The sequence below is a fragment of the Amycolatopsis stemonae genome (assembly GCF_054781455.1).
Map to the genome: position 1 here is coordinate 1 of NZ_BAAGUJ010000002.1, position 892,267 is coordinate 892,267.

883 protein-coding genes, 16 tRNA genes and 6 pseudogenes (1 of these 905 cut by a window edge) are annotated in these 892,267 nt (G+C 70.8%); 359 read left to right on the forward strand and 546 right to left on the reverse strand.

All coding sequences use genetic code 11. The features are described from left to right. On the reverse strand, positions 1-3,508 hold a 3,508-nt coding region (gene eccCa, locus ACYVLJ_RS05940), incomplete at its 3' end, for a type VII secretion protein EccCa (RefSeq protein ID WP_460438017.1). Positions 3,509-3,824: 316 nt separating this feature from the next. Between eccCa and eccD the strand changes: the two genes are divergently transcribed. Then, positions 3,825-5,189, forward strand: coding sequence for a type VII secretion integral membrane protein EccD (gene eccD / locus ACYVLJ_RS05945; protein WP_451982269.1), 1,365 nt, complete (start codon positions 3,825-3,827; stop codon positions 5,187-5,189). 20 nt (positions 5,190-5,209) lie between these two features. Next, complete coding sequence (locus tag ACYVLJ_RS05950) at positions 5,210-6,844, forward strand: type VII secretion-associated serine protease mycosin (protein WP_460438018.1); 1,635 nt, start codon at positions 5,210-5,212, stop codon at positions 6,842-6,844. Positions 6,845-6,857: 13 nt separating this feature from the next. Here the strand turns inward: ACYVLJ_RS05950 and ACYVLJ_RS05955 are convergent, their stop codons facing one another. Genes ACYVLJ_RS05955 through eccB form a run of 3 tightly spaced genes read right to left on the reverse strand, consistent with a single transcriptional unit; the run spans position 6,858 to position 9,961 of the window. Then, complete coding sequence (locus ACYVLJ_RS05955; RefSeq protein ID WP_460438019.1) at positions 6,858-7,937, reverse strand: WXG100 family type VII secretion target; 1,080 nt, start codon at positions 7,935-7,937, stop codon at positions 6,858-6,860. Further along, positions 7,934-8,269, reverse strand: a complete 336-nt coding sequence (locus ACYVLJ_RS05960) for a hypothetical protein (RefSeq protein WP_451982278.1) — start codon at positions 8,267-8,269, stop codon at positions 7,934-7,936. The genes ACYVLJ_RS05955 and ACYVLJ_RS05960 overlap by 4 nt, the downstream gene beginning before the upstream one ends. A 48-nt stretch (positions 8,270-8,317) precedes the next feature. After that, positions 8,318-9,961: a type VII secretion protein EccB gene (gene eccB / locus ACYVLJ_RS05965; RefSeq protein WP_460438020.1), complete on the reverse strand. Its 1,644-nt coding sequence runs from the start codon at positions 9,959-9,961 to the stop codon at positions 8,318-8,320. Between the two features lie 628 nt (positions 9,962-10,589). On the opposite strand from eccB, the gene eccE reads away from it, so the two are divergent. After that, positions 10,590-11,825 carry a type VII secretion protein EccE gene (gene eccE, locus ACYVLJ_RS05970; protein ID WP_451982283.1) on the forward strand — a complete coding sequence of 412 codons (1,236 nt, stop codon included), beginning with the start codon at positions 10,590-10,592 and terminating at the stop codon, positions 11,823-11,825. Beyond that, positions 11,822-12,541, forward strand: a complete 720-nt coding sequence (locus ACYVLJ_RS05975) for a hypothetical protein (RefSeq protein ID WP_451982286.1) — start codon at positions 11,822-11,824, stop codon at positions 12,539-12,541. The genes eccE and ACYVLJ_RS05975 overlap by 4 nt, the downstream gene beginning before the upstream one ends. Before the next feature lie 31 nt (positions 12,542-12,572). Here ACYVLJ_RS05975 and truA read toward each other — a convergent pair whose 3' ends face one another. The 41 genes from truA to ACYVLJ_RS06180 form a co-directional block, all read right to left on the reverse strand. After that, a complete protein-coding gene (gene truA / locus ACYVLJ_RS05980; RefSeq protein ID WP_460438021.1) occupies positions 12,573-13,394 on the reverse strand; it encodes a tRNA pseudouridine(38-40) synthase TruA in 822 nt (273 codons plus the stop codon). Between the two features lie 73 nt (positions 13,395-13,467). After that, positions 13,468-14,013: a 50S ribosomal protein L17 gene (rplQ, locus tag ACYVLJ_RS05985; protein ID WP_451982292.1), complete on the reverse strand. Its 546-nt coding sequence runs from the start codon at positions 14,011-14,013 to the stop codon at positions 13,468-13,470. Between the two features lie 41 nt (positions 14,014-14,054). Continuing rightward, positions 14,055-15,125, reverse strand: a complete 1,071-nt coding sequence (locus tag ACYVLJ_RS05990; protein ID WP_004558887.1) for a DNA-directed RNA polymerase subunit alpha — start codon at positions 15,123-15,125, stop codon at positions 14,055-14,057. Positions 15,126-15,230: 105 nt separating this feature from the next. Continuing rightward, positions 15,231-15,836 (reverse strand): 30S ribosomal protein S4, encoded by a 606-nt coding sequence (gene rpsD, locus ACYVLJ_RS05995; RefSeq protein WP_451982295.1) that lies wholly within the window; start codon positions 15,834-15,836, stop codon positions 15,231-15,233. 23 nt (positions 15,837-15,859) lie between these two features. Continuing rightward, a complete protein-coding gene (rpsK, locus tag ACYVLJ_RS06000) occupies positions 15,860-16,267 on the reverse strand; it encodes a 30S ribosomal protein S11 (protein WP_004558885.1) in 408 nt (135 codons plus the stop codon). An 18-nt stretch (positions 16,268-16,285) separates the two neighbouring features. Next, positions 16,286-16,471, reverse strand: coding sequence for a hypothetical protein (locus ACYVLJ_RS06005; RefSeq protein ID WP_451982298.1), 186 nt, complete (start codon positions 16,469-16,471; stop codon positions 16,286-16,288). Continuing rightward, positions 16,468-16,848, reverse strand: coding sequence for a 30S ribosomal protein S13 (gene rpsM / locus ACYVLJ_RS06010; protein ID WP_072474750.1), 381 nt, complete (start codon positions 16,846-16,848; stop codon positions 16,468-16,470). Before rpsM ends, ACYVLJ_RS06005 begins: the two co-directional genes overlap by 4 nt. A gap of 211 nt (positions 16,849-17,059) precedes the next feature. Continuing rightward, complete coding sequence (rpmJ, locus tag ACYVLJ_RS06015; protein ID WP_004558882.1) at positions 17,060-17,173, reverse strand: 50S ribosomal protein L36; 114 nt, start codon at positions 17,171-17,173, stop codon at positions 17,060-17,062. A gap of 34 nt (positions 17,174-17,207) precedes the next feature. After that, complete coding sequence (gene infA / locus ACYVLJ_RS06020) at positions 17,208-17,429, reverse strand: translation initiation factor IF-1 (RefSeq protein WP_004558881.1); 222 nt, start codon at positions 17,427-17,429, stop codon at positions 17,208-17,210. Between the two features lie 325 nt (positions 17,430-17,754). Next, positions 17,755-18,531, reverse strand: coding sequence for a type I methionyl aminopeptidase (gene map / locus ACYVLJ_RS06025; RefSeq protein ID WP_460438611.1), 777 nt, complete (start codon positions 18,529-18,531; stop codon positions 17,755-17,757). A 44-nt stretch (positions 18,532-18,575) separates the two neighbouring features. Then, a complete protein-coding gene (locus ACYVLJ_RS06030) occupies positions 18,576-19,130 on the reverse strand; it encodes an adenylate kinase (protein ID WP_451982301.1) in 555 nt (184 codons plus the stop codon). Then, positions 19,127-20,434: a preprotein translocase subunit SecY gene (secY, locus tag ACYVLJ_RS06035; RefSeq protein WP_451982304.1), complete on the reverse strand. Its 1,308-nt coding sequence runs from the start codon at positions 20,432-20,434 to the stop codon at positions 19,127-19,129. Before secY ends, ACYVLJ_RS06030 begins: the two co-directional genes overlap by 4 nt. 266 nt (positions 20,435-20,700) lie before the next feature. Continuing rightward, positions 20,701-21,324 (reverse strand): LysE family translocator, encoded by a 624-nt coding sequence (locus tag ACYVLJ_RS06040; RefSeq protein WP_460438022.1) that lies wholly within the window; start codon positions 21,322-21,324, stop codon positions 20,701-20,703. A gap of 44 nt (positions 21,325-21,368) precedes the next feature. After that, on the reverse strand, positions 21,369-22,478 hold the full coding sequence (locus ACYVLJ_RS06045; RefSeq protein ID WP_460438023.1) for a hypothetical protein: 1,110 nt from the start codon (positions 22,476-22,478) through the stop codon (positions 21,369-21,371). Positions 22,479-22,526: 48 nt separating this feature from the next. Next, positions 22,527-23,126, reverse strand: coding sequence for a hypothetical protein (locus ACYVLJ_RS06050; protein ID WP_460438024.1), 600 nt, complete (start codon positions 23,124-23,126; stop codon positions 22,527-22,529). A 101-nt stretch (positions 23,127-23,227) separates the two neighbouring features. After that, on the reverse strand, positions 23,228-23,674 hold the full coding sequence (rplO, locus tag ACYVLJ_RS06055) for a 50S ribosomal protein L15 (protein ID WP_364462193.1): 447 nt from the start codon (positions 23,672-23,674) through the stop codon (positions 23,228-23,230). Beyond that, a complete protein-coding gene (gene rpmD / locus ACYVLJ_RS06060) occupies positions 23,671-23,856 on the reverse strand; it encodes a 50S ribosomal protein L30 (RefSeq protein ID WP_004558875.1) in 186 nt (61 codons plus the stop codon). Before rpmD ends, rplO begins: the two co-directional genes overlap by 4 nt. Position 23,857: 1 nt before the next feature. After that, positions 23,858-24,502: a 30S ribosomal protein S5 gene (gene rpsE / locus ACYVLJ_RS06065; protein WP_004558874.1), complete on the reverse strand. Its 645-nt coding sequence runs from the start codon at positions 24,500-24,502 to the stop codon at positions 23,858-23,860. Between the two features lie 31 nt (positions 24,503-24,533). Further along, on the reverse strand, positions 24,534-24,932 hold the full coding sequence (gene rplR, locus ACYVLJ_RS06070) for a 50S ribosomal protein L18 (RefSeq protein ID WP_451982316.1): 399 nt from the start codon (positions 24,930-24,932) through the stop codon (positions 24,534-24,536). A gap of 2 nt (positions 24,933-24,934) precedes the next feature. Then, a complete protein-coding gene (rplF, locus tag ACYVLJ_RS06075) occupies positions 24,935-25,474 on the reverse strand; it encodes a 50S ribosomal protein L6 (protein WP_451982319.1) in 540 nt (179 codons plus the stop codon). Positions 25,475-25,490: 16 nt separating this feature from the next. After that, on the reverse strand, positions 25,491-25,889 hold the full coding sequence (gene rpsH, locus ACYVLJ_RS06080) for a 30S ribosomal protein S8 (RefSeq protein WP_004558871.1): 399 nt from the start codon (positions 25,887-25,889) through the stop codon (positions 25,491-25,493). Between the two features lie 91 nt (positions 25,890-25,980). After that, complete coding sequence (locus ACYVLJ_RS06085) at positions 25,981-26,166, reverse strand: type Z 30S ribosomal protein S14 (protein WP_004558870.1); 186 nt, start codon at positions 26,164-26,166, stop codon at positions 25,981-25,983. A 4-nt stretch (positions 26,167-26,170) separates the two neighbouring features. Further along, positions 26,171-26,734, reverse strand: coding sequence for a 50S ribosomal protein L5 (rplE, locus tag ACYVLJ_RS06090; protein ID WP_451982322.1), 564 nt, complete (start codon positions 26,732-26,734; stop codon positions 26,171-26,173). Next, positions 26,734-27,048 carry a 50S ribosomal protein L24 gene (gene rplX, locus ACYVLJ_RS06095; RefSeq protein WP_086675498.1) on the reverse strand — a complete coding sequence of 105 codons (315 nt, stop codon included), beginning with the start codon at positions 27,046-27,048 and terminating at the stop codon, positions 26,734-26,736. The genes rplE and rplX overlap by 1 nt, the downstream gene beginning before the upstream one ends. Continuing rightward, complete coding sequence (gene rplN, locus ACYVLJ_RS06100; RefSeq protein WP_004558867.1) at positions 27,048-27,416, reverse strand: 50S ribosomal protein L14; 369 nt, start codon at positions 27,414-27,416, stop codon at positions 27,048-27,050. The genes rplX and rplN overlap by 1 nt, the downstream gene beginning before the upstream one ends. 77 nt (positions 27,417-27,493) lie before the next feature. After that, the gene (gene rpsQ, locus ACYVLJ_RS06105; protein ID WP_086675499.1) at positions 27,494-27,772 is read right to left on the reverse strand and encodes a 30S ribosomal protein S17; all 279 of its coding nucleotides are present in this window, start codon (positions 27,770-27,772) and stop codon (positions 27,494-27,496) included. Continuing rightward, positions 27,769-28,014 (reverse strand): 50S ribosomal protein L29, encoded by a 246-nt coding sequence (gene rpmC / locus ACYVLJ_RS06110; protein ID WP_086675500.1) that lies wholly within the window; start codon positions 28,012-28,014, stop codon positions 27,769-27,771. Before rpmC ends, rpsQ begins: the two co-directional genes overlap by 4 nt. Continuing rightward, positions 28,014-28,433: a 50S ribosomal protein L16 gene (gene rplP / locus ACYVLJ_RS06115; RefSeq protein ID WP_004558864.1), complete on the reverse strand. Its 420-nt coding sequence runs from the start codon at positions 28,431-28,433 to the stop codon at positions 28,014-28,016. The genes rpmC and rplP overlap by 1 nt, the downstream gene beginning before the upstream one ends. Before the next feature lie 3 nt (positions 28,434-28,436). Then, on the reverse strand, positions 28,437-29,270 hold the full coding sequence (gene rpsC / locus ACYVLJ_RS06120) for a 30S ribosomal protein S3 (protein WP_072474761.1): 834 nt from the start codon (positions 29,268-29,270) through the stop codon (positions 28,437-28,439). After that, positions 29,270-29,686 (reverse strand): 50S ribosomal protein L22, encoded by a 417-nt coding sequence (gene rplV, locus ACYVLJ_RS06125; RefSeq protein ID WP_086857325.1) that lies wholly within the window; start codon positions 29,684-29,686, stop codon positions 29,270-29,272. Before rplV ends, rpsC begins: the two co-directional genes overlap by 1 nt. Positions 29,687-29,717: 31 nt before the next feature. Further along, a complete protein-coding gene (rpsS, locus tag ACYVLJ_RS06130) occupies positions 29,718-29,999 on the reverse strand; it encodes a 30S ribosomal protein S19 (protein WP_003102083.1) in 282 nt (93 codons plus the stop codon). Between the two features lie 18 nt (positions 30,000-30,017). Continuing rightward, complete coding sequence (rplB, locus tag ACYVLJ_RS06135) at positions 30,018-30,851, reverse strand: 50S ribosomal protein L2 (RefSeq protein WP_257921854.1); 834 nt, start codon at positions 30,849-30,851, stop codon at positions 30,018-30,020. A gap of 15 nt (positions 30,852-30,866) precedes the next feature. Continuing rightward, entirely contained in the window at positions 30,867-31,178 is a 312-nt protein-coding gene (gene rplW, locus ACYVLJ_RS06140) for a 50S ribosomal protein L23 (RefSeq protein ID WP_003102087.1), read from the reverse strand. Next, positions 31,175-31,861 (reverse strand): 50S ribosomal protein L4, encoded by a 687-nt coding sequence (rplD, locus tag ACYVLJ_RS06145; protein WP_451982325.1) that lies wholly within the window; start codon positions 31,859-31,861, stop codon positions 31,175-31,177. Before rplD ends, rplW begins: the two co-directional genes overlap by 4 nt. After that, entirely contained in the window at positions 31,858-32,514 is a 657-nt protein-coding gene (rplC, locus tag ACYVLJ_RS06150) for a 50S ribosomal protein L3 (protein WP_451982329.1), read from the reverse strand. The genes rplD and rplC overlap by 4 nt, the downstream gene beginning before the upstream one ends. A 31-nt stretch (positions 32,515-32,545) precedes the next feature. Further along, the gene (gene rpsJ / locus ACYVLJ_RS06155) at positions 32,546-32,851 is read right to left on the reverse strand and encodes a 30S ribosomal protein S10 (RefSeq protein ID WP_003102098.1); all 306 of its coding nucleotides are present in this window, start codon (positions 32,849-32,851) and stop codon (positions 32,546-32,548) included. Between the two features lie 406 nt (positions 32,852-33,257). Further along, positions 33,258-34,451, reverse strand: a complete 1,194-nt coding sequence (gene tuf, locus ACYVLJ_RS06160) for an elongation factor Tu (RefSeq protein ID WP_451982332.1) — start codon at positions 34,449-34,451, stop codon at positions 33,258-33,260. 129 nt (positions 34,452-34,580) lie between these two features. Beyond that, positions 34,581-36,680, reverse strand: a complete 2,100-nt coding sequence (fusA, locus tag ACYVLJ_RS06165) for an elongation factor G (protein ID WP_451982335.1) — start codon at positions 36,678-36,680, stop codon at positions 34,581-34,583. Positions 36,681-36,743: 63 nt separating this feature from the next. Beyond that, entirely contained in the window at positions 36,744-37,214 is a 471-nt protein-coding gene (gene rpsG / locus ACYVLJ_RS06170; RefSeq protein ID WP_072474768.1) for a 30S ribosomal protein S7, read from the reverse strand. Continuing rightward, positions 37,214-37,588, reverse strand: a complete 375-nt coding sequence (gene rpsL / locus ACYVLJ_RS06175; protein ID WP_003102113.1) for a 30S ribosomal protein S12 — start codon at positions 37,586-37,588, stop codon at positions 37,214-37,216. The genes rpsG and rpsL overlap by 1 nt, the downstream gene beginning before the upstream one ends. Positions 37,589-38,047: 459 nt before the next feature. Then, complete coding sequence (locus ACYVLJ_RS06180; protein ID WP_451982338.1) at positions 38,048-38,203, reverse strand: hypothetical protein; 156 nt, start codon at positions 38,201-38,203, stop codon at positions 38,048-38,050. 166 nt (positions 38,204-38,369) lie between these two features. On the opposite strand from ACYVLJ_RS06180, the gene ACYVLJ_RS06185 reads away from it, so the two are divergent. From ACYVLJ_RS06185 to ACYVLJ_RS06200, 4 genes are read left to right on the forward strand one after another with little or no spacing between them, the layout of a single operon-like run. After that, on the forward strand, positions 38,370-38,918 hold the full coding sequence (locus tag ACYVLJ_RS06185) for a YbaB/EbfC family nucleoid-associated protein (protein WP_460438025.1): 549 nt from the start codon (positions 38,370-38,372) through the stop codon (positions 38,916-38,918). Further along, positions 38,918-39,259 carry an ESX-1 secretion-associated protein gene (locus ACYVLJ_RS06190; protein ID WP_460438026.1) on the forward strand — a complete coding sequence of 114 codons (342 nt, stop codon included), beginning with the start codon at positions 38,918-38,920 and terminating at the stop codon, positions 39,257-39,259. Before ACYVLJ_RS06185 ends, ACYVLJ_RS06190 begins: the two co-directional genes overlap by 1 nt. Positions 39,260-39,269: 10 nt before the next feature. Then, the gene (locus ACYVLJ_RS06195; RefSeq protein WP_460438027.1) at positions 39,270-40,496 is read left to right on the forward strand and encodes a hypothetical protein; all 1,227 of its coding nucleotides are present in this window, start codon (positions 39,270-39,272) and stop codon (positions 40,494-40,496) included. A gap of 2 nt (positions 40,497-40,498) precedes the next feature. Beyond that, positions 40,499-41,116 (forward strand): hypothetical protein, encoded by a 618-nt coding sequence (locus ACYVLJ_RS06200; protein WP_460438028.1) that lies wholly within the window; start codon positions 40,499-40,501, stop codon positions 41,114-41,116. On the opposite strand, the gene ACYVLJ_RS06205 is transcribed toward ACYVLJ_RS06200, so the two are convergent. Then, positions 41,100-41,321, reverse strand: coding sequence for a hypothetical protein (locus ACYVLJ_RS06205; protein WP_451982356.1), 222 nt, complete (start codon positions 41,319-41,321; stop codon positions 41,100-41,102). The genes ACYVLJ_RS06200 and ACYVLJ_RS06205 overlap by 17 nt on opposite strands. A 58-nt stretch (positions 41,322-41,379) precedes the next feature. On the opposite strand from ACYVLJ_RS06205, the gene ACYVLJ_RS06210 reads away from it, so the two are divergent. Next, on the forward strand, positions 41,380-41,793 hold the full coding sequence (locus tag ACYVLJ_RS06210; protein ID WP_460438029.1) for a GNAT family N-acetyltransferase: 414 nt from the start codon (positions 41,380-41,382) through the stop codon (positions 41,791-41,793). 58 nt (positions 41,794-41,851) lie between these two features. On the opposite strand, the gene ACYVLJ_RS06215 is transcribed toward ACYVLJ_RS06210, so the two are convergent. The 7 genes from ACYVLJ_RS06215 to ACYVLJ_RS06245 form a co-directional block, all read right to left on the reverse strand. Continuing rightward, a complete protein-coding gene (locus ACYVLJ_RS06215; protein ID WP_460438030.1) occupies positions 41,852-42,310 on the reverse strand; it encodes an MmpS family transport accessory protein in 459 nt (152 codons plus the stop codon). Between the two features lie 52 nt (positions 42,311-42,362). Continuing rightward, positions 42,363-42,581 (reverse strand): hypothetical protein, encoded by a 219-nt coding sequence (locus ACYVLJ_RS06220; RefSeq protein WP_451982365.1) that lies wholly within the window; start codon positions 42,579-42,581, stop codon positions 42,363-42,365. Positions 42,582-42,595: 14 nt separating this feature from the next. Next, on the reverse strand, positions 42,596-42,802 hold the full coding sequence (locus ACYVLJ_RS06225; RefSeq protein ID WP_451982368.1) for a hypothetical protein: 207 nt from the start codon (positions 42,800-42,802) through the stop codon (positions 42,596-42,598). 26 nt (positions 42,803-42,828) lie between these two features. Next, a complete protein-coding gene (locus tag ACYVLJ_RS06230) occupies positions 42,829-44,511 on the reverse strand; it encodes a hypothetical protein (protein WP_460438031.1) in 1,683 nt (560 codons plus the stop codon). Positions 44,512-44,579: 68 nt separating this feature from the next. Continuing rightward, positions 44,580-46,436 carry a hypothetical protein gene (locus ACYVLJ_RS06235; RefSeq protein ID WP_460438032.1) on the reverse strand — a complete coding sequence of 619 codons (1,857 nt, stop codon included), beginning with the start codon at positions 46,434-46,436 and terminating at the stop codon, positions 44,580-44,582. Between the two features lie 298 nt (positions 46,437-46,734). Beyond that, positions 46,735-47,376: a zinc ribbon domain-containing protein gene (locus ACYVLJ_RS06240; protein ID WP_451982376.1), complete on the reverse strand. Its 642-nt coding sequence runs from the start codon at positions 47,374-47,376 to the stop codon at positions 46,735-46,737. 61 nt (positions 47,377-47,437) lie between these two features. After that, positions 47,438-48,610, reverse strand: a complete 1,173-nt coding sequence (locus ACYVLJ_RS06245) for an MFS transporter (RefSeq protein ID WP_460438033.1) — start codon at positions 48,608-48,610, stop codon at positions 47,438-47,440. A 95-nt stretch (positions 48,611-48,705) separates the two neighbouring features. Between ACYVLJ_RS06245 and ACYVLJ_RS06250 the strand changes: the two genes are divergently transcribed. Further along, on the forward strand, positions 48,706-49,206 hold the full coding sequence (locus ACYVLJ_RS06250) for an Lrp/AsnC family transcriptional regulator (RefSeq protein WP_460438034.1): 501 nt from the start codon (positions 48,706-48,708) through the stop codon (positions 49,204-49,206). 162 nt (positions 49,207-49,368) lie between these two features. Here ACYVLJ_RS06250 and ACYVLJ_RS06255 read toward each other — a convergent pair whose 3' ends face one another. From ACYVLJ_RS06255 to rplJ, 18 genes are all read right to left on the reverse strand, one after another. After that, a complete protein-coding gene (locus ACYVLJ_RS06255) occupies positions 49,369-51,099 on the reverse strand; it encodes a hypothetical protein (RefSeq protein WP_460438035.1) in 1,731 nt (576 codons plus the stop codon). A gap of 165 nt (positions 51,100-51,264) precedes the next feature. Then, on the reverse strand, positions 51,265-55,176 hold the full coding sequence (locus ACYVLJ_RS06260; RefSeq protein ID WP_451982388.1) for a DNA-directed RNA polymerase subunit beta': 3,912 nt from the start codon (positions 55,174-55,176) through the stop codon (positions 51,265-51,267). Positions 55,177-55,266: 90 nt separating this feature from the next. Beyond that, positions 55,267-58,770: a DNA-directed RNA polymerase subunit beta gene (rpoB, locus tag ACYVLJ_RS06265; protein ID WP_451982391.1), complete on the reverse strand. Its 3,504-nt coding sequence runs from the start codon at positions 58,768-58,770 to the stop codon at positions 55,267-55,269. Positions 58,771-59,612: 842 nt separating this feature from the next. Continuing rightward, a complete protein-coding gene (locus ACYVLJ_RS06270; protein ID WP_460438036.1) occupies positions 59,613-60,452 on the reverse strand; it encodes an ADP-ribosylglycohydrolase family protein in 840 nt (279 codons plus the stop codon). Positions 60,453-60,455: 3 nt separating this feature from the next. Next, complete coding sequence (locus tag ACYVLJ_RS06275) at positions 60,456-60,845, reverse strand: PPOX class F420-dependent oxidoreductase (protein WP_451982406.1); 390 nt, start codon at positions 60,843-60,845, stop codon at positions 60,456-60,458. Between the two features lie 56 nt (positions 60,846-60,901). Next, on the reverse strand, positions 60,902-61,861 hold the full coding sequence (locus ACYVLJ_RS06280; protein WP_451982927.1) for a hypothetical protein: 960 nt from the start codon (positions 61,859-61,861) through the stop codon (positions 60,902-60,904). Between the two features lie 85 nt (positions 61,862-61,946). Continuing rightward, positions 61,947-62,534, reverse strand: a complete 588-nt coding sequence (locus ACYVLJ_RS06285; RefSeq protein WP_460438037.1) for a hypothetical protein — start codon at positions 62,532-62,534, stop codon at positions 61,947-61,949. 36 nt (positions 62,535-62,570) lie between these two features. Then, positions 62,571-63,836, reverse strand: a complete 1,266-nt coding sequence (locus tag ACYVLJ_RS06290; protein ID WP_451982412.1) for an MCE family protein — start codon at positions 63,834-63,836, stop codon at positions 62,571-62,573. Next, entirely contained in the window at positions 63,836-65,014 is a 1,179-nt protein-coding gene (locus ACYVLJ_RS06295; RefSeq protein WP_451982415.1) for an MCE family protein, read from the reverse strand. Before ACYVLJ_RS06295 ends, ACYVLJ_RS06290 begins: the two co-directional genes overlap by 1 nt. After that, the gene (locus ACYVLJ_RS06300) at positions 65,011-66,198 is read right to left on the reverse strand and encodes an Mce/MlaD family protein (RefSeq protein ID WP_460438038.1); all 1,188 of its coding nucleotides are present in this window, start codon (positions 66,196-66,198) and stop codon (positions 65,011-65,013) included. Before ACYVLJ_RS06300 ends, ACYVLJ_RS06295 begins: the two co-directional genes overlap by 4 nt. After that, the gene (locus ACYVLJ_RS06305) at positions 66,195-67,181 is read right to left on the reverse strand and encodes an Mce/MlaD family protein (RefSeq protein ID WP_460438039.1); all 987 of its coding nucleotides are present in this window, start codon (positions 67,179-67,181) and stop codon (positions 66,195-66,197) included. The genes ACYVLJ_RS06300 and ACYVLJ_RS06305 overlap by 4 nt, the downstream gene beginning before the upstream one ends. After that, positions 67,178-68,206 (reverse strand): MCE family protein, encoded by a 1,029-nt coding sequence (locus ACYVLJ_RS06310; RefSeq protein ID WP_451982424.1) that lies wholly within the window; start codon positions 68,204-68,206, stop codon positions 67,178-67,180. Before ACYVLJ_RS06310 ends, ACYVLJ_RS06305 begins: the two co-directional genes overlap by 4 nt. Further along, complete coding sequence (locus ACYVLJ_RS06315; protein WP_460438040.1) at positions 68,203-69,528, reverse strand: MCE family protein; 1,326 nt, start codon at positions 69,526-69,528, stop codon at positions 68,203-68,205. Before ACYVLJ_RS06315 ends, ACYVLJ_RS06310 begins: the two co-directional genes overlap by 4 nt. Continuing rightward, positions 69,525-70,361 carry an MlaE family ABC transporter permease gene (locus ACYVLJ_RS06320; protein ID WP_003060266.1) on the reverse strand — a complete coding sequence of 279 codons (837 nt, stop codon included), beginning with the start codon at positions 70,359-70,361 and terminating at the stop codon, positions 69,525-69,527. Before ACYVLJ_RS06320 ends, ACYVLJ_RS06315 begins: the two co-directional genes overlap by 4 nt. Before the next feature lie 3 nt (positions 70,362-70,364). Next, the gene (locus tag ACYVLJ_RS06325; RefSeq protein ID WP_451982930.1) at positions 70,365-71,117 is read right to left on the reverse strand and encodes an MlaE family ABC transporter permease; all 753 of its coding nucleotides are present in this window, start codon (positions 71,115-71,117) and stop codon (positions 70,365-70,367) included. A gap of 38 nt (positions 71,118-71,155) precedes the next feature. Next, positions 71,156-72,358: an ABC transporter ATP-binding protein gene (locus tag ACYVLJ_RS06330; RefSeq protein ID WP_451982430.1), complete on the reverse strand. Its 1,203-nt coding sequence runs from the start codon at positions 72,356-72,358 to the stop codon at positions 71,156-71,158. Between the two features lie 389 nt (positions 72,359-72,747). Continuing rightward, positions 72,748-73,134 (reverse strand): 50S ribosomal protein L7/L12, encoded by a 387-nt coding sequence (gene rplL, locus ACYVLJ_RS06335; RefSeq protein ID WP_160698768.1) that lies wholly within the window; start codon positions 73,132-73,134, stop codon positions 72,748-72,750. A gap of 49 nt (positions 73,135-73,183) precedes the next feature. Further along, entirely contained in the window at positions 73,184-73,738 is a 555-nt protein-coding gene (gene rplJ / locus ACYVLJ_RS06340; RefSeq protein ID WP_451982433.1) for a 50S ribosomal protein L10, read from the reverse strand. Between the two features lie 280 nt (positions 73,739-74,018). Here rplJ and ACYVLJ_RS06345 point away from each other — a divergent pair, with 280 nt between their 5' ends. Beyond that, entirely contained in the window at positions 74,019-74,861 is an 843-nt protein-coding gene (locus ACYVLJ_RS06345; protein WP_460438041.1) for a hypothetical protein, read from the forward strand. A gap of 1 nt (position 74,862) precedes the next feature. Here the strand turns inward: ACYVLJ_RS06345 and ACYVLJ_RS06350 are convergent, their stop codons facing one another. From ACYVLJ_RS06350 to ACYVLJ_RS06375, 6 genes are all read right to left on the reverse strand, one after another. Beyond that, the gene (locus tag ACYVLJ_RS06350; protein ID WP_451982439.1) at positions 74,863-75,636 is read right to left on the reverse strand and encodes an alpha/beta fold hydrolase; all 774 of its coding nucleotides are present in this window, start codon (positions 75,634-75,636) and stop codon (positions 74,863-74,865) included. 70 nt (positions 75,637-75,706) lie between these two features. Beyond that, positions 75,707-76,426 (reverse strand): 50S ribosomal protein L1, encoded by a 720-nt coding sequence (gene rplA / locus ACYVLJ_RS06355; RefSeq protein ID WP_451982442.1) that lies wholly within the window; start codon positions 76,424-76,426, stop codon positions 75,707-75,709. A gap of 78 nt (positions 76,427-76,504) precedes the next feature. Next, positions 76,505-76,942 carry a 50S ribosomal protein L11 gene (gene rplK / locus ACYVLJ_RS06360; RefSeq protein ID WP_043781763.1) on the reverse strand — a complete coding sequence of 146 codons (438 nt, stop codon included), beginning with the start codon at positions 76,940-76,942 and terminating at the stop codon, positions 76,505-76,507. Between the two features lie 73 nt (positions 76,943-77,015). Further along, positions 77,016-77,855 carry a transcription termination/antitermination protein NusG gene (gene nusG, locus ACYVLJ_RS06365; RefSeq protein WP_451982445.1) on the reverse strand — a complete coding sequence of 280 codons (840 nt, stop codon included), beginning with the start codon at positions 77,853-77,855 and terminating at the stop codon, positions 77,016-77,018. Between the two features lie 66 nt (positions 77,856-77,921). Next, positions 77,922-78,362, reverse strand: coding sequence for a preprotein translocase subunit SecE (gene secE, locus ACYVLJ_RS06370; RefSeq protein ID WP_451982448.1), 441 nt, complete (start codon positions 78,360-78,362; stop codon positions 77,922-77,924). Between the two features lie 26 nt (positions 78,363-78,388). Further along, positions 78,389-78,461, reverse strand: a tRNA-Trp gene (locus ACYVLJ_RS06375). A 206-nt stretch (positions 78,462-78,667) separates the two neighbouring features. Between ACYVLJ_RS06375 and ACYVLJ_RS06380 the strand changes: the two genes are divergently transcribed. Continuing rightward, complete coding sequence (locus ACYVLJ_RS06380; RefSeq protein ID WP_460438042.1) at positions 78,668-79,591, forward strand: LLM class oxidoreductase; 924 nt, start codon at positions 78,668-78,670, stop codon at positions 79,589-79,591. Between the two features lie 4 nt (positions 79,592-79,595). On the opposite strand, the gene ACYVLJ_RS06385 is transcribed toward ACYVLJ_RS06380, so the two are convergent. Next, positions 79,596-79,811 carry a hypothetical protein gene (locus tag ACYVLJ_RS06385; protein WP_451982454.1) on the reverse strand — a complete coding sequence of 72 codons (216 nt, stop codon included), beginning with the start codon at positions 79,809-79,811 and terminating at the stop codon, positions 79,596-79,598. 152 nt (positions 79,812-79,963) lie between these two features. Between ACYVLJ_RS06385 and ACYVLJ_RS06390 the strand changes: the two genes are divergently transcribed. Then, entirely contained in the window at positions 79,964-80,872 is a 909-nt protein-coding gene (locus ACYVLJ_RS06390) for an SGNH/GDSL hydrolase family protein (protein WP_460438043.1), read from the forward strand. A gap of 82 nt (positions 80,873-80,954) precedes the next feature. On the opposite strand, the gene ACYVLJ_RS06395 is transcribed toward ACYVLJ_RS06390, so the two are convergent. The 6 genes from ACYVLJ_RS06395 to ACYVLJ_RS06420 all read right to left on the reverse strand — a co-directional run bounded on the left by ACYVLJ_RS06395 (position 80,955) and on the right by ACYVLJ_RS06420 (position 85,100). Further along, positions 80,955-81,353 (reverse strand): MaoC family dehydratase, encoded by a 399-nt coding sequence (locus ACYVLJ_RS06395; protein WP_460438044.1) that lies wholly within the window; start codon positions 81,351-81,353, stop codon positions 80,955-80,957. Then, entirely contained in the window at positions 81,350-81,799 is a 450-nt protein-coding gene (locus ACYVLJ_RS06400) for a MaoC family dehydratase N-terminal domain-containing protein (protein WP_451982463.1), read from the reverse strand. Before ACYVLJ_RS06400 ends, ACYVLJ_RS06395 begins: the two co-directional genes overlap by 4 nt. A 76-nt stretch (positions 81,800-81,875) precedes the next feature. Continuing rightward, entirely contained in the window at positions 81,876-82,040 is a 165-nt protein-coding gene (rpmG, locus tag ACYVLJ_RS06405; RefSeq protein ID WP_005152047.1) for a 50S ribosomal protein L33, read from the reverse strand. 49 nt (positions 82,041-82,089) lie between these two features. Next, positions 82,090-82,162 (reverse strand) — tRNA-Met (locus tag ACYVLJ_RS06410). A gap of 130 nt (positions 82,163-82,292) precedes the next feature. Next, a tRNA-Thr gene (locus tag ACYVLJ_RS06415) sits at positions 82,293-82,365 on the reverse strand. A gap of 80 nt (positions 82,366-82,445) precedes the next feature. Beyond that, positions 82,446-85,100 (reverse strand): putative bifunctional diguanylate cyclase/phosphodiesterase, encoded by a 2,655-nt coding sequence (locus ACYVLJ_RS06420; protein WP_451982466.1) that lies wholly within the window; start codon positions 85,098-85,100, stop codon positions 82,446-82,448. 238 nt (positions 85,101-85,338) lie between these two features. On the opposite strand from ACYVLJ_RS06420, the gene ACYVLJ_RS06425 reads away from it, so the two are divergent. The 4 genes from ACYVLJ_RS06425 (at position 85,339) to lon (ending at position 90,549) form a co-directional block, all read left to right on the forward strand. After that, the gene (locus ACYVLJ_RS06425; RefSeq protein ID WP_451982469.1) at positions 85,339-86,277 is read left to right on the forward strand and encodes a GNAT family N-acetyltransferase; all 939 of its coding nucleotides are present in this window, start codon (positions 85,339-85,341) and stop codon (positions 86,275-86,277) included. 69 nt (positions 86,278-86,346) lie between these two features. Continuing rightward, positions 86,347-87,201: an SAM-dependent methyltransferase gene (locus ACYVLJ_RS06430; protein WP_451982472.1), complete on the forward strand. Its 855-nt coding sequence runs from the start codon at positions 86,347-86,349 to the stop codon at positions 87,199-87,201. Further along, positions 87,198-88,046 carry a class I SAM-dependent methyltransferase gene (locus tag ACYVLJ_RS06435; protein ID WP_460438045.1) on the forward strand — a complete coding sequence of 283 codons (849 nt, stop codon included), beginning with the start codon at positions 87,198-87,200 and terminating at the stop codon, positions 88,044-88,046. Before ACYVLJ_RS06430 ends, ACYVLJ_RS06435 begins: the two co-directional genes overlap by 4 nt. Before the next feature lie 100 nt (positions 88,047-88,146). After that, entirely contained in the window at positions 88,147-90,549 is a 2,403-nt protein-coding gene (gene lon, locus ACYVLJ_RS06440; RefSeq protein WP_451982478.1) for an endopeptidase La, read from the forward strand. A 70-nt stretch (positions 90,550-90,619) separates the two neighbouring features. Here lon and ACYVLJ_RS06445 read toward each other — a convergent pair whose 3' ends face one another. Both ACYVLJ_RS06445 and ACYVLJ_RS06450 read right to left on the reverse strand, forming a co-directional pair. Then, positions 90,620-91,441: a class I SAM-dependent methyltransferase gene (locus ACYVLJ_RS06445; protein WP_451982481.1), complete on the reverse strand. Its 822-nt coding sequence runs from the start codon at positions 91,439-91,441 to the stop codon at positions 90,620-90,622. A gap of 381 nt (positions 91,442-91,822) precedes the next feature. Next, positions 91,823-91,905: transfer RNA gene (locus ACYVLJ_RS06450), tRNA-Tyr, on the reverse strand. 129 nt (positions 91,906-92,034) lie between these two features. On the opposite strand from ACYVLJ_RS06450, the gene ACYVLJ_RS06455 reads away from it, so the two are divergent. Beyond that, positions 92,035-92,526 carry a YajQ family cyclic di-GMP-binding protein gene (locus tag ACYVLJ_RS06455; protein WP_451982484.1) on the forward strand — a complete coding sequence of 164 codons (492 nt, stop codon included), beginning with the start codon at positions 92,035-92,037 and terminating at the stop codon, positions 92,524-92,526. Between the two features lie 34 nt (positions 92,527-92,560). On the opposite strand, the gene ACYVLJ_RS06460 is transcribed toward ACYVLJ_RS06455, so the two are convergent. Then, positions 92,561-93,220 (reverse strand): hypothetical protein, encoded by a 660-nt coding sequence (locus tag ACYVLJ_RS06460; RefSeq protein WP_460438046.1) that lies wholly within the window; start codon positions 93,218-93,220, stop codon positions 92,561-92,563. A 197-nt stretch (positions 93,221-93,417) separates the two neighbouring features. Here ACYVLJ_RS06460 and ACYVLJ_RS06465 point away from each other — a divergent pair, with 197 nt between their 5' ends. Together ACYVLJ_RS06465 and rfbA are read left to right on the forward strand one after the other, a co-directional pair. After that, complete coding sequence (locus ACYVLJ_RS06465) at positions 93,418-94,554, forward strand: sialidase family protein (RefSeq protein WP_460438047.1); 1,137 nt, start codon at positions 93,418-93,420, stop codon at positions 94,552-94,554. An 84-nt stretch (positions 94,555-94,638) separates the two neighbouring features. Then, positions 94,639-95,520: a sugar nucleotidyltransferase gene (rfbA, locus tag ACYVLJ_RS06470; RefSeq protein ID WP_460438048.1), complete on the forward strand. Its 882-nt coding sequence runs from the start codon at positions 94,639-94,641 to the stop codon at positions 95,518-95,520. Here the strand turns inward: rfbA and htpX are convergent. Next, positions 95,517-96,377: a zinc metalloprotease HtpX gene (gene htpX / locus ACYVLJ_RS06475; protein WP_451982494.1), complete on the reverse strand. Its 861-nt coding sequence runs from the start codon at positions 96,375-96,377 to the stop codon at positions 95,517-95,519. The genes rfbA and htpX overlap by 4 nt on opposite strands. 134 nt (positions 96,378-96,511) lie before the next feature. Here htpX and ACYVLJ_RS06480 point away from each other — a divergent pair, with 134 nt between their 5' ends. Together ACYVLJ_RS06480 and ACYVLJ_RS06485 are read left to right on the forward strand one after the other, a co-directional pair. Further along, positions 96,512-97,480, forward strand: coding sequence for a YncE family protein (locus ACYVLJ_RS06480; protein WP_460438049.1), 969 nt, complete (start codon positions 96,512-96,514; stop codon positions 97,478-97,480). A gap of 40 nt (positions 97,481-97,520) precedes the next feature. Next, positions 97,521-98,396 carry an LLM class F420-dependent oxidoreductase gene (locus tag ACYVLJ_RS06485; protein WP_451982500.1) on the forward strand — a complete coding sequence of 292 codons (876 nt, stop codon included), beginning with the start codon at positions 97,521-97,523 and terminating at the stop codon, positions 98,394-98,396. A 70-nt stretch (positions 98,397-98,466) separates the two neighbouring features. Here ACYVLJ_RS06485 and ACYVLJ_RS06490 read toward each other — a convergent pair whose 3' ends face one another. After that, positions 98,467-98,835 (reverse strand): YrdB family protein, encoded by a 369-nt coding sequence (locus ACYVLJ_RS06490; RefSeq protein WP_451982503.1) that lies wholly within the window; start codon positions 98,833-98,835, stop codon positions 98,467-98,469. A gap of 199 nt (positions 98,836-99,034) precedes the next feature. Here ACYVLJ_RS06490 and ACYVLJ_RS06495 point away from each other — a divergent pair, with 199 nt between their 5' ends. The 10 genes from ACYVLJ_RS06495 to ACYVLJ_RS06540 are packed head-to-tail and all read left to right on the forward strand — an operon-like array spanning position 99,035 to position 109,207. Beyond that, positions 99,035-100,267, forward strand: a complete 1,233-nt coding sequence (locus ACYVLJ_RS06495; RefSeq protein ID WP_460438050.1) for a class I SAM-dependent methyltransferase — start codon at positions 99,035-99,037, stop codon at positions 100,265-100,267. 1 nt (position 100,268) lies between these two features. Beyond that, positions 100,269-101,060, forward strand: coding sequence for a glycosyltransferase family protein (locus ACYVLJ_RS06500; RefSeq protein ID WP_451982509.1), 792 nt, complete (start codon positions 100,269-100,271; stop codon positions 101,058-101,060). Continuing rightward, positions 101,057-101,704: a PIG-L deacetylase family protein gene (locus ACYVLJ_RS06505; protein ID WP_451982933.1), complete on the forward strand. Its 648-nt coding sequence runs from the start codon at positions 101,057-101,059 to the stop codon at positions 101,702-101,704. Before ACYVLJ_RS06500 ends, ACYVLJ_RS06505 begins: the two co-directional genes overlap by 4 nt. Positions 101,705-101,707: 3 nt before the next feature. Next, entirely contained in the window at positions 101,708-102,727 is a 1,020-nt protein-coding gene (locus ACYVLJ_RS06510) for an NAD-dependent epimerase/dehydratase family protein (protein WP_460438051.1), read from the forward strand. Further along, positions 102,727-104,001 (forward strand): DUF4910 domain-containing protein, encoded by a 1,275-nt coding sequence (locus tag ACYVLJ_RS06515; RefSeq protein ID WP_460438052.1) that lies wholly within the window; start codon positions 102,727-102,729, stop codon positions 103,999-104,001. Before ACYVLJ_RS06510 ends, ACYVLJ_RS06515 begins: the two co-directional genes overlap by 1 nt. A gap of 59 nt (positions 104,002-104,060) precedes the next feature. Continuing rightward, positions 104,061-105,296: an MATE family efflux transporter gene (locus ACYVLJ_RS06520; protein ID WP_451982936.1), complete on the forward strand. Its 1,236-nt coding sequence runs from the start codon at positions 104,061-104,063 to the stop codon at positions 105,294-105,296. Continuing rightward, positions 105,293-106,150: a glycosyltransferase family 2 protein gene (locus tag ACYVLJ_RS06525; RefSeq protein WP_451982519.1), complete on the forward strand. Its 858-nt coding sequence runs from the start codon at positions 105,293-105,295 to the stop codon at positions 106,148-106,150. Before ACYVLJ_RS06520 ends, ACYVLJ_RS06525 begins: the two co-directional genes overlap by 4 nt. Then, the gene (locus ACYVLJ_RS06530) at positions 106,147-107,337 is read left to right on the forward strand and encodes a polysaccharide pyruvyl transferase family protein (RefSeq protein ID WP_460438053.1); all 1,191 of its coding nucleotides are present in this window, start codon (positions 106,147-106,149) and stop codon (positions 107,335-107,337) included. Before ACYVLJ_RS06525 ends, ACYVLJ_RS06530 begins: the two co-directional genes overlap by 4 nt. Further along, a complete protein-coding gene (locus tag ACYVLJ_RS06535; RefSeq protein WP_460438054.1) occupies positions 107,334-107,882 on the forward strand; it encodes a dTDP-4-dehydrorhamnose 3,5-epimerase family protein in 549 nt (182 codons plus the stop codon). The genes ACYVLJ_RS06530 and ACYVLJ_RS06535 overlap by 4 nt, the downstream gene beginning before the upstream one ends. A gap of 5 nt (positions 107,883-107,887) precedes the next feature. Beyond that, a complete protein-coding gene (locus tag ACYVLJ_RS06540; RefSeq protein ID WP_451982528.1) occupies positions 107,888-109,207 on the forward strand; it encodes a glutamate-1-semialdehyde 2,1-aminomutase in 1,320 nt (439 codons plus the stop codon). A 9-nt stretch (positions 109,208-109,216) separates the two neighbouring features. On the opposite strand, the gene ACYVLJ_RS06545 is transcribed toward ACYVLJ_RS06540, so the two are convergent. The 19 genes from ACYVLJ_RS06545 to ddaH all read right to left on the reverse strand — a co-directional run bounded on the left by ACYVLJ_RS06545 (position 109,217) and on the right by ddaH (position 134,317). Next, positions 109,217-110,668 (reverse strand): right-handed parallel beta-helix repeat-containing protein, encoded by a 1,452-nt coding sequence (locus ACYVLJ_RS06545; protein WP_460438055.1) that lies wholly within the window; start codon positions 110,666-110,668, stop codon positions 109,217-109,219. A gap of 27 nt (positions 110,669-110,695) precedes the next feature. Further along, positions 110,696-111,364 carry a phosphatase PAP2 family protein gene (locus tag ACYVLJ_RS06550; protein WP_460438056.1) on the reverse strand — a complete coding sequence of 223 codons (669 nt, stop codon included), beginning with the start codon at positions 111,362-111,364 and terminating at the stop codon, positions 110,696-110,698. Between the two features lie 56 nt (positions 111,365-111,420). After that, entirely contained in the window at positions 111,421-112,410 is a 990-nt protein-coding gene (locus tag ACYVLJ_RS06555) for a GHMP family kinase ATP-binding protein (protein WP_451982537.1), read from the reverse strand. Further along, on the reverse strand, positions 112,407-113,105 hold the full coding sequence (locus ACYVLJ_RS06560) for a nucleotidyltransferase family protein (protein ID WP_460438057.1): 699 nt from the start codon (positions 113,103-113,105) through the stop codon (positions 112,407-112,409). The genes ACYVLJ_RS06555 and ACYVLJ_RS06560 overlap by 4 nt, the downstream gene beginning before the upstream one ends. Beyond that, complete coding sequence (locus tag ACYVLJ_RS06565) at positions 113,102-114,214, reverse strand: Rossmann-fold NAD(P)-binding domain-containing protein (RefSeq protein WP_460438058.1); 1,113 nt, start codon at positions 114,212-114,214, stop codon at positions 113,102-113,104. The genes ACYVLJ_RS06560 and ACYVLJ_RS06565 overlap by 4 nt, the downstream gene beginning before the upstream one ends. After that, positions 114,211-115,356 (reverse strand): glycosyltransferase family 4 protein, encoded by a 1,146-nt coding sequence (locus ACYVLJ_RS06570; protein ID WP_460438059.1) that lies wholly within the window; start codon positions 115,354-115,356, stop codon positions 114,211-114,213. Before ACYVLJ_RS06570 ends, ACYVLJ_RS06565 begins: the two co-directional genes overlap by 4 nt. A gap of 4 nt (positions 115,357-115,360) precedes the next feature. Further along, positions 115,361-116,560, reverse strand: a complete 1,200-nt coding sequence (locus ACYVLJ_RS06575; protein WP_451982548.1) for an HAD-IIIA family hydrolase — start codon at positions 116,558-116,560, stop codon at positions 115,361-115,363. Then, the gene (locus ACYVLJ_RS06580; RefSeq protein WP_460438060.1) at positions 116,557-117,852 is read right to left on the reverse strand and encodes an O-antigen ligase domain-containing protein; all 1,296 of its coding nucleotides are present in this window, start codon (positions 117,850-117,852) and stop codon (positions 116,557-116,559) included. Before ACYVLJ_RS06580 ends, ACYVLJ_RS06575 begins: the two co-directional genes overlap by 4 nt. Then, positions 117,852-119,333, reverse strand: coding sequence for a right-handed parallel beta-helix repeat-containing protein (locus ACYVLJ_RS06585; RefSeq protein WP_460438061.1), 1,482 nt, complete (start codon positions 119,331-119,333; stop codon positions 117,852-117,854). Before ACYVLJ_RS06585 ends, ACYVLJ_RS06580 begins: the two co-directional genes overlap by 1 nt. Beyond that, positions 119,330-121,273, reverse strand: a complete 1,944-nt coding sequence (locus ACYVLJ_RS06590) for a heparinase II/III family protein (RefSeq protein WP_460438062.1) — start codon at positions 121,271-121,273, stop codon at positions 119,330-119,332. Before ACYVLJ_RS06590 ends, ACYVLJ_RS06585 begins: the two co-directional genes overlap by 4 nt. Next, positions 121,270-123,447, reverse strand: a complete 2,178-nt coding sequence (locus ACYVLJ_RS06595; RefSeq protein WP_451982560.1) for a bi-domain-containing oxidoreductase — start codon at positions 123,445-123,447, stop codon at positions 121,270-121,272. The genes ACYVLJ_RS06590 and ACYVLJ_RS06595 overlap by 4 nt, the downstream gene beginning before the upstream one ends. Next, on the reverse strand, positions 123,444-125,348 hold the full coding sequence (gene asnB / locus ACYVLJ_RS06600) for an asparagine synthetase B family protein (RefSeq protein ID WP_460438063.1): 1,905 nt from the start codon (positions 125,346-125,348) through the stop codon (positions 123,444-123,446). The genes ACYVLJ_RS06595 and asnB overlap by 4 nt, the downstream gene beginning before the upstream one ends. A 34-nt stretch (positions 125,349-125,382) precedes the next feature. Continuing rightward, positions 125,383-127,152 carry a GumC domain-containing protein gene (locus ACYVLJ_RS06605; protein ID WP_460438064.1) on the reverse strand — a complete coding sequence of 590 codons (1,770 nt, stop codon included), beginning with the start codon at positions 127,150-127,152 and terminating at the stop codon, positions 125,383-125,385. After that, entirely contained in the window at positions 127,149-128,483 is a 1,335-nt protein-coding gene (locus ACYVLJ_RS06610; protein ID WP_460438065.1) for a GumC domain-containing protein, read from the reverse strand. Before ACYVLJ_RS06610 ends, ACYVLJ_RS06605 begins: the two co-directional genes overlap by 4 nt. A gap of 124 nt (positions 128,484-128,607) precedes the next feature. After that, complete coding sequence (locus ACYVLJ_RS06615; protein WP_451982571.1) at positions 128,608-129,789, reverse strand: glycosyltransferase family 4 protein; 1,182 nt, start codon at positions 129,787-129,789, stop codon at positions 128,608-128,610. Beyond that, positions 129,779-131,095, reverse strand: coding sequence for a Rossmann-fold NAD(P)-binding domain-containing protein (locus ACYVLJ_RS06620; RefSeq protein WP_460438066.1), 1,317 nt, complete (start codon positions 131,093-131,095; stop codon positions 129,779-129,781). Before ACYVLJ_RS06620 ends, ACYVLJ_RS06615 begins: the two co-directional genes overlap by 11 nt. Positions 131,096-131,479: 384 nt before the next feature. After that, entirely contained in the window at positions 131,480-132,196 is a 717-nt protein-coding gene (locus ACYVLJ_RS06625; protein ID WP_460438067.1) for a glycoside hydrolase family 75 protein, read from the reverse strand. Positions 132,197-132,742: 546 nt separating this feature from the next. Continuing rightward, positions 132,743-133,408 (reverse strand): polysaccharide deacetylase family protein, encoded by a 666-nt coding sequence (locus ACYVLJ_RS06630; protein ID WP_460438068.1) that lies wholly within the window; start codon positions 133,406-133,408, stop codon positions 132,743-132,745. 81 nt (positions 133,409-133,489) lie between these two features. Further along, the gene (gene ddaH, locus ACYVLJ_RS06635; RefSeq protein ID WP_451982584.1) at positions 133,490-134,317 is read right to left on the reverse strand and encodes a dimethylargininase; all 828 of its coding nucleotides are present in this window, start codon (positions 134,315-134,317) and stop codon (positions 133,490-133,492) included. Positions 134,318-134,400: 83 nt separating this feature from the next. On the opposite strand from ddaH, the gene ACYVLJ_RS06640 reads away from it, so the two are divergent. The 5 genes from ACYVLJ_RS06640 (at position 134,401) to ACYVLJ_RS06660 (ending at position 139,353) form a co-directional block, all read left to right on the forward strand. Then, positions 134,401-134,847 (forward strand): Lrp/AsnC family transcriptional regulator, encoded by a 447-nt coding sequence (locus ACYVLJ_RS06640; RefSeq protein ID WP_026468878.1) that lies wholly within the window; start codon positions 134,401-134,403, stop codon positions 134,845-134,847. Positions 134,848-134,923: 76 nt separating this feature from the next. After that, entirely contained in the window at positions 134,924-135,679 is a 756-nt protein-coding gene (locus tag ACYVLJ_RS06645) for an enoyl-CoA hydratase (protein WP_460438069.1), read from the forward strand. A gap of 261 nt (positions 135,680-135,940) precedes the next feature. Then, positions 135,941-137,866 carry a 2-oxoacid:acceptor oxidoreductase subunit alpha gene (locus tag ACYVLJ_RS06650; RefSeq protein ID WP_451982589.1) on the forward strand — a complete coding sequence of 642 codons (1,926 nt, stop codon included), beginning with the start codon at positions 135,941-135,943 and terminating at the stop codon, positions 137,864-137,866. After that, the gene (locus tag ACYVLJ_RS06655) at positions 137,863-138,927 is read left to right on the forward strand and encodes a 2-oxoacid:ferredoxin oxidoreductase subunit beta (RefSeq protein WP_460438070.1); all 1,065 of its coding nucleotides are present in this window, start codon (positions 137,863-137,865) and stop codon (positions 138,925-138,927) included. Before ACYVLJ_RS06650 ends, ACYVLJ_RS06655 begins: the two co-directional genes overlap by 4 nt. A 96-nt stretch (positions 138,928-139,023) precedes the next feature. Further along, a complete protein-coding gene (locus tag ACYVLJ_RS06660) occupies positions 139,024-139,353 on the forward strand; it encodes a VOC family protein (RefSeq protein ID WP_451982595.1) in 330 nt (109 codons plus the stop codon). A gap of 3 nt (positions 139,354-139,356) precedes the next feature. Here the strand turns inward: ACYVLJ_RS06660 and ACYVLJ_RS06665 are convergent, their stop codons facing one another. Continuing rightward, entirely contained in the window at positions 139,357-140,649 is a 1,293-nt protein-coding gene (locus tag ACYVLJ_RS06665; protein WP_460438071.1) for a sunset domain-containing protein, read from the reverse strand. A gap of 17 nt (positions 140,650-140,666) precedes the next feature. Further along, on the reverse strand, positions 140,667-141,719 hold the full coding sequence (locus ACYVLJ_RS06670) for a polyprenyl synthetase family protein (protein ID WP_451982939.1): 1,053 nt from the start codon (positions 141,717-141,719) through the stop codon (positions 140,667-140,669). A 276-nt stretch (positions 141,720-141,995) separates the two neighbouring features. On the opposite strand from ACYVLJ_RS06670, the gene ACYVLJ_RS06675 reads away from it, so the two are divergent. The 5 genes from ACYVLJ_RS06675 (at position 141,996) to ACYVLJ_RS06695 (ending at position 145,819) form a co-directional block, all read left to right on the forward strand. Beyond that, complete coding sequence (locus ACYVLJ_RS06675; protein ID WP_460438072.1) at positions 141,996-142,652, forward strand: hypothetical protein; 657 nt, start codon at positions 141,996-141,998, stop codon at positions 142,650-142,652. 161 nt (positions 142,653-142,813) lie between these two features. Next, the gene (locus tag ACYVLJ_RS06680) at positions 142,814-143,239 is read left to right on the forward strand and encodes a hypothetical protein (protein ID WP_460438073.1); all 426 of its coding nucleotides are present in this window, start codon (positions 142,814-142,816) and stop codon (positions 143,237-143,239) included. Next, positions 143,239-143,865: a DUF3558 domain-containing protein gene (locus ACYVLJ_RS06685; RefSeq protein ID WP_460438074.1), complete on the forward strand. Its 627-nt coding sequence runs from the start codon at positions 143,239-143,241 to the stop codon at positions 143,863-143,865. The genes ACYVLJ_RS06680 and ACYVLJ_RS06685 overlap by 1 nt, the downstream gene beginning before the upstream one ends. After that, complete coding sequence (locus ACYVLJ_RS06690) at positions 143,865-145,136, forward strand: PPE domain-containing protein (protein ID WP_460438075.1); 1,272 nt, start codon at positions 143,865-143,867, stop codon at positions 145,134-145,136. The genes ACYVLJ_RS06685 and ACYVLJ_RS06690 overlap by 1 nt, the downstream gene beginning before the upstream one ends. A gap of 2 nt (positions 145,137-145,138) precedes the next feature. Beyond that, positions 145,139-145,819: an ESX secretion-associated protein EspG gene (locus ACYVLJ_RS06695; protein ID WP_460438076.1), complete on the forward strand. Its 681-nt coding sequence runs from the start codon at positions 145,139-145,141 to the stop codon at positions 145,817-145,819. Positions 145,820-145,865: 46 nt separating this feature from the next. Here ACYVLJ_RS06695 and nuoN read toward each other — a convergent pair whose 3' ends face one another. From nuoN to ACYVLJ_RS06785, 18 genes are all read right to left on the reverse strand, one after another. Further along, positions 145,866-147,434: an NADH-quinone oxidoreductase subunit NuoN gene (gene nuoN / locus ACYVLJ_RS06700; protein ID WP_451982615.1), complete on the reverse strand. Its 1,569-nt coding sequence runs from the start codon at positions 147,432-147,434 to the stop codon at positions 145,866-145,868. Between the two features lie 2 nt (positions 147,435-147,436). After that, positions 147,437-148,987 carry an NADH-quinone oxidoreductase subunit M gene (locus tag ACYVLJ_RS06705; RefSeq protein ID WP_451982618.1) on the reverse strand — a complete coding sequence of 517 codons (1,551 nt, stop codon included), beginning with the start codon at positions 148,985-148,987 and terminating at the stop codon, positions 147,437-147,439. After that, entirely contained in the window at positions 148,987-150,888 is a 1,902-nt protein-coding gene (nuoL, locus tag ACYVLJ_RS06710) for an NADH-quinone oxidoreductase subunit L (RefSeq protein ID WP_460438077.1), read from the reverse strand. Before nuoL ends, ACYVLJ_RS06705 begins: the two co-directional genes overlap by 1 nt. Positions 150,889-150,898: 10 nt before the next feature. Next, positions 150,899-151,198 (reverse strand): NADH-quinone oxidoreductase subunit NuoK, encoded by a 300-nt coding sequence (gene nuoK / locus ACYVLJ_RS06715; RefSeq protein WP_003081840.1) that lies wholly within the window; start codon positions 151,196-151,198, stop codon positions 150,899-150,901. After that, positions 151,195-152,049: an NADH-quinone oxidoreductase subunit J gene (locus tag ACYVLJ_RS06720; RefSeq protein ID WP_451982624.1), complete on the reverse strand. Its 855-nt coding sequence runs from the start codon at positions 152,047-152,049 to the stop codon at positions 151,195-151,197. Before ACYVLJ_RS06720 ends, nuoK begins: the two co-directional genes overlap by 4 nt. Continuing rightward, positions 152,046-152,570 carry an NADH-quinone oxidoreductase subunit NuoI gene (gene nuoI, locus ACYVLJ_RS06725; protein WP_451982627.1) on the reverse strand — a complete coding sequence of 175 codons (525 nt, stop codon included), beginning with the start codon at positions 152,568-152,570 and terminating at the stop codon, positions 152,046-152,048. Before nuoI ends, ACYVLJ_RS06720 begins: the two co-directional genes overlap by 4 nt. Beyond that, on the reverse strand, positions 152,557-153,915 hold the full coding sequence (gene nuoH, locus ACYVLJ_RS06730; protein WP_451982630.1) for an NADH-quinone oxidoreductase subunit NuoH: 1,359 nt from the start codon (positions 153,913-153,915) through the stop codon (positions 152,557-152,559). The genes nuoI and nuoH overlap by 14 nt, the downstream gene beginning before the upstream one ends. After that, positions 153,912-156,386, reverse strand: coding sequence for an NADH-quinone oxidoreductase subunit G (locus tag ACYVLJ_RS06735; RefSeq protein WP_460438078.1), 2,475 nt, complete (start codon positions 156,384-156,386; stop codon positions 153,912-153,914). Before ACYVLJ_RS06735 ends, nuoH begins: the two co-directional genes overlap by 4 nt. Continuing rightward, entirely contained in the window at positions 156,383-157,663 is a 1,281-nt protein-coding gene (nuoF, locus tag ACYVLJ_RS06740; protein WP_460438079.1) for a complex I 51 kDa subunit family protein, read from the reverse strand. The genes ACYVLJ_RS06735 and nuoF overlap by 4 nt, the downstream gene beginning before the upstream one ends. Then, positions 157,663-158,520: an NADH-quinone oxidoreductase subunit NuoE gene (gene nuoE / locus ACYVLJ_RS06745; protein WP_451982639.1), complete on the reverse strand. Its 858-nt coding sequence runs from the start codon at positions 158,518-158,520 to the stop codon at positions 157,663-157,665. The genes nuoF and nuoE overlap by 1 nt, the downstream gene beginning before the upstream one ends. Beyond that, entirely contained in the window at positions 158,517-159,848 is a 1,332-nt protein-coding gene (locus ACYVLJ_RS06750) for an NADH-quinone oxidoreductase subunit D (protein WP_451982642.1), read from the reverse strand. The genes nuoE and ACYVLJ_RS06750 overlap by 4 nt, the downstream gene beginning before the upstream one ends. Beyond that, positions 159,845-160,594 carry an NADH-quinone oxidoreductase subunit C gene (locus tag ACYVLJ_RS06755; RefSeq protein ID WP_451982645.1) on the reverse strand — a complete coding sequence of 250 codons (750 nt, stop codon included), beginning with the start codon at positions 160,592-160,594 and terminating at the stop codon, positions 159,845-159,847. Before ACYVLJ_RS06755 ends, ACYVLJ_RS06750 begins: the two co-directional genes overlap by 4 nt. 3 nt (positions 160,595-160,597) lie before the next feature. Continuing rightward, positions 160,598-161,146 (reverse strand): NuoB/complex I 20 kDa subunit family protein, encoded by a 549-nt coding sequence (locus ACYVLJ_RS06760; RefSeq protein WP_460438080.1) that lies wholly within the window; start codon positions 161,144-161,146, stop codon positions 160,598-160,600. A gap of 4 nt (positions 161,147-161,150) precedes the next feature. Beyond that, complete coding sequence (locus ACYVLJ_RS06765) at positions 161,151-161,570, reverse strand: NADH-quinone oxidoreductase subunit A (RefSeq protein WP_284750520.1); 420 nt, start codon at positions 161,568-161,570, stop codon at positions 161,151-161,153. A 587-nt stretch (positions 161,571-162,157) separates the two neighbouring features. After that, positions 162,158-163,444 (reverse strand): geranylgeranyl reductase family protein, encoded by a 1,287-nt coding sequence (locus tag ACYVLJ_RS06770; protein ID WP_451982651.1) that lies wholly within the window; start codon positions 163,442-163,444, stop codon positions 162,158-162,160. 10 nt (positions 163,445-163,454) lie between these two features. Then, a complete protein-coding gene (locus tag ACYVLJ_RS06775) occupies positions 163,455-164,144 on the reverse strand; it encodes a demethylmenaquinone methyltransferase (protein WP_451982654.1) in 690 nt (229 codons plus the stop codon). Positions 164,145-164,175: 31 nt separating this feature from the next. Beyond that, positions 164,176-165,279, reverse strand: coding sequence for a glycosyltransferase family 4 protein (locus ACYVLJ_RS06780; protein WP_451982657.1), 1,104 nt, complete (start codon positions 165,277-165,279; stop codon positions 164,176-164,178). 2 nt (positions 165,280-165,281) lie between these two features. After that, complete coding sequence (locus ACYVLJ_RS06785; protein ID WP_460438081.1) at positions 165,282-166,352, reverse strand: glycosyltransferase family 4 protein; 1,071 nt, start codon at positions 166,350-166,352, stop codon at positions 165,282-165,284. Positions 166,353-166,528: 176 nt separating this feature from the next. On the opposite strand from ACYVLJ_RS06785, the gene ACYVLJ_RS06790 reads away from it, so the two are divergent. Continuing rightward, on the forward strand, positions 166,529-167,365 hold the full coding sequence (locus ACYVLJ_RS06790; protein ID WP_451982663.1) for an inositol monophosphatase family protein: 837 nt from the start codon (positions 166,529-166,531) through the stop codon (positions 167,363-167,365). 27 nt (positions 167,366-167,392) lie between these two features. On the opposite strand, the gene ACYVLJ_RS06795 is transcribed toward ACYVLJ_RS06790, so the two are convergent. The 3 genes from ACYVLJ_RS06795 to menD all read right to left on the reverse strand — a co-directional run bounded on the left by ACYVLJ_RS06795 (position 167,393) and on the right by menD (position 171,184). Beyond that, positions 167,393-167,836 (reverse strand): DUF3592 domain-containing protein, encoded by a 444-nt coding sequence (locus ACYVLJ_RS06795; RefSeq protein WP_451982666.1) that lies wholly within the window; start codon positions 167,834-167,836, stop codon positions 167,393-167,395. A gap of 16 nt (positions 167,837-167,852) precedes the next feature. Continuing rightward, positions 167,853-169,364, reverse strand: coding sequence for a M1 family metallopeptidase (locus ACYVLJ_RS06800; RefSeq protein WP_451982668.1), 1,512 nt, complete (start codon positions 169,362-169,364; stop codon positions 167,853-167,855). 134 nt (positions 169,365-169,498) lie between these two features. Next, positions 169,499-171,184 (reverse strand): 2-succinyl-5-enolpyruvyl-6-hydroxy-3-cyclohexene-1-carboxylic-acid synthase, encoded by a 1,686-nt coding sequence (gene menD, locus ACYVLJ_RS06805; RefSeq protein WP_460438082.1) that lies wholly within the window; start codon positions 171,182-171,184, stop codon positions 169,499-169,501. Between the two features lie 57 nt (positions 171,185-171,241). Here menD and ACYVLJ_RS06810 point away from each other — a divergent pair, with 57 nt between their 5' ends. From ACYVLJ_RS06810 to ACYVLJ_RS06825, 4 genes are read left to right on the forward strand one after another with little or no spacing between them, the layout of a single operon-like run. Further along, entirely contained in the window at positions 171,242-172,165 is a 924-nt protein-coding gene (locus ACYVLJ_RS06810; protein ID WP_451982674.1) for a 1,4-dihydroxy-2-naphthoyl-CoA synthase, read from the forward strand. A 1-nt stretch (position 172,166) separates the two neighbouring features. Further along, a complete protein-coding gene (menE, locus tag ACYVLJ_RS06815; RefSeq protein ID WP_460438612.1) occupies positions 172,167-173,291 on the forward strand; it encodes an o-succinylbenzoate--CoA ligase in 1,125 nt (374 codons plus the stop codon). 52 nt (positions 173,292-173,343) lie between these two features. After that, positions 173,344-173,487, forward strand: coding sequence for a hypothetical protein (locus ACYVLJ_RS06820; protein WP_460438083.1), 144 nt, complete (start codon positions 173,344-173,346; stop codon positions 173,485-173,487). Between the two features lie 49 nt (positions 173,488-173,536). Further along, a complete protein-coding gene (locus ACYVLJ_RS06825) occupies positions 173,537-174,406 on the forward strand; it encodes a 1,4-dihydroxy-2-naphthoate polyprenyltransferase (RefSeq protein ID WP_460438084.1) in 870 nt (289 codons plus the stop codon). On the opposite strand, the gene ACYVLJ_RS06830 is transcribed toward ACYVLJ_RS06825, so the two are convergent. The 5 genes from ACYVLJ_RS06830 to ACYVLJ_RS06850 all read right to left on the reverse strand — a co-directional run bounded on the left by ACYVLJ_RS06830 (position 174,403) and on the right by ACYVLJ_RS06850 (position 178,394). Beyond that, positions 174,403-174,747, reverse strand: coding sequence for a response regulator transcription factor (locus tag ACYVLJ_RS06830; protein ID WP_460438085.1), 345 nt, complete (start codon positions 174,745-174,747; stop codon positions 174,403-174,405). The genes ACYVLJ_RS06825 and ACYVLJ_RS06830 overlap by 4 nt on opposite strands. A gap of 336 nt (positions 174,748-175,083) precedes the next feature. Further along, on the reverse strand, positions 175,084-176,439 hold the full coding sequence (locus tag ACYVLJ_RS06835; protein ID WP_460438086.1) for a DUF7405 family protein: 1,356 nt from the start codon (positions 176,437-176,439) through the stop codon (positions 175,084-175,086). A 121-nt stretch (positions 176,440-176,560) separates the two neighbouring features. Beyond that, entirely contained in the window at positions 176,561-177,637 is a 1,077-nt protein-coding gene (gene cds1, locus ACYVLJ_RS06840; RefSeq protein WP_451982686.1) for an L-cysteine desulfhydrase Cds1, read from the reverse strand. Continuing rightward, entirely contained in the window at positions 177,634-177,909 is a 276-nt protein-coding gene (locus ACYVLJ_RS06845; RefSeq protein WP_451982689.1) for a DUF4229 domain-containing protein, read from the reverse strand. The genes cds1 and ACYVLJ_RS06845 overlap by 4 nt, the downstream gene beginning before the upstream one ends. Before the next feature lie 11 nt (positions 177,910-177,920). Next, entirely contained in the window at positions 177,921-178,394 is a 474-nt protein-coding gene (locus tag ACYVLJ_RS06850; RefSeq protein ID WP_451982692.1) for an Lrp/AsnC family transcriptional regulator, read from the reverse strand. Positions 178,395-178,674: 280 nt separating this feature from the next. On the opposite strand from ACYVLJ_RS06850, the gene ACYVLJ_RS06855 reads away from it, so the two are divergent. After that, on the forward strand, positions 178,675-178,887 hold the full coding sequence (locus ACYVLJ_RS06855) for a BldC family transcriptional regulator (protein WP_072474890.1): 213 nt from the start codon (positions 178,675-178,677) through the stop codon (positions 178,885-178,887). Positions 178,888-179,437: 550 nt separating this feature from the next. After that, complete coding sequence (locus tag ACYVLJ_RS06860) at positions 179,438-179,623, forward strand: hypothetical protein (RefSeq protein WP_451982695.1); 186 nt, start codon at positions 179,438-179,440, stop codon at positions 179,621-179,623. On the opposite strand, the gene ACYVLJ_RS06865 is transcribed toward ACYVLJ_RS06860, so the two are convergent. From ACYVLJ_RS06865 to hemL, 7 genes are all read right to left on the reverse strand, one after another. Continuing rightward, positions 179,620-180,960, reverse strand: a complete 1,341-nt coding sequence (locus ACYVLJ_RS06865) for a MinD/ParA family ATP-binding protein (protein WP_460438087.1) — start codon at positions 180,958-180,960, stop codon at positions 179,620-179,622. The genes ACYVLJ_RS06860 and ACYVLJ_RS06865 overlap by 4 nt on opposite strands. Before the next feature lie 76 nt (positions 180,961-181,036). Then, the gene (gene ccsB, locus ACYVLJ_RS06870) at positions 181,037-182,005 is read right to left on the reverse strand and encodes a cytochrome C assembly family protein (RefSeq protein WP_460438088.1); all 969 of its coding nucleotides are present in this window, start codon (positions 182,003-182,005) and stop codon (positions 181,037-181,039) included. Between the two features lie 3 nt (positions 182,006-182,008). Then, positions 182,009-183,610 (reverse strand): cytochrome c biogenesis protein ResB, encoded by a 1,602-nt coding sequence (gene resB / locus ACYVLJ_RS06875; protein WP_460438089.1) that lies wholly within the window; start codon positions 183,608-183,610, stop codon positions 182,009-182,011. After that, a complete protein-coding gene (locus tag ACYVLJ_RS06880) occupies positions 183,607-184,380 on the reverse strand; it encodes a cytochrome c biogenesis CcdA family protein (protein WP_451982707.1) in 774 nt (257 codons plus the stop codon). Before ACYVLJ_RS06880 ends, resB begins: the two co-directional genes overlap by 4 nt. Before the next feature lie 243 nt (positions 184,381-184,623). Further along, positions 184,624-185,187, reverse strand: a complete 564-nt coding sequence (locus ACYVLJ_RS06885; RefSeq protein WP_460438090.1) for a TlpA family protein disulfide reductase — start codon at positions 185,185-185,187, stop codon at positions 184,624-184,626. After that, on the reverse strand, positions 185,184-185,810 hold the full coding sequence (locus ACYVLJ_RS06890) for a histidine phosphatase family protein (RefSeq protein ID WP_460438091.1): 627 nt from the start codon (positions 185,808-185,810) through the stop codon (positions 185,184-185,186). Before ACYVLJ_RS06890 ends, ACYVLJ_RS06885 begins: the two co-directional genes overlap by 4 nt. Then, positions 185,807-187,108, reverse strand: coding sequence for a glutamate-1-semialdehyde 2,1-aminomutase (hemL, locus tag ACYVLJ_RS06895; protein WP_460438092.1), 1,302 nt, complete (start codon positions 187,106-187,108; stop codon positions 185,807-185,809). Before hemL ends, ACYVLJ_RS06890 begins: the two co-directional genes overlap by 4 nt. A gap of 60 nt (positions 187,109-187,168) precedes the next feature. On the opposite strand from hemL, the gene ACYVLJ_RS06900 reads away from it, so the two are divergent. Further along, a complete protein-coding gene (locus ACYVLJ_RS06900) occupies positions 187,169-187,645 on the forward strand; it encodes a TspO/MBR family protein (RefSeq protein WP_451982719.1) in 477 nt (158 codons plus the stop codon). On the opposite strand, the gene ACYVLJ_RS06905 is transcribed toward ACYVLJ_RS06900, so the two are convergent. From ACYVLJ_RS06905 to ACYVLJ_RS06975, 15 genes are all read right to left on the reverse strand, one after another. Next, positions 187,642-188,172, reverse strand: a complete 531-nt coding sequence (locus ACYVLJ_RS06905) for a hypothetical protein (RefSeq protein WP_460438093.1) — start codon at positions 188,170-188,172, stop codon at positions 187,642-187,644. The genes ACYVLJ_RS06900 and ACYVLJ_RS06905 overlap by 4 nt on opposite strands. Positions 188,173-188,183: 11 nt before the next feature. Further along, on the reverse strand, positions 188,184-189,386 hold the full coding sequence (locus ACYVLJ_RS06910) for an ABC transporter permease (RefSeq protein WP_451982725.1): 1,203 nt from the start codon (positions 189,384-189,386) through the stop codon (positions 188,184-188,186). Continuing rightward, the gene (locus tag ACYVLJ_RS06915) at positions 189,383-190,087 is read right to left on the reverse strand and encodes an ABC transporter ATP-binding protein (protein WP_451982728.1); all 705 of its coding nucleotides are present in this window, start codon (positions 190,085-190,087) and stop codon (positions 189,383-189,385) included. Before ACYVLJ_RS06915 ends, ACYVLJ_RS06910 begins: the two co-directional genes overlap by 4 nt. Further along, positions 190,084-191,382: an efflux RND transporter periplasmic adaptor subunit gene (locus ACYVLJ_RS06920; protein WP_451982731.1), complete on the reverse strand. Its 1,299-nt coding sequence runs from the start codon at positions 191,380-191,382 to the stop codon at positions 190,084-190,086. Before ACYVLJ_RS06920 ends, ACYVLJ_RS06915 begins: the two co-directional genes overlap by 4 nt. A 62-nt stretch (positions 191,383-191,444) precedes the next feature. Further along, positions 191,445-191,783 (reverse strand): hypothetical protein, encoded by a 339-nt coding sequence (locus ACYVLJ_RS06925; RefSeq protein WP_451982734.1) that lies wholly within the window; start codon positions 191,781-191,783, stop codon positions 191,445-191,447. 13 nt (positions 191,784-191,796) lie between these two features. Further along, entirely contained in the window at positions 191,797-192,243 is a 447-nt protein-coding gene (locus ACYVLJ_RS06930; RefSeq protein WP_460438094.1) for a hypothetical protein, read from the reverse strand. Next, positions 192,240-192,782 (reverse strand): hypothetical protein, encoded by a 543-nt coding sequence (locus ACYVLJ_RS06935; RefSeq protein WP_451982740.1) that lies wholly within the window; start codon positions 192,780-192,782, stop codon positions 192,240-192,242. The genes ACYVLJ_RS06930 and ACYVLJ_RS06935 overlap by 4 nt, the downstream gene beginning before the upstream one ends. 18 nt (positions 192,783-192,800) lie before the next feature. Then, positions 192,801-193,772, reverse strand: coding sequence for a porphobilinogen synthase (gene hemB, locus ACYVLJ_RS06940; protein WP_451982743.1), 972 nt, complete (start codon positions 193,770-193,772; stop codon positions 192,801-192,803). Between the two features lie 152 nt (positions 193,773-193,924). Further along, positions 193,925-195,457, reverse strand: coding sequence for a bifunctional uroporphyrinogen-III C-methyltransferase/uroporphyrinogen-III synthase (locus ACYVLJ_RS06945; RefSeq protein WP_451982746.1), 1,533 nt, complete (start codon positions 195,455-195,457; stop codon positions 193,925-193,927). A 79-nt stretch (positions 195,458-195,536) separates the two neighbouring features. Beyond that, positions 195,537-196,466, reverse strand: coding sequence for a hydroxymethylbilane synthase (gene hemC, locus ACYVLJ_RS06950; protein ID WP_451982945.1), 930 nt, complete (start codon positions 196,464-196,466; stop codon positions 195,537-195,539). 20 nt (positions 196,467-196,486) lie between these two features. After that, a complete protein-coding gene (locus tag ACYVLJ_RS06955; protein ID WP_460438095.1) occupies positions 196,487-197,794 on the reverse strand; it encodes a glutamyl-tRNA reductase in 1,308 nt (435 codons plus the stop codon). Between the two features lie 73 nt (positions 197,795-197,867). Further along, entirely contained in the window at positions 197,868-198,782 is a 915-nt protein-coding gene (locus ACYVLJ_RS06960; RefSeq protein ID WP_451982752.1) for a redox-sensing transcriptional repressor Rex, read from the reverse strand. A gap of 322 nt (positions 198,783-199,104) precedes the next feature. Then, on the reverse strand, positions 199,105-200,661 hold the full coding sequence (locus ACYVLJ_RS06965) for a molybdopterin-binding protein (protein ID WP_460438096.1): 1,557 nt from the start codon (positions 200,659-200,661) through the stop codon (positions 199,105-199,107). Positions 200,662-200,718: 57 nt separating this feature from the next. Continuing rightward, a complete protein-coding gene (locus tag ACYVLJ_RS06970; protein ID WP_451982757.1) occupies positions 200,719-200,958 on the reverse strand; it encodes a glutaredoxin family protein in 240 nt (79 codons plus the stop codon). Between the two features lie 10 nt (positions 200,959-200,968). Beyond that, entirely contained in the window at positions 200,969-202,474 is a 1,506-nt protein-coding gene (locus ACYVLJ_RS06975) for an AMP-binding protein (RefSeq protein ID WP_451982760.1), read from the reverse strand. 312 nt (positions 202,475-202,786) lie between these two features. Between ACYVLJ_RS06975 and ACYVLJ_RS06980 the strand changes: the two genes are divergently transcribed. The 3 genes from ACYVLJ_RS06980 to ACYVLJ_RS06990 all read left to right on the forward strand — a co-directional run bounded on the left by ACYVLJ_RS06980 (position 202,787) and on the right by ACYVLJ_RS06990 (position 205,644). Next, positions 202,787-203,479: a sigma-70 family RNA polymerase sigma factor gene (locus ACYVLJ_RS06980; RefSeq protein ID WP_451982763.1), complete on the forward strand. Its 693-nt coding sequence runs from the start codon at positions 202,787-202,789 to the stop codon at positions 203,477-203,479. Positions 203,480-203,592: 113 nt separating this feature from the next. Beyond that, a complete protein-coding gene (locus tag ACYVLJ_RS06985; RefSeq protein ID WP_451982766.1) occupies positions 203,593-204,666 on the forward strand; it encodes a DUF5667 domain-containing protein in 1,074 nt (357 codons plus the stop codon). A gap of 90 nt (positions 204,667-204,756) precedes the next feature. Further along, on the forward strand, positions 204,757-205,644 hold the full coding sequence (locus ACYVLJ_RS06990; protein WP_451982769.1) for an HAD family hydrolase: 888 nt from the start codon (positions 204,757-204,759) through the stop codon (positions 205,642-205,644). A 3-nt stretch (positions 205,645-205,647) separates the two neighbouring features. Here the strand turns inward: ACYVLJ_RS06990 and ACYVLJ_RS06995 are convergent, their stop codons facing one another. From ACYVLJ_RS06995 to ACYVLJ_RS07015, 5 genes are all read right to left on the reverse strand, one after another. Beyond that, entirely contained in the window at positions 205,648-206,670 is a 1,023-nt protein-coding gene (locus tag ACYVLJ_RS06995; protein ID WP_460438097.1) for a lysophospholipid acyltransferase family protein, read from the reverse strand. Then, on the reverse strand, positions 206,667-207,713 hold the full coding sequence (locus tag ACYVLJ_RS07000; protein WP_451982775.1) for an NAD-dependent epimerase/dehydratase family protein: 1,047 nt from the start codon (positions 207,711-207,713) through the stop codon (positions 206,667-206,669). The genes ACYVLJ_RS06995 and ACYVLJ_RS07000 overlap by 4 nt, the downstream gene beginning before the upstream one ends. A gap of 257 nt (positions 207,714-207,970) precedes the next feature. Continuing rightward, complete coding sequence (locus ACYVLJ_RS07005; RefSeq protein ID WP_007030867.1) at positions 207,971-208,072, reverse strand: 30S ribosomal protein bS22; 102 nt, start codon at positions 208,070-208,072, stop codon at positions 207,971-207,973. Positions 208,073-208,226: 154 nt separating this feature from the next. Continuing rightward, the gene (locus ACYVLJ_RS07010; protein WP_013222402.1) at positions 208,227-208,442 is read right to left on the reverse strand and encodes a helix-turn-helix domain-containing protein; all 216 of its coding nucleotides are present in this window, start codon (positions 208,440-208,442) and stop codon (positions 208,227-208,229) included. A 182-nt stretch (positions 208,443-208,624) separates the two neighbouring features. Further along, positions 208,625-209,185: a carboxymuconolactone decarboxylase family protein gene (locus ACYVLJ_RS07015; RefSeq protein WP_460438098.1), complete on the reverse strand. Its 561-nt coding sequence runs from the start codon at positions 209,183-209,185 to the stop codon at positions 208,625-208,627. Positions 209,186-209,226: 41 nt separating this feature from the next. Here ACYVLJ_RS07015 and ACYVLJ_RS07020 point away from each other — a divergent pair, with 41 nt between their 5' ends. Continuing rightward, on the forward strand, positions 209,227-209,556 hold the full coding sequence (locus ACYVLJ_RS07020) for a winged helix-turn-helix transcriptional regulator (RefSeq protein WP_460438099.1): 330 nt from the start codon (positions 209,227-209,229) through the stop codon (positions 209,554-209,556). Here the strand turns inward: ACYVLJ_RS07020 and proC are convergent. The 8 genes from proC to ACYVLJ_RS07060 all read right to left on the reverse strand — a co-directional run bounded on the left by proC (position 209,544) and on the right by ACYVLJ_RS07060 (position 218,016). Continuing rightward, entirely contained in the window at positions 209,544-210,353 is an 810-nt protein-coding gene (gene proC / locus ACYVLJ_RS07025) for a pyrroline-5-carboxylate reductase family protein (RefSeq protein ID WP_460438100.1), read from the reverse strand. The genes ACYVLJ_RS07020 and proC overlap by 13 nt on opposite strands. A 24-nt stretch (positions 210,354-210,377) precedes the next feature. Further along, positions 210,378-211,205 (reverse strand): thioesterase family protein, encoded by an 828-nt coding sequence (locus ACYVLJ_RS07030; protein WP_451982786.1) that lies wholly within the window; start codon positions 211,203-211,205, stop codon positions 210,378-210,380. A 133-nt stretch (positions 211,206-211,338) separates the two neighbouring features. Then, the gene (locus tag ACYVLJ_RS07035) at positions 211,339-212,151 is read right to left on the reverse strand and encodes a sugar phosphate isomerase/epimerase family protein (RefSeq protein ID WP_451982789.1); all 813 of its coding nucleotides are present in this window, start codon (positions 212,149-212,151) and stop codon (positions 211,339-211,341) included. Positions 212,152-212,228: 77 nt separating this feature from the next. Continuing rightward, positions 212,229-213,812, reverse strand: a complete 1,584-nt coding sequence (locus ACYVLJ_RS07040) for a hypothetical protein (RefSeq protein WP_460438101.1) — start codon at positions 213,810-213,812, stop codon at positions 212,229-212,231. A gap of 157 nt (positions 213,813-213,969) precedes the next feature. Beyond that, complete coding sequence (locus tag ACYVLJ_RS07045; RefSeq protein WP_451982795.1) at positions 213,970-214,953, reverse strand: Ppx/GppA family phosphatase; 984 nt, start codon at positions 214,951-214,953, stop codon at positions 213,970-213,972. Between the two features lie 114 nt (positions 214,954-215,067). Next, positions 215,068-215,757, reverse strand: coding sequence for a response regulator (locus ACYVLJ_RS07050; RefSeq protein ID WP_460438102.1), 690 nt, complete (start codon positions 215,755-215,757; stop codon positions 215,068-215,070). Then, a complete protein-coding gene (locus tag ACYVLJ_RS07055; protein ID WP_460438103.1) occupies positions 215,754-216,995 on the reverse strand; it encodes a sensor histidine kinase in 1,242 nt (413 codons plus the stop codon). Before ACYVLJ_RS07055 ends, ACYVLJ_RS07050 begins: the two co-directional genes overlap by 4 nt. A 145-nt stretch (positions 216,996-217,140) precedes the next feature. After that, a complete protein-coding gene (locus ACYVLJ_RS07060; protein ID WP_460438104.1) occupies positions 217,141-218,016 on the reverse strand; it encodes an oxidoreductase in 876 nt (291 codons plus the stop codon). A 67-nt stretch (positions 218,017-218,083) separates the two neighbouring features. Here ACYVLJ_RS07060 and ACYVLJ_RS07065 point away from each other — a divergent pair, with 67 nt between their 5' ends. Both ACYVLJ_RS07065 and ACYVLJ_RS07070 read left to right on the forward strand, forming a co-directional pair. After that, positions 218,084-218,722, forward strand: a complete 639-nt coding sequence (locus ACYVLJ_RS07065) for a DNA-binding response regulator (protein ID WP_460438105.1) — start codon at positions 218,084-218,086, stop codon at positions 218,720-218,722. Beyond that, positions 218,719-219,600, forward strand: a complete 882-nt coding sequence (locus tag ACYVLJ_RS07070) for a hypothetical protein (RefSeq protein WP_460438106.1) — start codon at positions 218,719-218,721, stop codon at positions 219,598-219,600. Before ACYVLJ_RS07065 ends, ACYVLJ_RS07070 begins: the two co-directional genes overlap by 4 nt. A 53-nt stretch (positions 219,601-219,653) precedes the next feature. Here ACYVLJ_RS07070 and ACYVLJ_RS07075 read toward each other — a convergent pair whose 3' ends face one another. The 7 genes from ACYVLJ_RS07075 to ACYVLJ_RS07105 form a co-directional block, all read right to left on the reverse strand. Beyond that, complete coding sequence (locus ACYVLJ_RS07075; RefSeq protein ID WP_460438107.1) at positions 219,654-220,403, reverse strand: phosphoglyceromutase; 750 nt, start codon at positions 220,401-220,403, stop codon at positions 219,654-219,656. Between the two features lie 422 nt (positions 220,404-220,825). Further along, positions 220,826-221,692 carry a DUF4349 domain-containing protein gene (locus ACYVLJ_RS07080; protein ID WP_460438108.1) on the reverse strand — a complete coding sequence of 289 codons (867 nt, stop codon included), beginning with the start codon at positions 221,690-221,692 and terminating at the stop codon, positions 220,826-220,828. A 69-nt stretch (positions 221,693-221,761) separates the two neighbouring features. After that, positions 221,762-222,274 (reverse strand): type III secretion system chaperone family protein, encoded by a 513-nt coding sequence (locus ACYVLJ_RS07085; protein ID WP_451982819.1) that lies wholly within the window; start codon positions 222,272-222,274, stop codon positions 221,762-221,764. Next, on the reverse strand, positions 222,271-223,575 hold the full coding sequence (mshA, locus tag ACYVLJ_RS07090) for a D-inositol-3-phosphate glycosyltransferase (RefSeq protein WP_451982822.1): 1,305 nt from the start codon (positions 223,573-223,575) through the stop codon (positions 222,271-222,273). Before mshA ends, ACYVLJ_RS07085 begins: the two co-directional genes overlap by 4 nt. Positions 223,576-223,597: 22 nt before the next feature. Continuing rightward, positions 223,598-224,413, reverse strand: coding sequence for an alpha/beta fold hydrolase (locus tag ACYVLJ_RS07095; RefSeq protein ID WP_460438109.1), 816 nt, complete (start codon positions 224,411-224,413; stop codon positions 223,598-223,600). A 3-nt stretch (positions 224,414-224,416) separates the two neighbouring features. Beyond that, positions 224,417-225,592 carry a L,D-transpeptidase gene (locus tag ACYVLJ_RS07100; RefSeq protein WP_460438110.1) on the reverse strand — a complete coding sequence of 392 codons (1,176 nt, stop codon included), beginning with the start codon at positions 225,590-225,592 and terminating at the stop codon, positions 224,417-224,419. 159 nt (positions 225,593-225,751) lie between these two features. Continuing rightward, the gene (locus tag ACYVLJ_RS07105) at positions 225,752-226,807 is read right to left on the reverse strand and encodes a UDP-N-acetylmuramate dehydrogenase (protein WP_460438111.1); all 1,056 of its coding nucleotides are present in this window, start codon (positions 226,805-226,807) and stop codon (positions 225,752-225,754) included. Between the two features lie 24 nt (positions 226,808-226,831). Here ACYVLJ_RS07105 and ACYVLJ_RS07110 point away from each other — a divergent pair, with 24 nt between their 5' ends. The 5 genes from ACYVLJ_RS07110 (at position 226,832) to purU (ending at position 230,241) form a co-directional block, all read left to right on the forward strand. Continuing rightward, complete coding sequence (locus tag ACYVLJ_RS07110; RefSeq protein WP_451982834.1) at positions 226,832-227,338, forward strand: DUF2505 domain-containing protein; 507 nt, start codon at positions 226,832-226,834, stop codon at positions 227,336-227,338. Beyond that, positions 227,317-228,117 (forward strand): class I SAM-dependent methyltransferase, encoded by an 801-nt coding sequence (locus ACYVLJ_RS07115; protein WP_460438112.1) that lies wholly within the window; start codon positions 227,317-227,319, stop codon positions 228,115-228,117. Before ACYVLJ_RS07110 ends, ACYVLJ_RS07115 begins: the two co-directional genes overlap by 22 nt. 63 nt (positions 228,118-228,180) lie before the next feature. Further along, entirely contained in the window at positions 228,181-228,888 is a 708-nt protein-coding gene (locus ACYVLJ_RS07120; protein ID WP_460438113.1) for a DedA family protein, read from the forward strand. Then, a complete protein-coding gene (locus ACYVLJ_RS07125) occupies positions 228,851-229,351 on the forward strand; it encodes a maleylpyruvate isomerase family mycothiol-dependent enzyme (RefSeq protein ID WP_460438613.1) in 501 nt (166 codons plus the stop codon). Before ACYVLJ_RS07120 ends, ACYVLJ_RS07125 begins: the two co-directional genes overlap by 38 nt. 23 nt (positions 229,352-229,374) lie before the next feature. Then, entirely contained in the window at positions 229,375-230,241 is an 867-nt protein-coding gene (gene purU, locus ACYVLJ_RS07130) for a formyltetrahydrofolate deformylase (protein ID WP_451982847.1), read from the forward strand. A gap of 21 nt (positions 230,242-230,262) precedes the next feature. Here the strand turns inward: purU and ACYVLJ_RS07135 are convergent, their stop codons facing one another. Beyond that, positions 230,263-231,312 carry an NAD(P)-dependent alcohol dehydrogenase gene (locus ACYVLJ_RS07135; protein ID WP_460438114.1) on the reverse strand — a complete coding sequence of 350 codons (1,050 nt, stop codon included), beginning with the start codon at positions 231,310-231,312 and terminating at the stop codon, positions 230,263-230,265. Between the two features lie 103 nt (positions 231,313-231,415). Here ACYVLJ_RS07135 and ACYVLJ_RS07140 point away from each other — a divergent pair, with 103 nt between their 5' ends. The 3 genes and pseudogenes from ACYVLJ_RS07140 to ACYVLJ_RS07150 all read left to right on the forward strand — a co-directional run bounded on the left by ACYVLJ_RS07140 (position 231,416) and on the right by ACYVLJ_RS07150 (position 233,277). Next, positions 231,416-232,015: a TetR/AcrR family transcriptional regulator gene (locus ACYVLJ_RS07140; protein WP_460438614.1), complete on the forward strand. Its 600-nt coding sequence runs from the start codon at positions 231,416-231,418 to the stop codon at positions 232,013-232,015. A 9-nt stretch (positions 232,016-232,024) separates the two neighbouring features. After that, positions 232,025-232,640, forward strand: a pseudogene (locus ACYVLJ_RS07145) (pyridoxamine 5'-phosphate oxidase family protein). Between the two features lie 4 nt (positions 232,641-232,644). After that, positions 232,645-233,277 (forward strand): HAD family hydrolase, encoded by a 633-nt coding sequence (locus tag ACYVLJ_RS07150; RefSeq protein WP_460438115.1) that lies wholly within the window; start codon positions 232,645-232,647, stop codon positions 233,275-233,277. Here the strand turns inward: ACYVLJ_RS07150 and ACYVLJ_RS07155 are convergent. Together ACYVLJ_RS07155 and ACYVLJ_RS07160 are read right to left on the reverse strand one after the other, a co-directional pair. Then, complete coding sequence (locus ACYVLJ_RS07155) at positions 233,274-234,284, reverse strand: NADP-dependent oxidoreductase (RefSeq protein WP_451982859.1); 1,011 nt, start codon at positions 234,282-234,284, stop codon at positions 233,274-233,276. The genes ACYVLJ_RS07150 and ACYVLJ_RS07155 overlap by 4 nt on opposite strands. A gap of 95 nt (positions 234,285-234,379) precedes the next feature. Beyond that, positions 234,380-234,814, reverse strand: a complete 435-nt coding sequence (locus ACYVLJ_RS07160; RefSeq protein WP_451982862.1) for an SRPBCC family protein — start codon at positions 234,812-234,814, stop codon at positions 234,380-234,382. Between the two features lie 84 nt (positions 234,815-234,898). Here ACYVLJ_RS07160 and ACYVLJ_RS07165 point away from each other — a divergent pair, with 84 nt between their 5' ends. Beyond that, positions 234,899-235,381, forward strand: a complete 483-nt coding sequence (locus tag ACYVLJ_RS07165; RefSeq protein WP_460438116.1) for a MarR family transcriptional regulator — start codon at positions 234,899-234,901, stop codon at positions 235,379-235,381. Positions 235,382-235,409: 28 nt separating this feature from the next. Next, positions 235,410-236,189: a class I SAM-dependent methyltransferase gene (locus ACYVLJ_RS07170; RefSeq protein WP_460438117.1), complete on the forward strand. Its 780-nt coding sequence runs from the start codon at positions 235,410-235,412 to the stop codon at positions 236,187-236,189. Here ACYVLJ_RS07170 and ACYVLJ_RS07175 read toward each other — a convergent pair. Beyond that, on the reverse strand, positions 236,186-237,109 hold the full coding sequence (locus tag ACYVLJ_RS07175; protein ID WP_451982871.1) for an ABC transporter substrate-binding protein: 924 nt from the start codon (positions 237,107-237,109) through the stop codon (positions 236,186-236,188). The genes ACYVLJ_RS07170 and ACYVLJ_RS07175 overlap by 4 nt on opposite strands. Positions 237,110-237,248: 139 nt before the next feature. Between ACYVLJ_RS07175 and ACYVLJ_RS07180 the strand changes: the two genes are divergently transcribed. Next, positions 237,249-237,938 carry an ABC transporter permease gene (locus ACYVLJ_RS07180; RefSeq protein ID WP_460438118.1) on the forward strand — a complete coding sequence of 230 codons (690 nt, stop codon included), beginning with the start codon at positions 237,249-237,251 and terminating at the stop codon, positions 237,936-237,938. After that, positions 237,935-238,645: an ABC transporter permease gene (locus ACYVLJ_RS07185; RefSeq protein WP_451982877.1), complete on the forward strand. Its 711-nt coding sequence runs from the start codon at positions 237,935-237,937 to the stop codon at positions 238,643-238,645. The genes ACYVLJ_RS07180 and ACYVLJ_RS07185 overlap by 4 nt, the downstream gene beginning before the upstream one ends. Positions 238,646-238,663: 18 nt before the next feature. Here the strand turns inward: ACYVLJ_RS07185 and ACYVLJ_RS07190 are convergent, their stop codons facing one another. Continuing rightward, positions 238,664-239,227 (reverse strand): cadmium resistance transporter, encoded by a 564-nt coding sequence (locus tag ACYVLJ_RS07190; protein WP_451982880.1) that lies wholly within the window; start codon positions 239,225-239,227, stop codon positions 238,664-238,666. A gap of 57 nt (positions 239,228-239,284) precedes the next feature. On the opposite strand from ACYVLJ_RS07190, the gene ACYVLJ_RS07195 reads away from it, so the two are divergent. After that, positions 239,285-240,220 carry a GNAT family N-acetyltransferase gene (locus tag ACYVLJ_RS07195; protein WP_460438119.1) on the forward strand — a complete coding sequence of 312 codons (936 nt, stop codon included), beginning with the start codon at positions 239,285-239,287 and terminating at the stop codon, positions 240,218-240,220. A 331-nt stretch (positions 240,221-240,551) separates the two neighbouring features. Here the strand turns inward: ACYVLJ_RS07195 and ACYVLJ_RS07200 are convergent, their stop codons facing one another. From ACYVLJ_RS07200 to ACYVLJ_RS07225, 6 genes are all read right to left on the reverse strand, one after another. Continuing rightward, on the reverse strand, positions 240,552-241,991 hold the full coding sequence (locus ACYVLJ_RS07200; RefSeq protein ID WP_460438120.1) for a lyase family protein: 1,440 nt from the start codon (positions 241,989-241,991) through the stop codon (positions 240,552-240,554). Further along, a complete protein-coding gene (locus tag ACYVLJ_RS07205) occupies positions 241,988-242,995 on the reverse strand; it encodes an ornithine cyclodeaminase family protein (protein WP_451982889.1) in 1,008 nt (335 codons plus the stop codon). The genes ACYVLJ_RS07200 and ACYVLJ_RS07205 overlap by 4 nt, the downstream gene beginning before the upstream one ends. Beyond that, entirely contained in the window at positions 242,992-243,534 is a 543-nt protein-coding gene (locus ACYVLJ_RS07210; RefSeq protein WP_451982892.1) for a YbaK/EbsC family protein, read from the reverse strand. Before ACYVLJ_RS07210 ends, ACYVLJ_RS07205 begins: the two co-directional genes overlap by 4 nt. A 94-nt stretch (positions 243,535-243,628) precedes the next feature. Then, complete coding sequence (locus tag ACYVLJ_RS07215) at positions 243,629-243,922, reverse strand: DUF2516 family protein (RefSeq protein WP_451982895.1); 294 nt, start codon at positions 243,920-243,922, stop codon at positions 243,629-243,631. 82 nt (positions 243,923-244,004) lie between these two features. Beyond that, entirely contained in the window at positions 244,005-244,688 is a 684-nt protein-coding gene (locus ACYVLJ_RS07220) for a hypothetical protein (protein WP_451982898.1), read from the reverse strand. Next, a complete protein-coding gene (locus tag ACYVLJ_RS07225) occupies positions 244,685-245,110 on the reverse strand; it encodes a helix-turn-helix domain-containing protein (protein ID WP_451982951.1) in 426 nt (141 codons plus the stop codon). Before ACYVLJ_RS07225 ends, ACYVLJ_RS07220 begins: the two co-directional genes overlap by 4 nt. Before the next feature lie 148 nt (positions 245,111-245,258). Between ACYVLJ_RS07225 and ACYVLJ_RS07230 the strand changes: the two genes are divergently transcribed. Then, a complete protein-coding gene (locus ACYVLJ_RS07230) occupies positions 245,259-246,407 on the forward strand; it encodes a methyltransferase domain-containing protein (RefSeq protein ID WP_460438121.1) in 1,149 nt (382 codons plus the stop codon). Here ACYVLJ_RS07230 and ACYVLJ_RS07235 read toward each other — a convergent pair. The 3 genes from ACYVLJ_RS07235 to ACYVLJ_RS07245 are packed head-to-tail and all read right to left on the reverse strand — an operon-like array spanning position 246,404 to position 247,746. Next, positions 246,404-247,015 (reverse strand): AAA family ATPase, encoded by a 612-nt coding sequence (locus tag ACYVLJ_RS07235; RefSeq protein ID WP_460438122.1) that lies wholly within the window; start codon positions 247,013-247,015, stop codon positions 246,404-246,406. The two genes, ACYVLJ_RS07230 and ACYVLJ_RS07235, sit on opposite strands and share 4 nt — an antisense overlap. Before the next feature lies 1 nt (position 247,016). After that, positions 247,017-247,370: a TFIIB-type zinc ribbon-containing protein gene (locus ACYVLJ_RS07240; protein WP_460438123.1), complete on the reverse strand. Its 354-nt coding sequence runs from the start codon at positions 247,368-247,370 to the stop codon at positions 247,017-247,019. Positions 247,371-247,377: 7 nt separating this feature from the next. After that, complete coding sequence (locus ACYVLJ_RS07245; protein ID WP_451982910.1) at positions 247,378-247,746, reverse strand: VOC family protein; 369 nt, start codon at positions 247,744-247,746, stop codon at positions 247,378-247,380. Positions 247,747-247,836: 90 nt separating this feature from the next. On the opposite strand from ACYVLJ_RS07245, the gene ACYVLJ_RS07250 reads away from it, so the two are divergent. Further along, a complete protein-coding gene (locus ACYVLJ_RS07250) occupies positions 247,837-248,298 on the forward strand; it encodes a CGNR zinc finger domain-containing protein (RefSeq protein WP_451982913.1) in 462 nt (153 codons plus the stop codon). A 211-nt stretch (positions 248,299-248,509) separates the two neighbouring features. Here the strand turns inward: ACYVLJ_RS07250 and ACYVLJ_RS07255 are convergent, their stop codons facing one another. After that, positions 248,510-249,808, reverse strand: a complete 1,299-nt coding sequence (locus tag ACYVLJ_RS07255) for a DUF445 domain-containing protein (protein WP_460438124.1) — start codon at positions 249,806-249,808, stop codon at positions 248,510-248,512. Between the two features lie 29 nt (positions 249,809-249,837). Here ACYVLJ_RS07255 and ACYVLJ_RS07260 point away from each other — a divergent pair, with 29 nt between their 5' ends. Both ACYVLJ_RS07260 and ACYVLJ_RS07265 read left to right on the forward strand, forming a co-directional pair. Continuing rightward, a complete protein-coding gene (locus ACYVLJ_RS07260) occupies positions 249,838-251,004 on the forward strand; it encodes a pyridoxal phosphate-dependent aminotransferase (protein ID WP_460438125.1) in 1,167 nt (388 codons plus the stop codon). Positions 251,005-251,509: 505 nt separating this feature from the next. After that, entirely contained in the window at positions 251,510-252,727 is a 1,218-nt protein-coding gene (locus tag ACYVLJ_RS07265; protein ID WP_460438126.1) for a hypothetical protein, read from the forward strand. Between the two features lie 494 nt (positions 252,728-253,221). Here the strand turns inward: ACYVLJ_RS07265 and yczR are convergent, their stop codons facing one another. Next, positions 253,222-254,670 (reverse strand): aminotransferase-like domain-containing protein, encoded by a 1,449-nt coding sequence (gene yczR / locus ACYVLJ_RS07270; RefSeq protein ID WP_460438127.1) that lies wholly within the window; start codon positions 254,668-254,670, stop codon positions 253,222-253,224. Between the two features lie 61 nt (positions 254,671-254,731). On the opposite strand from yczR, the gene yczE reads away from it, so the two are divergent. Continuing rightward, positions 254,732-255,373 carry a YczE/YyaS/YitT family protein gene (gene yczE / locus ACYVLJ_RS07275; protein ID WP_460438128.1) on the forward strand — a complete coding sequence of 214 codons (642 nt, stop codon included), beginning with the start codon at positions 254,732-254,734 and terminating at the stop codon, positions 255,371-255,373. On the opposite strand, the gene ACYVLJ_RS07280 is transcribed toward yczE, so the two are convergent. Continuing rightward, positions 255,370-255,897 carry a Clp protease N-terminal domain-containing protein gene (locus ACYVLJ_RS07280; RefSeq protein ID WP_451971923.1) on the reverse strand — a complete coding sequence of 176 codons (528 nt, stop codon included), beginning with the start codon at positions 255,895-255,897 and terminating at the stop codon, positions 255,370-255,372. The two genes, yczE and ACYVLJ_RS07280, sit on opposite strands and share 4 nt — an antisense overlap. Then, positions 255,897-256,106, reverse strand: coding sequence for a sigma factor-like helix-turn-helix DNA-binding protein (locus ACYVLJ_RS07285; protein ID WP_086675674.1), 210 nt, complete (start codon positions 256,104-256,106; stop codon positions 255,897-255,899). Before ACYVLJ_RS07285 ends, ACYVLJ_RS07280 begins: the two co-directional genes overlap by 1 nt. A gap of 91 nt (positions 256,107-256,197) precedes the next feature. On the opposite strand from ACYVLJ_RS07285, the gene ACYVLJ_RS07290 reads away from it, so the two are divergent. Continuing rightward, entirely contained in the window at positions 256,198-256,983 is a 786-nt protein-coding gene (locus tag ACYVLJ_RS07290; protein ID WP_460438129.1) for a PP2C family serine/threonine-protein phosphatase, read from the forward strand. 35 nt (positions 256,984-257,018) lie between these two features. Continuing rightward, positions 257,019-257,576 (forward strand): annotated as a pseudogene (locus ACYVLJ_RS07295) (DUF998 domain-containing protein); the annotation flags it as partial. Between the two features lie 87 nt (positions 257,577-257,663). On the opposite strand, the gene ACYVLJ_RS07300 reads toward ACYVLJ_RS07295, so the two are convergent. Beyond that, entirely contained in the window at positions 257,664-258,692 is a 1,029-nt protein-coding gene (locus tag ACYVLJ_RS07300; protein WP_460438130.1) for a D-cysteine desulfhydrase family protein, read from the reverse strand. Positions 258,693-258,781: 89 nt separating this feature from the next. On the opposite strand from ACYVLJ_RS07300, the gene ACYVLJ_RS07305 reads away from it, so the two are divergent. From ACYVLJ_RS07305 to ACYVLJ_RS07315, 3 genes are read left to right on the forward strand one after another with little or no spacing between them, the layout of a single operon-like run. After that, positions 258,782-260,158 carry an amidase gene (locus ACYVLJ_RS07305; RefSeq protein WP_460438131.1) on the forward strand — a complete coding sequence of 459 codons (1,377 nt, stop codon included), beginning with the start codon at positions 258,782-258,784 and terminating at the stop codon, positions 260,156-260,158. Next, positions 260,125-260,700, forward strand: coding sequence for a TetR/AcrR family transcriptional regulator (locus ACYVLJ_RS07310; RefSeq protein ID WP_451971912.1), 576 nt, complete (start codon positions 260,125-260,127; stop codon positions 260,698-260,700). The genes ACYVLJ_RS07305 and ACYVLJ_RS07310 overlap by 34 nt, the downstream gene beginning before the upstream one ends. After that, positions 260,700-261,569, forward strand: a complete 870-nt coding sequence (locus ACYVLJ_RS07315) for an oxygenase MpaB family protein (RefSeq protein WP_460438132.1) — start codon at positions 260,700-260,702, stop codon at positions 261,567-261,569. Before ACYVLJ_RS07310 ends, ACYVLJ_RS07315 begins: the two co-directional genes overlap by 1 nt. Here the strand turns inward: ACYVLJ_RS07315 and ACYVLJ_RS07320 are convergent. After that, complete coding sequence (locus tag ACYVLJ_RS07320; protein WP_451971906.1) at positions 261,550-262,104, reverse strand: CGNR zinc finger domain-containing protein; 555 nt, start codon at positions 262,102-262,104, stop codon at positions 261,550-261,552. The two genes, ACYVLJ_RS07315 and ACYVLJ_RS07320, sit on opposite strands and share 20 nt — an antisense overlap. Positions 262,105-262,157: 53 nt before the next feature. On the opposite strand from ACYVLJ_RS07320, the gene ACYVLJ_RS07325 reads away from it, so the two are divergent. From ACYVLJ_RS07325 to ACYVLJ_RS07345, 5 genes are all read left to right on the forward strand, one after another. Beyond that, positions 262,158-263,012 carry an alpha/beta fold hydrolase gene (locus ACYVLJ_RS07325; RefSeq protein ID WP_451971903.1) on the forward strand — a complete coding sequence of 285 codons (855 nt, stop codon included), beginning with the start codon at positions 262,158-262,160 and terminating at the stop codon, positions 263,010-263,012. 96 nt (positions 263,013-263,108) lie between these two features. Further along, positions 263,109-264,506, forward strand: a complete 1,398-nt coding sequence (locus tag ACYVLJ_RS07330; RefSeq protein WP_460438133.1) for a hypothetical protein — start codon at positions 263,109-263,111, stop codon at positions 264,504-264,506. Continuing rightward, complete coding sequence (locus ACYVLJ_RS07335) at positions 264,503-264,895, forward strand: FixH family protein (protein WP_460438134.1); 393 nt, start codon at positions 264,503-264,505, stop codon at positions 264,893-264,895. The genes ACYVLJ_RS07330 and ACYVLJ_RS07335 overlap by 4 nt, the downstream gene beginning before the upstream one ends. A gap of 17 nt (positions 264,896-264,912) precedes the next feature. Next, positions 264,913-266,055, forward strand: coding sequence for a hypothetical protein (locus ACYVLJ_RS07340; RefSeq protein WP_460438135.1), 1,143 nt, complete (start codon positions 264,913-264,915; stop codon positions 266,053-266,055). After that, positions 266,048-266,593, forward strand: a complete 546-nt coding sequence (locus ACYVLJ_RS07345) for a hypothetical protein (RefSeq protein WP_460438136.1) — start codon at positions 266,048-266,050, stop codon at positions 266,591-266,593. The genes ACYVLJ_RS07340 and ACYVLJ_RS07345 overlap by 8 nt, the downstream gene beginning before the upstream one ends. Positions 266,594-266,723: 130 nt before the next feature. Here ACYVLJ_RS07345 and ACYVLJ_RS07350 read toward each other — a convergent pair whose 3' ends face one another. Then, positions 266,724-266,978 (reverse strand): DUF397 domain-containing protein, encoded by a 255-nt coding sequence (locus ACYVLJ_RS07350; protein WP_451971889.1) that lies wholly within the window; start codon positions 266,976-266,978, stop codon positions 266,724-266,726. A 285-nt stretch (positions 266,979-267,263) separates the two neighbouring features. On the opposite strand from ACYVLJ_RS07350, the gene ACYVLJ_RS07355 reads away from it, so the two are divergent. Beyond that, the gene (locus tag ACYVLJ_RS07355; RefSeq protein WP_460438137.1) at positions 267,264-267,533 is read left to right on the forward strand and encodes a hypothetical protein; all 270 of its coding nucleotides are present in this window, start codon (positions 267,264-267,266) and stop codon (positions 267,531-267,533) included. Positions 267,534-267,536: 3 nt separating this feature from the next. Next, on the forward strand, positions 267,537-267,791 hold the full coding sequence (locus tag ACYVLJ_RS07360; protein ID WP_460438138.1) for a hypothetical protein: 255 nt from the start codon (positions 267,537-267,539) through the stop codon (positions 267,789-267,791). A gap of 69 nt (positions 267,792-267,860) precedes the next feature. Here the strand turns inward: ACYVLJ_RS07360 and ACYVLJ_RS07365 are convergent, their stop codons facing one another. The 4 genes from ACYVLJ_RS07365 to ACYVLJ_RS07380 form a co-directional block, all read right to left on the reverse strand. Further along, the gene (locus tag ACYVLJ_RS07365) at positions 267,861-268,466 is read right to left on the reverse strand and encodes a class I SAM-dependent methyltransferase (protein ID WP_460438139.1); all 606 of its coding nucleotides are present in this window, start codon (positions 268,464-268,466) and stop codon (positions 267,861-267,863) included. Beyond that, positions 268,463-269,311, reverse strand: coding sequence for an SAM-dependent methyltransferase (locus tag ACYVLJ_RS07370; protein ID WP_451971878.1), 849 nt, complete (start codon positions 269,309-269,311; stop codon positions 268,463-268,465). The genes ACYVLJ_RS07365 and ACYVLJ_RS07370 overlap by 4 nt, the downstream gene beginning before the upstream one ends. Continuing rightward, the gene (locus ACYVLJ_RS07375; RefSeq protein WP_460438615.1) at positions 269,308-270,135 is read right to left on the reverse strand and encodes a class I SAM-dependent methyltransferase; all 828 of its coding nucleotides are present in this window, start codon (positions 270,133-270,135) and stop codon (positions 269,308-269,310) included. Before ACYVLJ_RS07375 ends, ACYVLJ_RS07370 begins: the two co-directional genes overlap by 4 nt. 88 nt (positions 270,136-270,223) lie before the next feature. Next, the gene (locus ACYVLJ_RS07380; RefSeq protein WP_155548665.1) at positions 270,224-271,087 is read right to left on the reverse strand and encodes a helix-turn-helix domain-containing protein; all 864 of its coding nucleotides are present in this window, start codon (positions 271,085-271,087) and stop codon (positions 270,224-270,226) included. A 235-nt stretch (positions 271,088-271,322) separates the two neighbouring features. Here ACYVLJ_RS07380 and ACYVLJ_RS07385 point away from each other — a divergent pair, with 235 nt between their 5' ends. Together ACYVLJ_RS07385 and gndA are read left to right on the forward strand one after the other, a co-directional pair. Beyond that, positions 271,323-272,243: an MBL fold metallo-hydrolase gene (locus ACYVLJ_RS07385; protein ID WP_460438140.1), complete on the forward strand. Its 921-nt coding sequence runs from the start codon at positions 271,323-271,325 to the stop codon at positions 272,241-272,243. A 64-nt stretch (positions 272,244-272,307) separates the two neighbouring features. Beyond that, a complete protein-coding gene (gndA, locus tag ACYVLJ_RS07390; RefSeq protein WP_451971871.1) occupies positions 272,308-273,747 on the forward strand; it encodes an NADP-dependent phosphogluconate dehydrogenase in 1,440 nt (479 codons plus the stop codon). Positions 273,748-273,844: 97 nt separating this feature from the next. On the opposite strand, the gene ACYVLJ_RS07395 is transcribed toward gndA, so the two are convergent. Genes ACYVLJ_RS07395 through ACYVLJ_RS07415 form a run of 5 tightly spaced genes read right to left on the reverse strand, consistent with a single transcriptional unit; the run spans position 273,845 to position 278,104 of the window. Next, on the reverse strand, positions 273,845-274,579 hold the full coding sequence (locus ACYVLJ_RS07395; protein ID WP_460438141.1) for a Clp protease N-terminal domain-containing protein: 735 nt from the start codon (positions 274,577-274,579) through the stop codon (positions 273,845-273,847). 32 nt (positions 274,580-274,611) lie between these two features. Next, positions 274,612-275,835, reverse strand: a complete 1,224-nt coding sequence (locus tag ACYVLJ_RS07400) for an NAD(P)/FAD-dependent oxidoreductase (RefSeq protein WP_460438142.1) — start codon at positions 275,833-275,835, stop codon at positions 274,612-274,614. 24 nt (positions 275,836-275,859) lie between these two features. Next, on the reverse strand, positions 275,860-276,651 hold the full coding sequence (locus tag ACYVLJ_RS07405; protein WP_451971862.1) for an IclR family transcriptional regulator: 792 nt from the start codon (positions 276,649-276,651) through the stop codon (positions 275,860-275,862). Next, the gene (locus ACYVLJ_RS07410; protein ID WP_460438143.1) at positions 276,648-276,965 is read right to left on the reverse strand and encodes an NIPSNAP family protein; all 318 of its coding nucleotides are present in this window, start codon (positions 276,963-276,965) and stop codon (positions 276,648-276,650) included. Before ACYVLJ_RS07410 ends, ACYVLJ_RS07405 begins: the two co-directional genes overlap by 4 nt. Next, the gene (locus ACYVLJ_RS07415) at positions 276,965-278,104 is read right to left on the reverse strand and encodes a 5-methyltetrahydropteroyltriglutamate--homocysteine S-methyltransferase (RefSeq protein ID WP_451971856.1); all 1,140 of its coding nucleotides are present in this window, start codon (positions 278,102-278,104) and stop codon (positions 276,965-276,967) included. Before ACYVLJ_RS07415 ends, ACYVLJ_RS07410 begins: the two co-directional genes overlap by 1 nt. 120 nt (positions 278,105-278,224) lie before the next feature. Here ACYVLJ_RS07415 and ACYVLJ_RS07420 point away from each other — a divergent pair, with 120 nt between their 5' ends. After that, complete coding sequence (locus ACYVLJ_RS07420) at positions 278,225-279,547, forward strand: nucleobase:cation symporter-2 family protein (RefSeq protein WP_460438144.1); 1,323 nt, start codon at positions 278,225-278,227, stop codon at positions 279,545-279,547. On the opposite strand, the gene ACYVLJ_RS07425 is transcribed toward ACYVLJ_RS07420, so the two are convergent. Beyond that, positions 279,507-280,073, reverse strand: coding sequence for a TetR/AcrR family transcriptional regulator (locus tag ACYVLJ_RS07425; protein ID WP_451971850.1), 567 nt, complete (start codon positions 280,071-280,073; stop codon positions 279,507-279,509). The two genes, ACYVLJ_RS07420 and ACYVLJ_RS07425, sit on opposite strands and share 41 nt — an antisense overlap. Before the next feature lie 87 nt (positions 280,074-280,160). On the opposite strand from ACYVLJ_RS07425, the gene ACYVLJ_RS07430 reads away from it, so the two are divergent. Then, complete coding sequence (locus ACYVLJ_RS07430) at positions 280,161-280,607, forward strand: pyridoxamine 5'-phosphate oxidase family protein (protein WP_460438145.1); 447 nt, start codon at positions 280,161-280,163, stop codon at positions 280,605-280,607. Here the strand turns inward: ACYVLJ_RS07430 and ACYVLJ_RS07435 are convergent, their stop codons facing one another. Beyond that, positions 280,608-281,114 (reverse strand): hypothetical protein, encoded by a 507-nt coding sequence (locus ACYVLJ_RS07435; RefSeq protein WP_451971844.1) that lies wholly within the window; start codon positions 281,112-281,114, stop codon positions 280,608-280,610. Between the two features lie 170 nt (positions 281,115-281,284). Between ACYVLJ_RS07435 and ACYVLJ_RS07440 the strand changes: the two genes are divergently transcribed. Continuing rightward, positions 281,285-282,025: a rhomboid-like protein gene (locus ACYVLJ_RS07440; protein ID WP_460438146.1), complete on the forward strand. Its 741-nt coding sequence runs from the start codon at positions 281,285-281,287 to the stop codon at positions 282,023-282,025. Positions 282,026-282,065: 40 nt separating this feature from the next. Then, positions 282,066-284,378: a sensor domain-containing protein gene (locus ACYVLJ_RS07445; protein ID WP_460438147.1), complete on the forward strand. Its 2,313-nt coding sequence runs from the start codon at positions 282,066-282,068 to the stop codon at positions 284,376-284,378. Here the strand turns inward: ACYVLJ_RS07445 and ACYVLJ_RS07450 are convergent. From ACYVLJ_RS07450 to ACYVLJ_RS07470, 5 genes are all read right to left on the reverse strand, one after another. Continuing rightward, a complete protein-coding gene (locus ACYVLJ_RS07450; RefSeq protein ID WP_460438148.1) occupies positions 284,372-285,157 on the reverse strand; it encodes an arylamine N-acetyltransferase family protein in 786 nt (261 codons plus the stop codon). The genes ACYVLJ_RS07445 and ACYVLJ_RS07450 overlap by 7 nt on opposite strands. A gap of 33 nt (positions 285,158-285,190) precedes the next feature. Continuing rightward, positions 285,191-285,541, reverse strand: a complete 351-nt coding sequence (locus ACYVLJ_RS07455; RefSeq protein ID WP_451971832.1) for a YciI family protein — start codon at positions 285,539-285,541, stop codon at positions 285,191-285,193. A gap of 49 nt (positions 285,542-285,590) precedes the next feature. After that, complete coding sequence (locus ACYVLJ_RS07460) at positions 285,591-286,175, reverse strand: class I SAM-dependent methyltransferase (protein ID WP_460438149.1); 585 nt, start codon at positions 286,173-286,175, stop codon at positions 285,591-285,593. Positions 286,176-286,858: 683 nt separating this feature from the next. After that, positions 286,859-287,797 carry a Rossmann-fold NAD(P)-binding domain-containing protein gene (locus ACYVLJ_RS07465; RefSeq protein ID WP_460438150.1) on the reverse strand — a complete coding sequence of 313 codons (939 nt, stop codon included), beginning with the start codon at positions 287,795-287,797 and terminating at the stop codon, positions 286,859-286,861. Beyond that, entirely contained in the window at positions 287,797-288,654 is an 858-nt protein-coding gene (locus ACYVLJ_RS07470; protein WP_460438151.1) for a P-loop nucleotide/nucleoside kinase family protein, read from the reverse strand. Before ACYVLJ_RS07470 ends, ACYVLJ_RS07465 begins: the two co-directional genes overlap by 1 nt. Positions 288,655-288,869: 215 nt before the next feature. Between ACYVLJ_RS07470 and ACYVLJ_RS07475 the strand changes: the two genes are divergently transcribed. The 15 genes from ACYVLJ_RS07475 to ACYVLJ_RS07545 all read left to right on the forward strand — a co-directional run bounded on the left by ACYVLJ_RS07475 (position 288,870) and on the right by ACYVLJ_RS07545 (position 299,398). Continuing rightward, the gene (locus ACYVLJ_RS07475) at positions 288,870-289,049 is read left to right on the forward strand and encodes a hypothetical protein (protein WP_460438152.1); all 180 of its coding nucleotides are present in this window, start codon (positions 288,870-288,872) and stop codon (positions 289,047-289,049) included. A gap of 41 nt (positions 289,050-289,090) precedes the next feature. Further along, positions 289,091-289,414, forward strand: a complete 324-nt coding sequence (locus ACYVLJ_RS07480) for a hypothetical protein (protein ID WP_460438153.1) — start codon at positions 289,091-289,093, stop codon at positions 289,412-289,414. Positions 289,415-289,524: 110 nt separating this feature from the next. Further along, positions 289,525-289,788, forward strand: a complete 264-nt coding sequence (locus ACYVLJ_RS07485; protein ID WP_460438154.1) for a hypothetical protein — start codon at positions 289,525-289,527, stop codon at positions 289,786-289,788. Continuing rightward, entirely contained in the window at positions 289,785-290,213 is a 429-nt protein-coding gene (locus ACYVLJ_RS07490) for an RRQRL motif-containing zinc-binding protein (RefSeq protein ID WP_460438155.1), read from the forward strand. The genes ACYVLJ_RS07485 and ACYVLJ_RS07490 overlap by 4 nt, the downstream gene beginning before the upstream one ends. Before the next feature lie 97 nt (positions 290,214-290,310). Beyond that, positions 290,311-290,514 carry a hypothetical protein gene (locus ACYVLJ_RS07495; protein ID WP_460438156.1) on the forward strand — a complete coding sequence of 68 codons (204 nt, stop codon included), beginning with the start codon at positions 290,311-290,313 and terminating at the stop codon, positions 290,512-290,514. Further along, positions 290,511-290,756: a hypothetical protein gene (locus tag ACYVLJ_RS07500; RefSeq protein ID WP_372671295.1), complete on the forward strand. Its 246-nt coding sequence runs from the start codon at positions 290,511-290,513 to the stop codon at positions 290,754-290,756. Before ACYVLJ_RS07495 ends, ACYVLJ_RS07500 begins: the two co-directional genes overlap by 4 nt. Next, complete coding sequence (locus tag ACYVLJ_RS07505; RefSeq protein ID WP_460438157.1) at positions 290,753-291,046, forward strand: hypothetical protein; 294 nt, start codon at positions 290,753-290,755, stop codon at positions 291,044-291,046. The genes ACYVLJ_RS07500 and ACYVLJ_RS07505 overlap by 4 nt, the downstream gene beginning before the upstream one ends. Further along, on the forward strand, positions 291,043-292,146 hold the full coding sequence (locus ACYVLJ_RS07510; RefSeq protein ID WP_460438158.1) for a hypothetical protein: 1,104 nt from the start codon (positions 291,043-291,045) through the stop codon (positions 292,144-292,146). Before ACYVLJ_RS07505 ends, ACYVLJ_RS07510 begins: the two co-directional genes overlap by 4 nt. Before the next feature lie 14 nt (positions 292,147-292,160). Further along, complete coding sequence (locus tag ACYVLJ_RS07515) at positions 292,161-294,350, forward strand: ATP-binding protein (RefSeq protein ID WP_460438159.1); 2,190 nt, start codon at positions 292,161-292,163, stop codon at positions 294,348-294,350. Between the two features lie 232 nt (positions 294,351-294,582). After that, positions 294,583-294,750 (forward strand): hypothetical protein, encoded by a 168-nt coding sequence (locus ACYVLJ_RS07520; RefSeq protein WP_460438160.1) that lies wholly within the window; start codon positions 294,583-294,585, stop codon positions 294,748-294,750. 5 nt (positions 294,751-294,755) lie between these two features. Next, positions 294,756-295,691 carry a bifunctional DNA primase/polymerase gene (locus tag ACYVLJ_RS07525; RefSeq protein WP_460438616.1) on the forward strand — a complete coding sequence of 312 codons (936 nt, stop codon included), beginning with the start codon at positions 294,756-294,758 and terminating at the stop codon, positions 295,689-295,691. Between the two features lie 34 nt (positions 295,692-295,725). Then, positions 295,726-296,757: an AAA family ATPase gene (locus ACYVLJ_RS07530; RefSeq protein ID WP_460438161.1), complete on the forward strand. Its 1,032-nt coding sequence runs from the start codon at positions 295,726-295,728 to the stop codon at positions 296,755-296,757. A gap of 136 nt (positions 296,758-296,893) precedes the next feature. Next, complete coding sequence (locus ACYVLJ_RS07535) at positions 296,894-297,613, forward strand: hypothetical protein (RefSeq protein ID WP_460438162.1); 720 nt, start codon at positions 296,894-296,896, stop codon at positions 297,611-297,613. Positions 297,614-297,810: 197 nt separating this feature from the next. Next, positions 297,811-298,020, forward strand: coding sequence for a helix-turn-helix domain-containing protein (locus ACYVLJ_RS07540; protein ID WP_460438163.1), 210 nt, complete (start codon positions 297,811-297,813; stop codon positions 298,018-298,020). A 10-nt stretch (positions 298,021-298,030) separates the two neighbouring features. Continuing rightward, positions 298,031-299,398: a tyrosine-type recombinase/integrase gene (locus tag ACYVLJ_RS07545; RefSeq protein WP_460438617.1), complete on the forward strand. Its 1,368-nt coding sequence runs from the start codon at positions 298,031-298,033 to the stop codon at positions 299,396-299,398. 77 nt (positions 299,399-299,475) lie between these two features. On the opposite strand, the gene ACYVLJ_RS07550 is transcribed toward ACYVLJ_RS07545, so the two are convergent. The 5 genes and pseudogenes from ACYVLJ_RS07550 to ACYVLJ_RS07570 form a co-directional block, all read right to left on the reverse strand. Next, a tRNA-Phe gene (locus tag ACYVLJ_RS07550) sits at positions 299,476-299,549 on the reverse strand. Positions 299,550-299,580: 31 nt separating this feature from the next. Next, a tRNA-Asp gene (locus ACYVLJ_RS07555) sits at positions 299,581-299,654 on the reverse strand. Positions 299,655-299,691: 37 nt separating this feature from the next. Further along, positions 299,692-299,764: transfer RNA gene (locus ACYVLJ_RS07560), tRNA-Glu, on the reverse strand. Positions 299,765-299,863: 99 nt separating this feature from the next. Continuing rightward, positions 299,864-300,567: pseudogene (locus tag ACYVLJ_RS07565) on the reverse strand (SCO6745 family protein). Between the two features lie 156 nt (positions 300,568-300,723). After that, positions 300,724-300,978 (reverse strand): hypothetical protein, encoded by a 255-nt coding sequence (locus ACYVLJ_RS07570; RefSeq protein ID WP_451971827.1) that lies wholly within the window; start codon positions 300,976-300,978, stop codon positions 300,724-300,726. A gap of 811 nt (positions 300,979-301,789) precedes the next feature. Between ACYVLJ_RS07570 and ACYVLJ_RS07575 the strand changes: the two genes are divergently transcribed. Then, positions 301,790-302,224 (forward strand): hypothetical protein, encoded by a 435-nt coding sequence (locus ACYVLJ_RS07575; RefSeq protein WP_257922115.1) that lies wholly within the window; start codon positions 301,790-301,792, stop codon positions 302,222-302,224. Positions 302,225-302,311: 87 nt separating this feature from the next. On the opposite strand, the gene ACYVLJ_RS07580 is transcribed toward ACYVLJ_RS07575, so the two are convergent. Continuing rightward, positions 302,312-302,515: a cold-shock protein gene (locus ACYVLJ_RS07580; protein ID WP_003097368.1), complete on the reverse strand. Its 204-nt coding sequence runs from the start codon at positions 302,513-302,515 to the stop codon at positions 302,312-302,314. Positions 302,516-302,972: 457 nt separating this feature from the next. Between ACYVLJ_RS07580 and ACYVLJ_RS07585 the strand changes: the two genes are divergently transcribed. From ACYVLJ_RS07585 to ACYVLJ_RS07600, 4 genes are all read left to right on the forward strand, one after another. Next, on the forward strand, positions 302,973-304,184 hold the full coding sequence (locus tag ACYVLJ_RS07585) for a L,D-transpeptidase (RefSeq protein WP_451971821.1): 1,212 nt from the start codon (positions 302,973-302,975) through the stop codon (positions 304,182-304,184). Between the two features lie 158 nt (positions 304,185-304,342). Beyond that, positions 304,343-304,639 carry a hypothetical protein gene (locus ACYVLJ_RS07590; RefSeq protein ID WP_460438164.1) on the forward strand — a complete coding sequence of 99 codons (297 nt, stop codon included), beginning with the start codon at positions 304,343-304,345 and terminating at the stop codon, positions 304,637-304,639. A 4-nt stretch (positions 304,640-304,643) separates the two neighbouring features. Continuing rightward, on the forward strand, positions 304,644-305,195 hold the full coding sequence (locus ACYVLJ_RS07595) for a SigE family RNA polymerase sigma factor (protein WP_460438165.1): 552 nt from the start codon (positions 304,644-304,646) through the stop codon (positions 305,193-305,195). Between the two features lie 5 nt (positions 305,196-305,200). Beyond that, the gene (locus ACYVLJ_RS07600) at positions 305,201-305,677 is read left to right on the forward strand and encodes a hypothetical protein (RefSeq protein WP_460438166.1); all 477 of its coding nucleotides are present in this window, start codon (positions 305,201-305,203) and stop codon (positions 305,675-305,677) included. A 345-nt stretch (positions 305,678-306,022) separates the two neighbouring features. Here the strand turns inward: ACYVLJ_RS07600 and ACYVLJ_RS07605 are convergent, their stop codons facing one another. Next, complete coding sequence (locus ACYVLJ_RS07605) at positions 306,023-307,396, reverse strand: MFS transporter (protein WP_451971809.1); 1,374 nt, start codon at positions 307,394-307,396, stop codon at positions 306,023-306,025. 201 nt (positions 307,397-307,597) lie between these two features. On the opposite strand from ACYVLJ_RS07605, the gene ACYVLJ_RS07610 reads away from it, so the two are divergent. Further along, positions 307,598-308,185, forward strand: a complete 588-nt coding sequence (locus ACYVLJ_RS07610) for a PaaI family thioesterase (protein ID WP_451971806.1) — start codon at positions 307,598-307,600, stop codon at positions 308,183-308,185. 9 nt (positions 308,186-308,194) lie between these two features. Here the strand turns inward: ACYVLJ_RS07610 and ACYVLJ_RS07615 are convergent, their stop codons facing one another. From ACYVLJ_RS07615 to ACYVLJ_RS07675, 13 genes are all read right to left on the reverse strand, one after another. Further along, complete coding sequence (locus ACYVLJ_RS07615) at positions 308,195-310,891, reverse strand: serine/threonine-protein kinase (RefSeq protein WP_460438167.1); 2,697 nt, start codon at positions 310,889-310,891, stop codon at positions 308,195-308,197. A gap of 52 nt (positions 310,892-310,943) precedes the next feature. Next, positions 310,944-311,912: a glutamate ABC transporter substrate-binding protein gene (locus tag ACYVLJ_RS07620; protein ID WP_451971801.1), complete on the reverse strand. Its 969-nt coding sequence runs from the start codon at positions 311,910-311,912 to the stop codon at positions 310,944-310,946. Further along, positions 311,909-313,330, reverse strand: coding sequence for a type 2 periplasmic-binding domain-containing protein (locus ACYVLJ_RS07625; RefSeq protein WP_460438168.1), 1,422 nt, complete (start codon positions 313,328-313,330; stop codon positions 311,909-311,911). Before ACYVLJ_RS07625 ends, ACYVLJ_RS07620 begins: the two co-directional genes overlap by 4 nt. Positions 313,331-313,495: 165 nt before the next feature. Continuing rightward, positions 313,496-314,623 carry a sensor histidine kinase gene (locus ACYVLJ_RS07630; RefSeq protein WP_460438169.1) on the reverse strand — a complete coding sequence of 376 codons (1,128 nt, stop codon included), beginning with the start codon at positions 314,621-314,623 and terminating at the stop codon, positions 313,496-313,498. A gap of 22 nt (positions 314,624-314,645) precedes the next feature. Next, on the reverse strand, positions 314,646-315,908 hold the full coding sequence (locus ACYVLJ_RS07635; RefSeq protein ID WP_460438170.1) for a helix-turn-helix domain-containing protein: 1,263 nt from the start codon (positions 315,906-315,908) through the stop codon (positions 314,646-314,648). 75 nt (positions 315,909-315,983) lie between these two features. Continuing rightward, positions 315,984-317,054, reverse strand: coding sequence for an acetoin dehydrogenase dihydrolipoyllysine-residue acetyltransferase subunit (locus ACYVLJ_RS07640; RefSeq protein ID WP_460438171.1), 1,071 nt, complete (start codon positions 317,052-317,054; stop codon positions 315,984-315,986). After that, positions 317,051-318,064 (reverse strand): alpha-ketoacid dehydrogenase subunit beta, encoded by a 1,014-nt coding sequence (locus ACYVLJ_RS07645; RefSeq protein WP_460438172.1) that lies wholly within the window; start codon positions 318,062-318,064, stop codon positions 317,051-317,053. Before ACYVLJ_RS07645 ends, ACYVLJ_RS07640 begins: the two co-directional genes overlap by 4 nt. A 15-nt stretch (positions 318,065-318,079) precedes the next feature. Next, positions 318,080-319,036, reverse strand: coding sequence for a thiamine pyrophosphate-dependent dehydrogenase E1 component subunit alpha (locus ACYVLJ_RS07650; protein WP_451971783.1), 957 nt, complete (start codon positions 319,034-319,036; stop codon positions 318,080-318,082). Next, a complete protein-coding gene (locus ACYVLJ_RS07655; protein WP_451971781.1) occupies positions 319,033-320,067 on the reverse strand; it encodes an ATP-NAD kinase family protein in 1,035 nt (344 codons plus the stop codon). The genes ACYVLJ_RS07650 and ACYVLJ_RS07655 overlap by 4 nt, the downstream gene beginning before the upstream one ends. Before the next feature lie 171 nt (positions 320,068-320,238). Then, positions 320,239-320,463 carry a heavy-metal-associated domain-containing protein gene (locus ACYVLJ_RS07660; RefSeq protein WP_451971778.1) on the reverse strand — a complete coding sequence of 75 codons (225 nt, stop codon included), beginning with the start codon at positions 320,461-320,463 and terminating at the stop codon, positions 320,239-320,241. Positions 320,464-320,527: 64 nt separating this feature from the next. Beyond that, positions 320,528-320,731 (reverse strand): cold-shock protein, encoded by a 204-nt coding sequence (locus ACYVLJ_RS07665; protein ID WP_004563013.1) that lies wholly within the window; start codon positions 320,729-320,731, stop codon positions 320,528-320,530. 209 nt (positions 320,732-320,940) lie between these two features. Beyond that, positions 320,941-321,114, reverse strand: coding sequence for a hypothetical protein (locus ACYVLJ_RS07670; protein WP_460438173.1), 174 nt, complete (start codon positions 321,112-321,114; stop codon positions 320,941-320,943). A 213-nt stretch (positions 321,115-321,327) separates the two neighbouring features. Continuing rightward, a complete protein-coding gene (locus tag ACYVLJ_RS07675) occupies positions 321,328-322,986 on the reverse strand; it encodes a thiamine pyrophosphate-binding protein (protein WP_451972025.1) in 1,659 nt (552 codons plus the stop codon). A gap of 114 nt (positions 322,987-323,100) precedes the next feature. On the opposite strand from ACYVLJ_RS07675, the gene ACYVLJ_RS07680 reads away from it, so the two are divergent. Beyond that, positions 323,101-324,402: a hydroxyacid-oxoacid transhydrogenase gene (locus ACYVLJ_RS07680; protein ID WP_460438174.1), complete on the forward strand. Its 1,302-nt coding sequence runs from the start codon at positions 323,101-323,103 to the stop codon at positions 324,400-324,402. After that, the gene (locus ACYVLJ_RS07685; RefSeq protein WP_460438175.1) at positions 324,399-324,809 is read left to right on the forward strand and encodes an acyl-CoA thioesterase; all 411 of its coding nucleotides are present in this window, start codon (positions 324,399-324,401) and stop codon (positions 324,807-324,809) included. The genes ACYVLJ_RS07680 and ACYVLJ_RS07685 overlap by 4 nt, the downstream gene beginning before the upstream one ends. Before the next feature lie 234 nt (positions 324,810-325,043). Here the strand turns inward: ACYVLJ_RS07685 and ACYVLJ_RS07690 are convergent, their stop codons facing one another. The 4 genes from ACYVLJ_RS07690 to lanKC form a co-directional block, all read right to left on the reverse strand. Further along, a complete protein-coding gene (locus tag ACYVLJ_RS07690) occupies positions 325,044-326,849 on the reverse strand; it encodes an ABC transporter ATP-binding protein (RefSeq protein WP_460438176.1) in 1,806 nt (601 codons plus the stop codon). Further along, entirely contained in the window at positions 326,846-328,528 is a 1,683-nt protein-coding gene (locus tag ACYVLJ_RS07695) for an ABC transporter ATP-binding protein (RefSeq protein ID WP_460438177.1), read from the reverse strand. The genes ACYVLJ_RS07690 and ACYVLJ_RS07695 overlap by 4 nt, the downstream gene beginning before the upstream one ends. A 103-nt stretch (positions 328,529-328,631) precedes the next feature. Next, positions 328,632-328,766, reverse strand: a complete 135-nt coding sequence (locus ACYVLJ_RS07700) for a SapB/AmfS family lanthipeptide (protein WP_451971761.1) — start codon at positions 328,764-328,766, stop codon at positions 328,632-328,634. Between the two features lie 33 nt (positions 328,767-328,799). Then, positions 328,800-331,361 carry a class III lanthionine synthetase LanKC gene (lanKC, locus tag ACYVLJ_RS07705; RefSeq protein ID WP_460438178.1) on the reverse strand — a complete coding sequence of 854 codons (2,562 nt, stop codon included), beginning with the start codon at positions 331,359-331,361 and terminating at the stop codon, positions 328,800-328,802. A gap of 447 nt (positions 331,362-331,808) precedes the next feature. Between lanKC and ACYVLJ_RS07710 the strand changes: the two genes are divergently transcribed. Continuing rightward, positions 331,809-332,174, forward strand: a complete 366-nt coding sequence (locus ACYVLJ_RS07710; protein ID WP_451971756.1) for a hypothetical protein — start codon at positions 331,809-331,811, stop codon at positions 332,172-332,174. A gap of 22 nt (positions 332,175-332,196) precedes the next feature. Continuing rightward, the gene (locus ACYVLJ_RS07715) at positions 332,197-332,568 is read left to right on the forward strand and encodes a hypothetical protein (protein WP_460438618.1); all 372 of its coding nucleotides are present in this window, start codon (positions 332,197-332,199) and stop codon (positions 332,566-332,568) included. Here the strand turns inward: ACYVLJ_RS07715 and ACYVLJ_RS07720 are convergent. After that, the gene (locus ACYVLJ_RS07720) at positions 332,558-334,459 is read right to left on the reverse strand and encodes an ArnT family glycosyltransferase (RefSeq protein WP_460438179.1); all 1,902 of its coding nucleotides are present in this window, start codon (positions 334,457-334,459) and stop codon (positions 332,558-332,560) included. The genes ACYVLJ_RS07715 and ACYVLJ_RS07720 overlap by 11 nt on opposite strands. A 254-nt stretch (positions 334,460-334,713) precedes the next feature. On the opposite strand from ACYVLJ_RS07720, the gene ACYVLJ_RS07725 reads away from it, so the two are divergent. Further along, positions 334,714-335,430: a S1 family peptidase gene (locus ACYVLJ_RS07725; RefSeq protein WP_460438180.1), complete on the forward strand. Its 717-nt coding sequence runs from the start codon at positions 334,714-334,716 to the stop codon at positions 335,428-335,430. 45 nt (positions 335,431-335,475) lie between these two features. Here ACYVLJ_RS07725 and ACYVLJ_RS07730 read toward each other — a convergent pair whose 3' ends face one another. Together ACYVLJ_RS07730 and ACYVLJ_RS07735 are read right to left on the reverse strand one after the other, a co-directional pair. Beyond that, the gene (locus ACYVLJ_RS07730; protein WP_460438181.1) at positions 335,476-336,780 is read right to left on the reverse strand and encodes an alginate lyase family protein; all 1,305 of its coding nucleotides are present in this window, start codon (positions 336,778-336,780) and stop codon (positions 335,476-335,478) included. 88 nt (positions 336,781-336,868) lie between these two features. Then, positions 336,869-337,369, reverse strand: a complete 501-nt coding sequence (locus ACYVLJ_RS07735; protein WP_460438182.1) for a SixA phosphatase family protein — start codon at positions 337,367-337,369, stop codon at positions 336,869-336,871. A 179-nt stretch (positions 337,370-337,548) separates the two neighbouring features. Here ACYVLJ_RS07735 and ACYVLJ_RS07740 point away from each other — a divergent pair, with 179 nt between their 5' ends. Genes ACYVLJ_RS07740 through ACYVLJ_RS07750 form a run of 3 tightly spaced genes read left to right on the forward strand, consistent with a single transcriptional unit; the run spans position 337,549 to position 339,506 of the window. After that, positions 337,549-337,881 (forward strand): hypothetical protein, encoded by a 333-nt coding sequence (locus ACYVLJ_RS07740; RefSeq protein WP_460438183.1) that lies wholly within the window; start codon positions 337,549-337,551, stop codon positions 337,879-337,881. Next, positions 337,874-339,040: a putative T7SS-secreted protein gene (locus ACYVLJ_RS07745; protein ID WP_460438184.1), complete on the forward strand. Its 1,167-nt coding sequence runs from the start codon at positions 337,874-337,876 to the stop codon at positions 339,038-339,040. The genes ACYVLJ_RS07740 and ACYVLJ_RS07745 overlap by 8 nt, the downstream gene beginning before the upstream one ends. A 40-nt stretch (positions 339,041-339,080) precedes the next feature. Next, positions 339,081-339,506, forward strand: a complete 426-nt coding sequence (locus ACYVLJ_RS07750) for a contact-dependent growth inhibition system immunity protein (protein WP_460438185.1) — start codon at positions 339,081-339,083, stop codon at positions 339,504-339,506. Between the two features lie 245 nt (positions 339,507-339,751). On the opposite strand, the gene ACYVLJ_RS07755 is transcribed toward ACYVLJ_RS07750, so the two are convergent. The 4 genes from ACYVLJ_RS07755 to ACYVLJ_RS07770 form a co-directional block, all read right to left on the reverse strand. After that, a complete protein-coding gene (locus ACYVLJ_RS07755) occupies positions 339,752-342,889 on the reverse strand; it encodes a type I restriction endonuclease subunit R (protein WP_460438186.1) in 3,138 nt (1,045 codons plus the stop codon). Then, the gene (locus ACYVLJ_RS07760; RefSeq protein ID WP_460438187.1) at positions 342,889-344,070 is read right to left on the reverse strand and encodes a restriction endonuclease subunit S domain-containing protein; all 1,182 of its coding nucleotides are present in this window, start codon (positions 344,068-344,070) and stop codon (positions 342,889-342,891) included. The genes ACYVLJ_RS07755 and ACYVLJ_RS07760 overlap by 1 nt, the downstream gene beginning before the upstream one ends. Next, the gene (locus ACYVLJ_RS07765; RefSeq protein ID WP_460438188.1) at positions 344,067-345,812 is read right to left on the reverse strand and encodes a type I restriction-modification system subunit M; all 1,746 of its coding nucleotides are present in this window, start codon (positions 345,810-345,812) and stop codon (positions 344,067-344,069) included. The genes ACYVLJ_RS07760 and ACYVLJ_RS07765 overlap by 4 nt, the downstream gene beginning before the upstream one ends. Before the next feature lie 629 nt (positions 345,813-346,441). Further along, a complete protein-coding gene (locus ACYVLJ_RS07770; protein WP_460438189.1) occupies positions 346,442-346,729 on the reverse strand; it encodes a helix-turn-helix domain-containing protein in 288 nt (95 codons plus the stop codon). A gap of 66 nt (positions 346,730-346,795) precedes the next feature. Between ACYVLJ_RS07770 and ACYVLJ_RS07775 the strand changes: the two genes are divergently transcribed. From ACYVLJ_RS07775 to ACYVLJ_RS07785, 3 genes are all read left to right on the forward strand, one after another. Then, on the forward strand, positions 346,796-347,773 hold the full coding sequence (locus ACYVLJ_RS07775) for an AAA family ATPase (protein ID WP_460438190.1): 978 nt from the start codon (positions 346,796-346,798) through the stop codon (positions 347,771-347,773). Positions 347,774-347,993: 220 nt separating this feature from the next. Continuing rightward, positions 347,994-350,231 carry a S8 family peptidase gene (locus ACYVLJ_RS07780; protein WP_460438191.1) on the forward strand — a complete coding sequence of 746 codons (2,238 nt, stop codon included), beginning with the start codon at positions 347,994-347,996 and terminating at the stop codon, positions 350,229-350,231. Positions 350,232-350,661: 430 nt separating this feature from the next. Then, complete coding sequence (locus ACYVLJ_RS07785) at positions 350,662-351,765, forward strand: tyrosine-type recombinase/integrase (RefSeq protein WP_460438192.1); 1,104 nt, start codon at positions 350,662-350,664, stop codon at positions 351,763-351,765. Between the two features lie 214 nt (positions 351,766-351,979). On the opposite strand, the gene ACYVLJ_RS07790 is transcribed toward ACYVLJ_RS07785, so the two are convergent. Next, positions 351,980-352,052, reverse strand: a tRNA-Lys gene (locus ACYVLJ_RS07790). A gap of 113 nt (positions 352,053-352,165) precedes the next feature. On the opposite strand from ACYVLJ_RS07790, the gene ACYVLJ_RS07795 reads away from it, so the two are divergent. Together ACYVLJ_RS07795 and ACYVLJ_RS07800 are read left to right on the forward strand one after the other, a co-directional pair. Then, a complete protein-coding gene (locus ACYVLJ_RS07795; RefSeq protein ID WP_460438193.1) occupies positions 352,166-352,702 on the forward strand; it encodes an ATP-binding protein in 537 nt (178 codons plus the stop codon). Between the two features lie 78 nt (positions 352,703-352,780). Then, positions 352,781-353,323 (forward strand): DinB family protein, encoded by a 543-nt coding sequence (locus ACYVLJ_RS07800; protein WP_460438194.1) that lies wholly within the window; start codon positions 352,781-352,783, stop codon positions 353,321-353,323. A gap of 4 nt (positions 353,324-353,327) precedes the next feature. On the opposite strand, the gene ACYVLJ_RS07805 is transcribed toward ACYVLJ_RS07800, so the two are convergent. Further along, entirely contained in the window at positions 353,328-353,969 is a 642-nt protein-coding gene (locus tag ACYVLJ_RS07805; protein ID WP_460438195.1) for a TMEM175 family protein, read from the reverse strand. Positions 353,970-354,037: 68 nt separating this feature from the next. Between ACYVLJ_RS07805 and ACYVLJ_RS07810 the strand changes: the two genes are divergently transcribed. Beyond that, positions 354,038-355,624, forward strand: a complete 1,587-nt coding sequence (locus ACYVLJ_RS07810; protein WP_460438196.1) for a class-II fumarase/aspartase family protein — start codon at positions 354,038-354,040, stop codon at positions 355,622-355,624. A gap of 135 nt (positions 355,625-355,759) precedes the next feature. Beyond that, entirely contained in the window at positions 355,760-356,746 is a 987-nt protein-coding gene (locus ACYVLJ_RS07815) for an SCO0930 family lipoprotein (protein ID WP_460438197.1), read from the forward strand. 15 nt (positions 356,747-356,761) lie between these two features. Here the strand turns inward: ACYVLJ_RS07815 and ACYVLJ_RS07820 are convergent, their stop codons facing one another. The 3 genes from ACYVLJ_RS07820 to ACYVLJ_RS07830 form a co-directional block, all read right to left on the reverse strand. Continuing rightward, the gene (locus ACYVLJ_RS07820; protein WP_460438198.1) at positions 356,762-357,397 is read right to left on the reverse strand and encodes a DUF4383 domain-containing protein; all 636 of its coding nucleotides are present in this window, start codon (positions 357,395-357,397) and stop codon (positions 356,762-356,764) included. Between the two features lie 311 nt (positions 357,398-357,708). Continuing rightward, on the reverse strand, positions 357,709-358,917 hold the full coding sequence (locus ACYVLJ_RS07825; RefSeq protein WP_451971723.1) for an alpha/beta hydrolase: 1,209 nt from the start codon (positions 358,915-358,917) through the stop codon (positions 357,709-357,711). A 146-nt stretch (positions 358,918-359,063) separates the two neighbouring features. After that, positions 359,064-360,026, reverse strand: coding sequence for an alpha/beta hydrolase (locus tag ACYVLJ_RS07830; RefSeq protein WP_451971720.1), 963 nt, complete (start codon positions 360,024-360,026; stop codon positions 359,064-359,066). 150 nt (positions 360,027-360,176) lie between these two features. Here ACYVLJ_RS07830 and ACYVLJ_RS07835 point away from each other — a divergent pair, with 150 nt between their 5' ends. Further along, a complete protein-coding gene (locus ACYVLJ_RS07835; protein ID WP_451971717.1) occupies positions 360,177-360,626 on the forward strand; it encodes a MarR family winged helix-turn-helix transcriptional regulator in 450 nt (149 codons plus the stop codon). After that, positions 360,623-361,465 carry a class I SAM-dependent methyltransferase gene (locus tag ACYVLJ_RS07840; protein WP_460438199.1) on the forward strand — a complete coding sequence of 281 codons (843 nt, stop codon included), beginning with the start codon at positions 360,623-360,625 and terminating at the stop codon, positions 361,463-361,465. The genes ACYVLJ_RS07835 and ACYVLJ_RS07840 overlap by 4 nt, the downstream gene beginning before the upstream one ends. Before the next feature lie 28 nt (positions 361,466-361,493). On the opposite strand, the gene ACYVLJ_RS07845 is transcribed toward ACYVLJ_RS07840, so the two are convergent. Continuing rightward, entirely contained in the window at positions 361,494-362,432 is a 939-nt protein-coding gene (locus ACYVLJ_RS07845) for a patatin-like phospholipase family protein (protein WP_451971712.1), read from the reverse strand. A gap of 103 nt (positions 362,433-362,535) precedes the next feature. On the opposite strand from ACYVLJ_RS07845, the gene ACYVLJ_RS07850 reads away from it, so the two are divergent. Genes ACYVLJ_RS07850 through ACYVLJ_RS07860 form a run of 3 tightly spaced genes read left to right on the forward strand, consistent with a single transcriptional unit; the run spans position 362,536 to position 366,094 of the window. Continuing rightward, positions 362,536-363,078, forward strand: coding sequence for a PadR family transcriptional regulator (locus ACYVLJ_RS07850; RefSeq protein WP_451971709.1), 543 nt, complete (start codon positions 362,536-362,538; stop codon positions 363,076-363,078). Next, on the forward strand, positions 363,078-365,090 hold the full coding sequence (locus ACYVLJ_RS07855; protein ID WP_460438200.1) for an FAD-dependent oxidoreductase: 2,013 nt from the start codon (positions 363,078-363,080) through the stop codon (positions 365,088-365,090). The genes ACYVLJ_RS07850 and ACYVLJ_RS07855 overlap by 1 nt, the downstream gene beginning before the upstream one ends. A gap of 26 nt (positions 365,091-365,116) precedes the next feature. Further along, positions 365,117-366,094 (forward strand): prephenate dehydrogenase, encoded by a 978-nt coding sequence (locus tag ACYVLJ_RS07860; RefSeq protein WP_451971705.1) that lies wholly within the window; start codon positions 365,117-365,119, stop codon positions 366,092-366,094. Here ACYVLJ_RS07860 and ACYVLJ_RS07865 read toward each other — a convergent pair whose 3' ends face one another. Both ACYVLJ_RS07865 and ACYVLJ_RS07870 read right to left on the reverse strand, forming a co-directional pair. After that, complete coding sequence (locus tag ACYVLJ_RS07865; RefSeq protein WP_451971702.1) at positions 366,095-366,304, reverse strand: antitoxin; 210 nt, start codon at positions 366,302-366,304, stop codon at positions 366,095-366,097. A 24-nt stretch (positions 366,305-366,328) separates the two neighbouring features. Next, positions 366,329-368,296 (reverse strand): FUSC family protein, encoded by a 1,968-nt coding sequence (locus tag ACYVLJ_RS07870; RefSeq protein WP_460438201.1) that lies wholly within the window; start codon positions 368,294-368,296, stop codon positions 366,329-366,331. A gap of 68 nt (positions 368,297-368,364) precedes the next feature. Between ACYVLJ_RS07870 and ACYVLJ_RS07875 the strand changes: the two genes are divergently transcribed. Together ACYVLJ_RS07875 and ACYVLJ_RS07880 are read left to right on the forward strand one after the other, a co-directional pair. Beyond that, on the forward strand, positions 368,365-368,802 hold the full coding sequence (locus ACYVLJ_RS07875) for an SRPBCC family protein (protein ID WP_451971696.1): 438 nt from the start codon (positions 368,365-368,367) through the stop codon (positions 368,800-368,802). Between the two features lie 120 nt (positions 368,803-368,922). Further along, positions 368,923-369,669 (forward strand): polysaccharide deacetylase family protein, encoded by a 747-nt coding sequence (locus tag ACYVLJ_RS07880; protein WP_460438619.1) that lies wholly within the window; start codon positions 368,923-368,925, stop codon positions 369,667-369,669. Here ACYVLJ_RS07880 and ACYVLJ_RS07885 read toward each other — a convergent pair. The 4 genes from ACYVLJ_RS07885 to ACYVLJ_RS07900 form a co-directional block, all read right to left on the reverse strand. After that, positions 369,666-370,139: a carboxypeptidase regulatory-like domain-containing protein gene (locus ACYVLJ_RS07885; RefSeq protein ID WP_451971693.1), complete on the reverse strand. Its 474-nt coding sequence runs from the start codon at positions 370,137-370,139 to the stop codon at positions 369,666-369,668. The genes ACYVLJ_RS07880 and ACYVLJ_RS07885 overlap by 4 nt on opposite strands. Beyond that, entirely contained in the window at positions 370,136-370,741 is a 606-nt protein-coding gene (locus ACYVLJ_RS07890; RefSeq protein ID WP_086863115.1) for an RNA polymerase sigma factor, read from the reverse strand. The genes ACYVLJ_RS07885 and ACYVLJ_RS07890 overlap by 4 nt, the downstream gene beginning before the upstream one ends. 422 nt (positions 370,742-371,163) lie before the next feature. Further along, positions 371,164-371,829, reverse strand: coding sequence for an SGNH/GDSL hydrolase family protein (locus tag ACYVLJ_RS07895; protein ID WP_460438202.1), 666 nt, complete (start codon positions 371,827-371,829; stop codon positions 371,164-371,166). Beyond that, a complete protein-coding gene (locus ACYVLJ_RS07900) occupies positions 371,823-372,401 on the reverse strand; it encodes a TetR/AcrR family transcriptional regulator (protein ID WP_451971687.1) in 579 nt (192 codons plus the stop codon). Before ACYVLJ_RS07900 ends, ACYVLJ_RS07895 begins: the two co-directional genes overlap by 7 nt. 86 nt (positions 372,402-372,487) lie before the next feature. Here ACYVLJ_RS07900 and ACYVLJ_RS07905 point away from each other — a divergent pair, with 86 nt between their 5' ends. After that, positions 372,488-373,228 carry an SDR family oxidoreductase gene (locus ACYVLJ_RS07905; protein ID WP_460438203.1) on the forward strand — a complete coding sequence of 247 codons (741 nt, stop codon included), beginning with the start codon at positions 372,488-372,490 and terminating at the stop codon, positions 373,226-373,228. On the opposite strand, the gene ACYVLJ_RS07910 is transcribed toward ACYVLJ_RS07905, so the two are convergent. Further along, positions 373,225-373,713 carry a GbsR/MarR family transcriptional regulator gene (locus ACYVLJ_RS07910; protein WP_460438204.1) on the reverse strand — a complete coding sequence of 163 codons (489 nt, stop codon included), beginning with the start codon at positions 373,711-373,713 and terminating at the stop codon, positions 373,225-373,227. The two genes, ACYVLJ_RS07905 and ACYVLJ_RS07910, sit on opposite strands and share 4 nt — an antisense overlap. A 93-nt stretch (positions 373,714-373,806) precedes the next feature. Here ACYVLJ_RS07910 and ACYVLJ_RS07915 point away from each other — a divergent pair, with 93 nt between their 5' ends. Together ACYVLJ_RS07915 and ACYVLJ_RS07920 are read left to right on the forward strand one after the other, a co-directional pair. Continuing rightward, on the forward strand, positions 373,807-374,703 hold the full coding sequence (locus tag ACYVLJ_RS07915; RefSeq protein WP_460438205.1) for an ABC transporter ATP-binding protein: 897 nt from the start codon (positions 373,807-373,809) through the stop codon (positions 374,701-374,703). Next, positions 374,700-376,337, forward strand: a complete 1,638-nt coding sequence (locus ACYVLJ_RS07920; RefSeq protein WP_460438206.1) for an ABC transporter permease — start codon at positions 374,700-374,702, stop codon at positions 376,335-376,337. Before ACYVLJ_RS07915 ends, ACYVLJ_RS07920 begins: the two co-directional genes overlap by 4 nt. Here the strand turns inward: ACYVLJ_RS07920 and ACYVLJ_RS07925 are convergent. Both ACYVLJ_RS07925 and ACYVLJ_RS07930 read right to left on the reverse strand, forming a co-directional pair. Beyond that, the gene (locus ACYVLJ_RS07925) at positions 376,334-376,735 is read right to left on the reverse strand and encodes a hypothetical protein (RefSeq protein WP_451971673.1); all 402 of its coding nucleotides are present in this window, start codon (positions 376,733-376,735) and stop codon (positions 376,334-376,336) included. The two genes, ACYVLJ_RS07920 and ACYVLJ_RS07925, sit on opposite strands and share 4 nt — an antisense overlap. Positions 376,736-376,773: 38 nt before the next feature. After that, positions 376,774-377,106: a hypothetical protein gene (locus tag ACYVLJ_RS07930; protein ID WP_460438207.1), complete on the reverse strand. Its 333-nt coding sequence runs from the start codon at positions 377,104-377,106 to the stop codon at positions 376,774-376,776. 127 nt (positions 377,107-377,233) lie between these two features. On the opposite strand from ACYVLJ_RS07930, the gene ACYVLJ_RS07935 reads away from it, so the two are divergent. Continuing rightward, entirely contained in the window at positions 377,234-378,466 is a 1,233-nt protein-coding gene (locus tag ACYVLJ_RS07935; RefSeq protein WP_460438208.1) for an MFS transporter, read from the forward strand. Positions 378,467-378,476: 10 nt separating this feature from the next. Then, the gene (locus ACYVLJ_RS07940; RefSeq protein WP_460438209.1) at positions 378,477-379,823 is read left to right on the forward strand and encodes a helix-turn-helix transcriptional regulator; all 1,347 of its coding nucleotides are present in this window, start codon (positions 378,477-378,479) and stop codon (positions 379,821-379,823) included. On the opposite strand, the gene ACYVLJ_RS07945 is transcribed toward ACYVLJ_RS07940, so the two are convergent. Further along, positions 379,797-380,357 carry a TetR/AcrR family transcriptional regulator gene (locus ACYVLJ_RS07945; RefSeq protein ID WP_460438210.1) on the reverse strand — a complete coding sequence of 187 codons (561 nt, stop codon included), beginning with the start codon at positions 380,355-380,357 and terminating at the stop codon, positions 379,797-379,799. The genes ACYVLJ_RS07940 and ACYVLJ_RS07945 overlap by 27 nt on opposite strands. Before the next feature lie 96 nt (positions 380,358-380,453). On the opposite strand from ACYVLJ_RS07945, the gene ACYVLJ_RS07950 reads away from it, so the two are divergent. After that, positions 380,454-381,215 carry a nuclear transport factor 2 family protein gene (locus ACYVLJ_RS07950; RefSeq protein WP_451971658.1) on the forward strand — a complete coding sequence of 254 codons (762 nt, stop codon included), beginning with the start codon at positions 380,454-380,456 and terminating at the stop codon, positions 381,213-381,215. On the opposite strand, the gene ACYVLJ_RS07955 is transcribed toward ACYVLJ_RS07950, so the two are convergent. From ACYVLJ_RS07955 to ACYVLJ_RS07965, 3 genes are all read right to left on the reverse strand, one after another. Further along, positions 381,178-381,966 carry a metal-dependent hydrolase gene (locus tag ACYVLJ_RS07955; protein ID WP_460438620.1) on the reverse strand — a complete coding sequence of 263 codons (789 nt, stop codon included), beginning with the start codon at positions 381,964-381,966 and terminating at the stop codon, positions 381,178-381,180. The two genes, ACYVLJ_RS07950 and ACYVLJ_RS07955, sit on opposite strands and share 38 nt — an antisense overlap. A gap of 59 nt (positions 381,967-382,025) precedes the next feature. Next, the gene (locus ACYVLJ_RS07960) at positions 382,026-382,379 is read right to left on the reverse strand and encodes an STAS domain-containing protein (RefSeq protein WP_086862300.1); all 354 of its coding nucleotides are present in this window, start codon (positions 382,377-382,379) and stop codon (positions 382,026-382,028) included. 205 nt (positions 382,380-382,584) lie between these two features. After that, positions 382,585-382,893, reverse strand: a complete 309-nt coding sequence (locus ACYVLJ_RS07965) for a WhiB family transcriptional regulator (RefSeq protein WP_310968083.1) — start codon at positions 382,891-382,893, stop codon at positions 382,585-382,587. A gap of 162 nt (positions 382,894-383,055) precedes the next feature. Here ACYVLJ_RS07965 and ACYVLJ_RS07970 point away from each other — a divergent pair, with 162 nt between their 5' ends. The 3 genes from ACYVLJ_RS07970 to ACYVLJ_RS07980 all read left to right on the forward strand — a co-directional run bounded on the left by ACYVLJ_RS07970 (position 383,056) and on the right by ACYVLJ_RS07980 (position 384,729). Next, complete coding sequence (locus tag ACYVLJ_RS07970; RefSeq protein ID WP_451971655.1) at positions 383,056-383,472, forward strand: anti-sigma factor; 417 nt, start codon at positions 383,056-383,058, stop codon at positions 383,470-383,472. Continuing rightward, positions 383,469-384,248: a sigma-70 family RNA polymerase sigma factor gene (locus ACYVLJ_RS07975; protein ID WP_460438211.1), complete on the forward strand. Its 780-nt coding sequence runs from the start codon at positions 383,469-383,471 to the stop codon at positions 384,246-384,248. The genes ACYVLJ_RS07970 and ACYVLJ_RS07975 overlap by 4 nt, the downstream gene beginning before the upstream one ends. 61 nt (positions 384,249-384,309) lie before the next feature. Further along, positions 384,310-384,729: an ATP-binding protein gene (locus ACYVLJ_RS07980; protein WP_460438212.1), complete on the forward strand. Its 420-nt coding sequence runs from the start codon at positions 384,310-384,312 to the stop codon at positions 384,727-384,729. Here the strand turns inward: ACYVLJ_RS07980 and ACYVLJ_RS07985 are convergent, their stop codons facing one another. Beyond that, entirely contained in the window at positions 384,730-385,221 is a 492-nt protein-coding gene (locus ACYVLJ_RS07985; RefSeq protein ID WP_460438213.1) for a MarR family winged helix-turn-helix transcriptional regulator, read from the reverse strand. 41 nt (positions 385,222-385,262) lie between these two features. On the opposite strand from ACYVLJ_RS07985, the gene ACYVLJ_RS07990 reads away from it, so the two are divergent. Next, positions 385,263-386,237: an aldo/keto reductase gene (locus tag ACYVLJ_RS07990; RefSeq protein ID WP_460438214.1), complete on the forward strand. Its 975-nt coding sequence runs from the start codon at positions 385,263-385,265 to the stop codon at positions 386,235-386,237. Positions 386,238-386,255: 18 nt separating this feature from the next. Further along, positions 386,256-386,894 (forward strand): nitroreductase family protein, encoded by a 639-nt coding sequence (locus ACYVLJ_RS07995; protein ID WP_460438215.1) that lies wholly within the window; start codon positions 386,256-386,258, stop codon positions 386,892-386,894. Between the two features lie 83 nt (positions 386,895-386,977). Here the strand turns inward: ACYVLJ_RS07995 and ACYVLJ_RS08000 are convergent, their stop codons facing one another. From ACYVLJ_RS08000 to ACYVLJ_RS08020, 5 genes and pseudogenes are all read right to left on the reverse strand, one after another. Further along, entirely contained in the window at positions 386,978-387,835 is an 858-nt protein-coding gene (locus tag ACYVLJ_RS08000; RefSeq protein WP_460438216.1) for a glycoside hydrolase family 18 protein, read from the reverse strand. Between the two features lie 157 nt (positions 387,836-387,992). Then, positions 387,993-388,307 (reverse strand): annotated as a pseudogene (locus ACYVLJ_RS08005) (cellulose binding domain-containing protein); the annotation flags it as partial. A gap of 10 nt (positions 388,308-388,317) precedes the next feature. Further along, positions 388,318-389,067 carry a 3D domain-containing protein gene (locus tag ACYVLJ_RS08010; protein WP_460438217.1) on the reverse strand — a complete coding sequence of 250 codons (750 nt, stop codon included), beginning with the start codon at positions 389,065-389,067 and terminating at the stop codon, positions 388,318-388,320. 146 nt (positions 389,068-389,213) lie between these two features. Then, positions 389,214-389,852 (reverse strand): alpha/beta fold hydrolase, encoded by a 639-nt coding sequence (locus tag ACYVLJ_RS08015; protein ID WP_460438218.1) that lies wholly within the window; start codon positions 389,850-389,852, stop codon positions 389,214-389,216. Between the two features lie 10 nt (positions 389,853-389,862). After that, positions 389,863-390,543 carry an HNH endonuclease family protein gene (locus ACYVLJ_RS08020; protein ID WP_460438219.1) on the reverse strand — a complete coding sequence of 227 codons (681 nt, stop codon included), beginning with the start codon at positions 390,541-390,543 and terminating at the stop codon, positions 389,863-389,865. 178 nt (positions 390,544-390,721) lie between these two features. Between ACYVLJ_RS08020 and ACYVLJ_RS08025 the strand changes: the two genes are divergently transcribed. The 17 genes from ACYVLJ_RS08025 to hypB all read left to right on the forward strand — a co-directional run bounded on the left by ACYVLJ_RS08025 (position 390,722) and on the right by hypB (position 403,202). Then, positions 390,722-391,765 (forward strand): tetratricopeptide repeat protein, encoded by a 1,044-nt coding sequence (locus ACYVLJ_RS08025; protein ID WP_460438220.1) that lies wholly within the window; start codon positions 390,722-390,724, stop codon positions 391,763-391,765. 85 nt (positions 391,766-391,850) lie between these two features. Beyond that, positions 391,851-392,471 (forward strand): D-sedoheptulose-7-phosphate isomerase, encoded by a 621-nt coding sequence (locus tag ACYVLJ_RS08030; RefSeq protein ID WP_451971630.1) that lies wholly within the window; start codon positions 391,851-391,853, stop codon positions 392,469-392,471. Beyond that, positions 392,468-392,704 (forward strand): HypC/HybG/HupF family hydrogenase formation chaperone, encoded by a 237-nt coding sequence (locus ACYVLJ_RS08035; RefSeq protein WP_451971627.1) that lies wholly within the window; start codon positions 392,468-392,470, stop codon positions 392,702-392,704. The genes ACYVLJ_RS08030 and ACYVLJ_RS08035 overlap by 4 nt, the downstream gene beginning before the upstream one ends. A 17-nt stretch (positions 392,705-392,721) precedes the next feature. Further along, complete coding sequence (locus ACYVLJ_RS08040; protein WP_460438221.1) at positions 392,722-393,405, forward strand: D-sedoheptulose-7-phosphate isomerase; 684 nt, start codon at positions 392,722-392,724, stop codon at positions 393,403-393,405. Next, positions 393,402-394,460: an NADH-quinone oxidoreductase subunit B family protein gene (locus ACYVLJ_RS08045; protein ID WP_451971622.1), complete on the forward strand. Its 1,059-nt coding sequence runs from the start codon at positions 393,402-393,404 to the stop codon at positions 394,458-394,460. Before ACYVLJ_RS08040 ends, ACYVLJ_RS08045 begins: the two co-directional genes overlap by 4 nt. Beyond that, positions 394,457-396,229, forward strand: a complete 1,773-nt coding sequence (locus ACYVLJ_RS08050) for a nickel-dependent hydrogenase large subunit (protein ID WP_451971619.1) — start codon at positions 394,457-394,459, stop codon at positions 396,227-396,229. The genes ACYVLJ_RS08045 and ACYVLJ_RS08050 overlap by 4 nt, the downstream gene beginning before the upstream one ends. Next, positions 396,229-396,741 (forward strand): NifU family protein, encoded by a 513-nt coding sequence (locus ACYVLJ_RS08055; protein WP_460438222.1) that lies wholly within the window; start codon positions 396,229-396,231, stop codon positions 396,739-396,741. Before ACYVLJ_RS08050 ends, ACYVLJ_RS08055 begins: the two co-directional genes overlap by 1 nt. Next, complete coding sequence (locus ACYVLJ_RS08060; protein ID WP_451971613.1) at positions 396,738-397,325, forward strand: DUF5947 family protein; 588 nt, start codon at positions 396,738-396,740, stop codon at positions 397,323-397,325. The genes ACYVLJ_RS08055 and ACYVLJ_RS08060 overlap by 4 nt, the downstream gene beginning before the upstream one ends. After that, entirely contained in the window at positions 397,318-397,947 is a 630-nt protein-coding gene (locus tag ACYVLJ_RS08065) for a DUF6084 family protein (protein WP_460438223.1), read from the forward strand. The genes ACYVLJ_RS08060 and ACYVLJ_RS08065 overlap by 8 nt, the downstream gene beginning before the upstream one ends. Then, positions 397,944-399,092 (forward strand): hypothetical protein, encoded by a 1,149-nt coding sequence (locus ACYVLJ_RS08070; protein WP_460438224.1) that lies wholly within the window; start codon positions 397,944-397,946, stop codon positions 399,090-399,092. Before ACYVLJ_RS08065 ends, ACYVLJ_RS08070 begins: the two co-directional genes overlap by 4 nt. Next, a complete protein-coding gene (locus tag ACYVLJ_RS08075) occupies positions 399,089-399,586 on the forward strand; it encodes a hydrogenase maturation protease (RefSeq protein ID WP_451971604.1) in 498 nt (165 codons plus the stop codon). The genes ACYVLJ_RS08070 and ACYVLJ_RS08075 overlap by 4 nt, the downstream gene beginning before the upstream one ends. A 1-nt stretch (position 399,587) precedes the next feature. Further along, on the forward strand, positions 399,588-399,692 hold the full coding sequence (locus ACYVLJ_RS08080) for a DUF6893 family small protein (RefSeq protein ID WP_451971601.1): 105 nt from the start codon (positions 399,588-399,590) through the stop codon (positions 399,690-399,692). Positions 399,693-399,697: 5 nt separating this feature from the next. Further along, the gene (locus tag ACYVLJ_RS08085; protein WP_364595210.1) at positions 399,698-399,970 is read left to right on the forward strand and encodes a HypC/HybG/HupF family hydrogenase formation chaperone; all 273 of its coding nucleotides are present in this window, start codon (positions 399,698-399,700) and stop codon (positions 399,968-399,970) included. 8 nt (positions 399,971-399,978) lie between these two features. Next, positions 399,979-401,106 carry a HypD family hydrogenase formation protein gene (gene hypD / locus ACYVLJ_RS08090; protein WP_460438225.1) on the forward strand — a complete coding sequence of 376 codons (1,128 nt, stop codon included), beginning with the start codon at positions 399,979-399,981 and terminating at the stop codon, positions 401,104-401,106. Continuing rightward, positions 401,103-402,179: a HypE family hydrogenase expression/formation protein gene (gene hypE / locus ACYVLJ_RS08095; protein ID WP_460438226.1), complete on the forward strand. Its 1,077-nt coding sequence runs from the start codon at positions 401,103-401,105 to the stop codon at positions 402,177-402,179. Before hypD ends, hypE begins: the two co-directional genes overlap by 4 nt. Next, on the forward strand, positions 402,179-402,514 hold the full coding sequence (locus ACYVLJ_RS08100) for a hydrogenase maturation nickel metallochaperone HypA/HybF (RefSeq protein ID WP_460438227.1): 336 nt from the start codon (positions 402,179-402,181) through the stop codon (positions 402,512-402,514). The genes hypE and ACYVLJ_RS08100 overlap by 1 nt, the downstream gene beginning before the upstream one ends. After that, positions 402,507-403,202 (forward strand): hydrogenase nickel incorporation protein HypB, encoded by a 696-nt coding sequence (hypB, locus tag ACYVLJ_RS08105; protein ID WP_451971589.1) that lies wholly within the window; start codon positions 402,507-402,509, stop codon positions 403,200-403,202. The genes ACYVLJ_RS08100 and hypB overlap by 8 nt, the downstream gene beginning before the upstream one ends. Here the strand turns inward: hypB and hypF are convergent. Both hypF and ACYVLJ_RS08115 read right to left on the reverse strand, forming a co-directional pair. Further along, on the reverse strand, positions 403,159-405,303 hold the full coding sequence (hypF, locus tag ACYVLJ_RS08110) for a carbamoyltransferase HypF (protein WP_460438228.1): 2,145 nt from the start codon (positions 405,301-405,303) through the stop codon (positions 403,159-403,161). The genes hypB and hypF overlap by 44 nt on opposite strands. Positions 405,304-405,307: 4 nt before the next feature. Further along, positions 405,308-406,225 carry a LysR family transcriptional regulator gene (locus ACYVLJ_RS08115; protein ID WP_451971583.1) on the reverse strand — a complete coding sequence of 306 codons (918 nt, stop codon included), beginning with the start codon at positions 406,223-406,225 and terminating at the stop codon, positions 405,308-405,310. A gap of 87 nt (positions 406,226-406,312) precedes the next feature. Here ACYVLJ_RS08115 and ACYVLJ_RS08120 point away from each other — a divergent pair, with 87 nt between their 5' ends. The 3 genes from ACYVLJ_RS08120 to ACYVLJ_RS08130 all read left to right on the forward strand — a co-directional run bounded on the left by ACYVLJ_RS08120 (position 406,313) and on the right by ACYVLJ_RS08130 (position 408,457). Next, positions 406,313-407,614, forward strand: a complete 1,302-nt coding sequence (locus tag ACYVLJ_RS08120) for an aspartate aminotransferase family protein (protein WP_460438229.1) — start codon at positions 406,313-406,315, stop codon at positions 407,612-407,614. A 73-nt stretch (positions 407,615-407,687) separates the two neighbouring features. Next, positions 407,688-408,257 carry a hypothetical protein gene (locus ACYVLJ_RS08125; RefSeq protein WP_451971578.1) on the forward strand — a complete coding sequence of 190 codons (570 nt, stop codon included), beginning with the start codon at positions 407,688-407,690 and terminating at the stop codon, positions 408,255-408,257. Beyond that, on the forward strand, positions 408,254-408,457 hold the full coding sequence (locus ACYVLJ_RS08130) for a DUF6186 family protein (protein WP_451971575.1): 204 nt from the start codon (positions 408,254-408,256) through the stop codon (positions 408,455-408,457). The genes ACYVLJ_RS08125 and ACYVLJ_RS08130 overlap by 4 nt, the downstream gene beginning before the upstream one ends. 62 nt (positions 408,458-408,519) lie before the next feature. Here ACYVLJ_RS08130 and ACYVLJ_RS08135 read toward each other — a convergent pair whose 3' ends face one another. The 7 genes from ACYVLJ_RS08135 to ACYVLJ_RS08165 form a co-directional block, all read right to left on the reverse strand. Continuing rightward, positions 408,520-409,869, reverse strand: coding sequence for a cellulose binding domain-containing protein (locus tag ACYVLJ_RS08135; protein ID WP_451971572.1), 1,350 nt, complete (start codon positions 409,867-409,869; stop codon positions 408,520-408,522). After that, positions 409,866-411,491: a glycosyl hydrolase family 18 protein gene (locus tag ACYVLJ_RS08140; protein WP_460438230.1), complete on the reverse strand. Its 1,626-nt coding sequence runs from the start codon at positions 411,489-411,491 to the stop codon at positions 409,866-409,868. Before ACYVLJ_RS08140 ends, ACYVLJ_RS08135 begins: the two co-directional genes overlap by 4 nt. Before the next feature lie 324 nt (positions 411,492-411,815). Then, positions 411,816-411,889 (reverse strand) — tRNA-Arg (locus tag ACYVLJ_RS08145). 46 nt (positions 411,890-411,935) lie between these two features. Further along, positions 411,936-412,025, reverse strand: a tRNA-Ser gene (locus ACYVLJ_RS08150). Between the two features lie 65 nt (positions 412,026-412,090). Then, positions 412,091-413,806 carry a phosphatidylglycerol lysyltransferase domain-containing protein gene (locus ACYVLJ_RS08155; protein ID WP_451971566.1) on the reverse strand — a complete coding sequence of 572 codons (1,716 nt, stop codon included), beginning with the start codon at positions 413,804-413,806 and terminating at the stop codon, positions 412,091-412,093. A 37-nt stretch (positions 413,807-413,843) separates the two neighbouring features. Next, complete coding sequence (locus ACYVLJ_RS08160) at positions 413,844-415,823, reverse strand: acetoacetate--CoA ligase (RefSeq protein ID WP_460438231.1); 1,980 nt, start codon at positions 415,821-415,823, stop codon at positions 413,844-413,846. A gap of 121 nt (positions 415,824-415,944) precedes the next feature. Beyond that, positions 415,945-416,574, reverse strand: a complete 630-nt coding sequence (locus ACYVLJ_RS08165; protein ID WP_451971560.1) for a dienelactone hydrolase family protein — start codon at positions 416,572-416,574, stop codon at positions 415,945-415,947. A gap of 146 nt (positions 416,575-416,720) precedes the next feature. On the opposite strand from ACYVLJ_RS08165, the gene hisC reads away from it, so the two are divergent. Continuing rightward, positions 416,721-417,776, forward strand: a complete 1,056-nt coding sequence (gene hisC / locus ACYVLJ_RS08170) for a pyridoxal phosphate-dependent aminotransferase (protein WP_460438232.1) — start codon at positions 416,721-416,723, stop codon at positions 417,774-417,776. Here the strand turns inward: hisC and ACYVLJ_RS08175 are convergent. Continuing rightward, a complete protein-coding gene (locus ACYVLJ_RS08175) occupies positions 417,766-418,539 on the reverse strand; it encodes a sulfite exporter TauE/SafE family protein (protein ID WP_460438233.1) in 774 nt (257 codons plus the stop codon). The two genes, hisC and ACYVLJ_RS08175, sit on opposite strands and share 11 nt — an antisense overlap. A 171-nt stretch (positions 418,540-418,710) precedes the next feature. On the opposite strand from ACYVLJ_RS08175, the gene ACYVLJ_RS08180 reads away from it, so the two are divergent. Beyond that, a complete protein-coding gene (locus ACYVLJ_RS08180; protein WP_460438234.1) occupies positions 418,711-419,394 on the forward strand; it encodes a FadR/GntR family transcriptional regulator in 684 nt (227 codons plus the stop codon). Positions 419,395-419,442: 48 nt separating this feature from the next. On the opposite strand, the gene ACYVLJ_RS08185 is transcribed toward ACYVLJ_RS08180, so the two are convergent. Next, complete coding sequence (locus ACYVLJ_RS08185; RefSeq protein ID WP_451971546.1) at positions 419,443-419,940, reverse strand: FBP domain-containing protein; 498 nt, start codon at positions 419,938-419,940, stop codon at positions 419,443-419,445. A gap of 63 nt (positions 419,941-420,003) precedes the next feature. Between ACYVLJ_RS08185 and ACYVLJ_RS08190 the strand changes: the two genes are divergently transcribed. After that, a complete protein-coding gene (locus ACYVLJ_RS08190) occupies positions 420,004-421,497 on the forward strand; it encodes an adenylate/guanylate cyclase domain-containing protein (protein WP_451971543.1) in 1,494 nt (497 codons plus the stop codon). Here the strand turns inward: ACYVLJ_RS08190 and ACYVLJ_RS08195 are convergent. Then, the gene (locus tag ACYVLJ_RS08195) at positions 421,485-422,474 is read right to left on the reverse strand and encodes a beta-ketoacyl-ACP synthase III (RefSeq protein ID WP_451971540.1); all 990 of its coding nucleotides are present in this window, start codon (positions 422,472-422,474) and stop codon (positions 421,485-421,487) included. The genes ACYVLJ_RS08190 and ACYVLJ_RS08195 overlap by 13 nt on opposite strands. A gap of 211 nt (positions 422,475-422,685) precedes the next feature. Between ACYVLJ_RS08195 and ACYVLJ_RS08200 the strand changes: the two genes are divergently transcribed. From ACYVLJ_RS08200 to ACYVLJ_RS08210, 3 genes are all read left to right on the forward strand, one after another. Beyond that, entirely contained in the window at positions 422,686-423,159 is a 474-nt protein-coding gene (locus ACYVLJ_RS08200; protein ID WP_451971537.1) for an Lrp/AsnC family transcriptional regulator, read from the forward strand. A gap of 39 nt (positions 423,160-423,198) precedes the next feature. Continuing rightward, positions 423,199-424,428: an MFS transporter gene (locus ACYVLJ_RS08205; protein WP_460438235.1), complete on the forward strand. Its 1,230-nt coding sequence runs from the start codon at positions 423,199-423,201 to the stop codon at positions 424,426-424,428. A gap of 155 nt (positions 424,429-424,583) precedes the next feature. Next, entirely contained in the window at positions 424,584-424,988 is a 405-nt protein-coding gene (locus tag ACYVLJ_RS08210; RefSeq protein WP_451971531.1) for an SsgA family sporulation/cell division regulator, read from the forward strand. A gap of 94 nt (positions 424,989-425,082) precedes the next feature. Here ACYVLJ_RS08210 and ACYVLJ_RS08215 read toward each other — a convergent pair whose 3' ends face one another. Then, positions 425,083-426,186: a S1 family peptidase gene (locus ACYVLJ_RS08215; protein ID WP_460438236.1), complete on the reverse strand. Its 1,104-nt coding sequence runs from the start codon at positions 426,184-426,186 to the stop codon at positions 425,083-425,085. A gap of 437 nt (positions 426,187-426,623) precedes the next feature. Here ACYVLJ_RS08215 and ACYVLJ_RS08220 point away from each other — a divergent pair, with 437 nt between their 5' ends. Both ACYVLJ_RS08220 and ACYVLJ_RS08225 read left to right on the forward strand, forming a co-directional pair. After that, positions 426,624-429,620 carry an ATP-binding protein gene (locus tag ACYVLJ_RS08220; protein ID WP_460438237.1) on the forward strand — a complete coding sequence of 999 codons (2,997 nt, stop codon included), beginning with the start codon at positions 426,624-426,626 and terminating at the stop codon, positions 429,618-429,620. A gap of 91 nt (positions 429,621-429,711) precedes the next feature. Continuing rightward, positions 429,712-430,320, forward strand: a complete 609-nt coding sequence (locus ACYVLJ_RS08225; RefSeq protein ID WP_460438621.1) for a hypothetical protein — start codon at positions 429,712-429,714, stop codon at positions 430,318-430,320. A 1-nt stretch (position 430,321) separates the two neighbouring features. Here the strand turns inward: ACYVLJ_RS08225 and ACYVLJ_RS08230 are convergent, their stop codons facing one another. The 4 genes from ACYVLJ_RS08230 to ACYVLJ_RS08245 all read right to left on the reverse strand — a co-directional run bounded on the left by ACYVLJ_RS08230 (position 430,322) and on the right by ACYVLJ_RS08245 (position 434,011). Further along, complete coding sequence (locus ACYVLJ_RS08230) at positions 430,322-431,032, reverse strand: G1 family glutamic endopeptidase (protein WP_451971523.1); 711 nt, start codon at positions 431,030-431,032, stop codon at positions 430,322-430,324. 231 nt (positions 431,033-431,263) lie between these two features. Then, positions 431,264-432,313, reverse strand: coding sequence for an ABC transporter substrate-binding protein (locus tag ACYVLJ_RS08235; protein ID WP_460438238.1), 1,050 nt, complete (start codon positions 432,311-432,313; stop codon positions 431,264-431,266). Between the two features lie 14 nt (positions 432,314-432,327). Continuing rightward, positions 432,328-433,215, reverse strand: a complete 888-nt coding sequence (locus tag ACYVLJ_RS08240; RefSeq protein ID WP_451971517.1) for an ABC transporter permease — start codon at positions 433,213-433,215, stop codon at positions 432,328-432,330. After that, complete coding sequence (locus ACYVLJ_RS08245; protein WP_460438239.1) at positions 433,205-434,011, reverse strand: ABC transporter ATP-binding protein; 807 nt, start codon at positions 434,009-434,011, stop codon at positions 433,205-433,207. Before ACYVLJ_RS08245 ends, ACYVLJ_RS08240 begins: the two co-directional genes overlap by 11 nt. A gap of 194 nt (positions 434,012-434,205) precedes the next feature. Between ACYVLJ_RS08245 and ACYVLJ_RS08250 the strand changes: the two genes are divergently transcribed. Beyond that, on the forward strand, positions 434,206-435,783 hold the full coding sequence (locus tag ACYVLJ_RS08250) for a sensor histidine kinase (protein WP_460438622.1): 1,578 nt from the start codon (positions 434,206-434,208) through the stop codon (positions 435,781-435,783). Beyond that, on the forward strand, positions 435,780-436,439 hold the full coding sequence (locus tag ACYVLJ_RS08255) for a response regulator (protein WP_451971511.1): 660 nt from the start codon (positions 435,780-435,782) through the stop codon (positions 436,437-436,439). The genes ACYVLJ_RS08250 and ACYVLJ_RS08255 overlap by 4 nt, the downstream gene beginning before the upstream one ends. A 2-nt stretch (positions 436,440-436,441) precedes the next feature. Here ACYVLJ_RS08255 and ACYVLJ_RS08260 read toward each other — a convergent pair whose 3' ends face one another. Then, positions 436,442-437,092: a hypothetical protein gene (locus ACYVLJ_RS08260; RefSeq protein WP_451971508.1), complete on the reverse strand. Its 651-nt coding sequence runs from the start codon at positions 437,090-437,092 to the stop codon at positions 436,442-436,444. Positions 437,093-437,237: 145 nt separating this feature from the next. Next, positions 437,238-438,056: an SDR family oxidoreductase gene (locus ACYVLJ_RS08265; protein ID WP_451971505.1), complete on the reverse strand. Its 819-nt coding sequence runs from the start codon at positions 438,054-438,056 to the stop codon at positions 437,238-437,240. A gap of 129 nt (positions 438,057-438,185) precedes the next feature. Between ACYVLJ_RS08265 and ACYVLJ_RS08270 the strand changes: the two genes are divergently transcribed. Beyond that, positions 438,186-438,989 carry a trypsin-like serine peptidase gene (locus ACYVLJ_RS08270; protein WP_460438240.1) on the forward strand — a complete coding sequence of 268 codons (804 nt, stop codon included), beginning with the start codon at positions 438,186-438,188 and terminating at the stop codon, positions 438,987-438,989. An 8-nt stretch (positions 438,990-438,997) separates the two neighbouring features. Next, positions 438,998-439,222: an RNA-binding S4 domain-containing protein gene (locus ACYVLJ_RS08275; protein WP_451971500.1), complete on the forward strand. Its 225-nt coding sequence runs from the start codon at positions 438,998-439,000 to the stop codon at positions 439,220-439,222. Here the strand turns inward: ACYVLJ_RS08275 and ACYVLJ_RS08280 are convergent. Beyond that, positions 439,219-440,160: an Ldh family oxidoreductase gene (locus tag ACYVLJ_RS08280; protein ID WP_460438241.1), complete on the reverse strand. Its 942-nt coding sequence runs from the start codon at positions 440,158-440,160 to the stop codon at positions 439,219-439,221. The genes ACYVLJ_RS08275 and ACYVLJ_RS08280 overlap by 4 nt on opposite strands. A gap of 102 nt (positions 440,161-440,262) precedes the next feature. Between ACYVLJ_RS08280 and ACYVLJ_RS08285 the strand changes: the two genes are divergently transcribed. The 3 genes from ACYVLJ_RS08285 (at position 440,263) to ACYVLJ_RS08295 (ending at position 441,652) form a co-directional block, all read left to right on the forward strand. After that, positions 440,263-440,544, forward strand: a complete 282-nt coding sequence (locus tag ACYVLJ_RS08285; RefSeq protein WP_451971494.1) for a DUF2277 domain-containing protein — start codon at positions 440,263-440,265, stop codon at positions 440,542-440,544. Between the two features lie 30 nt (positions 440,545-440,574). Further along, positions 440,575-441,414: a patatin-like phospholipase family protein gene (locus ACYVLJ_RS08290; protein ID WP_460438242.1), complete on the forward strand. Its 840-nt coding sequence runs from the start codon at positions 440,575-440,577 to the stop codon at positions 441,412-441,414. A 151-nt stretch (positions 441,415-441,565) separates the two neighbouring features. Further along, positions 441,566-441,652, forward strand: a tRNA-Ser gene (locus ACYVLJ_RS08295). Positions 441,653-441,688: 36 nt separating this feature from the next. On the opposite strand, the gene ACYVLJ_RS08300 is transcribed toward ACYVLJ_RS08295, so the two are convergent. After that, on the reverse strand, positions 441,689-442,162 hold the full coding sequence (locus ACYVLJ_RS08300; RefSeq protein ID WP_451971489.1) for a MarR family winged helix-turn-helix transcriptional regulator: 474 nt from the start codon (positions 442,160-442,162) through the stop codon (positions 441,689-441,691). Positions 442,163-442,675: 513 nt separating this feature from the next. On the opposite strand from ACYVLJ_RS08300, the gene ypfJ reads away from it, so the two are divergent. Next, positions 442,676-443,611 carry a neutral zinc metallopeptidase gene (gene ypfJ, locus ACYVLJ_RS08305; protein ID WP_460438243.1) on the forward strand — a complete coding sequence of 312 codons (936 nt, stop codon included), beginning with the start codon at positions 442,676-442,678 and terminating at the stop codon, positions 443,609-443,611. Between the two features lie 49 nt (positions 443,612-443,660). Here ypfJ and ACYVLJ_RS08310 read toward each other — a convergent pair whose 3' ends face one another. Continuing rightward, positions 443,661-445,205, reverse strand: coding sequence for a M28 family metallopeptidase (locus tag ACYVLJ_RS08310; RefSeq protein WP_460438244.1), 1,545 nt, complete (start codon positions 445,203-445,205; stop codon positions 443,661-443,663). An 82-nt stretch (positions 445,206-445,287) separates the two neighbouring features. Between ACYVLJ_RS08310 and ACYVLJ_RS08315 the strand changes: the two genes are divergently transcribed. After that, positions 445,288-446,265, forward strand: coding sequence for an NAD(P)H-quinone oxidoreductase (locus tag ACYVLJ_RS08315; protein ID WP_451971480.1), 978 nt, complete (start codon positions 445,288-445,290; stop codon positions 446,263-446,265). On the opposite strand, the gene ACYVLJ_RS08320 is transcribed toward ACYVLJ_RS08315, so the two are convergent. Next, entirely contained in the window at positions 446,262-447,461 is a 1,200-nt protein-coding gene (locus ACYVLJ_RS08320) for a cysteine desulfurase-like protein (protein WP_451971477.1), read from the reverse strand. The genes ACYVLJ_RS08315 and ACYVLJ_RS08320 overlap by 4 nt on opposite strands. A gap of 134 nt (positions 447,462-447,595) precedes the next feature. Between ACYVLJ_RS08320 and ACYVLJ_RS08325 the strand changes: the two genes are divergently transcribed. Next, positions 447,596-448,162: a bacterial proteasome activator family protein gene (locus ACYVLJ_RS08325; protein ID WP_451971474.1), complete on the forward strand. Its 567-nt coding sequence runs from the start codon at positions 447,596-447,598 to the stop codon at positions 448,160-448,162. Positions 448,163-448,219: 57 nt separating this feature from the next. Here the strand turns inward: ACYVLJ_RS08325 and ACYVLJ_RS08330 are convergent, their stop codons facing one another. From ACYVLJ_RS08330 to ACYVLJ_RS08345, 4 genes are read right to left on the reverse strand one after another with little or no spacing between them, the layout of a single operon-like run. Beyond that, positions 448,220-449,362 carry an epoxide hydrolase family protein gene (locus ACYVLJ_RS08330; RefSeq protein ID WP_460438245.1) on the reverse strand — a complete coding sequence of 381 codons (1,143 nt, stop codon included), beginning with the start codon at positions 449,360-449,362 and terminating at the stop codon, positions 448,220-448,222. Between the two features lie 45 nt (positions 449,363-449,407). Continuing rightward, positions 449,408-451,003 carry a hypothetical protein gene (locus ACYVLJ_RS08335; RefSeq protein ID WP_460438246.1) on the reverse strand — a complete coding sequence of 532 codons (1,596 nt, stop codon included), beginning with the start codon at positions 451,001-451,003 and terminating at the stop codon, positions 449,408-449,410. A gap of 53 nt (positions 451,004-451,056) precedes the next feature. Continuing rightward, positions 451,057-451,518, reverse strand: a complete 462-nt coding sequence (locus ACYVLJ_RS08340) for a hypothetical protein (protein ID WP_451971467.1) — start codon at positions 451,516-451,518, stop codon at positions 451,057-451,059. Continuing rightward, positions 451,515-452,144, reverse strand: a complete 630-nt coding sequence (locus ACYVLJ_RS08345; protein WP_451971464.1) for a hypothetical protein — start codon at positions 452,142-452,144, stop codon at positions 451,515-451,517. Before ACYVLJ_RS08345 ends, ACYVLJ_RS08340 begins: the two co-directional genes overlap by 4 nt. A 184-nt stretch (positions 452,145-452,328) precedes the next feature. On the opposite strand from ACYVLJ_RS08345, the gene ACYVLJ_RS08350 reads away from it, so the two are divergent. After that, on the forward strand, positions 452,329-453,009 hold the full coding sequence (locus ACYVLJ_RS08350) for an acylneuraminate cytidylyltransferase family protein (protein ID WP_460438247.1): 681 nt from the start codon (positions 452,329-452,331) through the stop codon (positions 453,007-453,009). Here ACYVLJ_RS08350 and neuC read toward each other — a convergent pair whose 3' ends face one another. Beyond that, on the reverse strand, positions 453,010-454,140 hold the full coding sequence (gene neuC, locus ACYVLJ_RS08355; protein ID WP_451971458.1) for a UDP-N-acetylglucosamine 2-epimerase: 1,131 nt from the start codon (positions 454,138-454,140) through the stop codon (positions 453,010-453,012). It abuts the gene before it with no gap. Next, complete coding sequence (locus ACYVLJ_RS08360; RefSeq protein WP_451971455.1) at positions 454,133-455,158, reverse strand: N-acetylneuraminate synthase family protein; 1,026 nt, start codon at positions 455,156-455,158, stop codon at positions 454,133-454,135. The genes neuC and ACYVLJ_RS08360 overlap by 8 nt, the downstream gene beginning before the upstream one ends. A gap of 126 nt (positions 455,159-455,284) precedes the next feature. On the opposite strand from ACYVLJ_RS08360, the gene wzm reads away from it, so the two are divergent. From wzm to glfT1, 3 genes are read left to right on the forward strand one after another with little or no spacing between them, the layout of a single operon-like run. After that, positions 455,285-456,238, forward strand: a complete 954-nt coding sequence (gene wzm / locus ACYVLJ_RS08365) for a galactan export ABC transporter permease subunit Wzm/RfbD (RefSeq protein ID WP_451971451.1) — start codon at positions 455,285-455,287, stop codon at positions 456,236-456,238. A gap of 3 nt (positions 456,239-456,241) precedes the next feature. Next, the gene (gene wzt / locus ACYVLJ_RS08370) at positions 456,242-457,057 is read left to right on the forward strand and encodes a galactan export ABC transporter ATP-binding subunit Wzt/RfbE (protein ID WP_451971449.1); all 816 of its coding nucleotides are present in this window, start codon (positions 456,242-456,244) and stop codon (positions 457,055-457,057) included. After that, positions 457,057-457,965, forward strand: coding sequence for a galactofuranosyltransferase GlfT1 (gene glfT1 / locus ACYVLJ_RS08375; protein WP_451971446.1), 909 nt, complete (start codon positions 457,057-457,059; stop codon positions 457,963-457,965). Before wzt ends, glfT1 begins: the two co-directional genes overlap by 1 nt. Positions 457,966-458,008: 43 nt before the next feature. Here glfT1 and ACYVLJ_RS08380 read toward each other — a convergent pair whose 3' ends face one another. The 4 genes from ACYVLJ_RS08380 to ACYVLJ_RS08395 all read right to left on the reverse strand — a co-directional run bounded on the left by ACYVLJ_RS08380 (position 458,009) and on the right by ACYVLJ_RS08395 (position 461,437). Next, the gene (locus ACYVLJ_RS08380; RefSeq protein WP_460438248.1) at positions 458,009-459,496 is read right to left on the reverse strand and encodes a hypothetical protein; all 1,488 of its coding nucleotides are present in this window, start codon (positions 459,494-459,496) and stop codon (positions 458,009-458,011) included. A gap of 10 nt (positions 459,497-459,506) precedes the next feature. Next, positions 459,507-460,073, reverse strand: coding sequence for a DUF3558 domain-containing protein (locus tag ACYVLJ_RS08385; RefSeq protein ID WP_460438249.1), 567 nt, complete (start codon positions 460,071-460,073; stop codon positions 459,507-459,509). Positions 460,074-460,076: 3 nt separating this feature from the next. Next, the gene (locus ACYVLJ_RS08390; RefSeq protein WP_460438250.1) at positions 460,077-460,538 is read right to left on the reverse strand and encodes a hypothetical protein; all 462 of its coding nucleotides are present in this window, start codon (positions 460,536-460,538) and stop codon (positions 460,077-460,079) included. Positions 460,539-460,666: 128 nt separating this feature from the next. Beyond that, the gene (locus ACYVLJ_RS08395) at positions 460,667-461,437 is read right to left on the reverse strand and encodes an ESX secretion-associated protein EspG (RefSeq protein WP_451971435.1); all 771 of its coding nucleotides are present in this window, start codon (positions 461,435-461,437) and stop codon (positions 460,667-460,669) included. Positions 461,438-461,536: 99 nt separating this feature from the next. Between ACYVLJ_RS08395 and ACYVLJ_RS08400 the strand changes: the two genes are divergently transcribed. Next, the gene (locus ACYVLJ_RS08400; RefSeq protein ID WP_451971432.1) at positions 461,537-461,782 is read left to right on the forward strand and encodes a hypothetical protein; all 246 of its coding nucleotides are present in this window, start codon (positions 461,537-461,539) and stop codon (positions 461,780-461,782) included. Between the two features lie 53 nt (positions 461,783-461,835). Here ACYVLJ_RS08400 and ACYVLJ_RS08405 read toward each other — a convergent pair whose 3' ends face one another. Beyond that, positions 461,836-463,755 carry a glycosyltransferase gene (locus tag ACYVLJ_RS08405; RefSeq protein ID WP_451971429.1) on the reverse strand — a complete coding sequence of 640 codons (1,920 nt, stop codon included), beginning with the start codon at positions 463,753-463,755 and terminating at the stop codon, positions 461,836-461,838. Between the two features lie 8 nt (positions 463,756-463,763). After that, entirely contained in the window at positions 463,764-464,234 is a 471-nt protein-coding gene (locus ACYVLJ_RS08410) for a GtrA family protein (protein WP_451971426.1), read from the reverse strand. 125 nt (positions 464,235-464,359) lie between these two features. On the opposite strand from ACYVLJ_RS08410, the gene ACYVLJ_RS08415 reads away from it, so the two are divergent. The 8 genes from ACYVLJ_RS08415 to ACYVLJ_RS08450 all read left to right on the forward strand — a co-directional run bounded on the left by ACYVLJ_RS08415 (position 464,360) and on the right by ACYVLJ_RS08450 (position 471,075). After that, a complete protein-coding gene (locus tag ACYVLJ_RS08415; protein WP_460438251.1) occupies positions 464,360-465,730 on the forward strand; it encodes an FAD-binding protein in 1,371 nt (456 codons plus the stop codon). Next, positions 465,727-466,482, forward strand: coding sequence for a Rossmann-fold NAD(P)-binding domain-containing protein (locus tag ACYVLJ_RS08420; RefSeq protein ID WP_460438252.1), 756 nt, complete (start codon positions 465,727-465,729; stop codon positions 466,480-466,482). Before ACYVLJ_RS08415 ends, ACYVLJ_RS08420 begins: the two co-directional genes overlap by 4 nt. 61 nt (positions 466,483-466,543) lie before the next feature. Continuing rightward, a complete protein-coding gene (locus tag ACYVLJ_RS08425) occupies positions 466,544-466,984 on the forward strand; it encodes a YbaB/EbfC family nucleoid-associated protein (protein WP_451971417.1) in 441 nt (146 codons plus the stop codon). Further along, positions 466,981-468,453 carry a WXG100 family type VII secretion target gene (locus ACYVLJ_RS08430; protein ID WP_460438253.1) on the forward strand — a complete coding sequence of 491 codons (1,473 nt, stop codon included), beginning with the start codon at positions 466,981-466,983 and terminating at the stop codon, positions 468,451-468,453. Before ACYVLJ_RS08425 ends, ACYVLJ_RS08430 begins: the two co-directional genes overlap by 4 nt. Next, the gene (locus tag ACYVLJ_RS08435; protein WP_460438254.1) at positions 468,450-469,127 is read left to right on the forward strand and encodes a hypothetical protein; all 678 of its coding nucleotides are present in this window, start codon (positions 468,450-468,452) and stop codon (positions 469,125-469,127) included. The genes ACYVLJ_RS08430 and ACYVLJ_RS08435 overlap by 4 nt, the downstream gene beginning before the upstream one ends. Beyond that, positions 469,124-469,723, forward strand: a complete 600-nt coding sequence (locus ACYVLJ_RS08440; RefSeq protein ID WP_460438255.1) for a hypothetical protein — start codon at positions 469,124-469,126, stop codon at positions 469,721-469,723. Before ACYVLJ_RS08435 ends, ACYVLJ_RS08440 begins: the two co-directional genes overlap by 4 nt. A 69-nt stretch (positions 469,724-469,792) precedes the next feature. Beyond that, complete coding sequence (locus ACYVLJ_RS08445; protein WP_460438256.1) at positions 469,793-470,413, forward strand: DUF3159 domain-containing protein; 621 nt, start codon at positions 469,793-469,795, stop codon at positions 470,411-470,413. Positions 470,414-470,463: 50 nt separating this feature from the next. Next, positions 470,464-471,075: a DUF3159 domain-containing protein gene (locus ACYVLJ_RS08450; protein ID WP_460438257.1), complete on the forward strand. Its 612-nt coding sequence runs from the start codon at positions 470,464-470,466 to the stop codon at positions 471,073-471,075. A 6-nt stretch (positions 471,076-471,081) separates the two neighbouring features. On the opposite strand, the gene ACYVLJ_RS08455 is transcribed toward ACYVLJ_RS08450, so the two are convergent. The 5 genes from ACYVLJ_RS08455 to glf all read right to left on the reverse strand — a co-directional run bounded on the left by ACYVLJ_RS08455 (position 471,082) and on the right by glf (position 476,184). After that, positions 471,082-472,599, reverse strand: a complete 1,518-nt coding sequence (locus ACYVLJ_RS08455; RefSeq protein WP_460438258.1) for a hypothetical protein — start codon at positions 472,597-472,599, stop codon at positions 471,082-471,084. Positions 472,600-472,680: 81 nt separating this feature from the next. Beyond that, complete coding sequence (locus ACYVLJ_RS08460; RefSeq protein WP_460438259.1) at positions 472,681-473,349, reverse strand: hypothetical protein; 669 nt, start codon at positions 473,347-473,349, stop codon at positions 472,681-472,683. Between the two features lie 108 nt (positions 473,350-473,457). After that, positions 473,458-474,453 carry a decaprenyl-phosphate phosphoribosyltransferase gene (locus ACYVLJ_RS08465; protein ID WP_451971395.1) on the reverse strand — a complete coding sequence of 332 codons (996 nt, stop codon included), beginning with the start codon at positions 474,451-474,453 and terminating at the stop codon, positions 473,458-473,460. Beyond that, a complete protein-coding gene (locus tag ACYVLJ_RS08470; RefSeq protein WP_451971392.1) occupies positions 474,450-474,968 on the reverse strand; it encodes a phosphatase PAP2 family protein in 519 nt (172 codons plus the stop codon). Before ACYVLJ_RS08470 ends, ACYVLJ_RS08465 begins: the two co-directional genes overlap by 4 nt. Further along, on the reverse strand, positions 474,961-476,184 hold the full coding sequence (gene glf / locus ACYVLJ_RS08475) for a UDP-galactopyranose mutase (protein ID WP_451971389.1): 1,224 nt from the start codon (positions 476,182-476,184) through the stop codon (positions 474,961-474,963). The genes ACYVLJ_RS08470 and glf overlap by 8 nt, the downstream gene beginning before the upstream one ends. A gap of 79 nt (positions 476,185-476,263) precedes the next feature. On the opposite strand from glf, the gene ACYVLJ_RS08480 reads away from it, so the two are divergent. Beyond that, complete coding sequence (locus ACYVLJ_RS08480; RefSeq protein WP_451971387.1) at positions 476,264-478,273, forward strand: DUF6541 family protein; 2,010 nt, start codon at positions 476,264-476,266, stop codon at positions 478,271-478,273. Between the two features lie 5 nt (positions 478,274-478,278). Here ACYVLJ_RS08480 and ACYVLJ_RS08485 read toward each other — a convergent pair whose 3' ends face one another. Then, positions 478,279-479,166, reverse strand: a complete 888-nt coding sequence (locus tag ACYVLJ_RS08485) for an LLM class flavin-dependent oxidoreductase (RefSeq protein ID WP_460438260.1) — start codon at positions 479,164-479,166, stop codon at positions 478,279-478,281. A 96-nt stretch (positions 479,167-479,262) separates the two neighbouring features. Between ACYVLJ_RS08485 and ACYVLJ_RS08490 the strand changes: the two genes are divergently transcribed. Beyond that, entirely contained in the window at positions 479,263-480,060 is a 798-nt protein-coding gene (locus tag ACYVLJ_RS08490) for an HAD family hydrolase (protein ID WP_460438623.1), read from the forward strand. Here the strand turns inward: ACYVLJ_RS08490 and ACYVLJ_RS08495 are convergent. The 3 genes from ACYVLJ_RS08495 to ACYVLJ_RS08505 form a co-directional block, all read right to left on the reverse strand. After that, the gene (locus ACYVLJ_RS08495; protein ID WP_451971381.1) at positions 480,057-480,785 is read right to left on the reverse strand and encodes a lysophospholipid acyltransferase family protein; all 729 of its coding nucleotides are present in this window, start codon (positions 480,783-480,785) and stop codon (positions 480,057-480,059) included. The genes ACYVLJ_RS08490 and ACYVLJ_RS08495 overlap by 4 nt on opposite strands. A 70-nt stretch (positions 480,786-480,855) precedes the next feature. Then, the gene (wsfD, locus tag ACYVLJ_RS08500) at positions 480,856-482,313 is read right to left on the reverse strand and encodes a glycan biosynthesis hexose transferase WsfD (RefSeq protein WP_460438261.1); all 1,458 of its coding nucleotides are present in this window, start codon (positions 482,311-482,313) and stop codon (positions 480,856-480,858) included. After that, positions 482,310-483,968: a hypothetical protein gene (locus ACYVLJ_RS08505; RefSeq protein ID WP_451971375.1), complete on the reverse strand. Its 1,659-nt coding sequence runs from the start codon at positions 483,966-483,968 to the stop codon at positions 482,310-482,312. The genes wsfD and ACYVLJ_RS08505 overlap by 4 nt, the downstream gene beginning before the upstream one ends. Positions 483,969-484,138: 170 nt before the next feature. Between ACYVLJ_RS08505 and ACYVLJ_RS08510 the strand changes: the two genes are divergently transcribed. After that, positions 484,139-486,040, forward strand: a complete 1,902-nt coding sequence (locus ACYVLJ_RS08510; RefSeq protein ID WP_460438262.1) for a DUF6541 family protein — start codon at positions 484,139-484,141, stop codon at positions 486,038-486,040. Positions 486,041-486,283: 243 nt separating this feature from the next. Here the strand turns inward: ACYVLJ_RS08510 and ACYVLJ_RS08515 are convergent, their stop codons facing one another. From ACYVLJ_RS08515 to ACYVLJ_RS08545, 7 genes are all read right to left on the reverse strand, one after another. Beyond that, a complete protein-coding gene (locus tag ACYVLJ_RS08515; protein ID WP_451971370.1) occupies positions 486,284-487,261 on the reverse strand; it encodes a lysylphosphatidylglycerol synthase transmembrane domain-containing protein in 978 nt (325 codons plus the stop codon). Between the two features lie 11 nt (positions 487,262-487,272). Next, positions 487,273-488,517 carry an aldehyde dehydrogenase family protein gene (locus ACYVLJ_RS08520; RefSeq protein WP_460438263.1) on the reverse strand — a complete coding sequence of 415 codons (1,245 nt, stop codon included), beginning with the start codon at positions 488,515-488,517 and terminating at the stop codon, positions 487,273-487,275. Further along, positions 488,514-489,566, reverse strand: a complete 1,053-nt coding sequence (locus tag ACYVLJ_RS08525) for a LuxE/PaaK family acyltransferase (protein WP_451971364.1) — start codon at positions 489,564-489,566, stop codon at positions 488,514-488,516. Before ACYVLJ_RS08525 ends, ACYVLJ_RS08520 begins: the two co-directional genes overlap by 4 nt. A gap of 73 nt (positions 489,567-489,639) precedes the next feature. Beyond that, positions 489,640-491,034 (reverse strand): AMP-binding protein, encoded by a 1,395-nt coding sequence (locus ACYVLJ_RS08530; RefSeq protein WP_451971361.1) that lies wholly within the window; start codon positions 491,032-491,034, stop codon positions 489,640-489,642. After that, positions 491,031-491,762, reverse strand: a complete 732-nt coding sequence (locus tag ACYVLJ_RS08535; RefSeq protein WP_451971358.1) for an SDR family NAD(P)-dependent oxidoreductase — start codon at positions 491,760-491,762, stop codon at positions 491,031-491,033. The genes ACYVLJ_RS08530 and ACYVLJ_RS08535 overlap by 4 nt, the downstream gene beginning before the upstream one ends. Next, positions 491,755-492,000, reverse strand: a complete 246-nt coding sequence (locus ACYVLJ_RS08540) for an acyl carrier protein (protein WP_451971356.1) — start codon at positions 491,998-492,000, stop codon at positions 491,755-491,757. Before ACYVLJ_RS08540 ends, ACYVLJ_RS08535 begins: the two co-directional genes overlap by 8 nt. 11 nt (positions 492,001-492,011) lie before the next feature. Then, positions 492,012-492,731 (reverse strand): UDP-N-acetylglucosamine acyltransferase, encoded by a 720-nt coding sequence (locus ACYVLJ_RS08545; RefSeq protein WP_460438264.1) that lies wholly within the window; start codon positions 492,729-492,731, stop codon positions 492,012-492,014. A gap of 150 nt (positions 492,732-492,881) precedes the next feature. On the opposite strand from ACYVLJ_RS08545, the gene ACYVLJ_RS08550 reads away from it, so the two are divergent. Together ACYVLJ_RS08550 and ACYVLJ_RS08555 are read left to right on the forward strand one after the other, a co-directional pair. Beyond that, on the forward strand, positions 492,882-493,988 hold the full coding sequence (locus tag ACYVLJ_RS08550) for a DegT/DnrJ/EryC1/StrS family aminotransferase (RefSeq protein WP_451971350.1): 1,107 nt from the start codon (positions 492,882-492,884) through the stop codon (positions 493,986-493,988). Continuing rightward, on the forward strand, positions 493,985-494,941 hold the full coding sequence (locus ACYVLJ_RS08555; RefSeq protein ID WP_451971347.1) for a Gfo/Idh/MocA family protein: 957 nt from the start codon (positions 493,985-493,987) through the stop codon (positions 494,939-494,941). The genes ACYVLJ_RS08550 and ACYVLJ_RS08555 overlap by 4 nt, the downstream gene beginning before the upstream one ends. 26 nt (positions 494,942-494,967) lie before the next feature. Here ACYVLJ_RS08555 and ACYVLJ_RS08560 read toward each other — a convergent pair whose 3' ends face one another. The 8 genes from ACYVLJ_RS08560 to ACYVLJ_RS08595 form a co-directional block, all read right to left on the reverse strand. Then, positions 494,968-496,350, reverse strand: coding sequence for a M20/M25/M40 family metallo-hydrolase (locus ACYVLJ_RS08560; protein WP_460438265.1), 1,383 nt, complete (start codon positions 496,348-496,350; stop codon positions 494,968-494,970). A gap of 54 nt (positions 496,351-496,404) precedes the next feature. After that, the gene (locus tag ACYVLJ_RS08565) at positions 496,405-497,127 is read right to left on the reverse strand and encodes a hypothetical protein (protein ID WP_460438266.1); all 723 of its coding nucleotides are present in this window, start codon (positions 497,125-497,127) and stop codon (positions 496,405-496,407) included. Continuing rightward, on the reverse strand, positions 497,124-497,633 hold the full coding sequence (locus tag ACYVLJ_RS08570; protein ID WP_460438267.1) for a SigE family RNA polymerase sigma factor: 510 nt from the start codon (positions 497,631-497,633) through the stop codon (positions 497,124-497,126). Before ACYVLJ_RS08570 ends, ACYVLJ_RS08565 begins: the two co-directional genes overlap by 4 nt. Before the next feature lie 264 nt (positions 497,634-497,897). Beyond that, the gene (locus tag ACYVLJ_RS08575; protein WP_460438268.1) at positions 497,898-498,473 is read right to left on the reverse strand and encodes a Uma2 family endonuclease; all 576 of its coding nucleotides are present in this window, start codon (positions 498,471-498,473) and stop codon (positions 497,898-497,900) included. 130 nt (positions 498,474-498,603) lie between these two features. Next, positions 498,604-499,227 (reverse strand): acyltransferase, encoded by a 624-nt coding sequence (locus ACYVLJ_RS08580; RefSeq protein ID WP_460438269.1) that lies wholly within the window; start codon positions 499,225-499,227, stop codon positions 498,604-498,606. Further along, on the reverse strand, positions 499,214-500,410 hold the full coding sequence (locus tag ACYVLJ_RS08585) for a glycosyltransferase family 4 protein (protein ID WP_460438270.1): 1,197 nt from the start codon (positions 500,408-500,410) through the stop codon (positions 499,214-499,216). Before ACYVLJ_RS08585 ends, ACYVLJ_RS08580 begins: the two co-directional genes overlap by 14 nt. Before the next feature lie 32 nt (positions 500,411-500,442). Beyond that, positions 500,443-501,372 (reverse strand): NAD-dependent epimerase/dehydratase family protein, encoded by a 930-nt coding sequence (locus tag ACYVLJ_RS08590; protein WP_451971330.1) that lies wholly within the window; start codon positions 501,370-501,372, stop codon positions 500,443-500,445. 23 nt (positions 501,373-501,395) lie between these two features. Continuing rightward, positions 501,396-502,529, reverse strand: a complete 1,134-nt coding sequence (locus ACYVLJ_RS08595; protein ID WP_460438271.1) for a DegT/DnrJ/EryC1/StrS family aminotransferase — start codon at positions 502,527-502,529, stop codon at positions 501,396-501,398. A gap of 127 nt (positions 502,530-502,656) precedes the next feature. Here ACYVLJ_RS08595 and ACYVLJ_RS08600 point away from each other — a divergent pair, with 127 nt between their 5' ends. Next, complete coding sequence (locus ACYVLJ_RS08600; RefSeq protein ID WP_460438272.1) at positions 502,657-505,749, forward strand: BTAD domain-containing putative transcriptional regulator; 3,093 nt, start codon at positions 502,657-502,659, stop codon at positions 505,747-505,749. 31 nt (positions 505,750-505,780) lie between these two features. After that, positions 505,781-506,965: an L-2-hydroxyglutarate oxidase gene (gene lhgO, locus ACYVLJ_RS08605; RefSeq protein WP_451971324.1), complete on the forward strand. Its 1,185-nt coding sequence runs from the start codon at positions 505,781-505,783 to the stop codon at positions 506,963-506,965. Here lhgO and ACYVLJ_RS08610 read toward each other — a convergent pair. Together ACYVLJ_RS08610 and serS are read right to left on the reverse strand one after the other, a co-directional pair. Then, positions 506,962-507,963, reverse strand: coding sequence for a DUF3558 domain-containing protein (locus ACYVLJ_RS08610; RefSeq protein ID WP_460438273.1), 1,002 nt, complete (start codon positions 507,961-507,963; stop codon positions 506,962-506,964). The genes lhgO and ACYVLJ_RS08610 overlap by 4 nt on opposite strands. Before the next feature lie 68 nt (positions 507,964-508,031). Next, positions 508,032-509,294 carry a serine--tRNA ligase gene (gene serS / locus ACYVLJ_RS08615; RefSeq protein ID WP_451971318.1) on the reverse strand — a complete coding sequence of 421 codons (1,263 nt, stop codon included), beginning with the start codon at positions 509,292-509,294 and terminating at the stop codon, positions 508,032-508,034. Positions 509,295-509,414: 120 nt separating this feature from the next. On the opposite strand from serS, the gene ACYVLJ_RS08620 reads away from it, so the two are divergent. Further along, on the forward strand, positions 509,415-510,707 hold the full coding sequence (locus ACYVLJ_RS08620) for an aspartate aminotransferase family protein (protein ID WP_460438274.1): 1,293 nt from the start codon (positions 509,415-509,417) through the stop codon (positions 510,705-510,707). On the opposite strand, the gene ACYVLJ_RS08625 is transcribed toward ACYVLJ_RS08620, so the two are convergent. Further along, positions 510,675-511,601, reverse strand: a complete 927-nt coding sequence (locus tag ACYVLJ_RS08625) for a Rossmann-fold NAD(P)-binding domain-containing protein (RefSeq protein ID WP_460438275.1) — start codon at positions 511,599-511,601, stop codon at positions 510,675-510,677. The genes ACYVLJ_RS08620 and ACYVLJ_RS08625 overlap by 33 nt on opposite strands. A gap of 93 nt (positions 511,602-511,694) precedes the next feature. Between ACYVLJ_RS08625 and ACYVLJ_RS08630 the strand changes: the two genes are divergently transcribed. Continuing rightward, complete coding sequence (locus ACYVLJ_RS08630) at positions 511,695-512,549, forward strand: helix-turn-helix transcriptional regulator (protein ID WP_460438276.1); 855 nt, start codon at positions 511,695-511,697, stop codon at positions 512,547-512,549. Here the strand turns inward: ACYVLJ_RS08630 and ACYVLJ_RS08635 are convergent. The 5 genes from ACYVLJ_RS08635 to ACYVLJ_RS08655 all read right to left on the reverse strand — a co-directional run bounded on the left by ACYVLJ_RS08635 (position 512,546) and on the right by ACYVLJ_RS08655 (position 516,652). Further along, entirely contained in the window at positions 512,546-513,373 is an 828-nt protein-coding gene (locus ACYVLJ_RS08635) for a hypothetical protein (RefSeq protein ID WP_451971308.1), read from the reverse strand. The two genes, ACYVLJ_RS08630 and ACYVLJ_RS08635, sit on opposite strands and share 4 nt — an antisense overlap. 82 nt (positions 513,374-513,455) lie before the next feature. Continuing rightward, positions 513,456-514,370 (reverse strand): haloalkane dehalogenase, encoded by a 915-nt coding sequence (locus ACYVLJ_RS08640; protein WP_460438277.1) that lies wholly within the window; start codon positions 514,368-514,370, stop codon positions 513,456-513,458. 69 nt (positions 514,371-514,439) lie between these two features. Continuing rightward, positions 514,440-514,892 (reverse strand): DUF350 domain-containing protein, encoded by a 453-nt coding sequence (locus ACYVLJ_RS08645; RefSeq protein WP_400901572.1) that lies wholly within the window; start codon positions 514,890-514,892, stop codon positions 514,440-514,442. 44 nt (positions 514,893-514,936) lie between these two features. After that, on the reverse strand, positions 514,937-516,103 hold the full coding sequence (locus ACYVLJ_RS08650) for a glutathionylspermidine synthase family protein (protein ID WP_460438278.1): 1,167 nt from the start codon (positions 516,101-516,103) through the stop codon (positions 514,937-514,939). Next, on the reverse strand, positions 516,104-516,652 hold the full coding sequence (locus ACYVLJ_RS08655) for a hypothetical protein (protein ID WP_451971299.1): 549 nt from the start codon (positions 516,650-516,652) through the stop codon (positions 516,104-516,106). A 154-nt stretch (positions 516,653-516,806) separates the two neighbouring features. On the opposite strand from ACYVLJ_RS08655, the gene ACYVLJ_RS08660 reads away from it, so the two are divergent. The 4 genes from ACYVLJ_RS08660 to ACYVLJ_RS08675 all read left to right on the forward strand — a co-directional run bounded on the left by ACYVLJ_RS08660 (position 516,807) and on the right by ACYVLJ_RS08675 (position 520,052). Continuing rightward, positions 516,807-517,835, forward strand: coding sequence for a septum formation family protein (locus ACYVLJ_RS08660; protein ID WP_451971296.1), 1,029 nt, complete (start codon positions 516,807-516,809; stop codon positions 517,833-517,835). Next, positions 517,835-518,185: a metallopeptidase family protein gene (locus tag ACYVLJ_RS08665; protein WP_451971293.1), complete on the forward strand. Its 351-nt coding sequence runs from the start codon at positions 517,835-517,837 to the stop codon at positions 518,183-518,185. The genes ACYVLJ_RS08660 and ACYVLJ_RS08665 overlap by 1 nt, the downstream gene beginning before the upstream one ends. Positions 518,186-518,286: 101 nt before the next feature. Continuing rightward, entirely contained in the window at positions 518,287-519,528 is a 1,242-nt protein-coding gene (locus ACYVLJ_RS08670; protein ID WP_460438279.1) for an MFS transporter, read from the forward strand. Between the two features lie 38 nt (positions 519,529-519,566). Beyond that, complete coding sequence (locus tag ACYVLJ_RS08675) at positions 519,567-520,052, forward strand: hypothetical protein (RefSeq protein WP_460438280.1); 486 nt, start codon at positions 519,567-519,569, stop codon at positions 520,050-520,052. A gap of 4 nt (positions 520,053-520,056) precedes the next feature. On the opposite strand, the gene ACYVLJ_RS08680 is transcribed toward ACYVLJ_RS08675, so the two are convergent. From ACYVLJ_RS08680 to pheA, 3 genes are all read right to left on the reverse strand, one after another. Then, a complete protein-coding gene (locus tag ACYVLJ_RS08680; RefSeq protein WP_460438281.1) occupies positions 520,057-520,698 on the reverse strand; it encodes a DUF4232 domain-containing protein in 642 nt (213 codons plus the stop codon). 123 nt (positions 520,699-520,821) lie between these two features. Continuing rightward, a complete protein-coding gene (locus ACYVLJ_RS08685) occupies positions 520,822-521,439 on the reverse strand; it encodes a histidine phosphatase family protein (RefSeq protein WP_460438282.1) in 618 nt (205 codons plus the stop codon). Then, positions 521,436-522,344 (reverse strand): prephenate dehydratase, encoded by a 909-nt coding sequence (gene pheA / locus ACYVLJ_RS08690; RefSeq protein WP_460438283.1) that lies wholly within the window; start codon positions 522,342-522,344, stop codon positions 521,436-521,438. Before pheA ends, ACYVLJ_RS08685 begins: the two co-directional genes overlap by 4 nt. Before the next feature lie 98 nt (positions 522,345-522,442). On the opposite strand from pheA, the gene ACYVLJ_RS08695 reads away from it, so the two are divergent. The 3 genes from ACYVLJ_RS08695 to ACYVLJ_RS08705 all read left to right on the forward strand — a co-directional run bounded on the left by ACYVLJ_RS08695 (position 522,443) and on the right by ACYVLJ_RS08705 (position 524,487). Next, complete coding sequence (locus tag ACYVLJ_RS08695; protein ID WP_460438284.1) at positions 522,443-523,063, forward strand: macro domain-containing protein; 621 nt, start codon at positions 522,443-522,445, stop codon at positions 523,061-523,063. Positions 523,064-523,176: 113 nt separating this feature from the next. Beyond that, entirely contained in the window at positions 523,177-524,109 is a 933-nt protein-coding gene (gene coaA / locus ACYVLJ_RS08700; protein ID WP_451971272.1) for a type I pantothenate kinase, read from the forward strand. A 222-nt stretch (positions 524,110-524,331) separates the two neighbouring features. Further along, the gene (locus ACYVLJ_RS08705; RefSeq protein ID WP_451971270.1) at positions 524,332-524,487 is read left to right on the forward strand and encodes a hypothetical protein; all 156 of its coding nucleotides are present in this window, start codon (positions 524,332-524,334) and stop codon (positions 524,485-524,487) included. 3 nt (positions 524,488-524,490) lie between these two features. Here ACYVLJ_RS08705 and ACYVLJ_RS08710 read toward each other — a convergent pair whose 3' ends face one another. The 3 genes from ACYVLJ_RS08710 to ACYVLJ_RS08720 all read right to left on the reverse strand — a co-directional run bounded on the left by ACYVLJ_RS08710 (position 524,491) and on the right by ACYVLJ_RS08720 (position 528,685). Further along, entirely contained in the window at positions 524,491-526,002 is a 1,512-nt protein-coding gene (locus tag ACYVLJ_RS08710; RefSeq protein WP_460438285.1) for a hypothetical protein, read from the reverse strand. A gap of 246 nt (positions 526,003-526,248) precedes the next feature. Beyond that, the gene (locus ACYVLJ_RS08715; protein WP_460438286.1) at positions 526,249-527,676 is read right to left on the reverse strand and encodes a hypothetical protein; all 1,428 of its coding nucleotides are present in this window, start codon (positions 527,674-527,676) and stop codon (positions 526,249-526,251) included. Positions 527,677-527,764: 88 nt separating this feature from the next. After that, positions 527,765-528,685 (reverse strand): nitrate- and nitrite sensing domain-containing protein, encoded by a 921-nt coding sequence (locus tag ACYVLJ_RS08720; protein ID WP_451971261.1) that lies wholly within the window; start codon positions 528,683-528,685, stop codon positions 527,765-527,767. 133 nt (positions 528,686-528,818) lie between these two features. On the opposite strand from ACYVLJ_RS08720, the gene ACYVLJ_RS08725 reads away from it, so the two are divergent. Beyond that, positions 528,819-529,160 carry a nucleotide pyrophosphohydrolase gene (locus ACYVLJ_RS08725; protein WP_451971258.1) on the forward strand — a complete coding sequence of 114 codons (342 nt, stop codon included), beginning with the start codon at positions 528,819-528,821 and terminating at the stop codon, positions 529,158-529,160. Here ACYVLJ_RS08725 and ACYVLJ_RS08730 read toward each other — a convergent pair. Both ACYVLJ_RS08730 and ACYVLJ_RS08735 read right to left on the reverse strand, forming a co-directional pair. Next, positions 529,133-529,675, reverse strand: a complete 543-nt coding sequence (locus ACYVLJ_RS08730) for a P-loop nucleotide/nucleoside kinase family protein (RefSeq protein WP_451971254.1) — start codon at positions 529,673-529,675, stop codon at positions 529,133-529,135. The two genes, ACYVLJ_RS08725 and ACYVLJ_RS08730, sit on opposite strands and share 28 nt — an antisense overlap. After that, complete coding sequence (locus tag ACYVLJ_RS08735) at positions 529,675-530,004, reverse strand: DUF3024 domain-containing protein (protein ID WP_451971251.1); 330 nt, start codon at positions 530,002-530,004, stop codon at positions 529,675-529,677. The genes ACYVLJ_RS08730 and ACYVLJ_RS08735 overlap by 1 nt, the downstream gene beginning before the upstream one ends. A 77-nt stretch (positions 530,005-530,081) precedes the next feature. On the opposite strand from ACYVLJ_RS08735, the gene ACYVLJ_RS08740 reads away from it, so the two are divergent. After that, positions 530,082-532,340, forward strand: coding sequence for a helicase-associated domain-containing protein (locus ACYVLJ_RS08740; RefSeq protein WP_460438287.1), 2,259 nt, complete (start codon positions 530,082-530,084; stop codon positions 532,338-532,340). Here ACYVLJ_RS08740 and ACYVLJ_RS08745 read toward each other — a convergent pair. Next, positions 532,337-532,975, reverse strand: a complete 639-nt coding sequence (locus ACYVLJ_RS08745) for a class F sortase (protein ID WP_460438288.1) — start codon at positions 532,973-532,975, stop codon at positions 532,337-532,339. The genes ACYVLJ_RS08740 and ACYVLJ_RS08745 overlap by 4 nt on opposite strands. Continuing rightward, on the reverse strand, positions 532,972-533,442 hold the full coding sequence (locus ACYVLJ_RS08750) for an excalibur calcium-binding domain-containing protein (protein WP_460438289.1): 471 nt from the start codon (positions 533,440-533,442) through the stop codon (positions 532,972-532,974). The genes ACYVLJ_RS08745 and ACYVLJ_RS08750 overlap by 4 nt, the downstream gene beginning before the upstream one ends. A gap of 192 nt (positions 533,443-533,634) precedes the next feature. Between ACYVLJ_RS08750 and ACYVLJ_RS08755 the strand changes: the two genes are divergently transcribed. Further along, positions 533,635-534,261, forward strand: coding sequence for a response regulator (locus ACYVLJ_RS08755; protein WP_043788689.1), 627 nt, complete (start codon positions 533,635-533,637; stop codon positions 534,259-534,261). Between the two features lie 197 nt (positions 534,262-534,458). Here the strand turns inward: ACYVLJ_RS08755 and ACYVLJ_RS08760 are convergent, their stop codons facing one another. The 5 genes from ACYVLJ_RS08760 to ACYVLJ_RS08780 all read right to left on the reverse strand — a co-directional run bounded on the left by ACYVLJ_RS08760 (position 534,459) and on the right by ACYVLJ_RS08780 (position 542,777). After that, a complete protein-coding gene (locus tag ACYVLJ_RS08760; RefSeq protein ID WP_460438624.1) occupies positions 534,459-535,880 on the reverse strand; it encodes a GAF domain-containing sensor histidine kinase in 1,422 nt (473 codons plus the stop codon). Positions 535,881-535,939: 59 nt separating this feature from the next. Beyond that, positions 535,940-539,155: a thiol reductant ABC exporter subunit CydD gene (gene cydD, locus ACYVLJ_RS08765; protein WP_460438290.1), complete on the reverse strand. Its 3,216-nt coding sequence runs from the start codon at positions 539,153-539,155 to the stop codon at positions 535,940-535,942. Then, the gene (gene cydB, locus ACYVLJ_RS08770; protein ID WP_460438291.1) at positions 539,152-540,159 is read right to left on the reverse strand and encodes a cytochrome d ubiquinol oxidase subunit II; all 1,008 of its coding nucleotides are present in this window, start codon (positions 540,157-540,159) and stop codon (positions 539,152-539,154) included. Before cydB ends, cydD begins: the two co-directional genes overlap by 4 nt. A 114-nt stretch (positions 540,160-540,273) precedes the next feature. Next, positions 540,274-541,746: a cytochrome ubiquinol oxidase subunit I gene (locus ACYVLJ_RS08775; protein WP_460438292.1), complete on the reverse strand. Its 1,473-nt coding sequence runs from the start codon at positions 541,744-541,746 to the stop codon at positions 540,274-540,276. Between the two features lie 38 nt (positions 541,747-541,784). Continuing rightward, a complete protein-coding gene (locus ACYVLJ_RS08780) occupies positions 541,785-542,777 on the reverse strand; it encodes a S41 family peptidase (RefSeq protein WP_460438293.1) in 993 nt (330 codons plus the stop codon). Positions 542,778-542,964: 187 nt separating this feature from the next. Between ACYVLJ_RS08780 and ACYVLJ_RS08785 the strand changes: the two genes are divergently transcribed. Both ACYVLJ_RS08785 and ACYVLJ_RS08790 read left to right on the forward strand, forming a co-directional pair. Beyond that, the gene (locus ACYVLJ_RS08785) at positions 542,965-543,552 is read left to right on the forward strand and encodes a TMEM165/GDT1 family protein (protein ID WP_451971997.1); all 588 of its coding nucleotides are present in this window, start codon (positions 542,965-542,967) and stop codon (positions 543,550-543,552) included. A gap of 61 nt (positions 543,553-543,613) precedes the next feature. Continuing rightward, the gene (locus ACYVLJ_RS08790; protein ID WP_460438294.1) at positions 543,614-544,261 is read left to right on the forward strand and encodes a DUF998 domain-containing protein; all 648 of its coding nucleotides are present in this window, start codon (positions 543,614-543,616) and stop codon (positions 544,259-544,261) included. On the opposite strand, the gene ACYVLJ_RS08795 is transcribed toward ACYVLJ_RS08790, so the two are convergent. After that, complete coding sequence (locus ACYVLJ_RS08795) at positions 544,258-544,893, reverse strand: IclR family transcriptional regulator (RefSeq protein ID WP_451971225.1); 636 nt, start codon at positions 544,891-544,893, stop codon at positions 544,258-544,260. The genes ACYVLJ_RS08790 and ACYVLJ_RS08795 overlap by 4 nt on opposite strands. Further along, on the reverse strand, positions 544,890-545,744 hold the full coding sequence (locus ACYVLJ_RS08800; protein ID WP_451971994.1) for a hypothetical protein: 855 nt from the start codon (positions 545,742-545,744) through the stop codon (positions 544,890-544,892). The genes ACYVLJ_RS08795 and ACYVLJ_RS08800 overlap by 4 nt, the downstream gene beginning before the upstream one ends. An 85-nt stretch (positions 545,745-545,829) precedes the next feature. Between ACYVLJ_RS08800 and ACYVLJ_RS08805 the strand changes: the two genes are divergently transcribed. The 4 genes from ACYVLJ_RS08805 (at position 545,830) to ACYVLJ_RS08820 (ending at position 550,152) form a co-directional block, all read left to right on the forward strand. After that, on the forward strand, positions 545,830-547,002 hold the full coding sequence (locus ACYVLJ_RS08805) for a homogentisate 1,2-dioxygenase (RefSeq protein WP_451971222.1): 1,173 nt from the start codon (positions 545,830-545,832) through the stop codon (positions 547,000-547,002). Between the two features lie 69 nt (positions 547,003-547,071). Further along, a complete protein-coding gene (locus ACYVLJ_RS08810; protein WP_451971219.1) occupies positions 547,072-548,880 on the forward strand; it encodes a substrate-binding and VWA domain-containing protein in 1,809 nt (602 codons plus the stop codon). A gap of 1 nt (position 548,881) precedes the next feature. Next, the gene (locus ACYVLJ_RS08815) at positions 548,882-549,619 is read left to right on the forward strand and encodes a hypothetical protein (protein WP_451971216.1); all 738 of its coding nucleotides are present in this window, start codon (positions 548,882-548,884) and stop codon (positions 549,617-549,619) included. 44 nt (positions 549,620-549,663) lie between these two features. After that, positions 549,664-550,152, forward strand: a complete 489-nt coding sequence (locus ACYVLJ_RS08820) for a DUF4231 domain-containing protein (RefSeq protein WP_460438295.1) — start codon at positions 549,664-549,666, stop codon at positions 550,150-550,152. A 2-nt stretch (positions 550,153-550,154) separates the two neighbouring features. Here ACYVLJ_RS08820 and ACYVLJ_RS08825 read toward each other — a convergent pair whose 3' ends face one another. Continuing rightward, entirely contained in the window at positions 550,155-551,063 is a 909-nt protein-coding gene (locus ACYVLJ_RS08825) for a LysR family transcriptional regulator (protein WP_460438296.1), read from the reverse strand. Between the two features lie 95 nt (positions 551,064-551,158). Here ACYVLJ_RS08825 and ACYVLJ_RS08830 point away from each other — a divergent pair, with 95 nt between their 5' ends. Further along, a complete protein-coding gene (locus tag ACYVLJ_RS08830; RefSeq protein ID WP_460438297.1) occupies positions 551,159-552,391 on the forward strand; it encodes an MFS transporter in 1,233 nt (410 codons plus the stop codon). Here ACYVLJ_RS08830 and ACYVLJ_RS08835 read toward each other — a convergent pair. Further along, positions 552,358-553,416, reverse strand: a complete 1,059-nt coding sequence (locus ACYVLJ_RS08835; RefSeq protein ID WP_451971205.1) for a hypothetical protein — start codon at positions 553,414-553,416, stop codon at positions 552,358-552,360. The genes ACYVLJ_RS08830 and ACYVLJ_RS08835 overlap by 34 nt on opposite strands. A 136-nt stretch (positions 553,417-553,552) precedes the next feature. On the opposite strand from ACYVLJ_RS08835, the gene ACYVLJ_RS08840 reads away from it, so the two are divergent. Further along, entirely contained in the window at positions 553,553-554,347 is a 795-nt protein-coding gene (locus ACYVLJ_RS08840; protein ID WP_460438298.1) for a DUF2470 domain-containing protein, read from the forward strand. Here the strand turns inward: ACYVLJ_RS08840 and ACYVLJ_RS08845 are convergent. After that, a complete protein-coding gene (locus ACYVLJ_RS08845; protein WP_451971199.1) occupies positions 554,339-554,800 on the reverse strand; it encodes a PPOX class F420-dependent oxidoreductase in 462 nt (153 codons plus the stop codon). The two genes, ACYVLJ_RS08840 and ACYVLJ_RS08845, sit on opposite strands and share 9 nt — an antisense overlap. Positions 554,801-554,822: 22 nt before the next feature. Here ACYVLJ_RS08845 and ACYVLJ_RS08850 point away from each other — a divergent pair, with 22 nt between their 5' ends. From ACYVLJ_RS08850 to ACYVLJ_RS08860, 3 genes are all read left to right on the forward strand, one after another. Beyond that, on the forward strand, positions 554,823-555,635 hold the full coding sequence (locus tag ACYVLJ_RS08850) for a CPBP family intramembrane glutamic endopeptidase (RefSeq protein ID WP_460438299.1): 813 nt from the start codon (positions 554,823-554,825) through the stop codon (positions 555,633-555,635). A gap of 40 nt (positions 555,636-555,675) precedes the next feature. Further along, positions 555,676-556,863: an arginine deiminase gene (locus ACYVLJ_RS08855; protein ID WP_451971991.1), complete on the forward strand. Its 1,188-nt coding sequence runs from the start codon at positions 555,676-555,678 to the stop codon at positions 556,861-556,863. A gap of 150 nt (positions 556,864-557,013) precedes the next feature. After that, complete coding sequence (locus ACYVLJ_RS08860; RefSeq protein ID WP_451971193.1) at positions 557,014-557,568, forward strand: ferritin; 555 nt, start codon at positions 557,014-557,016, stop codon at positions 557,566-557,568. 69 nt (positions 557,569-557,637) lie between these two features. On the opposite strand, the gene ACYVLJ_RS08865 is transcribed toward ACYVLJ_RS08860, so the two are convergent. The 4 genes from ACYVLJ_RS08865 to ACYVLJ_RS08880 all read right to left on the reverse strand — a co-directional run bounded on the left by ACYVLJ_RS08865 (position 557,638) and on the right by ACYVLJ_RS08880 (position 560,671). Beyond that, positions 557,638-558,465: a hypothetical protein gene (locus ACYVLJ_RS08865; RefSeq protein WP_460438300.1), complete on the reverse strand. Its 828-nt coding sequence runs from the start codon at positions 558,463-558,465 to the stop codon at positions 557,638-557,640. Then, positions 558,462-558,974 (reverse strand): SigE family RNA polymerase sigma factor, encoded by a 513-nt coding sequence (locus ACYVLJ_RS08870; RefSeq protein ID WP_451971988.1) that lies wholly within the window; start codon positions 558,972-558,974, stop codon positions 558,462-558,464. Before ACYVLJ_RS08870 ends, ACYVLJ_RS08865 begins: the two co-directional genes overlap by 4 nt. 183 nt (positions 558,975-559,157) lie before the next feature. Then, entirely contained in the window at positions 559,158-559,511 is a 354-nt protein-coding gene (locus tag ACYVLJ_RS08875) for a DUF952 domain-containing protein (RefSeq protein WP_460438301.1), read from the reverse strand. Positions 559,512-559,789: 278 nt separating this feature from the next. Beyond that, positions 559,790-560,671, reverse strand: a complete 882-nt coding sequence (locus tag ACYVLJ_RS08880) for a DUF5926 family protein (RefSeq protein WP_451971185.1) — start codon at positions 560,669-560,671, stop codon at positions 559,790-559,792. Between the two features lie 53 nt (positions 560,672-560,724). On the opposite strand from ACYVLJ_RS08880, the gene ACYVLJ_RS08885 reads away from it, so the two are divergent. Beyond that, positions 560,725-561,891: a cytochrome P450 gene (locus ACYVLJ_RS08885; RefSeq protein ID WP_460438302.1), complete on the forward strand. Its 1,167-nt coding sequence runs from the start codon at positions 560,725-560,727 to the stop codon at positions 561,889-561,891. A 122-nt stretch (positions 561,892-562,013) separates the two neighbouring features. Here ACYVLJ_RS08885 and mca read toward each other — a convergent pair whose 3' ends face one another. After that, entirely contained in the window at positions 562,014-562,847 is an 834-nt protein-coding gene (gene mca, locus ACYVLJ_RS08890) for a PIG-L family deacetylase (RefSeq protein ID WP_460438303.1), read from the reverse strand. Beyond that, positions 562,844-564,190 (reverse strand): efflux MFS transporter permease, encoded by a 1,347-nt coding sequence (locus tag ACYVLJ_RS08895; RefSeq protein WP_460438304.1) that lies wholly within the window; start codon positions 564,188-564,190, stop codon positions 562,844-562,846. The genes mca and ACYVLJ_RS08895 overlap by 4 nt, the downstream gene beginning before the upstream one ends. A gap of 95 nt (positions 564,191-564,285) precedes the next feature. Here ACYVLJ_RS08895 and ACYVLJ_RS08900 point away from each other — a divergent pair, with 95 nt between their 5' ends. Further along, positions 564,286-564,876: a TetR/AcrR family transcriptional regulator gene (locus tag ACYVLJ_RS08900; RefSeq protein WP_460438305.1), complete on the forward strand. Its 591-nt coding sequence runs from the start codon at positions 564,286-564,288 to the stop codon at positions 564,874-564,876. On the opposite strand, the gene ACYVLJ_RS08905 is transcribed toward ACYVLJ_RS08900, so the two are convergent. From ACYVLJ_RS08905 to ACYVLJ_RS08975, 15 genes and pseudogenes are all read right to left on the reverse strand, one after another. Further along, entirely contained in the window at positions 564,873-565,850 is a 978-nt protein-coding gene (locus ACYVLJ_RS08905; RefSeq protein WP_460438306.1) for a DUF4328 domain-containing protein, read from the reverse strand. The genes ACYVLJ_RS08900 and ACYVLJ_RS08905 overlap by 4 nt on opposite strands. 41 nt (positions 565,851-565,891) lie before the next feature. Further along, a complete protein-coding gene (locus ACYVLJ_RS08910) occupies positions 565,892-566,251 on the reverse strand; it encodes a rhodanese-like domain-containing protein (protein ID WP_451971168.1) in 360 nt (119 codons plus the stop codon). A gap of 157 nt (positions 566,252-566,408) precedes the next feature. Then, a complete protein-coding gene (locus tag ACYVLJ_RS08915; protein ID WP_451971167.1) occupies positions 566,409-568,037 on the reverse strand; it encodes a solute symporter family protein in 1,629 nt (542 codons plus the stop codon). Beyond that, positions 568,034-568,384, reverse strand: coding sequence for a DUF485 domain-containing protein (locus tag ACYVLJ_RS08920; protein ID WP_451971164.1), 351 nt, complete (start codon positions 568,382-568,384; stop codon positions 568,034-568,036). The genes ACYVLJ_RS08915 and ACYVLJ_RS08920 overlap by 4 nt, the downstream gene beginning before the upstream one ends. A 196-nt stretch (positions 568,385-568,580) precedes the next feature. Continuing rightward, positions 568,581-570,371 (reverse strand): sodium/solute symporter, encoded by a 1,791-nt coding sequence (locus ACYVLJ_RS08925; protein WP_451971161.1) that lies wholly within the window; start codon positions 570,369-570,371, stop codon positions 568,581-568,583. A 30-nt stretch (positions 570,372-570,401) separates the two neighbouring features. Next, positions 570,402-570,929 carry a hypothetical protein gene (locus ACYVLJ_RS08930; RefSeq protein ID WP_451971158.1) on the reverse strand — a complete coding sequence of 176 codons (528 nt, stop codon included), beginning with the start codon at positions 570,927-570,929 and terminating at the stop codon, positions 570,402-570,404. A gap of 13 nt (positions 570,930-570,942) precedes the next feature. Continuing rightward, the gene (locus ACYVLJ_RS08935) at positions 570,943-571,776 is read right to left on the reverse strand and encodes a LytR/AlgR family response regulator transcription factor (RefSeq protein ID WP_451971155.1); all 834 of its coding nucleotides are present in this window, start codon (positions 571,774-571,776) and stop codon (positions 570,943-570,945) included. Positions 571,777-571,858: 82 nt separating this feature from the next. Then, entirely contained in the window at positions 571,859-573,247 is a 1,389-nt protein-coding gene (locus ACYVLJ_RS08940; protein WP_460438307.1) for a glycoside hydrolase family 16 protein, read from the reverse strand. 117 nt (positions 573,248-573,364) lie between these two features. After that, complete coding sequence (locus ACYVLJ_RS08945; RefSeq protein ID WP_460438308.1) at positions 573,365-574,489, reverse strand: TetR/AcrR family transcriptional regulator; 1,125 nt, start codon at positions 574,487-574,489, stop codon at positions 573,365-573,367. Continuing rightward, positions 574,490-576,031: pseudogene (locus ACYVLJ_RS08950) on the reverse strand (long-chain-fatty-acid--CoA ligase); the annotation flags it as partial. A gap of 104 nt (positions 576,032-576,135) precedes the next feature. After that, positions 576,136-576,981: a S49 family peptidase gene (locus tag ACYVLJ_RS08955; RefSeq protein ID WP_460438309.1), complete on the reverse strand. Its 846-nt coding sequence runs from the start codon at positions 576,979-576,981 to the stop codon at positions 576,136-576,138. Positions 576,982-577,000: 19 nt separating this feature from the next. Further along, on the reverse strand, positions 577,001-578,317 hold the full coding sequence (locus ACYVLJ_RS08960; RefSeq protein ID WP_451971143.1) for a sensor histidine kinase: 1,317 nt from the start codon (positions 578,315-578,317) through the stop codon (positions 577,001-577,003). A 247-nt stretch (positions 578,318-578,564) separates the two neighbouring features. After that, positions 578,565-579,425, reverse strand: a complete 861-nt coding sequence (locus tag ACYVLJ_RS08965) for an Fpg/Nei family DNA glycosylase (protein ID WP_451971140.1) — start codon at positions 579,423-579,425, stop codon at positions 578,565-578,567. A 39-nt stretch (positions 579,426-579,464) separates the two neighbouring features. Beyond that, positions 579,465-579,905, reverse strand: a complete 441-nt coding sequence (locus tag ACYVLJ_RS08970; protein WP_451971137.1) for a DUF983 domain-containing protein — start codon at positions 579,903-579,905, stop codon at positions 579,465-579,467. A gap of 113 nt (positions 579,906-580,018) precedes the next feature. Beyond that, positions 580,019-581,563, reverse strand: coding sequence for a sigma-70 family RNA polymerase sigma factor (locus tag ACYVLJ_RS08975; RefSeq protein ID WP_460438310.1), 1,545 nt, complete (start codon positions 581,561-581,563; stop codon positions 580,019-580,021). 187 nt (positions 581,564-581,750) lie between these two features. On the opposite strand from ACYVLJ_RS08975, the gene ACYVLJ_RS08980 reads away from it, so the two are divergent. Continuing rightward, positions 581,751-581,823, forward strand: a tRNA-Gly gene (locus tag ACYVLJ_RS08980). Between the two features lie 167 nt (positions 581,824-581,990). Here the strand turns inward: ACYVLJ_RS08980 and ACYVLJ_RS08985 are convergent. The 5 genes from ACYVLJ_RS08985 to ACYVLJ_RS09005 form a co-directional block, all read right to left on the reverse strand. Then, positions 581,991-582,284, reverse strand: a complete 294-nt coding sequence (locus ACYVLJ_RS08985; RefSeq protein ID WP_451971131.1) for a YiaA/YiaB family inner membrane protein — start codon at positions 582,282-582,284, stop codon at positions 581,991-581,993. 69 nt (positions 582,285-582,353) lie between these two features. Beyond that, a complete protein-coding gene (locus tag ACYVLJ_RS08990) occupies positions 582,354-582,752 on the reverse strand; it encodes an Imm7 family immunity protein (RefSeq protein ID WP_460438311.1) in 399 nt (132 codons plus the stop codon). Positions 582,753-582,785: 33 nt separating this feature from the next. Then, positions 582,786-583,325: a DUF2716 domain-containing protein gene (locus ACYVLJ_RS08995; RefSeq protein WP_451971127.1), complete on the reverse strand. Its 540-nt coding sequence runs from the start codon at positions 583,323-583,325 to the stop codon at positions 582,786-582,788. Between the two features lie 142 nt (positions 583,326-583,467). Continuing rightward, positions 583,468-585,021: a serine/threonine-protein kinase gene (locus ACYVLJ_RS09000; RefSeq protein WP_460438312.1), complete on the reverse strand. Its 1,554-nt coding sequence runs from the start codon at positions 585,019-585,021 to the stop codon at positions 583,468-583,470. Between the two features lie 70 nt (positions 585,022-585,091). Then, positions 585,092-585,715 (reverse strand): hypothetical protein, encoded by a 624-nt coding sequence (locus ACYVLJ_RS09005; RefSeq protein WP_460438313.1) that lies wholly within the window; start codon positions 585,713-585,715, stop codon positions 585,092-585,094. 148 nt (positions 585,716-585,863) lie between these two features. Between ACYVLJ_RS09005 and ACYVLJ_RS09010 the strand changes: the two genes are divergently transcribed. From ACYVLJ_RS09010 to ACYVLJ_RS09030, 5 genes are all read left to right on the forward strand, one after another. After that, complete coding sequence (locus tag ACYVLJ_RS09010) at positions 585,864-587,192, forward strand: alginate O-acetyltransferase AlgX-related protein (RefSeq protein WP_460438314.1); 1,329 nt, start codon at positions 585,864-585,866, stop codon at positions 587,190-587,192. 31 nt (positions 587,193-587,223) lie between these two features. Then, complete coding sequence (locus ACYVLJ_RS09015; protein ID WP_460438315.1) at positions 587,224-589,164, forward strand: glycosyltransferase family 4 protein; 1,941 nt, start codon at positions 587,224-587,226, stop codon at positions 589,162-589,164. A gap of 73 nt (positions 589,165-589,237) precedes the next feature. Continuing rightward, the gene (locus tag ACYVLJ_RS09020; RefSeq protein ID WP_451971114.1) at positions 589,238-589,777 is read left to right on the forward strand and encodes a hypothetical protein; all 540 of its coding nucleotides are present in this window, start codon (positions 589,238-589,240) and stop codon (positions 589,775-589,777) included. A 2-nt stretch (positions 589,778-589,779) separates the two neighbouring features. After that, complete coding sequence (locus tag ACYVLJ_RS09025; protein ID WP_460438316.1) at positions 589,780-591,585, forward strand: glycosyltransferase family protein; 1,806 nt, start codon at positions 589,780-589,782, stop codon at positions 591,583-591,585. Positions 591,586-591,588: 3 nt separating this feature from the next. Next, positions 591,589-592,893 carry an acyltransferase family protein gene (locus ACYVLJ_RS09030; RefSeq protein ID WP_460438317.1) on the forward strand — a complete coding sequence of 435 codons (1,305 nt, stop codon included), beginning with the start codon at positions 591,589-591,591 and terminating at the stop codon, positions 592,891-592,893. Positions 592,894-592,897: 4 nt separating this feature from the next. On the opposite strand, the gene ACYVLJ_RS09035 is transcribed toward ACYVLJ_RS09030, so the two are convergent. From ACYVLJ_RS09035 to ACYVLJ_RS09060, 6 genes are all read right to left on the reverse strand, one after another. Further along, positions 592,898-594,517: a class I SAM-dependent methyltransferase gene (locus ACYVLJ_RS09035; protein WP_460438318.1), complete on the reverse strand. Its 1,620-nt coding sequence runs from the start codon at positions 594,515-594,517 to the stop codon at positions 592,898-592,900. Next, entirely contained in the window at positions 594,514-595,725 is a 1,212-nt protein-coding gene (locus tag ACYVLJ_RS09040; protein ID WP_460438319.1) for a hypothetical protein, read from the reverse strand. Before ACYVLJ_RS09040 ends, ACYVLJ_RS09035 begins: the two co-directional genes overlap by 4 nt. 143 nt (positions 595,726-595,868) lie before the next feature. Continuing rightward, a complete protein-coding gene (locus ACYVLJ_RS09045) occupies positions 595,869-597,032 on the reverse strand; it encodes a hypothetical protein (RefSeq protein ID WP_451971101.1) in 1,164 nt (387 codons plus the stop codon). A gap of 288 nt (positions 597,033-597,320) precedes the next feature. Beyond that, positions 597,321-597,989 carry a response regulator gene (locus tag ACYVLJ_RS09050; RefSeq protein ID WP_451971097.1) on the reverse strand — a complete coding sequence of 223 codons (669 nt, stop codon included), beginning with the start codon at positions 597,987-597,989 and terminating at the stop codon, positions 597,321-597,323. Next, positions 597,986-599,092 carry a sensor histidine kinase gene (locus tag ACYVLJ_RS09055; RefSeq protein ID WP_460438320.1) on the reverse strand — a complete coding sequence of 369 codons (1,107 nt, stop codon included), beginning with the start codon at positions 599,090-599,092 and terminating at the stop codon, positions 597,986-597,988. Before ACYVLJ_RS09055 ends, ACYVLJ_RS09050 begins: the two co-directional genes overlap by 4 nt. Before the next feature lie 67 nt (positions 599,093-599,159). After that, complete coding sequence (locus ACYVLJ_RS09060; RefSeq protein WP_451971091.1) at positions 599,160-599,993, reverse strand: helix-turn-helix transcriptional regulator; 834 nt, start codon at positions 599,991-599,993, stop codon at positions 599,160-599,162. A gap of 101 nt (positions 599,994-600,094) precedes the next feature. Here ACYVLJ_RS09060 and ACYVLJ_RS09065 point away from each other — a divergent pair, with 101 nt between their 5' ends. Genes ACYVLJ_RS09065 through ACYVLJ_RS09075 form a run of 3 tightly spaced genes read left to right on the forward strand, consistent with a single transcriptional unit; the run spans position 600,095 to position 602,971 of the window. Further along, positions 600,095-601,519: an MFS transporter gene (locus ACYVLJ_RS09065; protein ID WP_460438321.1), complete on the forward strand. Its 1,425-nt coding sequence runs from the start codon at positions 600,095-600,097 to the stop codon at positions 601,517-601,519. Positions 601,520-601,572: 53 nt separating this feature from the next. Continuing rightward, positions 601,573-602,097 (forward strand): RNA polymerase sigma factor, encoded by a 525-nt coding sequence (locus ACYVLJ_RS09070; RefSeq protein WP_451971085.1) that lies wholly within the window; start codon positions 601,573-601,575, stop codon positions 602,095-602,097. Beyond that, positions 602,090-602,971, forward strand: a complete 882-nt coding sequence (locus ACYVLJ_RS09075; RefSeq protein WP_460438322.1) for a VOC family protein — start codon at positions 602,090-602,092, stop codon at positions 602,969-602,971. Before ACYVLJ_RS09070 ends, ACYVLJ_RS09075 begins: the two co-directional genes overlap by 8 nt. On the opposite strand, the gene ACYVLJ_RS09080 is transcribed toward ACYVLJ_RS09075, so the two are convergent. From ACYVLJ_RS09080 to ACYVLJ_RS09090, 3 genes are read right to left on the reverse strand one after another with little or no spacing between them, the layout of a single operon-like run. Further along, positions 602,968-604,734, reverse strand: a complete 1,767-nt coding sequence (locus ACYVLJ_RS09080; protein WP_460438323.1) for a gamma-glutamyltransferase family protein — start codon at positions 604,732-604,734, stop codon at positions 602,968-602,970. The two genes, ACYVLJ_RS09075 and ACYVLJ_RS09080, sit on opposite strands and share 4 nt — an antisense overlap. 28 nt (positions 604,735-604,762) lie before the next feature. Continuing rightward, positions 604,763-605,179 carry a VOC family protein gene (locus ACYVLJ_RS09085; protein WP_451971076.1) on the reverse strand — a complete coding sequence of 139 codons (417 nt, stop codon included), beginning with the start codon at positions 605,177-605,179 and terminating at the stop codon, positions 604,763-604,765. 29 nt (positions 605,180-605,208) lie between these two features. Beyond that, a complete protein-coding gene (locus ACYVLJ_RS09090) occupies positions 605,209-606,513 on the reverse strand; it encodes a UDP-glucose dehydrogenase family protein (protein WP_460438324.1) in 1,305 nt (434 codons plus the stop codon). A gap of 185 nt (positions 606,514-606,698) precedes the next feature. Between ACYVLJ_RS09090 and ACYVLJ_RS09095 the strand changes: the two genes are divergently transcribed. Further along, complete coding sequence (locus ACYVLJ_RS09095) at positions 606,699-607,457, forward strand: Rossmann-fold NAD(P)-binding domain-containing protein (RefSeq protein ID WP_460438325.1); 759 nt, start codon at positions 606,699-606,701, stop codon at positions 607,455-607,457. Between the two features lie 47 nt (positions 607,458-607,504). Here the strand turns inward: ACYVLJ_RS09095 and ACYVLJ_RS09100 are convergent, their stop codons facing one another. The 3 genes from ACYVLJ_RS09100 to ACYVLJ_RS09110 form a co-directional block, all read right to left on the reverse strand. Continuing rightward, positions 607,505-608,158, reverse strand: a complete 654-nt coding sequence (locus ACYVLJ_RS09100; RefSeq protein ID WP_451971067.1) for a class I SAM-dependent methyltransferase — start codon at positions 608,156-608,158, stop codon at positions 607,505-607,507. 132 nt (positions 608,159-608,290) lie between these two features. Beyond that, complete coding sequence (locus ACYVLJ_RS09105; RefSeq protein ID WP_460438326.1) at positions 608,291-608,920, reverse strand: PadR family transcriptional regulator; 630 nt, start codon at positions 608,918-608,920, stop codon at positions 608,291-608,293. 82 nt (positions 608,921-609,002) lie between these two features. Next, positions 609,003-610,643 carry a TM0106 family RecB-like putative nuclease gene (locus ACYVLJ_RS09110; RefSeq protein WP_460438327.1) on the reverse strand — a complete coding sequence of 547 codons (1,641 nt, stop codon included), beginning with the start codon at positions 610,641-610,643 and terminating at the stop codon, positions 609,003-609,005. A gap of 90 nt (positions 610,644-610,733) precedes the next feature. Here ACYVLJ_RS09110 and ACYVLJ_RS09115 point away from each other — a divergent pair, with 90 nt between their 5' ends. Next, positions 610,734-611,195 (forward strand): DUF6474 family protein, encoded by a 462-nt coding sequence (locus ACYVLJ_RS09115; protein WP_451971058.1) that lies wholly within the window; start codon positions 610,734-610,736, stop codon positions 611,193-611,195. 51 nt (positions 611,196-611,246) lie between these two features. On the opposite strand, the gene ACYVLJ_RS09120 is transcribed toward ACYVLJ_RS09115, so the two are convergent. The 4 genes from ACYVLJ_RS09120 to ACYVLJ_RS09135 are packed head-to-tail and all read right to left on the reverse strand — an operon-like array spanning position 611,247 to position 614,794. After that, positions 611,247-612,215 carry a glycine betaine ABC transporter substrate-binding protein gene (locus ACYVLJ_RS09120; protein ID WP_451971055.1) on the reverse strand — a complete coding sequence of 323 codons (969 nt, stop codon included), beginning with the start codon at positions 612,213-612,215 and terminating at the stop codon, positions 611,247-611,249. Then, the gene (locus ACYVLJ_RS09125; protein ID WP_451971052.1) at positions 612,212-612,991 is read right to left on the reverse strand and encodes an ABC transporter permease; all 780 of its coding nucleotides are present in this window, start codon (positions 612,989-612,991) and stop codon (positions 612,212-612,214) included. Before ACYVLJ_RS09125 ends, ACYVLJ_RS09120 begins: the two co-directional genes overlap by 4 nt. Then, positions 612,988-614,154 carry an ATP-binding cassette domain-containing protein gene (locus tag ACYVLJ_RS09130; protein ID WP_451971049.1) on the reverse strand — a complete coding sequence of 389 codons (1,167 nt, stop codon included), beginning with the start codon at positions 614,152-614,154 and terminating at the stop codon, positions 612,988-612,990. Before ACYVLJ_RS09130 ends, ACYVLJ_RS09125 begins: the two co-directional genes overlap by 4 nt. Beyond that, positions 614,147-614,794 carry an ABC transporter permease gene (locus ACYVLJ_RS09135; protein WP_451971046.1) on the reverse strand — a complete coding sequence of 216 codons (648 nt, stop codon included), beginning with the start codon at positions 614,792-614,794 and terminating at the stop codon, positions 614,147-614,149. Before ACYVLJ_RS09135 ends, ACYVLJ_RS09130 begins: the two co-directional genes overlap by 8 nt. A 294-nt stretch (positions 614,795-615,088) precedes the next feature. Between ACYVLJ_RS09135 and ACYVLJ_RS09140 the strand changes: the two genes are divergently transcribed. The 4 genes from ACYVLJ_RS09140 (at position 615,089) to ACYVLJ_RS09155 (ending at position 617,983) form a co-directional block, all read left to right on the forward strand. Continuing rightward, the gene (locus ACYVLJ_RS09140; protein ID WP_460438625.1) at positions 615,089-615,577 is read left to right on the forward strand and encodes a hypothetical protein; all 489 of its coding nucleotides are present in this window, start codon (positions 615,089-615,091) and stop codon (positions 615,575-615,577) included. A gap of 70 nt (positions 615,578-615,647) precedes the next feature. Continuing rightward, positions 615,648-616,406: a YcnI family copper-binding membrane protein gene (locus ACYVLJ_RS09145; protein WP_460438328.1), complete on the forward strand. Its 759-nt coding sequence runs from the start codon at positions 615,648-615,650 to the stop codon at positions 616,404-616,406. Continuing rightward, complete coding sequence (locus tag ACYVLJ_RS09150) at positions 616,407-616,955, forward strand: copper resistance CopC family protein (RefSeq protein ID WP_460438329.1); 549 nt, start codon at positions 616,407-616,409, stop codon at positions 616,953-616,955. Beyond that, complete coding sequence (locus ACYVLJ_RS09155; RefSeq protein WP_460438330.1) at positions 616,955-617,983, forward strand: copper resistance D family protein; 1,029 nt, start codon at positions 616,955-616,957, stop codon at positions 617,981-617,983. The genes ACYVLJ_RS09150 and ACYVLJ_RS09155 overlap by 1 nt, the downstream gene beginning before the upstream one ends. Positions 617,984-618,193: 210 nt before the next feature. Here ACYVLJ_RS09155 and ACYVLJ_RS09160 read toward each other — a convergent pair whose 3' ends face one another. Further along, a complete protein-coding gene (locus ACYVLJ_RS09160) occupies positions 618,194-619,081 on the reverse strand; it encodes a phosphotransferase family protein (RefSeq protein WP_451971035.1) in 888 nt (295 codons plus the stop codon). A 22-nt stretch (positions 619,082-619,103) separates the two neighbouring features. Next, a complete protein-coding gene (locus tag ACYVLJ_RS09165) occupies positions 619,104-620,489 on the reverse strand; it encodes a tetratricopeptide repeat protein (RefSeq protein ID WP_451971032.1) in 1,386 nt (461 codons plus the stop codon). A 316-nt stretch (positions 620,490-620,805) separates the two neighbouring features. Between ACYVLJ_RS09165 and ACYVLJ_RS09170 the strand changes: the two genes are divergently transcribed. Further along, on the forward strand, positions 620,806-621,141 hold the full coding sequence (locus ACYVLJ_RS09170; RefSeq protein ID WP_286000676.1) for a hypothetical protein: 336 nt from the start codon (positions 620,806-620,808) through the stop codon (positions 621,139-621,141). A 12-nt stretch (positions 621,142-621,153) separates the two neighbouring features. After that, a complete protein-coding gene (locus tag ACYVLJ_RS09175) occupies positions 621,154-621,576 on the forward strand; it encodes a hypothetical protein (protein WP_451971030.1) in 423 nt (140 codons plus the stop codon). A 408-nt stretch (positions 621,577-621,984) separates the two neighbouring features. Here the strand turns inward: ACYVLJ_RS09175 and ACYVLJ_RS09180 are convergent, their stop codons facing one another. Together ACYVLJ_RS09180 and ACYVLJ_RS09185 are read right to left on the reverse strand one after the other, a co-directional pair. After that, entirely contained in the window at positions 621,985-623,244 is a 1,260-nt protein-coding gene (locus tag ACYVLJ_RS09180; RefSeq protein ID WP_451971027.1) for an MFS transporter, read from the reverse strand. Next, on the reverse strand, positions 623,237-624,553 hold the full coding sequence (locus tag ACYVLJ_RS09185; RefSeq protein WP_460438626.1) for a glycoside hydrolase family 1 protein: 1,317 nt from the start codon (positions 624,551-624,553) through the stop codon (positions 623,237-623,239). The genes ACYVLJ_RS09180 and ACYVLJ_RS09185 overlap by 8 nt, the downstream gene beginning before the upstream one ends. A 129-nt stretch (positions 624,554-624,682) precedes the next feature. Between ACYVLJ_RS09185 and ACYVLJ_RS09190 the strand changes: the two genes are divergently transcribed. Continuing rightward, on the forward strand, positions 624,683-625,330 hold the full coding sequence (locus ACYVLJ_RS09190) for a TetR/AcrR family transcriptional regulator (RefSeq protein WP_451971021.1): 648 nt from the start codon (positions 624,683-624,685) through the stop codon (positions 625,328-625,330). Positions 625,331-625,838: 508 nt separating this feature from the next. On the opposite strand, the gene ACYVLJ_RS09195 is transcribed toward ACYVLJ_RS09190, so the two are convergent. Beyond that, positions 625,839-627,023: an amino acid deaminase/aldolase gene (locus tag ACYVLJ_RS09195; RefSeq protein WP_460438331.1), complete on the reverse strand. Its 1,185-nt coding sequence runs from the start codon at positions 627,021-627,023 to the stop codon at positions 625,839-625,841. An 85-nt stretch (positions 627,024-627,108) separates the two neighbouring features. Between ACYVLJ_RS09195 and ACYVLJ_RS09200 the strand changes: the two genes are divergently transcribed. Next, positions 627,109-628,407, forward strand: coding sequence for a D-arabinono-1,4-lactone oxidase (locus ACYVLJ_RS09200; protein WP_451971016.1), 1,299 nt, complete (start codon positions 627,109-627,111; stop codon positions 628,405-628,407). Here the strand turns inward: ACYVLJ_RS09200 and ACYVLJ_RS09205 are convergent. The 3 genes from ACYVLJ_RS09205 to ACYVLJ_RS09215 are packed head-to-tail and all read right to left on the reverse strand — an operon-like array spanning position 628,400 to position 630,661. Then, positions 628,400-629,353: a ribose-phosphate diphosphokinase gene (locus tag ACYVLJ_RS09205; RefSeq protein WP_451971013.1), complete on the reverse strand. Its 954-nt coding sequence runs from the start codon at positions 629,351-629,353 to the stop codon at positions 628,400-628,402. The genes ACYVLJ_RS09200 and ACYVLJ_RS09205 overlap by 8 nt on opposite strands. Next, positions 629,350-630,000 carry a Rossmann-fold NAD(P)-binding domain-containing protein gene (locus tag ACYVLJ_RS09210; protein ID WP_460438332.1) on the reverse strand — a complete coding sequence of 217 codons (651 nt, stop codon included), beginning with the start codon at positions 629,998-630,000 and terminating at the stop codon, positions 629,350-629,352. The genes ACYVLJ_RS09205 and ACYVLJ_RS09210 overlap by 4 nt, the downstream gene beginning before the upstream one ends. A gap of 10 nt (positions 630,001-630,010) precedes the next feature. Then, complete coding sequence (locus ACYVLJ_RS09215) at positions 630,011-630,661, reverse strand: hypothetical protein (RefSeq protein ID WP_451971007.1); 651 nt, start codon at positions 630,659-630,661, stop codon at positions 630,011-630,013. Positions 630,662-631,083: 422 nt separating this feature from the next. Here ACYVLJ_RS09215 and ACYVLJ_RS09220 point away from each other — a divergent pair, with 422 nt between their 5' ends. Beyond that, entirely contained in the window at positions 631,084-632,154 is a 1,071-nt protein-coding gene (locus ACYVLJ_RS09220) for an HpcH/HpaI aldolase/citrate lyase family protein (RefSeq protein WP_451971004.1), read from the forward strand. Beyond that, positions 632,151-633,008, forward strand: coding sequence for an HpcH/HpaI aldolase/citrate lyase family protein (locus ACYVLJ_RS09225; protein WP_451971001.1), 858 nt, complete (start codon positions 632,151-632,153; stop codon positions 633,006-633,008). Before ACYVLJ_RS09220 ends, ACYVLJ_RS09225 begins: the two co-directional genes overlap by 4 nt. A gap of 15 nt (positions 633,009-633,023) precedes the next feature. Here the strand turns inward: ACYVLJ_RS09225 and ACYVLJ_RS09230 are convergent, their stop codons facing one another. From ACYVLJ_RS09230 to ACYVLJ_RS09270, 9 genes are all read right to left on the reverse strand, one after another. Then, the gene (locus ACYVLJ_RS09230; RefSeq protein ID WP_460438333.1) at positions 633,024-633,860 is read right to left on the reverse strand and encodes a CU044_5270 family protein; all 837 of its coding nucleotides are present in this window, start codon (positions 633,858-633,860) and stop codon (positions 633,024-633,026) included. After that, complete coding sequence (locus tag ACYVLJ_RS09235) at positions 633,853-634,368, reverse strand: RNA polymerase sigma factor (protein WP_451970995.1); 516 nt, start codon at positions 634,366-634,368, stop codon at positions 633,853-633,855. The genes ACYVLJ_RS09230 and ACYVLJ_RS09235 overlap by 8 nt, the downstream gene beginning before the upstream one ends. A gap of 62 nt (positions 634,369-634,430) precedes the next feature. Further along, positions 634,431-635,816, reverse strand: coding sequence for an amidase (locus ACYVLJ_RS09240; protein ID WP_460438334.1), 1,386 nt, complete (start codon positions 635,814-635,816; stop codon positions 634,431-634,433). A gap of 9 nt (positions 635,817-635,825) precedes the next feature. Then, positions 635,826-636,581, reverse strand: coding sequence for an SDR family NAD(P)-dependent oxidoreductase (locus ACYVLJ_RS09245; protein WP_460438627.1), 756 nt, complete (start codon positions 636,579-636,581; stop codon positions 635,826-635,828). A gap of 4 nt (positions 636,582-636,585) precedes the next feature. Continuing rightward, the gene (locus ACYVLJ_RS09250) at positions 636,586-637,356 is read right to left on the reverse strand and encodes an ABC transporter ATP-binding protein (RefSeq protein ID WP_451970986.1); all 771 of its coding nucleotides are present in this window, start codon (positions 637,354-637,356) and stop codon (positions 636,586-636,588) included. Next, positions 637,353-638,084 carry an ABC transporter ATP-binding protein gene (locus ACYVLJ_RS09255; RefSeq protein WP_451970984.1) on the reverse strand — a complete coding sequence of 244 codons (732 nt, stop codon included), beginning with the start codon at positions 638,082-638,084 and terminating at the stop codon, positions 637,353-637,355. Before ACYVLJ_RS09255 ends, ACYVLJ_RS09250 begins: the two co-directional genes overlap by 4 nt. Continuing rightward, a complete protein-coding gene (locus tag ACYVLJ_RS09260; protein ID WP_460438335.1) occupies positions 638,081-638,887 on the reverse strand; it encodes an ABC transporter permease in 807 nt (268 codons plus the stop codon). The genes ACYVLJ_RS09255 and ACYVLJ_RS09260 overlap by 4 nt, the downstream gene beginning before the upstream one ends. Next, positions 638,887-639,831 (reverse strand): ABC transporter permease, encoded by a 945-nt coding sequence (locus ACYVLJ_RS09265; protein ID WP_460438336.1) that lies wholly within the window; start codon positions 639,829-639,831, stop codon positions 638,887-638,889. The genes ACYVLJ_RS09260 and ACYVLJ_RS09265 overlap by 1 nt, the downstream gene beginning before the upstream one ends. Then, entirely contained in the window at positions 639,828-641,318 is a 1,491-nt protein-coding gene (locus ACYVLJ_RS09270) for an ABC transporter substrate-binding protein (protein ID WP_460438337.1), read from the reverse strand. The genes ACYVLJ_RS09265 and ACYVLJ_RS09270 overlap by 4 nt, the downstream gene beginning before the upstream one ends. 66 nt (positions 641,319-641,384) lie before the next feature. Here ACYVLJ_RS09270 and ACYVLJ_RS09275 point away from each other — a divergent pair, with 66 nt between their 5' ends. Together ACYVLJ_RS09275 and ACYVLJ_RS09280 are read left to right on the forward strand one after the other, a co-directional pair. Continuing rightward, on the forward strand, positions 641,385-642,131 hold the full coding sequence (locus tag ACYVLJ_RS09275) for a FadR/GntR family transcriptional regulator (protein ID WP_460438338.1): 747 nt from the start codon (positions 641,385-641,387) through the stop codon (positions 642,129-642,131). Between the two features lie 10 nt (positions 642,132-642,141). Continuing rightward, positions 642,142-643,182: a patatin-like phospholipase family protein gene (locus tag ACYVLJ_RS09280; RefSeq protein ID WP_451970969.1), complete on the forward strand. Its 1,041-nt coding sequence runs from the start codon at positions 642,142-642,144 to the stop codon at positions 643,180-643,182. On the opposite strand, the gene ACYVLJ_RS09285 is transcribed toward ACYVLJ_RS09280, so the two are convergent. From ACYVLJ_RS09285 to ACYVLJ_RS09300, 4 genes are all read right to left on the reverse strand, one after another. Next, a complete protein-coding gene (locus ACYVLJ_RS09285; RefSeq protein ID WP_460438339.1) occupies positions 643,168-643,755 on the reverse strand; it encodes a class F sortase in 588 nt (195 codons plus the stop codon). The two genes, ACYVLJ_RS09280 and ACYVLJ_RS09285, sit on opposite strands and share 15 nt — an antisense overlap. Next, a complete protein-coding gene (locus ACYVLJ_RS09290; protein ID WP_460438340.1) occupies positions 643,755-644,504 on the reverse strand; it encodes a hypothetical protein in 750 nt (249 codons plus the stop codon). The genes ACYVLJ_RS09285 and ACYVLJ_RS09290 overlap by 1 nt, the downstream gene beginning before the upstream one ends. 61 nt (positions 644,505-644,565) lie before the next feature. Beyond that, positions 644,566-645,606, reverse strand: coding sequence for a trans-sulfuration enzyme family protein (locus ACYVLJ_RS09295; RefSeq protein ID WP_460438341.1), 1,041 nt, complete (start codon positions 645,604-645,606; stop codon positions 644,566-644,568). Between the two features lie 70 nt (positions 645,607-645,676). Next, positions 645,677-648,895, reverse strand: a complete 3,219-nt coding sequence (locus ACYVLJ_RS09300; protein WP_460438342.1) for a penicillin acylase family protein — start codon at positions 648,893-648,895, stop codon at positions 645,677-645,679. A 140-nt stretch (positions 648,896-649,035) separates the two neighbouring features. Here ACYVLJ_RS09300 and ACYVLJ_RS09305 point away from each other — a divergent pair, with 140 nt between their 5' ends. The 4 genes from ACYVLJ_RS09305 to ACYVLJ_RS09320 all read left to right on the forward strand — a co-directional run bounded on the left by ACYVLJ_RS09305 (position 649,036) and on the right by ACYVLJ_RS09320 (position 651,682). After that, positions 649,036-649,410 (forward strand): FKBP-type peptidyl-prolyl cis-trans isomerase, encoded by a 375-nt coding sequence (locus tag ACYVLJ_RS09305; protein ID WP_451970954.1) that lies wholly within the window; start codon positions 649,036-649,038, stop codon positions 649,408-649,410. 1 nt (position 649,411) lies between these two features. Continuing rightward, positions 649,412-649,984, forward strand: a complete 573-nt coding sequence (locus tag ACYVLJ_RS09310; RefSeq protein ID WP_460438343.1) for a serine protease family protein — start codon at positions 649,412-649,414, stop codon at positions 649,982-649,984. Between the two features lie 89 nt (positions 649,985-650,073). Continuing rightward, the gene (locus tag ACYVLJ_RS09315; protein WP_460438344.1) at positions 650,074-650,826 is read left to right on the forward strand and encodes a S1 family peptidase; all 753 of its coding nucleotides are present in this window, start codon (positions 650,074-650,076) and stop codon (positions 650,824-650,826) included. Positions 650,827-650,941: 115 nt separating this feature from the next. Next, the gene (locus ACYVLJ_RS09320) at positions 650,942-651,682 is read left to right on the forward strand and encodes a S1 family peptidase (RefSeq protein WP_460438345.1); all 741 of its coding nucleotides are present in this window, start codon (positions 650,942-650,944) and stop codon (positions 651,680-651,682) included. Positions 651,683-651,887: 205 nt separating this feature from the next. Here the strand turns inward: ACYVLJ_RS09320 and ACYVLJ_RS09325 are convergent. Further along, positions 651,888-651,970 (reverse strand) — tRNA-Leu (locus ACYVLJ_RS09325). 131 nt (positions 651,971-652,101) lie between these two features. Here ACYVLJ_RS09325 and ACYVLJ_RS09330 point away from each other — a divergent pair. The 7 genes from ACYVLJ_RS09330 to pknB all read left to right on the forward strand — a co-directional run bounded on the left by ACYVLJ_RS09330 (position 652,102) and on the right by pknB (position 661,533). After that, positions 652,102-653,346 (forward strand): DUF3662 and FHA domain-containing protein, encoded by a 1,245-nt coding sequence (locus ACYVLJ_RS09330; protein ID WP_451970944.1) that lies wholly within the window; start codon positions 652,102-652,104, stop codon positions 653,344-653,346. A gap of 100 nt (positions 653,347-653,446) precedes the next feature. Beyond that, positions 653,447-653,908, forward strand: coding sequence for an FHA domain-containing protein FhaB/FipA (locus ACYVLJ_RS09335; protein ID WP_003079002.1), 462 nt, complete (start codon positions 653,447-653,449; stop codon positions 653,906-653,908). Further along, on the forward strand, positions 653,905-655,302 hold the full coding sequence (locus ACYVLJ_RS09340) for a PP2C family protein-serine/threonine phosphatase (protein ID WP_451970941.1): 1,398 nt from the start codon (positions 653,905-653,907) through the stop codon (positions 655,300-655,302). The genes ACYVLJ_RS09335 and ACYVLJ_RS09340 overlap by 4 nt, the downstream gene beginning before the upstream one ends. Next, positions 655,302-656,789 (forward strand): FtsW/RodA/SpoVE family cell cycle protein, encoded by a 1,488-nt coding sequence (locus tag ACYVLJ_RS09345; RefSeq protein ID WP_460438346.1) that lies wholly within the window; start codon positions 655,302-655,304, stop codon positions 656,787-656,789. The genes ACYVLJ_RS09340 and ACYVLJ_RS09345 overlap by 1 nt, the downstream gene beginning before the upstream one ends. Then, the gene (locus ACYVLJ_RS09350) at positions 656,786-658,255 is read left to right on the forward strand and encodes a peptidoglycan D,D-transpeptidase FtsI family protein (RefSeq protein WP_451970936.1); all 1,470 of its coding nucleotides are present in this window, start codon (positions 656,786-656,788) and stop codon (positions 658,253-658,255) included. Before ACYVLJ_RS09345 ends, ACYVLJ_RS09350 begins: the two co-directional genes overlap by 4 nt. A 3-nt stretch (positions 658,256-658,258) precedes the next feature. Continuing rightward, positions 658,259-659,569, forward strand: coding sequence for a serine/threonine-protein kinase (locus tag ACYVLJ_RS09355; RefSeq protein WP_451970933.1), 1,311 nt, complete (start codon positions 658,259-658,261; stop codon positions 659,567-659,569). Continuing rightward, positions 659,566-661,533 (forward strand): Stk1 family PASTA domain-containing Ser/Thr kinase, encoded by a 1,968-nt coding sequence (gene pknB, locus ACYVLJ_RS09360; protein ID WP_460438347.1) that lies wholly within the window; start codon positions 659,566-659,568, stop codon positions 661,531-661,533. The genes ACYVLJ_RS09355 and pknB overlap by 4 nt, the downstream gene beginning before the upstream one ends. Before the next feature lie 54 nt (positions 661,534-661,587). On the opposite strand, the gene ACYVLJ_RS09365 is transcribed toward pknB, so the two are convergent. The 4 genes from ACYVLJ_RS09365 to ACYVLJ_RS09380 form a co-directional block, all read right to left on the reverse strand. Next, positions 661,588-661,905 (reverse strand): effector-associated constant component EACC1, encoded by a 318-nt coding sequence (locus ACYVLJ_RS09365; protein WP_451970928.1) that lies wholly within the window; start codon positions 661,903-661,905, stop codon positions 661,588-661,590. Positions 661,906-662,005: 100 nt separating this feature from the next. Further along, complete coding sequence (locus ACYVLJ_RS09370) at positions 662,006-662,647, reverse strand: hypothetical protein (RefSeq protein WP_460438348.1); 642 nt, start codon at positions 662,645-662,647, stop codon at positions 662,006-662,008. Continuing rightward, positions 662,635-663,426 (reverse strand): ABC transporter ATP-binding protein, encoded by a 792-nt coding sequence (locus tag ACYVLJ_RS09375; RefSeq protein ID WP_460438349.1) that lies wholly within the window; start codon positions 663,424-663,426, stop codon positions 662,635-662,637. Before ACYVLJ_RS09375 ends, ACYVLJ_RS09370 begins: the two co-directional genes overlap by 13 nt. Continuing rightward, positions 663,423-664,067, reverse strand: a complete 645-nt coding sequence (locus ACYVLJ_RS09380) for an aminodeoxychorismate/anthranilate synthase component II (protein ID WP_451970919.1) — start codon at positions 664,065-664,067, stop codon at positions 663,423-663,425. The genes ACYVLJ_RS09375 and ACYVLJ_RS09380 overlap by 4 nt, the downstream gene beginning before the upstream one ends. Before the next feature lie 112 nt (positions 664,068-664,179). On the opposite strand from ACYVLJ_RS09380, the gene ACYVLJ_RS09385 reads away from it, so the two are divergent. Next, positions 664,180-665,499 carry a ferredoxin--NADP reductase domain-containing protein gene (locus tag ACYVLJ_RS09385; protein WP_460438350.1) on the forward strand — a complete coding sequence of 440 codons (1,320 nt, stop codon included), beginning with the start codon at positions 664,180-664,182 and terminating at the stop codon, positions 665,497-665,499. On the opposite strand, the gene ACYVLJ_RS09390 is transcribed toward ACYVLJ_RS09385, so the two are convergent. Together ACYVLJ_RS09390 and ACYVLJ_RS09395 are read right to left on the reverse strand one after the other, a co-directional pair. After that, entirely contained in the window at positions 665,496-666,149 is a 654-nt protein-coding gene (locus ACYVLJ_RS09390) for a response regulator transcription factor (protein ID WP_460438351.1), read from the reverse strand. The genes ACYVLJ_RS09385 and ACYVLJ_RS09390 overlap by 4 nt on opposite strands. Next, a complete protein-coding gene (locus ACYVLJ_RS09395) occupies positions 666,089-667,909 on the reverse strand; it encodes a sensor histidine kinase (protein ID WP_460438352.1) in 1,821 nt (606 codons plus the stop codon). The genes ACYVLJ_RS09390 and ACYVLJ_RS09395 overlap by 61 nt, the downstream gene beginning before the upstream one ends. A 166-nt stretch (positions 667,910-668,075) precedes the next feature. Between ACYVLJ_RS09395 and ACYVLJ_RS09400 the strand changes: the two genes are divergently transcribed. The 3 genes from ACYVLJ_RS09400 (at position 668,076) to ACYVLJ_RS09410 (ending at position 670,005) form a co-directional block, all read left to right on the forward strand. Beyond that, the gene (locus ACYVLJ_RS09400) at positions 668,076-668,789 is read left to right on the forward strand and encodes an ABC transporter ATP-binding protein (protein WP_460438353.1); all 714 of its coding nucleotides are present in this window, start codon (positions 668,076-668,078) and stop codon (positions 668,787-668,789) included. Then, positions 668,786-669,520: an ABC transporter permease gene (locus ACYVLJ_RS09405; RefSeq protein ID WP_460438354.1), complete on the forward strand. Its 735-nt coding sequence runs from the start codon at positions 668,786-668,788 to the stop codon at positions 669,518-669,520. Before ACYVLJ_RS09400 ends, ACYVLJ_RS09405 begins: the two co-directional genes overlap by 4 nt. A 92-nt stretch (positions 669,521-669,612) precedes the next feature. Further along, on the forward strand, positions 669,613-670,005 hold the full coding sequence (locus tag ACYVLJ_RS09410) for an SCO5389 family protein (protein ID WP_086856199.1): 393 nt from the start codon (positions 669,613-669,615) through the stop codon (positions 670,003-670,005). Positions 670,006-670,048: 43 nt separating this feature from the next. Here the strand turns inward: ACYVLJ_RS09410 and ACYVLJ_RS09415 are convergent, their stop codons facing one another. After that, a complete protein-coding gene (locus tag ACYVLJ_RS09415; RefSeq protein ID WP_003079060.1) occupies positions 670,049-670,204 on the reverse strand; it encodes a hypothetical protein in 156 nt (51 codons plus the stop codon). After that, positions 670,204-671,238, reverse strand: coding sequence for a class E sortase (locus ACYVLJ_RS09420; RefSeq protein WP_460438355.1), 1,035 nt, complete (start codon positions 671,236-671,238; stop codon positions 670,204-670,206). Before ACYVLJ_RS09420 ends, ACYVLJ_RS09415 begins: the two co-directional genes overlap by 1 nt. 242 nt (positions 671,239-671,480) lie before the next feature. Between ACYVLJ_RS09420 and crgA the strand changes: the two genes are divergently transcribed. Then, positions 671,481-671,747, forward strand: coding sequence for a cell division protein CrgA (gene crgA / locus ACYVLJ_RS09425; RefSeq protein ID WP_257922762.1), 267 nt, complete (start codon positions 671,481-671,483; stop codon positions 671,745-671,747). A 130-nt stretch (positions 671,748-671,877) separates the two neighbouring features. Then, the gene (locus ACYVLJ_RS09430) at positions 671,878-672,231 is read left to right on the forward strand and encodes a PH domain-containing protein (protein WP_451970903.1); all 354 of its coding nucleotides are present in this window, start codon (positions 671,878-671,880) and stop codon (positions 672,229-672,231) included. Here the strand turns inward: ACYVLJ_RS09430 and ACYVLJ_RS09435 are convergent. Both ACYVLJ_RS09435 and ACYVLJ_RS09440 read right to left on the reverse strand, forming a co-directional pair. Beyond that, positions 672,228-673,184 carry a rhomboid family intramembrane serine protease gene (locus tag ACYVLJ_RS09435; protein ID WP_451970900.1) on the reverse strand — a complete coding sequence of 319 codons (957 nt, stop codon included), beginning with the start codon at positions 673,182-673,184 and terminating at the stop codon, positions 672,228-672,230. The genes ACYVLJ_RS09430 and ACYVLJ_RS09435 overlap by 4 nt on opposite strands. Positions 673,185-673,222: 38 nt before the next feature. Next, entirely contained in the window at positions 673,223-673,741 is a 519-nt protein-coding gene (locus tag ACYVLJ_RS09440) for a peptidylprolyl isomerase (RefSeq protein WP_451970897.1), read from the reverse strand. A gap of 89 nt (positions 673,742-673,830) precedes the next feature. Between ACYVLJ_RS09440 and ACYVLJ_RS09445 the strand changes: the two genes are divergently transcribed. Then, complete coding sequence (locus ACYVLJ_RS09445) at positions 673,831-674,367, forward strand: hypothetical protein (protein WP_451970895.1); 537 nt, start codon at positions 673,831-673,833, stop codon at positions 674,365-674,367. A gap of 63 nt (positions 674,368-674,430) precedes the next feature. Here the strand turns inward: ACYVLJ_RS09445 and ACYVLJ_RS09450 are convergent, their stop codons facing one another. Together ACYVLJ_RS09450 and ACYVLJ_RS09455 are read right to left on the reverse strand one after the other, a co-directional pair. Further along, complete coding sequence (locus ACYVLJ_RS09450) at positions 674,431-674,883, reverse strand: DUF6918 family protein (protein WP_451970892.1); 453 nt, start codon at positions 674,881-674,883, stop codon at positions 674,431-674,433. A gap of 148 nt (positions 674,884-675,031) precedes the next feature. Continuing rightward, the gene (locus ACYVLJ_RS09455) at positions 675,032-675,565 is read right to left on the reverse strand and encodes a DUF2020 domain-containing protein (RefSeq protein ID WP_460438356.1); all 534 of its coding nucleotides are present in this window, start codon (positions 675,563-675,565) and stop codon (positions 675,032-675,034) included. Positions 675,566-675,670: 105 nt separating this feature from the next. Between ACYVLJ_RS09455 and ACYVLJ_RS09460 the strand changes: the two genes are divergently transcribed. From ACYVLJ_RS09460 to ACYVLJ_RS09470, 3 genes are all read left to right on the forward strand, one after another. Further along, on the forward strand, positions 675,671-676,351 hold the full coding sequence (locus ACYVLJ_RS09460; RefSeq protein ID WP_460438357.1) for a hypothetical protein: 681 nt from the start codon (positions 675,671-675,673) through the stop codon (positions 676,349-676,351). Between the two features lies 1 nt (position 676,352). Further along, a complete protein-coding gene (locus ACYVLJ_RS09465) occupies positions 676,353-676,991 on the forward strand; it encodes a pyridoxine/pyridoxamine 5'-phosphate oxidase (protein ID WP_460438358.1) in 639 nt (212 codons plus the stop codon). A 93-nt stretch (positions 676,992-677,084) separates the two neighbouring features. Next, positions 677,085-678,473, forward strand: coding sequence for an alpha/beta hydrolase family protein (locus tag ACYVLJ_RS09470; RefSeq protein WP_460438359.1), 1,389 nt, complete (start codon positions 677,085-677,087; stop codon positions 678,471-678,473). A gap of 12 nt (positions 678,474-678,485) precedes the next feature. Here the strand turns inward: ACYVLJ_RS09470 and ACYVLJ_RS09475 are convergent. The 12 genes from ACYVLJ_RS09475 to dnaA all read right to left on the reverse strand — a co-directional run bounded on the left by ACYVLJ_RS09475 (position 678,486) and on the right by dnaA (position 691,395). Next, positions 678,486-678,558: transfer RNA gene (locus ACYVLJ_RS09475), tRNA-Ala, on the reverse strand. Positions 678,559-678,584: 26 nt separating this feature from the next. Continuing rightward, entirely contained in the window at positions 678,585-678,752 is a 168-nt protein-coding gene (locus ACYVLJ_RS09480; protein ID WP_086679331.1) for a DLW-39 family protein, read from the reverse strand. Between the two features lie 336 nt (positions 678,753-679,088). Beyond that, positions 679,089-679,268 (reverse strand): hypothetical protein, encoded by a 180-nt coding sequence (locus tag ACYVLJ_RS09485; protein WP_460438360.1) that lies wholly within the window; start codon positions 679,266-679,268, stop codon positions 679,089-679,091. A gap of 125 nt (positions 679,269-679,393) precedes the next feature. Continuing rightward, positions 679,394-679,467 (reverse strand) — tRNA-Ile (locus tag ACYVLJ_RS09490). Positions 679,468-679,516: 49 nt separating this feature from the next. After that, positions 679,517-680,206, reverse strand: a complete 690-nt coding sequence (locus ACYVLJ_RS09495; RefSeq protein WP_460438361.1) for a DUF3566 domain-containing protein — start codon at positions 680,204-680,206, stop codon at positions 679,517-679,519. A 47-nt stretch (positions 680,207-680,253) separates the two neighbouring features. After that, positions 680,254-682,803, reverse strand: coding sequence for a DNA gyrase subunit A (gene gyrA / locus ACYVLJ_RS09500; RefSeq protein WP_451970808.1), 2,550 nt, complete (start codon positions 682,801-682,803; stop codon positions 680,254-680,256). Between the two features lie 49 nt (positions 682,804-682,852). Continuing rightward, positions 682,853-684,820 carry a DNA topoisomerase (ATP-hydrolyzing) subunit B gene (gene gyrB, locus ACYVLJ_RS09505; protein WP_451970807.1) on the reverse strand — a complete coding sequence of 656 codons (1,968 nt, stop codon included), beginning with the start codon at positions 684,818-684,820 and terminating at the stop codon, positions 682,853-682,855. A 197-nt stretch (positions 684,821-685,017) separates the two neighbouring features. Beyond that, positions 685,018-685,632, reverse strand: coding sequence for a DciA family protein (locus ACYVLJ_RS09510; RefSeq protein WP_460438362.1), 615 nt, complete (start codon positions 685,630-685,632; stop codon positions 685,018-685,020). A 130-nt stretch (positions 685,633-685,762) separates the two neighbouring features. Next, positions 685,763-686,917 carry a DNA replication/repair protein RecF gene (gene recF, locus ACYVLJ_RS09515; RefSeq protein ID WP_460438363.1) on the reverse strand — a complete coding sequence of 385 codons (1,155 nt, stop codon included), beginning with the start codon at positions 686,915-686,917 and terminating at the stop codon, positions 685,763-685,765. Positions 686,918-686,927: 10 nt separating this feature from the next. Continuing rightward, a complete protein-coding gene (gene gnd / locus ACYVLJ_RS09520; protein WP_451970799.1) occupies positions 686,928-687,818 on the reverse strand; it encodes a phosphogluconate dehydrogenase (NAD(+)-dependent, decarboxylating) in 891 nt (296 codons plus the stop codon). A 31-nt stretch (positions 687,819-687,849) separates the two neighbouring features. Next, on the reverse strand, positions 687,850-688,983 hold the full coding sequence (dnaN, locus tag ACYVLJ_RS09525; protein ID WP_451970796.1) for a DNA polymerase III subunit beta: 1,134 nt from the start codon (positions 688,981-688,983) through the stop codon (positions 687,850-687,852). A gap of 801 nt (positions 688,984-689,784) precedes the next feature. After that, the gene (dnaA, locus tag ACYVLJ_RS09530; RefSeq protein ID WP_451970794.1) at positions 689,785-691,395 is read right to left on the reverse strand and encodes a chromosomal replication initiator protein DnaA; all 1,611 of its coding nucleotides are present in this window, start codon (positions 691,393-691,395) and stop codon (positions 689,785-689,787) included. Positions 691,396-691,970: 575 nt separating this feature from the next. On the opposite strand from dnaA, the gene rpmH reads away from it, so the two are divergent. The 8 genes from rpmH (at position 691,971) to ACYVLJ_RS09570 (ending at position 697,834) form a co-directional block, all read left to right on the forward strand. Beyond that, entirely contained in the window at positions 691,971-692,114 is a 144-nt protein-coding gene (rpmH, locus tag ACYVLJ_RS09535) for a 50S ribosomal protein L34 (RefSeq protein ID WP_003082934.1), read from the forward strand. 21 nt (positions 692,115-692,135) lie between these two features. Continuing rightward, positions 692,136-692,570 carry a ribonuclease P protein component gene (rnpA, locus tag ACYVLJ_RS09540; protein ID WP_451970791.1) on the forward strand — a complete coding sequence of 145 codons (435 nt, stop codon included), beginning with the start codon at positions 692,136-692,138 and terminating at the stop codon, positions 692,568-692,570. A gap of 5 nt (positions 692,571-692,575) precedes the next feature. Beyond that, positions 692,576-692,902: a membrane protein insertion efficiency factor YidD gene (gene yidD, locus ACYVLJ_RS09545; RefSeq protein ID WP_451970789.1), complete on the forward strand. Its 327-nt coding sequence runs from the start codon at positions 692,576-692,578 to the stop codon at positions 692,900-692,902. A 5-nt stretch (positions 692,903-692,907) separates the two neighbouring features. Further along, the gene (gene yidC / locus ACYVLJ_RS09550; RefSeq protein WP_460438364.1) at positions 692,908-694,023 is read left to right on the forward strand and encodes a membrane protein insertase YidC; all 1,116 of its coding nucleotides are present in this window, start codon (positions 692,908-692,910) and stop codon (positions 694,021-694,023) included. 30 nt (positions 694,024-694,053) lie between these two features. After that, a complete protein-coding gene (locus tag ACYVLJ_RS09555; RefSeq protein WP_460438365.1) occupies positions 694,054-694,623 on the forward strand; it encodes a Jag family protein in 570 nt (189 codons plus the stop codon). 516 nt (positions 694,624-695,139) lie between these two features. Then, a complete protein-coding gene (rsmG, locus tag ACYVLJ_RS09560; protein ID WP_460438366.1) occupies positions 695,140-695,823 on the forward strand; it encodes a 16S rRNA (guanine(527)-N(7))-methyltransferase RsmG in 684 nt (227 codons plus the stop codon). A 77-nt stretch (positions 695,824-695,900) separates the two neighbouring features. Beyond that, on the forward strand, positions 695,901-696,827 hold the full coding sequence (locus ACYVLJ_RS09565; protein ID WP_451970779.1) for a ParA family protein: 927 nt from the start codon (positions 695,901-695,903) through the stop codon (positions 696,825-696,827). Continuing rightward, positions 696,824-697,834, forward strand: coding sequence for a ParB/RepB/Spo0J family partition protein (locus ACYVLJ_RS09570; protein ID WP_460438367.1), 1,011 nt, complete (start codon positions 696,824-696,826; stop codon positions 697,832-697,834). Before ACYVLJ_RS09565 ends, ACYVLJ_RS09570 begins: the two co-directional genes overlap by 4 nt. Before the next feature lie 122 nt (positions 697,835-697,956). Here the strand turns inward: ACYVLJ_RS09570 and ACYVLJ_RS09575 are convergent, their stop codons facing one another. Both ACYVLJ_RS09575 and ACYVLJ_RS09580 read right to left on the reverse strand, forming a co-directional pair. After that, positions 697,957-698,901 carry a D-alanine--D-alanine ligase family protein gene (locus ACYVLJ_RS09575; protein ID WP_451970773.1) on the reverse strand — a complete coding sequence of 315 codons (945 nt, stop codon included), beginning with the start codon at positions 698,899-698,901 and terminating at the stop codon, positions 697,957-697,959. Between the two features lie 24 nt (positions 698,902-698,925). Further along, positions 698,926-700,245, reverse strand: a complete 1,320-nt coding sequence (locus ACYVLJ_RS09580; RefSeq protein ID WP_451970770.1) for an aminotransferase-like domain-containing protein — start codon at positions 700,243-700,245, stop codon at positions 698,926-698,928. A gap of 213 nt (positions 700,246-700,458) precedes the next feature. Here ACYVLJ_RS09580 and ACYVLJ_RS09585 point away from each other — a divergent pair, with 213 nt between their 5' ends. After that, complete coding sequence (locus ACYVLJ_RS09585) at positions 700,459-701,103, forward strand: GNAT family N-acetyltransferase (RefSeq protein WP_451970767.1); 645 nt, start codon at positions 700,459-700,461, stop codon at positions 701,101-701,103. 199 nt (positions 701,104-701,302) lie between these two features. Here the strand turns inward: ACYVLJ_RS09585 and ACYVLJ_RS09590 are convergent, their stop codons facing one another. The 9 genes from ACYVLJ_RS09590 to ACYVLJ_RS09630 form a co-directional block, all read right to left on the reverse strand. Then, complete coding sequence (locus ACYVLJ_RS09590; RefSeq protein WP_451970764.1) at positions 701,303-702,451, reverse strand: N-acetylmuramoyl-L-alanine amidase; 1,149 nt, start codon at positions 702,449-702,451, stop codon at positions 701,303-701,305. A 273-nt stretch (positions 702,452-702,724) separates the two neighbouring features. Beyond that, entirely contained in the window at positions 702,725-703,048 is a 324-nt protein-coding gene (gene trxA, locus ACYVLJ_RS09595; RefSeq protein WP_072475336.1) for a thioredoxin, read from the reverse strand. A gap of 36 nt (positions 703,049-703,084) precedes the next feature. Then, on the reverse strand, positions 703,085-704,077 hold the full coding sequence (gene trxB, locus ACYVLJ_RS09600) for a thioredoxin-disulfide reductase (RefSeq protein ID WP_451970761.1): 993 nt from the start codon (positions 704,075-704,077) through the stop codon (positions 703,085-703,087). Between the two features lie 138 nt (positions 704,078-704,215). After that, complete coding sequence (locus ACYVLJ_RS09605; RefSeq protein WP_460438368.1) at positions 704,216-704,989, reverse strand: hypothetical protein; 774 nt, start codon at positions 704,987-704,989, stop codon at positions 704,216-704,218. Continuing rightward, a complete protein-coding gene (sigM, locus tag ACYVLJ_RS09610) occupies positions 704,986-705,609 on the reverse strand; it encodes an RNA polymerase sigma factor SigM (protein WP_451970754.1) in 624 nt (207 codons plus the stop codon). The genes ACYVLJ_RS09605 and sigM overlap by 4 nt, the downstream gene beginning before the upstream one ends. Before the next feature lie 31 nt (positions 705,610-705,640). Beyond that, entirely contained in the window at positions 705,641-707,230 is a 1,590-nt protein-coding gene (locus ACYVLJ_RS09615; protein WP_460438369.1) for a protein kinase family protein, read from the reverse strand. Between the two features lie 82 nt (positions 707,231-707,312). Beyond that, entirely contained in the window at positions 707,313-709,181 is a 1,869-nt protein-coding gene (gene murJ / locus ACYVLJ_RS09620; RefSeq protein ID WP_451971979.1) for a murein biosynthesis integral membrane protein MurJ, read from the reverse strand. A 1,012-nt stretch (positions 709,182-710,193) separates the two neighbouring features. Then, a complete protein-coding gene (locus ACYVLJ_RS09625; protein WP_460438370.1) occupies positions 710,194-712,350 on the reverse strand; it encodes a DUF6049 family protein in 2,157 nt (718 codons plus the stop codon). Beyond that, positions 712,347-712,901, reverse strand: a complete 555-nt coding sequence (locus tag ACYVLJ_RS09630; protein WP_451970742.1) for an NUDIX hydrolase — start codon at positions 712,899-712,901, stop codon at positions 712,347-712,349. Before ACYVLJ_RS09630 ends, ACYVLJ_RS09625 begins: the two co-directional genes overlap by 4 nt. Positions 712,902-713,002: 101 nt before the next feature. Between ACYVLJ_RS09630 and ACYVLJ_RS09635 the strand changes: the two genes are divergently transcribed. The 3 genes from ACYVLJ_RS09635 to ACYVLJ_RS09645 all read left to right on the forward strand — a co-directional run bounded on the left by ACYVLJ_RS09635 (position 713,003) and on the right by ACYVLJ_RS09645 (position 716,731). After that, positions 713,003-714,445, forward strand: a complete 1,443-nt coding sequence (locus ACYVLJ_RS09635; RefSeq protein WP_451970739.1) for a CCA tRNA nucleotidyltransferase — start codon at positions 713,003-713,005, stop codon at positions 714,443-714,445. A gap of 102 nt (positions 714,446-714,547) precedes the next feature. Then, positions 714,548-715,876: a sensor histidine kinase gene (locus ACYVLJ_RS09640; protein ID WP_460438371.1), complete on the forward strand. Its 1,329-nt coding sequence runs from the start codon at positions 714,548-714,550 to the stop codon at positions 715,874-715,876. A 12-nt stretch (positions 715,877-715,888) separates the two neighbouring features. Continuing rightward, complete coding sequence (locus tag ACYVLJ_RS09645) at positions 715,889-716,731, forward strand: class I SAM-dependent methyltransferase (RefSeq protein WP_460438372.1); 843 nt, start codon at positions 715,889-715,891, stop codon at positions 716,729-716,731. On the opposite strand, the gene ACYVLJ_RS09650 is transcribed toward ACYVLJ_RS09645, so the two are convergent. From ACYVLJ_RS09650 to ACYVLJ_RS09675, 6 genes are read right to left on the reverse strand one after another with little or no spacing between them, the layout of a single operon-like run. Beyond that, positions 716,718-718,625, reverse strand: coding sequence for a TNT domain-containing protein (locus ACYVLJ_RS09650; protein ID WP_460438373.1), 1,908 nt, complete (start codon positions 718,623-718,625; stop codon positions 716,718-716,720). The genes ACYVLJ_RS09645 and ACYVLJ_RS09650 overlap by 14 nt on opposite strands. 35 nt (positions 718,626-718,660) lie before the next feature. Further along, positions 718,661-721,513 (reverse strand): ADP-ribosylglycohydrolase family protein, encoded by a 2,853-nt coding sequence (locus tag ACYVLJ_RS09655; RefSeq protein WP_460438374.1) that lies wholly within the window; start codon positions 721,511-721,513, stop codon positions 718,661-718,663. 16 nt (positions 721,514-721,529) lie between these two features. Further along, positions 721,530-723,773 carry an ADP-ribosylglycohydrolase family protein gene (locus ACYVLJ_RS09660; protein WP_451970725.1) on the reverse strand — a complete coding sequence of 748 codons (2,244 nt, stop codon included), beginning with the start codon at positions 723,771-723,773 and terminating at the stop codon, positions 721,530-721,532. Continuing rightward, positions 723,774-725,189, reverse strand: a complete 1,416-nt coding sequence (locus ACYVLJ_RS09665; protein ID WP_460438375.1) for a TNT domain-containing protein — start codon at positions 725,187-725,189, stop codon at positions 723,774-723,776. Continuing rightward, positions 725,186-725,620, reverse strand: coding sequence for a hypothetical protein (locus ACYVLJ_RS09670; RefSeq protein ID WP_460438376.1), 435 nt, complete (start codon positions 725,618-725,620; stop codon positions 725,186-725,188). The genes ACYVLJ_RS09665 and ACYVLJ_RS09670 overlap by 4 nt, the downstream gene beginning before the upstream one ends. Continuing rightward, on the reverse strand, positions 725,621-729,859 hold the full coding sequence (locus ACYVLJ_RS09675) for a toxin glutamine deamidase domain-containing protein (protein ID WP_460438628.1): 4,239 nt from the start codon (positions 729,857-729,859) through the stop codon (positions 725,621-725,623). It abuts the gene before it with no gap. A gap of 462 nt (positions 729,860-730,321) precedes the next feature. On the opposite strand from ACYVLJ_RS09675, the gene ACYVLJ_RS09680 reads away from it, so the two are divergent. Next, on the forward strand, positions 730,322-731,260 hold the full coding sequence (locus tag ACYVLJ_RS09680) for a hypothetical protein (RefSeq protein ID WP_460438643.1): 939 nt from the start codon (positions 730,322-730,324) through the stop codon (positions 731,258-731,260). Between the two features lie 1,428 nt (positions 731,261-732,688). Here ACYVLJ_RS09680 and ACYVLJ_RS09685 read toward each other — a convergent pair. The 4 genes and pseudogenes from ACYVLJ_RS09685 to ACYVLJ_RS09700 all read right to left on the reverse strand — a co-directional run. Further along, a pseudogene (locus ACYVLJ_RS09685) lies at positions 732,689-733,120 on the reverse strand (WXG100 family type VII secretion target); the annotation flags it as partial. Positions 733,121-733,129: 9 nt separating this feature from the next. Next, complete coding sequence (locus ACYVLJ_RS09690) at positions 733,130-733,453, reverse strand: WXG100 family type VII secretion target (protein ID WP_451970716.1); 324 nt, start codon at positions 733,451-733,453, stop codon at positions 733,130-733,132. Continuing rightward, complete coding sequence (locus tag ACYVLJ_RS09695; protein WP_460438377.1) at positions 733,453-733,992, reverse strand: YbaB/EbfC family nucleoid-associated protein; 540 nt, start codon at positions 733,990-733,992, stop codon at positions 733,453-733,455. Before ACYVLJ_RS09695 ends, ACYVLJ_RS09690 begins: the two co-directional genes overlap by 1 nt. A gap of 142 nt (positions 733,993-734,134) precedes the next feature. Then, a complete protein-coding gene (locus tag ACYVLJ_RS09700) occupies positions 734,135-735,424 on the reverse strand; it encodes an MFS transporter (RefSeq protein ID WP_451970710.1) in 1,290 nt (429 codons plus the stop codon). 202 nt (positions 735,425-735,626) lie between these two features. On the opposite strand from ACYVLJ_RS09700, the gene ACYVLJ_RS09705 reads away from it, so the two are divergent. Beyond that, entirely contained in the window at positions 735,627-736,208 is a 582-nt protein-coding gene (locus ACYVLJ_RS09705; protein ID WP_451970707.1) for a YqgE/AlgH family protein, read from the forward strand. Here ACYVLJ_RS09705 and ACYVLJ_RS09710 read toward each other — a convergent pair. Continuing rightward, positions 736,205-736,621, reverse strand: a complete 417-nt coding sequence (locus ACYVLJ_RS09710; RefSeq protein WP_451970704.1) for an SdpI family protein — start codon at positions 736,619-736,621, stop codon at positions 736,205-736,207. The genes ACYVLJ_RS09705 and ACYVLJ_RS09710 overlap by 4 nt on opposite strands. A gap of 65 nt (positions 736,622-736,686) precedes the next feature. On the opposite strand from ACYVLJ_RS09710, the gene ACYVLJ_RS09715 reads away from it, so the two are divergent. The 3 genes from ACYVLJ_RS09715 to ACYVLJ_RS09725 all read left to right on the forward strand — a co-directional run bounded on the left by ACYVLJ_RS09715 (position 736,687) and on the right by ACYVLJ_RS09725 (position 741,670). Beyond that, positions 736,687-737,847 (forward strand): esterase-like activity of phytase family protein, encoded by a 1,161-nt coding sequence (locus tag ACYVLJ_RS09715; protein WP_460438378.1) that lies wholly within the window; start codon positions 736,687-736,689, stop codon positions 737,845-737,847. Positions 737,848-738,001: 154 nt separating this feature from the next. Then, positions 738,002-740,842 (forward strand): leucine--tRNA ligase, encoded by a 2,841-nt coding sequence (gene leuS / locus ACYVLJ_RS09720; protein ID WP_460438379.1) that lies wholly within the window; start codon positions 738,002-738,004, stop codon positions 740,840-740,842. A gap of 90 nt (positions 740,843-740,932) precedes the next feature. Continuing rightward, positions 740,933-741,670 (forward strand): SDR family oxidoreductase, encoded by a 738-nt coding sequence (locus ACYVLJ_RS09725; protein WP_460438380.1) that lies wholly within the window; start codon positions 740,933-740,935, stop codon positions 741,668-741,670. Here ACYVLJ_RS09725 and ACYVLJ_RS09730 read toward each other — a convergent pair. The 5 genes from ACYVLJ_RS09730 to ACYVLJ_RS09750 all read right to left on the reverse strand — a co-directional run bounded on the left by ACYVLJ_RS09730 (position 741,667) and on the right by ACYVLJ_RS09750 (position 745,590). Further along, positions 741,667-742,404: a TetR/AcrR family transcriptional regulator gene (locus ACYVLJ_RS09730; RefSeq protein ID WP_451970693.1), complete on the reverse strand. Its 738-nt coding sequence runs from the start codon at positions 742,402-742,404 to the stop codon at positions 741,667-741,669. The two genes, ACYVLJ_RS09725 and ACYVLJ_RS09730, sit on opposite strands and share 4 nt — an antisense overlap. A 72-nt stretch (positions 742,405-742,476) precedes the next feature. Continuing rightward, a complete protein-coding gene (locus ACYVLJ_RS09735; RefSeq protein WP_460438381.1) occupies positions 742,477-743,091 on the reverse strand; it encodes a DUF3558 domain-containing protein in 615 nt (204 codons plus the stop codon). Further along, positions 743,088-743,495, reverse strand: a complete 408-nt coding sequence (locus ACYVLJ_RS09740; protein ID WP_460438382.1) for a hypothetical protein — start codon at positions 743,493-743,495, stop codon at positions 743,088-743,090. Before ACYVLJ_RS09740 ends, ACYVLJ_RS09735 begins: the two co-directional genes overlap by 4 nt. Next, complete coding sequence (locus tag ACYVLJ_RS09745) at positions 743,492-744,238, reverse strand: ESX secretion-associated protein EspG (protein ID WP_460438383.1); 747 nt, start codon at positions 744,236-744,238, stop codon at positions 743,492-743,494. The genes ACYVLJ_RS09740 and ACYVLJ_RS09745 overlap by 4 nt, the downstream gene beginning before the upstream one ends. Next, entirely contained in the window at positions 744,235-745,590 is a 1,356-nt protein-coding gene (locus ACYVLJ_RS09750; protein WP_460438384.1) for a hypothetical protein, read from the reverse strand. The genes ACYVLJ_RS09745 and ACYVLJ_RS09750 overlap by 4 nt, the downstream gene beginning before the upstream one ends. 424 nt (positions 745,591-746,014) lie before the next feature. Between ACYVLJ_RS09750 and ACYVLJ_RS09755 the strand changes: the two genes are divergently transcribed. From ACYVLJ_RS09755 to ACYVLJ_RS09770, 4 genes are all read left to right on the forward strand, one after another. Next, positions 746,015-746,884 carry a ribokinase gene (locus ACYVLJ_RS09755; RefSeq protein WP_460438385.1) on the forward strand — a complete coding sequence of 290 codons (870 nt, stop codon included), beginning with the start codon at positions 746,015-746,017 and terminating at the stop codon, positions 746,882-746,884. 28 nt (positions 746,885-746,912) lie between these two features. Further along, on the forward strand, positions 746,913-747,653 hold the full coding sequence (locus ACYVLJ_RS09760; protein WP_460438386.1) for a hypothetical protein: 741 nt from the start codon (positions 746,913-746,915) through the stop codon (positions 747,651-747,653). Then, positions 747,643-749,274, forward strand: coding sequence for a phosphoenolpyruvate--protein phosphotransferase (gene ptsP / locus ACYVLJ_RS09765; RefSeq protein WP_460438387.1), 1,632 nt, complete (start codon positions 747,643-747,645; stop codon positions 749,272-749,274). The genes ACYVLJ_RS09760 and ptsP overlap by 11 nt, the downstream gene beginning before the upstream one ends. A gap of 434 nt (positions 749,275-749,708) precedes the next feature. Then, complete coding sequence (locus tag ACYVLJ_RS09770) at positions 749,709-751,103, forward strand: MFS transporter (RefSeq protein ID WP_460438388.1); 1,395 nt, start codon at positions 749,709-749,711, stop codon at positions 751,101-751,103. 76 nt (positions 751,104-751,179) lie between these two features. On the opposite strand, the gene ACYVLJ_RS09775 is transcribed toward ACYVLJ_RS09770, so the two are convergent. Next, on the reverse strand, positions 751,180-751,842 hold the full coding sequence (locus ACYVLJ_RS09775; protein ID WP_451970671.1) for a DUF1707 SHOCT-like domain-containing protein: 663 nt from the start codon (positions 751,840-751,842) through the stop codon (positions 751,180-751,182). An 87-nt stretch (positions 751,843-751,929) separates the two neighbouring features. Between ACYVLJ_RS09775 and ACYVLJ_RS09780 the strand changes: the two genes are divergently transcribed. Next, positions 751,930-752,970 (forward strand): hypothetical protein, encoded by a 1,041-nt coding sequence (locus ACYVLJ_RS09780; protein ID WP_460438389.1) that lies wholly within the window; start codon positions 751,930-751,932, stop codon positions 752,968-752,970. Position 752,971: 1 nt separating this feature from the next. Here ACYVLJ_RS09780 and ACYVLJ_RS09785 read toward each other — a convergent pair whose 3' ends face one another. The 3 genes from ACYVLJ_RS09785 to ACYVLJ_RS09795 are packed head-to-tail and all read right to left on the reverse strand — an operon-like array spanning position 752,972 to position 755,945. After that, complete coding sequence (locus ACYVLJ_RS09785) at positions 752,972-753,616, reverse strand: transcriptional regulator (RefSeq protein WP_460438390.1); 645 nt, start codon at positions 753,614-753,616, stop codon at positions 752,972-752,974. Then, complete coding sequence (gene macS, locus ACYVLJ_RS09790; RefSeq protein WP_460438391.1) at positions 753,613-754,749, reverse strand: ATP-binding protein; 1,137 nt, start codon at positions 754,747-754,749, stop codon at positions 753,613-753,615. Before macS ends, ACYVLJ_RS09785 begins: the two co-directional genes overlap by 4 nt. Beyond that, positions 754,746-755,945: an AI-2E family transporter gene (locus ACYVLJ_RS09795; protein WP_451970663.1), complete on the reverse strand. Its 1,200-nt coding sequence runs from the start codon at positions 755,943-755,945 to the stop codon at positions 754,746-754,748. Before ACYVLJ_RS09795 ends, macS begins: the two co-directional genes overlap by 4 nt. A gap of 238 nt (positions 755,946-756,183) precedes the next feature. Between ACYVLJ_RS09795 and ACYVLJ_RS09800 the strand changes: the two genes are divergently transcribed. Together ACYVLJ_RS09800 and ACYVLJ_RS09805 are read left to right on the forward strand one after the other, a co-directional pair. After that, the gene (locus ACYVLJ_RS09800) at positions 756,184-757,092 is read left to right on the forward strand and encodes a hypothetical protein (protein ID WP_451970660.1); all 909 of its coding nucleotides are present in this window, start codon (positions 756,184-756,186) and stop codon (positions 757,090-757,092) included. A gap of 186 nt (positions 757,093-757,278) precedes the next feature. Further along, positions 757,279-760,497 carry a beta strand repeat-containing protein gene (locus ACYVLJ_RS09805; RefSeq protein WP_451970657.1) on the forward strand — a complete coding sequence of 1,073 codons (3,219 nt, stop codon included), beginning with the start codon at positions 757,279-757,281 and terminating at the stop codon, positions 760,495-760,497. Positions 760,498-760,662: 165 nt separating this feature from the next. On the opposite strand, the gene ACYVLJ_RS09810 is transcribed toward ACYVLJ_RS09805, so the two are convergent. Beyond that, positions 760,663-761,433 carry a dioxygenase family protein gene (locus tag ACYVLJ_RS09810; protein WP_460438392.1) on the reverse strand — a complete coding sequence of 257 codons (771 nt, stop codon included), beginning with the start codon at positions 761,431-761,433 and terminating at the stop codon, positions 760,663-760,665. Between the two features lie 189 nt (positions 761,434-761,622). Between ACYVLJ_RS09810 and ACYVLJ_RS09815 the strand changes: the two genes are divergently transcribed. Next, a complete protein-coding gene (locus ACYVLJ_RS09815; RefSeq protein WP_451970651.1) occupies positions 761,623-762,105 on the forward strand; it encodes a MarR family winged helix-turn-helix transcriptional regulator in 483 nt (160 codons plus the stop codon). Here ACYVLJ_RS09815 and dnaB read toward each other — a convergent pair. The 12 genes from dnaB to ACYVLJ_RS09875 form a co-directional block, all read right to left on the reverse strand. After that, positions 762,072-763,481: a replicative DNA helicase gene (gene dnaB / locus ACYVLJ_RS09820; RefSeq protein ID WP_451971970.1), complete on the reverse strand. Its 1,410-nt coding sequence runs from the start codon at positions 763,479-763,481 to the stop codon at positions 762,072-762,074. The two genes, ACYVLJ_RS09815 and dnaB, sit on opposite strands and share 34 nt — an antisense overlap. Before the next feature lie 504 nt (positions 763,482-763,985). Continuing rightward, a complete protein-coding gene (locus ACYVLJ_RS09825) occupies positions 763,986-764,777 on the reverse strand; it encodes an ESX secretion-associated protein EspG (protein ID WP_451970648.1) in 792 nt (263 codons plus the stop codon). Between the two features lie 86 nt (positions 764,778-764,863). Beyond that, on the reverse strand, positions 764,864-766,198 hold the full coding sequence (locus ACYVLJ_RS09830) for a hypothetical protein (protein ID WP_460438393.1): 1,335 nt from the start codon (positions 766,196-766,198) through the stop codon (positions 764,864-764,866). Position 766,199: 1 nt separating this feature from the next. Next, complete coding sequence (locus ACYVLJ_RS09835; protein WP_460438394.1) at positions 766,200-766,817, reverse strand: DUF3558 domain-containing protein; 618 nt, start codon at positions 766,815-766,817, stop codon at positions 766,200-766,202. Then, a complete protein-coding gene (locus ACYVLJ_RS09840) occupies positions 766,814-767,164 on the reverse strand; it encodes a hypothetical protein (protein WP_451970640.1) in 351 nt (116 codons plus the stop codon). The genes ACYVLJ_RS09835 and ACYVLJ_RS09840 overlap by 4 nt, the downstream gene beginning before the upstream one ends. Before the next feature lie 126 nt (positions 767,165-767,290). Then, positions 767,291-767,749, reverse strand: coding sequence for a 50S ribosomal protein L9 (gene rplI / locus ACYVLJ_RS09845; protein WP_451970638.1), 459 nt, complete (start codon positions 767,747-767,749; stop codon positions 767,291-767,293). A gap of 14 nt (positions 767,750-767,763) precedes the next feature. After that, a complete protein-coding gene (gene rpsR, locus ACYVLJ_RS09850) occupies positions 767,764-768,012 on the reverse strand; it encodes a 30S ribosomal protein S18 (protein ID WP_003098744.1) in 249 nt (82 codons plus the stop codon). A gap of 134 nt (positions 768,013-768,146) precedes the next feature. Further along, a complete protein-coding gene (locus tag ACYVLJ_RS09855) occupies positions 768,147-768,653 on the reverse strand; it encodes a single-stranded DNA-binding protein (RefSeq protein WP_460438395.1) in 507 nt (168 codons plus the stop codon). Between the two features lie 17 nt (positions 768,654-768,670). Then, on the reverse strand, positions 768,671-768,994 hold the full coding sequence (gene rpsF / locus ACYVLJ_RS09860) for a 30S ribosomal protein S6 (protein WP_191313494.1): 324 nt from the start codon (positions 768,992-768,994) through the stop codon (positions 768,671-768,673). 102 nt (positions 768,995-769,096) lie between these two features. Further along, complete coding sequence (locus ACYVLJ_RS09865; RefSeq protein WP_451970635.1) at positions 769,097-769,987, reverse strand: hypothetical protein; 891 nt, start codon at positions 769,985-769,987, stop codon at positions 769,097-769,099. Positions 769,988-770,069: 82 nt separating this feature from the next. Beyond that, positions 770,070-770,969, reverse strand: coding sequence for a hypothetical protein (locus tag ACYVLJ_RS09870; protein WP_460438396.1), 900 nt, complete (start codon positions 770,967-770,969; stop codon positions 770,070-770,072). 122 nt (positions 770,970-771,091) lie between these two features. Then, positions 771,092-771,883 carry a hypothetical protein gene (locus ACYVLJ_RS09875; protein WP_460438397.1) on the reverse strand — a complete coding sequence of 264 codons (792 nt, stop codon included), beginning with the start codon at positions 771,881-771,883 and terminating at the stop codon, positions 771,092-771,094. 127 nt (positions 771,884-772,010) lie between these two features. Here ACYVLJ_RS09875 and ACYVLJ_RS09880 point away from each other — a divergent pair, with 127 nt between their 5' ends. Next, a complete protein-coding gene (locus tag ACYVLJ_RS09880; protein ID WP_451970627.1) occupies positions 772,011-772,784 on the forward strand; it encodes a deoxyribonuclease IV in 774 nt (257 codons plus the stop codon). Here the strand turns inward: ACYVLJ_RS09880 and ACYVLJ_RS09885 are convergent. Both ACYVLJ_RS09885 and ACYVLJ_RS09890 read right to left on the reverse strand, forming a co-directional pair. Then, entirely contained in the window at positions 772,781-774,331 is a 1,551-nt protein-coding gene (locus ACYVLJ_RS09885; RefSeq protein ID WP_460438398.1) for a glycosyltransferase family 87 protein, read from the reverse strand. The genes ACYVLJ_RS09880 and ACYVLJ_RS09885 overlap by 4 nt on opposite strands. 49 nt (positions 774,332-774,380) lie before the next feature. Beyond that, a complete protein-coding gene (locus tag ACYVLJ_RS09890) occupies positions 774,381-775,439 on the reverse strand; it encodes an ROK family transcriptional regulator (protein ID WP_460438399.1) in 1,059 nt (352 codons plus the stop codon). A gap of 56 nt (positions 775,440-775,495) precedes the next feature. Between ACYVLJ_RS09890 and ACYVLJ_RS09895 the strand changes: the two genes are divergently transcribed. Next, positions 775,496-776,539, forward strand: a complete 1,044-nt coding sequence (locus ACYVLJ_RS09895; protein WP_460438400.1) for an oxidoreductase — start codon at positions 775,496-775,498, stop codon at positions 776,537-776,539. A 103-nt stretch (positions 776,540-776,642) separates the two neighbouring features. Here the strand turns inward: ACYVLJ_RS09895 and ACYVLJ_RS09900 are convergent, their stop codons facing one another. The 3 genes from ACYVLJ_RS09900 to ACYVLJ_RS09910 form a co-directional block, all read right to left on the reverse strand. After that, a complete protein-coding gene (locus ACYVLJ_RS09900) occupies positions 776,643-779,042 on the reverse strand; it encodes a transglycosylase domain-containing protein (RefSeq protein ID WP_460438401.1) in 2,400 nt (799 codons plus the stop codon). Positions 779,043-779,196: 154 nt separating this feature from the next. Next, positions 779,197-781,677 carry a transglycosylase domain-containing protein gene (locus ACYVLJ_RS09905; RefSeq protein ID WP_451970613.1) on the reverse strand — a complete coding sequence of 827 codons (2,481 nt, stop codon included), beginning with the start codon at positions 781,675-781,677 and terminating at the stop codon, positions 779,197-779,199. Between the two features lie 313 nt (positions 781,678-781,990). Then, the gene (locus tag ACYVLJ_RS09910; protein ID WP_460438402.1) at positions 781,991-782,389 is read right to left on the reverse strand and encodes a DUF5318 domain-containing protein; all 399 of its coding nucleotides are present in this window, start codon (positions 782,387-782,389) and stop codon (positions 781,991-781,993) included. 246 nt (positions 782,390-782,635) lie between these two features. Between ACYVLJ_RS09910 and ACYVLJ_RS09915 the strand changes: the two genes are divergently transcribed. From ACYVLJ_RS09915 to ACYVLJ_RS09930, 4 genes are all read left to right on the forward strand, one after another. Next, a complete protein-coding gene (locus ACYVLJ_RS09915) occupies positions 782,636-783,181 on the forward strand; it encodes a PadR family transcriptional regulator (protein ID WP_451970608.1) in 546 nt (181 codons plus the stop codon). Positions 783,182-783,248: 67 nt separating this feature from the next. Then, positions 783,249-784,331, forward strand: coding sequence for an inositol-3-phosphate synthase (locus ACYVLJ_RS09920; RefSeq protein ID WP_460438403.1), 1,083 nt, complete (start codon positions 783,249-783,251; stop codon positions 784,329-784,331). 91 nt (positions 784,332-784,422) lie between these two features. Then, a complete protein-coding gene (locus tag ACYVLJ_RS09925) occupies positions 784,423-784,953 on the forward strand; it encodes an RNA polymerase sigma factor (RefSeq protein ID WP_460438404.1) in 531 nt (176 codons plus the stop codon). Beyond that, positions 784,950-785,648 (forward strand): hypothetical protein, encoded by a 699-nt coding sequence (locus ACYVLJ_RS09930; RefSeq protein WP_460438405.1) that lies wholly within the window; start codon positions 784,950-784,952, stop codon positions 785,646-785,648. Before ACYVLJ_RS09925 ends, ACYVLJ_RS09930 begins: the two co-directional genes overlap by 4 nt. Here the strand turns inward: ACYVLJ_RS09930 and ACYVLJ_RS09935 are convergent. Continuing rightward, on the reverse strand, positions 785,641-786,279 hold the full coding sequence (locus ACYVLJ_RS09935) for an HAD family hydrolase (protein ID WP_460438406.1): 639 nt from the start codon (positions 786,277-786,279) through the stop codon (positions 785,641-785,643). The two genes, ACYVLJ_RS09930 and ACYVLJ_RS09935, sit on opposite strands and share 8 nt — an antisense overlap. Positions 786,280-786,345: 66 nt before the next feature. Here ACYVLJ_RS09935 and ACYVLJ_RS09940 point away from each other — a divergent pair, with 66 nt between their 5' ends. The 5 genes from ACYVLJ_RS09940 to ACYVLJ_RS09960 all read left to right on the forward strand — a co-directional run bounded on the left by ACYVLJ_RS09940 (position 786,346) and on the right by ACYVLJ_RS09960 (position 792,535). After that, the gene (locus ACYVLJ_RS09940) at positions 786,346-786,804 is read left to right on the forward strand and encodes a MarR family winged helix-turn-helix transcriptional regulator (RefSeq protein WP_451970596.1); all 459 of its coding nucleotides are present in this window, start codon (positions 786,346-786,348) and stop codon (positions 786,802-786,804) included. Next, complete coding sequence (locus tag ACYVLJ_RS09945) at positions 786,794-788,011, forward strand: MFS transporter (RefSeq protein ID WP_451970594.1); 1,218 nt, start codon at positions 786,794-786,796, stop codon at positions 788,009-788,011. Before ACYVLJ_RS09940 ends, ACYVLJ_RS09945 begins: the two co-directional genes overlap by 11 nt. A gap of 99 nt (positions 788,012-788,110) precedes the next feature. Beyond that, positions 788,111-790,165 (forward strand): PhoX family protein, encoded by a 2,055-nt coding sequence (locus ACYVLJ_RS09950; protein ID WP_460438407.1) that lies wholly within the window; start codon positions 788,111-788,113, stop codon positions 790,163-790,165. Between the two features lie 86 nt (positions 790,166-790,251). Continuing rightward, positions 790,252-791,844, forward strand: a complete 1,593-nt coding sequence (locus tag ACYVLJ_RS09955; protein WP_460438408.1) for a DUF7850 domain-containing protein — start codon at positions 790,252-790,254, stop codon at positions 791,842-791,844. 13 nt (positions 791,845-791,857) lie between these two features. Then, positions 791,858-792,535, forward strand: coding sequence for an SDR family oxidoreductase (locus ACYVLJ_RS09960; protein ID WP_460438409.1), 678 nt, complete (start codon positions 791,858-791,860; stop codon positions 792,533-792,535). Here ACYVLJ_RS09960 and ACYVLJ_RS09965 read toward each other — a convergent pair. The 3 genes from ACYVLJ_RS09965 to ACYVLJ_RS09975 are packed head-to-tail and all read right to left on the reverse strand — an operon-like array spanning position 792,532 to position 796,291. Next, positions 792,532-793,836, reverse strand: a complete 1,305-nt coding sequence (locus ACYVLJ_RS09965; RefSeq protein ID WP_460438410.1) for an amidohydrolase family protein — start codon at positions 793,834-793,836, stop codon at positions 792,532-792,534. The two genes, ACYVLJ_RS09960 and ACYVLJ_RS09965, sit on opposite strands and share 4 nt — an antisense overlap. Before the next feature lie 23 nt (positions 793,837-793,859). Beyond that, positions 793,860-794,510 carry a response regulator transcription factor gene (locus ACYVLJ_RS09970; RefSeq protein WP_451970581.1) on the reverse strand — a complete coding sequence of 217 codons (651 nt, stop codon included), beginning with the start codon at positions 794,508-794,510 and terminating at the stop codon, positions 793,860-793,862. Beyond that, entirely contained in the window at positions 794,507-796,291 is a 1,785-nt protein-coding gene (locus ACYVLJ_RS09975; RefSeq protein ID WP_460438411.1) for a sensor histidine kinase, read from the reverse strand. The genes ACYVLJ_RS09970 and ACYVLJ_RS09975 overlap by 4 nt, the downstream gene beginning before the upstream one ends. A 173-nt stretch (positions 796,292-796,464) precedes the next feature. On the opposite strand from ACYVLJ_RS09975, the gene ACYVLJ_RS09980 reads away from it, so the two are divergent. Continuing rightward, a complete protein-coding gene (locus tag ACYVLJ_RS09980) occupies positions 796,465-797,166 on the forward strand; it encodes an ABC transporter ATP-binding protein (protein ID WP_451970575.1) in 702 nt (233 codons plus the stop codon). Then, complete coding sequence (locus ACYVLJ_RS09985) at positions 797,163-799,415, forward strand: ABC transporter permease family protein (protein ID WP_460438412.1); 2,253 nt, start codon at positions 797,163-797,165, stop codon at positions 799,413-799,415. Before ACYVLJ_RS09980 ends, ACYVLJ_RS09985 begins: the two co-directional genes overlap by 4 nt. 91 nt (positions 799,416-799,506) lie before the next feature. Here the strand turns inward: ACYVLJ_RS09985 and trmB are convergent, their stop codons facing one another. The 6 genes from trmB to ACYVLJ_RS10015 form a co-directional block, all read right to left on the reverse strand. Then, entirely contained in the window at positions 799,507-800,205 is a 699-nt protein-coding gene (gene trmB / locus ACYVLJ_RS09990) for a tRNA (guanosine(46)-N7)-methyltransferase TrmB (RefSeq protein ID WP_451970569.1), read from the reverse strand. A 9-nt stretch (positions 800,206-800,214) separates the two neighbouring features. Continuing rightward, complete coding sequence (locus ACYVLJ_RS09995) at positions 800,215-800,766, reverse strand: hypothetical protein (RefSeq protein ID WP_451971967.1); 552 nt, start codon at positions 800,764-800,766, stop codon at positions 800,215-800,217. A gap of 174 nt (positions 800,767-800,940) precedes the next feature. Continuing rightward, positions 800,941-801,696, reverse strand: coding sequence for a hypothetical protein (locus ACYVLJ_RS10000; RefSeq protein WP_460438629.1), 756 nt, complete (start codon positions 801,694-801,696; stop codon positions 800,941-800,943). Between the two features lie 2 nt (positions 801,697-801,698). After that, positions 801,699-802,607 (reverse strand): P-loop NTPase family protein, encoded by a 909-nt coding sequence (locus ACYVLJ_RS10005; protein WP_460438413.1) that lies wholly within the window; start codon positions 802,605-802,607, stop codon positions 801,699-801,701. A gap of 80 nt (positions 802,608-802,687) precedes the next feature. Further along, positions 802,688-803,437, reverse strand: coding sequence for an ABC transporter permease (locus tag ACYVLJ_RS10010; RefSeq protein ID WP_460438414.1), 750 nt, complete (start codon positions 803,435-803,437; stop codon positions 802,688-802,690). Between the two features lie 18 nt (positions 803,438-803,455). Then, entirely contained in the window at positions 803,456-804,394 is a 939-nt protein-coding gene (locus ACYVLJ_RS10015; protein WP_451970560.1) for an ABC transporter ATP-binding protein, read from the reverse strand. Between the two features lie 197 nt (positions 804,395-804,591). Here ACYVLJ_RS10015 and ACYVLJ_RS10020 point away from each other — a divergent pair, with 197 nt between their 5' ends. Together ACYVLJ_RS10020 and ACYVLJ_RS10025 are read left to right on the forward strand one after the other, a co-directional pair. Then, positions 804,592-805,179 carry a TetR/AcrR family transcriptional regulator gene (locus tag ACYVLJ_RS10020; RefSeq protein ID WP_460438415.1) on the forward strand — a complete coding sequence of 196 codons (588 nt, stop codon included), beginning with the start codon at positions 804,592-804,594 and terminating at the stop codon, positions 805,177-805,179. Then, positions 805,176-806,087, forward strand: a complete 912-nt coding sequence (locus ACYVLJ_RS10025; protein WP_460438416.1) for an SDR family NAD(P)-dependent oxidoreductase — start codon at positions 805,176-805,178, stop codon at positions 806,085-806,087. Before ACYVLJ_RS10020 ends, ACYVLJ_RS10025 begins: the two co-directional genes overlap by 4 nt. Here ACYVLJ_RS10025 and ACYVLJ_RS10030 read toward each other — a convergent pair. Both ACYVLJ_RS10030 and ACYVLJ_RS10035 read right to left on the reverse strand, forming a co-directional pair. Beyond that, positions 806,084-806,740: a response regulator gene (locus tag ACYVLJ_RS10030; RefSeq protein WP_451970552.1), complete on the reverse strand. Its 657-nt coding sequence runs from the start codon at positions 806,738-806,740 to the stop codon at positions 806,084-806,086. The two genes, ACYVLJ_RS10025 and ACYVLJ_RS10030, sit on opposite strands and share 4 nt — an antisense overlap. Next, positions 806,737-807,903 (reverse strand): sensor histidine kinase, encoded by a 1,167-nt coding sequence (locus ACYVLJ_RS10035; protein WP_451971961.1) that lies wholly within the window; start codon positions 807,901-807,903, stop codon positions 806,737-806,739. Before ACYVLJ_RS10035 ends, ACYVLJ_RS10030 begins: the two co-directional genes overlap by 4 nt. 191 nt (positions 807,904-808,094) lie before the next feature. On the opposite strand from ACYVLJ_RS10035, the gene ACYVLJ_RS10040 reads away from it, so the two are divergent. The 11 genes from ACYVLJ_RS10040 (at position 808,095) to ACYVLJ_RS10090 (ending at position 819,985) form a co-directional block, all read left to right on the forward strand. Then, positions 808,095-809,612, forward strand: coding sequence for a dynamin family protein (locus ACYVLJ_RS10040; protein ID WP_460438630.1), 1,518 nt, complete (start codon positions 808,095-808,097; stop codon positions 809,610-809,612). Between the two features lie 58 nt (positions 809,613-809,670). Then, positions 809,671-810,318, forward strand: coding sequence for a hypothetical protein (locus ACYVLJ_RS10045; protein ID WP_460438417.1), 648 nt, complete (start codon positions 809,671-809,673; stop codon positions 810,316-810,318). A 66-nt stretch (positions 810,319-810,384) separates the two neighbouring features. Beyond that, positions 810,385-810,864 (forward strand): nucleotide exchange factor GrpE, encoded by a 480-nt coding sequence (locus ACYVLJ_RS10050; RefSeq protein WP_451970548.1) that lies wholly within the window; start codon positions 810,385-810,387, stop codon positions 810,862-810,864. Continuing rightward, positions 810,861-812,699, forward strand: coding sequence for a dynamin family protein (locus tag ACYVLJ_RS10055; protein ID WP_460438418.1), 1,839 nt, complete (start codon positions 810,861-810,863; stop codon positions 812,697-812,699). Before ACYVLJ_RS10050 ends, ACYVLJ_RS10055 begins: the two co-directional genes overlap by 4 nt. 104 nt (positions 812,700-812,803) lie before the next feature. After that, the gene (locus ACYVLJ_RS10060) at positions 812,804-813,511 is read left to right on the forward strand and encodes a hypothetical protein (protein WP_451970542.1); all 708 of its coding nucleotides are present in this window, start codon (positions 812,804-812,806) and stop codon (positions 813,509-813,511) included. 350 nt (positions 813,512-813,861) lie between these two features. Then, positions 813,862-815,682: a phosphoenolpyruvate carboxykinase (GTP) gene (locus tag ACYVLJ_RS10065; protein WP_451970539.1), complete on the forward strand. Its 1,821-nt coding sequence runs from the start codon at positions 813,862-813,864 to the stop codon at positions 815,680-815,682. 80 nt (positions 815,683-815,762) lie between these two features. After that, positions 815,763-816,605 (forward strand): TIGR03621 family F420-dependent LLM class oxidoreductase, encoded by an 843-nt coding sequence (locus tag ACYVLJ_RS10070; protein ID WP_451970536.1) that lies wholly within the window; start codon positions 815,763-815,765, stop codon positions 816,603-816,605. Positions 816,606-816,618: 13 nt separating this feature from the next. Then, entirely contained in the window at positions 816,619-817,500 is an 882-nt protein-coding gene (locus ACYVLJ_RS10075; RefSeq protein ID WP_460438419.1) for an LLM class F420-dependent oxidoreductase, read from the forward strand. After that, positions 817,497-818,102 carry an ABC transporter ATP-binding protein gene (locus tag ACYVLJ_RS10080; protein ID WP_451970531.1) on the forward strand — a complete coding sequence of 202 codons (606 nt, stop codon included), beginning with the start codon at positions 817,497-817,499 and terminating at the stop codon, positions 818,100-818,102. The genes ACYVLJ_RS10075 and ACYVLJ_RS10080 overlap by 4 nt, the downstream gene beginning before the upstream one ends. Then, entirely contained in the window at positions 818,096-819,376 is a 1,281-nt protein-coding gene (locus ACYVLJ_RS10085) for a hypothetical protein (RefSeq protein ID WP_460438420.1), read from the forward strand. The genes ACYVLJ_RS10080 and ACYVLJ_RS10085 overlap by 7 nt, the downstream gene beginning before the upstream one ends. 30 nt (positions 819,377-819,406) lie before the next feature. After that, positions 819,407-819,985 (forward strand): EndoU domain-containing protein, encoded by a 579-nt coding sequence (locus tag ACYVLJ_RS10090; protein WP_451970525.1) that lies wholly within the window; start codon positions 819,407-819,409, stop codon positions 819,983-819,985. Here the strand turns inward: ACYVLJ_RS10090 and ACYVLJ_RS10095 are convergent. From ACYVLJ_RS10095 to ACYVLJ_RS10110, 4 genes are all read right to left on the reverse strand, one after another. Further along, entirely contained in the window at positions 819,982-820,131 is a 150-nt protein-coding gene (locus tag ACYVLJ_RS10095) for a GNAT family N-acetyltransferase (protein WP_460438421.1), read from the reverse strand. The genes ACYVLJ_RS10090 and ACYVLJ_RS10095 overlap by 4 nt on opposite strands. Continuing rightward, positions 820,128-820,808, reverse strand: coding sequence for a GNAT family N-acetyltransferase (locus ACYVLJ_RS10100; RefSeq protein WP_460438422.1), 681 nt, complete (start codon positions 820,806-820,808; stop codon positions 820,128-820,130). The genes ACYVLJ_RS10095 and ACYVLJ_RS10100 overlap by 4 nt, the downstream gene beginning before the upstream one ends. Positions 820,809-820,813: 5 nt before the next feature. Continuing rightward, positions 820,814-821,086: a helix-turn-helix domain-containing protein gene (locus ACYVLJ_RS10105; protein WP_451970518.1), complete on the reverse strand. Its 273-nt coding sequence runs from the start codon at positions 821,084-821,086 to the stop codon at positions 820,814-820,816. Between the two features lie 113 nt (positions 821,087-821,199). After that, on the reverse strand, positions 821,200-822,819 hold the full coding sequence (locus ACYVLJ_RS10110) for an alpha/beta hydrolase (RefSeq protein ID WP_451970515.1): 1,620 nt from the start codon (positions 822,817-822,819) through the stop codon (positions 821,200-821,202). A gap of 189 nt (positions 822,820-823,008) precedes the next feature. Between ACYVLJ_RS10110 and ACYVLJ_RS10115 the strand changes: the two genes are divergently transcribed. Both ACYVLJ_RS10115 and mctP read left to right on the forward strand, forming a co-directional pair. Beyond that, positions 823,009-823,287 (forward strand): DUF3311 domain-containing protein, encoded by a 279-nt coding sequence (locus ACYVLJ_RS10115; protein WP_451970512.1) that lies wholly within the window; start codon positions 823,009-823,011, stop codon positions 823,285-823,287. Further along, entirely contained in the window at positions 823,284-824,939 is a 1,656-nt protein-coding gene (gene mctP / locus ACYVLJ_RS10120; protein ID WP_451970509.1) for a monocarboxylate uptake permease MctP, read from the forward strand. The genes ACYVLJ_RS10115 and mctP overlap by 4 nt, the downstream gene beginning before the upstream one ends. Here the strand turns inward: mctP and ACYVLJ_RS10125 are convergent. Further along, positions 824,936-825,538 carry a hypothetical protein gene (locus ACYVLJ_RS10125; RefSeq protein ID WP_451971955.1) on the reverse strand — a complete coding sequence of 201 codons (603 nt, stop codon included), beginning with the start codon at positions 825,536-825,538 and terminating at the stop codon, positions 824,936-824,938. The two genes, mctP and ACYVLJ_RS10125, sit on opposite strands and share 4 nt — an antisense overlap. Before the next feature lie 32 nt (positions 825,539-825,570). On the opposite strand from ACYVLJ_RS10125, the gene ACYVLJ_RS10130 reads away from it, so the two are divergent. After that, positions 825,571-826,146, forward strand: coding sequence for a peroxidase-related enzyme (locus ACYVLJ_RS10130; RefSeq protein ID WP_460438423.1), 576 nt, complete (start codon positions 825,571-825,573; stop codon positions 826,144-826,146). Here ACYVLJ_RS10130 and ACYVLJ_RS10135 read toward each other — a convergent pair. From ACYVLJ_RS10135 to ACYVLJ_RS10145, 3 genes are all read right to left on the reverse strand, one after another. Next, positions 826,143-827,072, reverse strand: a complete 930-nt coding sequence (locus tag ACYVLJ_RS10135; protein ID WP_460438424.1) for a bifunctional helix-turn-helix transcriptional regulator/GNAT family N-acetyltransferase — start codon at positions 827,070-827,072, stop codon at positions 826,143-826,145. The two genes, ACYVLJ_RS10130 and ACYVLJ_RS10135, sit on opposite strands and share 4 nt — an antisense overlap. A gap of 233 nt (positions 827,073-827,305) precedes the next feature. Beyond that, positions 827,306-827,455, reverse strand: a complete 150-nt coding sequence (locus ACYVLJ_RS10140) for a hypothetical protein (RefSeq protein ID WP_451970502.1) — start codon at positions 827,453-827,455, stop codon at positions 827,306-827,308. A gap of 234 nt (positions 827,456-827,689) precedes the next feature. After that, entirely contained in the window at positions 827,690-828,880 is a 1,191-nt protein-coding gene (locus ACYVLJ_RS10145; RefSeq protein WP_451970499.1) for an AAA family ATPase, read from the reverse strand. 120 nt (positions 828,881-829,000) lie between these two features. On the opposite strand from ACYVLJ_RS10145, the gene ACYVLJ_RS10150 reads away from it, so the two are divergent. After that, entirely contained in the window at positions 829,001-829,477 is a 477-nt protein-coding gene (locus tag ACYVLJ_RS10150; protein ID WP_460438425.1) for a hypothetical protein, read from the forward strand. 59 nt (positions 829,478-829,536) lie between these two features. Here the strand turns inward: ACYVLJ_RS10150 and ACYVLJ_RS10155 are convergent, their stop codons facing one another. After that, positions 829,537-830,268: a MerR family transcriptional regulator gene (locus ACYVLJ_RS10155; protein WP_460438426.1), complete on the reverse strand. Its 732-nt coding sequence runs from the start codon at positions 830,266-830,268 to the stop codon at positions 829,537-829,539. Between the two features lie 175 nt (positions 830,269-830,443). On the opposite strand from ACYVLJ_RS10155, the gene ACYVLJ_RS10160 reads away from it, so the two are divergent. After that, on the forward strand, positions 830,444-830,983 hold the full coding sequence (locus tag ACYVLJ_RS10160) for a DoxX family protein (protein WP_460438427.1): 540 nt from the start codon (positions 830,444-830,446) through the stop codon (positions 830,981-830,983). A gap of 45 nt (positions 830,984-831,028) precedes the next feature. Here ACYVLJ_RS10160 and ACYVLJ_RS10165 read toward each other — a convergent pair whose 3' ends face one another. After that, a complete protein-coding gene (locus tag ACYVLJ_RS10165) occupies positions 831,029-832,318 on the reverse strand; it encodes an acetyl-CoA C-acetyltransferase (protein ID WP_451970487.1) in 1,290 nt (429 codons plus the stop codon). Between the two features lie 92 nt (positions 832,319-832,410). Here ACYVLJ_RS10165 and ACYVLJ_RS10170 point away from each other — a divergent pair, with 92 nt between their 5' ends. Continuing rightward, positions 832,411-833,745: a 3-oxoacyl-ACP reductase gene (locus tag ACYVLJ_RS10170; RefSeq protein ID WP_460438428.1), complete on the forward strand. Its 1,335-nt coding sequence runs from the start codon at positions 832,411-832,413 to the stop codon at positions 833,743-833,745. Between the two features lies 1 nt (position 833,746). Continuing rightward, a complete protein-coding gene (locus tag ACYVLJ_RS10175) occupies positions 833,747-834,577 on the forward strand; it encodes a MaoC/PaaZ C-terminal domain-containing protein (RefSeq protein ID WP_460438429.1) in 831 nt (276 codons plus the stop codon). Here ACYVLJ_RS10175 and ACYVLJ_RS10180 read toward each other — a convergent pair. Continuing rightward, entirely contained in the window at positions 834,569-835,225 is a 657-nt protein-coding gene (locus ACYVLJ_RS10180; protein WP_086670992.1) for a TetR/AcrR family transcriptional regulator, read from the reverse strand. The genes ACYVLJ_RS10175 and ACYVLJ_RS10180 overlap by 9 nt on opposite strands. Before the next feature lie 127 nt (positions 835,226-835,352). Here ACYVLJ_RS10180 and ACYVLJ_RS10185 point away from each other — a divergent pair, with 127 nt between their 5' ends. The 3 genes from ACYVLJ_RS10185 to ACYVLJ_RS10195 all read left to right on the forward strand — a co-directional run bounded on the left by ACYVLJ_RS10185 (position 835,353) and on the right by ACYVLJ_RS10195 (position 838,072). After that, a complete protein-coding gene (locus tag ACYVLJ_RS10185; RefSeq protein ID WP_451970479.1) occupies positions 835,353-836,015 on the forward strand; it encodes an SCP2 sterol-binding domain-containing protein in 663 nt (220 codons plus the stop codon). A 96-nt stretch (positions 836,016-836,111) separates the two neighbouring features. Beyond that, positions 836,112-836,642 (forward strand): SCP2 sterol-binding domain-containing protein, encoded by a 531-nt coding sequence (locus ACYVLJ_RS10190; protein ID WP_460438631.1) that lies wholly within the window; start codon positions 836,112-836,114, stop codon positions 836,640-836,642. A 224-nt stretch (positions 836,643-836,866) separates the two neighbouring features. Next, the gene (locus tag ACYVLJ_RS10195) at positions 836,867-838,072 is read left to right on the forward strand and encodes a YDG/SRA domain-containing protein (protein ID WP_460438430.1); all 1,206 of its coding nucleotides are present in this window, start codon (positions 836,867-836,869) and stop codon (positions 838,070-838,072) included. On the opposite strand, the gene ACYVLJ_RS10200 is transcribed toward ACYVLJ_RS10195, so the two are convergent. Then, on the reverse strand, positions 838,059-838,520 hold the full coding sequence (locus ACYVLJ_RS10200; RefSeq protein WP_460438431.1) for an FxsA family protein: 462 nt from the start codon (positions 838,518-838,520) through the stop codon (positions 838,059-838,061). The genes ACYVLJ_RS10195 and ACYVLJ_RS10200 overlap by 14 nt on opposite strands. Before the next feature lie 69 nt (positions 838,521-838,589). Here ACYVLJ_RS10200 and ACYVLJ_RS10205 point away from each other — a divergent pair, with 69 nt between their 5' ends. Then, positions 838,590-839,918 carry a pentapeptide repeat-containing protein gene (locus tag ACYVLJ_RS10205; RefSeq protein ID WP_460438432.1) on the forward strand — a complete coding sequence of 443 codons (1,329 nt, stop codon included), beginning with the start codon at positions 838,590-838,592 and terminating at the stop codon, positions 839,916-839,918. A 24-nt stretch (positions 839,919-839,942) separates the two neighbouring features. Here ACYVLJ_RS10205 and ACYVLJ_RS10210 read toward each other — a convergent pair whose 3' ends face one another. From ACYVLJ_RS10210 to pdhA, 7 genes are all read right to left on the reverse strand, one after another. Continuing rightward, positions 839,943-841,889, reverse strand: a complete 1,947-nt coding sequence (locus ACYVLJ_RS10210) for an ABC transporter ATP-binding protein (protein WP_460438632.1) — start codon at positions 841,887-841,889, stop codon at positions 839,943-839,945. A gap of 14 nt (positions 841,890-841,903) precedes the next feature. Next, positions 841,904-842,488 carry a TetR/AcrR family transcriptional regulator gene (locus tag ACYVLJ_RS10215; RefSeq protein ID WP_451971946.1) on the reverse strand — a complete coding sequence of 195 codons (585 nt, stop codon included), beginning with the start codon at positions 842,486-842,488 and terminating at the stop codon, positions 841,904-841,906. Positions 842,489-842,707: 219 nt separating this feature from the next. Further along, positions 842,708-843,010 carry a hypothetical protein gene (locus ACYVLJ_RS10220; RefSeq protein ID WP_460438433.1) on the reverse strand — a complete coding sequence of 101 codons (303 nt, stop codon included), beginning with the start codon at positions 843,008-843,010 and terminating at the stop codon, positions 842,708-842,710. A gap of 39 nt (positions 843,011-843,049) precedes the next feature. After that, positions 843,050-844,618 (reverse strand): hypothetical protein, encoded by a 1,569-nt coding sequence (locus ACYVLJ_RS10225; RefSeq protein WP_460438434.1) that lies wholly within the window; start codon positions 844,616-844,618, stop codon positions 843,050-843,052. A gap of 235 nt (positions 844,619-844,853) precedes the next feature. After that, complete coding sequence (locus ACYVLJ_RS10230) at positions 844,854-846,158, reverse strand: dihydrolipoamide acetyltransferase family protein (protein ID WP_460438435.1); 1,305 nt, start codon at positions 846,156-846,158, stop codon at positions 844,854-844,856. Positions 846,159-846,174: 16 nt separating this feature from the next. Beyond that, complete coding sequence (locus ACYVLJ_RS10235; protein ID WP_451970456.1) at positions 846,175-847,167, reverse strand: alpha-ketoacid dehydrogenase subunit beta; 993 nt, start codon at positions 847,165-847,167, stop codon at positions 846,175-846,177. After that, positions 847,167-848,372 (reverse strand): pyruvate dehydrogenase (acetyl-transferring) E1 component subunit alpha, encoded by a 1,206-nt coding sequence (gene pdhA, locus ACYVLJ_RS10240; RefSeq protein WP_451970453.1) that lies wholly within the window; start codon positions 848,370-848,372, stop codon positions 847,167-847,169. The genes ACYVLJ_RS10235 and pdhA overlap by 1 nt, the downstream gene beginning before the upstream one ends. A gap of 434 nt (positions 848,373-848,806) precedes the next feature. On the opposite strand from pdhA, the gene ACYVLJ_RS10245 reads away from it, so the two are divergent. Next, a complete protein-coding gene (locus ACYVLJ_RS10245) occupies positions 848,807-850,225 on the forward strand; it encodes a M20/M25/M40 family metallo-hydrolase (protein WP_460438436.1) in 1,419 nt (472 codons plus the stop codon). A gap of 55 nt (positions 850,226-850,280) precedes the next feature. Here the strand turns inward: ACYVLJ_RS10245 and ACYVLJ_RS10250 are convergent, their stop codons facing one another. From ACYVLJ_RS10250 to ACYVLJ_RS10260, 3 genes are read right to left on the reverse strand one after another with little or no spacing between them, the layout of a single operon-like run. After that, positions 850,281-851,123: a transglutaminase family protein gene (locus ACYVLJ_RS10250; protein ID WP_451970448.1), complete on the reverse strand. Its 843-nt coding sequence runs from the start codon at positions 851,121-851,123 to the stop codon at positions 850,281-850,283. Beyond that, complete coding sequence (locus ACYVLJ_RS10255) at positions 851,120-852,067, reverse strand: alpha-E domain-containing protein (RefSeq protein ID WP_451970446.1); 948 nt, start codon at positions 852,065-852,067, stop codon at positions 851,120-851,122. Before ACYVLJ_RS10255 ends, ACYVLJ_RS10250 begins: the two co-directional genes overlap by 4 nt. Positions 852,068-852,077: 10 nt before the next feature. Further along, positions 852,078-853,733 carry a circularly permuted type 2 ATP-grasp protein gene (locus tag ACYVLJ_RS10260; protein ID WP_451970444.1) on the reverse strand — a complete coding sequence of 552 codons (1,656 nt, stop codon included), beginning with the start codon at positions 853,731-853,733 and terminating at the stop codon, positions 852,078-852,080. Between the two features lie 148 nt (positions 853,734-853,881). On the opposite strand from ACYVLJ_RS10260, the gene ACYVLJ_RS10265 reads away from it, so the two are divergent. From ACYVLJ_RS10265 to ACYVLJ_RS10280, 4 genes are read left to right on the forward strand one after another with little or no spacing between them, the layout of a single operon-like run. Then, positions 853,882-854,814, forward strand: a complete 933-nt coding sequence (locus tag ACYVLJ_RS10265) for an ABC transporter substrate-binding protein (protein WP_451970441.1) — start codon at positions 853,882-853,884, stop codon at positions 854,812-854,814. 17 nt (positions 854,815-854,831) lie between these two features. Continuing rightward, entirely contained in the window at positions 854,832-855,764 is a 933-nt protein-coding gene (locus ACYVLJ_RS10270) for an amino acid ABC transporter permease (RefSeq protein ID WP_460438437.1), read from the forward strand. Continuing rightward, on the forward strand, positions 855,761-856,534 hold the full coding sequence (locus ACYVLJ_RS10275) for an amino acid ABC transporter ATP-binding protein (RefSeq protein ID WP_451970435.1): 774 nt from the start codon (positions 855,761-855,763) through the stop codon (positions 856,532-856,534). Before ACYVLJ_RS10270 ends, ACYVLJ_RS10275 begins: the two co-directional genes overlap by 4 nt. A gap of 53 nt (positions 856,535-856,587) precedes the next feature. After that, on the forward strand, positions 856,588-858,900 hold the full coding sequence (locus ACYVLJ_RS10280) for an oxidoreductase (protein ID WP_460438438.1): 2,313 nt from the start codon (positions 856,588-856,590) through the stop codon (positions 858,898-858,900). 38 nt (positions 858,901-858,938) lie between these two features. On the opposite strand, the gene ACYVLJ_RS10285 is transcribed toward ACYVLJ_RS10280, so the two are convergent. Then, positions 858,939-859,514, reverse strand: coding sequence for a hypothetical protein (locus tag ACYVLJ_RS10285; protein ID WP_451970430.1), 576 nt, complete (start codon positions 859,512-859,514; stop codon positions 858,939-858,941). Positions 859,515-859,680: 166 nt separating this feature from the next. On the opposite strand from ACYVLJ_RS10285, the gene ACYVLJ_RS10290 reads away from it, so the two are divergent. Genes ACYVLJ_RS10290 through ACYVLJ_RS10300 form a run of 3 tightly spaced genes read left to right on the forward strand, consistent with a single transcriptional unit; the run spans position 859,681 to position 863,903 of the window. Continuing rightward, entirely contained in the window at positions 859,681-861,501 is a 1,821-nt protein-coding gene (locus ACYVLJ_RS10290; protein WP_460438633.1) for an NHL domain-containing thioredoxin family protein, read from the forward strand. 1 nt (position 861,502) lies between these two features. Further along, complete coding sequence (locus tag ACYVLJ_RS10295) at positions 861,503-861,835, forward strand: GroES family chaperonin (RefSeq protein WP_013230909.1); 333 nt, start codon at positions 861,503-861,505, stop codon at positions 861,833-861,835. 58 nt (positions 861,836-861,893) lie between these two features. Further along, a complete protein-coding gene (locus ACYVLJ_RS10300) occupies positions 861,894-863,903 on the forward strand; it encodes a VanW family protein (RefSeq protein WP_460438634.1) in 2,010 nt (669 codons plus the stop codon). Between the two features lie 4 nt (positions 863,904-863,907). Here the strand turns inward: ACYVLJ_RS10300 and ACYVLJ_RS10305 are convergent, their stop codons facing one another. After that, a complete protein-coding gene (locus ACYVLJ_RS10305; RefSeq protein WP_460438439.1) occupies positions 863,908-864,615 on the reverse strand; it encodes a leucine-rich repeat domain-containing protein in 708 nt (235 codons plus the stop codon). Continuing rightward, on the reverse strand, positions 864,612-865,448 hold the full coding sequence (locus ACYVLJ_RS10310; RefSeq protein ID WP_451970422.1) for a helix-turn-helix transcriptional regulator: 837 nt from the start codon (positions 865,446-865,448) through the stop codon (positions 864,612-864,614). Before ACYVLJ_RS10310 ends, ACYVLJ_RS10305 begins: the two co-directional genes overlap by 4 nt. A 118-nt stretch (positions 865,449-865,566) precedes the next feature. On the opposite strand from ACYVLJ_RS10310, the gene ACYVLJ_RS10315 reads away from it, so the two are divergent. Then, positions 865,567-866,949 carry an MFS transporter gene (locus ACYVLJ_RS10315; protein ID WP_460438440.1) on the forward strand — a complete coding sequence of 461 codons (1,383 nt, stop codon included), beginning with the start codon at positions 865,567-865,569 and terminating at the stop codon, positions 866,947-866,949. On the opposite strand, the gene ACYVLJ_RS10320 is transcribed toward ACYVLJ_RS10315, so the two are convergent. From ACYVLJ_RS10320 to mug, 5 genes are all read right to left on the reverse strand, one after another. Beyond that, positions 866,939-867,232 carry a GlsB/YeaQ/YmgE family stress response membrane protein gene (locus ACYVLJ_RS10320; RefSeq protein ID WP_451970417.1) on the reverse strand — a complete coding sequence of 98 codons (294 nt, stop codon included), beginning with the start codon at positions 867,230-867,232 and terminating at the stop codon, positions 866,939-866,941. The two genes, ACYVLJ_RS10315 and ACYVLJ_RS10320, sit on opposite strands and share 11 nt — an antisense overlap. Before the next feature lie 150 nt (positions 867,233-867,382). Next, positions 867,383-867,658, reverse strand: coding sequence for a GlsB/YeaQ/YmgE family stress response membrane protein (locus ACYVLJ_RS10325; RefSeq protein ID WP_451970414.1), 276 nt, complete (start codon positions 867,656-867,658; stop codon positions 867,383-867,385). A gap of 121 nt (positions 867,659-867,779) precedes the next feature. Continuing rightward, entirely contained in the window at positions 867,780-869,615 is a 1,836-nt protein-coding gene (locus ACYVLJ_RS10330) for an acyl-CoA dehydrogenase (protein WP_460438441.1), read from the reverse strand. Positions 869,616-869,754: 139 nt separating this feature from the next. After that, entirely contained in the window at positions 869,755-870,540 is a 786-nt protein-coding gene (locus ACYVLJ_RS10335; protein WP_451970408.1) for a response regulator transcription factor, read from the reverse strand. A 284-nt stretch (positions 870,541-870,824) separates the two neighbouring features. Continuing rightward, positions 870,825-871,379, reverse strand: a complete 555-nt coding sequence (mug, locus tag ACYVLJ_RS10340; RefSeq protein WP_451970405.1) for a G/U mismatch-specific DNA glycosylase — start codon at positions 871,377-871,379, stop codon at positions 870,825-870,827. A gap of 27 nt (positions 871,380-871,406) precedes the next feature. On the opposite strand from mug, the gene ACYVLJ_RS10345 reads away from it, so the two are divergent. Then, positions 871,407-872,051: a class I SAM-dependent methyltransferase gene (locus tag ACYVLJ_RS10345; protein ID WP_460438442.1), complete on the forward strand. Its 645-nt coding sequence runs from the start codon at positions 871,407-871,409 to the stop codon at positions 872,049-872,051. A gap of 66 nt (positions 872,052-872,117) precedes the next feature. Continuing rightward, positions 872,118-872,294 carry a hypothetical protein gene (locus ACYVLJ_RS10350; protein WP_451970399.1) on the forward strand — a complete coding sequence of 59 codons (177 nt, stop codon included), beginning with the start codon at positions 872,118-872,120 and terminating at the stop codon, positions 872,292-872,294. Here the strand turns inward: ACYVLJ_RS10350 and ACYVLJ_RS10355 are convergent. After that, on the reverse strand, positions 872,235-872,870 hold the full coding sequence (locus ACYVLJ_RS10355; RefSeq protein ID WP_460438443.1) for a VanZ family protein: 636 nt from the start codon (positions 872,868-872,870) through the stop codon (positions 872,235-872,237). The genes ACYVLJ_RS10350 and ACYVLJ_RS10355 overlap by 60 nt on opposite strands. 92 nt (positions 872,871-872,962) lie before the next feature. Further along, on the reverse strand, positions 872,963-873,088 hold the full coding sequence (locus ACYVLJ_RS10360) for a hypothetical protein (protein ID WP_460438444.1): 126 nt from the start codon (positions 873,086-873,088) through the stop codon (positions 872,963-872,965). A gap of 168 nt (positions 873,089-873,256) precedes the next feature. On the opposite strand from ACYVLJ_RS10360, the gene ACYVLJ_RS10365 reads away from it, so the two are divergent. From ACYVLJ_RS10365 to ACYVLJ_RS10380, 4 genes are all read left to right on the forward strand, one after another. Then, positions 873,257-874,336: a Gfo/Idh/MocA family protein gene (locus ACYVLJ_RS10365; RefSeq protein ID WP_460438445.1), complete on the forward strand. Its 1,080-nt coding sequence runs from the start codon at positions 873,257-873,259 to the stop codon at positions 874,334-874,336. 51 nt (positions 874,337-874,387) lie between these two features. Then, positions 874,388-875,167 (forward strand): alpha/beta fold hydrolase, encoded by a 780-nt coding sequence (locus tag ACYVLJ_RS10370; protein ID WP_460438446.1) that lies wholly within the window; start codon positions 874,388-874,390, stop codon positions 875,165-875,167. A 113-nt stretch (positions 875,168-875,280) separates the two neighbouring features. Continuing rightward, the gene (locus ACYVLJ_RS10375; RefSeq protein WP_460438447.1) at positions 875,281-876,975 is read left to right on the forward strand and encodes a bifunctional metallophosphatase/5'-nucleotidase; all 1,695 of its coding nucleotides are present in this window, start codon (positions 875,281-875,283) and stop codon (positions 876,973-876,975) included. 38 nt (positions 876,976-877,013) lie between these two features. After that, entirely contained in the window at positions 877,014-877,340 is a 327-nt protein-coding gene (locus tag ACYVLJ_RS10380) for an MmcQ/YjbR family DNA-binding protein (protein ID WP_460438448.1), read from the forward strand. Here ACYVLJ_RS10380 and ACYVLJ_RS10385 read toward each other — a convergent pair. Together ACYVLJ_RS10385 and ACYVLJ_RS10390 are read right to left on the reverse strand one after the other, a co-directional pair. Beyond that, entirely contained in the window at positions 877,330-877,866 is a 537-nt protein-coding gene (locus ACYVLJ_RS10385) for a GNAT family N-acetyltransferase (RefSeq protein ID WP_451970377.1), read from the reverse strand. The two genes, ACYVLJ_RS10380 and ACYVLJ_RS10385, sit on opposite strands and share 11 nt — an antisense overlap. A gap of 8 nt (positions 877,867-877,874) precedes the next feature. Next, positions 877,875-878,252, reverse strand: a complete 378-nt coding sequence (locus tag ACYVLJ_RS10390; protein WP_460438449.1) for a PNPOx family protein — start codon at positions 878,250-878,252, stop codon at positions 877,875-877,877. 88 nt (positions 878,253-878,340) lie between these two features. On the opposite strand from ACYVLJ_RS10390, the gene ACYVLJ_RS10395 reads away from it, so the two are divergent. The 4 genes from ACYVLJ_RS10395 to ACYVLJ_RS10410 all read left to right on the forward strand — a co-directional run bounded on the left by ACYVLJ_RS10395 (position 878,341) and on the right by ACYVLJ_RS10410 (position 881,182). Continuing rightward, on the forward strand, positions 878,341-878,991 hold the full coding sequence (locus tag ACYVLJ_RS10395; protein WP_451970371.1) for a hypothetical protein: 651 nt from the start codon (positions 878,341-878,343) through the stop codon (positions 878,989-878,991). A 153-nt stretch (positions 878,992-879,144) separates the two neighbouring features. Next, complete coding sequence (locus ACYVLJ_RS10400) at positions 879,145-879,495, forward strand: YciI family protein (RefSeq protein ID WP_451970368.1); 351 nt, start codon at positions 879,145-879,147, stop codon at positions 879,493-879,495. Then, the gene (locus ACYVLJ_RS10405) at positions 879,492-880,679 is read left to right on the forward strand and encodes an RNA polymerase sigma factor (protein WP_460438450.1); all 1,188 of its coding nucleotides are present in this window, start codon (positions 879,492-879,494) and stop codon (positions 880,677-880,679) included. The genes ACYVLJ_RS10400 and ACYVLJ_RS10405 overlap by 4 nt, the downstream gene beginning before the upstream one ends. Before the next feature lie 110 nt (positions 880,680-880,789). Next, positions 880,790-881,182, forward strand: coding sequence for a nuclear transport factor 2 family protein (locus tag ACYVLJ_RS10410; RefSeq protein ID WP_451970363.1), 393 nt, complete (start codon positions 880,790-880,792; stop codon positions 881,180-881,182). Between the two features lie 48 nt (positions 881,183-881,230). Here the strand turns inward: ACYVLJ_RS10410 and ACYVLJ_RS10415 are convergent. Next, positions 881,231-881,301, reverse strand: a tRNA-Gly gene (locus ACYVLJ_RS10415). Positions 881,302-881,411: 110 nt separating this feature from the next. Here ACYVLJ_RS10415 and ACYVLJ_RS10420 point away from each other — a divergent pair. Together ACYVLJ_RS10420 and dcd are read left to right on the forward strand one after the other, a co-directional pair. Further along, positions 881,412-882,605 carry an oxygenase MpaB family protein gene (locus tag ACYVLJ_RS10420; RefSeq protein WP_460438451.1) on the forward strand — a complete coding sequence of 398 codons (1,194 nt, stop codon included), beginning with the start codon at positions 881,412-881,414 and terminating at the stop codon, positions 882,603-882,605. A 22-nt stretch (positions 882,606-882,627) separates the two neighbouring features. Beyond that, entirely contained in the window at positions 882,628-883,209 is a 582-nt protein-coding gene (gene dcd / locus ACYVLJ_RS10425; protein ID WP_460438452.1) for a dCTP deaminase, read from the forward strand. On the opposite strand, the gene ACYVLJ_RS10430 is transcribed toward dcd, so the two are convergent. Beyond that, the gene (locus ACYVLJ_RS10430; protein ID WP_460438453.1) at positions 883,206-884,402 is read right to left on the reverse strand and encodes an FAD-dependent oxidoreductase; all 1,197 of its coding nucleotides are present in this window, start codon (positions 884,400-884,402) and stop codon (positions 883,206-883,208) included. The two genes, dcd and ACYVLJ_RS10430, sit on opposite strands and share 4 nt — an antisense overlap. Before the next feature lie 73 nt (positions 884,403-884,475). Between ACYVLJ_RS10430 and ACYVLJ_RS10435 the strand changes: the two genes are divergently transcribed. From ACYVLJ_RS10435 to ACYVLJ_RS10445, 3 genes are all read left to right on the forward strand, one after another. Beyond that, a complete protein-coding gene (locus ACYVLJ_RS10435) occupies positions 884,476-884,946 on the forward strand; it encodes a MarR family transcriptional regulator (protein WP_451970057.1) in 471 nt (156 codons plus the stop codon). Between the two features lie 105 nt (positions 884,947-885,051). After that, entirely contained in the window at positions 885,052-889,581 is a 4,530-nt protein-coding gene (locus ACYVLJ_RS10440) for a DUF7507 domain-containing protein (RefSeq protein WP_460438454.1), read from the forward strand. Between the two features lie 156 nt (positions 889,582-889,737). Then, entirely contained in the window at positions 889,738-890,427 is a 690-nt protein-coding gene (locus tag ACYVLJ_RS10445; protein WP_460438455.1) for a CAP domain-containing protein, read from the forward strand. A gap of 10 nt (positions 890,428-890,437) precedes the next feature. Here the strand turns inward: ACYVLJ_RS10445 and ACYVLJ_RS10450 are convergent, their stop codons facing one another. The 3 genes from ACYVLJ_RS10450 to ACYVLJ_RS10460 all read right to left on the reverse strand — a co-directional run. Further along, positions 890,438-891,454 (reverse strand): cation diffusion facilitator family transporter, encoded by a 1,017-nt coding sequence (locus ACYVLJ_RS10450; RefSeq protein WP_460438456.1) that lies wholly within the window; start codon positions 891,452-891,454, stop codon positions 890,438-890,440. 17 nt (positions 891,455-891,471) lie between these two features. After that, positions 891,472-891,945 carry a DUF742 domain-containing protein gene (locus tag ACYVLJ_RS10455; protein ID WP_460438457.1) on the reverse strand — a complete coding sequence of 158 codons (474 nt, stop codon included), beginning with the start codon at positions 891,943-891,945 and terminating at the stop codon, positions 891,472-891,474. 320 nt (positions 891,946-892,265) lie between these two features. After that, a protein-coding gene (locus ACYVLJ_RS10460; RefSeq protein WP_460438458.1) for a (Fe-S)-binding protein crosses the window boundary here: on the reverse strand, positions 892,266-892,267 show a 2-nt sliver of it. The gene runs 2,215 nt beyond the window's last position; just 2 of its 2,217 coding nucleotides fall inside the window; the start codon falls outside the window, past its right edge — the gene reads right to left on this strand; its stop codon straddles the right edge of the window (only 2 of its three bases are visible, at positions 892,266-892,267).

Here is an 892,267-nt window from a genome sequence, read left to right on the forward strand (position 1 = left end):
GGTAATCCACCAGCAGGATCAGCGCTTCCTTGGCGGTGAACCGCTCGGAAATACCGCGGGCGATCTGCCGCAGCAGGTTCGTCTTCCCGGACTCGCCGTCGGCGAAGGCGTAGAAGTGCGGCTCGGCGTTGAAGTCCAGGTAGATCGGCTGCAGGTCCTCCTCGTTGACCCCGATCGGGACCAGCTTGGAGTCGCGGGCACTGTCGAGCTTGAGCACCTCCTCGTAGGTGATCATCTCCGGCAGCAGCCGCACCTGCGGCGCCACCCGGCCCCGCCACGCGCCCTTCACCTTCGCCACCGCATCCGCCACCCCGGACGCGATCGTCTCCGGGTCACTGGAGCCGTCGATGCGCGGCAGCCCGCCGAGCATGTGCAGCTTCTCCCGCGTCAACCCGCGCCCCGGCCGCCCGGCCGGGACGTTCACCGCCACCCGGCGGTCGATATCGGACTCGGTCGGGTCACCCAGGCGCAGCTCGAACCGGGTGCCCAGCATGTCCTTGATCGCCGGGCGGATGTCGGCCCACCGGTTGGCTGAAATGACGACGTGCACCCCGTAGGACAACCCCTGGGTCGCCAACCGGGTGATCGTCGTCTCCAGCTCCTCGAAGTCATCCCGCAACGCCCGCCAGTTGTCCACGACCAGGAACGCATCCCCGAACGGGTCCTGATCCGGCCGGATCTCCCCACGGCGTTTGCGGTTGCGGAACTCGGTCATCGAGTCGATGCCCATCGCCCCGAACCGGCCCTCCCGCTCGGTGAGCAGCGTGGTCAGCTCGGCCACGATCCGCCGCGCCTTGTCCGGCTCCCGCCGCGCCACCGCGACCCCGCCCACGTGCGGCAGATCAGCCAGACCCGCCAACGTGCCACCACCGAGGTCCAGACAGTAGAACTGCGCCTCCTCCGGCGTGTGCGTCAACGCCATCGACATGACCAGCGTCCGCAGCATCGTCGACTTCCCCGACTGCGGACCACCCACGATCACCCCATGCCCCGCCGCGCCCGAGAAATCCGCCCACAACGGGTCACGCCGCTGCTCATACGGCCGGTCGATGATCCCCAACGGCACCTGCAACCGCCCGTTACCGAAAAACCCGACCGGGGACAAGCCCCGGTCATCGGTCGGGTTCAGGTTCGGCAACAACGTGTCCAGCGAATTCGGGTCCTTCAACGGCGGCAGCCACACCTCGTGCGCCGGCGGGCCCTGCCCCACCAGCCGCGACACGATCACATCCAACTCCGACGGCTCGACCGCCTCCTCCGACTGCGGCGCCTGCTGCGCGACCGGAGCCTCCACCAGCTCCGGCTCCGGCTCCTTCGGCAACTCCACGAAGTCCGGCACGAACAACTGCGGCCGCTTGTCCGCCCGCACCACCGTCGCCGCCGGACCCGCCGCCTTGATCCCCGCCGGCCGATACGGACCCGACACATACGACGCCTTGAACCGCACCAACGTCGACGTGTCGTACTTCAGATACCCACCACCCGGCACCGACGGCAGCTCGAACGCATCCGGCACCCCGATCGCCGCCCGCGACTCCGCCGCCGAGAACGTCTTCAACCCGATCCGGTAGGACAAGTGCGAATCCAGACCCCGCAGCTTGCCCTCCTCCAGCCGCTGCGACGCCAGCAACATGTGCATCTGCAACGACCGGCCCAGCCGGCCGATCGCGACGAACAAATCGATGAAGTCCGGCTTCGCCGACAACAACTCCGAAAACTCGTCACACACAATGAACAACGCCGGCAACGGATCCAGGTCAGCGCCGTTCTCCCGGGCCTTCTCATACTCCCAGACGTTCTTGAAATTGCCGCCGTTCTTCAACGCCTCCTGCCGCCGGTTCATCTCCCCCGCCAGCGCGTCCTTCATCCGGTCGACCAGCGTGACCTCATCCGCGAGGTTGGTGATCACCGCCGACACGTGCGGGGCCTTGTCCAACCCCAGGAACGTCGCACCACCCTTGAAGTCCACCAGCACGAAATTCAACGTGGACGACGAATGCGTGGCCAACATCCCAAGCACCAGCGTGCGCAGAAACTCCGACTTACCCGAACCGGTCGCGCCGATGCACAGCCCGTGCGGGCCCATCCCCTCGGCGGCGGCCTCCTTGATGTCCAGCTCCACCGGCTGGCCGTACTCGCCGACGCCGAAGGGGACGCGGTAACGATCCCGGATCGGCCGGGGCCGCCACGCCTGCTGCACATCGAAGGTCATCGGATCACCCGGGATCCCGAGCAACTCCAGCAACGACGGGTTCGACAGCAGCGGCTCTTCGTCGCCGACGTCCTGGCCCGCGGCGCCGCCGACGCGGTACGGCGAGATCAGCCGAGCCAGCGACTCGGTCTCGACCACGCTGAGGGTGTCCGGCCTGCCGAACCACTCGACCCCGCCGGCGCTGCGCGCGCCCAGCCGATCGGCCTCCACGACGAGCCGCAGGCCGCGGCGGGCGGCCAGGTTGCCCAGGGAGTCCGAGAGGTCGATCAGCGTGACGCCGACCAGGCCCTCTTCGAGGACGATCTGCTCTTCGCGGGTGACCTCGGCGTCGTCGATGATGATCACGACGTGCGGCTGGTCCGGCGCGGGTGTCGCGTTGCGGGAGAACCGCTGGCGGTCACGCAGCTCTTCGTCGAGCCAGTTTTCGATCTGGGCCAGCGAACCGGCCATCATCCGGAGCTGGCCGATGCCGTCCGACAGCGCGGGGTGCTGGACGTGCGGCAGCCACTTCGCCCACTCCCACTCCTCCTTCGCGCGGCCCGCGGTGGCGACCGCGATCAGCACGTCGTCGGGGCTGTGGAAGGTGACCAGCTGCGCGAGCATCGCGCGCGTCAGGCCGCGGGTGAGGGTGCGGTCGCCCTGCATGCTCACCGCGGCGAACCCGCGGAGGGTGATCTGGGTCGGCAGGTCCGGCACGATCGAGTGCGCGCGCACGAACCGGCGCAGCGCGAGGGTGGCGATCGGCTCCAGCTCGTCGACCGGCCCGGTCTGCGGCGGGACCAGCCGCGTCGCGAGGCGGTGCGAGCTGCGCCCGACGCGCAGGTGCAGGAAGTCCTGGTCGTTCTGGCGGCGCTCCCACATCCGGCGGCTCGCCGCGAGCGACCACAGCGACTGCGGATCCGGGTGCACCCACTCCAGGGCGGCGCGCTGGTCGACCATCGCCTCACGGGCGCGGTCACGCATCTGCCCCAGGTAACGGAGGTAGTCCTTGCGGTCTTCATCCATCTCGGCGCGCTTGGCACCGCCGCCCTTGCCGCCACCGCCGGCCATCATCCCGAGCGTCCCGACGACCATCATGCCGCCCATGGCCATCATCATCGGGTTCCGGTTGGAGGCCTGGAACATGAAGACCATCATCCCGAGCGACGCGACGATCATGACGACCGGAAGCGCCTTCATGACGATGTTGCCGGGGATGACGCGGGGCACCTCGGGCGGCGGCTCGAGGTGCACCTCACCGCCCGGCGGACGCGGTGCCGCCAGCCGCGGCGACTTCTTGAACTGCAGCGTGCTCATCGAAGGACCCCTCATTCAAACTCGACGATGGCGGCCACCGCTTGGTGCGCGAACAACCTATCGAACGTATCGGGAGAATTCCGCCGGATGCCGGAACCCCTCGTGAACGCTGCCCCACCCTCGTCCGCCGAGTGTAGGGCCCGGCACCGACAGTAGTGGCGCCCTTCGCCCGCTGGACCTCCGCCGACCTGCCGTTGCCGGTGAATTTCGGACGTTCGATGATGTCGGCACCCGGGTTCGGTATAAGTTCCCCCGGGAGCAGTCTCGACCGAGCGGGGGCAGTGCAGTGGCTACGGGCACGACAGTTTTCAGCAGGGTGACGGTCGTCGCGCCCTCTACGCGGATCGACGTGGCCCTGCCCGCCGATGTCGCGGTGGCCGATCTGCTGCCGATGCTGCTGGACATGGCCAAGGAGTCGTCGCCCGACGGCGGGGCCCGCCACGGTGGCTGGGCGCTGGCGAAGCTCGGGGACGCCCCGCTCGACCCGAGCCGGACGCTCGCCTCGCTCGGCGTGGTCGACGGTGAGCTGCTCCAGCTGCGCAAGCGCAACGAGAACCCGCCGCCGCCGCTGTACGACGACGTCGTCGACGCGATCGCCGAGTCCTCCCCCGACAGCTTCCGGCCCTGGACCAAGGAAACGGCGAACCGCTTCGGGCACGTCGCGGGCGGGCTGGCGCTGGTCGCCGCCGCGTTCGCGCTGTTCATGAGCGGCTCGCTCTACGGCGGCAGCGCGATCGGCGCGGCCATCGCCGGCGGCATCGGCGCGATCGCGTGCGTCGCGGTCGGCGCGACGCTCGCCAAGGCGTACAACGCCGAGGCGACCGGGGTGCTGATCGCCGCGGCCGGCGGCCTGCCGCTGGCGTTCGTCAGCGGCTTCTACATCGTGCCCGGGCTGTCGATGCGGGCGAACCTGCTGCTCGGCGCGGTCCTAGTGCTCATCGTCGCGTCCGTCTGCATCATGGTCATCGGCGCGGGCATCACGACGTTCATCGCGGCCGCGACCGTCGGCGTCTTCGGCGCGCTGGCCTTCCTGTTCGGCACGCTCGTCGCGCACCCCGCGGCCGGTATCGCGGCCGGCACGGTCGCCGTCGCCCTCGCCTGCATCTCGATCCTGCCGCGCGCCACGATCTGGCTCGCGAAGCTGCCGCTGCCGCACGTCCCGGGCAGCGCCGAGGAACTCAAGGAAGACTCCGGTTTCCCGGACTACCGGGCGATCGAGCGCCGCACGGCCGTCGCGCACAACTACATGACCGGCCTGATGGTCGGCTGCGGTGTCACGGTCGCGGTGTCCGCGATCATCGCCGCCACCGCGCCCGGCGCGTTCGGGATCATCCTCGGCGTCGTCGCGACGCTCGTGCTGCTCCTGCGCGCCCGCGCGTACGCCAACGGCAGCCAGGCGATCGCCCTGCTCACCACGGGCCTGGTCGCCGCGACCGGCATCGGCATCGGCTGGCTGCTCACGGCGAGCGCGCAGAACCGCCTGCTCTACGTCTTCGGGGTGCTGATCCTGCTGGCCGCGGGCGCGCTGGTGGTCGGCGTGATCTTCCCGAACCAGCGGTTCTCGCCGCCGCTGCGGCGCACCGTGGAGATCATCGAGGCGATCAGCATCGCCTCCGTGCTCCCGCTGGCCCTGGGTGTGATGGACCTCTACACCACCCTGCGGCACCTGAACTTCAAGTGACCGGATCGGGTGACTCTCGGATGGCAGTAGGACGCCGTTTCGGCGCGACCCGGCGAACCACGACGGCCCTGCTGGCCGGCACGATCGGCGTGCTGGCCCCGCTGGGAGCGGCCCTGCCGGGCTGGGCGCAGACGTCCACCGACGGCTACTTCGCGACCCCGCCCCCGGTCGACACGACCAAGCTGGTCACGGACTCGGGGAAGCCGGACAAGAAGTACAAGCAGACGAAGGGCTGCGTCCAGCGCAGCACCCTCGGCCAGAACATCGAGATCAAATACCGGCCGTGGGGGCAGGACTACCTGCAGATCGCGAAAGCACAGGAGATCGTCAAAGCCGCCACGAACGGCGGGGCCGGGCAGGGTGTCCGGGTCGCGGTGATCGACACCGGGGTGACCCAGCACCCGTGGTTCCAGAACCGGGTCAAGTCCGGTGGCGACTACGTCTCCGCGACGACGAAGGGCCAGCAGCCGGGTCTCGAGGACTGCGACGGGCACGGCACCGAGGTCGCGGGCATCATCGCCGCGAAGCCGGACAACCCTGAGGTCGGGTTCATCGGGGTCGCCCCGGACGCGACGATCGTGTCCTACCGCCAGCTGAGCGAGAACTACGGGCCCGACACCTCGACGCCGACACCGCCCGCGAGCAGCACCGGCGGGTCGCCCTCCTCGAGCAGCAACCCGCCCTCCGGCTCGCAGTCGTCCCTGCCGCCGAGTTCGGGCGGCGGCGGTGGGACCGGGTCCGGTGACGGCGACCGGACGTCGCCCGGACAGTCGAACGGCGGCCGCCAGCTGGAGAAGGACGGCACGGCGGGCACGTTGAGAACGCTGGCCGAGATCATCGCCGGCATCGCGCAGCGGAAGGACGCCGACGTCATCAACATGTCGGTCGACAACTGCCGGACCGCGAACGGGTCGATCACCGAGGGGGAGCAGCAGGTCCAGGCCGCTGTCCACGCCGCGGCGGAGGCGGGCATCGTGGTCGTCGCCGCGGCGGGCAACGCGACCGACGGCTGCCCGCAGAACGACCAGCCGGACGCGAGGCGACCGAAGACGATCGTCACCCCGCCGTGGTTCGCCGACGACGTCCTGTCGGTGGGCGCGATCGACGAGTCCGGCGGTGTGGCGCCGTTCAGCGTGCACGGCCCGTGGGTCGGAGTCGCCGCGCCGGGCACCCGGATCGTCTCGCTCGACCCGGCCGAGCAGTCGACCGGCCTGGCGAACCTGACCTTCGAAAACGGCGACAAGGCGAGCGAAATCCAGGGCACCAGCTTCGCCGCGCCGTACGTCTCCGGACTTGCCGCGCTCATCAAGGCGAAGTACCCGAAGCTGAGCGGACGGGCGATCGTCAACCGGATCAAGGAGACGGCCCAGCACCCGGCGGCGCCGGGCGGGCGGGACAACTTCGTCGGCTACGGGGTCATCGACCCGGTGGCCGCGCTGACCCAGAGCCTGCCGTCGGAGCTGGGGAACCAGGCGCCGATCCCGGCGCCGCAGATGGCCCAGCTCCCGCCGTCGAACGACCGCAGCTCGACCCCCGTGATCGTGGCGCTGGCCGGCACCGGCGGCGGCGTGGTGGCGCTGCTGATCACGCTGTTCGTGATGCACACGATCCGCCGCAACCGGACCGCCGACACCGGGCCCGCCACCCGCCGCTGACGCGGGCCCGGCGTCACTTCGAGGGTGGCGCCGGGGGCTTCTTCGGCTGCGGCTTCGGGTTCTCGTCCTCGCCGATGACCGGGGGCGCCACCAAACCGGGCTCCCCCAGCAGTTCGGACGGGTTGATCGTCTGGCGGGACTTCGGCTGGCGCCGTCCCCCGCCGCCGCCTCCGCCGAAGGCGCCGAAGCCCATCATCGGCATCATCGGGACGCCGCCAGACGTGTTGTGGTTCGCCGTGGTATCCGGGGGTGCGTCGGCCGGTTGCGCCGCGTCCGGGGTGCCCGCCCCCGTGTGCTTCGGCTCCGCCGGGTCGCCGCTCGCCGCGGACGGTGTCGTCGACTGGTCCGCCGAAGACGGCGATGTCCCCGAAGCGGCTGTGCCCTCGTCGTTCAACGCGCCGTCGTGCAGCTTGAACCGCTCCTGCGGGTAGCGGTGCCGGATCTCGATGGTCCTGGACTTGCCGTCCGGGTCGTCGACGCCGTCGCAGAGCCGGTCGAACGCCTCCATGACGTCGCGCGCCGTCTCGTACAGGCTCTTCGCCGACTCCTGCGTCTCCTCCAGCTGGGCCCGTGCGCGCCGGGTGCCGCCGCTGGGCAGCAACATCGTTTCCGACACCAGTTCCGCCGCGTCGACCAGGACCTCAACGAGGTCCACGACCACGTGGCGCAGGGTCTCCACCATGTCGTCGAGCGCGGCCGCCAGGGTGTTCAGCGCCTCCTGGAGGTCGCCGCCCGCCGAGCCGATTTCCCTGATGTAGGCCACGAACGAGTCCGCGTCACGGCCTTCCCAGCCGGCGTCGAGACGGCCCAGGTGGTCGTCGAGGCGCGCCGAAACGCCGGCGGCGGTCGACGCGGCCTGGCGCAGCCGCCCGGCTTCGGCGCCGAGGTCGGCCCAGCGGCCCAGCAACGGCCGGAAGTACGTCTCGACCGGATCGATCAGCCCCAGCTGCCGCGAGACGTCGGTGAGATAACCCAGGTGCGGCTCGGCCGCCGCGGTGATGTCCTCGCCCTGCGGGACGGCCACGGCGACCGGCGCGGCCTGGCGCGCCAGCGGGTGCGCGATGGACTCCGTGGAGCCTTCTTCGGTCATCATCCGTCGAGCCTCCCGGCCCGCTTGATCAGCTCCGCGGCGTCCGCGTCCTGACCGCTGTGGCGGACCGTCACCTGCCGCAGCGCCTCGGCGGCCGAGCGCAGGGCTTCGGCGCCGTCGGTCAGCTGGCGCCGCAACGCCCCGGACGCCCGCCCGTACGACGCACCGAGCCCGATTTGGGCCCCCAACGCGCCGTACGACTCTTCGGAGACGCCTTCGCCCCCGACCTCCACGGCCGCCGCGTCCAAGTCGTCAGCGGCCGCCTCGGCCGTCTTGGCGTACTCGGCGACGACGGCGCCGTCCATCCTCAAGCCGGCCACGGCACCTCCGCTCACGAAAAGACCTTCGAGCGTGTGACGCCCGCCGCGGACCCGCGGTTCCGCTCAGCCGCCCGCTTGCTGGGTCTGCGTCGGGAACGAGCCGGCGTTGGGGTCGATCGGCACCGAGTCGAACTGCTTCAGCACGTCCTGCGTGTTCAGCGACGCGCCGGTCGGCAGCAGGCCGATGATCGACTCGGGTGCGGGCTGCCGGTTGCCCAGCCCGATCGCGTCCGCGGTCGTCGCGTCCGGGACGCTGTAGCGGATGCCGCGGTCGGAGATCAGCTGGATCGCGCCCTTGCCGAAACTGTCCTTGCCGGTGGCGGACTGCACCACCGCGCCGAAGCCCGGCTGCAGGTAGAAACCGTTGATGGGCACGCGGTTCGGGCCCGGCGTGGTCACCTTGGTGGTGGCGAACTTGGGGCCGTGGCTGTTCTGGCCCGGCAGCTGGGTGTCGATGTAGACCGACGTGTGGCCGTCGCGGTTGGCGCCGTCGCCGACCACCGACCAGCCGAGGCAGGCGACCGCCGAGTTCTTGGTGGCGTCGAGCACCGTCGGGACCGACCGCGGGAAGTCGTCGACCTGGATGTAGCCGGGGTCGCCGGACCGCAGCACGGTGACCCCGGACAGCTTGTCGAGGCCGAGCGTCTGCAACCTGCTCGCGCTGCCGTGCTTCGCGACCCGCACGACGTCGGCGACCGCCTGCGACACCTGCTGGATGCCGCTGGTGGTGATCGCCCAGTACTGCGGCTGCTCGCCCGTGGGCTGCGTGGAGAAGACGTCGCCCGCGGACAGCCCGCCGAAGTCGGCCGGCGCCGGGCCGTCCGGGATCACCGGCGGGGTCAGGCGCGGGACCTCGGGGATCGCGTTCAGCAGGCCCTGCGAAATCTTGCGCGGCTTCTGGTTCAGCAGCTGCAGAGCGGTGGAGACGGCATTGTGCGAGTCGCTGGTGTCGATCTCGGCGCGGACGGTGTTGGCGTTCGGGCGGTTCTGCGTGCTCGGCAGGCGGTAGACGAGGTAGGTCTTTCCGTTGTCGGCCGCCGCCAGCAGCGCTTCCTTCTCACCCAGCTCGGTGCCGAGGGCGTTCGGGGCGACACCGCCGAAGACGGACGTCTCGGTCTTGCCGATGTCCGGGTTCGGCTGCGTCGGGTCGAGCAGGACCTGGTCGCACACGGCCCAGTTCGGTGAGATCCGCTGCGCGTCGGTCGGGATCAGCTGCGGCCCGTCCGGGATGCCGGTGAGCTTCCCGCGCGGGATGTCCTTCAGCTGGTCGTCGGACACGACCGTGGGGTTCTTCACACTCGCCGGGCTCGCCGCCGCGGCCGGGGCGGGCGCCGCCGTCGCACCGCCGTTGTTCCCGCCGCTCGACTGCTTCGACTGCGCCAGCAGGAGAAGCCGCGCCGACGCGAGGTTGAACGTCGGCACGAGGGTCTTCGGGTTCCCCATCACCACGTAGACCGTGCCGGACTGCTCGCCGATCACGATGTTGCCGGCCTCCGGCACCGACGGCGCCGGGCTGAGCAGCCCCCAGACGACGAAGACGATCATGCCGAGGGCACCGAGCACGACCCCCACGATCGTGGCCCTCGTGTGGGTGCGCATGGGGTCGTGCAACATCACGGCGTCGCGCCGGACCAGCGCCGACTGCATCCGCCGTAGGACGAATTGATACGCCTGAACCTGAGACTTAGTCGTGGGTGTTGATGGCATTCTCGACCTACAGCTCTCCCCGTCGCGGTACGGTTCCGCAGGATAGCCGTACGGGGACCGTCTGGTGTGGGGTTTCTACCAACTCCGGCTAGGGTCGGACACCCCGGGACCCGGCTTCCGGGGTACGCAAGCACGAGGGGAAGAGAACGCGCGGATGTCCGTCACCACGCCTCCACGTCCGCCTGGCCCGCCCGGGCCGCCGCCACCCGGTCGCCCGCCGGGCCCGCCGCCGCGGCCGGGGAGACCCGGTGGTCCCGGCGGCCCCGGCGGAGTGCCCGGTGGACCCGGTGGCGCTCCCGGCGGACCCGGTGGTGGACCTGGTGGCCCCGGCGGTCCGGGCATGCCGCCGCGCGGTCCCGGCGGCCCCGGTCCGGGCGGCCCCGGGGGACCCGGCGGACGCCCCGGCGGTCCTGGTGGCCCCGGCGGTGGCGGTCCTGGTGGACCTGGTGGACCTGGCGGTCCCGGCGGTGGCGGTCCCGGTGGCCCCGGCGGCCCCGGCGGCGGCGGTCCCGGTGGCCCTGGCGGCCCCGGCGGCGGCGGCCCCGGTGGCCCCGGCGGACCCGGTGGCGGTGGCCCCCAAGGACCGGACGACAGCGGCCCCTCCACTCCCCCGCCCGGCGCGGTGCGGATGGCACCACCGGCCCGGCGCCGGTCTTCCGGCGTCAACCTCGGGCCGCTGCCCGTGGCGAACCTCGTCGTGCTCGAGGTCGGCCTCGCGATCGGGCTCGTTCTCCTCGCCATCGACATGTCGCTCAAGTGGGTCGGCGTCGGCGTGGTCGGCTTCGCGCTCATCGTCGCGCTGCTCCGCTGGCGTGGCCGCTGGTTCACCCAGTGGATCGGGCTGACCCTCCGCTATTCGTTCCGGTCGCACGACCGGGTGGCGAACCCGCTGCCGCCGAGCACGGTCGAGGCGATGACCGCCGAAGAGACCACGGTGACCGGCGCGGACGACGCCCGCGTCAACCTGCTCCGCGTGGCCGTGCCCGACCTCGTCGTGGCGCACGGCGTCGACCACGAACGCCAGCAGGTCGGCCTCGCCTGGAACGACGGCACCTGGACGGCCGTGCTGCTCGTCGAGCCGACCCCGGCGATGATCACCCAGGCCGGTGACGCGCCGAGCCTTCCGCTGTCGGCGCTGGCGCCCTGCCTCGAGGACCGCGGTGTCGTCCTCGACTCCATCCAGCTGATCTCACACTGCTACCCCGGCAGCGCGGCGCTGCCGTCGGACTCGCCCGCACTGAGCTCCTACATGGAGGTGCTCGGCCCGCTGCCCGCGGCGGCGCGGCGGACGACGTGGGTGGCGATCCGGCTCGACCCGAAGCGCTGCCCGGCGGCCATCCGGGAACGCGGCGGCGGCGTCGTCGGCGCCCACCGCGCCCTGATCGGCGCGCTGTCCCGCGTGCGCAACGCGCTCGAGTCCCAGGGCGTGCCGACCCGGCCGCTCGACCCGGACGAGCTGCTGCGAGCCGGCATCTCCGCGGCGGAGCTGACTTCGGTCGCCGGCTCGGCGGACCGGGTGACGCTGCAGGAGCGGTGGTCCGGCGTGACCGCGGCCGGCATCGGGCACGCGAGCTACGCGATCACGGGCTGGCCGAAGGGCAAGATCAGCGGCAGCCTGAACGCGCTGACGAGCGTCCGCGCGCTGTCGGCGACGGTCGCGATGTCGATCTCCCCGGCGTCCGACGAAGGCAAGATCGGGCTGCGCGGCGTGGTCCGGCTGAGCGCGCGCAACCCGCGTGAGCTCGACGCCGCCGACCAGCGGCTGCAGGGCCTGTCCGAGCGGCTGGGCGTCGACCTGACGCCGCTGCGCGGGCTGCAGGTCTCCGCGTTCGCCGCCACGCTGCCGATCGGAGGTACAGCATGAGTTCCCGCGTCCGCGACGCCGGGCAGAACACCGGTGTGGCGCCGGAGTTCACGGTCGACCCCGCGATGCTCGACGCGATCAGCCCCTCGGGCGACCGCGGCGGCATCGTCCTCGGCTCGGGCCTGAAGGGCGAGCCGCTGACGATCTCGGCGCTGCGCTCGACGCCGACACGCATCGTGCTGGTGGGCGGGCTGTACCTGGCCCGTCAGGTGGCGATGCGAGCGATGGCGGTCGGCGCGTGGGTCGTGGTGGCGACGGGCCGCCCGGCGGCGTGGCAGGTGCTCTCGCAGGCGGCCGGCAGCCGTGACGGCCGCCCGTCGCCGCTGGTGCAGATCCGCCGGCTGTCCCCGGTCGAGCTCCCGCGGCCGTCGGAGGACGCGCCGCTGCTGGTGGTCACCGACGGCGGCCCGACCCCGCAGGACCTGTTCCCGCCCCGCTCGCCGTGGCAGACCACGATCTACGTGCTGCCGTACCTGCACCCGCAGGCGGGCGCGACGGCCAACGCGGCGGATCTGGTGCTGATGCAGCGCCTTCCGGCCGGTCAGGCCGAACTGGCGGCGCGCATCTGGCGGCTCCCGCCGCAGATGATGCGGCAGCTGACGACGTTGAAGGACGACCAGGTGGTGGCACTGGGCCGCAACCTGTGGCGGCCGCTGCGCCTGGTGACGACGGGCAAGGAGCAGCAGCTCCTGGGCCCGGTCCGCCGCGGCGACTGATCTCGCGCCGCCCTCGTGAGCGGGAAACCCCTCACGAGGGCGTGCGGATGTTGCGGGTTTGTTCGGCGCGGGCGGCGAGGTCCGCGTCCGGCGGGTAGTCGACGGCGGTGAGGGTCAGGCCGTGCGCCGGGGCGACCGCGCTGTCGCGGACGCCGCTCGCCAGCAGCCGCTCCGGCCAGCCGGGCGCGCGGCGGCCGTCACCCACCATGAGCAGGACGCCCACCAGACTGCGGACCATCGAGTGGCAGAACGCGTCCGCCGAGACCCGGACCTCCAGCAGGTGCTCGTCCACCCGCGTCCATTCCAGGCGCTGCAGCTCGCGGATCGTCGTACCTGTCTCGCGCTGCTTGCAGTACGCCGCGAAGTCGTGCAGGCCCAGCAGGTCCGCGGCGGCGGCGTTCATCGCGTCCGTCGACAGTGGACGGTTCCAGGCCAGGGTGTCGTGCCGGCGCAACGGGTCCACGCCCCACGGCGCGTCGGACACCCGGTAGCGGTAGTGCCGGCGGACGGCCGAGAACCGGGCGTCGAACCCCGGCGGGGCCACCCGGGCACCCAGCACCCTGACGTCGCCCGGCAGGAGCCGGTTCCAGCGGCCCGTCATGCGGGTCAGGTCCGGGATGCCCTCGACGGACATCGGGACGCGCCCGGCACCCCCGGGCACGACGTCCACGTGCACCACCTGGCCCGTCGCGTGCACCCCGGCGTCCGTGCGGCCCGCCACGACCACGGACTTCGGCACCGACGCGCCCGGCGGCTGCTTCTGCAGGGCGTCCTCCAGGAGCCCCTGGACCGTGCGGCGACCAGGCTGCCGGGCCCAGCCCGAGAAGTCCGTCCCGTCGTAGGAAACGTCCAAGCGCAGACGAACGAGCCCGCCCTCCCCAGCGGGAGTGGCGGGCTCGTCCGGTGTCAAATCGGCCTTCAGGACGTCAGTCCTTCTTGGCGTCCGCGTCGGTCTCCTCGGCAGCCGGAGCCTCCGAAACCTCGGTGGTCTCCTCGGCCTTGGCCTCCTCGGCGGCGGGCGCCTCGGTGGTCTCCTCGGCAGCCGGGGCAGCGGCCTTCGGCTCGTCCTTGGCGAACTTCGTCTTCCGAGCGCGCTCGGCCTCCGAAGTCACCGTCTTCTCGGCCACCAGCTCGATGACGGCCATCGGCGAGTTGTCGCCCTTGCGCGGCATCGTCTTGGTGATCCGGGTGTAGCCACCGGCACGCTCCGCGAAGTGCGGCCCGATCTCGGCGAACAGCTTGTGCACGACGTCCTTGTCACGGACGACCTTCTGCACCTGACGACGGTTGTGCAGGTCGCCCCGCTTCGCCTTCGTGATCAGCTTCTCGGCCAGCGGACGGACCCGCTTGGCCTTCGCCTCGGTGGTGGTGATCTTGCCGTGCTCGAACAGCTGCGTGGCCAAGTTGGCCAGGATCAGCCGCTCGTGCGCGGACGACCCGCCGAGCCGGGCTCCCTTGGTAGGGGTGGGCATTGGTTCTCCTAGTTCAGCTCACAGCGTCCAGGCACAGGGCCTCAGAGCTGCTCGGTCTCTGCGTAGTCCTGGCCATCGTCGTGGCCGTCCGAAATCCCGTCGGCGATGCCGCCGACACCCTCCGACCAGCCTTCACCGTCGTAGCTGGCGGCCGCCGCAGTCGGGTCGAACCCGGGCGGGCTGTCCTTCAGCGCGAGGCCGAGGCCGACGAGCTTGAGCTTGACCTCGTCGATCGACTTGGCGCCGAAGTTGCGGATGTCGAGCAGGTCCGCCTCGCTGCGCGAGACGAGCTCGCCCACCGTGTGGATGCCCTCGCGCTTCAGGCAGTTGTACGACCGGACGGTGAGGTCCAGGTCCTCGATCGGCATCGCGTAGGCGGCGATGGTGTCCGCCTCCTGCGGCGACGGGCCGATCTCGATGCCCTCGGCGTCGACGTTCAGCTCGCGGGCGAGACCGAACAGCTCCACCAGCGTCTTGCCGGCCGACGCGACCGCGTCGCGCGGCGTGATCGACGGCTTGGTCTCGACGTCCAGGATCAGCTTGTCGAAGTCGGTGCGCTGCTCGACACGAGTCGCCTCGACCTTGTACGTCACCTTCAGCACCGGCGAGTAGATCGAGTCGACCGGGATCCGGCCGATCTCGGCACCCGCCTGCTTGTTCTGCAGCGCCGGAACGTAACCGCGGCCGCGCTCGACGACGAGCTCGATCTCGAGCTTGCCCTTGCCGTTCAGCGACGCGATGTGGAGGTCCGGGTTGTGCACGGTGACGCCGGCCGGGGGCACGATGTCGGCCGCCGTGACCTCACCGGGGCCCTGCTTGCGCAGGTACATGGTGACCGGCTCGTCCTCTTCCGAGGACACCACGAGCTCCTTGAGGTTCAGGATGATGTCGGTGACGTCTTCCTTCACCCCGGGAACGGTGGTGAACTCGTGCAGCACGCCGTCGATGCGGATGCTCGTCACGGCCGCGCCCGGGATGGACGACAGCAGCGTACGACGCAGCGAGTTGCCGAGCGTGTAGCCGAAGCCGGGCTCAAGCGGTTCGATGGTGAACCGGGAGCGGGTCTCGTTGACCGTCTCTTCGCCGAGAGCCGGCCGCTGGGAAATCAGCATTTCTTCCTAGTTCCTTTCCAGACGACGCCCGCCATATGACGTCGAAGGGATGGCGCGGCGGCGGCGCACTGTGGGCGCCGCCGCCCTGCGTCCGACGGTGCCGGACTACTTCGAGTAGAGCTCGACGATCAGCTGTTCCTGAACCGGAACGTCGATCTGCGCGCGCTCCGGGAGCTGGTGGACCAGCACGCGGAGGTTGGACTGGACGACCTGCAGCCACGCCGGGATCGGGCGGTCGCCGAAGGACTCCTTCGCCGCCACGAACGGCAGCATGCCCATGGACTTCGGCCGCACGTCGATGATGTCCCACTTGGTGACCTGGAACGACGGGACGTTGACCTTGACGCCGTTGACCAGGAAGTGGCCGTGGCTCACCAGCTGACGCGCCTGACGGCGGGTGCGGGCGATGCCGGCGCGGTAGATCACGTTGTCCAGCCGCGACTCGAGGATCTGCAGCAGGTTCTCACCGGTCTTGCCCGGACGCCGGACGGCTTCCTTGTAGTACCGGACGAACTGACGCTCGAGAACGCCGTAGGTGTAGCGAGCCTTCTGCTTCTCCTGCGACTGCAGGAGGTACTCGGACTCCTTGATGCGCCCGCGGCCGTGCTGGCCCGGCGGGTAGGGGCGACGCTCGAAAGCCTGGTCGCCGCCGATGAGGTCAACCTTGAGGCGACGCGAAATACGCGTCGCGGGGCCGGTGTAACGAGCCATTTCTTCTTACTCCTCCCCGTTCCTCAGACCCGGCGCCGCTTGGGCGGGCGGCAGCCGTTGTGAGGCTGCGGGGTCACGTCCTGGATGGTGCCGACCTCGAGGCCGGCCGCCTGCAGCGAGCGGATCGCCGTCTCGCGGCCCGAACCCGGGCCCTTCACGAAGACGTCGACCTTCTTCATGCCGTGCTCGGCGGCCTTGCGGGCAGCGTTCTCGGCGGCCATCTGCGCGGCGAACGGGGTGGACTTGCGCGAGCCCTTGAAGCCCACGTGACCACTCGACGCCCACGCGATCACGGCACCGGTCGGGTCCGTGATCGAGACGATGGTGTTGTTGAAGGTGCTCTTGATGTGCGCGTGACCGTGCGCGACATTCTTCTTTTCCTTGCGGCGGACCTTCTTGGCCCCGGCCGCAGTGCGAGACTTCGGTGGCATGTTCTGAGGGATCTCCTGTTAGCGCGCGTCTTCTTGGTGAGCGGCGGCTGCTTCGGCCTGGCCGCGCCGGATGATCGAACCGGCGTCGGTGTACAGGTTCCGCAGCGCCATCGGGCGGGCGTAGAGCGCCTTGGGCGAAACGCAAGCCGAGCCGCGGCGCTGGACGCCGCCCATCTGCACGACCTTCTTGCCCTGGACGCTCACTTCTTGCCAGCCTTCTTCTTGCCGGCGACCGTCTTCTTCGGACCCTTGCGGGTGCGGGCGTTCGTCTTGGTGCGCTGACCACGGACGGGAAGTCCGCGGCGCCAGCGAAGACCCTCGTAGCACCCGATCTCGATCTTCCGACGGATGTCGGCGTTCACCTCGCGGCGAAGGTCACCCTCGACCTTGAAGTTCTCTTCGATGTACGTACGCAGCTTGGCGAGGTCGTCATCGCTGAGGTCTTTGACGCGGGTGTCCGCGTTGATCTCGGCAGCCTTGATGAGCTGCTTCGACCGGGTACGGCCGATGCCGTAGATGTACGTAAGCGCGATCTCCACCCGCTTCTCGCGGGGAAGGTCTACGCCAGCGAGTCGTGCCATTGGCGCTGATGCTCCTTCATTGAATTCGTCTTCAGGTCTGCTCCCCGTCCGGTTCCGGGACCGACTCGCCTGTCGTGCCCTCGGCTTGCGCCTCGGGTGTCCCAGCCCCGGCCTGAAGTCCGGGGGTGAACCGGCCCACTCGCGTGGCCCGGCAGGTGCGGGGAGGTTGTGTAGCCGTCAATCCACTCTGGTCGAGTGCCTGGCGATCGGATCAGCCCTGCCGCTGCTTGTGCCGCAGGTTCTCGCAGATCACCATGATCCGGCCGTGACGGCGGATCACCTTGCACTTGTCGCAGATCTTCTTGACGCTCGGCTGGACCTTCACGTCTTCTGCTCTCCTGCTTCTGAGCTGCTCGTGATCACTTGTAGCGGTAGACGATGCGACCACGAGAGAGGTCGTAGGGCGAGAGCTCCACGACAACCCTGTCCTCGGGCAGGATGCGGATGTAGTGCTGCCGCATCTTGCCGCTGATGTGTGCCAGGACCTTGTGACCGTTCTCCAACTCGACGCGGAACATCGCGTTGGGGAGCGGCTCGACTACGCGGCCTTCGACCTCGATGGCCCCGTCTTTCTTCGCCATGTCCTCCGCATTTCCTTGTCTGCACTGTCGGCCGCCACACCTGATCAACTCGAGCACTAGTGCTGGGTTGGGTGTTGCGTGGCACACTGGTGCCCGGCTCCCAAGACCGTGAATTCACGAGCGCGCAGGATCCGGGCGCGATAAGTGCGCCGACTTGACAGTGTACGCAACCCGTGTCGCGACCCCCAAACTGGGGGTAACCGTGCTAGGAGATTGCCCAGTTCCGCGGACACCAAGTGCACCTGAACGGGTGAATGCGCAGGTCAGCGCCATCCGGGGCTTCGCCCCGAGCCGGGGGCTCCGCCACCCGGACCCCCGAAAGATGTCAGGCGTCTTCCGCAGCGGTGAGCACCCACGGGCCGTCTTCGGTGATGGCCACCGTGTGCTCCCAGTGGGCCGCGCGGGAGCCGTCGGCCGTGACGACCGTCCAGCCGTCGTCCAGCTCGCGGGTCTCGCCGCCGCCGCCGGTCAACATCGGCTCGATCGCCAGCGCCATGCCGGGCTTCAGCCGCGGGCCCTTGCCCGGCTTGCCGATGTTCGGCAGGAACGGGTCCATGTGCATCTGGCGGCCGATGCCGTGGCCGCCGTACTCGACGATCATCCCGTACTCGACGCCGTCGTCGCGGCCCGCGCGTTCGGCCGCCGACTGGACGGCGTAGGAGATGTCGGTCAGCCGGCCGCCGGCGCTGACGGCCTCGATGCCGGCCCACATGGCCGCCTCGGTCGCCGCGGACAGCGCCAGGTCGGCGTCCGACACCGCGCCGATGGCCAGCGTGACGGCGGAGTCGCCGTGCCAGCCGTCGAGGATCGCGCCGCAGTCGACCGAGATGATGTCGCCGTCGGCCAGCACCTGCGTCTTCGCCGGGATGCCGTGGACGATCTGCTCGTTCACCGACGCGCAGATCGACGCCGGGAAGCCGTGGTAACCCTTGAACGACGGCACCGCGCCGGCGTCCCGGATCGTCTGCTCGGCCAGCTCGTCGAGCTCGGCGGTGCTGACCCCCGGCTTCGCGGCCGCGCGGACGGCCGCGAGCGTGCGGGCGACGACGAGCCCCGCGGCCCGCATCGCCTGCAGCTCGTCCGGGGTCTTGACCTCGATCATGCGCCCGCGGCGGAGCACTTGCAGAACACGCAACCCTCCGAGATTCACGTGCGGTCGCGCAGCGCTTTCAGCACCCGGCCGGAGACCTCGTCCACGCTGCCGACACCGTCGACGCTCACGAGGATGTCGGCGTAGTACTCCAGCAGCGGCGCGGTGTCCGACACGTAGATCTGCTGACGGCGGCGGATGACGTCTTCGGTGTCGTCCGCGCGGCCGCGCGACATGAGCCGGCCGACGACGACGTCCTCCGGCACCTGCAGCTGGATCACGGCGTCGAGCGAGACGTCGGAGTCGCCGAGGATCTCGCCGAGCACCTCGGCCTGCTTGGTGTTGCGGGGGAAGCCGTCGAGCAGGAAGCCGGCCTTCGCGTCCGGCTCCGCCAGGCGCTCGCGGACCATTTCGTTCGTCACCGAGTCGGGCACGAGCTCGCCGGAGTCCAGGTAGCGCTTGGCCTCCTGGCCCAGCGGGGTCTCCTGGCCGACGTGGGCGCGGAACAGCTCGCCCGTCGAGATGTGCGGGATGCGCAGCTGCTCGGACAGGGCCTCAGCCTGCGTACCTTTGCCCGCACCCGGCGGGCCGACGAGAACCAGGCGTGTCACTTCAAGAACCCTTCGTAGTTGCGCTGCATCAGCTGGCTTTCGATCTGCTTCACGGTGTCGAGGCCGACACCGACCATGATCAGCACAGCCGTGCCACCGAACGGGAAGTTCTGGTTGTTCCCGCTCCCGGTCACCGACAGGAAGAAGTTCGGAAGGATCGCGATGATGCCCAGGTACAGCGAGCCCGGCAGGGTGATCCGGCCGAGCACGTAGCTCAGGTACTCCGCGGTCGGGCGGCCCGGGCGGATGCCCGGGATGAACCCGCCGAACTTCTTCATCTCTTCCGCACGCTCGTCCACGTTGAACGTGATCGTGATGTAGAAGTACGTGAAGAAGATGATCAGGCCGAAGTACAGCGCGATGTGCACCCAGCTGGACTGGTTCACGATGTAGTTCTTGATGAAGACCTGCCAGCCGGAGTTGCTGTTCTGGTCGCCGACGAGGCGCGAGATCAGGTCCGGCAGGTACAGCAGGGACGACGCGAAGATGACCGGGATGACGCCGGCCTGGTTCACCTTGATCGGCAGGTAGGTCGACGTGCCGCCGTACATCCGGCGGCCGATCATGCGCTTGGCGTACTGCACCGGGATCCGGCGCTGCCCCTGCTCGACGAAGATGACGCTCGCGATGATCACGAGCCCGAAGATGCAGATCATCGTCAGCGCGATGCCACCGCCGTTGGACAGGATGTTCCCGCCCTCGACCGGGATGCGCGCCGCGATGTTCAGGAAGATCAGGACGGACATGCCGTTGCCGACGCCGCGCTCGGTGATCAGCTCGCCCAGCCACATCATGACGGCGGTGCCCGCGGTCATGGTGATGACGATGATCGCCAGCGAGTAGACGCTGTTGTCCGGGATGATCGGCTGGTCGCAGTCCGGGAAGAGCTGCTTGCGGTCCGCGAGCGCGACCACGCCGGTGGCCTGCAGGATCGCGAGCGCGACCGTCAGGTACCGGGTGTACTGGGTCAGCTTGCCCTGGCCGGACTGCCCTTCCTTCTTCAGCTCCTCGAACCGCGGGATGACCACGGTGAGCAGCTGGATGATGATGCTCGCCGTGATGTACGGCATGATGCCGGTCGAGAAGAGCGACAGCTGCAGCAGCGCACCGCCGCTGAACAGGTTCAGCAGCTGGTAGACGCCTTCCTGCTGCGCCTGGGAGCTACAGGCCTGCACGGCTCCGTACGAGATCCCGGGCGCCGGAATGGTCGCACCGATTCGGTAGACCGCGACGATGGCTAGCGTGAACAGGATCTTCTTGCGTAGATCCGGCGTCGCGAGAGCCGAGCGGAAGGCGCTGAACACGCGGGGGACCTCCTCGGCGTCGTCGGCCGTCCTCAACCGACGATCGGCTTGGCCGGCCACGGGGGCCGGCGGGAACACACAGCACTACTGGCAGGCAAGCCAGGAACGCTTCGGGGCACACTCGTCCCGAAGCGTGTCGCCGACTCTAACAGCTTCACGGGGCGTGTCCGCAGTGCGTGTGCGTTTTCCGTACCAAGGTTGCTCCGGCGGGTTGATCCACTTCGCCGTCTCGGCCGTAATCCTTGACACAGAGCGCGGGTTCGGGCTCAGGCGCTGGACGTCGCGAGCACGCCGGCGAGGCCGACGAGGACCACCCCGGTGCCCCGGTCGACGTTGCGCCGGGCACGCCGGGTGAGCTCGATCGACTTCACCGCGGCGCCGACGCCGACGTACACCGAACCGGCCAGGAATTCGGCCAGCAGGTAGACCGCGCCCAGCAGCGCGATCTGAGCCGGAAAGGACCCGTGACCTGCGTCGATGAACTGCGGGACGAACGCGGTGAAGATGAGGATCGCCTTCGGGTTGGTGATGGCGACGCCGAACTCCTTGCGCGCGACCCGCCAGGCCGACGCCGGTTCGGTGGTCGGCGCGGGGGTGTCCGCTTTGCCCCGGATGGTGGACCAGAGCAGGCGGACGCCGAGGAACAGCAGGTAGGCCGCGCCGGCCCACTTGATGATCGTCAGAGCGGTCTCGGACGCGGCCAGCAGCTGCCCGAGCCCGGCCGCGACGGCCCCGATCAGCAGGGTGAACGCGGTCAGCCGGCCGGCCAGCCCGGCGAGGCCGCGGCGAACACCGTGCGTCATCCCGTGGTGGAGGCCGAGCAGGTTGTTCGCCCCTGGCGTAAGCGCGATGAGCACCGAAGCCCCGAAGAAGACCAGCAGCCACGACACGACGACCACCTCCGCCTCCCACGGTAACGGCGGGCGCGAGCGGTTTAGCGGTCGTCCTCGGGCGGCAGCACGGTGATGGCGACGCCGCTGGGCGGGGTCGGGGTGTCGGCGTAGGCCAGGTTCGGGTCGGCCCAGTCCTCGCCCCGACGTCGCCAGGTGGGCAGGCAGGCCAGGACGGCCGCGGCGACGACCAGGACGAGGGCCCCGATCAGCAGCCACATCCCGGAGTCCGTGACGACCTCGAGGTCGTTGCCGTCGGCCATCGCGGACCAGCCGAGCCCGCTCATCCCGACCGTGAGGACGACCCCGGTGGTGAAGAGCGCCCCGCCGGCGACCAGCCACCGCGCACGGCCGCTCTCGGGCCGCGAGAAGGCCATGAGCGCGGCGACGGCCAGCACGAGGACGGCGAGGATCAGCGGGATCCCGACGGGCGAGGCGGCCTGGTCGGTGGTCTCCTGCCCGGGAATCTCGATGCGGCTGCCCCAGGCGGTCTCGGTGACGGTCAGCTGGGCCTCGAGGAACCGGTCCCGGACGCTCACGTGCTGCTCGAGCCGGAACAGCGGCAGGAAGGTGCCGCCGAGGGTCATCAGGGCGGCGACGGCGGTGAGGACGGCCGGGAGCAGGCGGAGGAACCCCGAGGGACGCGCTTCGACGACCGGGATCTGCGCTTGGTGCGGCTCTGCCGGGTCTTCGGAGGCCTGGGGCTGCGGTGGCGCGCCCGGGATCTCGGCGACGGGGAACGGCAGCGGCTCGGGCCGGGCACCTGTGGGGAAGACCGGCAGGCCCGCGGAAGGCTCCGGAGGGACGGCCAGCGGGTCCGAGGAGGGGGCGGCAGGCGTGGCGTCCGCGGGGAAGGCGAGCGAGCTTGCCGAGGGTGTTGCGTCCGTGGGGAACGCCAGCGGGCCTGCGGAGGGCGTGGCGTCGGCGGGGAACGCCAGCGGGCTTGCCGAAGGCGCGGCATCAGCCGGGACCGGTGAGGCTTCGGCCGGGAAGCTCGGCGGATCGGCCGCCTGCGAGGGCTCCGGCGGGAACGGGGCTCCCGTGCCCGGCTCGACGCCCGTGACCCTTGGCGCCTCGACCGGGAAGCTCAGCGGGGATTCCCCGGCTTCGGCCGGGTGCGGCCGCTCGGATGGCTCCTGTGACGGTCTCTCCACCCTGTGATCCTCCGTCCGGATCACCGCGGCGGCAAGGAACCTGTCCGGTCAGTCGTCCGCCGGGGGCAGCACCGTGATCGAGACGCCCGACGGCGGTGTCGCCGTGTCCGCGAACGCGGCTTCCGGGTCGGCCCACTCCGGGCGCCCAGCGGCCGGCGTGCGGTGGGCGAGCACCGCGGCCGCCGCCGCAACCGCGACCGCCGCGATGAGCACCCACAGGCCCGCCAGGAGCGTCGTCTGCGTGCGGGGCAGGTGGTCGTCGACGAGACTGCGGGCGCCCTGCACCCCGATCGTGCAGACCGTGCCCGCCAGGAACGCCGCGGCCACCAGCGTGGCCCGCCGGGCGGCCGCGCCGGCGTGGCCGGTCACCGCCTGGCGGATCCCCAGGACCAGCGCCACCAGGAAGAGCGCACCCGCCAGCAGCAGCGGCGCCCCGAGCGGCGCCGACGGCGACGCGATCTCCCCCGAGCCCGGGAACGTGAAGTCGATCCGCCAGGCCCGGACGACCGAGCGCGCGACCCCGTCGTTCTCCACGCCCAAGGGCTGTTCGGTGCGGTAGAGGGGCAGGAACGTGCCGAGGACCGTCAGGGCGAGCGCGAGCACCACGAGCGCCAGGAAGGCCGGGCCACGACGAGGGGTGACGTCCACTCCCCCGATCCTTCCGCCGGACCGGGGCCACGACAACCGCACCCCGGAAACGCCGAAGGCCCGCCTGGCGGACCAGACGGGCCTTCGGCCTAGCGAAACGCTCAGTTGGTGGTGGCGGAGCCACCGGCCGCTTCGAGCTTCTCCTTGGCGGAGCCGGAGAACGCGTCGGCGGTGACGTTCAGCTTGACGCCGTTCACGTCGCCGTTGCCGAGCACCTTGACGAGCTTGCCCTTGCGGACGAGCCCGCCCTTGACCAGCTCGTCGGCACCGATGGTGCCGCCGTCCGGGAAGACGCGGGCGATGTCGCCCACGTTCACCGGCTGGTACTCGGTGCGGAAGCGGTTCTTGAAGCCACGCAGCTTCGGGAGCCGCATGTGGATGGGCATCTGCCCACCCTCGAACCCGGCGGGCACGTTCTTCCGGGCCTTGGTGCCCTTCGTACCGCGACCGGCCGTCTTGCCCTTCGAGCCCTCACCACGGCCGACGCGGATCTTGTCGGTCTTGGCGCCCGGGGCCGGGCGCAGGTGGTGGATCTTGATGGCCGTCATGCCTGGACCTCCTCGACCTCCACCAGGTGGCGGACGGTGTGGATCAGGCCGCGCACCTGGGGGGTGTCTTCACGCACGACGCTCTGGCGGATCTTGCGCAGCCCGAGGGTGCGCAGCGACTCGCGGTGAGCGTGCTTCGTGCCGATCTTGCTCTTGACCTGGGTGACCTTGAGCTGAGCCATGTCAGACCCCCTGGCCCGCGCGCTGGCGCAGCATCCGGGCCGGAGCGACGTCCTCGAGCGGGAGACCGCGGCGAGCCGCGACCTCTTCGGGACGCTGCAGGCCCTTCAGGGCCGCCACGGTCGCGTGCACGATGTTGATCGCGTTGTCGGAGCCGAGCGACTTCGACAGCACGTCGTGGACACCCGCGCACTCCAGCACCGCGCGCACCGGGCCACCGGCGATGACGCCGGTACCGGCGGACGCCGGGCGGAGCAGGACCACACCGGCGGCCTCTTCACCCTGGATCGGGTGCGGGATGGTGCCGCCGACGCGGGGAACGCGGAAGAAGTTCTTCTTCGCTTCCTCGACGCCCTTGGCGATGGCCGCGGGAACTTCCTTGGCCTTGCCGTAGCCGACGCCGACCTGACCGTCGCCGTCGCCGACGACCACCAGGGCGGTGAAGCTGAAGCGACGACCACCCTTGACGACCTTGGCGACGCGGTTGATCGTCACGACCTTCTCGAGGTGCGGGGTCTTGTCCTGGGCCGCCCCGCCACGGCCGCTGTCGCGCCGGTCACGGCGGTCGCGACGGTCACCGCGGTCGTTGCCGCCCTGACCGCCCGGCCCGCCCTGGCCGCCGCCGAATTGCCGCGTACGTCCCGGCATCAGGCTTTCCTTCCATTCACGAGCTTGTGCATCAGAACTCCAACCCCGCCTCACGGGCGGCGTCGGCCAGCGCGGCGATGCGGCCGTGGTAGGCGTTGCCCCCACGGTCGAACACCACGGCCGAGATCCCGGCGTTCTTGGCACGCGCGGCGACGAGTTCCCCGACCTTGGCGGCCTTGGCCTTCTTGTCGCCGTCGAGCGTGCGGACGTCCGCCTCGAGGGTGGACGCCGACGCCAGCGTGTGGCCGGCGAGGTCGTCGATCACCTGCACGGCGATGTGCCGCGAGGACCGCTTGACGACCAGGCGCGGACGCTGGTCCGTGCCCGAGACCTTCTTGCGGAGGCGGAAGTGCCGACGGGCCTTCGCGACGCGGCGGCGGGTCGAGATGTCCTTGCCGACCGGCTTGCGCTTCGTAGTCGTGTCGCTCATGATCACTTACCCGTCTTTCCGACCTTGCGGCGGATCTTCTCACCCTCGTACCGCAGGCCCTTGCCCTTGTACGGGTCCGGGCGCCGCAGCTTGCGGATGACGGCCGAGATCTGGCCGACCTTCTGCTTGTCGATGCCGGAGACCGAGAACCGGGTCGGGGTCTCCACCTTGAAGGTGATGCCCTCGGGGGCCTCGATCTTCACCGGGTGCGAGTAGCCGAGGGCGAACTCGAGGTCCGAGCCCTTCGCCTGCACGCGGTAACCCACGCCGTGGATTTCCATCTTCTTCTCGTAGCCGGCGGTGACGCCGACGACGAGGTTGTTCACCAGCGTGCGGGTGAGCCCGTGGAGCGCCTTGGAGGTGCGCTCGTCGTCGGGACGCTTCACCAGCAGCTCGCCGTCGTCACCGCGCTCGACGGTGATCGGCTCGGCGACGGTGTGCTCGAGGGTGCCCTTGGGCCCCTTGACCTTGATCAGCTGACCGTCGATGGTCACCTCGACCCCGGAGGGGACGGCGACCGGCAGCTTTCCGATGCGTGACATGTCTGTGCCCCCTTCCTTACCAGACGTAGGCGAGGACTTCGCCGCCCACGCTGTTGCGCTTGGCCTGCCGGTCGGTCTGGAGGCCACCGGACGTCGAGATGATCGCGATGCCCAGGCCGCCGAGAACGGACGGCAGTTCGGTCGATTTGGCGTAGACCCGCAGACCGGGCTTGGAGACGCGCCGGAGGCCGGCGATGCTCCGCTCACGGTTGGGGCCGTACTTGAGCTCGACGACGAGGTTCTTGTGCTTCTCGCCCGGCTCGTCGTGGTAGCCCGCGATGTAGCCCTCGCGCTTGAGGATCTCGGCGATGTTCGCCTTGAGCTTCGAGTGCGGGAGCTTGACCTCGTCGTGGTACGCCGAGTTCGCGTTACGCAGACGCGTCAAGAAGTCTGCGATGGGGTCGGTCATCGTCATGGTGACCTGTCAACCTTTCTCGCCCTGGTTCCCCGCCGCCCGGTACACGGGCGGCAGGGCCTGTGGCGAAGTGGGAGTTAAAAAGAAGCTCTTACCAGCTGGACTTGCGGACGCCGGGCAGCTCGCCCGCGTGCGCCATCTCGCGAAGGCAGATCCGGCAGAGCCCGAACTTGCGGAACACGGCGTGCGGACGGCCGCACCGCTGGCAGCGGGTGTAGGCGCGCACGGCGAACTTCGGCTTCTTCGCGGCCTTGTGGACCAGGGCTTTCTTGGCCATCGGCTCAGTTCTCCTTGAACGGGAAGCCGAGCTTGCGCAGCAGCGCCCGGCCCTCGTCGTCGTTCGTAGCGGTCGTGACGACGGTGACGTCCATGCCGCGGGGGCGGTCGATGGCGTCGGGGTCGATCTCGTGGAACATCGACTGCTCGTTGAGACCGAACGTGTAGTTGCCGTGGCCGTCGAACTGCTTCGGCGAAAGCCCGCGGAAGTCGCGGATACGCGGCAGCGCGATGGTCAGCAGCCGGTCGAGGAACTCCCACATCCGGTCGCCGCGCAGCGTGACGCGCGCGCCGATCGGCTGGCCCTCGCGCAGCTTGAACTGCGCGATCGACTTGCGGGCCTTGCGGACCTCGGGCTTCTGACCGGTGATCAGGGAGAGGTCCTTGACCGCGCCCTCGATCAGCTTGCTGTCACGGGCGGCGTCACCGACACCCATGTTCACGACGACCTTCACCACGCCCGGGATCTGGTGGACGTTGTCGAAAGAGAACTCCGCCTGCAGCTGGCCCTTGATCTCGTCGCGGTAGCGCACCTTGAGGCGCGGCGCGACCTTCTCTGCGGTGGTCATCAGATGTCCTTACCGTTCCGGCGCGAGATCCGGACCTTCTTGCCGTCCTCGCCGATGCGGTAACCCACCCGGGACGGCTTGCCGTCCGAGTCGACGACCATCACGTTCGAGACGTGGATGGGCGCCTCCTGCGTGACGATGCCACCGGACTGCGCGCCGCGCTGGGTCTGGGTGATCCGCGTGTGCTTCTTGATCCGGTTCACGCCCTCGACCAGCACGCGGTCGCGCTCGGGGTAAGCCTGGATGACCTTGCCCTTGGCGCCCTTGTCCTTGCCGGCGATGACGACGACCGTGTCGCCCTTCTTCACCTTCATCACAGCACCTCCGGCGCGAGCGAAATGATCTTCATGAACTTTCGGTCGCGCAGCTCGCGGCCCACCGGGCCGAAGATGCGGGTGCCCCGGGGCTCGTTGTCGTTCTTGATGAGCACGGCGGCGTTCTCGTCGAACCGGATGTAGGAACCGTCCGGACGACGACGCTCCTTGACCGTGCGGACGATGACGGCCTTGACGACGTCGCCCTTCTTCACCCCGGCGGCCGGGATGGCGTCCTTCACGGTGGCGACGATGATGTCGCCGATGCCGGCGTAGCGCCGCCCGGAACCACCGAGAACGCGGATGCAGAGGATTTCCTTCGCACCCGTGTTGTCGGCTACCCGAAGCCGCGACTCCTGCTGGATCACGTCAACTCCTGTATGTCGCGCCGGTTCTCGCCCGACGAGCGAGCCTTGCGGAACTAAGAACTCTTAAAGAGCCCTGCTTACTTGGCCTTCTCCACGATCTGCACCAGGCGCCACCGCTTCGTCGCCGACAGCGGGCGGGTCTCCATCAGGGTGACCCGGTCGCCCACGCCCGCCTCGTTGTTCTCGTCGTGCACCTTCACCTTGGTGGTGCTGCGGAGAACCTTCGAGTAACGGGGGTGCTTCTTGCGGTCCTCGAGCTCGACCACGATCGTCTTGTTCATCTTGTCCGAGACGACGTAGCCCTCGCGGACCTTGCGGTCGTTCCGGGCCGGCGTCTCGGTGGTGGGCTCGCTCATGCGGCACCTTCACTCTCGGCGTCGGGGGCAACGGACAGGCCGAGTTCGCGCTCGCGCATGACCGTGTAGATCCGCGCGATGTCCGTGCGGACGGTGCGCAGACGGCGGTTGTTGTCGAGCTGCCCGGTCGCCATCTGGAAGCGGAGGTTGAAGAGCTCCTCCTTGTACTCCTTCAGACGCAGGACGAGCTCTTCCGCGGTGAGCTCACGCAGCTCCGATGCCAGAGCACCAGCGTTCGCCATCAGAACTCACCACCTTCACGGGTCACGATGCGGCACTTCATGGGCAGCTTGTGGATCGCGCGACGGAGCGCCTCGCGGGCGGTCTCCTCGTTCGGGAACGAGATCTCGAACATCACGCGGCCCGGCTTCACGTTGGCGATCCACCACTCGGGCGAACCCTTACCGGAACCCATGCGGGTTTCGGCCGGCTTCTTGGTCAGCGGGCGGTCCGGGTAGATGGTCGTCCACACCTTGCCGCCACGCTTGATGTGACGGGTCATGGCGATACGAGCGGACTCGATCTGCCGGTTCGTCACGTAGCTGTGCTCAAGCGCCTGGATGCCGTACTCGCCGAAGCTGACCTTCGTGCCACCCTTGGCGGCGCCGTGGCGCTTCGGGGAGTGCTGCTTCCGGTGCTTGACCCTGCGCGGGATGAGCACGTCTCAGCCCTCCGTCTTTTCTGCGGTCTCGGTGGCCGGAGCCGCCGGGGCCTCGGTCGTCGCGGCAGCGGCCGCGCGACCGGCTTCGGTCGAGGTGGCGGTCGTGCCCGACGCGCCGGAACGACGCGGGCGGGACGGCCGGTCGCTGCGGTCACGGTCGCGGCGCGGCGCGCGCTCGGCGGCGTCACGGGCCTCGCGAGCCTTCAGGCCACCGACGAGCTCACCCTTGTAGATCCACACCTTGACGCCGATGCGACCGAACGTCGTCTTGGCCTCGAAGAAGCCGTAGTCGATGTCGGCGCGCAGCGTGTGCAGCGGGACGCGGCCATCGCGGTAGTGCTCGGAGCGGGACATCTCGGCACCGCCGAGACGACCGCCGCACTGCACGCGGATGCCCTTGACCTGCGGCGAGCGCATGGAGGTCTGGATCGCCTTCCGCATCGCGCGGCGGAACGCCACGCGGTTGGAGAGCTGCTCCGCGACCGCCTGGGCGACCAGCTGGGCGTCGGCCTCGGGGTTCTTGACCTCGAGGATGTTCAGCTGGACCTGCTTCTTGGTCAGCTTCTCCAGCGCGCCGCGGATCCGGTCGGCCTCCGCGCCGCGGCGGCCGATGACGATGCCCGGCCGGGCGGTGTGGATGTCCACGCGGACGCGGTCACGGGTGCGCTCGATCTCGACCTTGGAGATGCCGGCGCGCTCCATGCCCGTGGCGAGGAGCTTGCGGATCTTGACGTCCTCGGCCACGTACTCGGCGTACTGCTTGTCGGCGTACCAGCGCGACTTCCAGTCCGTGGTGATACCCAGGCGGAAACCGTGCGGGTTGATCTTCTGGCCCACTACCGGCCACCTGCCTTCTTCTTGCTCTGAGCCTTCTGCGCGACGGCCGGACGCGACTCCACCTCGACGGTGATGTGGCTGGTCCGCTTGCGGATCCGGTACGCGCGGCCCTGGGCCCGCGGGCGGATGCGCTTGAGGGTGGGGCCCTCGTCGGCGTACGCGTTCTTGACCCAGAGGGTGTCCGGGTCCAGCTGAAGGTTGTTCTCGGCGTTGGCCACAGCGCTGGCGAGCACCTTCGCGACCGGCTCGCTGGCCGCCTGCGGGGCGAACCGGAGCACGGCCAAGGCGTCGGCGGCGCTACGTCCCTTGATGAGCTCGATCACCCGGCGCACCTTGGTCGGCGAGTCCCGGACGAAGCGAGCCCGCGCGTAAGCCGTAGGCAAGGCCTCGACCGTCGCGTCGTTCTGGGCGTTCATCGCTACTTCCCTTGTCTCTTCTCGTGCCCGCTCAGCGGCGGCGCGACTTGCGGTCGTCCTTGATGTGGCCCTTGAAGGTCCGCGTCGGGGCGAACTCGCCCAGCTTGTGACCCACCATGGCCTCGGTGACGAACACCGGGACGTGCTTGCGGCCGTCGTGCACGGCGATCGTGTGTCCCAGGAAGTCCGGGATGATCGTCGAGCGGCGCGACCAGGTCTTGATGACCGTCTTCTTGCCCGATTCGTTCAGCGCGTCCACCTTCTTGAGCAGGTGGTCGTCCACGAACGGGCCCTTCTTAAGGCTGCGTGGCATGTGCTTCTACCTCCCTGCTCAGCGCTTCTTGCCGGTACGCCGGCGGCGGACGATGAGGGCGTCGCTCGGCTTGCGCCGACGCGTCCGGCCCTCGGGCTTACCGTTCGGGTTGACCGGGTGGCGACCACCGGAGGTCTTACCCTCACCACCACCGTGCGGGTGGTCGACCGGGTTCATGACGACACCGCGGACCGTGGGGCGCTTGCCGCGCCAGCGGTTGCGGCCGGCCTTGCCCCAGTTGATGTTGGCGTGCTCGGAGTTGCCGACCTCGCCGACCGTGGCGCGGTTGCGCACGTCCACGTTGCGGATCTCGCCCGAGGGGAGACGCAGCTGGGCGTACGGACCGTCCTTGGCGACGAGCTGCACCTTCGCGCCCGCGGACCGCGCCATCTTCGCGCCGCCGCCGGGGCGGAGCTCGATCGCGTGGATCACGGTGCCGACCGGGATGTTGCGCAGCGGCAGGTTGTTGCCCGGCTTGATGTCGGCCCGGGGGCCGTTCTCGACGGTGTCGCCCTGCTTCAGCTTCTCCGGCGCGATGATGTAGCGCTTCTCGCCGTCGGCGTAGTGCAGCAGCGCGATGCGCGCCGACCGGTTGGGGTCGTACTCGATGTGCGCGACCTTGGCCGGGATGCCGTCCTTGTCGTTGCGACGGAAGTCGATGACGCGGTAAGCACGCTTGTGGCCGCCACCCTTGTGCCGGGTGGTGATCTTGCCGGACGAGTTGCGACCGCCCGAACCGCTCAGCGGACGAAGCAGCGACTTCTCCGGGGTGGAGCGGGTGATCTCGGCGAAGTCCGAGACGCTCGAACCGCGACGACCCGGGGTCGTCGGCTTGTACTTGCGGATGCCCATTGTCAGCTCAGTCCTTTACGCGGTGGGTCCGCCGAAGATCTCGATCGCCTTGCTCTCGGGCGAAAGAGTCACGATGGCGCGCTTGGTGTCCTTGCGCTTGCCGAAGCCCGCGCGAGTCCGCTTCCGCTTGCCCTGGCGGTTGGCCGTGTTGACGCTGACCACCTTGACGCCGAACACCTTCTCGACCGCGATCTTGATCTGGGTCTTGTTGGCGTCCGGGCGGACGATGAACGTGTACTTGTGGTCCTCGAGCAGCCCGTAGGACTTCTCGGAGATGACCGGCGCGAGCAGGATGTCGCGGGGGTCCGGAATGGCGACCGAACTCACTTCTCGTCACTCCCTTCCGTGACCTCGCCCGACCGCGCCGAGGCCTTCGCCTTGCCGCGGGCGGGGCCGGCGACGAACACGTCGTACGCGGCCTTGGTGAACACGACGTCGTCGTTGACCAGGACGTCGTAGGTGTTGAGCTGGTCGGCCCAGAGGAGATGCACCTCGGGCAGGTTCCGCAGGGAAACCCAGCTCAGCTCGTCGTCCCGGTGCAGCACCACGAGCACGCGCTTCGCGGCCGTGACGGCGGCGAGGGCGGTCTTGGCGGCCTTGGTCGACGGCTTCTCACCGGTCACCAGCTCGGTGACGACGTGCAGCTGGCCGGCGCGCGCCCGGTCGGAGAGGGCGCCACGCAGAGCGGCGGCCTTCATCTTCTTCGGGGTGCGCTGCGAGTAGTCACGCGGCGTGGGGCCGTGGACGACGCCACCGCCGGCGAACTGCGGCGCGCGGGTCGAACCCTGGCGGGCACGGCCGGTGCCCTTCTGCCGGTACGGCTTCTTGCCGCCACCGGAGACCTCACCACGGGTCTTCGTGTCGTGCGTGCCCTGGCGCGCGGCGGCCAGCTGGGCCACCACCACCTGGTGCATCAGCGCGACGTTGGCCTGCACGTCGAAGATCTCCTCGGGGAGATCGACCGTGCCGTCGGCTTTACCGGCCGGGGTCTTCAGCTCGACGTTCGTCATTCGGAGTTACCACCCTTCGCGGCGCTGCGCACGAACAGCAGGCCGCCCTTGGGACCGGGCACGGCGCCCTTGATCAGCAGCAGGCCGTCCTCGGCACGCACGGCGTGCACGGTCAGGTTCTGCGTGGTGACCCGGTCGTTGCCCATCCGGCCCGCCATGCGCAGGCCCTTGAACACGCGGCCGGGGGTGGCGCAGCCACCGATCGAACCCGGCTTGCGGTGCACGGCCTGGGCACCGTGGCTCGCGCCCTGGCCCTTGAAGCCGTGGCGCTTCATGACACCGGCGTAGCCCTTGCCCTTGCTGGTACCGGTCACGTCGACCTCGACGCCGGCGGCGAACACCTCGGCGGTGATCTCCTGGCCGACCTCGTAGGTCTCGGCGTCGGTGGTACGCAGCTCCGCGAGGAAGCGCCGCGGGGTCACGCCCGCCTTGTCGTAGTGGCCGGTGCGCGGCTTGTTCACCTTGCGCGGGTCGACCGCGCCGAACGCCAGCTGCACGGCCGTGTAGCCGTCCTTGTCGGTGGTCCGAACCTGGGTGACCACGTTCGGACCGGCCTTCACGACGGTGACCGGGACAACCCGGTTCTGCTCGTCGAAGACCTGGGTCATGCCGAGCTTGGTGCCCAGGATGCCCTTCACTTGCCTGTCAGACATGAGTCTCTTATCTCCGCCGCTCGCCCAACGCTTACTGGATGTTGACGTCGACGCTCGCCGGCAGGTCGATGCGCATGAGCGCGTCGACCGTCTTCGGCGTCGGGTCGAGGATGTCGATCAGACGCTTGTGCGTGCGCATCTCGAAGTGCTCGCGCGAGTCCTTGTACTTGTGCGGCGAGCGGATGACGCAGTAAACGTTCTTCTCGGTGGGCAGCGGCACCGGCCCGACGACCCGGGCGCCGGTGCGCGTGACCGTCTCCACGATCTTGCGCGCCGAGGTGTCGATCGCCTCGTGGTCGTAGGCCTTGAGCCGGATGCGGATCTTCTGTCCCGCCATGGTGGCTGCTCGTTCCTTGTCGTCTCGTGCCGCTATCTCACAAACCTGCCCCGGGTGCTGCCACCCTGGCCTGGTTTCCGCAGTTCAACGGCCCTGTCCCCGGTCCACGCGGTCGGGCGTGTCGCGCCCGACGCACAGACGGATCCCGCGGGATCGTCGTCTTGCCTGGTCTTCCTCAACGTGAGGAGGCGATGAGCCGGCCGCGCTTGTGCAAGCCCTGCCGTTCACTGCCTTTGCCCGCTCGCCTACCCGAAGGAAAGGACTCCGCGGACCGTGGCCACTCGCACCAGGGCGGCCGGACCCCCGAAGGAATCGGCCGCCCCAGGACGAGCAACCTGAATAGTGTCGCACACGTGATTTGACGCCCCTGACCCGGGGGTGTATCAGCCCCGGGCGGGGCGCCGAATCACTTGATGATCTTGGTGACCTGACCCGCACCGACGGTGCGGCCGCCCTCGCGGATCGCGAAGCGCAGGTTCTCGTCCATGGCGACCGGCTGGATCAGCTGCACCGAGATGTCGGTGTTGTCGCCCGGCATGACCATCTCGGTGCCCTCGGGGAGGGTCACGACGCCGGTCACGTCGGTGGTGCGGAAGTAGAACTGCGGGCGGTAGTTGTTGAAGAACGGGGTGTGACGGCCACCCTCGTCCTTCGACAGGATGTAGACCCGGCCCTCGAAGTCGGTGTGCGGGGTGGTGGTACCCGGCTTCACGACGACCTGGCCGCGCTCGACGTCCTCGCGCTTGATGCCGCGGAGCAGGAGGCCGACGTTGTCGCCCGCCTGGCCCGAGTCGAGCAGCTTGCGGAACATCTCGACACCGGTGACAGTCGTCTTCTGCGACTTCTCCTTGATGCCGACGATCTCGACCTCTTCGTTCACGTTGACCACGCCACGCTCGACGCGGCCGGTCACGACGGTGCCGCGGCCGGTGATCGTGAAGACGTCCTCGATCGGCATGAGGAACGGACGGTCGAGCTCACGCACCGGGTCCGGCACGTTGTCGTCGACGGCGTGCATCAGCTCGAGCACGGCCTCGCCCCACTTGGCGTCGCCCTCGAGGGCCTTCAGGCCCGAAACGCGCACGACCGGCGCGTCGTCGCCCGGGAACTCCTGCGAGGACAGCAGCTCGCGAACCTCGAGCTCGACGAGCTCCAGGATCTCCTCGTCGTCGACCATGTCGGCCTTGTTCAGCGCGACCACGATGTAGGGCACGCCGACCTGGCGGGCGAGCAGCACGTGCTCACGGGTCTGCGGCATCGGGCCGTCGGTCGCGGCGACCACCAGGATCGCGCCGTCCATCTGGGCGGCACCGGTGATCATGTTCTTGATGTAGTCCGCGTGACCGGGGGCGTCGACGTGCGCGTAGTGACGCTTCTCGGTCTGGTACTCGACGTGCGAGATGTTGATCGTGATGCCGCGCTGCTTCTCTTCCGGCGCGTTGTCGATCTGGTCGAACGCGCGGGCCTCGTTCAGCTCCGGGTAAGCGTCGTGCAGCACCTTGGTGATCGCCGCGGTCAGCGTGGTCTTGCCGTGGTCGACGTGACCGATGGTGCCGATGTTGACGTGCGGCTTGCTCCGCTCGAACTTCGCCTTCGCCACTGGAATGTCCTCCTGGACTGATTTCGCTTTGTGCTCGGGGGCCGGCGTGGCTGCCGACCCCCGAATGTTCCTTCGTCGGTGCTGCGGACGTTCAGGAGAGTCCCTTAATGCCCGCGCGCGGTGGGGGAGTTACTCCCCCGTCGCCTTCGCGATGATTTCCTTCGCGACGTTCGCGGGAACCTCGGCGTAGGAGTCGAACACCATGGAGTAGTTCGCCCGGCCCTGGGTGCGGGACCGCAGGTCGCCGACGTAGCCGAACATCTCCGACAGCGGGACCAGCGCCTTCACGACGCGGGTGCCCGACCGCTCCTCCATGGCCTGGATCTGACCACGGCGGGAGTTGAGGTCACCGATGACGTCACCCATGTAGTCCTCGGGCGTGGTCACCTCGACCGCCATCATCGGCTCCAGGATCACCGGGCCGGCCTTCTTCGCGGCTTCCTTCATCGCCATGGAACCGGCGATCTTGAACGCCATCTCCGAAGAGTCGACCTCGTGGTAAGCACCGTCCAACAGGGTGAACTTCAACCCGACGAGCGGGTAGCCGGCCAGGACGCCGTACTGCATCGCGTCCTGCGCGCCCGCGTCCACCGACGGGATGTACTCCCGCGGCACGCGACCACCGGTCACCTTGTTGTCGAACTCGTAGAGCGCGCCGTCGGTGCGCTCGAGCGGCTCCAGCTTCACGATGACCTTCGCGAACTGGCCGGAACCACCGGTCTGCTTCTTGTGGACGTAGTCGAGCTTGTCGACCGTCTTCTTGATCGTCTCGCGGTAGGCGACCTGCGGCTTGCCGATGTTCGCCTCGACCTTGTAGTCGGACTTCATCCGGTTCACCAGCACCTCGAGGTGCAGCTCGCCCATGCCCGCGATGATCGTCTGGCCGGTGTCCTCGTCCAGCTTGACCTGGAACGTCGGGTCCTCTTCGGCCAGCTTCTGGATCGCCAGGGACAGCTTCTCCTGGTCGGCCTTCGTCTTCGGCTCGATCGCGACCCGGATGACCGGCTCGGGGAACGTCATCGACTCCAGCACGATCGGGTTCTGCGGGTCCGCCAGGGTGTCACCCGTGGTGGTGTCCTTCAGCCCGATGACCGCGTAGATGTGGCCGACCTGGGCGTCGTCGACCGGGTTCTCCTTGTTGGAGTGCATCTGGAAGATCTTCCCGATGCGCTCCTTGCGCTCCTTGGTCGCGTTGATGACCTGAGCGCCGGCGGCGACCTTGCCCGAGTACACCCGGATGTAGGTCAGCTTGCCGAAGAACGGGTGCGCGGCGATCTTGAACGCGAGCGCGGCGAACGGCTCGTCGACCGAGGCCTTGCGGGTCACGACGGTCTCACCGTCGGGCAGCAGGCCCTCGACGGCCGGGACGTCCAGCGGCGACGGCAGGTAGTCGATCACCGCGTCGAGCATGGGCTGCACGCCCTTGTTCTTGAACGCGGAACCGGCCAGGACCGGGAACGCCTCGCGGGTGATGACCAGCTTGCGGATGCCGGACTTGATCTCGGCCTCGGAAAGCTCTTCGCCCTCGAGGAACTTCTCCATCAGCGCGTCGTCGGTCTCGGCGACGCTCTCGATCAGCTTCTCGCGGTACTCGGCGGCACGGTCGGCCAGCTCGGCGGGGATGTCCTCGACCGAGTAGTCCTCGCCCTTCTGGACCTCGCCGCGCCAGGTCAGCGCCTTCATGCGGACGAGGTCGATGACGCCCTCGAAGTCGTTCTCCGCGCCGATCGGCAGCTGGATCGCCAGCGGCTTGACGCCGAGGCGCTCCTCGATGGTCTTCAGGGTGTAGTAGAAGTCCGCACCCAGCTTGTCCATCTTGTTGACGAAGCAGATGCGCGGGACGTCGTACTTGTCCGCCTGCCGCCAGACCTGCTCGGACTGCGGCTCGACGCCTTCCTTGCCGTCGAAGACCGCGACCGCGCCGTCGAGCACCCGCAGGTTGCGCTCCACCTCGACGGTGAAGTCGACGTGCCCGGGGGTGTCGATCAGGTTGATCTGGTGGTCGTTCCAGAAGGTGGTGGTGGCAGCCGAGGTGATGGTGATACCCCGCTTCTGCTCCTCCTCCATCCAGTCCATGGTGGCGGCGCCGTCGTGGACTTCACCGATCTTGTAGTTGACCCCGGTGTAGAACAGGATCCGCTCGGTGGTGGTGGTCTTGCCGGCGTCGATGTGCGCCATGATGCCGATGTTGCGGACCTTGTTGAGGTCGGTCAGCACTTCACGTGCCACGAGAATGTTCCCCTGTCTCAAGCGTGGGGCCCGGCATGGCTTGCATCTGATGCCGGGCGGAAATCACCAGCGGTAGTGCGCGAAGGCCCGGTTGGACTCGGCCATCTTGTGCGTGTCCTCGCGACGCTTCACGGAGGCACCGAGGCCGTTGGAAGCGTCGAGGAGCTCGTTCTGCAGGCGCTCGATCATCGTCTTCTCGCGGCGGGCCTGCGAGAAGGAGACCAGCCAGCGCAGCGCCAGGGTCGTGGAGCGGCCCGGCTTGACCTCGATCGGCACCTGGTAGGTGGCACCACCGACGCGGCGGCTCTTCACCTCGATGGTCGGGCGCACGTTGTCGAGAGCGCGCTTCAGCGTGACGACCGGGTCGGTGCCGGTCTTCTCGCGAGCGCCTTCGAGCGCGCCGTACACGATGCGCTCGGCCAGCGACCGCTTCCCGTCCTTCAGCACCTTGTTCACCAGCTGGGTGACCAGCGGGGAGGCGTAGACGGGGTCGGAGATCAGCGGCCGCTTCGGGGCCGGACCCTTGCGGGGCATTAGCTCTTCTCCTTCTTCGCGCCGTACCGGCTGCGCGCCTGCTTGCGGTTCTTGACACCCTGGGTGTCGAGCGAACCGCGGATGATCTTGTAACGGACACCCGGAAGGTCCTTCACACGACCACCGCGCACGAGCACCATCGAGTGCTCCTGCAGGTTGTGGCCCTCACCGGGGATGTAGGCGGTGACCTCGATGCCGCTGGTCAGCTTCACACGCGCGACCTTGCGCAGCGCCGAGTTCGGCTTCTTGGGGGTCGTCGTGTACACGCGAGTGCACACGCCGCGCCGCTGCGGGCTCCCCTTGAGGGCCGCCGTCTTCTGCTTGGCAGCCTTGTCCTGGCGGCCCTTGCGGACCAGCTGCTGGATCGTGGGCAATGGACCAGCTTCCTGTCGTGATCTGCTTCTTCGTGTCTTCACCGGCCCCCGCGGTCGGGCGTGTCGGCCCGCGTCACGGTCTTGCGACCGGTAACTTCCCGGAGGGATTTCCGTCGGAACCCCGACCTGCCGAAGCCGGTGACCGGGTGCCTGAGCACCCCGCCCATGCGCACGGCACGCGGAGCGGCCCGACGCCTGCCGGGCACGGTCTCCAAAGATACCCGCCCGGGTCCGGAGGGAGCGCGGCGGGGGGTCCGAAGGTCGAGGAACCTCCAGCCTACCTCTCAACACCGCCTGCAGGCGGGATGTTCCGGAGTCCGGTCGCGTCCGCGTTTTCCGCTCGACCGCCCGGGACCTGGGCTTCGCGACCGCTCCGTACAACACCGCCGGCCTCGGGGATGTTCCCCGGCCGGTCCCGGCGGCCGGCCACCCCGGCCGGCCGGCCGGCGGAGCGGCGCGTCAGTCTTCTTCGGGCTTCGCGTGGTCGGGCTTGCCCGGGTTCGGGTCGCGCGAGAGGTCGATGAGCGGGTGCACGCCCGCCCCCTCGGGCGCCGCGTGGCTGCCGGTCGACTTCGGTTCTTCTTCCGGCCGCTCGGCCCGTTCACTGCCGCTCATGACGCACTCCTAGCGCTCGTCCCCTGCTTCCCCTTGCGGCCGGAAACCTACCCATTACCCGGCCGGGTGACGCAGCGGGATCGGATCCGGCGTTCCGTGCGTCACACTGTCGCCGACCGGCCACGATGGGTCGACCACATACCGGCCGAAGGGGAGGAACCAGGGCATGTCCGCCGAGTTCGAGCAGCTGGTGACCGAGTTCGAACGGTTCCGGTCGACCATCCGCCACGTCGACGACCGGTTCGCCGGCCTCGGCGCGATGCAGCAGGAGCTGACCGAACTGCGGGCGAGCGCGACCTCGCCGGACGGCGGCGTGACCGTGGTCACCGGACCGGGCGGCGCGGTCCTCGACGTCAAGGTCACCGACGCGGCGCTCGCGAAGGGCGCGCAAGCGCTTTCGGTGACGCTGCTGGCCACCCTGCGCGAGGCCGTCGGCGAGGCGGCCCGGCGCCAGGCGGTGCTCGTCCAGGAGCACGTGGGCGGCGACCTCGTCGAGCAGGTGCTCGAGACCCAGGCCGTCGCGTTCGGAACCACCGTCGAGGAAATGCGGTCGAAGTTGGCGCAGGAACCCCCGCACCGGGCGGCACCCGACGACTTCTCCGAAGAAACGGTGCTGCGCCAGGCCGACACCCCGCCCCCGCCGCCGCAGGCCCCGCAACGCGGCGGGTCGGCCGGCGTCACCTTCCTGCGGAACCTGTTCGACGAGGAGGACTGATGCCCGACGGAGCCGGCGGCTACCAGGTCGAGGTCGACGCGCTGCACAAGTACGTCGGCGACCTCGGCGAGTACAAGGACCAGGGCGCGCGGATCACCGAGCAGGTGGGCCGGTCGAACGTCGGCGACAAGTCGTGGGGCGTGGTCGGCATCTTCACCAAGGGCGGCTACGACGACACCCTCCGCGAACTGCAGACCCTGCTTTCGTCGCTGGCGGACGGGCTGGCGACGGCCCAGGCGAAGCTGACCGACGCGGCGAACGTCTACCAGGGCATCGAGGACGACCACACGACCTTCTTCGGCCAGGTCGAGGTCCTGCTCGACGGCCCGGGCAAGCACTGAGGGGGACGAGATGGCGGACGTGGAAGACGTCGCGAGCGGCATCAAGGTCAAGTCCGACGACCCGCACACCGTGCTCGGGGTGAACGTCGACAACGCGATCAAGGCGACGCAGTTCGCCGGCAGCGCCGTCACCGTCGGCAAGGACGCCGTGTCGGTGAAGAACGCGGTGTTCGCGCCGCAGAAGGACGGCGCGGACATCACGCTCGCGCTGGGCACCATCGCGACCGACACCGCGAGCTTCATCCAGTCCAGCTCGAGCACCATCCAGGACATCGCCACCGACCCGCTCGGCTGGCTCGTCGGCCAGGGGCTGAACTTCCTGGTCAACGCCGTTCAGCCGATCCAGGACGCGATCCACTTCGTCAGCGGCGACGGCCCCGCGCTGAGCGTCGCGGCGGAGAACTTCGGCGCGATCGCCACCGGGCTCGACAAGCTGGCGCAGAACTTCGCCGACGTCACCGACGACGCGCTGAAGAACTGGCAGGGCAACGCGTCCGTCGCGGCGAAGACCGCTCTGGGCGAGTTCGCGCACGGCATCGAGGGCGTTGCCGGCAAGTCCGGCGACCTCGCCAAGATGCTGCAGCTCAACAGCATGCTGATGAGCTTCGTCGAGGACCTGGTCAAGGCGATCCTCACCGAGTTCGTCACCTGGCTGATCATGCTGTGGGTGCCGGCGCTGGCCGCCGCGGTGCCGACCTGCGGTGCCTCCCTTTCGGCCGCGGCGCCGGTCTCCGAGGTGAAGGCGGCCGAAACCACGGCGAAGACGACGCAGAAGGTGTCGAAGCTGCGCGAGCTGCTGCAGAAAGTGCTCGACTGGCTCAAGAAGCTGCAGGAGAAGTTCGCGACGAAGAAGCTGAGCAAGGCTCTCGGCGACATCGCGAAGGAGAACGAAGGCAAGGACCTGCTCCAGAAGGCCGTCGGCGACAAGGGCCTGATCGGCAAGCGGTGGGCGAAGGCCTTCGAAAACCCCGTGCTCGACGCCGCGGGCAAGGTCGACTACAAGAAGACGATGCTGAAGACCGGCGCGACCGAGGCCCTGAAGAAGGGCGGCGAAGCGGCGGTGAAGGGCGTGCTCGGGTTCAACCCGGCCAACGCCGGCGACAACGACGCCAAAACCCTCAACGACCACCTCGGCAAGCTCACCAGCCACGTCAAGAACGCGAAGAAGACGAGTGGCTACGACTCGGCGGGCGAGGACCGGCCGGTCGAGGGGACCCGCGAGGACCTGGACTTCTGACGATGGAGACGCTGTTCGTCGTCGCTCTGCTGGTCGTCGTGGCCGCGGTGGCCGCCGCCGTCGTGTGGCGGTCGAACCGGAAGTTCGCGGCGAACCGCGCGGAGCACTGGTTCAAGGCGTTCGCGGCCGAGCGGGGCGGGACGTTCCACGGCGGCCCGGGCGCGGACCCGAAGCCGACGTTCGGTGTGGTCCACCCGACCGGACGGCCGCTCGCGGACTGGCCCCACGAGACGTGGGTCGAGTTCCGCGCCGGGGATCGCCCGGCGATCGCGATCGACGGGCAGGAGCCGTACCGCCACTTCGACGACCACACGTACTTCCGGGACGTGCACGTCACGCAGGTGGCGGTGCCGCCGTGCCCGGAGCTGCGGATCGTCCCCGGCAAGGCGGTGTCGATGCCGACCCTGCCCCCGGACTCGCCATTGGAAGGCACGCTCGCGCGGTGGCTCGCGGAGAACCCGCGGTTCGGGCAGCGGGACGTCGTGGTCGAGCACGGGTCCGCGCGGACGTGGGGCCAGGGCTGCGCGACGCGGGAGAACGTCACCGCCGAAGCGGGCTACCTCGCCGAGCTCGTCGATCGGCTCCCCGCCGCCCTGTGGCGGGTCAGCGGCGCCGGGTAGTCAGGTGGGTCAGGCCGGCCGAGAGGGCGAACACCAGGCCCAAGCCGACGATGTACGGGCCCGCCAGCAGCGCGAACCCCGCGCCGATGTTGGCGTCGGCCTGCTTGTCCGACTGGAAGCCGATCGCCCCCACCGACAGCAGGATCGCTCCCAGCGTGATCAGCAGAACGGCCACCACCGTCAGACGCTTCGTGACAGTCGTCATCACTTCATGGTGCCCGGGCCCGGGTCAATTCGCTGGACAGTGACCCCAGGATGAGGACGTGGACTGGAAGATCACCCAGATCGACGTCGCCCACCCGGATGCCGTCGCGATCATGCGCGAGTACATGGACGAAGTCGCTTCGCGCTACTACGGACGCCCGATCACCGAAGCGGAGCTGACGCGGTACGTGGCCGAGGAACCCGGGACGGACCTCGTGCCGCCCACCGGGGCGTTCCTCCTCGGCCGCCGCGACGGCGAAGCCGCCGGGTGCGCCGGGACCCGCGTCGTCGCGCCCGGGATCACCGAGCTGACGAAGGTGTTCATCAAGCCGGCCCACCGCGGGACCGGGGGCGGGCCCGCGCTGGTCGCGGCGGCCGAGGACGCGGCCCGGCGGCTCGGCTCGGCGCTCATGCGGCTCGACACCCGGCACGACCTCGTCGAGGCCCGCGCGCTCTACGCGAAGACGGGCTAGGCCGAGGTCGAGCCGTTCAACGACGAGCAGTTCGCCGAGCACTGGTTCGCGAAGGCCCTCAGCTGACGCAGGCGGCGACCTCGCCCGGCGCCGACTTCCGCGTCATCACCACCCGGCCGCCGACCGTGACCCGGCATTCGACCGCGCCGCTCCCCTGCCCGAGCAGCTGCACCGCACCGGGCGCCGCCCAGCTGAGGTCCTTCCGCCACGGCAGGGCGACGTTCAGCTCCTGGTGGACCAGGCCCAGGCCGTTCGAGTCGTAGACGACCGTCGCCGTGCCGGTGCCGGCCAGCTCGTAGGTGACCTGGTAGCCGGCCGGCGCGGGCGGGGTCGAGGTGTACGTCGCCGTCGCCATGATCGTGCGCGGCGGGACCGACGAGGACGACGGCTCCCCCACCACGGCGACGGACGGCGCGGGCGGCGGCGAACCGTCGTCGCCGAGGACGAAGATGCCGGCGGTCACCGCCGCGATGGCGATCACCGCGATGCCGAGCCTGCCGACGAGCTGCCGGTTCATGGGGACTCCCGAGGAGGACGGCGGCCCCTCGCGGCGAGGGGCCGCCGGAGGGTCAGAACGAGGGCAGGAGCTTGCCCGGCACACCGTTGACGGACTGGATCAGGCCGAGCACCGGCACGCCGAGCGGCGCGAACGTCCAGATGTTGTTCAGGCCACTGGTGTCCGGCTCGTCGACCACGACGACGCCGGGGGCGTCGGCGGCCAGCGCCGGCGCCGCCGCGCCGAACAGGGCCGCACCGGTGAGGACGGCGACAGCGAGGGTCTTCTTCATGGGTTTTCTGCCTTTCAGGAAACAGCGGTGATCAGGTCGAAGACGGGCGCGAGCAGGTCGACCGGCTGGCCGACCGGGCCGAGCACGCTCCCGAGGTCGACGCCGGGGACGAGCCAGACCGAGCCGTCCGTCGGGTCGGCACTGGCGACACCGGCGGCGAAGCCGGTGAACGCCGTCGCCGCGACGAGCGGCAGCAGCACGCGGGCAGCGAGACGCTTCATGCGTTTTCCTTTCCTTCCCAGGGTTTTCAGCGCAGAACCGACGTGATCGGCACGATGGTTCCGTCGGGGACCCACTGGCCCGCGTAGTCGCGGTCCATCACCATTCCGGTGGCGTGGGGTTCGGTGGGGTACATCGGCATGGCGTTGACCTGGGCGGCGGCGAAGATCTGGACGTCCGCCGCCGGCCGGTCCGCGCCGAGCCAGTTCCGGAAGCCGCCGACCGTCGGGCTTTCGCCGCCGAAGCGGTCGCCGACCGCGACGGCGTACCCGACCGCCGTGGCCTCCCGCGGGTCGAACCGCAAGGGCAGCGACGCGCTCGCGACGGCGTTGACGATCGGCCCGTTCAGCAGCCACGGCGCCAGGTAGAGCCCGTACTGGTGGGTGGGCTGGAGGCGCTGCAGTTCCGCGGCCCGCGTCATCGCCGTGTACCCGGCGGCCCAGCCGGAAACGACGACGAGCGCGGTGTCGGGCCCGGCGTCCGGCCGCACGGCCAGTCCGGTGCGCGCCGCGGTCTCGCGCACCAGCTTCGCCGCCGCGACGCCGCGCGGGGAGTCGTCCTCGACGAGCGTGATCCCGGCCGGTTTCCGCCCGGCGAGGAACTCGACGAGCTTGACCAGCGCGCCGCTGTCCTCCGGGCCGAGCGCGTCAGAGGGGCAGGCCGTCAGCACGTCGGACCGGCCGGCGACCAGGCTCCCGAGGGCGGCCGAAGCGCACTCCGGCGCGTCGGCGTCGGTGATCGACGGCCCCGGCGCGGTGCCCGCGTCGACCTCGACGACCGTCTTCGCGTCGCCGCGGCGGATCTCCAGGTCGCTGCGGCCGGGCGGCAGGTCGACGTCGGCCCAGGTGCCCTCGGCGCCGGGCCGCGCGATCGCCTTCGTGATCAGGCCGCCGCGAACACCGGCGGAGAGGTCGTCGCCCGCGCTCGGCGGGAAGTGGACGAGGTTGTGCCCCGGTCGTTGCGGGCTGACGAGCACCGGGAACCCCGGCGCGTCGGCCAGCAGCGGCACCCCGGGCACCGGCAGCGGCGGCGGCACGGGAATCGCGCCGAGGGCACTCCACGCGAGGAACCCGAGCGCGACGCCGGCGACCCCGAACCGGTAGGCGCGGCCGTTGACCACCCCGGCGAGGACGCTCACCCCGACCGGCAGGACCATGACGGCGACCACCGCGAGCCCGAAGAGCGTCGTGTAGAGCCGCCGGTCGAAGCCCAGGCCGGAGATCCCGAACCGCACCGCGCCGGCCAGGACCAGCAGGCCGCCGAGGGTGAGGGCGAGCGGCCCGGGCCGGATCGCCGACGTCGTGACCGGCCCGAACAGCGCGAAGCCGAACCACACGGCCGCCCCGGCGACGAACACCGTGTCGACCGCGAACTCGACGCCGGTGCCGCCCGATGACGTCTCCAGCACGACCAGCACCAGCAACGCGAGCGACGTCCAGCGGGTGAACCGCGGGAGGAGCGGCACCGCCACCGCGAGCACGACGTGGATCGCCAGCGCGACCACGTTGATGTCGACGGCGAAGGAAGACACCACGGCGAGCAGCGCCGAGACCCCGCCGAGGACGTACAGCGTGACGGGCCGCCGCCCCGGCGGCCGCAGGAGGCCGCCGCCGGCGAGGAACGCCGTGGACAGCAGCAGAGCAAGCCGCAGGGCCAGCGCCAGGACGTCCACAGTGGACGAACCGGTGGGCGCGGAGTGGTCGTGTTCCATCAAGACTCCCAGGTCGGGGTCGTGGGTGTTCAGGGCGGTTCTGACCGCCCTGAACACCCACGACCGCGTTACTTGATGTTCGCGTCGGCGACCACGAACAGCTCGGAGTGCGGCTTGGCGTTGCCGAAGTCCCCGTGCGGCCACGACTTGCGGTTGAAGTTGATGCCGACCTGGCCGGTGAACTCGTCCCGGAAGTTCGAGTCGACCGCGACCTTCCCGTCCGGGCCGAGGTTCAGCAGGTTGACCTTGTGGTCACCGTCCAAACCGGACCGCGCGACGAAGTAGTTCGACACCGCGAGGTGCTGCGGCGACGTGGTTTCGTGGTAGAAACCGTCGCTGCCGAGCGCCCAGTTGTCGTAGGCGCCCCAGTGCGGGCCCGCGCCCGGCGTGCCGGGGTTGATCGGGGCCGCGCCGACGACGGTCGGCAGGTCGCCGCCCCCGCCCTGCTGCGCCTTCGCCTTGGTGTCGACCCGGCCCTGGATGTCCTCGATCCGGTCGCCGGCGTTGACCAGCTTCTGGATGTCGAGGACGTAGACCCCGCCGGTGGTGCCGGGGTCGTCGGCCGAGAGGGTGCCCTTCTGCCGCCCGACGATCGCGCGGTAGAGGTACTTGTCGTCCGGGCTCGTCTGGATCCAGCCGCCGTTCGAGCTGGCGCCGTTCGAGTCGTTGTTGGCGTAGATCGACTTGTTCGCCGCGCCGTCGTCGAACACCTCGATCCAGTGCGGTTCCTTCGCGGTGATGTCCGGCGTGTAGAACACCGCACCGCCCTGCATGGTCTGGGCGAACGCGCCCTTGTGGCCCGGCAGGTTGGTCACCGTCGTCTCCATGACCGCGCGGCTCTCGGCGTGGAGCGGGTCGGCGGGATCGGCACGCGGGCCGTCCTGCAGGTACGACACGGACTTCAGCTTCGGGTGGTTGCGGTCGGAGATGTCCCAGGTCCGCACGGTCGGCCGCCGCAGGTACGGCGACGGCTGCTTCACCGGATCGAGGATGATGTTGCGCGGCTCGGCGTAGTCGCTCGTGACGAGCGTGTTCAGGTCCTCGCGGGCCTGGACGCCGTGCGGGTTGGCGCAGGTCGGTTTGCCGAGCTGCGGCAGGTTGTCGCAGAGCTTCTGGTTGTCGCCCTGCGGGGTCGCCGCCGGGTTCTCCGACAGCACCTCGCCTTTCTGTCCGAAGTGGACGACCTCGCCGGGGCTGCCCGCGAAGCCGTTGCCGACCTGGGTGGAGCCGTCGGCGTAGGTGTGCGGGCCGGGCACGACCGGGCCACCCATGTACGTGCCGTACGCGGTGCCGTCCTTGAGCACCCAGTACGCGTCGGGGACCGAGCCGCCGAGCGTGTTGGTCGGCAGGCTGACGCCCTTGAGCTTCAGCTGCGGCAGGGCGCTGACGTCGAAGGCGTACGTCGCCGCGGCGAACAGCGCGCCCGCGTAGACCGTGTCGCCCTTGTGCCACACGTACTGCATGTGGTGCGGCTCGTTCTCGACCAGCGGGCCGACGGTCGCGGTGTTGACGACCTTGCCGTAGGTCGGCGAACCCTGCGTCGCGTCGATCACGGCGAGGAAGTCCGGCCCCGGCAGGGCGTTCTTGATCTTGTTGAGCCCGCCGCCGAGCGTGCCCGGCAGGTTCTTGACGTCCTTGACGAGCGTGTCGGCGATGTTCTCGTCACCGGCCCAGACGAGCAGCCACTTCTTGGGCGTGCCGACGGCGGCCCTCGACTCGGCGGTCAAGTCCTTCGACACCAGGTGGTTCTGCACCCAGTACTGCTTGCCGTCGGACGCGGTCTTCGCGTCGGTGATCGTCTGGACGTCGGCGTAGGCGCCGGTGGCCGAGCCGGTGTACGTGACGGCGCCGGCCGCGAGGGCGAGTGCCGCGGCGCCGGTCACCACCCTTCGCCACCGGCCCGGGCGCAACGGAGTTGATCGCATGGTTCTCCCTGTTCCTTCTCACGGACGAAACCGTTGGGACACAACGGAAAGCTGACGTCAGCAGACCTGGACGGGATATTCGCGCCAAGCGGTCAAAGCGTCCAGCCGTGATCAAAGAATGAGATTCACGCTATTCGGGTGAAATTCCCACAACGTGGGCCGAATTGACGCGCTTCACTGAGCCGAACGAGTGATGAGCCAACCGGCGCAGCCACGGTTGGTCACAATGGCGCAGCCCCGGCGCCTGAACGCCGGGGCTGCGAGTTATGAATTCGTTATGAAATGCCGGGAACTCCGGTCAGAGTTTGGTGCCGCAATCCGAGCAGAACAGCGCTCCGGGCTTGTTGCTCTCGCTGCCGCAGCCGCCGCAGCGGACCTTGAGCGCCAGCGACGTGCCGCACGACGAACAGAACTTGCCGCCGTCGGCCTTCAGGCCGCAGCCCGGGCAGGTGACCTTGGCGCGGGTGTCGAGGTCGAGGTCGGACGTCCAGTCCTTCTCGCGGGCCTTGTCCCAGATCTGGTCGCGCTGCGCCGACGCCTGGGCGCGCGAGATCTCCTCGGCGACGCTCGGCGAGCAGCGCAGGCACTGGCCGATTTCCTCGTTCCAGCACTGGTCCTGGCACATCCAGTCGCCGCAGCCGCGGCACTGGCGGAAGCTCGGGGTGATCTCCTTGACCGCCGCGGCCAGGGCTTTGTCCTTGGCCGGCGAGTTCGTCGCGCGGTCGTAGCGCCACTGGTCGGCCGAGTTGCTCAGGTCCCGCAGCGTCCCACCGAAGAACGAGCCGACAGCGCGAAGCACGCTTCGCCCGGTCTCGACGTTGTCGCGCTGGAAGGCGGATCGATAGCCGTTGCCGCAGCGTTCGCACCGGAACTCGAACTGGTACCCCTGCGTGTTGGAGAGGTCCGAGAAGTTGTCCGTGAAGGGCACAGAGTCAGCCACGGCCCATCTTCGCCAGCGCGCCGCGGTCGCGGTGAGGACAGATTTGCCGACAACGACCCGGCTACCGGCCGTCACGAGGCGCGAGGAGCACCAGCGGGAGCAGCGCGAGCACCCCGCCGACGACCGCGACCAGCGCGTACCCGCCACCCGCGAAGAGCTGCCCGGACCCCAGTCCGGCCAGCGCGGACGCCGACCAGACGACCGCGTCGACCGTGCCCTGCACCCGGCTGCGGGTCTCCGGCGCGAGGTCGCGGCTCAGCTGCGCGCTGCCGCCGACGAACACCAGGTTCCAGCCGTACCCGAGCAGGAACAACGCCACGGGCAGGCCGGACGTGTGCGCCGTCGGGGCCGCGAGCGCGGTCGCCGTCGACAGGGCCAGCACGCCGAGGCCCGCGTTGACCGTCACGCGCGGGCCCCAGCGGTCGGCGATCCGGCCGGACAGCGGGGCCAGCGCGAACATGCCGAACAGGTGCGCGCTCAGCACCCAGCCGACGACGTCGAGGCCGTGGCCGTGGTTCTCCAGCTGCACCGGCGTCATCGTCATCACCGCGACCATGGTCAGCTGCGCGGCGACCATCGCGACCAGCGGCCGGCCGACACCGGTCGCCCGCACCGGCGCGGCCGCGGGTGCTGTCCGCGCGGGTGGGACGTGCCGCGGCAGGAACGCCGCCGCGAGCGCCGCCCCCGCGGTGGTCACGACGGCGACCGCGACCGGCCCGGACAGCGGTGGCCAGCCGAAGCTCCCGGCGACGTCCGCCGCGGGGGCCATCAGCGCCGGCCCGGCCAGCGCGCCGATCGTCCCGCCCCAGACGACGGTCGAGAGCGCGCGGCCCCGGCGGTCCTCCGGGTAGAGGTCCGCGGCCAGGTAGCGCGACAGCTGCGCGCCGCCGTTGCCGAGGCCGACCAGCAGGATGCCGAGCAGGAGCGGCACCAGCGACGTCGTCAGCGCGCCGGCGAACGCGACCAGGGCGCCGAGCGCCGCGACGCCGTACCCGCCGACCAGGACGCGGCGACGGCCGTGGCCGGGCAGCAGCCAGCCGACGCAGAGCGCACCGGCGGCCGTGCCGAGCACGTTCGCGACGCTCGGCAGGCCGCTCCAGCCCGGCCCGCTGCCCGCGGCGACGATCAGCGTCGCCGCCGTGCTCAAGCCGACCGTCGCGGTGTTGAGCAGCGCGACGCCGGTGAACAGCGCTCCCATCGACCTGGTCCGGCCGGTCATCGTCATGGTCCCCATGACCAGCAACGTTAGGGATTTCGCGCCGCGCTTCGAAGGGCCGGCGAACGGCATTTCGGTCGCCTCGGCCGCGCTTCGGAAGGAAGATGGGCGCCATGACCTTTCGTTCGGAAAAGCCCCTGGACGACGTCGACTGGCGGCTGCTGGACCTGCTGCAGGCCGACGGGAGGCTGTCGTTCAAGGAGCTCGGCCGGCGGATCAACCTGTCGGCGCCGGCGGTCGCCGAGCGGGTGCGGCGGCTGGAGGAGACCGGCGTGATCACCGGCTACCGCGCGCAGGTCGACGCGCGGCGCGCGGGCCAGCCGCTGCAGGCGTTCGTCGAAATGCGCTGCGCGCTGAGCAGCTGCCTGCTGAAGACGTCGAAGTCCGAGGACTACCCGGAAGTCGTCGAGATCCACCGCCTGTCCGGCGACCACTGCACGATGCTGAAGATCCGGGCGGCGTCTCTCGAACACTTCGAGGGCCTGCTGGAACGGCTCGGCAAGCACGGCGAACTGCGATCGTCGGTGGTGCTGTCGACGCAGTACGAAGGCCGGCCGGTGCGCCCGCCGTCCGACGACTTCCTCCGCGCGTCGAAGCCCGAAGGCTGGTCGTGACCCGAAGGGCTGCCCGGAAGGCGGCTGTTCGTCCGGTGCCGACCTGCATCCTGACGCGGCAGGCCGCCGGACACGTACTTCGACTTCCCGGTCACGCACTGCCTGCCCTGAACAGCAAAGCGCCCCCGGCCCACAGTGGACCGGGGGCGCTGTTCGGTTCGGTCAGGCCGCGTTCCGGCGCCGCCGGGCGGTGAACACCAGGCCCCCGCCGAGCGCGAGGGCGACCAGGGCGAGCGCGCCCAGGCCGAGCGCCTCGACGCCGGTGCTCGCCAGCCCGCTGCCGCCGGTTTCGCCGCCACCGGTGCCGCCGGCCGCACCGGTGGTGGAGGTCGGCGGGGTGGCGGTGCAGTCGGCCGGGTTGGCAGGCACGGTCGGAAGGGGCGCGTCACCTTCGGCGACGTCGATCCCGACCCGGCTGACCGAGTCGCCCCAAACGTCGATGGCGGTCGGGTTCTCGTACGTGACCTTCCAGCCCTTCGGCGGCAGCAGGTACAGCCGGTACGCGGGTCCGGGCGCCACGTCGTGGAACTCGAAGTGCCCCTTCGCGTCCGTAGTCGCCTCACCGGTGACCGGGCAGTGCAGATCGGAGACCAGCACCACCTTCACCCCGGCCAGTCCCTCGTTCTTCCCGTGGGTGACGTCCCCGGAGACACTGCCCTTGGCGCCCGGCACGGCGGCCCGGTCGTCGGCCTGCGCGTGGTTGTCTATGTCGACCTCGTAATACCCGAAGTCACAGGACGCGGCGACGAAACCGCGGTTGAACGCGGCCTTCGGCACCGTGTCGGTGACATCGAACGTGCGAGTCTCGCCCGCGGCGAGATCCACGCCGCGGGACCAGACCAGGTCGCCCCAGCCGGGCCCGGAGCCCTGCAGGACGTAGTCGCTCCCGACCCTGTTGCACTCCGCCACGACACCCCGGAGCGGAATCGAGCCCGAGTTCGTGAGCGTCACGGTGACGTGCGCGAGGTCGCCGACCTTGTAGCTGTCCTGGGTGAAGGCCATCGATGCCTTGAGCGCGCCGTTGAGCGGCGGTGCGCCGCGGACGTCCAGGTGGGTGTCCGCGCCGATCCGGACGGTGTGGAACGGGAACAGCCAGCCGTCGGCCACCTCGCCGCCGACGTAGTACTCCGCGCCCGGGACGTCGAAGGTGATCTTCCCGTCGGGGCCGCTGGTGGCGGTGTAGGTGCCGGTGCCGTTGACGTATCGCAGGGTGAGCTTGACACCGGCCAGTTCCTCGCCCGCGTCACGTGCGCCGTTGCCGTTCTTGTCGCCGTAGACGACACCTTCCGCGTGGCCGGGCGCCGCGACGACCTTCGCGTCCGCGCTGAACGTGCCGACGCCGAAGTGGGTCGCGTCGAAGACGACTCCCTTCAGGACAGTGGAAGCCTGGCTGACGTCCCTGACCTTCCCCGTGCCGTTGAGCACGAAGGACTTGCCGGGCTCGAGGTCGAGGCCCGGGGTGCCGCTGGTGAGCGGACCCCAGCCCGGCTCGTAGGGGACGTACAGGTCGGTCGGCGCGAAGATGTCCTGGGAAACCCACAGGCCCTTCGCCGTGGTCGAGCCGGTGTTCGTCACCGTGAAGGTGAAGTGGATGTCCTCATTGGTCTGGTAGGAGTCCTTGTCCAGGGACACCGACACGTCGACCTGGGCGCGCTGCGGCGGCTCGTCCTGCGGTTTCGCCGCGGGCTTGCTCTCCGGCGCACTCGGTGTGGTGGACGCCGGCGCCTCGGAGCTGCTCGGCGGGGCCGGTTCCGAAGTGGACGGCGCCGTGGTGGTCGGCGTCGGGTCGTCCTCCGCGCCGGCCGGGCCGGCGAACCCGGCGGTCAGCAACGCCGCGGCCGCGAGCACGGCGAAACAACGCGCGATGGGTCTCGCGCTTCTGGATTTGTTCACGAACAGTCACCCCTGAATACCCGTTGGAAACGCGCAAAGCCCCCGAACCGCGTGAACCGGGTTACTGTAGCGAATTTCGCCGGGGCGAGGGTGACGTTTGCGAAACGGGAAAGGCCCCCGCCGGAAACCCGGCGAGGGCCTTTCCCGTTGAGCGGGACTGCGGACTCAGCGGAAGTCGCGACCGAAGTCGTAGTCGTCCAGCGGGACCGCGGCACCGGTGCCCGTACCGAACACGTCCGGGGTGTAGTAGCCGTCGTCGTAGGACGGGATCGCGTACGCCGCGACCCGGGCCTCTTCCGTCGGCTGCACCTGGATGTTGCGGTACTTGTTGATGCCCGTACCGGCCGGGATCAGCTTACCGATGATCACGTTCTCCTTGAGGCCCACGAGCTTGTCCGAGCGGCCGTTGATGGCCGCGTCGGTCAGGACTCGCGTGGTCTCCTGGAACGAGGCCGCCGACAGCCACGAGTCCGTGGTCAGCGACGCCTTCGTGATACCCATCAGCACCGGACGGCCCGAAGCCGGCTCGCCGCCCTCGGCGACCGCGGCCCGGTTCGTCGCCTCGAACTTGGTCCGCTCGGGCAGCTCGCCCGGGAGGAAGTCCGTGGCACCGGAGTCGATGATCGTCACGCGGCGCAGCATCTGCCGCACGATGACCTCGATGTGCTTGTCGTGGATCGACACACCCTGCGCCCGGTACACCTTCTGGACCTCGTCCGTCAGGTGCATCTGCGCCTCGCGCGGCCCCATGACCCGCAGGACCTCGTGCGGGTCCGGCGTGCCCTCGAGCAGCTGCTGACCGACGTTGACGTGGTCGCCGTCGCCCAGCGGGCCGTTCGGGGTGTTCGCGAGCCGCTGACGCTTGGACAGCTTGTCGAAGACGATCTCTTCGCCGCCGTCGTCCGGGATCAGCGTGATCTTCCAGAACCGCTCGCTCTCCTCGATGCGCACGCGGCCATCGACGTCGGCGATCGGCGCCTTGCCCTTCGGCACCCGAGCTTCGAAGAGCTCCTGGACACGGGGCAGACCGGTCGTGATGTCGTCACCGGCGACACCACCCTGGTGGAACGTACGCATCGTCAGCTGCGTACCGGGCTCACCGATCGACTGGGCCGCGACGATACCCACGGCCTCGCCGACGTCGACGAGCTGACCGGTCGCCATCGAGCGGCCGTAGCAGGTCGCGCAGATGCCGACGGCCGACTCGCAGGTCAGCACCGAGCGGACCTTGACCTTCGAGATGCCGCTGGAGAGCAGCTTCTCGATGGCCGGGTCGCCGATGTCGTCGCCCGCGTTCAGCACGACGTTGCCCTTGGCGTCCACCGCGTCCGTCGCGAGGTTCCGCGCGTACACGGAGGTCTCGACGTGCTGGTCGCGCAGGACCTTGCCGTCGCCGATGTCCTCGCCGATCGGCATCATGATGCCGCGGGTGGTGCCGCAGTCGATCTCGCGGACGATGACGTCCTGCGAGACGTCCACCAGACGCCGGGTCAGGTAACCCGAGTCCGCGGTCCGGAGCGCCGTGTCCGCCAGGCCCTTCCGGGCACCGTGCGTCGCGATGAAGTACTCCGCCACCGACAGGCCCTCACGGAAGTTGGCCTTGATCGGACGCGGGATGTACTCACCCTTCGGGTTGGACACCAGGCCACGCATGCCGGCCAGCGACCGGACCTGCGTCATGTTGCCCGCCGCGCCCGACTTCACGATCATGGCGATCGGGTTGTCGTCCGGCAGCGCCGTCTCCATGATCTTGTGGACCTCTTCGGTGGCCTGCGTCCACACCTTGACGAGCTCGTTGTTCCGCTCGGCGTGCGACAGCTGACCACGCTGGTAGCGCTTCTCCACCTGGGAGGCCTTGCCCTCGTACTCGTCGAGGATGGCCTTCTTGCCTTCCGGCACCAGGACGTCGGAGATCGCCACGGTGACACCCGACCGGGTCGCCCAGTAGAAGCCGGCGTCCTTCAGCCGGTCCAGGGTCTGCGCGACCTGGGTCATCGAGTACCGCTCCGCGAGGTCGTTGACGATCGCGGCCTGCCGCTTCTTCGGCATCGGCTCGTTGATGAACGGGTAGTCCGCCGGCAGCAGGTCGTTGAACAGCACGCGGCCCAGGGTCGTCTCGGCCAGCCACGCCTTGCCCGGCTCCCAGCCCTTCTCCGCCAGCGCCGCTTCGTCGGCCTTCGCCGGCTGACGGTCGGTGACGCGGATCTTGATCGGGGCGTGCAGGCCCAGCGCCTTGCGGTCGAAGGCCATGATGGCCTCGGCCGGCGACGAGTACGCGTTGCCCGCGCCCTCGGCCTTCTCGTTCAAGCGGGTCAGGTGGAACAGACCCGTGACCATGTCCAGTCGCGGCATGGCGAGCGGACGGCCCGACGCCGGCGACAGGATGTTGTTCGCCGACAGCATCAGGATCCGGGCCTCGGCCTGCGCCTCGGCCGACAGCGGCAGGTGCACCGCCATCTGGTCACCGTCGAAGTCCGCGTTGAACGCCTCGCAGACCAGCGGGTGCAGCTGGATGGCCTTGCCCTCGACCAGCTGCGGCTCGAAGGCCTGGATGCCGAGGCGGTGCAGCGTCGGCGCACGGTTCAGCATCACCGGGTGGCCGGTGATGACCTCTTCCAGCACGTCCCACACCTGCGGCCGCGAGCGCTCCACCATCCGCTTGGCGGACTTGATGTTCTGCGCGTGGTTCAGGTCGACCAGCCGCTTCATGACGAACGGCTTGAACAGCTCGAGCGCCATGTCCTTCGGCAGACCGCACTGGTGCAGCTTCAGCTGCGGGCCGACGATGATGACCGAACGGCCCGAGTAGTCGACGCGCTTGCCGAGCAGGTTCTGGCGGAACCGGCCCTGCTTGCCCTTGAGGAGGTCGGACAGCGACTTCAGCGGCCGGTTGCCCGGGCCGGTGACCGGACGCCCGCGGCGGCCGTTGTCGAACAGCGCGTCGACGGCCTCCTGCAGCATCCGCTTCTCGTTGTTGACGATGATCTCGGGCGCGCCGAGGTCGATCAGCCGCTTGAGGCGGTTGTTCCGGTTGATCACCCGGCGGTACAGGTCGTTCAAGTCGGAGGTCGCGAAGCGGCCACCGTCCAGCTGCACCATCGGGCGCAGGTCCGGCGGGATGACCGGGACGGCGTCGAGCACCATGCCGCGCGGGTCGTTGCCGGTGGCCTGGAACGCCGCGACGACCTTGAGCCGCTTCAGCGCGCGGAGCTTCTTCTGCCCCTTGCCGTTGCGGATCGTGTCGCGCAGGCTCTCGGCCTCCGCGGCGACGTCGAACTCGGTGGCCAGCTTCTGGATGGCCTCCGCGCCCATGCCGCCGGTGAAGTACTCGCCGTAGCGGTCGACGAGCTCGCGGTAGAGCAGCTCGTCGGCGATCAGCTGGCGGGTGTCGAGCTTCGTGAAGGTCGTCCAGACCTCCTCGAGGCGGTCCAGCTCGCGACCGGCGCGGTCACGCAGCTGGCGCATCTCGCGCTCGCCGCCCTCCTTGACCTTGCGGCGGACGTCGGACTTGGCGCCCTCCGCCTCCAGCTCGGCCAGGTCGGCTTCCAGCTTCTGCGCGCGGGCCTCGATGTCCGCGTCACGCTTGGTCTCGAGGTTCTTGCGCTCGACGCCGATCTCGTTCTCGAGGGTCGGCAGGTCGTTGTGGCGCAGCTCCGTGTTCACGCCCGTGATGACGTAAGCAGCGAAGTAGATGATCTTCTCGAGGTCCTTGGGCGCCAGGTCCAGCAGGTAGCCCAGGCGGGACGGGACACCCTTGAAGTACCAGATGTGGGTGACCGGCGCGGCCAGCTCGATGTGGCCCATCCGCTCACGGCGCACCTTGGCGCGGGTCACCTCGACGCCGCAGCGCTCACAGATGATGCCCTTGAAGCGGACGCGCTTGTACTTGCCGCAGTAGCACTCCCAGTCCCGGGTCGGGCCGAAGATCTTCTCGCAGAAGAGGCCGTCCTTCTCGGGCTTGAGCGTCCGGTAGTTGATGGTCTCCGGCTTCTTGACCTCGCCGTACGACCACTGACGGATGTCGTCGGCCGTGGCGAGACCAATGCGGAGCTCATCGAAGAAGTTGACGTCCAGCACGTCTAAGTCCCCTTGGGGTTGTATCGGCTAGAAGAGGGGTCGGCGGTGGAGCGGGGACCCACGGGAGGCAGGTCCCCGCTCGACACCGGATCAGTGCACGACGTCGTCCACCGAGGGCGACTCGTTGCGGGACAGGTTGATGCCGAGGTTGGCCGCGGCGCGCTCGAGGTCCTCGTCGTCGGAGTCGCGCATCTCGATCGCCGCGCCGTCGCTGGAGAGCACCTCGACGTTGAGGCACAGCGACTGGAGCTCCTTGAGGAGCACCTTGAACGACTCCGGGATGCCCGGCTCGGGGATGTTCTCCCCCTTGACGATGGCTTCGTACACCTTGACGCGGCCGACCACGTCGTCCGACTTGATCGTCAGCAGCTCCTGCAGCGTGTAGGCAGCGCCGTACGCCTGCATCGCCCAGCACTCCATCTCACCGAAGCGCTGGCCACCGAACTGCGCCTTACCACCCAGCGGCTGCTGCGTGATCATCGAGTACGGGCCGGTGGAGCGGGCGTGGATCTTGTCGTCGACCAGGTGGTGCAGCTTCAGGATGTACATGTAGCCGACCGACACCGGGTACGGGTACGGCTCGCCGGAGCGGCCGTCGAACAGCGTGGCCTTGCCGTTCTCCTTGACCATGCGCTCGCCGTCGCGGTTCGGCTTGGTCGCCCCGAGCAGCCCGGTGAGCTCCTCTTCCTTCGCGCCGTCGAACACCGGGGTGGCGGTGTTCGTGTTCGGCGCGACGTCGTAGAGCTCCTCGGACAGGTTGGCCGCCCACTCGGGGTTGCCCTCGATCGTCCAGCCCTGCGAGGCCAGCCAGCCCAGGTGCAGCTCGAGGATCTGGCCGATGTTCATCCGTCGCGGCACACCGTGGGTGTTCAGGATGATGTCGACCGGGGTGCCGTCCTCCATGAACGGCATGTCCTCGACCGGCAGGATCTTGCCGATGACACCCTTGTTGCCGTGCCGGCCGGCGAGCTTGTCGCCCGGCTGGATCTTGCGCTTCTGGGCCACGTAGACGCGGACCAGCTCGTTGACGCCCGGGGGCAGCTCGTCGTCGTCCTCGCGCGAGAACACGCGGATGCCGATGACCTTGCCGGTCTCGCCGTGCGGCACCTTCAGCGAGGTGTCGCGGACTTCGCGGGCCTTCTCGCCGAAGATCGCGCGGAGCAGGCGCTCCTCCGGGGTCAGCTCGGTCTCGCCCTTCGGCGTGACCTTGCCGACCAGGATGTCGCCGTCGCGGACCTCGGCACCGATGCGGATGATGCCGCGCTCGTCGAGGTCGGCCAGGACCTCCTCGGAGACGTTCGGGATGTCCCGGGTGATCTCCTCGGCGCCCAGCTTGGTGTCGCGGGCGTCGATCTCGTGCTCCTCGATGTGGATCGACGTCAAGACGTCGTCCTGCACCAGGCGCTCGGAGAGGATGATCGCGTCCTCGTAGTTGTGGCCCTCCCACGGCATGACCGCGACGAGCAGGTTCTTGCCGAGCGCCATCTCACCGTTCTCGGTGGACGGGCCGTCGGCGATGACCTGACCCTGCTCGACCCGGTCGCCCTCGTTGACGATCGGGCGGTGGTTGAAGCAGGTGCCGTGGTTGGAGCGGCGGAACTTGTACAGCCCGTAGCTCTTCCGCGTGCCGTCGTCGTGCATGATCGTGATCAGGTCCGCCGAGAGCTCCTCGACGATGCCGGCCTGCTCGGCGACGAGCACGTCACCGGCGTCGACCGCGGCGCGCAGCTCCACACCCGTGCCCACGTACGGGGCCTGGTTGCGCAGCAGCGGCACGGCCTGGCGCTGCATGTTCGCACCCATCAGGGCGCGGTTGGCGTCGTCGTGTTCGAGGAACGGGATCATCGCCGTCGCGACCGAGACCATCTGCCGCGGCGAGACGTCCATGTAGTCGATGTCGAGCGGGTCGATCAGCTCGACCTCGCCACCCTTGCGGCGGGCCATGACGCGGTCTTCGATGAAGGTGCCGTCGTCGGAGATCGGCGCGTTGGCCTGGGCCTTGACGTACCGGTCCTCTTCGTCCGCGGTCAGGTAGTCGACCTGGTCGGTGACCCGGCCCTCGACGACCTTGCGGTACGGCGTCTCGATGAAGCCGAACGGGTTGACCCGCGCGTACGAGCAGAGCGAGCCGATCAGGCCGATGTTCGGGCCTTCCGGCGTCTCGATCGGGCACATCCGGCCGTAGTGCGACGGGTGGACGTCCCGGACCTCCATGCCGGCGCGCTCACGGGACAGACCGCCCGGGCCGAGGGCCGAGAGACGACGCTTGTGCGTCAGGCCCGAGAGCGGGTTGTTCTGGTCCATGAACTGCGACAGCTGCGAGGTGCCGAAGAACTCCTTGATCGCCGCGCCGATCGGGCGGATGTTGATCAGGGTCTGCGGCGTGATCGCCTCGACGTCCTGCGTCGTCATGCGCTCGCGCACGACGCGCTCGGTGCGGGAGAGGCCGACCCGGATCTGGTTCTGGATCAGCTCGCCGACCGTGCGCAGGCGCCGGTTGCCGAAGTGGTCGATGTCGTCGGTCTCGACCGGCACCTCGGTGCCGTTCTGCGCGTCCATCTTGTCCTCGCCGGCGTGCAGCCGGACCAGGTACTCGATGGTCGTGACGATGTCCTCTTCGGTCAGCGTCCCGGTGTCGTACGGCGTGTCGAGGCCGAGCTTCTTGTTGACCTTGTACCGGCCGACCTTCGCCAGGTCGTAGCGCTTCGCCTTGAAGAACAGGTTCTCCAGCAGGGTCTGCGCGCTCTCCTTCGTGGGCGGCTCGCCCGGGCGGAGCTTGCGGTAGATGTCGAGCAGCGCCTCGTCGGTGCCGGCGGTGTGGTCCTTCTCGAGGGTGGCCAGCAGCGTCTCCGAGAAGGAGAAGCGCTCGCGGATCGCCTCGGTGGTCCAGCCCAGTGCCTTCAGCAGCACGGTGACCGGCTGGCGGCGCTTGCGGTCGATGCGGACGCCGACGGTGTCGCGCTTGTCGACGTCGAACTCGAGCCACGCACCGCGGCTCGGGATCACGCGGACGCTGAAGACGTCCTTGTCGGTCGTCTTGTCGACGTCCTTCGAGTAGTAGACGCCCGGCGAGCGGACCAGCTGGGACACGACGACACGCTCGGTGCCGTTGATGATGAACGTGCCCTTGTCGGTCATGACCGGGAAGTCGCCCAGGAAGACCGTCTGGCTCTTGATCTCGCCCGTGTTGTTGTTGACGAACTCGGCCGTGACGAACAGCGGCGCGGCGTACGTCATGTCCTTGTCCTTGCACTCCTCGATCGAGGCCTTGACCTCGTCGAAGCGCGGAGCGGAGAAGGACAGGGACATCGAGCCGGAGAAGTCCTCGATCGGGGAGATCTCGTTCAGGACCTCTTCGAGGCCGCCGATCGGGTTCTCTTCTCCTTCTTCGACACGGCGTTCGAACCACGCTTCGTCCCCGGTGAACCACTGGAACGACTGGATCTGGACGTCGAGCAGGTTGGGGGTGCTGAGGGGTTCGCGAATCTTTGCGAAGGAAACCCGCTTGGGCGCGCCGGGGATTCCCGTGGACTCCGAGCGAGATTCAGCCGAGGTGGTCGCAGCAGTGGCCTGGTTCGCGGGAGAGACTGCCAAGATGCGTCCTTCCGGGGACAATGAGCGGTGACGGCCGCCATAGCAACAGCTATCAGCGACTGTCAAGGGTGCCGTGTGCCCACTATCCTAACTACCGGCTCCGGGCAGCCTGAAAGAGGGCAGCGCAAAGAGGCAGTCTAGCCCGAACGGCGCGGTCTGTCCAGGGGGCGCTCCCGATGGGGCCCAGCCTGCCTCGCGACGTCTTCAGGTATGCCTCCAGGCGAGCCGGTTGTCCCTCCCGCAAGGGCCGCCGGTTTCGCCGTCGGGAGTAAGCGTGAACCCACCGGGCCCGAGAGTCAAGATGCCACACGGGGGTCGGCCCGGTTGGCGCAGCGTGGGAGAACGTCAGCGGAGCGTGAGCGGCCGAATATACTTCCAGCTACCGGCGAGTAGCGCCAGTAATGCGCCGCGACCTGCGGGTTTGCACTCGACTGTCGGCCCGCGGACTGTGGTTCAGGCCACGGGGCGGGACGCGGATTTCGCGGGTTGGACGGGTCGGCGGGGGTGTCGCCGGGCGGCGAAACGCGATATTCGCCTCCCTCGCGGCGGGGGTTGTTCGGCCGGCTGGACACGGCCGGCCGGGCGGAGCCGGCTGCCGGACCCGGCCGGGCGGGTGGCTGCGGGTCGCCGGGGTTCGGTCCGGCTCGGGGCGATCGCCGGGTTCGCCCGGGCGGTCGAGTCCCGCGGGTCGCCGCCGCCTGCCTCGGCCCGGACGCCCGGCCTCCAGCCCGGGCGGTCCACTCCGGCGGATGGCCGCCCACCTGACTCGGCCCGCACGCACGCCCGGCGTCTCGCCGGTGCAGGCGAGCAACCGGGACCGACCCGGCCGAGGGCAGGCGGCCTCAGAGCCACTCCGGTAACGGCTCACACGCCGCCGCCCAGTCGTCCGGGGGCAGCGTCCCGCCCGCCGCCAGCACGCCGCCCACGATGGCTCCTACCGTGTCCACGTCCTCTGCCAGCTGGGCCGTCGTCCACAGCGCGTCGGCGAAACTCCCTTCGAACGCCGCCGCGATCCACAGGGCCAGGGGCACCGTGTCGTGTGCGGCCATCTCGCGGCCGGTTCCCAGGACCTCCACCGCTTCGGCGGCGTCAGAGACCTTCAGGGCCGCCGTGAGGCCGTCGCGGACGCGGCCCGGTGGGACCAGGGGGATCACCGACGGCAGCAGGTCCGCCTCCGGTGCCGCCGCCCGCACCGCGGCCGCCGCCGCGACGGCCACCGCGCCCGCGACCCCCTCGAAGTGGGCGTGGGTGATCTCCGCCGACAGCTCGGCCTGGCGCAACGCCTGCGGCAGGTTGTCGCAGAACCACGCGCCCAGCGGCGCCACGCGCATCGCGCCGCCGTTGCCCCAGGAGGCGCGGCCGCCGGCCTCCGCGACCTCCTGCCACGGCTCGCCGCGGCGGATCCGGTTCAGGCGCCACTCCGCGCCCGGGCCGTAGCCGCGGGCGGGGTCCATGTGCTCGGCGAACGAGCGGGCCAGCGCGTCCTGGTCGACGAAGCCGTGGCTCCTCAGGACCGCGACGATCGAGCACGCCGTCTCGGTGTCGTCCGTCCAGCGCCACGGCGGGATCGGCAGCCGGCGGCCGACGACGTCCGGGTGGTCGCCCGGCAGGAGGATCTGGGCCCCGAACGCGTCCCCGGCCGCGAGCCCGGCCAGGGACATCGCGGCCTGTTCGGCTCCCACCAGCTACTGCTTGCTGATCGACGTCGGCTTCACGACGTAGACCACGCGGTGCTCGACGTCCCCGGGCGGGCCGTCCAGTTCGAGGCCGTAGCGCGCGGCCAGTTCGCCGAAGAACTCGCCCTTCGAGTCGTCGTCGATGAGCTCGACGACGCCGCGGACCTCCAGGTACCGGTAGGGCTGGTCCGGGTCGTTGACCGAGAACGCGACCTCCGGGTGGGCGGTCACGTTCTTGTACTTCTGCCGGAGCGTGGTGTTCGTGAAGCGGACGCGCTCGCCGTCCCACGCGAACCACATCGGGTTGACCTGCGGCCGGCCGTCGGGCCGGACCGTGGCCAGGTGGGCGTACAGCGGCCGCTCCAGCAGGTCGCGGTGGCTGTCCGGGATGACGCTCATCGGTTTCCCCCTCGAGGTCGTCACGTTCTGCCAGACGACCTTACCGAGGGGGACCGCTACTTCGACGGGGACGGGGACGCCGGCGCCTGGCTCGCCGCCGGGACCTTCGGGGCGTTGTAGGTGTCCATGTCGGTGATCTTCCACTTGTCGCCCTGGAGCTGGGCGTTCAGGTGGAGCTGGGCCGTTCCCGCGGTCGTCTTCTTCGTGTCCGTGCGGGTCGAGGTCTGGTCGACGAAGACCATCACCTTCGCCAGGTCGCCGTTGAGCATGATCACCGCGGCCCGGGTCACCTTGCAGGTGACGACCATCTTCTGCTGCGGGGCGAGCCGCTTCACCTCGCCCATCAGCGAGTTGTACTTGTTCTTGACGTCGTCGTTGGCGAGCAGGTCGTTCGCCGCGTCCTCGGTCTTCTTGATGTTGTTGAAGTCGTAGGAGAACAGCGACTCGGCCGCCTTCGAGACGGCGTCCTTGACCTGGGCCGTCTTCGCGACGTCGAGCAGCGCGGTGTTGCTGGTCGCCGAGGAGACCTGGACCTCTTCGGACTTGAACCAGAACGCCAGCCCGCCCAGGACCAGCGCGACGAGCACCAGCGCGCCCGCGACCACATACGGCCGCTGCGTGAGCGAAGTCTTCGGCTTCGCGGGCTCTTCGTCCTCGGAAGCGGCCGCCTCGGCCTCGGCGACGTCGGTCGGCTTCGCGATGCCGGTGTCGCGCTTCTTCCGCCGCGGCGCCGGCCGGGCCGGGGCTTCGTCCTCGGCGGGCTCGCCGGTGAGGGCGTCGACCTTCGGGTCTTCCTCTTCGGTCGAGACGGCCGCGAACACCGCGGTGTCCTCGGCCGAGGACACGGCGTCGCCGTCGATCCGGCCCTTGGCCGGTTCGAACGGCTCGGCGGGCCGCGGCGCGGGGCGCGGGGCCGGGCGCGGCCGGGGCTTCTTGGTCTCGGCGGGCACCGCGGGGAGCTGGCCGGTCCGCTCGGCGGCGGACTCGTCCGACGCGGGCTTGCGCAGGCCGGCCACGCGGGGCCGGCGCGACGGCGGCGTGCTGCTGCTGCGTGGCGGCTGGCGGCGGGAGGGGGGCACTACAAGCTCCTTACAGGTGGCGCTACTGACCGGCAGCGACGAGCGGGACGCTGTCGATGCCGGACAGCTTCCAGTCGTTGCCCACGCGGGTCATCGACACTTCGAGGCGCAGCGGCTTCGCGCTGCTCTTGTCCCCCTGGGTGACGGTGGTGGCGATGGCGGCGAGGAAGCTGGCCTTGCCTTCGTGGTCGTCGAGCTCCTCGACGGCGATGTCCTGGACGTCCGTGGTGACCTTCGTCTTGGCGTCGGCGAGCGCCTTGCGGAACGTCGGTGCCGACTGGTCGATCTGCTGCGACATCTTGTCGTCCGACACGGACTTCTGCCGGGTGAAGAAGCCGTCCAGGTCCTGGTAGTCGACCTCGGTGTAGGCCTTCAGGGCATTGGTGCCCGCCTTGACCACGGCTTCGCGCGACGCCGCCAGGTCGGCGTTGTCGTCGTTCGCGGCCACCCACCACTGGACGCCGAAGATCGCCGCCGCGATCAGCGCGGCCAGGGCCAGCGCCGCGGCGCCGAGCACCAGGATCCGCGAGGACGACTCCTTCGACGACGTCTCGGGGGCCGGCTCCTCGGCCTCGTCCACCGCGACGGCGGCCGGCTCGTCCGAACTCATAGCACTCCAGGGTAGGTAACGGTCATCAAATCCACGTCAGGCGAGGCCGAGCAGCGAGCCCAGGCTGTTCAGGCTGACGCCGGGGCTGCCGACGATGCCCGGCACGCCCCGCGTGTCGCGCTCCTCGGCGAGCTCCTCCGCCGGCCGGTTCGCGTTCGCGTCGACGTCGCTCTGCGAAGGCGCGACCGGCACCCCGCCGTACGGCGCGTTCTGCGACCCGCGCACGTTGATCGGGCTGCCCTTCGGCTCGGCACAGTACGCGTCTTCCTTCGCCGGCTTCGCCGAGAGGTCGTTGCCGGTGCGGTACTGCGAGTACGGCAGGTAGCCCTTGGTGCAGGACGGCGGGTTGAACAGGTTGAGCACCAGCCCGAGGTGCGCGGTGCCGTCGCCGGGCGCGACGCTGCTGGCCGCGCCGGCCAGCGCCGGGTAGGTGACCAGGCCCTGCTCGATGCCGTCGAGGCGGGTCACGGTCAGGTTGGCCGTGGTGAGCAGGTTCGCCGTCAGCGCGCCGAGGCCCGGTCCGGACTCCTTGAGCACCTGGCTGACCTGGGCGGCCACCTGCGGCGTGATGCCGATGAGCTTGCGCAGGTCGCCGTCGGAGTTCTTCAGGGTGCCGGTGAGCTGGTTGAGGCTCTTGCTGAACGACGCGAAGTTCGCCGCCTCGTCGTTCTGCGTGTCCAGCACCTTGCCGCCCTGGTCGAGCAGCTGGATGGTCTGCGGCAGGTACTGCTGCGCGGTCGTGGTGAAGCTGCGCGCGGTGTCCAGGAGCTTCTGCAGGTCGCCGCCGGTGCCGCGGAAGGCGTCGTAGGACTGGTCGACGACCGTGCGCAGCGAGTCGACCGGGACCGACGCGGCCAGCGTGTCGAGGTCGCCGATCAGCCGGTCGGTGCTGACCGGGGTGGTCGTCTTCGCCGCCGGGATGACCGAGCCGGCCGCCAGGTACGGGCCCTTGTCGGCCTTCGGCTTGAGGTCGACGTACTGCTCGCCGACCGCCGACCGGTTGGCGACGACGGCGTCGAGGTCCGCGGGCACCTGCGGCGCCGACGGGTCGATGTTGAGGTCCGCCTCGAGCCCGGTCTGGGTGAGCCGCAGCTCGCCGACCCGGCCGATGTTGTAGCCGCGGTAGGTGACCTCGGCGTTGGTGAAGATGCCACCCGACTCGTTGAGCTGCAGTTTCACCGTGTAGCCGTCGTTGCCGAACACCGTGCCGAGCCCGGCGAACCGGATCAGCGCGTACACGATCGCCACGATCGAAATGACCGCGAACGCGATCAGCTGGAACCTCGTCTTGCGCACCAACATCAGCCGGCCCCTCCCGACAGGAGCCCGAAGAGGTTGCCGAGCCCCGGCTTCGACTGCCCGGACTGCGGCTGGCCGCTCTCACCGGGGATCGGCAGCGGCGGGTTGCCCGACGCGCCCTCGGTCCCGCCGGTCAGGCCGGCGAGCGGCAGCTGACCGGACAGGATGTTCTGCCTGCTGTTGCCGAGGTTCTCGACGACGGTCTTCAGGTTCAGGTCCACCTTGGCGAACAGGTTGAAGTAGTCGCCCTTGACGCCGTTGACGGCCTGGTCGCTGAACGGGAACGTCAGCAGGATCTCCAGCGCCTTCGGCAGGTCGTTGCCCGCTTCGCCGAGCTTCTGCAGCGTCGGCGTCAGCGCCTTCAGGTCGGCGACGAGGTCCTTCTGCGACCGGTTCACCGTGTCGGTGGCGACGCCGGAGAGGTTGTCCAGCGCCTGCAGCATCGTGACCAGCTGGCCGCGCTGCTGCTCCAGGACGCCGAGCCCGGGCCCGAGGTTGTCGACCGCGCCGACCAGCTTGTCCTTCTGGTCGTTGAGCGTCGTGGAGAGCCGGTTCAGGCCGTCGAGCGCGCGGGTGATGTTGCGCGACTGCTGGTCGAGGTTCGTCACCAGCTGGTTCGCGTTGTCCAGCAGCGCCTTGATGTCCGGCTCGCGGCCGGACGTGGCGTTGTTGAGCTCCTTGGTGATGGTGTTGAGCTGGTCGACCCCGCCGCCGTTGAGCAGCAGCGACAGCGCGCCGAGCAGCTCTTCGACCTCGACGCTGCGGTTCGTCCTGGCCAGCGGGATCGTCGCGTTGTCGGCGAGCTTGCCCTGGGCCTGGTCTTCGCCGGGCGAGGCCAGCTCGACGTACTTCTCGCCGAGCAGGCTCGACTGCTTGACGTTGGCGAGCGCGTTGGCCGGCAGCTTGACGTCGCCGTTGACCTTGAGCGTCACCAGCGCGTGCCAGCCGTCCTTGGTGAGGCCGACGTTCTCGACCCGGCCGACCGGCACCTCGTTGACCTTCACCCCGGCCTGCGGGGTCAGGTCGAGCACGTCCCGGAACTCGACGTTCACCGTGTACGGGTGGTCGCCGAGGTCGGCGCCACCGGGCAGCGGCAGGTCGTAGATGCCGTTGAAGGCGCAGCCGGACAGCGTCAGCGCCGACACCGTGACCAGCGCCCCGACGGTCAGGAGCTTCCTCACTGGCCACCTCCCGAGCTGTAGAGCTGCCCGGCGAGGGGCAAGGGCAGGGGCGGCAGCTTGCCCGACTGCAGCGCCTGGACGGTCTGCGCCACGGACGGCAGCGGGACCAGCCCGTCGACCACGCCGGCGATGCCCTCGCAGGCGCTGCCGAGCACGTCCGGGATGCCCTTGCCGGCCTGCTTGAGCAGCCGGCAGATCATCACCAGCGGCGGCTGGGTCAGCTCGTTGAGGTTCGGCCGGGCGTCGAGCGTGCCGGACGAGCCGTTGTACGTGTTGACCAGGTTGCTCAGGCCGACCGGTGCGACGTCGAGGATCTCGGCCAGCGAGCTGCGCTGGTCGACGAGGACCTTGGTGACCCCGGCCAGCTTGTCCACATTGGACTTGAGCCGGTCGTGGTTCTGGTCGATGAACGACTGCACCGCGGTGAGCGTGGTGCCGAGCTGCTGCACGGTCGCGGCCAGGTTGTCCTTCTCGGACGCCAGGTAGCCGCTGACGTCGGCGAGCTGGCTCTCGAAGCTGCGCACGGACTTGTCGGAGTCGGCCAGCGTCTGCGAGAACTTCCCGAGGTTCTCGACGGTGGAGAACAGGTCGTCCTTGTTGCCCGCGAGGGTGCCGGCCGCCTGGCCGAGCTTGGTGATCGTGTCGTGCAGGGCCTGGCCGTTGCCGTCGACGTTCGCCGCCGCGGTGTTCAGCAGGGTCGACAGCGACCCGTTCTTGTTGGCGCCGTTCGGGCCGAGGGTCTCGCTGACCCGGGCCAGACTGGACGCCAGCTGGTCGACCTCGAGGGGCACCTCGGTGCGGTCGAGGCCGATGACCGCGCCGTCGGAGATCCGCGGGCCGCCGGTGTAGGCCGGGGCGAGCTGCACGTACCGGTCGGAGACGAGCGACGGCGCCACGATGAGCGCCTTGGCGTCGGCCGGGACGGCGACCTTGCGGTCGTACTCGAACTCGACCTTCACCTGGTTGCCCATGGGGGTGATCTTGGTGACCGTGCCCATGTCGACACCGAGCATCCGCACGCTGTTGCCCTCGTACAGGCCGACGGCGCCGGCGAAGTACGCGGTCAGGTGGTTGCGGCCGGCGTCCTTCAGGGTCCACCAGATCCCGCCGGCGACGACGAGCGCCAGGACGATCGCGATGGTGAAGCCCCTGGTCAGGGCCGATCCGAAGCGGGTGTCACTCATTTCGTGTAGCACCCCTCTTCGTTGAGCGGGCCCATCGACGGGAGCAGCAGGCCGCAGATGTAGTTGTCGAACCAGCGGCCGTTGCCGATGGTGTTGGTGAAGACCCGGATGAACGGCGCGAACTTCTTGATGCCCTCGGCCAGGGAGTCCTGGTTGCGCTGCAGCATCGAGGTCAGCTGGTCCAGCGACGTGAGCACCGGGTCGAGCTGCTTGTCGTTGTCGTCGATCAGGCCCTGCAGCTGCGTCGCGAGCTCACGGGAGCCGTTGAGCAGGGACGTGATCGCGTCTTCGCGCTTCGACAGCTCGTCGAGCAGCTTGTTGCCGTCGGTGAGCAGCTTCTGCACCTCGGCGTCGCGGTCGACCAGGGTCTGCGACACCTCGCGGGTGTTGGCCAGCAGGTTGGACAGCTGCTGGTCGCGCGAGGCGATCGTGTCCGACAGCTTCGAGAGCCCCGACAGCGCGCCCTTCACGTCCTGCGGCGTGTTGGCGAAGGTCTGCGAGATGGTGTCGAAGCTCTGCGCCAGCTGCTTGGTGTCGATGTTGTCGACCGTCTGCGACAGCCCGCGGAACGCGTCGAGCACGTCGTAGGGGGCCATCGTGCGGTCCCGCGGGATCGCCGTGCCCGGGCTGAGCGCGCCCTCCCCCTGCGGGTCGAGCGACAGGTACTTCTGCCCGAGCAGCGTCTTGATCTTGATCGCGGCGCTGGTGCGGTCGCCCAGCCAGGCGTCCTTGACCTTGAACGAGACCTTCACCGACGCGCCGTCGAGCTCGATGTCGCTGACCTTGCCGACCTTGACGCCGGCGACCCGGACGTCGTTGTCCTTCTGCAGCCCGGAAGCCTCGCTGAACTCGGCGGAGTAGGTCGTGCCGCCGCCGATCACCGGCAGGTCGTCGGAGTTCAGCGCGGCGATGAAGCCGAGCGCGATGACGGCGATGCCGACCAGCGCGATCGGCACCGGGTTGCGCTTCTGGAACGACTTCATCCCTTGCACCTCTCCCGGTTCGCCGGCAGCAGGGGCAGGTCCGTCGCAGGGATCAATGGCGGCAAGCTGACCGTCCCAGTGAACTCGCAGGCGTAGAAGTTGAACCAGGAGCCGTAGTCCGCGGTGCGGGTCAGCGTGCTCACCTTCGTGGGCAGGAACTGGATGAAGTGCTCCAGCTCCGGCTCGTTCTTGTTGAGCTGGTTCGTGAGGGTGCCGAGGGCGCTGATGTCGTTCTTCAGCGGCTCCCGGACGTCGCTCAGCAGGCCGGACGTCGTCTGGGCCAGGTTGCCGAGGCTCTCGATGGCGTCGCCGATCGGCTTGCGGTCGGCGGCCAGCCCGGACGTCAGCTGCTGCAGCTTGACGATCAGGTCGTTCAGCTGCGGCGTGTGCGCGTTGACCGTGTCGAGCACCGAGTTGAGGTTGTCGATGACCTCGCCGATGACCTGGTCCTTGTTGGCGATCGTGGTGGCCAGCGACGCCGTGTGCGAAAGCAGGCTCTCGACGGTGCCGCCCTCGCCCTGCAGAACCTGGATGACCTCGTAGGACAGCTTGTTGACGTCGTCCGGGTTGAGCGCGGTGAACAGCGGCTTGAAGCCGTTGAACAGCTCGGTCAGGTCGAGCGCCGGCGTGGTCCGGTCCAGCGGGATCGTGCCGCCGGGGCTGAGCGTCTTCCCGGAGGAGTCGTCGCCCTCCCCGAGCGAGACGTAGCGCTGGCCGACCAGGTTCCGGAACTTGATCTGCGCGGTCACCCCGGCCGGCAGCTGCCGCCCGGCGTCGACCTCGAACTCGACCTCGGCCTGGCGCTTGTCGACGATCTTGACGTCCTTGACCTGTCCGACCCGGACGCCGGCGATGCGGACGTCGTCGTTGGGCAGCAGCAGGGTCGCGTCGGTGAAGCGCGCCTTGTAGGCGTTGGTGCTGGTGGTGTTGATGTTGGCGATGCTGATCCCGAGGATCGTCGTGAGCACCACGGTGACCACCACGAAGATGCCGAGCTTGATCAGCGGCGCGAGCAGGCCCCTCACTTCACCGTCACCTCCGCCCCGCGGTAGAGCGGACCGACGAGCAGCGAGCTCCAGCCCGGGACGTCGGTGGCGTTCATGCCCAGCTGCGGGCCGAGGAGGTCGGCCAGGAAGCCCTGCTCCGCGGTCGAGTAGGCCAGGTCACCGCCGCCGCCGTTGCCGCCGGCCGCGTCCTGCTTGAAGTTGGCCGGGTTGAGGCCCTCGCCGACGGTCTTCGGCGCGGCCTGGTGCTGCGTGCCGTCCTTGAACGCGCCGTCCGGCGGCTCGGACGGGAACGGCTTCGGGATGTTCTTCATGTCGTAGCAGCGCGGACCGCGCTTGTCCTCGAACCGCGGCTCTTCCTTGCCCGCCTTGTAGGGCGCGCGCGGCACGATGATCTCGATCGTCGCGTGCAGGCCCGGCTGGTTGGTGCCCTTGCCGAGCGCCTGGTCGATCAGCGGCACGTTCTGGGCCATCTGGGAGATCACGCAGGGGTACTCCGGCGCGTACTTCGCCAGCAGCTCGGCCGTCGGCCGGGCGGTGTCGACGAGGGAGATGATGTTGTCCTTGTTGTTCTGCAGGAAGGTCTGCAGGTCGACCGACGCCGTCGTCAGGCTGCCGTAGAGGTTCGACAGGTTCTGCCGCTCGTCGACCACGGTCCGGGTCGTCGTGCTCAGGTTGTCGAGGCTCTGCACCAGGTCCGGCGTGGCGTCCTTCAGGTGGTCCGAGAACTCCGCGAGCGCCTTGAGGTTGTGCTGGAGCTCAGGCTCGTGCGGGTTCAGCTCGCCGATGTAGGTGCCCAGCTGCGTGAGCGTGTCGCCGAGCTGGTCGCCGCGGCCCTGCAGCGCGGTGGAGATCGCGGTGAGCGTCGCCGACAGCTTCTGCGGCTGGACGGCCTGCAGCACCGGCATCAGGTGCGCGAAGGCCTGCTCCAGCTCGACCGCGCTCGACGTCCGGTCCTGCGGGATGACGTCGCCGCTGGCCAGCGTCTTCGCCGAGGGGTCCTTCGGGATCTCCAGCGAGACGTACCGCTCGCCGAAGAGCGTCTTGGGCAGGAACCGCGCCGATACGTTCTCCGGGATCAGCTTCGCCGACGCGGGGGTCAGCGCGAGCGTCAGCTCCGCGCCGTCCGCGGTGGCGGTGATGTCCTGGACCGAGCCGACGATCAACCCGCGCACCTTGACGTCGGACTGCTTGATCAGCTGGTTGCCGATCTTGTCGGCCTGCAGCTTGACCGTGACGACCGGCGTGAACGCCTTGTCGTAGAGCGCGATGGACAGCGCCACCCCGCCGACCATCACGGCGATGAGCAGCAGGCCGAGCAGCCTGCGTCGGAGCGTCCTCATCCCGCGATCCTTACCGTGACGTCGGTTCCCCAGATGGCGAACCCGATGAAGAAGTTCATGATCGACACCGTGACGATGGACAGGCGCACGGCCTTGCCGACCGCGACGCCGACGCCGGCCGGGCCGCCGGTCGCGCGGTAACCGAAGTAGCAGTGCGACAGGATGATCAGGACGCTGAAGAGCAGCACCTTGATGAACGAATACAGCACGTCCTGCGGTGGTAAGAACAGGTCGAAGTAGTGGTCGTAGGTACCGGCCGACTGGTTGTAGATGTAGATGACGACCAGCCGTGACGCGAGGTACGAGCTCAGCAGGCCGATGATGTAGAGCGGGATGACCGCGACGAACCCGGCGATGATCCGCGTCGTCACCAGGTACGGCAGGCTCGGCACGCCCATGACCTCGAGCGCGTCGATCTCCTCGGAGATCCGCATCGCGCCGAGCTGCGCGGTGAACCCGGCGCCGACGGTCGCGCTCAGCGCGAGCCCGGCGACCAGCGGGGCGATCTCACGCGTGTTGAAGAACGCCGTCAGGAAGCCGGTGAAGGCCGACGTCCCGATCGAGTTCAGCGCCGAGTAGCCCTGGAGGCCGACGAGAACACCGGTGAACAGCGTCAGGCCGACCATCACGCCGACCGTGCCGCCGATGACCGCGAGCGAGCCGGACCCGAAGCTCACCTCGGCCAGCAGCCGGAGGACCTCTTTGGTGTAGCGGCGCAGCGTCCGCGGCGTCCACAGCAGCGCCCGGCCGTAGAACGACATCTGGTCACCGAGGGTGTCCAGTGTCTGGAGAGGACGGTTGGCGACGCGTTTCGCGCCCTGGAGGAACGTCATGCGCTAATCCAGCTTCCCGGGCACGATCTGCAGGTAGATCAGGGTGATCACGAAGTTCACGACGAACAGCAGCAGGAACGTGATGACCACCGACTGGTTCACCGCGTCCCCGACGCCCTTCGGGCCGCCGGAGGGGTTGAGGCCCCGGTAGGCCGCGACGACGGCGGCGATGAACCCGAAGATCAGCGCCTTGATCTCGCCGACCCAGAGGTCGGGCAGCTGCGCGAGGGCGGAGAAGCTCGCCAGGTACGCACCCGGCGTCCCGCCCTGCAGCACGACGTTGAAGAAGTAGCCGCCGAGCACGCCGATGACGCTGACCATGCCGTTGAGCAGCAGCGCGACGAGCATCATCGCGAGGGTGCGCGGCACGATCAGCCGCTGCACCGCGGAGACGCCGAGCACCTCCATCGCGGCGATCTCTTCGCGGATGGTCCGGGCGCCGATGTCGGCGCAGACGGCCGAGCCGCCCGCGCCCGCCACCAGCAGCGCGGTGACCAGCGGACTGGCCTGCTGCACGGTGGCGAGCACGGAGCCCGCGCCGGTGTAGGACTGCGCGCCCAGCTGGCGGGCGAGCGAACCGAACTGCAGCGAGATGACCGCGCCGAACGGGATGGCCACCAGCGCCGTCGGCAGGATGGTCACGCTCGCGATGAACCACGACTGCTGGATGAACTCCCGCAGCTGGAACGGGCGCTGGAACAGGCCGCGGACGATGTCCAGGCCGAGAGCGAACAGGTTCCCGGTCTCTCGGAGCATCCCGATCCCGGGGATCTTCGCCTGTGATGCGGGAGAGCTCACCGGCCACCTGGCCCGTTGTTCGGCGGCGGCGGCATGCGCCGTGCGCCGGGTCTCGGGGGCTGGCCGCCGCCGGGGATCCGCGCGACCTGGTCGGCGGGCAGCTGGCCGTGGTGCTGGTTCGGCACCCCGTCACCCTGCCGGGCGCCCGCCGGGACCTGCTGCTGTTGCTGCTGCTGGGCGTGCGCGACCTGCCGCGGGCTGACGCCGTAGTGGCGCTGCTCCTCGGGGCTCAGGGAGGCGATGATGCTCTGCTGGGCGGCGTCCGGGAGGCGGTGCATGATCTCCATGACGCGGTCCTTGCGGCGGACCGCGCCCATCCGGGTCGGCACGCCCGGCGTCGGCTGCATCTGCGGCGGCACCCCGGAGACGTCCTCGACCCCGCCGGCGTGGTGCCCGGCGTCGAACATCGCCTGCTCGGCCGCCATCTGGGCGCTGTCCTTCTCTTCGGACATGCCGATCGGGCCCTGCATCTTCCCGTTGAGGAACTGCTTGACGACCGGCTCCTCGCTGGTCAGCAGCACCTCGCGCGGGCCGAACATGACCAGTTCCTTGCGGAAGAGCATGCCCAGGTTGTCCGGCACCGTGCGGGCCAGGTTGATGTTGTGCGTGACGATCAGGAACGTCGCGTCGATCTGCGCGTTGACGTCGAGGAACAGCTGCGAGATGTAGGTGGTGCGGACCGGGTCGAGACCCGAGTCCGGCTCGTCGACCAGGATGATCTCCGGGTCGAGCACCAGGGCGCGGGCGAGGCCGGCGCGCTTGCGCATACCGCCGGAGATCTCGCCGGGCAGCTTCTTGTCGGCGCCGTTGAGACCGGTCATGTCGAGCTTCTCGAGGACGATCCGGCGGATCTCCGTCTCGGACTTCTTCGTGTGCTCGCGCAGCGGGAAGGCGACGTTGTCGTAGAGGTTCATCGAGCCGAACAGCGCGCCGTCCTGGAAGAGGACGCCGAAGAGCTTCCGGATCTCGTAGAGCTTGTGCTCGGAGCAGGTGACGATGTCCACGCCGTTGATCACGCACCGGCCGCGGTCGGGCTTGAGCAGCCCGATCATCGACTTGAGGAACACCGACTTGCCGGTTCCGGACGGTCCGAGCATCGCCGACACCTCGCCTGGCGGCAGGGTCAGCGTGACGTCCCGCCAGATGGCCTGCTTACCGAAGGACTTGGTCAGGCCTTCGATGACCACCTCGGCACCCATCGCACCTCCAGGAGCTGTTCCGCGTCATTGCGCCCGCTGCCACACCCATGCCGCCCGCGTCGGCGGCGGGGTGCGGGCTCCAGGCGCCCCATGAACCCGCGTCAACCAGGTGCAACGAGCTGAGTGCGAACAGGTTACTCACCAGTTTTCTTTCCTGGCCAGCCCCGGGCCCAACGTCATCCCGCCGTGATCGGCATCGGGAGGCACGGTAGCCCATTCGGGGCAACGGCGCAGATTTCCGGACCCCCGAACCCACGATTTAGGGACCCGGGGCCATTCGGACACGGCTCCTAGGGGGCCGCGGCGAGCAGGCAAAACGGAAGGGGCGGACATCCGCGTGGATGTCCGCCCCTTCTCGAGGTGGTGCAAAGGCGCTCGCGCGCCCGGGATCACTTGATGGAGATCTTGGCGCCCGCGGCCTCGAGCTTCTCCTTGGCGGCCTCGGCGGCCTCCTTGTCGACCTTCTCCAGGAGGGCCTTGGGAGCGGCCTCGACCAGCTCCTTGGCCTCCTTCAGGCCCAGGCCCGAGACGACCTCGCGGACGACCTTGATGACCTGGATCTTCTTGTCGCCGGCGCCCTCGAGGATGACGTCGAACTCGTCCTGCTCCTCGGCGGCGGCGGCCGGGGCGGCACCCGGGGCGGCGGCGACGACGGCGGCCGGCGCGGCGGCGGTGACGTCGAAGGTCTCCTCGAACTCCTTCACGAACTCGGACAGCTCGAGGAGGGTCAGCTCCTTGAAGGCGTCGATCAGCTCGGCGGTGCTCAGCTTCGCCATGATGGCTTCCTCTCAGAAAAACGAACTAGACGTTCGGGGTGGGGGTGGTTCAGCTCTCGGCGGGTGCTTCGGCTGCTTCGGTACCGGCGGCGTTGCGCTGCTTCTCCTCCAGCGCGGCAGCCAGGCGGGCGACCTGGGACGCCGGCGCCTGGAACAGCGCGGCGGCCTGGGACAGCTTCGCCTTGAACGCGCCCGCCGCCTTGGCGAGCAGGACCTCACGGCTGTCGAGATCGGCGATCCGGGTGATCTCGTCCACGGACAGCGCTTTGCCGTCCATGTAGCCGCCCTTGATGACAAGCGCGTTGTTTTCCTTCGCGAAGTCGCGAAGCGCCTTCGCGGCGTCGACCGCCTCACCTTCGACGAAGGCGATGGCGGTGGCGCCGACGAACAGGTCCTCGAGCCCCGTCACGCCCGCGTCTTCGGCGGCACGCTTGACGAGGGTGTTCTTCGCGACCCGGTACTTGGCACTGGTGCCGAGAGCGCGGCGCAGCTGGGACAGCTGGGACACGGAGAGGCCGGTGTACTGGGTAACGACGGTGGCCGAGCTGTTGCGGAAGCTCTCCGCGATCTCGGCGACGGCCGCCACCTTGTCGGGCTTCGCCATGGTCGCCTCCTCTCTTGGCTAGTGTTTCCACTGGCTGCCGAGGGGCCCCCGAAACGACGAAACGCCCACGCGCAGACAGGCGCGGGGCGTTCTTCCGGCACACGTGCCGGAGCCTCGTTCCTCCTGCGCGGGCCGCCCGGCGAAATGCGGGACCTTCGTTCCCCGGTTTGGGCGGGGAAAACCAGCGGTCTTCGGTAGAACCGTCGTCAAGAATACCTGGTCATCCGCGCCGGGCTTACTCGCCCCCTGCGTTCGCGGTGGCGTGGGGCATCATGGTGACGTGGCGGAGCAGCGTGATGACGGAAAGCCCGGCTCGGACATCGAACCGGCGGGCCCTTCGACGCCCGCGTCTCCTCCCCTGGATCCGGCGCAGCTGGCGGAGTTCAGGCAGTTCCAGCAGTTCCAGGACTACCTGAAGTTCACCCAGGCCCAGCAGGGCAACCAGCCGGCGCCCCCGCCCGACGCGGGGATGGTCCAGGCACCGCCCACGCAGCCGGCCACGCAGTCCGGCGGCCAGCCGCCGGTCATCCCGCCGGGGTACCAGCTGGTCCCGGCCGAGCGCCGTCGCGCACCGAAGTGGCTGAGCTGGCTGGGCAAGAAGGTGATCGCCTGGGTGCTGGCGATCGTGATCCTCGGCCTCGCGGGTACGTGGCTGTACAACCACTTCTTCCCGAGCGACGCGGGCAAGTCGTCGGCCCAGCTCGCCCAGGAGGGCGGGGGGACGTATCACACGAACCGCATCCTCTCGACCAGTCCGTACGAAGCCGTCCGCGAGGTCTACGACGCCGTCGCGCAGAACCTCGTCCCACAGGCGTGCGGGCGGATGGACGAGCCCGTCCAGCAGAAGTTCGCCCAAGACCTGGGTTACGCGGACTGCCAGGTCGCGGTGCACGAGCTGAACCGCAAGGTCACCAGCAAGAACGACTACGCCGAGTCGATGCCGTCGTACGTCTCCGAGCCCCTGCCGGGAGACCGCTTCACGATCAGCTCGTGCCAGTTCGGCATCAAGGGCGGCCCGGCGCTCGGCGCGTTCACCGTACAGAAGGTCGACAAGAGCCAGTGGCTCATCACCGCGCACACGAACGAGCCGTCGCCCTGCCCCGCGGCGCCGCCGACCAGCTGAGTCAGCGTTGGTGCGGTGCAGTCAAGAACGCCACCAGCGCCTCCGAGAACGCCGGCGACATCACGGCCGTCATGTGGTCGCCCGGGATGCGGACCATCCGTGCCCCTGCGATCGCCGCCGCCAGGCGCTCCGGCTCCGCCGCCAGCGGATCCTGGTCACCCGCCAGCACCAGGGTCGGGACGCCGATCGCCGAGAGGTTCAAGCTGCCTTCTTCCGATGCCAGCGCCACCGCCGCCAGGGCCTGGCGGTCGCCGCCCACTGCGTCGGCCAGCAGGCGGAACGGGACTCCTGAGGGCGGGACCGTCGACGGGTCCTCGGCCAGCAGTGCCGAGGCGATGTCCGCCGGCTTGACCACGCGCAGGTCGACGCCGCCGAAGTCGACGATGCCCGAGCCCACTCCGCCCGTCGCCAGGCAGCGGATGCGCTTGTCCTCCGCCGTGGCCGCCAGGGCGATGATCGCGCCCATCGAGTAGCCGACCAGCGAGACCTCGTCCAGACCCAGCTCGTCCAGCAGGGCCGAGATGTCGCGGGCCATGCTGTCGCCCGCGTAGCGGCACTCGTCGTGGGGCTTCTCGGAACGGCCGTGGCCGCGGGCGTCGAGGGAGATCACCGTCAGGCCCGCGGCACGCAACGCCGCCACCACGCCCGTGGAGATCCAGTTCGCGTTCGTGTCGGCCGCGAAGCCGTGTTGGAGCAGCACCGGGTGGTGGGCGCCGTCGCCCTCCCACACGGTGTAGTTCAACCGGAGGCCGTCGAACGACGCGAAAGTCGGCATGCTGTCCATGAGACACGAAGAAAGGGCGCCCCCGCAGCAAGCGGGGACGCCCTTTCTGGTGATGTCCGACTCAGACGGCCGCATCCTCGGAAAGCAGGTTGCGGGTCCGCAGCGGGTCGACCGGGATGCCCGGGCCCATCGTCGTGGTGAAGGTGACCTTCTTGAGGTAGCGGCCCTTCGCCGACGACGGCTTGGCGCGGAGGATCTCGTCCAGCGCCGCCGCGTAGTTCTCGACCAGCTTCTCCGTGTCGAAGGAAGCCTTGCCGATCACCAGGTGCAGGTTGGCCTGCTTGTCGACGCGGAAGTTGATCTTGCCGCCCTTGATGTCCTTCACGGCCTTCTCGACCGCGGGGGTCACCGTGCCGGTCTTCGGGTTCGGCATCAGGCCGCGCGGGCCGAGGATGCGGGCGATGCGGCCCACCTTGGCCATCTGGTCCGGCGTCGCGATCGCGGCGTCGAAGTCGAGCCAGCCACCCTGGATGCGCTCGATCAGCTCGTCGGTGCCGACCGCGTCCGCGCCGGCGGCTTCGGCCTCGGCGGCCTTGTCGCCGACGGCGAAGACGATGACGCGGGCGGTCTTACCGGTGCCGTGCGGCAGGTTCACGGTGCCGCGGACCATCTGGTCGGCCTTGCGGGGGTCCACACCGAGACGCATCGCGACCTCGACGGTCGCGTCCATCTTGGTCTTGGAGGTCTCCTTCGCCAGCTTCGCGGCCTCGATCGGCGCGTACAGGCGCGCCTTGTCGATGAGCTCCGCAGCCTGGCGGTATGCCTTGCTGTGCTTGGTCATGCTTCTGTCCTTACTTCAACAACGGATCAGTGTGGTGTCAGAGCCAGCACCTGGCTCTCCCACGGGGTGCTGCAAACGTCAGGCGTCGACGACCGTGATGCCCATCGACCGGGCAGTGCCGGCGATGATCTTCGCGGCCTGGTCGATGTCGTGCGCGTTGAGGTCGGTCTCCTTGGTCTTGGCGATCTCGCGGACCTGGTCCCAGGTGACCTTGGCGACCTTGGTCTTGTGCGGCTCGCCGGAGCCCTTCTCCACGCCCGCGGCCTTCAGCAGCAGCTTGGCGGCCGGCGGCGTCTTCAGCTTGAAGTCGAACGACCGGTCTTCGTAGACGGAGATCTCGACCGGGACGACGTCCCCGCGCTGCGACTCGGTCGCGGCGTTGTAGGCCTTGCAGAACTCCATGATGTTGACGCCGTGCTGACCCAGCGCCGGGCCGACCGGCGGCGCGGGGTTGGCCGCACCCGCCTTGATCTGCAGCTTGATGATCGCCGCAAGCTTCTTCTTCTTGGGTGGCATTTCTTTTCCTGTCCTGTACTACGTTCCCCGCGTACCTGCCGTGGACGTGGGGACTGCGGCCGCCCGGCGGCCGTCAGATCTTGGAGACCTGGTTGAACGACAGCTCGACCGGGGTCTCCCGGCCGAAGATCGACACCAGGACCTTCAGCTTCTGCCCGTCGACGTTGACCTCGGAGATCGTCGCCGGCAGCGTGGCGAACGGGCCGTCCATGACCGTGACCGACTCGCCGACCTCGAAGTCGACCTCGACGGCCGGTCCGCCCAGCGGCGCCGCGGTCGCGGTGGACTCGCCCTTGCCCGCCTTCGCCGGGGCTTCCTTCTCGACCTGCGGGGCGAGGAATTTCAGCACCTCGTCCACGGTCAGCGGCGACGGCCGCGAGGTGGCGCCGACGAACCCGGTGACGCCCGGCGTGTTGCGCACCGCGCTCCACGAGGCGTCGTTCAGGTCCATCCGGACCAGGATGTAGCCGGGCAGCACCTTGCGCTGCACCTGCTTGCGCTGGCCGTTCTTGATCTCGGTGACCTCTTCGGTCGGGACCTCGATCTGGAAGATGTAGTCCTCGACGTCCAGGGTCTGGGTCCGGGTCTCGAGGTTGGTCTTCACCTTGTTCTCGTACCCGGCGTACGAGTGCACGACGTACCACTCGCCGGGGGCGGCGAGCAGCTCGGCGCGCAGCGCGGCGACCGGGTCCTCGTCCGCCGCGGCGGGCTCGGTCTCGGCGTCTTCCGCCGCGACGTCCTCAGCGGGAGCCTCGGCGTTCTCGTCGTCCGTGGAAGCGGCTTCGTCGACCTCGTCGGGCACGTCGACGGGCTCGAGGTGCGCGGAGTCCTCGTCACCGAGTGCCGCGTGCACCTGCTCGTCGGAAAGCTCGGTCAGGTCGTGACCGGCTGATGTGCCGTTGTCGGAGGTCACGTTCCGTCCTCTCAGTTGATCGCTTGCCGGGTCCGGTCAGGCCGGCCCGCGCGGCACGACGGCGGTTCAGCCGAAGATCGCGCCGATGCCCTTCTTGAACGCGAAGTCCAAGACGCTCACCAGGGCCACCATGAACACCACGAAGACCAGCACGACCGCGGTGTAGGTGACCATCTGCTTGCGGTTGGGCCAGATGACCTTGCGCAGCTCCGCCCACACCTCGCGGATGAAGCGCACCAGCCGCGCGAACACAGAGGCCTTCTTCGCCTTCTGGTCACGCTTGGGGGTCGGAGCGCCCTTCGCGTCGGGGGCGGTCTTCTCCCCCGACTTCCCGGCCGGGCGGGCCTTGTCGTCCGCACGTGCCGCGGACTTCCCCGCCGGGCGAGCGGTCGCACGGCGCTCACGCCGGGCAGCAGCTGTGACGGGACGGGACGGGCTCTCGGGCTTCTGCCCGGTGCCGTCCTGCTCCTGCTCGCCGCCGCTGGCGTCGCTGTCGCTCACGACCACTCCTCCGCTCCACCAGTTCCGTTACGCAGGGGTGACAGGACTTGAACCTGCAACCTGCGGTTTTGGAGACCGCTGCTCTGCCAATTGAGCTACACCCCTGTGGAGCCCCGATCGCTCGGAGCCCCGTTGGACGCATTCCATCGTCCCCACCATCCAGGCGGGGATGACCGTAGTGCGTTCCAAGTCCCGAAGTCTACGGCAAGCCTCGCGAGAGGCTGCAACCGCGCCCCCCGATCGACCGCCGAACCCCGGCCGGCCTGCGGAAAACTCCCCGCGGACCTCCTGATCATGCCAGGATGTGCGCCATGACGGACAACCCGGAGTCCCGTTCACCGGTGAGCGGGATTCGGCTGGGGCTCGCGCTGCCGCAGTACGGCGCACTGGCCGACCCCGCGGCCGTCGCGCGCTTCGCGACCGCCGCCGAAGACCTCGGGTTCGGCTCGCTGTGGGTCGGCGACCGGATCCTGACGCCCCGGGAGCCGACCGACTTCTACCCGAGCGGCGGCACCGCGGAGCACCCGTACCCGAAGGAGTTCGAGACCTTCGCGGACCCGTTCACGACGCTGGCCACCGCGGCCGCCGTGACGCGCACCGCCCGCCTGGGGATGAGCACCCTGACCGGCCCGGTTTATTCCCCGGTGCTGCTCGCCCGGGCCCTGACCTCGCTCGACCTGACCAGCGGCGGCCGGCTGGACGTCGGCTTCGGGCTCGGCTGGCTGCGCGAGGAGTACTTCGCCACCGGCGTGCCGTGGGCCGGGCGGGGCAAGCGGCTCGAGGCCCTGCTCGACGCGCTCGAAGCGCTGTGGACGGGCGACCCGGCGGAGCACGAGGGCCCGCAGTGGCGGATCCCGCCGTCGACGGTCGGCCTGCGCCCGGCGCAGGAGCCGCGGCCGCCGGTGCTGCTGGGCGGGTTCTCGCCGCCGGCGCTGGCCCGGGTCGGGCGGCGAGCCGACGGGTGGCTCGCGGGCTGGATGCCGAAGCAGTACCTGAACGGCCTGTGGTCGATCGCCCGGGAGGCGGCCGAGAAGGCCGGGCGCGACCCCGGCACCCTGCGGCGCGTGCTGCGGATCAACCCGCGCGCGGGTACCGGGGTCGAGACGGTCGCGGACGTGGCGCCGTGCCTGGACGTGGCCCGCGAAGAGGGCATCACGGAGGTCCTGGTCGACCTGCACTACGTGGCGAAGGACGTCGACCACGCCCTGGAACTGGCGGCCGAGCTGACCGCCTGACGGGTCAGCTCTCGCTGTCGGCGAGGGTCGCGAGGGCCTGGGCCTTCGCGGCGTACTTCCAGTTCGCGAGGTCGCGGATGGTCTTGATCTTCAGCTCGGCGAGCAGTTCGTCGTGCTTCGGCGTAAGCCCTTCGAGCGCGGAGGGCGGGGCGTCCAGCAGCTCCTTGATCGACTTGTCCTCGTAGGCCTTGTCGACGAGCTTGTTCAGGTTCAGGCTCACTGCGTTCCTGCCTTTCTCACAGAACTTCATCGGACGCGCCCACCCTCGCCGCCCCCGACGCTCCGCGCAACAGTCAATCCCTCGTTCAGGTTTTCCCTAGTCACCCGGATCGACCTGATCGAATCGGGCTTCGGTTCGGTAGAAACGAAGGTGTGGCGAAAAACAGCGGTGGGGGCGGCTGCCTTGTCGCCGTACTCGTGCTCGGGCTCCTGGCCTTCGGGTACTACAAGTGGCAGCACGGCTCTTCCGCCGCGGCGCCCGAGGGCGTCGAAACCGGGGGTGGTTCCGGGCGCTACGTCGCGCTGGGTGACTCCTACACGGCCGGCCCGCACACCGGGCAGGCGGTCGGGGCGCCGGGTGGCTGCCTGCGGTCCGACGACAACTACCCCCACCTCGTCTCGGCCGACCTGAAGCCGGCCGAGTTCGCCGATGTCAGCTGCAGTGGTGCGACCACCTCGAACCTGACTGCCGCGCAGAAGACCGCCAACGGCACCAACCCGCCTCAGCTTGACGCTGTGACGGCCAAGACGACTCTCGTCACGCTCGGTATCGGCGGGAATGACGTCGGGTTCTTGCAGCTGGCGGAGTCCTGTGCGACCGCGCACCGGGCGGCGTCGCCGTGCAAGGACCGGTTGACCGCTGGTGGGCATGATCAGCTTGCCGAGAAGATCGATGCCACTGCCCCGAAGGTCGGGGCCTTGTTGGACCGGATCCATTCGAAGGCGCCCAAGGCCAAGGTCGTCGTTGTCGGGTATCCGACCGTTCTGCCTGATGGCGATGGGTGCTGGCCGGTGCTGCCCGTCGGAGCCGGGGATGTTGCTTACTTCCGCGAGGCGTTGGGGAAGTTGAACAAGATGCTTGAGGATCAGGCTGATTCGCATCGGGCCGGGTATGCCGATACCGCTACGCCTGGTAAGGGGCACGACGTCTGCACCGCTTCTGATACGCGGTGGGTCGAGGGGGTTGTTCCGACGCTGCACGCTGCGCCGTTGCACCCCAATGCCCGGGGGGAGCAGGGGATGGCCGATGCCGTTCTCTCCGTGCTCAAGTCGCCGTTCTGAGGTCTTCCGGGCACCCCGATCCGAAGCCGGAACACGGCTTCGGATCGGGGTGCTGGGGAGGGGTGTGGGTGCTCGTGGCCTGCTAGACGCGGACTATCGCTTGGGGCTTGCCCAGGACCGTCTTGCCGTCGAACTTGGCCACCAGGTCTATGCGGGCCGTGCCGTCGTCGTTCACGGCTCCCACCTTGCCGGTGAACTCCACCAGGGCACCCTCTTCGGTGTTCGGGACCACCACTGGGCGGGTGAAGCGGGCGCTCAGGTCGATCAGGCGGGCCGGGTCGCCCAGCCAGTCCGTGACCACCCTGCCTGCCAGGGCCATCGTCAACATTCCGTGCGCGATGACGTCCGGGAGGCCCACCGCCTTCGCGAACGCCTCGTTCCAGTGGATCGGGTTGAAGTCCATCGCCGCGCCCGCGTAGCGGACCAGCTGGTCGCGTGTCACCCGGACTTCGATGCCCGGCAGCTCGTCTCCGACGTTCATGCGTCCTCCCCCCGGACCACCAGCTGGGCTCGCGTCGTGGCGATGTGGTCGCCGTCGCCGTCCGCGATCTCTGCTCGCAAGTTGATGAAGTCGTTGCCCGCTCGGGCCATGATCTTGTCGATGTGGGTCGTCAGCAGCAGGCGGTCGCCGACGCGGACCGGGCGCGTGTAGCTGAACTGCTGGTCGCCGTGGACCATGCGCGAGTAGTCGAGCCCCAGCTCCGGGTCGGACACGATCGCGTTGATGGCGGCCAGGTTGACGATCGTGATGAACGTCGGCGGCGCGATGACGTCCGGGTGGCCGGCCGCGCGGGCGGCTTCCGGATCGCGGTAGACCGGGTTGGCGTCGCCGATCGCGTCGGCGAACTCCCGGATCTTCTCCCGGCTCACTTCGTAGCTGGTCTGCGGCGGGTACACCCGCCCGGTGAACGACTCGTCCAAAGGCACCCGAGGAGGCTACCAACAGCAAAGAGCCGCCCCGGTGGTCCAGGGCGGCTCTTCGAAGCTGGTGAACGCGTACGCGTCAGCGGGTTTCCTTGTGCGTCCGGTGCGTACCGCAGTTCGGGCAGAACTTCTTCATCTCCAGGCGATCCGGGTTGTTGCGCCGGTTCTTCTTGGTGATGTAGTTGCGGTGCTTGCACTCTTCGCACGCCAGCGTGATCTTGGGTCGCACGTCGGTGGCAGCCACAGCGTTTCCTTCTCTCTCAGGTCCGGGGGCCAGCCCCGTCGTTACCGCGTAGCGGTGGCCGGACTTGAACCGGCGACACAGCGATTATGAGCCGCTTGCTCTGCCAACTGAGCTACACCGCCCTGTCATGCCCAACCCCGGGCGTCCAGGGGGCTCGCCCCCTGGACGGGGCCTGGGGGCTGGGCCCCCAGATGGACACCGCGAAGCGAGCTAGGCTCGGGTTTTCCCCGCGCATAGCTCGCCCACTCGCGGAGCCCCTTTACGGAATCGAACCGTAGACCTTCTCCTTACCATGGAGACGCTCTGCCGACTGAGCTAAAGGGGCCTGGCCTCTCGCGAGGACTTGGAAAGATTAGCAAGCCCCGTCACCCGGCCGTGCAACCGGGGTCCCGTTAGCACAAAACCTCAGGTCAGCAGGGTAAGCACGGTCTCGGAGTGGCGACCCGGCGAGCGCGCCGTGCGGGCCTGCAGCCAGGCCTCCAGGCGGTCCTCCGGCAGCGGGCGCGAGATCAGGTAGCCCTGGGCGACGTCGCAGCCCATCGCCTCCAGCTGGTCGCGCGCGACGTCCTCCTCGACGCCCTCGGCGACCACCGTGAGGCCGAGCGAGTGGCCCAGCTCGACGATCGAGCGGACCACCGCGAGGTCGCCGAGGTCGGTGCCCATGCCGAGGACGAAGCTCTTGTCGATCTTGACCTGGTCGACCGGCAGCTGCCGCAGGTAGGCCAGCGACGAATACCCGGTGCCGAAGTCGTCGACCGCCAGCACGATGCCCAGCGAGTGCAGCTCGCGCAGGATCGGCAGCGCCTTCTGCGGGTCGGACATCACGCCGGACTCGGTCAGCTCGAACGTCAGCAGCTCCGGCGGGACGCCGTAGCGCTCCAGCTCGCGGGCGACCTTGTTCGGGAAGTCCTCGTCGGCGAGGTTGCGCACCGACAGGTTGACCGCCACCGAGATCCGCAGGCCCTCGTCGAGCCACTTGCGGCAGCGCTTGAGCGCCTCGCCGAGCACGAACCCCGTCAGGACGCCGATCAGGCCGGCCGCCTCGATGGCCGGGACGAACTCGTCCGGGCCGAGCCTGCCGAACTCCGGGTGCACCCAGCGGACCAGCGCCTCGACGCCCGCCACCTGCCGGTTCGGCAGCGTGATCTTGGGCTGGTAGTGGACGCTGACCTGGCCGTCCTCCAGCGACTGCCGGAACTGCGTGACCATCTGGAAGCGGCGCAGGAAGATCTGGCCCATGCTCGGCACGTAGCCGCGGACCTCTTCGCCACCCTTCGTGGCGCGGACGGCGACGTCGGCGCGCTGCAGCAGGCCTTCGATGTCGACGACGTCGCCGGACTCCTCGGGCGTCGTCGTCGCGTAGCCGATCATCGCGTTCGCCTCGACCGAGAGCCGGTCGACCGGGTACGGCGCGGACAGCTCCTCGCGCAGCCGTTCCGCCGCGGCGTGGGCGTCCTCGGGCGGGCAGCCGACGAGCAGCGCCGCGAACGACGCGCCTTCGAGGCGGGCCAGCGGGACGTCGGGGCCGAGTGCGTCGCGGATGCGGCGGCCGGCGGCGATCACCATCCGGTCGGCCCAGGCGTAGCCCAGCGCGTCGGACACCGTCGAGAAGACGTCCAGGTCGATCCGCAGCACCACGGCGTGCGCGTAGTCCCGCAGCGGCTCCTTCGCCACCTGCCGGAAGCCCGGCCGGTTGAGGTGCCCGGTGAGCGGGTCGTGGTAGGCGTCGTGCCGCAGGGTCGCGAGCAGCCGCCGGTTGTCCAGCGACGTCGCGAGGTGGCTGGCCATCGTGCCGAGCAGCTGGACGTCGTACTTGCCGAACCCGCGCCAGCGGGACAGCCGGTCGTGCGCCTCGACGACGCCGAGCAGCTGGTTCGCGCTGCGCAACGGGACGACGAGCGCCTCCTGCGCGCCGCGGTCGAGCAGCGCCGCGCGGACGTCGGGGTTGGCCTCGGTGATCCGGAAGTGCCGGACGTGCGCGCCGGGCAGGCGCAGCAGCGGGTCGTCGGCGGCCGGGTCGGCGACCGGCAGGTCGTCACCGGCGACGACCACGCGCATGGTGTCCTTCGGCTCGAGCCGCAGCCGCAGCACCACCCGGCCCGCGGCCAGCTGGTCCTTGATGCGCTCGGCGATCGTCGCCCACTCGCGGACGTCGACGCCGCCGACGAGCTCGTCGGCCCGGCTGGCCGGGCGCGCCGCGGCCTGCTGGCCGGAGCGGGCCACCATCAGGCTGACGTCGGAGAGCGCCTCCATGTCCCGCTGCTCGCGCAACAGGTCGGAGTAGGCCCAGTACAGCGCGGTGAGACCGAGGAAGACGGCGAGCACCAGCGGCCACGCCTTGGGCGTGTTCGAGATGACGAGGTAGCCGGACAGGCCGACCGACGCGTTGACGAAGCCCACGACCAGGATCCGCGCGGTGAGCCGGACGGCGGTGCTGACCCGCATGCGGCGGCGCAGCACGCGGACCGCGGCCAGCGCGAGCAGCGTGCTCACCAGCGGCGCGGTCAGGGTGCCCGCCAAGGCGGCGACCCACGGGATCTCGTCGCCCGCCCCGGCGCCGACGGCGACCTTCACCAGCCCGGCGACGCCGAACGCGCCGGTGATCTCGAGGAGGAACGCGCCCGCGTTGTAGAGGACGCGGCCGGCGACCTTGCGCGCGAGCAGCGTGCCGATGCCGGCGACCAGGTGCGCGGCCAGCACGACCTCGAACGGCGCGACGAAGAACCCGATGACGAGCGGGATCTCGGTGAAGGAGATGGTCCACGAGATGCCGCTGCGGACGTCGACGTTGATGCCCAGCTGCTCGGCGAGCAGGAACGCGACCGCGAGCACCGGGCCGATCCAGAGCAGCTTGCTGTCCCAGTGGAACGGCAGCCAGGAGCCGACGGCGAACGCGGCGACGAGCCCGAGGCTCAGGACGGCGAAGGTGTACGCGCGGAACCGGCGCTCGTCGGTGCGGGCTTCCGCGGAGACGGCCGGCTGGGGAGGTGCCCCGGAAGCGGCTCCCGGCCCGGGCTGCGCCTGTGCGACGGCGTCGCCGTGGGCGTTGGTGTCCGGCATCCGACCTTCCCTCCCGGCTTGTCCACCGGTGCTGATCCGTGACTTCGGGTGTGGACAAGGGCCATACCGTACCCCGTAGGGCGTACCCGTGTCCCTTTCGAGACAGTAGGAGATCACCCCAGGGTTAACAATGCCTCGATGGCGCTGACCTGCGTGGACCAAGGGGTGAAACGTCGGGCGAACATCAGCCCGGACAGCTCTCTGCGCACGACGGCCCGGGTAGCGCTTCAATGTGCCCATGCACAGCGATGTGATTGCCACCGACCACTCGGCGCGGCTCGCGTCGGTGGATCCCCTGCTCCCCGGTTCTTCTCCGTTCGAGGCAGCCGAAAACGCCGTGGTCCTGGAGGTCGCGACGGGCGACTCCGCCGCCTCCGGGCTCGCCTCGCGCATCCAGGTCGACCAGGACGCCCCCAACGCCCCGTGGCGCGCGCTGACCGAGCACCGGCTCGACCTCCAGCTGGCCGGCCCGCAGCCGGCCGGGGTCCTGGACGCCCTCCTCACCCGATGGGATGAACATCTGCGCGCGGTCGCCGCGCGTGGCGACACCGAGACCGCGGCGGTCGTGCCGCGGGCCAGCCGGGACGGCGCCGGCGCGCGGGAAATGCTGCACCACGGCTTCGCCCCGCTGCGGGTGATCGCGGTCAGGCCGTCCGAGCGGATGCTCCCGGCGACGCCGCTCGGCACCCCCGGCGTCAAGATCCGCCGTGGCGAACCCGGCGACCTCGAGACCGCCGTCGCGCTCGGCATGGAGCTGCACTCCTACGACGCGCAGTACGGCACGGTGAACTGGCGCGAAGGCGTCGAGGACATTCTCGCCAAGGACCTGGCCGAGAAGCTGGACCGGCCGGAGCCCGCCGTGTGGATCGCCGAGCTGTACGGGCGGCCGCTCGGCATGGTGAACGTCCAGCACCCGGGCGAGACCGGCTGGATCAGCGACCGCGTCGCCGCCGGGCGCGTCGGCTACCTGTCTTCGCTGGCCGTCGCGAAGGAGGCGCGGTCGTCCGGTGTCGGCACCGCGCTGGCCACCCACGCCCACCAGGTACTGGACGAGGAAGGCGCCGACGTCGTCCTCCTGCACCACGCGGCGGCGAACCCGCTCTCGACGCCGTTCTGGTACGCGCAGGGGTACCGCCCGCTGTGGACGTACTGGCAGCGGCGGCCGGCCGTCCGGTGAACGACTGGAGGATTACCGGCGGCCCGCTGTCCTTATAGGCTGGCTCCCGGAGAGCGAGGGGAGCCGGAAGTGGCCGATCAGCGGGATTCGGCGCCGAGAGCGCCCGAAGGCGTCGACACCGAGAAGCCGTCCGCGGCCCGGATCTACGACTGGTACCTGGGCGGCACGCAGAACTGGGCGGTCGACCGCGAGTTCGGCAGGCGCATGGAGCAGCAGTGGCCGCTCGTGCGCCCCGGGTCGAAGCAGAACCGCGAGTTCATGAACCGCGCGGTGCGGGCGGCGCTGCGGGCCGGGATCCGGCAGTTCATCGACCTCGGCTCGGGCGTCCCGACGGCGGGCAACGTGCACGAGGTGGTCGAGGCCGAGCTGCCGGAGGACCACGACGCGAAGGTCGTCTACGTCGACTACGAGCCGGTCGCCGTCGCCCACGCGACGCTGATCCTCGAAGAGGGGATGGCGACGGACTGGGCCGGCATCGTCCAGGCCGACATGCGGGACGCGAAGGCCGTGCTGCGCGCCGCGGAGACGAAGCGGCTCATCGACTTCTCCAAGCCGGTCTGCCTGATGATGATGGCGGTCCTGCACTTCGTCGGCCCGGACGACGACCCCCTGGGGCTGCTCAAGGCGTACCGCGACAAGCTCGCGCCCGGCAGCTGGCTGGCGATCTCGCAGATGAGCGAGGGCGACGGTTCGGGCCCGTACCTGGACGGGCTGCGCTGGTTCGTCGAGCAGTACCGCAAGACGAGCAACCCGGTGTGGCTGCGCGACCGCGAAGAGATCGAGCCGCTGTTCGGCGACTGGCCGCTGCTCGAGCCGGGCATCGTGCACCTGCCGGACTGGCGGCCCGACCGGAAGCTGAACGCCCTCGAAGCGGAGGCCCGGCCCTTTGCGTGGTGCGGCATCGCGGAGAAGCCCGGGGCATGACCGAAGGGGCGCCGCTCGCCCCGGCCGGGGTGGACACCGACAAGCCGTCCGCGGCGCGCGTCTACGACTGGTACCTGGGCGGGAACCAGCACTGGGCGGTCGACCGCGAGTTCGGCCGCCGCGTCGAAAAGGTGTGGCCGCTGATCCGGCCGATCTCGCGGCAGAACCGGGCGTTCATGAACCGCGTGGTCTCGGCGGCGGTGGCCGCCGGGATCCGGCAGTTCGTCGACCTCGGTTCCGGTGTGCCGACCGCGGGGAACGTGCACGAGATCGTCCGCGACCGGCTGCCCGCCGGCGAGCGGGCGTCCGTCGTCTACGTCGACTACGAGCCGGTGGCCGCGGCGCATTCGCGGCTGATCCTGGAGCGCGAAGGCGCGTCGGACTGGGCCGGGCTCGTCGAACGCGACATCCGGCAGCCGAAGGGCATCTTCGAAGACGACGTCACGCGGGAGCTGATCGACTGGTCGCGGCCGGTGTGCCTGCTGATGATCACCGTCATGCACTTCATCGGCCCGTCGGACGACCCGGACGGGCTGGTGGCGGAGTACCGGGCGAAGCTGGCGCCCGGGAGCTGGCTGGCCCTCACGCACGGCACGTGCCGCGACGACGCGCCGCCCGCCCGTGCCGCCGAGGTGCGCCGGTTCATCGAGGCCTACCAGGCGACGTCGAACCCCGCGTGGCTGCGTTCGGCGGCGGAACTGCTCCCCTGGTTCGGGGGCTGGCCGCTGCTGCCGCCGGGGATGACATCGTTGCCGGACTGGCGTCCGGAGACCCCGCCGAACGCCATCGACACCGAGACCCGCCCCTTTGCGTGGTGCGCCGTTGCGCGCCGGCCATCGCTCTGACCTGCGTATTCACTGATCGCTGTGGGCGAACGCACTCCTGGAAACAAACACACCCATCGGAGAGTTGAGCTAGGCAGACTCAACTACACGAGGAGTGCACATGTCCGACACCCGCCTCCTGCCCGTGCTCCCGCTCGATGACGACGTCGTGCTGCCGGGCATGGTCGTCCCGCTCGACCTCTCCGACACCGAGACGCGGGCCGCGGTGGAGTCCGCCCAGGCCAAGACGCCGAGCCAGGCGTCCTTCCCCGGCATCCGGTCCGGCTCGGCCGCCAAGGCCGAGGTCCTGATCGTGCCGCGCGTCCACGGCGAGTACGCCGAGTTCGGCACCGTCGCCACGGTCGAGCGCATCGGCCGCGTGCCCGGCGGCAAGGCCGCCGTGCTGCTGCGCGGCACCGGCCGCGCGGTCGTCGGCCGGATCGCCGACGGCCCCGGCGCCGCCCGCTGGGTGCACGCCGAGGACGCCCCCGAGACCACGGACGACCAGGCCGCCAAGCTCGCGGCCGAGTACAAGGCCGTCGTCATCTCGATCCTGCAGCAGCGTGGCGGCTGGCAGCTGATCGACGCCGTCCAGCAGGTCGAGGACCCGTCCGCGATCGCGGACCTGTCCGGCAACGCGCCGTACCTGAGCACCGAGCAGAAGCTCGAGCTGCTGACCACGTCGGACGTCGGCGCCCGGCTGGAGAAGGCGCTCGAGTGGAGCAAGGAGCACCTGGCCGAGCTCGAGGTGACCGACACGATCCGCAAGGACGTCGCCGAGGGCATGGAGAAGCAGCAGAAGGAGTTCCTGCTGCGCCGTCAGCTCGAAGCCATCCGCAAGGAGCTCGGCGAGCTCGACGGCACCGCGGAGGACGACGACTACCGCGCCCGCGTGGAAGCCGCCGAACTGCCCGACGCCGTGAAGAAGGCCGCACTGGCCGAAGTGGACAAGCTGGACCGGACGTCCGAGCAGTCCCCCGAGGGCGGCTGGATCCGCACCTGGCTGGACACCGTCCTGGAGCTGCCCTGGACCGAGCGCACCGAGGACGTCTACGACATCGCGGCCGCGCGAGCGGTCCTGGACGCCGACCACGCCGGCCTCGACGACGTGAAGGAACGCATCATCGAGTACTTGGCCGTGCGCAAGCGTCGTGCGGAATCGGGTCTCGGCCCGGTCGGCGGACGTCGGTCGGGCGCGGTGCTCGCCCTCGCGGGCCCTCCCGGGGTCGGCAAGACGTCGCTGGGTGAGTCCGTCGCGAAGGCCATGGGCCGCAAGTTCGTCCGGGTCGCCCTGGGCGGCATCCGCGACGAGGCGGAGATCCGCGGCCACCGCCGCACCTACGTCGGCGCGCTGCCCGGCCGGATCGTCCGCGCCATCAAGGAAGCCGGCTCGATGAACCCGGTCGTGCTGCTCGACGAGATCGACAAGGTCGGCGCCGACTACCGCGGCGACCCGACCGCGGCGCTGCTCGAAGTGCTGGACCCGGAGCAGAACCACACGTTCCGCGACCACTACCTCGAGGTCGAGCTGGACCTGTCCGACGTCGTGTTCCTGGCGACGGCCAACGCGCTCGAGACCATCCCCGGCCCGCTGCTGGACCGCATGGAGCTCGTCACGCTGGACGGCTACACCGAGCACGAGAAGGTCACCATCGCCCGCGACCACCTGCTCCCCCGCGAGCTGGAGCGCGCCGGGCTGGGCGTCGAGGACGTCGTCCTGACGGACGCCGCGTTCAGCCGGATCGCCGCCGAGTACACCCGCGAGGCGGGCGTGCGCGACGCGAACCGGACGATCGCCAAGGTGCTGCGCAAGATCGCGACCAAGGTGGCGCTGGAGCAGGTTTCGCTGCCGCTGACGGTGGATTCCCCGGACCTGGAGACCTACCTGGGCCGCCCGCGGCACCTGCCGGAGTCGTCGCTGCCCGCGTCGACCCAGCGGACCGCGACCCCGGGCGTGGCCACGGGCCTGGCGGTGACCGGCGCCGGCGGTGACGTGCTCTACATCGAGGCGTCGCTGGCCGACGAGGAGTCCGGCGCGTCCGGGCTGCAGCTGACCGGTCAGCTCGGCGACGTGATGAAGGAGTCCGTGCAGATCGCGCTCTCCTACCTGCGTTCGCACGGCGCGGAGCTGGAGCTGCCGGTGGGTGACCTGCGCAAGCGCGGCATCCACGTGCACGTGCCGGCGGGCGCGGTGCCCAAGGACGGGCCTTCGGCGGGCGTCACGATGACGACGGCGCTCGCGTCGCTGCTCTCGGGCCGCGTGGTGAAGGCGGACGTCGCGATGACCGGCGAGGTGTCGCTGACCGGGCGCGTCCTGCCGATCGGCGGCGTGAAGCAGAAGCTGCTCGCCGCGCACCGGGCCGGGATGAAGACCGTGATCATCCCGCAGCGCAACGAGCCGGACCTCGACGACGTCCCGGCCGAGGTGCTGTCCCAGCTGGACGTCCACGCGGTGGCGAACGTCCGCGAGGTCCTCGACCTCGCCCTGACCCCGGCTTCGACGCCGGTTTCCCAGGCGGCGTAACCCCGAGCGCCGCCGCCTCCGGAGAGCGGCCGGTTTCCCCTTCCCCAGGGAAACCGGCCGCTCTTCTCGCTCAGACGCGGCGCGCGGCGATCAGGTAGCCGGTGCCGAAGCGGCCCGCGGGGCCGCGCTTGACCGTCCGCTCCGGGTGTGCGCGCCAGCTGCGGTCCCAGCGGCGGACGACCCGGTCGAGCGGCGGGACCAGCCCGTTGACGTCGTAGAACAGCGTGTCCTGCGGCTGCAGCCCGGCCCGCCACAGCTCGTGGCGCAGCCGCCGTGGCCCGTACGCCTCGATTCCCGTGTGGCGCGCCCCGTGGCGCCGCGGAAAACGCAGGGCTTCTTCGATTCCGCCAAGTACCCGGCGCGCCGGCCAGTACAGCCCCCATTCGAACATCCGGTACGGGCTGTGCGGGTTCAGCATCGTGACGACGGCGAGCCCGCCCGGGCGGACCACGCGCGCTATTTCCCGCAGCGCCGGGCCGAGGTCGACGTATTCGAGCACGCCCATCGCGAGCGCGACGTCGAAGGTCCCGTCCGCGAACGGCATTTCTTCGATGTTGCCGACCGAAAAACTCGCTTCCTCCCCGACCCGGGTCCTGGCCGCGTCGACCATCGCCGCCGACCGGTCGCACCCGGTGACGGCGAAGTCCCCCGGCCGGTCGTCGAGCAGGTGGCGCACCATCATCCCCGGCCCGCAGCCGACGTCGAGGAGCGAGCCTCCGGGGCACCGGAGGAGCGTCCGATCGACGGCGTGCAGCCGGGAATGGTAGTAGCGCGCGGTGGGTCCCCACCCGGAATAGGCGTCGGCGTAGTCCGCGACGAGCTGGGCATCGGCGTACTGGACTCGCACGAGCTGCTCGCGCGTCGGGCTTTCGAGCGTCCCGGTAACCGGCATGTGCACCTCCACTGGCTGACCTCTGCCACCTGCGGCGGCCCGCAGGCCACTGGCAGGGTCGGGCCGGCCGGGAGAGCCGTTACCGAATAACGGAAGTATTTCGAAATGCGGTCGAAAGGGCGAATGAATCTTCACCCGTTACGCGGACGAATTGCGGCCGTATCGCGGGTTGAAACGGCCTCCGCGTTATTACGCGACAAAATACTCAATCGGAACGAACTCGACGACGTCCGTTTTCCGGAAAACAAACTCCGAGTGTCATCGGGATGAGCGGTGCGCGTATTACGGCACCCGTTCGCCGGAGCGGCGGGAGACCGGGGTCACCGCACGTGCAGACGCAGTCAGCCCGGTGATCGGATCACCGGGCTGACTGGCGTGAAGTGGCGGGTGAGGGATTCGAACCCCCGTAGGCGTAAGCCAACTGGTTTACAGCCAGTCCCCTTTGGCCACTCGGGTAACCCGCCATGGCCGGTCGAACCGGCCGGGGAGAAGCTTACCCAACGGGTTCGAGCGGGGGTCAACCGGGCCGCCCGTCCCCCGGTGGGGGCTAGGCTGGGTGGCCCCTGACAAGCGAGTACGAGGTGTGAGGACACGTGGCGGATCCCTCTTTCGACGTCGTGAGCAAGGTCGACCGCCAGGAGGTGGACAACGCGCTGAACCAGGCAGGCAAGGAGCTCGGCACGCGCTTCGACTTCCGCGGCACGGGCACGACGATCAACTGGGCGGGCGAGGAAGCGATCACCGTCGAGTCCGAGACCGAGGAGCGCGCCCTGGCCGCGGTCGAGGTGTTCAAGGAGAAGCTGATCAAGCGCAGCATCTCCCTGAAGGCTTTCGAAGCCGGCGAGCCCGCGCTGTCGGGCAAGAGCTACAAGATCGCGGGCAAGATCCTCCAGGGCATCGCCTCGGACAAGGCGAAGCAGATCGCGAAGTTCATCCGCGACGAAGGCCCGAAGGGCGTCCAGGCCCAGATCCAGGGCGACCAGCTGCGGGTGTCGGGCAAGAAGAAGGACCAGCTGCAGGAGGTCATCGCCCTGCTCAAGGGCAAGGACTTCGAGATCGCGCTGCAGTTCACCAACTACCGGTGACGCCGCCGCGGGCACCCGGGGCCCGGGTGCCCGCTCAGGACGGCGTCAGCGTCCAGCTCGCTTCGTAGCCGTCCACCTTGAGGTACGCCGGGCCGCGGACGTCCCGCTCCACCTGGATGTCGCCGATCTGGTTCACCAGCAGGTCGTCGTCCTCCGGGGAGTGGACCCACAGCGCGATGTTGCCGCGGGTCTTGGCCGTGAACTTGACCTTCGTGACGCCCGCCGGCACGCGCAGTACCGCATCGCCCTTGCCCGTCGTGTCCTTGGCCGCCTCTGCTGTCGGCAGGCTCCGGTAGTCCGCGATCGTCGCCGTCCAGGGTGCGTTCGCGTGGACGGTCACGTGCTTCGCCGGGTGGTCCGGGTACATGTTCAGCCATGTCGTCCCGTGGTAGGGGCCGATCGCGTTGACCACGCCGTGCTCGCCGCCGTCGGTGTCGACGATCACGTTCGCCGAGCACTTCGGGCAGTCGAACGTGAAGAAGCCCAGCTGGTCCGCCGGCCAGCTCGTCTGGAACTCGCCGCTGCTCTTGCCCGTGTGCGTCTCCGTCGGCACGTCGCGCGGGCCCGGCGGCGCGGACGTCGTGGGCACCGGCACCTGCCGCGGGGTCGGCGTCACGATCGTGCCGAACCCGGTGGCGGGCGCGCACGCGGACGTCAGGACCACCAGCAGCAAGCAGGACAGCCGGAATTTCATCGTTCCCCCTCGGGGCCACCACGGCCCTCTGGTGATCTTTCGACGGCCTTTGCCCCGGCGTTACCGTCGCCGTGTGTGATCAATCACCCGGAAGTGCGGATCAAACCCCTCGAACGCGCGAATGGGCCGCGTGACTGTCCACGAAGGACCCGGGCCGCGTGCTGTAATCGCGCGGTCACCGCGTGGAGAGGGTCAGGATGCGCCGCTTGCTCGCCTTCGTGCTGTCGGTCACCGTGCTCGGGGCGACCCTGACCCCCGCGAGCGCCGCCGAGCGCAAGCAGCTCCTGCCCGGCTTCGGCTCCTACGCGCGCCTGATCCGGCTCGAGCACTCCGTCCTGGGGCGCGGGCGCATCATCGCGTCGCTGACCAGCGAAGACTCCGGCGGCAAGTTCACGCCGATCATGGAGAGCTCCGACGAGGGCGAGACGTTCCACCAGATCGGCGCCATCCACGACCCCGACGGCCGGTACGGCATGTGCTGCGGCACCGTCTACGAGCTGCCGCAGCGGGTCGGCCGGCTCCGCGCGGGCACGCTGCTGTGGGCCGCCTCCTACGGGCAGGACGCCGGGCCGCAGCGGCGCGTCGCGATCAAGATCTGGGCCAGCAAGGACGGCGGCCGCTCGTGGAGCTTCCTGTCCGAGGCGGCCCGCTCGCACAACATCGACGGCGTCTGGGAGCCCGAGTTCACCGTCGACGCCGGCGGCACGCTCTGGCTCCACTTCGCCGACGAGACGCAGGCGCCGAAGTACGCGCAGGTGCTCAACCGGGTCGCCTCGACCGACGGCGTGAACTGGGGCACCAAGCAGCTCACCCTGGCCATCCCGCCGGACCGGGTCCGGCCCGGCATGCCGATCATCCGCCGGCTGCCCGACGGCCGGTACTACTTCGCCTACGAGATCTGCAACTTCCGCGACCGCTACTGCGACCCGTACTTCAAGATCTCGCCCGACGGCGCCAACTGGGGCAGCCCCACCGATCCCGGCACCCGGGTGAACACCGCCACCGGCAACTACTTCCAGCACGCGCAGACGATCGCGCTGTTCCCCGGCGGCCCGAACGGCGTGCGGATCGTCATGGTCGGCCAGATATACACCAACGCCAAGGGCGAGCCGCAGCCGAAGAACGGCCAGGTCCTCCTGGCGAACGACACCTTCGGCAGCGGCAACTGGTACGAGCTGCCCGCACCCGTGCACATCACCGGCATCTACAACAACTTCTGCCCCAACTACTCCTCGACGCTGCTGCCGGTCGACGACGGCAAGAACGTCCTGGAGATCGCCACCGAATACAACTCCGGCTGCAAGGCCTACTTCGGCAAGGGGCCCGCCTTCTGAACTGCCTTCTTCGGCACCGGACCCGCCTTCCGCCCTTCACCCGGCCGTAGAGTGGGCCCGACGTCGGACTCGAGGAGGCAGTTCATGAAGGGCATCGTGCTGGCCGGAGGCAGCGGGACACGCCTGCACCCGATCACCCAGGCGGTGTCCAAGCAGCTGCTGCCGGTCTACGACAAACCGATGGTCTACTACCCGATCTCGGTGCTGATGCTGGCCGGCATCCGCGAGATCCTGATCATCTCCACCCCGGCCGACCTGCCGAACTTCCGCAAGCTGCTCGGCAACGGCGACCAGTTCGGCGTCTCGTTCTCCTACGCCGAGCAGGCCAGCCCGAACGGCCTGGCCGAGGCGTTCGTGATCGGCGCGGACTTCATCGGCGGCGACGACGTCGCGCTCGTGCTCGGCGACAACATCTTCTACGGCCAGGGCTTCTCCGCCCGCCTGCAGGAGGCCGTGCGGAGGCTCGACGGCTGCATCCTGTTCGGGTACCCGGTGAAGGACCCCGAGCGCTACGGCGTCGGCGAGGTCGACGCGGACGGCAAGCTGGTCACCATCGAGGAAAAGCCCGCGAAGGCGCGGTCGAACAAGGCGATCACCGGGCTGTACTTCTACGACAACGAGGTCGTGGACATCGCCCGCGCGCTGAAGCCGTCGCCGCGTGGCGAGCTGGAGATCACCGACGTCAACCTCACCTACCTGCGCCGGGACCGCGCGTCCCTGGTCGACCTCGGCCGCGGGTTCGCCTGGCTCGACACCGGCACGCACGACTCGCTGCTCGAAGCGGGTCAGTTCGTCCAGGTGCTGGAGCACCGCACGGGCGTGCGCATCGCGTGCCTGGAGGAGGTCGCGCTGCGGATGGGGTACATCGACGCCGACGAGTGCTACGCACTGGGCGCGAAGCTGGCGAAGTCCGGCTACGGCGACTACGTGAAGGCGGTCGCCGTCGCGGCGGGGGCGTCGGCCTAGAAGCCGCCCGGCCCCCGGCTCGCCATTTCCTCGAGCCGCCGGATGCGGTCGGCGATCGGCGGGTGGGTCGAGAACAGCTTGCTCAGGCCTTCGCCCGGGCGGAACGGGTTCGCGATCATCAGGTGCGACTGCGACACCAGCTGCGGCTCGGCGACCAGCGGCCGTGCCCGCGTGCCGGCGTCGAGCTTCCGCAGTGCCGATGCCAGGCCCAGCGGGTCGCCCGTGAGTTCCGCGCCCGAGGCGTCGGCCTGGTACTCCCGCGAGCGGCTGACGCCCATCCGGATGACGGCCGCCGCTATCGGGCCGACGAAGATCAGCATCAGGCTGACCAGGGGGCTGCCGTCGCGGTTGTTGCCGCCGAAGAACAGCGCGATGTTCGCCAGCACGCTGATCACGCTGGCCAGCGCGCCCGCGACGCACGAGATGAGGATGTCGCGGTTGTAGACGTGGGACAGCTCGTGGCCGAGCACGGCCCGCAGCTCGCGCTCGTCGAGCAGCTCGAGGATGCCGGTGGTGCAGCACACCGCCGCGTGCCGCGGGCTGCGGCCGGTGGCGAACGCGTTCGGCGCGGCCGTCGGGCTGAGGTAGAGCTGCGGCATCGGCTGGCGGGCGACGTGCGCGAGCTCGCGCACGATCCGGTACATCGCGGGCTGCTCGACCTCGGACACCGGCCGCGCCCGCATCGCGCGCAGCGCCAGCTTGTCCGAGTTGAAGTAGGCGAACGCGTTCATCCCCAGGGCGACGACCAGGCCGATCACCAGCGCGCCGCGCCCGAAGAGCCCGCTGATCGCGACGATGATCGCCGACAGCAGGCCGAGCAGCAACGCCGTCTTCAGTCCGTTCTGGTGCCCGTGCACGCGCGCTCGCCTCCGTCCGCTTCCGAAGTGGGTTACCCAGTGGAAACAACGCGATCGGGGGACGCGAAGTTCCTTCACGTGATCATCGCGCGGGTTAGGCTCGGACGGCGAGTTGATCACGAGCGGAGGCGCCGATGGAAGGTCGCCCGATACGCCGGAGGACCCTGTTCGCCCTGGTCACGGCCGGTGCCGGGGCGCTGGCCCTGCCCGGGGTCGCGCGCGCGGAGGACGTGCGCTCGATCGACCTCGGCGGGACGCCCACCGCGGTCGCGGTGAATCCCGTCACGGGGCTCGCGTACGTCGCGGACCCCGATGCCGGAGCCGTTTCGGTCGTGGACCCGCGCGGCCCCACGGTCGCCGGCGTCCTCGACGTCGGCGGCGAGCCCGGCGACGTCGCCGTGGACGCCAAGGCCAACCGGATCTACGTCGCGAACGCGAAGGCCGGCACCGTGGTCGTCCTGGACGGCCGCACGCACGACCTGGTGAGCGTGGTCGGCGCCGGCGCCGGCGCGTCCACGCTGGCCGTCGACGAGCAGGCCAACCGCGTCTACGCGGCCAGCGGCGGCACCGGGACGCTCGCCGTGCTCGACGGTGTGAGCTGCACCCTCGCCGCGCTCGTGCCGGGCCCGAAGCCGAGCCTCGCCGGGGTGGCGGTCGACCCGGGCCGCAAGCTGGCCTACTGCGCGAGCACGAGCACGGACTCGGTCGAGGTGTTCTCGATCGACAGCGGGAAGTTCGTCGCCAGCGTGAAGGTCGGGGCGCGGCCGACCGCTGTCGCGGTGCACGCCGAAAGCGGTACCGTGTACGTCGCGAACTCCGGCATCCACCACATGTCCATTGTGGACGCCGCGACGCGCACCGAGCGCAAGACCGTGTTGCTGCGCAGCGAATCCTCCGCGCTGGCGGTGCACCAGGGCACGAACACGGTGTACACGAACGGCGGGCAGAACGGGCTGAGCCGGGTCGACGGCGGCACCGGGACGCTCACCGGCGAACTGTCGCTGGGCGTCAACCCCGGCGACGTCGCGGTAGACCAGCGCACGCGCACGGTCTACGTCACGGATCCCTTGCACGGCAGGCTTTCGCTCGTCCGGGACTTCTGACCCGGCAGCTGGGGCCACTCCAGGTATACGGTCGGAAGGTATGAAACTCGGACTCCAGATCCCCGACTTCACCTGGCCGAACGGGGCGTCCGCGCTGGGCGCCGACCTGGCCGCCGTCGTCCGCACCGCCGACAGCGCGGGCTTCGACTCCATCGCCGTGATGGACCACTTCTTCCAGATCGGCGGGGTCGGCCCCGTCGAGAACGACATGCTCGAGGCGTACACGACCCTCGGCTTCATCGCGGCGCACACTTCGCGGGCCAAGCTGCTCACGGTCGTCACCGGTGTCCTGTACCGCCACCCGGGCCTGCTGGCCAAGGCGATCACGACGCTGGACGTGCTGTCCGGCGGCCGCGCGATCCTCGGCATCGGCGCGGGCTGGAACGAGGACGAGTCCCGCGGGCTCGGCTTCCCCTTCCCGCCGGTCGCCGAGCGCTTCGAGCTGCTGGAGGAGAACCTCCAGTACGTGCTGCGGATGTGGGCGGACGGCGACGAGCCGTTCAAGAGCAAGCACTTCGACGCGGAGCGGCTGCTGAACGTGCCGCAGGCCCTGTCGGACCCGCGCCCCCCGATCATGATCGGCGGCGGCGGCGAGAAGAAGACGCTGCGGCTGGTGGCCAAGTACGCCGACCAGTGCAACCTGTTCAACAGCCCGGAGCTGGAGCACAAGCTCGACGTCCTCAAGCGGCACTGCGAGAACGAGGGCCGCGACTACGACTCGATCACCAAGACGGTCTACCACATCCTCGACATCGGCGAGGACGGCTCGAAGGCGGGCGAGCTGCTGAAGGAGCTGGAGCGCCTGAACGGGCTCGGCATCCACGTCGCACTGGGCATGGTCCCGCACGTCCACAACCCGGCGGTGCTGGAGAAGTTCGGCACCGACGTCATCCCGGCCGCCGAGAAGATCGGCTGAGCAAGTCCCGCTCGGCAATTTGCCGACCCGGGTCACCCGAATGTCCGCGTGGTGGCCCGGCGCGGCGGGCTCAGCCGTCCTTGGCGAAGCGGCGGGTGAGTGCTGCGACGCCGATGCCGACGACCGCCAGCGCGATCCCGCTCACCGGCCAGCCCGCCAGGACCAGCACCACGCCGGTCGCCGCGAACAGGGCGAACTCCACCAGGAAGCGGGCCGGTTCGGCCAGGCGGCGGCGGGCGCGCGGGGCGATGAACAGGCCCCAGATCGCCGCCGCGGCGACCGGGAGCAGCACCGCGTCGGCGATGGCCAGCGCCGGCCCGCTGCCGAGTTGCGTACCCGCCAGGGCCAACCCGCCCAGCAGGGCCAGCTCCGTGAGGAAGCGGACCGTCAGCACCACGCCCGCGATCCCGCTCAGGCGGGGAGTCGGCTCCGGAGTCATCGCGCCAGCCTAGAGGTCGGGTCCACTGTGGACGTTACGGGTCCGGGCGGGCACGGATCGTGATCTCCGCCACACTTCGGCCATCCAGGTTGCGGTTCCGAATCGGTCCACCAGCCGCTCGCGCCCCGTTGTAACGGCGGTCCGCCCCTGCTCGACGTGTTTAACGCATATCGCGACCGCGAGCCAAGGAGCCTGGTAGATGACCACATGTCGACTCTGCGGTTCGACAAACACGGCCAGCGTGGTGGACCTCGGGGCCACTCCCCCGTGTGAGCGATTTCTGACCGCCGGACAGCTCGACGAACCGGAAGCCACCTTTCCGCTCCACCTCAAGGTGTGCACCGACTGCTGGCTCGCCCAGATCCCGCCGCTGATCGACCCCGACGACACCTTCACCGAGTACGCCTACTTCTCGTCCTTCTCGACGTCGTGGGTCGAGCACGCGAAGCGCTTTGTCGACGACGCCGTCGAGCGGCTCGGGCTCGGCGAGAAGTCGTTCGTCGTGGAGGTCGCCAGCAACGACGGCTACCTGCTCAAGCACGTCGTCGGCCACGGCATCCGGTGTCTGGGCGTCGAACCTTCGGTGAACGTCGGGCAGGCGGCGCGCGACGCCGGCGTGCCCACCCTGACGGCCTTCCTCTCCGAGGAGACCGGCCTGAAGGTCCGCGAGGAGCACGGCCCGGCCGACCTCGTGGCCGCGAACAACGTCTACGCGCACATCCCCGACGTCCTCGGCTTCACGAAGGGCCTCCGGGCGCTGGTCGCCGACGACGGCTGGGTGTCGATCGAGGTCCAGCACCTGCTCACGCTGATCGAGAAGAACCAGTACGACACGATCTACCACGAGCACTTCCAGTACTACACGGTCGAATCCGCGCGCCGGGCCCTCGCGACCGGCGGCCTGACCGTGGTCGACGTCGAGCTGCTGCCGACGCACGGCGGGTCGATCCGGCTGTGGGCGCGTCCGGCCGAGGTGGCGGGCGAGCCCAGCGAGCGGATGACCGACGTGCTGGGGCGCGAGAAGGCCGCCGGGCTGCACGAGCTGTCCGGCTACACCGAGTTCGCCGAGCGCGTCACCCGCGTGCGGCTGGACCTGCTGAAGTTCCTCATCGAGGCGCGCAACGACGGGAAGACCGTCGTCGGTTACGGCGCCCCGGGCAAGGGCAACACCCTGCTCAACCACTGCGGCGTCCGGACGGACCTGCTGCAGTACACGGTCGATCGCAACCCGTACAAGCACGGCCGGTTCACCCCGGGCACCCGGATCCCGGTGCTGCCCCCGGAGCGCATCGAAGCCGACCGGCCCGACTACGTGCTCGTCCTCCCGTGGAACCTCCGGGAGGAACTGACCGAACAGCTGTCTTACATCGGTGCGTGGGGCGGAAAGCTCATGTTCCCGATCCCGCGCCTGGAAATCGTCGAGGTGCAGTGAAGTGAAGGTCGTTCTCTTCTGCGGTGGCTACGGGATGCGGATGCGCAACGGCGCGGGCGACGACGTCCCGAAGCCGATGGCGATGGTCGGTCCGAGACCGCTCATCTGGCACGTGATGCGCTACTACGCGCATTTCGGCCACACGGAATTCATCCTGTGCCTTGGCTACGGCGCGGCGCACATCAAGAACTTCTTCCTGAACTACCAGGAAACCATTTCCAACGACTTCATCCTGCGCAACGGGCAGGCGGAGCTGCTGTCGACCGACATCGCCGACTGGACGATCACCTTCGTGCAGACCGGCATCGAGTCGCCGATCGGCGAGCGCCTGCGCCGCGTCCGCGACTACCTCGACGGCGACGAGATGTTCCTCGCGAACTACGCCGACGTGCTGTCCGACGCGCCCCTGCCGGACATGATCGAGCGGTTCCGCACCACCGACGCCGGCGCGTCGATGATGGTCGTGCCGCCGCAGTCGTCGTTCCACTGCGTGGAGATGAACGAAGGCGGCATGGTCGGCGCGATCACCGCGGTCAGCGAAATGCCGCTGTGGGAGAACGGCGGCTACTTCGTGCTGCGGCAGGAGGTCTTCGACCACATCCCGGAGAACGGCGACCTGGTCGCCGACGGCTGCGGGGAGCTGGCCAAGCGCGGGCGGCTGCTGGCCTACCCGTACCGCGGGTTCTGGAAGCCGACCGACACGGTCAAGGAGCGCGCGGCGCTGGACAACGCCTACACACACGGCGAGAAGCCGTGGGCGCTCTGGGAGCGGCCCGTCGCGAGCACCGCGTGATCGGCCTCCGGCCGGGACGGCTCGGCGGCGTCGTCGCCCTCGGCGCGCACTGCGACGACATCGCGATCGGCGCCGGCGGCACCCTCCTGACGCTCTGCGCGTCCCGGCCGGGCCTGCGCGTCGACGCGCTGGTGCTCTCCGGTGGCGGCACGCCCCGCGAGGACGAGGAGCGGGCGGCTCTCGAAGCCTTCTGCCCGGGCGCCGAGCTCGACGTCACGGTGCTCAAGCTGCCCGACGGCCGCTTCCCGGCGCACTGGGAAGAGGCCAAGAACGCCCTCGAAGAACTGCGGCGGCGGACCGACCCGGACGTCATCCTGGCGCCGCGCACCGACGACGCCCACCAGGACCACCGCGGCCTCGCCAAGCTGGTGCCGACGGCGTTCCGCGACCACCTGGCGCTGGGCTACGAGATCGTCAAGTGGGACGGCGACCTCGGCAGCCCGGCCGTCTACCAGCCCCTCGACGACGACGTCGCGGAGGAAAAGGTCCGGCTGCTCCAGACGCACTACGCGTCGCAGCGGCACCGGCCCTGGTACGACCGCGAAGCCTTCCTCGGGCTGGCGCGGATCCGCGGCATCGAGGCCGCCGCGAAGTACGCCGAAGCGTTCTTCGTCAAGAAACTCACTCTCGACCTGAAGGGCTGACCGATGCGGGTGTTGCTGACGGGGCACAAGGGCTACCTGGGGACGGTGATGGCCCCGGTGCTCGCCGCCGCCGGTCACGAGGTCGTCGGCCTCGATTCGGGACTGTTCGAGACCTGCCTGCTCGGCCCCACGCCGGCCGACCCGGCCGGGCACGTCGTCGACCTGCGCGACGTCGAGGCGAAGCACGTCGAGGGCTTCGACGCCGTGATCCACCTGGCCGCGCTGTCGAACGACCCGCTGGGCTCGCTCGCGCCGGAGCTGACCTACGACATCAACCACCACGCGTCCGTGAAGCTCGCGAAGCTGGCCAAAGACGCGGGCGTGCAGCGGTACCTCTACGCGTCGACCTGCTCGGTGTACGGCGCGGGCGGCGACAAGCTGGTGAACGAGGACGCGCCGCTGAAGCCGGTGACGCCCTACGCCGAGTCGAAGGTCCGCGTCGAGGCCGACGTCCACGAGCTGGCCGACGACGACTTCACCCCGGTCTACATGCGCAACGCGACGGCGTTCGGCTACTCGCCCCGGCTGCGCGGCGACATCGTGCTGAACAACCTGACCGCGCACGCGCACCTGTCCGGCGAGGTGCTGGTGCTGTCGGACGGCACGCCGTGGCGGCCGCTGGTGCACGCCCAGGACATCGCGCGCGCGTTCACGGCGGCCCTGACCGCGCCGAAGGAAGCCGTGCACAACAAGGCCTTCAACATCGGCACCGAGGACAACAACGTCACCGTCGCCGAGATCGCCCAGGAGGTCGTCGAGGCCGTACCGGGCTCCACGCTCAACATCACCGGTGAGGCCGGCGCCGACCCGCGCTCGTACCGCGTCGACTTCTCGCGCTTCCGCGAAGCCATCCCCGGCTTCGCCTGCGAGTGGTCGGTCAAGGACGGGGCGGTCGAGCTCATCGAGGCCTACCGGAAGTTCGGACTGACCCGGGAGTCGTTCCAGCAGCTGTTCACCAGGCTCGCCTGGCTGAAGAGCGAGGGCGAAGCCGGCCGCGTCGACGCCACCCTGCGGCGGAAGTAGTGACCGGGACGCAGCTGCGAACGGGCGCGGAGCTGCACGCCCTGGTCGAACGGCTTTACCCGATCTGCCGCAGCATCACCGGCGACGGTGTGCGGCGGACCTTGGACGTCATCGGCGAGCACCTCGCGCTGGAGCGGCACGAGGTACCGACCGGCACGGCGGTGCTGGACTGGACGATCCCGCAGGAGTGGAACATCCGCGACGCCTACGTCGCCGCGCCGTCCGGTGAGCGGGTGATCGACTTCCAGGAGCTGAACCTGCACGTCGTCGGGTACAGCGCCCCGGTGTCGCGGCGGATGCCGCTGAGCGAGCTGCGGGAGCACCTGCACACGCTGCCGGACCGGCCGTCGTGGGTGCCCTACCGGACCAGTTACTACGCGCCGGCCTGGGGCTTCTGCCTCGCGCAGGACAAGCTCGACGCGCTGCCCGACGGCGAGTACGAAGTCGTCATCGATTCGACCCTGGAAGACGGCTCGCTGACCTACGGCGAGCACGTCGTGCCGGGCCGGGTCACCGACGAGGTCATCGTGTCGTGCCACGTCTGCCACCCGTCGCTGGCCAACGACAACCTGGCCGGCATCGCGGTGGCGATCTCGCTGGCGCAGCAGCTGGTCGACCCCTACTACACGTACCGGTTCCTGTTCATGCCCGGGACGATCGGCTCGATCACGTGGCTGGCGCGCAACCAGGAGCGGATCGACAAGGTCAAGCACGGGCTCGTCCTGGCCTGCGCGGGCGACCCGGGCTCGTTGACCTACAAGAAGTCCCGCCGCGGTGACGCCGAAATCGACCGCGTCCTGCAGCACGTGCTGAAGAGCCGAGAACACCGCGTTGTCGACTTCTCGCCCTACGGCTACGACGAGCGCCAGTTCTGCTCGCCGGGCTTCAACCTCGGCGTCGGGTCGCTGACGCGGACGCCGTACGCGGGCTACCCCGAGTACCACACCTCCGCGGACAACCCGGGCTTCGTTTCGCCGTCGGCCATGGAAGACACCCTCGGCGCGCTTCGGGACGCCTTCGGCGTCCTCGACCGCAACCGCCGGTACGTCAACCTCAGCCCGTACGGCGAGCCGCAGCTCGGCAAGCGCGGGCTGTACGACTCGCTCGGCGGCCGCAGCGACGCCAAGCAGGCCCAGCTGGCGATGCTCTGGGTCCTCAACCTCTCCGACGGCGAGCACGACCTCCTGGACATCGCCGAACGGGCCGGACTGCCCTTCGACACCGTCGACGTAGCGGCCGGCGCCCTGCGCGACGCCGGCCTGGTCAAGGAGTGAACGTGGTGACTGGTCAGCACCGGGCGGCGCCCCCCAGACGGAACGCGGGCCTCAAGGCGATGGCCGGCCGGCTGTCCTGGGGCCTCGGCGACCAGGCGGTGTCGAGCCTGACCAACTTCGCGATCGGCGTCTTCGTCGCCCGCGAACTGGGCGTCACCGCGTTCGGCATGTTCAGCCTCGCCTGGGTCACCTACGGCGTGCTGATCAACATCTCGCGCGGGCTCGCGACCGACCCGCTGATGGTCCGCTACAGCGGCGTCGACACCGAGGTCTGGCGCCAAGCCGTGGCCAGGGCGTCGCGGACCGCGCTCGTCGTAGGCCTGCTCGCCGGCGTCATCAGCGTGGTGTTCGGGATCGCGGCCGGCGGCGAGTTCGGCTCGGCCTTCGTCGCCCTCGGCATCGTCCTGCCCGCGCTGCTGCTGCAGGACAGCTGGCGCTTCGCGTTCTTCGCCTCCGGTGAAGGCCGCAAGGCGTTCTTCAACGACGTCGTCTGGGGCGTCGCGATGATCCCGACGATGCTGCTGGCCGGCCTGCACCCCACGGTCGTCACGTTCCTGCTGGCCTGGGGCGGCGGCGCGGCCGTCGCCGCCGGCTACGGCTACGTGCAGACCCGGCTGAAACCGGGCCTCGCCGGCGTCGGCGGCTGGCTGCGGGACCACCGCGACCTCGGCCCGCGCTACCTCGTCGAAAACGTCAGCAACAGCAGCGGGTCGCAGATCCGCATGTACGGCCTCGGCGCGATCGCCGGGGTCGCCGCCGTGGGCACCGTCCGCGGCGGCGAACTGCTGCTCGGGCCCTTCGTCGCCGTCCTCATGGGCCTCGCCTTCGTGGCGGTGCCGGAGGCCGCCCGGGTGGTCAAGCGCAACGTCCGCAAGCTGCCGCTGTTCGGCCTGGCGCTCGGCGGCTCGCAAGCCCTCGCCGCGCTGCTCTGGGGCACCGCGCTGCTGCTCCTGCTGAACGACCGGCTCGGCGAGTTCGTGCTCGGCGACGTCTGGCACACGGCGAAGGCGATGATCCTGCCGGCCACGCTCTCGGTGACCAACGCCAGCTTCATCGGCGGCGCGGCCACCGGGCTGCGCGCGCTCGGCGCGGCCAAGCGGAGCATGCGCTGCCAGCTGATCGCCTCCGCGCTCTACGTGGCCGGCGGGCTGATCGGGGCCGTCGTGGGCGGCGCGGTCGGCTCGGGCTGGGGCGTCGCCATGGCCACGTTCACCTCCGCCTTCGTCTGGTGGAGCCAGCTCCACCTCGCGGTTCGCGCCCACATCCGAACCCCTCAGGAATCGAGGACACCATGACCGGTGCACCACGGCTGACCATCGGACTTCCGGTCTACAACGGGGAAAACTACCTCGCCGAAGCGCTGGAGAACCTGCTCGCGCAGACCTACACGGACTACGAGCTGGTCATCTCGGACAACGCGTCGACCGACGGCACGCGGGAGATCTGCGAGAAGTACGCCGCGAAGGACGACCGGATCCGGTACGTGCGGCAGCCCCGCAACATCGGGGCCGCGCCGAACCACGACTTCCTCGTCCGCGCCGCCCGCGGCGAGCTGTTCAAGTGGGCGGCCCACGACGACCTGTTCGGCCCCGGCCTGATCGAAGCGTGCGTCAAGGCGCTCGACGAGCACCCGGAAGCCGTCCTCGCCCACTCGTACATGGCGATCGTCGACGAGCGCGGCGAGATCCTGGAGAACTACGACTACCAGCTCGAGACGGACTCGCCCGACCCCGCGCGCCGGTTCCGCAGCCTGATGTTCGGCGAAGGCGGCGACGACTACTACGGCGTGATCCGGCTGTCCGTGCTCCGCCGCATCGCGCCGCACGACAGCTACCACAACGCCGGCCGCAAGCTCGTCGGCGAGCTCTCGCTGCACGGCACGTTCGTCCAGGTGCCCGAGGTGATGTTCTTCCGCCGGGAACACCCGGGCCGCGGCGACAACCTGGGCACCGTCCAGCGGGTGTGCACCAACCTCGACCCGCGCCGCGCGGGCCAGTCGAAGGCCCGGCTCTACGCCGGGTTCGCGGCGGGCTACGTCTCCGCGATCCGGGAGGCGCCGCTGACGGCGACCGAGCGCCGGGACTGCTACCGCGTCATGGCGGAGTGGCTCGGCGGCAAGCCGCTGCGCAAGATCGGGCTGATGGCGTGACCCGGATCGGTTTCTTCGGCATCCTCGGCTCGGGCAACCTCGGCAACGACGGTTCGCTCGAGGCGGTCGTCTCGTACGTGCGCCGCCGCTACCCGGACGCCCGGCTCGACTTCCTGGCCATGGGCCCCGAAGAGCTCACCGCGCGCTACGGCGCGCCGGCGACGCACCTGCAGTGGTACGAGCCGCACGCCGGCGACGCCACCGGCGTGCGCGCCGCGGCGCTCAAGGTGCTCGGCAAGCTCCTCGACCCCGCCCGGACCTGGTGGTGGGTCCGCAAGCAGGACGTCGTGATCGTCCCCGGCATGGGCGTGCTCGAAGCGACCCTGCCGATCCGGCCGTGGGCGCTCCCGTACTCACTGCTGTGGCTGGGGATCACGGCCCGGCTGACGGGCGCCAAGGTCGCCCTGGTCAGCGTCGGCGCCGACTACGTCAAGAAGCGCGGGACCCGCTGGGTCGTCAGCCGCGCGGCCCGGCTGGCGCACTACCGGTCGTTCCGCGACGAGCACTCCCGGCAGGCGCTCGGCCGGATGGGCGTGGACGTCCGGGGCGACCACGTCTTCCCCGACCTCGCCTTCGCGCTGCCGGACCCCGAGCCGCGCGCCTCGACCGGGGCGGTCGGCGTCGGGCTGATGGAGTTCCACGGCGGCAACGACGACCGGGCCCGCGCCGACCGGATCAACGCGGCGTACCTCGGCACGGTCAAGCGGTTCGTGCGGCTGCTGGTCGACGAGGGGCGGCCGGTCCGGCTGTTCATCGGCGACGTCGCCGACCTCGACGTGCCCGGCGAGGTCATCGCCGACGCCCTGGCCCACAAGCCGGACGCCGACATCGAGGCCGAGCCGCTGACGTCGCTGGGCGACCTCATGCACCAGATGGCGGCCGTCGACACCGTGGTGGGCACGCGCTACCACAACGTGCTGTGCGCGCTGAAGTCCGCGAAACCGACGGTGTCGTTCGGCTACGCGCGCAAGAGCGACGTGCTGATGGCGTCGATGGGGGTCGGTGAGTTCTGCATCTCGGCCCGCGAGCCCGACTTCGACCGGCTGGTGGCGCTTTTCCGCGAGCTGGAGAAAAACCGCGACGAGGTCGTGGAAAACCTGGAGCGGCAGGCCAAGGAGATGGCCTCCCGGGTCGAAGACCAGTTCACCGAGCTTTCCGGGCTCGTCATCGACGGAGGTCGTGGGTGAAAGCCATTCCGGTGCCCGAGATCGAAGGCGCGTACCTGTTCGAGCCGACGCCCCACGCCGACGACCGCGGCTTCTTCAGCCGCACGTTCGACCGGGACGTCGTCGCGGCGGCGGGCATCGACCCGGACGGCTTCGTCCAGGACAGCCTTTCCCGCTCCCGCAAGGGCGTCGTGCGGGGGATGCACCTGCGCGGCGGCGCCGGCGAGGCGAAGCTGGTGCGGTGCTCGCACGGCGCGATCTTCGACGTCGTGGTGGATCTCCGACCGGATTCGCCGACGTTCCGGAACATCAAAACATTCGAACTGACCGGTGAATCGCAGGTTTCCGTGTACATCCCGGCGGGGTGCGCGCACGGTTTCCAGTCACTCACCGACCCCTCGGACGTTTCGTACCGCATCGACCGCGCGCACGATCCGGCCGAGGACATCACAATTTCGTACAAAGATCCCGAATTGGACATTTCGTGGCCGATTTCGATCACAATGGTGAGTGACCGCGACGAACGCGCGCCTACTCTCGGAGAGGCGTTCAAACCAACGAGGTGAGTCCTATGGGAACGTACTTGCCCCGCTCCACCGCGGCGAACGAGCGCCTGCACCGGGTTGTCCCCGGCGGCGCCCACACGTATGCGAAAGGCTCCGACCAGTACCCCGCGGGAATGGCCCCGGTCGTCTCGCACGGCCTCGGCGGCCACGTCTGGGACGTCGACGGCAACGAGTACGTCGAATACGGCGCCGGGCTGAGAGCGGTCAGCCTCGGCCACGCCCACCCGCGGGTCCTCGAAGCGGTGCGGGCGGAGCTCGGCAAAGGCAGCAACTTCATCCGCCCGTCGATCATCGAAGCCGAGGCCGCCGAGCGGTTCCTCGAGAACGTGCCGACGGCGGACATGGTGAAGTTCACCAAGAACGGCTCGGACGCGACGACCGCCGCGGTCCGGCTGGCCCGCGCCGCCACCGGCCGCCGGCTCGTCGCCCGCTGCGCCGACCACGCGTTCTTCTCCACCGACGACTGGTTCATCGGCACCACGGCGATGAACGCGGGCATCCCGGTCGAGACGACCGAAATGACCGTGTCCTTCCCGTACGGCGACCTGCCGGCGGCGGAGGAGCTGCTGCGGCGTCACGACGGCGAGATCGCCTGCATGATCCTCGAAGCGGCGGCCGCGGTGGAGCCGCCGCCGGGCTACCTGGAGGGCCTGCGCGAGCTGGCCACCCGCCACGGCGTGGTGCTGGTCTTCGACGAGATGATCACCGGCTTCCGCTGGTCGGCGCAGGGCGCGCAGGGCCTCTACGGCGTCACGCCGGACCTCTCGACGTTCGGCAAGGCCCTCGGCAACGGCTTCGCGATCTCGGCACTGGCGGGCAAGCGGGACCTGATGGAGCTCGGCGGACTGCGCGCCGGCGACCGCGAGCGGGTGTTCCTGCTCTCGACCACGCACGGCGCGGAGACCCACGCACTGGCCGCGGCGATGGCGGTGATGGACGTCTACCGCGACGAGGACGTCATCGGCCGGATGCACGCCCTCGGCGACCGCCTCGCCACGGGCGTCCGCCAGGTGGCGGCGGGCATGGGCGTCGAGAACCACGTGGTCGTCCGCGGCCGGGCGAGCAACCTGGTCTTCGGCACGCTGGACGAGCAGGGCAAGCCGTCCCAGCCGTACCGCACGCTGTTCCTGCGGGAGCTGATCAGCGGCGGCGTGCTCGGCCCGTCGTTCGTGGTCAGCGCGGCGCTGACGGACGAGGACATCGACAAGACGATCGACGTGGTCGCCCAGGCGTGCACGGTGTACCGGAAGGCACTCGACGCCAACGACCCGTCCCCGTGGACGGGCGGGCGGCCGGTGAAGCCGGTGTTCCGGCCGTTCGCCTGAACCGGGCGGTCACCCGGCGAAGGTGCTGCCCGCGTCCTGCCCGTACGACGGCCCGGTCCACTCCGCGACCGGGACCGTCGTCGCCATGTCGACGACCGTGAACCGCCACGGGCCCGAGTAGGTGTTGCCGTGCCAGTGGTTGGCCGCCGTGTGGACGATGTCGCGCTGGATGACGTCACCCTGGTACGGGGACCAGCTCGGGACCGTGCCCACGTTCGAGAACAACGCCATCCGGCCGCACTTCGCCGAGCAGCCCACCGTCGCGGGGTCGAACGCGAAGGTGTTGCCGTGGATGTCCAGTTCGGACGTCCACCAGCGACAGTCGCGGTACAGCGGGGGCGACGCGATGGCCGGGGGCGCGCAGCGGGCCGTGTTCGACGGGCCGACCACGCGGGTGCAGTCCGACGTCGTCGACGCCGGGGAGTTGCAGAAGCGGTCCGCGTTCGCCCAGGCCACGATGCCGTCCCAGTTGTCCTCCAGGTGGTTGCCGGTCACCTCGAGCTTCGCCGTCCGGGCCGGGACGCGGGCGTCGCCGCCGGCCTCGGACAGGTAGATCGCGCCCACCGGGAACGGGTCGCCCGACTCCGCCGCGCGCTTGCCGGCCACCCGGCCGTTGCCGCGCAGGTCGTTGCCGCGGATCGTCGCGTTGTAGGAGATCTCGTAGAAGATCCCGACGTCGTCGTTGTTCTCGATGACGTTGTCCTCGATGAGGAAGTCGTTGTCGTTCGTGTCCGCCCACAGGCCCGGGCCGCGGTTGTCGTGGATCCAGTTGCCGCGCACGTCGGCGCCGTCGACGGCCCAGAACTTCATCGCGCCCGTGCAGCCGCACCCCGGGACCTTCGACTCCCAGTCCGCGGTGTTGTTGCCGGTGAACTCGTTGCCCTCGACCAGCAGCTGCTTGATCCCGTTCCCGGCCTGGTAGGCGTTGAGCCCGTACTGACCGTTGTCCCGCAGGCAGTTCCCGACGATCCGGTTCGCGGCGCCGGCCATCAGCGCGGCACCCTCGTTGCGGGTCAGGGTGGTGTGCTCGACCAGCCAGCCGTCGCCCGAGTCGTGGTTGACGACGCCTTCGTCGCGCGGGGCCACGAACCCGGTCACCGTGAGGTTCCGGATCGTCACGTCCTTGGCGCGCCCGGTGAACGCGTACCGGTTGTCGTGGTTGCCGTCCAGGACCGCGCCGGGCGCGCCGGCGAACGTGGCGCCGTCGCCCGGGGAGATCTGCGAGTACTCGCCCGGCGTCAGCGTGTGCGTGCCGGGTGCGAACCAGTAGGTGGCGCCCGGGACGCCGAAGTCGATGCCCGCCGCGCTCCCGGCCGGGACGACGACCGCGCCCGCCGGCGGCTCGGCCGGGCCCAGGAGATCCTTGCTGTCGCAGACTTCGGCGCGCTCGGCGGCGTGCGCGGCCGGCGCCGGGACACCACCGAGGAGTGCCACCGCCAGCAACAAAACCCGTGCTCTCACGGGCAGAAGATAAGGCCGTGATCGACCTCAGCGGCGGGCTTTCACCCTATCGATGACGGCGTCCACCAGGGCCGCAGTGGCGGTCACCAGCGCGATCGCGACGCAGAATCCCCCGAAGGTGTCGGAGAGGTAGTGGACCCGGTTCGAGGTCTGCGACCACGACATCGTCGCCGCGAGCAGCAACCCCAGCGCCAGCACCAGGGCCGTCCCACGGACGCGGCCGAGGCCGTACCGGGTGGTGAGGAACAGGCCGATGACCAGCCCCGCGGAGGTCAGGAACGCGGTGTGCCCGCTGGGGTAGGACAGGTTGTCGCCGTTGATGAACCGCGAGGCCACCGGTTTCGCCAGCGTCGTGACGACCCCGGTGACGACCGGGCCGGCGACGATCAGGATCGTGAGCCGCGTCTGGCCGGACCGGAGGAACACGACCCCGAGGACCACGACGATCAGGGCGGCCCCGGCGGGATCCCCGAGCGAGCCGACGACCCACGCCACGCCGTAGACGAACGGCGGTTCGATGCTCCCCCGCAGCGCCCGGTACACGGTCTCGTCGAGGTCCGTGCCGACGGTGTGGCCGTGGAACAGGAACCCCAGCACGACGGCCACCACCGCCGCGACGACCGCGACGGCGAAGAGCGGCGCCCGCACCGGCCGGGGAAGGGCGGGCGCGGCGGCCGCGGGCCCCACGCGCGTCACCGACCTGACCACCGGACCACCTGCACGTACCGATCATACGGGCGCACGGCGCTCGGTCAGCTCCAAATGTCCTGGTGCACGTTGAAGATCACGCGCGACCCCTGCCGTTCGAGCTGGATCGGGAGCTCCTTCATCCCGGACAGCCGGTCGCGCACCGCGTGCTGGTGCTCCAGCGGGCACGACACGAGCAGGAAGCCGCCGCCGCCGGCCCCGGTCACCTTCGCTCCGGTGGCTCCCGCGCCGAGCGCCGCTTCCACGGCGTCGTCGATCTGCTGGTTCGACACCCCGGAAGCCAGCGCGCGCTTGGCGTCCCAGCTCTTGCGCAGGGCCGTGCCCAGCGCGCTGACGTCCAGTGCGCGCAGGCCGTCGGCCGCTTCGCCCGCCAGGTCGACCAGCTGCTTGAGCTGGGGCAGGCGGTCGCCGACGTTGGCCGTCTGCTCCCCCAGGATCGAGTCCGCTTTGCGGGTGATCCCGGTGTAGAACAGCATCAGCTCGTCCTGCAGCTCGCGCCACTGCGGGCGCGGCAGCTCGATCCGCTCCACCTCCGTGGCGTCGCCGGGGCCGAAGCGCAGGTCGCACAGCCCGCCGTAGGCGGCCGCGTACTGGTCCTGCTTGCCGATGGGCTTGCGGCAGCGGTCGATCTCGATGGCGCACGCCCGGTCCGCCAGCTCCTTCGCCGTCACCTGACGGCCCTGGTAGGCGAACAGCGCGTGCAGCAGCCCGACGGTGACCGAAGAGGACGATCCCAGGCCGGACCCGGCCGACGGGATGTCCGCGAGGGTGGTGATCTCGACGCCGCCGCGCACGCCGGTCATGTGCATGGCCTCGCGCACGAGCTCGTGCTCGAGGTCCTCGACCCGCGAGACGATTTCCTTCTTGGAGTAGTTCACGTAGATGTCGTCGTCGAAGCGCTGCTTCACGACGACGTAGATGTACTTGTCGATCGCGGCGTTGAGCACGCGGCCGCCGTGCTCCCGGTAGTACACCGGCAGGTCGGTACCGCCGCCGACGAGGCCGATCCGCAGCGGGGTGCGCGTGATGATCATCCTGCTCGCCTCTCCCATTGTTCCCGCGCGCTCGCGAGCGCCGCGGGCGTGCCTATGTCGAGGAAGTACGCGTCGCCGATCGAAACCGCCCGCGCCCGGCCGACCAGCTGCGGCAGCAGGTCGTAGCCGATGTCCCGCGGCGGCGGCCCGATGAGGTCGAGCACTTCCGGCGAGAACGCGTACATCCCGGCGTTCGCGAGGTTCCCCGGCGGGTCCTCGGGCTTCTCGAGGAACGCGGTGACGACGCCCTCGCCGTTCACCGTGACGATGCCGCACCGCGAAGGCTCCGGGGTGACGAACACCGACAGCGTCGCGAGCGTGCCACCCGCCTGGTGCGCGTCGATCAGGACCCGCAGGTCGAAGTCGGTCAGGTTGTCCGCGTTGAGGGCGAGGAAGCTCTCCTCGTGCTCGACGAAGTCCCGGTTGGCCGCCAGGGTCCCCGCGCTGCCGAGCAGCTCCGGCTCCTCGGTCAGGCGCACCGAGGGCCCGCCACTCCGGCCGGCCAGGTGCTCCCGGACCAGCGGCGCGAGGTGGTGCAGGTTGACCAGGACCTCGTCGACGCCCGCGGCTTCGAGCGCTTCCAGCCAGATGTCGAGCATCGGCCGGCCGCCGACGGGCACCAGGCACTTCGGCAGCCGGTCGGTCAGCGGCCGCAGCCGGGTGCCGAGGCCCGCGGCGAGGAGGAACGCCTTCATCCCCCGGCCTTCCGGACGACGCCGAGCGAGCGCATCTTGGCGTTGGCCTCGGTGAGGATCTCGTCGAGGCCGGGCATGTCCCGCAGCCACTCCGCGTACTCCGCGACGGACTCGGCGGGCGAGCGCTGCGGCTTCCAGCCGAGCTCCTTGAGCGCGTCGATGTCGGACAGGATGTGCCGCGTGTCGCCGAAGCGGTACTCGCCGCTGATCACGCCGGGCTCCGAAGAGCCGTACTGCCGCTGCACGACCTCGGAGAACTGCTGCGTCGTGTACGCCTCGCCGCCGCCGACGTTGAACACGCGGCCCGCCGCCCGCGGGTCGGTCAGCACCAGGACGTTCGCGTCGACGACGTCGTGGATGTTGACGTAGTCGCGGATCGCCTGGCCGTCTTCGTACAGCGTGGGCGCGGTGCCCAGGAGGTAGTGCAGGTTGAAGATGCGGCAGGCACCGGAGTACGCGTTGTACACTGACTGCCGCGGGCCCTGGACGATGCTGTAGCGCAGCGCCACCGTCGGGATCCCGTACCGGCGCCCGAGGTTCACGGCGACGACTTCCTCGCCGTGCTTGGACATGCCGTAGGCGTTCTGCGGGTTCGACACGCGCTCCGGCGTCGTCAGCATGGTGAGCGGACCGTCGCACACCGGGCACCGGACGTCCCAGTCCGCGGCGATCAGCCGGCTCTCCGGGCGCATGCCGGGCGTCTGCTCGCCGTGCTCGGCGCAGCGGTAGAGCCCCTCGCCCATCGCCGCCTGGGAAGAGGCGACGACGACGCGCGAGATGTCGAGCTGCTCGGCGACGATGATCTCGTAGATCATCGCCGTCGACGTCACGTTGACGTCGGTGAACTTCGCGAAGTCCGGCAGGTAGTCCTGGTAGGCGGCGAAGTGGTAGACGGCGTCCGTGCGGCGCAGCAGGTTGCGCATCAGGTCGCGGTCGCGGACGTCGCCCTCGAAGAAGTCGACGCCGGGCGCGAGGTAGTTCGGCTTCCCGCCGCGGTGCACGGGCGAGACCACCGCGTCCAGCACGGTGACGTCGTGCCCGAGCCCGACGAGCCGGTCGCACGTGTGCGAGCCGATGAACCCGGCGCCGCCGGTGACCAGGATTCTCAACGTCCACTCCGGAGGGCGTGTACTTCGCGGTAGACGGCCAGGGTCTTCTCCGCGGTGGCCGCCCAGGTGAACTCGCCGGCCCGCTCGGGACCGCTCTTGCGCAGGCGCTCGTTCTCGGGCCCGCACGCCTTGACGATCGCGTCGGCGATCGAATCGGCGTCCTTCGGGTCGGCCAGCAGCGCGGCGCCGCCGGCGGTCTCCGGCATGGCGGTCACGTTGGACGTCACGACCGGGCAGGCCGCGGCCATCGCTTCGAGGATCGGCAGGCCGAACGTCTCGTTGTGCGACGGGTAGACGAACACGTCCGCGGCCCGGTAGAAGTGCACGGTCTCGCTCAGCGGCACGCCGCCGACCCACAGGATGTCGCCGCCGACGCCGAGGCCGTCCGCGAGCGCCTTCAGGCCGCCGATGTACTCGGTGTCGCGGCCCGGCCCGACGACGACCAGCTGCCGGTCGCCGAGCTCGGCCTTCGCCGCGGCGAACGCGCGGATCAGGCCCTCGCAGTTCTTGTACGGCCACAGCGAAGAAACGAACAGCACGAACTGCTTGCGCACCCCGTAGGTGTCCGCCACGTGCCGGAACGCTTCTTCGCGGTCGCCCGGGTTGAACAGCTCGTGGTCCACGGCTTCCGGGATCAGCCGGATCTTCGCCGGGTCGATGTCCAGGTACCGCTTGGCCTCTTCGACGAGGCTGTCGGAGTTGAGGACGACCGCGTCGGCCTTTTCGACGGTGCGCGGGTAGCTGAACTGCCGGTACAGCCGCGCGCCGCGCGAGATCGCGTCCGGCGTCGTGTACGCGTGCAGCGTCTTGATGTGCGCGACCAGCCCGGGCGCCGACTTCACGATCGGCGCCATCAGCGTGTTCAGCACGTCGATGCGCCCGAGCGGCAGCCGGACGGGCGAGTAGAGGTGCTCGGAGAGCGTGCGGAGGTTCCGCTTTTCGTTGGACCACGGGAAAGTGATGTACTCGACGCGGTCGCCGTAGCCCTGGTGCGTCGGCTTCGACTTCGGGCTCACCAGGAGGTGGAACGATTCGCCGGCTTCGAGCCGCCGGGCCATTTCCGGGATGACCCGGGTCCAGAACCAGTGCGCGCCCGACGGGTTGCCGGGATCGTCCGTGAGCAGGTTGATCGCGACGCGCATGCGGTCAGAACGTCTGGGAGACAACGGCATCGGGGGTCATCCTCGCTTGTCGGACGTACTGGGCCAGCAGGTGCATGCAGCCTTGGTGGACGTCTTCGATCACGCCGTAGTTGACGGAGTCGACGTGGACCGAAACCGTCGCCTTGCTGCGGGCCGGGCCGCCTTCGAAGCCGGTGAAGGCGATCGTCGGCACCTCGTGGGCGGCGGCCCACTCGAGGGCGCGCACGATGTTCGGCGACCGGCCGGACGACGAGATGACGATGAGGACGTCGCCCGCGCGGGCCTGGGACTGGAGCTGGTACTCGAAGACCTGCTCGTACCCGAGGTCGTTGGCGATCGCGCTGAACAGCTCGACGTTCGTCGACAGGCTGTGCACCCGCGTGGTGAGCCCGGTCCCGTTGCGGACGCCCTTCAGGTGGTCGCACTGGAGGTGGTTGGCGATCGAGGCCGACCCGCCGTTGCCGCAGGCGAAGATCGTCGCGTCCCGGTCGTGGGCCGCGGTCAGGACCTTCGCCGCGCGGCTGATCTGCTCGAGGTCGACCGTGCCGAACGCGCGGGTGATCTCGTTGACGTACGCGCCGCCGTAGGAGTCCGCCCGGTGGAAGCGCGCGGACGGGAACTTCGGCACCCCTTCGGCGGTGGTGTGCCCGGGCGGGGCCTTGAGGTCGTCGGCGCCGAGGATGACCCGGACGGCGGCGGCGAGGTCCGGGTAGGTGTCGACGCCGTGCACGGCCGAGCTGGGCGGCCCGACGTGCAGGGCCCGCGCGCCCACGGCCTCCGCGAGCCCGACGTCCGACGGGCTGTCGCCGACCACCCACGAGGCGGTCAGGTCGAGGTCGAGGGCCTGCGCGGCGGCCAGGGCCATGCCGGGACCGGGCTTGCGGTCGGCGCTCGGCCGCGCGAAGGCCGGGATGACGCCGTCGGTGTGGTACGGGCAGAACAGCCAGAGGTCGATGTGCGCGCCGTGCCGGGCCAGCTCGGCGATCATGTACTTGTGGACCTGCTCGACGTCTTCGATGCCGTAGTAGCCGCGGGCGACCCCGGCCTGGTTGGTGACCACGGCCACCGGGAGGCCGGCGCGGTTGAGCGCCGCGATGGCTTCGATCGCGCCGTCGATGAACTCGACCCGGTCGACCGAACCGACGTAGCCGCTGTCCACGATGATCGTGCCGTCTCGGTCGAGCAGCACCCCTGGTCGGCTCACGGTTCGACCACCTTCACCTTTGTCGGAATGGGCGCGGGGCGGTCCCGCACCGGAGAATTTCGCGCCCGCGCCTTTGAGGTCGTCCCCGCCAGGGGCATCGTTACGTCCGGCGTCGGGGTGGTGAGCAACCAGGAAGCGAGCGCCAGGTGGAGCAGATAGGGCGACGCGTCACCGAGTCCGGCTTCGGTGTAGGAAGCGAGCAGGCAGTAGCTGACGAGGAACAAAGCGCACGCCCGCGCCGGTGACGGGGCCCGGGAAATCGCGGAGACGACGAGTGTCAGCAGGAAAAGCACCACGATCACGACACCCATGTAGCCCTGTTCGTGGTAAACGGCGAGCCAGCTGTTGTCGATCGGCAAGCCGTCGAACGACTTGTTGGACAATCCCGTGCCGAAAACCTGCTCGAACCACGTCCGCGGCATGTCCAGCAGGCGGCCCCACACCTTCGCCCGGCCGGTGAGGTTCGCGAAGTTCTCCTTGTCCTGCCCGCGCAACAGCCAGGCCTGGATGAACGCGCCGAGCAGCACGGTTCCGGCGCCCGCCACCGCGATGCCCCACATCACCACCTTCCGGGCCCGGGCGCTGGTGAGCAGCATCGACAGGCCCGCCACGGCCAGGCCGACCACCAGTCCCGCCGTCGCGGTCCGGGTGTGGGTGAGCAGCAGCAGCACGAGGGCCGGGCCCGAGATGATCGCGACGCTCCGGCCGGTGGTGAGCTTGTTCAGCCAGAGCAGCACGCTGAGCCCGATCGCGATCGCCGCGTACTGCCCGACCTGGGTCGCGGTGAGCGGCCACAGCACCCCCGTGAGCCGCCCTTCGTTGTCCTGGGCCAGCGCCATGCCGGGCGCGACCCCCAGGCCGATCGCGACCGTGACGAGCAGGGCGGTCAGCACGCGCACGTGGTGCTTGACGAAGTGCAGCACGTTGTCCATCCACGGGCTGATCAGCCACAGCGTGCCGATGAACAGGGCGAAGCGCGCGCACCGGAACAGCGAGCCCCAGCCGGACGCCAGCCGCGCGCTGCCGGCCAGGCTGCCCACGAGCATCAGGGTCAGCAGCAGCAGGTACGCGCTCGGCCGGAGCTTGAACCGCGGGTTGATCGCCAGCGCGAGCACGAACGCGAACCCGACCGACGACATGGTGAGGATCTGCTCGACCGAGCGCGGGATCGGCAGGATGGACGGGCCGAGCGAGCCCAGGGTGTTGAAGACGAGCAGGGACCACACGACGCAGACGACCTTCACGGCCTGTGCGGTGCGCGGCACGTCCGGCGCGGTGTCCCCTCGCGTCATCAGCTGCCTCCGGCCGGGTCGAACGTGCTGCCCTGGTCCTGCTTGTACAGCGTGGACTGCCACTGCGCGGGGTCGACGACCTTGCTGGCTTCCTCGGGCACGAACGTCCACGGCCCGGAGTAGCGGTTGTCGTGCCAGCGGTTGTTCTGGTGGAAGGTGATGGCCTGCTCGACCGCGTCGTCCTTGTACGGCGACCAGTCGGGTGTGGTGCCGAAGTTGGACAGCAGCCCCATCCGGGCGCACATCGCGCGGCAGTCGATCACGGCCGGGTCGACGGCGAACCGGTTGTCGTGGATGTCGACGTTCTGCGTCTTCCACCGGCAGTCACCGCGCAGCGGGTCCTTTTCGATGGCCGGCGCCGCGCACTGCGCGACGTTCGGGACCAGGCGCGTGCACAGGCCGGTCGAAGAGTTGGCCGGGCTGTTGCAGAAGCGGTCCGCGTTCTCCCACAGCGTGATGCCGGCCCAGTTGTTCTCCATCGTGTTGCCGGCGATCTCGATCTTCGCGGTCCGCGCCGGGACGCGCGGTTCCCCGCCGGATTCGGAAATGTAGATCGCGGCGACCGGGAAACTGTCGTCCTTCTGGACGTATTTGCGCCCGGTGACGAGGTTGTTCCCCTTGATGAGGTTGTCGCGGATGGTCGCGTTGTAGCTGGCTTCGTAGAAGATCGCGGCGTCGTCGTTGTTTTCGATGACGTTGCCTTCGATCAGGAAGTCGTTGTTGTTCGTGTCCGCCCAGATGCCGGGGCCGCGGTTGTCGTGGATCCAGTTCCCGCGGATGTCGGCGCCGTCGACCATCCAGAGCTTCATCGCCCCGCTGCAGCCGCACCCTTCGGAATACTTCTTCTCGACGTCCTCGGCGTTGTTGCCGACGAACTCGTTGCCCTCGACGACGAGCTTGCCGAGCTCGCCGCAGCAGCCGTTGAGGCCGTACTGGCCGTTGTTGCGCAGGCAGTTTCCCTTCAGCACCTGGTGGGTCCCCGCCATCACCGCGGCGCCGAGGTTGCCGGAGAGGTCGTTGTCCTGGATCGTCCACTCCGGACCGGAGTCGTGGTTCACCGCGCCCTCGTTGTCGGGCGTCCGGAAGTTGGTGACGGTCAGGTGCTCGATGGTCACCTTCGCCGACTTGCCGGTGAAGGCGTACCGGTTCACCTGCCGGCCGTCGACGATCGCGCCGGGCGCGCCGATGTAGTGGTCGCCCTCCTTCGGGGCCACCTGCTCGTACTCGCCGTCGGCCAGCGTGTGCGTGCCGGGGGCGAGCCAGAACGTGGTGCCGGGCGGGTTCGCCGCCGTCTTGGCGACGAGGTCGCCGCGGACCGCCGGGTCGACGGTCACGGCGCCGGCCGGCGCGGTCGCCGGCCCCGCCGGCAGGTGCCCGCAGACGGCGGCGACCTTCGGCGTGTTGTCCGGCGGCGGCTCGGCGGTGCACGCCCCCAGCGTCAGCAGGAGCGCTCCGAAAAGGACCCCGAGCGGCCGCTTCATGACGCGAAACCGAGGCGGGTGGTCAACGTCCGGCCGGGGACGGCGCGGCCGGTGCCGACGAGCGTGGTCGCCGGTTCCCGGACGCCGAAGCCCGGCGAGTACCAGCCGAGCGGCGGCTCCTGCTCGCCGCGGTGCGACGTCCACGTGAGGGACTCCGGCAGGGTCAGCGCCGCCGTGCGGCGCTCGCCGTCACGCTCCCACGACAGCCGGGCACGGCTCTCGCCCAGCACGACCCGCACGTCGGGGCCGAAGTGGAACGCGAGCCGGACGGTCGTGCCCTCCGCGCGGAGCACCTCGTCGGTGATCGTCAGGTCGGCGCCGGCCAGTTCCACCGTGCGGCGGTGGACCGCCGGGGCGTAGCCGTCGTGCGCCGCCGACCAGCGCGACGGGCCGTCCTCCGGAGTGTGCACGGCGAGCACCTTCGTGACCGCGTGCCGCGTCCACAGGAACGGCCCGCCGGACACCGACTGGTCGGTGCCGTCCAGTTCGAGGGTGTTGTGGCCGAGCGTCGAGCGGAAGTACGACCGCCACTGCGGTTCGCCGTGGTAGCAGAACGTGCCGGGGTCGGCGAGGATGTCGACGCCGTCGTGGCGGACCTCGACCGAGAGCGCGTCCGCGTGGGCGTGCGCGGCGATCGACAGGAAGCCGTGCGGGCCGCCGTCGCAGCGGGCCCAGACGCGGCCCGAGCGCAGGATGGTCATGCCCGCGTCCCGCAGCTGCGCCGGGCGCCGGTCGGGCCGGACGCCCGAAGTCCGCGGGGTCCGGAGGGCCAGGGACGCCAGCAGCGGCGTCCGGACGTCGTCACCCGGGACCGCCGGCCACCAGTCCAGACGGCCGAAGAGCGCCTCACCGGTGGAAAGCAGCGAAGCCCAGCGGTCGGTGTCGGCGCCGTCGACGACCAGGCCGTAGCCGTCGTCGGCGTCGCCCTGCCGCGGCGGCCGGAGCCGGTCGTCCACAATGGACGCCAGCGCGTCGGACATCCGGAGCAGCACGGCCCACGTGCTTTCCGGCACCGGCGTGCCCGCGACGTCGGCCTCGACCGCCGCCGCGAGGCCCAGCTCCAGCACCAGGCCGTGGTACTCGGACGCCAGTTCGGCGTTGAGGCCGGACTCGAAGGTGTTGCGGCCCAGCTGCACGTCCAGCGAGCGCATCGCCTCGGTCCGCCAGCCCGCAGACTCCGGGAACCAGCCGAACGCGCACGCCGCGGCCAGCAGGCCGGCGTCCTCGGCGATCACGTGGTTGTTCGCCGACGAGCCGTGGCTGCGCAGCGTCGAGAGCCAGTTCTGGTGGTGCCACAGCTGGAGCTGGAAGTCCGGGTTGTCCTCGAACAGCTCGTCGACGCCGGCCCAGCCGTCGAGCAGGCGGCGCGTCCAGACCCACGACAGCAGCCGGATGCCCAGCTCGATGCCGCTGATCCAGTGCGGCCCGCGCAGCGGCGGGTTGGCCGCCCACCACGACCGCAGGTGCTCGGCCACGCGCTCCGCGTACGCCGAGGTGCCGGTCAGGGCGTACGCCGCGGCCAGCACGGTCAGGTGCTGGTGGCGCGACGGCTCCCAGATCTGCTTGATGTCGCCGACCGCGTCCTCCGACCGGTACGGCACGTCGAAGGCGTAGCCGTCGTGCGGCGCACGCCGGCCGGTCTTCGGGTCGAGGAACCAGTCCGGCGCCACGAGGTCCGTGCGGACGACGCCGAAGTACTCGGCGCGGCCCGCCATCAGCTCGTCGGCGGTGACCAGCAGCCGCTTGACGCCTTCGCCGGACACCTTGCCCAGCACGCCGTCCGGCAGCACCGCCGTGAAGCGCGGGTGCGAAGGCCAGAGCGGCGGCTCGGGCGGCTCGGACCGCCACTGCCGCTGGACGACGGCGTGCCGCGCGCGCCCGACGACCTCCGCCGGCCCCATCCGGGACAGCCGGCGCAGGTACCAGCCGGGACCCATCATGCCGGGGCACCCGCCTTCCGCGGCAGCTCGATCCGGACCGGCGCCGCGTTGGCGACGCTCGTCTGCGCGGCGAGCGTGGCGAGGGTCGTCGCGGCCATCGACGCGACGGAGATCGGCATCGGGCCACCCGTGCGGACGGCCTCGAGGAAGGCGTTGACCTCGGCGGCCTGGCCCTTGTCGCGGCCCTTGGGGATCCGCGAGCTGGCCCACTTCTTGCGCGAGTACACCGAAGCGCGGACGAAGTCGTCGAACTTCAGGACCTTGCCGTCGGCGGTGAGGTCGAGGGTCTCCTTCGGGAAGCCGGACGAGCCGGTCTCCGCGTAGGTGATGACGGCCGTCGAGCCGTCCTCGTACCCGAGGGTCACCTGGAGGTCGCCGGTGGCGTAGACCGAGACCGGGTCGGCGTCGAGCAGCCAGCTCACGGTGTCGATGAAGTGCCCGCCCTCACCGGCGAAGCGGGAGCCCTCGGTGGCGGTCTGGTTGTACCAGCTGCCGTGGTCGAGGCGGCCGGCGTTGACCAGGTACCGGACGGTGGCCGGGCCGACGCGCGGGCCGAACTGGCCGCGGGCTTCGTGCAGCAGCGGCGCGAAGCGACGGTTGAAGCCGACCTGGAGCCGGTCGTTGCCGGACTCCTCGATCGCGTCGAGCACCTTCTGCAGTTCCTCGGGCGAGAGCGCGAGGGGCTTCTCGACGAACACCGTCTTGCCCGCCAGCAGCGCGCGGCGGGTCAGCTCGGCGTGCGAGCTGTGGCGCGTCACGACGAACACCGCGTCGATCGAGTCGTCGCCGAGGACGTTGTCGATGTCGGTGGACGCCTCGGCGAAGCCGAACTTGCGGCGCGCGTTGGCGCCGGAGAGCGCCGACGTCGTCGCGACGTGCTCGAGGCGGACGTCGTCGCGTTCCACGAGGTGCGGCAGCAGCATCGACGACGCGTAGTTCCCGGCGCCGATGAAGCCCAGCCGCACCGGCTGCCCGGCCGGCAGCGGCGCGGCCTTGTGCTCGACCAGCCCGACGCGCGCGGCCGTCACGACCGGCTCGGTCCTGGCGACCGCGTCCGGGTAGCGGAACAGCACCGCGACGGCTTTCAGCTCGCCCTCGTTGAGCGCCTGGTACGTCTCGACCGCCGACGAGAAGTCCGAAACGTGCGTGATCAGGGGCTCGACGTCGAGGCGGTCGCGCGCGATCAGGTCCAGGACGCACTCGAGGTTGCGGCGCTCGGTCCAGCGGACCTGGCCGATCGGGTAGTCGCGGCCTTCGAGCTCGTAGGACGGGTCGTAACGGCCCGGGCCGTACGAGCGGGAGAACCGGACGTCCAGTTCCTTTTCGTAGTAGGCGTTCCACGGCAGGTCGAGCTTGCACTTGCCGATGTCGATCACGCGGCCGCGGTCGCGCGACAGCTTCGCGGCCAGCTCGACCGGGTCGTTCGTGTTGCCGCCGGCGGCGAGGTAGGTCTGGTCGACGCCCGCGCCGTGCGTCAGCTCGGCGACGGCGGTGTCGACGATGCCCGAGCCCGGGTGCGCGCAGGTCAGCGCGCCGAGGCTTTCGGCGAGCTTGCAGCGCTCCGGGTCGGGGTCGACGCCGAAGACGCGCACGCCGGAGGACACCAGCAGCTGCACCACGAGCTGGCCGATCAGGCCGAGGCCGATGACCAGGGCGACGTCGCCGATCTGCGGCTCGCCGCGGCGGACGCCCTGCATGGCGATCGAGCCGACGGTGCCGAACGCCGCGTGCCGCGGGTCGACGCCGGCCGGGACGCGCGAGTAGAGGTTCTTGGGCACCCAGTTCAGCTCGGAGTGCAGGGCGTGCTCGTTGCCCGCGCAAGCCACGAGGTCGCCGACCGCGACGTCCGTGATGCCCTCGCCGACCTGCTCGACGACGCCGCACAGCGAGTAGCCGAGCGGGGTGTAGGAGTCCAGTTTGGACGTCACCTTGCGGTAGGTCGCGGCGAGCCCGTTGGTGGCCACGCTCTGCATGACCTTCGCGACCTGGTCCGGGCGAGCCTTCGCCTTGCCCACCAGGGACATGCTCGCCTCGGACACCTTCATCATCTCGGTGCCGGTCGAGATCAGCGAATACACCGTGCGGACGAGCACCCCGCCCGGCTTGCAGGCCGGCTCGGGGACCTCGAGCAGTGCCAGCTCACCGCTCTTGTAGTTCTGGACTACCTGCTTCACTTCGCTCCCGCCAATGCGTTCCGGTACCAGTATTCGAGGGTCAGGACGTGCCAGAGGTGCTTGCCGCGGTCCTCCTGGCCGGCCGCGTCCTCGGCGACCATGCGCTGCAGCGCTTCGCGGCGGAGGAACCCGGACTCGACGAGCACGCCTTCGTTGACGACTTCCCGCACCAGCGGCGCCAGGTCGCGGCTCATCCAGGCCCGCAGCGGCGCGCTGAACAGGCCCTTCGGCCGGTGCACGATCTCGCCGGGCAGGATGTTCTCCGCGGCCTTCTTCAGCGCCATCTTCCCGGCGCGGCCGACGATCTTCTCGCTGCCGGGGATCTTGAACGCGGCCCGCACGACCTCGACGTCGACGAACGGCGTCCGCACCTCGGTGGACGCCGCCATCGTCGACCGGTCGGTGTAGGTCAGGTTCAGGCCGGGCAGGAACATCCGCGAGTCGGCCAGGCACATCCGGTTGACGAAGTCGTCGAGCGCCTGGTCGTGGTAGGTGTCGGCGTGCTCGGTCAGGACGGCGTCGACGTCCGCCGCGAAGTCCGGGTTGACCAGGTCGAGCAGCTCCGCGCGGTCGTACATCGTGTAGCTGCGCCGGAACGCCGTCTCCTCGGGCAGGCCCGCGAAGGACAGGAATCGCTTGGCGAACCGCACCGACCGGTACCCGCGCTTGGCCGACGCCACCGGCAACCGGTCCACGATGGACTCGACCGGCCTGCGGACCGCGCCCGGAACCTTGTGGTAGCGCAACGCGATCAGGTTCGCGAGGTGCTTGCGGTAGCCGGCGAACAGCTCGTCGGCGCCCATCCCGGACAGCATCACCTTGACGCCGGCGTCGCGCGCGGCCGTGCAGATGAGGAACGAGTTGATCGCCGCCGGGTCGCCGATCGGCTCGTCGAGGTGGTAGGTCATCTTCGGCAGCAGGTCGAGCACCTGCGGCGCGATCTCGATCTCGTGCAGGTCGACGCCGAACTGCCGCGCGACGATCCGGGCGTACTCGAGGTCGTCCGGCATGGCCTCGAACTTGGCGTCCTCGGCGCGGAACCCGATGGTGTAGGCGGAGATCCCGGGTCGCGACCGAGCGGCCAGCGCCGTCAGGTAGCTGGAGTCCAGGCCACCCGAGAGGAACGTCGCGACCGGGACGTCGGAGATCAGGTGCTTGGCCGTCGACTCGGCGATCACCTCGTGCAGGTCGAGTTCGCCGTCGAAGGCCGCGCCCTCCTCGGCGACCTCCCGCAGCGACCAGAACCGGCCGCGGTCGACCTGCCCGTCCGGGCGGCAGCGCAGCCACGTGCCCGGCGGCAGCTTCTCCGCGCCCTGGTAGGCGCACCGGCTGTCGGGCACCCAGTAGTAGAGCAGCGACGCGATGAGCGCGGCGTTGTCGACCTGCAGCGACCCGCCCAGCTCACCGGCCAGCGCTTTCAGCTCCGACGCGAAGACGACCCCGCCCCCGCGCCGCACGAAGAACAGCGGCTTGATGCCCAGCTGGTCGCGGACCAGGAACAGCTCGCCGGTGCCCTCTTCGAACATCGCGAAGGCGAACATCCCGCGCAGCTTCGCCAGGCAGTCCGTGCCCCAGCGCCGCCAGGCCTGCAGCAGCACCTCGGTGTCGGACGTGCCGCGGAACCGCACGCCCGCGGCCTCGAGTTCGGCCCGCAGCTCCGGCGCGTTGTACAGCTCGCCGTTGTAGCTCAGCGCGAGGCCGTCGAGGACCATCGGCTGGGCGCCGGTCTCGGTCAGGTCGACGATCGAGAGCCGCCGATGTCCCAAGTGGACGTCGCCGGCGCCGGCGGCGTGGTCGTAGCGGCCGGAGCCGTCCGGCCCGCGGTGGGCCAGCGTCTTCGTCAGCCGGTCGGTGAGCGGCCCGCCGTCCGGCCAGAGGTAGGTGCCTGCGATGCCGCACATCCCGAGTGGGCTCCCCTTCGTCGCGGCGCGGTGGTCAGGAGACCTCCGCGCTCTTTTCTGGCTCGAGGTCGGCGTTCAGTTCGCCTTTGTGCGTCGGTTCGCCGTGGTCGCGCTTGAACGGCGTCGGCCGCTTCGGCGGTTTGACCGGGGCGAACTTCTTCGTCGGCGCGTCCAGGTGGTCCGGCACGCTGACCTGCCCGGGCTCCGGCAGCGGCGGGGCGGGCTTCTCGACCGGCTTCGGCGGCGGGGCCACCGGCCGGACCGGCGCGATCCGCCGCGTCGGCGGTTCCACGACCGCGACGCGCTCGGCGATGCGGGCGGCCAGCTCGTCGATCCGGTCCTCGTGCTCGACGACCGGGACGCGCTGCACCGGCGGCCGGCTCTTGGCGCGGCCGCGCAGGGCCGTGAGCAGGCCGTCCCACAGCGTGCCGTCGGACTTGTCGCGCGGGTCCGGGTCGACCAGCACGACGCCGATGATCGGGATCTCCTCGTCGGCGAGCTGCCGCGCGACCGTGTGCAGCCACAGCGTGTTCGCGTGCCCGGCCTTGACGACCAGCACGGTCTCCTTGCCGAGGTGTTCGAGGTCCGTCCACGCCGTGCCCGGTGCGACCGAGCCGACGCCGATGCGGCGCTCGTCCGGCCCGGGCTCGGGGTCGCCCGCCCCGACCACGGTGACCGTGCTCTTGGTCTCGGCCACGAGCTTGCGGACGTCCTCGTGCGGCAGGTCGTCGACGACGCTCGCCGTGCCGTCGGCGGCCAGCTCCTCGGCGATGTCGAGGGCGAGCGCGGCGGCGACCTTGGGCGCGCCGAGCTCCAGCAGCGACACCTGTGGCCGGTCCTTCCGGATGGCGCGGACCAGGGTCGTGGCGACGCGCTTGCGGTCGGACACGGCCCGCGAGCGCCGCCAGAACCGGGCCGGCCCGGGCAGCTTGCTCCGCAGCTGCGCGATGACCGAAGCGCCGAGCCCGGCGGAGATCTCGCCGCGCAGCACGGGCTTGTCCCGCGAGATCGCGGCGACGGCGGCGAACGCGAGCCCGAGCGCCAGGCCGAGCCCGAGCCCGATGGCGCCGTTCAGGCCGGCGGTCTTCAGCATCGCGCTGGGCAGCTGCCGGGCCGCGTCGACGACCTGCGTCCCCGCGGTCACCTGCGGGTTGCCGATCCCGGCCTGCTGGGCGCGCGAGGAGAAGTCCGAGATCTGCGACGTCAGCGCGGCGCGGCGGCTGTAGAGCCCTTCGAGGGTGCTGGGGTTGGAGTTGCGGCCCTTGGCCGTCTCGTCGTTGACCTGCTGGTCGACCGTGGCCAGCTCGTCCTGCGCGGTCTTGCGCTGGTCGAGCAGGGCCTTCGCCTGCGCGTCGGCGACTTCCTTGTCCCGCTTCACGTGGTCGGCGATGAAGGTGTCGGCCAGCGCCTTCGCCTTGGCGACGGCGTCCGGGCCGGTCTTCGCCTTGACCGTGACCTGCATGATGTTGTTGCTCAGCCCGAGGCCCGTGTACTCCTTGGCGAAGTCTTCGGGCCGTTCGGTGCTGCCGATCGCCTTCAGGGCCTGGCCGGCGATCTGGGTCGTCTGGAGGACCGTGACGTCGGTGCGCATCAGCGAGCCGCTGTCGGTCGGCGAGTCCTGCGCGTGCGCGATCATCATCGTCACCACCGCGGTGGGCGGCGGGGGCATGAAGACCGTGACCGCCGCGCCGCCGAGCAGGCCGAGCAGCGCGGTGCCCAGCCAGAAGCGCTTGCGGCGGCGGATCGAGACGACCAGCCGCTGGAGGTCGATCAGCGGCGCTGCCTGGGTGTTCGGGTTCGTCACGGTCGACCTGCCATGGCTTCGCCGGGAGCCCCGGAGGTGGACGAGGGCTCGTGGCCGGAGGACAGCACGGGACAGGTGACGACCACGCCGGCGATTTCACGCCCGGCTTCGGCGGCGGCCGCGGTGAGTTCGGCCAGCTCCCAGTCGATCCGGGTGCCGAGGCCGGTCACGACGACGGCGGTGTCTTCGCCGTCCGGGACCAGGGGCCGTTCGGGCGACACCCGGCAGACCCGGGCCGGGACGCCCATCCGCTCCGCGACTTCGGCGAGCCCTTCGGCGGCCGTCCCCGAGCCCGGGTCGTCGTCCGGCACCAGCAGGAGGACACCGCGTGCGTCGGCGTCGAGGTGCTCCAGCACCCGGCGGAACCGGATTTCGCGCTGGCTGTCGCCCTCGGCGACCGCGACCGGCGGCAGCAGCCAGGGCCGGTCGGCCCCGAGCAGGTGCCGGACCCGGCCGGCCAGGCCGGCGGCCGCCTTCCCCGCCGCCGGCGCCGGTTCGACGTCGACGAGCGCGAGCACCCGGGCGCCGAGCGCGGCGGCGATTTCGTCCTGCTGCCGCAGCCGGCGGTCCCGGCGGTACGCCACGAGGTGGCCGAAGATCCCGATCACCAGGAACGCGAGCGCCCCGCCGACGGTGAACTGCACCGGCGTCGGCGAGGCCTGGCCGTTCGGGGCGGGCGCGGTGCCCATCGCGACCGCGTTGTTGCTGCCGACGGTGGCGTCGGCGGCGCCGAGCGCCTTCATCGCCTGGTCCAGGGACGTCCGGAGGCCTTCGAGCTGGGTCCGGGCCTGGACGCTCTCGACGGTGAGGTTCCCGCCGTTGTCCTTGGCGAGGTCGTCGATCTTCTGGGTGGCCTGCCGGACCTGCTGGCGCAGGGCTTCGCGCTGCTCGTCCGCGAGCTGGGAGGACGCGTCGCCCGAGTTGGTCGCCAGCTGCCCGGCGTACTTCACGTACTGCTGCGCGACCTGGTCGGCGAGCTGCTGGGCGTGCTCGGCGGTGTCGGCGGACGCGGTGATGGTCACGATGTTGCCGTTCGCGGCCGCGGTGGTGATCTGGTTCTTCAGGTCGTTGCCGCTCGGGTGCCACGACAGCTGCGCGGCGGCGCGCTCGAGGACGACCGAGCTGGTCGCCACCTCGGCCTGGGTGAGCAGTTCGTCGGCCTGCCGCGGCCCTTGCAGCAGGACGCTCGACGTCGTTTCGTAGCCGGGTGAGAACAGCACGGACGCGCCGAACCCGGCGGCCGCGCCCAGGACGGCGAGTGCGGCCAAGAGCCGCCAGCGCCGGCGGAGAACCTGCCCGATCAGGGCCAGGCGCACCGTGTCGTCAGTCAACGGCGGTATCTCCATTCCTGAGCGGGTACGCCGAACGGATGTGGCTTGATCGGCCGGTTACCCGAACCGTCGTCGGACCGGGAGCATTGGTTACACGTGTCGTGACTTCTTGACCGAACGGCGATCAGGACTTCACAGCGTGCTCATATGCGGCGATGAGGTTCTTCGCCGAGTTCTCCCACGAGAGCGCGCCGGCCACCCGGGCCTGGCCGAGCTTGCCCATCCGGACCCGCTCCTCGGGGTCGTCGAGCAGCTGGGAGACGAGCTTCGCGAACGCCGATTCGTCGTTCGCCGGGGCGTAGACCGCCGCGTCGCCGGCCGAAACGCGCGCCTCGCGCAGTTCGAAGGAGACGATCGGCTTGCTCATGGCCATGTACTCCATGACCTTGTTCATCGTGGAGACGTCGTTGAGCGGGTTCAGCGGGTCCGGCGAGAGGCAGACGTCGGCGGTCGACAGGTACCGCACGAGGTCTTCGTCGGAGATCCGGCCGGTGAACTCGACCTGGTTGCTCAGCCCGAGCTTCGCCGAAAGCGCGACCATGTCGTCGAAGGCGTCGCCGGAGCCGACGAACACCGCGTGCCAGTCGGTCCGCCCGACCTCGTCCCGCAGCTTCGCGAGCGCCCGCAGGGCATAGTCGACGCCGTCCTGCGGGCCCATCACACCGAGGTAGGCGAGCATGAAGGGCTTGCCCTTCTTCAGCTCGGGCTCGACGGGCACTTCGTGGAACCGCTCGACGACCGGCGCGCTGCGCACCACGAAGACGTCTTCGGGCCGCTTGCCGCCGCGGATCCGGGCGACCTGCTTGTAGCTCTCGTTCGTCGCGATCACGACGTCGGCGGCGCGGTAGGTGGCGCGTTCGAGCGCGCACACCCCGCGGTACAGCAGGTCCTGCCCGCGGTCGAAGCGCGAGAGGTACAGCTCGGGGCACAGGTCGTGCTGGTCGAAGACGAACCGCGCGCCCTGGCGCTTCAGGTACTTCGCGACCAGGTACAGCAGGTCCGGCGGGTTGCAGGCGTGCACGACGTCGACCGGACCGACCTTCCGCGCCAGCCGCAGCGTGTGCCACAACGCGCTGCCGTACTCCTGCAGGTACCCGGCGGGCCCGCCGGTCGCCGCCTTCAGCGGGTACCGGTGAATGTGGACGCCGTCGACGACGGCTTCCGCCTCGGTGTCGCGTTTGGTGCCCTGCGGGCAGATCACGTGGACTTCCCACCCGGCGTCGCGCAGGGTCGTGGACTCCTGCCACACGCGCCGGTCGAACGGGACGGAGAGGTTTTCGACGAGGATGAGCGCTTTACCAGGCAAGGCCGGCGTATCCCTCTTCAAGGCGACGCGTCGCGGCGTCGGGCAGGCGGACGAGGTCGATCAGCGCCCGGTCGCCGCCGTGCGGCAGGGCCGCCAGCACGTCCGGGTCCTTGGTGCCGACGAGCAGGACGTCGGCGTGGTCCATGACTTCTTCGACGGACCCGGCCAGCAGCTGGCCGAGGTGCGGCAGCCGGCCCTCGATGTACTCGCGGTTGGCGCCCATGAGCCGCGAGAGGCTGACGTTCGCGTCGTAGATCTTCAGGTCGTAGCCCTTGCCGAGCAGCCGCTCGGCCAGCTCGACCAGCGGCGACTCGCGCAGGTCGTCGGTGCCCGGCTTGAAGGAGAGGCCGAACAGCCCGACCTTGCGCTTGCCGGTGCGCGCGACGAGGTCGAACGCGCGCTGCAGGTGTTCGTCGTTGGACGCGAGCACGTGCGACAGGATCGGCACGCTGACGTCGGCGCGGTGCGCGGCGTAGACCAGCCCACGCAGGTCCTTCGGCAGGCACGAGCCGCCGAACGCGAACCCGGGTCTCAGGTAGGCCGGGCTGATGTTGAGCTTGGTGTCGGCGAGGAAGACGTCGATCACCTGGTGCGAGTCGAGCCCCAGGGCCCGGCAGACCGCGCCGAGCTCGTTCGCGAAGCCGATCTTGAGGCCGTGGAAGGAGTTGTCGGCGTACTTCGTCATCTCCGCGACCGGGATCGGCACGCGGAAGACCGGGCCGGGCAGGCCTTCGTAGAGCGCCGCGACGGCGTCGCCGCTGGCCGCGTCGATCTCGCCGATCACGGTCTTCGGCGGGTCGAAGAAGTCGCGGACGCTGGTGCCCTCGCGCAGGAACTCGGGGTTCACGGCGACGCCGAAGCCGACGCCGGCGGTGCGGCCCGAGGACTTCTCCAAGATCGGGATCAGCAGGTCCAGGCAGGTGCCGGGGAGCATCGTGCTGCGGAAGACGACGGTGTGCCGTTCGCTCTTCTTCGCGATCGCTTCACCGATCTCTTCGGCGACGCGCTCGAGGTAGACGGTCGAGAGGCTGCCGTTCGGCGCCGACGGCGTGCCGACGCAGACGAGCGAGATCTCGCTGTCGGCGACGGCGTCCGCGACGTCGGTCGTGGCTCTCAGCGCGCCGCTCGCGACGACTTCGGCCGTCAGCTCGCCGATCCGCTCCTCGACCACCGGGGCCTTGCCCTGGGCGATGAGGTCGATCTTGACCGGGTTGACGTCGACGCCGACCACCCGGTGGCCCCGCCCCGCCAGGCACGCGGCGGAGACACAGCCGACGTAACCGAGTCCGAAGACACTGATCTTCACGCCAAAACCTCCGCTATTCCGCGCGACCCTCAAGTTGGTCGGCGGGACCCCCTGGATCGTTACCGGAGGCGCGGCGAACGGGGTAAAGCGTGAGGAGGCCGTCAGGCGTAACGGATTTCGCGTAAAAATCGGGTCTCGAATTGCAGGTTGCACGTGGGCGAGCAACCCGCTGGACGCGGTTTCGGTCAGCGGGTCCCGAGAAGCCGTTTCCGTTCCGGGGTGTCGGTCCACCACGGCCGCGGCGGCGCGCCACCGGCTTCGCCCCGAGCCGGGGGCTCTGCCACCCGGACCCCCCGAAGCCGTGGTTGCGCGGGCTCATGGGCCCAGCACAGCAGCCCGGGGGCCGGCCCGTCTTGAACGGATCGGCCCCCGGTGCGCGGTTCGTCAGTTGTTGTTCACGAAGGTGGTGGCGAGGCTCTGCCCCTTGCTCACCGCGTTGTTGTGGTTCTCGATCGGCGAGACGGTCGAGTTCTTGAAGCAGATATAGGTGACCCCGGAGTCGGTGCCGCCGTTGGACGGGTCGGGGTTGATGCCAAGGTCCTTCGCCGTCGCGTAGGAGGCTTCACCGATGATCTGCGTCGGCCCGGTGTCGCCGATGACGGCGTACTCGACCTTGCCGTTGTAGATCACGGCGCAGGAGCCGCCGCCCTTCAGCTGCGACGAGGTGTACTTCCAGATGCTGCTGGAACTCGGCACGACGATGTAGGGCAGCTTCGCGGCGTTGAGCGGCTTGCCGTCGGACTGGTGGAACGCGGTGTCGTTCTGGTAGCAGCAGTCGGTGTTCTCGTTGCACTGCGTGCTGCGCTGGCCATCGCAGTCGATGTCCATGTCGGCTTTCCAGAAAACGGCCCCGTTGGCGTCGCAGATGGCGACGGTCCTGGCCGAGACGTCCTCGTCGGTCTTGTACTTGCCGTTCGAGATCTGCTTGCAGCCGCTGGTCTTGGCGAGCAGCTGCGCCGCGGTGGGCCCGGCCTCGACGGTGGCGGGCCTCGCTTGCGCACCCGGGGTTTGCGCACTCGGGGCTTGCGCGGCCGACGCGAGCGCCGACAGCATCACGGCCGCGGCGACCGCCATGGTCGCGAGCAGGATCAGTTTCCGCATTCCTGGTGCTCCCTTTAGTTAGGAAACTTTCCTTACGGCGGCGAGGCGACCAGAATGCACCCGCGGGAGGACGGGTTCAAGACCTTCCGGTCCGAGAATTTCCCATCATGCGGCCGGACTTGACGAAAAGGCTGCTCACCGAGGGCGAAGGCTCGAGAAGGTGTTCCGATCGCCGGGACGGAGGTGCCTGGCAGTTCTCGATCCGCGGCGCGCCGGTCAGCTGCCACGAATCAGCCTCGGCCGAACCGGCGACTCGCAACCCGCCGCGCGAATCAGCCCCGGCGCCGACCTACCCGGTCCACAGCACGCGGGTCAGCCGCGGCGCGACCTGCCGCCGCACGCAAACCAGCCCCGGCGCAACGGCAGCTCGCAACCCACCAGCCGCTGCACGCGAATCAGCTTCGGCGAAACAGCAGCCCGCAACCCACCAGCCGCTGCACGCGAATCAGCTTCGGCGAAACAGCAGCCCGCAACCCACCGGCCGCCGCACCCCAAACCAGGCTCAGTGAAACAGCGGCTCACCACCCACCGGCCGCCGCGCCGGAATCAGCCTCGGCGCCCAGCGCGGCGGAACAACCGGCTCACCCACTCCGCGGCACGCCGGTGCCCCGCCTCGAGCACCTCGTCGAGCCAGTCGCCGTCGACGTCGTGGCTCAGCTCCGTGCGTGCCTGCAGCCAGCCGTCGCGGCTCGTCGCGCCGCCGTCGCTCGAATACACCCGCGTCGCGCCCGCCTGCTTCAGCCGCGCGAGCACGCGCCGGTCGTAGGCGCCGTACGGCAGCGAGAACCGCCGGACCGGGCGGCCGCAGAGGTCGCCGAGCAGCTTCGGGGCGTCGGTGAGCTCGCGGCGGGCGTGCCGGTCGTCGAGGCGGCGCCAGTCCCGCGGCTCCCAGCCGTGCGAACCGATCTCCATCCCGGCGCGCGCGAGCTCGCGCAGGCCGTCGCGGTCGAGGTAGCCGCGCTGCCCGAGGCGGCCGGCGAGCGGGAAGAACTCCGCCGTCAGCCCGCGGTCGACGAGCCGTGGCAGGGCGATCTCGACGTCGGACTCGTTGCCGTCGTCGAAGGTCAGGTGGACGTCCGTCCGGTCCTGGACCGCCTCGAGCACCTGGTCGAACTGCTCGACCGTCACCCAGCGCTCGTCCTCGCCGGGATCGAGCTGCCGGGCCGGCCGGCCGATCCCGTGCACGGCGAGGTTGACCGCCACTGCTCCCACCGCCTGCCACCGCGAGTAGTCGATTTGTTACTTCGATTAATCGCGGTGGCAAACGGGGGAGTTACAGGTTTTCGGCGGCAATCAGCCTTTGCGGATCTCCAGCGTGCAGCACTTCGGGCCGCCGCCGGCTTTCCGCAGCTCAGAGATGTCGACGTAGACCGGCTCGTACCCCCGCGCGGCCAGAAGTTCACCCAACCGGGTGGCCTCCACCGGCAATACGACATTGCGTCCGTCGGACACTCCGTTGAGCCCGAAACACTCTGCGTCTTCACGCGTCGCCAAAACGGCGTCCGGGAACAGCCGCTGCAGCACGCGACGCGAGCCGGCCGAGAAGGCCTCCGGGTAGTAGACGATCTGCGCGCGGGTGGTGTCCGTCGCCTCGGCGAGGACGAACAGCGCCGTGTCGAGGTGGTAGTAGCGCGGGTCGACCAGGTGCAGCGAGACGACCGGGACGCCGAGGACCTCCTGCGCCTCGGCGTGCGCGGCCGGGTCCGTCCGGAAGCCGGTGCCGGCCAGCAGCAGGGCGCCGGTCCAGGCGAAGTCGCCCTCGGCCTCGTTGATCTTCTCGGGCATGGTGATGTCGCGGTAGCCGTGCTCGACGAACCAGCGGCGGAAGTGCTCGGCCTCGGCGGCGCGCTGCGGCGCGCGGAACCGCGACCCGAGCACGCGGCCGTCGACGACGGTGCCGGAGTTCGCGGCGAAGACCATGTCGGGCAGCCCGGGCTGGGCGTCGATCTCCTCGACGGTGTGCCCGAGGCGGCGGTAGGTGTCGCGCAGCTCGGTCCACTGCGCCATGGCGACGTCGGCGCTGACCGGCTGGGTCGGGTCCATCCAGGGGTTGATCACGTAGTCCACCGCGAAGTGGCGCGGAGGGCACATCAGGTATCGACGGGTGGTCGGTACGCGCATCGCCTGCATGATTGCAGGGTAAGGGCTGCCTAATATCGCAATCAATCGCTGTTCGCTGCGCACATCTGTGCTAAGTGTTGCGTGTGAACACCATCGACCAGCGAATCGTTTCGTGTCTCGTGGCGAACGCGCGGTCCAGCTACGCGGAGATCGGCAAGGTGGTCGGTCTGTCGGCCCCGGCGGTCAAGCGGCGCGTCGACCGCCTCCTCGAAACCGGCATCCTCCGCGGCTTCACGGCGGTGGTCGACCCGGAGGCCCTGGGCTGGGGAACGGAGGCGTTCGTCGAGGTCACGTGCCAGGGCAACATCACCCCGGCCCGCATCCGCGCGCGCTTGGAGCCGCTCCCGGAGGTGGTGGCGGCGTACACGGTCTCAGGCGCGGCGGACGCGATCGTCCACCTGCGAGCGGCGGACATCCACCACCTGGAGACGGCGCTCGAGCGGTTACGCGGGCTGGAGATCGTGGACCGGACCGTGTCGACGGTCGTGCTTTCGCGGCTCTTGGAGCGCCCGCCGACGCCGGAGGAGTGAGCCCCGGCCCGCCGAACAGCGCTGTCGTGCCGATCATCAGCAGGTTGCCGATCAGCGCCGCCAGTACCCTGCCCCGATGACCGACAGCATCGTCAGCGAGCACTCCGGCGGCGTCGCGCTGCTGACCGTCGACGCGCCCGGCAGCCGCAACGCGCTGACCCTCGACCTCTCGGCCCAGCTCGCCGCCGCCGTCGAGGCCGCGGAACGCGACCCGGACGTGCACGCCGTCGTCGTCACCGGGACGCCGCCCGCCTTCTGCGCCGGCGCCGATCTCACCGCGCTGGGCCAGGCCGACGAGACCGGCCTGCGTGCCATCTACGACGGCTTCCTCGCCGTGGCCCGCTGCGCGCTGCCGACGATCGCCGCCGTGAACGGGGCGGCCGTCGGGGCCGGGCTGAACCTGGCGCTGGCCGCCGACGTCCGGATCGCCGGGCCGCGCGCGAAGTTCGTCGCCCGGTTCCTCGAGCTGGGGCTGCACCCCGGCGGCGGGATGACGTGGATGACGCAGCGGCTGGCCGGCCCGCAGCAGGCCGCCGCGATGACGTTGTTCGGCCAGTTACTCGACGCCGAGGCCGCCGTCCGCGCCGGGCTCGTCCTCGAGGTCGTCGAAGGCGACCTCGTCGCGGCGGCGCGGGAGCTCGCCGCGCCTGCCGTCGCCGCGCCGCGCGAAGCGCTGCTCGCCACCAAGCGCAGCCTCCGGACGACCGCGTCGCTGGCCGCGCACGCCGACGCCGTCGACGTCGAGATCCAGCCGCAGCTGGCTTCGCTGGCCTCGCCGGAGTTCGCCGAACGGCTCGAAGCGATGCGGGCACGGATCCGGTCCCATTCCTGATCCCACCAGGTGGACTCCCCTCCCCCGAGACCCGTGTCACAGCGAGAAGAGGCGTTTACCCGTTACCATCGGTCACAGATATTTGTCGGACCAGCACAGAAGAAGCCGTAGCGCAGTAATGAGGTCGTCCGGCGCCCGGGACACTAGGAACATCGTTGTCGTGCGCGAGCTAACCTCGTGGTAGTGCCTGGTGATCCGACCGTCGGCGCACCGGGCGGCGACTGACCGCCGCAACGTCGGGAGAGAGGGAATCCCTGACCCATGAGCACGAGTGCGAACGGCAACGGCGCTGGTCACGGCTCGCTCGCCGCGACCAGGCAGACCGAGGTCAGCAAGCTGGACCGGGTCGTGATCCGGTTCGCGGGCGACTCGGGTGACGGCATGCAGCTGACCGGTGACCGCTTCACGTCCGAAGCGGCCGCCTTCGGCAACGACCTGTCGACGATGCCGAACTTCCCCGCCGAGATCCGCGCCCCGCAAGGCACCATTCCCGGCGTCTCGAGCTTCCAGGTCCACTTCGCCGACTACGACATCCTGACCCCCGGCGACCGCCCCGACGTGCTCGTCGCGATGAACCCGGCGGCGCTGAAGGCGAACCTCGGCGACGTCCCGCAGGGCGGGACGATCATCCTCAACACCGACGACTTCATCAAGCGCAACCTGACCAAGGTCGGCTACGCGACCGACCCGCTGGACGACGACACGCTCGCTCCCTACCAGGTGCACCGGGTCGCCATGTCGACGCTGACCCAGGGCGCGCTCGCCGACACCGGCCTCGGCAAGAAGGACGCCGAGCGCTGCAAGAACATGTTCGCCCTCGGCCTGCTGTCCTGGATGTACCACCGGCCCACCGAAGGCACCGAACGGTTCCTGCGCGAGAAGTTCGCCAAGAAGCCCGACATCGCCGAGGCCAACATCCTGGCCTTCCGCGCGGGCTGGAACTACGGCGAGACCACCGAGTCGTTCGCGACGACGTTCGAGGTCGCCCCGGCGAAGCTGGCGCAGGGCACCTACCGGCAGATCACCGGCAACACCGCGCTGGCGTACGGGATCGTCGCCGCCGGGCAGCGTTCCGGCCTGCAGATCCTGCTCGGCACGTACCCGATCACCCCGGCCTCGGACATCCTCCACGAGCTGTCCAAGCACAAGAACTTCGGCATCGTCACGTTCCAGGCCGAGGACGAGATCGCCGGCATCGGCGCCGCGCTCGGCGCGTCCTACGGCGGCGCGCTCGGTGTCACCTCGACGTCCGGCCCGGGGGTCGCGCTGAAGTCCGAAGCCGTCGGCCTCGGCGTGATGGTCGAGCTGCCGCTGGTCGTCATCGACGTCCAGCGCGGCGGCCCGTCCACCGGCCTGCCGACCAAGACCGAGCAGGCCGACCTGCTGCAGGCGATGTTCGGCCGCAACGGCGAGTCGCCGGTCCCGATCGTCGCGCCGCTGTCCCCCGCGGACTGCTTCGACGCGGCCATCGAGGCCACCCGCATCGCGCTGAAGTACCGCACGCCGGTGCTGCTGCTCTCGGACGGCGCGATCGCCAACGGCTCCGAGCCGTGGATGATCCCGGACGTCGAGAACCTGCCCGACCTGACCGTCGAGTTCGCGACCGAGCCCAACGCCGACAACGACTCCGGCGAGTTCTGGCCGTACGTCCGCGACCCCGAGACGCTCGCCCGCGCGTGGGCCATCCCGGGCACGCCGGGGCTGCAGCACCGCATCGGCGGTTTGGAGAAGGCCGACAAGACCGGCCACATCTCCTACGACCCGGCCAACCACGACAAGATGGTCCGGCTGCGGCAGGCGAAGATCGACGGCATCGACGTCCCGAACGTGGTCGTCGACGACCCGTCCGGTGGCAAGGCGCGCGTCCTGGCGCTCGGCTGGGGCTCGTCGTTCGGCCCGATCGGCGCCGCGTGCCGCCGGGTGCGCAAGCTCGGCATGCCGATCGCGCAGGCGCACCTGCGTCACCTCAACCCGCTGCCGGCCAACCTCGGCGACATCCTGCGCAGCTACGACAAGGTCGTGGTGCCGGAGATGAACCTCGGCCAGCTTTCCCTGCTGCTGCGGGCGAAGTACCTGGTGGACGTGCACTCGCACACCAAGGTCGCGGGCATGGCCTTCAAGGCCGAAGAGCTGCAGGACCTGTTCTCGGAGATCATCACCGGCGTTGCGACGGAGGCGGCGAAATGACCGCAATCGACATCGGGCTTCCCACTCTCGGCGGCCTGGACCTTGTGCCCACCACCGAAGAGCCGCAGAAGGCCAAGGACTACAAGTCGGACCAGGAGGTCCGCTGGTGCCCCGGCTGCGGCGACTACGTCGTGCTGAACGCGGTCCAGTCGTTCTTGCCCACGCTCGGCCTCAAGCGCGAGAACATCGTCTTCATCTCGGGCATCGGCTGCTCGTCGCGCTTCCCGTACTACCTCAACACCTACGGCATGCACTCGATCCACGGCCGCGCGCCGTCGATCGCGACCGGGCTCGCGACCACGCGCGCGGACCTGTCGGTGTGGGTCGTCACCGGGGACGGCGACGCGCTGTCCATCGGCGGCAACCACCTGATCCACGCGCTGCGCCGCAACGTGAACATCAAGATCCTGCTGTTCAACAACCGGATCTACGGCCTGACCAAGGGGCAGTACTCCCCGACGTCCGGCCAGGGCATGGTCACCAAGTCGACGCCGATGGGGTCGGTGGACACGCCGTTCAACCCGCTCTCGCTGGCGATCGGCGCGGAGGCGTCGTTCGTGGGCCGGGCATTGGACTCCGACCGCAAGGGCCTCACCGAGGTCCTCGAAGCCGCGGCGAAGCACCGCGGGTCGGCGCTGGTGGAGATCTACCAGAACTGCCCGATCTTCAACGACGGCGCGTTCGACGTCCTCAAGGACGCCGACGAGGCCGCCACCCGGCTCATCCCGCTGCGCGCCGGCGAGCCGATCCGGTTCGGCCCGAACCAGGAGTTCGGCGTCAAGCGCGGCGACTGGGGCGGCCTGGACGTCGCGAAGGTCGCGGACATCGGCGAGGACAACGTCGTGGTGCACGACCCGTCGATCACCGACACGTCGTACGCGTTCGCGCTGTCGCGCCTCGGCGACCAGAACCTGAACCACGTCCCGACGGGCATCCTCCGCCAGGTCGAGCGCCCGACCTACGACGACGGCGCCCGCGCCCAGGTCGAGGAGGCCCGCGCGGCCCGCACGCCGGACCTGCAGGGCCTGCTGCGCGGCAAGGACACCTGGACCGTCGCGTAAGTCCCGCTTCTCCGAAGGCCGCCATGCCCGGTGCATGGCGGCCTTCGGCGTATTCGGGGTTGCCTGACTTAGGACACGTGTCCTAAGTTTCAGGTCATGCGACCTTTCGTGTTCTTCGACGTCCGGACATCCGACGTGGACGGCAGCCGCCGGTTCTTCGGCGAGCTGCTCGGCTGGCAGACCTCGGGCGCCCTGCTGACCGACGACGGCGTGCCGTGGGGCGGCCTCACCGAGCTGGCGCCGGACGACGCCCGCGCGCCGCAGTGGCTGCCCTACGCGCCGGTGTCCGATGTGGACGCCGCCGCGGCGAAAGCCGTGGAGCTGGGCGGAAAAATCCTCCGGGAGCGCACGGACCTGCCGGTCGGCTCGCTGGTCGTCGTCACCGATCCCGGCGGCGCGGCCCTGGTCCTGTTCCAGGCCGCCTGAAGGTCAGCTGAGCGGGCGGAACCCGACGCGCTCGGCGTCCTCGGCGGTCCGGAACCACACCTCGGCGACCATCTTCGGGAACTGCGCCGAGTCCTCGGTGCAGTACCGCAAGGCCGTCACGCTGGCCTTGACCTCGAAGCCGTCGCTCGGGCGGCCGCCACCGGGGCGCGGCATCGCCGAGCCGGGGCCGAACGGGCCGGGCGGCACCGAGTCGCCCGCCGCCTGCCGCGCGGGCGGTGGCTCCGGCGCCGCGAGGGCCGCCTGGTTCGGCTGCACCGACGGCTCGAACAGCGAGCCGCTGTGCGCGCCGGCGAGGTCAGTCTCGCGCCGCTCGACGGTGCGCATCGACGGCTCGATCGGCTGCGGCGGCTCGAACCCGCCGCGCAGCGCCTCCCGCGGCTGCCGCTTCGGGAGCACCTGCGTCGCCTCGGCGGGGGTCTCCGCCGGGACGTCGAGGTCGCCGTTGGCCGCCACGTCGTCGCCGCCGAACGCGTACTGCGGCGGCTCGGCGGGCTCGGCTTCTTCGGCGGTTTCCTCGGCCTCCGCCGGAGCGCCCACGGAACCCAGGTAGCGCGTGCGCTCCACCGGCTCCTCGAACGGCGACCGCTCGGCGGGCGGCTCGTGGTCGAACCAGTCCGGCGCCGGCGCGTCCTCGGCCGGGGCCTGGAACAGCGAGCCCGCCGCCGGGTCCGGGTCGAGCTGCTGCTCGAGCCGCGAGAGCGCCGGCGCGACCGGTTCGGCCTCGGGCTCCCCCTCCGGGACCAGGTACTCGGTCGCGGACGCGCGGTACGGGTCCTCGTGCTCGGCTTCGCCGACCGGCGACAGGTACTGCGTCGCCGCGCTCCGGTACGGGTCGTCGCCCTCGGGCTCCGGCTCAGGCGCGCGGTAGGCGTCCTCGGGTTCCGGCTCCGGCAGCGTGCCCGGCGGCACCTGGGAGTCCAGCTCGGCGAAGTCCTCGTCGATGTCGTCGTGGATTTCGTCGCGGTTGAACGGCCCGGGCGCGACGAGCGTGCCCGGGTACGACGTCTCCTGCCGCGCCGGCTCCGGCTCGGGCCGCGGTTCCGGCTCGGGCCGCGGCTCCGGCCGGGCGAACACCTCGGTGCCCGGCGCGGCCGCCAGCCCCAGCCCGGCGGCGTTCGCGGGCGTGCGCGCGGCGTCGGCGTGGGCCTGCGCCAGCGCGCTCTCCAGCTTGCGGACGCTCTTGCGGAGCGGCAGCACCAGCACCAGCCAGGTGAGGAGCACGCCGACGAAGAACGCGGCGAGGCTCCACAGCCAAACCTGTCCGAAAATGGACATCTCTTTCCTGCCCCTGTTTAGTGCGTGCGCGCGACCAGGTAGTCGGCGACCGACTCGCACGCGTCCCGGGCGGGTGACGCCGGCAGCGCGGTGAGCTCGGCTCGCGCGCGCTGAGCGTAGTCGGAAAGGGTGACGCGTGCGCGTTCGAGGCCACTACTCGCGCGCAGCAGCTCGAGGGCCTCCCGCACGAGCGCGTCCTCGGCGATCGGCCCGGACAGCAGCTCGACCAGCCGGGGGTCGGTGCCCGGGTCCGCGAGCGCGTAGAGCATGGGCAGCGTCCGGACGCCTTCGCGCAGGTCGGTGCCCTGCGCCTTGCCGAGCTCGTCGGACGGGGACGCGATGTCGATGATGTCGTCGGAGATCTGGAACGCGGTGCCGATGATGTCGCCGAAGCGGCGCAGCGCCTCGATGTGCTCCTCGGCGGCGCCGGACATCATCCCGCCGAACCGGCCGGACGTGGCGATCAGCGAGCCGGTCTTCTGGGCGATCACGGTCAGGTAGTGCGCGACGGCGTCGTCACCCGGTCCGGGGCCCACGGTCTCGCGCATCTGGCCGGTGACCAGCTCGCCGAAGGTCTCGGCGATGATCCGCGCGGCGTCCGTGCCCAGGTCGGCGACCAGGCGCGACGCGTGCGCGAAGAGGAAGTCGCCGGTGAGGATGGCGATGGTGTTGTCCCAGCGCGCGTTGACGCTCTCGGCGCCGCGGCGCATGTCCGCCTCGTCCATGACGTCGTCGTGGTAGAGCGTCGCCAGGTGCACGAGCTCGACCGCGGCGGCGGCGATCACGACGTGGTCGTCCTGCTTCGGCCCGAACTGGGCGGCGAGCAGCGTGAACAGCGGACGAAAACGTTTGCCCCCCGCCTCGACCAGGTGCAACGCGGCGTCGTTGACGGCCTGGACGTCGCTGCGGACGACCTCGCGCAGCAGCTTCTCGACCTCGGCCAGCCCGCCGGCGATGGCGCGCAGCAGGGCCTCGTCGGAGATCTGCAGGCCCACCGACGCGCGCAGGTCCTCGAGGGCGCCACCCGGCGCAGCGGGGAGGGATCCCGCCCCGGGGGCTGGGGAAGGCACAGACACGTCGGCTCCGCTCTACTCGTGCACCGGTCGGGTATGCCTTGAGCGTAGTGGCTACCCCGCGCGGTCGTTTACCCGCTGTCCAGCGGAAACGGTGATGAACGCGACACCCGCGAACGGCCCCCCGTCCGGATACCCCGGGGCTCACCAACGGGTGGTTCATGATCCACGAAGGGGTGATCAGCGGTTTCCGGCGCAACGGACGTCTCCGGCGAGCGGATATTCAGCCGGAGGAAGAGCGTGGCTCTCCCCGGTCGGCAAGGAGGACGCGAAATGCGCAACACCATCGCGAGGCGGGCCGCGCTCGCCGGGACACTGCTGGTGACCGGGCTCGCCGTGACCGCGGCACCGGCACAGGCCGCCCCGCAACCGGGCGTGGCGAACATCGGCTCGGCGGAGTTCACGAAGGCCGGTTCGACGATCAAGGTGCCCACGCAGGGTCACTGCTCGGTGGACGGCCCGACGAGCGCGACGGCCCAGCCGGTCTCGAAAACGGGCATCACGTTCGGCGGCGGCACGTCGTCCTGCACGACGACGGTGACGGACCCGAACACGGACGCCACGACGACCACCTCGACGGCAACGGGCAAGAACTTCGAGCTGTCCGCCCTGGTCAGCGCGGGCGGCCCGCGCGTCAAGCTGGCGACGTTCACGGTGAAGTGCACGGCAACCCAGACGCAGACGAACGCGAACTGGAGCTTCGGCGGGATGTCGGGCATCCCGAACCCCCCGAGCCCGGTCCCGGTCGGCTACACGGCGCCGCTCAAGAAGTCGAACGGAACGGTCCTGGCGAACGTGGTGTTCAACATCCAGAACCTCCCGGGCGACGGCAGCATCGGCCTGACGATGCTGCGGATCGACTTCCTCCCGGCGTCGGGCATCAGCGGCCAGGTGGTGCTGGGCCACACGTCCTGTTCACCAACGCCGTAGAGACACACCCGAGGGCCGCGGCTCGCTTGCCGCGGCCCTCGTTTCTTTCCCGGCTTTCGACGGTGGGAACCCTGGTAGTCTGCTGGCCGTCGGATACGCAGGGTGCCCGGGGCGGAGCACACTGCAAGCTAGGGGAGAGCTGATGACGACGGGGTTCCACGATGAGTGAGGGGCAACCACCCGCGTACGACCCGAACACACGGCGCGCGCCCTTGCGGCCGCTTGTGCCGGAGGCGGGGTCTTACGGGGGCGAGGCCGGAGCTGGGGCCGGCGGAGCGGGGTTCCAGTACGACGAGGCCACCCTGCACGAACTGGTGCGGGAGTGGAACGACCTGGCGAACGAGTTCAAGATCGACCAGGAGCATGCGATCGTGCTCGCGCGTACCGAGGGACCGGGAACCGAGTACGCGAGCGGCAACAATGCCGAGAAGATTCAGCAGTCCGGAAACTCGCTCCTGGACACGCTGGCTCAGCGTGAAGAGTACTGCCGGAACATGGCCGCCAAGTTCAAGACCGCTCTCGGGCGGTATGCGAGCGCCGAAGACGACCACACCACCGAAATCAAGCATGCCGGAGGCAGTCTCTGATGCGCCGCACTGTACTCATGCTGAGCGCCTTGCTGCTCGCCGCGACCGCGTGCTCGACGGTGAATCCAGGGAAGCCTTCACCCTCGAGCAACGGCGCCAGCACCAGCTCTTCCACTGAGACGAGCAGTGCCGTGCCGGGCCCGGGCGTTCCGAAGGTGCCGAGCCCGATCGACGTGACCCGATTCAAGCAGGCACCCTGCGACGCGCTGAAGGCCGCTCAGGCCGCAGAACTGCTGGGCGATGGAGTTTCCGGGAAAGCCGATCTGCAGGGGCCCGCGGGACCGAGTTGCGCTTGGGATTCCGCCGATGTCTCGCAAGCAGGCGTCGCAGTCATCTTCACGGACGCGGACCAGCTCGGCCTTACCAGCGTGTACGCGGCGAAGGACAAGCAATACAAATTCTTCCTTCCCCTGGCTGCCATCGACGGCTTTCCCATCGTGGCGTACGGCGTCAGCGACGAGCGATCGACTCGCGGCCGCTGTGCTGTCGCGCTGGGGGTGAGTGACACCCAGGTTGTGGATATCCACGTCGCTCAGTCCGAAAGCAATATCGGCAAGAAGGACCCCTGCGATGCGGCCCATGGGATAGCGTCGCAAGTGCTCGAGAACCTTCGTGGAGCGAAGTGATGGTTACCGAAGGACCGCTGACCGCCGCCCAGATCTATGAGCAGATCACCGGGGGCAATGGTGTTGGGTCGCTGGGTGAGGCTCAGGACAGTGCCACCCAGCTGACCACCCGGATGATCGAACGCGCTCAGCGGATCAGTGCTCTGCGGGCCAAGACCATGTCCGGCTGGCAGGGCGCTGCCGGCAGCGCCGCCGCCGATGCCACGCTTCCGCTTGTCCAAGCCGCCGCTGATGATGCTGTTCATCTGAAGAATGCCCAGACTGCTGTCGGGGCTCAGATGGATGCCTTTGGTACTGCCAAGAACTCCGTCAAGCCTGTTGCTCCTCAGCCGCCTGAGCTCACTGCTCGGGATGTTGCTGATGTGCTCAACGGTAAGGGGTTTGGCTCTTACAACGCCAAGGTTGCCGGGTGGCAGGCTGATTCGCAGGCCAATATCGACGCCTTCAGTGCCTATCACTCCGCCAGCAGTACCAATGGGGGGCAGATGCCCGCCCAGTACGCGCAGCTTGCCGACTCCGGGGCTCCGGTCTCCATGAGCACGCCCGGTGCGGGAACGCAGAACCAGCAGAACCAGCAGAACAAGACCGCTGGGCCGACCGATACCGGGGAATGGGCGCGGAATCCGCGACAGCCTCAGGTTCCGCCGCAGAAGTCTCAGGTTCCGCCGCAGAACCGGCAGGTCGTGCAGCCGCCGGGGCAGAACCAGGTCCAGCGCACGAATCAACCACCGAACCAAGTCCGGCCGCCCGGGGGTGGCTCGGACAACACCCACGCCAACAACTACGTCCCTCAGCCCGTCATGCCTCCTGCCGCTCAGGGTGGGTACGAGTTCGGGCCCACCGGGCAGCCCGTCAGCAATCTCGGCGGGAGTACCGGCTACACCCCCTACGGGCCGGGCGGGTACGGCAGCGGAATGAACACCGGGACAGGAACAGGCACCGGATACGGCCCGCGAGGAACCGGCGCAGCACCAGGGACAGGGACAGGGACAGGGACAGGCGCCGGGTACGGAACACGCGGCCCGGGCGCGGCCAGCGGTGCCCGCATGCCCGAAGAACGCTTCCCCAACTCCGCTGCCGCGCGGGGGGCTGCCGGGCAACGAGGGGCCAACGGCATGCCCATGGGTGGCCAGATGGGCGGCCGCGGCAAGGAAGAAGATCGCGAAAAGAAGAAGGCCCCGTACCTCCAGAACCCGGATCCCGACGAAACCTTCGGCGGGTTCACCGAAAAACCCATGCCGCCGGTGATCGGCGAGAACCGGGCCAAATAGCCGTGCTCAACGCCGAATTCTCGCTGCACACCCTGCTCACCGCCATGCGCGGCGTCGGCTGCGGGGACCCGCACCCGATCTTCGCCGGGGGCCTGCGGTACATCCCGCCCAGCGCGCGAACCCAGGTGAACCGCCAAGCCTTCGAAGAGCTCAGCGAATACGGCTTCACCCAAGGCGACGGCTTCACGCCCGAATTCGAAGACCTCCTGCACCTCATCGACAACCCGGCGCAGGAGCTCTTCGCGTACGCGCGCGACACCGACGCGCAGATCGGCGTGCTCGTCGCCGCCAAGAACCGCACCACCGTCGCCGTGGTGTGCCGGGGGGAACGGGTCGAACTCGCCGGGGTCTCCCCCGACACCCATCCCGTCGACGCCCTCGTCGCGCGGCTGCCCGAGTACCCCGCGGCGAACATCAGGCCGTTCTCCCTGCCGCAGGAGGACTTCCAGGGCACGCAGGACGTCAGCGACATCTTCGACGACGCCCCCGCGCGCAGCCGGGAAGCCCAAGAACTCGACGCGTTCTTCCAGCAGCGCTACTTCGGCGTCGGGCAGCTGCACGCCGAGGGCAAGACCCTCAGCTACCTCGACCTCGACGCCGGGCGCGTCGGGATCGCGCTCGCCGACGGCTACATCAGCGTCCTGCCCGGTGATCCGCACGAGATCAGCCGGAAGCTCAAATGAAAAGGCCGCCACCCCGAGCACAGGGGGTGGCGGCCAAGGGAGAAACTCAGAAGGCGAAGCCGCCCGAGCCCGCCCACGAGAGGGCGAACGCCGGGACCAGGCCGAGCACCAGCGTCACGGCCGTGCCGAGGAAAATCGCCGTGCCGGTGCCGAAGCCCGGGACCGAAACCGACGGGCCGTCCGCCGCCGGCTCCGAGAAGTACATCAGGACGATCACCCGCAGGTAGAAGAACGCCGCCACCGCGCTGAACACCAGGGCGACCACCACCAGCGGGGCCATACCGTCCGAAAGCGCCGCCGAGAACACCACGAACTTCCCGACGAAACCGGACGTCAACGGGATACCGGCGAGGGCCAGGAGCAGGAACGTGAAGACGCCGGCCACCAGCGGCGAACGCTTCGCCAGACCCGCCCACGCCGAGAGGTGCGTTGCCTCGCCCGAGGAATCGCGCACCAAGCTGATCACCCCGAACGCCGCCATCGTCGTGAAGCCGTACGCCAGCAGGTAGAACAGCGTGCTCGACAAACCGTCGCGAGTCATCGCGATCGCGCCCACCAGCAGGAAGCCCGCGTGCGCGATCGACGAGTACGCCACCATGCGCTTGACGTCCGTCTGCGTCAGGCCCAGCACCGCGCCGATCACCATCGAGATGATCGCCACCGCCCAGAGCACCCCGCGCCACTCCCAGGACGTCGACGAGAACGCCACCGACAGCACCCGCAGGATGCCGCCGAACGCGGCGACCTTCGTGCACGCCGCCATGAACGCCGTCACCGGCGTCGGCGCGCCCTGGTACACGTCCGGGGTCCACGTGTGGAACGGGCCGACCGAGCCCTTGAACAGCAGGCCGACGACCAGCAGGCCGAGGCCCGCGAACAGCAGCGTGTCCGACCGGTCCGAACCCGCCGCCGCGGCCGCGATGTCCGCCAGCTTCACGGAGTTCGCGTAGCCGTAGAGCAGCGCGAGGCCGTACAGGAAGAACGCCGAGGAGAACGCGCCGAGCAGGAAGTACTTGACCGCCGACTCCTGCGACAGCAGGCGACGGCGCCGGGCCAGGCCGCACATCAGGTACAGCGGCAGGGAAAGCACTTCCAGCGCGATGAACATCGTCAGCAGGTCGTTCGCCGCGCAGAACGCCATCATGCCGCCGAGCGCGAACAGCGTCAGCGGGAAGACCTCGGTCTGCATGGTCGTCGCCGTCTGCGCGCGGTCCTGGACCGTGCCCGGGCGGATGCCGGCCTGCGCGACCAGCGCTCCGCCCGGCTCGACCACGCGGTCGGAGATCAGCAGCACCGCGCCGACGCTCAGGGCGAGCAGCGTGCCCCAGAGGAACAGCGCCGGCCGGTCGATCGAGATCGCCCCGCTGAACGTCTTGACGCCGCCCGCGGGCGCGCTGCCCGTGGCGTAGACGATCAGGCTGACGCCGGCCGCGACGATCGCCACCAGGCTCAGCCCGACCTGCAGGCCGAACCGCGAGCGCTTCGCGGCGAACGCCTCGACCAGCACGCTCACGCACGCCGCGCCGAGGACGATCAGCAACGGCAGCACCGCCGGGTAGTCCACCGACGGCGTCGCGATCGGCGGCTCCGCCTGCGTCAGGAGGATGTCGAGCACGGTTACTTGCCTCCCTGGACCGCGGACAGCGTCTGCTGCACCGTCGGGGTGACTGTGTCGAGCACCGGCTTCGGGTAGAAGCCGAGAACGATGATCAGCACGACCAGCGGCGCGAGGAGCGCGATCTCCTTGCCGCCCAGGTCGCGAATCGCCTTCTTCGCGCCCAGCTCCGGCGCGATCGCCGTGCCCGGGCCTCCGCCGACACCCACGAGGGCGTCACCGCGGACCGGGCCCTGCATGACGCGCTGGTAGAGCCAGAGCACGTACGCCGCGGCGAGGACCATGCCGACCGTGGCGAGGATCGTGTACACCGGCTGGTCCACATAGGACCCGATGAGCACCAGGAACTCGGAGACGAACGAGTTGGTGCCCGGCAGGGACAAGGTGGACAGACCGGCGAGGAGGAACAGGCCCGCCAGCACCGGGGTCACCTTGGCCATGCCGCCGTAGTCCGAAATGCGGGTCGACCCGCCGCGCGCGACGACCAGGCCGATGACCACGATCAGCATGCCGGTGGCGAGGCTGTGGTTGAGCATGTACGTCGCCGAGCCGACCATCGCCTGCTCGTTGAACGCGAAGATGCCCAGCGAGATGAACCCGAAATGGGCGATCGAGACGTAGGCGATGAACCGCTTCATGTCCCGCTGGCCCGCGGCGAGGATCGAGCCGTAGAGGACGCCGATCACCGAGAGCACCAGCACCAGCGGCGCCAGGGTCTTGCTCGCCTCCGGGAACATCGGCAGGCAGTAGCGCAGGAACCCGAACGTGCCGACCTTGTCCAGCACGCCGACCAGCAGGACGGCGACGCCGATCGGCGCCTCCCCCGCCGCGTCCGGCAGCCAGGTGTGGAACGGCACCAGCGGCGCCTTGATCGCGAAGGCCAGGAAGAACCCGAGGAACAGCCAGACCTGCGTGCCGGTCGGCGCGTCGCGCACCACCGTCACCAGCGTGGCCCAGTCGAACGTGCCCTTGCCGAGCTTGTCCGACGCCAGCGAGTACGCCCCGATCGCCGACGCCAGCATGATCAGGCCGCCGAGGAACGAGTAGAGGAAGAACTTCACCGCCGCGTACTGCCGGTTCGCGCCGCCGTAGCCGCCGATGAGGAAGTACATCGGGATCAGCATGATCTCGAACAGCACGTAGAACAGGAAGACGTCGGTCGCGGCGAAGACGCCGATCGTGAGCGCTTCCTGCAGCAGGATCAGCGACAGGAAGCCGCCCGCGCTGCGGCCCGCCGGCAGCTTGTCCATGGTGCCGAGCCCGCCGACGACGATCGGCACCAGCAGCGCGATCACCGCGATCATGATCAGCGAGATGCCGTCGGTGCCGAACGCGATGTGCACCCCGAAGCTCGGGATCCAGTCGAAGCTCGACGTCATCTGCAGCCGCGCGCCCGAAGGCGAGTAGCTGAGCCAGAACGGGATGATCAGCAGGAACTCGAGGACCGAGAACGCCAGCGCGGCCAGCACCGCGGCACGGTCGTTCCCCTTCAGGAACGCCAGCACCAGGGAGCCGAGCAGCGGCACCAGGATGAGGATCAGCAACCAGGTCATCAGGAGAACCTCACCAGCAGGAGAGCCGCCAGAAGCAGGAACGTGCCGCCCAGCATCGACAGCGCGTAGGACCGGACGAACCCGGTCTGCAGCCGCCTCAGCCGGCCGGAGCCGCCGCCGAGCCCGGCGGCGAGGCCGTTGACCGCGCCGTCGACGCCGCGGTTGTCGACGTACACCAGCGCCCGCGAGAGCCAGGTGCCCGGGCGGGCGACCAGCGTCTCGTTGAGGGCGTTGCCGTAGAGGTCCTTGCGCGCGGCCCGGGTGACGAAGGAGACGCGCTCGGGGCGCTCGACCGGCACGTCACGCCGGAAGATCAGGTACGCGATCAGGACACCCAGCAGGGAGAAGACGATCGCGCCCACCGAGATCACCCCGGCGCTCAGCGGCGAGTTGTGCGCCTCTTCCAGCTCGCCGACCGACGGGGTCAGCCAGTGGGCGAAGCGGTCGCCGAGGGCGAAGAACGCACCGGCCCCGACCGAACCGACCGCCAGCACGGCCATCGGGACCCACATGATCGCCTTGGACTCGTGCGGGTGGAAGTCGTGGCCGTCGGCGCTCTTGAGGTCCTTCCAGCGCTCCTTGCCGAAGAACGTCATCACCATCAGGCGGGTCATGTAGAACGCGGTGAGCCCGGCGCCCAGCAGGGCCGCACCGCCCATCACCCAGCCGCGCCAGCCGCCCTGGCCGAACGCCGCCTCGATGATCGCGTCCTTGGTGAAGAAGCCCGACAGCGGCGGGATGCCGATCAGGGCCAGGTAGCCGAGGCCGAAGGTGATGAAGGTGATCGGCATGTGCTTGCGCAGGCCGCCGAACTTCCGCATGTCGACCTCGTCGTTCATGCCGTGCATGACCGACCCGGCCCCGAGGAAGAGCCCGGCCTTGAAGAAGCCGTGCGCGACCAGGTGCATGATGCCCAGCGCGTACGCGATGGGCCCGAGGCCGACCGCCAGCATCATGTAGCCGATCTGGCTGACCGTCGAGTACGCGAGGACCTTCTTGATGTCGTCGTACGCGCAGCCGATGATGCACCCGAGCAGCAGCGTCACCGTGCCGACCAGCGTGACGATCAGGCGGCCGTCTTCGGTGGCGTTGAAGATGTCCTTCGAGCGGGCGACCAGGTAGACGCCGGCCGTGACCATCGTCGCCGCGTGGATCAGGGCCGACACCGGGGTCGGGCCCTCCATCGCGTCCGGGAGCCAGGCCTGCAGCGGGAACTGACCGGACTTACCGCAGGCACCCAGCAGGAGCAGGATCGCCATCGCGGTGATCGCGCCCGGCGAGAACTTGCCGTCGCCGACCGCCTGGAAGACCTGCGCGTAGCCGGTCGAGCCCGCGTACTTGAACATGATGAAGATCGCCAGCGCGAGCCCGACGTCGCCGACGCGGTTCATCAGGAACGCCTTCTTCGCCGCGGTCGCGGCGGACGGGCGGCCCTGGTACCAGCCGATGAGCAGGTACGAGGCGAGACCCACGCCTTCCCAGCCGAGGTACAGCGTCACGAAGCTGTTGCCCAGCACCAGGATCAGCATCGACGCGACGAAGAGGTTCAGGTACGCGAAGAAGCGGTACCGGCCTTCGTCGTCGGCCATGTAGCCGATCGAGTAGTAGTGGATCAGCATGCCGACGCCGGTGATGAGCAGCACGAACGTCAGCGACAGCGCGTCGATCCGCAGCCCGAAGTCGACCTGCAGCTGGCCGACCGGGATCCACGAGTACACCTTGACGTCGGTCGCCGTGCTCGTGTTCGCGCTGAAGAACAGGATCAGCCCGTAGATGAAAGCCAGGGTGACGGTGGCACAGCCGAGCAGATGCCCCCACGCCTTCGCGCGCTTACCCGCCAAGAGCAGGATCAGGGCACCGAGAGCCGGAAGGGCCACCAGCAGCCACGATGATGCGGTCACTCGGTGTCTCCTAGTACTTCAGCAGGTTGGTGTCGTCGACCGAAGCCGAGCGCCGGGTGCGGAAGATGGCCATGATGATCGCCAGGCCGACCACGACCTCGGCGGCCGCGACGACCATGACGAAGAACGCCATGATCTGGCCGTCGAGCCCGCCGTTGATCCGGGCGAACGTGACCAGCGACAGGTTCACGGCGTTGAGCATCAGCTCGATGCACATGAACACGACGATCGCGTTGCGCCGCACCAGCACGCCGACCGCGCCGAGCGCGAACAGCAGCGCCGAGAGCAGCAGGTAGTACGTCGGGGTCATTCCTTCTCCCCTTCGGGTTCCGAACCGACCAGCGCGTGCGCGTCCGGGTGCTCGACGTCGTCCGAGACGAGCTTGCGTTCCTTGGCCAGCTCGATCGCCGAGGTCGACTCGATGATCGCCGAGAGCGACTCCGGGGCGATCGAGCCGTCCGGCAGCAGCGCCGGCGTGGCGACGGAGTTGGCGGTGGCGAAGACACCCGGGCCGGGCAGCGGAGAGGGCCGGTCGTGCTCGCCGCGGAAGCGGTCGACGACCAGTTCCTTCTGCGTCTTCTTGCCGCCCTTGGCGTGCCGGTCGGTGAAGGCCAGCACCATCGCGCCGATCGCGGCCGTGATGAGCAGCGCCGACGTCAGCTCGAACGGGAACAGGTAGTCGGTGAAGATCAGCTTCCCGAGGCCCTTGGGGCCACCGCCCGCCGACGTCGTCGAGTCGAGCGGCGTCGCCGGGGTGACGTTCTCCATGGCCCGGTAGATGCCCGTGGCCAGCAGCGCGGCGATCCCGATGCCGAGCACCGTCGCGGCCAGCCGCTGTCCGCGCAGGACCTCGACGACCGAGTCGGAGCTCTCCCGGCCGACCAGCATCAGCACGAACAGGAAGAGCATCATGATCGCGCCGGTGTAGACGATGATCTGCGTGAAGCCCAGGAACGGCGCCGACTGGATCATGTACAGCGCGCCCAGGCTCAGCATCGTCAGCACGAGCCACAGCGCCGAGTGCACGGCGTTGCGGGAGAAGATCATGCCGAGCGCGCCGAGCAGCGAAAGCGGCCCGAGGATCCAGAACGCGATGGCCTCACCGGTGGTGACACCGGCCGCCGCGCCGGTCGGGGTCTGGGCCAGAAGGGCGGTGATCACTTCGAGGCCTCCCCGCGCGCCAGCTCGGGGCCGTTCACGTAGTAGTCCTGCTCGTTGTCGCCGAGCCGCATCGGGTGCGGCGGCTGCTCCATGCCGGGCAGCAGCGGGGCGAGCAGGTCTTCCTTCGTGTAGATCAGCCGCTGGCGGTCGTCGTCGGCCAGCTCGTAGAAGTTGATCATCGTCAGCGACCGCGTCGGGCACGCCTCGATGCAGAGGCCGCAGCCGATGCAGCGCAGGTAGTTGATCTGGTAGTCCGCGCCGTACCGCTCGCCCGGCGAGTACCGGGCCTCCTCGGTGTTGTCACCGCCCTCGACGAAGATCGCGTCCGCCGGGCACGCCCACGCGCACAGCTCGCAGCCGACGCACTTCTCGAGGCCGTCCGGGTGGCGGTTCAGCTGGTGCCGGCCGTGGTACCGCGGCGCGGCGGGCGCGCCCGCCTCCGGGTACTCCTCGGTGGCGACCTTCTTGAACATCATCCCGAAGGTGACGCCGAAGCCCTTGACGGGATCAAAGAACCCCATCTTGCGCTCCTTCCTTTGCGGTACCGACGGCCGCCGGCTTGCGGCGGGCCGCCTTCGCCTCGGCCTTGGCCAAAGCCTTCTGACGCGGGGTGGTCTGCGGGACCTTGAGATCGAGCGGCGGGACCGGGAAGCCGCCGCCGGTCACCGGCACGGTCTCGCTCTCCTCTTCACGGCCCGACACGCGGACGTAGAAGAACAGGGCGACGACGATGAAGATCGCGACCGCGGCGACGATGATCGACACGGTGTTCCAGGTGATGACCTTCGCGAAGGTGACCATGACGATCCACACCAGGTTCAGCGGGACCAGGACCTTCCAGCCCAGGCGCATGAACTGGTCGTAGCGCAGGCGGGGCAGCGTGCCGCGCAGCCAGATGAACCCGAACAGCAGGACGAACATCTTCGCGAAGAACCACAGCAGCGGCCACCAGCCGGTGTTGAGGACGTTGTTCCCGATCAGCGACAGCGGCCACGGGGCCATCCAGCCGCCGAGGAACAGCGTGGTCGCGAACGCCGAAACGATCACCATGTTGACGTACTCGGCGAGGAAGAACATCGCGAACTTCATCGAGCTGTACTCGGTGTGGAAGCCGCCGACCAGCTCCGATTCGGCCTCGGGGAGGTCGAACGGGGCGCGGTTGGTCTCGCCGACCATCGAGATCAGGTAGATCACGAAGCTCGGGACCAGGTAGAGGAACCACACCTTGTGCTGCGCGCCGACGATGTCGGCCAGGTTCAGCGACCCGGCCTGCAGGATCACCGCGACGATCGAGAGGCCCATCGCGATCTCGTAGGAGATCACCTGCGCCGCGCTGCGCATGCCGCCGAGCAGCGGGTACGGCGAGCCCGACGACCAGCCGGCGAGCACGATGCCGTAGACGCCGATCGAGGAGCAGGCCAGGATCACCAGCGCGCTGACCGGCAGGTCGAGCAGCTGCAGCACGGTCCGCTCGCCGAAGATCGAGACCACCGGGCCGAACGGGATGGCCGACAGCGCGATCAGCGCGGGCACCACGCACACGACCGGCGCGAGGAAGTACACCTTGCGGTCGGCCGTGTCCGGGATGATCTGTTCCTTGAACGGCAGCTTGATCGCGTCCGCGAGGGACTGCAGGTAGCCGCCGGGGCCGACGCGGTTGGGGCCGGGCCGGTTCTGCATCCGGCCGACGGCCTTGCGCTCCCAGACGATCAGGAAGATCGTGAAGATCGGCCCGATCAGCAGGATGACCACGCACTTGATCAGGATCAGCCACAACGGGTCGTCCGCCAGCAGCGCCGCCCGCGTCGCCGCGTCCGGCACACTGCCCACGGGCACGTCCGTGACCTGTGTCAGCAGCGGGATCATTGCTCACCCCCAGCGAGGTTCACCACGGCGCCATGGCCGGCGCCGAGCGTCTTGAACACGGCGGAGCCGTCGGAGTTGCCCGGCAGCCACACGACGCCGTCGGGCAGGTCCGCGATCTCCACGGGCAGCGTGATCGCGCCGCGCTCGGTGCTCACCTTCACGGTGGTCCCGAGGCCTTCGGCGGTCTTCGCGGACAGCCGCGCGACCGGCGTGCGCTGGGTGCCCTTCAGGTGCGGCTCGCCGTCCTGCAGGGACCCGTTGTCGATCAGCTGGCGCCAGCTCGACAGAACCGCCTGGCCGGCACCCGGGGCCGCAGTGGCGCCCCCGGTCTCCGCCTCGACGTTCCCCCAGCGCAGCGCCGAGGCCGGGCCGAGCTTCTCGAAGTCGCCGCGGGCGGCGGCCGGCGTCTGCGTGAACAGGTCGGCGTCCATCTCGACGGCGAGCGTGTCGAGCACCCGGCAGTCCGGCAGGGCGCCGGTGCCTTCGAGGGTGACGTCGAACGGGCGGGTGCGGCCCTCCCAGTTGAGGTAGCTGCCCGCCTTCTCGTCGGACGCCGCCACCGGGAGCACGACGTCCGCGCGCTCGGTCACCGCGCTGTGGCGGAGTTCGAGGCTGACGACGAACCCGGCGTTGTCCAGCGCGCGCAGCGCGAGGTCCGGGTCCGGCAAGTCGTACGGGTCGACGCCGCCGACGACCAGGCCGCCGAGGTCGCGACCCGAAGCCGCCTGCAGGATGCCGGTCACGTCGCGGCCCGGCGTGGCCGGGATCGGGACGCCCCAGGCGTTTTCGACGGCCACGCGGGCCGAGTCGTCGCCCACCCGGTGCCCGCCCGGCAGCAGCGTCGGCACGCAGCCGGTGGCCAGCGCGCCGCGGTCGCCGGCGCGGCGCGGGATCCACGCGAGCCGGACGCCGGTGCGCTCCACCAAGTCGTGCAGCGCGGAGAACAGGCCGGGTACCTGGGCGGCGCGCTCGCCGACCAGGACGACGGCGTGCTCGCCGCGCAGGGCCTCGTCGAGGTCCGGCGCGTGCTTGGCGATGCCTTCGATCGCGGCGGCCTCGGCGCCCGGGACGCAGGCGAGCAGCTCGCCGAACGTCTTGCGCACCGACGACGTCGTCCACTGTCCCAAGTGGACGACCCGGGTGCGGTTCTTGCGGGCCGCCTTGCGCAGCCGCAGGAACACGATCGGGGCCTCGTCCTCGGGCTCGAAGGCGACGCACAGGACCGTGCGGGCCCGCTCGATCTCGCCGAAGGTGACGCCGGACTCCGGCGTCACGCCCACGACGTGCGAGGTGAGGAACGCGAGCTCCTCGGCCGAGTGGGCGCGGGCCCGGAAGTCGACGTCGTTGGTCTGCAGCGCGACGCGGGCGAACTTCGAGTACGCGTAGGCGTCCTCGACGGTCAGCCGGCCGCCGGGCAGGACGCCGACGCCGCCGTTGGCGCGGGCCTCGGTGAGCCCCGTCGCGGCGGCGCGCAGCGCGTCGGTCCAGGACGCCTCTTCCAGCTCACCGGTCTCGCGGTTGCGGACCAGCGGACGCCGGATGCGGTCCTCGGCCGTCGTGTAGCGGAAGGCGAAGCGGCCCTTGTCGCAGATCCACTCCTCGTTGACTTCCGGGTCGTCGCCGGCCAGCTTGCGCTGGACCTTGCCGCGGCGGAAGTCCGTGCGCTCGGCGCAGCCGGACGAGCAGTGCTCGCAGACGCTCGGCGAGGACACCAGGTCGAACGGGCGGGAGCGGAACCGGTAGGCGGCGCTCGTCAGGGCACCGACCGGGCAGATCTGGATGACGTTGCCGGAGAAGTAGGACTGGAACGGCTGGCCGGACGTCGTCCGCGACGCCATGTCGAGCACGTCCGCCGTCTCCGCGGTGCCGATCTGCTGGTGGGCGCCGCGCTCGAGGAGCTCGATGAACGGGTCGCCGGCGATCTCGCGGGAGAACCGGGTGCAGCGCTGGCAGAGCACGCAGCGTTCGCGGTCGAGCAGCACCTGCGTCGAGATCGGCAGCGGCTTCGGGAACGTCCGCTTCGTGTCCACGAATCGAGATTCAGTCCGGCCGTGGGCCAAGGCCTGATTCTGTAGCGGACACTCACCGCCCTTGTCGCAGATCGGGCAGTCCAGGGGGTGGTTGATGAGCAGGAGCTCCATCACGCCCTGCTGGGCTTTGTCCGCGACCGGCGACGTCAGCTGGGTCTTGACGACCATGCCGTCGGCGACGGTCATCGTGCAGGACGCCTGCGGCTTCGGCATCGGCCGGCCGCCCATCTCGACCTCGACGAGGCACTGGCGGCAGGCGCCGGCCGGGTCGAGGAGCGGGTGGTCGCAGAACCGCGGGATGACCGTGCCGAGGCGTTCGGCCGTGCGGATCAGCAGTTCGCCCTTGGGGGCGATGACCTCTTCGCCGTCGATGACCAGCTTCACGTGGCCTTCGGGGACCGGCGTCTCGGTCGTCTCGGGCTTGTCGGGGGCGATCGTCATGCCTCTGCTCCCACCAGCTCACGCTTGTTCGACTCACACAGAGCCAGGAATTCGTCGCGGAAGTACTTGATGCCGCTCTGGATCGGCGACACCGCGCCGTCGCCGAGGGCGCAGAACGACCGGCCGAGGATGTTGTCGCAGACGTCGAGGAGGGTGTCGATGTCCTCTTCGGTGCCGTGGCCCTCGACCATGCGCTCGAGGATCTGGGCCAGCCAGTACGTGCCTTCGCGGCACGGCGTGCACTTGCCGCAGGACTCGTGCTCGTAGAACTGCGTCCACTTCATCACGGCCCACGGCACCGACACGGTCTCGTTGAAGACCTGGACGGCCGTGGTGCCGAGCATCGACCCGGCTTCCGCCGCGCCTTCGAAGTCCAGCGGGACGTCGAGGTGCTCGGCGGTGAACATCGGGGTCGACGAGCCGCCCGGGGTCCAGAACTTGAGCGGGATCCCGTCCTTCATGCCGCCCGCCATGTCCAGGAGCTCGCGCAGCGTGGTGCCGAGCGGGCACTCGTACTGGCCGGGCTTCTCGACGTGGCCGGAGATCGAGTAGATCTTCGGGCCGGGCGACTTCTCGCGGCCCATCTCGCGGAACCAGCTGGAGCCGCCGTTGACGATGAACGGCGCGGACGCGATGGTCTCGACGTTGTTGACCGTGGTCGGCGCCGCGTACAGGCCCGCGGCCGCGGGGAACGGCGGCTTGAGCCGCGGCTGGCCGCGACGGCCCTCCAGCGAGTCGAGCAGCGCCGTCTCCTCACCGCAGATGTACGCGCCCGCTCCCGCGTGGACGGTGATCTTGAGGTCGAAGCCCGAGCCGAGGATGTTCTCGCCCAGGTAACCGGCCGCTTCGGCCTCGCGGACCGCCGCGTTGAGGCGGCGGATGCAGTGCAGCGCCTCGCCGCGGACGTAGATGAAGCAGTGGTTGGAGCGCATCGCGTACGAGGCGATGATGCAGCCTTCGATGAGCGAGTGCGGGTCCGCCATCATCAGCGGGATGTCCTTGCAGGTACCGGGTTCGCCCTCGTCGGCGTTGATGACCAGGTAGTGCGGCTTGTCGAAGTTCGGCGGCATGAAGGACCACTTGACGCCGGCCGGGAACCCCGCGCCGCCGCGGCCGCGCAGACCGGAGTCCTTGACCAGCTGGACGAGCTGCTCGGGCGTCCCGGCCAGTGCCTTGCGGACGGCGGTGTAGCCCTCGAGTGCTTCGTACGTCCCGATCTGCCAGGAGTTCGGCGACAGCCAGCGCTTCGTGAGGACCGGAGTGATGGGATCAGCCATTACTTCTTCTCCACTTCCGGGAGAGGGACATCGGAAGCCACCGGGGCGACCCAGCCGCGGTCCTGCGCGAGCTTCGCGCCCCGCAGCGTCTCGACGGCCTGCGAGGGGCCGTCGACGTCCCGGCGGAAGGCCGTCTCGTTCTCCGGGAAGAACCCCGCGAGCTGCAGCTCGGCGTTCTTGAAGCTCGACAGCGGCGCGCCGCGCGTCGGGGCCGGCTTCTTGCCCGCCCGCAGCGCGTCGACCAGGGCGACGGCCTTTTCCTCGGTCTGGTTGTCGAAGTACTCGTAGTCGACCTGGATGACCGGGGCGAGGTCGCAGGCCGCGAGGCACTCGGCGTGCTCGAGGGTGAGCGAGCCCGGCTCGTTCGGCGTGCCCGCGGTCTCGTTGTGCCCCAGCGGGTTCTCCTCGGAACCGAGGTGCGTCTGGAGCTTCTTGTAGATCGCGTCGCCACCCATGGCCGCGCAGAGCGTGTTGGTGCAGACGCTCACGAGGTGCTCGCCGCACGGCTTGCGCTTGTACATCGTGTAGAACGTCGCGACCGCGCTGACCTCGGCGTCGGACAGGTCGAGCTGCTTCGCGCAGAACGCGATGCCCTCCTGGCTGACGTAGCCCTGCACGGACTGCACGAGGTGCAGCATCGGCAGCAGCGCCGAGCGGGACTGCGGGTAGCGCGCGATCAGCTCCTGCGCCTTCGCGTGGATGTCGGCGTCGAAGATGTCCTCGAGGGGCGTCTCGGTGATGATCCCGGCGGCGACATCGGGGTCCGGCGCGATGGCGACGACGTCGGTGTCGGGCCCGGCCGCGGCGTGCGTGGTGTCCGCGTAGTTCGGCCCGGGCTCGGGAACTGCTGTGCTCATCGGTCCACTCCCCCCATGACGGGGTCGATCGAGGCGATCGCGGCGATCACGTCCGCGACCAGGCCGCCTTCGGCCATTGCGGGCATCGACTGCAGGTTCACGAAGCTCGGTTCGCGCACGTGGACCCGCAGCGGCCGGGTGCCGCCGTCGGACACCAGGTGCGCGCTCAGCTCGCCGCGCGGCGACTCGACCGACGTGTAGACCTGCCCGGCCGGCACCTTGAAGCCCTCGGTGACCAGCTTGAAGTGGTGGATCAGGGACTCCATCGACTGGCCCATGATCTTCTTGACGTGCTCGAGCGAGTTGCCCATGCCGTCGCTGCCGATGGACAGCTGCGCCGGCCACGCGATCTTCTTGTCCTCGACCATGACCGGGCCCGGCTCGAGCTTCTCGAGGCACTGCTCGATGATCTTGAGGCTCTCGTGCATCTCGTGGACGCGGATCAGGTAGCGCGACCAGCAGTCGGCGCCGTTGTCGACCGGGACGTCGAACTCGAACTCGTCGTAGCAGGAGTACGGCTCGGTCTTGCGCAGGTCCCACGGCAGGCCGGCGCTGCGCAGCACCGGGCCCGTGACGCCGAGCGCGAGGCACGCGTCGACCGGCAGGTAGCCCACGCCCTTGAGCCTGTTCCGCCAGATGGGCTGCCCGGTGAACAGCTTGTCGTACAGCGGAAGGCGCTTCTTCATCGTCTTGATGAATTCGCTGACCTTCTCGTGGTAGTCCTCGGGCATGTCCTGCGCGAGACCGCCGGGGCGGATGAACGCGTGGTTCATGCGCAGGCCGGTCAGGTGCTCCAGCAGGTGCAGCACCTCTTCGCGCTCGCGGAAGCCGAGCGTCATCGCGGTGGTGGCGCCGAGCTCCATGCCGCCGGTGGCGATGTAGACGAGGTGCGAGCCGATGCGGTTGATCTCCAGCAGCATCACGCGCAGCAGCTGCGCGCGGCGCGGGGCCTCGATCTGCAGCAGCTTCTCGACGCCGAGGCAGTACGCCATCTCCGTCGAAAGCGGGGCCAGGTAGTCCATGCGCGTCACGAAGGTGACGCCCTGGGTCCAGGTCCGGTACTCGCAGTTCTTCTCGATGCCGGTGTGGAGGTAGCCGATGACCGACCGCAGCTGCGTGACGGTCTCGCCCTCCATCTCCAGCACGAGCCGGAGCACGCCGTGCGTCGACGGGTGCTGCGGGCCCATGTTGATGACCATGCGCTCGTCGTGCTGGGCGTCGGCGACGACGTCGTCCCAGTCGCCGCCGGAGACCGAGTAGACGCGGCCTTCGGTGGTGTCGCGGGAATCCGCTTCGGGGACTTCGGTGGTTTCGTCGTTGACAGTCACGAGTACGACCTCCGCTGGTCCGGCGGCGGGATTTCCGCGCCCTTGTATTCGACCGGGATCCCGCCGAGCGGGTAGTCCTTGCGCTGGGGGTGGCCGTCCCAGTCGTCCGGCATGAGGATCCGGGTGAGCGCCGGGTGGCCGTCGTAGACGATGCCGAACATGTCCCAGGTCTCCCGCTCCTGCCAGTCGGCCGTCGGGTAGATCCCGACCAGCGACGGCACGTGCGGGTCCTCGACGTCGAGGGTGACCTCGAGCCGGATCCGGCGGCGGTAGGTCAGCGACGTGAAGTGGTACACCGAGTGCAGCCGCTGCGGGACGTCGACGCCGTAGTCCACACCGGACACCGAGGACAGCAGCTCGAAGCGCAGCCCGCCGTCGTCGCGCAGCACCTTCGCGATCGCGACCAGGTGCTCGCGGGCGACGTAGAAGGTGATCTCGCCGCGGTCGACCGTCGTCTGCAGGATGGCGTCGGCCGGGATCTTGTTGTCCGACAGGGCCGCGTAGAACTCGTCGGCGAACTGGTCGAACCAGCCGCCGTACGGGCGCTCGGCCGGCGCGGGGCTGTAGGCCGGGAGCCGGACGCCGCCGTAGCCGGAGGTGTCGCCGGTGCCGTGGACGCCGAACATGCCCTGGCGTTCGCGGCCGGTGACGACCGGTTCGGCGGGACGGACGCCCTGCGGCTCGAGGCCGCCTTCGGGACGGTCGGCGCTGGACTGCTCGCCGCCGGTCTCAGGAGTTTCAGTCATCGCTTACTTCTTCGCGTACTTGATCGACGACGGGACGAGCTCGGTGCGGGCCCCGCTGGCGGCGCGGATGGCGGCGCGGCGGGCGTTGATCGGCTCGTCCTGGATCTTGGCGTGCAGCTTGAGGATCGCGTCCAGCAGCATCTCCGGCCGCGGCGGGCAGCCGGGCAGGTACATGTCGACCGGTACGACGTGGTCGACCCCCTGGACGACCGCGTAGTTGTTGAACATGCCGCCCGAGGAGGCGCAGACGCCCATCGCGAGCACCCACTTGGGCTCGGCCATCTGGTCGTAGATCTGGCGCAGGACCGGCGCCATCTTCTGCGTGACCCGGCCGGCGACGATCATCAGGTCGGCCTGCCGCGGCGTCGCGCTGAAGCGCTCCATGCCGAAGCGGGCGATGTCGTAGCGCGAACCGCCGACGGTCATCATCTCGATCGCGCAGCAAGCGAGCCCGAAGGTGGCCGGCCACATCGAGTTCTTCCGCGACCAGTTGACGAGACTTTCGAGGCTGGCCAGCAGGATGCCGTTGGGGAGTTTCTCTTCGAGGCCCATGGGTCTAGTTCCAATCCAGGCCGCCGCGCCGCCACACGTAGGCGTACGCGAAGCCGACCGTCGCGATGAACAGCAGGATCTCCACCAGGCCGAACGTGCCCAGCGCGTTCGCCTGCACGGCGAACGGGTAGAGGAAGACCATCTCGATGTCGAACAGGATGAACAGCATCGCGGTGATGTAGTAGGCCACCGGCATCCGCCCGGCGCCGACGAGCGGCTGCGGGGACGGTTCGATGCCGCACTCGTACGCCTCGAGCTTCGCCTTGTTGTACCGGCTGGGTCCGACGAGCGGGCCCAGCAGGACCGACAGCACGGCGAAACCGAGCGCCAGGACGAACAGGATCACGATGGGCAAGTAGGGCTTCAGGCTCGGGGCCTCTTGCGCCAGCTGCACCGTGTCGGTTCGGGTCAGCAACGTCAGCACGGGGTCTTCGCCATCCTTTCCGCGCCGATGCGGTTGTGCTTGTGGTGGGGAACCGCTTGGCCTCGTCGGCACCCTAAGGGACCTGGGTCACACCGCCGAGGGTCAGGGTCTCCTTACGGCCCGTGGCTGCGCCGGGGCCCGCTTGTGAAATAGTTCACAAGCCACTCGTCGTGGATGTGAAGCGATTCACAAAGCATGGGGGGAGTCTAGGACGCGACTCACACTCTTGTCCCTAGGGCCCCGTGTTATAAGGGCACCCTAAGTTCGAGCGCCAACGTTGTCACGGCTCGATGACGGCGCGCGTGCGACCTGCGCGAAGTCTCCGCAAGATCACTTCTTGACCGGACAATCCGGACATCACGGTGTGAGCTATCCCACTGGCCGCACGGCCAACTTGCTAGGCCACTCGTGTGTCCGCGCGTACGGAAAGACTGTGCCCGCAGGGGCATCACGCGTGTCTGGAGAGGCATCACGCGTGATTGGAGAGGCATCACGCGTGATTGGGCGGGCATCACGCTGATGCCCCTCTGATCACGCGTGATGCCTTGCTGATCACGCGTGATGCCCCGGGGCGCACGGGCGTGAAGTCAGCGCGGGGTGGGGGTGGCGCGGGCGAGGGCGGCGATGAGGCGGTCGACGCCGTCGCCGCCCTTCGCGTCGTAGCAGCCCGACAGGCCCTTGTAGACCAGCGGCAGCAGCTTGTTGATGCGCAGGCCGTACTTGGTGCAGGCGTGCATGATCTTCGGCTTGCCGATGATCTTCGCGAAGACGTTGCCGAGGCGGTAGTAGCCGCCCATCAGCTCGCCGACGGCCCGCGGGTACGCCTCCAAAGCCCGCTCGCGCGACGGGCCTTCACGACGCGCCAGCGCCTGGACGACGACCTCCGCCGCGACCTGCGCGGACTCCATCGCCGCCGAGATGCCCTCGCCGTTGAACGGGCTGACCATGCCGCCGGCGTCGCCGAGCAGCAGGAGGCCGTCGCGGTAGTGGGGGGTGCGGTTGAAGCCCATCGGCAACCCGGCGCCGCCGACCTTGCCGATCGCGTTCTCCTCGCGGTAGCCCCACTCCTCCGGTGTCCCGTCGAGCCACTGGCGCAGCAGCGCGCGGTAGTCCGTGTTCCGGAACGACGCCGACGTCGACAGCATGCCGAGGCCGACGTTCACCGTGCCGTCGCCGAGCGGGAACGCCCAGCCGTAGCCGGGCAGCAGCTTCGGGTCGCGCGGGTCGGAGCGGTCCCACAGCTCGAGGTGGCCCTCGATGAACGGGTCGTCGTGGCGCGGGCTCTTGTAGTACTGGCGCACCGCGACGCCCATCGGGCGCTTCTCGTTCTTCTGGATGCCGACGCTCAGCGCGAGCCGCGCGGACACGCCGTCGCAGGCCAGGACCAGCGGCGCGCGGTAGTGCACCGGCGTCCGCTCCGGGCCGACCTTCGCCTCGACGCCGACCACGCGCCCGGCGGGGCTGGTGATCGCGCCGGTGACCGTGGTGCGCTCGTACAGCCGCGCGCCCGCCTTGACCGCGAGCTTCGCGAGCAGGTCGTCGAAGTCGTGACGGGTCCGCGAAACGCCGTACGGCGGGTAGCTCGTCAGGTCGGGCCAGTCGAGTTCGAGCGTGAGGTCGCCGGTGAGGATCCGCAGGCCGCGGCTGTGCACCCAGCCGGCGTCCTCGCTGGTGTCGATGCCCAGGTCGATGAGCTGCTTGACGCCGCGCGGGGTCAGGCCGTCGCCGCAGACCTTCTCGCGCGGGAACTCGGTCTTCTCCAGCAGCAGGACGTCGACGCCCGCTCGTGCCAGGTAGGTGGCCACGGTGGACCCAGCGGGCCCGGCGCCGACGACGATGACTTCGGCGTCCTGGTCTGCGGTGCGTCGCGTCATACTCGCGAGTCTAGGCAGGCTTGCGCGCCCGGTGGATGGCCACGACACCGAATGTGAGGTTCAACCACTCGACGTCGGTCCAGCCCGCGCTCGCGATGATTTCGCCGAGGGTCCGCTGGTCGGGCCAGGTGAGCATCGATTCGGCCAGGTAGGAGTAGGCCTCGGGGTTCGACGACGTCCGCTTGCCGACCCAGGTCAGCAGCCGCAGCATGAACCGCCGGTGGACGAACCGGATCGGCGCGAACGGCGGCGTCGAGACCTCACAGATCACCAGGCGGCCGCCCGGTTTCACCACGCGGGCGATCTCCGTCAGCGCCGCCTTCGGGTCGACGAAGTTGCGCAGCGCGAGGGAGATCGTCACGGCGTCGAAGCTCTCGTCGGCGAACGGCAGGTTGAGCGCGTCAGCCGCCACCATCGGCACGTTGCGGTGCTTGCCCGCGCGGAGCATGCCGAACGAGAAGTCCGCGGCCAGGCACCAGGCGCCGCCGCGGGCGTACTCGACCGTGGACACCCCGGTGCCGGCGGCCAGGTCCAGGACCTTCTCGCCGCGGCGGGCGTCGAGCACGCGGGCGGTGGTGGTGCGCCAGCGGCGGTCGAAGCCGAAGGTCATGAACGAGTTCGCCCGGTCGTACCCGGACGCGACGCCGTCGAACATCGCGGCGACTTCGTGCGGGTCCTTGTCCAGGCTTGCGCGTGACATGACACGAATCTAGACCGGTGCGCCGGGACGTTCAGCGGAAGGTGGCCAGCATCCCGGCCACGGCGGCGGGCCAGGTGAACTCCTCCGCGCGGGCCCGGGCGGCCGCGCGGCGCAGGTCTTCGGGGCTGTCGAGGAGGTCGGTGACCGCCGAGGCGAACGCGGGCGCGTGGTCGTCCACCGCCGCGCCGCAGCCCGGCCGCACGATCTCCCGCAGCGCCGACGACGCCGACACCACCACCGGCGTCCCCGAGGCCAGGGCTTCGAGGGCGGCGAGCCCGAACGTCTCGTGCGGGCCCGGCGCCAGCGAGACGTCCGCGCTGGCCAGCAGCCGGGCGACGTCGCCGCGGCCGGACAGGAACCCCAGGAACGTCACCGGCAGGCCCCGCGCCCGGCGCTCCAGCGCGCGCCGTCGCGGGCCGTCCCCGGCCACCACCAGCCGGACCTTCACACCGGCTTCGGTCAGCGAAGCGACGGTGTCCACGCTGCGCTCCACGTGCTTCTCCGGCGACAGACGTCCACAGTGGACGATCAGGGCGTCCGCTCCCCCGGCGAGGTCGGTGCGCCAGCCGTCGTCGCGCATCGCGGGGCGGAACGTCGCCAGGTCGACGCCGAGCGGCACCCGGTGGACGTTCGGCGCGGCGATCCGGTCGAACTCCGCCCGCGCGAACGCCGTCGTGCAGACGACCGTGTCGTAGCTCGCCGCCATCCGCCGGTTCGCGACGTCCGCGACGCGGCGCGCCACCGGCTCGGGCAGCAGGAACTGCTCCAGGAGCCGGTCGAGGCGCTCGTGGGAGATCACCGTGCTCGGGACGCCGTGCCGCCGCGCCCAGCCACCCATCCCCCGCAGCGTCAACCGGTCCGACACCTCCAGCCGGTCCGGCTCGAGTCTTCGCAGGACCGCGCGGACGCGGTGCGGGTCGACGGCCCGGTAGCCGCCGGTGCCGGGGATCTTCGGCGCCGGGAGCGAGAACCGGCGCACGCCGGTCGGCAGGACTTCGTCGGCGTAGCGCGTGCCGGGCACCACGAGCGTGACGCTGTGGCCGCTCGCGACGTACCCCGCGCCGAGGTGGTGCAGCGCCGTGCGCAGCCCGCCCGAGCGCGGCCCGTAGAAGTTGGCGAGCTGGACGATGTGCATCGTCAGGCCGCGCGGGCGGCCCGGCCCTGCACGGCTTCGTAGTGCCCCATCAGCTCGCGGCAGACGGCCGGCCAGGTGCGGCCCAGCACGACCTTGCGCGCCTTCTCGCCGAGCCTCGCCCGCAGGGCCGGGTCCCGCAGCGCGCCGACCTTCTCGACGAGCGCGGGGCCGAACCGCTCGCGGTCGGCGGGCAGCAGGTAGCCGGTGCGGCCGGGCAGGACGAGGTCCTTCGGGCCGCCCGCGTCCGGCGCGAGGACCGGCAGGCCCGACGCCATCGCCTCCTGCACCGCCTGGCAGAACGTCTCGTGCGGGCCTGTGTGCACGAAGACGTCGAAGCTCGCGTACGCCGCGGAGAGGTCTTCGCCGTACTTCGCGCCAAGGAAGGCCGCGTCGGGCAGCTGCTCCCGCAGGTTTTCGAGCTCGGGCCCGTCGCCGACGACGACCACGCGGATCCCGGGCATCCCGGCGAGCGCGGCCAGCCGGTCGACCTCCTTCTCGGGCGCCAGCCGTCCGACGAACCCGACGAGCAGCTCGCCGTCCGGCGCCAGCTCGGCCCGCAGGTCCGGGTCGGCGTGCGCCGGGGAGAACCGCTCGATGTCGACGCCGCGGGCCCAGCGGTGCACGCGCGGGACGCCGTGCAGCTCCAGCTGCTCGACCGAGTCGCTGGACGGGGCGAGGGTCCGGTCGGCGCGCGAGTGCAGCCGCCGCACCCAGCGCCACGCGGCGCGCGCGGCGATGCCGAAGCCGTACGCGGCGGCGAAGCCGGCGATGTCGGTCTGGTAGACCGCGATCGACGGCACCCGCAGCCGGCGCGCCGCGGCCAGGCCCCGCGCGCCGACGACGAACGGCGACGCGAGGTGCACGACGTCCGGGCCGAACGCGGTGAGCGCGTTCAGCACCGTGCGCGTCGGCAGGCCGATCGGCAGGGAGTTGACCCCGGGGAAGTCGAGGGCCGGGATCCGGATCACCGGGGCGCCGCGGTAGGAGTCCGGGCCGGGGCCGGGCGCGATGATCAGCACGTCGTGCCGGCGCTCGCGCAGGTGCTCGACGACCCGCAGGACGGAGTTGGTCACGCCGTTCACCTGGGGCAGGAAACTTTCGGTGACTATGGCGACTCGCACGATCCGACGATCGCACCCGATCCTGGCGGCCGCGTGACACGGCGGCCAACGCTTCCGGAACAGATCGGCTACGACATGTCATCTCAAGGTCGTGTCCCGGAAACCAGGCTGGCCCAGACTAAGCAGGCATGACCCTCTTGTCCTCCCGGCCGCCGCGGCCCGTCGAGCCCGGCCTGCTGTCGAGGGCGCTCGAAGTGGCCGGGCGGCTGGCCAACGACGCCACCGACGTGATCACCGCGACCGCCGGCCGCGGTGCGCACCCCTCGACACTGGATTCGCCGTTCGACTGGGTCACCGACACCGACCGCATCCTGGAGCGGCACACCCGGCGCGTGCTGACGGCGGAGTTCCCGGGCATCCCGGTGGTCGGCCACGAGTTCGGCGCCGACCACGGCGCGGACGTCGCCGAGTACCGCTGGGTGGTGGACTCGGTGGACGGCACGGCGAACTACGTCGCGGGCGTGCCGTGGTGCGCGTACAGCCTGGCGCTGGTCGACGCGTCCGGACCGGTGGTGGGCGTGGTGGCGGACCCGTACCGGGCCCAGATCTACGCGGCCGCGCGCGGACGAGGGGCCCGCGCGAACGGCAAGCCGGTCCAGCTGGCCGACCGCTGCGTGACGGCGGGCGCGATCGTCTGCACGGAGCTGGCCCGGAAGGGCCCGTGGCCGGGGATGGGCGGCTTCATCGAGCGCGCGGCGGCGGCCCACGCCGGGGTCCGGGTACTGGGGTCGGCGGCGTTGTCGATCGCCCAGGTCGCGCTGGGGCACGCGGCCGCGGCGGTGCTGCACAGCTACCACGAATGGGACGTGGCGGGCTCGGTGGCGATGGCCATCGAGGCCGGCGCGGTGGTGCTGGACAAGCACGGCGAGGACACGGCGCTGCCGACGGACGGCCTGCTGGTCGCGGCCCCCGGAGTGGCGGACGAGGTGCTGGGCTGGTGGCAGGAGACGGCCCACGCGGGATGAACTTTCCCGTGAAACTGACGCTCCGGGTCAGGCCGGGGCGGGCACCTTCGTGCGCTTGTTCACCCGGCGGATCCACCACAGCAGCGGCCCGGCCACCAGCCACGTGAAGAACACGAAGCTCCCCAGCGGCAGCAGCGTCAACGTCGCCGAGCGACCCGCGACCCGGGCCAGCTCGGGGTCCGACGCGTCGTACTCGATGCGGACCAGCTGACCGGCGGCCAGGCCGTCCGGGTACAGGACGCCGTTCGACGGGCTGTGGACGATGCCGTCCGGGGTTTCGAAGTGGATGATCGTGCGGTCGAACGCCACCGAGTCCACGGTGGCGTTCGCCGTGCCCAGCTGGGCTTCGATCGCGCCGTCGTTGCGGATCGCCGCGAAGAGCAGGCAGACGCACATCACGGTGAGGAGCGAGGCGACGCCGAGGGTGGCCCACCACCCGACGCGCCTCACCCGCTCACCTCTCGTGCTCACGCCGCGAGCGTAGCGGCTACCCCGCGTGTTCCGCGGCGAGGTTCCGGTGGTTCTGCTGGATCTGGTCGAACGACTTGGGCTTCACCGAGGCCGTCCGGGCCGCGAAAGCCGCCGCGCCGTTCGGGCCCACGGACGGCTTGCCCGCGGTGTACAGCCAGGTCTGGAACAGGTCGTGCAGCGGCTTGCCCGAGACCTTCTCCGCCAGCGCGATGAAGTCCAGGATCCGCCCGTTCGACCCGCCCCGCTGCGCCTGCCACGTCTTCAGGATGGTGAAGAACGCGTCGTCGCCCACGGCGGTCCGCAGCGCCTGCAGCGTCAGCGCGCCGCGGTCGTAGACGGCGTTGTCGAACTGGTTGTCGGCGCCCGGGTCGGCCGGGACGAGCTTCCACAGGTCGCCGTCGGCCGGGTTGGAGTCGTACGTGTACTGCGCCAGCTCGGCGACGGTGCCCTCGCCCTCGTGCTCCGACCACAGCCACTCGGCGTAGGACGCGAAGCCCTCGTTCAGCCAGATGTCGCTCCAGCGGCCGAGCGAGACGTTGTCGCCGAACCACTGGTGGGCGTTCTCGTGCGCGATCAGCGTCGTGTTCGAGCCCGCGCGGAAGTTGCGCACGCCGTAGGTCGGCCGGGTCTGGTTCTCCAGCGAGAACGTGATGCCGCTGGTCACGACACCGCCTTCGGCCTCGAACGGGTACGGGCCGAACTGGGTGGCCAGGAACTCGTCGATCTCCGGCGTCCGCTCGACGCTGGCCTTCGCCGCGTACAGCGAGTCGCCCAGGTCGGAGCCGTACGCGGTGATGAACGGCTTGCCGTCCGGGGTCGTCGACTGGTTCAGCTCGTACTTGCCGACGATGAACGACGTCAGGTACGTGGCCTGCGGCTTCGTGCTGCGCCACTGCCAGCGCGTCCAGCCGGCGCGGCTCTTCTGCGTCCGGACCAGGGTTCCGTTGGTGACGGCAACGTTGTCGTCCGGAGCTTCGATGGAGACGTCGTAGGTCGCCTTGTCGGTCGGGTGGTCGTTGGCCGGGAACCACCACGCCGAGCTCTGCGGCTCGTCGACGCCGAGCGCGCCGAAGGACCCCTTCTTCCACGCGTTCAGCCCGTCGACCTTCTCCGTCGACGGCGTGTCCGAGTAGGCGACGACGACGGTCGCGGTCTGGCCCTTGAGCAGCGGCTGCGCGGGCGTGACGACGAGTTCGCCGTTGCCGGTCTGGTTCGTGAACTGGGCCGGGCGGTTGTTCACCCGCACGCTCGACGCCTTCAGCGCGAAGTCCAGGTCGAACCGCGACAGGTCCTGCGTGGCGGTGAGCAGCAGCGTCGTCGTCCCGGCGAGGACGTCGGTCGCGGGCTGGTAGGTCAGGCGGATGTCGTAGTGCAGGACGTCCGTGCCGCCGTTGCCGGCGTTCGGGTAGTAGGGGTCACCGACACCGGGTGCGCCGGGCGCCGGGGCCGCACTGGCGGTACCCACGAGCAGCACCGAGGCGACGCCGGCCGCGAGCGCGCCGAGGCCGGTGCGAGTTCTTGCACGCATTCGAATCCCTCCAACGGGTGAGGATCAGCGCGCTCGAACGTAGCCAGCCAAGAAGGGGCCAGGTACAGCCGAAGGAAGGTTCTTGCCTACTGGGATCAAGATCGGAAACCGCTTGACGTGGCGTTATGTCCCAATCAGCCGGCCGAGACCGCGGTGGACACCGCCGCCCGCAGGCGGGCGTGCAGGTCACGGTGCCGCGACCGGTCGACGCGCACCTCGACGACCCGCAGACCCGGCGCCGGCCGCAGGGCCGCGCGGAACTCCGTCAGCGTCTCCGCCACCACGTGCGGCACCCGGTACCCCGCGCACAACGCGCCGAGGTCGGCCCCGTGCGGCGTCCCGAAGACGCGCTCGAAGCTCGCCGCGTGCTCGGGCGCGCCCTGCTCCAGCAGCGAGAAGATGCCGCCGCCGTCGTCGTTGCAGACCACGATCGTCAGGTCAGGGCGCTGCTCCGCGGGGCCGGTCAGCAGGCCGGACGCGTCGTGCAGGAACGTCAGGTCGCCCAGCAGGGCGTACGACGGGCCGCGGTGGACGTACGCCGCGCCGATGGCCGTCGAGACCGTGCCGTCGATGCCCGCGACGCCGCGGTTGCGGTGCACCAGGACGTCCGGGCGCAGGCGGCCCGCCAGGGCGACGTCGCGCGTCGGGTTGGACGAGCCGACCACCAGCAGCGAGTCCGCCGGCAGCGCGTCCACCAGCTCCGACGCCAGGCGCAGGCCCGAGGGCCACGGCTCCGCGGCCAGCACCGACGCCACCGCCGAGGACGCGGCCGCGTCGGCGCGGCGCCAGCTCGCCAGCCACTCCGGGTCGGCCGGCTTCGTCGGCTCGTCGAACCACTGCCCGACCTGCCGGACGTTGTGCGCGGGCGCCGGCCAGTCCGAGTCCGGGCGGACCAGCAGGACCTCGACGTCGGCGTCCGAGATCACCTTCTGGATCTGCCGGAACACCGTCGGCCGGCCGAGGCAGAGGACCTGCTCCGGCTTGTGCTTGGTGATGAACTCCTCGACGCCCAGCAGCCACGCGCCGGACGAGATCGCCGTGCCGCCGGACAGGCCAAGGCCGCCGGTCTCCGACACGACCGGCCAGCCGTGCTGCTCGGCCCACTCGCTGGCGGCCTGGACGCCGGTGTCGCACGCGATCACCAGGCCGTGGCGCGCCGAGGGCACGACGAACGACGGCAGCGCGCCGAAGTCCGGCAGCTCGGTCCAGCGGGAGCCGTCGGGACGGCCGTCGAGGGACTCGTACCACTCACCGGTAGCACCACTGTCGTCGAGGTCGGGCACGAGGGGTTCGCGGAACGGGATGTTCAGGTGCACCGGGCCGCAGCGCCACTCGCCGTAGGCGGCGTTCCACGCCCGGCAGATCTGGCTGCGCCAGTACGAGTTCTGGCCGGCCCGCCGCTCGGCGACGGCCAGCTCGTCGAAGTAGCGGACGGCGTCGCCGTAGAGCTGGTGCTGGTCGATCACCTGCGACGCGCCCGCGGCCCGCAGCTCGGGCGGCCGGTCGGCGGTCAGCACGATCAGCGGGACACCCGCCCGGTCGGCCTCTAGGACGGCGGGGTGGAAGTTCGCGGCCGCGGTGCCGGACGTGCAGAGCACGGCCACCGGGCGGCCGGTGCGCGCGGCGATGCCGAGCGCGAGGAACGCGGCGCCGCGCTCGTCGATGCGGACGTGCAGCTGGAGCTTCCCGGCGGCCGCCGCGTCGTACAGCGCGATGGACAGCGGCGCGTTGCGGGAGCCCGGGCAGAGGACGACGTGCGAAACGGTGTTGCGGACGAGTTCGTCGACGATGACCCTGGCCTGCGCGGTGGAAGGGTTCACCGGCAGGCCTCGCATCCATCGAGATCAGATATGTCCACAGGTCCTATTCTCCCAAACGTGGATGACGCCCGAGTTTCCGAGCTGTTCGATCCGGCCGCGTGGACCGAGGTCGAAGGTTTCGCCTTCACCGACATCACCTACCACCGCTCCGCTGAGAACCGGGGCGGCAAGCGCGTCGTGCGCATCGCGTTCGACCGCCCGGAGGTCCGCAACGCCTTCCGCCCGCACACCGTCGACGAGCTCTACCGGGCGCTGGACCACGCCCGGATGAGCTCGGACGTCGGCTGCGTCCTGCTCACCGGCAACGGCCCCTCGCCCAAGGACGGCGGGTGGGCGTTCTGCTCCGGTGGTGACCAGCGTATTCGCGGACGCTCCGGCTATCAGTACGCGAGCGGCGAGACCTCCGACACGGTGGACCCCGCGCGGGCCGGCCGGCTGCACATCCTCGAGGTCCAGCGGCTGATCCGGTTCCTGCCGAAACCGGTGATCGCGGTCGTGCCGGGCTGGGCCGCGGGCGGCGGGCACTCCCTGCACGTCGTGTGCGATCTCACGCTCGCCTCGGCCGAGCACGCGAAGTTCAAGCAGACCGACGCCGACGTCGGCTCGTTCGACGGCGGCTACGGCTCGGCCTACCTGGCGAAGATGGTCGGCCAGAAGTTCGCCCGCGAGATCTTCTTCCTCGGCCGCGAGTACTCGGCCGAGCAGATGCACCGGATGGGCGCGGTGAACGCCGTCGTCCCGCACGCCGACCTCGAAAAAGAGGCGCTGACCTGGGCGTGGGAGATCGTCGGCAAGTCGCCGACGGCCCAGCGGATGCTGAAGTACGCGTTCAACCTCACCGACGACGGCATGGTCGGCCAGCAGCTGTTCGCCGGCGAGACCACCCGGCTGGCGTACATGCAGGACGAAGCCGTCGAAGGCCGTGACGCGTTCCTGCAGAAGCGCGACCCCGACTTCAAGGACGTCCCCTATTACTACTGAACTGCTCCCGATCGGACTCGACGGCTCTCCGGAGGCGCTCGAGTCCCTGAAGAACGCCATCGCGGACGCGCTGGGCGGCGGCCCGGCCGTGTTGCCGTTCACCGACCCGGCACTGCGGGACGCGATGGCGCCGGACGAGCCCGCCGAGCCGGACACCGCCGTGGTCATCGCCACGTCGGGGTCGACCGGCGCACCCAAGGGCGTGCTGCTGTCGGCCCGCGCCCTGATCGCGTCCGCCGAAGCCACGCACCTGCGCCTCGGCGGCCCCGGGCAGTGGCTGCTGGCCACGCCGGCGCACTACATCGGCGGGCTGCAGGTGCTGGTCCGGTCGCTGCTCGCGGGCACCGAACCCGCCTTCCTGACCGGCACCGGCTTCCGGCCGGACGACTTCGCGGCCGCGGCGGCGGCGCTCGACGGCGGCCCGCGCTACACGGCGCTGGTGCCCACCCAGCTCGTCCGCCTGCTCGACGACGGCGGTGCGGGGCTGGCCGCGGCGAAGACGTTCGACGCGATCGTGGTCGGCGCGGCCGCGACGTCGGCCTCCCTGCGGGACCGCGCGGCCGACGCCGGCGTCCGGATCGTGCCCGCGTACGGGATGAGCGAGACGGCCAGCGGCTGCGTCTACGACGGCTTCCCGCTCGACGGCGTCGAGGTCGACGTGACAGGCGACCGGATCCGCATCGCGGGCGACGTCCTCGCCCACGGCTACCGGCGCCGGCCGGACCTGACCGCGGCGGCCTTCCGCGACGGCTGGTTCACGACGTCCGACCGCGGGGTCCGGCACGACGACGGCCGCATCGAGGTCCTCGGCCGCGCCGACGACATGATCAACACCGGCGGCGTGAAGGTGTCCGCGCACGCGATCGAACGGGTCCTCTGCGCACAGCCGGGCGTGCGCGACGCGTGCGTCGTCGGCGTGCCCGACCCGGAGTGGGGCGAGGCCGTGGTGGCGCTGGTCGTCCCGGCCGGTGAACCCGGCGACCTGCGCGCCGCGGTCCGGGCCGAGCTGGGCGCCGCGTCGACGCCGAAGCACGTCGAATACGACGCCGAGCTGCCGCTGCGCGGACCGGGCAAGATCGACCGCGAGGCCGTGAAAGCGCGACTTACGTCGGGTTCGCGCGGCTGAATGGCGGGACCGCCGTTGACATGCACGGGGTGCACCCGCTTGGCTACTCACCATGACGCGCTGGATCAGAACCGCTTTCATCGGCGCCGCCGTCACGCTGGGGGTACTCCTTCCCGCGGGCGCGGCCTTGGCTGACGGCCCCGGGGCCGACCCCAACAGCGGCCAGCTGACCTGGCAGCTGCCCACCACGAACTGACTCCCCGGGTTCCCGTCGCCGGGTGATCGAGATGGCGTTGAATGGCGCCATGGCGACAGTGAGCGAATGGATCGAGGGGGCCCGGCCCCGGACGCTGCCGAACGCGGTGGCCCCGGTCGTGGCGGGCGTCGGCGCGGCGATCGCGCTGGACGGGTTCTCGTGGTGGCGTTCGGTTCTGGCGCTGCTGGTCTCGCTCTCGCTGATCGTCGGCGTCAACTACGCCAACGACTACTCCGACGGCATCCGCGGCACGGACGAGAACCGCGTCGGCCCGCTGCGGCTGGTCGGTTCCGGCGTCGCCGCGCCGAAAGCCGTGCTGCGGTCCGCCCTGGCCGCGCTGGGCCTGGCCGGGGTGCTGGGCCTGGTCCTCGTGCTCTCCAGCGGGCACTGGTGGCTGCTGGTCATGGGCGCGCTGTGCATCCTCGGCGCGTGGTTCTACACGGGCGGCAAGAAGCCCTACGGCTACTACGGTTTCGGCGAGATCGCCGTGTTCGTGTTCTTCGGGCTGGCCGGCGTGCTCGGCACGGTCTACGTCCAGGCGGGCCGGGTCAGCTGGGCCGCGCTCGCCTGCGCGGTGGCGGTCGGCTCCTTCTCGACGGCGGTCCTGACGGCCAACAACCTCCGCGACATCCCGACCGACATCGAGTCCGGCAAGCGCACCCTCGCCACGCGCCTGGGCGACGGCGGGACCCGCCGGCTGTACCTGGTGCTGCTCGCGGTGCCGTACGTGCTGAGCATCGTCCTCGGCATCGACCGGCCGCTGGTGCTGATCACGCTGGTGACGGCGCCGATGCTGCTGAAGTCGGTCCGCGCGGTGGGCAGCGGGCAGCAGGGGCGCGCGCTGATCCCGGCCCTGCGGGACACGGGCTTGGCCATGCTGGCGTGGGCGATCCTGGCCGCGGTCGCGCTGAGCTTCTAGACCTCGATCAGCCGGAGGTCGCGGGCGGCGACGAGCGCCGCGGCCCGGGTGTGCACCCGCAGCTTGCGGAACAACGCGCCCTGCAGGTTCTCCACCGTCCGCGCCGAAATCCCGAGTTCCGACGCGGTCTGGCGGGTCGTGTGGCCGGAGCCGATGGACGTCAGGATCTCGCGCTCGCGCCGCGTCAGCGACAACGGGTACGGCCCCGGCGCCTCGGCCGGCGCACCGACCAGGCCGAGCCGGACGGCGTGCGCGACCGCGTGCGCCTGGCTGTGGACGTCCAGCTTCGCGAAGATCTGCTGCTTGTGGTTCTCGACGGTCCGCGGGCTGATCCCGAGCACCGCCGCTCCCGTGTGGTCAGCGGCGGCGTCCGGGCCGGCTCGGAGCTCTGCTTGATCACGTCGAGCAGGACGCGCAGGCCGCTGCCGTACGGCACGACGGCGGCCGTCCCCGCGGCCGGCACGGCGGGGTCGTCGTCGCACAGGCCGACCAGGCGGACCGGCGAAGGCAGGGGGCCCAGGTCCCGCGCGTCGGCCTCGAAGACCGCGACGTCGGGGGTGCGGCCCTCGCACACTTCGGCCAGCCGGGTGCGCGACGGCACGGCGCCGACGACGGCGACCCCGGGCACGCGCGCCAGGTTGTCCGCGAGCAGCTCACGGAACAGGCGCGCGGCGGGATCAGGTAGTTCTGCCGCCGGGTCGCCGTGATGAAACGTTCCAGGCCGTGCTCTTCCTCCGCCAGGTCGAATTCGTCCAGCAGATCCACGGAAGCCTGGCTGCGCCGGAGGTCCGCGAAGAAGTCGGCGCTCGGGAAGAACCCGGAGAACTGCAGCTTCGGCGTGTTCCACCCGCCGCGGACGTCCATCGCGTCGAACCCGGGTCCGTCGATGCGGAGGTGGACCGGCCGGCCTTCGGCAGTCCGCCGCGCATGCCGAGGGTGCGCGGGCCGCCGCCGTCGAGGAACGGGTCGGCCGGGTCCTCGGGGACCTGGGGCGGTGACTGGAACACGTACTGCAGCCGCTCGGCGAAGTTCTCGCGGTGGTCGACGTCCTCGTCGGGGTCGCGGCCGTCCACGTAGAACTGCTGCAGGTCGAGCAGGACGTGCGAAAGGTGTTGCACCGCACCGTTGTCGAAGTACCCGCCCGACTGCGCGGTCGTCAGCCGGATCCCGTGCCCGCCGGCGAAGGTGACGTCCTGCGGCGGCGCGCTCGCGTCGACCTGACGAACGACGCGAACGCCAGCCTGCCGGCGTCGGCCAGGTACCCGCGGCAGCCCCATCTGCACGAACATCGCGCGCGACGACGTGATCGTCATGCCCGCGTCGAACCGCGGCGAGGCGATCGGGCGGCCGACGAGCCGGCCGCTGCCGCCGAGCCACGCGACGACGTCGGCCACGTAGCTCCAGTCGTCGCCGCGGATCGTGAACAGGACGTCGTTGTCCTCCAGCACCAGCGGCACGGTGAACTCGGGCCGCCGCAGCTCGAGGACGCGCGCCCCGGGCGCGACGTCGGTGGGTCCGGCGAGCGTGCGCGGCATGTTCGCGTTCACCAGCGCCGCGGGGAACCGCGCGAAGTAGCTGTCGCTGTAGGCGACGTGCGTGAAGACGCCGCCCGGCGCGTACGGGTAGTTGCTTTCGATGGCGCGCAAAGCGCTTTCCATCCGGCCGGCGTCCGCTTTGGACGGTGCCCGGCTCAGCCGCGCGGTGACGAACGTGGTGTGGATCGGCGGCATCCCGACCGGGACGCCGTCCATCGTCTGCGCGGGCGGCATGAACGGTCCGAGGTCGAACTGGACGTCGGGGAAGGCGACGTCGGTGTCGGCCCAGGCCAGGCGCACCGGCAGCCGGGCGAAGCCGGACACCAGGTCGAGCGTGCCGAGCGCGGCCATCGCCCCGGCGACGACCCCGGTGCGGTGCAGGGCGGTCCGGCGGTCGACCGGACGGGACAGGATAGGGACGATGCTCGCTCCCGCGTCACCGCCGGAGCGGTGCGCGAGCGGGCACTTCGACACGGGACGTTCCGGGACAACGGACACGGCGACCTCCGGGGACCCGCCGCCCCTCGTCGGCGCGGAGCCACCGTAGATCTTCCCGCGCCATGACGAGAAGAACCTGGGTATGCGGGGAAACCCCAGGTACCCGGCCGTCCACAAGGGATCAGTCTTCGGGGACGAACTTCCCGGTCGTCAGGAACTCCTCGAACAGCGCCGCGTGCGGCGCCAGGTCGAGTCCCTGCTGGTCGAGCCACTCGTCGTTGTAGTACGTGTGCGCGTACCGCTCGCCGCCGTCGCACAGCAGCGTCACGACGCTGCCCGCCTGGCCGTCCTCGACCATCCGGGAGATGAGCCGGAACGCGCCGTAGAGGTTCGTGCCGGTCGAGCCGCCGGCCCAGTGCCCGGTGCGCTCGCGCAGCAGCCGGATGGCCGCCAGCGAACCGGCGTCGGGGATCCGGAACATCTCGTCGATGACGCCGGGCACGAACGACGGCTCGCAGCGCGGCCGTCCGATGCCCTCGATCCGCGACGGCATGCCGGTGGCGTAGTCGAGCGCGCCCGTCTCCCAAGCGCCGTAGAACGACGAGTTCTCCGGGTCGACGACGCAGATCTTCGTCGTGTGCCGCTTGTAGCGGACGTACCGGCCGAAGGTCGCGCTCGTGCCGCCGGTGCCCGCGCCGACGACGATCCACGTCGGCACCGGGTGGCGCTCCGAGCGCATCTGCGCGAAGACGGACTCGGCGATGTTGTTGTTGCCGCGCCAGTCCGTCGCGCGCTCGGCGTAGGTGAACTGGTCGAGGTAGTGGCCGTTGCACTCGGCCGCGAGCCGCTCCGCCTCGGGGTACATCGCCGGCGCTTCGTCGACGAAGTGGCACTCGCCGCCGTAGAACTCGATGAGCGCGACCTTCTCCTTCGACGTGCGCCGCGGCACGACGGTGATGAAGCGCAGGCCGAGCATGCGGGCGAAGTAGGCCTCGGACACGGCGGTCGACCCGCTGGAGGCCTCGACGAGCACGGTGTCCGGCCCGATCTGGCCGTTGACGAGGCCGTACAGGAACAGCGAACGGGCCAGCCGGTGCTTGAGCGAGCCGGTCGGGTGAACGGACTCGTCCTTCAGGTAGAGGTCGATGCCCCACTCCGGAGGCAGCGGGAAGACGTGCAGGTGGGTGTCGGCGCTGCGGTTGGCGTCGGCCTCGATGATCCGGACGGCCTCGCGGACCCAGCTGCGCGCGTGGCTCATTCGGTGCGGCCGGGGGTGTCGCCGCGCAGCTGCGCCCGCAGGTCGGCGCGGGCCCGGGCGCGCTTCTCGTTGCGCTTAGCCAGGCCGGCCGTGACGCGGGCGTTGAGCGGGCGGAACAGCAGCAGGCCCAGCGGCAGCCCGACGACCAGGCCGACGACCAGCGCGACCAGCAGGGGCACGGTCGCCAGGGTCAGGCCCCACGCGATCACCCCGACCAGCACGAACCGCGCCAGGAGGTACAGCGTCAGGTCACGCGGCAAGTTGGTGCTCACATCAACGCAGGTTACGCCCCGCCCGCACGGTCCTTCTGCAGGCCCGCGTTGTTCGGACGGCCTTCGAAGCGCGTCGAGAGCACGACGGTGGTGTTCGTCCGCCCGACGCCGGGGATGCGGCGGAGGCGGCCCAGCGTGCGCTCGAGCTCGTCGACGGTCGGCACGCGCACCTTGACGACGAAGGCCTCGTCCCCGGCCACCGCGTAGCAGCTCTCGACCTCGTCGAGCTCACCGAGCGCGTCGGCGACGTCTTCGTCGGTCGCGGTGTCGGTCGGATGGATGCCGACGAGGGCGGTGACGCCGAGGCCGACCGAGCTCGGGTCGACGACCGCGTGGTAGCCGGTGATCACGCCGGCGGCCTCCAGCTTGCCCACGCGCTCGTGCACCGACGACGCCGACAGCCCGACGGCCCGCCCGAGATCGGCGTAGGTGGCCCGTCCGTTGATGCGCAAGGCCGCGATGATCTTCCGGTCCAACTGATCCACGGGATCACTCTATGCGGTTGGACAATCCCCCATTGGCACCACGCCCGGCCGCCGATGCCCCGGTGGAATGACGTCTTCGCACGTCACGTCACCGGAAATTTAGTTGCAGAACGTAAGCAAGGTGTCCGTTTTGACCTTTAAGGGCTCTTTACTCTTGGACAACCGTTCGAGTACCCGACGGGTGAAGTGCAACGATTGCCGTGTTGGCTACCCCGGCGGAACGGGCCAGAAGGGCCCGGACGCCTCCGGTATAGCAGTGAGGTCGTTAAGGAGGCGGAAAATGACCGCGACGATGGGCGGACGCCTGCTCACCCCTGGCGAGGTGGCGGCGCTGTTCCGGGTGGACCCGAAGACGGTGACCCGGTGGGCGACGGCGGGCCGGATCGGCTCGATCCGCACCCCGGGCGGGCACCGGCGGTTCCGGGAGTCCGAGGTCAACGAGCTCCTCGCGGAGCTGACCACGGACGCCAGCGAACCGGCTCGCAAGGCCTGATCCACCTGGACGCCAGGGCCGTGACGGGCACGGGGGACCTCCCCCGCCCCGCCGCGGCCCTTCGTGTTTCGCGGTCCCCGCCGCCGCGGGTGCCCCGACGGACGATGTTCCGACGCCGCGGGGATGGACCGCGCCCGGCGAACCCCCAGCCGCGCCCGGGCCCGCACGGCGAACAGGCCCCGCCGCAGGTGCGATCAACAATCCTGCGCGGCCACTCCCGCCGGCCCCCGGCCCGCGCGGCGAACAGGCCCCGCCGCAGATGCGATCAATGATCCTGCGCGACCGCTCCCGCCGGCCCGCGCGGCACTCGCAGCCCGTTCGAGCGCTGTCGCAAGCCGTTCGGGTACTTCTGCGCCGAATCGCCCGGGTCGCGAGGCCTCACGGCTTCCTGCGAACCATCCGCGCAGCGGAGCCGTATTCAGGTAATGGGAAACCTTTTCCCGCCCCGGTGCGGCCTTTCGTGTTCCGGTCGTCACCCCGCTCGACGGGGTTCGGGCCGAAACCCGGTCCGACGGGTTAACCTCGGGGGACCCACACGGAAGGATCCGGCATGCTCGCTCTGCTCGCGGCGGTCGGCGCGCTGGTCGTCGCCCTGCTCCTGTGGCGGTCGTTCGCCGGCCAGCGGATCGGGGTCACCTCGGCTCCGCGCCGGGCCCCGATCGCCCCGGACGACGATCCCGATTTCCTGCGCCAGCTGGCCGAACAGCAGCGCAAGCGCCGGGACGAAGACGACTAGCGGTAACCCTGCGAAAGCGGGGTCGCGAAGCCGTCGGCCACCGTCGCCGCCAGGTCCAGCAGGGCCAGGCGCGTGTCACCCGAAAGCCGGTCCAGCTCGATTTCCGCGCCTTCTTCCAGGTGCGGGTCGAACGGGATCTTGCAGACCGCCCGGACCTTCGCGCCGAAATGCGCCGAAAGCTTGTCCAGGTCGACCGAGCCGCCCTTCGGACGGACCGAGTTGATCACCGCGACCGAGCGCTTCACCAGCTCGCCGTAGCCGTGGGCCTCGAGCCAGTCCAGCGTCGCCGACGCGCTGCGGGCGCCGTCGACCGAGCCCGACGACACCACGACCAGCGCGTCCGCGACGTCCAGGACGCCCTTCATCGCCGAGTGCATCAGGCCGGTGCCGCAGTCGGTGAGCACGATGTTGTAGAAGTGCTCCAGCAGGTTGACCGTCCGCCGGTAGTCGTCCTCGGAGAAGGCCTCGGAAACGGCCGGATCCTGCTCGCTCGCGAGGATTTCCAGCCGGCTGGAGCCCTGGGACGTGTACGACCGCACGTCGCTGTAGCGCGTGATGCGGGCCGCGTCGCGCAGGAGGTGGCGGACCGTCGCCGTCGTCTCCAGCGGGAGCTTCTGCGACAGCGTGCCGCGGTCCGGGTTGGCGTCCACCGCCACCACGCGGTCGCCGCGCAGCGAGGCGAACGTCGCGCCCAGCGTCGTCGTCACCGTGGTCTTGCCGACGCCGCCCTTGAGCGAGAGCATCGCGATCTTGTAGCACCCGCGCAGCGGCTGGTTGACGCGCGCGATGAGGTCGCGGCGCTGGGTGTCCGCCGGGCTCTCGCCCGGGTTGATCAGCTTGCCGGACCCGACGTAGACGGCCTTGCGCCAGCCGGACTGCGGCGGCCGCTTGACCTGCTTGACCAGGTGCGCGGTCGACAGGTCGTGGCCGTGGCCCTGCGGGGGCGCCGCGTGCCGGCCGCCCTGGGGCTGCGGGAGCCCGGACGGCTGCTGCTGCGGGTACTGGCCCTGCGCGTACTGCGGCTGCAGCGGCGGCAGGTTCTGGTCGTAGCCGTACTGGCCCTGGGGCACCTGGTGCGGGCCCGAAACGGCCGGGTTGGGCACCTGGTGCGGGCCCGACACCGCGGGGTTGGGCACCTGGTGGGGCCCGGACACCGCGGGGTTGGGCGGCGGCGTGACGGCCTGCGTCGGCTGCACGTCGTAGGCACCCGAGGTCTCCGGATGCGGGTGCGAGTCCGTCCGGTCCTCGGCGAACAGCCCCGGCTGCTGCTGCGGCGCAGCGGCCGGCTCGGCCTGTTCGGGGTGGCCAGGAGCCGATTCTTCATTGGGTCCGGTCACCGGTGTAAACCTCCGCGCACTCCGCCCGACATCACTCCCCCTGAGGACGACGGTAGTCGGCGGCCCCGCGTTCTGCTCAGCCCACCCCGGCGTACGAGTGCAGGCCCGCCGTGACGAGGTTCACGAAGAACAGGTTGAAGATCATCGCGGCGAACCCGACGATGTTGATCGCCGCGGCCCGGGCCCCGCGCCAGCCCGCGGTCGCCCGCGAGTGCAGGTAGGCTGCGTAGATCACCCAGGCGATGAACGCGACGGTCTCCTTGGGGTCCCAGCCCCAGAACCGGCCCCAGGCCGACTCGGCCCAAACCGCGCCGCACAGGACGCCGAAGGTGAAGACCGGGAAGGCGAAGATGGTCGTCCGGTAGGCGATCCGGTCGAGGACGTCGGCCGCGGGCAGTTTCGACGCGAACCGGGCGAACTTCGTCTCGTCCTTCTCGTAGGCCGAGCGGAACAGGTACAGGACGCTCGCGACACCCGGCACCAGGAACACGCCGGAGCCGATGATGGCCGCCGAGACGTGGATGACCAGCCAGTACGACTGGAGCGCGGGCTGCACCGGCGCGGCCGTGGTGTACAGCAGCGTGCCGTTGATGAACATCAGGATCACGACGGGCAGCAGCAGGAAGCCGGTGAGGTGGCGGACCGGGAACTTCCCCATCACGACGATCCAGGTGACCACCGTGATGAAGGTGACCGCCATGCCGTACTCGTACATGTTGCCCCACGGCGCGCGGTGCACGGCGAGCCCGCGCAGCACGATCGCCGACAGCTGCAGCAGCGCGCCGAGCACGAGCAGCGACGCGCCCATCTTGCCGATCCGCTCGGGACGGCCGGTCGTGCGCTGCGCGGCCTCGGCCTCCTCGGCCGGCGGCCCGCCGGCGCCGACGAGCTCGCGCGCGCGGAGCTTCGCCCGCTCGGTGGCGAGCCGGCCCTTGGCGCCGAAGCCCTGCTCGACCAGCGTCATCATCAGGGCGACGACGTAGATCGCGGCGGCGGTGGTGTACAGCCAGTCGCTGTAGGTCGACAGCGTCTCGTTGATCGGCATGCCTCAGCCCTTCTGACCACTGATCAGGCGTTCACTGATCCGGTGGAACTCTTCGCCGTACCCCGCCTGGTCGGTGCGGGCCAGTCCGGCGACCTCGATCACGGTACCCGGGTCGTCCTCGGTGCCCGGCTTGACCCGGACCCACAGCCGTCGGCGCTTGACCAGCAGGGACGCGCCGAGGCCGAGGAACATCGCGATGGCGAAGCCGAGCACGAACCCCTGCGTCGGGTCGTGGGAGACCTGGAGGGAGACCCAGTGGTTGACGCCGTCGAAGCGGATCTTCGTGCCGTCGTCCAGCGTGATCTCCTGGCCGACCTTCAGGTTCTCGCGGGCGACCTTCTTGAGCCGGCCGTCGTCCACGAGGGACTGGTCGATCTCGAACACCGACTGGCCGCGCCCGGCGTCCAGGCCGAGGTCGCCGCGCATGATGTCGACGGCGACCGCGGGGTCCTTCACCTCCGGCGCCGAGGACGTCAGCACGTTCCCGTGCATGAACGCCGTCGGCGCGAACAGGCCGGTGATGGCGAGCTGGCGGGTGCGCCGCTGCACCTCGTCGGTGATGCCGGGCTGGTCGAACTTCGTCGCGCCCTCGGCGAGCATCGTCGTCGGGTCGACCGTGCGCCACTGGGTGTTCTGGGTGCGCTTCTCCCCGTTCGGGAAGGTCACCGTGAACTGCGGCGAGTTGCCCTGGCCGAGCAGGTAGACGCGGTCGCCCGCGGTGCGCAGCGGCGAGTTGACCTCGAGGCCGTAGGGCTTCCAGGTGTTCGTCTCCAGGTCCTCGCCGGACTGGTACTGGATGTTCGAGTGGTAGTACTCCGGCTCGCCGGCCGGGGTGTACCGCACGGTGAAGTCGTTGATCTTCACGCAGAACGGGTCGAGGTCGGTGCCGTCGACGCGCAGGCCCGCGTTGAAGGAGTCGTAGTTGTAGATGCCGGAGTTGCAGAACGTGCTGCCGTCGGCCTGGACGATGACCTGGCCCTCGTAGCCGTACAGCTTGCCCAGCGCGAAGAACACGATCAGGCCCAGCATGCTGAAGTGGAAGAGCAGGTTGCCGGTCTCGCGCAGGAACCCGCGTTCGGCGGAGATCGTGCGGACGCCGTCGGCTTCCTCCCGCTCGACGCGGCGCCAGCCGGACAGTCGCTTGTGGACGGCCGCGATCTCGGCGTCGACGTCGGACTTGCCGCGGCCGAGCCGGTAGTGCGGCATCCGGGCCAGGTTGCGCGGGGTCAGCACCGGCTTGGCGCGCATCGCCTTGACGTACTCGAAGGTGCGCGGCGTCAGGCAGCCCACCAGGGAGATCATCAGCAGCAGGTAGATCGCCGAGAACCAGATGCTGGAGTAGACGTCGTAGAACTCGAGCTTGTCGAGCAGGGTGCCCCACCAGCCGTGCGCGCTGATGTACTCGTCGACCTTGGGGGCGTTGAGCTTGCGCTGCGGCAGGAGCGCGCCCGGCAGCGCGGCCAGGGCGAGCAGGAACAGCAGGACGAGCGCGGTGCGCATCGACGTCAGGCCGCGCCAGGTGTTGCGGAGGAAGGCGAAGGCGCGCTTGACCGGCGTGTTGTGCGGCGGTTTCGGGGCCGCGGGCGGCGCTTCCGTGGTGGTCACAGCGGCAGCTCCAGGTTGCCCGCTAGCTCGTTGCGCAGCCAGCCCATCAGATCTCCCCACACGCCGGTGACCAGCAGGATGCCGACGATCATCAGCAGCGCGCCGCCGAAGACCTGCACCTGGCGGCCGTGCCGGCGGACCCAGTCGGTGGCGCGCACGGCCCAGCGGGCGCCGAGCGCGATGAGCAGGAACGGCAGCCCGAGGCCGAGGCAGTAGACGGCGATGAGCAGGTAGCCGCGGACCTCGGCGCCGCCGGTCGCGCTGGCCAGCGTCGTGACGGCCGACAGCGTCGGGCCGATGCAGGGCGTCCAGCCGAGGCCGAAGATCGCGCCGAGCAGCGGGGCGCCCCAGACCCCGCCGCCGGGGACGCGGTGCGAGCGGACCTCGCGCTGCAGGCCGGGGATCCAGCCGAGGAACACCAGCGCCATCGCGATGGTGAGGACCCCGCCGATGCGCTGGAGCAGGTCCTGGTTGACCACGAGGGTGTCGGCCAGCCAGACGAGGGTGCCCAGCGTGGCGACGAAGACGACGGTGAACCCGAGCACGAACAGCAGCGCGGCGCCCAAGACGGCCCAGCGGCCCTTCTTGCGGTCTTCGTCCGCGCTGACCGCGGGGGCGTCCGCGCCGACCAGCGCGGCGAGGTACGCGAGGTACCCCGGCACGAGCGGCACCACGCACGGCGAGGCGAAGGAGATCGTTCCGGCCAGCAGCGCGACGCCCGCGGCGAGCAGCAGCGGTCCGGAGATCGCCAGCTCGGTAACGGAGTTCACCCCGTTGAGGGTAGGCAGTGAGGTCCCGGTGAGAACTCCGGGGCCGGTTCACAGGACCTCGGTCACAGCAGTTCAGGACCTTGGTCCCGCGGGTTCCGCCGCTGCTTCCGCGGGGGCCCACCACCCCGAAGCCCAAATTGTGACTACCGCCGGCGGTGTTCTGGCTTCGGATCGGGGTGGTTGGGGTCTGGGTGGGGTGCCAGTTCTGCCTCCGGCCGCCGGAGAAGACCCATGGGCGCTTGCTCAGGCTTCCGTGTTCAGGCGCTGGGTCACCGGGAGGAGGTCCTGGGCCAGCACCGGCCGCAGGAACACCGCCGCCACCCGGTGCTGCTTGTCCAGCACGATCGTCGACGGGATGATGTTGCGGGGGTAGCCGCTCAGCTTGAGCAGTACCCGGCCGTCCGGGTCGTAGATCGAGGGGTACGTCAGCTTGCGGTCGCGGACGAAGTCCTGGGCCACCTCGCGTGCCGGGTCGCGGACGTCGATGCCCACCACCTGGACGCCCTGCTTCGCGACCGCCTCCATCTCCGGGACCTCCGTGCGGCACGGTCCGCACCACTGGCCCCACAGGTTGAGCACCACGACCTTGCCCGGGTAGTCCGCGAGCGACAGCTGCTTGCCCTCGTTCATCAGGTCCTCGCCCGCCAGCACCGGCGCGGTCTGGCGCTGGGCGAGGTCGTAGGTGATGTCGACCTTGCCGCCCGGGGAGACGAAGCTGAAGCTGCTCCCCTGCACCACCGCGTCCTTGCCGCTGCTGCACCCGGCCACGGCCAGCACGACGAGCGCCGCGCCAAGAAGCCGTTTCATGCCCCGGTCACCTTCGGGTCGGTGGTGCCCGCCGGCTCGCTGTAGACGATCTCGCGCAGCTCGTCGCCGTCGAAGACCAGCGACGTCAGCGACGCCAGCGAGCACTGGCGGCGGCGCGGGTCGTGCCACAGCTTCTTGCCCTCTAGGAACCGCCGGAGCGTCCAGATCGGCAGCTGGTGCGAGACGCACAAAGCTTCGTGCCCGAGCGCCGCCTCCCGCGCGCGGTGGACCGCGCCCAGCATCCGGTGCGCGATCTCGAGGTACGGCTCGCCCCACGACGGCTTGAACGGGTTGACCAGCTTCGGCCAGTGCTTCGGCTCCCGCAGGGCGCCGTCGCCGACCGCGACGTGCAGGCCCTCGAACTGGTTGCCGGCCTCGATCAGGCCCTCGTCGGTCGCGATGTCGAGCCGGTGCGCCGAGGCGATCGGGCGGGCCGTCTCCTGCGCCCGCTGCAGCGGCGACGCGACGACGTGCACGAGGTCGTGGCCGGCGACGGCCTCGGCGACCGTGAGCGCCTGCCGCTGTCCGCGCTCGGAGAGCCGGTAGCCTGGCAGCCGGCCGTAGAGGATCTTCTCGGGGTTGTGCACTTCGCCGTGCCGAAGCAGGTGGACGACGGTGGTCACTTGACCGCCTCCGCCGCCGCGCGAGCCGCCGCGGGCAGAGCCGCTTCGATCACCGAGAACGCTTCGTCGTCCATCGCCGCGTTGACGAACCAGGCCTCGTACGCGCTCGGGGGCCCGTACACGCCCGCGTCGAGCAGCGCGTGGAAGAACGCCGGGTAGCGCCAGGTCTCGGACGCCTGCGCGCCCGCGTAGTCGCGGACCGGCCGGTCGCCGAAGAACACGCTGACCAGGTTGCCCGCGTACTGGACGTGGTGCGCGACACCCGCGTTGCCCAGTTCGCGGTGGAAGAGGTCGCCGAGGCGCTTCGCGTTGGCGTCGAGGGCCGCGTACACGGCGTGGTCGGCCGCGCGCAGCGTCGCGAGGCCGGTGGCCACCGCGACGGGGTTCCCGGACAGCGTCCCGGCCTGGTAGACCGGCCCGCCCGGGGCGAGCTTGGCCATCACGTCGGCGCGGCCGCCGAAGGCCGCCGCCGGCAGCCCGCCGGACATCACCTTGCCGAACGTGTAGAGGTCGCCGGCCACGCCTTCGAGGCCGAACCAGCCCGCGCGCGAGACGCGGAAGCCGGTCATGACCTCGTCCATGATGAGCAGGGCGCCGTGCTCGCGGGCGATCTCCAGCAGCCCGGCGTTGAAGCCTTCGTCCGGCGCGATCGCGCCCATGTTGCCGGCCGCGGCCTCGGTGATCACCGCGGCGATCTCCCCCGGGTTGTCCACAAAGGACTTCCGGACGGCGTCGAGGTCGTTGTAGGGCAGCACCAGCGTGTCGGCGGCCTGCGCCCCGGTGACGCCCGGCGACGTCGGCAGCCCGAGCGTCGCGACGCCGGAGCCGGCCTGCGCGAGCAGCGCGTCGACGTGACCGTGGTAACACCCGGCGAACTTCACGACCTTCGAGCGGCCGGTGAACCCGCGGGCCAGCCGGATCGCGCTCATCGTGGCTTCGGTGCCCGAGTTGACCAGGCGCACCTGCTCGACGGGCTCGACGCGGTTGATGATCTCCTCCGCCAGCTCGACCTCGCCGATCGTCGGCGTGCCGAACGACAGCCCGGACACCGCCGCCGCGCGCGCCGCCTCGACCACCGCCGGGTGGGCGTGGCCCAGGATCATCGGCCCCCACGACGACACCAGGTCGACGTAGCGGTTGCCGTCGGCGTCCCACAGGTGCGGGCCCTCGCCGCGGACCATGAACCGCGGGGTGCCGCCGACCGAGTTGAACGCCCGGACCGGCGAGTTCACCCCGCCCGGGACGGCCGCCTTCGCGCGTTCGAACCATGCCTTGGACTGCTCGGTTCCGTTGCTCACCTGTCCAGTGTGGCAAACCCGCCTAAGATGGCCGGACGCCGCCCGGGAGGGGAACAGCCGGTGACCGAACGTGTCCCGCAGCGCAACCCGTGGCTGGTGCTGGCCTGCTTCTTCGGCGTCGTCGCCGTGGTCGCGGTCGTCGGTGCCCTGGCCGCCGTCTCGGCCAAGGACGTCTACGCCCGGCTCGAGCTGCCGTCGTGGGCGCCGCCGGCCGGCCTGTTCGGTCCGGTATGGACGGTGTTGTACGTCATGATCGCGCTGGCCGGCTGGCTGTACTGGCGCACGGACGGCGAGACGCGGGGCTTCGCCGCGTACGGCATCGGCCTTCTGGCCAACCTCCTGTGGACCCCGCTGTTCTTCGAGGGCGGCGCGGCGAAGGCGGCGCTGGTCGACATCGCCGTGCTGGACGTCGTCGTGGTCGTGACGATCGTCCTGTTCGGCCGCCGCTCGAAGGCCGCCGCCGCGCTGCTGGTGCCCTACCTGGCCTGGATCCTCTACGCGACGGCCCTCACCGCCGCGATCGTCGTCCTGAACTAGCGCGCCGCCTGCTGGGTGATGGCCTGCGCGGTCACCGTGCCGTCCTGGCCCGCCTGGCCCTGCACGACCACCGTCGCGCCCGGCTTGAGGTCGGCCAGCTTGCCCGGCTGGGTGACGCCGACCGTGGTCGAGTCCGATGTGGACACCTTGACGTCGTCGCCCTGCACGGTCTTGACGTAGACAGTGGTGCCGTCGACGCGGTCGACGGTCCCGGTGGTGCCGCGGCCGCCCCCGCCGCGGAACCCGCCGCCCTGCTGGCCGGTGCCCGCCTGCGTGCCCCCGGCCTGGGTGCCGCCGTTCTGGCGCGCCGACGGCGTCGACCCGCTGCCGGACGACGAGCCGAACGCCGCGTGCGTCCAGGCCCCGCCGCCGAAGGCGATCGCGAGGACGACCAGCCCGGCCAGCACCAGCGTCGTGCGGGAGAACGGCTTCGCGGCCCGGCGCATTTCGGCGTTGAGATCCCCTTCGACCGCCGGGCTGGCGACGATCTCCTCCGCGGTCGGCGGGTTCGTGGTGGAGGAAGACATGCGAAGACTCCTTATTCGTGACGCAGGGCGTCGATGGGCCTCAGTTTGGCGGCCCGGTTCGCCGGGAAGCTGCCGAAGAACAGCCCGATCAGGGCGGACACCGCGAAGGCGAGCAGGATCGAGGAGGGCACCACGACGGGTTTGATCCCGGAGATGGTGAACCGGCTGCCGATGATCCCGATCGCGACGCCGAGCAGCCCGCCGAACAGGCTGAGCATGGTCGCCTCGGCGAGGAACTGGCCGAGGATGGCCGAGCGCGGCGCGCCGATGGCCTTGCGGATGCCGATCTCGCGGATCCGCTCGGTGACCGTGACCAGCATGATGTTGGTGACGCCGATGCCGCCGACCAGCAGTGAGATCGCCGCGACCGCGGCCAGCAGCACGGTGAACGTCTCGGTCGCCGACGTCCGGGTCGCGAGGAGCTGCTCGGAGTTCTGGATCTGGTAGTCGGCGGTGCCGCCGAGCCGGATGCCGTGGCGGGCGTTGAGGATCGCGGTGATCTCGGACTGGGCGAGCGACACCGAGTCGGCGCTGGTGGCCTGGACGGCGATCTGGTTGAGGCTGCCGTAGCCGGCGAGGGAGTTCTGGACGGCCGAGATCGGCGCGATCGCGACGTCGTCGGCGTTCTGCAGCCCGGTGCTGCCCTTGGCCTGCAGCACACCGATCACGGTGAACTGGATGCTGTTGAGCAGCACGTTCTTGCCGACCGGGTCTTCGGTGCCGAAGATCGACTGCGCGGTCGTCGGGCCGAGGACGACGACCTTCCGCGCGGCCGTGACGTCCTCGCCGGTGAACAGCTGGCCCTGGGCGAGGTCGCGGTTGGTCGTCGTGAAGTAGGCCGGTTCGGTGCCCGCGACGCTGGAGATGTCGTACGACGTCTGCCCGTAGGTGGCGGTCGCCGTGGTGTTGACCACCGGCGAGGCGGCCTTGACGTCCGGCGCGCCGACGGGGTCGACGAGCGCGTGCGCGTCCTGGACGGTCAGCGGCCGCGCCGACGCGCTCTGCCCGCCGCCGCGGGCCGGGGAGACGTTGACGACGTTGGTGCCGAGGCCCTGGATGCTGGCCGCGATGGCCGCCGAGGCCCCGTTGCCGACCGCGACGAGCAGGATCACCGCCGCGACGCCGATGGTGATGCCGAGCGTCGTGAGCGACGAGCGCAGCTTGTTGGCCGTGAGCCCGCGCACGGCGAAGCGCAGGATTTCGAAGAGGTTCACGAGACCGCCCCCACCGCGCGGGTCACTTCGTCGGACACGATGAGGCCGTCGTCGACCCGCACGACGCGGTGCGCGTGGTGGGCGACCTCGTCCTCGTGCGTGATCACGACGATGGTGCGGCCGAGGGAGTTGAGCCGGTCGAAGACGCCGAGGACGTCCTCGGTGCTGCGGCGGTCGAGGTTGCCGGTCGGCTCGTCGGCCAGCAGCATCGCCGGGCCGGTGACCAGCGCCCGCGCCACGGCGACGCGCTGGATCTGCCCGCCGGACAGCTCGCTCGGCAGGTGCTTGGCCCGGTCCGACAGCCCGACCATGTCGAGCGCGGCGAGCGCGCGGCGCCGCCGCTCGGCCCGCCGGAGTCCGCTGTAGACGAGCGGAAGTTCCACATTGGACAACGCGGTCGTGCGCGGGACGAGGTTGAACGACTGGAAGATGAAGCCGATCTTCCGGTTGCGCAGCAGGGCCAGCTGGCGCTCGTTGAGCTTGTCGACGCCGAAGCCGTCGAGCAGGTACTTGCCCGAGGACGGCACGTCGAGGCAGCCGAGCATGTTCAGCAACGTCGACTTGCCCGAGCCCGAGGCCCCCATGATGGCGACGTACTCGCCGGGCCACACGGTGAGGTCGACGCCGCGCAGCGCGTGCACGGCCGTCTCGCCGGCGCCGTAGGTCTTGCGCAGTCCGGAGACCGCGATCACCGGGTTCACCCGCGGCCGCCGAAACCGCCGCCGGCGCCGGTGCCCGTACCGCGCGTTCCGCCGCCGGGGAAGCCGCCGGTCCCGCCGCCCGGGAACCCGCCGGTGCCGCCCGTGCCGCCGGTCCGGCCGTTGCCGCCGGTGGTCCCGGTCGCGGCCGTCGCGGTGAGCACGACGTTCTCGCCCTCGGTGAGCCCGGAGGTGATCTGGACGGTCGACTCGCCGCGGATGCCGACCTGCACCTGGCGCGTCACGTTCTGGCCGTTCGCCTGCACGGTGACGATGTTGTTGCTGCCCACGGTCGTCACCGCCGCGGCCGGCACGCTCAGCGCGTTCTGCGCCTCGGCGACGGTGATCACGACGCTCGCCGACTGCCCGGGCCGCAGCCCGTCCGGCGGGCTCGTCAGCGCCAGCTGCGCGCCGTAGGAAACGACGCTGCCGCTCGTGGTCGGCGTGAGGTTGATGCTGGAGACGGTCGCCTGGATCGGCTGGTCGGGCAGCGCGTTGAGGGTCACGGTGGCCTTCTGGCCGGTCTTCACCTTGCTGATGTCGATTTCGGCGACCGAGGTGTTCACGACCAGGCCGGTCATGTTCGTGATGGTGATGAAGCCACTGCTGCTGGAGCTGCTGCTCGACGACGAGCTGTTCGAGTTCGACGAGCCCTGGCCGCCCTGCCCGCTGCCGCCGCTGCTCGACGTCGCCTGGCTGCTCGCGGCGGACCCGCTGGAGGACTGCTGGCCGACCGAGCCGTTGACCGCGGTGACCGTGCCGGAGCCCGGCGAGTAGAGCGTGGTGTTGTCGAGGGCGGTCTGCGCCGTCTGGACGTCCAGCTGGGCCTGGTCGAGCTTCGCCTGCGCCGAGGTGACGTTGTTCGCGGCGGACTGCGCGGAGTTCTGGCTGTTCGGCCCGGTCGCCGGGGTGGCTTCGGCCGTCTCGGCGGTGTCCAGGCTGTCCTGCGCGACCGCGAGGTTCGCCTTCGCGACCTGCAGCTGCTTCGCGGCCTGCGTGCTGTCGACGGTGGCGAGCTTCTGCCCGGCGCTGACGACGTCGCCGACCTTCACGTCGATCGACGTGACCTTCCCGGCCGTCGCGAAGTTCGCCGCGCCGGTGTAGCTGCTCGCGAGGGTCCCGGCCGCGGAGATGGTCTCGGTGACCGTCGCGCGGCGCACCGGGGTGCTGCGCGTCTGGGCCTGCGCCGTGGTCTGGGACGGGCTGAATGCCTGGTATATCCCGAATCCCGCTCCGGCCAGCAGCACGACCAGAGCACCGTTGATCACCCATGCCTTCGAGGCACGCACGCGCGTCATGCGGCAACCTTGGTGCCGCTGCTTAGCAATTGACTGTTCGTTCCCTGTGCGGGAGCTGTGTATCAGGCCTTGGGCTCGCGGTGGCGCGCACGCACCGCGAGCGAGAGCTGACGCACCGCGTCGACCAGCAGGATCGCGGCCACCGTGCCCAGCCCGATGGCGGCGGCGAGCAGCCCGCCGAAGTACCGGTGCGACTCGAGCGTCGCGCCGTCGTCGGTGTGCGTGACGACGGTGGCGATCCCGCCGTGCCAGCACGCGTAGGCGGCCCACCCGGCCGCGACGGCGAGCAGGACCTCCACGACGGCGACGAGCGTCCGCCACGGCTTGTGCAGCCGTGCGCGCGGGCCGGGTTCTTCCGGCGGCCAGAGCTCGGCCCCGGTGGGCTGCGGAAGGTCGATCACAGCGGGGATTTTCTCATGCCTGCCCCGGCGTCGCCCGGACGAGCCGGTCCAGCGCGTCCCGCAGGGCCTCGACGTCCTTCGCCCACGCCACGACCACCGTGCCGTCCGCCAGCTCCACCGGCAGCGAGTCGTACTTCCGCGGCACCGCCCAGCCGCCGCCCAGGACGCGGGCGCCCACCGGCGCGCCGACGTCCGTCACCGAGGCGAGCTGGTCGGCCGGGACCTTCTCGCGGCCCTGGCGCAGCTGCTTCGTCGTGACCTCCAGCGACAGGAACCGGCGCCGGGCGTACACCCACGGCACCGTGATGACGCAGAGGCCGAACCCGACCATCAGCCAACCCACGACGTGCACCGGGCCGCCCGTGGCCAGCTCCGCCAGCGCGCCGAGCAGCGCGAACACCGGGCCCCACGCGATGGCCCCCCAGCTCACGCCCGATTCGGCGTAGAGCCGGTCGCTCACGGCTTCTTGCCGGCCTTCGGGAAGTAGCCCGCCACCGACGGCAGGTACAGCATGACCAGGGCGACCACGAACACCAGCACCGCGACCAGCGTCAGGTAGTTGATGATCGGCGCGATCGTCATGATCAGCAGCAGCATCACGATCGGCAGGATCGTCAGCACCGTCCGCGCCGAGCGGGTGCCCTCGCGCGCCTTGTACGCGAAGAGCAGGAACAGCAGCACGAACACGACCGCGCCGCCGAGCAGGTACCACAGCAGCGCCGTGACGCCGTCCGCGATCGTCTGCGGCGTGTACTTCGGGTCGTTCGTCGCCTTGACGAACTGGTCGATCACCGCGGACTTGCTGCTCAGCAGCTGGACGTAGCTGAGGATCAGCACGACGCCGCCGGCGAGCCACAGCCAGAACGAGATGGCCACCGGCCGGGGCGGTGCCGCCTTCGGGGCCTTTTGGCCCGGCAGCACCGGGTCGGGCGAACGGCCGCGTTTGCGCCGTTCGTCGTCGGTGAGACCGCTGAGATCCTCGGTGTCTTTGTCCGCCACGGCGGTGACTCTAACCGTTCAGTCCAGCCAGGCGGCGGCTTCGGTGGCCCAGTACGTGAGGATCAGGTCCGCGCCCGCCCGGCGGATCGACGTCAGCACCTCGAGGATCGTGCGCTCGCGGTCCAGCCAGCCGTTCGCCGCGGCCGCCTCGACCATCGCGTACTCGCCCGAGATGTTGTACGCCGCCACCGGCACCGGCGAGATGTCCGCGGCCGCCTTGACGACGTCCAAATAGGACAGCGCGGGCTTGACCATGACCATGTCCGCGCCCTCGGCGAGGTCCAGCTCGATCTCGCGCAGCGCCTCGCGCGCGTTGCCCATGTCCTGCTGGTAGGTCTTGCGGTCGCCCTTGAGCTGCGAGTCGACGGCCTCGCGGAACGGGCCGTAGAACGCGCTCGCGTACTTCGCGGAGTAGGCGAGGATCGCCTTGTCGCTGTGCCCGACCTCGTCGAGCGCCCGGCGGATGACGCCGATCTGGCCGTCCATCATCCCGGACGGCCCGAGCACGTGCGCCCCGGCTTCGGCCTGCGCGACGGCCATCTCGGCGTAGATGCGCAGCGTGGCGTCGTTGTCGACCGCGCCGTCGGCGTCCAGGACACCGCAGTGGCCGTGGTCGGTGAACTCGTCGAGGCAGGTGTCGGCCATCAGCACGGTCGCGTCGCCGAGCTCGTGGCGCAGGTCGCGCAGGGCGACGTTGAGGATGCCGTTCTCGTCGACGGCCCCGGAGCCCTCGGCGTCCCGCGTCTTCGGGATGCCGAAGAGCATGAGCCCGCCGACGCCGGCGTTGACCGCGTCGACGGCGGCTTTCCGCAGGGTGTCCCGCGTGTGCTGGACGACCCCCGGCATGCTCGAGATCGGCCGCGGCGCGTCGATGCCTTCGGCGACGAACATCGGGAGGATCAGCTGGCGTGGCCGCAGCGTCGTCTCACCCACCAGCCTGCGCATGGCCGGGGTGGTGCGGAGCCTGCGGGGACGATGCTCGGGGAACACCCTTACCAAGTTACTCCGGCGCGCTCCGGCGGGGTTCCGCAAGGGTGCCCAGCGGCGGCCCCGGCACGGTGAACGCACCCACGCCGACCAGCGGGGCCGAAACGCCCGAAGGCCGCCCCGGCGAACCGGAGCGGCCTTCGTCACGCACTACGTCAGGAGCGGCGGGCCCGCTTCGCCTTGCGCGGCGGCGGCAGCGCGCCCTCCGCGCGAAGCCGGGCGGCGTGCTCGGCCAGCGCGTCCACCAGGTGCGGGACGTCCGCCTTCTCCGGCTGGACGTCGACCCGGAGCCCGAACTCCACCGCGGTCTCGGCGGTCTTCGGGCCGATGCACGCGACCAGCGTGCGGGTGTGCGGCTTGCCGGCGATGCCGACCAGGTTCCGCACGGTCGAGGACGAGGTGAAGCAGACCGCGTCGAACCCGCCGGTCTTGATCATCTCGCGGGTCTCGGCGGGCGGCGGGGCGGCCCGGACGGTCCGGTAGGCCGTCACGTCGTCGATCTCCCAGCCGCGGTCACGCAGGCCGGCCGACAGGGTCTCGGTGGCGATGTCCGCCCGCGGCAGCAGCACGCGGTCGACCGGGTCGAGCACGTCGTCGTACGGCGGGAACTCGGCCAGCAGGCCCTCGGAGGACTGCTCGCCCGAGGGGACCAGCTCCGGGATGATGCCGAACGAGCGCACCTTCGCCGCGGTCGATTCGCCGACGCAGGCGATCTTCACGCCGGAGAACGCGCGGGCGTCGAGCCCGAACTCCTCGAACTTCTCCCACACCGCGCGGACCGCGTTGGTGGAGGTGAAGACGATCCACTGGTAACGGCCGTCGACCAGGCCCTTGACCGAGCGCTCCATCTGCGCCGGGCTGCGGGGCGGCTCGACCGAGATGGTCGGCACCTCGTGCGACGTCGCGCCGTGGCCGCGCAGGCGCTCGGCCATCTCGCCGGCCTGCTCCTTGGTGCGCGGCACCAGGACCTTCCAGCCGTACAGCGCGCGCGACTCCCACCAGGACAGCTTCGAGCGGTGGCCGGCGGCCTGGCCGATCGTGACGATCAGCGGCCCGACGAGCTCACCCGCGTCGTTGGCGACCTTCTCGAGCGTGGTGTCGAGGGTGCGCTGGGTGTTGATCGTGCCGTTCGCGGTGACCGCGACCGGGGTCGACGACGGCAGGCCGTTGCCGGTCAGCGCCGAAGCGGCCTCGGCCAGGTGGGCCGACGTCGCGTGCAGCACCAGCGGGCCCGGCGAGGCGGCCAGGGCCGCCCAGTCGACGTCGCCGCGGACGTCGACCTCGGTGTGCGTGCCGCCCAGCGCGACGCCGGCGTACGCCGGGACGGCCGCGCCCGGCGAAACGCCCGGGATGACGTCGAACACGGCGCTCGTGCGCGCGACCGCCTGCACCTCGGCCACGACGGCCGGGGTGGTCAGCGGGTCGCCCGCGATCAGCCGCAGCACCAGCCGCCCGGCCTTGGCCTCGGCGGTCAGGTCCTTGGCGACCTCGGCGGCCTCGCCGACGGCGGGCCGGACCTCGGCGCCCTCGGCGGCCATGGCCAGCACGGCCTGCGGCACGTCGGGGTCGGTCACCACGACCTCGGCCTTGGCGAGCAGTTCCTGGGCACGGACCGTGAGCAGGCCGGCGTCGCCGGGGCCGGAGCCCACGAACGCTACGCGCCCGGTGGTCTTTCGCGCGGGGGTCATCTCTCTCCTCTTGCGGCGGCCATGCGGGATCGCAGGGCCACAGGTCTCCTACACGTCTTTCGAAGCGCCCTCGGGGGCGCTACTGCGCGGGGCCGGAGAAGACTCCGGCGCCCAGGTCCAGCAGCTCGGCGGCCAGGTCCTTGCCCAGCTGGGCGGCCTGGTCCTTGTCGGCCAGCGCGGAGGCCCGGACCATGTCCACCGCGCCGTTCTCGCCTTCGGCCGCGGCGGTGCCGCGCAGCGAGATCCGTTCCACGACCTTGCCCTCGGCGTCGAGATCTTCGACGATCTCGGCGAGCGCGCCCACCGGCGCGCTGCACCCCGCCTCGAGCGCGGCCAGCAGGGCCCGCTCGGCCGTCACCGCGACCCGCGTGCCCTCGTCGTCCACTGTGGATGCGAGCAGCTGCTCGATGTCCACGTCGGCGGACCGGCACTCCACTGCCAGCGCCCCCTGGGCGGGGGCGGGCAGCATCTGGATCGGGTCGAGGGTCTCGGTGATCGCCTCGACCAGTCCGACCCTGGCCAGTCCGGCACGCGCGAGCACCACGGCATCGAGCTCGCCGTCGGTCACCTTGCGCATGCGGGTGTCGATATTGCCGCGAATCGGCACGATTTCCAAACCGAGACCCAGCGCGCGCAGCTGCGCGGTGCGCCGGGCGGCCCCGGTGCCCACTGTGGACCCCGGCGGCAGCTCGCCCAAAGTCAGGCCGTCCCGCGCGATCAGCGCGTCTCGCGGGTCTTCGCGCGGCGGCACGGCGGCGAGCGTGATGCCCGGCTCCGGCGCCGTCGGCAGGTCCTTGTAGGAGTGGACGATGACGTCGACCTCGTTGCGCAGCAAGGCTTCGCGCAGCGCGGAGGTGAACACGCCGACGCCGATCGTCGCGATCGGTGCCATCGACTTGTCGCCGGGGGTGGTCACCTTGACGATCTCGACCTCGACGCCCTGGGCGCGCAGCGCGTCGGCGACCGTCCCGGTCTGGGTCAGCGCGAGCTTCGAGCCGCGCGTGCCCATGCGAATGACTCTGGTCACTACTACTTCTTCTCCGGTGGGGGCTTCGGGCTCGCCACCGCGGCGGGGGCCTGCGGGTCGAGGCAGAACAGTTCTCGCAACGCGTTCGCGTAGTCGGTGTCGGCCGAATCGGCGGCCAGCTGCTTGACCCGCACCGTCGGTGCGTGCAGCAGCTTGTCGACCACCCGGCGGACGGTGCGGCCGACCTCTTCCCGGACGCCCGGCTCCAGGTCCGGCAGCCGGTGGTCGAGGCGCAGCAGCTCGGCGTCGACGACCTCGGCGGCGCGGCGGCGCAACGCCGTCACGGTCGGGGTGACCTCGGCGCTGCGCTGCCCGGCGAGGTAGTCGCGCACCTCGTCGAGCACGATCCCGGTCGCCTTGGCGGTCTGACGCTCGGTGGTCGGGGTGCCGGCTTCGCGCATCCGGCGCTGGATGGTGGCGAGGTCGACGACGCGGACGCCGGCCAGCTCGCCGACCGCCGGGTCGACGTCTCGGGGCAGGCCCAGGTCGCAGACGACCAGGTCGCGGCCGCCGCGCGGCAGCACGTGCTCCGGCCCGAAGACGGCGTCCTGCGCGCCCGTGCAGCAGATCACGACGTCGGCGTCGCGCACCGCGTCGGCGACCGCGGACAGCGGGATCGCACGGGCGGGGACGCCCTGCTCGGTGACGTTCGCGGCGAGCCGGCGGGCGCGGGCGTCGGTGCGGTTGGCCACGGTGATCTCGCCGATCCCGGCCTTGCGCAGCTGCGACGCGCTCAGCGCGCCCATCGAGCCAGCGCCGACGATGACCGCGTGCTTGCCGGCGACGTCCCCGGCCGCGGCGAGCGCCTCGGACACGACCGACGCGCCCAGCTGGTCGAGGCCGGTCTCGGAGTGCACGCGCTTGCCGACGCGCAGCGTGGTCTGGATCAGCTCGTGCAGCGTGCGGCCGACGGTGCCGGCCTCGCGCGCGGTGGCGTAGGCGGAGCGGACCTGCCCGAGGATCTGCGTCTCGCCGACGACCATCGAGTCCAGGCCCGAGGTGACCGAGAACAGGTGCTCGACGGCCGCACCGGCGTAGTGGACGTACAGGCTGTCGTAGAGGTCGGCCGGTTCCACCCCGGCCTGGCGGGACAGCACGCGGGTGACGTCGTCGAGGCCGCCGTGGAAGGTCTCGACGACGGCGTAGACCTCGATGCGGTTGCACGTCGAGACGAGCATGACCTCACTGACGTGCTCGGCCTGCTGCAGCTCGTCGAGCACCTTGCCGACCTCGGGCGCCGGCACCGCGACGCGCTCGAGCGTGCTCAGCTCCGCGCTGCGATGCGAGAGACCGACCGCCAACACGCTCATGCCGTCACCTCGCTGCCGCTCAGTGACCGCATCAGCGAGCGCGCTGTGTTGAATGATTCACTCGCAAGCTCGCTCATGAGCGCACCACCATTTCCCGTCCGCCGTCCGGACCCGAACCGTTCCGCCCGCCCTTGCCATTCTCGGACGGCAGGCCCGCACCGGGTAATCCGGAATTGCCCTGATTACCGGCGGCGTCGTCCGCGCGGCGGGCCACATGGAACGAGAGTATCTGCAGCTCCACAGCCAAATCCACTTTGCGGACCTCGATGTGAGCAGGAACCTGCAACACGACCGGGGCGAAGTTGAGGATGCACTGGACACCGCCCGCGACCAGGCGGTCACAGACCGACTGCGCGGCGGTCGGCGGGGTGGCGATCACGCCGATGGAGATGCCGCGCTCGGCGCACACCCGCGGGATGTCGTCCACGTGCGACACCGGAAGGCCGCCGACCGGCACGCCGATCAGGTCCGCGTCCAGGTCGAACAGCGCTTCGACCGGGAACCCGCGCCCCGGGAAGCCGCCGTAGTTGGCCAGGGCGTGACCGAGGTTGCCGATCCCGACCACGGCCACTTTGTGCTGCCGGGTCAGGCCCAGGATCCGCTCGATCTGGCTGACCAGGACGCTGACTTCGTAGCCGACCCCGCGGGTGCCGTACGAGCCGAGGTAGGAGAGGTCTTTGCGCAATTTCGCGGAATTGACGCCGGCCGCCTGCGAGAGCTCTTCGCTCGAAACGGTCGTCGCGCCCTGTTCCGACATTCCGGACAGCACCCGGAGGTAGACGGCGAGCCGGGCGACGGCGGCTTCGGGGATCGACTTCGCCCGGACGGCCTCGGGGGCATCCCCGTTGCGGGCGCTCCCGTGCGCGGGTACGGCCGGGATCTCGGCGGTGGGCGCGTTGTCGGCGTCCGGGGTGCCCTGCCGGCGGGGCCGTCGCGGCGGCCGGCCCGGGGAGCCCGCTTCGTCGCGCCTCCCCCGCTGTGTCACCACGCCGTCGTCTCCTGCCCGCTGTGCACCCGGCGGCCATCGCCACGGCCGTTCCGAACTGTGTCTTGACCCAGGGCACGAGGTCCGGTTCGATGCCGGACCGCCCGGGGGCGATGGTCCTACGGTAGACCACTTGTGAACGCGCGCACAAAGTCACTGGTCGGAGGCGGTTCCGCCGGGCCCGCGATCATGACACCGCGTCAGAATCCTTGCCGGGCAAGGCAGTTCGGGCGGAGGGCACCGGCCGAGCCCGCCCGGGTGCCGGCCCGGCGACGCCGTGAGCGGGCCGTCCGGCGCGGTGAACGGCTCCGCCGCGCCGGTCGCGTCAGCTCGCGTCGAGGCTCACCGAGTGCCAGCCGGTCGCGCCGTCCGGGACCGGGTCCGCGCGGTTCTCCGTCTGCGTGTAGCCGTCCTGGTCGGTCGCGCGGACGAACGCCTGGTGCGTCCCCTTCGGCACGTCCAGCTCGGCCCACCACATGCGCCAGGTGTCCTTGCTGATCTCGGCCGAGAGCGTCGCCGGCTGCCAGGGGCCCTGGTCCAGCCGGACCTCGACCTTCGCGATGCCCGTGTGCTGCGCCCAGGCCGTGCCGGCCAGCCGGACCTTGCCCGCGCTCACCTTCGCGAAGCCGGTCGGGGTGTCGATCCGGGACTCGGTCTTGATCGGCGCCTGCTCGGCCCAGCCGCGGCTGAGCCAGTACGCCTGCCGGGCGTCCCACTTGGTGAATTCGAGGGACTCGACCCACTTCGTCGCCGACACGTAGCCGTACAGGCCGGGGATGACGATCCGCGCCGGGAAGCCGTGCTCGACCGGCAGCGGCTCACCGTTCATCCCGATCGCCAGCATCGCGCCGCGCTGCGGGTCCAGCGCCACGTTCGCCGGGGTGCCGCACGTCCAGCCGTCGACGCTCGTCGCGTACATCTGCTCGGCGCCGGTCTGCACGCCGGCTTCGTCGAGCAGGTCGGCGAGGTCGACGCCGATCCAGGTCGCGTTCGAGATCAGCGGGCCGCCGACCTCGTTGGACACGCAGGTCAGCGTCACGCGCCGTTCGACCAGCGGCCGGTTCCGGATGTCGGCGTAGGAGAAGGTGACCTCCCGGTCGACCATCCCGTGGATCTTCAGGCTCCAGTCCTCGGTGCGGATCTGCGGCACGACCAGCGCGGTGTCGATGCGGTAGAAGTCGCCGTTCGGCGTGATGAACGGCGGCGAGCCGAGCTTCGCGAAGTCGGCGTCGGCGGGCAGCGGCGGCACGGTCCGCGCGGGGACGAGCGGCCCGACGGCGGCCCGCGAGTCTTCGGCGTTCGTGCTGGTCCCGGCCACCTGCCCGACCACGGCCGCGATCCCCGACCCCGCGGCGACGCCGATCCCGGCGCGCAGGAACTTGCGGCGGTCGAAACCCCGGTCGGGCACGACGGCCACGGGCAGCGCGACCCGGTGCAGCTGGGTGAACACGACGAGCCCGGCGACCAGGGCGGCGACCGGCGCCAGCAGCGAGACCTGCCCCAGGTCACTGCGCGAATACACGGCGGCGACCCCGGCCGCGCCGAGCAGGAAGACCAGCACCTGGCCCGCGCGGGGCGTCCGCCGCGAGAGCTGGCCGGCCAGCACCGCGAGCAGGACCAGCACGACCCCCAGCCCGATCTTGAGGACCGGCTTGTCCCAGGTGCCCAGCGTCCGCTCGGCCCACTTCACGATCCCGGTCGGGCTGTGGTCGATGACGTAGTTCGCCACCGCGATGAACGGCGAAGCCGTGTAGCCGACGAAGCCGGCGACGAGGTGCCCGACGCCGAGCGCGGCGGCCAGCGCGAGGAGCCCGATCAGGGTCGCGACGGGCAGCGAAAGCCGCCGGGGTGCTTCGGGCGGCGCTTCCTGCAGAGTGCTCACGCCTCCATCTTCGGAGCCGGAGCGTGCAGCGGCTGCTCGATCCCCCTTACGAGCGTGTTACGGCTTGAGGGCCTTGCGCAGCCGGTCCTCTTCGACGCGCCAGTAGCCGTGCTCGGCGCCGTCGACCAGGATCACGGGCACGCGGTCGCCGTACTCCGCGCGCCACTCCGGGTCGGTGTCGACGTCCTGGGTCGTCCACCCGACGCCGAGCTCGCCGCAGATCCGCGCGACGTCCGCCTCCGCGACCTCGCAGAGGTGGCAACCGACCCGGCTCATCACCGTCACTTCGTGCGCCATGCCGTCTTTCCTACCGCAGCCGCACGCGGCGCAGCTTCCCGGTGGCCGAGTGCGGCAGCGACTCCGCGAACTCGACCAGGTGCGGCACCTTGTACCCGGCCAGGTGGGCCGTGCACTGGTCGACGACCTGCTGCTCGGACAGCGCCGCCCCGGCCGCCGGCACGACGAACGCCTTCACCGCTTCGCCGCTGCGCTCGTCCACGACCCCGACGACCGCCGCCTCGGCCACCTCCGGCAGCTGCCCGATGACCTCCTCGACCTCGCGCGGGAAGACGTTGAAGCCGTTGACGATGATCAGGTCGTTGGCCCGGTCGACCAGGTGCAGGTCGCCGTCGACATCGAGGTAGCCGACGTCGCCGGTGCGGAACCAGCCCTCGTCGTCCGGCCCGTGCTCGCCGTCGGGCCAGTAGCCGGAGAACAGGTTCGCGCCGCGGATCGACACCAGCCCGGTCTCGCCCTCGGCCTCGAAGACGTCGTCGACGTCGTCCGGGTCGAGCGGCACGGCCTGGTCGGTGCCGTCGCTGTCGACCAGCCGCAGCTCGATCCCGGGCAGCGGCCGCCCGACCGACCCGGGCTTCGGGTAGCCGGTGACCAGCGTCGACGTCACCACCGGGGCGCACTCGGTGAGGCCGTAGCCCTCGTAGACGTCCAGGCCGGTGGCCTCGCGGATCGCGCCGAGGACCTTCGGGTGCAGGGGCGCGGCGCCCGACGTCATCCGGCGCAGCGTCGCGAGCTTGGCGCGCAGTTCGTCGGCGCCGAGGGCGGCGAACTCCGTGTACATCGTCGGGACGCCGGTGATCGTCGTGACGCCGTGTTCGGCGCAGTCGTCGAGCGTGCGCTGCGCCTCGAAGCGCTCCGAAAGGATCGCGGTCGCGCCGACGGCCGTGGCGTGCAGCAGGCCGGGCCCGAGACCGTAGACGTGGAAGAGCGGGATGGTGATCAGCACGCGGTCGTCGTGGTCGAGGACGCCGTCGACCTCGTCGAGCTGCGCCAGGTTCGCCAGCAGCGCGCGGTGCGAGAGCATCACGCCGCGCGGCGGCCCGGTCGTGCCGGAGGTGTAGGAGACGACGGCGATGTCCTCGCCGCCGCGGCCGGCGTCCTCGGCTACTCCATCCGGGTCCGATTCCGGCGTGAGCCCGCTCACCCCGGCCGGCAGCTCCTCGTCGGCGTGGCGCGTGATGACAACCTTGGCACCGCTGTGGTCGAGCAGCTTCGCCAGCTCGGGGCCCGGGGCCTGCGGCGACATCGGCACGACGACCGCGCCGGCGCGCAGGGCGCCGAAGAACGCCACCACGAAGTCCACCGACGTCGGCAGCCGCAGCGCCACCCGGTCGCCGGGTTCGACACCGGCGTCCACGAGCCGCCTGGCCTGCGCCTGCGCGGCCGCGTCCAGCTCGCGGTAGGTCAGGCCGTGCCCGGTGCCGGTCTCGCGCACGGCCGGGTGCTCCGGCCAGGTCGCCGCCGCCCGCGTGAGCAGCCCGCCGACCCCCGACTGCGTCGCCTCTGGAGCACTCACGCGCGGTCCACCTCTCTTCTCCCGGCCAAACCGTTGCAAGTCTGTCATTCGGAGCGACGTCATGGGTGCTGACCGCGAGCGTCGCGTCTGCACAACCCCGGAGCCACTACCTACTTCGCGGTAACTACACGTATGCTGCACTGCGTCGCGGGGTGGTGTTGATCACCGCCGCGACCGGAGAGAGGGAGTCGCCGTGACGAACTTGCCTGCCCACGAGGCCGTGGGGCATGCGAGCCGGCAGGCCCCTGCTCGCCCGTGGTCCGGGGGTACCGTGGCCCGCTGGGTCAGAGCCGCCGCCGGAGGTGCCGCCCGATGACCGTGCCGACCGCCGTGAGCCGCGGGCCCGTCTTCATGTTCGCCGAGCGCGTGTTCGGGCGTTCCGCGTCCGTGCCGCTGAGCAGGCAGAACTCCGACGACGAGCGCGCCGAAGCCGCGAAGGCCGAGGCCTGGGACCTGGTGCGCGCCGCGCAGGACGGTGACTCGTCCGCGTTCGGCCGGCTCTACGACCGCTACGTCGACGTCGTCTACCGGTACGTGCTCTTCCGCCTGGGCGACCGCGACCTGGCCGAGGACGTCACCAGCGAGACGTTCCTGCGCGCGCTGCGCCGGATCACGTCGGTGAGCTACCAGGGCCGTGACGTCGGCGCCTGGTTCGTCACCATCGCCCGCAACCTCGTGCTCGACCACGTCAAGTCCAGCCGGTTCCGCCTCGAAGTCGTCACCGACGAGGTCACCGAGCCCGGCTCGGCACCCTTCAGCGTCGGCGCGACCGCCCAGGCGGGCCCCGAGCAGGAGGCCATCTCCCGCGCGACCCGCACCGAGCTGCTGCGCTGCGTCGCGGAACTGGGCGACGACCAGCGGGAATGCATTGTCCTGCGGTTCCTGCAGGGCCTGTCGGTGGCGGAGACGGCGCAGATCATGAACCGCAACGAAGGGGCGATCAAGGCGCTCCAGCACCGCGCCGTACGCCGTTTGGCACAACTTCTGCCCACGGGATTGCGCTGATCCCGCGAACTTTCCGGTCCGTCGACCGAAACCGGTAACCCTCACGCCTTCTGGATCGTTACTCCTGCCAGACCGGTGTCAGGACCGGCCACGGCCCGAGATGGAGCAGCGCAGTGAGGTTTGCGCGTGAGCGAGCCGAAATCGACCGGTTCGCGCGTGCCCTGGAGCCGTCCCCGAAGCAGCGGGACGGTGAATTCGCCGACGAACTGGCCCTCGTCGGCGCATTGCGCGAGCTCGGTGCGGCCGGGGCCCCGGACCTGGAGACGCGGCAGCGGATCCGCGCGGAGATCGCGGGCCGCCTGGAGACGGCGGCGGCCACCCCGCGTCGGAGGTGGCGGCCGCGGACCGCCGACCTGGTGGCCGCCGCGCTCTTCCTGTTCCTCGTCCTCTCCGGTCTCACCCTGGTGCTGTCGCGCAACGCAGTACCCGGCGACGCGTTGTACGGCGTCAAGCGCGCCGGGGAGTCGACGTCGCTGGGCCTGACCTTCGGCGACGAGGCCCGCGCCCGCAAGCACCTCGAGTTCGCCACGAACCGCGTCACCGAGCTCGGCGAGATGGCCGCGCAGGGCGCGAGCCAGGCCGACTACCAGACCGCGTACAACGACTTCGCCGCCGACCTGAAGGCCGGTGTCGCCCAGATGGCGACGGTGGCGACCAGCGACGGCGGCGGCGCGCAGGCGCTCGCGGACGTCCGGCTGTGGGCGCGGAACCAGGAGGCGCGGCTCGCGGAGCAGCGGCCGACGCTCCCGGCGAGCGCGGCCCCGGTGTTCGACGACGTGCGGAACCTCCTCGGCAAGGTCCAGGAACGCACGAGCGGGCTGGCCGCGCGGATGAACTGCTACCAGATCACCACCGGCACGTCCGACGACCTGGGCCTGCTCCCGGCGACCGGCGAGTGCACCCAGCGGCCGGCGCCCTCGGCGGGCGGCGACCCGGCGTCGTCGGCGCCCCAGGCGCCGACGACCGAGACGACCCCGGCGCCGACGACCACCACCCAGCCGCCGCCGTCGGAAGCGGCCACGACGCCCGGCGTCCCGAAGGCGACCGGCGGGGTCACGCCGCCCCCGGTGTACGGCCAGGTGCCGACGACCACCCCGCGGCTGCCGGTGACGTCGACCACCACACCGCCACCGCTGGTTTCGATCCCGCCGCTGCTCCCGGGTCTGCCGCCGATCGTCATCGGCTGAGGTCCGGGCCACACCTGCGACGGGGCGGTGGGCGGCTCGCTACGCTGTGCGAAGGATCCGGACGTTCGCAGGGACGTGGAGGCGGTGTGCGTGTCAGCTTGGCGTGGCAGGGATAAGAGTCAGGAGCTGGAACGGCTCGCCACGCTCGCGGGCGAGGCGTCGGCCGAGGCCGCCCACGCTCTTTCGGAACCGCCTTCTCCGCCGGCGCCGCCCGACCTCACCGCGGCCGCGTTCTTCGACGTCGACAACACGATGATGATGGGCGCGTCGATCTTCTACTTCGCGCGCGGCCTCGCCGCCCGGAAGTTCTTCACGTCGTCGGACCTGGCCGGGTTCGTCTGGGGCCAGATCAAGTTCCGGCTCGGCGGCCGCGAGAACAAGGAAGACATCAAGACCCACCGCGAACGCGCACTGTCCTTTGTGGCCGGCCGCACGGTGGCCGAGCTGACGTCGATCAGCGAAGAGATCTACGACGAGCTGATGGCGGACAAGATCTGGTCCGGCACGCGCGCGCTCGCGCAGATGCACCTGGACGCGGGCCAGCGCGTCTGGCTGGTGACGGCCACGCCGATCGAGCTGGCGGCGATCATCTCGCGCCGCCTGGGCCTGACCGGCGCGCTGGGCACGGTGGCGGAAACCCGCGACGGCGTCTACACGGGCCGCCTGGTGGGCGACCTCCTGCACGGCCGCGCGAAGGCGCACGCGGTCCGGGCCCTGGCGTCGCGCGAGGGCCTGAACCTCAAGCGCTGCACGGCGTATTCGGACTCGGCCAACGACATCCCGATGCTTTCCGCGGTCGGGACGGCGGTGGCGGTGAACCCCGATGGTGGCCTTCGGGACGTCGCCCGCGCGCGCGGCTGGGAGATCCGGGACTTCCGGACCGGCCGCAAGGCCGCGAAGATCGGGGTGCCGTCGGTGCTGGGCGCGGGCGCGCTGGCCGGCGCGGTGGCGGCGGGAATGGCTTACCGCCGCCGCTGAGCGTCAGCCCCGGAAAACGGACTTCCGCTGCGAAAGCCGGCGGTACAGCGTCTGCTGGATGGACTCGCGGACCTGGTCCGTCAGCTGGAACACCAGCATCGGGTCCTCCACGGCCTCCGGGCCGTACGCGTCCGTCGGGATCGGCTCGCCGAACTCGATGCTCCACTTCGTCGGCAGCGGGATCGCGCCCAGCAGGCCGAAGTGCGGGAACAACGGCGTCACCGGGAAGTACGGCAACCCGAACATGCGCGCCAGGAGCTTGATGTCACCCAGCTTCGGGTAGATCTCCTCGGCCCCGATGACCGAGACCGGGATGATCGGCACGCCCGCGCGCAGCGCCGCCGACACGAAGCCGCCGCGGCCGAAGCGCTGCAGCTTGTACCGGGACGAGAACGGCTTGCCGACGCCCTTGAAGCCCTCCGGCCAAACCCCGACGAGCTCACCGCCGCGCAGCAGGCGTTCCGCGTCCTCGTTGCAGGCCAGCGTCTGCCCGGACTTGCGGGCGAACGAACCCACCAGCGGCACCTGGAACACCAGGTCGGCGCCGAGGCCGCGCAGGTGCCGGCCGCCCGTCTCGTCGTGGACCGCCACCGCCGTCATCAGCGAGTCGAGCGGGATCGTGCCCGAGTGGTTGGACACCAGCAGCGCGCCGCCCTCGAGCGGCAGGTTCTCGACGCCGAACGTGTCGACCCGGAACCACTTCTTGTACAGCGCCCGCAGCGGCGGCAGGAACACCGCGTCCGTCAGCTCGGCGTCGAAGCCGAACTCGTCGACCGTGTAGTCGCCCGTCAGCCGGTCGCGGAGGAAGCCGAGCGCGGAGCGGGCCGCGTCCGAAAGGACGTCCGGCGCCTGCGCCACCCGCTCACCGCCGGGGAACGGGACGACCGGCGCGTCGGCTTCCCGCACGCGTTGGTCCCGCTCGGCCTCCGGCTTCTCCCGGCCTGGCCCGTGCAGGGGGATGACCTGTGCCTCGGCACCGCCCACCGTCTCCGCCTCGCTTTCGTCCAAGTCGTACGGCCTGGTCACCGGCTCGCCTGCCCGGTAGCCGCAGCGACGAGCACTTTGCCGGCCAGGCCGGCCAGCTTGCCGCCGTCGAGCACCGGCCGCAGGCCGCGCCCGGTGATGTAGTCGTCGAACGCCTCACGCGTCGTCCACCGCGGGGTGTAGCCGAACTCGTTCTTCAGCTTGGCGATGTCGACGACCCGGCCGAAGTTCAGCAGCCGGACCTGGTCGGCGGAGAAGTCCACGACGCGGGCGCCGCGCAGGACCTTGCCGACCGACGGCACCACGCTCCGCGGCATCGGCAGCTCGACCCGGCCCGCTCGCCGGATCGCCTGCGAGAGGGTGAGTACCCCTTCCGAGCCGACGTTGAACACGCCGGGCCGATCCGTCAGAGAAGCCTTTTCCAGCACGGCCAACGCGTCCGACGAGTGCAACAGTTGCAGCCGGGCGTCGTAGCCGAAGACCGTCGGGACGACCGGCAGCGCGAAGTATCGCGAAAGGACGGTGTCGGTCGACGGCCCGATGATGTTGGCGAAGCGGAACAACGTCGTGGTGATGTCGGGACGGCGCCGCACCAGGCCGCGCACGTAGCCCTCCATCTCGACGGCGTCCTTCGCGTACCCGCTCGACGACGTCGGGATGAGCTCCGAGTCTTCGGTGAACACCGCCTGCGAGCGGGCGCCGGCGCCGTAGACCGCCGCCGTCGACTTGACCACCAGCTTCTTGACCAGCGGCGAGCGCTGGCACGCGGCCAGCAGCCGCATGGTGCCGATGACGTTGACTTCCTTGATGGCCGTGCGGCGCCCGGGGCCCGCCGGGTGCGCGGTGCACGACGCGTGGATCACCGTGTCGACCTTCGCGGTGCTGATCACCTTCGCGATCAACGGGTTCCGGATGTCCGCGCGGACGAATTCCGCGTGCCCCATGCGCTGCAGCACCGTCTTGTCCGGGGCGACCGTGTCGACACCGATGACCCGCTCGAAGTCGGGGTTGTTGCCCAGCCGGGCGAGGAGCTTCCCGCCCAGTTCCCCGGCGACCCCGGTGACGAGCACGATGTTCGACGGCATACGACTCCCTGCGGCGTAGGGCGTGGTGGGGGTGGACGATCACCCGAAGTGCGCGAACCTGCACTCACTGGAAGCATCGCGCGGACGCCCTTGAGATGTTACCGCTCTTCAGTGGTAGCTCCGGGGTGTCTTACGTGCTATTAACCGCATCGCGCCGGAATGCGACGCAGACCTCACTCGAACGGGGGGAACCGGCCCACCAAATGGACGTGGCCCGTCCAGAGACTGGACGGGCCACGGCTGCGCACGGCTGGGTCTTACTTGCCGGCCTTACGACGCTGCACTCGCGTGCGGCGCAGCAGCTTGCGGTGCTTCTTCTTCGACATGCGCTTGCGGCGCTTCTTGATCACAGAGCCCATGGGCGCTCCTTAGGTCGTCGTCGGTCACGCTGCCCGGCGCAGCGTCCAACGGGTGGAGCGCACAGGCACGAGCGGTCTACCAGGTTACTCGGCTCCTCCGGCGGGCCGGTCGGCGGGCGGGCCGTAGCCCGGCGCGCCGCCGGCCGCGGCGAACTCAGCCCACGTCGTAGTAGGCGCCCTGGAGGTACTCGTGCACTGCTTTCTCCGGCACCCGGAAGGACTTCCCGACCCTGACGGCGGGCAGCTCACCCGAGTGCACGAGACGGTAGACGGTCATCTTGGAGACCCGCATCAGCGTGGCCACCTCGGCGACCGTCAGGAACTGGACCTGCCCGACAGCCGGCAGATCCTCCTTCTTGTTCGGCGACATGTTTACCGCGTCCTTCGACACGTGTCGCGCCACGAGGCTTCCCCACCTGTGGTATCGACACGCACGTGCTCTATCGAGAGTAGCGGGACTGGTGGGACTAATGCGACGCCTGTCACCGAGATGGGCCCTTACCAGCGCTAACGCACGGGCACCCGCGCGTGCAAGACCGCCGGAATCGCCCATTACAGCGAATCCGGGCGCGCGGTGCCCGGTTCGAGGGGCAGCCGCAGCGCGCGGACGGTGAACGAGATGGCGTGGTACCAGCCGCAGACGAGCAGCAGGTCGAGCGCGCCGTCCTCGCCGGCGGCGGCCACCAGCGCCGACCAGGTCCCGTCCGCGAGGTCGCTGGTGGCGTGCAGCTCGTCGACGGCCGCGAGCACCGCCCGGTCCCCCGCGTCCCAGCACGCGTCGGCCGGGCTGCCCGTGGCCAGCGAGCGGACCTGCTCCGCGCCGAGACCGGCCTTCTCGGCGAAGACCGCGATGTGGACGCCCCATTCGTAGTCGGCGCCGCACAGGGCGGTGGTCCGGTCGATGACCAGCTCGCGCTGCCGGACGGTCAGCGCGGACTGCCGCGAGAAGTAGTAGCGGCCCCACTCCGCGATCCCGCGGGCCAGGTCGGGACGCCGGGCCCAGACGCGGAAGAGCCGAAGGGGCGGCCCCAGCCGTTCGAGGAGCGAGGCCGTCTCGGCGTCGAACGGCGGCTCGAGCGGCGCAATCCGGGGCTGCTTCGATTTCAGAGGCATACCGGGCAAGCTAACATCGGCGCTTCGGAAAGGAAAGCACGATGACCCCACTACCCGGCCGTCCCGTCCGGGGGTCCACGACCGGCCGCCCGGTGATGGCGCTGCTCGACCTGCTCGGCCGGCGCTGGGCGCTGCGGATCCTCTGGGAGCTGCGCGACGACGCGAAGCCGACGTTCCGGCAACTGCAGCAGCGCTGTGACGGCGTCTCGTCGAGCGTCTTGACCACCCGCCTGCGCGAACTCGGCGAAGCGGACCTCGTCGACCACGCCGGCGACGGCTACGCGCTCACCGAGCAGGGGAAATCCCTGTTCGGGACGCTCGTCCAGCTGGACGCCTGGGCGAACGGCTGGCGGCCCCGTCAGCCTTCGTGAGCTTTGCCCAGCTCCACCGAGCGGTCCTTGGCGGCCTCGATGGCGGCGAGCAGCGCCGCGCGGACGCCGTGCTTCTCCAGCTCGCGGATCGCGTTGATGGTGGTCCCGGCGGGCGACGTGACGGCCTCGCGCAGCAGCACCGGGTGCTCCTCGGACTCGGCGAGCATCTTCGCCGCGCCGACGGCCGACTGGATGATCAGCTGCCCGGCCAGCGCCCGCGGCAGCCCGAGCAGGATGCCGGCGTCGATCATGGCCTCGACCAGGTAGAAGAAGTACGCCGGGCCGGAGCCCGAAAGCGCGGTGACGGCGTCCTGCTGCGCTTCGGGCACCTCGACGACCTGGCCGACGTGCGAGAGCAGGTCGTGCACGATCGCCAGGTGCTCGGCGGTCGCGTGCCGCCCGGCCGAGATGGCGCTCATGGCCTCGTTGACCAGCATCGGCGTGTTCGGCATGACCCGCACCACGGGCACGCCGTCGGCGAGCCGGCGCTCGTAGAGCGAGGTCGGCAGCCCGGCGCACAGCGACACGACGAGCGACGACGGCCCGAGCAACGGCGCGAGCTCGTCGAGCACCGGGTCGATGTCCTGCGGCTTCACGGCCACGACCAGGACGTCGGCCTGCTTCGCGGCATCCTCAACCTCGACACCGCGGATGCCGTAGCGCGCGGTGAGTTCCTCGACGCGCGCCGGGTACCGCTCGGTGAAGAGCAGGTCGCCCGGCTCGTGGCCGCCGTGCAGCAGCCCCGAGAGCAACGCCTCGCCGATCTTTCCCGCACCCAGCACCGCGATGACCGTCATGCCGTAAAGCGTGCCAAACGCGCCTCAGGCACCCGGTGCCGGGGCGAGGCCCAGCTGCCGGGCCTGGCACACCAGCCGCCCCTGGGAGTCGACCACCGTGGCGTCCGAGTCGAACCAGGACTCGTGGACCGACCTCGACTCGACCACCACGCGGAGCCAGCCCGGGGCCGGGCGGGTGCGCAGCAGGGCCGTCAGCTGGACCGTCGGGGCCCAGCCGATGCGGCCCAGGTTCATCACCACCGGCGGGTTGACGTCGGAGGCGAGCAGCGTGAAGTACGGGTCGACCAGGCCGTGGCGCGGCCGGACCCACAGCCGCATCCGGGGCGGCTCGCCGGTGCGGCCGGCCAGGTAGCCCGCGGTCGCCGGGTCGAGCCGCACTTCACAGCCCTTGGCCAGGTTGAACGGGCCCTCGGGACTCTCCGGCATGGCGAGCGCGCCGGGTGCGGGCTCGGCCGGCATCGACGGTACGTCCGTCCACTCCGGGCGCCGCATCGGCAGCCGCCCGGTCGTCACCCTCGCCTCGACGCAGCTGCGGCCCCGCTGCTCCAGCCGGACCTCGACGACCGTCGCGCGGCGGCCGACCTTGCGGACGTCCGTGCGCAGCAGCACCGGCCCCAGGGCCGGCGCGTGCAGGAACTCCGCGCTGACGACCAGCGGCTCCGCGTGCGGCTCGCCGCGTTCGTGCAGGGCGGAGATCGCCGCCCGGGCCAGCAGGGCCAGCAGGAAACCCCCGTGCGGGTGCGAGCCGATGGCCCACTCCGCACGCAGCACCGCGGTGAAGGTGCCGTCCCCCAGCGACCGCGCCGCACTCGCCACGTCGAAGGACGCGACGGTGCCGTCCGGTCCGCTCACGAACGCGCCGTGCCGATGGGGGAATCCGGGTAGGTGACGATCAACGAGCGCGACGGGTTCACAGTCGGAACTTTACGTGTTCGACCGGCGGAAATGGAGGCGGGAGCAGCCGTGTCTGTCCGAAAGTGCGCAATTACTGGCCGAGGTGGAATCGCGCGAACAGCACTGCCTCGGCCAGATCGCGGACCCGCTCGGCCCCGGTGAGGGCGTGCCGCGTGTTGACCTCCAGCACGATCTGCCCGGCGAAACCGCTGCTGACCAGCTTTTCCAGGAGTTCGGCGCAGGGCTGACCACCCCGTCCGGGTACCAGGTGTTCGTCCTTCGGGACGCCGGTCCCGTCCGCCAGATGGACGTGCGAGAGGCCTTCACCCATTCGCTGCGCCAGCGCGAGCGCGTCCATCCCGGCTGCCGCTGTGTGGGACAGGTCGAGCGTGTAGTGCCGGAAACCGACGTCCGTCGGGTCGATCGACGGCCGGAACGCGGACACGCGCGAATTCCGGGAACCGCCCGGCGGGCGGACCTTGAACATGTTCTCGACGGCGATTTCGATCCCGCTGGTCTCTTCCAGCTCGTCGACGAGATCGCCGAACGCGTCGCCGTAGCGGCGCTGCCAGCGGAACGGCGGGTGCACGACGACCGTGCGCGCGCCGAGCTCCTGGGCGGCCTCGACGGACATCCGCAGCCGCACCACCGGGTCCGGCGACCAGATCCGCTGGGTGATCAGCAGCGACGGCGAGTGGATCGACAGCACGGGCACCCCGGTGCGGCGCGACCAGCGGCGCAGCGCCGAAACGTCCTGGCTGACGGCGTCGGCCCAGACCATCACCTCGACGCCGTCGAAGCCGAGCTCGGCGGCCAGCTCGAAGGCCGTCCCCGCCTTGAGGGGCCACACGGACGCCGTGCTGAGCCCGACGGGGACCGGCTGCTCGTCTGTCACGCGCGCCATCCTGCCCCGTCACCGACGGTGCGGGGAATCGCCGGGCCGCGAAGGGGACGCGGATCTCACCGCGTCCCCGCCGGACGTCAGCGGCCGACGAGCAGCAGGGCCGCCGGGGACACCGTGACCACCAGGCCGACCAGCACCGCGAGCACCGTCGTCTGCAGGTCCTCGGCGCGGCGGATCTTCCGCACGATCCAGACCAGCGCGACGACCACCAGCAGCGCCGCCACCAGGGCGGCCGCCGGGATGTTCACCCAGAGCCAGTTGAACCCGAGCCACACGGCGGCGCCGCCGACGACACCCATCGCCAGCTGGCCGGCCAGCGCCAGCCACGCCTTGCCGGGCGAGGTCTCGGGCTCCTCCGCGGCCACCGGTTCCGGCGGGACGTCGTCGTACTCGTCGTCCTCGTAGCCGTATTCGTCGTGCTCGAAGTCCGGGCCGTCCGCCGGGTAGCCGTCGGCGAACTCGCGCTCGTACGGCTCGAGGTCGTCCGGGATCGGCGTGCGCGACGCGCGGTCGCCGGGCGCGAACGGCATCGGCGGCGGGTACGCGCCCGTCGGCGGGCCCGCGTCGTAGGCGGCCTGGTAGCCGCTGCTCTCCGGCGCGAAGCCGTCGGGCTCGAAGTCGTCCTCGGGGTAGCCGTCGTCCGGGGTTTCGGTGGGCACCACCGGCATGACGCCGATCTCGGTGTCCTCCATCTGCTCCTTCTGCCGGCGCTTGCGCCAGTTCGCCAGCCCCGCGGGCGACGAAGGCTCGTCCGCCTTCTTCGGCGGCGCGGGCGGTTCCTCGTCCGGGACGGCCGAGAACTGCTCGGTGTAGGCCTCCTGCTGCGGCTGCGGACGGCGGGCCGGGGCCCGGCGCGGGCGCCCGGGCGCCGCGGGCGGCGTCGCGAAGGTGCCGCTGGCCATCGGGCCCGGCGGGACGTCGGCCTCGGCGTCCGGGGTGCCGTTGAGGCCGTCGAGCCGGGCCGACAGGGGACCGCCGGCCGGGGGTGGCGTCGGCAGCTGCTGCGACGCCTGGGGCGGCGGCCCCGGGCGGCGCCGGACCGGCGGGACGGCCCCGCGGGTCTCCTCGGCCGCCGGCGGCGGGGCCGGCAGCTGCTGCGAAGGCTGCGGGGGCGGCGGCTGGCGCCGGGGTGCGCGCGGCGGCACCGGCAGCTGCTGCGACGCCTGGGGCGGGGCCGGCGGCTCCTGCGGCGGCCGCGAGAACTGCCCGGACTCCTGCGGGCGGGCGTACTGGCCCGACTCCTGCGGCGCCGGGCGGGCGTACTGGCCGGACTCGGCGCCGCCGGGAGCGGGCCGGGCCGGGGGCGGCGGGGGTGGCGGGACCGGCCGCGGCAGCGGCTGGGAGTCCTGCGGGACCGCGCGGGGTGCGGGCGGCGGCGGGGACGGCGGCTCGGCGCGGCGCCGTCCGGCGGGCCGCGAAGGCGGCGGCGGGGTGCCTTCGGAGGCGACCCGGTCGATGATCGCCTGCGGGCCGGTGTCGCCGACACCGGGACGCCGGTGCGAGCCGGTCGCGCCGGGCGGGGCTTCGGGGGTGCCCGGCTCGTCGTCGTCATCGGCCGCGCGCCGGCGGCGACGGCGTCCGCCGTCGACCTGGGCGCCGTGCTGGGCGAGCAGCTCAGCCACGGTCTTCTGCGGCTGATCGCCTCCGGTCTGGTCCGTCATACCTGGTATTCCCCTGCGCGCTCCGGGTCCTCGGCGTTCGGCGAAGCGGTACCCGACGGCACGCCGGCGGCGCAGCGCGCGCTGTACGCCGTCCTCTGCATGTCCGTCACCTCTCCACCGTGCCCGTCCACCTTCCGGGAAGTCCAGCCGCGTGCTTTCACCGGTCCTCCTGTGCGCCGAAGCGCGCCACGAGAGCCGCTCCAGTCTCATCCGCGCCGTTGGAATGGTCCAGCCGCCGCAGGATCACACCCTCTCGCAGAGCCCATGGGCAGATCTCGAGTTCCGCCAAACCCAGGGCCCGCATCGTGGCCTGCGCGACGAGCGCCCCCGCCACCAGCTGGTGCGACCGGCTCGAGCTGACTCCTTCGAGCTGAGCCAGATCGGCCGAGGTCATCCGGGAGATGAAGGCCAGGAGCTGGCGCAACGCGGTGTCCGTGAGCGTACGTCGCACGCGCGGGCCCGCCGCCGAGGGGGCGGCGCCGGTCAGCCGGGCGAGGGAGCGGAACGTCTTCGACGTCGCGACCACACGATCGGGTTCACCCCATTTGGTGACCTTCCGCGCGAGCTCGGTGAGCTGGTCGTCCAGCCACGCCGACGTCGCGACGAGCTCGGAGCGCGTCGGCGGGTCGTGGCGGAAGCGGGTGCGGGTGGTGCGGCCGGCGCCCAGCGGCAGCGATTCGGCCAGCACGGGCTCTTCGTCGCGGCCCATCGCGATTTCGAGCGAGCCACCGCCGATGTCGAGCACGAGCAGCTGGCCGGCCGACCAGCCGTACCAGCGGCGGACGGCCAGGAAGGTGAGCCGGGCCTCGTCGACCCCGGACAGGACCTGCAGCTCGACGCCGGTGCGGTCGGCCACGCGGGCCAGCACCTTGGCGGAGTTCTTCGCTTCGCGGACCGCGGAGGTGGCGAACGCCATGACCTCCTCGCAGCCCAGCCGGGCCGCGGCGTCCTTCGCGGATTCGACGGCGGTCACGAGGTCGTCGGACCCGGCCTTGCTGAGCTCACCGCCGGGGGTGAGCTGCTCCGCCAGGCGCAGCACGGACTTCTCGGAATGCATCGGCGTCGGGTGGGCGCCACGGTGGGCGTCGACCACGAGCAGGTGGACGGTGTTGGAACCGACGTCGAGTACCCCTAGGCGCACGGGGATCCAGCGTACCGGGATCGGCGCCAGGTCTCGAACATGTAACCAACAACACTCGGTGCGGTACCGCCCCGGCGCGCCTCCCACCGGGGCGGCAACCGCACGAAAAGGGGCTTATGTCTCGAACTTGTACCCGAGGCCGCGCACCGTCACCAGGTGCCGCGGCGAACCCGGGTCCGGCTCGATCTTCGAGCGCAGGCGCTTCACGTGGACGTCGAGGGTCTTCGTGTCGCCGACGTAGTCCGCGCCCCACACCCGGTCGATGAGCTGCCCGCGCGTCAGCACCCGGCCGACGTTGCGCAGCAGGTACTCCAGCAGGTCGAACTCCTTGAGCGGGAGCGAAACCTCCTGCCCGTCCACGGTCACGACGTGCCGCTCGACGTCCATCCGCACCGGGCCGGCCGAGAGCACCAGCGGCGCCAGCTCGCCTTCCGTGCCCGGCTCGCCGCCGCGGCGCAGCACCGCGCGGACCCGCGCGATCAGCTCGCGCGCCGAGTACGGCTTGGTGACGTAGTCGTCAGCGCCCAGCTCCAGGCCGACGACCTTGTCGATCTCGCTGTCGCGCGCGGTCACCATGATGACCGGCACGGCCGAGCGCTGGCGCAGCTGCTTGCAGACGTCGGTGCCGCTCATCCCCGGCAGCATGAGGTCCAGGAGCACGATGTCGGCGCCGTTGCGGTCGAACTCCTCGAGCGCGGCCTGGCCGGTGCCGGCCACGGCCGCGGTGAACCCTTCCTTGCGCAGCAGGAAGGCGAGCGGGTCGGCGAACGACTCCTCGTCCTCGACGATGAGAACCCTGGTCACAGGTTTCCTCCATGATCTGGGCTTTCCTGCCCGGTAACCACGAGCCTCTGGGTGCGCTCGGGGGTCTTCTCCTGCCGTGGTCCCGGCGAGGTCTTGGCGGCCTTGGCCGGCTCGGGGGCCGGTTCGGGGCGGACGTGCGCGGGGATGCGCAGGGTGAACGTCGAGCCGGTGCCGGGACGGCTCCACAGCCCGACCGAACCGCCGTGGTTGGCCGCCACGTGCTTGACGATCGCCAGGCCCAGCCCGGTGCCGCCGGTGGCGCGCGAGCGGGCCTTGTCCGCGCGGTAGAAGCGCTCGAACACCCGCTGCTGCTCTTCCTCGGCGATGCCGATGCCGCGGTCGGTGACGGCGATCTCGACCATCCCGTCCGCGAGCCGGCGCGAGATCGACACCGGGCTGCCGGCCGGCGAGTACGCGACGGCGTTCTCCAGCAGGTTCGACAGCGCGGTGACCAGCAGCGTCCGGTCGCCCTCGATGAGCAGGCCGCTGGGGGTGTCGGTGGTGATCCGGATGTGGGCCGACTCGGCCGAGAGCGTCGTCCGCCCGAGCGCCTCGCGGACGACCGCGTCGACCTCGACGACGTTGAGGTCCGGCAGCCGCTCGGCGCCCTGCAGCCGGGAGAGCGCGATCAGCTCGGTGACGAGCTGGCCGAGCCGGGTGGACTCGCGGAGGATCTTGCCGCCGAAGCGGCGGACCTCCTCGACGTCCTCGGCGGCGTCGAGCACGGCCTCGGTGAGCAGTGCGATCGCGCCGACCGGGGTCTTCAGCTCGTGGCTGACGTTGGCGACGAAGTCGCGGCGCACGGCCTCCAGCCGGATGGCCTCGGAGTGGTCGACCGCCTCGACGACGGTGAAGCCGTCGCCGAGGGGCCGCACCTGGCCGAGCACCGCCTCCAGCTGGCGGCCGCGCGCCTCCAGCGGTGAAAGGTCGATCTCCATCGGCTCGTCGGTCTCGACGACCTGTTCGGCGGCCTTGCGGGCCCGCGGGTCGGCCTGGTTGACCTTGACGAGGCCGAGCTCGTACGCGCGCGGGTTGTGCAGCACCATGTCGCCGAACTTGTTGAGCACGACGACGCCGTTGTGGGAGGACCGGACCAGCCGTTCGAGGAGCTCCGCGACGGTCGGGCCCGGCGGACGGGCTTCTTCGCGGCGGGTCCTCGCCCGGGCGAGGAAGTAGCCGACCACCGCACCGGCCACCAGTGCCCCGATGGCCAGTGCGACAGAAACAGGCGTGGTCACAGGCCGATCGTAAGCCGTGATGTGGCCCTTCGGCCTAGCGTTGTCCGCCTTGTCGTGAGCACCGCGACACCTGGAGAAGACCTGTTCGCCGGTGCTTCAACCGGCGTTCACCCGATCGATTCCGCGGCGAGACATTCCGGGTGAATCACCCGTTCGCATCAAGGGTTTTCAGATCGTCGTCCGAGAGCCGCAGCGCGGCCGCGGCGACGTTCTGCTCGAGGTGCGCGATATCGCCGGTGCCCGGGATGGCCAGCACGTGCGGGCCCTGGTGGAGGGTCCACGCGAGCCGTACCTGCGCCGGGGTGGCGTCGTGCCGGCGCGCGACCTCCGCGACCCGCGCGTCCTCGCCCGTCCCGCTCGCGACGGCGAAGAACGGCACGAAGGCGATCCCCCGCTCGGCGCACATCCGGACGATCTCGTCGTCCTCGCGGCGCGCGGTGAGGCCGTACTGGTTCTGGACGCAGACGACCGGCGCGATCTCCAGCGCCTCGGTCAGGTGGTGCGGCGCGACGTTGGAGATGCCCAGTTCGCGGATGAGGCCTTCCGCGCGCAGTTCGGCGAGGGCGCCGAAGCCGTCGGCGAGCGAGCCCTCCCCGCGGTCGAGGCCCTGGCCGATCCGGTAGTTGGCGACGTCGAGGTGGTCCAGACCCAGCTCGCGCAGGTTCTCCTCGACCTGGGCGCGCAGCTGCTCCGGCCGCGCGGTGTAGAACGCGCCGGTGAAGTCGCGGCCCGGCCCGACCTTGGTGGTGATCGTGAGGTCGTCGTAGGGCGCGAGGGCGGTGTTGATCAGCTCGTTCGCCGAGCGCGGGCCGGCGAAGTAGAAGACGGCGGTGTCGATGTGGTTGACACCGAGCTCGACGGCGCGCCGCAGCACGGCGATCGACGTCTCGCGGTCGCGGATGCCACCGTCCGAAGTGGACATCAGGCGCATGGCGCCGAACCCGAGCCGGTTGACTTCGAAGGAGCCGAGCTGCCAGGTGCCCGCCGCGGCGGCGGGGGTGGTGGTGGTGTTCGTGGTCATGGCTCCAGCTTTCCGAGGGAGCGCTGGTGACCTCCGGGTTTGGCAGTTTGCTGCCACACTGGAATGCGTGGAGAGAGTCAGTGACGTCGTCGTGGTGCGCGGCGAAGCCGAGCTGTTCGAGCGGACCGCACACCTGTTCGCGACCGCGACCGAAGTCGCGTGCGCGGCCCGCGACCTGCACACCTGGTCGGTGGCGCACCCGACGGTGCCCGAGCGGGAGCAGGCCGTGCGCACGACTTCCGTGCGCAAGATGTACCTGCCCGGCGTGCTGTTCGACCCGGCACTGGCGGAGCACCTGCGGTTCATGGCCACCCACGGCGCGCGCATCCGGATCACCGAACGCGAGGTCAACGAGACGATCCTGCTCGACCGGCGGATCGCGATCGTCGCCGGCGACCAGGTCGGCGGCGTGCGCAGCTACACCGTCGTCAGCAGCCCGGAACTGGTCCAGGGCATCCAGTCGCTGTTCGAGGCGGCCTGGGCCGGCGGCACCGATCTGGAGTCCTACCAGGCGCGGTTCGCCGAGCTGGGCGCGCGCGAGATCCTCGAGCAGCTCGCGTCCGGCTGCAAGGACGAGACGGCGGCCCGCACCCTCGGCGTCGGACTGCGCACCTACCGGCGGCGGGTGGCCGAGGTGATGGCGATCCTCGGGGCGTCGTCCCGGTTCCAGGCCGGGGCGCGGGCCCGCGAAGCCGGGCTCTTGTGAAGCGGGCGGCGCTGCTCGCCCTGCTCCTGACGACCTCGGCGTGCACGTCGGCGATCTCCGGCGCGCCCGTGCCGCTCACCGGGAACCTCGCGCTCGTCGACGCCCTCGGCACCGGAGCCGCGCTCGACGGCGTGAAGTCGGCCGCCGAGGCGGTGTTCAGCTACGACTCCGCGAACCCGGCCGCGTTCGACCAGGCCGTCGCGGCGAACGTCACCGGGGCGGCGAAGGACCAGCTCACGAAGCTGTTCGACCAGGTCAGGAAGAGCCCGCAGCCGGTTCGCCTGACCACGCGGGTGCGGCAGGCGGCCGCGCTCGAGTTCACCGGCGACCGGGTCCGCGACCTGGCCGTGCTCGAACAGGACAGCGGCGCCACCAAGGGGTTGGCCACGGTCGCGTTCACCGGGCAGCGGTCGAACGGGCACTGGCGGCTCTCGGACATCGCCGTCAACCCGGCTCAGCCGCCGCTCGAGCCGCACGCCGACGACGGCAGCGCGGCGGGCGCGCGCGACGCGGCCGTGGCCGGCGCCCGCGCGGTCGCGGGCGGGCTGTTCACCACCGACAGCGCCGACCCGGAAGGCTCGTACGCGCGGGCGGAGGCGGTCATCACCGGCACCCTGCTGAGCGACTACCGGGCGAAGAAGGCCGACTACGTCGAGGCGATCCGCAAGAGCGGCACGAAGGTCGCCCTGGGCCCGGACCCGATGGCCGGGGTCGTCGCACTCGCCGACGGCAAGGCGGTCGTGTTGTTCTTCACGACGCTGCAGGTGGCCGACGCGACCGGCAAGGTCACCGGCAAGCCGTTCACGGCCGAGTTCGACGTCGCCCGCGAAGGCACGGCCTGGAAGGCCACGGCCATCCGCCCGCTCACCACGGCCTGACCCGCCGTGAAGGGCACCTTCACGGCGGTGAAGGTGCCCTCACGGCAAACGGGTCAGCGGCCCTGGTTGGCGACCGCGGCGGCGGCTTCCTTGGCGGCCTCGGGGTCGAGGTACTCGCCGCCCGCCTTCACCGGCTTCAGGTCGGCCGTGAGGTCGTAGCGCAGCGGGATGCCGGTCGGGATGTTCAGGCCGGCGATGTCGGCGTCGGAGATCCCGTCGAGGTGCTTGACGAGCGCGCGCAGCGAGTTGCCGTGCGCGGCGACCAGCACGGTCTTGCCCGCGCGCAGGTCCGGCACGATCGCGGACTCCCAGTACGGCAGGAGCCGCGCGACGACGTCCTTGAGGCACTCGGTGAGCGGCGCGTGGTCGCCGAGGTCGGCGTACCGGGGGTCGCCGACCTGGCTCCACTCGTCCTTCGGGTCGATCGGCGGCGGCGGGGTGTCGTACGACCGGCGCCAGAGCATGAACTGCTCCTCGCCGAACTCGGCGAGGGTCTGCTTCTTGTCCTTGCCCTGCAGCGCGCCGTAGTGGCGCTCGTTGAGGCGCCAGTCGCGCTTCACCGGGATCCAGTGCCGGTCGGCGGCGTCCAGCGCGATGTTCGCGGTGGAGATCGCGCGCCGCAGCAGCGAGGTGTGCACCACGTCCGGCAGCAGCCCGGCGTCGGCCAGCAGCTTGCCGCCCAGGCGGGCTTCGCCCTCGCCCTGCTCCGACAGCGGCACGTCCACCCAGCCGGTGAACAGGTTTTCCGCGTTCCACGTGCTCTGCCCGTGCCGCAGCAGCACCAACGTCCCGAGTTCAGCCATGCCGTCAGCCTGCCAGACGGGACCACGCGATCGACTGGTGACCTGGTGTCCTACGCAGAGTGTGTTACCGAGCAGTAACACCTTCACCCTCATGCAAGTCCGGGTGCCAACAACGCGCAAAATCCCCGCAACGGACTGCGCACCGTTATCGCCGTGAGGTAAATTCACTCGAACGGACTAGTGAGTAGTCTTGTGATTACAGGTCGAGATCTGACAGGTTGACTACGTCCCGAGCGGCCGGATTCCACGCACTCCCCGGCCCGCTTCGGGCGTTGACCGCGGCTCGTCTCCCCCCTGCCGAGCCGCGGCCCGCCGGCCCCGTTGGCATCCCCCTCGTCACCGGGTCCTGATCGGCGGGAACTTCAGCGGGGCGGCTCGAGATCGCGACTCCCCCCTCCCTCGAGCCGTCCCGCCTGCCCGCTTCACACCTCGGTCGGCACCGGCTCCGGCTCCGGCTTCGCGAGCCGACGGCGCCGGTTGAGCCGCCAGGCCACCCACCCGAGCGGGCCCACGACCAGCAGGAACGGCGCGATCGCGCCCAGCACCGTCAGCAGCCCGCCGCCGAAGGTCAGGAACGCGGACCAGCCGCCCGCGAGGCCGCCGAGGAAGCCGCTGTGGTCCTCCGGCGGGGGCGGCGGTGCGGCCACGCTGCGGATGGTCATCGCGACCGTCGCCATCGCAACGCTGCCCGCCAGGGAGTTCCGCTGCTGTTCGAGCGACTCCAGGGCCGACTCGCGGCTCGTCAGCTCGCTTTCGATCGACGTGATGTCCGACACGGACGTCGCCTGCGAGAGGAGCGCGCGGATCCGCTCGACCGACTTCCGCTGCGTCGTCAGCCGCGCTTCGACGTCGACGACCTGCTCGGTGACGTCCTGGGTGTTCAGCTCCCGCTTCACCATGCTCGAGCCGAGGTGCGAGAGCTGGTCGAGCACCGGGTCGAGCTTGTCCGAAGGCACCGCCAGCGACAACGTCGCCGACTCGTCGCCGGTGCTTTCCTGCCCGGTGTAGCCGCCCGCGCCCACCGCGATCCCGCGGGCCTGGGCGACGACGTCGACGACCTTCGTGGCGGTCAGCTCCAGCCGGGCGCTGCGCGACAGCTTGCGGTCGGTGGCACCGGCCTGCGGCGGCGTCACCTTCGACTCGGCCTTGCCCCCGGTCCCCTGCTGCGGCGCGGCCGGAACGCCGGCACTGTCCGCCGTGGACGATGCCCCGTTCTGCGCCGCCGAGCAGCCGGCCAGCGCCAGCGCCGCCGCCGTGATCGCGAGCGCCGCTCTCCATCGAGTCCGCATCCTGGTCTCCCTCCAGTTTTGCCTGGCGAGGAGACGGATGTCCGGTTCAGGGCCGTTGCACGGCCCGGGTCACGACTCGGTCAAGCCTGGTTCGTGCGGCTTCTCGGGCGCCACGAGGTGCTTGAACGCCTGCAGGTTCGCCAGGGACTCGCCGCGGGAGACGCGCCAGTCCCACTCGCGCTTGATCGACGTCGCGAAGCCGATTTCCAGCAGCGTGTTGAAGTCGCCGTCGGCGGCTTCGAGGACCTGGCCGAGCACCTTGTCGAGCTCGTCGGCGGACATCGTGTCCTTGCCGAACCGGCCGACCAGGTAGATGTCACCGAGACTGTCCACTGTGTAGTGAACGCCGTAGAGCTTCGCGTTGCGCTGCAACAGGAATCGGTAAACGTCCTCATGGGACTCGTCGGGACGCCGGCAGACGAAGGCTTCGACGGAGAACGCGTGGTCGCCGTCGACGAGCCACGCGTTTGTCTGCAGCTTCTTGGTCCCCGGCAGCGTGACGAAGTACTTGCCCGGCCCGCGTTTGTCGTACTCGAGCTCCGCCGAGTCCAAAGTAGACTGGATCAGCCGGTCCAGGCTCACACCGCCACCTCCGTGCGCAGGTCCAGGGCGCGCCGGAACGCGCCGGTGGCCTGAGCATAGATGTCGAGCAGCGCGTCGGTCGTGCGGCGCCAGGAGAACCGCTGCGCGTGCACGACGGCGTTGGCGCCGAGCTCGGCGCACCGCTCGGGGCGCAGCGCGACCGCGGCCAGCGCGTCCGCCCACTCCTCGGCGCCGTGCCCGGGCACCAGCAGGCCGGAGACGCCGTGCGGCACCGCCACCGGCAGCCCGCCGACCTCGGCCGCGACGACCGGGGTCCCGCAGGCCTGCGCCTCCAGGGCCACGAGCCCGAACGACTCGTTGTAGCTCGGCACCGCGACGACGTCGGCGGCGCGGAAGACGCGGGCGAGCGACTCGCCGGGCTGCGGCGGCAGGAACCGCACCTGCTGGTCGATGCCCAGCGAAACCGCCAGTTCGCGCAGGGCCTGCGGTTGTTCCAGCCCGGTGCCCGACGGCCCGCCGACGACCAGCACGACCAGGCGCGAAGCCAGCTCGGGACGCCGTCGCAGCATCGCCGCCGCTGCGTGCAGCAGCACGTCCGGCGCCTTGAGCGGCTGGATCCGGCCGGCGAAGGCGAGCACGACGTCGCCGTCGGCCAGGCCGAGCTCGGCGCGCGCGGCGGCCGTCGGACCGGGTGTGAAGCGTTCGAGGTCGACGCCCGGCGGCACGGCGTGCACCGCGTCCGGTTCGGCGTCGTAGAGGTCGATGAGCTGACGCGCCTCGACCGCGGTGTTGGCGACGAGCCGGTCGGCCTCGGCGACCACCTGCTCCTCGCCGATGACGCGGACGCGCGGTTCGGGCTTGTCCCCCTCGGCGAGCGCGGCGTTCTTCACCTTCGCCAGGGTGTGGGCGGTGTGCACCAGGGGCACGGACCACCGGTCGCGCGCGAGCCAGCCGACCTGGCCCGACAGCCAGTAGTGCGAGTGGATGAGGTCGTAGTACCCGGGCTCGTGGAACGCCTCGGTGCGCAGCACGCCGGAGGTGAACGCGCACAGCTGGGCGGGCAGCTCGTCGCGGCCCAGCGGCTCGAACGGCCCGGCCTGCACGTGCCGCACGGTCACGCCCGGCGCCAGCTCGGCCACCGGCGGCTGGTCGGACGCCGTGGCCCGGGTGAACACCTCGACCTCGACGCCACGGCGGGCCATCTCGGTCGCCGTCTGGCTGATGTACACGTTCATGCCGCCGGCGTCGCCGGTGCCCGGCTGCTCGAGCGGCGAAGTGTGGACTGAGAACACCGCGATCCGGCGCGGCGCAGCACGGAACCCCCGGATGGAGCTGGTCACCTGGTCTCGTCTCCCGCGTACGTCAGCATTCCTCGGCGAACTGCCGCAGCACCGCGTCGAACTCGGCCGCGGACTCGGCGAAGGGCGCGTGGCCCCCTTCAGCAAACCAACGCCCGACCGCACCCGGAATCTTCCCGAGTGCGTACTCGGCCACCGAGGGCTCGATCACGGGGTCGGCCGTGCCGTGCACGACCAGGGCCGGCTTGTCGATCGCGGCCAGCACGTCGCCGCTGCCGACGTCCCGGCGGAAGAGCGCCGAACGGACCGCGGGAGGCACGCTCAACGACGCCCCGAGCAGGGCCTGGGCCTGTGTTCCGGGCACCGGACGGGTGACCATCCCGCGGCTGAACGCGGTGAGCGCCGGGACCGCGGTGTCCGGATCGTCCGAAAGCATCGCGCGCATGTGCTCGCGCATCAGCACACCGACGCGCCCGCCCGGGCGCTCTCGGCCGATTTCGGTGATGGCGCCGACGAGCACGATCCCGCCCAACCGTGCGGTGCCGTGCACGCGGACGTGGTCGGCCAGCACGAGCCCGCCGTACGACCAGGCGACGACGATCGCGCCCGGCCCGGCGAAGTCGAGCACCGCGGCCAGGTCGTCGGCCCAGGCGACCGGGTCGTCGTAGCCCGAGGCGGGCACGTCGGACGCGCCGTGGCCGCGCAGGTCCACCGCGACCAGCCGGAACCGCCCGGTCAGGGCCGGGTCGGCGAGCTGCGCCGCCCAGCACCCGGCCGACTGCGCCCAGCCGTGCACGAACACGATCGGCCTGGTGTTTTCGGCCCCCTCGACCCGCAGCCCGAGCCGGGTCCCGCCGTGTCCGACGACTTCGGTGCGCACGGGTTACTTCGCGCCCAGCGACTGCCAGGCCGACCAGCTGTAGTTCCAGTCCTTGACGTCCGAGGCCATCGGCGCGCCCAGCTGGGAGCCGGTGATCTCGACCGGGTCGCCGATCAGCGCGGAGTCGAAGAAGTCCTTGGCGTCGGCTTCGAGGAGGTTGACGCAGCCGTGGGAGTTGTTGGTCTTCCCGATGTTGGCCGCGTTGTCCTGGTTCTCGTGGATGTACTCGCCGTGGTTGGAGAAGCGGCAGGCCCACTTCTTGTTGACGTTCGTGTAGCCGTAGCGGGCGTTGTCGAAGACGGCCGTCGGCTCCTTGCTCATGATGATGTAGGTGCCGTTCGGGGTGTTGCGGTCGACCTCGGCGTCCAGCCCGTTCGCGCACGGGTAGCTCTTGTACTGCGCGCCGCCGCGGTAGACGTGCATCTGGTGGTCCGGGGTGTTGACCTTGACCACCTGGTTGCGGCCGATCTTGAACTTCGTCGTGACGTCGGCCTTGCCGTACGCGCCGCCGCCGAGCTCGACGCCGTACAGCCTCGCTTCGACGCTCACGGTGATGTTCTGCGGCCAGTACTCCTTGGGCCGGTAGTCGACCTGGCTGTCGGACAGCCAGCCCCACGCGCCCTCGACGTTCTTGTCCGTCTTCACGGACAGGGCCTTCTCGACGGCCGCGCGGTCCTTGACCGGCGACTGGAACTTGACGCTGATCGGCATCGCCACGCCGACCTGCTGGTTGTCGGCCGGGTTCAGCGTGGCGCGGACCTGCTTGGCCGGGCTGACCGTGCTGAACGTGCCGGTGAGCTCGACCGGCCTGCCGTCGGTGCCGGTGGCCTTGGCCGCGTAGGTGTAGGTCTTGCCGTAGCCGAGCGGCTCGGAGCTGGTCCAGGTGAGACCGTCGGGCGCCGTGTCGCCCTTGACGCCCTTGCCGCCGTCGGCGGTCACCTTGCACTCGGTGAGCTTGCCGTCGGCGACCTTGATGACGACCGGCTTGAGCACGGAGGCGTCCTTGGCGTTCACCGCCGGCTCGGCCGTGATCTTCGCCACGGGCTGCGCGCCCCCGCCGTCGGCCCCCGCGGCGCCGGTGGGCAGCGCGGTGCCGTCGTTCGTGCTCGAACACGCCGCGGCGACCAGTGCGGCCCCAGCCGCGAGAGCGGCCTTGAAGACCGTACGCCGTTCGATCACCGCAACCTCCCGAGTTCCCCCGCGTACCAGCGGGATCCACGCCCTTAGCGCTGGTAGCCCGTCCGACGTTACCGCCCGAAAGGTAAAGACCATCCGATCAGGTGGCGACGCCTTTGTCGACAAAGACGTCCCACACACGTCCGGGTTGCCCGGTTCGGCTCAAATTGCGCAGTTGATCAGCAGCGGCTCGGGGTGCAGCGCGACGCCGAACCGCGCGAAAACGCCGTCGCGCACCTCGCGGGCCAGCGACAACAGGTCTTCGGTCGTCGCGTCGCCGCGGTTGGTCAGCGCCAGCGTGTGCTTGGTCGACAGCGAGACGCGGTTCCCCGGCCCGGGGTACCCCTTGCCGAAGCCGGCGCGCTCGATCAGCCAGGCCGCGGACAGCTTCACGCCGCCGTCGGCGGGGTACTGCGGGACCTCCGCGCCGACGGCGTCCGTGATGCGCGTCAGGACGGCTTCCGCCTCGGCCGACGGGACGATCGGGTTGGTGAAGAACGAGCCCGCGCTCCACGTGTCGTGGTCGCCGGGGTCGAGCACCATCCCCTTGCCGCGACGCAGCTTGAGCACGGCGTCGCGAGCGTCGGCCGCCGGGACCCGGGCGCCGATCTCGACGCCCAGCGTGCGCGCCAGCTCGGCGTAGCGGATGGGCGCGGAGAGGCCGTCTTCGCGGATCTCGAAGCGGACCGAGAGCACGACGCCGGAGTCGGTGCCCTTGAGCACACTGGTGCGGTAGGCGAAGCCGAGCTCGTCGGCCTTCAGCGTGCGCACTTCGCGCGTCTGGCGGTCGTAGAGGTCGACGCTGACCAGGGACTCGGCGACTTCGCAGCCGTACGCGCCGACGTTCTGGATCGGCGTCGCGCCGACGCTGCCCGGGATGCCGGAGAGGCATTCGAGCCCGCCCAGGCCCGCTTCGACGAGCCCGGCGACGAAGCTGTCCCAGTTCTGGCCGGCCGCGACCTCCACGACGTCGCCGTCACGGCGCCAGCCGGTGGTGGCCACCTCGACCAGCGTGCCGTCGAACCCCGCGTCCGCGACCACCAGGTTGGAGCCGCCGCCGAGCAGCAGCACCGGTTCGCCCGCGGCGTCGGCCTCACGGACGGCCGCGACCAGGTCTTCGCTGGTCACGGCGCTGACGAACCGGCGGGCCGGGCCGCCGAGGCGCAGCGTGGTGTACGCGGAGAGCTTCGGGGAAGCGGGAGTTCGGGCGGAGTTCACGCGTCTGACGGTACTGTCCGGCTCATGGGATCCCGGATCGAGCACCGCGCTGAGTTCTCCGCCGACGTCGCCGCGACGTACGCGGCGGTCGCGGGCGAAGACGCGCTGCGCGCGCGGCTGGAGCAGCTGGGCGGGCACGGCGCGGCACTGCTGTCCTACGAGGTCTCGGGCACGGACCTGCGGTACGAACTGCGGCAGGGGATCAGCGCGGACAAGCTGCCGTCGGCGGTCCGGACGCTGCACAAGGGCGACCTGATGGTGACCCGCACGCAGACCTGGCGGGTGAGCAAGGACGGCACCGGCCGCCAGGGCGACGCGACGGTCGAGGTCGGCGGCGTCCCGGGCGAGATCGTCGCGCGGACGGCCCTGCTGGCCACCGACGCCAAGACGGTGTTCCGGACCAGCGGCGAGGTCACCGTCCGGATCCCGCTGTTCGGCGGGAAGCTGGAAGCCGTGATCGCCGAACAGGTCACGAAGCTCTTGGAGCGCGAAGCCGAATTCACGGCGAAGTGGCTCGCCGACGCGAACTGAGCCCGGTCGGGGCGCCGACCCGCGGCACGACCAACCCGAACCGCCTCCGCCGGGTCGACCGGTGGATCACGTACGCGCCGGCGACGACCCGCCTGCTGCGCGCGGCCGCGTCGCCGCTGGTCGTCGACCTCGGCTACGGCGCTTCCCCGGTGACGACGGTCGAGCTGGCGCGCTGGCTGCGCCGCGTCCGGCCGGACGTCCGGGTGCTGGGCCTGGAGCTGGACCCCGAGCGCGTGGCCTTCGCGCAACCGGCCGCTTCCCCGCCGCTGCTGGACTTCCGCCGTGGCGGGTTCGAGCTGGCCGGGGCGCGGCCGGTGCTGGTGCGGGCGTTCAACGTGCTGCGCCAGTACGCGGAGGACGAGGTCGCGGGCGCGTGGGCGCTGGTGCTGGACTCGATGGCCCCGGGCGGCCTGCTGGTCGAGGGCACGTGCGACGAGATCGGCCGGCTCTCGACGTGGGTGCTGGTGTCCGCGGCCGGCCCGGTGTCCCTGACGCTGTCGATGCGGCTGGCGGGCCTCGACCGCCCGTCGACGATCGCCGAACGGCTGCCGAAGGCGCTGATCCACCGGAACGTCCCCGGCGAGCGCGTCCACGCGCTGCTGTCCGCGCTCGACGCCTGCTGGGCGACGGCCGCGCCGCACCAGGGGTTCGGCGTCCGGTCCCGCTGGCGGGAGACGGTCCGGCTGCTGGCGGCGCGGGGCTGGCCACTGGTCGATCCGCCGTCGCGGGTGCGGCTGGGCGAGCTGACCGTCCCGTGGGCCTCGGTGGCCCCGGCCTGAACGTTCACCGGTCCACCCCCGCTGCGTCACCCCGAAGTGACCTGCGGTGATCACCATTGAGCTGTGGAATTCCTGGGGCAGCTCACCGACCTGCTGCGCGACGCGCTCGGCTCGCCGTGGCTGTGGGTGCTGGTGTTCGCCGTCTCCGGGCTGGACGCGCTGCTGCCGTTCATGCCCAGCGAGACGACCGTCGTCACGGTCGCCGTCCTGGTCGGTCCCGATCCGCGGCAGCTCGCCCTGCTCGCCGCGGTCGCCGCCGGCGGGGCGTGGGTGGGCGACTGCCTCGGGTACGCCGTCGGCCGGGCCGCCGGGCCGCGCGCGATCGCGCGGCTGCACCGCGGCCCCGAAGGCCGGCGGCGCTACGAATGGGCGCGCGAGCAGGTGCGGCGCAACGGCGGGCTGCTGATCATCGCCGCGCGCTACCTGCCCGGCGGCCGCGTCGCCAGCGCGCTCGCGAACGGCGGCCTCGGCTACCCGCTGCGCCGGTTCGTGCCGCTCGACCTCGCCGGGGCGGCGATCTGGGCGGTGTACAGCGTGCTGATCGGCCTGGCCGGCGGCGCCGCCTTCGCCGACGAGCCGGTCAAGGGCCTGCTGCTGTCGTTCAGCCTCGGCCTGGGCCTGGTGTTCGCCATCGAGGCCGGCCGGCGGCTACGGTCGGCGCATGCAGCTGCTGGAGGCGATCGACGTCCACGCCGACGGGCTGAAGCGGGCGGCGCTGAAAGCCGGTCCGGCGATGCCGATCCCGAACTGTCCGAACTGGACTGTCCATGACCTGGTGGCGCACGTCGCGTCCGTGCACGCCCTGGCGGTCGGCCTGACGCTGGGCAAGCCGGGCGAATCCGACCCGCCGGCGAGCTGGGACGACGTCCTCGGGTGGTGGGACGGCCAGCGCCTGGCCCTGCGGGAAGCCTTGCTGCGGAACCCGGAGTCGCCGTGGGGCCGCCGGATGGCCCACGAAACGGCGATCCACCGCCTCGACGCCGAGTCGGCTCTCGAAGACGGCACGACGCGCTTCTCCCCCGAGTTCGCGAACGACGGCATCGACGAGTTCCTGACCTTCGTCGTCCCGCGCCGCGGCTTCACCTTCGGCGTGCGGGTCACGACGCCGGAGCGGACGTGGACCGTGGGCACGCCGGGAACCGAGGTGTCCGGCGCCGCCGACGACGTCTACCGGGCGCTGTACGGCCGCCCGAACCACGCGGCGACCACCGGGGACCGGCTCCCCGCCGTCTGACCGGCGCGGGGGACAATGCCCTGGTGACCGCTCCCGAACGCCGCTACGTCATCACCTTCGGCTGCCCCGACCGCACCGGCATCATCGCCCGGATCTCCGGGTTCCTCGCCGAGCACGGCGGCTGGATCGTCGAGGCGGCCTACCACACCGACCCGGACACGGGCTGGTTCTTCACGCGCCAGGTCGTCCGGGCCGACTCGCTCCCCTTCGACGCCGCGGAGCTGCGCGCCCGGTTCGGCGAAGTGGCCGCGGACCTGTCCGCGGAGTCGAGCTGGCAGGTGAGCGACACCGGCGAACGGCGTCGCGCGGTGGTCCTGGTGTCGAAGGCGGGCCACTGCCTGTACGACCTGCTCGGCCGCGTCGCGTCCGGCGAGCTGGACGTCGACATCGCCGCGGTGATCGGCAACCACGAGTCGCTGGCCGACATCACCCGCGCGCACGGCATCCCGTTCCACCACGTGCCGTTCCCGCCGGGTGACCGGGCGGCGGCGTTCGAGCAGGTGCGGAAGCTGGTCGGCGAGCACGACCCGCACGCCGTGGTACTGGCCCGGTTCATGCAGATCCTGCCCGCCGACCTGTGCCGCGAGTGGGCGGGCCGGGCGATCAACATCCACCACAGCTTCCTGCCGTCGTTCATCGGCGCGAAGCCGTACCACCAGGCCCACACGCGCGGGGTGAAGCTGGTCGGCGCGACCTGCCACTACGTGACGGCGGACCTCGACGCGGGCCCGATCATCGAGCAGGACGTCATCCGCGTCGACCACGGCGACTCGGTCGAGGACATGGTCCGCAAGGGCCGCGACATCGAGAAGGTCACCCTCGCGCGCGGCCTGCGCTGGCACCTGGAGAACCGGGTGCTGGTGCACGGCAACCGCACCGTGGTGTTCTGACGCGGTTGCCGTGCGCGCGCGTCACGCCCCGATGGTCGAGGCGTCGATGACGAAGCGGTAGCGCACGTCGGAGTTCTCGACGCGCTCGTAGGCCTCGTTCACCTTGTCCGCCGAGATCGTCTCGATCTCCGCGCCGATGCCGTGCTCGGCGCAGAAGTCCAGCATCTCCTGCGTCTCGGCGATCCCGCCGATCATCGAGCCGGCCAGCACCTTGTTGCCGCCCAGCAGCGAGAAGGCGTTGTAGGACAGCGGTTCGCCGGGCGCGCCGACGTTCACCATCGCGCCGCCGACCTTGAGCAGGCTCAGGTAGGCGTCGACCGGCAGCTTGGCCGAGACGGTGTTGAGGATGACGTCGAACTTGCCCTTGAGGACGTCGAACGTCGCCTCGTCGCTGGTCGCGTAGTAGTCGGTCGCGCCGAGCTTGAGGCCGTCCTCCTGCTTCTTGAGGCTCTGGCTCAGCACGGTCACTTCGGCGCCCATCGCGGCGGCGATCTTGACGCCCATGTGGCCGAGCCCGCCGAGGCCGATCACGGCGACCTTCTTGCCGGGGCCGGCGCCCCAGTGGTTCAGCGGCGAGTAGGTGGTGATGCCCGCGCAGAGCAGCGGCGCGGCGACGTCGAGGCTGATGCCTTCCGGGATGCGGCAGACGAAGGCGTCCTTCACGACGATCTGGTTGCTGTAGCCGCCGTAGGTGTTCTCGCCGTCGAAGCCGACGCCGTTGTACGTCTGGACGTTGCCCTTGACGCAGAACTGCTCGGTGCCGGCCGTGCAGTACTCGCACTCGCCGCAGGAGTCGACCATGCAGCCGACGCCCACGCGGTCGCCGACCTGGTACTTCGTGACGTCCGAGCCGACCGCGGCGACGACGCCGGCGATCTCGTGGCCGGGGACCATCGGGAAGATCGCCTGGCCCCAGTCCTCCTTGGCCTGGTGGATGTCGCTGTGGCAGATGCCGGCGTAGGCGATGTCGATCAGCACGTCGTCGGGGCGCAGGGCACGGCGCTCGATCGTGGTCGGCGCGAGCGGCGCACCCGGCGCCGGGGCGGCGATGGCGTGCGTGGTGGTGCTCATGGAACCCTCCAAGTTCAAGTACCGTTGTCCTCGTAAGAGGTCTCTTACATGCACGACGTGAGAGTGCTCTTACATATTCCGAGCGAAAGATGTGAGCCAGGTCATGGGCGGCAAGTACCACCACGGCGACCTCCGCGGCGAACTCGTGCGCGTCTCCCTGGACCTCATCGCGGAGCAGGGCCTCGCCGGCTTTTCCGTCGCCGAGGTCGCGCGGCGGGCGAAGGTCAGCCCCGGTGCGCCGTACCGGCACTTCCCGACCCGCGAAAGCCTGCTGGCCGAGGTGGCGTGCAACGTCGCCTGCCAGCTCGCCGAGCGCGTCGCGGCCGCGGCGGGCGAGTTCGACGACCCGGCGGACGCGCTGGCCGCCGCCGCGGGCGCGTACACGCGGTACCTGATCGAGCGCCGGGCCGGGATGAACGTCCTCTACGCCGACGGCCTCCACGGCCCGGACCACGTCGAGCTGCACGAACAGACCCGGCGGCTGACCGACGAGTTCCTGATGCGCTGCCTGCTCGTCGCGGCGAGCCCGGCGGAGGCCCTGGAGCTGATGGAGCAGCTGTTCACGCAGGCCCACGGCTACGGCACGTTCCAGCTCGACGGCGTCTTCGTGAAGCACGGCTATTCGGTGGACCAGGTCGTCCGGAAGTCCACGGAGGCCGCGCGGATCGCGATCGCGGGCCGGATTGTCGGTGGTCCGCGCTAGCTTGGGGGCATGGGGATCATCGACTCACACGAGGCCTTGCGCGAGCTGATCGGCGACCCGAAGCCGAGGACGACGCAGAAGGTCCAAGACCACATCGACGAGCACGCACGCACGCTGATCGCGCACTCGCCGTTCGTGCTGCTGGCGACTTCGGCGCCGGACGGCAGCTGCGACGTCTCCCCCCCGGGGCGACCCGGCGGGCTCGGTACTGGTGCTCGACGAGAAGACGCTGGCGCTCGCGGACCGGCCGGGCAACAAGCTCATCGACAGCTTCCGCAACATCGTCGACAACCCGCACGCGGGGCTGCTCTTCCTGGTGCCGGGGATGAACGAGACGCTGCGCGTGAACGGCCGCGCCCGGCTGATGTCGGACGCGCCGTACTTCGATTCGCTCGTCGTGCAGGGCAAACGCCCGAAGCTGGCGGTCGTCGTCGAGGTCGAAGAGCTGTACATGCACTGCGCGAAGGCGTTCCTGCGCTCTTCGCTGTGGGACCCGTCGACCTGGCCGGAGCGGTCCACGCTGCCGACGCTGGGCACGATCCTGCGCGACCAGATGGCGCTGCCGGTGTCGGCGCAGGAGCTGGACGCGGACCTCAACGAACGGGCGGTGAGCCAGCAATACTGAACCCATGCTGTGCGTCTTCGACGTCAACGAGACCCTGCTCGACCTCGCCTCGATGGACCCGCTGGTCGGCGGGCCCGAGCTGCGGCGCGAATGGTTCGGGCTGGCCATCCACACGGTCCTGACCGTCACCGCGACCGGCGGCTACCGCGACTTCGCGGGCATCGCCGGCGAAGCGGCGCTCGAGATCGCCGCCCGGCACGGACGCGAGGTGGACCTCGCGAAGATCGGCGAGGGCCTGCGCTCGCTCCCGGCCCACCCGGACGCTGTGGAGGGTCTGGCCAAGCTGCGCGAGGCGGGCCACGACGTCGTCGCGCTGACGAACTCGCCGCTCGCCACCGCCGAGACCCAGCTGCAGAACGCGGGCCTGGCGCCCCTGTTCGACCGGATCTTCTCGGCCGAGCAGGCGGGCCGGCTCAAGCCCGCGCCCGAGCCGTACCGGCAGGTGCTGGACGCCTACGCCGCCGAGCCCGGCGCGGCCGTGATGGTCGCCGCCCACGACTGGGACGTCGCGGGCGCGCAGGCGGCCGGGCTGCGGACGGCGTTGCTCGCCCGCCCCGGCGTCCGCCCGCTGCCCGGCTCGCCCGCGCCGACGTACACGATCTCGGCGTTGACCGAACTGGCCCCGCTGCTGGGTTAGTCGGCGATCCGGACCAGCATCTTGCCGGTGTTGGCGCCGGAGAGCAGGCCGAGGAAGGCGTCCGGCGCGTTGCGGATGCCGTCGACGAAGGTCTCCGAGTACTTGATCTGCCCCGACTGCACCAGCGGCGCGACCTCGCTGACGAACTGCTGCTGCAGGCCCCAGTGGTCGAGCACGAGCAGGCCGCGGATGGTGATCCGCTTGGCGATGATCTGCGCGAGGTTGCGCGGCGCCGGCGTCGGCTCGGTGGCGTTGTACTGGGAGATCATGCCGCAGACGGCGATCCGGCCGTGCAGGTTGATGGCGCTGATCGCGGCTTCGAGGTGCTCGCCGCCGACGTTGTCGAAGTAGACGTCGATGCCCTCGGGCGCCGCCTTGTGCAGCTGCTCGGCGACCGGGCCGTCCTTGTAGTTGAAGGCGGCGTCGAAGCCGAGGTCGTCGATCAGGTGCCGCACCTTCTCCGCCGAGCCGGCCGAGCCGATGACGCGCTTGGCGCCCTTGAGCTTCGCGAGCTGGCCGACGAGCGAGCCGACGGCGCCGGCCGCGCCGGAGACGAACACGGTGTCGCCCGGCTTGAACTCGGCGGACTCCAGCAGGCCCGCGTACGCGGTCAGGCCCGGCATGCCGAGCACACCGAGGTAGGTCGAGAGCGGCGCGGCGTCGGCGTCGACCTTGACGAAGCGCTTGTCGTCCAGCACCGCGTGGGTGCGCCAGCCGGCCTGGTGCAGCACGTGGTCGCCCGGTCCGACACCGTCGATTTTCGACTCGACGACCTCGCCGACCGCCCCGCCGGACATGACCTCGCCGACCTCGAACGGCGGCGCGTACGACTTCACGTCACGCATGCGGCCGCGCATGGCCGGGTCGACGCTCATGACCAGGTTGCGCACCAGGATCTGCCCCTCGCCGGGGGTCGGGATCTCGGTGTCGACCACGTCGAAGTTGTCGTGCGTCGGAACACCTTCCGGGCGCGAAGCCAGCCGGATTTCGGTCGCCTGTGCGTTCACCGTCGAACTCCTCAAGTCTCTCGAAGCGGGGCACGCGCCCCGGATTCCACCGGGTAGAACCGGCTAACCGGGGCGCACATTCCGATTGTGAGCCGTCACACGATCTCCGCGAGCTTCCCCAGGACGCCGTCGTAGATCTTCTTGAGGCCGCCGGGCGCGAACGTCTTCTCGAAGAAGCCGCCGATGCCGCCCGCGCCGTCCCACGACGTCTCGATCCGGACCACGCTCTTCTCGCCCGCTTCGGCGACGGTCCAGGTGGTGACCATGCTGGAGTTCGCGTCGGTCTCGACCAGGGTGCCGGGCTTCGGCTCGGAGACGGTGGCCTTGACGTCGCGCACGCGCTTGGACGTCGCCTGCAGCTTCCAGCCGGCCTGGGTCCCGGCGCCGACGCCGCCCGCGGTCACCTCGTAGTCGCGGTAGTGCTCGGTGAGCAGCTTCGGGCGCGTTTCGGCGTAGTCCGCGACGAGCGCGCGCACCTTGTCGGCCGGGGCGTCGATGGTGCGCTCCGCGGTGGCCGTGACCTTTCCCATTTCACTCCTTTGCCCGAGGTACCGATCGTGGACCACGATTCCACCACCGGCTCGGACGCCGCGCACCGCGTTAGGCTGACCCCCATGAGTGTCACCCCGGACGCCGCCCGCCGTCGGCGCGCGACTGTGGCGCTCAAGGAGTCGCTGCGCGACCTGCGCAACCAGCTTTCCCTGCTGAACCACCAGGTCAGCGCGCACCTGGCGCTCAAGGACGTCGACCTGGACTGCCTGGAGCTGATCGCCCGGCACGGTCCGCTGAGCCCCAGCGCGCTGGCCCGCCGCGCCGGCCTGCACCCGGCGACGATGACGGGCATCCTCGACCGGCTGCAGAAGGGCGGCTGGATCGTCCGCGAGCGCGACCCGGAGGGGGCAGACCGCCGCGCGGTGGCGGTGCGCGCGGTCCGCGGCCGCAACGCGGAGCTGTTCCGGCTCTACGCGGGGATGAACACGGCGATGGACGACCTCTGCGCCGGCTACAGCGAAGAGGAACTGGCCCTGATCGCGGAGTTCCTGCGGCGCGCGACGTCAGCGGGTCACACGGCGACGGGTGATCTGGCTAACGGCTGACCAGCGCTTTCTGTGCTGTACTCCACGCATGTGGCAGTCGGGCGACGCTTACGAGGCCTACATCGGACGGTGGAGCCGCCGGATCGCGGAGACCTTCGTGCGGCAGCTCGGCGCGCCGCCGAGCCGTCGCTGGCTCGACGTCGGCTGCGGCACCGGCGCGCTGACGTCGGCGGTCCTGACGGCGGGCGACCCGGCCGAGGTGACCGGCGTCGACCCGTCGGACGGCTTCCTGAAGACGGCCCGCGCGAGCGTGACGGACCCGCGGGTGACGTTCTCCGTCGCCGACGCCCAGTCCCTCCCGTTCCCCGAGGACCGCTTCGACGTCACGGTGTCGGGCCTGGTGCTGAACTTCGTCCCGGACCCGGCCGCCGCGGCGGCCGAGATCGCCCGGGTGACCGTCCCGGGTGGACTCGCGGCGGCGTACCTGTGGGACCTCGCCGGGGGCATGGAGCTGATCCGGCTCTTCTGGGACACCGCGACGGAGCTCGATCCGGCCGTCGCGGACCTGCACGAGGGCCGCAGGTTCCCGCTGTGCCGCCCCGAGCCGTTCGGCCGCCTGTGGACGGACGCGGGCTTCGCGGCGGTGTCGGTGAGCGAGCTCAAGATCCCGACGGTGTTCGCGGACTTCGACGACTACTGGCGGCCGTTCCTCGGCGCCCAGGGCCCGGCCCCGGCGTACCTCGCGACTCTTCCCGAGGCACGCCGGGACCAGATCCGTGAACTCCTGCGCAGCCGCCTGCCGACCAACCCGGACGGCTCGATCCCGCTTTCGGCGAGCACCTGGGTCGTGCGCGGCACCGCCGGTTAGAGACCGGCCTGCGACAGCCAGTCCTTCGCGACGTCCGCCGCCTTCTCGCCGTCGGAGTCGACCCGCTTGTTCAGGTCGCGCATGACGTCCGTGGTCAGCTTGGCGCTCACCGCGTTGACGGCGTTCGCGAAGTCGGCGCCGCGCTCGTCGAGCACCTTCTTGTTGACCGCCGGCACGACGTTCTCCGTCGGCACGATGTTGAGGTCGTCCTTGAGCACGGTGTAGTTCGAGTCGCCGGTCAGCGGGCTGACCGAGTCGACCGGGATCACCGTGACGGCCCCGGACTTGAGCTGCTCGACCCGCGGCCCGGCCTCCTGGATCGTCTGGAAGGTCGCGTTCGTCAGCTTGTAGACGTCCTTGAAGCCCTGGAAGCACGGCAGGCGCTTCTCGCACTCCGGCGGGCCCGCCATGACGACCTTGTCCAGCTTCTTCAGGTCGCTGATCGACGCGATGCCCTTTTCCTTGGCCAGGTCGGACTTGACGATGTAAGTGTTCTTGTCCTCCGCCGCGGCGAAGTTCAGCAGGCCGACGCCGCTGGGCTCGAACAGCTTGGCCAGCTGGTCGTGCTCCTCCTGCGCGGTCTTGCCGGCCTCCTTGCCGAAGCCGGTGGTGATCGCCGCGCCCTGGTACTCCGGGATGAACTGCAGCTCACCGGACTTCAGCGACGGGTAGATCAGCTCGCGCGAGCCCAGGTTCAGCTTGCGCGTCACCGGGTAGCCCTTGGCTTCCAGGGCCTGCGCGTAGATCTCGGCGAGGATCTGGCTGTCGGTGAAGTTGAAGGACGCGACGACGATCGGCGCCCCACCCTTGCTCTGCGCGGCGGGCTTGTCACCGCTGTCGCTGCCACCACCACAGGCGGCCAAACCGAGCGTCGCCGCGACGGCCACCGCCACCACGGACGCGTTCCGGAACCAGCGCACGAATCCCCACTCCCTCGTCACTCGAACAGACGAAAGGACCCTAGCCCCGCCCACCGACATGCGCCCACATATTGAGAGATAACCGCTCGAATTCCCAGAATCCGGAATAAGCTCGGTCCGATCGGGGTAGGGTCACCAGGTGCACGTGACCCCGCTGGCCGCCGACAGCGGACCGCCGATCTTCCAGTGGAAGTGGGTGGACCGCAACGCGGACGACATCGTCCAGCGCCTCGGCGAACACATCTCGCTGACGGCCGCCGCGCTCGGGGTCGGCCTGGTCGTTTCGGTCGCGCTCGCGGTGCTCTCGCTGCGGTACCGCTGGTCGTACCCCGTCATCCTGGGCACGGCCGGCGCGCTCTACGTGATCCCGAGCCTCGGCGCGTTCGCCGTGCTGGTGCCGTTCTTCGGGCTGACGTTCCTCACCGCGATGATCCCGCTCGCGACGTACACCCTGCTGATCCTGGTCCGCAACATCGTCACAGGCGTCGACCAGGTGCCGAACGAGGTCCGCGAGGCCGCGGTCGGCATGGGCTACACGCGCGGCAGGCTGCTCTGGCAGATCGAGCTGCCGCTCGCGCTGCCGGTGGTGATCGCCGGGCTCCGCGTCGCCGCGGTCACGACGATCGGGCTCGTGACGGTGACGTCGATGCTCGGCCTGGGCGGCCTGGGCTACTTCATCCGCGCGGGTATCCAGACCGCAACGCCGAACCCGACGGAGATCATCGTCGGCGTGGTGCTGTCGGTGGTCCTGGCGGTGGTCGTCGACCTGGTTCTCTGGCTCAGCGAGCGCCTGCTGGCGCCCTGGTCGCGGAAGGTGCGGGCGCGATGAGCTTCCTCGACCAGCTGAACGCATGGCTCGCGGACCCCCACCGCTGGAGCTGGACCGACAAGGCCGGCATCCCGTACCGGACGCTGGAGCACCTCCGGTTTTCCCTGCTGGCGCTGGTGATCGCGGCCGTCCTGACGATCCCCGCCGCGCTGTGGCTCGCCCACTACCGGCGCGGCGCGTTCCTGGCGAGCAGCGCCGTGAACATCGGCCGCGCGATCCCCAGCTTCGGCCTGATCATCCTGTTCTGGTTCCTGGCCAGCCGCTGGGAACTGGACACGACGTTCTGGCCGTTGCTGCTGGCCCTCGTCGCGCTGGCGATGCCGCCGCTGTTCACCAACACCTACGCCGGCGTGGTCTCCCTGGAACAGGACACAGTGGACGCCGCCCGCGGCACGGGCTACCGCGAATGGCAGATCATGCTCCGGCTCGAGCTCCCGCTGGCGTCCCCGGTCATCCTGGCGGGCGCCCGGGTCTCGTTCCTCCAGCTCATCGCCACGGTCGCGATCGGCGCGATCGTCAACGACGGCGGCGGCCTGGGCCGCTACATCGTCGACGGCTTCGCCCTCGGCGCCCAGGGCTACGGCGAGATCTTCGCCGGCGGCCTGGCCGCGGTCGTCCTGGCCCTGCTCTGCGACGGCGCGTTCGCGTTGCTCACCCGCGCCGCGACCCCGCGCGGCCTCGCCCTGCAGTCCGCCCGCCGCGAGTAGCCGGAACGCGCCAGGCAGTCAGAACACGCCGAGCAGGATCAGCACGCCGAGCGCGACCAACACCACCGGCAGCACGACGTGACCCCACCGCGCGAGCACCCGCGCCACAGCCGGACGCGTCGCGAGGAACCGCCCGGCGACGCACCACACGGCGACGCCCACGAGGAACACCACGACGTAGCCGGCCAGGCCGGCCGGCCCGCTCGCCGCGAACGCGGGCACGTACACGCCGACGTTGTCCCCGCCGTTCGCGAAGCACACCGCCGCGATGCCGAGCACCCCGGCCGCCGGCGCGGGCTCGTCGTCTTCCCTGCGCCACGCCTGCCAGGCCGCCCGGATCCCGAGCAGGACCGGCAGCACACCCAGCCACCGGACGGCGCCGTCCGGCAGCAACCCGGCCCCGAGCGCCCCGGCGACCGAAGCGGCCAAGATGCCGGCGAAACCGAGGAACTGCCCGGCGACGACCTTCAGCTCACCCCGCCGTCCGGCGGCCTGCCCGAAGAACACGGCAAGCAGCACGAGGTCGTCGACGTTCGTCACCGCGAACATCGCCGCCGCCCGCCCGATCAGTCCGATGTCCAAGCCCGCCCTCCCGTAAACCGCTTGGCGAGAGCCGCCCGGCACAGGACGATTCTGCTCATGCCCGCCGTGACGCGCCGCAGCTACGCCGGTCCCGCCGACCTCCGGGCCATGCAGGGCCTGGCCCAGCGGATCTGGTCGAAGTCGAGTTCTGTGCACGTCGGGGATCTCCCGTGGCAGCGGTTCCAGCAAACCGGCCGCGAAGCGGAATGGCCGACCGTGCTGTGGGAAGCGGGTGGCGAGGTCGTCGCTTGGGGTTGGGTCTCGCTACCCGGTGAACTGGCGCTGCTCGTCGATCCGGCGCGCCCCGAACTCGCGTCCGAGGTGCTCGGCTGGTTCGAAGACACCGCCTCGGCCGCCGAGCTCACGGTCACCGTGCTCGACGGCGAGAAGCATGTCGTCGCCGCGTTGGAGCGAAGCGGGTACGCGCTCCAGGAGAACGCTCCCTACCTGTCGTATCTGTCTCGCCTCCTCGTGGATCTGCCGGCGCCGGTGGTGCCCGGCGGGTTTGCCGTCCGGCCGGTCGGCCCGGACGATCTGGAGCGGCGCGTGGCCGTCCACCGCGAGGTCTGGCAGCCGTCGCGGGTGACCGCGTCGAGCTACCGGGCCGTGATGGCGGCCTGGCCGTACCGCGCCCGGCTCGACTGGGTCGCGGAAGCACCCGACGGCCGGTTCGCCGCCCAGTGCCTGATCTGGCTCGACGACCGCAATGCCGTCGGCGAGCTGGAGCCCGTCGGAACCTTGCCGGAGTTCCGTCGCACGGGCCTGGCCCGGGCGGTATGCCTCGCCGCGCTGCGCGAAGCCCACCACGCCGGCGCTCGCGAAGCCGTGGTGTATCCGGTGATCGGTCATCCGAAATCCGTTGCCGCACTTCCTCTCTACCGCGATCTGGGCTTCCGCCCCTATGCGCGCACCCTCACCTTCACGCGGACCCTTCGTCGTATCCCTCCTTCCGCCGGGTCCGCATCCCCGGAGGGCGCACAACCACGAACGTAGCGCCCCGCCCGACCCGGACCCCCGTTTCGGCGCCCTCCGGCGGCCGGTTGTCCACATCGGGGCAAACCTGTGGACAACTCCGGGGATTTCCCTTGCACGGGCCCGAATCCGTCGGTGCCGCGCGATAGATTCGAGACGGGGGGCGCCCCCGCGGGGCAGGGTGGGCGGCGGCGCAAAACGCGCTGTGTCCGGCGGGTCGATCGCACGCGAAGGCCCCTCCGGGCAACGAAAGCGGCGCGCAAGACAGAGAAGTCGATCGCACGCGAAGGCCCGTTCAGGCAAAGAGGTCGAGCGGGGACGGACGAACCACGCTCGTCGAGGTGGCGAAAACTCAGGTCAACGCCGACAGGTCGAAAGCCCCACGGCAAGCCGCGATCAGCCGCTCGACCTCGGGCCCCAGCGGACGGTCCTCGTCCACCGGCGGCACGACCTCCCGCACCCAGTCGTAAGCCGCGCCCAACCCAGGAACCCCGGCCGGCGCCAGGTACCGCGCCTGCGACTCGGCGATCAGCTCGCAAGCCGTGATCGCGAACAGGTGCGACGCGGCCGCCCGCAGCTGCTCCCCCGCCGCCCACGCGAACGCCTGCACGTCCTCCTGGCCCGCCGACGTGTCGATCGAACCGAGCGTCGCCGGGCTCGCGAGCCGGCGCAGCGCGTGCAGCTCGCCCACCGCGCGCTTGTGCAGGGGCACCAGCCCCGCCCGCGGGCCCGGATCGGCCGTGAGCTGGGCCGGGAGCCCGCTGAACCGTTCGTCCAGCAACCGGTGCGTCCGCTGCACCGAGACCTCGCCGAGGTGCACCAGCGAGGCCGTCAGCGCGTCCATCCGCAACCCGAGGTCCACCGCGTGGTACGCCGTCCCCGGCACGAATTCGCCGTCGACGAACGAAGGCGAGTCGCCGGGCATCGTCCGCCAGCGCAGCGAAGTCTCGTGCAGTTCGGCAGCGACACGGCCCGCGTGTGCCAGTGCCCGCGGCGCGACCCGCACCGAAAGCGGCGCCTGCACCACGCCCGGCCGGAGCGGGCCGGAACCCACCCAAGCGGTCAGCGAAACCAGCACTGAGCGCAAGTGGTCGTCGCCGCCCGCCATCACCGGCGAGAACACCTCGCGCGGTGCGCCGAGCACGTCGATCGCCATCGCCTCGGTCAGGGTCTGCAGGTCGATCAGCCGCTTCGCCTCGGTCCAGCCGCGCTCCGCGTGCATGACCGCGAGCGGCGACCCCTGAAGCAGCGACGCGCCTTCCTTGGGCCCCAGCGCGTACGGCTCGGCACCCCGCCGCGCGAGTGCCTCGGCGGCCGGGACTTCGACGCCGTCCTCGAGGACCGTGCCGATGCCGAGGAACGTCTGGAACGCGTGCGACAGCGGGATGATCTCGCCCGAACTGCCGAGGCCGGACCGCGGGACCGCGGGCGTGAACCCGTCGTTGAGGCGGTCCACCAGGAACCGCACCAGCTCCGGGCTCACCCCCGACCACGGCTGCAGGAAGTCGCGCAGCCGCACCAGAAGCAGCGCGCGGACGTCCTCCGGGGGAAGCCAGGGCGGTCCCCCGACCGCCCGGCCGATCAGCAGGTTGTGCTGGTGCTCGGCCTGCTGGTGCGCGTCGAGCGGGACGCCGGCGAGGCGGCCCATCCCCGTGTTGACGCCGTAGACGGGCTTTTCGCGGCTTTCGAGCGCTGTCAACAGCGCTTTGCGGCGCCGCGAAAGCGTCTCCACCAGCGGTTCGGCCAATTCCAGCCGTTCACCGTCGGCGAACTCGGTTCCGGTGACGATCATCGGTACGGCAGCATGGTGCCGACGCCGGAAGCCTCGGCACGGGCGAGGATCATGTTCGCCACCGCGACGTCCGTTGTGGACAGTCCGCGGTGCCAGAACAGGATCCGTTCGGCGTCGTGCTCGCGGCCCGGCTTCTTCCCGGCCACGACGTCGCCGATCTCGGCGTGGACCCCGTCCGCGGTGAGGAGGCCGGCGTTGAGCTGCGGGCGCAGGGCGCCGAACCGCGGGTTGCCGGACCGCGATTCGCGCCAGTCGTCGACGACGACCTTGTCGATGTCGTCGAGCAGCGTGAGCTCGAGCGCGCTGATCGTGCCGTAGGGCACCAGGAAGGTGCCCGGCCGGAGGAACTCGCGGCGCACCAGGGCTTCGGGTTCGACCAGCCGGGAGGCCTCGACCTGGATGTCCGCGCCGTCCAGGGTCTCCTCGGCCGTGGCGCAGACGCGGACGTCCTTGCCGAGCCGCTCGGAGAGCCGGCGGCCGAAGTCCTCGCGGGACTCCGGGCGCTTGCTGGTCACGCGGATTTCGGCGAAGTCGAACAGCGAGTCGAGGAGGACGACGTTCCACCAGGCGGTGCCGCGGGCACCGATGTGCCCGAGCACCCGGGCGTCCGGGCGTGCCAGGTACTTCGCGCCGACGGCGGTCATCGCGCCGGTGCGGGCCTCGGTGATCATCGTGCCGTCGACGATCGCCCGCGGCATGCCGGTTTCCGGGTCCAGCAGCAGGATCAACGCCATTTCCGAAGGGAGGCCCCGTTCGAAGTTCCCCACGAAGTCGCCGACGACCTTCACGCCACTGACCTGCTTCGCGGACAGGTGGCCGCGAAGGATGTTGAAGTGGCCCTTGCCGCCGTTGTCCGGCACGAGGTGCGTGCGCGGCTCGAAGACGACCTGACCACGCCCGTGGTCGGCGAGGACGTCCTCCACCGCGCCGACGATGTCCGCGTCCGTGACGCCGAGCGAATCGATGTCGGCACCGGTCAGGTACCGGAGCCAGACGGACGTCACCGGGCGAGGTCCTCGATGACCTCGGCCCCGGGCAACGCGGCCAGCGCGGCACCGGAGATCAGCAGCTTGCTGCCGCGGATCCCGCTGCCGATGACGAGCTCGGGTGCGTCCGCGACGCGCTTGTCGATCAGCACGGGCCACTCCGCGGGCAGGCCGACGGGCGTGATGCCGCCGTACTCCATGCCGGTCAGGGAGACGGCTTCGTCCATCGGCGCGAACGACGCCTTGCGGACGTCGAGGCGGCGCTTGATCACGCCGTTGACGTCGGCGCGGGTCGTCGCGAGCACGAGCGCGGCCGCGAAGCGGACTTCGCCGGCGCGCTTGCCGGCGACGACGACGCAGTTCGCGGACGCCTCGAGCGGCGAGCCGTACGCCTCGCAGAAAGCGGCGGTGTCGGCGAGCGACGGGTCGATCTCCGCGACGCCGACGGCATCCGGTTCGCCGAGCGCGGCCAGCGCCTTGGCGACGGGCTCGGCGACGAGGTCGGTACGGGTGGGGGCGGGAACGACGGTGAGGCTCCCGGCAATGGTCCAGGTCACGACCCCACCCTAACCGTGCCGGTTGTCGCCGATCCGGCCACAGCCACGGCCGATGGCTTCGGCGGACCAGGCGCGCACCGCGCGAGGCCGGCTGCTACCAGCTGGATCCGCCGCGCTGGACCTCGATCAGCTTCGGGCGGACGTCCACGATGTAGACCAGGACCGCGGCCATGGCCGGGACCCAGAAGATCATTCCGGGGCCCATGACGTCGAACAGCGCCATCGCGAGCGTCGCGCCACCGGTGATGAGCATCCAGATGGGCTTGGTCTTGCGGTCGGCGGCTGAATAAGCGTCGGCACGCTGAAGCAGCGCGTGCACGAAGGCGAAGAGCCCGACCAGCGCGCTGCCCCAGTGGATGACGTTGACGATCCAGATGGCAACCAGCACAGCGACAGCTTACGGCAAACCGCCCGAACGACCCCGGCCCCGCCACCGGGTGCGGTGGCGGGGCCGGGCGTTCACGGCGTTTTTACTTGTCGGTCTTCGGCGCGGCCGGCTTCTTCGCGGCGGTCGCGGTGGTGGTCGTCCGGCGGGCCGCCGGGCTGGTCGTCTTCGGGGCCGTCTTGTTGGCGACCTTGCGGCTCGCCGAGCGGGCCTCGTGGGCGACGTCGTCGCCCAGCTCCTCGATGGCCTCGGCGGCGTCGCCGGCGACCTCGGTCACCTTGCGGGCGGTCTTCTCGCCGACCGAGCGGGTGCGCTTGGTGAAGGTGCCCAGCACGCCGTCGACGCGCTCGCGGACCTCGCTGGTGACGCCCTCGACCTGGCCCTGCGCGGTGGTCAGGGCCTCCTCGAGCTGCTCGATGGCCTTCTTGACCTGCGGCTGCGTGGCGAACTTGTCCCACGCCTGCTCGCCCGACTCGGCCAGCTTGTTGTACAGCTTGAGCGCGGCCTCGGTGTACTCGTCGATGACCTTGCGCAGCTCGGCCGGGTCCAGCTTCTCGCGGAGGCTCTCGACGTCGGTCGGCAGCTCCTGCAGGTTCTTGCGGGCGGTCTCGCTGCCCTTGGTCACGTTCTCGCGGGCCTTGGCCACGGCGTCGGTGACGGCCTGGCCGGCCAGGTTGCCGGCGCCGAGCGCGGCGAGCAGCGGGGTGCGGACCTGGTCGAGGGCGGTGGTGACGGCCTTCTTGACGTCTTCGGTCTTCGGGGCGGTCATGCTGACTCCTTGGTGTCTGCGGCTGGAGCGTTGTCAGGGGTGTCTGTGGTGGGAGAGGACTCGGCGGCCGGCCGTGCCGCGGCGTTCTCCCGGCGGAAGGACTCATAGACGTCGAGCAGGACCTGCTTCTGCCGTTCGGTCAGCTCGGCGTCGGCGCGAATCGCGTCGCCCACCGGACCACCCGTCGGCAGATCGAGGATCCCGGCCTGCACATACAGCGCTTCCGCCGAAATGCGCAGACCCTTGGCGATCTGCTGCAGGATCTCCGCGCTGGGCTTGCGCACCCCGCGCTCGATCTGGCTCAGGTACGGGTTGGACACGCCGGCGAGCTTCGACAGCTGGCGCAACGAAATCTTCGCGGTGTTGCGCTGCTGGCGGATGTACTCGCCGATGTCGGAAGCGATGTCCGCGACCTTCTCCATGGGGCTGCCGGATCCTGGCGTCCCACCGGTCTCCGTCATCCGGTCACCTCCTCGCGACCATTCCGACGGTACGCCGACGTGCTAGCTATTGCAAGCACTCTGCTTGCAACTATCGGGCGTGACGGTCCTCACCCGCTAACGTGGTCCCATGACGCGCTCGGCCCGGCTGCGGCGGCGCCTCGTCGAGCACCTTCTCGACGAGGACGTCCTGCACGCCCCGGAGTGGATCGCCGCGTTCCGCGCGGTTCCCCGCCACGTCTTCCTGCCGCGGTTCTTCGCGCCGGCGGGCGGGCTGTGGGCCGCGGTCGAACGCGGCGACCCGGGCTGGCTGGAGACCGTCTACTCCCGCGACGTCCTGGTCACACAGCTGGACGACGACCCGGACCGCTGGGAGCTCGCCCGGCGCACCGGCCCGGTGCCGGGCACGCCGACGAGCTCGTCGAGCATGCCGTCGATCATGGCGATCATGCTGGAGGAGCTGCGCGTGCGCGATGGGCAGCGCGTGTTCGAGATCGGCACCGGCACCGGCTACAACGCGGCGCTGCTGAGCCACCGCTGCGGCGCCGGCCAGGTGTCCACAGTGGACATCGACCCGCTGCTCGTCGCCGGGGCGCGCGAGCGGCTGGCGCTGGCGGGCTACCGGCCGGCCTGCGCGGTGGGCGACGGCGCGCTCGGCTTCCCGGCCGGCACGGTGTTCGACCGCGTGCTCTGCACGGCTTCGGTGTCGTCGATCCCGCTCGCCTGGCTGGCGCAGACCGTGCCGGGCGGGCTGATCGTGACGACGTTGAACCGGCCGATCGGCGCCGGGCTCGTCCGGATCGTCGCCGGAGAGGACGGCACCGGCCAGGGCCGCGTCCTCGCGCGCGACGGCCGCTTCATGCCGCTTCGCGCACATCGGCTGCCGCAAGCGGATCCGCTCCCGCGGCCGTCCCGCGACGACTGGACGCAGACGCGGCTGCCGATGTCGACGGTGCTCCAGCCGCGCAAGCAGTTCGAGTTCTTCGCCGGGCTGGCGCTGCCGGGCGCCCGGCCGGTCCGCGAAGGCGGCGACGAGGAGGCGCCGAGCGTGGCGCTGGTCCACCCGGACGGCTCGTGGGTCCGCCACCGCAAGCGCGCCGGCGCGGACGAAGTCGCCCAGGGCGGCCCGCGCGCGTTGTGGGAGATCGCGGAGGCGGCCTACGTCGAGTGGTGCGAGCTGGGCAAGCCGGACCGCGACCGCTTCGGGGTGACGGTGACCGAGGAGCGCCAGGAGTTCTGGCTCGACGCACCGGACGGCCGCACCTGGCCCCTGGGTTAGGGCAACCGGGCGCGGATCCACTTCTCGACGTGGTCGGCCGCCGCCTCCGGTGAGGCCTCCGTGGTGTCGAAGAGGTCGACGCCGAGCTCCGAAGCCGACTTCCGGAGCCAGTCGTTGAACTCCAGCATCTCCGCGATCCTCGGCTCGTCCCACTCGCGCCACGCCGGGCGCGCCCGCAGGCGGCGGGCCAGGGACTCGGGGCTGCTCACCAAGGCCAGGTAGTGGATCTCGCTGAAGAACGCGCGCTCCGGCAGCGGCTCGAACTCCGGGGGCACGACCGTGCCGCACAGCACGACCGGGCGGCCGTTCTGGTGCAGCATCGCCGCCATCCGCAGCCAGACCGCGCGGAACGCCGAGACGTCGTCGCGCAGGGCGCCCGTCCACAAGACGTCCTGCTCCAGCACGACGACTTCGCCGGCGAAGCGCGCCGCCAGCAGTGGGCCGAGCGTCGACTTGCCGGCGCCGCTCGGGCCCGTCAGGGCGAACAGCGGTAGCTTCCGGAACGGCCACCGGTGCCCGCACCGGCCGCAGGCGAGCTGCGCCCCGGAAGCGACCGGGCGGTCCGCCCGGTCGCCGCACGCCGGGCAGATCCGCAGGTCGAGACCCACCTCAGTCGAAGAGGTTCTCGAGGAAGCCGCGCTTGCGGTGGCCATGCCCGTACGGCCTCGGCGAATCCGAGTACCCGCGGTGCGGCCGCGGCGAGTCCGGGTAGCCGCCGCGGTACGCCTTGGGCGAGTCCGGGTAGCCGCCGCGGTAGGGGCGCGGCGAGTCGGCGTGGCCCCGGTAGGGCGGCGGCTGGTGGCCGTAGAAGGAGCTCTCCGCACCGGCGATCGCTTCCAGCTCACCGCGGTCCAGGAAGATCCCGCGGCAGCCTTCGCACTGCTCGATGTGGACGCCGTTCTTGTCCACGGTCCGCATCTGATTTTGACACTTCGGACAAATCACACATGCGAGCCTACGCACAAATCGGTCAGCAGGCGCAGAGGCAGAACGGGTGCCCCACCGGATCGGCGTAGACGCGGAACGTCTCCGGGCCGTCGTCCAGCAGTTTCGCGCCCAGGCCGAGCACGCGCTCGTGCGCCGCTTCGAGGTCGGTGACGTTCAGGTCGAGGTGCAGCTGCTGCGGGCGGTCGGCGGACGGCCACGACGGCGGCCGGTAGTCGGGCACCCGCTGGAACGCGATCCCCGCGCCGCCCACGGGGTTGGCCAGGGTCACCCAGTGGCCGTCGTCGGCGACTTCGGGCGCGTCCCACTCCAGCACCGCGCGGTAGAAGCCGGCCAGCGCCACCGGGTCGGGGCAGTCGAGGGCCACCACACCCAGCGTCGGTACCGCACTCATCGTCGCTCCCTTCGATCGCGAGTAACCATCGAAGGGATTATGTGGGTTATCGCACGCTAGGGCAACCACCGGTCGCCGTACACTGGTTCGGTGCACACCGACGCCTCCCTCGTCGTGGAGTTCCTCAACACGGTCAACGTCGAAGAGGGCACTGACCTGCTCGAAGTCCCCGGGCAGTGGCGCGAGTGGGCGGCCGGGCGCGCGTTGAAGGCCAATCCGGCCGCCGAAGCCCGCGCGGCCCGGGACACCCTGCGCGCGGCGATCGGCGACCCGCGGCTGCCCCTCGGCACGATCGACATCGGCACGCGGATCTCCCTCACCGACGACGGTCCGGCGCTCGTCGCGGACGACGTCGTGGGCGCCGTGTTCGCGGCCTGCACCCGGCTCGTCGTCCGCGGCGACTGGATCCGGCTGAAGATCTGCCCCGCCGACACCTGCCTGTGGGCGTTCTACGACGAGTCGCGCAACCGGTCGCGCACGTGGTGCTCGATGCGGGTGTGCGGCAACCGCGAGAAGGCCCGCGGCTGGCGCGCTCGTGCCGCGGCGGGCTGACGGCCCTCATCCGAGCGGCGGACCCTCGAACGGCTGTGGACAACTCGGGGACAAGCCCCACATATCCACGCCCCGGACGGCCCTACCCCCACACCTTGTGGACACCGATTAGGCCATCACGATGAAAACCTGTGGACAACCCCGGGGATAACTCAGCTTCCTGTGGACAACTGGGTTCGGACTCCCCCAGGTGTGGTATGTGCCTCGGTCGTCAGAACAGAAGCTCCGCCACGGCGTAGATGACCAGGCCGGCCAGCGCGCCCACGACCGTGCCGTTGATGCGGATGAACTGCAGGTCGCGGCCCACCTGGAGCTCGATCTTGCGCGACGTCTCCTCGGCGTCCCAGCGCTCGACCGTGTCCGTGATGATCGTGGTGATCTCGCGCGAGTAGTTCTTCACCAGGTACGCCGCAGCGCCCTCGACCCAGCCGTCGGCCTTCGACCGCAGCTGGTCGTCGTCCACCAGGCGCGCCCCCAGCGACGTCAGGCCCAGGCGGACGCGGCGGCGCAGCTCGCTCGACGGGTCCTCCGCCGCCGTCAGCAGCATCTCCTTCGCCGTGCTCCACGCCGAGCCGATCAGGCGCTGGACCTCCTCGTGGTGCACGATCTGGCCCTTCACCTGCTCGGCGCGGGCCATCACGTCGGGGTCGGTCTGCAGCTCCTGGGCGAACTCGCCGAGGAACTTGTCCAGCGCCAGCCGCATCGGGTGGTTGACGTCGGTCTTGACCGCCCAGGCGAACGACAGCACCTCGCCGTAGACCTTGTCCGCGAGCATCTCGTCGACGAACTTCGGCGACCAGCTCGGCGCCCGGTCGGACACCACGCGCAGCATCGTCGTGTGGTTGTCGCGCACCCACTCGTAGGCGCGGTCGCACATCAGGTCCACGAGCTTGTGGTGCGCGCCGTCGGCGAACACGCCCTGCAGGATCTTGCCCAGCGGCGGGCCCCACGGCTTGTCGATGATCCGCCGCGCGACCGCCTGCTCCATGATCGCCTGGACGTCCTCGTCGCGGAGCACGCGGACCGCCGCGCGGACCACCGTGGCCAGCTCCGACGTCACGCGCTCGGCGTTGTCCTCCTGCGCCAGCCACGCACCCAGGCGGCGCGCGATCTCGACGCGCTTGAGCTTGTCGCGCACGACCTCCTCGGAGAGGAAGTTCGACCCGACGAAGTCGCCGAGGCTGTTGCCCAGGGCGTCCTTCTTGTTCGGGATGATCGCCGTGTGCGGGATCTTCAGCCCGAGCGGGTGCCGGAACAGGGCCGTGACGGCGAACCAGTCGGCCAGGGCGCCGACCATGCCGGCCTCGGCCGCGGCGCGCACGTAGCCGACCCAGCCCGGCCAGCCCGCCGCCTGCGCCCAGCTGGTGAGCAGGAACACGAGCGTGGCGCCGAGCAGGAACGAGAGCGCGACGAGCTTCATCTTGCGCAGCGCACGGCGCTTTTCCGCTTCGCCGGCTGCGCCGCCCGGCGGGTCGGCGGGCGTCACCTTGGCGGGGGTCAGTTGCTCCACATCACCATTGTCCGTGAGGATGCTTGATCGTGCGCGAACCTGCTCTCGTCCCCCGCCTCCGGCCCTTCACCTCGACCATCTTCGCCGAGATGACGGCGCTGGCGGTCCGGCACGACGCCGTCAACCTCGGCCAGGGCTTCCCGGACACCGACGGGCCCGCCGGGATGCTCGACGCGGCCAAGAACGCGCTGTTCGGCGGCGCCAACCAGTACCCGCCGGGACCCGGGCGGCCGGAGCTGCGGGCCGCGATCGCGCGGCACCGGCGGCGGTACGGCACCGAGTACGACCCGGACACGGAGATCCTGGTCACCGCGGGCGCGACCGAGGCCATCACGGCAGCGTTGCTGGCGCTGACCGAGGCCGGCGACGAGGTCATCGTCATCGAGCCGTACTACGACTCCTACGCCGCCGCGGTCGCGATGGCGGGCGCCGAACGCCGGGTCGTCGGGCTGGTCGAAGGCCCGGACGGCCGGTTCGGCCTCGACGTCGACGGCCTGCGCGCCGCGGTCACCCCGCGGACCAGGGCGATCCTCGTCAACTCGCCGCACAACCCGACCGGCACGGTGTTCACGCGCGCCGAGCTGGAAGCGCTCGCCGCGCTGTGCGTCGAACACGACCTGATCGCGATCTGCGACGAGGTCTACGAGCACCTGGTGTTCGACGACGCCGAACACATTCCGCTGGTCACGCTGCCCGGCATGCGCGAGCGGACGGTCAGCGTCTCCAGCGCCGGCAAGACGTTCAACTGCACCGGCTGGAAGATCGGCTGGGTCTGTTCGACGCCGGAGCTGGTCGCGGCCGTGAAGGCGGCGAAGCAGTTCATCACGTTCGTCTCCGGCGGGCCGCTGCAGCCGGCCGTCGCGCACGCGCTCGACCACGAACTGCCCTGGGTGGACGGACTGCGCGAGAGCCTGCAGGAGAAGCGCGACCGGCTCTCGGCCGGGCTCGCCGACGCCGGGTTCGCGGTGCGGCCGACGGCGGGCACCTACTTCGTCTGCGTCGACGTCCGGCCGCTGGGCTTCGCCGACGCCGCCGACCTGGCGTGGGAGCTGCCCGGACGGGTCGGTGTCGCGGCCGTGCCCGTCAAGGTGTTCACCGATCACCCGGACGAGTGGAAACACCTCCTGCGTTTCGCGTTCTGCAAACGCAACGACGTCATCGACGAAGCCATCACCCGTTTGCGCAAACTGGTCTGACGACCGCGGTCGGGGAATTTCGGACGCCCCGGGCCACTCCGGCCGGTTCCGGCACGCACCCGGTCCGACGCAGCGCACACAGCGGGTGACAGGTCCGGACGGGATGCGGTCCGCGCGCGTCCCACCCCTCGGACGAGGTTCGGGCGGCCGGCCGAAACGCGGCCACGCGCACGCACCGCCACCGATTCGGCACGCAACGCTATCCGCGCCGGGGAAACATCAGGTCAACGCCCGGAGGCGGGTTTTGCGCGACTCCTCCGAATGGCCGCAGCAAAGCACCCGAACGGCACTGAGAGTGATCAACTCGTCGGCCGCAGATACCTTGCCCGGTAGGGCCGTTCCGCCTTACGGGCTGGATCGAACGCGGGAGAGATGAAAGACTCCCGAGCGGTGCTAGAAAGAGTGCAGCCCCGGGGGAACTGCGACCTGGCCGGAGAAAGACCCCAGCAAGTACGGACTCGAGCGTCGATCGCACGGGTCTCAGGCGCGGACGGTGGTGGTGGCGGTGAGCAGCACGGCGGACACGCGCCGCAGCGCTCCCGCTCGGCCTGCGCTCACCGCGGGTGAGCCCCGTCCCGAAAGCGGCGGCCTCGCGCACGCGCGCGGGCGCACTCCCCGCCCGTGGACGGCCGCGCTGCAGCGGCCCGCCGCCAAGATCCTCGTCGCCGGCGGCCTGACGCTCGCGGGCTGGCTGCTCACCGGCGCGCTGTCCGGCAGCACCGCGGCCGCCGCGGAGCACCGGTCCTGCCCCGAGGCACCCGCCGTTTCCACTGTGGACCAGGCCGCGCCGGACCACGCCGCGAAGGACCAGGTCGCGAAGCTCTTCGCACACGGCAAGCACCGCACCGCGCACCGCGAGGCCGTCGCCTGCGCGCGGCAGCCGGAAGCCGCGGACGAAACCGCGAAGCAGCCGGAAGACACCCAGGCCGCCGAGACCCCGCCGGAAACCGCGCCCGAGACCAAGATCGCCGCCAAGCAGCCGCAGGTCGAGTCCACGAAGGACACTCAGACCAGTGAAGCGCCGTCGGTCAAGACCACCCCGAAGGCGTCCGCGAACCTGCTCGGCGGGCTCGTCGGCGGCGTCGTCGACGTGGTCGGCGGGACGCTGAACACCGTCACGACCACCCTGCAGGGCACGCTGAACACCGTCGGCGCCCTCACGGACACGCTGTCCCACACCGTGCTCGCGCCGCTCACCCAGCCGCCCGCGAACAACCCCGGCGCGGCGCCGCTGCTCCCCATCGACGACATCCTGAACCCGATCTTCACCGGCGCTTCGAACTCGGGCGGCGTCACGGTGACCGTGCCCGGCGCGGTGACCGCGACCGTCACCCAGGTGGCCGCCCCGGTCGTCACCGAGAGCGCCGCCACCGAGGCCGCCGCGGCGACGACCCCGCAGACCACGCACGTCGCGGTGGTGCACCTGGTCGAGCGGCAGGACACGCTGCCGGCGCGGCCGGAGCAGCCGCGCGACTCCGGCGTCCACGCGCGCAACGGCGGCGGCGACAGCACCCCGGGCCTGCCCGGCGGCACCGGCGCCCCGAGCGCGCCGGCCCCCAGCGCCGCGCCCGGCCACGACGGCCCCGGCGGCGCCCGCCACCCGTTCGCCGTCCACACCGACGACGTGACCACCACCCAGCTGAAGCTCATCGGCACCAGCCGCGACCACGAGGTCGACGGCGCGGGCAGGGAAGCCGCCCTGCCGACCACCTCCCCCGACTGACCCCGGACCGGGCAGCCGGGGAGAACTGCGTCCAAAACAAGATCAACTGGACGTCCGCGCACGCCGTCGCGGTGTGACGATTCCCCTGCTCCAGTACGCAATCCGTGACTCTTTCACGTCTGGTGACGCCGCAGCGCGTCCGTCGTACCCCAGGGGCGAAAACCATGCGAAACCACAGTCTTTCCGACCGGCCGACCGCGCCCGGCCGGGTCGGATCCCGGTCCCGGCGCCGCGCTGCCCCCGCGGCGCCGGGACCCACACCGGGCGTGCTCCGGGAGTCTTCGCTCACCGCGCCGAGCGAAGATTCGTCAAGCGGAGAGCACGCCTGAGCCGCCGGCTTCCCGGCACGTCGAGGGGCTGTGCCGGGAAGCCGCGGCACCCGCGAACGGGGTCACGCCCGTGAGCGGGAGTGTGGAACAACGAACCGGTGCGCTGGATGCACACGAACGCCGCCCATCCCTGGGAGCAGGCTCGCATCCAGCGCACCGGTTCGTTCATGCGATCGGGGCGTCCAGCGAAGCCGGGGTGCCGCTGACGGACGCCGCCGCGGCGCTCAGCCGCCGGACGGCCTCGTGGCTGCGGTCCGGGGGCAGCGAAAACGGCAGCCGGATCCAGCGCTCCAGCCCGCCGTGGACGCCGAAGCGCGAGCCCGGCGCCACCTGGACACCGTGGCTCGCCGCCGCCACCGCCAGCCGTGAGCTCACCGGCTCCGGCATGCGGCACCACAGCGACAGGCCGCCCCTCGGCAGGGTGAACGTCCAGTCCGGGAGCAGCCCGCGCACGGCGCCGGCGAGGGCGTCGCGGTAGCCGTGCAGCTCTTCGCGACGGCGGGCGAGCGCCGTTTCGTCGCTCAGCAGCTCGCTGAGCACGAGCTGCTCGAACACGGGTGAGCCCAGGTCGACCGCGTAGCGCGCGGAAACCAGCCGGCCGAGCAGGTCCTCCGAGGCGCGGATCCAGCCGAGCCGCAGCCCGCCCCAGTGCGTCTTCGACGCCGAGCCGACGCAGATCGCCAGGTCACCGGCGAACGCGGCCAGCGGCGGCGGCCCGTCGAGCGGGTCGCCTTCGAGGTCCAGCTCGACGAGCGTCTCGTCGACGACGACGGGGGTCCTGGCCCGCGCGAGCACCGCGCCGAGCCGTTCGCGGCCTTCGGCGTCCAGGCGCAGGCCGGTCGGGTTCTGGAAGTCGACGACGAGGTAGGCGAACCGCGGCGACGCCTGGCGCAGCGCCGCGTCGACGCCCGCGATGTCCCAGCCGCGGCCGCCGGCCGGGTCGAGCGCCACGGGCACCGGGATCGCGTGCGCGGCGCGGATCGCTTCCAGCGCGTTCGGGTACGTCGGCTGCTCGACCAGCACGCGGTCGCCGGGGCCCGCGAGCATCCGCAGGACCAGGACGAACGCGTGGTGCGCGCCGTTGGTGACCATCACCTGCGCGGGGGTCGTCGGCAGCCCGCGTTCGGTGTAGCGCCGGGCGATCTTCTCCCGCAGCCCGAGCAGGCCGCGTTCCTGGTAGCCGTGGTCGCCGAGGTGGTCGGCCAGCAGGACGCGGGCCGTGTCGACCGCGGCGGCCGTGCCCGCGATGGCCGGCGAAGACGCGTGCGTGAAGTCGATCGAGTCGCCGCCCGCCGGGGCGAGCGGGCCGCGGCGACGCCGTCCCGGCGCGGCGATCCACGACCCCGCGCCGCGGCGGCTCGCCACGAACCCGTTCTCCCGCAACCGGTCCAGGGCCGAGCCGATCAGCGTCCGGCTGGCGCCGAGCGCGTCGGCCAGCTCCCGCTCGGCGGGCAGCCGGGTGCCCAGCGGGAGCTGGCCGTCCAGCACCTGCAGCTCGATCGCGGCGGCCAGGTCGGCCGCGCCCTGCCGGGAGCCGCCTTGCCGCCACGAGCCCAACATGACGGCCAGTCGGGGACCAGAGATGCGTCCACCCAGCGGGACGAGCGTTTCCATAAGGCCAATATCCTGGAATTGGCTATGGTTTACAAGGCCACTTCCCGGCGATAGTGAGGTCGTGGCTCAGATCGATCTCCGGCCCGTCCGGATCTCCCGCGACCCCGTCCGGCGCAGCGCCCAGCTGCTGTTCGGCCTCACGCTCTACGGCACCAGCGTCGCCGTCGTCACCCGCGCGCGTCTCGGCCTCGAACCGTGGAGCGTGCTGGCCGAAGGCGTCATGAAGCACACCGGGCTGACGTTCGGCACGGTCACCGGGCTGATCTCGGTGGTCGTGCTGCTGCTGTGGATCCCGCTGCGCCAGCGGCCCGGGATCGGCACCATCGCGAACGTCGTGGTCATCTCGGTGGTCGTCGACCTGGTCCGCGCGGTGCTCCCGGACCAGCACGACCTGGGCTGGCAGATCGCGCTGCTCGTCGGCGGCGTCGCGCTCAACGGCGTCGCGACCGCGACCTACGTCGGCGCCCGGCTCGGCCCCGGCCCGCGTGACGGCCTGATGACCGGCCTCGCCGGGCGCACCGGCTGGTCGGTCCGGCTGGTGCGCACCGGCATCGAGGTCACCGTGGTCGCCATCGGCTTCCTGCTGGGCGGGACGGTCGGCGTCGGCACCGTGCTCTACGCCCTCGCCATCGGCCCGCTCACCCAGGCGCTGCTGCCGCTGACCACGTGGCGCGAACCGCAGCAGCGCGAGCAGGGTCACTAGCCCGCTTTGCGCTGCTGGACGGCCCGGCGCAGCGTCGGGTAGTCGGCGCCGCGGCGGGCGAGCACCTCGTCGGTGTCCCCCTGCTGGGCGAGCGCCAGCAGGATGTGCTCCTGCCCGAGGTGCTTGTCCCCCAGCCGGACGGCTTCCTTGAGGCTCAGCTCCAGGGTCTTCTTCGACTGGGCCGTGAACGGGATGTGCCCGCGCTTGGCCGGGCCGAGGCGGCCGGCCAGCGCGCCCTCGCCGTGGGTCCGCTCGACGCTCTCGACGATCTGCTCGACGTCGATGCCGAACTCCGTCAGCGCTTCGGCGTCGGCGTCGCTGACCCCGCCGCGACGCCGGGTGCGCGCCAGCTCGGCGGCCACCTCCTCGGCGGAGATGCCCAGCTCGGCGAGCACCGGCACGGCCACCTTGACCAGCCCGGCCAGCAGGTGCGCGGGCCGGATCTCCGCCGCCCCGGACTCCCGCGCCACGATCTGCGCTTCGACGACCGCCAGCCGCGCGTCCGCCGTGAACCGCTCGAACATCAGTGCCTCCCGTACTTCTTGTGCACGGCCTGCCGGCTGACCCCCAGCTCGGCGGCGATCTCCTGCCACGACCAGCCGTCGATCCGCGCACTGCGGACCTGCACGGCCTCCAGTTGTTCCACCAGCCGCCGGAGCGCGGCGACCGCACGCAGTCCCACCCGGGGATCGCGGTCGCCGGCCCGGGCGGCCAGGTCCGTCGCTTCCGTCATGTCTGTCAACCTACGTTGACAGGGCGAGCCTGTCAACCTGAGTTGACAACGTCGGCGTGAAGGTCCTCCTCCGCCGACGTAGAGTCGGGCGATGCCCGAGATCGTGATCGCCGAACGGGCCGGGGTGGGCGCCGGTGGCCACCCGCGTCCCACCGAAGACCACGTCGTCGTCCTGGACAACGCGGTGCTCGTCCTCGACGGCGCCACCTCGTCGGACCCGTCGCAGCCCCCGGGCGGCTGGTACGCGGAACGGCTGGCCCGGCGCCTCGCCGAAGACCTCCGCGCGGCCCCCGAAGCCGACCTGACCGACACCCTGACCAGCGCGATCGCCGCCGTGACGCGGGACAACGCCCTGCGGCCGCGGCAGTCGCCGTCGAGCACCGTGGCCGCGGTGCGCTGGCTGGACGACCGGGTCGACGCCCTGGTGCTCGCCGACAGCCCGGTAGTCGGCTTCGGCGAGTTCGGTGTCGACGTCGTCTCCGACGACCGGCTCGCGCGGCTGCGGCGACGCGGGATGCTGCAGACCGGCGCGGACGTCCGGCGCCGGCGCAACGCCCACGACGGCTTCTGGGTCGCCGAAGCCGACCCCGGCGCGGCCGCGCACGCCGTGCGCCGCAGCTGGCCGCGGGGAGCCGTCGAGGCCGTCCTGCTCGCCAGCGACGGCGTTTCCATCGGCGTCGACCAGTACGAGCTCTTCGACTGGCGCGAAGTCCTCGCGATCACGCGCGCCGACGGGCCGGATTCGATCCTGGACGCCGTCCGCACCGCGGAAAAGCAGGACCCGGACGGCGAACGCTGGCCGCGTCCGAAGCGCCACGACGACCAGGCGCTCGTGCTGGTCGACTTCGGTTCCGGGGGAATTCAGGGTCTTCCCTGATCACGGCCGTCCCGTTTCCCGAGAACCTGGAGGACATGGGGACGGAACAGGGGAAGCGCACGAGACCGTGGCGGCTCGTGGCGCTGGGCGCGATCGGCTGGGGGCTCTTCACGGCCGTGGTGCTGCACATCATCAGCTCGCGGAACCCGGTGTACGACACGCTGTCGAGCTACACCGTGACCGACCGCGGCGAAGGGATGCTCGCCGCGAGCGTGCTTTCGCTGGCCATCGGCTCGCTGGCGGTGCTCGGCGCGCTGCACGTCGCCGGGGTCCCGCTGTCGCGGACGACCCGGCTGCTGCTCGCGTTGTGGTCGCTCGGGCTCGCGGCGGCCGCCGTGTTCCCGGCGAGCTACCCCGAGGCGCCGGACCCGGTGAGCGGCGAAATCCACCTCTACGCGTGCCTGGTCGCGTTCCTCAGCCTGCCCGGCGCGGCGATCTCGCTGCTGGAACCGTTGCGGGGACGGCAAGAGCGCGTCGCCGTCGTGCGGGCGATCCGGCTGACCGCGGTCGCGTTCGGGCTGTTCGCGCTGAGCTTCGTGTTCGTGCGGCTCAGCGAGGCCGGCGTCGAGCCGTTCCACGCGGTCTCGGACGCGCTCCCGATCGGCGTCACGCAGCGGCTGCTGCTGATCGCCGACGTCGGGCTGCTCTGCACGCTGCTGCGGGTCGCGACCCGGCTGGAGTCAGCCTTCGACGGCCGCCGCGAATTCGGGCGCGTAGCCGTAGAGGCCGGGCATCCCGCCGGTGTGCAGGAACACCACGTGGTCGTCCGGGGCGAAGTGGCCCGCCCAGTCGACCAGCGCGGCGGCCACCTTGCCGGTGTAGACGGGGTCCAGCACGACCCCCTCGGTGCGGCCGAAAAGGCGTAGCGCGTCCCAGACGGCGTCGGTCGGGATGCCGTAGCCGGGGCCGAGCGTCGAGTCGCCCATTTTCGTGTGGGCAAGGGAGGGCGGCTCGACGCCGAGCAGCTTCGCCGCACCGGCGGTGAGCTCGCGCAGGTTCTCGGTGGCTTCGTCGAGCGGGTGGCTGACGCAGGCGATGCCGACGCCGAGGTTTCCGAGGAGCGCGGTGGCCAAGGCCACGCCGGCCGCCGTGCCGCCGCTGGCGTGCGGGACGACCAGGTGGGCCCGCTCGACGCCGCGTTCTTCGAGCTGGTGCGCGAGTTCGCGGGTGGCGCGGACGTAGCCGAGCGCGCCGAGGTCGTTGGAGCCGCCGACGGGGATGGTGGCGACCTTCCGGCCCTCCTGCGCGGCTTCGGCGATGAGGCGGTCGTAGGTTCGGCCGGTCTCCTCGCCGTCGGCACAGACGTGGACCGTCGCGCCGAAGAGCTTGTCCAGCGGCAGGTTCCCGCCGCGCTCGTACGCGTCGCCGTCGCGAGGGACCTTCGCGGTGAGGACGAGTTCGCAGCGCAGGCCGAGCTTCGCGCACGCGGCGGCCGTCTGCCGGCCGTGGTTCGTCTGCAGCGCGCCGAAGGTGACGACCGTGTCGGCGCCGGCCTCGAGCGCGGCGCCGAGGTGGTATTCGAGCTTGCGCAGCTTGTTGCCGCCCGCGCCGAGCGGGTGGACGTCGTCGCGCTTGAGCCAGAGGTTCCGCAGGCCGAGCGCCTCGCCGAGCCGGGGCGCTTCGTGCAACGGCGTCGGCCAGCCACCGAGGTCGACGCGCGGGATCGAGTCGAGGGCGGAGTCGGGGAACCCGGCGAAGTCGAACGTCATCAGCCCACCTTAGAACGCCCGGGGAGTAGCCGGAGACCGTCGGTATCCGGTAACGTTCGTTCGAACGAACGAGAACTCAGGGAGGTGCCATGACCGCCACGAGCCTGGACTTCACCGGTCTCGCCGCGCAGGCCGCGCAGCTCGCCGCCGGGGAGGTCACCTCCGCCGAGCTGACCGCGACCGCGCTCGGCCGCGCCCACGCGAGCCAGCCGACGCTCAACGCGTTCCGGCACCTGCGCGACGACGCCGCGCTCGCCGAAGCCGCCGAGGCGGACGAGCGGCTCACGGCCGGCGACCGGAAACCCCTGCTCGGCGTGCCCGTGGCCATCAAGGACGACGTCGACCTGACCGGCCTCCCCACGTCCTTCGGCTGCCCCGGCGAGTTCCCGGTCGCTACGTCCGACGCGCCCGCCGTCGCGCTGCTGCGCGAAGCCGGCGCCGTCATCATCGGCAAGACCAACACCCCCGAGCTGGGCCAATGGCCGTTCACCGAGGGCCCGGCCTTCGGTGCGACGCGCAACCCGTGGCACACCGGCCACACCCCCGGGGGTTCTTCAGGCGGGAGCGCGGCCGCGGTGGCGTCGGGGGTCATCGCGGCCGCGCTCGGTTCCGACGGCGCCGGTTCGGTGCGCATCCCGGCCGCGTGGACCGGGCTCGTCGGCATCAAGACCCAGCGCGGGCGGATCCCGACCGAAAGCGAGCTGTTCCACGGCCTGACGGTGCTCGGCCCGCTCGCCCGGACCGTCGAGGACGCCGCCCTGCTGCTGGACGTCGTCGCGGACACCGGCACCACGTTCCGGACCGCCGCCGCGCGCGAACCCGGCCGGCTGCGGATCGGGCTGTCGACCCGGATCCCGTTCACCGCGACCAAGACCCGGCTCGACCCGGTCGTCGAGGCGAACGTGCGGCGGCTCGCGGAGTCCCTGGCCGGGCTGGGCCACGAGATCGTCGAGGTCGAGCCGGACTACGGGCTGATCGGCCTGACGTTCCTGCCGCGCTCGCTCACCGGCGTCCGCGACTGGACGTTGCGGGTGCCCGACCGGTCCGGGCTCGACAAGCGCACGCGCAGCAACGCCGGCCACGGGCGGCTGCTCGCCGGGCCCGCGCTGCGCCTCGCCCGCGCCTTCGAGCCGGGCCTGCACCGGCGGATCGGCTCGGTGTTCGGCCGCGTCGACGTCCTGCTGACCCCGACCACCGCCACTCCGCCACCGCCGATCGGCACGTTCGACGGGCTGTCCGGCTGGGAGACCGACCAGGCCATGATCGCCGCCTGCCCGTACGCTTGGCCGTGGAACGTGCTGGGCTGGCCGGGGATCAACGTCCCGGCCGGGCAGACGGCCGGCGGCCTGCCGCTGGGCGCGCAGCTGCTCGGCCCCTCGCACGCCGAGGAGCGGCTGGTTTCGCTCGCCGCGCAACTGGAAGAGGTCGAACGGTGGCCGGAGCGGCATCCCGAGACAAGCTGGTAAGCACCCGGGAAGCCATCCTGCGCGGCGCGCTGACGGTCGTCGGCGAGCACGGCGTCGGCGGCCTGACGAACCGCCGGATCGTCGCCGCGGCCGGTGTCTCGCTCGGCACGTTGACCTACCACTTCCCCAGCCAGACGGCGTTGCTGCGCGAGGCGATGCTGCTGTTCGTCGAGGAGGAGACCGCGAAGCTCGGCGCGATCGTCGACGGCTACCGCGCGGACGGCTTGAGTGTCGAGCAGGCCGCGTCGGTCGTCGAGCACGTGATCGCGCAGCTGCCCTTCGGCGCCGACGAGCTCGGCGCGCACGAGCTGTACCTCCAGTCCGCGCGGGATCCCGAGCTGCACGAGGCTTCTTCGCGCTGTTTCGCGGCGTACGACGAGCTGGCCGTGACGATCCTCGAAGCGCTGGGTGTGCCGGACGCACGCCGGCTGGCCGGGCCGGTCGTCGCGCTGATCGCCGGGCTGCAGCTGCGGCGGCTGGCGACCGGCGAGACGGACACGCCGGTGGCCGAACCGCTGATGATGCTGCTCCGCGGGGCTTGATGGCCCCGCCGGTCGTCCGCGGCACGGCGGCGTGGAGGTACTTCGGCGACTTCCGCGACGGGCTGCTGGCCGGGCAGGTGCTGGTGCTGCAGGTGGCGCACCCGGTCGTCGCGGCGGGCGTGCGCGACCACTCGGACTACACGTCGGGTCCCTGGACGCGCCTGATGCGCACGGGCGCGTCGCTGTCGATCTACGTCTACGGCGGTGCCGCGGGTGCCCGGGTCGAAGCCGCGCGCCTGCGGGACCTGCACCGGTCGTTCACGGGCGTTTCGGACGGACGCCGGTACAGCGCACTGGATCCACTGGCGTACGCGTGGGTGCACGCGACCCTGGTGAAGGTTCCCGTTGACGCGCAACGGTTCTTCGGCCGTCCACTGTCCGGGCCGGAGCTGGCGGAGTACTACGCGCAGATGTGCGACGTCGGCCGGATGCTCGGCGTGCGCGAGCGTGATCTGCCGCCGGACTGGGCGAGTTTCGAGCGGTACTACGACGAGATGGTCGCCGGGTTCGCGGGCAATTCGACGATCGACACGCTCTTCGAGACGATCCGGACGGTGGCGAAACCGGTGCGGTGGCTGCCCGATTCGGCGTGGCGGTGGCACGGCCGGATCCAGATGTTCCTGCTGCGGACGACGTTGCCGCCCGCGCTGCGTGACCGGCTCGGTCTACAGTGGACTCTTCGCGACCAGCAGCGGTTCCTGCGGTTCGCCCGCGTGGTGCGCGTTCTCGCGACGCCGGTCCCGGCCGGGCTGCGGACGGCGCACATGCGGTGGATCGGCAAGCTCAACGTCTGGTTCCGCGCCCATCCCCAGGCCTACCAACGGCTGATCGGCGGTCACGGCCCGGGAGCTACTCCTCACGACCGCTGACCCGGGCGTAGTGGGCGCGGGCCTTGGCGCGGTTGCCGCAGCGGGCCATCGAGCACCACTGGCGGTTCCGCCGCGGCGAGGCGTCGCAGAAGCGCAGCCCGCAGTCGTCCGCCGCGCACACGCGCACCGCGGCGTCGCTCGTCGCCAGGTCGATCGCGTCCGCCGCCAGTGCCGCGAACGCCGCCGCCACCGGGTCCTTCGGCGCGGGGACCTCGCGGCGCAGGCGGCCGTCGGTGACGACCAGCCGCGGCGGGGGCGCCGGCGCCGAGGCCGCCGCGTTGTTCACCAGGTCGACGTCCATCGAGTCCGGCAGGTCGGGAGCCAGCAGCACCCGGTCCACGGCCTCGCGCAACGCCTTCGCGGCCAGCACGTTCCCCGCCGTCACACGCACTTCGCCCGTCGTGAACCCGGCGAGCGCGAGCCACTCCCCCAGCGCGGCGGGCCCGGTCAGCAGCTCGACACCCTCGTCGTGACGCGCGCGCAGCGTGTTGACCAGGTCGAGGCACGGCCGTCCGCCGTCGAAGACCCATTCCATGCCGTCATTCTAACCCTTGAAGACAGTTAGAAGCAGCGGTACCGTCTAACCTTATGAACCGGTTAGAGAAGATGGCCACCGTCGACGGACTCCGGATGCACTACCTCCAGGCCGGCGACGGCCCGCCCCTGTTCCTGCTGCACGGCTGGCCGCAGACTTCGCACTGCTGGCACCAGGTCCTCGGCCCGCTCGCCGAGACGCACACCGTCATCGCCCCCGACCTGCGCGGCTACGGCCGCACCGACAAACCCCGGACCGGCTACGACAAGCGCACCATGGCCGCCGACATCGCGAAACTCGCCGACCACCTCGGCTTCGACCGCACGGCCGTCGTCGGCCACGACCGCGGCGGCCGCGTCGCGCACCGCTGGGCCCTCGACCGCCCGGACCAGGTCGAGCGCCTCGCCGTCCTGGACATCGCCCCGACCCGCGCGATGTGGCAGCGCCTCGACACCGGCGTCGCGAAGGCCTACTGGCACTGGCTCTTCCACCTCCAGCCCGACCTCCCCGAACTCCTCGCGGGCCAGAACATCGCCGCGTACCTGGGTTACTTCTTCGAACGCTGGACCTACCAGCGCCACGGCCTCGCCCCGGACGCCGTCGCCGAGTACGTCCGCGCGTTCTCCCAGCCCGGCGCCCTCCGCGCGGGCTTCGACGACTACCGCGCCTCCTTCCCGGACGACGCCGAACTCGACGACGCCGACTTCGCCGCCGGAAAGCGCGTCACCCAGCCACTTCTCGCGCTCTGGGGCGCGAACGGCCTGCTCGGCACCCTGCCCACGCTCGAAATCTGGCAGGAGTACGGCACGGACGTCACCGGCCGGGCAATCGCCGAGTGCGGCCACTTCCTGCCCGAAGAACAGCCGGAAGAAGTGGTCTCCCACCTGCGGAAGTTCCTGGACCCCTGAGATCCCCGGGGGCGCCGGTCCCCCGCACCGGGGACCGGAGTTCCCTCCCCGCCGTGACGCCCGCCACCCGCGGTCGTGGCTAGGTTCGGACCCACGATGGGGACCAAACCGAAATTCGCGTTGCTGGTGCTGCTGGCCGTCCTGGGGATCGCGGCCGGCGGCGGGACCGCGTACGCCGACGGCGCACCATCCGGCACCGACGTCCAGGTCGCGCAGACACTCGGCGCGCGCGAGCTGACCGTGGTCATCCGCCGGGTCGACGTCACGCCGTCGCCGCTGCGGGTCGACGTCGTGACGCACCAGGGCACCGCGCCCGGCACGCTGCACCTGGCCGTCGCGGCCGAAGGCGTCGTGACGTCGCGGGCCGACGTCGTCCTCGGCGCCACGCCGGGCGTGTACCCGGGGAATCTCCAAGTCGGCAAGCCGGGTCCGTGGGAGCTGTCGCTGGGCGACGGGACCGGGCCCGCGGCGACGATCCCGTTCATCGTGCCCGCGCGGGTCGTGCCACCGTGGGAAAAGGCGACGTACGGCGGTTTCGTCGCGGCGGGCGTCTTCCTGCTGCTCGCCCTCGTGGTGGCGATGCGCGCGAAGCGCACCGCGTTCGCGCTGATCCCGGCGGGCGGCGTGGTCGCGGCGATCGCCGTCGCGGTCACCGGCGCCCTGCTGTCGGCGAGCACGCCCGCGCCGCCCGCGCCCGGCAGCCAGCTCGACCCGACGTTCGACAACGTCACCGATCCTAATGCCAGTTCCCGGTTGTCCACAGTGGACTACTCGCGACCACCGGTGAACCTGGCCGTGCGGGCGGAGGGCGGCGAACTGGCGCTGCACCTCACCGACGGCGCCACCGGGCGGCCGGTCGACGACCTGCTCGTCCACGACAACGCGTTCGTGCACCTGGTGCTCGTCTCGCCGTCCGGGCGGATGAGCCACCTGCACCCGGTGCGCGTCGCGCCCGGCGACTACCGCGTCGGCGTCGCGGATCCCGAACCGGGTACGTACGCCGTCGCCGCGGAACTCGTCCGCCGCGGTGGCGGGGTCCAGCTGGCCCGGTCCACTGTGGACCTGCGGGGCACGGCCGCCCCGGCGCCCGAACCACCCGGCGCCGGACCGCGGACGGTCGACGGCACGCCGGTGGAGCTGAACGTCACCCCGGGCACGCCGACGACGATCACCGCGCACTTCACGACGCAGGACCTCCAGCCGTGGCTGGGCATGCTGGGTCACCTCATCGTCGCCGGGCCGATCACCGGCGAGGTCGGGGCGTCCGCCGCGAAGGCACCCACGTGGGCGCACGTCCACGCCATGGTCCCGCCGGTCGCCGGGCAGGTCGACCGGCCCGACGAGACCGTCGCCGCGTACGGCCCCGACGTCAGCTTCACCTACACCTTCGCCGCCCCCGGCCGGTACCGGATCTGGCTGCAGGCCGAGCGCGGCTACCGCGTGCTCACCGTCCCCGCCGTGCTCGACGTCCCCACGACAGGAGCAGGCCGATGAGACGTCCGACGGTCCTGGTCGCGCTGGTCGCGCTGGTCGTCGCGGCCGGGGCCGCCTGGCTGCTCTGGGGCGGCGGAGGCGCGAAAGCCACCACACAGCAAGCGGTTTCCGGCCCGTACACGGTCCAGTTCTCCGCGGACGAGCCGCGCATCGGCGGCAACACCTTCGCGGTGGCGGTGACCGGACCCGCGCCCGACGCCGTCACGGTCGCGCCGGTCATGGCGCAGATGGGGCACGCGTTCGCCCCGGTGACCGCGGCCCCGGACGGGCCCGGGCGCTTTCGCGCGGCGGACGTCGGGCTGCCGATGGCCGGGCAGTGGGAGATCACAGTGTCCCTGAGCGGACCCGGCGGGCCCGCGCAAGTCGTTTTTCCGTTGTTGGTCAAGTAAAGGAGGAGGTCGGGGGAATGGATCTCACCGCATCCGGGGTCAGGACGGCTTCGGTGGCGAAACAGGCGCGAACGGGGTTGCTGCCGGCGAACGTCGTGCTCGGCGGGTCGCTGCTGTCGCTGGTCGGGCTGACCTGGGACATCCAGTGGCACAGCGACGTCGGGCCGGACACGTTCTTCACGCTGCCGCACCTGTTCCTGTACGCGGGCAGCGCGGTCGTCGGCCTGGCGAGCCTCGCCGTCGTGCTGCTGACGACGGCGGCGCGGCGCGCGGGCCGCCCGATCGACGCGCGGGTCGGCGGGCGCGTGGTCAACGTGTTCGGCAGGACGTTCGCGGCGCCACTGGGTTACCTGGTGTCCGGCGTCGGCGCGGCGACGTTCCTGCTGTACGGCCTGTGGGACCAGTGGTGGCACGGGCTCTACGGCTTCGACGCGGTCATCGACTCGCCGCCGCACATCGGGCTGCTGCTGTCGATCACGGTGTCGCTGATCGGCACGACCGCGGTGTTCGCGGCCGCGCGCGAATACCGCTGGGGCCGGCTCGGCACGCTGGCGTCGCTGACCGTGCTGCTCACGTTCGGGCCGGTGCTGGCCCTGGGCCTGCAGCAGGTGCCGGACGACTACGCCGACGCCGTGGCGATCGGGACGTCGACAGTGGCGGTGCTGCTGGTCGCCGTCGGCGCCGGGTTCCTGCGGCGCCCGGGCGGCGCGGCCGGCACCGCGGCGCTGGTCCTGGTCGTGCAGGGGATCTTCTGGTGGTTCTCGCCGTGGGCCGCGAAGGCGTACGCGGACTTGGTCGATCTTCCGCTGCGGGACGCGATTTCCGGTGTGCCGGAGATGCCGTCGCTGACGCCGCTGGCGTTGCTGCCGGTGGCCGCGCTGATGGAACTGGGGTACCTCGCGGGCCGGCGCCGGGGGTGGCGCGCGGGCCGGGTGTCCGTGGCCGTCGGCGGGATCGCCGGGGTGCTGATCGGGTTGAGCCTGCCGGTGCAGCGCGTCCTGCTCTACTCCGGCGCGCACCTGCCGCCGTCGTGGTACCTGCTGACGACCGCGCTGCTCAGCGGGCTGTTCGGGCTGCTCGGCGGGTTCGCCGGGTGGCGGTTCGGCGGGATGCTCTGCCTGCTGGCGCCCGCGAAGAAGGGGGAAACCGCTGATGCGTAAAGCACTTGTCGCACTGGGCACCGTCGCCGGGCTGCTGTTCGCGACCGCGGCGCCGGCGAACGCCTACGAGCCGGTCAACATCGTGCACACCGAGCACGTGCAGGCCGGGCCGTACGGGCTGACGGTCGGGTTCAGCACCTGGCCGCTGAAGGCCATGCAGTCACTGGACTTCACGTTCATCCCCGACGGCGGGATCGAGGACAAGTCCGGCACGCTCACGATGGTCAACCCGGAGGGTGGCAAGAACCGGACGCAGCCGCTGGTGCGGCACCCGCGCAAGCGCGACGTCTGGGGCCTGGACGTCCGGTCGATGCCACGGCCGGGCGAATGGACGTTCCACTTCACCGTCAACGGCCCGGCGGGCACCGGATCCGGCGACCTGCGCGCGCTGCCGGTGCTGGAACAACCCGGGCCACCGATGGGGCTCAGCTGGGCGATCAGCACGCTGCCGTTGATCGGGCTCGTCGTGCTCGTGGTCATCGCCTGGCGGCGGACCCGCGGCCGGCTGCGCGGGGGTGAGCTTCCGGCAATCGGGTGAGATTCCCCTCACATTCGGCACTCGGCCGTATCCGGGCGGTCGCGGAGGCCTCCTTCCTCACAGCGGGAAGGGGGCCTTCACCATTCAAGGACACGGACGGGTGATCATGATCACCTCCACGGGGGAGGGATCAGGCGGGCAGGTCGAACTGCCCGGCCTTCACGGCGACCAGGAACGCTTCCCATTCGGCGGTGTCGAACACGAAAACGGGGCTGGTCGAGAGCTTGGTGTCGCGGACGCCGATCAGACCTTCGCGCCCGAGGTTGACCTCGACGCAGCTCCCACCGTTGGGCTCGCTGGCGAACGACTTCTCCCAGGCAGCCTCTTCGAACAGGGACACGGCCGTGTTCGGATCGTAATCCGCGAACGACGGATAATCCGCCATGGGTCGTACCTCCGAGGATCGATGGGGGGCGCGGCCGTGACCTGGTCGAAAGTACCCGCTCCCGGCTACTCAGTGTCTCAATGGAGTACGCCGCACGGCCAAGCGGGTGATCAACTAGGTCCGGCCTCGACATGAAGATTATTCCAGGAGTAGGATTAATCGCATCGGCCGGGGCGCTGGTGTCGGTGAATGACTGCCTGCATGCGACGGGCGGTCCCCGAACGCAGGCCACTGGCTGACGACCGACAAAACCACCACCGCAGGACCTCATGGGGGAGGATCAGCGTGATCGTCGAGGACAGCGCGCCACCGAGCGCGCTCGTCGTGGGCAGGCTCGCCAAGGGAACCGCCGGCGAGGCCCGCCGGGTCGTCCACGTCTTCGGACTGGGCGCCGCCCGCAGCACGACCCACCTGGTCCGAACCAAGTGCGGGGAAGCGCTTACCCGTGCCGACGTGGAATGGCTGGTCCCCGGGGCCGGCATGCCGTGCGAACCCTGTCTCGGACTGGCCGGCGGCGAACCCGCCCGGTCACCGCGACGAGAGCTGGGGGTGTAGACGATGGCCGTCCGGCTGAACTCGCTCTTCCGCCGCGAGGAAGAAGAGCACCGTGGCCGCCGGGGAATCGGGAACGAGCTGCGGAACCGCTTCGGCTTCAGCCTGATCCAGGCGCCCCTGCGCAAGACGACGACGTGGGCCGCCGACCAGGACCTCCCGCTGCGGCACTACTCCGACGGCGTCCGCACCACCCGCCCGCTGGAGACCGCGATCGACCTGACGCCGTTGCTGCGCGGCCGGCTCGGCTCGCGCGTCTGAGCGCCTGACTGCCCCACCACCACAAGAGCCCCGGTTCCCTGATGGGACCGGGGCTCTCGCCGCGTCGGGCTACGGTTTCCGCAGCAGCAGCCGTCCTTGGCGGAACGGGCGCTCCCCCTCGACGGGCTCGCGGTACATCCGGCCCACCTCGGCGAGCCCCGCCGAGGCCGCGATGCGCATCAGTTCGTCGAGAGGCCACCGGTAAGCCGTCGTGACCTTGTGGTCGAACTCCGAGACCGGGCCGTCGCCGGCTTCGAAGAAGCCCAACAGAACGTGACCGCCGGGCGCCAACGTCCGGGTGAATTCGGCGAAGTACCCCGGCACCTCCGACGGTGGCGTGTGGATCACCGAATACCACGACAGGATCCCGGCGAGCGACGCGTCGGGGAGGTCCAGGGCCGCCATCGAACCCACTTCGAACCGCAGGTCCGGAAGCGCCGCGCGCGCCAGGGAAACCATCTCCGGCGACACGTCGACGCCGAACGCGTCGAGGCCCAGCTTCACGAGGTGCGCCGTCAGGTGGCCGGGTCCGCAGCCGAGATCGGCGACCGGGCCGCGGCCGCGCACGAAGTCCGCGAACGCGGTCCACGCGGCCCGGTCCAGCGGGTCGCCGTCCCAGATGCCGCGGACGAACTCCGCGTACTGGACGGCGACCGCGTCGTAAGCCGCCGTCACGGTTTGCGGCCGAGGCCGCAGATGTGGCCGACGAAGGCCGGGTCGTTCGCGAGCTTCTTCGTGGCCTTGGACTCCATCTCCTCGGGGTGCCACTCCGGGAGGTAGACGATGCCGGGCTCGACCAGTTCCAGGCCCTCGAAGAACTCCGTGAACTCCGCGCGCGACCGCAGGTGCAGCGGCGTGCTCGACTTGTTGTACTGCGCCATGATCGACTCGCGGCTCTCCGAGTCGGCCATGTTCTCCAGGCCGTCGCTCGTCAGGTGCGAGGACAGGAAGTACGAGCCGGAAGGCAGCAGCGACAGGTACTTCTGGATGGTCTGGGCCACCGGCTCGTCCTCGCCGAGGAAGTACAGGACGCCGACGATGATCAGCCCGATCGGCCGGTTCGGGTCGAGGACGCCGGTGTCGAGGGCGCGCTTCCAGATGTCGGCCGGGTCGCGCAGGTCGCCCTGCAGCACCGCGTGCCGGTCGGCGACGCCCTCCTTCTCCAGCAGGATCTGCGAGTGCGCCACGGCGACCGGCTCGTTGTCGACGTACACGCACCGCGCGTCCGGGTTCACCGACGCCGCGACCTCGTGCACGTTGCCGACCGTCGGCACGCCCGAGCCGAGGTCGAGGAACTGGTCGATGCCGTTGCGCGCCAGGTACCGGACCCCGCGGCCGAGGAAGTCACGGCCGACGCGCGCGACGGTCTTGATCATCGGGAACGTCTTGACGGCCTGCTCGCCGAACTGCCGGTCGATGGCCCAGTTGGCGTCGCCGCCCAGGAACCAGTCGTAGATGCGCGCGGCGTTCGGGCGTTCGAGGTCGACGCCTTCCGGGGCTTCGGGGTCCTGCGTGGTCATGGGCTTCCTCCAGGCTTGCGGCCGACACCGCCGACCACGCTCGCGAGGGGGACCGTGGCGGCGCCGGGCTCGGGACGCCACTCTCCCACAGGCACGATCCCCGGCTCGACGACGTCGAAGTTACCGAAGAACGCGGCGATCTCGTCGAGCGACCGGGAAACCGCCGGCGAGCTCGACCGCTCGGACAGCTTCACGAGCCGCCGGATCTGCGCCAGCTCGTCCCCCTCGACGCCGGACTCGGTCGCGTGCGAAAGGACGTACGCGGACCCGGGTGCCAGCAGCGTCCGGTAGTCGCGGATCGCTTCGCGCACGCCCGTGACGTCCGGCAGGAAGTGCAGCACGGCCACGCTGAGCAGGCAGATCGGCCGGTCGGGGTCGAGGACGCCGGTGGCGAGCGCCGCGTCCCAGACCTCCTGGGCATCGCGCAGGTCGGCGTGCAGGACGGCGTGGCGCCCGGGGTCGCCTTCCTCGTCGAGCAGGATCCGCCCGTGCGCGACGGCGACCGGCTCGTTGTCGACGTACACGCAGCGGCTGTCGTCGGCGTACTCGTCGGCGACCTCGTGCACGTTGCCGGCGGTCGGGATGCCGGAACCGAGGTCCAGGAACTGGGTGATGCCCAGGGAAACGCAGAACCGCACGGCCCGGCCGAGGAAGTCGCGGTTGCTCCGGGCGAGCGTCTTCGCCAGCGGGAAGGCCTGCACCGCCTGCTCGCCGTACTGGCGGTCGACGGCCCAGTTCGCGGTGCCGCCGAGCGCCCAGTCGTAGATCCTCGCCACGTTCGGCCGGTCGAGGTCGACCGCTTCGGGGAGGAAGTCGGGGTCCACGATCTTCACTTCCGGTGGATTCCAGCGCAACAGACCGACTCTACCGAAAGTTGTTCACTGCCCGGGACACCTCGGGCCGCCGTTCGCCCTATTGGAGCTGCTGCATCTGGCCGCGGTAACCCTCCGCAAGCTCCTTGAGGAACTGGCGGGTCTCTTGCCGCTCCAATGCCGCACCCCGCAGCCGGTCCCACGAGTCGACGAAGATGTTGAAGTCCTTGACGTCGTCGAGGTACAGCCCGCCGGCCGAGTGCTCGATGTAGACGAAGTCCCGGGTGCGGTCCGGGAACCGCATGATCGTGAAGTCGTTGGGCACCGCGGCCAGCCGCGCGCCGAAGGGCAGCACGTGCACGTAGACGCGGGGGTGGCGCTCCAGCGAGAGCAGGTGCTCGACCTGGTCCAGCATCACCGCGGGCGCGTACCCGCCGGGCGCCCGGCGCAACGCGCCTTCACTGATGATGAACCGGTAGTAGGGCGGCTGCTGCTGCTCGAACACGGCCTTGCGGTCGAGCCGGTTGCGCACCAGGGACGTCACGTCCGTCGCGCCGGCCTCGGTGAACTGCTTGAGCATGTAGTGCTCGGACTGCAGCGGGCCCGGGATGCGCTCGCCGTGCCAGGTGAGGATCTCCGCGGCCGCGGGTTCCAGGTCGGTGAAGGTGCGGAACCAGTGCGGCACCACCGAGCGGTAGCCGGACCAGTGGCCGCGCTGCCCGGCGGCGGCGCGCGCCAGGTTCATCAGCGTGTCGGCCTCTTCGCCGTTGATCCCGAACGCGTTCAGCATCGATCGCACATCCCCGAGCTTCACCCCGACGGCACCGGACTCGATCTTGTTGACCTTGCCCTGGGTGCAGCCGAGGACTTCGGCGACCTGCTGCTGCGTCATCCGCGCCGCGGTCCGAGCGTGCCGGAGCTCGTTCCCGAGCTGCTTCCGGCGCGAGGTGACGGTGCTGGCCATCGCCCTGCTCTCCCGGACCACTACCAAGCAACGGCGGCCACCGGCCGCCGTCGCACGCGAACTATCGAACCCACCCAGGTTAGTGCTTCACCTTGCGGATCTCGATGATGACATCGCGCAGCGTTCCAGGAAATGTCGCGGAATGCCAGTCACTGCGGTCTTCACTCGCCTGGACCAGCGGATTCGTGACCTTTCGGCCAACCGGCGGGCAGCGGAGGAGGGCATAGTGGGGCGCGTGACCGATCGCTCGCCCTCCGCCGCCGCCGTCACCCGGCTGGCCGACCAGGCCCAGGCGTACGTCCAGCCGGACGGCTCCTGGTACATCAACAACTGCGGGTTCGTCGACGCCGGCGGCCACACCGTCCTCATCGACACGTGCTCGACCGAGCGCCGCACGCGCGCGCTGCTCGACGCCGTCGAGGCCGCCACCGGGAGCCCGGTGACGACCCTGGTGAACACCCACCACCACGGCGACCACACCAACGGCAACTACCTCGTCACCGGCGCGACCGTGATCGGCCACCGCAAGACGCGGGAGCTGATGGTCGCCGAGGGCATCCAGACCTACGAAGGCGTCTTCACCGGCAGCGAGTGGGGCGAGCTGCGGTCGCGGCCGCCGGAGGTCGTGTTCGACGACCGGCTGACCGTGCACGCCGGCGACGTCACCCTCGAGCTGATCCACCCCGGCCACGCGGCCCACACCACCAACGACGTCCTGGTCTGGCTGCCCGAGCAGCGCGTGCTGTACGCCGGCGACCTGGTGTTCAACGGCGGCAGCCCGTTCGCGCTGATGGGCTCGGTGGCCGGCTGGCGCGCCGGGCTGGACGTCATCCGCGAACTCCAGCCGGACGTGATCCTGCCCGGGCACGGTGGTCCGTGCGGGCTCGACGTGGTGGAGACCGTCGACCGGTACCTGGCCTTCGTGCAGGAGACGGCGAAGCGCGGGAAGGCCGCCGGCCGGTCGCCGCTCGAGCAGGCGAAGGAGACGGACCTCGGCGAGTTCGCGTCGATGACCGAGCAGGAGCGGCTGCCGGGCAACCTGCACCGCGCGTACGCCGAGCTGGACGGCGCCGGGTGGGGCGCGCCGATCGACCTCGCCGCGGCCGTGCTGGACATGGTCGCGATCAACCGCGGCCCGATCCGCTGCTTCTCCTGAACTTGCGGCACCCGCTCGCCGTGGGACTACTGTCTGAATCGAGAGAGTCTTCGGAAGGATGCGGATGAGCAAGAAGGCGAGCATCGGGGTCACCGGGCTGGCGGTCATGGGCCGCAACCTGGCCCGCAACCTGGCGCGGCACGGGCACACGGTGGCCCTGCACAACCGGTCCGAGGAGCGGACCCGCGCGCTGGTGGAGCAGTTCGGCGACGAGGGCGACTTCATCCCGGCGTACTCGGCGCAGGCGTTCGTCGACGCGCTGGAGCGGCCCCGGCAGGTCGTGATCATGGTCAAGGCGGGCGACCCGACGGACGCCGTCATCGAGGAGTTCGCGCCGCTGCTCGAAGAGGGCGACGTGATCATCGACGCCGGAAACGCGCACTTCGCCGACACGCGCCGCCGCGAGAAGGCGCTGCGCGAGCGTGGCCTGCACTTCGTCGGCAGTGGCGTCTCCGGCGGCGAAGAAGGCGCCCTGCACGGGCCGAGCATCATGCCCGGCGGCTCGAAGGAGTCGTACGAGTCGCTCGGCCCGCTGTTCGAGGACATCTCGGCGAAGGTCGACGGCGAGCCGTGCTGCACGCACATCGGCGCGGACGGCGCCGGCCACTTCGTCAAAATGGTGCACAACGGCATCGAGTACGCCGACATGCAGCTGATCGCGGAGTCGTTCGACCTGCTGCGCCACGCGGGCGGCTACGCCCCCGCCGAGATCGCCGACGTGTTCCGCACGTGGAACACCGGCCGGCTCGACTCCTACCTGATCGAGATCACCGCCGAGGTGCTGGCGCACGTCGACAAGGCGACCGGCAAGCCGTTCGTCGACGTCGTCGAGGACGCCGCCGAGCAGAAGGGCACCGGCCGCTGGACGGTGCAGATCGGCCTCGACCTCGGCGTCCCGATCTCGGGCATCGCCGAAGCCGTCTTCGCGCGTTCGCTGTCCGGGTCGAAGCCGCTGCGCGCGGCGGCCCGCGGCCTGGGTGGGCCGTCGGCGGCGCCGCTGTCGGGATCCTCGCTGGAGCGATTCGCGGACGACGTCGAGCAGGCGCTGTACGCGTCGAAGGTCGTCGCGTACGCGCAGGGCTTCAACCAGATCCAGGCCGGCGCGACGGAGTACGGCTGGGACATCGACCTGGGCAAGGTCGCCTCGATCTGGCGCGGCGGCTGCATCATCCGCGCGAAGTTCCTCAACGACATCACCTCGGCCTACGCCGACGAGCCCGCGCTGCCGACGCTGCTGACGTCGGGCGGCTTCCGCAAGGCGGTCGAGGACGCGCAGGACTCGTGGCGGTCGGTCATCTCGACGGCGGTCCGGCTCGGCATCCCGACGCCGGGCTTCTCGACGGCGCTGGCCTACTACGACGGCCTCCGCGCCGACCGCCTCCCGGCCGCGCTCGTGCAGGGCCAGCGGGACTTCTTCGGCGCCCACACCTACCGCCGCGTGGACCGCGAAGGCTCGTTCCACACGGCCTGGGCCGCCGACGGCCGCCCGGAATCCGAAGCCTGAGTGTTGTGCTGCTCTGATCGGGGAGACCCCCTGGTCCTTCCCGATCAGAGCAGCGTCACCAGCACCACCGCCAGGAGCGCCGCGGCCAGCAGCACCCTCATCCCCGGGCGGCGAGGATTTCCGCCAGCACCTCCTGGATCTTGGCCTCGGCCTTGTCCTTCTTGACGCCCAGGCCGTCGAGCACCTCGAACCCGGCGCCTTCGCGTTGTTCCAGCACTGCCAGCAGGATGTGCTCAGTGCCGATGTAGTTGTGCCCGAGCCGCAGGCCCTCGCGCAGGGTCAGCTCGAGGGTCTTCTTCGCGGTGCCGGTGAAGGGCATCGGGTCCGGCGCCGGGACGACCGCCTCGGGCAGCCGCGCCTCGGCGGCCTCCCGCACGGCGTCGAGCGAGACGCCCTGGGCCATGATCGCGCCCGCCGCGAGGGCCGCGGGTTCGGTGAGCAGGCCCAGCACGATGTGCACGGTGTCGATGCCGGGGCTGCCGTGCTCGGCCGCCGCCTTCTGCGCCTCGACCACGACGTGCCGGGCCCGGTCGGTGTAGCGGCCGTAGACGCGTTCGATGGTCCCGCTCGGGTCGCCGCCGGGGTCGACCTTCGGCACGAACCGCTTCTGCGCGGCCTGTTTGGTGACGCCCATGCTCTGGCCGATCTCCGTCCAGGAGGCACCGGAGCGGCGGGCCTGGTCGACGAAGTGGCCGATCAGGTGGTCGGCCACCTCGCCCAGGTGCTCGCCCACGTAGACGGCGTCGGACAGCTGGGCGAGGGCGTCCTTGTCGTTGTTGCTCTTGATCGCGCTGATGAGGTCGTCGAGTTTGACGTTCGCAGGAAGGTCCATGCCGTCAACTGTAGGTTGACGATCCTTAGTCGTCAACCACGAGTTGACGCCAGGTGCCCCTTCAGGTTGAAGTCGCTCGCTTCGAGGTCCGCGTACCGCGGGTGCGGATCGGCCGTGAACAGCCGCCGCGCGGCGATGTGGTCGGCCGGCCGGTTCACCGACTCGACCGCGATGAGGACGTCGTCGCGGAAGGACAGCACGGAGAACTTGCCCGCGGCCTGGTCACCGGCGACGACGGTCCGGTCGGCGCCCGCAAGGATCCCGGCGATCTGCAGCTTCGCGCCGGACTGGTCGGTCCAGAACCACGGCAGGCTCGCGTAGGGCTCCTCGGTGCCGGTGATCGCCGCGGCCACGCACCGGGCCTGGTCGACGGCGTTCTGCACGGACTCCAGCCGGGTCGCGGCCCCCGCCTGCACGCACGGGAAGTTCGCGCAGTCGCCGATCGCGAAGATCCGGTCGTCCGCGGTCCGCAGGTGCGCGTCGACGACCACGCCGTTGTCCACGGGGAGGCCGGCGTCCGCCGCGAGCGTCGTCTCCGGCACGACGCCGACGGCGACGACGACCAGGTCGGCGGGCAGCCGGGTGCCGTCGGACAGCTCGACTTCCCGCACCCGTGAGTCACCGTGCAGCGCCGAGACGCCCTGGCCCAACAGGACCGTGTGCCCGGCATCGCGGTGCAGGTCGGCGAAGTACGCGGAGATCTCGGGCGTCGCGACGCGGTTGAGCAACCGGTCCTGCGCCTCGACGACCGTCACCGGACGCCCGGCGTGCGAGGCGAACTCCAGTCCGATGAAGCCGCCGCCGACCACGACGACGTCCGAAGCGGAGGCCAGGGACTCCCGGAGCCGGTCGGCGTCGTCACGCGTGCGCAGGGTCAGCACGCCCGGCAGGTCCGCGCCGGGCACGGGCAGCGTCCGGTTCCGTGAACCGGTGGCCAGGACCAGGTGGTCGTAGGCCAGTTCGGTGCCGTCTTCGAGCCGCACTCGCGAGGCCGCGCGATCGATCGACGCGACCCGGCCGGCGACCAGCTCGATGTCCTTCTCGGCGAAGAAGTCCTCCCCGCGCAGGTGCAGCTGCTCGACCCCGGCGGTACCGGCGAGGTAGGCCTTCGACAGCGGCGGCCGCTGGTACGGCACGCCCGGCTCGTCCCCGATCAGCACCAGCCGGCCGGCGAAGCCGCGGTCCCGCAACGACGCCACGGCCTGGAACCCGCTTTGCCCCGCCCCGACGACGAGAACCGTGTTCTGTGCACCCATACCCGCCATCCGATCACAAGACCCTCAAGCCGTCGAGGCGTCGCCCGAGGAGCGCAGGGCCCGCGGTGCGCCGAGCACGCGCGAGATCCCGCGTGCCGCGGCGCGGACCGCAGGGACCAGCGTCCGCGGGTCGGTGCCCTCCGCCGGGACGACCACGGAGATCGCCGCGACGACCTCGTCCGTCGAGTCGTGGACCGGCGCCGCCACCGAGAGGGCGATCAGCTCGATCTGGCCGTCGCTGATCGCGTAGCCGTCGCGGCGGACGTCGGCCAGCACCCGCCGGAGCTGCCCGGCCGAGCCGATCGTCTTCGGCGTGAACGTCTTGAGGGGGCCTCCGAGGACTTCCTCCTGGACCTCGGGCGGCGCGTGCGCGAGCAGCACCTGGCCGACGCCGGTCGCGTGCGCGGGCAGCCGGCCGCCGACGCGCGTCACGACGTTGACCGCGCCGCGGCCGGAGATGCGCTCGACGTACACGACCTCCGGGCCGTCGAGCACCGCGAGCTGCACGTTCTGGTGCGTGGCCTCGTAAAGGTCCTCCAGGAACGGCATCGCGCTCTCGCGCAGCTCCGCGCCGTGCGGCGCGAGCGAGGCGACTTCCCACAGCCACAGCCCGACGCGGTACACGCCCGCTTCGTCGCGCACGAGCGCGCCGCGCCTGGTCAGCTCCCCGGCGATCCGGTGGGTCGTCGAAAGCGGCAGCCCGACGCGGCGGCTGAGCTCGGACAGCGTCAGCCGCGGCCGCTCGGCCGTGAACGCGCCCAGGAGGTCGAGGACGCGGTCCACGACCGACGGCGGCCGCTTCGCGCTGTGTCTCACAGATCGTCGTCCGGCAGCAGCGGCCGCATGAACGTCCGCCGGTACCGGATCACGCAGCCGCTTTCGTCGCGGATCTTGTCGGCTTCGATGAAGTCCGGGTCGACGCCGAACAGCGTCCGGTACTTCTCGTACGCGGCCAGGCTTTCGAAGCTGAACAGCGCCCGGGCTTCGTCGCTCGCCCCCTCCGCCGGCAGGAAGTAGCCGTGGTGGACACCGCCTTCGCGCTGCACCAACCGCATCCACGCCGCGGCGAAGCGTTCGAAGTCGGGGAGCTTGGCGGGGTCGATGACGTAGTCGACGACGCACGTGATCATCAGTGGCCGCCCCAGACGCGGTCGGCCGTCGCCACGATCAGCTCGAGCTTGCGCAGCTGGTCGTCCGGGGTCAGGTCGTTGCCCTCCTCGGTCGAGGAGAACCCGCACTGCGGCGAAAGGCAGAGCTGGTCGACGTCGACGTACTGTGACGCCTCTTCGATCCGGCGCACCAGGACGTCCGGGTCCTCGAGCTCCGGCCGCTTGGTGGTGACCAGGCCGAGCACGACTTTCTTGTGCTTCGGCACGAACCGCAGCGGCTCGAAGCCGCCGGAGCGGTCGTCGTCGAACTCGAGGAAGAACCCGTCGACGGCCAGGTCGCCGAAGAGCGCTTCGGCGACGAACTCGTAGCTGCCGGAAGCGACCCACGACGACCGGAAGTTGCCGCGGCACAGGTGGGTCGTCACCGTGAGGTCCTCGGGACGGCCGGCGAGCGCCGCGTTCATCGTCGCGATGTTGCGCAGGTGCTGGCGGTCCGGGTCGCCGCCCATCCGCGCGACGAGCTCCCGCTGCGCCGGGTCGTTCAGGTAGGCGAGACTGGTGTCGTCGAGCTGGAGGTAGCGGCAGCCGAGGTCGTGCACCGCGGCGACCTGCGCCGCGTACGCCGCGCTCAGGTCGGCGTAGAACTCCTCGAGGTCCGGGTAGACGCTCTCGCTGACCGCCGCCCGGCCGCCGCGGTAGTAGACCATGCTCGGCGACGGGATGGTCAGCTTCGGCGTCACGCCTTCGTCCACATGGGACTTCAGGAACTCGAAGTGCGAGGCGAAGATCGGCTCGTCGAGCCGCACCTTGCCGTCGACCTGCAGGCCCGGCGGGCTGAACTCGAGGTCGCCCGCGAGGTTGTGGAACTTGACGTGCAGCCGCTCGTCGCTCTTCGAGACCCCGCCGAGCGAGTAGATGAAGTCCATGTGCCACGAAGCGCGCCGGAACTCGCCGTCGGTGGCCGAGCTCAGCCCGGCCGCCCGCTGCATCTTGATGACGTCGCGGATCGCGTCGTCCTCGACCGCGCGGAGCTGCTCCGCGCCGATCTCGCCGCTTTCGTGCCGCCGTCGCGCGTCGCGCAGCACCGGGGGCCGCAGGAGGCTCCCGACGTGATCGGCGCGAAACGGCGGGCCCACCTGGGGAATGCCGCCCGAAGTCATGCACCGATGGTCACACATCCGGGACCGTTCCGCCGCCCCCCGAAACAAGATCATGACGCCCGGGTCTTGCTACCGTCACGCGCACCGCGTTGGCTGTGCCGCGGCGAAAGGGGCCTGACCATGACGAAACCCGCGGTGCACCCGGTCGACCAGGGCCTGCCCGCCGGCCGGCTGGCGCTGCTCGGCCTGCAGCACATGTCGATCATGTACGCCGGTTCGGTCGCGGTGCCGCTGATCGTCGGCAGCGCGTTGAAGCTCGACACGGCGACGATCGGGCTGCTGGTCAACGCGGATCTGCTCGTCGCGGGCGTCGCCACGCTGATCCAGGCGGTCGGCATCGGGAGGCTCCTCGGCATCCGGCTGCCGGTGGTCGCGGGCGCGACGTTCAGCGTGGTCAACCCGATGATCCTGATCGCGTCCCAGTACGGCCTGACCGCGGTCTACGGCGCGATGCTGGCGTCCGGCGTGTTCGGGCTGCTCATCGCCAGGCCCTTCGCGAAGCTGATCCGGTTCTTCCCGCCGCTGGTCACCGGCACGCTGCTGCTCGTCATCGGCGTTTCGCTGCTCGGGCCGGGCGCGGGCCTGATCGCGGGCAACGACCCGGCGGCGCCGGACTACGCGGCCCTGTCGCACATCCTGCTCGCGTTCGGCGTCCTCGCCCTGCTGATCCTGTTCACGCGCGTGCTGCGCGGGTTCGCCAACCAGATCGGGCCGCTGCTCGCCCTCGCGATCGGCCTGGTGGTCGCGATCCCGATGGGGCTCGTGCACTGGGACGGCCTCGGTGCGGCGAGCTGGTTCGGGCTCGCGTCGCCGTTCCACTTCGGCGCGCCGACGTTCCCGGTCGCCGCGGTCCTGTCGATGTGCGTGGTCATGCTCGTGACGTTCACCGAGTCGACGGCCGACATGATCGCCGTCGGCGAGATCACCGGGCGCCCGCCGACGGACGCCGACCTCGCGCGCGGCCTGGCCACCGACGGCTTCTCCGCGGTCCTCGGCGGCGTGCTGAACTCCTTCCCCGACACGGCTTTCGCGCAGAACGTCGGCCTGGTGCGGATGACCGGGGTGCGCAGCCGCTGGGTGGTCGCGGTGACCGGCGGGATCCTCGTGCTGATGGGGCTGGTGCCGAAGATCGGCGCGTTCATCGCGGCGATCCCGCAGCCGGTGGTCGGCGGGGTCGCGGTGGTGATGTTCGCGATGGTCGCCGCGGTCGGCGCGCAGAACCTTCGCACGGTCGAGTTTTCCGGCAACCACAACACGTTCATCGTCGCGGTCGCCCTCGGCGTCGGCCTGCTGCCGGCGTTCGCGCCGAAGATCTTCCAGCACTTCCCGGCGTGGCTGCAGACGATCTGCGGCAGTTCGATCACGGTGGCGGCGGTGCTGGCGTTCGTGCTGAACCTGCTGTTCAACCACCTCGGCCGGCGCGAGGAGCCGGCAGGGACCTGAGCAGCCGTTCGACGAGCCGGCCGCCCGTGCCCGGCTCGACCGGGCGCCGGAACAGCACCCGCAGGTAGAGCGGGGCCAGGACGAAGTCGAGCACCTCGTCGACCGACGGCACGGGCTCACCGCGTGCCGCGGCCCGGTCGATCGTCACCTGCAGGTCCTGGCCGCGCGCCTGCAGGTACTCGAGCGGTTTCTCGCCCGGGCTGAGGGTCGCGACGAGCGCGCGGAGCAGGATCTGGCCGCGCGGGTCGCGCATCGCACGTTCGACGCCTTCGGCCCAGCCGAGCAGGTCGCCGCGCAGCGAGCCCGTGTCGGGGATCGGCGACGTCGCGCGCAGCCGTGTCACCGCGGCGTCGAGCAGCAGGTGGTCGCGGCCGCCCCAGCGCCGGTAGATGCTGGTCGGGTTGACCCCCGCGCGTTCGGCGATCCGCGGGACGGTCGCGTCGATCTCGCCCGCGGCGAGCAGCTCGACGACGGCGTCGTGCACCGCGTCTCGGACACGCGCGCTGCGGCCACCGGGTCGGGTCATGCCCTCACCTTAAAGCAAACGTGCTTGCTTTTGCGTGCCGGCCGTGGCTATCGTTAAAGCAAACGAGACGGCTTTAAGGAGACCGAGATGGCCCGCAAGATGACCAAGGAAGAGCGCGAAGCGTTCCTCGCCCAGCCGCAGGTCGGCGTCCTCAGCGTCACGGCCGAGCCCGGCCGGGCCCCGCTGACCACGCCGATCTGGTACCGCTACGAGCCGGGCGGCGACGTCGTCGTGATGACCTCACCCGGCCTGCGCAAGACCCGGCTGATCGAGGAGGCCGGCCGGTTCGCGCTGTGCGTCCAGCAGCAGGACGGCGTCTACAAGTACGTCTCGGTCGAGGGCCCGGTCGTGAAGACGTGGCCGATGACCAAGGCGGAGCGGCACGAGATGGCGGCGCGCTACCTGCCGCCGGGCGTGAGCGAGGCCTACACGGACGCGACCGACGACACCCACGGGCAGAACATCGCGATCGTGATGCGCCCGGAGCGCTGGAACACCTCGGACTTCAGCGACCTGGCCGAGAAGCTGGCCTGATCACCAGCAGATGATCAGCAGGCACGACGGCCGCGGCGGCGCCGGGGTCGTCGTGGGGTGGTGACCGCCGGGCGGAGTCGTCGTCGGGGTGACCGACGTCCCCGGGTCGCCGCCGCTGGTCGGCGTGGTGGTCGTCGACGTCTCGCTGCTGCTCGTCTCGGACGTCGGCGTGGTGCCCGGCACCTCGGTGACGGTCTCACGCGGCACGCCGGAGCCCGGGACGACGTCACCGCCGCCGGTGCCGCCTTCGGGCGGCGAGTCCGTGGCCTGGTCGGCGCCGCCCAGCCCGGTGGTGCGCTGCGGGAACGGGATGACCTGCATCTGGTCGACCGGGGACGCGTCCGGGGTGCCCTTGCCGCTGAGCCCGACCAGCACCGCGGCGGCACCGCAGCCGATGACGACGGCGAGCATCACCGCGAGCACCCGCCACCGCGACTGGCCCGCTTCCGCCCGCTCACCCCAGCCCTCGCGCACGAGCAGCTCGGCGACCGATACCTCGTCGTTCACCCCGACAGACCTTCCCGAGAGGCCTTTCGGCCGACATCGTGGCCGTCTTTTTACCGCACATAGCACCCGAACGGGTGAGTTTTGAGCAAAAATTCGTCACGTAACAAGCAAACTGACTGTGGGTGACATTCCACAGCGGATTCACAGCCGACATTCGGGAGACTCCCAGCATGCCCGGCGAAGCTGAAGCCATGCTGCTCAAGGCGGGACAGCCGATCGACGAGGTCGTCGTTTCGCCTTCGCGCACCTGGCGGGACTTCGCCCGGTTCGTCCCGGCCCCGAAGACGACGCCCTTCACGTTCGGCTACCTGGTCGTCCTGCTCGGCACGACGCTGCTGCTCAGGTTCGCCGACGCGGACCTCACCGACCGCCTCCTCCGGCTGTCCAGCACGGACGCCCACAACCTCTGGCGGCGGCCGCTGACCTCGCTGGTGACCAGCGCCCTCTGGCTCGCGGACGAGGGCTGGCTCGTCTACGTCCTCATCTTCGCGATCGCCGTCGCGCCACTGGAACGCCGGTTCGGCGCCCGCCGCGCGGTGACCGTGTTCTTCTCCGGCCACGTGCTGGCCACGCTCGTCACCGAGCTGCCGGTGATGGCCCTGATCAGTGCGCACGTGCTGCCGAACTCGGCCGGGCACTGGCTCGACATCGGCGTCAGCTACGGCTTCTTCACCACCGCCGGCGCGCTCGTGTTCCTGCTGCGCGGCCGCGCGCGGCTCGTGGCGCTCGCGGCGGTGGAAGGGTTCATCGCGGTGATCTGGCTCTCCGACGACCCGGGGCAGCTCGACGCGGTCGTCACGCTGCTCGGGCACGCCTTCGCCGCGCACTTCGGGCTGCTGTTCTGGGGCCCGCGGCTGCGGCGCGCGGCCCGCGTTCCGGCGGGTAGGCAGGGGCCGGAGTCGGTGGTGTAATCGACGGGCCACACGCCGACTGCCAGGGGGACGGACGCTCATGGAGGCAGGCTCCCTCGCCGAACTGGTCGAGCTGAGTCCGGACGCGATCTGCGTCCACGAGCACGGCGTCCTCACCTACGCCAACCGCGCCGCCCTCGACACCTTCGCCGCCCGCTCCGCCGACGAGGTCGTCGGCCGCCGCTTCACCGACTTCGTCGCCGAGGACTCGCGCGCCGCCGTGGCGGACAAGCTCGCGCGGCTGACCGAACCGGGTCAGGCGAGCGAGCCGGTCGAAGCCCTGATGTCCCGGCTGGACGGGAGCAAGTTCGCCGTCGAGACGGTGTGGGTGCGCCTCGGCGCCCCGCGCGCCTACCAGGTCGTCATGCGCGACATCACGGCGAAGAAGGCCGCCGCGGACGCCCTCCGCTCCCAGGCCGCCCTGGTGGCGCACGTCAGCGACGCGCTGATCGCGACCACCGGCGAAGGCGTCGTGACCAGCTGGAACCCGGCGGCCGAGGCGGTGTACGGCTGGACGTCGGCCGAGGCCGTCGGGCGGCGGGCGAGCGAGCTGGTCGGCGCGCCGCTGGACCTGCTCGGCGGCGGGGTCACCGAAGCGGTGCACCGGCGCCGGGACGGCGCTCCCCTGGCGGTCCGCGTTTCGGCAGCTGAGATGAACGACGGTTACGTCCTCGTTTGCGCGGACGAAACCGCGCGGCGGCGGGCCGAGCAGAACTACCGCACGGTCGTCGCGTCGCTCGACGAAGGCGTGCTGGTCATGGGCCCCACCGGGCTCATCGAGGCCGCCAACCCGGCCGCCTGCCGGATCCTCGGCGTCGCCGAAGCCGACCTGGTCGGCATCCCGTGCCACACGCTCGTGCTGTTCACCGAGTCCGGGCACTGGATCCCGCCGGACGAGATGCCGTCGGTGCAGACGCGACGCACCGGTGTCGCGCACAACGGCCTCGTCGTGCGGCTGCGTCGGCCCGACGGCCTGGACGTCTGGGTGTCGCTGACCTCGCGGCTGCTCAACCCGGACGACCCGGCGGCGCTGGCCGTCGTCACGACGTTCACCGACATCACCGAGACCCGCGCGATCAGCGCGCAGCTCGCGCACGACGCGACGCACGACCCGCTCACCCGGCTCGCGAACCGGACGCTGGTGCTGAGCCGGCTCGACGTCCACGGGCGCGACGCGGTCACCGTGCTGTTCCTCGACCTCGACAAGTTCAAGGTCATCAACGACTCGCTCGGGCACTCGGTCGGTGACCAGGTGCTGCGGATCGTCGGCGAGCGCCTGCGCCGCAGCTCCGGCCGCGACGACCTGGTCGGCCGGCTCGGCGGCGACGAGTTCGTCGTCGTCACCGGCGAGGTCACCGAACCCGGCGAGGTCCGCGCGCTGGCCGAGCACCTGCGCGCGGCGCTCGCCGAGCCGATCGGCGTGCTCGGCAGGCAGCTGCACCTCGACGCCAGCATCGGCGTCGTGCTCGTCGGCACCGGCGACCGGCGCAGCGCCGAGGACCTGCTGCGCGACGCCGACGTCGCGATGTACCAGGCCAAGACGCTCGGGCGGGGCCGGCACCACGTCTTCGACGTCGGCCTGCGCGAGCGGATGCAGCGGCGGCTGCGGATGGAGCAGGACCTGCGCGACGCGGTGCACGACGGCCAGCTCTGGCCCGCGTACCAGCCCGTCGTCGACCTGACGACCGGCGAGATGGTCGCGGTCGAGGCCCTGCTGCGCTGGACGCACCCACGGCACGGCGCGATCTCGCCCGCGGAGTTCATCCCGCTCGCCGAGGAGAGCGACCTGATCAACCTGATCGGCAAGGAGATGCTCCGCGCGACCACGCGCGAGCTGGCCACGCGACGCGGTTCGCAAGGTCTGGACCTGACGCTGAAGGTCAACTTGTCGGCGCGCCAGCTCGACGACCCGCACCTGGTGCCCACGGTGCAGGACGCGCTCGCGCAGACCGGCCTGCCGGCGAGCGCGTTGTGCCTGGAGGTCACCGAAAGCGCGTTGATGCGCGACCAGGAGGCGGCGGGCGAAGTCCTGGCGTCCCTGCGGTCGCTGGGCGTGCTGCTGGCGATCGACGACTTCGGCACCGGCTATTCGTCGCTCGCGCAGCTGCGCCGGCTGACCTTGGACACGCTCAAGATCGACCGGTCGTTCATCACCGGCATCGCCGAATCACGCGACGCGGCGGCGATCGTCACGAGCATCATCGCGATGGCCCACGCCGTCGACCTGACGGTGATCGCCGAGGGCGTCGAATCGGCGGAGCAGGTGGACCTGCTCCGGTCGCTGGGCTGCGACCAGGCGCAGGGCTACCACCTCGGCCGCCCGGTGGCGGCGGCCGAGCTGTTCGGTCAGTAGAGCTCTTCCAGCCTCCGCAGCTCGTCGGCCGTCAGCTCGATGCCCAGGTCCTTGAGGGTGGCGTCGAGTTCGTCCGGCGCGACGGTGGTGGTTTCGCTGCTGCCGCCCGGCTTTTCGACGGTCAGTTCGCGGCCCAGCAGCTTCCGGCTGACGCCCGGTTCGAGCGTCATGATCACCAGCCGCCCGGTGAACGGCGACTTCGGGTGCGTCGACGTGTAGTGGTGGTAGACCTGGTAGTCGATCGGGTGCATCTCGTCGAGGCGGAACTCGAGGATGTCCTCGTCGCCCTTTTCGAGCGTCCACCAGCCGTTCCGCTCGGTGAGCCGGTGCGGCCAGCCGGCCTGGTCGACCTCGTGGCCGTCGACGAGCGGCATCGGCTCGAAGATCCCGGCGCCGAACCCGACGTCGGCGAGGAAGCTCTGCCCGTCCACGTCGGCCACGACGGTCATGTGCGTGTACGGCCCCGGCCGCCGCGGCTGGACGCGCGCGGCGAGCCGGTGCACGGTGTAGCCGAGCCGCTCGAGGACGGCGGCGAAGAGGCCGCTCTGCTCGTAGCAGTAGCCGCCCCGCCGCCGTCCGACGAGCTTCGCGGTCACGACGTCGAGGGAAATCCCTTGGTGCTGCCGGAGAACGACGTCGACGTTCTCGAACGGGATGGCCCGGACGTGCGCGTGCATGAGGTCTTTCAGCGCGTCCGCCGACGGTTCGCGGGCGGGCTGCCCGATCCGCGCGAGGTACGCGTCGAGGTCGACGGCGTCGATGCCCCATTCGTTGGTCATGGGATCAGCCTGCACCCTCGACCTCGATCGAGGTCAACCCTCGTGCACGATCTTCCGCACCTCGACGGCGGTGTACTGCGCATCGGGGATCTTCGCGGCGAGTTCGACGGCGCGCGCCTCGCTCTCGACGTCGACGATGTAGTAGCCGCAAAGGAAAGCGTCCGACTCGACGTAGGGACCGGTCCGGGTCCGCGCCTCGCCGTTCTCGACCCGGACGGTCCTGGTCCCGGCGGCCTCGGCGAGCGCCTTGGTCTCGACCATCTCGCCGGAGCCGGTGATTTCCTTCATGAAGGCGCCGTGGCCTTCGAAGACGCCGTTCTTCTGGTCGTCGGTGAGGGTGCCCCAGAGGGCCGGGTTCATGTGGAGCGTCAGGAGGTATTTCATGCCCGGTGGTCGGAGCGGCTCTCCCGGTCCGGACACGCGCGTCCGGGGTTCACTCGTTCGGCCTAACGGGCGGGCTCAGGAGGAGGTAGCGTTCGTCGTCGATTTCCTTGCCCCACAAGGCGGGATCGTCCAGCACCCGCACTTCGACCGCCCGGCGCCGGTGTTCGACGAGGGCCCGGCACCGGTCCTGGCTCAGCCCGGCACCGGTGAACCACCGGCCCTCGACGAGGATCAGCCGTCCGCCGGGAGCGAGCAGCCGCACCCAGGTGTCGACCGCGGCTTGCGGATCGGGCATCGCCCAGAGCACGTGCCGCACGAGGACGACGTCGAAGGACCCGGGTTCGGCGGGCGGATCGGCGACGTCGCCCAGCCGGAAGTCGATCTCGAGGTCACCGGCTTTCCCGCGGGCGACGTCGAGCATCGCCGGGGAGAGGTCGATCCCGCAGACGTGGTGGCCGTGCTCGGCGAGCAGAAGAGCAAGACTCCCGGTCCCGCACCCCAGGTCGGCGACGGTCGCTTTCGGTGGCATGAGCGGGAGAAGCAGCTTCGCCCAGGCGGCACGGACTTCCGGGTCGCGGAGGCCGTGGTCGGGCTGGTCGTCGAAGGTCGCGGCTTCCGCGTCCCAGATGTTCACGCTGACCCCCGGTGGTCGAACCACAAAAAACCACCCCGACGCATCGGGGTGGTTCGTGGTGGCCAGGGCCGGGGTCGAACCGGCGACCTTCCGCTTTTCAGATCTCGGCAAGGCTGTTCAGCCCCGATCAAGGGCGTTCTTCCCCCTGGTCGACACCCCCACAGAAGGCCGCCCGAACGAGCACGAACAGATCTGAACTGAGACGCAGACTGAGACGGATGCGCCGGCGGCGCAGCCTGGAACGTCCAGGCAAAAGAGGCTGAACCATCAGTAGGCGGAGTGCGCCTCCACTTCACGATGTTTCAGCCTCTTTTCGTTGCTCAGTGACTAGAGAGACATAGTAGTAGAGTGGGAAAAACGCTGTCACCAAAGGTGTCACTCAGCTGTCACACCTAAACCCGCAGGTCAGAGGGGGTGAAGTGACAGAGTGACAGGTGTGACAGTCTCGACACCTCCCAGGTGTCACTCCCCCAGACCGCCGGACCACACCTCGGAGTCAACTCGCCTCCGAAAACCCGGCCCTCAGAGCGCCTGGGCGGTTTCGCGGGTACCAGCCACACCAGGCTTGTCCGGTTCAGCCGCGTACGGCGCTCTCAGAGCGCGCGCCCTGGCTGGTTGCGCCGGCTCAGCTCCCCGCTGGAAGCCGCTGACTTGAGGATGGACCGACGAGGCCGTGCGGCGGTTCAGCCGTGCTGCACGGCGTTGGATGGCTGCTCGCCCCTCAGAAACGCGGCGATCTGCTGCGCCGCCACCTCGTAGCAAAGCCGGTTAGTTCCAGGAACGGTCCGGGCGGAGTGAGGACTGATCACAGCGCCCCGCTGCGCCCACAGTGGATGATCGCTCGGCAGGGGTTCCGGGTCGGTCACATCGAGCGCAGCACGCAAGCGCCCCGACGCGAGCTCGGCAAGCAACGCGTCCGTGTCGACGATCTGGCCACGACCAGCGTTGACCAGGAGGGCGTTATCGTCCATCAGTTTCAGGAACCGCGGGCCAACCAGGCCCCGAGTTGCCTCCGTCAACGGTGCCGTGATCACCACAATGGCATGTCCCGAGACGATTTCCGGCAACGCGTCCGCCCCAAAGACGTCGTCTCGGGCACGCGAGGCCACGAGTGTCGAGTCCATTCCGAACACCTTGAGGCGGTGCGCGACTTCGCCACCGATTGCTCCAGCGCCGACAATGAGCGCCTTCTTGCCTGCCAAAGTGTCCGCCTCATATTGGCGGTGCGCCCACACTCCTTTGTCCTGAAATCGAACAAGTGCAGGCCATTGACGAAACTGCGTAAGCACGGCCGACAATACCCATTCGGAAACAGGACCAGCGTGCGCACCCCGCGCAGTCGAAAGCGTTACCTCACCGGGCACGTCTCCGGACCATTCGTCGGCTCCCGCCGACAGGAGTTGAACCATCCGAAGAGACCCAAGTTGCGAGAGTAGCCGAATTGGGCGATGACTGCCGCGGTACGGAGGCAGCAGAACAGCAGCATCCGACTGGACCGGCGTCAATTCCGCAACGTTCGGGTTGTAGGAAACAATCTCAACACTCGGAAGACCACCAAGAACGCTACGACCGACAAGGTCGTCCGTCTCATCACTTACGAGAATCTTCACCTCAGAAGTCATTACTTCCCTTTGCCGCTCAATGTGAGCTGGTCGATAAGCTGACGCGCCTGCGCCGCCATGACTCCACCGGAGACAGAATTGTCAATAACAACATGCGGAACTGGCGGACGAAACTCGACATTGACGCCTTTCATGTACGCTTCCCAATCGGAAAGCTTCGTGGCGTCACGTGGCGCGTTGCGATGTCGCACGTACGTGTGCATCGTGTCCGCATCGCAATAGACCCACACGATCGTCAATTGGGCACCAAGATTACGACACAGCAACTCACGCTGCCGAATCCAATTTTCGTCCGCAAATTCGCGAATAAACGGAGCAGTGACGATGGCATTGTTCCCGCATTGCAGGTTCTCCGCCATAGCTTCAAGCAGCGAGTCATACTCAGCTGGCCTGATCTTCGTCAGGTACGTTTTCGATTCCCGGTCGTTTCGCGATAGCCCTTGCATTTCAAGGGCCGCCTCGACCACAAACCGCGTCAGGGTGTCCTTGTCGAGCATGGGCCACCCCGTCTCGCGCGCCAGGATGCGCCCCAACTCCGTCTTCCCGCTGCCTGCGTAGCCACCGATCATGACCACCTGCGGCACTACGGGCCGAACGTCGCTAGACGCCTCCTGACCTGGGGCATTCACAGTGCGGGCCGCCCTCGGCTTGCTCACCACCAACCCCTTCTTGGCCAGCAAGTCCATGGCTTCGTTGATCGTGAAGACGCTCACGTCCCACTCGCGAGCCAGCTCACGAGAAGACGGCAGGCGCTGCCCGTGCCGGAGGCGGCCGGCCTCGATGTCGTTCTCAACGTTCCGGGCGATCTGCTGCGCGAGCGGCTCAGACCTGGCTACTGGAGACCTCGGGCGCGACATGCGAACTCCTCGCCGGGCTCTCGCCCATCGGTTCAACTGAACGGTCACCATACCAGAACCTATCAGATGGCCGCGATGTTCCCGCAGGTCATGGCCTACTTTTGACCAATCTCACGCCTAACAGTTGACCTGCTTACCATTCAACTGTTAGCTTCTTGGTGGTCCGGGTCACTCCGGGCAGGCCGGAAGGCTCACCGCCACACGAGGAGGACGACATGGCACGGAAGCAGCAGGGGTTCCCGGTCCTGAAGACCGGTTCGGGGTTCGGTCGGAGGCTGTTCGGCCTGGTTGCGGTCGTCGTGGTGCTGGTGTTCGTCGTGTCCTCGCCGCTGGAGGCGGCCGGACACGTCCGCCACGTCGTGCACAGCCTGACCACGTTCTTCAGCTCGCTCTGACACCGCCACTGACCAGAACGTTTCTTCGAGAGGACTACGCAATGGACACCAACGTCTACCGCCGCCGCATCGACGCCACCGTGTCGGCCGCCGACGAGTTCGCCGGCGAGGCGGTCTACCCGGACGGGCTGACCGAGGCCGGCATCGACGCGCTGTTGCAGGACGTCTACGGCGAGCTGGCCGCGGACGAGTCCGCCGCGGAGCGCGCGTTCCGGCACGACTTCAACGACCAGCGCCGGGTGAGCCGGGCGCGTCGCCGCGCCGGCCGCGAGGTGCTGCGGTCGAACTTCCTGATCGCCGGCATGCAGGGCCAGGGCAAGAGCGCCGCGGCGCTGTCGCTGCTGCTCGGCGACGAGGCCGCGTGATGACCACCCGCCTGATCTTCAGCCCCGACGCGGCGGCCCACTCCGCCAAGAACGCGCCAACCGCGCCGGGTTCCACCGCCCAGTCACGAAACCGCACGGAGGAACACCAGATGGTAGACACCACCACCGCGGCCCGCGAGGTCTCCTACACCTACACCCCTGCCGAGCTGAACCGCCTGATCTCCCGCGAGATCTCCGGCCGCCTGCACGAGCTCGGCATGTCGCTGATGTCCAACGCCGCGTTCCTGCTGGCCAACGACGCGGTGCCGGCCGCGGCCAAGCGGGACCGCGCCCGCGCTTACCTCGACGTCTCCGCGCAGCTGCGGCTGCTCGCTCTCGCCGAGCTCGACGGCATCGCCGGCGGTGTCCGGTGAACCCGCGCAACCGCCGGCAGGCGGTGACCACGGTGTTCGACGGCCGCACGCACCACGTGTGCCTGTGCCGCGGCGAGCGGGACGGGCTGCCGGTGTTCGGGTGGGGCGAGGCGCCCTCGACGCTGTTCACCCGCTCGCAGCTGCGGGAGGTCGGGTTGCGGCCCAACGGGCAGGACCCGTTGGCGTTGCTGGTGTTCCGCCACCACCGCCCCTACGCCCGGGAGACCGTGGCGGAGCTGTTCTCGGTGGAGCTGGCCGCCGTCAAGCGGCCGCCGGTGCCGGGACAACTGGACCACGCGATGGAGGCCCGCCGCACCTGCGTCGACTGCACCGAGGTGCAGGACTACTGCGTGCCGACCAGCACGCGGCAGTGCTGGACCTGCTTCGAGGGCGAGCAGGCCGACCGCACGGGGGTGGCCGCGTGAGCAGCAACGACTCCGGCGCGTGGCACGCGGAGCTGCAGCGCCAGCAGGAAGCCATCGAGAAGGCCCGCCGCGAAGCCGCCCGCAAGGAGGGGAACCGATGACCTACGAAGACGGCTTCAACCCGAACGGCTTCTACTGCGACGACTGCACCGACTTCCACGAGAGCGTCGACGACTGCCCGATGACCCTCTACCCCTGCCCGGAGTGCAAGGAACTGTCGGTTCGGGTCGAGAGCGGACCGGCGCCGGACGACCCGCCGGAGGCGTTCTGCGAGGACTGCGGATGGGAGTCGCCGGCATGAACACGTTCGAAGTGTTGCAGCGCCACGGAACCCTCGCGCTGATGCGGTTCGCCGGCACGGTGTGCCTGTTCCTGGTCCTGCACCTGCTGCGCATCCCGCTGGTCATCGCCGAACAGGTCCTCTCCGGCGTGCTGGTCCGGCTTGACCGGGCCGCCGCGGTGCAGGCGTCGCGGCCGCCGCGGCGGCCGGTCAACCAGTTCTTCCCCGCAGGTTTCCCAACCGGGCAGGAGGTGCCCCGATGAACGTGACCCGTGAGCAGCGGACCCGGTTGCAGGTGGCGATCGAGTGGGCGGTGTGGCACTTCGGTGAGCTGGCCGGCGTGCTCGGGCCGCTGGCCCTGGCCCTGGTGTTCACCCCGTGGTTCGCCCTGGTGTCCGCGGTCGTGGCGGCCGGGTGGGCGGTGCACGAGGTCCGCGACCACCGCGAGCAGGCCCGGCTGCGCGCCGGCACCGACCGCAAGCAGCTGTCGGCGACCCCGGCCGCCACCGAGGACGAGACGACCAGCCACGAGAGCCGGGAGGTCACCCGATGAGCACGTGGGCCGAAGAGCGCCGCGCCAACCGCGCGGCCGATGCAGAGCAGCGCCGGCAGGACGCGGCCGCCGCGACCGATCGGAAGCTGCGCGAGCAGGCCGCCCAGGCAGAGCAGGTCCGCACCGACACCGCCGCCGCGGCCAAGCTCGCCGACGCGCAGCGGAAAGCCCGCCAGGCGCGCCGCGCCGCCACCCTGGCCCGCGTGGCCGGGTGGCTGTCGGCGAACCGGGTCCGGCTGCCGATCTACCTGCTCGCGCTGGTGTCCGCGGGCATGGCCGTGCCCGCGATGGCCGGCTACGGCGTGGGCGTCTACGGGGACGTGACAGGCGCGGCACTGCCGGCCCTCTCGGAGCTGGGCATGTGGGCCTTCGCGCTCGCGGTGGAGGTCACCCGGCACCGCCACCCTGACCGGCCGGTGTGGGCGTTGCAGCTGGGGGTGTGGGTGTTCGCCGGCGTCGGGTTCGGCCTGAACGTCGTGCACGGCCTGGGCCGCGGCTGGGACGCCGCGGTGGTGATGGGCATCGTCTCGATCGCCGGGGTCATCGCGCACCAGCTCGCCGTCGCGTCGCCGCCGCGGTCGCCGGCGGAGCGGGCCGCCGCCCGGATCGAGCGCAAGACGCTGCGCAAGGTCGCCAAGGTCCGCGCCGCCGCGGTCCGCACAGCGGTCGCCGAAATCGACGCTGAGGGCCGGGCGCGGCTGGTGTTCACCCCGGGCCGCTACACCCTCGACGGCCGCCGCCTCGCCGCCGTGGTCGACCCGGACCGGCACGCCGCGGACGTGCTCGACGACGAGATCGCCGCGTTCTTCGCCGAACAGGACCACGCACCGCGCCACGATGACGGCCCGATCGTCGACGCCCCGGTGTTGACCCTCGATCCGCCCGCGGACCAGCCGAAATCGACCCGCAAGCCGCGCCCGCCGCGGGCACCGAAGACGCGCTCGATCGAGGACCTGCGCGCCGCGTTCGCCGCCGCGATCGACAACCCGGACGTGGCGATCAACCCGAAGTCGGCGGAGTCGATCCGCAAGACGCTGCACTGCGCACCGAAGTACGCCCGTCAGCTGCGCGACGAGCACGCCAACCCCAACCGCAAGTGAGCCCGGAGGACCTGATGAGCGACAACACCGAGCAGACCCCGGCCGCCGGCGAGCTGGCCACCGTCCACCACCTCCCGGTCACGCAGGAGCAGGGCGAGGTGATCGAAGGCGAGATCGTCACCGACGAGGAATACCAGCGGCTGACCTCGCAGAAGGCGCGGGCGATCGCCCGCTACCGCGGCTACGGCAACGACGTGGTGACCGTGGCCCGCACCGCCCGCAACGTGGTCAAGCACGAGCGCACCAAGACCGCGTTCCGTCACGGCGTCGCCTACCCCGCCGCCGGGGTCAAGGTGGTGGTGACCCGGTGGCGCGACACGCACGGCGCCAACCGCTACGAGCGGATGATGCGCGCCGCGGAAGCGGCCGGCGACCACGAGAAACTGCTGGAATGGGAGGCCCGCGACGTCGCGGAGAAGCAGCGTCGCCACGACCGCACGATGGACTGGCTCAAGGCTCCCGGCCAGTGGATCAAGGCCGCGGTCATCGGTTCCGTTGGTGTGACAGGGTTTCTGCTGGTCCTGGGCATCATCCTGGCGATCAACGACGGCGAGATCGGCGAGATCCTGGCGCCCATCACGGGCGTGTTCGACGCGGTCGCGTTCGTGGTGTGGTTCCTGACCACCTACGGGGTGCTGCTGCTGGTCGCCGGCACCGTGGTGGGTGTCGGTTACCTGTACCAGCAGGGCCGCACCCACGGGGACATGCCGGCGTGGCTGGCGAAGCCGGTCGAGGGCGACACGATGGACGAGTTGCCCGACGAGAACACGATCCTGAACGCGTTGAAGAACCTGAACGTCCCGGGGTTCAACCGCGCGGTGAAGGACGGGTGGCGGATCAAGTTCATCACACCGCCGCACAAGGACGGCAAGGGGTGGCGCGCGCAGGTGGCGCTGCCGCCGGCGTGCCCGGTGGAGGAGATCGTCAAGCGCAAGACCACGCTGGCGCACAACCTGGTCCGCTACCCGCGGGAGGTGTGGCCGACCGAGCCGCAACCGTCCGTGTTGGACCTGTGGGTGGCCAAGCCCGGTGCCCTGTCTGGGCCGGTGGACCCGTGGCCGCTGCTGGCCGACCTGGACACGGCGACCGTCGACTACTTCACCGGCGTTCCGGTGGCCGTGACGCTCAAGGGTGACGTGGTGCGCGGCCGGCTGTTCGAGGCGAACTACGCGTTCGGCGGCATGATGGGCTCGGGCAAGTCCACGATGGCGATCAACCTGGTGTTGGGTGCGATGCTGGACCCGTTGGTGGACATCGACGTCGTGGTGATGGCGGAGAACACCGACTACGACCCGATGCGGCCGCGGCTGCGGTCGCTGACCACCGGTGCCGGTGACGACACGGTGGAGGCGTGCCTGAACCTGCTCTACGAGCTGTACGACGACCTTTCCGTGCGGGGCAAGGCACTTCAGGCGCACGCCAGCGACCGGTCGGTGACCCGGGCACTGGCCGAAAAGGACGGACGTCTCCGCCCGCGCGTCGTGGTGATCGACGAGTGCCAGAACCTGTTTATGGGCAAGGACGGTAAGAAGGCGATCGAGGTCGCGTCCAAGCTGATGAGCACCGCGCGCAAGTACGCGATCACGCTGATCTTCCTCACGCCGGAGCCGTCCAAGGACGCTCTCCCGCGCAAGATCACGTCGGTGGCCAGCAATAAGGCGTGCTTTGCCATCGGTGACCAGATGGCCAATGACGCCGTGCTGGGCACCGGGTCCTACAAGGCCGGGATCTCCGCGGTGGGGCTTACGCCGAAGACGGACGAGGGTCCCGGCGACGTCGGCACCTGCATGGCCCGCGGCTTCACCGCACAGCCCGGCCTGCTCCGCTCGTTCTACGTCTCGCCCAATGACGCGCACAAGGTGACCAAGCGCGCGATGGTGCTGCGCGAGCAGGCGGCGCTGCCGGCCGGTCCGGACGCGCCGGCCCCGGCCGGGCCGGTCGATCACCTCGCGAACATCGCCGGCGTGCTCGGCACCGAAGCGCGGATGCGGACGCAGAAGGTGTTGCAGGGCCTGATCGAACGCGACCGTGGCACGTACGAAGAGTGGACCTTCGCCGACCTCGCCGACGCGCTGCCGGAATCGGCCAAGCCGTACAAGACCGGCGGGCACATGCAGGTCTCCGCCGCCCGCGTCCGCGACGCTATCGCGGAGCGTGACGAAACCGACGAGTTCGACGGCGACGAGAACGAAGGGACTGACTGAGGGAGGCAGCAAAACCGAGGGAGTTCTCCCTCGCCGCCTCCCCTGGCCCACCTCCCTCACCTGACCAGCAACGACGCTGACCAGGGAGGCGAGGGAGCTACCTCGGCAAACTCCCTGATCACGGCCCGAAACCCCACCTGAACATCCCCTGACGCGGGTCCCTCCCCGGACCTCGCGCCGGCCGACCCTACCCAAAAACAGGCACACACAGTCACCGGCGAAAGGCGCAGCCATGGCCAGCAAACCGCTCGTGCACCGCGGCACCAAGTCGTGGTGGTCCGGCCGAGTCACCACCCTCTGCGGCCTGGTGATGGAACCCGGCGAGTCCGAGTCGCCCTGGTTCACCAACCCGAAGTGCCCCCTCTGCGAAGCGATCCACCGAGCCAAGAAGGGCAAGTGACCACGATGAACACGACCACAGTGGGCGCCGCACTCGACGCGGCCCGGCGCGGCTGGCACGTCTTCCCGCTCCGCCCGCGGGACAAGCGCCCCGCCGGCCACGGCGAACCTGACTGCCCCGGCACCGGTCGGTGCGCCGGCGGACACCGCACCTGGGAGCAGCGCGCCACCACCGACCCGGACAAGATCCGCGCCGCGTGGACCCACGCCCCCTACGGCATCGGCGTGGCCACCGGCCCGTCCGGGCTCTGCGTGCTCGACCTGGACACTGCCAAGCCCGGCGAAGAGGTGCCGGAGCGGTGGGCCGCGGCCGGCGCACGGTGCGGGGAAGACGTGCTCGCCGTGCTCGCCGACGAGGCTGGCGAAGAGCTTCCCGGCGACACGCTCACGGTCCGGACGCCCTCGGGTGGGCTGCACCTGTACTACCGCGTCCCGGCCGGGGTGGTGCTGCGCAACACCAGCGGCGAGCGGGGGCAGGGGCTCGGGTGGAGGGTCGACACCCGCGCGTGGGGCGGCTACGTCGTCGGCCCCGGCACGGTCACCGACGCCGGCCGGTACGCGTTCCTGTGGGACGGCGAGGTGGCGGAGCTGCCCGGCTGGATGGTCGACCGGCTCACCCCGGCACCGCTGCCGGCCGCGCCGGTGGTGCCGATCCGGCCGGCCGGTAGTCGGCGCTCGCGCTATCTGGACGCCGCGGTCCGGGCGGAGGCCGGAAAGGTCGCCGACGCCAAGACCAGCCGTAACGCCACCCTCTACGCCGCCGCGGTCGCGCTTGGGCAGCTGGTCGAAGGCGACGCGCTCACCGAAGACGAGGTGCGCGCGGCCCTGACGACCGCGGCCGGCCGCCACATCGGCACACGCCAGTTCACCGCCCGCGAAGCCGAACGCACGATCACCTCCGGCCTTCGCGCCGGCGCGAAGCGTCCCCGCCGGATCGCCTGACCTGCACGTTGTCACGTCCCTGGAGGTCCGAACCATGACCACGCCCCGGCCGCTGGCCGCCGTGCCGACACCGCCCGCCCGCCGCACCCGCTGGACGGACGCGGAGCTGATGCGAGAGGAGTTCCCGCCGCCGAAGTGGGCCGTTCCCGGTCTGCTGGCGGAAGGGCTGAACCTGCTGGCCGGTGCGCCGAAGCTGGGCAAGTCGTGGCTCTCGCTCGGGCTCGGGGCCGACATCGCCAACGGCGACCAGGTGTTGGGCTCGATCGAGGTGGAACGCGGCCCGGTCTTCTACTGCGCGCTGGAGGACACGGGCCGGCGGTTGCAGCGCCGGCGGCGGCAGATGCTCGCCGCCGGCGGGAGGGCCGCGCCGCTGCTCACCCTCGAAACCGCCTGCCCCACCATGACCAACGGCGGAGACGCCGTGCTCGTGGAGTGGCTGGAGGAGAACCCGCACGCCCGGCTGGTCATCATCGACACCTACGAGAAGATGCGCGGCACCGACGCGTCGGGCATGTCCGCCTACGCCGGCGACTACGCCGCGGCCGGCCGCTTCAAGCAGCTGGCCGACCACTACAGCGTCCCGTTCCTGCTCATTCACCACGTCCGCAAGCAAGGCGCGGAGGACTGGCAGAACCTCGTCTCCGGCACCAACGGCCTCACCGGCGCGGTGGACGCCACGCTCGTGCTCGAGCGCGGGCGGGGGCAGGCGGACGGAGTGCTGCACGTGACCGGCCGCGACGTCGAAGAGGCCGACTACGCCATGTCCTTCGACCCGCACGCCGGTGCCTGGACCAAGCTGGACGGCCCCGCGGCCGATCACCTGGTCGCCGACACCCGCGCCGAGATCCTGCGCCTGCTGCGAGAGCACGGGCCGCTCAAGCCCGCACGGATCGCCGAAGCGCTCGGCATCGCCCCGGACAACGTCCGTAAGACCTGCTCGCGCATGGCCGACGCGGGACAGCTGCACAAGACACCCGGCGGAACCTACAGCGCCCCGGGGACCAGGGACCTGGGGGACACCACCGGTCGGTCACACCTGTCACCGCTGTCCCCCAACGACACCTGACCAGCGCAAACAGGTGTGACAGGGGGTGTGACACCCCGCGGACCTGTCACACCCCGGCCGTCACCACCCAGCCCAGCCCCGCCCACCGGGTGGGGACGTGACAAACCCCTGCTCACCGCACCGAGAGGAGACCCGGATGTGCCGCTCAGCCGCCGAAGGTGGCCGCCGGTGCAGCGGACGCAGCTGCGGCGCCGCCGGCGCCCGCGCCCGGCAGGCCCGCTGCCGCGCCCGCAACAACCTCGAAGCCGCCCGCATCACCGGCGACCCGGACCGGATCGCCGCCGCCGAAGCGAAGTACACCGCCGTCACCGGCACCCCGCCGCCCCCGCCCAACGTCGCCGGCACCTTCGCCGGCCAGCTGCCCACCACGCCCGAACCGACCGCACCGGAGAAGCCCATGCCCACGCCCGAAGAACCGAAGCCCAGCACGCCGGCCGGGTCGATCGAGGACCGTATCCGCGACGCCGTCGCCAGGCTGGTCACGGACCCGGAAGCACAGTCAGGGGCCGGGATCGTGGACGTTCGCAAGGCCCTCGGGGACGTCGACCAAGACGAGGTGACCCGTGTGCTGATCGACATGGCACGCAACGACCCGAACGTCCACCTCCTGCCGGAAGACAACCGCAAAGCCCTCAGGCAGGAGGACCACGACACCGCGGTCAACTACTCCGGCGAGCCCCAGCACCTCATCCGCATCGAGCGCCCCCGCGACACCAGCGCCAAGGACCGCGTACAAGCAGCCGGCGTCGCCAACGCCAGCCCAGACGATCTCGCCGCCGCACTGCGCGACCCCCTCATCCCGTCGCGCACGTACGACGAGATTCGAGCCGAGCAGAAGCGCCGCGGCCTCGCGTAGCGGCCTGACCTGCACATTGTCACGTCCCCGACAGGTGTGACACCAGCGACCACCCCACCGGTGTCACACCTGTCACTCCGTCACTCAACCCACCCTGACCAGCAGAAACAGGTGTGACAGCACCTGTGACACCCGCCAAAGGAGTCACCCATGTTCGAGCGCTGCCCCCGCACACGCAACGTCCCCTGGAGCACGCAATGGACACCACCACTTCGGACATTCCGCGCACTCTCCTGACTGTCGAAGCCGCCGCGGAACAGCTCAGCATCGGTCGGACCACCATGTATGCCTTGATCAAGACCGGAGAGATCTTGACCGTGCGAATTGGTCACCTCCGGCGTGTTCCTGCGGCGGCGCTCACCGCGTACGTCGAATCGCTCACCACCGCTGCAACTGCGGCCGCCTGAGAGGAAACCCATGCCACGCAAGAAGCGCCCCGAGGGCACGCGCGCACCGAACGGCGCAAGCTCGATTTACCTCGGCAAGGACGGGAAATGGCACGGCCGCGTCACCATGGGAATCCGTGATGACGGCAAGCCGGACCGGCGTCACGTCGAACGCAAAACCGAAGCAGAGGTCATCGAAGCCGTCCGCGCACTGGAAAAGCAGCGCGACTCCGGCAAGGTCAAGAAGGCCGGCCGCTCGTGGACGGTCGAGAAGTGGCTGACTCACTGGCTCGACAACATCGCGCTCCCGTCGGTCCGGTACAAGGCCGGAAACGCATACCGGACCGCGGTGAACAGGCACCTGATTCCGAACCTCGGGGCGCACCGCGTCGACAAGATCGAGCCGGAGCATTTCGAGAAGCTGTACGCCAAGATGCTCAAATCCGGACTTAAGTCGGCGACGGCGCACCAGGTCCACCGGACCGCGCGAACCGCGTTCGGCGAAGCACTCCGCCGCGGACACATCACCCGCAATCCGGTGGAGGTGGCGAAGCCGCCGCGCGTCGAGGATAAGGAGATCGAGCCGTTCGAGTCGAACGAGATCGGCCGGCTTCTGGTGACGGCGCTCTCGCGGCGCAACGGCGCCCGGTTCGTGCTCGCGCTCGCGCTCGGCACACGGCAGGGAGAAACGATCGGATTGAAGTGGTCACGGCTCGACCGGGAAAACCGGGCGCTGCGGATCGCCAAGCAGTTGCAACGCCAAACGTGGCAGCACGGGTGCGACAACCCGCACAAGTGCGGAGCGAAGTACCACAAGGCGGCGCCGTGCCCCGAAGACTGCAAACGGCACCACCGCAAGCCGTGCCCGCCGCCGTGTCCGCCGGACTGCGTGAGCCACGCCCGGTGGTGCCCACAGCGGCACGGTGGCGGGCTGGTCGAAGTCGACGTGAAGTCGTCGGCCGGCCGCCGGGGCATCGTGCTGCCGGACCGGCTCTACGACCTGCTGATGACGCACGAGGAACAGCAGGCCAAGGAGCGGGAGCACGCCGGGTCCGAGTGGCACGGGGGCGAGTGGATGTTCACCCAGCCGAACGGGAAGCCGCTCGACCCGCGCCGCGACCTGGACGAGTGGAAAGCGCTGCTCGAAGAGGCCGGCGTGCGGGAAGCCCGGTTGCACGACGCGCGGCACACCGCGGCCACTGTGCTGCTCGTGCTCGGGGTGCCGGAGCGGGCCGTGATGGAGTTCATGGGCTGGTCGAACAGCACCATGGCGAAGCGGTACCAGCACATGACCGGCGGGCTTCGTCGGGACATCGCGGACCAGCTGAACGAGTTCCTGTGGAAGCCCGACCACAAGGCCAAGGGCAAGCGACGGAAGGGGCGCAAGAGGGGCGATTGAGACGGAGACTGAGACGGAACGCACGCGAAACAGCCCCCGCCGGGTTCGGTGGGGGCTGTTTTGGCTGATCAGAACGGTGGCCAGGGCCGGGGTCGAACCGGCGACCTTCCGCTTTTCAGGCGGACGCTCGTACCAACTGAGCTACCTGGCCGGGAACGCCGGCGAGGAGCCGAACGATCTTGCGACCCTGACGGGACTCGAACCCGCGACCTTCGCCGTGACAGGGCGACGCGCTAACCAACTGCGCCACAGGGCCTTGCGTGTACTGCTGTGTTGCCGACTACTGTACTGCGTACTCCCAACGGGATTCGAACCCGCGTTGCCGCCTTGAAAGGGCGGAGTCCTAGGCCGCTGGACGATGGGAGCCCGGCCGGTTTCGGGTGACCGACCGACCGCGCTCTCAGGTCCCCCCGGGAGCGATTACAAGCATAGGGCACGCCGCCACCGCTTTGCACCGGGGGCTCCTTAACCCCTGGCCGAGGCCGGGACCTGCGCAAACAGGTGGGCCAGGCGGCGTTCGAGCTCGGTCCGCTCCGCCGGCGTCAGCGAGGCGGTCAGCAGCTCGTCGATCCGCTCGTCGGTCAGGGCCTCCGCGCGGTGCCACCGGTCACGCCGTGCGCAGCAGCCGGGCGCGGCCGCCCTCGGGGTCGGCGATCACGGCCTCCGGGACCGACAGTCCCACGGCTCGCAGCGCCGCGAAGTGCAGGCCGCCGCGCAGCTCGCGGAAGACCGTCAGCGCGAAGCCGACCCGTTCGACGTCCGCCGTGGGGCGCGGCGCGTTCTTCCAGCCCGCCGGCGTCGGCGGCGTCGATGGCGCGGAACAGCAGCTCCGCCAGACGGCCGGGCTCCGATACGGCCGAAAGGTTGACGCGCGACCGCCGGGCCGATGACTCCGAGTAGGCACGGACGGCGGCGGGCGCGTCCAAGACCGCGGCCGCCGGCGGCAGGACGTACTCGAAGAGCCAGTGCGGGAAGATCCCGAACAGCTCCGCGGCGACCTTCGGCGGGACGTCCCCGAGCACCGCCGAACGCCCCCGCACGTAAAGGGAGCGCGGCGGCAAGCCGGCCTCGGCCTCGACCGCCGCCGGCTCCGGCGACGTCATGAACTTCCCGCCCAGCACCTGCACCACGGACTGGATCCGGCTCGCCGCGCCTTCGATCATCATCATGGCCGCCCCTTTCGCCACGGCAAACGTAACACTGTTACGAAACTGGCGTCAAGAAACCCCCGAGACCTCGCGAATCATTGCCCGGAAACGGAAACACCCCGCACGAACCCCACGGGACAGGCTCGGCGACACCCGCCGAGCCCACCCGGAACACCCTCAACGCTGGACCGGCGCCTGCCCGTCGTCGTCCAGGTTCAGGCCCAGCATCTCCAGCAGCTGAACACAGTCCTCGACCCCCAGCGCACCATTCGCCACCGCCAGCCGGGCCCGCCGGACCTGATCGTCCGACACCCGCTGCGCATCCGCGGCCCCACTCCGCTGCGCCGGCAACCCCCCGGCGAACTGAGCACTCCCCCCATCGGCACCTTCGTACCGAAGGAGGAACTGCCGCACTTCAACAGACCCGCTCATAGCCCCTCCATACGGCTCACAACAGCTTGGCCGCGAGGCTAACCAGCGCCGGCCGCCACACACAGCCCCCCGGAGAGTGAACCTGAGGCCACGCTCCGCTCAACGCAGCGCAATCGGCAACACCGAAGAAGCACACCACCCGAACGAACGTCACCCGGCGCGGAAGTGACACCGCACGCGGAAATTTCCCGCGCTCCACTCGCCCAAGGGCGAAACTCGTGCAACAATCGAAGTGCTGACACACCCCCGGTCAGCGCCTGTGGAGATCCCCTCCGACCCCCGCGTTCCTCCCCCTGGCGCGGGGGTCCTCCATTTCCGGGGGCGCTTCGCTTTCCCCCGTTCATTCCGGCGTATTGCCCGGGGGCCGAGCCCCCGGACCCCCACGGTGCGGCTGGTGCGGCTTCCAGCCCGGTTGGCTTTTCGCTTCGGGCGCTGGGCGCCCTTGCGGCGTCTGTCTGGTTGGTCGTGTTCGTTCGGCATCGTGTTGTGCCGCCTGCTGCTGGCGGCACCGCTCCCGGCTCGCCGCCGCCCGTCGTCCCGCACCCCCGGCCGTGCCTCGCCGCTGTTCTTCGCGCGTCGCCTTTCGTGCGTGGCCGTCGCGACTCGCTCACCTTCGCCCATCGCCACCTCCGACCTCAGCTGATCCTGGGTGGGCTTGTCGTGATCGATTCGTTGCGTTAACGGCCTGTTGCGGTGTGTTTATTGGGTGTTGGGCCGTTTGGGTGGGGGTTGGGCTGAATGGGGCGGGTTCTCAGCGTGTCGTGGCTCACAGTGGTTTGCGGGGCGAGACCTAACCGTTATCGTGGCCTGCGTGCCTCTTCCCTCCCTTGGCCGCTTGAGCAGCCGGACGAACCTCAAAGCCGCGTCCTCCGGACGCCATCGTGGTGCCGCGAAGCCTGCGGACGATGGTGTTGTCGAGGACAAGGAACTCACCTCCTACCTCGCCGCCCTGGCGCCCGATGCCGACAACGAGAGCACCGGGACCGGCAAGCGGTTCGGCGAGGCCCAGGTCATCCAGCTCCGGATGAGCCTCATCGCCAACCAGCAGCTGAAGGACATCGCCGCCGAGCGGGACATCTCGCCCCAGGCGCTCGCTCAGGAGTGGATCCTCGAGCGGCTCAACTGGGAAGGCCAGGCCTCCTCGCTGCAGGACCAGCGCCAGCACGCCGGCGACCTGCACGACCTCACCGACGAGTTCCACTTCCCCGCCGACGCCTTCGACGCGCCGGCCGTCGGGCGACGGTAACCTCCAAACCCCACGAGAAAGGGCCCCCGGCGATGACATCGCCGGGGGCCCTTCGCTCAGGCCTTAAGACACGCAGAGGGCCTGTTGTCAGATCGCGCGGACCTTCTGGGCCTGCGGCCCCTTCTGACCCTGGCCGACCTCGAACTCCACCCGCTGGTTCTCCTCGAGGGTGCGGAAGCCGCGGCCCTCGATCTCCGAGTAGTGCACGAACACGTCGCCTTCGCCGCCGTCCTGCGCGATGAAGCCGAAGCCCTTCTCCGCGTTGAACCACTTCACAGTGCCTTGCGCCACCGCTGTACTCCTCGTTACACAGATCCGCTTCGAATGCCACCGAAGCGGCACCCCGACCGTCCCGGGCGGTTCCAACGAGTCGAGTCAAGAGCGTGTCGGCTCCATGGCTCGCGTCAGAAGTTCCGCGAGTGTGAAGCCACTAACACGCAAAACGACGGCCTGAGAGCAGACTACCGGGATCTGGCCAAAGTTGAACCCCGTGATCGAGGCGAAAACCGCCTGTCCGGGCCAAGGTCACCGGAACGTCGTAGGGCTCCCGGCCACGATCTGCCGGACCCACCGGATAGTCTTGCGCAGCACAGCGACACCGTGATCACCGGACACGGCTCGGAGTCGTTCGTACCCCCTCGGTGAAGACTTCCGGCGACCATTGTGACCTTCGTCACGCGACTTCTGCTCAACGTCGCCGGTCCACGGGACGTCTCGATGAGGGGAAGCACCAAAGGGGCAAAGGGGAATGGGTGTGACGGTGAGGACTTCCACGCGGCGCCGGGGCGCGGCTGTGGCACTGGGCTTGGTCGCCGTGCTCACGCTGGGGGCGTGCAGCAGCGAGCCGACCGTGTCGGCGAGCGGGACTTCGGGCGGGGGCCCGACTTCCGCGCCCGCGCCGAGCGCGCAGCCCGCGAAGCTGACGGTCACGCCGGCCGGCGGCGCGCAGGACGTGGCACCCGGCGAACCGGTCGGCGTCCAGGTCGCCGACGGCACGATCGTCTCGGTGACGCTGACGAACCCGGACGGCAAGCAGGTCCAGGGGCAGACGTCGGCGGACAAGAAGAGCTGGAGCACCACCGAACAGCTCGGCTACGGCAAGACCTACACCTGGGCGGGCCAGGCGCAGGGCGCGGACGGCAAGAACGTGGCCATCGGGGGCGCGTTCACCACGGTGAAGCCGCGGCGCCAGATGTCGGCCAGCCTGAACGTGGGCGACGGCCAGACGTACGGCATCGCGATGCCGATCGCGCTGAGCTTCCCGAGCCGGGTCACCGACAAGGCGGCCGTCGAAAAGGCGCTGTCGGTCGAGACCACGCCGAAGACCGAAGGCTCGTGGGGCTGGACGGACGGCGACACGTCGGTGCACTGGCGGCCCAAGGAGTACTACAAGCCGGGCACCACGGTGAAGGTCAACGCCAAGATCTACGGCGTCAAGATCGGTGACGGCACGTACGGCAAGCAGGACGTGTCGGCCAGCTTCACCATCGGCCGTTCGCAGATCGTCAAGGGCAACACCCAGCAGCACACGATGCAGGTGATCCGCGACGGCCAGCAGATCGCCGACTACCCGGTGAGCTACGGCCTCGACTCCGACCCGGGCCGCGTCACGCACAGCGGCACGCACGTCGTGATGGGCAAGCAGGCCACGTACGCGATGAGCAACCCGAAGTACCACTACGAAAACGTCGTGGTGCCGTGGGCGGTCCGGATCTCCAACAACGGCGAGTTCATCCACGGCCTCGCGGCGTCGGTCTGGGCACAGGGCAAGAAGAACATCTCGCACGGCTGCCTGAACCTCTCGCCCGCGCGGGCCAAGGAGTACTACGACGGCGTGCTCACGGGCGACCCCGTCGAGATCACCGGCAGCACGCAGACGCTGAGCGCCAAGGATGGCGACTACAGCGACTGGACGTACGACTGGGCGAGCTGGCAGAAGCTGTCGGCGCTCGCCGGCTGAGACCACCGAGGAAGACCGGGCGGCCGGGAAGTCCACGCGGGCTTCCCGGCCGTTCGCGTTTCGCCGGAAATCCGGTGCAACCCCGGTGATCACCGGGCGCATGACTAAGGGCAGAGGCGCGGCGATCCACGGCCGCGCCCGCGAGAAGAGGAGCTGTCTTGCGTATCCGTATCGCCCTTTCCCTCGGCGCTCTCGTGCTCGCCGGTGGTGCCCTGACCGGGGGCATCGCGCTGGCTTCGGAGGCGCAGCCGCCGGCCCCGACCACGGCGCGGCCGACCCCGACCGAGCCGCCGTCCGCGATCCCGACCACGAGCCGGCCCGCCCAGGCGCCGGCGGCCGTGCCCGCGCCGCGTGCGACGACCAAGGCACCCTCCCGGACGCCGCGCGTTCCCGTCGCCGTGCCCGCCGGGCCGACCGGTGACCTGCACCTGCCGGCCGTCGGGGTGACCCGGTAGCCCGGTGATCTCCCGCTCCCGTCCGTCGACCGGGCCGGGCTCGCCGTGGGACGGCGAGTTCGCCCGGTACTTCGGCGAGCGCGCGCACAGCCTGCGGTCCACGGCCTTCCTGCTCTGCGGTGACTGGCACCAGGCCGAGGACCTCACGCAGGCCGCGCTGCTCAAGCTGTACCTCGCCTGGCCGAGGCTGTCGCGCCACGACGCCTTGGACGCCTACGCCCGCAAGGTCGTGCTGCGCACGTTCCTCGCCGAGCACCGGCGCAGCAGGTGGAAACGGGAGCGCCTCACCGACACGCCGCCGGAACTCCCGGCGGAGGCCGGGCGCGAGCAGGACATGCTGGTCCGGCAGGCCCTGGCCGTCCTGGCCCCCAAGCAGCGGGCCGTGCTGGTGCTGCGGTACTTCGAGGACCTGAGCGTCGAGGAGACGGCGCAGGCGCTCGGCTGCAGCACCGGCACGGTCAAGAGCCAGGCCTCGCGGGGCCTGGCGACGTTGCGCAACCGGCTCGGCCCGCACTACGGCGCGCTGACCTTCAGCGCGACCACGGAGGGGAGGTGACGAACATGGACCCCGAAGACGACGTCCGCGCGATCCTGACCGGCGCGGCCGGCGGCCCGCAGCCGCCGATGCGCCTCGAAGCCACCGACGTGATCGAGCGCGGCGGCCGGGTCCGGCGACGACGCAAGCGATTCGCCGTCGCCGGCACCTCGGCCGCGACGGCGGTGATCCTCGCGGTGGCGGGCTTCCTGGCCGCTCACCGCGCGGGCCCGCCGGAGCCGGTGCAGCCCGCCGGGCCCGGGTTGTCCACGATCGGCACGGCCTCCCCCGCGCCGTCGACCCCGGAGGACGTGCCGGCGACGTCCGTCGCGCCGCCGGCGGCCGAGCCGACCCGCACGCCGGGGCGCACCCAGCAGCCGGTCCCGGAGATGCCGTCCGCGAGCCGGGCGACCGGACGGCCGACGCCGACCACCACCGCGCCGCCCTCGGCTCCGCGGACGAGCAAGATCCCGGTCGCACCCTCGGCCACCACCACGCGCTAGCGACGTTTCCGCAGGTCAGCGACGTGGTGTAGATCACCGCGCCGAAGTGGGTTTCGGACGAAATACCCGGGCGGGTCGTGGCGATATGCCCTGTGGTGTTCCGATCGGACACCGGAGGAACTGCTCAGCCGGACGCTCGGTCGCCGGCCCGAGAAACCGAGGAGGAAGCACATGGTGCTCGCCGCATTGATCGTCGAAACCGGAATCGCTGTCGTGGTCGCTGGAGCGCTGGCCGCTTGGTCCCGCAAGCGCTTCGCTCCTCGGAGCAACGCCAGCTGACCCGCAGCGCACGTGTGCCCCGCCCGGTGATCCGGACGGGGCACACGTTATTTCGGGGGCGGCCGCTCAACGCTGAGCGGACGCTCCGGTCAGGGACTTGCCGCCGGTGTCCTCGGTGTCGATCTGCTCGATCGGGACCTGCGAGGTCTCCGGGATCTTGATGATCGGGACGATCGCGATCAGCGCCGCGATGATCAGGTAGTACGCCGGCCAGTCTTCGTTGCCGGTGCCCTTGACGAGCGCGGTCACGACGACGCCGCACGTACCTCCGAAGATCGACGTCGAGACGTTGTAGCCGATCGCGAACGAGCCGTAGCGCACGCGGGTCGGGAACATCGCCGGGAACGTCGAGCCGATCACGGCCAGCATGAGGACCAGCAGCAGCGCCACGATCAGGAAGCCGACGAACAGCCACAGGACGCTGCCGGACTGCATGAGCTTGAGGCTGGGCCAGCTCAGCACCACGAACCCGATGGCCGCGGTGAGCAGCAGGGGTTTCCGGCCGATCCGGTCCGACAGCGCGCCGAGCGGGATGATGACCGCCATCTGGATGATCTCGACACCGATGATGATCAGCGTGGACGTGTTGTCGTTGATGCCGAGGGTGTCGGTGAAGTACGTCGGCATCGTGGTCAGCAGCAGGTAGTCCGCGATGTTCAGCAGCAGCACGATGCCGATCAGGTTGAGGATCATCCGCCAGTTGCGGGCGAAGATCTCCTTGAGCGGCGACTTCTGCGGCGCCTGGCCGGCGGCCTCCATCCGGCGGAACTCCGGGGTGTCCTCGAGCTTGTTCCGCAGGTACAGCCCGACCATGCCGAGCGGCAGCGCGACGAAGAACGGGATCCGCCAGCCCCAGGCGTCGACCTGCTCGGCCGACATGGACAGCGTCACCGAAAGCACCACGAGGTTGCCGAGCACGTAACCGGCCAGCGTGCCGAGCTCCAGGAAGCTGCCGAAGAAGCCCCGGCGTTTCGTCGGCGAGTACTCGGCGATGAACGTCGCCGCACCGCCGTACTCCCCACCGGTCGAGAAGCCCTGGATGATCCGGAGCAGCAGGATCGCGATCGGCGCCGCGATGCCCATGCTGTAGCTGCCGGAGTACGTCGGCAGGACACCGACCAGGAAGGTGCACCCGGACATCAGCAGGATCGTGATGGCGAGGACCCGCTTGCGCCCGATCTTGTCGCCGAGGGGGCCGAAGAACGCGCCGCCGAACGGCCGCACGATGAAGCCGACCGCGAGCAGCGCCAGCGACTTCAGCACGGCGTTGCCTTCGCCGGGGAAGAACTCCGAGCCGATGCTGACCGCGATGGCACCGGAGGTGAAGACTCCGTAGTCGTACCACTCGGTGGCGTTGCCCATGGCCGAGGCCCAGACGGCCCGCTTGACGGTTCTTTCGTCGGCCTTCGGTGCGCTCGTCTTTCCTGCTGGTTCGCTCATGCCGGCGACGACCTCCTCCGTGCAGTGCCCATTGGGCCGTTCGAGCTCATCAACCCAGTCTTGCCCGGTGGGCAGCGGTCGGCAGTCTGAGCCGGAAATCTTCTACGGTGGGGAACTTTCCGGCTACTGAGAGGTGTACGTTGCCTGCATACGCCGCGGGTCGCGCGCGGCGGGCGGCTACCGGCGAGTTAACGTCAGCGCATGAGTCGTGTTTCTCAACCCTGGCCGCCGGTGCCGGTGGAGCCGGCGGTCCCGCACCCGAAGGCGCCGGAGCCGGGCACTGAGCTCGGCGTGCACTTCGGCGAGTGCTTCGGGTGCGGCGACGAGCTCGAGGCCGGCCTGCACCTGCGCTCGACGGTCGGCGAGGGCCAGGTGATCCACTCGCGGTTCACCGTGACCGCGGCCCACCAGGGCGCGCCCGGGCTCGCCCACGGCGGCCTGCTGGCCTGCGCGTTCGACGAGGCCCTCGGCTCGACGGTCGGCAACCTGATGCGCCGCCCGGCGGTGACGGGCAAGCTCGAGACGGACTTCCGGCGCCCGGTCCCGGTCGGCTCGACGTTGTTCATCCAGGCCCGCCTGGACGGCATCGCGGGCCGCAAGATCTACGTCAGCGCCGACGGCCGCCTCGACGCCGAGGACGGCCCGATCGCGGTCAGCGCCCGCGCGCTGTTCATCGTGGTGGGCTTCGACCACTTCAGCACGCACGGCGACCCGCAGGCGCTGGAGAAGCTGGCTGCCCAGCACGAGAAGAACCAGCGGCAGCGCGGCGACTGGGAGATCAACCCCTGACGCCGCTCGTCAGGTGAGCGTGCGGGGGCGGACGGCGTTGGCCCGGTCGACCAGCTCGACGCGCTGCTCGACCGTCCCGGCCAGCCGCGCCAGGGCGCGGTAGCACCGTTCCAGCCCGAACCGCAGCTCACGCTCCTCCAGCGCGCACCCCAGCACGCGCGCGCCCGGGGTGGGTTTGCCCTGCTTGAGCCACTCGTGCGCGGCTTCGAGCACGCCGGCGGACAGCCGTGTCTGACGTTCGACGTCCAGCCGGAGCCGCTCGAGGCGCGCCGACGCGTCGAGCAGGTCGTGCTCGGTCACCGGCGTCTCGCGGCCGTTCGCCTTGGTCGCCGTCGTCTTGATCTTGATCGCGGCGACCTGCGCGTCGACGTAGTGGGTCGAGGACGGCGGGACCGTCTCGAGCACCTCCACGGCGCTGTTGCGCGCGCCCTGCGCGAGGTACACCCGCGCGAGGCCGAACGCGGCGCTGACGTAGGTCCGGTCCGTCCGCCAGACCAGCTCGTAGAACCGTGCCGCGGCGAAGTAGTCGCCGACGCCCTCGGCGCTGATGCCCAGCGCGAGCTTCGGCGCGATCTCGCCGGGCAGGTCGTCGTACACGGATTCGAACGCGACCTGCGCGACCCGCGAGCGGCCGCCGGCCAGCTCGATCAGGCCGCGGTACCAGTCGATCCGCCAGTCGTGCGGGAAGCCGTTCTTGATCGCCAGGTACTGCGCCGCCTGCAGCTGCCGCTGCGCCTCGGCCAGCTCGCCCAGCTCGATGCGGGCGCGCACGATCCGCAGCCGCACCTCGATCGACTCGCGCGGCGCGCCGGCCAGGGCCTCGATGGCGCCACGCGGGTCGAGCGCGGTCGTCGTCGCGAGCACGCCGGCCGCCGGGTCGTCCGTGTCCACCTGCGGGATCGGCAGGCCGGCGACGACCTCGTCCGCGCCGGGCAGCGGCACGCTCCGGCCGGTCTCCGGCACCACGAGCTGCACGCCGAAGGTGCGGCTCTCCGGGCCGAACACCGTCGACGCGCCGGGCCGCGGCTTGCCGGTGCCCAGCGCCATGATCTCGCGCAGCACGCCGGTGAGCTGGTCGCCCATCTCCTCGGCGGAGAGGAACCGCCGGTCCGGGTCGGCGTGCGTCGCGCGCCGCAGGAACCGGTAGTACGAACCGAACAGCGCGAACAGCGGGACCGCGTCCGGGCCGGGCAGGCTCGTCTTGAACTTGGTGGTGTAGCCGGTGAACTCGAAGCTCAGCACGGCGAGCGTGCGCCCGACGGTGAACAGGTCCGACGCCACCGACGCGCCCTGCTTCGCCAGTTCCGGCGCGCTGTAGCCGGTGGTGAAGAACAGCGGGCTCTCGTAGTCGTCCATCCGCCGGACCGCACCCAGGTCGATCAGCTTCAGCTGCTCGTTCGTCTGGATCACGTTGTCCGGCTTGAGGTCGCAGTAGAGCAGGTTCTGGCTGTGCAGGTAGCCGAGCGCGGGCAGGATCTCCAGCCCGTACGCGATGACCTGGCCGATCGGCAGCGGCTCGGGGCGACGGCTTTCGCGGTGGTGCGCGAGCGCGAGCTGCCGCAGCGACTGGCCACCGACGTACTCCATGACGATGTAGCCGACGGTCGTGCCGCTCTGGCGGTCCGGGTGCTGCACGAAGTTGTGGATCTTGACGATGTTGGGGTGCTCGACCTCGGCCAGGAACCGCTGTTCGTTGGCCGCGGCCGCCATCGCCGTCTGGTCACCGGTGTCGATCAGTCCTTTGAGGACGACCCAGCGGTCGGACACGTTGTGGTCCTGCGCCAGGTAGATCCAGCCCAGGCCGCCGTAGGCGAGCGCGCCGAGCACCTCGTACTGGCCGCCGACCAGCTCGTTCGGCTGCAGCTTCGGGACGAACGAGAACGGCGCGCCGCAGTTGTCGCACTTTCCTTCGGCGGCACCGGGTTTCCCGTCCTTGCCGCGGCCGACCTTCGCGGCGCAGTTCCCGCAGAACCGCTTTTCCTCCGAGACCACCGGGTTCGTCAGCACCGCGGACGCGGGGTCGCGCGCGGGGACCGGCGGGACCTCGACCAGGCCGGCACCGAGCCGCCCGCGACGCGACCGCGAAGTCCTTGACGACGTCCGCCGCGACGTGCCGGGGAACGCCCCGGAGCCGGACCGGGAGTCCGAGCCGCTGCCGGTGCCCGTGCCGGTCCCGGTGTGGCGGCCTTCGCTGGTGCGCTCGGGCAGGACGCTCTCGGTGCCCGGGTCGGGCAGCGGCGTCCCCGGGCCGGAGTCGGGCCGCGGCGCCGGCGGCATGATGCTCTGGGTCTCCGGCGCCGGCGCGGCGAGCACGCTCGTCGGCTGCGGCGCGTTCGCGTCCGGCCGGATGGCCTGCGTCGGCGGCTGCGCGGCCTGCGTCGGCTGGACCGGCGGCACGACCGGGGTGATGCTGCCCGGCGGGCGGGTCGGGTCTTCGGCGCCCGGGATCGTCCCGCGCACGGCCGACGGCTGCCCGCGCGGCGGCGTCGGCGGACGGCGCACGGGCGCGTGGATGACGGTCTCCTCGCCACCGGGCTTCCCGGGACCACCCTGCCTGCCGGCGGGTTCGGCGTCGTCGAGACGGCCGGAGATCGACGGCTCCGGGGTCTCCCACCGCACCGGTGGCGGCGGCTGCCAGCTCGGCGTGGCCGGCTGCGGCTCCCCGTCCGGCGCGGCGTGCCGAGGACGGCGCGGCTCCTCCGACACTGCTACCTCCCAGATCCCCGGTGTGCGGGGACCGATCCTAGTTCCGGCGCGCTCACTGGTACTGCGGCGACGGTGGCGTGGCCGCGCCCAGCGACGGCTCCACCCAGTGGTGGTAGCTGTCCTGCCAGACGCCGGAGCCGCGGATCTGGTCGAGCACGGAGTTGACGTACCGCACCATGTCCTCGTTGTCCTTCGGGATGCCGATGCCGTAGTTCTCCTGCGTGAACTGGTCGCCGACGACCTGCAGCGTCGGGTCCTGCGCGGCCATCCCGGCGAGGATCGTGTCGTCGGTCGACACCGCGTCCACCTGGCCCTGCTGGAGCATGACCAGGCAGTCGGACCAGTTGTCCACCGAGACCGGCACCGGCTTCGCCGGGTCCGTCGCGATCTTGGCCAGCGACGTCGACTTCTTCGTCGCGCACACGCGCTTGCCGCCGAGGTCGGCGAGCTTGGTCACCTTCGACTCCTTGGTGACCAGGATCCGCTGCCCCGCCTGGTAGTACACCGACGAGAACTGCACGTCCTTCTTGCGCGCGCACGTGATGCTGTAGGTCCGGACGACGATGTCGACCTGGTGCTGCTTCAGGACGTCCTCGCGCTGCGAAGACGGGATCGCGCGGAACTGGACGTGGCCCTCGGCGGAGCCGAACAGGGCCTTCGCGATCGCGTTGACCATGTCGATGTCGAAGCCCTCGAGGTTGCCCGAGGTCGGGTTCCGGAAGCCGAACAGGTACGTCGTCTGGTCGACGCCGGCGATCAGCTTGCCGCGTTCCTTGATCTTCGCCATGGTCGAGCCATCGGCGACCGAGCCGTTCGGCGAGAGACTGGCCAGCGGGTTGCAGCTGGTGTCGGCGCCGCCGCCGGCGGTCGCGTCCGGGCCGCCGACGTGCGCGGGCTGCGGCCAGGCCGCGTTGCCGACCGGGGCCGGGTCGACCGGTTTCCCGGGGCTGCCGCACGACGCCGCGAGCAGCGCGACGAGCGCCAGCACGCCCGCCCGGACCGTGTTCCCCCGCCTGCTCACCGGTACTCCCTCAGTCGCTCCCGGATGCCCATGGTGACACCCGCCGCGGCGACGATCGCCAGCACGGCCAGGCCGGGCGCGAGGAGCGTCAGCGCGCGGTCGCCGTTGTGGGTGTCGTCCAGGAACTCCTGCCTGCCGACGTCGATCGCCGCCTGGAGGCTGTCGTCGAGCCGCCGGAACGCCGGCGCCGAGCCGTCCTGCTTGTCCTCGACCACCGCGGTGTCGACCGCGTCCTGGTACTGCCCGGCGTCGTCCTGGGTGCGGACCTGCTTGTGCGCCTTCAGCCAGTCGTTCGCGGCCTTCGTCGCGTCGGCGACCTTCGCGGCGCCTTCGCCGTCCTGGATCAGGCCGCGGGCCTCGCCGAGGAGGCCGCCCTGCCCGTCCGGGCCGACCAGCTGGGCCGCGTTGGCGCCGAAGTCCTTCTCGTACGCCGCGCCGTCGCCGCGGGCGACCAGCGTCAGCGTTTCGTCGGCGCGGGCCTGCAGCGCGGCGATCCGCGCGCGGACCAGCACGTCGACGCGGTGCGAGCCGTCGTCCTGGCCGCTGCCGACCAGGCTGCCCTGGAACAGCAGGGCGACCGCGCCCCACAGCAGCGAAACCACGACGGCGACCGTCGCGACGACCAGCCCGACGTTGAGCAGCCGGTTGGTGCGCCGGGTCAGGTGGACCTGGGTGACGACGAGCGCGGCGAGCAGCGCGAGGATCAGGATCGTGGCGAGCCACGGGAAGCCGGTGGCGCTGTCCTGCTCGTCGATCAGCCGCTCGGTGTCGACGCGGTAGAGGTCCTGCGCGGCGGGCAGCACCTTCGCCCGCATCAGCTCGGACGCCTCGCGCAGGTAGCTCGCGCCGACCGGGTAGCCGAGGCGGTTGTTCGCCCGCGCGGTCTCGACGAGCCCGGTGTAGACCGGCAGCGACTGGTTGAGGGTGTCGACGGGACCGGCCGCGTCGGCGACGTCGGCGGCGTCCGAAGCCGCCTTCGCGAGCGCGGCGCCGGCCTCGGCGATGTCCCGCTCGTAGCGCTGGCGCAGCTCGGGCGGCTCGGTGCCGATGGAGAGGAACGCGCTCGCCGCGGTCGCGTCGGCGTCCGAGAGCGAGCGGTAGACCTGCTGCGACGCGGCGGCCAGCGGTTCGCGGTGGTCGATGACGCCGGTGATCGTGTCGTCGCGGTTCTGCACCGAGAGCGTCGCGACCAGCCCGGCGACCAGGGACAGCAGCACCAGCCCGACGGCGATCACGGTGAGCCGGCCGGGCGTGGTCGCGGCCGACTTGACGATCGCGCGGACCGCCTGACCCGGCAGGTCGAGGAGTCCCAGCAGGCCGCTGCGGCCCCCGGCGCGGTCGCGGCCGTCCGGTGGCGACGGCGGTGGGGGCCCCGGCGCGGGCGCCGACGGCCCCGGGGCCGTCGCAGTGCTGGTCATCCCCGATTCCTCCCCGTGACATCCGGGGCTTCGCCCCAGGCCGGGGGCTTCGCCACCCGGAGCCCCCTAAAGACTGCTGCGAGCCGTACGCAAAAGGTAGCCGAGACGCCGCACGCGCGGTGACGGGCACCGCCCGCCGTCATCAGCACGTGATCTGCGGCGTGCTCAGTCCCGCACCTCCGCGAGGACGCGCCACTGACCGTCCACCGGACCGGCGTCCAGGGTGCCATCGGCGAGGGCGAGCCGCTCCCGCATGCCCGCCAGACCGAAACCTTCACCTGTCCGAGTGAATTCGGTGAGCGCGTTCCGGACCTCGAGCCGAACACTCCCGGACACATAGCTCAGCCGCATCCGGACGTCTTCGCCGGGAGCGTGCTTGCCCGCGTTCGTCAAGGCCTCGCGCGCGACGCTCACCAGCGCGACGACGGCCGCGGAGGGCAACGGCCGCGCGTCGCCCTCAGCGGCGAAGTCGACGGAGACGCCGTGGTTGCCGGCGTGTTCTGCGGCCACGGCGGCGAGCGCGCCGGCCAGCGGCGGGACGTCCCGCCGGAGTGCGGCGACGGCGTTGCGCGCCTCGGCGAGCCCGTCCGCGGCGAGCCGTCGCGACCGCCGGACCGACCGCAGCGCACCGTCCACATCGGACTTCTCGGCGAGCAGTGCTTCGGCGAGTTCGAGCTGGACCCCCAGTGCGCCCAGCGAATGCGCGAGGACGTCGTGGATCTCGCGCGCGATGCGGGTGCGTTCGTCGAGCGCGGCGGCGCGCGCGTGTTCGGCCTGCGCGAGCCGGGTCTGGTCGAGCAGCGCCCCGGCCTGCGACGCCTGGACCTCGTACTGGCGGCGGTTGAGCCCGATCAGCACGAGCAGCAGCATCACGCCGGCGTCGGCGAGCGCGCCGCCGGCGGACTGCCCGGCGATGAGGTGGGCGGTCACCGCGAGCGCGATGTCGAGCACGCCGGCCCCGACGATCGCGCCGACGCTGACGGCGGTGAGCGCCGCGAGCCGGCCCAGCGCGATGACGGCCAGCAGGATCGCCGACGAGTCCGCGGCCTCGCCGACGAGCGTCGCCGGCAAGGCGCTGGCCACGGCGAGCAGGGCGGCCGCCGTCTTCGGCCTTCGCGGCGCGAGCACGACGAACCCGAGCCAGCAGGCGCTCGCGACGCCGTAGGCGGTCCAGATCCGCGGGTCCGGCTCGCGGGCGGTCAGCAGCGTCCCCGCGACGAACAGGGTGCCGAGCACCTGCACCACGAGCCAGCTCGGCGCGATCGTGTCGGGCAGCAGGGGACGGTTCGGCACGTCCCCATCTTCCCTGGTCAGGTCAGCCGCGGATGGCCGGGGCGAGCGAGTGCGGCAGCACCGCTTCGGGACTCGGCGGCCGCCGGACCAGCACCTCGACGTCGTCGGCGAAGCGGTACGGCTTCGCGCCGAGGATGCCGCCGAAGTGGCGGCGCAGCCGGGACATCTCGGCGCGGACGGTGACCGTGCGGCCCGCGTCGCCGAACAGGTCGGACGACAGCTCGGACGCCGACCGGCCGCCCCGGTGGCTAGCCAGCACATACAGCATTTCGGCGTGCCGCGGGCTGAGCCGGTGCGTCCACGTCCCGGCCGCGCCGGCCACGGTCAGCTCGGGTTCGCGCGGCGACCGGACGTCGAGGACGACCCGGGTCGGCGGCGCGGGGTCGCTCTCGGCGACGCGGATCAGCCAGCCGCCGGGCACCGGCTCGACCGCGCAGCTGCCGTACGCCGGCAGCCACACCCCGCCGGGGGTCAAGCCGGTGGGCAGCGAGATCCGGTCGACCGGCGCGAGGCCGGCGGCCGCGGCGACCCAGCCGTGGTCGTCGACCACGACGGCCCGGCCACCGGCCTTCGCCAGCACCGGGACGGCGAAGCGCCGCAGCCGTTCCAGCTCCGTGAGGTGGGTCGTGCGCAGCTGGGCCTCGGCGAGCTGCGTCACGGCGTCGACCAGCGCCAACGTCGTCGCGTGGACGGTCGAGGCCGCACCCGAGAGATCGACGACGCCGAGCAGCTTGCCGTCGCGCGGGTCGTGCAGCGGCGCGGCGGCGCACGTCCAGGAGTGGTGCGACCGGACGAAGTGCTCGGCGGCGTACATCTGGACCGGGCGGCGCGCGACGAGCGCCGTGCCGATCGCGTTGGTGCCGACGGCTTCCTCCTGCCAGTCGACACCTTCGACGAAGCCGAGCCCGTCCGCGCGGCGGCGGACCGCGGCGCTGCCGTCGCGCCACAGCACCTTCCCCCCGGCGTCGACGATCACCATGATGTGCGCGGCCTGCTCGGCGAGGCTGGTCAGGGCGCCGCGCAACGTCGGCAGCGCTTCGGCCAGCCCGCTCGTGCGGCGGCGCGTTTCCAGTTCCTCGGCGGTCAGGACGGGCGCGGCCGCGCGGGTGTCGGGATCCATGCCGAGGCGGCGCATCCGCTGCCAGGACGCGTCGATCACCGGCCGCGGCCGGCTGGGCGGTGTCTTCCCGGTCAGGGCCGCTTCGTGCACCTGTGCGAGGACACGGGCGTGCCGCCGGGGGTCCGCCCCGGCCGGCAACGCTGCCTCGAGGTCTCGCTGACCCAAACCGCCGCTCCCTGTGCTCCCTTCTCAGTCTGCCTTTTCGGTCGGCCGATCGGAAGGTGGCGGCCGTCTCGCCGGTCAGCCCGTGATCGCGGCGATCACGGCGCCCGGGGACTCCAGGTGCACCATGTGCCCGGCGTGGTCCACCAGGGTCGCGTTGCCTCGCGGCGGCAGGACGGCGTCCTCGCGACCCCAGACGACCTTCACCGGTATGTCCACTTCGGACAGCAGCGGAACTGCGTCGATGGCTTGCTCGTCCCCGTCGAGGAGCGTGTCCAGGAGCGTCGTGAGGACCTTGTCGACGCCGTCGAGGCGCTTGTACCTGAGCAGGTCGTCGGCCAGCCGGCGGGTGACGAGGTCCGGGTTCGCGAACAGCGCTCCCAGGTGCGGTTTCAGCTCGCGCCGGGACGTCGCCGACGCGAATCCGCGCAGGTAACCGGCGTTGATCTCGCGGCCGAAGCCGGCCGGGGCGACGAGCGTGAGCCCGCTGACCCGGCCCGGCGCCTTCGCGGCCACCGCCGTGACGACCGCGCCGCCCAGCGAGTGCCCGGCCAGGTGCGCGCGTTCGATGCCCAGCGCGTCGAGGAAGCCGAGGACGGCGTCAGCGAGGGTGTCGAGCGAGCCGTCGCCGACGTCCTTGGTCGATTCGCCGTGTCCGGGCAGGTCGAGCGCGTGCACGAGCATCGTCTCGCTCAGCGGCTCCTGGATGAACAGCCAGGAGTTCTTGTCGCCGCCGTAGCCGTGGACGAGCACGACGACGTCGCCCTCGGTGCCGAGCGTCGCGTAGCTGAGCGTCCGGCCGCCGACCTCCACGCTGCTGATGACCGGCCCCGCCGGCGCCGCGACGGCACCCGCGTCGATCTCCTCGCGGGCCTGTCTCGCGGCTTCGTCGAGTTCGGCGTCTCCGGTGGCCGCGTCGGCGAGCAGCGCGATCGTGCCGCCGACCGGCACCTCCTCCCCGACCGCGGCGACGACCCGCCGCAGCACGCCGTCACCCGGGGATTCGAGGGTGCCGTTGATCTTGTCGGTGTCGATGTCGGCGAGGTCGTCGCCCGCCGCGACCTCGTCACCCTCGGCCGCGATCCAGTCGGAGATCCGGCCGCGCTCCATCGAGAGGCCCCACTTGGGCATCGTGACCTTGCGGATCATCGCCGGTACTCCACGACCGCCTTCGCCGCGTTGACGACCTTCTGGGCGTCCGGGATGTAGAGGTCCTCGAGCGCGTCGGAGAACGGGACGGGCGTGTGCGGCGGGGTGACCATCTCGATCGGCGCCCGCAGTGAGCCGAAGGCCTCCTTCGCGACGAGCGCCGAGATGTCCGTGGCGAGGTTGCAACGCGGCGAGGCCTCGTCGACGACGACCAGGCGTCCGGTGTTTTCGACGCTTTCGATGATCGTCCCGGTGTCGAGCGGGCTCGTCGTGCGGGGGTCGATGATCTCGGCTTCGATGCCGTTGTCCGCCAGCTCTTTCGCCGCTTCTTCGGCGATGGCGACCATGCGTCCGATGGCGACGATCGTGACGTCGTCCCCGTCGCGGACGACGTTGGCCTCGCCGAACGGGATCGTGTAGCTGTCCTCCGGCACCTCGCCGCTGGTGTCGTAAAGGGCCTTGTGCTCGCAGAAGATCACCGGGTCGTCGTCCCGGATCGACTGGATGAGCAGGCCTTTCGCCTCGTACGGGTTCGACGGCACGACCACCTTCAGGCCCGGGATGTGCGTGAAGATCGGGTACAGGCACTGCGAATGCTGCGCCGCGGCGCGCAGCCCGGCGCCGTACATCGTGCGGATGACGACCGGCGTCCGCGCGTTGCCGCCGAACATGTACCGGAACTTGGCCGCCTGGTTGAAGATCTGGTCGAAGCAGACGCCCATGAAGTCGATGAACATGAGTTCCGCGACCGGGCGCTGCCCGCGCGTCGCGGCCCCGATCGCCGCGCCGACGAACGCCGATTCGGAGATCGGCGTGTCGAGCACCCGGCCCGGGAACTTGTGGAAGAGACCTTTCGTGACGCCGAGGACGCCACCCCAGGCGTCGTCCTCGCCGGGGCTGCCGGCGCCGCCCGCGTTGTCCTCGCCCATGACGATGACCGTCTCGTCGCGTTCCATCTCCTGCGCGAGCGCCTCGTTGATCGCCTCGCGGTAGCTGATCGTCCTGGCCATGACGTGCGCTCCCCTTCAGTACGAGACGTAGACGTCGGTTTCGAGGTCTTCCTTCCGGGGTTTCGGCGCGGCCTTCGCTTCGGAGACCGCGTCTTCGATGAGCTTCGCGACTTCGGCGTCGATGTCGTCGAGGACCTGGCCGGGCAGTTCGCCGCTCTCGGTGACGCGTTCGCGGAAGCGCTTGAGGCAGTCGAGGTTCTCGCGGGCGTCGGCGACTTCGCCGGCCCGGTAGGTCTGCTGGTCGCCCTCGAAGTGCCCGAAGTAGCGGGTGAACTTGACCTCGATGAGCGTCGGGCCGCCGCCGTCGCGGGCGCGTCCGATGGCTTCGCCCGCGGCTTCGTGGACGGCGAAGAAGTCGAACCCGTCGACGATCACGCCGGGCATGCCGAACCCGGCGGCGCGGTCGGCGATGTTGTCGGAGGCGACGGACCAGGTGCTCGACGTGGCTTCGGCGTAGCCGTTGTTCTCCGCGACGAAGACGGCGGGGAGGTCCCAGACCGACGCGAGGTTCAGCGCTTCCAGGGTCGTCCCCTGGTTGCTGGCGCCGTCGCCGAAGAACGCGACGCCGACGCCGCCGGTGTTCTGCTGCTTGGCGGCGAGGGCGGTGCCGCAGATGAGGGGCGGGCCGCCCCCGACGATGCCGTTGGCGCCGAGCATGCCCTTGGCGAGGTCGGCGATGTGCATCGAGCCACCCTTGCCGTGACAGGATCCTGTCCTGCGGCCGTAGATCTCGGCCATCATCCCTTTGACGTCGACGCCTTTGGCGATGCAGTGGCCGTGGCCGCGGTGGGTGCTGGCGATGGCATCGCGGTCGTCGAGGTGGAGGCAGACACCGGTGGCGGAGGCCTCCTCACCGGCGTAGAGGTGCACGAACCCGGGGATTTCGCCCGTCGCGAACTCCGCGTGCACCCGCTCTTCGAAGGCCCGGATGGTGCGCATCACGCGATACGCCTCCCGCAGGGTGTCCGTCATCTTCGACGCTCCTTCCCTTGATCGGTTTCCGTGCGCAACAGCCCTTTTCTCGCCGCCTCCGCCATCGCCGCCCGGACGTCGACGACCCACGGCCCGTCCGGTTTGAGCTCGACGAAGGCGCTTTCGCCGTTCTTCAGTTCGAGTTCGCGCTCACCGTCGAGCGCGATGACCCCGCCGGCCGCGGCCAGCTCGACCCGCACACCGGGCTGCAGGACGCCCCACCCGCGCACGCCGACCGGCCGGACTAGGCCGGGCGCGATCGGCGCGTGCACGACGTACGGCGTCTCCCCGACGGGCCCGAGCTGCAGCGCGACGCCGTCCGGGCTCGACCGCGGGCTCGGGCAGAGCTGGCCGGGAACGCTGGACAGGCCGATGCCGTCCGGCTCGGCGAAGGTGCAGTACAGCTCGGTGAGGGACGCCGGGTCCCAGACGGCCCGGGCGCCGATGTGCTTGCTCAGCGAAACGCAGACGTCGACGAGCGCGATCTCCCGGCGTGCTTTGGTGACGACCTCGAGCACGCTGACCCGGTGCGTCACGAGGTCGGGGTCGACCTGGCCGGTGGCGATCAATCCGGCCGCCAGCCCGGCGACGGTCGCCTCCCGCATCTGCGGGAAGGCGTTGTTGGTGCCGGTGGAGAGGGCGAGGATCGGAACGTCTTCGCAGGCCGCGGCGGCGACGCGCGCCGTGCCGTCGCCGCCGAGCACGACGATGACCCCGGCCCCGGCCTCGACCATCCGCCGGACGACGTTGGTCGTGTCGGCGGCGGTCCCGGTGATCGGGTCGTCCGCGCAGAAGTCGACCTTCGGCCAGGTCCCGCCCCGCCCGAGGGCTCGCAGCACCGCGGCGGAGATCCCGCCGAGGTCGGTCGAGACGAGCGCCCGGTCCAACCCCGTCACGGCGAAGGCGGCGAGGAGCCGCTGGACCATGTTCGCCTTCTCCGCGGTGGGGAACACCGAAGCCTGCGCGACCAGCCGGCGGATGTCCCGCCCCGAAGCCGGATTCGCGACGATCCCCGCCACCGTTTCGCCCACCTGACCTCCTGACACGTCACCGGTGAACAGGAGACCCCGAACGGGGCGAAAGGGGAAGGGTTGCAGGGCGTTGCAGTATTCAAGATGCGGCGAAGGCCTGGTCGGCCGGGTCCGGGGACCCTACTGAGCCGTAAGTCACACCGGCGTCCCGATCGCCAGTGGACGATCTTCTCAGGAAACCAGGCTGGCCGTGCCCTCGTAGGTGAAGCCGGCCTCCTCGACGGCGGCGCGGACGTCGCTCTCCGCCAGCGCCGCTTCGGCGCGGACGACCACCCGCTTCGCCGAGACGTCGACGTCCACTTCGGTCACTCCCGGCAGCGCCGTGAGCTCTTCGGTGACCGACTGGGCGCAGTGCCCGCAGCTCATCCCGGAGACGGTGTACCCGTGCTCGATCATGGTGCGCAGCATACGAAAAAGGCCGTCACCCCGAACGGGTGACGGCCTTTTCCCAAGATCAAAGTCAGATCACGGTGACCGACGTGGCCTGCGGACCCTTCTGGCCCTGGCCGATCTCGAACTCGACGCGAGCGTTCTCCTCGAGGGTACGGAAGCCGTTACCCTGGATCTCGCTGTAGTGAACGAAGACGTCGCCGCCACCGTTGTCGGGGGTGATGAAGCCGAACCCCTTCTCGGAGTTGAACCACTTCACAGTGCCCTGAGTCATCAAAAATCTCCATGTGTAACACCAAAAAAACAGGAAGCCACTTCGGCGTCCCGGGTCAACACCCGGACGGTTTGCTTCCTCGGCGAGGAGACACTACGCCCGCTGAATTCTGCGAGCGTGACTCAACACGAACACAAAAATCGAGACCAAGTGCAGTAAAGCACACCTCGAGGAGGGCGGACAACCCGTCTTCACCCGGGCGAGGTGAGCTATTCGCCACTCGCCGGGCGCAGCCCCTCGGCGCCGAACGGCGAACGCCAGGTCGTGTCGTGCTCCCCGGCCACCACGGCGTCGTCGTGGGCCTCCGAACTGGCGCTGAACAGCACCGGTACGACGCCGGAGGACTTCCGCCCTGGTTCGGGTGCGTGCTGGTGATCGGTCACGTCGAAACTCCCCTCGTTCCCTGCCCGCTTCCCTGCTGGGCATGACCGCGATGGTGCCATGCGGCACCGACAGAAACCGGTTGTCGCCGGCCGGGACCCGGCCGGGAACCTTCAGCGGCGAACCACCACCGGAACACCGTCAGATTACCCGAGCCGTCGCCGCGCTACCACACGACTTTCCCGGCGTTTCCGCACCGATATCGGGAAAAACCCTTACTGGGCGGGAGGTTGCGGTCGGACCTGGCCGAGCAGGGCCGAAAGCCGCACGTCCGGCGTCACGACGTCCGGGTCCGTGCGCACGTCGATGACGCACGGCCGCTGCCGCACCAGCGCACTGGCGATGATCGGCTCGAGCTCTTCCCGATCGTCCACCGTGTACCCTGCCGCGCCCAGGCCACGCGCCCACGAAGCGAAGTCGGTCAGCGGGATGGACACCCCGGACAGCCGTCCGTGCGTGCGTGCCTGGTGCATGGCGAGCGCACCGTGCACGCCGTTTTGGAAGACGACGACCATCACGGGCGCCCGGTACCGGACGGCCGTCTCGATTTCCTGCCCGGTCATCAGCGTCCCGGCGTCGCCGACCATGGCCACGACGGTCCGCCGCGGTTCGGCCAGCTTCGCCGCCACCGCGGCCGGCACGGCGTACCCCGTCGCGGCGTTGCTCGGGCCGAGCTGGCTGCGCGGCGCCGTGAAGCACCAGTACCGGTGCATGAACTGCGCGAAGTTGCCCGCGTCGCTGGTCACGATGGTGTCCTCGGGCGCCAGCTTCCGCAGCGCGCGGACGACGTCGACCGGGTGCACCCGCGTGTTGCCGCTGGTGTCGGGCGGGGTCATGAAGGTGTGGACGGCCGCGTTGGCCGCCGACGCCCGCCGCGCCCGCGGCGACGCCACCTCGCGCAGCTCCCGCAGGAACGGCTCGACCTCCGAGTCGACCCGGAAGGTGAGCCCGCGCCGCTTCGGGCTGACGTCGATGCCGGTCCCGACCATGACCAGCGTCTGCTGGGGCGTCGGGTAGCGGTAGGCCTGCGTGGTCACCTCGTCGAGCTGGGTGCCGAGCGCGAGGACGAGGTCGGCCCGTTCGAGCGCGTCCAGCTGCCTGGCCGGGATGCCGAGCCCGAGGTGACCGGCGTAGCGCGCGTGGTTCTCCGGGAAGGCGTCCTGCCGCCGGAAGGCGTTGTAGACGGGCAGCGCGAGCTCGTCGGCCACGGCGATCAGTTCGTCGCGCGCCGACCGCGCCCGCCCGCCCACGATGACCACCGGGTACTTCGCCTCGTCCACCAGCTGCGCGACGGCGTCCGCCGAACGGCCCAGCGTGCCGGACGCCGGCGGCCGCACCCGCGCCATCGGCTTGGCCGCGTCGTAGGGCATGCCCCAGATGTCACAGGGCACGCCGAGCACGACCGGCCCCGGCCGTCCTTCCTGCGACGTGGTCAGCGCGTGCGCGAGCAACCCGGGCAGCCCGTCCGGGTCGGTCACCCGCAATGTCGACTTGGCGATCGACTCGAACATCGCCGTCAGGTCCGAGGTCGGCAGTTCCCCGGACGAAGACGACATCGGCTCGGTCGCCGGCGTCTCCAGCAGCACGACCATCGGAGTCTCGTCCTGGTAGGCCGTCTGGACGCCGATCGCCAGGCTCGCCGCGCTCGGGCCCCGGCTGGCGAGCAGCACGGCGGGCCGCTCGGTGAGCTTGCCCTCCGCCTCCGCCATGAACGCCGCGCCCGCGTCGTGGCGCGCCGAGACCAGCGTGATCTCCCGCTCGCGCTGCAGAGCGTCGAGCAGTTCCAGGAAGGACTCGCCGACCACCGCGTAGACACGGCGGACACGCGCCTCGGTCAGGATCCGCACGGCCGTCTGGGCGACGGTCGCTCCCAGTTGGTATCTAATGAGGAGAGCTTAGGCGGGCACCGTTCAGTGCAGTCAAGTGATCTTCGCCGAAACCCGGTAAGGATGGACTGAATGTCCGCTTTGACCGACTGTTAGCCGATCATGGGAGCGAGGACCGCAGTCTTGGCCGCGACCGAACATGAAACCGTTTTTACTTATGGCGCACCGGCGTTGAAGTACGGCACCGGCGCCGCCGACGAGATCGGCTACGACCTCACCCAGTACGGCGTCCACCGCGTCCTGGTCGTGACGGATCCGCAGGTCGCCGCGACCGGCTGGCCGCGCCGCATCGCCGACGGCATCGCGGGCCACGGCATCGAGACCGAGATCTTCGACGGCGTCCACGTCGAGCCCACCGACGTCAGCATGCAGAAGGCGGTCGACTTCGCCCGCGGCACCGGCCCGTACGACGCGTTCGTCGCCGTCGGCGGCGGGTCCAGCATCGACACCGCCAAGGCCGCGAACCTGCTCACCAGCAACGACGGCGAGCTGATGGACTACGTCAACGCGCCGGTCGGCGGCGGCCGCGCACCCGACCGCCCGCTGAAGCCGCTGGTCGCGGTCCCCACCACCACCGGCACCGGTTCGGAGAGCACCACGGTCTGCGTCCTCGACGTGCTGTCCCTGCGCGTCAAGAGCGGGATCAGCCACCTGCGGCTGCGCCCGACCCTCGCCGTCGTCGACCCGCGGCTCACCGTCAGCCAGCCGGCCGGGGTGACCGCCGCCAGCGGCATGGACATCCTCTGCCACGCCGCGGAGAGCTACACCGCCAAGCCGTACACCGACTTCGAGCGCAAGCGCCCGGAGCAGCGCGTGCCGTACTGCGGCTCGAACCCGCTGGCCGACATGTTCGCCGAGCAGTCCCTTCGCCTGCTGTCGTGGGCCCTCCCCGCCGCGGTCCGCGACGGCGACGACCTCAAGGCCCGCGAAGCCATGGCCCTCGCCGCGACGTTCGCCGGGCTCGGGTTCGGCAACGCCGGGGTCCACATCCCGCACGCGAACGCGTACCCGATCGCCGGGCAGGTCAGGGATTTCCACCCGGAGGGGTATCCGGGCGAAGAACCCCTGGTGCCGCACGGCATGGCCGTGTCGCTCACGGCGCCCGCCGCGTTCCGCTTCACCTTCGACGCGGCGCCGGACCGCCACCTGCGCGTCGCGCGCCTGCTGGCGCCCGACTTCGAGTGGCCCGGCGACTTCGCCGACCACCTGCCCGCGGTGCTGATCGACCTGATGCGGCAGATCGGCATCCCGGACGGCATCGGTGCCGTCGGCTACGCGGAGTCCGATGTGGACTCGCTCGTCGAGGGAACCCTGAAGCAGCAGCGGTTGCTGGCCACCGCACCCCGCGAGCCGTCGGAGGACGACCTCGCGGCCATCCTGCGCGAGTCGGTGTCCCTGCGATGAACGGGTACCCGCACTGGCAGACGGTTCCGTTGCGCTGGAAGGACAACGACGTCTACGGGCACGTCAACAACGTGGTGCACTACTCGCTGATGGACACGGTGATCAACACGTGGCTGATCGAGCAGGGCGGTCTCGACATCGAGGCCGGGGAGGTGATCGGGCTGTGCGTCGAGTCGCACTGCGGGTACCGCGCATCGGTTTCCTTTCCTGGTTCGCTGAAGGTCGGCTTGCGGGTGGCACACCTCGGGAACTCCAGCGTGCGCTACGAAATCGGGATGTACGCCGCCGACGAGTCCCTGGTCGCGGAAGGGCACTTCGTGCACGTCTTCGTGGACCGCGAGTCCCGCCGGCCGGTACCGCTCTCCGGCAAGCTGCGTGAAGCACTGGAAGCACTGCGACCCGGATGACGCCGACCGCCGGCGGTTCACCTCCTCTCTGACGGTGCCGGTTCCGGGCCGGGAACTTCCCGTGCTTCCGATCATGCACGACGGCACCGACGATTCCGGCCGAACCGCCCGAGTTGTCCACAGGGGCCGCGCGGATCGGCGAGTTGTCCACAGATTCGCGGACGGGGCTTCCGCGCGCCGTCGGCGGCGATAATCTGGAACAGCGGTCGAGCTAGGTCCACAGTGGACACGCAGTCAGCTCGCCCGCGTGGTCCGGGAAATCCGGTGCCGGCGCACCACTTCGGCGCCGACCGGCACCGCCCCGCCCGCGGGCGACGGGACTTCGGTGGCTGCTTCCCCAGTCACCGGCGCCCAGGCCTGCATCAGCTCGGCGTACCGGGCGGACCGGGCGAGCAGCTCGGCGTGGCTGCCGAGCACGGTCTCGCGGCCGTCCATGACCAGCACCCGGTGTGCGCGCAGAGCGGAGGACAACCGGTGCGCGATCACCACGAGAACACCGTCCCGTGCGGCGAAGGCCCGCTCCGCACGGGCTTCCGACGGCGGGTCCAGATGGGAGGTGGCTTCATCGAGGATCACCACACGCGCTGAAGTCGCGTACACCCGCGCGAGGGCCAGCTGCTGCGCCTCACCCGCGGAAACGCCTTCGCCACCGTGGCCGATCGTGCCGTCCAGCCCGCCGAGCCGGCGGAGGAGGTCGTCGGCGCCGATGGCCGTCACCGCGGCCAGTAGCACGGCGTCGGACGCGCCGGGAGCGAACAGGGCGAGGTTGTCCCGCACGGTGCCGGCGAAGACGTAGGCCTCCTGGGGGATCAGTGCCACCAGCTCGTGCCGGAGCGCCGGGGGCACGTCCCGCACCGGCACCCCGCCGAGCAGCACTCGGCCTTCCTGGGGGGCGAGCATGCCGGTCACCAGCCCGGCCAATGTCGACTTGCCGATCCCGCTCGGGCCTACCACGGCCAGGTGGTCACCCGGCCGGAGGTCGAGGTCCAGGTCGCGCAGGACGGGCTCGGCCGCGGCGCCCCAGCCGAAGGTCAGGCCGCGGAGCCGGACGTCCGCGCCGCGTGGCCGGGCGGCGCCGTCCTGGGCCTCCGGGACCCGGGCGGTCTCGGACAGGCGGCGCAGCGCCACGAGGAGGCGGAGGACGACCGTGCTGGCGGTGGCGGCCAGGCCGCGTAGTGCGGGCTGCATCGTGGTGGCGAGGTAGACCAGCGCGCCCAGCGCCGCGCCGGCGGTGAGCTCGCCGCGCGCGACCAGGCCGGGGGCCAGCACCAGGGCCAGCAGCAGCGGCACGAACGCGCCGATCGAGATCACCAGGGACCGGAGCGCGCCCGAGCGCGCCACCCGGACGGCAGCGCGGGCCTGGGCGTCGACGGCCTCGTACACGGCCAGCGTCGCGATCGGCTCGCCACCGCACGCGACGACGTCGCGCAGGCCGGACAGCGACGCGCCCGCGGTCGCCGCCATGTGCTCTTCGGCGATGGCCGCCGCGCGCTGGCGGCGGGCCAGTGACGGCAGCAGGCACGCGAACGCGGTCACCGCGACGACGACCGGGGTGGCGACCGGCACGACCAGCCCGTCGGCCACGGTCACCAGGCCGGCGAGCGCGCCGATCGTCGTCACGAGCATGCCGCGGGCCTGGACGAGCAGGCCGCCGGTGGCGTCGCGGACGACCTCGACGTGCTGGGTGATGCGGGCGACGCCGCTGGCGTCCGGCTGGTTGCGGGGTGGCGACTCGTCGTGGAGCACACCGCGGACCACGGCGGTCACCAGCTCGTCGCGCAGCGGCTCGACGACCTGGCCGAGCTGGTGCCACACCAGGCGCGAGCCCAGCGCGCCGAGCAGCGCGGCGAGGCCGAACAGGCCGAGCCAGACCAGCCCGGCCGCGGGGCTCCCGGCCGCGAACCCGCGGTCGACGGCCAGCTCGACCAGGCGTCCCGAGAAGAACGCGGGCACGCCTTCGAGCGCCGAGCACAACAGCAGGACGAGGCCGCCGCGCCACTGGCCGGCGAGCGTCGCCCAGTACAGCCGTCGCAGGGTCACGGGCCGCCTGCCGTGACGCTGTCCTCGGTGAAGACCGCGCGGTAGGCCGGCTCGCGCCACAGGGCCTCGTGGGGAGCCGTCGCGCGGATCCGGCCGTCCTCGAGCCAGACGACGAGGTCGGCCCGGGCGGCCGTGCTCGCGCGGTGGGTGACCACGATCCTGGTGCGGCCGGGCAGCGCGGTCGCCATGGCCTGCTCGACCGCCGCCTCGGTGATCGTGTCGAGGCTGGCTGTCGCGTCGTCGAAGATGAGCACGCGCGGGTTGTGCACGATCGCGCGGGCGAGCCCGAGGCGTTGCGCTTCGCCGCCGGACAGCGGGGTTTCGGCCAGCGGCGTGTGGTAGCCGTGGGGCAGGCGGACGACGACGTCGTCGACCTGCGCGGTCCGGCAGGCGGCGCGCACGGCGGAGTCGCCCGCCCACGAGCCGTAGCCGACGGCGTCCGCGACCGTCGCGCCCAGCAGCGCCGGGCGTTCGAACGCGTACCCGACCACGGCGCGCAGCTCCTCCGGGCGCAGCCGGTCGAGCGGGCGGCCGTCGAGCAGGACGCTGCCCTCGTCCGGCGTCGTCAGCCCGCCGAGGACACCGGCCAGCGCGGACTTCCCCGCCCCGGACCGGCCGACGACGGCGGCGAACGTGCCGCCCGCCACCGTCAGGTCGATGTTGTCCAGCGCGCCGACCACGCGGGCGTGCCGGACCACGAGCGTGCCGTCGCCCGGCAGCAGCCCGAGCTTGCCCGGCTCGGGCACCGGCAGGTCGAGGACCTCGGTCAGCCGCTCGGCACACGACCGCGCCTTCGAAACCGCGGTGAGCAGCGGGATCTGGGAGACGAGCCGCATGCCGAGGGCGACGTAGCCGAGCGCGGCGAGGACGTCGCCGATGGTGAGCCGGCCCGCCTGCACGCCGAACCCGGCGGCCACCAGCACGGCGAGCTCGACGGCCGGGAAGAGCAGCGCGGCACGCCAGACCATCCGGGCCTGGGTGCGCCACATGCCGCGGCCGGCCCGGTTGAGCCGGGGCAGCGGCCGCAGCACCCGGGTGGCTTCGCGGTCCGCGATGCCCGACGCCGCGATCGTGCGGAGGCCGGCGACCGCGTCGACCATGCGTGCGGCCAGCTCGCCCGAGACCCGCTGGTAGGTGAGGACGTCGTCGGCGGTGCGGCGCAGGTGGGCCCGGGCGATGAGCAGCGCGAACGGGACGCTGACGAGGAAGACGACCGCGAGCCGCCAGTCGAGGCGCGCGAGCAGGGCGATCGCGCCGGTGGAGATCAGGACGATCGCGACGAGCTGGACCACGAGCGTGCCGATGGCGCCGGCGCCGGTGCAGTCGCCGCTGAGGCGGCTGATCGCGTCCCCTTCGGCAAGGGGCGACCGCGCGCCCAGCGCGAAGAGCCGGCCGGCGAGCTCACGCCGCAGCCAGGCCGTGGCGGAGCTGATCAACCGGACGGTGAGCAGGCTGCCCGCGATGTCGGCCGCGATCTCGGCCGTGCCGACGGCGAGGAGCCAGAGGACGGCGGGCAGGGCCGGGCGGCCGGAGACAGCCGCGTCGACGGCGGCGGCGAGCGCGCCGGGCAGCAACAGGGCCGCCCCGGTGGCGACGAGCGCGGTTACGCCCAGCGCACAGAGACGGCCTCGGTCCAGCCGGAGCGTCGCGACGAGCAGCCGGTCCGCGGACGCCGTCATCTCACTCCTTCGAACGAGTTCCCGCACGAGGTGCGGGAGCGCAGAATGAAGGTGCGGGAGCGGCGCACTTGGCCTGTGCCGCTCCCGCACCTTCCTCACCCGATCACGGGCAGGCGACCACGCTGAGGGTGCTGTTGTGGCAGTTGGCCAGCAGGCTCAGGTTCGACTGGCCACCGCCGCCGCCACCCTCGTGACCGTCGAGGGCCTCGAGCGACTGCAACTCCAGAACGAGTTCCATGATCTTCCCTTCTCTGTTTCTCTTACGCCCCGGTCAGCGACCGGAGATCTGGGGGGACGGCGTTCCGTCGAGGAAGGGCAGCAACGCCCTGCCGTCCAGTACCGCGGCGAGGCCGAGCAGGATGCCCGCGCCGCCGGTGGTGACGTCCATCGACAACCGCAGGAGCAAGTTGCCGGGGAACGCGAGGCCGTCCTTGTACGGCACGGCGTGCCAGGCCAGCCGGGCCAGGTGCATGTCGACCGCCGCGCGGACGACCTCGTCCGGGTCCGGGTCCATGGCCAGCGCGGCCAGCAGGCCGGTCCGGCCGAAGAGCAGGCCCGGGAAGACGACGAACTCGCCACGGCAGGCTTCGCGCAGGCCCGGACGGCTCTTCAGCGACTCGGCCTCCGGACGGTGCCGGGCGAGCTGCTCGGCGACCATCAGGATCCCGGCGCTGCCGACGCCGGCGTAGGGCAGCGTCCGGCTTTCGCCGTCGCGGACCTGCAGTGATCCGTCGTCGGTGGTGACGCACTCTTCGAGATCGCGCTGCAGCGCCTGGTCGGCCAGGGAGAGCCACAGCTGCTCGTGGGTCTGCTCGTACAGGCGGACGAACAGCAGCGCGGGCCCGGACCAGCCGTTGAGCAGCCCGGCGCGGCCGGCCTTCCCGGGCGGCGTGGCGGTGTCCAGCGCTTCCGCCAGGCGGACCGCCGTGGCGAGCGCCTGGCGGCCGTACTCGTTGTCGTGCCGCCGCGCCGCGAAGTGCAGCTGGGTCAGCGCGATGCCCGAGAGGCCGCCTTCGAGCGCGTGGTCGGTGGTCTGCGCGACCAGCTGCGCCGACGAGGCCAGCAGCCGGGTCGCGGCGTCGTGGTGGCCGAAGTTCTCCAGCACGTAGGCGATGCCGTGCGTGCCGTCGAAGAAGCCGGGCCGCGGCGGCGGCTCGCGGCGGACCGAGTCGAGCAGCCACCGCTCGTACTCGGGGAACCGCCCCGCGCCGGCCACGTCCAGTGCGTGCAGGACGCCCGCCGCGCCGTTGCCGAAGCACGCGCCGCCCAGCCGGAACTGCTCGATGTCGCCGGGGAACAGCCGGTCGGTCCGGTGCGGGGTCGCCGACGCCAGGATCGCGGCGGCGACCTGCTTGCGGACGAGGGCCCAGTCCGGCCGCGGGGTGTCCAGCTCGGTGGTGGTGATCGCCGGACTCGCCGGCTCCGAGCGCGGAGCGAGTCCGGCGACGATCGCGTCGGCGTACCCCTCGGGGACGTCGAACGTGCGCTGCACGAAGTCCGCGTAGCCGCGCAGCTTCGCCGGCGACAGCTCGAGCAGCGTCGTGAGCGGCAGGAAGAACCACAGTCGGAACGCGGCGAGCGCGTACTCGTCGACCTCGGTGCCCGACCGGTCGGCCGGCGCCCGGAAGCCCGGCGCGCCGAGCGCGGGCCGGTCGCCGCCGTCGGCGTCCGCCGCCAGCTCGAAGTCGATCAGCGAGAGCTCGTCGGTCTCCGGGTCGATCAGGACGTTCTGCGGGTGCAGGTCACCGAAGACCAGCCCGCGGTCGTGCACCGCGGCGAGGATCCGCTCGAGCTTGCCGAGCAGGCCGAGGGCGCGCTCGGTGTAGGCGGTCAGGTCGCCGTCGGTGCGGTTGCGCCGGGTCAGCGGGTAGTTCAGCGCGAGCCAGCCGCCCAGCGGGGTGCCCGGCATGTGCTCCATGGCCAGGTAGTGGTGCTCCCAGACGGTGAACCGCTCGAACGTCCGCGGCACGCCGGGGATGCCGTCCAGGCGCTCCAGGACCTCGTGTTCGCGGCGCAGGCGCTCGACGGCGTCGGTGCGCGTCCGGTCGAGACCGGCGTGCGGCCGGGCCTCCTTGAGGACGACCTCCTCGCCGTCGCTCTTGCGGGTCGCCAGGTAGACGCCGCCGCCGTTGGAGAAGTGCAGGGAACTCGTCACCCGGTAGGGGAACTGCGCCGGGTCCCCGGCCTTTCGCGCGGCGATGCTGGCGGTCAGGCACGCCGGGACCCGCACCCAGTCGGGCACCGAGAACCGGGGCTCCCGATTATCGGGTACGAGCGTTCCGTCCGGTTTGCTGATCGCCAGGACGCGCGAGCCGCCGTGCTCCACCCATCGCTCTGCGAAGCCGCCGTAACGGACATACAATGGCCCGCTTCCGTATCGCAGGTCGCTCAGGATATAAGCGCCGTGCTCGCCTTCGAGCCGGGCCGCCAGATCTTCGAGAACACGCTCCAGCTCGTCGTCGTCAGCCGGGTAAATGGTGATGAGCTTGGCGCTGCCGTCACGGGGAGCGTATTTCGAATTCCGGGCGAGCAGGATCATCAGCGAGCGGAGGTGCTTGTAGGCGATCCGGTGCTCGATACAGTACTCGTGCACCTGCACGAGCACGCGCCGTGCGTTGTCCAGACCAGCGGAAACGTGGATTTTCCAACCCTGGCCGGGAAGTTCGCGCCCCTCGGGGCGCAGGGCCCGCCACACGCCGCGGTCGGTCGCGACCCAGCCGGCGGACGGCGCCGGCAGCACCTGGGCGAAATCGTCGGACGGCGCGCCGATTTCCTGTTGTTCGTCGAAGAACAACGGGTCGGCGAAGCAAAATGCTTCGTAGCGCAGGTCCATCGAAGATACTCCTCCGTGCGATCCCCCGGGCGTCGCGGCTCCGGGACGAGGAATATTCCCCCATGCCGGGCGGCCTCGCGCCTATCCGCCAACCCGGGGGTTCAACTGGGCTATCCGAGGTAGGCAAAAAGGTCACTTACCAGTCGGTACACGAACCCAGCGTGATTCTTGGCCAACGGCCAACCACTCTGTCGGGGTGTAACACGAAGCTTTTTACGACATTCCCGCAGGTCCACACAAGGGTAGCCCAGAATAAACCACCGAATTGGCACAATGCCATCAACACCATCTGGTGATCAATTTTCCCGGTGCCCGCACACCTCGTTGCCCGATCCTGTCCACTGTGGAGCGATCCGGTGGCCCACGCCACGCCCGCGGCACCTCGGCGAACGGACCCGCCGGTACTACGGAGTAAGTTGGCGGCCGGCGGACCGGAAGGAGGAACGGGTGATCTTCGGATTCGCCGTGGCGGTCGCCGTGGCGGCCACGCTCGTCGCGCTCTGGAGCTTCGTCCAGTCGGCCCGCAACCGGCTGCCGGACAACCCGCTCCTGATCGGGCTCGCGGTCGTCGAGGCCCTGCTGGTCGTCCAGCTGGTGATCGGCATCGTGCTGCTCGCCGGCGGCGAACGGCCCGGCAGCCTGGCGACCTACCTGGCCTACCTGATCGGCTGCCTGCTCGTGCTGCCCGCCGGCGCGGTCTGGGCGCTGGCCGAGCGGAGCCGGTCGAGCACGGTGGTGCTCGGCATCGCCTGCCTGGCCATCCCGGTGATGGTGCTGCGACTGAACGAGGTGTGGAGTGGAGCAACAGCGTAAGACGGCTTCCGGCCCCGGACGGGTGCTCGTGGCCGTGTACGCGATCTTCGCGCTGGCCGCGACGTCGCGGGCCGGCGTCCAGATCGGCACGAAGTTCCACGAGGCACCGCTGGCCTACCTGCTGTCGGCGTTCGCCGCGGTCGTCTACATCGTCGCGACCATCGCGCTGGCCAAGCGCGGCGACGGCTGGTGGCGCGTCGCCCTCACCGCCTGCTCGATCGAGCTCCTGGGCGTCCTGACGATCGGCACGCTCAGCCTCGTGGACGCGGCGGCGTTCCGGCACCCGACCGTCTGGTCGGTCTACGGCGAGGGCTACCTGTTCATCCCGCTGGTCCTGCCGGTGATCGGCCTGTACTGGCTGCGCAAGACCGCCCCCGCCGAAGTCACCGCCTGACGCCGCAGTCGAACAACACCCCGGCCGTGGCCGCGTCCGCGCCGATCCGCGCCGGTGGCACCGGACGGCAGTGCTTCGCCTCCCAGCCGATCCGCCGCGTGAGCTCACCGGCGTCCCCCGCGACCGCCGCGGTGGTCCGGTTCGCCCCGGCGCGGCCGATGTCGAGGAACACCTGCGGCAGCAGCACGAACCGGAGTTTCCCGGCTGCCACCCACTGCGGCAGCTCCCCGGCGGACGGCGCCGGGTCGAAGCCGAGATAACCACCGAGCGGCGCGACGCGCGCGTCGGTGTTCAGCAGGAACGGGTCCGCGCCGTACGTGCCCCCCTCGACCGCCAGGACGACCGAAGCGGACGAAGCCTGCGCCTCGGCGTACGCGAGCACCTCCCGCTGGCCGGTGCTGAGCCGGTACGCGTCGTCGATGAACCGGACGTACGCCGCTTCGGCGCCCTGCCCGGTGTTGATGCCGACCACGGTGTGCAACGCCGTCGTCGACGGCGGGCCGGCGGCGGGATCGGCGGACTCGAGCACGCTGACCGGCCGGACCGCCGTCTCGACGACGAAGGCCGCGGGACCGGCCACGACGGCCGCCAAGCCGACCAACGCAGCCACCCGCGCAACCCGCAGAAGCGCCGCGACGACAGCGAGCAGCGCCAACGCCAGCACCAAGTACCGCAGCCAGGGCGCCCATTCCGGCGTCCGGTCGAGCAGGACGTACGCGAGCACTGCGGTTCCCGCCACCGCGACCGGCAACACGAACCGCGCCGCTCCCCCGGCCCGGTGCCACCGCCAAGCCGTGACGAGGCCGGCCGCCGAGAGCGCGGCGATCGCCGGAGCGAGTTCGGCGGTGTAGTACGCGTGGAAGATGCCGCCGGTGAACGAGAAGACCGCGGCCCCCACGACCAGCCAGCCACCCCACAACGCCCATCCCGCCTTCACCCGCGGCTCGGCACCCCGAGCGCGGCACACGGCGACGACCAAGGACGTCAAAGCGAGCGGCACCAGCCACGCGATCTGCCCGCCTACCTCGGCGTCGAACAACCGCAACGGACCCGCTCCGCCGCCGAGCGCCGCGCCGACCGTGGCGCCGTAGCCGCCGCCGATCCCGGTCGTCCCGCCGACCAGCCGCGTCAGGCCGTTGTAGCCGAAGGCCAGCTGCCACACCGAACCGTCCGTGGTGCTGCCGACGAACGGTTTGGTCCCCGGCCACACCGTGACGACGACCGGCCAGGCCAGCGACACGACGAGCGTCACGACTCCAGCTAGGCCGATCCACCCGAGCCGCCGGCCGCGTGAGCCGGGCGCCCCGGCGAAGTAGGCCAGCGCCAAGCCGGGCAGCACGATCCACGCGGCGAGCATCTTGGTGAGGAAGCCCAGACCGACGAAAACCCCCGCCCACAGCAGCCATCGCGCGTTCTCGATCGCGCGGGTCACGCAGTAGGCGGCGAGGAGCAGCAGCAGCACCAGGAGCGTGTCCGGCACGTTGTCGCGGTTGATCGCCGCGGTGATCGGCGTCAGCGCGAACAGGGCCGCGGCGATCAACGCGGTCGCCTGCCCGGCCCAGCGGCGCACCACCCGGTGCAGCACGAACACGGCCGCCACACCCTCGATGACCTGCACCAACACGATCGCCCACGGGTGGAAGCCGAACACCGCGACGCCGAGCGCCTGCGTCCAGAACGCGAGCGGCGGCTTGTCGACCGTGACGACGCCCGCCGGGTCGAAGCCCGCGAAGAAGAACGCCGAGACGTCGTGGGACATCGAGTGCACCGCGGCCGCGTAGTACGGCTGCAGCGGACGGCTCCCGAGCGCCCACCCCCACAGGACCGCCGCGACAGCCAGGATCACCCCCACCGCGATCCGCTCGGTCCGCACTTCGTTCGTCGCCGCCATGTCTCCCCCTCCGGTCCCGTCGGGAACGCTAGGGCGGCGCGACGCCGGAGTCCTCAAGCCGCGGTTTGAACCTCCCTCCACCCGTGGGTGGAGCGCGGAACTGTACGGGAACTGCACGTAGCCCGATCGCGGAAATAAATACGGAACCGACCGGACTTTCGTCGGTTTCGGACATTCCCCGGCAACTCGGACACTCTTCTCGTTCGGTCCCCACCGGCTTTCCCGTGCGGTTCTCCGCACGCAAAGGAGTGAGCGTGAAATTCGGCAAGTTCGTCCTGTTGGCCGCGTCCACCGCGCTGGCCGTCGTCGGTCTCGGCGGTCCCGCTTCGGCGGCCGGCACCCCGCAGGCCCAGCCGTCGATCATCGGCGGCAGCACCGCCTCGAGCGGTCCCTGGGCGGCCCGGCTGTTCGTGAACGGCCAGCAGAACTGCACCGCGACGATCATCGCGCCGCAGTACATCCTCACCGCGAAGCACTGCGTCAGCAGCTCCGGGACGTACACGTTCCGGATCGGCAGCCTCGACCAGTCCAGCGGCGGGACGATGGCCACCGGCTCGACCATCACGCGCTACCCCGGCAGCGCCGACCTGGCGATCGTCCGGCTCACGACCTCGGTGAACGCGACGTATTCGCCGCTCGGCAACGTCGGTGACGTCTCGGTCGGCCAGAACGTCTCGGTCTACGGCTGGGGCGCGACCAGCCAGTGCGGCTCCGAGATCAACTGCCAGTCGCGGTACCTGAAGGTCGCGACGGTGCGGGTGAACTCGATCAGTTGCAGCGACTACACCGGCGGCGTCGCGGTGTGCGCGAACCGCGTCAACGGCATCACCGCGGGCGGCGACTCGGGCGGCCCGATGTTCGCTTCCGGCCACCAGGTCGGCGTCGCGTCGACGAGCGACCGGTCGAACAACACGGCGTACACGAACATCACGCGTTATCGCAGCTGGATTTCCCAGGTGGCCGGCGTCTGATTCCCCGGAATGGGCCCGGCCGTTCCCGGCCGGGCCCATTCCGCGTCAGGACGTCGAAATGTCGTCGAGCTGTTCCGCGGCGGGCCGGACCGGGTAGAGGTCGCCGCCCGGTTGGACGGGCACCAGCGGCAACGCCGTCCGCGCGGCTTTGTCACCCGCGTCGGCGGCCGCGTGCAGCACGTCCAGTGCGGCGTACGGCCGGAAGTCCAGCTCCGGGTAGGACCACCGCCCCTGCGTCGCGCCCGGGATCAGGAAGTCGACGGCCGTGAAGAGCGTCGCGCCGCTGGGTGCGGTGTAGTGCCACAGGTCGACGCCGACGTGCTTGCCGATCTGCGCGAGCCGCGTCAGCGCGACGAGGTTGAAGTTGGAGTAGTGCCAGCTGCGGGTCCGGCTCGCTTCCTGCGGCTGGTAGCCGGTGGCGTCGATCTGCGGCGCGATCCGCTTCGGGCCGGCGTCCTGGACGATCGTCCTGGCCAGGTCACGCTGCCCGGTGCCGAGCGCCAGCCCGGCGGCCAGCATGTCGTAAAAGCTGCCGTGGTTGTTCTGGGCCTTGGCCTCGTCGGTGCCGTTCTTGCTGGTGCGCAGCCAATCCAGGAACTGCGTGTACCAGCCGGTCATGCCGGCCTGGTCGGTCTCGGTCCAGCCCGGGGCGCCGGTGGCGAGGATCGCGGTGGCGTCGACGACTTCGGTGAGGGTGTAGGAGAACTCGATGATGCCGATGCCGCGGCCGTCCACCTTGCAGGGGATGCCCTGGGCGTAGTTCAGGTTCGGGTTCATCTTCGTGGCGGCGTCGAGGAACCACGTCCGCAGGTCGAGGGCCGCGCGCTGGGCGTACCGCGCGTCACCCGTGTAGTACCAGGCGAGCGCGAGCCGGTAGATCGCGGTGAAGGCCTCGCCGCGGTAGGCGTGGTCGGTGATCTCGTCGACGATCGGGTTGCGCTGGCCGTCCTTCTGCACGAACGGACAGCCCCAGGGGTTCTCGGCGGTCGGCGCGGTGGTCGGCCACCAGTAGGGCGCGAGGCTGAGGTAATCGTGCTTGTCACCGCTGGGCGGGACCTGCTTCTTGGCGGTGACGCTCCACGGCCCGGCCGTGAGGTCGGTCTTGACTTGCGTCAGCAGGTTGCCGAGGGCGGTCTTGGCGGTGCGTTCCCCGACGAGCGCGGCGAACTTCGTGCGCAACAACCGGCCGCCGTCGAGAACGGCGGTCTGCGGCGCGCAGATGGCCCCGATGACCGGGACGCCGCAGCCGTGCGCCGCCGGCGCGGCTTCCGCGGGTGCGGCCTCCGCCGGTGCGGCGAAGGAGGTGGCCACGAGGGCAAGCACGGCCACGACGGTGTGGCGGAGAACCATGTCGGCTCCATTCACAAATATGAACATCAGACCTGTGAGTGAATGGAGCGTACGCATGTGAACACGCCTTGGGCAATGCCCGTTCGGTTCAGTCGCGAGGCCGGAAGAACCCGACGAGCCGCGCCGTGACGAGGTCGGCCCAAGTGTCGTCGGTGACCAGCACGGCCGCCGCGCCGGTCGGGAACTTGGCCTGGACCAGCCGCGTGTCGTCCCCATAGCCGGCGAGCTGCAGGGTCAGCTCACCGACCCCAGGCTCGTGCCCGACGAGGGCAAGCGTGGTGACAGCATCCGGAATCCGCCTGACGGCGTCGAGGAACTCTTCAGGACCGGCACCATAGAGATCATCTGCGTACTCGACGACCGGCTGCGCCGGCAGTTCCGCGGCAACGAGCGCCCAGGTGTCCTTGGTGCGACGGGCGGTGGAGCAGAGGACGTGCTCGGGGACGTAACCGTTGTCGCCGAGCCAACGTCCAAGCTTGGGCGCATCCCGCAACCCCCGCGGCCCAAGCGGCCGTTGGTGATCGGGAACCCCGTCCGGCCAGGCCGATTTCGCGTGCCGGAGGATGACGAGCCGCCGGGTCGCGTCCATGTACACCGCCTGTCGCCTCGCTGCAGCAAGCCGAGGAATAATGGGCCGTAACGTGCCTTGTCAGGAGATCTGGGCTTCGTTATGTCTCCGTTCGCCCAGCTGTGCTCACGACAGGTCGACCGCTTGTCATCGGCGATCCAATCATCCACACTCGATGAGCACTGAACGTGTTCGGGGGGATGGTTTCAGTAGTGGATGGTCCTGGGTTCCATGTCGACGTCGGCAAGGTAGAGGAAGCCGCGAACGGTATCAAGCGAAGCGTGACCGACCAATCGAGCTTCGAGCTACGCGACCTGTGCGGCGATACCAACCTGTGCGGACACGACGGCATCCACAACTCACTGATGGACTTCTGCGTCCGCTGGAGCGACGGTCTCGACATCTTGACCGATGACGCGGACGCGATCGGCGACGTCCTCACCAAGGCAGCCGCCGCGTACCGCGCGACGGACTCCGCCGCTGCCGGCTCGCTCACCACCGACCCGGGCCAGGGACCGGTGGACGATGGCTGAACTCGGATACACCACTGACCCGACAGCCCTCGTCCCCGGCAAACCCGAAGCGATCGAGGAGAACGCGCGCGTGCTGAACGCCCGCGGCGACCTCGCCGGCCAGGCCGCCGACGGGCTCAAAGCCATCGACACCGGAGCCTGGGAAGGCCCCGCTGCACGCGTGTTCCACGACAAGTTCAGCTACGAACCGAACAAGTGGTTCGACGCCGCCGACGCCCTGCACCGGGGCGGGACACTGCTGACCGACTACGCGCGCACGCTTCGCTGGGCCCAAACCCAGGCAGGCGAAGCCATCGCCCAGTGGAACAACGCCCAAGCCGCCTCCCAGCAGGCCAAAGCCCGACACGATGCCGCCGCAGCTGAGGCTCAGGCCAACAACCAGCCTCTGCCACCGTTCACCGATCCGGGTGAAGGCGGACGACAAGCTGCCCAGGACACTCTTAACCGAGCCCGAGCGCAACTGACCGAGGCCGGGAACTCCATCGCAGGAATGCTCGACACCGAAGCGGACGTAGCTCCACAAAAGTCCAGCTGGCTCGACGACGCCGGCAACTTCCTCGCCGACGTCGGCACCCACGCCGCGAACAGCCTCGCCTCGTTCGGCAACGCCATGCTCAACCACCCCGTCGACACCGCCCTCGCGGTCGGCGGAATAGCGCTGACCACGATCAGCTCAGCGGGCGAAGGCGCGGGCCTCCTCCTCGACGCCACCGGCACCGGCGCCATCGCCGGCGTACCCCTCAACGTCGTGTCCACAGCAGGGATCGCTGTCGGCGGAACGATGACCGTCGGAGCCATCGGCGACCTCGCCCGCCACGCCGCTACCGACGACCACGTCGAACCCGTCAAACCGCGCTCCAACCCGACCAAACCCACCAAGACGGACCGGCTCAAGGAACATCTCACCGACAAGGACCTCGACGGCGCCCGCCGCGAGTTGAACGGTGAAGTCGTCGCCCGCAAGGGTGACGGCACACCTTGGGACCACGTCACCGAAGTTCGAGAGGCCCAGAACGGCCTCTCGAACCAGATCAACCGGTTGAAACGCCAGCTCAGCGACTCACGACTGTCGCCCGAAGATCGCCCCGCCGTCGAGGCCGAGCTGTCCGAAGCCAGCCGCTTGCTCGACTACAGTGAGCAGTGGGTACCGCGCGGATAGCAGCCTCATGAACACGACACGACAGCTGACACGAGGAGCCATGGGGACCAGTCCTGACGTCGACGAATCGCTCACCCTCGAGCAGATCGAAGACCGCCGCTGGGGCAACCCACCAGCCGACGCAACCCGGCTGATCAGGACCGTCTACGAACTGCGTCACAAACCAGTCGGCGCTATGGACATCGAAGACCTCCGTGTGCTCGTGCTCCAGCAGGAGAGCCTCGACGTACTGGTCCCCCTCGCGCTGACCCACCTCGAGCAGAACCCACTCGCCGAAGGCGACTTCTACCCCGGCGACCTGCTCACAGCCGTGCTGAAGATCCCGCAGACGTACTGGCAACAGCACCCTGACCAACGCAGCCGCGCTTCAGCCGTGACCGGAGCAGTCGAGTCCCTCGGCAACCTCGACGATCACGACGCACCACACGACACTATCTGGCAGCAGATCAACATGTTCCGCGGCTGACATCCACAATTAGGACAGTCGCGGACATCTGATCTGCGGAATTGCTTCAATACCGGTCGGAGCAGGACGGGAATGGCGCTGACCGCCGCCAACTGCACGAGCCGCTCTCGCTACCGCTGCGATGGCCGGCTGGAAACTTATGTGTGCGCGGCACGCCACCTGTGCGTTCGCCATCACCTTTGGGTGACCGCCGGCAAGCTATCGAGAATGCCGAGACACCGTTCGTGGCATGGCATCCGGGCTGCTCACACATCCGTCTGCTGATCGATCGCAGCTTCGTAAAAGGCGTCCGCGAGTGCCACGATGACAGCGTTGACGCCAGGCCCGTCACTGAAGAAGTAGTCCGCCATGGTGTTGTGGGCCTCCTGATTCTCGACCACCGCCTCGACGACCGCAGCCTGGAAGTCCTGCGACTCCATGAATTGCTTCTTCGAGTTCACCTTAGTCTGGTTGATCAGGTCCGGGTGGGCGAGTAGCCGCTGCACCAGGCCCTGCACGAACTCCCGGACCTGCGACCCCGTGAACGACTCGGCACCGAAGAGATCATTCATCTTGTCGATGACGACCTGGAGTGCGACGTACTTCGGCTCCTTCCGGCCGCCGGTGCCCGCAGCGCTGATGCCTTTGAGCTCGCCGTCGCCGGTCAGCGAGATGTCGACTGCAGTTCCCTTGCTGTGCTTGACGCCGACAAGGACCACATCGGACAAATCGACCTCCGCGGCCCAGGACGAGTCTGCGATGACCTTCTCCAGGAGCCGCAGGAAGATCGACAGCATCTCCATGTACGCGTCGCCATAGTCGACGATCTGGCTCATGAAGTCGTAGAGCCTGACAAGAGTGGAGACGTCCTTGCGGAACAGGTCGAGAATGTTGAGGGTGACCTTGTCATCGGCCTCAATCGCAGCCGCGTAGCGGCGGGCGAACTCGTTCTTGGCTGGGCTGATCGCAGCCGAGAGCGCGTTGTTGCCCTTCCGGGTGACCCACAGTTCGGCGACCTCGCGCACCTGCTCTGGCGTATAGATACCAGCTTGGTCGAGCTTGGTGGCTAGGTGGAAGACAACGTACGGATCGGTCTCGGTCTCCAGGGTGGCGTTCGTGAAGTACGGCTCGAACGCGGCCCGGATGTCCTCGGGTTTGTTCACGAAGTCGATGACGAACGTCTTGCGCTTGCGCTCTCCGCCCGCAGTGCGATAAGTGCGGTTGAGCCGCGACAGCGTCTGCACGGCGGTGACCCCAGAGAGCTTCTTGTCGACGTACATCGCCGAGAGCAGCGGCTGGTCGAACCCTGTCTGATACTTGTTGGCGACCAGCATAATCTTGTACGTTGCGCCCTTGAAGGCGGCGGCCAAGTCCGAGCCGGCGCCCGGGTTGAGGTTGGCCTCGGTGAACTCGTCGTCCTTGCTCGGGTGCGGCCCCCAGTCCGAAGCCCACTCTTCGTCCTCGGCCATCGTCACCGAGCCGGAGAAGGCGACCAGGGTTCGGTAGTTGTACGAGGCATCGTTGGCGGCCCGCTTGGCGATGTAGGCGTCGATCGCCTTCTTGTACTTCACCGCGGCCTTGCGAGAGTCGGTCACGACCATCGCCTTCGCCTTGCCCTCGAGCAGGTGGGCGACGTTGACGTGGAAGTGCTCGACGATGATCTGCACTTTCTGGCTGATGTTGGTCGGGTGCAGCTTCACCCACCGCATCAGCCCTTTGCGCGCCGCGGCCTCGTCCACCACCACGTCGCCGTCGCCGCTCTCGGCCTGGCCGGCGATCTTCAGCGCGGTGTCGTAGGACTGGTAGCCCTTGAGTACGTCGAGGATGTAGCCCTCCTCGATCGCCTGTCGCATCGAGTACAGGTGGAACTCGACTGGCTTGTTGTCAGGGCCCTTGCGACCGAAGAGCTCCAGGGTCTTGTTTTTCGGCGTCGCGGTGAACGCGAAGTAGGAGATGTTCTTCGACTCGGCCCGCTCGGTCATTTCCGAAGCCAAGATTGACTCGACATTGATCGAGCCGCCCTCCTCGATCTCCTTGACCTCCTCTGCGGTCAGCACGGCCTTGAGCTTGGAGGAGATCTGTCCGGACTGTGAGGAGTGCGCCTCGTCCGCGATCACCGCGAACCGCTTCCCCTTCAGGCCCTTGTCGGCCCGGATCTCGTCGAGTGCGAACGGGAAGGTCTGCACCGTGACAGCGATGATCAGCTCCCCGTTCTTCAACGCGGTCGCCAGCAGCCCGGACTTCGACTTGGCGCCCGCCTTGCGGACGTCCTCCGGACTTATCGTGGTCACGATCTTCCCCGACCCGTCGATCTGCCGGATCGCCTCCTGGAGCTGCCCGTCGAGCACAGTGCGGTCCACGACCACGATCACCGAGTCGAAGACCTTCTTGTCCTCCACGTGTAGCCGCGCCAGCCGATGCGCTGTCCAGGCGATGGTGTTTGTCTTACCCGAGCCTGCGGAGTGTTCGATCAGGTAGCGATGGCCCACTCCCTCCTCGCTCACCGCGGCCACGATGTTCGTCACGGCTTCCCATTGGTGGAACCGGGGGAAGAGCATGCTCGTGCGCCGCACCGACGTCCCGGTCGCGACGTCCCACTCCTCCTTGGTTTCCACGATCATCAGTCGGCCGATGATGTTGAGCCAGGCGTGCTTCTCCCAGACCCGCTCCCACAGGTACGCGGTTGCTGAACGCCCGCCCGTACCCGGCGGGTTCCCCGCACCATCCTCATGGCCGACGTTGAATGGCAGGAAGTGCGTCTTCTCGCCCTCGAGCCGGGTGGTCATCGCGGCCAGGTCGTTCGAGACCGCGAAGTGCACCACCGCCCGGTGCCCGAAGGACAGCAGCGGCTCGAGCCGCCCGTTGGTCAGCGGATTCCGGTTCTTGCGGTACTGGTTGATCGCCTGATCGAGGGACTGTGTGAAGTCGGTCTTCAATTCGACCGTCGCGACCGGGAGCCCGTTGATGAAGAAGACCAGGTCGATGCTGCGCTGGTCGGCGGTGGAGAAGTGGACCTGCCGCATCACCCGTACCCGCATCGCCGCGTACTGCTCGTTGGTGGTTGCGTTCAGGCTCGTCTCGGGGCGGAACTGCGCCATCTTCAGCCGGCCGCCGCCGATGTACTGCACTCCGTTGCGCAGGATGTTCAACGTCCCGCCACCGTGTTCGAGAGGCTTGTCGAGCGCCGTGGCCAGCACGTCGAGGAAATTCGCCTCCGACCCTGCCGCTCTCAGCGCCTTTTCGTATGGTGCCGGCTGGGTCTCTTTCAGCCAGGCGAACAGGTCATCGGGGAAGAGCGCCCGCTCCCGGTCGTAGCCGGTGTCGTCCTCCGAGTACAGCCACCCATGGCCAGCCAGGTACTCGCAGATCTCGGTCTCGAAGACGACCTCGTTGTGACCGGCCATCAGGCCATCTCCCGTACGTCGATCTGCCCCGTCACCGCCGCCGTGATCAACGCCGCCCGCCGCTCACGGGCAAGCTCGATAAACTGCTTAGTCTCGGTGATGAGTGTGTCGATCTTCGCCAACCGGCTAACAAGGTCAGCGGCGGCGTTGGGATCAGCAGGCAGGTTGATGTCGAAACGCGCAAGGTCCTTCATACCGAGCGTGGGCTGAATGCTGTCTCCGCTCGTCGCCAACTCAGCCTGATACAGAAATTTGTTGGATCCGATCCAGGCGCATAAGAGGGGAGCTATAGCCGGGTCTTTGCAGCGGAGTACAGCCACCGCCCGCGCGACGTTCGCGCCCGCGAGCCACCGAGGTGCGAGCGCAGCCTGCCCCATCTTGCCAACGACGCCGAGAAGCACTTCACCGCCGACGATCTTCGTACGTGAGTACTCATCTGACTGCTCCGGCGCGATCGCCGGCATGGGCCGCTCCGGTGTGAGGTTTAGCAGGTCGCCGACGCGAACAAACGGAACGCCCTCCGCCTCGTCCACGTACCTCGGCACCAGCACGCCGTACGACGGGCGGGCCGCCAGCAATCGTCCGACCTTAGTTGCCTCGGTCGAGGGGTCGGTATCGAATGCTGCGGAGAGTACTGCGGCACGGCGCTCGCGGAGCATCTCGATCAGGCGCTGCTGCTCCTCGACGAGGGTGTCGATGCGGGCAGTCTCGCGGTCGAGGTAGTCAGCGATGCCCCGCTGCTCGTCGTTGCCGGGAATGTAGGCATCGATCATCTTCAGGACCGAGAACGGCACCTCCGTGGTCCGAACATTGGCCTGGTCACCTGCGCCGATCCCCCGCTCGCGCTTGATGAGCTCCTCGGTGAACCACGATGACTTCATCAGGTAGGCGATGAAGTGCGGATCCGTTCCTTCGCGCGGTCGCATAACCTCGTAGTGGTAAGTCACCAGACCGTCCTCGGCCGCGACGCCCATCGCACCGGAACGGATGCTCATCTTGTTGAAGACGATGTCGTTGACCCGGCACACCTTGTAGTTGTCGAGGGACTCAGCCCGCGGGGGAGCGTCCGTCAACTCACTTCGCCGGATGACTCCCCGCGTCTGGGATACCGACATGAGCGGAAGGTCAATGCCCGGGATGCGCTCGTCGATCTTTTCCATAGCGTGTCCGAAGCGCGTCACTGCTCCACCTCCCGCAGCAGGTCGAGGATCTTGGCGACTTGCTTCTCCAGGTCGGCATCGATCTCCGCGAGAGGGCGGGGCGGGACGTACTTGTAGAAGTGGCGGGTAAAGGGGAGCTCGTAGCCGGTCTTGACCTTGGCCCAGTCGATCCAGGAATCGGGGACGTGCGGCTTCACCTCGGCGTCGAAGTACGCCTGGATCACCTCGACCTGGCCGGCCGCACCCGCGCTCGATCCGCCGTAGGTGAACGGGACGTTCTCGGTGTCGCGCTTCTTCGTGTCCGGCTTGGGCTTGCCCTTGCGGTCGACGACCGGCTTGCCGTCCCCGTCGAGCAACGGGCGCTCGACGGTGATGGTCCAGTGGCCGAACTCGTCGTTGCGCAGCACCTTGGAGTACTCGGGGTCGGCGTCGGTGAAGTCTTCGTACAGCTTCACCACCTTGGCGCGGTCGGCGTCGCTGATCTCACGCCCCTTGGAGCCGAGGTTCTTGCGCATCTTGGTCCAGAACGAGGTGCCGTCGATAAGCTGGACCAAGCCCTTACGGTCGGGATGCTTGGTGTTGTCGAGGATCCAGATGTAGGTGGCGATACCGGTGTTGAAGAACATGTTCGTCGGCAGCGCGACGATGGCGTCGACCAGGTCGTTCTCCAGCAGCCACTTGCGGATGTTGGAGGGGCCGGACTCGGCGGCACCGTTAAAGAGCGGCGAGCCGTTCATCACGATCCCGGCGCGGCCGCCGCCGTCCTCCGGCGCCCGCATCTTGTGAACCAGGTGGAGCAGGAAGAGCATCTGCCCGTCCGAGGTCGACGGGAGGCCGGGGGCGAACCGGCCGTAGGGGCCGGCGGAGTCGCGTTCGGCGGTGACCGCCTTGGCGTACTGCTTCCAGTCGACGCCGTACGGCGGGTTGGACATGCAGAAATCGAACTGGCGTCCCTTGAACGCATCGTCGGTGAGCGTGTTGCCGAAGGCGATGTTGGTCGCGTCGTGGCCTTTGGCGAGCAGGTCGGACTTGCAGATCGCGTACGACTGCGGGTTGTACTCCTGGCCGTACAGGCTCAGCTTCGCGTCGGGGTTCTGCAGGAGCAGGTGTTCCTCGGCCAGGGCGAGCATGCCGCCGGTGCCGGCGGTGGGGTCGTACAGTGTTCGGATGATGCCGGCCTCGGTCAGGTCGGCGTCCTTCTCCGCGAAGAGCAGGTCGACCAGCAGCCGGATCGCGTCGCGCGGGGTGTAGTGGTCGCCGGAGGTCTCGTTCGCGGCCTCGTTGAACTTGCGGATGATGTACTCGAACGCATCGCCCATGTCGGCGTTGGAGACGACATCCGGGTGCAGGTCGACGGCTTTGAAGGACGTGATGACCTCGCGCAGGAGCTCCGCCTTCTCCAGGGCGAGGATCTCCTTCTTGAAGTCGAAGTACTCGAACACGTCGACGTCGGGTGAGAACCGGTCGATGTAGTCGGCCAGGTTGTCCGCCAGCCCGTCGGCGTCGGCCAGCAGGTTGGCGAAGGAGTAGTTCGAGGTGTTGAAGAACGACCGGCCGGTCGCCTTCTTGACCTCGATCCTGAGCCGGTTCGGGTTGTCGTACTTCGCCGCCAGCTTGCGTACCGTCTCGCGGTCGGGCTCGAGGATGCAGTCGAGGCGACGCAGGATCGTGAGCGGGAGGACCACGTTGCCGTACTGGTTGGGGCGGTAGGGACCCCGAAGCTGATCAGCGATCGACCAGATAAAACTACCGAGAGTGCTCACGCGGCTCCTTACGACGTTCACTCGACGATGAATGGTGGACGTCCAGCTTGAGGACGTGCGCACCGTCCGACCAGGCGGCGCACAGTCTGCGACAGCCGGCGCGTCACAGGAACATCATGGCGCATCGCCAGTCCTCGCCGCGGCGCCACCAGCGCTCGGCCGCGTGAGAGCCTGTAACCGGGCGCTTGCGTAGCCAGGGCGTTAGGATCGCGCAAGCGAGAAACCGGGCGGGAATCACTCGGCCGCGAGCTCGGTCTGCGCCTGCGTCGAGGCCGCTGGGCTGCGCACGCTACCCCCTCGCCGCAGGCAGACGAGCCGGCTGCACCGCCTCCGCCGGAACGACGAACCGACGGTCGAGCCGACGCCGTGGAAAGCCGGCTGCGAGCCGTCCCCGGCAACGGTGGGCACGACGTTCGGCTCGGCTACCTCTGGATGCTGGCCGGCACCGACGGGCAGGTGAAGCCGGACCGGAAGGTACCTCACTGGCTGAGTCGCCACCTCGGCCACCAGGTCGACGTCCGGTCAGGGAGCTCGACCACGCGATCTGGAAGGCAGCCTAACCGGAGGTCTCGGCTCATAGCTGGCGTGTTGTCAGAACGCTTCCGGCTCCGGCCAAGAGGGCCCGAACCTCATGAATCTGTGCGAGCTACCGCCTCAGTCGACGCCGTGCCGGACGTCTCAATGAGATCCACAGCATCGATCCGGAGTGCTTGCGCTAGCGCAAGCACGGTGAAGAACCCCGGTTCGACGGTGCGGCGCCCCTCCAATGCGCGGACTGTGCCGATCGCCACCCCTGCAGCTTGTGCCAATTGCTGCTGGCTCAGGCCCTGGTCCTGACGGGCCGCCTTCAGGATCGCGGCCAGACGCTGGGCCGACAGGCGATAGCGGCTGGTCTCGCGACTGGCGCGATTCGGCACACGATCATGCTACTACTGTAGCGCTACTACTTTGACACCCTTGCGTACGCGGGCTACCGTAGAGACGTGGCGGGGCGACATCTGAAAGCGCTGATTACGGCGTATCGCGACAAGGACGACCTGGCGTTCCGTCGCGCCGCTCAAGCGATCATCGACGAGGAAGAGAGCAAGCACCACGTCGCGCTTGCCCGCGACCTGCGTCGCTTGCTAGTCAGCGGTTCCGGCCTGCAGATGCCCGTCGTTGACGCACCGTTGCCGGAGCCCCCTCACGATCGCGACACCGACCTTCCGCTGGCTGACGTGCTCTCGCCCGACAGCATGCTCGACGATCTGGTGCTTGCTCCGTCACTGAGCGCGCGTCTCGCGGAGTTGACGCACGAGGTGCCCGCCTGGCCGCTACTGGACGCCGCCGGGGTCCCTCGCCGCCGATCTCTGCTGCTTTACGGTCCGCCAGGGTGCGGCAAGACCAGCATCGCTGCCGCGTTGGCTGGCCAGCTGGACTGGCCTCTCGTCACAGTCCGGACTGAGAGTGTGGTGTCCAGCTACCTCGGGGAAACCGCAAGCAACCTCAGCCGGGTGTTCGACTTCGCGCACTCCGGTGCGTACGTGATGCTGTTCGACGAGTTCGACAGCCTGGGCAAGCTGCGGGACGACCCGACCGACCACGGCGAACTGCGCCGTGTCGTCAACGCCGTACTGCAGCTGATCGACCGGTACACCGGACCGTCGCTGCTGGTGGCCGCCACCAACCACCAGCAGGTCCTCGACCCTGCCCTGTGGCGCCGGTTCAGCGAAGTTCTCGAGGTGCCCCTGCCGACAGCCGAGCAGCGACACATCCTGCTTGAACGCGTCTTGGCCGGCCGCATGCAGCCGGGTACGGATCTGGACCCCGTGGTGCAGGATCTGGACCGCTTTCCCCATGCCGCGGTGGAGCAGGCCGGACATGACGCTTTGCGGCTGGCCATCCTCGACGACCGCGACGTCGTGACCGCCTCCGACCTGGGCGAAGCCCTGGCGCGGACGCGGTCGCGTCCATGGGTGTGAGCACTGCTCTCTTTACGATTCGTTCACGTTGTCGCGTTATGCGTGCAGTCGGTAGCAGAATGCGGTTATGGCTGATCATCTGCCGCTGCCGCCCGGACGGCCCTTAAGCAGTCGCCGACGGCGAGGGGGATCTTCAGAAGATCGAGAAGTCCAACGGGGGGCCCACGCCACCGGCTTACGAGCTCAGCTGCGAGACGTCGAAACGACCGCACTGGGCCAGATGGAAGCGGATGCCGACGTCGAAGAGCTGGACACCCGCATTGTGTTGAAGCTGAGGGGAGCCACACGGCTGAAGACCGGGCCGTTCCGCGGCTTGGGTCTGACGGAACTCGGTGAAGGCGCCGGCTGGACCTATACGGTACTCAGTACCCGCGAGTCACGGGACCGGCTGGGTGAGGTCCTGCGGGAATATGGCGGCACCGACCCGGCCACCCCCATCGACTGGGACCATCCGCAAAGCTGGGCTGAGCTGCTGGACACGATCGAAGACATCGCGCTCTACGGTCCGGACGACCGCTACGACCGCGAACTCGACACCCTGACCTTCGACCGCCGGGAGCTGCTCGATGTGGTGATGTGGCCGTCGCCCGGCCTCGCCGACGCTCAAACCCGAGTAGCCGCGATCGAGAACCTTGTACGCGCCGCTTCGCGCGACGACAGCGCCATCCGGGTGGTCGCGATCGATCCGCGTCCCCAAACCACGGTCATCCGTGTGAGTGCCGACCGGGCGCTGCTTGATCGGCTGCTGGCCGAGCCGTGGGTGGAGCGCGTGCGGCCTCCGCTGCGACCAGAGGTCACCCTCGCTGACCTGGTCAACGCCACGATCACGGTGCCGTTGCCGACACCTGACGGCGAGCCGATCGGCGTCGTGGATGGTCTCGCGGTCACCGCCAACCCTCTCCTGCACGGTGCGGTCACCGCCTCCAAAGGCTTTCCGACAGGCCATGTCTACGGCGGCCCCGACGACCACGGCACCGGCGTCGCGGGGATGGCCGTGTGGGGTGACCTGGAATTCCTCGTCCGCCGGACGCCCCCCTCGCGGACACCGCGCCCGGTCGTCAACGCCCGAGTGCTCGAGTTCGACGGCAGGAACAACACTGTCGTCGGGCAACCTCACGTCACCATCGCCGAAGCCATCCGATGGCTCGTCGACGAGCACGGTGTCCGTGTCGTGTCCATCTCGATCAACCGCAACGAGCCGGCCGACGGACTGTTGCCCTCCGAGCTAACCACCACGCTCGACGAACTGGCCCGCGAACTCGACGTCGTCATCGTGGTAAGTACCGGCAACCGGCACACCGACGTTCCCTCCTCGGGGTGGCTCCACGGCTACCCGGGCTACCTGGTCGACACCGACGCCGGCATAGCCGAACCCGCTGACGCGGCGTTGGCGGTCACGGTCGGCTCTCTTGCCCGCCGCGATGTCCCCGGCGGCGCCCGCACGTCGTCACTGGTCGCTATCGCCCCGGCTGCCGGCCCGTCCCCGTTCACCCGCAGCGGTCCCACGCGGGGGAAGAATGCGACAGGCACCCTTAAACCGGAATTCGTCCACCACGGCGGCAACTGGGCCCACGACCACCAACTCAACCAACTCAGCCTCCGGGACCCCGGCATCTCCGTGATCACCGCGATCGCGCCGCAAGGCGCCCGGTTCATCGGCGTGGACAACGGCACCAGCTACGCGGCGCCGACGGTCGCGCACGAAGTCGCCCGCATCGCCACCCGCTACCCCGACGCCTCCGCCAACCTGCTGCGCGCCCTGCTCGCCCTCTCCGCCCGAGTCCCGGAAAAATCGGCGGTCGCCGGCATCGACCCCCTCCGGACCTGCGGGTACGGAGTGCCGGACGCAGAGCGAGTTCTCGAGTCCGGCGGCGCGAACGCCATCCTGACGATCGAAGCGACCATGGCCACCAACTCTGTCGTCATCCACCGCGTACCGGTTCCCTACGAGTTCGCTCGGGGCGCCAGTAAGCGACTCTTCCGCGTCGCTTTGGCGTTCGACCCGCCAGTGCGGCGCAGCCGCCGCGAATACATCGCCGGCACCATGAGCGTCGAACTTGTCCGCGGCCTCGACGAAGCCGAGGTCGAACGGCACTACCGGCTCCAGCCCAGCGTGAGCCAAGCCAACGCCGACCCCACCGTGACACGCCTCGACCTGCCGAAAGGGCGGCTACGACCGCAACTGGCCCCTCCGCCTACGCGCGTCGCATCGAACACCCTCATCCGCCGCGACTTCGACCACAAAGCCTGGGACCCAGACGACGAGCACTACTTCCTGATCATCAGCCACGACCTGAGCCCCTGGACTACTACGCAGAAGAAGCAGTATCCAGCCCAGCGCTACGCCCTCGCCGTGCACATCGCCGACGAGGAACGCACGAACCTCGACCTGCACAACCTCATACGCACACAGCTGCGCACCCGATTGCGCGCCAGCGGCAGCGGACACCGGCGGTGACGGATCCAGAGTCCGCGGGCTGATTACCGCCACAGTGCAAGCGAAGGTCTGCGGGGCCAGCGCTCCGGCCAACAACGGCACGGTCGCGATCAGGCACGGCCAAAATCTCCGCCTGCCGGCCATCGACTGGAGTTTGCGCGGCACATACTGCACTTGACGTTGCCGATGCGAGTGGGTGATCCGGATGCGGTCGTCAGCAGGTTTGTACAAGCGGTGTGGTTGCCGTGACAGTGCCGGGCGACGTCTGGGGGGGCGGTGTCCCCGGCTGTCGACGCGAGGCCACGGCACCTGGTATTTCCAGATCGAGATGCCTCCCCGGCCAAACGGCCGGAGACGACAGCTTCGCCGAGGAGGGTTCTGCTCACAGCAGGCGGCGCGGCAAGCCCGCGACTACCTCCGCAATCCCTGCGGAACCGAACCGGCGCCGGCGATGATCACCACTGCGCAGTGGTTGCAGCTGTGGCTGGACACCCGGCTGGGCCCAGGCAAGTCGACACTGCGCGGCTACCGCCAGCACATCCACGGCTACCTCATCCCCTACCTCGGCGGACACCTGCTCAAGGAGCTGACCAACGCTCACGTCCAGGCGATGTTCACCGCGATCATCCGCACCCACGGCGCCGCGGGCAGACCGGTCACCGCGGGGACGTTGCAGCGCATCCACGCCACCGTGCGCGCCGCCCTCAACGCAGCCGTACGACGCGGGCTGATCGACCGCAACCCCGCACGCTACGTCGAACTCCCCCGCGGACGACGACCGCACGCCGTCGTCTGGACACCACCCCGCATCGCGCAATGGCGCGCCACGGGAGAACGCCCCCGAGTCGCCGTCTGGACCGCCGCACAGACCGCCACCTTCCTGCACGCGATCCGCGACCACCGGCTCTACCTGCTCTTCCGCCTCGTCGCTTTGCTCGGGCTGCGCCGCGGCGAGGTCATCGGGCTCCAATGGAGCGACGTCGATCTCGACGCCGGCTACCTGACCATCTCTCACCAGATCCGCCAGTTCGGCGCTACCATCGAAGTCGGCAAGCCCAAGAGCGAGGCCAGCAACCGCGTCATCGCCGTCGACCACATCACCCTCACCCTCTTGCGCCGCCACCACAACGCCTGCCGTGACCCGCTGTTCGGCGTCCCGGTCGGCTACCTGTTCCTCAACGGGCTCGGTCGGCCGATCCGGCCCGACGCGCTGACCAGCCTCTTCCGCGTACTGAACACCCGCTCCGGGCTACCTCCGATCCGGCTGCACGACCTGCGCCACGGCGCCGCCAGCCTCTCCCTCGCCGCCGGCAACGACCTCAAAACCGTCCAAGACATGCTCGGCCACGCCAGCATCGTCCTCACCGCCGACACCTACACCAGCGTCCTGCCCAGCCTGGCCCGCCAGTCCGCCGAAGCCACCGCTCGCCTCGTCCTCGACGCCGCCCGCACCACCGCCACCCGCCTCCGCACTCCACGCCGACGGCACCGCGCGGCTACCCGCCGACCCGTGACCGCCGGCAGACGAACCAGCCACGCCACCATCGCCGCCTGAAAACCACGGAACCGAAGGACCTATCGAGCCGATCAGAAAGGGCAAGACCAATTGCGGTGAAGGGCGCCCTCAACCGTTCCACCTTGACATGCCGTCGCATATTCGCTGGTCAGGGCACCGAGAGAGCCCACAGCGAGCCCACCCAAGATCACATCAGGGCTCGCAAGATCAGCAGATGCGAACATCCCGCAGGTCAGCGAGGATGTCGATCGAGTGGGCCGCCTGGGGCTCGAACCCAGAACCTACGGATTAAAAGTCCGCAGCTCTACCAATTGAGCTAACGGCCCGCGCCCCAAGTTTAGCCAGGGGGGCGTCGCCCGCCTGCACACCGGGGGTCCGGGTGAGGTCGGGGGCAAGGTCAAGACTGGTTCTCGGGGCCGGTGCCGCCCATGATGCGTGCATGGCTGGCTCACTGCTGATCCTCACCGGGCCGCCCGGTGCCGGGAAGTCCACCGTCGCGCGGCTGGTCGCCGAGGGTGCGCCGCGGCCGGCCGTGCACCTGCACACCGACAGCTTCTACGTCTCGATCCGGACCGGGTTCGTGGCGCCTTACCTGCCCGAGGCCGCGCGGCAGAACGACGTCGTGCTCGGGGTGATCGCCGAGGCCGCGTGCGGCTATGCCCGCGGTGGCTACGACGTCGTCATCGACGGTGTTGTCGGGCCGTGGGCGCTGCCGCCGTTCCGTCACGCCGCGAAGCGCGACGGCCTGGACCTCTTCTACGTCGTCCTGCGCCCCAGTCTTGAGGTCACGCTCGCCCGTGGGACCGCTCGCGAAGCCCCCGAACTCACCGACGTCGAGCCGCTCACCGGGATGCACGGCGCGTTCACCGGATTGGGTGAGCTCGAACGGAACGTCCTCGACACCACGGAGCAGAGTATCGAGGAAACTGCTTGTGCCGTAAGGGATCGAGGTCGCACCGAGGCCTTCGCTCTCTGACGCTCATCTGTGGAGGCCAGCTGGCACCGGGAGCGCGACGGACTCAAAACTGTCGTACCCCCGTGGCACGCTCCGCACATGACCGAACACAGCACCCCGGTGGCCGTCCCGGCCCGCCTCACCGGCGACCGGACCGACCCGACGCAAGTGGCCGACGAGCGCCAAGCGCTCACCGAGAGCCTCGACTACTACCGACGCACCTTCGAGCTGAAATGCGAAGGTCTGGACCTGGCGCGCCTGTCCGAGCGCTCGGTACCACCGTCGACACTGACCCTGCACGGTCTCCTGCGGCACCTCACCGGCGTCGAGCGCTGGTGGTTCCGGATCCAGTTCGCGGGCGAGGACGTGCCTCACCTCTACTACTCCGACGACGATCCGGACCAGGACTTCACGGCCCTGGACGACGACGTCGGCGAGGCGTTTTCCCTGTGGCACGCCGAATGTGCGCGGTCCCGGGAGATCGTCGCGGCGAGTTCGCTGGAGCAGACGGGAACGCGCATCAGCACCGGAACGCCGTTCACGTTGCGCTGGCTGATGCTGCGCATGATCGGCGAGTACGCGCGCCACATCGGCCAGGCCGACCTGATCCGCGAACGGATCGACGGCGCCACCGGCGAATGACGGCTCAGGCTCGCGCCGCCCGGCGGCGCAGCCGGAAGAGGAGGTTGCCCACGACCGGGATGACGATCCAGCACGCGTAGGCCCACTGCGTCACGAACGCGACCGGGATCGAGGCGGCGAAGGCGACGACCATCGTGCCGACCCCGCGGTAGAACTCGCCGAAGAGCTCCGGCGGGGTGTCCGCGCGGTAGAGGCGGTGGCGCTGGATCTGCCGGACCATCACGAGGAACAGGACGAGCGCGACGACCTGCACGAGCGCGTACAGGACGAAGCGGAACTCGAACCCGCCGTCCTCCGCGATCACCTTCGTGGCGAAGGGCATCAGCACCATCATCAGCAGCCAGCCGAAGGTGAGGTGCAGGAGCCCGCCGCCGACCGTGGTGACGTGGTGGAACAGGCGGTGGTGGGCGCGCCAGTGCCCGCCGATGACGACGAAGCTGATCAGGAAGGAGATGTATTCGGACTGATGGGTGCCGAGTGAGCGCAGCAGTTCGGCGCTGGTCGCGCCCTCCGGCAGCGGCAGCTCGAGCGCGAGCAGGGTGATCGCGATGGCGACGACGGCGTCCGAGAAGAAGGTGAGCCGCTCGGCGGCCATCCCCCGGACCTCGGAGCGGACGGTGTCTTCGTCGGACGTGACGCTGCTCATGGCGGATGAGCGTGCCAGACCCGGCTGTGTGACGGCTGCCGAGCCCGGGCGCGTGCGATGCTGGCGCCATGACCGTCGACCCCGATTCCGGACTTCTGTCCCCGGTCCGGGCCGGTACGCCGGCCGAAGCGTCGACCGGCGACGAGGCCTGGCTGCGCGCCATGCTGGACGCCGAGGCGGCGCTCGCCAGAGCGCAGGCGCGGTTCGGGACGGTGCCGTCCGAGGCCGCGGAGGCGATCACGCGGGCCGTGGGCAGTGCTCGGATCGACGTCGTCGAGCTGGCGCGCGGGTCGCGGGCGACCGCGAACCCGGTCGTCGGACTGGTCAAGGCGCTGACGTCGGCCGTCGGCGCGGACGCGCCCGAAGCTGCCGAGTACGTGCACCGCGGCTCGACGAGCCAGGACATCTTCGACACGGCGATGATGCTGGTCGCCGACCGGACGCTCCGGCTGCTCGTGGCCGACCTCGACGCGACGGCCGAGGCGCTCGCCGGGCTGGCGCGCGAGCACCGGGACACGACGATGGCCGGCCGGACGCTGACGGCGCACGCGGTGCCGACGACGTTCGGGCTGAAGGCCGCGGGCTGGCGGCAGCTGGTGCTGGACGCGGCCGTCCGGGTCCGGCGCGTGCTCGACGGCGGCCTGCCGGTCTCACTGGGCGGCGCGGCGGGGACGCTGGCGGCGTACCTGGAGTACGCCCGCCTGGCCGAGGGCACGGCGGAGGGCATGGCAGAGGGGCAAGCGGGACGGGGTGGGGAGGGGGGCGGGTGCGGGGGCCCGGAAGGCGGCCCCGACCCGGAAGGCGGCCCCGGCCCGGAAGGCGGCCCCGGCCCGGCGACGTCGCCGGGCAGCTCACGGGCGGGCCAGGCCGACCCGGCGTCGGCCGGCTCGGCGGGCGTCGACGACACCTATGCCGAACGGCTCGTCGCCGCGTTCGCCGAGGAGACCGGGCTAGCTGCGCCGGTGCTGCCGTGGCATTCGGTGCGGACGCCGGTCGTCGACCTCGTGGGGGCGCTTGCCTTCACCGCGGGTGCGCTGGGGAAGCTGGCCGTCGACGTCGAGACGCTCACGCGGACCGAGCTCGGCGAGGTCTCCGAACCCACCGCCGGCGGGCGGGGTGGCTCGTCGGCGATGCCGCACAAGCGGAACCCGGTGCTCGCGACGCTGATCCGTTCGGCGGCGCTGCAGGTGCCGGTGCTGGCCGCGGGTGTCACGCAGTCGATGCTGACCGAGGACGAACGCTCGGCCGGTGTCTGGCACGCCGAGTGGCAGCTCGTCCGCGAGTGCCTCCGGCTGACGGGCGGTGCCGCGCACACCGCCGTCGAGCTGGCGCGTGGGCTCACCGTGCAGCCGGCGCGGATGCGGGCGAACGTGGCGTCGACGCACGGGCTGATCGTGTCCGAACGGCTGTCCGCCGTGCTCGCTCCCCTGCTCGGCAAGGCGAAGGCCAAGGAACTGCTGGGCGAGGCGTCGCGGCGGGCCGTGGCCGAGGACCGGCCGTTGCGGGAGGTGCTCGACGAGCTGCCCGCGATCACCGAGGTCCTCACCCCGGCGGCGCTGGACGGCCTCCTCGACCCGGCCACCTACACCGGCGCGGCGGGCACGCTGGTCGACCGCGCGCTCGGCGAGCCGACGCGCGGCGACGCCGGGGACTGAGCCGGCGCACCGGGCTCGACCTGGGGTGATCCGCGGCGGAAAAACTTTGAACCGCCTCCCGCGGGGGTCCGTGTAGTGGGTATCAGCAGCCGCACCGAGCGGCGGGAAACCCCAACGGACACAAGGAGAACTTCCATGCTTCGCACGCGCATCGCCGTCTCCGTCGCCGCTGCGGCAGCCGGGCTGGCAGTGCTCACCGCTTGCTCGGGTGCCGAAACTGCTCAGCCGGTCATCGCCCCCGCGGCTGCCGGTGGCACCGGTGGTGGCCAGATCGCCAACGGGCAGGTCGGCAACGCCGCCCCCGCGTCGAACGAGTCGAAACTCGTCGTCGCGGACGTGGCGAACGTCGGGCAGGTGATCACCGACCAGAACGGCATGACCCTCTACCGGTTCGACAAGGACACAGCCAAGCCGCCGAAGTCCAATTGCGACGGTGACTGCGCCAAGGCCTGGCCACCGGTGCTCGCCACCGGCGACGTCCAGGTGCAGGGGGTCGACAAGAACATCGTCGGGAAGGTGACGCGCTCCGACGGGACCGAGCAGATCACCGTCGGCGGGTGGGCGCTCTACCGCTACGCCAAGGACACCAAGCCCGGCGAGGCGACCGGCCAGGGGGTCGGCGGTGCCTGGTACGCGGCCAACGCCAAGGGCGGCAAGGCCGGGCAGGCCGGCGCCGAAGCGGGTGTCGTCAAGCTGAGCGCCAGCAACATCGACGGCCTCGGCGAGGCGATCGTCGACCAGAACGGCATGACGCTCTACCTCTTCACGAAGGACACCAAGAAGGCCAAGACGTCCTCCTGCAACGGCGACTGCGCCAAGACCTGGCCGCCGGTGCTCTCCAACGGCAAGGTCGAGCTGCAGGGCATCGACTCGAAGCTGCTCGGCAGCATCAAGCGCACGGACGGCACCGAGCAGGTCACCATCGGCGGCTGGCCGGTCTACACCTTCTCGAAGGACCTGAAGCCGGGCGACGCGAACGGCATGGGCGTCAACGGCACCTGGTTCGTCATCGAGCCCAACGGCTGCAAGGTCGGCACCACTCCCAGCTCCACCGCCAACCAGGCTCCGGCTAACAGTGGCGCTGGGAGCAGCAACTCCGGCGCCGGTGGCACCACCTACTGAGCCACCACGAACTTCCTAGTGGGCGAGGCCCGGCGGACGCTCTTCGCGAGCGACCTCCGGGCCTCGTTCCGCGTCACGACGCAGGAACGGGCGACGGCGACGCGGCTCTTCGGCCGGGATGACGTCGGTGCGCTCGGCGTCCGCGACGCGGTCCGTGCGCTCCTCGGCGACCGTCGGCTCGTCGACGACCTCGTCCTCGGGGACGAGGATGGTGCGGCGGGCCGGCAGCACGGCGATCAGCAGGCCGAGCGCGGCGACGCCGAGGTGCAGCCAGGTGTCGGCGCGGCCGAGGTCCATCGGGTTGCCGTAGTTGGCGAACGGGTTGCTCGAGATGAGGCCGTCGATCATCAGGCCCCACACGAACAGCGCGCCGTAGAAGATGAACAGCAGCCAGCCGAACGCCCGGGCGCGGCCCGAGCCGAACGCCAGCAGCAGGCCGACGACGCCGGTCACGACGCGGACCAGGCTCATGAGCGGGTTCCCGGAGAACCGCCAGAACCCGGCGTCGTGGTGGCCGGCGAAGTTCCCGATGCCGGTCCTGGTGAACCCGATGATGCCGACGACGAGGAACGCGATCCCGGCCAACCCGGCCAGCACCTGCGCCGGCTGCAGGCCGCGAACCCGGATGCGTGCGCCATTCGCGTGAGTCATGACTCCAGTCCTTCCCAGCGGGTGGTGACGATCGTCACCGCACACAGGTACCCCGCGGACACAGTCCGCGAAACGACGGCGCTTGCCCGCCGGGCCCCGCGGCGTTGCGTGGTCGGGGGCCGGTTCGAGAGCCGTTCACAAATTCGCCCGTTCCGGGGTACGGAGGCAATCCGGGTCATGCGCAAGCTGAGGCGCGTCTCCCTGGGTGCGCGTGGCCGTCACGATCGGTCACGGCGTGACCCGCTGGTGACAACGATGTCGGATTCTCCGCGTGCCCAGGGCGACGTCAGCGCGGTGAGGTGACCGCTTCGCTACTGGTCCGTGTCGGCCAAGGCTCCGTGGGCGCCGGACTTCGGCAACGGCCACGGCAGCACCCCGCCGGTGGTCTCGATCTGGCGGCCCGCCGCGACCGGGGCCGAGGTGTGGGCGCCTATCCAGGTCAGGACGTCCGGGATCTGGGACTTGAACGTATTCATGTTGTGCCCGGCGTCCGGGATGCGCCACGACGAAAACTGCACCGGCGGGCGGGCGGCCAGGCGGATCTGGTCGATGGCGAAGCTTTCGTAGTTCTCCTTGTCGCCCGAGACGGCCAGGATGTCCAGCGGGGCGGGGTGGAGGCGGACGTTCAGCCGGACGTTGTTGGCGTCGTTGATGTCCTGGCGGCCGTGGAACAGGTCCTCCGTCTCGCCGTCCACCTGGGCCTTGTCGTAGCCGCTGACGCTGACCGCCTGGCCGTACCACTGGGGGTGGCGGGTCACCAGGTTCATCGCGCAGTAGCCGCCCGAGGACCAGCCCGCGACCGTCCACGCGCGGCGGCTCGAGGAGACGCCCAGCTTCTGCAGCGCCCAGTCGCGCAGGTCCGCGGTCAGGTACGTGTCGTTGGCCGTTCCGTTGACCTCGTCGACGCATTCCGTGTCGTGGCCGACCTTCGGGACACCCGTCGGGTCCGGGACGATCACCACCGTCGGGGGCAGGACCTTCTTCGCGATCGCCGCGTCGAGCTGTTGCGGCATGCCGTAGCCGCTGGTGAAGACCTCGGGGCCGGACGGGTAGTTCGGGATCCACTCGATCGCCGGGAACCGGAGTTCCTTGTACGCCGCGTCGAAGTACTGCGGGGGCAGGTAGACCGCGAGGTCGCGGGTCATCTTGGTGCGCCGGCCCGTCACCTTCATGTGGACGACCGTGCCCTTGCCTTCGCGGGCGTGCGCGATGCCCGTGTCGCGCAGCTTCTCGAGGTCTTCGCCGTTCTGCGCCGCCTCCGCGTCGGTGCCCTGGCCGGAGTAGACGCCGGTGCCGAGCAGCGAGCCGAGCGTCGGGAAGAAACCGCCGATCATGTTGCCCGCCATGCCGGTGGTCACGACCAGGAGGACGACCGCGAGCAGGATCGTGGCGCTGCGCCACAACCGCTTGCGCTTCCAGCGGTCCCAGAAGAACGGCACCGCGATGATCGCGAGCAGCGTCAGCACGATCACGATGATCATGTTGACCGGCGAGTCCAGCCTGATGCTGCTCAGGTGCATGGGTTCGGTCCTTCCGGGCGGCGGGAAATGCGCGCCCGGATCGATCGGGAGTCGCGTATATATCACGTTTGAGCAGGTGGCCACGTTGCGGCCCTGTGAGTTGCGTCATAGGGCCGCAACGGGTCACCGGCTCAGCGTTTTCTCAGTTATTTCCCCAAAGCGCGGGTCAGCACGGTGATGGCCTGGGTGATCGCCGCCTCAGCGGCGTGGGTCTCGCGGAGCGCGTTCACCATCACGAAGTCGTGGATGATCCCCTGGTACCGGACGGCCGTGACGGGCACGCCGGCCTGACGCAGCTTCGCCGCGTAGGCCTCGCCTTCGTCGCGGAGCACGTCCGCCTCGCCGGTGATCACGAGGGCCGGCGGGAGCCCGGCGAGCTCGTCGAGCGACGCGCGCAGCGGCGACGCCGTGATCTCGGCGCGCTGGGCCTCGTCCGTCGTGTACTGGTCCCAGAACCACTTCATGCCTTCGCGGCCGAGGAAGTAGCCCTCGGCGAACTTCAGGTACGACTCGGTGTCGAAGTTCGCGTCGGTCACCGGGTAGAAGAGCACCTGCTGCTTGAAGGTGACGTCGCCGCGCTGCTTGGCCAGGATGGTCAGCGCCGCGGTCATGTTCCCGCCGACGGAGTCGCCCGCGATCGCGATGCGCGAGGTGTCCAGGCCGTGCGAGGCTCCTTCCGAAGCAACCCACTTCGCGACGGCGTAGCTCTGCTCGATCGCGACCGGGTAGCGCGCCTCGGGCGAGCGGTCGTACTCGGGGAAGACGACGGCCGCGCCGACGCCGGCCGCCAGTTCGCGCACCAGCCGCTCGTGGGTGTGGAAGTCGCCGAACACCCAGCCGGCGCCGTGGATGTAGAGGATCACCGGGAGGGGGCCTTCGACGCCGGCCGGGCGGACGATGCGGGTCTCGACCTCGCCGGTCGGGCCGCCGGGGACCGTCAGCACCTCGATGTCGGCGGCGGCCATGGCGACTTCGCCGTCCTGCACGCCGTCGACGGCCTTGCGGCCTTCCTCGGGCGGCAGCTGGAACAGGTACGGCGGCTGGTCCGTGGCCTCGGCGAACGCCTGCGCGGCCGGCTCCAGGGCGAGGTTGTGCGGGTTGGCGGTCATGTCGTCCTCCTCGGTTCGAGCTGATGCCAACAACGTAGCTCTCAACTGAGTTGTGCACAACTGAATGACGTCCAATGAGATGCAGGGCACTTAAGTTGCCGCGCCCCGTCATCTCGGGGATCATGGAGAGTTACGAGAGAGGAGGGCGCCATGGCATCGCTGCGGCTGGACGACCAGCTCTGCTTCGGGCTGTACTCGGCGTCGCGCGCCGTGACGTCGCTGTACCGGGTCGTCCTCGACGACCTCGACCTGACCTACCCGCAGTACCTGGTCATGCTGGCTCTCTGGGAGCGGGACCACCGCCTGGTGAAGGAACTCGGTGCCGAGCTGAACCTCGACTCGGGCACGCTTTCGCCGCTGCTCAAGCGGCTGCAGACCGCGGGACTGGTGGTCCGGAACCGGCAGGCCGACGACGAGCGCTCGGTCCGCGTCAGCCTGAGCGACGCCGGGAAGGCCCTGCGCGAGAAGGCGGAGGGCATCCCGGACGTGATCGGGACGGCGATGAGCCTCGACGACGCGGGGGTGGCCCGGCTGCGCGCCGAACTGGATCGCCTGACAGAGTCGGTGAACGCCTACCGGGAGGCACTGGCACCGGCATGATCAACCACGACGACGCGCTCAAGGCCGTCGAGAGCAGTCTCGACCGGCCGTCCGCCGCGCGGATCTACGACTACTTCATCGGCGGCACCACGCACTACGCGATCGACCGCGACTTCGCCGAGAAGGTCCGCGCCCGGCTGCCGCTGATGGGCGACTACTGCCTGACGAGCCGGCAGTTCCTCGGCCGCGCGATCCGCCAGTGCGTGCGCGAAGGCATCCGGCAGTTCGTGGACATCGGGTCCGGGCTGCCGACCGCGGGCAACGTGCACGAGGTCGCCGACGAAGAGCGCGAAGAACTCGACACGCGCGTGCTCTACATCGACAACGAACCGATCGCGCTCGCGCATTCGACGCTGCTGCTCGCCGACACCGCCGATCCCGAGCGCCACCACGCGATCGCCGGGGACTTCTTCGAGCCGGAAGAGCTGTGGGACCGGGTGACCGCGTCCGGGATCATCGACGCGGGCGAGCCGATCGCCCTGGTGATCAACGCCGTCATGCACTTCATCAAGGACGAGCAGAACCCCGACGAGCTGCTGGAGTTCTACCGCGACCGGCTGCCGTCCGGCTCGTTGCTGGTGCTGTCGCAGATGACCAACGAGAACCCGGTCAACGAAGACGAGCGGCAGGCCCTGATCGACCTGCTCGAGTACTACGAGACCACGACGAACCCCGGGTTCCTGCGGCCGATGGCCGAGTTCGAGCGGTTCTTCGGCGGCTGGCCGATGCTCGAACCCGGGCTCGTGTACGCGCCCGCGTGGCACCCGGACGAGCGGACGGTGTTCGCCGCCGCGCCGTCGGAGTCCCGCGTGATCGGCGGGGTCGCGCGCAAGCCCTGATCACCCGGGTCGACTGGCCTGGCTGCGGTCAGGAAGCCTCGCGCAGCCCGTCCAGGACGTCCAGGACCGCGCTCTTGCCGAGGTCGACGGCCTTGCGCAGGACGTCCGGGTCGCGTTCGAGCACCTGGACGTCCGGGGAGCCCACGGGCGGGCGGACGCTGAGGATGCGCGGGTCGGACGCCAGGGTGCGTTCGTCCTCGACGTCGCGGCGGTAGGTGTCGCGCCAGGCCGGGATCGCGCCGGGTGCCTGGCGGCGCAGGAAGCGCGGGACGACGACGTCGTACGCCCGCGGTGGCGGCAGGGGCAGTTCGTCGGCGCGGCGGGTGCGCAGGACGAGGACGTCGGTCGCGCCTTGGGCCAGCGCCGTGCGGTACGGGATCGGTTCGGCGACGCCCGCGTCGACGAACCGGCGGCCGGCCATCGGGATCGGCGGCCCGGCCAGCACCGGCATGCACGACGACGCGGCGAGCGCGACCTTGATCGCGTCGACGTCGTCGAGAAAGGGGTGCAGGTCGGTCGACTCCCCCGTGTCCGCGTCGGTGGCGAGCGGGTGGAACGTGACCGGGTTGGCCAGGATCGCCGGGAAGTCCATCGGCTCCAGCACCGAATACACCTGGTGGACGAGGTATTCGAGGTCGATGACGGCGCGGCCGCGCAGGGTGTGCAGCGGGTTGATGATGCGGCGCATGACGACCGGGTTCCACCAGGTGCGGACGCCGGTGGACGAGCGGCCGCAGAGCAGCCAGGCGCCGTTCAGCGCGCCGGCCGACGAGCCGTAGACGGCGTCGAACGCGGGCGTGACGCCCAGTTCGTCCAGGGCCAGGACCATGCCGCTCGAGTAAGTGCCGCGGCTGCTGCCGCCTTCGATGGCGAGCGCCAAGCGCCTGCCGTCGGTGCGTTCTCCCGGGACACTGCCCGCCGCCAACCGTTCGGAGATCAGTTCGAGTACCGGGTGCACCCTTTCCATCCTGGTCGTTTCGCGCGTCCAGTCGACCCGATTTATCCCCCTAGGGGGGTGAAGTGATGCGCGCCTCGTTGCACTGCAACTCGTTGCATAGGACCCTCGGACCATGGCACTGGAGCACGCGATCCTCGTCTCGCTGTCCGAGCGCGCCGGCTCGGGCTACGAGCTGACGCGCCGGTTCGAGAAGTCGATCGGGCTCTTCTGGAGCGCCTCCCACCAGCAGATCTACCGCGTGCTGAAGCGGATGGAAGAGGCCGGCTGGGTGGCCGTCGACGTCGTCGCGCAGTCGGGACGGCCGGACAAGAAGGTCTACACGGTCAGCGACACCGGACGCGCCGAGCTGGTCCGCTGGCTCGCCGAGCCGGACCCGTCGGCCGGGCCGGTCGAACTCGCCGTGAAGATCCGCGGCGCCACCTTCGGCGACCCCGGCGCGGTCGCCGCGGAGATCGTCCGGCACCGGGCCGCGCACGCCGAACGCCTCGACGTCTACCGCCAGATCGAAAAGCGCGACTTCCCCGCGCCCGCGCACCTTCACGGCCAGCACCTGCACCAGTACCTGGTCCTGCGCGGCGGCATCCGCGTCGAAGAGGGCCAGGTCGAGTGGTTCGACGAAGTCCTCGCCGCCCTCCACCACCCCAAGGACGCCTGATGACCCCGTACCCGAACTTGCTGTCGCCGCTCGACCTCGGCTTCACGACGCTGCGCAACCGCGTGCTCATGGGCTCGATGCACACCGGCCTGGAGGACAAGGCCGCGCACTTCCCCGAGCTGGCCGAGTACTACGCCGAACGCGCTCGCGGCGGCGTCGGCCTGATCGTCACCGGCGGCTTCGCGCCGAACAAGACCGGGTGGCTGCTGCCGCTCGCGTCCAAGCTGACGACATCGGCCGAAGCGAAGCAGCACCGGCAGCTCACCGCGCCGGTGCACGAGGCCGGCGGCAAGATCGCGCTGCAGGTCCTGCACGCGGGCCGGTACGCCTACCACCCGCTGAGCGTGTCCGCGTCGAGCATCAAGGCGCCGATCAACCCGTTCCGGCCGCGCGCGCTGACCGGTCACAGCGTCCGCAAGCAGATCGACGCCTTCGCGAACTGTGCCGCTCTCGCGCGCGAAGCGGGCTACGACGGCGTCGAGATCATGGGCTCCGAGGGCTACCTGATCAACCAGTTCCTGGCCGAGCGCACCAACAAGCGCACCGACGCCTGGGGTGGCACGCCGGAGAAGCGCCGCCGGTTCGCCGTCGAGATCGTCAAGCGCACCAGGGAAAAGGTCGGCGACGACTTCATCATCGTCTACCGGCTCTCCATGCTCGACCTCGTGCCGGGCGGGCAGCGCTGGGAGGACGTCGTCGCGCTCGCGAAGGAGGTCGAAGCCGCCGGAGCGACGATCATCAACACCGGCATCGGCTGGCACGAGGCCCGGGTGCCGACGATCGTCACGTCGGTGCCGCGCGGGGCGTTCACCTGGGTGACCGGGAAGCTCAAGCCGCACGTGGGCATCCCGGTCGTCACCTCGAACCGGATCAACATGCCGCAGGTCGCCGAGGAAGCCTTGAGCAGCGGCGACGCCGACCTCGTGTCCATGGCGCGGCCGTTCCTCGCCGACCCCGAGTGGATCCGCAAGGCCGAGACCGGCCGCGAGGACGAGATCAACACCTGCATCGCCTGCAACCAGGCCTGCCTCGACCACGCCTTCAAGCGCAAGCTCGTGTCCTGCATGGTGAATCCGCGCGCGGGCCACGAAACCAAGCTGACGCTCGCGCCGACGCGGCGGTCGAAGCACGTCGCCGTCGTCGGCGCCGGTCCCGCCGGGCTGTCGGCCGCGACCGCGCTGGCCGAACGCGGGCACAGCGTCGAGCTGTTCGAAGCCGACGACGAGATCGGCGGCCAGTTCGGCATCGCGCGGAAGATCCCCGGCAAGGAGGAGTTCGCCGAGACGATCCGCTACTACCAGCGTCGCCTCGAAGTCACCGGCGTGAAGCTGCACCTGGGGAAGCGTGTGAAGGCCGCGGACCTGACCGGCTTCGACGAGGTCGTCGTGGCGACCGGCGTCGCGCCGCGCGTGCCGTCGCTACCGGGGATCGACCACCCCAAGGTGCTGTCCTACGTCGACGTCGTGCGGCACGGGAAGCCGGTCGGCGAGCGGGTCGCGGTGATCGGCGCCGGCGGCATCGGCGTCGACGTCTCCGAGTTCCTCACGCACACCGGCTCGCCCGCGCTCGACCTCGACGCGTGGATGGCGGAATGGGGTGTCACCGACCCGGAACAGGCGGCGGGCGGGCTCGCGACGCCGAAGCCCGAGCCGTCGCCGCGGCAGGTGTACCTGCTGCAGCGCAAGAAGACCGGGATCGGTTCCGGGCTCGGCAAGACGTCCGGCTGGGTGCACCGCGCCGCGCTCAAGGCGAAACGCGTCGAGCAGATCCCGGGCGTCACGTACGAGCGGATCGACGACGACGGCCTGCACCTCACCGTGGACGGCGCGCCGCGGCTGCTGGAGGTCGACACGATCGTCGTCTGCGCCGGTCAGGAGCCCGTGCGGGACCTCGCCGACGAACTGCGCGCTGCCGGGACGCCGGTGCACCTCATCGGCGGTGCCGACGTCGCCGCGGAACTCGACGCGAAACGCGCGATCGACCAGGGAACGAGGCTCGCCGCATCGCTGTAGCCCGGGAAGTGTCCGGCACTGGCAGGATGGGTGCCGTGCGAGACGTATGCGTGATCGGGCTCGGGCTGATCGGCGGTTCGCTGCTGCGCGCGGCGGCCTCGACCGGCCGCACTGCGTGGGGTGCCGCGGTTTCCGAGGTGGACGCGGACGCGGCGAGCAGAGCGGGGTTCGACGTCACGACCGACGTCGAGGCCGCGCTGCACCGGGCCGCCGCCGAGGACGCGATGGTCGTGCTGGCCGTGCCGCTCCCGGCGGTCGAGGACGTGCTGCGCCTGGTCGCCCAGCACGCGTCGCACTGCCTGCTCACCGACGTCACCAGCGTGAAGGCGCCGGTCCTGGACGCCGTGCGCCGTCGCGTGCCCTACACGCGCTTCGTCGGCGGGCACCCGATGGCCGGGACGTCGAACTCCGGCTGGCTGGCCGGGGACGCCGCGTTGTTCCAGGGCGCGGCCTGGGTCGTCGCGGTCGAGGAGGACACCGACCTCGAGACCTGGGCCGAGGTCGCGAGGCTGGTGCTGGACCTCGGGGCGCACGTCGTCCCGCTGCCGGCCGAGTCGCACGACGAAGCCGTCGCCCGGATTTCGCACCTGCCGCACCTGTTCGCGGCGATCCTGGCCACGATCGGCGCCGAGGGCGGGCCGCTGGCGATGTCGCTGGCCGCCGGCTCCTACCGCGACGGCACGCGTGTCGCGGGGTCGAGCCCGCACCTCGTCCGCGCGATGACCGAAGGCAACCGGGACGCGCTGCTGCCGATCGTCGACGAGGCCCTCGGCCGGCTCGGCGCCGCCCGGGGTTCGCTCGCGTCGACCGGCGGGCTCGCGGCCACGATCAACGCGGGCTACGAGGGCGCGCAGGCGCTGGCCGCCAGCCTGGACGTCGAGCGCGCGGGCGTCCGGATCAGCCTTTCGGCGCCGGACGCCCGGCAGGGCCTCATCGCGCTCGGCGAACGCGGTGGCCGGATCACCGGCCTCTCGGACGGGATCGCGACCGGCGAAGTGCAGTAGCTACTGGGCCGGGGGCGTGTCCGGCTTGTCGTCGAACTTGTCGAGGAAGCTCTTGGCCTTCTCGATGCCGCTGTCGATTTGCTCGTCGTGGCCGGCGAACTTCGACTTGGCGAAGTCACCGGCCTTGTCGAGGCCTTCCTCGATCTTGTCGCCGTGCTCACGCAGGGCCTCTTCGGCCTTGCCCTTCAACGCATCGAAGTCGATTCCCATGACGGCAATTGAACAGCACGGACGTCACGTGCGCCTGTGGTAGGGCAGGAACCGCCTGACCAGCCGGAGGGGGGTGCGTTCCACCAGGTCGGGGCCGCGGACGGCGTCGAACGCCGACTCCAGCTGGTCGACCACCCCGGACAGCTGCGGGCTGTCGGGCAGCGGCACCGACCGCGGCTCGCGCTGCTCGCGGATCGCCGACGCCAGCTCGTCGAGGGCCGCGGTGAGCAGCTCGACGTCGCCGGGGTCCGGCGGTGCCACGCCCCGCCCGATGGTCACGCCGACCTCGGTGACGGCGTCCGCGACGCGTTCCTGCGCGGCGATGACCGGCCACCACGCCACCGCCTGGCGGCCGTTCGCGGACGGCTCGACGACCACCTGCTGGAACGCCGTCCGCAGGTCGGCCAGCGCCCGGTAGGCACCGCGGCGCGCCCGCGACCGCGCGAGCCGCGCGTCCCCTTCGGACGCCTGGACCAGCGCGGACGAGACGTACCTCGCGACCGCGTCCAGGCCGTCGGCCAGCCGCCCGCCGACCTGGGGACGGCGGCTGCCCGGCCAGAGCAGGTACCCGAAGACGAGCACGATCACGCAGCCCAGGACGGTGTCGACCAGCCGCGCCACCACGACGTTCCAGCTGCCGGTGTGCGCCAGGTCCATCTGCAGGATGATCAACGGCGTCACGAACGCGCTGAGGATGCCGTAGTTGCGCACCTTCCCGACCGCGACCCCGCCGGCGAAGATCGCGATCAGCGCGACGAGCAGCCAGCCGTGCCCGTCGACGCCGAGGATGATCGCGCCCACCCCGACCCCGACGACCGTGCCGATCCCGCGCAGCACCGCGCGGCCGAACACCGAGCCGAAGTCGGGCTTGAGCACGATTCCGACGGTCAGGGTGATCCAGTAGGACCGCTCGAACGGCACCAGCAGGCCGACGACCTCGGCGATCGCGACGCACAGGGTCAAGCGCAGCGCGGCGATCCAGGTCAGCGGGCCGGAGGCGAGCGAGCCGGCCCAGGTCCGCAGGCGCCGGTGCCACGGCGTCGGCTCGCGGCGCTTCCGGTCGTCGCCCTTGCCGATCCGGACCAGGCCCGCGTACAGCGCGGCGAGCACCGGGTCGCTTTCGTCTTCGGGTGCCGGCGGCGGTTCCGGCAGCGGCTGGCTGGCCAGCACCGTCGCGGACAACGCGACGAAGTGGTCGATGACCTCCGGCGGCGTGCGGCGCCCGGCGTTGACCATCGCGACCGACGCCTCGACCGCGGGCGTCGTCGCGGAGAGCAGGTTGAGCAGCTGGCGGTAGGCGGCGTCGCGGCCGGACAGCCACGAACGCGCGGTCAGCAGCTGGTCGTAGGCGGTGTTCATGGCCGTGGTCAGCCGGTGGCGGGCCACCCGCGAGACGGCTTCGTCGGTCGCCGAGAGCATCGCGGCCAGCTCGACGTAGACGTGCGCGACGGCGGTGCGTTCGGGGCTGGTCGCCCGGAACGTCCAGCTGACCAGCGCCACCAGGAGGCTCCAGACGGCACCGAGGCAGAAGTAGCCGAGCAGGATCTCGACGCGGACGCCGGTCGCGTGCTGGCCGGTGCCGAGGACGGCGAACACGAACATCTGCAGCCCGGCGACCGAGGCGTTGCTGCCCGCCGCGCTGATCAGCGCGGACACCGCGGCGACCAGGATCACCGCGGGCACGGACAGCGCGGGCGTGCCGCCGGTGACGAGCCCGACGACGTAGCCGGCCGTCGCCGCGAGGGTCGCGCCGCCCAGGCGCCGCGCGCGGTAGCGGTAGGGCCCGGCCGACTCGGACAGCACGGCGGGCAGGGCGCCGGTCGAGACGAGCGCGCCGACGGCGATGTCGCCCGCCGCGTACCCCACCGCGAGCGGCACGGCCAGGGCGATGACCGCGCGGGCGACCATGTTCCAGGGCACCGGGACCGGCTTGCTGCGCAGGAGCTGGGTCAGCCAGTGCGGCGCGGCGAGGTCGGGACGCGGCGTGCTCACGCCCCCATCTTGACCTACGCTGCCCGAGACGATTAATTATCAACCTGTCAACAACGTGGGAGGTTCCGGTGGGCCGCAAGTACTCCTTCGAGGTCAACCGCACGAGCAGTGCGCCACCGGAGGCGTTGTTCGAGCGCGAAGCCGACGGGCCGCGCTGGGCGGAGTGGGGAAAGCCACTCATCGTGCAGGCCCGCTGGAAGCGTCCGGGACCCGGCGTCGGCGCCGTCCGCGAGGTCGGCCTCTGGCCGGTGCTGATCCGCGAGGAGACGGTCGAGTACGAGCCCGGCCGCAAGCACGTCTACACGTTCTTCGGCGCCAACCCGATCAAGGACTACCGCGCCGAGGTGCTCCTGACGCCCACCGCCGACGGCGGCACGCACCTGCGCTGGACCGGGTCGTTCACCGAGCCGGTCAAGGGCAGCGGCCCGATCCTCGCAGCCGGACTCGAACGGGTGATCAAGCTCTTCTCCGGCAAGCTGGTCAAGGCGGCGGAAACAGGACGCTGACCTGGGTGGTCCCGGCCACATAAGATCAGGCGACGCAACTTCACCCCACCCTCCGACGTCACTCGTTCGGGTAGTCTTTACTACGCGAAAGGGGGACGCGGGATGAAGCGCGTCGCAGCCGTGGTCGTCGCCGCGGCATTGGCACTGACCGCCTGTTCGACGAGCGGGCCGACCCCAAGGGGTTCCGGCACCAGCGAGCCCAACCCGGCCCCGGGCGGCGGCCCCGGGGGCACGGCGCCGGCGCCGTACCCGTTCGGCACGGTCCAGCAGAAGGCACCCGCGGTGGCGAACGGCGAGGTCCCGGTCGTCAAGCGGATCGCGACCGACAAGCCGTACGTCTTCCTGACCATGGACGACGGCGCGGTGAAGGACCCCGACGCGCTGAAGCTGATGCAGCAGAACGGGACGCACCCGGTGCTGTTCCTGAACGAGAAGTACGTGAAGGGCCACGAGGCCTACTTCAAGCAGATCCTCGACGCCACCGGCGCGACGCTCGGCGACCACACGGTCGACCACCCGAACCTCAAGGGCAAGCCGTTCGAGTTCCAGCGCAAGGAGATCTGCGACGACGCCGACGACTTCCAGAAGAGCCTCGGCGTGCGGCCGTCGCTGTTCCGGCCGCCGTTCGGCATCTACGACCAGAACACCCAGCGCGCGGCGGCCGCGTGCGGCATGCGCGTCGCGGTGCTGTGGACGGCCGCGGTCAACGACGGGCACGTCCAGTTCCAGGCCGGCGACAAGCTCAAGCCCGGTGACATCGTGCTGATGCACTTCCGGAAGACCTTCAAAGAGGACTACACGGCGTTCGTCGAGCAGGCCAAGAAGGACGGGCTGACTCCCGTCCCCCTGGCCGACTTCCTGGGTTAAAGCACGACGGTCGGCGTCACGACCGTCCGGCGGCACGAGACGTCGCCGAGGTGCACGAGGATCTGCGTCGTCCCGCGCGGCACGTTGTCCAGCACGAACCGGCCGCCTTCGTCGGCGGTCGTGGACGACGTGCCGTGCTCGGCGACCCGGACCTCGACGCCGTACTGCCCCGCCGGCACCAGCCAGCCGTCGATGCGGTGCAGCTTGCCCATCTTGGTCAGGTTGATCATCACGGTCAGGTCGCTGACGGTGAAGGTGATCGTCCCGGTGCCGCCGCCGCGCACGCCGGCGAGGGTGTCCAGCCGCTCCCAGCGCGCGACCTCGACGTCGAGGTCTTCGAGCGCGAGCGCGAACTGGACCCGCTGCACCAGGTCGTCCGGTGGCGGGTCCAGTTCGTCGAGGAAGCGGCCGACGTCGGCCAGGATCAGTTCGTCGGAAAAGGCCTCGCCCGGCGTTCCGAGGTCGTTCATCGGCTTCCCCCTTCACTGGCGAGGAGATCGCGCATCTGGTCGAGGCAGCGCCCCCTGGTCGGTCCGACGCTGCCGCGTGGCATGCGCAGCGCCTCGGCGACGAGCTGGTACTCCGCCCGGCCCGCGAGCACGGTCAGCCGGAGCAGTTCCTGACAGCGGTGGGGCAGCCGGACGAAGGCGCGCCAGACCCGGCGGTCGCGGTCGGCGCGGACGGCTTCGTCTTCGGGTGCCGGTTGGGTGCTCGGCATGGCTTCGGCGACTTCGTCGCTCAGCGGCACGGGCTGGATGCGGCGGCCGAACGGGTGGGTGGCCTCGCGCCGGGTCGTCGTGATGAGCCAGGCGGCGAGGGCCTTGGGGTCGCGGAGCTTGCCGAGCTGGCTGAAGAGGGCGAGCCACACGGTCTGGACGACGTCCTCGGCGACCGAACGGTCGAGGCCGTTGGCCCGGGCGACGTGCCAGACGAGCGGGGTCAGCTCGGCGACGAGGCGGTCCATCGCCCGGCGGTCACCGTCCCGGGCGGCCTGCATGCACGCGGCGTGCAGCTCGGCGCCGGTCAAGCCCTCCCAAGGCGGGTCAACCTCTGTGGTTTGCACGTCGGTCACGGTATCTGCCCCTCTTCGGAAAAGTCTTCGAGTCGGCATCGGCAGTATCGCGGGTCCTTCGGGGGGAAGGAGCGTGCAGGTGGATCTCGGATACATCAGTCAACTTACTTGGTCGGTCGCGCTTCCGGTCAATGACGACTGGGGGAGGCACCGGCCGACGCGGGCGGGTGAACCCGCGCCGACCGATACTCCCCTCCCTCAAGGGCCCGCTCCCCAACGGGCCCCGCCGGATGTCCCCTCCCCCGAAAGGCACCCGGCCGACGGTGTCCGGTAGCCCCCTCGGCTCCCGGTCACCGCGCATTTCCGAACCCGGCACCCCCTGCCGTGTTCCTCTCTCCGTGCGTGGCTGCTCCACAGGACGCAGTGGCGGGAGGGCCAGATACACGAACGGCGAACTTTTTTTGAAGATCGACGCAGTGCCGCTAAGCGATCACGGGGAGTGCCAGGTTGCGCGCCCAGCGGGCGTATCCGGCGGGTCCGGGGTGGAAGTTGTCGCTCGCGAACGCCGTGGGGTCGAGCAGGGCGGGGTCCATCGGGACGTGCCGGACGCCGGGGACGCGGGCCAGCGCCGCGGCCGCTTCGTCGAGCGCGGCCGAACGCGCGGAAAGGACGTCTCGCAGCGGCCGCGGCAGGGCCGGGAACCGCGCCATCGGCGGCACCCCGGCCAGGACGACGTCGACCGGGCCGAGCCGCCGTCGCAGCTCGACGACCAGGCTCAGCAGGTCACGGCGGTAGCCCGCGGCCGTCCGGAGTTCGATGGTGTCGTTGACGCCGAGGGCGATCACCACCAGGTCGGCCGGGTGGACCAGCGGGACCAGTTCGTCGCGGACGGTCCTCGCGTTGGCGCCGGTCCGGCCGACCGCCTGCCAGCGCACGGCCCGGCCGCCGCGGGCCAGCTCGCGGGCGAGGCAGCCGGTGAGCGCTTCCTCGTGGGTGGCGGCGCCGACGCCGTCCACCGTGGACTCGCCGAGCACGGCCAGGCGGAACGGCTCGCCGTTCCCCGGCACGAGCCCTTCGGTCGGGCCCGCCGCACCGGGCAGCCGCGGGGTCTTCCGCTTGACGTACAGGGCTTGCGCGAGGATCACCATGTTCTCGAAGCTAGCGGTGCGCGAAGGCCGTCGACGACGACCGCGACGACCTTGGCCGCTCGGGCGTCCCACTCCGCCTCGGGGATCCGGGACAACGCGCCGAGCAGCAGGATGACGTCGGCGGCGTCGACCTCTTCGCGCACCTCACCGGCGGCTTTGCCGCGCTCGAGCACCGACTCGAGGGCGTCGTCGAGCCGGTGGTGCTGGTCCGCGTACAGGTCCTGCCAGGCCGACGCCTCGATCGCCGCCATGACCCCGCGTTTCACCCGCGCGTACTCGACCAGCCGCGCCAGCCAGTGGGTCAGGGCCACCAGCGGTGCGTGCTCGGCCAGCAGCGGGGCCACGGCGTCGACGAGCTGGGTGAGCTCGCTGCGGTACACCTCCGCCAGCAGGTGCTCGCGGGTCGGGAAGTGCCGGTAGAGCGTGCCCTGCCCGACGCCGGCCGCCTTGGCGACCGCGTGGAGCTTCAGCTCGGCGGCCGCGCCGTTGGACCGGCTCAGCTCGGCCCGCGCGGCCTCGACGATCCGGTCGCGGTTGGCGACCGCGTCCGACCGGCGCTCACGACCCGTCACAACACCTCCCGACAGCGAAGTGGACAACTGTCCGGTACGTTCGGAGGCGTAACCGGACAACTGTCAGCTTAGTGGAGGAGACCGCGATGAGCGGAGTGGACGGCAAGGTCGTCGCCATCACCGGCGCGAGCAGCGGCATCGGCGCGGCGACCGCGGAAGAACTCGCGGCCCGGGGTGCGGCGGTCGTGCTGGGCGCACGGCGGACCGATCGGCTCGACGCACTGGCCGAGCGGATCCGGGCCGGCGGCGGCCGGGCGGAGGCGCGGGCCGTCGACGTCACGAAGCGCGCCGACCTCGAGCGGCTGATGAGCCTCGCGGTGGACCGCTTCGGCCGCCTCGACGTCCTGGTCGCCAACGCCGGCGTCGCGCGGATCGCCCCGGTCGGCGACCTCGACGTCGACGACTGGGACGCGATGATCGACGTCAACCTGCGCGGCGTGCTGAACGGCATCGCCGCCGCGCTGCCGGTGTTCCGCCGCCAGGGCCGCGGGCACTTCGTCACGACGGTGTCGACGTCGGGGTTGAAGATCGTGCCGGGGCAGGCCGTCTACGCGGGCACGAAGAACGCCGTGCGCACGCTGCTGGAGGCCCTGCGCCAGGAGTCGACCGACGGGGTCGTCCGCACGACGTCCGTCTCGCCCGGGTACGTCCGCACCGAGCTCCTCGACCACATCGAGGAGCCCGGGCAGCGCGACCAGGCCCAGCAGGCCATGGCGGCGCTGGGCATCGGCCCCGACGCCGTGGCGCGGGCGATCGCGTTCGCCGTCGAGCAGCCCGACGACGTCGAAATCGGCGACCTCACCATCCGGCCCGCCCGGCAGGGTTAGGCGTTCTTCTCGTCGCGGAGCTTGTGCCAGCGCTCGTACATGCCGTTGAGCTCCACGAGCATGAACGACAGGAAGTCCCGCATCTCGGCGAGCCGCTGCCCGGCGGGCGTGTCCTCGCCGAGGGCGTCCATGCCGTTCTCGGCCGCGTCGCGCCACATGGTGATCATGCGGTCGCGCTTGAGGAACGTGGCGTACCAGAGGTCGTCGTAGAGGCGGTAGTGGTCGCGGCGCTCGCCGGGTTCGCGCTCCTTGGCGACCAGGCCGATCTGCTCGAGGAAGCGCACGGCGCCGGAGATGGCCGCCGGGCTGACCGACAGCTGCGAGGCGAGGTCGGCCGCGGTCAGCCGGCCTTCGTCGGTGGTCATCAGCGCGGCGAACACCCGCGCGGCCATGCGTTGCATCCCGATCTGCGAGAGCACGAGCGCGAGGCTCTCGACGTACCGGCGGACGGCGTCCTCATCCCGCTTCGTGTCAGGCGTCGTCATCCGGTCATCCTCTCGTACCACCCCAGCAAGATCACTCCATCTAGACATTTTCTTAACTTCACAACTTTGTGAAACCAGTGTAGCTTCCGAAGCATGGAAAACGCCATCGCGATCTCCGGCCTGCACAAAGCGTTCGGCCGGACTAAGGCCTTGGACGGCCTTGATCTGCAGGTACCCGCTGGGGAGGTGCACGGTTTCCTGGGCCCGAACGGCGCCGGGAAGTCGACCACCGTCCGGGTGCTGCTCGGCTTGCTCCACGCGGACTCGGGGGATGTCCGGCTGCTCGGCGGCGACCCCTGGAAGGACGCCGCGAGCCTGCACCACCGCTTGGCCTACGTGCCCGGCGACGTCAACCTCTGGCCCAACCTCTCCGGCGGCGAGGTGATCGACCTGCTCGGGCGCCTGCGCGGCGGCCTCGACGAGAAGCGCCGCGCCGACCTCGTCGAGCGGTTCGACCTCGACCCGAAGAAGAAGGGGCGGACGTACTCGAAGGGCAACCGGCAGAAGGTCGCCATCGTCGCCGCGCTCGCGTCCCGGGTCGACCTGCTGATCCTCGACGAACCGACGTCCGGCCTCGACCCCCTGATGGAGGCGACGTTCCAGTACGCCATCCAGGAGGAGCGCGAGCAGGGCCGGACCGTGCTGCTCTCCAGCCACATCCTCGCCGAGGTCGAAGCCCTGTGCGACAAAGTCAGCATCATCCGCAACGGCAAGACCGTCGAGTCGGGCACGCTCGCCGAGCTGCGGCACCTGACCCGGACGTCGATCACCGCCGAGCTGGCCGGCCCGCCGAACGGCCTGACGAAACTGGCGAACATCCACGACCTCAAGGTCGAGGGCAACCGCGTCCGGTTCGACGTCGAAACGCGCTCGCTCGACGAGGCCCTGCGCCACCTGACCGAGGTCGGCGTCCGGAGCTTGGTCAGCCAGCCGCCGACGCTGGAAGAGCTGTTCCTGCGGCACTACACCACCGAGGCGAGCGCGAAATGACCGCGACCCTTTCGCGCGCCGAAGCCGACGTCGCGCCGGCCCACGAGCTGGCCGGCACCTGGCACCTCACCCGGCTCGCGCTGCGCCGCGACCGCGTGGTCCTGCCGATCTGGATCGTGCTGCTCAGCATCGTCCCCGCCAGCACGGTCAACACCTTCACGCAGTTCTACCCGACCGTCGCCGACCGGCTGGCCCTGCAGGCCGGCGCGAACACGAACCCGTCGTACGCGCTGCTCTACGGGCCGCCGTTCGACCTGACCACGGCCGGCGGGTTCATCGCCTGGCGCATGTGCGGGTTCCTCGCGCTGCTGACCGGGCTGATGGTGGTCTTCACGGTCACCCGGCACACGCGCGCCGAGGAGGACACGGGCCGCGCGGAACTGCTCGCGTCCGCGGTCGTCGGCCGGTACGCGGCGCTGACGGCGTCGCTGCTCGTGGCCGGCGGGGCGAGCGTGCTGATCGGGCTGGTCCAGGCGGTCAGCATGATCGGCGCCGGCCTGCCCGCGGCGGGTTCGGTCGCCTTCGGCGCGTCGGAAGCGTTGGCGGGCCTGGTGTTCACGGCCGTCGCGGCGGTCGCCGTCCAGCTCGCCGAGTACTCGCGCACGGCCAACGGGATCGGCACCGCCGTCGTCGGCGCGGCCTTCCTGCTGCGCGGTGCCGGAGACTCCACTGTGGACGCTCGCTGGCTGTCGTGGCTCTCGCCGATCGGCTGGGTGCAGCAGGTCCGCGCGTTCGCGGGCGAACGCTGGTGGGTCCTGCTGCTGCCGGTGGCCCTCACGCTCGTCGTCGGCGCGGCCGGGTACTGGCTGCTCCCCCGCCGCGACGTCGGCGTCGGCATCCTGCCGCCGCGGCCGGGCCCGGCGCGGGCGGCGGCGAGCCTGCGGTCCCCGCTCGCGCTCGCCTGGCGGCTGCACCGCGGCCCGCTGCTCGGCTGGACCGTCGGCACGGCCGTGGTCGGCGCGGTGTTCGGCTCGATCGCCAGCGGCATCGGCGACCTCGTCGGCTCGAGCCCGCAGGCACAGGAGATCTTCGAACGGCTCGGCGGCAGCCACGCGCTGACGCAGGCGTTCCTCGCCGCGATGGCCGGGATGTTCGCCATGGTCGCGTCGCTGTACGGCGTCCAGGCCGTGCTGCGAATGCGGGGCGAGGAGACGGCGAACCGCCTGGAACCGGTGCTGGCCACCAGCGTCGGCAGGCTGCGCTGGGCGGGCAGTCACCTGGTGTTCGCCTTCTTCGGCACGGCGTTGCTGCTGCTGGCCGGCGGCGTGTTCATGGGCCTGGCCAACGGCCTGCGCACGCACGACGTCGGCGGCTCGATCGGCGACGCGCTGTCCGGCATGCTCGTCCAGCTGCCCGCGGCCTGGGTGGTCGTCGCGCTGGCGGTGGCGATCTTCGGGCTGCTGCCCGCGTACTCGGCGGCGGCGTGGGCGGTCGGCGCGCTGGCGCTGCTGCTCAGCCTGTTCGGCCCGGTCGTGAACCTGCCGCAGGCGGTGCTGGACATCTCGCCGTTCCAGCACCCGCCGAAGCTGCCCGGCCAGGAGCTCGTCGCGACCCCGCTCGTGTGGCTCATGGCGGTCGCGGTCGTCGCGCTGGTCGCCGGGCTCGCCGGCTGGCGGCGCCGGGACGTCGGCTAGCGCGGCCGGATCTCCCGGTCGGGCCCGGCCACGACCTGAGCCTGCGGCCCCGCCTTCCCGCAGGCGGGGCCGCCCGGTTCGGTGAAGGCCGGGGTGACGACCGTGGTGTGCGGCTTGCCGTCGTCGAAGCGGACGGTGACCTTGACCGGCTCGGCCCGCAGGCCGGGAATGTCGGCGAAGCCCTGCAGGCCCCCGGTCGCGTCGTCGGGCCGCAGGTCCACCCGGCGCGTGACGCACTGGTCGCCCCAGCAGGCGTCGAGCGTGGCGCGGGTGATGCCCGCCGGGTCCGGGACGGTCAGGCCGATGCCGATCGGCGTGCCGATCGCCAGGCACGCGACCTCCGGCGCCGAGCACCCGGCCACGAGCACGACCGCCGCGATCCACGGAATCCTTCGCATACCGACCAGACGGAGTCAGCGGCCGGCCGGTTGCCTCCTCAGTCGCGCCACCCGCTGGTCAGCGGCAACGCGGGCGTCGTCGAGGTCGGGGTGGCCGAAGTCGGCGATGGCGGTGTCACGGTCACTTGGACGACGCTCGTGGTGGTGGACGGCGCCGGCGTGTCGACCGAGGTGACGGTGGACGGCGGCACGGAGGCGGTCACGGTGACCGGCACGGCGGGAACGGTGCTGGTCGGCGGGGCGACGACGACGTTTTCGGCGGGCCGGGGTGCCGTCCGGCCGGCGACGAGCAGCGCGGCCACCAGCAACCCGGTGGCAAAACCCGCCAGCCCGGTCACCGCGGCGGAGTCCCAAGCAGTACGGCGACCCATCCCGGCACCCCCTCGCCACGCGCAGCGCAGGTTCGAGGACTAACTCGCGTTGATCATATCTTCTGTTACAGAACGTGCACCTTGAGTCTAGTTGACGCAACTTTGTTGAGCGTGGCACGTTGGGATCATGGGGGCACTGGGGAACCGCGACTTCCGCCGGCTCTGGCTCGCCGACCTGGCGAGCCAGCTCGGCAGCCGGATCGACGTGCTGGCGGTCCCCCTGCTCGCCACCACGGTGCTCGGCGCTTCCGTCTTCGAGGTCTCCCTGCTGCGGACCGCGGAAACCCTCCCCTACCTGGTGCTCGGCCTGCAGGTCGGCGCGTGGTGCGACCGGGTGCGCCACCGCCCGCTGCTGATCGCGGCCGACGTCGGGCGCGCGGTTCTGATCGCATCGATCCCGGTGGCCGCGCTGTTCGGCGTGCTCGGGCTGGCCCACCTGCTGGTCGTCGTGCTCGGGGTCGGGCTGTTCGGGGTGTTCTTCGACATCGCCCACCAGACCTACGTGCCGCGACTGGTGCCGCCCGGGCAGCTGCCGGACGCGAACGCGCGCCTGCAGACGAACCTGTCGATGGCGGCGGTCGCCGGCCCCGGCCTGGCCGGGCTGATCATCCAGGCGCTCGGCAACGCCGCGGCACTGGCCGTCGACGCCGTCAGCTACCTCTGGTCGGCGCTCTGGCTACGCCGGATCGAGACCCCGGACGTGCGGCCCGAGCCCGGGCCGCGCCGGCTGTGGCGCGAGATCGGCGACGGCCTGAAGGTGGTCCGCGGCGACCGCGTGCTGCGGGCGATCAGCCTGCACGGCGCGGTGTCCAGCCTCTTCCAGTCCGTGCACCTCGCCATCGTGATCGTCTTCCTCGCGCGCGACGTCGGGCTCTCGGCGTGGGCGATCGGGCTGCTCGGCACGTCGACGCTGACCGGTGCCCTCGCCGGCGGGCTGACCGCGCAGCGCATCGGACGGCGGATCGGCGGTGCGCGGGCGCTGGTGGGTGCGGCCGTGCTCTACGGCGTGGCGTACCAGCTCTACCCGTTCACCGGACCGGGCTGGGCGCTCGCGTGCTACGTCGTCGCCGGGTTCTTCGCGTCCTTCGGCGTCATCGTGCTGAACGTGTTCGAGATGAGCTTCCAGCAGGCCGTCGCGCCCCCGGCGCTGCTGGGCCGGGTCAACTCGATCACGCACACGCTGATCCTCGGCGCGGTCCCGCTCGGCAGCCTCCTCGGCGGCGCCCTGGCCAGCGCGTTCGGCATGCGGGTGACGCTGCACGTCGCCGCGGCCGGCGTCCTCGCGTCGGCCGCGTTCCTGGTGTGGTCGCCGCTGCGGAAGCTGCGCGACCTGAACGGCGTCTCAGCGGGCGGGTCTTAACTTCGAGGCCATGGACGAAAGCGCGCGGGCCGGCCGGCTGGCCGAGGCGGCCCATTCCGCGTGGAAGGCCGGAAACCCGGCCCGGGCGCGGCGGCTCCTCGACGTCATGGCCTCGACGGTCCCCGAGCCCGTCGCGCGGCCCCAGGCAGGTCGGCTGCGCGGGCTGATCGAGCTGTACAGCGGCAACCTCGCCGCGGCGCAGGACCACCTGACGCGGCTCGCGGGTCACGTGGAGCCGAGCCACGCCGCGCGCCTGCTGTTCCTGGCCATCGACGCGGCCCACCACCGCGACCGCTGGGACGACGTCCTCGAGCTGGCGAAGCGGATCACGGCGCTGCCGTGCGAACCCGGCTTCCACGTCCTGGCCGAGCTGCTCGCCGGCGACCGCGAGACGCCGGACCCGTGGCAGATCCTCGACGCGGTACCGGACACGCTCACCGAGCGGCACGCGCACCGCTGGCTCGTCACGATGGCGATCAGCCGCCGCGGCCCGCACCGGCAGGCGACCCGGGAGTTCGGGCTCGTCGCGGCGGAACGGTTGCGCGCCAACGGAATCCTCGCCCTGCACGCGGTGCTGCTGGTCTGGCTGGCGGACCTCGAACTCGACCTGGGCCGCTGGGCCGACGCGCAGGCGCACGCGGAGGAGGCCCTGCGCACCGCGGCCGAGCAGCACGTGACGTCGGCCGACGCCCACGCGGTCCTGGCCCGGCTCGCGGCCCTGCGCGGGGACGCCACGGCGTGCCGCCGGTACGCGGAGCGCGTGCTGCGCGCGGCGCCGGCCCAGGACAACGCGCTGGCTGCGGCCCAGGCCCGGTGGGCAGTGGGCTCGCTGCACCTCTCGCGCGGCGAATTCGCCGAGGCGGCCGAACGGCTTTCGGCACTCGGGCACCGGGACGTGGTCGCTGCCGCGGCGATCGACCGCGCCGACACGGAGTCGGCCCGGGCCGCCGCGCCGGGCCACCGGGACGTCGCCGCTGCGGCGATCGACCTGCCCTTCGAGCAGGCGCGCAGGCGGCTCCGGGAGGGGCAGCGGCTGCGCCGGGAAAAGCGCGTCACCGAGGCGAAAGGTCCGCTGCGGGCCGCGCTCGAGACGTTCGAAAGCCTCGGCGCGGCCGAGTGGGCGGCGACCGCGGGCCGGGAGTTGCGCGCGACCGGGGCGGCCGTGCCGGGGACCGGGCAGCTGACGACGCAGGAGCGTCAGGTGGCGGAGCTGGCGGCGGCCGGGCTGTCGAACCGGGAGATCGGCGCGCGGCTGTTCCTCAGCCCGCGGACCGTCGGCTACCACCTGTACAAGCTGTTCCCGAAGCTCGGCATCGCCAGCCGGGCGCAGCTACGCGACGTCGCCTTCTCCGGCTGACGCGCGCAGCCCGTCGACGACCACGCGCACCAGGTGGCGGCTGCCCGGCGAATACCGCTCGACGGCCAGGCAGCCGACGATGAGCGCCCGCAGGTCGTCGCCGTCGATGTCCCGTCGGACGGTGCCGGCTTCCTGGGCGCGGGCAAGCAGTTCCGCCAGGGCCGCGCGGAACTCGTCGCCCGCGCCGGCCTTGAAGGCGTGCCCGCTCGACTCGGCGAGGGCGTCGCAGATGGCGCGGTTGAGCGAAGCCTGCTTGATGACGCGGACGAAGTAGTCGAGGAAGACCTCGCCGGGGTCCGCGGCGCCGGTGAGCCCGCGGGCCTCTTCGGCGAACTGCTCGATGCGCTCGAGCACGACGGCCTGGAAGAGCGCTTCCTTGCTGGGGAAATGCCGGTAGACGGTGCCGGCGCCGACGCCGGCCAGCCGCGCGATGTCGTCCAGCGGCACGGCGAGCCCGTCGGCGGCGAACGCCTCTTCGGCGGCAGCCAGGACCTTGGCCCGGTTGCGCCGCGCGTCCGCGCGCATCTTCTCCATGTTCGTCTCCTCGTTGACAACCGGAACGCGCGCTCCGTATCGTCGTAAGCGGGTGCACCGTTCCGATTCAACGTCCAGTCTTCCAGGAGAATTCCGATGCCACGCACCGTGCCCGAAATCGCCACCCGCGTCCGGGAAGGGATGTCCACGCTGGACACCACGCCGTTCGCGGACCTCTTCGCCGCCGACGCCGTGTACGAGCTGCCGTTCCTCGGTCAGCGCACCGAAGGCCGGGACGCGATCGTCGCGGAACTCGACGCGGCCGGTGTGCGGGCGCGCGCCCTGGGCGTGACGGAAGCCCAGGTCACGGCGCAGGTGACGGAATCCGGGTTCGTTCTCGAACTCGCGGTGTCCGGCCGGCCGTCGTCGGTCGGCGTGGTCACGGTGGCCGGCGGGGAGATCACGGCCTACCGCGACTACCCGAACCTCTCCCTCGCCTCGCTGCGCACGCGCGAGGTGTTCGACCGCTTCCTGGCCGCGAGCGTCGAAAACCGCTGGGACGACCTCGCCGACTGCTACGCCGAAGACGTCGTCCTCGAAATGCCGTTCACGCTGCCCGGAGCACCGCGGGTGACCCACGGCCGCGAGGAGCTGCGCCGCCGGTTCCGCCGCGCGGGCGCGGCCCGCCGCGTCACGAAGGCCGGCAACGTCGTGGTGCACGAGACGGCCGATCCGGCGGTGCTCGTCGCCGAGTTCGACCTCCACCAGGAAATGGGCGGCGAAAGCTTCGTCGTCCCCTACGTGATGGTGATGACCGTCGAGGACGGCCTGATCGCGCACACCCGCGACTACACCGACACCGCGGCCGCGGCGGACCGGCTCAAGGCGTGGTCGCCTGCTGGGACGCCGGCGGGATGAACAGGCGCTCGAACGTGCTGACGCCGTAGTCCCACACCCCCGGCACCAGCAGCACCGCCAGCACCGCGAACACCGGGAAGACGAGCCGCTTCTCGACCTTCTTGCCGGTCTTGAACCGCAGGGCCTTCGGCGGGCCCAGCTCGTACCAGGTCTCGCCGGCGATGGGGATCGGGAAGAGGAACGGGCAGCCGGACTCGGTCAGCGCGTCGCCGAGGCAGTGGGTCAGGCAGCCGGCCGCCACCGCGACGCCCAGCCAGCCCGTGATGGACGCCAGCTCGCCGGCCCGGTCGGGCGGCGCCGTGAAGAACCACCAGGCGATCGCGGCGCCGCTCACCGGCAGCAGCCAGTCGCCCAGCGCACCTTCGGCCAGCATCAGCCCGAAGACCACCACGCCGACGACGGCCCACGGACCGCCCGCCTCGGTGCCCCACGACGTCAACGCGCCGAGGCCGGCCGCGAACAGGACCGTGTGGGACAGGTGGCGGTGCTGGCCCGTCACCTTCTCGTCGCGCGGGCCCTTCGTCAGCGCGTAGAACGCCGCCGAGACGCGGCGCAGCAGCCACGACAACGCGCCCGTCAGCCAGCCGAGGAGCTTGGACGCGCTCGCGCCGGGGTGGTCCAGGTCGGGCAGCAGGGCGAAACCCGCCGTCGTGGCGGCGAAAACCACCGCCTGGTGCACCGAACCCGCCCCGACCGCGGGCGCCAGGGCCAAGCCCGCGCACCAGCCGGTCAGGGCGTGCGTCCGCCCCATCATCGTGCCGCCCCCAAGGTCCCCGCACCGAACTCGGTCCGCGGAACCGTAGCGGGCGGTCAGGCTTGGGGGTCCTCCGACACGCTCAGGTGTTCGGCCACGCCGGTGAGCTCGATCACGCGGCTCACGGCGGGGCTCGGGACGACCTCGAGCTCGACGTCCTGCTCGCCGGCCTGGCGTTGTGCGCGCAGCACCACGTTCAGCGCGGAGGAATCGAAGAAGGTCACCCCGGTCAGATCGGCCACGACCCGCTGCGCCCGCTTGTCCGCGATCAGCCCCGCCAGGGCCTCCTGCAGCTGCGGGCTGGTCAGCAGGTCGAGCTCGCCGGTGACCACCACCCGGGGCTCCGTCGCGTCGGTGTCCAGCGTGATGCCGAACCCGGGCGGGGTGGCGTTCTGGTCGGCTGCGGGCATGCAGTTTCTCCTCGTCAGGCGCTGCTCCTGCGCCGGGTACGCGCCTGTTGTCTCAAGCGGCAACCGTGTCACCGTGCCTTCCCAAGCTCTCGCGGGGCACGGTCAAGGCAACTCCGGGGCCAACCCTAACCCAGGAAGCGGCCGAGCCCGCCACGGCCGCCGCCCTTTCGCGCGGACTGTTCACGTGCGATCGGATCCTGCCTGGTCAGTGCGCACTCACGGCCTTCCGCGCCGCCCGCCGCTGGCGCAGGAACAGCTGCCGCCGTTCGATCTCGCCGAGGCCGCCCCAGATGCCGTAGGGCTCCTGTACCGTCATCGCGTGCGTGCGGCACTGGGCCAGGACCGGGCAGGTCTGGCAGATGGCCTTGGCCCGGGACTCGCGCCGCTCCCGCGCCGAACCCCGTTCGTTGTCCGTGTGGAAGAAAAGGCTGCTGTCCGCGCCCCGGCACGAACCGCGCAGCTGCCATTCCCACTCTTCAGCAACCACGTTGGGCAGCCGGCTGACGTCAGCCATGTCGTCCCTGCCTTTCCCAGGTCAATCATGTCGATCGCTACATGCCCGCCGGTGCAGCGGATCAAACCCGGGTTTGGTTTGCTCACCCCACGGGCATCTCGCGACCGGGCGTGAAGAGGACACCGCCGAACCCTGGAGCGCGAGCCGGAGAAAGGAACAACCGTGGAGGACAACGCCCCGCTCGTGCCGGAAGGCGCGCAGGTCATCGAGGTGCGGACGGCCGCGATCCCGCACGTCGTGCCGACGTTGCGCACCATCGTGGCGGACATCGCGATGCGCCAGGACTTCGACTTGGACGCCGTCGAGGACCTCCGGATGGCGGTGGACGAAGCCTGCTCGCTGCTGCTCCCCGCCAGCTCGGACGGCAAGCTGACCTGCACGTTCTCGTGGAACGGGCCGCGCATCGAGGTTTCGGTTTCGGTCTTTTCGGACACTCCGGACCACGAAGACGACACCGGCCTGTCGTGGCAGCTGCTCACCGCGCTCGCGACGTCGGCCCAGCGCACGGTGACGCCCGAGGACGGCCGCTACCTGTCCCGGGTCGACCTCGTCCGGGAGAGCCAGGCGGCGGACTCGTGACCGACCCCGCCGAGCGCGGCGAGGACGCTCTCGACGTCGGCGCCCTGTTCACCCGGCTCGCCGCGTTGCCGGCCGGCTCCCCGGAGCGGGAGACCATCCGGGACACGCTGGTGCGCGGCCACCTCGAGCTGGCGCGCAACCTCGCCCGGAAGTTCCGCAACCGCGACGAGGCGATGGAGGACCTGGTCCAGATCGCCACGGTCGGGCTCATCCACGCCGTCGACCGGTTCGACCCCGGCCAGGGCACCGACTTCCTGGCCTTCGCCGTCCCCACCATCTCCGGCGAGCTGCGCCACCACTTCCGGGACAACAGCTGGTCGGTGCGGGTGCCGCGGCGGCTCAAGGAGCTGAACGCCAACATCTCCGCCGCGCGCGAGGAGCTCACGGTGCAGCTTTCGCGCGCACCGAAGCCCAGTGAGATCGCCGCCCGGCTCGGTGTGCCCATCGAAGACGTCTACGAGGGCCTTCGCGCTGGTCAGGGCCGCTACGGCGCGTCGCTCGACCACCTGCTGGAGAACGCGGCGCACACCCGGTTCGGGGCACCGGACGCCGAGCTCGGCCAGGCCGAGCTGCGCGAGGCGCTGCGCCCGATGCTGGAGAGCCTGCCCGACCGGGAGCGCAAGATCGTCGCGCTGCGGTTCGGCTCCGGGATGAGCCAGTCGGACATCGCGCGCCGCGTCGGGGTCTCCCAGATGCAGGTGTCGCGGTTGCTGGCTGCGACCTTGAAGAAGCTGCGTTCGGGCCTGAACGAATCCGAGCTCGCCGACGGCACCTGATTAGCCGTTCGCGCGCGTGGGTACCTCGCGGACGGTACCGGACTCACTGGGAGGGGGACCGATGACGACGTCGAAGCTGCCGCAGCGCCCGGCTGTGCCCGCCGCGCCGCTCACGGTGCTCCTGCCGGCCGACGTCACGGCCCCGGCGCGGGCGCGGCACGAGGTCCGCTCCGCCATGCTCGGCCTGGGGTTCACCGAGCCGCAGCTGGACGACGTGCTGCTGGCGACGTCCGAGCTGGTCACGAACGCCTTCGAACACGGCGAGTGCCCCCAGGCGCTTGAGCTGGCGTACGCGGACGGACGGCTCACGCTGCGGGTGTACGACACCGGTTCCCTGCTGCCCGAGCTGCGGGCGCCGTCGCCGGCGCAGGCCCGCAGCCGGGGGCTCGTCCTGGTCCAGGCGCTGTCGGAGGACTGGGGCTTCGAACGCTGCCCCGGCGGCAAGTTCGTCTGGGCGGTCTTCCGCGTCCCCGGCGCCTGATCAGGGGCCCAGGAGCTCCCGCGCGGCGCCGGTCTCCCCGATCCGCTGCCGGAACGGCTTCCGCTCCAGCGCCTCGACGATCGCGTCCAGCACCCCGCGCAGCGGGTACGGCAGCTCGGCCTCCAGCGCCTCGGACGCCTCGGTCGTCGCCGTCCACTCCGCCTCGATCAGCGGCAGGAGTCCTCGGGTCTTGTCGGTGAGCGACACGATCCGCTGCCGCGCGTCGGCGCCGGGTTCGAGGGCGACGAGCCCGGCGCGGTTCATCTGCGCGACGGTCTGGCTCGCCGCCGAGTGCGTCACGCCCATCTCCGCGGCGAGCTCCCGGATGGCCAGCGGACCGTGCGCGAGCAGCGCCCGCACCACCGGCGAGTACCGCGGGCGGTAGTCGTCGAGACCGATGTCGGCAAGGAACGTCGCGACGTCGGCCTCAAAGATCTCGAGGACGTGCCGCATCCGGGTCCCGAGTCCGTCCGGACCCGACGTCATGGCCATGACGGCCGATCATAGGCGGGGCCGTGTGCTTGGATCGCGGCATGGAGAACCGGAAGATCGCCCGGCTGGGCCGCGAGGTGTCCGTCGTCGGGCTCGGGTGCTGGCAGCTGGGCGCGGACTGGGGCGAGGTCGACGAGCAGGACGCGCTGGCGGTGCTGCACGCGGCCGCCGACGCCGGCGTCACGTTCTTCGACACCGCCGACGTCTACGGCGACGGCCGCAGCGAGCGGCTGGTCGGCCGCTTCGCCGCCGGGCGCGACGTGTTCGTGGCGACCAAGATGGGCCGCCGGGTCGAGCAGGTGCCGGAGAACTACGTCGCGGCGAAGTTCCGCGAGTGGAACGACCGGTCGCGCCGCAACCTCGGCGTCGACACGCTCGACCTCGTCCAGCTGCACTGCCCGCCGACGCCGGTGTACTCGTCGGACGCGGTGTACGACGCACTGGACGAGATGGTCGCCGAAGGCCGGATCAAGGCGTACGGCGTGAGCGTGGAGACCTGCGAAGAGGCCCTGACGGCGTTGGCGCGGCCGAACGTGGCGTCCGTCCAGATCATCCTGAACTGCCTGCGGCTCAAGCCCCTCGAGCGCGTGCTGCCCGCCGCGGCGGAGGCGGGCGCGGGGATCATCGCGCGCGTGCCGCTGGCGTCGGGCCTGCTGTCCGGGCGCTACACGGCGGCCACGACGTTCGCCGCCGACGACCACCGCACCTTCAACCGCCACGGCGAGGCGTTCGACGTCGGCGAGACGTTCGCGGGCGTGCCGTTCGAGGTCGGGCTGGAGGCGGTCGAGCGGCTGCGCGGGCTGGTGCCCGAAGGGCAGACGCTGGCGCAGTTCGCGTTGCGCTGGATCCTCGACCAGCCGGGCGTGAGCACCGTGATCCCGGGCGCGCGCAACGCTTCGCAGGCCACGGCGAACACGGTGGCGGCTGCGCTTCCGCCGTTGTCCGCGGAGGCGCTCGACGGCGTCCGCGCCACGTACGACGAGCTCGTCCGGCCGCTCGTGCACGATCGCTGGTAGTCCCGGCATGATGGGCCGATGATGACGCCCGAAGAGCTCCTGACGACCACCCGGACGGTCCGCAAGCGCCTGGACTTCGACCGGCCGGTCCCGCTCGACCTGGTGAAACACTGCGTGCAGGTGGCACTGCAGGCGCCGAGCGGCTCGAACACCCAGCGCTGGCAGTGGCTGGTGGTCACCGACGCCGGCCAGCGGGCGGCGCTCGGGCGCATCTACGGCCGCGCGTGCCACGAGTACCTGGCGTCCCCGAACGCGGCGGGCAAGCAGTTCGCCGACGATCCTTCGCGGGCCGCGGTGCAGCAGCGGGTCGGCAGCAGCGTCGAGTACCTGGCCGACCGGATGGGTGATGTCCCGGTGCTGGTGGTCCCGTGCCTGGAGACGGCGTCGGCGGAGCTGCCGGAGGGCAACCAGGCGGGGCTGTGGGCCTCCTTGCTGCCTGCCGTGTGGAGCTACATGCTGGCGGCCCGGTCCGTGACCCTGGGCACGGCGTGGACGACGCTGCACCTGAAGTACGAGCAGGAAGCGGCGGAAGTCCTGGGGCTGCCGAAGAACGTCCACCAGGCGGCGCTCATCCCGACGGCGTTCTACACGGGCGACACCTTCAAGCCGGCCGCGCGGCAGCCGCTGGAAGACGTGCTGCACCTCGACCGCTGGTGAGGCACCGCCCATGAAGGCCTCCTCGCCGGGGCAGGGGGGACGTCGGCGAGGAGGCCTTCACGGCCTTTCGGCGGGCGGGAGGCTCAGCCGGTGTAGGCCTTGAAGATGTTCGTGAACTCGTACTGCGACTGGGAAATCCCGGAGCAGTTCGGGACCGCGCCGCCCCCGGGGCAGCCGCCGTTGTCGCGGCCGACCGACCAGAAGCCGATGCTCGCCACGTGGTTGGCCTGGGCGAACGACAGCAGCTGCCGGGCCGCCGCCTGGTCCGTGATCGGGCCCGTGTCGTTGCGGCCGATCATCGGGGTCAGGCCCAGGAGGCCCTTGATCTCCGAGTCGGACTTCGCCGGCCAGATCGTCTTCAGCTGGCCCAGTGTCGCGGTGGCCGCCGAGACCAGCGCGTCGCCCCAGGAACCGCTGTAGCCGAAGTCCATCAGCATCGGGTTGACCACCACGGTCAACCCGCGCGAAGCCGCGTCCTGCAGGATCTGCACCGAGAACGGGTCCATCCCGTAGTCCTGGCCCTGGATCCGCATCGTGTAGCTGATGTGCGTACCGCGTTGCTGCTGCAGCCTGAGCAGGGCCTGGTTGACCGTCGCGGTCGGGATCGACGCCTCGACGTCGACGTCCAGGCTGTTGCTGCCCACCGCGTCCAGGACCTTCACGTACGCGTCGTAAAGCGCGTCCACCGAGCCGCAGACGTTCTCCAGGTACGGGCCGAGCGCGCCGCCCGTCGCCACCGTGACCCCGCCGCCGAGCGACCGCAACGCGGTGACGTCGTTGATGATCCGCGAATCCAGCAGCGGCACCGTGCCGCCCCACTGCGGGTCGCAGCCGAGGCTGCTGCCGAGCGCGAAGGCGAGCGTGAAGTTCTTCTGGCCGGTCGCGTTCGCCACCGAAACCAGCGACGGCGTCGCCATCGTGATGTCGATGTACGGCGACACGCGCGCACTGCCCCCGCTCGGCGGCGGCGTGGTGGTGGTCGTCGGCGGCGGGGTCGTGGGCGTGGTGGTCGTGGTCGGGGGGGACCGTGGTGCCGGTGCACGGCCGGCCGTTGAGCGTGCAGTTCGCGGGCAGGCCGCTGCCGCTCACGAGGAAACCGAAGCTCGTCGACGCGCCCGCGGCGACCGAGCCGTTGTACTCCCGGTTGGCGAACGAGTGGTGCGTGCCGCTCGGGGTGTCGAGCGCGTCCCAATAGGACCCGAGCGTCGAGCCGGCCGGCAGGTCGAACTCCAGCTTCCAGCTCGTCAACGCGGACGTGCCCGCGCTGATCGTGTACTTGGCCTGGTAGCCGGAGCCCCAGTCGGAGTCCTTGGCGAACGCGGCCGAAGGTGCGGTGGCGGCCGTCGCGGGCGAGACGACGAGCACCGTCGCCGCGGAGAGGATCGTCGCGGCGAGCGCGAGCTTGGCTTTCACGGCACTCCTCTCAGCGCACGGTCAGGGTGAGCCGCTGGATGCCCCAGGCGTCGGCCTGCGCGCCGGGGAGCCAGACGTCGACGATGTCGTCCTTGATCCAGCTGCCGATGTCCGCCGCGTAGCACTCGCCGTAGCCCGGCACCGAGAACCTGGTGCCCCACGGGATGTTCCGCGCGTCGACGGCGCAGAAGCCCGGGCCGGCGTTGTAGCCGAGCGCGGTCTGGGCGACGTCGTTGTAGGACGTGACGCGGTAGGTCAGCGTGGTGCCGGCCGGGATGCGGTAGGCGGCGAGGTGGTTGCCGCTGTCGAGGCGGTAGGCCGTCGAGATCTGGCCGAGCGAGCCGGGCGAGTTGTCCTCGGCCGTCATCGCGTAGAGCTGGTAGTTCGCGTTCTGGCACGGGCTCGCGTCGGTCACCGTGAGCGTCGGCTGGCCCCAGTCGCTGATCCACTGCAGGGCCTGGCCGTTGCGGAACGCGCGGTAGGCCTTCGCGCCGGGGACGCGGGCGAAGGTGAAGGTGACCTTGCCGTCGCTGCCGAGGCCGCCGGTGACGGAACCGGGTGCGGGCAAGCGGTTGCTGACGTCGACCGCGCCGACGAGCGTGCCGGGGCCGTGCCCGCCGGTGACCGGGCGGTCGGGGATGGTGCCCTGGTAGAAGTGCTGGCAGGCGGGCAAAGCGGCCGCCGACGCGGGTGCCGCCGGAGCGACGAGGAGACCGCCGGCGGCGACCGCCGCGAGCGTGAGGACCCTGGCGAAGCGCATGACGAGGAACCTCCATGGTGGGGACCGGGGTGGAGGTGACGCAGGTGGGGAGGCGCGGGTTCGCCGCTGAAAAAGACGTTAAGTGGCCTGGACCACACAGTCAATAGGTCTAGACCTTTAAGTTTTCCGCTACCCGATCGGCGCAGTCAGAGGTAGCTCACCAGCCGGCCGGCCAGCTCGGCCGGGTGGCTCAGGGGCACGCAGTGCGGGCCGTCGATCTCGTCCGGGGTGACGCCGAGCCGCTCGACGGCCACCCGGCGCTGGAAGTCCGGCGTGAAGAACCGGTCGTCGCGGCACAGCAGCACCCGGGTCGGGACGTCCGGGTGGGCCGGCAGCGGCCACGGCTCGTCCCACTCCTTGCTCACCTGGTCGCGCCCGCGCGCCTGGCACTCCTCGGCGAGCGACGCGGGGACGCCGTTGAAGAACTGCTCGGCCTCGCTCAAGCCCGTGGGTGCCGAAAAGCCCGTGGCGGACCACCACCGCCCCGGCGGCTCGGCCGGCGCCGGGATCATCCCGGCCAGGTACACCAGCAGCCGCGCCTGAACCTTCTCCGCGACCAACGGCGCGGTGAACCCGCCGTACGAATGCCCGACGACGGCGACGTCCGAGGCGTCGCCCAGGGCCGCCAGCACCGCGTCGGTGAACGCGGTCAGCCCGGCCGCCCGATCGGTGATCGGCAGGTCCGGCGCGACGAAGCCGTGGCCGCGCGCGACCAGCTCCGGGCCGAGCAGGTGGAAGTCCCAGCCGCTGCCGCCGCCCCCGTGGACCAGCGCGAAGGTCGTCATGCCGGCCAGCTCAGCAGCGGCGCAGCATGTCCGTCAAGGCGGTCTTCTCGGGCTGCGTGACGGTCAGCCCGTAGTAGTGCTTGACCACGATCCAGTCGGTCGCGTAGGTGCACCAGAACGACACCAGCGGCGGCTTCCACTGGTCGGGTGCCTTGTCGCTCTTCTGCTGGTTGAGGTTGTCGGTGACGGCGAACAACTGCGGCCGGATCAGGTCGTTGGCGAACTGCTCGCGCTTCTCGGTCGTCCACGTCTTCGCACCGCTCGCCCAGGCCTGCCCGAGCGGGACCATGTGGTCGATGTCGAGGTCGGTCGCCTTCGTCCAGGTCTCGTTGTCGTAGACGCTGGTCCACGTCCCGGACGTCGCCCTGCAGTCCTTGTCGGTCTTGACGTCCTTGCCGGCGCGCTTCAGCACGACTTCGCGGGTGTCACAGCCCGACCCCTGGCTGTCCCAGTGCGGGAACTTCTCGCGGGAGTAGCCGTCCATGGACGTCCGGTCGGCGATCTTCAGCTCCCCGAGCTGCTTCTGCGCGTCGGCCGCGTTGACCGGAACCGGTGCCGAGGACGACGACGGCGGCGGGGTCGCGCCGGAGCTCCGGCTCGTCGCCCAGTAGCCGAAGAGGGCGATCGCCAGGACCGCGACTACCAGCAGAGATCGCTGCGTCACGCTGAGCCGAAAGCCGCGGGCCGCCAAGATTTTCTCCTCTCACCTGCGCGTGCGCGCGGCGTAGTCTCACCCGTGCCGGCCTGGGAAAACCGCGCCGACACGACGACCTGGCGCGAATGTGACCTCGCCCACCCACAGCGGAGGTGTCACACCGAGCCGATCATCTGCGACTACCGGAGCAGGACCCATCCGGAGGGAGCAGCCGATGCCCGGCCGGCTCAAGAAGTTCGACGAGTTCTTCCAGCGCAAGGCCGCCGAGGGCGGCAACGTCGTCGCGATGGCGCGGATGGGCTCCGCGATGCGCGAGCGCGGGGATCTCGCCGAGGCCGAGGCGTGGTTCCGCAAGGCCGCGATGGGGGGCGACCGCGTCTCGATGACGTCGCTGGCGCACCTGCTCGCCGAGCGCGGGGCCCGGGACGAAGCCGAGCGCTGGTACCACGAAGCGGCGCTGGCCGGCGAGCCGCACGGGATGCTCAACCTCGCCCGGTCCTACGAACGGCGAGGCAAGCGCGAAGACGCCCAGCACTGGTACAGCGAGGCGGCCCACACCGGCGACCTGCCCTCGATCGCCGCGCTCGGGCACATCCTCCGCGAGCAGGGCCGGCCCGAAGAGGCCGAGTCGTGGCTGCGGCAGGCCGCCGAATCCGGGATCACCGGCGCGATGATCGACCTCGGCATGGTGCTGCGCGACCGCGGTCAAGCCGCCGAAGCGGCCCGCTGGTGGCGCTCGGCCGTGCTGGCCGGGGACCTCGCGGCGACCTGCCAGCTCGGCAGGCAGGCGGAGCGCCTCGGCAGACCCGGCGACGCCGAAGCGTGGTACCGCCAGGGTGCGCTCGGCGGCCACGTGGAGGCGATCGTCCGGCTCGGGCTGCTGCTGCACCGGCGCGGCGACCTCGAAGAAGCGGAGAACTGGTACCTCGACGCCGCCGAGCGGGGCGACCCGGCGGCGATGACCAACCTGGGGGTGCTCGCCCGCAACCGCGGCGACGAAGGCGAGGCCGGCGCCTGGTACCGCAAGGCCGCCGAACACGGCAGCGTCCCCGCCCTCACCAACCTCGGCCACCTCGCCGAACACCGCGACGACCTCGCCGAAGCGGAGCAGTGGTTCCGCCGGGCCGCCGACACGGGCGACGTCCAGGGCATGCTCAGCCTGGCGCGGATGCTGCGGTCGAGGGGCGCCGCCCACGAGGCCGAACAGTGGTTAGCCCGGGCGGAGCACGTCCAGGACGACCGAGAGCACCACTTCTGACCGATCGATCTATTGTGTGATCCAACTCACAGCTCTAGCCTGGGTGGGCTCCCACCGCCGAGCCATCGCTGAGGAAGTGTGCCGCGTGTCGTGGTCACCGAATCACCCGGACTCCGTCGACGCCCTCTTCGAGCGCCGCAAGACACCCGTGCTCGCCCTGGCCGAGGACGCCAGGACGGTGGCCGAGGCGTGCCACGGCATGGCCCGCCGCTTCCACCGCGGCGGCAAGCTCGTGGTGTTCGGCAACGGCGGCCCCAGCACCGACGCCCAGCACGTCGCGGTGGAGTTCGTCCACCCGGTGATCGTCGGCAAGCGCGCACTGCCGGCGCTCTCGCTGACCGCCGACGTCGCGACGGTCACCGGCGTCGCCAACCGCGTCGGCCTCGAAGACGTCTTCGCCCACCAGCTGCGGATCATCGCCGACCCGGCCGACATCGCGCTGGGCATCTCCACCGACGGCGGGTGCGCGAACGTCCGCCGCGCCCTCGAAACCGCCCGGGACCTCGGGATGCTCACCGTCGCGCTGACCGGCGGCGACGGCGGGGCGATCGCCCGCACCCCCGGCCTCGACCACGTGCTCGTCGCCCGTTCGACCGACCCGAGGGTCGTCAAGGAGGTCCACGTGACCACCTACCACGTGCTGTGGGAGCTGGTGCACGTCTTCTTCGAGCAACCCGGCGTGCTGACCCCGGAGGTGGCGTCGTGAGCGCCCGTGACGCCGACAGACCAGCCGGCCCCGTCTGTCACGACGGGGTCTGCATCACCTGCTCCGACACCGCGGTCGAGGTGACCGTGGTCGAGCTCCTCGAGCACGAGCTCGCTGTCGTGGACACCGGATCCACCCGGGAAGAGGTCAGTGTGGCGCTGGTCGAGGCCGGCGTCGGCGACCGCATCCTGGTGCACGCCGGGGAAGCCATCGCACGCTTGGAGAAGTCCTAAGCCGCGGGAGAACCGGCATGACGCGGGAACGCCCCGTCACCGACGGTCTCGAAGCGCTGTACCCGTTCCTGTACTCGGGTGAAAGCGACCTCGACGCCGTCCTCCGCCAGGTTGAACAGTCCACTGTGGACAAGGTGCGCGAGATCGTCGCCCTGCGCGGTGACGTCCTCGCCGCCGACCGCGACCGGCTGTTCGCGTGCGCGCAGGAACTGGCGCGCGCGTTCCAGGGCGGCGGCCGCCTGCTCGCCTTCGGCAACGGCGGCAGCTCGACCGACGCCCAGGACCTCGCCAGCCTGTTCCTCAGCCCGGCGGGCGACGCGAAGCCGTTGCCCGCCTTCGGGCTGACGAACGACATCGCGGTGGTGACCGCCCTGTCCAACGACATCGGGTTCGACGTCGTGTTCGCCCGGCAGATCGGCGCGTTCGGGCGTCCCGGCGACATCGCGGTGGGCCTGTCCACCAGCGGGAACTCCGCGAACCTGTTGCGCGCCTTCGACGAAGCCGCCCGGCGCGGCATGGTGACCGTCGGCATCGCCGGCTACGACGGGGGAAAAATGGCCGAGCTGGACAGCATCGACCACCTCTTCGTCGTCCCGTCACCGTCCGTGCACCGCATCCAGGAAGCCCAGACGACCCTCTACCACGCGCTGTGGGAGCTCACCCTCGGCGCGCTCGACGAACTCGGGGTTGAACAGCCGTGACGCATGCCGCAGAACAGACCGAAGAACAGCCCATCCACATCCTCTGGATCAACGCCGGCCTCTCGTGCGACGGTGACTCCGTCGCCTTGACGGCCGCCACGCAACCGAGCATCGAGGAAATCGTCCTCGGCGCTTTGCCCGGCTTGCCCAAGATCGCGGTCCACTGGCCGTTGATCGACTTCGAATGCGGCCCCGACAAGGGGGCCGACACGTTCATCGAGTGGTTCTACAAAGCCGACCGCGGCGAGCTGGAGCCGTTCGTGCTGGTCGTCGAGGGCTCGATCCCGAACGAGGCGATCAAGGACGAGGGCTACTGGTGCGGGTTCGGCAACAACCCCGAAACCGGCCAGCCGATGACGACCAGCGAGTGGCTGGACCGGCTGGCGCCCAAGGCACTGGCGGTGATGGCCGTCGGCACGTGCGCCACCTACGGCGGCATCCACGCGATGGAGGGCAACCCGACCGGTGCCATGGGCGTGCCCGACTACCTGGGCTGGGACTGGAAGTCCGGCGCCGGCATCCCGATCGTCTGCGTGCCCGGCTGCCCGACCCACCCGGACAACCTGTCCGAGACCATCACCTACCTGCTCTACCAGGCCGCCGGGCAGGCGCCGATGATCCCGCTCGACGACCACCTGCGGCCGCAGTGGCTCTTCGGCGCGACCGTCCACGAAGGCTGCGACCGCGGCGGCTACTACGAGCAGGGCGAGTTCGCCACCGAGTACGGCTCCCCGAAGTGCCTGGTCAAGCTGGGCTGCTGGGGCCCGGTCGTGAAGTGCAACGTGCCCAAGCGCGGCTGGATCAACGGCGTCGGCGGCTGCCCGAACGTCGGCGGGATCTGCATCGGCTGCACCATGCCGGGCTTCCCGGACAAGTTCATGCCGTTCATGGACGAGCCGCCGGGCGCGAACGTGTCGTCGCTGGCCAGCGGCGCGTACGGGTCGGTGATCCGCCGGCTGCGGAAGATCACCGAGCGCAAGGCCGACACCGAACCGAAGTGGCGCCACAAGGGCACCAAGCTCGACACCGGCTACCAGGCAGGGGCGCGGTCATGACCGAGATGAAAGAAAAGACCGACCTCGTCGAGATGGCGTGGGACCCGATCACCCGGATCGTCGGCAGCCTCGGCATCTACACGAAGATCGACTGGGCGCAGAAGAAGGTCGTCGAGTGCCACAGCACGTCGTCGGTCTTCCGCGGCTACAGCATCTTCATGAAGGGCAAGGACCCGCGCGACGCGCACTTCATCACCAGCCGGATCTGCGGGATCTGCGGCGACAACCACGCGACGTGCTCGGTCTACAACCAGAACATGGCCTACGGCGTCCGCCCGCCGCACCTCGGCGAGTGGATCATCAACCTCGGCGAGGCCGCCGAGTACATGTTCGACCACAACATCTTCCAGGAGAACCTGGTCGGGGTCGACTACTGCGAGAAGATGGTCGCCGAGACCAACCCCGGCGTCCTGGAGCTGGCCAACCGCACCGAGGCCCCGCACGCGGGCGACCACGGCTACCGCACCATCGGCGACATCATGCGCTCGCTCAACCCCCTCGAAGGCGAGTTCTACCGCGAGGCCCTGCAAGTGTCGCGCAGCACGCGCGAGATGTTCTGCCTGATGGAAGGCCGGCACGTCCACCCGTCCACGTTGTACCCCGGCGGCGTCGGCACGGTCGCCACCGTGCAGCTGTTCACCGACTACCTGACCCGGCTGATGCGCTACGTCGAGTTCATGAAGCGCTGCCTGCCGATGCACGACGACCTCTTCGACTTCTTCTACGAAGCCATCCCCGGCTACGAAGAGGTCGGCCGGCGGCGCGTCCTGCTCGGCTGCTGGGGCAGCCTGAACGACCCCGAGCACTGCGACTTCACCTATGAGAACATGGCGGCCTGGGGTCGCAAGATGTTCGTGACGCCGGGCGTGGTCGTCGACGGCAAGCTCGTCACGACCAGCCTGGTCGACATCAACCTCGGCATCCGCATCCTGCTCGGCAGCTCGTTCTACGAGGACTGGGCCGACCAGCCGATGTTCGTCACGCAGGACCCGCTGGGCAACCCGGTCGACCAGCGCCACCCGTGGAACCAGCACACCATCCCGCGCCCGGCGAAGCGCGACTTCGACGGCAAGTACTCGTGGACGATGTCGCCGCGCTGGTTCGACGGCAAGGACCACCTCGCCCTCGACACCGGCGGCGGCCCGATCGCCCGGCTGTGGGTCACCGCGCTGGCCGGGCTCGTCGACACGCCGTACCTGAAGTCCACCGGCCACAGCGTCAAGATCACGCTGCCGCGCACGGCGACCAAGCCCGAGGTCGAGTTCGAGTGGAAGATCCCGCGTTGGAGCAACGCTCTCGAACGCAACCGCGCCCGGACGTACTTCCAGGCGTACGCGGCCGCGCTGGCGCTGCACTTCGCCGACCAGGCGCTCGGTGAGGTCCGCAAGGGCAACACCAAGACGTGGGAGCCGTTCAAGGTCCCGGACGAAGGCGTGAGCTGCGGCTTCACCGAAGCGGTCCGCGGTGTCCTCTCGCACCACATGGTGATCAAGGGCGGCAAGATCGCGAACTACCACCCGTACCCGCCGACGCCGTGGAACGGCAGCGTCCGCGACAGCTTCGGGACGCCGGGGCCGTACGAGGACGCCGTGCAGAACACGCCGATCTTCGAGGAGAACACGCAGGAGAACTTCAAGGGCATCGACATCATGCGCGCGGTCCGCAGCTTCGACCCGTGCCTGCCCTGCGGCGTCCACATGTACACCGGGTCCGGGAAGGTGCTCGAGCGGTTGCACACCCCGCACGCGTTCGGCGGGGAGCTCGCCTGATGACGGAAGTCGACCGGGTCGGCGAGCGCATCGAGCAGCTGCTGGGCGAGTTCGACGGCCGCGACGCCGAGCTCGCCGAGGACCTCGTCCACACGCTGCTCGAGTTCTACGGCGCCGGCCTGGCCCGGATCGTCGAGGTCGTCGACCGGCCGCTGCTGGACCGGCTCGCCGAGGACGACCACATCCGCGGCCTGCTCGTGCTGCACGACCTGCACCCGCGGTCGACGCACGAGCGGGTCGCCGAGGCCCTCGACAAGGTCCGGCCGTACCTCGGCTCGCACGCCGGCGACGTCGAGTTCGCCGGGATCGAGGACGGCGTCCTGCGGCTGCGGCTGCGAGGTTCCTGCGACGGCTGCCCGTCGTCGACGGTCACCGCGAAGTACGCCATCGAGCGCGTCGTCCGGGAGGCGGCGCCGGAGATCTCGGACGTCGTCGTCGAGGGCGTCGCCGAGGAAGAGACCGGCCCCGGCGGGCGGCCGCTGCTCCCCCTCTGCCCCGTGGAGGTCCCGTGACGGGCGGCCTGCGCCGGTTCCGCACTCCCGCACCGCGCGCCGCGCCGGGCGAGCGGTGCGAGATGTGCGCGGAACCGATCGGCGCGGAACACGGGCACGTCATCGACCTCGAGTCCCGCACGATCCTGTGCACCTGCCGGGGCTGCTACCTGCTCTTCACCCACGCCGGCGCGGGCGGGAAGCGGCACCGGGCGGTGCCCGACCGCGTGCGGCACCATCCCCGGTTCGAGCCGGGCGCCGCGTTGTGGGAGTCGGCCGGCATCCCCGTCAAGACGGCGTTCCTGTTCCGCAACTCCGTGCAGGACCGCACGGTCGCGTTCTACCCGAGCCCGGCGGGGGCGACGGAGTCCCTGCTCCCGCTGGGCACGGCCGACGACCTGGTCACCGAGCTCGCCGACGACGTCGAAGCGCTGCTGGTGAACCGGCTCGACGACGGTTTCGAGGCCTTCTCGGTGCCGATCGACGTCTGCTACGAGCTGGTCGGGCTGGTCCGGACGACCTGGCGGGGGTTCGACGGCGGCACCGAAGCGCACGAGGCCATCGACGGCTTCTTCGCCCGGCTGCGGGAGCGCGGCGATGGCTGAGCTGACCTTCGACTGCATCGACGTCCGGCCGCTGCGCTACGCCGCGTCGCCGACGCTGGCGTTCAAGCTGCGGATCTCCGAGCTGACCGGGCAGCCCGTCCACGCGATGGTGCTGCGCGTCCAGATCCGCATCGAGCCGCAGCGCCGCCGGTACGCCGAGGGCGAGTCGGAGCTGCTCACCCACCTCTTCGGCGAGCGCGCCCGGTGGGGCGAGACGCTGAAGCCGTTCCAGTTCACGACGGTGTCGGTCACCGTGCCGGGGTTCACCGGCGCCACCGAGATCGACGCCGAGGTGCCGTGCACCTACGACCTCGAAGTCGCGGCCGGCAAGTACTTCCACGCGCTGGCCGAGGGGGTCGTGCCGATGGTGCTGCTGTTCAGCGGCACCGTGTTCGGCAAGGGCGGGCCGGGGTTCTGGGTCGAGCAGGTGCCGTGGCACACCCAGGCCGAGTGCCGGATGCCGGTCGCCGTCTGGGACGAGCTGATGGCGCGGTACTTCCCGAACGTCGCGTGGATCAAGCTGCCGCGCGAAACCGTCGACGCGCTGCTCAAGTACAAGGCGCAGCACGCGATCCCGACCTGGGAGGCCGCGGTGGAGCGACTGCTGGCGGGTGAGCCGTGAACGCCCTCGAGCAGGCCCGCGCGGTCGGTGACGCCGTGCTCTACGAGGGCTACCTGCTCTACCCGTACCGGGCGTCGGCGCCGAAGAACCGGGTGCGCTGGCAGTGGGGCGTGCTCGTGCCGCCGTCGTTCGCGTCGGCGGAGATCGGCGAGCACGCGTCGGCGCGCGCCGAGTGCGTGTTCGAGCCGCTGGAACGCACGATCCTGCACGTCAAGGTGCGGTTCCTGCAGACGCGGACGCAGTCCGGGTGGGACGAAGCCGTCGAGCACGAGAGGGACTTCGACCTGCCGCTTTCGGAACTCCCGGTCGAGACGCCGTTCCGCGTGCCGGGTGACGGCGAACGGACCCACGAGCTGTCCGGCGTCCTCGCCGCCCGCGTCGACCCGCTCGACGGGCCGTTCGGCGGCGCCCGGCTGCGCGTCGAGGTGCACAACACGACGTCGTGGCCCTCCGACGGCGTCCGCGAGCACGCCCTGCGCCACTCCCTGCTCGCCGCCCACCTGGTGCTCAGCCTCGACACCGGGCACTTCCTGTCGATGCTGGACCCGCCGGAGTGGGCGAAACCGGCCGTCGAAGCCTGCCGGCAGGAACGGCTCTGGCCGGTGCTGATCGGCGACACCTCGCGCAGCACGGTGGTGCTCGCGTCGCCGATCATCCTCTACGACGACCCGGCGATCGCCGAGGAAAGCCCGGGCGACCTCTTCGACGGCACCGAGATCGACGAGATCCTGACCCTGCGCACGCTGACGCTGACCGACGAGGAGAAGCGCGAGGCCCGGGCCACCGACCCGCGCGCGGCGGCGATCGTCGACCGCGTCGACACGATGCCGCCCGAGCTGCTGGAACGCCTGCACGGCGCGGTCCGGTCCCTGCGGCCGGTCCCGCCTTCGGTGGTCGTCGGCGGCGTGCGCGTCATCGAAGGGTCGCGCGTGCGCCTGCGGCCGAACCTGCGTGGTGCCGACGCCCAGGACATGTTCCTCACCGGCAAGACCGCCACCGTCCGGGTCGTGCTGTCCGATGTGGACGGCATGACGCACGTCGCGGTGACGCTCGACGACGATCCCGGCGCCGACCTGCAGCACGCGCACGGCCGGTACCGGTACTTCTCCCCCGACGAGATCGAACCCCTGGAGGTCGCGGAATGAGGCCACGAGTCCTGGTCGCCGGCATCGGCAACATCTTCCTGAGCGACGACGGTTTCGGCGTCGAGGTCATCAAGGAGCTCGAGGGCGCCGACCTGCCGCCGTGGGTGCAGATCGCCGACTACGGCATCGCGGGCATGCACCTCGCCTACGACCTGCTGGGCGGCTACGACACGACGATCCTGCTCGACGCCACCCCGCACGGACGGCCACCCGGGACGCTCTCGCTCATCGAGGCCGACACCGAGGACCTGGCGGCGTCGGCGTCGATCGACGCGCACGGCATGCAGCCGGACGCGGTGTTCCGGCTGTTGCGCCTCCTCGGCGGCGACGCCGGCCGCGTCCTCCTCGTGGGCTGCGAGCCGGCCTGCCTCGACGGCGGGATCGGGCTGTCCCCCGAGGTCGAAGCCGCGATCCCGGCCGCGGTCCGCGCGGTCACCGAACTCGCCTGGGGAACCAGCCCGGAGCTGCCGCTCAAGGAGAAGACGGAGGTCTGAGATGAAGCGCCTGCTGTTGTTGGTCCTGCTGTTCGGCGGGGTGACCTGGCTCGTGAAGCAGTTCGAGCCCGACATCCGGCGGTACCTCGAGATGAGCCGGATGTAACGGCCGTGTGCCTCGGGATCCCGGGCGAGATCATCGAAATCAGCGAGGAGCGACCGGACCTCGCCAAGGTGTCGGTGAGCGGTGTCAAGCGCACCATCAACATCGGCCTGCTCGACGACGACCCGCCGAAGCCCGGCGAGTGGATCCTCATCCACGTCGGCTTCGCACTGTCCAAAATAGACGAGCAGGAGGCCGCGGCCGCCCTGGAGTTCCTCGAGAGCATCGGCAAGGCGTACGAGGACGAAATGGCCGCGCTCTTGGAATCCCGGATCGAGTAGGAGTCGTCATGCGTTTCGTCGACGAGTTCCGCGACGCGGAGAAGGCGCGGGCGCTGTCCGCGAAGATCACGTCGCTGTGCGAGCCGGGCCGCCACTACAAGTTCATGGAGGTCTGCGGCGGGCACACGCACACCATCTACAAGCACGGCCTCGAGGACTACCTGCCCGAAAGCGTCACGCTGGTGCACGGGCCGGGCTGCCCGGTGTGCGTGATCCCGATGGGCCGCATCGACGACGCCATCCACATCGCCCGGCAGCCCGGCGTGCTCATGACGTCGTTCGGCGACATGATGCGCGTGCCCGGCTCCGGCGGGAACTTCTTCGACTCCAACGCCGAAGGCACCAACATCAGGATGGTCTACTCGCCGCTCGACTCGCTGAAGATCGCGCGGCAGAACCCGGACCTGCGCGTCGTGTTCATGGCCATCGGCTTCGAGACGACGACGCCGTCCACCGCGATGACGCTGCTGCGCGCGGCCGCCGAAGGCATCGAGAACTTCTCGGTGTTCGGCAACCACGTCACGATCATCCCGGCCATCAAGGCCATCCTCGACTCCCCCGACCTGCGGCTCGACGGCTTCATCGGCCCGGGTCACGTGTCCACCGTGATCGGCTGCCGGCCGTACGAGTTCATCGCCCGCGACTACGGCAAGCCCGTGGTCGTCGCCGGGTTCGAACCGCTGGACATCCTGCAGTCGATCTACATGCTGATGCTGCAGCTGTCTTCCGGGCGCTCCGAAGTGGAGAACCAGTACTCGCGCGTGGTCCCGTGGGACGGGAACCTCGTCGCGTTGAAGGCCATCAACGAGGTCATGGAGCTGCGGCCCTACTTCGAGTGGCGCGGCCTCGGGTTCATCACGCACTCGGCGATGGCGATCCGCGCGAAGTACGCCGCGTTCGACGCCGAGCGGATCTTCGAGATCCCTGGCCTGCGCGTCGCCGACCCGAAGGCGTGCCAGTGCGGCGAGGTGCTCAAGGGCGTGCTGAAGCCGTGGGAGTGCAAGGTGTTCGGCACCGCGTGCACCCCGGAGACACCGATCGGGACGTGCATGGTCTCGCCCGAAGGCGCCTGCGCGGCGTACTACAACTTCGGCCGGTTCAGCCGTCAGCGCGTCCGGGAGGCGAGCCGCGCATGACCACCACCGAACGCGAGCAGCAGGTCCTCGACCGCATCGAACGCGCCCGGCGCCGGCGCGCGAAGGTGCGTGAAGAGCGCATCACGCTTTCGCACGGCGCGGGCGGCAAGTCGACGCACACGCTGATCGAGGCCGTGTTCCTCGACGCGTTCCGCAACCCGCTGCTGGAACCGCTCGAAGACGCGGCGTCCTTGACGATCGGCGACGCGCGGCTGGCGCTGACGACGGACTCCTACGTCGTCTCGCCGCTGTTCTTCCCCGGCGGGAACATCGGCGACCTGGCCGTCAACGGCACGGTGAACGACCTCGCCGTGTCCGGCGCGCGGCCGCTCTACCTGACCGCCGGGTTCATCCTCGAAGAGGGCTTCCCGGTCGAAGACCTGCTGAAGATCGTGGACTCGATGAAGACCGCGGCCCTCGAAGCGGGCGTCCAGATCGTCACCGGCGACACGAAGGTCGTGCAGCGCGGCAAGGCCGACGGCGTGTACGTCAACACCGCGGGCGTCGGCGTCCTGACCCGCACCGGGCTCGGCGTCGCCACCGTGAAGCCCGGAGACGCCGTCCTCGTCTCCGGGCCGATCGGCGACCACGGCGTCACGATCATGCTGGCCCGCGGCGAACTGGACATCGACGCCGACCTCGAGTCCGACACCGCGCCGGTGCACGACCTGGTCGCCGGGCTGCTGGCCGCGGTGCCGGGCGTGCGCGCGATGCGGGACGCGACCCGCGGCGGCGTCGCGACGATCCTCAACGAGATCGCGAAGGCCGCCGAAGTCGCCGTGGTCGTCGACGAGAAGGCCGTCCCGGTCCGGGAAGAGGTCCGCGGCGCGTCGGAACTGCTGGGCATCGACCCGCTGTACGTCGCCTGCGAAGGCCGGATCGTCGTCGTGGTCGACGGCACTCAGGCCGCCGATGCCCTGGCCGCGTTGCGCGCACACCCGTTGGGCGCGGACGCCGCGGTGATCGGGCGCGTCGCCGGCGACCCGCCGGGCATCGTGCTGCTGAACACCGCGTTCGGCGGCACGCGGATCGTGGACCTGCTGGTCGGGGACCCGCTGCCGAGGATCTGCTAGTGCACGAAATGGCGATCACGCAGTCGGTCGTGGACGCGATCGTCGCCCGCCTCGGCGAGGCGCCGGTGTCGTGCGTGCGGCTCGAGATCGGCCGGCTGTCCGGTGTGGTCCCGGACAGCGTCCGCTTCTGCTTCGACGTCCTCTGCACGGGGACGTCCCTGGAAGGCGCCCGGCTCGACATCGCCGAGCCGTCCGGGCGAGCGCGTTGCCGCGACTGCGGCGAGGAGTTCTCGCTCGACGACTTCATCGTGCTGTGTCCCTGCGGCAGCGCCGACGCGTCGGTGCTGGCGGGCCGCGAACTGCGCATCACCTCGGTGGAGGTCAGCCATGTGTGACACCTGCGGCTGCTCGGATTCGGACGTCCGGATCACCGACCACGCGCACACCGTGGTCCTGGAGCAGGACATCCTCGCCAAGAACGACGAGCTGGCGGCGCACAACCGGACGCACCTGCGCGCTTCGGACGTCTTCGCGGTCAACCTGATGAGCTCGCCGGGTGCCGGGAAGACGACGCTGCTGGAACGGACGATCCTCGCTCTCGATGGTCCCTGCGCCGTGATCGAAGGCGACCAGGAGACACTGCTGGACGCCGAACGCATCAAGGCGACGGGCGCGCCGGTCGTCCAGATCAACACGGGTGCGGGCTGTCACCTGGACGCGTCGATGCTGCACCGGGCTCTGCACTCGCTGTCGCCCGCCCGGGGTTCGACGTTGTTCATCGAGAACGTCGGCAACCTCGTCTGCCCGGCCCTGTTCGACCTCGGCGAGGCGGCCCGCGTGGTGATCCTCTCCGTGACCGAAGGACCGGGGAAGCCGTTGAAGTACCCGCACATGTTCACCGCGACGGACCTGGTGCTGCTGAACAAGGTCGACCTGCTGCCGTACGTCGACTTCGACGTCGCCGAGTTCGAGCGGGACGTCCGCCGGGTGAACCCGTCGGCGGCCCTGCTGCAGGTCAGCGCGACCCGCGGCGACGGCCTCACCGCGTGGTACGACTGGCTACGGCGACCTGACCGAAGCTGATCCCGCCGTCGTTCGCCGGCACGTTCCGGTGGGTCAGCACGCGGAACCCCCGGCGTTCGAGGCCGGCCACGGTCCGGTCGAGCAGCAGGACGTTCTGGAACACCCCGCCGGACAGCGCGACCGTGGTGCTGTGGTCCCTCAGCCGGTCACAGGTGTCCACGATCGCGGCGGCGACCCCGTTGTGGAACCGGGCAGCTCTCTTCGCCGGTGTGGCGTTGTCGTCCAGGAGCGCGGCGATGAGGTCTTCGCCGTGGACGACGTCGTCGACCCGCGCCCGGTAGCCCGCCTGCTCGCCGGGATCGGCCAGCTGTTCCAGCTCGATGGCGGCCTGGCCCTCGTAGTTGACGGTGTCCCGGACCCCGAGCAGCGCGGCGGCCGCGTCGAAGAGGCGGCCGGCACTCGACGTCAGCGGTGAGTTGAGGCCACTGCGCTTGAGCTTGACGACGTCTTCGCGCGCCGGCCGCCCGAGTTCGTCCACATAGGACGCGGCCATCCGCCACGGCTGCCGGATCGCGCTCGTGCCGCCCGGCATCGCGACCGGTTTGAGGTGCGTGAGCCGCCGGTAGGACGTCAGGTCGGCGAGGAGGAACTCGCCGCCCCAGATGGTGCCGTCGGGCCCGAACCCGGTGCCGTCGAAGGCGACGCCGAGCACCGGGCCGTCCTCGCCGTTGTCGGCGAGGCAAGCGGCGATGTGGGCGTGGTGGTGCTGCACGCCGAGCAGGTCGATGTCCAGGTCCAGGGCGTACTTCGTGGACAGGTACTCGGGGTGGAGGTCGTGCGCGACGAGCACCGGGTCGATCGCGAACAGGCGTTTGAAGTGCTCGATGCCCTCGGTGAAGGACTTGAGGGTCTCGTAGTTCTCCAGGTCGCCGATGTGGTGGGAGACGAAGGCGTGGTGGCCTTTGGCGAGGCAGAAGGTGTTCTTGAGTTCGGCACCGCAGCCGAGCAGGTGTTTCTTCGTTTCCAGCCGGATCGGCTCGGGCGCGTAGCCGCGCGAACGCCGTTGGAGCTGCGGTTTCGTGCCGACGATGCGCACCACGGAATCGTCCGTCCGGATGTGGATCGGCCGGTCGTGGGTGAGGTGGGCGTCGGCGATGCCCTCGAGCCGGCCGAGGTCTTCGTCGCGGTGGACGATGGGTTCGTCGGAGACGTTGGCGCTGGTCAGCACGAGGGGTCCGGTCTGGTCCAGCAGCAGGTGGTGGAGCGGCGTGTAGGGCAGCATGAGCCCGATCCGCCGGTTCCCGGGCGCGACGGCCTGGGCAAGGCCTCCCCTGGAGGGCAGCAGCACGATGGGCCGCCGCCGTCCTTGAAGGACCCGCGCGGCTTCGTCGCCGACGTGAGCGATCTCCCGGGCTTGCCCGAGATCGGCCACCATGACGGCGAAAGGCTTGTCCTCGCGGTGCTTCCGTGCTCTCAACGTCTTCGCGGCTTCTTCGTGCCGCGCACCGACCGCGAGGTGATAGCCGCCAAGTCCCTTCACGGCGACGACGGCACCCTGCTCGATCGCCGCGACGGTCGCCGGGATCGGATCCCCGCCGCCGGGTTCGAACCTGAGCGTGGGCCCGCAGGCAGGGCAGCAGACGGGCTGGGCGTGGAACCGCCGGTCGGCCGGATCCTCGTACTCCTGCTTGCACAGAGCGCACATCGCGAACGCGGCCATGGTCGTGAGCGGACGGTCGTAGGGCACGCCCTTGACGATCGTGAACCGCGGCCCGCAGTTGGTGCAGTTGACGAAGGGGTACCTATAACGTCGATCGGCGGGGTCTCGCAGCTCCCGCAGGCAGTCGTCACAGGTGGCGCAGTCGGCGGAGACGAGCGTGTCGGCGGTGCCGTCGGCCGGGCTGGCCACGATCCGGAAGCCGCGCTCCCCGCGCGCGGGAACCTCGCGCGTCCGGACCTCGTCGACCACCGCAAGCGGCGGGGCGTCCTTCGTCAGGGCCTCGACGAAGGCCGTCACCTGGTCGCGCGTCCCCTCGACTTCGATGAACACCCCGCGCCCGTCATTCCCGACGAAGCCGCCGAGCCCTTGCGCGAGCCGATGGACGAAGGGCCGGAACCCGACGCCCTGCACCACCCCGGTGACGCTGATCGCCACGCGCACCCGCTCAGTCTGCGCTCTCCTCCACCCAGGCGGCCAGTTCCGGCAGGTCCGGCGGCTGCCGCAGGGCGTCGAGGACCACGTTGACCCCCGCGCGCAGCGGCGTTCCCCGGCGCACCACCGCCGCGATCGTGCGGGTCACCGGCGAGGCCAGCTCCCGCGTCACCACCCGGTAGCGCCGGTCCACCGCCAGCAACGGCAGCAACGCGATCGACAACCCGGCCTCGACGTGCTGCAAGGTCATCAGGTAGTTGCTGAACCGGCACACCACCCGCGGCTCGAAGCCCGACTCGCGGCACAGGCGCAGCGTCAGGTTGGCCATGTACGACTGCGGCATGTCCAGCGCCCACGGCGAATCCGCGTAGGCCGAGAGCGGGACCGGCCCCCTCGGGGAGTCGCCGGAGGAGACCAGGACGATCGGGTCCGAGGCCAGCGGGACGATGTCCAGGTCCGGGCCCAGGGGCAGCTCGACGAAGTCCGTCGTCGTGATGATCACGTCCGCGTCGCCGCCGCGCAGGGCCGGGATGCTCTCGTGGGGTTCCAGCTCCAGCAGTTCGACGTCCAGGTGCGGGTACGCGCCCGCCAGCCGGGTCACCGCCGGGACCGCCATCGTGTGGATCGCGCTCTGGAACGCGCCCAGCCGCACCTGGCCGACCGGCTCCTCGCCGAGGCTGCGCAGCTCCGCCTCGACCGTGTCCATGTGGTCGAGGATCGCCCGCGCGCGCCGCGCCAGCATCAGGCCCGCCGGGGTCAGCCGGACCCGGCGGCCCGTGCGTTCCAGCAGCTGGGTGCGGGTTTCCGCTTCGAGCACGGCCAGCTGCTGCGACACGCTCGACGCGCTCAGGTTCGCGTCCTGCGCCACCGCGCGGACCGTGCCCAGGGTGTCGAGCCGGCTCAGCAGCCTCAGGCGCCACGGGTTCAGCATCGCCCCATTCTTGTGCGGAAAACCCGAACAAGAAAGCCGGAATCGTGAGATGGACGTGGCGCTCGGTGCGGACTTACCGTCGATGCCATGGCTGCTTCCTTCTGGTCCGACGTCGACAAGCACCTCGTCCGCTACGGCGGCGCCTTCACGCGCGAGATCATCGACCGCGCCGAAGGCAGTTTCGTCTTCACCGAAGACGGCCGTCGCATCCTCGACTTCACCTCCGGCCAGATGAGCGCGATCCTGGGGCACTCGCACCCGGAGATCGTCGAGACCGTGACCCGGCAGGCCGCGAGGCTCGACCACCTGTTCAGCGGCATGCTGAGCCGCCCGGTCGTCGACCTCGCCCGGCGGCTCGCCGAGACGCTCCCGGCGCCGCTGGAGAAGGCCCTCCTCCTCACCACCGGCGCCGAGTCGAACGAGGCCGCCATCCGGATGGCGAAGCTCGTCACCGGCAAGCACGAGATCGTGTCGTTCGCCCGGTCGTGGCACGGCATGACGCAGGCCGCGGCGAGCGCGACCTACAGCGCCGGCCGCAAGGGTTACGGGCCCGCCGCGCCCGGCAACTTCGCCATCCCCGCGCCGAACGCGTACCGCCCCGACTTCACCGACGCCGACGGCGAGCTCGACTGGCGCAAGCAGCTCGACTTCGGCTTCGACCTGATCGACGCGCAGTCGGTCGGCAGCCTCGCCGCGTGCATCGTCGAGCCGATCTTGAGTTCCGGCGGCATCATCGAACCGCCGCCCGGCTACTTCGCCGCCCTGCGGGAGAAGTGCCGTGAACGCGGCATGCTGCTGATCCTCGACGAAGCCCAGACGGGCCTGTGCCGCACGGGGAACTGGTACGCGTTCGAGCGCGACGGCATCGTCCCGGACATCCTGACGCTGTCCAAGACGCTCGGCGCCGGCCTCCCCCTCGCGGCGGTGCTGACGAGCGCGGAGATCGAGCAGGAGGCCCACGAGCGCGGCTTCCTGTTCTTCACGACGCACGTGGCGGACCCCCTCCCGGCGGCGGTCGGCAACACGGTGCTGGACGTGCTGTCCCGCGACCACCTCGACGCCCGGGCGCTTTCGCTGGGCGCGGTGCTGCGCCAGGGTCTGGAGGGGATCGCCGAGCGCCACGAGGTGGTCGGCGACCTCCGCGGCCGCGGCCTGCTGGCCGGGCTGGAGCTGGTGGTGGACCGCGAGACCAAGCAAAGTTCGGACGAGCTGGGCGCCCGGGTGACGCAGCGCTGCCTCGAGCTGGGGCTGCACATGAACATCGTGCAGCTGCCGGGGATGGGCGGGGTGTTCCGGATCGCCCCGCCGCTGACGGCGTCCGAAGAGGAGATTTCGCTGGGCGTGTCGATCCTCGACCAGGCGATCGGGGACGCCGTCAAGCTGCTCTGAGGGCGGAATGCGGTAGCCGAGCGGCGGGTTTTTTGTTAGCAAGGACAAGGACCTGTCGCGAAGGAGCTACGCCATGGCTCTCGGCTTCCCCAGTCGCTCGCTCACCGTCGACCTCCCCGTCATCGCCCTCGTCCTCGCGGCGATCGCGCACTGGATCCGGGGCGCGCCCGCGGACGCGCTGATCTTCCTGGCCGTCACGCTGGTCCTCCTGATCACCGAACGGCCGCGCGAGGAGATCGCGGAGCTCGGGGAGCCGTTCCGCGTGCCGGGGTTCGCGGTGGTCGCGGCCGGGCTGCTGGTGCTGGCGTTCGGCCGCGACAGCGTCCCGGTGGCGGTCGCGATCTCCGCGATCGGGCTGGTGGCGCTGTTCGCGGAGTGGCGGGACCCGTCGCTGCCGGCCGACCGCCCGGTGCCGCGCCGGGCGTGGCTGTGGTCCGCGGTCGCGCTGAGCTGGTGCGGCTGGGAGCTGCTGTCGTTCGTCTACGAGCAGGCGGCGGGCGGGCTGTCGCTGACCCACCCGACGATGAGCGACCTGGTCGACCCGCTCCTGACCAGCCGGGTCGTCCAGGCGCTGGCGATCACGGGCTGGCTGGCGGCGGGCCTGGCGATGCTGCGCGCGGCGGCGACGGCGAGACGGTCATGAGCACCCGGGTCATCACCGAGCTGGGGTTCGGGCTGATCGTCCTGGCGGCGATCGGGCTGGGCGTGGCGAGCCACGTGTGGCCGAAGCGGATCCCGAAGCTGACGAGCGTGCTGGCCGTGGTGATGCGGCGGCGCAGCGCGCGGATCGCGTTCGTGCTGGCCTGGTGGTGGGTGGGCTGGCACTTCTTCGTGGGCCACTAGGTCGTGGGTGTTCGGGGCGGTTGGCACCGCCCCGAACACTCACGACCACCTGCGGCAGACCGTCAGAAGCCCGCCGTCACCTTGGTGAAGTCCCAGTCGTTCTGGGCGATGCCGCTGCACGCCGACTGGACGCCGCCGCCGGGGCAGCCCCGGTCGCGGTTGACCGACCAGAACGCCAGGCGGCCGATCTTGTTCGTCTTGGCCCAGTTGGTGATCTGGGTCCACGTCGAGAGATCGGTCAGCTCCTGCTGGTCGGACAGGCCGTTCATGCCCGAGATGCCCACGTGGCTGTACGCCGTGGCGTCACTCCACCCGAACGTCGACTTCAGCTTGTCGCGCAAGCCGTTCGCCGCGCTCACCGTGCTGGTGTACATATTCGAGCCGCCGCCGAAGTCGAACGGCATGATCGTGTACACGTCCACGTTGGCGCCCAGGGCCTTCGACTGGTCGATGAGCCGGTTGCCGTAGTAGTTCGGGCCGGTCGTCGACGTGCCGAACGTCAGGATCGTCTGGATCCCGGGGTTGTTCTGCTTGACGATCTTCAGCGCGCCCAGGATCCGGTCCTGGACGGCCTCGTTCTCGAACTCGTCGGAGTTCTCGATGTCGATGTCGATCGCCTTGAGCCCGTACGCGTTGATCACCTGCTGGTAGGCGCCGGCCAGCGCAGCCGGCGTCGAGCAGTTCGGGCCGAGCTTGTTGCCGCTCCAGCCGCCGAACGACGGGACGACCTGGCCGCCCGCCGCCTTGATCTGCGAGATCGCGGTGGCGTCCGCGCTGCCGGAGAGCGGACGGCTGCTGTCCCACGCCGGGTTGCAGCCACCGGAGGCGTTGATGAACGCCATGGTGAACCACTTGACGCCGGTCGCGTTCATCACCGTCTGCGGGTTCGGCGGGCTGCCCCAGCCCATGTACAGGTACGGCGCACCCTTGCCACCGGTGCCCGGCGGCGGGGTGGTCGTGGGCGGGGGCGTCGTCGTAGGCGGCGGTGTGGTCGTGGGGGGTGTGCCCCCGGCGGCGCAGGAACCCCCGTTCAGCTTGCAGTTCGACGGCGCGACGTACGAACCGGAGTACGCCACGTTGAACCCGAAGCTGGCGGACGCGCCGTTGCCGACGTTGCCGTTCCACGAGTTCTTCACCGTGACGTGCTGGCCCGACGCCGTGTAGCTACCGTCCCAGAGCGACGAGATCTTCGCGCCCGAAGGCAGGTCGAACTCGACGGTCCAGGTGGCCAGCGTCGAGCCCGAGCCGTTGGCGATCGTGTACTTGCCTTCGTACCCGGTGCCCCAGTCGGAGCCCTTCGAGAAGGTCGCGGACACGCCGCCCGCCGCGTTCGCCGGAGCGATCACGAACAGCGCGCCGATCGTGGCGGCCGCGGCCGCGAGCCCGAGTGCGGGCACCCACCGGCGGCTCACGACAGGCCGTTCTTCATCGCGGTGATGAGCTCGCCACCCGTGGTGTCACCGGTCAGCTCCCAGAAGAAGGCGCCGCCGAGACCCTGCTGCTTGGCGTAGGACATCTTCCCGCCGATGGTCGCCGGGGTGTCGTAGCTCCACCAGTTGCTGCCGCACTTCGCGTACGCGGTGCCGGCGAACGTGCCGGTCGACGGGCAGGTGTTCTTCAGGACCTTGTAGTCCTCGATGCCCTGCTCGTACGTGCCCGGCGCGGGACCGGTCGCGGTGCCGCCCGGCGTGCTCTGCGTGACGCCGGTCCAGCCGCGGCCGTAGAACCCGATGCCCAGCAACAGCTTGCTCGACGGGACGCCCTTGCTCTTCAGCTTCTGGATCGCCGCGTCGGAGTAGAAGCCCGGCGTCGGGATGCCGCTGAAGTTGGTGAGCGGCGAGTGCGGGGCCGTCGGCCCCTGCGCGGCCCAGGCGCCGAAGTAGTCGTAGGTCATCACGTTGTACCAGTCGACGTACTGCGCGGCGCCGCCGTAGTCGGCGACGTCGAGCTTGCCGCCGCTGCTCCCGTCGGCCGTGATCGCCGAAGTGATCAGGAACGACGAACCGAACTTCGCCCGCAGCGCGGACATCAGGTTCTTGTAGGCCGCGGCACCGCTGGTGTCACAGGAAAGGCCGCACGCGTTGGGGTACTCCCAGTCGATGTCGATGCCGTCCCAGATGTCCGCCCAGCGCGGGTCCTTCAGCAGGTTGTAGCAGGACTGCGCGAACGCGGCGGCGTTCTGCGACGCCTGGCCGAAGCCGCCGGAGTAGGTCCAGCCGCCGAACGACCAGATCACCTTGAGGCCCGGGTGCAGCTTCTTCAGCTTGCGCAGCTGGTTGAAGTTGCCCGCGACCGGCTGGTCCCAGGTGTCGGCGACGCCGTCGACGCTGCCCGCCGCGTCGTAGGTCTTCTGGTAGTCGGCGTACGGGTCGTCGTTCGCCGTGCACTGGCCGTTCTTCACGTTGCCGAACGCGTAGTTGATATGGGTCAGCTTGCTCGCCGAACCCGACGTCTCGATGTTCTTGACGTGGTAGTTGCGGCCGTAGACGCCCCACTGCACGAAGTAGCCGACATTCTTCAGGGACCCACCGGACGGCGGCGGCGTGGTCGTGGTCGGCGGGGTGGTGGGGGTCGTGGGGGTGGTCGTCGGCTGCGTCGGGGTCGTCGGGGTGGTGGTCGGGGTGCCCCCGCCGGCGTCGCAGGACCCGCCGTTCAGCTTGCAGTTCGACGGCGCCGAGTAGGTGCCGGAGTAGGCGACGTTGAAGCCGAAGCTGGCGGTCGAGCCGTTGCCGACGTTGCCGTTCCAGCTGTTCTTCACGGTGACGTGCTGGCCGGACGCGGTGTAGCTGCCGTCCCAGAGGGAGGAGATCGTCGCGCCGGACGGGAGGTCGAACTCGACCGTCCAGGCGGCCAGCGTCGAGCCGGACCCGTTGGTGATCGTGTACTTGCCTTCGTAGCCGGTGCCCCAGTCGGAGCCCTTGGTGAAGCCGGCGCTGACGCCACCGGCGGCACTCGCCGGCACGGTGACGAGTCCGACCGCGAGCGCGCCGACCGCGGTGAACAGACCGAGGAGGTGCCATCTCTTTCTGGACATTGCTCTCCCTTGGACCAGGTGCGAGGACAGCGCACACCACGGGGGACCGAGACGGTGTTTTGCGCCGTTTGCGAAGACGGTACGTGGTCCAGACCAATTAGGGAAGCACGAGTACGGAGAGTGCCGAACGCCGCCTGACCAGCTGCGACGTTGGCGTGTTCACTGGTCCAGTCCAGTTACGCAAAGCAGTCGCGACGAGGCGGATCCGGCCCTGCGCGGCGGCGGCCGCGCGATCGCTCGACCGCGGATTCCGCCCCCGGAAACGGAGGCATGAGAAAGGCCCCTCCGGCGAACCGGAGGGGCCTTTGCTGTCTCAACCAGACGTGCGCCCGAAGGGATTCGAACCCCTGACCTTCTGATCCGTAGTCAGATGCTCTATCCAGCTGAGCTACGGGCGCGTGTTCAGTTGTTCTCTAACCTAGCACCCGGCGAACCGGGCACCAGCGGAGGCTCCGGGATTTGAACCCGGGAGGGGGGGTTACCCCCAACCGCATTAGCAGTGCGGCGCCATAGACCAGACTAGGCGAAGCCTCCTGGGCCCAACGACCACTGCTCAGATAGGTTACACACCCCCCGATCACCCTCCAACAGCACCCCCCTCACGCCCGGCGCAGCAGCCTGAGCAGGCGCGGAGAGCGGCCGCCGAGGCCTTCCGCCTCGAACGTCGCGATGCCGACGCGCGGGAGTTCGCGCACGCCCGGGTACACCAGGTAGCGGGGGACCCAGCGCGGCTGGAACTTCGCGTTGAACCGGTAGAGCGTCTCGATCTGGATCCAGCGGGAAAAGAAGTGCAGGACCTTCGCCGCCGTCTTGGCGACCGGGCCCGCGCCGATCCGGCGGCCCTGTTCCATCAGGGCGCGGAACGCCGCGAAGTTGAGCGACACCTGCTCGACGCCGTGGCGACGCGCCGCCAGCAGGAGCTCCGAAATCATCAGCTCGTTGACGCCGTTGTCGGCCGTGCGGTCGCGGCGCATGACGTCCAGCGACAGGCCCTTCGCACCCCACGGCACGAACTGCAGCACGCCCCGCACGCGGCCGCCCTGTTCGGCCGTCACCAGCACCGAGCCGGGGTCGCCCATGCGGCCCAGCGCCATCGAAAAGCCGCGTTCGGTCTCCGTGCCGCGCCAGTTCGCGGCCAGCGCCGCCAGCTCGTCCAGCTCACCTTCGCGCAGGTCCTCTGCCCGGCGCACCAGCACCTTGTAGCCCGCGCGCTTCGTGCGGGCCGCCGCCTGGCGGACGCCGCGCATCACCCGGCCGTCCAGCGTGAAGCCCTCGACGTCGACCACGGCTTCGTCGCCGATCTCCAGGACCTCCAGGCCGAACCGGGCCCAGACCGTCGCGCCGAGCTCCGAGACGCCCATCGCCGCCGGGATCCAGCCGTTGCGGCGGCACACCTCGAGGTACTCCTCGATCGCGCCCGGCCACGCCTCGTGGTCGCCCAGCGGGTCGGCCGAGCACAGCGCCACGCCGGCGATCACGCGGTAGGTGACGGCGGCCTTGCCCGTCTTCGAGAACACCGCGAACTTGTCGCGGCGCAGCGCGAAGTAACCGAGGGAGTCACGCTCGCCGTGCTCGTCGAGCAGCTTGCGCAGGCGGGCCACCTCTTCGTCGGTCAGCCGCGGCGCCGGCTCGGCCGACCGCAGCAGGAAGTACGCCGACACCAGGACCGCGGCGAGCCCGAACAGCAGCCCGACGGCCGCGGTCATGTCCTCCAGCCACATCTGGTGGAACACCGCGGGACCGCTGGCCCCGACCAGCGCGAGCGCGGCCTCCGCGAGCCGGTCCGGGAAGCTCAGCGGCTCCAGCACCGCCCGCGACGCCACCGACAGCAGGATGACGTTGAGCACGAGCCCGGCCAGCACCAGCTGCAGGAACACGCGCACCGCGCGCCAGCGCCCGGCGACCGGGTCCGGCTTCGCGACGAAGTAGCGCCGGTTCGCGATCAGGCCCACCAGCAGCACCACCGACACCACCCCGGCGGCGAAGACGTGCCTGAGCCCGAGGTGCGAAAGCGTCAGCAGCACCGTCGCGCCGACGGCCAGCTGCCAGGCCCGGCGCTTGCGGCGGCGCAGGCCCGCGGCCAGCATCAGCAGCAGCACGCCCGTGACCAGCGCCACGGTCGCCGCCGCGACGGTCGCCTCCTGCGGCAGTTCCAGCCACTCCGAAAGGTGCCCGCGCAGGTTCCGGCGCCCGGCCGGCACCAGGACCGACACGAGCGTCATCAGTCCGGCGAGCCGGGTCACCCACGTGATCACCCCCACGGTGGTGGCTCCGGCCACCTGCCAGGTGATCTGCGCTCTGGTTCCCGTCACCACCTGTGCAACCCGTTGCGAGCGATCATGCTTCCCCCGTCTACCCCCCGGCGAGCTCCACAAACGGCGTCAAGGCGGCCGGGTTGGCCAGCGCGTCGCGGCTGACGGCCCGGTCGGGAGCCACACCGGCGAGGATCTTCTTCACCGGTACCTCACACTTCTTACCGTTCAAGGTACGAGGAATCTCGTAAACCACTATGAATCGATCGGGTACATGCCGCGGTGACAGGGCGCTACGGAGCTCCTTGCGCAGGCGCGGCTCGACGTCCTCGAGCGCGACGCCGTCCGCGAGCACGACGAAGCAGATGAGCTCGCCGTCTTCGTTCCCGGCCGCCGAGGTGTCGACGACCAGGGAATCCGCGACCTCGTCGTAGCCCTCGACCACCCGGTAGAACTCGGCCGTCCCCATCCGGACGCCGCCGCGGTTGAGCGTCGAGTCGCTGCGGCCGTAGATCACCGCCGAGCCGCGGTCCGTGACGCGGATCCAGTCCCCGTGGCGCCACAGCCCGGGGTACATCTCGAAGTACGCCTCACGCAGCCGGGAGCCGTCGGGGTCGTTCCAGAAGAACACCGGCATGGACGGCATCGGCTTCGTGATGACCAGCTCGCCGACCTGCTCGACGACCGCGTGGCCGGCCTCGTCGAAGGCGTTGACCGCGGCGCCGAGCGCCGGGCAGGACAGCTCCCCCAGCCACACCGGGACGTCGGGCGCCGACGCGACGAACGCCGCGCACAGGTCCGTGCCGCCGGAGACCGAGCAGATCTGGACGGTCGCGCCGACCTCGTTCACGATCCACCGGAAGCCCTCGACGCTCAGCGGCGCCCCGGTCGAGCCGAGCGCGCGCAACGCCGTGAGGTCGTAGCGCTCCGCGGGCTTGATGCCCTTCTTGAGGCAGCTCTGGATGAACGGCGCCGACGTGCCGAAGTACGTGACGCGGTGCTGCTCGGCCAGGTGCCAGAGCGCGTTCAGGTCGGGGTACCCGGGGCTGCCGTCGTAGAGGACGACGGTGGTGCCGACCAGCAGGCCCGAGATGAGGAAGTTCCACATCATCCAGCCGGTGGTGCTGAACCAGAAGAACCGGTCGCCGGGCCCGAGGTCCGTCTGCAGCGCGAGGGCCTTGAGGTGCTCCAGCGTGATGCCGCCGTGGCCGTGCACGATGCCCTTCGGCAGGCCGGTGGTGCCGGAGGAGTAGAGCACCCACAGCGGGTGCGCGAACTCGACGGGTTCGAACAGCAGCGGCGCGCCTTCGTGCCGCGCGAGCAGCTCGGCCCAGTCGTGCGCGCCGGCCATCCGGCCTTCGCCGACGTACTCGACGAGCACGGTCGCGGCGAGCGACGGCAGCTGCCGCTGCAGGTCGGCGACCGTCGTCCGGATGTCGAACTCGCGCCCGTTGTACGCGTAGGCGTTGACCGCGAAGAGCACCTTCGGCTCGATCTGCACGAAGCGGTCCGCGACCGCGCGGACCCCGAAGTCCGGCGAGCACGAAGACCAGATCGCCCCGACGCTCGCGGTCGCCAGGAACGCGACGAGCGTCTGCGGGCAGTTCGGCGCCAGCGCGACGACGCGGTCGCCCTTGCCGACGCCCAGTTCGAGCAACGCCGCCCGGGCCGCGCCGACCTGCGCGCGAAGCTCGCCGTACGTCAGCTGGGCCGCGAAGCCGTCTTCGCGGTGGAAGATCACGGCGATCTCTTCGTCGCCCTTCGCGGCACCCGCGACGCCGGGGGTGAGCGCGTGTTCGGCGTAGTTCAGCGTGGCGCCGTCGAACCACACGGCGTCCGGCATCCCGCCCGCGAGCACCTCGCCCGGCCGGTCGTGCCAGCGGACGCCGAGGAAGTCCGCGACGGCCGACCAGAAGTCCGGGACGTGCTCGACCGAGAACTCCCAGAGCGACCGGTAGTCGTCCACCTCGACGCCGCGTTCGGCACGCAGCCACCGGCGGAAGGCTTCGATCTTGGTGTCGGCAACGTGGCTCGGCTCAGGGCGCCAGAGCACTTCGGGGGCGTCGGCGGTGTGCGTCACGTCACGACTGTACTGTGCCGTTCATCACCAATCCGACCTTAGCTACGGCCGGATGGCTTTCGTGGCAACGGTCGCCATCGCTTGGGGGCCGGCCTACTTCTGCCCGGATCACTGATCGCGATCAGCGCAGGTGGGCGTCGAACCAGTTCAGGGTGCGCTGCCAGGCTTCCGCGGCCGCGCCCGGGTCGGCGTCGAAGCGGTGGTTCGCGCCCGGGTAGTGGACGACGTTCGTGGCGACCTTCGCCGACGCCGCCGCGTCGCGCAGCCGCTCGACCTCGGCGCCGCCCGCTTCGTCGCCCTCGTCGCCGTACATGCCGAGCCACGGGCTGGTGAGCTTCCCGGCGATCTCGACCAGCGCGGGCAGTTCGGCGGCCTGCTGCCCGCCGACGCTGACGGCGGCACCCAGCTTGCGGTGCGAAGCGACGACGAGAGCCGCGGTGCCGCCCAGGTCGAAGCCCATCACGCCGAGCAGGTCGGCCTGGACGCCGCGCTCGACGAGCCAGGCGAGTGTGATGTCCGTCGCGTCGAGCAGGTCCTGCTGCGTCAGCTCGGCGTTTTCGAGGTGCGGGGTGACGGTCAGCCAGCCTTCGAGGGCGAGGCTCGCGAGCAGCAGTTTCACCCCGTCGGTGACCCCGTCCGCCTCGTGCAGGACCACCAAGCCGCCGCGTAACGCGCCTTCGGGCGCCGAGAAGGTCAGGCGCAGGGCGCGGCCGTCGGTGCGCTGGTAGTCCACGGTGCTGGTCGACGTCATTGCGTCACTCAATCACTTGGAGGTGAACGGAAGGAACCCAGTTAACCAGGTGGCCGATCGAGGTACCGCCTGAAGGGAGTCGCGGGGCGGAGGGCGGAAAAGATACGGTGACGGGGTCGTCCCGTTCAATCGGAGGAGCGCCGAAGATGTCGTCCGTGTCCCCTCGTGCCGATCTCGAATCGTTGCCGAAATACATCCCCGGCCGGACGATCGAAGGCGCCATCAAGCTGGCGAGCAACGAGGTGCCCGGCGGCGCCCTGCCGAGCGTCGCCCGGGCGATCGCCGAGGCCGCGGTGGGCATCAACCGCTACCCGGACACCGGCTCGCAGGCGCTGCGCGAGCGGCTGGCGCGCGAGCTGGACGTGCCGGTGGAGAAGGTCGCCATCGGCTGCGGCTCGGTGTCGCTCTGCCAGCAGACGATCCAGGCGGCCTGCGCCCCGGGCGACGAGGTCCTCTTCGGCTGGCGCTCGTTCGAGGCCTACCCGATCGTGACGCAGGTGGCCCACGCCAAGCCGGTGCTGGTCCCGATCACCGAGGGCCAGGAGCTCGACCTCGACGCGATGCTCGCGGCGATCACCGACCGGACGCGCGTGGTCTTCGTGTGCAACCCCAACAACCCCACCGGGACGGCGATCCGGCGCGCCGAGCTGGAGCGGTTCATGGACGCCGTCCCCGAGCGCGTGCTGATCGTGCTCGACGAGGCGTACAAGGAGTTCGTCACCGACACCGAGGTGCCCGACGGCGTCGAGTACACGCGGACGCGCCCGAACGTCATGGTGCTTCGCACGTTCTCGAAGGCGTACGGCCTCGCGGGCCTTCGCGTCGGTTACGCTATCGCGCCCGAAGCGATCGCCGACGCGCTCCGCCAGGTGTACGTCGCGTTCTCGGTGAACATGCTGGCCCAGGTCGCCGCGCTGGCGTCCCTCGACGCCGCCGACGAACTGCTAGAGCGCTGCCAGGAGATCGTCGCCGAGCGCGGCCGGGTCCGCGACGAGCTGATCGCGGCCGGCTACCAGGTGCCCGAGACGCAGGCCAACTTCGTCTGGCTGCCCTTGGGCGAGCAGGCGGTGCCGTTCGCCGAGCACGCGCTGGACCGCAAGCTGGTGGTGCGGCCCTTCGCCGGCGACGGCGTGCGCGTGACCATCGGGACCCGCGAGGAGAACGACCTCTTCCTGGCCGCGGCGCGGGAATTCAGTCGCTGAACTGCTTGACCACCAGCTGGATCACGGCGGCGACGCCGATCACCACGATCACGCCGCGCAGCACCGCCGGCGGCAGCTTCCGGCCGATCTTCGCGCCGAGGAAGCCGCCGGCGGTCGACCCGACGGCCAGCCACAGCACGACGGGCCAGCTGATCGGCGCGACGAACGCGTAGATCACCCCGGCGACGACGTTGACGACGGCGGCGAGCACGTTCTTCACGCCGTTGAGCTTCTGCAGCGGCTCCGACAGCAGCATCCCCATGACGGCCATCAGCATCACGCCCTGCGCGGCGGTGAAGTACCCGCCGTAGATGCCGATGAGGAAGATGAAGAACATCAACAGCGGACCGGCTTTGTGCTCTTCGCCGTTCTCTTCGCGGCGCTTCGCGACCCACTTCGACACCTGGGGCTGCACGATCACGAGGATCACGGCGAGCCCGACGAGCACCGGGACGACGGCTTCGAAGGCGTCCTTCGGCAACGACAGCAGCAGGACGGTGCCGCCGATCGCGCCGAGGAACGACGCGACCGCGAACCGGGCGACCTGCCGCCAGTAGCCGGTGAGCTCGTGCCGGTACCCCCAGGCGCCGCTGAGCGTGCCGGGCGCGAGCCCGATCGCGTTGGACGTCGTCGCGGTCACGGGCGGGTACCCGAGCGCGACGAGCACCGGAAAGGTGACGAGCGTCCCCGACCCGACGACGGCGTTGATGGTGCCTGCCCAGATCCCGGCGACCACGACGATCACCGCGTGCCACCACGTCATTTAGCAATCACGTGCGGAGCCTAAGCATCGTGGGCCGCTCCCGCGACGCAGATGTGTCCGGTCGGACATTCACCGCGGCGTGAAGACGCAGAACTCGTTCCCTTCCGGGTTGGTCATCGCGTGATCATGACAGTCACCACCGACGGTTTCCGGAGCTGAGAGGATGGGCGTGTGGACACCGAGCAGGTCTGGAGCGCGACCGTGGACCGGTTGCGGGCGCGGATCGACTCCGGGGACCTGGCGCCCGGGAGCCGGCTGCCTGCCGAGCGCGTGCTCTGTGAAGAGCTCGGCATCAGCCGGGGGTCGCTGCGGCAGGCGCTGCGCGTGCTCGACTCCATCGGGTACGTGCAGATCCGCGCCGGCTCCGGCACCTACGTCCGTGAGCAGCGGGAACAGCCCCTGCGGACCTGGTTCACCGAGCACGACCAGCTCGTCGAGAAGCTGTTCGACCTGCGCGCGACCGTCGAGCCGACGCTCGCCGAGCGACTGGCCCGGCACGCCACCGCCAAGACCGTGAGCCGGCTCGAGGACAACGTCGCCGAGATGGCGCGCGCCGCCGAGGACGGGGACATGCTGCACGTCATCGCCGCCGACGCCGAGTTCCACTGGGTCATCGCGCAGAACGCGGGCAACGACGACGTCGCCGGGCTGCTGCGGTCCGTGCTCGCCCTGGTCGGCGAGGAGCGGCGGGCCGCGCTGCGGCTGCCCGGCCAGATCCGCAAGGCCGTCGACGACCACCGGGCCATCCTCGACGCCATCCGCCGGTCCGACCCCGCCGCCGCCCGCGAGCTGACCCTCAAGCACCTGGTCGACGCCAAGACCTACGCGCACGACTTCGCCGCCGAGGAGCAGTGACACCGGGGAACGCCACGGCCTGGTGTCCTCTTTGGACGCCGCGCGCTCCTAACGGGACTCCAGCACCCGCGCGACGAACTTGTGCAGCTTCTCCTCCAGCCGCGCGAGGCGTTCGTCCAGCGTGAGCGTCTCGAACGGCTGGGGCACGTCGGACTTCAGTTCGCCGCGGACGTACTGGCAGCAGCCCAGGTTGCCGCAGGCGTAGATGCCCAGCGTGTTGCCCTCGCGGCCGGGCTTCCCGGCGCGCCTGCCGGAGAACAGCGTGATGTCGGCGAGGCCGTGGGTGGTCGTGCAGAAGCCGCAGGTGTTGCTGCGCAGCCGGGACTTCGGCGCCGGGGCGGCACGCAGGGCGAGCCCGACCACTTCGCCGTGGAAGGGCAGCACGAGGTAGGCGCGCGCCGGCGCCTTCGGGTCGCGCCAGCCGAGGAACTCGCGCTTCTCCCACGGGATTTCCCCGGGCCGGGCCGGCAGCGTCACGCCCTTCGCTTCGCCGCGGGTGCAGTTGACGAACGAGGCCCGGATCTCGTCCTGGCCGAGTGGGTCCATGCTCCGCACGGTAACCACGGCCACCGGGGGTGGCCACGCATTTTCCGCCGTACGATCGACGCCGTGCGCAAGATCGGCAACTTCCGGGTGGTCCTGCGCACCAGCCTGGGCTTCGCCGGGCTGGGCGTCGGGTCCAGTGTGGCCGGCTCCGGCGTCGTCGCCCTGCTCCTGCTGCTGCAGGGGCTGCCGAACGACGTCGGCGACCGCGGCTGGGTGCTCGGCCTGACCGCCGCCGGGATCGTCGCCGTCTCCCTGCTCGTCGGGACACTGTGGACGGCCTTCCTGCAGCGCCGCACCGCGATCTGGTTCGTGCTCGGCCGGCCGCCGTCGGAGAGCGAGGCCAAGCGCGCGCTGCGGCTGCCCGTCGACATGGCCGTGGTCAGCGGGACGCTCTGGCTGATCGGCACGGTCGTCCTCAGCGTGCTGGCCGGGGTGCTCGGCTCGGCCGAGGACGCGGTCGGGATGGCGACCGTGATCGGGCTCGGCGGCCTCACCACCGTCGGGCTCACCTACCTGGCCGCCGAGTGGGTGGCGCGGCCGGTGATGACGATCGCGCTCGGCATCCTGCCGCCGCGCGGCTCGCTGCCGGTGACCGTGCTGACGCGGCTGGTCGTCACCTGGGCGCTCGCCAGCGGCGTCCCGTTCGTCGGCGTCCTGCTCATCGCGACGCCACCCGACCTCGGCTCGGGCGACCACAGGGCCAGCCTGATCATGCTGTCGGTGATCGGCCTCGGCGTCGGGGCCATCGGCACCGCGCTGCTGGCCCGGGCGGTCGCGGCGCCGCTGCACCGGCTGCGCGTGGCCCTCGACCGGATCGCGCGCGGCGACAACAGTGTCGCGGTCGACGTCGACGACTCCAGCGAGATCGGCCTGCTCCAGACGTCGGTCAACCAGCTCGCCGCCGGCCTGCGCGAGCAGGCCCGGATGCGGGACCTGTTCGGCAGGCACGTCGGCGCCGACGTCGCCCGGCACGCCCTGGAGTACGGCGCGTCGCTGTCCGGCGACGTCCGCGAGGTCACGGCGTTGTTCGTCGACGTCGTCGACTCGACCGCGCTCGCCTACCGCACGCCGCCGGAAGAGCTGGTGGCGAAGCTGAACCGGCTGTTCGCCGCCGTCGTGTCCGCGGTGAACGCCCGGGGCGGGCTGGTCAACAAGTTCCAGGGCGACGCCGCGCTGTGCATCTTCGGCGCCCCGACCCGGCTTTCGGACGCACCGACGGCCGCGCTGGCCGCGGCCCGCGCGATCCGCGACGAGGTGTGCGCGGACGGCGAGCTCGACCTCGGCATCGGCGTCTCGAGCGGCCCGGTGTTCGCCGGGCAGCTCGGTACCAGCAGCCGGCTCGAGTACACCGTGATCGGCGACGCGGTCAACGAGGCCGCGCGGCTGACCGAGCTGGCGAAGGCGGTGCCGTCCCGGATCCTCGCCAGCGACGCCGTCGTCTCGGCGGCCCTGCCGAGCGAAGCCGCGCACTGGCGCAAGCACGGCGAGCTGGAGCTACGCGGCCGCCAGGAGCCGACGCCGACCTGGACGGCCGGCCCGGACCCTCAGGACGGCTGACCCAGCTCCGGCCAGCGCAGCACCGTCGAACCCCAGGTCAGGCCCGCGCCGAACGCGCTGAGCAGCACGCGGTGGCCGGGCGCGAGGGTGCCGTCCGCCCGGGCGTCGGCCAGCGCGAGCGGGATCGACGCGGCGCTGGTGTTGCCGACCCGGTCGATGTTCGCGACGACCGCGTCGGCCGGCATGCCCAGCTGCTTCGCCGTCGCCTGGAGGATCCGGATGTTGGCCTGGTGCCCGACGAAGCGGTCGACGTCGCCGACCATCCAGCCCGCGCGCTCCAGGACGGTCCGCGACGACTCCGCCATCCGCGCGCAGGCGTGCCGGAACACCGCGGTGCCCTGCATGGCGAGGAACCGGTCGGCCGGGGTGTCCGAGAGCCGCTTGCGCGCACCCCCGGCCTCGACCCACAGGAGGGCGGCGTGGTCACCCTCGCTGTGCAGGTCGAACGGCCCGAACGCGCCGGGCTCGGCCGCGTCGCCCGCCCGCAGCAGGACCGCGCCCGCGCCGTCGCCGAAGATCGGGACGGTCGTGCGGTCCCCGGGGTCGATCAGCGTGGTGAAGGTGTCGGCGCCGATCACGAGCACGCGCTCGGCGAGGCCGCCCGCGATCAGGCCCGCCGAGGTCGCCAGGGCGTAGACGAAGCCGCTGCACACGGCGTTGACGTCGAAGGCCGCAGCAGTGCCGAGCCCGAGCCGGGCGGCGACCTGCGGCGCGCTGGCCGGGCAGGGCTGGTCGGGCGTGGAGGTGGCGAGGACGACAGCGTCGGCCGACCCGCCCCCGAGCGCCTCCCGGCCCGCGCCGACCGCGAGGTCCACAGTGGACTCGCCGGGCCCGGCGACGCGGCGCTCGCGGATGCCGGTGCGGGTCCGGATCCACTCGTCCGTGGTGTCGAGCCGGGCCGCGATCTCGTGGTTGTCCAGGACTTTCGTCGGCAACATCGAACCGAGGCCGGTCAACACGGCGGCAGGTGCGGGCACGGTGGAGCCTCCCCACGCCGGCGGGTTGGCGAACGACCGGCAGGTCTTCCACTTCTATGGGCTACCCCCTGGTAGACCGGTGAGTTGTGTTCCAGGTCACGGAAAAAGTTGTTTCACTTTCGCCTCGGACGGAGTAGTGAGCGACGTCACGGAGGAGTGAGCCGAGAGCGAACTCCGGCGAACTGTCGGAGCCCCCGGCTAGCCTGCTGGAGTGCAGACACCCGACCTCGACCAGCTCGACATCGCCATCCTCGCCTGCCTCCAGCAGGACGCCCGCACGATCGCCGAGACGATCGGCGCGAAGGTCGGCCTCTCGGCCGCGGCGGTGCAACGGCGGATCAAGCGGCTGCGCGAGGCGGGCGTGATCGAGCGCGAGGTCGCGGTGCTGTCGCCGGAGGCGCTCGGGCTGAGCATGACGTTCGTCGTCATGGTCGAGATGGAGCGGGAGAACCTGGCGGTCCTGGACGCGTTCCGCCGGCAGGTCCTGGCCGACGACTGCGTCCAGCAGTGCTACTACGTCACCGGCAACGCGGACTTCGTGCTGGTCGTGACGTGCCCGGACATGGCGGGCTTCGAGGCGTTCACCCGGCGGATGTTCTTCGACAACCCGAACGTCCGGCACTTCACGACGAGCGTGGCGATGGACCGCGTGAAGGTCGGGCTCGGGCTGCCGCTCGGGCCGTAGGCGGGCGATATCCTGGAGCGCTGTCCACCTGGGGGGTGCATGCTTCGGAACCGCCGGATCTTCCTGACCGCCACCTTGATCGACGCGCTCGGCAGCGGGCTGTGGGTCCCGTTCGCGCTGCTGTTCCTCGTGCACGGGCAGGGCATGGGCCTGCTCGACGCGGGCACGTCGCTGAGCACCGGCGCGCTGCTCGCGCTCGTCACCGGCCCGGCCACCGGGGCCGCGATGGACCGCTTCGGCCCGCGCGCCCTGCTCGTCACGGGCAACCTCGTGCGGTTCGCGGCCTTCTGCGCGTACCCACTGGTCCACACCAGCTGGCAGGTGATCGCGGTCTCACTGGTGGCCGGCTTCGGCGACCGGCTCTTCTGGACGTGCAACGCGCCGGCGGTCGCGCGGCTCACCGACGGGCCGGGCACCGACCGCATGCTGGCCACGCAGACGATCGGCCGGTTCGCGGGCGCCGGGATCGGCGCGGCGGCGACCGCGGTGCTGCCGACGATCACGAGCCAGGCGGCCTTCCACGCACTGGCGTACGCGAACGCGACTAGCTTCGCGGTCGCGGCGGTGTTGATGGCGTTGCTGCCGCCACTTTCACGTGAACGCGACCACCAGGCGGCGCCACTTTCACGTGGAAGTGGCGCCGCGGGCGGCTGGCGGGCCGTGCTCGGGGACCGGCCGTACACCGGCTTCTGCCTCACCCACACGGCTTTCACGCTCGCGAGCGCGAGCAAGTTCGCCGTGCTGCCGATCGTCGTCCGGGACCTGCTGCACGGTCCACAGTGGATCGCCGGGACCGCGATCACCCTCGGCACCGTCGTCGTCGTGACGGCGCAGCGCCCGATCGTCGCGAAGCTCGCCGGCCACAGCCGGACCGCCGCGCTGATCGGCGCCGCGGTGCTGTTCTCGGTTTCCTTCGCCCTGCTGATCCCGTTGGAAATCGTCCCCCTGCCCGTCGCGACCGGGTTGATCCTCGTCACGAGCCTCGGCTTCTCCGTCGCGGAGGCGATGTTCGGGCCGACCGGCACCGCGACGGCCGCCGCGGCCGCGCCGCCGGGTGCCGAAGGCCGGGCCAGCTCGATCTTCCAGCTCTCCTGGGGCCTGCCCGTCGCGCTCGCGCCCGGGTTGCTGGCAGCCCTGCTCAGCGCCGGCAACGCACTGACCTGGTCGGTACTGGCCCTGACCTGCGCGTCCGCGGTCCCGGCGCTGCTCGTCCTGCGGAAGAAGCTCCCGGGGGCGCTGCGCGAGCCGTCACCGGCAGTCGCCGGATGACCGCAAGGGGTATGTGCCGGACGTTACACCACAATGGACGGATGCAACCGATCAAGTGAACGTGAGAGTTTCTTCGTCATGACCGTCGGGCCTGGTCATCTCCTCCTCGAACAGTTCGCGCCGCGCGAACCGCCACCCGGACTCCAGGAGGGGCCATGCAGACCGACGCCGTTCACCAGAGCCAGTTCGTGGTGCTGAACGAGAGCACCACGCCCGTCCTGTCCCGGCTGTCCTACCACGCCGACGAGCCGTTCGCGGTCACCGTCGCGTTCCGGACCGAGCGCGGCCGGTGGATCGAGTGGACCTTCGCGCGTGACCTCCTCGTGGCCGGGCTCGACGAGCCGGCCGGCCTCGGCGACGTCCGGATCCGCCCGGACCTGTCCGAGGACGAAGACTTCCTCACCCTCGAAATCGAGTCACCGGACGGCTATGCGTCGTTCGAGCTGGAAGTCGAGGACGTCCGGACGTTCCTCGAGGCGTCCTACGAACTGGTGCCGCTCGGCGAAGAGAGCGCGCACTTCGACGTCGACGGGCTGATCGAGGAGATCAGCAACGTCTGACCCCCGAACCTCCCATTCCCGCGGCGAGGACGAAGGGCGGGTTTCGAGTGCGCTGGAGGCACTCGAAACCCGCCCTTTCGCTGTGTCCGGGACGTCAGCTGGTCTTCAGGGTCGTGCCGGTGCCGGACAGCGCGCCGGCGATCGGGTAGAAGTAGGTCACGCTGCTGTTGCCGCCGGACAGGACGCCCTGCGCGTAGTTGCCGGCGATGAAGCCGCCGCCGGAGTCACCGGCCGCCGAGTGGACGTTGGTCGCGGTCATGCCGTTGACCGTGCCCTCGGAGTAGCGGACGCTCTGGTTCTTCGCGCCGATGGTGCCGCAGGTCCAGCCGGTGGTCGAGCCGGCCTTGCAGACCGACGAGCCGGTCGCCGCGTTCGACGACCCGCGCACCGCGGTCCCGTTGTTCATCTGCGCGACCGGGGTCCAGCTGCTGGTGGTCCGGACCGCCGCGTAGTCGACACCCGGGAAGCGGTAGGTGATCCAGCTGCCGAGCGCGGCGCCGTTCGAGCCGGTCAGCGAGCCGCCGCCGGTGAGCGCACCGCAGTGGCCGGCGGTGACGAAGCCGGTCGTGGTCGCGAAACCGACCGAGCAGCGCGCCGAGCCACCGATGTAGTAGGCGTCCCCGCCGCGGATGTTGGCGTGCAGCGTCGGCTTCGCCGTCACGTCGAGGATCGTGACCGACGACTTGTCCACACCGGACCGCGCGACGAACGCGTCGGCCGCGGCGCGCTGGCCCTGCAGGACGGAAAGGGTGACGCGGTTGGTGACGGAATCGACGCCCCAGCCGGTGATCGCGTACGGCGCCGTGGCGTCGAGGGCCTTGAACCTGTCCACAGTGGAGTCGAGCTGGCGGGCGCTGAACTTCACGACCTCCGCCTCGGCCCCGGCCGCCTGGATCTTGGCGACGTCCGCGGCGTTCGTGGTCTGGATGTGCGCCTTGCCCGTCGCGGCGTTGTAGGTGGCGCCGCCGAAGGCGTCGCCGAGCGTCGCGGTGACGGCCTCGGTGACCTTGTTCGCGACGTCTTCGCTCTTCAGCCGCGTCAGCACCTGGTCGTGGGTCAGGCCCAGGTCGCGCTGCATGGCGGGCACGATGTCCGGGTTCAGCAGGTCCTGGCCCGACGCGGGGACGGCGACCGCGACGAGCGCACCCGTCATCGTCACCGCGGCGGCAGCGGCACCGAAGAGTCTGGCGATCTTCATGCTTCTCCCTAGGTGGTTACGCGCGGCTCTGCACCGGCCACGCAGTGGTACTCCCCCGGGTGAGGGTCCCCGCAGTGGGCGTTACGGTGCAATCCGGGCACCCGGCGAATGCGTATACGCATTCGGTCCGGACGTATCCCCTGCTCCAAGCGGTCCCGACCGCAGGTCGTCACCCGGTCGGACAGGTCCTTAAGTAGGGTTTCCGTGGACTACTTTCAGTAGCCGGGACACTGCCCGGAACGCGGTAAGCGCCGCCGGAACGCGGTAGGCGCGGAGATTTTCCACGCGCAGTGACGCCGGACCCGCGAATCCCGCGGCGATCCGGTGACGGCGGGTAGGCGAACGTGTGAGGGCCGTGCCGGCCACGTATTCGGTTAATGGTTTACGGGGCGAGAGGCGCTGCTTAGGCTCCCGCGCACAACGTCGAGGAGGTCCGTATGTGGCTGACGGCTCCCCGCCCCACCTCGGTCTCCGTCCGGTCCGGACCCGCCCGGCTGACCGGCCGCGACGCCGAGCTCGACGCCATCGTCGACGTGCTCCGGCGGCGCCCGGCGGCCGTGCTGATCGAGGGCGAGCCCGGTATGGGCCGTACCCGGCTGCTCGCGGAGATCGGGCGCCGCAAGGAGTTCGACGGCGGCCGGGTGCTGACCGGCGCCTGCCAGCCGCTGCGCGAACCGTTCCCCTACGGGCCGGTGCTGGAAGCGCTTCGCACGGTGACATCCGGGGCCTCGCCCCGGGCCGGGGGCTTCGCCACCCGGACCCCCGAAACGCATGCCGTGACGTCCGGTGCTTCGCCGCAAACGAGCGAGGTGCCTCTCGGACCGCTCAGCCCGGTCGCCGGGGTGCTGCGGCCGCTGCTGCCGGAGCTCGCGGAAGCGCTTCCCCCGCGTCCAGAGCCCCTCGCCGACCCGGTGGCCGAGCGCCACCGCGTGTTCCGCGCGATCCGGGAGCTGCTGGCCGCGTGCGGACCCACCCTGGTGCTGATCGACGACCTCCAGTGGGCCGACGAGGACACCCGCGACCTCCTGCGGTTCCTCGCCGGGTCGATGCCGCCGGAGCTGGCGGTGGTCGCCACCTACCGGTCCGCGACCGATGTCCGCCCCGGGCCGCTCGGCGCGCCGTTCCGGACCGATGCCTCGGTGCACTCCGCCCGCGTCGCGCTCGGCGCGCTGGACGTCACCGCGGTCCGGAAGCTCGCGGTCGAAATCCTCGAACTGCCCCGGGTCACCGACGAGTTCGCGGCCAAGCTGCACGAGTGCACGGCCGGGATCCCTTTCGTGGTCGAGGAAACCCTGCGCGCGCTGCGCGAAGCGGCCGAGCGGCTGCCGGTCGGCGAAGTCCTTTCCGACCGGATGCTGGAGAACCTCGAAGTCCCGGTGCTGCTGCGGGAGGCCGTCACCGAACGGCTTTCCGCGCTGCCCGGGCCGGCCGCGCAGCTGGCCGGCGCGGCCGCGGTGCTCGGCGTCGGCGCCGAAGCCGCCGTGCTCGGCGAACTGGCCGGGCTACCAGAAGACACCCTGCGCACGGCGTTGCTCGCGACGTTGTCCGGCGGGGTGCTCGGCGAAGTCGGCGACGGCAAGTACGGCTTCCGGCACCCGTTGGCGCGCAAGGCGGTCTACGACACGGTGAGCGGGCCCGAACGCGCGTTGCTGCACTCGCAGGCGATCCGCGTGCTGGCCGCGCAGCCGTCGCCGCCGCTCACGTTGCTGGCCCGGCATTCCCGCGCGGCGGGCCGCGTCGACCAGTGGCGGCACTACGCCGAAGCGGCCGCCGACGAAGCCATCACGCGCGGCGAGACGTCCCGCGCGATCGACCTCCTCCAGTCGGTGCTGGCCGAGCCGGGCCCGGCGGAGTCCGACGTCGGGCGCGTCGCCGGCAAGCTGAGCCAGGTCGCGCTGCGCGGGTTCCGCCCCGACGTCATCGGCGCCCTCGAGCGCGTCCTCGAAGAGGTGACGCTGCCGCCGTCGGTCCGCGGCTCGATCCGGCTCAGCCTCGGCATGCTGCAGGTCCGGACCATTGGCGGGCTGGGCCGCGGGCGCCTCGAAGTCGAGCGCGCGATCGGCGAGCTGACCGACCGGCCCGACCTGGCGGCCCGCGGGATCACGCTGCTGGCCCAGCCGATCGACGGCCTGACGCCGTTGTCCTGGCACGAATCCTGGCGCGCCCGCGCGGGCGAGGTGTACGAGCGGCTCGACGACTCCGAGCTGCGGCTCGCCCTGACCGCCGACCGCATCGCGGCGGCCTCGCACGTCGGCGACGGCTCGGCGTGGGCGGAGTTCGAGGCGTTGTCGGACACCGTCGGCACGGTCGCCGAGCGCGTCCAGCTGGCCCGGCTGTGGTGCAACCTCGCCGACGGCCAGTCGTGGGCCGGTCACCTCGACCGCGCGGAACGGCTGGTGACCGAAGGCGTCCGGCGCGCGACCGACGCGGGTGCGTTGTACGCGATCGGCCTGATCCAGGGCACGCGCGTCCGGCTCGACTGGGTGCGCGGGCGCTGGCACGGCCTCGCCGAAACGGCCGAGCAGCTGCGCGACAGCTACCCGGAGCTGGGCCCGATCGTCATGGAGTCGTCGCTGGTGCTCGGCGGGCTCGCGGCCGTGCGCGGCGAGTTCGCCGCCGCGCAACGGCACCTGACCGCGGCGAGCGTGCACGCGCCGGACCGCGGGCCGATCCCGGTGGTGCTTTCGGCGGCCGGCGTGCTGATCACGGTGCTGCTCGCGACCGACGACGTCGACGGCGCCTGCGCGGCGGCCGACACCGCGGTGGCCGCGGCCGGCCGCAAGGGCGTCTGGATCTGGGCGGCGGGGCTGGTCCCGGCCGCGGCCCAGGCCTACGCGCGGGCCGGGCGCTGGCCGGAGGCCGACAGCGTGGTCGAGGCGTTCTCCCGCGGTATCGAAGGCCGGGACGCGCCGGTGGCGTCGGCGGCCCTGGTGGCCGGCCGGGCAGTGCTGCTCGAAGCACGCGGCAAGCACCTCGCCGCGGCGGCGCTGTTCGACGAAGCCGCGTCGGGCTACGCGGCGCTGCCGATGCCCTACCCCGCGACGGCGACGCGGGAACGCGCGGCGATGTGCCGGCTCGCGGCTGGCAACCGGGACGCCGTCGACGAGCTGACGGCCGCGGCCGAGGCGTACGAGCAGCTCGGGGCGACGCGGGACGCCGGGCGGTGCCGTCACCAGCTGCGCGAGCACGGTGCGTGGGCGCCTTCGCAACGCGGGCGGCGGGGGTACGGGAGCGAGCTGTCGCCGCGGGAACGCGAGGTGGCGCGGATGCTCGCGGAGGGCCGGACCAACCGCGAGATCGCGGACGGCCTCTTCCTCTCGCCGCGGACGGTCGAACAGCACGTCGCGAAGGTGCTGCGGAAGCTGGGCGCGAGGTCGCGGACGGACGTGGCGCGCAAGCTCCCCGGCGAGGTGACGACCGCACCGGCTGGCTAGCCGGGCGAGGGCGTCCTACGTTGGGCGCGTGACAGAAGAGGCACTTCCCGCCTGGCGCCGGCGGACCTCCGGGGAAACGCGCTGGCCCGCGATGGGCGTCGTCGTCGTGACGCTCGCGCTGCAGGTCGCCCTGCCCGACGACATGGCCCTGCGCCCGGCGTGGCTGCTGCCCTCGGTGTCCGGGCTGCTGGTCGTGGCGCTGCTGCTGGTGAACCCCGGCCGGATGTCGGAGTTCAGCGCCGTCGAACGGGTCATTTCGCTGCTGCTGGTCGCCGCGGTGACCGCCGTGAACGCCGGCTCCGCCGTCACGCTCGTCTACAGCATCGCGACCGGCACCATCGGCGACCGCGCCGGCGCTGTGCTCGTCACCGGCGGGATCGTCTACTGGACGAACATCGTCGCCTTCTCGCTCTGGTACTGGGAGTTCGACCGCGGTGGCCCCGGCCGGCGGGCCGCAGGCCGGGCGGAGTTCCCCGACCTGCAGTTCCCGCAGATGGCCGACCCGGACCTGGCGCGCCAGAACTGGGAGCCGTCCTACCTCGACTACCTCTACTTCTCCTTCACCAACGCGGCCGCCTTCAGCCCCACCGACGTCATGCCCCTGCGGATCTGGGCGAAGATGACGATGATGCTGCAGGCGGCCGTGTCGCTGATCCTGGCCGTGATGGTGGTCGCGTGGGCGATCAACAACCTGAAGTGACTCAGTGGCGGGAGATGGTGAAGCTCTGGCCGTCCGAGCCGATCGCCCCCGGGATCCAGGTGTTCGTGCCGCGGTCGTCGGCGTTCAGCCCGGACGGGTTCGTCGAGGCCAGGTTCGTCCCGTTGAACTTGACGCCGGTGAACGTGATGCCGCCCGAGATCGTCGGGTAGGAGTCGGTCGGCGACTCGATGATCGCCTCCGCCGAGGAGTGCTTCGACGTCAGCGACTTCGTGGTGGTCTTCGTCCAGCCCTTGGTGCTGTCGGTCAGGTCGAGCCGGTAGGTGTTCGTGGCGGTCCGCGTCACCGTCGCGGTGATGTGGTCACCCGCGCCGACCGAGACGTTGTAGTACACGGGAGCGGCTGGGTACATCTCGTACCAGGCCGAGTACACCGGACGCCCGCTCGAGCAGTCCGTCTCGACGCCGGTCTGTTCCACTGTGGACGACCCGTCGCCGTCGATGCCGACCCACGGCGCGAACAGGTCGTTGGTCGACCGGCACGTCACCGACGGCTCGGTCCAGCTCGCGGTGGCCGTGGTGAAGCTGCCGAAACTGACGTAACCACCCCAGTTCCCGCCGGAGAACTGGTGACCGTGGAAGTGCGAGCCGTACTCGACCGCGGCGTGCGCGGTGCCGGAAACGGCGAGACCGGCGGCAGCAGCGGCAACCGCCGTGAGGACGCGGGCAGCACGCGACGCGAGGATTCTGGACATGCGGGGACTCCGTTCACCGAGGGGGACCGGGAAAGCCGTGTGTCCAAGTGTTGGATTCGCGACCGCGAGAAGGTAGCTACTTTCGAAGGGTCTTCACATTCCGGGAAATACTCACCATTTGCCGGAATTGCGCGGTAATGAACGAAAAGACCCGTGAAGGCCTCCGCGGGGGAAGAGGCCTTCACGGGTCATGGACACTCACCAACCGCCCGGTCAGGTGAGCGGGGACTGCTAGCCCTGCTTCGCGGCCGCGTCGACGAACTCGGTCGTGTAGGTCTTCGACAGGTCGATCGAATCCTTCTTCGGCTGCACGTTCTTCGAGAAGCTCGAAAGCACGTTGAGCGCGTTCTTGGCGCCGTCGGCGTCCATCTTCCCGTCGGCGTTGAACATGCCGATGCTGTCCTTGATGGACTTGATGTACAGCGCCTTGTCGCCGCCGCTGTAGGACGCCGGCATCTTCGCCGCGATCTCCTCCGGGCTGTGCTGGCCGATCCACTTCAGCGTGGCCACGAACGCGTTGGCCAGCTTCTGCACGGCGTCCTTGTTCCGGTCCACGAAGTCGCAGCTCATGTACAGCGACGACGCCGGGTACAGCCCGCCCAGCGCGGCCTTCGTGCCCTCGACCGTCCTCAGGTCGTACAGCACCTTCGCCTTGCCGGTGTTCGTCAGCTGCGCGATGGTCGGGTCGGTCGTCATGCCGCCGTCGATGCCGCCGTTGTCCAGGCTCGCGATGAACGTCTGGCCGGCGCCGACCTTCACCGGCGTGTACTGGTCGGCCCCGACGCCCGCCTTCGCCGCCAGCGCCTTCGTGAGGAAGTCGGTGGACGACCCGAGCGACGTGACACCCAGCTTCTTGCCCTTGAAGTCGGCCGAGCTCTTGATCTGGTCGGCGTGCGCGGTGCCGACGACTTCGGCCTCACCGGGGATGTTGGCCATCTGCACCACGCTCTTGATGCACTGGTCCTTGGCCTGCAGGTCGATCGTGTGGTCGTAGAACCCGACCACGCCCTGCACCTGCCCGGCGACGAGCGCGGTCTCGGCGTTGGCGCCCGACTGCTCGCTCTGCAGCTCGACGTCGATGCCCTGCGCGGCGAAGTTCCCCAGCTGCTGGGTGAGCATGGCGGGCAGGTAGATGACCTTTTCCAGGCCGCCCACCATGATCGTGACCTTCGGCTTGCCGCCCTCGCCCGTCGCGGCGACGCGGGAGTCCTGGCAGGCGGTGGTCAGCGCCGCCGCCACGGTCAGCGCGGTGAGCACGCCGGCGATGCGTCGAATCCTCATCGATTCGTTCCCTTTCAGATGACGGTCTTGTCGGAGGCGGAGGACATCGAGGGCCGCCACCGCAGCAGCCGGCCTTCGAGGTTCCCGATGCCCCACTCGGCGAACAGGGCGACGACGGTGATGATGATCATCGCGGCGTAGATGCCCGCGGAGTCGAACGTGCCCTGCGCGTTCGAGATGAGGAAGCCGATGCCGGCCTTGGACCCGGCGTACTCGCCGACGACCGCGCCGATCAGCGCGAAGCCGAACGCGGTGTGCAGCGAAGACAGGATCCACGACGTCGCGCTCGGCAGCACGATCGCCTTGATCACCTGCATCCGGCCCGCGCCGAGGATGCGCGCGTTGTCGATCAGGTTGCGGTCCACCTCGCGGGCGCCGGTGAAGGCGTTGAAGAACACCACGAAGAACACCAGCACGACGACGGTGGCGACCTTCGACGCCAGCCCCAGCCCGAACCAGATCACGAACAGCGAGGCGAGCACGATGCGCGGCACGGCGTTGGCGGCCTTGATGAACGGCGCGAGCACGTCGGCCAGGTACTGGCTGCGGCCCAGGACCACGCCGAGGATCACGCCGGCCACCGCGCCGATCGCGAAGCCGACCAGGGCTTCCTCGACGGTGACCCACAGCTGGTACCAGAGGGAACCGAAGTCGGTGCCGCTCGTGACCCACTGGCTGAGCCGCTCCCAGATCCGGGACGGCTTCGAGTAGAAGAACGGGTCGATCCAGTAGGTCGCGGTCAGCTCCCAGCTGCCGAGCCAGACGACCACCAGCGCCAGCCGCAGCAACCAGGTGTTGCGCCTCCGGCGGGACGTCGCCCGCTTCGCCTTCGTGAGGATGTCCTGTTCGGTTTCCAGCACCGGCAGCGAAGTGGCCGGAGCGGCGGGGGTCTCAAGCGACATTGCTCGCTCCCTTCTCGCGGGCCTTGTCGACCTCGCTGCGCAACGATTCCCAGATGTCCGCGTAGAGCTTGCGGAACTCGTCGGTGAGCCGGAGGTCTTCGACCTTCCGCGGCCGCTCCAGGGGAATTTCGAAGACGTCCTTCACGGTGGCCGGCGACGTCGTCAGCACGACGACCTTGTCCGCCAGCGCGATGGCCTCGTCGAGGTCGTGGGTCACGAAGATGACCGCGGCCCCCGAACCGGACCACAGCCGCAGCAGCTCGTCCTGCATCAGTGCCCGCGTCTGGACGTCCAGGGCCGAGAACGGCTCGTCCATCAGCATGATCTTCGGCTTGGTGACCAGCGTCTGGGCCAGCGCGACGCGCTTGCGCATACCGCCGGAGAGCTGGTGCGGGTAGTACTTCTCGAACCCGGCGAGCCCGACCCGGGCGATCCAGTCGACGGCCTGCGCACGGGCCTCGGCCTTCGGGACACCGCGGAACCGCGGGCCGGAAGCGACGTTGTCCAGCACCGACCGCCACGGCATCACGGCGTCGGTCTGGAACATGTAGCCGACACCGTCCGGAATGGACTTCACGTCTTCGCCGTTGACCCGCACCCGGCCGGCGGACGGCGGCTGCAGCCCGGAGACCAGCGAGAGCGTCGTCGACTTGCCGCAGCCCGTCGGGCCGACGACGGCGACGAACTCGCCGGGCTGCACGGTCATGGTCAGGTCGCGGACGGCCGTGTGCACGGAACCGGACCCGCTCGGGAACCGTTTGGTGGCTCCGGTGAGTTCGATCAGAGGGGGGACCATCGGGGGGTGACTCCTTCGTCACGTGGTGGGGGTCACGCGTTGGGAGAGGACGTTAAGTACGTGTGGCGAGCGCGTGAAGCTTGTCGACGTTCTCCGCGCGAGCTGTGCGTTCTGAATGTTTTGCTCATTTAGCGCACGGCGCTGACCAGGGGGTATGGTTCCGAGCCATGCCAAAGTGGGCGCTCTTCCCGCGGATGCGGTTCAGCAGGCAGGTGCTGCTGCTGCAGATCGGCGTCGTCGTGCTCGTGGTCGGGGTCGGCGTCGCGCTGGTGAGCGTGCTCCTCTCCCGCACCCTCACCGACCAGTACGGCCGCCGCGCCCTGGCCATCGCGAAGTCCGTCGCCGCGGACCCGGTCGTCGTCGCGGACGCGGCCGCGAAGATCCCCGGCGGGCCGCTCGAAGAACGCGTTCTCGCCGTCACGAAGGCCAACGACGCGCTGTTCGTCGTCATCACCGACGACAAGGGCATCCGGCTGGCGCACCCGACGCCGAGCGAGATCGGCAAGCCGGTCAGCACCCCGCCGGACGTCGCCCTCGCCGGCGGCGACGAGGTCAGCGCGGTGCAGAGCGGCACGCTCGGCCTGTCCGTGCGCAGCAAGACCCCGATCTGGCAGGGACAACGGGTGGTCGGCGAGGTGAGCGTCGGCTTCGAAGTCGGCGATCCGACCGGCGACTTCAACCGGCTCCTGGTGATCACCCTGCTCTTCGCGGGTGGCGCGCTGCTGCTCGGCGCGGGCGCGTCGGCGCTGCTGAACCGGCGGCTTCGGCGCGTCACGCACGGCCTCGAGCCGCACGAGCTGACCGAACTGCTCTACGAACGCGAAGCCGTGCTGCACGGCATCGGCGAAGGCGTGCTCGCGGTCGACGAAGCCAACCGCGTCTCGGTGCGCAACGACGAAGCAGAACGGCTGCTGGGCACCGAACTCCCGATCGGCGCGGCGATGGCCGAGCTCGAGCTGAGCCCGCGGCTGCACAAGGCCGTCGGGGAAGGACGGCCGGTCGACAATCTCCTGGCCGTGGCCGGGAACCGGGTGCTCGTCATCAACTCGCGCGCCGTCCGCCTCGACGACCGGCCGATCGGCACCGTGCTGACCTTCCGCGACCGCACCGACCTCGACACGCTCACCCGGGAGCTCGACGGCATCCGCGCGCTCTCCGACGGCCTCCGGGCGCAACGACACGAGTTCGCGAACCGGCTGCACACGCTGTACGGGCTGCTCCAGCTCGGCCACCACACCGAAGCCGTCGAATACCTGCAGACGCTGACGGACTCGCCGTCCGCGCGGCCGAGCGAGCTCGGCGACGCCGTCGCGGACCCGTACCTGCAGGCGCTGCTCGTCGCGAAAACCGAGCAGGCGCAGGAAAAGGGCCTCACACTGAAGCTGGCCGACGACACCTGGGTGCCCACGACCGTGACCGACCCGATCGCCGCCAACACCGTGATCGGCAACCTCGTCGACAACGCGCTGCACGCCGCCCGGATGGGCCCGCGGCGGCCGGCGACCGTCGAGGTCAGCCTGCTCGCCGAGGGCGGGACCCTGCACCTGTCCGTTGTGGACAGTGGCACCGGTGTGCCGGAAGAGCTGCGGGGGACGTTGTTCGACGAAGGCGTCTCGACGAAGCTCGCTCCCGGCCACGGGCTCGGCCTGGCGCTGGCCCGCCAGGCCGCGCGCGCCCACGGTGGCGACGTCTGGCTGGCCGGCCCCGGCGACGGCGAGACGGGAGCCCTGTTCGTCGCGAAACTGCCCGGAATGCTGACGGAGGACGGATGATCCGCACGCTCATCGTCGACGACGACTTCCGCGTCGCCGGGGTGCACGCCGGGTTCGTCGAGGAGGTCGACGGCTTCGCGGTGGTCGGCACCGCGCACACCGCGGCGGAGGCCCGCGCCCGCGTCCGGGAGCTGGCGCCGGACCTGATCCTGCTCGACGTCTACCTGCCCGACGAGTCCGGTCTCGCGGTGCTCCCCGAGCTGCAGACCGACACGATCGTGCTGTCCGCGGCGACCGACAGCGCGTCGGTCGCGGCCGCGATCCGGGCCGGGGCGCTGAACTACCTGATCAAGCCGTTCACCACGCGTCAGCTGGCCGAGCGCCTGACGTCCTACGCGCGCTTCCGCGGCCTGCTCGCCGAGGACCGCGCCTTCGCCCAGGACGACGTCGACCGGGCCTACCGGGTGCTGCACGACCAGGACCGGACGTCCGCGCCCAAGGGCCAGTCGACGGCGACGTCCCGGCTCGTCTCGGAACAGCTGCGGCGCGCCGGGCGTCCGCTGTCGGCGGCGGAGGTCGCGGGCGAGCTGGGCATGGCGCGGGCGACGGCGCAGCGCTACCTCACGGCGCTGGCGGAGTCGGGGACCGTCCAGATGCGGCTGCGCTACGGCGCCACGGGCCGCCCCGAGCACGAATACCGCTGGTCAGGAGCCTGACGTCAGCGACCGATCGTGGTCGTCTCGGAGCGGTACTGGTACTGCTGCATCATGCTCTCGGCCACGGTCACCCAGGACTGGACCGGGTTGGCCGCCGAGGGCGAAGGCTTCGACGAGGGCAGGTCGACGCGCGGCACGTCCTCCTCGTCCTGAACGGACTTCTTCGCCTGCGGTTTCGCCTGCACCTGCACACGTTTCGGCGCCGGCTTCGCGGGCACCGGCACGAACACCGTCGTCGGCGCCGGGGTGGCCACCGGCGCCTGCGGGGCCTGCGGCTGCGGCGCGGGCGCTTCGGCGACGGCCGGGCGCGCGTCCAGCTGGGCCACGTCGGCCGGGCTCGGGCCGAACAGGCTCCCGGTGAACATCCCGCCGGCCAGCCAGCCGAGGCCGACGAGCACCACCGCGGCGCCGGTGCCGAGCCAGGTGCGGGCACGCCGCCGGATCACGACCGACTTCGGGCGGAGGTCCTGGTCGCACACCGGCGGCCGGGTGTAGATCGGCTCGTCGGCCGGGACGTCGTCGTCGGTGCGGCGGCGCTGGGGCAGGCTCGCCGCGATGATGCCGGTGCGGTCCAGCAGCTCGGCCGCGGCGCGGTCGCTGGTCGAACGGGCCGCAGTGTGCTGTGCGGCGCGCAGCGGTGCGGCGCGAAGCATCGGGACCTCCGGTAAGGGGCTCACGGACCCCACGCATTCTGGACCATTTCGGACGGGTCTGTCAGAAACGCAACTCCATTGGGTGAAGCCTATTGCGATCAGACCGCCGCGCGAACCGACCCGAAAGTCGTAGTCCGAATGCTTTTCAGCTTTCCATCTGCTTGAGCCCCATCCGCGCCAGCAGGGCGAGCGGGCGCTGGTACGCCGACCCGAGCACGCGCGGGATGGCGTCGATCACGTAGGCGTCCGGTCCGATGAGGATCCTCGCCGACTTCCGCTCGATCCCGCGCAGGATCGTCTGTGCCGCCTTCTCCGGCGTCGTCTTCGCGATGCGTTCGAAGCCCTGCGCGGCCTTCTCCTGGTCGTCGGCGATGCTGCGCGCGTTGCGCACGATGTTCGTCTTGATCCCGCCGGGGTGCACGCAGCTCACCGCGACCGGGTACCGCGCGATCAGCATTTCCTCACGCAGCGCTTCGGTGAATCCGCGGACCGCGAACTTCGCCGCGTTGTACGCGCTCTGCGTCGGCACGCCGACGAAGCCGAACACGCTGGAAATGTTCACGACGTGCCCGTCGCCGGACGCGATCAAGTGCGGCAGGAACGCCTTCGTCCCGTTCACGACGCCGCCGAGGTTGATCCCCATCAGCCAGTCGTAGTCCTCGAAAGTCATCTCTTCGACGGTCGCGCCGAGCGCCACGCCCGCGTTGTTGACGACGACGTTGACCCGGCCGAACTCCTCGGCGACCTCTTCGGCGTGCGCGAGCACGGCGGCGCGGTCGGCGACGTCCAGGGTGAACGCGCGCGCGTTGTCGCCGGCCAGCTTCGCCGTCTCCTCCGCGTTGGCGGCGTTGACGTCGGAAACGGCGACCCGCGCCCCGCGCCGGGCGAACTCGCACGCCAGTGCCCGGCCGATGCCCGAGCCCGCCCCGGTGACCACCGCGACCTTGTCCGCGAACTGCTTCATCGGCCCTCCCGCCGGTTGGGTGTTACTCCCGAGTTACGGATACTAGCGGCTGTGAGCTTCCTGTGGGTGTGCTCATCGTGTCGGCGCCGCACCTTAAGGTGATGGAGTCCGAGCGAGAACGAGGAGGCGATGCGCGTGCGGCGGCCCGCCGTCCTGCTCACCCTCGCCGCCGTCCTGCTGCTCGGGGCGGCTTTCGTCGTGTTCGCGAACCGGCAGCCGCGGGGCGCGGCCACGACCACCCCGGACACCGGGGTGATCGAAGCGGCGCCCGTCTCGACGCCCGACCTGCCCGCGGGATCGAGCCCGGCGGTCGGCGCGCTGTTCTCCGACGGCGTGCACTACTGCACCGCCAGCGTCGTCCACAGCGACCAGGGCGACGTGCTGCTGACCGCGGCCCACTGCATCCACGACGGCGAAGGCGGCGACTACCTCACCGGCGTCACGTTCGCGCCCGGCTACCACGACGGCATCGCGCCCTTCGGCTACTGGACGGTGTCCGACGAGCTCGTCGCGCCGGGCTGGAGCTCGTCGTCCGACCCGGACCTCGACGTCGGCTTCGCCACCGCGCACCAGGACGGCGCCGCGAAGTCCCTGGAAGGCCTGGTCGGGGCGAACACCCTGGCCACCGGCACGGACTTCGAGCAGGCGATCACGCTGACCGGCTACCCGGACGACGCCGAGGTGCCCGCCGTCTGCCAGAACACGACCAGCCGCCAGGACACCTACCAGCTGAAAGTGGACTGCGCGGGCTTCCCGACGGGCACCAGCGGCGGCCCGTGGGTCGCCGGCGCGGACCCCAAGACCCGGCTCGGCACGGTCATCGGCGTGATCGGCGGCTACGAGTCCGGCGGCGACGACCCGGACACGTCCTACTCGAGCTACTTCGACAAGGACGTCCAGGCCCTCTACCGGCAGACGACCGCCCGGGCATGATGCGAGGTATGAGCGATCCCGTCGACGTACCCATCACCGGCGAGCCGATCCGGCTCGGCCAGTTCCTCAAGCTGGCCGGCCTCGCCGAAGACGGCTCCCACGCGAAGGACCTGATCGACGCGGAGGAGGTCACCGTCAACGGCGAGGTCGAGACCCGCCGCGGCCGCCAGCTCACCGACGGCGACGTCGTGGCCGTCGGCCCCGACCGCGGCAAAGTCGTCCTGGTCCACTAGCCCACGCTGGTCAGCGGCGGCAGCCCGAGCGACGCGGCCAGCGCGTCCAGCTGCCGCCGGACCGGGCCGGCCAGCGGCACGCCCAGCGCGCGGCACTGCTCGAGGTGCTGGGCCTCGCGCCAGCCCGGGTAGCGGATCGGCGCGCCGCCCTCCCAGCCGAGCATGCTGCCGAACAACGCGCTCGCCGCGCGGTAGAAGCCGTCGGCGCTGCGCAACGTCGTCGGCGCGATCGCCAGGACCAGCAGGCCCGTGTCGTGCTCGTGGTCGGCGACGCCGGAGAGCACCCCGGCGAGCACCTCCACCAGCAGCGTCAGCCCCGCGGCTTCCGAACCGGGACGGTCCATGTCGAAGACGAACTCGGGGTACGCGCCACCCGGCGCCGCCATGCCGAGCGGGTTCACCGGGTCGCCGGGTTCGCCGCCCGCGGCGAGCACCAGCCCGATCATCGCGTGCGGCAGCGCCCGCGCGGCGTGGTGCCCGGCCCGGCCGAACGGCCCGATCCCGCGCAGCGAAACGAGCCCGACCCCGAAGCGCCCGGCCCGCGTCACCGCCCGGTCCATGGCGTCGCCGACGGCCCACAACCCGGACGCGCGGCGGTAGTCGAGCAGGGCGGCGGCCCCGCGGTCGGCGATCATCAGCGGCTCGGCGTGCGGCACGACGAGCCCGTTTTCCAGCAGGGGCAAGTGGATCCGGGCCAGATCGGCGACGCCGAACTCCGGTGAACCGGTCAAATCGCCGTGGCACAGGGCTTCCGCGGCCATCCGGGCCCGGGGTTCGGGGAAGCCGTGGGCGGCGAAGACGTGTGCCACGAGGGTGACCAGTTCGTCGGCCCGCACGCGGGGCCAGGCCTGTTCCGGAATCGGGGTTTCCGGCGTTCCTTCTTCGGCGGTGCGGGGTTCGGGGCGGGCGGAGCGGAAGGGACGCGGTCTGAGAGGCACTCACCCGACCTTGCCCAACGGCCCGTTCGGGCGTCAACGAGCTGGGCCCCGGCCTACCCGACCGTGTGATCGGGACCTCCGAAGCGACGTACCCTGGGCGGCATGTGCCGAAACATCACCACCCTCCGGGGGCTCCAGCCGGCCGCGACGGGCGAGGAGATCGAGGCCGCGGCCCGCCAGTACGTCCGCAAGGTGACCGGCGTGCAGTCGCTGTCGGACGCGACGCGCGAACCGTTCGAAGCCGCGGTCGCCGAGATCACGGAAATCACCACGCGGCTGCTGGAGCAGCTGCCGGAACGCCGTCAGCCACCGGCGACCGTCCCGCCGCTGCGACGTCCCGAGGTGCGCGCGCGGATCGCGGCCCAGGCGCTGAAGCGCCCGTAAACTGTCGGACCCGCTCGCTAGGCTGCCGCCATGGGTGGACAAGCTTTGGTGCTGGGTGGCGGCGGGGTCGCCGGGATCGCGTGGACGACGGGGGTGCTCACGGGGCTGGCCGAACACGGCCAGGACCTCACGGGCGCGGACCTGCTCGTCGGCACGTCGGCGGGCGCGGCCGTCGCGGCGCAGGTGACCAGCGGCGTCCCGCTGGACGAGCTCTTCGCGCGGCAGGCCGACCCGGCGCGCCAGACGCCGGAGATCCCGGCGGAGATCGACTTCGAGAAGTTCGCGTCGGCCTTCGGCGACGTGGTCACGGGCACGACGGCCCCGGCCGAGCTCCGGCGCGCGATGGGCGAGCTCGCGCTGCAGGCCGAAACGGTGTCCGAACAGGACCGCCGCGCGGTGATCGAGGCGCGCCTGCCGGTGCACGACTGGCCGGAGCAGCGCCTGGTGATCGTGGCGGTGGACGCGGAAACGGGCGAGCCCCGCCGCTTCGACCGCGCGTCGGGGGTGTCCCTGGTCGACGCGGTGGCGGCGAGCTGCGCGGTCCCGGGCATCTGGCCCCCGGTGACGATCGACGGCCGCCGCTACGTGGACGGCGGCGTCCGCTCGGCGGAGAACGCGGACTACGCAACGGGCTTCACACGCGTGACGGTGGTGTCCCCGATGGGCACGGACGCCCCGCTGCCGATGGAGAAACCCCTGCTCACAGTGCTCGACGACCTGCGCGAGGCGGGCGCGGAGGTCACGCTGATCACCCCGGACGAGGCTTCGCTGGCGGCGATCGGCGAGAACCCGATGGACCCGGCAGCCCGCACCCCGGCCGCCGAGGCGGGCCGCACCCAGGGAGCGGCCCTGACCCTCAGCTGGACGTAGCCCGACGGCCGGGCGCGGGTCGGCGACCCGAAGACTCCGGGGCGGATGGCCACGGCCCGTGCCCCGCAGGTGCGCCGTGGTGGCAGGCCACCGTGCCCGGAAGCCCGCCCGAGCGGGGGTGCCGAGTCCGTCGGCTACCCTCGTGGGGCGAGGTAGCGTGTCCGAGCGGTCGAAGGAACATGTCTTGAAAACATGCGAGAGGGCAACCTCTCCGTGGGTTCGAATCCCACCGCTACCGCTTCGGGCCCCGGGCGCGCGGTAGCCGCGCCCGGGTTCAGCCCTCCGCCTCCGACAGGTGGTCCAGCACGCGCTCGAACGCCGCGGCGATCGTCGCCTGTTCCTGGGGGCTCAGCAGGTCGATGAGGTGCTCGCGCACCCCTTCCAGGTGGGTCGGTGCCGCGGTTCGGAGCAAGGCCATGCCCTCCTCCGTCAGCTCCGTGATGACGCCACGCTTGTCCTCGGGGTCCCGCGCCCGCCGGACGACGCCCGCGTCCTCGAGCCGGGCGACCTGGTGGGACAGGCGGCTCTTCGTCGAGCCCATCAGCACGGCCAGCTCCGACATCCGCATCCGGTGTCCGGCCTGCATCTCCAGGCAGACCAGCACCTCGTAGTCGACGAGCGACACTTCGTGCCGGACCGCCAGCTCGCGGTGCAGCCGCTGCCGCAGCCGCAGGGTCGCGACGATGTAGGAGCGCCACGCCGCCATCTCGGCATCGTTCAACCAACGCACAGGCCGCTCCTCGGTCATAAGGCAGCGTAGAACGCTGATCAACGAACCGCGCGGTCCGACGCCGAACTGCGTGCCCCTGAAAATGCGGTCGCAACATCGCCCGAAGGTGGGGTTACGAAAAGGTTGAGACTCGGCTCGAAAAGGCGCATTCTGCTTGTCGGCGGAAGGTCGGCCAGGGTATGCGGCGCGACGACGGCGACGTGCCGGCCCGGCTCCCCGCCGGGAGAGGTCAGGTGGTTGCGTGGCGGGTGATCCTCGCGGTTGACCGCCAGCTGTGTCCCCGCGACCGGAACGGACCAAGAACGGGCCGGGCGCGATTGTGAACAGCATGTGCGCGGGCTTCTACGGTGCGTTCAGCATCCGGCGTCGATCGGGCCTGTTTCCGGTCACGACCTCCGAAGCCGTGGCGACAGCGCCTGAACGCCGGCCCGGTCGCGGCCAACCGCTCGACCGAAAAGACACAACCTCGGTACAGGTCCTGGGTGCGGCCGCCAGCGCGACGGCCGCACCCAGGCTCGTTACCATTCGCGGGTGAGATTCGACGACGACGCCGGCTTGGACGCCTCCGAAGTCCAAGACCTGCGCGGAAGCGGTGGAGGCGGCGGCGGGATCGGCGGCCGCGTTGCCCTGGGCGGCGGCGGACTCGGCGTCGTCGGGCTGATCATCTACTTCGTGCTCTCCCAGCTCGGCGGGGTGAGCATCGGGGGCGGCAGCGGGAACGGCCTGAGCGGCGGCCTCGGCAGCGTCGGGTCCGGCCAGCAGGTCGACAACTCGAAGCTGGCGAGCCAGTGCAAGACCGGCGCGGACGCCAACAAGAACCACGACTGCGCGATCGTCGCGATCGTCAACTCCGTGCAGGACTACTGGACGCAGCAGTTCGCGCGCTCCGGTTCGACCTACCGGAAGGCGCCGACGAACTTCTTCAACGGCGGCGTGCGCACCGGGTGCGGCAGCGCCACCTCCGACACCGGGCCGTTCTACTGCCCGGCCGACTCCGAGGTCTACATCGACCTCTCCTTCTTCAACGAGCTGAAGACCCGCTTCGGGGCACAGGGCGGCCTCTTCACGGAGGCGTACGTGCTCGCCCACGAGTACGGGCACCACGTGCAGAACCTGCTCGGGACGTCGAAGAAGGGCACCGGCACGGGCCCGACGTCCGGTTCGGTGCGCCTGGAACTGCAGGCCGACTGCTACGCCGGCGTCTGGGGCAACCACGCCTCGACGACGCCGACCGAGAGCGGCAAGCCGCTGATCACCGACGTCACGCAGGACGACATCAACTCCGCGCTGGACACCGCGTCCCGCATCGGCGACGACTACATCCAGGCGAACCTCGGCGGCGGCCAGGTCGACCGCTCGAAGTTCACCCACGGCACATCCGCGCAGCGCAAGAAGTGGTTCACCACCGGCTTCCAGACCGGTGACCCGGCCCGCTGCGACACCTTCGGCACGAACAACCTGGGCTGAGACGTGGAGAAGGGGCCGTCCCGGCAGCGGGACGGCCCCTTCTCTGTGGTCAGGAAGCCAGCGCGTGCGGGTCGCCGGCCACGGCGCGGGCGGAGAAGTTCCGCTGCGCACCGCGTTCGGCGGCCTTCTGCTTGGCCGTCTTGCTCTTGCCCGGCTGCACGCCGTTGACGCTCTCGGTGCTCGTCCCGTAGACCCCCGTCGCCCAGGCCACGGCGTCCGCGTTGCGGTCGAGCGCGACCCGGTCGACGTTGCCCAGGTTGTCGCAGGCCTGGTGGTAGCAGTGGTCGTAGGCGATCCCCGCCGTGCCACCCCACTTCGCGGCCTGCGCGGCGGTCTTGACCCCTTCGGCGCCGGTGAAGAGACCGCCGGCCGGGATGCCCACCGCGATGAACTCGCCGTAGTCCGAACGCCCGTCGAAGTCGGTGCCCTCGGTCGGGATGCCCTTGGCGTTGAGGTACCCGGCGAGCGTCTGCTCGATCTGCGCCGAGCCGTACGGGCCGGGGCCCGCGCCGACGCCGTCGGAGTCGTCGCCGTCGTAGGCGAAGTACGCCGCGTTCGGCGAGCCGATCATGTCGAAGTTCATGTACAGCGCGATGTCGAGCTGCTGCTCGAAGCTCAGCGAGTCGACGTAGTAGGTCGAGCCGATCAGCCCGAACTCCTCCGCGCTCCAGAACCCGAACCGCACGGCGTTGTTGACCTTCGGCGAGCTGCCGAGCTGCAGCGCGGTCTCGAGCAGGGTCGCCGAGCCGGTGCCGTTGTCGTTGATGCCGGGGCCCGCCGGGACGCTGTCCAGGTGCGAGCCGAGCATCACGACGTTGTCGTGGCGCCCGGTCTTGGTCTCGGCGATGACGTTGTAGCTGGTCCGCGCCTCCTGGATGGTGCGCAGTTCGAGCGTCACGTTCTGGCCGTTCAACGTCGCGAGGTGCGCGCCGTCGGCCGCCGTAACGCCGCCGGTCGGGACCGCGGCGTTCGCCGGGTCGCCGAGCGTGCCGTTCAGCGGGCCGTCGACGTTGTTGTAGATGATCGCGCCGACCGCCCCCGCGGCCGCGGCGTTCTGCTGCTTGACGGCGAACGTGCACCCGCCGCGCGAGATCAGCGCGATCTTGCCGGTGAGGTCGCCGAAGTCGGTGGCTTCGCAGCCCGGGGTCGCGTCACCGGCGGCCGGGACGACGCCCAGCGGCGCGGTGATCCCGCCCACCGGGGTGTTCTTCGTGTACTCCATCGCCGTGACCGGCACGTTCGCGCCGCCCGCGGTGAGCTTCTCGGCCAGGGTCTGCGAGTAGGTGAACGGGAACTCCTGGCGGGTCACCTGGTAGCCCGCCGCCTCCAGTTTCGTCGCGATGTACTCGGCGGACTTCCGGTGTCCCTCGGTGCTCGCCGCGCGCGTCCCGCCGTTGGTGTCGGCGAAGCGCTGCAGGGCGACGAGGTGCCGGTTGATGCCGTTGACGGTCACCTTGCTGACGAGCTGTTTCGCCAGGGCCGGGCCATCGGGTTGGGCCGCGGGACCCGCCGCGGCCGGGGTCGTGCCGAACGCGAGCGCCGTACAGGCGGCCAGGGCCGCCGGTACGAACAGTCTTCTTCGTGTGATTGACATGGTTGCTCACCTTTGTTCCGAATGCGAAGAACGTCAATGCGTCATTCGGCGGGAACTTCTCCGTGCGGTATACGGTCGACACATGTACGCGATCACCATCCGTGAACCAGGTGAGCCGGAAGTTCTCGAGTGGGCGGAGGTCGCGGATCCGCGGCCCGGCCCCGGCGAAGTGCTGCTGGACGTCGCGGCGAGCGCGGTCAACCGGGCGGACCTCCTGCAGCGCCAGGGCCACTACCCGCCGCCGCCCGGCGCCAGCGAAACCCTCGGCCTCGAATGCTCCGGCACGATCGCGGAGCTCGGCGAAGGTGTCGAAGGCTGGAACGTCGGCGACGAGGTCTGCGCGCTGCTCGCGGGCGGCGGCTACGCGGAGAAGGCCGTCGTCCCGGCGGGGCAGCTGCTGCCGGTGCCGGGTGAGGTCGGGCTGCTCGCCGCGGCCGGGCTGCCCGAGGTGGCGTGCACGGTGTGGGCGAACGTCGTGATGCACGCGAAGCTCGCCGAGGGCGAGGTGCTGCTCGTCCACGGCGGCGCCGGCGGGATCGGCACGCACGCCATCCAGGTCGGCAAGGCGCTGGGCGCGACCGTCGCCGTCACCGCGGGCTCGGCGGAGCGGCTCGAGCGCTGCCGCCAGCTCGGCGCCGACATCGTGATCAACTACAAGGACGAAGACTTCGTCGAGGTCCTCAAGAAGGAGACCGGCGGCGCGGACGTCGTCCTCGACAACATGGGCGCGGCCTACCTCGGCCGCAACGTCGACGTGCTGAAGCCCGACGGCCGTGTGGTGATCATCGGCATGCAGGGCGGGGTGAAGGGCGAGCTGAACGTCGGCGCACTGCTCGGCAAGCGGGCCGAGGTGTTCGCGGCGGGCCTGCGGTTCCGGCCGCTGGAGCAGAAGGCCGCGATCGTCGCCGACGTGCGCGAGCGACTGTGGCCGCTGGTCGAGCAGGGCTCGGTGAAGCCGGTGATCGACCAGGTGGTCCCGATGGCCGAAGCCGCGTCCGCGCACCGCGCGCTCGAAGAGGGTTCGATCTTCGGGAAGGTCCTGCTGGCGGCGAAGTCCTAACGCAGTTCTTCCAGCACGCGCACGAGCTGGTTGATCTCGAAGACGTTGGAGTAGTGGGCGAGCCCGATCCGCACGGCGCCGCCCACTTCTCCGACGCCGAGCGACGCGAAGACGCCGGCCGTGCCGTCGTCGGCGAAGGCGCACAACCCCTGTGACGCCAGGTATTCCGCCACTTCGGGTGCCTTCTTGCCCGCGACGGCGAAGGCGAGCGACGGGATGCGGCGCATCGCGTTGCCGATGACCATGATGTGCCGCAGCGAAAGCAGTTCCGTCGACAGCTGCGCGAGCAGCCCGGCGTGGTACGACTTCGCCGAGCCGAGCGAGGTGACCAGGCGCTCGCGCCGCGACCCAGTAGCGGCGTCGTCGAGGCCCGCGAGGTAGTCGATCGACGCGATCAGCCCGGCCAGCAGCGGGTAGGCGTGCGGGCCCAGTTCGAGGCGGGCGGCGCCGCGCGCCATCGGGTCGAGCGAGACCGACGGGATCCGCTCGATCAGCTCGGGGTCGCGGAAGACGAGCGCGCCCACCGACGGCCCGCCCCACGCCTGCGCGGACACGACCATGACGTCCGCGCCGAGCGCGTTGATGTCCAGCGGCAGGAACGGCGCGGCGTACGTGGCGTCGACGACGACGAGCGCGCCGACCCGCTTCGCGAACTCGATGATCGTCGGGACGTCCGGCCGGGTGCCGACGGACCCCGAGGCGAGCGTGACCGCCACGGCCTTCGTGCGCGCCGACACGAGCTGCTCGTACTGCCACGCGGGCAGCTCGCACGTCTCGATGTCGATCTCGCCCCACCGCACGACGGCGCCGACGCGCTTCGCGGCGCGCTGCCACGGCGCGAGGTTGGCCTGTTCGTCGAGCCGGGAGACGACGACCTCGTCGCCGATGGTCCAGCGCTCGGCGAGCGCGTCGCAGAGGCGGCGCAGCATCACCGGCGCGCTCGGCCCGAGCACGACGGCGGCCGGGTCGGCACCGACCAGGTCGGCCACGGCCCTGCGGGCCGCGGTCACGATGCTTTCCGCGCGCTGTGAGGCCGGAAACGCTCCGCCCGGCCCGGACACCGGGGCGCGCATCGCCGTGGACACGGCCGAAGCGACCTGTTCCGGGACCAGCATTCCGGCGGCGCCGTCGAAGTGAATCCAGCCGTCACCCAGCGCGGGAAAGAGCCCACGGATACGAGCGACGTCGAACGCCATGGGGACACCGTACGGACGTGCGGTTTCGCCGCGCGCCCGGGGTTGGGTGGAGAGCCACCGCGAACCCCGATTCCCGCTACGCTCGGAGACGGACGCCCCGCGCGTGTCGCGGAGCGTGGCGAACGCGACCCAGGATGGAGCACATGACCGAGCCGAACTTCACTGCGGGTGACGCGGGCCAGGAATCTTCACCCCACGTGGTGGTCGTCGGACCGGACGGCACACCGGTGGGCGCGGCGAAGCTGCCCACGGAGGACAACGCCGAGTCGGTCGGCGACCTCGTCGAAGAGCCGGCGAAGGTGATGCGGATCGGCACGATGATCAAGCAGCTGCTGGAAGAGGTCCGCGCGGCCCCGCTGGACGACGCCTCCCGCAACCGCGTCCGCGAGATCCACCAGACCTCCGTGAAGGAGCTGGCGGCTTCCTTGGCCCCGGAGCTCCAGGACGAGCTGGAGCGCCTGGTCCGCCCGTTCACCGACGACTCGACGCCCTCGGACGCCGAGCTGCGGATCGCGCAGGCCCAGCTGGTCGGCTGGCTCGAGGGGCTGTTCAGCGGCATCCAGACGGCCCTCTTCGCCCAGCAGATGGCGGCGCGGGTCCAGCTCGAGCAGATGCGGCGCGGCCTGCCGGCCGGCCCTTCGGCGGCCGGGCACGGGCACGAGCACGGGCCGGGGATCTCGGGCACGGGCCAGTACCTCTGACGACGGCCCCGGGGTTGTCCACAGACCGGCGGGCATGTGGACAACCCCTGTGGACAACTAGCGGGTCCGGAAGAACGCCCGCAGGTCGCCGATCAGCGCGTCCGGCTCTTCCAGGGCCGCGAAGTGCCCGCCGCTCTTGAACTCGGTCCAGCGCACGACGTTGTCGGTCCGCTCCGCGAGCGCCCGGACCGGTAGCCCGATGTCGTCCGGGAAGACCGCGACGGCGGTCGGCACGGTGTTCTCCGGCGGCGGCGCGCCCCACCCGCCGGTCAGCGCCGCGTACAGGCGGGCCGACGAGTTCGCCGTCTCCGTGAACCAGTAGATCGAGACGTCGGCCAGCAGGTCGTCGCGGTCGATCAGGTCCTCCGAGGTGTTCGAGAACGACCGGAACTTCTCGGCGATCCACGCCAGCTGCCCCGCCGGCGAGTCGTGAAGACCGTACGCAAGCGTTTGCGGCTTGGTCGCCTGGATCATCGCGTAGCCCGTGCCGGACATCGAGAACGCGCGTCCCTTCTCCAGCGAACGCCGGCCCAGCTCCTGGTCGGGCAGCCCATCCAGGTCGGCTTCGGTCCGGACGACGGCCGAGGCGAGCATCGTCACGTGGATGCCGGTCACGCGCTCCGGGAACCGCACCGCCAGCTCGCGCGAGATGATCGCGCCCCAGTCGCCGCCGTGGGCGCCGAACCGCTCGTAGCCCAGGCGGGTCATCAGCTCCGCGAAGGCCCGGGCGATCCGGTCCGGCCCCCACGCGGTTTCCGGCGTCGGCCCCGAAAAGCCGTAACCGGGGATCGACGGGACGACCACGGTCAGCGCGTCCGCCGGGTCGCCGCCGTACGCGCGCGGGTCGGTCAGCGGCCCGATGACGTCCAGGAACTCGACGACCGAGCCCGGCCAGCCGTGGGTCAGCAGCACCGGCTTCGCGTCCGGTTCCGGCGAGACCACGTGCAGGAAGTGCACGGTCGTCCCGTCGATCGAGGTCGTGAACTGCGGGAACGCGTTGAGCCGCGCCTCCTGCGCCCGCCAGTCGAAGCCCGTCCGCCAGTATTCGGCCAGCTCACGCACGTAGTCGACGGGCACCCCGAGCCGCCACCCGGCATCGGCGGGCTGGTCGGGCCAGCGCGTGTTCGCCAGCCGCGCACGGAGGTCGTCGAGGTCGGCCTGCGGGACGTCGATCCGGAACGGCGTGATCTCTGAAGTCATGAGTCCACGGTAGGAACCATCGCGGACAGATCCGGTCCTCGATCCCTAGCGGCTCGGGCACACTTCGAGTTCGCCGGCGGGCAGGGCGTGGTCGCAGTCGAAGCGGGCGCGCAGGTCCGCCGCGACGTCGGCGGGCAGGCGGTCCACCGTCAGCCAGGACGGCTGCACCACCAGGTACCGGGCGTCCGTGTGCTCGTAGCAGCCGAGGTTTTCGCGGTAGCTCTCCAGTTCCCGGACCGCCGGGAGGTAGGTGCCGCGCTGGACGAACACCGGGGCCGGGTAGCGGCAGTCGGCCGGGTTGCCGACGAAGTACGCCATGTCGCCGAAGGCCAGGTACAGCACCGGCGTATCGGCACCGATCCGGTCGCGGACCGGCGCGATCAGCCGCTCGTCGAGCTGCGCGGCCGCGACGCGCTCGGCGTTCGTGTAGTCCGCGTGGATGCCGTCGAACGAGTAGGGCGCGGCCGGCCAAACCGGCACGACGAGCACCGCGAACGCGCCGAGCACGGCGAGGATCGGCCACGTCCGGGCCCGCCCCTTGAGCGAGAGCACCGTCGCGATGGCCACCACTGCCACCAGCGCGCCGTAGACGGGCGTCCCGTGCGCGAGCCGCCACTCCGGCGTCGCCGCCGAAACGAACGGCACGCCGACGCCGAGCACGACCGTCGCCAGGACCAGCGCGCGCGGCGGGCCGCCGTGCTCCGCCGACCACCGCGCGACGGCCAGGCCCCACAGCCCGGCGGCGAACGGCACCAGCGCGGCGAGGTGGTACTGGAACCACTGCGCCTGGAGCACCACCGCGGCCAGCACGACGACGACGGCGGCCGCGGGGAGGACCAGCCAGCCGATCCGGGCACGCCGCCCGGGCGCCAGCCGCACCAGGAGCACGACGCTCACCGGGAGCAACGCCACCATCGGCACCGCGATGGCCTCGTTCAGGACCGTGCTGAGCAGCGCTTTCGCGTCGCCCAAGTGCAGGCCGCGGCTCAGCGGGCTGTCGCCGTTCAACCGGGACAGCTCCCCGAACCACCGCCACTCGCGCGGCTCCACCAGCACGCTCACCCCGAACAGGCCGAGGCAGGCCACACCACCGAACGCGCCGGTGAACACGGCCCGGCGCCGGTCGAGCACCGCGAGCACGCCGAGCGCCACCACGGCCGTCGGCAGGGTCGTGTACTTGACCAGCACGGCCAGGGCGAGCAGCACACCACCGGCCGCGGCGGCGGGCAGCGTCCGCCGGAAGAAGAGCGTGCCGCCGATCGCGCCGGCGGCGAACACGGCGGCCAGCCACTCCGGCTGCAGGAAGTCCCAGTTCGGGGCCAGCGCCAAGGCCAGCCCGGCGGCCGCGGCGACGGCCGTGGCCTCCCCCGCCGGGCGGTAGCGCGCCAAGCCCGCGCGGAGCAGCACCGCGACCAGCAGCACCAGCACCAGGGCGCCTGCCCGCACGACGGCTTCCCGGCCGACGTCGGGCAGCGCGGACGCGGGGTCGGCCAGCGCGAGCACCAGCCGGTAGGCCATCGGCCGGTGGACGAAGACCTCGGCCGGCGCGAACCCCGACCGTCCGGCCGTTTCGAGCGTGCCCAGGACGAACCGCACGTCGTGGTCGAGCCCCGTCCAGACGACGGTGAACACGAGCGGCACCAGGAACAGCGCGCCCCACCACGAGGTCGGACGTCCTGGTGCGGTGAGCCGGCTCAGGCCCCGGCCTCGGCGCGGGCGCGGAGGGCCTCTTCGACCCGGGCCAGCCGCTCTTCGTACTTCGAGACCGCCGCGAGGCGGGCGCGGATCCGCGCGTGCTCGGCACGGACCTCCTCGGTCTCGTCCGGGGCGTATTCGATGCGGTCCGCGGCCCGCGTGATCGATCCGGGGCGTTCGAAAGCCGCGACGCGCGCCTCGAGGGCGGCGAGGTGGGGGGCGAGCCGGCGCTGCTCGTCGTAAAGCCACTTCACGTGGCCGTCGAGCTCGGCGGCGGCGTCCTTGACGTCCTTGATCTCCTCGCGCACGCCCGCGAGGTCCTCGCGCAGCGCGTCGAGCTCGGGCCGGAGCCGTTCGAACGCGATGGTCTCGATCCGCGGGCGCATCCGCCCGAAGACCGGCCGTCCGGCGGCGCGCACGAGCCCCTTCGCCCGCGAAACCGCGCCCTGAAATTCGCTCACTGCACTATCTCGATTCTTCCGGAGTCGCGCCACGAGCTCAGCAACCGCGATTCGGCGCTGAGCCGGTGTTCCGCCGTCACGCCGACCTTGCCGCCCCAGGCGTGCTCGAAATCGGTCTGGTCCGGCCGTTCCAGGATCGACACGCCGGTCAGGCGCACGGTCGCCTCGGGGAACAGCCTCTTGCACAGGTACGTCACCAGGGTGCCGGTCGTGGCCCACACGTGCTCATCGGTCGCGAGGCCGAGCCGGCGCGAGAGCGGCAGCACGTACTGCCGGTTGGAGATGGGCACGAACCCCAGGTCGGCCGGCCACCAGTCGGGCAGGAACTCGGGTTCCCAGAACAGCCGGCCCGGCTCGGCGAGCAGGTAGAGGCGCGAGGTGTAGTCGGCGAAGGTGTACGGCGAGACGATGACGCCGCGGTGGATGACGACGACGTCGGTGCGCGTGCCGTACGCCGGCGCGGCGTCCGGCTCGTCGAGCGCGAACGTCGTCATCCGGATGACGAGGTCGCTGCTGTCGATCAGCTCGGCGCGCGCGGCGTCGGGGGCCATCGGCGCGTTCCCCACCACGGTGACGGTGCGGACCTGTTGGCCACGGCCGTACGCGCGCAGCAGCTCCCGAAGCATGGAGTCGGCATCACCCTCGTCGAGTCCCGACGTGTCGTTTGCGAACTGAGTCCGGTTCATTGCTTCCTCACCGACTTGTCCGGGCGCGTGGCGACCCTGCCATTGACCGGGCCGCCGTCCGGCGGCAGTCGAGCAGACGGACAATAGCTGACAGACCGATGCCATCACCCGGAAGGGGTGCAGTGTGACCGCGCTGGCCGTCGTCCCCGCGAGGGGTGGCTCCGTGGGGCTGCCGGGCAAGAACCTGGCGCTCTTCCGGGGCCGTCCACTGGTCGCGCACACGGTGCACACGGCGGTCGCGGCCGGCGTCACCGACGTCGTCGTGACGACCGACGACCCCGGGATCGCGGCCGCGGGGGCCGCCGAAGGGGCCAGGACCGTCGAACGGCCCGCGCACCTCGCGGACGCGACCAGCCGCACCCTCCCCGCGGTGCTCCACGCCCTCGACGCGCTCGACGTCCCGGACGCCACCCTGGTCTTGCTGCTCCAGCCGACGTCGCCGCTGCGCACCGCGGCCGACATCGCCGAATGCCTCGAAATCCACGCCGGCCGGCCCAGCGGATCGGTGGTCCAGATGTGCCGGGCGGCCGACCACCACCCGCTCAAGGTGTGCCTGGAGACGCCGGACGGCGGCATCGCCCCGGTGCGGGAGTGGGCCGACCTCGAAGCGCCGCGCCAGACCCTGCCCGCCGTGCTGCGCCCCACCGGCGGGATCTACCTGGTCCGGGCCGGCGACCTGCGACGGCACGAGCGGTTCTTCATCCCGGAGGTGCGGCCGCAGTTCGTGCCGGTCGAGCGCGCGATCGACATCGATTCGGCGGCCGACCTGGTCCTGGCCGAACAGCGGGCCGCGGCCCACGGCTGATCAGCGGTCGACGAAGGCCTTGTAGAGGGACGGCCGCCACAGCTCGTCGCCTTCGAGCAGCTCGACGATGCGCCGGTGCGCGCCCGGCTCGCCGAACGCGGTGTGCGGTGCGCACCGGCCCATCGCCCTGGCCTTGCCGATCCCGGCGAGGACCGCCTCGGCGGTCGGCTCCACCGACAGCACGCTGGGCGCGACCGCCCGGTTGCGCTGGCGGGTCCCGACCGTGACCGACGGCGTGCCCAGCACCGGCGCCTCCCGGACCCCCGCGCTGGAGTTCCCGAGCACGACCGCCGCGTGCTTCATGAGGGTGATGAAGTACTCGAAGCGCATCGACGGCAGGCGCACGAACCGCGGGCCCGCGAGCCGGTCGAGCTCGCTCCGGATCTCGCGGCAGCCCTCGTCGTTGTTCGGGTCGATGACCACCCAGTTGCCCTCGGCGAGCACCGCGTCCACCACGGCGGCGGCGTTGCGGCGGTTGAGGTCGCGTTCCGTGGTCACCGGGTGCAGGGCGAGCAGGCCGTAGTCGGTGAACGGGATCTCGTAGTGCCGGCGGACCTCGTCGAGGTCGGGCAGGCGCGGGGACGTCAGGACGTCGACCTCGGGACTGCCGACGACGAAGATCCGGTCCTCCTCCTCGCCGAGCTGCAGCAGCCGCCGCCGGGCCTGCTCGTTGGCGACCAGGTGCACGTGGGCGTGCTTCGACAGCGAGTGCCGGATGACGTCGTCGATCGTGCCGCTGACCTCGCCGCCCTCGATGTGCACCACGCGCACGTTCGCCAGCGACCCGACGATCGCGCCCGCCAGGGCCTCGACGCGGTCGCCGTGCACGACGATCGCGGCGGGCTGCTCCTCGTGCACGAGCCTGGCCAGCGCCTGGACGGTGTTGGCCAGCACGAGCGCCATCGGCTCGTCGACGATCTGGTTCGGGATCAGGTGCAGCCGCTCGAGGCCGGCCAGCTCGATCTCCCGCACCGTGTAGCCGTAGCTGCGCAGCATGTGCATGCCGGTGACGACGATGCGCGCCGACAGCACCGAGCTCTTCTGCACCGCGAGCATGACGTCCCGCAGCTTCCCGAAGTCGGCGCGCGTCCCGGTGAGGAACAGGACCTCGCGCCGCTCCGCCTCAGCCAAGGTCCGCCCAGCTCACCTGCGTGTTCGCCGGCAGCGCCCGCGAGACGGCCCGGCCGAGCAGGCTTTCGTAGTCCTTCGCCTTGATCTCGCCGGTGCCCGGCCGCTTGACCCAGATGTTGTCGGTGCTCAGCGCCTCGCCGGCGGCGACGTCCTTCGTGGTGACGACGCAGGCGTACGCGAAGTCGATCGTCGGCTGCTCCTCGGCGAGGATCTGCTTCGACCCGCCCCGGGCCGCGTGGATCAGCCGGGACCCCTCGACGAGCTGCTTGAACTCCGCCGGCGTCGACGACACGGGGATGTCCGGGCCCGGCCAGCTCATGTCGGAGGTGAAGTGCCGCTCGAGCACCGACGCGCCGAGCGCGACCGCGCCCAGGCACGGGTAGATCGTCACCGTGTGGTCGGAAAGCCCGAGTTCGGCGTCGGGGAACGCGGCGTGCAGCTCGGCGAGCGCGCCGAGCCGGACCTGCTCCGGCGGCGTCGGGTACAGCGACGTGCAGTGCAGCAGCGCGAAGCCGACGCCGGCCTCGCGCAGGATCTCGACCGCGGGGGTGATCGACGCGATGTCGTTCATCCCGGTCGAGAGGATCACGGGCTTGCCGAACGACGCGACGTGCCGGATCAGCGGGTAGTTGTTGCACTCCCCCGAGCCGATCTTGAAGCCTTCGACGCCGAGCTCGGCCAGGCGGTCGGCCGCGGCCCGCGAGAACGGCGTCGACAGGAAGACCAGGCCGCGCTCCTCGGCGTGCGCCTTGATCTCGCGCTCGTCCTCGGCGGTCAGGGCGACGCGGTTCATCATGTCCCAGATCGGCTCGTCGGCGTTGCCGGGCACGACGTCGTTCGGGATCATCTCGTCGTCGACGACGTGGGTCTGGATCTTGACCACCTGGACGCCGGCGTCCGCGGCGTCGTCGACCATCTTGTGCGCCTTCTTCGGGTCACCTTCGTGGTTGATCCCGATCTCGGCGATCACGAGGGGCGGGTGGTCGGCACCGACCGGGTGCTCGCCGAGCGTGAACATGAAGACCTCCGGGTCGCTGCGTGCTGCGGGCCGTCACCGACCTTATCCCGTGGTCCGCCGGGGCGGCCCCGCCCGACCCGAGTGCCCTCTCAAGACGCCGCTCATCCCATCGGTACCCTCGTCCACGTGCATGCCACCAGCACGGTCCAGGCCGCGAACTCACCCTTAGCGTCGTCGTCGGTGCCGCCGGCGTCGGACAGCAAGACGTTCGCACGTGCCTTCGCCGACATCAAGGCCGGTTTCCGCGCCCGCGAGCTCTGGGGTCACCTCGGCTGGCAGGACATCAAGCAGCGCTACCGCCGGTCGGTGATCGGGCCCTTCTGGATCACGATCAGCCAGGCCGTCCTCGCGCTCGGGCTCGGGCTGCTGTATTCGCAGCTGTTCAAGCTGCCCGTCGAGGTGTTCCTGCCCTACATCTCCACCGGCTTCATCATCTGGGGCTTCATCAGCGGGTGCCTGTCCGAGGGCATGGAGACGTTCATCGCCAACGAGGGGCTGATCAAGCAGCTCCCGGCGCCGCTGAGCGTGTACATGCTGCGCACCGTGTGGCGGCAGACCCTGATGCTGGCGCACAACATGATCGTCTACGTGGCCGTGCTGGCGATCTTCTTCGGCGCCCTCAGCAAGCAGTACTCGCTGCTGGGTGACGGGACGTGCATCCCCAACCACATCTGCCACCCGGGCCTCAGCTGGAACATCCTGCTGGCCATCCCCGGGTTCCTGCTGCTGGCGATCAACGCCGCCTGGGTGACGCTGCTGTTCGGCATCATCTCGACCCGCTTCCGCGACATCCCGCAGGTCGTGAACTCGCTGATCCAGCTGCTGTTCTACGGCACGCCGATCGTCTGGCCGGTCGACCAGCTGATGAGCGGCGGGTCCCGGGAAGGCGTGTCGTGGATCCTGCCGATCGTCAAGGCGAACCCGCTCTACCACTTCATGCAGGTGGTCCGCGCACCGCTGCTCGGCCAGGAGTTCAGCATCGGCAACTGGATCGTGGTCGGCTCCATCACCGTCGTCGGCTGGGCGCTCGCGCTCGTCGCGATGCGCAACTACCGTGCCCGCGTCTCCTACTGGGTGTGACACATGGTTTCCATTGACGTCCACAACGCGTACGTCGACTTCCCGATCTTCGACGCGAAGACGCGGTCGATGAAGAAGCGCGTCCTGGGCAAGGTCGGCGGCAAGATCGGCACCGAGTCCAAGGTGCCGATCATCGAGGCCCTGCACGACGTGACGCTGAACCTGCGCGAGGGCGACCGCGTCGGCCTCGTCGGGCACAACGGCGCCGGCAAGTCCACGCTGCTGCGGCTGCTCGCGGGCATCTACGAGCCGACCCGCGGCTCGTCGCGGATCCAGGGCAAGATCGCGCCGGTCTTCGACCTCGGCATCGGCATGGACCCGGAGATCTCCGGCGAGGAGAACATCATCATCCGCGGTCTCTTCCTCGGCATGACCGCCAAGGAGATGGAGAAGCGGGTCGACGACATCGCGGAGTTCACCGAGCTCGGCGACTACCTGCAGATGCCGCTGCGGACGTACTCCACGGGTATGCGCGTGCGGCTGGCGCTGGGCGTCGTCACCTCGATCGACCCCGAGATCCTGATCCTCGACGAGGGCATCGGCGCGGTCGACGCGGCGTTCCTCAACAAGGCGCGCGACCGGCTCAAGGACCTGGTGAAGCGCTCCGGGATCCTGGTCTTCGCCAGCCACTCGGACGAGTTCCTGTTCGAGCTGTGCGACTCGGCCATCTGGATGGACGAAGGTCACCTCAAGCAACAGGGCTCGCTGCGGGACGTCCTCACGTCGTACAAGGGGCGTGACCCCTTCGACAACATGAGCCAGGAAACCCTGGAGCGGTTCGGCATCGAGCCGGCGGCGACGAAGAACGGCGGGGAATGATGACCAGCGAGACCCGGCAGCTGCCCGACGGCGCGGTCGTCGGCGTGGTCGTCACGCGGCACCGGCGCGAGCTGCTCACGGACTCGCTGAAGGTCATCGCGGCCCAGACGCGGCCGGTCGACCACCTCGTGGTGGTCGACAACGGGCCGGACGACTCGGCCCGCGAAGTCGTCGAGAACTACCCGCTGCCGCACACGTACCTGCCGTCGCACCGGAACCTCGGCGGCGCGGGCGGGTTCGCGCTCGGCATGCTGCACGCGCTGGCCCTCGGCGCGGACTGGGTCTGGCTGGCCGACGACGACGGCCGCCCGGCCGACGAGAACGTGCTGGCGACCCTGCTGGCGGAAGCGGAAAAGCGGAACCTGGCGGAGGTTTCGCCGGTGGTGTCCAACATCGACGCACCGGAGAAGCTGGCGTTCCCGCTCCGCCGCGGCCTGACCTGGAAGCGGTCGCAGTCCGAGCTGGGCGTGGACTTCCTGCCGGGCATCGCGTCCCTGATGAACGGCGCGCTGTTCCGCGCGTCCACTTTGGACGTCGTCGGCGTGCCGGACCTGCGCCTGTTCTTCCGCGGTGACGAGGTCGAGCTGCACCGCCGGCTGGTCCGCTCCGGCCTCCCGTTCGGCACGTCCCTGAAGGCGAAGTACCTGCACCCGGACGGCTCGGACGAGTTCAAGCCGATGCTGGGCGGCAAGTTCCACGCCCAGGACCCGGAGAACGCCGTCAAGCGGTACTACACCTACCGCAACCGCGGGTACCTCCTGTCGCAGCCGGGCATGCGGAAGATCGGCGCGCTGGAGATCGTCCGGTTCGGACTGTACTTCGTCGGCGTGAAGCGCGACCCGAAGGCGTTCCTGCAGTGGCTGAAGCTGGTGCGGCAAGGCCGGGCGGAGAAGTTCTACCGCTACTGAGCGAAACGGCCCCGGGTTTCCCCGGGGCCGTTTTCGTTGTCCCTTATTCGCCGATGACCGGCGGGGCGGTGCGCAGGTCCGTCCCGAAGACCTCGTCGGGGTCGCCCTCGACCAGGTACGTCGGCCGCGAGTGCTCCGTGTCCTCGTCGCCCTCGCCCTTCTGGCCGCGGCCCATGCCGCCGGCGCCCATGCCGCCTCGCCCGGCCGCGCTGCCCGAGCCGAGACCACCCATGCCGCGCCCGGCGGCCGCCTCGGCCGCGCCGATGCCACCCGGCCGGGCCGCGCCCGACGCGGACCCCGCGCCCGTCGCGTTGCCGGCGCCGCCCGAGCCGCCGGGGCCGAAGCCACCCGCGCCGCGTCCTCCGCCGCCGCCACCGACCTTGGAGTTGTAGGCCTCGTCGCCGCCGAAGTTCATGCCGCCGCCCATCGGCATCGGGCTCATCGGCGGCATGCCCCCGAAGCTCTGGTTCGGGTTCGACGTCGACCCGCTGGGGATCGAGCCCGGCGTGAAGCCGGACGGCGTCGTGGTGCCCGCCGGCAGCAGGCCCGCGCCCGTGGTCGAACCGGGACCGGAGAAGTGCGGCGTCCCGGTGGAGCCGGGAACGTTGCCCGTGGCGAAGTTGCCGGACCCGCCCGGCGTGTTCACCGAGCCGTGGCCGGGCACGTTCACGCCCGACGGGTTGTTGCTGCCGTTCTTGTCCCCGCCGCCGTTGGGGTCCCCGGAGCCGCCGGGATTGGTGAAGCTCGGCGGCGGCGCGAACTCCGGCTGCTTCGACGCGGCCTCGTAGAGGCTCTTGTCGTAGGTCGACATCACGCCGGCGGCCTGGGTGTGGGCCTCCTGGCTGTCCTTCTGCTTCTGGATGGACTTGTCGACGTTGTCGGCCAGGTTGAACGGGTTCGACGTCGCCCAGGACTTGAACTCGTCACCCCAGCTGAACGGGATCGGCTCGGGCATCGCGTTCTTCGCGGTCTGCGCGGCCGTGCCCTGGTCGTAGACCGTCTCGGACGCCAGCCGGGCGTTCTGCGAGTTCGCGTCCGACCACTTGCCGAGGCTGGTGAAGTACGACTGCGCCCCCTCGGCCGCACCGCCCTCCCAAGTGCCCTTCGACTTGCTGACGGCTTCGCTCATCGCGGTGCCGAAGCCCTCGAAGGCCTTGTGGACGTTGAAGTAGGCGGTGGAGACGTCGGACACCTGCTGGACGTTGAGGTTGTTGTCCAGGAACTCCTTGAGCTGGGTGTGCTGGTTGCCCATGTAGTCCGCATCGGACGGGCTCAGCCCCGACACGTACTGGACGTCACGCCCCTGCGTGCTGTCCTTGACGTTCTGATCCCCGACCTGGTGCGACTGCTGACGGCCCTTCGCCTGCTCGAACCACTGCTTGAACATCCCGAACCAAGGCGCATTGGGATCAACCCCGTCTCGCGCCTTCTGGTCGAAGTAGGCATCCCGAGCGGCCGGCGAGAGGTTCTGGATCTGCTCGTTGGTGAGATCCGGGGACTTCTGCCCTGGCGGTGTCTGTCGCGTGGTCATCAGGATCCCCTTATCCCTTCGGCAGCTTCGGCTCGACCTTGTCGGCGACCTGCGAGGCGAGATCGCAGGCCTTCGTCGCGTCCGTCGAAGTGGCCAGGACGTCGACACGAGCCGCGGTTCCCACCGCTAGGGCAAGGGTGCATCCCGCCGGCGGAGACGGCGCCTGGACGGCCTTCCGGCCGTTCACGTTGCCTGTGGTCTTTCCGCCGCCCGCATCGTTCACGGAGTCGATGCCCTGACTGTCCCGGATACCGACGCTGACGCCGCCGGACTCGTCGCTCGCGGTGGTGATGAGCCGGAGGTACGAGCAGAGACGGGCCCCGCCGAGCTCCTTCTGCTCCGGCGCCTTGAACTGGCCGAACGCCGAAACGTCCGTGGCGGTCAGCAGCTCACACGGGTTGAGCGACGCCGTCGTCGCGGCACCGGACGACGGGTCCGGCGCGGCCGACGACGAGCCCTGCGACGCGGGCGGGCTGCTCGCGGGTGAGGCGGTGCCGCCCTGGGTGCCGGTGCACCCGGCCAGCAGCAGACCGCCGGCGGCGAGCGGCAGAACAACGCGTGCGAAAAGTTTCGTCATCCCTCAGGCCTGGATCGTGGACGTCGCGGAGACCGCCTGGTTTTCGGCTTCCTTGTAGAGGCCGGCGGCACGGGCAAGGGCCTCGTCCGCGGACTTGAGCACCTGCTTGAACTGCTCAAGCACGACCTTGGCCGACCCGGTCCCGGTGGCCGCGCTCTTCTGGTCGTGCTGGGAGACCGTGTGGCCGTACGGGTGGCTGCCGAGCTGGGGAGCCTGGTCCAAAGCCAGGGTGTCCATGGCGAGGCCGTCGAGCTTGTCGGTCATGTCCGCAAGCGCCTTGCGGAGCGGAGCCACCCCTTCGGGCGAGATCTTGAACCCGCCGCTCTTCGCCGCATCGACCAGCTTCGCCGTCTCGGCGCTGGCCTGGGCCACCGCCGCGGCGCTGACGCCGGCGGTGCCCAGGATGCTGCCGACGTTCTTGAAGGCCCCTACCGAAACCTGCCCCGGATCAGCCTGGAAACTCATCGCCGCCCCACCTGAATCGCTTCGCCCATGCGTGTGTACCCGGGAGTCTACTAGCCGCGTACCCTGCGCAACCGTCGTTCACCGATCTTCACTTTGGACGGAACCCGCGCTCGGCTGGTTCCCGGTGCTCAGAACTGGCCTTCGAGCTGGGCGTAGAGCTGCTGGGCCAGGCGGGCGTTGTCCGCCGGGGCGTAGGTGATCCAGCGCTGGCCGTCGGCGGCCGCGCGGGAGGACATCAGCCAGCGGCCCGACTCCGTGTCGAACCAGGCCAGGGGCGGGAACGTGCCGCCCGGGGTCTGGGCCGTGAACTGGCCCACGCGCTTCTTCGGCTCCTGGAAGACGCGCTCGATCATGCGGACCTGGGGGCCGCCGGCGGTGCTGCCGCCCGACGAGCGGGGGCCGCTCACGCCCGCGAAGGGGTCGTACGCGTCGTCGCGGCGCTGGTGGCGGGGCTGCGCCGCCGGGCGGGAGATGGTGACCGACTGGCCGGGGGCGGCCGGGGTCAGCGGGAGGAGGTCGACGATCGCCGGGACGATGCCCGTCGGGCGGACCTCCTCGAAGACGATCAGGTTCTCGTCCTGGCGGGCGAGGACCGCGAACTGGCCGTCGGACGCGACGCGGGCGAACAGGTGACGGTCGCCCAGCTCGGCGGCCGCGTTGATCGACACGCTCCCGCGGACGAAGGTGGCCAGCGCCAGCTCGGCGTCCGCGTCGAGGCGGCCGCGGCTCCACAGGCCCCGGCCGGTCAGGTCGCGGACGACGGCGTCGCGGATCATCGCGCGCTGCTCGCCGGTCGTGCCGACGTGCGGCACCTCGAACGGCGTCGGCGCGCGGCCCAGCCCGAGCTGCTCGAGCAGGATGTCCACCGCTGCCAGTGACAGCGAGAACGAGTGCGGCATCGTTTGCGTCCCCCGTTTCGTCGCAACCACGGTAGTCCACGGCTCCGCCCTCAGCGAACCGCCTTGCCGCGGCAAGATCGCCGCTGGTCCGATGGACGCATGGCCGATCCCAAACCCGCACTCGTGCTGCACCTCGCCACCGGTGGCGAGCCACTGCTGTTCGCCTTGACGACCGAAGAATCCGGCAAGCTGGCGGGCAGGCTCGCCCAGCTCGTGAAGGCCGGCGCGGTCGAGACGGTGACCACCACGGACAACTCGGTGGTCGCGATCAACTTCGCCCACGTCGCCGCCGCCTACGTCGACGACCTCACCCGGAAGAGCAAGGTCTTCGGGCTGCACGCCTGACGCACGGAGGCCGCCTCACGACCAGCGTGAGACGGCCTCCGGGGACATCGGGCTCAGAGCTTGTACAGGCGCTTCCAGTTCTCACGCGACGTGAGCTCCGGCATGGCGCGCTTGTACTGCTCCTGCACGGCCGCGCCTTCCTTGCGCAGGCGCTGGATGACCTTCGCGCCCTGCTTGGCCAGCGCGAACATCTTCACCTTGTCGTAGGACCGGACGCGGACGCCTTCCTGGTTCGCGTCCGTGACGACCGCCTTGTCGAACAGGGCGATGTGCCACCAGTGCGCCTCGTCGATCGGCACCGCGCCGAGGCCGAAGCGGCTGCGGCCGAGCACGCGGTCGAGGATCCGCTTGATCAGCACCAGGCGCTGCATGCTGGGCCGCGGCGCGCTGTTGATGATGCCGATGTCGTTGGACGCGATGCCCGGGACGTCGGTCGCCTTGTGGCGCTTGGTCTCGGGGTAGGCGTCGCGGATGCGGCGGATCTCCTTCATCGCCTCGACACCGCCGTCACGCAGGACCTCCGGGCCCTCGAGGAAGTCCTCGATCGCCTTGATCAGCGTGGCCGACAGGCCGTACTGCATACCGAGCAGGTACCGGACCAGCTGCGCCATCAGCACGCGCGAAAGCAGGTTCAGGTTGAACGGCGAGTGCAGGGCCGCCGTGATGATCGAGTTGCGCAGGTTGAAGTACCGGTGCCACTCGTCCCAGTCCTTCATGTGGAAGTCCGCGTGCCACACGCCCGCACCCGGCAGGGTGACGGTCGGGAAGCCGTGCGCGCGGGCGCGGTAGGAGTACTCCGCGTCGTCCCACTGGAAGAAGAACGGCAGCGGGTAGCCCGTGGCCTGGACGACCTCGTAGGGGATCAGGCACGACCACCAGCCGTTGTAGCCGGCGTCGAGGCGCCGCTCCTGGCGGTTCGGCTTGAGGGTCTCCTCGTCGACGCCGAGCAGGTCCGCGGTCGACAGCGAGTGCTCGACCGGCTGGCCGGGCTCCAGCGTGTTGAGCCGGGCGTACTCCGCGCCGACGTGCAGCTGGTTCGGGTGGAACAGGTTCAGCATCTGGCCGCCGACGATGATCGGGTTGGCGGCGCGGTTGGAGAACGCCGTCATCCGGATCACCAGGTCCGGCTCGAGCAGCACGTCGTCGTCCATGAACAGGACGTTCGCGTGCTCGGTCGCGGTGTGCCCGGCCACCTCGAAGAGGCCGCGGGTGAAGCCGCCGGCGCCGCCGAGGTTCGGCTGCTTGATGTAGTGCAGCTTGTCGGCGAGGTCCTTGGCGACCTGCTCGAAGCCTTCACGGGACTCGACCAGGTCGGTGCCCTGGTCGGCGACGTAGATCGCGTCCAGCGTCTCCAGCGAGGAGACGTCCGCGGCGAGGGCCTGCAGGTTCTTGAGGCAGTCGTCGGCGCGGTTCATGGTGCAGATGGTCACGGCGGTCGGGCGGATCTTCTCCGGGGCCTCGACCGTCCAGCGGACCTGCTCGACGCGCAGCGTCTGGCCGCCCTCGGTCTCGAGGTCCAGCCAGAGCGCGCCGCCGTCGTAGAACTTGTCCAGCTTGCCGGTCAGCGTGACCTTCGCCTGCTTGGCGTCGGCGACCTGCTCGGCGGCCACGACGCGCGGCTCGCCCTCGACGTCGGACGCGCCCATCGACAGCAGGCCGGTGCCGGTCACGACGGCCTCGACCGACACCTCGGTGACGGTCGTCCAGCGCTGCCAGTAGGAGGCCGGGAACCGGCCGAAGTACGTGTTGCCCGACACCTTGGAGGCGGGCTCGAGGGAGATCACCGCACGTTCCCGCACGGCCGAGCCCCACTCGAGCTCGGCGTACAGGTCCTTGCTCACGATCGGCGCGGGGCCGGCGTAGAGCCCGCGCTGCGCCGTCAGGCGACCCTGCGGAGTGTGCTCGGTGAACCGCGTCTCGGCGGCCGCGCCGGCTTCGGTGGTCGGCGCCGGGGTTGCTGTTTTACCGGGCATGAAGGTCCTCAGTTCTCCTTGGTCGACGGCTCGCGGAACACGACCCACTTGAGCATCACGAAGTTGATCACCGTGGCAGTGGCCTGCGACACGGCCCAGCACAGTGTGTGCTGCCACGCGGACGGCGGCAGGACCTGCAGCATGAGCTGGTTCACCCCGACCGCGACGAAGAACGTCACGGTGTAGAGCAGGACGAACGAGCCGATCTGCGCCTTGCCGTCCCGGCGCCCACCGGAAAAGGTGAACTTCCGGTTCAGGAAGAACGCCGTGGTGGTGCCCACGATGAAAGAGATAGCGCGGGCGATGTCGACCCACGGTGAAGCGGCCATGCCGGCGACCTGGGTCAGCAGGGTGTACGTGCCCAGGTCGACCAGGGCGCAGAAACCGCCGATCAGGGCGAAGCGGATCAGCTGCCCCAGCAGTCCCAGAGAGGACGGCTGCGCAGCCGTCACGTCGGCTTGCGGATCGGTCGCCACCACTGCATTACCTCGTTGCCTGTGTCATGGTCACCCGCGCGGGCGCTTGTGCCTTGATGCGCAAAGTGTAGAGACGGCCACTTCAGGGTCACGTCTCGGGCGTCGTTCGGCGTGGCTACCCTGGTCGGGTGACCCACGTACCCGAGACACAGCGACGCACGCTCACGGGCTGGGCGCGGACCGCTCCGACCACGGCGGACGTCCTGAGCACCCCGGATGTCGAAGCCATCGCCCGCGCCGTTACGCGGGCCGGTGAGCGCGGCGTCATCGCGCGCGGCCTCGGCCGTTCCTACGGCGACCCGGCGCAGAACGCGGGCGGCCTGGTCGTCGACATGACCCCGCTGAACCGGATCCACTCGATCGACCCGGACACGGCGCTGGTCGACCTCGACGCCGGCGTGAGCCTCGACCAGCTGATGCGCGAGGCGCTGCCGCACGGCCTGTGGGTCCCGGTGCTGCCGGGCACCCGCCAGGTGACGATCGGCGGCGCGATCGCCAACGACATCCACGGCAAGAACCACCACAGCGCGGGCAGCTTCGGCAACCACGTCGTGTCGATGGACCTCGTGACCGCCGACGGGCAGATCCGCACGCTGACGCCAGAGGGCCCGGACGCCGAGCTGTTCTGGGCGACCGTCGCCGGCATCGGCCTGACCGGGATCATCGTCCGCGCCACCATCCGGATGACCAAGACGGAGACCGCGTACTTCCTCGCGGACAACGAGCGCACGGACAACCTCGACGAGACGCTCGAGCTGGTCAGCAACGGCTCGGACGACAAGTACACCTACTCGTCGGCGTGGTTCGACACGATCTCGACGGGCGCGAAGATGGGCCGCGCCGCGTTCGGCCGCGGCTCGCTCGCGAAGCTCGACGAGCTGCCGCCCAAGCTGCGCGCGAACCCGCTCAAGTTCGACGCCCCGCAGATCGCGACCCTGCCGGACGTCTTCCCGAACGGCCTGGCCAACAAGCTGACCTTCGGCGGCATCGGCGAGCTGTACTACCGGAAGACGCCGAAGGAAGCCCGCGGCGTGATCCAGAACCTGACGGCGTTCTACCACCCGCTCGACATGTTCGGCGAGTGGAACCGGGCCTACGGCTCCAAGGGTTTCCTGCAGTACCAGTTCTCGACGCCGTTGGACGCGCACGAGCCGCTGCGGAAGATCGTCACGAAGATCGCCGAGTCCGGGCACGTCTCGTTCCTCAACGTGTTCAAGCGGATGGGCGAGGGCAACGCGGCACCGCTGTCGTTCCCGCACCCCGGCTGGATGGTCTGCGTCGACTTCCCGATCAAGGCGGGCCTGGGCCGGTTCTGCCAGGAGCTCGACGAAGACGTCCTGGAGCTGGGCGGGCGGCTGTACACCGCGAAGGACTCGCGCACCTCGCCCGAGACGTTCGCGAAGATGTACCCCCGCCTCGAAGAATGGCGCAAGGTCCGCGCCGCCATCGACCCCGAAGGCGTTTTCGCCTCTGACATGAGCCGGAGGCTCGCACTGTGATCGACGCCGTGGGCAACCCCCAGTCCCTGCTGCTGCTCGGCGGCACGTCCGACATCGCGCTGGCGATCGCCGAGAAGTACCTCGCCGAGGCGCCGCTGCGGGTCGTGCTCGCGGCCCGGCCGTCGCCGCGGCTGGAGGCGGCCGCGCAGCGCCTGAAGGACAAGGGCGCCGAGGTCTCGACCGTCGACTTCGACGCGAAGGACACGGCCTCGCACCCGGGCGTGCTGGACAAGGCGTTCGAGGGCGGCGACATCGACGTCGCGGTCGTCGCGTTCGGCCTGCTCGGCGACCCCGAAGAGGTCTGGCAGGACCACGCCAAGGCCGTCGAGCTGGCGACCGTGAACTACACCGCCGCGGTGTCGGTCGGCGTCGCGCTGTCGGAGAAGCTCAAGGTCCAGGGGCACGGCACCGTGATCGCGCTGTCGTCGGTGGCCGGCGAGCGCGTCCGGCGGTCCAACTTCCTCTACGGCTCGACCAAGGCCGGGTTCGACGGCTTCTACCTGGGCCTCGGCGAGGCCCTCGCGCCGCACGGCGTGAAGGTGACCGTCGTCCGCCCGGGGCACGTCAAGACGAAGATGACCGAGGGGCTCAAGGACGCTCCCCTGGCGCAGACGGCCGAGCAGGTCGCCGAGATCGCCGTCACCGCGGCCCGCTCCGGCAAGGACCTCGTGTGGGCGCCGGCGCAGTTCCGGCTGGTGATGTCGGCGCTGCGGCACGTGCCGCGGCCGATCTTCCGCAAGCTCCCGATCTGACGCGGAACCCCCGCGCCACCGGAACCGTCCGAAGGGGACATCCGCGACGCGAGGGAGCGAAATGGATCTGGGGACCAAACTGGACGCCGCCCTGCGGTCGTTCCAGGAGCGGGCGGCGAAGGCCGCTGAGCTCAAGGAGCGGATCGCCGGGCTGCGCGGAAGCGCCCGCAACGCCGACGGCTCGGTGACCGTGACGGTCGCGCCGTCCGGTGCCGTGCTGGGCCTGCAGCTGAGCCCGCGAGCCGTGCAGCGCTCGCACACGGCGTTGCAGCAGGAGATCCTGACGGCGATCCGGGACGCCACGAAACAGGCCTCGGCGGCGCTGAACGAGAGCGTCGAGCCGATCCTGGGCGAACGCGCGGAGCAGTTCCGCGAGGCGTTCAACGCGCACGTCGAGCCGCTCGGCCCGGGCGAACCGCCACCGGCCGCACCCGCGCGGCCCCGGCCGCCCGCCGAAGACGACGACTTCGGCGGCCCGATCCTGCGCCGGGAGCGGTTTTGAGCACCGGGTACGACGTCCAGCCGGCCGCGCTGACCGCGCACGCGTCCGGGTCGAAGGAAGCCGCCGGGCACTTCGGCAGCCTCGCCGAGCTGCTGCAGCAGGCGCGCGTCAGCGACGACTGCTTCGGCCCGCTCGGCGAGCTGATGGCCTACAAGTACTTCGACTCGCTACAGGAGTGCCAGGACCTGGCGAACCAGGCCAAGACATTCCTCGACGAGATCGCCGAGAAGACGACCATGGCCGCGAAGGCCTACCGCGACCACGAGGCCGGCACGTCGACGGCCATCGCCGGGCTGGCCGACGGCGGCAGCGGCCCGGGCGTCGACGTCGACCACGCCGGCGACGCCGACCGCAAGGGCTACTGGGAGCAGAACGGCGGCTACGGCAGCAGCTGGCTTTCGACGGCGTCCGAGGTCTCGCAGGCGAGCAGCCCGCCGGACGTCGCCATCGCCACCGTGCACGCGCGGATGGAGCAGCTGCAGCTGATCACCAGCCCCGGCCAGTCGTTCCTCGACAACGGCCTCGGGTTCCTGATCGGCATCGTGATCAGCCCGCTGGTCGAGTTCGTCCTCGAGCCGGCCATCGGCGACCCCGAGCAGATGCGCAGCACGGCGAAGGGCTGGGAACAGGTCGCGCAGTGGCTCGACGGCACTGCCGAGCACGAGCGGAAGCGCGCCGACCTCACGAAGGAGCCCTGGAAGGGCGACGCGGGCGACGCGTTCCGCATGCAGATGACGGAGTTCGCGGGCGGCGCGAAGGCGTTCGCGAGCGAGGTCCGCGGGCTGCAGCAGATCCTGGAGATCGCGGCCGACCTGTTCGACGCGTTCGTGGAGATCGTCATCGACATCCTCCAGGAACTGGTGATGGGCCTGATCATCGAGTGGCTGGCCGCGCTGGCCGCCTCGTGGATCACGGCCGGGGCGTCGGTCGGCGCGGCGACGGCGGCCACCGAAGGCGAGGTCGCGGTCACCGGCGGACGGCTCGGGATGAAGGTCAAGGAGCTGCTCGGCAAGCTGAAGCCGCTGATCGAGGAGCTCGAAAAGCTGCTGCGGAAGCTGCGCACCGGGCCGCTCAAGAAGGTCGTCGAACGGGCCGAAGGGCTGCGCAACGGCAACTTCCTCGAAAAGCGCCTCGCCGACCAGATCGACAAGCACCCGCTCGCCAAGATCCTCACGAAGGCGAACCCGGTGACCGGCGCGTCGAAGACCGGCAACAAGTTCGCGGGCCGGTTCGGCGTCGGCGGCGAAGGGGCGGACGCCCTGACCACGAACCTCACCGAGGCCGGGCTGCGCGCGGCCGGCCTGAGCGGCACGACCAGCGTCGGCAAGGCGGCGTGGCGCGGCAGTGCCGGCAACGTCGTCGAACAGGGCGTCGAGCAGGGCGTGAAGTACGGATACCACGAGTCCCAGGACCCGTCGTCCGACGAAGAGCGCCGCGAGGCGACCGACCGCGGGTTCACGCTCGAGTGAAGCTCTCCGACCCGCTCGGCGCGGCCACCCAGGCCCGGCCGTACCTGCGCCCCGGCGAAGCACTGCGGTGGGCGGCGTACGGCCGGGTGGTCACCTTCGACGTCCGGGGCCTGACGCCGGAAGGGCAGCCGGCCACGGGACTCCTGCGCAGGATCGGGTCGGGCGCGGCCGAGTTCCTGTCCGAGGCGATCAGCGACAGCGACAGCGGGCCCGACCGGCCACCGGACCCGCAGGTGATCGCGTTCGGTGACCGCGCCGGGATGCTGGCGCACGAGTTCCTGCGCGAACTCCCGGCGCGAGCGGCGGTCCGCCGCCTGTGGGTGCTGACGCCGCACCGGCTGGCCGTGCTCGACGAGCGCGTGCCGGCTCCGGCGCCGGAACCGGCGAAGTCCTTCCTGGGCAAGGCGGTCGGCTTCGGCCGGGACGTCGCCGCGATCCTCACCGACCGCACGAAGACCTATGGCGACAACCGCGAAGGCGAGCCGATCGCGCTGCGGGAGTTCCAGGTCGTCGCCGAGCTGCCCGGCGACCGGATCGCCGGCGCGGAAATCGCGAAGCGCGGCCGAAAGCCGGTGCTGCGGATGTCCCTTGTGGACGGTTCGGGCGTCGACTTCCGGTTCGACGCCGACGACCACTTCGACTGGCTCCTGGCCCGGACGAACGGAGCGCGGTGAACCTCGAGGTCACGACCGCGGCCAAGGTCGACAAGATCATCGAACGCGAGCTGGGCTCGCACTGGCTGCGCCGCGGCGAGGTCCTGCGGCTGGGCTGCGCGCCGTACCACGCGCACGTCGGCGTGCGGCTCGGCGGCGTCCGACACGCGCCGTACGTGCCCGGGCGCGAGCTGCCGAAGGTGACCGAGCCGCCGGGGCGCTGGCCGCTGCCCACCGACGTCGTCGCGGACGAGGACTGGACCGACGACCCGGCGCTCGGCTACTGGGCGACGGCCGGCGACCCCGGCCAGGTCGCCGTCCGGCTGGCCGACCACTTCGCCGGCAGCGTCGGGCACGCCCGGCTGACCTGGACCAACCAGCGCCTCGCCGTCGTCTACCCGACCAGCCGCCTGGTGGGCGGCAGCGGCGGCCCGTTCACGACGGCGGAGGAGTTCGACGCGCGCGTGGTCGTCCGCCTGGACGCGGTTCTCGGCGGGCACAGCTTCCCGCCGTCGCCGTCGATCCGCTTCGGGTTCGGCGACGGCTCGGCGGTGTTCCTGCGCGACGCGCTCGCGCCGATGAAGGTGTCACGCGCCCTCTCTCCACCCCGGGGTTGAGCCGGAAGTCCATCCGGGCCCGGTCCGCGCGCCGATGTGGTGGCGAGGCCGCGAAAACAGACTGGGCTCATGACGAACCCGACGAGCGACCGCGGTGGCTGGACGCTGTTCCTCCGCGACGTCGCGCTCCCGATGGCGCTGTACTACGTGCTGCGTTCCTTCGAGGTCGCGCCCCTGTGGGCACTGCTGGTCAGCGCCGTGCCGCCGGTGCTGCGGACCGGCCACGTCCTGGCGCGGCACCGCCGGATCGACCCCGTCAGCGCGTTCGTGCTGGCCGTGCTGCTGATCAACGCGACGGTGGCGATCTTCTCCGGTGACGCCCGGCTGCTGCTCATCCGCAGTGCCTGGCTCACGCTGCCGCTCGGCGCGGTGATGCTCGCCAGCGTGGTGGCCGGCCGGCGCCCGCTGCTCTTCCGCGCCGTGTGCGCCCTCCAGCCCGCGCGCGCCGGCGACCTCGAACGGCTGTGGGGCCTCTCCCCGGCGTTCCGGGACCGGTGGCGCACGGCCACGCTCTGGTGGGGCACCGGTCTGGTGCTGCTGGCGGGCGCCGTCGTGGTGCTGGCGTTCACGCTGCCGGTGGACGTCGTACCGATCCTCGACTCGGTGCTGACTGTGGTCAGCGTCGTGCTCGGCGTCAGGTTCACACGGCGGCGGTTGAGCCCGGGCATCAACCGGACGGTGGATGCGTAGGAGCCGGGTCGACGATGGTCGCGGCGGCGCGACTCCTCGATGCTCGAAGCATGGGGAAATCGCTGGTCACGCTGTTCTGCGACCTCGCCGCGCCGGTCGGCGGCTACTACCTGCTGCGCGCGTTCGACGTGGCGCCGGTCTGCGCCTTGACGCTCAGCGGCCTCCCGCCGGCGCTGCGGGTGCTCTACCTGGCGGCGCGGCACCGGCGGGTCGACGGCATGGGCGTGTTCGTGCTGGTCATCGTGGCGATCGGCCTCCTGACGACGGTGGTGACCGGCGACGCGCGGCTGCAGCTGGTCCGCGGGGCGTGGTTCAGCGTGCTGATCGGCGTCTGGATGCTGGCCAGCCTCCGCGTCGGCCGCCGCCCGACGACGTTCCAGGCGACGCTGGCCCTGCTGCCGGCCCGGGCGGCGGACCTGGAGGCCCGCTGGGCGGACACGCCGTCGTTCCGCCGGGTCTGGTGGGTGCTGACGGTGGTCTGGGGCGTCGGCGGGCTGGTGCACAGCGGGATCAGCATCGCGATGGCGTACACGCTCCCGGTGGACGCGGTCCCGGGGCTCGACACGGGGGTGTCGATCGCGAGCTTCGTGCTGCTGCAGGTCGTCACGCAGGTGCTGCTGGCCCGGGAGGGCACGATGCACCGGATGTTCACGCGGCGGTGACCGCGCTCAGCCGCCGGCGGCGTGGGCGGGCACCAGGTACAGGCTCTGCACGCCCATCCACGGCGAGTCGATCCGCCAGCTCGCCAACGCGGTCCGCGGCGGGCTGCTCCGGGTCGTCGTCAGGACCAGGTCCGGGTTGATCGGGGCCACGCTGTGGTCGAAGTTGTGGAAGTTGGCTTCGAGCAGGGCCCGGCCGACGTCGCCGCTGCGGCGCTTCGTTTCCGCGATCGCCGGGTCGACCGCGCCGCGGTCGGAGAACTCGTCGACCAGCTCGCAGTCGCACGCGTACGCCAGCGCGCCGACTTCGCCCGCCGTCTCGACCTTGCGGCCGTGGGCGATCGATGCCAGCTGCTGGCCGATCTCGCGGTACTCCGTCGTCGACGCGTGGTTGCTCTGGATCGGGGCGAACTGCCGCGGGAGGCCGGGCAGGGCGTACACGGCCGCGCCGGCCAGGATGCCCACGCCGGCCAGCGTCAGCGTTCCGCGGCGCACGCGCTCCGGCACCGCGGTGGCGCACGCCGCGAGGAAGATCGTCGCGCCGATGATGCTCGGCGCGTAGTACCAGTGGTACGGCGGCACGCCCAGGCGGCTGTAGGCCAGGTAGTGCAGGGCACTCGCGACGGCGAGCGCCGCGAACGGCGTCAGGCGGCGAGCGGTCTCCGAGCCCCGGCGGTACAGGATCACCCAGGCGGCGCCGGCCAGGGCGGCGAGTGGCAGCGGCAGGAACGACAGGAACGCTTCCGCCGGGAAGTTGCGCCAGTACAGGAGCGGGCCGTTGGTGAAGCTGAACGGTCCCCACGACTGCTGGCTGATCTTGATGACCAGCGTGTCCGGCACGGCCGAGCCGAGCACGACCCAGCTGAAGGCGAACCACGGCAGCGTCACCGCGAGGGTGGCGAACGCCGTGCGCCAGATGCCCGTCCAGAACTCGCGGCGGGCTGCGAACAGCACCGCCGCGATGAGCAGGAGGTCGATCCGGACGAGCGCGAGCAGCCCGATCACGACCCCGAGCCGGCCCGCTCTGCGCTCCCCCGCGTAGACCAGCGTCCAGACGACGCCGGTGGCGCCGAGCGCGACCTCCAGGCCGACCGACGACAGCAGCAGCGGGTTGACCAGCAGCAAGGCGAACGTCAGCGGCGCGAACACCGCCGGCAGCCCGGTGCGCTCGCCGAGCCGGCGCAGGCCCAGGACGAGCAGCACCTGCGCGGCGACGAACACGATCCCGGCGGCCAGCACGGCGTCGCGGACGACGAACGTGACCGCGGCCAGGGCCAGGACGTTCAGCGGGGACGTCGCGGTGTTCGCCGTCCCCTGCTCGATCAGGCCCCAGTGGGCGTGGAAGGCGAGGTTCTTCGCGTAGGACAGCGTGATGTACGTGTCATCGATGAGATGCCTGCTGACCAGGGCGAACACCAGCGCGGAAGCCACTGCGGCCCCGGCCGGCAGGACCCACGAGCGGGCAACGGGCAGGGCCGCCGGCAGCGCACCGGCGGCCTCGGGGACTTCTGCGGAGGCGCTTCGCATCCGGGCCACCGTACCCCGCCTGTGATGCATCCGTGATCTGAGCGGAGTACGGGTGGCCCAGCCCACAGCCGACGGCGTCGGTCAGATGCCGCCACCCGAGCCGGTATTGCCCGAATTGCCAGAGTTGCCGCCGCCGCGGCCGGGGAAGCCACGACCGTCGGGGACCTGGCCGTTGTGCTGGCGGTGGATGCCCGGGCGGCCGTCCTGCGGGCCGTGGTGCGACGCCGCCAAGGCGATCCCGCCGACGACGCCCCCGCCGATCAGGACGCCGAGCACGCCGACGCCGACGAGCTGGGTGGCGCGGTGCCCGACGAACCGCCGGAAGCCGCCGGGCTGCCGAGGCGCGGCCGCGGGCGGGCCCCAGGCGCCGTAGGCCTGGCCGGGACCGGGCTGGGAAAGCTGCGGGGTGGGCGGCGGCTGCCGGCCGTGGACGGCGTTGGGCAGCCGGCCCGGCGCGGGCTGGCCGTGCCCGGCGGTCTGATCGGCGTTCGGCACCTCGCCGGGCGACGGCTGGGCGACGGTCTCGCCCTGGCCCGGCGCGGCGGGCGGCTGAGCGTGCACGGCAGTCTCGCCCTGGCCCGGCGCGGCGGGCGGCTGAGCGTGCACGGTGGTCTCGTCACCCGGCACGGCGGGTGTGGGCTGCGCCGCGGTCTCCCCCGGCATTTGCCCGGCGGTCTCGGCCGTGGGCTGCTCGACGGTCGGCTGGCCGGCCCCCTCGGGGACCTTCTCCTCGCGCGGCTGGTCGTTCATGGTCGCTCCTGTGGTCACCGGGGACGGGCGCAGTGCCCGCCCCCACCACCTCAGGGTGCGCCCTTCAGCTGTGCTGAACCTGAACCCAACCTGTCCATCCGCAATGAGTCACAGGTAGAACGAAAGGAACAGCGTGACCACCCAGGTCGCGCCGAGGACCTGCAGGATGCGGTCCTTGAGGGCGATCTCCTCGGGCTCGCCCGCGATGCCGCCGTCGACGTCGACCGCGTACCGGAGCACCGCCACCACGAACGGGACCATCGAGATGAGCGCCCACACCGAGTTGTGCTCGGTCTGGCGGATCTCGAACGCCCACAGGCAGTACGACATGATCAGGATGGCCGCCGAGGTCGCCCAGACGAACCGCAGGTAGCTGGCCGAATACTTCTTCAGCGACGAGCGGATCTTGGCGCCCGTGCGCTCGAACAGCATGATCTCCGCGTAGCGCTTGCCGGCCACCATGAACAGCGAGCCGAACGCCGTGACCAGCAGGAACCACTGGGAAAGCGCGATGCCGCCCGCGACGCCACCGGCGATCGAGCGCATCAGGAAGCCCGAACCGACGATGGCCAGGTCGACCACCGGCTGGTGCTTCAGGCCGAAGCAGTAGCCGAGCTGGACGGCCTCGTACACCGCCAGCACGACGGCCAGCTGCCAGCTCGCCGCGAACGACACGGCGAGGCCGGCCAGGAAGAACACGACCGCGGCCCCGTACGCGACGGGGACCGGCACGATCCCGGCCGCGATCGGCCGGTTCCGCTTGGTCGGGTGGGCCCGGTCGGCCTCGACGTCGATGGCGTCGTTGATGAGGTAGACCGAGCTCGCGGTCAGCGAGAAGGCCACGAACGCGATGATCGCGTCGATCAGCAGGCCGGTGCGGTCCGTCGACTTCGAGAAGGCGAAGAACGGGGCCGCGAAGACCAGGACGTTCTTCACCCACTGCCGCGGCCTTGCCGTCTTGATCACGCCGCCGACCAGGCCGAACGGCCCACGGGTCGCGGTCGCTGCCGTCGTCTCCGAAGACACTTCAGCCACCGGTGTCTCCGGAGCCTCAGGAGTCACGGCCGCTTCTTCGCTGGTGCGCTGCTCGGTCGTTTCGCTCATGGGTTCTTCTTCAGCTTCCGTCGTATCAGACCGCCGACCAGCCCCCCGAGGGCCGCACCGGCCATGACGTCTGTCGGATAGTGAACGCCGAGCACGAGCCGCGAGGCGAGCATCGGCGGTACCAGGGCGGGCACCAGGTTACGCCCGGTCAATCCGGAGTAGAGCACCGCCGCCGCCGTCGTGGACGTCGCGTGCGACGACGGGAAGCTCAGCTTGCTCGGCGTGCCGACCAGAACCTCGACGCTCGGGTGATCCGGCCGCGGCCGCCTGACCACGCGTTTCACCGCGATCGAGGCGGCGTGCGCGCCCACGACACCGGCCGAAGCGACCAGCCAGTCCTTGCGTCGCTTCTTGTCCACCACGGCCCCGATCAGGCCAAGACCGAACCAGCCGAGCGCGTGCTCGCCGAAGTGCGAAAGGCCGCGCGCGGCTTTCACCGAAGCTTCACTCTTCAGAAAGCCCTGGGTCTTCGCGAGGACCGCGACCTCACCCGTCGGGGTGCCCTTCTCAAGCATCGAGGGACCCGTCGAGCGGCGCGCCGTCGGTCAGGTGCGGGGCGATCTTGTTGTCGAACGCCGACAGCGCCGAGCCGATGGCCATGTGCATGTCGAGGTACTTGTAGGTGCCCAGCCGGCCGCCGAACAGCACGTTCTTCTCACGCGCCTCGACCTTGGCCAGCTCCCGGTAGGCCTCGAGCTTCTCGCGGTTCTCCGGGGTGTTGATCGGGTAGTACGGCTCGTCTTCCTCGCCCGCGAAGCGCGAGTACTCGCGGAAGATGACCGTCTTGTCCTTCGGGTAGTCCCGCTCCGGGTGGAAGTGCCGGAACTCGATGATCCGGGTGTACGGGACTTCCTGGTCGTTGTAGTTGACGACCGAGGTGCCCTGGAAGTCACCGGTCTCGGCGACCTCGGACTCGAAGTCGACGGTGCGCCAGGTGAACCGGCCCGCCGAGTAGCCGAAGTAGCGGTCCAGCGGCCCGGTGTAGACGGTCGGGGTGCCCGCCGGGATGTGCTCGCGGACGTCGAAGTAGTCCACGTTCAGGCGAATTTCGATGTTCTCGTGCTCGGCCATCTTCTCGAGCCACGCGGTGTACCCGTTGACGGGCAGGCCCTCGTAGGTGTCGTTGAAGTACCGGTTGTCGAAGTTGTAGCGGACCGGCAGGCGCGTGATGATGTTCTCGCCCAGGTTCTTGGGGTCGTTCTCCCACTGCTTCGCGGTGTACCCGCGGATGAAGGCCTCGTAGAGGGGACGGCCGACCAGGGAGATCGCCTTCTCCTCGAGGTTCTGCGCGGCGGAGGTCTCGAACTCGGACGCCTGCTTGGCGATCAGCTCGCGGGCCTCGTCCGGGGTGTGCGACTTCCCGAAGAACTGGTTGATCAGGGCCAGGTTCATCGGGAACGAGTAGACCTGGTCCTTGACCCGCGCGAACACGCGGTGCTGGTAGTTCGTGAACTCGGTGAAGCGGTTCACGTACTCCCAGACGCGCTTGTTCGAGGTGTGGAACAGGTGCGCACCGTACTTGTGCACCTCGATCCCGGTCTCGGGCTCGGCCTCGGAGTAGGCGTTGCCGCCGAGGTGGCTACGCCGTTCGAGGATGAGGACCTTCTTGCCCAGCTCGGCCGCGGCCCGTTCGGCGACGGTCAGGCCGAAGAAACCGGACCCGACGACGATGAGGTCGTAACCTGCGAAATCGTCTTCAGTAATCTTGGCGGGGTTCGTGTGCGCGCTCACGGGCGTCGAGGGTACGCAGTCGGGTTGTCCGGCCCGCACCCGACTATCACATTTCGGCCTACGACACACCTGGAAAGCAGTGCCTGCACCCGAGGACTTCTGGAGCTACTTCGGCGCGGTAGCGACGTATCTGGCCGTGCTGGCGGTCCCCGGCGGGGTCGTCGGGTGGGCCGCCGGCCTGCGCGGCTGGGCCCTGGCCGGGCTCGCGCCGCTGCTCAGCTACGCCATCACCGGCCTGGCCGGCCCGTGGCTGGCGATCGCGCACGTGCCGTACGGCCCGCTGAGCGTCGCCGCCTGCACCCTCCTGCTCGCCGCCGTGCTGGCCGGCGCCCGCCGGCTCGCCGTCGTCCGCGGCTGGATCACGCCGGGGGCCGAGGAGCCGCCGGAGCGGTGGACGGGCCGGGCCCACCTGGCCGTGGCCGCCTGCGTCGCGATCGCGACGGCCGTGTCGATCGCCGTGGTCGTCACCGGCCGCGGCGGGACGACCGCGGTGTTCCAGCGCTGGGACACCGTCTTCCACGCGAACGGCATCCGGTACATCGCCGACACCGGTGACGGCTCGCTGACCGGCATGGGCACCATCAACTGGTACCCGGAGGGCTCGTTCTACCCGAACGCGTACCACCTGGTCGGTGCCCTGGTCTACCAGCTCTCGGGCACGTCGGTGCCGGTCACGCTCAACGCGGTCACGATGCCGATCGCCGGGCTGTTCGCGCTGGGCATGGTCGCGCTGGTGCGCCAGCTCGGCGGCCGCGCGGTGTTCGCCGGCTGCGCGGCGGTCGTCGCGGGCGAGGCGACGACCGGGGCGTACGAGTCGGTGTCGAGCGGGCTGCTGCCGTTCGCGCTCGGCATCGTGCTGACGCCGCTGGCCGTGGTCGCGCTGCAGCGGTTCCTCGTGCGGCCGGGCGTCGACACCGGCGGGGTGCTGGCGCTGAGCGCGACCGGCCTGCTCGCCGCGCACTCGAGCGCCCTGTTCGGGGCCCTGCTCTTCGCGTTCCCGCTGGTGGTGCAGCGCTGGTACCGGGCGCTGCGGGGCAAGCGCGTCGACGGCGTCCCGGACGGCCGGCCCGCCTGGCGGATCCTCGGCGGCGACGTGCTGAAGACGCTGCCGGTGATGGTGGTGGCCGGGCTGCTGGCCGCGCCGCACATCCTCGGCGCGATCACCTTCACGGCCGGGTCGTACCCGTACCACGCCTGGGGCTCGCACATGCCGGTGTGGAAGGCCCTGGCCATGCTGGCGACGTTCAAGCAGGTGCTCCCGGTGCCGCAGGTCTGGCTGACGGTGTTCCTCGCCCTCGGCCTGCTGACGCTGCTCGCGCTGCGGCGGATGCGCTGGGTGGTGCTGTCGACGATCGGCCTGTCCGCGTTGTTCGTGGTCGTCGCCTGCTTCGGCGGCGAAGACTGGGTGATCACCCTGTCGCGGCCCTGGTGGAACGACCGGTTCCGGCTGATGGCGCTGGCGGCGATCCCGCTCTGCCTGCTCGCCGCGCACGGCATGAGCGAGACCCAGCGCTGGGTCTCGAAGCTCGCGAGCGGACGCGCGTGGGTGCGGGCCCGCCCGTGGCTGACGGGCCGGATCGGGCTGGCCTCGGCGGTGCTGCTGGTGGTCGCGATGGGCGTGCTGACCGGCGGTTTCTACCGCGCGGCCAACGCCAAGACGGTGTCGCTGCTGTACTACAACGGCCTGCCCGGCGAGGTGGTCCCGCCGGTCAGCGCCGACGAGATCGACGCGATGGAGAAGCTCGGCACCCTGGGCATCCCGGCCGACCAGAAGGTGCTCAACGACCGGATGGACGGCACGGCCTGGATGTACGCGCTGACCGGCGTCCACCCGGTGGCCGGCCACTACGACGCGGGCGTGGCCCCGCCGGACGCGCTCTACCTGGCGACGCACTTCACGAACTACGACACCGACCCCGAGGCCCGCGCCGCGGTCGAGCGGCTGAACATCCACTACGTGCTGGTCGGCAGCGGCACGATCCGCCGCGACACCCCGATCGCGCCGGGCCTGCAGCACCTGGACGGCCGCGACTTCGTGACCGTCGTGTACCGGAACCCGGGCGCGGTCATCTACCGGTTGGTCAAATAACTGGTCTAGTTCGCGTGGAGTTCGGGGAGCACCTCGCTCGCCACCTGCTCCAGCACTGCCTCACGGCCTTCGTACGGCGAAGACGAGCGCGGCCAGTGGGCGATGACGTCGGTGAAGCCCAGCTCGCCCGCGCGGCCCGCCGCGTCGCGGAACGCCTCCACGCTGCTCAGGGAGAACACCGGCGACGCGTCCAGGCTCAGGTGCCGCTGGATGCTCGCCCGGTCGCGGCCGGCCGCGTCGAGGCGCTGGTCGAAGACCTCGGTGAGCTGCTTGATGCCGCCCCACCACTCGTCCTCGGTCGCGCCGCCCTTGCCCGTCGTGACCCAGCCCGCGCCGAAGCGGGCCGCCAGCGTCATCGTGCGGGGGCCGTTCGCCGCGACCACGAACGGGAGCCGCGGCCGCTGGACCGAGCCCGGCAGGTTGCGGGCCTCGCGGGCCCGGTAGTACTCGCCGTCGAAGTCGAACTTGTCGGTCATGAGCAGTCCGTCGAGCGCCTCGACGAACTCCGTGAACCGGTCGGCGCGCTGCTTCGCGGTCAGGGCCGGCGCTTCCAGGACCTGGCCGTCGTAGTGCAGGTGGTCGACGCCCGCGCCGACGCCCAGGACGAACCGGCCGTCCGAGACGTCGTCGAGGGTGTTGAGCTCGCGCATGAACGGCACCGGGTGCCGCGCGACCGGGGACGCCACGAACGTGCCCAGCCGGATGCGGGACGTCACCATCGCGGCGGCCGTCAGGGTCGGGACCGCGGAGAACCACGGCCCGTCGACCAGGTTGCGCCACCCCAGGTGGTCGTACGTCCACGCGTGGTCGAAGCCGTATTCCTCGGCGGCGCGCCACTTCGGCTCGGCGGCCCACCAACGATCTTCCGGGAGAATCACGATGCCTACTCGCACGGTTCCGGACGCTATCGGTTACCACCGACAGTCGCACGGACGGGCAAGCCATCCCCCGAACGTGTCAGGGACAATGGCGGGGTGGAGAGACCCCAGTTGATCGCGTCCGACGTCGACGGCACCCTGCTCGGCCCCTCCGAATCGCTCACCGCCCGCACGATCGCGACCGTCCGGCGGGCGATCGACGCCGGCGTGCCGTTCGTGCTGGCCAGCGGCCGGCCGCCGCGCTGGATCGCGCCCGTCGCGAAGCCGCTCGAGCTGACCGGGTACGCGGTGTGCGCGAACGGCGCCGTGCTCTACGACTGCGGCCGCGAAGAGGTCGTCGCCGTGCACGGGCTCCTGAAGCCGGAGCTGCTCCACGACCTCGCGCACGCGCTCGACAAGGCCCTGCCCGGCTGCCGGCTGGCCGCCGAGCGCGTCAGCACCGGCGTCGACCACGAGATGCGCAGCTTCGTCATCGAGCCGAACTACCACAACCCCTGGGGTGACGGCGAAGGCCGCACGGCGCCGCGGGCCGAAGTGCTCGGCCACCCGGCGATCAAGCTGCTGGTCAGCCACCGCGGGATGTCGTCCGAGGAAATCGCCGACGCCGTGGAGTCGCTGTTCCCGCACGAGGTGGCGGCGACCTACTCGTCGTCGGGCGGGCTCGTGGAGCTGTCCGCGCCGGGGATCACGAAGGCGACGGGCCTGGCCGACGTCGCCGAGCGGCTGGACGTCGACCGCGAGCGGGTGATCGCCTTCGGCGACATGCCCAACGACGTCGAGATGCTCCGCTGGGCCGGCCACGGCGTCGCGATGGAGAACGGGCACAGGAAGGTCCAGGACGTGGCCGACGAGATCACCGGCCCGGCCGGCGAAGACGGCGTCGCGCAGGTCCTCGAGCGCTGGTTCTAGCGGCGGTCGAGCTCCGCCGCTTCGACCGGGGTCGGGGCGGTGCCGCCCAGGTGCGCGGGCAGCCACCAGCGTTCGTCCTCGGACGCCGGCTGCTCCGGGTACTCGGCCTGGGCCCGGTCGAGCAGCGCGCTCATCCGGGTGCGCAGCTCCTTCGTCACGACGTCCCAGTCGTCGCCCTTCGCCGGGTACATCGGCTCGCCGACGAGGATCGAGATCGGCACGTGCCGGCGGGTCAGGTCCTTCGGCCGGCCCTTCGTCCAGAGCCGCTGGGTGCCCCACAGCGCCATCGGCACCACCGGGACGTCCGCCGCCGCGGCCATCCGGACGGCACCCGACTTGATCTCCTTGACCGTGAACGACCGGCTGATGGTGGCTTCGGGGAAGACGCCGACGACCTCACCGGCCTGCAGCTTTTCGAGGGCCTCGCGGTAGGAGGCCAGGCCGGCGGAGCGGTCGACGGAGATGTGGTGCATCCCGCGCATCAGCGGCCCGGCGATCTTGTTGTCGAAGATCTCCTTCTTCGCCATGAACCGCGTCAGCCGCTTGGCCGGGCGCGCGCCGAGGCCGCAGAAGATGAAGTCGAGGTAGCTCACGTGGTTGCACGCGATCACGGCACCGCCGTGCCGCGGGATGTGCTCCGCGCCCTCGACCCGGATGCGGTTGTCGAGTACCCGGAACATGGTCCGGGCCGCCGCGATCACGGGCGGGTACACGAAGTCGGCCATCGGGCCAGGTTACGGGACCGTAGGTTCTTGGCGGCCGTTCAAGCGGGGAAGAACACAAAACGGGCGAAGCTCACGGCCGCTGCACGTCTTCCTCCGGGTCGCCCTCGCCTGGCCGCGGCCGGGGCAGCGCGGCGAGCACGAGCGCCAGCAGGATCGTGAAGAGCGCGACCGACTGGTGCTTGATGCCCTCGATGCCGTCGCCCAGCGCGGCCGTGCCGAACTGCGACAGCGAGACCACGAGCAGGAACGCCAGCACGACGCCCAGCGGCCCCCGGCGCTGCATCCAGGCCCTGACCAGCACGAACAGCCAGATCGGCACCAGCACGAACAGGCCGAGCGGGGCGATCAGACCGGTCAGCCACGACACCACCGGCACCCGGTACTCCTGCGCGTGCGGCGCGAACCCGGCGTCCTTGTCGAAGCTGCCGAGGTAGTCCGGGCGGGCGGTGAGCTGGTCGGTCGCGGCCTTGTTCAGCACCTGCAGCGTCCGGCCGGGGTGCGTCGCGAAGTACGTGATGACGTTCCGGCGGCTCATCAGGTGCCGGTACTGCGGGTAGAGCGGGTCCGCCGTCGCGGGGTGCGGGTGCCACCAGCCGTTGCCCGCGTACTGCGCGAACGACGGCGGCAGCCCGAGGTCGGCCAGGTCGGCCTGGGTGTCGTGCTTGCCGTCGACGATGCTCAGGAAGATCGAGTTGAACATGTTGACTTCGCGTGAGTCGTCGCCGGGCCGGGCGGCGACCGTGCCGTCGGGGGCGACGGCCGGGTCGACGCTCTTCTGTGCGAGGAACGTGGCGCCGCCGAGGGCCACGATCACCAGCGCGGCCGCCGCCCACCGCTTCAGCCCGCGCAGGTTGCCGGGGCGGACGAGGAGGATCGCCAGCGCGAGGATCGGGAAGATGGTCAGCGTCTGGACCTTGGCGTTGACGGCCAGGACCCCGCCGACGAACGTCACCGCCATGCCGACGTAGCTCCACCGGCCGGGGCGGGCCGTCAGCAGCAGGCCACCGACGATCAGCAGCAGCCCCAGGAAGGCCGCGCCCTCGCCGAGCACCGAGGCGAAGTAGCCGAAGAACGCCGAATCGGCGACGACCAGCAGCAGCGCGGCCGCCGCGATCAGGCGGGTCCGGAGCCGGTACGGCAGGCCGAGCACGATCGCGGCGATCGCGGCCGCGGCGATGACGCTGCTGAGCAGGCCCAGCACGACCAGGCTCAACGTCGTGTGGAGGCCGACCAGCCGGCCGAGCCGGACGGCCAGGTCCGCGAGCCAGCTCTGCGTGAGCAGGTACGTCGGCCGGCACGGCTGGGCGCCGGGTGCGGCGGTGTAGGCGAGGTGGATGAAGGGCTCGGGACCGCCCTCCCAGGTGATCCCGGCGCCGCACAGCACGCGCGCGCCGTCGCCGTTGTTGGACATCGCGACCGGGCGCGGCACCAGGAACCGCAGCACGAACAGCGCGAGCGACGCGCCGAACACCCCGATCCCCAGCCGCGTTTCGGTACCCAACTGCCGTCTCGGGGCCTCGACCTTCACGAAGGACAGGGTACGTAGCGGAAGTCCGGGCCCTTGTCGAGGTCCGTGACTACCGATTTGGCCTGCTCCGCACGGGGGTAGACGGCGACCCAGTAAGGCGTGCCGACGCGGCGGAACGTGGCCACCTCGTACTTGCCCGCGTAGACCGGGTCGATCGCGCAGTGCTGGCGGTCGGCGTATCCGCCGTCGGCGGGCACGGCGACCGTCGGGCGGCGGCCGTTGACCACGTAGTCGTAGTCGGTCGCGACACCGCCGTCGTGGCGCCCTTCGCGGGCGATGTGGTCGTCGGTGCGGCCGAGGACGTCGACGATGAGCAACTGCCCGCCGTGGGCCGCGAGCGCGCCGGGCGCGGCGGCGCTGACCACCGACCCGGCCGGCAGGTACTCGCCGAGCCAGCCGCCGATCTCGGTGAGCTCGGTGCCGTGCGCCCGCCAGTCGCGGACGCGGTCGAGCATGTCGGGGCTGAACACCGAGACCAGGACCGCGATGCCGGCGAGCCCGCAGGCGGTCACCGGGACGAGCCGGGTCGCGGCGGGCCACGCCTTCGGCCGTGGCGACGGCTTTCCCTCGACGTCGGCGGTGAGCACGCCGTACACGGAGACGGCCGCGACGGCGAGCAGCGGCGGAACGGGCGCCAGCAGCCGCCACGACGGCCCGGAATCGCCGCCGCCGACCACGGCGGCGGCCGCGAGCCCGGCGACCGTCGCGAAAAGCAGCCAGACCAGGGCCCGGGCCTCGGCGGCTTCGGTGCGCCGCAGCACCAGGGCGACCGCGGCGACCAGCCCGAGCAGCAGGAAACCCTGATGCGCCAAGGCGAACCCGGACAGGTACGACCAGCCGTCCGCGACCTGCGGCCCCAGTGGCCCCCCGAACTTCGCCGCCAGCGGCGCCGGGAGGAAGTGCTGGTAGAACGTCGCGCGCCAGGCCAGCCGGGGGATCAGGAACACCAGCGCGCCCAGGACGTACCCCGCCGGTGCCCACCAGCTGTGCTTCTTCTTCAGCGCGGCACCGGCCAGCCAGAGGCCGCCCAGCACGGCGACCACCACTCCTTCCGGGCTGGTCATCGTGGCGAACGCGACGAGCACCCCGGCGACCACCGGACGGCGCGCCGCGAGCGAGAGGCCGACGGCGAGGACGAGCAGCACGAACAGCGGGACCTCGGAGCCGGACGGCCCGTAGACGGCGAGCCCGCCCGCGCTCGCCGTCAGCACGGCGGCGGCGACGCCGATCGCCGGCCGCGGCTCGGCACCGGCCGGGGCGGCCGCCGCGACGATCCGGTTGGCCAGGAAGTACGACACGAGCACGCAGCCGAGCGCGGAGACGACACCGAACACGACGGCGGCGGTCCGCACGTCGACACCGAACGCGGCCCGCGGCAACGCGATGAGCACCAGCCAGAGGAAGTTGGTGTAGCCCTCGACACGTTCGCCGGGGTTGAAGACCGGGCCGTTGCCATCGGCGATGTTCTGCGCGTAGCGGAAGGAAACGAGCGCGTCCTCGGTCACGGTCGCGAAGAGGAGCTGGTGCAGCAGCGAAAGGCCCAGGGTGAGCGCGAGCACGAAGCCGCGCCAGCCGCGGTCGGTGTCGAGGCGGCCCCAGGTCAGCACGACGATGGCGGCGAGGACCAGCCACGCCACCACGACCGCGTAGACCACCCGGCCCCCTCGTGAAGATCGCCCCGCCCGGCGCCAGTCAAGCAGGGAAACGCCACCGGCCAATATAACCCGATCGGGTATCGCGAAGGGACGCTCGCGGACGGGCCCGTCTCGATGACCGGGACATACCCCGGAGCACGGGCCTGATCGTTCCCGGCTTAGTCTCCATCGTGCTCTCTGTTTGCGTTGCCATCGTCGTCATCGCCGTGCCCGGCCTGTTGACGGGTCTCGCCGCGGGCTTGCGCGGCTGGACTCTCGCCGGGCTGGCCCCGCTGCTGAGCTACGCCATCGGCGGCCTGACCGGGCCGTGGACTGCGGCGATGGGCATTTCCTTCAACCCGGTGACCTACGCCGTTTCGACCGTCGTGTTCGTCGCGATCGCTTACGGTGTCCGGAAACTGACGGTGCGCCGCTGGGCGCCGGAGCCGGAACCCGGCCTGTGGGACCGTCGCGGGCACATCGCCGTGGCGCTGTGCCTGGTGTTCGCCGCGGCGGTGGGGTTCTACGCGACTTTGCGTGGCCTGGGCCACATCGGTGTGCTGCCGCAGGGCTTCGACGCGGTGTACCACGGGAACGCCGTCCGCTACATCGCCGACACCGGTGACGGCAGCCTGTTCGGCACGAGCAACGTGAACTGGTGGGGCGACGCCACCCCGGTGTTCTACCCCAACGCCTACCACCTGCTGGCGGCCACGACGTACCGGCTGAGCGGCGCGACGATCCCGGCGACGCTGGACGCGAACACCCTGCTGCTGCCCGGTTTGCTGGCCCTTTCGCTGGTGACGCTGGTGCGCACGTTCCGCGGCCGCGCGGTGCTGGCCGGCGCGGTGGCGCTGACCGCGGTGGCACCGGTGATGGGCGTGTACGAGTCGATGGACCGCGGGCCGCTGCTGCCGTTCGCGCTGGGCGTCACGCTGACGCCGCTGGCCGCGGTGGCGCTGAAGCGCTACCTGGACCGCGTCGCGCCGGACACCGGCCTGATCCTGCTGCTCGCGGCGGTCGGCCTCCTGTGCATCCACTCGTCGACGTTGTTCGGCGGCATCCTGTTCGCCGGGCCGATGCTGGTGCAGCGCTGGCTGACGAACTGGCGCAAGATCGGCCGGGACCTGCTGGCGCTGCTGCCGATCGCGGTCCTGTCCCTGTTCGTGGCGTGGCTGCAGCTGTTCGGTGCGCTGGGCCTGGCCGCGGGCAACGTCCCCTACCTCGGCTGGCCGAACGAATGGCGCGCGTCGACCGCGCTCGGGGCGCTGTTGAGCTTCCAGCACCTGGAAGCGCATCCCCAGGTCTGGCTGTCCGTGGCGCTGTTCCTGGGCATCGTGTTCTTCACCCGGGCCGGTGCGCTGCGCTGGATCGGCCTGACGGCCGCGGTGACGGGCTTCGCCTACATCGCGGTGTCGTCGACCAACGCGCCGCTCGTGATGGCGCTTTCGCGCCCGTGGTGGGACGACCCGTTCCGGTTCTTCTCGATGGCGGCGATCCCGCTGACGGTCCTGGCGGCGCACGGCCTCGCGGAAACCCAGGCGTGGCTGCGCGACCGGCTCCCGGCGATCCGCGGTCACCACGTGCCGGCGGTCGCCGTCGGCGTGGTGGTCATGCTGGCGTTCGTGGGCCTGTCGAACGGCCTGTACTACCGCTCGAACGGCGACCGCGTGTGGACCGGCTACCAGTCGGCGGACCCGGAGAAGATGCGCATCACGCCGGGCGAGGAAGCGGCGATGGTGGAGCTCGGCAAGCTGGCCAAACCGGGCGACTGGGCGATGAACGACCGCTTCGACGGGACGGCCTGGACGTACGCGCTGTCGGGCGTCCGCTCGGTGGCGGGCCACTTCGACGAGACGTGGCCCCCGACCGACGCCCTGCTGCTGGCCGACCACTTCCGCGAGTACGAGACCAACCCGGCCGTCCGCGCGGCGGTCAAGAAGTGGAACATCCACTGGGTGATCCTCGGCAAGCCGCGCACGGACCCGGGCAAGGGCCCGTACCAGCCGGGCTTGGACTACCTGGCCGGGATGCCGTTCCTCAAGGAGGCGTACCACAACCCGGACGCGGTGATCTACCAGATCGTGGGCTGAGGGCCCGCGGCCCCGCCCGGTTGTCCACATGTGAGTAAGGGCTGTGGACAACTTGGGTACAGGCGGTGGACAAACCTGACCGCGCAGGTCACGACCTCGGCGCCGGGTTTCGCGTATGCAGAGCAGGCCAGGCGGCAGCGACCCCCGACAGGCCGGGTCTGAACCGCGACCCGCCAGACCCAAGACGCAGAAAACCCGGCGCCGGGAGGAACCTGGCGCCGGGTTTTCGCGTAGAAGAGCAGGTCAGGCCGCGGGGACCGTCGAGCGGGTCGAACGGGCCGCGACGGCTGCCAGGCCGGCCGTCAGCAGGTCCGCCACCGTGAACATCACCCGGGAGGCCACCGCGAAGGCCGTGGCCTGGCCGACCGTCAGGCCGCTCGCCGTCAGGACCGCTACCTGGGCCACCTCCCGGACGCCCACGCCACTCGGGAGGATGAACGCGAACGTGCCCACCGTCATCGCCACGGCCATCGCGCCCACGCACAGGATGAAGCCGCTGAAGCCCGGGGTGCCGACCGAGTTGGCCAGCAGCCACAGGTGGATGCCCTGCAGGCACCACGCGGCCGTCGAGGCGCCGAAGACCTTGCCGATGACCTTCCAGCTCAGCGGGTGCTTCAACGGCGGGCGGCGCAGGATCTTCAGGACCAGCGACGTGCCCCACGTGAGGATCTTCGGGTGCAGCAAGGCCAGGCCGACCGGGATGAGCACGAACAGCCACATCGCGCGCGGGCTGTTGCTGAACACCGCCGGGGCCGCCAAGAGCGACACCACCAGCGCCGACACCACGCCGACGCCCAGCTGGATCAGCGAGCCCGTGAAGATCCGGGCGCGGGCCAGGCCGGCCTTGCGGCCCAGCTCCATCTGCAGCAGGTACGCCCAGACCGACCCCGGCACGTACTTGCCGAGCGAGCCGACCAGGCAGATCTGCGCGCCGCGGGCGTAGCCGATCGGCTCGCCGAGGTCGTCGACCATGACCTGCCAGCCCCACGTCGACACCATGATCGCCGCGATCAGGGCGACCAGGCTGAGCAGGGACGACTGCCACGCGACGTCGTGCAACGTGTGCCAGAACTCGTTCCAGTTGGATGCGAGCTGCTTCGCGGCGAACCCGACGACCAGGAGGATCGCAACCCACCTGACGACGTCCAGGATCTTCGCCTTGGTGGACTTCCGCTGCTTTCCGGCAGCCGGCATGCCCTCCGGCGTCTCAACTGTCGTCATCGACGATCCTTTCAGGCCTGTACCGTGACCAGGCGGCTGAATTCGGCCAGCAGATCGTAACCGTCCCACACCGCGGAGAACGTCAGGGCCGAGCCGAACGGCACGATCCGGTCCACACCGCGGCCCGCGAGCTCGTGCGCGAACGCCGTGAGCTCCTCGGTTGTGAAACCGAACTGGCTGACTGTCTGATCCTTCCTGAGCACGATCGGCACCAGGTCGGACAAAGTGGACACTCGTGCGTTCGCGAACGTGCCGGCGCCGAGCCACTCACGCGGCAGCACCGCCGGGTCGGCCAGCTCCAGAGTCGCCAGGCCGTTGCCGTCGAACGCGATCTCCTTGACCAGCCCGTCGGCCGCCGCGCCGTACGCCGACACGCGCTTTTGGACGGCCATCGCCGGTTCCGTGACGTGCTGCTTCGACGCGAGCACCGACGCCAGCAGCGTGCGGAACTCGCTCCCCGCCTCGCGGGCGCCCGTCTCGTCGCCGACCCAGAACACCGCGCGCGGGGACGAGCAGGCGGCCTGGTCGAACCAGTAGGAGTCGTTGTAGAAGCCCTCGGCGGCCGCGCGACGCTCTTCCGCGGACGCCCGCTGCCAGCCCGCCACCGACGCGACGGCGAACGACGAGCGGTCCGGGAACGTGAGGTCACGCGCGTGCGGCGCCAGGGGGTACTTGCGCAGCGCCGCGACCGAGCCGTCGCCGCCCCAGATGACGCGCAGGTCGGCGGCCAGGGACAGCGCGCCGCTGACCTCGTCGCTGCGGTCGTAGGTCACCATGCGCTGGGTGGCCGTGATGGCCTCCGCGACGGACGCGTCCACCTCGGACAGCGCCGCGTTCAGCGCTTCCAGCACCGCCTCGGCGGCGCCGGCCGAGCGCGACGACACGCGCACGACGTTGTGGTTGCCCGCCAGCGCGGACAGCGCCCACGAGTAGACGAAGATCGTGTCGACGTTCGCCGGCGGCACGTGGAAGACCAGCCCGCGCGGGAACCGCAGCGCGCTGCCGGACGTGTCCAGTGTGGACAGTGCCTTGGCGATTTCGCCCTTGCGCAGGAAGAACCCGAGCGACGCCAGCTCCGGGAACCGCCGCGCGGTCGCCGGGGCCAGCAGCTTGCGGGCGAACTTCGTGACGAACTCGACGATCCGCGGATCGCCGACGCGCAGCCGGCCGCCGGGCGGCTCGGCACGCAGCTCGTCGACCAGGTCGCGCACGGAAACGGCGGGCGCCTCGGGGAACCGCTGGGTCAGAGAAGTCACGCCGCCGCTCCCGAGAAGGTGTCCGAGCAGCCGCGGGCCTCGGCCTTGGGCAGCCTGCCGAGCACGGAGAAGTGCTTGCCCGGCCAGTCGCCGTCATCGATCCCGTTGTAGACGCCCAGGTCTTCGGTCAGCAGCACGTGGCCCGGGTAGGACCGCGGCAGCGTCGAGACGACCTCGATCACGCCCGGCTCCCCGACCGGCTGCTCTTCCCACGTCTCCGGGTTCCGGATCACGACGTCGGCGAAGTCCGGGCAGTACAGCGAGTTCCCGGACGGGCCCTCGAGGAACACCGTGCCGATCTGCTCGATCATCCCGTAGTAGTTGTGGATCCGGGTGAGCCCGGTGTCCTCTTTGAACCGCCGCCGGAACTCGGTGTTGTCCACCGCGCGGTCGATCAGCTTCTTCCAGCCACCGCTGTGGATGAGGATGCCGTTCGACAGGTCCAGGTCGTTGTCCCGCGCGACCTCGTACAGGTAGAGCCACACCATGAACGTGAAGCCGAAGATCAGGAAGGGCTTGTCGCCGTACTCGGCCAGGAACTTCTTGACGGCCTCGACGTCCGGCTTGTCGTTCTCGTCGAGCACGTACGTGTGCTTGCGGCCGAAGTTCGCCATGCCCAGCACGCCCGCGCCGCGCGCGGAGAACGACCGGCGGTTCTTGATGATGCCGATGGTGTCGACCATCAGCATCGGCAGCCGCTCGCCGCCGAGGACCTCCTGCAGCGTGGCGCCGAGCTGCTTGGTCTGCGCGCCCGCCGCCTCCTTGTCCAGGTAGATCCGCGACGCGCCGGCGCCCGTCGTCCCCGACGAGGTCAGCGTCTTGAACACCTCGCTGTCCGGGACGGACTTGAGGTCGTGCGTCTTGAACATCCGCACCGGCAGCCAGGGCAGGTCGGCGATCGTCGCGAACGAAGCGTCCGGCGCGATGCCGAGCGAGGCCAGGATCCGGTCGTAGCCCTCGGAATTCGCACGGTGGTGGGCCGTCAGGGCCGCGAGTTCGGGCAGCAGCAGGGCCTCCCGGTCGGCCTGCGACCGCGTGAAGACGCTCATGCGCCGACCTCGCTGACGCTCAGTTCGGCCTGAGCGGCGAGCGCTGTGTTGAATGATTCACTCGCAAGCTCGTTCATACCTTCCCCTCCAAGGTCCGGTAGTCGATCTTGCCGCTGGCCAGCAGCGGCACGGTGTCGATCGGGCGGACGTCGAACCCGCTGGCGTGCAGGTGCAGCCGCTCGGCCAGCGCCCGCGAAGCGTCCTTGCAGATGTCCTTGTCCGCGCCTTCGGCGAACAGGACGACCTTGTCGCCCGCGGGCACCGCCGCCACCACGTCGATCCCGACCGCCGCCGTGCGCACGGCGTGCTCGAGGTCGTCGAGGCTGACGCGGTTGCCGAACACCTTGCCGATGCGCTTCAGCCGCCCCGTGATGAACAGGTACCCGTCTTCGTCGAGGTAACCCAGATCACCGGTGGCCAGCACGCCGCCGTATTCGTCCCCCTTGGCCAAGCCGGACTCGTCGTCGGCGTAGCCCATCATCACATTGGGCCCACGGTAGACGACCTCACCGACGATTTTCGGGTGCGTGGTCTCCGAGCCGTCGTCCCGGCGGACGGCGAACGCGCCGCCTGGCAGCGCCGGCCCGGCGGAACCGAGCTTTTCGGCCAGCCGCTCGGCGGGCACCGTCGTCATCCGCGGCGACGCCTCGGTCTGGCCGTACATGACGTACATCCGGCCGCCGACCGCGAGCATCTTCTCGTTGAACTCGGCGACCAGGTCGTCGCGCAGCTTCCCGCCGGCCTGCGTCAGCGTGCGCAGCGTCGGGTACTTCGCGGGGTCGAACTTGAGCCGCCGCAGCATTTCGTAGTGGTACGGAACGCCCGAAAGGGACGTGACGCCGTAGGTGTTCACGGCGTCCCAGAACCCGCGGCCGAGCACGCCGGAGGGCTCGATGACCACGGTCGCGTCCCGCAGCAGGTGCGAGTTCAGCACCGACAGGCCGTAGCTGTAGTGCAGCGGCAGGCAGGTCGGCGCGACCTCGTCGGCGTCGATGTGCAGCACCTGCGCGATGGCGTCGGCGTTGGCCAGGAGCCCCTGGCGCGAGAGCCGGACGAGCTTGGGGTTGCCGGTGGACCCGCTGGTCGGGAGCAGGACGGCGAGGTCGGGGTGCGGCTGGACGCCGTCGGCCGACTCGCGGACCCAGTCGCCGCCACGCGTGACGTACCCCGGCGGCGCGTCGCCGGACGCGGCCAGCACGGCCGCCGGCCGGAAGCGCTCGACCAGGCCGGCCAGCACGTCGGCGTCCAGCGACGGGTCGATCAGCGCGATGGCCCGCCCGGACTCGAACGCGCCCAGGTAGGTCAGCACGCTCGGCAGGTCGACCGACATCCGCGCGAACACGACGCCGGCGGGGAGCGCGGCAAGCGCTTCCACCGACCGGCCGACCTCGGCCGACAGTTCCGCGCCGGCCAGCGTGCGGCCCCCGGCCACGTCCACCAGCCGAGCTCCCGCACCCAGCAAAGTCACAGCACCAAGCCTCCGTCGACGCCCAGCACCTGGCCGGTGATGAAGGACGCCTCATCACTCACCAGGAACCGGATCGCGTTCGCCACGTCTTCCGCCCGGCCCAGGCGCCCGAGCGGCGTCTTGCCGGTGTTCTCGGCCTTCGCTTCTTCGCTCAGGCCCGCGGTCAGGTCGGTCTCGATCACGCCCGGCGCGACCGCGTTGACGCGGATGCCGGACCGGCCGAGCTCCTTCGCCGCCGAGCGCGCGATGTTCGCCACCGCCGCCTTCGACGCCGCGTACACCGTCTGACCGGCGCTCCCGTGCTCGCCGACGATCGAGGCGAGCACCACGATCGCCCCGGTCTTCTTCCGCATCATCGCCCGGGCCGCGGCCTGGACGGTGTGCAGGGTGCCGGCGACGTTCGTGCTCAGCGTCGTGTCGACGAGCTCTTCCTTGATCATCCCGAGGAGCGCGTCCTCCATGATCCCGGCGTTCGCGACGACGACGTCGAGCCTGCCGTGCTCCTTCGCAACGCCCCTGACCAGCGAAGACACCGCCTTTGCGTCGGTGACGTCGAGGGCGAGCCCGGCCGCGGCGCCGGCGGTCGCGGCTGCGTCTTTGGCCTTGGCCTCGTCGCGGCCGGTGAGCACCACGGTCGCGCCCGCCTCGGCGAGCGCGCGGGCGGTGGCCAGGCCGATCCCCCGCGTGCCGCCGGTGACGAGCGCGACGCGCCCGGTCAGATCAGTCATTCTTCGACTGCAGCTCGGTCACCATGTCCACGGCGACCTTGAAGCTCGACATGTCGATCACCTGGTCGGTGTCGAACTCGACGTCGAACTCGTCCTCGATGGCCGCGACCAGCGCCATGTGGCCGACCGAGTCCCACGCCTCGATGTCGCGGTACTTCAGGTTCTCGACGTCCACATCGCTGCCGAGGTCCAGCGCCTCGACGAAGACCTCGCGCAGCTTGGGGGCGACTTCCGACATGCTCACAGCTCCTAGTGTTCCGCGCGCGGGCGGGCGTCCCACGCCTTTACCAAGGTAGAGAGGTCTTCGGGCAGGGCGACGGCCGGGAGACCTTCCTTGCCCTTCAGCCACGGCCCGAGGGCCTCGATCGCGGCCTCGTCCAGACCGCGGCGGGACAGGCCCACCACGTTGACGCCCGTGACCCGGGCGGGGTTGCCGACGGCGATGGTGAACGCGCCGACCTCGCGCCGGACGGCCGAGCCCATCCCGATCATCGCGCCCGGCCCGACCACGACCTTCTGGTGCAGGATCGCGCCCATGCCGAGGTTGGCGCCGTCCCAGATGTGGCAGTGGCCACCGGTCACGGCGTTGGACGCGATCGTCACGCCGTCGCCGACCAGGCAGTCGTGCGCGACGTGGGAGTTGCGCAGGTAGTAGCCGTCGCTGCCGACCGTCGTCGTCCGCCAGGTCCCTTGGTGGACGCTCATGTACTCGCGGATCCGGTTGCGGCTGCCGATGACGACGCCGTGGCCGTCGTGATCCGCGTCACCCACCGGCGCGGCGTCCCAGGCGGCCGGGTGGGGGCGGCTACGGTCCTCGCCGGGCGTGCCGATCGTCACGTGCGGGCCGATCCAGTTGCCGTCGCCGATGCGAACCGGCCCCACGACCACGGTGAACGGCCCGATCACGTTGTCGTCGCCGAGTTCGACGCCTTCGCCGATGACGGCGGTCGGGTGGATGCGGTTGGGCACGGGTGCAGGTTTCCGTTCGTCGGCGGCTGGGTTAGGGGCGTGTTACCGCGCCCGGTAACGTGTGGCCCGCGTTGTGCAGGGGGGTCGGGCGCAGAACCGGCGGCTCACTGTACCGGACGCGCCGAAATCGCCTGCCGAGAGAGACTGCCCATGATCCCCATCACCGTGGTCGACGTGCGTGACGCGGAGGACCTCGTCGTCGAGGTGCTGCGCTCCGGCGCCATCGCTCAGGGACCGATGGTCAAACGCTTCGAAGACGCCTTCGCGGCGGTCTCCGGGACCAAGCACGCGATCGCGGTCAACAACGGGACGACCGCCCTGGTCGCCGCGCTGCAGGTCCTGGACCTGAAGCCGGGCGACGAGGTCGTCACGTCGCCGTTCACCTTCGTCGCGACGCTGAACGCCATCCTGGAGGCCGGCGCGACCGTGCGGTTCGCCGACATCCGGCGCGACGACTTCGCGATCGACACCGACGCCGTCGCGAAGGCGGTCACGGACCGCACGAAGGTGCTCATGCCGGTGCACCTGTACGGCCAGACCGCGGACATGGGCAAGCTCGCCCCGCTGGCCGCCGAGCACGGCCTGCAGGTCATCGAGGACTCGGCGCAGGCCGTCGGCGCGTCGTTCGAGGGCAAGCCGGCCGGCTCGTTCGGCATCGGCTGCTTCTCGCTATACGCGACGAAGAACATCACCACCGCCGAGGGCGGCGTCATCACGACGGACGACGACGCGGTCGCCGACAAGCTGCGCGTGCTGCGCAACCAGGGCATGCGGGCCCGCTACCAGTACGAGGTCGCCGGCCACAATTACCGGATGACCGACCTGCACGCCGCCGTCGGCATCCCGCAGCTGGCGAAGCTCGACCAGCTGACCGCCGCCCGCCAGGCGAACGCGAAGCGCCTCTCGGAGGGCCTCGCCGGCACGCCGGGCCTCGACATCCCGCAGGTGCTGCCGGGCCGCGAGCACGTGTGGCACCAGTACACCGTGCTGGTCGGGCCGCACGCGTTCCTCTCGCGCGACGAGCTGGCCGCGGCGCTCACCGAGCGCGGCATCGGCAACGGGATCTACTACCCCAAGATCGTTTTCGACTACGACTGCTACCGGGGCCACGACCTGATCCCGGGCGCGCGCGTCGAAGACTTCCCGGCGGCGAAGGCCGTCGCGGAGCAGGCACTCTCCCTGCCGGTGCACCCGCACCTGACCGAGTCCGACCTGGACACCATCATCGAAACCGTTCGCGAGGTACTGGGCGCATGACGCATCGGATCGCTCTTGTCGGGACCGGGAACATGGGTTCCCTCCACGCCCGTGTGCTCGCCGGGAACGACCGCGTGCAGCTCGTCCGCGTGATCGACCCGCGCGAAGAGGTCGGCAAGGCCGTCGCCGAGCGGTACGAGACGGTGTGGACGCCGGAGATCGGCTCGCTCAACGACGTGGACGCCGTCGTGCTGGCTTCGGCCACCGAGGCGCACTACGAGCTGGCGCAGGAGATCCTCGGCCAGGGCAAGGCGATGCTCGTCGAAAAGCCGGTGTGCAACAGCTTCGAGCTGTCGCAGGAGATCGTCGCGCTGTCGGCGTCGAAGGGCGTCCCGCTGATGTGCGGGCTGCTCGAGCGCTACAACCCGGCGGTCATGACCGCGCTGGCGCTGGTGAACGAGCCGGTGCACCTGATGGCGCGCCGCCACGGCCCGTACGCGCCGCGGATCAAGACGGGCGTCGCGTGGGACCTGCTGGTGCACGACGTCGACCTGGCGATCCAGTTCTTCGGCGGCAACACGCCCGCCCGCGTGACCTCCGGGGCCGGCTACTTCCACCCGTCGTCGGTCGACGGCGCCGAGGACACCATCGAGACGGTGCTGTCGTTCCCGTCCGGCCTGGCCACGGTTTCGGCTTCGCGCCTGGGACAGCGCAAGGTCCGGTCGCTCGTGGTGTCGGAGCTCGACCGGCTGATCGAGATCGACCTGCTCCGCCGCGACGTCACGATCTACCGGCACGTGTCGCACGACTCCGTCACGCCGGACGGTCAGGGCTACCGCCAGCAGACGGTGATCGAGATCCCGGAGCTCATCACGGCGCGCGAGCCGCTGGCGACCCAGCTGGACCGCTTCTGCGACCTGCTGGAGGGCAAGGTCGACGCCGACACCGAGCGCGACCTGATCCTGCCGTCGCACAACGTCGTCGAGCAGGTGCTCACGCAGGCTGTCGCCTGACCCGCGAAGAGCAGCGGCGGGTTCGGCTAGCTGACCGGCACCGGGAACGCCGCCGGGCTCCGGAGGCCACCCGGTCCCACCGCGCGGACGGCGAAGAAGACGTTGTCCTTCGAAAGGTCGATCTTCGCCGTCAGCGCCGGTCCGACGTCGATCACGTGCGTCCAGTCCGGGGCCGTCGTCTCGCGCCAGAGGACTTCGTAGCCCGTCGCGCCCGGCGTCGCGTCCCACAACAGTTCCGAGTCGTTCGTCAGTGCCGCTGTGCGGATCTTGGCCCCCCTCGGGGTGCCCGGCGCCGTCGCGAGCGACCACAGCGCGGCGCCGTTCACCCGCGCGACGCGGGCGGTGAACGGGAAGTCGCAGAACTGCGGCAGGTCGCCGAACTGGATGCCGTTCTCGACGCGGACGTCCTGGTGCTGGTGCGCGAAGTCCTCGGCGGGCTCGGTGAACCGCGCCGCGGGGTAGCCCTGCTCGAGGAAGCCGATGTGGTCGCCGCCGCGCAGGTAGCGGTCGCGGCGGTAGATCACCCGGACGGTCATGCCGGTCGCGTCGTTCTCCGCCACCGACTTCACGAACCGGGCCAGCTGCCGCGGCGGGGAGTCGTTCTCGCCGCCGATGCTGCGCCGCAGGTTCGCCTCGGCCGGCGTCTCCGCCGTCGGGACGCCCTCGGCGAACAGGCGGATCGTCGTCGGGTCCCGCGTGCCGTCGTCGGCGCGGCTGGACCCGACGATGTCGTTGGTGAACATGGCCTGGACGTCGGTGCCGGCCGCCTTGAACTGCCGCGCCATGAACCGTGCGCCGTAGAGGCCCTGCTCCTCCCCCGCGACGGCGGCGAAGACGATCGTCGCGGCCAGCTGCCGGGCCGAGAAGACGCGCGCCAGCTCGAGGACGACCGCGACGCCCGACGCGTCGTCGTCCGCTCCCGGCGCGTCGCCGGTGAAGTTCATGACGTCGGTGCAGCGCGAGTCGTAGTGCCCGGAAACGACGTACACGCGGCCGGGATCGGTGGCCCCGCGCAGCGTCGCGACGACGTTGGTGATCGTGGTCGGCACCGGGATCCGGTCGGCCGGCGGCTGGACGTACGACTGGAGCTCGACGCTCAGGCGGCCCCCGGAAGCGGCCGCGATCTGCTGGAACTGCGCGAATAGCCAGTCACGCGCGGCACCGATGCCGCGGACCGGATCGTCCTGTGCGGACAGTGTGTGCCGCGTGCCGAACGCGGCCAGCCGCCGCACGGTCGCCTCGATCCGCCGTTCGTCGACTTGGCGGAGCAGCGCCCGGAGCTCCGGGCTCGGTCGTTGCGGCCGGACCTGGCCCCCGGGATCCCCGGGTTCGGCCGCGCCCGCCGGGACGCCGGCCACGGCCACCGCGGAGGCGGCCGAAGCGGTGAGGAACACTCGTCGAGTGGTCACGGTCCGGTCTTACGCCCGCGCGGCGGCGCCGTGTACCGCCGACCGGCCGTCGGGCTACTTCGTGAGCCGCTTGCCGGCCGTGTCGTAGGCGATCAGCGGGGTCAGCGTGCCGGAGCCCGGGACGGCGACCGGGTCGAACCAGAAGATGACCACGCCCGGGTCTTCCGTCCACTTCGCCAGGTTGGCCTCGACTGTCTTGCCGTGCACGGTCGTGGTGATCCTCGCCGCCGGGCCGGCGAAGTAGCCGAAGACCGGGATGACCTGGTCGCGGATCACCTCGCCGCCGTCGGTGGCGTGGAACCCGAAGGAGCGGTCGGAGCCGCGGGTCTCGTTCGTGGCCAGCACGGCCTGCAGGGAGCCGTCGGTGCGGAACCCGGCCGTCAGCCCGAAGTGGATCCCCGGCAGCGCCTGCGGGTCGTCGATGGCCTGGGCGAAGAAGACGATCTCGCCGGCGCCGGTCCGGATCCCGGTGCCGACGACGTCCCCGGCCGGCCGCGGCGCCGGTGTGGCCGCGCTCGGGCTCGGCGGCTTGGTGACCGACGTCGAGGGTGACGGCGGCTGCGCGACCGGCGCGGGCGCGGGCTGCCGCAGCTGCACGGCGAACACGACGACCAGCACGACGGCGGCCGCGGCGGCGATCCCGGCCGCGCTCGTCAGCACCCGGCGGCGACGCCGGATGCGCGTCCCCGCGGCCATGATCTCGGCCAGGTCCGGCTCGGCGAAGGGCTCCTCGGGCGGCTGCCGGAGGGCGGCGCGGAAGTCGTCGAGATCGTTCACCGCCCGCTCCTTCCGATCAGCGTGTCCTCCGTGTCGGCCTCGATCCGCAGCTTCGCCAGCGCGCGTGAGTTCGTGCTCTTCACGGTACCCAGCGAAACGCCGAGCTCACGGGCCACGTCGGCTTCCGGCAGGTCGAAGAAGTGCCGCAGCACGACGACGGCCCGTTCGCGGTCGGTCAGCGTCTTCAGCACGGCGGTGAGCCACGCTCGCTGGGTGACGGCCTGGTCGACGTCGAGCCGGTCTTTACGCTCGGGCATCGCCTCGGTGGCGTACTCGCGGATCGGCCGCCGCCAGCCGTCGATGACGTGGTTCACCAGGACGGTCCGGGCGTAGCCGTAGGCGTCCTTGTGGCGGACGCGCGCCCACGCGGCGTAGGTGCGGGTGAAGGCGGTCTGCGCGGCGTCCTCCGCCTGGTGGCGGTCGCCGGTGAGCAGGAAGGCGGCGTGGGTGAGCCGGGCCGAAGAGGCGCGCACGAAGTCCGCGAACTCGTCGTCGCCACGCGCCATGGGTCACCGCCGTTCCGTCTCTCCCAGCGACGGCCGAGGCGGGGAAAGGTTGCTCTCGATCTTCCGAGCGTACCCCGCCTGCTTGAAACGTTGTGTAACCGCAATCCTGCGCTCGGTTACCGGGCACTAGATTGTCCGGTGGGCGCTTCCGAGGGGAAATCTTCGCCGTCGCATGCCTGCTGACCTGCGTCACAGCGCGGTGGGACGGTTCCACGACGGCGGCGCCGGCGATGTCGCCGGCGCCGCCGTCATCCAAGATCGGAGCTACGGGCGCTGCGCCTGCCGCGTGGTCAACGCGGCCAGGTCGAGGACGAGCGGCGCGCCGGCCAACTCGAGCCGAGCGGTGCCGGAGAACTCGCCGAAGTCCTCATAGTCGTCGTCGACGAGCCGGTAGGTGATCAGGCTGACCGGCGGATCGAGGTCGACGATCCAGTAGTGCTCGATTCCGGCCTCGGCGTACTCGGAAAGCTTCATGACCCGGTCGGTCCGCTTGCTGCCCTCGGACAGCACCTCGACGACGAGCCGCACATCACGAGCGGCCAGTCGTGGCGGGTTCGTCTCCACCAACGCGGTCGGCGCCACCAGGACATCGGGCACCCGGACCGTCAGCGGCTCCTCGGCGACGAGCATCTCTACCTCGCCCAGCGCACAGAATTCAAGCGGCAGCTGCTCATTGATCAAGTAGCTCAGCCTGGCGACAGCTCGCTGGTGCAACGGCATCGGACGCGGTGCCACGACGAGAACCCCTTCGACCACTTCGACCTGGTGCTCCGGGGTTTCCGGCAGGTCGATCCAGTCGTCGAGGGACAGGAGCCGGTGAGGCCAGTCCATGACACTCATCGCTTTCTCCTCGCCGTCAGTAACTGGACGTCATCTTCCCACGTCATCCTGCCGGAACGCCAGTGCGCTGAGTAGTCGCCCGATGGGACTGATGCACCCGAAAGTGTTCTGCCGGGGCGACACCTCGGTGCTACTCCGAGAAGTCTCCTGACGGCGCGCCCCAGCCGGGGGCCTGGCCGCGGTCCTCCGCGATCGCGCGGCGGCGGGCGTTCTCCGCCTGGACGCGCTCCACTTCGGACTCGATGTACTCGTCGTCGTAGCGCTGGAACACCCGGGCCGGGTTGCCCGCGACCAGCGTCCGCGGCGGGACGTCCTTGGCCACCACCGAGTTCGGCTGGACCGTCGCGAAGTCGCCGATCGTCACGCCCGCCATGATCACCACCAGGCCGCCGATGAAGCAGCCCTTGCCGATCTTGACCGGCTTGCGCTCGATCAGGTCGCTGCCCGAGTGGTTCTGCAGCGTCATGTTCGCGAGCCAGCTCGAGTGCGTGAAGATCAGCGTGTTGAGCCCGATGCTGGTGTGCTCGCCGATCTCCAAGCCGCCGCTCGCGTCGAGCGCCGCGCCTTCGCCGACCCAGCAGTGGTCGCCCATCTTCAGGTTTTCGGGGCTGATGATCTTGACCCGCTCGCGCACGCGGCACGTCTCCGGCAGGCCGTAGTACTTGGCCCGCTCGGCGTCGTTCATGTACTGCGAAACGAGCTCGGTCAGGATCTGCGGGCGCAGCCGGTGGCTGCGCTCGTCATCGAAGAACATCGGCGTCCGACACCAGTTTCTCGAACGTGCGGAGGTGCTCCTCGGCGACGACGGGCAGCCCGAAGTTCGAGCGGACCATTTCGCTCTCGCGCTGGGCGAGCAGCGCGCGCTTCTCCGGGTCGTCCAGCAGCTCGATGACCGTCGAGGCGACGGCTTCCGAGTCGTCCGGGCGCACCAGGAGCACGTTCTCGCCGTTGCGCAGCTCGATGCCGGGGTAGTTGTCCTCGGTGACCGACGCGATCGTCGCCGTGCCGGAGAGCATCGCCTCCAGGGACGCCGTGCCGCAGCCGCCGTTGAGGTCGTGCGTCACGATGTCCGCCGCCGCGAAGTACGCCGGGACGTCCGCCTTCGGGACCGCGCCCGTGACGACCAGCGCGTCCGAGACGCCCAGTTCGGCGGCCCGCTTGATGAACGCGTCGTGGTAGACGCGGCCGACGACGATCACCCGCACGCCGGGGTGCTTCTCCTGGATGGCCGGCAGTGCCTCGACCAGCGGCAGCCGGTTACGCAGCGGGATGACGTGGCCGAGCGAGACGATCAGCGGGGCGTCGCCGATCTCGTGCTCCGCGCGGACGTCCTTCGTCACCGGCTTCTCGAAGTGGTCCGTGTCGACCGCGATCGGGAAGTACTCCGAGTTCGCGTCGCTGGTGCCGTAGCGCTCCACGCAGTAGTCCACGCCGAGCTTGTCGAGGATGACGTACGTCGGGCGGATGTACTTCAGGATCGGCTTCACGAGCATCGCGTCGAGCATCCGGAACACGCCGCCGTACAGCTTCTTGTCGCTGATCAGGAGCGTGTGGATGGTCAGCAGCACCGGGATGTTGCGCCGCCGCGCGTAGATCCCGGCCAGCCACGACAGGTCGAAGAACTGGCCGTGCAGGTGGATCGCGTCCGGCTTGAACTCGTTCAGCAGCTTCCACAGCCGCCGCCAGTTGCCGGGCCGCACCGACGTGAAGGTCATGTCGAAGTCGATCGAGAGACCGACCTGCGGCATCTTGGTCGCCGGGAGGCGCACGACGCGGTAGCCGTCGCGCTCCTCCTCGGCCGGGGCCTCGCCGTACGCGGCCGTGATCGCCAGGACCTCGTGACCGGCCTTGACGAACTCCGCCGCCAGCGACGCCGACATGTGCGCGCTGCCGCCCACGCGGGGCGGGAAGACGTTGTTCACCACCGCGATGCGCATCGCACGCCCTCGGGCCGGCCCCGCGGTGGCACTCACTCCGAGTCCTTGACCAGCTGCCGCATGCCCTCTTCGACGGTGATCTGCGGCTCCCAGCCGAGCACCTCGCGGGCGCGGGTGATGTCGGCGGCACGGCGCGAGACCAGCACGTCACGCTCGTTGAACTGCGGCTCGACGTCGACGCCGACGGCCTCGATGAGGATCTTCGCCAGCGCGGCGATCGAGGTGTCGATGCCGGTGCCGATGTTGATCGGCAGGTTGGCCTTCTCGGACTCCAGGGCCGCGACGACGGCACGCGCCAGGTCGTGGACGTGCACGAAGTCCATCGACTGGTCGCCCTTGCCGTCGATGACGGGGGCGTGGCCGGCGCGCAGGCGCTGGATGAAGTGGTTGATGACCGAGGTGTAGTAGGCCTCGATCTTCTGGCCGGGGCCGTACACGTTGAAGAACCGCAGCGCGTTCCAGGACAGGCCCTTGGTGCGCTCGTAGAAGCCGAGCAGGTCCTCGCCCGCGCGCTTGGAGATGCAGTACGGCGTGAGCGGCTTGAGCTCGTCGTCCTCGTGCATCGGCAGCCGCTTCGGGTCGCCGTAGACCGACGCGGTCGACGCGAACACCAGGCGCTGGACGCCCTCGTCCGCGGCCGCGGCGAAGACGTTGTGGTTGCCGGTCATGTTGATGTCGATCGACTCGTGCGGGTCGGCGATCGACTTGTTGATCGAAACCGTCGCGAAGTGGATGACGTGCGTGCAGCCGCGCATGGCCTCGCGCACCGCGCCGCCGTAGCGGACGTCCTTCTCGACGAGCTCGACCTTGCCGGTGGCGACGAACTCGTTGACGCGCGCGCGGTCGCCGCGGGTCATGTTGTCGAAGATCCGGACGGTGTAGCCGCCCTCGAGCAGCAGCGGGATGACGTGCGCGGCGATGAACCCGCCGGCCCCGGTGAACAGCACCTTCTTGTCGGACACCAAATTCTCCTCGATCGGCACTTTCAGGAAAGGGACAGCACGGCTTCGCGCACGACCTCGGCGACGCGCGTGACTTCGGCGTCGGTGAGGTTCGCGTGCATGGGGATGGCGAGCTGACGCGCGAACGCGTCGGCCGAAACGGGCAGCGGAGCCTGGGGCCCGTAGATCGGCTGCAGGTGGGAGGCGTACGTGCCGAAGTTGCACTGGACGCCGGTCTCGCGGATGCGCAGCGCGAGGGTGTCGCGGCTGACCTCCGGGGCGACCGTGAGCAGGTAGGCCTGCCACGGGTGTTCGCGGTCCGGGAGCTCGACCGGCACGGTCAGCGCGTCGAGGTCTTCGAACGCCTCGTGGTAGCGCTTGGCGACCGAGCGGCGCGCGGCCAGCAGGTCCGGCAGGCGGTCGAGCTGGACGTTCATGATCGCGGCCTGCACGTCCGACATGCGGAAGTTGTAGCCGAGCTCGTGGAACTCCGGGATCGGCAGCGTGTTCGAGCCTTCACGGCTGATCGCCGGCTCGATGCCGTAGGTGTGCAGCTTGCGGGCGTGCGCGATGAGGTATTCGCGGTCGGAGACCAGCGCGCCGCCCTCACCGGCGGTGATGCCCTTGCGGCCGTGGAAGGAGAACGCGGCGAGGTCGGCGAGGCTGCCGGCCGGGCGCGTCTTGTACGTCGCGCCCGCGGCGCACGCGGCGTCCTCGAACAGCCAGAGGCCGTGCTTGTCGGCGATCGCGCGGTATTCGTCGAAGTCACCCGGCTGGCCCGCGACGTCGACGGCGAGGATGCCGACCGTCTTCGGGGTGATCAGGGACTCGACGTGCGCCGGGTCGGCGCTGAAGATGTCCGGGCGGATGTCGGCGAACACCGGCTTCGCGCCGGCCTGCACGACGGCGTGCCCGGTGGCCGGGAACGTGTAGTCCCCGACGATGACCTCGTCGCCGGGCTTGACGCCCAGGACCTGGAGGCCGAGGAAGAGCGCCGAGCCGCAGTTCGCGGTCGTGAGCGCGTGCGCTGTGCCCGTGGTGTGGGCGAACCGCTCTTCGAAACGGCGGCACGCGGGGCCGGCGCCGGCCAGCCAGCCGGAGCGGAAGACTTCGGCGACCGCGGCGAGTTCTTCCTCACCGACGGTCGGCTGGCCAAGAGCGATGCTTTCGGACGACATACCTCTCCCATTGCGTGGGGACCCGCCAAAGTGTATAGACGCCCGCTCAGGTGATTCACAGGCCCACACCGAAGGCCACTTTCGAGTGACAACTTCCCCTGGTCGGGGGACGCTTTAGGCTTTCATCATGCGTTTCGGAGTTCTGGGGGCCGTCGCGGCGTGGCGCGAGGACGGCACGCCCGTCGCGGTGGGCGGTCCGCGCTCCCGGACGCTGCTCGCGTTGCTCGCGCTGGAGGCCGGCCGGTTCGTCCCGGCCGAGCGGCTGATCGACGGCATGTACGGCGACCACCCGCCGGACGGCGCGGCCAACGCCCTGCAGTCCCAGGTCTCACGGCTGCGGGTGGCGCTGAAGGACCTCGCGCCGGTCGAGTTCACCGCCGCCGGGTACCGGTTGGTCGTCGAACCGGGCGAAGTGGACGTTCTCGCCTTCGAACGCCTGGTGCGCGAAGGCCGTTCGCTGCTGAAGGACGGCGGGCACGCCCGGGCCGCGTCCACTTTGGGCGAGGCGCTGGCGCTGTGGCGCGGGGCGGCCTTCACCGACCTGGCCGGCGCGCCGTTCGCGGTGGTCCAGGCCACCCGGCTCGGCGAACTGCGGGCCGAGGCGGTGGACGACCTCGTCGAAGCCCGGCTGGCCCTCGGGCAGGCCGACGACGTCGTCGCCGGGCTGCGGGAAACAGTCGCCGCGCACCCGCTGCGGGAACGGCCGCGGGCCCAGCTGGTGCGCGCGCTGGCCGCCGCGGGCCGGCCGGCCGACGCGCTCGCCGCGTTCGAGGACGCCCGGCGCACCCTGGCCGACGAGCTGGGCGCCGACCCCGGCCCGGAACTCGCCGAAGCCCACCTCGCCGTGCTTCGCGGCGAAACCGGGCAGCCGGCGATCCCGGCGCTGCCCGCGCAGCTGACCAGCTTCGTCGGCCGGACCGACGAGCTGCGGCAGGTGGCGGACCTGCTGACGCGCAGCCGGCTCGTGACGCTGACCGGCCCGGGCGGCACCGGCAAGACGCGGCTGGCCGTCGAGCTGAGCGCCGCCGAGGCCGGCCCGGTCGCTTTCGTCGAGCTCGCCCCGCACGGGGACGCCGACGTCGCCCGCGCGGTCCTCGGCGCACTCGGGCTGCGGGAGCGCTCCCCTTCGGACCCGGCCGAGCGGCTGGTCTCGGCGTTGCGCGACCGCTCGGTGCTGCTGGTGCTCGACAACTGCGAGCACGTCGTCGACGTCGCGGCCCGGCTGACCGCGCGGCTGCTCGGCGCCTGCCCCGGCCTGCGGGTGCTGGCCACCAGCCGCGAGCCGCTCGGCATCACCGGCGAGCAGCTGGCGCCCGTGCCGCGGCTGGCCGTCCCGCCGCCGGGTACGCCGGCCGCCGAGGCACTGGCGTACCCGGCGATCCGGCTCTTCGCCGACCGCGCGGCCGCGAGCAACCCGGCCTTCACCGTCGACGACACGACGATCGGCGACGTCCAGCACGTCTGCGCGGCGCTCGACGGCCTTCCGCTGGCCCTGGAGCTGGCCGCGGCGCGCGTCCGGAGCCTCGAGCTCGGGGACGTCGCGGCCCGGCTCGACGACCGGTTCCGGCTGCTCGCCCGCGGCAGCCGGACGGCCGAGGAGCGGCACCGCTCGCTGCGAAGCGTCGTCGAGTGGAGCTGGGACCTGCTCGGCGACGACGAACGCGAACTCGCGCGCCGGCTGACGGTGTTCCCCGGCGGCGCGACCCTCGACGCGGCGGCCGAAGTCTGCGGCGCCGACGCGGACCTGCTGCTCGAGCTGGCGGACAAGTCCTTCGTCGAAGCCGTCGGCGGGCGGTTCCGGATGCTCGAGACGATCCGCGCGTTCGGCGCGGAGAAGCTCGCCGAAGCGGGCGAGACGGACTCGTTCCACCGCGCGCACGCCGAGTACTTCCTGCGGTTCGCGGAAGAAGCCGACCCGATGCTGCGGACCGCCGCGCAGCTGGCGTGGCTCGACCGGATCGACGCCGAGTACGACAACCTCCTGGCCGCCCTGCGCTGGGCGACCGGGCACGACGTCCCGCTCGCGCTGCGGCTGGTGCCGCTGCTGGCGATGTACTGGTGGATGCGCGGACGGCGGTTCGAGGGCGCGGTGCTGTCGCTGGCCGTGGTGGAGCGCTGCGGGCCGGAAGCCCGCGAGGAGTACGTCGAGGAGTTCCTGGTGTGCGTGCTCGGCGCGCTGTCCGGGCAGCCGGACGAGTCGCTGGAGCAGTACCTGCCGCTGGTGCACCGCTACGCGACGAGCGTGGACTGGGCGCCCCGGCACCCGATCCTGGTGATGCTGCTGGGCGTGGTCGCCGGCCCGCCGGGCGACGACGAGCAGCTGCTCGGCCGCGGCGAGGCGCTGCTGGCCCAGGGCGACCCGTGGTCGTGGGCGCTGCTGCCGACCGGCATGGGCCTGCGCGCGATGATGTCCGGCGACCTGGCCGGCGCCGAGGAGGGGCTGCGCGAGGGCGCGGCGCAGTTCCGCGCGCTGGGTGAGCGGTGGGGCCTGTCGATGGCGCTCGACCACCTGTCGCAGCTGCTGTCGTGGCGCGGCGAGCACGGCGCCGCGCTGCCGATGATGGACGAGGCGCTGGGCCTGATGCACGAGATCGGCGCACGCGACGACGTCGCGGACCTGATCTGCCGTCGCGCCGGGACCCGGCTGCTGGCGGGCGACCGCGCCGGCGCCCGCGCGGACTACGAGCTGGCGGCGGCGACGGCCCGCCGCACCGGGATGCCCGAGTCGCGCTCGGCGGCCTACGTCGGCCTGGCGACCCTCGCGCGGCTGTCCGGCGACCTGGCCGCGGCCCGGGAGCTGTGCGAGCGCGCCCTGACCGAAAGCCCGGCGGGCTCGTTCTCGGCGGAGTCGGTCCGCGCGGCGGCGATGATCGCCCTCGGCTGGCTCGCGGTCGTCGAAGGACGCCCGGGCGAAGCCGCGCGGTGGCACCGCGAGGCCCTGCTCACCGGGCGGCGCAGGCACGCCGGGGACGTCGTGGCGTTCGCCCTGGAGGGCCTGGCCGGGGTCGCCGCGACGGAGGCCCGCCCCGAGCGGGCGGCACTGCTCCTGGGCAGCGCGGTGGCCGTGCGCGGGACGGCGATCAGCGGCGACCCGGACGTCGCGTCGGTGCGGGCCCGGGTCGTGGCGGCGCTCGGCGCCGAGGCGTTCGAGCGCGCGTACGGCACCGGAGCGGGCATGAGCGCGCAGAAGGCGCTGACCACGGCCGGGCTGGCGGACTGACGGCCACCCGGTTCGCGTAGCCTGGTCGATCGTGCGCAACGTGGTGGTCATCGGGGGCGGGATCGTCGGTCTGGCCGTGGCCTGGGAGCTGACCAGGCGCGGGCTGGACGTCACGGTGCTGGAGAAGGAGTCCCGCTGGGCTGCTCACCAGACCGGGCACAACTCGAACGTCGTCCATGCCGGCCTGTACTACAAGCCGGGGTCCTTCAAGGCGCGGATGTCCGTGGCCGGGAACCGGTCCATCGTGGACTTCGCGCGCCAGTACGGCGTGCCCGTCGAGGTGTGCGGGAAGCTCGTCGTCGCCACCGACGAACGCGAGGTCCCGGCGCTGAACACGCTCGCCGAGCGGGCCGAGGCGAACGGCGTCCCGGCGAAGAAGATCACCCCCGCCGAGGCGCGCGAGTACGAGCCCGAGGTGGCCTGCGTCGCCGCCCTGCGGGTCGAGTCCACCGGGATCATCGACTTCCCCGGCGTCTGCGAGGCGCTCGTCCGGCTGCTCGACGAAGCCGGCGTCGACCTGCGCCTGAACAGCCCCGCGCTGGCCATCCGGGCGGGCGCGAACGGCGGGGTCGAGGTCGCCACCGGCTCCGACGTCGTCGTCGCCGACGCCCTCGTGAACTGCGCCGGGCTGCACTCCGACCGGGTCGCGCGGATGGCGGGGATCACGCCCTCGGCGAAGATCGTGCCGTTCCGCGGCGAGTACTACGAGCTCAAGCCCGAGCGCCGCGGCCTGGTCAAGGGCCTGATCTACCCGGTGCCGGACCCGACCCTGCCGTTCCTCGGCGTGCACCTCACGCGGATGCTCGACGGCAGCGTCCACGCCGGCCCGAACGCCGTGCTGGCCCTGCGCCGCGAGGGCTACCGGTGGGCCGATTTCTCCGCGAAGGACGTCGCCGAGGTGGCGGCCTTCCCCGGGGCTTGGCGGCTCGCGAAGAAGTACGCGTTCCCGACCGGGCTCGACGAGGTCCGGCGCTCGTTCTCGAAGAAGCGGTTCGCCGCGAGCCTCGCGCGGCTCGTGCCGGCCGTCACCGAGGACGACATCGTCCGCCACGGCTCGGGCGTGCGCGCGCAGGCCATGCGCCGCGACGGCTCCCTCGTCGACGACTTCCTGATCGAGACCGCGCGCGACCAGGTGCACGTCCTGAACGCGCCCTCCCCGGCGGCGACGAGCGCGCTGGAGATCGCGCGCCACATCGCCGACCAGGTGTCCGCCTAGCCCGGCAGGTTCGCCGTCACCAGCGGCAGGGCCTGCCTGACGAGGTCGCAGGTCTTGGTGTCGTCGCCGATGAACCCGCTGACCACCTGGATCGACGACGTGTCGGTGATCGGCAGGGTCGCCCCGCAGGTGACGCGCAGGCCGCCCATGTTCGGGAAGAGGCCCCACTTCCGGCCGCCGACGTCGATGGTCTCGGTCGCGGTGACGCCCTTCGCGCCCGGCCATTCGGTGACCGGCGTGCTCGGGCCGAGCCAGACTTCGAACGCCTTCTGCCCCTGGTCGCCGTCGGTGTCGTCCCACAGGCAGTACATCGCGTTGGGCACGGCCGACGAGCTGTCCTTCTCCCCGGTCGGCGAGATGTTCTTCAGCTGCGCCACCTGGTCCGGCTTCAGCATCGTGCACGGGTCCAGCGACAGCAGCGGCCCGCCCGGCTCCGGCTTCGCCGACGTCGACGGCGTGAGCGGCGGCGCGTCCTGACCACCCGGCAGGTGCGCCGCGAACTGCGGGATGACGGTCTTCGCCAGCTCGCACGACTTGTCGATCGGCGGCCCCGAAACGCTGACGAACGCGAAGGACTTGTCGCCGAGCAGGGCGTACATCGAGCAGTCGTCGGCGAGGATCGACGGGTACTGCGTCCAGGTGAACCCGCCGAGCTGCTGCGGCGCGGACTTCGGGACGGCGCCGGCGATGTACTCGTTGAAGTCCATGTCCTTCGCCAGGCCGACGTTGAGGATCTGCGACGGCTCGACGTCTTCGTTGGAGTGCCACAGGCACATCGGCGGCTGGAGGCGGTCCTTGTCCTCCGGCACCGACCGCCCCGGGGACTGGTAACCGAGCGCGTCGATCTGGGCCTGGTCCAGCAGCTTGCAGGCGTCGACGGTCGTGACGACCGGGCCCTGGCCGGGCACCGGCGCCGCCGAGCCGCCGACGGCCACCGTGCAGCCGGACACCACGGTCAGGGCCGCCAGAGCCGCCGCGACCTGCCACTTCATGCGCATGCGATGAGTCCTCCCGTTCGGCCGCACCCTACTGGGACGAACGGGCGAGCACCGGGGATCCGCCCGATTCAGCGCGGCGTCAGGACTTCCTTGCCGCCGACGAACGGCCGCAGCGCCTCGGGCACCCGGACGGAGCCGTCTTCCTGCTGGTGGTTCTCGACGATCGCGACGATCCACCGCGTGGTGGCCAGGGTGCCGTTGAGCGTCGCGGCGATCTGGGGCTTGCCGTTCTCGCCGCGGTAGCGGACCGAGAGGCGGCGGGCCTGGAACGTCGTGCAGTTGGACGTCGAGGTCAGCTCGCGGTAGGTGTCCTGGGTCGGGATCCACGCCTCGCAGTCGAACTTGCGGTGCGCGGACGTGCCGAGGTCGCCGGTCGCGGTGTCGATCACCCGGTAGGGCACCTCGATCTTCGCGAGCATCTGCTCTTCCCAGCCGAGCAGCCGCTCGTGCTCCGCTTCGGCGTCCTCCGGCTTGGCGTAGACGAACATCTCCACCTTGTCGAACTGGTGGACGCGGATGATGCCGCGGGTGTCCTTGCCGTACGAGCCCGCTTCGCGGCGGTAGCAGGACGACCAGCCCGCGTAGCGGTTCGGGCCGTCGTTCAGGTCGAGGATCTCGTCGGCGTGGAAGCCCGCGAGCGGCACCTCCGACGTGCCGACGAGGTACAGGTCGTCGTCCTCGAGGTGGTAGATCTCGCTCGAGTGCTGGCCGAGGAAGCCGGTGCCGGCCATGATCTCCGGGCGGACCAGCGACGGCGTGATCATCGGCGTGAAGCCGTTTTCGAGTGCCTGCGCGATGGCCATGTTGAGCAGGCCGAGCTGCAGCTGCGCGCCGACGCCGGTGAGGAAGTAGAACCGCGAGCCCGAAACCTTGGCGCCGCGTTCCATGTCGACGCCGCCGAGGGCTTCGAGCAGCTCGAGGTGGTCCTTCGGGGCGAACTCGAACTTCGTCGGCTCGCCGACGTGCTTGAGCACGGTGAAGTCGTCTTCGCCGCCGACCGGCGCGTCCGGGTGCACGAGGTTCGGCAGGGTGCGGAAGAGCTGGTCGAACTCCTCCGACGCCGTGTTCTGCTCGGCTTCGGCGGCCTTGACCTGCGCGGCGAGCTCCTTGGCCGTGGCCAGCAGCTGCTGCTTCTCCTCCGGCGGCGCCTTCGGGATCTGCTTGCCCAGGAGCTTCTGCTCGTTGCGCAGCTTGTCGGCAGCCGCGATCGAAGACCGGCGCCGGGAGTCGAGGGAGAGCAGCTTGTCGACCACTCCCTCGTCTTCACCACGGGCGCGCTGCGACGCGCGCACGGCCTCCGGGTCTTCGCGCAGTGTCCTGGGGTCAATCACGAGGACAAAGGGTAGTCCGTACAGACTGTGCGGCCCTACTGGGTTATCCCGACAGTCTGATCGTTGAAGCGCTGTTCACGGCCTCCTCATACTCCAGGGAAACCGCAGAGGAGGCGTTCGATGACCGACGAGCTGCTCGCCCGGCACCGCGCTGTCATGCCGTCCTGGATGTCGCTGCTCTACGAAGAGCCGATCGAGATCGTGCACGCGCACGACCGGCGGATGACGGACTCGCAGGGCCGCACGTACCTCGACTTCTTCGCCGGGGTGCTGACCAACTCGATGGGCTACGACGTCGCGGAGATCGGCGACGCGGTCCGCAAGCAGCTCGACACCGGCATCCTGCACACCTCGACGCTGTACTTGATCCGCTCGCAGGTCGAGCTGGCCGAGCGGATCGCGAAGCTGTCGAACATCCCGGACGCCAAGGTGTTCTTCACCAACTCCGGCAGCGAGGCCAACGACACGGCGTTGATGCTGGCGACGCAGTTCCGGCGCAGCAACCAGGTGCTGGCGATGCGGAACTCCTACCACGGCCGGTCCTTCGGGACGGTCGCGATCACCGGCAACCGCGGCTGGTCGGCGTCGGCGCTGAGCCCGGTGAAGGTCAACTACGTCCACGGCGGCTACCGCTACCGCAGCCCGTTCCGGGACCTGTCGGACGCGGACTACATCAAGGCCTGCGTCGCGGACCTCGTCGACGTGCTCGACACGGCGACCGCGGGCGACGTCGCCTGCCTGATCGCCGAGCCGATCCAGGGCGTCGGCGGGTTCAGCCTGCCGCCGGACGGCCTGTTCCGCGCCATGAAGGAGGTCCTCGACTCCTACGGCGTGCTCTTCGTCTCCGACGAGGTCCAGACCGGCTGGGGCCGCACGGGCGAGCACTTCTGGGGCATCGACGCGCACGGCGTCACGCCGGACATGATGACGTTCGCGAAGGGCCTCGGGAACGGCCTCGCGGTGGGCGGCGTGGTCGCCCGCGGAGATGTCCTGGACTGCTTCCAGGCCCAGTCGTTCTCCACGTTCGGCGGCAACCCGGTCTCGATGGCCGGCGCGACGGCGGTGCTCGACTACATCAAGGACCACGACCTGCAGGCGAACTGCGCGGCCCGCGGGTCGCAGCTGCTCGATGGGCTGCGCGCCGCGTCGTCGCCCCTGGTGGCGGAGGTGCGCGGCAAGGGCCTGATGATCGGCGTCGAGCTGGTCAAGCCGGGCACCACCGAGCCGTTCGTGGCGGCGGCCGCGCGGATGCTCGAGGAGACGAAGAAGCGCGGGCTGCTGATCGGCAAGGGCGGCCTGCACGGCAACGTCCTGCGCCTGGGCCCGCCGATGACGCTCACCGCCGACGAAGCCCAGGAAGGGCTGGACATCCTGGTCGACTCACTGGCGGCCACCCACGCGGCGCTCGCCTAGCAGCTCGGCGGTCGCCTCCCACAGCCGGCGCTCACGACCACGGTCGTGGGCGACCGGCTGGACCTCCGTGAGCTTGTCCTTCACCACGAACGCGCCGTCGCGCAGGTGGGCCCACTTCTCGTCGACGGCCATCGCGGCGAGCAGCGGCCCCGAGCGTTGCGGCGTCGAGACGCCGGGGATCCGGGCCAGGGCGCGGCTGATCGCCTGGAACGCCGCGGGGGCACCGCGGCCCAGCGCGGTGCCGGGCATCCAGCCCGGTTCGAACACGGACACGTGGACGTCCGTGTGCCGCTGCAGCTCGTGGGCGTAGTAGAGGATCGCCAGCTTGGCGTTCGAGTAGGCGACGCCGGAGGCCGCCATGCCGGGCTCGCCGGTGCCCGGGCGGGCGAGTTCGAGCGGGTCGGCCCAGTCGGCCTCGGCCACGTGGAGGAGCTTGCGCCAGAAGTTGGCGTGGTAGGTGTTCGAGCCGATCAGCACGATCCGCGCCGGGGCGGCGAACGAGCCGAGCAGGTCGCCGATGAGCTGGGCGTGCGCGAGGTGGTTGACGGCGAAGGTCAGCTCATAGCCGTCGGCCGAGGCACGCCGGGTGTCGGCCGACATCACGCCGGCGTTGGCGACCAGTGCGCGCAGCGGCCGCACGGCGCCGGTGTCGAGCAGCTCGCGGGCGGTGGCCGCGGCGGCGCGGACGTCGGCGAGGCTCGCCAGGTCGCAGCCGATCTCGCGGACGGTGGCGCCCAGCGCGCGGGCTTCGTCGGCGACGGCGGCCAGGTCGGGTCCGGCGCGTCCGACGAGCAGCAGATCAGGCCGTTCGGGGCGGGCGGCGAGGGCCAGCACGGCGTGGCGGCCCAGGTTGCGGGTGGGGCCGGTGATGAGCACGGTTCCGGGTTCGGTCATGGCTCCAGCCTGCGAAAACGGCCGGACGGCAACCAGTCGTCCGGTTTTCGTAGGACTGCCAGGGCCAGGACAACCGGCGTCGGCTCGTCCAGAATGGACGGCGTGGAGGAGTGGGAGTTCGGCCGGACGGTGCGCCGCTGGCGAGACCGCCTGGCGCCCGAAGACGTCGGCGTCCCGGCCGGCCGCCGGCGCCGGGCCAGCGGGCTGCGCCGCGAAGAGCTGGCCGCCCTCGCCGGCATCTCGGCCGACTACCTGACCCGCCTCGAGCAGGGCCGCGCGACGGCCCCGTCGGCGCAGGTCGTGGAGTCGCTGGCCCGGGCACTGCGCGTGTCCGACGTCGAACGCGACCTGCTCCACCGCCTGGCGGGCCACGCGGCCCCGGGCCCGGACGTCGTGCCGTCGCGGATCACGCCGAGCGTGCAGCGGCTGCTCGACCGGCTCTCGCACACCCCGGTGGTCGTCTACGACGCCACCTGGACGCTCGTGCTGGCGAACGCGCCGTTCAACGCGCTGATGGGCGACACGACGAGCTGGCGCGGCCTGGACCGCAACGCCGTCTGGCGCACCGTCACGCACCTGCCGTCCCGGGTCGTCCACACCCCGCAGGAGCAGGCCGAGCACGAGGCCAGGCTCGTCGCCGACCTGCGCCTGACGGCGTCGCGCTACCCCGCCGACCACGCCCTGCGGCGCTTGGTCGCGGACCTGACCGCGGGCAGCCCGCGCTTCGCCGAGCTGTGGAACGCCGAAGCCCCACCACCGTTGACGGACCCTTCCCGCCGCAAGACGATCGACCACCCGGCGGTCGGCCCGATCACCCTCGACTGCGACACCCTGCTGGTCACCCTCGACGACCTGCGCATCAGCGTCTACACGGCGGAGCCCGGCACCGAGGACGCCGACCGCTTGGAGCTCGCCACCGTCCTCGGCACCCAGTCCCTGGAGGTCTAGTCGACCGCGTTCACGTCGGACGGCGGCGCGTCGAGATCGCAGTAAGAGAACAGCTCGGTGCGCTTGTCGTCGGTGCCGGGCGGGATGTTCTGCAGGGGCACGACCCAGGTGCTGCGTTCGCCGGGTGAGCAGGACGGACTCGCCGGCGCCGGCTGCGGGCTGCCGGCCGGGTTGCCCTTCCCATCGGGCGGCAGCAGCCCACCACCGACGATCTTGCCGCCGGCATCGCGGAACACCACCGCGGTCCGGCGGCCGGCCAGCGCCCGGCAGTTGGCCGACCGCTCGGTGTACCGGACGACGTCGGCGGGCACCGAGGCCGTGGCCCGCGTGGTGGACTCGTAGGTGTCCGTCACCGGACTGAACGCACCGAGCGCCCCGGCGGGCAGCCAGGTGGTCGTGCCCACCTCGACGTCCGCCGAGACGACCCGGTTCGTCGCGCTGACGCCGATGAGCGGCCGGCCCACACCCACGCGCTGACCCGGCATGAGCACCGGGATCTCCATCGTCATCAGCGGCCCCTGGACGGGCCCCGGAGGCAACCCGTCGACCGACACGACGACCTTGAGCGTCACCCTGGTCCGGTAGGCGATCCGATCACCCGTGTTGCGCAGGACCGCCCCCATGCTCACCAAACCGGCGGTCGAGACCCCTTTGTCCTCGACTTCGATCCCGCCCGTCACGGGCACCGGCGCCTCGCGAACCGACGCCGGGATGTCACACGGCCCCGCCGCCGGTTCACCCCGAGCCGACAGCACCACAGCGGTCACCCCACCGGCGGCGACCACCACGACCGCGGCCACGACCAGGAGCTTTCGTCTTGTCATTCGTAGTACCGCTTCTTGAGCTCGGCCACCTTGACCTGGAAGTCCTCCTCGCGGCCGGTTCCGGGCAAGATCCGAACGGAGCTCAGCCCCGCACGAAGGTCACCACGTGCCGGGCCAGTTCCTCGCCCGCGTCTTCCTGCAGGAAGTGGCCGGCGTCGGCGATCACCGGGTGTTCCAGGCCCTGGGCGCCCTTCATCGAGCGCTGCAGGATCGGGGCCATTCCGCCCGTGATCGGGTCGCCGTCGGAGAAGGCCACCAGGAACGGGATTTCCAGCTCCGTCAACGTCTTCCACGCCGCGCGGTTCGCTTCCGACGCCGGGTCGTCCGGGCGGTACGGGACCAGGGACGGCATCGCGCGCGGGGCGGCCTTGTACATCTCGTTCGGGAACGGTGCGTCGTAGGCCGCGCGCTCCTCGTCCGACAACGTTGACCGGCACCCCGATTGGACGAAGCGCGCGATGTCGAGCACCTGGGCGTTCTCGACGGCTTCGCGGAACTTGTGCCACACCGGCGGCATGTCGACGTCGCCGGTGGGCAGGCCCGTGTTGGCCGCCACCACCCGGGCGAAGCGCGATGGGTTCTCCGCGACCAGGCGCAGCCCGATCAGGCCGCCCCAGTCCTGGCCGACCAGGGTCACGTCCCGCAGGTCGAGGGCGTCGAACGCGAAGGCGCGCATCCACTCCACGTGCCGCGCGTAGGTGTGGTCCACCAGGTCGCCCGGCTTGTCGGACCGGCCGAAGCCGACCAGGTCCGGCGCGATGGCGCGCAAGCCCGCCGCCGCCAGGACCGGGAGCATCTTGCGGTAGAGGTAGGACCAGCTCGGCTCGCCGTGCAGCAGCAGCACCACGGGACCGTCCGCCGGCCCGGCCTCCACGTACCCCACTCTGATCACGCCGTCGTACGGGTCGTCGAGCTCCGCGTACTTCGGCTCGAAGGGGAAGTCGGGCAGGTCCGTGAACCGGTCGTCCGGTGTCCTCAGCAGGCGCACGAACCCCACGCTAGTGCGAACGGGCGAACGCGGCCACGCCCGTGGGCCATCCCCACCGGATGGCCCACGACGAGCGGATCAGGAGATGCCGACCGCGATCACGAGACCCAGCGCGATGTGCGCGGCCGCGACCACGACGCTGGCCGGTTCGAACTTCTCACTCTCGATCATCGAGCCGACGTCGATCCGGGTCGCCCACTCCAGCAGCCGCACCGCGATCACCTGCACGGCGATCCCGAGCAGGCCGTAGACGAGCGACGTGATCAGACCGCCGGTCAGGTCGCTGGCCGAGTTGAAGATCGCCACCACGATGATGAACGACATCGCGAGCAGCCCGGACGCGGTGATGATCACGGCGTTCGGCAGGCCCGCGTGCACCAGCTTCGACAGCTTGCCCGGCGTGGTCCAGTCGATCGCGTAGAAGCCGGCGAACATCAGCAGCAGGCCGACGACGCCGTACAGGAGGATCGCGCCGATCCCCCGCACGAGGTCGGAGCCGAACGTGTCGGACAGCGCAAGGGTCGTGTTCACGAATTGTCTCCCAGGGGAAAGAGCTGATCAGCGACGGTGTTGTATCACGCTTCGGGGATGCGATGTGGGACAAATGCGGCACCGTCGTCGGTGACCAGCCCGCCCGTCTCGCGGATGCCCAGCCCGGCCGAGCTGTCGCCGACGATCCACGCGCCGAGCGCCGGCCGGTAGCCGTCGAACTCGGGCAGCGGGTCGAACGCCTGGTAGACGAACCCTTCGGCGCCGTAGACGCCGTCCGTCTGGGTCTCGTAGCCGGTCGCGACGATCTGGACGTTCGCGCCCTCGCGGCCCAGCTTCGGCTTGCGGACGTACTCGGTGAGCAGGCCGGGGTCGTCGGCGAACGCGGGCAGCAGGTTCGGGTGGCCCGGGTAGTTCTCCCACAGGATCGCCAGCAGCGTCTTGTTGGAAAGGATCATCTTCCAGAGCGGCTCGATCCACAGCGTCCGCGGCAGCGACTCGACGGCGTGGCGGCCGAACTCCTCGTCGACCACCCACTCCCACGGGTACAGCTTCAGCACGGTCGCCATCTGGGACTCTTCGAGGTCGACGAACCGCTTGAGCACCGGGTCCCAGCCGATCTCCTCGATCGCCAGGCCCACCGTGTCGAGCCCGGCTTCGGCCGCGGTCTCCTGCAGGTACGCCGTGGTGACGTTGTCCTCGCCGGTCGGGTCGGCGGCCGACCAGGTGAAGTGCAGCTCGTTCGACGGCAGCTTGTCCTGCAGCTGCCCCCAGCGCTCGACGAGCTTCTCGTGGATGGAGTTCCACTGGTCGTCGTCCGGGAAGACGTCGGTCTTCCAGTGCCACTGCAGCAGCGACGCCTCCAGCAGCGTGGTCGGCGTGTCCGCGTTGTACTCGAGCAGCTTCGCCGGCGACTTGCCGTCGTAGCGCAGGTCGAACCGGCCGTAGACGTGCGGGTCCTGCCGCTTCCACGACTCGGCGATGTGCGGCCAGACCCACTCCGGGATGCCGAAGCGCTGGTAGCCCTCGGTCGTCACGACGTTGTCGACGGCCTCCAGGCACATCGAGTGGAGCAGTTCGACGTCCGCTTCGAGCGAGAGGACCTCGTCCATGTCGAAGACGTAGTGCACCGACTCGTCCCAGTACGGCCGCATGCGGCCGCTGCTGTCGCGGGCCGGCGTGCCGTAGACGAGTCCCTGCTCCTCGACGATCCGCTGCCAGTCGCGCCGCGGCTCACGCCGGTCCCGGTACACCTACGATCCCCCGCTCTTGCCGCTGCCGCCGGTGCCCCCGGTGCTGCCGCTCTTGCCGCTGATGCCGAAGCCGCCGCGCTGGACGGACTTGCCGGACTTCGTGTTGACGTTGGTGCGCGACGACGGCGCGTCGTAGCTGCCGCCGGAGACGTGCTGCCCGATCGAGCCCGTGCCGCCGTAGTTGTACCGGTAGCTCTGGTAGTTGCCGTTGCCGATCGGGATGAACCAGAACCCGCCGCTGGAGTAGCCGTGATGGCTCGTGACGTAGTTCTCGTCGCAGTTGTCGTCGTTCTGGACGACACCGCTCGCGTCGGTGCAGACGGCGGTGACGTTCTCCGTCCTGGCGACCGAGTAGAACGTCGCGACCAGGCCGACGAGGCCGACCGTGACGCCGCTGCCGATCAGGATCTTGCGCCGCGTGGCCGCCTTCGCGTCGGCCTGGCGGGCGAGTTCGTCGTCGCGTTCCTGCTGGGCGATCGCCTGCTGGCGCGCCCGCTGTTCCGCGATCGAGGGTTGCTTGGGTTGCGTGTTCGAGTCCTGAAACCTCATCGAACCGCGCCTGGGCGGCTCGGGGGGCGGCTGGTCCCCAGTACTGTTGTCCTGCGTCATGTGCGCTCCGTAATCACCGGCCACCACGAAACCGTGACCACCCTAACCACCCGGATCGCGCACGTCGCGCGCGGCGCGGGCATCATGGACTGCGATGTCTCCCAGCGCCGATCGGTTCCCCACCGCCACGCAGACGCTGCGCACCCGCGTCGTGATGGGCGGGATCTTCGCGGGCGCGCTCATCGCGCTCGCCCTCAGTGTCGTCTTCTCGTGGAGCGACGGCATCGCCGGCGGGGCCGGTGGCGGCGCCGGCAAGCTCTCGGCCGAGGCCGAAGCAGCCTTCCACTCACCCCCCGGCAGCTGCCTGAGCTGGGACAACCCGGACGCGAGCGACGCGCGCAAGGTCGCCTGCACCCAGCCGCACCTGTTCGAGGTGACCACGCTGGTCGACATCGGCGCCCAGTTCCCGGCCGGCGCGCCGGTGCCGTCGCTGGACCAGTGGCAGCAGATCGCGCAGCAGAAGTGCACCGCGGACGTGAAGCCCTACCTCGGCCACCCGCTCGACCCGTACGGGAAGCTCACGACGAACCTGCTGCGCCCGACGACGTCGCAGTGGGACGACGGCGACCGCCAGCTGCGGTGCGGGCTGCAGTGGGCGGGCCCGGGCGGCAAGCTGCTGCCGACCACCGGGCCGGCGAAGAGCCAGGACCAGTCCCTGGTCTTCGAGCCGGGCACCTGCCTCGCGCTGCAGGGCAAGGGCGTCGGCGACCCGATCGACTGCGCGCAGCCGCACTCGTACGAGATCATCGCGACGCTGAACCTGCAGGACAAGTTCAAGGAGGGCTACCCCTCCCAGAACGACCAGAAGGCCTGGCTCGACACCGAGTGCACCAAGCAGGCGGCGGACTACACCGGCGGCGCCGACCTGGACGCGAAGAAGCTGATCCTGACCTGGGACCTGCGGGAGCAGGAGAGCTGGGACGCCGGGTCGGCCAAGGTCAACTGCAAGGTGGCGGCCCTGCTGCCGGACAAGAGCGGCCTGCAGGCGGTCACCGGCAGCGTCAAGGCGGCCCCCGGCGGTCCCGACGGCGGCCAGCCCCAGGACGGCGGCCAGCCTTCGGACGGCGGCGGCGGCCCGGCGACGTCGAGCTCGGCCCCGCCGTCCACGAAGACGTCCGGCTGATGCCCGTCGAGATGAGCCGGGAGCGGTTCGAGGAACTGGTCTCGGAAGCCCTGGACGAGGTGCCGGCCGAGTTCGCCAAGGCGATGGACAACGTGGTCGTGCTCGTCGAGGAGTTCAACGAAGAGGCGCCGGACATCCTCGGGCTCTACCACGGCATCGCGCTGACCGAGCGGACCTCGTCGTACGGTGGGGTGCTGCCCGACCGGATCTCGATCTACCGGCAGCCGATCCTCTCGATGTGCGAGGACGAGGACGAGGTCGTCGAGGAGGTCCTCGTCACCGTCGTGCACGAGCTGGGCCACCACTTCGGCATCGACGACGCCCGCCTCCACGAGCTCGGCTGGGGCTGAGCTCCCACTAGTAGCGACAACGTGACCACCATCGGCTGACCACGCGCTTATCCTGTTACCCGAAGTCATGGGGCGACTGCGATACGTGCCTGGGGGGCCGGATGGACAACACCCGAAGACTGACGTGGCTGCTGACGTCGAGCGCGTCGTCCCACCTCGGCGACGGCATCGGCAAAGTGGCCCTGCCCCTTCTCGCCACGACGCTGACGCACGACCCCGTGCTCATCGCCGGGCTGTCCGCCACCCAGTTCCTGCCCTGGCTGCTGTTCGCCGCCGTCGCCGGCGCGCTGGTCGACCGGATCGACCGGCGGCGCGCGATGATCGTCGCGAACTCCGCCCGCGCCGCCGTGGTCGGCGTCCTCGCCGTGCTGGTCGCCACGGGCGGGATGACGATCTGGCTGGTCTACCTCACGGCCCTGGTCATCGGGACGGCCGAGACGATCGCGGACAGCGCGGCCAACGCCCTGATCCCGGCGGTCGTCGGCGACGGCTCGCTCGACGCGGCCAACAGCAAGCTGCAGGCCTGCGAGATCGTCGGCCAGACGTTCCTCGGCGGCCCGATCGGCAGCCTGACCTTCGCGCTCTTCGCCGCCTTCCCGTTCATCCTCAACTCCGCGGGTTTCGCCATCGCCGCCACCGTGCTGCTCGGGCTCGCCGGCACCTACCGCGGCCGCGGCGAGGCGGCGCCGGCCAGGCTGCGCACCGAGCTGGCGGACGGCCTGCGCTGGCTGCGCGGGCACGCGCTGCTGCTGCGGCTGGTCGTCGTCGCCGGACTGTTGAGCCTGGTCAGCGAGCTCGCGCAGGCGCAGCTGGTGCTCTACGCGCTCGACGACCTCCACCTCTCGGACGCGACGTACGGGCTCTTCGCGTTCGTCGGCGGGATCGGCGGGCTGGCCGGCGCGGGCATCGCGCCGCGGCTGGTGCGCGCGGCCGGGCGGCGGGCGGTCGTGGTCGGCGGGATCCTGTGCTGCGGCGCCGGGTTCGGCGGGATGGGCCTGGTGCGCTCGCCGGTGGCCGGCGCGGCGCTGTTCGGCCTGTTCGCGGCCGCGGTCGTCGCGGTGAACGTCGTGCTCGCCACCGCCCGGCACACGCTGGTACCCGGCGAGCTGCTCGGCCGGGTGCTCGGGGTCTGGCGCACGGTCGTCTGGGGCGCCATCCCGGTCGGCGCCCTGCTCGGCGGGGTGCTCACCGAGGCGCTCGGCACGGCCGCGCGGACGTTCGCCGTGTCCGGGCTGGCGCTGCTGGTGATCGCCGCGTTCGCGGCGGTCGCGCTGCGCCGGTTCCCGCTCGATGACGAATCGGACTCAGCCACCGCGCTGATGCACCAGGATCCGGGTTTGTGAGCTGAAATATCTCATCACCCGGGTGGTGGGAGGCGGCTATGCGCACCGTGGACAGCGGAACCGGCACCGAGGCCGGTCCCGGCTTCGACGAGCCCTCGGCGGAGTCCGACGAGGTCAAGGCGGCGAGCCCGCCGCAGTCGCGCCGGATGCTGGTGCTGTGCGCCGTGGCCGGGTTCGTGCTCGGCGGCGGCGTGCTCGGCCTGCTGTGGGGGCTGTCCGGCGTGCACGCCGGAGCGCTCGACGACGCCCTGGCCGCGTGCCAGGCGCTCGACCGCGTCGGCGACCTGCCCGACACGAGCCGGGACGCGCAGCCGTCGCTGACGCCCGGCCTCACCCCGGAACGCCTGCACCGGATGACGGCGGCCCGCGAGCTGTCGGCGGCCGCCGCCCAGGTGAACGCCAACTACCAGCCGCTGGCCGACCACATCGACGGCGTGGCGCGGATGGTGCTGAGCCTGCACTTCAACGACATCTCCGGCCAGCGGCACCTCGTCGAGGCGCAGGAGATCTGCGCCAGGATCTAGCGGGTCAGGCCGGGTGGACCGTCTTCACCGCGAGCTGGTTGCCCGGGATCTTCGTGCTCGCGCATGCGGTGCCGTCGGTCGGCAGGAAGTTCGACGCGGTCTCCTGCGGCGGGTAGACGCGCAGGCCCTTCACCGCGGTCGGCTGGCAGGTGCCGGGGTCGAAGTTCTGCACGTTGACGAACTGGATGTCGGCCGCCGCGGACTGGCCCGGGTCCAGCTTGACCGCGTTGCCCTTGGTGCCTTCGCGGAAGGCGTCCTTGCCGACCTGGTGCCCGTCCGCGCCGGCGACGTACGAGACGCCGGGGAAGCCCTGGATGGTGCACGGCTTCGAGCTCTTGTTCTTGATGAGCAGCGGCCGGTACGACGAACCGGCGCCCGCGTCGCCCTGGCCGAGCGACAGCGTGACGTCGCCGGCCTTGCAGAGGCCGTTGTCCGGCGGCGCGGCGACGGGCTGGCTGGCCGCGGTCGAGCTGGGGCTGGGCGCCGCCGTGGTCGCGGTGGTGGAGGTCGGCGACGCCGACGAGGTCGACGGCGTCGAGCTGCTGGCCGCGGGCGTGGTTCCGCCACTCCCGCAGGCGGAAAGGGCGAGCACGCCCGCCGAAGCCGCGAGGACCGGGAACAACCGAGAAAGCTTCGTCCGAACCATGTCAATCGCCTCCCTGGTGTGGTGCTACTGGGTAGACGTACGGAGCTACGGCAGGTTGGTTCAGACCCGTTAATTCCCCACCAAACGTGTTCTAAACGTGACGGGATCACACTTTCGTGACGGTCAGAGCGGCGTGTCAACCCAGCTCAGGCAGTACCACTGGCCCTCCGGACGCGTCTCCAGCTCCACGAACCCGGTGTTCGGGATCAGGGCCGCGTTGGCGACGTCCGCGTGGACGTTCGGCGCCAGCCATTCACCCGACAGCCGGATCGCGCCGCCGTGGCAGACCAGGGCGACCACGCCGTCCGGGTCGGCCTGCTCGTGCTTGGCGCGCAGCGCGCCGACCGCGTCGAGCATGCGGGTGCGCACGCTCGTGCCGCTCTCCCCGCCGGGCAGCGCCGGCGTCAGCTCGCCGAGCGTCCACCGCCGCACGACCTCCAGGTACGTCCGGATCGACTCGCGGTCGGTCGCTCCCTCCAGGTCCCCGGCGACGACCTCGTGGACGCCGTCGACGACCTGGACGTCCAGGTCGAACCGCGCGGCCAGCGGTGCCGCGGTCTGCTGGGCGCGGATCGCCTGGGACGCGTAGACCGCGACGACCGGCTCCCCCGCCAGCCGCACGGCGAGCTCGTCGGCCTGCGTGCGGCCCAGCTCGGTCAGCGGCGGGCCGGGCAACGCCGTGTCGAGCGCGCCCCGGACGTTCCCCTCGGTCTGGCCGTGGCGGACGAGCAGCAGCCTCACGCCAGGTCCCCCTTGCGCACCGCGTCGGCCCACACGGCGGCCTCGACGAAGTCGTCGTTGCCGTAGCCGGGGTCGATCGTGGTGCGGGTGCCGTCGGCGCGCGGGTGCGAGCCGAGGAACCGCAGGTTGCGGCAGTGCCGGCGCAACGCCGTCAGCGCGTCGAGGATCCGCGGCTCGGCCACGTGCCCCTCGAAGTCGATGAAGAAGCGGTACTCACCGAAGCTGTTCCGCGTCGGGCGGGCGTCGAGCCGGGTCAGGTTGATCCCGCGGTCGGCCAGCGCCGTGAGCAGCTCGGCGAGGGTGCCGGTGCGGTTCACGGCCGCGGCGACCACGGACGTGCGGTCGGCCCCCGTCGGCTCGGGCAGCTCACCCGGCTGGCGGACGAGCAGGAACCGCGTCGCGGCGTCGTCGACGTCCGCCACCCCGGTGGCCAGCACCTCGAGGTCGTAGTGCTCGACGGCGACCGGCGCGCAGACCGCGGCGTCGAACTGGCCCTCCAGCACGCCGACCGCGGCCGCCGACGTCGAGGACGACGCCACCGGGTGCGCCTCCGGCAGGTTCTCCTCCAGCCAGTCGCGGACCTGGGCGAGCGCGTGCGGGTGGCTCGCGACGGTCTTGATCTCGCGCTCGCCGGGCCGGGTCAGCACGCTGAACTGGATCGGCAGGATGGCTTCGGCGACGGCGACCAGCGGAGTCGACTCGCTGAGCGCGTCGAGCGTCGTGGGCACGACGCCCTCGACCGAGTTCTCGATGGGGACGCACGCGGCGTCCGCTTCGCCCTTGCGGACGGCCGTCATCGCCAGCCGGACGGTCTCGACCGGAATCAGTTCTCCGCCGCCGGCGAGGACCCGCGCGGCCTGTTCGGTGAAGGTCCCCTGGGGGCCGAAGTATGCGATCCGTGACACACCACCCAGGCTACGGGGCCCCGCCGTGGCGACTTTCACTCGGACAGCCGGTACGCCACCCGGTTACGCCGGGTGGCATTTTTTGCGATGCTAGGGACGTGACCGCCGACTCGGGCACGCACACCGGCCGTGGGGGCACGCACCCGCCGGTCTCCCCTCGCACACCGGAGCTGGTGCTGTGCGCCGTCGATGAACCACTCGCCACCGCCTGGACGTCCGCCGCGAACAAGGTGACGGGCCGGGTCCGGGTGCACCGCGGGTCGGTGCTCGACGTCGTCGCCCAGGCCGTGGTCAGCCCGGCCAACTCCTACGGCTGGATGCGCGGCGGCATCGACGCCGTCTACGCGCGGGCGTTCCCCGGCGTCGAGCAGTACGTCCGCAGCGCTGTGCTGGCTTTTCACGGCGGTGAGCTGCCGATCGGCGAAGCCGTGATCGTGCCGACCGGCGAGGCCGAACCGGCGTGGCTGATCAGCGCGCCGACCGTGCGCGAGCCCGGAGAGCGGCTGCCCGCCGACACCGTGCACCCCTACCTCGCGGCCCGCGCGGTGTTCCGGAAGTGGCGCGACGGCCACCTCGACCAGGGCCCGGTGCGCGAGTTCGTGGACACCATCGCGATGCCCGGTCTGGGCACCGGCATCGGCGGCGTGGACCCCGCGACGTGCGCCCGGCAGGTCGCCGCGGCGTGGGACGAGGTCTTCGGCGACCGTCACCTTCGGTGACTTCTCCCAACCCGGGGTGGACAACATCACACCGCGTTCACCCGCGGTAAGCCCTACCGTTGATCGCGCAGGTGAACGTCCGCCAGTGCAGGCGACGGCCGGAGGAGTGTGCGATGACCCGGGTCCGCGAACTCAGCCCGTATGTCGAGCTGCACCGGGAACAATGGAAAGAACTGCGAAGTTCGACGCCGTTGCCGCTGACCGCGGAGGAACTGCTGCGGTTGCGCGGGCTCGGCGAGCAGGTCGACCTGGCCGAGGTGGCCGACGTCTACCTGCCGCTGTCCCGCCTGATCAACCTCCAGGTCGCCGCGCGCCAGCGGCTGTACGAGGCGACCACGACGTTCCTCGGTGACGACTCCCGCGGCACGAAGGTCCCGTACGTGATCGGCATCGCCGGGAGCGTGGCGGTCGGCAAGTCGACCACCGCCCGCCTCCTGCGCACGCTGCTCGCCCGCTGGCCGGACCACCCCCGCGTCGACCTGGTCACCACGGACGGCTTCCTGTACCCGCGGGCCGAGCTGATGCGGCGCGGGATCATGCACCGGAAGGGCTTCCCGGAGAGCTACGACCGTCGCGCGCTGCTGCGGTTCGTCACGGAGGTCAAGTCGGGTGCCGAGCGCGTCGCCGCGCCGGTGTACTCCCACCTGGCCTACGACATCCTGCCCGGCCAGGAGCAGGTCGTGCGGCAGCCGGACATCCTGATCGTCGAGGGCCTGAACGTGCTGCAGCCGGGCCCGCGGCTGATGGTGTCCGACCTGTTCGACTTCTCGATCTACGTCGACGCGCACACCGACGACATCCAGCGCTGGTACATCGAGCGGTTCCTGGAGCTGCGGCACACCGCGTTCGCCGACCCGGCGTCGCACTTCCACCACTTCGCCGGCCTGCCCGACGACGAGGCCCGCGCCGAGGCCCGGCACCTCTGGCGCTCGATCAACGAGCCGAACCTGATGGAGAACATCAAGCCGACCCGGCCCCGGGCGACGCTCGTGCTGCGCAAGGACGCCGACCACACCATCAACCGGGTCCGCCTGCGCAAGCTCTGACACCGGTTACGCGGCTCGTCACCCACATGGCGCCGAATTCCACGCTGGGCGAACACGCGGGCACGCTTCGTCGTGCGCCCGCGACTCTCCGCGTCGAAACCCCGGCCGATCGGCCGAGGAGCCGCAGCGAGCCCTAACCGGTTGGCCGATACCGGTACCCCGTTCGGAAAGCGACCCTGAAGAAGTCAGGAAAACGGCTCTGAGCTGGGGAGGAGGCCCACGATGTTCGCCATGGTCCTTACGTGGGTCGGTGCGGTGCTGGGTCTGGTCCTGCTGGTCGCGATGGCCGCCGGAACGTTCGTCGTGGACTTCGACGACCGCCTGCAAGAGCGTCGCCGCAAAGCCAAGCCGATCGAACCGGCGGGCCCCCTCCCCTGAGCGTCAGAGTTCCGCCAGCGCCTCGACATAGGCGTCGGCGTCGTATTCGAGCGATTCCTCGGACTCCAGCAAACTGCCTTCCAGCGTGTCGATCAGCTGCTCGAAGATCTCCTCGCGGTCGAGCTCGCCCTCCTGCAGGCGCTGCACGGCCTGCCAGGCCTCGGCGGGCTCGTCGTCCCACAGCTGGTCGACGATCGTCGCGCGCAGCACGAGCCGCTGCTCTTCCTCGTCTTCGTCGGCTTCGGCGATGACGAGCGCCCGGCGCTGCTCGGGGTCGGTCGGGTCGAGGTCGACTTCCTCGTCCTCGATCTCCGTGGTCAGCGACGGCAGGGCGAACATCCGGCGCTCCAGCGCGTCCGCCAGCTCGGTCGGCGACAGGTCGCCGACGTCGCCGAAGTAGCGCTCCAGCGGCGAGTCGTCCTCGTCGGCGTACTCGCTCAGGTAGTCGGCGACGGCTTCGTCGAGCGCGGCGACCGCGGTCTCGGTCAGCCCGGCCCGGTCCGCCGTCCACTGCACCCAGGCCAGGACGACCGGCTCGACGGCTTCCTCGTACTCGGCGTCGAGCTCGAACTCCTCGCCGAGCAGGCCCTCGAGGAACCGCGCGATCTTCTCCGGGCCGACGCGCAGCGGGTTCGCGGGGTCGGTGGCCAGGCCGTGCTCCAGCAGCAGGGTCCCGATCGCGCGGGCGGCGTCGGCGTCCTCGCCGCTCGCCGCGACGAACTGCTCGACGACGGCGGCGCGTTCGGTGTCGGACCACACGGCGACCTCGGGCACGAGCGCGGGTTCCGGCAGCGCGCGCGACCACGTCAGGGCGACCGCGTGGAAGCGCGCGTAGTCCTCGCTGACGTCGGCCTCGTCGAGGTGGTCGGTCGCGGCGAGGCCGTCGGAGAGCAGGCGGTGCGCCTCGGCGGGGTCGACGGCCTCCAGCACGACGAGCTCCGGGTCCGCGTCGGCCTGCTGCCGCATCTCGGCGAGGACTTCGGCGGGCTCCTCGATCACGACGAGGTCCCGCACCCGGCCGCCCTCGGTGAAGTCGAGCAGCGCGAGCAGGCCGTACGCGCGGCCGCCGTGGGAGAACGCGCAGAGCAGGGACGATTCGTCGCCGAAGACGTCACCGGTCCGCCAGCACTCGCCGGCGACGACCTGGCCGAGCCCGGCGGCCCAGGCCGGCGCGGGGATGCCGCGGCCGAGGACGGTCTGCAGGCCCGCGTCGGCGGCCTTGCGCTCGACGTCGGTCTCGGCGACGACCTTCAGCGCGGCCAGCAGCGCCGCGGCGCCCGGGGTGATCTTGCGCTGCGCGAAGCCGATCAGCTCGAGGCCGAGCGGCTCTTCGCCCGCTTCGAGGGGCACGTCGTGGAACTGGCCGAGCACCTCGGAGGCGAGCAGCTCGACGTCCACGGGCGCGGGGTCGGCGCCCAGCGCCGAAAAGTCGTTCAGGACGTCCTTGAAAAGGCCGGTCACGCTGTGGGTGACGGGCTGCGGTGCCTTCTTGCGGGCGCGACTCACCGGGCTCATGGAGTCATCGTTTCACGCGGGCTTTCGGGGGCTCCGGGTGGCGAAGCCCCGGATGGTTCAGCGCTGGTCGCGGTGGCCCTGGCGCGGGTCCCGCCGCGTGCTCGACGGGGAGGCGCCGAGCCGGACGGCGGAACAGGACCACCGCGACATCGCTGGCCAAGGGCGTGACCGCCTTGGCGGAACTTCGCTGTCCCGGTGCACGTGAATCACCGGTTCACCCGGCTCAACGAGGTGGTCTTGGGGAGGTTACGAGCTTTTCGGGGTTCGGGCGGCGGAGCCCCCGGCCCGAGGCGAAGCCCCGGTTTTCACGGGCTTGGGGATGGCGATCCGCGCGGTCCGGATTTCCGTGATCAGGCGGGTCTTCCGGCGGTGGGTCTCCACCAGCGCGGCGAGGTAGGCGGCGAATTCGTCCGGGGTTTCGGAGCGCTTGTGCAAGGTGCGCAACAGCTTCAGCCGGCGCGCGGCTTCCCGGTAGGCCTGCGGGTCCTTGCGCTCGATGAGCTCCTCGACGTGCTCGCGGAAGACCGGGATCGTCTCGGCCGGGTGCTCCGCGGCGCGCTGCTCGGCCAGCTCGAGCTTGAGCTCCGGCGACGCCCCGAACCGCACGCAGGCGCGCCAGGCTTCGTCGGGACGGCCGTCGTCGAGGAGCACGCGGGCCAGCTCGTCGGCGGGCCCGGCGCCGTCGTCGGCCAGCTCGCGCAGGCGGGCCAGCGCGGCCCGGCGCTGCGTCGTCCACTTCCCGTCGGCGATCGCGGCTTCGCGCAGCGCGGCGAACGTCTCGCGGTCCGGCCGGGCGTCGAACTCCTTGCGGCGACGGGAGGTTTCGTCCCACTGCCGAGCGGGGCTTCGCCCCGAGCCGGGGGCGCCGCCACCCGGACCCCCGAAAACCCCGTGCGGCGGGGGTTCCGCCGACGGGTTCTTGTCCTGCGTGAGCGCGCGAGCGGCGTGCGCGATCGCCTCGCTGTGCCGCCCCGCGGCCCGCAGCACCCGGACGATCTTGAGGCTTACGTCCCGCCGCGGCGGCTTGGCGGACAGGATCGCGACCAGCTCGTCGACGTCGCCGAGCACCTCGGCCAGCTGCTCCCGCAGCCGTTCCGCGACGTCCCGGCGGTGGCCGGCCGCGCTCGCCGCGAGCACGTCGTCCACAGTGGACTTGATCCGGCGCAGGCCGGGTTCGCCCAGCGCCGTCGCGAAATCGGCGAGGTCGAGCACGGGCCAGCCGGGGCCGTCGAACTCGACCTCGAGGATCCAGTCGGCGAGCTTCTCCGGGTCCGGCGGCCGGGCGGCGCAGGCGCGGGCGTACAGCTCGACGGCGAGTTCCAGCCGGTCGCCGAGGTCGCCGGCGTGGTCGCCGGACTGCTCCAGCACCTCGCTGACGTCGTCGACCGTGCGCCGCGCGAGCGGGGCCAGGTCGGCGCGGCTGCCGGCGTCGAGCAACCGCTGCAGCGTGTCGAGGACCGCGCCGATCTTCGCGGCGTACTCGACGTTCCCGTCGGTCACCGCGGTGTCCAGCAGCCGGTGCGCTTCGGTGACATCACCGGATTGAGTGGCCGCGCGCAGTTCGAGCGAATGCCGCAACTCAGGGTCACGCTCGGCCTGGGCGTACAGCAGGTCCGCCAACGTCTCCGCGTCCAAAGTGCGCAGGTAGGGGCGAAGATCCGAGGGGGGACTCACGCGCACCAGTCTGCCCGAGGCCGGCGGATTCGCGTGTGGGCCAACCGCGTGCTCTTTTCGGCGTAATCGCTCACCTTGCGTCACCGGCTCAGGAGCCCCGCAACTCGTCGAGCACGGCTTTCATCGGCCACGGCTCGGGGACGCGCGGCCGTCGTGACCGAGCGTGGCGGGGCCGCGGGATGGCGGCGTGCATCGTCGGCACCATGATCGGGACGACCGGCACCGGCACCCGCGCGACCAGCCGCCGCACGACGACGAGCAGCAGTCCGGCGCACAGCAGCAGAGCCGCGCTCGCGGCGATCGCGCCGGCGAGCGTGCGGCGGCCGTCGTCGAGGGTGAGCTGCACGGCGTACTGGCTCTGCTGCGAGTACAGCCGGCCCAGCTGCTGGGAGACGGTGTAGGCGGCACTGCGCCAGGTGGACTCGGGCACGGGCAACGGTTCGGCGGCCATGAGCGCGTCCTCGGCCGCGGCCAGCCTGCTCCAATCGGCGCCGCGCGTGAGCGACTCGTAGGCGAGCCGGCCACTCTCGGTGAGCTGCGGCGCGACCCGCGTCAACTCGGCCCGGTAGGCCGCGACGGCTTCGGTGAACGGCCGCCGCGTCACGCCGTCGATCCCCGCCAGGGCGAGGGAATCGGAGCGATCCATGCCCTCGGCGACGGAAAGCAGTTCCACGGCGGTCGTCTGCTGGTAGGCGGATTCGGCGTCCGGCGCCCGGCGGACGTAGTCGCGGAGGCCGCCGATGGCGACGTCGATCCGCTGGGTGAAATTCGCGTACGCCGTGGTCCGTTGGTCGGGTGCGGACATCGCTTCGCTGCGCTGGGACTGCAGCGAGACGACGGCCCGAGCGGTCCGATCCGCGACGCCCGCCGTCTCCAGCGCGAGGTCACGGGTGCGGTTCGCTTGGTGGACCAGGAAGAACGCGATCACGAGAGCCACGACGACGAGGGCGCCACCGGGCACGAAGGCGATGCACAGCATGCGGCCGCGGACGGATCGCAGGTACTTCAAGACGTTCCTTTCCCTGCTTCAAGCCCCGCAAGCATCCCGACGAAGTTCAACCTATTGAGTGAGAGATTCACCGGTCAACGGCAGTCCGCCATACGGCCGTTAGCGCACCGTGACGACGGAGGACAATCAGCCGGTGACTTTCGACGACGTGACGCAGCGCCTCCGCGCCTTCGCGGCGGCCCGCTCCTGGGAGCCGTACCACACCCCGAAGAACCTCGTGATGGCGTTGTCCGGCGAGGTCGGCGAGCTGACGTCGCTGTTCCAGTGGCTGACGCCGGCGGAGTCCGACGCGTGGCGCGAAGACCCAGCGCTGGAAGCGAACGTGCTCGACGAGATCGCGGACGTCACGCTGTATTTGCTCCAGTTGGCGGACCGCCTCGGCGTGGACCTGGCAGCCGCGGCGCACGCGAAGATCGACCGCAACGAAGTCCGGTTCCCGCCCCCGGATCAGAGCACGGCGACGACGTCGGCGTAGGTCTCGGCGGGCGCACGCCCGTCGGTGGGCACGACGACACAGCCGGGCCGCAACGGCAGGTAGGCGGCGAGCTGGTCGTGGATCCGCCCGACCACGGCGGCCCCGCCCCGCGAGGTGACGACGTCGTCGATCCCCTGGGTCCCGGCGTTCCCGACACGGCTCTCGAACCGGCTGCAGGCGACGGTTTTCTCGGCGGTCAGCAGGATTTCGCGGTACTCGGCACCACACCGCTCCGCGACTTCCTCGAAGGGCTCGACGTCGGCGACGCGGGTGGCGAGCTGCGGCATGACGACGTCGTGCCCGGTCCGCAGGTGCGTCTCGGCCATGGCGGCGGTGAGCAGCTGCGCGGCTTTGAAGGTCTCGAAGAAGGTGTCCCGCCACCCGCCGATGAGGCAGACGACGCGATCGGTGTCGAGGTTCAGCACCCCGGCATGCCGCTCGGCGTAGGCCTCGGCGACGGTCGACTTCCCGATTCCGGACGGGCCGTTCAGGTGGATCAGCCTGGGCGCCACCATCAGCCCCAGAACACGCCGTGCGGATTGCGGTCGATCTCCGCCAGCAGCGGCGTCGGCGAGCTGGCGACGGGCGCGTCCGGGTAGGTCAGCCACTGCCCGTTGCTGTCGGCCCACAGCACGGACCAGATCCCGAACTCGTCGAGCCGCAGCTGCGCGATCTTCTGCTCGGTCCACTCGGGCCCGTCCACGGGCGCCCGCCGTTCGACGATGGTCACCGCCCTGCCCCGCCGCCGGCATTCGACGCGCACCTGGTCACGGACACGCTCGGGCACGCGCTGCGCGCACCACCGTTCGATCTGCCGAAGCGCGAGTTCCGGGATTCCCGCCATGCCCCCAGTGAACCGGGACGGCCGGGCGGCCGCACACCCGGGTGGCCATGAACCCGCCGCCCAGTAGCCTTCGGAGCATGACCACCGCCGACGACCTGCTCGGCAGGCTCGCCGCCCTGGGTCGGGATGGCCTGGCGAAAGTGCTGGCCCACCGGGCCGATGTGCTGCGGGAGCCGTGGCCGCGGCGGCTTGATGTCGTTGCGGCGCGGCTTGCCTCCGCCGAGTCCGTGAACGAGGCCGTGCTCGGGTTGTCGTTGCCGCAGGCTCAGGTCGTGCGGGCCGTTCAGCTGGGGCACGCACTGGGCGTGCGGCCGACGCCGGTTGCCGAAGTGGCCCGGCTGCTCGGGGCGACCGCCGACGTTGTCGAGTCCTTTGTGGACCAGCTCGTCGAGCGCGCCCTGCTGTGGCGTGACGACGACCGCGTCGTTCTGCCGGACCTCCTGCACAAGAAGAGCTTTCGCGCCGAAGGGCTCGGCCGGCCGGTCGCGGACCTGCTCGGCGAGGTCGGCCGGGGCCGGCACGCGCAGCTGTCGCGCGCCCTCGGGCTGCCCGGGGGACTGACGCCGCTCGTGCGGTTCTACCGCGACGGCGACCGCGTCCGCGAGCTGTTCGCCGACGCGCCCGAGGCGACGCGGAAACTGTTGCGGGACATGGCCGACGGCGTTCCCGAGGCCGGGGGCGTGCTGCCGTTCCACGCCGCGGAGGGCTGGGCGTTCGAGCACGGCTTCCTGTTCGCCACCTACGACGGCAGCGCGGTGATGCCGATCGAGGTGTCGCTGGCCCTGCGCGACCCGGACCACCACCTGCCGTTCACGCCGGACGAGCCCGGCTGTCCCGTCACGCACGTCGGCGCCGAGTCGGCCGAGGCCACGTCGTCGGCCGCCGCGCTGCGGCTGCTCGACCGGGTGTCGGCGATCCTCGAACTCGGCTCCGCGGAACCGTTCCCGCTGCTCAAGGACGGCACGATCGGCGCGCGGCTGATCAAGAAGCTCGCCAAGGAGACCGGCGCGGCGGTGGCGGAGATCGAGCTGGCCATCGACCTCGCCGCGCAGGCCGGGTTGCTGCTGGCCGCCGAGCCGCCCGACCTGGGTCGCGGCCGGAAAGCGCCGCCGCCCACGCTCGCGCCGGATCCCGACCTCGCCCGGCCCGCGCCCGCACTGCTGTACCGCCTGCTGCTGACGACCTGGTGGGACCCGGCGCCGCCGGAGTTCGAGACCGACGTCCCCGCGCTCACGCGACGGCTGGTCGTGCGGCTCCTGGCGCGGCTCGGTCCCGGCGACGCGATCGCCGACGTCGACGCGCTGGCCCGGCTGGCCGAATGGCACGCACCGATGCTGCCGACCGACGACTTCGCCGGCCACGTCCGGGCGGCGCTCGCCGAGGCCGAGCTGCTCGGCGTCGTCGCGCACGGCGCCGTCACCGCGGCCGGGCGGGCCCTGCTCGACGACGGCGAGCTCGTCGAGGTCACCGACGAGCTGGTCGCTCGTGCGCGGACGACGGCGTTGTTCGGCACCGACCTGACCGCGATCGTGCCCGGCTCGCCGGACACGCGGCTCGCCGCGTCGCTCGACCGGGTCGCCGACCGCGAGTCCCAGGGCACCGCGACCAGCTGGCGGTTCTCGCCCGCGACCGTCCGGCGGGCGTTCGACCAGGGCGCGACGGCCGACGAGCTGCTCGGCGAGCTGGGCGCGCTCGCCGCGGGCGAGCTGCCGCAACCGCTGGTGTACCTGGTCAACGACGTCGCGAGGCGGCACGGCGAAGCGCAGGTGCTCGACGTCGCGAGCGTCGTCGTCGGCGAACCCGCCGTGCTGGCCGAGCTCGCCGCGCACCGCAAGCTGGCGAAACTCGGCCTGCGCGGGGTGGCCCCGACCGTCTTGACGTCCACTGTGGACGCTTCGGGCACGCTGGACGCCCTGCGCGAAGCCGGGTACGCGCCGACCCGGCACGCCGCCGACGGGAGCATCGTGCTGCCGGCCCGTGAACCGGCCGAGCCGACGGTCGTCGTCCGCGACGCCGAGCCGGGCGACCGGCCACCGAGCGCCCTGGACCACGCCGAGCGCCTGCTCGCGGCCCCGCGGACCGGCCCGGGCCTGCTGCGCGGGCAGCTCGCGCGGGCGATGAGCGACCGCTACTCCGGCCGCCTGACGCCGAAGCAGCAGCAGCTCTGCTGGCAGCTCGAGGCCGGGATCCCCGCGGACGTCCTGTACCAGGCCGAAGACGGCCCCGCCCGGCTCGTGATCGCGTACCCGGAACTCGACGGCGACGTCCTGGACGTCTGGTCGCTCGGCGAGCGCGGTTACCGGCGGCTCGAGCTGACGCGGATCGAACTCGGCTAGGTCCCGACGCCGGTCAGCCGCGCGTAGACCACGACGTTGTCGAGGTAGTTGCCGCTCGACCGGTCGAACGCCCCGCCGCAGGTGATGAGCCGCAGCTCGGGCCCGGCCGTGTCGCCGTAGACCTGGTCCGTCGGGAACTCGGCCTTGGCGTAGCGGTCGACGCGGTAGACGGTGAAGACCGCCGTCCGGCCGTCGGCGCGGCCGACCACGGCCTGTTCGCCGGGGCGCAGGTCCTTGAGCCGCGAGAAGGCGCCGGCGACGTGCTTGTAGTCGACGTGCGCGGCCAGCACGGCCGGGCCGACCTCGCCTGGCGACGGCGCGCCGGTGAACCAGCCGACCGTCGTCGCGTCGCCCGGGACCTCGAGCTCGCCCTTCGCGGTCAGCCCGAGGTCCTTGATCCCCTCGGCCCGGACGCCGATCGCCGGGATGGTCAGCGACGCCGGTTTCGCCGCCGGGAGCCCGCCGACGGTGGGCGTGAAGGTGGTCGGCGGGACGATCGCGACCGGCGACGCGGACGGCGGAGCGACTTCGTTCGCCGGATGCGGCGAGAAGGCGAAGACGGCGGCCACCACCAGGACCGCGACGAGCGCGGCGACGACCGCCGTGACGGCCGGCCACAGGCGCGGGTGCCTCAATTCGCCCGCCGGCGCAGGTAGAGCACCATGCCGCCGGACGCCGCCGCGGCGAGCAGCGCGCCGCCGAGCACCAGGAACCCGGGGACCTCCTCGTCCGGCTCGCCGCCGCCGGTGGCCACGCCGCCGACCGGCTTCACCTTCACCTGGCTGCCCGTCGCGGCCTTCTTGGTGGTCGTGGCGGGCTTCGGTGCCGGGTGGGTCTCGGTCGCGGGCTTTTCGGCCGACGGCGTGGTCGTGCCCTGCGGGCGGTGCGGCAGGGATTCGCAGGCGATCCCGTCGTGGTCGGAATCGAGGTTGTTCGGGTCGCCCGGCGTCGCGTCGAGCACCGCCTGGGCCTCTTCCTGGTAGTGGAAGTCGCTGCAGTCCAAGTCACCGGCGGTCTGGGCGGAGGCGAAGGGAACGGGGCCGAGGAGAGCGATCCCGGCCACGGCGGCGGCCGTCGTCAGGGCACGGCGAAACAAGGACACCGGAAGTCCTTTCGGGGGAGAATCGGGGCGATTGCGAGGGTTAATATCGTGGCGACGGCCATTCTGTTACGGACTTTTCCGTAATTCCGGAAATGCCAGTGCTCCACCTGAATCCGGGCGGCTGGTGATTCTTTTCCCGGCCGCCACCGGGCCTATTCGCCACAGCGCCGGCATACCCCGTAACCTGGGGATATGCCGATCCAGGTACTGCTCGTCGACGACCACGAACTGGTCCGCCGCGGGCTCCGCGACCTCCTCGGCGACGAGCCTGACATCGAGGTCGTCGCCGAGGCGAGCAGCGTCGAAGAAGCCCTGGCGGTGGCGATGCACGTCGAACCGGAGGTCGCCGTGGTCGACGTCCGCCTCGGCGACGGCGACGGCATCACGCTCTGCCGCGAACTGCGGTCCAAGCCGAACCCGCCCGCCTGCCTGATGCTCACCGCGTTCGACGACGAGGAGGCGATGGTCGGCGCGATCATGGCCGGCGCCGCCGGTTACCTGCTGAAACAGGTGCGGGGGCAGGACGTCGTGAACGCCGTCCGCGAGGTCGCGGCCGGGCGGTCGCTGCTCGACCCGGTGAGCACCGCGCGGGTGCTGGACAAGATGCGGCACCCGCCGACGGACGAGCTGGCGACGCTGACCGAGCGCGAGCGGGACGTGCTCGAGCTGATCGGCCAGGGGCTGTCGAACCGGGAGATCGCCGAGCGGCTGTTCCTCGCCGAGAAGACGGTCAAGAACTACGTCACTTCGGTGCTGGCGAAGCTCGGCATGCAGCGCCGGACGCAGGCGGCCGCCTGGATCGCGCGCCGGGAAAAGTAGCTCCGCGCGACGATCGCGTCCGCAAGCCGCCGTTCGCTGCGTCCTTTTCAACCGTGGTCACGATCCGCGATGTCGATCAGCGGTTTCTTGGCGCCAGATTCACTCTAACGTGAGTCGAATGGGTGTTCGATCAGCCGGTACGATCTTCGTGAGGGCGAGGAAGGGAGGCTGGATGACCCGAGAAGGCTAGGTCGCGGTCAGTCAAGTGGGAGGTCGAACGCGACGAGCGTGCCGAGGCTGGGCGAGGAGTTCAGGAAGAACTTGCCGCCGGCGGCGTCCGCGCGTTCGGCGAGATGACGCAGGCCACGGGTGGCGACACCTTGGGGGACGCCGGAACCGTTGTCCCGGACACGGAGTTTGACGCCCCCGGAGTCCCTGGTCAGGGTCACGCGGGTTTCGCTGGCACCGGAGTGTCTGACCACATTGGACAGTGCTTCGCGCAGAGCGGCCCGGATGTGGTCGGCGCGTTCCGCGGGGATGTCGGCGAATTCGCCGGACAGCTCCAGGGTCGGCGGGTAGCCGAGCAGCTCGCCGGCGATGCGGACCTCGCCGCGCGCCGACTCGGCGAGGTCGGTGGGCGTGCCGGTGTCGTGGCGAGGCTCCGGAGACCTCAGCGCGCGCACGGTGCCCCGGATTTCCTCGATGGTCTGGTCGAGCTGGTCGATCGCATCCGAAAGTCGTGCGCCATCGGCCTGGGCGAACCGCTTGCGCATGTTGCGCCGGACGCGGTCGAGCTGCATGCCGGCGCCGTAGAGCCGCTGGACGATGACGTCGTGCAGCTCGCGAGCGATGCGCTCCCGCTCTTCGTAGAGCGCGACGCGGTGCCGGGCATTGGCGCCTTCGGCGAGCGCGAGGACGACCCCGGCCTGGGCGGCGAAGGCCACGAGCATCTCGACGGTCCCGGCGGAGAACGGCTCACGCCCCCGCTTCCGGTAGACCGTGAGCGCCCCGAGCACCCGCCCCCCGGACCCGAACGGCGCGGCGGCGAACGGCCCATAGCCCTGCAATTCGGCGGGCACGAAGGGCGCGGTCCGCGGATCGACGGTGAAGTCGGCGCTGGCGACGGGCTCGCCCCCGCGCGCCACGCGCCCAGCAGCGGAGTCGGCGGCCAAGGCAAGACCGCGCAAGGGTTCCGCGGCACTGGCATGGCCTGGCGCAGCATCCGAGCCTGATTCGTCTCCCGCGGCTTCCGGCTCACCAACGGCGCTGTCCGCGGCGGGAAGGGACGCATCGACCTCCGCCGGGCGGCCGACGGCGGGTCGGGGCAGCCCAGCATCGGCTGGGTGAGCGGCGCTGTCCACGGCGGGAAGAGGCGCCTCGGTCGGGTCGGCGGTGGCGCTGCCCGCGTCGGGAAGGCGCGGCTCGGTCGGGCGAGCGGCAGCGCTGCTCGCGGCGGAAAAGGGCGGCTCGGCCGGGTGGGCGGTGGCGTGGTGCGCTGCCTCGACCACCACGCGGCCGTCGTCGGTGCTGACCATGGCCAGGCCCAGGTCGGCGTCGGCCAGCTCGGCCGCTCGGGCTACGACCGTGTCGAGCACCGCGCCCGGGTCGTCGCCGGACAGGGCGGTGCTCGTGATCTCGGTGGCGGCGGACAGCGCCCGCGCGGCAAGCGTCGGATCCATGAGTTCCGTCATTATCGCGCGGCGCTGCGGCGGTGCGCCAAGCACACTGGCGGACTCGATCACGACACCGGCACCCGCGCGACAACTCGCCCGTCCCGGACCTCGAGAACCACGTCCGCGTCGGACGCCTCCTCCGCGCGGTGGGTCACGTGCACCACCGTCCGGCCGGCCAAGGCCTCACGCAGGTGCGCGCGCACGACCTGCGCGGTCGGCTCGTCGAGGTGCGCGGTCGGCTCGTCGAGCAGCACGAGCCCCGCCGACTGCGCCCCGAGCAGCGCCCGCGCCAGTGCGACGCGCTGGGCCTGCCCGCCGGACAGGCCGCTGCCGCCGCTGCCGAGCAGTGTCGACGGGTCGAGGTCCGCGAGCGCGGCCTGCCGCAGCGCCTCGCGCAGTTCGTCCGGCGTGGCCGTCGGGCGGGCGAGGCGGAGGTTCTCGGCGACCGTCGTGGCGGCGAGCATCGGCTCCTGGGGCGCCCACGCGACCCCCTCCGGGACGCCGACGACTCCGCGCCGCGGCTCGAGGAAGCCCAGCAGTGCGGCGACGAGCGTCGACTTGCCGGCGCCACTCGGGCCGACCACCGCGGCGTAAGTGCCCGGCGCCAGGTCGACGTCGACGTCGTGCAGCACGGCAGGACCGCCCGGCCAGCCGAGGTCGGCGCTCCGGAGGACCACGTGGTCGTCGACCGGGACCGGGTGCGTGGCCGGCGTGTCGGCCAGGCGGCGGCGGGCCCGCTGCAGCGTGTCCCAGTGCTGGGCGACCGGCGGCAGCAGCGCGAGCACCTCCGCCAAAGCCAGCGGCACCAACGCCAGCACGGGCGCCAGCACCGGTTCGAGACGGCCGTCGGTCACGGCCGACGCCGCGAGCGCCGTGCTGACCACCGCGGCCGCGCCGCAGACCAATGTGACCAGTGCTTCCGCTGCGCCCGCACCGAAAGCCTGCCGGCGGGCCTGCGCCGCCAAGTGGGTGTCGGCGTCCGCGAGCGCGCGGCGGTGGGCGCGGTCCTTGCCGAAGGCGAGCAGCTCGGCCGCCGCCTCGAAGAGCACGAGGACGCGCGAAGCCACTTCGCGACGGCCGTCCGCCAGGGCCGACGTCGCCCGGCGCTCGGCGCGCAAGGCGAGCCAGGGCGCGCACAGCCCGAGCGCCACGGCCGCCGCGAGCGTGAGCCCCGCCGCGGGCAGGACCCACGTCTGCACGGCGATCGCCCCGGCCGCGACCAGCGCCACCACCAGCGGCGGCGACACCACCCGGGGCAGCAGGTCGCGCACGGTGTCGACGTCGGCGACGAGCCGGCGCTGCCCTTCGCCCGCGCGCAGGCCCCGCGCCGGGCCGAGCCGGACCAGCGAAGTCCACAGCCGCACCCGGAGCCGGCCCGCGATGCGGAACGCCGCGTCGTGCGTGACCAGGCGTTCCGCGTACCGCAGCCCCGCACGGCCCAGCCCGAACGCGCGGACGCCGACCACCGCGACCGTCAACGTCAGGATCGGCGGCTGCTGCGACGCCTTGGCGATGAGCCAGCCCGACGTCGCCGTCAGCGCCACCCCGGCCAGCAGCGCCACCGCGCCCAGCACGGCGCCGCCGAACAGGCGGGTGTCAAGCAGGGCACGCCACTTCAGCGGCGCGCGCGCCGAGTCCACTGTGGACACGTCGGCGGTCGGGACCTCTTCCGGCGGCAGGTCGACCGCCGCCGTGTGCTCGTGGGCCGCGATGACCGCCGCGGCGCCGTCGTCGACCGCGCGCTGCACGGCGTCGAGCACCAGGCGCGCGCCGGCCTCGTCGAGGTGGGCGGTCGGCTCGTCGAGCACCAGCAGCCAGGCGCCGTCGCGGACGCGGAGCAACGCCCGAGCCACCGCGACGCGCTGACGTTGCCCCAGCGAAAGCCGCGCCACCGGGCGGTCCGCGAGCCCGGTCAGGCCGAGTTCCGCGAGCGGGGCGTCGGAGCCGACCTCCTCGCGGACCGTGCCGCCGGTGAACACCGGCGACTGCGGCACCCACGCGACCTGCTCGCGCCAGCGCGCGAGGTCGGCGTCGGCGAGGTTCGTCGCGCCGACGGTGATCGCACCGTCGTGGGCCGGGACGAAGCCCAGCAGCGCCGAGAGGGTGGTCGACTTGCCGCCGCCGCTCGGTGCGCGCAGCCACACCGTCTCGCCCGGGCGGACCGAGAACGTCTCGCCGTCCGGGGCGAACCCGCCGCGTCGCGCCACGCGCAGGGAAGACACGCGCAGTTCGCCCCGCGAAGGAACCTGGGTTCCGGGGGCGGGCGCCGGGACCGCCAGCAGGTCGGCGACCCGCCGGACCGCTTCGACGCCGTCCTCGCTGGCGTGGAACGCGGCGCCGACCGCGCGCAGCGGCTGGTAGCACTCGGGCGCCAGGATCAGCACGCCCAGCCCGATGGCGAGCGGGAGGTTTCCGTTCACCAGCCGGACGCCGATCGTCACTGCGACCAGCGCCACCGACAGCGTCGCGATCAGTTCGAGCACGAACGCCGAGGAGAAGGCGACCTTCAACGTCTTGAGCGTCGCTCGGCGGTGGCGTTCGGACAGCTGCCGGACCGTCTCGCCCTGGGCGGCCGCGCGGCGGAACGCGGTCAGCACTGGCAGCACGCGCACGAGCTCGAGGAGCCGTTCGGACATCCGGTGCGTCGCGTCGGTCGCGCCGGCGACGCGCCCGGCCGTGAACTTGCCGACGAGGATCGCGAACACCGGGAGCAGCGGCACCGTCAGCGCGACGATCACGCCGGACGGCCAGTCGGCGAACAGGATCGCCGCGCCCGCGCCGAGCGGCACGACGGCGGCCGTCACCAGGGCGGGCAGGTATTCGCGGAAGTACGCGTCGAGCGCGTCGAGACCGCGGGTGGTGAGCGCGGTCAGCTCGCCGTGGCCACGCCGGGCGATCCACTCGGGACCGAGGCGCAGCGCGTGGTCGACGGCCTTGGCGCGCAGCTCGCGTTGCGCTGTCGCGGCCGCACGCGCGGAGACCGTGCGCACGGCCCAGCCGGTCACGGCGCGCGTCGCGACGAGCGCGAGCAGCGCGGCCAGCTGGGCGGTGCGCCCCCCGGAACCCGCTCCGACGATCGCCGCGAGGACGTCGGCGAGCAGGAAGGCCTGGGCCACCAGCGCGGCCGCGTGCAGGAAGGACAGGAACCCCACCAGGGCCAGCGCTCGGCGCACGGCCGGCACGAGGGCCGGCAATACGCCGAGCGGGCCCTTTCCCGGCCGCGCCGAGTCCACTGTGGACTCCGAGGCGGAAAGGGGAGCGCGTCCGGGAAGCTTGCTCATGGCGCGTGGACCGCCGGGATGTGCTGGGTGCCGATGCGCTTCCGGAACACCCAGTACGTCCAGCCCTGGTAGATCAGCACAGCTGGGGCACCGAAGACGGCGACCCAGGTCATGACGGTCAGCGTGTACGGGCTGGAAGCTGCTTCGGCGATGGAAAGGGTGTTCGCTGTGTCGACCGTCGACGGCAGCACGTTCGGGAAGAGCGAGCCGAACAGGACGACGGCGGCACCGGTGATGACCACGGCGAGCGCGGCGAACGCCTGGCCGTCGCGATCCGCGCGCAGCCGGAACCAAGCCACGACGGCGGCGACGGCGGCCACGCCGAACGCGAGCAGCGTCCACAGGGTGCCCGAGCGCCACTGCACCACCGCGAGGAACGCGACGATCGGCACCATCGCGAACGGCAGCAGCCGCAGCGCCAGGAGACGAGCGCGTTCCCGCAGGTCGCCGCTCGTCTTGAGGGCGAGGAACGCGGCACCGTGGGTGATCGAGAAGGCCGCGATCGCGACCGCGCCGAGCAGGGTGTCCCAGCGGATCGCGGCGAACGCCGAGCCGACGCGGTTGCCGTCGGCGTCCAGCGGCAGGCCGAGGACGGTCGTGGCGAGGACGAGGCCGACACCCAGCGGCGGGATCCACGAGCCGATCATGATCACGCGGTCCCAGGTGCGCCGCCAGCGGTCGGAGTCGACCTTGCCGCGGTACTCGAACGCGACGCCGCGGCCGATCAGGGCGAGCAGCAGGAGCAGCAACGGCAGGTAGGCGGCCGAGAAGAGGCTCGCGTACCACCCGGGGAAGGCGGCGAACATCGCGCCGCCGGCGACGATGAGCCAGACCTCGTTGCCGTCCCAGACGGGCCCGATGGTGTTGACCATGACGCGGCGTTCGGTGTTGTCGCGCGCCAGGATCGGCAGCAGCATCCCGACGCCGAAGTCGAAGCCTTCGAGGAACAGGTAGCCGAGCCAGAAGAAGGCGATCACGACGAACCAGACGGTTTCGAGGGTCATCGGGTCGCTCCTCGAGCGTGGTAGCCGTGAGTTGTCCACAAGCCGGGGAGTTGTCCACAGGCAGGCTGTGGGTAACCCGGCAGGGTGATCGCATCGGCACTCATCGTCAGCACCTCAGTAGGCGAAGGCGAGCGTGTCCTCGCCCGGTTTGTCGGAATCCTTCGGTTCCGGGGGCATCACGGCCTCGACGCCGCCCCGGATGTACTTGCGCATCAGGAACAGCTCCACCACGCCCAGGGCCGCGTACACCGTGGTCAGGGCGATCAACGACGTCCAGACTTCGCCCGTCGTCAGGCGTGAGACCGCCTGGGCGGTGAACATCCACACCCCGTCGACGCCCGTCGGGTTCGGGGCCACCACGAACGGCTGACGCCCCATCTCCGTGAAGATCCAGCCCGCGCTGTTGCCCAGGAACGGGGTCGCGATGCCGGCCAGGACCAGCAGGGGGAACCAGCGGCCGGTGGGGATGCGATCGCGCCGCGTCAGCCACAGCGCCAGCAGCCCGACGCCCGCCGAGATCGCGCCGAAGCCGATCATCATGCGGAAGCCCCAGTACGTCACCGGCAGGTTCGGCACGTAGTCGATCGGCTTGCCGGCCAGCGAGCCCAGCTCCGGGTCGTCCGGGTAGTTCGTCCCGTACTTCGCCTGGTACTCCGAGACCAGGTTCTCGACGCCCTTGACCTCGGTCGAGAAGTCGTTGTGGGCCAGGAAGGACAGGAGCGCGGGCACGTTGAACGTCTTGACGTCCTCGCAGTTCGACCCCGAGACGTCGCCGATCGCGATGATCGAGAAGCTCGCCGGCTTTTCCGTGTGGCACAGCGCTTCCGCCGACGCCATCTTCATCGGCTGCTGCTCGAACATCAGCTTGCCCTGGGTGTCGCCGGTGATGGCGAGCACCGCGAACGCCGCGATGCCGACCCAGGCGCCGAGGCGCAGCGACGAGCGCCAGACGTCCTGGTTCGAGCGGCGCCGCCAGAGGTGCCAGCCCGCGACGCCCACCAGGAACGCCGCCGCCACCGAGAACGCGCCGGCCAGGGTGTGCGGGATCGCGGCCAGCGCCGTGTTGTTCGTCAGCACCGCCCAGATCGAGTTCATGGTCGGCTTGCCGTTCTCGAACGTCACGCCCACCGGGTGCTGCATCCACGAGTTCGCGGCCAGGATGAAGTACGCCGAGGCCATCGTGGCCAGGGAAAACGCCCACGCGCAGGCCAGGTGGACCTTCTTCGGCAGCCGGTCCCAGCCGAAGATCCACAGGCCGAGGAACGTCGACTCGACGAAGAACGCGACGAGCCCTTCCATGGCGAGCGGCGCGCCGAAGACGTCGCCGACGAAGCGCGAGTAGGCGCTCCAGTTCATCCCGAACTGGAACTCCTGCACGATGCCGGTCACGACGCCCATCGCGAAGTTGACCAGCAGCAGCTTGCCCCAGAACTTGGTCATCTTCAGGTGCCGCGGATCGCCGGTGCGGACCCAGCGGGTCTGCATCGCCGCGACCAGGATCGACAGCCCGATGGTCAGCGGGACCATCAGGAAGTGGTAGACGGTGGTGATGCCGAACTGCCACCGCGCTAGCTCAAGGACCTCCACGTGGTCCAGCGTGCTCCGGCGCCGCCGGAGCGACTAGATCAATCGGTCCCTTCCCTCCTGGGACCAAGGTCCTGCACCTGTTCGAGTGCCTTTCGCGCCTCTTCGGCCACAGCGCGTCGCGGACCGGCGTCACCCAGTCCGGCGACGTGCCGCAGCGCCAGCTCGTACGCCGTGTCGAACGCCTTGTCCGCCGCCACCGGGAAGTCCGGCCGGACGCCCGTGCCCTCCCAGTTCTCCCCCGTGTCCGGGTGGAACGAGCGCGCGATCGACACCGTCACGTCCAGGTAGGTGTCCACCTTGTACTGCTCACGCGGGTGCGCGCCGCCGCGCGTGGCCTCCCCCACCGTCTTCGCGCGGCCTTGCTGCTGGAGGGAGAACGCCAGGTCCTCGCCGCCGGAGAACGTCTGCGGGCCGGTGAGCACCCAGACCGGCTTGGTCCCGCCGAACCGCGGGCCCGGCACGTACGGCAGCGTCCACATCTGCGTCGTCCGGTGGCCCTCGCGCTCGTAGATGTCGAGGTAGTGGGTCCGCTCGTCGAAGAGGTAGCTCTGCAGGAACGCGCTGGTGTCCGGGGTGCCGCCGCGGTTGCGCCGCACGTCGAGCAGCACCGCGTCGGTGGGGGCGACCAGCGTCATCGCCGCCGCGATCGACGGCGCCGCGAGGTCGAGCGGGTAGAGCAGGGTCGTGTCGACGTAGCCGACGTTGCCCGCGAGCCGCCGCGCCGACGCGATGCCGAAGCCCTCGAGTTCGGCCTCGAGCCGGTACCCGTCGGAGCTCACGGCCGCGTCGCCGTCCTCGGCCACCGGGTCCACGTGGTGCCGCAGGCGCAGGTGCTTGTCCCCGTTCACCGACTGCAGGTCCGCTGTGACGAGCGTCGCGAACCCGGCGTCGTCCACTTCCGCATACGCACCTTCGCCGAGACGGCGGCGAAGCACTTCGGCCAGTTTCTCCGCGACGTCCGGGAACACGTAGTGGGCTTCCAACCGGCGGATGACCTCGTCGACCTGCGCAGCACGCGCCATTGACCCCATGGTTGTCAACCTACCGCAGGCCACAAATGACTTTTCGGCATGCCGAAAACAAATGTACGACGCGACTGGATGACAAATTCATGACCACCGACGGCGCAATTTCGAGCAAGCCATCAGCTTGCGGTCTTCTGAATCACCCCTTTATCGTTGCAGTGAAAGGGGCGCGAAAATACTCATGACTTCCGCGATGGTGGCGTTGATCAGCGCGTTCGGCCTGGTCCTCGCCGTGGAGCTGCCGGACAAGACGCTCGTGGCGACCCTGGTGCTGACCACCCGTTTCCGCGGTGGACCGGTATTCGCCGGGGTGTGCGCCGCGTTCGCCGTGCAATGCGTCATCGCGGTCGCCTTCGGCAGCGTGCTGACGCTGCTGCCGGACCTGGTGCTTTCACTGGTCGTCGCCGGCATGTTCGCGCTCGGCGCTTTCATGCTCCTTCGCGAGGGATTCAGCGAAGCGGACGAAGCAGGTGAAGACGCTTCGCGGGTCGGGCCGGCTCCGCTGTCCTTCCTGCGCTCCGCGATGACGTCGTTCGGCGTGCTCTTCGCCGCCGAGTGGGGCGACGCCTCCCAGCTCGCGACGGCGAGCCTCGCCGCCCGGATCGGCAACCCCGTCGCCGTCGGCGTCGGCGCGTTCGCCGCGCTCGTGATCGTCGCCGGGCTCGCCGTGTTCATCGGCGCGAAGATCCGCAGCCGGATCAAGCCGAAGCTGATCCAGCGCTGCGCCGGGTTCGTCTTCGCCGGCTTCTCGGCCTTCGCGCTGATCCAGCTGGCCTTCTGAGCCGACAGCTCTTTCACAGGGTCACCGGGTAACCTTTCGGAAACGAAAGGGTGGAAGCCAGGTGAACAAGCCCCTGTCCGCGGTCTCGCCCGTGCACGGCCGGATCGCGCTCGGCGGGATCGGCCTCGCGGTGGTCATCTCGATCGACCTGCACCTGCGCCTCTCCGGGCAGGTCAGCCCGGTCTGGCAGACGCTCTCGGAGTACGTCTACGGCCGGCTCGGGCACGGCTCGGCCGCGCCGCTGTTCAGCGTGATGTGCCTGGCCCTGTCGTTCGGCTCGGTGGCGCTGCTCGCGGGGATCGCGAAGGCGCACCGGCCCGGCACCACCGCCGTCTGCGTGCTGCTCGGCGTGTGGTCGGCCGGGCTGCTCGTGTGCGGGCTCGTGCCCGTGGACCCCGACGGCCAGGCGCGCACCCTGTCCGGCCAGATCCACAACGCCGCCGCGCTCACGGCGTTCGTCGCGCTGCCCGCGGCCGCGTTCGTGCTGACGAAGAAGGGCCGCGAGCGGTGCCCGTGGGAGCCGCGCCGGACGACGATCCGGCGCCTGGCCGCCGCGAGCTTCGCCAGCGTCGGCGTGGTGCTCGGCGGGTTCGTCCTGACGCTCGTCCTCGGCCCGGCGAACCAGGAAGTCACGCTCGGCCTGTTCGAGCGGCTGCTGTTCACCATCGACGTCACGCTGCTGCTGACGATGGTCCGCCCGCTGCGTTAGGCCTTCAGGATCTCGGCCAGCCGCCCGGCGGCCGCGACGACCTGCGGGCCCACCTCGGCGGCCTTCAACGGCTCCATCGAGACCACACCGACGCTCGCCTTGAGCCCCGGCACGCCGCGGACGGGTGCCGCGACACCGGACGCGCCCGCCTCCAGCTCGCCCGTCGACGTCACCCAGCCGTCGCCGCCCGGGCGCAGGGACATCGCCTTGCCCGCCGCGCCCGCGGTCAGCGAGTGCCGGCTGCCGACGCGGTAGGCGACGTGAAAACTCGTCCACGACGGCTCGACGACGGCCACCGCAAGCGCTTGCGGCCCCTGCGCGACCGACAGGTGCGCGGTCGCCCCGACCTTCTCGGCCAGCTCGCGCAACACCGGCCCCGCGGCGTCCCGCAGCTGGGGCAGCACCTGCCCGGCCAGCCGGAGCAGGCCGACGCCGAGGCGGACCTTGGTGCCGTCCCGCCAGACCAGCCCGCGTTCCGACAGCGGCACGAGGAGCCGGTAGACGGCCGCGCGGCTGGCCCCGATGGCCACCGCCAGCTCGGAGATGGTCGCCGCGTCGCCCCCGGCATCGGCGACCGCCTGCAGCAGCGCCAAACCCCGGTCGAGCGTCAGCGACCCCTCCCGGCTGGTCACAGCAAGCCGAGTTCGCCCATGTCGGCGACCGGCTCGTCGAACGACGCGGCCGCGTACGACGCGAAGAGCGCCCGGACGGCCTTCGCGGCCTGCTCGGACAACGCGCGGGCCTCGTCGGCCAGCGCTTCGGCGTCCGTCGACTCCAGCGCGCCCCGGACGTCGCCGCCCGAAAGGCTGCGCGCGGAGGCCACGAGCAGGTTGAGGAAGCCGTGGTGCACGAAGCCGGTGTCGGGGTCGGCGTGCCGGACCGCGCGGTGCAGGCTGTTCGTCGCCTTGAACGACGCCCCGGTGGCCCCGCTGACGACGGCGAGGAAGTCCGCCACCTCGTCGACGCTGGGGAAGTTCTCGCCGGCCTGGCCGCCGCAGCGGATCTTCGGCCAGCTGCCGTGCTCGATCACCTTCCGCACGCCGTCCAGCCAGCCGACGCCGCGCCGCGGCTCGACCACGCGGATGACGTCCTCCGGGACGAACTCCGAGACGCGTTCCAGCCAGACCTCGTCGACGTCCGACGGCGCCGGCATCTCGACCATCCGGAGGGCGAGCAGCTCGCTGCGCGACTCGACGATGGAGATCGCCTTCGGCACGCCGCCCAGACCGGTGTCGATGATCAGCGAAAGCGGCAGGGGCTGCTTCGGCTTGATCTTGATCAGCTCGGTGATCAGCTCCGGCAGCCGGGACGCCTGGCAGAGGAAAACCCCCAGCACACCGGCGTGTTCGGACTCCCGGCTGGCGAAGTGCGCACGCAGCGCTTCGGGCATCGCGGAATCACCGGGCGGGAACAGCGCCGAGTCGTCGACGAGCCTCGCGAACAGGGGAGGGATTCCACGGGGGCCGGGGGGCGTGAGTTCCACAGCGCTTGACACGACTGACACGCTAGTAGCGTACGACATGAGGACAAAATCGTTCGCACAACGGACACATTTCGGAGGGGTGCCGATGCCTTACTACCGGCAAGTAGGCGAGATCCCGCACAAGCGGCACACCGCGTTCCGCAAGCCGGACGGCGGCCTCTACGCCGAGGAGCTGATGGGCGTCGAAGGCTTCTCCGCCGACTCGGCGCTGCTGTACCACCGCGGCCTGCCGACGGCGATCGTCGACGCCGTCGCGGTCGAGGAGGACCGCGGCCCGCTCACCCCGAACCTCCCCCTCAAGCCTCGCGCCTACCAGACGCGGGACCTCAAGTTCGGCGGCGACACCGACGCCGTGACCGACCGGCGCCGGCTGTTCGGCAACAACGACGTCACCATCGGGTTCGTCACCGCGACCGCGCCCAGCCCGCTCTACCGCAACGCGGCCGGCGACGAGCTCTTCTACGTCCAGGGCGGCTCCGCGACCGTCGAGACGATCTACGGCAGCCTCGAGGTCGGCGACGGCGACTACCTCGTGATCCCGACGTCGTGCACTTACCGCGTCGTCCCCCACGGCGAAGTCGGGCTCTTCGTCCTGGAGGCACGCGGGCACATCGGTCCGCCGAAGCGCTACCTCTCGGCGAAGGGCCAGTTCCTGGAGCACTCGCCGTACTGCGAGCGGGACATCCGGGGTCCGTCGCAGCCGCTGCTGGCCGACGGCGAAGACGTGGACGTCCTCGTCCGCCACCGCGCCGGGCTGACGCGCTACACGTACGCGACGCACCCCTTCGACGTCGTCGGCTGGGACGGCTGCCTCTACCCGTGGGCGTTCAACATCGACGACTTCGAGCCGATCACCGGCCGCGTGCACCAGCCGCCGCCGGTGCACCAGACGTTCGAGGGCCCGAACTTCGTCGTCTGCTCCTTCTGCCCGCGGAAGGTCGACTACCACGAGGACTCGATCCCGGTGCCGTACAACCACGCGAACGTCGACTCCGACGAGCTGATGTTCTACGTCCGCGGCAACTACGAGGCCCGGAAGGGGTCGGGGATCGGCATCGGCTCCCTTTCGCTGCACCCGTCCGGCTTCACGCACGGCCCGCAGCCGGGCGCGGCGGAGGCGTCGATCGGCGCGGAGTTCTTCGACGAGACCGCGGTCATGGTCGACACGTTCGCGCCGCTGGAGCTCGGCGAAGCCGCCGACGCGTCCGAAGACCCCGGCTACGCGTGGACGTGGTCGCGCCGCGGGCCCAAGGGATAGTCAAAATACCGTCCCCTCCCCGTTCCGTTGCCGGATAATGGAATTCCGCGGCATAACGGGGAGGATTCGATGATCAATTCCCAACCAGCACGGCGAAAGAGAAAGATCCTCCCGTTCGTGGCCGCGATCGTGGTCGCCGCCGGGCTGATCATCGGGATCCGGTACTGGACCAGTGGTCCGGACGGCAGCGCGGACGCCCCGAAGTGCACGGGCTCGGACGCGATCGCGCTCAACGTCGCGTCGTCCCCGGAAAAGGTCGGAATAGTCCAAGAAGCCGCGAAGGCCTACTCCGGACGGACCGTCGCCGGGCACTGCGTCGACGTGGTCGTGCGGTCGAAGTCGTCCGGCGTCGCCATGCAGGCGCTGGCGAACGGCTGGAACGAAGCCACCGACGGGCCGCGCCCGGACGTCTGGACGCCGGCCGCGAGCGGCTGGGTCAACCTGCTGCGCGTCAACGCGAAGGGCGACACGGCGTCGATCGTGCCGGAGGGCGCCCCGCCGTCGATCGCGAACTCGCCGCTGACCATCGCGATGCCGAAGCCGATGGCCGAGGCGCTGGGCTGGCCGGCCAAGCCGATCGGCTGGAAGGACCTGGCCGAGCTGGCCACCGACCCGGCGGGCTGGGCGAAGTACGGCCACCCGGAGTGGGGGAAGTTCCGGCTCGGCAAGACGAACCCGAACATCTCCACGGCGGGCCTGAACGCCACCATCGGCGCGTACTACGCGGCCACGGGCACGTCGTCGGACCTCACCGCGGCCGCGCTCGAGAAGCCCGAGGCCAAGCAGTTCGTCACGAACATCGAACAGGCGATCGTCCACTACGGCGACAACACGCTGACCTTCCTGACGAACCTGCAGAAGGCCGACGACCGCGGCGCGGCGCTGTCCTACATCTCGGCGGTGACCGTCGAGGAGAACTCCCTGATCGGCTACAACCAGGGCAACCCGACGACCGATCCGGCGAAGGCGGGCCAGCACGCACCCCCGAAGGTGCCGCTCGTGGGGATCTACCCGGCTGACGGGACGCTCAACTCCGACCACCCGTTCGTCACGCTGAACTGGGCCGACGCGACGCGCAAGCAGGTCGCCGCCGACTTCCTCGGCTACCTGCGCGGCCCGGAGACGCAGCAGAAGTTCGCCGACCTGGGCTTCCGGTCGTTCGACGGCAAGCCGGGCCCGCAGGCGACCACCGCGAACGGCGTCCAGCCGGACGCGAAGATCAGCTTCCTGCAACCGCCGTCGCCGAGCGTGCTCTCGAAGCTGCTGACCACGTGGACCGAGCTGCGCAAGAAGGCGAACGTGCTGCTGGTCGTGGACGTCTCGGGCTCGATGGGCGACGAGGTGAGCGGCACCGGCAAGAGCAAGATCGACCTGGCCAAGCAGGCCGCGATCGACGCGCTCGGCCAGTTCGTGCCCCGCGACCAGGTCGGGCTCTGGCAGTTCTCGACGCACCTCGACGGCGACAAGGACTACCAGGAGCTGGTGCCGGTCCAGGCGCTCGGCGCGAACGGCAAGGAGACGCTGGCGGCGCGGCTGGGCGGGCTCACGCCGCAGGCGGGCACCGGGCTGTACGACTCGTCGAAGGCCGCCTACGAGTACATGAAGGCGCACGTCGACCCGACGGCGATCAACGCGGTCGTGGTGCTGACCGACGGCCGCAACGAGGACCCCGGCGGCGTCGACCTGGACCACCTGCTCCCCGAGCTGCGGCCGGAAGGCAACGCGGAAACGGTCCGGCTGTTCACGATCGCCTACGGCTCGGACGCCGACCAGGGCGTGCTGAAGCAGATCGCCGAAGCGACCGAGGGATCGGAGTACGATTCGTCCAAACCGGACTCGATCAACCAGGTGTTCACCTCCGTGATCTCCAATTTCTGACATGAAGTTCGCCCGTGAGCTCGCCGAACCGTGGGGGCTGCTGCTGGCCGCCACGGCGGCGGGCGTGGCCTGGGCCGTCCAGCTGCCGGTGCTCGTCGCCGTCTTGATCGGGGTGGCGGTGCTGGCCGCGCGTGCGGGCGTGGCTTCGCTGGGACGCGAGGCTGCGCCGGAACGGCGTGAAGCGCGCGTGCTCGACGTCGCGCCCGGTTCGGCCGAGGCGAACTGGCTGCGGCGGGCCGAGGGCGCGGCCGACGGGTTCGCGTCGCTCAGCTCGTCGCTCGACGCCGGTCCGCTCGCCGACCGCGTCGCGGACATGGAGCCGGTCGTCCAGGAGACGCTGGCGACGCTCGAGCGGCTGGCCGGCCGCGCGTCGGCGACCGGGAAGGCCCTGTCCCGGGTCGACCTCGAGGCCGTCACGCGCGAACGGCGCCGGCTGGAGCAGTCGCTGACGTCGGCGCGCGAGGAGGTCCGCGGCGACCTCGAGCAGGCGCTGACGGCCGTCCAGGCCCAGGCGGACGTGCACGGGCGCCTTTCCGGCGCCCGGGACAAGCTGCTGGCGCAGCTGCAGTCGGGCGCGCTCGGGCTGGACAGCCTGGTGGCGAGGGTCGCGGAGCTGACCGCGGCGACGACGGACGTCGCGGTGGACACCGGCGCGATCCGGGAGCTGAGCGACCAGCTGGAGGGCATCCGGCAGGGCGTCCTGGAGACCGAGCAGGCGACGCGGAAGTCGCTGGGCTGACCGCGTGCTTGACCGGGTCGCCCGGTGGTGTGAACTTTCGTGCCATGAAGGCAGATCCGCGCTCGATCGCGCGCAGTCAGTGGGTCCTGGACGCGAAGGGGGTCGACGACGAGCCCGTGCCGCCGTCGGTGCTCGCCGAATGGCGGCGCTACCAGCGGTCCTCGTGGGCCGCGCGGCGCCGGCACTCCGTCGTCGAGGTCACGAGCCTGCTCGTGACGGCCACGATCCCCGCGCTCGCGGCGTTCGCCCTCGACGCGCGGCTCATCGCCGCGGTCGGGTCGCTCGCGGTGCTGATCAACGGGATCCGCGCGCTGGGCGGGTACAAGGAGAACTGGACCAGCCGGACCCGGGCGCGCTACGCGATCGAGAAGGAGATCGCGCTGTTCGCCGCCAAACACGGCCCGTACGCGACATCGGGCGCGGCGGCCGTCCTGGTGGAGACGGTCGAGGAGATCTGCGCGGGCGAGCGCGACGGCTGGGTCGCCCTGCGGCTGTCGTACGGCACGAACCGCGAGAACGCGACGACGCACTGAGGTCAGCTCGCCCAGCCGGGCTGCCACGCATCGTCCGCGCGCGGTGCTTCACGCAGGTCGTCGCGCAACGCGGCCAGGCCGGGGTGGGAGTTGTCGCGACGCCAGAGCAGCGAGTGCGGGTACACGGGAACCGGCTGCTCGATCGGCACTCGCCGCAGGTCGTGCTCCGCAGGCCACGACAGCCTGACGCCCGCTCCCACCAGGGTCGCGACCTCGGCCGACTCCGCGATCGTGTCCAGCACGACCTCGGTGCCGAAGTTCGGCCCGGCCATGTCGATCGAGAGGCCGAAAGCCGCCGCCAGCTCGGCGTAATACGCCTCCCACTCGGTGCCGGGCACGAGCCCGGGCATCCAGATCCGATGCCCCCGCACCTGCCACGGGGTGACCGCGGACTCGGTCGCCAACGGGTGCGCCGGTCCGCAGAGCAGCTGCAGCGGCTCGTCCAGCACCCGCATCGCCTCGACTTCGCCGGGCAAGGACGCGACCGCCCGGAACGAGGCGTCGATCGACCCCGCCAGCACCGCGGCCATGGCCGAACCGACGTCGAAGAGCGTGACGACCTCCAAGGCGACTTCCGGATGAGCTTCGTGGAACCGGTGCAGGAGCGACGCGGGGCCCAGCCGCCGGCCGATCACGTCGACGCGCAACGCCCTCCGGCCGGACTGCACGGACGCCACGGCCCGCGCTTCCGCCAGCAGGAGTTCGCGGGCGTGGGGCAGGAACACCGCACCGTCGCCGGTGAGCCGGACGCCGCGGGCCGTGCGGGTGAACAGGCGCACGGCCAGGGTCTTCTCCAGCGCGGCGATGCGCTTCGAGACGGCCTGCTGGGTGATCGCGAGATCGGCCGCGGCGTCCTGGAACCGGCCCGCCTCCGCGGCCGCGACGAAGGTGCGCACGGCATCGAGGTCCACGACGACCGACTCTAGGGTCACAACGCCGGGTTGTGACGCGCCGACGCGGCGGTTGTTTGCTCCCCGCGGCCGTTGCCCGCTTTGATCTCCGGGTGATGCGCAGGCGGCTCGGACGGCGGTTCAGGTGGCTGTGGACCGCTTACGCCGTGAGCGCGTTCGGGACCTGGCTCGGCTTCGGGGCCCTCCCGATGCTGGCCATCCTCGTGCTGCACGCCGGGCCCGCGGCCGTCTCCGCGCTCGCCGCCGTCGGACCGGCCGTCGGGGCGCTCGTGGCCGTGCCGCCGGGGCCGTGGGTCGACCGGCGCCCCAAGCGGCCGGTCATGGTGGCGATGGACCTCGTGCGGTTCGCCGCGCTCGTCAGCGTCCCGGCCCTCTACGCGCTCGGGGCCTTGGGTTTCACGCAGCTCCTCGTCGTTTCCGTGGTCGTCGCGGCGGCGGACATCACCTTCACCTCGGCGAGCGGCGCCTTCCTGAAGGGGCTCGTGCGGCCCGAAGACCTGCTCGTCGCGAACGGCCGCTTCGAGTCGACGAACTGGACGGCCACCGCGCTCGGCCCGCCGCTGGGCGGGGCCGCCTTCGCGCTCTTCGGGCCGGTGACGTCGGTGGCCGCCAACGCCGTCAGCTTCCTGCTCTCCGCGCTCGGGATCCGGGCGATCGGCGGGGACGAGCCGCGGCCGAAGCACACCAGCCGCCTGCGCGCGCGGGATCTGGCCGAAGGCTGGCGCACGATCCTGACGCACCCCGGACTCCGGCCGCTGTACTTCAACGTCCTGCTGTTCAACGGCCTGATCATGGCGACCGAGCCGCTGCTCGCCGTGCTGATGCTGAACCAGCTCGGGTTCACGCCGTGGCAGTACGGGCTCGCGTTCGCGGTGCCGTGCCTCGGCGGGCTCGCCGGTTCACGCCTGACACCCCGGCTCGTCGCGCGGTTCGGCAGGCACCCCGTTCTGCTGACGGCCGGTGCGGTCCGGGCGTGCTGGCTGCTCGCGCTGGCTTTCCTGCCGGGCGGCGCCGGCGGGCTCGCCTTCGTGATGCTGGTCGAGCTCGGCTTGATCGTCTCCTGCAGCGTGTTCAACCCCGTGCTCGCCACCTACCGGCTCGAGCAGCTGCCGGCGGACCGCGTCGCGAGCACGCTCTCGGCGTGGTCGGTCAGCACCAAGGCGTCGATCGCCACGCTGACCGCGCTCTGGGGTGTGCTCGCGAACTTCACCGGCCCGCGCGTCGCGATCGGTGCCGCCGGGGTTCTGGTGCTGGTGACGCCGGTGCTGCTGCCGCGCCGGGACCGGACGCCCGCTCAGCCCAGCCAGACCGTGCCGAGCACCGGGTAGCCCGGCACGCCCGTCTTCGCCGCGCCCGGCCTCGGCACGCCCGCGATCCACAGCCGGCCCGTCGCCGCGATGTTCGCGGCCATCGACGGGTCCGCCTTGGGCAGGCGGAAACCGACCACGGTCCCGTCGGCCAGCATCGTCAGGCCGCTCAGCCGCGCGGCGCCGCGGCGGCCCATCCGGACCGGGCCGTCGAGGACCGCCCGCAGCTCCGTCCAGTGGTCCGCCGGAAGCGGGCGGGAGTGGGCCCACGAGCGCGTCGCGGCCACGAGCGCGCTCAGCAGCGCGACGGCCGTGGCGGCCAGGGCAGCCCACTTCACGGCGGGGAAGTCGACCCGCACCCACAGCGCGAACCCGGCCAGGGCCAGCAGGAACGCCGCACCCACGCGCAGCTCGCGGGCGATCCGGCGGCGGTGCGCGGCCAGCACGGGGTCGAGCCGCGGCGACGCCGACCCGGCGAGCGGCGGCACGGCCACGGCACCCGGCGGCGGCGCGTCGAAGATCCGGGCGCGGCGGATCCGCACGAGCCCGGAGAAGCCGACGAACACCTTCGGGCCGCGGCCCAGCAGCCACACCCGCCGGTGCCCGGCCAGCAGCAGCCGGTACGCCTCGTCGAGCCGGACGCGCAGCCAGCGGCCGTCCGGCAGCCGCACCCCGACCACCCGGCCGGCGGCGACCAGGCCGTCGGCGGCGATGTCGACCTGGCGGAACGGCTCCCGCTTCAACCGCGTCTCGGGCACCCAGGCGTACGCGCGGTGGAGCCACCACGCCTCGGACGCCCCGGCCAGCGCGAGCGCGCCCACCGACAGCGCGACCCCAGCGCCGGTGAAGAACTGCGCGGCGGCGAACACCAGGAAGAACCACGACAGCAGCTGCTGGTTGGCGGCGTTCCGGCCGATCCGGTCGAGGTACTCGCCGAAGATCGGCAGGGCGCCCGACGGCATGGCCGGGTCGAGTTCGAACGCGGGCACGCGTTCGGGAACCGGGATGATCTGCACGCTGGCCCCCACCGAGTCGACACTGGTCACCGGCCTTTTCGGAAATTTGCACAGCGGCGTTACCGGATGCTCCGCTCAGCGGACCGGCGACGTGACCCGAACCGCAATCCGGCGACTACCGAGACCGACTGATTCAGGTTAGGCTCACCTAAGTAGGAGGTGAGCCGTGACCGAGGCACCGACATCCATCCGCCGCCCGCCGGCGCCGAACCCCGCCGAGCGCGCCAAGACGATCGCGACCCGCAACGGGCCGGCGTCGCTCATGCCGACGTGCGAACGCGCCGGTCTCGACAGCGAACGCGTCGTCCCGGTCCTGCACCACGTGCACCACAGCGGCAGCGTCAGCGTGCTGCTGCCCGACGACCACCCGATGGTCAACGCGGCGAAGCAGACCCAGCGCGGCGAGCTGGCCGTGATGGTCGAACTGGCCGACCAGGCACCCGTCGACCTGCGCGAACCGATCCGCGGCCTGCTGTGGATCACGGGCTGGCTGCGGCCGCTCTCCCCGGTTTCGGCCCGCGCGCGGGCGATCGCGATCGCGGAGTCGCGACCGGACGAACGGCTCCTCGACGTCGGTCACGGCGTCACCCTGCTGCGGCTCACCCCGGCGTCGCTCGTGCTCGCCGACGCCGAGGGCACGCATTCGCTGCGCCCGCACATGTTCAGCGCGGCGCCGCCCGACCCGTTCCACGACTACGAGGCCCAGTGGCTGCGGCACCTGGAGAGCGACCACTCCGACGTCGTCGACCAGCTGGCCAAGCACCTGCCGGCGGAGCTGCGCGGCGGCCGGATCCGCCCGCTCGGGCTGGACCGGTTCGGGCTGCGGCTGCGCGTCGAGTCCGACGCGGGCGACCACGACGTCCGGCTGGCGTTCTCGAAGTCCGTCGAAAGCCCGCCGCAGCTCGCGATGGAGCTGCGGCGGCTCGTCGGCTGCCCGTTCCTGCGGGGGACGTCAGGCTAGTTCGGCGGGGAAGCCGCCCTTGGCGATCGGGCCCCAGCTCTCGATCGTCACGCGGATGATGCTCTTGCCCTGCTTGACCATGGCTTCGCGGTATTCGTCCCAGTCCGGGTGTTCGCCGGAAATGGCGCGGAAGTACTCCACGAGTGGCTCGACGGACTCCGGGATGTCCAGCACCTCGGCGGTCCCGTTGAGCTGGACCCACCGGTCGTTCCACTCGTCGGAGAGGATGCAGGCCGAGACCTTCGGGTTGCGCTTGACGTTCACGACCTTGGCGCGCTTGGGGTAGGTCGAGATGACCAGCCTGCCCTCGGCGTCGACGCCGCAGGTGACCGGCGAGAGCTGCGGGCTCCCGTCGGCCTTCGTGGCCATCAGGATCGCGCGGTGGCGGGTGGACAGGAACTCGACGAGCGCGGCGCGGTCGACGGTTTCGTTGGTGGCGATGCTCCTCGGCATACCCCGAAGGTAGCGTGCGCACATGACGTTCACCGCGCGATCGTGGCTGGCCCCGGCCCGGCCGGAGTTCCCCGGCGCGATCGAGGACCCGGCCGAACGCCGGGCGGTCAAGATCGAGCTGCTGATCGTCTTCGGCATCACGCTCGGCCTCTCCGGCGTACGCAGCCTGCTGTCCCTTGTGGACTCGCTGCTGCAGCCGACGCCGCTGGCCCAGCAGCAGGTCCAGCTCAACGTCCCGCAAGCCGCGGCGAGCCTGATCGACCTGCTCAAGCAGCTGCTCTCGGCCGCCCAGCTGGTCGGCTGGGGCGCGCTCGGGCTGTACTTCCTGTGGCGCGCCGGGATCAAGATGGCCCAGGTCGGACTGGACCGCCGGTCTCCCGGCCGCGACACGCTGCTGACGCTCGGGCTGGCCGCGCTGATCGGGATCCCCGGCCTCGGGCTGTACTTCCTCTCCTACCACCTGGGCTTCAGCCTAGCGGTGCAACCGTCCACTTTGGGCGACACGTGGTGGCGGCCGATCACGCTGACGCTCTCGGCGTTCGGCAACGCCTTCGCCGAAGAGGTGCTCGTCATCGGCTACCTGCTGACGCGGCTGCGGCAGCTCGGCGTCCGGGAGAACACCGCCGTGTTCGGCGCCGCCGTGCTGCGCGGGTCGTACCACCTGTACCAGGGCTTCGGCGGGTTCGTCGGCAACTTCGTCATGGGCCTGGTGTTCGGGCGGCTGTGGCAGAAGACGAACCGGCTGTGGCCGCTCGTCGCCGCGCACACGCTCTTCGACTTCGTGTCGTTCGTCGGATACGCCCTGCTGAAGGGGCACGTTTCCTGGTTGCCCTGACTAAGCTCGGGGGGTGATCGACGAAACGACACCTCCCCGGGTGGACAGCGAAGTCGGACCCCTGCGCGCGGTGCTGCTGCACCGGCCCGGCAACGAGCTCAAGAGGCTGACGCCCCGCAACAACGACCAGCTCCTGTTCGACTCGATCCCGTGGGTCGACCGGGCCCAGGCCGAGCACGACGCGTTCGCCGAGGTGCTGCGCAGCCGCGGCGTCGAGGTGCTGCTGCTGGCCGACGCCCTCCGGACGGCGCTGGAGGACGACCGCGCCCACGCGGCCGGCGTGCACGCGGCGGTCGACGACCGGCGCCTCGGCGGCGACCTCGCCGACTCGCTGCGGTCGCACCTTTCCGGCGTCCCCGCCGCCGGCCTCGCCGAGGTGCTGATGGCCGGGATGACGTTCGAGGAGCTGCCGTCGGCCGAGGGCGCGTCGCTGGTGCGGATGATGAACCACCCGCACGACTTCGCCGTCGACCCGCTGCCGAACCTGCTGTTCACGCGCGATTCGTCGGCGTGGATCGCCGACCGGGTGGCGATTTCGTCGTTGACCATGCCCGCGCGCCGTCGCGAGACGGCGGTGCTGGACCTGATCTACGCCTACCACCCGTACTTCCGGCACGCCGCCCGCGCGTACGGCGCGCATTCCGCGCCGATCGAAGGCGGTGACGTGATGCTGCTGGCGCCGGGCGTGCTCGCCATCGGCGTCGGCGAGCGCACAACCGCGGCCGGCGCGGAGTCGCTCGCGCGGTCGGTGTTCGCCGACGGCATCGCACACACCGTGCTGGCGGTGCCGATCGAGCAGTCCCGCGCGACCATGCACCTGGACACGGTGTGCACGATGGTCGCCGCCGACGCCGTGGTGATGTACCCGCTGGCCCGCGACTCGCTGACGGCGTTCACCATCCGCCCGACCGGCGACGGCGGCGTGAAGGTGGCGGGCCCGGCCCCGTTCCTGGTGGCCGCGGCGGAGGCCATGGAAATCGACCGGCTGCGCGTCATCGACACCGGGCTCGACCCGGTGACGGCCGAGCGCGAGCAGTGGGACGACGGCAACAACACGCTCGCGCTGGCGCCCGGCGTGGTCGTCGGCTACGAGCGGAACGTCGAGACGAACGAACGGCTGGAGGCGGCCGGTATCGAGGTGCTGCCGATCGCGGGCTCGGAGCTGGGTTCCGGCCGGGGTGGCCCGCGGTGCATGTCCTGCCCGATCCGCCGGGAGCCGCTGCAATAAAATGAAGTAAGCCTTCCCTAAATGGTTACGACAATTTAGGGAAGGCTTACTTAAATTAGGTACGTCTTCTTTAGGAATGGTAACCCTAATAGGGGCCAGATCACCAGCCCGAAGTGGCATCGAGCCGAATCTTGATCTATTCTGATTCACATGGCCCTCACCAAGAAGAAAGAACCGCGCTCGAAGTTCTACGAGCTGCTGCAGGCGCAGATCCACAACGAGTTCAACGCATCGCAGCAGTACATCGCGCTCGCGGTGTGGTTCGACGCCGAGGACCTGCCGCAGCTGGCGAAGCACTTCTACAAGCAGTCCGTCGAAGAGCGCAACCACGCGATGGCGCTCGTGCAGTACATGCTCGACCGAGACCACCACGTCGAAATCCCGGGCACGGGTGAAGTGCGCAACGACTTCTCCGGCGTCACCGAGGTCATCGAGCTCGCGCTCGAGCAGGAGAAGGAAGTCGCGGCCGACATCTCCGCGATGGCCAAGGCCGCCCGCGCCGAAGAGGACTACATCAGCGAGCAGTTCACGCAATGGTTCCTCAAGGAGCAGGTCGAGGAGATCTCGCAGATGAACACGCTGCTGAACGTCGTCAAGCGCGCGAACGGCAACCTGTTCGAGGTCGAGAACCACCTGCACCGCGAGTCCGTCGGCGATGGCGGCACGGATGCGCAGATGCCGCCGGTGGCCGGCGGAGCGCTGTAACCCCAAGACGCCGAAAACCCGGGCTCTCCCCCTGTGGACAGCCCGGGTTTTCGCATGTCGCCGGCGTTTTCAGCCGGCGCAGTCCTGGTTGACGCTCGCGAGGCTGGTCTGCACGACCGCGGAGTCGTCGAGCCGGAAGTGGTATTCGGCGGCGGCAGTGGCGGGGGCGACGACGCCACCCGACTCGTCCTTCGCCGCGGGGTAGACCGCGAGCACCTGGTCCCTGGTCGACCCGGCGCCGATGCCCTCGGCGGTGTGCGCCGACTGGTCGGGGGTGACGACGGTGAGCCCGGCCGCTTTCGAGACCACCACGGTCGCGCCGGACGGCACCCCGCTGCCCCGCGCGGTGTAGACGGTGCAGCTCCCGCCCGTCTGCGCGTCGCTGAGCGTGACGCCCTGCGCGGCGATCTGGGTCTCGGACATGCCGAGCTTGAGGCTGCCGAAGCCGTCCGGGGCGAGCAGCGGCCCGCTCAGCACGACCGGGAGCTTCGACGTCGGCTGGGCCGAAGGTGGCCGCGAAGCCTTCGACGGCTGCGTGGCCGGAGGCGCGGAAGCCTCGATGTCCTGCGTGCTCGTCGGACCTGCGTCCGACGGTTGTGGCTGCCGCCCGGCCGTGAGGTTCTCCGGCGGCTTGACGCTGATCGACGAGCCGCCCGCGGACATCACCGCGGTGCCGTCCTCGCCGTGGAGGCTGACCATGGTGAGCCCGCCCGAAACGGCCACGACGGCCGCCGCGACACCCGTCGCGGCGAGCACGCCGTGCCGGCGACGGCGGCGGCGCCGTGCCCCGGCGACGATGACCGTGCCGGCGTCCGGCGGCGGTGGCGGTAAGTCCAGGCGCTCGTCGGCGAACAGCGCGCGCAGGCGCTGCTCCAGCTCGTCCTCGGAGATGTTCAACCCGCGTCACTCCCTTCGCCCTGGATGTCGGCCGCGGTCAGCTTCATCCGCAGCGACGTGATCGCCTTGCTGGCCTGGCTCTTCACGGTGCCCTGCGTGACGCCGAGGGCGCTCGCGATCTCCGCTTCCGACAGACCCTCGTAGTAACGCAGGACCATCACGGCCCGTTGTCTCGGCGGCAGCGTTCGTAACGCACGCCACAGCGGCTCGTGCTCGAACGGGTCGTCCGGCACGTGCGGACTGGTGTCCGGCAGATCGGCCACGAGGTTCTCGCGACGCGTCCGCCGCCAGCGGCTGACGTGCGCGTTCGCCATCGACCGCCGGACGTAGGCGAGCGGGTCGCCGGTCTTTTCGTGCACGTACGCCCAGCGCGAACCGATCTTTTCGAGGACGGTCTGCACCAGGTCCGCCGCGTCGTGCGGGTTGCCGGTGAGCGCGTGCCCGTACCGCAGCAACCCCGGCAGGGTGGCCTGCACGAAGTCACCGAAGTCGGTGAACTCGCCCGGCAACGTCGCGGCCCTCCCTCGGCCTGCGCTGGTCACCCAGGTATCTCCCCCGGTGAAGACGGGTGCCGCAGCGGTCACCGTATCGCCTCCCATCGGGTTCGAGCCGCTTTCCTCCCCAACACGCATCACAGCCCCCTCAGGTTGCCCGCGTTCCCGCCTGACTTCGGGCGGGTCGAACTGCCCACGTCAGCGGTGCGCGAGCGCGTCGGGCAGCCGGAAACCGGCACCGTCCACCTCGCCGAACGCGTGCACACCGACCACCGCCGAGCGCGGAATCGGGCCGTACACGTGCGGGAACCAAACCCCGGCCGGATGCGGCGGCTCGCCGTCTTCCCAGCGGACGGGGACCCCCAGTTTTCCCGGGTCGATCTCGAGCAGCACCAGATCGGTGCGGCCCCGGTAGAGCGCGTTGGCCGGCAGGTGCGCCGTGCCGAAGTCGGAGCAGTGGACGAACCCGACGTCCCCGAGTGAAGGAGGCCGGTACTCGCCACCTTCGCCCACTTCGGCCCAGTCGGCCGCCCCGCAGATATGGAGTATCACGCGGAGAATCGTCCCACCACAGCGATTCGGCGGCGGTGTCTCGTGCGCCACATAACGCCTGGTTGAACGCTCATCGAGCAGTTTCCGGTCACCGGAACGCGCGAACGGTCCGGTGCTTTCCGACGACGTCTCGGCGGCTGCCGGACCGCCTCGGGCACGCCGCTTGCGGGCTACCGCCGACGACCCATCCGAGCTCCGCGGCCGGACGGTGGCCGTCCCGAAGGGCTGCTCGGCGGGCGCGGCCTGCTGGGGCCTTCCGGCGGGCCGCGCCCGGTGGGTCAGCGCAGGGTGAGCTGGCGGCCGATGAGGCCGTCGCGAGCGCGGCGCTCGGCGGCGTTCAGGGGTTCCGTGTCGAGGGACTTGAGGGCCGACTCGAGGCGGCCGCCCAGGGCGTCCTTCGCTTCGGCCCACTCGCGGGCGTGGGCCTCGGGGTCGAGGTCCCAGACCGGGACCAGCAGGCCGTGCGCCCGGAACGAACCGGCGTAGCGCGAGCCCTCGCCGAGGCCGAGCTCGCCCGCCGCGGACAGCCGGGCGAGGGCCTGGAGCAGCAGGTTCTCCGGCTCCGGGCGGACCCAGCGCAGGTGCGCCTTTTCGCCCGCGAGGACCCAGTAGGCGCCGTGTCCGAGGCGTTCGGTCGGCATGATCGCCGCGTTCGCGCGCTCGAGGGAGACCGCGACGTCGCCGGTGGCGTCCGCGTCCTCCGGGAGCCACCAGGCGAAGTCCTTGTGCAGCGTGACGTCGAGTTCGGCGCCCGGGCTCAGCAGGTCCTGGAGGCGGGCGTGCTCGTCGGCCTCCGGCGGGGTCGTCGTGTCCGGCACGCCGAGGACGTCGCCCTCCTTGGCGTCCAGCAGCCACTTCAGCGAACGGCCCAGGTCCCGGCTGATGTCGGACGAGCGCGTCTGCACCTGCAGGCCGAGGTAGCGCTCGCCATCCGAGCGGACGAACGCGGCCGCGGCCATCGGCAGCACCGTGCCGAGAGTGACGTCCCCGCCGTCGGCGAGGGTCAGCTTGGCCGTCGCGGACGGCACGAACTCGCGCAGCGCGATCAGCTCGGGCTCCGCCGCCAGTCCTTCGAACGGCTGGCCGACGAAGACGTCGCGCACCTTCGGCTTGCGGTCCGACGCCTGCTTGGGACCCTTCTTGCGCGCGCCCTTGCCCACTGCTGCCTCCTCTGGCTCGGCTTGAGACGCTATCGAAGGGTTAGTCTCGCGACGTGTTCGACCCCCGCGATCCCGCGTTCCTGGAAGACCCGTACCCGGCGTTCGCCGAGCTCCGTTCCCAGGGCGACGTCCACCACCACGACGAGCTCGGCTTGGCCGTCGCCGTCTCGCACGCCGCGTCTTCGGCCGTCCTGCGCCACCGCGGCCTGGGCCGGATCTGGCAGGACGCCCAGCCGCTCGAACGGTTCGCGTCGTTCAACCTGCTGCACCGCAACTCCCTGCTGGAGAACGAGCCGCCGGCGCACACCCGCCTGCGCCGCCTGATCGCGGGCGCCTTCGGCCGCGGCCACGTGCAGCGCCTGCGTCCGATGGTCGCGAAGCTCGCCGACCGGATGGTCGACGACCTCGCGGCCGCGATCGCCGCCGACGGCAGCGCGGACCTGCTGGCGCACCTCGCCCAGCCGCTGCCGGTCGCCGTGATCGCCGAGCTGCTGGGCGTGCCCGGCACCGACGGCCCGCGGATGGTCGAACTGTCCAACGCCATCGTCAAGATGTACGAGTACGGCCTGCCCGAGGAGGGCCGCGACGCCGCCGAGCTGGCGGCCGCCGAGTTCGTCGAGTACGTCCGGTCGGTGGCCTCGACCCGCGCCGAGTCGCCCGGGGACGACATCATCAGCGACCTGCTGCGCAGCGAGCTGACCCCGGACGAGCTGGTCGCGACCGCGGTGCTGCTGCTGATGGCCGGCCACGAGGCAACGGTGAACGTGCTCGGCAACGGCATCACGGCCCTGCTCACCCACCGGGACCAGTGGGAACGGCTCCTGGTGACTCCTTCCTTGCTGGATTCGTGCGTCGAAGAACTGATCCGGTTCGACGCGCCGCTGCAGCTGTTCGAGCGGACGGCGACCGAGGACGTGTCGATCTGCGGGTATGTCGTCTCGGAGGGGCAGAAGATCGGCGCGCTGCTGGGTGCCGCCGCCCGCGATCCGAGGGTGTTCGACGCGCCGGACACCCTCGACATCGGACGGACTCCGAACGCGCACCTCGGGTTCGGCCTGGGGATTCACTACTGCGTGGGCGCTCCTCTCGCTCGGGTGGAGATCGCCGCCGCGTTGAGCGCGCTGGCGGCGAAGCTGCCGGGTCTGCGGCTCGCCGAGACTCCGCGGCGACGGCCGGAGTTCGTCATCCGCGGGCTGCGGGAGCTGCGGGCCACCACGTAAGCCGGATCCGGCGTGAGCCGAGCCCGAACTCGCGTGATTGGACGGGCATCTCGCGTGATTGGGGAGGCATCACGCGTGATTGGGGAGGCATCACGCGTGATTGGGGGGGGCGACACGGTGGGTCATGGGGTTACTCCGGCGAACAGGTCGGTTTCCAGGTCTGGGCCTGGGGCCGGGTGGGCTCGGTGGTAGTCCTCGTGGGGCCAGACTTCGCGTTCGATGTCGCGGGAGTGGGCGAAGAACGGGTGGGCCGGGTCGACCTGGGTCGCGTGGGCCAGGAGGGCGCGGTCGCGGGTGCCGAAGTACTCCTCGCAGCGGATCTTCGTGGTGGTCGTCAGGGTGTCGGGTGGGAGCTCGGCGAGGACGTCGGCCATGGAGGACTCGAGGCCGGCGGCCAGGGTCGCGTCGTGCAGGGCTTTGAACCAGGCCCGGCTCAGAGTTGCCTGGTAGTACAGCTTTTGAACCCGCCAGGGTTCGCCGGTTCCCGGGTAGCGGGCCGGGTCGGCCGCCGCCTCGAAGGCTTCGAGCGTGACCTCGTGGGTGCGGATGTGGTCCGGGTGGGGGTAGCCGCCCGTTTCGTCATACGTGATCACGACGTGCGGGCGGAACTCGCGGATCAGCGCCACCAGCGGAGCGGCCGCTTCGGACAGCGGGAGCGTGGCGAAGGAGCCCTCGGGCAGTGGCTCGCTCATGCCCGAGTCGGCCATGCCGAGGAAGAGCTGGCGGACGCCCAGGATCCGGGCCGCCGCGGCCATCTCGCGGCGACGGATCGCCGGCAGGTCGGCGAGGGTTTCGGGGGTGTCCAGGGCCGGGTTCAGGATGTCGCCGCGCTCGCCGCCGGTGCAGGTGGCGACCAGGACGTCGACGCCTTCGGCCGCGTAGCGGGCGAGCGTGGCCGCGCCCTTGCTGGACTCGTCGTCGGGGTGGGCGTGGACGCTCAGCAGGCGGAGGGTCACCGGGTGCTCCTCGGGGGGTAGAAGGCTGCGGGAATCAGGGTCAATGCGGATATCGCGAGTGCCCACGTGAACGTCATGCCGAAGGCGCTGGGGCCCGCCGCCTTCGTGAGTTCACTGTGGAGGATCGCGGCCAGCAGGGCCGTGCCCAGCGAGCCGCCGATCCGGTTGATCACGTTGAACGCGCTCGCCGCCCGCGGGATGCGGGACCGCTCCAGCGAGCCGTACAGCGTGGTCATGCCCGGGGCGGTCGCCGCGCCGAGCCCGGCGCCGCGGACGACCAGGGACAAGGTCAGCAGGACGCCGCTCGGTGCCGAACCGAGCTGGGTGAACGCGATGATGCCCAGCAGGGACAGGCCGATCCCGGCCAGCATCATCCGGCGGGCGCCGAACCGGGCCAGGAGCCGGCCGCCCGCCAGCATGACCGCCGCCGAGCCGACGGCCTGCGGAGCGAGCAACAGCCCGGCTTCCAACGCGCTCGCGTGCGAAACCTGTTGGTAGTACAGGGGAAGCAGCAACATCGAGCTGTACTGTGACGCACCCAGCAGGAACGTGCTCACGCTGGCGACCGTGAAACCCTTGTCGCGGAACAACTTCAGGTCGAGGACCGCCGACGGCGCCCGGGCCGCGTGGACGCCGTACGCGACCAGCAGGACAGCCCCAGCCAGCCAAGCGACGACCACACCTTCGGCCAAGCCGTAGACGAACACGCCCAGCCCCGGCGAAAGCAGGAGGATCCCACGGACGTCGAGCGGTGCGCGGACGCCGCCGGGCGACGGCGCCGGGAGCAACCGCCGTGCGAAGACGAACGTCGCCACGCCCAACGGGACGACGCCGAAGAACATCCACCGCCAGCCGAGGCCGGCCACCAGGACACCGCCGAGCATCGGGCCGAGCACCGGCGCCACCGTGGCCGGCAGCGTGATCACGCCGATCATGCGGCCCAGCGCCGGGCCCGCCTCCTGCGCGAACAAGGCCTGCCCGACCGGCTGCATCAGCCCGCCGCCCAGGCCGTGCAGCACCCGGAACGCGATCAGTGCCGGCGCCGACCAGGCGAACCCGCACAACAGCGTGCCGGCCGTGAAGACCGCCACCGCCGCCAGCCACACCGCGCGGCCGCCGAAGCGATCGGTCAGCCAGCCCGACAACGGGATCGCCGCCGACGCGGCCAGCAGGTACGCGCTGGCCACCCACTGCACCGTCGGCAGCGGACTGCCCAGGTCACGGGCGATCGAGCCGATCCCGACGGTGACGATCGTCGCGTCGAGGATCGACAGCACCGCGCCCATGATCAGGACGCCGCCGAGCTTCCACAACGCCGCGTCGGGACGGATCGCCGTCGTCATGCCCTCCCCCGTTCATTAGGTCGAACCTCAGATTAGGTCCAACCCATTGATTAGGTCAAGCACAAACTTGGGTCCGACCCAGTAGAGTGACGTCCATGAGTGAGGGACTCCGGGCCCAGAAGAAGCACGAGACCAGGAAGAACATCTCCGACGTCGCGACGAAGCTGTTCATCCGCGAGGGCTTCGAGGACGTGACGATCGCGGACATCGCGGCCGCGGCGCGGGTCGCCAAGATGACCGTGACGAACCACTTCCCGCGCAAGGAGGACCTGGTCTTCGACATCCGCGCGGACTTCGCGGCCTGGCCCGCGAACCTGATCCACGACAGCGTCTTCCACGACACCCGCGAGCTCTACTTCGAAGCGCTGGGCGCCGAGCACGCGCTGGTCGGGTTCTCCGGCCAGGGGTTCGCGCGCATGATCAAGGACAGCCCCGTCCTGACGAACGCGCTGCACGAAATGCACCGCGAGCGCGAGGCAGCGTTGACGCACCTCCTCATCCGGCGCCATCCGGAGCAGGGCCTCGAGCCGGTCCTCGCCGCCGCCCACCTCGCGACGGTGCTGCGCGTGCTCTTCCAGGAGGTCTTCGACCGGACGCTCGAGAACGAGAAGCAGATCTCCGACGCGGTGTGGCCCGCCGCGGAACAGGCCTTCGACCAGCTGGAACCGGTCTTCGGCAGTTACTAACGGGCGGCTCCGGACGGCCGCGCGGTGCGCAGCTCGGGCTCCGGGGCACCCGCCACCTTGAGGACGCGCATCGAGCGCACGGCGCGAGCGTCGGACGGCGCCAGCAAAGCCGAGAACCGCCGCACGACCAGGGCGGTCACCACCGCCAGCAGCGCCGCCGACAGGTCGGTCAGCGCGACGAGGACGACGCTGTCGGCCATCGCCTGCACGTCGTCGCGGAAGCGCCAGACGATCGTGACGCCGAGCAGGATCCAGTTCAGCAGCCAGGCGCCCCACCACACGAGGACCTGGCGCGACGGCTTCGGCCGGACGTCGCGCGGGCGACCCAGCACCGCGTGCTCCAGCTCGCCGACGATCGACAGGGCCATCGGCAGGTTCGCGATCGGCACGAGGACGCCGACCAGCACCTGCCAGAGCGGCCGCGGCGGGTCGTCGCCCGAGACGTCCGCGGCGGCCCGGCGCGCGACCAGCAGCCACCAGACCGACAGCCCGGCGGGCAGCAGCGCGAGGATCGAGGCCAGCAGGCCGGCGGTGAGCACGAAGCCGTCGGAGAACGCGACGACCGAGCGGTTCAGCGCGGACTCCCGGCCCTGGACGAGCAGCACGTACCGCCAGATCTCGGCGCCGGCGGCCACGACGGCGAGGACGGCGAACGCGAAGAGGATGCCGAGCAGGCTCCGGCTGAGCACCGGCACGCGGTCGATCGGGCGGACTTCGTCCGACGCCGTGCCGGGCACGGACGTCGGGCGGCGCCAGACCAGGTTCGGGAAGCCCCAGCGCGGTGGCACCGGGTACGACGGCGGTCCGAGGTACCGCTCGGGCGGCGTCACCCGGCGGCGCGGCCACGCGCCCGGGGGCGGGGTCGCGACCCAGCGCAGCTTCGGCCGGTGCAGGGGACGGCGGTGGTACGGGTACGGCTCCGGCTGGGCGGCCAGCGCCTGGCCCTGCAGCTGCTGGGCGTTCGGCGGCGGCACCTGGCGCGGCCAGTACCCAGGAGGCGGACCCGGCTGCAAGGCTAGATCACTTCGGGGTCGATGCCGGGGTGCTCGCCGACCATCGGCCGGCCTTCACGCTGCCACGCGCCCATGCCGCCGGCGACGTTCACCGCGTCCCAGCCGCTCTGGTTCAGCCACGCCGTCGCGCGCGCGGACCGGCCGCCGCTGCGGCAGATCACGTGGATCGGCTGGTCGTCGGGCAGGTCGGTCAGCTCGCCGACGCGGGCGGGCAGCTCCCCCATCGGGATGTGCACGGCGCCGGGCGCGTGCCCGGCGGCCCACTCGTCGTCTTCGCGGACGTCGAGCAGGACGAGGCCGTCCTTGGGCAGGTCGCGGACCTCGGCGGTCGGCAGTTCAGCAGGGCTCACCACGGTCTCCATGCTGCCATGCGAGGGCGTTGCCCGCGCGTGAGGTGGGATCGGCCGGGCATCACGTGTGATTGGGGAGGCATCACGTGTGATTGGGGAGGCATCACGCGTGATTGAAGGGGCGACACGGCGAGGGGCCCTCCCGTGCGGGAGGGCCCTTCGCGGACCGCTAGTGCGTGACGGCTTTTTCGGCGCCCGCGCCGGTCAGCGCGCGGACCTCCATCTCCGCGTACTTCGCGTTGTTGCGTTCCTTCGACAGGACCGTGCCGAGCCAGCCGAGCAGGAACGCGGCCGGGATCGAGACCAGGCCCGGGTTGTCGAGCGGGAACCAGTGGAAGTCGACGCCCTGGATCATCGACGCGCTCTTGCCCGTCTTCGGGTCGACCGGCTTGCCGGAGACCGCCGGCGAGAACACGATCAGCACGATCGTGACGACCAGGCCGCCGTAGATCGACCACAGCGCGCCCTGGGTGTTGAACCGCTTCCAGAACAGCGAGTAGAGGATCGTCGGCAGGTTCGCCGACGCCGCCACCGCGAAGGCGAGCGCGACCAGGAACGCCACGTTCTGGGACTTCGCCAGGATGCCGCCCGCGATGGCCAGCGCCCCGATCACCAGCGCCGTGATCCGGGCGACCCGGACCTCGCCGCCGGTGGAGATCTGGCCCTTCTTGATCACGTTCGCGTACACGTCGTGCGCGAAGGACGCCGACGCCGTGATCGTCAGGCCCGCCACCACCGCGAGGATCGTCGCGAAGGCGACCGCGGAGATGAACCCGAGCAGCACCGGGCCACCGAGCTCCAAAGCCAGCAGGGGCGCGGCCGAGTTCGTCGTGCCCGGGGCCTTCGCGATCTTTTCCGGCCCGACGATCGCGCCCGCGCCGTAGCCGAGCACCAGCGTGAACAGGTAGAACACGCCGATCAGCACGATCGCCCAGACCACCGAGCGACGCGCGTCGCGCGCGGTCGGCACGGTGTAGAAGCGCATCAGGACGTGCGGCAGGCCCGCGGTGCCGAGGACGAGCGCGATGCCCAGCGACAGGAAGTCGAGCTTCGTCGTGCCCGTCTTGCCGTACTGCTTGCCCGGGTCGAGCAGCGCCGCGCCGCCCTTGCCGCCCTTGTCGACGGCGGCCTGGAACAGGTCGGACAGGCTGAAGCCGTACTTGCCGAGCACCCACAGCGTCATCGCGAACGCGCCGACGATCAGCAGCGCGGCCTTGATGATCTGCACCCAGGTGGTGCCCTTCATGCCGCCGATCAGCACGTACAGGATCATGATCACGCCGACGACGGCGATCACCAGGTCCTGGCCCGCCTCCCCGGAAATGCCGAGCAGCAGGTTGACCAGACCACCGGCGCCCGCCATCTGCGCGAGCAGGTAGAAGAACGAAACGGCCAGCGTCGAAATCGCGGCCGCCGCGCGCACCGGCGTCTGCTTCATGCGGAACGCCAGGACGTCGCCCATCGTGAACTTGCCGGTGTTGCGCAGCAGTTCCGCGACGAGCAGCAGCGCGACGAGCCACGCGACCAGGAAGCCGATCGAATAGAGGAAGCCGTCGTAGCCGTTGACGGCGATCGCGCCGGCGATGCCGAGGAACGACGCCGCCGAAAGGTAGTCGCCGGAAATCGCGATGCCGTTCTGCGGGCCGGTGAACGCGCGGCCGGCGGCGTAGTAGTCCGACGCCGTCTTCGTGTTGCGGCTGGCCCGGAACACGATCACCAGCGTGATCGCGACGAAGACCAGGAAGATGATGATGTTGAGGGTGGAGTTGCTGCCTTCCACGCCCGCGGCGAGGCTCATTTGCCGGGCTCCCCTTCGATCTGCGCGCGGATCTCGTCGGCGACCGGGTCGAGCTTCCGGTTGGCGTAGCGCACGTACAGCCCGGTGATGACGAACGTCGACACGAACTGCAGCAGGCCGAAGACCAGGCCGACGGTGATGTTGCCGAACAGCTTCGTGCTCATGAACCCGTGCGCGTAGTCGGCCAGGATGACGTACAGCAGGTACCAGAGCAGGAACAGCGCCGTCATCGGGAACACGAACACCCGCAATCGCCGGCGCAGGTTCGTGAATTCGGGACTCCCCTGGATCCTCTCCCAGTCGGTCTGCGGCTCCGCGCCACCGACGTCTTGTTCGGTGCTGCTCACAGCGGATCTCCACCTTCCCGTTCTCGTACTGGCCGTACTGTTTGAAGCCAACGGACCGTAAAGAGTTAACGGCGTAGTTGGTAAGCCCCCAATCGGGCGCTTGACGATCAGTAGAAAACCACCAGCAGATTCGCGAGCGATGTCCGTTTAGCAGACCGAAACTCACTCGATCAGGTAAGGAATTTCTGACGGACCGTCACTTCCGGTGGCGGCCTCGGCCGGCCATCCGCGTCTTTTCCTCGGCCTGCCCGAACCGCGCGACCGCCCGGTCCCGCATGAACCCGAGCGGGTCCGGCGCGTGCAGCCGCAACATGATGTCGTGGACGTGGTCCGGGCGCCCGTAGCCGGTCACCCGGCTGACCAGGTACGTCGTGACGAACGCGGCTGGCACGGTGATCAGGGCGGGCTGGGTGACGAACCACGGCGCCCAGCCGCCGGTGTAGCCGCTCACGATGTTGGTCACCAGCGCGGCCAGCACCAGGCCGCCGCCGACGAACATGCCGGCCAGCGCACCCGGCCAGGACAGCTTCCGCCACCAGATGCCGAGCACCAGCAACGGGCTGAACGTCGACGCGGCGAGCGCGAACGTCAGCCCGATCGACAGCGAGATGTCCTCGGGCCGCAGCGCGACCGCCAGCGCGATGGGCAGCAGCGCGACCAGCAGCGTCGCGACGCGGAAGTCGCGCACCCGCCCGGGCAGCAGGTCGGTCGACACCACCCCGGCGACGCTCACCAGCAGCCCGGACGTGCTGGAGAGGAACGCCGCGAACGCGCCGGCGGCGGTGACCGCGCCGAGGATCTGCCCGCCGACCCCCGGCAGCATCGCCGAGGGCAACCGCAGGATCGCCGCGTCCGTCTTGCCGGTGACCAGCAGCTCAGGGACGTACATCCGGGACAGCGCGCCCAGCAGCGTCGGGAACAGGTAGAACAGGCCGAGCAGCAGCAGGACGTGCACGGTGGTGCGGCGCGCGGCCTTGCCGTCGGGGTTGGTGTAGAAGCGGACCAGCACGTGCGGCAGGCCCATCGTGCCGAGGAACGTCGCGAACATCAGCGAGTACGTCTGCAGCAGGTCGGTGAGGCTGCCCGACGCCGGGTGCAGCCAGTTCGCGTTGTCGGCGCTCGCGTCGCTGACCACCGGGACGGGCGTGCCGGCCAGGAACTTCAGCTTCGTGCCTTCGGACACCTGGTGCGGCGCCAGCGGGGTCCAGTGCGTCGGCCCGGCCGCCGGACCGTTGTCGGTGCGGCCGTACGCGTAGAGGAAGGTGTCCGAAGTGACGTGCAGGGTGACGTCGGTCTGGACGTCCACTGTGGTGTCGCTGGTGAACACCGGCGGCGCGGCCGCGCCGAGCGGGCGGAAGCCGTCCGGGCCGCCGCCGGCGAAGAAGACCATGCACAGCACGAACGCGGGCACCGAGATCGCGAACAGCTTGAGCCAGTACTGGAAGGCCTGGACCACGGTGATCGCGCGCATGCCGCCGGCGATCACGTTGAACGCCACCACGACCATCACGGCGACCGCGCCGGCCCACACCGGCACCGGCAGGATCGTCGCGAGCGTCAGGCCGGCGCCCTGCAGCTGCGGGACCATGTAGAGGATCCCGATGAACACGACGAACGCCGTCGAGAACCGGCGCAGGCCCTTCGAGCCCAGCCGCATCTCGACGAAGTCGGGCAGCGTGTACGCGCCGGAGCGCCGCAGCGGTGCGGCGACGAAGAGCATCAGCGCGAGGTAGCCCGCGGTGAAGCCGATCGGGAACCAGAGGGCGTCGGCGCCGTCCTTGAGCACGATCCCGGCGATGCCGAGGAACGACGCCGCGGACAGGTACTCACCGGAGATCGCGGCGGCGTTGCGGCGCGACCGGACGGTGCGCCGGGCGACCAGGAAGTCGTGCGTGCTCGTGGCCGAACGCGAAGAGCGGTGACCGAGGAAGAACGTCACCACGGCGACCAGCACGATGCCGGTCAAGGCCCACGGGTTCAGCTGCACGGGGGAATCCTCGCACGACTCGGTGCGAAACTAGTTTTCGATCATGTCCACGAACGCGCGTTCGTTGCGCTCGGCCAGCCGGTTGTACCAGATGCCGACCCCGAACAGGAACGGGAACGGCAGCACGCCGAGGATCAGCCAGGCCACCGGGATGCCGAGCAGGCTCAGCCGGGAGAACCCCGGGACGACGTAGAACAGCACCGGCAGCGAGCCGAACACGACGACGACGAGCCCCGCGAGCAGCAGGGCCGTCCTCAGCTGCACCTTCACCAGGTGGTCCCGCACGAGCAGTTTTCCCCAGCTGGTCTGCTCTTCCAGCTCGACGCGGGCGCGCAGGGTGCCGGCGCCGCGGCGCGGGTCGGCGAGGATCACTCGCTCCCGCTTGGGTTTCGCGTGGTGCTCCGGCTTCGGCGGCGGCTCGGCGTCCGGGGCGGGCGGCAGCGACTCGACGACGGCGCGCTCGGTCGGCTGCGGCAGCGGCCGGCTGACCCGCCTGCCGAGCGTCGGGTCGGGTTCGCGCACACCGTTCGCGCGGCGGTCGTAGAAGTCGTCGGTCATCGCCGGTCCCGGCTCAGCCGTTCCGGCCCGAACCGACCAGCCGGTCCTTCAGCGCGCGGGTGTGCCGCCGGCTCACCGGCAGCACCTTCTCCTCGTTGCCGATCACGACCTGGTAGCCACCCTGGCCCATGCGCAGCTCGGTGATCAGCGGCAGCGCGACGAGGAACGACCGGTGGATCCGGACGAACCCGGCCTTCTCCCACCGCTCCTCGAGCTGGGCGAGCGGGATGCGGACCAGGTGGCTGCCTTCGGTGGTGAACAACCGTGCGTAGTCGCCCTGCGCTTCGACCCAGCGGACCGAGGAGCGCGGGATGAGCTTGGTGGTGCCGGCCAGCTCGACCGGGATGACCTCGTCGTCGTTCTTCACCGGCTCGCCGCCGAGGCCGCCCGGGGCGGGTGCCGCCGCCGAGGCCAGCTTCTCGATCACGCGGGAGATCGCGCGGTCGAGGCGATCCTGCTGGTAGGGCTTCAGCACGTAGTCCAGCGCGCCGAGGTCGAAGGCGTTGACCGCCTCCTCCGCGTGCCCGGTGACGAACACGAGCGCGGGCGACGGCCGGAGCGCGGCGAACACGCGCGACATCTCCATGCCGGACAGGCCGGGCATGTCGATGTCCGCGAAGACCGCGTCGACGATCGGCAGGCCGCGGTCCTTGCGTTCGCGTAGCCTCGGGTCGTCGGTGGACAGCAGGCGCAGTGCCTCGGACGCGTCGATGGCCGGGAACACCTTGGCCACGTGCGGGCTGTTGCGCAGGCAGTGGACGAGTTCGTCCAGACCTCGAGGCTCGTCGTCCACAGCCAGGACCACGAGCTTCCGGGTGTCATCGTGAGCACTCACAGTGAAACGCATCCTGCCCATTGCCGAGTGCAATGTCCAGCCCCCGTCCGCCTGATGTGGGGAGACCCGCGGCCGGGGCCGCGGGTCCCTAGTCTCAATGCACGAAGGTGAACCAGTTGAGGTTCACGAAGTCGGCGGGCTGGCCGCTCGTGAACGTCAGGTACACGTTGTGCACGCCGGTCACCGCGCCGATGTTCGCCGGGACGGTCCGCCAGCTCTGCCAGCCACCCGTGTTGCCCACGGCGAAGCTGCCGACGGGCGCGTTCGACCGGCTGTCCAGCCGCACCTCGACCAGCCCGGTCACGCCGGACGCCGCGCCGGACGCGACCCGCGCCTGGAAGTTCGTCGCCGCGCTGCCGCCGAAGTCGACGTTGGGGTAGAGGGCCCAGTCGCCGTTGGCCGCCCAGCCGACGTCCAGGCCGCCGCCGGTGTCGGACGTCGCCTCCGTGGCGAGCCCGGACTGCTGGCTGTACGACTCGGCCTGGATGGTGCTGTACGCGCTGGTCCCGCCGCCGGGCGGGGTGGTCGTCGGCGGCGTCGTGGTGCCGCCACCACCGCGCGTGGTCACCGTGACGTAGTCGACGACCATCGGGCGGCCCGGCACGATCCCCGGCCCCGGCGTGGTCGTGCCGGAGTTGTTGTTGGGGAACGCGCCGCCGATCGCGACGTTCAGCAGCACGAAGTAGCCCTGGTGCGTGGTCATGTTCGCCCAGGTCGTCGCGTCGACCTGGTTCTGGCTGACCGAGTGGAACTGCTGGCCGTCGACGAACCAGCGGAACACCTGCGGGCTGACGCTCGCGTCCCATTCGAAGCGGTAGGTGTGGAAGGCCGACTGGCAGCTGCTGCCGGGGCAGGCCCGGTTGGCGGGCAGACCGGTCGTCTCGTTGCACGGGCCGCCCGGGTTGACGCCGCAGTGGAGGACGCCCCAGACGGAGTTGATCCCGTTGACGTTCTCCATGATGTCGAACTCGCCGATGGCGGGCCAGTTCCAGTAGTTGCCGCGGTAGGGCCCGCCGAGGGCCCAGAACGCCGGCCAGTAGCCGAGCGCGGCCGCGCCGGTGACGTCCGGCATCTGGATCCGGCTCTCGATCCGCATGATCCCGCCCGCGGGCGGCTTGAAGTCCGTGCGCTGGGTTTCGATGCGGGCCGACGTCCAGTTGCCGGCACCGTCGCGCAACGGCGTGATGCGGAGGTTCCCGGCCCCGTCCTGGGCGAGGTTCGCCGTGCCGGCGGTGTAGTTCTGGATCTCGCCGGTGCCCCAGTTCGCGGGGCCACCGGGGTAGGCGTGGCCGGTGTCGATGATCCAGTTCGCGCCCGAGGGAAGGGTGCCGGAGCCGCCGGTGAAGTCGTCGGCGAACACGGTGGTCCAGCCCGAGTCGGGCGGCGGGATGGACGCGGCGGCGGGCAGGGTGAGCGGGATGGCGATGACCGCGGCGCCGAGCACCGCGCCGAGGGTGAGGAGTCTTCGGGAGAGGTGGGGCATCGGAACGACCTCCTTGTCGAGCCGGATTTGTTGCGGGTCACAACAAAGCCCGTCGACAAGGGGACCTGACGACTCGCGGTGATCGCCAGGCCCGTTACCCGACAAGAGTGATACAGGTCACAAAGTCTGCCCGGAAGTACTCAAACCGGACAGTCCCAGCAGAGCCGATCCGATCGCGACGACCGCGTCCTCGACACCCGGCAGCGTACGCAGGTGCGGCGTCCGCGCGACGTCGTTGACCACGGTGTGCGCCGCTTGGACGCGCACACGGGCGGCATCGGCGCCGAGGTCCGGGTGGACGTCGAGGAGCAGCCCGGCCCAGGCCTGGACGTACTCGCGCTGGGTGCGGCGCAGCTCGTGCCGCTGCGGTTCCGGCAGCAGGCCGACCTCGGTGATCAGCAGGTCGACGACGTCGTGGTGGGCCAGCGAGTAGGCGGCGTACGACCGCAGCAACGCGGGTAGCGATGCCGCCTTCAGGTCCTCGCCGAGTGCGTCGGCCCCGATGCGCAGGGCCGTCATCAGCAGTTCGGCCTTGCTCCCGAAGTGGTGGTAGACGCTCGGCCCGGCGATCCCGGCCGCCGCGCCGACCTCCTCGATGGCGACGCTGTCGAAGCCGCGCTCGGCGAACAGCCGGGTCGCGGTCGTCAGCAGCAGCTCACGCCGGTTCGCGGGCTCGGCGACCGGCTCGGCGGCGCGTTCGCCCAGGTCCGGCAGATCGACGGCGGTGACCGCCGTGGCCAGGGACGTCATCAGCTCGTCGTAGGCCGGGCGCGGCAGGTCGACGCGCTGGAAGGAGACGCTGACCAGCACCGCGAGCACCGCCCAGCCGAGCAGGTCGGCCTGGTCGTGGCTCAGCTCGCGACGCCCGTCGCGCAGCAGCCCGGCGAGCCACCGGGCCTGCCGCCGCAACGGTTCGCCGACGCGGCGGCGAACGCCGGGCTCGAGGTGGCGGGACTCGCGCTGCCACAGCACGCCGACGTCGCGCCGGTCGAGCGTGCCCGCCGCCAGACCGGCGAGGTCGGGGGCGGTGAGCGCGCTCAGTGCGTCCCGCACGACCTCGGCGAGCAGCTCCTGCTTGCCGCGGAAGTGCCGGTACAGCGCGGACGGCCCGATCGCGACGGCCTCGGCGATGTCGCCCATCGCGACGTGCGGGTAGCCGCGGCGGACGAACAGCCCGGCGGCGGCCGAGACGATCAGCGCGCGGCGGTTGCGCGGCCGGGTGCCGCGGGCGGGTGCGGACACTCAGTGGACCCCGCGGTCGCCGTCGGCCCAGTGCTGCTTCCGCAGTTCGCGTTTGAGGATCTTGCCCGCACCGGACATCGGGAGCGCGTCGGCGAACTCGACCGTGCGCGGCACCTTGTAGCCCGCGATCGCCTCGCGGCAGAAGTCGCGCAGCTCGTCGCCGGTCGCTTCGTGGCCGTCGAGCAGCACGACGACGGCGTGCACCCGCTCGCCCCACTTGTCGTCGGGCACGCCGATCACCGCGCACGCGGCCACGGCCGGGTGCTTGGCGAGGGCGTTCTCCACCTCGGCGGAGTACACGTTCTCGCCGCCGCTCACGATCATGTCCTTGATCCGGTCGACGACGAAGACGTAGCCGCGCTCGTCCATGTAACCGCCGTCGCCGGTGTGCATCCAGCCGCCGCGCAACGCCGTCGCCGTCTCCTCAGGCCGGTTCCAGTAGCCGAGCATGACGTGGTCGCCGCGGCAGACGATCTCGCCGACCGTGCCGCGCGGCACCTCGACGTCCTCGGGGTCGACGATCCGGACTTCGGCGTGCGGCGCGGCCCGGCCGGCGGCGCGGCGCAACGCGGGGTCGTCGTGGTCCTCGGTGGACAGCAGGGTCGCGACCGGCGACAGCTCGGTCATGCCGTACGCCTGCACGAACCCCGCGCCGGGGAACACCTTCCGGGCGCGCTCGAGCACCGCTTCGGAGATCGGCGAAGCGCCGTAGACGACGTGAGCCATCGACGTCAGGTCGTGGTTCGCGACGTCCGGGTGGTCGACGAGCAGCTGGATCATCGTCGGCACCAGCAGGGTGTCCGTGACGCCCTGGCCGCTGATCGCCTCGAGCACGCCGGGCGGGGTGAACATCGGGACGATCACGTGCGTCGAGCCGACGAGCTGCCCGGCCGCCCAGGCGGCGCCGTCGGCGAGGTGGAACATCGGCGCGGCGTGGAGCAGCTTCCCGCGCGCGGTCAGGAACCGGCCGGTGGCGAGGCTGCCCAGCGCGGAGGTCAGCAGGTTGCGGTGGCTGAGCATGACGCCCTTGGGCGTGCCGGTGGTGCCGCCGGTGTAGTAGACGCCGAGCAGGTCGTCGCCCCCGCGGCGCGCGTCCTCGACCGGCTCGGCGCCGGCGACGAGGTCCTCGTAGCCGAGCATCCCGTCCGGCGTCGCCGCCTCGCCGATGTGGACGACGGTGGTCAAGCCGGCTTCGAGCTTCGGCACCACCGGGGCGAAGGCGTCGTCGACGAGCAGCACGCGCGTGTCGGACTCGGTGAGCGAGTAGGCGATCTCCGCCGGGCTCCAGCGGATGTTGATCGGGTTGAGCACGGCGTTCGCCCACGGCGTGGCCAGCAGGTACTCGTGGTAGCGGTCGGAGTTGAGGGCGAGGATGCCGACGCGGTCACCGTCGCCGACACCGAGCTCCTTGAGCGCCCCGGCGAACCGGGCCACGCGATCCGCGCTCTCGGCGACGGTCCGGACACGGTCGCCGAACACGGTCAGCGGACGGTCCGGCCCCTGCTGCACGGCCTGGTGGAGGGTCTGCGTGAGGTACATCCGCCGCTCCTTTGCGGTCCGGTTTCCCTAGCGCCGGTTCACATAGCCTAGCGAAAATTCACTTAGGCGACCAGACCTCGGCGGCCGGAAGCCGTCGAGGGGAGGGATCAGAGACCGAAGCGGGACCAGGCCGCCTTCTGGGTCACCGCCTCCAGCACTGCCGATGCCGCGGCCGGGGCGCCGATGCCCAGGCGGGCCAGCAGGGCCTTCTTCGGCTCGGCCACCGAGATCTCCGCGTCCGGGTAGCGCTCGGTGACGATCTGGCGGAGGCTGCCGACTCCGTCGATCAGGCCGAGTTCGGCCGCCTTCGCGCCCAGCCAGACGTCGCCCGTGAAGAGGTCCTCCGTGTCCGTCAGGCGGTCGCCGCGGCGGTCCTTGACCCAGTTCACGAACAGCTCGTGGAGCTGGGCGTGCATCTTCTTCAGCCACTCGACGTCTTCGGGCTTCTCCGGCGAGAACGGGTCGAGGCGCGACTTGTTGGCGCCCGCCGTGTGCAGGCGGCGTTCGATGCCGAACCGCTCCAGCAGGCCGGTGAACCCGAAGCCGCCGCTGATCACGCCGATCGAGCCGACCATCGACGTGCGGTGCGCGTAGATCTCGTCGGCCGCGCAGGCCAGCCAGTAGCCGCCGGACGCGGCGACGTCCTCGCAGAAGGCCAGCACCGGGACGTTCTTCTCGTCGGCCAGCTGCCGGATCCGCTCCGCGACCAGGCCGGACTGCGTCGGCGCGCCGCCCGGCGAGTTGATCAGCAGGGCGACCGCCTTCAGCCGCTCGTGGCCGAAGGCGCGGGTCAGGGCCGATTCGACGGCGGCCAGGTTGATCGCGCCCCGGCCCAGCGGCGACGGCGACGGCGTGATCACCCCGTGCAGCTTCACCACGGCCACGACGTCTTTGCGCTCGACGCGGTCGGCGAGCACCGGGATCCGCGAAGCCAGCTTGTCGGTAACGCTCATACCGCCAGGCTAGCGGGATTCAGCCCATGGGGAGGATGCCGGAGCGTGAGCCGTTGACGCCGTTCACCTCGCTGCCGTTCAGCTGGGCCGGACCGCCCTGGGCCGGGACGTCCGCCTCGGCGTCGGCGCTGTAGTCCGGCATGTTCGGCCGGACGCCCGGGACGAACTTGGGCACCCGCAGCGTCACCTTCATGCCGGCGCCCGGCGCGGTCTCGACCATCACCGCGTAGTCGCTGCCGAAGACCTGCTGCATGCGCTGGCTGATGTTGCCGAGCCCGACGTGCGCGCCGGTGCTGTGCGCGTTCTTGACGTCCCGCAGCCGCCGCGGGTCCATCCCGATCCCGTCGTCCTCGACGCTGATCAGCGCCTCGGTGCCGTGGTCCTGCGCGATCACCGTGACGCAGCCGCCGCTGGGCTTGCTGGCCAGCCCGTGCTTGACCGCGTTCTCCACCAGCGGCTGGATGATCAGGAACGGCACGACGACGCTGAGCACCTCGGGCGCGATCTTCATACGCACCTCGAGCCGGCCGCCGAAGCGGGCGTTCTCGATGGTCAGGTAGCGGTCGATGTTGCGCAGCTCCTCGGCGAGCGAGGTGAACATGCCCGACGTCCGGAACGAGTAGCGCGTGAAGTCGGCGAAGTCCTGCAGCAGCTCTCGCGCCTCTTCGGGGTCCGTGCGGATCAGCGCCGAGATCGTGTTGAGCGCGTTGTAGACGAAGTGCGGCGAGATCTGCGCGCGCAGCGCCTTGATCTCGGCCTGCTGGAGCTGCTGCTTCGACTCGTCGAGCCGGGACAGCTCGAACTGCGTGCAGACGAACTGGGCGACCGCGTCGGCCATCTGCACCAGCCGGCCCCGGGTGCGGCCGACGACGATCAGCGCCGCCTCCGTCTCGCCCTCGACCAGCAGCGGCACGATGACGGCGGTCTTCATCCGGCAGGTGCCGCGGTGGTTGCACGGCATCCGGTCGTGCGCGACGACCTCGCGGCGGTGCTTGCGGATGGCCGCGCCGATCGCGTCGACGAGGTCGACGTAGTGCTCGTTCGCTTCGCCGTCCCAGGACAGCAGCGTGCCCTCGCTGTCGGTGATGCCGACGGCGACGCAGTCCAGCATCTGCAGCAGCTGGGTGGTGATCTTGTCGGCGGCGTCCTCGTCCAGGCCGGAACGGAGGTTCGGCGCGGCCTTCGACATCCGGTGGACGGCCTGCAGCATGGCGTCCTCCACCACGCTGGCCGGCTTGCGCTGTTTCACGAGCAGCACGATCACCACGATGCCGAGCAGCACCGCGACACCCCACGGAATGATCTGCGCAAGCGGAAACCCGGACACGGCGTCCATGCTCTGCGCTCGACCAACCGGGTGCAAGGCCTGTTCCCACTTTCTGTCCAACTGTGATGACCGAGGGTTGAGGCGACCCTACCGAGAGTCGGAACCAGGGCCTCACGGTCACTGTCCGCAACACGCGGCGGGGGCTCGCTGTTCCACCCGTTCCGACGAAAGCGGCAGGCAGACCACGATTTTCCCGCCGGCTGTCACGCGGTCGGCGACGCCCGGCGCAGCACGTGCGGCCGAACGGGCGAATCTGCTACTTGAGCAGCCGCGACATCCGGCGGTCGGCGAGTGGCTTGCCGCCCGTCTGGCAGGTCGGGCAGTACTGGAACGACTTGTCGGCGAAGGAGATCTCGCGGATCGTGTCGCCGCAGACCGGGCACGGGAGGCCGGTGCGCGCGTGGACCCGCAGACCCGAGCGCTTCTCCCCCTTCAGCCGCGCCGCCTTCTGGCCGACCGAGCGCTCGACGGCGTCGGACTCGATCTCGATGATCGCCTCGGCCAGGGTCTCGAGGGCGCCTTCGTCGAGCTTGCCGATCGTCGCGTACGGCGAGAGCTTCGCGCGGTGCATGATCTCGTCGGAGTAGGCGTTGCCGATGCCGGCGATCAGCGACTGGTCGGTCAGCGCCCACTTGAGCCGGGTGTTCTTGCCGGCGAACAGCTCCCGGAGCTGGGCGGCGTCCAGGGAGAGGGCGTCCGGGCCGAGGCGCGCGACGCTGGAAATCTCCTGCGGGTCCTTCACGATCCACACCGCGAGGCCCTTCTTCGTGCCCGCTTCGGTGAGGTCGAACCCGGGCCCCGTCGCGGACTCGAGGTGCACGCGCAGCGAGATCGGGCCCTTGCCCGGCTTCAGCGGCGCCGCGGCCAGGCCGTCGGACCAGCGCAGCCAGCCCGCGCGGGCCAGGTGGACGACCAGGTGCAGGTCACCGGCGACTACGTCCAGGTGCTTGCCGTACCGGGTCGCCGCGGTGATCTCCCGGCCGTGCAGGTCGGTCCACGGCGGGGTCGCGGTCTTCAAGACGCTCAGCGATGCGACGTCGATGCGGAAGATCGTCCGGCCGACGGCGTTCTCGCGCAGGTAGTGGGCCAGTGCTTCGACCTCGGGCAGCTCGGGCATGTCCCCAGTTTCACCCCTTCGGCCGCATTCCGGTACTCGCTATTCGACCGGGTGCAGCGGCCCGTCGAAGTCCGGCAGCGAGTGCCGCTGGATCGTCTTGGAGATCTTCTTGACCTCACCCTGCACGGTGAACATGCCGCGGATGGTGCCGACCCAGCGCTCGGACGGCCGGTCGCCGGTCAGGTCGCCCTCGGTCTCCGCGACCACCGTCCACGGCCGGCGCAGGATCCACCGCAGCGGGAAGAACAGCACCACGAGCAGCAGCGCCAGCAGCACCCACGCGGGGACGTTGACCTGGTCCGGCGTCCACACCACCAGGATCACGGCCAGCAGCGCGGTCACCACGATCATCGCGATCCCGGGGCCGTAGCTCCCGGCGACGTCGTGCTCGAAGTCGTCGGCCGTCGCCGGTGCGCGCCATTCCATCTGGGCACGGACCACCCAGTCGCGGCCGTCTTCGCCGCGTACCAGCCGGTTCATTCAGTTGCCTCCAGGGCCGCCCGCAGGGTGAGCAGCACAACGGTACCGTGCGCGGGCTCCGCCGCGCGAGGGAGGAATCGGACATCCCGCCCGGCGAAGTTGATCACCGCAGCTCAGGGTGCCGACGAGCCGGTCGAGGTCGAATCGGTCGATTCGCTCGAACCAGTGACTTCGGACGTGCTGCTCGGGCACGGTTTCCCGGACGTCGGCGTCACGGACGCGGACGGCTCGGTGGTCTCCGGATCGTCGCCCGTCGGCTCGGGCTTGCCGGGCGCGGTTGTCGTCGTGGTGGTCGGGCGGCCGGACGGCGACAGCTCCGGCGAATCGGCGCTCCCGGCCGTGCTCGACTCCGTCATCCGGGTGCTGGTCGTGTCCAGCCGCGGCGACGTCGACGAGTGGTCGGGCGTGCTGAAGGTCGTCGACGACAGGTCGTCACGCGGAGCCACCCCGCTCGTGCCGCCCGGGTCCGTCCCGGTCCCGGTGTCCCCGGCGGGACCACCGCCCGCGGGCAGGCCACCGGGCACCTCGTTCGCCGCCAGGTGCCGGGACTCGGCGCGCGGCCGGACCGACGCGACCGCGCCGGTGCCGCGGCCGTTCAGCACGCCGATGCCGATGCGCGGGTCCTGCTGCGGCTGCGGGGGCGGCTGGTGGTGCGTCTCCGACGGCGGCACGACGACCAGCTCGGGCGCCCCGCCGGTCAGGCCGACGTCCTGCGCCGGCGACGTCCCGAACAGCACCGGACCGGCCGCGACGCCGACGGCGCCCACGGCCGCGGTCGACGCCAGCGCGAGCCCGACCTTGACCTTGGAGCCGACCAGCACACCCTTGATCGTCGCGCCGAGCCCGGCCAGCAGCCCGCTGCCGCTCGCCGCCGCCCCGGCGGCCGGCACCAGCAGGACCAGCACCCCGGCGTGCGCCCGCAGCGACGAACAGACGTCGCGCAGCTCGTCCTGGGTCGCGCGGCACGACGAGCAGCCGTGCAGGTGCGCCTTGATCCGCTCCGCCTCGGCGCCGGTGACGCTGCCCGCGGTGAACCCGCCCAGCTTCTCGACGACCGCGCGGCACGAATCCGGCCCGCGGTTCACCGAAAGGTGTGCCTGCAAGTACGCCGCGCGGAGGCCCTGACGGGCACGCCGGGCCAGCGCGGCCGTCGCGTTCGCGCTCAACCCGAAGTGCGTCGCGACCATCGCGGGCTGCTCGCCCTCGACCTCGGTCTGCCACAACACCGTGCGCCAGCGCTCGGGCAGGCTCGTGAACGCGGTCGTGATCAGCGTGTGCTCGGCCGTGCGGGCGTGCGTGTCCGCCCCCGCCCCGGCGCGGAAGGTCAGCTCGTCGTCGGAAACCGGGACGTCCCGGCGGGCGCCGTGCCACTCCCAGGAGACGCGGCGGGCGACCGTGAGGAGGTAGGCGCGGACGTAGTCTCTCGGGCCCGAACCACGGCGCAGGGCCTGGAGCACGCGGAAGAACGTCTCCGCGGTGATGTCCTCGGCCTCGGACCGGTCGGCCGCCAGGCTCTGCGCGAGCCGGCGGACGGCGGCGGCGTGCAGCTCGAACAGCTCCCCGAACGCGGCGTCTTCGCCGTTTCGAAGTCGCTGCAGCAGTGCCTGCTCGTCGGATTCCGAGGCCGCTGGTGGCGGCACCGTGCCCAGCTCGGTCATCCGGCCCGGCACCTCCTCCCCGAAGGTCTCCCCATTCGGTCGAATGGGGACACCATACGGAGGGATCCAGCCGTCGTCACCCCTTGTACGCCAGCTGTGACACCGAAGCACCGGGTCAGGGCACTGCGGGACCCGCTCATCGGAGCGGTTTCGGGAGGGTATAGAGTGCTCTCAACAGCAAGGCAGTGCGGATGTAGCGCAGCTGGTAGCGCATCACCTTGCCAAGGTGAGGGTCGCGGGTTCGAATCCCGTCATCCGCTCGAGTGCGAGAGGGCTGTATCGGCAGAAAGCGCCGATGCAGCCCTCTCGCCATTTCACCCGGGGGCCCGAGCCCCCGGAACCCCCACGATGTTTCGGCCAGACATCGCGTGATCACCGTCACAGTCGATCTTCTTCCCGGGATCCCACCTGTTCGGGTGATGCTTGCTCACACTGCGGGGGTCTTGAAGGGATCGTGCTCGGCGAGGAGCTTGTCGAGGCGGGCCTGGTCGACGCGGGAGACCACCGAGGTCTCGTCCTGTCTGTCCCGGACGCACTTGGCGAGCGTGAACGTCGAGGTGACCAGGTAGAGCGCGCCGAGGGCGAGGAAACCGCGGATCCAGCCGTCGACCGGCAGGTACGCGATGCCGCCGATGACCGCCGCCATGGCCAGGCCGAACGAGAGCGCCGCCTGGATGTAGAAGGCCGTCGTGGTGGGGGACGTGGTTCCGGATTTGGTCATGTGACCACGGTCTCGTCCGGGCCGCCCGCGTGTCTTGAGCAGGACTACTCAGGCGCGGTTGCGATCGGGCTACAGCTCGTAGACGTCGAGGACCGTCGGCGCGACCGGCGTCAGGTGCGGGTCCTCGCGCTCGGTCACCTGGCCGCGGGCCATGCGGTAGACGCGGAACTCGTTGTCGTGCTCGGTGTCCTGGTCGTCCCACACGTGGAGCAGGCCGTACGAGCCCGCCGCCAGCTCACCGACCCTGGTGAAGAGGTCGAGGAGCTCGAGGCCGGGGCCACCGTGTTTGTCGAAGCCCGCGATGTGGAGCATCGGCATGCCTTCGCTCCACCTGAGGTCGATCAGGTCGAAGGCACCCGCGTCGCGGACCGCGCGGTGCACGCGGTCGACCAGGCGCTCCAGCAGGGCCGGGTCGTCGTCGCCGCTGCTGGTCGCCTGGATGGTCACCCAGCCGTGATACTCGAACACCCGCAGAACGGTAGCAAGAGATCAACCACGGGCTCAGCGGGCCAGCGCGGACGGCTTCCCGTCGCGGCGCAGGACGTTCGTCAGCACGCCTTCGCCGTGCTTCTCGAACGCCGGCACCAGCTTGTCGCCGAACACGCAGAGCGTGCGCTCCCACGGGTGGCCGAGCGTGCCGAACGAGAAGTCCGACGCCAGGAACAGGTGGTAGTCCGCACGCGGGAAGACCGGCACCGGCCAGCGCGCGCCCGGGGTCATCAGGTGCGGGCGGACGCGGTAGGACTGGTGCTGCCAGTGCAGCGCCCACAGCCAGTCGTCCGGGCCGCAGACCTCGCGGAACGCCGCCAGCGCGATCGCCGCGACCTGGTGCTCTTCGACGGCGTACGGGCCCAGGCGGAACTCGGCCGAGGCGCGGTCGAGGTCGCCGGGCGAGAGGTCCCAGGTCCGCGACGGCGCGGGCTCGCGGAAGCCCGGCCAGGCGTGGGCGTAGGTGCTCGGCCAGAACGCCAGCTTGTCGTAGACCCAGTACCAGGCCGGTTCGTCGGCGACGCGGGAGACAGCTTCCCAGGCAGCATTCACTGTTACGACCTCTGACTTGGCCGGGCACGGAAGAACACGCGAAAGCTTCGTGTTCGGCCTCCGGTTTGTCCAGTCCCGGTCAGCCCGGCGCGAACTGTGTCACTCGGACGGGTGGAGTCTGCCAGATGGTCACCACGCTGCTTCAGACGACGACGTAGCCCATCAGGAACTCCTTCGTCTTGCCCTCGCAGCCCGAGTCGAGGGAGTCGAAGTGGCTGGCGCCCGCGTTGCAGCGGTAGAGCGCCCGCGCGCCCGCCCAGGACGGCGGGTTCGCGTAGATGTGGCCCAGCAGGCCGAGCGACTGCTGGCCCTCGCACTTGCCGCTCTGGTCGGTCGAGGTGAACCAGTCCTCCTGGTCCTTCACCTTGCAGGCGAACAGCTTCCGCGTGCCCGGCTCGTCCGTCGCGACGAGCGAGCCGAAGACGCCTTCCTTCGTGAAGCCGTCCGGCGGGCCGATCTTCTTGGTGCCGCTGAAGTGGCCGCCGTCCGGGTGGTGGTAGCGGGTCAGCGGCACCTCGGCCGGGTGCGGCTTGTCCGCGGTGCTCGACGGCGGCGGCGCGGGCGCGGAACTCGCGCCCGGCAACGCGGGCGCGCTCGACGACGGCGTGGGCTTCTTGTGGCCGGGCGAGCTGGTCGTCGGCTTCGCGGAGGAGGTCGACGACGTCGGCGTGTGGCCCGGCGCGCCCGCGGCCACCGGAGTCGTCTTGTCCGGCTTCAGGAGGAAGATCGCGCCGAGCGCGGCGACGACGGCCACCGCGACCCCGGTCAGGACCAGCGGGAGCCGGCGCTTCCCGCGCGGCCGCTCCCAGTCCACTGTGGTCGGTGCCGGCTTGGCGACCTGCGCGGTCACCGGCTCGAAGACGACCGTCGGCAGCGCCGCCGGGTCGACGGCCTGCGTCGGCGAGTCGGTGATCGCGGTGCGCGCGGTTTCCAGCAGCCGCCGCACTCCCGGCGCGCCCAGCCGGTCCGAAGTGGACTGCGTGAGCAGCCCGCGGACGGCCTCGGCGAGCGGGCCGCGGCAGCGGTCCAGCACCGGCTGGTCGTACATAATCGCGTGCAGTGTCGCGGCCGTGGTGGTGCGCTGGAACGGCGCCCGGCCCTCGGCGGCGTGGAAGAGCGTCGCGCCCAGCGCCCACAGGTCCGACGCCGGCGCCGGCCCGGCCCCGGCGAACAGCTCGGGCGCCATGTACCCGGGCGACCCCATGACGCCGCCGGTCTGCGTCAGCGACGGGTCGTCCAGCGCCCGCGCGATGCCGAAGTCGGCGAGCTTCACGCGGTCGCCGGGCAGCACCATGATGTTGCTGGGCTTGACGTCCCGGTGCACGATGCCGGCCGCGTGCGCGGTCTCGAGCGCGCTGAGCACCTGCAGGCCGATGGCGGCGACGCGGTCGTTCGCCAGCGCCCCTTCGCGCCCGATGAGATCGGCGAGCGTCGGCGCGACCACCAGCTCCATCACGATGAACGTGGCGCCGTGTTCGCTGACGACGTCGTACACCGTGACGACGGCCGGGTCGTTGAGCCGGCCCGCCGTGCGCGCCTCGCGCATGACCCGCTCGAGGTTGGTGCCCGGCGGCGTGGCCAGCTCCTTCAGCGCGACCGGCCGCCCGAGCACCCGGTCTTCGGCGCGCCAGACGACGCCCATGCCGCCCCGGCCCAGCTCGGCCGAGATCGCGTACCGCCCCGCGACCAGTCTCATCGTCGTCCCCCTGACGCTCGGGGGCGATGCTAACGGGGAGGCGCCGGACCCGTCCGGCGCCTCCCCGGGCTCAGGCCGCGTCCCAGAGCGTCAGGAACGCCGAAGCCTCGGCGCGGGCCCAGGGCCGCAGCCGTTCGCGGTCACGGGCGGAGAGCCGGAACTCCTTGCTCCGGCGGACGTCGACGACCAGGGCGTGCCCGCCCGGCAGGACGTCCGGCATCGCCTGCTCCAGCACCCACAGCGCGAGCTGCGCGGAGTCCTTCGTCAACGGCTCCTCCTTGAAGTAGAGCCAGGTCGCGTACCGGCGGCCGTCGCTCTTGCGGAGCCCGAGCTGCGGGCTGACGCCGATCTCGAGGTCGCCGATGCGGCACCGGCCGCGGCCGACCTCGACCAGCCGCGGCGACCTGCGGCCGAGGTAGCGCAGCCAGCCCTCGGCTATCGCCGCGTAGTGCGGTTTCGTCCGTTCGTCGGCGGCGTTGACGAGGGCGCGCAACGCGACCTCGTCCTGCCCCGCCGCCCGCCCGGACCGCACGGCGCCGGCCGCCCGCCGGTAGTAGTTGAACGCGGCCCGCGCCGGGTCCTCGTACAGCCGGCGCTGCCGCCGGACGAACGACGACCGCGACGGCCCGGAACTCGCGCTGTAGCCCACGAACGTGGGCAGGGTGATGTAGGCCATGGCCCTGCCTTCCTCCATCACGCCACCCGCGAACGCGGACGGCATCTCCCCTGGACAACGCCCATTTTAGAACATATGTACGACAGTTTTCGGCGTCCGACGAGGTGACGGCGGCGAACGCGCGAGGTCAGGATCCGGCGAACCGGGGGTCGGCTATGGTTGACGGGTGTCGGTGCACTTGAGGGGCGGGGAGCCGGAGAAGCGGCTCAAGCCCCTCACGGTCCACGAAGCCTGGCTGCCGCGGGACCACTCGATGTACCGCCCGCGCCACGGGCGCCAGCAGGTCGCGCTGGTCTGTGCCGTCATCTTCTTCCTGGCCCCGGTGGTTTCGCTCGGCGTCTTCGGGCCGCCTTCGGAGTTCGAGAACCGCAAGCTGCACGACTTCCCGAGCCTGTCCGACGGCTGGGGCTTCTTCGGCGGGCTCGCCGACTGGGCCACCGACTGGCTGCCCGGCCGCCAGGCCGCCGTCCAGGCCGAAGACGGGATCAGCCGCGGACTGTTCGGCGAGCCGCCGGCGCTCGGCGCGAAACCCGCCGCTCCCGGGGTCGGCCCGGTGCCGAGCCAGCCGCCGCCCCCGCGCCCGGACACCGGCCAGCTGCAGGGCCAGACCAACAGCAACTACCCGCCGGTCGTCGAAGGCCGCGACGGCTGGCTGTTCCTCGGCAACGACCTGTACGCCAAGTGCAACCCGATCGTCCCGCCCGCCACCGTGATGAACGAGCTGCTCGGGTTCCGCAAGGTGGTCGAGGCGTCCGGGCGGCGGCTGGTGCTCATCGTGCCGCCGGACAAGTCGGACCTCTTCCCGCAGTACCTGCCGGACCAGTACGCCGGCAAGGACTGCGCCCCGGTCGCGGCCCGCACGATGTGGCAGCGGCTCCACGACGACGTCGGCTACCTCGACCTGCGCGGGCCGCTGCTCGGCGAGTCGCAGCGCCAGGGGTCGCCGATCTACTTCAAGCAGGACACGCACTGGCAGTTCCACGGCGGGCTCACCATGGTCCGGGCGCTGGCCGAGGACCTGCGTCCCGGCGTGACCCGCACCTGGACGACCGCGCCGAAGGAGAAGTTCGACAAGCAGACGGACCTGCCGCCGCTGATCGGCCGCACCGGCAGCGAGCCCGCCGAGCTGGAGAGCCTGGCCCCGGACGGCGGCGCCGACCGCACCCGCACCTTCTTCGGCCAGCCGAACACCGTGCCCATCGAGCTGCACGGCCCGGCGGTCCCCGGCACGATCTCCGACAAGGTCGCGATGATCGGGGACTCGTTCACCGGCTTCGCCAACATGTACCTCGCGGCCGCGTTCACCGACATGACCATCATGCACTCCGACTACGTCTCGCAGGACACGGCGGCGGCTGCGGCGAAGCTCGCCGACAGCGACGTCGTCGTCCTCGAAATCGCGGAACGCAACCTCATCGGCGGGCAAAGCCCTATCCTGGCCCCGGCCGTGGTGAAGACGCTGAGCGAGCAGCTCGCGAAACACCCCCGGCAGTGAGCGCGCACCAGCGCATGGACGAAGGAATCGGATGATCGTGCGGGAGCTGCCGTGGCTCGCCGGCGTGGACGCCGGCAGTGCCTCGATCACCGCCGGCCGGGTCGCCGTCGGCGGCTGGCTGGTCTCCCCGAGCGGGCCGGACGGCAGCACCGTCCGGCTCGGCGGGCAGATCGCCCGGGTGCACTGGGAGCAGGGCACGAAGGCCGTCCCCGGGGTGCCCGGGGACTGGCCCACCTGGGCCTGGCGGGCCGAGGTCGAGGTCGACCGGCCGACCGGGGTCGAGGCGACGGTCACCGCGCCCGACGGCACCGAGCTCAGCCGCGTCGCGGTCTGGCCGGAGAGCACCTACCGGATGCCGACGCCGCTGGGCGAGATCGACTTCCCGGCCGCGGACGCCGAGCTGGCCGGCGACCTGGTCGTCGTCTCGGGGTGGCTGCTCCTCGACGGCCGGCTGCCCAGCCGGATCGAGGTCGAGGTCGACGGCGCCGCACCGCAGCGCGCGCGGCTGATGCTGCCGCGGCCGGACGTCACGCGGAACCTGCCGGGCCACGTCCGGCAGGCCGGGCTGAGCGGGTACGAAGCCCGCATCCCCCTGCCGCTGGCCCCCGGCGACCGGCGGAAGGTGAGCCTGCGGGTCCGGGCCTGGACCCGGGACGGGCGCGAGTGGACCTCGCCGGTCCGGTACGCGACGTTGCGCCGGCGGACGGCGGACCGGCGCGACGCCGAAGCCGCGGCGCGCGCGTCGGCGTTCACCGAAGAGCTGCTCGGCCGCGTGAAGGCGGCCGTGGACACCGACCACGTCCTGGTCGTCACGCACAGCCTGCGCGTCGGCGGCGGCCAGTTCTGGCTCAGCGAGCTGCTGCGCCACCTGGCGGGCCCGCACGGCCACAAGGTCACGCTGGTTTCCCCCGAAGACGGGCCGCTGCGCGCGGAGCTGGAGGACCTCGGCGTCACCGTGCACGTCACCGGCCACCACCGCGTCCAGGACTCGACGCAGTACGCCGCCTACGTCGGCGAGCTGGCGATGCTGGCCACCGCCTCCGGTGCCGGCGTGGTGCTGGTGAACACGCTCGGCATGTTCGCCGGCGTCGACGCGGCGAAGCGCGCTGGGCTGCCGGTGGCCTGGGTCATCCACGAAAGCTTCAGCCTGGAGGACTTCGCGTACCTGAACTGGGGCATGGACGGCCTCGACCCGCTGGTGCGCGAACGCTGGGAGCAGTGCCTGGCGGACGCCGACACGCTCCTGTTCGTCGCCGACGCCACGCGCGAGATGTTCCTGCCCTGGTCGCGGCCGCGGCGGTGCGTCACGGTCCGCTACGGCATCGACCTCGTCCCGGTCCGGGAGGCGCAGTACGCCACCAAGGAAGCGGTCCGGCGCGAGCTCGGCCTGCCGGAGTCGGCGACCGTGCTGCTCAACATCGGCGTCAGCGAGCCGCGCAAGGGCCAGGCGCCGCTGCTGCTGGCCTTCGAGCAGATCCGGGTGACGCACCCGGACGCGCACCTGGTGATCGTCGGCACGCACGAGTCGCCGTACTGCGACGCGTTGCAGGACTACGTCGAGGCGGCCGGGCTGGGCGGCTCGGTCAGCCTCGTGCCGATCTGCCGCGACCCGCGGCAGTGGCTGCGCGCGGCGGACCTGTTCGTCAACAGCTCCGACATCGAGTCGCTGCCCCGCTCGATCCTCGAGGCGATGGCGTTCGGCGTGCCGGTGGTGGCGGCCGACGTCTTCGGCACCCGAGAGATCATCAGCGACAGCGAAAGCGGCTGGCTGTTCCTGCCCAACGACCTCGGCGCGCTGACCGTCGGCCTGCTGCGAGCGCTGGACACCCCGCCGGAAGCCCGCGAGCGGATCGCCGAGCGGGCCCGGGCCGGCGTCGGCGCCTTCCTGGACTCCACGCACTACGGGCAGGAGTTCTCCACCATCCTGAAGAGCCTCGCGCGAGGCACCGGTACCGAGGAACGGGAAGCATGAGCGAGCTTGCGAGTGAATCATTCAACACAGCGCAGCCGCTCAGGCGCTCACCGAGCGTCAGCGAGGTGACGGCATGAGCTCGGAAGAAGGCGCGGTCCACCGCGAAGACGAGGACGCCCCGGTCGAGTACGCCGTGCCGGCGTCCGTGCGGGCCGAGCTGCTGCAGCTGCGAGCCGAGCGCTCGGTGCTGATGGCCGAACGGGAGCGGCTGCAGGGCCGGCTCCGCGGCGCCGACGCCGACCTGCGCGAGGCCCTGCGCGTGCAGGAGCGGCTCGTCGAGGACGCCCGCGCGAACGACGAGCTGCGGCGTCAGGTCGACGAGGCCTCCGAGGCCCGCGTCGAGCTGGACGCCCTGCGCCGCGACCGCGACCTCGCCCGCCAGGAGCTCGAGCGCACCCGCATGGAGCGCGACCAGCTGCGGATGGACCTGCTGCAGGCCGAGCTCACGCTGCACGGCGCGGACCTGCCCGAGGTCGTGCCCGCGGACGACCGGGACACCGAACAGCTGCGCCGCCAGGTCGCCGACCTCGCGCAGGAGCTCGAAGCGCACCGGCAGACGATCAGCTGGCGGGTCACCGCGCCGTTGCGCACGGTCCGCCGGAAGACCCGCTGACGGTGGCCGACCCACGGCTGGTGCTGGCGTCCGCGCCGGGCGGCAGCGCCTTCATGGAAGAACTCTTCGAAGTCGTCGCCGACGCCGTGCGCACGGCGGGCGGCCGGGCCGAGACGCACGTCGGGCCGTTGCCCGAAGCGGACGACGACACCGTGTTCGTCGTCGTCCCGCACGAGTACCTGGTGGTGCTGCCCGAGCGGCAGCGGCCGCGGCCCGACCAGCTGCAGCGCACGATCGCGTTCTGCGTCGAGCACCCCGGCACGCGGACCTTCGACACCAGTGCCGGCCTGCTGCCGCGGTTCGGCGGTGCGGTCGACATCAACGCCGACTCCACCGACGAGCTGGTGCGGCGCGGCCACGACGTCCGCCGGTTCCAGCTCGGCTACACCCCGCTGTGGGACCGGTGGGGCGGCGACCTCGACGCGCCGCGCGACATCGACGTCACCTACCTCGGCACGGCCGAGCACCGGCGGTCCGCGCTGCTGGCCCGCGCCGCCCGCGACCTGGACGGCTTCGCGGTCCGGCTGCTGACGCCGCCGCACGAGCCGATGGTCAAGCCGCGCCCGGACTTCCTGATGGGCCGGGCGAAGCACGAGCACCTGGCCCGCAGCCGGGTGCTGCTGAACCTGCACCGCGAGGCGTCACGAGCCCTGGAGTGGGTGCGGGTGCTCGAGGCGGCCTGCAACGGCTGCGTCGTCGTCACCGAGCCCAGCCGCGACCTCGCGCCGTTCACCGCCGGGCAGCACCTGCTGGTGGCCCGGGAAACCGTCGTGGGCGCGGCGACGGCGGCGATGCTGCGCGAAGGGGAGCTGGAGCGGTCGATCCGCGCCGAGTCCTACCGCTTCGTCAAGGAAGAGCTGGACATGGGCCCGTCGGCCCGTGCGCTGCTGGAGCTGGCCGCCGACCTGGCGGAGCGGCACCCGGCACCGGCCCGGCCGGACCGCCCGCTCCGCCAGGCGGCACCGGTCGTCGTGCCCGCCGAAGGCCCGCTGGCCGAGGACACGCCGAGCTGGGACCCGCGGTTCCCCGGCGAGTCCGGCCTCGGCGCCGAACCCGGCCCGGACCGGCGGCTCGCGGCCCGGCTCGTCGTCGAGCGCTCGGAAACCGCCCGGCGGACGGACGACGGCGTGCTGACCCCGGCCGCGCTGCCCCTCTCGCCGGGGGACGCGACCCGGGCCGAAGACCTCGACGTGCTCATCGTCCGGCGGGTCGCGGACCCGGGTGTCGCCGCGCTCGTCGACGACCTCGCGCGCGGGACGACGGTGCCGGCGCGGGTGCTCGTCTGCCAGGACGGCACCGCGGAGCCACCCGGCCCGAAGCCCTACGACGTGCTCCACCACGCCGTCCCGCGCGGGACCGGCCACGCGTACAACCGGCTCCTGGCCGAGTCCGCGGCTGACCTGCTGCTGGTGCTCGACGCGGGTGTGCGATGCTCGCCCCACCTGGTCGCCCGGCTGCTCGCCGCGGTGCGGGCGGGCGCGGACGTGGCCCACTGCCCGGTGGCGGACGCCGAGCGGGGCCTGGTCGGCGCGCTCCCGCCGGAGGCGCGGCGGCTGGCGCGGCTGCCCTACCTGGGCAGCGGCTACCTGGTGCGGCGCAGCGTGCTCGACGACCTGGGCGGTTGGCCGGAAGACCCGTGGTCGGAAGGCCTGGAGCACCACGGCTTCTGGCTCGGGGTGGCCGGCCGGGGCGACCGCACGGAGCTGGTGCAGCAGGTCCTGCTGTCCCGCACGGTGCCGGACCCGCCGGCCCGGCCGATCGACCTCGACCCCCAGCGCGCCTGGGCCGCCGCCAACGCGAAACGGTAGGACATGGACAGCACCGAGACCACGGACGTGCTCCCGGCGATCACGGCCGGGACCCCCGCCCCGCCGGAGTCCCGGCCGGAACCGGCGAAGCCGGCCGACCACGGGCCGCTGCCGTCGTTCATCCCGCAGCTGACCGGGGTCCGCGCACTGGCGGCACTCTGGGTGCTGACGTTCCACTTCCGCCCGGAGCTGGTCTCGTCGTTCCCGTTCCTCGGCCGGCTGGCGCCGCTGTTCGACGCCGGGCACCTCGGTGTCGACCTGTTCTTCGTGCTCAGCGGTTTCATCATGACCTTCACCCACCTCGAGCGGATGACCGAGCCGTGGACGCCGCGCAAGGCGCTCGGGTTCCTGTGGCTGCGGCTGAGCCGGATCTGGCCGGTGATGTTCCTGGTGCTGCTCGGCTGGGCGCTCTACCGCGCGTACTCGCTGCAGGTGAACGCCGACGCGAGCATCCAGGCGGCGGCCAGCCCGGCCCGGTTCCTCGAGCACGTGCTGCTGATCCAGGGCTGGTTCATCGAACCGGACCAGTGGAACCCGGTGGACTGGTCGCTGAGCGCGGAATGGCTGGCGTACCTCGTGTTCAGCGTCGCGGTCGCGGTGCTGGCGAAGATGCTGAAGACGGTCCGCATCCGCTCGCTGGTGCTGTGCGCGCTGGTCGCGGTGTTCCCGATCGTCGCGATCGGGGTGACCATGGAGGACGGCAGCGACCTGCTGCTGTTCCACAACGCGCTGGTGCCGGGGATGATCCCGCTGCGCGTGCTCACGGAGTTCTTCGGCGGGGCGTTCACCGCGCTGATCGTGCTGCGTTACGGCCGGTCCGCGCGGCTGCCGTGGTTCCTGCGGCCGTCGCCGGTGTTCGTGGTGATCGTCGCGATCATCTTCCTGGTGCAGCACTTCGACCCGTTCCGCCGCTACAACATGGGCCTGGACTGGCGGATCAACGGCCACCTGATGTGGGGCTCGGCCGAGACGGTGGTCGTGGTGCCGCTCTTCCTGCTGCTCATCGGTTCCCTGGCGATCAGCCGCCGCGAACCGCTGTCGTGGCTGCTGCGCACGAAAGTCCTGATCTGGGGCGGCAAGATCTCGTTCGCCCTGTACCTGGTGCACTGGCTGGTCATCGACGTGATGCGGCACGTCATCCAGACCAAGCTGAAGCTGACGGACATGCCGACGAGCTGGGAGTACCGGCTCATCGTGCTCGGCTTCATCGCGCTGACGATCCTGATCGCGCACGTGCTGCACCGGTACTTCGAGGAGCCGACCCGCCGCGCGATGCGCCGCATGCTGCCGGAGTCGATGCGCGCCTGAAGGGTCAGCCGGCGACCGGCTCGGCGAGCCGGTCGGTCCAGGCCTGGCGCAGCTCGGCGGTCCGCTCGGCGAGGTAGCCGGCGTCGCAGCGGCCCGCCTGGCGGACGACCTGGAAGCGGGCCTCCACCGCGGTGGCCCGCAGCACCGCGGTTTCGTCGAGCTCGAGCCGGTCGCAGAGGTCGCGCACGACGTCCGCGACCACCGGCCCCGCCGCGTGGCCGCCCCGGGCCAGCTCGTCGGCGGTGATCAGGACGCCGCGGGCGACGACGTCGGCCGCCGTGCAGTCGTCGACCGACCACTCGAGGTCGATCGGGACGAGCCCGGACGACGTCACGAGCAGGTTCTGCGGGGTCAGGTCCCACAGCCGCGGGCCGAGCTCCGCGGCCCGGGCGACGACGAGGTCGCGCCACGCGGTGAGCAGTTCGGTCCGCCGCCCGGGCTGGGCCGCGGCGAGCGCCAGCACGGTCGGCGCGTCGAACACTTCGTCCACTGTGGACACGATGCGGACGCCGTGCGCGGCGGCGGGGTGCGCGGCCAGCGGCGTCCGGCGCACGCGCAGGACCTCGCCGTCGCGCTCCACGACCGACCGGGTGCAGAAGTCGGCGGCCCGGTCCGTGCTGAAGAAAACCGCCAGCGCGCCGGCCGGCCAGAGCCGCTCGGCACCGTCCTTCCCGGACAGCACGAGGAACGAATTGCTGTGGTGCGCGGCCACTCCGGCGTCGACGAGTTCGCGCCACACCCGCTGCTCGTCCACGACCCGCTCACCGCCGCCCGCCCAGTCCGGGCTGGGGAACGCGGGCAGCCCCGTGGCCAGCCGCGGCTGGGTGGCGAGGAGTTCGTCGGAGAGCAGGGCCCGCGTCAGCTTGTAGTCCGGGAACGCCCCGAGCACCGCCGGTTCGGCGAACCCGGCGCGGGCCACCAGGTCCAGGAGCCGCTTGCGGGAGAACGTCCGCGCGACCCCGCCCGCCGGGTACCCGGCGACGCCGTCCCACGGGATGCCCGTGTGGTCTTCGGGCGCCCCGCAGAGGTACTTGACGCCCAGCTGGTTCTCGATCGCGAGCACGAGCACCCCGCCCGGACGCAGCCGGGCGTGGGCGGCGCGGAGGAACCCGAGGTAGGCGTCGTCGGCATTGCTCCCGCCACCGACGTACTCGAGCACGCCGACGACGACCACGACGTCGTACGCCTCGGCCGCGGGGACGTCTTCGATGCCGCCGACGAATACCTCGACGTCGCCGAAGTCGCGGGTCCGGGCCCGCGCACCCCGCGCGCGGCTCGCCACCGGCTCGACGGCGTCCACGGTGGCGCAGCACTCGGCGAGGTAGCCGGTGATCGCGCCGGTGCCGCAGCCGATCTCCAGCACCGCGGCCTCCGGCGGGAGCCGCAGGCCGCGCAGGACGTTCGCGCGGCCGTGGTCGAGGTGGTACCGCTCGGGCCAGGTGCGCGCGGCGAGGGTCAGCTCGTCGCTGAGCGACCCGCGGTCCTGCGCGTTCTCCAGCAACGCCGTGACGAGGTCTTCGGCTCCGTCGGCGTAGTCGGAGACGCCGGTGGACAGCACCGTGCAGCCGTGCTCGTCGTGGTCGACGAGGGACCGCAGCGGCGTGGTCACCCGGGTACCGGTCACGAGTTCGGAACGTTCTCCAGCATCGCCTTCATGACGCCCTGGAACTCCTTCGTGACGGCCGTGTCCGTGGCGGGCGCCTGGTTGACGTCCACGCGCAGCACGGCGGCGCCGGAGACGTACACCGCGCGGTAGGTCGTGTGGTCGGAGAGGACCGCCTTGAAGACCGAGACCGACTGCGGGAGCCCAGCGTGGTCGGCGACCGGCTGGAGGCTCGTGCTCGCCGCCGGCTTCTGCAGGCTCTGCGCGAGCCGGTTCGCGTCCTCGACGCTCTTGGTGTTCACCAGCACGACCGTGTAGTCGAACGGAGTGTTGGTCGACGCCTGGCAGCTGACGTACGCGGAGCCGGCGGACTTGACGGAGGTCGCCTCGGCCGCGGTGAGGAACTCCTTGTCGACGGCGTCGTCGACGCTCATCGTGCCGTTCTTCTCACTGGCCTTGCCCGGCATCGGCGGGACGCGGGTCGGCGCGACGCTCGGCGGCGGGGCGCTGGTGGTCGGCGCGGAGGTCGGGCTGTTCGACGTCGACGGGTCCGCGACGGAGTTCGAGTCGCTGCGCAGGCCGAACCACCAGACGGCGAAGCCGGCGAGCAGGACGACCAGCACCGCCGCGACGATGACGATGCCCTTCTTCTTGCCGGAGCCGCTCTTCGTCTCGAAGTAGGACTCGGGGCCCTGGCGCATCCAGTTCAGGTCGTTCGACCCGTGCGGCGCGCCGGGGTCGCCACCGCCCCACGGCGGGGCGGCCGCACCCGGCGGCACCTGGTTCCAGCCCGGCTGCGCGGGCTGCTGCTGCGCGTATTCGCCGTAGTTCGGCTGGTACTCGCCGGTGTTGCGGACCACCTGGGTGCGCTCGGGGCTGTCTTCGGCGTTCTGCGGCGCCGGGAAACCACCGGACGGCGAGAACGGCTGCGACTGCGGCACGTACGCGGTCGCCCCCGGCTGGGCCTGCTGCGGGTGCCACGAGACCGCCTGGGTGCGCTCGGCGTCCCCGCCGCCCTGGTTCGGCTGCGGGATCCCACCAGGCGGACTGACCGGGCTGATCACCTGGGTCTCGTCCGCGCTGGACGGCGCCTGCTGCGGCGGCTGCTGGTTCTCCACGCCGACGGCGGACGAAAGTACCTGGTCGCGCCGGAGGCGGTAGTCGTCCGCGGACAGCTTGCCCGCCGCGAGCTCCTCGTCAAGCCGACGCAGCTCCTCCTGCCAGGACACCAGGAGCCCCCTTATTCCGGTCCGATCGGCCGGCCGGCGGCCAACCCGATTTCGCCTGTCGAATGCCACGCACATTGTGCACTTCAGGCCGCCCCGGCCGACCTGCGGGTCGATTTGTTATCCGGGCGTCCGCGGCGGGCCGTTCAGCCGGGCGGCAGGACGGTCGAGACGCTGTCGCGAATCGCCTCGAGCCGGGTCCGCAGCTCGGCGGAATCGCCGGTTTCCCGCTGCGAGACGCCGACCCCGACCACGACGGCTCCCGACGCGTACCAGAGGATCGCGACCCAGCCGTCGGTCCCCCGCTGGGTGTACATCAGGTCGTTGTCGGTCGGGCCGATCTGGGTGGCGGCCAGGTGCGCCCCGGAGAGGTTGGTCCGCAGCCCCGCCGCGAGCTGCTTCGCGTCGAAGACGGACAGCGTCGGGATCGCCATCAGCAGGTTGCCGTTGCGCGGCTTCGCCAGGTCGGACGACGCGCGGAAGATGATCTCCTTGGCGTTGTGGGCCTGGAGCTGCTTGGCGTCGGCTTCGGTGATGACCTTGGCCTCGAGCGCCTTGTCGATCGACATCGTCGAGTCGGCGTCGTTCGGCTTGCCCGGCAGCGCCGGCAGCCGCCGGTCGAGCGGGGCCTGCGGGTCGATCGCGCCGTTCGTCGACGGCGCCGCGCTGGTCGGCATCGGGGGCAGCGCCGAGTCCGAGGGCGCGTCGGTCCGGGTGCCGAGCCAGTAGGTGCCGCCGACGACCAGGCTGAGCACCAGCACCACGCCGAGGGCGAGGAACAGCCAGACCGGCCGGCCCGACCGGTCGTCGCCGTCGGTGCCCCGGTGCCGGTGCCGTCCGGCCTCGGCGTCCGGGTCCGGCGGCGCACCGGCGTCCGCCGGGAGCGGCGGGAACCGGCTCAGCGGCGAGTTCTGCGGCACCTGGCCCTCGACGCGCAGGTACCGCGTCGGGACGATGTCGGCGGGGCTCGGCGCGGTGGTCATGTGGTCCGGCAGGGCGGGGATCCCGCCCGGTGAAGGCGCTTTCGCGCCCTGCGGCGTCCGCATCCACGGCCGTTCCTGCGGGGTCGCCGGCCTCGGCACGGGCCGCGGCGCCGGCACCGGGCCGGCCGGCGGGACGGACGCCGGGTTGGTGCTCTGCCAAGAGCGCGGCTCACCCGGCCGGCGCAGCGGGGAGGGCACCGGAGAAGGCACGGTGGCTCCGGACGCGGCGGCGAGGAGCTCGTCGCGTTGCTTGCGGTGCGCCGCGGGTTCGATCCGCCCGGCTGCCAGGTCCGCGTCGAGTCGGCGCAGATCTTCCTGCCAGCTCATCTTCGACCCCCATCCACCGTTCGGGGCATAAGTCTGGCACGGAGGGCCGACCTGCGAGGTTGCGGTTTGCGATTGATCCGCAACGTAGCGGAAGAAGCGGGTTTTGGGGAGCCTTCCCGGCCATGCCCCGAAGGGGTGACTTACGCCGTGTCGGTCAACGCCCTCCCACCCCCGCGCGCCCTACGAGCAGAGCATCGGGACCGAGAGGAGGCGGCATGGTCTGGATCTGCCTGGTCGCCGTCCTGGCGATGGTCTTCGCGGTCCGCGCGGTGCGGATCGTGCGCCGGGTCAGGCGGAGTGGCGCGGGGTGACGAGCCCCGACTCGTAGGCCAGCACCACCAGCTGCGCCCGGTCGCGGGCGCCGATCTTCGTCATGATGCGGCTGACGTGGGTGCGGGCCGTCGCCGTCGAGATCACCAGGTGGGCCGCGATTTCGTCGTTCGACATGCCGCCCGCGACGAGGCCGAGCACCTCGCGCTCGCGGTCGGTGATCTCCCGGACGGCGCTGGTGTCGATGCGCCGGTTCTCCGGCCGCCCGACGAACTCCTGGATCAGCCTGCGGGTCACCGTCGGCGCCAGCAGGGCCTCGCCGCTCGCGACGACCCGGAGCGCGCGCAGCAGCTCGACCGGCTCGGTGTCCTTGAGGAGGAACCCGCTGGCGCCGGCACGCAGCGCTTCGTAGACGTACTCGTCGACGTCGAAGGTGGTCAGGACCAGCACCTTGGTCCCGGCCAGCTCGGGGTTGGCGGTGATCCGGCGGGTGGCTTCGAGGCCGTCGACACCGGGCATCCGGACGTCCATCACGACGATGTCCGGCCGGTGCTCGACCGCGCCGGCGACCGCCTGCTCGCCGTCGCCGGCCTCGCCGACGACCTCGAAGCCGTCTTCGGTCTCCAGCAGCACGCGGAACCCGGCGCGGACCAGGACCTGGTCGTCGGCCAGCAGGACGCGGATCATGCTTCCCCCTCGATCGGTAGCTCGACGCGCACTTCGAACCCGCCGTCGACCGGCCCGGCGGTGCACCGGCCGCCGAGCGCCGCGGCGCGTTCGCCCATGCCCCGCAGGCCGTGGCCCGGGACCGGTTCGGCGGTGCCGCGGCCGTCGTCGCGCACCCGCAGCGTGAACGCCCCGGGCCGGCGTTCGAACCGGACGTCGACGTGGTGCGGCCGTTCGGCGTGCCGGACGACGTTGGTCAGCGACTCCTGCAGGATCCGGTACGCGGCCGCGTCCACGGGCGCCGGGAGGTCGCCGGCCTCGCCGTGGACCTCGACCGTCAGCCCGGCGTCGCGGGCGTGCGCCAGCAGCTCGGCGGCCTGGGCGAGGCTCGGCGCGGGTGCCTTGTCCTCGCCCGAGCGCAGCACCGCCAGGGTCGCGCGCAGGTCCTTGAGCGCGGACGCGCTGGCCGCCTTGATGTTCAGCAGCGCCTCCTTCGCCTGCTCGGGCCGCCGGTCGGCGACGTGCGCGGCGACGCCGGCCTGGACGTTGATCATGGCCAGGCTGTGCGCCACGACGTCGTGCACCTCGCGGGCGATCCGCAGCCGCTCCTGCTCGGCGAGCCGGTGGCGGTGCTCGTCGGCCTGCTCGCGACGGGCGGCGAGGGCGTCGAGCTGGTAGCGGACGGCGGTCCCGACGCCGATGACGGCGGTCAGCCAGACGACCACGAACGCGGCCCCGGCTTCGAGCGTGAACGACCCGGTCAGGACGACGTGCGCGACGTAGGCCACGACGAGCGCGGCCGAGCCGGTGAGCCCGGCGGTGAGCGGCCCCCGCTGCCGCGTCAGCACGAACAACGCGACGGTCGGCACGATGACGACCGGCCCGCCGGGCAGGCCGGAGGAGTAGTAGGCGAACGCCGAGGCGCCGGTCAACAGGAACAGCGTCAGCGGGAAGCGGTGGACGAGCAGCAGCGTCAGGACGGTCGCGGCGAGCCAGGCGGCCCCGAGCGGGGTCAGCGGCGTGGCGCCGGGCTGCCACCGCGACGACGCGCTCGTCGCCCCGAGCACGAAGCCCAGGACGACGCCGGTGCGCACCACGCGCCCCACCCACGGCGGCCATCTCATGCCGCGAAAACTACCGGCCGGCAGGCCGCGGCGCGTCCGTCCCGAAGCGCGCCGCCGGCGTACGTCGTCAGTCGAACACGAACGGCAGCTTCGCCGCGGTCTCCTCGTCGGCCGGGGTGTAGGTCGACATGGTGATCTCCGAGCGGCGGCCGTAGTAGAGGTACGTGAAGTTGAAGCGCAGCAGCCCGACGTCGGGGTGCAGGTAGCGCTTCGTGCGGATCGGCTCGGAGTTGACGTCGTGGTGCGGCCAGAGCTCGGCGAACAGCGGCGACTCCGCCTTCAGCCGCTTGACCAGGTTCTTCCACGCCGGCTCGGCGACGTGCTCGGCCATCGCCGCGCGGAAGGACGCGATCACGCGCGGGATGTTCGTGTCCCAGTCGAGCATCCGCTCGCGCCACTGCGGGTTGAGCAGGCACTGGACGAGTGTGTTGCGGTCCTCGAACGGGATCGCGTCGACGTCGCCCATCAGCCAGGTGTAGCCGCGGTTGTAGGCGATGAGGTCGCAGCGGGCGTTGCGCACCGCGACCGGGTACGGCTCGAGCTTCCGCAGCATCAGCTCCATCGCGGGCGTGATGACCTGGCAGTCCTTCTCGCTCTCCGGTTCGGGCGCGCCGGCGAGGCGGAAGAGGTGCGTGTGCTCGTGCGGGTCGAGCTTCAGGGTGCGGGCGATCGCCTGCAGCACCTGCTCGGACGCGTTGATGTCGCGGCCCTGCTCGAGCCACGTGTACCAGGTGACCCCGACGCCGGCGAGCTGCGCGACCTCCTCGCGGCGCAGGCCCGGCGTCCGGCGGCGGCCCACCAGCGGGAGGCCGACCTGCTCGGGCGTGATCCGCTCGCGCCGGCTGCGCAGGAACCTCGCCAGCTCCTGGCGGCGGAGCTCGGATTCGACGGCCGTGGTCATGGTGCCAGGATGCCACGCTCCGGAAACTGGTACCAGGTAGTCGTGATACCCGGATAAACGACAACTGGTACCAGTTTAGGAAAGCGCTGATCGTAGTAGTCATGACCACGACTCACCTCGCGCCGGTCACCACCGGCGCCCCGGCCAGGCCGGGACTGACCCCCGCCGGCCTGGTCACGGTGCTGCTGGGGGCGGCACTGCCCATCATCGACTTCTTCATCGTCAACGTCGCGCTCCCGACGATCGATGCCGACCTCCACGCGTCGACGGCCACGCTGGAGCTGGTGGTCGCCGCCTACGGCATCGCGTACGCGGTGCTGCTGGTGGTCGGCGGCAGGCTCGGCGACTCGTTCGGCAGGCGGCGACTGTTCTTCGCGGGCCTGTGGCTGTTCACGCTGACGTCCCTGGCCTGCGGGATCGCCCCGACGGCGACCACGCTGGTGATCGCCCGCGCCGCGCAGGGGGCGGCGTCGGCGCTGCTGCTGCCGCAGGTCCTCTCGATCATCCAGGCGACGACGTCCGGCGAAGAGCGTTCGCGGGCACTCGGGCTGTTCGGCGCGACGGGCGGCCTCTCGACGGTCGTCGGCCAGCTGGCGGGCGGCGCGCTGGTGGCGGCCGACCTGTGGGGCACCGGCTGGCGGCCGATCTTCCTGGTGAACGTCCCGATCGGCCTGGTGGTCCTGGTACTGGCCCGCCGCCTGCCGGAAAGCCGCGCGCACAACCCGCTGGGTGTCGACCGGCTGGGCACCCTGCTCCTGGCGACGACCTTGCTGGCCTTCCTGGTCCCGCTGATGGAGGGCCGCGCGCTGGGCTGGCCCGTGTGGTCCATCGTGCTGCTGGCCCTGTCGCCGTTCTCGGCCGCGGCGCTGGTGCACGTCGAACGGCGTCTCGAACGGCGCGGCGGGACACCGTTGCTGCCGCCGTCGGTGATGCGCCTGCCGAGCGTGCGGCGCGGGCTGATGGTGGCGGTGCCGTTCTTCGCCGCGTTCGGCTCGTTCATGTTCGTGTTCGCGATGACGCTGCAGGAGGGCCTGCACTTCGGCCCGCTCGGCGCGGGCGGCGCGTTGACGCCGCTGGCGGTCGCGTACTTCACGGTGTCGATGCTGAGCAGCCGGCTGGTGGCGCGCTACGGCCAGAAGGTCGTCCCGCTCGGCGGCGCGATCACGGCGGTGGGCATGGTGGCGCTGCTGTGCACGACGCTGGCGGCGTGGCCGCACGTGACCATCCTCGACCTGGCGCCGTCGATGGTGGCGATCGGCGTGGGGAACGCGCTGGCGATGACGACCCTGTTCCGGATCGTGCTGTCCCACGTGCCGACGGACCTGGCCGGGGTCGGCTCGGGCGTGATGACGACGAACCAGCAGACGTCGCTGGCACTGGGCGTGGCGACGCTCGGGAGTTTGTACGCGGCCCTTTCGGGTTCCTTGGGGAGCCGGGAGGCGTTCGCGCTGGTGATCGGCGTGGTCGCGGTGCTGGCGGCGGTCGTCGCGGTCACCGGACGGCGGCTGCCCGACCCGCGGGTCTGAGAAAGTCCGGATGCACCCGTCGGAAAATCCGCGCGCCGGACGACTATGAGGGTGTGACGGAACCACGGGTGCGACCGGACCCGGCCTTCGCGCTGCTCGGGCTCTACGAGACCGCGCTGCCGGAGGTCTACGGGTACCTGCTGTCCCGGTGCGGCGACCGCACGCTCGCCGAGGAGCTGACGTCCGAGACGTTCCTCGGCGCGGTCGCCGCCTGTCGCAAGGAGTACGCACCTCCAGTGAGCACCGGGTGGCTGATCGGCGTCGCCCGGCACAAGCTCGCCGACCACTGGCGGCGCAAAGAACGTGAGGAACGCGGGCTGCGGCTGGTGCACGACAGCGAGCCGGACGTCGAAGACCCGTGGGACGAGCAACTCGACGCCCTGCGCGCGAGACAGGTGCTCGAATCCCTCGGGTCGCACCACCGCGCGGCCCTGACCCTGCGGTACGTCGACGGCCTCGGCGTGCCCGAAGTCGCCGGCCACCTGGGCCGCAGCGTGCACGCCACCGAGGCGTTGCTCGTGCGGGCCCGTGCCGCGTTCCGCCGTGCCTACCAGGAAGAGGAGGGTCGCGATGCCTGAGCCGTACGACGCGCTTCGCCGGCCCTCCGAGCGGGTCGAGCCCGACCCGGCCTTCGCCGCCGAACTGCGCGACAACCTGCGTCGCGTCATCTTGAACGGAGCCGATGTGACGACCACCGAAGCGCCTGCCACCACCGATGCCGCGCTGCGTTCCCTGACGCCCTACCTCGCCGTGTCCGACGCCCGGGCCGCGCTCGACTTCTACGTCGACGTCTTCGGCGCGACCCGCCGCGGCGACCCGATCGTCATGGCGGACGGCCGGATCGGCCACGCCGAACTGGCCGTCGGCGACGCCGTCCTGATGCTCGCCGAGGAACACCCGGAGATCGGGCACGTGGCGCCGCGCGAGGGTGGCGCGTCGGTGCGGGTCGAAGTGCCGGACCCGGACGTCTCGGTGGCCCGCGCACTCGAGCGTGGCGCGACGCTGATCCGCCCGGTGAGCGACTCGCCGTACGGCCGGGGCGGCTCGTTCCGCGACCCGTTCGGCCAGCGCTGGCTCGTCTCCCAGGCGACGCCTGAGCCCGAGCCGCAGCCGAAGCACGGCGAAGCCATGTACTTCACGTTCCAGGTCCCGGCCGACGAGCCCGCGAAGGCGTTCTACGGCGCGGTGCTCGGCTGGGAGTTCACCCCGGGCTCGGTCGAAGGCGCGTGGAACGTCCAGGGCCACGGCCTGCAAGGCGGCCTCTGGGGCGGCCCGGGCCGGCAGGTCGGCTGGAAGCTCATGTACGCGGTCGACGACCTCGACACGGCTCTCGCGCGGGTACGCGAGCAGGGCGGCGAAGCGGGCGAAGTCGAGACCCATCCCTACGGCCTGACCGCGGACTGCACCGACACCCAGGGCATCGAGTTCTACCTCTGGCAGCAGCCGAGCTAACGGCCCGCCGCGTAGCCCTGCATGCCGCGGGCGTTGGCCGCCGCGTGCAGCAGGGTGCCGTCGCGGGAGACCGCCGACAGGCGGCCCAGTGCCCAGTCGCCCGCGTCCACGATCTCGTGGCCGCGGGTGCGCAGGGCGTCCAAAGTGGACGCGCCCAGCCGGGACTCCACGACCAGCTCGCGCGGGTTCCACGAACGCGGGTAGAAGGAGCTCGGGAACGCCGTCGTGTGCCAGGCCGGGGCGTCGATCGACTCCTGGAGGTTCAGGCCGCCGTAGACGTGCGCCAGCCAGAAGCACAGCTGCCACTGGTCCTGCTGGTCGCCGCCGGGCGTGCCGAACGCGAGCGTCGGGACGCCGTCGCGCAGGGCCAGGGACGGCGACAGCGTGATGCGCGGGCGTTTGCGCGGCGCCAGCGAGTTCGGCAGGCCCTCTTCCAGCCAGAACATCTGGCCGCGCGAATCGAGGCAGAAGCCGAGCGACGGGATGGCCGGGCTGGACTGCAGCCAGCCGCCCGACGGGGTCAGCGAGACCAGGTTGCCCGCCGCGTCGGCGACGTCGAGGTGGACGGTGTCGCCGCGTGTCTGACCTTGCGGGCCGACGGTCGGCTCGCCCGTCGCGCCGCCTTCCGCCCGCACGCCGCGCAGCGAGTCCAGGATCGCCGGGAGCCGCGCCGGGCCGCGAGCGTCCCCCGGACGCAGCTCGGCCGACGCCGTGTCGGTGATCAAGGCACGCCGGGAGTCCGTGTAGGACTGCGAAAGCAGCACGTCCAGGGGCACGTCGGTGTCGCCGTACCAAGCCTCGCGGTCCGCGAAGGCCAGCTTCGCCGCCTCGACGGCCAGGTGCACGGTCCGCTCCGACGCGACACCATCCACAAAGGACAGCTCGTCGCGGAAGCCGTGCAGCAGCAGTGCCTGCTGCAGCAGTGCCGGGCCCTGCGTCCAGCCGCCCAGCTTGACCAGGCGCCAGTCGTCGACGTCCACGAAGGACGGCTCCTCGTACGACGCCGACCACGACGCCAGGTCGTCGCCGGTCAGCAGGCCCGCGTGGTCGCGGCCGGAGTCGTCGCGGAACGCCTGACGGCTGAACGCGTCGATCGCCTCGGCGACGAAGCCCTGTGACCACGCGCGACGGCCCGCGTCGATCTGCGCCTCACGCCCCGAGACGGCTTCCGCCTCCCGCAGCAGCCGCTCCCACGTGTCGGCCAACGCGGGGTTCCGGTGCAGGCCCGAAGCCGGCTTGCCGTCCGGCAGCCACAGGCTGGCCGACGTCGGCCAGTGCTCGACGAACAACCGCTCGACGGCGCGGATCGTGTCGCCCACCCGCGAAACCAGCGGAACGCCGTTGCGCGCGTAGCCGATCGCGTAGCCGAGCACCGAGCGAAGGGACTTCGTGCCGTAGTCGCGAAGCAGCAGCAACCAGCCGTCCCAGGCGCCCGGCACGGTCGCCGGGAGCAGACCGCTGCCCGGGATCAGGTCCAGTCCCAGGGAGGCGAAGTGCGCGGGCGTGGCCCCCGCGGGCGACGGGCCTTGGCTCGCCAGTGCCCGCGGGGTCGGGTCGTCCGCTGTCACGAAGAGGCCGGGCACCTGGCCCGCCGGCCCGCAGAGGTGCGGCTCGGCGACCTGCAGGACGAACCCGGCAGCGACCGCCGCGTCGAACGCGTTGCCGCCGTCTTCCAGCACCGCCATCCCGGTGGCCGAAGCCAGCCAGTGCGTCGACGCCACCATCCCGAAGGTGCCGGCCAGTTCCGGCCTCGTCGTGAACATGCCCCGATAGTACGCAAAGCTAAGGAACTTACCAGCGCGCCGGCCGCCGCCGCTCCGGCTCGTACGGCTGCGTGATGATTTCCATCCCGTTCCCGCCGGGATCGAGGAAATAGACCCCACGACCGCCGTGGTTGTGGTTGATTTCCCCGACTTGCTTGCCCATCGGGTCGGCGTGGTAGGTCACGCCCGTTTCGACGAGCCGCGCGAACACGGCGTCGAAGTCGTCTTCCGGGACCAGGAAGCAGTAGTGCTGCAGGCGAAGGTCCTCTTCGGGGACGGTCGCGAAGTCCAGCCGGACGCCGTTGCGCGTCTCGACGGGGATGAACGGACCCCACTCTTCCCCGACTTCGAGGCCGAGCAGGTTCGCCAGGAATTCGGCGGATTCCCGGTTGTTCCGGGACGGGACGATCAGGTGGTTGAGTTCGACGGATACGGATACCGGCACGATTTCGGATCGTAGCCAGCGCTACCCGGTCAAGACACCTTGATTTTCGCCGCCGCGCGCGGCCGGCCGACGCCCTGCCAGGACAACCCGGCCGCGACGATCGTCCGCGGGTCGAGCAGGTTCCGCGTGTCGACGACGTCGATGCCCTCCATCAGCTCGGCCATGGCCCGCCAGTCGAGGTCCTTGAACTCGGCCCACTCGGTCAGCACGACGACCACGTCCGCGTCCTTGGCGACCTGGTAGGCGTCGTCGACCACGGTCATCCCGTCGATCTCGCAGTCGATCGCCGGGTCGTAGGCGACGATTTCGGCGCCCAGCGCGCACAGCACCGAGGACACCCCGAGCGCCGGCGAGTCGCGCAGGTCGTTCGTGCCGGCCTTGAACGCCAGGCCCAGCACACCGATCCGCGCGCCGGCCAGCGTCCCGCCGACCGCGCCGGCGATCTTCGCGACGATCCGGTCGCGCTGGGCGAGGTTCTCGTCGATCGCCGAGGTCAGCATCCTGAAGTCGTAGTCGACCGACTCGGCGACCTTGACCAGCGCGCTCGTGTCCTTCGGCAGGCACGAGCCGCCCCAGCCCGGGCCGGGCTTGAGGAACGTCCGGCCGATCCGCCGGTCGTAGCCCATGCCCTCGGTGACGAGGTTGATGTCCGCGCCGAGCCGCTCGCACAGTTCGGCGATCGAGTTGACGTAGGACAGCTTCAGCGCGAGGTAGCAGTTCGCGGCGTACTTGACGAGTTCCGCGCTCGCCGCGTCCGCGACGACGACCGGTGCGTCGAGTTCGGCGTACAGGTCACCGACCCAGCTCGCGGCGGCGAAGTCGTCGCAGCCGACGACGATCCGGTCCGGGCCCAGGAAGTCCGCGACCGCGGTGCCTTCACGGAGGAACTCGGGGTTCGACACCACCGGCACGTCGGTCCGGCCGAGCATCTCCCGGATCCGCTTCGACGTGCCGACCGGCACGGTCGACTTGGTGATCAGGGCACAGCCGGCGGGCAGGACGTCACCGATCTCGGCGGTCACGGCTTCGACCGCGCGCAGGTCCGCGGAACCGCCGGCCCCCATCGGCGTCGGGACGCAGAGGAACACCGCCTGCGCGTCGCGGACCGCGTCCCGCGCGCCGACGACGAACTGGAGGCGCTTGGCCGAGATCCCGCGGGTGACCAGATCGGCCAGCCCCGGTTCGAGGATGTCTACGCGTCCGGCGGCGAGCCGCGACACCTTCGCGCGGTCGACGTCCACGCAGGTGACGTAATGACCCAGACTGGCCAGGCAGGCCCCCGTGGTCAAGCCGACGTAACCGGTTCCTACCACCACGATCCGAGCTGGCGTCATGGTGCTGAAGGTGACAGCCGGAGTTGACGATCGCGCTAACGGAACCGGACACCGGTGAGTACTCCACGCGACACCGCGGCGGTGCGTTAACAGCAGTTTGCGGCCGGTGAGCGAGCACACAAAGCGCCCGTGCGAACGAGCGTTAACCTGGGTCCGGAACCAGAGCAGCGAAGGGAACCGCACAGATGCAGATCACCGACACCGCGGCGCTCGTCACCGGGGGCGCGTCCGGCCTCGGCGGCGCGACGGCGAAGGCCCTCGCGGCCAAGGGCGCGCGGGTGTTCGCGCTCGACCTGGCGCCGTCCATCGAGAAGGCCGAGCAGGTCGACGGCATCACCTACGTCGAAGCCGACGTGACCGACGTCGAGCAGGTCGAAGCCGCCGTCGCGACCGCGGCCGGCTCCGGGGTGCCGCTGCGGACCGTCGTGAACTGCGCCGGCATCGGGCCGTCCGCGCGCATCCTGTCCAAAAAGGGCCGGCACGACCTCGCGCTGTACGCGAAGGTCGTCCAGATCAACCTCGTCGGGACGTTCAACGTCCTGACGATCGCGTCGGAGGCCATCGCGAAGACCGAGCCCCTCGAGGACGACGCCCGCGGCGTCATCATCAACACCGCGTCGATCGCCGCGTTCGACGGCCAGATCGGGCAGGTCGCCTACTCGTCGTCCAAGGGCGGCGTCGTCGGCATGACGCTCCCCGCGGCCCGCGACCTGGCCTCGCACGGCATCCGCGTGCTGACCATCGCGCCCGGCATCGTCGACACGCCGATGCTCGCCACGGTCAGCGACGAGTTCCGCGCGGCCCTCGCCGCCGGCATCCCGTTCCCGAAGCGCCTCGCGCGGCCGGACGAGTACGCGCAGCTCGCGCTGTCGCTCATCGACCACGACTACCTCAACGGCGAGGTCGTCCGCATGGACGGCTCGCTCCGGATGGCCCCGCGCTGACCCGAAGGGGCGGCACTTTCAGGTGAAAGTGCCGCCCCAGGGCGGTCTCAGCGGGCGAGGCGGACCTCCAGGCCGATGCCGTCGGTGGTGACCGAGCAGCCACCGAAAGCGCTCTCCGCGGCCAGCGCCTCGAACTGCTCGCGCGTGAACGCCCGGCGCCGCAGCCACCCCAGCGTCTGCCGCACGGTGAAGCCGCTGACCACGCCGACGTCCATCCCGGCGACCTCGCGGCCGATGTCCGCGGCGGTGGCCTCGTGGTTGAGGTCGTGGATCACCGCGAACCCGCCCGGGCGCAGCACCCGGTGCATCTCGTTCAACGCCGCCACCGGCTGCCGGAAGTTCTTGAACGCGGCCTGGCAGACCAGGAAGTCGAACGACTCGTCGGCGAACGGCGCGTGCGTGACGTCGCCCTGCCGGAAGTCGACGTCCAGGCCGGCGCCGTTTTCCCGGGCGATTTCGACCATCGTGTGGCTGATGTCGAGCCCGGTGACGCGGAAGCCGAGCTTCGCCACCTCGATGGCGAAGTAGCCGGGGCCGGGCGCCACCTCCAGGACCTCGGCGCCTTCGTTCAGCCCGGCCGTCACCGCGGCGGCCTGCTTCCGGTACTGCCGGAGCTGCGCTTCGGTGCCGCGGTTCTTGGCGTACCAGCGGGCCTGGAAGCCCTCCATCTCGGGGACTTTGTGCTTGCGGGTCGTCTCCATGGATCTCTCCTCTTCGGGTGATCCGAACCGGAGAGCCGCCCGGTTATCCTCGTGGTGCCACCTCGGGGCCGGGCGTGCTCGGTTCGGGGTCGAGGACCCCGGGCGGTGTGCCAGCACCTCCCGGGGTCCGTGCTATTTCTCCACGAATTCCCCCAGGTCGTCAGGGAATTCGCCGGTCTCGTACCAGTGGCGCCAGGCGTCCGTGCCAGGCACGGCGCCGCTCGTCAGGTCGGCCAGGAAGGCCCGCACCCAGCGCGCCTCGGCCTCCGTCATCGCGAGGTCGTACTCGACCTCGACCAGGAAGATCCGCGGCGTCACCGGACGCAGCTGCTCGAGGCTCGCCCGCTGCGCCGCGGCGCGTTCGTCGAGGTCGGCGGCCCGCTGCCGCAGCAGGGCGGCCGCCTGGTCCGGGCCGAGCACGCCCATCAGCGACAGCCCGGCCTTGAACCGCGGCGGCTCCCGGTCGAGCGTGCCGACGAGCTCGCGGACCCAGTCCTCCATTTCGGCGTGCCCGGCCGGCGTGATCCGGTAGACGGTCCGCTCCGGCCGCGCGCCGTCACGCACGCTCTCGACGGCTTCCACGAAGCCGTGCTTCTCGAGGTTCGCGACGACCGTGTACAGCGAACCCCACTTGATCGGCAGGTCCGCTTCCTTGCCGCGCTGCTTGAGCACCGTGGCCATCTCATAGGGGTGCATGGGCCGCTCGACCACGGCGGACAGCACGGCCAGCCCGAGCAGGTTGCCGACCTTCCGCCGCTTCATCCCGACTCCTCGTCCACGAGTACTCGCAGACGAGTATGCACGCAGACGCGTCAGTCGGCAAGTGTCTTAGTCGGCGAACTACTCAGAGGTCGAACATGTACGGGACTTCGGCCTGCGCCCGCTCGCTGATCCACTCGCGCAGCGCGCGCGTCGCCAGGACGTCGTCCTCGTTGTAGCGCAGCAGCCGCTCGCGCTGGCCGGTGTCCGGCACCTCGCCGTCCATGCCGACGGCGTCGCGGTACCAGCGCATCGACGCCTCGCCGCCCGCCTCCGGATCACGCCACGCGAACCCGGCGACCGGGGCGATCACCTTCAGGCCCTTGCCGTGGGAGCACAGGAACTGGTCGGTGACGCTGCGGAAGAGGTCGACCCACTCATCGGAGTCCACAAAGGACTGGATGTCCTTCTTCGCCGGGACGCCCGGGTGGTCGCCGAAGCGCTCGACCGAGCCGAAGAGCCAGCGGTTCTCGGCGAGCGCGTTGTAGCAGTAGGCGCGGAAGGTCAGCCCGGCCGCTTCGGTGCGCTGGCGGACGTCGGTGAGCCAGGCCCAGAACTCCGCGAAGGACCGGGCTTCGTCGTCGGTGGGCAGCGGGTCCCACGTCGCGAAGGCGCGGTAGCCCGGCTCCAGCCCGATGTCGGCGCCGCTCAGCAGGCAGCCCCAGAGGTACGCGCCGGCGTCGCCGAAGCTCTCCATGTCGACGTCGACCTCGACGTCGGCGCGCGGCACGTCGACGCGATCGACCCGGCGCACCAGCGTCAGGTCGGCCAGCCATGCGCGGGCGAGCACGACCGCGTCCGGGAACGTCACGCCGGTCCAGTTCACCGGCGGCGGCTCGCCCGCCGGGTCCAGCGCGGCCAGCGTGTCCACAGTGGACACCCCGGCGCGGCGCAGCTCCATGGCGTCCTCGCCGCGGACGACGAGGCTGACGTCGCGGGTCTCGGTGAGCACCACCTCGCACGTCGGCCACCACGGGCAGCGGCGGCACTCCAGCACGCGCGACGGCTCCGCGAGGGGCTCTTCGCCGTTCGCGGCCGCCGAGGCTATGGCGAGCCGGTCGGCGAACCGGACCTGGTACTCGGTGAGCGCGCTGCGCCCGCCCGGCCAGGTGCCGGCGGTGAGGTCGTGCCAGACGACGACGTCGGCGTCGAGCCCGATCACGCCGCCGATCGCGACGCTTTCGTCGGCCTGGCCGAGCGTCTGCAGCATGCGGCGGATGTGCACGAGCCGCAGCTGGTCACGCGGCTGCGCCCGCACCTTGCGGCCTTCGTCGGCGCCGCGGTGCGCCGGGTCGAGGTCCGTCATCCCGGTGACGATCGCGCCCGTGCCGCGATCGGTGATGCGGTGGCGCACGACGAGCACCGGCACGTAACCGCGGCCGGTGCGGACGAGCAGGTCGATGCCGCCGCGCCGGTGCCCGGCCGCGTCGACCGGGAACAGCGCGCCCCAGATGTACTGCGCTTCGGCGGCGAAGGCCTGCTCGGTCAGTTCGACGCGCTCGGCGGCGGGCAGGTCGCGCCCGATCTTCAGCCAGTGGCCGGGGTTCGCTTCCATCAGCCGCGTCACGATGTCTTCGCGGTGGGCCGTGGCGTCGGCGATCCGCTGCTGCGCTGTCGGGTCCGGCGGGGAAAGCGGTACCTCGCGCATCGCCGGATCGTGCTCGAGGTGCACGCGACGACGGCAGCGGCTGACCGCTCCCGCGTCGAGCACCACCTCGGTCTTCATGGAGATCACTCTAGATTCCCACGGCCGAGCCGACATGCCCGCCACCCGGGCGACCAGTAAGTTCGACCTCGACACGTCGCAGGAGGTGCCATGGCGCGCAAGGCCAAGGTCGAGGGTGAAGCCCGGATCACCCCCAAGAAGGCGAAGAACGCGGTCGCGGTGGCGAAGGTGCTCGGCCCGGCCGTGATCCCGGTCGTCGCGCCGTACGCGGTGCGCGCGGCGGGCGCCGCCCGGGAGCTGTACGACCGCTACCAGGCCCGCAAGCTGGGGGTGGCCGTGGACCAGCTGGGCTCGTACACGGGCCGCGGCGCGGCGCTGCACGCCCGCATCGCCGGGATCGCGGAAGGCTGCCGCGACCTGGAGAAGTCGGAGAAGGCTTCGGCCGCGGACGTCGAGTTCGCGAAGGACTCGCTGGGCACGCTCGAGCAGCTGTCGGCGACGGTCCGCGCGGCGGAGCGGATGCCGGCGGCCCGCCGGAAGTCGGCGCACCGCGCGGTGGCCGGCGAGCTGGAGCGGCTCGAAGGCCAGCTGCTGCACCGGCTCGGGATCTGACCCGGATACGGAAACGGCCCCGGCGAACCGGGGCCGTTTCCGATCGGGCCGCTATTTGACGAAGCCCTTTTCGACCATCCAGTCGTGGGCCACCTTGCCCGCGTCCTCGCCGTCGACGTCGACCTTCTTGCAGAGTTCGATCATCTGCTTGTTGTCGATCGCCGCGCTGATCTTCTCCAGCGGGCCGCGGATGTCCGGGTGCTGCTTCAGGAACTCGGTGCGCAGCGTGGCCACCGCGTTGTACTGCGGGAACGCCTTCTTGTCGTCCTCGAGCACTCGCAGGTTCAGCCCGGAGATGCGGCCGTCGGTGGTGAACACCTCGCCGACCGGGCAGGTGCCGCTCGCCACGGCCGAGTAGATCGTGCCGATGCCGAAGTTCTCGATCTTCGGGTTCTGGAACCCGTAGGCCTTCACCGCGGCCGGGAAGCCGTCCTGACGGCTGGTGAACTCCGTCTCCAGGCAGAACACGTTCTGGTCCGGCTTCTGCTTGAGGAACGCCGCGAGGTCCGACGTCGTCTTCAGGTTGTTCTTCGCGCCGTAGTCCTCGGTGACCGCGAACGCGTACTGGTCGTTGAGCGGCGAATAGTTCAGCCAGCTGACGCCGAACTTCTCTTCGTCCGCCTTGGCCGTCGCCTCGTACTGGGCCTTCTCGCCACCGGGCACCGGCAGCTCGTTGCCCTGGTAGTTGATCCAGCCGGTGCCGGTGTACTCCCAGGTGACGTCCGTCTGCCCGGTCAGCAGCGCCTGCCGCGACGAGTTCGACCCCTTGATGTCCGAGAGGTCGACGACGTCCGCGCCCGACGCCGTCAGGGCCATTTCGGCCATGTACGCCAGGATGATGTTCTCGGTGAAGTCCTTCGACCCGACCGTGACCTTGAGGCCCTGCAGGGACGGGATCGGCTGGATCGAGCCCGGCTGGATGTCGTAGGGCACCGCCTGGTTGACCGTCAGGCCGCACGCCGACAGCGTCGCGCCCAGCACGGCCACCCCGAAGAGCGCTTTCAAGCGCCGGAGTTTCATCGCAGCCCCTTCGGTCCGAAGAACTGTTCGGCGACCGCGCCCAGCCAGTCGACCAGCAGCGCCAGCGCGACGGCCAGCACCGAGCCGGTCACCAGCACCGAGGTCAGGTTCAGCTTGTAGCCGGTGTCGATCAGCAGCCCGAACCCGCCGGCGTTGACGAACATGCCGAACGTCGCGGTCCCGACCGCCAGCACGAGCGAGGTGCGCAGGCCGGCGAGGATCAGCGGGACGGCCAGCGGCAGCTCGACCCGCCACAGCACCGCGGACGCCGACATCCCGATGCCGCGGCCGGCGTCGATCAGCGCCGGGTCGACCTGCTGGATGCCGACCATCGTGTTCCGCAGCACCGGCAGCAGCGAGTAGAACGCCAGCGGCAGGGCCGCGACCCAGAGCCCGCCGGTCGAGCCGGTGATGATGAACCACAGCACCAGCACGCCGAGGGCCGGCGCGGCCTGGCCGATGTTCGCGATCGCCAGGAAGATCGGCGCCAGGAAACGCGCCCACGGCCGCGTCACGACCACGCCGAGCGGCACGGCGACGAGCACCACGATCGCGGTCACCACGATCGTCATCAGCAGGTGGTCCCACAGCGCCGTCAGCAGCGAAGACGCGTTCAGCGTCTCCTTCTCCGTCGCGTTCAGCCCGCTGGAGAACACCCAGATCAGCGTGACCGCGACGATCACCAGCACCGCGACGGGCTGGGCGAACAGCCGGACGCGTTCCGCGCGGTTGGAGCCGGACTCGGTGCTGAAACCGGTATCGACGGCAGCCGTCATGCGGACACCTCCTCGCCGTTCGTGTGCTCGTCACGCAGCTGCTGGATGGTCGAGATCACGGTGTCGAGCTGGATGGTGCCCGCGTACTCGCCGCGCGCACCGGTCACCGGCACCGAGCCGCCCTCGGCGAGCATCGCCTCGAGCGCGTCCTGCAGGGTCGACTGCAGGCTGACGATGTCGCGCAGCGGCTTGCCCGCGTTGGCCAGCGACGCCCCGGCGACCAGGTCGCGGACGTGCACCCAGCGCGTCGGGCGGCGCCGCGCGTCCAGGACCAGCGCGAAGTGCTTGCGCGTCTCCTCGAGCTTCTTGCGCAGCTCGGCGGGGTCGTCGGACACCGACGCGGTCAGCGCGTCCTGCGTCAGCTCGACGTCGCGGACCCGCAGCAGCGTCAGCTGCTTGAGCGACGCGCCCGCGCCGACGAACCCGGCGACGGTGTCGTTGGCCGGGTTGGCGAGGATCGCCTCGGGCGTGTCGTACTGCAGGATCGACGACTGGTTGCCGAGCACCGCGATCTTGTCGCCGAGCTTCACGGCCTCGTCGAAATCGTGCGTGACGAACACGATCGTCTTCTTCAACTCGTCCTGCAGGCGCAGCAGCTCGTCCTGCAGGTTGCCGCGGGTGATCGGGTCGACCGCGCCGAACGGCTCGTCCATCAGCAGCACCGGCGGGTCCGCGGCGAGCGCGCGGGCGACGCCGACGCGCTGCTGCTGGCCACCGGAGAGCTGGCGCGGGAAGCGGTCGCGGAAGTCGGCCGGGTCGAGCCCGACCAGGTCCATCATCTCCTCGACCCGGTCGTTGACCTTCTTCTTGTCCCAGCCGAGCAGGCCCGGCACCACCCCGATGTTCTGCGCCACGGTGAAGTGCGGGAACAACCCGGCCTGCTGGATCGCGTAGCCGATCCGGCGGCGCAGGGTGTCGACGTCGAGCTTCAGCGCGTCCTCGCCGCCGATGGTGATGCGGCCGGACGTCGGCTGGACCAGCCGGTTGATCATCCGCATCGTCGTCGTCTTGCCGCAACCGGACGGCCCGACGAAGACCACGATCTTGCCCGCGGGCACGACCATCGAGAACTCTTTGACGGCCGGCTCACGCGTACCGGGGTACCGCTTGGTGACGTTCTCCAGCTCGATTTCGACGCCGGAGACTTCCTCGTTCTCAGCCACGGACACCCCTAGAGATGGTGAAGCGCTTGATCAGGACGTAGACGCCGTCGAGGATCAGCGCGAGGATGACGACCCCGACCGTTCCGGTGACGGCTTGGTTCAGGGAGTTCGTGCTCCCCGCGTTCGTGAGCCCCGAGAAGACCTCGGCGCCGAAGCCGGGACCCTTCGCGTAGGCGGCGATCACCGCGATGCCCATCAGCATCTGCGTCGCGACCCGCATGCCGGTGAGGATCGCCGGCCAGGCCAGCCGCAGCTCGACCCGGGTGAGCACGCCGAAGCGGCTCATCCCGATGCCGCGCGCGGCGTCGACGACGGCCGGGTCGACCCCGTCGAGCCCGACGATGGTGTTCCGGACGATCGGCAGCAGGCCGTAGAGCACCAGCGCGATCACGGCCGTCGTCGGACCGAGCCCCGAAATGGGGATCAGCAGGCCCAGGAGGGCGAACGACGGGACCGTCAAGATCGTGCTCGCCAGCGCCGTGGCCACCGCCGAACCGATCGGGCTGCGGTACACCGCGACCCCGATCAGCACGCCGAGGACCGCGGCGAGGATCGTGCACTGCACCACCATGCTGGTGTGCAGGTAGGCCTCCAGCCAGAGCTTGCTCGCCCGATCGGAGATGTAGTCGAAGAGGTTCATCCGTGTGCGCTCTCCCGCCCTTCGCTCGGACCTTCACCCGATCGGGCTAGTTCCTGACCGACGACTCAGTACCCAGCGCGACGCCGGTCCAAACCCCCGTTGGTTCCGAACACCGTGGCCTATCCGGGCGTGATCGGCAACCAGTGACCTGAACCACGGCGTGGCGCGGTACGTGAACTCGGCGTGTGCTCACTTCACGGGATCACACGCTCACGCGGGAGGCGGTCCCTTAGGCTGCTCCTCATGAGCGTTCCGGCACGGCGACCCGCCGTGCTCGGTGCTATCCGGGGTGTGTTGCTCGCCGTGTGCGCCGCGGCGCTGTCGGTCACCGCGCACCGCCTGGCCGACGGCGGCCTGCCCGACCCGGCGATGACCGTGCTGCTCGCCGGCCTGTTCGGCTGGACGGCGAGCGCGCTGGCCCGCAAGGCCCGCGGACCGGTGGCCACGATCGCCCTCCTCGGCGCCGCCCAGCTCGTGATGCACCTGCTGCTGACCACGCTCGCCGGCCACGACATGGCCGCGGCGCCCGGCCGCAGCGGGCTCGGCATGGTCGCCGCGCACGCCTTCGCGACCCTGCTCACCGCGCTCCTGCTCGCCCGCGCCGACTCGACGCTGCTGGCGGTGCTCGCCGTGCTGCGCGCGATCCTGCCGCGGCTGCTCACCCCGCTGCCGGTCCCGGCGGCCCCCGCGCCCGTCCCGGTCCGCGCCGCCGCGCCGGGTCACCTCGTCGGCGTCGACCTGCGCCGGATCCGCGGGCGGCGCGGCCCGCCCGGCCCCTCCTGAAACCAGCTCATCCCCGAACAGCGGCTCCCCGAAGCCGCTGACCTTCACTGAGTTCATCAGGAGTGAACCCATGTCCCAGCACGTCTTCAAGCGCGCCGGTTTCCTCGCCGCCACCGTCGGTGCCGCCGGTCTCCTCGGCGCCGGCGTCGCCTCCGCGCACGTCACCGCCAACGTCTACGGCGCCCAGCCGACCAAGGGCGGCTACGCGGCGATCGTGTTCCGCGTCCCGAGCGAGGAACCGAACACCACCACCAAGAAGGTCGCCGTCGACTTCAAGCCCGACTACGGCATCGGCAGCGTGCGGACCAAGCCGGTGCCCGGCTGGACCGCCGAGGTGACGAAGTCGAAGCTGCCCGCCCCGATCACCAAGGACAACGGCACGCAGATCACCGAGGCCGTCACCGCGGTGACGTGGACCGCGCAGCCCGGCAACGAGCTCAAGGCCACGGACTACCAGGAGTTCTCGGTCAGCTTCGGCCCGCTGCCCACCAACGTGGACGAGGTGGAGTTCCCGGCGCACCAGACCTACAGCGACGGCAAGGTCGTCGACTGGACCCAGCCGACCCCGCCCGGCGGCGAGGAGCCGGAGCACCCGGCGCCGACCGTCAAGCTGGCCGCGAAGTCCGCGGGCGACGACGACCACGGCAGTATGGCGGGGACGGCGTCGACCACCGGTGAGCACACCGAAGCCGCCGCGGCGTCGTCCGACAGCACGGCTCGCTGGCTCGGCGGGGCCGGCCTGCTCGTCGGCGCCATCGGCGTCGGCGTCGGAGCCGGCGCGACGATCCGGGCCCGCAAGGCCACGGCGAAGTCGGGAGGCAACAGCTAGATGCGGAAGGCGCTCGTCGCGCTGGCGTTGACGGTGGTGGCCGTGCTCGGCACGGCCACCCCGGCGCTGGCGCACAACGTGCTGATCTCCTCGGACCCGGCGAACGGCTCGTCCATCACCGCCGGCCCGCAGAAGGTCAGCCTGACGTTCGACCAGTACGTGCAGGGCGCGGACGTCAACCAGATCGCGGTGACCGGGCCGAGCGGCGGCCAGTGGGCCGAGGGCCCGATCAGCGTGGTGAACAACGTCATCAGCGCACCCCTGCGGCCGCTCGGGCCGGCCGGGAATTACACCGTCGGCTACCGCGTGCTGTCCGCCGACGGCCACCCGGTGACCGGGGAGCTGACCTTCACCCTCACCACCGCGGGCACCGGCACGCCGGCGACCGTCGACGCGGCGAAGTCGCCGGGCAGCGCCTCGCAGGCCGCACCGCAGTCGTCGACGACCGGGGTGCCGATCTGGGTCTGGATCGCCGGGGCGGTGGTGCTGCTGGTCATCGGCCTGACCGTCGCCCTGCGGTCCGGCCGGTCGGTGGAAGAGAAGAACTGATGACCCAGGCCGAGGCCACCACGAAGCCCCGCTATTCGACGCTCCTGTGCGTCGTGACGGCGGGACTGCTCGGCGCCCTCATCGGCGTCGCGCTCATGTCCACCACCCCGGTCCCCGGGGTCGTGGAACCCGGCGCGGTGGTCTCGGCCGGCATCCCGGTCGTGCGGGTCCTGCTCGACCTCGCCGCGGTCACGACGATCGGGCTCGCCCTGCTGTCGGTCCTCGTCGGCTACGACCGGCCGAAGCTCACCGAACCGGTCATGCGGCTGGCCCGCCCGGCCGGCGTCGCGGCCGCGCTCGTCTGGGCCACGGCCGCGGTCGTCGCGCTGATCCTGCAGACCGCGGAGTACAAGCCCGGGTCGTCGACGCTCACCGCCGGGGACATCGGCGGCTACATCGCGAACGTCGGCGCGGGCAAGGCGCTCGTCATCGTCGCGGCGCTCGCCCTCGTCCACGCCGGGATCGGCGCGCTGGCGCTGCACTTCGGCGAGAAGGTGCCCGCCGAGGTCCGGGTCGGGCTCGGCCTGTTCGCGCTGCTGCCGCTGCCGGTCACCGGGCACGCTTCGAACTGGAGCTACCACGACTACACGATGATCTCGATGGAGCTGCACGTGATGAGCGCCGTCGCCTGGACCGGCGGCCTCGGCGCGATGACCGTGCTCCTCGTCGCGAACCGGACGTTGCTGGCGCACGCGCTGCCCCGGTTCTCGAAGCTCGCGACGCTCTGCCTGCTCCTCTCCGCGGCGACCGGCCTGTTCAACGGCCTCATCGAGATCTCGCTCAACCCGACCATCGGGTTCTGGGCGGCGATCTTCACGACGCCGTACGGGCGGCTCTTCATCCTGAAGTTCCTCTGCACGGGTGTCATCGCGCTGCTCGGCGCGTACACCCGCTTCCGGCTGATGCCGCAGATCGTCCGGCACAACCGCACGGCGCTCGCCGCGTGGGCGACGCTCGAGCTGACGGTCATGGGGTTGGCGTTCGGGTTCGCCGTCGTGCTGACGCGGGCGCCCGTCGTCGCCTCTTGAAAGCCCTTCCCCGCAGGTAGATCCGGTGTCAGTGACGCCGTGTAGCTGCAACTTGCGCATTGGGCTGAGGGGTAGACCATTGGGGGCGACCCGTCGGACCGAACTCTCTACGCAGAGACGAGCCCACTTCGGAAGCGACGAACGGTCATTTGCAGTCGGCGAATGCACGTGCAGATTGTGGTCCCGGTCACATCATGTGACAGTCGAGGGTCAGCGGTAACGCGTCCAGCGTGCGTCCGTCCGGCCGCTGCGAAGATCGTCCAGCCGGCGGAACAGCTCCGGCCGCACCTGCGGCCGGCTGCGCAGGATCGGCAGCACGCTGGTCGTCAGCTTCAGCTCCCGGATCGCCCGGAGCACGGCGAACCCGGGCCACGACGTCACGTCGAAGCCGTACGCCGCGGCGAACGTCCGGTAGCGCACCGGCGGGTCACCGAACCGCTCGCGGCCGACGGCCAGCGGCGTCAGGTCCCACTCCGGCGGGCCGACGCACGACGAATCGAAGTCGCAGAGCACCGGCCCGTCCGGGCCCGGGATGACGTTGCCGGGGTACGCGTCGCCGTGCACCAGGCCCCTGGGCAGCGGGAACTCCAGCCCGGACAGCGCGTCTTCGAGCTCGGCGCAGCGGTCGAGCAGGAACACGCGGTCGGCGTGGCTGAGCTCTTCGGCGTCGGACACCCGGGCCCGCACGGCGGCGAACGGCGCCCATTCGGCCAGGCCGTCGGGCGCGGGGAGGGCGTGCACCTGGCGCAGCAGCCGGGCCAGGTCCGCGGAGGTCGCCGGCCGGCCGATGCTCGGCACCTGGTGCCACACGGTCACGAGGTGCCCGCCGACCGGCATCGGCTGCTCGACGGTGTCGAGCAGCCGGATGGCGGGGACGCCGTGCCGCTCGAAGTGCCGGGCCACCAGGACCACGGTGTCGACGCGGTGCCGGAGCTGGGTCGAGCCGACGATCCGGATCACGAACGGCGCCGTGACCAGCGCGTACACGGCGTTGTTCGTGAACCGGAGCAGCCGGGCACCGGCCGGGTCGACGCCCAGCCGGGCACAGGTTTCCGCCAGCACGCCACGCAGCTTCGCGGGGGTGAACCGGCCGTCCAAGACGGTGCCGGCCCCTTCGGCCTTAAGCGGCGTAGAAAGCGTTGAGGCGATCGGCGAGGTCACGGGCGTCGGCGTTGTTGCGGCGGCGCTCGGCTTCGTCCTGCAGCGGGCGCATGCGGTCCTTGACCCGCTCGGACTTGATGCCTTCGGCGCAGTCGATGGCCTTGCCGCCGACCTTGGCGCCGTGGTCGAGGTCGCCCTCGATCAGGTGGTTGGTGGCCAGGGCGCTGAGCATGAACGTCTTGGACCGGGCCATCTCGTCGTCGTAGGACTCGACGGCCCTGGTCAGCGCCGGGATCGCGTACTTCGTGTGCTCGGTGTTCTTCTGCGCGAGCACCGTGTGGACGGTGCCGACCATGGCGTAGACGTCGGTCTCGGTGAAGAACTTCACCCAGGACTCGGCTTCGGCCAGGTTGGCGCGCTCGAACTCGTCCTTGCTCCGCCCGAGCAGCTTCACGGCCTGCTCTTCGTTGCCCATCATCGCGTAGGCCCACGCCTCGTTCGCGCACAGCACGGAGACCGCCAGCTCGGAACCGGATTCCTGGGCCGCGATCTGGCCCAGCTGGAACAGCTTCAGCGCGTCGTTCGGGGCGTCCTGGTGCAGGTAGACGCGCCCCATGCGGTAGAGCACGTTGGCCACCAGCGGGTGGTTTTCGCCCTGCTTGGCCAGGTCCAGCGCGTTCGCGAAGTGGCCGCGCGCGGAGTCCATCAGCCCGGTGTCGAACGACGTCCAGCCGGCCAGCGAGTGGAGGTCGGCGAGCGCCACGTACAGCCGGTTCTTGACGATGTCGGTGCCGTTGGCCTCGAGCATCTGCTGTCCCCAGGACAGCTGCGCCACGACGGCGTCGCGGCAGAACCCGCCGCCGTACTGGTAGTCCAGGGCCCGGAGGGCCCGCGTCGCGGCCTCCACCTGGCGCACGTCGGTCATGCCGATGCGCCCGGGCGCCGGCGTCCTGGCCGGTCCCGCCGACCACGTGCCCGATTCCGGACCGAACACCGCCGCACCCATCGTGACCTGGGCGGCGTGCGCGAGGAACCTCCGTCGCTTCACGGACTCGTCCTCCTCAGCCTGCTGGCCGTCGGCGGAGCCGACGACCCGTATCGCCGTGGCCTCGTCGTAGGCGAGGCCCATGTACCCACGGGGGACGCCCAGGCCGTCGGCGATCCTCGTGAGCACGTCGTAGGCCATGACCTGGCGGCCCTTGAGGATCTCCGACACCTCGGACTGGGACTGGCCGGTCATCGCGGCGATCTGGCGCTGAGAGACACCGTGCTTGCGCAAGAGGCGGTAGACGGCGCTGATCTCGCGAGTGGCGAGAGCTGCTCTCATCTCCGGCTGCTCCCACGCGTCGGCGGGAACCGCGTGGCTCTGCCGGGCTTCGGCACTGCCACCGTTGTTGGCGTCCATCGCGCCCCCTCCACTGTCCGGTCGGGCGTCTGTGAAACAGCGTAAGCAAACCGGCGAAGCCGTGTGAACAGCCGAACTGGTGCCCTGATCGGTCCGGGCGAAGTCCACTGACCGCTTACCGTGGAACCCGGTCCGGTCACCGCTATGACGCCATTTCGACCTTCTATCGCACCCGGTTTCACCTCACTGTAGTTGTCAGATCTCCGTCACCGCCCGGACACCGGCAGCGATCACGGAGAGCTACGAAAACCGCAGGGATGTTGCAGAAGGCATCTTCGGAGCCCGCTCCGAAGAGGACGACAGAGCGGAGAAGGGCGTGGAGTTCGTGGACTCGTTCGCAGGGGGACATGCCGGCACGGCGACCCGCGCCGTGCGGCCGGTGGTCTCTCCCATCTCCGCCGTCCGCCCGGTGACCCCCGCCGCCGCGGTGGACCCCCGCACCGCGAGCGTCCGGCACTACGAGGGCGGCCAGCTGGTGTGGCGCGTGCAGTGCGGCGACCTCATCAGCCGGGAACGCGCGGTGACGGTGTTCGTCGAAGACAACCAGGTGGTACTGGTCTCGCCCCCCGGCGAGACCGCGCGGTTGACGTCCGGCCAGCTCGGACAGCTGCGCGCCGCGCTCAACGAAGCCGCCAAGATGGCGGAAAGGTAACGGTGAGCTGACATGGATCAGGTACTCGGGCAGGTCCTCCGCAACGCGGTCTGGGAGCGCCTCGACATGCTGACCGACCTGGCGAACCGCGCCGACGCCCAGTCGCTCGTCTCGGTCGCGCGCTCCGAACTGCCCCGCTTGACCGAAGCGTGGCGCGCGATGCTGAAGATGCACGAGCCCGACGAGCGCGGTGACTGCCCGACCTGTTCGACCCGGTGGCACCGCTGCAAGGCGCCGTGCTCGGTCTGGCAGGTCGCGCACGAGCACCTGGTCGCCGGCGGGCTGGCACCGCAGCAGACCTCGGCGGACAACCGCCTGCAGGGCCGGCGCAAGAGCCCGGTCCCCACGCAGGGCCGTCCGGTCCCGGGTCCCACCGCGGCGGAGACCACTGGGCGCCACGCACTGGTGAACCCGCGCCGAGCGGTCACGGCCTGACGGACCCGGGCCGTCGCCTCCTCCCGCGGTGGCGACCCACCCGTCCTGACCGAAGCCCCAGGGTTCGCGCCGGTCCCACCGGCGCCGCCCACCCAGACCGGCGAGCGCGGCCGACCGATCGCCCCATCGGACCCGCGCCTGCTCTCGCCCGGCCGAGGACTGTTTCGCCCGCACCCCCGAGCAGCGCGAACCGGTCCTCGGCCACACCACCCGGTCCCCACCGCGATTAATCGAAAAAAATACGCGTCAGGCCTAGCCCAGGCGGTAATCCCCCGCTAGATTGATCATCGAACCGGACGTGGACCACTGGTTCACCCCGCCTTGATCCGCCCCTGCGGCCCCTGAATTCCGCGGGCCGGTGCCGTTGCACTCCCCTCCCCCGACCGGCACCGGCCCGCGGTTCCACGTCTAGCGAACCGCCTTCACCCGGAGCACCAGGACCGCGGCCAAGAGCGTCGCGACGGCCGAGGCGGCGAAGAGTCCCGGATAGCCACCCAGGTAGGCGAGCACCAGCGGCGTCAGCAGCGGCGCGACCACCTGCGGCAGCGAGTTCGCGATGTTGATGACGCCCAGGTCCTTCGCGCGGTCCTGCGCCGTCGGCAGCACCTGCGTCAGCATCGCGAGCGCAACGGCCATGTACGCACCGAAGCCGACGCCCAGCAGCGGCGACGCCGCGAGCGCGACCGGCCAGCTCTGCCAGACGACCAGCAGCAAAGCGGCCAACGCCATCACGCCGGAGGCCGCAAGGACGTACGGCTTACGCCGTCCGGACTTGTCCGAGAAGTGGCCGGCGAGCACCGCGCCGATCACGAGCGCGACGCCGTAGAGCCCCATCATGATCAGCAGGCCCGTGTCCGGGTCCTCGTAGTGCACCGCGTCCTTCAGGAAGAACAACAGGTAGAGCGTCCCGAACGCGTTGCCGAGGTTGATCATGAAGTGGCACGACCACGCCCACGCGAAGTCCGGGTGCCGCCGCGGCGAGACCCACAGGTTGCGCAGCACCTCACCGGCCTGGGACGACGGGCGGAACTCGACCGGCAGCCGCGCGTCCGGCGTCCGCAGCACGAAGAACGCGGCCCCGGCCACGACGATCACCGCGCAGACCGCGTACGCCAGCGGGATCCCGGCGATGCCGAGCATCACGACCACGACGACCGCGCCCAGCACGGTGCCGAGCATCTGCGCGATGCCGACGAGCCCGCCGACCTGCGCGCGCTGCCCGACCGGGACGCGGTCGGCGATCGCGGACATCAGCGTGGCGAGCATCCCGTTGAGCCCCGCCTGGACCAGGCACCAGCCGACGATCAGCAGCGCCACGTTCGGCGCGAACGCCAGCACCAGCAGCCCGACGGTCGCGACGGCGGCGCCGATCACCGTCCACGGGTGGCGGCGGCCGAAGCGTGAGCACGTCCGGTCGGACAGCAGCCCGACCGCCGGGTTGACGATCAGCGCGACGATCGCGCCGACACCCATCACCAGTCCGAGCACGAACTCCTTGTTCGCCTGGTCGAGCAGCTCCGCCTGCTGGGGCAGCAGCACCTGGATCGGCGCGTAGATCCCCAGCCAGAGCGCGATGTTCGCGAAGAACAGCAGGCTCATCCAGCCGGGCCGCACCCGCACGACGGGCTCGGCGAGCGCTTCCGGGACGGTCCGGGTCGTTTCACTCATCGCGCACCAGCTTCCGATACCAGTGGAACGAGTCCTTCGGCGTGCGCCGCAGGGTTTCGTAGTCGACGTGCACCAGGCCGAAGCGCGGCGCGTAGCCCTTGGACCACTCGAAATTGTCCATCAGGGACCAGCAGAAGTACCCGCGGACGTCGACACCCGCGTCCATCGCCTCGCGCAGGGCGGTCAGGTGGCTGTGCAGGAACTCGATGCGCTCGGGGTCGTGCACGCCGCCGTCCTCGGCGACGACGTCGGCGAAGCTGCAGCCGTTCTCGGTGATCTGGATGGGCGGCAGCTTGTCCCGGTAGCGGCGGTGGAAGCCGAGCAGCAGCTCGCGCAGCGCGTGCGGGACGATCGGCGAGTCGTTGGTCGTCATCGGGTAGCCCTCGATCGGGCGAAGGTCGAAGGGCAGCGGGTTGCCCGGGCTGGGCTTCGCGACCCCCTGCGGCTCGTAGTAGTTGATGCCGTAGAAGTCGAGCGGCTGCGCGATGGTCGGCAGGTCGTCCGCGAACCCGGCGGGCAGGTGCTCGTGGAGCTGCTCGGGGTAGGTGGCGAGCAGCACGGGGTCGGCGAAGAGCCGGTTGAGGAGCGCGTCGAGCCACTCGGCGGCATCGTGGTCGCTCTCGTCGGCGGGCCAGATCGGCGAGTGGTTGTTGGCCGTGCCGATGTTCGTCGCACCGGCCGCGCGGAGCGCCTGGACGGCGAGGCCGTGCGCGAGGTTCTGGTGGTGCGCGGTCGGAATGGCGTCGAGGAGGAGTGTCCTGCCGGGCGCGTACTCGCCGATCGCGTAGCCGAAGATCGACATCACCATGGGCTCGTTGAGCGGAATCCACAGTTTCACCCGATCGGCGAAGCGTTCGCCGAGAATGTGGGCGTATTCCGCGAAGCGCTCAGCGGTCGCGCGGGTGAGCCAGCCGCCCTCGTCTTCGATCGCCTGGGGCGTGTCCCAGTGGTAGAGCGTGACCGCGGGCGCGATACCGGCCTCGCAGACGGCGTCGATGAGCTTGTCGTAGAAGCCGAGCCCCTCGGGGTTGGGCGCGCCCTTGCCGTCGGGCTGGATGCGCGGCCAGGCAACGGACATCCGGTAGGCCCCGACGCCGAGCTCCGCCATCAAGGCGATGTCCTCGGGGTAGCGGTGGTAGTGGTCGGCCGCTACTTTTGCTTCTTCACCGCGGGCGATCTTGCCCTCGGTCGCGGTGAACGTGTCCCAGATGGACGGTCCGCGCCCACCTTCGCTGGTAGCGCCCTCGATCTGGAACGCCGAGGTCGAAACACCCCAGAGGAAGCCGGGCGGGAAGATCGGGTTCTGCACCGCTGAAGACCCCTTCGTCAGGCCACCCGTTCGGGTGAACATGAAAAGTTCTCATATACTAGGTCTTCACTCGTCCGTGGGGAAGCCCGTCGGCACGATAAAGTCCCAGATCAGACGAGGAGGAGTGCCGTGTCCGACATCCAGGCCGCGAAGGTGCCGGCAGAAGCCACCCCCTTGCGCCGTCAGCCGGTCCAGCAGCGAAGCGCCAAGCGGGTCGAGCAGATGCTCGACGCCAGCGCGGCGCTGATCGACGAGCTCGGTTACGACGCACTCACGACGACCCTGATCGCCAAGCGCGCAGGAGTGGCCGTCGGTTCGCTGTACCAGTTTTTCCCGGACAAGCGAGCCGTCGTGCAAGCGCTTACCGCACGCAACCTGGAGCGTTTCGTAGGCGCGGTGAACGAGCGCCTGCAGCAGCTGGGCCCGGAGCACTGGTGGGACGTCGTCGACTCGATCCTCGACATCTACCTGGAGATGCACCGCTCGGTGCCGGGCTTCTCGAAGGTCCACTTCGGCGACATCATCGACCGCCAGCTGCTGGACGAGACCCGCGACAACAACGCGGTGATCGTGGACTCCCTGACGGAGCTCCTGACGGCCCAGGTCGACCGCCCGGTGGAGGACCTCCGGTTCGCGATCACGATCGCCAACGAGGTCGCCGACGCGCTGTTGAAGCTGGCGTTCCGGCGGGAGCCCAGTGGGGACGAGAAGATCGTCGCCGAGGCCAAGTACGTCGTGAAGGGGTATCTGGCGGCTCGGTTCGGGGAGCGGTCCTAGCTGTCCACAGAAGTTGTCCACAGCCATGCACAGCTGTGGACAACCCGGTGTTCGGGGCCGGGTCCGTCGGGGTGCGCCGATAGACTGGTTGTGGGGGTTCCCCCGGGGAGGGTGGGCTGCGTCCGCGGCCCGGCCACCAGCTGGCAGGAGAGTTTGTTCACCCGTCCGGGCCTGGGACACCACGATGCTCCCGGCGGTGGAAGTGCGCACCGGCGACCGCGACTTGCTCCCCGGCCGCCATCTTGCTCGGGCCCGCGCGATCGGTCCTTCGAGTACTGATGGGCAAAAGCCCCGCGTTGGCCACCATCCCAAAGAGAGATGCCTTGCCCCAGCGGTCGGCGAATGCGGTTTTCGAGGTGGCGCGGGTGTTCGGGTTCTCCGGACGTCGAGCCGGTGCCCGTCGACTGGGCGGCAGTAGAACGTCAGCTGGGCGCCCGGCTCCCGGGCGACCACAAGGCTTCCTGCTCGCCTCGTTCCGCGGGGCGCTGGCGAAGATCAGCTTCCTCCGCTAGCCGAAGTTCTGGTGCTCGCCCCGGTACGTGGGAACCGTTCGCTCCACCTGGTCGCCGTTGATCAGGTGGTAGTGCGTGAACCGCTCCGCCAGCTCGCCCGCCTTGGCGTGGCGCAGCCACACTCGGTCGCCGAGTTGCAGGGTGCGGGCCGCGCGGCCCGTCACCGGGGTCTGGACCTCGCCCGCTCCTTCGAAGCCCAGGAGCTTCAGGCCTGTCGGCAAGTACGGCTGCGGGACTCGCGAAGCGCCCGCCGGGCCCGAAGCGATGTAGCCGCCCGAAAACAGCGTGGCGATCTTGCGCGTGGGGCGGCGGACCACCGGCAAGGCGAACAGGGCCGCCGGGCGGGGCTTGAACTTCGTGTAGCCGTCGAACAGCGTGGGGCCGATCAGGCCCGAGCCCGCCGCTATCTCCGTGACCACCGTGTCCGCGCCCGTCGACTCGACGCTGCCCGTGCCGCCGCCGTTGACGAACTCCAGCGGGGTCACCGCCTGGACCGCGCGGACCGCTTCGCCTCGGCGGCGGTTCAGCTCCGCCGCCGAACGGCGTTGCATCCAGCCGATCACCGCGCGGTTCAGGCGCGCGCCGGCCGCGTCGCCGAGGCCGGCGATCTGGCCCTCGTACGCCATGACGCCCACCAGGCGGAAACCCGGGCGCGCGACGACCTGCTGGGCGAACGTCGATGCCTGCTTCGGCGTGAAAATCGGGGAACGTCGCGTGCCGACGTGGATTCCGGGCAGCGGGCGCCACGACGCGTCCAGCTCCAGGCACACCCGGATCTCCGGGTGGCCGTGGCCGAGCGCGGCGTCGACCAGGTCCAGGTGCGCGGGCGAGTCGACCATGATCGTGATCGCCGCGCGGGCCCGCTCGGACTCGGCCAGGCGGCGCAGCGCCTCGTGGTCGGCCGTCGGGTAGGCGACGACGATGTCGTCGGTCGTGCCCTGCTCGACGTGCCAGACCGCCTCGGCCAGCGAGTAGCACATCAGGCCTTCGAAGCCCGGCATCGCGAGCACGCGCTCCAGCAACGCCCGGCAGCGGACGGACTTCGAGACCACGCGGATCGGCTTGCCCGCCGCGCGGCGGCGGAGGTCGTCCGCGTTCGCGTCGAAGGCCGCCAAGTCGACCACGGCCAAGGGTGGATCGAGGTCCTTGGTCGCCAAGTCGTACACCGTCGCACTGGTCACGAGGTCTAAAGTACGACACGAAGGCTTGAAACGCGAATACTGTTCACATACTGTTTCGGGCACTCGACCGATGGAGGGTGCGCGCATGACCCGGTGGACCAACTGGGCGGGCACGGCGTCCGCGTCGCCGCAGCACGTCCACCAGCCGCGCAGCGCGGCCGAAATCGCGGCGGCCGTCGAAGCCGTCGCCGCGGCCGGCCGGACCGTGCGGCCCTGGGGCAGCGGACACTCCTTCACCGCGATCGCCGTCGCCGACTCCGACGCGCTCGACCTGCGCCACTGGACCGGCATCGAAAAGGCCGACCTCGAGACGGGCCTCGTGACCGTCCGCTCGGGCACCACGATCAAGCGGCTCAACGCCGAGCTCGACGCGCTCGGGCTGGCCATGACCAACCTCGGCGACATCGACGCACAGACCATCGCCGGCGCGATTTCCACCGGCACGCACGGCACTGGCGCGAAGCTCGGCGGCATCGCCACGCAGATCGCCGCGCTCGAACTCGTCCTCGCGGACGGCTCGACCGTCACCTGCTCGGCCGACGAACGCCCCGACCTCTTCGCCGCCGCCCGCGTCGGCCTCGGCGCCCTCGGCGTCATCACCACGGTGACGCTCAAGTGCGAGCCGTCGTTCATCCTGCGCGCGCAGGAACGGCCGGAGCCGCTGGAGCAGGTCCTCGAGGGCTTCCACGACTTCGCCGAGAACAACGAGCACTTCGAGTTCTACTGGTTTCCCTACGGCAAGAACGCCCTGGTCAAGCGCAACAACCGCAGCGAGACGGCCGAGCCGCTGAGCAAGCTCCGCGAGTTCGTCGACTACCAGATCATGGAAAACGTCGCGTTCGGCGGCCTCTGCCGGACGGGCCGGCTGATGCCCCGGCTGGTGCGTCCGCTGAACAGCTTCGCGTCGAACATGCTGTCCGCGCGCGAGTACAGCGACACCTCCCACCGGGTCTTCGTCACCGCGCGCAATGTCCGCTTCACCGAAACGGAATACGCTGTTCCACGTGAATCAGTGCTCGACGTGCTCGCCGAACTACGGGCTGTAGTGCCGACGCTGAAGGACCCGGTGATGTTCCCGGTCGAGGTGCGCGTCGCCGCGGCCGACGACATCTGGCTTTCGACCGCGCAGGGCCGCGACTCCGCCTACATCGCCATCCACCAGTTCACCGGCATGCCGTACCGCGAGTACTTCAGCGCGTTCGAGAAGATCGCCGGCGCGGTCGGCGGCCGCCCGCACTGGGGCAAGATGCACGACCTCGACGCCGGCGTCCTCCGCTCGCGCTACCCGCACTTCGACGACTTCCTGCGCGTGCGCAAGGAAACCGACCCGGCCGGCGTCTTCACCAACACCTACCTCGACCGGGTGCTCGGCCCGCTCACCTGAACAGGGCGGACACCGATTCGCCGTTGTGGATGCGGTTGATCGCCTCGGCCATGGCCGGGGCGATCGACAGGATCTTGAGCTTTTCGGTGCGCTCTTCCTCGGGCACCGGGACCGTGTTCGTGCAGACGATCTCCAGCACTTCCGGCCGGCCGCCGATGCGTTCGATGGCCTTCGCCGCGAACAGCCCGTGCGTGCACGCGACGCGGATCGAGCGCGGCTCCAGCTCAGCCAGCCGGTCGAGCAGTTCGAGCACGGTGCTGCCCTTGGCGATCTCGTCGTCGAGCACGATCACGTCGCGGCCGGTGATCTCGCCGATCACCGACGTGATCTGGACGCGGTCGTCGGGGAATCGCTCCTTCGCGCCCGCCGCGACCTGCACGCCGAGGAGCCGCGCGAAGTGCGACGCCTCCTTCGCGTTGCCCAGGTCGGGCGAGACGACCGTGGTGCGCGAGAGGTCGTACTGCCGGAAGTGCTGGGCCAGCTCCTGCAGGGCGTGCAGGTGGTCGACCGGGACGCTGAAGAAGCCGTGCACCTGCGGCGAGTGCAGCGTCATCGCGAGCACGCGGTTCGCGCCCGCCGTGGTCAGCAGGTCGGCGACCAGGCGGCCGCCGATGGAGATCCGCGGCTTGTCCTTCTTGTCCGAGCGCGCGTAGGAGTAGTGCGGCATCACGGCGGTGATGCGGGACGCCGAGGCGCCGCGCGCCGCGTCGAGCATCAGCAGCAGCTCGACGAGGTGCTCCTGCACCGGTTTGACCAGCGGCTGGATGATGAAGACGTCCCGCTCACGGCAGTTCGCCTGCAACTGCACCTCGAGGCAGTCGTTCGCGAACCGCTGGATCTCGACCGGCTGCAGCGGCACGCCCAGCTGGGTGCAGATCTCCTCGGCCAGTTCGGGGTGCGCGGAACCGCTGAAGACGGCGATCTCTCTCGACGCCTGGCTGATCACAGCGCTGCGATCGCTTCGCCGATCGCGACGTCACCGGAGATCAGCTCAAGGGTGCGGCGCACGGAAGCGGGGGCGTCGAGCAGGGCGGCGAGCACGGCCGCGACGTCGTCGCGCGGGACCGGGCCGCGGCCGGTCTTGTCGGCGAGCAGCACCAGGCCGGTGCCGGGATCGTTGGTCAGCTGGCCCGGCCGGAGGATCGTCCAGTCCAGGTCGCGGGCCTTGAGGTCGTCCTCCGCCGCGCGCTTGGCCCGCAGGTAGTAGCGGAACTCTTCGCTGACGTCGGGGTTGTCCGGGTTGTCGGCCCCCATCGAGCCGACCTGGAGGTGCCGCCGGACGCCGGCCCGCTCGGCCGCTTCGGCGAACAGCGCCGCGGCACCACGGTCCACAGTGTCCTTGCGCGCGGTGCCGCTGCCCGGCCCGGCGCCCGCGGAGAACACCGCGGCGTCGGCCCCCTTCAGCACTTCGGCGACGGCGTCCACATCGGAGTTCTCGAGGTCCAGCACCACGCCTTGGGCGCCGGCGGCCTCGAGGTCCGCCGCGTGGGCGGGGTTCCGGATGATGCCGACCGCTTTGTCCCCGCGCGCGGCGAGCAACCGCTCCAGCCGCTGCGCGATCTGACCGTGTCCACCTGCAATGACGACTCGCATGGAGCCGACCCTAGTGCGAAGCGGGCGCCTCCGCGGTGCGCAGCAGGTGGTCGTACACCAGCTCGTTCACCAGACGGGAGACCGGGTCCTCGGCCAGCACGACGCGCTCGGTGCGGCCCTCGAGGTCGAGGTCGACGACCGCGTTCGGGTCGGCCGTGACGACCGCGAGGCCGTACGCACGGGCGCGCGGCAGGCAGTTGCCGACGTAGTCCTCGGTGAGGACGGCCGGCGACGGGAGCACCATCGCGGCCTCGCCGTAGCGGGCGAACGGAACCGCGGAGGCCATCGCGGTGCGCCAGTGGCGCGCGACGGCCAGGACGCCGACGATCTCGGCGGCCGGGGCGGGGGCGGTTCCGGCCAGCTCCGGCCAGGTCCAGGTGTCGACGGTGGCGCGGTCGGCCACCGGGCCGGCACCCATCGCGATGCGCTCGGCGTGCACTTCGGTGCGAAGCTTGGCGACCACGCAGACCTTGCGGCCGAGGATCGTGGTCTCGGGGAGCACGATGCCGTTCCAGCCCAGCTGGGCGGCGGCGGTGCGGGCGAGTTCGTCGACGCTCGCGGGGAGCTCGATCGGCGGCACCACCCGGCTCGGCATCGACCGGCTGCGCTTCGCGCCACCGGCGACCGTCGAGCGCTCGGTGTTCTGAGGTGTAGCCGCCACGAGTCCGCCTCCTTCTAACCTGCACCGCTTCGTGACCGGTGAAAACCGGCACCTCACTTGTCTAACAGCGCGACGGCGCGGAGTCGCCGGGTAGTGCGAGTGGCTGCGATCGGCGGCGCCCAGCGGTCGATGACCGGTCGGTAGGCGGTCATCCGACTTCGGTCGAACGGTGCGGCCAACCGAGTGAGAGCCAGGTGAGTGGCATTACGGTCCGCCCGCGATCGACTACCGAACGGAGGAACCGGCCAGCGCGGTCCCACTAGCCCATTCGGCGCAATGCGGGGAAAATCCACAGTGGACGCAGGCCGCTGAGCTGCGGTTGTCCAGTGTCACCCACATGGCGGTGACTTACACCGCAGCGTCCACGCGCGCCCGCGACTAAAGTTACCGATCAGTCACTTAGTCGTCGCCGTGGAGGACCGATGCGCTCCCCGAAGGACTTCTTCGCCCCGCTCGCCCTGGGCGCGCCGGCCCCCGTGCGGGAGATCCCGGTGACCCCGTCCCGGATGATCCACTTCTTCGACCCCGGCAACGAAAAGATGGCCGCGAAGGTGCCGGACATCGCGAAGAAGGTCGACGTCCTCCTCGGAAACCTCGAAGACGCCGTGCGCGCCGACCGCAAGGAAGCCGCGCGCGCCGGGCTCGTCTCCATCGCCAAGGCCACCGACTTCGGCAAGACGCAGCTGTGGACGCGCGTCAACAGCCTCGATTCGCCGTGGGTGCTCGACGACCTCGTCACGCTGGTCACCGAGATCGGCGACAAGCTCGACGTGATCATGGTGCCGAAGGTCGAAGGCGCGCAGGACATCCACTACGTCGACCGCCTGCTGGCGCAGCTCGAAGCCCGTGCCGGCCTGACGAAGCCGTTGCTGGTGCACGCGATCCTCGAGACGGCCAGCGGAGTGGCCAACGTCGAGGAGATCGCCGGCGCGAGCCCGCGCATGCAGGGCATCTCGCTCGGCCCGGCCGACCTGGCGGCGAGCCGCCGGATGAAGACGACCCGCGTCGGCGGCGGGCACCCCGGCTACCTGGTGCGCACCGACCCCGTCGGCGACGACCTCACCGAAGGCCGCACGACGTACCAGCAGGACCTGTGGCACTACACGGTCGCGCGGATGGTGGACGCCTGCGCGATGCACGGGATCCTGCCGTACTACGGGCCCTTCGGGGACATCCGCGACGTCGTCGCGTGCGAAGACCAGTTCCGCAACGCGTTCCTGCTCGGGTGCGTCGGCGCGTGGAGCCTGCACCCGGTGCAGATCGACATCGCGAAGAAGGTGTTCTCGCCTTCGCCGTCCGACGTGGCCTGGGCGCGTCGCGTCATCGCGGAAATGGGCGACGGCACCGGCGCCGTGATGATCGACGGGAAGATGCAGGACGACGCGTCGGTGAAGCAGTGCCGCGTGGTCGCCGAACTGGCCGACGCCCTCGCGGCGGACGACCCCGAACTCGCCGCGGCCTACGACGCGGCCACCAAGGAGATCCTCGGATGACGACGCCCCGACGTTCCGTCCTCTACATGCCCGGCGCGAACGAAAGAGCGCTGGAGAAGGCCAAGACGATCCCCGCCGACGCCCTGATCCTCGACCTCGAGGACGCCGTCGCGCCGGACGCCAAGGAAGCCGCGCGCGAGCGGGTGTGCGCGGCCGCTTCTTCCGGCGACTACGGCAAGCGCGAGGTGACGATCCGGGTCAACGGCCTGGACACCGAGTGGCACGACGCCGACCTGCGCGCGGCCGCTTCGGCGGGCCCGGCCGCGGTGGTCGTGCCGAAGGTGAACTCGGCGGCCGAAGTGCACAACATCGAGCGTGCGCTGGAGCTGGGCGGCGCGCCCGGCCACACGAAGATCTGGGCGATGGTCGAGACGCCGGTCGCGATGCTGCACGCCGAGGAGATCGCGGCGGCGTCCGAGCGGCTGACCGTGCTGGTGATGGGCACGAACGACCTGGCCAAGGAGCTGCACGCGGAGTTCGTCCCGGGCCGCGGGCCGCTGCTGGGCGGGCTTTCCCTCTGCCTGCTGGCCGCGCGCGCGACGGGCAAGGTCATCCTCGACGGCGTCTACAACGACGTGAAGGACCTCGAAGGGTTCGAGGCGGAGTGCCGGCAGGGCCGCCAGTACGGCTTCGACGGCAAGACGCTCATCCACCCGGCGCAGGTCGAGCCGTGCAACCGGCTCTTCGCGCCCTCGGACGAGGAGATCGACCGGTCGCGGCGGATCATCGAGGCCTTCGAGGAAGCGTCGAAGGCAGGCCGTGGCGTGGTCACTGTGGACGGTCGGATGATCGAAAACCTCCACGTCGACAACGCCCGGCGCGTGCTGGCGCTGGCGGAGGCCGTCCAGGGCTGACGGCCTCCGCCACGCTCACTCCGGCAGGTCGTCCGTCCATTCGCCACGGACGTCGTACTGGTCCCCGGCCGCGGTGTGCGCCGGCTTGCCGTTCTCGTCCAGGAACGCCGACGAGCCGTCCACCCGGCCGGTCGCCGGGTCGACGACCAGCCGGCCGCCGCCGGGCAGCCGCACGCTTCGGTCGTCCAGCTCGCGCACGCCCGGTTCGGCGGCGATCGCGCGGAAGGCCGCCGCCCGCACCGCCGGGGGCGACGGCACGGTCGACACCAGGCCGATCAGGGACTGGAGCACGGCCGTTTCCAGCTGGCCCGCCGGCAGGTGGTGGCGCGTCAGCCCGTCCGCGAGCCAGGCCCGCAGGGCCGCCGGGTCGGCGGGAAGCGTCAGGATCCGGCTGAGGGTGACGTCGTCGTCGCCGTTGAGCCGGATGGGCCGCGGGCGGGGCATGAGCTCGGCCTTGCCGTGGGTGTGTTCGTCGCGGTACCACTCCTGCCCGTCCGTGGTGGTCCAGTACTCCCAGGTCTGCTCGCCGACCTTCGTCGTCGAGTGCCAGTACTTGCCCGTGCCGACCTGGGCGTGCTCGGCGACGGTGGCGGCGGCCAGCAGGACGGCCGGGCGGGCGTCGGCCGGACTCGCCACCGACGGCAGCGGTGCCGGTGGTGCGGGCAGGGTCGCCACCACCACGGCGACCGCCGCCGCGGCCGCGACGAGCCCGGCGCCGAGCACCAGGCGGCCGACGCGCTTGCGGCGCCCGCGCAGCACGTGGTTCTGCAGCCGGTGCCGGCTGCGGTCGACGACGTCCTGGGCCGGCTCGTCCGGCAGGAGGGCCGTGCGCAGGGTTTCGAGGTCATTCATCGGTGGCCTCCGGGGCGAGAACGGGAGCGAGCTTCTTGCGGGCGCGCGTCAGCCGGGAGCCGACCGTGCCCGGGGAGATGCCGAGGGCCTCGGCGACTTCCGCGTAGCCGAGGTCGGCCAGGGCGACGAGCAGCAGGACGTCCCGCTCGCCCGAGGTGAGCCGGGCGAGCGCCCTGCCCAGCTGCCCGGCCACGACGACGCGGGTTTCGTGGCCTTCGTCGGGACGCGGCGTTTCGAGCCGCGAAAGTGCCCGGTAGTGGCGGGCTTCCTTGCGCCGGTGTCTCGACACCAGGTTCGTCGCGATGCCGAACAGCCAGGCGCGCAGCTCACCCCGGGCGGGGTCGAACGTCCCGCGCCGGTCGAACGCCACCAGGAACGTCTCGGCGGCGACGTCCTCCGCGGCCTGCGCGCCGAGCCGGCCGGCGATGTAGCGGTAGACCTCGGCGAAGTGACGGTCGTGCACCTCGGTGAACTGGTCGGTGCCGGTCACCGGGGCTGCCTCTGTCATGGGATCCCTTCCCGTCGGCGACAGCTTCACCACCACTTCGCCGCGGGACCCGGATATCTTCCCTATCCGATCGGCCAAGGCCGCTGGGGCGGGCGGAGGCCTTCGTAAGCCGCGGCGGCGCGCAGGACGCCCACGTCGTCGAAGCGGCGGCCGCTGAGCTGGAGGCCGATCGGGCGGCCGTCGTCGGTGTAGCCGCAGTTCACCGAGACCGCCGGCTGGCCGGACATGTTGTACGGCACCGTGAACGCGATGTGCTCGAACGGGCGGGCCGGGTCGTTCGTCGGGGACGCCCACTCCGCGGGCGGCGCCGCGACCGGGCACGTCGGCGACAGCACGACGTCGAACGCCGAGGTCGCGCGCAGGGTCGCGACGCTGATCGCGTCGATCTGGGCGAAGCCGCGGTAGACGTCCAGTCCGGACACGTCCGCGCCACCCGTGGCCCACTCCGCGATGTACGGCAGGACCTTCGCGCGCCGGTCCGCGGGCAACGCCGTCATGTCCGACCAGGCGCGGGTGCGCCAGAAGACGTCCAGGCCACCGAGCATTTCGCGGGTGAGGAACGGCCCGACCGGCTCGACGATCGCGCCCGCGGCCTCGAAGGCCCGGGCGGCCGCCGTGACCGCGTCGAGCGTCGCCGGGTCCACCGGGAGGCCGGGGCCGGAGTCGAGGTGCAGGCCGACGCGCAGGCCCTTCAGGGAACCGTCGAGCGAAGCCCAGTCCAGGTCGGCCGGGGGCAGGCTCAGGTGGTCGCGCTCGTCCGGCGCGGAGAGCACGCTCATCAGCAACGCCGCGTCGGCGACCGTGCGGGTCATCGGGCCGGCGACGCGGCCGAGGAACGGCGGATCGACCGGCACGCGGCCGAAGCTCGGCTTCAACCCGGCCAGGCCGCACCAGCCCGCGGGCAGCCGGATCGAGCCCCCGATGTCGGTGCCGACGTGCAGCGGTCCGTACCCCGCGGCGGCCGCGGCACCCGCACCTGCGCTCGACCCGCCCGGCGACGCCGAGGTCCGCCAGGGGTTCCGGGCGGTTTCGTGGAAGCTCGACAGCCCGGACGTCAGCATCCCGTAGTCCGGCATGGTCGTCTTGGCCAGCAGCACGCCACCGGACTCGCGGACGCGCGCGGCCGCCGGCGCGTCCTCGGCGGCCGGGACCAGCGCGGTCGCCGCCGTGCCCAGCGGGACCGGGGTGCCGCGCGTGGCGATGTTCTCCTTGAGCGTCAGCGGGACGCCGTCGATCGGGCCCAGCGGTTCACCTGCGTGCCAACGCGCTTCTGCGGCCTTCGCGTCCTCTCGCGCGCCCGAAGCGTCGTACGCGTACAACGCGTGCAACTCCGGTTCTCGCGCCTCGATGCGTGCGAGGACGGCTTCGGTCACCTCGACCGGCGAGAGCGTCTTCGCGCGGTACTGCGCGACGAGCTCGACAGCGGTCAGGTCCGGCAACTCGGTCATGAGCGCTCCTTACGAGGCGGGCGGTTCGAAGCGGCCGTCGACGGCGGTCCAGCCGCCGTCCACCGCGAGCACTGAGCCGGTCACGAACGACGAAGCGTCCGAAGCGAGGTACACGACCGCGCCGGCGATCTCCTCCGGACGCGCCCAGCGGCCCAACGCGCCCTTCGTCGCGTACGCGTCGTACCACTCGGGATTCGCTTTGATCTGCGCGGTCAGCGGGGTCTCGACGACGCCGGGCGCGATCGCGTTGACGCGGACGCCGGCCGGGCCGAACTCCGCCGCGGCCGTCCGGAACAGCTGGACCAGACCGGCTTTCGTGGCCGCGTACGGGCCCTGGCCCGGCTCGACGGTCGTGCCGCGGATCGACGAGAAGCCGATGATGCTGCCGCGGCCGCGCGCGACCATGCCGGCGCCGAACACCCGGACGACCTCGAACGTCACGCCGAGGTTCAGCGCGATGACGCGGTCGAACTCCTCCCGCGTGTAGTCGAGCAAGCGTTTGCGGACGTTCATCGCGGCCGTGAGCACGACGATGTCCTGCGGGCCCAGGTCCGTCGCCGCCCGGTCGACGGCACCCGGCTGCAGGAGGTCGATCTCGTACACCTCGCCGACGCCGGTTTCGCGCGCTGCGTCGACGTCCCGGTCGGCGCAGACGACCTCGGCACCGTGGGCGGCCAGGGCCCGCGCGGCTTCGCGGCCGATGCCGCCCGCGCCGAGCACCACGGCCCGCCGGCCGTCCAGGCGGAACAGGTTTTCGTAGCTCACGGCCTCAGCCACCTTCACCTCCGCTCAACCGGGCCAGCTCCGCGCGCAGGTTCGGGGCGGCTGCCAGGAGCTCCCGGGTGTACTCGTGCCGCGGTGCGTCGTAAACCTGGGCGACGTCGCCGAGTTCGACGATCTCGCCGCGGCGCATCACCGCGACGCGGTCGCAGACGTGCCGGACGACGCCCAGGTCGTGCGACACGAAGACCAGCGTCAACGCGAACTGCTCGACCAGCGACGCCAGGAGGTCGAGGATCTGGCCGCGCACGGAGACGTCGAGCGCGCTGACCGGCTCGTCGGCGATCAGCACGCTCGGGTTCGGCGCGAGCGCGCGGGCGATCGAGATGCGCTGCCGCTGGCCGCCGGAGAACTGGTGCGGGTAGCGCTGGGCGGCGTCGACGGGCAGGCCGACGGCGGCGAGCAGCTCGGCGACGCGGTCGGGCTCCCGGTGCCCCAGCGGCTCGGAAACGATGTCCCGCACGCGCATCCGCGGGTCGAGTGAGCCCATCGGGTCCTGGAAGACGATCTGCAGCTCCGAGCGCAGGAACCCGAGACGGCGCTCGGGCAGGTTGTCGATGCGCCGGCCTTGGAACGACACCGTGCCGGCGGTCGGCTTGTCGAGCGCGGCGAGCAGCCGGACCAGCGTGGACTTGCCGGAGCCGGACTCGCCGACGATGCCGAACCGCTGCCCCGCCTCGACGTCGAAGCTGACGCCGCGCAGCGCGTGCACGTCCCGGCGGGCGTAACGGCGTTCGAGGTCGCGGACTTCGAGGATCATCGGCGGGCCTCCAGGTCCGAGGCGTCGAGGAGCTTCCGCGTGTACTCGTGCTTCGGCGACGTCAGCACTTCGCGCGTCGAGCCCGCTTCGACGATCTCGCCGTCCAGCATGACCAGCACGCGCTCGCACACCGAAGCGACCACCGCGAGGTCGTGGGTGATGAAGAGAAGGGCACTTTCCCGGGAAAGCGACGTTTTGATCAGCGCGAGGATCTGGGCTTGGACGGTGACGTCCAGGGCGGTCGTCGGCTCGTCGCAGATCAGCAGCGACGGTTCGTTGGCCAGCGCCATCGCGAGCACCACCCGCTGGCGCTGGCCACCGGAGAGCTGGTGCGGGTACGCGCGAGCCGTCCCCGGCAAGCCCACCGCGTCGAGTAGCTCTTCAGCAGACCGGCGACGGCCGTGGATCCGGCCGGGCTCGGTGACCTGACGGCCGACGCGCATGGCCGGGTTCAACGCCGTCATCGGCTCCTGGAACACCATCGCGAGATCGTTGCCCCGCAGCCGGGACAGGTCCTTTTCGGACATTCCCAGCAGCTCGCGACCGCCGAGACGGACCGAGCCGGAAGCCCGCAGTTCCTCGGGCAGCAGGCCCATGATCGACAGCGCCGTCAACGACTTCCCGGACCCGGACTCGCCGATCAGGCCGACGCGCTCCCCCGCGCCGATCTCGAACGAAACGCCGCGAACGAGCGAAGAAACCGTGAGACCCGAAACCGAGAGCGTCATACCTTCGCCGCCAACCGGGGGTCGAGGCGGTCGCGCAGGCCGTCGCCGAGGAGGTTGAAGCCCAGCACGGCGACGGCGATCGCGATGCCAGGCACCAACGCGAGCCGCGGGTGCACGGTGAGCAGTTCCTGCGACTCCTGCAGCATCCGGCCCCACGACGGCGTCGGCGGCCGCGTGCCGAACCCCAGGAACGACAACGCCGCCTCGGCCAGCACGGCGATCGCGAACGACACCGACGCCTGCACGATCAGCAGGCCGGAGATGTTCGGCAGCACGTGCCGCACGGCGATGGTCAGCCTCGACCGGCCGCCGGCGCGGGCGGCGAGAACGAACTCGGTGCTCATCACCTGCAGCGTCCCGGACCGGGCGATCCGCGCGAACGACGGGATCGTCGCGATGCCGATCGCGACCATCGCGGTCAGCGTGTCCGCCCCGAACACCGCGCCGAACATGATCGCCAGCAGCAGCGCGGGGAACGCGAGCACGAGGTCGTTGACCCGCATGACGAACTCGCCGAGCCACCGCGGCGACATGCCGGCGAGGATGCCGAGCGGCGTGCCGATGACCGCGGCGATGCCGACCGCGACCACGCCGACGTACAAGGTCGTGCGCGCGCCGACCATGATCTGGCTCAGCAGGTCCCGGCCGAACTTGTCGGTGCCGAACCAGTGCGTCGCTCCGGCGTCGAGGAGCCGGTGCGCCGCGTCGACCTTGACCGGGTCGAACGGCGTCCACACGAACGACAGCAGCGCGGCCAGCACGACCAGGCCGACGAGCACCCCGCCCAGCACGAGATTGCGCATCACGAACCTCGCAATCGCGGGTCGAGCACCGTGTAGAGGACGTCGACGACGAAGTTGACCAGCAGCACGCCGACGACCAGTACGAGCACGATCCCCTGCACGGTCAGCAGGTCACGCGACGACACCGCGTCGAGCAGCATCGAGCCCAGCCCGGGCAGCACGAACACGCGCTCGACGACGACCGCGCCGATCAGCAGCGTCGCCAGCTGCAGGCCGAGGACCGTCACCACGGGGACCGACGCGTTGCGCAGACCGTGGCGCACCAGCGCCTGCCCGGGACGCAGGCCCTTGGACCGCGCGGTGCGCAGGTAGTCCTGGCCGAGCGTGTCCAGGACCGCCGAACGCACGTAGCGCGTCAGCACCGCGCCCTGCACCAACCCCAGCGACAACGCGGGCAGGATCAGGCCGCGGAGGAACTCCCCTGGGTTCTGGTCCGGCGGCGTCCAGCCACCCGAGGGCAGCCAGCGCAACTGCACGGCGAAGATCTGCACGAGGATGATCCCAGCGAGGAACGCGGGGATCGCGACGCCGATCTGCGACAGTCCGGAAACGCTCGCACCCGACGCCTTCCGGTGCTTCACCGCGGCGAACGTGCCCGCGGGGACCGCGATCACGAGCGCCACCAGCATCCCCGCGCCGACCAGCCAGAGCGTGACGCCGAGGCGGTCGAGCAGCTGCGGGCCGATCGCGTCGCGCGTGACGTACGAGCGGCCGAAGTCGCCGCGCAGCACGCCGCCGATCCAGTCGAAGTACTGCGTGACGAGCGGCCGGTCGATGCCGAACTCCGCGCGCGTCTTGGCGAGCAGCTCGGGCGTCGCGTTGACGCCGAGCGCCACCTGCGCGGGATCGCCCGGCAGCACGGCCATGAACAGGAACACCACGATCGACGCGACCAGCACGCTGACCACGAAGATCGCCACCCGGCGCAGCACCTTGGCCGTCATCGCGGCGCCAGCCCGGTGAGGTCGAACGACTCGCTGACCTGGTTCTGCACGAACCCACCGACCTTGGCCTTCGCGACGATGACGTTCGGGAAGAGGAACAGCCAGTCCGCGGCGGCGTCGGTGTTGAGCTGCCGCGCCACCTGCTTCATGTCCGCGACCTGCTGCTCCGGCGTCCCGCTGTCGGCCTCGGCCAGCAACTGCTGGACGCGCTTGCTGTCGTAACCCCAGTAGTACTTGGGCTTCCCGAACGTCGTGATGTCGCGCGCCTCGACGTGCTGGATGATCGACAGGTCGTAGTCGTGGTCGGTGAACACCTGCTTCAGCCAGACCGCCGGGAAGTCCAGGGGTTCGATCGTGGTCCGGACGCCGACGTCGGCGAGCTGCGACTGCACGACCTGCGCCGCCGACACCGCGTACGGCAGGTTCGGGATCCGCAGCCGCAGGTTCAGGTTCGTCGCGCCGGCCTCGGTCAGCAACGCCTTCGCCCGCGCCGGATCGAACGGGTAGACCTTCGACAGGTCCTCGTACCAGGGGTCGGTCGGCGGGACCATGCTGCCGATCAGCGTGCCGCGGCCCGCCCACGCCGTGTCCAGCAACGCCTTCCGGTCGATCGCGTACGTCAGCGCCTGGCGCACGCGGACGTCGCTCAGCGGCGCGCGCCGGTTGTTCATCGCGAGCGTGACCTCGGAGTTCGTCGTGCCCTGGACGACCTGGAACCGGTCGTCCGCCTGGAACTGCGGGATCGAGTCCGGCGCGGTGATCGCCGAGATGACGTCGATGCCGTTGCTGGACAACGCGTTGTTCAACGCCGTCGGGTCCTTGATGTACTTGAGGACCACCGTCTTGTACGCCGGCTCGCGGCCCCAGTAGGCGGGATTCGCCTTCAGCACCACGGAGTCGCCGCGCTTGCGCGCCGCCACGACGTACGGCCCGGTGCCGACCGGCTTGTTCGCCAAGTCCGCGACGCCGGTCGGGCTGAACATCGCGCCGAGCCGGCTGGTCAGGCTGAACAGCCAGCCGTTCGACGGCTTCGCCAGCACGACCCGGGCGTGGTCCGGCGCCACGACGTCCACGTGGTCGACGACGTCCATCGTGGACTTGATGGAGATCGTCCAGTCGGTTTTCACCCGCAGCAGCGAGAACTTGACGTCCTCGGCCGTGAACGGCGCGCCGTTGCTGAACTTGACGCCTTGCCGGAGCTGGAAGTCGTAGGTCTTCCGGTCCGGGCTGATCGTCCACGACTTCGCGAGCAGGGGTACGACCTTGCCCTGCGAGTCGAGCTTCACCAGGCCTTCGTAGACGTTGTAGAGCAGCGCCTGCGGGATCGCGGCGCCGTCCGTGCGGGTGAAGTCGAAGTTGGCCGGCTCCGCCGTGAAGCCGACTGAAAGCGTGTCCGGGCCGGCGGAGACACTTGCGGACGAACCGGCCGAACATCCCGTGACCACGAGCAGCAGAGCCGCTGCCGTCGCGGTGATCCGGGCTTTCATTCGACCTCCCAGTCAGTACACTGGTCTGACCAGTAGCCTGCACTGAGCGGACGACGAGGTCAAGGCATGCGGTTCGAACCGGTGGCTCCGGTCCGCGCGTACGAGCGGGTCGTCGAGCAGATCGAGCAGGCCGTGATCAGCGGCGAGCTCAAACCGGGCGAACGCCTGCCCGGCGAACGAGAACTCATGACGCAGTTCGGCGTCGGCCGCTCGACGATCCGGGAAGCCCTGCGCGTCCTGCAGGCCGCCGAACTGATCCGCTCGCGGCCCGGCGACCCCCGCGGGCCCGAAGTGCTGGCCGCGTCCCCGGCCGCGTTGCACCGCTCGATGCACCGGCTCGCGCGGGCGGACCACGTCGGGCTCGCCGAGCTCCTGCAGTTCCGGATGATCCTCGACGGCTCCGCGCACCTGCTCGCCGCCGAGCTGCGCACGGACGACGACCTGACCGGCCTCGACACGGCACTGGACGCGATGCGCGAAGGCGTCTCGCACGGTTACGCCGAGTTCAGCCGCGCCGACGTCGCCTTCCACGAAGTCATCGCGCGCATCTCGCGCAACCCCCTGCTGGTGGTCAGCGAAGAAGTCGTGCGCGGGGTCGTGCTGGAGCTGATCGAGGACAAGCTGGAGCACGCGAGCAACCGGGCGTCGCTGATGCGCAGCTGGCTCGCCCACCACGCCGAAGTGCTCGACGCGATCCGCTCGGCCGACGGTGCCGGCGCGTCGCACCTCGCCAAACAGGCGTTGTACGACAACTACTCCGAATACGTTCCACCCGGGCAACGGCCGCTGCTCACGCCGCTGCTGCGGACCTAGACTCGGCAGGGTGGCGGCGACGAAACGAGCAGGTGCCGGGCTGGCGCTGTCCGGCGGCGGCTACCGCGCGATGCTCTTCCACGCCGGCGCGCTCTGGCGGCTCAACGAGCTCGGCTGGCTGCCGAAGCTGACCACCGTCTCCAGCGTCTCCGGTGGTTCGATCGCCGCGGGCGTGCTCGCGCACGCGTGGCACGGGCTGGAGTTCGGCGAGGACGGTGTCGCGCGGAACCTCGACGAGAAAGTCGTGCGGCCCCTGCGCAAACTGGCGAGCACCAATCTCGACGTGCCCGTGACGCTCAAAGCCCTTCTGATGCCGTGGCGCAGCGCCGGCGAGGAGCTGGCGCGCCGGTACGCCGAACACCTCTTCGGCGACTGCTGCCTCGCGGACCTCGACCCGGCCGGGCCGCAGTTCGTGTTCACCGCCACCAACCTGCAGGACGGCCAGCTCTGGTGGTTCTTCCGCCAGCAGGGCCCGCACGGGCGGATCCCGCTCGCCACCGCGGTGGCCGCGTCGTCGGCCTTCCCGCCGATGCTCTCGCCGGTCGTGATCCCGGACCCGCACCGGCCCGACCGCCGGATCGTGCTCAGCGACGCCGGCGTGTACGACAACCTCGGCCTCGACCCGATCGAGAACCAGTGCGCGACGGTCCTGGTCAGTGACGCGGGAAAGCGCATGCGGCCGGTCAAGAAGCCGAAGCGCGACTGGCTGCGGCAGCTGGTCCGGGTGATGTCCGTGACCGACAACCAGGTGCGCGAACTGCGCACCGGCACGCTGCTGAAGTCCTACCAGGACAAGGTCTTCGCCGGCACGTACTGGGCGACCCGCAGCGACATCACGAACTTCGAGCTGACCGACGCCCTCGAGGCGCCGGCCGCCCGCACCGCCGAGCTCGCCAAGACCGCGACCCGGCTGACCCGCTTCGGCGAACCGCTGCAGGAACGGCTGATCAACTGGGGGTACGCGGTGTGCGACGCCGGGATGCGCCGCTGGGTCTGTCCGGACACCTCTTCGAAACCCGCGTTCCCGTACCCCGCCTCAGGCGTTGGCTAGGTTCGCGTAGACGACGATGTTGTCCTTGTAGCTGTGCTCGGCGTGGTCGAACGCGCCCCCGCAGGTGATCAGCCGCAGTTCCGGCTTGTCGCTGTTGCCGTAGACGGCGTCGCGCGGGAACGTGTCCTTCGGGACCTGCGTGACGCGGTCCACGACGAACTTCAGCTTCTTGCCGTCGCTGCGGTCGATGTCCACCTCGTCACCGGGCGCGAGGTCCTTGAGCTTGTAGAAGATGCCGGGCTTCTTGTCGCCGTCGACGTGCCCGAGCACGATCGCCGGGCCGACGTCACCGGGCACCGGCGAAAGCTTGTACCAGGCCGCCTGCATCGGCTGGTGCACCGACGGCACCGAGATCGAGCCGTCCGGCTTGACCGCCACCGCGAGGAGGCTGGACTCCGCGCCGATCTTGGGGATCTTCACCGACGTCGGCCGGAGTCCCTTGAACGGCACGGACACCGGAACCGAGGACGGCACGGGCGCCTTGGGTGCGGCCGCCGGCTGCTCGGCCGCGGTGCCGCACCCGGCCAGCACGACGGCGAGCGCGGCGACGACCGCGCCCGCCCTGGCGCGCATCAGGCGGTACCGCCGAAGCCGGTCTCGACGCCGCCCTTGGGCGCGACCTTGACCTGGGCCTTCGGCGCTGCGTTGCCGGGAGCGGAGCTGGTCGCGGTGGTGACCGGCGCACTGCTGCTCGACGGTGCGGAGCTGCTGGTGGTCGGCTCGCTGCTCGTCGAGGTCGCCGGCGGCTGCTCCTGCTCGAAGTCGACGATGCCGATGCCCTCGACGCCGTCGCAGGTGAAGGCGAAGCGGGCGGTCGGGCCGGACGGGGGCGTCACGACGGTCACGGCGTAGTTCCAGTACCGGCCGTCGGCCTCGTCCTGGTCCGGCCCCGCGGTGACGCTGAGGTTCTGGCTGAGGATGCCCCCGACCTTGCCGGACGCGCAGGCGACGACCAGGACACCCTCACCGCTGAGGCCGATGTAACCGTGGCCGACGGCGTCCTGGTAACCGTCGTCGTCCTTCGGCGGCTCCTGGGTGTCGCCCTTGATCTCCGGCTGCACCTTCGCCTGGGGCTTGTCCGTGGTCTTGACCTCGCCGCCGGGGGCCTGAGAAGAGCTGCTGCTCGTGACCGGAGTGGACGGAGCCGTGGTCTCCGAAGTGGACGGTGTCGTCGTGGTGGTGGTGGTCTCGGACGTGCTGGTCTCGGTCGTCGACGGTGCCGTGGTCGTGTCGGTCTGCGCCAGTGCGGCCGGGGCCGCGAACAAAGTGGCGAGCGCACCCGCGACGACAACTCCGGCGACACGGCCCAGCGATCTACCCACGACGACTCCTAATGGCGGTTGACCTGCGATGCCGCGACTATCGAGGATTCACCCGTCCGCGTTACGCGGATAACGCGGTGTCGAGATCCCGCCACAGATCGTCGGGGTCTTCGAGGCCCACGCTGAACCGGACCAGTCCCGGTGGGACGCGCTCTTCGCCGGGCAGCCACGCCCGCCGTTCGACCAGGCTTTCGACGCCGCCGAGGCTCGTCGCCGAGACGATCAGCCTGGTCGACGCGCAGAACCGGTCGGCCGCCGCCGCGTCGGCCAGCTCGAAGGAGACCATCATCCCGAAGCCCGGGTAGCGCACGCGCGTCACGGCGGGGTGGTCACCGAGCCGCGAAGCCAGCAGCGCGGCGGTGCGTTCCTGCTCGGCCAGCCGGACCGGCATCGTCCGCAGCCCGCGCAGGGCGAGCCACGCCTCGAGCGCGCCGGGCGTCGACCCGACGCGGGTCCGCGCGCCCTTCAGCTCCTCCGCGACGGCCGGGTCCTTGGCGACCGTGATGCCGAGCAGCAGGTCGCTGTGCCCGCCGATCAGCTTGGTCGCGCTGTGCACGACGACGTCGGCGCCCAGCTCCAAGGGCCGCTGCTGCAAGGGCGTCGCGAACGTGTTGTCGACGACCACCCGGCCGCGCGCGGCGCTGGCGATCGTCGCGATCTCCATGACGTCGAGGGTCGGGTTGGTCGGCGACTCGAGCCAGACCAGGTCGGACGTCGCGGCTTCGGCGACCCAGGCGTCGGTGTCGGTCGGTTCGAGCTCGGTGACGGCGAGCTTGCCGAGCTTCTGCGCGTGGGCCAGCACCCCGCGCGTCACGGCGTAGCTGAACGCCGGCACCACGACCCGCGACCCGACCGGCAGCAGGTCCAGCACCGCGGACAGGGTCGCGACGCCGGACGCGAACGCCGTCGCGTGCCCGCCTTCCAGCGCGCCGACGGCCTCCTCCAGCGCGTGCCAGGTCGGCGTCCCGTCGCCCCGCGCGTACACGGAGTCGCCGCCGGCCCGGTACGTGCTGGTGGCGACGAGCGGGGTGTTCAGCGGCTCGCCGGGTCCGTGCGGCCGGCCGGCGGCGATGGCCTTGGTGCGGGGCGTCCAGTCGTCCATGCGCCTCACGGTAATGGCGCCCCGGTGGGGTGGCCGGACCGCCCGCGCGTCCACGGGCGGCCCGGCCTGCTCAGTGGGCGTACACCTCGAACTCGTACAGCGAGTAGCCGTACTTCGTGCCGCGCTGCACGCCTTGCATCTTCACGAACCTGGCCGGTGTCGGGGCGAACGAGAGGTTGTCCTGCCCGCCGTCGCCGTCGGTGACCACGGCCGCGTCCGTCCAGTGCACCGCGTCGGGCGAGGTCTGGATCTTGTAGCTCTTTCCGTACGCGGCTTCCCAGCTGAGCAGCACCCGCGAAACCTGCTGCACCGAACCGAGGTCGACGGTGATCGCCTGGTCGTCGCTCCAGTCGCTGGCCCAGCGGGTCGAGGCGTTGCCGTCGATCGCGTTCGACGCCGGGGAGTTGTAGAAGCCGGTCTCGGCGCTCGTGGCGCTGACCGTCTTCCCCGGCGCGAGGTTGGCGATGTTGTCGCCGCGGTGCGCGGTGTACTCGACGACCTGCTGGAACGTCGGGCGGTTCTGCCAGCTGATCTTGTCCTGCGTGATGCCGCCGAGGGCGGTGTGCACGATCGTGTCGGCGCACCACTGGTCCCCGGCCGAGCAGGACGCGTCACCGGGGTACACGGTGTTCGCGGCCTGGCCGGCGGCCGTGGTCAGCGAGTCGACGAGCGCCTGGCGGCACGTCGTGACGTTGCCGCCACCGCAGAACGTCTGGCCGAGCGGGCCCGCGACCGGCTGGCCGAGCACCTGCCGGATGTCCTTGCTGACGTAGCCCCACCAGCCGAACTGGAACGACGAACCCTTGTGGGGCTGGCCGGTGTGCTGGCCGTTGCCGTTCTGGAAGCCGGACGGGCTTTCGTTGATGCCCAGCACGCCGGTCATCGCGTTGTAGGCGTCGTCGCCCATGCCCGGCTTGAACTCGGCCTGGACGAGCAGCGGCCACCAGGCGTCGAAGATGCGGATCGCGTCGGCGTCGGCGTACGTCTTGCTCCCCGGTGACGTCTCCTTGCGCTGCTGGCCGTTCGCGAGCCACGTCTTGAGCTTCGCCTCGGCGTCGGCGGCCGCGCCGGTGGTCGGCGTCTTGTCGAGCACCTGAAGCAGCAGCGGCAGGACGCGCTCGGCGCGCAGGTCGGCGAGCGCGGCCGACTCCATGGCCTGGGTCAGGTTGACCCGGGTCACCTTGGTACCGCTGGAGATCAGCTGCTTGACGCGCGAGTCGAGCAGGTCGACGCGGTGCACGGCCGACTTGTCGGCACCGGCGGCCGCGTAACCGTTGGCCTGCGCGTTGTTCCAGCTGACGTAGTAGTCCTGGTTGATCGACTGCGGGTGCTGCGACGCCGGCGTGTAGGTCGCGACGTTGCCCACCGGGTTCCAGCCGATCCAGTCGTGCCCCTGGTCGCCCCACACCGGCATGTTCGGGTCCACATCGGACTGACGAGACGGGTTGCTGCCGGAGTTGAAGTACGCGATGTCCTTCGAGTCGGCGTAGAACCAGTTGAACGTGTAGTTGATGTCGGCCGCGGCCTTCTGGAAGTCCGCCGCGGACTTGACGAAGCCCGGGTCGTTCAGCTCCTGGAAGCCGATCAGCGAGTCGACCTCGTGGAAGTAGGACGAGCGCAGCGCCGCGTACGCGACCGGCTTGCCGCCTACGGTCGCCCGGCTCTGCACCGGCCCGTACTTCGTCCGGTAGCTGCGCAGGGTGTACGAGCCCGCCGCGGTCCCGTCGGCCACCGTCGGCTTCCAGGCGTTCTTGACCTCGACGGTGTCCATCGGGATGCACTGGCCTTGCCAGGTGTAGTAGTTGGAGTCCTTCGTCGCCGCCTTGCCGGTCGGGTCGCACAGCGTCAGCGCGTAGGTGTCGATGATGTCCTGCGCCGACGTCGTCGCGCTCCACGAGTAGTCCTGGCCGCGGCCCAGCAGCGTGTACATGCTCAGGCCGGCGAAGGCCGCGCCGCGCGAGCTGATGCCCGGGCCCTGCAGCTCCTGCAACAGCAGCAGCTGCGGGGCGAAGTAGCCGGTCTGCGGGCCGAACACGGCGACCGGGTGGCCGCTGGCGGTCTTCGCGCCGGACACGAGCAGCGCGTTCGACATGCCGTGCTTCTCACTCAGCATGTTGCCCGGCAGCACGCCGTTGTCGAACATCCCGCGGGCGGGCTCCTGGTCCTGCGGCGCCGGAACGTCCACAGTGGACGGCGTCGCGGTGGCCGCCGAGCCGGTCTGGTCGAACACGAGCTGCTGGCCGGTCACCGAGCCCTTGTCCGGCATCGCCTGGCCGACCGCGTTGGCCGGCGTCTTGCCGTACGGGAAGGTCTGGCCGTCGTGCAGCGTCTTGACGGCTTCGGGGTCGTCCTCCGAGCGCAGGCTCTGCCACACCTTCTCGCCCTGCACGACGCCGTACTTCTCCTGCATGGCGAGCTTCGCGATGGCGTTCTGCACCTCGCCACCGCCGCCCGCGCCGAACTCGGCGCCGACCAGCGAGGCGAGCGCGACGAGGTCGGTCAGCTTGAACGGGTCGATCGTGCCGGCGTTGGTGATCGCGTCGACGTGCCCGGTGAGGACGTACTCGCCCGGGAAGTAGCGGCCGCTGTGCGAGTCGTTGATGTACTTGTTGATGCCGTCGACGTAGGCCTGCGCGTCGGCGAGCCCCTGCGCGCCGCGCGGGCCGCTGTTCGCGACGCGGTCGATCTGCTGCTGCAGCTCGGCCTCGGTGTACGGCGCGTTCGAGAAGAACTGCTGCTCCAGCTCGCGGTTGGCTTCGGCACCGCCGGCGAACGGGGTGACCTGGCCGCGGGCGGCGTGGCGCAGCACGTCCATCAGCCACAGCCGGTCCTGCGCCGCGGCGTACCCGGCGCCGAACTCGGTGCCGGACCGGGTGGTGCCGGTGATGTGCGGGACGCCGAGCGCCTTGTCCCGCACGATCGTCACGTCCGAACGCGGCTTCGTCGTGCTCGCGACCTGGTCGGCCGCGACGCCGAACGAGGAGTCGTTGAAGTACTGGCTGATCGTGCTCGTGGTGAGCGACTGGTAGCCGCCGGCCAGCGACGCGTACTTGCCGATCTGGTCGGCCGCGTGGTCGGGCCGGGTGCCGAGCACCTTGTGCGCCAGGATCTCGGCGAGGGTGGCACTGCCCTGTTCGCCGGGCGGCAGGATGTCGTTGCACTGCCCGCCGCAGTAGTCGTCGGGTGACGCGGCCGCCTGCGCGGCCGGAGCGGTGACGGCGACCTGGGTGAGGCCGGCCACGAGGGCCCCCACCGCCGTCAAGGTCAGGGCGCGGATGCCACGTCGCATGCCGGGCTCCCCTCAGTCCAGAAGAGTGACGAAGCGCACGCTACCCACCAGTAAGACAAGTGTGAAGACTTTTCGCGTTTTTCAGCCCTTGGACGTAGTCCGATCGGCGCAGCCTCGCGCGCGTGGGTACGGTGAGCGCCATGACCTTGGAAAAGCCCCAGATCGACCGCCCGGACGGACCGCCGCCGGCCGACCTCGAGATCACCGACATCACCGTCGGTGACGGCGCGGAGGCCACCGCCGGCAAGGCCGTCACCGTCCACTACGTCGGCGTCTCGCACTCGACCGGCGAAGAGTTCGACGCGTCGTGGAACCGCGGCGAGCCGCTGCGCTTCGGCCTCGGCGCCGGCCAGGTCATCTCCGGCTGGGACCAGGGCGTCGAGGGCATGAAGATCGGCGGCCGCCGCAAGCTCGTCATCCCGCCGCACCTCGCGTACGGCGAGCGCGGCGCGGGCGGCGTCATCAAGCCCGGCGAAACCCTGATCTTCGTCGTCGACCTGGTCGGTGTGAACTAGGTTGTCCGGCGGTGGCGGGCAGTCCGCCACCGCCGAGAAGTGGATCATCACCGCCGGCCACTGCTTCCACGACGCGGCCCGCAACCCGGTGCCGTACGCGACGTCCGTGCTGCTGGGCACCACGACCGTGGACCGGCCGGGCGTCACCCGCAACGTCGTCACGGTGTACCAGTCGCCCACCAACGACATCGCGATCGCGGAGCTCGACAAGCCGGTCCACGGCATCGAGCCGCTGTCGCTCAGCCGGAAGGCGCCCGTGGTCGGCCAGAAAGTCACGCTCGCCGGCTGGGGCAGCCTCACCTCCGTCGACCCGACACCGGGCACGAAGCTGCAGCAGGGCCGGATGACGGTCGCGACGGTCGACCCGCAGTACGTGAGCGTGAAGGGCTTCGCCCCGACGTCGACGACGAGCGCGTGCACCTACGACTCGGGCGCGCCGTACTTCGTCCCGTCGGGCAAGGGCGGCCGCAACGTCTCGGTCGAGAGCGACGGCCCGGACTGCCCCCACGACCAGGCCGAAACCACCGCGCGGGTGGACGTCGTCGCGGACTGGATCGCTGCACACTTGGGCTGAACGGCGTATTTTCCGGCGTCCCGGCGTCACTACCCTCGAAGGTGATCACCGGCCTTCGACCGCCGGTGCGTGACAAGGGGGATCCACCGATGCGCGCTCGCGCTGTGTTCTCTGCTGCCCTTTTGACGCTGGCCGCCGGCCTCGCCACGGCGGGGCCGGCTTCGGCCGTGGCCAACGGTTCCGACGTCCCGGCGGGCCAGTTCCAGTTCGCCGCGAAGCTGACCATGACGAACATCCCGAAGCCGGACGGCACGAAGTACAACAGCGCCTGCTCCGGTGCGCTGATCGCCGCGAAGTGGATCATCACCGCGGGCCACTGCTTCCACGACGCCAACCGCAACCGCGTCTCCGGGCCGGTCCCGTACCCGACTTCGGTGCTGCTCGGCACCGTCAACCAGAGCACGCCGGGGGTGACGCGCAACGTCGTCACCGTGTACCAGGCCGCCGCCAACGACATCGCGATCGCGACCCTCGACTCCGACGTCCCCGGCATCACGCCGCTGACCGTCAACCGGGTCACGCCGTCGGTCGGGCAGCAGCTGACGCTCGCCGGCTGGGGCAGCCTGACGGCGACCAACCCGGCGCCGTCGACGAAGCTGCAGCAGGGCACGGTCAAGGTGGGCCAGGTCGCCGCCGCGACGCTCGGCGTCCAAGGCGTCGCCCCGACGTCGACGACGAGCGCGTGCGTGTACGACTCGGGCGCGCCCTACTTCGTCGCCGGCGGCTCCGGAGGCCAGCTCGTCTCGGTCGAGTCGTCCGGCCCGGACTGCCCCCACAACCAGCTCGAGACGACTTCGCGCGTGGACGTCGTCGCGGACTGGATCGCTTCGCACACCGGCTGACCTCCTTCCGGGCGTCACCCGGTGGCCCACCGGGTGACGCCCGGCCAGGGAATTCCCCGCGTGCGGCGGCGGCAATAGCCTCGAACGTCGATCACCGGTTCGACGAAGGGGAAGAATGCGCCTGCGCGCTCTGCTCGCCGCTGCTGTCCTGACCATCACCACCGCCCCCGGCGCCGCGGCCGCGCCGGGGATCGCCCACGGCACGGACGTACCACCCGGCCAGTTCGGTTTCGTCGCGAAACTGTCGATGACGAAGATCCCGCGCCCGGACGGTTCGACGTACAGCAGCTACTGCACGGGCGCCCTGATCGCGCCGGGCTGGCTCCTGACCACAGGGCACTGCTTCCACGACGCGAACCGCACCCGCGTCTCCGGCAAGACGCCCTACCCGACGACGGCGACCCTCGGCCTGGTGGACGAGGCCACCGAGTCGGGGGTGGCCCGCAAGATCACCGAAGTGGTCCAGGCCAAGGGGAGCGACGTCGCCCTGGCCAAGCTGGACACCCCGGTGACCACGGTGACGCCGCTCAAGGTGAACCGCACGATCCCCAAGGTGGGCACGCAGCTGACCATGGCGGGCTGGGGCAGCCTGACGGGCACGGACCCGAAGCCGGCCACGCGCATGCAGCAGGGCACGGTCGCGGTGGCCAAGGTGGACCCGACGACCCTGGGCGTCCGCGGCGCGGCCCCGGAGATCACGACGAGCGCGTGCACGTACGACTCGGGAGCGCCGTACTTCACGGGAACCGAACTGGTGGCGGTGGAGGCGACGGGCCCGGGCTGCCCCCACGCGGGCATCGAGACGACCAGCCGCGCGGACGTGCTGGCGGACTGGATCACCGGAACGACGGCTTGATACACCCGGAAGTCCGCCGTCAGCGAACACCACGCAGAGCCAAACGGGTGATATTCCCCACCAATCCAGAACCGCCAGACCCCCAGCCCAGCCACGCTGGAAGGTGAGACGAGGCACCGTGGGGGTCCGGGGGCTCGGCCCCCGGGAGAAACAAGGAAAACGGGAAGAGGCCCGGTCGCGCTGGCGACCGGGCCTCTGAACAGCGTGGGCGAGGAGGGAGTTGAACCCTCACGTCCTTTCGGACACACGGACCTGAACCGTGCGCGTCTGCCATTCCGCCACTCGCCCGAGTGCTTCTCTCTGACAGCGAGGAGAAGACTAGCAGGTGGTTTGAACGGGTTTCACCGGGGGCCGTGTAGAGGCTCGCTCACCCGGATAGGATCGGGTGCGGAAGCACACGTGCAAGGAGGTTTTCCCCGGTGGGCCGCGCCGAGAGATTCGACAGGCGACTCGAGAACCTGGTGGGGAACACTTTCGCGCGCATGTTCGGTGGCAACGTCGTCACGCAGGAAGTGGCGATCGCGCTCGAGCGGGAGAGTGAGGAGAACGTTCGTGAGCTGGCAGGCGGTCGGCAGCTCGCCCCGAATCACTACATCGTGTCCTTGGGGACGGCTGACCACGAGCGCATGGCCGGTGACGAGCAACGCGTCACCCAGGTCCTGGCCAAGGCGGTGGCGGAACACCTCGCCGCGGAGGGCCTGGACACCTATGGTGACGTCGTCGTATCACTCGAGCGCAACGAGGCGCTGCATACTGGACAGTTCAAGACCCGTTCGTCCGTCGATCCCGACGCCCGCCCCTCAGGCGCCGGCACACCACGGTCGGCACGACCCAGCAACGCAGGAGACCCAGCAATGAGCCAGCCCCCCGGCTACGGCCAATACGACCAGGGTGACCCGTACGGCCAGCAGGGCCAGTACGGCTACGGACAGCAGGGTGGCCAGCAGCCCGGGTACGACCAGGGTTACGGCCAGCAGCAGGGTGGCTACGACCAGGGTGGGTACGCGCAGCAGCCCCAGGGCGGCGGCTACGACCAGGGCGGCTACCAGCAGGGTGGTTACGACCAGGGTGGGTACGCGCAGCAGCCCCAGGGCGGCGGCTACGACCAGGGTTACGGCCAGCCGCAGGGCGGCGGTTACGACCAGGGCGGCTACGCCCAGCCCCAAGGTGGCGGCTACGACCAGGGCGGCTACCAGCAGGGTGGTTACGACCAGGGCGGCTACGCCCAGCCCCAGGGCGGCGGCTACGACCAGTACGGCGGCCAGCAGCAGGGCGGCTACGACCAGTACGGCCAGCAGGGCGCGTACGGCCAGCCGGCCGGCGACCCGTACGGCCAGCAGGGTGGTGGCTACGGCCAGCCCGCGCCGGGCCGTCAGCTCGCGGCGAGCCTGCAGCTGGACGACGGCTCGAACCGGACGTACTCGCTGAAGCAGGGCGGGAACGTCGTGGGCCGCGGCCAGGACGCCGACTTCCGCCTCCCGGACACCGGCGTCTCGCGCCGGCACCTGGAGATCACCTGGGACGGCCAGAGCGCGACGCTCGCCGACATCGGGTCGACCAACGGCACGACCGTGAACGGCACTCCGGTGCAGACCTGGCAGCTCGCGGACGGCGACGTCATCCGGGTGGGGCATTCCTCCCTCGTGTTCCGTACACAGGGCTGACTGGGGGCACGGAATACTGTTCCCGCAGAATTGACGTGCGGGGGGACCGCGGCGTACCCGCGTCGCGGCTGCACGGACGAGTCGGGAGCGGACACACCAAGTGCCAGAGCTGGTCGTACAACTCACCAGGGTGGGCTTCCTCGTGCTGCTCTGGCTCTTCGTGTTCGCCGCGCTCAGAGTCGTCCGCTCGGACCTCTACGCGGCGTCGGGTATGCGCGTCCAGGTGCCGACCTTCGGTCGGAAGAAGGAGAAGAAGCCCCGCAACAGCAAGTCGCCGCAGCAGCTGCTGGTGACCCACGGGGCGCTCGCCGGGACGCGCATCGCGCTGGACGGCCGGCCGATCCTGATCGGCCGGGCCGACGACTCCACGCTGGTGCTCGACGACGACTACGCGTCGACGCGGCACGCACGGATCGCCCAGCGCGGTGAGGACTGGTACGTGGAAGATCTGGGCTCGACGAACGGGACCTACCTCGACCGGGCTAAGGTCACTGCACCCCTCCGGGTCCCGCTCGGAGTCCCCATCCGGATCGGCAAGACGGTGATCGAGCTTCGCCCATGACTCTCGTCCTCCGCTACGCAGCCCGCAGCGACCGGGGCCTGGTGCGTTCGAGCAACCAGGACTCCGTGTACGCCGGCCCTCGCCTGCTCGCGCTCGCCGACGGTATGGGTGGCCACGCGGCGGGTGAGGTGGCCAGCAAGGTCGTCATCGCCTCGCTCGCCCCGCTCGACGACGACGAGCCCGGCGACGACTTGCTCGCCCAGCTGCGGGAGGCGGTGGCGAACGGCAACGCCGCGATCGCCGAGCTCGTCTCGCAGGACCCCGACCTGGACGGGATGGGCACCACGCTCACCGCCGTGCTGTTCGCGGGCAACCGGCTCGGGCTGGTGCACGTCGGCGACTCGCGCGCGTACCTGCTGCGCGGTGGCCAGTTCGCGCAGATCACGCGCGACGACAGCTTCGTCAACGAACTGCTCGAGCAGGGCCGCATCACGCCGGAAGAGGCGGCGGTGCACCCGCAGCGGTCGCTGTTGCTGAAGGCGCTGACCGGCCACGAGGTCGAGCCGAGCCTGACCGTGCGCGAAGCCCGCTCCGGCGACCGGTACCTGATCTGCTCGGACGGCCTGTCCGGCATGGTCAGCGACGAGACGCTGGCCGAGGCCGTGCAGATCCCGGACCCCCAGCAGTGCGCGGACCGGATGATCGAGCTGGCGCTCAAGGGCGGCGGCACGGACAACGTCACGGTGATCATCGCCGACGTGGTCGACGTCGACTTCGGCGAGGACGCGCCCATCGTGGGCGGCGCCGCCGGCGACGGCAGCGACGAGCGGCACCAGGGCGACTCGCCCGCGGCCCGGGCCCGGGCGCTGACCCAGCCCCCGCCGCAGCCGCGGCCGGAGCTGCCGCAGCCGTCGGTAGATCCGAAGGCCAAGCGCCGGAAGCGGTTCCGCTGGCTCGCCGGCGCGCTGGTCGTGCTCGTGGTGCTCGCCGCGGCCGCCATCGCCACCCGGTACTTCGTCCTGAGTCAGTACTATGTCGGCGAAGGTGCGGACCAGGAGGTCGTGATCTACCGCGGCGTCCCCGGCAGCATCCTCGGCATCGACCTGCACACCTACGAGCAGGGCTCGTGCCCGCCCAACCAGGTGTGCACGGACAAGCTGCGCGTCGACCAGCTCCAGGAAGACGCGCGGCTCGCGGTGCAGAACGGCGTCAAGAAGGACAGCCTCGACGACGCCCGGAAGTACATCGACGACTTCCTGCAGCTGCACAAGCGCCTGAACAACTGCGCGCCGGCGGGTGGCCAGCCGTCCCCGACGCCGACCCCCACGGTCAGTCCGACGCCCACGTCGTCGGCTCCGGCCGGTTCCACAGCTCCGTCGTCGGCGAACCAGCCAGCGGGGAGGGACTGCTCGACGCCGAGTTCGACGGCACCGACGACAGGAGGCGGTAACTGATGGGCCAGCCCGTCGCGCGCACCGCCGACTCGATCGCCGCGCAGTTCCAGACGAACCCGCCGCGCGAGGTCCCGACCCGCCGCAACACCGAACTGGTGCTGCTGGGGTTCGCGGCGTTCATCGTCACCGTCGCCCTGGTGCTGGTCGAGGCGAACCAGGAGCAGGAGCTCACCTGGTCGATCATCTGGCTCGGCCTCGCCTACCTCGCGATCTTCGCCGCGGCGCACCTGGCCGTGCGCAAGTGGGCGCCCTACGCGGATCCCGTGCTGCTCCCCTGCGTCGCGCTGCTGAACGGCATCGGGCTGGTGATGATCCACCGGATCGATCTGGCCCTGGCCGAACGCGCCGCGCAGAGCGGCAAGGACTACACGCCGGCCGTCACCGCGCAGGTCCTCTTCACGGTCATCTCGCTGGCGTTCTTCGTCGCCGTGCTGGTGTTCGTGAACGACCACCGCACGCTGACCCGCTACGGCTACACCGCGGGCCTGGTCGGGATCGTCGCGCTGGCGCTGCCGGCGATGCTGCCGTCGAGCCTGTCCGAGGTCAACGGCGCCAAGGTGTGGCTGAAGCTGCCGTTCTTCTCGATCCAGCCGGGCGAGTTCGCGAAGATCCTGCTAATGGTCTTCTTCGCTTCGTTCCTGGTGTCGAAGCGCGACCTGTTCATGGTGGCGGGCAAGAAGTTCCTCGGCGTCGAGCTGCCCCGGGCGCGTGACCTGGGCCCGATCCTCATCGCCGCGGTCGCGTGCATCGGCATCCTGGTGTTCGAGAAGGACCTCGGCACGTCGCTGCTGTTCTTCAGCGTCATCCTGATGATGCTGTACGTGGCGACCGAGCGGATCATCTGGGTCGTCCTCGGCCTCAGCTTCTTCGTCGGCGGCTGCCTGCTCGCCTACAACCTCTTCACGCACGTCCAGCAGCGCGTCGCCAACTGGCTGGACCCGCTGGCCACCTACGACGACCCCGGCGGCGGCTACCAGATCGCGCAGGGCCTGTTCGGCCTCGGCACCGGTGGCATCGGCGGCACCGGCCTCGGCGCCGGGCGCCCGGACATGGTCCCGGAAGCCAACACGGACTTCATCACCGCGGCGATCGGCGAAGAGCTCGGCTTCATCGGCCTGGCCGCCGTCCTGATGCTGTACTTGCTGGTCGCCATGCGCGGCATGCGGAGCGCGCTCGCCGTGCGGGACACGTTCGGCAAGCTGCTCGGCGGCGGGCTGGCCTTCACCATGGTCATGCAGATCTTCGTCGTCGTCGGCGGGGTCACGAAACTCATCCCGGAGACCGGTATCACCGCCCCGTTCCTGTCCAAGGGTGGTTCGTCGCTGCTGGCGAACTACATCCTGGTCGCGCTGCTGCTCCGGATCTCCGACGCGGCCCGCAGGCCCGCGGCCCGGCCGAAGCCGCAGCCCCAGCAGCAGGCGCCGATCGCCGAAGCGCACACCGTGCTCGTCCAGCGCCCGCCGGCGGACGGGGGTGCCCAGGCATGAACACCCCGCTCCGCAAGGTCGGCATGGCGATGCTCGTGATGGTCGTCCTGCTGCTGGCGAACACCACCTACATCCAGGTGGTGAAGGCCGACGACTACCGCACCGACTCGCGCAACGCGCGCGTGCTCTACGACGAGTTCGCCCGCCGTCGCGGCCAGATCGTGTCGCAGGCCAACGGCGAGGTGCTGGCGAAGGTCGACCCGTCGAACGACAAGTACAAGTACACCCGGTCCTACGTCGACGGCCCGATGTACGCGCCGGTCACCGGCTACTACTCGATCAACTACGGATCGGGCGGTCTCGAGCGCGCCGAGGACGACGTGCTGAACGGCTCCGACCCGCGGCTGTTCGTGCGGCGGCTGTCGGACATGGTCACCGGCCGCGACCCCAGTGGCGGCAACGTCCGGCTGACCATCGACCCGGCCGTGCAGAAGGCCGCGTACGACCTGATGACGCAGCGGGGCTACACGGGCGCTGTCGTCGCGATGGAGCCGAGCACCGGCCGGATCCTGGCGATGGTCTCGACGCCGTCGTACGACCCGAACAAGCTGGCCTCGCACACGTCGAAGGCGCAGACGGACGCCTGGAACTCCTACGTCAAGGACCCGAAGAACCCGATGCTGAACCGGGCGATCTCGGAGACCTACCCGCCGGGGTCGACGTTCAAGCTGGTCACCGCCGCGGCCGCGCTCGAGGACGGCAAGGGCCCGGACACCCCGATCAACTCGGCGCCGAACACGAAGCTGCCGAACACCAACGTCACGTTGGAGAACTACGCGGGCGAGGCCTGCCCCGGCACCACCTTCAAGGACGCGCTCGCGCACTCCTGCAACGTGCCGTTCGCGGAGTTCGCCGGCCAGCTCGGCGCGGACAAGATGAAGAAGACGGCCGCGAACTACGGCATCGGGCAGACCGACCTGGCCGTGCCGATGAAGGTCGCGCCCTCGACCGTCGGGCCGCTGGACTCGCAGGGCGCGCTCTACCAGAGCGGCATCGGCCAGCGCGACGTCCGGCTGACCCCGCTGCAGGACTGCCTGCTGGCGGCCACCGTGGCCAACGGCGGGATGGCGATGAAGCCCCAGCTGGTGCAGTCGGTGCTGGCGCCGGACCTCTCCACCATCGAGGACTACAGTCCCACCGAGCTCACCGGCACCCCGGCGCTGTCGTCGTCGAACGCCGCGATCCTCAAGGACATGATGATCGCTTCCGAAGGCTTCACCAAGGGCGGCGGCAAGCGCCCGGACATCCAGATCGCGTCGAAGACCGGCACCGCCGAGCACGGCACGGACTCCAAGAACACCGCACCGCACGCCTGGTACACCGCTTTCGCCCCGGCGAACGACCCGAAGATCGCGGTCGCCGTGATCGTCGAGGACGGCGGCAACCGCGGGCTGGCCGCCACCGGCGGCACGGTCGCGGCGGAGATCGGCCGCGCGGCGATCAACGCCAAGCTCGGGGGTGGATAGCGGATGCTGTCCTCGGGTCAGCTGCTGGCCGAGCGGTACAAGCTGACGAACCGGATCGCCGTCGGCGGGATGGGCGAGGTCTGGCAGGCCAGCGACACCCGGCTGGACCGGACCGTGGCCGTCAAGATCCTCAAGGCCGAGCTCTCCGGCGACGCCGAATTCCTGCACCGCTTCCGCACCGAAGCGCGGATGACGGCCTCCCTCAACCACCCCGGCATCGCCGCGGTGCACGACTACGGCGAGACCGTCTTCGACGGTGACCTGTCGATCGCGTACCTGGTGATGGAGCTCGTCGACGGCGACCCGCTGGCGGGCCTGCTGGCCAAGCACGGGCGGCTGTCGGCGGAGTTCACGCTCGACATGCTCGAGCAGGCGGGCAACGCGCTGCAGGCCGCGCACGAGCAGGGCCTGGTGCACCGCGACGTCAAGCCGGGCAACATCCTCGTGACGTCGGCCGGCCAGGTGAAGATCACCGACTTCGGCGTCGCGAAGGCGGCCGACGCGGCCCCGGTCACCCGGTCCGGCATGGTCATGGGCACGGCGCACTACATCGCGCCGGAGCAGGCGCTCGGGCACCCGGCCGAGCCGGCGTCCGACGTCTACTCGCTGGCCGTGTGCGGTTACGAGTGCCTCGCCGGGCACCGGCCGTTCCTGTCCGAGAACGCCGTGACGGTCGCGATGATGCACATCCGCGACATCGCGCCGCCGCTGCCGCCGGACGTCCCGCCGGCCGCGCGCGCCGTGATCGAGGCGACGCTGGTGAAGGACCCGCGGCAGCGCTACAACAGCGGCGGCGAGTTCGCGGCCGCCGTCGCCGCGGTCCGCGCGGGCATGCCGCTGCCGACGCCGTCCGGTCTGGTCAACGCGGCGTTCACCGGTCAGCAGCCGGTGGTGCAGCACCAGCCGGTGCAGCAGCCGGTCCCGCCGCAGCAGCAGCACATCCCGGTCGGCCCGCAGTCGCCGGCGGTGAACCCGATGGTCGCCATCGGCCCGCCGTCCCGGCCCGTGCTGCGTCCGGTCGCGGCGCAGGCACCGCGGAAGAAGTCGCAGTGGGGCTGGTGGGCGCTGCTCGCCGCCATCCTGCTCGTTGTCCTGGTGGCGGGCATCGTCCTGGTGGCCAAGATGATCGGCAGCTCGGGCTCGCCACCGCACTCGAGCCAGACGACGACCCAGGTGGTCCCGGGCAGACAGCCGCCCACCGAGGAGCCGCCCGCCTCGAGCGCCTATCCGGCGGACACTCCCGCAACGACCGACGATGGCCAGCAAGGCATCATGACCGCACCTTGGACGGAATGGAACGGCACCCAGAGATGAGCACACCCAGACTGCTCTCCAACCGGTACGAGCTGGGCGAGACGCTCGGCTACGGAGGCATGTCCGAGGTCCATCACGGCCACGACGTGCGCCTCGGCCGGGAAGTCGCGATCAAGATCCTCCGTGCCGACCTCGCCAGGGACCCGCAGTTCCAGGAGCGTTTCCGCCGCGAAGCGCAGAACGCCGCCGCCTTGAACCACCCGGCGATCGTCGCGGTCTACGACACGGGTGAGGCCAACACCGAGTTCGGCCCGCTGCCCTACATCGTCATGGAGTACGTCGAAGGCCGGACGCTCCGCGACATCGTCAAGACCGAAGGCCCGATGTCGCAGAAGCGGGCCATGGAGGTCATGGCCGACGTCTGCGCGGCCCTCGACTTCTCCCACCGCCACGGCATCGTGCACCGCGACGTCAAGCCGGCCAACGTGATGATCACGAAGAACGGCGCCGTCAAGGTGATGGACTTCGGCATCGCGCGCGCGATGCACGACGGCCAGTCGGCGATGACCCAGACGGCCGCGGTGATCGGCACGGCGCAGTACCTGTCGCCGGAGCAGGCCCGCGGCGAGTCGGTCGACGCCCGTTCGGACGTCTACGCCGCCGGCTGCGTGCTCTACGAGCTGATCACGGGCGAGCCGCCGTTCACCGGCGACTCCCCGGTCGCGGTGGCGTACCAGCACGTCCGGGAAGACCCGAACCCGCCGTCGTCGGTGAACCCGGCGGTGGCCCCGGAGCTGGACGCGGTCGTGCTGAAGGCGCTGGCGAAGGGCCCGGCCAACCGCTACCAGTCGGCGGCGGAGATGCGCTCGGACCTGGTCCGCACGCTTTCGGGCCAGCGTCCGGCCGCGCCGATGGTGATGTCCGAAGACGAGCGCACGCAGGTCATGAACGCCGACCGGCGCCAGCCGCAGCGCTACGAGGAGTACGACACCCCGGACGACGAGGACCCGCGGGCCAAGCGCCGCCGCCGGACCTTGCTGGCCGCACTGGCGGCGTTGTTCGTGTTGGGCGCCGTGCTGCTGATCATGTGGCTTTCGGGCTCGTTCAAGAGCAACAACGAAACCGCGACCGTCGCGATCCCGGACGTGCTGCACCAGCGGGTGCCGCAGGCCCGGGAAACGTTGACCGGCAAGGGTTTCAACAACTTCGACACGAAGAACGTCGTCTGCGGGGTGCAGCCGACCGACGGCAGCCCGTCCTGCACCCAGGACGACATCAACAACGTCATCAAGATCGAGCCCGGGGTCGGCACCCAGGTCGCGACGACCACGAAGATCACGCTTTACGTCGGAACCGCTCCGGGGAAGGCCACCGTGCCCGACCTCAAGGGCAAGACGCGTGACCAGGCCCAGCAGGCCCTGACCGACGCGAAGCTGACCCTCGACCAGAACGTCCAGGAGATCGAGGTCGACGACCCGAGCCAGGCCGGCCTGGTGCAGTCGCAGACCCCGACCGCCGCGTCGCAGGTCGATGAGGGCTCGAGTGTGAAGATCGTGGTCGCGAAGTCCAAGGAGCTGAAGCAGGTCCAGGACTTCACGAACAAGCCGTACTCGCAGGCGAAGGCTTCGTTGGAAGGCCAGGGCTTCAAGACGAAGCGAGTCGACCAGTCCTCGGACACGGTGCCGAAGGACTCCGTCATCACCCAGAACCCGAACGGCGGTTCGGTCGCGGTGGGCTCGACGATCACGCTGACCGTGTCGACGGGGCCGGACCAGACCCAGACGCAGATCGAGATGCCGAAGCTGGTCGGCATGACGGTCGACGAGGCGCAGTCGAAGCTGGCGAGCATGGGCTGGAGCGGCACGCTGAACCAGCAGTCCGACAAGCTCAGCCGGGAGCCGCAAGGCACCATCACCAACCAGAGCCCGCGAGCGGGCACGCAGATCGACAAGAACCAGACCATCAACGTGGCGGTCTCGGACGGGTTGTTCCCGACGACGTCGAACGGCCCCGGTGGTCAGTAAGCGGTGACGACGAAGAGGGCCCGCACGGTTCGCCGTGCGGGCCCTCTTTCGTTTTCAGGCTTTGTCGAGAAATCCCCGGACGGCACCGAGCACCTGCTCGGCGTCACTGGCGGGACCGCAGTCGAGCTCCAGCTCCTCGGCCGCCCCCGAGCGCTTGACCTTCAGGGAGACCCGACCCTCCCGGCAGCGCCGCAGCCACGCGATCAGCGACCGGCAGAAAACGGCGGCGGACTTGCTGGTGACCCCGACGACGACGGCGTCGAACAACTGGACGCGGCCGCGAAGCTCATCCTCGTCCCGCAACCAGGCGGCGAGCTCCCGGAGCTCACCGTCGGAGTCTGGCCCGGTGATCGCGACGATCCCAGCCGTCACCCCTGCTCCCTTCGCCCAGAACCGGAGAGGCCCCGAACCTTAGTCGGCCCCGAGCGACCGCCGGAACCCCGGCGCGGAAATTGAAGATTGCAAAATGCATTCAGGACCGGCGTCGCACGAGCTTCGAGACGGCGAAGAAGCTCGCGGCCAGCACCACCACGGACGTCACCAGCGCGAGGGCCAGCGGGCCGCCGAGGGGTTCGTCGTCGGTCAGGGCGTGCAGCAGGGGGTGGACCAGCGGGATCTTCGCCAGCAGGACGACGGTCAGGGTGACCACGGCGGCGAGCACCGTCCAGCCGATCCGCTGGACCAGCAGCCGCGAGCACGGCAGGGCGATCGCGATGCCCAGCAGCGTGCACGCGAGGTGGGCGAGCAGGCCGATGCCCAGCGCCGACGGCTGGACCTTGAACGACTTGAGGGCCGACCACGCCTCGGTGATCACCGTGAGGACCAGGGAGCAGGCCAGCACCGTGAAGATCGCGCCGGTGATCATCCGGCGCCACTGCCGCGCGTGGCTCAGGGTGACCAGGCGCTGCACCGGGTCCTCGATGTCGAGCAGCGCGATCGTCAGCCAGCACGACACGACCAACAGCCCGCCGGCGCTGACGCCGAACAGCGGCAACGGAGGCGAATGCGGGTCGGCGTAGAGGATCACGCACAGCGCGAGGTAGGCCAGCAGGGCCGGCAGGTACCGCTGGGAATGGCCGAGCAGCGCCAGGTAGTACCGCGTCAGGGCGAGCACGGCGCTACCTCACGCACCGACCAGCCGTCCTTCAACGCCCGCAGCAGCACCGCGTCCACCGAAGCGACTTCGACCGTGAGCACGAGCTGGGCGCCTTCGACGACCGCGTGCCGCACGCCCGGCTCGTCCGCCCAGTCGGTGCCGTGCCCGCGCAGCACGATCCGCGTCGTCGGCTCGGCGCTCTCCGCCGTGAGCCGGCCGTCGGTCATGAGGTGGACGACGTCGGCGTGGTCGTGCACCACCTGCGGCCGGTGGTCGGTGAACACGACGCTCGCGCCGCGCGCCCTCGTCTCGGCGACGAGCTCGCCGAGGATCGCGTGCGTCCCGACGTCGAGGCCGGACCACGGCTCGTCGAGGACCAGGAGGTCCGGGCGCACCAGCACGGCCTGAGCGAGCCCGACCTTCTGCGCGTTGCCCTTCGACAGCGTCCGCAGCGGCGCCGCCGGGCCGCCGACGAGCGCGAGCCGCTCGAGCAGCGGGTCGATCGCCGAGAGGTCGGCGAGGCCGCGGATGCGGGCCATGTGCCGCAGGTACGCCCGCGCGCCCATGCGCTGGCCGGCCGGGAAGCGGTCCGGCAGGTAGCCGATCCGCGGGCTCCCGGTCACGGTGCCGGTGGTGGCGTGCGAGACGCCGGCCATGATCCGCAGCAGCGTCGACTTGCCGGAGCCGTTGCTGCCGAGGACGCCGACGACGTGCCCGGGCTCGACGCTCAGGTCGACGTCGCGGAGGACGAAGTCACCGCGTCCGTACCGCTTGCCGACCCCCGCCAGCCGGATCACGCAACAGCGGCCTTCTGCAGCGCCTTCGTCGCCTTCTCGAGTTCGTCGACGCGGGCCGGGTCGACCGGGTGCCCCGCGGAAGCCAGCCAGTTCGCGAGCATCCGGTGCCCGCCCTCGGTGAGCACGGACTCGGGGTGGAACTGGACGCCTTCGAGCGGCAGCTCGCGGTGGCGCATGCCCATCACGATGCCGGTCCCGGTGCGGCCGGTGACCTCGAAGACGTCGTCCGGAATGGTGTCGGGCACCACGGTCAAGGAGTGGTACCGGGTGGCGGTGAACTCCTCCGGCAGGTCCTTGAGGACGCCGGCGCCGGTGTGGTGGACCTGGCTCGTCTTGCCGTGCAGGAGCTCGGGCGCGCGGTCGACGGTCGCACCGTAGACGACGCCGAGGGCCTGGTGGCCGAGGCAGACGCCGAGCATCGGGGTCGACGTCTCGGCGCACTTGCGGATGACGTCCATGCTCTGACCAGCGCGTTCGGGGGTCCCGGGGCCGGGTGAGACGAGCACGGCGTCGAACTCCGGCACGCGGTCGAGGTCCACGACGTCGTTGCGCCAGACCGTGCAGTCGGCGCCGAGCTGGGCCAGGTACTGGACCAGGTTGTAGACGAAGCTGTCGTAGTTGTCGACGACCAGAACGCGCATGGCACCGAGCTTACCGGCTCTCAACTGGTGGACCGTACGGTAAATCACATTTCGAGTTAGGTGACCCTAACTTACCGTGGAGGGTGTGAGCCGATCTCTTCGCGTAGCCGTCGTGGGCGCTGGTCCCGCCGGAATCTACGCCGCCGACATCCTGGACAAGTCCGACGCCGACGTGACGATCGACCTCTTCGAGCGCATGCCCGCGCCCTTCGGGTTGATCCGCTACGGCGTCGCGCCCGACCACCCGCGCATCAAGGGCATCGTGACCGCGCTCCACAAGGTGCTCGACAAGCCGAACATCCGCCTGCTGGGCAACATCGACTACGGCACCGACATCAAGCTCGACGAGCTGCGCGAGTTCTACGACGCGGTGATCTTCTCGACCGGCGCGTCCGCCGACCGCGCGCTCGACATCCCGGGCATCGACCTCGACGGCAGCTACGGCGCCGCGGACTTCGTCTCCTGGTACGACGGCCACCCGGACGTGCCGCGCACCTGGCCGCTGAACGCCTCTTCGGTCGCGGTGCTCGGCGTCGGGAACGTGGCCCTGGACGTCGCGCGCATCCTCGCGAAGACGGCCGACGAGCTGCTGGCCACCGACATCCCGGACAACGTCTACCAGGGCCTTCGCACGAGCCCGATCACCGACGTGCACGTGTTCGGCCGCCGCGGCCCGGCGCAGGCGAAGTTCACGCCGCTGGAGCTGCGCGAGCTGGACCACTCGCCGAACGTCGAGGTCATCGTGTCGCCGGAGGACATCGAGTTCGACGACGGCAGCATCGCCGCGCTGCGGGCGTCGAAGCAGATCGACATGGTCGTGAAGACGCTGCAGGAGTGGGCGATCCGCGAGCCGGGTGACCGGCAGAAGCGGCTGCACCTGCACTTCTTCCACTCGCCCGCCGAAGTCCTCGGCGAAGACGGCCGCGTGACGGGCCTGCGGACCGAGCGCACCGAGCTGACCGGCGACGGGAACGTCCGCGGCACCGGCGAATTCCACGACTGGGACGTCCAGGCGGTCTACCGCGCGGTCGGCTACCTCTCGTCGCACCTGGCCGAGATCCCGTTCGACCACGTCAACGGCGTCGTCCCCAACGAAGCCGGCCGGGTGCTGGACCTGGACGAGAACCAGCTCCCCGGCGTGTACGTGACGGGCTGGATCAAGCGCGGCCCGATCGGCCTGATCGGCCACACGAAGGGCGACGCGGCGGAGACGATCGCGAGCCTGCTGGCGGACGCGGAAACGCTCGGCGCACCGAAGTACGACTCCCCGGACGCGATCCTCGACTTCCTGGCGGCTCGCGGAATCCCGTTCACCACCTGGGAAGGCTGGGGCAAGCTCGACGCGCACGAGAAGGCGCTCGGGCTCGCGGCGGGCCGCGAGCGGATCAAGGTCGTGGAGCGCGACGAGATGACGCGCGTCTCGCGCGGCTAAGACCCCAGGTACGCGAGGACGGCCAGCACACGGCGGTTCGTATCGTCCGAAGCCGCGATGCCGAGCTTCTGGAAGATGTTCGCCGTGTGCTTGCCGACCGCGCCTTCGCTGAAGTGCAGGCGGGCCGCGATCGCCGCGTTCGAACAGCCCTCCGCCATCAGGCCGAGCACTTCGCGCTCGCGGGGCGTCAACGCCGAAAGCGGGTCGGAGGCGTTGGCCGCCACCAGTTTCGCGATCACCTCGGGGTCCATCACCGTGCCGCCCGCGGCGACCCGGCGGACCGCGTCGACGAACTGGTCGGCGTTGAACACCCGGTCCTTCAGCAGGTAGCCGATCGCGCCGGTGCCGTCGGCCAGCAGTTCGCGCGCGTAGAGCTGCTCGACGTGCTGGGACAGCACCAAGATCGGCAGGCCCGGGACCTCGCGACGCGCGGCCAGGGCGACCTGCAGGCCTTCGTCCGTGTTCGTCGGCGGCATCCGGACGTCCACAATGGACACATCGGGTTTCTCTGCGCGCAACGCCGCCGCCAGCTCCGGCCCGCTGCCGACCGCCGCGACGACGTCGAAGCCGTGCGCTGCCAGCAAGTGCGTCAGGCCGTCTCGGAGGAGGTACTGGTCCTCCGCGATGACGGTTCGGGGTCGAGCTGGCACGGGATCTCCACGGACGCCCTGGTCGGCCCGCCGATCGGGCTGGTCAGGGTCAACCTACCGTCGAAGCCGCCCAGCCGGCGTTCGATTCCGCGCAGTCCCGAACCGAGGGCCGGGACCGCGCCGCCCGGGCCGTCGTCGGTCACGACCACCGTCAGCAGGTCGTCCGAGAAATCCAGCTCTATCGACGCGCGGCTCGCGCCGTGCTTCGCCGCGTTGCCCAGCAGCTCGGACACCGCGAAGTACGTGCACGCCTCGACAGCGTCCTCGACGCGCCCCGGCAACGAGCCCGTGACCTGCGCCTTCAGCGGGCTGTCGAGCGCCAGCGCGCGCACGGCGTCGACCAGCCCGCGCTCGGACAGCACTGGCGGGTGGATGCCGCGGATCAGCACCCGCAGCTCGGTGAGCGCCTCCGACGACGACGCGCGCAGCTCGGCCGCGAGCCGTTTCGCCGCCGCCGGGTCGGTGTCCACGAGCGCTTCGACCGCGCCGAGCTTCATCCCCATCGCGACCAGCCGCGACTGGATCCCGTCGTGCAGGTCGCGTTCGATCCGCCGCAGCTCCGCCGCCTGTGTCACGGTGACGTCGGCGCGGGTCTGCTTGAGCCGTTCGACGCGCGTGGCGAGCCGGGTCGCCTCCGTCGGGCCCAGCCACGCCCGCGCGAACCGGGCCTGCTGCCGCGCGAGCCACGTCGCCGGGGTGACCCCGGCGACGACCAGGGCAAGCGCCACCGGCGTCTGCGCGAGGGCGCCGAGTGGGGTCGAGACCTCGGGGAACGGCCACCACGTCACCGGCGACGACACGAACGGCCGCCACACCCAGAGCGTCACGAGCCCGGCGAGACCCCGGCCGATCAGCACGACCGTCGGCACCACGAGCGCCAGCGAAACGAGCGGGATCACCACGCCACCGGCGAGGTCCCGCCACGTGGCCCGATCGCGCAGGACCCACCGCCTGCGCGCGTGCTGGACCGGCCAGAACGGCTCTTCGTACAGCTGCTTGCCGACCTGGAACAGGCCGTCGGGCCGCGGCACCGGCAGCCCCGGCGGCGGCAGGTACGGCCGCGCGATCCGCACGCCGGTCCAGTTGCCGGCTTCACGGCGCAGGGTGTCCGTGATCGTGCGGCTCCACAGGATCACCGGTGCGGCGACCGGCAATGCGCCGGCGATGACGACCAGCTGCCACAAGGAGAAGACGAACATCACCACGCCCAGCGCGAGGATCCCCATCTGGTGGCCCAGCGATTCGAGCCGCCGGTGCAGCCACCGCTTCCGGGACCCGACCGGCGGACGCGGGCCGAGCCACCAGCGCGTCCAGTGGCCGTAGCCGCGCAGCACCCCCGGCCCGCCGAGCAGCACCGCGACCGGAAGCAGCACGGTCACCAGCGGGTTGAGCAGCTGCCACGTGAACTCGCGACCGGACGCCGGATCCTCCATGGCCCAGGTGAACCGGCGGTTCCAGCGGATCCAGTACGCGTGCTTGTAGAGCGTGTTGCCGTCGCGGTACCAGCCGTCGCGCTCGCGCTGGGGTTCCGGTGGCTCGGGCCGGTACGGTGCTTCGACCTCGACGCCGCACCAGCGCGCGGCGAGCGCACGGGCCGTCGTCGAACGGTGCCGGGACCCTTCGACCGCGGGGCCGAGGAAGAAGACCAGGCCGACGCACAGCAGCGCGAACGCGACCAGCTCGACCAGCACGTCGACCCAGCTGAGCAACGAGTGTGCGGCCAGCACGCCGGCCCGCCCGAGCGCACGCAGGTACGTCATCCGGCACCTCCTCCCCGGATCTTCCCCGGCCGGGCCGCACCGGCGCACGGGCCGAAGCTCCCCGGACGGGGTGGGCCCAGCACCACCCCCGCGTCAGCAAAACCCTACTTGAGCTGGGGTTTCAGCGTCATTATGCGCACGGCCGCGGCTTCGTAGCTTCATAGCTATGCCCCTCATCGAAGTCACCGACCTCCGCAAGCGCTACGGCTCCCGGGTCGCGGTCGACGGCGTTTCGTTCACCGTCGAGCGCGGCGAAGTCTTCGGCATCCTCGGCACGAACGGCGCCGGGAAGACCACCACCGTCGAATGCTTGCAGGGCCTTCGCCAAGCCGACGGCGGCGTGATCTCCGTGCTCGGCCTCGACCCGGCCACCGACCGCGCCGCGTTGACCCGCCGCGTCGGCGTCCAGCTGCAGGAAAGCCAGTTGCCCGCGAAGCTGCGGGTGCGCGAGGCGCTGGAGCTGTTCGCGTCGTTCTACCCGGACCCCGCCGACGTCGACGTCCTGCTCGACCGGCTCGACCTCCGCGACCACTCCCGCAGGTACTTCGGGAAGCTGTCCGGCGGTCAGAAGCAGCGCGTGTCGATCGCGCTCGCCCTGGTGGGCAACCCCGAGCTGGCCATCCTCGACGAGCTGACCACCGGGCTCGACCCGCACGCCCGCCGCGAGACGTGGCGGCTGGTCGAAGGCGTGCGCGCCACCGGTGTCACGGTCCTGCTGGTCACCCACTTCATGGACGAGGCCGAGCGGCTCTGCGACCGCGTCGCCCTCTTCGACGCCGGGCGTGTGATCGCCACCGGCACCCCCGCCGAACTCCGGCAGTCCGTCAACGCCGCCACTTTGGACGACGCCTTCGTCACGCTCACGAGGAGCACGCTGTGAACACCTTCGCCAAGATCACCGCCACCGAAGCGAAACTCTTCCTCCGCACGCCAATCATGGCGATCGCGGGTGTCCTGCTGCCGGCCGCGGTGCTGCTCGTGGTCGGGGCCATCCCCGGCATGACGGAGCCCAGCGCCAAGGCCGGCGGCGCCCGGTTCATCGACGCCTGGGTGCCGTCGGTGATCGTCATCAGCCTCGCGATGCCGGCGCTGCAGTCGATCCCGGCCGCCGTCGCCACCTACCGCGAACAGGGCGTGCTGCGCCGGCTGGCCACGACGCCGGTGCACCCGGCGAACCTGCTGGGCGCGCAGCTGCTGATCCACGTCGTCGTCGCGCTGGCGGGCATCGGCGTGACGCTGGGCGTCGCCCACGCGGCGTACGACGTGCCGATGCCGAAGCACCCGCTGCCGTTCCTCCTGACCCTGGTGCTCGGCACGGTCTCGATGTTCTCGTTCGGCCTGCTCGCGGCCGCGGTCGCCCGCACGGCCAAGGCCGCGGGCGGGTTCGCCCTCATCGCGTTCGTCCCGACGATGTTCTTCGGTGGCGTGTACCTGCCGCGGCCGCTGCTGCCCGAGGTCGTCCGCCGGATCGGCGACTACCTCCCGCCGGGCACCCAGCCGCTGCAGGACACGTGGGTCGGCTCGGGGGTGCAGCCGCTGCAGCTGGTCGTCCTCGCCGGCTTCGCGGTGATCGGCACGGCGTCCGCGGCGAAGCTCTTCCGCTGGGAGTGATCCGCCATAGTGGTGATGATCATCGTTTTCTCTTGTGGCCGGACCACCCGGGCGGTAGCCAAGAAGGTGGCCCTGCTCAAACTGGAGGTTCGATGTCCCTGGACGTGTCACCCGCGCTGCTGGAGAAGGCCGAGCGCGGGGAGGTCACCGACGCCGAGTTCGTCACCTGCGTCAAGGAGTCCCTGCCGTACGCCTGGGAGGTCATCACCGGCGTCATCGCCGACGCCGAGGGGGCGGCGGACGGGTTCGCCGACAACGAGACGCCGCCGCCGAGCGAAGCCGCCCGCGGTCAGCTGTTGCGAGCACTCGCCTCGGACGCGATCCGCGGCGGCCTCGAGCGCCACTTCGGCGTCAAGCTGGCCTTCCAGAACTGCCACCGGGTCGCGGTGTTCAAGACGTCCGAAGTGGACGGTGACCGCTACCGCGCGTTCGTCTCGCCGCGCGGCCAGCTGCTCAACCAGAGCCCGGAACTGCGCGACTGCTAGCCCGCGGCCGCCCCGCCGGCGCACCTGGCGGGGCGGCCACCGCTCAGTTGACCGCGACCTCGTTGAACCACAGGCGCGGCTCGAGCCACGGGAACACCACGAACATCAGGAGCGCCACGACGCCGAGGGCGAGCACCACGGCGATCGTCAGCTTCGCCGCGAACGGGCCCGGCAGCTTCCGCCAGATCCAGGCGTACATCAGGCCTCCCCGATCTTCGAGAGCAGGTCGCCGTAGTCCTTGACCTGGTTCTTCGGCACCTGCTGGGTGAGCACCGACGTGATGATGAGCCGCTCGCGGGCGGAGAACTGCGGGTGGCACGTGGTGAGCGTGAGCAGCGCGGCCTGCTGGGCCTTCGGCAGCGTCTCGGCGTCCTTGTACGGGACCGGGTTGACCGCGGTGCCCTGGCTGGGCAGCACGACCTTGCGGCCGAACGTCTCGCTGTACGCGCCGCCGCCCTCGGCGTTCGGGTCGCGCAGGGTCGAGACGCCCTTGCACTTCGGGTCGGCGCCCTTGCCGCCGGCCCAGTTGTCCATCTCGTCGTCGTAGGGCAGGACCTTGTAGATGTAGAAGTCGGTCGAGGTCTCGATCACGATCTGGTCACAAGATGAGAGGTTGTCCAGGTCGTTGAACGGGGCACCCTTGCCGACGCGGTGGCCGGCGACGGCGAAGTTGCCGGGCTCGCCGGGCAGCGCCGTGCCCTTGTAGTGGCCGGGGCCGACTTCGAGGGCCGCCTCGTCGGTGCCCTCCTGGATCGTGAAGTTGTAGTCGACGCCGAACGTCGGGATGTGGATGCGGGCGAACGCCTTGCCGTCGATGAGCTCGGGGTGCAGCGTGCGGTCGTGCGCCCACTCGCCGTCGAGCTGGTCGCTGGCCTCGGACTGCTTGCCCGCCGAGAACAGGTCGGTCACGTACAGCTCGTAGACCATGAACAGCAGCACGACCAGGCCCAGCGTGATGAGGATTTCGCCGGCCGTCCGGATCGCGACACCGCCCTTGCCCAGCGGCGGCGGGGTCTTCTTCTCCGCGGTCGCGGTGCCCCCCTTGCCGACCGGGGCGAACACGACCGTCTCCTCGGCCGAGCCGGGCGGGGGCGCGGGGCTGGTGTAGCGCCGCGGCGGCCCCTGCGGACGGCGCGGCGGCGGGCCCTGCGGATCGCGCGGCTGCTGGCCGCGCGGGGCCGGGCGGGGCGGCACCTGGCCGCGCGGGGGCGTGTCGGGGCGGCGCGGGGGCATGGGCCGCTGTCCGGGGGTTCTGCGCCGGTCGTCATCCGGTCCTTCGCGCGTAGCCACGCAAGCTCCTCTCAAGCCGCGTCCGACACTTGGTGACCCCGACGTCACGGTACGGGAAATCCGACCACTCCCGGCCGCTGCTTTCCTGCGGTCGTTTACGTTAACGTGTGCACGTGGCGCTGGTTGCGCACCCCGAGCGGGTCATCGCCACCGACCAGCCCGAAGAGCACCGCGAGGAACTGACGATGCCCAAGTCCAAGGTCCGCAAGAAGACGGCGTACACCCCGCCTGCCGACCGGCGCACGCCGGTGAAGGTGCGGGCGGCCGGCCCCTCCGGCCTCGCCTGGAAGATCCCCATGTTCGGGTTGATGCTCCTGGGCCTGGTCTGGCTGCTGGTGAACTACATCGCCGGGGACAAGATCTCCTGGATGGCCGACCTGGGCAACTGGAACTTCGCCGGCGGGTTCGCGCTGATGATCGCCGGGTTGCTCATGACTATGCGCTGGCGTTGATTATTACTCCGAATGGCGGCTTGACGCCGAATTACACCGGTGTGACTCATCCCCAGTGTGGATAACCCCTGTGGATAACTACCCCACCTCCTGGGCTCCGCGGCAGGCCCTTGTGGTATCGGCCTGGGTGGTGACGGCCTTGCTGCTGGCCGGCGTCGTGGCCGACGCGGTGACCGGCGACCACGGCGGCCTGGTGCTGTTCGCACTGGCGACGCTGGCCGTGGGCGCGTTCGCCGCCCACGCGACGCTCGTCCGGCCGCGGCTGGCCGCCGACACCGAGGGCCTCGTCGCCCGGACGCTGAGCGGCACGCACCGCCTCCCGTGGGCGCAGACCCGCACCAGGCTGCGGACCACCCGGCGGCTGGGCCGCGACGGCGTCACGCTCGAGGTCGAGCACGAGGACAAGCTGTACGTCTTCGGCTGGCTCGACCTCGGCGAAGACCCGCGGGACGTCCTGGACGTCCTCAGCACGCTGCGCAGCTAGCCGCAGCTGTAGAGCTGCTGGCCCCGGTACTGGACGAAGTGGCACGTCTGCGCCGCGACCTCGGTGTCCTTGTAGACCAGGAGCCCGATCATCGCGACGACGAGGATGGCGACCCCGGCCGCCTGGTAGGTCGCCTGCCGTGCCTGCGGCGCGTAGAGCATCGCCACGGTGACCAGCGCGCCGGTGACCAGGCCGCCGACGTGGCCGAAGATCGAGATGTTCGCGACGCCGAAGGTGATGAACGCGTTCAGCGCGAGCGTGATGATCAGCCCGGTCGGGTTGAGCCGCAGCTTGAGGACGATGACCGCGTAGGCGCCCATCAGGCCGAACAGCGCGCCGGACGCGCCGGCGGTGCCGCCGTCGAGGTTGTCGAACAGCAGCACGGCCGTGGACGCGCCGAGCATCGAGACGAAGTAGAGCGCGAGGTAGCGGACCTTGCCGAAGACCGGCTCGAGGGCGCGGCCCATCATCCACAGCGAGAACATGTTGACCGCGATGTGGATGGGCCCGTAGTGCAGGAAGCCCGAGGTGAACAGCCGCCACCACTCGCCGGCGCCGAGCGTCGCCTGGCCCCACAGGACGCCGACCTGGAAGACGCCCGACACCTGGTTGTCGTACAGGCTCCGGGCCTGCAGCGCGGTGACCAGGAAGACCAGGACGTTGACGGCGAGGATGACCTGCGTGACGAGGAAGGAGCCCGACAGCCGCGCACCGGTGATGGTGCGCTGGCCGAGGCCCGCTTCCTGGTAGCCGCGGTGCTGCCGGCGCTGCTGCTGGGTGCCGGTGTGCACGCAGTCGGTGCACTGGAAGCCGACGGGGGCCTCGCGGAGGCAGTCCGGGCACGCCGGACGCCCGCACCGGGAACAGCTCAGCCCGGTCGGGCGGTTCGGGTGCCACCAGCACCCGGGGAGCGCGGCTTGCGGTTCGGCGGTGGGGTTCGGCGGTTGGTTCACGATGACACCAACCTACCGAAACCCGTCCGGACGAGCCGTCAGTGCTCGATGGAGACCTTCTCGATCACGACGTCGGTCAGCGGACGGTCCGCCGGGCCGGTCGCGGTGCGCGCGATCGCGTCGACGACGGCGCGCGACTCCTGGTCGGCCACCTCACCGAAGATCGTGTGCCGGAAGTTCAGGTGGGTGGTCGGCGCGACGGTGATGAAGAACTGCGAGCCGTTCGTGCCCGGCCCGGCGTTCGCCATGGCCAGCAGGTACGGCTTGCTGAACTGCAGCTCCGGGTGGAACTCGTCGCCGAACTTGTAGCCGGGGCCACCGCGGCCGGTGCCGGTCGGGTCGCCGCCCTGCAGCATGAAGCCGTCGATGACGCGGTGGAAGATCGAGCCGTCGTAGAAGGGGCCGGAGTTCGTGCCCGCCGCGTTCGGCTGGGTGTACTCCTTGGTGCCCTCCGCCAGCCCGACGAAGTTCGCGACCGTCTTCGGCGCGTGGTCGGGGAACAGGTTCAGGTGGATGTCACCCTGGTTGGTGTGCAGCGTAGCTTTCACGAGCCTCATCGTGCCATCAGCAGCGGGCGGCGGAGAAAAGGGGCACGATAGGTTACGGGTAACAGAGCAGTGTCAAAACGATTGATGAGGTGAAGCCCATGTCCCGGGCGACAGCCCAGGCCGCCGAGACCGCCGACAAACTCGTCACCGAGGGTGTCAAGCAGGGCCGGCGCGCGCAGAAGCAGCTCGCGAAGAAGACCGAGCTGACCCGTAAGGAGCTCAAGAAGAGCTCGAAGGCCGCCCGCCAGGAGGCCCTCGCCCGGCTCTCCGAGCTGCGCAAGCCGGGCCGCAAGGCGAAGAAGGCCGCCATCAAGGCCGCGAAGGCGGCCGGCGAGTCGAAGCGCCGCGGCAAGAAGGACTTCAAGGCGGCGAAGAAGGACTTCTACGCCGCTGTCGTCGAGGCCAAGGCCGCGGCGAAGGGCACCCGCAGCCGTCGCAAGTGGCCGTGGCTGCTCGGCCTGGTCGTGGTCGGCGCCGGTGCCGCCTACGTGCTCCGTTCGAAGCAGGAGCCGCCGGTCGCGCCCGCGCCGCCGAAGGCCACCCCGCCTGCGCCGAAGCCCGCCGAAGCGGCGAAGCCGAGCCCGCAGGCGAACGGCAAGGCGCCGTCCCCGGCGCCCGCCGAGAAGAAGAACTGATCGCGACGCGAAGAAGCCCCCGGCGTGCACCGGGGGCTTCTTCAGTCGTGCCTGGGGATCAGCTCACGCGTTGGCGGCGTGCTTGTCGACCAGCTGGCCGAGGCGGGGCAGCGCCTCTTCGACGTTCTTCTTGCCGTTCGGGCGCAGCTTCGAGTAGACCTTCTTGATGCTGTCGCGGCTGCTCTTCTCCGCGCGCGAGTCGGTGACGCTCAGCAGCGCGTCGGACGCCTCGTCCGAGCGGCCGGCCAGGTAGGCACCGAAGTCGTTGCCGCCCTTGGCCTTGTAGTCGCCGTAGAACGGCTCGAGCGCGACGACGAAGTCGGGGAGCAGCGTGTCGACGGCCGAGGGGATGATGCCCGGCTTGATCTTCTTGACCGCGGCGAAGCCGGTCTTCACGACGGCACCGGAAACGCCGCCCTTGTCGGAGACCTCGGCGTCCACGAGGCCCTCGAAGTCGGTCACGACAGCCGGGCGACGGCTGGAGTCGAGCAGGATTTCCTTGAGGGTGTCAGCCACGAATCTTGTCCTTTTGTCGTTGCAGATTTTGTGCCCTGCCCCGGGGTGGGGATCCCCCGATGGCTGCGGTGCGCGAGTCCACGAAGCCTGCGCGTGACGCACAGGGTAATACAAGATCAACTTCACTCACCCGTGTGGAGCCCACTACCTAGAGCTTCAGGGCGGCGATAGCCTTTTTGACCACTGTGCGTGCCTTCACGCTTTGCTTCTGGTTGGTGGTCGCGATGACGGCCGAAGCCCCTTTCGCGACCGCGTAGACGGCCCCGTCGTCGGTCGACTGGTAGCCGCCCTTCCAGCCCGAAGGGTCGCTGGCGGGGTTCGACGTGTCGACCGGCGCCGCCTTGTTGACCAGCGCCGTCGCCGTCTTCGCGTCCCCGACGTACACCCGGACGGTGAGCTGGACCTTCCCGTCCGGGCGGTAGAAGAAGCACGCCGGGTGGGGCCGGTCCGCCGAGATCCGGACCTTCGAGACGTGCTGGCCGTTCGAGTCGGCCACGAACTCGCTGTCCAGATACGGGCAGTCACCGGTCGCCGCCGGCTGGGGATCCGGCGGCAGGTCCCCGCCCGCGTTCGCCCCGGCGGACGCGGACGGCGGGCTGGGGGTCGCGGTACCGGACACGGTCGTGGAGCTGCAGCCGGCCAGCAGGACCACGGCGGGCGCGAGAAGTACGAGTCGTCGCATAGCGCGCACAGTCAACCATGAAGCGTGTGTGAAACCCGCTGGCTGAACTCGCCGTGACGGGCGAGCGTGCGACGATGGCGTCGTCTCAGTGAGGGAGGTCCCGGCGTGCTCACCCCCGAGCAGTACCTCGGCGCGGTGGCCGAGCGCATCCAGCGCTCCGGCGGCCGGCTGAACTCCGTGCAGATCGGGCCCGCGACGGCCGTCGTCGGGCTGTTCACCGAGTCCGTGATGATGTCGACGATGAACTACTGCGTCGTCGCCGCGGCCGTGCCCGAGGTCAGCGCCGCCGCGTTGTACGACTTCACCGGCCGCGCCACGCAGCACGCCCGCGCGAACATGATCGGCACCGCGGGCTGGACGGCGGCGTCGGTCGTCATCGCCGGGCTCGTCGGCCGGCGCGTGTACCCGGACGCCGCGCAGGCCGCGTCGGCGAAGTCGGGCAACCAGTTCGGCGGCGAGACGCGGATGGTCGCGGTCGACCTCTCGGCCGGGCAGATGTACGCGTTCGTCGGCGGCAAGTTCTGGGGCGCCGCGGTGCAGGGCTCGGTCAACGCCAAGCTGACGTTCTGCTTCCCGCAGCCCGCCGAGGTGTACCAGCAGGTGCAGTGGCAGCAGGCGCAGCAACAACAGCAGCCCGCGCAGCAGCCGCCGCCCGGCTGGCAACAGCAACCGCTGATGGCCGCGCCGCCGGTACCGCCCCCGCCCTACGCCGGCCCGGCCGGACCGCAGCCGCCGGTCTACCCACCGCCGGGGTATCCGCCGCAGCAGGGGCCGTACGGTTACTGACATGGTCGCGTTGCGCGGATGGCCCTCGTTCCCCGAAGAACTTCCCGTGTTCACACCGGAAACGGCACCGGCGGACCCTCGGGACCTGTTCGTCGAGTGGCTCAACGAGGCCGGCGAGCACGTCCTGGCCCCGCACGCCGTCACGCTGTCCACAGTGGACGCCGACGGCGCGCCGGACGCGCGCGTGGTGATCCTCAAGGACGTCGGCCCGGCCGGCTGGGCGATCGCCACCAGCTCGGAAAGCCCGAAGGGACTGCAGCTGCGCAAGGATCCGCGCGCGGCGCTGACGTTCTTCTGGCCCGGCCGCGGCCGTCAGGTCCGGCTGCGTGGGCCGGTTTCCCCCGCCGCACCCGAGGTCTCCGCCGAGGACTTCCTGGCCCGGCCACCGGCATCGCGCGTCGAAGCGTTCATCGGGCACCAGTCGCAGGTGCTGCACGACCCGGCGGACCTCGACGCGGCGGCCGCGGAAGCCGAACGCTGGGTCGCGGAAAACCCTGGCGTGGCCCCGGAAACCTGGACGCGGTACCTCGTGGACCCGGACGAAGCCGAGTTCTGGCAGGCCAGCCACGACCGTCGCCACGTCCGGCTGCGGTACCGCAAGACCGACGGCGGCTGGGTCCGCGAGCGCCTCTGGCCTTAGGCCCGCAGCGCGGGATTTCGGCGAGTCGAGGCTGAAGCAAGTATGGCCGTTCGGGGGTATCCCGCACCCGAGCCGGTGTGGCCATGATGGATCATGCGCTCGAAACTGCTGACCGCCGGGCTGGTCCTGGCGTTGACCGCCGCCCTCGGGGGTGTGGCCTCGGCCGACGCGCGTCCTGGGGGACGACCGGAGCTGACGGACTCGCACCCGTGCCCGGGCCAGCCGGGCTTCACGTGCTCGACGTTGACCGTGCCGCTCGACCACACCGGCCGCGTGCCCGGCACGATCGACCTGCCGATCGCGACCGCCGACAACGTGGCCGCGCCCAAGGGCGTGCTGCTGTTCCTGACCGGCGGCCCCGGCCAGGGCGGCGTCGGCACCATCCCGCGGATCGCGAACCTGCGGCTGCCGGAGGTCGCGAAGGACTACCGGTTCGTCATGCTCGACCAGCGCGGCACCGGCGCGGGCGCGCTGAACTGCCCGGGCCTGCAGGCGCAGATGGGCAGCTCGGACATCGCAACGCCGACGCCCGACGCGGTCACCGAGTGCGCGCGCATCCTCGGCCGGACGGCGCCGCTGTACTCGACCGACCAGAGCGTCGCGGACTTCGACCAGCTCCGGCAGGCGCTGGGCGTGCCGAAGATGGTGGTCGACGGCGTTTCGTACGGCTCGTTCACGGCCGCGCGGTACGCGATCGCGCACCCGGGCAACGTCAGCAAGGTCATCCTGGATTCGGTGCTGCCGCACGAGGCTTCCGCGTCGGCTTCGCTGTACCTGACGGGCCTGACGGCCGAAGCCCGCGTGCTGCGCGCGGCGTGCGCGGTGGCGCCGGCGTGCGGCTTCGACCCGGCGGACGACCTGGCGTGGGTGGTCCGCCACCGCAGCCCGGCGGACGGCGTCAAGGTCTTCGACGCGGTCGTCGCGTACGAGTTCTCGGACCCGACCTACCGCGCCCCGGCGGCGGGCGACCTCATCGGCGCCCTGCACGCGGCCCGCGGAGGTGCGCCGGACCAGCTCGACCAGCTGGTGGCGGGCTACACGGCCGAGGACGTGGCCCCGAAGGACTTCAGCGCGGGCCTGCACGCGGCGACGTTGTGCGCGGACCAGCGCTTCCCGTGGGGCTCATCGGCCACGCCGGCGGCAGTGCGGCAGCCGTTGTTGTCCTTGGCCGCGCGAACCCTCCCGGCGTCGGCAACCTGGCCGTACACCACGGACGTCGCGACACGGCAGGGCTTCATCCAGAGCTGCCTGCCCTGGCCGGCGGAGCGCGCGGGGTCGAACCCGTCGGGCCGGCTCCCGAACGTCCCGATCCTGCTGCTGAACGGCGACCGCGACTTGTCGACGCCGCTGGAGTGGGCGCGCGAGGAGGCAGCGCGGGCGCCGCAGGGCAAGCTGGTGATCGTGCCGGGCGAGTCCCACTCGATCCAGAACCGCGAACGCGGCCACGCCGGCCGCGACGCCGTGATCAGCTTCCTGAAGTGAGGCAAGAAAGTGTGGAGCTGAGGGGAATCGAACCCCTGACCCCCGCCTTGCAAAGGCGGTGCTCTACCAATTGAGCTACAGCCCCGAGTGCGGGCTCGCGCCCGCGGAAACTCAGTTGTGGGACGCGCCCGCCGGCTTGGCCGGGGTCGTGCCGTTGTTCGAGGGGACCGGCGCGGTCGCCTCGCGCCAGAGGTCGGCTTCCGCCTTGGCCGCCTTGTTGCGCTTGACGACGAACAGGACGCCGCCCGCGATGACCGCGAGTGCCAGCAGCTTCTTCACCGAAGCCCCCTTCTCAGCTTGCTTCCCTTACCCCGCGATGTTACTGCACCGGCGTCGGCCACCGTCGGGGCGGTGGTTCCACGTGGAACCAAGATTGCGCAGGTAACGCACGTCACACGCACTGGGAAATACGGGGAGGGGGTCTCCCGTTGTACCCACTGGTCGGTGCGCCCACCGTGTCCCCCGGGCCTCAACCACTGCCTTCGCGGAGTTCCGTTCGGCTGGAGCCGCGATGAGCCACTCGCCGAGAGGCGACCGTAGCGCGCATCGACCGTGACCGCTCAGCCCTGCCGGTTCCTTCTCTTCCCGGCAGGGCTGACCTGTATCCGGGCGCGCTCAGAGGCCGAGGTAGTTCCCTTGGTCCCCCACCTGAGGATCGCGCACGACGTCGTCCTGCCGCGATTGGCGCAGCCCGCCGGCGATCCGCTTCCCGCCCCGGCTGCGGTCCTTCAAGTCCACCGCCACCGCGACCGCCAGCAGCACCACGATCACGACCCCTACGATGATCCAACCCATGTCGGCCCCCTTCGCCTCTTGGGAAGGTAACCCCGCGGGCCGCGAACCGAACCGGCGCTTGATCGAGATTTAAGGCCGGGAACGACAAAATCCCCGGTTCGAGGGAACCGGGGATCTGTTCGGGGTGGGCCTACCAGGACTTGAACCTGGGACCTCTTCGTTATCAGCGAAGCGCTCTAACCGCCTGAGCTATAGGCCCTTGAACGAGGAGAACTTTACAGGACCCCCGAGGGGGCCCTGCAACCGGGTTACTCCCGCTCCGACAGCGTGACTTCCAGGCCGCCCGCGAGGTCTGCCGACACGTTGTAGATGAACGCGCTGACCGTGGCGAGGGCCGACACCAGGACGATGTTGATCGCGCCGAGGATGGCCGCGATGCCGAAGACACGGCCCGCGCTGATCAGGGGTTCCGAGGACGCGTTGGCGCCTTCGCCGCCGACCAGGGACGAGTACGTGCCGTTCAGCTTGTCCCAGACGCCCATGCCGTCGAGGACCGTGTACAGGACGCCCACCGCGACCAGCCAGACGAAGAACATCGCGACGCCCAGGACCAGGGACAGCTTGAGCACCGACCACGGGTCGAACCGCTTCACCTGCAGCGATGCGCGGCGCGGGCCGCGGCCTGGGCGGCGCAGGGCACTCGGGCGGGCGCGCTGGGCGCTCGCCGACGGGACGGCCGCCGCGGTCGGCTCGCCCGAGGGGGGCGTGTCGCTTCCGCCGCCGAAGATGCGGTTGGCCGCGCTGCCCGTGACCACCGGGCGCTGCTCCGGGGAGACGGGCTGCGTCTCCCCGGCCGGCGCCTCGCCCTTGTAGAGCGCTTCTTCCGTGGCGATGCCGACCGTCGCTTCGGAGTCGCCGTCCTTGCCGACCCGCTGCCAGGGCGGGCTCGCCGGAGTCCCGTTCGAACCCGCTGCCTCGGGATTCTCGGATGGTGTCACGAAGAGTCAGTCCTTACCCGTGCCGTGGTGGGCCGTCCGTACCAAACTTACTGCTCCGGCGGCGCCGTCGTTTCGTCACCCGTGGCGGGTGCTTCCGCGGCGTCGCCTTCGGCGTCACCATTGGCGACGTCCGAGGGCTCGTCCGCGTTGCGTGCGACGGCGAGAAGAGTGGTGCCCTCGCCGAGATTCATCAGCCGGACCCCCTTCGTCTGCCGTCCTGCCTTGCGGACGTCGCCCGCCGGCGTGCGGATCACGCCGCCGCTCGAGGTGATCGCGTACAGCTCGTCCTCGGCGTCGACGATGAGCGCACCCACCAGCCTGCCACGTTTCCGGTCGTGCTGGATGGTGAGCACGCCCTTGCCGCCGCGGCCCTGGACCGGGTAGTCCTCGATCGGCGTGCGCTTGGAGTACCCGCCGTCGGTCGCGACCAGCAGGAACTTGCCCTCCTTGACCACGCTGATGCCGAGCAGCTCGTCGCCGTCGTTGAAGCGCATGCCCATCACGCCGGACGTCGGGCGGCCCATCGGGCGCAGGGCCTCGTCGGTCGCGTGGAAGCGGATCGACTGGCCCTCGGCCGACACGAGCAGCAGGTCGTCCTCGGCGCCGGCCAGCACCGCGCCGACCAGCTCGTCGCCCTCGCGCAGGTTGATCGCGATCAGGCCGCCGGAGCGGTTCGAGTCGAAGTCGGTCAGCTTGGTCTTCTTGACCAGGCCGCGCTTGGTGGCGAGCACCAGGTACGGCGCCACCTCGTAGTTCTTGATCTGGATGACCTGGGCGATCTGCTCGTCCGGCTGGAACGCCATGAGGTTCGCCACGTGCTGGCCGCGCGCGTTGCGGTTGGCCTCGGGCAGCTCGTACGCCTTGGTCCGGTAGACACGGCCCTTGTTCGTGAAGAACAGGATCCAGTCGTGCGTCGAGCAGACGAAGAAGTGCTGGACGATGTCGTCCTGCTTCAGCGTCGCGCCCTGCACGCCCTTGCCGCCGCGCTTCTGCGAGCGGTACAGATCGGTTTTCGTTCGCTTGGCGTACCCCGTGCGGGTGATGGTGACGACGACGTCCTCGACCGCGATGAGTTCCTCGTCGGTGACGTCGCCGCCGAAGCCGACGATCTGCGTGCGCCGGTCGTCGCCGTACTTGTCGACGATCGCCATCAGTTCGTCGCGGATCAGCGCGCGCTGCCGCTCCGGCTTGTCGAGGATGTCCTTGAGGTCGGCGATCTCGAGCTCGATCTCGGCCAGCTGGTCGATGATCCGCTGGCGCTCCAGGGCGGCCAGGCGGCGCAGCTGCATGTCGAGGATCGCGGTGGCCTGGATCTCGTCGACGTCCAGCAGCTCCATCAGGGCCGGCCGGGCCTCGTCCGCGGACGGCGACCGCCGGATGAGGGCGATGACCTCGTCGAGCATGTCCAGCGCCTTGACGTACCCACGCAGGATGTGGGCCCGTTCTTCGGCCTTCTTCAGGCGGAACTTGGTCCGCCGGACGATGACCTCGACCTGGTGCTTCACGTAGTGCCGGATGATCTGGTCGAGCCGCAGCGTGCGCGGCACGCCGTCGACCAGGGCCAGCATGTTGACGCCGAAGTTCTGCTGCAGCTGGGTGTGCTTGAACAGGTTGTTCAGCACGACCTTCGCGACGGCGTCCCGCTTGATCGTGACGACGATCCGCATGCCGGAGCGGCTGTTGGACTCGTCGGCGATGTCGGCGATGCCGGTGAGCTTGCCGTCGCGGACCAGGTTCGCGATGTTCTCGACCAGGTTGTCCGGGTTGACCTGGTACGGGAGTTCCGACACGACCAGGATCGTGCGGCCCTTCGCGTCCTCTTCGACCTCGACGACCGCGCGCATCCGGATCGAGCCGCGGCCGGTGCGGTAGGCGTCCTCGATACCGGACGTGCCGAGGATCATCGCCTTCGTCGGGAAGTCCGGGCCCTTGATCCGGACCAGCAGCGCGGCCAGCAGCTCGTCGTCGGTCGCCTCGGGGTTCTCCAGCGCCCAGACGACGCCCTCGGACACCTCGCGCAGGTTGTGCGGCGGGATGTTGGTCGCCATCCCGACCGCGATCCCGGACCCGCCGTTGACCAGCAGGTTCGGGAACCGCGACGGCAGGACGTCGGGCTCCTGGGTGCGGCCGTCGTAGTTGTCGGAGAAGTCGACGGTGTCTTCTTCGATGTCGGCCAGCATCTGCATGGCCAGCGGCGCGAGCCGGGACTCCGTGTACCGCATGGCGGCCGCGGGGTCGTTGCCCGACGAGCCGAAGTTGCCCTGCCCGTCGATCAGCGGGTACCGCAGCGACCACGGCTGGGCGAGCCGGACCAGCGCGTCGTAGATCGCCGAGTCGCCGTGCGGGTGGTAGTTGCCCATGACGTCGCCGACGACGCGCGAGCACTTGTTGTACCCGCGGTCCGGCCGGAAGCCGGAGTCGAACATCGAGTACAGGATCCGGCGCGCGACCGGCTTGAGGCCGTCACGCACGTCCGGCAGCGCCCGCGACACGATCACGCTCATCGCGTAGTCGATGTAGGAGCGCTGCATCTCCTGCTGGATGTCGACCGGTTCGATCCGGTCGTTCTCCGGAGCCGGCGGCAGGGTTTCCGTCATGAAGTCCTTCTCGAGTGCGGAGTCCTAGCGGGACAAGGGGCGGGGACGCTCACACGTCCAGGAAGCGCACGTCCTTCGCGTTGCGCGTGATGAACGAGCGGCGCGCCTCGACGTCCTCGCCCATCAGGACCGAGAACAGCTCGTCGGCCTGGGCGGCGTCGTCCATCGTGACCCGGCCGAGCAGCCGGTTCGCCGGGTCCATCGTGGTCTCCCACAGCTCTTCGGCGTTCATCTCGCCGAGACCCTTGTAGCGCTGGATCGCGTCGTCCTTCGGCAGCTTCTTGCCGGCCTCCACACCCGCCTGGATGACGGCGTCGCGTTCGCGGTCGGAGTAGGCGTACTCCGGCTCCATCCGCGGCCACTTGATCTTGTACAGCGGCGGCCGCGACAGGAAGACGTGGCCGTGCTCGATCAGCGGGGTCATGAACCGGAACAGCAGCGTGAGCAGCAGCGTCGTGATGTGCTGGCCGTCGACGTCGGCGTCGGCCATCAGCACGATCTTGTGGTAGCGCAGCTTCGCGAGGTCGAACTCGTCGTGGATGCCGGTGCCGAGCGCGGTGATCAGCGACTGGACCTCGGTGTTCTTGAGGACGCGGTCGATCCGGGCCTTCTCGACGTTGATGATCTTGCCGCGGATCGGCAGGATCGCCTGGTACATCGAGTCCCGGCCCTCCTTGGCCGAGCCGCCGGCCGAGTCACCCTCGACGATGTAGAGCTCGCACTCCGCCGGGTTGGTCGAACGGCAGTCCTTGAGCTTGCCCGGCAGGCCGCCGATCTCCAGCGCGCCCTTGCGGCGGACCAGGTCACGCGCCTTGCGGGCGGCCATCCGGGCCTGCGCCGAGGAGATCGACTTGTTGATGATCGTCTTCGCCTCGGTGGGGTTGCGCTCGAACCAGTCGCCCAGCCACTCGTTCGACGTCTGCTGCACGAACGTCTTGGCCTCGCTGTTGCCCAGCTTGGTCTTGGTCTGGCCCTCGAACTGCGGCTCGGCCAGCTTGATCGAGACGATCGCCGCGAGTCCCTCGCGCACGTCGTCACCGGTCAGGTTGGCGTCCTTCTCCTTGAGCAGCTTCTTGTCGCGCGCGTACGCGTTGACGACGCGGGTCAGCGCGGCGCGGAAGCCCTCTTCGTGGGTGCCGCCTTCGTGGGTGTTGATCGTGTTGGCGAACGTGTACACCGACGGCGTGAACCCGGTGTTCCACTGCATCGCGACCTCGACCTCGAGGCCGGTGCCCTTGGCGTCGAAGGAGATCACGCTGGGGTGAATCGGCTCCTTGCTGCCGTTGATGTGCTTGACGAAGTCCTCGAGCCCGCCCGGGTAGCAGTAGGTCTTCTCCTTGACCCGCGCGACCTTGCCCTCGGCGTCCTCTTCGGTCTCCTCGTCGGCGACGCGCTCGTCACGCAGGGACAGCGTCAGCCCCTTGTTGAGGAACGCCATCTCCTGCAGCCGGCGCGAGATGGTCTCGAAGTTGTACGTCGTGGTCTCGAAGATGTCGCCGTCGGCCCAGAACGTGATCGTGGTGCCGGTCGAGTCGGCGGGGCCGAGGTCCTCGAGCGGGCCCGGCACCTGGTCGGTGTACTCCTGCCGCCAGCTGCGGCCGCCGTACTTGACCTCGGCGAGCAGCTTCTTCGACAGCGCGTTCACCACGGAGACGCCGACGCCGTGCAGGCCGCCGGACACCGCGTAGGAGTCGCTGTCGAACTTGCCGCCCGCGTGGAGCACGGTGAGCACGACCTCGAGGGTCGGCTTCTGCTCCTTGGGGTGCATGTCGACCGGGATGCCACGGCCGTCGTCGACGACGCGCACCCCTCCGTCGGCGAGGAGGGTAACCTCGACCTTGGTGGCGTACCCGGCCATCGCCTCGTCGACGGAGTTGTCGACGACCTCCTGGACGAGGTGGTGCAGGCCGCGCTCACCGGTGGAACCGATGTACATGCCGGGGCGCTTGCGGACCGCTTCGAGGCCTTCGAGCACCGTGATCGAAGCCGCGTTGTACTCGCTCTTGTTCTCGGTCACAGGTGTTGTTTCTCCTCGTCTCGCCCGAGCGGACACTCGCTCCTCTCCAGTGTACTTGGCCACGTCCGCTGACATGCGGCAAGGACACCCCTGAACGCGTCACAGACGGACGAAATCGGTCCGAGCCGAGTCTTGACGTAACCCGGGACGTCTGAATGCGTTCTCGGGGCATTCAACCGAGCATCGCGCAACCCGGTTCAGCCGTACGTGTCACGCGGGCCGCGACCCGGCACGTGGCGGGGCCCTTTCCGCCAGCTCGGGGCGGTCGGCCCCTGGATCCGCATCCGCTTGACGACGCCGTTCCCGACGCCCGCGGCGATCTTGTGCAGCAGCTTCCCCTGCAGCAGCCGCAGCTGGGTGGCCCACGCCGTGGAGCTGGCGCGGACGGTCAGCTCGCCGTCCTTGAGGGCGACCGGTTGGGCGTGTTCGGCGACGTCTTCGCCGACCAGCCGCGCCCACTGGGCGAAGACGCGGGCGCTCGTGACGCTCTCGTTCCAGCCGCGGTCGCTGACCAGCAGGGAGACGAGCCGGCCGAGCGGTTGCGGGTCGCGCGGGTCCGCCCCCGGTCCCGACCAGCGCCGACGCCGGGGGTTCTGCCCGCCGCCGGTCGCGGGACGGCGCCGGCCGGGCGACGTGCCGCGTTCCTTCGCCTTGGCTTTCGCGGCTTCGAGCGCGGCATGGGCGAGGTCCCGGCCCGTCGTGGGCCCGTTCGGAGCAGCGCCGTTCTCACTCTGCGTACTCGAAGTGCCGTTCTCGGGTGGGTTAACCCTCGCGTGGGGGGCGTCAAGCCGCTGTTCCGGGGTTTTGGTCACGCCGGGCGATAACGCGGGCACGGGTTTATCCACACTGTCCACAGGTTTGTCCCCAGATCGGTGGGCAACTCCTGTGTCAGCGGTCACACCGGGTGCACGAGTCGAACTTGCCGAGCCCGGTTTGCGCTGTTCAGCCACGCGAAATCTCACCATCCGCCACCACGAACCGGCACCCGGCCAGCTCTTCGGGCACGTCTTCGTCGACCGCGGCGGTCACCAGCACCTGTTCGGCGCTCGCGGCCACCTCGGCCAGCCGGGCCCGGCGCTTGCGGTCCAGCTCGGCGAACACGTCGTCGAGCAGCAGCACCGGCTCACCCGCCTCCGCGCGCAGCAGCTCGTAGCTGCCGAGCCGGAGGGCGAGCGCGAACGACCACGACTCGCCGTGGCTCGCGTACCCCTTGGCCGGCGCCTGGCCCAGGATCAGCTCCAGCTCGTCCCGGTGCGGGCCGACCAGGCTGATCCCGCGCTCCAGCTCCGCCTTCCTGGCCTCGCCGAGCGCCTTCAGTAGGACGTCCTTGAGAACGTCGGGTTGCGCCCGCTCGCCGTCCGGTACGCCGTACGTCTCCGGCAGCGCCGCACCCAGCGAAGACCGGTAGGAGATCTTCGCCGGACGTGAGTCCGGCGCGACCCCCATGTACGCCGAAGCGGCGTACGGCCCGAGGTCGGCGACGAGGTTCAGGCGCGCGGCCAGCAGCTCCGCACCCGCCACCGCGAGGTGGTCGTCCCAGACTTCGAGCGTCGAGAGCGCGTACGGGTCTTCACGCCCGGTACGCCGCTTCCCGGCCGTCTTGAGCAGCGCGTTTCGCTGCTTCAGCACCTTCTCGTAGTCAGCCCGGACCCCCGCGTACCGCGGCGCGCGCAGCACCAGCAGCTCGTCCAGGAACCGGCGTCGCTCGCCCGGGTCACCTCGCACGAGCGACAGGTCCTCCGGCGAGAACAGCACCGTGCGCAGGATCCCGAGCACGTCGCGCGGCCGCCCGACCGCGCCGCGGTTGACGCGGGCGCGGTTCGCGCGGCCGTTGGTGATCTCGAGCTCGACCGTCAGTTCGCGGTCGTCGTTGACCACCGCGACCCGCACCAGCGCGCGCTCGCAGCCGTGCCGGATCAGCGGCGCGTCCGTCGCGACGCGGTGCGAGCCCAGCGTCGCGACGTACCCGATCGCCTCCAGCAGGTTGGTCTTGCCGCGACCGTTCTGGCCGACCAGCACGGTCGGCCCCGGTTCCAGCGCGAGATCGGCCTGCGGCCAGGAGCGGAAGTCGGTGACCTGCAGGTGACGCAGATACACCAGCTGCTCCTTACCCGCCGACCTTCTTCACGGCGTGCCCGCCGAACTGGTTGCGCAGCGCCGCGACCGCGCGCATCGCGGACGAGTGCTCCTGCCGCGAGGCGAACCGCGCGAACAGCGCGGCCGAGATGACCGGCGCCGGCACCGCGTTGTTGATCGCCTCTTCGAGCGTCCACCGGCCTTCGCCCGAGTCCTCGACGTAGCCCTCGAGGTCGTCCAGCTCCGGGTCCTCGTCGAGCGCGCGCACGAGCAGGTCCAGCAGCCACGACCGGACGACCGTGCCGCGCTGCCAGCCCTTGATCACCGCGGGCACGTCCTTGACGACCTTCGCGGCCTCGAGGAGTTCGAAGCCCTCCGCGAACGCCTGCATCATGCCGTACTCGATGCCGTTGTGGATCATCTTCGCGTAGTGGCCCGCGCCGACGTCGCCCGCGTGCGAGAAGCCTTCCTCGCGCGGGCCTTCCGGGCGCAGGGCGTCGAAGATCGGCATCGCCCGCTCGACGTCGGCGGCCGCGCCGCCGACCATCAGGCCGTAGCCGTTGTCCTTGCCCCACACGCCACCGGACACGCCGCAGTCGACGTAGCCGATGTTCTTCGCGGCGAGCAGGTCGGCGTTCAGCTTGTCGTCGGTGTACTTCGAGTTGCCGCCGTCGATCACCATGTCGCCGTCGGAAAGCAGGTTCCCGAGCTCGGTGACGGTCTGCCGGGTCGGCTCGCCGGCCGGGACCATGATCCAGACGATCCGCGGGCCGTCCAGTTTGGACACCAGGTCTTCGAGCGACGTCGTGTCGGTGACGTCCGGGTTGCGGTCGTAGCCGACCACCTCGTGACCGGCCGCGCGCAGCCGCTCACGCATGTTGAAGCCCATCTTGCCCAGGCCGATGAGACCGAGCTGAACCATGAGATCCCCTTACGTACTAACGGAAAGCGGGTCAGCCCGGCAGGCGGACCGGCATCAGGAGGTAGAGGTAGCCGGGGACGACGTTGCCCTCGGGGTCGGCGGGCTTGATCAGCGCGGGCCGGTTCGGCGTGGTGAAGGTCAGCTCCGCCCGGTCGCTGTGGAGCGCGCCGAGACCGTCGACGAGGTAACCCGGGTTGAACGCGATGGTCACCGGCTCACCTTCGTACTCGACCTGGAGCTCTTCTTCGGCGCTTCCCTCGTCGTCGCCGCCCGCGGACAACCGCAGCGTGTTGTCCCCGAACTCCAGTCGTACCTGAGTCCCCCGCTCCGCCACCAGCGAAACGCGCTTGATGCTCTCGGTGAGAGCGGACACGTCGATGACCGCGCGTGAGGTGTGCGACGCGGGCAGCAACTGGCGGTACGGCGGGAACTCCGCGTCGAGCAGGCGGGTCGTCGTGTAGCGGCCGGACCCGGACAGGCCGAGCAGGCCCTCTCCGCTGGCGAGCGCGAGCCGGATCGTGGCGCCGCTCGCGCCGAGCGTCTTGGCCGCTTCGGCGAGGGTGCGCGCCGGGACGAGCACCGCGGCGTCGGCCAGGCCCTCGGCCGGCTGCCAGGTGAACTCGCGCATGGCGAGCCGGAACCGGTCGGTCGCGACGAGGGTCAGCGAGCTGCCGGAGATCTCCAGCCGCATGCCGGTGAGCATCGGGAGCGTGTCGTCCTTGCCCGCGGCGACGACGACCTGGGTGACGGCCTGGCCGAACGCGTCGCCGGCGAGCTCGCCCGCGAAGGCGGGCTGGGACGGCAGCTGCGGGTAGTCCTCGACCGGCATGGTCGGCAGGGAGAACCGCGCGCTGCCGCACGTGATGGTGGCGCGCGCGCCGTCGACCGAGATCTCGACCGGCTGCGCGGGCAGCGCCTTGGTGATGTCGGCGAGCAGGCGCCCGGACACCAGGAGGCGGCCGCCGTCGGCGATCGTCGCCGGGACGCCGACCGTGGCGGAGACTTCGTAGTCGAAGCCCGAGACGGTCAGCGCGTCGGTTTCGCCGTCGGAACCGGCGTCGAGGAGGACACCGCCCAGAACCGGCACCGGAGGCCGGGAGGGGAGGCTTCTGGCCACCCACGCGACGGCGTCGGCGAGCCCGTCACGCTCGACGCGGATCTTCATGCGCGCATCCTTTCGACGACCGAACCGCTGTCGGCTCGGGCCAGGCCTCGTTCTCGCGGGACAGTGACCGGCTGCCCCCTCCGGCCGGTCCGCCCTCCGCCTTGAGCGGCCGGAGCGCGGACCAGGTGCAGGCGTCCACGTTAGGCCGTCGCGGGCCCCGCCGTCACCTCGGCCTCCCCTTCGGTTTGTCGACATGCCGACACGTTCTCGCGGCCATCCCCAACTTCGTCCATCGCCTGTTTTTGTTTTGTTCTCTCTTAGAAGAGATCTAAAGGCAGTAGCAGTAGTAAGCGGTGTGGATTGTGTGGATTGAGCTCGTTCCCGCAGGTCGGCGTGCTCGCGGGCGTGTGGAGAACCGTGGTGGCGGACCTGTGGGCAAACCGGGCCGTCCGTGGATGGTTTCGGGCATCCCCGGATTCGTCCACAGCCGGGGCCGGTTGTCCCCACGGTTGTCCCCAGGTGTGGGGCGATCTGTACCCAGGCTCTGGGGGTGCGCGGAGCGGTCCGAATCGCCCTTCCGAGTGACCGGCACCCGCTGTGCACACAATGTGGGCAACCTGTGGAATCCGCGTGGACAAGGGTGTGGATGGCCTGTGGAATCCCTGTGGGCGACATGTGGACGGATCCGGCGTCGTGCCTGATGGGAGATCCGTTGGCGCTGTGGGCAATCCGCCCACACCATGGGGAAACTTGCTTGTGTATCAATGGTTTTGGTGTTCCGTGTGCCGGACACTCCAAAAACGACTTCGGGGCGTCCACTGTGTGTGGACGCCCCGAAGTCGTTGGGAGGTAAGGGATGTGCTACTGGCGGGCGCGCTGCTTGATGCGCGACGTCAGCTCCTGCACCTGGTCGTAGATGCGCCGGCGCTCGGCCATCTCCTTGCGGATCTTCTTGTCCGCGTGCATGACGGTCGTGTGGTCGCGGCCGCCGAACGTCTGCCCGATCTTCGGCAGCGACATGTCGGTCAGCTCGCGGCAGAGGTACATCGCGATCTGGCGGGCGGTGGCGAGCGCCTTCGTCTTGCCGGGGCCGCACAGGTCGTCGAGCGTCACGTCGAAGAACTCGGCCGTGACGCCCATGATGGTCGGCGCGGTGATCTCCGGCGCGTGCGAGTCCGGGATCAGGTCCCGCAGGACGATCTCCGCGAGCCCGACGTCGACCGGCTGCTGGTTCAGCGACGCGAACGCCGTGACGCGGATGAGCGCGCCTTCGAGCTCCCGGATGTTCGCCTCGACGCGCGAAGCGATGAACTCCAGGACCTCACCGGGCACCGCGAGCCGGTCCTGCGCGGCCTTCTTCCGGAGGATCGCGATGCGCGTCTCCAGTTCGGGCGGCTGGATGTCGGTGATGAGGCCCCACTCGAACCGCGTCCGCAGCCGGTCTTCCAGCGTCTCGAGGCGCTTCGGCGGGCGGTCGGAGCTGACGACGATCTGCTTGTTCGCGTTGTGGAGGGTGTTGAAGGTGTGGAAGAACTCTTCCTGCGTACCCTCTTTGCCTTCCAGGAACTGGATGTCGTCGACGAGCAGGATGTCGATGTCGCGGTAGCGCCGCTGGAACGCGACCTTGCGGTCGTCGCGCAGCGAGTTGATGAAGTCGTTCGTGAACTCTTCGGTCGAGACGTACCGGACGCGCATGCCGGGGAAGAGCCGCTGCGCGTAGTGGCCGACCGCGTGCAGCAGGTGCGTCTTGCCGAGCCCGGACTCGCCCCAGATGAAGAGGGGGTTGTACGCGCGGGCCGGCGCTTCGGCGACGGCGACCGCGGCCGCGTGCGCGAAGCGGTTGGACGCGCCGATGACGAAGGTGTCGAAGGTGTACTTCTCGTTCAGCTTCGTCTTCGACGTCTGCGGCTGCGCCGGCGCGGTGTAGGGCTGCCCGGCGATCGGCTGCCCCGAGAACGTCGGCCAGATCTCGTGGACGGCGGCGAGCGCCTCGCCTTCTTCGTCCACTTCTTCGTCGGTGTCGTCGCCGTCGTCCGCCTTCGCCGCGACGGAGGGGTGCGGCGGCATCGGCGGCGCGGGCTCGGGACGCGGGGGCGGCATCATCGGCGCGCCGTTGCCGGGCAGCGGCGGGGCGGGCTCGGGGCCCGCGCCGTTTTCCACCCGGCCGGGTGACGGGACGTAGCGCGCGGCGGGCGCCGGCGCGACGGCCTCGGCGCTGTCGACCTTCACCGCGAGCGAGATGGCGCGGCCGAGCCGCCGGGAAAGCGCGTCGGTGATCGCGCCCCGCAGGCCGCGTTCGATCGCTTCCTTCGCGAAGTCACTGGGGGCCGCCAGGAGGGCGGTGCCGTCGAGCAGGCCGATCGGGCGGGTCACGCGCATCCAGGCGCGCTGCTGGGGGGACAGGGTCCCGTCGGACAGTTCGCGTACCACCTGTTCCCAGATGACACCCAGATTGTGCTGGTGCTCCGACACCTGTCTGGCTCCCCTCCCCTCGTCGGCGTGGACGGCCGAACGCCCCTGGTCACACGGTCCGGCGCCGATCCGCGGACCCGCGTGCGCACCGGCACAGCGAATATCCACATAGTTGTCCACAGCTGTGCACTAATGTACGGCGACCCGCGGCGACGCCACCTGCGGGCTCGTCGTACGCCGGTGGGCACTCCACCACCCGGATACTCGTGCACCTCGACCGGTGACCCGAGAGAGGCACGCTAACAAGCCCCGCCCGCTGCCACAAGGCATCCTGGGTCGCAAGCATTTCACGGTGTACGGCGTGTTGCCATTCGGTGCCCCGGCGTCGATGATCTCGGCCCCGGCGGCCGGTCGCGGACCGTGGCCGAGGGGGTGCTTACCGGGCGCCGGACGGGGGTGCGTACCCTCGTAAGGTCTCCCGTATGCGACGGGTGCTATTCGCGTGCCCACGTTGTCGTCGCTCGTCGTGACGAGGCCACACGTTGGTAGGAGACACCAGAGACTGCCGTGCGCCCGCACGACACGCCAGGCGGGGGAAGAGATTCCACCGCCCGACGCGAGACACAGGAGAAGCAGTGAGCAAGGGTAAGCGCACCTTCCAGCCGAACAACCGCCGCCGCGCGAAGACGCACGGTTTCCGCCTGCGCATGCGGACGCGTGCCGGCCGGGCCATCCTGGCGGGCCGCCGTCGCAAGGGCCGCGCCGCGCTGTCCGCCTGATCCGGCACGTCGGGGCGCGCCGTGCTGCCGGCTGCCGCACGTCTGCGGCGGAGTGAGGATTTCCGCGTGGTTCTCCGTCGCGGGTCCAGGGCAGGCAGGCGCCACCTCGTCGTCCACGCGCTGACCACGGACCCGTCCGGGGCCGCCGATCCACCATCGGCGGCCAGGGCGGGTTTTGTGGTGAGCAAGGCCGTCGGCAACTCGGTGGTCCGCCACCGCGTCACCCGCCGGCTGCGTCACCTCGTTTCGGCCCGGCTCGGAACCCTGCCGCCGGGCAGTGCGTTGGTAGTGAGGGCATTGCCGCCGTCCGCGACCGCGTCCAGCGCCGAGCTCGGAGCCGATCTCGACGCCTCGTTGCGTCGGCTGGGTCTTTCACCGTCGCGCCGTCCGGCCGGGGATGCCCCCCGCCCGGCGCGTCCCGCCGACGCGGCCCCCGACCACGGATCAGCGGTGTGACCGGCATGCGAGCCACCCCCGAGCACGACCACTCCGAACACGACGTCGAGCCCGCGCCCCCGCGGCCGGGCCCCGTCGCCTGGGTCCTGCTGCTCCCCATCAAGCTCTACCGCAAGGCGATCTCGCCCTTCCTCCCGCCGGCTTGCCGGTTCTACCCGAGCTGCAGCGCGTACGCAGTCGAAGCCCTCACCCGGCACGGTGCCGGCCGCGGCTCCTACCTCGCGCTGCGCCGGCTGTTGCGCTGCGGCCCGTGGACACCGCCCGGCCGTGACCCCGTGCCCGAGGAGTTCTCGTGGCGCCACCGACGACCTGAAACACCGATCGAGGAGTAGCAGCAGTGCTCGATTTCATCTACTACCCCGTGTCCTTCATCCTCTGGTGTTGGCACAAGGTCTTCGGGTTCGTCTTCGGCGAGGCCACGGCCGTCTCCTGGATCCTCGGCATCATCTTCCTGACGTTCACCGTCCGCGGCATCATGTTCAAGCCGTTCGTGAACCAGGTCCGGTCGATGAAGAAGATGCAGGACTTCGCGCCGGAGATGAAGAAGCTCCAGAAGAAGTACGCGAACGACCGGCAGCGCCAGGCGCAGGAGATGCAGAAGCTCCAGCGCGAACACGGCGTGAACCCGCTCGGCAGCTGCCTTCCGATGCTGCTTCAGATCCCGGTGTTCATCGGCCTGAACCACGTCCTCCGCGCGTTCACCATGCCGCCGCCCGGTGGCGGGCCGAAGACCGAGAACTACTTCTTCAACCAGCACGACGTCCACTCGTACGTCAGCGCGAAGCTCTTCGGCGTCAACCTCGGTGAGGCCGTCTACAACGGCGTCGGCGTGGTCAGCGGCGGCGCGACCAACGTCGGCTTCCACTGGAGCGTCCTCCCGGTCGCGCTGCCCCTCATGATCGTCGCGTCGATCGCCACACACCTCACCGCTCGGCACTCGGTGGCCCGGCAGAACGCCGCGTCGGCCACCCCGCAGACCGCGATCATGAACAAGCTGACGATGTACGTCTTCCCCCTCGGTGTGCTCGTCTTCGGTGCCCTGTTCCCGCTCGGCCTCCTCTTCTACTGGCTGGCGAACAACGGCTGGACCCTGATGCAGCAGCGCCTCGTCTACACGAAGATCGACAAGGAAGAGGCGGCCCGCAAGGCGGAGGCCGCGGAGAAGCGCGCGTCGCTCGGTCCGAAGCCGGGGCAGAAGCCGACCGCGCCGAAGGTCGGCCAGAAGCCGGTCCAGCAGAAGAAGAACCAGCCCGCGCAGAGCGGCGCGCAGAAGAAGGTCACCAAGGCGGGCTCGGCCCACGGCTTCGCCCAGACGGCTTCTGAGAGCGATTCCCCGAAGGCGGACACGACGCCGGCCGACACGAACGGCCAGAACGGCTCGAAGGACAACGGCACGGGCGTGCCGGGCCTTCTCAAAGACTCGACCAGGAAGTCGGGCCGGAAGCGCCGCTGAGGCGCGACCGGTTCGGAGAGGAGACGAATGATGTCGGAGACGATCGACACGATCGACGCCGATAAGGACGACGTGACCGCGGAGCCGGCCGCCGACGAGGCGGGCGAGGCCGGTGAGCAGAAGGCCGGAGGTGGCGACGACATCCTCGTGCAGGAGGGTGACATCGCGGGCGACTACCTCGAGCGCCTGCTGGACCTGCTCGACTACGACGGTGACATCGACCTGGACGTCGAAGCCGGCCGCGCGATCGTGAGCATCGACGGCGGCGAGGACCTCGAGAAGCTCGTCGGCCCCCGCGGCACGGTGCTCGAGGCGCTGCAGGAGCTGACCCGCCTGGCGGTCCAGCAGGAGACGGGTTCGCGGAGCCGCCTGATGCTGGACATCGCGGGCTGGCGCGCGGACCGCCGCGAGGAGCTGCGCGAGCTCGGCCGCTCGACGGCGGAGTCGGTCCTGCAGAGCGGCGAGCGCGTCCGCCTGCAGCCGATGAGCCCGTTCGAGCGCAAGGTGGTCCACGACGCGGTGGCGACGGTCGCCGGCGTCACGAGCGAGAGCGAGGGCGAGGACCCGAAGCGCCGCGTGGTGATCTTCCCGGAGTCCTAAACCCGGTTCGGCGAGCGGCCCCACTTGACTCGGTCAGGTGGGGCCGCTTTCTTGTGTGCAGGCGATCCCGAGCCGAGCTCGGCGATCGTGTGCCGGTCGTGCCTCCGCGCCATCGGGTGCGTGCGTTTGTACGCCCGTGCCTTCCGTGGACGGGGCGATGCCCGCCCAATCACGCGTGATGTTCTCCGATCGCAGGGGACGCCCCTCCGCGCGCGCCCGACGCTTGGACGCGTCTGTTCGGGACGCGCGCGCGATGGTGGCGACCGGGCCGACGGCTCCGCTCTTGGTCTGCGAATGGGCAACGGGACGCCGGGTTCGGTCGAATTACAGGCGTGATGTTTCACGTGGAACTGAGCCGCCCGACGCCGCGCGACGGGGCCGTGTTTCACGTGGAACGGCCGCCGGGTGAGTGGAGTTGTCCACATCTGCGGTCTGTCGGCTCGTTTTCGTCTCGACTTCAGGGACAATCGAGCGGGCGCCGTTTCACGTGAAACGCGCGGATGAGGAGTAGACGGAGTGAGCTTGGAGCGAGCCGCGGAGTCGGTGCGGGCCGCGGCGGGGCGGGTGTTCGGTGAGCGCGTGGACCAAGCCGCCGGGTATGTCGAACTCCTCGAGCGTCACGGGGTCGAGCGTGGGCTGATCGGGCCGCGGGAGGTCGAGCGGCTGTGGGAGCGGCACGTTCTCAACTCGGCCGTCATCGGCGAGCAGATGCCCGAAGGCGCGAAAGTCGTCGACGTCGGGTCGGGCGCGGGGCTTCCGGGTGTACCGCTCGCGATCGCGCGACCGGACCTCAGTATCGTCTTGCTTGAACCGATGGCTCGCCGGGTGGACTGGCTGGCCGAGGTGGCCGAGAAGCTGGAACTCCCCATCACCATCGTCCGTGGACGCGCGGAGGAGCGGCCTGTGCGTGAGCAGCTCGGTGGCGCGGACATCGTCACCGCTCGCGCGGTCGCCCCGCTCGCCCGGCTCGCGGACTGGTGCCTGCCGCTCGTTCGTCCCGATGGTTTCCTGGTCGCTCTGAAGGGCGCCAGCGCGGCGGACGAGATCGAGCGGGACGGTGCCGCCATCCGGAAGGCCGGCGGGGCCGATCCTCTGATCGTCGAATGCGGTGCCGCAGTACTAGAGGTCCCCAGCACGGTCGTGAAGATCCGTCGCCTGCCGGCGGCAGCCAAGCCGAAGGCGCGGAGCAGGAAGCGTTAACGGGCCGCGATGTTCCACGTGAAACGACGCGACTCGACCACTGACCAGACGTCTACATGGAGGAGGTGTCGAGACCGGTGAATCCCCCGCCGTCCGACTCCACGGAGACCACCCCCGACGTGGGCTGGACCCCGATCGCCGAAGAAGCCGCCCGCGCCGCTCGCCTGCTGCACCCGAAGGAGGGGGAACTCCCCCGCCCCGGCCGTCGCCGCGTGCTGACCGTCGCCAACCAGAAGGGCGGCGTCGGCAAGACCACCAGCACGGTCAACCTCGCCGCCGCGCTCGCCGTCCACGGGCTCAAGACGCTCGTCGTCGACCTCGACCCGCAGGGCAACGCGAGCACCGCGCTCGACGTCGACCACCGGTCCGGGACCCCCTCGATCTACGAGGTGCTCATCGGCGAGGTGACGCTCGCGGACGCGGCGCAGCCGACCGAGCAGTCCCCGAACCTCTTCTGCGTGCCCGCGACGATCGACCTCGCCGGCGCCGAGATCGAGCTCGTTTCGATGGCGTCCCGCGAGTCGCGGCTCAAGGAGGCCATCTCCTCGGAGATCCTCAACGAGATCGGCGTCGACTACGTCTTCATCGACTGCCCGCCGTCGCTCGGCCTCCTCACCGTCAACGCGATGGTCGCCGCGCAGGAGGTGCTCATCCCGATCCAGTGCGAGTACTACGCGCTCGAGGGACTCGGGCAGCTGCTGAGCAACATCGAGCTCGTGCAGCAGCACCTCAACCGCGAGCTCCGCGTCTCGACGATCCTCCTCACCATGTACGACGGCCGGACCAAGCTGGCGGACCAGGTGACGAACGAGGTCCGGAACCACTTCGGCGACACCGTCCTGAAGACCGTCATCCCGCGCAGTGTGAAGGTGTCCGAGGCACCCGGGTACGGCCAGACCGTGCTCGCCTACGACCCCGGCTCGCGCGGCGCGATGAGCTACGTGGACGCGGCCAAGGAGATCGCCGAGCGCGGCGCACAGATGGAGAGGGGCAGTTCGACATGACCGAGCGCAGAGGAGGACTGGGGCGCGGCCTCGCCGCCCTGATCCCGACCGGGCCGGCGACCGGCGGTCCCCTGCCCGCGCCCGGTGAGGCCTCGGCGGCGGAGAAGAAGGCGGCCGAAGAGAAGGGCTGGTTCGCGGCGAACGGCGCGGCCGGCCAGCGTCCCGAGGCCAGCGGCGAGGTCGCCGGCGCGGTCTACCGCGAGATCCCGGTCAGCTCCATCAAGCCCAATCCGAAGCAGCCGCGGCAGGTTTTCGACGAGGACGCGCTCGCCGAACTCGAGCACTCGATCCGCGAGTTCGGGCTCATGCAGCCCATCGTCGTCCGCGAGCTCGGGAACGACGAGTACGAACTCGTCATGGGCGAGCGCCGCCTGCGGGCGTCGCAGCAGGCGGAGCTCGAGGCGATCCCGGCGATCGTCCGGCAGACCGCCGACGAGTCGATGCTGCGCGACGCGCTCCTGGAGAACATCCACCGCGTCCAGCTGAACCCGCTCGAAGAGGCGGCGGCGTACCAGCAGCTGCTCGACGAATTCGCGGTCACGCACGAGGAGCTGGCGAGCCGGATCGGCCGCAGCCGCCCGGTCATCACCAACACGATCCGGCTCCTCAAGCTCCCCCTGCCGGTGCAGCGCCGGGTGGCCGCGGGCGTCCTGTCCGCCGGCCACGCCCGCGCGCTGCTCTCGCTGGAGGACGCCGACAGCCAGGAAGAGCTCGCCGCCCGCATCATCGCGGAAGGCATGTCGGTCCGGGCGACCGAGGAAGCCGTCACCCTCAAGAAGAGCGAGAAGCCGGCCAAACCGAAGCCCGCGCCGCGCAAGCCGATCCAGGCGCCGGGGTTGCAGGACCTCGCGAACCGGCTTTCGGACCGGTTCGACACCCGGGTGAAGGTCGACCTAGGCCGCCGCAAGGGCCGGATCGTGTTCGAGTTCGGCTCGGTGGACGACCTCGAGCGGATCGTCGCGATGATCGACGAAAACGGGACGAATCAGACACCGAAAACCGATTAGGGATCACCCCGGGGTGTTTCGTCACGGTGATGATTGCTCGACGCAGTCGCGGTGACCACAACTGGTGATCACGCGAAAAGGCCGCCACGGAAGTTCCGAGGCGGCCTTTCGTGCATCCGGGGTCAGCGAGAGATCGCGCGTCCGATCAGTTCGGCGAACACCGTGCCGAGCGACTTGCCCGCGGCCTCGATCGCCATGGGGACCGTCGACGTCTCGGTCAGGCCCGGCGACGGGTTCACTTCGAGGAAGTACACCGTGCCGTCCGCCGCGACGACCGCGTCGGTGCGGGAGATGTCGCGCAGCCCGAGCACGCGGTGCACGGCGACGGCCAGCTCGGCCACCGCCTTGGCGCCGGCGTCGTCGAGACGGGCCGGGGTGAAGAAGTCCGTCAGGCCGGCCGTGTAGCGGGCCGTGTAGTCGTACACGCCGCTCTCCGGGACGATCTCGACCGCGGGCAGGGCCTCGGGACCGTCCTCGCCCTCGATGACCGTCACGGCCACCTCGACGCCGTCCACGAACCGCTCGGCGAGCACCGTGTCGCCGTATGCGAAGCAACCGACCATCGCCGCCGGGAGCTCTGCGGCCTCGCGGACCACCTGGGTGCCGAGCGCCGAGCCACCCTGGTCGGGCTTGAGGATCAGCGGCAGGCCGAGGCGCTCCACCATCGCGTCGAGCACCGCCTGGGCACCCAGCTCGCGGAACGTGCTGTGCGGCAGCACGACCCAGCCCGGCGTCACGAAACCGGCCTTCTGCAGCAGCGCCTTCGCCGTCGGCTTGTCCCACGCGCGGCGGCAGCCCTGGGAGCCGGTGCCGACGAACGGCACGTCCAGCATCTCCAGGACCGTCTGCACCGAGCCGTTCTCGCCCTCGCCGCCGTGCAGCGCGACGACCACCGCGTCCGGCCGTTGCGTGCGCAGGCGCTCCAGCAGCCCGGCGTCGGTGTCCCACTCCTCGATGCCGAGGCCCTCGGACTTGAGCGCCGCGGACAGCCGCCGCCCGGACCTCAGCGAGACGTCGCGCTCGTGCGAAAGCCCGCCGGCGAGCACGGCAACGGTACGGTCGACCACCGTGGAAACTCCTTATACGAAGATTTAGACCGTGTCCGGGGACGGGTTCTGCGGTCCCTGGATCTGGCGCGCGCTCACGTTACCGAAGGTGCGTGCGAGGTCCATTTCGGACTCGAGCACCGCGGCCAGCCGCCGCACGCCCTCGCGGATCCGCTCCGGCGTCGGGTAGCAGTACGACAGGCGCATCTGGCGGCTGCCGAAGCCGTCGGCGTAGAAGCCGGTGCCGGACGCGTACGCCACCCGCGCGGTCACCGCACGCGGCAGCATCGCCTTCGTGTCGACGCCTTCCGGCACCGTCACCCAGACGTAGAACCCGCCGTCCGGCTTGGTCCACGAGCAGCCCGGGGGCAGGTACTGGTCGAGCGCGGAGAGGATCGCGTCCCGCCGCTCGCGGTAGTTCTCGCGGAACTTCTTGATCTGGCCCTTCCAGTCGTGGGTGGCCAGGTAGCGCGACACGATCATCTGGTTGAGCGTCGGCGGGCACAGCGTCGCGGACTCCGCCGCCAGCACGAGCTTCTCGCGCACGGCGTGCGGCGCGAGCACCCAGCCGACGCGCAGGCCGGAGGCGAACGTCTTGGAGAACGAGCCGAGGTACACGACGTTGTCGGGGTCGGTCGAGCGCAGCGCCGGGTACGTCTGGCCGTCGAAGCCGAGCAACCCGTACGGGTTGTCTTCGACGACCAGGACGCCGTGTTCGCGGCAGATCTCGAGGATCTCCGCGCGGCGCTCGACGGCCAGCGTCACGCCGGCGGGGTTGTGGAAGTTCGGGATCGTGTAGAGGAACTTGACCCGGCGGCCGGCCTTCTCCGTCCGGTCGAGCGCCTCGCGCAGCAGCGAGGGCACCAAGCCCTGGTCGTCCATCTCGACGTGCACGACCTGCGCCTGGTACGCGGCGAACGAGCCCAGCGCGCCGACGTACGACGGGCCTTCGGCGATCACGACGTCGCCCGGGTCGCAGAACAGCCGCGTGACCATGTCCAGGCCCATCTGGGAGCCGACGGTCACCACGACGTCGTCCGGGTGCGCCTTGATGCCTTCCAGGGCCATGATTTCGCAGATCTGCTCGCGCAGCACCGGGACGCCGTGGGCGGAGCCGTACTGCAGCGCGACGAGACCCTCGTCCGCGATGATCTCCGCCACCTGCGCGGACAGCGTGTCGAGCGGGAGCGCGGCCAGGTTCGGCATGCCGCCGGCGAGCGAGACGACCTCGGGCCGGCTGGCCACCGCGAACAGCGCCCGGATCTCCGAGGCGGTCATCCCGGCGGTGCGCGCGGCGTACCGCTCGAGGTGCGGGTCGAGGTTCTGGCGGCCGCTCTGCGGCTTGCTGGGGCGGTTCTCGGTCATCGACGATTCACCCGGGGCTCGGTGTACAGGGGCTGCTCCTGAGGAGCACGGCGGATCCCATCGAGTGTAACCGGGCACCCATCAGGACCCCCTGGCCTTTCGGCGCTTGTCACATCGGCCTATCCTCGACCATGGCTCCCGTGTTCGTGCCGTGGTCAAGCGCGGCTTGACGACCGGGCAGCCGGTCGGGAGCGCAGGTCAGGGAGGTCGCGGGTGTCGCGTCGCGTCGTGGGCGTCACACTGGACAACCTGGAGCACCTGCCGAAGAGCTGCCGCAGGTGCGTCTACTGGGAACTGGCCCCGCACCTGAAGAACCAGGCCGAGGAGTTCGGCGCCACCGAGGTCGAGAAGGAAGCCTGGGTCTCGAGCGTGCTGCTCGAGTGGGGCTCCTGCGGCCGCATCGTCTACAGCGACACGCTGCCGGTCGGGTTCGTGCTGTACGCCCCGCCGAACGCCGTCCCGCGTGCGCTGGCCTTCCCGACGTCGCCGCCGAGCGCGGACGCCGTCCTGCTGACCGCGTTCCAGGTGCTGCCGGAGTTCCGCGGTGGCGGGCTCGGCCGGATGCTGGTCCAGGCGGTCGCCAAGGACCTCACCAAGCGCGGCGTGCGCGCGATCGAGGCGTTCGGCGACGCGCGCCCCGAAGAGCTGGATCCGGACGGCGGGCACAGCTGCGTGCTGCCGGCCGCGTTCCTGCAGAGCGTCGGCTTCAAGACCGTCCGCCCGCACCAGAAGTGGCCGCGCCTGCGCCTCGAACTGCGCTCGGCGATCACCTGGAAGGAAGACGTCGAGGCGGCCCTCGAACGGCTGCTCGGCCAGGTGACGATCACCACCGCCGAGCCCAGCCTCGGCCGCGCGTAGCACCTGCCCGCAAACGTTTGCGCCGACGGATTCCGTCGTGTGCGCACGACTGTGGAAGAAGTGCCGAGTTATCCACAGAGCGCTGATAGACGCGGTGGACAAGCTGTGGAGAACTGCCCTCGAACCTGGGGACGGCACGCGCGCGTCCCCAGGTGTGGTGGGACAGGTGAAGGTGAGCCGCTAGGGGTTGTGGTCGGCCCTATTCGGCCTTCGCGAGCTCGTGCGCCAGGACGTCGGCGAACGTGAACGTTCCCGTCGGCTGGTCGCCTTCGCCGAGCAGGTACAGCCGCTTGACGGCGATCAGGATGCCCTCGGCGACGATGTCGCGGAACGCCGGGTCGCCGAGCTTGCGGGCGTCGTCCGGGTTCGTCAGGTAGCCGATCTCGACCCGGACGGCCGGGCAGCGGGTGCGGGTGAAGATCTCCCACGTCTTGTAGTGCGTGCGGTTGTCCAGCATGCCGGTGCGGGCCGCGACCTCGCGCTGGATGAAGCCGGCCAGCAGTTCACCGACGGTGGACGTGGTGCCGTTGCCGGTGCCGAAGTGGAAGCTCGCGATGCCCTGGGCCCGCGGCGAGCGGTTGCCGTCGCTGTGCAGGGAGAGGAACAGGTCGGCACCCGCGTCGTTCGCGAAGCGGGCGCGCTCCAGCTCCGTCGGGCTGTGGTTCGGGCCGCGGGAGATCAGCGCCTCCATGCCCGTGGCCTTCATCCGGCCTTCCAGGCGCCGGGCGAGGTCCCAGGAGATGTCGGCCTCACGCAGGCCGTTCGCGACCACGCCGAGGTCGTCGCCGCCGTGGCCGGGGTCGATCACGATGCGCTTGCCGCGCAGGCGCGGACCGGCCTGGCGCACCTGCTCCTGCTCGCGCAGGAACACAGGACGGCCGCCCCGGGCCCGCGGCGAGGACAGGCGGTGCAGCTCGCGGATGGTCGCCGGGCCGCACATGCCGTCCGGCGAGAGCCGCATGTCGCGCTGGAACGTCTTGAGCGCGCGCTCGGTCGCCGGGCCGAAGTAGCCGTCGGGGCGGCCGGCGTCGAAGCCGAGCTCGGTCAGGCGCTCCTGCAGCGTGAAGACGTCGTCGCCGTGCACCGGCGCGGCGATCGAGTAGGACAGCAGCCGGCTGCCCAGGTGGTAGCTGGCGCCCTTGAGCGCCTGGAAGGTCGCCGGACCCACGAGGCCGTCGGTCATCAGCCCACGGCGCTGCTGGAAGGCACGGACGGCGTGCTCCACGGCGACGTCGAACGTGTCGTAGCCGTCGGTACCGGTGACCGGCGGGAGCAGGTCCATCCCGGCCAGGATGGACCTGATCTCGGCGACGTCCGGACCGGCGTCACCGCGGCGGAGTACCCGCATGCACTCCTCGCTCTTCCTAGGGCACCGACCGGAGGCTCGGTGCGTGGCAAGAAAACCTTCGCTGGGACGGGCCCAGGTCCTCTATTGTGCCTTGCCAACTCTCGGTGACAGCGCAGGCCCGGTAGGTGCGTCAAGAGCCCGATAGTGGAGCACTCCCGGTGGTCCTCGTCACGCTCGATTCACCCACACCGGGCGCATTACCCCCGAACGTACGGAACCCGGGGTCCGCGGGAGGGTTCCCGCAGGCCCCGGGTCCGCCGGGTGTGGTCCGCGTCAGAGGACGTCGGCGAGATCCGAGAGCAGCGCGGCCTTCGGCTTCGCGCCCACGATCTGCTTCACCGGCTTGCCGCCCTGGAACAGGATCAGCGTCGGGATCGACATCACCTGGTAGTCACGCGGCGTGTTCGGGTTCTCGTCGATGTCGATCTTGGCGATGGTGAGCTTGTCACCCTTCTCGGCCGCGATCTCCTCGAGCACCGGGGCGACCATCTTGCACGGGCCGCACCAGGTGGCCCAGAAGTCGACCAGGACGGGCTTCTCGCTGGTCAGGACCTCGTCGACGAACGTCGCGTCGGTCACCTTGACGGTGTTGGCCATGGTTTCTCCTCCAAGGGGTGGTTGAACGCCGGAAAGTCAGTTGGTGCCCGCGCCGTAGCCGCCGCCGACGAGCTCGGCCGCCTCGTGCGCCGCCGACTCGCCGTGCTCCGCGAGCCATCGTTCCGCGTCGATCGCGGCGCTGCACCCCGAGCCGGACGCGGTGATCGCCTGGCGGTAGGTGCGGTCGACCAGGTCGCCGGCCGCGAAGACGCCGTCGAGGTTCGTGTAGGAGCTGCGCCCCTTGGTGATGACGTAGCCGTCCTCGTCCAGGTCGACCTGCCCCTTGACCAGCTGGCTGCGGGGGTCGTGACCGATGGCGACGAAGAAGCCCGACACGTCGAGCGTCGACTCGGAGCCGTCCTTGGTGTCCTTGAGCTGCAGGCCCTCGACCTTGCCGTCGCCGAGCACCCCGGTGATCTGCGAGTTCAGCTGCCACTTGATCTTCTCGTTCGCGCGGGCGCGCTCGAGCATGATCTTGGACGCGCGGAACTCGTCGCGCCGGTGGACGATCGTGACGGACTTCGCGAACTTCGTCAGGAAGGTCGCCTCCTCCATCGCCGAGTCGCCACCGCCGGCGACCACGATGTCGTGGTCGCGGAAGAAGAAGCCGTCACAGGTCGCACAGGCCGAGACGCCGCGGCCGAGCAGCTCCTGCTCGCCCGGCACGTTCAGGTACCGCGCCGCGGCACCCATGGCGAGGATGACCGCGCGGGCGGCGTAGCGCTTGCCGTTCGCGACGACGTACTTGACGTCCCCGGTCAGCTCGAGCGACTCGACGTCCTCCGCGCGCAGCTCGGCGCCGAAGCGCTCGGCCTGCTTGCGCATCTCCTCCATCAGGTCCGGACCCATGATGCCGTCGCGGAACCCGGGGAAGTTCTCGACCTCGGTCGTCGTCATCAGCGCGCCGCCGAACTGCGTGCCCTCGAACACCAGCGGTTCCAGCTGGGCTCGTGCCGCGTAAACGGCAGCGGTGTATCCGGCAGGACCCGACCCGACGACGATCAGGTTCCTGATTTCTTCGGCAGCCACCCGTGACCTCCGCTCGTAGTGACCTGTACCAGGCTCAACACGATCGTAGGTGGCCATGTTCCCAGCCGTGACAGCGCTCATGGGGGTTCCGGGTGGCGGAGCCCCGGGACCGGGGCGGAGCCCCGGATGTCACAGCCGCTACTTCTCCCCGACGACCTTGTCGAACAGCACAGCCGGGTTGCCGGGGCCGCAGTCCGCGCCGAAGGCCACGAGCCGGAACTGGGCGAGCTTTCCGGTGGTCAGGATGATCATGACGCCGGCCTTGCCGCCGACGTTGACCGGGCGGATGCCCTCGGGCCGCACCTTCGGGTCGAGCCCGGCGGCCGCGATGCACGCGTCCAGCCGGTCCTCGTTCTGCAGGGGGCCGAAGTCGCGGACGCCGACCGCCTTGCCGATCAGGGCCTGCGCGCCGCTGCCGTCGCTGTCGACCGACGGGCCCGTGGGTGCCGGGGCGGCCACGTTCGGCGTGCCGCTCTGCTGCGACGTCGACGGGATCGCGACCGTCACGGCGACGATCGCCGCCGCGGCCGCGGTCAGGACGCCGGCGGCCCAGCCGAGCCGCTTGTTCCGGCGCCGCCGGGCCGCCGCGAGGTCCACCACCTGGGCGTCCTGCGGTGCCGGACCTGCCTGGCGCGGAAACCTGGCCGCTGCTTCGGCGGCCAGCGCCGCGTCCAGCCGGGCGGCGAACTCCGCGGGCATCGGCGGGGCGGGCGCGTCGGCGAGCGAGGCGAGGTCGGACTGCGTCGAGTCGAGGGCGTCGAGGATCGCGCGGGCTTCGGGATCGGCGTTGACCAGGGGCCACAGCTCCGCCGCCCGCGTCTCGTCCAGGACACCGGCGTGGAGATCGGCGAGCACGTCGACAGACCAGGGCGGACCGACGGTCCCCCCGATCCCCCGGCTTTCGTCCGTCATCGTCCCTCCCCGCTACCCGGCTGACGCCCGGCCCGTTTGCTTTCGTGAGTTGGGACGTTCGCAATCGCATCGGGGTTCCGCAGGTGTCCGAGAACCTTCGCGAGTTTTCCCCGGCCGCGCGCGCACCGGCTCTTCACGGTGCCTTCGGCGATGCCGAGCATCTTCGCGGTCTCGGCGACCGAGTACCCCTCGACGTCGACGAGCAGGATCGGAGCCCGCTGGTCCTCGGGCAGCTGGTCCAGCGCCTGCCGCACCAGCAGGCTGGTCTCCCGCTCGGCCATCGAGTCGCGCGGGGTGGCCGGCTCGTTGAAGCCGGTCTCCGGCAGCGGCACGGTCGGCCGGGCCTGGCGGCGGCGGATCCGGTCGAGGCAGGCGTTCACCACGATCCGGTGCAGCCACGTGGTGACCTGCGACTCCGCGCGGAACTTGTCCGCGGCCCGGAAAGCCGAGATGAACGCGTCCTGCAACGCGTCCGCGGCCTCCTCCGGGTCCCGGACCGTGCGCAGGGCGACAGCCCACATGCGGTCGCGATGTCGCTGGACGAGTTCGCTGAACGCATGAGGGTCCCCCGCGGCGTGAGCCGCTATCAGATCCGCATCCGTGGGAGCTGCAGCTGTCACCCGGCAGAGCCTACTGACCCTGTCGGGTGCGTCACCCCGCAGGCAGGAAGGTCAGGTCACCGATCTGGGTGAGGTACTCGCCGTCGCTGCCGCCGAGCTGGGTGATCCAGATGATGAAGAACTGGCCCTGCGTCGGCTGGGCGAGCGGGATCGTCGTGTCGCCGTCCTGGAGGTCGCCGTTGCCGACCACCTTCGTGTCCGCCAAGTCGGGGTTCTTCTCGGTCGCCGAGCGGATCTCGACCTTCGTGCCCGCGGTGCCGCCGCTGACCTTGACCTGGCTCAGGTTGATCGGGTCCTGGAACGTGACGACGAGCCCGACCCCGGGCTTGATGGTCGGGAACTGCTGCTTGTACTGCTCGGTCTTCCACACCGTGCCGGGGTCGCCGTCGATCGCGTTCTTCGCCCGGCCGGGGTTGTCGCCCTTGCCCTCGGGGTTGTAGACGGCCACGGCCTTCGGGTCCACCGGGGCGCCCAGCGCGGCCGACGACGGCGGCGGCGGCGACGACGACGCGGGCGGCGGGGCGGCGGACTGGCTCGACGCCGGCGGCGCCGCGACGTTGATCGTCGGCCCGCTCGCCTTCGAGTCGCCCTGGAAGACGTTGATCAGCATCAGCCCGCCCCAGGCGAGGATGACGACGGTCGCGACCACCAGCACGGTGACGCCGAGGGCGAGCTTGCGCCGCCGCGCGACGTCCTTGACCGGCTTCTTCGTGGTCCAGACCGTGCCCTCGGGCTCGGCCGGGTCGCCGCCGACGGCCTTGATCAGCTGGGTGCGCTCTTCCTCCTCGGCCACCTGGTCGAGGACGCGCAGGATGGCCGCGCTGGTGCGGATGCCGCCGTTGCCGCCGTCCTCGATCGTGCGCACGGCCAGCGACGACAGGTCCGCCGGGACCGTCGGCACCAGCTGGCGCGGCGGGACGATCCGGCCCTGTGGCGACATCGGGGCCGGCGGGATCGCGGGCGGGCCGCCGGGCAGCGCCCAGCGGCCGGTCAGCAGCAGGTAGAGGACCGCGCCGAGCGCCTTGACGTCGTCGCGCAGCGTCGCCTCCGGCAGCGGGCCGGGGAACGCGAGCTTCAGCGCGCCGTTCGGCGTCAGCCGCAGCCGCTGCGGGTGGTCGAGCCCGAGGACGAGCCCGTTCTGGTGGGCCTGTTCGACGGCTTCGGCCAGCGCCTGGACCATCCGCGCGGCCGCGCCGGGGGCCACCGGGCGCTGCGCGACGAGGTCGACCAGGTCGCTGCCCTTGGTCCACTCGGCGACCACCACGCCGAGCAGGCCTTCGCTGGAGGTGATGCCACTGCCGAGCGCGAGGACGTCGAGCACGCGGGCGACACCGCCGTGGCCGAACTTGGACGCGTGCGTGGCGCGTTCGAGGGTGCGCCGGGCCTGGCGGGCCGCTTCGGGGTCGGCCGGGTCGCCGACCAGCAGCGTCAGTGCGACGTCCCGCTTCAGCTGCCCGTCCCGGGCGCGCCAAAGGTGGGCGTCACCCCGCTCGTCCACGCCGAACTGCGCGAGGAGGCGGTAGCGGCCGTCGCCGACCACACGCCCGGGGGCCAGCGATCCGACCTGGGCCTTGCCCACGTGGTTCGCACCCCCCGCCTGTTCGCTCCGCCTCGTGTCCACCCTCACTCGCTCCCGCTCGATCCCCGTTTTCGAGGGTACCCAGAATACGACGCGGGAGTCGTCGCCATCCGTACCGGAATCGTTACCCCCGCTTGATCAACCGGGTGAACCTCGAAGTCGCCGGTTTCAGCTCCTCCACCTTGAGCGCCATCAGCACGCCGAACGAGACGACGATGCCGACGATGCCCTGCAGGAAGAGCTTGACCCACGCCTGCAGCGTCGGCCCGAACGAGTCCGGCACGACCTGGCCGGCCACCCAGGCCGCGCCGACGCCGAGCCCGCTCGCCACGACCGTGAAGAGGATCACGCCGATCACCCGCTTGCTCCGCAGGTTACCCAGCGTCACCCAGAGCCACACCTGGCCCAGGATCGCGCCGACGACGAACGTCAGCGCGTTGACCATCATGACGCCGAGCACGACGTTGTCCGGCGACAGCAGCACCGGGCACAGGTACAGCAGCGGCACCTTGACCAGCGTCATCACGATCATGATCAGCGTCGGCGTCCGCGCGTCCTTCATCGCGTAGAAGACGCGCATCTGGAGCATCACCAGCGCGTACGGCAGCAGTGCGAACGCCGAGATGGCCAGCGCGTCGCCGAGCCGCTCGGCCGTGTCGACCGTGCCCTTGCCGAACGTGAACAGCGCGATGCCGATCGAGCCGCCGACCACGGTCATCACCGCGGAGATCGGGACGAGCATCACCGTCGAGATCCGCGACGCGTAGGACAGGTCGCCGATCAGCTTCTTGTGGTCGCCGTCGGCGGCCGCGCGGCTCATCCGCGGCATGATCGCCGTCAGCAGCGAGACGCCGATGACGCCGTACGGCAGCTGGAAGAGCAGCCAGGCGTTGCTGTAGGCCGTCACACCACCGGGTGAACCGCTGGTCAGGACGCGCGTGTTGATCGTGTAGCCGATCTGGCTGACCGCGACGTACCCGAGGATCCAGAGCGCGAGGCCGCCGAACTCCTTCATCTGCTTGTCGATGCCCCAGCGCCACTTGAACCGGAAGCCGGACCGCAGCAGCGGCGGGACCAGCAGGATGGCCTGGGCGACGATGCCGCCGGTGACGCCGATGCCGAGCGTCAGCACCTTCGGGTCGGTGATCGACGGGTGCGCGGTGTCGATGTCGCCGGGCATGACCCAGACGACCAGGATCGTGAAGATGACCACCAGGTTGTTGATCACCGGCGCCCACGCGGTCGGACCGAAGATCTGCTTGGCGTTCAGCACCGCCGAGAGCAGCGCGAACACGCCATAGAAGAAGATCTCGGGCAGCAGCAGGTAGGCGAACGCCGTGGTCAGCGACGGGCTGGCCTTGCCGGAGCCGTCGACGTACAGGCTGGTGAACGCCGGCGCCGCGACCACCGCCACCAGCGTGCCGACCAGCAGCAGGGTGAACGCCACGGTGATCAGGCGCTGCGTGTAGGCCGCGCCGCCGTCGGGCTCGTCCTGCGAGCGGACGAGCAGCGGCACCACCACGCTCGCGAGCACGCCACCCATCAGCAGCTCGAAGATGATGTTCGGCATCGTGTTGGCGACGTTGAACGAGTCGTTCGCGATGCCCTGGCCGATCGCGCCGACCAGCAGCAGCTTCCACAGGAAGCCGGTGATCCGGCTGATCAGCGACGCGATCGCCATCCGGCCGGACGCCTTCGCCAGCGACGGCGCCTTGGCCGGCGCCTCTTCGTCCGGCCTCGGCTTGACCAGCGGCCCCTTGAGGGCCGGCATGACCTGGGTGGCCAGCGCGTCGTAGGGGCGCATGACGTCCGGGTCGGCGACCGGCCAGCGCGAGTTCATCGGGACGCCGGCGGTGCGCGGGATGAACCGCGTGGCCTCCGGGTCGGGCGGGCGCTGGGCCTCCTCCTGCCACGGCCGCACCGGCGCCGGACGCCGGGGCGCGCGGCCGCGCGGGGGCACGGGCGTGCCCGGCGGCGGAGTCCCGGGCGGCACCATCGGCTGGGACGGCTGCGGGAGCCGCCCCTGCTGCGAAGGCGGACCCTGCTGGACCGGCGGACCAGGCTGGACCGGCGTGCCCGGTGAGCCTGGCTGGACCGGCGAGCCCGGCTGGAGCGGTGAGCCCGGCGGGTTCTGCGGTGGCGGGCCCTGCTGACCCTGCGATGCCGGGCCTACCGGGTTCTGCGGCGGCGGCACCGGCTGGATGCGGGTGGGCGCCGGGCCACCGGCGTTGCGGGGCGGTTGCCCGCCGCGCGGGGGCGGGCCCGGTGGCGGGACGCGGCGCGGCGGCCGGTCCTCACGCGGCAGCCGGTCTTCCGGCGGCCAGTCGTCCCGGCGCGGCCGATCTTCGGCGGGCCAGTCCTCACGTAGGCGCTCGTCGCGGCGCGGGCGGTCCTCCAGCGACCGGTCGTCACGAGGCCGCTCGTCGCGGCGCGGGCGATCTTCGGCGGGCCACTCTTCGCGACGCTGCCGGTCCTCGCGAGGTCGTTCGTCCCGGTGGGGGCGGTCGTCGGCGGGCCACTCGTCGCGGGGGCGCTCGTCGCGGCGCGGGCGGTCGTCGGCGGGCCGGTCCTCGCGGCGCGGGCGGGCTTCGCGCGGTGCGCGGTCTTCCGGGGGCCAGTCTTCGCGGGGCCGGTCGTCGCGGCGGCGGCGGTCGCGCGGGGGTGGGCCGTCCTCGCGGATCGGGCGTTGGTCGCGGACCGTGGCGTCTTCGGGTGGGAGCTGGCGCGGGCGTCCGTTGCGGGGCGCCTGGCGGCGGCCGCGCTCCGGTGGCGGAGGCGGCTGCTGGCGGCGGGCCGGCTGGGACGCTCGAGGCGGCCCGTCAGTCCGTTGCGGGGGCGGAGCGCCTTCGCGCCGAGGACGACTCGCACGCTCGGGTGGTAAGCCCGGCTCTCTCTCCAACGCGTGCCCAATCCTCGGTGCTCGTCTCCGGTGCCGCGGCCCGGTGCCGCGCACGTGCGGACCAAGGGTAATCGGGAACCGCCCGGAACACGCGAACCCCGACCGATCAGTCCACTATGTCGCGACCCGCGCGGGCGTCCTTCACCCGCCGGTAGATCCGGCGCGAGGCGAGCAGGAGCAGCGCCACACCTGCGGCAACGGTCGCGATGATGGTGATCGCGCCGTACTCGGTGGACGTCAGTTCGAACCGCGCGGGTGACCCGAGCGGGGTACCGGTGGGCGTGCTCAACGACACATCGACGCTGAACCGGCCGGCCCGCAGTGCCTCGACCGGGAGGAAGTAGTTCCGGCCGCCGCCCGCCGGGAACGAGCGGACGCTCGTGTCGTCCGCGCGCAGGCCGGTGTTGTTGTCCAGGGTGAACCGGGCCGTGATCCCGACCGGGAGGTCGTTGACCACGTACACCGGCAGTGGCGAGTTGCCCGACGCCAGCGCGATCGTCTGCTGCGGCTGGGAGACGGTCACCCGTGAGCTGATCGCCGTGATCTCGGCGGTCGCGTTCGCGGTGGCCGCGTCGGCGGGCAGGCCCCGCCAGCCGGCCGACGCGCCGCGCAGCTCGGCCAGCCGGACCGGGGCGACGACGTCGTCCGGTTTCACCCGTTTGGTGGGGTCGAGCTGCATCGAGGAGGCCATCCCGGCGGCCTTGCCGTCGATGTCCGCGAGGGTCGAGACGACCGACGGGTCGGTGCTCGCGTCCGGGTTCTCCCCGCCGTCGCCGACCGCGCTGGAGCCGCCCGGGTCGGCGGCCAGCAGCGTCGGGAGCGAGGTCGCCGTGACCAGCCCGGCGTTGAGGTAGTTGCCGACCTGCTGCAGGTACGCCGTGAGCTCGGCGGCCGGGGCGTCCCACCGCCGGGGCGGCGCGACGAGCAGGTGGTCGGGGCGTTCCTGCCCGGCGGGCTGGCCGAGGCCGGCGCGGAAGGCGAGGGCGCCGAGCCCGTTCTGGCTCGAGATGGCCCGCTCGGTGCTGGCCGCGACGGTGACCGAGTCGGGCACGCTCGGCACGCCCGTCATGGCCGAGGAGATCAGCGAGTCGGTCGGCTGGGCCCGCACGGTGCTGCCCTGCACGGTGACCCCGCCGCCGGCCGCGGCGGGCGCGAGCCTCCCCGCGTCCGTGAGCACCGTGCGGACGCCGGCCTGGGTCAGCGCGGTGAGCACCGCATCGTTGAGCGTGCCGTCCGGCCAGAGCACCCCGGTCTGCGGCGTGACGCCGGCCAGCTGCTGGATCGTCGCCGCGCCCGCGGCCGCGCGGGTCACCAGCGAGGTGTCGCCGGGGCGGATCTGCGAGACGGTGTTCAGGTCGGCGTCGGCGAACGGCATCGCCACCGCGCAGCGGCCGACCAGCAGCGCCCGGAGTGACGCGAGCCACGTCTTCGCGGTCTCGGCGCCCCTGCCGGCGACGTTCCCGGCCTCCGTGTGGACCTGGTAGCCGCCGCTCATCGCCTCGACCGTGGCCAGCAGGTCCGGGTCGAGCGCGAAGCACATGGACCGGGCGAGGTTCGGGTCGCTCTGCACGGCCGTCGACGCGGACGTGACCAGCGCGTTCAGCCGGCCGTCGGGGCCGATCTCGTCGGCCAGCCGGTCGTCGCGCAGCACCAGCGGCTGGCCGAACGGCGCCGCGTAGACCTGCGGGACGCTGCTGGTCAGCGGCCAGAGCAGGGTCATGCTCGGCGCGCCCGCCGACGAATGCCCGGCCGTTTTGCCCGCCCCGGACAGCACGGGCATCAGCATGCTGACCGCGGCCAGCCGCGCCGGCCCGCCGAACTCGGGCGTCCCGTTCACGTTCACCAGCAGCGGGTAGACGCCGGGGCGGCTGAGCTGCGCCGCCTTCGCGCCGGTCAGGTTCACGGTGATGGCCAGGGGCGCGCTCTGTCCCGGCTCCAGCACGTCCGCGAGCGAGGTGAACTCGGTCAGCGGGGAGTCCTTGATGACGGCGCCGGAGAGCACGTCGCCGATCCCGCGGGACGTCGTCTGCCGGTCGCCGACCTGCAGGCGGACCTGCGGGCGCGTGACCTTCCGGTCGCCGGTGTTGGTCACCTTGCCGGCGACGGTCAACGTCGTCGTCGAGCTCGTGATGACGCGCGGGTTGAGCTGCGTCAGGTCGACGCGAAGGCGGGCGCCTTCCTCCGCCTGGGCCACGGTGGCCCCGGCGAGGGCGGGGACGGCCAGGAAGAGGACGGAAAGGAAGGCTGCGGCGAACCGCTTCACTCGGGGGCTCCCTCAGGGGCGTGCTCGTCTCGTCCGTGGACGTCCGGGCGCGCGAAAAGTTCCTCGATCAGTGGGCCGGCCTTCCGGACGAGCTTCCGCTCGTCGGAGTAGGCCAGCTTGGTCTCCAGCTCGGCCAGCGGGACCCAGGCCACCTCGGTGACCTCGACGTCTTCGTCGGACAGCTCGCCGCCGAGCGCTTCGAGCAGGAAGTGGTGCACGGTCTTGTGGATGCGCCGCCGCTCCGCCACGAACCAGTAGTCGATGGTCCCCAGCGGGCGCAGCACCCGCGCGTCGATGCCGGTTTCCTCCCGCACCTCGCGCACGGCGGTCTGCTCCACTGTCTCACCGTCCTCGATGTGGCCCTTGGGCAGCGACCAGAGCAGTCTGCCGTGCCGGTCCAGCCGGCCGATCAGCACCGCCTGTTCGCGCTCGGCGTCCACCACGAGGCCACCGGCCGACGTCTCGTCGACCGTGGTCAGACGCCTGCCGCGCTGACGCCTGCGCCGCCTGCGCGGCTTCGAGGCGCCGGGGCGGCCGGCTGATCCAGACATGCTGCGATGCTAGAGCAAACGGTTGCCCCGGTAGGCTGGCTCTCCGTGTCCTGTCCGGTGGTGCCTGTAGTAAATCGCACCTGGAACGTAGTGGGATTTTCGTGAACGACGTGGTCGCCAAGGAGAACGCGGTGGTCGAGCTGATGCGGCTCTCCCCCCTGGCGGACGAACTGGCCGAGAGGTTCGCCAGGGCGGGACACCGCCTGTACCTCGTCGGCGGCAGCGTGCGCGACGCGCTGCTCGGCCGGCGCTCCGGCGACCTCGACTTCACCACGGACGCGCGGCCCGACCGGGTGCTGAAGATCGTCAGCGAGTGGGGCGACGCGGTCTGGGACGTCGGCATCGCGTTCGGCACGGTCGGCGTCACGAAGAAGGGCATGCAGCTCGAGATCACGACGTTCCGGGCCGACAGCTACGACCGCGTGGGCCGCAACCCCGAGGTCACCTTCGGCGACAGCATCGAGGGTGACCTGCTGCGCCGCGACTTCACGGTCAACGCGATGGCCGTCGAGCTGGCGACCAAGACGTTCATCGACCCGCACGACGGGCTGAGCGCGCTGCGGGAGAAGGTGCTCGACACACCGGCGACGCCGCAGGAGTCGTTCGCCGACGACCCGCTGCGGATGCTGCGGGCCGCCCGGTTCGCCGCGCAGCTGGGCTTCACCGCGGCGCCGCGGGTGGTCGACGCGATGACCGCGATGGCGGGCGAGATCGACCGGATCACCGCCGAGCGCGTGCAGGCCGAGCTGTCGAAGCTGCTGCTGGCCGACGACCCGCGGCCGGGCCTGGAGCTGCTGGCCGACACCGGGCTGGCCGACCGGGTGCTGCCCGAGGTCACCGGGATGCGGCTGGCGATCGACGAGCACCACCAGCACAAGGACGTCTACCAGCACTCGCTGACCGTGCTGGCCCAGGCGATCGACCTGGAGAAGACGCACGAGCCGACGTCGGAGCCGGACCTGATCCTGCGGCTGGCGGCGCTGCTGCACGACGTCGGCAAGCCGGCGACGCGGGAGTTCCAGCCGGGCGGCGGGGTGAGCTTCCACCACCACGAGGTCGTCGGGGCGCGGATGGCCCGCAAACGTTTGCGGGCCCTGAAGTACTCGAAGGAGATCGTCGACGACGTCTCCCAGCTCGTGTTCCTCCACCTGCGGTTCCACGGCTACGGCAAGGGCGAGTGGACGGACTCGGCGGTCCGCCGGTACGTCACCGACGCCGGGCCCCTGCTGACCCGGCTGCACAAGCTCGTCCGCGCCGACTGCACCACCCGCAACCGCCGGAAGGCCGCGGCGCTGCAGGCGACGTACGACGACCTCGAGGCCCGCATCACCGCGCTCAAGGCCAAGGAGGACCTCGACCGCGTGCGGCCGGACCTCAACGGCGAGCAGATCATGGAGCTGCTGGGCATCAAGCCGGGGCCGGACGTCGGCAAGGCGTGGAAGTTCCTCAAGGAGCTGCGCCTGGACCGTGGGCCGCTGGAGCACGACGACGCCGTCGCGGAGCTGAAGAAGTGGGCCGCCGAGCAGGGAATCGGGAAATCCTGACCGATTCACGCCGAATTCCGTGGATCGCTGGACCTGGCCGTCGCGGATCGGTGATACTCCCTAACCTCGGTTCACCGACGTGACCAGGGGGTTGTCCGTCCGATGTCCACGGAAGCGCCCGGGCCGCCCAAACCGGGCAGCTTCTTCGTGGCGCTGCTCCGGCAGGGCGCGCCCGCGATCGCGACGGCGACCAGCGAGCTTTCGGACGAGATCGGCGACCCGACCCCGATCCACGCGCTGAAGCGGATCTCGAAGATCGCCGGGCCGATCGACCCGGCCCGGCGGGACGGCCTGCTGCTGCGCGCCACCCGCTACGTCGTGCTCATCCCGCTGGCCTACCGGCTGCTCGCGGTGCCCGGCCAGTTCGGCGTCTACGTCTTCCAGCACGGCACGACCGGGCTGCTGCCGGTCGGGCTGTTCACCCTGCTCTCGGTCGCGGTGAACGTGATCGGCTTCCGTTGGATGTTCCGCTCGGCGCCGTTCCGCGGGCGGAACGCCGGGAAGCTGCTGGCCGCCGACCTCGTCTTCACCGTGCTTTCGCCGCTGGTCCTCGCGCTGACCGTGCCGTCCGGCGCGTACTTCGACGCGCTGGCGGTCAGCAGCGTCCACCTCTTCGGCGAGGCGGGGCTGCTGACGCTCGCCCTCGGCGTCCCGAGCGGCCTGGTGTTCGGGCTGCTCAGCTTCCCGCTGCGGATGCTGGCGAACTGGGTCAACACCGGCCAGTTCCACGTCGGCGCCGCGTTCTCGACGTACTCGGCGCTGCTGGCCGAGCTGTTCCTGGCCACGGCCGCGCTGGTGCTGACCGGGCTCGGCACGCGGCTGGCCCTGGCCTACGGGACCCGCAACGGCCGGCTCGCCGAGCGTGCCCAGCAGCACCGCATGCTGCACGACACCGTGCTGCAGACGCTCGAGGCGATGGCGTTGTCCGGCACGTCGAACGCCGAAGAACGGCTCGTCGAGATCCAGCGGCTGGCGCGTGCGCAGGCGATGGAGATCCGGCACACGATCGAGTCGGCGGCGTCCGAGCGGGCCGAGGACGGCGCCCGGCCGCTGGGCGAAAAGCTCGCCGCGCTCGCCGCCGAGATGGCGCGCGACGGCCTGCGCGCCCAGCTCGTGGTGGCCGAATTGGACGACGACACGCTGTCCGAGGTCCGCCAGATCGCCATCCGCGACGCGGTGCGCGAGGCGCTGCGGAACACGATGAAGCACTCCGGCACCGACCGCGTGGTCGTGCGGGTCGAGGAGCGCGACGGCGGGATCGCCGTGATCACCCGCGACCACGGCAGCGGCTTCAGTGCGGCTGACCACCCGGCGGGCTTCGGCATCAGCGAGTCGATCACCGCGCGGCTGGCGGAGGTCGGCGGGACGTCGCGGGTCGAGTCGGGACTCGCCGGGGGCGGCACGCGGGTGACGTTGTGGGTGCCCTTCTGATATCCCCGGATCATGACCTCGATCGAGCTGCTCGCCGACGCCCTCGCCGCCTACCGCTCCGGTGACCGCGACCAGGCCGCCGAACTCGCCCGCCGGTCCGGCTCGCCGCTCGCCGGGGAGCTGCGGATCCACCTGGCCGGGGACCGTTCGGGACCCGTGTACGACCAGCCGGAGGCGTTCACGGCGTTCATCCGCGGCGGCGGCAACGTCGAGCTCTACCGCCGGCTGAGCGAAGAGCTGGCCGCGCGCTACGACGCCGTCAAGCCGGAATCGCTGCTCGACCTGGGCTGCGGCGACGGCCTGGCGGTGGTGCCCGCGCTCGCGCAGGCCGCCCACACGCCCAGCCGGATCGACCTGGTCGAGCCGTCGGCCGCGCTGCTCGACGGCGTCCGCGAGCGCGTGCCGTCGGCCGGCTGCTGGCAGGCGACCGCGCAGGAGTTCCTCGCCCGCGACGACCTCGGCTGGGACTTCACGCAGTCGACGTTCGCGCTGCAGTCGATCGAGCCGGAGCAGCGCGCCGAGGTGCTGCGTGCCCTCCAGCCGCGCACCGGGACGCTGGTGCTCGCGGAGTTCGACGTCCCCGAGTTCACCGAAGGCTCGCCGGAGCACCTGCGCTCGTTCGTCGCGCGCTACGAGCGGGGCGTCGCCGAGTACGGCGCCGACGCGTCCCTGGTCGCGCAGGGTTTCCTGCTGCCGGTGCTGCTCGGGATCGTCTCCGGCCAGGAGCGGACGAACTGGGAACAGCCGGCCGAGGCCTGGGCCGAGCAGCTGAAGACGGCGGGCTTCACCGAGGTCGGCGTCGAACCGCTCGCCGACTACTGGTGGGCGCCCGCCGTCCTGGTCACAGCCTGCTGAGCGAGCCCGCCTCGACGTGCTGGGCGATCGGCCGCGGCAGCAGGTACGCCACCGCGCCGCCCGGCATCGCCTGCCACGGCGCCGTCACTCCGGTCAGCACCCGTACCGAGCGCTGGATGCGGTAGAGCCGCTTCTCGCGTTCGCGGTCGAACGCCAGCGACGTGTCGATGAACCGCGCGCCTTCGGCGTGCACCAGGTTGCCGGTCTCGTTGCCGAACCGCACGACCGTCGTGCCCGGCGTGAGCACGATCAGCCGCTTGCCGCGGTAGAAGTTCAACGGCGGTTCGCCGCGCATCGGCAGGATCGGCCAGTCGGTGGGCTGGTCGGACTCTTCGGCCGGCCGCGGCGGCAGCATCAGCAGCACGCCGAGGAGGTAGCGGGCGGCGTCGCCGAGCGAGCCGAACGCCACCGGCTCGTCGGCCGGGGGCCGCGAGACCTCCCAGCCGTTCTCCGCGCGGCGCAGCGTCCAGACGCCCTCGGCGGGCACCTCACCGGCGCCGATCTTGTAGGCCGCGGCCGGGACACCGTGCTCGTTGAGCCGCTGCTGCAGCAGCTCCAGGGACTCCGCACCGCGCAGGGTTCGCACCTGCTCGCCCCGGGCGACGCGGGTCAGCGTGCTCTCGTCCGGCAGGTCGGCGCTCGTCTGCGGCGGGCGCGGCTGGCCGAGGACCTCCGCTTCCGCGGTCGCGCGGACGAGCTCCCCGACGAACGGCGGCCGGAACCCGGCGGCGCGGATGTGCTCGACCAGCTCCGGCTCCGGCGGCACGCCGTACTTGCGCAGGTAGTGCGGCACGGCGGCGGGCCAGATCCAGGTGCCGTCGGTGTGGAACGCGTTCGGCACGTCCGGCTTCGCGCCCGGCGCGCCGAAGATGTCCGGCAGCGGTGCGGGCCGGTGCGCCGCGACCGGCGAGCGGAACAGGTAGTCGAGCACCCCGCGGACCTGGTCCGGCGGCACCGGCGGCCGGTTGACGACCGGGCGCTCGCCCTCGGCGTGCGAGTCGGCGGGCCGCGCGTGCCGGAACACGGTGTCGAGCGGCTGCCCGGCCTTGGCGGTGAGCCACGCCGGCAGGTGCTTCGGCGCCCGCGGGTAGGTCGCCAGCTCCAGCTCGTAGGCCGCGGTCGACGGGCGGCCGCCGTCGTTGGGCGGCACCCGCCAGTCCGGCTCGCGGTCGGCGTCGAAGTCGAAGTCGAACTGCGACGCCGAGTCGAGCGTGAACGTGCCCTGGAACCAGGTGCCGGCTTCGGCCTGGAACATCGCCGCGCGCAGCCGCGCGAAGAGCCCGCCGAGCCGCGGCACCGCGGGCAGCGAGACCGACACTGGGCCGTCTTCGTCGCCGACCGCGCGGACCTCGATCTCGGAGTAGTCGCCGACCTGCCGGAACTGCGCGCCGACGCGGACCCAGCCGCCGGGCACCGTGTGCAGCAGCGTCCGGCCGATGGCGCGCAGCAGCGCGTTCTGGTCGTCGGCGCCCGGCTGCGGCCGCGCCTCCGACGTCTCGGTGAAGTCCTGCCGCGCCTGCCACAGCGCGGTGACCTGCTTGGCGGGCACCGTGACCGAGAAGTCGGTCAGGCCCAGCTGGGCCGCGCGGGCGGCGTCGTCGCGGACCCAGCGCAGGGTCAGCTCCGGCCGGTCGCCCGGCGCGACCTCGAAGACCTCGTCGTCGAACTCGCAGAAGGTGCGCAGCGTGAACGTCGACGGCACTTCGCTCGCCGGCACGACCTTCGCCGGCCGGCCGTCGTGCTCCTTGTCGAAGCCTTCCGGCGGCTCTTCCTCCGGCAGTACCGACAGCAGCACGGTGCCGTCCGTGGTCGACCGTTGCGCGCGGAACGTCCCCTCGCCCCACGTCGCGTACAGGCCGTCCGGGCGGTCGGCCACCTCAACCCGGTAACGCACGTTCGTCCTCCCCGTCCCCAGTGACCCCAGAAAACTTAGTCGACCGGGTACCGAGCGAACCACCGGTCGTCGCCCGGCGCATCCGGGCCGAACTCGGCGATCGCGTCGTCCGCCAGGCCGACGATGACGTCGCGGAGCTCCAGCTGCTCCAGCCAGCTCTTCCGCAGGGCTTCTTCGCCGTACATCGCGCCGACGAGGTTGCCGCAGACCGAGCCGGTCGAGTCGCTGTCCCCGCTGTGGTTGACCGCCGCGAGCAACGCCGAGTCGGCGTCCGTGGTGGTCAGCGCGACGTACACGGACATCGACAGCGCGGTCTCGCCGACGTTGCCCTGCCCGAGCGTTTCGAGCTTCTCCGGCGTCGGCGGTCCTTGTTCCGCCAGCGCCAGGGCCGCGTCGAGCGCCGCGCTCTGCTCCTCGTGCCCCGGGTGCTTCACGAGCTCGTCGCGTGCCGCCGCGAGGGCGTCGAGCAGCGGCTTGCCGTGCAGCAGCCCGTGGACGAGCACCGCGAAGCAGCCCGACGACAAATACCCGCTCGGGTGACCGTGGGTCAGCGCCGCGCTCTCGGCACCGAGCCGGAACACCTCGGCGAGGTCGTCCGACCACAGCGCGACCGGCGCCGCGCGCATCACGCCGCCGCAGCCCTTCGAGTTGTTCACCGGGCGTTCGATGCTGCCCCGGACACCCGCCCGGCCGTACGCCTCGAGCTCGCCGAAGCAGGTCAGGCCCGGCGCGCGCCGGCTGAACAGGTCCTGGTGGGTGATCAGCCAGCCGTCCGGCGCCTCGACCGTCGACTGCGGCCCGCGCGCCCGGTCCCACGCGACGCCCTGCGTGTGCAGCCAGCGCTGGTAGGCCATCTGCAGTGAGTGGACGACGTCCGCGGCGCCCGTCCGCCGCCGTTGGGCGTGCGCCCGGATCAGCGCTTCGAGCGTGAAGAGCGTCATCTGCGTGTCGTCGGTGATCCGGCCGATGCCGCCGTACGCGGGGATGAAGTCGGTGATCCCGGCCGGCCCGGCGATCTCGCGGATCCGGTCGATGGAGTCGAACTCCGTCTTCGCGCCCAGCGCGTCGCCGATCGCCCCGGCCAGCAGGCTGCCCCGCAGCCGCGAACGCAGGCCCGGTCCCGCCGGCGCCGGGGTGAACCGGCCGCTCGGGTACCGGCGCTCCCAGCGCGCGTGCTCCGCGGTCTCCGTCTGGAGGCCGTTGCGGTTGAAGTACCAGAAGACGTCGCTGCCGACGTCGTCGAGCAGACCGAGGTCGGCCAGCCGCGCGGCCGACGGCAGGCCGGACACGCCGGCCCGGGCACCGACGAGGGCCCCGGCGAGCGCGCCCGCGACCGGGCCGGACCGCGCCGCGAGCCTGATCGCCGCTTCCGGGTCGTAGCCGCGCTTGGCCGCGGCGAACAGCGCGCGGCCGAGCACCGACCGCACGCTCCGGCCGTCGCCGAGGCTCTCCAGCTGCGTCACGTCGTCGGCGTCGCGGTCTTCGCGCAGCGCCAGCGTCGACTCCGCCAGGTCGCCGCCGATCTCCCGCAGCCGCAGGTGGACGGGCAGCGCGAACGCGTCGCGCGTGAGCAGGGCCTGGAAGAGCGCGATCAGCAGCTCGACGCCCTCGGTGACCTCCGCGCCGGCCGCGCTGCCGGTCAGCTCGCGGGCGACGTCCTTCGCGTACTGCTCGCCGTCGACGTCCGCCAGGGCGACCGCTCCGGCCGGCGTCGCGGCCAAGGCCGTGGCCAGCAACGCGGAGAACTCGGCGGGCGCGGGACCCGCGTGCCGGGTCGCGACGGCCAGCCAGCCGACCGGGTCCGGCTCGGGCAGGGTGGCCGGCACCTCGCCGGACGGCACCGGCGGCAGGCCGCGCAGCACGGCGTCGGTGTGGAAGAGCAGGTGCCGCGTCAGGCCGCCCATCGGCAGCGGGCCCGCCGGGTCGGCGCCGCCGCCGAGCGCGTCACCGATGGCGAAGCCGACGTACGCGCCGACGATCCGGTGCCACGCGAAGAGCCCGGCAGGCGTGCCGAAGGCGGAGAACTTGCCGAACGTCCACGGCACCGGCCGTGGCCGCGCGTCCTCGCCGACGTGCGCGACGAGACCGTTCGCGGCCAGGTCGGCAGGCCATTCCGGGTCCTGGCCGGCCCGGCGGCGGACACCGTTGCGGTACTGCCAGGCGAACCCGCGCAGGTACCGGAGGCAGTCCTCGGGCGACAGCTCGAAGTGGTAGTCGCGGGCGTGGTTGACCGCGTACCTGAGGTGCCGTTCGAGCAGGTCCGGCGGTTCGACGCCGAACTCCGCGACCAGCGCCGGCAGCGCCTCGGCGACCTCCGGCCCGGCTTCGGGCGCGGGGTGGTCCACCTTGGCGCGCGGCTCACCGGGCTCGACGCCGGCCAGCTCGGCCGCCGTGAGGCTGCGGGCCAGTCCGGTGCCGGGGTCGAGGGTCAGCCCGGTCGAGGGCCGGTCCGCCAGCAGCTCGCGAACCGCGACCCGCCACCGGTGCGGGTAGCGCCCGGGCACCTTCGCCGACGAGCTGTAGGCGATCACCTCGTGGCCGTTCGTGCCGGGCACCGGGCGCACCAGCGGCTCGCCGTCCGGCGTCGGGACCAGCACCTCGGTGTCCAGCAGGGCCCGGACGAACTCGGCCCGGCTGATCCAGTTCGCGCCCAGGTAACCCAGCAGCTTTTCGGCGTCGGTCGTGGGCACCGGGAAGCCGCGCCACACCGGGCCGGGCGTGTACTGCTCGTTGCCGCGGTGCGGGCCCGTCGGCTCGCCGAACAGCGTGTACTGCGTCCAGCCGCGGATGGCGCGAACCGGGATGCCGAGGTCGCGGCCCGCCTTCTCGTCGAACTCCGGGTCGACGTCGGGCCGCCATTCGACGAAGCCCTCGTCGCTTTCTGTCATGCTCCCCATCCTCGGGCTAATGCCGCGGGTACCGCTCGATCCACTGGTCGCCGAGCGCGCTCAGCGCGGAGTGCCGGTCGAAGTGCCAGTAGGCGTCCGAGGCGACGTTCTCCACCACGTAACGCAGCTCCAGCTGGTCGACCCACTTCTGCGGCAGCCCGGGGATCCCCGTGCGCGCGCCGAGCAGGGCACCGGCGATCGCGCCGGTGAGCGCGCTGCGGCCGGAGTGGTTGATGGCCCGAAGCAGCGCCTGTTCCGGGTAGTTCTCGAAGCCCGATAACGCGGCGAAGGCGCGTCCGAGGACCGAAAGCGTCGACTGGCCGTCCCCGATCAGCTCGGGCATCCGCAGGTCGGGCAGCCCGTGCTCGCCGAAGAACGGCACGGACTCGGCGACCATGTCCTTGATCGCCGTCCACTCCGGACCCTGCTGGTACTGGTTGTCCGGGTTGAGCACCTCGCGGCTGAGGTTCCAGATCGGGAAGCTGAACGCCTCCTTGGTCAGCGCGTGCTCGAACAGCCAGGTCAGGTAGGTCGCGGCGGAGAGGTCGGGCTCGGTCGGGTGCGTGACGCCGGCGAGGTCCCGCACGGCCTGGCGCGCGCCGCCGCTGAAGCCACTGCCGGGTCCGGCCATGGTCAGCGCGGCGGGCAACGCCGGGATCAGCGCGGCCGGGCCGGTCATCGGCGGCGCGCCCCCGGTCTCGGTGGCGAGCTGGTGGTAGGCGTTGAGCTCGGCGTCGTCGGCGTCGCGGCGGGCGTGCAGGTCCGCGACCTGCACGAGCCAGCCGTCCGCACTCTCCATCGGCGCGCCCTGCGTCCGCAGCCAGCGCTGCAGCGCCCCGCGGACGACGCTGGGGAAGAGCTGCTCGGCCTCCCGGGACTCCGGCTGCTCGCGGTGCGGGCTGCGGATCACGGCCTCGGTGTAGAACAGCAGCCGCTGCGTCAGCGAGCCGATCCGGCCCGGCTGGTCGAACGCCTGGATCAGGTCGGTGACGCCTTCGATGCCGAACTTCGCGTGGATGTCGTGCAACGGCATCTTGTCGACGGCCGCGCCGAGGGCCTCGCCGAGCGCGAAGCCGACGTACGCGCCCGTGACGCGCTGCCAGCCGTAGCGGAAGCCGTCGAGGTCGCGCTCGAAGTACTTGCCGAAGGTGTCGAGTCTCGGCACCGCGCGCCCGGCGTTGTCGTAGGTCGGGGCCAGGCCGTTCGCGCGCAGGTCGTTGGGCTTGCTGCGCGGCGGCTCCGGCATCTTCAGGCGCTTCAGCCACGACTCGCCGAGCACGGTCTTCGCGCACTCTTCGGCGGTCAACTCGAAGCCGCGCCGCCGGGCCTTCTCGGCGGCGGCGAGCGGCGGCTTGACCGGATCCGGCAGGCCCATCCGCGCCGCCGTGTCCGCGGCGACCCGGATCAGGTCCTCCTCGGCCTCGGGGCAGCGGCCGTGCACGTCGATCCGCGGCTCGTGGCGCGGGAAGCGCTGGACGATCTCGGCGAGTTCGCCGCTGGAGACGTCCTCGATCGTCGTCGGGCCGCCGTTGATCACCAGGTTCGGCGGGTGCTCGAACTCGGCGAGCGTGGCGACGTCGACCTTCCACCAGCCGTGCTCGCGCGAGGGCAGGTGCCGCGTCGAGCTGAACACCTTCAGCTCGTTGCGCTCCTCGGCGAAGTAGAACCGGTCGGTCTTGCCGGTCTCCAGGTCGAGCGGCACGAAGACCTCGCACCGGATCAGGCCGATGAGCAGCAGTTCGCGGGTCAGCCAGCCGACGCTGGCGAACGACAGCAGCGTCTCGACGGTGTTTTCCGGCTTCGGGTAGCCGCGGCGGATCGGCCCGGCCTTGTACTCGGGGTTCTCGCGCTCTTCGCCGGTCTGGTTGCCCTCGGCGTCGACCTTCACCCAGCCCGCGACGGCCTGCAGCGGCACGCCCAGCTCACCGAGCCCGGCCTTCACGTACTCGGGGTCGACGACCTCGCGCCAGTTCTCCTGGCCGGGGAACGCCACCGGCACCGACAGCCCGCCGGGGTGCGGGTGCGCCTGCCGCAGCTCGCCGTCCGGTTCGCGGACGACGACCGACGGCGGCGGGAAGATCTCCTTCTCCGGCCGGCCCTCGTCGAGGAACGCGATGGTGTTGTAGGGCACCGACCAGCCCTCGGGGATGCGCAGCACCTTCTCGGTGTCCACCCGGAGCCCGGCGGGACCGGAGACGTCCGGACCGTGCACCGCGCGCAGCCACTGACCGACCTTGGCAATCGCTTCCGCCGCTTCCACCTACTCGATCCTCTCCAGGCTTCCGTCGGACTCGTGCTCGGCGATCGTCTTCGGCAGCACGAAGGCCACCGCGCCACCCGGCAGGTTCGCCCACGGAACCGTGATGCCGGTGATCACGTGCAGCGGGCGTCTCAGCCGGTAGCTCCGCCGTTCCCGCTCGCGTTCCAGCGGCAGCGACGTCGTGGCGAACCGTACCTCCCCGTGGTGGACGAGGTTGCCGGGTTCCTCGCCGAAGCGCAGGACGACCGTACCCGCCACGAGCCGGGTGATGCGCTTGTTGCGGAGCAGGGTGAGGGGAGGCTCACCCGCGGCCGGGTGCACCGGCCAGTCGTCGAGCTCACGGGCGGTCTCGAGCGGGGTTTCGTGCCCGGCGGTCATCCGGGCGGGGTGCAGCAGCAGCGCCCCGAGGAGCTGCTGGGCGGCGTCTTCGAGCCGGTCGAAGTACTTCGGTTCGCGAGGCTCCCCGCCGGCGTACGCGGCGACCTCCCAGCCCTCGGTGGTGAAGTTGAGGCACCAGGTGCCGTCGGCCCGCTCGCCGACGCGGTACGCCTCCGGCCAGACGCCGTGCTCGCCGAGCCGCTGGACCAGGACGATCAGCAGTTCCTCGTCGCCGAGCTCCGGGTCCGGCGTGGTCTCCAGCTCGGCGACGAGGTCACCGCCGGTCTTCTTCACGTCGGAGCGGCCCGGCTTCGGCCGCGGCTTGCCCAGCAGGTCCGCTTCGGCGGTCCGCCGCACCAGCGGCTCGACGTACGGCGGCTGGAAGTGGTTGCGGCGGATGTGCGCGACGAGGTCCGGCTCCGGCGGGACGCCCTTTTCGGCCAGCAGGTCGGCCACCGACGAAGACCAGATCCAGGTGCCGTCGGTGTGGAAGCGCTCGTCGTCTTCTTCGTGGACGACGGCCTCGCGCTCGAGGTACTGCAGCACGAGCGGCGCTTCGGTGTCGGTCAGCGGCGGCCGCTCGACGTCCGGACCGCCGGGCTCGGCGTGCCGGAACACCACGCCGAGCGGCAGCTGGGCGCGGAGCCGCCACCAGTCGGGGATGTGTTCGTCGGCGCGCGGGAACGCGGCCAGCTCGTCCGGGTAGGCGGCCGACGGCGGCGCCGCCGTCCACACCGGATCGTCGTCGAGCGCGAAGTCGAAGTCGAAGGAGCCGTCCGGGTCGAGCGTGAACCGCGCCTGCAGCCAGGTGCCGCGCTCCTCGGCGTACATCCCCGTGCGCAGCTCGGCGAAGAGGTCCGCGATGTCGGCCGTCGTCGTAGCGTTGTGGCCCTCGATCTCGGTGTGCGCGCCCACTTGCCGGAAGTCGACGGCCGCGGGCCCGGCGGCGTCGGCCCGGTGCTCGCGGACGAGCTTCCCCAGCTGCACCAGCACGGTGCGCTGCTCTTCGGGCGAAAGTCGTTGTTCCACGTGAATCATCGCGCCAACGTCGAGGAATAGCCGAAGGTCGGCGGCTCACCGGCGTCGCGGCGGGCGAACTCGTCCTCCCACATCTTGAACGTGCGCCGGTACAGCGAGTCGATCAGCGCGCGCTCCTCCTTGGTGATCTTGCGGTTCTCCTCGGCCGCGGCGGCCCAGATCGCGTCGATCGTCTGGTAGAGCGCGAAGATCGGCCCGTCGCCGCGGAGGTAGTTCTTGCGCTCCTCCTCGGTCCGGCGCACGAACCGCTCGCGGTCGAGGCTCCGGATGTCCGGGCCGTGGTCGAACAGCACGTCCGTGACGTGCTCGTTGTCTTCGTCGAACCGGCCGGTCCGCCAGTTGAGGATCCGGCCGGTGAGCCCGCCGTCGGGCGTGCTGTCGACCACGAACGCGTGGTTGAAGTACTCGAAGTAGGACGGCGTCTGGACCATCTAGAGACTCCCCTGCAGCGCGTCCCAGAACAGCTCTCGTTCGCGCTTGATCAGCCCGTCGATCAGGGCCTGTTCCTCCGCGGTGTACGGCCGGTCTTCGGCCTTCCGGAGCGCCTTGAGGTCGCGCCGCACCTCGTACAGCGAATGTTCGTACGCCGAGACGTCGTCCAGCGCCTTCAGGTGCAGGCGCAGTTCGGCGACGTGCCCGTCGATGCGCACGCTCATCTGCAGGTCGCGGTAGCCCGCCGGCGCGGGGTGCGCGAACCGGTCGTCGAAGTCGACGATCTCCAGGCCGGGGTGGTTCGCGATCCGCGCCAAGGCGGCGTAGGCGTCCTGCACCCGTTCGAACTGGATCATCGCGCCCGCGAGGTCGACCAGCCTCGACGCGTCGCCGTCGTAGTTGGTGTTGATCTTGTCCATCGCCCGGCCCTCGGACTTCGGCCCGGGCCGGAACCCGGCGTGGCCGCCGGTCTCCTCCGCCAGCGGCGGCAGGATCTCCTTCAGCTTCCGGTCGACCCGAGCGGCTTCCTCGTAGCGCTCGGCGAGGTACTCCCGCGTGTACGTCTCGTCCCCGAGCTTGCCCAGGTCGAACGGCGCCTGCTGCCGATGCTGCTGGGGGTGTCCCTCGGCCTGGTCGACCACCTCGCTCGACGTCTCCGCCTGCTCGGGCGTGAGCGGCGTCGGCTCGGCGTCCGGGCCCACCGGGGCGGCGTCCGGGTCCGGGTGGTGCACCTCGTGCACGGCGTCGGCGAGGATCGGGAGGGCCTCGTCGTGCAGCAGCAGGTTGGCCATCGTCTCCGGCTTGCGCAGCAGCGAGCGCGTCAGGAACTCGTTGGCCGGGTCGCGGAGCAGGTCGACGAACTCCGGGTGCTCCGCCAAGCGCGTCCGGACGAACTCGCCGATCGGCCCGAGGTTCTGCGAGTTCCCCTCGTGGTCCTTGACGACGAAGTCCTTCGTGGCGCCGTCGAGGGCTTCGGCGACGCGCGGCTCGGCGAGGAGCTCGTCGAGCCGCGACTGCGGGGCGCTGCCGTACCCGCCGTGTTCCGTCGTCTCGGCGTGCCCGGCCGGGACGTGGACCTCGTCCGGCGTGCCGACGTGCATCAGCTTGATGCCCTTCGGCGGCTGCGGCAGGTGCATGAGGTCGCCGGACTGCGGGTCGATGAACGCGACGCCGTCGCGGGTGTGCACGACCATCGCGACGTGCCCGTACTCGACGCCGTTCGGGCCTTCGTACTTCACCGCGACCACGGCGTGGTGGTCGAGCGGCCGGTCCCGCATCTCGCGGATGACGTCGTCGTAGCTGCCGCGCTCGGAGAACGTCTCGCCGAACCGGCCCTCGAGGTGCTCGAGCGTGCCGCGCGTGCCCATCTCGTGGAAGAGGACGGGCTCGGCCGTCATGTCCCCGCCGCGAAGGCGGTCCATGTACGCCTCGGGCGCGCGGGTGCAGTTGGACATGTACCCGTTTTCGAGGGCGCCCGGCTGGTGGAAACCCGGGTTGACCTCGCGCAGGTGCGGGTGGCGGTCCTGGACGTAGGCCGCGCGCTCGCTCGGCGTCGTCCCGTCGGCGTGGATGGCCGGTTCGGACGGCGGGTTCGTCGACCGCGCCAGCCGTGAGTAGTCCGGCCCCGGCTCGGGGACGGGCAGGGGCTCGGCCGGACCGTCGGCGACGTCGTGGACCGCCGGGTGCTCGGGTGGCGGTGCCACGTGCTCCGGCTCGCCGAAGCCGCCGAGGCGTTCCATCAGGGAGGCCTGCCGGCGCCGTTCGAACTCGGCCGCGTTGTGGTCGTTCTCGGCGCGCCGTTCGGCCATCTTCTGCCGCGCGGCCTCGGGGTCGAGGTGACGCGGGTGGCCAGGACCGATCTCCTCGGCCTCGATGACCCACTTCCGGCGGCCCTCGGGCGTGATCTCGAGACGTCGCTCGTGCACCAGGAGCTGCGTCCCGGGCGGCGACAGCGATTCGCGCTCGGACGGGTTCTCGGCGAGCTTCGAGATGTCACGGAGGTTGTCCGAACGGACGTGCAGCTCGACGTCGTCGCCGAACTTGCTGGTCGAGAACTCGCCGGTCTTGATGGACGCGCTCGAGAAGGACGGCTCGACGACCACGTCACCCGGGTTGTAGGGCCCGGCGACGAGCTCGGCCAGCCGCGGGTCACCGCCGACGTCGAACGCCCGGACGGACTCACCGGACGTGCGCGGGACCTGGTTGAGGCCGTCGGTGATGGCGCGGGCGTTCGCCTGCGCGAGGTCGAAGCCGGGGTGCCCGGGGCCGCGGCGCAGGGCCTCGTTGACGTCGTAGGCGTACTCGCCGCGCGTGTAGCCGTGCACCGCGACGGCGGCTTCGTCGGTCAGAGGCAGGCCGGCGGCGTCGCGGCGGGCGAGCGCGCGGTCGTGGATGTCCTGGTAGATGCGCTCGTCGCCGACCGCGCGGCGGATGCTCTCGTGGTCGGCCGGCGTCCCGCGGTGGCCGTCGTCGAAGAGGTAACCCTCGTCGTGCGGCAGCCGTTCGGGCGCGGGGTTGAGCCGATCGGCGATCGCCGGCGGCTCGTGGTGGCCGAGCGGCAGCTCGCGGATCCCGGTGGCGTCGTGCGGCAGCTCGGCGAGCCGCCCGGTGACGGGATCGGCGAACAACACCCCGTGCTCGGTGTGCACGACGGCGACGAGCGACTCGCCCCCGGCGTGCTCGAAGGCCACGGCGGCCCGCGAGCCGACGGGACGTTCCCCGAGGTCGCGCGCGACGTCGTCGAAGCTCCCCCGGCTGGTCCACGCTCCCTTGAGACTCTCGCCCCGAGCAGGCCCGGCGACGACGTCCTCACCGTTCATCCGCCGGTCGAAGGCGGTCATCGCCTCGGCGGCGTTGGTCCGGAAGCCGTGCTCGCCGGGGCCGTAGTGGTTGCGGGTGTTGACGGCGCCGAGCTCGGGAACGGCGTCGCGGACCAGGCGGGCGTGCTGCTGCGGCGTCTCGACGGACCCGGCGTGCAGCACGGGCGTCCCACCCGGCGTCAACGGCTCGGCGAGCTGCGCCCAGCCACCCTCGGGCGCACGAGTCGCCGGCGCCCGCCGCTCGGGCGGTGGCGGCGCGTCCTCGTCCCCGCCGAGCAGCTTGAAGAGGTCGTTCTTGGGTTTGAGCTCGGGGTGTTCGGCGTAGAACTGCTCGAGCTCGGCATCGGCCTCACGCTGGAACCGGTCCTCGTCGGCCCGCTCCTGAGCCCGGCGCTCGTCGATCGCGTGCCGCGCATCGGCGTCCCCGAGGTGCCGCGGATCCCCGGCCACAACTTCCTCGGCGTGCAGGATCCATTGCGGCTCGCCCCGCTTGTGGTTCGGGTGGTCGGGGTGTCCAGGCCCCTTCTCGACCCCGGTGATCTCGAACTGCGACCCGGCCTTGAAGAGGACCTCGCGCTCGTTCCCGATGCTGGCCATGGACTCGACGTCCCGGCCGGTCTGGGACTGGATCCGCATCTCGACTTCGCCGGGGAAGTTGCTCCGCGGATGCTCGGCGTCGACCTTCGAAGAGCTGAGGAAGGACGGCTCGGTGACGTGCGTGCCCGGCTCGAACCTGGCGAGGAAGGCCTGAAGGCGCGCAGGATCCCCCTGGAAGTCGACCCGCCGGGAGACGGTCCCGACGTGCGGCGGCAGCTCGTTCAGCCCGGAGACGAGCGCCCCGGCCTGCGGCGCGAGATCAAGGAGTTCAGGCCCCCCGAGCCGAAGAGCGCGGTTGAGCGGCCCGACCATCTCGTACCGGGTGTAGGCGTGAACGGCGAAGGCGCCATCGTCGGACATGCCGGGGTGGAACTCGTCCCGCTTGGCGAGGGCCTCCCGGCGAACCTGCTCGTGGCGCCACTCACCGGACTCCGGACTCTGGCGCCCGGAGTCCATGAAGGTGTCCTCGACCCGCCGAACCCCAGCGGGGTCCTCGGTGTGGAACCGAGGATCGGTGAGGTAGGGCTCATCAGGTCCGACGTCGGCCTGCCCGTACTCCTCGTGGTGCTCGCCTTGGTGCTCGTGGTCCGGCGCCCGCTCTTCCGGGTGCTCGGCGTGCTGGTCATGATCCGGCGTCTGCTCGGTCTGGCGCTGGTGACCTGGCGTCTGCTCGGCGGGCTGCCTTGCCAGCTCGGCCTGGTGCTCCGCCGGGACATGTTCGGCAGGCGCGTGCTGCTCAGCAGGTCGATCCGCCGGCGGCTCCTGCGCGGCAGGCCGCTCCCGTACAGGCGCTTCCTCGGCCGGGCGCTCGCTCCCGTGCACCTGCTCATCCGAAGGCACTTCCCGCCCAGGCGCGGCCGCACCCTGCTGGTCCGCAGGAACCTCTTCGTGCGTCCGCTCACCGGCGGTCGTCGCCCGTTCGGGCGCGCCGGGCTCTTCACCGGGTCGCCGCTGCGCCGGCGCGTGCTCGCCCGGCCGCGGCTGGTCGAAGGGATTCTGCGGACCCCGAGGCAGATGTTCCTGCGGCGGCCCAAACCGCGGCGGCGGAACCTGCGGCGACCCCAGCCGCGGATCGTGCGGCGGCATCGGCGGACGCCCAGGCGGCGGAGGCATCGGCGGCCGCCCACCAGGCCCCTGAGGTCCACGCGGCTGACTCGGATAACTCGCCGGCCGCTGCCCCCCGGACATCGGCGCCTGCCCCGGCCCACCAGCCGGACGCTGCGGCGGCACCCACCGAGGATCCTGCGGATGCAACCCACCGTGCGGGGGCTGCCCCCCGTGCGGATGAGGCCCACTCTGCGGGTGCTGCCCACTTTGCGGCGGCTGCCCACCCTGCGGCGGCTGCCCACCTTGCGGGTGCTGACCGCCCTGCTGGTGCGGCCCACTCTGCGGGACCTGCCCGCCTTGCGGCGGCTGCCCACCTTGCGGCGGCTGCCCACCTTGCGGGTGCTGACCGCCCTGCTGGTGCGGCCCACTCTGCGGGACCTGCCCGCCTTGCGGCGGCTGCCCACCCGGCAGAGGCTGACTTCCCGGCGGTCGCTGTCCCTCATGCGGGATGTGCCCACCCACCTGAGGCTGACCGCCGTGCGGCGGCTGCCCACCGTGCTGGGGATAGCCACCCAGCGGCGGCTGCCCGCCTTGCGGGATCTGCCCACCCTGCTGCAGATGTCCGCCCTGCGGCTGCCCGCCCTGATGCGGGTAGCCGCCCTGCGGTTGCCCGCCGTGCGGCATTGGCCCGCCCTGTGGTTGCCCGCCGTGCGGCATTGGCCCGCCCTGTGGTTGCCCGCCGTGCGGCATTGGCCCGCCCTGTGGTTGCCCGCCGTGCGGCATTGGCCCGCCCTGCGGCTGGCCACCCCACGGCTGCTGCCCTTGGCCATGCGGTTGTCCGGCATGCGGTGGCTGCTGTGGGTAACCACCGGGCGCAGCCTCGCCGCGCGGCGAAGGCCCGCCGTGCTGCGGCTGCCCGCCATGCGCAGGCAAACCGCCCTGCGGCTGCTGAGCGTGCGGCGGTTGCCCGGCTGCCTGACCGCGCTGCCCACCCTGATGCGGGTAACCACGGTGCTGTGGCGGCTGCCCACCCTGGGGCGGCCGCCCGCTCGGCGGCATCCGACGCGGGTCCTGCGGTGGCTGGCCGCCGCGGGGAGGCATTGGCTGCTGGGGCGACGGGCCGCCCGCTCGCGGGGCCGGGCCGCCGCCGTTCGGCATTCCGGCTGCTGGGGGTGAGAATCCGCCGGCTGGTGGGGGCGTGGGCTGGCCGCCTTGGAACGGTGCCGCACCCGCGTCGGCCGCGAGGGGCTGGTTCGTGCCGCCAGTGAAGCCCGCCGCTCCGACGTTGTCCTGGGGGCGGCCGCCCGTCAGGCGTCCTGGTTCCTGGCCGAATCCTGGTGGGGCCATGCCGTAGCCGCCGCTTGACGAGCCGCTCGGCGAGTTGTGCGACGGTGCGCCCGAAGAACTCGGCAAGCCGTTTCCGCTCGACGCTGCTGGCCCGCCCGATGAGCTTGGCAGTCCGCCTCCCGAGGCAGGCGCGCCGCCGCCCATCGACGGTGCTGCCGGTTGGCTCGGTGCCGGGGCCTGGGACTGCTGCTGAGGTGCCTGGCTGTCCGCAGTCCTCGGCTCGGCCTGTTGCTGGGGGGCCGGGTTGTCGGCCGCGGCTCTGACCTCGGGCTGGTGGGGCGCCGCCGGGCTTTCGGCCTGCTGGACGTGGTCGGAACTCGGCCGTGGGGCGTCCGACTCCTCCGCGGCTTGCCGAGGCTCGACGGGCTGACGTTCCGGGCCCTGACCCGACCCGCTGTCCGAAGCTGACTGGGACGACGCCTCATGCCGCTGGGGCTCCTCGCCGCGCGACTCCGGCTCAGCCCGCGACTCGGGCTCACTTCGCGACTGAGGCTCCGACGAAGATTCGGGCTCTGACGACGAGCGCGGCTCCGGCGAGGACTCGGGCTCCGACGACGAGGGCGGCTCCGGCGAAGATTCGGGCTCCGACGCCGAGCGCGGCTCCGGCGAGGACTCGGGCTCCGACGCCGAGCGCGGCTCCGACGAAGTCTCAGGCTCCGACGACGAGCCCGGCTCCCCACCGCGAGCCTCCCCCGAACCCCCAGCCCCGCCAGGCTCCCGAGGAATGTTCGCCTCGTGAATCGAGTGCATCTGCTCCTTGGCGCCCCCGACAGCCCCACCAACAGCCCCGCTAGACGCCCCGGTCAGCAGCTGCTCCGGCGTCAAAGACCCCAAATCCCCGGTGACAGCCGCCTGCCCGACTGTCTGAGCAACCCCCTCCACAGCCCCGCGAGCCCCGGCCCGGAGAGCCGCGTCCGCGACCTGACCACCGGCCGAATGCGAAAGCCCCTCCGTCGCACCCCGGCCGATCGATCCCGAAGCCGCACCGACGACCCCGCCGACCGCGCCCGAAACCGCCGCGTCCGACGTCTTCGACCAGTCCCAGCTCTGGCGATCGCCCTTCGCCATCTGGAGGCCCTGGATTCCGGCGTCCATCCCCAGGTTGATGGCCTCGTTCTTGAGGACCTCCATGCCGATCTTCTTGAGGCCCTGCTTGAGCAGCTTCTCCAGCAGCTCCTTCGCGACCTGCTTGAACCCCTGCTGCGCGAGCTTCTCGAGCAGCTGCCGGAACAGCATCTGCACGGTCATGCGCGTCGCGACCTGGGCGGGGGCGATGCCTGCCGTCGAGCCGCCGAACGTCACCGCTGCCGCGGCGATCATCGCCGCGATCTGGGCCGCCAGCACGATCAGCGAGATGATGATCATGTACTTCGTGTACTCGACGTCCAATGCCGTCTGGTCGCACGAATCCCCGAGCGCCTTCGTCGCGTCGGCCAGCTGCTTGAAGTACGCCTCGTCGCCGTCGACGAACTTCTTCCACTGCTCGACGAACGCGTCCGCGCCGTCGCCGGTCCAGTTGTCGCGGATGCCGGACGCCGCCTGGTTACCCGCCTCGGACGCCGGGGCGATCGCCGAAGACGCCGTGTGCCAGGCGTCCCTCAGCAGGCGCAGCTTGGTCTCGTCGCCTTCCGGCCAGCTTTCCCCGACGACGATCGGCAGCAGCCACTTGACCGCGTCGGGCATCTCCATACCCACGGGTCACTGCCCCTTGCCGAGCTGCGAGCTCACGTCCTGGTCGGCGCCCGACAGCGCCTTCATCGACTGGGCGACGTTCTGCTGCATGCCCCGCAACCCCTGCACGAGGTTGGTGAAGCCTTCGACGGCGCCCTGCGAGCCGGGCACGTAGTCCTTGGCGAACTCCTTGCCGGAGTCGTCGTCACCCCAGCACGCGCCCTGCGCGTCGAGGGCGCCCTGCAACGTCTTCAGCGCGCTCTCCAGCCCGTCCGCCGCCGTGGTCAGGCCGTTCGACGCGCGCAGGACCGCGTCGGGTTCCGCGGTGAAGCCCGAGCCCCCTCCGGGCATCAGTCGCCCCTCGTCATCCAGGACGACGGGGGCTCTTCGTCCTCGTCACGCGGCGGGCGGACGCGCTTCGGCGCCGGCTTGGGTGCGGGCATCGGCGGCGGGACGGACTCGTTGCGCAGGATCGGGCCGCCCTCTTCGAAGGACGGGGGCCGCGGCGCCGGCTCCTCCTCCTCGGCGAACTCCGGGATCTGCGGCACCAGCCCGGCCAGCGACGGCGCGCCCTCGACGAGGTCCGCGAGGTCGGGCAGGCCTTCGGTGATCGGCGCCATCAGGTCCGCGATCTTCTGCTTGACCTGCAGCGATCCCTGACGCACCAGCGTCTGGACGGTGTTCGCGAGCTGCGCGGGCGTCGTGCGCTCGAACGCGTTCGGCGCGAACTCGAGCTTCGCGAGGGTGCCGCCGGCGTCGATGGTGGCGCGGACCAGCCCGTCGGGGGACTGGACCTGAGCCGTGGTTTCGGCGGCCGCGGCCTGGGCGTCACGCAGCTGGGCGGTCTGCCGCTCGAAGTTCTCCAGAAGGGTGTCCATCTGGTCCTTCATCGCGGCATTGCGTGCTTCGAGCCGTGCACGGTCGTCGCCCGCGGTGGTCACAGGTGCCCCCGGTGTCCCTCGAACCTACTAATGACTTGCCGTCACCCTAATGCCAATGGAGCAGCGCCCGTGACCAGTTCGTGGTTTTCGTTCAACGAGTCGTGCGGCGCCGCGCCAGGACGTACCCGGCGCCGCCGACCAGGTAGCAGACGGTTGCCGCGATCAGCAGGCCCGGCGCGCGGCCGTCGTCCGGCACGACCAGCGCACCGAGTGAGACCGCCGCGACCTGCGTGATGTTGAAGAGCGTGTCGTACAGGGCGAAGACCCTGCCGCGGGCTTCGTCGGCGACGTCGAGCTGGATCGACGAGTCGACGCAGAGCTTGAGCACCTGGCCGGCGCCGGTGATGACGAACGACGCGACCAGCGCCAGCGGCAGCACCATCGGCAGGCCCAGCGCGGCCTGCGCGATCGCCGCGAGCAGCAGCGACCCGAGGACCGCGCGCAGCCGGCCGAACTTCCGGATCAGCCGGGCGGTCAGCAGCCCGGCCAGCAGCAGGCCGGCCCCGGCGAGCGCCGCCATCTGGCCGAGCCCGGGCAGCCCGGCGCGGAAGATGCCGTGGTCGGTGAAGTAGTTCCGCATCAGCAGCACGGTGACCAGCAGCGACACCGCGAAGGACGCCCGGTGCGCGAACAGCGCGAGGAACCCGGCCGTGACGCTCGGCGCGCGCCACGCGTGCTTCGCGCCGTCAGCCAGCCCTCGCGCGACGGCCAGCACGGGGTTCGGCGGCTCGTCGACCACCGTCGGCCCGAGCACTCCCCGCGCGAAGCCGCGGGCGATGAACGCCGAGACGAGGGTGCCGAGCACCGCGAACGCCGTGGTCTCGGCCGAGCCGAGGTCGTTGCTGCCGAAGAGCGCGCGCAGGCCGATCGCGCAGCCGCCGCCGATCACGGCGACCACCGAGCCGAGCGTCGTGGCGAACGCGTTCGCCGTCACCACGCTTTCCGCGCGCACGACGTGCGGCAGGGACGCCGAAAGCCCGGAGCCGATGAAGCGGGAGATGCCTTCCGCCGCCAGGGCCAGCGAAAACAGGCCGAGCCCGCCGAACCCGAGCCCGACGGCGGCGGACGCCAGGACGATCGCCAGGCCGCGCAGGAGGTTCGCGAAGATGAGGACTTTCCGCCGGTCCCAGCGGTCGAGCAGGGCACCGGCGAACGGGCCGACGACCGAGTACGGCAGCAGGAGCGCGGCGAACCCGCCGGCGATGGCCAGCGGGTCGGCGGCGCGCTCGGGGTTGAACAGCACGGCACCGGCGAGTCCGGCGCGGAAGACGCCGTCACCCCAGCTGGCGGCGAAGCGGGTGAAGAGCAGACGTCGGAAGTCCGGGTCCTTGAGCAGCTCCCGGGGGCCTTTTCGCGTCGCCACACCGGCGCTGATCGTCACGAAGACAGAGTAATGGGTGGCCGGCGCACTAAGGTCGCCTCTCGGCGGCTATGCGCAGTGTGGCTCCAGCCGGACGGTATTCCACAAAGGCGGTTCTTCAGTGAGCCCGGGGGACACGGAGTGCGCCGACCAGTGTTTCAAACGAGGCGGGTGGGGCGATTGTTCCCGAGCCGAAGTAATTCGCCGGGTCGGGAGTGGGATCATGGGTCGCGTGCCAGCGGACGCCGAGGTTGAACCGGGAACGCTCCTGGTCGCCGCCCCCACGATGGTCGACCCCAACTTCCGGCGGACCGTGGTGTTCGTCATCGACCACCGCGGCGAGGGCACGCTCGGCGTGGTCCTGAACCGGCCGAGCGAGGTCGCCGTGCACGACGTGCTGCCGAACTGGGGCGGGCACGTCGCCGAGCCGCAGTCGGTGTTCGTGGGCGGGCCGGTCGAGAAGAAGACCGCGCTGTGCCTGGCCGCGCTGCGCACCGGCGAGACGGCGGCGAGCGTGCCGGGCGTGATCGCCGTCCGCGGGCCCGTCGCGCTGGTCGACCTGGACACCGATCCCGAGGTCCTCGTGCCGAAGGTCCGCGGCGTGCGCGTCTTCGCCGGCTACGCGGGCTGGGACTCGGGGCAGCTGGCGGGCGAGATCGAGCGGGACGACTGGGTCATCGTGCCCGCGCTGCCGAGCGACATCCTGGCCTCGCCGAAGGGCGACCTGTGGAGCCAGGTGCTGCGCCGCCAGGGCATCCCGCTGGCGCTGCTGGCCACCCACCCGGGCGACCTGCAGCGGAACTAGGCCTCTTCCTTCTGGAAGACGCCGCAGCCGCCGGCACCGCACGCGCACCCGCTGCACCCGGCGGGCGCCGCGGCCGGCGCGGGCACGGTCAGCGCGGCCCGGTTGCCGAGCACGCCCCCGCCCATGACCAGCACGAGCATCGCGAGCACGCCCGCGAACGCGGCGGCGATCAGGCCCCCGGTCGTCGGCATGGCCAGCCCGGCCAGCCCGGCCAGCACGGAGATCGCGCCCCCGGCCATGGTCGGCAGGGCCGCGACGCGGTTGGCCAGCTTGAACGCCTCTTCGCTGCGCAACGCCGCCTGCGTGCGCACCCCGGTGCCGCCCTCGCGCGTCAAGCGCTCGCGGAACCCGAGGAACCCACCAAAGCCGACGAGCAGACCCAGCACGACCGGAACCAGCGCGATAGCGAACACGGACCAAGGATAAGCGTGACGTCCCGGCAACCTGCCGGATACCCTGACCGACTGTGCTACAGGCCATGTCACCACGCGTACTTCCCACTGTGCTGGCCCTTGGTCTGATCGGGGGAATTCTCGCCGCGACGCCGGCGAGCGCCACCGAGAGTCACCAGCGGCCCGTCCGGTTGCTCGGCGAGCAGATCGTCCCGAACTCCCTGCTCTTCCAGGGCACGGTCGTCGGCGGCCTGTCCAGCATCGACTACGACCCGCGGACCGGCGGCTACGCGCTGATCTGCGACGACCGGTCGGCCATCAACCCCGCCCGCTTCTACACCGCGACCTTCCCGGTGTCCGCGAAGGGCGTCGGCCCGGTCACGTTCACGGGCACGAAGCCGCTGCTGCGCCCGGACGGCACGCCGTACCCGCCGCTCACGCAGAACGACCCCGCGAAGCCGCAGAACGAGCAGACGATCGACCCCGAAGAGCTGCGGGTCGACCCGTGGACCGGCGACTACTACTGGTCGCAGGAGGGCGAGCGCACCGCCACGACGTTGATCGACCCGTCGATCCGGGAGGCGCGCCGCGACGGGAAATACGTCCGCGACCTGCCGATCCCCGCGAACGAGAAGATGACGCCGACGGCCGGGCCGCGGCAGAACCTCGTGCTCGAGGGCATCACCTTCACCGGCTACGGCTCGCTGCTGGCCAGCGAGGTCGAGGGCCCGCTGCTGCAGGACGGCCCGGAGTCGACCCGCACGACCGGCGGCGTCTCGCGGATCACACTGCAGTCGCGGTTCGGCCCGGTCCTGGCGCAGTACGCGTACCCGCAGGAGCCGATTTTCGCGTCACCGGTGCCCGCCGGCGCGTTCGCGACCACCGGCGTCTCGTCGATGCTGGCCGTCGACCAGGCCGACCCGACGAAGTTCCTGATGATGGAGCGCTCGTTCGTGACCGGCGTCGGCAACAAGGTCCGCGTCTACGAGATCGACACGAAGGGCGCCACGAACGTCCTGAACGTGAAATCCCTGGCCGGCGCCAAGAACGTGAAGCCGGTGAAGAAGCGCCTGCTCTTCGACGCCGCCGACCTCGGCCTGTCCACTGTGGACAACCTGGAGGGGATGACCTGGGGCCCGAAGCTGCCGGGCGGCGAGCGCAGCTTGATCATCGTCAGCGACAACAACTTCTCGGCCACGCAGGTCACGCAGTTCGCCGCAGTGGCGGTCCCCTCGGAACGGCTTTGACCAGCAAGTTACGATGAACGTATGAACACGGCTCGGCTGCTCCTTAGCCTGCCGCGCTGACCGGGTCCGGCCCGGCCGGCGCGGCGACCCCTCATGCCCTGGTGGCTGAGGGGTCGAGTTGTTTCTGGAGTAGCTCGCGACGAAGGAAGACGTCATGACTGAGGCGACAGGGACCGACGTCCCGGCGCACCGCTACACGGCCGCGCTGGCGGGTCAGATCGAGCAGCGCTGGCAGGACCACTGGGCCGACCAGGGGACCTTCCACGCGCCGAACCCCGTCGGGCCGCTCGCCGTCGAGGGGCAGCCGGTGCCCAGCGACAAGCTGTTCGTCCAGGACATGTTCCCGTACCCGTCGGGCTCCGGCCTGCACGTCGGGCACCCGCTGGGCTTCATCAGCACCGACGTCTTCGCCCGGTACCACCGGATGATCGGGCGCAACGTGCTGCACACGATGGGCTTCGACGCGTTCGGCCTGCCGGCCGAGCAGTACGCGGTCCAGACCGGGCAGCACCCGCGCAAGACGACCGAGGAGAACATCCGGACCTACCTGCGCCAGATCCGGCGCCTGGGCCTGGGCCATGACGAACGCCGGCGCATCTCCACGATCGACCCCGAGTACTACCGCTGGACGCAGTGGATCTTCCTGCAGATCTTCAACTCCTGGTACGACACCGAGGCGGGCAAGGCACGCCCGATCGCCGAGCTGGAAGCCGCGTTCGCCGACGGCTCGCGCCCGACGCCGGACGGCCGTGACTGGGCGTCGCTGAGCGCGTCCGAGCGGAAGAAGATCATCGACGACCACCGGCTGGTGTACATCTCCGAAGCGCCGGTCAACTGGTGCCCGGGCCTGGGCACGGTGCTGTCGAACGAAGAGGTCACCGCCGACGGCCGCAGCGAGCGCGGCAACTTCCCCGTCTTCCGCCGCAACCTGCGGCAGTGGATGATGCGGATCACCGCGTACGCCGACCGCCTGGTCGACGACCTGGACCTGCTGGACTGGCCGGAGAAGGTCAAGTCCATGCAGCGGAACTGGATCGGCCGCTCGCACGGCGCGCGCGTCACGTTCAAGGCCGGCGAAGACGCGATCGAGGTCTTCACGACCCGGCCGGACACCCTGTTCGGCGCCACCTACATGGTGCTGGCGCCGGAGCACCCGCTGGTCGACAAGCTGACCGCGGCCGAGTGGCCCGCCGACGTCGACCCCCGCTGGACCGGTGGCGCGGCGACGCCCGCCGAGGCCATCAAGGAGTACCGCGTCGCGGCGTCGCGCAAGTCCGAGCTGGACCGGCAGGAGAACAAGGAGAAGACCGGCGTCTTCACCGGCGCTTACGCGACGAACCCGGTCAACGGCAAGCAGATCCCGATCTTCGTCGCCGACTACGTCCTGATGGGCTACGGCACCGGCGCGATCATGGCCGTCCCCGGCCAGGACGTGCGCGACTGGGAGTTCGCCGAGAAGTTCGGGCTGGACATCATCCGGACCGTGCAGCCGTCGGAAGGCTTCGACGGCAAGGCGTACACGGGCGACGGGCCCGCGATCAACTCCGGCTTCCTGGACGGCATGGACGTCGCCGAGGCCAAGAAGACGATCATCGAGAAGCTGGCCGAAGACGGCACCGGCGTCGGCACGGTGCAGTACAAGCTGCGCGACTGGCTGTTCTCGCGCCAGCGCTACTGGGGCGAGCCGTTCCCGGTGGTCTACGACGAGGCCGGTGAAGTCCACGCCGTTCCCGAGTCGATGCTGCCGATCGAGCTGCCCGAGGTCGCCGACTACTCGCCGGTGACGTTCGACCCGGAGGACCGCGACTCGATGCCGTCGTCGCCGCTGGCGCGCGCGACCGACTGGGTCGAGGTCGAGCTGGACCTGGGCGACGGCCCGAAGAAGTACCGCCGCGACATCAACACGATGCCGAACTGGGCGGGTTCGTGCTGGTACCAGCTGCGCTACCTGGACCCGACGAACGCCGAGACGTTCTGCGCGCCCGAAAACGAGGCGTACTGGATGGGCCCGCGGCCCGGCGAGTACGGCGCGGACGACACCGGCGGTGTCGACCTGTACGTCGGCGGCGTCGAGCACGCGGTGCTGCACCTGCTGTACTCGCGGTTCTGGCACAAGGTGCTGTTCGACCTGGGGCACGTGACGTCCAAGGAGCCGTACCGGAAGCTGTTCAACCAGGGCTACATCGAGGCGTACGCGTACACGGACTCGCGCGGCGTCTACGTCCCGGCCGAGCAGGTGGAAGAGCGCGACGGCAAGTACTTCTACAACGGCGAGGAAGTCGCCCAGGAGTACGGCAAGATGGGCAAGAGCCTGAAGAACGTCGTCACGCCGGACGAAATGGCCGAGAACTACGGCGCCGACACGTTCCGGTTCTACGAGATGGCGATGGGCCCGCTGGCCATGTCGCGCCCGTGGGCGACCAAGGACGTCGTGGGCGCGCACCGGTTCCTGCAGCGGCTGTGGCGCCTGGTCGTCGACGAGGCGACGGGCGAGCTGCGAGTGTCCACTGAGGACGCTTCGGAGGCGGACCGCAAGGTTCTGCACCGGACCATCGCGGGCGTCCGCGAGGACTACGCGGAGATGCGGTTCAACACGGCCGGCGCGAAGCTGATCGAGCTGAACAACCACGTCACCAAAGTGTACGGCGCGGCCGCGTCGACGCCGCGTGAGCTGGCCGAGCCGCTGGTGCTGATGCTGGCGCCGCTGGCCCCGCACCTGGCGGAGGAGCTGTGGCACCGGCTGGGCCACGCGGATTCGCTGGTGCAGGGCCCGTTCCCGGTGGTGGACGAGAAGTACCTGGTGGAGGACTCGGTCGAGTACCCGATCCAGGTCAACGGCAAGGTCCGGTCCCGGGTCACGGTGCCGGCTTCGGCGTCGCAGGACGAGGTCCAGGCGGCGGCGCTGGCGGACGAGAAGGTCGCGGCGATGGTCGGCGAAGGCGGGCCGCGCAAGGTGATCGTGGTGCCGGGACGGCTGGTCAACATCGTCCTGTAGCGCCGAGTCCGAAAGCCGCCGGTGCTTCTCCGGGGTTCCCGATTTGATTGAACGGTCAAGGAAAACCGTTCGAGCGAAGGAGAACCGGGGATGACCCTCGACGGCAAGGTGGCGCTGGTGACGGGCGGCAGCCGCGGCATCGGCGCGGCCACGGCACTGCGGCTCGCCGAGGACGGCGCGGACGTCGCGCTGACGTACGTGCACAACGGCGCGCGGGCGGCCGAGGTGGTCGAGCAGATCAAGAACCTCGGCCGTCGCGCGCTGGCCGTCCCGGCGGACTCGGCCGACGCCGCCGCGGTTTCGGCGGCGGTCTCGGCGACGGTGGCGGAGTTCGGCCGGCTCGACGTGCTGGTCAACAACGCGGGCGTCGGCTTCGTCGGCGCGTTCGCCGAGACGGCGCTGGAAGACGTCGACCGCGTGCTGGCGGTGAACGTCCGCGGCGTCTTCGCGACGACCCAGGCGGCGGCCGGGGTCCTGTCGGACGGCGGCCGCGTGATCACGATCGGCAGTTGCGTCACCGACCGGGTCCCGGGCCCGGGCATGGCGCTGTACGCGACGAGCAAGGCGGCGATGGTCGGCCTGACCAAGGCGCTGGCCCGCGAACTGGGCCCGCGCGGCATCACGGTCAACCTGGTCCACCCGGGCCCGACGGACACGGACATGAACCCGGCGGACGGCCCGTACGCGGCGGACCAGCGCGCTCTCACGGCGTTCGACCGCTACGGGGCGCCGTCCGAGGTGGCGGCGGCGGTCGCGTACCTGGCGTCACCGGGCGCCGAGTACGTGACGGCGGCGGTGCTGTCGGTGGACGGCGGCCACGCGGCCTAGCCGGAGTAGAGCCCGATCTCCCGGGCGAGGTCGATGAGCATCGCCTCGAACAGGACGTCCGGTTTGGACATGGGGATCGGGTAGTTGCCGAAGACCTCGAGCGTGACGTGCCCGTAGAGCCGGGCCCAGAACTGGATCATCAGGTACGTCACGCCGAGGTCGATCTTCTCCACCGGCACCTCGGTGTCGGACTCGACGAGCACGTTGACCAGCGATTCCTGGAACGTCCGGAGGTCGTCCCGCAGCTCATCGGGCACCCCGCTGGCGGAGGGCAGCACGATGTCGGTCCGCGCGAGCACCCGCCCGGCGGCGGCGAGGAAGATCCGCCCGAACGGCTCGTCGACCCGGCTCAGCGCACTCCCGGCCGCCGACCCGACGCCGCCGGTCGGCGACGCGAACACGAGCGTGAACTCCTTCGTGTGGGTGAGCGCCCACCGCCGGAAGCCCTTGCAGATCGCGAACAGCTGCAGCATCCCGTCGTCCGGCAGCTCGGCGATGTCCTCGGCGAGCTCGTCGGCCAGGTCGGCACAGACGTCCAGCCGCAGGTTCTCGACCAGGTCGTCACGCGACTCGTAGTACCGGTAGAGCGCGGGCGCGGTGATCCCGAGCTCCCGCGCGATGGCACGCAGCGTGACCGCCTCGGGCCCCTGCTCGACGAGCAGCTTCCGGGCGGTCCGCCGGATGTCCTGTTCGGTAGCCGCACGCGCGCGACCCCTCCGCGTGGGGTGGCTCATCCGAACAGTCTAGGTGCTTACTACGACAAGTCTTGCATTAACGCGATCTCCGCCGTAACGAAAAGGTGCAGCTCAGGCCCGCGCCTTGACGTTGCTCATCACGGCGTCCGCCACCTGGGGCGCGATGTCGAAGCAGTCCTTGCCCTCACTGGCGGCTTTGTCGCCCAGGGTCAACCCCACCGAAAAAGCGAGTTCGTCGGTCACCCCGACGACGACGGCGCAACCGCGTTTGTCGTCGAAGTTCGCGTACGCGACCGCAGGAAAGCCCTGGATCGGGTCCAAGGGCTTCCACCGCGCGGCCTTGGGCTGGATATTCTGGTAAGCCAGGCTGATCCCCTGGTCGGACTTCGTCTGGTAGCTGATCGCGAAGCCGGCGCCGCTCCCCGAAGTGCTGCTCCAGTTGCAGAGAGGACCGAGTGCGGTGTCGCTCGGTTTGCCCGAAGTCGCGTCGCCGAGGAACGTGCTTACCTGATCGGGCGTAAGTGCCGAGTCGCACGGGTTGCCGGTAAGGACCGTTGTCGGCAACGGCGAATCCACCTTGGGTGCACCGTGGTGTGGAAGAGCCGAGGTCGAGGTGTTCAGGCCGGAGGGTGTGGGGCTGGCCGTCCCACGCTTTTCTGTGCACCCTGTGAGCAGCAGACCGCACGTGGCTATTGCCGCGATCGTGGTGGTCGCTCGCCTGTTCATTCGGCTATCCCGCTTTTCTTCGTCGATTCCGCCGCTTGCTGGTCCGCGGCCTCGGTGATGCCCAGAGCGGCTCGCAGGCGATTGATCAGCTCAGTCAGGTAGTTGAACTGGTATATCAGGTGGCCCTGGTAGTAGCGGCCGACCTCGTTGACGCCATTGGGTCCCAAGACCGCGGCGTTGCTGACTGGCTCATCCGCCGGCGAAATGGCCTGGGAGAGAATTTCCGCGTTGTTGCGTTGCTCCTCGATGCTCTGCCGTTGGTCCTCGGCCTTCTTCAGCATTGCCCGCATCTCGTCCGAGCTCATCGCGAACCCCTGACCACCGGCGGGCCGCGAAGCTCCGCTCACCAGATCGGTCGCCCAGAACCCGACCCCGCTGAAGATCGCGTTTCCCGGATTCGTCATCGTGTTCCTCCCCCCAACCCGTTCAGCGTCGCGTACAGGACATCAGTCAGCGCACCCCGGGTCCCCGGCTGAAAAGTCACCGCCGGCTCCCGGCCCGGACGCACGTACGTCAGCACTCGCCCGGTTCCCGCGATGTCCACCGCCGTGATCGGTGCGCTGCGCGATCCGCGGTTGACCGCGTAGCACTGGTGCAGCCCCGTCCGGCGGGCCGACATCAGCCGGCGTGCCCAGGTCAGGGGGTCGGTGCCGTGGTCCGTCGTCGGGTCTTCGAGGTCGTACGACTCCTCCGCCGCGCGGCCGGAGAACCGGGACTCCGGGATCGACGTCGCCGAGATCCGGGCTGGTGGGACCGGGGGCAGCACGTCGACCAGTGACTGCGCCAGCCGGGACGGCTCCGCCACGTCGATCCGGATCGTGTCGCCCTTGCGGATCAGGCGGAGCACGTCCGGGCCGGCCGCCGAGACCAGGACCGTGCCCGTTTCGTCCGCCTCGATGTCGCCCAGCCAGGCCGTGAACTGGTGGGTTCCCTTCGCCAGGACGCGCAGCATGTCGCGGAACTCGCGCGTCAGCGTGCCGCCCGCGGCGAGCCGCAACGACGTGAGGACGTCGAGCACCTTCTCGTCGAGCCGCTTGCGGGTTTCGTCGCCGAGCCAGTGGTTGTCCGCCCCGAGGACCGCCGGTGGTGGGCCGTGCCGCTCCCACTCCCACGCCGTGAGCAGGGCGGTCTTCGGCAGGAAGATCACAGCCCGATCACCGGCGGCACGGTCCGTTCGTCCGATCCGCCGAAGATGCTCTCCGGGTCCGCTTCCACCAGGTACGACGCGCGCTGGTGCTCTTCGTCTTCGGACTTGCCGCCCTTGGCGCCGTGGCCCATGCCGCCCATCCCGGACGAGCCGGGCTTGCCCGCCGCGCCGCCGGTGCGCATTCCGCCGGGACGGCTTTCGCCGAGTGCGCCGGCTCCGGTCGACGCGCCGGCACCGCGGGCGCCCGGGGAGCCGCCGCCCACGCCGGACGACGCTCCCGAGCCCGGCCCGAGGCCGCCACCAGGACCGAAGCCCCCGGGGCCGCCGCCACCGAAGCCGCCGAGGCCGAAGCCGGACCCGCCGCCCGGCCCGAACCCGCCGCTCGTTCCTGGCGGCTGGTAGCCCGGCGGGTACTGCGTCGACGGCGGGACGTACCCCTGCGCCCGGACGCCGTCGTCCACCCCGGTCGGCGGCGTCACCTGGCCCGGCGTCACCTGGCCCGGCGTCACCTGGCTCGGCGGCGGGTGGACCGCCGGCGGTGGCTGCACCTGCGCGCCGATCCGCCGGTCGTCCCCGCCGACTTCCGAGCGTGACCGCTTCCTGGGCGGCTCGACCGGCTGCTTCGGGTCCGCCACCTTGAAGTCGCCGCCGTCGTACGCGCCGAGCTGGCCGTAGTCGATCGTCCGGCTCGCGGTGTTCGAGCTGGACTGCTGCGAGTACGCGTTGTACCGCTCGACGTTCTCGGCGGCCTTCTGGTTGTACTGGTTGATCTTGTCTTCGGTGTCGGTGTCCCACGGCGTCGCGACGTCCCAGGCGCTGCGCGTCGGCGGCTGGTCCGTGACGTCCGGGTGCAGCGAGTTCTTCATCTGGTGGAACTGGTCGATCTGAGCCTGGGACAGCGTCGAGTTGCGGTCGAGCGTCGTCGACGCCGAGGTCGCCGACGCGGTCAGCGGCTGGAGGCGCCGGCGAGCCGCGTCCGAGGCGCCGCCGGTCCACGCGGATTCGAGGCCGGACGTCAGTTCGCGGGTGCCCTGTTCGAGCCGGCGCTGGTACGACGACTGGTCGACACCCGCCTGGTGCACCTTCTGCAGCGACTCGGTGCCCGGCCCCCGCAGCACGGCCTGCACCAGCTGGCCCGGCGACAACCCGGCGGTCCGCGGGTCGTTCGCGCCCGTGCCGGTCTGCGACCCGATGTACGCCCCCGCGACCGCGCCGAGCGGACCGCCCGCGAGCAGGCCGATGCCCGCGCCGTTCAAGACTTTGCCGAGCCCTTCGCCCCCGGACTCGACGGCGTGCGCGATTTCCGACCCGACGTGCCTCGCGGCGTCGAGCATGTCGCCGAACAACCCCACCGAACTGCGCTCCCCTCGCGTTCGATCTCCCCTCCTGCGCTACGCACGATAGCGCAGTGGTTACGGCCGGTGGGGCGAATCGATCATGCCGACGAGAACCGCGGGCGCCGGGGACTGGGCGCCGCCGACGCCGATCACTCGGGGGGCTACGTGATCGGCGCCGGCGACCCGATGCCCTGCCGGCTCGCGCCGGTTCGGGCAACGCCACCACGTCTCGCGTGATGACGCACCTGGAGAGCGGGACCGGTCCGCGAAGTGACGGCCGGGGGACAGGCATCCCCCGATCGAGTGACGGGAATCCGCTGCTCGCATGATTGTCGCACTCAACGCCGGATAAGTTACAAAAACCTTCACTTTCTTCCCGGGCGCCCTTCCCGACCTGGTCGGACGGCTGTCGTGGCGGCTTTCGTGGCACAGTTCGGGGATGAACTCCGACGTACTCGTTGTGGGATCCGCCAATGCCGACCTGGTCGTCGCGGTGGACCGGCGGCCGGCGGGCGGCGAGACGGTGCTGGGCGGCGACACCGTGCTTTCGCCAGGTGGAAAGGGCGCCAACACGGCGGTCGCGGCGGGGCGGCTCGGGGCGGACGTCGCGCTCCTCGGCGCGGTGGGCGACGACCCGTACGGCCGGCTGCTGCTCGACTCCCTGCGCGCCGCGGGCGTCGACACCGGATTGGTGCGGACCAGCGAGCGGCCGACCGGCATCGCCTACATCACCGTGACCCCGGACGGCGAGAACTCCATCCTGGTCTCCCCCGGCGCCAACTCGAGCCTGGTGCCCGGCGACGTCGACGCCGTCTTCGACGGGGTGGAGATCATGGTCGCCTCGCTGGAAATTCCGTTGCCGACCGTCGAGCACGCCGTCGCGCGGGCCGCCGAAAAGGGCGTCAAGGTGCTGCTGAACCTCTCGCCCGCGGCGATGCTCGCGCCGGAAACGCTGGCCAAGCTCGACGTCCTGCTGGTCAACGAGCACGAAGCCGCCTGGCTGACCGGGCCCGGCGCGGACTTCCGGAAGCTCCTGGATCTCGGGCCTCGAGCCGCCGTCGTCACGCTCGGCGCGGCGGGCGCGGTCGTCGTCGAAGCCGGCGGGGCCACCGAGGTGACGTCGCCGAAGGTCGAGGCCGTCGACACCACCGGCGCCGGGGACGCCTTCGCGGGCGCGCTCGCCGCGTCGCTCGCCGACGGCGCCGATCTCGTCTCGGCCGCGAAGCACGCGGTGCGCGTCGCCGCCTTCAGCGTGACGCGGCCCGGCGCGCAGCCGTCCTACCCGACCGCCGCCGACCTGGCGGAATGATCCTCCGCCGGCCCGTGTTGCCCAGCACATGGGCGATTCGTTCGGTTCGGCCTGGTGGCGCGGCTACGTCGCACAGCTGAAGGAGATCGCGGAAGCGCGCCGGCCCGACCGCCTGGCGATCATGCCGCTCGGCGAAACCCTGAAGGCGCTGGGCAAGCAGACCGAGGTCGACGAAGGGATCGCGGACGTCCCGCTGGAGGGCATCGTCGGCACGGTCGCCCGCGCCGGGGACTTCGACCGGGAGTTCCGGCCGCGCAACCGGGCGTTGAAGGAGCGCTGGGAGCGCCTGACGGAGACGTCGGCGGACCTCCCGCCGGTGCGGCTCGTCCGCCTGTCCGACATGTACTTCGTCGACGACGGTCACCACCGCGTCGCCATCGCCCGCGCCCGCGGCGCCCGGACCATCCGCGCGCGGGTGCGCTGGATCAGCACGGTCGCCTGCGCGTTGCGCTGTCTGACGCTCGCGGACCTGCCGTCGAAGACGGCCGAGCGGATGTTCCTCGAGCGCGTCCCGTTGCCCGACGACGTCCGCCTCGGGCTGTGGCTCGACGACCCGGCCGACTGGTTCCGGCTCGCCGATTCGGCCGAGGCCTGGGGTTTCCGCCGTATGCTGGCCGGACGGCCGGTGCGCAGCCGCGGCGAACTGGCCGAAGCCTGGTGGCACGAGGAGGTCGGTCCGGTGCTCGAACAGGTTCGTCGGCGAGGCTTGTGCCCGCCACCACGAGATATCCAGACGTATCTGAGCTATGGTCTAGACCATGTCGTCTGAGTCCCTGTCCGGGGTCGCCGTCAGCCCCGGCCGCGCGAGTGGTCCCGTCGTCCGCGTCGCGGAGCCGCTGGGCGAGCCCGCCGCCACCCCGGCCCCGGCCGATCCCGCCGCCGAAGCCGCACGGATCGCCCCCGCCGCCGAAGCCGTCGCCGCCCGGCTGGAAAAGCAGGCCGAGACCGCGACCGGCGAAGCGGCCACGATCCTCATCACGACGGCCGCGATGGCCGCCGACCCGGCGCTGGCCTCGCAGGCGCAGCAGCTGGTCCAGACCCAGGGGCTGCCCGCCGCGCGGGCCGTCTACCAGTCCGCCGAAGGCTTCGCCGAAGCGCTGGCCGCCGCGGGCGGGTACATGGCGGAGCGCGTCCGGGACGTCCGCGACGTGCGCGACCGCCTGATCGCCGAGCTGCTCGACATCGCGCCGCCGGGGGTGCCCGAGCTCGCGTCGCCGAGCGTGCTGGTCGCGCGCGACCTCGCCCCGGCCGACACCGCCGGCCTCGACCCCGCGAAGGTGCTCGCGCTGGTCACCGAAGAAGGCGGCCCGACGAGCCACACCGCGATCCTGGCGCGGGCCCTCGGCATCCCGGCCGTCGTAGCCGTACGCGGCCTGCTGGCCTTGGACGCGCAAGCGCTTGCGGTCGACGGCGACGCCGGCACGGTCGAGGTCGCGGACCCGTCGGCACCGGTCGTCGCGGCGACGGTCGCCAAGCTGGCCGACTGGAACGGCACGGGCGCGACGTCCGACGGCCACCGCGTCAAGGTCTACGGCAACGTCGGCTCCCCGGCCGACGCGCAGGCCGCGGCGGACGCGGGCGCCGAGGGCGTCGGGCTGTTCCGCACCGAGTTCTGCTACCTCGACGCCGCGGACGAGCCGTCGGTGGCCGAGCAGCGCGCGGCGTACACGGCGGTGCTTTCGCCGTTCCGCGGCAAGCCGGTGATCGTCCGGACCCTGGACGCGGGGGCCGACAAACCGCTGGCCTTCCTCTCCCCGGAGGCCGAGCCGAACCCGGCGCTGGGCGTCCGCGGCCTGCGCGTGGCGTTCGACCGGCCCGAGGTGCTGGACCGCCAGCTGGAAGCCATCGCCGGTGCGGCGGAAGACTCCGGCGCCGAGGTCTCGGTGATGGCCCCGATGGTCGCGACGGTCGAGGAAGCGGCCTGGTTCGCCGACCGCGTCCGCGCGGCGGGCATCGCCCGGGCGGGCGTGATGGTCGAGATCCCGGCGGCGGCGCTGAGCGCCCGCGAGATCCTCGAGGTCGTCGACTTCGTCTCGGTCGGCACGAACGACCTGGCGCAGTACACGTTCGCGGCCGACCGCCAGCTGGGCGCGGTGGCGAAGCTCAACGACCCGTGGCAGCCGGGCCTGCTGCGCCTGCTGAAACTGATCGGCGACGCGGCCAAGGCCACGGGCAAGCCGGCGGGCGTCTGCGGCGAGGCGGCCGCGGACCCGCGGCTGGCGCTGGTCCTGGCTGGCCTGGGCCTGACGAGCCTGTCGATGAACGCCCCGGCGGTCCGCACGGTGGGCGCGAGCCTGGCGACCACGACGCTCGCGGAGTGCGAGGCACTGGCGGAAGCGGCGTTGGCGACGTCGGACCCGGCGGCCGCCCGCGCGGCGGCTCGCCCCTGACACCGGACCGGCCGCGGCCCGGGTGGGTCGCGGCCGTTGCGGCGGCGGCCGACGCGCCCGGGCCGTTCGGCTGGCGGGGTTGCCAAGGGAACGGCTGACCCGCGGCCGCCGGGAACCCGCCTGTCGCGCTCGTGACCCGACCGCCCACAGCCCCGGCCGACCCAAGCGCGAACAGCCGTCCGCAGGGGCGCCCCCCACTTTCAGTCTATCGGTCGTCACCGACAGTGCTGATCTGTGCGAACCTGAATGCGCGGAGTTGTCCCCAATCGACGAGGGGTGTGGACAACCGCCCGCGATGCCGTGGAGGCCGCCTCGACGCCGGGGCGGCCTCCGCGGCGTTCCGCGAAAAAAGTTCCGGCCCGGTTGTCGATCCCGGCCGGGGCCGCTCGACGTGGTGGTGAAGGTCCGGGACACCGAGTCGAGAGGAAGCAGCCATGACCATCACCGCCGAAGCTCCGGGCACCGAGGTGCGGGCCGGGCGTCGGGAGTGGGTCGGACTGGCCGTGCTGGCCCTGCCCACCCTGCTCGTCTCGCTCGACGTCTTCGTCCTCGTCCTGGCGCTGCCGAGGCTCGCCGCGAGCCTGCACGCCGATGGCACCGAACAGCTCTGGATCATGGACACCTACGGCTTCATGGTCGCCGGGTTCATGGTCACCATGGGCACCCTCGGCGACCGGATCGGGCGGCGGAAGCTGCTGCTCATCGGGGCCGCGGCCTTCGGGGTCGCCTCCGTGGGGGCCGCCTTCTCCACCAGTGCCGGCATGCTCATCGCCGCGCGGGCCGTGCTCGGGATCGCCGGGGCGACGCTCGCTCCCTCCACCCTTTCGCTCATCGGCACGCTGTTCAAGAACCCGCAGCAGCGCGCGCAGGCCATCGGGATCTGGGCCGGCTGCTTCACCGTCGGCGCCATCATCGGGCCGATGGTCGGCGGCTTCCTGCTCGAGCACTTCTGGTGGGGCTCGGTCTTCCTGCTCGGCGTGCCCGCGATGGTCCTTCTCCTCGTCATCGGCCCGAAGCTGCTTCCCGAGTACCGCGACGCCGAAGCCGGCCGCCTCGACCTGCCCAGTGTCGGCCTGTCGCTCGCCGCGATCCTGCCCGCCGTCTACGGCGTGAAGGAACTCGCTCGTGACGGTGTCCACCCGGCCCCGGTCGTCGCCCTGGCCGGCGGCCTCGCCGTCGGGTACGTCTTCGTCAAGCGGCAGCGGACGCTCGACGAGCCGCTGGTCGACTTCAGCCTGTTCGCCTCGAGGGCCTTCCGGACGACGCTCGGCGGGATGCTGCTGTTCAGCATGCTCGGCGGCACCACGATGCTGTTCGTCGCGCAGTTCTTCCAGATCGCGCAGCACCTCTCGCCGGTCGGCGCCGCGCTCGGGCTGCTGCCCGGGATGGCCACCTCGACCGTCAGCTTCCTCGCCGCGCCCGCCGTCGCCCGCCGGGTGAAGCCGAGTGCCCTGATCGCCGGCGGGGTCGCGCTCGCCGCGGCCGGGATGGCGATCCTCGCGCTCGTCGATCCCGCCGGCGGGCCGGCGTGGCCCGCGCTCGGGTTCGCCGTGACGTCGCTGGGCGTCGGCCCGATGGTCGCGCTGGGCACCGACCTCGTCGTCGGCTCGGTTCCGCAGCGCAAGGCCGGCGCCGCCGCTTCGCTGGCCCAGACCGTCAACGAGTTCGGCTACGCGCTCGGCCTCGCGACCGTCGGGACGCTGGGCAACGCCGTCGTCCGCGCGCACGGGTTCGCCGACGGGCTGCACGTCGTCGCCGGGCTCGCCGCTGTCGCGTTCGCCGCGCTCGTCTGGTTCGTCGCCCGGAACCTGCGGCCGAAGGTCGCCTGACGGCACGAGCGAAGGCCTCCCCACCCGATGCCAGGGTGGGGAGGCCTTCTTGACGCCGGGGGCAGAGGGGCCCCGGCTAGCCGAACAACCCGCGCCGCGGGTGGCGGATGACCAGCGAACCGCCGTGGACGCGCCCCGTCAGCACGAACCGCGGGTTGCCCGCGTGGCCGTTGCTGCGCGTCTTGTCCTCCAGCGAGCCGAACTTGACGTCGGTGATCGAGTTGACGTCGACCGCCGCGTGCTCCGGGATGATGACCTCGACCGACCCCCACTTGGCGTCGAGCTCGATGTGCACCACCGGCGACTGCACCTGGGCCTCGGTGAAGTCGAGCTTCGTCGAGCCGTACTTGTTCCGCACGACCATCTCGGGCGGCACCACCCACGGCCCGCTGCGGACCAGCGATGAGTACTTGGCGTTGAGCTCGAAGCGCCGCCCAGGCGAGTAGCCGCCGTAGCCGGCCGGAGGCGCGTACGACGGCGCCGCGGCCATCGCGGCCGCCGGGTGGTAGAGCCCGGCGAGGTCGGCCAGCACGGCGTTCAGCTCGCCGCGGGTCCGCGACGCCAGCGCGCGGTCGGTGCGCTCGGTGAACTCGTCGAGGTCGATCATGCCGCGGCCGATGGCCTTCTGCAGCACCCCGACGACGTGCTCGCGCTCGTCGTCGGACACCCGAAGATCGCGCTCGCTCAACGGCTTGGTTTCGGTCACCGGTTCCGCCGCCGTGGTCTCTTCCTCACCCATGTCCCCGATGGTAGAACCGGATTTCACCAGGGAGATCGGGGGAAAACCCTGAACGGACCCGTATTCCGCGGCGCCGCCGCCTGCGCGGTGCTGGTTCTGCTGTCCGGGTGCACCGGCGAAGCCACCCCGCCGCCGCCCGCCCCGAGCAGCACCGCGCCGCCGACCGCCGTGCCGACCCTGCCGAACGGGCTCGCCGGCGTCCCCGCGACCGGCGGCATCGGCGTCACCGCGTTGATCCCCACCACCGGGCCGACCCTCTTCGACGCCGACCGCGGGCCGGCGGCCACCCCGCCGGGGTACCCGAGTGGCGACGTCGGGCTCAGCGTCGTCCGGGTCGGTGCGTCCGCGGTCTTCACCGCCGCGCCGCGCGACCCCAAGGACACCCGGCCCCTGGACGTCTTCGCCTACACCGGCCCGGCGACGCCGCCGCGTTCGCTGGGCCGCGCGTGGTCGGTCGCGCCGGACGCCGAGGGCACCGGGGTGTGGGTCATCCGGCAGGACGCGCCGGACGCGTGCCGGCTGCAGCACGTCTCCCTCGACGGCGGCGAGCTCGGCCACGGCCAGTCCGCCAGCTGCCGCACGCTGGTGCGCGCCGGGACCCGGCACGGCCTGCTGATCACCATCGACTCCGGGGTCGCCGAGTCGACGGACGCGCTGATCGACCCGGAGACCGGCCGCACGGTCCAGCAGGCCCCGCGCATCCTCGGCGTCGCCGGTGACTGGATGCTGCTCGACGGCCTGATCGACCTCACCCTCGTCGACCTGCGGACCACCGTCCGCAAGCAGCTCAGCCGGCCGGCGGTCGGGAGCACGCCCACCGTCGTGCCCTCGCGTGACGGCGCCGTGTGGGCCGCCGACTTCGCCAACCCCGCCTACCGCGGCACGAGCACGCAGACCCACGACCTCTGGCTGCTCCACCCGGACGGGCCGGCCTGGGAGCACGCGGCCGCGATGCCCTTCGTCACCGAACACCTCAAGCGCGGCGGCGGGCTGGACTGGACCGGTGCGGGCGACCTGGTGCTCGCCGACGGCGTCCTCGCCGCCTGGCACCCGGGCGAACCCGCCTGGCGGATGGGCAAGGCCGCGCTCCCGGCGAGCGAGTGGTCGGGGATCGCGGTGCTGCCCTGACTCACTCCTCGTCGAGGCCGTGCTCGATCGCGTAGCGGGCCAGCTCGACGCGGTTGTGCAGCTGCAGCTTCCGCAGCGTCGACTGCACGTGGTTCTCCACCGTGCGGTGCGAGAGCACGAGCCGCTCGGCGATCTGCCGCGCGGTCAGCCCCTTCGCGACCAGGCGCAGGACGTCGGTCTCGCGCTCGGTCAGCCGCGGCGGCTCGGCCCCTTCCGCCGGTGCGTCGGCCATCCGCCGGTACTCCCCGAGCACCAGCCCGGCCAGGCCCGCGGTGAACACCGGGTCGCCGGCCGCGGTCCGGTGCACGGCGTCCACCAGCTCGGCCGCGGACGCCGACTTGACCAGGTAGCCGGACGCGCCGGCCTTCACCGCCTCCAGGACGTCCTTGTGCTCACCGCTCGCGGACAGCACCAGCACCTTCGTCGACGGCAGCGCCGAGGTGATCTCGCGGGTCGCGTCCACCCCCGAGGTGCTGCCCAGGTTCAGGTCCATCAGCACGACGTCCGGCTGGACGGTGCGAGCGATCCGCACGGCCGCGGCGGCGTCCGCGGCGGTCGCGCGGACGTCGAACCCGTTTTCGGTCAGGTCGCGGGCCACGCCGTCGCGCCAGATCGGGTGGTCGTCGACCACCATCACGGAAATCATTTCACACCCCCGGTGCTCGGCACCCTGACCTCCCACTCCGTGCCCCGGCCGGGCCCGGTGTCGAGGGTCGCGCTCCCGCCGAGGTCGCGCACCCTCCCCCGGATGGATTCCACCACGCCGAGGTGCCCCTCCGCCGCCGCCCGCTCGAGGACGCCGTCGGGGATGCCCGGGCCGTCGTCGCGGATGCTCACCACGACCTCGGGGCCGAGGTCTTCCAGCAGCACCCAGGCCTGGGCCTGCGGGCCCGCGTGCTTTTCGACGTTCGAAAGCGCTTCGCGGGTCACGGCGACCAGTTCTTCGGTGACGTGCGAGGGCAGCTCGACGTCGTCCGCCGGCGTCGAGACCTGCACCGAAGGCGTCGCGAGCAGCTGCAACGCGGCACGCAGGCTCGTCGTGCCGCGGTCGTTCGGCGTCAGCGGCTCGGTCGTCACCAGCGACCGCAGGGCGATCTCCTGCTCGCCGGCCAGCTTCGCCAGCTCGGCCGCCTCGCCGCCGACCTCGTTGCCGCGCTTGCGGACCCGGGCCAGCACCTGCAGCACGCTGTCGTGGATCGACCGGGCCAGCCGTTCCCGCTCGGCCGTCGCCGCTTCCTTCCGCAGCGCCTGCTCCAGCCGCGCCGCGGACCGCCGGCCCATCGTCGCGGCCATCCCGACCAGCAGCCCGGCGGCGGCGAGCAGGACGCCGTCGCGGGCGACGTCGAGGTCGAACTTGTCCCGCGCCAGCCCGGTCGCCACGCCGACGACCAGCCCGGCCAGCACCCCGCCACCCGCGCCGAACCGCGCGCCGGCGGCGACCGGCGGCACGGCCGCCCACACCGTGGTGATGAGGGGGACGTTCAGCGCGAACTGCTCGTCGCTCAGCACCCAGGGCGAGGTCAGCAGCAGCGCGGTGGTGAACACGAGGTCGAAGACGACCAGGGCCGGCGGCCGCGTCCGCTCACGCAGGTAGAGGAAGCTGCTGACGACCGACCACAGGGCCATCACGCCGAGGATCGTCCACGCGAGCCACTCCCGGTGGTAGTGCCCGCTCTGGACGATCACGGTGCCGCAGGCGAACCCCCAGGTGAGCACGCGGAACGCGAGCACCCCACGCCACATCGGCGTGATCGGGTCGGGCGTCCGCGCGACGGTCATTCTTCTTCTTCGCCGCGGGTGGGGACCTCCGCCTTCGGGGTTCCCGGCTCGGCGTCGTTCGGCTGGGCGGCCTGGTCCTTGAGGACGTCGACCTCGCTCGGGTCCGGGTCGGTCTCGTGCAGCAGCGACCGGACGCCGGCGTTGAGCACCGCCAGCAGCGGCACGGCCAGCAGCGCGCCGGCGATCCCGCCCGCGACCAGGCCGGCGGTGATGGCCAGGACCACCGCGAGCGGGTGCAGCTTCACCGCGCGGCCCAGCAGCAGCGGCTGCAGGATGTGGCTCTCCAGCTGCATCACGCCGATCACGATGGCCAGCACGATCACCGCGCCGATGAACCCGTTGGTGACCAGCGCGATCAGCACCGCGACACCGCCGGTGATCACCGCGCCGATGATCGGGATGAACGCGCCGATGAACACCAGCGTGGCCAGGGGGATGACCAGCGGCACGCCCATGATCCACAGCCCGACGCCGATGCCGACGGCGTCGACCACGGCCACCGCGGCGGTCGCCCGCACGTAGCTGACCAGCGACGCGAACCCGCGGCGCCCGGCGACGTCGACGCGATTGCGGACCCGGCCGGGCACCGCGCGGACCAGGAACGTCCAGATGCCGTCGCCGCCGCTGAGGAAGAAGATCGTGATGAACAGCGTCAGCAGGAAGCCGGTGAGGATCTCGCCGACCGTGCTCGCCGTGGTCAGTGCGGTCGTGGTGATTGACGCCTGGTTGTTCTGAATGAACCCGATCGCCTGGTTGATGAAGTCCTGGATCTGCTCCTGGCGTAGGTGCGGCGGCCCGTTGAGGAGCCAGTTCTTGATCTGGTCGAGGCTCGCGTTCACCTGCTGCTGCAGCTGCGGCAGCCCGGAGGAGAACTGCGTGATGACGAACGTCAGCAGCCCGCCCAGCACCGCCAGCCCGGCGATCAGCACGATCGCCGTCGCCAGGCCGCGCGGGAACTTCACCGCCACCAGCTTCTGCACCGCCGGCGCGAGCAGCGCCGAAACCAGCAGGGCGATGGACAGCGGGATGACCACGACGGACAGGTAGCCGATCACCCAGACGATCGCGTACAGCGCGGCGATCACGACGATGAACCGCCACGCCAGCGCCGCGCTGATGCGCAGCCCCCGGGGGATCAAGCCGGTGATGTCCTCGTGTTCAGGCAGGAACGGGTCTTCGCGTCGCGCGTGGCTCACCCCGCTCACCGTACTGGCAAGTCCGTCCGATTCGGCCCCTTTTCCGAGGGCGGGTCCGACACGCGTGGCAGCCAGGAACGATCACCCGGTGTCAGAGGCGGTTGCACGCTGTGTTCTTCACACGATGGGGGCATCAAGCCGTGTCAAGGGTGCGCGCCGCGCCGCGGGTTTGGTTAGGTCGCTTCCGCAACGGCTTGTGGCCGGTCGATCACGAACCCCAGCACGAGGAGACGTACCTGTGGCGAACGACGCGACGAACGAGGGGCAGGGCGCCAAGCGCGCCGGCCGGCTCGTGTCGCGTGCGCTGCTCGTGCTCGGCGGGGCCGTGGCCGGCACCGCCGCCGCCTGGCTCGTCTCCGGTGCCACCGCCTCCGCCGACACCGTCGACGTCGCCCCGATCACCGCTGCCGCGACCGGCAGCCTCGGCGACGTCGACCAGGGTGCCTCGGACGCGACCGGCGACGTCGCCGACACGAGCTGCCACCAGGACGCCACGACGTGGAGCGCGCCGTGCGCCCGCGTCCTCGGGCACGAGGTCTCGGACCGCGTCAGCGACTCGGTTTCGGACCTGGCCGAAAACGCGGTCGTGAGCCCGGTGCACCGCACCCTCGGCGCGGTCGAGCACATCGTCCGCAAGCCGCAGGACACCCGCCAGGTCCTCGAGCAGACCTTCACGCCCGAGCCGGCGCACGACGTGCTCCAGCTGCTCGGCCCGGTCGGCGACGGCAACCTGGTTCCGCTCCCGGGGATCGCCCCGGCCGCTCAGGAGCCGGTGACCACCGGCGTCGGCCAGACGGCCGACTCGGTCGCGGTCCAGACCGTCGAACTGCCCGCCTCGGTGCGCGCCGCGCTCGCGATGGCGAAGGCTTCCCAGCACGACGACGGCACGGGTGCCGCGGGCCAGTCCCGCGACGGGCACCGTGACCTGCCGTCCCCGTTGACCCCGGTGCAGCTTCCGTCCGCACCGTCCGTCCCCACCGCCCCGGGTGGCAGCACTGCCCCCGGTGGTCACCTCGACGGCCTCAACTTCGGCGTCCCGTTCTGGACGACCGAAGCCGTCGACTCCGCCGTCGCGGCCATGAGCCGCGCCGGCCTGCGCACCGCGATGCGCACCCCGGGCGAGCAGCCCGGTGTCACTCCTGACTGAACACCTCCCTTCACGGGTAGCTGACGCGCCCAAGTCCGTCTGCATCTGACGGCGTCCGCGTCCGCTCGACACCCGTGACACGGCGGTGCGCTTTGTCGCGCCCGCAAGAAGTTCCTTCCCCCCTCGGTGCGTTCGACGCACCGCCATGAACCCGCAAGGGAACCCGAAATAAAGGAGAAAAACCCCATGCAGACGTGGGCAAAGCGCGGACTCCAGACCGCACTTGTCACCGGTGGGTTGCTGATGCTGGGCACCGGCATCGCCTCGGCCGACGAGAACGTCAACCCCGACGCCCCGGCTTCCCCCCTCGACCTGAACGTGACGGCTCCCATCCAGGAAGCCAACAACGCGGTCGGCACCCCGTTCGGTCAGCTGGACCTGCCCGCCGGGCAGACGGAGCTGAGCACCAAGCCGGTCACCAACGCGGCGAACGAAGCCGCGAAGCAGCTCGACGACGCGAGCCCGATCAGCCAGAGCACCCTCGGCGGTGTCACCAAGGCCGACGGCGCGGGCGCCTTCACGCCGAGCCACAACAACCTCAAGGGCAACAAGGTCACCGGCGACGTCGTCGTCCCGATCCAGATCGTGGACAACGCGGTCGGTGTGCTCGGCGACGCGAACGTCCAGGGCGGCAACCACCAGCAGACCTGGGAGCACAACCAGGACATCGCGACGACCGGCGACGGCTCCAGCCTCGCGGGCAACGCGGTCGCGCTCGACTGGGCCCTCCCCGTCCAGATCGCCGGCAACGGCGGCGGCGTCGCGGGCGGCACCGGCCGGGTGACCGGCGGGTCGGCCAGCCAGAGCACCACCGAGACCGGGAACGTCGACACCGACGGCGACGGCTCGGCCCTCTCCGGCAACATCGTGGCGGGCCAGTTCGCCACCCCGGTCCAGGTGACCGGGAACGCCGCTTCGTACCTGCTCGGCAACGGGCAGAGCCACGGCTACTCCGCCGACACGGTCGCGACCTCCGGCGGTTCGCTGTTCACCTCCGGCAACGACAGCGCCGGCTCGGGCAACGTGGTCGGCGCGCCGATCGCCCTGCCGGTGAAGTTCAACTGCAACTCGGGCGCCGTGTGGGGCTCGCTGTCGCACGCGGGTTCGTGCACCAACTCGGCCGACGCCACGGCCGGGGGCACCCGCGAGGGTCTCCACAACATCCCGACCTACGAGCAGACGAGCGGCAACGGCTCGTTCCTCGGCGGGAACGCGGGCTCCGCCGCGCTGTCCCCGATCGCCAACGTCGCGGGTGTCGCCGGTTCCTGGATCGGCAACGCGACGGCGGGCGCCCCCGAGCCCGGCAGCTCCTCCAGCACTGTCGACTCGGGCGGCTTCGTCAAGACCGAGGGCGACAAGTCGTCCGCGGGCGGCAACGTGATCAACCCGTCGGTGGCGCTGCCGGTCGAGGCCTTCGGCATCGGCGGCACCTACATCGGCCAGGCGATCGCGGCGCACGACAACACCACCAACGCCAACGCCGGCAGCGGCAGCTACACCAAGGGCAACGGCTCGGTCATCGGCGGCAACGTCGTCAACACCGCGACCGCGGGTGCGCCCGAGGTCTTCGGCATCGGCGGCAGCCACATCGGCAACGCGGCCGGCACGGCGACCGAGGACAAGACGGTCACCGCCGGCGGGTACGACGGCACGCAGGGCAACGACTCGTCCGGCTCGGGCAACGTCGTCCAGGTGCCGGTCGGCCTGCCCGCCGAGGTCTTCGGCGTGGGCGGCTCGTTCATCGGCCAGGGCTCCGGCTCGGCCGACGAGACCAAGGTCGTCTCCGGCGGCGGCGGTGGCAACACCCAGGACGACAACGGCTTCCTGAGCTCGAACCTGGGCGCCGTGCCGGCTTCGCTGCCGGTGCAGGTGGCCAACATCGGCGGCGCGTTCGTCGGCCAGGGCCACGGCAAGGGCTCGACCGACACGACGTCCCACGCGGGCGGCGACCTCAAGGCGAACGGCCCCGCGGGCGCCGGCGCCGGCAACATCATCGAGGCCCCGGTCTCGCTCCCGGTGCTGGCCGCCGGCAGCGGTGCCGCCCTCGCGGGCATCGGCACCGGTGAGAACGACAACATCACCGACTCCTCGGCGGGCGGCAACGCGCTCACCGACGGGCACGACGGTGCCATCGCCGGCAACATCGTGAAGGCCCCGGTCGCGGGTGCCGCGCAGCTGTTCAGCGACGGTGTCGCGGGTGCGGCCCTGGGCCACGGCCTGGGCACGAGCGACACGATGTCGCACGCGGGCGGCGACGCCACCACCAACGGTGACCGCGGCAGCGTGGCCGGCAACATCATCGGCGCCGACGCGCTGCCGGTGGCGCAGGTCTTCGGTGACGCCGTCAGCGCGGCGGGTGTGGCGAGCGGCACCGGCATCAACACGACGTCCGTGCAGAACGCGGGCGACGACACCACCTCGGGTGTCGAGGGCGCCATCTCCGGCAACATCCTCGACATCCCGGCCACGGCCGTCGCGCAGCTGTTCGGCGACGCGGTGACCGTGGGCGGCGTCGCGCACGCCGTCGGCGACAACACGCTGACCACGCAGAACGGCGGGGTGCCCACCACCGCCGGTGACGGGTCCAGCCTGTCGGGCTACAACTTCTACCACGCGTTCGCGCTGCCGGTGCAGATCTTCGGGGTGCCGCTGAACGTGCTCGGGGAAGCCACCGCCGAGGCGACCGACATGACGAGCATCGACCAGGCCGACGACGCCATCGCGTTCCCGGTGAACGGTTCGGAGATGGCGGCCGACGAGCTGCCCTCGCTGACCGGGCTCGCCTCCGGCCTGCCGACCGCCGGGCTGCCCACCCAGGGCCTGCCCGCGCTGCCGACCGCGGCTCCGCTCGGTGAGCGTGCCGACCTGCCGGGCGGCGGCAACCCGCTGGCCGGGCTGTCCCAGCTGGCGCACCTGCCGACCCCAGCGGGCCTGCCGGGCGCCCCGGCGCTGCCGAAGCCGACCCTGCCCTCCGCCGCGGCCCTGCCCGCGGTGACCGGGCTGTCGGCGCTGGGCGGTGCCCTGCCCGGGCACACCGAGCGGGCGGACCTGCCGACCGCCGGCCTGCCCCTGCAGGTGCCGGCGCTCCCCGCGCTGGGTGGCACCGAGCGTGCCGACCTGCCGACCGGTGGCCTGCCCGTCGCGCTGCCGGCGCTGCCGGCCCTGGGTGGCGTCCCGGCTCTGCCGGTCGCGCTGCCGGTGACCCCGGCGCTGCCGGCCACCCCGGCCCTGCCGGTCGCCCTCCCGGCGACCCCGGCGCTGCCGGCCGCCCCGGCCTCGCTGCCGGTGCACGCCAAGCTGCCGGTGCTGGACGGCGCCGCCCCGACCGCGCAGGTCCCGGCGATGTCGGGCCTGGACTCGACCGGCTTCCTGGCGAAGCTGCTGGGTCTGGTCAAGCGCAAGTAGTTCGGTGACGCCGGGCGGGTTCAGCCAGAGCCCGCCCGGCCCCTGACCCTGACCGACGCTCCACGCGCCGCGAGGACTCCTCGCACGGAGCGTTCTCGGATCTCCTTCCCTGGAGAGGGACGAGCCCCAAGAGCCGCAACCCGGCTCTTGGGGCTCGTTCGCTTTTCAGGAGAACTGCAGGGACCGCTTCGCCAGGCCGTGCCAGAACCCGTCGATCACCGTGCGGCCGGAGCCCTCTTCGGTGCTCGCGCCGAGGGAGACGAACAGCGGCGCGAAGTGCTCGATCCGCGGGTGCGCGAGCATCGCCGCGGGCGCCTTGTGCTGGAAGTCCAGCAGCGCGTCGACGTCTCCGTGGCGCACCACCTCGTCACCCCAGTGGTCGAACTCGGCCGACCACGCGGGCGGCGTCCCGTCGGTGGCGCGGGCCATGCCGCTCAGGTTGTGGGTGAAGAAGCCGCTGCCGATGATCAGCACGCCTTCGTCGCGCAACGGCGCGAGCTTGCGGCCGAGGTCGAACAGCTCCTGCGGGTCGAGCGACGGCATCGAGACCTGCAGCACCGGGATGTCGGCGTCCGGGTACATCTCGACGAGCGGCACGTAGGCGCCGTGGTCGAGACCGCGCTCCGGCGCGTCGTGCACCGGCGTCGCGGTCGAGCGGAGCAGCTTTCGCACCTTCTCCGCCAGTTCCGGCGCGCCCGGTGCCGCGTACCGCACCTGGTAGTAGCGCTCGGGGAAGCCCCAGAAGTCGTACACCAGCGGCACGGTCGTCGTGGCCGCGATGGTCAGCGGAGCCTCCTCCCAGTGCGCCGACACGACGAGGATCGCGCGGGGTTTCGGCAGGTCGGCCGACCAGGCGGCGAGCTGGCGGGTCCAGGTGGCGTCGTCGGCGAGCGGCGGCGCTCCGTGGCTGAGGTAGAGGACCGGGGTGCGGGTCATCGACGGCTCCAGTTATTGAAAGTTCAACTACTACGATACCTGACGCCGTGGTCCCCCGGGATATTCCCTGAGGGGCGTGCGGGCGCCGCGGACGATCGTGTTGAGTACCTGCCAGTGCCGGCGGGTCAGTGACTCGGCGTCGAGGGCCTGGGCCAGGGAAGATTCGAGAAGTTCGGAGGTGGGGCAACCATGACGGACGCGGTGGCCGACGTCGAACGCGCGATGATCGCCATCCGCCGCAGCCAGCAGCGGCGGGCGCTCAGCAAGATCGGCAAGGCCCGCGGCCAGGGCGCGCACGACCCGGTGCACGAGCTGCTCGACGTCGTCGAAGAGCTCACCGAACGCGGCGAACCCAGCACCGTGACGGCCCTGAGCGCGGCGATGGGCGTCGACCAGCCGCGCGCCAGCCGGCTGGTGGCGCGCGCTGTCGAGCAAGGGTTGCTTCGCCGCGAAGCCGACCAGCGCGACGGACGGCGTGCGGTGCTCGTCACGACCGAGGCCGGCCAGGCGCACCTCGACGACCTGCACGCCTTCCGCCGCTCGGTGTTCGCGGAGGTGATGGCGGACTGGCCGGACGAAGATCGCGAGACCTTCGGCCGGCTCCTCACGGCGTTCGTCCGCGGGTACAGCGCCTTGGGTCAGTCGTGGGAGAGGTCCACGAACCGGCTGTAGTGCAGCTGGTGGGCGACGGTGATCGTCGCCGTCGGCCCGGCACGGTGCTTCGCGATGATCAGGTCCGCCTCGCCCGCGCGCGGGTCGTCCCGCTCCCAGGCGTCCGGGCGGTTGACCAGGATGACGAGGTCGGCGTCCTGCTCCAGCGAGCCGGACTCACGCAGGTCGGACAGCATCGGGCGCTTGTCCGTCCGCTGCTCGGGACCACGGTTCAGCTGGCTGATCGCGATCACCGGGACCTCGATCTCCTTCGCCAGCAGCTTCATCTGCCGCGAGAACTCCGAGACTTCCTGCTGCCGCGACTCGACGCGCTTGCCGGACGTCATCAGCTGGAGGTAGTCGAGGACGACGAGCTTGAGGTCGTTGCGCTGCTTCAGCCGCCGGGCCTTCGCCCGGATCTCCATCATCGTCATGTTCGGCGAGTCGTCGACGAACAGCGGCGCCTCGGACACCTCGCTCATCCGGCGGGCCAGGCGCGTCCAGTCGTCGTCGGACATCTTGCCGCCGCGCATGTCGGCGAGGCGGATCTTCGCCTCGGCCGAGAGCATGCGCATGACGATCTCGGTCCGGCTCATTTCCAGGGAGAAGATGACGCTGGTCATGCCGTGCCGGATCGACGCCGAGCGCGCGAAGTCCAGGCCCAGTGTCGACTTGCCGACACCGGGGCGGGCCGCGACGATGATCATCTGGCCGGGGTGCAGGCCGTTGGTCAGCTCGTCGAAGTCGGTGAAGCCGGTCGGGATGCCCTGGGACTGGCCGCCGCGCGACGCGATCGCGTCGATCTCGTCCATCGTCGGCTGCAGCAGCTCTTCCAGCGCGACGTAGTCCTCGCTGGTCCGGCGTTCGGTGACGTCGTAGATCGCCGCCTGCGCGCGGTCGACCACCTCGTCGATGTTCGCGCCGTCGGCCGCGGCCGCGCCGTAGCCGTACTGCACGATCCGGGTGCCCGCCTCGACCAGCCGGCGCAGCACCGCCTTCTCCGCGACGATCTCCGCGTAGTAGCCCGCGTTCGCCGCCGTCGGCACCGTCGCGATCAGCGTGTGCAGGTAGGGCGCGCCGCCGACGCGGCCCAGCTCCCCGCGCCGCTCCAGCTCCGCCGACACCGTGATCGGGTCGGCCGGCTCGCCGCGGCCGTAGAGGTCCAGGACGCAGTCGTAGATCGCCTGGTGCGCGGGCCGGTAGAAGTCGTCGGGGCCGAGGGCTTCGATGACGTCGGCGACCGCGTCCTTGGACAGCAGCATGCCGCCGAGCACGGACTGCTCGGCCGCGATGTCCTGCGGCGGCTGGCGGTCGAACCCGCCCCCGCCCGGACCGGGGTCGCTCGGACCCGGGTCGGACTCCGCGTACATCGGACTGCGATCGTCGGTCAGCGCCACCGCCCCGGACACCTCCTCATCATGTCGAACACCCGTTCGAGTATGCCGGATCTTCGCTCTCGAAGCACGCGGCTCGATCCGCGTCCACCCGTCTCCGGACCCGTCCCCCGATGATCGGCGACAACGGCGTCCGGCTGTCGCAGACACGCGGAGCGCCACCGTGAGTACAGGCCCGAGCGGGCACGCTAGATCCCCCGGAAGGCCGAAGGCAATTCCGGGTGGGGACCCAGCTGTGGACAACCTGGGGATGAATGGGGGTAACCAGTCACAGGTGCCGTTACAGCTGTGGACAAGTTGGGGACAAGCGTGATCGGCTTCGCTGAATCCGCAGGTCGAAGGCTGTGAACAAGGTGTGGAGAACTTCCCTGAAACTCGTGCGGCGTGTCGCGCGAAGTCCGTTGTTCGGCGTGTCGTGGACCAGTCCGGGCCCATTCGCCCACACGGCTTGTGGATGAAAACTACGGACGGTAGAGCCGTAACCCGGTGGGCTGAACGGCCGACCGGTCAGGCCGCGGTGAGCCGGCCCTGTGCGCTGCGTAACCGGTCAGCGAGAACGCGCTGGTCGGCCGGGGTGAAGGCGATCCGGCTCTCGCCACGCCCCGGAACCTCCTCCGTCAGCCATCGGCCTTCCGAGGTATCGATGTAGTTCACCGGACGTTCGATCCGGTGCCGGGCACCCGTGCGGCTGCGAGCCGCGACGTAGAGGCTGCCACTCCCCATTCGGCGCAGTGCGAGGATCCGTTTGAGCTCTTCGACCTCGTGCGAGCCGTCGGCCGGGCGGTCGTTGCGGAGCACCGCGTACCCGGCGCCGTCGTCGCCGCGGGCCGTCCCTTCGATCTGGCTCTTCGGCACCGCGATCGGCGTCCCGCGCCCGGGCGCCAGCTTCGGGATCTGGCCGAGGAAGTCGTCGAGCAGCTCGCCGGGGCGGGTGGACTCGAGCACGACGACGTCCAGCTCTTCGTGCTTGGCCAGGACGAAGGCCTCACCACCGGCGCTGCCGCCGAGCAGCCGGTAGCTGACCGGCCGGCCCTGGAACCCGCCGTCGATCCAGCCGTAGTACTCCAGTTGCGGCCGCGCGACCGCTTCGATCGTCGCGACGAACCCGGGGTGCATGCCGCGCGGGCCGAACAGCCCGGCCTTGGCGAGCTCGGCGTTGACCCGCTCGTCTTCGGCGCGCTGGGCCTCTTCGCTGTACCAGGTCGGCGTCTCGGACAGCACCGTGTGCGGTTCTCCGCCGCGGCGCCGGATCAGGTTGATCAGGGTGCCGGTCGTGATCGAGACCTGCCTGTCCAGCACCGCTCTTCCTCCTGGGAATCAGAAACCCGGTGAACGCGAAGGCCGGGCGCGCCCATCTTGGCACGCGCCCGGCTGTCCGGTGCGCGTTACTCGCCGATGACCGGCGGCGCGGTGAGCTCGTCGGTGCCGAAGATGTCGTTCGGGTCGTCGCCGAGCAGGTACTTCGACGTGCGTTCTTCGTCGCCGCCGCCCTGGCCCTTGGCGCCGTGACCCATGCCGCCCATGCCCCCCATCCCGGTGGAGCCGGCGCGCCCGGCCGCCACGCCGCCCGCGCCCGCCGGGACGACGCCCATGCCGCCCCGGCCCGCGCCGGCCGCACCCGCGCCACCCGGCAGGGCCGCGCCGGTCGAGCCGCCGGGCCCGAAGCCCGCGCCGCCCGGGCCGAAGCCCGCCGTCGGATCGCCGATCCCGCCGGCCCCGCCGGAACCGCCCGGCCCGAAGCCGCCGCCCCCGCCGGAGAAGTTCGGCGTGCCCCCGGGGCCGAAGCCCGGGACGTTCGACGGCGCGAAGCCCGACGAGTGGGTGCCGTCGTCGAAGTTCGGCGGGGTGTAGCTGCCGCCGCCCGGTAGCTTCGACGGGTCGTAGCTGCCGCTCGGGACCTTCGACGGATCGAAGTTCGGGGGCGTGTAGGTGCCGCCGCCGGGCACCTTCGACGGGTCGAAGCCGCCGCCCGGGATGTTCGGCGGCTGCCCGTTGAACGACGGGACGCCGCCCGGGCCCGGCATGTTCACACCGCCGGGACCGCCACCGGGACCGCCGCCGTTCTCGCCACCGCCGCCGTTTCCGTCGCCCGGCTTCTTCTTGCCGTCCTTGCCGTTGTCGACGCTGACGTTTTCCTGCTGCCCCTTGAGCGCGGAGTACGTCGGCATGTTCTGGCCGTTGTCGTTGCTCGCCTTGAAGTAGGTGTTGAAGGCGTCGACGTTGGCCTGGCCCTTGGCGTTGTAGTCGCGGATCGCCCGGTCGGTGTCGGTCGTCCACGGCGTGATCGCGTTGAGCAGGTTGTTCTTCGGCGGGTCCTTCGGGACCTCCTGGACCTTCGCGTGCACCGTGGTGAACGCGGTGTTCTGCTCGCCGAGGTACTTGTCGGAGTCGGTCAGCTTGGTGCCCGAGTCCTCCATCCACACCCGCAGCGGGTGCGCGCCCGCGTTCTGCGCCGCTTCGGAGCCCCCGCCCGTCCAGGCCGCGTCCATCTCCTTGGCGAGGGTGTCGATCGTGGTGAGCCGGTCCGCGTAGGCGCCCTTCAGCCGGCTGGCCGCCGCCTGCCCGTCTTGGATCGAGCCGGTGCCGGGGCCGTGGGTGATCTTGTCCCAGATGTCGTAGCAGTCGATCTTGCGGTCGCCCTGCTGCGAGTTGTGGTCGTCGGAGTGCGTGGTCGCCATGTTGTACGCGGCGAACCCGCCGAGCAGCACCAGTTCCAGCATCTCAGCCCTCCTTCAAGGTCTGGATCATCGCCTCGGCCGCCTTCTCCGCGTACGGGCACGGCGCGGTCGCCCCCGGACCGTTGCCGATCTGGGTGAAGACCTGCACCGCCTGGGTGTCCGTCACGCCCACCAGCAGCTTGCACTGGCCCTGGCTGCGGAAGTCCTTCGTCGCGGCGTACACCGCGGGGTAGCCGGAGACGTCGGCCGGTTCCCAGTACTCGTACTGGTCCTTGCCGCCCTTGGCGTAGAGGTCGTAGATGCCCGCGAGCCCGTCGGTGTTCGGGTCGGCCGCGATGTCGATCCGGCTGCTGCGCGTTTCGTCACCGGTGTAGATCCACGCGCAGGACGTGCCCGCGGACGTGGACCGCGGCGTGCCGTCCTCCAGGCCGAGCGTCGAACGCTGCGAGGACGAGAGGACCGAACACGGGTCGGACTTCAGCTTGGCCGGGTCGAGCGGGCTCGAAACCTTGGGTGCGCCGCCACCGTCCGAGCTGCTGCTGCTCGTGGAGTCCGGCGCGCTCGACGCGGCCGGGTTGGCGGTGCCGCCGGTGGTGGAACTGCAGCCGGCGAGGGCGAGCGCGGCGAAGACCAGCGCGGGCGCGGCGAAACGGCGGTTCACCGCTGCTGCCCCGCCTTCGAGATGTCGCCGGTGTGGGCCGCGTCCGCGGCGGTGATCTTCTTCTTCGCGTCGAGCAGCGCCTGGATGTAGTTCTTCACGTAGTCCTGCATCTTCTTGTTCTGCTCGAGGAACGCCTTGCCGGACGGGTTGGCGAGCTTCTCCCAGTCGCCGCTCGCGAACTCCTTGCCGGGCGCCTTGACGTCGGCCATCAGGTTGGCGTCGGCGGCGTCGTTCTGCAGGTCGGTCTGCAGGTCCTGCCACTTCTTGATGACGCCGTCGATCTTGTCGGCGTCGAACGTGAAGCCCCCTCCGCCGGACGGCGCGGACATGTTGACCTCGTTACCCATCCGAGTGCGCTCCCTTCGCGTCCCGCTCCATTGTCCTACGACGGCGCCGTCGTGTCCGGGGTTCCCCTGAACGCGTGAAAGCGGGCCGTCCACCAGGGACGGCCCGCTTTCTCACGACGTACTGCCTTACTGCGCGGCCTTGACCTCGAGCCGCACGTCGACCTTGACGTCCGGGTGCAGCCGGGCGCCGACCGAGTGCTTGCCGACGGTCTTGATGTGCTCGCGCAGCTCGATCACGCGCTTGTCGAGCAGCGGGCCACCGGCCGCCTTGATCGCGTCGACGATCTCGGCCGCGGTGATCGAACCGAAGAGCTTCTTCGAGCCCTCGGCCGCCTTGCCCGCCAGCTGGATGGCGCCGAGGCCCTCCAGCGTCGCCTTGATCTCCTTGGCGTGGTCGAGGTCGCGGATGCGACGGCTCTCCTGCGCGCGCTGGATCGTGCGGACGTTCTTCTCCGCGCCCTTGGAGGCCACGATCGCGTAGCCCCGCGGGAGCAGGTAGTTGCGCGCGTACCCGTCCTTGACCTCGACGATGTCGCCGGGGCCGCCCAGGTTGGCCACGTCCGTGGTGAGGATGATCTTCGCCATGTCAGTGCCCTCCCTTAGCGCGCGGTCGAGGTGTAGGGCAGCAGCGCCATCTCGCGGGAGTTCTTGACCGCGATGGCGATGTCACGCTGGTGCTGGCTGCAGTTGCCGGTGACGCGACGGGCACGGATCTTGCCGCGGTCGGAGATGTACTTCCGCAGCAGGTTGGTGTCCTTGTAGTCGATCAGTTCCGGACGGCCCTTCTTCTCGGCCTTGCAGAACACGCAGACCTTCTTCTTGGGCTTCCGAATGGGTGGCTTGGCCACTGTCTACTCCTGGTAACTCGGTGAGGCTTATTCAGCCGTCGCCCGGCGCAAGGGTTACGGCTCGTCGAAAGCTGCGGCCCGTAGCGCCGAGCTGACCAGAATAAGCCTCAAAATCTTTGTGGATGTGTACGAGATCAGAACGGGGGCTCGTCCGAGAAGCCGCCGCCACCGCCGCCGGCCGGCGGGGCCGAGCCCCACGGGTCGTCGGCCGGTGCGCCGCCGCCACCGCGGTTGCCGCCACCGCCGCCGCCGAAGTCACCACCGCCGCCGCCACCGCGGCTGACCTTGTTGACCTTGGCCGTGGCGTAGCGCAGCGAGGGCCCGATTTCGTCGACCTCGAGCTCGACGACGGTGCGCTTCTCGCCTTCCTTCGTCTCGAACGACCGCTGCTTCAAGCGGCCCTGCACGACGACGCGGGCGCCGCGGGTCAGGGACTCGGCGACGTTCTCCGCCGCCTGCCGCCAGATGTTGCAGCGCAGGAACAGCGCCTCGCCGTCCTTCCACTCGCCGGACTGCCGGTCGAGGGTGCGCGGGGTGGACGCGACGGTGAAGTTCGCGACCGCCGCACCGGACGGGGTGAAGCGCAGCTCCGGGTCGGACGTCAGGTTGCCGACCACGGTGATGACGGTGTCTCCGGCCATCGGGGTTCCCCTCGGGCTCAGGCCTTGGCGGCGGGCTTGGCCGCGGCGCGCTTGACCTCGCGACGCATGACCTTGGTGCGGAGCACGGTCTCCTGCAGCGACAGCTGGCGGTCCAGCTCCTTCACCGCGTCCGAAGACGAGTTCAGGTCGAGCAGGGCGTAGATGCCCTCGGCGTGCTTCTTGATCTCGTACGAAAGGCGGCGGCGGCCCCAGACGTCGACCTTCTCCACGGAACCGCCCGAAGTGCGGATCACGTTGAGGAAGTTGTCCAGCGTGGGGGCGACCGTGCGCTCGTCGAGCGTGGGGTCCAGGATGACCATTACCTCGTAATGGCGTGACACAACCACTCACCTCCTATGGGCTCGCGGCCACGGACTGTCCGTGGCAGGAGGGTTTGTCCAGGTAAGGCTACCTGGGGGTACCGGCGGGCCCCGCGGGCGGGGTCAGCTCGCGCGGCGCAGGACCCAGGTGCGGACGAGGCCCGCGGTGACGCCGGCGAGCACGATCACCGCGAGCAGCATCGGCAGCTGCACATCGCTCGACGCCCCGTTCGAGGCGAGCGACTGGGCGTTGCCCGCATCCCGGACGTCGGCACCCTGCCCGGCCTGGTCACCCGGCCCGGCCTGCGGCGCCGAGGCGTCCCCGGGGAGCGTGCCGTTCGCGGGGTACCGGGCCCCCGGCGCGACGGCCGTGCCGGCGGTCGCGGTCGGGATGCCGCTGTAGTCGCGCATCGGCGCGCTGCCGCCCGTGCCACCGGCGGTGCCGGGGTTCAGGTTGGCGAGGTTGCCGGAGCTGCCGCCGGGGACGGTGCCCGTGCCGCCCTGCTGGCCGCCGGTGCTGCCGGTGCCCTGCTGGCCGGGGGCGACGTAGTTGGTGGCGATCGTGGTCAGGCCGCAGCTCTTCGCGACGTTCGCCGAGATCGCGTTGAGGACCTCGGTCTTGGTGCTGTCCAGCAAGCCGAGCCCGTTCGCGCCCTTGAGCGCGGTGGCGACCGTGCTGCCGATCGCCGAGCCGGCGATCGTGCCGCCCGCCGAGTTCGGCACCTGGCCGACGGCCAGCGCGCCCTTGCCCGCGATCGTGTCGGCGAGGGAATCCGGCCACACCGACAGGGCGGTCCAAAGGTGGCTGTTCACGTAGTCCCGCGCGCCCGTGCGGACCAGTTCCTTCACCGAGGAGCCCTGGACCGCGACGGTGTCGCCCATGCTGCCGTTCACCGAGCCGGAGCAGGTGCCCGCGAGCGTCGTCGCGGCGGAAGCGGTGCCGGCGGAGAGGAAGGCGCTCCCGGTGACGAAGGCGGCCAGGGCGGTAACGGTCAAGAGCTTCCGCACGAGCACAGTCCTCCGTGGGGTTATCGGGGCGTCGTTCCGTTCACCAGGATGAACGACGGGGATACGTGAAAGATACTCGGCAGTCGGGTCAATTCGCAGCGGCCATTCGGCGGAGCACCCAGGTGCGGACGAGGCCCGCGCTGACTCCGGAGAGTGCCAGAACCGCGATCAGCAGCGGCAGGTTCGACCCGTCCGTGATGCCGTTGGACGCGGAGGGTAGCGCTTCGGCGCGCCCGGCCGTCTGGATTCCGGCGTTGCCGGACGCCGTGCTGTCGGGGCCGTTGAGGCCGTACTGCGGGGCGTAACCCGGGATCTGGCTGCCGTAGCGGATCGCCGGGGACGGCGTGAACAGGCCGGCCGTCGCGAACGGGATGCCGCTGTAGTCGCGCATCGGCGAATAGCCCGTGCCGATGCTGAACGGGAAGCCGCCGAACGCCGGGCTGCTGTTCGAGAAGCCGGGCAGCAGCGGGCTGTTCGAGTCGGGGATGCCGCCGCCACCCTGCGGGGCGCCGCCCTGCGGCGAGCCACCGGTCCCCTGCGACGGCGGTTGCTGCGGGTTGCCACCCGGGCCGGGCGACTGCTGCTTGCCACCGCCGGTCACCGCGCTCAGGCCCTGCTGGGCGCCGCTGGTCAGGCCCTGGACGCCCTGGTTGATCGCGCTCGCCGCGGGCGCGCCGACCACCGGGACCGGCGAGACCGCGGTGTTCACCACCGTCACGGTGACCTTGCAGAGCGTGCCGAGCACGGAGTTGATCGTCCCGGTCAGCACCGTGGTGGCCTGGGTGACGACGCCGAGGTTGAGCGGGATGCCGAGCAGCGGGGTGGTGCCCTGGACCGTGTCGCCGGGCGCGGCGGTCACCGAGCCGCCGCACGGGGCGGTCTTGGTCTCGCCGGCCGAGGCCGTCCCGGGCGCGCCGAGCACGGCCGAACCGGCGAGGACGAACGCCGTCGCACCGACCGCCGTAGCCCTCCGTGTCCGATCCCGCATACCCGCTGCCCCTTTGTCTCGATGCCTCTCCCCAGGACAACGACGTTAAGGCAGCGCGGTGACGCCCGCCCGTTCAGAAATGTCCGGCATTCGAGTGGAAGCGGGGGTCACCGTCGGTGAAATCAGGCCGGCTTGCGGCGGATCCACGCCCGGACGAGGGCCGCGGCGACGATCGCCAGCGCCAGGACCGCGAGCAGCATCGGGAGCTTCGCCGGCGGCGTGACGCCGGGGAGCGCCTCCGCCGTGCCGGACTTCTGCTCGTCGACCGTCGGGACCTGCTCGCCGGGGATGATCTGCGCGACCACCGGTGCCTGGACCAGGCTGGCCGGCAGCAGGGCGGCGTTGGTGAAGATGCCGGAGATCGCGTCGCCCGGCAGGCCAGCGCCGCCGGGACCGGAGGTCACCGGGCCGGTGCTGTCACCGGGCGGGTTCTGGCCCGGGGGCGCCGGCGGCGTCGGCGGGTTCGGCTGGGGCGGGTTCGGGCCCGGCGGGAGGGGCAGCGGGGGCAGTTCGCCGGCCGCGCCCTGCGTCACGTTGCCGACCGTGTTCACGACGCCCTGGGCGGCCGGGCAGACGGCCTTGGCCGCGGCGTCGCCGACCACCGGCACTTCGCCGACGCCGAGCGCCCGCACGGTGTCCCCCACCGGGAGCGTGAGCAGCGGCGCCGAGCCGTTGGTGTTCTTCGCGCTCGAGTCGAGCCCGACGGTCAGCCGGTTCGGGGCGTTGAGCGGGGCGCCGGCGTCGAGGAGCAGCCCGGTTTTCGCGTCGCGCGCCTGGCCGTTCTGCAGGGTGGCGGAGCAGTCGCCGCCGAGGGTCGGGCTGGGGTCGGCGCTCGCGACGCCCGGCAGCGCCAAGGCGGCCGAAGCGGCGAAAGTGAACCCCAGTGCGGTGATCCGTGCGAGCTGCTTCCCCATCGATGCCCTCCGGCAGTCGGACCAATCTGGATCACGGAACGCGCTCACGGTACTCCACGAGCGTCACCAACCAGGCCCCGCACGGGGAAAGAGAACCCGGAGCGCGGCCCGGAGTAGCGTGCTCGGCATGCTGATTGGCGCCCACGTCCGTGACGACGACCCGTTGACCGCGGTCGCCGCGCGCAAAGCCGACGTCGTCCAGTTCTTCCTTTCGGACCCGCAGGGCTGGAAGGCCCCGAAGCCACACCCCCACGGCGAAGCCATCTTGGCCGACCCGGTCGAGGTGTTCATCCACTCTCCCTACCTCATCAACGTGGCTTCGCTGAACAACCGGATCCGGATCCCATCCCGTAAGAACGTCACCCAGCACGCGGACGGCGCGGCGGCGGTCGGTGCCAAGGGCCTGATCGTGCACGGCGGGCACGTCGGCGACAACGACGACGTCGAGGCCGGCCTCGACAACTGGCGCAAGCTCTTCGAGCGCGAACAGGAGAAGGGCGGCTTCAAGGTCCCGATCCTGATCGAGAACACCGCGGGCGGCGAGAACGCGATCACCCGCGACCTCGAGGTGATCGCCCGGCTGTGGGACAAGGTCGGCGAGTTCGGCGCCGGGTTCTGCCTGGACACCTGCCACGCGTTCGCCGCGGGCTGGGACCTCTCGACGGCCGTCGAGCAGGTCCGGGCCATCACGGGCCGGATCGACCTGGTGCACCTCAACAACTCCCGTGACGAGTTCGGCTCGACCCGCGACCGGCACGCGAACGTCGTCGAGGGCGAAGGCACCATCGACCCGGACGTGCTCGTCGAGGTCGCCCGGGCCGCCGGCGCGCCGGTCGTCGTCGAGACGCCGCCCGACGGCCAGGCCACGGACATCGCGTACCTGCGGGAGAAGCTGAACTAGGCCGCCGCGACCTTCCGGCGGTGGCGGACGGCGTTCGGGACGATCACGTCCCGGGCGCCGTCGAGGAACCCGCCCGCCGGGTCGTCGTCGCCGGCGAGCCGGACGAGGTCGGTGCCCGGGCGGTAGATCTCGCGCACCACCAGCACGCACAGCGCGGCGACGGCCAGGTCGCGGACCACGACCGTGCCGAGGAACCAGCCTTCGGGCAGGCCCTTGTGGTCGACGCCGAGGTAGTAGAACATCCGCGGCACCCAGACCAGGGCGTCGATCAGCATCCAGCCGAGCAGCAGCCGCCAGCGCGGGATCGCCAGCACGGCCAGCGGCACCAGCCACAGCGAGTACTGCGGGCTCCACACCTTGTTGGTCAGCAGGAACGCGGCCACGACGAGGAACGCGAGCTGCCCGACGCGCGGCCGCCGTGGCGCGGCGAGCGCGATGTAGGCGATGCCCGCGCAGCAGGCGAGGAACAGCACGGCCACGGTGATGTTCAGGTAGGTCGGCGTCTGGTTCTGCTGCAGCACGCCGTCGAACCCGGTCCAGCCGGTCGTGTACGAGAGCACGTTGTACAGCGAGTCCGGGTCCATCGGCCGCAGCGTGTTCATCCGGAAGAACTCCCACCAGCCGCGGGTGGCGGTGAGGATGAACGGCGCGTTGACCGCCAGCCACGTCACGACCGCCGCGGCCGCGGTCTTCCAGAACGGCGTCAGCTTCCCCGCGCGCAGGCACAGCACGAACAGCACGCCGAGCAGGAACAGCGGGTACAGCTTGGCCGTCGCGCCCAGGCCGAGCAGGAGCCCGGCGAGCAGCGGTTTCTTGCGCGCCCAGGCGAGCAGGCCGGTCGCGGTGAACGCGGTCGCGATCGCGTCGAAGTTCGTGAACGCGTGCACGAGCACCAGCGGCGAGACCGCCACCAGCACCATGTCCCACGGTCGGCGTTTCACCGTCCGGCCGGTCGCCCACACGGTGACCAGCCAGGCCAGGGCCAGGAAGAACGCGGTGATGTCGAAGTAGACGGCCACCGGCAGCCCGCCGGGCAGCCAGCCCGCCTCGGCGAGGTTCTCCCAGCCCGCCGCGAGCTTCGCGTTCGCCCACTGGAACAGGCCGGTGAACACCGGGTACTCCATGTACCGGGTGTCGTTCTCCGCGGTCTGCGAGCTCTCCTTCCACGACGTGTAGTACGGGAAGGTGCCCGGCCGGTCGAGCCGCTCGGAGCTGTAGAGCGGCACGATGTCGGAGTAGCACATGGCGACGAACGGGCGGCCCGCCCGCCAGTCGAGCTGGGTGGCGCCGCTGGAGTCCTGGTACTGCTGGATGCAGGAGCCCTTGCCGAACCAGCAGAGCATCAGCGCGAGCGTGGCCAGCAGCAGGCCGACGCGCTGCGGCGACCAGAACCAGTGCCTGCCGACCGCCGCGTGCTCGCCGAGCGGGCCGCCGATGGGTCTGGTGACCGCCGCCGCGAGGGGCTCGTTCCAGCTCGGGACGACCCGTTCCGCCCGGGTAAGCGTCACGGGGCCGGGGTCCGGCTCGCGCGTGGTCTCCTCTGGCACGAGTGCGGATGTTAGCGGTGATCGTGGTGCGCGGCGGTGAAGCCGGTGATCATGCCGGATTCGCGTAGTACGAGGCCAGGACCTCCGCGGCGGCCCCGCGCGTGACGATCTCCTCGCCGAAGGAGTCCTCGACGACCTCGATGCGCTGCCAGTGCGGCAGCGGCAGCAGCTCTGCCAGACGCTCCGAAACGCCGTCGCGGTAGCCGCCCGGTTCGTCCCGCACGGCCCGCCCGGCCAGCACGATCCGCTCCAGGTCGAGCACCTGGACGAGGTCGGCGAGGCCGATCCCGAGGAAACCCGCGGCGGTCCGTGTGTCGGGTGCGCGCTTGGCCATGATCTCGACGCAGCCACGCCGCCCGCAGGCGCAGACGGGGCCGTCGTAGGCGATCGTGGTGTGCCCGAACTCACCCGCGTTGGTCCGCGGACCGCGGTACAGCCGGCCGTCGATCAGCAGGCCGACGCCGATCCCGGTGCCGACGAGCACCACCGCGGTCGCCGTCGGCTCGCCGTGCGGCCAGAGCTGCGCGAACGCGGCGGCGTTGGTGTTCTTGTCGAGCGTCACGGGCAGGCCGGTGCGCTTCTCGAGCAGGTCACGCAGGGGGACCTCGTGCCAGCCCGGCATGTTCGTCGCGTCGCGGACCAGGCCGGCGAGGTGGTCCAGCGGGCCGACGCAGCCGAGGCCGAGGCCGAGCACGTCGAAGCCGTCCGCCAGTTCCAGCGCGGTGGCGCCGATCGCTTCGACGGCCTGCTCGGGCGTGAAGCCGACCGGGAGCGGGCCGCCCGCGGTCTCCTCGACTTCGCCGATGAGGTTGGTGCGCAGCACGCGGTACTCGTCACGGTCCAGGCGCGCGCCGAGCGCGTGCCGGGCGCCGGGCCGGATCGTGAGCTGCGTGCGGGGCTTCCCGACCCCCGCCGACGGCTGGCGTTCCTCGTCCAGCAGGCCGGCGTCGAGGAGTTCGGGCACGATCTTGGACACGGCCTGCTGGGTGAGCCCGGTGCGTTCGGCGAGCTCGACGCGGCTGAGGCCGCCGGCGCGCAGGATGTGCGTGAGCAGCAGGGCGCGGTTGTGTTCGCGCACGTTGCGCAGGTTCACCCCGGTGTCCGCCATGGACCCGATCTTCCCACGCCTGGTCAATTACGCAACAGTGTTGTTTAATGGGGCCCATGAGTGACTTGCGCGTGGGCATCCTCGGGTACGGCATCGGCGGGCGCGTCTTCCACGCCCCGCTGGTGGCGGCGACGCCCGGGCTCACCCCGGCGCTGATCACGACGTCGAGCAACGCCGCCCAGGCCCGCGCCGACCACCCGGGTGCGGAGGTCGTGCCCGACGCCGACGCCTTCTTCGAGCGGGCGGCCGACCTCGACCTCGTCGTGGTCAGCACGCCCAACCGCACGCACGTGCCGCTCGCGCTGCGGGCGATCGAGGCCGGCCTGCCGGTGGTCGTCGACAAGCCGTTCGCGCCGACCGCGCTCGAGGCCGAGCAGATCGTCGCCGCGGCGAAGGCGGCGGGCGTCGGCCTGACGGTTTTCCAGAACCGGCGGCTCGACTCCGACTTCCTCACCGTCCGGAAGGTCCTGGAGTCCGGGAAGCTCGGTGAAGTGTTCCGCTTCGAATCCCGCTACGACCGCTGGGTGCCGAAGCCGAAGGACAACTGGCGCGAGTTCGGCGACCCAGCCGAAGCCGGCGGCCTGCTCTACGACCTGGGCGCGCACATCGTCGACCAGGCGCTGCAGCTGTTCGGCCCGGTCACGCAGGTCTACGCCGAGGTCGACCGCCGCCGCGCCGGCGTCCAGGTCGACGACGACGTGTTCGTCGCGCTGAAGCACGCCAACGGCGTCCGCTCGCACCTGTGGGCGACGGCCCTCGCGGGCACGCTCAACCCGCGGTTCCGGGTCCTCGGCGACCAGGCGACGTTCACCAAGTACGGCCTCGACGTGCAGGAACCGCAGATCAAGACCGGGATGCGCCCGGGCGACGACGCGTGGGGTGTGGAGCCGGCGGCGGACGCGGGCAAGATCGGCGTCGGCAACGACGTCAAGACGGTCCCGACCGAAACCGGCCGCTACGAGCTGTTCTACGCGCAGGTGCGGGACGCGCTGCGCGGCGAAGGCGAGTTCCCGGTCGACCCCGAGTCGTCGGTCGAGGCCCTGCGGGTGATCGAGGCCGCGCACCGGTCCGGCGTCGAAGGGTCCGTGATCAAGCTCTGAGGACGGCGTCCTCGATCTCCCGCCGCATCCTCGTCAGACTGGCCGTGACGCCGGTGTCCCCCAGCGCCGACGTCACGGCCTCTTCCACGCTCGGCCGACCGGATCAGCCGCCGGGGTTCGGGTCTCCGCTCTGACCGGTGTCGTTGCCGCCGCGGTTACCGGTGCCGTTGCCGTTCCGGTTGCGCTGGCGGTTCTGCAGCTCCTGCAGCCGCTGCTGGAACTGGCGGAACTGGTCCAGCTGCTGCTGCCGGTCGTCGCCCCGGCCCGGCCCCCTCGGGTCGGGCTGCTGCTGATCCTCCGGCTGCTGGACCTCGACCTGCACCCGGTCCTGGGGTGAGCTGATCGCGGCCACGCGGTCGAAGCGTTCGCCCGGCTTGCCCGACAGGTAGAGCTGCATGAACCGGTCCCAGATCGGCCCGGCCAGGGTGGAGCCGAACAGCGGCGCGCCGCCCGGGCCGCGCAATGCCTTGTCACCGTCGCTGCCCACCCAGACCGCCGCCGACACCGAAGGTGTGTAGCCGACCATCCACGTCTGCGAGTTCGCGTTCGCCGCCGACGCGGGTTCGTCGTTCTGCGGGGTGTGCTGCTGGGTGCCGGTCTTGCCGGCGCATTCGTGGCCGGCCGGGCAGCTCAGCCGCGAGAACTGGATCACCGGGGCCAAGGCCGCGGTGACGTTCCCGGCGATCTGCGCGCTCTTGCCCGGGTCGTTGTCCGCGAAGGCGTCGGTCGACTGGTCCTTCGCCTGGTACGCGGTTTCGCCGTTCGCGTTGGTGACCTTCTGCACGAAGTGCCGGTCGCGCTGGCGGCCGTTCGCCGCGAACGTCGCGTACGCCGAGGCCATGTCCGCCGGCGTCACCTGGGTGCCGCCACCGCCGATCGAGATGTTGTTGTCGCCGGTGAACAACGCGCTGCGGCCGCCGTTGTCCTTGGTCCGGATCCCCGCTTCCTGCGCCGCTTCCGCCACGCCCGACGGCTTCGTCACGTTGAGCACCATGTCGTAGAACACCGTGTTCGTGGACCGCTGCATGGCTTCGGCGACCGTGCACTGCTGCGAGCAGCTGCTGCTGTCGCCCGCGTTGCGGACCGGCAGCTCGACGCCGGGGAACGTGCGCGGCGAGGTGCCGTCGAACCGCGCGTCGAGACCTCTGCCGAGCTTGAGGAACGCGGCCAGGTCGAACGGCTTCATCGACGAACCCGGGTTGTGCGCCTCGTCGGCCCAGTCGCGCCCGGCCAGGTCCTCGCCGTTCGGGCCCTTCACGATCGCGTCGCCGCCGTAGTAGGCGAGTACGCCGCCGGTCTTCGGGTCGACCGCCACCAGCGCGTCGAGGATCCGGCTGTCGGTCTGCCCGGCCATCTCCTCGGACACGGCCTTCTCTGCGGACTGCTGCGCCTGCGGGTCGATGGTGGTGAACACCTGGAACCCGCCGGAGTAGTACTGCTTCTCGTCGATGCCCTGCGCGGCCAGCTCGGCCTTGACCTGCTTCTTGATGAACGGGTTCAGCGCCCCGGCCTGCTTGCTCTCCCGCAGCGGGATCGGCGTCGGGAACTTCGCGGCGGCGCGCTGGGCCGGCGTCAGGTAGCCGTTCTTCAGCATCCGGTCGAGCGCCGTGGTCCACCGGCTCGTGGCGACGGCCGTGTTCTCCGACCGGCCCGGCTGCTGGATCAGCCCGGCCAGCAACGCCGCCTCCGAATAGCCGAGCTGGCCGACGTCCTTGCCGAAGTACGCCTGCGCGGCGGCCTGGATCCCGTAGGCGCCGCGGCCGAAGTAGATGATGTTGAGGTAGGCGGTGATGATGTCCGCCTTCTCGTAGGTCTGGTTCATCTTGAACGACTTCGCGAGCTCGACCCACTTGCGCGTCAGCGTCGGGTCGTCGTCGCCGGACGCGTTCTTGATGTACTGCTGGGAGATCGTCGACCCGCCGCCGGACCCGCCGGTGACCTGGTTGTACGCCGCGCGCAGGATGCCGCCGACGTCGAAACCGGAGTTCGTCTCGAACGACGCGTCTTCGGTCGCGATCACGGCCTTCTTGACGACGTCCGGGATCTGGCTCGCCGCCAGGATCTGCCGGTTGCCGCCCGTGGGCACGTCCTTGCCCATCTCGGTGCCGTCGCTGTAGAGGTACGTGACGGCCTGGCCCTGCGCCTGCGCGACCGTCTCCGGCGAGGGGACGTCGACGGCGAAGTAGGTGATCAGGAACGCGGCCGCGGGGACGAGGAAGAACAGCCCGGCGGCCACGTACGCGATCCGCCGGACCCGTCGCCAGCGCCGCCTCCGCAGGTCCTGCGCGGTCGCCGGCCGGGGCCGGCGCGGTGGCTGCCCCGGACGCGGCCGCAGGATCGGCACCGTCGGCGGGTCGTCCGGCTCGGTCCCGTTGTGCGCGTGGTGGGTGATCAGCTCCGGCTCGGCGCCGAGCAGCCCGGCGCGGGGCGCGCTGCCCCGGCGAGCCGCGCGGCGGCGACGTGGGTCGGGCTGCCGGCCAGGCGACGTGCGGTCGTTGTTCACGGGCCGTCCTCCACGGTGGGCTGCGGACGCAGTCCTCTCGGGAGGCACACGTACCGCCGCCCGCCGTGGTTCACCTCCGCGCGGAGCGCCGTCGCCGGCAGAGAACGGCGAAGGGCCCCGCACGTCACGTGCGGGGCCCTTCGCGCGGACCTGGCTACCCGGGCCCGGAGCCCGGTGGGGAGGCGACCCCGCCACCACCGCCGTTGTTGCCGAACCCGCCGGGTTCGATCGAGGTGATCGGCGGCCCGGGCCGGGTCCGGGTCTTCGTCGGCGTGTCGGTCGTGGTGTTCGACGGCTCGGTGCTGTCGGACGACTCCGGGCTGGTCGGGGTCGTCGTCGTGCTCGGCGTGTCCGACGGCTTCGACGGCGTGGTGGTCACCGAGTTGACGTCCTTGCCGAGCGGCGCGACCTTGTCGAACTTCTCCGGCGGTTTGCCCTTGAGGTAGAGGCTCAGGAAGTTCTCCCACGTCGGGCCGGCGATCGTGGAACCGTAGATCGGCTTGTTCTTCGCGTCGTGCAGCGGCAGGTTGCCGTCGCCGCCGACCCAGACCGCGGCCGACACCGACGGGGTGTAGCCCACCATCCAGGTCTGCGCGTTGAGGTTGCCGTACGACGGCGGGTCGGAGTCCTTGGGCGCGTACTGCTGCGTACCGGTCTTGCCGGCGCATTCGTGGCCGGCCGGGCACTTCAGGTTCGAGTGCGAGATGACCGGCTTCAGCGCCTCGGTGACGTTGCCCGCGATCTGCTGGCTCTTGGCCGCGTCGTTGTCGAACGCCGGGTTGGTCTTGATGTTGTTCTCGTCGAACTCGACCTCGTCCTGGGCGTTCGTCAGCTTCGCGACGAAGTGCTGCTCGTGGTAGACGCCGCCGCTGGCGAACGACGAGTACGCGGCCGCCATGTCCCTCGGCGCCACCGCCGTCCGGCCACCGCCGAGCGAGATGTTGTTGTCACCGGCGAAGAGCGTCGCGTTGCCGCCGTTGTCGCTCGTCCGGACGCCGGCCTCCTTGGCCGCCGCCACGACCCCCGACGGTTTCACCTTGTTCAGCACCATGTCGTAGAACACGGTGTTCGCCGAAATCTCCATCGCGCGCGCGACCGTGCAGTCCTTGCCGCAGCTTTCGTCCTCGCCCGCGTTCCGGATCGGTTTGGCAACGCCGGGGAACTTGCGGTTGTTGGAGCCGTCGAAGACGTCGCCGAGGCCGCCGCCCATCTTGAGGAACCCGGTGAGGTCGAACGGCTTCATGGACGAACCGGGGTTGCGGGCCTGGTTCGCCCGGTCCTGGCCGATCTGGTCCTTGCCGTTCTTGTCCTTCACGATTTCCGGGCCGTAGTTGTAGGCGAGGATCCCGCCCGTCTTGGGATCCACCGCGACCAGGGCGCTGAGCAGGTTCTCGTCCGTCTGGCCCTTCATGCCTTCCGAGACGGCCTGGTCCGCGGCCGCCTGCGCGGCCGGGTCGATCGTCGTGTAGATCTTGGCGCCCGTGGAGAAGAGCTTGCTCTCGTCGTAGCCCTTCGCCGCGAGTTCGTCCTTGATCCGCTGCTGGACCTGGTAGCTCAGCTTGCCCGAAACCTGCTCCTTGTTGGAGTTCTTCGGGATCGGCGTCGGGTACTGGGCCGTGGCGCGCTCGTCCTGGCGCAGCCACTTGTTGGCCACCATCTGGTCCATCACGTACGTCCACCGCTTTTGGGCGTACTCCTGGTTTTCCGAGCGGCCCGGCCCCTGGATCAGGCCGGCCAGCAGAGAAGCCTCGGAAGCGTTGAGGTCCTTGGCGTCCTTGTTGAAGTACGCCTTCGCGGCCGCTTGGATGCCGTTCGCGCCGCGGCCGAAGTAGACGATGTTCAAGTAGGAGGTGATGATCTCTTCCTTGGACATCTGGTTGTTCATCTTGAACGACTTGGCCAGCTCGGTCCACTTGCGGGTCAGCGTCGGGGCGTCGTTCTGCGTCGCCTGCTTGATGTACTGCTGGGAGATGGTCGAACCACCGCCCTGGCCGCCGGTGACCTGGTTCCAGACCGCGCGCAGGATGCCCGTGACGTCGAAGCCCGAGTTGGTCTCGAACGTCGCGTCCTCCGCCGAGTAGACGGCGTGCTTGACGACGTCGGGCACTTCGCCCGGCTTGAGCAGCTGGCGGTCGCCGCCGGGCGGCAGCTCCCGGTCGATGATCTGGCCGCTGGTGTCGAAGTAGGTGATCGGCTGGTTCTGCAGCGCCTTGATGCTCTCCGGCGTCGGCACGTCGACCAGGAAGTAGGTGATGACGAACGCGATCGCGGGGACGACGAAGAACAGCCCGACGACGCCGTACGCCACGCGCCGGATGATCTTCCAGCGGCGCCGCTTGCGCTGCGCCGGCGAGAGGACCTTCTTGCCGTTTTCGTCGAGCTCGTCCTGGGGCTCGACATCGTCGGCGAACTCGTTGAACCGGGCGTCTTCGTACCCGTCGTCGTACGGGTCGCGGCCGAAGTCGTCGGTGCCGTTGTGCGCGTGGTGGGTGATGAGGTCCGGTTCGCGCTCGGCGGGCGGGGGGCCCGGGCGACGGCCGGCCCCCGGCTGGCGGAAGCCCTGCGGCGGCGAGCCGGGCGGCCCCTGCTGGGGACGTCCGCCGCCGGGCGGCGGGACGGCCCGGCGCGGCGGCATGCCCTGCTGCTGGCGGGGTCGCTGCGGTCGCCGAGGCGGTTCTTCACTGGGCCACTGGGGGCCGCTCTCGTCGTCGGACGGCCAGCCGGGCTCGCCGCCACGGCCGGCGGGGACGCCCTGGGGTGGCGTGCCGCGCTGTGGACGGCGAGGGGCACCCTCGCCGGGCCATGCCGGTCCGGGGTCTTGGGCACGGCGAGGTGCATCTGGCTCCTGGCCGGGCCAGGAGCGGTTGCGGTCGTCGTTCACGAATGGGCCTCCCAGACCGGCACCGGGTGAGGCGTCGGCCTGTGCTCTCCAGCGGTTGTGATCCAGCTCACCGGCCTGCGGTCCTTCGCGGACCGTCGGCCGGCTCTCCTGTGCCAAGGACGTATGACCGCACCAGGTGGTTCCAGTGGCACGCCCGGCACACTTCGACGTCGTACACGGTGAACTCGGCGAACAGGCCGGCCATCCTGGCCAGCTCTTCGGGGGACCTCGCCGAGCCCGCGACGTGCTTGAGTTCGTCACCGTAGACCCAGGACACCAGGGTCAGCGGTTCCTGGCGGCAGATCGGGCAGGGCCGGTCACCGGCCCGGCCGTGGAACTTCGCCGCCCGCAACAGGTACGGGCTCGCGTCGCAGGCTTCGTAGCTGCCGACGCGCCCGGAGCGGACTTCGGCGAGCAGCGCACGGCGCTGCAACGCGTAGTCCACGACCTGCCGCTGATTAATCACCAGGACAGACTACGGGCTCTTCCTGTGTCGTCCACGCCCCCTAGCGCGGGCACCGCTGCCACCGGGGCGGACACGCCGGACGTTCGATAACTCTCCGGTGAATTTCGCCCACCCCCGGATGACCGGCACCTGTTGGCTTCACCACTTCGATGTATCGGCGCGATATAGTGGCTGAGTAGGTTGGATCGAGGCGATCGTTCGGAGCAACGCGGTTCGTCTCGGTTTGTTCCCGGAAGGGGGTGCGGTGTGCTGGAGTTCGCGATCCTCGGTCTTCTGCACGAAGCGCCCATGCACGGGTATGTGCTGCGCAAGCGGCTGAACGAGACGCTCGGCACGTTCCGGACGTTCTCGTACGGCTCGCTGTACCCGACCCTGCGGCGGCTGCTGCGGGCCGGGTACCTGGTCGAAGAGCTGGACGAGGACGGCGACCGCGCGTGGTCGCGCCGCGGACGGCGGGTCTACAAGCTCACCGCGGAGGGCAAGGAGCGCTTCGGCGAGCTGCTCGGCGACGCCGGGCCGCAGACCTGGGACGACGAGGGCTTCGGCGTCCACCTGGCGTTCTTCTCGCGGACCCCGGCCGACGTGCGGATGCGGATCCTCGAGGGCCGCCGCCGTCGCGTCGAGGAACGCCGCGAGGGCTTGCGGGCGGCGCTGGCCAGGGCCGAGCAGAAGATCGATCGCTACACCCGCGAGCTGCACCGGCTGGGGCTGGAGACCAGCGAGCGGGAGGTGCGCTGGCTCAACGAGCTGATCGCGCACGAACAAGCCGAACGGCAGGGTCCCGAGACCTGAGCCGGCGGCCGGGCCGCAGCGTCGCGGCACCAGACCTACTGAACAGACGATTGAAGGAGAAACCCCCATGGGCGAGAACCGCCGCGTACGGGTGGCCATCGTGGGCGTCGGCAACTGCGCGGCGTCGCTGGTCCAGGGTGTCCAGTACTACCGCGACGCGGACCCGGCCACCCGCGTCCCCGGTCTGATGCACGTCGACTTCGGCGGGTACCACGTCCGCGACATCGAGTTCGTCGCCGCGTTCGACGTGGACGCCAAGAAGGTCAGCCGCGACCTGTCCGAGGCGATCTTCGCCTCCGAGAACAACACCATCAAGATCGCCGACGTGCCGCCGCTCGGCGTCACCGTCCAGCGCGGCCACACCTTCGACGGGCTCGGCCGCTTCTACCGCGAGACGATCGAGGAGTCCGACGAGACCCCGGTCGACATCGTCGCGGCGCTGCGCGAGGCCGAGGTCGACGTGCTGGTCTCGTACCTGCCGGTGGGCTCGGAAGAGGCCGACAAGTTCTACGCCCAGTGCGCGATCGACGCCGGCGTGGCGTTCGTCAACGCGCTTCCGGTGTTCATCGCCTCCGACCCGGAGTGGGCGAAGAAGTTCGAAGACGCCGGTGTCCCGATCGTCGGCGACGACATCAAGTCCCAGGTCGGCGCGACCATCACGCACCGCGTGCTGGCGAAGCTGTTCGAGGACCGCGGCGTCCAGCTCGACCGGACGATGCAGCTCAACGTGGGCGGGAACATGGACTTCCTGAACATGAAGGAGCTGGAGCGGCTCGAGTCGAAGAAGATCTCGAAGACCCAGTCCGTCACGTCGCAGGTCGACCGCGAGCTCGGCAAGGGCAACGTCCACATCGGACCGTCGGACTACGTGCAGTGGCTCGACGACCGCAAGTGGGCCTACGTCCGGCTCGAGGGCCGCGCGTTCGGTGACGTGCCGCTGAACCTGGAGTACAAGCTCGAGGTGTGGGACTCGCCGAACTCGGCGGGCATCATCATCGACGCGGTGCGCGCGGCGAAGATCGCGAAGGACCGCGGCATCGGCGGCCCGATCCTGTCGGCGTCCTCCTACTTCATGAAGTCGCCGCCGGAGCAGTACGACGACGCGACCGCCCGCGACGCCGTCGAGAAGTTCATCCGCGGCGAGCTCTGAGCCGCTACCGCCGAGGAGGCCGTCACCGCTGGTGACGGCCTTCTTCGCGTGGTCCACTAAACCGGTGGGGCGGGGCGCGCGTTGGCGGGGCGTGAGTGCGAGCGTGGGCGAAAGCGCGCCGGGGGATCTGGGTGCGCCGACCTTCCACGACCTGTTCAGGGAGCACTTCGGCCAGATGACGCGGCTGGCCCGCCTGCTCGGGGCAGACGACGCGGAGAACGTCGCGCAGGAGGCGTTCGTCAAGCTCCACCAGCGCTGGGACTCGCTCACCGACCACACCCGGGTCGCCGGCTACCTCCGGACGACCGTGGTCAACATGTCGCGGTCGCGGACCAGGCACCTGCGGGTGGTCCGCCGGACACCGCAGGACCGGCCGCCGGACGAGCTGTCGGCCGAGGTCAGAGCGGTGGCCAACTGGGAGCACGAACGGCTGCGCGGAGTCCTGGGGAAGTTGTCCCGTCGCCAACGCGAAGTTCTGGTGCTTCGCTACTGGCTGGACCTGAGCACGGCGGGCATCGCGGAGACGCTCGGCATTTCGCCGGGCACGGTCAAGGCGACCACCCACCACGCGATGGAGAACCTGCGCAAGCACCTGGGGGACGAGCCGGGAGGTGAGCGATGACCGACCTCGAACGCAAGCTGGCCGACGCCCTGCGCGAGCAGGCCGGGGAGGTCACGCCAAACCTGGACGCGGCCTGGGCCGAGCAGCAGCGCAGGCAGCGCCGCCCCCGCCGGCGGCGGGCGACGGTGTGGATCGCGCCGCTGGCCGCGGTCCTCGTGGTGCTGACCAGTGTGTTGCTGGCCACGCAAGTGAACCGGGCCCCGGCCCCGCCGGCGAACCCCGGTGAGCCGCTGACGCTCGCCAAGCCGGTGTACGTGCCGATGGCGGAGCTGCTCGGGATGAGCTCGCCGGTGGCGCTCACGGAGTTCGCCGGGCAGACCGACCGCTGGCGGGCCTGGGCGTTCACGACGCACCGGCGAGGCGAGTCCGGCCTGCTGTTCTGCGTGGCCGCGTTCCCCCGGGACCAGCCGTTCGACCGCGCCGGCTCGCAGTACGGCGTTTCGCCGCAGTGCGTCCCCTTCGCCTCGGCGGAGGGGAAGGTCGTGCTCGCCGGGTATGTCGGCGAAGCCGCCGCGCCGCTGCCGCCGGGCAAAGCGGTCTACCTGGTCGGCGCCACGTCGAACCTCCTGCGGCTCTACGACGCGAAGGGTGATCTGAGCCAGGGCAAGTGGGTCGGCAGGCCGGCGAATTCGTACGAGGTGTTCGTGGCCGACGTGTCTCCCGGCTCGCCGCCGGTGCGGTACGAGGTCAGCTGAGCCCCAGTGCACCCGGCAGGTCGGTGATCTTCTCGACCACCGCCGTGGCCTGCCCCAGCACCTCCGGGTCCGGCGGGAAGTGCGGGTTCGGCACGGCATACACGGCCATCCCCGCCGCCAGAGCCGACCGGAGCCCGTTCGTCGTGTCCTCCACGGCCGCGCAGTCCGACGGCGCGACACCCAGCAGCTCGGCCGCCTTCAGGTACACGTCCGGGGCCGGCTTCCCGGCTCCGACCTGCTCGGACGAGACCGCCGCGCCCACCGGCAGGCCCGTCACGTCCAGGAAGCCCTTGATCAGGATCACCGGGGACGAGCTGGCGATCGCGACCGGCCGGCGTGCCGACACCTGCCGGACGACCTCCACCGCGCCCGGGATCAGCGGGGGCTCCTGCGCGTACCGGGCCGCCATCCGCTTGACCACCAGCGTCGCGATCTCGGGTGGTGTGAGCTGCGCGCCCAGCTCCTCCACCAGGTACCGCGCCCATTCCGGGGTGCTCATCCCCTGCTGGGCGCGCGTCGCTTCCGGACGCCACGTGCCGCCGTGCTCGGCGACCACCGCGCGCCGCACCTCGTCCCAGATGCGCTCGGAGTCCACCAGTACGCCGTCGAGGTCGAAGATCACCGCGTCCATCTCCCGAGCGTAACCTGTGAGCCGAATTACTTAGCTACCCTTACTAAATTTTGTTAGCCTGGCTAAGTGACTTCCCCGATCGCCGACCTCGCCCACCGGCTGCGGCCGCTGGTCTTCCGGCTGTACCACCAGGTGCGCCGCCAGACCCCGCAGCTGACGCTGACCCTCACCCAGGGCTCGGTGCTGAGCGAGCTGGTCAACGGCGGGCCGCGGCGGATGAGCGCCCTGGCCGAGTTCGAACGGGTCAAGCTGCCGTCGATGACCGACGTCGTCAGCCGGCTCGAACGCCTCGGCCTCGCCACCCGCGCGCCGGACCCCGCCGACCGGCGGGCGGTGCTCGTGGACGTCACCGACGAGGGTCGTCGCTTCTACGCCGAGATGGTCGCCGCCCGCGAGGAGTTCCTCCGCGAGCGACTGATCGCGATGGACGACGCCGACCGCGCAGCGATCGAAGCCGCCCTTCCGGCTCTCGCCAAGTTGCTCGTTGACACCAAGAAGGAGGAACTGATCAGCGATGAGCGCTGAGCACCACTCGAGCCTGCTGGACGCCGTCAAGGGCCAGCCCAAGCAGGTGTGGATCACCGCGTTCGCCGCGGTCATCGCCTTCATGGGGATCGGCCTGGTCGACCCGATCCTGCTGTCCATCGCCAAGGGCCTGGACGCGACGCCGTCGCAGGTCACCTTGCTCTTCTCGTCGTACCTCGGCGTCCAGGTCATCGCGATGCTGGTCACCGGGGCGGCGAGCGCCAGGTTCGGCCCGAAACGCACCGTCCTCGTCGGGCTGACCCTGATCGTCGCGGCCACCGCCCTCTGCGCGGCCGCCGGCTCGATCGAGCAGCTCGTCGGGCTGCGCGCGGTCTGGGGTCTCGGCAACGCCTTCTTCATCGCGACGGCGCTTTCGGTGATCGTCGGCGCCGCGACCGGCGGCCAGGGTGGCGCGATCCTGCTCTACGAAGCCGCTCTGGGTGTCGGCCTGTCGGTCGGCCCGCTGCTGGGCGCGCTGCTCGGCAGCATCTCGTGGCGCGGCCCGTTCCTCGGCACCGCCGTCCTGATGGCGGGCGCGCTCGTGCTGTGCGCGGTCTTCCTGAAGAGCGACAAGCACGAGAAGCGCGAGCCGATCAAGCTGCTCGACCCGCTTCGCGCGCTGAAGCACACCGGTCTGCTGCGCACGTCCGTCGCGTCGGCGCTGTACACCGCCGCGTTCTTCGCGGTGCTGGCCTGGTCGCCGTTCGTGCTGGGCTGGAACGCCATCGCCGTCGGGCTGATCTTCTGCGGCTGGGGCCTGTGCGTCGCCGTCGCCGGGGTCGCCTTGGCGCCGCGGCTGGCCGCCAAGCTCGGCGAGCGGCACGCCGCCGCGGCCGCCGTGTTCGGGTACGCCGTGCTGATGCTGGTGCTGGCCGTGCCGAGCAAGCCGGTGCTGGTCGCCGGGATCATCGTCTCCGGCCTGGTCTCGGGGCTGCTGAACACGCTGTTCACCGGCACCGCGATGTCGATCAGCGACGCGCCGCGCCCGGTCGCGAGCGCGGGCTACAACTTCTGCCGCTGGCTCGGGGGTGCCGTCGCCGCGACGCTCGTCGGGCACGTCGCCGAGTGGTTCGGCTCGCCGCAGGCGCCGTTCGTCGCCTCGGCCGTGCTGTGCGTGATCGCCGGCGGCCTGCTTTCGCTGCGGGAGAAGAAGGCGGACCCGCACGCGGTGCCGCAGGAAGCGGTGCTCGTCGGCGAGGAGTTCTGACGGCGGACCAGTACACCTGACGTTCACCTGGATGTCTGGATTGGCTGGTTTTGGGAGCTTAGGTTCGGTTCGTTCCCGAACTCCCACCATGGAGGCGTTGTGCTCGACCGCCTGCTCCCGCTGTTCCCCGCCCACCCCGGCGGCCGGTCCCCGGTCACCTGCGAGTACCGCTGCGGCAACGCGTGCGCCCACCCCGAGGCGAACGAGTCCGCCAACGAGTACTTCGGCGACGTCGTCAAGGACCTCTCGCGCCGCCGCGTCTTCAAGGCCGGTGCCGTGATGGCCGCCGCCGCGGGTGGGTTCGCCGCCCTCTCGGGCACGGCGGCGGCCGCGCCGCTCCAGAAGCCTCGGCCGCCGCGCCCGGTGCCCGGCACCGACTTCGACCCGGTCGCGCCGAACAAGCTCGACCAGGTCAGCATCCCCGACGGCTACGCCCAGCGCGTCGTGGTCCGCTGGGGCGACGCGGTCGTCCCGGGCGCGCCGAAGTTCGACTTCGACCGGCAGACGGCGGCCGCGCAGGCGAAGCAGTTCGGCTACAACAACGACTTCGTCGGCCTGATCCCGCAGGATCCCCTCGGCCTGACCAACCTGCTCGTGGTCAACCACGAGTACACGACCGAGGTCCACATGTTCCCGGCCGGCCAGTACGACCCGGCGAACCCGACCGAGGAGCAGGTGAAGATCGCCTGGGCGGCGCACGGCCTCTCGGTGCTGCTGACCCGCCGCGACCCGGTCCGCGGCGGCCTCGAGGTCGTGCCGAGCCGGTACGGCCGCCGCATCACGCTCGACACCGTCTTCGAGGTCCGCGGCCCGGCCGCCGGCTCGAAGTTCCTGAAGACGTCGGCCGACCCGAGCGGGCGCAGGGTCCGCGGCACCCAGAACAACTGCTCCGGCGGCGTGACCCCGTGGGGCACCGTGCTCTCCGGCGAGGAGAACTTCGACCAGTACTTCGCGAACGCCGACAAGGTCACCGACCCGGTCGAGGCGGCGCGGCTCAAGCGGTACACGGTCGGCACCGGCACGAGCACCCGCAAGTGGGAGCGGTTCGACAAGCGCTGGGACGTCGCGCAGGAGCCGAACGAGCCGAACCGGTTCGGCTGGGTCGTCGAGATCGACCCGAACGACCCGGACTCGACGCCGGTCAAGCACACCGCGCTCGGCCGGTTCAAGCACGAGGCCGCGAACATCAAGATCACCGCCGACGGCCGGGTCGCCGTCTACTCCGGCGACGACAGCCGGTTCGAGTACATCTACAAGTTCGTCTCGAAGGACAGGTACAAGCCCGGGAACAGCGCCCACGCGCGTCGCCACAACTCCGCGTTGCTCGACGAAGGCACGCTGTACGTCGGCCGCTTCACCGGCGACAGCCCCGCGGCCGAGATCGACGGCACCGGCAAGCTCCCCGCGGACCACGAGTTCGACGGCACCGGCGAGTGGATTCCCCTGGCGAGCGGCACCAAGTCCTTTGTGGACGGATTCACCGCCGAAGAGGTGTACGTCTTCACGCGCCAGGCCGCCGACAAGGTAGCCGCCACGAAGATGGACCGGCCCGAGGACATCGAGCCGAACCCGGTCAACGGCCGGATCTACGCGGCGCTGACCAACAACACCGACCGCGGCGCGGCGGGCAAGGCCGGCGTCGACGAGCCGAACCCGCGCGTGGGCAACAAGAACGGTCACGTCCTGGAGTGGGAGGAGCACCGCGGCGACGCGGCGTCGACGAAGTTCTCCTGGCGGCTGCTGCTCGTCTGCGGCGACCCGGCCGCGGCCGACACCTACTTCGGCGGCTTCGACAAGACCAAGGTCAGCCCGATCTCCTGCCCGGACAACGTGGCCTTCGACCGGCACGGCAACCTCTGGATCGCCACCGACGGCAACGCGCTCGGCGCGAACGACGGCCTGTTCTCGGTGCCGGTGACCGGGCCGGAACGCGGTCAGGTCAAGCAGTTCCTTTCGGTGCCGGTCGGCGCCGAGACCTGCGGCCCGGTGGTGACGGACAACCTGGTGCTCGTCGCCGTGCAGCACCCGGGCGAGAACGCGGCGAGCTCGGCGAACCCGACGTCGCACTGGCCCGACGGCGGTAGTGCGCAGCCGCGGCCGTCGATCGTGTCGGTGTGGAAGAAGGGCCCCTTCGGCCGCATCGGCGAACGCTGACGTCCGGGGTCCGCGCCGCCGAGGTTCACTCTTAAGTGGACGGTTCTCGGCCGGTGCGGGCCCTGGCCTCGCGTCATAGTCGGTGGGTGATCTTCTCGGCGCGCGCGATGGCACTGGCGGTGGCGGCTTCGGCGGTCGTGGTCCCCACGGCGACCGCGGACCCGGCGCCCGGGTGCGGCGGCGTCGCGGGCAACCCGAGCGTCGAGCAGACGACGGCCAACGGCGCTCCGGACGGCTACGTCTTCACCCCGGCCGCGCCGGTGCCGCCCGGCACACCCCCGGCCAAGCAGCCGAAGCTGCTGACCGAGCAGGCGTTCGCCGTGGACGGGCAGCGGTCGGCGGTGATCCAGACGCCGGACGGCAAGGCCAGCGCCGCCACCCAGACCGAGAAGTTCGTCCCCGGCGGCGTCTACACGCTCAGCGTGTCGACCGGCTCGTACGCGCCGGGCGCCGGACCCGCGACGGGCCTGCGCTTCTTCGACGTCAACGGCGCCCAGGTGCAGGAGACCAAGCTGGTCGCCGACCACGACGCGAGTGACGGGCACCTGGCGAAACAGGACTTCCCGGCGGCGACCGCTCCGGCGAAGGCCACGAGCGTGAAGTTCTTCGCCACGACCAGCTCCGAGCGGCTGCGCTGGGACTGCGTCGGCCTCCAGCTGGCCGCGTACTCGGTGAAGAAGGAAGTGCAGAACCCGGCGACCGGCGCGTGGGGCCCGTTCGCGACGGTGACGGCGGGCGAGACCGCGCACTACCGCGTCACGGTGACGAACGAGGGTTCGCAGGACCTCACCGGGATCGCGGTGCAGGACCCGTGGTGCAGCGGGTCGTTCGAGCCGTTCGCGCTGGCCGCGGGCGAGAACAGGCAGCTGACCTGCGACCACCCGAACCTCACGGTCGCCGACACCGGGCACGTCAACACGGCGAAGGTCACCGGCGTGCACTACCTGGGCGGCACGCTGGGCGACAAGACGGCGTCGGCGACGATCACCGTCGTGCCGCCGCCCGCGATCGCGAAGCTCGGCGACTTCGTGTGGAACGACCGCAACCGCGACGGCATCCAGGACCCGGACGAGCCCGGCGTCGCCGGCGTCAAGGTGACCCTGAAGGACGGCGCGGGCGGCACGGTCGGCACCGCGACCACGGACGCCGGCGGGAAGTACGGCTTCGAGAAGCTGAAGGACGGCACCTACCAGGTCTGCTTCGCGGTCCCGGCGGACTTCACGGTGACCCGCAAGGACGCGGCGGCCGACGACCGCGACTCCGACGCGGACCCCGACGGCTGCACCGACCCGCGCACGCTGGGCGGGCCGCACCGCGAGGACTTCACCGTGGACCTCGGCCTGGCCCCGCCGACGAACCGGATCGGCGACTTCGCCTGGTCGGACACGAACGGCAACGGCCTGCAGGACCCGGGCGAGCCGGGCCTGGCCGGGGTGAAAGTGGCGCTGGACAACGGCACGAGCGTGGTCACCGGCCCGGACGGCGCCTACGCCTTCACCGGCCTGGAAGACGGCAGCTACCGGCTCTGCTTCACGGCCGATGGCAAGCACCCGACCACCAAGGACGCGGGTGACGACGCGAAGGACTCGGACGCGGACCCGGCGACCGGGTGTGCGGACCCGCGTCAGCTCGGCCCCGGCAACCGCGACGACCGCACTGTGGACGTCGGCTTCGCGTAGTTACGGTGGTCCCATGACGGATCTTCCCCTCGCCCTCGTGACCGGCGCCTCCCGCGGCATCGGCGCGGCGGTCGCGCACCAGCTGGCCCCGACGCACCGCCTCCTCCTCGGCGGCCGGGACGCGGACGCCCTGGCCGCGGTGGCGAAGGAGCTTCCGGGCGCGAAGGCGTGGCCCGTCGACCTGACCGACCCCGCGTCGCTCGCCGAGGCCGCGGCGGGCATCGAGTCCCTGGACGTCCTCGTCCACTCCGCCGGGGTCGCGAAGCTGGGCCGCATCGAGGACGCGTCCGCCCAGGCCTGGCGCGACAACTTCGAGGTCAACACCCTGGCCGTGGTCGAGCTGACCCGGCTGCTGCTGCCCGCGCTGCGCACCGCCCGCGGCCACGTCGTCGTGATCAACTCCGGCGCCGGCCGCGCCGCCCGCCCGGGCTGGTCCCCCTACGCGGCGAGCAAGTTCGCCGTCCGTGCTTTCGCCGACGCCCTGCGCGAGGAGGAGCCCGGCCTGCGCGTGACGTCGGTCTACCCCGGCCGCACGGACACCGAGATGCAGCAGGAGATCTTCAAGGGCGAAGGCCGTGACTACGACACGTCCCACCTGCTGCGGGCGGACTCGGTGGCGACCGCGGTGCTGACCGCGGTGTCAGCCACCCCGGACGCCCACCTGACCGAGCTGATCCTGAAGCCGAACTAACGCAGCCGCACGGCGGTCTCGGCCACGCCGGCCTGGACCTTCGCGCGGTCGACCTGCGTCGACTCGCCGTCGGCGACCACCTGCTCGCCCGCGACCCACACGTCGCGGACCCGCCGGGAGCCCGCCGCCCAGACGAGGTTCGACAGCAGCTGGACGTCGGGGACGTCGATGCCGCACGCGAACGCCGGGTCGTCCAGGTCGACGTGCACCAGGTCGGCCCAGCGGCCCGGCTCCAGCGCGCCGATGTCGTCGCGGCCCAGTGCCGCCGCGCCGCCGCGGGTCGCCAGCAGGAAGACGTCCGCCGCGGTCAGGACCGTCGAGTCGCCCGTCGCCAGACGCGCGAACATCGCCGTGAGCTGCAGCTCTTCCCACAGGTCGATGTCGTCGTTGGACGCCGGGCCGTCGGTGCCGAGGCCGACGTGGACCCCGGCGGCGCGCAGGTCCCTGATCCGCGCGATGCCCGAAGCCAGCTTCGCGTTCGAGCCGGGGCAGTGCGCCATGCCGATGCCGTGCTGCGCGAACAGCGCGATGTCCTCGTCCGACAGGTGGATCGCGTGCGCGGCCAGCACCCGGCCGTCCAGCATGCCGAGCTTCTTCAGCAACGCGGGCACCGAACCGTGCGCCTCGCGCACGGCGAGGTCTTCCGCGGCCGCCTCGGCGACGTGGATCTGGATCAGCGCGCCCCGCGACCGGGCCGACTCCGCCGTCGCCCGCAGCGCTTCTTCGGACAGCATGTACGCCGAGTGCGGGCCGTAGCCCAGCTCGATGCGGTCGCCCGGGCCGAAGCGCAGGCCGTCGGCGTCGATCCAGCGCTCGATCGCGGCCAGCTGGGCCCGCCAGTCCAGGCCGGGCAGCTCCATCACCGGCGGCGCGACCAGCACGCGGCCGCCGGTCGTGAGCACCGCGTCGACCAGCTGCTCGCCTTCGAAGTACATCTCGGCGCTGGTCGTGACGCCGTGGCGCAGCATCTCGACCGAGCCCAGCAGCATGCCGGTGCGGACGTCTTCGGGCCGCAGCTTCGCTTCGGCGGGCCAGATGATCTCGTTGAGCCAGGGCAGCAGCGGCAGGTCGCCGCCCATGCCGCGCAGCAGCGTCATCGGGCTGTGCGCGTGCGTGTTGACCAGGCCGGGGAGCAGGATGCCGGTCAGGGTGGTGACCGGTGCGGCGGACTCGGGGGCGGTGGCCGCCGGTCCGCAGAAGGAAATGCGCCCATCGGCGTCGACATCGACGACCGCGTCACGCAGGAGCGAACAGGACGGGTCGGCCGGGAGAACGACAGGGGCGTGGAAACGGCGTTGCATCTCTGGATACTACGCACCCTCGATTACGAGACGACTCCACTCCGCCACGCCCACGCGGCGATCTCCACGCGGTTGCGCGCGCCGATCTTCCCCTGCACGGACGCCAGGTGCGTCTTCACCGTCGACAGCGAGAGGAACAGCTCCGCGCCGATCTCGGTGTTCGTCAAACCCCGCGCGGCCGCCTGGACGACGTCCATCTCCCGGGCGGTCAGCGGCTCCGAGGGCGGTGCCGCCTGCGACCGCGTGGCGCCCCCGTCGAAGTGCTTGAGCAGCCGGATGGTGATCTGCGGCGACACCAGCGCGTCGCCGCGGTCGGCCGCGCGGACCGCTTCGATCAGCAGCGCCGGGCCCGCGTCCTTCAGCAGGAAGCCGTGCGCGCCGTTGCGCAGCGCCGTGTGCACGTACTCGTCGAGGTCGAACGTGGTGACCACGACCACCTTCAGCGGATCGGCGACATCCGGCCCGGCCAGCTGCCGGGTGACCTCGAGGCCGTCGAGGCCCGGCATGCGGATGTCGAGCAGGCAGACGTCCGGGCGCAGCTCGCGGGCCTTCGAAACCGCCGAGACGCCGTCCGCGACGTCGGCGACGACCTCGATGTCGTCCTGCGCGTCCAGGATCATGCGGAAGCCCATCCGCACCATCTCCTGGTCGTCGGCGATCAGTACCCGGATCACTCGTCCCCTTCCCCGGCGGCCAGCGGCAGCCACGCTTCGACCCGCCAGCCGCCGTCCGGGCCGCGCCCGGCCGACAGCCGTCCCTTGAGCAGCGCGACGCGTTCGCGCATGCCGATCAGACCGTAGCCGCCCGATCCGCCGGCCGGCCGCCGCGTCGGCTCGCTGCCGTCGTCGGTCACCCGGAGGTGGAGCTCTTCGCCGTCGACCTCGGCCAGGACGAACGCGTGGGTCGCGTCGGCAGCGTGCTTGCCGACGTTCGTCAGCGACTCCTGCACCAGCCGCAGCGCCGAGCGGCCGACCTCGTGCGGCAGGTCCGGCGGCAGCTCGAGGTGCATCGACGTCGCCACGCCGTGGTTGGCGCTTTCGACGAGCTTCCGCAGGTCCGCGCCGAGGTCGGTGGTGGCCTGCTCGCTGAACTCGCTCGACCCGGCCGGCGCGTCGCCGCGCATCGAGCGGACCAGCCGCCGCATCGCCGCGAGCGCCTCGACGCCGGCGTTCTCGATCCGGGCCATCGCCTCGACCGCGACCTCCGGCTTCCGCTCGGCCATCATCCGCGCGGCTTGGGCCTGCACGACGATCCCGGTCACGTGGTGGGCGACGACGTCGTGCAGCTCGCGGGCCAGCGCCATCCGCTCGGCGGTCTGCGCGTCGGCCACCGCCGACTGGACGACCGTGGTGCGCTCGGAGTCCCGCGAGCGCAGCATCAGGCCGACGGCGATCGCGATGCCGAGCAGGAGCGTCGCGCCGAAGGCCAAGGGGGCGAGGGCGCGGGGGTCGGTCTGCAGGCCGTTGTACCGCGAGTTGACGATCGCCGCGAGCGCGACGACCGCCGACAGCACGCCGATCCGCGGCCAGGACTCGCTCAGCCCGCGGGCCCTCGTCAGGTTGATCACCGTGCCCATCCCGGCGGCGACCTGCACGAACGGCACCCCGGACGGCATCGGGTAGTCGCTGCGCAGGTGCAGGAACGGCGTGATGACCGCGGACAGCAGCAGCACGCCGGCGAGGCCGAGCAGCGCGTCCGCGGGCCGGCGCGGCGACAGCGCCGCGACGACGGCGGCGAGGACCGAGCAGAACAGCACCGGGAACCCGCGCGCGCCGCTGTCGTAGGTGTAGCCGAACTCGATGAGCAGCCCGACGGCGAGCACGCCCATCAGCACCCACTGGCCCATGGCCAGCTCGTTCAGCTTGCGCAGCCGCTGCTTGCTCGGGTCCGACCGCGGGCTCCGGTCCCGGGTCGCGATCGCCGGCGTCAGCGCGCCGGCCAGCAGCACGACCCCGACCAGCAGCGCCTGGGTGCCGATGGTGCCGTCGATCTCGCGGACGCTCGCGTACCGGCCGAAGACCGCGACCAGTCCCCCGACGACCAGGACGCTGACCACGCAGAACGCCACGCCCGCGCGGGCCCGGCGGGCCACGTAGTAGACCATCAGCACGCCCGCGACGACCTCGGAGATGGTCACCTTCGGCAGCACGCTGGAGTACGGCGGGATGTGGAACGCGTGGATGAAGAGGGTGGAGAACACCAGCACGCCCGCGCCGACCGTGCCGGCGACGGCGGCGCGCTTCTGCGCCCACAAGGCGCAGGCCACCATCGCGAGCATGCCCGGGAGCAGCCCGAAGTCCACGAACCGCGGGCCGTTGTCGTCGAGCGCGGCCTGGGTCGTGAAGGCGATGTCGAAGAGCAGGGCGGCGAGCAGGACGGCCGTGGGCACGCCGATGCGCCGCACCAGGGCGGCGGCGCGGCTGTAGAGCGTTTTCGGCGGGGGCGCGGCGGTCACAACGTGACGTTAGAGGATCCGGCCCGGTTCGCACCTTGGCCGTGTGGCCCGCGCTGCCTCGGCCGATCGGCCGATGTCGCCGCGGGCGTGACTGGCCGTCTGCCCGAAGTGGACACCCCCGGCTCTCCGCGAAGCTCGTCGGCATCAAGATCCGAACCGACAGGGAGAACCTCGTGGACCCGAACACTCCACAGTGGACGAATGGGCCGGTGCTGTCCGGCCGTGGGCTCGTGAAGCGCTACGGCGCGCAGTACGCCCTGGCCGGCATCGACATCGACATCCAGCCGGGGGACGCCGTCGCCATCGTCGGGCCGTCCGGCTCGGGCAAGACGTCGCTGCTGCACGTCCTGGCCGGGATCCTCCGGGCCGACGACGGGCAGATCTTCCTGTCCGGCCAGCGGATCGACCACCTCGGCGAGAAGAAGCGCAGCGAGCTGCGCCGCACCGAGTTCGGGTTCGTCTTCCAGTCGGGGATGCTGGTCGCCGAGCTGACCGCGGAAGAGAACGTCGCACTGCCCTCGCTGCTGGCCGGACTCGGCCGCAAGGAAGCCGTCGAAGCCGGCCGCCAGTGGCTTTCGCGCCTCGGCCTGGCCGGCAAGGAACGCCGCCGTCCCGGCGAGCTGTCCGGCGGCGAGGCCCAGCGCGTCGCGATCGCGCGGGCGCTGACCCACCGGCCGAAGGTGATCTTCGCCGACGAGCCGACCGGCGCGCTCGACACGCGCACCGGCCGCGAGACCATGGACGCCCTGCTCGGCGCCGCCCACGAGACGGGCGCCGCGGTGCTGGTCGTGACGCACGACCGCGAGCTGGCCGAGTCGATGCCGAAGACCGTCGCGATCCGCGACGGCCTGATCGCGACGAGGCTGGCGGCGTGAACTCCCTCCAGATCGCCCTGCGGGTGCTGCGGGTCGACCGGCGGACCCGGACGTCGGCGATCCTCACCGCGGTCGGGGTGGCCGTCGCGACCGGGCTGGTGCTGCTGCTGGCGACGTTGCCGTTCGCCACGCAGAACCGCGAGCAGCGTGCCCTCTGGCAGGGTGAGCACTTCTACAGCGCCCTCGCCGGGGCCGGCCCGGCCAAGATCCTCTACAGCTCGTCGAAGGACTACTTCGACGGGAAGCAGATCATGCGGGTCGACGTCGCCCTGACCGGCGGCGCCACCCCCGGGTCGGTCAAGCTGCCGGCGGGGGTGCCGCAGCTGCCCGGGCCGGGTGAGACCGTCGTTTCGCCGGCGCTCGGCCGGCTGCTGCAGGGCCACCCGGCCGACCAGCTCGGCGACCGGTTCGGCAAGCCCGTCGGCGCGCTCGGGGAGGACGGCCTCCGCTTCCCGGAGCAGCTCGTCGCGCTCGTCGGCCACGCACCGGACGCGATGCCGGTGCGCGCCGACCCGATCGCGGGCTTCCCCAGCGGGAAGGCGAGCCCGGACGGCCTGCTCATGCTGCTGTCCTGGGTCGGGATCATCGTGCTGCTGGTGCCGAGCCTGGTGCTGGTCGCCTCCTCGGCCCGGCTGACCGCGGCCCGGCGCGAGCGGCGGCTGGCCGCGCTCCGGCTGGCCGGGGCGACGCCGGGGCAGGTCACGAACATGGTGGCCGCCGAGACGACGTTGTCGGCGGGTCTCGGCGCGGCGCTCGGCCTGCTGATCAGCCCGGCCCTGCACGGCCTCGCGTCGTTCGTGCCCTGGGCCGGTGGCACCTGGCTCGCGTCCGACTTCACGCTGCCGATCGGCCTGACGGTCTTCATCGCGCTGGCCATCCCGGTGCTCGTGGTCCTGGCCGGTGTCCTCGGCCTGCGCCGCGTGCTCAAGAACCCGCTGTTCGCGACGGGCGGCCACACGAAGAAGCCGCTGCGCTGGTGGCGGTTGCTGGCCCTGCCCGCGGCCGGGCTGTTCTTCCTCGTCGCGGTGACGACGGCCAAGGACTCCGGCGGCATCACGATGGTCATGGCGGGCCTGTTCCTGCTGGTCGGCTCGGCCGCGATCGTCGGGCCGTGGGTGACGTCGGCGGTGGGCGGCACGTTCGTCCGGGTCTGGAGGCGGCCGTCCGGGCTGCTCGCCGGGCGCCGCCTGCGTGACGACCCGAAGGGCGCGTACCGCGCCTCGGCCGGGATCGTGCTCGCGGTGTTCGCCGGGTCGATGGCGCTGACGCTGCTGCCGACGTTCGAGTCGATGGCCGGCGGCGGGCGGTCCTTCGTCGACTCGGCGCTCTACGTCGACACCGACAACCAGCACGCCGGCAAGATCGTCGACCAGGCCAACGCGTCCCTGCGGAAGTACGGACAGTCCGAGAAGGCCGTCGCGGTCGGCGAGGTCTATCTCGTCCAGGGCGAGGGGAACAACCGCACCGGCCACCGCGCACTGGTCATGAGCTGCGCGGACGCGGTGCAGCTGACCCGGTTCGGCCTCACCGCGGAGAACTGCACGGGCGGTCCGGCCGTGTTCGGCGAAACGGCGCTCGACCTGGCGCAGTTCAAGGTCACCGACACCTGGGAAGGGCAGGCCGCGCCGGTCAGGTCGGGGACCAGGGCGGAGGCCGTCCGGCCCAGCGACCCGGATCTCACCACCACGTCGATCATCGACCCGGCCGCGTTGCCGGACGGCTTCGCCCCGAAGTACGTCACCGTGGTCGCGCCGACGACCGACGCGAACCGCGAGACGGTCCGGACGGCGCTGGCCGGTCCGGCCGCCGGTGAGGAGATCGGCAGCCGGGACCAGTACCTGTTCAACCAGCAGACCGAGCTCGGCGACCTGCGCCGCGTCACGGTGATCGGGCTGGTCGCGGCGGGTGTCCTGGCCGGCTGCAGCGCCGCGGTCGCGACCGCGGGCTCGGTGATGGACCGCCGCCGGACGTTCGGGGCGCTGATGGCGGCCGGCACGCCGGTGCGGGTGCTGGCGCGGGCGCTGCGGATGGAGGCCGCGCTGCCCGCGCTGGTCGCCACCATCGGCGCGGGAATCGTCGGGGTACTGGTCGGCGTTGGTTTGTTCAGCATGGTCGACGAGCGGGGCATCGTGCTCAGCCCGTGGATCCTGGCGCCGGTCGTGCTCGGGGTCGGGGTGGCCTTGCTCGGCGCGTCGGTCTGCACGCCCGCGCTCAAGCGGGTCCAGGCGGAGCCGCTGGCCGACGAATAGGACGTTCGCCCTCCTGTCGGGGGGAGGGCGAGCACCGGGGGTACAGAGGGAGGTCGTGAGTGGTCAGGGCGGTTCCAACCGCCCTGACCACTCACGACCGCTTTTCGAAGATGAGGTCGTGGGAGACGCGGCCTTCGACGTCGGCGCGCTGCTCGAACTTGGTCACCGGCCGCCACTCCGGCCGCGGCGCCCAGCCGTCGTAGCGGTTGCGCAGCGCGGGTTCGGCGGAGCAGACGTCCATCATCTGCTCGGCGTAGTTCTCCCAGTCGGTCGCCATGTGGAAGGTGCCGCCCGGCGCGAGCCGCGACGCCACGAGCGCGGCGAACGACGGCGACACGATCCGCCGCTTGTGGTGCTTCTTCTTCGGCCACGGGTCCGGGAAGAACAGCCGGACGCCGTGCAGCGTGCCCGGCTCGACGTGCTCGGTCAGCAGCACGACGGCGTCGCCGTGCAGCAGCCGCAGGTTCTCGACGCCGAGTTTTTCGGCGCGCAGCATCAGCTGCCCGAGGCCGGGGTCGTAGACCTCGGCGGCGACGTAGTTCAGCTCCGGCGCGGCGGCGGCCAGCTGCGAGGTCGTCTCACCCATGCCGGAGCCGATCTCCAGCATCACCGGCGCCTCGCGGCCGAACCAGTCGGTGAAGTCCAGCGTTCCTTCGGGCAGCTCACCGACCGTGCGGCCGAGTTTCGGCCACAGCTCGTCCCACGCGCGTTGCTGCCCGACGGTCATCCGGCCGCCGCGCTTCACGTAGCTGACGACGCTGCGCAGGCGGGGTTGGTCCTGGTTCTCCACCCACCGAGGCTAACGAACCGCTTCGAGCTCCCCGAGACGAGACCGCAGGCCGGCCAGCCCGGCGATCGCGATCGGGTCCGGCGTCGGGCCGCTGTGCGCGGGCAGGACGTCGATCCAGCCGGGGTGCCGGTCGGTGTTCATCACGGTCGTGGGAATCGCGTGGCCCGATTTCCCGCGTTCGGACGGCATGAACTCCCAGTAGCCGGATTCACCGTCCGCGGCCCACGGCACGAATTCCCAGCCCGGCCGCCGGCCGAGCAGTTGTGCGATGCGGTCTTCGACGCGGAAACCCTGTTCCCGGGAATCGAGGGTGCCGTCGGCGACCGCCCGCAGCCACCACGGCGCCGGCATCGGCCCCGCCATCCCGGCCGAGGCGCGGAACAGGGCCAGGACGCTGTCTTCGGGCGCGCGGTGCACCCACGCGCGCCGAAGCTCCGCGGGCGTCGTCGCCTCCAGCGCGGCCTGCGGGAGCTCGATCGCCCGCGACCATTCGAGGTCCAGCATGGGTTCGAGCCGGGGAGCGTCGTCTTCGACGCGAGCGCGGGGAATGGTGCCGCCCAATTCTTGCCCGGTGTTCACCGTCAAGGATCACCTCCAGTGGAGCGCAGACGGTTCCGGTGCTCACTTACGAATATTGCCTGGTCATAGCAGTATGTCCGGTGCCTGTGAGAGAAGCCACAGCCATTTCATCTCTTCTTAACAAGAATTTTTTGAGCTCCGTGCGAGCCGTTACGCTCAGGCGTCGCGCCGCGCCGTGACGAGCACGCCGGCCACGACCAGGGCAACGCTGATCGCGGCGAAGTAGCCGAGGTAGCCCCACGGGCCGAGCGCCGCCGACGGCAGCTGCAGCGGGCCCGCCGCGAACCCGCCGGCGCCGACGAACTCGTCGGCCGCGTGGAACGGCATCCACTGGTAGATGTGCTTGCCGGCGCCCGGGATGAAGATCACCAGGCCTTCGAGCACCTGCGTCCACACCAGCACCACCGTGAGGGCGAACGCGACACTGCGCAGCAGGAGCGCGACGCCGACCCCGACGACCCCGGTGAGCAGGAAGACCAGGCTCTGCCCGAGCACCGACCGCCAGTCCGCGGCCGAGTTCAGCGCGAGGTCGGCGTCCGGCTTCACCAGCGCCGCCAGGCCCCACGAGCCGAAGCCGACGACCAGCCCGAGCGCGGCGCCGAGCGCGGCGACGACCACGGCCTTCGCCAGCAGCGCGGGCACCCGGCTCGGCACGGCCTGGAACGTCAGGCGCATCGTGCCCCAGTTGAACTCCGACGCGGTCGCCAGCACGGCGAGGACGAGCAGCACGGTCCGGCCGTTGCCGGTCGCGATCTGGGTGTTGCCGACCGTCGGCGGGATCTCCGGTCCGGCCAGCGCGAAGAACAACGCGGTGAAGCCGAGCGGTGCGACGACCGCGATCGCCAGGCACCACCACGGCGCGCGGGTGCTGAAGAGCTTGATGCGCTCGGCGCGCAGCAGGTTCGCCGTCATGGTCATCGGGTGGCCTCCACGGCAGAGAATTCGACGGCTTCGCGGGTCAGGTCGAGGTAGGCCTGCTCGAGCGAGCCGGTGATCGGGCTGAGCTCGTGCAGGGTCGCGCCGGCGTCGAAGGCGAGCTGCCCGATCCGGTCACTGTCCATTCCGGACACCACGAACGCGCCGTCCGCCTCGGTGAACTGCGCCTGGCCGGTCAGCGCGGCCCGCAGCTCGGCCGTGTGCGGGGTGCGCACGCGCACTCCGTGCTCGCTCGTGCGCGCCACGAAGTCGGCCATGGTGCCCTGGTAGATCAGCCGGCCCCGGCCGATCACGACCAGGTCCTGCGCGGTCTGCGCCATCTCGGGCAGCAGGTGGCTGGAGACGAACACGGTCCGGCCCTCGGCGGCGAGCGCGTGCAGCAGCTGCCGGATCCAGGCCATGCCCTCGGGGTCGAGGCCGTTCACCGGCTCGTCGAACAGCAGCACGCGCGGGTCGCCGAGCATCGCGGCGGCGATCCCCAGCCGCTGCTGCATGCCGAGCGAGTACTGCAGGACGCGCGTCTTGGCGACGCTCGACAGCCCGACGAGCGTCAGGACCTCTTCGACGCGCTTGTCCGGGATGCCGTTGGTCGCGGCCAGCCAGCGCAGGTGGTCGCGCCCGCTGCGGCCGGGGTGGCGCCAGGTGGCGTCCAGCATCGCGCCGACCGTCCGGAGTGGATCTTTCAGCCGCCGGTAGGGGACGCCGTCGACGAGCACGGTGCCCGCGTCGGGCGTGTCGAGGCCGAGGACCAGCCGCATGGTCGTGGACTTCCCGGCGCCGTTCGGGCCGAGGAAGCCGGTGACGCGCCCGGACCGGGCGGTGAACGTGAGTTCGTCGACGGCGGTGGTGGCGCCGTACCGCTTGGTCAGCGCGTTCGCTTCGATCACCCGGGAAGCCTACCGAGAAACGGGAATCCGGGTCGCCCCCCGACAGTGCGACCCGGATTCCCGTTTTTCCCCTTATCCCCTCAGGCGTCCCGCTTCTTCGCGACCCCGAGCGCGACGAGCAGGAACACGATGGCGATGCCGGCGAAGTACGCCAGCGCCCAGCCGGCGCTCAGCGGCGAGTCCGACGACGCCGGGCCGTTGACCACCTCCGAGCCGCGGAGGAACTTGTTGGCCACGTTGAACGGCAGCCACTCGTGGATGTGGTGCCCGATCTTCGGGATCAGCTGCACCAGCTCTTCCACGGCCAGGTAGTAGATGAGCAGCAGGGCGATCGCCCCGGCGCTGTGCCGGACCAGGACGCCGATCGCGACCGCGAGCACGGCGCTGATCGCGAAGACCGGCCCGATGCCGGCGACGTTCAGCCACTCCTGCGTGGTGTGCAGGCCGAGGTGGTCGTTCGGCCGCATGAGCACGCCCAGGCCCCACGCGCCGAAGGCGGCGAGCTCGCCGAGGACCAGCGCCAGCAGGGCGACGACGACGGCCTTGGCGACCAGCGCCGGCGAGCGGTGCGGCACCGCCTGGAACGTCGTGCGGATGGTGTTGAAGCGGTACTCGGTGGTCACCGCGAGGGCGGCGAGCACCATGACGACCGGGATGCCGAACTGCGAGGCACCGAACTGGGTAGCGGAGACCGACAGCGAGTCGGTCGCCTCGGTCGCGCTCGCCAGGATGGCGGCGAAGCCGACGGACAGGGCCAGGGTGATGAGTGCGCACCACCACGGCGAGCGGGTGGAGAACAGCTTGATGCGTTCTACCGCGAGCAGGTTCATGGTCTTTGGTTTCCCCGGTTACTTGGCGGACTCGAGCACGTGCTGCGCCTCGGCGTCGAGCCCGGTGTGGTACTCGACGGAGTCGCCGGTGATCTGCATGAAGGCCTGCTCGAGCGAGCCGGTCTGCGGGCTCAGCTCGTGCAGCACGATGCGGTTGGCGGCGGCGATTTCGCCGATCTTGTCGCTGTCCATCCCGGACACCACGAGCGCGGTCGCGTCGCCGGTGACGCCGGCGCTCGCGCGCTGCAGGGCGTCCCGCAGCTCGGGCAGCTGCGGTGAGCGGACCTTGACCGTGTTCTCCGCCGCGCGGGCGACGAAGTCCTGCGTCGAGGACTGCGAAATCAGCTGCCCGCGGCCGATCACCACGAGGTTGCTCGCGGTCAGTGCCATCTCGGACAGCAGGTGGCTCGACACGAACACGGTGCGGCCCTCGTCGGCCAGCCGGTGCATGAACTTCCGGATCCAGAGGATGCCCTCGGGGTCCAGGCCGTTCACCGGCTCGTCGAACAGCAGCACCTCGGGGTCGCCGAGCAGGGCCGCGGCGATGCCGAGCCGCTGCGACATGCCGAGTGAGAACCCGCCGGCGCGCTTGCCGGCGACGCTGGTCAGGCCGACGGTCTCGAGCACCTCTTCGACGCGGGCGGCCGGGATGCGGTTGGACTTCGCCATCCACTGCAGGTGGGCGCGCGCCGAGCGGTTCGGGTGCACCCACTTCGCGTCGAGCAGCGCGCCGACGGTGCGCAGCGGTTCCTTGAGGTCGTGGTACTTCTTGCCCCCGATGGTGACCTGACCGCCCGTCGGGGTGTCCAGGCCGAGGATCATGCGCATCGTCGTGGACTTGCCCGCCCCGTTCGGGCCGAGGAAGCCGGTGACCTGACCCGCGGACACGGAGAACGACAGGTTGTTCACCGCCAGTGTCTTTCCGTACCGTTTGGTGAGGCCGGTTGCCTCGATCATGACTGCTCCTCTTCCGCCCCTCGCTTACGACGCGTTCATCGTCGCGGGTCGGGGCCGGTTCGCGCGTCACCCTGGAGGCCGAACCGTTCCCCCTACCTGAGTAGTACCTTGCTGGCTTTTCGGCCGAGGCGCGATCCGTGATGACCCTGAGCCGACCCTGATTCGCCATCATTAATGAACTGTGGTTCAATAATGACGTGGCCCGGCCGAGGAGCATCACCGACGAGCGGCTGCTGGGTGCGGCGGAGACCGTGATCGGCCGCTGCGGCCCCGGTTTCACGCTCGCGCAGGTCGCCGCGGAGGCGGGTGTCTCGGTCGGCACGGTGGCGCAGCGGTTCGGCTCCAAGAGCGGCCTGCTGCAGGCGATGAGCCGGCGGGCCACGCGGCGGGCGGTCGAGCAGATGCGGGAGTGCGCCGAGCGGGTGGACGACCCGGTCGACGGCCTGCGCGAAGCGGCCGTGGCGGTCTACGCGGTGCTCGGGGACGCCGAAGAAGCGGCGAACCACCTGGGCCAGCTCGGCGTGGACATCGGCGACCCGGTGCTGCGGTCGCTGCTGGGCGAGCACTTCACGGCGGTGGAAGCGGAGCTGCGACGGCTGGTGCGGGCGGCGGCTCCGGCGCTGCCGCGCGCGCCGAGCGCGCCGCGGGCCGCGCGGGCGGTGCTCGGGGTCATCAACGGGGTGTCGATCGACTGGTCGATCCGGCCGCACGGGCGGCTGGCCGACCGGCTGGCGGAAGACGTCGACGCGGTGCTCTCCGCGTGGCGGGGACGGGAGGACGCATGAGCTTGCAGGGCAAGGTGGCCGTGGTCACGGGGGCGACCCGGGGCTGCGGCCGGGCGATCGCGGTGGAGCTGGGCCGCGCGGGCGCGACGGTGTACGTCACCGGCCGCACCACGCGCGAAACGGCGTCACCGCTGAAGCGCCCGGAAACGATCGAAGAGACGGGCGAGCTCGTGGAGGCGGCCGGCGGGCGCGCGGTGGTCGTCCGCTGCGACTTCACCTCGGTGTCCGATGTGGACGCGCTGAAGGCGCGCATCGAGTCCGAAGTGGACGGAATCGACATCCTGGTCGACGACGTCTGGGGCGGCGACATGTACTTCCACTTCGACGCGCCGTTCTGGGAGACGCCGCTGGAGGACGCACTCAGCCTGACGCACAACGCGCTCGACACCCACCTGATCGCGTTGCACAAGCTGCTGCCGCTGGTCGTCGCGCGCCGCGGGCTCGTGCTGGAGGTGACCGACGGCGACAACGACGACTACGTCGGCGCCGGCCTCCCCTACTACCTGGCGAAGTGCGGCATCCGCGCGCTCGGCCGGGCGCTGGGCGTGGAGCTGAAGAAGAACGACTGCGTCGGCCTCGCGGTGACCCCGGGCTTCCTGCGCTCGGAGTCGATGCTGGACCACTTCGAGGTCACCGAGGACAACTGGCGGGACGCGGTCGGCAAGCTCGCCCCGGTCGACTTCAAGATCTCCGAGACGCCGTACCTGCTGGCCCGCGGTGTCGCGGCCCTGGCGCAGGACCCGGACGTCGCCCGCTTCGCGGGCCAAACCCTGGCGTCCTGGACGCTGATGAAGGAGTACGGCTACACCGACGTCGACGGCGACCGCCCGGACTTCGGCCGCTGGCTCACCGAAGTCCGCCACGCGGGCAAGGACCCGGTGACCACCCCACCGGACGACTTCCGCTAGGCGAGGCCGGGCCGGGCGAGGCCGGTTTCGTAGGCCAGCACCACGGCCTGCACCCGGTCCCGCAGGTCCAGCTTCGCCAGGATCCGCCCGACGTGCGTCTTCACCGTCGCTTCCGAGAGGAACAACGTCTCGGCGATCTCCAGGTTCGACAGGCCCTTGGCGATCAGCACGAGCACCTCGCGCTCGCGGTCGGTGAGCACGTCGAGCTCCGCGGTGTCCCGCATCGGTGCGCCGCCGGCGCCGACGAAGCGGTCGAGCAGCCGGCGGGTCACCGACGGCGAGACCACCGCGTCGCCCGAGGCGACCGCCCGCAGCGCCGACACCAGGTGGTCGGGCTGGGTGTCCTTGAGCAGGAACCCGCTGGCCCCGCCCTGCAGTGCCGAGTAGACGTACTCGTCGAGGTCGAACGTCGTCATCACCAGCACGCGCGCGGTGCCGGCGGCGACGATCCGCTTGGTCGCCTCCACCCCGTCGAGCACCGGCATCCGGACGTCCATCAGGACGACGTCGGGCCGCAGCCGCGAAGCCAGCTCGATCGCCTGCGCGCCGTCGCCCGCCTCGCCGACGACGTCGATGTCGGCCTGCGCGCCCAGCACCATCCGGAACCCGACGCGCATCAGTTCCTGGTCGTCGACGACCACGACACGGATCACTTGTCCAACCTAACCGGCAGCTCCGCGCGGACCTGCCACCCACCACCCGGAGCGGGGCCCACGTCGAGCGTCCCGCCGTACACGTGCGCGCGTTCGCGCATGCCGATCAGGCCGTTGCCGCCCGGCAGCCGCCGAGCGGCACCGGCCAGCTGCGGGACGCGGCCCGCGCCGTCGTCGGACACGACCACCTCCACCAGGTCGCCGGTGCGGTGCACGCGCACCGCCGCGGTCGCGCCGCGCCCGGCGTGCTTGAGCGTGTTGGTCAGCGACTCCTGGACGATCCGGTAGATCCCCAGCGACACACCGGCGGGCAGGTCGCCGAGGTCGTCGGTCTCCAGCTCCACCGGCACGCCGGCGGTGCGCATCCGCTCGGCCAGCTCGGCGAGCGCGTGCGCGTCCGGCTGCGGGACGCGCGGCTCGCCGTCGGCGTCGTCGCTGCGGAGCACGTCGAGCAGGCGCCGCAGTTCGCCGAGCGCGCCGCGGCCGGTCTCGGAAATCGTTTGCAGGGCCCGCTGCGCGAGCTCGGGGTTGCTCTCGATCGCGTAGGACGCGCCGTCGGCCTGCACCACCATGACGCTCACCGCGTGCGCGACGACGTCGTGCAGTTCGCGCGCGATCCGGCCGCGCTCCTCGGCCACCGCGATCCGGGTGGCCTGGTCCCGTTCGGTCTCGAGCAGGTGCAACCTGGCCTCCACTTCCACGTCGTAGGCGCGCCGGGCGCCGACGAACTCGCCGAGCGTCCAGCACAGCGCGATGCCGAACGCGAGGAACACGATCGCGATGACGAGCTCGTCGTCCGGCGGGGCCAGCGCCAGCTGCACGGCCGACGAGAGGATGACCGCGCCGACGAACACGAGCCCCTGGCGGCGGCCGGCGTAGACCACGACCGAGTAGAGGCTCATCGCGAGCCCGGCGGCGCTGCCGATGCCCAGCATCAGCGTCGCGTGCACGATGCTGACCACGAGCACGACGTAGGCCGACCACAGCGGCGACTTCCGCCGGAACACCAGCGGCGCCACCATCGCGATGTTGATCGGCACGGCGACGTACCAGGGCGGCAGCTCGGGCAGCTCGGCGAACTGGTCGGCGACGAACAACAGCATGTCGATCAGCCCGAGCAGGACGGCGAGCACCGTGTCGCCCGCCATGGGGTGGGCACGCATCCAGAGGCTCAGCCGTCGCACCAGACAACACTAGGTCCCGGGCCCGGGACCGCGCGTCGGTCGCCGGTAGCACCTTCGGTGCGACCTCGGGATGAGCACCATGGCACGATTCACGGGGTTGTCCGTTCGACCGGGGAGGGCTGGGGGCCGTGACGTCACCGGAGCAGGGCCGGCTCGCGGGTCCGCTGTCGATGTCGGTGGCCAACCTGTGTCACCGCCTGCAGTCGCAGGTTTCCGCGCGCACCGCGGCCGGCTTCGCGGAGGTGCTGCGCCGGCTCGGCGCGCCGCTGCAGGTGGCCGTCGCCGGGCGGATCAAGTCGGGCAAGTCGACGCTGGTCAACGCGCTGATCGGGCGCCGGGTCGCGCCGACCGACATCGGTGAGTGCACGCGGTTGGTGACCCGCTTCCAGTACGGCACGGTCGACCGCGTCGAGATCGTCTTCACCGACGGCCGCAAGCAGGTGCTGCCCTTCGCCTCCGACGGCATGATCCCGGCCGAGCTGGGCGTCGACATCGACAGGGTGTCGCACATCGAGGCGTACCTGACGAACGCCGTCCTGCAGGGCATGACGGTGATCGACACCCCCGGCCTGGGGTCGCTCGACGCCGCCTCGGTGTCGCGGACCGAGCAGCTGCTGGGCGCCGCGAAGCACCGCAAGGACGAAGAAGAGGAAGAGGGCTCCGACGAGCTCGACGACACCTCGCGCAACGCCGTCGCCGGTGCCGAAGCCGTGCTCTACGTCGTCACGCAGGGCGTGCGCGCCGACGACCAGCAGGCCCTCGCCGCGTTCACCGCGGCCACCGCGAGCCGCGAGGCCGGCCCGGTCAACGCCATCGCCGTGCTCAACAAGGCCGACACGATCGCGCCCGAGTCGGTCGACGGCTCCGGCGGAGACGTCTGGAAGGCCGCGACGATCCTGTCGGAGAAGCAGGCGAGCACGCTGAAGCCGCGCGTCGCCGACGTGCTGCCGGTGATCGGGCTGATCGCCGAGTCCGCCGAGTCCGGCGGGTTCACCTCCGCCGACGCCGAGGCGCTGCGGCAGCTCGCCGAGCTCGACGACGACGTCCTGCAGACCATGCTGATGTCGGCCGACATCTTCACCAGCTGGGAGTGCGACGTCCCGGCGGGCACCCGGCTGCGGCTGCTGGAGAAGCTGGACCTCTTCGGCATCTCGCACGCCGTCGAGGCCATCCGCAAGGAACCGGAGATCACGGCGGGCGCCCTGCGGCGCTCGCTGCTCGACGCGTCCGGGCTGGAAGCGGTGCGGCAGCGGCTGTCGATCGTCTTCGCCGCCCGCGCCGACGGCATCAAGGCGGCGGCCGCGCTCGCCTCGGTCACCGCGCTCGCGCACGCCTCGGGCGACCCGGCCGAACGCCAGCGCGTGCACGACGCCATCGAGGTGCTGCTCGCCAAGCCCGAGGCCCACCAGCTGCGGCTGCTCGAGGCACTGACCCTGGTCGCCTCCGGTGCGGTCGACATGCCGGAGGACCTGTCGGAGGAGGTGCTGCGGGTCGGCAGCAACGCCGACATCGGCGCCCAGCTCGGCAAGCCCGGCGCCGCCCGGCCGGAGCTGGCGGCGCACGCGCTCGAACGCGCGGGCTGGTGGCGGTCCTTCGCGTCCTTCGGCGCGACGCCGGCGCAGAGCCGCGTCGCACACGTCGTGCACCGCGCGTACTTCTTGATCTGGCAACAGGTTCGCGAAGCCTGAGTTGTTTCTGCTTGCCGACTTTGCCTGGTCGGGGCCGTTTCCCGCGTACTGTGGGAATGTGCGCCTAGAACACACGACATCCTGGCGAGCGGGCTGGAGCAGCGAGAACGAGATCGACGTCGCGCTGTACATCCGTGACGCCCTGGCCCTGTCCGTTTCCGAAGGACAGGTGCTGCCGCCGGTGGAGCCGCAGGTCCCGGTGCACGTCCCGCCGGAGATCGACCGCGCGGCCGTCCAGGCGCAGTGGGCCGACTGGTGGGTCGACCTGCTCGCGTTCCTCCGCAACCGGGAAGACCCGGACCCCCGCAGCCCGCGCGCCCGCTTCGGCAGGCCCGCGCTCGCGCAGGGGTCGGCGATGCGGCAGGCGGTCGACTTCTTCGGCCCGGCCGCGGCCCGCCACTTCGCCAACGCGCGCGGGCCCGCCCTGCGCGGCGCGGGCGAGCCGGCGAACGGCACGCCGTGGGCGCCCGGCTTCTACCGGCGTCAGATCGTGGCCGGCGAGCGGCTCGGCCAGCTCGTTCGGGAGGCCGAGGTGCGGCTGGGCCGGCGGGCGTACCCGTTCCGCCTGAACGTCATCGAGATCTCCGTCGCCGGGCCGATCTGGCTGCGCACGGCGGAGGACCAGCTGCTCGTCTCGTCCCGGCTGGCCGAGGACGGCCCCGGCCTCGAAGCCGTGCTCCGCGAGGTGATCGACCAGCTCGTCTGAGCCCCCGGATGGCGGCCGGGCCGGCCAGACTGGTGGAATCTGGCGGAACCGGACGGGGTGGTGCGCATGGCGTGGTTTCGCAGGGACGGATCCGTCGAGCCCGACGACGCCCCGACCGGCCAGATCGCGGCCGTGAGCATCGCCGCGATCATCGAAGAGGCCGACGCCGAAAAGGGAACCGAAGCCGGAACCCCCGCGTCGGACACGGATGTGCACCCCCTGCAGCAGGTAGCCACGTCGGAGCTGGATCGTGCGCTGGCCGACCGCCAGGCGTTGATCCAGATGTGCTTGTACGCGCTGGACCGCGCCCGCAGCGGCGGCGTCGTCGAGCGCCTGGAGGAAGGGCTCGCCGCGGTCGGCGTCCAGGCCCTGCGGCCCGACGGCGAGCGGTTCGACCCGGCCCGTCACGAGGCGGGCGGCGCCGTCCCCACCGACGACCCGGCGCTCGACGGGATCGTGGCCGAAACCGAGGTCACCGGGTTCGCCGACCACGACCGCCTGCTGCGCGCCCCGGTCGTCACCGTCTACGCGAAGAAGAGCTCGTGAGCGCTCCGACGGCGCCGAGCCTGCCCGCGCAGGTCCAGACGGCGCGAGACCAGCTGCTGACCGTCGTCCGGGACGCCGACCCGGACGCCGCGAAGTGGGTCGACGAGGTCCGCAGGGCCCGGCCGAAGAAGCCGTCGGTCGTGGTCGTCGGCGAGACGAACCGCGGCAAGAGCTCGCTGGTCAACGCCCTGCTCGCGGCGCCGGGACTGTCCCCGGTGGACGCCGACGTCGCCACCGCGACCTACCTGGTGTTCGACCACGCCGGCGCGTGGGGCGCGCAGGCCTGCTACCCCGGCCAGCTCGCGCCGGTGCCGATCGACCTCGGCCAGCTGATCAACTGGGTGTCCGCCGCGCACGAGCTGCCGCCGGGCCAGCTCCCGCCGCGGTACGTCGAAGTCACCGGGCCGGTACCGCTGCTCGAACGGCTTTCCCTGGTCGACACCCCGGGGGTCGGCGGGCTCGACTCGATGCACGGCGAGCTGGCCAAGGAAGCCGCCGCGGGCGCGACCGCGCTGCTGTTCGTCGTCGACGCCTCGGCGCCGTTCACCTCGACCGAGCTGCAGTTCCTGCGCGACGTCGGCGAGCGCGTCGAGACCGTGGTGTTCGCGCTGACCAAGGTCGACATGTTCCGCGGCTGGCGCGAGGTCATGGAGGCCGACCGGCAGCTGCTGCGCGACCACGCGCCCCGCTTCGCCGACGCGGTCTTCCACCCGGTGTCGGCGCGGCTGTTCGAGACCGCGGCCAAGGCGCCCAACGAGCAGATGGCGGCGATGCTGCGGGAGAAGTCCGGCGTCGCCGCGGTGCAGACGGCGTTGCAGGAGCTGCTCGTCGGCCGTTCGGCGATGCTCGGCGAGGCGAACACCCTGCGTGCGCTGTCGAGCGCGCTGGGGGAAATCAAGGCGAAGCTGCAGGCCGAGAGCCGGGCGTTGTCCGCGGGTGAGGCCGAGGCCGAGCAGCTGCGTGAACGCCGTGACCAGCTGCAGGCCGAGCGCCGGACGTCGACCCGCGGCTGGCAGCTCAAGCTGCGCGGCGAGGTGCAGCGCACGCGCGTCGAGGTCGGGCACGAGAGCGCCCGGCAGATGCGGGACGCGCAGACCCACTTCCGCCAGCTGATCGACGCGGCCAAGCGCGACGAGCTGGCCGCGCTCCCCCAGCAGGTCGACATCGCGTTGCAGACGACGTCGCAGCGGATCTCGATGCTGCTCTCGCAACGCCTCAACCAGGTCACGAACGTCTCGCTGGCGGAGCTGTTCTCGCCCGAAGAGCTTGACGTCATCCGCGCGCAGTTCGCCCGGGCCGGCGGCCCGCCGGTGGTGCTGCGCCCGCCGGACAAGAAGCCGCCGACGGCCGAGGACAAGCTGCTCGTCTTCATGGGCATCTCGGGCGGCGTCGGCGCCGGCAAGGTCGCCGCGCTGCCGCTGGCCGGCGTCGCGATCCTCAACCCGGTCGTGCTGCCCGCGACGATCATCATCGGCCTCGGCGCCGGCTGGTGGATGGCCCGCACGCGCAAGCACGCGGCGGACAAGCAGCACATGAAGCAGTGGCTGGTCGAAGCCATCGCGGACGCCCGTGCGACGCTCGACCAGCTCGTCGCCGAGCAGCTCATCGAAGCCGAGCAGCAGCTGTCGATGGCGCTCGACGAGGCGCTGGGCCGGCGCATCGACGCGATCGAGGCCGAGCTGAAGGAAGTCGACAAGACGATCAAGATGGGTGCCCAGGAACGCGCCAAGAAGATCGCGATCGTCTCGAAGCGGCTCAAAGAGGTTTCCGAGGGTCGTGACCGGGCGGAAGCCTTCCTGACGCGGATCCGGGCACTGCGGGACAAGGCGGCCTGACCGCCCGTCCGGTTGTGGAGCGGAACCGAACCGGCATACGGTGAGTCATACCCTCGGACAGCAGGTCAGAGACGGCGTTACCCGGTACAAAAGGGGGAAGTCCCATGTGGGTCGACGAGAGTGGCGGCAGCGACACCGACGCCTCCAGCCCGGACGCGATGACCGTCCACGTCGACGGTCAGGAGTACCAGGCCGAGGTCAACTACGACCTGAACCACGACGGCGTCAACGACACCGCGATCGTCGAGCACGACGACGGCACGTCCCAGGCCTTCATCGACACGAACCACGACGGCGAGGCCGACCAGTACGCCGTGCTGGACTCGAGCGGGCACGTCGTCGAGCAGGCCGTCTACGACGAGGCCAGCGGCGAGTGGATCCAGTCCTCGGGCGGCGGCCACGACGACTCCGGCACCGGCCACGACGACAGCTCCGGCGGCCACATCCACGCGGACATGCCCGACGGCGAGGTCGACGCGGGCGTCGCGACGATCGACACCGACCACGACGGCCACAACGACACCGCCATCGTCGAGACGAAGAGCGGCGGCACCATCGCCTTCACCGACAAGGACGGCGACGGCGAGGCCGACATCGCGGTGCAGACCGAATCGGACGGCACGACCACCACGTTCGAGCACACCGGACCCGGCCAGTGGACCGAGGTCTCCAGTGGACTGGTGGACCCGGGTGGCGAGCAGCAACTCGGCGACCCGGCCGACGACGCCGCGTGGGGCGCGGCCGGCACGCAGACCCTCGAGGGCGTCGCGCGCATCGATTCCGGCACCGGGCAGTGGATCTCGCCCAACTGAAACGTAACCCAGGTCACAGTTTGAAAGCCCGGTGCGCGAGCGCCGGGCTTTCTTCATGTCGAAAATGAAAACGACCAGGTCACAGGCGTGACAGCGGTCACCGGAAGATTTTCAGCGAATACACCGATCCGGTGACGTCTGAATCGATTCCCTTATCGTTCTTGTGAGAGAACCTACACGTCAGCTCTCGGTTACTTGCCGGTCATGCGGCTACTCTCGGGGAATCCCAAAACACGCACACCGGTTCGCCAGCCGGTGTGCGAAGCCATTCGTCGTCGGCAATGAGGCCCGCGCCGGAACAGCGTCGTTCCCGGTGTGGGCTCTTTTGTCGTCGGAAGTCAGGAGTAGAGATGACCGCAGTCGCCATCCCCGGACTGGACACCGCGCCGACGACGCACACTGGCGTGCTGTCCTTCGTCCGGGAGGTCGCCGAGCTGACCACCCCGGACCGTGTGGTGTGGGTCGACGGGTCAGACGAAGAGGCCGCCCGGATCAACCAGGAACTGGTCGAGGCCGGGACGTTCGTGCAGCTCAAGTCCAAGCCCAACTCCTTCTGGGCCACTTCCGACCCCAACGACGTCGCCCGCGTCGAGGACCGCACCTTCATCTGTTCGGAGCGTCCCGAGGACGCCGGCCCGACCAACAACTGGATGGACCCGGCCGAGATGAAGGCCACCATGACCGAGCTCTACCGGGGCTCGATGCGTGGCCGCACGATGTACGTCATCCCGTTCTGCATGGGCCCGCTCGGCGACGAGAACCCCAAGCTGGGTATCGAAATCACCGATTTCGCGTACGTCGTCGCGTCGATGCGCGTGATGACCCGCGCCGGCCAGGCCGCGCTCGACAAGTTCGTCGCGCCGGACGGCACCGAGCGTGAATTCGTGCCCGCGCTGCACTCCGTGGGCGCGCCGCTCGAACCGGGCGAGAAGGACGTTTCCTGGCCCTGCAACACGACGAAGTACATTTCGCACTTCCCCGAGGAGCGCGCGATCTGGAGCTACGGCTCGGGTTACGGCGGAAACTCCTTGCTGGGCAAGAAGTGCTACTCGCTGCGCATCGCCTCGGTGATGGCCCGCGACGAGGGCTGGCTGGCCGAGCACATGCTGATCCTCAAGTTGATCTCGCCCGAGGACAAGGTCCACTACGTCGCGGCCGCGTTCCCGAGCGCCTGCGGCAAGACCAACCTCGCGATGCTGCAGCCGACCATCCCGGGCTGGCGCGCCGAGACCCTCGGCGACGACATCGCGTGGATGCGCTTCGGCGAGGACGGCCGCCTGTACGCGGTCAACCCCGAGTTCGGCTTCTTCGGCGTCGCGCCGGGCACCGACTGGCACACCAACCCGAACGCCATGCGCACGATCGAGAAGGGCAACACGGTCTTCACGAACGTCGCCCTGACCGACGACGGCGACATCTGGTGGGAGGGCATGGAGAACAAGCCCGCCCACGCGACGTCGTGGAAGGGCGAGGACTGGACGCCGGAGTCGGGCGAGAAGGCCGCGCACCCGAACTCGCGCTACTGCACGCCGATGTCGCAGTGCCCGATCCTCGCCGACGAGTGGGACGACCCGAAGGGCGTGCCGATCTCGGCGATCCTGTTCGGCGGCCGCCGCAAGACCACGGTGCCGCTGGTGAACGAGGCCCGCGACTGGCAGCACGGCGTGTTCATGGGCGCCACCATGTCGTCGGAGACCACGGCGGCGGCGGCCGGCGCGGTCGGCAACGTGCGCCGCGACCCGATGGCGATGCTGCCGTTCCTCGGCTACCACGCCGGTGACTACTTCAAGCACTGGCTGAACCTGGGCAAGAACGCCGACGCGAACAAGCTCCCGAAGATCTTCTACGTCAACTGGTTCCGCCGCGGCGACGACGGCCGGTTCCTGTGGCCGGGCTTCGGCGAGAACTCGCGCGTGCTCAAGTGGGTCATCGAGCGGGTCGAGGGCCGCGGCAACGCCGTCGAGACGCCGATCGGCTACGTGCCGCGCGCCGAGGACATGGACACCGAGGGCCTCACCGAGCCGATCGAGGACATCCAGGCCGCCCTCGACGTCAAGCCGGAGGAGTGGCGCGAGGAGCTGCCGCTGATCCAGGAGTGGTTCGAGAAGATCGGCGAGGTCCCCACCTCGCTGCGTGACGAGCTCGACGCGCTGGCCCAGCGCCTCGGCTGAACACCCTGAGCAGAGGGGGACGGCTCCCGGCCGCATCCGGGAGCCGTCCCCTTCTCCCTTGCCGGGGGTACCTTCGCGGCATGAGACCGTTCCGGTTCGGCGTGGCGTTGGTGGTGCCCGGCTCCCGGGCCGAGTGGGTGGCCAAGTGCCGGCAGGCCGAGGACCTCGGCTACGACGTCGTCGGGGTGGTCGACCACCTCGGGCGGGTCGCGCCGGTGCCGGCCCTGCTGCTCGCCGCCGAGGCCACCGAGCGGGTCCGGCTGAACACCTACGTGCTCAACGCGAGCTTCCACAACCCGGTGCTGCTGGCCCGCGACGTCACCGGGCTCGACGAGTTCACCGGCGGCCGCATCGAGGTCGGCATCGGCGCGGGGTACGTCCGCGCGGAGTTCGAGGCGGCCGGGATCGAGTGGGGCACGCCGGGGCAGCGGTTCGACCGGCTCGTCCGCGCGGTCACCGAGATCGAGCGCGCCTACGAAGGCCGGCCCCGGCCGCCGCTGCTGCTCGGCGGGCGCGGCGACCGCATGCTGGCCTTCGCCGCCGAGCACGCCGACACCATCGCCTTCACCGGCACCGCGCCCGGCGCGGCCGAGGGCCGGCTGGCCCTGGCCGGCCCGGACGCGATCGCCGAGCGCGTCGGCTTCGTGAAACGAGCGCTCGGCGAGCGCGACGCCGAGCTCAACCTGCTGATCCACTTCGTCCGGATCACCGACGGCCGGCGCGTGGCGCTCGAAGCCGCGCACCGGCTGGTCCCGCACCTCGGCGTCGACGAGCTCGGTGAGCTGCCCACCGTCGTCGTCGGCTCGGCGGAAGCGGCGGCCGAGCAGCTGCTGCGCACGCGGGAAACCCTGGGGGTCAGCTACTTCACCGTGGTCGAAGAGGACCTGACCAGGCTCGCGCCGGTGATCGAAAAGCTCCGCTGAGTATGTTGTCGGTATGACTGGGGATTTCCGCTTCGGCGTCAACATGGTCGTGCCGGACAGCCGCGCCGCGTGGGCGGAGAAGTGCCGCAAGGTCGAGGACCTCGGCTACGACGTGCTGTCGGTCGCCGACCACCTCGGCATGGCCACGCCGTTCCCCGCGCTGGTGCTCGCGGGCGAAGTCACCTCGCGCGTCAAGCTGAACACCTTCGTGCTCAACGCGCCCTTCTACAACCCCGTGCTGCTGGCCCGCGACGTCACGGGCACGGACCAGTTCACCGACGGACGCCTGGAGCTCGGGCTCGGCGCCGGGTACGTCAAGGCGGAGTTCGAGGCGGCCGGGATGCCGTTCCCGTCCGCCCGCGAGCGCGTCGACCACCTCGAAAAGACGATCCTCGAACTGAAGCGCCTCTACGCCGACCCGGAGCACAAGCCCGCGCCGGTCCGCCCCGAAGGCCCGCCGCTGCTGCTCGGCGGGCGCGGTGACCGCGTGCTGGGGCTGGCCGTCGAGCACGCCGACATCATCGGTTTCACCGGCACCGCGAAGACCCCCGACGGCGCGCCCATCGCCGCGGCCCCGCCCGAGGACGTCGACGAGCGCGTGGCGTTCGTCCGGGCGAAGCTCGGCGAGCGCGAGTCCGAAGTGGAGTTCAACCTGCTCTGCCAGTTCGTGAAGGTCACGAACAACCGCGCGGCCGGCTTGGCCGAGCTTTCGCAGCTCGTCGGCGGCGGCCTGAGCCCCGAGCAGATCGGCGAGCTGCCGATCGCCCTCGTCGGCACGCCGGCGCAGATCGCGGACCAGCTGCGCGGCCACCGCGAGCGGTTCGGCTTCACCTACTTCACCATCCTCGAGATGTTCCTCGACGAGTTCGCGCCGGTCCTCGAGCACCTCCGATGATCGACGCGCGGGGCATCGGGGTCCGGGCCGGCGAACTGTGGCTGTTCGACGACCTGGACTTCTCGGTCGACCCCGGCGAGTGCGCCGCGATCGTCGGGCCGAACGGCGTCGGCAAGTCGACTTTGATGCGCTGCTTCTACGGCATGCAGAAGCCCCAGCACGGCCGTGTGCTCGTGGACGGCGACGTGCCGGACGAGCGGGACGTCGAGTTCCGCCGCAAGGTGTCCGTGCTGTTCGACGACTCCGACTTCTTCGCCGAGCTGACCCCGCTGCAGCACCTGGAACTGCTGTCCGGCTCGTTCGGCGCCGACCTCGGCGACCACGAGGAGCTGCTGCGCGACGCCGGCCTCGGCGAACGCATGCGCGTCACGGCCGGGCACTTCTCGGCGGGCCAGCGCCGCCGGCTGCTCCTGCTCGGCGTCACCGCGCGCCCGCACCGCGTGCTGCTGCTCGACGAGCCGGAGCGCGCCCTCGACGTCGCGGGCAAGGACTGGCTGGTCGAGGTGATCGCCCGGTCGACGGCGGCCGGCGCGGCGGTCGTGGTGGCCACGCACCACCCGCCGCTGCTCGAAGCCGCGGACAGCGTGCTCGAACTGTGGTGACGCTCGCGCCGCGCCGGATGCGGATCCCGGGCCGCAAGCGGTTCGGCGGGATCTTCAGCGGCGACACCGCGACGTTCGTCTTCCTGTTCGGTTTCGGGTTCCTGTTCACCGCGTTCTTCCACGTCGACGCCTGGCGCAAGGCGGTCTACGGCTCGGCGGTCGTGGACTTCCCGGCCGTGCTCGGGGTGCTGACGCTCTGCTGCGCGGTGGCCTGGCGCGGTCTGCTGCGCCGCGGGTTCGCCTGGGTCGAGCCGGCGGAGCTGACCTGGCTCGACTTCGCGCCGGTCGACCGCGGCCGCGTCGTCACGCTGCGGCTGCTCGGCGCCTGGACCGGCGTCGTGGCGGTGACCGGCTACCTGGCCGCGCTGATGCTCGCCGTCGGCGGGGCCGGGCTCGACCTGTGGCGGGCGGGCATCGCGGTCGTCGTCGCGACCGGCGTGGTCGCGTTCACCTCGGCGCGCCGGACGTCGCTGTGGTTCGACGCGCTCGGCCCGCTGGCGCTGGCGGTCTTCGGGCTGGCGGTCGCCGCGTTCGGCCTCGGCCCGCTGACCGTGCAATGCGTCGCGGCGGGGGTGCTGGTCGCGGCGCTGCCGCTGGCGTTCGGCGGTGAGCCGGTGGCGCGCGCGGGCCGGTCCGCGCTGCTCGCCGGCTGGGACGGCCGGGTGCTGCGCTCGGTCGCCGTCACGTTCCTCGACCCGATGATGCTGCTGCCGCCGTCCGCGCCGATCGGCCGGATTTCGCTGACGCGCCCGGCACCGTTGCGGCTGGCCTGGGCGGGCACGCTCGGCCGCTCGCGGTACGCGGGCGCGGCGGCGCTGGTCGCCTTCGCGGTCGTCGTCGCGCACATAGCGTTGCCGACGATGCCGGGCGCGGTCCTGGCCGGCCTCGGCGGGTACGTCGCGCTGACGCCGTACGGCGCCGGGCTCGGCGAGCTGTGGCGCAACCCGGGCCGTCGCCGCTGGCTGGGGTCGTCGAACCGCGAACTGGTGCTGGCGCACGGCGTGGTCCTCGCCGCGGCCGGGCTCGCGTGGGCGGCGCTGCTCGCCGTCGTCACCCTGGCGGCCGGGACGGCGTTCACCGCGGGCGCCTGGCTCGCCGTGCCGCTCGCGGTGCTTTCGATCCTGCGCACGGTCACGCGCACCGCCGTCGACTACGCGAACCCGGGCTTCGTCGACACCCCGGTCGGGCCGATGCCCGCCAACCTCACCCGGCAGCTCTTCCGGGGTCTCGACCTCTTGGTCATCGGGATCGTGGTGCTCTCGGCCGCCGTTTGACCTACGCTCGGTACGACGAAGGGAGCAGCCGTGGGCGGCGGACACGCACCGGGTGTCGGGCGGAGGGCGACCAGCGAGTTCCCGCGCGGCTGGACCGACGAGCACATCATCTCCGTGGTCAAGGACGTCGCCAACGACCCGAGCGAAGCGCGGCGGCAGCAGCTGAACGGCCGCTGGCGGTGCGCCGGCGAGCGGTTCAACGTGCACCTGATCGTGCTGGTCGAGGACAACGGCCACGTGCACACGGCGTACCCGGTGGCGGGCCCGGGCGTCATCCGCAACCCCGACGCGGCGCGCGACCCGGCGAACCCGACGGTCGCCGACCTCAAGGAGAACCGGATCAGCTTCTTCGCCGACAACGTCCTGACGATGCTCGGCGACCGCCTCTCCCCGGAGGACTACACGCACTACCGCACGCTGCTGTGGTCGGGCGAGTGGGAGGAGCTGGCCGACGTCCTGGCCGCGCACGCGGTCAAGGTGGACCTCGCGCTCTCGGCCGACGAGCTCTCCGACTTCGAGAAGCTGCTGAACAGCTACGACCTGCCGGTGGCGGGCTGCGCGTTCCTCAACGACCGCGACCACATCCTGCGGCAGCTGCGCGGGCTCTAGCGGAAGTCGTACCCGGTGAAACCGGCGACCGGGAGGTAGCCGATGCGCCGGTACAGCGCGTTGCTGGTGACGTTGGCGGGGTCGGTGTAGAGCACCACGTCCGTCGCGCCCGCGGCCAGCGCGGCCCGGCTCACCGCGACCGTCACGGCGCCCGCATAACCACGTCCGCGGAAGCGGGCCGGGGTGTAGACGGGATCGATCCGGACCATGCCCGCCAGCATCGGGGCGAGCCCGCCATGGCGACGGGCGTTCCGGCGTCCCAGAACGTGAAGTGCTTGCCGGCGAAGTTCGAGGCGGCCCACGCGCGTTCGTCCGCGAGCGGTGCCTGGCCGACCGCGATGGCGAACTCGCTGCACCAGCGGATCACCTCCGCCCGGTCGGGCGCTTCCCGTGGGTGGCCTTCGGGTTCCGGCTCCGGCGGGGTGAGCGAGCCGAGCCGGTGGAGCCGGACTCGCACGCCGGCCACCGGCACCGCTGCGCTGCGCTGTTGCCACGCCTCGGCGAATGCAGCCGCGGACTCGTCTTCGGCGGTCACGCCGCTCAGGGAAACGCCGAGGTCGGCCAGCTGCGAGGCCAGGGCACCGGCCTGCTCGGGCGAGACCGCGGTGAGGAGCAGGCGTTGCGACGGGCGGCGGTAGAAGACGGCCCTGACCTCACCCTCCTGCTCAAGGTGGCCGAAGAGGGTGCCCTTCTCCTCCTGCGTCCGCAGCTTCTCGAGCCGGGTCAGCTGCGAAGTGTGCAGCGCGGGGCGGGAGCGCAGGAACTCCCCAGTCCGGGCGAGGAAGCCGTCGATGTCCTCGGTGAGGTGCCAGCGCGCGTCCAAGAGACCTAGCTCGCTTGGGAAAGCGGTGGTGACGCAGCAGGTGCGACGGCCGCGCGCAGCTCGTCGAGCGGCAGGCCCACCGCGTCCGCGATGGCCGTGACCGTGAAGAACGCCGGGGTCGGGATGCGGCCGGTCTCGATCTTCCGGAGCGTCTCCACCGAGATCCCGGCCTCTACGGCGACGTCGACCATGCTCCGGCCGGCGCGTGCCGTCCGCAGCGCCTGGCCGAGGCGTTCGCCCCGTTCGCGCTCTTCGTCCGTCAGCGGTACACGCACCATGGCGCCAATACTAATACCAGAGTTGTCCACAGGTCGTGGACAACTCTGTGCACAGGTGTGGAAAAGGCCCCGCCGAACCGGAGTTCGGCGGGGCCCCACCACATCTAGTGCCCTCAGGCGCCCGGAGGCACCGGAAGTGGCATGCCGGGCAGGCTCTGGTCGTTCGGCACGACGCCGTCGACCAGGTAGGCCTCCACGACCTTGTCCACACCCGCGTTGCCGCCCGCGTAGATGCCGTGGTCACCCTCGCCGGTGATCGTCAGCATCCGCGAGTTGTCGAACGCCTTGTGCGCGCGGCGCGCGCCCTCGATCGGCGTCGCCGGGTCGTGCTCCGACTCGACGATCAGCACCGGCGGGACACCCTTGCCGTTCAGCACGGGCAGCGGGGCCGGGGTGTTCTTCCAGAACAGGCACGGCTGGATGAACCAGCCCGCGCCGAGCAGGGGCAGCTGCTGGTCGATCAGCTTCTGCGACTGCTTGATGGCGCTCTGGGTCGAGCCGGTCCACGGACCCTCGTTGCACGGGATGGTCCAGAACGACGCGTCGTAGGAGTCACCGTCGGTCGGCACCATCAGCGGCTGCGCGCCGGGCGTCACGGTGCTCTTGTCGGCGACCTTGACCTTCTGCGCGGCCGACGTCTTGGCCTGGGCCGACGCGCCACCCTGGGTCAGGGTGCGGACGCTGACCAGGTAGTCGGCCAGCCCCGGGAAGGCGCGCTTCGAGTAGATCTGCGACGCGATGAAGGAGTCCAGGCCGTTGGCCGACACGCTCGAGCCGTCGGGCAGGGTGACCGCGCCCTGGGTCAGGGCGTAGCGGACCTGCTCGTAGGTCTGGCGGGCCGCCTCGCCGGTGGTGCCGAAGTGGTAGAGCTTGTCGTACTTCGCCACCCACGGGAGGAAGTCCTGGCGGAAGCGGCGCTCGAAGCCGAGCGGCTGCCAGTCGAAGGACTTTTGCCAGGTCGTCGTGAACTCCGTCGAGGAGTCGAGCACGAACCGGCCGGTGCGCGTCGGGTAGGCCTGCGCGTAGTGCGCGCCCATCCAGGTGCCCGCCGAGTAGCCGACCCAGTTGATCTTGTCGCGGCCGAGCAGCACGCGCAGCAGGTCGATGTCCTTGACCGTCTGGTCGGTGTTGATCAGCGGGCCCAGCTCGCCGGACTTCTGCTGGCAGGACAGCGCCGCGTACTTCGTCGCCTGGAGGATCAGGTTCAGGTTCTGCTTGCTGCGGTCACGCGGGTCCAGGTCCGAGCCGGTGCCGATGGCGCCACCGCACGTGATGTTCGTGCTCTTGCCGGTGCCGCGCGGGTCGAACCCGACGATCTCCTGGTGCTCGCGCAGCTTCGGCTGGTTGCGCAGGCGGGCCGGGAAGTTGCGCCCGGGCGCCCCCGGGCCGCCCGGGTTGGTGACGACGCTGGCCGTCGCGTCCTTGGTCGCTTTCAGCCGGCTGACCGCGATGGTCAGGTCGATCTGCGCGTTGGCCTGGTACCAGTTGCGCGGCGTCTTGTAGGTCGCGCACTCCATGTCCTCGGCACCCGCGGGCGGGGCGGTCGGCAGCTCGGAGGGGACGGCGCACTTGTGCCAGTCCAGCTTCTGGTTCGCGTACTGGGCCGGGATGTTCGTGGAGTTCAGCGGCTGCTTGCCGGCCGCTGAATCCTGGCCCGCGAACGCGGGGGTGAACCCGGCCAGCAGGGTGCCGGCGATCGCCGGGATCACCACCGCGTAGCGGAGTCGTGTCATTCGGTTGCCCCTTTTGGGTCTTTCGCCAGTGGAGTCGGGCTATTCCTATAGGGCCGCTCAGAGCACGGCAACCGACGTTGGTCGGCAACGCGGACCGTGGCGATCAAATCGATACCGGACAGACGTGACTCCCTGTCACCCAGGTTCTAAGGTCAGGCGGTCGGTTACGGGAGTGTTAGGTGAGGTCCGATGTCGACTGCGAAGCACGACGGGAAGGCGAGCGGGTCGCGGTTCAACCCGTGGCACCTGCTCCTGATCGTTCCGCTGCTGGTCCTGGTCACGCCACTGTTCAACATGGACGGTCCCCGGCTGTTCGGGATGCCGTTCTTCTACTGGTTCCAGTTCCTGATGGTCGCGGTCGGGGTGCTCAGCACCTGGGTCGTGTACCTGATGACGCGGGACAAGCCCGCCGCTGAGGGCCCGGACAACCTGAGCGTCGACGACCTGGACGAGGGGGACGCTCGATGAGCAACCTGCAGTGGCCCGAGCTGATCATCTTCACCGTGCTGTTCGCGCTGGTGACGGTGCTCGGTTTCATGGCGTCGCGCTGGAAGGCCGGGGGCACGCTGGACCACCTGGACGAGTGGGGCCTCGGCGGCCGCAGGTTCGGCTCGTGGATCACGTGGTTCCTGCTCGGCGGCGACCTCTACACCGCCTACACGTTCGTCGCGGTGCCCGCGCTGGTGTTCAGCGCCGGCGCGCTCGGCCTGTACGCGCTGCCGTACACGATCGTCGTCTACCCGATCGTGCTGCTCCCGGCGCTGCGGATGTGGTCGGTCTCGCGCGCACGCGGCTACGTCACCCCGGCCGACTTCGTGCGCGGGCGCTTCGGTTCGCCGACGCTGGCGCTGCTCGTCGCGATCACCGGCATCGTCGCGACCATGCCGTACATCGCGCTGCAGCTGGTGGGCCTCGAGGCCGTGCTGCGGACGATGGGCATCAACGGCTCGGGCATCGTCGGGCACCTGCCGCTGCTGGTCGCGTTCGTGATCCTGGCGTTCTACACCTACCAGTCCGGCCTGCGGGCGCCCGCGCTGATCGCGTTCGTCAAGGACATCCTGATCTACATCGTCATCATCGTGGCGATCATCTACCTGCCCTCGAAGCTGGGCGGCTGGTCGCACATCTTCGACACGGCGGCGAAGAAGCTCGGCACCCCGAGCCCGGCCACCGGCAAGCCGGCCGGGTCGATCCTGCTCACGGCCAACAACCAGCTGCAATACGCGACGCTGGCGCTGGGTTCGGCGCTCGCGCTGTTCCTCTACCCGCACTCGCTGACCAGCGTGCTGGCCTCGCGCGGGCGCAACGTCATCAAGCGCAACATGGTCGCGCTGCCGGCGTACTCCCTGGTGCTGGGCCTGCTGGCGCTGCTCGGGTACGTCGCGATCACGGCGGGCGTCAAGCCGCTGACGAACGCGGCCACCGGCAAGGCGGACGGCAACACGATCGTCCCGGTGCTGTTCGACAACCAGTTCTCGTCGTGGTTCGCCGGCATCGCGTTCGCCGCGATCGGCATCGGCGCCCTGGTGCCGGCCGCGATCATGTCGATCGCCGCGGCCAACCTGTGGACCCGCAACATCTACAAGGAGTACATCCGCAAGAACGCGACACCGCAGGAAGAAGCGAAGCAGGCGAAGCTGGCTTCGCTGGTCGTGAAGCTGGGCGCGGTGGCCGTGATCATCCTGATCGACCCGCAGTTCTCGATCGACCTCCAGCTCATCGGCGGCGTGCTGATCCTGCAGACGCTGCCGGCCGTGGCTTTGGCGCTGTACACGCGCTGGTTCCACCGCTGGGGCCTGATCGCGGGCTGGGTCGTCGGCATCGGCTGGGGCCTGATCATGCTGTACGGCATCCCCAACCCGGCCAACGGCAAGCAGCACTTCGGCGGTTCGGCGCTGGCCCTGGGCAACATGTCGATCTTCGGCTGGCACCCGTTCTCGGGCTCCCAGGTCCAGATCTACGTGGGCTTCGTGGCCCTGGTCGCGAACCTGGTGGTCGCGGTGGTCTTCACGGTCATCGCGCGTCAGCTGAAGGTGTTCAACGGCACCGACGACACGAACCCCGAGGACTACCAGGCCGACGAGCACGACAAGGACCTGCGCCCCATCGGTGTCCACTAAGGACGGTTTCGGAGCAGCACCGTCCGCGAGACGAGGTAGAGCACCACGCCGTTGAGCAGGTGCCAGAGGAAGTGCGTGCCGACCGGGACGTAGTCGCACACGTCCCGGTCGAGCGTGCGCAGGCTCAGGGAGAGCGCGAAAATCGCGCCCGCGACGGCGAAGTGCGTCCAATAGGCGTCGCGCGAAAAGGCGAGTAGTGCGGCGATGGCGAACAGCCCGACCAACGCGGACAGGTAGAGCCCGCCGCCCAGCAAGGCCGTGACGACGGTCAGCGCGAGGAACGCGGGCGCGGCGAGCCACGCCCATCGCCAGGCGAGGTACCCGCGCGCGAACACCACGACGTAGACCAGCACGAAAACGAGGATGCTCCCCGAATCCGCGGCCCCGGCCCACCGCGTCGCGACCAGGTGGAAGACCGTGCTGGCGAGGAAAACCAGCCCGATCAGCACGGCCAGCAGCCGCCCGGTCCGGTTCCCCGCGGCCAGCCGCCAGACGAGCAGCGCGGCGACGAGGAAGGCGAGGTTGCTGAGACTGTTGAGCGGCTCACCCCAGAGCCCGGGCCCGACGCGTTCGCAGTACCCGTCGACGTAGTCCGTCACGAGCACAGCCAACCACGACTAGCGTGCGGGGTATGAGCGACTCGGTGAGCCGGTTCCCCGTCACGGACCGCGAAGACCTGCCCGAAGACCTGCGCGAGCGGGTCGGCGTGATCGCGGAGAAGTCCGGGTTCACGCCGAACATCTTCCGCGCCCTCGGCCACCGCCCGGCCGAGCTGCGGGCCTTCCTCGACTACCACGACGCCCTCATTGAGCGCTCGGACGGACTGAGCAAGGCCGAGCGCGAACTGGTCGTCGTCGCAACATCCGGGGCCAACCACTGCACCTACTGCGTCGTCGCGCACGGCGCCATCCTGCGCATCCGCGCCAAGGACCCCGAGCTGGCCGACCGGGTGTCGAGCAACCCGTGGCAGGTGGAGCTGGACGAGCGCGGCCGCGCGATCGTCGACCTCGCGCTCGCCCTGGCCCAGGACTCGGCGTTGTTCGGCGACGCCGACATCGAAGCGGCGCGGGACGCCGGCCTCACCGACGACGAGATCTGGGACGTCGGCGCGATCACGGCGTTGTTCGCGATGTCGAACCGGCTCGCCCACCTCACGGCCCTGCGGCCGAACCCGGAGTTCTACCTGCTCGGCCGCGTACCGCGCTAGAAGGTCAGGCGCCAGGTCTCGTCGGTCAGCTTCGGGCCCCAGGTGTCGAAGTCCGCTTCGCCGACGAGCTCGAAGCCGGCCGCGCGGTAGATCGAGCGCGCGGCCGTCAGGATCGAGACCGTCGACAGCTCCATCCCCCGGTAGCCGTGCGCCCTGGCGAACTCGACGCACTCGGTGACCAGCCGCTTGCCCACGCCGTGCCCGCGGGCCGACGGCTCGAGCAGCAGCAGCCGCAGCTTCGCGGTGTCCGCGTCCGGCCCACCGGTGCACGCGATGCTGCCGACGCGCTCGCCGTCGAGCTCGGCGATCCAGAACGCCTGCCGCGGGTCGTCGCGGGTTTCGACGAAGTCCGCGACGATCCGGGCGACCAGTCCCTCGAACCGGTCGTCGAAGCCGTACTCGCGGCCGTAGAGCGCGCCGTGGCGTTCGACCACCCATCCGAGGTCGCCCGGTCGTGGCGGGCGGAGGACGAGTACGGGGTCGCGCCGGGCGTCGCCGACGAGGTCGCCGATCGTGCGCATGGCGGTCAGCAGCCGCTGCTGGTCTTCGTCGGGGAAGCGGCGGAGCAGCCCGCCGATCTGCTCGGTGGACCGGGCGTTCAGGACGGCGAACGCGTCCCGGCCCGCCGCGGTCGGGCGGACGAGCTGGCGGCGGGCGTCCTCGCCGGACCGTTCGCGCTCGACCAGCCCGCGCGCTTCGAGGCGGCCGAGCAGCCTGCTGGCGTAGCCGGCGTCGAGGTCGAGCCGTTTGCGCAGGTCGGTGACCGGCAGCGGGTCCTGGTGGGCCAGCTCGAAGAGCACGCGTGCTTCCGGCAGCGAGTACTCGGCGTCCGCCGGGCCCTCGTCGAGCACGCCGATGACCCCGGTGTAGAGCCGGTTGAAGGCGCGGACCGCGGCCACGCGGTCGGCCAGCTGAGCGTCGTTCATTGACCACCTCAACAAACTCGTTGACGAAGTCAAAGAATACTGCGGACGGCCACGCCGGCAAGTCGATTACCGGGGTCCGGACATGGGAAACCCCGCGATGCTGCCAGGTCGGGGGTCCGCCAGCATCACGGGGTCGTAGGGGGTATCGACGCCACTTTGCGTGGCGTTACACCCTCAGCTCTTTGTGGCGTAGGTCACTCGAATGGGCGACCGCCACTGGGCTGAGGACGGGCTCAGCGCATGTAGTTCGTGCGAGCCTGCGCGATCGCGATGAGTTCCTGACGGACCGTCGCGGTGGCGGCGGTGTCGATCGCCCGGTTCAGCGCCCGGCGAGTGCGAACCTCGGCGCGACGGGCACGGAGCTTGGCGGCCATGTTGTTCATCGGTTTCTGCATCCCCTTCGGAGGGTCTCGGTGGCTTGTGTCTCAAGTATGCGCTTTTTTTCACAAGGAATCCAACGAATGTCCGGTGATGTGCAGCACTAGCCGATGAATCATCGGAAACAGAGGCGTACAACCGGATGAATCATGGTGTCGGCGGTCACGACGAAGCAACCCGGCTAAGGGTCTCTAGGAATGTCTAGCGATTTTCCGATACTCGGGTAGGGACGTCGAGAGTCAGTCGCGGCCGAGCAGGTAGTGCCCGAAGTGCGGCACGGTGAAGGCGATCTGGCCCCGCTCGGCGGAGTAGACGAGGCCCTTCTTCATCAGGCTGTCGCGGGCGGGCGACAGCGAAGACGGCTTCCGCCCGAGGAAGACCGCGACGTCGGCGGTCCCGGCGGGCTCGTCGCGCCCCTGGGTCAGCTCGGCCATCGCCTGCAGGTACTCCCGCTCGGCCGGCGTCGCGCGGTCGTAGCGCGAGCCGAAGAACCCGACCGCCAGCTCCGACTCCGCTTCGGGCGCGGCCACCTGGACGTCCTTGACCGTGATCGGGTCGGACGGCGCCGCGTCCCAGGCCGCCTTGCCGTAGGCCTGGATGAAGTACGGGTAGCCGCCGGACGCGTCGAAGAGCGCGTCGAGGGCTTCCGGCTCGATGCCGGCGTCCTCGCGTTCGATCGGCGCCATCACGGCGTAGTCGGCGTCCTCGCGGTCGAGCCGGTCGATCCGCGCGTACCGGAAGAGCCGCTCCGAGTAGGACTTGGACGCCGAGAGCACCGCGGGCACGTGCGGCAGCCCCGCGCCGACGACGACGAGCGGCGCGCCGGACTGCGAGAGCTCGTGGCAGGCGGCGCACAGCGCGGAGACGTCGTCGGGCTGCAGGTCCTGGATTTCGTCGATGAGCAGCGCGACGCCGGTCCCGACGTCCGCGGCCAGCTCGGCGACGTCGGTGAACAGCTCGACGAGGTCGATTTCGATGTCCCCGGAGTCGGCGCGCCCCTGCGCGGCGGGCACGTCGATGCCCGGCTGCCACCGGTCGCGCAGCTTCGCGTCGGCCTTGTTGGCCCGCAACGCGAACGCCTTGAGCACGCCGAGCACCTCTTCGACGCGGTCGGGCGCCCGGTGCCGCACGGCCAGGTCCCGGATGGCCCGGTGCAGCGCGGCGGACAGCGGCCGCCGCAGCTCGGCGTCCGGCCGCGCCTCGATCTTGCCGGCCCCCCACTTGTGCCGGACGGCCATCGCCCGCAGCTCCCCGAGCAGCACGGTCTTGCCGACCCCGCGCAGCCCGGTGAGGACGAGACTGCGTTCGGGTCTCCCCCGCGCGACCCGCTCGAGCACGACCTCGAAGGCCTTGAGCTCGCGCTCGCGCCCGGCCAGCTCGGGCGGCCGTTGCCCGGCGCCCGGCGCGAAGGGGTTGCGGATGGGGTCCACTCTGCCAAGCTATCGACGTATCTAGCGCGAGCCCGATATTCCGCCATAGACGGCTAGCGCGTGTCGCGGAGGTTCGACCGGTTGGCCGAACGATCACGGGCGCCGTGGCAAGGTGGCGCGGTGGACGGGCGGCGGTTCGAGGTGGGCTCGGTGGTGACGGGCACGGTGTGCCTGGTCCCGCGCCCCGGCGCGATCGGGCTGTTCGTGGACCTCGGCGGAGAGCCGCGAGGCTTCGTCGACGTCCTGAGCCTGCCCCGGGACGCCGCCGCGTGGCCGGCGGCCGGCACGACGAGCACGTTCGAAGTGCTCACCCGCGGTCCGGCGCAGATCCGCCTCTGGCCGCTCGACCCGCGGCTGCGGTCGGGCCCGTTCGACAACGGCGTGACCGAAGACGAGTGGCGGGCACGCAAGGCCCGGCACCCGGTCGGCGCGGTCCTCACCGCGGAGGTGAGCGACGTCCACGCCGGCTCGTACCTGGTCACCTACGAAGGCGGCTGGTCGCTGCTCGAGGGCGAACCACCCGAGGCCGACCGCTACGAGGTCGTCCGCCACCTCGACACGACCCGGCGCACCCTGCTGCGACCGGCGCGTCCATAGAGACGAACAGGTCTGCAGCCCTGCTCGTCCCTACCCCCAGCGCCGACTACGACGTCGGTTCACTCGCCGAGGTTCCGTTCCGCGTAGATCTTCATCGCATCGCGGACCAGTTCGGCCGTCTCGCCCTCGAGCCCGTAGCGCGGGTCGTCGACGTACAACTGCCCGAGACCCGCGAAGTACCCCGCCGACACGGACGAAACCGCCGGCCGCAGCCAGGCGTGCAACCGTCGCGTGATCGCCTGGACCTCGTCGGAGCCCGGAGCCGATCCGGCGGACACCGCGCCGAACGCGGCCCAGATGTCCCGCTGTTCCTGCTGGTGCGCCTTCTTCTCCCCGGCCGAGAGCGAGCGCCACCACTGGTCCCCCGACGCGTACGCCGAGGCGCCCCAGCGGCGCGTGACCTCCTCCTCGTACTGCGTGTGGTCGAAGCCGTCGAACACTTCTTCTGCCATCAGTCGTTCACCTCCTCTCAGCTTCCGCAGCGTGGTCCGGACCGAGTCGATCTGCCGCCCGATCCGCCGCTGCTCCTGTTCGAGCAGCTCCAGGTGGGTTTCGAGCGCGGCGACGCGGTCGCGTTGCCCGTCGAGCACCTCGGCGATCGCCGGAAGCCCGAGGCCGAGCTCGCGCAGCAACAGGATCCGCTGCAGCCGGACGAGCGCCTGCTCGTCGTAGTAGCGGTAGCCGTTGCCGCCGACGCGGCTGGGTTCGAGCAGGCCGACCGCGCCGTAGTGGCGCAGCGTCCGGCTCGTCGTCCCCGCGGCGCGGGCGATGTCCTGGATGGACCACTCCATGGCGTCGACGATAGAAGTTGACGCAACGTCAAGGTCAAGCCGCTAACACTCTCTACGACTTTCTAGCGAAAATGCGATATTCACGCAGAAACGCCGAGGATTCGAGTGCGGGCGGAGCGGGCACCCAAGCGATAGGTTCGACCAGGCAGCGGCCCGTACGAGGAAGGCAACGACCGTGATACTCCGTCGAGTGGCACGTCCCCTGCTCGCCACGATCTTCGTGACGGGCGGAATCAATGCGCTGAGGCAGGCCGAGGGGCACGCGAAAGCCGCGGAGCCCTTCCTGAACAGCGCGTTCGAGAAGGTCGGCGACGTCGTCCCGCAGCAGGTCCCCCGCGACCCGGTGACGCTCGTCCGCATCGACGCCGCCGTGAAGATCGGGGCCGGCCTCGCGCTCGCGTCCGGCAAGGCGCCGCGGCTCGCGGCCGGGCTGCTGCTCGGCAGCCTGGTGCCGACGACGCTGGCGGCGCACAGCTTCTGGGCCATCAAGGAGCCGGAAGAGCGGCAGCAGCACCAGATCCAGTTCTTCAAGAACGTGGGCCTGGCCGGTGGCCTCCTGCTCGCGGTCGCGGACACGCACGGCAAGCCGTCGGCGGCTTGGCGCGCGAAGCACGCCGCGAAGGACGTCGGGGTCGCCGCCGGAAAGCTGAGCCGCAAGGCCGAGAAGCGGGCGAACAAGCTCGCGAAGCGGGCGCAGAAGAAGCTGCCCAGCTAGCGAAAAAGGGCCGCCCCTCGCGAGGGGCGGCCCTTTTCGTGCGCGCTACTTCTCCAGGATCGCGGTGACGCCCTGGCCGCCGGCCGCGCAGATCGAGATCAGGCCGCGGCCGGACCCCTTCTCGTGCAGCAGCTTCGCGAGCGTCGCGACGATCCGGCCGCCGGTCGCGGCGAACGGGTGCCCGGCCGCCAGCGACGAGCCGTTCACGTTCAGCTTCGCCCGGTCGATCGCGCCGAGCGGCTCGTCCAGGTCCAGCTTCTCCTTGGCGAACGCCGGGTCCTCCCACGCCTTGAGCGTGGCCAGCACCTGCGACGCGAACGCCTCGTGGATCTCGTAGAAGTCGAAGTCCTGCAGCGAAAGCCCGGCGCGCGCGAGCATCCGCGGCACGGCGTAGGCGGGCGCCATCAGCAGACCCTCTTCGCCGTGGACGTAGTCGACGGCCGCGGTCTGCGAGAACGTCAGGTACGCCTGCACCGGCAGGTTGTGCGCCTTCGCCCACTCGTCGGTGGCGAGCAGGACCGTCGACGCGCCGTCGGTCAGCGGGGTCGAGTTGCCCGCCGTCATCGTGCCGTCCGGGCCCCCGAAGGCGGGCTTGAGCTTGGCGAGCTTCTCGGCCGTCGAGTCGGCGCGCAGGTTCTGGTCGCGCGCGAGCTTGAGGAACGGCGTCACGAGGTCGTCGAAGAACCCGCGGTCGTAGGCGGCGGCGAGGTGCTGGTGGCTGGCCGCGGCCAGTTCGTCCTGCGCCTCGCGGGTGATCTCCCAGATCTTCGCGGTCAGGGCCGCGTGCTCGCCCATCGAGAGGCCGGTGCGCGGCTCCTCGTTGCGCGGGATCGCCGGGACGATGTGCCCCGGCCGGATCTTCGCGACGAGCTTGAGCCGGTCGCCGAGCGACTTCGCGGCGTTGAGCTGGATGAGGATCTGGCGCAGGTCCTCGTTGACGGCCAGCGGCGCGTCGGACGTGGTGTCGACGCCGCCCGCGATGGCCGAATCGATCTGGCCGAGGGCGATCTTGTTGGCGACGTTCACGATCGCCTGCAGGCCGGTGCCGCACGCCATCTGGACGTCGGACGCGGGCGTCGCGGGCGAGAGCTTGCTGCCCAGCACGCTCTCGCGGGCCAGGTTGAAGTCCTTCGAGTGCTTGAGCACGGCGCCGGCGGCGACCTCGCCGATCACCTCGCCCTGCAGCGAGAAACGGCTGACCAGGCCGTCGAGCGCGGCGGTGAACATGTCCTGGTTCGACGCCTTCGCGTACGGGCCGTTGGACCGCGCGAAGGGGATCCGGTTGCCCCCGATGATCGCGACCTTGCGCACGGCGGGCGTCTTCTTCGGTGGCATGACTTCACCTCTCTGGTCGTGTCCCTCACACTGTAACCTACTAGCGAGTAGGTTAGACTGCGACGTGACGCAGACTGCACGGGAGGCAACCGATGGCTGACAGGTACCAGCAGTTCACGAAAACCCCGGTGGGGAAGTTCGTGGTGCCGAAGCTCGGCCTGCCCAACCCCGCCACGCTGCGCCGCTACAAGCCCGGGCAACCCGCCCTCGAGGGTCCCGCACTTCTCGGCGCCGCGCCTGGTGGACGCCTCGAGAAGACCCTTCGCGACCAGCTCGCCGACGCGGGCATCGAGGTCGTCACGGCGGCCGCCGAGAGGCACGCGGCGCTCGTCTTCGACGCCACCGGCGTCACCGACCCTTCGCGGCTGCGCGAGGTCTACGACTTCTTCCACCCGGTGATCCGCAGCGTCGGGCCGTCCGGTCGCGTCGTGGTCCTGGGCACGCCGCCGGAGCAGGTCGAAGGCCGAGAGCGGATCGCCCAGCGCGCGCTCGAAGGGTTCATCCGATCGGTGGGGAAGGAGCTGAAGCGCGGCGCGACCGCCCAGCTCGTGTACGTCGCCGAAGGCGCCGAAGAGGCGACAGAGTCGACAGTGCGCTTCCTGCTCTCGGCGAAGTCCGCCTTCGTCGACGCGCAGGTCATCCGGATCGGCGCCGAAGGCAAGACGGCCTCCGCGCCCGCGAACTGGGAGAAGCCCCTCGACGGCAAGGTCGCGCTGGTCACCGGCGCGTCCCGCGGCATCGGCGCGGCGATCGCCGAGGTGCTGGCCCGCGACGGTGCGCACGTCGTCGCGCTCGACATCCCGGCGCAGGGCGGGGACCTGTCCAAGGTGGCGAACAAGATCGGCGGCTCGTCGCTGCAGCTCGACATCACTTCGCCGAGCGCGCCCGCGAAGCTCGCGGAGTACCTGAAGGAGCGTCACGGTGGCGTCGACGTCGTCGTGCACAACGCGGGTATCACGCGCGACAAGACGCTGGGCAACATGAGCGAGAGCGCGTGGGACTCGGTGATCGCCGTGAACCTCGCGTCGCAGCTCGCGGTGAACGACAAGCTGCTCGCCGACAAGGTGCTGAACGAGAACGGCCGCATCATCGGCGTCTCGTCGATCGCGGGCATCGCCGGCAACGTCGGCCAGACGAACTACGCGACGTCGAAGGCGGGCGTCATCGGCATGGTGAACGTCGGCGCGCCGCAGCTCGCGGCGTACGGCGGCACGATCAACGCCGTCGCGCCCGGATTCATCGAGACCAAGATGACCGCGGCGGTCCCGCTGTTCATCCGCGAGGCCGGCCGGCGCCTGTCGAGCCTCGGCCAGGGCGGCCTGCCGGTCGACGTCGCCGAGACGATCGCCTGGTACGCGAACCCGGCGTCCGCGGCGGTGAACGGCAACGTGGTCCGCGTCTGCGGCCAGGCCCTGCTGGGGGCGTGACGTGGTGATCCGCGAACTCGACAGCACGCCGAGCCTGGCCACGCTGTACCCGAAGGCGCTGCTCGGCCTGCGCAAAACCGGCTCTTCGCTGCCGGACACGGAGCTGGTCCGCACGGGCGTCGTGGTCGACCCGGCGCACCTGGCCGCGTACAACACGGTCTGCGGCTTCCGGCTGAGCGACGAGCTGCCGGCGACGTACCCGCACATGCTGGCGTTCCCGCTGCAGATGGCGCTGATGACCGAGCCGGCGTTCCCGTTCCCGCTGCTCGGCATGGTGCACGTGGCAAACCGGATCACCCAGCACCGGCCGTTGCGCCTGGGCGAGCCGCTGACGATGCGGGTGCGCGCGGAGAACCTGCGCGCGCACGAGAAGGGCCGTCAGTTCGACGTCGTCAGCGAAGCGTGGTCCGGCGACGACCTGGTGTGGGCCGACGTGAGCACGTACCTGCGCCGCGGCTCTTCGGGCTCCTCCGCTCGCCGTGAGCAGCTCGCCCCGCCGACGCCGGACGCGATCTGGCGCATCCCGGGCGACATCGGCCGCCGCTACGCGGAGGTCTCGGGCGACCGCAACCCGATCCACCTGCACCCGCTGACGGCCAAGCTGTTCGGCTTCCCCCGCGCGATCGCCCACGGCATGTGGACGAAGGCCCACGCCCTGGCGGCGTTCGAAGGCCGGCTGCCGTCGGCGTTCACGATCGACGTCAAGTTCAAGCAGCCGGTGCTGCTCCCGGCGAAAGCGGGCTTCACGTCGTGGTCTACCCCGGAGGGGTGGGCGTTCGAGCTGTGGAGCAAGGCGAAGCCGCACCTCGAGGGCACGATCACCTCACTCTGACGGCTTCCAGACCTCGCCCTCGATGAGGTCGTTGAAGCCCAGCCAGACGAGGTTCATCAGCCACGAGGCGAGCACGCCGTCGGAGATGTCGGGGTGGTCGAGGGCCCAGTCGGCCAGCGACTCGGCCGCCCCGACCAGGGCCGCGGACAGGCCCTCGCCGGAGAACTCGGCCTGCTCGCCGACGCCCTTGCGGGTGCCGGCGGACACGACGAGCGCGGCGACCAGCTGGATCGCGCGCGCCCGCATGTCGGTGATCTCCGCGGCGAACGCCCCGCCGACGGTGAGCGCTTGGCGGTGCAGCACCGTCCACGACTCTCGGTACTCCGCGACGAAGCGGTAGAACGACCGCAGGCCGTGCCAGAGCTGCATGTCCGGCGGCAGGTCGGGCTGCACGCCGGCCTGGATGGCCTCGAGCAGCCGCGTCGCCTCGCGCCGGATGCACGCGCCGAAGAGGTCTTCCTTCGAGCCGAGGTAGGTGTAGATCATCGGCTTCGAGACCCCGGCGACGTCGGAGATCTCGTCCATCGAGGCCGCGTGGTAGCCGTGGCGGGAAAAGACCTGGACGGCCGCGTCCAGGATCTGCCGCTCACGCACGGCGCGCGGCAGCCGCCTGGCCCGTTCGGGCGGACGCTGATCATCCTCTGACACGCTGGACCTCCCTGTTTCTGCCCGGAGACGGTACCGGCAGCTGCCCCGGGAGGGTGATTTCGGCACGCTTGCCCGCCTACCTACTGGCGGGTAGCCTTACGCGTGGGTAACTGGAGAGGGAGTGGCCATGGCCGACAACGCCGGGATGACCAGCGCCGATCAGGTCGCGGGGCTCCGTGGGGCGGCGCTGCTGGACGCGCTGGAGCGGCTCGACCCGCTGAGCCCGGAGGCGCACGCCCTCGACGTCAACGCGCTCGCCGAGGCGGTCGATCCCCGCGATCTGGGCAAGGACGACTTCCGAAGACTCCTGAACGCATTGCTCCGGCTGGCTTCGCGCGCGCCGGCGTTCGACCTGAGCAAGGTCGAACCGGCGCGCTTCGCCTCCCTGGTGGCGTCGGCGTCGCGCGCGCAGCTCGAGAGCGTCGTCGCGGAGCGCCCCCTGCGTGAGCGCGTGCTGGACGAGATCTTCGCCCGCATGGGCGCGCACATCAGGTCCGACCGCGCCCGCGACCTGCACGCGGTGGTCCACTGGCGCCTGTCGGGCGGCGTGGGAGAGGGAGGCTACGACCGCTACGAGACGGTGATTTCGCACGGCTCGTGCACGGTGAGCCGCGAGATGAACTCCGCGGCAAGGGTCACCATCACCATCGCGCCGGCGGACTTCTTCCGGCTCATCACCCACCAGGCGACGCCGGCGGTGTTGTTCGTCACGGGAAGAATCAAGGTCAAGGGTGATTTGGCCTTTGCGGCGGGCTTGATCGGATTCTTCGACCTCCCGCACCCCGTATAGTCCGTGGCCGTGCCCCGAAAAGCGAAGTGGCGCCTTTCCCGGCCCCGCCACAGCCGCGTCCGCGGCAGCCACGCGGTCAACGCGTTCGCGGAGAAGCTGGTCGTCGGCAACCTGACGCCCGACCAGTTCATCCAGGTCCTGGAGACCTTGCACATGCTGGGCTCGGCGGGCGCCGGAATCGAGCTGAGCTCCCTGAGCACGGACGTCCTGGTGGACGTGGTCCGCAGAGCCTCCCGCGACCAGCTGAAGGCAATCGCCGACCACGCAGAGTTGCGCGCGGTGTTCTTGGACGAGATTTTCCGCCGAATGTCCGAGCATTTCCTGCCGGAGCGAGCCCGCCACGTCGACTTCGTGGTTTCATGGCGCTTTTCCGACGGAGCCGGCGAAGACAACTACGACCGTTTCCAGACAGTAATCGAGGACGGCGTGTGCGTGTCGTCAACGGACCTGTCGCGAACGCCGGACACAACGATCACGTTGTCCGTGGACGACTTCATCCGGATGGCCACGGGCAACGCCGCGGTGGCAGCGATGTTCGTGACGGGCCGAGTGAAGGTGAAGGGCGAGTACGCGCCGGCGGTCCGGTTCTCGAGCTACTTCGACATCCCCAAGCCGACCGCGGACTAGTTCGGGTGGCCGTTCAGTCTCTACCAGCACGAAAAGGGCTTCCGAGCAGCAGGACGACATGGTTCGCCTGACTTCCGGTCTGCTGGAGCGGATCAGCGGTGACGCGGTGCTTTCCGGTAGGGACTGAAGACCGATGGAGCGCTTGGTGGTCGCCCTCCGACCGTGGACTAGCTGTCGCCCGGCGCGGACACCAAACTGTCGGTGTCAGCCTTTAGAGTGCAGCTATGAGCCTGGCTGATGTTGATCGAGAGCACGTCCTTCAAGCTATCGAGGAGTTCGATGACCTCGGTCGAGAGGCGTTTCTCGAGAAGTATGGCTTCGCCGAAGCTCGTCAGTACGTGGTCGTCCAGGGCAGCAGGGAGTACGACTCGAAGGCGCTGATCGGCGCAGCTCACGGTTATGCGACCGGCGAGGCGCTCAGCGCTTCGGACTTCAGTGGCGGAGTTCGGACCGTAGGTGCTCGCTTGACCGAGCTTGGCTTCGATTTCCGCGATGTCGCCGCATCGCCGGTCAAGGGCTCGCCTATCTACGGCGAAATTTTGGGTTTTCCCGAGGGAACGACCTTTGCAAGTCGAGCCGAGGCGGCCGCGAGTGGGGTTCACCGTGCGTTGCAGGCCGGCATCGTGGGGACTGAGAAGCTGGGCGCCGAGTCGATCGTGTCGTCGGGTGGTTACGAAGACGACGATGACCGCGGTGATGAGCTGATCTACACCGGCCAAGGTGGGCGAGATGGCCGTGGTCGACAGAATGCTGACCAGGCGTTTACGCGGGGCAATGCGGCCCTTCGCACCAGTTGGCAGACGGGTGCTCCCGTTCGAGTTGTTCGCGGTCCGGATCCGAAGTCCCCGTACGCACCTGATCAGGGTTACCGCTACGACGGCCTGTACAAGGTTGAAGACTCCGCGATGGTGCGTGGCCAAAGCGGCTACCTGGTCTGCCGGTTCCAGATGGTCAAGCTGAGCAAGGTCGCTGACGTGACTTTCGGGCTCGGCGAATACCTGCTGTCGGCTGATCCTGAGCACCCCGAGATGCCGATCGGCAACGCGGAGCCGGGGCGCAAGCCCGTAACGGCGCAACGCATCATCCGCACCACGAAGGTCGCGGACGACGTCAAGGCATTGCACGACCACACGTGCCAAATCTGCAGCACCCGCTTGTCGGTCGGCAACGGCGAAGGATACTCAGAAGGCGCGCACGTCAGGGCTCTCGGCGGCTTGCACCGCGGCCCCGACTTCGCGTCGAACGTGCTCTGCCTCTGCCCGAACTGCCATGTGCAGTTCGATCGCGGTGCCATCGTGATCGCAGCGGATCGGAGCGTGCTTCGCGAGGGGACCCCCGTCGGCAAGTTGCGCGAGCTCCCGGGGCACCGGATCAAAGACGAGCACCTCGAGTACCACCGGACGGTGCACTCGCCGGTCAGCCTTCGATGACCCGGCCCTCGATGACCGTGGGCTGACGCTGTGGTTCTTCGGAGACCACTTCGCTGTCCACCACCATCACCGGACCGCGGCGCTGGTTGGCGAACCGGACCGCTCGCTTCTCCATCCGCTTCAGCCAAAGCCGACGCACCACCGCGCGTGAAGGGCGAAGCATCAACAGCAACCCGAGCACGTCGCTGACAAACCCCGGGACCAGGATCAACAACCCGCCGAGGGCGACGAGCATGCCGTCGGTTAGTTCCTTCTCCGCCGGACGCCCCGCCCGGGCCGTGTCCATGAATGCCCTCATCGCCTTACCGCCCTCGCGGCGGGCCAGCCAGGAGCCCAGGAACGCGCCGGCCAGCAGGAGGCCCAGTGTGCCGAGCACGCCCACGGCTGAGCCCACCGCCCAGATCGCGGCGATCTCGGCGATGACGTAGAGCAGGAACGCGACAGCCATACTCGGACAACGAACGAGCTGTCCGATTTGCTCCCGCGCCCTCGAGCACACCGGCTAGTCTCACCCCTCGTGTCCGACTGGCTCCGCTGGCTCCTCATCGCCGCCGCGGTGCTCGCTGCGGTTGTGCTCGTGGTCGCTCGGCGGGGGCCGCGGTTGCCCGCGCTGCCTCGGGTCGGCGGTGGGATCTCGCTCTCCGTGCTCGGATGGCTGGTCATCGCCGGGGTTGTCGCCGTGGGGACCGGTGGAGGGTTGCTGTGGTTCCTCGGCTGGCCGCGGTTGCCGACCGCCGGGGTGTTCGCCGTTGACCAGCTGCTCGACCTGCTGAAGATCGCACTCTCCGTGGTCGCCGGGTTCGGCGGGGTGGTGCTGCTCGCCGTCAACTACCGGAAGCAGCGGGTCACCGAAAACGAGCACGCCCTCGCTGTCGAGAAGGCCGGGCGCGAGGCCGTGCAGGGCTTCAACGAAAGGCTCGGCACCGCTGCCGAACAGCTCGCCCACGACAGCCCCGCCGTCCGGCTGACCGGTGTCTACGCCCTCGCCGGCCTGGCCGACGACTGGGCCGACAAGCGCCAGGTCTGCGTCGACGTCCTGTGCGGGTACCTGCGCCTGCAGCCCGACGTCGTGACGCCCGGCGAAGAAGAGGTGCGGCAGGCGATCTTGCGCATGGTCCGTGACCGGCTGAGTCGCTACCTCGGCACCTGGCGGGCCCTGGACTTCGACTTCACCGGGGTGCGCTTCGAGAACGCGGACTTCGCGGGTCTCGGCTTTGAAGGCTTGGTCAACTTCGACGGCGCCGAGTTCACCGGCGAACTGACCACGTTCGCCGGCTCGTCGTTCTCCGGGGCGCTCAGCTGCCACGGCACCGTTTTCGGCGCTGACCGGACCACCTTCGGCAGCGCCCGGTTCGACGGCCGGGCCGAGTTCGTCGGCTGCGACTTCACCGGCCGGGTGCTCCACTTCTCCGGCGGCCACCTGGCCCGGCAGTCCGTCGCGTTCTACCGCTGCCGCTTCCGGACCGAGCTGCTGGACTTCTCGGCGGTGTCGATCCTCAGCGGCGAGTTGCGGTTCGAGCAGCTCGAGTTCGCCGACACCGAGCTGGTGTTCGACGTCTCGGACGGGTGGACCGCCGGGGCCGGGGGTTTCCCGCGACTGGTGTTCGAGGACGTGCGGTTCCTCCGGTGCCGGTTCGGGCTCGAGCTGCAGGCCGACCAGGAGCGGATGGTCTGGCTGATCGACAGCGTGCTGGACACGGTCACGCTGTCGATCGCCAAGTGGGAAGGCATCCGGCCGTGGCTGGTCCCTCGCGGCGGCGAACGGTGGCTGAACCTCCGCAACGTCGAGTGCCGCGGTGGCACCGAGATCCCCGACCGGCACGTCCGGCACCGGACGCTCGCCTGACCGGTGCGTGCCGGCCGGGAGTGCTCAGCTGGGCACCTCGTCCAGGTACGCCTGCGCCTGCAGGGTGAACAGGTCCGCGTACCCGGCCTTCGCCGCCATCAGCTCCTCGTGCGTTCCGTACTCCGCGACCTTTCCGTGGTCCAGCAGCAGGATCCGCTCCGCCTGGCGCACCGTCGAGAACCGGTGCGAGATGTACAGCGTCGTGCGGCCCTCCGACAGGGAGCGCAGTCGTGCGAACAGGTCGTGCTCCGCCTGGGCGTCCAGTGCCGATGTCGGCTCGTCGAGGATCAGGATCGGCGCCTCTCGCTGGAACGCCCGGGCCAGTGCGATCTTCTGCCACTCGCCGCCGGACAGCGAGACGCCCTGGTCGAACCAGCGGCCCAACGGGCTGTCGTAGCCGCTGGGCAGGCGCTCGATGCGCTCGTCCGCGCCCGCTCGGCGGGCCGAATCCTCGATGTGCGGGCGGTCCTCCAGCCGCGACAGGTCGCCCAGGCCGATGTTCTCCGCCGCTGTTCCCTGGTACGTCACGTAGTCCTGGAACATCGCGCTGATCCGCTTGCGCAGCTCGACCGGGTCGTAGTCGCGGATGTCCACGCCGTCCAGCAGGATCCGGCCGCCCGTGGGGTCGTAGAGCCGGCACAGCAGCTTGAACAGCGTCGACTTGCCCGCGCCGTTGCGGCCCACCACCGCCACCGTTTCGCCCGGGCGGATCTCGAAGCTGACGTCGTCCAGGGCTGGTTCCTCCGAGCCCGGGTAGGCGAACGTCACCGAGTCGAACTCGATGTGACCCTCCACAGTGGACGGGAAGGGGCGGGGTGACGCGGGCGCCGTGATCTCCGGTTTCGTGTCCAGGAAGCGGTACAGCGTGTCCAGGTACAGGTTGTTCTCGTACATCCCCGAAAACGCCGTGAACAGGCCGGACACCGACGTCTGCACGGACGTCGCCGCCGCGGTGTACAGCGCCAGGTCGCCCAGGGTCAGCCGGCCGCCCACCGCCTCCAGGGCGATGTACAGCGCGATCGCCGAGCCCGCGAACGTGCTCAGCAGCCCCCAGGACGTCGAGCTGACGTTGCGGTTGATCGTCAGCTTGCGCTGGCGCTCGTACGACACCAGGCCGAGCCGGCGGAACCGGTCGACGAAGTACGGGCCGAGCCCGAACAGCTTCGTCTCCTTGGCGTACGTGTCCGTCGTGACCAGCGAAGACAGATAGTCCATCCGCCGCTTGATCGGCGACATCAGGAACGTCAGCCAGAACGCGCGCGAGCCGTACTTCGACTGCGAAATGAACGCCGGGATCGGCGCCAGCAGCGCGACCAGCGCCAGCAGCGGGCTGATCGCGACGAGCAGCGCGACCATGCTGCCGAACGTGATCAACGTCCGGACCAGCCCCAGCGCGGAGTTCATCATCGACAGCGGTCGCGTCGGTGCTTCCTGCGCCGCTTGGCGCAGCATGTCGTACGACGTCGAGCCCTCGAAGTACGCCAGGTGCAGCTCGCTCGCGTGCGCCATCACCTGGTGGCGGATGGTCAGCGTCATGCGCTCCTGCAGCAGCGACTGCGCGATCGACGTCAGCGCGCTGCTGATCGCCGTCGCCGCGAGCACGCCGAACTGGAACAACGCGACGTTCACGATGTCGCCCGTGGTGCCCTTGTGCTGGATCGCCGCGACGACCGAGTCGAGCAGCAGCTTCGCGACGTACGCGGTCACGGTCGGGAGGAGCCCCGACAGCAGCGTGATCAGCGCCAGGAGGATCGTCAGGACCGGGCTGGCCTGCCACGTCAGCTTGACGACCTTGGGCAGGCCGCGGACCGTCCCCGCGACCGACGTCTTGGCGCGCTTCAGCCGGGACCGCAGGTCTTTCGGCTGGTCGTCCTGCTTGGGCTCCGGGATTTCCACCGGGCCGGTGAGGCCGCTTTCCGGCACCGTCGACACGTGCCGCCGCCGGCCGCGCCGGGCCAGCATGAACTCCATCCCGCCGCCCGGGATCACGGGGCCTCCACCGCGCCGTGCAGGAAGACGTCGACCACCTGGCGCGTGGTGGGGACGTCGTCGATCGGCGCCATCCGGCGGCCGCCGAACAGCAGGGTCAGGAACAACGCGGCGAGCTGCTCGGGGGTCAGCCGCAGCCGGTCCTTCTCGGGTTCGAAGAGCTCCGTGATCGCGCCGCGCATCGCGGTCATCGACTCGCTGCGGCCGCCCTTCATCGTGCGGTTCTTCAGGCGCTGCTCGGGGTCGCGCTGCTTGTGCCTGCCCGACGCGTGCAGGGCCCCCATCAGCGCGCCCATCCGCTCGAAGTGGGCGCCGAGCGCTTCGGCGGCCTCGACGAGCCGGTCCGCCAGGGGCTGCTCGACGGGGATCTCGGCGATCGCGTCGAGGACGTGGTCGGGGCGCAGCACCTCGGCGGTGCAGGCGTCGAACAGCTCGTCCTTGTCCTTGAACGCGCGGAAGATGGTGCCCTCGCCGATGCCGGCGGCGCGGGCGATCTGGCTGGTCGTGACCGCGGTGCCGTGCTCCATCAGGAGCGGCAGCACCGCGTGCACGATCATGGCGCGCCGGTCTTCGGCGCTCATGCTCGGCGCTCTGCGCCGGGTTTCGGGTGCTGGGGTCATGTCACCAGTGTGCGGAGTGAGTGCTCACTCCGTCAAATGGGTAATCGTTGGCGCCTGGGTGTGGTCTGGGTGATGGCGTTCGCGGTGCTTGCGCATGGCGTCGGGGATCGCGACCGCTGAGGTCGAGGCATCCTCGGCCGGACCAATCTGATCGCCGACCAAGCCGGAAGCGCGTGAGCCCTAGTCTCTTCCGTCGATCTGCGTCGACGTTGTTGCCGGTGTCCTCGATACGTACGCCACGGCGCGGAAGATCAACTCCGTCATGTGGGGGTGCCAGCTCTCGGGAACGAGGTTGGGCAGGCGGGCTGCCGACGCGGCGTCCGTCGCGACGATGAACGGCTGACGCGCTGTGTCGGAGAACATGGACGCCGTGGTTCGGTCATCGTGCTGGAGGACTTTCTGCGCCTGGGCGCTGAACGTGTCCGGACCCGCGTTGACGGTCAGATCCATAATCTCACCGACCTGTGGTCGCATGAATTCCATGTCGATCTCTCCGGCATCGAGGACACCTTCCGTGTGATTCTAGCGTGAGTAGGGGTCGACTACGTTCTTCTGGAGCTCTTGATAACTCTTTTGGAAGCGCCACTTCCGCACGAAGAGCCAAGCCGTCAGTACACTGAGTAGTAGGGCCACGCCGAACAGGGCACTTCGCGAGAAGACGGCCATCAGTTCGGGTGTACACACGGCAGAGCCTGTGTTGCAGACGCCGCGCCTCACGACAACGCCGAGCAGTGCGTAAAACGCTGACATCCCGACTGCGAGCAACCCGATCCGGCTCACCAAGGGGATCCGCGGCCTGATGTCGTCCTTGAAAGCCCGGGAGAACCAGATCGACGCCAGGCCGGGGAGGGCAACAAACAGGGCCGCCACATCGATCCCCTTGGTGTCGTCGAAGACCAGGCCATCCCATATGCGCCAGAAGAACCAGAAGAAGATGCTGGCGAAGAGGGTCAGCCACATCACCAGCGCCGTTGTGCCGGGAGGGCGCTCACGTAGGAGCGTGTACGCGTAGACCTGGTCACCCACCTTGCTTGGCAGATTGCGGGCGTACAGGTGAGCTACCGGCCCGCCAGCTTCGTTCTCACCTTGAGTGGTTGCCTCGCTCTTTCGCAGGCTCTCCTCGAACGTGCCCTGTTGATACGGCTTCGGCATGGTCAGCGTCTGCTCGTACGCAAACCGCTGTTCGAGGAAGAAGGTTCCGGCGGGTGCGGTCTGGGTGAAGTGGTAACTCGTGCACAAGCTGTGGGTCGAGATCGGGATCCTGAACTCGTACGGCTCCTGTCCGACAGCACGTCGAGCACCCTCGTCCAGTCGCTTGAAGATGCTCTTCGGCTGATATCTGCCTTCTCGTGGTCTGGGCGAATAGTCGGCGGAAAACCTCGTGCGGTACGAGACGCTGAGCCGGACCGCTTGACCTGGGCGGGCCGTCAGATGGAGCCAGATCAGGTGCCGCTTGGCCATGTAGTTGCCGACGTACTTGAGGCGACCGAGCGCCTCGGGGTAGAATGGCAGCCCGAGGGTTCGCAGTTCGGTGCATACGTGCCCGACACGCACCTCTGCCGCATCTGCGTCCATTGCCGGCACTTCCAGATACTTGCGCCCCAGTTCTTCGAGTCTGCCGGCGGTGTACAAGTTTCCGGGTGGGGTAAGTCCCACCACCTCCCAGAAGACTCGCAGCATGATCCGGGTTCGCTCCTGCCCTTCTCGCTGCCCGCACAAGTAGAGCTTCGTGCCGCCAGGGTCTTCGACGCAGAAGTGGTTCATCAGACGACCCTTGCGGGCGATGAAGATGGGCAGAACCAGGGTCGGGTTGAACTCGTTGAAGGACTGGATCGTCTCGGCGTCCCGCATGCGCGGGTCGTTGTGCAGCGCTTCGGCGAGTGTGGGCAGGTGCCAATCGATGGTCAATCGTCTCCGGCATTCACCGTGATCGATCTCGACGTTTTCCGAGATGCGCGAAAACGGCCGGTCATTCTCGTTGATCAGCGAGATCGCGAGTGCCGTTGAATACGCCTTGGCGAGTTCGCGGGCCAGTTCCTGGGGGCTGCTGCCATCAACGGGAGACTCGTTGACGTTCAGGTCGGCAGTCACTGAATTCAGCTCCCCGGTTTCGGCCTCTTGTTTGACGTAGGTACCTGTCGCCGGAGCGGTGGTGATTGTTACGTTCAGTTACTGCTTTCCGGGTAGGCCCGAGCAGGCGTCAAGACATAACGCGAAGTCATCTGATCGTTGTCGGTCCGCGGCGAAAACGCGCGTTGGCGGATATCCGGAAGTGACGATGGGGTGCCTCCTTGATTCGGAGACACCCCATCGGCCGGCTTTTGGCTCAGTACGTCATGGCCATGGCCGGGTCGGCCAGCAGGGCGCCGACGTCGGCCAGGAACTCCGAGCCCTGCTGGCCGTCGACCACGCGGTGGTCGAAGCTCAGGGACAGCTGGAGCACCTTGCGGACCTTGATCTCGCCGTCCACCACCCACGGCTGGTCCTTGATCGCGCCGAGGCACAGGATCGCGGACTCGCCCGGGTTGATGATCGGCGTACCGGTGTCGACGCCGAACACGCCCACGTTGGTGATCGTGATCGTGCCGTTCAGCATGTCGGCCGGCGGCGTCTTGCCCTCCCGGGCCACGTCCGTGAGCTGCGTCAACGCTACAGCCAGCTCCTTCAGCGACATCGAGTCGGCGTCACGGACCTTGGGCACGATCAGGCCGCGCGGCGTGGCCGCCGCGATGCCGAGGTGCACGTAGTCCTTGTAGACGATCTCCTGCGCCGCGTCGTCCCAGACCGCGTTGACGTCCGGGGTGCGCTTCGCTGCCAGGCACACGGCCTTCGCCGCGAACGTCAGCGGCGTGACCTTCACCCCGGCGAACTCCCGCGACTTCTTCAGCTTCTCGCGGAACTCCATCATCGGCGTGACGTCGATGGTCAGGAACTCCGTGACGTGCGGAGCGGTGTACGCGCTCTGCACCATCGCCGCCGCGGTGGCCTTGCGGACACCCTTGATCGGCACGCGCCGCTCGCGGGATCCGCTGTCCACAACGGACTCGACGACCGGGGTGCCGTTGGCGGCCCGCTCGACGTCTTCACGCGTGATGACGCCGCCGGAAGCGCTGCCGGTCAGCGCGTGCAGGTCGACGCCGAGGTCCTTCGCCAGCTTCCGCACCGGCGGCTTCGCCAGCGGGACGTACCCGCCGCGAGGCGCGACCGGAGCGGGCGCAGGCGCCGGTGGAGCGGCGACCGCGGCCACCGGAGCAGCGGGTTCCGAGCCCTTGCGGGCCCGCCGCTGCGTGACGACCGTCTTGGAGCCGTAGCCGACCAGCGGCTTCATCTCCTCCTCGGCCGGCTGTTCGGCGGGCGCGGGAGCGGGAGCGGCGGACGCACCGCCGGGGTCGACGTCGATGGTCAGGATCGGCGTCCCGACCTCGACCGTCTGCCCCGGCTCGACCAGCAGCTCCGTGACCACGCCGGCCCACGGGATCGGCAGCTCGACGGCGGCCTTCGCGGTCTCGATCTCGACCACGATCTGGTTGACCGTCACGGTGTCGCCCGGCTTGACCTGCCAGGCCAGGATGTCGGCTTCGGTCAGCCCCTCCGCCGTGTCGGCCAGGGGGAACTGTTTGTACGTAGGCATTGCGCGGAGATCCCCCTTACCAGGCGAGCGAACGGTCGACGGCGTGCAGCACCCGGTCCAGGTCGGGGAGGTAGTGCTCCTCGAGCTTGGCCGGCGGGTACGGCGTGTCGAACCCGGTCACGCGCAGGACGGGGGCTTCCAGCGAGTAGAAGCACTCCTGCTGGACGCGCGCGGCGATCTCCGAGGTCAGCGACGACTCGGACGGCGCCTCCGACAACGCGATCAGCCGGCCGGTCTTGCGCACCGACTCGAACACCGGGCCGAGGTCCAGCGGCGAGAGCGTGCGCAGGTCGATGACCTCGAGGGACTTGCCCTCGTCCTCGGCCGCGGCGGCCGCGTCGAGGGCGACCTTCACCGACGGGCCGTACGCGACGACCGTCGCCGTCGTGCCTTCGCGGACCACCTGGGACGAGAACACCCGCGACGGCGTCCCGGCCACGTCGATCTCCGCGCGCAGCGCACCCGAGTGGTACAGCCGCTTGGGCTCGAAGAACAGCACCGGGTCGTCCGACTTGATCGCCTGCTGGATGCCCCAGTAGGCGTCGGCGGCGTTCGAAATGGACACGACCTTGAGGCCGGGGATGTGCGCGAACAGCGACTCCGGCGACTCCGAGTGGTGCTCGACCGCGCCGATCCCGCCGCCGAACGGCACCCGGATCACGACGGGCATCTTGACCTTGCCCTGCGTCCGGTAGTGCAGCTTCGCCAGCTGCGAGGAGATCTGGTCGAAGCCCGGGAAGATGAAGCCTTCGAACTGGATCTCGCACACCGGCCGGAACCCGCGCACGGCCAGGCCGACCGCGGTGCCGATGATGCCGGACTCCGCCAGCGGCGTGTCCAGCACGCGCTGCTCGCCGAAGTCCTTCTGCAGGCCGTCGGTGATCCGGAAGACGCCGCCGAGCTTGCCGACGTCCTCACCCATGATCAGGACCTTGGGGTCTTCTTCCATCGCCCGGCGCAGGCCGAGGTTGAGCGCCTTGCCGATGGTGAGTTTCTGGAGGTCGGTCATCAGTGCTCACCCGCCGATACGAAGCCGTCGAGGTAGGACAGGAACTCTTCGCGCTGCGCGTCCAGCACCGGGTTGCCCTCGGCGTAGACGTTGCTGAAGATCCGGTCCGGCGGGGGCTCCGGCATGTTGAACGTGTAGTCGCGCAGTTCGGCCGCGAAGGCGTCGGCCTCGGCCTGGACGCTGTCGAAGAACGCCTGGTCGGCACCGCCACCGCGGGCCAGGAACGCGCGGACGCGCTCGATCGGGTCCTTGAGCTTCCACTCCTCCAGCTCGTCGGAGAGCCGGTAGCGCGTCGGGTCGTCGGTCGTCGTGTGGGCGTCCATCCGGTAGGTGAACGCCTCGATCAGGACCGGGCCGTTGCCGTGGCGGCACTCGTCGAGGGCCCAGCGCGACACCGCCAGGCAGGCCAGGACGTCGTTGCCGTCGACGCGGATGCCGGGGAAGCCGTAGCCGCGGGCGCGCTGGTACAGCGGCAGGCGCGACTGGCGCTCGGTCGGCTCGGAGATCGCCCACTGGTTGTTCTGGCAGAAGAACACCAGCGGCGCGTCGTAGACGGCGGCCCAGACGAATCCTTCGTGGACATCGCCCTGCGAGGTCGCGCCGTCGCCGAAGTAGCAGATGGTGGCTTCGCCGTCGTCGTCGCCGACCTTGCCCTCGAACTTCTGCCCCATCGCGTACCCGGCGGCGTTGAGCACCTGGTTGCCGATCACGATGGTGTACGGGTGGAAGCCGTGGCCCTGGTAGTCCCAGCCGCTGTGGTCGGTGCAGCGGAAGATGCCCAGCAGCTCCTTCATGTCGACCCCGCGCGCGTACGCGACGCCGTGCTCGCGGTAGCTGGGGAACGCCATGTCGTTCTTCTTCAGCGCGCGGCCCGAGCCGATCTGCGCGGCTTCCTGGCCGAGCAGCGGGACCCAGATGCCGAGCTGGCCCTGGCGCTGCATCGCGTTCGCTTCGCGGTCGGCGCGGCGCACCAGCACCATGTCGCGGTAGAGCCCGCGCAGCGCTTCGGCGTCGATGTCGTCGACGTACTTGTCGAACTGGGGCGAGGGGACCCGTTCGCCTTCGGGGGTGAGCAGCTGAGTCAGCTCAGCGCCACCTTCGCTGGTTGCTCGCAATCCGGCGATCACCTGTTCGGGGGAGGGCTGGGCCGATACGGCGGCCGGGCCGTCTCCAGGCTCCGGGTGCGTCCACTGTTCGGACGGCATGCGCTGTACTCCTTGGTGTCGGTGCCTCTGGCGGCCGCTTGTGGCGACCACAGCGACTGCACCGGCGGGGACCAGCGCATCGGGTCCGAAGCGCTCGGTCACCGTCGGCGTTGACGGTTCTCGCCGACATCCTGGCACGAAGGTCCGCGCTTTGGTGAGCCACGGTTGCTGATTTGTTGCTGAGAAACGGGCTCTGAACAGGGAAAACGTTAGGAAGACCTAGCTTCGGACCTACGAGAGTAGGGAGTCGGTCCGCCTGCTCACCAGGGGTGTCCGCACGCGTACTTGCGCGTGCGGACACCCGTACACACTCTCCGTCGACGTGCTGTGATGTGCCGCACGGCGGCACTGGCAGCTTTTCGGGGGCTCCGGGTGGCGGAGCCCCCGGCCCGGGGCGAAGCCCCGGTTGTCAGGTGCGTGGCACGATGGGCCGCGTGGAGCAGAAATCCGTTCGTGAATCCGTGGTGGCCTCGTGGACCAACGACGTCACCCCGAGCTTGTCCGGGCTGGTCGCGATCCCCGCCCTGTCCCCGGCCTTCGACGCCGACTGGGCGAACAGCGGGCACCTCGCCGCGGCCGTCGAGCACGTCCGCGCCTGGATCGCCGGGCGTGACCTGCCCGGCGCGACGCTCGAAGTCGTCCAGCTCGAAGGCCGCACTCCCCTGTTGCTCGTCGACGTCCCGGCGACCCCGGGCGCGGCGGACAAGGGCACCGTCCTGATGTACGGCCACCTCGACAAGCAGCCCCCGGTCGGCGGCTGGTCCGAAGGCCTCGACCCGTGGACCCCGGTGATCCGCGACGGCCGGCTGTACGGCCGCGGCTCCGTCGACGACGGCTACTCCGGCTACGCGGCGACGACGGCGATCGAAGCCGTCCACGCGGCCGGCGGCGAGCACGCCCGGATCGTCGTGCTGCTGGAGACCGGCGAGGAGTCCGGCAGCCCCGACCTCCCCGCGTACGTCGAGCACCTGGCCGACCGCATCGGCGACGTCTCGCTGGTGGTCTGCCTGGACGCCGGCGGCAGCGACTACGAGCGGTTGTGGCTGGTCACGAGCCTGCGCGGGATGCTGCACCTCGACGTGAACGTGCAGCTGCTGGGCTCGGCGCAGCACTCCGGCGTCGCTTCGGGCGTCGTCGCGAGCTCGTTCCGGATCCTGCGGCACCTGATCGAGCGGCTCGAGGACAGCGCGACCGGCGAACTGCTGCTGGACGAGCTCAAGGTGGACGTCCCGGCGAACCGGCTCGCCGAGCTCAAGGCCGTCGCACAGGACTTCCCCGAGGCACTGACGAAGGCGTTCCCGCTGGTCGAAGGCGGCCGCGTGATCACCGAGGACGCGCTCGAGCTGATGCTCAACAACGCGTGGCGCCCGACGCTGTCGGTCATCGGCGCCGACGGCTTCCCGAAGCCCGCCGACGCCGGCAACGTGCTGCGCGAGAGCACCACGCTCACCCTGAGCTTCCGGCTCCCGCCGACCGCGGAGGCCGAGAAGGCGCTCGAGGCCGTGAAGAACGCGCTGACCACGGACGTCCCGTACGGCGCGAAGGTCACGCTCGGCTCGCCGCAGGCGGAGAACGGCTGGAACGCGCCGACCGAAGCACCGTGGCTGACGACCGCGCTGCGCCGCGTCAGCGACGAGGTCTTCGGCCGCCCCCACCGCGCGACCGGCATGGGCGGGTCGATCCCGTTCATGGGCCTGCTCTCGCGCAAGTACCCGGAGGCGCAGTTCCTGGTCACCGGCGCGTGCGGAGCGGACTCGAACATCCACGTGCCCGACGAGTGGCTGCACCTGGACTACGCGCAGCAGGTCACCGAGGCCGTCGCGCACATCCTGGACGCGCACGCCCACGGCTGACCGCGGCTTCCACGTGAAAGCGCCCCTCCAGGTCGCTTTCACGTGGAAGTGCCGCTCAGGCCAGCCGGGTCAGCTGCACCGAGACGTCCAATGTCGACTGCCCGCCGCCGGTGAAGATTCCCTTCAGCGGCGCCACGTCCGTGTAGTCGCGGCCCATCGCCACCCACACGTGCCGTGGGCCGACCGGGATCGCGTTCGTCGGGTCGTACGCCCACCAGCCGCCCGTCCAGACGTCGACCCAGGCGTGGGACTCGCCCTCCACCACCTCGCCGAGCTTCGCGTCCGGCTTCGTGTGCAGGTAGCCGGACACGTACCGCGCCGGGATGCCGATCGCGCGCAGCATCACCAGCGTCACGTGCGCGAAGTCCTGGCACACGCCTTCGCGTGCCTGCCACGCGTCGGTCGCCGTCGAGTGGACGCCCGTGGTGCCCGGTTGGTACTTCAGCTGCTTGTTCACCCACTCGCACACCGCCAGCACCGACTCCGCCGGGTCCAGCCCGCGGCGCAGCGAGCGGGCCTCGCGTGCCAGCGTGGCGTCGCGCGGGGTGTAGTCGGTCGGGGTCAGGTACTCCGTGCGGTGGTCGACGACCGTGTCGCTGCGGAGTTCCGTCCACGACGCCGTCCGGATCGGTTCGGCTTCGTCCGCCGTCTCGACCACCGACGTCGCCAGGACCGTGAACTCCGTGTGCGGTGCGTGGAGGTCGAACGACGTCACGACCGTGCCCCAGTAGTCCGTGTACCGGTACGCGCGCGTCGCCGGGGTCGTCTCGATGCGGGTCGCGACCGTCGTCTGGCGGCGGTCCGAACGCGGGGTCAGCCGCGCCTCGTTGTACGACTGCGTCGCCGGTGTCGCGTACCGGTACCCCGTGCGGTGCGCCACCCGCAGCTGCCACGTCACAGGGAAACCTCCGCACCGCTCCACGCCACCCACGGCGACGTGCTGAAGTACTGCAACGACACCGCTTCCCCGATCTCCTTGATCGTCGTCTGCAACGCCCCGAGCCGCCGCGGCAGGTCGGTCAGCAGGTCCGCCGGGCGGAGGAACTCCAGCTCGCTGCGGGCCCGGCCGAGCTGGCGCAACGCCTCGGACTTCTCGTTGCTGCGCGAGCCGCCGCCCGGGTCGAGCCGCTGCAGGCACTCCTCCGCCTGCCGCAGCGCGTGGAACACCGAGCGCGGGAACAGCGTGTCCCGCACCAGGAACTGCACGACGCGGCCGGCGTCCAGCGCGCCCCGGTACGTCCGGAGGTACGTGTCCTGCGCGCCGGCCGAGCGCAGCACGGTGATCCAGCCCGGCGAAGACGCGCGGTCGGCGACCCGGGAAAGCATCAGCCGCACCACCATGTCCGCGCGTTCGATCGAGCGGCCCAGCACCATGAACAGCCAGCCGTCGTCGCGGGACATCGTCGAGTCGGCGAGGCCGGCGAACATCGCCGCGCGCTCCTCCACGAACGACAGGAACGCGTGCGGCCCCGCGCGCCGGGCGTAGCGCTGCCGGTCGGGCACCGCGTTCCACGTCGCGTTCAGGCATTCCCACAGCTCGGTCGAGACGACTTCGCGCGCGCCGCGCGTGTTTTCGCGGGCCGAGTTGATCGAGCCGACGATCGAGGCGGGGTTGTCCTTCGCGTACGCCACCAGCTCGGTCAGCTTCCACACGTCGAGGGCGTCCGTGCCCTCCGAATCGATGCCCAGGACGGCCAGCAGCTGCCGGCTGGCGTAGTCCGGGTCGACGGTCGCGTCTTCCAGCAGCTGGTGGACCGAGACGTTGAGGATCCGGGATGTGTCGTCGGCGCGTTCGACGTACCGGCCGATCCAGTAGAGCGACTCCGCGTTGCGGGCGAGCATCCGAACCTCCCTAGCTCTGCTGTTGCTGCTGTTGCTGGGACGAGGTCAGCTCGGGTCCCTGCTCGGCGGTCAGGCCGTCCACAGTGGACATCGCACCGAGCGCGGGCTGTTCGAGCTCGCGCTCGGCCGTCGACGCGCGGGACGCGAGCACCCACGTGTCCTTCGAGCCGCCGCCCTGCGACGAGTTGACGACCAGGCTGCCCTCCGGCAGCGCCACCCGCGTCAGGCCGCCGGGGAGGACGAAGATGTCCTTGCCGTCGTTGACGGCGAACGGCCGCAGGTCGACGTGCCGCGGCGCCAGCCGGTCCTCGACCTTCGACGGCACGGTCGAGAGCTGGACCACCGGCTGCGCGATCCAGCCGCGCCGGTTGGCCCGCACCTTCCGCCGCAGCGTCGCCAGTTCCGCCGGAGTCGCTTCGGGCCCGAAGACGATCCCGTAGCCGCCGGAGCCTTCGACCGGCTTGACGACCAGCTCGTCGAGGTGGGCCATCACGTGGTCGAACTCGTCCGGCAGCCAGCACCGGTAGGTGTCCACGTTGGGCAGCAACGGCTTCTCGTTGAGGTAGTACTTCACCATCTCGGGCACGTAGGTGTAGACGAGCTTGTCGTCGCCGACGCCGTTGCCGATGGCGTTCGCGACGACGACGTTGCCCGCGCGCGCCGCGTTGAGGACGCCGGCGATGCCGAGCACCGAGTCCGGCCGGTAGTGCACCGGATCGAGGAACTCGTCGTCGATGCGCCGGTAGATGACGTCGACCTGGCGCTCGCCCTCGGTCGTCCGGAGGTAGACGACGTTGTCACGGCAGAACATGTCGCGGCCTTCGACCAGCTCGACGCCCATCAGCCGGGCCAGCAGCGAGTGCTCGAAGTACGCCGAGTTGTAGACGCCGGGGGTCAGCACGACGACCATCGGGTCGGCGACGTTCGCCGCGGCCGCCGCGCGCAGGGCCCGGAGCAGGTGCGACGCGTAGTCGCCGACCGGCCGGACGCGGTGCTGGGCGAACAGGTCCGGGAAGACCCGCGCCATCGTCCGCCGGTTCTCCATCACGTACGACACCCCGGACGGGTTGCGGAGGTTGTCCTCCAGCACCCGGAACGTGCCCTCCTCGTCGCGGACCAGGTCCACTCCGGACACGTGGATGCGCACGCCGTTCGGCGGGTTGATGCCGAACGCCTCCCGCTGGAAGTGCTCGCACGACGTGATCAGCCGCCGCGGCAGCACGCCTTCGCGCAGGATCTGCCGGTCGCCGTAGATGTCGGCGAGGAACGCTTCGAGCGCGCGGACGCGCTGGGCGACGCCGCGCTCGAGCTTGGTCCATTCGGCCGCCTGGATCACGCGCGGGACCAGGTCGAGCGGGAACGGCCGCTCCTGCCCGGACAGCGAGAACGTGATGCCCTGGTCGACCATCGCCCGGTCCAGCGCGAGCGACCGCGAGTTGAGGTCGTGCGCGTCGAGCGCGGCGATCGACTCGTACAGCGCGCGGTACGGGCCGCGGACCGTGCCGTCGGGCGCGAACATCTCGTCGTACGCGCCGGCGTGCGGGCGTTCCGGCGAGAGGTACCCGTCGAACCGGGCCCCGGGCCGGGTGATCCGGCGGGTCGTCGCCTTCCTCGCGCGTCGACCGGACGGGGGCAGCCGAGGCGGGGTGGGATTCATGAACGACATCCTGACCCACGTGGCCACGAACGCGCGACACTCCCACGCTGGTGGGCGCGGTGTGAAACGTCGCCGTAACTCACCAGTGCTGTGCTTTGGTATGGATGAGTGGCAATATGCGTGCTCTCACGAACTGAGAACTACGAGGAGTGACGACGTGGCCCGAGGAACCCAGCTCAAGGCGATCGCGCTGCTGCCTGCGTTCGCCCTGGTCGGACTGACCATGGCGTGCGGGGCCGGCGGCAGTGGCGCGGGTGGTGTCGCGTCCAGCAGTGCCGCGCCCGGTGCGTCGTCGGGTGACACCGGCACCGTGGCCAAGGACGACTCGCTCGCCGCGATGGTGCCCGCCGACGTCAAGACCGACGGCAAGATCGTGGTCGGCCAGGACCAGAGCTACCCGCCGAACGAGTTCCAGGACGGCGGCAAGGCGACCGGCTTCGACGTCGACCTCGGCACCGCCATCGGCCAGGTGCTCGGCGTGCAGATGGAGTTCCAGAACTCCTCGTTCGACGGCATCATCCCGGGCATCGGCGCCAAGAAGTACGAGATGGGCATCTCGTCGTTCAGCATCAACAAGGACCGGCTGCAGTCGGTCGACATGATCTCCTACTACAGCGCGGGCACCTCGCTGGCCGCGCTGAAGGGCAACCCCGACGGCCTCAAGGCCGACGACCTGTGCGGCAAGAAGATCGCCGTCCAGAAGGGCACCACCCAGGTCGAAGACCTCGACAAGAAGAACGCCGCCTGCACCGGCTCGGGCAAGCCGGCCATCGAGGTCACGCAGCTGCAGGCCCAGACGGACGTCAACCTGGCCCTCACCGCCAAGCGCGTGCAGGGCGAGCTGGCCGACTCGCCGGTCATCGACTACGCGGTCAAGCAGACCAACGGCCAGCTCGAGTCGGTCGGTGCGCCCTACGACACCGCGCCGTACGGCATCGTGCTGCCGAAGAACAGCGGCGACTTCGGCAAGGCCGTCCAGGGCGCGATCCAAAAGCTGATCGACAGCGGCGCCTACAAGAAGATCCTGGACAAGTGGGGCCTGAACGCCGCGGGCGCGGTCACCAAGTCGGAGATCAACCCGGCCTCCTGAGTTAAGGACCGATTTTCGTGAGTTCCTCCGAAGCGCCTCCCGCCGAGGCGCCGATCGACGCCGAGCCCATCACGGCCGTCCCGGTGCGCCACTACGGGCGCTGGGTGGCCGGGGTGATCATCGTCTTCCTGGCGTTCATCGTGATCCGCAGCGTGATCACGAACGACGCCCTGCAGTGGCCGGTCGTCGGGGACTACCTCTTCGACGACCGGGTTCTGCGCGGCCTGCAGAACACGCTCATCCTGACGGTGATCTCGATGATCATCGGCATCGCCGGCGGCATCCTGCTCGCCGTGATGCGGCTGTCACCGAACCCGCTGACCTCGGGTGCGGCGGCGATCTACATCTGGCTGTTCCGCGGCACGCCTCTGATCACGCAGCTGATCATCTGGAACTTCCTGGCGCTGGCGTACCCCCGGCTCGGGCTGGGCGTGCCGTTCGGGCCGGAGTTCGTCAGCTGGGACACCAACCAGCTGATCACCCAGTTCACGGCGTCGCTGCTCGGGCTCGGCCTCAACGAAGCCGCGTACATGGCGGAGATCGTGCGAGGCGGCATCCAGTCGGTCGACTCGGGCCAGCTGGAGGCGGCGAGCGCGCTCGGCATGAGCCGGACGAAGACCCTGCGGCGGATCATCCTCCCGCAGGCGATGCGGGTGATCATCCCGCCGACCGGCAACGAGACGATTTCGATGCTGAAGACGACGTCGCTGGTCGTGGTCATCGGCTACTTCGAGCTGATGGTCGCGGTGCAGACCATCTACTCGCAGAACTACAAGACCGTGCCGCTGCTCATCACGGCCGCGGCCTGGTACCTGTTCATGACGTCGGTGCTGACCCTGATCCAGTTCCAGATCGAGAAGCGGTTCTCGCGCGGCACGTCGCGGGACGTGGTCCAGCGGCAGGGTTGGGCGGCGCGGATGTTCAGCCGGGGTGGAGGGAACGCCCAATGACCCCTGTGGTGTCCGCACAGCGGATCTGCAAGAGCTTCGGCTCTGTCGACGTCCTCAAGGGCATCGACCTCGAGGTGCACGAGCGCGAGGTGCTCTGCCTGATCGGGCCGTCCGGCTCGGGCAAGTCGACACTGCTGCGCTGCATCAACCACCTCGAGAAGATCGACGCCGGCCGGCTCTACGTCGACGGCGTGCTCGTCGGCTACAAGCAGCGTGGCGACAAGTTGCACGAGCTGCGCGAGAAGGAGGTCGCGTTCCAGCGCAAGGACATCGGGATGGTGTTCCAGCGGTTCAACCTCTTCCCGCACATGACCGCGCTGGAAAACGTGATGGAGGCGCCGATCCAGGTCCGTCGCGAGCCGAAGGCCCAGGTGCGGCAACGTGCCCTGGAGCTGCTGGAGCGCGTCGGGCTCGGGGACAAGGCGAAGAACTACCCGTCGCAGCTGTCCGGCGGGCAGCAGCAGCGGGTCGCGATCGCGCGGGCGCTGGCGATGCAGCCGAAGCTGATGCTGTTCGACGAACCGACGTCCGCGCTGGACCCGGAGCTCGTCGGCGACGTCCTGGGCGTGATGAAGCAGCTGGCCAAGGACGGCATGACCATGGTCGTCGTCACGCACGAGATGCAGTTCGCGCGCGAGGTGGCGGACAAGGTCCTGTTCATGGACGGCGGGGTCGTCGTCGAAGAGGGCCCGCCCGACCAGGTCATCGGAAGCCCGCGCGAGGAGCGGACGAAGTCGTTCCTCGCCCGTGTACTCAACCCGAATGCCTGACGAACACCGTTCACGTTCGCTACTTTGAAGGAGGGTGAGGGAGGGGGCGGCTCATGACGACCGAAAATGCGCTGCCACCTCTCGACCCCTTCGCGGGCATTCCCGACCGCCGGTACGAGGTCAAGGCGTCGGACCTGCTCAAACCCGGCAACGGCGGGTTGCTGCGCTGGCGGCGGCAGGCCACGAACGCCCCGATCGTCTACGTCGAGGACGCCTACATCACCGGCACGCTCGACCTGCGGGCCGCCGACCTCAAGTACCTGTTCCGCTTCGAGCGCTGCCGGTTCGAGCAGCCGCCGGACGTGCGCGAGGCGAACCTGCTCGGCCTCGTGTTCCGCAAGTGCTGGCTGCCCGGGCTCAAGGCCCGCAACATGCGCAGCCGCAACGACGTCCGGCTGATCCGCAGCGTCGTGCAGGTCGACGGCGCCGACCGCGAGATCGAGGAAACCACCGTGCAGCGCGGCGACGACCGCGAGCGCGGGATGCCGAACGCCGCGGTCAACCTGACCGACGCGGTGATCGAGGGGTCGATGGTCCTCACGCGCACCGTCATCTCGCACCCCCACGGCAAGGCGATCCAGGCCGACCGGCTCGTGCTGACCGGCGCGCTGCTGGCGTACCGGATGGTCGCGAACGGCGAAGTCCGGCTCCCCGGCGTGCGGACCGGCGGTAACGTCAACTTCTCCGGCGCCACGCTCAACAACCCGGACGGCTTCGCGCTCAACGGCAACGGACTGCAGATCGGCGGCAGCCTGCTCTGCGAAGTCGACAACTACGGGCCCGCCAGCCAGCGGAAACGCTTCTCCGCCACCGGGATCATGTACCTGCCGAGCGCCACGGTGGCCAGCGACATCGTGCTGCGCGAGGCCAAGCTGACGGTGTCGCAGCAGGGCCCGATCGCCGTCGACGCGTGGAAGTCGAACGACCCCTACCTGGACCCGCGGCCCGCGCTGGTCTTCGACCGGATGCGCGTCGACGGGAACGTCGAGCTGTCCGACGGCCTGCAGGCGCTCGGCACGCTGCGCATGGTCAACGCCCGGATCGGCGGCTCGCTGCGGCTGGCCGGCGCCGAAGTGAGCGTCGTGCGCGGCAAGTCGCAGCCCTACTACGACCGCGCGCTGCACCTGGACGGCACCGAGATCGGCGGCGACATCGAGGCGACGAGCCTGCGCGTGCCGACCGGGCAGCTGCGGCTGGCCGACGTCACCGTCGGCGGCAACTTCCTGGCCTGGAACTCGATGTTCCGCCACCCGGGCCGGGACGTGTTCTCGGCGCGCCGCTCGCGGATCGCGGGGAACTTCCAGCTCACGGACGCGACGATCCACGGCACGCTGCGCCTGCAGGGCGTCGAGGTCGGCGGCAGCATCAACCTCGCGGGCACCCGGCTGACCGACCCGGGACGCCGCGCGACCAGCAGTTTCTCCCTGGACGTCCGGACCGGCCGGGTCGGCCGCGACCTGACGCTGCGGGACAACAACGGCCGCCCGTTCGTCGCCGAGGGCGGCGTCAACCTCGACGGTGCCCAGGTCGCCCGGCGCGTCGACCTGCGGGGTTCGCAGCTGGGGTCGCTCTCGCCGTTCTTCGTGGCGCTCGACGCCGGCGACGTCGCGGCGGACGAGTTCACGCTGACGCCGAGCGTGCCGCCGGCCGGCCGGGTCGTGCTGCGCCGCGCCCACTGCGGGACGCTGACCGACAACGAGGCGTTCTGGGCCGCGGCCGAGGGCATCGAGCTGGAGGACTTCCGCTACGACGCGCTCGGCAAGAGCATCCCGCTCGACGACGACAAGGCGCTCGACCACCGCATCGAGCTGCTGAGCCGAGCGATGCGCGGCTACCGCCCGGGACCGTACGACCAGTTGGCGCACATGCTGCGCGCGGCGGGGAACGAAGAGCACGCCTCGACGGTGGCGTTGCGCAAGCAGCAGTTCCGCTACGAAGCGCTGGCCGGGGGGTTCAAGTTCTTCGGCCCGGGCGTGCGGCTGTGGAGCTGGCTGCAGCGCTCGATGGTCGGCTACGGCTACCGCCCGGTGCGCGCGCTCGGCTGGCTGTTCACGCTGCTGGTGCTGGGCAGCCTGTGGTTCGGCCTGGGCACCGACGACTGCGTGCACTGGAAGTCGGACGAAACGCACCAGATCATCGCGAACGGCCCCCGCTGCGTGGTGAACCAGCAGGACACCGGCCTGCAGTGGAACGCGGTGATCTACACGGCGGACCTGCTGGTGCCGATCGTCGACTTCGGCAACAAGTCGCGGTGGTACATGCACGGCGCGGACAACTGGGTGGCCGCGGGCTTCACGGCGTCGGGCTGGATCCTGGCGACCACGGTGGCGGCGGGCGTCAGCCGGATGCTGCGCAGGGAAAGCTAAGTCTTTCTAGTCCTGGTGCTAGACGAGCGAATAGCCGGTTAGTCGATGAAGCGCGACCAGAAGTCGATGTACCGCGGCCCGTCCGGCGGGGCCGTGCTGATGCCGCCGGTCGCGAACTCGCGGTGCAGGTAGTCGCGCAGGTCACAGCCGTAGACGATGATGTCCGTCTGGTACACCGACAGCACCGGGTAGCCGGTCGTGCCGGGCAGCCCCGGCAGGTAGCGGTGCCCGCAGACCGGCACCAGCTGGGGGACGTCGGCCAGCCGCCGGCGGGCTTCGCGGACCGCGTCCTCCGGGCCGACCGGGCGGGTCCCCCACTCCGGCAGCCAGAAGCCGTTGTGCTCGACGTCGTACAGCACGCCGTCGACCGGCCAGGCCAATCGTTTGCGCAGCTGCTCGGGGTTGCCGCAGCGCCAGTCCGGCCAGCGGTCGCCGATCGGCACGCCGGCGGCCAGGAACGTCCGGTGGTCGGCGGCGAAGCGGAAACCGAACCGGCGCTCGACGTCGTCGAGCTCGGGTTCGGTCAGCCCGGGACGCACCGGTTCCCGGAGGTTCTCCTGCAGGTGCCGGGCCTCCTCCAACGAGAGGGCACCGGCCGGCTGGACGGGGGTCATGACGACGAGCGTAAGCGGCGGCTCACCCCGCCGCGCGTTCTTTTCCGCCGTCTTCACGGGGCACCCCCGTGGGGTGAGTTTGTTCTCTCATCGGCCGGACTTCGGAACAGGTCGTGAACGCGTGTAGTTCACTCTTGCCGTGACTTCACCCCGACCGCAGGCCCGCGTGCGCGCTCCCGAGCTGCGCGGCGACGTCTGGCTGAACACCGGCGGCCGCCCGCTGACCCTCGCCGAGCTGCGCGGGCGCATCGTCCTGCTGGACTTCTGGACCAGCGGCTGCATCAACTGCCTCCACGTGCTCGACGAGCTGCGTCCCCTCGAAGCCGAGTTCGCGGACGTGCTCGTCACGATCGGCGTCCACTCGCCGAAGTTCCTGCACGAGGGCGAGCGCGCGTCGATCGAGGCCGCGGTCCGGCGCTACGAGGTGCACCACCCGGTCGTCAACGACCCGAAAATGGACCTGTGGTCGCAGTACGCGGTCCGCGCGTGGCCGACGCTGGTCGTCGTCGACCCCGAGGGGTATGTCGTGCACGTCGCAGCGGGCGAAGGGCACGAAGAGGCGCTTCGCCGCGTCATCGCCGATCTCGTCACCAAGCACGAAGCGAAGGGGACGCTCCGGCGTGGCGGCAGCCCGTACGTGGCGGTCGAAGAGCAGGTCAGCGAGCTGCGGTTCCCGAGCAAGGCCGTCGCGACCGCCGAGGGGCGCGTCCTCGTCGCGGACACCGGGCACCACTCCGTCGTCGAGTTCGCTTCGGACGGCGAGACCGTCATCCGGCGCTTCGGCAGCGGCGAGCGCGGCGGCCAGGACGGCCCGTTCGACGTCGCGACCTTCGCCGAGCCGTCCGGCATCGCGCTGCTGCCCTACGACGTCGCCGAGCGCGCCGGCTACCACGCCGTCGTCGCCGACACCGCCGGCCACCGGCTGCGCGGCCTCGACCTGATCACCGGCGAGGTGAAGACGGTCGCCGGCACGGGCGCCCAGTGGCGCACCGGCCCGGACTCGGGCAAGGGCCCCGACGTCGACCTGAGCAGCCCGTGGGACGTCGCCTGGTGGGGCCCGGCCGGCGGGGTCGTCGTCGCGATGGCGGGCAACCACACGCTGAGCGTGTTCGACCCGGTGTCCGGCACGATCCGCCGCTTCGCCGGGACGACCGTCGAAGGCCTCAAGGACGGCGATGTCGCCGAGGCGTTCTTCGCGCAGACCTCGGGCCTCGCCGCGGACGGCGACAAGCTGTGGCTCGCCGACGCGGAGACGTCCGCCCTGCGCTGGATCGAGCCCGACGGCGAGTCGTTCACGGTGCACACCGCGATCGGCGTCGACCTGTTCTCGTTCGGTCACACCGACGGCCCGGCCGACCAGGCGCTGCTGCAGCACCCGCTCGGCCTCGCGGTGCTGCCCGGCGACAAGATCGCGATCGCGGACACCTACAACGGCGCCGTCCGCAGCTTCGACGTCTTCACCCGCGTCGTGACCACGATCGCCACCGGGCTCTCGGAGCCGCAGGGACTCCTGCTGCACGACGGCGAACTGCTGGTCGTCGAGTCCGCGGGCAACCGGATCGCCCCGCTGGACTCGTCCTCGGAGCCGACGGTCGTCTCGGGCGACGCGCACGCCGTCCGCAGACCGCCGACGGTCCTGGCCCCTGGTGAGATCGACTTTTCGGTGGTGTTCACGGCGCCGCCGGGCGAGAAGCTCGACGACCGCTTCGGCCCGTCGACGCGGTTGGAGATCAGCGCCTCACCCCCGTCGCTGCTGGCCGGCGGCGACGGCACCGGCACGGACCTCACGCGCAAGATCCAGCTCGCGCCGGGCGTGACGGAAGGCGTGCTGCAGGTGGTCGCGCAGGCGGCGAGCTGCGACGACGGCGGCGACCACCCGGCGTGCCGCATCACCCGGCAGGACTGGGGCGTCCCGGTGCGCCTCGCCGCGGACGGCGCGCACGAGCTGAGCCTGGTCATGGCGGGGGAACCCCGGCCCGCCGAGTAACATGCAGGCCGTGTCTGACGGGCCGAAACTCGAGATCCAGATGCTGCACGACCGGGTGCTCGTGCGGCTGTCCCCGGAAGAGGGCGAGCGCCGCAGCAGCGGCGGCATCGTGATCCCCGCCACCGCACAGGTGGCGCGGCGGCTCGCCTGGGGTGATGTACTGGGCGTCGGCAACAGTGTGCGGAACGTCAAGACCGGCGACCGCGTGCTCTTCAACCCGGAGGACCAGCTCGAGGTCGAGATCCAGGGCGAAGGGCACCTGGTGATGCGCGAACGCGACATCCACGCCGTGGCGACCGAGCGCACCGAGCACGGCACGGGGCTCTACCTGTAGGTCGGGTCCCGCGGAGGGCGGGGGCGTGGCAGACGACGAGGCACCCTCGGAGGAGCCGGTGGCCGAAAGCAATCCGGCCGCCGAAGCATCCACCGAGCCCGAACCGGCGGGGGCCGAGGGGCCGAGCGCCGCCGAGGAGCCGGGCGCCGCCGAGCCGCCGGTCGCCGAGCCGCCGGTCGCCGAGGCGCCGGTCGCCGAGGCGCCTGCCGTCCTGGAACCTGCTGAAGAGCCGGGTTCCGAGCTCGAGCCGGAAGAACCCGCGACCGTCGTCGCGGAGCCCGCTACCGATCTCTTCGCCGATGATCTGCTCGGTGAACTCCTCGAAACCCCCGCGCCGCCGCGGGCGCCCGAGACTTCGGGTGCTCGGATGCGCCGGGGGGTTGCGCGCACGATGATGGCCATCGGGATCGCGCTCGGGCTCTTCGTCATCCTCTACGCGCTCGACCTCATCACCAGTGCCGGAGATGTGCCGCGCGGGGTGACCGTTGCCGGCATCGATGTCGGGGGGCTTACCCATGCCGAGGCGGAAGCCAAGCTGCGCAAGGAACTCGAGCCGCGGCTCACGCGGCCCGTCGTCGTGCACGGTGGTGATGTGCAGGCGACGCTCGTTCCCGCGCAGTCCGGGCTGGGGCTCGACTGGCCGAACACCCTCGGCCTCGCCGGGCACCAGCCGCTGAGCCCGATCACGCGGATCATGTCCTTCTTCACCAGCCGCGAAGTCGGCGTCGCGACGCGGACCGATCCGAACCAGATCGGCCAGGCCGTGCGCGAGCTCGCCGAGGGCAAGCTGAACCACCCGGCCACCGAAGGCGCCGTCGGGTTCACGCCCGTTCAGGGCAGCGACGGCGGCGTCACGCCCTACCCGATCCTGCCGCGGCAGGGCCAGCAGCTGACCGACCTCGCCGGTGCCGTGCACACCGTCACCGACCACTGGCTCGACGCCGGCGGGGTCAAGCTCGCCATGGCGATCACGCCCGTGAAGGCGACCGCGGCCGGGGTGCAGGCCGCTTACCAGCAGATCGTCGTGCCCGCGGTGGCGAAGCCGGTCGTCGTGCACGGGCAGGGCAAGGACGTTCCCCTCAAGCCGGACGCCATCGCCGGGTCGTTCCAGTTCGCCGCGGTCGAAGGCGGGGCCGTCGAGGTCCGCATCGACCAGGGCAAGCTCCAGGCTGCGCTCAAGGACGGCCTCGCGAGCACCGAGACCGACGGCAAGGACGCGCAGATCGTCTTCACCGGCGACCAGCCGGCCGTCGAGCCGTCCGAGGACGCCCGGAAGGTCAACTGGGAAAAGACCTTCCTGCCCCTCGTCGACGTGCTCAAGAAGACCGACGGCCGGGACCTGCCCGTCGTCTACAGCGCGTCGAAACCCAGCGTGAGCACCGACGACGCCGGCGCGCTCGGCATCAAGGAGGTCGTCGGCGAGTTCACCACCGGTGGCCTGGCCGGCCCGGCCGCGACCAACAACCGGACGCTCGCCGCCCGCGTGTCCGGCGCGATCGTCAAGCCCGGCGAGACGTTCAGCCTCGGCGCCCGCTCCGGCCCGCGCACCGCCGACAACGGCTACGTGCCCGCCCCGGTCGAGGAGGACGGCACCGGCGCGACCGTCGTCGGCGGTGGCGTCTCGCAGCTGGCGTCCACTTTGTACAACGCGGGCTACCTCGCGGGCCTGGCCGACGCCGGGCACCTCGAGCACGACCACTACCTCGACCGCTACCCCGCCGGCCGCGACGCCAAGGCCGTGAACGCCGACGGCAGTCCGGTCGAGCTCAAGCTGACCAACGACACCCAGACCGGGATCGCCATCCAGGCCACGGTTTCCGGCGACTCCGTGACGGTCCGGATCTGGGGCACCCGCCACTACCGCGTCGAGAGCCAGACCGGCGCGCAGACCCCCGGTGACCCGCCGCCGGTGCAGTTCGGTGGAACCGATCCGTGCGTGCCGTCGATCGGGACACCCGGCTTCAGCGTCACCGACACGCGCGTGCTCTACGACATCGCGAGCGGCGCCGAAGTCCGGCGCACGTCGCACACCGCGACCTACGGTCCGCGTCCGACCATCCTCTGTTGAGCCGTCAGCGAAGGACCATGCACCCCGCCTCCTCGAAGTCGCGCAGCCACGCCGGCTCCCGGAAGTCCTTGTTCCACCGCAGATCCAGCTTGTCCAGTTTGGACAGGGAGGCGACGGACGCCGGCAGCGTCGTCAACGCGTTCTCCCGCAGGTCCAGCTGACGCAGCTCGGTCAATGAGCCGATCGAGTCCGGAAGCGAACGCAGCCGGTTCCCGCGCAGGTGCAGCTCCCGCAACGCGCCGAGCGCACCGATCGACTCCGGCAGGGAGTCCAACGCGTTGCGGTACAACCGGAGTTCGCGCAGCGACGCGAAGCCCGAGAGATCGGCGGGAAGCGCCGTCAGCCGGTTGTCCGTGCACCCCAGGTACCGCAACCGGTCCAGCCGGCACCACGCCGAAGGGAACGACGACAGCCGGTTGTCGCTGACGTACAGGTACTCGGTCAGCCCGGCCAGGTCGCCCAGCTCGTCCGGCAGGGAGTCGAACTCGTTGTGCGCCAGATCCAAGGTGTGCACCGACTTCAGCGCCGAGATGCCCGGTGGCAGCGAAGACAGCCGGTTGGCCGCGAGGTTGAGCACCTCCAGCCCGGTCTGTTCCCACAGCGACGCGGGCACGGCCGTGAGGGAGTTCTCGTACAGGTCCAGTCGGGTCACCCCCGGGGGCAGCGCCGGGAACGACGTCAGCCCCTGGCCGCCGAGCTCGACCGACGTCATGACGACCGCCGTGTCGAAGGCAGCAGGGCCCAGGTGGCCGGGTCGTCCGGAGTGGACACCTGGACCCGCAGGCCCGGCACCTCCGACACCGCCAGCTCGGTCAGCCGGAAGGTCATCCGCCCGGCCCGCGGGTGGTGCAGCCGGCGCAGCCGCGCCCGCGGTTCGGCCACCTCGTGCCGCTCCCACAGCGCCGCGAACTCCGGGCTCAGCGCCGACAGCCGGCGGATGTCCTCCTCCCAGGACGGTTCGCCGACGTGCCCGCCGTACTCGGCCCGCATCCGCGCCACCATGTGCGGGACCTCCTCGTCGTAGTTCAGCAGGAACTCCCGCGCCTTCGGCTCGGTCACGCAGCACCACAGCAGGTTCTTGTGCAGGCAGGGCAGGCTGTGCCACTCCCAGAACAGCTCTTCCTGCGCCGCGTTCGACGCCAGCACGTCGAACCGGCCGTTGACCACCGTGGCGGGCAACGGATCCAGCGCGCGCAGCACCTCGCGCACCGCGTCCGGCACCACTTCGGCCGACGACGGCAGCCGTGACGGGGTCAGCTCCGCCAGCCGGTACAGGTGCTCCCGCTCGATGTGGTCCATCCTCAGCGTGCGCGCCACCGCGTCGAGCACCTGCGCGCTCGCGTTGATCGGCCGCCCCTGCTCGAGCCACGTGTACCAAGTGACGCCGACGCCGGCGAGCAGCGCCACCTCTTCGCGGCGCAACCCGCTCGTACGACGGCGTACGCCGGGCGCCAGCCCGACCTCTTCCGGGCCGATCCGCGCCCGGCACGCCTTGAGGAACCGGCCGAGTTCCTCCCGGCTCGTGCGAACCTGCGTGTCGGTCATGGGGACATGGTGCCCGAGGGGTACGACAGTTTCGGAAGACCCGGCGAAGCAGGTACTCCCGGCACCAGCATCCGCAGGCTCTCTCCGCGCGAAGCCGAAGAGAACCAAGGTCAGCCGCATGACACTGACCACCTCTGCCCCGGCCACCCCGGACCGGGCCGCCCGAGGAGACCGGCGGCCGTGGTTCATGCTGGCCGTCCTGCTGCTCGGCCAGTTCATGGCGCTGCTCGACGTCACCGTCGTGAACGTCGCCATGACCGGCATCCGCACCGACCTGCACGCCTCCGGCGCCGCGCTGCAGCTCGTCGTTTCCGGCTACACCGTGGGCTACGCGATGTTGCTGATCACCGGCGCCCGCCTCGGCGAGCTGTTCGGGCGGCGCCGGCTGTTCGTCACCGGCGTCGTCACGTTCACCGTCTGTTCGCTGCTCTGCGGTCTCGCGCCCGGCGCGGCGGTCCTGGTCGTCGCGCGAGTCGCGCAGGGCGCCGGGGCCGCGTTGATGATGCCGCAGGTCGTCAGCGTCATCCAGGCGCAGTTCACGGGGGCCGCGCGGGCGAAGGCGCTCAGCGCGTACACCGCCGTCATCTCCGTCGCGTTCGTGTCCGGCCAGGTGCTCGGCGGGGTGCTCGTCGGCGCCGACCTGTTCGGGACGGGCTGGCGGCCGGTCTTCCTGGTGAACGTCCCGCTCGGCGTGCTCGTGGCCGTGCTCTCGGGGAAGCTGCTGCCCGCCGGTGCCGCGAAGGCGGGCCGACGGCTCGACCTGGCCGGGCTCGGGATCGCCGCGCCCGCGGTGGTGCTCGTCGTGCTGCCGCTGGTGCTCGGGCACGAAACCGGCTGGCCCGCCTGGACGTTCGCCTCGATCGCCGTGGGCGCGCTGCTGGCCGTGTTGTTCGTGGTCGTCGAACGCCGGGTGCGCGAACCGCTCGTCGACCTCGCCGTGCTCAAGATCCGCGGTGTCGCCCCGGGGCTGGCCACGCTCGCGGCGGGAGTCGCGTCCTACGGCGGGTTCCTCTTCTGCGTGGCGCTGCACCTGCAGTCGGGCCTCGGCAAGACGGCGATGGCCGCCGGCTTGGCGATGGCGCCCGGCGGGGTCGTCTTCGGGCTGTGCGGGTTCTTCTGGAACCGGCTGCCGCGGCGGGTGCACGCCTGGCTGACCCCGTGCGGGTACGTGGGGTCCGCCATCGCCTACGTGCTGCTCGGGCTGGGCCGGGACGGCGGGACCCTGTTCGTCGTCGCCCTGCTGCTGTTCGGCCTGTCGATGGGACCGGCGTTCGGCTCCCTGATGGTGAACGCGCTGACGCACGTGCCGCCCGAGCGCGCGGCGGACGTCAGCGGCCTGCTGACCACCACGTTGCAGCTGGGCCAGGTCGTCGGCGTCGCCACCTTCGGCAGCCTGTTCCTGACGCTGGCCGTGACGTCGTCCGCGACCGCCCTCACCACGGCGATGGCCTGCGCCGCCGGGCTGCTGCTCGCCGGCGCAGGCCTGGCGCTCAGGCGGTAGAGCGGCTGCCGCCCTTGACCTTGGCGTAGATCCCCGAGGCCAGGATGACCCCGACGACCGCGGCGACGATCTGGAAGATGTGCCGGATCCAGTCGATGCCGGAGGTGTCCCGGACGCCGAACACCCCGGCCAGCCAGTTGCCGATGAACGCCGCGACGATGCCGACGACGATCGTCAGCCAGATGGGGATCTTCTGGTCGCCCGGCGCGAACAGCCGGCCCAGGACGCCCAGGATCAGGCCCACGATGATCGTCGAGATGATGCCCCAAAGTCCGCCGAGCACGGTTGCCTCCTCGGATTGCGCAATAAGCGCCACGGTGGCACCGATGCGGGCTCGTCGCCCGCCTTGCCCCCCGATGGAGTGAGCGGCGAAGAAAGGCCCGGGCCGGTCCGCCCCCGACGACGGACCGGACCGGGCCGGCTGGGGAAAGCGCTACCTGCTGACGCCTCGGCGGCCGTACGCGCCGGCGGCGATGCTGACGCCGATCGCGGCCACGACGACCTGCGTGAGGATCTCCAGCCAGTCGATCCCCTTGGTGTCGGCGTAGCCGAGACCGCGCGCGATGGCCGTGCCGATGAAGGCGGCGACGATGCCGATCACGATGGTCAGCCAGATCGGGATGCTCTGCTTGCCGGGGGCGACCAACCGTCCGAGGACACCGATGATCAACCCGATGATGATGGCGCCAAGGATGCTGCCGATGGTCATCGCTTCTCCTCTCCAGGATCCGCGGCCGCGCCGCGAACTCGGTGACCGGAATGCCCTCATCGGGTGAAGCTGAAACACGAAAAGGGCCCTCCTCACGCGAGGAGGGCCCTTTTCGTGACGATCAGAACGCGGCTTCGTCGAGCTCCATGAGCGCGTTGTCGGCGGCCTCCACGATCGCGCGGCGGGCGGTCAGCTCCGGCAGCACCTGCTTCGCGAAGAACGAGGCCACGGCGATCTTGCCCTCGTAGAACGGGACGTCCTTGGCGGACGCGCCCGCGTCGAGCTTGCCGATGGCGACCTCGGCGTGCTTGAGCAGCTGCCAGCCGATGAGCAGGTCGCCGACCGACATCAGCAGGCGGACCGTGTGCTGGCCGACCTTGTTGATGCTCTGCGGGTCCTCCTGCGACGCGGTCAGGTAGCCGATCAGCGAGCCGAGCATGCCCTGCGTGTCCTCGAGGGCCTGCTTGAGCAGCCCGCGCTCGTTCTTGAGCCGGCCGTTGCCCGCCTCGGACTCGATGAACTTCGTGATCTCGCCGGCGACGAAGGCCAGGGACGCGCCCTTGTCGCGGACGATCTTGCGGAAGAAGAAGTCCAGGGACTGGATCGCCGTGGTGCCCTCGTAGAGCGAGTCGATCTTGGCGTCGCGGATGTACTGCTCGATCGGGTAGTCCTCCAGGAAGCCGGACCCGCCCAGGGTCTGCAGCGACTGCACGAGCTGCTCGGTGGCGCGCTCGGAGCCGACGCCCTTGACGATCGGCAGCAGCAGGTCGTTCACGCCGTGCGCGACCTTCTGGTCACCCTCGCCGGTCCACAGCTGGTCCTGGAACGACGCGGTGTACAGGTACACCGCGCGCAGCCCCTCGGCGTAGGCCTTCTGCAGCATCAGCGAGCGGCGGACGTCCGGGTGGTGCGTGATGGTGACGCGCGGCGCGGTCTTGTTGAGCATGTTCGGCAGGTCGGCGCCCTGGACGCGCTCCTTGGCGTACTCGAGCGCGTTGAGGTAACCCGTCGACAGCGTCGCGATGGCCTTGGTGCCGACCATCATCCGGGCGTACTCGATGACCTGGAACATCTGCGCGATGCCGTCGTGCACCTCGCCGAGCAGCCAGCCCTTGGCCGGGGTGCCGTGCTGGCCGAAGGTCAGCTCGCAGGTCGTCGAGGCCTTGATGCCCATCTTGTGCTCGACGTTCGTGACGTAGGCGCCGTTGCGCTCGCCCAGCTCGCCGGTCTTGGTGTCGAAGTGGAACTTCGGCACGAGGAACAGCGACAGGCCCTTGGTGCCCGGCTTGGTCTCGATGCCCGGACCCTCGGGGCGCGCCAGCACGAGGTGCATGATGTTTTCGCTCATGTCGTGCTCGGCGGAGGTGATGAAGCGCTTCACGCCGTCGATGTGCCAGGAGCCGTCCTCCTGCTTGACGGCCTTGGTGCGGCCCGCGCCGACGTCGGAGCCGGCGTCCGGCTCGGTCAGCACCATCGTCGCGCCCCAGGCGCGGTCGATCATCAGCTGCGCCCAGTGCTTCTGCTCTTCGGTGCCGTTCTTGTCGACGATCATCGCGAAGTTCGGGCCCGCCATGTACATGAACAGCGGGGCGTTCGCGCCGAGGATCAGCTCGGAGGCGGCCCACTGGACCGTGGGGGGCAGGCCGAAGCCGCCGAGGTCGTTGGTCAGGCCGAGGCGCCACCATTCGCCGTCGATGAGCTGCTGGTAGCTCTTCTTGAACGACTCGGGGATCTTGACGCTGAAGGTCTTCGGGTCGTACACGGGCGGGTTGCGGTCGGCGTCGGCGTAGGACTCGGCCAGCGGACCGGTGGCGAGCTTGTTCAGCTCGGACAGCACACCGCGCGCGGTCTCTTCGTCGGACTCGGCGAGTACGCCCTTGCCCAGGCGCTCCTGCACGCCCAGGACCTCGAAGAGGTTGAACTCCAGGTCTCGGACGTTGCTCTTGTAGTGGCCCATGTCGTCACTCCAATGTGTTCGGCTCCCCGGCCGGGCACATGTTCGCCTTACTCGCCGGTAACTTCAGGATATTACCTGCGGGTAACTGGAGCAAGCAGATCCGCACTTCCGGGTGCGGAAATCCGGGTGGTTTCCGGGGTCAGCGCTGGCCCGGGAGGGCCGTTGTGTCGGCGGTCACCGGCACGTGGCCGTCTTCGGCGCGGGCGATGAGGATCCCACCGCGGAAGGCGATGGTGACCGCGTGCGTCCGATCGCGCGCGGAAAGCTTCCGCAGGATGCTCTTGACGTGCGTCCGGACCGTCTCGACGGACAGGAACAGCAGCTTCGCGATCGCCGAGTTCTCCAGGCCTTCGGCGACCAGCTGGAGCACCTGGTACTCGCGCCGGGACAGCGGCATCCCGCCGCGCGGCGCCGGCGGGCTGTCGTGGGCGAGGCCGTCCTTCGGCACGGTCGCCCGTTTCGGCCGGGCGGTGAGCGCGGCCAGCGCCGGGTCGATGTACCGGCGCTCGGTGTGCGCACGCCGGATCGCTTCGGCGAGCCGCCGTGAATCGATCGACCGCGGCACGATCGCGTGCGTGCCCGCGGCGATCGCGGCCGCGAGGTACTGCTGCGTGCGGTTCGTGTCCCGGATCAACGTGACCAGGATCAGTGCCGGGTCGCCGGCGTTGAGCAGCTTCGTCAGGTGGCAGTTCGGGTCGAGTGCCGAATCGAGCACGACGACGTCCGGCTTGACCTGCTCACACAGCTGCAGCGCGGCGTGGTGGCTGGCCGCCTGGCCCGCCCAGTGCAGCCCCTGGCTGCGGTGGACGAGCGCGGCGAGGCCGTCGCGAAAGATCGGGACCGGATCGACGACCGCCACGCCGAGACTGCGCCCGCCGGGTCCGATCGGCCCAGCGGGCCTGCGGGTGGGCTCGATGCCGTGCATCGTGGGCCTCCGTCTCTGCGCCGTCGCTCCTGGGACGCCTGACGCGTCCCCTCGGTTCACGCGTCCGGCACCACCCGGTCCCCCCTGCGGGACCGGCCAAAAGTGACTCCTCCTGCTTGGTACGAGTCGCGATTGCGCAGCTCATGACGCCAATTCCCCCTCATGGCCCAATCCGCTGGTCACAGCAAACTATGGGTAGAAGACGATCTTGAAGAGGTGGCTCGGCCGAGCTGGGGAGGACCCGATGGGGCTGTTGGTGCTACTGAGGGTGGCTCGCCGGTTGTTCAACGATTTCGACGCGCTTCGGATGCGCTCCGCAGGGCGGCGAACTCCTCCGCCAGCCCGGCCGGCGTCCAGTGCGCGTTGAGGCCGCTCGGGTTCGGCAGGACCCACACGCGCGTGCTCCCGATCCGGTGCTCCTGACGGCCGACGCGCGCCTTCGGGAAGCCGAAGGCGGTCCGGTAGGCGGTGATCCCGACGACGGCCAGCCACCGCGGCCGGTACTCGAGCACCTTCGCTTCGAGGAGCTTCCCGCCTTCGCGGAGTTCGTCGCCGGTGAGCTCGTCGGCACGGGCGGTCGTCCTGGCGACGACGTTCGTGATGCCGAGCTTCAGGTCGAGCAACGCGTCCTGCTCGCTCGGCGCGTACAGCCGCGGCGTGAAGCCGCCGTGGTACAGCGCGGGCCAGAAGCGGTTGCCGGGCCGCGCGAAGTGCTGCTGCAGCGCGCCGGAGTAGAGGCCGGGGTTGATGCCGCAGAACAGCACGTCGAGGCCGGGCGCGATGACGTCCGGGATGGTGGTGTCGTGCGCGGCGGCGAGCTGGTCCTTGGTCGGTCTCACGGGCTCAGTTTCCGGCATGCTCGTGGGATGGAGGTCACCGCGGACGGGTGTTCGGTCGAGGTCTACCGGTTGCTGCCCGCCGCGGGCGAGCCGGAGATCGTGCACGACGCGGTCGCGCCCGGGGCGTCGATCCTCGAGCTGGGCTGTGGGGCCGGCCGGGTCACGCACCCGCTGCTGGAGCTGGGGCATCCCGTGGTCGCCGTCGACGATTCGCCGGCGATGCTCGCGCACGTCCGAGCGGAGACGGTGTGCGCGCGGATCGGCGAGCTGGACCTCGGCCGGACGTTCGACGCGGTCCTGCTGGGGAGCCACCTGATCAACACGGCACGGGTGCGGGACCGGCAGGCGCTGCTCGCCGCCGCGCGGCGCCACCTCGCCCCTTCCGGGCGGTTGGTCGTCGAGTGGCACCCGACCGAGTGGTTCGGCTCGGTCGCGTCCGGGCAGGGCGGGCGGCTCGGGGAGGTGGACCTCGAGCTGGCCGACGTGGTCCGCGACGGCGACTTGCTGTCGGCGACGGTCCGCTATTCGGCCGGCGGGCGGCGGTGGGACCAGGAGTTCACCTGCCGCCGCCTGGTTCTCGACGAGGCCTTGGCCGGGGCTGACCTGGTCTTCGAGCGCTGGCTCACCTCCGACCGGACCTGGTTCGCTGCCCGAGCCCGTCGCGGGGGGTAGCGAAGTCGCCACGGACCTGCGTACCCTGTGTGATCTCCCGCACAGCGCCGTACCGAGGAGGATTTCGTGCAGCTTCCGATCGTCCTCGGGCTTGTCGCGCTGGTGCTCGCCGTCGCCACGCTCGTCGTCGTCCTCGAAGACCGGCGGGCCGCCAAGCGGGCGGCCCTGCAGCGGAAGGCGCGGTTAGCGCGACTGGGCGAGGTGGACCCGCTCGCGCCGGGCCGGCTGCACGCGGACCGGTGAACGCAGGAGCGTGAGCAGCAGCGCGCCGAACACCCAGCCGACCCCGGCGCCGAGCGTGTTGTTCATGAGGTCGTCGACGTCGAAGATGCGGTAGACGTAGGGCGCCGTGCCGAAGTTCGCCGTGACCTGCGTGAGTTCGATGAGCAGTGACACCCCGAAGCCGATGAGCGTCGTGCCGACCAGGCCGCGGCGCCACAGGATCCGCGCGAACACCCCGAGCGGGACGAACAGCAGCACGTTCAGGCACGCCTGCTGGAACGTCTGCGTCATGAACCACTGCGACAGCGGCTCGCCGTGCTTGAGCAGCTCGGTGTGGATGTCGGTGATCCACTGGAACGGGTGCAGCTGCACCGTCTGGCTCAGCCGGCGGGTGCCGGGCCCGGGCAGCGGCAGGAAGACGACCGCGAAGGTCATGCAGCCGTACAGCAGCACCGCCGCGGTCGTGACGATGCCGCGCAGGCGCAGGCCGCCGTGGCGCGCGAGCTGGGTGATCAGCTGCGGCACCAGCACCACGGACCACAGCGCGAGGAAGCCGATGAACCCGTACTGCAGGGCGGTGACCTGTGCGTTCGTCATGCCACCGACGTTATGGATCTTGCCCCGGGGCCACTTCGGTCGAAGAGCCGGACCCCATCGGCCACTCGGCCGACCGCGGCCGGGCCGATCGGTCAGTCGTCGTCGCGCTCCTCGGTGCGCTCGGCCCGCCACGCGCTGAACACCGTGCCGCCGATCAGCAGCACGACGACGGCCAGCACCACGAGTACGACCTCGATGCCCATTCGTCCCCCAGTCACCGGAATGCACCGTCATCGCTGCGGGGTCAAGGGGTGTTACCGAACCGCCCGGCGAGTCGAATTCGTCACGGCAACGGAAGACGTAACCGGATGCGGCTTGCGCTCGAGCGGGAATGACCACGACGCTCAGCACGTCGAAGTCTTGTGGGGGCAACGAAAGGAACACTGATGGCACCGGTCCGGGTCGGCATCGTCGGGCTCAGCGCGAACGGCGGCTGGGCCGCCACCGCGCACGTGCCCGCGCTGGCCGCGGTGGAGGGCTACGAGCTCCGCGCGCTGAGTGGGAGCAGTACCGAGTCGGCGCGCGTCGCCGGGGAGAAGTACGGCGTGCCGCTGACCTTCGGCGACGCCGGGGAGCTCGCCCGGCACCCGGAGGTCGACCTGGTGGTCGTCGCGGTCAAGGTGGCCGAGCACCGGGCCCTGATCGAGCCCGCGCTGGCCGCGGGCAAGCAGGTCCTGAGCGAGTGGCCGCTCGGCGTGAGCCTGGCCGAAACCGAGGCGCTGACCGAAGCCGCGAAGGACGCGAAGACCGCGGTCGGCCTCCAAGGGCGGTCCGCGCCCGCGTTGCGCTACCTGCGTGACCTGATCAAGGACGGCTACGTCGGCCGTGTGCTGTCGACGTCGTTGATCGGCTCGGGCGGGAACTGGGGACCCAGCGTCCGCGCCGGCCGCGACTACCAGCTGCACCCCGAGGGGGGCGCGACCATGCTGACGATCCCGTTCGCGCACACCGTGGACGCGCTCGACATGGTCCTCGGCCGGTTCAGCGAGCTGTCGGCGACGATGGCGACCGTCCGGCCGCGCGTGCGCGACGAGGTCACCGGCGACCCGGTCCCGATGACCGCGCCGGACCAGATCGCCGTCACCGGCGTGCTCACCGGCGGCGCGGTCGCGTCGCTGCACCTGCGCGGCGGGTCCTCGCCTGCCACCGACTTCCACTGGGAGATCAACGGCACCGAGGGCACCCTGGTCGTCAACGCCGCGGACCCGCTGTTCTGGATCGCGAAGCTGACGTTGCGCGGCAGCCGGACCGGCACGCTCGAACGGCTCACCGTGCCCGGCCGGTACGAGCTGCCGCAGCTGGCCGGGCGCGCCGCCGAGCCGTCCTACAACGTCGCGCACGCCTACGCGCGGCACCTCAAGGGCGACCTGCCGGACTTCGCGCACGCGCGGCGCGTCCACCGGGTGCTCGACGCCGTCCAGCGGGCGGCCGACTCCGGCGCACGGGTTCACCCGGACGCAGAGTAACTGTTACCGGCGGTTGTAGCTTTTCCGCTATCCCCGCCTTACTCTCGGGTCATGGACGACGTTGTCTATGACCGCGCGGGCACCGGCGAACCGCTGGTGCTGATCCACGGCATCGGCCACCGCCGTCAGGCGTGGGCGCCGGTGTTCCCGCTGCTCACGCCGCATCGCGACGTCATCGCCGTGGACCTGCCGGGCTTCGGGGAGTCGCCCGAGCCGGCCGGCGGGTACGGCGTCGAGCCCGCGCTCGTGATGTTCAAGGAGCTCTTCACCGAGCTCGGCATCGACCGCCCGCACGTCGCGGGCAACTCGCTCGGCGGCCTGCTGTCGCTGGCGCTCGGGCAGGCCGGGCTCGTCCGCAGCGTCACGGCGTTGTCGCCCGCCGGGCTGTGGACCCGGTCGCAGAAGCTCTACGCGATCGCCACGCTCAAGGCCCACCGCGCTCTCGCGCTGCGCACGCCACCGCACGTCGTGCGCCGCATCGCCGCGACGGCCGCCGGGCGCGCGGCGCTGACCGGGATGATCGTCGGGAAACCGGCGCTGCTGACCCCGGACGCCGTCGTCGAGGACGCCCACGCGCTCGCGACCGCGCCGGGCTTCGAGCCCACTGCCGCCGAGTCCCGCGGCGACTTCCGCTTCACGGGCCCGGTCACCGGCGTCCCGGTGACGGTCGCGTGGGCCGAGCACGACCGGATCCTCGCCCGCCCGCGCCTCGCCGACCTGCGGAAGATCGCTCCGAACGGGACGTTCAAGCTGCTGCCCGGCTGCGGGCACGTGCCGATGAACGACGACCCCGGACTCGTCGCGCGGGTGCTGCTCGAGGGAAGCCGTTAGGTGACATTCGCTTTACGTCCGTCTTTTGACCCTGGTAGCTGACCGCTTCGCGAGGCAGAATCCTCCGCCGTGCGCCCGTTGGGGACCTTGGGCGCGAATCGGAGGAAACACGCATGAGGCTTTCAACCCGGCTCGTGGTGCTCGCCGCGGCCGCGCTGGCGACGACCGCGGTGACCACCGCGCCCGCGTCCGCGGGCCAGCGCCCGGACCCCACCACGGACGTCCGGATCATCGGGTTCAACGACCTGCACGGCAACCTCGAGCCGCCGTCCGGCTCCAGCGGCCGCGTCACGCAGTCCGACGGGACCACTGTGGACGCCGGCGGTGCCGCTTACCTGGCGACGCACGTGAAGCAGCTCCGTTCGCAGGTGCGCAACTCGTTCGTCGTGTCCGCCGGCGACAACATCGGCGCGTCGCCGCTGACCTCGGCGCTGTTCCACGACGAGCCGACCATCGACTTCCTGAACATGCTGGGCGTCAACGCGTCCGTCGTCGGGAACCACGAGTTCGACGAGGGCTACAAGGAACTGCAGCGCATGCAGTTCGGGGGCTGCCACCCCACGGACGGCTGCCAGTTCCAGAAGACTTTCGACGGTGCGAAGTTCCCGTTCCTCGGGTCCAATGTGTACTTCACCAACGGCCTGCCCGCGTTGTTGCCGTTCACCGTCAAGTTCGAGGGCGGCGTGCCGATCGGCGTCATCGGCGCGACGCTGAAGGACCTGCCGTCGGTCGTCACGCCGGAGGCGATCAAGGGCCTGAAGTTCGGCGACGAGGTCGAGGCGATCAACCGCACCGCGAACCTGCTCGACTTCTTCGGGGTCAAGGCCCAGATCGTGCTGCTGCACCAGGGTGACAGCACCGAGCTCGAGGGCCCGAACGACTGCAGGGTCCTGCCGGGCCCGGCCACCGCGATCGCGAAGGCGGTGACCCCGAAGGTCGATGCGATCTTCACCGGCCACAGCCACCAGCAGTACAACTGCGTGATCAACGACCCGGCCGGCCAGCCGCGCCCGGTCATCCAGGGCTCGTCGTTCGGCCGCCTGCTGTCGGTCGTGGACCTGAAGATCAGCCTGAAGACGCGCGACGTCGTCCGGTCGCAGACCAAGGCGTTCAACGAGATCGTCACGCGGACGGTCACGCCGGACCCGGCCGTGACGGCCCTGGTCGACGACGCGAAGGCCAAGTCCGGCCCGATCGCGAACAAGCAGGTCGGCACCATCACCGAGGACCTGAAGGCGGCGGGCAACGCGGCCGGCGAATCGGCGCTCGGCGACGTCATCGCCGACGCGCAGCTCGCGGGCACGCAGTCGAACAGCGCGGTCATCGCGATGACCAATCCGGGCGGCATCCGCGCCGACCTGACCTACAAGTCGTCCGACAAGGGCGAAGGCGACGGCGTGGTGACCTACGGCGAGGCGTTCACCGTCCAGCCGTTCTCGAACATCATGCAGACGATCACGCTGACCGGCGCGAACCTCAAGAACGTGCTGGAGCAGCAGTGGGCGCCGGGCGTGAACCCGAAGTTCCTGCAGATCTCGAGCTCGCTGCACTACAGCTATTCGGCGTCCGCGCCGCAGGGCTCGCGGGTCTCGAACATCACGGTGAACGGCACGCCGGTCGACCCGGCGGCGACGTTCCGCGTGTCGGTGAACAACTTCCTCGCCGCCGGCGGGGACGGCTTCACCGAGTTCACCAAGGGCACGAACCTGGCCGGCGGGCCGGTGGACCTGGACGCGCTGGTCGCGTACCTGGGCGCCCACCCGAACCTGGCCCCGCCCGCGGCGGACCGGATCACGAAGCTGCCGTAGTTCCCGTTTTTGCAAGCCACCGGGTCGACAATGGACCCATGACGACCTGGGAAGACGTCGTCCGCCTGGCCTCGGCACTGCCCGAGGTCGAGGCGGCGACGTGGTATCGCACCCCCGCGCTGAAAGTCGCGGGCAAGGGGTTCGCGCGGCTGCGCACCGAGGCCGAAGGCGGCCTGGTCGTGATGTGCGGGCTCGACGAGAAGGCCGCGTTGCTGGAGTCCGGCGACGCGGCCTTCTTCACGACACCGCACTACGACGGCCACGGCTCGATCATCGTCGACCTCGAGCAGGTCGACGTCGATCAGCTGCGTGAGCTGCTCGAAGAGGCGTGGCGGCTGAAGGCACCGCCCCGGCTCACCAGGTGAGCTCGCCCTTGAGCATGCTCATCAGGATCATGTCGTGGCGCTGCCCGTCGAGGCCGACGAACGACTCGCGGTGCCGGCCCTCTTCGACGAACCCGACCTTCCGGTAGACGTGCCGGGCGACCTCGTTCTCGGCGACGACCCACAGCGAGATCTGGTGCAGGCGCATGTTGTCGAACCCGTAGCGGCACATCAGGCGCAGCGCTTCGGTGCCGTACCCGCCGCCGCCGCGGTATTCGGCGTCGCCGACGTAGATGTCCAGGTAGGCCTCGCCGACCTCGGGCTCGGCGTCGCGCAGGTCGACGATGCCGATGAGCTTCCGCTCGGCCTTGGCCTCGATGCCGAGGACGACCTTCTCGTAGGTGTTGACCGCGCGCTCTTCGCAGCGCTTGCGCACCTGGGCGAGCGAGAGCGGGTGGCCGTTCTCCATCCAGCGGCCGACCTCCGGGTCGGTCACGAAGCCGTGGATGCGTTCGGCGTCCTCCGGTTCGAGCGCGCGCAGCCGGACGAGCTCCCCCTCGAGCAGCATTTCTCCCCCTAGTCCCGCTTGAGCAGCAGGAAGTCCTGGACGTTCAGCAGGCCGAGGAACTGCCGCACGGGTGTCGGCATGGCTCGGCGTGTCTCATCATGCACAAGTTCGGGGGAATGCACGCGGTAATTCTTCCGCTGGGTGATGACCGTGCAGCTCCCGGCGGCCAGCACGTTCTTCACCCAGTCGGTGTCGGGCCCGTAGGTCAGGGCGACGACGAAGCCGTCTTCCGTGCGGAAGACGTTGAGCGGCGTCCGGTACTCCTTGCCGGACTTCCGTCCTTTGTGGACGAGCATGCCGAACCCGGGGGCCCAGTTGACGACGTACTTGTTGACCCGGTTGGTCGCCACGCGGTTGAAGCGGGCGAGTCCCTTCGGAAGCACCATGGGCCCGATGATATCAACGATTGATGAATTAACCGAACGGGTGACCCCGGCTCCCGGCGCGCGCCGCGGCGATGGTGGGATATGGCGCATGTCGACCGAATGGCCGCTGCGCCAGGACCCGGAAGGGCCGGTCATCATCGCGCTGGCCCTGGTGAACGACCCGGACGCACTGGGCTTCGTCGTGCTGGACGACGAGGACGACTGGTTCATCAGCGACGGCACCGAGCTGTCCGACGACGTGCTGGTCAACCGCGAGAGCTTCCGGAAGATGTCGCTGCGCGAAGCCGTCGAGCTGCTGCCGCAGCTGGCCGCGCTGGCCGGCCTGCCGACGGGCATGGCCGCCGACTGGGACCCGGAGCACCGCACGTGGCTGCTCTCGTCGGTGACCGGCTCCGACGACGAGGACGAGGACATCCGGCTGCTCACCCAGCGCCGCGCCGCCTGGGAGTTCGAAGGCTCCCCGGACGACGAGGCGCAGATCAGCAGCGGCCTGACGGAGATCCCGACCGGCCCCCAGCAGCCGGTGCGCGCGGTCCGCCAGGTCGTCCGCGAACAGGACGGCACCTGGCTGTTCGTCGGCTTCGAGGTCCCCGAAGCGGAGGACTTCGAGGTCGAGGGCCTGGAGCTGGAGCACGTCGCGAACCTGTACCCGGACGTCCGCAGCGTGCTGAAGGCCGCCCCGGGCCAGGTGTACGACCGTGCGACGCCGGACGCCGAGTGGGAGCTCGTCGAAGGCTAGAGCCGGATCGGCAGGTGGTCGAGCGGCAGGCCCATGCCCGCCACCCCGCCCGGGAAACTTTCTCCGCGGCAAGTGTCCAGCCGCGCCTTCGCCCGTTCGTCCTTACAGTGATAGCCGGCGATCGGCGCCGGTCAGGACCTGTGAGGAGCAGCCATGCCCCAGTACGCCGCGATCATCTACGCCTCCGACGTCGACCCGACCAAGCCCGAGGCCGTCGACATGATGAAGGACTACAACGAGTTCCACGACGGCGCGCAGGCCGTGATCCGCGGCGGCGCGGCCCTGTACCCGACGGCCACCGCGACGACGGTCCGCGTCACCGGCGGCAAGGGCGGCGACGTCGTCACCAGCGACGGCCCGTACGCGGAGACGAAGGAAGCCCTGACCGGCTTCTACCTCCTCGAGTGCGCCGACCTCGACGAAGCCGTCAAGGTCGCCTCGCGCATCCCGGGTGCCTGGGACGGCGCGATCGAGGTCCGGCCGGTCGTCGACTTCGGCCAGTGACCGACGCCGGGGACGCGGTCGCGCGGCTGGTCCGGGAGGAGGGCACCCGGGTACTGGCCACGCTGGTCCGCGTCACCGGCAGCGTCGACCTGGCCGAGGACGCGGTCCAGGACGCCGTCGTGCGCGCGCTGGAGACGTGGCCGCGCGACGGCGTCCCGGGCAACCCCCGCGGCTGGCTCCTGGTGGCGGCCCGCCGGCGCGCGGTGGACGTCGTCCGCCGTGAAGCGAAGCGGCTCGGGAAGGAGGCGGACGCGATGCCGGCCGTCGACCCGTTCCCGGACCCGGTTTCCGTCCGCGACGACCTGCTGCGCCTGGTCTTCACGTGCTGCCACCCGGCGTTGTCCCTGGACGCCCAGGTGGCGCTGGCGCTCAGGACGTTGGGCGGGTTGTCGACCGCGGAGGTCGCGCGCGGCCTGCTGGTCCCCGAAGCGACGATGGCGAAGCGGCTGACCCGGGCGAAGCAGAAGATCGCCCAGGCGCGGATCCCGTACCGGGTGCCTCCCGCCGAAGAACTGCCGTCCCGGCTGGCCGGCGTGGCGGCGACGGTGTACCTGATCTTCAACGAGGGCTACACGGGCCGCGAGGCCCTGCTCGCGGAAGCGGTCCGGCTGGCGCGTCTGCTGGTTTCGCTGATGCCCGACGAGCCCACGGCCTTGGGCCTGCTGGCGCTGGTGCTGCTGCAGGACGCCCGTCGCGCGGCCCGGTTCTCGTCGGGGGTGCCGGTGCTGCTGGCCGACCAGGACCGTTCGGCGTGGGACTTCGCGCTGATCAAGGAGGGCGTCGAGCTGGTCGGCGTGGGGTTGCGCCGAACACCTTCGGTGCCGAACCCGTACGTGGTCCAGGCGGCGATCGCGGCTTGCCACGATTTGGCGCCGTCCTATGCGGAAACGAACTGGGACGCGGTGATTTCCTGGTACGACGTGCTGTTGTCGGTCCAGGACACCCCGGTGGTCAGGGTGAACCGCGCGGCGGCGGTGGCGGAACGGGACGGCCCGGCGGCGGCATTGGCGTTGGTGGACGCGCTGCCGGACTTGGACGACTACCCGTGGTGGCACGCGTCGCGGGCGGAGTTGTTGCACCGCCTGGGTTCCCCGTCGGCGTCCGAGGCGTTGGAGCGCGCGGTGGAAACCGGGCTCCCGGCCGCCCACGCGGCGCACCTGCGTCGCCGGTTGAGTCCACAGTAGACGATTCCTGTTGTGGGTGTTTTCCTTACCGCTCAGTGAAAAACCGCGGCTTGACCGTCGTCCGGACGGGCGCGTTCCATGAACGGACGTCCTATCCGAGGAGGCCACCCATGGCCGAACACCAGAACGCCACACTCATCCGTCGCGGCTACGCGGCGTTTTCCACGGGCGACGTCGCGACGCTGTCGGAAATCCTCGCGCCGGACGCTGTCCAGCACATGCCGGGGCACAACGTGTTCTCCGGCGACCACAAGGGCCGCGACGCGATCCTCGCCATGTACGGGCAACTGGCCGAGCGAAGCGGCGGAACGCTGAAGGTGGAGCTGGAGGAGGTCTACGCGAACGACGAGGAAGTCGTCACGGTCTACCGTTCGACGGGCACCCGCGCGGGAAAGCAGCTCGACACGCGCCACGCCCTGGTCTTCCGCATCCGCGACGGCCAGGCGACGGAACTGACGGACGTCTCGAGCGACGAAGCCGCCGACGACAATTTCTGGGCCTGAAAAGAAATGCGAAAGCCCCGGACTTCACGTCCGGGGCTTTCGTTCCAGAGCGGATGACGGGAATCGAACCCGCGTATTCAGCTTGGGAAGCTGATGTTCTACCATTGAACTACATCCGCAGTGCGTCGCAAGCATACACGGCGCCGTGATCCCCCTGTCCAGACCCCTCCCTCCTTGACGTGCGCGCTTGAAGTGACAACACTTGTTGTCGACCTCGGAGGTGAGTGCCATGGACGAGCCCGAACTGTTCCGCCAGGGCGGGTTCCGGCTGGCCCAACGGCTGTTCATCGAGGGCGACATCCGGGGTGACGAGCGGCAGGTCGCGCGGCTGCGGGAGTTCGCGCAGGTCGAGGACCGGCTCGCCGACGACGTCGTCGCCTGGATGGCGGGGCAGCCCACGGGCCGCGGCCGAGAGCTCTTCGAAGATGCTCTGAGGAACGGCACTGCCGCCGAAGGGCCGCTCAAGGCCTTCTTCGACCAAGTCGATGCGAAGCCGTACTGGGTCGACGACGAGCGGATCGAGCGGGGCGCCAAAGCCATCACGCGGGCCGGGCTGCTGGGGCTCTTCCCCCTTGGGGACATGTCGCTGATGGGCGGCTACCTCGCGTCCCGGGCCACGAAAGCGCTGGTCGGGACCGGTGAGATCGAGCACAAGGCGGCCCGGCGGCTCGTCGAGACCGCCGCCTGGTGGATCGACGTCACCACGCCCGGTGCGCTCAAGCACGGCGAGAAGGGCTACGCCTCCGCGCTGCGGATCCGGCTCGTGCACGCCCACGTGCGCGCCGCGATGAACCGGCGGGACGACTGGGACTACGCGGCCTGGGACCGGCCCGTCAACCAGGTGCAGACCGCCGGCACGCTCCTGCTCTTCTCGCTCGTCTACGTCTTCGGCACGCAGCTGCTCGGCCTCCGCTATTCCGCCCGCGAACGCGGCGACATCCTGCACCTCTGGCGCTACGTCGGCTGGCTCATGGGCGTCGACGACGAACTGCTGCCCACCGGTCAAGAGGACGCCTGGCGCCTCCTCTGGCTGCTCGCCGCCACCGAGTTCATCCCCGACGACGACTCGAAGCGGCTCGCCAAGGCCCTGATCGAGGCCAACGCCGCCGTCGGCGAGGGGCGCGGCGCCGTCGGGAAGGTGCTCTCCCACGTCTCCGTCGCCGTGCACTCCTCGATCAGCCGGCTCGTGCTCGGGAAGACCAACGCCGACTTCCTCGGCCTGCCGAACGACCCGGTCGCGCAGGCGGTGATCGTCGGCGTCGCGGGCGTCAACTTCGCGGCCGAGACCGTGCGGCGGTTCATCCCCGGCGCGACTCTGCTGCAGGAACGGATCGGCGAGGCCGGGCGCCGCGGGTACGTGAAGCGGCTCGAGAAGATCTTCGCGCCCGACACCACGTACGCGCAGCACATGCGGGCCGCCTGAACCCACCGGATAGGCTTCCCCGGTGCTGCTCAGTGACCGTGACCTCCGCAAAGAGCTCGACGCCGGCCGGCTCGGCATCGACCCCTTCGACCCCGCCATGGTCCAGCCGTCCAGCATCGACGTCCGGCTCGACCGGTTCTTCCGGGTCTTCGACAACAGCAAGTACACCCACATCGACCCGCAGCTGCAGCAGGACGAGCTGACCTCGCTGGTCGAGAAGGAGGGCGACGAGCCCTTCGTGCTGCACCCCGGCGAGTTCGTCCTCGGCTCGACGTTCGAGCTCGTCACCCTCGCCGACGACCTCGCCGGCCGGCTCGAGGGCAAGTCGTCGCTCGGCAGGCTCGGGCTGCTCACGCACTCGACCGCCGGCTTCATCGACCCGGGCTTCTCCGGGCACATCACGCTCGAGCTGTCGAACGTCGCCAACCTGCCGATCACGCTCTGGCCGGGCATGAAGATCGGCCAGCTGTGCATCTTCCGGCTCTCCAGCGCGGCCGAGTTCCCCTACGGCTCGAGCGAGGCCGGGTCCCGCTACCAGGGGCAGCGCGGCCCGACCCCGAGCCGGGCGTACAAGAACTTCCACCGCGTCGACACCTGGCGCTAGGCGGGGATCTTCTCGTCCCAGTCGATGTGGTGGTTCCACATGAAGGCGTTCGGGTCCTCGTCGAACGGCTTCGCGAACGCCCGCTTGATGAAGAAGTCGCGGACGACGCGCCCGACCGGGCCGATCACCTTCTGCTCGCCGTTGCGCTTGCCCGCCGCGACCACGGCTTCGACGCGCTCGCGCCGAAGCCCCTCGTAGGTGGCCAGTGCCCGCTCGACCTCGGGTACGTCACGCAGGCACTTCCCCAGTGTGACGGCGTCTTCGATGGCCATCGACGCGCCCTGGCCCGCCGCCGGCGACGTCGCGTGGGCCGCGTCGCCGATGAGCACCATGCGGCCGCGGTGCCAGACCGGGACCGTCGGGAAGTCGTACGTCGGCCAGGCCGGGTAGATCTCGCGGGTCGCGCGGATGACCTCGGTGGCGGGCGTCCGGTCGGGCGCCACCAGGTGCAGCAGTTCGGCCCGCAGCTTCTCGCCGGCCAGCGTCGCCAGCTCGGACGCGGTCGGCTCGGTCCGGCGCGCCGGGTTCGCGAACCACCAGACGCGGCCGTCCACCGGGCTCACGACGTGGCAGAAGAACACGCGCTTGCCGAAGACCATGTTCAGCACGCCCGGCTCGTCCGGCAGCGACAGGCCTTCGGCGAACCCGCCGGTGTTGAGCAGCGGCACGTACCGCGGCGCCGGCGCGTCCGGGTCGAGGATCGTGCGGACGCGCGAACGCAGGCCGTCGGCGCCGACCAGCAGGTCGCCGGTCTCGTGAGAGCCGTCCGAAAACTCCGCTCTGACCTGCGAAGCCGTCTGGCTCGCGCCGATCAGGCGTTTGCCGTACCCGGCGCGGATTCCGCGCCGCGTCGCCTCGTCGCGCAGGGCGACGTAGAGATCCGAGCGCAGGACGGTCTGGCTGACGGTCCCGTCCGGCAGTGTCCCGCCGAGGGGGAACTCGGCCAGTTTCGTGCCGTTGCCGAGCCCGATCGCCATGCGCGGCGAGTCGAAGCCCACGCCCTTGACGACGTCCTTCAGGCCCAGCGGCAGCAGCGCGTCCAGGCCGTTCACGGCCAGGGTGAGGAACGCGCCGACGCCCTCGGCTCCCCGGTCGTAGGCCTCGAACAGCACCGGCTCGTGGCCGGCCTCGTGCAGCGCGATGGCCGTGATCGTGCCCGCGATGCCGCCCCCGATGATCAGCGCCTTGGTCATCTCGTTCGTCCCCTCAAATATCTTAGGAACTAATTCGTTCTGTCGAACTAAAGAGTGGGCTAAGCTGGTCCCCGTGTCAAGCGAGCGCGCACAACTGGTCGAAGACGTCCTGTTCAGGTCCCGGGAGCTGTCGACCGAGACGGTCATGTTCCACACCGCGATCGCCGCGACGCGCGGGCTGTCGGCGGTCGACACCAAGGTCCTGGACTACCTCGCGCGCTTCGGGCCGCAGACGCCGAAGGACCTGGTGCGGCTGTCCGGGCTGGCGCCCGCCTCGGTGACGGCGATGATCGACCGGCTCGAGCGCAAGGGCATCGTCAACCGGGAGCCGCACCCCGACGACCGGCGCCGCGTCCTCATCGCGCTGGACCGGAAGGCCATCGAAAGCGGCGTGCACCTGTGGGACCACCTGGTCAAGGGCATGCACGAGCTGTGCGACCGCTACACCGACGACGAACTGCGCACGGTGATCGGGTTCGTCGAAGCGGCCACGGCCCTCACCCACGAGTCGACGGCCAAGCTGACCGGCGCCACGGACGGGTGAGATTCGGGGCGCCGAGCCCGTTCCCGTGCCAGGCTCCCAAGGTCGTCTCGGCCCCGGAGGTGGCGAGGAGTGCCGTTGCCCGCAAGACCGCTTCGCGTGATTCTCGTGCTGGCACTGGTTTTCCTGGCCTCGGTGCTGACGCCGTCGGCGGGTGCGGCCGACGCCCCGCCGTTCTCGGTCGGCTACGACGACGTCGTCTACGGAGACTTCCTGTACGCGGGCAACGGCGTCCTGCGCTGCCCGGTCGCCGCCGACGACGCGCCCGTGTCCGGGGCCGTCGCCACGCCGGCGGCGTGCGCGAACACCGCGGACCGCAAGGACACGCTGGCCAACGACGACTTCTTCATGCAGTGGGCCGACGTCGACGCCGACCCCGGCACGTTCGACTCGGCCAGCGCGTCGGTGCGCATCCCGCCCGGCGCCCGCATCGCGTTCGCCCGCCTGAACTGGGCCGGAAACACGACCGGGACGACGTGCGGTCTCCGCGAAGGCGTGCCCGCGGTCCCGCCGCCGGGGACACCCGCCGCGCAGAAGGTCCGGCTTTCGGTCGGCAGCGCGAAGCCCGTCGATGTCGCCCCCGCGAACTTCAGCGAAGAACCGGGCCAGTACTACTCGGCCAACGCCGACGTGACCGCCCAGTTCGCCGGCGCGCCGACCGAGTCCGCGCTCGACCTCACGGTCGGCAACGTGTGGGCCCCCAAGGGTTTCGGCTGCGTCGGCGGCTGGTCGGTTTCGCTGGTCTACGCCTACCCGGAGCGCAATCCGGACTTCGCGCCGAACAAGCGCAAGGTCGTCGTCTACGACGGGCACGTCCGGCAGACGCCCGGCGCCCCCACCGAGACGACGATCACCGGCTTCCGCGCCGCGGCCGCCGACGCGCACATCGGCGTCACCGCGTACGACGGCGACTGGGGCGAGTCCGGCGACCAGTTCCTCGTCGACGGAACCCCGGCGGCCGAGCCCGCGACCGGCGGGACGTCGAACTTCTTCATCTCCAACGCCGACAACGCCGCCGCGCCGGGGGTGAAGAACAACTTCAGCGTGGACGCGAAGGCGTTCGACGTCGACACCATCCCGGCGGGCGCGACGAGCGCGAAGCTCGGCTTCGTCACCAGCGGCGACACCTACCTCGCGCAGAACATGGCGTTCTCGGTGCCGGTGCCCGAACTCCACGTCGCGATGCACGCGAAACAGCCGAAGGCGCACGCCGGCGACCCGGTGACGTTCGCCGTCGCCGTGACGAACCCGGGCGGCCTCCCCGCGTCCGGCGTGCAGGTCGCCGACCAGGTCGTCCCGGCCTGCGCCAAGCCACTCGGCACGCTCGCGCCGGGCCAGACCGTCACTTACGACTGCACCGGCCCGGCACCGGCCGACGACTTCACGAACACCGCGAAGGCGACCGGCACGACCGCACTCGGCGACGCACTCGACGGCGCCGCGTCCGCCCACGTCGACGTCCTGCACCCGGCACTGGGCCTGACGAAGACGGCCGACAAGCCCGCCTACCGCGCCGGGGACACCGCGACCTTCACGGTCAAGGTCACGAACACCGGCGACACCGGGCTTTCCGGCCTGGCGGTCGCCGACGTCAAGGTCCCTTCGTGCACGCTCGCCGGAGCGCTCGCGCCCGGCGAAAGCCGCACGACGACGTGCACGGCGAAGGCGCCGATCGCCGACGGCGTCAACACCGCGACCGCCACCGGCACCGACGAGCTCGGCAAGCAGGTCACGGCCACCGCCGACGCACCCGCGCCGACGATCGCGCCCGCCGTCGCGGTCACCAAGACCGCGGCCCCGCCGGTGGTCCACGCGGGCGAGGCCGTCACGTTCTCCGTGTCGGTCAAGAACACGGGTGACAGCCCGCTCGCGCAGGTGAAGGTCACCGACGACACGACGACGTCGTGCTCGCGCGCGTTCGACAGCCTGGCCGCGGGCGCGACGCAGACGTACACGTGCACGGCGAACCCGTCCGCGACGACGACGTCGCACGTGACCGCCACCGGCACCGACCTCTCGGGCCGGCCGGTGACCGCCACCGCGTCGGCGACCGTCACCGTGATCACGCCGGCGCTGACGCTCACGAAGAACGCCTCGCCGGGCGTCGTGCGGCCCGGCGACCCGATCACGTTCACGATCACGGTCGCCAACGCCGGCGACGCGCCGCTGACGGAGGTCGCCGTCACCGACGACCGCACTCCGGCGTGCGCGAAGACGATCGGCGCGTTGCCGCCGCGGGCCAGGCAGACGTACACCTGCACCACGCCGGCCCCGCCGGACGACTTCACCAACACGGCCGCCGCGTCGGGGAAGGACGAGCTCGGCCGCACGGTGAAGGTCACCGGCGACGCCGTGGTGGACGTCATCCACCCGGCCGTCGCGCTCGCCGCGCAGGCTTCGCCCGCCGCGGTCCGCGAAGGCGACACGGTGACGTGGACGATCACCACCACCAACACCGGCGACGTGCCGCTCACCGACGTGAAGGTCGCGGACGACCAGGTCGCGGGCTGCGCGAAGCCGCTCGGAACGCTCCAGCCGCGGGCGACTTCGGCGTACACGTGCACGACGATCGCGGGCCCGGCCGGCCTCACGAACAAGCCGGCGGTGACGGGCACGGACCCGACGGCCCGCCCGGTGACGGCCACCGCCGAGGCCGCGTTCGCCGTCCAGCACCCGGCCGTGGCGATCACGGCCGAGGTGACGGGCGGCCCGTTCCGCGAGGGCGACGCGGTGCCGCTGCGCATCACGGTCCGCAACACCGGCGACGTGCCCCTGACCGCGTTGCGAGTCACGGACTCGCCCGCCCGGCAGGACACGGGCCAGGGGCCGGCGGGCCACGTCTCTCGCGAGCCGGTGGCCGTCGGCGTGCCGCACGCCGGCGAACAGGTCGCGGGCGCCGACAGCCAAGCCGCGGGCACTCCGCCCACGGCGCGAACCACCGGTCCGCAGGCGCGCGCCACCGGGTGCGCCCAGGTCCTCGACGGCACTCTCGATCCCGGCGCCTCCCGGGACTTCGGCTGCACCCTCACCGCCCCGGGCGACGACTTCGCCGCCGCCGTTCACGTCACCGGCACGCCGCCGGTCGGGTCCGTCGTGACCGCTGACGCCGAGTCCGCGGTGGATGTCATCCACCCGGCCGTCGCGATCAGCAGGTCCGCCGATCCGACGACTGTCCGCCAAGGTGACACCGTCACCTCGACGATCACCGTCACCAACACCGGCGACAGCCCGCTCCGCGACGTTTCCGTAGCCGACAAGCAAGCGCCGGGCTGCGCCAAAACCCTGGGCCGGCTGGAACCGCTGGCGAAGCAGACCTACACGTGCACCCAAGCCGCCGGGGACGCCGACTTCACCGCCACCGCGGAGGTCATCGGCACCGACGCCACGAACCGTCCGGTGACCGCGGCCGCCGGGGTACCGGTCGATGTCATCCACCCGGCGGTCACCGTCACGGACGACGCCGCGCCCGCGCGGGTCCGGCAAGGCGACACCGTCACGTTCACCCTCGTCGTCGCGAACACCGGGGACGTCCCGCTGACCGACGTGTCCCTCGCGGACAGCCGCACCCCGGCGTGCGCTCGGACCATCGGCACCCTCCCTTCCGGCGCTGTCACGCGCCACACATGCACGGTAACCGCGGGTACCGACAATTTCGCGACCTCGGCGACCGCCACGGGCACCGATCCGACGAAACGCCAGGTCAGCGCCACCGGCAACGCGTCCTACACCGTCCTGCACCCGGGGCTTTCGATCGTGCACGAGACCAAGGGGCCCTTCCGCGAAGGCGACACCGTGCCGTTCACGGTCACCGTCACCAACACCGGCGACGTGCCGCTGACCGCGGTCGCCGTCAGCGGTGAACAGGCCTGCGCGAGGACGTTCGACAAGCTCGAGGCGGGCGCCACGCAGAAGTACGACTGCACCACGACGGCCCCGAAGGACGACGTCGTGAGCACCGTCGAAGCCAGGGCCACCGCGCCGGTCGGCCCGCCGGTCAGCGCGAAGGACACCGCGGACGTCGACGTCATCCACCCGGCCGTGAAGATCGCGAAGGAAGCGAAGCCCGCAACGGTCCGCGTGGGCGACGACGTCACCTTCACCGTCGTCGTGACCAACACCGGCGACGTCCCGCTGACCAGCGTGTCCATTGTGGATGACGGCACCTGTGCCAAGAAGTTCGACGTGCTGGCCGCCGGCGCGAACCAGAGCTACACCTGCACCCGGAAAGCGCCGGACGACGACTTCACCACCACCGCCGACGTGACGGGAATGGACCCGACCGGTCGCGCGGTGCACTCGAAAACCGAGGAAAAAGTCGATGTGGTGCACCCCGAGATCGCGGTGATGAAGGACGCGACGCCGTACGAAGCCCGCCCTGGCGGCACCGTCACCTTTTCCGTTCTGGTCAAGAACACCGGCGACGTGCCGCTCACCGCCGTCTCCGTCGTGGACGACCACACGCCGGCCTGCGCGCACCGCGTCCCGGAACTCGCGCCCGACGCGGAAATCACCTACACCTGCACGACGATCGCCGGCAAGGAAGGCTTCACGAGCAGGGTGACCGTCTCCGGTGAGGACCCGACCGGTCGTCCGGTGACGGCTTCCGGCGACGCCACCTTCGTCGTCCGAAGCGGCTGAATGGAGTAACGGGCCAGCGTCCGATTGCGGCGAATTCCGGACCCTTCGGCGACAAGTCGTGCCGAAGAAATGTGACCAGTGCGTTCGCAGGGTTCTCGCCGTAATCGTCTCGTGATACGTTCTCGCGCCGTGTCCCCCATTGGTGAACGTGCTCGCGTGGTGATGGTGTCACTCAGTGTGCTGATCGGCGTTTTTTCTGCCGCGGCCGGCACCTGGATGGCTTCGGCGGAAGGAAACACCGCCGAGCTGGGCGCCGCGGCGTTGGTGCTTCCCCATGCGCCGGCGGGGTCGGGTGGCGGCAGCGGCACCGACCTGGCCGGCGGTCAGGTCCGCACCACGACGCCGCCCACGACCGGCGCCCCGGCCCCGGCGACGTCCAGCGCGGCTCCGGCGCCGAGCACGACCAGCGAAAGCCCGCAGCCGACGACGTCCGAAGCCGCGCCGCCGCCGAGCACCAAGCCCGCGGCCCGCGTCGCGCCCTCGACCGCCGCGCAGGTCATCGACCTCGTCAACGACGAGCGCGCGAAGGCTGGTTGCGCGCCGCTGTCCGAAGAGCCGCACCTGACGACGGCCGCCCAGGACTACAGCGACGACATGTCCGCCCAGAACTTCTTCTCCCACACCAGTCTCGACGGGACGACGTTCGACCAGCGCATCAAGAACGCCGGCTACTCGAAGCCGGGCGCCGAGAACATCGCGAAGGGCCAGACGTCCGCGGCGCAGGTCATGGACGCGTGGATGAACTCCGAAGGCCACCGCGCGAACATCCTGAACTGCTCCCTGACCAAGATCGGCGTCGGCGTCACGACGAAGGGCTGGTACTGGGTCCAGGACTTCGGCTACTGAGGCTGAAGCCCTACTGGGGGCCCGGCACCTGCCGGTTCCACCGCTCGGCGATGTCGCCGTAGCGCTCCAGGACCCGCGCCCGCAGCTCGGGATCGGTGCGTGGCACGGGCTCGATGAACACCTCGGTGACGTCGTGGAACTGCTCGGTGAGCTCGGCCGCCAGCCGGACGCAGGCGCGTTCGAGGTCCGCGGCGCCGAGTGAGTCGTCGAAGTCGACGCGGGTGCAGACCAGCACCTGGTCGGTGCCCATCAGCATCGTCTGCAGGTCGACGACGGCCTCGATCTCCGGCGCCGCCGAGAGGTGGTCGCGGATGCCGCGGACGATCTGCGGGTCGGCCTGGCGCCCGATGAGCAGGCCCCGGTTCGTCCGCCCGAGCAGGTAGGCGACGCAGGCGAGCAGCAGGCCGATGGCGATCGACGCGGCGCCGTCCCAGATCTCCGAGCCGGTGAGCTGGTGCAGCAGGATGCCGAAGAACGCGAGCAGCAGACCGATCAGGGCCGCCGAATCCTCGAACAGCACGGTCTTCGGCGCCGGGTCGTCGATCAGCCGGAGGTACGTCCAGAACGTCCGGTTCTCGTCCTTCGACTCGCGGCGGACCTGGCGGATCGACTGCAGCCACGACGTGCCCTCGAGGCAGAACGCGATCGCCAGGACGATGTAGCTGAGGATCGACGTGCTCTGGGCCTCGCCGTGGCCGAGCACCGTCGAAACGCCTTCGTAGAGGGCGAACATCGAGCCCGAAGCGAAGATCGACACGGCGGCGAGCAGTGACCAGAAGTAGCGCTCCTTGCCGTAGCCGAAGGGGTGCATCCGGTCGGCGGGGCGCGACGAACGCTTCAAGGCCGTCAGCAGCAGGACTTCGGTGAACGTGTCGGCCACCGAGTGCGCCGCTTCGGACAGCATCGCGCCGGACCCGGTGATGATCCCCGCGATCAGCTTCATCACGGCGATGGCCAGGTTGACGCCCCCGGCGAGCAGAACGGTGAGGGTGCTTTCGCCCCCCGCGTTCCCGTTGTCCTCGGTCACCCTGGTGAGCGTAATGGTCAGAGGCGGCGCAGGCCGTGCAGCACGCGCTCCATGAGCGCCACCGCCGGCCGGCCTTCCGTGTTCACCCGGGTGTCGTGGATGGTGACCAGGCCCTGCTCGGCCATGTCGTCGAGCAGCACGCGGACGACGCCGAGCGGCACGCTGAGCGTGGCCGCGACCTCGGCGACCGAGCGCGGGTGGCGGCAGAGCGTCCGGACCGAGCGGAACTCGCCGGCGATCCGGGCGCCGTTCCAGTGGGCGCCGGCCCGGGTCGAGACGAGCGCTTCGATCGCGAGGTGCCGCCGCGACTGCGTGCGGCCGCGCGTCAGGACGTACGGGCGGACGAGGGTGCGCTGGGCGGGAACGTGGCCGAGCGGCTCGGTGATCCGGCTCTCCTCGACGGGCGGATCCTCGCGGAGGGTGTGCCTGCCGGTGGCGGAATGACGATCTTCCCCGCGCCCGGTGCCCGTGGTCCGCAGGTCGTCGCCCATCCTCGCTGCCCCCTGATTCCGTGATCGTCGAGTGGGTCCTCGCAGGCAGCGGTGGCGGCGAGGAAACGTCAGGATACGCCGGATGTCCAGTCTTCAGGTCGTCGTTTGTCATTGGCACGATGGGCCATTTCAGTGATTATCATGAACGATCTTCGGGTAATCGATTGCCATCACGGAAATCCCAGCTAGTGGACGTCTTCGGTCGCTGTGACAACGGGTAGTTCAGCCGTTACCAATTCGCCGGAGCGGTCTTTCCCGCAATCGAAAACGGCCCCGGCCAGGAAGTCCTGACCGGGGCCGTGCGTTTTCTGCGAATCGCGTC

Excerpts from the sequence above, each read along its gene's own strand:
- ACYVLJ_RS05950 (WP_460438018.1), top strand. The coding sequence starts at position 5,210 with ATGGCAGTAGGACGCCGTTTCGGCGCGACCCGGCGAACCACGACGGCC.
- ACYVLJ_RS05955 (WP_460438019.1), bottom strand. The coding sequence starts at position 7,937 with ATGATGACCGAAGAAGGCTCCACGGAGTCCATCGCGCACCCGCTGGCG.
- eccB (WP_460438020.1), bottom strand. The coding sequence starts at position 9,961 with ATGCCATCAACACCCACGACTAAGTCTCAGGTTCAGGCGTATCAATTC.
- eccE (WP_451982283.1), top strand. The coding sequence starts at position 10,590 with ATGGCACCACCGGCCCGGCGCCGGTCTTCCGGCGTCAACCTCGGGCCG.
- ACYVLJ_RS05975 (WP_451982286.1), top strand. The coding sequence starts at position 11,822 with ATGAGTTCCCGCGTCCGCGACGCCGGGCAGAACACCGGTGTGGCGCCG.
- rplQ (WP_451982292.1), bottom strand. The coding sequence starts at position 14,013 with ATGCCCACCCCTACCAAGGGAGCCCGGCTCGGCGGGTCGTCCGCGCAC.
- ACYVLJ_RS05990 (WP_004558887.1), bottom strand. The coding sequence starts at position 15,125 with ATGCTGATTTCCCAGCGGCCGGCTCTCGGCGAAGAGACGGTCAACGAG.
- rpsD (WP_451982295.1), bottom strand. The coding sequence starts at position 15,836 with ATGGCTCGTTACACCGGCCCCGCGACGCGTATTTCGCGTCGCCTCAAG.
- rpsK (WP_004558885.1), bottom strand. The coding sequence starts at position 16,267 with ATGCCACCGAAGTCTCGCACTGCGGCCGGGGCCAAGAAGGTCCGCCGC.
- rpsM (WP_072474750.1), bottom strand. The coding sequence starts at position 16,848 with ATGGCACGACTCGCTGGCGTAGACCTTCCCCGCGAGAAGCGGGTGGAG.
- infA (WP_004558881.1), bottom strand. The coding sequence starts at position 17,429 with ATGGCGAAGAAAGACGGGGCCATCGAGGTCGAAGGCCGCGTAGTCGAG.
- map (WP_460438611.1), bottom strand. The coding sequence starts at position 18,531 with ATGATCGAGGTCAAGACCCCGGACGAGCTGCAGGCGATGCGGGCCGCG.
- rplO (WP_364462193.1), bottom strand. The coding sequence starts at position 23,674 with ATGACGGCCATCAAGATCCACCACCTGCGCCCGGCCCCGGGCGCCAAG.
- rpmD (WP_004558875.1), bottom strand. The coding sequence starts at position 23,856 with ATGGCTCAGCTCAAGGTCACCCAGGTCAAGAGCAAGATCGGCACGAAG.
- rpsE (WP_004558874.1), bottom strand. The coding sequence starts at position 24,502 with ATGCCGGGACGTACGCGGCAATTCGGCGGCGGCCAGGGCGGGCCGGGC.
- rplR (WP_451982316.1), bottom strand. The coding sequence starts at position 24,932 with ATGAGCGACACGACTACGAAGCGCAAGCCGGTCGGCAAGGACATCTCG.
- rplF (WP_451982319.1), bottom strand. The coding sequence starts at position 25,474 with ATGTCACGCATCGGAAAGCTGCCGGTCGCCGTCCCCTCCGGGGTCGAG.
- rpsH (WP_004558871.1), bottom strand. The coding sequence starts at position 25,889 with ATGACGATGACCGACCCCATCGCAGACTTCTTGACGCGTCTGCGTAAC.
- ACYVLJ_RS06085 (WP_004558870.1), bottom strand. The coding sequence starts at position 26,166 with ATGGCCAAGAAAGCCCTGGTCCACAAGGCCGCGAAGAAGCCGAAGTTC.
- rplE (WP_451982322.1), bottom strand. The coding sequence starts at position 26,734 with ATGACCACCGCAGAGAAGGTCGCGCCGCGCCTCAAGGTGCGCTACCGC.
- rplX (WP_086675498.1), bottom strand. The coding sequence starts at position 27,048 with ATGAAGGTGAAGAAGGGCGACACGGTCGTCGTCATCGCCGGCAAGGAC.
- rpsQ (WP_086675499.1), bottom strand. The coding sequence starts at position 27,772 with ATGAGCGAGCCCACCACCGAGACGCCGGCCCGGAACGACCGCAAGGTC.
- rpmC (WP_086675500.1), bottom strand. The coding sequence starts at position 28,014 with ATGGCGAACGCTGGTGCTCTGGCATCGGAGCTGCGTGAGCTCACCGCG.
- rplV (WP_086857325.1), bottom strand. The coding sequence starts at position 29,686 with ATGAACGCCCAGAACGACGCGACGGTCGAGGCCTTGCCTACGGCTTAC.
- rpsS (WP_003102083.1), bottom strand. The coding sequence starts at position 29,999 with ATGCCACGCAGCCTTAAGAAGGGCCCGTTCGTGGACGACCACCTGCTC.
- rplB (WP_257921854.1), bottom strand. The coding sequence starts at position 30,851 with ATGGGCATCCGCAAGTACAAGCCGACGACCCCGGGTCGTCGCGGTTCG.
- rplD (WP_451982325.1), bottom strand. The coding sequence starts at position 31,861 with ATGACGAACGTCGAGCTGAAGACCCCGGCCGGTAAAGCCGACGGCACG.
- rplC (WP_451982329.1), bottom strand. The coding sequence starts at position 32,514 with ATGTCTGACAGGCAAGTGAAGGGCATCCTGGGCACCAAGCTCGGCATG.
- rpsJ (WP_003102098.1), bottom strand. The coding sequence starts at position 32,851 with ATGGCGGGACAGAAGATCCGCATCCGGCTCAAGGCCTACGACCACGAG.
- rpsG (WP_072474768.1), bottom strand. The coding sequence starts at position 37,214 with ATGCCCCGCAAGGGTCCGGCCCCGAAGCGGCCGCTGATCTCCGACCCC.
- ACYVLJ_RS06180 (WP_451982338.1), bottom strand. The coding sequence starts at position 38,203 with ATGAGCGGCAGTGAACGGGCCGAGCGGCCGGAAGAAGAACCGAAGTCG.
- ACYVLJ_RS06185 (WP_460438025.1), top strand. The coding sequence starts at position 38,370 with ATGTCCGCCGAGTTCGAGCAGCTGGTGACCGAGTTCGAACGGTTCCGG.
- ACYVLJ_RS06190 (WP_460438026.1), top strand. The coding sequence starts at position 38,918 with ATGCCCGACGGAGCCGGCGGCTACCAGGTCGAGGTCGACGCGCTGCAC.
- ACYVLJ_RS06195 (WP_460438027.1), top strand. The coding sequence starts at position 39,270 with ATGGCGGACGTGGAAGACGTCGCGAGCGGCATCAAGGTCAAGTCCGAC.
- ACYVLJ_RS06200 (WP_460438028.1), top strand. The coding sequence starts at position 40,499 with ATGGAGACGCTGTTCGTCGTCGCTCTGCTGGTCGTCGTGGCCGCGGTG.
- ACYVLJ_RS06205 (WP_451982356.1), bottom strand. The coding sequence starts at position 41,321 with ATGACGACTGTCACGAAGCGTCTGACGGTGGTGGCCGTTCTGCTGATC.
- ACYVLJ_RS06215 (WP_460438030.1), bottom strand. The coding sequence starts at position 42,310 with ATGAACCGGCAGCTCGTCGGCAGGCTCGGCATCGCGGTGATCGCCATC.
- ACYVLJ_RS06220 (WP_451982365.1), bottom strand. The coding sequence starts at position 42,581 with ATGAAGAAGACCCTCGCTGTCGCCGTCCTCACCGGTGCGGCCCTGTTC.
- ACYVLJ_RS06225 (WP_451982368.1), bottom strand. The coding sequence starts at position 42,802 with ATGAAGCGTCTCGCTGCCCGCGTGCTGCTGCCGCTCGTCGCGGCGACG.
- ACYVLJ_RS06230 (WP_460438031.1), bottom strand. The coding sequence starts at position 44,511 with ATGGAACACGACCACTCCGCGCCCACCGGTTCGTCCACTGTGGACGTC.
- ACYVLJ_RS06235 (WP_460438032.1), bottom strand. The coding sequence starts at position 46,436 with ATGCGATCAACTCCGTTGCGCCCGGGCCGGTGGCGAAGGGTGGTGACC.
- ACYVLJ_RS06245 (WP_460438033.1), bottom strand. The coding sequence starts at position 48,610 with ATGGGGACCATGACGATGACCGGCCGGACCAGGTCGATGGGAGCGCTG.
- ACYVLJ_RS06250 (WP_460438034.1), top strand. The coding sequence starts at position 48,706 with ATGACCTTTCGTTCGGAAAAGCCCCTGGACGACGTCGACTGGCGGCTG.
- ACYVLJ_RS06275 (WP_451982406.1), bottom strand. The coding sequence starts at position 60,845 with ATGAGCGTCATCCCGGACAGCCACCGCGACCTGCTGGAGCGGCCGCTG.
- ACYVLJ_RS06285 (WP_460438037.1), bottom strand. The coding sequence starts at position 62,534 with ATGAGTTCGGACGAGCCGGCCGCCGTCGCGGTGGACGAGGCCGAGGAG.
- ACYVLJ_RS06290 (WP_451982412.1), bottom strand. The coding sequence starts at position 63,836 with ATGTTGGTGCGCAAGACGAGGTTCCAGCTGATCGCGTTCGCGGTCATT.
- ACYVLJ_RS06300 (WP_460438038.1), bottom strand. The coding sequence starts at position 66,198 with ATGAGTGACACCCGCTTCGGATCGGCCCTGACCAGGGGCTTCACCATC.
- ACYVLJ_RS06305 (WP_460438039.1), bottom strand. The coding sequence starts at position 67,181 with ATGAAGTCGTTCCAGAAGCGCAACCCGGTGCCGATCGCGCTGGTCGGC.
- ACYVLJ_RS06315 (WP_460438040.1), bottom strand. The coding sequence starts at position 69,528 with ATGAGGACGCTCCGACGCAGGCTGCTCGGCCTGCTGCTCATCGCCGTG.
- ACYVLJ_RS06320 (WP_003060266.1), bottom strand. The coding sequence starts at position 70,361 with ATGACGTTCCTCCAGGGCGCGAAACGCGTCGCCAACCGTCCTCTCCAG.
- ACYVLJ_RS06325 (WP_451982930.1), bottom strand. The coding sequence starts at position 71,117 with ATGCTCCGAGAGACCGGGAACCTGTTCGCTCTCGGCCTGGACATCGTC.
- ACYVLJ_RS06330 (WP_451982430.1), bottom strand. The coding sequence starts at position 72,358 with ATGGGTGCCGAGGTGGTCATCGAAGGCCTGACCAAGTCCTTCGGTAAG.
- rplL (WP_160698768.1), bottom strand. The coding sequence starts at position 73,134 with ATGGCGAAGCTGAGCACCGCCGAGCTGATCGACGCCTTCAAGGAGCTG.
- rplJ (WP_451982433.1), bottom strand. The coding sequence starts at position 73,738 with ATGGCGAAGCCCGACAAGGTGGCGGCCGTCGCCGAGATCGCGGAGAGC.
- ACYVLJ_RS06350 (WP_451982439.1), bottom strand. The coding sequence starts at position 75,636 with ATGCCGACTTTCGCGTCGTTCGACGGCCTCCGGTTGAACTACACCGTG.
- rplA (WP_451982442.1), bottom strand. The coding sequence starts at position 76,426 with ATGACCAAGCACAGCAAGGCATACCGCCAGGCTGCGGAGCTCATCGAC.
- rplK (WP_043781763.1), bottom strand. The coding sequence starts at position 76,942 with ATGCCACCCAAGAAGAAGAAGCTTGCGGCGATCATCAAGCTGCAGATC.
- ACYVLJ_RS06380 (WP_460438042.1), top strand. The coding sequence starts at position 78,668 with ATGACGGACAACCCGGAGTCCCGTTCACCGGTGAGCGGGATTCGGCTG.
- ACYVLJ_RS06395 (WP_460438044.1), bottom strand. The coding sequence starts at position 81,353 with ATGAACGTCGGAGACGAGCTGCCGGGCATCGAAGTCCGGGTGACACGC.
- ACYVLJ_RS06420 (WP_451982466.1), bottom strand. The coding sequence starts at position 85,100 with ATGCCGGACACCAACGCCCACGGCGACGCCGTCGCACAGGCGCAGCCC.
- ACYVLJ_RS06425 (WP_451982469.1), top strand. The coding sequence starts at position 85,339 with ATGCACAGCGATGTGATTGCCACCGACCACTCGGCGCGGCTCGCGTCG.
- ACYVLJ_RS06435 (WP_460438045.1), top strand. The coding sequence starts at position 87,198 with ATGACCGAAGGGGCGCCGCTCGCCCCGGCCGGGGTGGACACCGACAAG.
- lon (WP_451982478.1), top strand. The coding sequence starts at position 88,147 with ATGTCCGACACCCGCCTCCTGCCCGTGCTCCCGCTCGATGACGACGTC.
- ACYVLJ_RS06445 (WP_451982481.1), bottom strand. The coding sequence starts at position 91,441 with ATGCCGGTTACCGGGACGCTCGAAAGCCCGACGCGCGAGCAGCTCGTG.
- ACYVLJ_RS06460 (WP_460438046.1), bottom strand. The coding sequence starts at position 93,220 with ATGAAATTCCGGCTGTCCTGCTTGCTGCTGGTGGTCCTGACGTCCGCG.
- ACYVLJ_RS06465 (WP_460438047.1), top strand. The coding sequence starts at position 93,418 with ATGCGCCGCTTGCTCGCCTTCGTGCTGTCGGTCACCGTGCTCGGGGCG.
- rfbA (WP_460438048.1), top strand. The coding sequence starts at position 94,639 with ATGAAGGGCATCGTGCTGGCCGGAGGCAGCGGGACACGCCTGCACCCG.
- ACYVLJ_RS06480 (WP_460438049.1), top strand. The coding sequence starts at position 96,512 with ATGGAAGGTCGCCCGATACGCCGGAGGACCCTGTTCGCCCTGGTCACG.
- ACYVLJ_RS06485 (WP_451982500.1), top strand. The coding sequence starts at position 97,521 with ATGAAACTCGGACTCCAGATCCCCGACTTCACCTGGCCGAACGGGGCG.
- ACYVLJ_RS06490 (WP_451982503.1), bottom strand. The coding sequence starts at position 98,835 with ATGACTCCGGAGCCGACTCCCCGCCTGAGCGGGATCGCGGGCGTGGTG.
- ACYVLJ_RS06495 (WP_460438050.1), top strand. The coding sequence starts at position 99,035 with ATGACCACATGTCGACTCTGCGGTTCGACAAACACGGCCAGCGTGGTG.
- ACYVLJ_RS06510 (WP_460438051.1), top strand. The coding sequence starts at position 101,708 with ATGCGGGTGTTGCTGACGGGGCACAAGGGCTACCTGGGGACGGTGATG.
- ACYVLJ_RS06520 (WP_451982936.1), top strand. The coding sequence starts at position 104,061 with ATGGCCGGCCGGCTGTCCTGGGGCCTCGGCGACCAGGCGGTGTCGAGC.
- ACYVLJ_RS06525 (WP_451982519.1), top strand. The coding sequence starts at position 105,293 with ATGACCGGTGCACCACGGCTGACCATCGGACTTCCGGTCTACAACGGG.
- ACYVLJ_RS06540 (WP_451982528.1), top strand. The coding sequence starts at position 107,888 with ATGGGAACGTACTTGCCCCGCTCCACCGCGGCGAACGAGCGCCTGCAC.
- ACYVLJ_RS06555 (WP_451982537.1), bottom strand. The coding sequence starts at position 112,410 with ATGATCATCACGCGCACCCCGCTGCGGATCGGCCTCGTCGGCGGCGGT.
- ACYVLJ_RS06560 (WP_460438057.1), bottom strand. The coding sequence starts at position 113,105 with ATGAAGGCGTTCCTCCTCGCCGCGGGCCTCGGCACCCGGCTGCGGCCG.
- ACYVLJ_RS06570 (WP_460438059.1), bottom strand. The coding sequence starts at position 115,356 with ATGCGCGTCGCGATCAACCTGCTCACGGACGATCCCGGCAACCCGTCG.
- ACYVLJ_RS06580 (WP_460438060.1), bottom strand. The coding sequence starts at position 117,852 with ATGACGCGAGGGGACACCGCGCCGGACGTGCCGCGCACCGCACAGGCC.
- ACYVLJ_RS06585 (WP_460438061.1), bottom strand. The coding sequence starts at position 119,333 with ATGAAGCGGCCGCTCGGGGTCCTTTTCGGAGCGCTCCTGCTGACGCTG.
- ACYVLJ_RS06590 (WP_460438062.1), bottom strand. The coding sequence starts at position 121,273 with ATGATGGGTCCCGGCTGGTACCTGCGCCGGCTGTCCCGGATGGGGCCG.
- asnB (WP_460438063.1), bottom strand. The coding sequence starts at position 125,348 with ATGTGCGGCATCGCAGGCACCTACCTCTGGCCGGACGGCGGGCCGCTC.
- ACYVLJ_RS06625 (WP_460438067.1), bottom strand. The coding sequence starts at position 132,196 with ATGCGGAAACTGATCCTGCTCGCGACCATGGCGGTCGCCGCGGCCGTG.
- ddaH (WP_451982584.1), bottom strand. The coding sequence starts at position 134,317 with ATGCGCGTACCGACCACCCGTCGATACCTGATGTGCCCTCCGCGCCAC.
- ACYVLJ_RS06645 (WP_460438069.1), top strand. The coding sequence starts at position 134,924 with ATGACCGACAGCATCGTCAGCGAGCACTCCGGCGGCGTCGCGCTGCTG.
- ACYVLJ_RS06650 (WP_451982589.1), top strand. The coding sequence starts at position 135,941 with ATGAGCACGAGTGCGAACGGCAACGGCGCTGGTCACGGCTCGCTCGCC.
- ACYVLJ_RS06655 (WP_460438070.1), top strand. The coding sequence starts at position 137,863 with ATGACCGCAATCGACATCGGGCTTCCCACTCTCGGCGGCCTGGACCTT.
- ACYVLJ_RS06660 (WP_451982595.1), top strand. The coding sequence starts at position 139,024 with ATGCGACCTTTCGTGTTCTTCGACGTCCGGACATCCGACGTGGACGGC.
- ACYVLJ_RS06665 (WP_460438071.1), bottom strand. The coding sequence starts at position 140,649 with ATGTCCATTTTCGGACAGGTTTGGCTGTGGAGCCTCGCCGCGTTCTTC.
- ACYVLJ_RS06675 (WP_460438072.1), top strand. The coding sequence starts at position 141,996 with ATGCGCAACACCATCGCGAGGCGGGCCGCGCTCGCCGGGACACTGCTG.
- ACYVLJ_RS06680 (WP_460438073.1), top strand. The coding sequence starts at position 142,814 with ATGAGTGAGGGGCAACCACCCGCGTACGACCCGAACACACGGCGCGCG.
- ACYVLJ_RS06685 (WP_460438074.1), top strand. The coding sequence starts at position 143,239 with ATGCGCCGCACTGTACTCATGCTGAGCGCCTTGCTGCTCGCCGCGACC.
- ACYVLJ_RS06690 (WP_460438075.1), top strand. The coding sequence starts at position 143,865 with ATGGTTACCGAAGGACCGCTGACCGCCGCCCAGATCTATGAGCAGATC.
- ACYVLJ_RS06705 (WP_451982618.1), bottom strand. The coding sequence starts at position 148,987 with ATGACCTGGTTGCTGATCCTCATCCTGGTGCCGCTGCTCGGCTCCCTG.
- nuoK (WP_003081840.1), bottom strand. The coding sequence starts at position 151,198 with ATGACCCCGACGTACTACCTGCTGCTCTCGGCGCTGCTGTTCGCGCTC.
- nuoI (WP_451982627.1), bottom strand. The coding sequence starts at position 152,570 with ATGGGGTTCTTTGATCCCGTCAAGGGCTTCGGCGTCACCTTCGGGATG.
- nuoH (WP_451982630.1), bottom strand. The coding sequence starts at position 153,915 with ATGATCCCGCTGCTGACACAGGTCACGGACGTGCCCGTGGGCAGTGTG.
- ACYVLJ_RS06735 (WP_460438078.1), bottom strand. The coding sequence starts at position 156,386 with ATGACGATCGCCCCCGACAAGCCCGAGACGACCGAGACGCCGGTCCCC.
- nuoF (WP_460438079.1), bottom strand. The coding sequence starts at position 157,663 with ATGGCTGATCCCATCACTCCGGTCCTCACGAAGCGCTGGCTGTCGCCG.
- nuoE (WP_451982639.1), bottom strand. The coding sequence starts at position 158,520 with ATGAGCACAGCAGTTCCCGAGCCCGGGCCGAACTACGCGGACACCACG.
- ACYVLJ_RS06755 (WP_451982645.1), bottom strand. The coding sequence starts at position 160,594 with ATGACTGAAACTCCTGAGACCGGCGGCGAGCAGTCCAGCGCCGACCGT.
- ACYVLJ_RS06760 (WP_460438080.1), bottom strand. The coding sequence starts at position 161,146 with ATGGGCCTCGAAGAGAAACTCCCCAACGGCATCCTGCTGGCCAGCCTC.
- ACYVLJ_RS06770 (WP_451982651.1), bottom strand. The coding sequence starts at position 163,444 with ATGACGCGACGCACCGCAGACCAGGACGCCGAAGTCATCGTCGTCGGC.
- ACYVLJ_RS06775 (WP_451982654.1), bottom strand. The coding sequence starts at position 164,144 with ATGTCACGCGCAAGCCTGGACAAGGACCCGCACGAAGTCGCCGCGATG.
- ACYVLJ_RS06780 (WP_451982657.1), bottom strand. The coding sequence starts at position 165,279 with ATGCACATCGTCCAGCTCGCCAACTTCTACGGGCCGCGCTCGGGCGGG.
- ACYVLJ_RS06790 (WP_451982663.1), top strand. The coding sequence starts at position 166,529 with ATGACCCTCTTGTCCTCCCGGCCGCCGCGGCCCGTCGAGCCCGGCCTG.
- ACYVLJ_RS06800 (WP_451982668.1), bottom strand. The coding sequence starts at position 169,364 with ATGCGTGCAAGAACTCGCACCGGCCTCGGCGCGCTCGCGGCCGGCGTC.
- ACYVLJ_RS06820 (WP_460438083.1), top strand. The coding sequence starts at position 173,344 with ATGACGCGCTGGATCAGAACCGCTTTCATCGGCGCCGCCGTCACGCTG.
- ACYVLJ_RS06825 (WP_460438084.1), top strand. The coding sequence starts at position 173,537 with ATGGCGACAGTGAGCGAATGGATCGAGGGGGCCCGGCCCCGGACGCTG.
- cds1 (WP_451982686.1), bottom strand. The coding sequence starts at position 177,637 with ATGAGCCACGCGCGCAGCTGGGTCCGCGAGGCCGTCCGGATCATCGAG.
- ACYVLJ_RS06855 (WP_072474890.1), top strand. The coding sequence starts at position 178,675 with ATGACCGCGACGATGGGCGGACGCCTGCTCACCCCTGGCGAGGTGGCG.
- ACYVLJ_RS06860 (WP_451982695.1), top strand. The coding sequence starts at position 179,438 with ATGCTCGCTCTGCTCGCGGCGGTCGGCGCGCTGGTCGTCGCCCTGCTC.
- ccsB (WP_460438088.1), bottom strand. The coding sequence starts at position 182,005 with ATGCCGATCAACGAGACGCTGTCGACCTACAGCGACTGGCTGTACACC.
- ACYVLJ_RS06885 (WP_460438090.1), bottom strand. The coding sequence starts at position 185,187 with ATGAAACGGCTTCTTGGCGCGGCGCTCGTCGTGCTGGCCGTGGCCGGG.
- ACYVLJ_RS06905 (WP_460438093.1), bottom strand. The coding sequence starts at position 188,172 with ATGTCTTCCTCCACCACGAACCCGCCGACCGCGGAGGAGATCGTCGCC.
- ACYVLJ_RS06920 (WP_451982731.1), bottom strand. The coding sequence starts at position 191,382 with ATGACGCGCGTGCGTGCCTCGAAGGCATGGGTGATCAACGGTGCTCTG.
- ACYVLJ_RS06945 (WP_451982746.1), bottom strand. The coding sequence starts at position 195,457 with ATGACCCCCGCGCGAAAGACCACCGGGCGCGTAGCGTTCGTGGGCTCC.
- hemC (WP_451982945.1), bottom strand. The coding sequence starts at position 196,466 with ATGGGCACGCGCGGCTCGAAGCTCGCGCTGACCCAGACCGGGACGGTC.
- ACYVLJ_RS06955 (WP_460438095.1), bottom strand. The coding sequence starts at position 197,794 with ATGAGCGTGTTGGCGGTCGGTCTCTCGCATCGCAGCGCGGAGCTGAGC.
- ACYVLJ_RS06970 (WP_451982757.1), bottom strand. The coding sequence starts at position 200,958 with ATGGCGCACGAAGTGACGGTGATGAGCCGGGTCGGTTGCCACCTCTGC.
- ACYVLJ_RS06980 (WP_451982763.1), top strand. The coding sequence starts at position 202,787 with ATGACCGTGCCGACCGCCGTGAGCCGCGGGCCCGTCTTCATGTTCGCC.
- ACYVLJ_RS07000 (WP_451982775.1), bottom strand. The coding sequence starts at position 207,713 with ATGCCGTCGAACATCGTGCTCGTCACCGGGGTCGCCGGGGAACTGGGC.
- ACYVLJ_RS07005 (WP_007030867.1), bottom strand. The coding sequence starts at position 208,072 with ATGGGCTCTGTGATCAAGAAGCGCCGCAAGCGCATGTCGAAGAAGAAG.
- ACYVLJ_RS07010 (WP_013222402.1), bottom strand. The coding sequence starts at position 208,442 with ATGTCGCCGAACAAGAAGGAGGATCTGCCGGCTGTCGGGCAGGTCCAG.
- ACYVLJ_RS07015 (WP_460438098.1), bottom strand. The coding sequence starts at position 209,185 with ATGCCTCTGAAATCGAAGCAGCCCCGGATTGCGCCGCTCGAGCCGCCG.
- ACYVLJ_RS07020 (WP_460438099.1), top strand. The coding sequence starts at position 209,227 with ATGACCCCACTACCCGGCCGTCCCGTCCGGGGGTCCACGACCGGCCGC.
- proC (WP_460438100.1), bottom strand. The coding sequence starts at position 210,353 with ATGACGGTCATCGCGGTGCTGGGTGCGGGAAAGATCGGCGAGGCGTTG.
- ACYVLJ_RS07035 (WP_451982789.1), bottom strand. The coding sequence starts at position 212,151 with ATGGCGCGCGTGACAGACGAGCAGCCGGTCCCCGTCGGGCTCAGCACG.
- ACYVLJ_RS07040 (WP_460438101.1), bottom strand. The coding sequence starts at position 213,812 with ATGACGGACCAGACCGGAGGCGATCAGCCGCAGAAGACCGTGGCTGAG.
- ACYVLJ_RS07060 (WP_460438104.1), bottom strand. The coding sequence starts at position 218,016 with ATGACCACGAACACCACCACCACCCCCGCCGCCGCGGCGGGCACCTGG.
- ACYVLJ_RS07075 (WP_460438107.1), bottom strand. The coding sequence starts at position 220,403 with ATGGCTGAACTCGGGACGTTGGTGCTGCTGCGGCACGGGCAGAGCACG.
- ACYVLJ_RS07080 (WP_460438108.1), bottom strand. The coding sequence starts at position 221,692 with ATGCGGACTCGATGGAGAGCGGCGCTCGCGATCACGGCGGCGGCGCTG.
- ACYVLJ_RS07110 (WP_451982834.1), top strand. The coding sequence starts at position 226,832 with ATGGGATCCCGGATCGAGCACCGCGCTGAGTTCTCCGCCGACGTCGCC.
- ACYVLJ_RS07125 (WP_460438613.1), top strand. The coding sequence starts at position 228,851 with ATGCCGATCCCGAACTGTCCGAACTGGACTGTCCATGACCTGGTGGCG.
- ACYVLJ_RS07135 (WP_460438114.1), bottom strand. The coding sequence starts at position 231,312 with ATGAGCACCACCACGCACGCCATCGCCGCCCCGGCGCCGGGTGCGCCG.
- ACYVLJ_RS07140 (WP_460438614.1), top strand. The coding sequence starts at position 231,416 with ATGGGCGGCAAGTACCACCACGGCGACCTCCGCGGCGAACTCGTGCGC.
- ACYVLJ_RS07150 (WP_460438115.1), top strand. The coding sequence starts at position 232,645 with ATGCTGTGCGTCTTCGACGTCAACGAGACCCTGCTCGACCTCGCCTCG.
- ACYVLJ_RS07160 (WP_451982862.1), bottom strand. The coding sequence starts at position 234,814 with ATGGGAAAGGTCACGGCCACCGCGGAGCGCACCATCGACGCCCCGGCC.
- ACYVLJ_RS07165 (WP_460438116.1), top strand. The coding sequence starts at position 234,899 with ATGAGTGTCACCCCGGACGCCGCCCGCCGTCGGCGCGCGACTGTGGCG.
- ACYVLJ_RS07170 (WP_460438117.1), top strand. The coding sequence starts at position 235,410 with ATGTGGCAGTCGGGCGACGCTTACGAGGCCTACATCGGACGGTGGAGC.
- ACYVLJ_RS07185 (WP_451982877.1), top strand. The coding sequence starts at position 237,935 with ATGAGCTTCCTCGACCAGCTGAACGCATGGCTCGCGGACCCCCACCGC.
- ACYVLJ_RS07195 (WP_460438119.1), top strand. The coding sequence starts at position 239,285 with ATGCCCGCCGTGACGCGCCGCAGCTACGCCGGTCCCGCCGACCTCCGG.
- ACYVLJ_RS07200 (WP_460438120.1), bottom strand. The coding sequence starts at position 241,991 with ATGATCGTCACCGGAACCGAGTTCGCCGACGGTGAACGGCTGGAATTG.
- ACYVLJ_RS07220 (WP_451982898.1), bottom strand. The coding sequence starts at position 244,688 with ATGACCGCCCCGAAGACCGAAGACGTCAAGAAGGCCGTCACCACCGCC.
- ACYVLJ_RS07225 (WP_451982951.1), bottom strand. The coding sequence starts at position 245,110 with ATGGAGAAGGTCGCGGACATCGCTTCCGACATCGGCGAGTACATCCGC.
- ACYVLJ_RS07230 (WP_460438121.1), top strand. The coding sequence starts at position 245,259 with ATGACGCGCTCGGCCCGGCTGCGGCGGCGCCTCGTCGAGCACCTTCTC.
- ACYVLJ_RS07245 (WP_451982910.1), bottom strand. The coding sequence starts at position 247,746 with ATGAGTGCGGTACCGACGCTGGGTGTGGTGGCCCTCGACTGCCCCGAC.
- yczR (WP_460438127.1), bottom strand. The coding sequence starts at position 254,670 with ATGGAAACGCTCGTCCCGCTGGGTGGACGCATCTCTGGTCCCCGACTG.
- ACYVLJ_RS07280 (WP_451971923.1), bottom strand. The coding sequence starts at position 255,897 with ATGTTCGAGCGGTTCACGGCGGACGCGCGGCTGGCGGTCGTCGAAGCG.
- ACYVLJ_RS07285 (WP_086675674.1), bottom strand. The coding sequence starts at position 256,106 with ATGACGGAAGCGACGGACCTGGCCGCCCGGGCCGGCGACCGCGATCCC.
- ACYVLJ_RS07290 (WP_460438129.1), top strand. The coding sequence starts at position 256,198 with ATGCCCGAGATCGTGATCGCCGAACGGGCCGGGGTGGGCGCCGGTGGC.
- ACYVLJ_RS07300 (WP_460438130.1), bottom strand. The coding sequence starts at position 258,692 with ATGACGTTCGACTTCGCCGGGTTCCCCGACTCCGCCCTCGACTCGATC.
- ACYVLJ_RS07305 (WP_460438131.1), top strand. The coding sequence starts at position 258,782 with ATGACCGCCACGAGCCTGGACTTCACCGGTCTCGCCGCGCAGGCCGCG.
- ACYVLJ_RS07315 (WP_460438132.1), top strand. The coding sequence starts at position 260,700 with ATGGCCCCGCCGGTCGTCCGCGGCACGGCGGCGTGGAGGTACTTCGGC.
- ACYVLJ_RS07320 (WP_451971906.1), bottom strand. The coding sequence starts at position 262,104 with ATGGAATGGGTCTTCGACGGCGGACGGCCGTGCCTCGACCTGGTCAAC.
- ACYVLJ_RS07325 (WP_451971903.1), top strand. The coding sequence starts at position 262,158 with ATGAACCGGTTAGAGAAGATGGCCACCGTCGACGGACTCCGGATGCAC.
- ACYVLJ_RS07330 (WP_460438133.1), top strand. The coding sequence starts at position 263,109 with ATGGGGACCAAACCGAAATTCGCGTTGCTGGTGCTGCTGGCCGTCCTG.
- ACYVLJ_RS07335 (WP_460438134.1), top strand. The coding sequence starts at position 264,503 with ATGAGACGTCCGACGGTCCTGGTCGCGCTGGTCGCGCTGGTCGTCGCG.
- ACYVLJ_RS07340 (WP_460438135.1), top strand. The coding sequence starts at position 264,913 with ATGGATCTCACCGCATCCGGGGTCAGGACGGCTTCGGTGGCGAAACAG.
- ACYVLJ_RS07345 (WP_460438136.1), top strand. The coding sequence starts at position 266,048 with ATGCGTAAAGCACTTGTCGCACTGGGCACCGTCGCCGGGCTGCTGTTC.
- ACYVLJ_RS07350 (WP_451971889.1), bottom strand. The coding sequence starts at position 266,978 with ATGGCGGATTATCCGTCGTTCGCGGATTACGATCCGAACACGGCCGTG.
- ACYVLJ_RS07360 (WP_460438138.1), top strand. The coding sequence starts at position 267,537 with ATGGCCGTCCGGCTGAACTCGCTCTTCCGCCGCGAGGAAGAAGAGCAC.
- ACYVLJ_RS07370 (WP_451971878.1), bottom strand. The coding sequence starts at position 269,311 with ATGACCACGCAGGACCCCGAAGCCCCGGAAGGCGTCGACCTCGAACGC.
- ACYVLJ_RS07380 (WP_155548665.1), bottom strand. The coding sequence starts at position 271,087 with ATGGCCAGCACCGTCACCTCGCGCCGGAAGCAGCTCGGGAACGAGCTC.
- gndA (WP_451971871.1), top strand. The coding sequence starts at position 272,308 with ATGAGCAAGAAGGCGAGCATCGGGGTCACCGGGCTGGCGGTCATGGGC.
- ACYVLJ_RS07395 (WP_460438141.1), bottom strand. The coding sequence starts at position 274,579 with ATGGACCTTCCTGCGAACGTCAAACTCGACGACCTCATCAGCGCGATC.
- ACYVLJ_RS07400 (WP_460438142.1), bottom strand. The coding sequence starts at position 275,835 with ATGGGTGCACAGAACACGGTTCTCGTCGTCGGGGCGGGGCAAAGCGGG.
- ACYVLJ_RS07410 (WP_460438143.1), bottom strand. The coding sequence starts at position 276,965 with ATGATCACGTGCGTCGTCGACTACGTCATCGACCCCGCCAAGCTCCCC.
- ACYVLJ_RS07415 (WP_451971856.1), bottom strand. The coding sequence starts at position 278,104 with ATGACTTCGGGCGGCATTCCCCAGGTGGGCCCGCCGTTTCGCGCCGAT.
- ACYVLJ_RS07420 (WP_460438144.1), top strand. The coding sequence starts at position 278,225 with ATGACGAAACCCGCGGTGCACCCGGTCGACCAGGGCCTGCCCGCCGGC.
- ACYVLJ_RS07425 (WP_451971850.1), bottom strand. The coding sequence starts at position 280,073 with ATGACCCGACCCGGTGGCCGCAGCGCGCGTGTCCGAGACGCGGTGCAC.
- ACYVLJ_RS07430 (WP_460438145.1), top strand. The coding sequence starts at position 280,161 with ATGGCCCGCAAGATGACCAAGGAAGAGCGCGAAGCGTTCCTCGCCCAG.
- ACYVLJ_RS07440 (WP_460438146.1), top strand. The coding sequence starts at position 281,285 with ATGCCCGGCGAAGCTGAAGCCATGCTGCTCAAGGCGGGACAGCCGATC.
- ACYVLJ_RS07445 (WP_460438147.1), top strand. The coding sequence starts at position 282,066 with ATGGAGGCAGGCTCCCTCGCCGAACTGGTCGAGCTGAGTCCGGACGCG.
- ACYVLJ_RS07450 (WP_460438148.1), bottom strand. The coding sequence starts at position 285,157 with ATGACCAACGAATGGGGCATCGACGCCGTCGACCTCGACGCGTACCTC.
- ACYVLJ_RS07455 (WP_451971832.1), bottom strand. The coding sequence starts at position 285,541 with ATGAAATACCTCCTGACGCTCCACATGAACCCGGCCCTCTGGGGCACC.
- ACYVLJ_RS07465 (WP_460438150.1), bottom strand. The coding sequence starts at position 287,797 with ATGACTTCTGAGGTGAAGATTCTCGTAAGTGATGAGACGGACGACCTT.
- ACYVLJ_RS07470 (WP_460438151.1), bottom strand. The coding sequence starts at position 288,654 with ATGTCGCGCCCGAGGTCTCCAGTAGCCAGGTCTGAGCCGCTCGCGCAG.
- ACYVLJ_RS07475 (WP_460438152.1), top strand. The coding sequence starts at position 288,870 with ATGGCACGGAAGCAGCAGGGGTTCCCGGTCCTGAAGACCGGTTCGGGG.
- ACYVLJ_RS07480 (WP_460438153.1), top strand. The coding sequence starts at position 289,091 with ATGGACACCAACGTCTACCGCCGCCGCATCGACGCCACCGTGTCGGCC.
- ACYVLJ_RS07485 (WP_460438154.1), top strand. The coding sequence starts at position 289,525 with ATGGTAGACACCACCACCGCGGCCCGCGAGGTCTCCTACACCTACACC.
- ACYVLJ_RS07495 (WP_460438156.1), top strand. The coding sequence starts at position 290,311 with ATGACCTACGAAGACGGCTTCAACCCGAACGGCTTCTACTGCGACGAC.
- ACYVLJ_RS07500 (WP_372671295.1), top strand. The coding sequence starts at position 290,511 with ATGAACACGTTCGAAGTGTTGCAGCGCCACGGAACCCTCGCGCTGATG.
- ACYVLJ_RS07505 (WP_460438157.1), top strand. The coding sequence starts at position 290,753 with ATGAACGTGACCCGTGAGCAGCGGACCCGGTTGCAGGTGGCGATCGAG.
- ACYVLJ_RS07510 (WP_460438158.1), top strand. The coding sequence starts at position 291,043 with ATGAGCACGTGGGCCGAAGAGCGCCGCGCCAACCGCGCGGCCGATGCA.
- ACYVLJ_RS07515 (WP_460438159.1), top strand. The coding sequence starts at position 292,161 with ATGAGCGACAACACCGAGCAGACCCCGGCCGCCGGCGAGCTGGCCACC.
- ACYVLJ_RS07520 (WP_460438160.1), top strand. The coding sequence starts at position 294,583 with ATGGCCAGCAAACCGCTCGTGCACCGCGGCACCAAGTCGTGGTGGTCC.
- ACYVLJ_RS07525 (WP_460438616.1), top strand. The coding sequence starts at position 294,756 with ATGAACACGACCACAGTGGGCGCCGCACTCGACGCGGCCCGGCGCGGC.
- ACYVLJ_RS07530 (WP_460438161.1), top strand. The coding sequence starts at position 295,726 with ATGACCACGCCCCGGCCGCTGGCCGCCGTGCCGACACCGCCCGCCCGC.
- ACYVLJ_RS07535 (WP_460438162.1), top strand. The coding sequence starts at position 296,894 with ATGTGCCGCTCAGCCGCCGAAGGTGGCCGCCGGTGCAGCGGACGCAGC.
- ACYVLJ_RS07540 (WP_460438163.1), top strand. The coding sequence starts at position 297,811 with ATGGACACCACCACTTCGGACATTCCGCGCACTCTCCTGACTGTCGAA.
- ACYVLJ_RS07545 (WP_460438617.1), top strand. The coding sequence starts at position 298,031 with ATGCCACGCAAGAAGCGCCCCGAGGGCACGCGCGCACCGAACGGCGCA.
- ACYVLJ_RS07570 (WP_451971827.1), bottom strand. The coding sequence starts at position 300,978 with ATGAGCGGGTCTGTTGAAGTGCGGCAGTTCCTCCTTCGGTACGAAGGT.
- ACYVLJ_RS07585 (WP_451971821.1), top strand. The coding sequence starts at position 302,973 with ATGGGTGTGACGGTGAGGACTTCCACGCGGCGCCGGGGCGCGGCTGTG.
- ACYVLJ_RS07600 (WP_460438166.1), top strand. The coding sequence starts at position 305,201 with ATGGACCCCGAAGACGACGTCCGCGCGATCCTGACCGGCGCGGCCGGC.
- ACYVLJ_RS07605 (WP_451971809.1), bottom strand. The coding sequence starts at position 307,396 with ATGAGCGAACCAGCAGGAAAGACGAGCGCACCGAAGGCCGACGAAAGA.
- ACYVLJ_RS07610 (WP_451971806.1), top strand. The coding sequence starts at position 307,598 with ATGAGTCGTGTTTCTCAACCCTGGCCGCCGGTGCCGGTGGAGCCGGCG.
- ACYVLJ_RS07625 (WP_460438168.1), bottom strand. The coding sequence starts at position 313,330 with ATGACCAGCACTGCGACGGCCCCGGGGCCGTCGGCGCCCGCGCCGGGG.
- ACYVLJ_RS07640 (WP_460438171.1), bottom strand. The coding sequence starts at position 317,054 with ATGATCCGCAAGGTCACGATGCCCAAGTGGGGCCTCTCGATGGAGCGC.
- ACYVLJ_RS07645 (WP_460438172.1), bottom strand. The coding sequence starts at position 318,064 with ATGGCCAGGACGATCAGCTACCGCGAGGCGATCAACGAGGCGCTCGCG.
- ACYVLJ_RS07650 (WP_451971783.1), bottom strand. The coding sequence starts at position 319,036 with ATGACGGACACCCTGCGGGAGGCGTATCGCGTGATGCGCACCATCCGG.
- ACYVLJ_RS07660 (WP_451971778.1), bottom strand. The coding sequence starts at position 320,463 with ATGATCGAGCACGGGTACACCGTCTCCGGGATGAGCTGCGGGCACTGC.
- ACYVLJ_RS07665 (WP_004563013.1), bottom strand. The coding sequence starts at position 320,731 with ATGACTCAGGGCACTGTGAAGTGGTTCAACTCCGAGAAGGGGTTCGGC.
- ACYVLJ_RS07680 (WP_460438174.1), top strand. The coding sequence starts at position 323,101 with ATGGGAGCGAGGACCGCAGTCTTGGCCGCGACCGAACATGAAACCGTT.
- ACYVLJ_RS07685 (WP_460438175.1), top strand. The coding sequence starts at position 324,399 with ATGAACGGGTACCCGCACTGGCAGACGGTTCCGTTGCGCTGGAAGGAC.
- ACYVLJ_RS07695 (WP_460438177.1), bottom strand. The coding sequence starts at position 328,528 with ATGACGGCGTCCGCGGACCGGCTGCTCGTCGCGACGCTCCGGCTGGAC.
- ACYVLJ_RS07700 (WP_451971761.1), bottom strand. The coding sequence starts at position 328,766 with ATGGAACTCGTTCTGGAGTTGCAGTCGCTCGAGGCCCTCGACGGTCAC.
- lanKC (WP_460438178.1), bottom strand. The coding sequence starts at position 331,361 with ATGGACCTGCGCTACGAAGCATTTTGCTTCGCCGACCCGTTGTTCTTC.
- ACYVLJ_RS07720 (WP_460438179.1), bottom strand. The coding sequence starts at position 334,459 with ATGGCGGCGACGAACGAAGTGCGGACCGAGCGGATCGCGGTGGGGGTG.
- ACYVLJ_RS07730 (WP_460438181.1), bottom strand. The coding sequence starts at position 336,780 with ATGGTTCTCCGCCACACCGTCGTGGCCGTGCTTGCCCTCGTGGCCACC.
- ACYVLJ_RS07735 (WP_460438182.1), bottom strand. The coding sequence starts at position 337,369 with ATGGACGCGACCCGGCGGCTCGTCATCCTCCGGCACGCGAAATCGGCC.
- ACYVLJ_RS07740 (WP_460438183.1), top strand. The coding sequence starts at position 337,549 with ATGGTTTCAGTAGTGGATGGTCCTGGGTTCCATGTCGACGTCGGCAAG.
- ACYVLJ_RS07745 (WP_460438184.1), top strand. The coding sequence starts at position 337,874 with ATGGCTGAACTCGGATACACCACTGACCCGACAGCCCTCGTCCCCGGC.
- ACYVLJ_RS07750 (WP_460438185.1), top strand. The coding sequence starts at position 339,081 with ATGGGGACCAGTCCTGACGTCGACGAATCGCTCACCCTCGAGCAGATC.
- ACYVLJ_RS07755 (WP_460438186.1), bottom strand. The coding sequence starts at position 342,889 with ATGGCCGGTCACAACGAGGTCGTCTTCGAGACCGAGATCTGCGAGTAC.
- ACYVLJ_RS07780 (WP_460438191.1), top strand. The coding sequence starts at position 347,994 with ATGGAAGCGGATGCCGACGTCGAAGAGCTGGACACCCGCATTGTGTTG.
- ACYVLJ_RS07785 (WP_460438192.1), top strand. The coding sequence starts at position 350,662 with ATGATCACCACTGCGCAGTGGTTGCAGCTGTGGCTGGACACCCGGCTG.
- ACYVLJ_RS07795 (WP_460438193.1), top strand. The coding sequence starts at position 352,166 with ATGGCTGGCTCACTGCTGATCCTCACCGGGCCGCCCGGTGCCGGGAAG.
- ACYVLJ_RS07800 (WP_460438194.1), top strand. The coding sequence starts at position 352,781 with ATGACCGAACACAGCACCCCGGTGGCCGTCCCGGCCCGCCTCACCGGC.
- ACYVLJ_RS07805 (WP_460438195.1), bottom strand. The coding sequence starts at position 353,969 with ATGAGCAGCGTCACGTCCGACGAAGACACCGTCCGCTCCGAGGTCCGG.
- ACYVLJ_RS07810 (WP_460438196.1), top strand. The coding sequence starts at position 354,038 with ATGACCGTCGACCCCGATTCCGGACTTCTGTCCCCGGTCCGGGCCGGT.
- ACYVLJ_RS07815 (WP_460438197.1), top strand. The coding sequence starts at position 355,760 with ATGCTTCGCACGCGCATCGCCGTCTCCGTCGCCGCTGCGGCAGCCGGG.
- ACYVLJ_RS07820 (WP_460438198.1), bottom strand. The coding sequence starts at position 357,397 with ATGACTCACGCGAATGGCGCACGCATCCGGGTTCGCGGCCTGCAGCCG.
- ACYVLJ_RS07825 (WP_451971723.1), bottom strand. The coding sequence starts at position 358,917 with ATGCACCTGAGCAGCATCAGGCTGGACTCGCCGGTCAACATGATCATC.
- ACYVLJ_RS07830 (WP_451971720.1), bottom strand. The coding sequence starts at position 360,026 with ATGACCGCCAACCCGCACAACCTCGCCCTGGAGCCGGCCGCGCAGGCG.
- ACYVLJ_RS07835 (WP_451971717.1), top strand. The coding sequence starts at position 360,177 with ATGGCATCGCTGCGGCTGGACGACCAGCTCTGCTTCGGGCTGTACTCG.
- ACYVLJ_RS07840 (WP_460438199.1), top strand. The coding sequence starts at position 360,623 with ATGATCAACCACGACGACGCGCTCAAGGCCGTCGAGAGCAGTCTCGAC.
- ACYVLJ_RS07845 (WP_451971712.1), bottom strand. The coding sequence starts at position 362,432 with ATGGAAAGGGTGCACCCGGTACTCGAACTGATCTCCGAACGGTTGGCG.
- ACYVLJ_RS07850 (WP_451971709.1), top strand. The coding sequence starts at position 362,536 with ATGGCACTGGAGCACGCGATCCTCGTCTCGCTGTCCGAGCGCGCCGGC.
- ACYVLJ_RS07855 (WP_460438200.1), top strand. The coding sequence starts at position 363,078 with ATGACCCCGTACCCGAACTTGCTGTCGCCGCTCGACCTCGGCTTCACG.
- ACYVLJ_RS07860 (WP_451971705.1), top strand. The coding sequence starts at position 365,117 with ATGGGTGCCGTGCGAGACGTATGCGTGATCGGGCTCGGGCTGATCGGC.
- ACYVLJ_RS07865 (WP_451971702.1), bottom strand. The coding sequence starts at position 366,304 with ATGGGAATCGACTTCGATGCGTTGAAGGGCAAGGCCGAAGAGGCCCTG.
- ACYVLJ_RS07885 (WP_451971693.1), bottom strand. The coding sequence starts at position 370,139 with ATGAACGACCTCGGAACGCCGGGCGAGGCCTTTTCCGACGAACTGATC.
- ACYVLJ_RS07895 (WP_460438202.1), bottom strand. The coding sequence starts at position 371,829 with ATGGTGATCCTCGCGCAAGCCCTGTACGTCAAGCGGAAGACCCCGCGG.
- ACYVLJ_RS07905 (WP_460438203.1), top strand. The coding sequence starts at position 372,488 with ATGAGCGGAGTGGACGGCAAGGTCGTCGCCATCACCGGCGCGAGCAGC.
- ACYVLJ_RS07910 (WP_460438204.1), bottom strand. The coding sequence starts at position 373,713 with ATGACGACGCCTGACACGAAGCGGGATGAGGACGCCGTCCGCCGGTAC.
- ACYVLJ_RS07915 (WP_460438205.1), top strand. The coding sequence starts at position 373,807 with ATGGAAAACGCCATCGCGATCTCCGGCCTGCACAAAGCGTTCGGCCGG.
- ACYVLJ_RS07920 (WP_460438206.1), top strand. The coding sequence starts at position 374,700 with ATGACCGCGACCCTTTCGCGCGCCGAAGCCGACGTCGCGCCGGCCCAC.
- ACYVLJ_RS07925 (WP_451971673.1), bottom strand. The coding sequence starts at position 376,735 with ATGCGAAGGATTCCGTGGATCGCGGCGGTCGTGCTCGTGGCCGGGTGC.
- ACYVLJ_RS07930 (WP_460438207.1), bottom strand. The coding sequence starts at position 377,106 with ATGGGTCGCCGTACTGCTTGGGACTCCGCCGCGGTGACCGGGCTGGCG.
- ACYVLJ_RS07935 (WP_460438208.1), top strand. The coding sequence starts at position 377,234 with ATGGGGGCACTGGGGAACCGCGACTTCCGCCGGCTCTGGCTCGCCGAC.
- ACYVLJ_RS07940 (WP_460438209.1), top strand. The coding sequence starts at position 378,477 with ATGGACGAAAGCGCGCGGGCCGGCCGGCTGGCCGAGGCGGCCCATTCC.
- ACYVLJ_RS07945 (WP_460438210.1), bottom strand. The coding sequence starts at position 380,357 with ATGGAGAAGATGCGCGCGGACGCGCGGCGCAACCGGGCCAAGGTCCTG.
- ACYVLJ_RS07950 (WP_451971658.1), top strand. The coding sequence starts at position 380,454 with ATGCCACGCACCGTGCCCGAAATCGCCACCCGCGTCCGGGAAGGGATG.
- ACYVLJ_RS07955 (WP_460438620.1), bottom strand. The coding sequence starts at position 381,966 with ATGGGGCGGACGCACGCCCTGACCGGCTGGTGCGCGGGCTTGGCCCTG.
- ACYVLJ_RS07960 (WP_086862300.1), bottom strand. The coding sequence starts at position 382,379 with ATGCCCGCAGCCGACCAGAACGCCACCCCGCCCGGGTTCGGCATCACG.
- ACYVLJ_RS07965 (WP_310968083.1), bottom strand. The coding sequence starts at position 382,893 with ATGGCTGACGTCAGCCGGCTGCCCAACGTGGTTGCTGAAGAGTGGGAA.
- ACYVLJ_RS07980 (WP_460438212.1), top strand. The coding sequence starts at position 384,310 with ATGACGACGTCGAAGCTGCCGCAGCGCCCGGCTGTGCCCGCCGCGCCG.
- ACYVLJ_RS07985 (WP_460438213.1), bottom strand. The coding sequence starts at position 385,221 with ATGGCCATGACGTCGGGTCCGGACGGACTCGGGACCCGGATGCGGCAC.
- ACYVLJ_RS07990 (WP_460438214.1), top strand. The coding sequence starts at position 385,263 with ATGGAGAACCGGAAGATCGCCCGGCTGGGCCGCGAGGTGTCCGTCGTC.
- ACYVLJ_RS07995 (WP_460438215.1), top strand. The coding sequence starts at position 386,256 with ATGATGACGCCCGAAGAGCTCCTGACGACCACCCGGACGGTCCGCAAG.
- ACYVLJ_RS08010 (WP_460438217.1), bottom strand. The coding sequence starts at position 389,067 with ATGCGCTTCGCCAGGGTCCTCACGCTCGCGGCGGTCGCCGCCGGCGGT.
- ACYVLJ_RS08015 (WP_460438218.1), bottom strand. The coding sequence starts at position 389,852 with ATGACGACCTTCGCGCTGGTCCACGGGGGCGGCGGCAGCGGCTGGGAC.
- ACYVLJ_RS08025 (WP_460438220.1), top strand. The coding sequence starts at position 390,722 with ATGCCCGGCCGGCTCAAGAAGTTCGACGAGTTCTTCCAGCGCAAGGCC.
- ACYVLJ_RS08040 (WP_460438221.1), top strand. The coding sequence starts at position 392,722 with ATGACGCGGGAACGCCCCGTCACCGACGGTCTCGAAGCGCTGTACCCG.
- ACYVLJ_RS08050 (WP_451971619.1), top strand. The coding sequence starts at position 394,457 with ATGACCGAGATGAAAGAAAAGACCGACCTCGTCGAGATGGCGTGGGAC.
- ACYVLJ_RS08055 (WP_460438222.1), top strand. The coding sequence starts at position 396,229 with ATGACGGAAGTCGACCGGGTCGGCGAGCGCATCGAGCAGCTGCTGGGC.
- ACYVLJ_RS08065 (WP_460438223.1), top strand. The coding sequence starts at position 397,318 with ATGGCTGAGCTGACCTTCGACTGCATCGACGTCCGGCCGCTGCGCTAC.
- ACYVLJ_RS08075 (WP_451971604.1), top strand. The coding sequence starts at position 399,089 with ATGAGGCCACGAGTCCTGGTCGCCGGCATCGGCAACATCTTCCTGAGC.
- ACYVLJ_RS08080 (WP_451971601.1), top strand. The coding sequence starts at position 399,588 with ATGAAGCGCCTGCTGTTGTTGGTCCTGCTGTTCGGCGGGGTGACCTGG.
- hypD (WP_460438225.1), top strand. The coding sequence starts at position 399,979 with ATGCGTTTCGTCGACGAGTTCCGCGACGCGGAGAAGGCGCGGGCGCTG.
- hypE (WP_460438226.1), top strand. The coding sequence starts at position 401,103 with ATGACCACCACCGAACGCGAGCAGCAGGTCCTCGACCGCATCGAACGC.
- hypB (WP_451971589.1), top strand. The coding sequence starts at position 402,507 with ATGTGTGACACCTGCGGCTGCTCGGATTCGGACGTCCGGATCACCGAC.
- ACYVLJ_RS08115 (WP_451971583.1), bottom strand. The coding sequence starts at position 406,225 with ATGCTGAACCCGTGGCGCCTGAGGCTGCTGAGCCGGCTCGACACCCTG.
- ACYVLJ_RS08120 (WP_460438229.1), top strand. The coding sequence starts at position 406,313 with ATGGCTGCTTCCTTCTGGTCCGACGTCGACAAGCACCTCGTCCGCTAC.
- ACYVLJ_RS08125 (WP_451971578.1), top strand. The coding sequence starts at position 407,688 with ATGGCTCTCGGCTTCCCCAGTCGCTCGCTCACCGTCGACCTCCCCGTC.
- ACYVLJ_RS08130 (WP_451971575.1), top strand. The coding sequence starts at position 408,254 with ATGAGCACCCGGGTCATCACCGAGCTGGGGTTCGGGCTGATCGTCCTG.
- ACYVLJ_RS08140 (WP_460438230.1), bottom strand. The coding sequence starts at position 411,491 with ATGTCCAGAAAGAGATGGCACCTCCTCGGTCTGTTCACCGCGGTCGGC.
- ACYVLJ_RS08165 (WP_451971560.1), bottom strand. The coding sequence starts at position 416,574 with ATGACGTCGACCAGCACCGTGGACTACCAGCGCACCGACGGCCGCGCC.
- hisC (WP_460438232.1), top strand. The coding sequence starts at position 416,721 with ATGTCGTCCGTGTCCCCTCGTGCCGATCTCGAATCGTTGCCGAAATAC.
- ACYVLJ_RS08175 (WP_460438233.1), bottom strand. The coding sequence starts at position 418,539 with ATGACGTGGTGGCACGCGGTGATCGTCGTGGTCGCCGGGATCTGGGCA.
- ACYVLJ_RS08185 (WP_451971546.1), bottom strand. The coding sequence starts at position 419,940 with ATGGACCCACTCGGCCAGGACGAGATCCGGGCCTCGTTCGTCAACTGC.
- ACYVLJ_RS08205 (WP_460438235.1), top strand. The coding sequence starts at position 423,199 with ATGCTTCGGAACCGCCGGATCTTCCTGACCGCCACCTTGATCGACGCG.
- ACYVLJ_RS08210 (WP_451971531.1), top strand. The coding sequence starts at position 424,584 with ATGCAGACCGACGCCGTTCACCAGAGCCAGTTCGTGGTGCTGAACGAG.
- ACYVLJ_RS08215 (WP_460438236.1), bottom strand. The coding sequence starts at position 426,186 with ATGAAGATCGCCAGACTCTTCGGTGCCGCTGCCGCCGCGGTGACGATG.
- ACYVLJ_RS08220 (WP_460438237.1), top strand. The coding sequence starts at position 426,624 with ATGTGGCTGACGGCTCCCCGCCCCACCTCGGTCTCCGTCCGGTCCGGA.
- ACYVLJ_RS08225 (WP_460438621.1), top strand. The coding sequence starts at position 429,712 with ATGGGCGTCGTCGTCGTGACGCTCGCGCTGCAGGTCGCCCTGCCCGAC.
- ACYVLJ_RS08230 (WP_451971523.1), bottom strand. The coding sequence starts at position 431,032 with ATGTCCAGAATCCTCGCGTCGCGTGCTGCCCGCGTCCTCACGGCGGTT.
- ACYVLJ_RS08235 (WP_460438238.1), bottom strand. The coding sequence starts at position 432,313 with ATGAGGATTCGACGCATCGCCGGCGTGCTCACCGCGCTGACCGTGGCG.
- ACYVLJ_RS08240 (WP_451971517.1), bottom strand. The coding sequence starts at position 433,215 with ATGTCGCTTGAGACCCCCGCCGCTCCGGCCACTTCGCTGCCGGTGCTG.
- ACYVLJ_RS08245 (WP_460438239.1), bottom strand. The coding sequence starts at position 434,011 with ATGGTCCCCCCTCTGATCGAACTCACCGGAGCCACCAAACGGTTCCCG.
- ACYVLJ_RS08250 (WP_460438622.1), top strand. The coding sequence starts at position 434,206 with ATGCGGTTCAGCAGGCAGGTGCTGCTGCTGCAGATCGGCGTCGTCGTG.
- ACYVLJ_RS08255 (WP_451971511.1), top strand. The coding sequence starts at position 435,780 with ATGATCCGCACGCTCATCGTCGACGACGACTTCCGCGTCGCCGGGGTG.
- ACYVLJ_RS08260 (WP_451971508.1), bottom strand. The coding sequence starts at position 437,092 with ATGCTTCGCGCCGCACCGCTGCGCGCCGCACAGCACACTGCGGCCCGT.
- ACYVLJ_RS08265 (WP_451971505.1), bottom strand. The coding sequence starts at position 438,056 with ATGAAGCAGTTCGCGGACAAGGTCGCGGTGGTCACCGGGGCGGGCTCG.
- ACYVLJ_RS08270 (WP_460438240.1), top strand. The coding sequence starts at position 438,186 with ATGCGCGTGCGGCGGCCCGCCGTCCTGCTCACCCTCGCCGCCGTCCTG.
- ACYVLJ_RS08275 (WP_451971500.1), top strand. The coding sequence starts at position 438,998 with ATGAGCGATCCCGTCGACGTACCCATCACCGGCGAGCCGATCCGGCTC.
- ACYVLJ_RS08285 (WP_451971494.1), top strand. The coding sequence starts at position 440,263 with ATGTGCCGAAACATCACCACCCTCCGGGGGCTCCAGCCGGCCGCGACG.
- ACYVLJ_RS08290 (WP_460438242.1), top strand. The coding sequence starts at position 440,575 with ATGGGTGGACAAGCTTTGGTGCTGGGTGGCGGCGGGGTCGCCGGGATC.
- ACYVLJ_RS08300 (WP_451971489.1), bottom strand. The coding sequence starts at position 442,162 with ATGACCGAGGAGCGGCCTGTGCGTTGGTTGAACGATGCCGAGATGGCG.
- ACYVLJ_RS08310 (WP_460438244.1), bottom strand. The coding sequence starts at position 445,205 with ATGTCAATCACACGAAGAAGACTGTTCGTACCGGCGGCCCTGGCCGCC.
- ACYVLJ_RS08315 (WP_451971480.1), top strand. The coding sequence starts at position 445,288 with ATGTACGCGATCACCATCCGTGAACCAGGTGAGCCGGAAGTTCTCGAG.
- ACYVLJ_RS08320 (WP_451971477.1), bottom strand. The coding sequence starts at position 447,461 with ATGGCGTTCGACGTCGCTCGTATCCGTGGGCTCTTTCCCGCGCTGGGT.
- ACYVLJ_RS08325 (WP_451971474.1), top strand. The coding sequence starts at position 447,596 with ATGGAGCACATGACCGAGCCGAACTTCACTGCGGGTGACGCGGGCCAG.
- ACYVLJ_RS08330 (WP_460438245.1), bottom strand. The coding sequence starts at position 449,362 with ATGACTTCAGAGATCACGCCGTTCCGGATCGACGTCCCGCAGGCCGAC.
- ACYVLJ_RS08345 (WP_451971464.1), bottom strand. The coding sequence starts at position 452,144 with ATGCTTCGGGAGCTGCTGCGCGCGTACGGCCGTGGCCAACAGGTCCGC.
- ACYVLJ_RS08360 (WP_451971455.1), bottom strand. The coding sequence starts at position 455,158 with ATGTTCACGCTCGGCGAGCACCCGGTCGGTGCCGACCACCCGCCCCTC.
- wzt (WP_451971449.1), top strand. The coding sequence starts at position 456,242 with ATGGTTTCCATTGACGTCCACAACGCGTACGTCGACTTCCCGATCTTC.
- glfT1 (WP_451971446.1), top strand. The coding sequence starts at position 457,057 with ATGACCAGCGAGACCCGGCAGCTGCCCGACGGCGCGGTCGTCGGCGTG.
- ACYVLJ_RS08380 (WP_460438248.1), bottom strand. The coding sequence starts at position 459,496 with ATGACCACGCGACAGACACCGCCAGGGCAGAAGTCCCCGGATCTCACC.
- ACYVLJ_RS08385 (WP_460438249.1), bottom strand. The coding sequence starts at position 460,073 with ATGACGAAACTTTTCGCACGCGTTGTTCTGCCGCTCGCCGCCGGCGGT.
- ACYVLJ_RS08390 (WP_460438250.1), bottom strand. The coding sequence starts at position 460,538 with ATGAGTTTCCAGGCTGATCCGGGGCAGGTTTCGGTAGGGGCCTTCAAG.
- ACYVLJ_RS08395 (WP_451971435.1), bottom strand. The coding sequence starts at position 461,437 with ATGCCGCACTCGTTCTCGCTGTCACTGGCAGCGGTGGACATCCTGCTC.
- ACYVLJ_RS08400 (WP_451971432.1), top strand. The coding sequence starts at position 461,537 with ATGGCCGATCCCAAACCCGCACTCGTGCTGCACCTCGCCACCGGTGGC.
- ACYVLJ_RS08405 (WP_451971429.1), bottom strand. The coding sequence starts at position 463,755 with ATGCCCGGTAAAACAGCAACCCCGGCGCCGACCACCGAAGCCGGCGCG.
- ACYVLJ_RS08425 (WP_451971417.1), top strand. The coding sequence starts at position 466,544 with ATGGATCTGGGGACCAAACTGGACGCCGCCCTGCGGTCGTTCCAGGAG.
- ACYVLJ_RS08445 (WP_460438256.1), top strand. The coding sequence starts at position 469,793 with ATGACGAACCCGACGAGCGACCGCGGTGGCTGGACGCTGTTCCTCCGC.
- ACYVLJ_RS08450 (WP_460438257.1), top strand. The coding sequence starts at position 470,464 with ATGGGGAAATCGCTGGTCACGCTGTTCTGCGACCTCGCCGCGCCGGTC.
- ACYVLJ_RS08455 (WP_460438258.1), bottom strand. The coding sequence starts at position 472,599 with ATGCGAAGCGCCTCCGCAGAAGTCCCCGAGGCCGCCGGTGCGCTGCCG.
- ACYVLJ_RS08460 (WP_460438259.1), bottom strand. The coding sequence starts at position 473,349 with ATGAACGACCAGCCGCGCGAGGAGAAGGTCCCCGAGGGGGCCGGCCAG.
- ACYVLJ_RS08465 (WP_451971395.1), bottom strand. The coding sequence starts at position 474,453 with ATGAGCGAAACGACCGAGCAGCGCACCAGCGAAGAAGCGGCCGTGACT.
- ACYVLJ_RS08470 (WP_451971392.1), bottom strand. The coding sequence starts at position 474,968 with ATGCTTGAGAAGGGCACCCCGACGGGTGAGGTCGCGGTCCTCGCGAAG.
- ACYVLJ_RS08495 (WP_451971381.1), bottom strand. The coding sequence starts at position 480,785 with ATGGCCGACTTCGTGTACCCGCCCGTGATCGCGGCGGCCCGGACCATG.
- ACYVLJ_RS08515 (WP_451971370.1), bottom strand. The coding sequence starts at position 487,261 with ATGACGACAGTTGAGACGCCGGAGGGCATGCCGGCTGCCGGAAAGCAG.
- ACYVLJ_RS08525 (WP_451971364.1), bottom strand. The coding sequence starts at position 489,566 with ATGAGCGTCTTCACGCGGTCGCAGGCCGACCGGGAGGCCCTGCTGCTG.
- ACYVLJ_RS08535 (WP_451971358.1), bottom strand. The coding sequence starts at position 491,762 with ATGACTGATCTGACCGGGCGCGTCGCGCTCGTCACCGGCGGCACGCGG.
- ACYVLJ_RS08540 (WP_451971356.1), bottom strand. The coding sequence starts at position 492,000 with ATGTCGGAAGTCGCCCCCAAGCTGCGCGAGGTCTTCGTCGAGGCGCTG.
- ACYVLJ_RS08550 (WP_451971350.1), top strand. The coding sequence starts at position 492,882 with ATGATCCCCATCACCGTGGTCGACGTGCGTGACGCGGAGGACCTCGTC.
- ACYVLJ_RS08555 (WP_451971347.1), top strand. The coding sequence starts at position 493,985 with ATGACGCATCGGATCGCTCTTGTCGGGACCGGGAACATGGGTTCCCTC.
- ACYVLJ_RS08570 (WP_460438267.1), bottom strand. The coding sequence starts at position 497,633 with ATGGCGCGTGGCGACGACGAGTTCGCGGACTTCGTGCGCGCCTCTTCG.
- ACYVLJ_RS08575 (WP_460438268.1), bottom strand. The coding sequence starts at position 498,473 with ATGAGTGTCATGGACTGGCCTCACCGGCTCCTGTCCCTCGACGACTGG.
- ACYVLJ_RS08580 (WP_460438269.1), bottom strand. The coding sequence starts at position 499,227 with ATGTTCTTCGATGACGAGCGCAGCCACCGGCTGCGCCCGCAGATCCTG.
- ACYVLJ_RS08585 (WP_460438270.1), bottom strand. The coding sequence starts at position 500,410 with ATGCGCATCGCGGTGGTGAACAACGTCTTCCCGCCCCGCGTGGGCGGC.
- ACYVLJ_RS08595 (WP_460438271.1), bottom strand. The coding sequence starts at position 502,529 with ATGTCGTCCGAAAGCATCGCTCTTGGCCAGCCGACCGTCGGTGAGGAA.
- ACYVLJ_RS08600 (WP_460438272.1), top strand. The coding sequence starts at position 502,657 with ATGCGTTTCGGAGTTCTGGGGGCCGTCGCGGCGTGGCGCGAGGACGGC.
- ACYVLJ_RS08610 (WP_460438273.1), bottom strand. The coding sequence starts at position 507,963 with ATGCGCATGAAGTGGCAGGTCGCGGCGGCTCTGGCGGCCCTGACCGTG.
- ACYVLJ_RS08620 (WP_460438274.1), top strand. The coding sequence starts at position 509,415 with ATGACCGACGAGCTGCTCGCCCGGCACCGCGCTGTCATGCCGTCCTGG.
- ACYVLJ_RS08625 (WP_460438275.1), bottom strand. The coding sequence starts at position 511,601 with ATGACCGAACCCGGAACCGTGCTCATCACCGGCCCCACCCGCAACCTG.
- ACYVLJ_RS08630 (WP_460438276.1), top strand. The coding sequence starts at position 511,695 with ATGGACGGCGTGGAGGAGTGGGAGTTCGGCCGGACGGTGCGCCGCTGG.
- ACYVLJ_RS08635 (WP_451971308.1), bottom strand. The coding sequence starts at position 513,373 with ATGACAAGACGAAAGCTCCTGGTCGTGGCCGCGGTCGTGGTGGTCGCC.
- ACYVLJ_RS08655 (WP_451971299.1), bottom strand. The coding sequence starts at position 516,652 with ATGAGGTTTCAGGACTCGAACACGCAACCCAAGCAACCCTCGATCGCG.
- ACYVLJ_RS08660 (WP_451971296.1), top strand. The coding sequence starts at position 516,807 with ATGTCTCCCAGCGCCGATCGGTTCCCCACCGCCACGCAGACGCTGCGC.
- ACYVLJ_RS08665 (WP_451971293.1), top strand. The coding sequence starts at position 517,835 with ATGCCCGTCGAGATGAGCCGGGAGCGGTTCGAGGAACTGGTCTCGGAA.
- ACYVLJ_RS08670 (WP_460438279.1), top strand. The coding sequence starts at position 518,287 with ATGGACAACACCCGAAGACTGACGTGGCTGCTGACGTCGAGCGCGTCG.
- ACYVLJ_RS08675 (WP_460438280.1), top strand. The coding sequence starts at position 519,567 with ATGCGCACCGTGGACAGCGGAACCGGCACCGAGGCCGGTCCCGGCTTC.
- ACYVLJ_RS08680 (WP_460438281.1), bottom strand. The coding sequence starts at position 520,698 with ATGGTTCGGACGAAGCTTTCTCGGTTGTTCCCGGTCCTCGCGGCTTCG.
- coaA (WP_451971272.1), top strand. The coding sequence starts at position 523,177 with ATGACCCGGGTCCGCGAACTCAGCCCGTATGTCGAGCTGCACCGGGAA.
- ACYVLJ_RS08705 (WP_451971270.1), top strand. The coding sequence starts at position 524,332 with ATGTTCGCCATGGTCCTTACGTGGGTCGGTGCGGTGCTGGGTCTGGTC.
- ACYVLJ_RS08710 (WP_460438285.1), bottom strand. The coding sequence starts at position 526,002 with ATGAGCCCGGTGAGTCGCGCCCGCAAGAAGGCACCGCAGCCCGTCACC.
- ACYVLJ_RS08730 (WP_451971254.1), bottom strand. The coding sequence starts at position 529,675 with ATGGTGGCGCCCAGGCTGATCCACCTGAACGGCCCGTCCGGAATCGGG.
- ACYVLJ_RS08735 (WP_451971251.1), bottom strand. The coding sequence starts at position 530,004 with ATGGCGGGAATCCCGGAACTCGCGCTTCGGCAGATCGAACGGTGGTGC.
- ACYVLJ_RS08740 (WP_460438287.1), top strand. The coding sequence starts at position 530,082 with ATGACCACCGCCGACGACCTGCTCGGCAGGCTCGCCGCCCTGGGTCGG.
- ACYVLJ_RS08755 (WP_043788689.1), top strand. The coding sequence starts at position 533,635 with ATGCCGATCCAGGTACTGCTCGTCGACGACCACGAACTGGTCCGCCGC.
- ACYVLJ_RS08760 (WP_460438624.1), bottom strand. The coding sequence starts at position 535,880 with ATGGATCCGACGCTTGCCGCGCGGGCGCTGTCCGCCGCCACCGAGATC.
- cydD (WP_460438290.1), bottom strand. The coding sequence starts at position 539,155 with ATGAGCAAGCTTCCCGGACGCGCTCCCCTTTCCGCCTCGGAGTCCACA.
- cydB (WP_460438291.1), bottom strand. The coding sequence starts at position 540,159 with ATGACCCTCGAAACCGTCTGGTTCGTCGTGATCGCCTTCTTCTGGCTC.
- ACYVLJ_RS08780 (WP_460438293.1), bottom strand. The coding sequence starts at position 542,777 with ATGGGGTCAATGGCGCGTGCTGCGCAGGTCGACGAGGTCATCCGCCGG.
- ACYVLJ_RS08785 (WP_451971997.1), top strand. The coding sequence starts at position 542,965 with ATGGTGGCGTTGATCAGCGCGTTCGGCCTGGTCCTCGCCGTGGAGCTG.
- ACYVLJ_RS08805 (WP_451971222.1), top strand. The coding sequence starts at position 545,830 with ATGCCTTACTACCGGCAAGTAGGCGAGATCCCGCACAAGCGGCACACC.
- ACYVLJ_RS08810 (WP_451971219.1), top strand. The coding sequence starts at position 547,072 with ATGATCAATTCCCAACCAGCACGGCGAAAGAGAAAGATCCTCCCGTTC.
- ACYVLJ_RS08815 (WP_451971216.1), top strand. The coding sequence starts at position 548,882 with ATGAAGTTCGCCCGTGAGCTCGCCGAACCGTGGGGGCTGCTGCTGGCC.
- ACYVLJ_RS08820 (WP_460438295.1), top strand. The coding sequence starts at position 549,664 with ATGAAGGCAGATCCGCGCTCGATCGCGCGCAGTCAGTGGGTCCTGGAC.
- ACYVLJ_RS08830 (WP_460438297.1), top strand. The coding sequence starts at position 551,159 with ATGCGCAGGCGGCTCGGACGGCGGTTCAGGTGGCTGTGGACCGCTTAC.
- ACYVLJ_RS08845 (WP_451971199.1), bottom strand. The coding sequence starts at position 554,800 with ATGCCGAGGAGCATCGCCACCAACGAAACCGTCGACCGCGCCGCGCTC.
- ACYVLJ_RS08850 (WP_460438299.1), top strand. The coding sequence starts at position 554,823 with ATGACGTTCACCGCGCGATCGTGGCTGGCCCCGGCCCGGCCGGAGTTC.
- ACYVLJ_RS08860 (WP_451971193.1), top strand. The coding sequence starts at position 557,014 with ATGGCCCTCACCAAGAAGAAAGAACCGCGCTCGAAGTTCTACGAGCTG.
- ACYVLJ_RS08895 (WP_460438304.1), bottom strand. The coding sequence starts at position 564,190 with ATGACGACGGCGATCCGTCCCGACGCGGCGTTGTGGAAGCTCGGCGGC.
- ACYVLJ_RS08900 (WP_460438305.1), top strand. The coding sequence starts at position 564,286 with ATGAGTGAGGGACTCCGGGCCCAGAAGAAGCACGAGACCAGGAAGAAC.
- ACYVLJ_RS08910 (WP_451971168.1), bottom strand. The coding sequence starts at position 566,251 with ATGGAGACCGTGGTGAGCCCTGCTGAACTGCCGACCGCCGAGGTCCGC.
- ACYVLJ_RS08915 (WP_451971167.1), bottom strand. The coding sequence starts at position 568,037 with ATGAGCCTCGCCGCGGGCGTGGAAGGCAGCAACTCCACCCTCAACATC.
- ACYVLJ_RS08930 (WP_451971158.1), bottom strand. The coding sequence starts at position 570,929 with ATGACCGACGACTTCTACGACCGCCGCGCGAACGGTGTGCGCGAACCC.
- ACYVLJ_RS08935 (WP_451971155.1), bottom strand. The coding sequence starts at position 571,776 with ATGCGTTTCACTGTGAGTGCTCACGATGACACCCGGAAGCTCGTGGTC.
- ACYVLJ_RS08940 (WP_460438307.1), bottom strand. The coding sequence starts at position 573,247 with ATGCCCCACCTCTCCCGAAGACTCCTCACCCTCGGCGCGGTGCTCGGC.
- ACYVLJ_RS08955 (WP_460438309.1), bottom strand. The coding sequence starts at position 576,981 with ATGAGCGTTACCGACAAGCTGGCTTCGCGGATCCCGGTGCTCGCCGAC.
- ACYVLJ_RS08960 (WP_451971143.1), bottom strand. The coding sequence starts at position 578,317 with ATGGACGCCGTGTCCGGGTTTCCGCTTGCGCAGATCATTCCGTGGGGT.
- ACYVLJ_RS08965 (WP_451971140.1), bottom strand. The coding sequence starts at position 579,425 with ATGCCCGAGCTGCCCGAGGTCGAAGCACTGGCCCACTACCTGCGCGAG.
- ACYVLJ_RS08970 (WP_451971137.1), bottom strand. The coding sequence starts at position 579,905 with ATGAACCGGCTGGTACGCGGCGAAGACGGCCGCGACTGGGTGGTCCGT.
- ACYVLJ_RS08975 (WP_460438310.1), bottom strand. The coding sequence starts at position 581,563 with ATGACCGAGCTGGGCACGGTGCCGCCACCAGCGGCCTCGGAATCCGAC.
- ACYVLJ_RS08985 (WP_451971131.1), bottom strand. The coding sequence starts at position 582,284 with ATGACCAAATCCGGAACCACGTCCCCCACCACGACGGCCTTCTACATC.
- ACYVLJ_RS09000 (WP_460438312.1), bottom strand. The coding sequence starts at position 585,021 with ATGAGACTGGTCGCGGGGCGGTACGCGATCTCGGCCGAGCTGGGCCGG.
- ACYVLJ_RS09005 (WP_460438313.1), bottom strand. The coding sequence starts at position 585,715 with ATGGAGGAAGGCAGGGCCATGGCCTACATCACCCTGCCCACGTTCGTG.
- ACYVLJ_RS09015 (WP_460438315.1), top strand. The coding sequence starts at position 587,224 with ATGATCGTGCGGGAGCTGCCGTGGCTCGCCGGCGTGGACGCCGGCAGT.
- ACYVLJ_RS09020 (WP_451971114.1), top strand. The coding sequence starts at position 589,238 with ATGAGCTCGGAAGAAGGCGCGGTCCACCGCGAAGACGAGGACGCCCCG.
- ACYVLJ_RS09030 (WP_460438317.1), top strand. The coding sequence starts at position 591,589 with ATGGACAGCACCGAGACCACGGACGTGCTCCCGGCGATCACGGCCGGG.
- ACYVLJ_RS09045 (WP_451971101.1), bottom strand. The coding sequence starts at position 597,032 with ATGAGCTGGCAGGAAGATCTGCGCCGACTCGACGCGGACCTGGCAGCC.
- ACYVLJ_RS09050 (WP_451971097.1), bottom strand. The coding sequence starts at position 597,989 with ATGATCCGCGTCCTGCTGGCCGACGACCAGGTCCTGGTCCGCGCCGGG.
- ACYVLJ_RS09055 (WP_460438320.1), bottom strand. The coding sequence starts at position 599,092 with ATGAGATGGCCGCCGTGGGTGGGGCGCGTGGTGCGCACCGGCGTCGTC.
- ACYVLJ_RS09060 (WP_451971091.1), bottom strand. The coding sequence starts at position 599,993 with ATGACCACGGCCGTCGAATCCGAGCTCCGCCGCCAGGAGCTGGCGAGG.
- ACYVLJ_RS09065 (WP_460438321.1), top strand. The coding sequence starts at position 600,095 with ATGACCACGACTCACCTCGCGCCGGTCACCACCGGCGCCCCGGCCAGG.
- ACYVLJ_RS09075 (WP_460438322.1), top strand. The coding sequence starts at position 602,090 with ATGCCTGAGCCGTACGACGCGCTTCGCCGGCCCTCCGAGCGGGTCGAG.
- ACYVLJ_RS09080 (WP_460438323.1), bottom strand. The coding sequence starts at position 604,734 with ATGTTCACGACGAGGCCGGAACTGGCCGGCACCTTCGGGATGGTGGCG.
- ACYVLJ_RS09090 (WP_460438324.1), bottom strand. The coding sequence starts at position 606,513 with ATGACGCCAGCTCGGATCGTGGTGGTAGGAACCGGTTACGTCGGCTTG.
- ACYVLJ_RS09095 (WP_460438325.1), top strand. The coding sequence starts at position 606,699 with ATGCAGATCACCGACACCGCGGCGCTCGTCACCGGGGGCGCGTCCGGC.
- ACYVLJ_RS09100 (WP_451971067.1), bottom strand. The coding sequence starts at position 608,158 with ATGGAGACGACCCGCAAGCACAAAGTCCCCGAGATGGAGGGCTTCCAG.
- ACYVLJ_RS09105 (WP_460438326.1), bottom strand. The coding sequence starts at position 608,920 with ATGAAGCGGCGGAAGGTCGGCAACCTGCTCGGGCTGGCCGTGCTGTCC.
- ACYVLJ_RS09110 (WP_460438327.1), bottom strand. The coding sequence starts at position 610,643 with ATGAAGACCGAGGTGGTGCTCGACGCGGGAGCGGTCAGCCGCTGCCGT.
- ACYVLJ_RS09115 (WP_451971058.1), top strand. The coding sequence starts at position 610,734 with ATGGCGCGCAAGGCCAAGGTCGAGGGTGAAGCCCGGATCACCCCCAAG.
- ACYVLJ_RS09120 (WP_451971055.1), bottom strand. The coding sequence starts at position 612,215 with ATGAAACTCCGGCGCTTGAAAGCGCTCTTCGGGGTGGCCGTGCTGGGC.
- ACYVLJ_RS09125 (WP_451971052.1), bottom strand. The coding sequence starts at position 612,991 with ATGACGGCTGCCGTCGATACCGGTTTCAGCACCGAGTCCGGCTCCAAC.
- ACYVLJ_RS09135 (WP_451971046.1), bottom strand. The coding sequence starts at position 614,794 with ATGAACCTCTTCGACTACATCTCCGATCGGGCGAGCAAGCTCTGGCTG.
- ACYVLJ_RS09145 (WP_460438328.1), top strand. The coding sequence starts at position 615,648 with ATGTCCCAGCACGTCTTCAAGCGCGCCGGTTTCCTCGCCGCCACCGTC.
- ACYVLJ_RS09150 (WP_460438329.1), top strand. The coding sequence starts at position 616,407 with ATGCGGAAGGCGCTCGTCGCGCTGGCGTTGACGGTGGTGGCCGTGCTC.
- ACYVLJ_RS09155 (WP_460438330.1), top strand. The coding sequence starts at position 616,955 with ATGACCCAGGCCGAGGCCACCACGAAGCCCCGCTATTCGACGCTCCTG.
- ACYVLJ_RS09165 (WP_451971032.1), bottom strand. The coding sequence starts at position 620,489 with ATGGACGCCAACAACGGTGGCAGTGCCGAAGCCCGGCAGAGCCACGCG.
- ACYVLJ_RS09175 (WP_451971030.1), top strand. The coding sequence starts at position 621,154 with ATGGATCAGGTACTCGGGCAGGTCCTCCGCAACGCGGTCTGGGAGCGC.
- ACYVLJ_RS09180 (WP_451971027.1), bottom strand. The coding sequence starts at position 623,244 with ATGAGTGAAACGACCCGGACCGTCCCGGAAGCGCTCGCCGAGCCCGTC.
- ACYVLJ_RS09200 (WP_451971016.1), top strand. The coding sequence starts at position 627,109 with ATGACCCGGTGGACCAACTGGGCGGGCACGGCGTCCGCGTCGCCGCAG.
- ACYVLJ_RS09210 (WP_460438332.1), bottom strand. The coding sequence starts at position 630,000 with ATGCGAGTCGTCATTGCAGGTGGACACGGTCAGATCGCGCAGCGGCTG.
- ACYVLJ_RS09220 (WP_451971004.1), top strand. The coding sequence starts at position 631,084 with ATGCGCTCCCCGAAGGACTTCTTCGCCCCGCTCGCCCTGGGCGCGCCG.
- ACYVLJ_RS09225 (WP_451971001.1), top strand. The coding sequence starts at position 632,151 with ATGACGACGCCCCGACGTTCCGTCCTCTACATGCCCGGCGCGAACGAA.
- ACYVLJ_RS09230 (WP_460438333.1), bottom strand. The coding sequence starts at position 633,860 with ATGAATGACCTCGAAACCCTGCGCACGGCCCTCCTGCCGGACGAGCCG.
- ACYVLJ_RS09235 (WP_451970995.1), bottom strand. The coding sequence starts at position 634,368 with ATGACAGAGGCAGCCCCGGTGACCGGCACCGACCAGTTCACCGAGGTG.
- ACYVLJ_RS09240 (WP_460438334.1), bottom strand. The coding sequence starts at position 635,816 with ATGACCGAGTTGCCGGACCTGACCGCTGTCGAGCTCGTCGCGCAGTAC.
- ACYVLJ_RS09250 (WP_451970986.1), bottom strand. The coding sequence starts at position 637,356 with ATGATCCTCGAAGTCCGCGACCTCGAACGCCGTTACGCCCGCCGGGAC.
- ACYVLJ_RS09255 (WP_451970984.1), bottom strand. The coding sequence starts at position 638,084 with ATGACGCTCTCGGTTTCGGGTCTCACGGTTTCTTCGCTCGTTCGCGGC.
- ACYVLJ_RS09260 (WP_460438335.1), bottom strand. The coding sequence starts at position 638,887 with ATGCGCAATCTCGTGCTGGGCGGGGTGCTCGTCGGCCTGGTCGTGCTG.
- ACYVLJ_RS09265 (WP_460438336.1), bottom strand. The coding sequence starts at position 639,831 with ATGACGGCCAAGGTGCTGCGCCGGGTGGCGATCTTCGTGGTCAGCGTG.
- ACYVLJ_RS09270 (WP_460438337.1), bottom strand. The coding sequence starts at position 641,318 with ATGAAAGCCCGGATCACCGCGACGGCAGCGGCTCTGCTGCTCGTGGTC.
- ACYVLJ_RS09275 (WP_460438338.1), top strand. The coding sequence starts at position 641,385 with ATGCGGTTCGAACCGGTGGCTCCGGTCCGCGCGTACGAGCGGGTCGTC.
- ACYVLJ_RS09285 (WP_460438339.1), bottom strand. The coding sequence starts at position 643,755 with ATGCGCGCCAGGGCGGGCGCGGTCGTCGCCGCGCTCGCCGTCGTGCTG.
- ACYVLJ_RS09295 (WP_460438341.1), bottom strand. The coding sequence starts at position 645,606 with ATGGACGACTGGACGCCCCGCACCAAGGCCATCGCCGCCGGCCGGCCG.
- ACYVLJ_RS09300 (WP_460438342.1), bottom strand. The coding sequence starts at position 648,895 with ATGCGACGTGGCATCCGCGCCCTGACCTTGACGGCGGTGGGGGCCCTC.
- ACYVLJ_RS09305 (WP_451970954.1), top strand. The coding sequence starts at position 649,036 with ATGACCTTGGAAAAGCCCCAGATCGACCGCCCGGACGGACCGCCGCCG.
- ACYVLJ_RS09315 (WP_460438344.1), top strand. The coding sequence starts at position 650,074 with ATGCGCGCTCGCGCTGTGTTCTCTGCTGCCCTTTTGACGCTGGCCGCC.
- ACYVLJ_RS09320 (WP_460438345.1), top strand. The coding sequence starts at position 650,942 with ATGCGCCTGCGCGCTCTGCTCGCCGCTGCTGTCCTGACCATCACCACC.
- ACYVLJ_RS09340 (WP_451970941.1), top strand. The coding sequence starts at position 653,905 with ATGACTCTCGTCCTCCGCTACGCAGCCCGCAGCGACCGGGGCCTGGTG.
- ACYVLJ_RS09345 (WP_460438346.1), top strand. The coding sequence starts at position 655,302 with ATGGGCCAGCCCGTCGCGCGCACCGCCGACTCGATCGCCGCGCAGTTC.
- ACYVLJ_RS09350 (WP_451970936.1), top strand. The coding sequence starts at position 656,786 with ATGAACACCCCGCTCCGCAAGGTCGGCATGGCGATGCTCGTGATGGTC.
- ACYVLJ_RS09355 (WP_451970933.1), top strand. The coding sequence starts at position 658,259 with ATGCTGTCCTCGGGTCAGCTGCTGGCCGAGCGGTACAAGCTGACGAAC.
- pknB (WP_460438347.1), top strand. The coding sequence starts at position 659,566 with ATGAGCACACCCAGACTGCTCTCCAACCGGTACGAGCTGGGCGAGACG.
- ACYVLJ_RS09380 (WP_451970919.1), bottom strand. The coding sequence starts at position 664,067 with ATGCGCGTTCTGGTCGTCGACAACTACGACAGCTTCGTCTACAACCTG.
- ACYVLJ_RS09395 (WP_460438352.1), bottom strand. The coding sequence starts at position 667,909 with ATGACGTACCTGCGTGCGCTCGGGCGGGCCGGCGTGCTGGCCGCACAC.
- ACYVLJ_RS09400 (WP_460438353.1), top strand. The coding sequence starts at position 668,076 with ATGCCCCTCATCGAAGTCACCGACCTCCGCAAGCGCTACGGCTCCCGG.
- ACYVLJ_RS09410 (WP_086856199.1), top strand. The coding sequence starts at position 669,613 with ATGTCCCTGGACGTGTCACCCGCGCTGCTGGAGAAGGCCGAGCGCGGG.
- ACYVLJ_RS09415 (WP_003079060.1), bottom strand. The coding sequence starts at position 670,204 with ATGTACGCCTGGATCTGGCGGAAGCTGCCGGGCCCGTTCGCGGCGAAG.
- ACYVLJ_RS09420 (WP_460438355.1), bottom strand. The coding sequence starts at position 671,238 with ATGCCCCCGCGCCGCCCCGACACGCCCCCGCGCGGCCAGGTGCCGCCC.
- crgA (WP_257922762.1), top strand. The coding sequence starts at position 671,481 with ATGCCCAAGTCCAAGGTCCGCAAGAAGACGGCGTACACCCCGCCTGCC.
- ACYVLJ_RS09440 (WP_451970897.1), bottom strand. The coding sequence starts at position 673,741 with ATGAGGCTCGTGAAAGCTACGCTGCACACCAACCAGGGTGACATCCAC.
- ACYVLJ_RS09445 (WP_451970895.1), top strand. The coding sequence starts at position 673,831 with ATGTCCCGGGCGACAGCCCAGGCCGCCGAGACCGCCGACAAACTCGTC.
- ACYVLJ_RS09455 (WP_460438356.1), bottom strand. The coding sequence starts at position 675,565 with ATGCGACGACTCGTACTTCTCGCGCCCGCCGTGGTCCTGCTGGCCGGC.
- ACYVLJ_RS09465 (WP_460438358.1), top strand. The coding sequence starts at position 676,353 with ATGGTCGCGTTGCGCGGATGGCCCTCGTTCCCCGAAGAACTTCCCGTG.
- ACYVLJ_RS09470 (WP_460438359.1), top strand. The coding sequence starts at position 677,085 with ATGCGCTCGAAACTGCTGACCGCCGGGCTGGTCCTGGCGTTGACCGCC.
- ACYVLJ_RS09485 (WP_460438360.1), bottom strand. The coding sequence starts at position 679,268 with ATGGGTTGGATCATCGTAGGGGTCGTGATCGTGGTGCTGCTGGCGGTC.
- gyrA (WP_451970808.1), bottom strand. The coding sequence starts at position 682,803 with ATGACGGAAACCCTGCCGCCGGCTCCGGAGAACGACCGGATCGAACCG.
- gnd (WP_451970799.1), bottom strand. The coding sequence starts at position 687,818 with ATGGTTCAGCTCGGTCTCATCGGCCTGGGCAAGATGGGCTTCAACATG.
- dnaN (WP_451970796.1), bottom strand. The coding sequence starts at position 688,983 with ATGAAGATCCGCGTCGAGCGTGACGGGCTCGCCGACGCCGTCGCGTGG.
- yidD (WP_451970789.1), top strand. The coding sequence starts at position 692,576 with ATGCGAGCCACCCCCGAGCACGACCACTCCGAACACGACGTCGAGCCC.
- ACYVLJ_RS09555 (WP_460438365.1), top strand. The coding sequence starts at position 694,054 with ATGTCGGAGACGATCGACACGATCGACGCCGATAAGGACGACGTGACC.
- ACYVLJ_RS09570 (WP_460438367.1), top strand. The coding sequence starts at position 696,824 with ATGACCGAGCGCAGAGGAGGACTGGGGCGCGGCCTCGCCGCCCTGATC.
- ACYVLJ_RS09580 (WP_451970770.1), bottom strand. The coding sequence starts at position 700,245 with ATGACCGAGAACCGCCCCAGCAAGCCGCAGAGCGGCCGCCAGAACCTC.
- ACYVLJ_RS09590 (WP_451970764.1), bottom strand. The coding sequence starts at position 702,451 with ATGCGGGTACTCCGCCGCGGTGACGCCGGTCCGGACGTCGCCGAGATC.
- trxA (WP_072475336.1), bottom strand. The coding sequence starts at position 703,048 with ATGGCCAACACCGTCAAGGTGACCGACGCGACGTTCGTCGACGAGGTC.
- ACYVLJ_RS09605 (WP_460438368.1), bottom strand. The coding sequence starts at position 704,989 with ATGACGGACGAAAGCCGGGGGATCGGGGGGACCGTCGGTCCGCCCTGG.
- ACYVLJ_RS09630 (WP_451970742.1), bottom strand. The coding sequence starts at position 712,901 with ATGTCTGGATCAGCCGGCCGCCCCGGCGCCTCGAAGCCGCGCAGGCGG.
- ACYVLJ_RS09640 (WP_460438371.1), top strand. The coding sequence starts at position 714,548 with ATGTCCACGGAAGCGCCCGGGCCGCCCAAACCGGGCAGCTTCTTCGTG.
- ACYVLJ_RS09645 (WP_460438372.1), top strand. The coding sequence starts at position 715,889 with ATGACCTCGATCGAGCTGCTCGCCGACGCCCTCGCCGCCTACCGCTCC.
- ACYVLJ_RS09655 (WP_460438374.1), bottom strand. The coding sequence starts at position 721,513 with ATGACAGAAAGCGACGAGGGCTTCGTCGAATGGCGGCCCGACGTCGAC.
- ACYVLJ_RS09665 (WP_460438375.1), bottom strand. The coding sequence starts at position 725,189 with ATGATTCACGTGGAACAACGACTTTCGCCCGAAGAGCAGCGCACCGTG.
- ACYVLJ_RS09670 (WP_460438376.1), bottom strand. The coding sequence starts at position 725,620 with ATGGTCCAGACGCCGTCCTACTTCGAGTACTTCAACCACGCGTTCGTG.
- ACYVLJ_RS09680 (WP_460438643.1), top strand. The coding sequence starts at position 730,322 with ATGAGGCCCACTCTGCGGGTGCTGCCCACTTTGCGGCGGCTGCCCACC.
- ACYVLJ_RS09690 (WP_451970716.1), bottom strand. The coding sequence starts at position 733,453 with ATGCCCGGAGGGGGCTCGGGCTTCACCGCGGAACCCGACGCGGTCCTG.
- ACYVLJ_RS09695 (WP_460438377.1), bottom strand. The coding sequence starts at position 733,992 with ATGAAGGACCAGATGGACACCCTTCTGGAGAACTTCGAGCGGCAGACC.
- ACYVLJ_RS09705 (WP_451970707.1), top strand. The coding sequence starts at position 735,627 with ATGGGTCGCGTGCCAGCGGACGCCGAGGTTGAACCGGGAACGCTCCTG.
- ACYVLJ_RS09715 (WP_460438378.1), top strand. The coding sequence starts at position 736,687 with ATGTCACCACGCGTACTTCCCACTGTGCTGGCCCTTGGTCTGATCGGG.
- leuS (WP_460438379.1), top strand. The coding sequence starts at position 738,002 with ATGACTGAGGCGACAGGGACCGACGTCCCGGCGCACCGCTACACGGCC.
- ACYVLJ_RS09725 (WP_460438380.1), top strand. The coding sequence starts at position 740,933 with ATGACCCTCGACGGCAAGGTGGCGCTGGTGACGGGCGGCAGCCGCGGC.
- ACYVLJ_RS09730 (WP_451970693.1), bottom strand. The coding sequence starts at position 742,404 with ATGAGCCACCCCACGCGGAGGGGTCGCGCGCGTGCGGCTACCGAACAG.
- ACYVLJ_RS09735 (WP_460438381.1), bottom strand. The coding sequence starts at position 743,091 with ATGAACAGGCGAGCGACCACCACGATCGCGGCAATAGCCACGTGCGGT.
- ACYVLJ_RS09740 (WP_460438382.1), bottom strand. The coding sequence starts at position 743,495 with ATGACGAATCCGGGAAACGCGATCTTCAGCGGGGTCGGGTTCTGGGCG.
- ACYVLJ_RS09755 (WP_460438385.1), top strand. The coding sequence starts at position 746,015 with ATGAACTCCGACGTACTCGTTGTGGGATCCGCCAATGCCGACCTGGTC.
- ACYVLJ_RS09760 (WP_460438386.1), top strand. The coding sequence starts at position 746,913 with ATGGGCGATTCGTTCGGTTCGGCCTGGTGGCGCGGCTACGTCGCACAG.
- ptsP (WP_460438387.1), top strand. The coding sequence starts at position 747,643 with ATGTCGTCTGAGTCCCTGTCCGGGGTCGCCGTCAGCCCCGGCCGCGCG.
- ACYVLJ_RS09770 (WP_460438388.1), top strand. The coding sequence starts at position 749,709 with ATGACCATCACCGCCGAAGCTCCGGGCACCGAGGTGCGGGCCGGGCGT.
- ACYVLJ_RS09775 (WP_451970671.1), bottom strand. The coding sequence starts at position 751,842 with ATGGGTGAGGAAGAGACCACGGCGGCGGAACCGGTGACCGAAACCAAG.
- ACYVLJ_RS09785 (WP_460438390.1), bottom strand. The coding sequence starts at position 753,616 with ATGATTTCCGTGATGGTGGTCGACGACCACCCGATCTGGCGCGACGGC.
- macS (WP_460438391.1), bottom strand. The coding sequence starts at position 754,749 with ATGACCGTCGCGCGGACGCCCGACCCGATCACGCCGATGTGGCGTGGG.
- ACYVLJ_RS09805 (WP_451970657.1), top strand. The coding sequence starts at position 757,279 with ATGCAGACGTGGGCAAAGCGCGGACTCCAGACCGCACTTGTCACCGGT.
- ACYVLJ_RS09810 (WP_460438392.1), bottom strand. The coding sequence starts at position 761,433 with ATGACCCGCACCCCGGTCCTCTACCTCAGCCACGGAGCGCCGCCGCTC.
- ACYVLJ_RS09815 (WP_451970651.1), top strand. The coding sequence starts at position 761,623 with ATGACGGACGCGGTGGCCGACGTCGAACGCGCGATGATCGCCATCCGC.
- ACYVLJ_RS09830 (WP_460438393.1), bottom strand. The coding sequence starts at position 766,198 with ATGCTGGAACTGGTGCTGCTCGGCGGGTTCGCCGCGTACAACATGGCG.
- ACYVLJ_RS09840 (WP_451970640.1), bottom strand. The coding sequence starts at position 767,164 with ATGGGTAACGAGGTCAACATGTCCGCGCCGTCCGGCGGAGGGGGCTTC.
- rplI (WP_451970638.1), bottom strand. The coding sequence starts at position 767,749 with ATGGCGAAGATCATCCTCACCACGGACGTGGCCAACCTGGGCGGCCCC.
- ACYVLJ_RS09855 (WP_460438395.1), bottom strand. The coding sequence starts at position 768,653 with ATGGCCGGAGACACCGTCATCACCGTGGTCGGCAACCTGACGTCCGAC.
- ACYVLJ_RS09870 (WP_460438396.1), bottom strand. The coding sequence starts at position 770,969 with ATGCGGGATCGGACACGGAGGGCTACGGCGGTCGGTGCGACGGCGTTC.
- ACYVLJ_RS09875 (WP_460438397.1), bottom strand. The coding sequence starts at position 771,883 with ATGGGGAAGCAGCTCGCACGGATCACCGCACTGGGGTTCACTTTCGCC.
- ACYVLJ_RS09880 (WP_451970627.1), top strand. The coding sequence starts at position 772,011 with ATGCTGATTGGCGCCCACGTCCGTGACGACGACCCGTTGACCGCGGTC.
- ACYVLJ_RS09890 (WP_460438399.1), bottom strand. The coding sequence starts at position 775,439 with ATGGCGGACACCGGGGTGAACCTGCGCAACGTGCGCGAACACAACCGC.
- ACYVLJ_RS09895 (WP_460438400.1), top strand. The coding sequence starts at position 775,496 with ATGAGTGACTTGCGCGTGGGCATCCTCGGGTACGGCATCGGCGGGCGC.
- ACYVLJ_RS09905 (WP_451970613.1), bottom strand. The coding sequence starts at position 781,677 with ATGCCGCCGCGCCGGGCCGTCCCGCCGCCCGGCGGCGGACGTCCCCAG.
- ACYVLJ_RS09920 (WP_460438403.1), top strand. The coding sequence starts at position 783,249 with ATGGGCGAGAACCGCCGCGTACGGGTGGCCATCGTGGGCGTCGGCAAC.
- ACYVLJ_RS09930 (WP_460438405.1), top strand. The coding sequence starts at position 784,950 with ATGACCGACCTCGAACGCAAGCTGGCCGACGCCCTGCGCGAGCAGGCC.
- ACYVLJ_RS09935 (WP_460438406.1), bottom strand. The coding sequence starts at position 786,279 with ATGGACGCGGTGATCTTCGACCTCGACGGCGTACTGGTGGACTCCGAG.
- ACYVLJ_RS09945 (WP_451970594.1), top strand. The coding sequence starts at position 786,794 with ATGAGCGCTGAGCACCACTCGAGCCTGCTGGACGCCGTCAAGGGCCAG.
- ACYVLJ_RS09960 (WP_460438409.1), top strand. The coding sequence starts at position 791,858 with ATGACGGATCTTCCCCTCGCCCTCGTGACCGGCGCCTCCCGCGGCATC.
- ACYVLJ_RS09965 (WP_460438410.1), bottom strand. The coding sequence starts at position 793,836 with ATGCAACGCCGTTTCCACGCCCCTGTCGTTCTCCCGGCCGACCCGTCC.
- ACYVLJ_RS10000 (WP_460438629.1), bottom strand. The coding sequence starts at position 801,696 with ATGACGGCGAACCTGCTGCGCGCCGAGCGCATCAAGCTCTTCAGCACC.
- ACYVLJ_RS10010 (WP_460438414.1), bottom strand. The coding sequence starts at position 803,437 with ATGAACCTGCTCGCGGTAGAACGCATCAAGCTGTTCTCCACCCGCTCG.
- ACYVLJ_RS10015 (WP_451970560.1), bottom strand. The coding sequence starts at position 804,394 with ATGATCGAGGCAACCGGCCTCACCAAACGGTACGGAAAGACACTGGCG.
- ACYVLJ_RS10025 (WP_460438416.1), top strand. The coding sequence starts at position 805,176 with ATGAGCTTGCAGGGCAAGGTGGCCGTGGTCACGGGGGCGACCCGGGGC.
- ACYVLJ_RS10035 (WP_451971961.1), bottom strand. The coding sequence starts at position 807,903 with ATGCGTGCCCACCCCATGGCGGGCGACACGGTGCTCGCCGTCCTGCTC.
- ACYVLJ_RS10040 (WP_460438630.1), top strand. The coding sequence starts at position 808,095 with ATGTCGGTGGCCAACCTGTGTCACCGCCTGCAGTCGCAGGTTTCCGCG.
- ACYVLJ_RS10050 (WP_451970548.1), top strand. The coding sequence starts at position 810,385 with ATGGCGTGGTTTCGCAGGGACGGATCCGTCGAGCCCGACGACGCCCCG.
- ACYVLJ_RS10060 (WP_451970542.1), top strand. The coding sequence starts at position 812,804 with ATGTGGGTCGACGAGAGTGGCGGCAGCGACACCGACGCCTCCAGCCCG.
- ACYVLJ_RS10065 (WP_451970539.1), top strand. The coding sequence starts at position 813,862 with ATGACCGCAGTCGCCATCCCCGGACTGGACACCGCGCCGACGACGCAC.
- ACYVLJ_RS10070 (WP_451970536.1), top strand. The coding sequence starts at position 815,763 with ATGAGACCGTTCCGGTTCGGCGTGGCGTTGGTGGTGCCCGGCTCCCGG.
- ACYVLJ_RS10075 (WP_460438419.1), top strand. The coding sequence starts at position 816,619 with ATGACTGGGGATTTCCGCTTCGGCGTCAACATGGTCGTGCCGGACAGC.
- ACYVLJ_RS10080 (WP_451970531.1), top strand. The coding sequence starts at position 817,497 with ATGATCGACGCGCGGGGCATCGGGGTCCGGGCCGGCGAACTGTGGCTG.
- ACYVLJ_RS10105 (WP_451970518.1), bottom strand. The coding sequence starts at position 821,086 with ATGGTGCGTGTACCGCTGACGGACGAAGAGCGCGAACGGGGCGAACGC.
- ACYVLJ_RS10110 (WP_451970515.1), bottom strand. The coding sequence starts at position 822,819 with ATGACACGACTCCGCTACGCGGTGGTGATCCCGGCGATCGCCGGCACC.
- ACYVLJ_RS10115 (WP_451970512.1), top strand. The coding sequence starts at position 823,009 with ATGTCGACTGCGAAGCACGACGGGAAGGCGAGCGGGTCGCGGTTCAAC.
- mctP (WP_451970509.1), top strand. The coding sequence starts at position 823,284 with ATGAGCAACCTGCAGTGGCCCGAGCTGATCATCTTCACCGTGCTGTTC.
- ACYVLJ_RS10130 (WP_460438423.1), top strand. The coding sequence starts at position 825,571 with ATGAGCGACTCGGTGAGCCGGTTCCCCGTCACGGACCGCGAAGACCTG.
- ACYVLJ_RS10135 (WP_460438424.1), bottom strand. The coding sequence starts at position 827,072 with ATGAACGACGCTCAGCTGGCCGACCGCGTGGCCGCGGTCCGCGCCTTC.
- ACYVLJ_RS10140 (WP_451970502.1), bottom strand. The coding sequence starts at position 827,455 with ATGAACAACATGGCCGCCAAGCTCCGTGCCCGTCGCGCCGAGGTTCGC.
- ACYVLJ_RS10155 (WP_460438426.1), bottom strand. The coding sequence starts at position 830,268 with ATGGAGTGGTCCATCCAGGACATCGCCCGCGCCGCGGGGACGACGAGC.
- ACYVLJ_RS10165 (WP_451970487.1), bottom strand. The coding sequence starts at position 832,318 with ATGCCACCGAAGAAGACGCCCGCCGTGCGCAAGGTCGCGATCATCGGG.
- ACYVLJ_RS10170 (WP_460438428.1), top strand. The coding sequence starts at position 832,411 with ATGGCTGACAGGTACCAGCAGTTCACGAAAACCCCGGTGGGGAAGTTC.
- ACYVLJ_RS10185 (WP_451970479.1), top strand. The coding sequence starts at position 835,353 with ATGGCCGACAACGCCGGGATGACCAGCGCCGATCAGGTCGCGGGGCTC.
- ACYVLJ_RS10195 (WP_460438430.1), top strand. The coding sequence starts at position 836,867 with ATGAGCCTGGCTGATGTTGATCGAGAGCACGTCCTTCAAGCTATCGAG.
- ACYVLJ_RS10200 (WP_460438431.1), bottom strand. The coding sequence starts at position 838,520 with ATGGCTGTCGCGTTCCTGCTCTACGTCATCGCCGAGATCGCCGCGATC.
- ACYVLJ_RS10210 (WP_460438632.1), bottom strand. The coding sequence starts at position 841,889 with ATGGAGTTCATGCTGGCCCGGCGCGGCCGGCGGCGGCACGTGTCGACG.
- ACYVLJ_RS10215 (WP_451971946.1), bottom strand. The coding sequence starts at position 842,488 with ATGAGCGCCGAAGACCGGCGCGCCATGATCGTGCACGCGGTGCTGCCG.
- ACYVLJ_RS10220 (WP_460438433.1), bottom strand. The coding sequence starts at position 843,010 with ATGGAATTCATGCGACCACAGGTCGGTGAGATTATGGATCTGACCGTC.
- ACYVLJ_RS10230 (WP_460438435.1), bottom strand. The coding sequence starts at position 846,158 with ATGCCTACGTACAAACAGTTCCCCCTGGCCGACACGGCGGAGGGGCTG.
- ACYVLJ_RS10235 (WP_451970456.1), bottom strand. The coding sequence starts at position 847,167 with ATGACCGACCTCCAGAAACTCACCATCGGCAAGGCGCTCAACCTCGGC.
- pdhA (WP_451970453.1), bottom strand. The coding sequence starts at position 848,372 with ATGCCGTCCGAACAGTGGACGCACCCGGAGCCTGGAGACGGCCCGGCC.
- ACYVLJ_RS10255 (WP_451970446.1), bottom strand. The coding sequence starts at position 852,067 with ATGCTCGCCCGCAACGCGGAGTCGCTCTACTGGATCGGCCGGTACGTC.
- ACYVLJ_RS10260 (WP_451970444.1), bottom strand. The coding sequence starts at position 853,733 with ATGTCGTTCATGAATCCCACCCCGCCTCGGCTGCCCCCGTCCGGTCGA.
- ACYVLJ_RS10275 (WP_451970435.1), top strand. The coding sequence starts at position 855,761 with ATGACCCCTGTGGTGTCCGCACAGCGGATCTGCAAGAGCTTCGGCTCT.
- ACYVLJ_RS10280 (WP_460438438.1), top strand. The coding sequence starts at position 856,588 with ATGACGACCGAAAATGCGCTGCCACCTCTCGACCCCTTCGCGGGCATT.
- ACYVLJ_RS10285 (WP_451970430.1), bottom strand. The coding sequence starts at position 859,514 with ATGACCCCCGTCCAGCCGGCCGGTGCCCTCTCGTTGGAGGAGGCCCGG.
- ACYVLJ_RS10295 (WP_013230909.1), top strand. The coding sequence starts at position 861,503 with ATGCAGGCCGTGTCTGACGGGCCGAAACTCGAGATCCAGATGCTGCAC.
- ACYVLJ_RS10305 (WP_460438439.1), bottom strand. The coding sequence starts at position 864,615 with ATGACGTCGGTCGAGCTCGGCGGCCAGGGGCTGACGTCGTTCCCGGCG.
- ACYVLJ_RS10310 (WP_451970422.1), bottom strand. The coding sequence starts at position 865,448 with ATGACCGACACGCAGGTTCGCACGAGCCGGGAGGAACTCGGCCGGTTC.
- ACYVLJ_RS10315 (WP_460438440.1), top strand. The coding sequence starts at position 865,567 with ATGACACTGACCACCTCTGCCCCGGCCACCCCGGACCGGGCCGCCCGA.
- ACYVLJ_RS10325 (WP_451970414.1), bottom strand. The coding sequence starts at position 867,658 with ATGACCATCGGCAGCATCCTTGGCGCCATCATCATCGGGTTGATCATC.
- ACYVLJ_RS10330 (WP_460438441.1), bottom strand. The coding sequence starts at position 869,615 with ATGGGCCACTACAAGAGCAACGTCCGAGACCTGGAGTTCAACCTCTTC.
- ACYVLJ_RS10335 (WP_451970408.1), bottom strand. The coding sequence starts at position 870,540 with ATGCACGGCATCGAGCCCACCCGCAGGCCCGCTGGGCCGATCGGACCC.
- ACYVLJ_RS10345 (WP_460438442.1), top strand. The coding sequence starts at position 871,407 with ATGGAGGTCACCGCGGACGGGTGTTCGGTCGAGGTCTACCGGTTGCTG.
- ACYVLJ_RS10355 (WP_460438443.1), bottom strand. The coding sequence starts at position 872,870 with ATGACGAACGCACAGGTCACCGCCCTGCAGTACGGGTTCATCGGCTTC.
- ACYVLJ_RS10365 (WP_460438445.1), top strand. The coding sequence starts at position 873,257 with ATGGCACCGGTCCGGGTCGGCATCGTCGGGCTCAGCGCGAACGGCGGC.
- ACYVLJ_RS10370 (WP_460438446.1), top strand. The coding sequence starts at position 874,388 with ATGGACGACGTTGTCTATGACCGCGCGGGCACCGGCGAACCGCTGGTG.
- ACYVLJ_RS10375 (WP_460438447.1), top strand. The coding sequence starts at position 875,281 with ATGAGGCTTTCAACCCGGCTCGTGGTGCTCGCCGCGGCCGCGCTGGCG.
- ACYVLJ_RS10380 (WP_460438448.1), top strand. The coding sequence starts at position 877,014 with ATGACGACCTGGGAAGACGTCGTCCGCCTGGCCTCGGCACTGCCCGAG.
- ACYVLJ_RS10385 (WP_451970377.1), bottom strand. The coding sequence starts at position 877,866 with ATGCTGCTCGAGGGGGAGCTCGTCCGGCTGCGCGCGCTCGAACCGGAG.
- ACYVLJ_RS10390 (WP_460438449.1), bottom strand. The coding sequence starts at position 878,252 with ATGGTGCTTCCGAAGGGACTCGCCCGCTTCAACCGCGTGGCGACCAAC.
- ACYVLJ_RS10395 (WP_451970371.1), top strand. The coding sequence starts at position 878,341 with ATGTCGACCGAATGGCCGCTGCGCCAGGACCCGGAAGGGCCGGTCATC.
- ACYVLJ_RS10400 (WP_451970368.1), top strand. The coding sequence starts at position 879,145 with ATGCCCCAGTACGCCGCGATCATCTACGCCTCCGACGTCGACCCGACC.
- ACYVLJ_RS10410 (WP_451970363.1), top strand. The coding sequence starts at position 880,790 with ATGGCCGAACACCAGAACGCCACACTCATCCGTCGCGGCTACGCGGCG.
- ACYVLJ_RS10420 (WP_460438451.1), top strand. The coding sequence starts at position 881,412 with ATGGACGAGCCCGAACTGTTCCGCCAGGGCGGGTTCCGGCTGGCCCAA.
- ACYVLJ_RS10430 (WP_460438453.1), bottom strand. The coding sequence starts at position 884,402 with ATGACCAAGGCGCTGATCATCGGGGGCGGCATCGCGGGCACGATCACG.
- ACYVLJ_RS10455 (WP_460438457.1), bottom strand. The coding sequence starts at position 891,945 with ATGGGCGACGACCTGCGGACCACGGGCACCGGGCGCGGGGAAGATCGT.